Below are 913,042 nucleotides of genomic sequence, written 5' to 3' on the forward strand. Positions count from 1 at the left end.
CTTCGATGATGGCATCATCAAGATTTAAGTATTCGCGAACGTCTTGACCAACCGGCGCATCCGCTGCCAACTCCATCAAGCCATCAGACTGTTCTGACATACCCAGTTCGGCTTCAGCGCATAACATGCCGTGGCTTTCTACGCCGCGTAATTTGGCTTTCTTAATTTTGAAACCTTTACCATCTGGCGTTGGCAATACTGCACCAATTTTTGCCATTGGTACTTTTAAGCCTTCACGTACATTCGGTGCTCCGCACACTATTTGGAATGTATCCGCGCCATCGGTTACTTGGCATAATCTTAATTTGTCTGCATCAGGGTGTTGTTCACATTTCACCACTTGCGCAACTACAATACCACTGAACTCACCCGCCACTGGATCGACAGCATCTACTTCTAGACCCGCCATGGTCACTTGCTCAACAAGTTCGTCGGTGGTTAGGTTTGGACTAACCCATTCTCTTAACCAACTTTCACTGAATTTCATAATTATGTTTCCTGAATTCTTTAAAATTTGTCGCGCGCAAGTAGCATGCCCCATGAGAGAAGCGAATGCTTTGGGTGCGCCATCCCACAAGTACCACCTAAATCAAAACATGTGGGAGGTCGCTTGCGGGCGATAAAAACAAGTATTAATTAAACTGTTCTAAGAATTTCACATCGTTTTCAAAGAACAAACGCAAATCGTTCACGCCATAACGCAACATAGCTAGGCGCTCTACCCCTAGACCGAAGGCAAAGCCCATGTATTGCTCAGGATCCACACCACTGGCTTGCAACACATTTGGATGCACCATGCCGCAACCACCTACCTCTAACCAACCCGTTTTACTTGATGCCCATTGAATATCAAACTCAGCGGAAGGCTCAGTGAATGGGAAATAAGATGGACGAAAACGCACACTTAAGTTGTCATCTTCAAAGAAGGTACGCAAAAATTGTTCTACCGTGCCTTTTAGATCCGCAAAGCTTACTTTTTTATCAACCAATAAACCTTCTACCTGATGAAACATAGGCGTATGTGTTTGGTCTGAATCACAACGATAAACACGACCCGGACAGATAATACGAATAGGCGGCTCTTGTACTTCCATCGTACGAATTTGCACAGGCGAAGTATGGGTACGCAGTAATTGCTGCGCATCAAAATAAAAGGTGTCATGCATAGCGCGAGCAGGATGGTGCGCAGGAATATTCAGCGCATCGAAGTTATGGAAATTGTCTTCCACTTCTGGGCCCACCGCGACATTATAGCCCGCGTGTTTAAAGAAGTTTTCAATACGCTGCAAGGTACGTGTAACAGGATGCAGGCCACCAGCTTGCTGACCACGACCCGGTAGTGTGACATCAATGCTTTCAGACTTGAGCTTTTCAGCAAGTGCCGCACTTTCTAATTCCGCTTTTTTAGCCCGAATAGCGTCTTCTACTTGCTGCTTGGCTTCGTTAATCTTCGCGCCAGCTGCTGGGCGCTCTTCATTACTTAATTTACCAAGCGTTTTAAGCTGCGCCGTTAGCACACCCTTTTTGCCTAGGTAGTCGACACGCACTTGATCTAGCGCTTGCACGTCTTGCGCTTGCTCTACTTTTGCCAGTGCTTCGGTTACCAAATTCTGTAGGTTTTCCAATTTTCCTGCTCCAAAAAGCACCTTCACAGATGCTGTTCATTTAGGCCTAAGCCACTGCCACACAATGACAATATTGAGGGCGATACAGATAAAACATTTGAGACGGGTGACACATAAGCCAAAACACGGCTTAGCTCTCGCCCTGCATTGTCATTGTTTTATTTTTCAATTTTTTAAACAAAAATAGGGAAAGTGCCTATGGCGCTTCCCCTATTCGAGACAAGACAATTTAAACATTAAATTTCTTGTAACTGTCGATCTTTAAAAGGTCGAACTGTCAGCTGGTGCTTACAGAGAGGCTTTAGCTTTTTCAACTAATGCCGCAAAAGCGCCTTTTTCATTAACGGCTAAATCAGCTAACACCTTACGATCGATCTCGATAGAGGCATTTTTCAGACCGTTAATAAAGCGGCTGTAAGACAAACCGTTGATACGTGCACCAGCATTGATACGCGCAATCCATAGAGCACGGAATTGACGTTTACGCTGACGACGGTCACGGTAAGCATATTGACCAGCTTTGATAACCGCTTGCTTAGCTACGCGGAATACACGAGAACGTGCACCGTAATAACCTTTAGCTTGCTTTAAAACTTTTTTATGACGACGGCGTGCTACCACACCACGTTTTACACGAGCCATATTGAACTCCTCTTAACCAAATAAATTATTAAACGCCAGGTAGCATACGCTTGATTAGCGGTACATCAGATGCGTGTACTTGCAACTGAGAACGTAACTGACGCTTACGCTTGGTGCTTTTTTTGGTCAAGATGTGTGCACGGTGTGCTTGACGGTGTTTGAAGCCGTTACCAGTCTTTTTGAAGCGCTTTGCAGCACCACTATGACTTTTAATTTTGTTAGACATGCTAATAAAATCTCATCCGCATTGGTTAATAACAGCAGCAGGTGGTCGTTGACTTAGTTGCCTATGACAACGACGCTCGTTACAGACCTAACTACTTCTTTTTAATGGGTGCTAACACCATGGTTAGCTGACGACCTTCCATCTTAGGACGCAGTTCTACGTTAGCGATTTCGCTGAGATCTTCTTCAACGCGCTTAAGTAGTTGCATGCCCAATTCTTGGTGAGCCATCTCACGACCGCGAAAACGTAACGTAATCTTGGTCTTGTCCCCATGCTCAAGAAACTTAGTCAGGTTGCGAATTTTCACCTGATAGTCTCCATCTTCAGTACCAGGACGGAATTTAATTTCCTTAACCTGGGTTTGAACTTGCTTTTTCTTTGCAGCGGCTTTTTGCTTTTTCTCTTCGTAGAGTTTTTTGCCAAAATCCATGATCTTACATACGATCGGATCACCATCTGCAATTTGTACTAAATCGAGTACGGCTTCTTGAGCAAGCTTCAGGGCTTCATCCATAGGCACTACGCCCAGTTGTTCCCCGTCAGCACTAATTAGTCGGCATTCCCGAGCTTTAATGTTTTCGTTTATAGATGCCTTTTCAGGACGAGCTCGGCTATTTCTATTATCGCGTCTAATTGTTATTACTCCGTTTTATTAAAATCTACTGTCCGCGCTTGGCTACATCATCTTGTAGCAGCTTGGCAAAGTCTTCGATACTCATGGATCCAAGGTCTTCACCAGTACGTGTTCGTACGGCGACAGCGTTAGAAGCCACTTCTTTGTCCCCTGCTACCAATAGATAGGGAACCTTCTGTAAAGTGTGCTCACGGATTTTAAAGCCGATCTTCTCGTTTCTCAAGTCCGATTGCACTCTAATACCGTTTTGAGACAAAGTTTTTGCAACTTCTTTGATATATTCGGCCTGATTGTCCGTAATATTGAGCAAAACTGCCTGAACCGGTGATAACCAAGTTGGCATACTGCCCGCATATTGCTCAATCAAGATACCAATGAATCGCTCAAGTGAACCCAAAATCGCACGATGAATCATAACAGGTGTCTGACGATCACCGTTTTTATCCACATATTGAGCCCCCAAACGGCCCGGCATAGAGAAATCTAGCTGGATCGTACCGCACTGCCATTCACGACCTAAACAGTCCGTTAGAGCAAATTCGATCTTAGGGCCATAAAAAGCACCTTCGCCTGGCTGATAACCAAATTCAAGGCCGCTCGATTTAAGCGCATCCGCCAACGCTTGCTCGGCGTTATCCCAAACTTCATCACTGCCAATTCGCTGTTCTGGGCGTGTGGACAATTTAACCGCCACATCTTCAAAGCCAAATGTCTTATAAGTGTCTAAGATCATGGCAATACAACCATTCACTTCTTCTAAGATTTGCTCAGTCATACAGAAAATATGCGCATCATCTTGAGTAAATCCACGCACACGCATTAAACCATGCAAGGCGCCTGATGGCTCATTACGGTGACAACAGCCAAACTCAGCCAAGCGCAATGGCAAATCACGATAAGACTTCAAACCTTGATTAAAAATTTGAATATGGCCCGGACAGTTCATTGGCTTGATAGCGTATTCGCGTTTTTCAGATACCGTCGTAAACATGGCATCTGCGAATTTATCCCAGTGACCAGAGCGCTCCCATAATGTGCGGTCCATAATCATTGGCGCTTTTACTTCGTCATAGCCATATTCAGTAAGCTTTTGACGAACAAATTTTTCAAGCTCAGTGTAGATGGTCCAACCTTTACCGTGCCAGAACACCATACCAGGCGCTTCTTCTTGCCAATGAAACAAATCAAGCGTTTTACCTAATTTACGGTGGTCACGCTTTTCGGCCTCTTCTAGCAAGGTTAGGTATGCTTTAAGCGCTTTTTTGTCTGCCCAAGCCGTACCGTAAACACGCTGCAGCATTTTATTATCTGAATTACCACGCCAGTAGGCGCCTGCCACCTTCATTAGTTTGAAGTTTTGGCAAAATTTCATATTCGGTACGTGAGGGCCACGACACATATCGATGTATTCTTCGTGGTGATACAGCGCTGGCTGATCATCCTTAGCTATATTGTCATCCAAGATTTCAATTTTGTACGACTCGCCACGCTCTTCAAAGGTATCGCGAGCGGTTTGCCAAGAGCCTATTTTTTTTATGACTTGATAATTGGTTTTCGCCAATTGCATCATGCGCTTTTCAAGCTGCTTGAGCTCGTCTTCATTGATTGGAAAGTCGGCATCAATATCGTAATAGAATCCGTTATCAATGGTTGGGCCGATGGCCATTTTTACATTTGGCCATAACTGTTTAATGGCGTGACCCAGAAGGTGGGCGCAAGAGTGACGCAGAATCTCAAGGCCTTCGCTGTCTTTTGCGGTAATAATACGTAAATCCGCATCTTGCTCGATCATGTCGCAAGCATCGACCAGCTGGCCATTAACCGCACCGGCTATGGTAGCCTTTGCTAAACCAGAGCCAATATCGGCGGCTACATCCATGACAGATACAGCGGCATCGAATTCGCGCTTGGAGCCGTCAGGCAGAGTAATAACAGGCATAATGTTCCTATATTCAGTGGTGTGACCTACAAAGTCACACATGGTATTTAGCTCGACACATTATGTGCGAAATGCCGACTTCGCTTGCTTATGCAGCAGCTGTTGTACCTACCAAGTACCGCTAACTGCATCGCCCAGCGAAAACATCCGAGCATTGAAATAAATTTAAGCGCCGTATTAAAGCAGACTTCGGCTTTTAGGGGAATATTTGAGACCGCGAGCGACAGAAAAAAACCAATCTAAATAAACACTTAGCTTGCAAAGACACAAAAAATACGTAAAATTCAGCGCGCATCACGATTTAAGTTATAAGTGATCGTATTTTAGTCGCGTAGCTCAGTTGGTTAGAGCACCACCTTGACATGGTGGGGGTCGCTAGTTCGAATCTAGTCGCGACTACCATTAAACCCTTAATTCTAGAGGGTTGCAGACACTTCCTAGTTACACCTTTTATTTTTTCGGCATATTTTCGGCATATCAACGTTACCAAATAAGCAAAATACGCATCTCTGCTTACTTAGTTTGGCGCTAGTGCATCGTCATAATAATAAACACGCTCGTCATCATTTACGACTGTTAGATTCACACGGTCAGCCCCAATTGGTTTTATGCCTTTAATCAATACACGTTCACACCAACTATCAGCGGTGCCGAACATGTAGACCAGAAACTCTTGGCGACTATTGATCGCAGCCTTATCTAGATCGATGGCAATCGAAATCTCACCACCCATCTTATTACCGCGCTCTCAAAGCACTTCCCCCCTCGCTCGGCCCGCAACACAATGACTCGGCAGAAAAGCCCCACCTAGCACTGAAGCTCGCGCCCCGTACAACCTCAACTATTTTTAATTAACTGTAACTTCAGGCGCTCAAGCTCATCTCGATATCGCGCCGCCTCTTCGAATTTCAACTCACGAGCAGAGGCCAACATGGCATCTTCTACTTTTGTTATGCGCTTATCAATCTCTCCCACAGTCATAAATTCAATCGCATCATCCACTGATTCCATCGACGCCTTACTGCGTTTTTTACTGCCCACTTTTTTGCCAGGCGTAACCGCACCCTCAAGAATATCTTCCACACTCTTACGAACAGAGGTTGGCGTAATGCCATGCTTAAGATTAAACGCGACTTGTGTTTCACGACGCCGATCCGTCTCACCTATCGCACGCTTCATCGAATCCGTAACCTTCTCTGCATAAAGAATGGCCTTACCTTTCTCATTACGTGCAGCGCGACCAATGGTTTGAATCAATGACTTATCAGAGCGTAAAAAGCCTTCTTTATCTGCATCAAATATAGCAACCAAAGCCACCTCTGGAATATCTAACCCTTCCCTCAATAAGTTAATACCCACTAACACATCAAACTCACCAAGGCGTAAATCCCGAATAATTTCGATACGCTCAACCGTATCAATATCACTATGCAAATAACGAATACGTACCCCATGCTCAGCTAAAAAGTCGGTTAAGTCTTCAGCCATGCGTTTCGTGAGTACCGTAATTAAAATACGCTCTCCGAGTGCGGTGCGGGTTCGAATTTCACCTAGTACATCATCCACCTGAGTAGTAGCTGGACGAATTTCAATCACCGGATCAATTAACCCAGTTGGACGCACCAATTGCTCAACAACCGCATCCTGATGCGCCGCCTCATATTTACCTGGCGTAGCGGAAACAAAAATAGTTTGCGGTGAAATCGCCTCCCATTCTTCAAATTTCATCGGGCGGTTATCCAATGCAGATGGCAAGCGAAAACCAAACTCCACAAGGGTTTCTTTACGAGAACGATCGCCTTTGTACATTGCACCAAATTGCGGAATGGTCACATGGCTTTCATCGATAAACATCAGTGCATCATCGGGCAAATAATCAAATAATGTAGGCGGCGGCAAGCCCGACTCACGCCCTGACAAATAACGGGAGTAGTTTTCGATACCATTGCAATAACCCAGCTGCTGGATCATCTCTAGGTCGTAAACTGTACGCTGCTCAAGACGCTGCGCCTCTACTAACTTATTATTACTGCGCAACTGCTCTAAACGCGGCTTAAGCTCAGCTTTTACATGGTCAATCATATCCACCAAGGTCTCCCTTGGTGTAACGTAATGGCTTTTAGGGAAAATAGTAACACGCGGCAGTTTGCGCAATACCTCACCCGTCAGCGGGTCAAAGACACTCAGCTGTTCAATTTCATCATCAAACAATTCAACACGCACCGCTTCTTTTTCGGATTCGGCAGGAAATATATCAATCACATCACCACGCACACGGTAAGTAGCTCGATAGAAATCCACGTCGTTACGCTTATATTGCAACTCAGCCAAACGACGCAAGAGACCACGCTGATCAATTACATCGCCTTTATCAAGGTGCAGCACCATTTTCAGGTACGACTCAGGATCACCCAACCCATAAATAGCGGACACAGTTGCAACAATAATAGTATCGCGACGCTCCAATAAAGACTTGGTGGCCGACAGACGCATTTGCTCGATATGCTCGTTTACGGATGCGTCTTTCTCTATAAAAGTATCACTGGATGGCACGTACGCTTCTGGCTGGTAATAATCGTAATAAGATACAAAGTATTCAACCGAGTTATTAGGGAAAAACTCCTTAAACTCACCATAAAGTTGAGCGGCAAGTGTTTTATTATGAGCAAGCACAATGGCTGGACGCTGCGATTGGGCAATTATATTCGCCATGGTGAAGGTTTTACCGGAACCCGTCACCCCAAGAAGCGTTTGACGCGCTAAGCCTGAGTTCAAACCATCCATTAGTTGCTCAATGGCCTTTGGCTGGTCTCCCGCCGGTGCATATTTACTTTTTACTTCAAAGGTTTTTGACATAAACCAACTCGTACGAGAAATCTCGTCCCCATCACTGCTAGCCGATTAGTTTACGAGCGCAGAATCCTGAATACAATGAATTAGCAATATTCATATAGCTCAAAATCAAAACCCTAACGACGAATCAGTATCAAAACACACAGAAACACCTTAAGTCACACGCCCAAAAAACCAACAAAAGCAAGCAGTTAAGCCTAGCCACACACCTACACAGAACAACATATTCTCGCAATATAAAACAAGATCCGTTAGAATACGGCCGCTTAAACCCACGGGTAAGCACTACTTTAAACCCTATTTTGTTAAGGATGTGGCCTTGAACCTGCAACTATCTGATCGTGTTCAAAGCATTAAGCCCTCACCTACCCTAGCCGTAACCAATCGTGCTGCGGAATTGCGTGCTGCTGGCCAAGATATTATTGGCCTAGGCGCCGGCGAGCCAGATTTTGATACGCCAGAGCATATTAAAACAGCGGCAATTAATGCTATTAACTCAGGTTTTACCAAATATACCGCCGTTGACGGCACACCTGATCTTAAAAAAGCCATCATTAGCAAGTTCAAACGCGACAACGGCTTAAACTATGAAGCCAACCAAATTTTAGTATCGTGCGGCGGCAAGCAAAGCTTTTTCAATTTAAGCCTAGCCCTATTAAATGCTGGAGACGAAGTGGTCATCCCTGCACCTTACTGGGTAAGCTATCCAGATATGGTATTAATGGCTGAAGGCGTACCGATTGTCATTGAAACAAGCGCTGAAGCACGCTTCAAGATGACAGCAGAGCAATTAGATGCGGCCATCACCCCTAAAACAAAATTAGTGGTACTAAACAGCCCATCAAACCCTTCCGGCATGGCTTACAACAAAGCCGAATTGGAAGCCCTTGGTACTGTTTTACGCAAATACCCTGACGTACTCATCGCCACTGATGACATGTACGAGCCAATTTTATGGACCGACGAACCATTCAACAATATCGTCACAGCCAACCCAGACCTATATGAACGCACCATCGTATTAAATGGTGTATCAAAAGCATATAGCATGACAGGCTGGCGCATCGGTTATGCGGCAGGCCCTACTGCATTAATTGCATCCATGAAAAAGATTCAAAGCCAAAGCACCTCAAACCCAACCTCTATTTCGCAAGTAGCCGCACAAGCCGCGCTTGATGGCGACCAAGAATGCGTTAAAGAGATGGTTAAAGTATTTAAGCAACGCCATGACTACATGGTCGAAGCTTTAAACGCCATAGACGGCATTGAATGCTTAAAAGGTGACGGCACTTTCTATTTGTTCCCAGACTTCTCTGGCGCACAAAAGAAGCTAAACTGTGAAACAGACACAGACTTGGCCGAGAAACTTCTAGAAGCAGGCGTAGCACTTGTACCAGGTAGCGCATTCGGCACATCTGGGCACATGCGTATTAGCTTTGCTACTAGTGAAAGCAACCTTGAAAAAGCAATTGAGCGATTAACAAAAGCGCTTGGTTAATATTCAAACTCGCTCTTAGAAAAAAAAACCGCCTAGGCGGTTTTTTTTGTTTATAGGGCCAAAATAAACTATATGAGCGAGCTAGCACACCCCATAAACATAGTGAATGTTTTGATTACTGCTCGCGATAAATAGCCACCTAACAGTACGAACTCGCACCCGCGAGTGATAAAAAGCACGAACCCACACCCAGTATACCCCGCGAACGAAGTAAGTGTTTTGGGTATGCGAATGATAAAACGTACGAACCCGCACCCGCGGGTGAAAAAGCAGCTTAAGCCGCACCTGCAGATTAAAACCTAAAAAAACACCTACAAACTACTCGCCACACTTTCATCCATCGCAACATCCCTGTGCGCATAAACCTGCCCAGCAAATACAGAAATCACAATGGTAAAAAACTGATTAAACACATTATGCTCAAATAGCGCCACACTCAAACCCGCCATAAAATACACTACCAAAATAATCAAACCACCAAAGGCAAAATAAGCAACGGCATTATTGTCTTTATTATTTCGATAAGCTGAAATAAACAAATAGGCACAACTTGCAAAAATAGCGATCAATGTTGCTAGGCCAATAACTCCCTTTTCAACCATTACTTGAAGAACCTCATTATGCGGATTACTCCACATACCTACCTCACGATTCATACCTGGCGTGGCTAGGCGAATCTCAGTAGCCTTTTCACTATAGCTATTCAACCCATGGCCAAATATTGGGTGCTCTTTTATCAAAATCCACGCGGCCTTGAACATATCCAGTCGCGCACCCAAAGAAGTATGAGAGTTCCCGTCGAGATAGCGTTGTAGTGATTGCTCCGTACTGTCTAAACGTTGCTGCACCTGCGGCTGCTGAATTAATACCCCCAAGCCAAACACGCAAACCACAAGAAACCCAAGTAGTAACTTTTTATGACCCACATAAAAGAGCACCAAAATATAAACAGCCAGCATCGCAATTAACGCCAACCACGACCCTCTCACTTGAGCCAGCATACACGCAATAGCAGAACCCATAACAGCCAGAGCAAGCAATACCTTCAAGGCAACCGGCTTGTTACGCACAAACAAAGCAGCATTAATGGCAAACCCCATAAAAATCAAACAAATCGCGGCATAACGCATAGGGTTCACACCACCACTCGGGCGAAGCCAAAACTGCGCCATTGGGCTTCCAGAGGTAAGCACAAAACCACCTTGCGTCTTCATATGCCAGTACTGAAAAAGAGACAAACAACCTAAACAAACAGCAATCAAAGCAAGAACAACAATAAGATGAGACAAGCTAAACTTAACCTGACGCATCACTAAAAAAAGTGGTATCACTAATATAAAGACCAAGTAATCTTCAAAATGATAATGAGCTGCCTTCGTATAAGGCCAATAGATAAAGCTGACGACTGAAACCAGTGAAAAGCCAGCAAAAGCCCAAACTAGGTAACGCTCAGGTGCACAAAGCCCGTGTTTAAAGCCAGCTTTAATAAACCTAGTACCATCAACTACACCAAAGACCAACAAAAAAACAGCAAAGATCTTCGCAATATCCGGTACAACCAAAAGCGAGACTAAAAATAGTGAAAATAAAATAAATAGAACCCAAACCTTCACAGATTGGCTAGATTCAATTTTAGACCCAAACACTGAGTTCATTTCACACACCTAAAACAAAAAGCGGATACTAACAAATTTACAAACAAGAACCACAAACAAAACCCTCCATGCTAATTAGAATTCAGCATAATTTGAAATAAACCCATAAACCAACCATGCAGGGTTTAATTTTATAGTCTATTCTTGACAATAGTCGAAAAATCAATAACATACGCATCAGTTGTTCCACGATAGCTCAGTTGGTAGAGCAGTAGACTGTTAATCTATTGGTCACTGGTTCGAGTCCAGTTCGGGGAGCCACTTTTATACGCTATACTAAGTCTCAGGATCGAGATGAGGCTATTCAATGCTAGACTTCCTGCTTAACGCTCCCCGCTCAACTAAGCGCATCATAACTCTCAGTTTTGATTTATTTGCCATACCAATAGCAATATATGCTGCACTTGCTCTCAGGTATGGTGAATGGCTTATAAGCGTAAACCACGCATTACTCTTGGTAATGCTAAGCACCACATTAATAACGACTGCTATTTTTATAAAACTAGGGCTTTATCGTGCAGTTGTACGTTTCATGGCAGCCAAAGCATTTAGCAACTTGGCAATGGGAATCACCATTTCTGCCCTTGTACTAGCAAGCTCATCATTTATCAATCAAGCCAACTTACCAAGATCCAGCATCGTTATTTATTGGTTCACTGCGTTTGCATTATTGGGCATGCCGCGATTATTTATTCGCAACATTGTCAGCCAGCTAAACAATTCAAACCGTGAATCAGTATTAGTTTACGGTGCTGGCAGCCAAGGTATTGCACTTGTAAACGCACTCACCAACAGCGACCAATTTCGTCCAGTTGCATTAATAGATGACGACAAAAAGAAGCAAGGCACAGTTATAAATAGCTTGAAAGTTCACCCATCAAAAAACGTTCAACTATTAACAGAACAATTTTCAGTCAAAAAAATCCTACTGGCCCTAGGCAATACCACTACCTCTAAACGCAAACAACTTATAGAAAACCTCGCGTATAACCAGCTAGAAATCCTTACCACACCAGCTGTACAAGACATAATCAGCGGCAAGGCAAAAATAGAAGAAGTTAAAGATGTAGAAATTGAAGACCTACTTGGCCGTGATTGTGTTTCACCGAACGCTAATCTTCTTAGCCAAAACATCAAGGACAAGGTGGTTTTAGTCACAGGTGCTGGCGGCAGTATTGGCTCTGAATTATGCAGGCAGATTATCACTCAGAAGCCCAATAAGTTAATTTTATTAGAACTCAATGAATTCAGCCTTTACAGCATAGAACAAGAGCTGAATCACTACTGTCAAAACAATGAGCAATGCGAAACTCAAGTTATCTCTATTTTAGGCTCAGTACAAAAGCAAAACCGATTAGAAACCATATTCACTACCTTTGGTGTGCAAACTATTTATCACGCTGCCGCCTACAAACATGTACCCATGGTAGAGCACAATGTTGTCGAAGGTGTACGCAACAACGTATTCGGTACTTGGTATTGTGCAGAAGCGGCTATTAAAGCAGGTGTAGAGCGCTTTGTACTTATCAGTACAGATAAAGCTGTACGACCAACCAATGTAATGGGAGCAAGCAAGCGCCTTGCAGAATTGGTATTACAAGCCCTTTCAAAACGTCAAACCGAAACACTATTTTGCATGGTGCGCTTTGGCAATGTACTGGGTAGCTCAGGTTCAGTTGTACCACTATTTCGTAAACAAATAAAAGAGGGTGGCCCCATTACCGTTACCCACCCTGACATCATCCGCTATTTTATGACTATACCCGAGGCTAGCCAACTAGTTATACAGGCCGGTGCTATGGGTAAAGGCGGTGATGTTTTCGTACTAGATATGGGTGAGCCGGTTAAGATAACTAGCCTCGCACAAAAAATGATTCGATTATCAGGCCTAACCGAGAAAACTGAAAGTGAGATGAATGGCGACATTGAAATTCAATTTACAGGTCTACGCCCAGGTGAAAAGCTATACGAAGAGTTATTAATAGGCGATAACGTTGAAGGAAGTGCTCACCCAAGGATAATGACAGCTCAAGAAGTTCATCTATCTTGGCCTGAAACACACAACCTATTAAGTAGACTGGACCGTGCATGCCACGATTTCAAAGTTGAAGAAGTAATAACCCTACTTTTAGAAGCCCCCGCGTCCTTTAAGCGCGAAGGGGAAAGCCCAGACTGGGTTCAAAACCAAATTTTAAATCCCTAAATCTTTCCAAATTGCATCAGCTATTATTCTGTTGCCGTCCTTATTAAGATGGCAACATGAATCAGTATAATAATCAGATTCAAGCTTATCCGAGTAATCTACAAAACAGTCGAGTCCCTCCGACCTTTTCCTAATTAGTGGGTAAACGCTTTTAACTTGATCATCATAGTGAGTATAGCGAGCGAAAGGATCTGATTTTAGCGTATAAGGATTCGGCTGTAATATACATAGCGGAGTCGCACCTTTTTCTTTAACTATTGCCGACATGACCTTCCAGCTATTAACTGTAAAAGATGCAACTTCACTAGCAACTTCTGCATCAACGCACTCATTACTAGGAATAACAACAGGCCTATTAGAATTTTGAATCATCTCATGACCTAAGGCAGAGCCTACAAATCGGTATAAATTTGATCCGTAAATAGTTTTTTGTACTAAGCCACCATCTTCGAAATCAGTTTCAAATTTTGATTTAAAAGTATATTCTCTAGCATGTCCGTTTACTGAGTTGGTTGATTTACAGTTATGGTAAACATCGTTAACTCCATCGTAAAATACAACGATATCACTAGCTTTTATTGAGTCCATATTTTCAATCAACAGGTTCAATTCCTGTCGTGAATTGTAAGCCTGCTCTCCAAGATTAATCGTCGAAATATTGTGATTACGGCTCAAAAAACTTGGAATTGTGTGGGAATTACCTACCCCATAACCCCACATTGTTGACCCCCCATACAAATGAACTGTATGAGGACTATCGATAGCAACAGACTGTGGTGAATACCTGCGCCCCTGATTATCGGTTGCAATAAACTCCCCATTTAATAAAGGCCCCTTCCATCCAATAAAAGCCTTGTATTTATAATCCCTAAAATTTACAAGTTCCTTGGTGAATTCGATCGTTTCTGAATCTGCGTTTGGGTGAGTGATTGAAGCCTCAATATCTATCTCACGCTTCTGAGAGTCAATCGAATCATAGTGAATACTAAGTGCTAACTCTAAAAGTAGTAGGCACACAACTCCTACAATGAAACTGTATAGAGCATTACTAATCAAGCTCATATTTATCCTTGTAGCTTTTCACTAAACCCTGGGACTGGTCGGTCTTGGCTAGAACAAAATTATCTATTACCAGATAATCTAAATTAGTCCCCATAAAACAATTGAATGCATCTTCAGGGGTACAAACTATTGGCTCTCCTCGTACATTGAAAGACGTATTTATTAATATTGGGCAGCCAGTTAACTTATAAAATTCATTTATTAAGGAATGATACCGATTGTTGTGTACACCATCGACAGTCTGAATCCTAGCAGTATTATTCACATGAGTAACAGCTGGTATGGCTGATCTAACTTGATTTAACTTATCCAATCCGGTTAGATTCTCGCCAACATCAAGCAAACAATTCTCAGCAACTTTAGCAACCATCAACATGTATGGGCTTATGGTGTCAATATCAAACCAATTACTCACTTCGCCAGCTAATACACTAGGAGCAAATGGCCTAAAACTTTCCCTAAACTTAATTTTAAGGTTTAGGTTTTTTTGCATTAGCTCAGACCTTGGGTCGGCAATAATACTTCTCGCACCCAATGCCCTAGGGCCAAATTCCATTCTACCCTGCATCCAACCAACAGCTTTTCCAGCTGCTAACTGTTCTGCAATTAAAGAATCCAACTCGCTCTCATCATAGATGCTATATGATGCTCCTACTTCATCTAAGGCACTCTTTATTTGATCATCATTAAAACTAGGGCCCAATAAGGATCCTTTCATTGAGTCATCAGGACTTATTTCTCGAGGTGCTTTTTTCTCCAAATAGTAATATGCAAGAGCAGCCCCTAAAGAGCCTCCGGCATCCCCTGAAGCGGGCTGTATCCAAATATTCTTAAAAATACCAGCTTTTTCAAGTATTCCATTGGCAACACAATTTAACGCAACACCACCCGCTAAACATAAGTTCTCCATACCCGTTGTTTTATGGATGTCAGCGGCAAGCAATAAAACAACCTCCTCTGTAACCCTCTGAATTGAGGCTGCCATATTCATATGGTCTTGAGTAAGATCAGCTTCTGATTTACGAGTTTTAAGACCAAACAGCTTTTCAAACTTTTTATTTGTCATTTTGCTGCCGGTGCAAAAATCAAAATATTTCAAATTAAGCTGATATGAACCGTCTGACTTAATGCTGATAACTTCACTTTTGATTTTTTCAGCGTAAACTGGCTCCCCGTACGGTGCCAATCCCATCACCTTATATTCACCGGAATTAACCTTAAAACCAAGATAATAAGTGAAAGCAGAATAAAGTAGCCCAATCGAATGTGGAAAATGAATCTCCTTAACGATTTTAAGATCATTACCCGATCCAATTGCCAATGAGGTAGTCGTCCACTCCCCCACACCATCCATAGTCAATACAGCAGCCTTTTCGTAAGGGCTAGGATAAAATGCGCTCGCAGCGTGAGATAAATGGTGCTCTGAGAATTTAAGCTTTAAATTCCAATCAACGCCCTCATCCAGATACTCCTGAAGGTTTTTTACAATATTCACCTTCTGAAATAGCTTATCTTTAACCCATAAAGGCATGGATTTTGAGAAATTCCAAAACCCTTTTGGTGCAAATGCTAAATACGTTTCTAAAATACGCTCGAATTTTAAAAAAGGCTTTTCGTTAAATACTACTGCTTCGATTTGATTTGAATTAATTCCTTGAAAATCTAAACAATACTTAATTGCTTGAACTGGAAAAGCACTATCATGTTTAATCCTTGTAAATCGCTCTTCTTGTGCTGCAGCGACTATTTCTCCATTAACAATCAAGCAAGCAGCACTATCATGAAACCAAGCAGATATTCCCAAAATAAACATAAAAAACCTAGAATAATGTGTAAATAAACGGTGCCACTACTGATCCTTGAGCTAAGATAAACAAGCCTCCAATAGCGATCATAATAAAAATAATAGGTCCCAACCAAAGCTTCTTTCGAACCTTAAGAAAACCCCATAATTCAATAAGTATCTCTTTCATGTTAAAGCCTAATACTGTTTATCAAAATCAATAATAAATTCATCTCTAGCTTTCCAATCTGAGTCAGAACTTTTCAGTTTTAGTCTGAGTTCATCTCGTCCAGAAATCCTTAAAATTACCGCAACTGGAGTAATAATAAGAAAATAGATACTCCCCAATACAAGGGGAGAAATTACTGCCCCCAAAAACAAACCTAAATATAACCAACCAAAATTAAGAGGCCTTAAAACCGAAGGTTTAGTTAGCACGGTAAGAATCACTAGGACTGATACACCTACTGAGATACTAGAGGCGTACAAATTTCCTACATAGTAAAAGTATAAGCCAATGATTAAGGCAACTATCGAAGCAAAAACTCCGAAAGATTTATCACTAGGTAATAGGATTTCATGAGATTTCAATTCAATCATTTCTCAACACCTTTTACTGCATCACCGGCTCCCTTACCAAGAGAGGTTAAAAATATATATTTAAAATAAGTACTAACCGACAAGTCAGCAAGCATTTGCGCATCTATTTCAGAAAGTTTTTTTGGTGTTGACATATCAACACCACTTAATTGGGCTAACCCAGTCACCCCTGGCCTAACGGAATAGACACCAAGAGAATCTCTTTCCTGAATCAACACTGTTTGGGATGATAAATTCGGTCTTGGTCCGACCAAACTCATATGCCCGAATAACACATTTATCAATTGCGGAAGCTCATCTAACTTAGTTTTACGCAAAAACCGCCCTACTTTAGTTATTGCATTATGATCAACCAAGTGACTAGCTACAGAGTCTGTGGCGGCCTTCATAGTTCTAAACTTAATCAAAGTAAACGGCTTTTTATTCTTGCCCAACCTAGACTGCATAAAGACGGGTGAGCCGGTATCGAAAAGACCTACAACGTAAACAATTAAAAATAATGGGGCTCCTACTAATATTCCAGCCAGTGAAAAAATGATATCAAATAACCTTATTATAATACTATTTGCTCTATTTTCGTTCATGTTTTTTATCTCGAATTTCTACCAACCGTATTGGTAAAGAATTATAAGTAGCGTAATCCCTTTCAAATGGATTCTGCATCCTCTCTGAAATAAGAATAACCATTTAACTTTTTCACAAAATTGCCAAGAACAGACAACCTCGATGAGAAGGTCTAATATAAATTCCAGCATTGGAAATCTTCTGAATGTTTTATCATTCACCTTGGCCAAAATTTCAAGAAGCCTATTATTAGTAGCCAAAGACTCCTTATCTTGTAAATAAAGAAGTTTTTCAACGTTTGGTTCTGCAAATAAATAATCCAAATATCTGCCCAAATTACCCAGCCTCAAGTAATCTATTTTCTTAGGATACTTCGAAACAGGAAGAGGAGCTCCAACTAGCTTGCTGAGCTTTAGGATACTACTTCCAGTCCCTGCTACATAAGCCATTAAAATTTCGATAGCAGGCTCAACTGTAAAGCTAGCTGATCAATTTAGATTTGCTCTCGCATAAGCAGTATCAGGGGTGCCAACAACTCCAAACTAAATCTGTCAGAATGCTTTCCTCCCTCAATGCTTTACAGCTATTCATTTGATAAAACCTAGCCGCTCCAGCTTCGTTACATTAATGAATCAACTTCAGCGTGCCATCGACATTAATTTGATCAATAATCTTCTACCCCCTAATGTCCCATCTCCATTATAAGCAGCACAATTAACTAAACAGGCACCTTTTACTAACGAAACGTTTTTTCATTTGCACAAACATCTGACTGTGAACTATCAATTAAATCTAAACCATTTTCTCGGTTAATTCCTAAAACCTCAAACTCTGACTTAAATTAAAATAGGCCCTTCACATATGATCCGATAGCAGCATCGAAGTCGAAAACAATAACCTTAATCACGTTCAAAAAAGTCTTTAATTGACTCAACGATGTATTTCAGATCATCCTCGCTCAATGATTGATGTACGGGAATATTTAATGTGTTCTCTGCCGCCAAGTCAGCTTCTGAATAGTAGCCATCGACCAAATTGAAAAACAAAGAAACTTTATGCAATGGCCAATATCTAAAAGTTGTATAAATACCCTTATCAAGTAAATATTTAGCAAGTTCATTTCTTTTTTCCGTCTGAATCCAGAAGAAATAGTAAGAGTTTGTAAATTCAAAACCTGTATTCGGTGGTAATAATAGTCCTTCGATATTTTTTAGCTCATTCAAATAATAATCGAAATTTCGCTTTCTGATAGACTGAAAATCAGGTAAACGATCCAACTGAACAACCCCCATTGCTCCTTGAATATTATTCATAATTGCTCGCTTACCAGGAACTTCTAACTCAAACTCCCACCACCCTTTGTCACTCTGATCCGATTTATCCAAGCCACTTTTATCGCTAGCTGGTAATCCTAAATAAAGCCACTCTACTGCACGATCTCGCAATGCTTTATCCTTTAAATAAATCATGCCCCCATCACCAGTAGTAACTGCTTTCATTGCATCAAATGACCAAACTCCCATATCACCAAGACAACCTACAGGGCGCCCTTTATAGGTAGAATTTATGGCACATGCCGAGTCTTCAACAATGACCGCATCACTAGGCAACACAGCTCTAATGCCATCAAAATCAGCAGGTATACCGCCATAATGAGTAATCACAATACCCTTTGTTTTATTGGTGACATACTTTTCCACGATATCCGGTGTCACATTCAAGCTGCGGCTATCTACATCACAAAAAACAACCACCGCTCCACATTCTATAATTGCACTAGCAACTGCAGGAAAACTAATCACAGGGACAATAATTTCGTCTCCTTCCTGCCAATTAAATAGCTTTGGAGCCAAAAATAAACCCTCTGTACAGCAGGTAGTGGTTAAGAAATTTTCCGAACTCAAACCATGTAAGTCAGAAAATTTTCTTTCAAATTCTTTAACTGCCCCCCCCTTTCCGAGCCACTTACTTTGAAAGACTTCTGATATTTTCTGTAACTCTAATTCGCCCAAAGTTGGCTCAAACAAATTAATTCTCATGCATATTACTCTTGGTCAATTCATAAGCAAGCATATATCGCTTTCCAAAAAACATTCGATCAACAATATATCTAATAGCCCCTTTAATTTTATGACTAACATCCCCCATAAAATAAGGGCGAATAGAATGAGGCTTATTTACTATTTCAAATCCAGCATTTTTTATAAGCTTATCCCAGGCACTTTCATTCAAATCTGTAAAGGTATCATCCCCGTACTTTTCACTTACAGCTCTTGAATTTAATGATAGTATTTCAAAAATATATTTTGGTAAATAATCCTTATTTCGCACTTCTATATAGCATCTTCCGTCTGCCTCCATTGAACTATGAATGTTTTTCAAGGCACTTTCTTTATCAAAAATATGGTCCAAACAGGTGAGAGATACCACCAGATCAAAAAGCTCTCCCACTCTACCCTCAGTGATATCATAAACATCAAACTGAGAATGACCCGTCTTCACTCTTTCTTTTGCTATTGCAATTTTGTCTCCGGAAACGTCAATACCTAAATATTTATTACAAGCACCATCGACAGCGAGCATAAACTCTCCTGCTCCACAACCAACATCCAACAGCTTACTAGTTTCATTAACACCTAGTTTATCAGCAAGTATCTTACAACTATTCACATATTTATTTACACGAGACTGATCACTTTGTAAATACTCTCTTGAATCCTCACCTTCGCTAATAGCGTATTTGGCCCATCTATCCATATTCTCGCCTCAATTTTTATTTAGTATCGAATCCAACCACTTTTCTAATGAATACTCACTCATATCTATTGGATTTAGATTCGATTGTAAGAACGATTTATCGAGTACTACCTTATTTCTATTTATAACAGAAATCATAGTTTGATCATAGAAAGGGTATTTAGCTACAGCTGGGTTTGTTGTTATCAGTTTCGCCCCAGACCTGAGTGCTTCAAAGGTTCTTGATGTTAGGCCAATCTGTCCAGGGTGATTAATATCAATTACTACCTTCGACCTGCGAAACATTTGGGCAACTTCATCGGTACTTAGCTTACGCGTAGTAAACTCTTGAAAGCGGCTTTTCCACAAACTAATATTGAGCACCTTCCTCAGATAATAAAAAAATCTACTTTGAATATATATATGCTTGTGTACTTTTAAGCCTTGAACCTCTAACTGAGCTTCAATATTTCTTACAACCCTGGTAACGATCAGAATGTAGGGTACCTACAAAACTTACATCTATGTCCTTATTAGTAATATCTATATCCTTAGAGTATTGCTCCGCATAAAACAATGGTAAAAAGCTCAATTCCTTTCTATCTTTTGCATCTTCAGGGTCAAAGGTAAAAGCTTTATCACAAAGATCAACATACTCAAGAAAGCCCCCTTTGTTTTTAATTGAATCCCACATATAAAGAATAATTTCACAATTAACTCTACTTCTAATCTTTTGGACGATATCTCGATTTATTGCCTCAGTGTCAATCAACAAGATTATATCAATTGAATTAGACTCAATTTCTTTAACAATGCTATCGTAATGACGATGGATAGACTTCTTAAGGAAAATATTTCCAGTTAACCTTAAAAGTATTTTATCCAAAACTTTATTGGATGGCCTTTCATCATATAAGCTAACGTCATACTTTAACTTACTCAATGAAGTTTTAATTTGTTCCGGATACCCAAAGAAATCAGGACACACTACAGCAATTTTTGTACCTCTATTTTTCATTCTCAATAACCCTTATTAACTTCGACGGTACTCCAGCTACAATGGAATTTTTGGGATAATAACCTTTTACCACACTATTCGCTCCAATACTGCACCCGTCCTCTAAATGCGTCCCTGGTAAGATCACCGCTCCATACCCTATAAAACAGTTTTTACCAATATAGACTTCCTTTAGGATCTCTTCTCGATCTGAATACCTAAGATCCACCTGCTCAATTCGATTCTCCAAGTCCGTCACAAGAACATTTCCCGATATAATGGTTGAATCATTAATGGTTAAACTGCCTTTAACTACCACATGAAACCCTTGACCGATTGAAACATTACTCCCAATAGTTAATGATGCACCATCAAAAATTTCAAGCCTAAGACCAGGGAAAAATCCAACTTTATACCCAACGGATAATCTAGATAATCCATATACATAAATTGGCTTACCCAGATAAAAAACACCTGCTTTCTTAGTAAACACACCATAAATCAAACCTCTTAGTAACCAATATACTCGGCCATCTATTAAAAATTTTAATACTTTACTAATCATTAAATTTATCCGCTATTAATCTTACAAAATGAAGGTCTTTATCTCGAAAATGACCTAATATAAAACTACTAGAAACGAATGCTGAAATATTTCTTTTTATACTTTCAGGGTCAACTTCATCATTTATAATTTTACTAATCAATGATTTCATTTCTTTCTTATTATTTAACTTATAGACTGACTTAAGTTTGTCATAATATGCATCCCCCAACACTAAAACTTTTACGCCTAAAGCCAAAGCGTCCATTCCTGTCGTTGAATTATTCACAACTGTTAAGAGAGATTGTGAGATTTGCTCATTTAAATTTTTATCACTTTCTATTGAAACAGTAACGCAATTCAAAACATATTCGTACAATTCATTTTCATACAACCCTTTAAATAAAGGGTGCTCTCTAACGACAAGATGTACGTCTTCAGGTAGGCTATTCCTTACATCTTTCACCATATCAAAATAGCTATCGTATAAAGGGCTATGATGCGTAAAGTTCGCATCATTCGGAACCTGAAGGGCTAGCAACACATATTCCCCACCCCCTCTCTTGCCCTCATAAGCTTTACGAGACCTAAACCAAGATTTATTTTCATATAAATCGACAAAAAAACCATTTGAAGAAAATAAAATTGAAAGCAGTACGTCTAACCCCCTATAAAGTGGATTCCGTGAATAATGAGGTTTTCTTACTCTTGTTTGAAAAGTATCTAGTTGTTTTGTAATCTTTACTCGAATAGAAGCATTGGCATTAACACCCTTAGAGTCAATTAGAGTTGTTCCATACGGGCCCTGCTCAAAATATAAAACCCTAATCCCTAAAGTTTCACAAACAAGCTTAGAGATTGATTCAGACAAGCGATACTCACCCGGGAGTAACACTATATCTGGCGATAACTCAGATAAATACTTCATTAACCCACTATAATATCTATTTGCTTTAGCCTTGAATCGAAATTCGTGCTTTTCAAAGAAATCTGGATTAATATTATGGTGATATCGAAATAGACTATCATCTAAAACTACGTCAGTTTTTGGCCCTCTCTTTAAAAGAGGCAACCATTTGCCTCCCCCACCTCTAATCTTCGAATATAAGTATCCACTTAAATTAATATAGATATGATTTACTGTTATACCTTGAGCATCAAGTTCTTTCCCTAGTTCAAGATAAAACCTAGCATAATCATCATAAAACCCTATTAAAACTACTGACTTATCCATACCGAACCCTTCTTGACGTCAAAGCTCTAACCACTTCACACACAAATAATAAAACCAAAGCCCAAAAAATAAGCTTAATAACAGGGTAAAGGTTATATCCAAACCACCTAGGAAAAGTTGTCATTATTAATATCATAATTAAAGAGCTTACTGGTCCATATTGATTAGAAGATGCCAAACGCCTTAGAAGCAGCCCTCCTAGGATTACCCCGACCCACCCAAACAAGACGTATAGATAAACAGCTGTATATCCTCCATTACCTGGAATATGTGCAAATTTCATGGAATACGTATTGAAAAACGTTTCTTCAGGTAAGCGACTAGACGGTAATACAACCCCTATGATATGCCCATAAATTGATTTTAAGGCGAAATCTCCATCTAATACCCCCTCATCACTTAAACCAATATAAGTAGTACTAGCAACTGTTACCCCTCCCTGATTATTCTCCATAATTCCTTCTTCAGATACTCCAAGCAAAGCTTGCTGATAATTATCAATATTAAATTCATCCCTATATTCTCCGGCCAATTGAACTAACATGTATACTAAAAGTCCGCCAAAAAATAGAGTAATAGACTTAAATCTATTCTGGAAATAAATTCCGAACATAGCAAGAGCAAAGTATAAAAATGGAAGCCTCTTACCTACAAGCAGCGGCAGCAGCATAAAGGCAAATATAAAAGCTAGAACTATCAATGCTTGAGCCCTAGTTTTGCTATGAGCTGAAGCGATCAAAAGAGGTATTATAGCGTATTCAAAAAGTATCGATCCTTGATTTGAGGATCCAATGTATCCGACACCCAATATTGTTCCACCACTTTTAAAACTCAAAATTGCAAAACATGCTAAGATTAAACAACAAAGATAGAAAACTATCGAAGATCGCTGATCCATTTCAATCCATTTAAAAGAAATATAGTTAAGCCTTGTTGAATAAATCAGACGGATAAATATAGACTGTAAAATTACGACTTTTATTGTTAAGTCCGTATCTTGATACTCATCATATATATGATAAGAAACCCCATAAAAGAAATAAAAATATAGAACTATCCAATATGACATGGCAAAAAATTGAAATAGAAACTGGAGGTTTTTAGACCTAATCAGAAGCAATAACGATGAAAGAATTGAGAATACAATTGTAATACGACCGTAGCTTTCGCCAAACTCATTCAAAACCCAACAGCAAATAAAGACAATAAAGAAGAAGGAATTTTCAAGTTTCAGAGCTAGATCTGATTTAGTTAAATATATATTCATCGAAACATCAGCCTTAACCTATGATATTCAGGCAATATTATAGGCAGTGATACCATAAGAAAAACTAAAATAGATTCAAGTAGACTGAAATAATGGCCAAAATATACATTCACCATTAGAACAGTCAATCCCAAAAGAAATGGCTTCACTTTTGCGACGGAGATAATTTCATATCTATTCCAGACCAATCCCGCACTAATTAGTCTTAAAAGAACCATTGAAAACACAGATACACTTGCTGCACCAACTCCCTCATATAATGGAATAAAGTATGCATTTAAAGATATATTTATTGATAAACATACAACAATTAAAGCACTAACAGTCTTTCTATTGTTATTCCAGGCTAGAATCTCCACAGGAGTCCCAAAAAAACCATAAGTAAAAAAACCGAGCAATAAAATCGCTAACACATCGTAAGACTCCATATACCCTCCACCAAAGATTGGAAGAAAGTATCTACCGAACAATATGCCTCCTAGGGATATTAGAAATCCTAACTTCAAGGCTATATCTAAATTTCGATAATAATCCGTAGTGCTTTCGCTACCTTTAGAGAAATCATCTGATTTTAACTCCGACGTTTTAACCAAAGCTAAAAATGGGAAAAAAGCAAAGATCGCTAAGGAGAATCCAATATCATAAACTGCAACTCGATCCATGGCTGTGAGATAACCCAGCATGATCGAATCAACATGAATAAATAGAACAAATGAAAGTGATATTAAGGCATAAACCCCGCCCTCTTTGTAGCTTAAGTGGTATCGCTTAAAAGAGATACTACTTAGCGACAACTTGAATCCATGTGTATTCAAGCGGTAAAAAACCAAAGCCAATAGAAGCAGCTGCGATACCAAATAACCCAAAAATATGCCTTCAGGATTAGTAAAAAGAAAGACACTGCTTCCTACTATAACAAGCCGCACAATACGCTGAAACAACCCAACCATAAAAAACGACTCATTCACATAACCTATTGCTCGAATGCCTGTTGTTGCAAGATTATAAGAAATATATCCAACAACTATAAGAAGTGAGTATATTAGATAATTTACTTTAAAGTTTGGATCTAGATAAGTAATAATTGCATAAGCCAACAAACAAATTACTACCGACCAGCCCACGGTAAATACAAGCTCTTCGGTTAGTAGCCGATTTATAGACTCCCTTTGGCTTTTAATCGCAATTAGACTCTCTCTACCTAGAGTTAGAAGCGCCACCGCTATCGTTATCCAATTAAAAAAATATCGAAAGGTGCCGAATTCTTCGATTTGTACCATACGAGTCAAATAAATCGTAAGCAACAAAAGGAATACATTCCCCATTAACGAAGAAGAAACTGCCGCAACAATGCTATTCATTCAAAAATACTCAATATCTTTAAATGCTAATGCATCCATATCTTTTTCGGATAATAAAAAACCACCTTCAATTTCTGGCCATTCAATATTTAGTTCACTATCATTGTACGCGACAGAGACTTCACTCTTGGGGTCATAATGATTATCAACCTTATAAGAAAATATTGTATGATCTTCGAGTACGAGGAAGCCATGAGCAAACCCTCTTGGAACAAACAGCTGAAGCTTATTTTCTTCACTTAGCTCGACGGCATAATGCTGACCAAATGTTGGACTTTCCCTTCTAAGATCAACAATTACATCAAACACTCTCCCCTTGATGACCCTAACTAGCTTTGCTTGGGTCGCATCTCCTTTTTGAAAGTGCAACCCCCTGAGAACCCCCGTATTGGACTTGGACTCATTATCTTGTATAAAGGAAATATTTTTTCCCAAAGCTTCCTTAAAGCGCTCCAAATTAAAGGGCTCGAAAAAGTATCCCCTATCATCTTCAAATGCTTTTGGCTCAATTAAAAAGGCATCTTTAAGCGGTAATCGATTAAACATTATTTCTTACCGTCCAATATATCCAACAAATATTGCCCATATTGATTCTTACTTAATGGTGTAGCTAGATTTCTTAACTGTTCAGAATCAATAAACCCCATCTCGAAGGCAATTTCCTCTAAGCATGCTGCCTTAAGCCCCTGTCGTTTTTCCAATACCTCAATATACTGAGAGGCTTGCATTAGACTCTCGTGAGTTCCAGTATCCAACCAAGCAAAACCTCTTCCCAGTATTTCAACGTGCAAACTCTGCCGTTCTAAATAAATTTTATTTATGTCAGTAATTTCTAATTCACCACGCTTAGAAGGCTTTATCTTAGTGGCGCATTCCACAACACTATTATCATAAAAATACAAGCCTGTAACCGCATAATTAGACTTCGGTTTATTAGGTTTTTCCTCTAAAGATATCGCATTATTATTCTCATCGAATTCAACGACTCCAAACCGCTCTGGATCACTTACCTGATATCCAAAAATTGTCGCCTTACCATCCCTTGCCATATCAGCAGCAGCTTGCAACTTAGTAGTAAAGCCATGCCCATAAAATATATTATCGCCCAACACCAAACAAATCGAATCAGAGCCGATAAATTCTTTACCGATTATAAATGCTTGAGCTAATCCTTCTGGCTTCGGTTGAACTTCGTAGGAAAAGCGGACACCAAATTGAGAACCATCTTTAAGTAAACGTTTATACCCATCCATATCTTCCGGGGTTGAGATAATTAGAATTTCTTTAATTCCAGCTAGCATTAATACTGAAATCGGATAGTAAATCATTGGCTTATCGTATACTGGAAGTAACTGCTTCGATACTCCCATAGTAATTGGATAAAGCCGAGTACCAGAACCACCAGCTAATACTATTCCTTTCATTTTTTCACCCCCAATCGCTCTCGCATGTAACTTCCATCTTGAACATGCTCGCACCATTCAGTATTCGACAAATACCATTCTACCGTTTTACGAATCCCCGATTCAAAGGTTTCCTCAGGCATCCATCCCAATTTTTGTTTTATTTTTGTTGCATCAATTGCATAACGAATATCATGACCAGGACGATCTTCAACGTATGTAATGAGACCTTTAAATCCACTAAGATTTCCAGAAGAAATCGAGTTTTTATTATCTGAAACTAACTCTTCTAGTAATTCACAAATAGTATGTACAACTTCAATATTTTGTTTTTCATTATGTCCACCTATATTATAGGTTTCGCCGACCTCCCCCTCAGTTACAACTTTGTATAGAGCTCGAGCATGATCTTCGACATATAGCCAATCTCTAATTTGATTCCCCTTACCATATATCGGCAAGGGTTTACCTTCCAAAGCGTTTAGAATCACCAACGGAATCAATTTTTCAGGAAAATGGAAAGGTCCATAGTTATTAGAACAATTAGTTACAATTACTGGTAAACCAAACGTTCTAAACCATGCTCGAACTAAATGATCTGAACCAGCTTTCGTCGCAGAATAAGGAGAACTAGGAGCGTAAGATGTATCTTCGTAAAATAAATCTTCAGGCCCCTCAAGATCTCCATATACCTCATCCGTAGAAATATGATGAAAACGAAAGTTTGCCTTCTGTGATTCTGGTAGTTTACTCCAATAGGTTCGCGCTGCTTCTACTAAAGTATAAGTACCAACGATATTAGTTTCTATAAATGTAGCAGGCCCATCAATCGATCTATCCACATGACTTTCAGCAGCTAAATGCATAATTGCATCAGGTCTATGCACACTAAAAACGCGATCAAGCTCCTCACGATTACAAATATCTACACACTCAAAGCTATATCGCGAATCATTAGAGATACTATCAAGACTTTCTAAATTTCCCGCATAGGTTAACTTGTCTACATTGACCACAGCATCTTGAGTATTTTGAATTATATGTCGAATTACTGCAGACCCAATGAAGCCCGCACCACCTGTAACTAATATTTTTTTCATTTCGAATTATCGAGCTAATTTCAGCCCGCCTACAATTTTTTCATCCAAGAAGAAAAGCCTTCACCTACTGTATCATGACACATTCAGTATTCTACAAAGGCTTGCATATACCCAAGCTTACTTCCACAGTCATGACTTTTACCTGTCATATAAAATGCACCCACTTGCTCCCGCTCAATTAAACTAGCGATAGCATCTATCAGCTGGACCTCATCTCCTGCACAAGGAGGTGTAACTTTTAATAAATTCCAGGTTTTTTACTCAACACGTAACAACCTACTACCGCCAAGTATGAAAGAGCCTCTTCACGCTTTGGTGTTTCAACAACAGCTTCCATTGACTTATTCTCACCTAGAACAATTTCAGCACCTTGTAGATCAACTACTCCGTATTTATGGGCTTCTGCTTCAGGTACCGCTTCCATCATGACCTAGACCCTGGCGGACAAAAGTAAAACACCGTCTAGTGTGATAGCTCTTACCTCATCAAGCCGCTGACGCTTTACGCGAGTTGCTAACGTAGATCCAACTCAAAGGACCTATCAAGATGGTTTTCAATGGCATTTTTAGAGGAATGGGTTACTAATGCTATCTCGGCAATACACACTCTGTGCATTCATTCACCACATATTGAATAAATGGCTTGTCGACCAAAGACAACTTTTCTTTTGGTATAGCTTTAGTTGCTGCTAGCTTGCGTATGTCTAAACCAGCAACCAGAATAACGGCTTTGGTTACTTTTTCCATTCTTTCATTTCGCGATTAAGCTCGCGCCTACAATGTATTTTATTTCGCGAGCAGGCTTGCTCCTAACGTTTTGTCCATGTGCAAAGGGCTCGCACAAGCGCCCCCTTACTATATTTATTTAATGTCGCTTTGCATTTCTTCTATCTGCGATTTCATTTCTTTATACACTTTAAACTTTCGTTCAATAAATCGATTTGCAATTTTTACTTTTTCTTCTACGCCCTTATGTGTAGTAAATATAAATAAGCGTTTTTATAGTTACTGCTTTTGAAATTATTTGCTTTTACCCATGCTTTTTCAATAATGCCTTTGAGGCAGCAATTAATCTTGCCAAGGCTAGGCTGGTACCCATTTCTTCAGCCAATTGTCGTTGGCTTAGCAGGTTGCTTGGTTCAATTAACCGCATGAGCTTGAAATGTATTTCGTCTTGAGTACTCATACTACTTGGGGTTGCCCTGTGTTCAATGCTTTATTCATCTTGGCAAACATACATTGCACTTAATCAAACATTCCAAATATGTTCAACCGCTGAACAGTCTAGCCTCAGCATATTCATTTGCAATTATTTTCTGCTGCTCATGTGTTCTTTTTCACATAACTTATAAAAGTTGACATGTATGAGCGACGTCTTTTAATTTCAGGGGATCCAAACATTTACTTGGGGATATTTACACCGCAATTTAACCTGTAAATATTGCTTAGCTCGCTCACTACTATGGACCAATCGAATCTCGGAAGGTTTGCGCCACATCCGTTTAACGAAATTTAACAAATCCGTTTGCCCCGCATGGGCGCTATAACCACCCATTGTATAAATACCTGCTTCTATTGTTATTTTTTCGCCATCAATGGTCTCATATCCACCACTTGGCCATACTTTTGAATTAAGCGGCCCATTGTACCTGATGCTTGAAATCCTACAAACAAAACATCGTGACGTATACCACCCAACTCATGGCATGAGCTGGTTACGCCACTTACAGCACCATAATGGTTTATTTCTAACCACTAGGATGGCGGAGAAATACTGACCAAAGAGTAGCCACCAATGACTGTAACACTTGAAAGCATCCTTGCTTTGGTTTTTTTGTTAGGTAAGCACTTAACGCCGAATTCTTTATCTATTCAGACACAACCACCAACAGGTAGCTTCCTACTCTTTTGATTCAGCCGCGCACCCAAAACATTCACTATGTTCGAGAGGCACTCTGGGTGCAGACTCCTACAAATAAATAAAAGACTTACGAGTCAATACGCACTTTACGCTTCGGCCCTTTATTTTTAGGCCCTGCTTTCTGGCGCGTTTTCTGGCGATTCATTTCACGTTCGTATTTTTTCATTTCTTGCGGGTCAAGGGTCGCTACCGGCACGGATGGTAAATCAACCAGCTTTGCCAGCTCATCCGTATCGCGCTGATCAAGCTCTTTCCATTTACCCACTGAAATTTGTTTTGGCAAAAAGACACAGCCGTAACGTACGCGCTTCAGGCGTGATACTTTCATATCTTGGCTTTCCCATAAACGACGCACTTCACGATTACGGCCTTCCATAATGCATACGTGGTACCACTGGTTGAAACCTTCACCATCAAAGAACTGTACGTCTGTGAATTTGGCCATACCATCTTCAAGTACAACGCCCTTTTTTAGGTTAGCAATGACTTCAGGGGTCACTTCACCGGCTACTCGTACCGCATATTCACGATCGACACTTTGAGTACTTGGATGCATCAATTTATTAGCTAACTCACCATCAGTGGTGAACAACAACAAACCAGCTGTATTAATATCTAAACGGCCAACCGCTATCCAGCGCTCGCCTTTTAATTCTTGGCAGCTTATCAAATACGGTAGGGCGACCTTCCGGGTCGTTACGAGTACAGACTTCACCTTCTGGTTTATTATAAGCCAGCACACGGCGCGCTGTTTTGACAGCATGCTCAATGACTTTACCGTCTACCTTGATTTCATCCGCTGCAGTAGCGCGCTCACCGAGCTTAGCCACTTCACCATTAAGCTGAATGCGACCTTGTTCAATCCAACGCTCCATCTCACGACGGGAACCTAAACCTATTTGGGCTAGGATTTTTTGTAATTTATCACTCATCAACTGTCTCCGTTTCTGAGTTGTAACTGCTAAGCAGTTAATCTTGGATTTTAATTAAACTTATTAGCTAAGTCGGATAAGGTTTTATCACCCTCTTCTCGGCTATCTTCAATTTCGTCTTGTTCAGCTTCTAACTGAGCAATCATTTCGTCTTCCATGGCAGCCAATAACTCAGCATCGTCTTCTTCGAGAGTAGACGCCTCTTGGTTATTTGTCTGTTGATCGTGTGCCTTGGTTAAGTATGACGACATTTCGCCGCCATCTAACTCAACCGATTCTGAAGACTGTTCGTCATCAGAGTTTTGCAAATTCGTTTCTTCGGCTTTTTCTTCATTTATTGACTTGTATTCTACTGAGCTATTCACTGATGAGCTTTCAACAGTTGATGGCGTCTGAGACACCATCAACTGTTGCTTTTTAAGCAGCTGTTCTTGCTCTGCAATCATTCGAGCTATCGTCGCTTCAGCGATTTCTTCTTCAGTGGCATCTTCTGATAAGCCTTCAACCAAGATACTGTCTTCTACGTCTAATTGTGAGCTAGCTAAGCTGTCATCTAATTGCGCAATTTGCTGTTCAGCATCAAGCATCTCACCAGGATCACTCACTACTTGTTTCGCCTGGGTTTCAGCCTCTTCATCTTCTTGTGCCCGCTTAAACAGGTTATCTTCAACCTGCTGCACCAGCGCGTCGGCGGCTTCCATATCTTGGGCGGCACTGATTAGGTTTTCGCTATCACCTAGTTGCTCTTGATGATTTGAGAAGTCAAAATCACCCTCTTCCGTTTTATCTTCTAATTCTAGAGCATGATTGGCATCGGCAATTTCTTGAATTTGCTCAAGTGTCGGCAATTGATCCAAACTTTCTAAATTAAAGTAATCTAAAAACATTTTTGTGGTGGCGAACATGGCAGGACGACCCGGTACATCACGGTGACCCACCACTTGAATCCACTCACGCTCAACCAATGTTTTGGTAATATGAGAGCTGACGGCAACACCGCGAACATCTTCAATTTCGCCACGGGTCACAGGCTGCCGATAAGCAATAATAGAAAGTGTTTCTAACAATGCACGACTATAACGTTGAGGCTTTTCTTCCCAAAGTCGACTGACCCACTTACCCAGATCTTGCTTCACCTGAAAGCGATAGCCAGTGGCCACCTTTTTCAGTTCATAGCCCTTGTTTTCACATTTCTCGCCAATACGATCTAAAGTCGTTTGTATTCGCGCTTTTTCAGGTTCAAAGCCTTCATCAAATAAAGCTTGTATGCGATCAACACTTAACGTCTGACCTGAGGCCAACATAGCCCCTTCTATAATTTGTTCTAGCAATGCATCACTAATCATCATGAGGCTTTTACCTTCACATGAATCGGCCCAAACGTTTCGTTTTGCACGATCTCTATTAATTGTTCTTTTATGAGCTCTAACGTCGCAAGAAAAGTTGTCACTACGCCGGCACGCCCTTCTTCAACCGTAAATAAACGCGTAAACGGAATAAAATCACCCGTCTGCAAACGCGCCAAAATGTCACTCATGCGCTCACGGGTCGATAATTTCTCACGGTGTACTTCGTGTTCAGTAAACATGTTGGCGCGGTGCAATACATCACTAAACGCAAGCATTAACTCTTTAAATTCGACATCTGGGTGGTTTTTTTCAGCACTGTAGTCTGGTGGCTTAATTTCCACTTCAAATGTATCACGACCCGTGCGCGGTAATTCGTCAATTTCTTCGGCTGCTTTTTTGAATCGCTCGTAATCTTGCAAACGGCGAATCAATTCTGCACGAGGATCTTCTTCCTCTTCCGCTAATTCTGCTGGGCGCGGTAATAATATTCGGCTTTTAATTTCAGCTAGCATTGCCGCCATCACCAAGTACTCACCTGCTAGCTCAAGATGAACGGTTTGCATAAGATCAACGTAAAGCATGTATTGAGCTGTAATTTCTGCCACATTGATTTCAAGAATATCGAGATTTTGCTTACGAATTAAATACAGCAATAAATCCAACGGACCTTCAAACTGCTCTAATATCACCTCAAGTGCATCAGGCGGAATATATAAATCTAACGGTAACTGGGTAAACGCTTCACCATGTACCAATGCAAATGGCATTTCATGCTGCTGATTCTTTTTTTCAGATACAGCAATAGCCTCTGACTCAGCCTGTACGGGCTGATTTATTTCTTCGGTTTGAGGAACATCAGAGGCTTCTGTCATAGTCTTAACGGTACGCCAAGCCCATGGCATGACGAACGTCTTCCATGGTATCTCGAGCCGCTTCGCGGGCTTTTTCACTGCCATCATGAATGATGGATTTAACTAAATCAGGGTTTGCTTCGTATTGTTTTGCACGCTCCTGAATCGGCGCAAGCTCAGCTTGAATAGAATCAATAATCGGCCCTTTGCAATCTAAGCAACCAATGCCTGCACTGCGACAACCTTTTTGCACCCAGTCTTTTACTTCATCATCGCTATACACTTCATGAAGCTGCCATACCGGACAATTCTCAGGGTTACCCGGATCATCGCGACGCACACGGGCAGGGTCTGTACGCATGGTACGAATTTTACGCTCAACTTCGGCAGGTTCTTCACGGATACTAATGGTATTACCGTAAGACTTAGACATTTTGGCACCGTCTAAACCCGGCATTTTTGATTCTGGTGTTAACAGCGCTTGAGGCTCAGGCAAGATCACTTTACCACCGCCCTCTAAATAGCCCATTAGGCGCTCTTTATCGCCAAGGGTAATATTCTGCTGTTCTTTTAATAACGCTTGCGCCGTGGCCAACGCTTCGCCATCACCACCTTCGGTGTAACGCTTGCGCAGACTACTGTATAGCTTGGCGGCTTTTTTACCCATCTTTTTAACGGCGGCTTCGGCGTTTTCTTCAAACCCTGGCTCACGACCAAAAACATAATTAAATCGACGTGCTACTTCACGGGTAATCTCAACGTGAGCCACTTGGTCAGCACCTACAGGCACCATACCTGCGCGATAAAGCAAGATATCGGCACTTTGCAATAACGGATAACCCAAAAAGCCATACGTTGCTAAATCTTTTTCTTTTAGCTTTTCTTGCTGATCTTTGTAGGTAGGAACGCGCTCTAACCAACCCAAAGGGGTGATCATTGATAATAAAAGGTGAAGTTCCGCGTGTTCTGGCACCTTGCTTTGCAAGAACAAAGTGGCACTACCTGGGTTCACGCCTGCTGCTAGCCAGTCAACAACCATGTCCCACACACTGCGCTCCATAACGCTTGGATCGTCATAGTGTGTGGTTAATGCATGCCAATCGGCCACAAAAAAGAAGCACTCATATTCGTGCTGCAACTTGACCCAGTTTTTAAGCACACCATGGTAATGGCCTAAATGTAATTTTCCAGTCGGTCGCATGCCAGACAGCACACGTTGCTGAGAGTCAACAGAACTCAAAGCCTTCTCCTAATACAACAAAGTAAAGTTCCGAAGTTTACCGATGACGCAGGCTAAAAACTACTGATTAACAACAAAAAACGACACTTACCCGTTAAATAACGAATGATGAGAATGAGTGCTAAAAGCAGCAGTACAAGGATTAGTCTAATTCTTCCATTTGGCCCACGCCTTGGCGAATAATCTCATAGGCATCGCCCGTCATATCCACAACGGTGGTGGCTTCGATCCCGCAATATCCGCCATCAATAACCAAGTCAACCGCGTGCTCAAGCATTTGGCGAATCTCATAAGGGTCTGATAGCGGAGTATCGTCATTGGGCATAATCAAAGAGGTCGTCATAATGGGCTCGCCCAGCTCTTCTAAAAGTGCACTGACGATATTATTAGACGGCACGCGAATGCCAATGGTGCGTTTTTTGGGATTCATTAAGCGCCTAGGCACTTCCCGTGTACCGTCCAAAATAAAGGTAAATGCACCCGGAGTATGGGCTTTCAGTAAACGGTAAGCCGTGTTGTCTACCCTGCCATAGGTGCCGATCTCAGCCAAGTCACGACACATTAGTGTAAAGTTATGCTTATCGCTTAATTGCCGAATTTGCTTAACGCGCTCTAACGCCCGCTTATCTTCAAGCTGGCACGCCAATGCATAAGCGCAATCGGTTGGAATAATCGCCAAGCCGCCACCGCGTATGATTTCGGCCGCTTGCTTAATAAGGCGAGCCTGAGGGTTATCAGGGTGAATTTGGAAAAACTGACTCATGTATGGATCCTTAACTGCATTGTATGAGTTTAGCCGAACCGTCAGTAGGTGCTTGGCTTATTGCCAGTGCGTCCACACAGGTGTCACTGATTTTGCCATCGGTACAAATTTACCCAGCTCAGACCAAGGCCTTGGTCCATGAAAGTCACTGCCTTGGCTGCCTAAAAAATCAAATTCATCACATAGCTCAGCCATACGCTTACTAAAACTGGAATCCATCCCACCTGTGGTCACTTCTAAACCGTTACCGCCCGCCTCACTAAAGGCTTTTAGCAATAGCTTAAGCTTGGTGCCTGTTAATTTATATTTATCAGGGTGTGCCACCACAGCAACGCCACCACTTTCACGAATCCAGCTCACGACTTCGCTCATTTCTGGCCACAAGGTTTTCACATCGCCTGCCTTGCCCGCCCCTAAATAGCGTTTAAACGCTTGCGCCATATTATTTACTTTACCCAAATCGATCAGTGCCTGAGCAAAATGAGGGCGACCTATTTGCGCACCATTGGCAATTTCAACGGCTTTATCCCAAATACCTTCAACCCCTTGTTTTTCTAATTTCGCGGCAATGGTTTTAGCGCGCTCGTAGCGGCACTTTTCTTGGCGTTCAACCGAGGCTTGCATAACCGGATGCTGCTCATCAAACCCTAAGCCCACTATGTGGATACCAATGCCGTTCCACACACTGGAAAACTCAATACCACTGACAATTTCTATGTCGTGCTTTTTAGCTTGCTGGCGCGCTTCTTCTAGACCTGAAAGGGTGTCATGGTCAGTGAGCGCTAACATGGTCACGCCCTGCTCAGCAGCTCGATCCACTAAATCACTCGGACTTAACTGACCGTCACTCTTTAAACTATGGCAATGTAAATCCGCTAACATGCAGCACCCTCCATTGGGTGGTTTAAATAATTAGCTGGCATTTATTGCTCAACAATTACATCTTCAAGGCTCAAACCCGTCAGCTTTTTGATACTGCGGAACAGATAAAACAAGGCCGCCATCATGACTATCATGGCCGGGACCGAAATGACGGGAAAGCTCAGCGCCGTCATCTTGCCTAACTCTTCATTAAAGGCTGCGGTGCCCGCTGGACTTACGATAATCCACTTGGCGAGTACGTAATTCAAAAATGATGATAAAAAGAACGAACCTGCCACTAACCATGATGCCACTTTTAGGCTCTGCTCAAATTCGTTTTGAGTTTTATGCTCTTCAAGCGCACTGGCAATGCGATCAACTCGTAGAATTTTGTCATTATAAAGAAACGTCTTAACAAGCGGGAAGCGGGTTTTAAGGGACAAAACCGTCACTAACCCCAAAATACCCGGTATAGCAGCCTCTTTTATCGCAATGTACTGAGGGTCTAGCTGCAATAAGCTAATACCACCGGTTAATAAGATACTAAACACGCCAAGTGCAGAAAACACATTGACCTTTCCTGCACGTCTAAAGTCATATAACCCATACAAAATAGGAAATGCCAGCGCCACGATGATCGCGAGCTGTATGCCATGGTCTTGATAAAAGGCACCTAATGACCAGCCGGTTTGCCCATCTAGGCCTTGTAACTGGGACAATAACCAAGGGCTTTCACTGCCTTTCATTAAGATAAGGGTTGGAATAACAATGTTGAGCAATAAATTCGCTAACATGCTTTCTTTTTTAACTGGAGGTTGCTGACTCATACATGACTACTTTGTGAACGTTATAAGCGCTATTTTAAGCTTTCACGCCTTGATGTCGAGCCATGATTAAGCAGCAGTTGGTTATTCTTATTTTTCGCGGTACGATTGTGGGCAAATTTCATAGTGATAATAATAAATTCCATGTTATATGCCATTATTTCTCAAGATATTCCTAATAGCTTAGAAAAACGACTTGCCGCTCGCCCTGCACACCTTGAGCGCCTACAGTTATTACAACAACAAGGCCGTCTAATTTTGGCTGGCCCGCACCCTGCGATCGATAATGAAGACCCAGGCCAAGATGGATTCACGGGCAGCCTTGTTGTGGCCGAATTTGACAACCTTGAGCAAGCGCAAGCATGGGCAGATGTTGACCCTTATATTAAGGCTGGTGTTTACGAGCAAGTAACCGTGAAACCGTTCAAGAAAGTTTTACCATAAACCCGTAAACTTCATTGTTTACACTGATCGAATTAAAAACAGACAGGAAGCGCAAAGTGAAACGTATTACACTTTTTATACTGACATTATTAGTGCTATACCCAGCAGTGGCCGAAAAACGCTACATTAGTGATGAACTTTGGATCAATCTGCGTAGCGGTCCGGGTAATGAATATAAAATTCTTAAAATTTTAAAAAGCGGTACACACCTTCAGTTTATAGAAGAAGACGATGCAAACAAATTCTCTAAGGTCGTCACAGATAAAGGCCTAGAAGGTTGGGTGCCGACTCGCTTCATTCAAGATGAGCCAATTGCTTTTGAAAAGCTTATTTTAACTCAGCGTGAATTAGCAAAAACGAAAACAGACTTAACTGAGCTACAAGAAAAGTACAATGCCACGAAAAAAACACTGGTTGAAACCAAACGTACAGCTGGCGACTTAAGCGAAGACAAGTCAGAGCAAGAAAAAGAATTAGAGTACATCAAAAAAGTAAGCGCTAACGCCATTGGCCTTGATAAAAAGAATCAAGAACTCGTCGAGCAAGGTGAGCAATTAAAAATCACCGTTGATACACTTCGCGCTGAAAATGAACGCCTGCAAAACAGCAAGGACATGAATTACATTCTTGTTGGCGGCGGCTTAATTTTATTAGGTCTTTTCCTTGGCTGGTTATTCCCTAAACTTTCAGGTCGCGGCAGCGATACCTGGGCTTAACATCTAACAACATAAAAGTCAGTACTGCCTCAATTAGGGGTCTCGGTACTGGCTTTTCTTTTACCTATTTGGAATCGTTATGAATCGTTTATTAATAAGTGCAGCCCTGCTTTTTGTTAGCGCCTTTTCGTTTGCTCAAGATGCCATGCAAGCAGAACCTAAATCTTCAGTTACCGCTGACATAGCCACACCTTACGCGACACTGGTAACCAACAAAGGCAATATCACATTAGAATTACTACCTGAAAAAGCCCCCATCTCTGTTGCAAACTTTTTAAATTATGCCAATGAAGGCTTCTACAACGGTGTTATTTTTCATCGTGTGATTAAAGACTTCATGATTCAAACCGGTGGCTTTAACGAATCAATGACACGTAAAGCAGTGAAAGAACCCATTAAAAATGAAGCTGACAATGGTGTCTTTAACAACCGAGGTTCCCTTGCAATGGCCCGCACCGCACAAGTAAACAGTGCGACCAGCCAGTTTTTTGTTAACGTAAAAAACAACTATTTTTTGAATAATGGCCATCGTGATTTTGGTTACGCTGTATTTGCAAACGTCATCAGTGGTATGGAAGTCGTTGACGCTATCAGTCAAGTTGAAACCACACGCACCAAAGGCATGACCGATGTACCCGCAGAGCCAATCATCATCAAAGAAGTAAAAATCAGCTATACCAAACCATAAAGTTTAAGCGGATCGCTCGTAAGTAATACTCTTTACTAGAGAACACTTACGTGCGGTCAATTGATCACAACATTACACAGCATACTTTTCTCAACGTTCTCTGCTAAAATACCCTCACGCGCTATTTTGAAAGTCCCTTATGATTAAGCAAGCACATATTCAGTGGTCCGATGGCACACCGGTTTCTACCCAATTCGACGATGTCTATTTCTCAAGCATTAGCGGTATTGACGAAACCCGTTATGTATTTTTACAGCACAATCAACTCATTCAACGATGGATAGACGATCACCCTTCTGTTTTTACAATAGCTGAAACCGGTTTTGGCACGGGGTTAAATTTTTTATGTGCTTGCCAGCAATGGTTAGAACACAGCCAAGCCGATCAAACATTGCATTTTGTCAGTGTCGAAAAATTTCCACTTAGTCGTGAACATTTACGCCAAGCATTACAGCCATGGCTTGAACTTGAAACACTGAGCCAGGCCCTATTAAACGCTTACCCTGCCCTTGTGCCAGGCTGGCATACCATTGAACTACCATCATTAAAACAAGGTGCTGGCAACATCGTTTTGCATTTATTTTTAGGAGATATTAATGATTGGCTAGAACAAATCACCGCCAGTGTTGATGCCTGGTTTTTAGATGGCTTTACTCCATCAAGAAACCCAGAAATGTGGGGCGCACACTTATTTCATTCAATGGCACGCCTTAGCCATAGTAAAACCACCATGGCAACATTTACGGCTGCAGGTGACGTACGCCGCGGACTACAAGCGGCAGGATTTAAAACCCAAAAAGCAAAGGGCTTCGGCAAAAAACGTGAAATGCTTTATGGCTACTTCGACGCTAATCAAGGCCCCGTTGCACCCGTCTGGCTAACAGAAAAACCCTGGTTTGCTCATGAATACCACGTAACCTGTAAAAACAAACAGGCCATTGTAATTGGTGCTGGCATATCAGGCTGCGCCACTGCCTACTCTCTCGCTACAAGAGGCTGGCACGTTACATTGATTGATCAACACAAAACCGTTGCTGGTGGTGCTTCAGGTAATGCACAAGGTGTGCTGTACGCCAAGCTGTCTAGCGATATGAATATGCAAAGTGAGTTTTATTTAGCGGGCTACCTGCATAGCTTGCAGTTACTCAAGCGCGTCATGCCGGATAAAAAACAGTGGGATAACTGCGGCGTATTACAGCTGGCGTTCAGTGAAAAAGAATTTAAGCGTCAGCAGCAATTTTGTGAAAACTTTGATTTAAGCGATGTGCTTGTGCCTGTAAATCCTGATCAAGCTAGTGAACTTGCTGGCACAAACATAGAAAATAGTGGCCTGTATTTTAAAGATGGTGCATGGGTTTATCCCGCGGCTTGGTGTGACGCGCTGATTAACCATTCGAATATACAATTTTTATCCGAACAAACTGTGTGCAACATCACACAAAATACCGATCAACGCTGGCACGTCTCAATCGAATCTTCTGATATTAAATTACAGCAAAGAGATTCAAAATCGTTGACATCCGACAGCGTTATTATTTGCAATGCGCATGACGCTAAAAAATTAGCTCCCTTATCTTTTTTGCCAACTAAACCCATTGCAGGTCAAGTATCACAATTAAGCTGTAGTAACATGCAACTTAATACGGTTTTGTGCGGTGATAGCTATGTCACACCCACACACAACCAACAATTGAATTTTGGTGCAACGTATCGTTTAAAGTCTGAAGACTGCGTGATCACACAAGCGGATCACGATGACAATGTAGCAAAGCTTAATCAGAATTTCCCATCGGTTGCGCAACAAGTTGACGTAAAGAACGCACCAACTGGACGGGTATCCGTGCGCTGCACAACGCCTGATTATGTACCAATTGTGGGGGCCGTTTGCGATGAGAAAGCGTTTAAGCATCACTTTAAAGACTTGAATAAAAGTAAACACTGGCGATTTTATGAAGCGGCGCCTTTTTTAAAAGGCTTGTATTTAAATATTGGTCACGGCTCTCGTGGATTAAGCTCAGCTCCGTTGTGCGCAGAATTCATTGCAGCGCAAATGAATAACGAGCCATGGCCACTGACAAAGACACAAGCGAACATGCTAAGCCCAAACCGCTTTTTAGTTAGTCAGACGATTAAGGGCCAATAAGACATCATTGGTCGTTTGCCGCTTGATCTCTAGGTTGGCCAATAGGCAGGACATGATTTTTAGCTGTCATTCGATTTTGTCGAATCGCAATCATCACTTGTGATATTTGCTCGCATTGCTTGCGAGTGGCGGCTAATTGAAGCTGAAGATCGTCCGCACAGGTAAACAAATCCTTGATCACCTTGTGAAACTTATAGACATGTAAATGTGTCATGTTCGCCTCCTTTGTGGCCCTATTATCAGGGTAGTCCTGAATCACTAAGGCACGCCAGCAAACATAACTAAATAGGCTAACTAAGTTGGTCTTTATGCAGTATTGATACAGACTGACTGTCGTGATCAAACACAATCACCGCCCGCCCTGATTTAATTTGTGCCAACACTTGCTGGCTTTTTTGCTCAAAGGAATATTCTTGTTGACCGTAGTCAGTGCCTTCACGGTTAATGAAAGCCTCTATCACACCGTCTAACGCATCTTGGCTAAGCTGAGAATAATCAATTGAAGTGTACTGAAAACCATCACTCATAATTACACCTTGAAAAAATAAGTCACGTTATTTTAAGAACGCGGCTTCACGTTCCCACTCGCATTTCACACGCAAATCACCACTATTAGGCACATGGCAACCACGACTAATGGGCTCCCAATTAAACGTATGTTTACCGCTTAGTTCTGTTTCTAAATGAACGGTGGCACTTACCCAATACATTTGGCCAAGTAGCTCTTCAAATTTTTGCATCCAGCGCTCCCATTCGTACTCAACTGCACGATAAGACGCTCCAAAGTGAATCAGCTGAGTGTGGTATGAGCCACTAAAGACATCTAAGCCAGGTAAGGTGAACATATCACCACATAAAAATGGGGAGTTTACATCAAGGGTTTGAGGTAAATCGAGCAACGCGCCGCTGTTGACCATGCGTCGTTTTTCACCGTCAGACTCTGGAGCCGACGGTACATCCTTGATAATGCCATAAACGATAGACTCTTGATCCACTATCGATCCTTTTAGTTAGTGATCACTGCGCTGCTATTAAATACCAAAATTAATAGTAATGCGACCAATCTCTATTTAACCAAATACAGAGCGCCAAAAGCGTGAATCATCTAACTCTTTTTGACAATTTCGTAACTGAAGGCGATACATTTCACTGCGTTTTTTTACTTTTTTGGCAATTTTTAATAGCCAAGGTTTATTCTTATAAGTGCCGCGAGAAAATCCGCCTTGGCCTTCGTGATAAGCCAAGTACAAACTATAGGCATCATGGGGGCTCACTTTATTACGAATAAGAGTTTTATGGTTATACCAGCCAATAAAGTCCACCGCATCTTCAAAGTCGTCTCGATCCGCGCCCCAGTTTTCGGTTTTTTCTTGGTATTCATACCACGTACCGTCTAGCGCTTGCGCATAACCAAATGCACTTGACGCGCGACCCGTTGGAATAATCCACAACAGCCATTCCCAAGGCGGGCGCGCATCATCAACAAATTTTGATTCTTGATGAATAAACGCCATCGTCACATGATGAGGAACCCGCCAACGCTCATACACCGCATCCGCTGCAATATACCAATCGTAATATTCATCATAAATTTCACAAACATTGTTGATGTTTTTGGGTGGCGCAGTGGTACAAGCTGCGAGCAATAAAACAAAACTGATGAACACAGACCTAATTAGCATGATTAATACCGTGCTCAGTTAACAAAGCTAAAAATGCCACTTCGTCAAACACTGACACGTCTAAATCTTGTGCCTTGGTTAATTTAGATCCGGCTTTTTCACCAGCAACCAAACCGTGGGTTTTCGCACTCACGCTGCCTGCCACTTTTGCGCCTAAACGCTCGTAAGTAATCTTTTGCTTGATCACGCCCCATACTGGCAAGCGTACCAGTGACCACAAACGTTTGGCCAGACAATGGCAACTGGGAAATGTCTTTTTTCTCAATCACTGGCCAATTAATGCCGATGTTTAACAAACCATCAATAATTTTTTGATTATGCGGCTCGGCAAAAAAGCTTAAAACATGTTCTGCCACAATGGGGCCAACATCATCCACTTCAAGCAATGTTTCTAAATCGGCTTTTACCAGTATTTTTAAATCTAAAAAATGATTTACCAAGTTTTGCGCAGTGGTGACACCCACTTCACGAATACCCAAAGCGTATAGAAATTTAGGCAGTGTCGTTTGTTTACTCACCTCAATAGAAGCCAATAAATTGTGCGCTGACTTTTCACCCATGCGCTCTAACTTCATCAAGCTTTCTAACTTAAGAGAGTACAAATCTAAAAAGGATTCGATTAAACCTTCATCCACCAATTGCTCGACCAACTTATCGCCTAGACCATCAATATCCATGGCCTTGCGCGAAGCAAAATGCTTAATGGCTTCTTTGCGTTGGGCTGCGCATACCAAACCACCACTGCAACGCGATACGACTTCACCCTCGATGCGTTCAATATGTGAATCACATACTGGGCAAGATACCGGAAACACAATTTCTTTAGCATCCGCTGGGCGCTTACTTACGACCACATTTACTATTTGAGGGATTACATCGCCTGCACGACGAATCACAACTGTGTCGCCAACCATGACATCTAAGCGGGCGATTTCATCCATGTTATGCAATGTGGCATTCGATACCGTCACGCCACCAACAAATACGGGCTCTAATCGAGCAACTGGGGTAATCGCACCTGTGCGCCCTACTTGGAATTCAACATCTTTTAATAAGGTCATTTCTTCTTGTGCAGGGAATTTATGGGCAATTGCCCAACGCGGTGCTCGTGAAACAAACCCAAGCTGTTGCTGTAAATTAATATCATCCACTTTAAACACGATGCCATCGATTTCATACGCTAACGTATTTCGCTTTCCTGCAAGTTGCTCATAATATTCAAGGCAACCTTCTATTCCTTCTACCACACGCATTTCAGGGTTTATCTTAAAACCCCAAGCCGAAAACTGATTTAGTATGTCACTGTGCTTGGTTGGCATTTCGCCACCGTCTGCTCGGCCCAAACTATAACAACAAAACTCTAACGGGCGCGCCGCCGTAATTTTAGAATCTAACTGACGCAAACTGCCTGCTGCTGCATTACGCGGGTTAACAAATAACTTTTCATCACGAGAAAGGGCTTTTTCATTAAATGCATTAAAGCCTTTTTTCGGCATATACACTTCACCGCGTACTTCTAATACAGCCGGATAATTTGAGCCTAATAACTTTAAAGGGATACTTGGAATAGTACGAATATTTTGCGTAATATTTTCCCCAACGGAGCCATCACCGCGTGTTGCAGCGCGTATAAGCAAGCCGTCTTGATAAAGCAGACTAACCGCAATGCCATCAAGCTTAGGCTCACACGCATAAGAGACTGCATCACTTTGTTTTAAACGATCACTTATTCGTCGATTAAAATCTCGCATATCTTGTGCATCAAACGCATTATCCAAACTTAACATAGGCACTTCGTGAGTGACTTGCTCGAAATGTGGTAACGGTGACGCACCAACGCGCTGAGTTGGAGAGTCCGATGTTAAAAGCTGAGGGTGCTTTTCTTCAATGTCTTTCAAACGATGAAACAAGCGATCATATTCGGCGTCAGGAAGCTGAGGGTCATCTAATACATAATATTGATAATTCGCTTGGTTAAGCTGCTGATGCAGTTGCTCAACTTCAGTCGTTAATGCTGCATCATTAGAACGAGAAGACGATGACGAGCCATCTTGCGGCTCGTCAAATAAAGAAGGTTGATCAGACATAGTTGTATTCTCGCTAAACTACTTTTTATGCGATAAATGCTTGCGGGAAAACTCACGAACACGATTACGATAATGCTCTAGCGTTTGTGGCGTTAAACCACTATGGGTATCGTCATGTAAGGTGGCATCGAAATTTCGAGCAAACACTAACGCTACCTCAGCCATGGCATCAAATGCTTCCATTGGTTTATCAGGCCCCGGTAAGCTCATAAACAAACTAATACCAGGTGTCACCAATTCGCTCATGTTACGTGTATCAAACGTACCGGGCTCAATGGCATTTACCACACTAAATTGAATCTTGCCTTGGGCATTGGCTTTTTCAAAACGATGGTAAATCCCCATTTCACCATGGCGCATATCACATACTTTGAATACATGCTCAAGATCTTGGCCGTTCAAGCATTTACCGCCTTGTCTTAAAATATTGATAACAAAAATTTCTTCAGCCGCTTCACGCTCTGATAATTTTTCGCCGACGGGTAACGCCTGTACATCTTCGATGTACTCCATCAATAAATCGGGTTTGACTGGTGCGATTTCGATTTCTTCTTCGATCGCGTAAATAGGCTCGTCTTGTAATGTTTGCTGAATACGCTCAGGTAATACAAGCTCATGCTGCTTTGGAGGATTAGGGTCGACTTTTTGGCCAAGCTCAACAGGCTCCATCAATACCGGAACCGGCTCCTTGTCATCCAATGTAATCTCATCTTGCGCGTCGACTAGCGATTCACTTTCACTCACTTGAGGCTTTGCATCCTGTTTTGCTTTCGCTAGTTGCGCAGCCAAGGCATCTTTACTAATACGTTTTGATGAACGTGAATCCGCTTGGCTTAATTCAGAACTTTGTTTGGCTAAAACAGTTGATGCTCTTGCCACTTGGTCCGAATCGGATTGGTTAACCTTAGCGGTCACTTTTGCCTGATTGCGTTTAGCCACGATTTGATCACTATCTTGTGCCGCCAGTACATCATCACAAGCGGTGAAATGCTCAAACTCGTCTTCTGGTGCATGGACACTTGGTGTCTCTTTAGCACGACTAGCAACGGCACGATCAGCCGTGGAATTGTTAGCCTCATACTCAGCTGCTGTCACTTGATTTAGTTGCGGCTCTAAAACGTCAAACACAGGAGGCGCAGCACGGTTTACATCAACTGCGCTGTCTTGTTGTATTTCTTGCGACTGCTTTTCAACCTCTGGTTTAGCTTCGAATTTTACAGAGGCAAAAGATTCGCTAAATTCTTCACTAAGGCCGTGTTGCAACAGCTCATCTTTGATTTCTAAGTCATCAAAAACAGGCAGGTCTTCGTTCTCAGACATTACATCTAAGCTATCGTAACTATCTAGCGTTTGGTCTAGTTGATTAGCACGTGCTGCACGTACTTTTTTGACGCCATCCCAAACAATAAAGCCGATGACGATCACACCAACCACTAGGATAAAACTGTGTAAACTAATATCCATGAGTTATATTCTTTTTCATTTAAAAATTTAATGTTCGGTTAGTTCAACCGCTTCTTCCATGTTCACGGAAACAATTCGGGATACACCCGGTTCGTGCATGGTTACACCCATCAATTGTTTTGCCATTTCCATGGCAATCTTATTATGGGAAATATAAATAAACTGTACTTGTTCGCTCATGGCTTCTACTAAGCGAGCATAACGGCCCACGTTCGCATCATCCAATGGCGCATCCACTTCATCAAGCATACAAAACGGTGCAGGCTTCAAACGGAAAATAGAAAAAACCAATGCAATGGCGGTCAATGCTTTTTCGCCGCCCGATAACAAGTGGATAGTGCTGTTCTTTTTGCCCGGTGGACGCGCCATAATAGCCACGCCCGTATCCAATAAATCATCACCGGTTAATTCTAAATATGCATGTCCGCCGCCAAACACTTTAGGGAACAATTCTTTCAAGCCAGTATTTACTTTATCAAAAGTTTCTTTAAAGCGGGTACGGGTTTCTTTATCAATTTTGCGGATGGCATTCTCTAGTGTTTCTAATGCTTTTTCCAGATCAGCGTTTTGCTTATCAAGGTATTCTTTGCGTTCAGATTGCGTTTTATATTCATCAATCGCGGCAAGGTTAATGGCGCCTAGGCGCGTAATACGTTGCTGAATTTGTTCTAACTGTAATTGGCACGCCTCAACACTGGCATCATCTGTCAATTGTTCAAGTATTTCGTCTAATTCAACTTCGTATTCAGCCAATTGCTCTTCAATACCGCCGCGGCGCGTATGAATGGTTTGATACTGCATACGACTTTGTTCGAGCTGCGAACGCACACCTTGCGCTTTTTGCTCAAGCTGCTGACGATTTTGTTCAACGTCTCGAATTTCATTTTCGATCAATTCTTTTTTGCTGCGCGATGCCCTCATGAGTTCTTCAACGTCTAAACGTTGTTGCATCATCTCTTCATATTGCGCTTTTAATTCTTCTACTGGACTGTCGCCTTGATCTTGTTGCTCAAGTAACTGCTGCTCACGCTCTAACAGTTTTTGTTTATCTTGTTCGTGGCGACTAATGGCATCCATCAATGTTTGACGTTGATGCTGTAACGTTTGCACTTTTAATTGCTGTTGATGGGCTTGGTCTTTTTGATGGCGCGCTTGCTGGCGAATATGATCAAGTTGCTCACGACACGCATCTCGTTTTTCTAATAACTGTTCACGCTCTTGTGTGTAGTGCTCCATATCTTGCAACGCGTTTTGCCACTGCAAACGCGCTTCTTCTAGATATTCTTGTTCTAATTCTTTTGATTCTTTTTGCTCAGTTATTTCGCCTAACAACTGATTACGACGGCCGACCTGTTGCTCTAAGCGCACTTTTTCAGCATGAATAGTGGATTTATGATCACTCAATTGTTGCGCGGCAAGATTCACTTCACGCTGTGCATTATTACGCTGTTGTTCAAGTGTATTAATGCGCAAAGAGGTGGATTCTAGATCAGCATCTAACTCTTCAACTAAGGCATCTAAGTCATCTTCTTTCGCAATCAATTCTTCTAATTCTTGTTTGCGAGCCAGCACACCAGATTGATCATCGCCTGAGCGTTTAACTCGAATCCAATTTGGCCCTAACCAGATACCGTCTGGTGTAATCACACTTTGGTTGCCTTGCAAGCGTGCACGTAACGCTAATGCCGCGGCTAAGTCATCAGCGTATAAAACATCATTCAACCATGGCACATTGGCACCCGAAACTTTGCTGGCTAGGCTGCCAGCAATTGCCGCTTCAGACGTTTGGTTATCACTTTCAACTAAGGTCATTTGACCTTGGTTAAGTTGCAACAAACGTTCGGCGTATTGATCAATTGACGGCACCACAACGGCTTGTAACTGCTCGGCCAGCACCGTTTCAACCGCTTGCTCCCAACCGCTTTCAACTTGCAGATGATCAGCCAAGCGTTTGTTTTGATGTAACTGCTGACTTTGCAACCAGCGGCCAGATTCGCCGTCGGTGCCTAATGCGGCTTGCTGCAGCGCTTCAAGTGAGGCTTTGCGACCCATAACCGATTGTAACTGGCTACGGGATTCGTTTAATTTTTGCGACAACGTTTGTTGTTGCTCACGAGTATCTTCAACTTGCTGCTGATATTGTGCTGAGTCTTGTTGCTGCTGCTCAAATTGCAATTCTTTTTCAGAAAGCTGTTCATCGAGCATGGCAAGCTGCTCTTCTGCTTCATCACCAATTTGCAGTGATTCGAGCTCACGCTGCAATCGCTCAATACGCTGCTGAATTCGGGAAATATTTTGCTCAAAGTTTTGTATTTGAGTTTTGCTGACTTCAGCTATTCGTTGAGGCTCTGCACTTTTTTCGTTGAAGTTATCCCAAGACTGTTGCCAGTTTTGCATGGCCTCTTCGGCCTGCATCAAGGTTTCTTGGCTCGATTCTTCTTGCGCTAACATCAATTCGTTTTCTGGCTCAAGCTCCATAAGCTGTTCATCAAGCGCTTCTAGCGCTAATGCGTCGTCTTCTTCTTGTTGAGCAACCGATGTTTTTGAATCTGTTATTTCTTGCAAGTCACTATTAAGCTGCAATGAACGCTGACTTTGGAATTGAATGCTTTGCTCTAACCGACCTAAGTTACCGCCAAGCTCATAAAACTGCGCTTGGACTTTTTCAAAGTCGTCGGTTAAATCCACCAGCAAAATGCGCTTTTCTTCAACTTGGCTTTCGTCTTGAATTTGTACGGTGAGTACTTGTTCAAGTGCCAGCTCTTGCTCGGCAATCACTTGGTTTATTTGCGTCAGCTCGGCGTCCATGGTGCGCCAGCGCATGGCAAATAACTGAGCACGAGTTTGACGTTCATCTTCTTTGTAATTTTTGTATTTTTCAGCAGCCTCGGCTTGGCGCTGTAGTCGCCCGATTTGGCGTTCAAGCTCATCACGAATATCACTTAAACGCTCTAGGTTTTCAGCGGTACGACGAATGCGGTTTTCCGTTTCACGGCGGCGCTCTTTGTATTTTGAGATGCCCGCGGCTTCTTCGATATACACACGCAGTTCTTCTGGCTTTGACTCAATGAGTTTTGAGATCATGCCCTGCTCAATAATCGCGTAGCTGCGTGGACCAAGGCCGGTGCCTAAGAACAGGTCGGTCACATCACGACGGCGGCACTTAGTACCATTGAGATAATAAATAGACTGACCATCACGGGTCACTTTGCGCTTGAGGGAGATTTCGCTGTATTGGGCATATTCACCCTGTAGCTTGCCTTCACTGTTATCAAATACCAGTTCAATACTGGCTTGACCCACGGGTTTACGCCCGGTTGAGCCATTAAAGATAACGTCTGTCATGGCGTCGCCACGCAGGTTCTTGGCGCTGCTTTCACCCATAACCCAGCGTACGGCATCAATGGTATTCGATTTACCACAGCCATTCGGGCCGACGATACAGGTCAGATTAGTTGGAAATGGTATCTTGGTTGGGTCAACAAAAGATTTGAACCCAGCAAGCTTAATGGACTTAAGTCGCACACTGCGCCCCTTTTTATTATTAGTGCTCTAGGGCATCCATCATGATGCTTAGCAAATGATCGCCGTAATCTTTTAACGCTTGTTCTACTTTCGGCACATCACGTTTAACCACGCCTTCTAGCAATTGAGCAAAAAAGGTCATGCTGTAACTTAACGCATTATTATCAACGGTTAAAGCCATATGATAAGCACGGTGAATAGCGGGCTGTAAATCTTCTAAGATGCCTTCTAAGTATGGATTTTCAGCTAATGGGTAGGCCATGCGCATTAAGTCAAAACCCGCTTTAACCACACGTTCGGGTGCTTCTGGGTCGGTGCTATTGGCAATAGCACGCATCTTTTGTAATTGTTCGATCAGTGGATCTAATTGACCTGGCTTCCAAGTATTAGCCACTTTGGATGCAAGCACGATCAATAAAATAATATAAGTTTCGTATAACGCCGCAACGTTCGACTTATTCATCTCGGCCACCATGGCACCGCGACGAGGCATAATATCGATAAGGTGACGCCCTTCAAGAATCAACAGTGCTTCACGCACAGAGCCACGACTGACTTCTAAATCGTTGGCAACTTTGAGCTCTTGAATACGCTCTTTTGACTTTAATTTACCTGTGATGATTTGATCACCAATATGCTGGGCAATTTGCTCAGATAAACTTTCCGGTGCTTTAAAGCTCATGTGGCCCAAAATCCTGTATAAAATACAAACAGTGTTAACCTGATCCGCAGGATCAAAGGCCTTAGTGTACCACATAACATATAATTGACTACGGCCTAACCTCGCTGTTTGTGAGCCTGTTCCTGCCTGTGCTAGATCATAAAAAGGCCCTATATTTGTTTAAAAAACAAACACAGGGCCTAATCGTAAGTAGCTTAGAACAACTCTCTCATTCAACGTTAGTTGATGCTAATATCAATACGCTTTGGCTGCTCCTGCTCAACCTTTGGTATCTCAATTTCTAAGACACCATCTTGATAACGTGCTGCGATGTTTTCTGTATCGGCTTTATCTGGCAAAGTGAAATTGCGCACAAACGATCCATATGCTCGCTCGACTCTATGTACCTTACCTTTACTCTCTTCGTGCTGACTGTGGCGCTGCCCTGATAGCGTCAGGACATTTTCATGCACACTAATGCTAATTTGATCTTTGTCCACACCCGCAAGCTCTGCATGTAGGTGATAACTTTGTTCGCTTTCAGAGACATCCACCACCGGATGCCAATCAGCTTTTGTCATCGTCTGCGTACTGGCTTTTGTCTCTTGCGGGCGATAACGGTTTAACACAGCTTCCATTTCAGTGAATGGGTCCCAAGTTGATAATCTCATGTGAGCCTCCTATTCATTTGTATTACGCTCACAACCGATATAGGTTTTAAATAATCTTTTTCAAGTATCAATTTTCATATTTTTTGAAATAAATACTTAAATTATATTTTTTATTTGGCCAGCGAGGTCTCATTATTTATGGCATAACTTTTGTTATTAAGGGCGAACAATAAAACTTCAAGTCTAATTTTTTATACTTTGTTAGTGCCATAAAAAAACACGATATAACAATTCATATCGTGTTTCAGTTTGAAAATGCAGTCGCCGTTAAGCGTTAATTTGTATTGTGGCGCTCATTAATGAGTACTTGCACAACCGACGGCTCTGCCAGAGTTGATGTATCACCTAAACTGTCAATTTCATTAGCGGCAATTTTTCGTAAAATACGACGCATTATTTTACCACTACGGGTTTTTGGCAAGCCTGCCGAAAGTTGAATAATATCCGGGGCGGCAATTGCGCCAATCTCCCCTCTTACCCATGTTTTTAATTCCGCTTCTAACTCGGCACTGGGTGCAATACCGGATTTTAAAATCACGTATGCATAAATACCTTGGCCTTTAATGTCATGCGGGTAACCCACCACTGCCGCCTCAGCCGTGTCTTTGTGTGCTACTAGGGCGCTTTCAATTTCTGCCGTGCCCATGCGATGCCCAGAAACATTGAGTACGTCATCCACTCGGCCGGTTATCCAGTAATAGCCATCTTCATCACGGCGCACGCCGTCACCTGAAAAGTATTTACCCGGAAAGGTTTTAAAGTAAGTATCAACGAAGCGCTGATGATCACCATACACGCTGCGCATTTGCCCAGGCCAACTGTCTAGTATGACTAAGTTGCCTTCACATGGGCCCTCTTGCACCTTACCGTCGCCGTCAACAATGGCAACCGACACGCCAGGCAATGGCTTAGTCGCCGAGCCTGGTTTTAAATCCGTGGCTCCCGGTAGTGGGCTAATTAAAATGCCTCCAGTTTCTGTTTGCCACCACGTATCAACAACAGGACACTGACTATTACCAATGGTTTTATAATACCACTCCCATGCCTCAGGGTTGATCGGTTCACCCACACTGCCTAACAGTTTTAAACTGTCACGCTTGGTGCCTTCAATGGCTTTTTCACCATGGGCCATCAAGGCACGAATCGCCGTTGGGGCGGTATACAGAATATTTATTTGATGTTTATCAACCACTTGGGCCATACGATTAACGGCAGGGTAATTAGGCACACCTTCAAATAAAACCGTTGTGGCACCATTGGCCAATGGACCATAAATCATATAACTATGGCCGGTGATCCAACCCACATCAGCTGTGCACCAATAAACATCACCTGCATCGTAATTAAAAACATGCTCATGGGTATACGCGGCGTAAACAAGATAACCGCCCGTTGTGTGCAACACACCTTTAGGCTTGCCTGTACTGCCCGATGTATACAAGATGAACATCGGATCTTCTGCGCTCATGGGTTCACACGGGCAGTGATCATCAACTTGCTTAAGCATTTCGCCGTACTCAACATCACGACCTTCTTGCCAATTTACATTAATACCCGTGCGCTTAATCATTAACACTTTTTCAACGCATTCGGTGCCTGCTTTATTTAAGGCTTCATCAACGCTGGCTTTTAATGGGACGGTTTTACCGCCACGCACGCCTTCATCTGCTGTGATTACCCACTTGCTATGACAATCTTCAATGCGCCCCGCTAAGGCGTCCGCACTAAACCCACCAAACACCACAGAATGAATCGCACCGATACGGGTACACGCCAACATTGCTAAACTGGCCTCTACAATCATGGGCATATAAAGCGTCACAACATCGCCCTTTTGCACGCCCATTTCTTTTAAAATATTGGCAAAGCGTGAGACTTGTTGATGCAGTTGCGCATAGGTAAGTTTGGAATCATCTGTAGGCTCGTCACCTTCCCAAATAATGGCAACATCATTGGCTTTTGTTGGCAAGTGGCGGTCAACGCAGTTATGGCAAACATTTATCACACCATCATAGAACCACTTGATGTGTAGATCGTCGGCAGCAAAATTGACATCTTTTATTTTTGTGTAAGGTGTAAACCAATCTAAGCGCTTACCTTGCTCGCCCCAAAAGGCTTCGTTTTCTTGCATAGAGTGTGAATACGCTTGCTGATACTGCTGTGCATTCATATGCGCATTATCAGCCCATTTTTTGGGCACGCGATGGATCGGGTAATCGCTCATGAGGTATCCTGATATTGTTATTTTTGTTATCTATTGATCACCCCATTTAACCGATTCTATCTTGTACATTCAACCAATAACGCCAAAAGTTCGCATTAATACTGTCGCTATTTACTCCCTATGTTGACCTCTAACACCCTAGTACCAGTATTTGTAATTGCTACACTGCCAGCAGAAACTAAAAGGTACGTTTATGGACACGTTAATCAACAGCCAAGGGCAGGTACATTATGGTGTTTTACCCACCAGCCCGACACACATCAACCACTTAGATTTTGATTTACGCAATAATATGGATAACGCCATTAATGGCTTTCGTAAAAAAATGCGATTTAATCAATTTCAATTTGTTGGCCTAACCGGTGATGATCTTATTTTTGGTGTCGCCATCGTTAATCTAAAATGGGTCAGTAATTGTTTTTTGTACCTTTACCAACCCAGCACACAAACCTTTAAAGAATACTCATGGTTAAAACCGTTTGCGATGTACACTCAAACCGACACCCAACCCAACAACGGGCATTGGTCATTTAAAAGTGGCCACAACCACATTCAAATAACCAGCAACGCACACACGCGTCATTTAAAAGTAAGCTGCGGTAATGAATTGAATGTTGATGTCATGATTAATGAAACACAATCCCCACTCGATGTATGTTGCCGTGCGGGTTACAACGGATGGGTGTACACACAAAAAAATACCGCACTGCCGTTTACTGGCCAAATTCAATGGCAAGGGCAAGACATTCAAACGCAAGATTTACTCGCCAGTGTAGATTGGTCTTGTGGTTATATGCGTCGCGAAACGTTTTGGCACTGGGCAAGCTTAAGTCACAAAACTCAAAGCGGCGATGTCATTGGTTTTAATTTAGCCGCCGGTGTGAATGAAACCAGTTACACCGAAAATGCACTGTGGGTGAATGGTGAGATGATCAAACTCGACCGCGCCGAATTTATATTTGATCGTAAAAATCGCATGACGCCTTGGCAAATAGAAACCAGTGATGGACATATTTCACTCACCTTCACGCCCGCTGGTGAGCGTAAAGAAAAAATCAATGCCGGTTTTATGGCATCAAATTTCACGCAAGTATTTGGTCGATTTAATGGCACGATTAAAAATGCACAAGGTGATGTGATTTCCATTAAGCAAGCCACTGGTTTTTGTGAGGATCATTTTGCTAAGTGGTAATACACTTAATAAGCAGGTGGGAACTACTCCCCCTGCTAATCCTGCGGGAAAACAAATGTAATTCAAAGAGTCTGCCTAACATTTCTCTGTCTTATATCTAAAGATTTGACCAATTTCGTTAAGGAGACCATTTGTTAAGGTAGCCACTTACTGGATTACAAAAAACATCCGTATAAGCCTTAAATTTATCGCTATTGCGAGTCATAGTGTTACTAACGGAACAATTAAATATTCATAAAATAACTGTGTTAGAAAAATGATTAAAGCCAATTGTAGTGGTACGGTGAATTTGTCCACCGGACACATCAGCAGAATCATGAAAAACAAACCAGTCATCATCGCTTTGTGTCACTGGCGTTAGCGCCAAATATTCACACTCACACATCCCGCCATCAGTGTATTTACAATCCACACAAGATCAGGTGAAATATTGAAGAATTTGTTTGATACTTAATTCCATTTAGTTTATTTCCCTATTATAAATTAATACATATTCAGATTGTATGTATTATCAATTGAGATGACTATTTTCCGGTGCTTATCACAAAGCTCATCCCATTCATTTAAGCTTTTTAGGGTGACGAATTTCTTTTGCAGAAACGAGAATATTAATTTTTCCTGTCTAATATCTTTATTTTCAATCGCTATATCCGACATAGACTCTATCGTGGCACATATTCCTAGTACACTTGCTGACTCATGAAACCTCTTAACTATTTCCTTATCAATTAATACCTCTTCTGAAAAAGAAGGGGGAATAAAAATTAACAATGTTAATAATGGTAATAATTTCATCATCTGTTTATTCCCCTTCTTCTCAGTAATCGTTTGGGCTTAAGTAATATGCTCAATGTACTCATCTGTAAACATTACCCTCGTATTTGTATCTAATATCGAATAGACAGCTTCGGCCCGATTTTTCATTCCCTTGTCTCTTGTCTCTTGTCTCTTGTCACTAGAATATCACAATGAGAACCATTAAATACGTGCTCACTATCAGCGAATCTAGATCCTTTTTTGAACACTTTTTTAGAGTCTGGCCAATAACCAAAACCTTCTAATAGGGAGAATATAATATGTAAATCCTCACCAATAGTCATATGGCTACCTGAAGCCCCCATCTGCTTCCACTGCTCTGAGAAAATTTCTTTATTAATTTTTTTTAGGAGTAACAGCATGTCTTTCAATGATCTAGGACCCTCACTTCCCGCAGGGATTGCCCTAGAGATTGCTTCGTCTATAGTGGAAACTGCTTTCGTACCAGAAAGATTGTTCAATATGTCAGGATTCAGACCAAGTTGATCCCTCATGATTTTCATTTGCTCAAAGGGAATTAAATTATTAAGTAAATTTTTATCAATTAAATCTGGATTTGGGTTTGTTATGGTATCCCATACGCTTTCAGGTGATTCTTGTCGGTATTCATAATCATAAATACTATGAACAAAGTAAAGGTCGTTACTTATAGAGCTAATAAGTTTTAGCCTATCATGACACCTTTTGGTGAGAGAATTACGTGTTACTTCTGAAACTTGAGCTGCACTAAAAGGATATATATAAGTATTTAATTTTTTGGGGCTTATTAGGTGAGACATAAATTTATCTAGACGACCCTCACTTAATTCAATTATGACATTTGAGTCAAGATACACTCTTACAGGTTCACTCATACTTATTTTTCCCCTGCGTGTATTAGGAAGGGTGCTGCTTCTTTTGTATTAGCATAATTTGACACCACCTAACCTTTAGATAATAACTTAAGGTAATATTTCAGTATTTCAATTTCAGCTTCAGCCGTCATTTCAATAAATAAACTGTAATCATCGGTGGTATGAGCAGTGTCTAATGCCTCATAATAAGCGAGCCGATCTTTAGCCTTAATTACTACAGGCAAATATCCGCTACGCATTAGTTCAAAATTCATTAATAGTCGGGCAGTTCGGCCATTACCATCAATAAAAGGATGAATCTTTACAAAATCCGTATGAAGCCGAGCTGCCATTTCGATAGGGTGAAGATTATGTTTTTCATACTGCTTTACTAGAATTTGCATTTCGTCTCGAACTTTTATGTGGTCTGGTGGGGAGTGATCCGCTCCAGAAATGACCACATTCTGATTACGATAAACCCCAGCATTACCATCATCAATTTTTTTAAGTACTAAATTATGGATAGATTTAATTAGCCGTTCACTGAACTCCTCTTTCTTACTAACAATATCTTCAACATAGTCAATTGCTTCTTTATGATTGATTGCTTCGAAATGTTCAACCATGGACTTCCCACCAATTGTAATACCTTCAAGCACTACTTTGGTTTCTTTTAAAGTTAATGTATTACCTTCGATTGCATTTGAGTTATAAGTCCAATTTAGGACTAATTGCTCATGAAGACTTTTTACCGTATACACAGGCAAAGGACGTAAGGCATCCAATTCCGATTTTAATTTATCTAACTCGTTAAACATTATAATTATCATCCTGTATCTAACAGATTTTTCTATTCGAAACTGGCCACGGGGAAGAATTGCCCCTTCCGGAAGATATACCTGCCAATATCCAAAGGGACTCAATCCAAACATATATTTAACCTTGATAGTCATATACCGTTTATTTTGAAATCCGTAGTCATTATTTTTCCCTCAAAAATAGGTTCCACTCGTCAACTTGGTCAACCTTTTGGGGTCTTCACCGTGACCACCGCTGAATAATACCCCCGGTAAAGGAAAGTACCATCCCCCTGCTTTGTACCAACAATCACTAAACCAATCATATATGATTGAATTGATTATAGATTGAACGAAAATATCGTTATCCAAGTAATGGGAATTATCAATTTCAAGGAAAGTCGTCAATGAATCTCACAAAATCTTTGCATATAAGAGGGTCTTCACCAAATATGGAAACCAGTGGAAGTGGATTCTTGTCATCTAGGTCGTCAAGACATGCTGGATTCGCGTCTAATGGATCTTCATCGACCACAAACTCTATGTCGCTATCTAAGTCATTGTTCAAATCAATATCACTAGATTTAACTGCAATAATATAGTCGTGCAACTCATCAATTAACCGATCTGTATAACCGTCAACATGCTGTGTATATATATTTTCTATTGCACCACTTGATAGATTTTCGGGGAGTTTTCTTCTTTTTCTCATTAAATTCACCTATATTCTGCCACATCAGCTCGATTGATATATTCTTCGCAGAGCATATTTGTCGTGTTTGTTTTGATGGGTTCTTGCTTTGTTTTTGTCATACTACGTCTGCATCTAGTTCATCGTCGCTTATTGTGTAGAGCGCTTCAAGTGTTCGCCTTATACCAGATATATCTACATCAATTCCCTTAGCTCATGTTTATTATCATAGTTCCCATTGGGAGCTATTAAAGTCTTTTTCAATTGATTTTTTAGCTTTTGAATCAGCTAAATAATCAAACGTTTCAATGTGTGCAGCGATGTAAACTGGTACTTTTCGAGTACCAGATAAAAACTCGCTCATTTTTGATTTATTAACACGTAACACCTTGGCGGCATCCGTGGGCTGTAAGCTCCACTTGTCTAGCCAATTTTGTAATTCTTCTTTATTCATGCAGCCTCTCGTCATCAATTGCGTATAAGGTCTCTAAGGTTCGCTTAATGCCCATAATGTCAGCGTCTGTATATTCATACGGCATATCGTCTGTTTCGTGACGTAACAAGACGCACAATTCAACTTCGCTAGCACCAAGCCTTGCTGAACGTGTTGCTAGTGTCCTCCGCCCTGAGTGAGTACTAAAACCTTTGATTCCAGCTTCACGCCCCCATTTGGTTACCATGGTTTGCAATGTATCGCAGGCCCAATAGATTTTTTCTTCACCATTACTACTTACACGTTTTTTTTGTTTTAACGCGTAAGCGCGTTTGTTCTCTGAAAGTATTACTTTAGAATCTTTTTTAAGACCTCGATAATGAGGGTTATCATCCATAATTAGACGCCTTACAACACGATATTTAATATATTGTTCAAGTGCGTTAAGTAATTTCTTATGATAAAAAAACACATGACCCGCTTTATTGTTCTTACAATATTTTGCTGGAATTATCACATCATTCTTTAATTTTCCGCTTTTCCAAAGCACATCTTTAATTTCGATTCCAGCCACTTCTGATATACGAAAACCCGCCGCAAACAAAAGCCAAACGATCAATACATTACGTTCTGGATTTCGCGTCTGTGTAGCAACAAATAAAAGCCGTTTTAGCTCTCTTGGCGTAAGAACAGGTGCTTTTTTCTTTCGATTGTCGCTAAGTCTTCTTATTAATCTTGGCCTTGCCATAACTCATTACGCTGGACTCTTTCCCCTAAGTTAGACTATTCACGAATGAATCGCAACAAAGCCCATAAAATAAGGACTTAAGGGAATAGCATCATCCCGATAGCCATCATTAACACAGTTATAAACACCACTACTAACACCTACCTATTTGTTCTACCTTTTTTCTTTCCCCACAAACCAAATTACTATATATTAGGTAAATCTAATTTAGATGTATCTAAATTTAATGCAAGATGCCTCTAGGACAGCCTATCCTCTACACTTACCAGAGGCATTTCACAGGATAAATACATGAAGCGCTTTCGATTACTCACAATATTCATAGCTTTAGTGTCACTGTTTAGCTCCACCACATGGGCAAATGATGTTGATACCTATCGCGCTAGCCTAAAAAACTATCCTAGTTGGTTCATATTAGAGGCTGAAATTGAAGCCATTAATCAAGCCACCATCAGTGCACAAACCAGTGGCCGCGTGCAATCTATTGAGGTGGATGTTAACGACTATGTTCAAACAGGCGACCTCATCATTCAGCTGCGCAACAAACAACAAAAAGCCGCTGTTGCGCAAGCCACCGCTGGGTTAACCCAGGCAAAAGCGTTAAGCACAGATGCTCAATCTCAACTAAAACGTGCCACCCCTCTATTTGAACAAGGCTCTGTCTCTAAGGGGCAATATGATTCGATTAAAGCCAATGCCGCATCCGTCGCCGCGCAAGTAAAAGCATCACAAGCCTTGCTGGCGCAAGCTCAAGAGCAGTTATCGTATACCCAAATTCGCGCGCCCTACGCTGGTATCGTTAAAGCTCGACTCGTCGAAATAGGTGAAGCGGTTAATCCTGGTACGCCATTAATGACAGGGTTATCGCTTAATCAATTACGAGCCGTTGCGCATTTACCGCAGCGTTTTATTACGATGGTGACGCCTCAATCTCAATTATTCGTCACGCATAAAAATCAAACTTTGCCATCAACAAGCGTTACGATTTTTCCGTTTGCCGACTCTAACAGTCGCAGTTTTAAAATACGGGCGGATATTAAAGCCGATAACGTAGGTTTGTTCCCTGGTATGTGGGTAAAGCTTAATATCCCCATGGCAGAACAGCCTGCTATTCGCATTCCGGCCAATGCTGTGATACACAAAGGCGAAGCCCGTTATGTTTACATCAAACAGAACAATACTTTTTTGCTGAGACAAGTGCGTTTAGGTGAGCAACACCCATCAACGTCCAAACATAATACTCAAATGTTTGTTGAGGTACTGGCTGGCATTAAAGATGGCGATGTGATTGCAGCCAACCCTTCGTTGGTTATGGCTGCTCAGGAGATTTAGCATGACTGAGCATTCATCAATCAAATCAACCCCCTTGGGGATTAGTGGCCGTTTAGCCAAAACGTTTCAGAATAATGCCATTACACCGTTACTCGCGTTATTTGGATTATTACTGGGCTTTTTTGCCATTATGGTAACGCCCAAAGAAGAAGAGCCACAAATTGATGTAACGTTTGCCAATGTTTTTATTGCGTTCCCCGGTGCATCGGCAAAAGAAGTCGAGAGTCTTATTAGCACACCCGCTGAACAAGTCTTAAGCGAAATAAAAGGCGTGGATGATATTTACAGTGTCTCCCGCCCCGGTATGTCGGTATTAACGGTCGCGTTTGAAGTAGGTCTAAAACGCGAAACCGCTATTTTAAATTTATACAACCAAGTGTATAGCCATCAAGATTGGTTGCCCGCAAATCTTGGCGCATCACAACCCATCATCAAGCCTCAAGGCATCGATGATGTCCCCATTATGTCGCTCACATTATTTAGCGAAGATGCATCTGTTTCAACTCAACAACTCACCGAACTGGCCCATGTATTAGAAGTCGAATTAAAGCGCATTGATGGCACACGTGATATTTACACCATCGGCGCACAACAAGATGTGGTTAACGTGCGTCTTGATCCGGTTCGCTTAAGTGCTTACAACATCACCATTGAGAACGTTGCAAATACACTGTTAAACGCCAATGCCAGTGCACCGATTCATAATGTTTATCAGCCGCAAAAGTACATTCAAGTACAAGCCGGACATTTTTTAACCCGTGTTTCTGAGATTCAGCAACTGGTCATTGGTCTGGCAAAAAATGGCAGCCCTGTTTACTTATCCGATGTGGCCGACATTGTTCATGGTGCTGATATTCCTGAATCCCAAGTACTGCATTTTGAAAATAGCCTAAGCGCGAATCAAAGCGCGGTGACTATCGCCATTGCTAAGCAACAAGGGAAAAATGCCTTTGATATCACCAGCGATATTGAAAAACGCTTAGAGCAACTATCAAACATTGTCATACCCGATAACATTAAAATAAACGTCACACGCAATTATGGTGATACCGCAAAAGATAAAAGCGACAAGCTCATTGCAAAATTATTATTTGCCACCGTCGCCGTTGTGTTGTTGGTACTCGTGACGATGAGCTGGCGCGAAGCCATTATTGTGGGCGGCGCGATATTTATCACGCTCGCCATTACATTATTTGCCAGCTGGGCATGGGGGTTCACACTTAACCGCATTTCATTGTTTGCACTGATTTTTAGTATTGGCATTTTAGTGGATGACGCCATTGTCGTGGTTGAGAATATTCATCGGCATTTACACATGGGCGGCAAAAAACTGTTAGATATTATCCCAATCGCTGTAGATGAAGTGGGCGGCCCGACCATTCTTGCAACGTTTACTGTTATTGCAGCTTTGATGCCCATGGCCTTTGTGACAGGGTTAATGGGGCCGTATATGAGCCCTATTCCCATTAATGCTAGTACCGGCATGTTAATTTCATTGGCCATTGCATTTATTGTAACGCCTTGGCTATCGTATCAATTATTGAAAAAACAAGCATCAACCAACCATCATCACAGCGATGAAAACACCACCAAGGAAGCCAAAACATATAAGGTATTTAATCGAATTATGCGCCCGCTTATCCAAGGTCAAAACGCGGCCCGCAATCGTTTAAAGGTGTTAGCGCTAGTGATCGGATTGATTTTATTGTCTGTGTCATTGCCCGTAATGAAAATGGTCGTGCTTAAAATGCTGCCATTCGACAATAAGTCTGAATTCCAAGTCATTGTTGATATGCCTGAAGACACACCAATGGAAGAAACACTGATTGTATTAGAGGCCCTTGGTGAAGAATTAAAATTGAATGAATACGTAAAAGACTTTCAGCTATACGCTGGCATCAACGCTCCAATTAATTTTAACGGTTTGATTCGCCAATATTATTTACGTAACGAGCCTCACATGGGCGATATACAAGTAAACCTCGTATCAAAAGGTGAACGCGACAAGCAAAGCCATGATATTGCGCGCCAGTTACGGCCAGAATTACAGCGTATCGGCAAACAATTTAATGCCAACGTAAAATTAGCCGAAGTACCACCAGGGCCTCCGGTTATGGCACCCATTGTAGCTGAGGTATATGGTGCAAATTACAATGAGCAAATTGCCACGGCCAAAGCCCTTCGCGCCGTGTTTGAACGCACAACCGACATCATTGATGTAGACGACAGTATCGAAGCGTCTCAGCAAAAAACCACCATACACATTGACCGCCAAAAGGCCGCTCAATTTGCCGTCCCGTATGCAAGCATCGTTAATGCACTAGATATTGCGTTGGGAGGCAAAGATGTCAGTTACTTACATGCGCAACATAATAAGTACGCCACTCCGATTCGCTTAGAATATAACGACAGCGACAAGGGTAATTGGCAAACGTTACTTAATAGCAAAGTTAGCAGCTTAAATGGCCAGTTGATATCCATTGCGGATATGACAACGCTGACCCATGGCACCATCGATAACATCATTTATCATAAAAATTTATTGCCTGTAGTATTTGTAAACGCCGATATGGCCGGTGACTTAGACAGTCCACTATATGGTTTATTTGATATGTCACTTGCAATGGACGACGCCGCAACGCAACAAAATGGCTTTAGCCCCAAGCAATATTTTATTCATCAGCCACAGGTCACGCATAAACCATCTATTAAGTGGGATGGCGAATGGCAAATCACCTACGAGACGTTTCGTGATATGGGGATTGCTTATGCCATCGGCATGATCTTGATATATTTATTAGTGGTGGCTCAGTTTAAAAGCTATCTAGTGCCTTTAATCATCATGGCCCCTATTCCGTTAACCATTATTGGGGTCATGCCGGGCCATGCTTTATTAGGCGCACAATTTACCGCCACAAGCATGATTGGCATGATTGCCTTGGCCGGAATTATCGTACGTAACTCCATTTTATTGGTTGATTTTATTAATCAAGAATTAGACAAAGGCATCGATATTGTAGAAGCTGCCATTAACAGCGCCGCCGTGCGAACAAAACCCATTATGTTAACCGGCATTGCCGCCATGACGGGGGCCTTCTTTATATTGGACGACCCCATCTTTAATGGTTTAGCCATTAGCTTAATCTTTGGAATTTTAATCAGTACGCTCTTCACCCTAGTACTCATCCCAATGCTGTATTGCGTATACAAACGCAATTAATCTCAATAAAAAGGCTTTATAAGTATTCATAAAGCCTTTCATTCAGGTTCTATTCAGATAAGCTTGTTAATATTAAACATTTAATATTTGAAGCAGGCTTTGTGTTGCGAACATTATTATCTATAACCCTTTTACTGCTTAGTTGCGCCAGTCTTGGCGCGCAAGAGCAAGCGACTGAGGACGAAAGTGACCCTTACTGGTTTGATGAAACGTTAGAAGACATGGTCACGCCCCTTAAACAGTGGGTCGAGGACCAAGTACATTCATCTGACGCGCCCGCTGAAAATATCTTCCGTGACAGTGATTTACGCCAAGCCATAAAAAAAGCCCTCGCTATCTTTCCTGGTACGGTATTAAGCGCCCAATACCTCAACCAACAGTACGAAATCAAAATAATCTCTGAGCAAGGCGTGATTGATGTGGTGACGATCAATATGGAGGAAGCAAATGAAACTCCTGCTAATTGAAGATGACAATGTCTTACGCGAACAATTACGCCTCAGCTTAGAAAAAGCCAATTTTACGGTCACATGCAGTGCCGATGGTGAAGATGGCTGGTATCAAGCAAAAGAATTTGAATTTGACTTGGCTATTATTGATATTGGCCTGCCTAAGCTATCAGGGCTTGAGGTCATCACAAACATTCGCAACAAAGGCTTAGCACTGCCCATATTAATTTTAACCGCCCGCAGTAGCTGGCAAGACAAAGTAGAAGGCCTAAACGCTGGCGCGGATGACTACCTTGCTAAACCGTTTCAATTAGAAGAACTGATTGCACGTGTGCAGGCTATGATTCGCCGCTCGTCGGGGTTTCCTAATAATATCATCGAACACGGTGACATCATACTCGACAGCACCACTCAAAGTGTTCGCAGTCAAGACCGCGATGTTGTACTCACCGCATTTGAATATAAAGTCCTTGAATACTTTATGCGCCATCCTCAACAGGTCATCTCTAAAACACGTTTAATGGACTACCTATACAATAATGATCAAGACAGAGACAGTAATGTTATTGAAGTACTGGTTAGCCGCCTACGGCAAAAATTAGACCCTAACAATACCATCAAACCTCTAGAAACATTACGAGGCCGAGGTTATCAATTTACGCTTAAAGGCAAAACGTCATGACGTTTTCACTGCGTAAACGTTTTTTTATTTTCACCGCCATCGCCTCTATCATTGTGATGCTTGTCAGCTCACTTATATTAAACTATGTGTACACCTTAGAGCTAAAAACAGAAGCGCAAGATAAACTTCGCCTGCATATTTTTAATCTTTTGTCTGTTTCTAATTTTAAAAATAATGAAATAGCCCTGCCTGTTATTTTATCTAACCCTGATTTTAACCGTGAAAACAGCCCTTTATTCTCTTATGTTACGAATCAAGAGAATCAAAAAGTATGGCAATCGCTTTCACTCTCAAAAGAAATTCATATTGAAGACAAACAGTCAAAAACCGGCAAATGGTAAATTTTGGTGAAACACGTTTTGAACAAGATGAATACCTATGGGCAAGTTATGGCATCAGTTGGAACCAAAGCCCGAAAAGCTATCGATATATGGTGGCAGTTAATAGTCAGCTGCTAAATGATGTCATTATGCGTTTTCGTATTTGGTTGGTTGGCGGTTTTATTTTTGTGAGCCTGCTTTTTTTATTGATTCAGCACTGGGTACTTAAACTTGCGTTTAATCCGATTAAGTCACTTAAACAAGAAATCATTCAATTAGAAAACGGCAACCAAGATCATATAATGAAACAATACCCAAAAGAATTAGTGGGTGTTAGCCATAATATTAATGCGCTGATTAAAAAAGAGCGCAATCAAAGGGAGAAATACCGAACCAGCATGGCTGACTTAGCCCATAGCTTAAAAACGCCCGTGGCTATTATTAATAATGAGCTGGGTCACAGTAACGACAACTTAATCGTACATAATGCTCTGTCGCGTATAAACGAGACCATCGAGTAACCAATTAAGAAAAGCGGTTATCAGCGGGCCTCATGTTATTTCACAAGGCGTCAATATTGAAAAATCCGTTAATGATGTGGTGTCTGCATTACAGAAAATACACATTGACCGCCAGATTATCGTTAAGATAACGGTGCCCAGTGACGTCACATTCCCTGGAGACAGCAATGACCTGCTAGAAGTACTGGGTAATCTATTAGACAATGGTTTTAAATACGCAAAATCGACGATATCGGTTAATGTTAGTACACGCAATAACAAACTCATCATCACAATCGAAGACGATGGTAATGGGTTATTAAGCGAAGATTGCATGATTATTTTTAATCGCGGTTTGCGCATAGATGAAACGCCTAACGGACAAGGATTAGGGTTATCTATTGTGAAAAACGTTATTGAAAGCTATCACGGATCAATAGAAGCATCGACATCACCGCTAGGCGGTGCACGCTTCATGATTGAAATACCACTAAGGACGCACAATGAAAATAATTAGCATGCTGCTTGTCGTTATTTCTTTATCGGCTTGCTCGTCTGTCACTATGCGCACAGACGATAAACCTAAATCTCATGCTGCACCCACCTTTCAAAAAACCTACACATACTGGTGGTGGTATTCGGTGGGCGAACATGATGTCAACGTACGTGAGATATGCAAAGGCAAGCCTGTTGAGCAAATACAAACCATTACCACAGCCACTGACTTTCTTGCCCATATATTTACCCTAGGTATTTATGCACCAAGAACAGCAAGAGTATGGTGTAAGGAGGGGGATCTATGAGCTTTCAATATAGAAAAATTTTAGTCAGCATTGGCGTGCTCGCTTCACTTGGTGGCTGCGCTAAAATGAACTTTATAAACGGTGTTGAGGTGAACGAAACCGTTAAGCGTGATCAATGGCATCACTCAGGTTTATTAGACTTCATTGAATTCAGTGCCCCCGTTAAAATCAATTATCTGTGCGATGACAAACAATGGGATACCATTACGATTGAGAAAAACTTTGCAAATATAGTTGCTAGCACTCTTTATATTTACACACCTTGGATAGCGCATTATGAGTGTCGAGAAAATATTGATTACTGACTGCTAACAAATACAATGCTAGCACGTAACAAAAAAAGGCTTACACATAATGTGTAAGCCTTTTTTCATGAAGTTAGAATGTAAATTTAGCACCTAATGAAAACAAGCTAGGTAAATCTGATACTTTTTCGCGGGTTGAGTAATCGTCATTGTAATCATATCCCGTGATATTCTGACGACCATAAATATTCTTCACATCAAAATATATATTGGTCATCTCACTTTTTTGATAATCAATGCGCAAGTCCATGGAGTGCACCGCTGATAAGCGTTCACTATTGATCTTGCCTTCAATCGGGTCATATAGATACGGGGCACTGCCACAGCCTGCACCCGTGTTATCGGCCTCGTAACCGCTGTCACATTTGTATACGGCTTTACCGCCAGAAATAGGCGTCACTAGATTTCCGCTTTGGTAGCGCCATTTAGCACCCACCGTCATTTTTGGGGTCAGTTCATAGCTCGCCACTAGGTTAACGATCCAAGGGCGATCATAAGAATAATTAAAACTTTCATCCGTAATGGTGTTTTTACGCTTTGTTTTACTGTAGGTCACCGATGCCCAACCATACCATCTATCTGTCAAATTCTTATTCACTAGAAATTCAACCCCATAAGTATGACCTTCGGCGGCATTTAAAAATTTCTTTTCGTTAGGCGACGTTTTTTCATCATATGCAGGATTAGAAATTACTAAGTCATGTAAATCTTTGTAATACACTTCTAATTTAGCGCTAACACTGTCATCTAACTGGTACTCAAAACCTGTTACATAGTGTTCACTGTTGGGCATATCTAATTCAGGGTTACCCGTTTCTTTTAATACCGCAAAGAAATCACGAGGGGTTTGAGTGTGCCTGCCAACCGCCCCAGTTAAGGTCCAGTTGTCTGTTAACTCATAACGGGATTGAAACCTTGGCTCAATGGTGGTTTCTTTCATATAATCATCATAGACATTGTTCATACCAAATGTCAGCTGTAGATACGGCGTAGCCATCCAATCATAAGCGTTAAAAATACGGGTTGTATCAAGGGTTAATTTATCTTTTAATGTGATTTTAGTTCCGGTTGATGCAGGCCCACAAACTTCTAAGTCGTCATTACACGGGTCATATAAACCCGTCATATCATAACGTAAAATATTTTGCGAAAACTCTGCGCCATAACGGTAATTGTCACCATTATTTAGCGGGGTTTCAAACTGCATTTTCATACGATAATCATCACTGGTGGTAACAATATCGAATAAAGTACCGATTTTAAATTTGAAATCTTGCTCTTTGTGGCTAAACACAAACAAACCAGATGTGCCGCCAGAGTAAAGCGTGTCATACATGATGCCCTGGCTATTATAATAACCATCGGAGTTCAGTTTTCCGACAATAGCCGGTTCTTTATTGGCATCTTCATATTTATCACCAATCTCAATGGTCACATGGTCACGAGCACCTAACGCAAGAAACTTCAAGTTGCTGGTATCACTTAAACGATAATGATATTTAAACTGGTAATCGTTGTATTTAGGGACCTGAGTAATGGCAATATCATCATCTGTATCTTTGATGTTATCAAAGTACCAATCCAATAAACCTTCACGCCAAGAGGCATAAAATGAACTTTTTTCAGTAACCGCACCTTCAACTAAAATGCCCGCCTCTAAAAAGCTAATATCCACAACGGTGGTTAAGCCCTCTTGGTATGGATCACGTAATGTTGTATCCAACACCGCACCTAATGCATTTGAATACTGGCTATCCCACGCACCGGCTTTTAGGGAAAAGTCTTCAATAATATTAGGGTTATAAGTACTGTTGCCTAGGTTATGAAACAAATAACCCACCGGAATATGATCGGTTTGGTAATAATTATCTTCTGGACTTGAACCACGTACAGCAGGCTCGCCTTCGCCGTTATCACCTAACACCACACCAGGCATGGCTTCTATGGCTTTAAGCGGATCACCACCAGAGCCTGGTACTTTGAATAATTTATCTGTCGTGATTTTAGCGCCTTTATTTTGCGCGCCCTGTACGCTGATCGTTGATAACTCAGCCACATCGGCATCTGAGTTGTCCGCACGTACCTGCAACACAGTGGTTGCTAAAATTAGACTTAATGAAACCGTGGATGCTTTCACTTGCTACTACCCCATTTATAAGATTAGGTGAGCATAACAAGCCAATCTGAATGCTAGCTGAACAAGATATCTTCAATTTCAATAGTTTTGTCAAAGTATAATTAACTCAGTATGCTAGCCCCTCTCTTTACGCCCTATGGTTATATTTGTGATTTGTGACGCTTTAAAATCGCCTAAATTAACGTCATTAGTCACGTTTTTTATTCTACTTATCACTGTGTGCTTAAGCCCAGTGATTGCACAGCCGTTTACTCCAGCACAAGAACCGAGCACAAACGTTGACGCTCAGCCGGATTTAACGGGTCTGCCAGACTTGCCCCTTGCTGAACATAAAACGGTAACAAACAAGCAAGATCATTTTTTTTATTTTAATCAACGCTACGGTTCAGAGTCTCAGTTTGGGCCCATGAATGTTTGGCTCAATGTAGGATTAGTCGTGCCCGGGCGATTGAGCACACAACCTCAATTAGATAAAATAAATTATGCCCAAGGCTGGAAGCAACTAAAAAGCAGCTTAACTCATCAAGATGATGTGCTCGATGAATCTGGTGGTACCGATGCGTCGTTAAAAAAAGAATTCATTCCTTTTGCGCATCCATCCGGTGCATGGCTGCCAAATTATTTTTTGCACCTGCTAGGCGAAGGCATGCTCTCACGCAAACTGGAGGAGTATTATTTAAGTCAAGAAAACACCACGCCACTACAAGCTAAAGTAAAAGCGGTTGTTACACTGGTGGCGGCTCAAGCAACAAACGAAGTGGTTGAATACGAATTACCATGGGAGCAACGCTTAGATCCATTAGCCGATTTTTATTTTAATCTAGCCGGCATCATTGCTTTTTCATTTGATGAGGTGGCGCAGCTTCTAAGTAATGATTATCTTGATTACTATTATTGGCCAGGGCAACCCATTCTTGATGTACAAGATGGTGCCCTTTTTAACCAAGGGGAACAATATTACTTTCGAAGTAATTTAGGTTTTGATAGCCATATACGTCTAGCCATTATTAGTGGCATGCCCGCCACAGGGCTGGGCATAGCATACCCTATTAATGATGATGACCAGCTCAGTGTCTTATTCGCCACCGACGTATCCGTTAGTCACCCCCATGAACAAGTAGAGCAACTTGAACGAGGCACTGACTTTACCGCCAGTGAAATCGCAAAGCTTTATAACCGATCTGTAAACGCCTACTGGGACCGTAAAGGCTCGCTCATGGGCAGCCTAGCGCTCAGTTATGACCCCTTCTATCAAGTTAGCCTCAATCTGTACCCACAAACTTACCCAACATTAAAAATTGGCGGTTTATCACTAAGCGATGTTGGTATTGGTGGTTACTTAATCGCCTCTCAAGAAGGCGCGAACAGTATTGGCCTCACCTTTAGTTTCACCCCATTAATGCTAGGGCTACGCCGCTAAGCAAGCGGGTTAAGCTAGCTTAATGCCATAACCGAAATCAAAGCCCAATCATCATAACTGTAAAATATATAAGAAAACCGAAGATTCACCCTGCCTTATGCAAAGCCTTGTCTATACTAAAAAGGGAAAGAAAGGGGGAATTATGTGGTTATCAATAGAAAAATGGATCGCCCGTTACCACGCTTATCAGGCAAGATCACACTATAAACGCCAACGCTATGCTTTATGCTTGCATTATTTGCATGCACTGGCAAATTGGGATCGACAATTTTTAAACAACCCTATGTACGCAGGCTACATGGCAATTTGTCATTACCAGTTAAAGCATTGGGATAATATTACAGAAGAAGTAGAAACCGCTTTATTTTTATTGCGCCGATATGTTGATAATGATAAAGACGCTTTAATTTTGTGGCAGGATTTAAAAAGTCATCTTGCTGATCTGCGTTATGTCACACCAAATAATCTTGGGTTAAAAAAAGCAGGCGGCCTTTAATCAACACACAAAAATAAAACACGATATCGATCGTGTTTTATTTTTATCAGCCTTGTAAAATAGGCCAACGTTGATAAATACCTTGCTCATCATAAACTAAAATATCACCAAACTGCAGCAACACAGATTCAGACTGAGTGGGTCGTAGAAAAATATAATCATCTTGTTCTAGCTCAATACTCACTGAACCGTTATACATTTCTTGATTACTCGAACGGCCATAAACAGGGTTTAACGTTAAGCCTCTTGGTGAAATTGGGTGGGCTTTCCAATATCCACCATAAGCAAAAAATGTTTTATGCCAATTTTGATTCCACATAGCCATCACCCTACCCAAACCCGATACACCTGGAATCTGCGTTTGATCCAACACTTTTAAAACAGGGCTCGCAATAAACGCCGCGGCATCATGATCTTCCAGTGTGGGCAAATCAAAATCCGATGGTTTTACTAAGCACGAACCAGCGCTTAATTCATTCATCGGCCAACTTGATGTCGGGCCCTGATTATAAAGTTGATATGTTGGGCTCCCTGCTGCATTCAAGGTTAAATCTTGCACACTGTGTTTTAAATAACGCTCCGCGAGCTCAACATAATGCTGGTAATCCGCCATCGCATTATCACGATGATCAAGCGGATCCCCCGGGACTTTGCCGATGTGTGGCTCATACCCCATAAAACCAGATAAGGTTAAATATTCGCTTTGCTCAATTCGCGCGAGCATAGCGATTAATTCATTGTCGTTATTAACACCACCACGATGTAAGCCCACATCTAATTCGATGTTTATATTTAAATAAAGTGAGTGTGCTTGAGCAAAAGACTCATACTGCGCTAAACGCTTATTTGAATCCAACAGCCACTGTAATTGTAATCTAGGGTTAAATGTAGAATCTGTCTGGGCATGAGTTTGATAAAAGGTTTTCACCGCCGCGATCGGCATTGGCTTTCCCATTAATATATCGGAAGCAGGAATGTCATTCGCCACAGAATTTAAAAACGGTTGATGAAACACCATTAGTTTGTTTGTATTGGCTTGCGACATTGTCCACTTTAGCATATCAACAGACGGTAAAGACTTAGCAACAATACGATATTCAAATCGGTCTTTTAAATGTTTAGTCAGGGTTTCAATATTCTTTGCCATTATCCTCTTATCAATCACAAGTGCTGGTGTTGCTATACCTTGAGCACGCAAAAATTGACTCAATTCTTTAAAGTATTCATTATGATTTTTTTCACCCATATCACCCGGCTTAGCCCAAGCCAAGGTCCCTACTGCCGCCGCTGCAACCCCTGCTTTTATAACGGTGCGCCTTGATACACCTTTATTCGAATCGTCACTCATGTGTTACCTTTTTATTGTTCTTAATTAGCCTAAGTGTTAAATAGCGACGCCAAATACGGATTTAAGAACTGTCCTTTAGGATCAAGCTGCCGACGAATATCGTTGAAGTCTTGCCAGTGTGTGTAATGCTGCGAAAATTGATTGACCTTCATTGTATTCATTTTCCCCCAATGCGGCCGACCATTATATTTTTGCATGATAGGTTCAATCGCCGCAAACATGGCTTGGTAATTTTCTTTGTGGTAACGATGAACCGCAATTGAACAGGTTTCCCGACCGTTAAATGGGCTTAGCCAAATATCATCTTGTTTTATAAACCGCACTTCGAATGGAAAAAATACTTCGGGAAATTGTGTTTCAACGACTTTACGAATTTCATTAAACGCTTTGATCATGTTTTCACGTGGCAAATGGTATTCCATTTCATTAAAACGCACGTTACGCTCACTGGCATAGTTCTGCCAGCTATTAGCGACATTCACTTCGTTTGATAGGGTTTTTATATACGAGCCTAGTATAAGCTCACGTAGTTTAGGGCTCCAACTTAAAATATCACGAGCGGTTTTTAAATCTTCAGCACCGTCGTTTTGATCCAGTTTCTCGGACTTTGTTACAGGGTCATCGGTTGTGTTTTGCACATCAATGAATCCCATTCCTGTAAAGGGAATAAAATAGAATTCAAAGTTACGATTATTATCTGCCAAGCTATCTGCGTTTTCTAATATTTCTTCTATGGGCAGCCATGTGGTTTCACGCTTTAATTTGTAAGGTTCTTGATTTTGTAAAGTCACTTGCGAAACAATGCCTAGCGCGCCTAAGTTAACCCGTGCAGCATTAAAAATATCGCGGTTTTTATGTGTACTGCATTCTATGATGTCACCATTGGCAAGTACCATTTGTAACCCTGCAACGTCGTTCGACATGCAGGTTAGCTGTGCTCCCGTACCATGAGTTGCGGTGGCAATTGCGCCTGCCAGACTTTGTTCATCGATATCCGGCATATTCAATAGTGCTTGACCTTGCTTAGCTAGCGGCTCGCCCATATCCCCTAAACGAGTGCCCGCCCAGACCGTTGCCTGTTTCTTGGTATCGTCAACACTGATCACTCCCGATAACCGGCTAAGAGACACGATCGTATCATCGGTAGGCACCAGTGGTGAAAATGAATGGCCTGAGCCCACTGGCCGTATAATTCCTGTACTTTGCTGCAATAACTGTTGCAGTTGCGATACATCCGCCGGGGCGCTGCGCATAGCGGGATAGCACACTTGCGAGCCAGACCAATTTCGCCACGGTAACGTTTTTTGATTTGCCGCTAACAGATGAGAAGGCATTGCCATCACTGCTGCGGCGCCCATTAATTGTTGTAGAAACGTGCGACGTGATTGCATAATTATTATATTTTTTAATGATTGTTATTGATTTTTTGTGCCATGAAATCAATCAAAGCTGTAAATTGTTCCGCGTTACAGTCCATGCATAAGCCAAAGGGTGGCATACCACCAAAACCATTTACGACATTATTAAGCAGTGTTTCGTTGCCTTTTTCTAGGCGTTCATTCCATGCTTCTACATCGCCTGTCAAAGGGGCCTTGGTACCTTCTAATGTATGGCAGTTACGGCAGCTGCGCTGATAGATTTCATTGAGTTGTTGATCGTTTGGCTGTAAAGACTGAGCAGTGGCTAATATTTGTTCAGAGCTAGGCCCTTGTTCGCAGGCACTAAGAAAAACAGTCAATAATAGGAAAATATATGCTCTTACCACAGGGCACCTTTATTTTTATTTTAAATATTATATTTTGTAAGGGTGATGTTTTTTGCCAATCAGGTCAATTGTCAATCCGGCCAACGTAAGTGCTTATTCTAAGTTTTTGGGAATCACAATTTGTATACTAAACCCTTCTCCTTTTACTGGAAAAAACAAACGCCCCTTTAATGCTTGGCACACCAAGTTATAAACCATATATAGGCCTAAGCCAATGTGACCATCAGGACCTGTTTTACTGGTAAAAAAGGGTTTGCACAAGTTTTTAACCCACTCAGGCTTAATACCTTGGCCGTTATCATTAAAACTAATCTTCACTTGATCATTGCTATCTTCTGTTACAATAATATTCATAATGGGTGTTTCACCCGCATCAGCATGACTATGAAGTAACGCGTTATCAATCAATTGTACTAATATCGAGCTCAATGCGGTTTTATAGGTATACATTTTAAGCACATGATCACACTCAATATTGACGCGCCAACCCGCCATACGCCAGCGCTGACTGTTAATCACACTTTCAACTAAATCAAAAACCGTAATATGGCTTGCCTTTAAATCGACCTGCCAAGATGACACCTCTCTAAAACGTTTTACCACTTTGATCATACGTTTTTGATTATTACTGACCAACCCTAAAGATTGGTTAACAATCGAAATAAACCGCTCATAGTTAAAAGATTTATCATTTTCTTTTTCTCGCATCGCTAAAATATCCGTTAGGCTCTCGCTTAAAAATGTTGTTGTCACCACATTACTGCCAAGCGGTATACTAATTTCTTTTGCAATGCCTAATGAAAACTGCTCCATAATGGTTAAGCGCTCTTGGTCTAACTCTTCTCTTAATTTTTCTGACGATTTACGGGCGGTAATATCCTGCACTGTCCCTTCAAAGCCAGCTTCATTTGACGATTCAAAATAACGTAAATTAATGCTCACCCAGCGCTCTTCTCCGGGTTCTGTTTTAATCAATAATTCGTTATCTGTGCTACTACCATGTTTACGTGCTTGCTTTACCATGCGTTGAAAATCAGCATAATTAGAACGTAAATAACCTCTTATATCCGTTACGGTATCCAGCATATCTTGTCGTTCGTTAAACCCAAATATGTTGGCACATGCTCGATTAACGCTGGTTAGCTGATAAAGTCGATTGGACTGAAAATTCCCAATCGGAGAGTTCTCATACAGGCTTTGGTAACGTTTAAGCGCGTTAACATGTTCATCTTTACTTTTAATTAATGCCTGTTCCGTTTCAATACGTTTCTGTGTCGATGTGGTGATACGATCGGCTAATGAGAATGCTAAAAATAACACTTCAAGAATAGAACCAATAAGATAGCCATACGTGCTTAGCCACGTGGTTTCTCCTATCCCCAACCCCCTAAAATTAAGCAGTAGTATCCCAACTAAAAAGAGCGCCCAGGCACAGGTAAAATAACGAGCCGCGGTATACCCTTTAGACCAAAGATAAGCGCCCGAAAATAACCCTGAAAAAATAGACACTATGCCAGTGACAACAATGATTGGGGTCGCAGTACTGTAATCTAATACAAACAAACTGATTAAGTTAATGAAAACAATCACGCGTAATGCGACAAAGTATTTATGCAGCTTGGGGCTACTTTTGGACAGCCTTAAAAAAGTCGACATAAACGTTAAAACAGCCAACTGATACAAAGAATAGGCAACCGGGAAACTATAAACGTTTACCTCCGGTGTGTTTGGCCAGATCCAAGCAAAACCTCGCCCATCAAATGAAAGCTGTAATAATAAAAATGAAGAAACGGCTAATACATAAAATAAATATCCACGTTCTCTTATCACCAAAAATATAAATAAGTGATAAAGCGCCATGACCAATAACACACCATAATAGGCGCCATAAACCGCCTGTTCTATGGCAAGGTGCTCGGCATAGTCGAGTTCTGTCCACCATTTTATGGGGAACATCATGGTGCCTTTGGTTTCTATGCGTGCAATGAGGCGAAAGTACGTTGGGTCGTCATTGGACATGCCCAAAACAAAATCTGGGACTTTTACTAAACGCTCTGAAAATTGACGAGCATCACCACTGTGTATGCTTTGAATAAGCTGATCGCCGTCATATAAGTAGATATCAAGATAATCCAACAGCGGATAAGAGATTTGTGCCACCCACTCACCTTTTCGGTAAGCTTGGATATTTTGCATTACCCATAAAGTGGCATTGGAGTAGCCAAAGTTGAGCTCGCCATCGCTGGCTTGCCACTCAGACGCTTCCAGCACCTGCTCGACTGAATGAGGCTCGTTTTCAGGCTCGATCCAGTAATACAGCGGCGATGTGGTTAACCCTACGATACTTTGCTCTGAAGCCTGTACAGGTAACAGCCAAAACAAGGGTAAAAGAATAAAAAGATATTTCAAAAGGGACCATCCAACCTTACTCTTTTATAAGCTTAGCAGCATTGAAAAAGTCTTCACTGGCATATATCTTTAATAGGCAACAGCGGCCACATCTGACCCTCATCATAATGTGCCATATCGCAGTTTTTCACTGGCTGATGGGTATCACGGTGAGCAAGGGGAGCGAAACAGATTAAACGCCTCTGCTAACGTCCGTATCTTTATATGGTCACTGACTTGTTACCCCTTTGCCGACTGTTTATTTACATACGCTTAAGGCCCAAGCCAGCTAACATATTAGGTAAGTGCTTTCTCAGCGATTGTCTGAACCGACCTATTTGGTCATGCCAAGCCTAATCAATAACCCTCGCTCCCCTACCTTTCCGGCATTATGGTGGATATTTGCTAGGCTTTATGTATCTGCATTGCTAAGGAGTGGATATGGCAAAACGCTCACCCATTGCGCCTAGCCGATTTAAAGCAAAATACGACAAACTCAACAGCACTACCAAATCACTGCTTTTTTTTATTTTGATAGTAAGTGTTTTGATTGGCCTAGGTTTGGTTTACCATTTTAACTCGCCCCCTAGCCTGGAGAATGCTCAGCGCTTTTTTGAGCAACGAAAAAGTGTAGAAGAGTATCATGCGTATAAAGAAGAAGAGGAAAGCGCAAAAAAACGGGCTGAAAAAAATATTTTTTTACAAAATTAGTCTATTTTTTTATTAAATTTAAAGCATTCACTAAATGAACAATAGATAACACTATCTGCTAACCCTGCCTTAATAAGCCTCAAAACATAAAAAATGCCCAACTGGGCATTTTAATATTTTCACTTTAGCGTACAAACAAAGTGTATTTACGAGTTAGGCTTTTGTCGCATTAATCCTTCTTGCGCAACACTCATAATCAATTGGCCGTCTTCATGATACACATGGCCAATATTCAGCCCTCGCCCGCCGGATGCCGCTGGGCTTTGCATATTGTAAAGCATCCAGTCCCCTACTCGCGGAGGGTGATGAAACCAAATAGCATGATCCAAACTCGCCACTTGCATTCCTTTAGTGGCAAATGAAACACCGTGTGGTTGCAATGCCGTGCCCACTAAATGAAAGTCAGAACTGTAGGCCATTAATGAATAATGTAAGGCTAAGCTTTGTTTGCTCCAATCATTAATCGGTTTAAACCACACATCTTTTTGCGGGTCACGCTTATCAGGCATAAAAATATTAATTGGGTTAATCGGGCGACTTTCAACGGGCTTGTCAGAGGTATACTTGTCACGGACATTTTCTGGAATCATCTCGGCAAATTTACGCGTGATCTCCAATTGCGACATGATGCCGTCTGGGCCTTTCACATCAGGCATGGGCATTTGGTGCTCAAAACCTGTTTCAGGCAACTGAAAACTGGTGTTTTGAGTTAAGATAATCTTACCATCTTGAATGGCGTCAACCCGTAATGCCGCAAAGCTTCGACCTTTACGTAAAACCTCAACTTTGTAATCAACATGCCCGTTTACATGCCCTGGTAATAAAAAGTAGGCATGTAACGAATGAGGCAAAAAACCTTCTGGAGCCGCCTGCATAGCGGCATTCAGGGATTGTCCTAGAATTTGCCCCCCAAATAAGTTACGAAAACCCAAGTCTTCGCATTCGCCACGGTAAAGGTAGGTTTGTGGTCCTTCGTGTAGAAATTTGACACTCAATAAATCAATTAATTGCTGGGTGACAGCGTGCATGTGCTTGTCCTTTATCAATACAACTTAGACCAGTTTAGATTAAACACTCTAGAGAAGCATATTCAAACAGACGTTTGAACGCAAAATTATCGTTAAAACACACTGTCATATTAAACACGCCATTGGTGACACCACTGCTTTGCCCTATAATGCGCGCCTCAATTGATATCCAAGGTAGTGGTTGCATGCATCAAGTGGCACCAGAGCAGTATTTAAGCTTATTGGCAGACAAACAGCAGCTTATTGAAGACCAATTTGCGCAGTTTAATATTGGTGACATCGACGTTTACGACAGCGAGCCTGTGCATTTTCGTCAACGCGCCGAATTTCGCATCTGGCATGAAGGCGATGAGTGTTTTCACGCGATGTTTGAGCCCGGCACCAAAACCAACCCAATTAAGATTGATCACTTCCCGACTGCCAGCCTCGCCATTTGCGAATTAATGCCCAAGTTAATTGAAGCCATCAACAAGCAGCCCATTCTTAAACACAAGTTATTCCAGCTTGAGTATTTAAATACGCTGTCAGGCGAAATGCTGGTTACCCTGATTTACCACAAACAGCTTAACGATGAATGGATTGCCGCCGCCACTGCGGTAAAAGAAGCCTTAGGTGTGCATGTTATTGGCCGTGCTCGCAAAATGCGCTTACTGATGGATCAAGAGTACGTAATGGAGACGCTGAACGTCGATGGTAAAGCCATACAATATCAGCAGATTGAAGCCAGTTTTACCCAACCCAATGCCCGCGTAAATGAGAAAATGCTCAGTTGGGCACGCAGCTGTGCCACCGCTGGTGATGCCGATTTACTTGAATTGTATTGCGGTAACGGTAACTTCTCTTTAGCGCTTGCAGATCAATACCGCAGCGTATTCGCCACCGAGATCAGTAAAACGTCGGTTAACGCGGCTAATTTTGCCAAAGAAGCAAACGGCATCGAGAATGTGACTTTTGCCCGCGTGAGTGCAGAAGAGTTCACCGAACATATGAATGGCACTAAAATCCGTAGGCGCTTATCAGGCTTGGGCTTAGAAGACGCCGATTTTCAAACCGTTTTAGTGGACCCGCCAAGAGCCGGGCTAGATAAAGCCAGCTGCGATATGATCAGCCGCTACCCTAATATTATTTACATTAGCTGTAACCCTGACACCCTAGAAATGAATATCCAGCAGTTAAGCGCCACCCATGAGGTAAAGCGCTTTGCTATGTTTGACCAATTCCCCTATACACATCACATCGAATGCGGCGCCTATCTTCAGGCTAAGTAATCGTTATTGGCCCCTTGATGCTTAAGGGGCCTTTCAATTTAAGTTATAAAAAACGCTATACATAAGCCATATAACACGTCACTTACATGGCTTTACATAATCACCACTGAGTTAAAAACAGCAATCCGCCATAATGCGCTCAAGTTAGTACAGAAGTGCACATTATGTCATCACCTGAAAACTACCCTTTTTTCACACTAGTAAAAAATCAATGCCAAGCAGAAGCCGTGCTTGCGGCTATTGAATGCTTCGCTGAAAAAGCAGAAAGCTTTCACCTTAAACCGCGGGCAATTAAACTAAAACGTGATTACTTGTACGCAGATGGTGGCATATGTTTAGCAAACAAGGTCAATACTTTGCTTGCACACTACATCGAAAGCTTTGGCGAACTGAGCGACCAATTAGTTATTTTTATCAGTAAAGGTTTACAGCAAGACAGCAAATAAATGCTACCAAGCTGTAAACAACATTTGATAATATTTATCAATAAAACATTAAGCCACTTTACTGCTAGGCACATCTGGTTTTGCGTGACGTTCATGCAAAAAACGCAACACATCTGCACGATATTTATTGTACATCGGGTTATCCGCTAGCTCTAGACGATGACGGGGGCGTGGCAGATCAATATCCAATATTTCACCTACCGATGCCGCCGGGCCATTACTCATCATCACAATTCGATCACTCAGTAATACCGCTTCATCGACATCATGCGTAATCATCACCACTGTGTTTTTTAAATCCCGCTGAATCTCCATCAATGAGTCTTGTAAGTGCGAACGTGTTAACGCATCCAGTGCGCCAAAGGGTTCATCCATCAATAACACGGTGGGCTCCATTGCCAACGCGCGGGCAATACCCACTCGTTGCTTCATACCACCGGAAATTTCATCCGGTTTTTTATGTAATGCATGGCTCATGTGTACAAGCGCCAAGTTGTGCTCGATCCATTCTTTCATTTCGGCTTTGCTTTTTTTACCTTTGAATATTTGCTTAACCGCCAACTCAACATTCTCATACGCGGTTAACCAAGGAAATAACGAATGATTTTGAAACACCACCGCACGTTCGGGCCCCGGCTCACTCACTTCTTTACCATCTAATACAATGCCGCCTTGTGTGGCTTGATACAAACCAGCAATGATATTCAACACCGTTGACTTACCACAACCAGAATGGCCAATCAGTGAAACAAACTCACCTTTTTTAATTTTCAAATTAACATTCTCAAGCGCCTTAAATTTGCCGCTTGGTGTATCAAATTCCATCGACACATGATCAATATTTAAATGTGCACTCATAATAACCTCTCATTCTATTTGGATAGCTTATATATCAGTGATCGCTTAACGATTAACCGCTGACTTATCCCAACTAAAATATTTTTGTAATTGCAGCATCATCCAATCTAATAAAAAGCCAATAAAGCCAATGGTCAATACCGCCACCATAATACGGCCCAACGAATTAGAACTGCCGTTTTGAAACTCATCCCAAACAAATTTACCTAAACCTGGGTTTTGCGCTAACATTTCTGCGGCAATTAATACCATCCAACCCACACCCAGTGACATGCGCATGCCGGTAAAAATCATAGGAATAGCCGAAGGCAACACCACCTTAATGATTTTTGACCACCAGCTTAGACGCAATACTTTTGCCACATTTAATAAGTCAGAACTAATGGATGACACGCCCACGGCGGTATTAATCAAGGTTGGCCACATACAGCACAACATGACGGTAATGGCAGACGTGACAAAGGATTTTTCAAACATAGGGTCGTCGCTCACGTAAACAGCCGACACCACCATGGTGACAATAGGTAGCCATGCAAGAGGCGAAACCGGTTTGAAAATTTGAATAATCGGATTCATCGCATTATTTAATGTTTGGCTTAATCCAGTCAAGATACCCAATGGCACGGCAATGAGTGACGCTAAAATAAAGCCCGTAAACACGGTATATAAACTGGTTAAAATCTGTTGAGGGTATGTGGTGCGCCCCCGATAATCACGCCATTTAACGGTGGCATCTGGGTTTTCTGCTAATTTTTTCGCGTTACGTTTTTCTTGACGCTCATAAAACTTTTCTTCTTTTACGCTTTCAGCGCGATACTCTTGCCATAACCCTTTCGCTTGTTCAAACACTTGAGAAGGTCCTGGAACTTGGCCTAATGAGGTCACCACACTTTTTGCCGCGCTATCCCAAATACCCAAAAACAAAGCAAAGGCTAAAATCGGCACACCTAGTGAACGTAATAACACATTAACTTGTTCTCGACGATTTTCTCCTTTGATGATTCGAACCCAGGGCGCAAAGATCCTAAGGTCTTCCATTTTCGAAACTACATTCATCATATTCTCCCCTAACGAATAATCGGCTGCGCTTAGCGCAGCCGTTCAATACCTTAAACTTTGTCTTTACCTTTTAGGCCAATGTTGAATTTTTTAAGATATTCATTGGGTTTTTTACCGTCATAAGGTACTTGATCGATAAAGTCTTTTTGTACCGGTTTAAAACCATCTTCTTTATCAAAGTTAGGGAATTCAGATGCACTCATTTTACCTTCAGCAATTAATTCTTTTGCTGCCGTTGCATAGATATCAGGACGGTATACTTTTTTCGCAATATCCATGTACCAGCTGTCAGGCTTATATTCAGACACTTGGCCCCAACGACGCATTTGAGTTAAGTACCAAATGGCATCTGAATAGTATGGGTAAGTGGCGTTGTAACGAAAGAACACGTTAAAGTCTGGAATATTTCGTTTATCACCTTTTTCATATTCAAACGTGCCGGTCATTGAGTTAGCAATTACATCATAATCGGCTCCCACGTAATTAGACTGCGACAAAATCTTCACCGCTTCTGGACGGTTAGCATTGTCTTTATCATCCAACCATTTCGCCGCACGGATCATCGCCTTGACAACGGAGATATGCGTTTCTGGGTATTTATCTGCCCATGCTTTTGATACACCAAATACTTTTTCTGGATTGTTTTTCCAAATTTCATAATCGGTAATAACCGGAACACCAATACCTTTGAATACCGCTTGTTGATTCCAAGGTTCGCCCACGCAATAACCATCAATGGTGCCCGCTTCCATTGTCGATGGCATTTGTGGTGGTGGTGTCACTGACAACAACGCATCGGCTTTTAATGTGCCGCTTGTGTCGCCTTTTTCAGGCGCATAAAAACCTGGGCTAATACCACCAGCGGCTAGCCAATAACGTAATTCATAATTATGGGTGGAGACTGGAAACACCATGCCCATTTTGAACGGTTTACCATCATCTTTGTATTTTTCAATAACGGGCTTTAAGTAATCCGCTTTAATCGGATGCACAGGCTTACCATCTTTATGAGGAACATGTTTTTTCATTTCGCTCCACACATTATTCGATACCGTTATGGCGTTACCATTTAGATCCATCGAAAACGCAGTAATAATATGCGCCTGTGTGCCAAAGCCAATAGTCGCCCCCAACGGCTGGCCTGCAAGCATGTGCGCGCCATCAAGCTCACCTGTAATCACACGATCTAGTAACACCTTCCAGTTTGCTTGTGCTTCTAATTCGACAAACAAGCCTTCATCTTCAAAAAACCCTTTTTCAGCGGCAATAGCCAGCGGCGCCATATCGGTTAATTTAATGAAACCAAATTTCAACTCGTCTTTTTCTGGTTCGCCTGCAAAAGCAGATGCACTTAATACACTGGCGGCAAGTCCAGCCCCAAGGGTGACACTTTTCATAGTGCGCTTAATAGCGTGGGATAACGTCATTGTGTTTTCCTTTTAAGTTTGAGTCTTAAAGTTCTTTCGTTAAAAAGTGAAACATTTATTAATTTTCTAATTTGTTGTCTCAAACTCTGTGCCAACGTATTGAATTTTCTTTCAGCGTGTATGTTTTTTTCTCCCTTTCATTTTTTTTCATTATTTAGGTGCACAAAAATCAAATTTGGGCACCAATAAAAATCCAAACGATTCAATAGTGCTCACACAATGCACCAACTTGGGATTCAACCCCGTTAACCAAATGGCTATTTGTGCACCCAAGTAATGCAAAAAACATCATTATCGCCATTACAATTTACTGACCAAATAGTCATACTTTTGGGTGTGCAGTCACATAATGACCCAGTTAAGCGCACTGACTGGCTACGAACCTAGCCAAATAGGTGCATTTCAGTGCGTCAATCCAGCCAACACAATCCCACCTATCTAGCCTTTATCCTTTATTTAGCAGTACAAATTAGTAGGCCTGTCCTCTATAATTCGTCGCAAATTTACAGTGAGAGTCACACATGAACCCCAACCTTGCCCTGTTGCAGCCTTATCCCTTTGAGAAACTGAATAAGCTTAAAGCGGATGCTAAGGTAAGCTGTGACCTTCCCCATATTGCATTGTCTATCGGTGAGCCAAAGCATGAGAGCCCTGCATTTGTCTTACAAGCTATGGCAGACAGCCTAAATAAACTGGCCAATTACCCAAGTACAAAAGGCTTACCAGAGCTACGCCAAGCCATTAGCCAATGGGCAACCACACGTTTTTCATTAAACAGCCTTGATAGTGATACTCAAATTCTGCCAGTAAACGGCACGCGTGAAGCGATCTTTGCCTTCACCCAAGCCATGGTTGAAAATAAGCCCGGTGCGCTTATCGTAAGCCCTAATCCGTTTTACCAAATATACGAAGGTGCCGCTTATTTAGCCGGTGCTAAGCCTCATTACTTACCGTGTTTAGAAGAAAACGGCTTCAACCCTGATTTTGATGCAGTACCTGAAAGCATTTGGCAGAACACGCAAATTTTGTTTATTTGCAGCCCAGGCAACCCTACCGGTGCTGTGATTGATATGGATGAGCTCAAGAAATTGATTGCGCTTTCAGACAAATATGACTTCATTGTGGCCAGCGATGAATGCTACAGCGAAATTTATATTGATAGCGTTAAAAAGCCTGTTGGCCTATTACAAGCTTGTGCCGAACTTGGCCGCGATGATTACAAAAACTGTGTGGTGTTCCATAGCTTAAGCAAGCGCTCTAACTTACCCGGTTTGCGCAGTGGCTTTATTGCAGGAGATGCAAGTATCTTAGAGCCATTTTTCCAGTACCGGACTTATCACGGTTGCGCCATGAGCATCCCAAATCAGATCGCAAGCATTGCCGCTTGGGCTGACGAAGCACATGTAAAAGAAAACCGTCGTCTTTACACTCAAAAATTTATTGCGGTATTGGATATTTTATCACCCGTCATGGACGTAAAACAAAGTGATGCCAGCTTTTACCTTTGGGCAAAAACGTCTATTAACGAAGAAGTGTTTACTCAGCGTTTATTTGCCGAACAACAAGTAACTGTATTACCGGGTAGTTATCTGTCACGCACCATTGATGGCATTAATCCAGGCAGCAATCGTATTCGTATGGCGTTAGTCGCTGAAGTAGATGAGTGTATTGAAGCAGCCAAACGTATTCGTGCATTAATAGAAAGCCTATAGCCCATCTAATTTAAAACGCGCTAACGATAGATAGCTATCGCTAATCCTGTCGATATAATTTAAAAGGCCCAATGATTATCATTGGGCCTTTTTTATGTTCAAGCTTTACAACTTAATCACTTATTCCTAAAAACTCTTACTGCTTATGCGTTTAACATAGAGACTGAGGAATTATTAACGTATTAAAAATTAATTTCATGCCAATACCCACCTAAAAAACAAAAATCAATAAAATAAAAGCCATACCAAATAATTCACCCTTAACATTATTAAACATATTTTTTATAGTTATGGATTTTTTGCGCCAAAAAAATGCACAAAAATAATTTTAATTTAAAAAGTTAAATTAAAACGCCACATATAGGCGCACCACACAAAAAATAATGTTCAATTATCGCCACCAAACACCAAGCATTACATATGCCAACCTACAGCTACGAAAACTAAAAAATATCGTAATAAATTTATTTTTATGAAAACAAAAATCACATATGAAAATAGGAATATTTAAACCTACATCTCATTTCTATAATTTATTTTTTAAATTTCATTGCACTAAATATAAAACGTATTGAGTCTAATCTTTAATAACTAGTTCCTATTTATAATTAATACTATTACTCTAAAATTTAATCTTTATTTTTTGAAGAGTTTAATAAAGTGTTTCTTTTTTAAAGTTTTTTATTTTACTGTGGCTCTGTATTTATAACATTGAAAAATATAACGGCTTAAAATGTCTTCTTTATTTTTTAATGCTTATAAAAAACTCATTTAAGGAATAGATAATGAAAAGAACATCCGTTTTATCGGCGCTTATTTTCTGTGCAACAGCAGGGGGGATACCGACAGTTTATGCCAACCAAGATCATTTAGATCAAACTCTTGAAGGCATAACCCAAGAAATGTCGATCACCAACATTTATCGGGCTTACTTCCCAAATGAAGATATTGCGCGTAAAGCCGCTATTAGCTTTCACGCAAACTTACTAGAATCAAACATAAGCGGCGGTTACTTAATTTTAGAGCTAACCGATGAAGACAAGCTAAGACTCGAACCCTTTGGTTTTAAATTTGAACCCGCTACGGCCTTTATCAAGCAACGTGATCAACGGTTATTACGTATACAAAAAGACGTACTATCTAAAAAAAACGTCTCGACTCTGGCTCTCAGTAGTCAGGCGGCATCACAGTCGATTCCTGGTTATAGCTGCTATCAAACAGTCGAAGAAACGTTTTCCATTGCACAAGGAATGGTCAGTGCAAACCCTAGCCTAGCCCAATTCATTGATGTTGGTGATTCATGGCAAAAATCACAAGACCTCGGCGGTTATGATATTCGGGTTTTAAAACTGACCAATCAAAACACAACCGGTAATAAACCGATTTTATTTATAAACAGTGCCATTCATGCGCGCGAATACACAACTGCACCACTAACAGTTGAATTTGCTCGCTGGTTGCTTGATGGCTATGGCACAAATGCTGATGCAACGTGGTTACTTGATGCTCACGAAGTTCACCTAATGTTGCACACTAACCCTGATGGTCGTAAGCAAGCAGAGACTGGTCTGTCATGGCGTAAAAATGCAAACCAAGACTATTGTGGAACGACTTCCAACAGCCGAGGCGCTGACTTAAACCGTAACTTCACCTTTAGCTGGAATTCAACTAACGGCGGAGGCTCTAGCGGCAACCAGTGTAATGATACCTATCGTGGCCCTTCTGCTGGTTCCGAGCCTGAAATTCAAGCACTAGAAAGTTATGTCCGTTCAATCTTCCCAGATAAGCGTGGCCCGAATGTTAATGATGCTGCACCAACAGATACAACAGGCATACATTTAGATATTCATAGCTATAGCGAATTAATTTTATGGCCTTGGGGCGATTCACAAAATGTGGCACCTAACGGCACAGCCATGCAAACACTAGGACGGAAATTTGCTTACTTTAATGGCTATACGCCGCAACAATCAGTGGGTTTATACCCTACAGATGGTACTAGCGATAGTGTCAGCTATGGCGAGCTTGGTGTGCCCTCTTTTACGTTTGAACTAGGCACCAGCTTCTTTCAAAATTGCTCTACGTTTGAAAACACGATTGTGCCAGACAATTTACCAGCCTTGGTTTACGCGGCAAAAGTGGTACGTGCTCCTTACATCACCCCTGGTGGCCCAGACATTACTAACTTAACCATTAACGGTACAAGCGGCAGCGGAACAATTGCGCCTAACAGTACTGGCAGCCTAGCGGCAACCGCAACTGACAACCGTTTTAATTCAAGTAATGGCTCAGAAGCGACGCAAAATATTACCGCAATGGAATATTATATTGATACACCACCATGGACTACAGGCGCGGTAGCAAATGTTTTATCCGCAACTGATGGCTCATTTAACAGTAAAACCGAAGCGGGTAATGCCACAATCAACACAAGTGGGTTAAGCGACGGCAAGCATACTGTTTACCTTAGAGCAAAAGATGCCAGTGGCGTCTGGGGTGCTGTATCTGCCATATTTTTGCAAGTATCAGGTGATGTAGTCGTGCCTGGCGAAATGACAAATGGCGTAGCAAAAACTGGCCTATCGGGTGCGAAAAGCGCTGATAGCTTCTTTACTTTAACCGTACCAGCTAATGCAGACACCTTGAACTTCACAATGGCAGGTGGAACCGGCGATGCTGATATGTACGTACGCTTTAATGCCAAACCGACAACCAACAATTGGGAATGTCGCCCTTATAAAGGTGGTAATGAAGAAACGTGTAGCATAACCAACATTCAGGCCGGCACTTATCACGTGATGCTACGAGGCTTTAAGGCATTTAGTAACGTAAGTCTTACGGGCACTTATACAACGGGCACAGTTGATAATTTTGAAAATAACACCGATGTAGCCATTCCCGATAATAATGCCTCTGGTGCCACCAGCGATATTAACGTTACCCGCAGCGGTGCATCTGGCTCGGTGAGTGTTGAGGTCGATATCATTCATACCTATATTGGTGACTTAAAAGTAGATGTAATTGCGCCCGATGGCACAAGCTTTAATGTTCACAACAATACAGGTGGCAGCGCAAATAATATCAACAAAACCTACACGGTTAACGTTGGCAACATTGACTCAAGTGGAATTTGGAAACTAAAAGTAGTTGATAATGCCAATAACGATACGGGCAAAATTGACCGCTGGAAACTTACTTTTTAATTAGTGTACGTTAGTGAGTCGTTCTATTAACCCCTTGCGGGTTAATAGAGCATAAGAAGATCTTGCTGTGTGTAAAAGATAAAGTCAGACAGTAGTCACTACTAATTGATTAAAGATCTAAAAAACACTAACGCCCTTATTAAATTAAAGCAACAAGCTACAAACGAAGTAAAAAGCCCACTCACTTGTGGGCTTTTTTATAGGTTTAATCAGTATTGATAGTTATCGATCCATTCATATACCGACATTAACACCCTATCTAGACACGATACTAAACCATATAAACAAGCCTGACTGAAATATCAAACACCCTGAAATAGAGTCAAGATAGACCCTATACGCCAATATTAAAAGGTATGCTGCAAACAAACTCGGCACGTATATGTTATCGTATTACTATTTTATCTTTAACTGTGAACTTGGCGTTGTATTTATAGGCGCCTATTATTTACAATAAAAGTCTTAAAAATAGAGGTAAGCTAAAGTCTTACCATAACGGGGAAACCCGAGGTAGTTGCTTTCATGGTCACCCTGTCTTATCAATTTCTCTTATCTAGACTATCGATAGTCTTCTTCGCTATTAGCATATCGTTTTGCACACATGCTAAAACCTATACAGTTGGTGTAGAGGCCGTTAATCATTTCCCCCATTATGATTTCACAGGTGCTGAACCCAGAGGATATTTGGTTGAGGTAATCAACAAATTTGCTAAGCACCAAAATATCAAAATACGTTTTAAAATCATGTCTATTGACGACCTATGGCGTGCTTATCTGAATGACGAAGTTGATTTTCGTTTACCTGATAATCTCCTATGGCAACGGGACATGAAAAAAGACTTAAATATCACATATAGTGTGCCAATAGCTTATTTTACAGATGGCATAGTCAGCTTATCGCATAACGCCGATAAATCACTTACTAAGCTCGGAACGATTGAAGGCTTCACCCCATGGGGCTATCAAGGTCAAATAAATTCAGGACAAATTAGATTAATTAATGAACGCAACCTTAAAAATTTAATTAATAGCCTATATGCTGAACGATTTGACGGCGTTTATTATAATATTGAGGCTTTCATTAAGCTGGTACAAGAGGCTGGGCACCCTGCCGACAGTGTTGTGTTTCGCAAAGATCTAGTGAAAACCAGCTCAATTTATATGCTGTCATCGATTCATCATGGCAAACTTATAAAAGAATTAAATCAATTCTTACATACCAATAAAGCTTGGATCCGCGAGCGAAAAGCCTACTACAACTTAAAGTAAAATTATTAATCTATACAACAGTCAGGCTAATTGATTAACGTTGATTAAGCCTGTGCGTGTAGCTTACTTGGTAAACTAATATTAAATTCATTGCATCATCATTAACCTCATTCATATATAAAAAATAAATAAAACTATATAACCATCCTATTTAAGGTCATTAATCCCACAAAACTCCTTTCATATTTATAAAAATTTCCTTTCTAAATAATTTAGTGACAAACATACCAGAACAAACCCTCCACCCTTACAGCCCAATAAACATCATTCATTTCACTTTTTAGTACGCCATACCCTTGATGAATTTAATCAATATTTTTTTATTATGAAAATAAAAACACAACTTATTTAAATCAACAGATACAAACAATCTATCAGAAAAAAATTAACAATAAATATACATTTTCAATAAAAATTTCATCAAATAAAAATAAATAAGGAATAAAGATGATAACTGAATCCAGCCATGAAAGTGGTGCTTTTTCGAGCACTAAAATGAAAGCTATGGTCACTAACGATGAAACAGGGTTATCTATCTACCACCCTAAAAAATCTGACTTAGATAAAGCAAGACTAAAAAAATTAACATCCGATTATCTTGATGGTGGTTTCCATCATGACAAAGTATCAATTTCTGAAGCTCATTTTCATGAAGATGGTGGATCGCTTGTTTTTGAAGTAAATGATTTTTTTATGCCTTCAGATGCTCAATTCCACCTATCCTCGATTCTTGCCGAAGTCTGTGTGCTACATGCTGGTGTTATTTATGCTCATATAGAAACCGGCTCTTGTGTTAAAGACAGGGAAGTTTATTTGCGCTCAAGCACAATAAAATACAAAAGGCCCATAAGAGATCAACGTTTCACATTAGATTTTACCGTTACAAAAAAAGTAACAAAAGGCGCAATAAAGTCTTATGACGCAATTCTTGACTTTAATGATGGCTGTTTCACGGGTGAATACAGCTGGATTATTCCGTTAAATTCTGAGACAAAATAGGCACTAATATGAACATTGAACAAGCAAAAAAAGAATTAGAATATGGTAAGGGTTGGGTAGTACTTCAGGACATTGATCTCACTAACCCAGAAGCCTCATTTATTGAGTTAATGAATCAATTTGGCACGGTGCTCAATCAAAACAATAATGGTGATGCTATTTCCTATATTCAAGACAAAGGTGTTTCTACCGAAGATGTCTTAAATAAAGGCGTCGTATCAGGTGACAACAAGGGACAAACAAACAATCGCCCCTATCTCACTAATGCAGAATTGGAATTTCATACAGATTTATCCGATATCGCTTTTTTACTGAGCGTTCAACCGGCACAAAAAGGCGGTGAAAATCATGTTGTGAACTCGGAAGAGGTTTACAGCTATATAAAAGAACATCACCCAGAAGACTTAGTCGCATTATCTGACACATTCAAAATCATGCACCAAACACCATTAAAACCAGATGGTAAAAACCATTTAATTAGTATCCCTGTATTTACCAATAAAGAAGGTTTCTTCTCAAGCTTTTTACTGCGAGCATTCATCTTTATTACCTATGAAAAACTAGGCTTAGATCTAAGCCTAGAAAAACGAGATGCTTTAAACCGTATAAATGAGGTCGCCACAAAGCTGTGCACAACCTTAACACTAAGAAAAGGTGAGGTATTGATACTCAACAATCACACTGCATATCACGCCCGAAGCAGTTTCAATGATCGTGACCGCTTGCTTCTGCGTGGCTGGGTATGTGCTGATAACAATCGCCCACTGCATGATGATTTTAAAGAGCTCTACGGAAACTTAAGCGCAGGCTCATTACGTGGGGGCTTTGTACAACTATGAAAGTATGCGTGATAGGTGCGGGGATCTCAGGCCTGAGCTGTATTCATGAACTCATGTCTAAAGGCATTGAGTTTGATTGCTTTGAAAAACGCACCACACTAGGCGGATTATGGAACTACAATGATAACGATAATAGCGTGTATAAAAACTGCAAACAAAATCATCCTCGCCCTAGCATGCAAATAAACAATACTCCGATTGAAAACTCATTAGCGGATTATTTGTCTCATAGTGAATATTTATCGTATTTACAGCAATTTAACTCACCCAATATTCACTATGGTAAAGCAGTAGACAATGCGAAATACAATGACAACAAACAATGCTGGGAAGTCATCGTAGATGGCAATCGACATAATTACTCTCATTTAATTGTATGCAGCGGTCATTATTCAGTGCCAAAAACTCCCTCGTTATACAATGAATTCACCGGCTCAATCATTCATTCAAAAGATTATAAAACACCAGAAGTCTTTTCAGGTAAACGTGTACTGGTTGTGGGCGGTGGCAGCTCCGGAATACAAATCGCCTCTGATCTAGCGGGAATTGCCAGCGATGTAACGCTGTCTGTTAGGACAATGCCCTTTATATTGCCACGCTACATTGATAACCAAGTATTGCTTGAATTTTATAAGTCCGTTAGGCATTTACCAGAAGAGCGTATTATTGAAGTATTAAAAAAAAACGGCATTGATCAAACCTCATTCAATATCCCGAAGCCAGAGCAAGGCTTGTTAAGCGGGTCTACCATCCCGATTTGTGATGATATATTCACATACGCCAAATCAAACACAATACGCTTCGAAAAATCTGCAAATACCATTAATGGCAATAGCGTGTCATTTGGTAATAAAGACTTAAGCTTTGACAGCGTCATACTTGCCACAGGCTATGACTTGGCCTTTCCTTTTTTTGATTTCAACGTTGACTACAATGACAACAAAGACTTTTTAATCAATCAAAATCATCCGAATTTATTCTTTATCGGCATGCTTCAGCCTGTTGGCCCAGTTCCCCCTTTGTTGAATATCCAATCTAAATTAGTTGCAAAATTAATCGATGAAAGCATGAACATAGATACCACTTTTAACTACTGGCAGGGAAAAAGTCATCGGATATTACTGGCTGACTATATGGCCCATCTAGAAAAAGAATATGAGCTAGCCTAATTTTTAGTGTAAAACCACCACTGAGCAAAGACATGACCGTATTAATTGAACAATCAAAAACCCCAAAAGATATTAATGCAAATGTTAGAAACCGGGTATTTAACTTTGACAAAATAAATATGGCAACCGACTGGTTAGATAATGACCCTTTTAAAACGGCTTTTTTTAATAGTCTCAGTTTAGGTTTTCCTATTGGCGAAAAGTCATTTATTGACAGTGTAAGACCCTTTTTTGATGAGATCCCCGACCCTCAACTTAAAAAAGAAATGCGTATTTTTTTTGGCCAAGAAGGCATGCACAGACGTGAACATAATAAATACAACACATTGCTGTGTACTGCCAGAGGATACAACGCCGAAAGAATAGACGCCCAATGGCAAAGGCGTATCGAGCAAATCAATGCTTTTGATAATAAAGTAAAATCCCTAGCCGCAACAGTTGCAGCAGAGCATTTCACCGCCATATTCGCAGAAAATATTCTACGTGGTTGGCAAATGGAAAACGTACCTAATGATATGAAAGCTCTATGGCAATGGCACGCAAGTGAGGAGATCGAACACAAATCGGTGGCATTTGATGTCTTCACATACGCAGGTGGCAGCTTAGTCATGAGAAAAAAATTAATGATTCAATTCACATTACATTATGTTTATGACTTAACACGCGTAATTATCATGCTGCTGCACCATGATAAACAACTATGGAAATGGCGAACATTAAAAAGTGTGGCCAAATTCATATTTGGAAAAAATGGCTTTTTAAGGAAACACTGGATGCTATACGTTGATTTTTTCAGAAAAGATTTTCACCCATGGAATCAAAATAACAAGAATCTGTTAGATAGCTATAACTTCAATAATAATTAACGACTATAACATCGATTGTTACTTTGCCAGAACCTGTTAGAAATCGAGTTTGGCTTGCTTTAAGCATACTAGCGCATTACTAATGATTGATTACTTTTAATAACACTCGCTCAAGCTCGACCATGGTAACGGGCTTGACAATAAAATCATTCATTCCCGCTTCAATACAGGCTTGTCTATCTTGCTCCGATGCATTTGCAGTTACCGCAACAACCAAGCCTTGATAATTTAGCGCTCGAATCTTATTTGTCGTTTCAACACCACTCATACCTGGCATTCTCATATCCATTAGTATTAACCGTGTATCTATATGCTGAGTAATATAATCCACTGCTTGTTCGCCGCTATTAACTGATAAAAGACAATCGGCATCAAACTCGGCTAACATGGCCTCTAACATCATGCAGTTCATTGCAATATCATCTACTACTAATACCGAGTAGCCTCTTAATGACACTGTACTTTTAACTATAGCGCCTTCACGCGCTATAGTTAGATCCAAATCAGGAATGCGTTTTTGCGGCAATACAATAGAAAAGCAACTGCCTTTATTTATCTCACTGGTCACGTCAATATCGCCTCCCATATGTTTAACTAAGCCCATTGATATGGCCAATCCTAAACCAGTCCCCTCCATGTTTCTGATTGAGTCATTAGTAAATTGAGAAAACTTTGTAAATAATCGTTTACAGTCTTCTGCCTTAATACCAATCCCACTATCTTCAATGGATATTTTAATCCCACTATCACCATATTTCTCTAAAGAAACATTAATGACACCTGCATCAGTAAACTTCATAGCATTCGAAAGCAGATTCATTAAAACTTGTGACAATCGATTTTGGTCACCATTGATATAAATTCGATTTTCAGGCAGTGATAATTCCAACCTAACGTCTTGCTTTAACCTCGGCGTTATCATTCGACATAACTCATTAATTTGTTGCGTTACATCATAGGGTTCCTCTATTAAATTCAGCTCATTTACTTCTAACTTACTAAAATCCAAAATATTGTTTATCAAAATTAACAATAAATTACCGGCTAATGCAATATCATTCACTTTAGTCTGATGTTTGTCTGGTAAATCCGCACGGGCAAGTAACTGAGCATTCCCAATAACACTATTCAGTGGCGTGCGTAATTCATGACTCATTGTGGCGAGGAATATGGATTTACTGTAAGCTGAAGATTCTGCCTGAATTTTTAATTCGTTCATTTTTTTAATACGTTTTTTCTTATTCTTTACTTCTTTTTGTAATTCTTTTAAATGTGTTTTTGACAGGTTCGTCATCCCTCGGGTACATGTCACAATCATAATCGCAGCACAAAACATATAAAGAGCTTGCATGAAACTCCAACTTTCTTCTTTAATTATAGGTTCTGGCAGCCACCCCTGATACAACGCAAAAACGTTGAAAAGAAATAGAGACAAAGAGAAAATTAAAGATAAAAACAAAGACAAGCCTGAAAACAATAACGACATTAATATGAAAGGAATAACCCATAATACTGTCGTGGGCCCAGTGATTGATGAGTTATTAAAATCCACATAAAAAATCAGTGCCGTTGAAATCAAACAAACATACACCGAAATAGAGCTCAGGTGCTTGGCATAACGCATAAGAACCACCACCGCCATTAACATCGCGGCTAATATCACCGTAACAAGCCTACGAGCGGGCACGCCACCTTCTAATAATGATATTAAGATCAAGACTGTTAAACCCAAACTTCCCAGTACGGTTGAATACACCCACAAAACTTTGGCACGAAAAGCATCCTCGCTATTCATAAAGCGATTCGGTATTAACCTTCTTAAAACACGGTCCAAGCTAGACTGGGGCCCTTTTGTATTGTTTGAATTCAAAACATTTATTCACTATGTAAGCCTATCTATACAGTCTAGTTGATGATCATAGCCCTATGAGGCACACCCAATATCAGACCATTAACCCCTGCCTGCCCATGGGTTTGCGAAACATTTACTGCTCAGCTTCCATCATCTTGGGGCTGAACTTCAGCGCTGTTTATGCTTTAATGCGGCCTTTTATTTTTACGTGAAGACATCATGAAGATTTACGGCATTAAAAACTGTGACACCATGAAGAAAGCCCTTAAATGGCTTGACGCTCAAAAAACAGCCTACGAATTTCACGATTACAAAAAAGCAGGCTTAAGTCCTGGTTTAGCGGATACGTTCATCGCCAACGTGCCGTTAGATGCTCTCATTAATAGACGCGGCACTACTTTCCGCCAATTAGATGATGCGACCAAAGACAAAATCATAGCGCAAGATGCAGGCACCATTAAGCAGGTTATGCTAAATAACCCGTCCATTATTAAACGCCCTGTGCTTGAGAAGAATGGCCAGTATTTACTGGGCTTTAAAGAAGATGAATACCAAGAATTCGTATAACCCTTATTTATTAATAGTTAGCAACAGACCATAGGAATATTAAGATGGCATTAGCATTTGCACTGGGTGTAGGCACCCAAAACGCGGAAAAACGAGTGGCTAGAAGTATTTTATCAAAAGCCCGTTTATCAGCCAGACGCGCAATTAGTGGACGCAGCTAAAACAGCAGGTTACACCGCTGGCAACCAAGCCATCGAATTAGACAGCGCAAAACTGGCTGCATTGGCTGAAAGCCTACCAGCCGAGCAAGCCTCTTTAGCCAAAACCCTAAGCAGCAGCAAACGCCCTACTGTATTAGTTGTATTAGAATCAGACGAGCAAGCAAACAGCACGCCTGAGGTGTACTTGAAGCTACAATTGATTTCTCACCGCCTAGTTAAGCCTCACGGTATCAACCTAGCCGGCATTTTTGGTTTATTGCCAAACGTTGCTTGGACAAACAAAGGCGCTATTGACCTTGCTGAGCTAGCCGACGCACAACTTGAAGCTCGCTTAAACGGTGAACTACTTGAAGTGATCAGCGTTGATAAATTCCCTAAAATGACCGACTACGTCGTACCAAGTGGTGTGCGTATTGCTGATACCTCACGCGTGCGTTTAGGCGCATACGTAGGCGAAGGCACCACCATCATGCATGAAGGCTTCATCAACTTTAATGCAGGCACTGCTGGTACGTCTATGGTTGAAGGCCGCATCTCTGCTGGCGTATTCGTAGGCAAAGGCTCTGACCTTGGCGGCGGCTGCTCTACTATGGGTACGTTATCTGGTGGTGGTAACATCATTATTTCTGTGGGTGAAAACTCATTGATAGGCGCTAATGCTGGCATCGGTATTCCACTAGGTGATCGTTGTACCGTTGAGTCTGGCCTATACATTACTGCTGGTACCAAAGTACAAGTACTTGATGATCAAAAACAAGTGGTTGAAGTGGTTAAAGCACGTGATCTTGCTGGTAAACCTGACCTACTGTTCCGTCGTGATTCTATCAGCGGTGCCGTACAATGCGTCACCAACAAAACAGCGATCGAGCTAAACCACGAGCTGCACGCCAATAATTAATCCTATTAGCTAGACGTGTAACCCCAAAAAGGCCATGAATTATTTCATGGCCTTTTTTATTGGCAACACAAACACCACCCCCCTAATAAACCAACGTCAAACCAACCCTAATATTGACGTTAAAGATAATGACTTAAGTCATATCTTTAAATCCGGTTATACATCAGAATCGATGTTCGGTTTATATTTAACCAAACTATTCTGTGAGATAAATATGGCACATTTAAATTACGCGGCAGCACTAGCAGGCAAATTCTTTAACGTGTCGTTCTCCTATCAATCAACATTCGCTATGGGCATTTAACATGCGTAGCTTAATTACCCCATTTATCAGTGGTTACTGGTCAACCGACCGCTACCTTGCCAATAAAAACAAACAAGCCGAAGCCGTGTTAAAAGAACAACAACGACCTCGCTACTGCGAAGTGTTTGTTGCACTTGATGACCCGTATAGCTACATACTGCTGCAACTGTTAGCGCAATTTTGTGATGATTTTGCTTTAGAGTTAGACATCCACTTAGTGCATCATCGTCAAAACGACATGTTCCCAGAAGAAGCCATGTGGTCAACATGGGCAATAGATGACGCCGCACAACTAGCCCGCTTGTACCATTTGTATTTACCACCTTACTATCCAAAACAAGCCAGTATTCGCCAAGCGCAATCGTATTGGGCTCAACATCCACCACAAAACCCACGGGAAGCCATAGAACGTTTTGAGCAAGTTTGGCTAGACAAAGTTATTCCAGCATCCGACACAGATGCACAGCCCATGTTGCGTGAAAATGAGCAACACTTATCCGCCCAAGGCCATTACTTACCTGCCAGCCTATATTTTGCTGGCCAGTGGTATTGGGGCGTTGATCGTCTTGAGCATTTAGAACGCAGACTTTTAGAACTGGGCTTTAACCAAAATGAATACCCCGAATCAAAATACGCCCGCACTTGGCAAAACTTTTGTGCACAGCCAAGGAATGCAATCACCAATAAACAAGAACCGGTTGAGCTGTTTTTTTCAATGCGCAGTCCATACAGCCATCTAGCACTCAACCGCTGTCAAAAACTGGCCGAACATTATGGTGTGCCGCTGACCGTCAAGCCAGTTTTGCCTATGCTGATGCGTAATTTGAGCGTACCCAAAAATAAAACTCGCTACATCTTTTTTGATGCACTGCGTGAAGGCAAAAAACTGGATATTCCGTATGGCAAGGTAGCGGACCCATTAGGTAAAGGCGTTGAAAATACCTATGCCATTTGGCACTGGGCCAAACAAAAAAACAAAGGCAATGAGTTCTTATTGGCCATTTCGCACTTAGTGAATGCAAAGGGTGTCAGCGCAAATTTCACCCCAGGATTAAAGCAAGCATGTGAAAAAATAGGGCTCAATTGGGCGCAAGCTAAACAAGCATTAAACTGTGAAGACTGGCGTCATGAAGTGAGCGACAACATTAAAGAGCTCTATACTCTGGGCCTTTGGGGGGTTCCTAGCGTACGCTACAAACAGACTCATGTTTGGGGGCAAGATCGAATTTGGTGTATTGAAGCCGCTATGCTTGCCAGTCAATAGCCATAATACTCATACATTTAAAGGCTAAACCTGCTAACCTATATACTGTTTGGTTTTATCTAATTTTTGCGGCTTAAAAAATTGCCTTAAAATTCAAACAGTTAATTATAGACATTCGCAACTTTTCCCTTCGTTACACCACTGAATTAAAAACGAGCGCAACTGTTCACATTTTCCTCAACTAAAATAAGGCATAGTCACGCCTAGCACTGCCGTTGGCACTGAATTTAAAAGGATTTCTGCATGCTCATATCAAACCTCGTTCCTGGCGAGCCTGTCTTAAGCTGGCTACTTGTCATCGTTGCCGGCAATCTAATCTTATATTTCATTCGTCACAGCGCGCACCAATTATTCGACAGCCTAACGCTACTGGTTGTTCACAACCTTAAACTCTTCAGCCAAGCCCTAGTGACAACCGCCCGTCACATGAGCCGACGTAACCGCGAAGTTTTGCTAGAGCATGGCAAACAGCAAGCCGAACGAGAATTAGAGCGCCAGTTTATTCGCCTTGGTACATTAGTCGAAAAAGACTTGGGTCGTTACCCCACGATTCAGCGCAACATTGAGCAAAACATCTCCCACATGGAAGATAAATTATCGCAAACCTCAGAAGTGCCCGCCCCACTACCGGAATGGACAGAAGCCGTTGAGTCAATTGCTCGCCTAAAAGACGTCACCAAAAACGATGCTGTTGTGGGCAAATTACTACAAGCCATTTACGAGGCCTTCCATAAACAACAAGGCGAAGTACTCGGCACTTTTCGACAAGACACCGCCAAGCGCCACAACATATTAAAGTCCGCCATGGTTCACTGGCGTCACTTGCTACATAAAATCGAAAACCTCAACGAACAATGGCAAAACCTAAATGAGCAAAGTAAAAAAGTCGACTTACAAGTTGATCGCTTTGAAAGCATGGTAAAAGGCACAGACAAAGCCGAGCGTTTATTAAAAGCCAGCAACACCACTCAATTTGTTATCTCTGTCATCGTAATGGTCATTGCGGGCTTTGGCGCTTTTGTAAACTACAACCTAATCGCACTGCCAATGTCAGAACTGATGCCGGCCACTAGCCAAGTTGGCGGCTATGATGTGGCGGATATCGGCGCGGCAGTCATCATCATGTTAGAACTGACCGTAGGTTTGTTTTTTATGGAGGCCATCGGCATTACCCGGCTCTTCCCTGTTATTCATTTTATGGAAGATAAAAAACGCATTATTTGGGCATGGGTCTGCATTATATTTTTATTAGCGCTTTGCAGTGTTGAAGCGGGCCTAGCCTACATGCGTGAAACCATGGTGGCCGATAAAGCATTATTAACCAGCTTTTTAGTGGGCGGCGAAGAAGCCGTCACCGCATCCGCTAGCCAAGTGCATAGTAATATCCCCATGATCGGACAAATGACACTGGGTTTTGTATTGCCATTAATTTTAATGTTTGTAGCCATACCGTTTGAATCCTTTATTCACACCGGCCGACACGTACTGGGCAATATGGTGGTACACCTTTGTATTTTTGCCAGTACCATTGCTCGCAGCATATCTATTTTAATGAAACAACTAAACAACAGCCTAAAACATGTTTACGATATTTTATGCTTCGCACCGTTATGGTTTGAGCACATGATTGAAAGCAAACCTGCATCAACCAAAAAAGTAAAAGCGGCGAAAGAAAAACAAGCACTTGAACACGCACACGCATTACTTGAATCAGATGACACGGATAAAAGTAAAAAACCGAAAAAAGATACTCCTCCTAAGATTACAAAAGAAGCCTAACCATGATGAAATCAATCACAGTAATCGCACTATTCTTAGGCACCCTTTTTTTACTCAGTGCCTGTACTCAGCAAAAGCCTACCACGGGTTTATATTTATTGCTCGATACATCTGGTACTTACACAAAAGAGCTGAAAAAAGCCCAGCAAATTATTCACTACTATTTAGCACAACTAGAACCGGGGGACAGCTTTGCCGTGGCCCGCATTGATAGCGGCAGTTTTTCCGAAACCGATATTATTGCCAAAGTTACATTTGATCATCGCCCTAGCCGTGCCAATGAACAAAAACGTGTTTTTAGTGCCACTATTTCTAAGTTTATTGAAACCGTACAGAGCAGCGCTTACACCGACATCAGTGGCGGCTTGTTATTGGCGAAAGAATACCTAAATGAAATCGACAGTGATAAAAAATACATCATGGTATTTTCAGACATGCAAGAAGAGCTGCCAAAAGGTTACAAGCGGGACTTTGAATTAAATTTACCAGGCTACGAAGTCATCGCCCTTAACGTTACAAAATTGCGCAGCGATAACCAAGACCCAACAAAATACATGCAACGCCTAAAAGATTGGCAGCAACGCATAGAACAAAGCGGCGGTAAGTGGCGCATGATCAACGATTTAGAGCGCGAAGAATCACTGGCACTTTAAGCATTAATCTTCTCAAAAAAAAGGGTCGTCACTATAATGTGACGACCCTTTTTTGATCAATCTGCGTTTACTTTTTATTCTGTTGTTTCAAGTACATTGCATGGCTGCCCGCCAGCACCATACGTAATTCAATGTTTAATTTACGGACTAAATTTTTTCGCTCTTGCTCACTCATGTCCAGCGACATCACGCCTTGACTAAACACTAACATAACCATCATTTCGGCGACTTCTGTGATATTAGTCAGCGGTTGACGCTCCATTTGTTGCGGTGAGCTTAAATCATCAGTTAATTCTTCAGCAAAACGACGCGTTTCACGAGCAATGGATTCACGAAATTGCTTAGGGCCCGATACCATATCGGAATTCAACAGGCGAATTAAATTAGGGTAATTTTCAACAAACTCCATGAACGTCTCAACCGACGTGCTCACCACAGAGCCTTCAACTTTCACACGATGACGGGCTTGGCGCATGATTTGACGCAGAATTAAACTCACTTGGTCCACCAGCGCCAAACCAAGATCTTCCATGTCCACAAAATGTCGATAAAACGTCGCTGGCGCAATGCCTGCTCGACGCGTGACTTCGCGCAGACTCAATGCCGAAAACCCTTTGTCCTTGCTGAGCTCTAATGCCGCATCGATGATCGATTGACGAGTTCTTAATTTTTGTTCAGCACGCGTGCTCATGTGATTAGCCTTCTAGTAATGCCGCTATTGTAACCAGATCGCAATAAAGCGCAAAAAACTTGTTCGATATAGTCGCTTATGTACCTAATATATTCACTGCGCTCACGGTCGCCTGCAATCCAACACTGTACGAGGGTGTACCCAATGCACTCGCTACGCTCATGGGGCATGCAACCCCGCGCCCGACAACCATTCCAGTCGTGCACCCACAAACCCCAGTCTTTTATCTCTCACACAACAAGCCTCCAAAAAAAAGCATCTATAGAGCCCAAAACTTGCCTATGGTAAGATGCGGCCCTTTATTTAGCGGCTCTGATCCATGTCCAATCCCCTGTCTAATATTCGTATCGTTATGGTGAACACATTTCACCCAGGGAACATAGGTGCCGCCGCCCGTGCCATGAAAACCATGGGCCTAAGCGACTTAGTGCTGGTGTCCCCCCTTGACTACCCAAGCGACCAAGCTACATCCATGGCGGCAGGTGCCACAGACGTTCTAGACAGCGCCACCGTAGTCGAAACCCTTGATCAAGCCATAGACGATTGCCAACTGGTTATTGCTACCAGCGCTCGCTCACGCAGCCACCCTTGGCCGATCAAAGAAGCCCGCGAGATGGCACCACAAATTTTAGAAGAAGCCAGCAAAGGCAAAATCGCCATTATGTTTGGCCCAGAACGCATGGGGCTGCATAACGAGCACCTACGTAAAGCGCACTTTCATATGGATATTCCTGGCAACCCAGAATACCCCGTACTGAATGTGGCCTCTGCGGTACAGTTGGTGTGCTACGAATGTTTTATGGCCAACAGGCAAACCTTTGCCAAGCAAGATAAAGCCTATCCTTTAGTCAATGAACTAAACGGCTTTTACGAACACCTAGAAACCACATTAGATGATGCAGGCTTTTTAAACCAAGCCCATAAGGGCCAAGCCATGTTGCGCTTAAAGCGATTATTTAACCGCGCACGCCCTGAAAAAATTGAACTGAACATGTTACGCGGCATACTCGCAAGCGTAGACAAACTGATTAACAAATAAGAGACCAAGTATGAGCGATACTCGCACACTGGCCCTAAGCAAAGCCTTAATCGAACAGCCGTCTGTCACCCCAGAAGACGCCGAATGCCAACAAATGATGGAAGACATCTTGGCACCTTTGGGTTTCAAATGTGAAACCATGCAGTTTGCTGAAGTGAAAAACCTATGGGCACGCAAAGGCACTGAAAAACCCCTTGTGTGTTTTGCTGGTCACACAGATGTCGTACCGACGGGCCCACACGCTGGCTGGACTTACCCGCCATTTGAAGCCACCATCGTTGACGGCATGTTATACGGACGTGGCGCGGCCGACATGAAAGGCTCCATCGCCGCGTTTTTAGCTGCCACCGAAAGCTTTGTAAAAAAACACCCAGACCACAAAGGCTCTATTGCGTATTTAATCACCGCCGATGAAGAAGGCCCAGCCGACAACGGTACGGTTAAAGTGATCGAAGCCTTAGAAGCGCGCAACGAAAAAATCGACATGTGCATCGTGGGCGAACCATCTAGCACCACACACTGTGGCGATGTCATCAAAAATGGCCGCCGTGGCTCATTAGGCGCATGGATGACGGTTAAAGGGGTACAAGGTCACGTGGCTTACCCGCACTTGGCAAAAAACCCAATTCACTTAGTCACCCCTGCCCTTGCTGAAATGTCCGCTGAAAAATGGGATAACGGCAACGAATTTTTCCCAGCCACCACCTTTCAAATCAGCAATATGAACAGCGGCACCGGCGCCACTAACGTGATTCCGGGCACTGTAGAATTAATTTTCAACTTCCGTTTTTCAACTGAATTGACTCAAGAAGAATTAAAACGTCGTACCCATGCCATCATGGATAAATACGGTTTTGAATACGAGATCGAATGGAAACTCAGCGGCCACCCGTTCTTAACCGACCGCGGTTCATTAGTAGACGCCGCCGTTGACGCCATTAAAGAAGTGACCAACATCGATACCGAGCTTTCAACATCCGGTGGGACAAGTGACGGGCGCTTCATTGCACCAACAGGCGCACAAGTAGTTGAGCTTGGCCCAATCAACGCCACTATTCACCAAGTAAACGAACACATCAGTGTGGCCGACTTAGATACCTTAAGCGCCATCTATGAACGAACTCTTGAAAAATTGCTTTTGGATTAACAATTAAGCCTTATGTTAACGTGCCCAGTTTGCCAAAGTCTGCTTGAGCTTAATGAGCGTCAGTTATGCTGTGAAAACAATCACAGCTATGACCAAGCCAAGCAAGGCTATTTTAATTTATTACTCAATACCGCCAAAAGTTCGAAACAACCAGGTGACAACGCTGCCATGGTGCAAGCGCGCAGCGCATTTTTGAATGGCGGCCACTATCAGGTTATTTCTGACACCATTAATCAATTAGCCATTGACCACCTACTGCAAAACACAACTGAACAAAGCCAGATTTTAGATTTAGGTTGTGGCGAAGGTTACTACACTGAACGCCTACACACAGCGTTAAGTGACCACCAAATAAATCATGCTTTTTATGGCTTAGACATTTCAAAAGATGCCGTAAAAACAGCCTGTAAACGCAGCAAAGATATCAATTGGTTAGTGGCCAACGCCAACCATGCGCCCTTTGCTCAAGGCAGCATGCAATTAATCATGAACGTGTTTAACCGCATTATGCCGAAAGCCCTTGCTAATCTATGCCATGAAAATGGCCGCGTATTTATTGCAAGTGCCGGTGCTTACCATTTACAGCAATTAAAAGAAGCCATCTACACCACACCAAAGTTTGTGGAATTTGATGCCATTGCCGTCATGAACGACGACTTTAACCACGAACACCGCCAAACGTTAGATTTCACCATGAGCTTGCCGCCAGAAAGTACTCAACACCTTCTCGCCATGACGCCACACACATGGCGCTCAAGCCCAGAAATACAACAAAGCTTAATGGCGCAAGAACGTCTAGACTTACGTGTACAAATCAATTTAGATAGCTTTAGCTTAAAACCCATAAGTGAACGTATTTATCGCGAAAAACCAGTTGACGACATTCAAGCAGACGAACAAGAAGACAACCAGCAAAGCGACGTTTAACCTAACAAAAGAAACAAACACAAGGAGCGTGCATGTTTATCGTTAGATGGCTTGGTAACTTAGCTCAAAATTATCAACGCTGCTTTGCTATTTTTGGCGCGGGATTAGCCATATTCATGATTGGTATTGGGTTGTTTTATCTCAGTGCTAAACATTATGACGCGCAACCCCTGTTAGCCGAACTGCTAACATTACTGGCCATACTTTTATTTATTATCGGCATTATCACCGCGTTAATTGGTTATTTAAGTTTGACCTATTACCGCTGGTATATATTTTTTAAAAAACGTAAAACAAGCCAACGTGACCAAAATGACAATCACTAAAAAGATAATCATCACAATTAAACTTGTCTCGTAAAAGGTTTAACCATGCGCTACCCAGACATCGAAATTTACGTCAAAGACGTCACCTTCAAACAAATTGAAGACTGGCTTGCCCTGCACTTTAAAACGGTAGAACGTAAACACATCGAAACCAAAAAGAGCGAAGCCCGCAGCCACTGGTTAGTCGACGGCAGCGAAGTCATCGCCTTTGGTAATGCCATCGCTAAGTATTCCAGTATCTGGTTTAAACAAAACAACAGCCCGTGGGACACCGATTTAGATTGCGCCCATGCTGCTTGTAAAGAATTAGCCACTCAAATTCGCTGTTCCAACAGCAGTTGGGAAGACGGCCAAGGCCCTGAGAGTCAATGGTGGCGAATCGTTGATGGCGAAGAAGATATGTTGATTGAGTGGCCAGAGGGTTAAACCATACCACTCATTTTTTCGCTCGCAGGGGCAAGCTCCTACAATTGTACGAGGGTGCCCCGCGCCCGACCGACCTAAACCCAACACCTAAACCCTTTCCACAAACCTTAAAGATTCTCAATTCTAGTACTGGGCGCGCTCACATAAACCCTTTACAATCAAAGCACTATTCACATAAAGAAAAGGACATTTCATGCCCATCTCCATGAGTACTATCCTCGCTGGTATTGCGTTTTTATTCGTACTGGTTGTACTGAAAAAAAGCATTATCTTCGTGCCACAAAACCGCGCTTGGTTAATCGAGCGTTTCGGCAAATACCATAGCACCAAAGTAGCGGGTCTTAATTTTATGATGCCGTTTATTGATCGCATCGCCGCTGATCGTAGCTTAAAAGAACAAGCCCAAGATGTACCAAGCCAGGCCGTTATCACAAAAGACAACATCTCTCTTGTGGTTGATGGCGTACTGTATTTGCGTGTACTTAACCCATACGATGCGACTTATGGCGTAGATGACTACACCTATGCCGTCACACAGCTCGCGCAAACCACCATGCGTAGCGCCATTGGTAAACTTGAACTAGACCGTACATTCGAAGAACGTGAAGCTCTAAACGCTGACATCGTTTCATCTATCAACCAAGCCGCCGAGCCTTGGGGTATTCAGTTACTGCGTTACGAAATCAAAGACATCGTGCCACCTAAGTCAATTTTAGAATCCATGGAAGCACAGATGAAAGCCGAGCGTGTAAAACGTGCTCAGATTTTAGAATCTGAAGGTGATAAACAAGCCGCCATCAACGTGGCCGAAGGTCAAAAAGCCTCAATGGTACTGGCAGCAGAAGCCGATAAAGCCGAGCAAATTTTATTAGCAGAAGGTGAAGCACAAGCCATTATTGCAGTAGCAGATGCAAAAGCAAAAGCTCTTAAAACCATTGGTGATGCTGCTATGACTGAAGAAGGCCAAAAAGCGGTTCAACTTGACCTAGCAACCAAAGCGATTGAAGCACAAAAAGCCATTGCCAAAGAATCGTCTGTGATCTTACTACCCAGTGGCGATACAAGCGCAAGTTCGTTAGTGGCGTCATCTATGGCTATCATTAACAAGATTAACGAACAACAAAAAGGCTAACCATGGACTTCATTGCACAAAATCTGTCAGAGAGTTTGATCATTGCGGGTATTGCACTGTTGATCATAGAAGTGGCTATACTCGGCTTTGCCACCTTTGTGCTGTTCTTCATGGGGTGCTCAATGGTCATCACTGGGGGGCTGATGTTATTAGGCGTATTAGACGCCACTTACATCAGCGCTTTTTGGAGTAATGCTATTGTCACCGGTGTTTTAGCCGCCCTACTTTGGAAGCCGCTTAAAAAGAGCCAACAAAACAGTGGAAAAAACAAAGAAACCGCAACAACGATTGTTCATCAGTTTACGCTTGAAAATGATGTCGATAACCAAGGGCTAACGCATCATCAGTATTCAGGTATTCAATGGAAAGTTAAAAGCCAGCAGCCCTTAACAAAAGGCACACAGGTTAAAGTGGTAAAAGCCGATGTAGGTGCATTATGGGTTGAGCAAGTGTAATTGCTTTCTTAATTTCACATTTACCAAAATAAAAACGGCCTCTATTGAGGCCGTTTTTATTTCTTTTTTATCGAATTTAACTCTGATTATTCAAATCATAAAATTAATTTAAAATACAAAAACATCTAATCATCTGCCGTTATTATTAAATGACACTGCTGTATTGATAAATACTAGAAAGGTAAAAGCTGACCTTATCATTGGTATGACTATATTAAATAATTATTACATAACCATAAAACAGTAGCTCTCTATATGTATAACCAACTATATCGATATAGCAATCAATCACAACGTGAATTCAAAAATATAACGATAAAAAACCGAAATTCGTTACGAATGCGGTTTTTTAAAACGTTATGCCCTGTTTAATTAAGCATGAGGATGAGTAGAAGCAGTTTCACATTTCACGTTGTTGTCATAAAAATATAAATATGTATCGCCACCTAGTGCAGGGGCTTTATATTCATATATTAAATAACTGATTCCATTTTGCGCTGCATTGCCATAAGTAAAAACATTACCATATTTATCTATTGTAACCTCACCATTATCGCCATAAGTAACGCTTAAGTCAGTTTCTGAGTCGGCTGTACCGTCTGCGTTTGAATCATAAATATTTTTAATGTTACTCAAACCAGCAGCGGTATAAACAAGGTTTGAGGTTGCTGTAGAATTTGCAGTACCATCACCGTTTGAATCACTCTGTGAGCGACATTCACTAATTCGACCCTGATCATCATAAACATAAGTCATGCTCTCGATGAAGGTAACAAGACCACCGCCATCAATCGCTTTTGTCTCTTTAGCCGTCAACAAACCCTCTGAGCTAATGATTTCTTTAATCTCTTCTTTAGTGCCGTTTGATCGATTATATGTTCGCGTTGAAATCAAGCTGCCTGCATTTTCGCTATACGTATATTCAAAACTAGACTGTGTATTTGAATTTAAATTTTCATATTCTGTTTTAGTTAAGCGGCTTTCAGAATCATATAAATATGATTTAGTGCCGTATTCAAAAACCTCTTGATCCGTTGTATCCCCACTAAAATTGGCAGATGATGTTCGTTTTTTCACATCATTATATGTTTTACGAACAGAGTACGAATTATCAACGGTACCGGCTGCATCAGAGTACTCCACTGTGCGCTCTGTTGTTAAATACACCTTGTCATCCATATAGCTATTGGTTTGAATATCATATGTTGCAAGCTCGGTGGTATTACCACGAACAAAAATTTCTGCACGGTCAGAATTTAATAAACCAAAATTATTATAGGTTTTTGTATTTAATTGACGGGAAGATAGATGTTTAATTGCATTGCTTTTTTGTTCGGTTGCATATTGCTCGATTAACATTTCACCATTTTCGGCAGAATAAGTGTAGGTGTATTCTGTAATAGAACTTGATGAACGATCATCTGTTCGGGTAGCCACCTGACCAAAGGCAGTGTAGCTTAAGCTTCCGACGCCCTCTTGTGTTACACGCTCAGCTACAGTGATATCAATATCCGCCAAATCATAAGCATCACGTAATGGGCGTGCTGCATCCATCGCCAAAGAAATACCGCTGCTGTGCTGAAACGCCAACGCATCATCATTAGCAGAAAACTCATACAAGCTCACATCAAAGTTCAACTTTAAACCCACAACAGCTGCGCTATTCGCCGTAATATCAAAGCCGTTTGATGAATCATTGTCATTATCCAACGCAATCAATAAACGCATCACATTAGACGTATTATGAAGTTGGTTATATTGGCCCACTGTTTTTTCTATTAAATAACCGGTTTCAATCCGCTCACGGGTATATTCTGGCATACGTAAAGCACTGCGTACGGCTAAGGGGGTCGCTGGTAATTCATCCAAGGCAAGCAACTTTACAAGGCTTGTCTCGGCAGCCGTATTCGTTTCGGCAATAACCGTATCACCGATCAAAAGGGTAAGACTCTCACCCTCTTTATATTTGAATTCACCACTGCTACTGAGTGTGCCCGACTGAGTTTCAGTACGGTAATCCACACCCGCCAATGCATCAATTTTTCCTGCCTTAATATCACTGGATGAGCTACTGCCACCACCGCCGCCACATGCTGCCAATGCAGTAAGACTCGTAATTAGTATGGTTTTTTTAAACATGGCATCACCTTAGTTCTTCGGACTAAATATTGTTTATTAAGTAGTCAGCGAATGCTAAGAGAAGATGGGGCAAAGGGAAATAGTGCAATTTAGGGTTATATGCTTATAACTAGCCATCAAAACAGGCGTCACGTCTCAAAATCAAACAATACATAGCCATTTCGGCACATATTAAAGGTAATGCTTACTCACCGCATGTGAGCTAAAGTTGGGCGCTAGGTATGAGCGCGATTTCAGCCTTTATTTGATTGAATCATTTTTTCAACGCTAATATCCAGCCGTTTGGCCAGTCGGGTTAAATTAGCGCGGTCCATTTTTAACAATCGCCCTGCTGCCGCCCAATTACCATGGCTTGTTTCAAGCGCCTGAATAATATGTTGTCGCTGAAAATCATCGGTGGCTTGCTTTAAACTGCTCGGAGCATCCAATTGATGCATGCCACCTACCTGTGCGTTAGAGTCGTCACGCTCATTACTGGGAATCAACCCTGATGATGACACCATTAGCTCGCCAATATGTTCTGGGCGAATCGATACAATGTCTTTTTTACGCTGATCGTTTCTGGCTTTTAACGCCGCACGATTAATACAGTGCTCTAATTCTCTGACATTACCAGGCCAGTCATATTGCTTTAAATGATTTAATGCAGCAGTCGAAAATCGCATTTGAGGAATACCCAACTTGCGTTTTGTATGTTCAATAAAATAACCCGCTAACAAAACAATATCGTCTTTGCGTTCACGCAGCGCAGGTGCATTAATTGGGTAAACACTTAAACGATGATACAAATCCGATCGAAAATGGCCCCGCTCAACCTCTTCTAATAAATTACGATTGGTTGCCGCAATAATGCGTACGTCCACGTGATAGGTTTCATCTTGGCCAACCGGCTGAATCTCTTTGCTTTGTAAGGCTCGCAATAACTTACTTTGTACGGCCAATGGTATTTCACCAATTTCATCTAAAAATATCGTACCACCATCGGCAATCGAAAATTTACCCGCACGGTTTTGATTAGCGCCAGTAAACGCGCCTTTTACATGGCCAAACAACTCGCTCTCAATTAAGTTTTCAGGCAATGCCGCGCAATTGACATACACCAATGGGCCATTACTGCGCATTGATTGTTTATGAACCGTGCGGGCAACTAATTCTTTACCAACGCCCGTTTCGCCATTAATTAATACGGTGAAATCAGAGCCGGCCACCATTTGAATTTCATCTTTTAATTGCTGCATCACATGGCTCTCGCCAATTAATTCGCCACCATCTTTACTTAACGCTTGCTGCGTTAAATTTTCAACCACTGCCTGCGCATGGGATGCGTGTCGCTCAAGTAAATCGAGTGTGAGTGCCGTTTTTAAACTGGCCGCCGACATAGCCGCAATAATATCCAATGTTTTTTGCGGGATATCATCAAATTCATTGGGCGTTAAGCTATCGAGAGTCAGTACGCCAATCAAATTATGATCAAACATCAGTGGCAAGCCCATACACGAATGCACGGGTAAATCCCCCTCTGTGGCCAATAACAAACCATCATAAGGGTCAGGCAATGGCGTGTGGCTTTCAAAACGCACTGGCGAACTGGCATCACAAATTTGCTGAAAGCGTGGGTGTTCAGCAATGGCAAAGCGACGCCCTAAAGTGTCATGACTTAAACCTTGTAATGCTAACGGCTTTAAGTAATCACCCTGCTTAACCAACAACACCACGGCATCGCAGGTAATGGATTTTCTAACGGTGGTTAATAATCGCTCAAAGCGATCTTTTGCAATTAGGCTGCTACTGAGGTCAATGGCCAGCTCAATCAAGGCCGATAAAGTAATATTTGTCATGTGGCTAAACCTTTTCTCAATACATTTCAAAGCATAAATCAAAAAGAGTCTTAATGACACAGTCGTATTAAATATACATAAAAATAATAGAGTCAAATTGACTCGAAAATAACAAATATATTACTCAAGTCATTGTTTATAAAGGGTTTTATCATCTGGCACGGTATTCGCTATATAGGAGTCATTCTATACCGCATCAACCAGGAGACTGCCATGCATCCCGCGATTAGCTCAACTAACCCGCTAATGCAGCAACCCAACACACACCGCATGCAACGCTTATTACACACTGGTAATTTCAGCATGCTAGCGGGCTTGGTGCTCATCATTGTGTCTATTCTTGCTAGCTACCAATTTGCGCATCTTTTCTCTTTATCGGTACAGGTGAGTGCTCATATTGGCACTTTAATTTTCGCCACCGTTATTAAACTTGGATACATCACTCGCTGCGTCGCCTTGAATCAGTTACACAAGGAAAAATCTCGTGAATTTTAAATTATCACTGCTGCCATCTAAGCCAATACAAGCCGCCCTTTGGGACTTAGCGTTTCGCCCGTTTTTTATCATCGCCAGCGCGCTTTCGATTGTATCCCTGGGTGCTTGGTTATTAATACTTAACGGCCATTTAAACTGGCAAAGCGAAATGCCTGCAACGCTGTGGCACATTCATGAAATGTTATTTGGTTTTGCACTCACCATCGCCGCAGGCTTTTTAATGACGGCGGTGCAAACTTGGACAAACCTGCGCAGCTTACATGGCTATAGTTTAATGGCGCTTGTGATCATATGGCTGGTAATACGAGTACTATTGATACAAGACACCGTTAATTTATTTATGCTCATGCTGTTGCAAACCATTTGGTGGGGCATGGTGATCGTTAAGCTGGCCCAGCTTTTATTAAAAGCAAATAGTCAGCGTAACTATAAAATACTGCCGCTACTGTGTGTGATCGCCAGTTTGCATTTGTTCTTTTTGTACTGCGCCTTTACCCACAACACTGAGATGGCGTTGCATATTGCACGCAGCGTTATTTTATTTTTTAGTATTATCATCAGCCTGATTTCTGGCCGCGTTATTCCAATGTTTACCCGCAATGGTATCAACCGTGACGGCGATCCGCGCGCTAAAAAATGGGCCGCTAAAAGCATCATCGCCACGCCTAAGTTAGATAAAAACCTATTGCTAATTTCACTTTTTGGCGCAAGCGTCTTTTTCATTAATGGTTTATCGGCCAATACATCATGGTCGTTTGAGGCTTTGTTAAGCATAAACCCCGTCGGTATTTTAATGTTAATTGGCCTAATGCATTTATACAGATTAAGCCACTGGGCACCTCAAGCCACTCTTAAATTGCCTTTATTATGGTCACTGCATGCTGCCTATTTATTTTTAGGCCTAGGGCTAATTGCCATGGGGGCTAGCGCTTATACCGATGCCATTCGCTTCGCCGATGCCGTTCACTTAATTACGGTGGGCACATTAGGTGGGATGATTTTAGCCATGATCTGCCGTGTATCCCTCGGCCATACAGGCCGCGCATTAGTGATTAATCGGTTAATCGCCGCCGCTTTTTTTATGATTATAGTTGCGACTTTATTGCGTTTTTTATTACCGCTATTAAATCAACACTTAATGGGCTGGAACATCTCGGCTTTATTATGGGTAAGCGCCTTTAGTCTTTTTTTATATCGATACACGCCTATGTTAATGCAATCGAAAATTTAATTTCTGCATTACTAAACCCATAAAGAATTATTCATACATCCCTGCATGTTAAGGCTCCGAAGAGAGCCTGCAGGCTCACGCACGCTTAAACCATAAACCACTGGAGCAACCATGTTAAGCCAACAACAAATAGAGATCGTAAAAAGTACTATTCCGCTTTTAGAAAATGCGGGCACCGCCATTACTGAACATTTTTATAAGCGTATGTTTATACACAACCCAGAACTGCAAGATACCTTTAACATGAGCAATCAAGCCTCTGGTCGCCAACAGTTTGCGTTGTTTTCGGCCATTGCCGCGTACGCTAAACACCTCGAAAACCCATCGGTTTTAGCCAGCATGGTCGAGCGCATTGCCAACAAGCACACCAGTTTGCATATTCAACCTGCGCAATATGACATTGTGGGGCATCATCTTATTGAAACACTGCGTGAACTGGCCGCTGACGCATTCACACCAGACGTTGAAGCGGCTTGGGCTGCGGCTTACGGGCAACTGGCCGGTGTATTTATTAACCGTGAAGAAGCCATATATAACCAAAATGCACAGGTCAATGGCGGCTGGCGCGGCGGGCGACAATTTCGCTTAATTGAAAAAAGAATCGAATCTGAACTGGTCAAAAGTTTAGTGCTGGAACCCTGCGACGGTGGCGATGTAATGGGCTATCTGCCGGGCCAATACATTGGTATTGAAGTACAACCACCTGGTGGTGGCTACAAAGAAATTCGCCAGTATTCGCTTTCAGATAAAAGCAACCGTAACAGCTACCGCATTAGTGTTAAACGTGAAACACCACTGCAAACTGACCACAAAGCCGGCGTGGTTTCAAACTACTTGCACGATGACTTACGCTTAGCGGGCGAGGTAACATTATACCCACCATCGGGAGACTTCTATTTAAAAACCAACGACAAACCCGTGGTGCTTATTTCCGCTGGGGTTGGTTTAACCCCGATGCAATCAATGCTAGAAACACTGGTAGCTAAAGATTCTAAGCAACCTTTGTTTTACTTACATGCTTGTGAAGACAGCGCACAACATTCGTTTAAAAAACGTAACCAAAGCCTGAGCATTGCTAGCCGCGTCACAACTTTTACTTGGTACAACCAAGAGCAAAGCACTTTAGCCAATACGTTTAATGGGTATATGGACCTAGCAAAGATACAAAATCAGTTACCACTAAACACGGCCGATTTTTATATATGCGGCCCTGTTTCATTTATGCAGTTTGCCAAACAGCAACTCATTCAATTAGGCGTCAATAAAAACAACATTCATTACGAGGTATTTGGCCCACACGAAGACCTCTAACCGTAAACATACATATACACATAAAACTACTTAATAAATATTGAGCCATAAAAAAACACCCTAAACGCATAGCGCTTAGGGTGTTTAAATTAATTAATCGGTTTTTAATAAACAATAATTTTTAACAATAACCGATTAATCATTCGTATCAGTAACGTGGGTTACTCTACGATCAATGCATCCATTAATTTTTGACCAATGTTTGTATGATGCTGCATGGTCGAAAATTTATTGGCAATGGCTTCAGGGCCAAATGCATATACAGGTACAGGTGATGCAGTATGAGAACCGTTGCTCCAGGCAACACTTTGCTCTGCACCAATCGCACGGCTAATGAGAGGGCCATGATCTTCACCTGGGTAAACGTAAAAGTCACTGTAATCGTTAATTAACGGCAATCTTGCAACCGACAAGTACTTGTGACCGTCAATCACATTCTCGTTATCGGTACGTGCTGCAATGTGATCCGCTTCGTCGTCTGATACGTGGAAGTCAGCGTGTAGGCTAGCGTTTACTGCGGTTTTCCATTCTGCTGGGGTCGACGCTGTGAAGTCCCAATCGCCTTCAACATCACTAAAGATATCGTAGTATGATTTTTTCTGTGCGTAGATTTTATCTAACGTATTTAGTGAACCAAAGTTGAAGTTTGGTTTGTATTCTTTACCGTCCATGCCGTCGCCATCCAGTTGCTTACCTTCTGGGATTTCATGTTTGTGGTATGCAAAACCAAAACCACCGGTTTCGTGGTCAGCGGTGATCACCACCAAAGTGTCGTCACGCTCTTTTACCCATTGGTACACCGCTTCAACGGCTTCGTCGAATTTTAGCATTTCATGTAGCAACCAACCTGTGTCGTTTACGTGACCCGCCCAATCAATTTGACCGCCTTCGATCATTAAGAAGAAACCATCATCATCTTTAGACAAGATATCCAACGCTTTCATGGTCATGTCTTTTAACGATGGCTCGTCAGTACACTTAGCGCTTTGTGCACCGTTTTTACAATTGGTGTATTCGATGCCGTCATTCATGGCCGAATCATCAAACAAACCTAACAGCTTAGTGCCGTTGGCTGCCGCTAATTGCGCTTTAGTGAAAGCCAAACCGTAACCGGCCACTTGTGCTTCTTTAATAAGGTTACGATCATCTGAACGTTTTGATTTTTTAATAACATGAGTCGGTGCATTTAACTCAGCCGCCATGGCCGCAAAATCACCAGCCGGTACCCAATGACGTGAGCCACCGCCTAGCATCACATCAACACCAACATTTAATAAGTCTTGTGCGATTTCGTTTTCATACGAACGATGTGGCTGGTGCGCCGCAAAAGCCGCTGGTGTCGCGTGGGTTAAACGCGTATCAGAAATCAAACCCGTGGCTTTGCCCATGGCTTTGGCTTTTTCTAGAATGGTTTCGACTTTATTGCCGTTATCATCAAGGCCTACCGCTTCAGAGATTGAACCTTTACCCGTGGCTAGTTGAGTCGCTGAACACGCAGAGTCGACAACCAAGCTTGGATTCGCGCCCATAGGTGCGTTCATTGATAACCCTAAACGGCCGTTATCTGCAAATTTTTGCAAACCTGTCACTGTTGATGTTAATACAGAATTAGGGGCGCGACGGGCGTATTCTTCTAATAGGCCAACTTGCTGTGCGCCCATGCCATCACCGATCATTAAGATCACGTTTTTAACTTTGTTTTGTTCAACGACTTTAGGTTCTTCTATCTTTGGCTCTTCAATCTTTGGTTCATCAACTGCAGGCTCAGTATTTGGCTTACTATTACTGCTTGAACCGCATGCTGTTAAAAAAGAGCACGTCACCAGCACGGCTAGCACATTTTTGGTTGGCGTAAATTTCATTGCGCATTCCTTTTATTGTTTCAGATTCGTTACAGTTTGAATCACTGATGATGGGCAGTATGGGGGGGAAATATTACAGTTTTCTTAAAATTGCATGGCCGTTCAATATAAAATGAAAAAATATATGAAATCAGTGCCTTATGATCACTTATTCGGCCACATTAAGTGTCCTATTAAGCCTAATACTTTGACAATTAACCTAAATGCAATATCACTGTCATATGATAGTATCGTTATCTTTTGAATAAACGAGGACAATATGCCTAAAGTCGGCATGGAAAAAATTAGGCGTGAACAGTTAATCAACGCCACCCTTGCAGCGATTGAAGAACACGGTTTTCATGGCACAACGGTTTCTGTTATCAGTAAAAAAGCCAACCTAAGCACGGGTATTATCAGCCATTATTTTGGTGATAAAGCCGGACTAATGGATGCCACCATGCGCTATTTATTAGAGCAACTGAAACAAGACCTACTGCAACACTTGCCTAACAGTATTGATCATCATGTTCGTTTAAATGCCATCATCGATGCCAACTTCACAAGCTTGCAACGCTCAAAACAAGCCGCCGTCACTTGGTTAGCGTTTTGGACGCAATCTATGCATTCACCACAACTGGCGCGCCTGCAACAAGTCAATGCAAAGCGTTTAATTTCAAACCTTAAATATTCGCTAAGGCATTTGATTCAAGCCGACAAAGTTGAATGGAGCGCCCAACTGATTGCGGCACAAATAGATGGCTACTGGTTACGTTGCGCCCTAAGCCACGAAGGTGACAACGCATACGCGGCCGCGGTTGAAACCTGTAAAACCTCAATTGCCAATATTATTCGTGATCACGCTGTTCAAACCGCTTAATTTTGCACGCTGCCTGCCCACTTTATATTGGGTGTAATGTGCATACGCGAACAGCGTTACGACCCCGCATGACTTTAAATGGCTAATTTAACAATTGCATTTAGTCTGTTCTCGCCTAAATACGGCCATTACTTATATTTGATTAGCCATTCAATATAAATTAAGCAATTCGTCATATTTAATCTCTACTCTGCATTGGCAGTCTCACCAATAATAAAGAGAGAGCCCACAATGAAAACCCAGCGACCACATTCGTTTGCGCCTACGTTTACGAGAATAACCGTACTCAGCGGCTTGCTTGGCGCATTGAGCCAAACCACCTTCGCAGCACCCGAAGTTCACTTCGAGCAATGCCAACAACCTTTTACGTACAAAGATAACCAATACGTAGGAACCACCAACCGCGACCACATTGGCGGCCAGTGGTGTTATTTAAAAACGCCCATTAATGGCAGCAATTGGGGTAACGTACGTGAAGAAACCATTCCTCAACAAACCACGGTTTCAGGTAATAAATGTGCGACGTCTAGCTCTTATAAACTAGAAAAATTCAACGGTTGCAGCACCCGCGACAACGATGACTTTTGGTGTTACACCGAAGGCAATGGTAAAAACTGGGAAAACTGCAATGTAAATAGCCAACCCAACGAACTGCTTTCACACACGCAACCACAATCAAGCGACCTGATCGAAAAAATTGCCGTGGGTTCGTGCTTTAAAGTACAAGGCACCATGGGCCAAGCCATGAGTCGCATTATTGAAAGCAAACCGGATTTATTTATGTGGCTAGGTGACAACATATACGCCGACACCACTAACATGACCACCATGCAAAACAAGTACGACACTAAAAAACGCAACACCGATTACCAACGTTTTTTAGAGGCCCAAATTCCGGTACTGGCCACTTGGGATGACCACGACTTTGGTGCCAACAACGCAGGCAACAACTACAGCAAACGCGAAGAAAGCCAGCAGCAGTTTTTGCGTCACTTTGATATTCCAAACAATGACGTACGCTACAACCAACAAGACGGTATTTACAGCGCAACCATTCAGGGGCCAAGTGGCAAACAAGTGCACTCCATCATGTTAGATGCGCGTTACTTCCGCTCGCCTACGTTTAGCAGTTATGGCACGTGCCAAGGTGACAACTCCACCGTATTAGGTGATGCACAATGGGCATGGTTAGAACAAGAACTGGCAAAACCGTCTGAAATTAAAATTATTGCATCGGGCATTCAAGTATTGCCACCACTGCACCGCGCCCGTAATTTAAACCGTTATTGCGCATACGGTAACGGCCAACAATTTAATGCAGCGGTGAACAACCTAAACGAAAGTAATGATTCCGGCACCAGTTACGAATCATGGGCTGAAATGCCACAGCAACGAGAAAAACTATTACGCCTAGCGCAACAAGCCATTAACACAGGTAAAACCAAACAGATTATTTTTGTTAGTGGTGACCAACACTGGGGCGAGCTACTTGAAAAAACCATACCCGCCAGCAACCAACACGGCGCTCAAGCAACGGTTTACGAGATCACCGCATCCGGTTTTGGCCAAAACTGGCGCTACGATGTACCCAACCCAAACCGCCTAAACATCTATGCCGACAACCAAGGCAACGGCCAATACAACCAAGCGTGTCAATTGCCGTTTAAATACGCGGGCATTACTTACGACAGCTGCATCACTCGTGATAACAGCGCCCCATGGTGTTACACCCAACTAGACAGCAACGGCAAAGGCATTGAAGACGCATGGGGCAACTGCGCACCCGAAGGCGCAAGCATCCCAACAGGTAAAGTGGGTAAAGTGCCGAGCAACCTGGGCAGCGTATCCACCGCCGACCGTCACATCATAAATAAATCTGGCAGCAACTACGGGCAAATTGATATTGATTGGGCTAACAGCACGATTAAATTATCACTGCAAACAGAAAGCGAAGAGATTGTTTCGACGATCATTACGTTTTAAAAAGTAACAAAATTAAGATATGGGACTCCTACTCAAGGACTGCGTTCTATTAGCATGTCCTTTGGGTAGGCAGTGACGGTAGCGGCTTAATCACAATCACTTCTACTAGCCACACCGTCTTTCACGCGAAGGATCGTCATCCCCGAGTGTTGTTATCGGGGAAGACGGCCCAACCCTTACCGGCAATATTTCCAAGTATTCATGACCAACCACCTCTTTCGTTATGAAATAGCAGAAACTCGTGAAGGCGCTTACATATCAAACGCCCCGTAAGTACATCAGCGCTTTTAACACTCGATTGAATTGAATTGAATTGAATTGAATGCATTACGAGGTGATGGGTGGCAGCGCCTTAACTAAAAGTAAGACCTCATTTGTAATGCTTATTAGTTCTTTAAGCAGTTGAGGGTTGACCTCTAGATGCCCTTCATACTCGGCTAAATTTCGCGCTTTATGACAATTATCAAGTACACGCCACTTTGCACGATCAAGTCCTAATGTATGCTGCAAACATTGAAACACCAAATAGCGACTATCACTACGATAACCATGCCAACGCAATGCCGCTAACGATAAAGCATGGGCCGCACCATACGCCAAGGAAAACTGGCTGTCTTCACTTAAGCCCTGTATTCGAGCATCGCTTAATTTAATTTCAGCAGCGCGCAACATACCTGCAAACTCTTTTGCATCGGCCGCTTCATGTTTTAATTGCTGTATTTTGACTAGGTTATCCAGCTCTAGCATTGGGCTTCCTAGTGGTTAAGTTGTCGTTAATCACTTTTCTCTTCTAACAAATTAATTTTGGTTTGCGCCATCACCTTACTTAAAAAACCTTGGCCATCTGCTAAACGTTGTGACAATTCTTGTGGCGAATAAATGGTCGGATTCACGGGCCGCTGCAGCTGAGTTTCAGCAGGTTCTAACAGTGCCATAATTTCGCTATAACTTAAATCATCACCGACCAACATCACATCCACATCACTGCCGGCATGATCTTCACCTTTTGCCACCGAGCCATAAATAAACGCCTGCTCTAACTTTGGCATAATGCTTAACAAAGCCGATTGCAAAACCCCTCGCACTCCAAAGGTTTTTTTCACAATTGCGATTAATTCATTAAATACTGGCGCGGCTTTATTCGCTTGATAGTGATTTTGATTCCCCCTGTTTCGTTACCACAAGCAAACCCGCAGCCGCTAGATTACTCAGTTCACGGCTGATGGCACCTTTGCCCATATCAGCAATGCGCACCACTTCATTTAAATAAAAGCTTTTATCTGGCTGAGTAAACAGCAATGCCAACACCTTTTGCTGCGCCTTGGTGAACAAGGCATCCCCTATACTGGTATTCATATCATCCGACCAAAAGACCCAATTTGGGTACTATAGGTCCCAATTTGGGTCCTGTCTAGTTTTAAACCATAAACCAATAAACTACACCTCAAGAAAAAACGACGCCTGCGCCACAGGCTGCCCATTCATCAGCACCTCAAGTTTTTGTGTGCCCGTATAATAGCGTCGCGTGGTAATGGCTTTAATGGCGTGTGTTTTTTGCACACTCACCGATTGGCCAGACTCTAAACTAAGTGTTTTCAATTTAAATACTTTGGCTGAGGTTTTGCCGTTGGCCTTCATAAAATGCAGCGCAAAATCCACCACCAAGCAGACTGAGGCTCATTCGTCGCGGACTCAAACGACAAGTCAAACGTTAAGCTATCACCCAGTACAAGGTGATCAGCCGATAATGTTAAATTAAGGCCTTTAACCTTAACCGCTTTACTGTGCCCTAATAACTCAAACACATCAGGGTGCCCCGCTTTGACCAAGCTGCGGGTTGCGTGTTTAATGAGCCACTTTACATTATCATCACTGTTTGGGTACCACGCCTTGCATTGATCAATCACCACGTGCGGATGGTCTTTGCTGATGTCATTAAGGTGGTTCGCCACCGAACGCCTTACGTACAAACTCTCGTCATTTTTTAATACATCAAGCCAACGCAAATTATCGCTAGGGTCTTTAATATACGGTTTTAACTGCATCCCCCAAGGCAAGCGTGGGCGCGTGCCCTCAGAGACTAAACGCCGCACATGCTCACTCTCATCTTTGACCCAGGTTTTAAAATGCTGGTGGCAAAGCTTAGGGTGTTTAAGCAAAAACGGGCGAATCGCAAATTCTGCCGAAAATAAATGGGTTAATTCACGCAGTGCAGGCAACGCAACATCGGGGCTATCTACCCCATACTCCCCGATATAATCAATAATGGGCCATGCGGCAAAGCCCCGCAGTGGGTCATCAGGGTTACCAGCATCCCAAACGCTAGGCAGCTCAAGTAAACACTTAACGGCTTGATCAAACTCAACCGGCAAAAACTGATGCAGGGTTTCAATAACATGCTGAACACGCTCTTTTAATTCGAGTGATTCAAGTGGTTTTTTTGCCGCTTTAATAAACGCCTTACAATCAAATGTATTTTGCAGGGTACGTGTTTGAGCAAGTGCTTGGCTTATGCGCTTAATCGCGGGCAAGCCAAGGCCGTTCTTCATGAGTTCCATAATTGGGTTCTGTTTTTGTTAGATTCAAGAAATAATAACAAGTTCTAGTGACAGGGTGTGGCAGGAGTGATGCTGCTCATTAAAGACATTATTCGATTTATCAAATCTAACGTGGGACAAATAGATGTTGCAGGTATGGCTAACGTATCCGCTAAGTCCGTTGTTCACTTCAAACAATCAAAAACAAACATCAACTAACGATACTCATCCCAAAAACCCTCATCTTGAATATGCCCCACCCAACTACGAGGATAAACATGAGCCGCCATCCGCACAAACACAGGGGATAATACCGTTTGCCCTGCACCCACCACAATTTCAACCGCCGGTTTTAAACGCCTAGAAAGAAGACCACCCATGACCATTTCGTTGTATGAATCCATCACATACACACCCGGCGTCAGGTTATCCATAATTTCAACCCGTTTACCTACTTTAAAATCCATCAAAGACTTATGCACCTGACCTGTCTTTTGATTTTTAAGCAGCACCTCAATCCCAATTGAAGTGTTAGAGCGTTTACCCATGAACTGCTCAGCAAATACAGGAAAAGCGATTTGGCCAACGGCGTTAGATTCAGGCTGCGCTTGGTTCTCAAACTGGGAGCCAAACAGAACAACCCGCAATAAACACCAATATACATAAAGCGCTTAATAGTTTTGAAAGTTTCATTGATCAATCCATTTATATGAGTATTAAAAATAACGACTAAGTATACACAGCTGTACAAACTCGGCGTGCCGTTTGTAGGTATACTGCAAGCGATAAGCTCAACACGAAAACACAGAGTCCAATCTACACGAAAACTCACTCACAATATGGGTATCGACACACTATTTATTAAAAATAAAAGAAATAGTAATAGGTTTAGGGTTAGACACCTTTAATACATTGCGAAAAGCCTGTGGGCATAAAAAACTCGATAACCTAAACCAAGCCATTGAAAACAGTTTTTAACATGAAAAAAGCCGGATTGCCTGCCAAGCCCACACTGGGCAGCTTGGCGGGAGTAATCGGAACCTTGGTGGGGTTGATCGGGTGAATGGAGATTGGGCGGGGTTAAAGCAATATATTTAGTAGTGTTGCGTCAGGCCCTTAAATATTACAAGCCTAATGCCTAATTAATTAAATTATTAGAAAACCAATGTCTATTTGTCCCCAGATGTCCCCACACCCTCCCTTATTATGATTTTGCTTATCCCAAGAACCTAGCGAGGTTAATAGGAAAGCAAATCAATCACTAAAGGAGACATGAATGTCTAACTCAAAAACAACAGCCGCTGCTGCGAAACCTGTAAAAATACTAAAAAATACTAAAAAAGGGTTAAAAATAGATTCACAATTCCATGTTAATCTGGAGCATGTTTGCGCGTTTATATTTTATGAAAAAAGCATCCAGCTTCAACTTTCCGATCAGAACATAGTTGACATATACATTCAGAATCATGACCAATTATTAGTAGCGCCACACTCATCTGTATCTGTCAATGAATTCAAGCGTATTGAGCGTGAACTAAAGGAATATATGAATATTTAATTTGACTGGTTGCTCCCAAGTAACAAAAGCCATTATTTTTTATTCAACCTGTTCATTGATTATCTCTAGAATGATGAACAATGGAAACGCAAAAAAAAGGAAGTTAATATGTCTAAACAAAAAACACCAATGACACCAGCCGCTGCTGCACGAATTCAAGCAGCTAATGCCAAGAAAACTGGCGGCCAAAACCCAAAAGGGTCATTCCCGGCAAAAGCTCAAAAGGCGGCTGCTAAAAATTCTGGTAAGGAGCCACAAGATGCCTGATTCTTCGGATATGTCACAAGATGAATTAGACACATGGTCTGATATCAACAATCCAAACAATGAAGCCGATATGGATGATTGGTCAGACACACACAACCCAAACAACGATGATTATATAGGAGATAAATAATGGCTAAAGGATCAGCGCCTCGTCCACCTAACGGACCAAGTACTACGGGTAAACCATCAGGCGGTGGCCGTGGAAATAACCCTCCAAAATAACTAGTAAATAAAAGGGCTGTCAATTGACAGCCCTTTTCAATCTACATCAAATGCTGAAACTATTTTATGCCTGTAATTTGTACGTGCTAAATACTTTTTTGAACTTGCCAGAACGATACGATCAACATTATCAAATTCGGGTAGCTCTGCGATATAACCCCAATACTTATTCAAGGTTTCTTGCTTCATTTTCCGACTAAATGATTTTTTGACACTTTGAGTTTTCTTATCTTCTTGATCAGCATCTTCAGAGCCCTCATTTACTGCGACCAACTCGCAAAACTTAGCTAAACTATATCCAATCTCATCTAGTGTAGCCCTAAAATCAGCAATCTCATTCTCAGAAGCGACATCACTCACAGAAACCGACATCAACTACACTCTCGCATTGTGGAGTTTACTGAAGTGAAAAAAGCATCTACCACTTCATCTGTATCATTGCTTTTTGAATCAACCCCAAGGTTATTGACAACCTTTCTGACTGAACACGAACACTTATCAATACGAGATTCAAGAGCTTTAGTAGAATAAGAACCCCCATAACGATTGACACATGCCGTCATCAGAGTAAATTCACTTTCGTAAGAGAGCCGTTCATCTTCAATTTTTTCGTTAAGTGTAATACCCGTAACCGCACCGCTGACCACAAGAACGGCTGCAGCCCTTGTAAAATATTTCTTACGTTTAAATACCATACCACTAAAAGAGGTTTCGCATTCAGGTGATGAACACTCAACACCTGCTTCCGTTTTAACTTTTGTATTCTTATCACACTCAGGGCAAACCAGTTCCAAGTGATCTTTTTTATTTTTATTTTTATTAAACATATTAATTCTTAAATAATTTTTTATTAACTCTACTGTTGTAGATAGTGAAGGAAATACTATTAGTTAGATAGCCTTAGCTATCAAGTCTGCCTTTAACAATCCACCTTTAGTCAACAACTTGGCTGAGAACTTAGGTTTATTACGCGCTCGGAAAGCATCTAATATTTTCTTCAAACCTTCAGCTTCCAGTAACGAAATATTAATGTCAGTATCCAACTCTGCCGATTCAATAAAATCTGGCGAAAAAGAAGGAGCAATAATCAATGCTTGCGCAACACGCTTTCCATTTTCTTCAAAACGGTTCACATATGCTTTAACCTGACGTGACGTCGTTGAATACTTAGCATAATCACCATTTTTATGTGATTTAACTTCACCAACAATCACATCATCATTACCAATAGAAATAACTATATCGGCTTTATCTTTAGCGGTATTAACTTCCTTGCGTAATTCCTCATCTACATTAAGTTGGAGATGAGACAAAATAGAACGAGTTATTTCTTCGAATTTAGCTCCAATTTCAAACTCTTTAATATCAATACCGACTTCTTTCAAGCCTGCTAAATCACGCTTGGCTAGCTTCACATAGTGATCAACTAATTTATCGTTCGCGCTTGCGAAGTGCTCAATAATAGCGACCCTTGGGTTTATTCGCTTAGATAGTTTAAACCCATCTCGGATGACTTTGACTTCATCATTACTATAGAGATACAAAATATCTAATGGCGAAATAGTAAGTCCTCGTAATGTTTCTGTACTGAGCTCTTCTCTTTCTTCAATTTCAAATTCTCCTCTTAATCTATCAAGTACAGATAGCTCAGTTGCTTCTAAGCTTTTCAATAGCTCAGAGAAACCACTTATACTTAGCAGATCAAACTCTTTTTCGGCATTCGCTTTAATCGACTCAATCATCAGATCAATACGATCATCAACTGTCACACCTAATCTAGGCAGCGATAGTCCTAGGTCCTCAATCACACCTTTAATTCGATCTTTGCGATTATTTAAAGATTCATCTTTATCGTAGATTTCTTTACTTAATACATTACGTATCGAAATACCAGAACTGACAATAAAATGGATTTTATCCGATCGCGAGACGCCTCTCCATTTTTGGTCATGACACTTAACTGTATTCGATAACTCTGCATCACTCAGTGAACGAAGTATTCTAAGTACATACTTATCAGACAATTCTTTATTCTGAATTTCATGCAAAATCGCGATAACTTCATCAGCAACCAATACTTCTTGCTTTCTTCTTGCTAATGAATAATATCCCTGATTCTTTCAATAGCTCTAGAGTCGCTTCTACAGACCCCTTAGGTAGTGGCTCAATAAGATTCTCGATTGCATAGACTTCATCAGAAGACAAATTCAATCTAGCCGCCAAGGTATTTAGAATTGTTCGCTCATCGTCAGTTACCTTCGCTTCACGATTCAATCTCTCATCGTTTAGAAAAGCGGTTTTAAAGCAATCATGATATATAGCCAGCCGAGTAGCACGCTCATAGCCCGTAGCATCGACAGATTCTTTAATTTCGGCATCAATTTTTAAGCTCAATTCTGCTAGTCTAGAATTCTCTTTCTCATACAAGGTTTCAATCCATTGAATCCTAGCAACACAATTCCCATCTCTAGAAAGGATATTAAGTAATAGCTTGGCTTGGCTTCCTAAAAAATAAATACGCTCCCGAATCATTTCTTTGTAATAGGTAGAAACAGTCGTGAATAAATCGATAATTTGACTTTCAGATGCTTGTCTTAATTGGCCATCAATGTTCGAAAGATCCGTTATGGAATCTTTATTGTCTTTCAGAATTTGATCAAGGCAGTTAATGAACTTTGACCGTTCGATTAAGTTGATTTGTGTTAGTACTTGATTTAGCTTCATGACCACTCCTGTGGGAAATATATCCTTAGTTCATACACCGCCAAATCGATAGCTACTACTTGGTAAGAACAAAAGTGAAATTTTAGATGTTTTTAGTATACCCAGACTTCAATTAATAAAAAGTTTCATATCAATAAAAGCGTAAAAATTTTATGTAATCCCACAACATTTCCGCGAAAACGTTTTCTATACTATTGTGAGGCTCCCTACCCAACAAACTCTGACTTCAAATATTCCGACAGCTCACTATCAAGCCCCGCAATAACACTCATAGGCTTCTCACCCTCATGAGACTCATAATTCACAGTGCCGCAATAATAAAACGGCGCACCTTTCTTAGCTTCTAACTTATTCTTACGCACAAACAAATGCAGCTTGCTGCCATTAGCCTTATGATTAATTAAGCGCTGGCCTTTACCACTAGTCGAAGAGGTAGAGTTCTGGCTTTGCCAATGGAAGGTATTTCCATCTTTAAAATAGTCATGATACTGGTGGTCGGCATTTTTTCCCTGCTTATTCAGTGTTACCAACAAGAACTGATCATCTTGGCCCTTCGGGCAAACATGCCCTGCTTCCCAAGCACCAGTATTAAACTCAAGCCCAAACAACCCCGGTATATCCGCACGCATAAACGATTGATGCAGATATAAATCCAAAGGATCAATAACATCTTTCAATCGCGCAAACGTCGCCATATCTTCAGTAGCCATCATGGGTTCATAATCGCTGTTCTGCGCGACTAGCTCATACTGGCCTTGGCCAAGCTTATTAACCGAACGTAGAAGGTACTGGTCATCACCACTGGTATCTTGGCGTTCAATGGCAACAATCTGATTACTGATGCTTCCTGCGTTATTAGACGTAATATGTTCAAGCAATAAATAATCGCCATCATGTATGGGGTGTTTTCCCCCATTCATGGAGTTACCCATTGCGCGAGCAATGAAGTGCTTCGCAGGATCTAGCGTGCCGTATTTTTCTGGCAAGGCGATCTGTTCAATTTCTTCTGTTTCATGGCTACTGGTGCGGAAGTGGCCACAGGCGATTTTTAAGTCGCTGAAATAAGGAATTGAATTAGCGGCATCTGGTAATACATTTACAGTGCTTGATTCACCCTCTATCACCTTATTGGTTAAGCGTTGTTCATATTGCAAGAATCTATAATTCACTAGCTCTTGCACCATCACGTTGAACGCATCCAGTTCTTCAGGTGCAATGGCTGTTAAATAAGTAAGCTTCTCTTCTTCGATTTTAAAATACGCTTTATCGGCGGCCTTCTTTCCTCCTTGAGCCCTGCTGCCTCCCGTCCAAGCGTTAACGGGGTTATTCAACCAGTAGGTGTGCCATGTTTTCAATTGCTTAGTATCGAGTATTTCTAATGCTTGATACTTCTCTGGCAGATCAACCAACAAACGCTGGCGGCGCTTAAAGATTCCAAAGCTATTTTGGGCAATGGCCAACGTATTCGCAGGGGCTTTGAAACCATCATTTTCTAATAACGATTCCAACAGTATTAATTTAAAAGACTTATCCAACTTCGTCACTTCAACTTCACGTAAAAACGCTTTGTGCGAGGTTAAGCATGCTAACTCACTATCAGAAAGATCCCCCTGCTTAGCCACAAACTCCCACCACTGGCCATGTTCGCGGCGTATAGTATCAATGCTGCCACCCGCATGATAAAACGCGCCCATACTCGGTTTATAGCCAAACGATGCTTTTAACGATTCATACAGCTCTACTTGTGAATCAATGCGCATCGCGGTGAGCTGTTGCATAAAATCAATGGCAACAGGGTCGTAATTAATAAAGCAGCCTTCCGGCAGCTCTAATGATTGATCGTTCGCGCCTTTAATGAAGTCTTTTTTATTGGCATTCGTTGGGCCGATTTTAAACAGCGCTTCGGGCTTGTTAAAGAAGCTGTGGTGATTACCAATGAAGTCCACGATGATTAACTTATCTTTGCCCTCGCAACGTCTTAGGCCACGGCCCAGCTGCTGCATAAAGATAATTTTAGATTCCGTCGGCCTTAGCATTAACACCGTATCGATCGAAGGTAAATCTACCCCTTCGTTAAACAGGTCTACCGAGAACACAACATCAAGGGTGCCCGCCTCTAGCTGAGACAACGCATCATTACGGCGAATAGCCGATTCACTGTGTACCGATACCGCCTTAATACCGTGTTTAACAAAGTACTCAGCCATAAAGTCGGCGTGCTTCTTTGAAATACAAAACGCCAGCGTTCTGGTTTGCTTGTGTTCTTGCCAGTGCTTTAGCGCATGTTTCGCACGGGCCTGTGTGGCTAACTGATTAACCAATTCTTTTTCATCAAACTTATTATTACGCCAGCTAATCTCTTGGTAGTTAACCGTGGTATCGCCAATACCGTAATAATGAAACGGTGCCAAAATGCCCTGAGTAATACCTTCAAATAAATCACTGCGATACACTAAGTTATCATCACATAGCGAAAGAATATCCGACTGATCGGTGCGGTCTGGGGTAGCGGTTAACCCTAATAAATAGCGCGGGGTAAAATGCGATAGCAGCTGTTGATAAGTTCTGGCAGACGCATGGTGAAATTCATCCACCACAATGTAATCAAAGTGGTCGCTTCCAAAGCGATCCAAATGATGCTGCAAACCTAGGGTCTGGATAGAGGCAAACAACATATCCACATTAAGCTCTTTGTGCTTACCCGAATAACGGCCTACTTTGGCGGTAGGGTGAATACGCACAAAGGTTTCTTCTGCCTGATATAAAATCTCTTCGCGGTGGGCCACAAACAAAATACGCTTAGCATTCATCTGCTTACTGTCGAATGCCGATAACCATGTTTTACCCATACCCGTAGCCAATACCACTAAGCCACGGCGATTACCCGCTTCTCTCGATTCTTCTAACTTAGCCAAGGCTTCTATTTGAATATCATTGGGGGTTGCCGGTTTTTCCTGCTCATCGGCCCCAGGCACTACCGCAGCGGTACGCTGGCTGGGTTCTTTATAGTGGGTTTGATAATGCTCAACCCAAGCATGGGTTAGCTCGACACTTTGCTTATGCTGAAAGATGGTTCTAAACTGATCACATATTTCTTTAAAGCGATCAGGGTTCTCTGCCTGCTCAACCTGTAAATTCCACTCTAGCCCAGTGGTCAGTGCCGACTTGGTGATATTACTTGAACCAATAAAAGCACTGCTTTTATCTTGATCGTCTTGAGTAAAGATATAAGCCTTCATGTGAAAGCTCTTATGCTTGCTCTCAAATATTCTTACATCTGCCCCTTGCTGTTCATTGTTCGCTTCTTTTAGCAGCAATAAATAGCGTAACGCACCGGGGTCGGTAATTTGCATGTAATCGCAGGTTAAAATGCGTATTGTCGCACCGCGCTCTAACGCTTCCCTTAATGCAGGAATTAATAGCCGCATGCCCGTTTCACGGACAAAGGCTACCGTCATATCAATTTTCTTAGCGCTGTTAATGGCAGAGATTAACTTAGGTAAAAAATGATCTTCACCGCCAACAGATAAATATGAAACATCCTGATTCATTTACTGCTTATCCTTAACTGCTTTATTAGGCTTACTGACTTTACGAACAAGGCCATTCACCCATGTTTGATCTTTACCGCGTAATAATTCTGTTTCTTGCCACAGTTCGACAACTTCTAATTCGTCAAACTTAGCGATAAGGGTTTTTATACTCTCAAGGGTGTAATCATTAAAGAAACGACCCCAATCATCTAAGCGTTCGCCTTCACCGTGTTTGAAGGAAAAGTAAAATACGCCCCCTTCTTTCAAAGCATCAATGCAATTCTGCATCACATATTCAATCTGGCTTTTAGGGCAATGCAATAAACTGGCGCAGGCCCAAATACCATCGTAGGTATTTTTTACCTGAAGCTGCTGATAGCGCATATTCAAAACAGGTTGGCCAATATGATCTTCCGCTAACAAAGCGAGTTCTTTTGAAGCTTCTAATGCAGTAACAGTAAAGCCAGCATCGAGAAATACTTTACTATCGCGACCCGCACCACAGCCTAAATCTAAAATGTGTTGGTTATCTGAAGTAGTAGAAGACAAAGTCGATAAGAAGCGTTCACAAACATGGTTTACATCGTTCGCGAAAGTATCCTCATAATAGAATTTAGCATTATTAGAATAGAACTCAGCCGTAGGCTGAGCTTTGGCTTGCTGCTTTAACGCTTCAATAATAGGAAGGTCCGCAGGGGCCCACTTTAAGCTATCTAGCGCTTCAATAGGCAACCAACGAATTTCATCATGATCTATCAGCTGAAACTCACCCGATACGTGTTTTACCTTGTAGGCTAAAAGACGAATACGTTTTTCACCGTAATCAAAGATGCTTTCTGCCACAAATTCACCAACTTCAGATTCAATAGTGAATTCTTCTTTTAGCTCACGCTTTAGGCATTGCTCTGGGGTTTCACCGAGCTCTATCTTGCCACCGGGGAATTCCCAGTGGCCGGCTAGGTGCTTGCCGGGCGAGCGCTTAGCCGATAGATATTTGTTTTTATCTACAATGATTGCTGCGGTTACATCCAAGTACGACAAACTTACTCCAATAAACTTAATTTAGTAATTAAAAAACATATATTAATATTGAGAAAATATTCTTGAATTTTTTATTAATAAAAAGCAAAAATAGAGCCCTCACACCATTATTAGGGTTTTCATATATTCCTACTTAATCTCTAGAGATTTTTCTAGTAAGCTCAATTTTCAACCTTCCTTTTCCTTTTTCTAAGGATACTTTTTCAAATCTAGATATTGCGATCACACTTAATGTCCCTCCCATCAACAATAGCACCCCAAAGCTAAACAACAGCACATAAGGGTCAATTTTATCTAGTAGCTCCATTACAAGATATCCCCTTCTAATTCTTTAGTTAGCGCTATAATGTTGTAATTGCATTCTTCCAATTCGGCTTCTAATTTTAAAACCTCTTTTAATATGTCATTAGACTTTAAAGTGGTAGGATTTAATTTTTCAAGATACTTACTAGGGATTAGACTCCAATTATTTTCTTCTAAAGCCTTATACTGTTTATCGCATAGAAAACCCGAATTTTCACCAGTTTTGCTATCATCCAATATAACCTCGCATATATTAGACGGATCCTTACCATCAATTAGAGTACGCTTTAAATCAACTAACCTAACTTGGTCAGAATTAGTTCTATTATTAAAATACAATATGCACCCTGAAACTTTTTTAGCCGGTGATAAACTACCTTCGGGAAGTTGAATAACTGCACGTAAATTGTACTCCAGAACCAACCTCTTTCTCAAAGGAGAGTCAGCAACACTATCAAGAAAACCCTCTGGAACAACTACTAAAGCCCTGCCATTCTCACTTAAAGATACAACTATCATTTCAATAAATAAGGTAAGTAACTTGTAATGCTTGAAAGATGCCCCCCGCATTAACACCTCATAAGGTGTGCCTATAATCCCCCCCTCAAATACAGGATTAGCCAAAACGATATCAAACTTCTTACTTGGCCAGTCCGCAACCTCAATCTCTTCAACCTTTCCATCCAATGCATAATAATTAGCACTTAGGTAGTCTACCGTCCTCTCAAACCAATTAGTTGGCTTTATGTACTCTAAGTTTATTTCTTCTAGTTTAGGGTTCTTAAATAAATCAGTTAAGACCCCACCTAGATCGGTAACTGTATCACCTTCTCTAACTCCCAAAAGGGACCATGATAAATTGCGCACGAATGCAGACGTTGGTTGGCGTCGAATATAGATTTGATGGAAATTAATCACAGCATCCAATGCCTCCGCAAACAAATCATAAGCTCCATTATTTTTATGGTCAATAAAATCGAGTGCCTCGAATATATCTAAAGCGTTCTGATCTAGTTCTAAGTTCAAAACAGATTTAATCTTATCTACAGTCTCTTCTGGCAACGAGACGAATAATTCGGGTAATAAACTGTCGCCATAACTTTCAATTGGATTTGGTCTATTTAGGCAATCAAACAACTCTTTCGTAGTAGCGCCTTCATATTTATATTTACTCCAGATAAAAGCAAAGATCACCGTAACCAAAGCAACATCAGGTTCGCCCGCCTCGCTTCTACAAATACGCTTTACAGCATTTTGCATTTCCTGAGCAATATCTCTATTCACTATCGTTTCCCCAAATTTGTTCATTCATAAAGGCAGCCCGATATTTCTGCTTAGTAAAAATTAACTCTTGCATTAGCATTTTTTGACGATTGAAAGCATCACCTAACCGCACTAGCTTCATTTGTTTATCGATCGAAACCTCTGGGATTTCAATGTCTTTAGTTACCGCCAACGGAAAGTGGCTAACAGTAGAGCCTTTAGCCCTATCACTTAAAAAAGACTGAATTTGATTAGAGTTGATAACCCACCTGATAAAGTGAGGGTCAAACCTCCCCCTTTCATGAAGCCTAATCATATGAAATAAAGAACTAGGGAATGCGGGAAGGTCTTGCCGAGGGAAGTCAAAAACAACGGCTAACCTACTACCCCCCTTAGATTTAAGAAGGATGTCACCCGGTAACACCTCTTTTTGTGGCACTCTCAACCCTGGCTGACGAGTTGATGCTCTCACCATTCTTTCAGGTGCAACTCTACCTTCAGCAATAGCTGTACTATCCAATACGTAAAAATCGCCATTATTGTCTACTACTGGCTTTTTAGTAAACGCTGTACCCGATTGAATATGCGCTATATCCGCTAATTTCACTAACTTCCCCTAGGCCCTGAACTATTCGAGTACAATCTCGTACTCGAGATAACTTAGCAATAGCTTTACTTACTATTTTTTAATTAATTGTTAAGGTAGGTTGTTTTTTAAACAGAATAACAAAGAAAAAGAGGCCAAACGGAGGGGGATTGAAGGTTCTAACTAGCCCCGCGTGATAAACAGTGGGGCTAGCCTTTAAGAGGGTTAAGGGTTACAGGTACGGCAGGGTTTGTATCCGGCCTCTTCTGCTTCTTCCCGAGAGCTGAATTCAATGCGATTAGCTGAATCTTCTAGTGTTTCAGCATATTCACAATCCAATTTGTGAAACTTTGTCTTTTCACTACTTCCTACAAACTTCTCCGCAACTCCATAGCCTGGTAGTAGCGCAAGACCCAGCTCTTTCAAGAAAGTGTTGTGCTTTGCACCTGCTGCGTTAATTGAAGTCTCGATAGCTTGTAAATCTGAATTTACTTTAGCTAATTCAATTTTAGGCTCGGGTTTGGCAGTGCTTACATAACGAGAGATATTTAAGTTGAAATCATTTTTCTCGATTTCATCCATAGACACACGGCGCGCATAACGTAGTTTTTCACTTTCTTCGTCATCACCCATCACTTCACGGTTTTGGTAAGTGCTGATGATTTTCTCGATATCGTCCTCACGCAGCTTGTTTTGACGCTTACCTTTTTCAAAGTGTTCGCTGGCGTTTATAAATAAAACATCATCGTATTTTTTGCATTTTTTAAGTATCAGAATGCAAACAGGGATACCTGTAGAAAAGAACAAATTAGCAGGTAAGCCAATCACAGTATCGATATGGCCGTCTTGAAGCAGCTTGGTACGAATACGACTCTCTGCACCGCCACGGAATAACACACCGTGAGGCAGAATAATAGCCATGGTGCCTTCGTCACTTAAAAAGTGAAATCCATGCAATAGGAAGGCAAAATCAGCAGCAGACTTAGGAGCTAAACCGTGACTTTTAAAACGGAAGTCTTCACCCATAGCCTCTGTCGGCTCCCAGCGGTAGCTGAATGGCGGGTTGGCTACAATAGCGTCGCACTTTAGTTTTTTTGCTGGGTTCATTTCACTCAGCATATCCCAGTCATTTAGCAGGGTATCACCATGGTGAATCTCAAACTCGGTATCTTTAACCCCATGCAACAACATGTTCATACGTGCAAGGTTGTAGGTAGTGATGTTTTTCTCTTGGCCGTAGATTTTACCTACACCGTTCGGGCCGAGACGCTTACGTACGTTTAACAGAAGTGAGCCAGAACCGCAGGCGAAGTCCATAACATTATCGAGTTTCTTCTTTAAGCCCGTTTTGGGTTCTTGGCTATCTAACACTACAATGCGAGACAAAATATCCGAGATGGGCTGCGGTGTATAAAACTCGCCCGCTTTTTTACCTGACCCCGCTGCAAACTCACCAATCAAGTACTCATAGGCATCACCAAGAATATCGGTATCGGTTGAAAACTGCGCAATACCTTCTGACACTTTTTGAATAATGGTACAGAGCTTATCGTTACGGTCAGAAGGCTTTTTCCCGAGTTTTTCGGAATTAAGGTTAATCTCAGAAAATAAACCCTGAAAGCTACTATCAAAGCTGTGGTTTTCAATATACTTAAAGCCTGCCTCAAGCGTTTGCAATAACTCGCTATTTTGCGTGCGCGCCATTTCGGCAATACTGTCCCACAGATGTGTAGGCTCAATTACGTAATGTAATTTACGGCGCATTTGTTTTTCAAAGGCGGCGGTATCACTGGGGTTTTCTTCGTACCATACCTGTAATGGGGTCGCGACACCTGTTTTAGAAAGAACATCACTTGCTATATCAGGATAGTCTTTACCCAACTCTTTTTGTGCCGCTGTTTCGTAATTGTCCGATAGGTAGCGTAAAAACAAAAACGACAGCATATAATCACGAAAGTCATCGGCATTCATTGCACCACGTAAGCTATCGGCGATATTCCAAAGGGTTTTACCGAGTTGGTTTAATTGTTCTTGGGTCATATTAGTTTATCTCTACTTGCTGATCTTGTGGCTCGGCTGGCTCTACAAATAATTCTGGGTTAAATCGATAATTATTTCTGAAGTTTTCTAGGATACGACGAAAATGACCTTTATTTTCCTCGGTCATTTCCATCGGTTCAAAAAGTGAATAATTACCATGGCTTAGAATATTGATAATTCTTGCATGCAGAACACCATCGGGATCATCATCCTCCTGTTTTATACAAGCTGAAAAATTCTTAAAACCGTGAAAAGTGGCTGTTTTCTCAAGAACGCTACGCAAGATATTAAAGTGATATGTAAACAGCTTCCCAGACAAGACAGCTTGGTGCAGTTGCTCTAGTAACGCCACATGGTGGAAGAAAGGAGTGCTATTGGTGTATCGCAACTTATAAACTGAGGTGTCTTTGTCATAGCTTAAGAAATAAGGCTGTAGCTTTCTCTTTTCATTAAGTTCGTTCCACATTACATTGAAAAACAAGGTATGATGTGAAGATATAACCGTTTTAACCGCGCCATTTGACTTTTTTAACAATTGCGCTAAATGACTTGCGACCGCAATGGCATTATTGTCATCTAAGGATGATATAGGGTCATCGATATATAGGTATTTCACCCAGTCATACACATCTTGCTTATCCACTACTAATTGAGCTATCGCTAGAAAGAAGCACCAGATAAAAATATTTTCTTCACCTCTTGATACTTTTATATAATCAACATTTTCGGCTGTACCATCGACCAATAGCTCCCGAATAAAATTCACATGGCCAAGCTCATAATCAATAAGAAAATTAAAATCACTATAGCGTTGAAGCAGAGGTCTTATTTGGCTCTCCAGATCCAAATCCTCATTCTTCAAGACATCAAAAAAGCTAGAATCTTTATTTAATTTTAAGACACGAGTCTCGTCATTTTCTATATCATTATCCCAACGAAACAAATCTTCTGTAAACGCATTAAAATACAAGGTATCTCGATTTTCATCGTGCTTTCCTTGCTCATTAAACTCCATGGAAAGTCGGGTTTTACCGGTGCCATTGTATGCAAACAAAAGTACTTGATTGACGGTTTTCTGCCTATTCCCTTGAGGTATTCCGTTATCTAAAATATCACGTAACTCTTCAGCTATTTGGCCAAGAGTGTCAAAGCTTTTTTCACTCATACGCCCACCTCATCAATAGAAGGAAACAGCTGTTGCATTAAGCCTTTTTTATGGGATTTTAGTGATTCTATTTTTTGGATTTGGGCGGTAGTATGGTTATCGAAGAAAGATAAACAATCCGCGATTTTTTGTTGCTCCCTCTTATCTGTTGGCAAAAATATTGGGCAATCAAGAACATCATCTTTTTTAAGATTTGTTTGCTTTACGCCATCATCAAAGGCCAAGAAATAGGGGTTTTTATTAATCAAATAGAACATCAGTTTACTGACTGCGTCCTTTGCCGTCAGCTTACTTATCCGCTGATTTACAGTATGTCGTCTGTCTTCCTCAACATAAAAACATTTAGCAATTGCTCTACCATTAGGTATATCACTTAAGACCATCAAAATATCGTTTTTAGCTGCAAGTAGATTTGCAGAATTGGTGTACTTTACAACCCCACCTTCAGTAGATATAAACTTTGAATTTACAACAATAAATTCACCTTTCTCATCTATATCTTTTTCGTGTGCCTTGCCATTCTCATATTCAACTACTTCACCTAAGGTCGTCTCCCTCCATTCTCCCCGAAATCCAGGAAACCGTAATTTAGGTACCGTTTCACCCTCAGCAGGGAACAGCTGTTGCATTAAGCCTTTTTTATGGTCTTTAATGGCTTCGAGTTTTTGGTTATGTGCGGTGATTAAATTATCGATGGAGGATAGACAATCGGCGATTTTTTGTTGTTCTGCCTTAAACGGCAAAAACATAGGAAGTTTCTTTAGATCATCTAATCCAATGCGCTTTCTTGTTGATCCTGTAGCTGACTTCTCAATAGTTGACCGAAATTTATTATCGTTAATTACACAGTAAATAAAATATTTACTATGTAATTTCTCATCCACCACCAGTCTTATCCCATCCGAACACATTACATACCTGTCATGTGTATCAGGTATGATACAAGCTCTACCTACAGGGTCACCCATCTTAGAAATAATGATATTGCCTGGGTATATATTATTAGCGAGAAGTTCATCTGCTTTCTTTATAGTTGTAAATATTCTATATTCTTCTTTAAATTCCCCATCTCCAATATTTTGAAGCTGAATTATTCTAATACCTTTTTCAACATAATCAGAAGATTTCAAGTTAGACCCAAATGGCCCTCCAATAAAACTCCACTTAGTATTTTTATCTGCAACATCTATAAGCTTAAAACGGTCCCAACCCTCTAAACTTCTAAATTCAGGAAACCTTAAAGCCGGAAATAAGTCCTTCTTCTTTAGATTACTCATATGCCGCCAACCCCGAAATTTCTCGCCCTTGGGCTAGTTTATGTAAATGCGGCACAAGGTCCTCCATCAGTGCTAACTCTTTCTTAGTTCGATCTTTCCAGCCCAAATCTAGCGGTTCTAGTAAATCACTCAATTGCTCACCATCAAATATCATGCGGTTCATTATATTCTCTACAAACACTCGTAGCGCTTCTGGTGCTAGCTCGTGCTTAGTGGCCATATCACTTAATACACGAGAAGATTTATTGGCTTTAAACGCTTGGTATCCTTCGCGTATTTGTTTTTCATCTAGCGCTACATTTACGGCAAGGCTATTGATGTAATCAATAATATCATCCCGCTCATCCATTAAGTTTGAGTTTGAGCTGATCATATCGATGAGTTCTTTTTTGGTCATTTTTTGTTTTGTAGTGGACTGTGTAGAGCTTGCGATCATGCCCATGATGTAATCGTAATCAATCACGGCGGAGGCAAAGAGTACAAATTCAAAGTCTAATTGTTGCACTTCTTCTGTCTCGCCATTATTTTGATCTTGTTTTCGCTTAAGATCTTGGGCGGTTTCTAAGTACACGCCCTTAAAGCTGCGCAAACTATCGGTTGGCAAAATTTTCTCAACGGTTTGCACTTGCGCTTCGTCTAGCTCGGTGTATTGGTCTATTTGTGTTTTGAGTTTTTGTACTTCCTTGAAGTGATTAATGAACTCAGCCTTTGCACTATCACCTTTCAGGTTCACCACATCTGATGCGTTACAGTCTAACCCTTTACTTTTCATAAAGGTTTCGAGTTTCTCGACAGCATCTTGATATTTGCCGAGTACAACGGGTGCAGGCTCTACTAACCAAATTTCTTTGGCTTGATCTTTGGCAGCACCTGAGAATAATTTAATGGCGGTATTCACTTCATCTTCTTGCCCACGAAAATCCAGAATATTGCCCCATGGCTTACTGTCGTTAAGTACACGATTAGTACGCGAGAAAGCCTGAATCAAGCCGTGAAACTTTAAATTTTTATCGACATATAAAGTATTAAGATATTTAGAGTCAAAGCCTGTAAGTAACATGTCGACGACGATCACAATATCGATTTTGTTTTTAGGTGCGTAATCTTCATTGCTGTATTTATGGTCTTTTATACGCTGCTGTACATCTTGGTAGTAAAGGTCAAATTCGTTAATATTGTGGTTAGTATCGTACTGTTTATTATAATCCGCTAGTATCGCCATGAGCGCTGCTTTTTTCTGCTCAGGGTCTTTCTGATTGTCGGCTTTTTCAGTCGGCAAATCGTCTTGTAACTGTTTAATATCTTTTATATTTTTCTCAACAGCCTTTGCATCCTCACCATCTTTGTTTTTTGGTGGTATGGCAGGCGGCGAGAATACGCAAGCAATGTTTAACGGCCTGTAATCGACCACTACATCGTAATTCTCTGTTTGCATGCGCTTGAAGCATTCGTAATATTCGATTGCACTATTAATTGAGCTGGTTGCGAGCACGGCATTAAAACGACGGTGATTGGTTGCTGCATCGTGCTTTAAGAGTATTTCACTGACGACGGCTTCGACGGGCGGGGTTTCAGCTTTATTCTTTTTCTTTGGTTTATTCTCAGTACCACCTTGGATTTTATTACCTTTTGTAAAGTAATCGATATGAAAGCTCAGTACGTTTCTATCATCAATAGCGTTGGTGATGGTATAGGCATGGAGCTCTTTCTCAAAAATGTCTTTGGTGGTTTTGAATGAACCGACAGTACCATCTATTTGAGTGTAACTAGAGTTTTCGTCAAATATGGGTGTGCCGGTAAAGCCAAATAACTGTGATTTAGGAAAAAAGCTTTTAATGGCTTTGTGGTTTTCACCAAACTGTGAACGATGACACTCATCAAAGATAAACACCACGCGCTTATCACGCAGTGGCTCTAAGCGCTCTTTAAAGGTTAGCTTACCTTCTTTAATTTTACTTTGATTGCGCGTGCTGTTTTCGTCTAGCGCCAAACCTAGTTTTTGAATGGTGGTGACGATGACTTTGTCTTTATAGTCCTCAGATAGCATACGGCGTACGAGGGTTTCGGTATTGGTGTTTTCTTCTACACAGCCATCTTGGAATTTATTGAATTCTTCACGGGTTTGTCGATCAAGGTCTTTACGGTCAACCACGAATAAGCATTTTTCGACATCGGGGTTGTCTTTAAGCAACGTAGAGGCTTTGAATGACGTAAGGGTCTTACCTGAACCTGTAGTATGCCAGATATAACCATTACCACGATTTTGATGAATGCAATCCACAATAGCTTTAACTGCATAGATTTGATACGGGCGCATCATGAGGAGTTTTTGTTCAGACTGTACCAATACCATATAACGGCTGATCATTTGCCCTAAGGTACACTTCGCTAAAAAGCCTTCTGCAAACTCATGTAGGTGATCGATCTTATCGTTGTTTTCCTTTGCTAATTGGTAGATGGGCAAGAAGCGTTCATCGGCATTAAAACTGAAGTGCTCCTTTCGATTATTAGCAAAGTAGTAGGTACGGCTTTCGTTACTGACTATAAACAATTGCATAAAACACATAAGCGTATTGCCATAACCATTACCAAGGTCATTTTTATAATTAACGATCTGTTCCATGGCTCGGCGCGTGACAATGTGATGGCTTTTTAGCTCAATTTGCACAACCGGTACGCCATTAATTAGGAGTATTACATCGTAGCGGTGGTGACTATTATCGGTATTGATGCGTAGCTGGTTGATGACTTCAAATTCGTTTTTGCACCAGTCTTTAATGTTAACTAAGGTGTAGTGCAGTGGGGTGCCATCTTCACGCTGGAAGTAGCCTTGTTCGCGAAGAGTTTGAGCTGCGGTAAATACGTCAGCGGTAACGATTTCGTCACGCAGGCGGGCGAATTCAGCGTCTGTTAGCTTTACTCGGTTTAGGGATTGGAATTTTTCGCGGAAATTCTGCTCAAGCGCCTCTTTATCACGTATATCAGGGCGATATGCATATTTTAGGTCTTCCAGCTTTGCGATTAGCGCATTTTCTATATCTTGTTCTTTTTTCATTCAGTTAATCACTTTGCTTCGATGGGCAATAGGCAGTTGCCTATGATACCAGCTGATTCAGTTTAATCTTCAAAATTAAGCACTTACTTGGTAAATCATTCACGCCTTGTGGATTCAGCTAGTAAGTTTACCGCTACTACCGACTTACCTGTGCCTGGGCCGCCTTTTACGATGAGGGTTTGCTTGTGGCCTAGCTGGGCTTTGTGGGCAAGGTCTAGGGCGGTCTCGTAGACTAGCTTTTGCTCGTCTATCATTAGGAATTCTGGATTACCGTCGAGCATGGATGCTAGGGCATCGGCTAGGTTTTTACTGGGTTTGATTTTGCCGTGTTCAATGCGATACATGATGTTATCGCTGTCGCCGTATTTTACCGATTGCTTTAAAAACTCAGACAGTTTGAGTGCATCGGGGGATATAAACACGGGGGCTTTTTTTATGTGCTCGGCGTAGAAGTTATCGTTTATGGCATCGCGCGCTTTCATGTTGTGCAGGTAGGCACAGGGTAAGAGTGCTATGGACTCGTTACGCACGGTTTCGTTGTAGTCGTGTATCAGGGCGGCGTAAGACCATGCTTGATACGATGGGTGGTTGGTTTCTTTTTCGCCGTGCTGAAAGCGTGTTTTTACGATGGCGTCTTTGCGGGTGACTTCTACTTCTTGCCACTGCTTTAATTCTACGATTACGGCGGTATCACGTCGGTTGGCGTCTTTACCGGTAAGGATAAAGTCGACCCGTCGATTGGTGAGGGGAATATTGTATTCTATGGATACCCCAGCCGATGCGGGTATGTCGTCATCGTGTAATACATTAAACATGTATTGCAGGGAGTTTTTCCAAGAGATGAATTCGTTCTTTGGGGAGTTACGATTCAGCTTGCGCGATACTTCGTTTTCTATGATGTCGGCAATGGCATTTGAACGTACGTCGTCAACGAATTGCTGCTTGGTGGCTGAGTAGACGATCATGGCTTTATTGCATCATCGGAATTTTCTTGCGCAATATTCTGTTCGTATTCTGTATATTTTTTCGTACTGCCCCTGACTAAATCCGCCGGATACTTAGCCGCGTTTTTTACCATTTTTTGTTCGACGGCTTGCAAAATATTCACATCTAACTTGGTGGCAAGGCGAACTAAATACACTTGTATATCGGCCATTTCATCAATAACCGCTTGGCGTTGTGCTGGCGTTAAGTTTTTGGATTGCTCTTCGGTGAGCCATTGAAAGCACTCTACTAATTCAGAGGCTTCAACACTTAATGCCATTGAAAGGTTTTTAGGGGAGTGGAACTGGTCCCAATCGCGCTCGTCAGCGAAGGCTTGTAGGGGGCGTTTTAATTGCTCTAACGAGTCCATGTGTATTCCTTAAGGTAAGGAATTTAAAGCTATCGCTTTAGCTTTGTGGTCATTCCTTAACCATGTTTATATTTTGGTACTTTTATATGATTAGCTTTATACCTTCTTCGTAGTTTTAGAGCAATGCCATAACCTTACGACTTGAAGGGTATTTATTGCTAATTAAGCCTTTACGATTGTTTAACCGCATTCTACGTTGTGTATTCTAAACACTAGGCACAAAAAACCCGCCATTAAGGCGGGTCAATAATGTGTCATAAACACTTCAATATAGTTATTTTATTGTCAGTGTTTGGCTGGATTTTAGGTCATTTTTAATGGCTTCGTCAGTAAACAACACCGGGCGCCAAGTGCCTTCGCTGAACAGTTTGGTTTGGTCACTGTAGTGGTCTGACTCTGGGTCGTGGCTTTGGCTGTAGGTTAACCATGCATCGGCCACTGGGCCTGCATCGGTAAATTCAAGCGCCATGACCCAGCTTGCACCGTGAACAACTTGGTAGCCGTCATTGGGTATCGTTGCCGAGGCGTTGATGTTAAATACGCCATCGACTGATTTGCCCCCAGGAATCGAAATACGATCGTCATTTTTCATGTGGTACTGCAAGTCACCCAGCTTTGCGGTCAGTGGGAAGTTATAGCCTGCAAGTTTGGTGACCACATTGGCTAAAGCGATCAATACTGGGTCGGTGTTGTCGGTGGCGCCCGCATCTCGTGCTTTTAAGCCCGCTGGTGTGGTGACGGGGTTGGCCGCATTAAAACCGACTTCAAATAAATCCGCGTTTAATACGCGCTCGGTTTCCTGTTTATATTCGTTCATTAATTCACGGAACACATGTGCGCCAATGCTTTCGTTGGTGTATAGGCCATCCCAAGTGGTGATTACATTACACGCCGCTGAGATATCAACCACTGAGGCATCTTCTCGTGTGATGTTGGTTTTGCCTGCACAGCGTGCGGCGATTTCATCTTTTAGTAATTCTGACAGTAAACCGCGCTCGCCTGTGACCACGCTTTTCAGTTCGGCTAGTGTGAACTTGCCATTAACACCCGATACTCCGTTTGGTGATACTTCTTCTAGTAAGGTGGCGTTCATACGGGTACGTGGTGAGCGTATGGTTTGCTCTGGGCCATACAAGATGGAATAACCTTCAAGCGGCGCATTTACGTTGGTTAACCAATGGCTTGAGTTGGCGTTAAAGACGTAATCGCTACGGGTCATTTGTGGTGCGGCTGAGTAAGGTGCGGTGCCCGCTACGGGTGTGGTGTCGTCGGTTACCCAACTATAAAGTGGGCTTGAGCCATCTAGTACTAAACTGCCCGCGCCTTCTTCCCATACTGCTTGTAAGGTTGCACTGGCCACATCGGTCGGTGGGTTATTTAAAATGGCTTTTAATCCGTCATCCACTGGGCCGGCTAGGTTTGCAGTACGAGCGGCATCGATGTAGTACGCATTGCCCGCTGAATCGGCGGCCATGGTATTCACCCAAGGGATGCCTTGGTAATCAATAAATGCTTGCTTAAATTCGTCTAGGTTTTGTGCGCTGTTCATGGCTAACCACTGCGGCACGATATTAATATTGCCTGCGTTGGCGTCACGGTAGGTCATAACTTGGCCTGAGTAATTCCAGCTGATCATTGGGCCATAATGCGTTGAGTAAAGTGTACGGCTAACGTCACTTAGGCTGCCATCTTCGCCTTTTACTTTGATGGTGAAGTTTTGGCTGGTCATGTCGGTGTATTCACCATTAAAAAGGTAACGCAGTGGGTTTGCAGGGTCCAATGTAAGTGTGTACAGGGTCATTCGTTTTGATTGGCTTACGGTATGTGTCCAGCCGATGTTGTCATTAAACCCAATTAATATTCCGGGCACCCCCACAAAGCCGACACCGGTTACATTGAGCTTACCTGGGATGTGTAAATGGCTTTGAATAAAACGCAAATGCCCCGACCATGGAAAATGCGGGTTAGACAACAGCATGCCCTTGCCACCTTCGCTTCTATCTTTACCAATGGCCCAACCGTTGCTGCCTAGGTCTTTATTTTTAAGTGTGATTTTATTAAGGCTGCTGCCTAAAGGCGCTTGCGCTTGTTCTGGCGTGGCCGTGGCGATTTCATCGCTCACTGCGTCACCGCTTGAAAGCAACGCTAGGCGTAAATGGTATGCGTGTAAGTCAACATTGGTAAGCGTCGGCACCCAATCGGCATCACGACAAGGGCTTGGGTAATGACTGGGTGCGCCTTTTTCAGCCACGGCAGCGTTAAAGCCTTTTACATAACCTGTAAGCACAGAGGTGTGGTCTGGGGTTAGGGTATCAATCGTGTCTTGCGCTTGTTTGTACACCCCAAGTGCTAACACACCAAAGTCATCAATGACGTAGACATCGTCATCACCGGCCCCAAAGGTGGCGGCTTTTTCAGAACGCACTTCGACAATTTCTTCGGCGAGTGTGCACATGTTTTCTTGTGCGTGTGCGTACCCTTGCCCATAAGACAGTGACTCATAATCACTGGCCGTAATGTGTGGTACCCCATAAGAGGTATATTCGATTGTGACTTCTTTTTCTGTTGTTTTTGCATCGCGGCTACTGCTGCTGTCGTTGAAGCAACCTGTCAGGCCGATTGTTAAAGCGATGGGCAGTAACGTTATTTTAGTTGGGCGCATTTTTTTTATTTTTATCATTATTTTCTCCAAAACATGAAACAGATATGCTTATAGTGGCTTAGGTCACCTAATCATATTATTAAAGAATAACCATTTGCTTATTCTTAAGCGTCCTGCCAGATCGGTTTGGATGTTTAATTTTTCTTTATTTTTCAAACACTTATATTTAACCGTGATATTCAAACATAGTGCCGACTCATTCAGACACCTATATTGTAGGTTTAAGGTACAATCGTGATAGCAGTGAATATGTAAGAGAGCGTTATGGCAGTCATCTTAGTTTTAACCACCCTTTTTAGTCTTGTCATGGCGTTAATTGCCTTACTGAATAGACATGAGAACCCTAAAACACACTTAAGTTTTATGGCTTTGATGTTATGCTTTTTTTTCTTGTTGGCCGAGTTAACCCTCATTAAATTAAAGCTCACATCATTGGGCTTGTTATGGTTTCCTGTCAGTTCTGTGGCTACGGTGGCGATTCCTTCCTGCTTTTATTTGTACTTTAGTTCGAGTCTTCGACTTGAAAGTGAATTCAAATTAAAAGACGGTGTGCATTTTATTTTTCCGGCCATTTTTGCAATTTTACTCACGCCTTATAGCTTTGTTCCTTTAGCCGAAAAAGTGGCCGTGCTCACTGCCCTTAGCCATAAAGAGCCCTTACCTTGGTTTTTACAAATCACACCCACCCGCGAAATACGCATGGGCATGGTCGCAGTGCTTGGCGCATTTTATGTGCAGTTGTGCTGGCACGAATTGCATCACGAAAGTAACCACAAAAAAGCAGACGTGTTACGAGAAATAAGCCGTTTTCGTTGGATCATTTTAGTGATGGGTGCCGCGATTGGTTGTACGCTTATCTTCTTTATGGTGCGTCTGCCGTATAAACACAATTGGGCTATCTCAGCGTTGGTGATGCCACTGGTAATTTGCATGGGGCTGCTTTATTGGCGCTTACCGCAATGGGGACACAAGTGGTGGATTCCGGCTAAAGACACAGAGGCCGTGAATCATCAGGCGAGTTTAGTGTATGCCGCAGAGCTGACTTCAGACAAAGAAGAGGATAAAAAATATCGCTCTTCCGTCACCAATGAACTTGCCCATATCACCATGACAAATTTACAAACCATGATGCAAGCAGGGTTGTATAAAGATTCTACTTTGACCCTAAGAAAACTGGCCCACGAATTAAATTTAAGTCAGCATCATCTTTCACAAATTATTAACGAACAGACTCAAGGTAACTATTACGACTTACTCAATCAATATCGCATTAACGAAGCAAAAGACTTGCTACTGCACAGCGAAATGAACGTTATTAATATTGCGTATGAAGTTGGCTTTAATAGTAAATCATCTTTTTATACTGAGTTTAAACGACAAAATAATTGCACCCCAGGTCAATTTAAAAAAAGCAAAGGTGAGGTTATTTTAACGGAGCACTCTGGTTGAAGCGTTTTAGGTGTAAACAAAAGTACATCACGTACAAGCGCCCCCCCCCAAGTGCTAGCGGTGTTCAGCTCGATGAATATGTGGTTTGTTGGTTTAAAATAGGTTTAGGCTTTTATGGTCTGATTTAAATATCCTAGGCGGCAAATGAGCAGCTGAACTTAGTGGGTATTTGGTGATATTTTGATTTATCGATCACGGGGTTGCATGCCCCGTGAGCAACGCGAGTGCTTTGGGTGCACCCTCCTACAGGTTGGGTTCCAACCTTAGGGCACAAAAAAACCCGCACTCGGCGGGTTTCTTTTTCTGCTTTCGTTAAGCTTGTTAGGGCTTAGCGTACAACAGATACGTCTTCTGCTTGTAAGCCTTTTTGGCCGTCTACTACGCTAAACTTAACCGCTTGGCCTTCGCTTAGTGAACGGTGACCGCTGCCACGAATGCTGCGGAAATGTACGAATACATCGTCGCCGTTATCACGGGTTACAAAGCCGAAGCCTTTTTTAACGTTGAACCACTTAACCACGCCACGTTCGCGGCCGTCATCAACGTCTGACTCTACTAGAGTGCCAGTGCCGCGACGTTTGAACTGCGCTTGGTTAGATGAGCTTGCTGCAATGAACAGTACAACAAATGCTACGAATACAGCGGCTAAATAGGCTAGCACAGCTCCGTCTTGTTGTAGAAATAGTGAGATACCACCTTGATCGGCAATTGGTTGAGCAAATGTGAAAATGGCGCTACCGCCAGCCACAGTGAACAGTGCTGCCATCAAAGCAGGGGTTGGAAGTGCCAACAGCACACAGACTAATGCTTTCTTGAATAGTGAATTTTGCATCTTTAACCTTCTTTCTTACGTAATTTGTCAGTTGTTACACTTGCTTGGTGTACAATTCAGGCAAGCCTGTGTATCTAATATGAATTAGCGTTAAAAATCAACACGATAGAAATTATGACTCAATCCGACCAAGACCACATTGAAGACCTGCAAATCCGTATTGCTTTCCTTGAGCAAAGCGTTGATGAGATGAACGAGATCGTCACCAGCCAGCAAGCTCAAATGAGTATGCTTGAGCGTGCGGTTAAGCACCTCAGCAGCCGTTTAGAGCAAGTAGGCTCTAGTAGCATTCGCAGCTCTGAAGACGAGAGCCCACCGCCCCATTATTAATGGACTCATCCTCAGCTGTTTAAACTGAATTAGTGGCCGTTTTATAGGCTGTTTGAGTTATTGACTACGCCGTATGCATGACAATTAATTTAAGTCAGCGCTTACGGGCAAGACAATAAACGTTTAATTAGGCAAATCTCGACCAAAAAAAGAAAACAAAACAGAATAACCGCCACAAAAAAAGCCTGCATATGCTGGCTTTTTTTGTGCGTGGTTAATATTCAAAGGTTAGTTTTGGGTTTCAACGCTTGTTTGATCCAAGTAAACGCTTCTTCTTCGTTTTTAAACGTACGCATTTCTTTTATGGGTATATTGCTTGTGGTGTGTTTGGCCGCAAACTCATGCAAAGGGTTGTATGCCACAAAGCCAATGTAGTCACAGCCATTTAAAGCTGACCAATTAAACTGGGACCAAATGCGTTTTTGCACATCTGGCCCACCTGCTTCGTAGTCGTCATATACGTTGATAATGCCCCATGACTGCCCTTTTAACGTGGCGGCCATTTGGGCAAATTTGGTTTCGTACTCGGTAACCCCTTCTAAGTTGAACGCCCCTTTGGGGCGACAAATAAAGAGGTTATCTTGTAACTCCACATCATTTAAACCGTGTTGCATGGTGCTCCTTGCGCATGTGCGTTTTATAAACGACATCCTGTTATTTATGTACGGCTGCTTACCTGCTGTTATTAGCGTACTCTTAATTTACATACTGTTATTTGCGGGATTTACGCAATGTTAATCGGGCTAACAGCAGCAACAACAAAGTTAACAGCACTGGCATAATGGCGATGTTAAGTACCTTTAACCAACTGCCTAGGCTTTCGATGTCTTTATCTAGCTCGTGGCGTACGTCACGCAGTGCTTTACGAATACGCAGTTTTTCTTGCTGAAAGCCGTTTAGAGTGGCTTCTTGTTCTGGGCTTAACGTTAACGCATCTTTGTTGCGCTGGGTTTCAAGCTCGGCCATGCGTTGCTCGGTTTCTTCTAGCTGTTGCTGCAAGGCTTGTTCGTTTTCATAAAACTTACTTTGCGCTTGTTGCTGCAAATCTTGTACAACTTCAAATGGGCGAGCAAAGCGGCCACGGCTACGAATGGTGATTAAGTCGTTGCTGCCAAGGTATTGCTCAACCATGTTGCTCACCAATGCGCCGTTGTCGGCCCAAGGTTGCACAATGCGCTGACCAAAAAAGTTTTGGACTTGCACCCATAAACGATCGGTTAGTACGTCTGAGTCGGCGACGACCATCACATTAATGTTGTCGTTGCTGCCCACATGTTCATGCGGTGTTTCTAGTTTAATCGGCGCTTTTTCAAAAAAGCTTGTGGCTTCACCGCTGATGCGCGCGGCTAATACGTAGCTTTCACCTGTGGGTGCAAAGCCATCCATTAACTGTCTTGGGTCGCTCACAACGCTGTAGCGGTTGATATCAATGGGTTGTGCTGCGGTGCTTGACCACGCCAATGCGTCGAATGTTGTCGTGGCGGCTTCGCTCGGTTGTACAAAACCAGCACTGGCAAAATTGATGGATTCTAATTCGCCCGTCACCACTTCGTTAGGGTTTAGGCCGTCTGCTTGCAAACCTAATAAACCAAGGTGTCGCACAGGCGGCATGCCTTGACCCATTGAAACCGTTAACCCGTATTGCGCATCGATCACCACTTGGCTGTCGTCGTAATCAATCCCCCACTGGTTAAACAAAGGTTTAAGCGGATTAATGGCAATGTCTTCTTCACCCATTGGGCTGGCTTGTTTACTGTCGGCTTTTGGGTCAACAAAGGCGATCAGTTTACCGCCGCCCATAACAAACTGATCAATGGCGTACAAGCTGGCGTCATCTAGATTGGCAGGTTGCACCACGACTAAGAGCTCGATGTCTTGTTCGATTTCTTCAATTTCATCTTCAACCCAGCGTACATCGTATAGCTGGTCTAGCTGTTCAAACACGGCCCAAGGTGGTGTGGTGCCACCGCTTTGCATATCAAATCCGCCACGCATGTCTAGGCTGGTCATTAAGCCCACTACCGGTATACGGGTTTGGCTTAAGCGGTAAATCAGTTCGCTGATTTCATATTCTAAAAAGGGTTCTTTGTCCGGTTGGAAAAACCCAATAATCGACTCATCACCTTTGCTGTTTTTAGCTTGCAAACCAAAGTACACATCATCGCCTGTGGCAATGGGCACCGCTTGCAGACCAGCTTCGGCGGCGCTGTCTTCGGCTTCTGAGAATGGCTCTGGGTCAATTAGGTTTAAACTGAGTTTGCCATCCGATAACAACACATACTCTTGCAGTAATTCTTCTACACGCTTGGCGTAGCTGCGCAGTGCGGTTAAATCTTTGGTGGCCTTATCTGAAAAATATAAGTTTAAGGTGACCTCTTGTTCGAGGTTGCCCATGATATTTTTGCTGCCTTGCGACAAGCTATAAATATTTTGTTCGGTTAAATCGACGCGTGCGCTTTTTAATACCATTTGGCTAACAATCAGCACCAGCACAAAACACACGGGGGCCAATACAAACTTTAATACGGTCGGTTTCATATTATTCTCCTTGTGTTATTTGGCTTTGTTGCGTTGCAGCATCACTTGCGTGAGGTACAACCAAAGAGCCATCATGGCTAAAAAGTAAGTGATGTCACGCAGGTCTAACACGCCGCGAGCAATGGCATCAAAGCGGGTTAAAAAGCTCAAACCGGCAATGAAGTCGATCATGCTTTGTGGTGCCCAAGCAAAGCTGTCTAGCACCATTGGCACACCGCTCACCATAAAGATAAAGCACACCACAACGGTAAAAATAAACGCGACAATTTGGTTTTTACTGCACACCGACATACAACTGCCAATGGCTAAAAAGCTACCGGCCATTAACCACGAGCCAATGTAACCGGCCGCAATCACGCCGTTATCTGGCGCGCCTAAGTAAGACACGGTGATCCACATAGGAAAGGTTAATACCAATGCTAAACCGGCAAATAACCACGCGGCTAAAAATTTACCAATCACGGCATTGGCTTGGCCAATGGGCAGTGTCATGAGTAATTCAATGGTGCCCATTTGGCGCTCAGGTGCCCACAAGCCCATGGCAATAGCGGGCATAAAGAACAAATACAACCAAGGATGAAAGTTAAAAAAGGCGCTTAAATCCGCTTGGCCTTTTTCATAAAAGTGCCCAAGGTAAAAGCTGAACACACCCGATAACACCAAGAACATTAAAATGAACACATAGGCGATGGGAGTAGCAAAATAGCTGTGCAGTTGGCGCTGCATGACAATGGTTGTCATATTCATGTTAAACGTCATGGCATGCTCCTTATAAGCTGTGGGCGCGGGTCACTTGACGGAATACATCGTCAAGGCGGCCTTTTTCTAGGTGAATGTTTTCAACGGCCCATTGTTTGTCGTCTAACCAGCGAACAACCTCTGGCAGCAACATTTGGCCTTCTTTAGGAAACAGCATAAAGGTGCGGTCTTCTATTTTTGCGGCAAGCTCAACGCTTTCAATGTCAGTAATGCTGGCAAGTTGTTGCTGCATGTCGTCGTATTCATTGGCCAGTTGTAAACAAATGGCGTTGTGGTGACGGCTTTGACGTTCTAGCTCGTCTGGTTTGCCGTCGAGTAATAATTTGCCTTCGCTGATGATGAGCGCACGGGAGCACACCGCGCTGACTTCTTCTAAAATATGAGTCGAAATAATCACGATTTTATCTTTGGCTAAGCCTTTTATCAGCTCGCGCACTTGGTGTTTTTGGTTTGGGTCTAAGCCGTCAGTGGGTTCATCTAATACCAACACTTTTGGGTCATGCATAATGGCTTGGGCTAACCCAACACGACGCGCAAAGCCCTTTGATAAGGTCTCGATCGGTTTATTCAGTACCGATTCAAGTTCGACTTGTTTAATAACACTGGCCAAACGTTTTTCACGCTCTTGGCCATTCAAACCCCGTACTTTGGCAATAAAGTGTAAAAACGCCATAACGGTCATTTCGCCGTAGGCGGGTGCCCCTTCGGGTAGGTATCCCATAATTTCTTGGGCGGCTTGAGGATTTTGACTCACATTAATGTCGCACACGCTGACATGACCTTGGCTTGGTTCGATAAAGCCCGTGATCATTTTCATTGTGGTGGATTTGCCAGCACCATTGGGTCCTAAAAATCCCAACACTTCGCCAGGTGACACATCAAAACTTAGGTTGTTGACCGCCGTAAACAGGTCAAACCGCTTTGTGAGATTTTGCACACGAATCATGATTAAACTCTCTATTATTATTGAGCGCAGATTAGTCTTCTAAAGTTAGGGAAAGTTTCATTCCCAGTAATAATGAGCTGTCAATATAGCGTCACTTTTTCCGATTACAATACCTTGATTATGTGATTGCCTTAACGGGGCAAGATTTTACCGTTGGTTTGTAACCCAGACCTGCTACAATTCGCCATTGTTTTGCGTTCAGGCTATGGTTTATCAGTAGTCTGGTTTCACAACCTACAAGGCTATTTTAAGCTTTGGGTTTAATTTAAAAGGTGATGACTTTGCGCGCCCTATTTTCTATTGTTAATGCGTTATTCCGCGGAATTCTTAAAATTTGGGTTAGAACCAATGTCGTTGGGATTAAAGAGTCTCAAGACGTTCTAGCCAACGACCCCGACCAACCAATTTTTTATGCACTGCCCCATCGTTCCTATTCCACAAGCCTTGTGCTCGACAGCGAAACCCGTAAAAACGGTTTGCCCCACGCACTTGAACCCATTGAAATTGCAGGCACTAAATTCAGTAGCCGCATTATTTATTTATCACGTACCGAAGGCCGTTGGTTTCGCCGTCGTGCCATGCCGTACCTGCATCAATCTGTCCCTGACATGATTGATGTTTGCCAAAACAACCCAGAAATTAAAGTAAAAATCGTCCCTGTTAATGTGTTTTGGGGCCGCTCACCTGATAAAGAAAAAAGCTTTTTAAAAATATGGCTAGGCGACACGTGGTCTGTTGCCAGTAAATTACGCCGTATTGTTAGCATCATATTAAATGGTCGTAATACGTTTGTGCATGTTAGTGCGCCGCTTGATATTCAAGAGGTGATTAGCGAAAGCCCTAACATGGAAGCACCGCGTTTAATTCGTAAATTAGGCCGTGTTTTACGTGTGCATTTTCGCCATACCCGCAGCGCGGTAATCGGCCCTGATTTATCCCATCGCCGAACACTTGTTCACCGTTTAATTCGTAAACCCATGGTAAAAGCGGCCATCGAACAGGAGATGCAAGAAAAAGGCATCAGCTACGAAAAAGCCGCGGCTAAAGCCATTAAATACGGCGACGAAATCGCATCAAACCAAAGTCACAGTACCATTCGTTTTTTAGACATCGTACTCACTTGGGTTTGGAATAAATTGTACAACGGCGTACAAGTGCAAAACCTTGATCAGCTTAAAACCACCTACAAAGACAACGAAATTATTTATGTGCCGTGTCATCGCAGCCACATCGATTATTTATTGCTGTCTTACGTGTTATTTAAAAATGGTTTTGTGCCACCGCAAATTGCCGCGGGCATTAACTTAAACCTGCCTGTTGTTGGCCCTATTCTGCGTCGTGGTGGTGCCTTCTTTATGCGTCGCAGTTTTAAAGACAACCCACTTTACAGTGCGGTATTTGATGAATACCTACATGCTATTTTTACCTCCGGTTACTCGACTGAGTATTTTATCGAAGGTGGCCGCTCACGTACGGGGCGTACCTTAAAACCCCGTGCAGGTATGTTAGCCATGACCGTGCGCAGTTTCTTACGTGACAGCCATAAACCCATCGTATTTATGCCAGTGTACATTGGTTATGAAAAAGTATTTGAAGGCGGCACCTATCAAGGCGAGCTGCGCGGTAAGACCAAGAAAAAAGAATCGGTACTGGGCATTTTCAAAACGTTAAAAGATATGAAAAAGAACTTTGGCCGCGTATACCTGACCTTTGGTGATGCCATTGATTTAAACCATTACCTTGAAGACAAACGCCCTGGCTGGAAAACCGAAGACCACGGTGCTGACTTCCGCCCAGAGTGGACAAAAGATGTGGTCAACGAATTAGCCATTGATGTGGTCACTCAGATTAATAAAGCCGCGGCGTTGAACCCTATTAACATGCTGGCACTCGCTATTTTAGCCGCGCCAAAACAAGCTATGGATGAAGCCGTTTTAGCGCAAACCCTGAACCTATATCGTGATTTAGCCAAAGACATGCCGTACAGCCATTTAACCACCTTGCCAGAAGGTGATGGTAACGATTGGATTAAATACGCAGAAAACATGAATGTGATTGAGCGCTTAAGCCATCCGCTTGGGGACATTATCCGCATGGATGAAGCTCAAGCCGTCATGCTGACGTACTACCGCAATAACGTGATTCACTTATTCGCGATTCCGTCCATGCTGGCGTGTTTGTTTATTAATAACGTCAAAATGAAGCGTGATGATGTCGTGCGCTTTGCCAAAACCATTTACCCATACTTAAAAGCGGAGTTGTTTTTGCATTGGCAAGAAGATGAGATCAGCGGTGTCATCGACCAGTGGCTTGATTTGTGTGTCAGCAAAGGCTATTTATCACAAGAAGGCGACGAACTAATACGCCCATCGGTTAGCTCAAACAATTACATTATGTTGTCTGTGTTATCGCAGCAAGTGATTCAAATTCTTGAGCGTTACTATATTGCCATCGCACTATTACAACGTGCCGGCACGGGCAGTGTTAGTAAAGACAGCATGGTGCAAAACTGCTCGTTAATGGCACAGCGTATTTCGATTCTGCACGGTTTAAATGCACCAGAATTTTTCGATAAATCGCTCTTTAAAAACCTGATTGAAGAGTTACTCGAACGTAAAGTGCTTACCTTAAATGACGACGGCAACATCGAATTTGGCAAGCGCATTGAAAGCATTGCCAACGATGCCAAAATCCTGCTTAACGCCGATCTGCGTCGCAGTATTTTGCAAGTCACATTGAATTAACCTTCCGTTAATTCAACTAAAAGCACAAGCCAAAAAGGTGAGCCTGTTTAACAGCTCACCTTTTTTGTTGGATGTTCCCTACCCTTTAGCGCATCTTTGTGGCAATTTTCGGTCGCGGGGCAACCTCGTACTGGGTTTTGGGTTACGGTCCTGTAAGGTAAGAGTGTGTTATTTTAGGCTTAAAGATTAACTTGTTGTGGTCGGTCGCGGGGCAACCTCGTACGGATTGCGCATGTAAGGCATCGCAGTTAAGGGGCTAAATCATAAAGCTGAGCACAACCCGAACAGGCGTGCCCATTATATTATTGAAACACTAAGCGGATTTCTTTTTGCCGTTAAAGGTTTGTGCAAATTGATGCCGCAACTGTAAATACTTGGGGGTCAGCCCTACGTCTTCATACAAGGGGTCTCCTAATTCATCAAACGAAACCACCTTTTTACCTTGTTTATAGGGCATTTGTCGCTCGACCTCATCGAGTGCAACACCTATTAACTGAGCGATAATTTCATTGCGATTTAAGCCTGGGTATAACCCCGTGAGGGCTTCGATGCGGGCCGCATCTTTAAGCGGCAATTGGACTTGGTATTTTTCATCGCCATTATCAATATGGCTAGCAGATTCCCATGATGACATGAGCTCTCGGACATTCATGCAAACAAACCTCAACACTGAACAACTTACCTTAACCAGTTTAGCTCAGCTTTGGCCGAATGGTCTTTTTGGTTACTAATATTTACAAAAAAGTTTGGCGCTGTTTTTGCTTCCTTCTTCTTATGGCAATTATCTGTAAACTAGGGCCTAACCCCATGCAATAACAAACCGTCTACAATTAATCTAACGTTTATCTCTTGCCATTAGGAAGGTTTATGACCAACACATTGGACGCAGATCTAAAAGAAAATGTTCGCCTATTGGGCAATTTACTCAGTGATGTGATTGAGCAAGATTTAGGGGCGACTTTCATTGATAAAATCATTGCGATTCGGACTCTGGCCAAACAAGCCCGTGCGCAGAAAGAACGCCCAGCGGATTTAATTGATAATCTAAGACAATTAGCTGATGACGATATCACGCCGATTACCCGTGCTTTTAACCAATTTTTAAATTTGGCCAATATTGCAGAGCAATATCACGATGTTATTCGCGGTCGCCGCAATGATGGCGAAGCCTTCTTAGAGCAGCTCGATCATGTGATTCAAGATATGGGCAGTAAATTAAGCAACGAAGCCATTCAAAAAAAGCTTAACGAACTGGATATTCAACTGGTACTCACCGCGCATCCAACAGAAGTGACTCGTCGTACTTTAATCGGTAAATATGAGCAAATTCTTAATGCTCTTAATAGCTTAGATACGCAACCCTTTGAGTACGAGCGTAAACAAATTCTCGAAAACCTAAAACGCGTCATTGCCGAAATTTGGTATACCGATGAAATAAGACAACAACGCCCAACACCAGAAGACGAAGCAAAATGGGGCTTTGCCGTCATAGAAGGGGCACTGTGGCATGCGATACCACGCTTTTACCGAGAAATGAACGAACTCTTAGAAAAACGAGGTTTGTCACCACTGCCACTCAATGCGGTGCCCATTAAGTTTCATTCATGGATGGGCGGCGACCGCGACGGCAACCCCAATGTCACCGCCAAAGTCACCTCCAATGTGCTCATGCTTGGCCGCTGGATGGCCGCTGACTTGTACCTACGCGACTTAGGTGACTTAGTTAATGATTTATCAATGGAGCACTGTAACGACACTCTGCGAGCGGTGGCTGGCAATGTAAAAGAGCCATACCGTCATTTGTTGCATGATTTGCGTCAGCGCTTACGCGAAACCCAGCAATACACGCAAGACAAACTCAAAGGCAACAAAGATAACCGTAACAAAGGCATTTATAACCTCTCTTCATTAATTGAGCCGTTACAACTTTGTTATCAGTCTTTACTTGATTGCAATATGGCTGTCGTGGCCAACGGCAAGCTGCTGGATACCATTCGTCGTGCTCACTCATTTGGCCTAACGCTTTGCCCGCTGGATATTCGTCAAGAAAGCACCCGCCATGCAAATGTGTTTGCCGAATTATGCCAATATTTAGAACTCGGCAACTATCTAGAATGGGACGAAGAAAAGCGCGTCGCCTTTTTATTAAAAGAACTGCAAAGCAAACGTCCATTATTACCAAGCGAATGGGAGCCCAGTGAAGAGGTGCAAGAAGTCTTAGACACCTGCCAAGTCATTGCCCAAGAAGACCCAAATTGCTTTAGCGCTTATGTGATTTCAATGGCTGGCGCCGCCAGTGATGTATTGGCGGTGGCGCTGCTGATGAAAATGAGTGGCCGTACCCAACCCATGCCAGTGGCCCCATTATTTGAAACTCTTGATGACTTAACCCATGCCGCAGACAGCATTGAAACCCTGCTGAGTATCCCTTGGTATCGTGAATATTGCTCGCATAAACAGATGGTGATGGTGGGTTACAGCGACAGTGCAAAAGACGCCGGTCAACTTGCTGCCAGCTGGGCGCAATACAAAGCGCAAGAAGAATTAGTTAATATATGTGATTCGCACACAGTCGAGCTCATGTTATTTCATGGTCGTGGCGGCACCGTTGGCCGTGGTGGTGGCCCGGCTCACAGCGCTATTTTATCGCAACCACCCGGCTCTGTTCGTGGTCGCATAAGGGTAACCGAACAAGGCGAAATGATTCGTTTTAAATTTGGTAACCCAGAAGTCGCTCTGCGTTCACTGCAGGTTTATATGTCAGCGGTGTTGCAAGCCACTGAAATGCCACCACCAGAACCTGAACCACAGTGGCGCACGATTATGGATGAACTAAGCGCCATTGCCGTAGAAAGTTATCGCGGTGTGGTACGCGAACATCCGGATTTTGTTTCTTATTTTAGAAACGTCACTCCAGAACAAGAGTTAGGTAAATTAGCACTAGGCTCGCGCCCTGCTAAACGCAAAGCCACTGGCGGAGTCGAAAGTTTGCGTGCGATTCCTTGGATTTTTGCATGGATGCAAATTCGCTTAATGCTCCCTGCTTGGTTAGGCAGCGAAAAAGCACTGCAAGATTTCATCGACAAAGGTGAGCTGGCCACATTGCAAAATATGGCTGACAAATGGCCATTTTTTCAAACATTGGTTGATATGCTTGAAATGGTGCTGAGCAAAACCGACCAAGGCATTGCACAGTATTATGAAAACAGACTCATTAACCAAAATGGCAGCCTAGAAGCAAAACAGGCGCTAGGTCGTCAATTGCGTGAGCGCTTAGGCCAAGCGGTTGAGACCATCCAAAATATTAAGCAGCAAACCCAGCTACTTGAAAATAATCCCGCCTTCCGTCATTCAATGGCGGTCCGTAACCCCTACACCGATCCACTGCATTATTTGCAGGCGGAATTACTGTATCGAACACGGGCTCAAGGCGAACAGGTGAACCCCAACTTAGAACATGCGTTAAAAGTCACCATGGCCGGCATTGCCGCAGGTATGCGCAATACCGGTTAATCTTTGAACGAAAAGCTGACCTCATGACAAAATGAGGTCAGTGATCGCATACCCCCTACCTACTGATATTACTTATGCGCCCTCTTTCACCCTTCGTTTATTGCCATTATGCTACTTGCCCAAGCTGCATGGGTGCGGTATCGTTTGGCTCTTTTTTATTTGCTTGGTTATTAATTAAACAAGACGGTGCAATGTCCCAATGATGTAATTTTTGTCGCGTCATTGGGAGATTGAATCGATACAACTTAAGGAAACATGAATGCGTATTATTTTATTAGGTGCTCCCGGCGCCGGTAAGGGTACTCAAGCTAAGTTCATTTGTGAGAAGTTCAGCATCCCACAAATCTCTACAGGTGATATGTTGCGTGCGGCCGTTAAAGCCGGAACACCGCTTGGCAAACAAGTCGAAGAAATCATGCAAACAGGTGGGTTAGTGTCTGACGAGCTAATCATCTCTTTAGTAAAAGAGCGCATCTCTGAGCCTGATTGTGCAAACGGTTGTTTATTTGATGGTTTTCCTCGCACGATCCCACAAGCGCAAGCCATGATCGACGTCGGTGTTGATATCGACCACGTTGTTGAAATCGACGTAGACGATGAAGAAATCGTGAAACGCATGAGCGGTCGCCGTGTGCACCCAGGTTCTGGCCGTACTTATCATGTGATCTTTAATCCACCAAAAGTGGAAAGCAAAGATGACGAAACAGGTGAAGAGCTTATTCAACGTGAAGACGACGCAGAAGAAACCGTACGTCACCGTTTGGCTATTTACCATGAGCAAACTGAACCATTGGTTGGTTTTTATAAGTCATTGACTGACGCCAATGCACCTAAATATGCACACATTCCTGGTGTGGGCACATTAAATGACATTCGTGACGCCGTATTTGCCGCAATTGATTAATCAATTGCGCTTACGTTTAAAAAAGCCAGCTATGCTGGCTTTTTTTATGTCTGGGACCTTTTGTTTGATCCATATCAAAGAAAACCAGCCAAATGTAAACCAGTTTTTCTTTAAGTTCGTAAACCTCAGCAAATAATTTATCATATATCTATTCATTTCAGCATTTTATCGAGAGTCCACATGTCACAAAAAAGCGCCGTCATATTAGTAAACCTTGGAACGCCAGATGCGCCCACTGCAAAAGCAGTACGACGTTATTTGAAAGAATTTTTATGGGATGACCGTGTTATTAAACGCAATCCTATTTGGTGGCTCGTACTAAATGGCATTGTTTTGACTCTTCGCCCCAAACGCGTAGCCAAGTTATACGAAAGCATCTGGGAAGGTGATAGCCCAATTCGCACCATCGGTTTAAAACAACAAAAAAAGTTACAAAACCTGTTAGGTGATTCGGTTCACGTTGAACTTGCCATGACCTATGGCAATCCTTCATTTAAAACAAGCCTAGAAAAATTAAACGCGCAAGGTTTTGAAAACATTATAGTTTTACCGCTGTACCCACAATATAGCGCCACCACAACAGGTGCTATTTATGATCAAGTTGCAAACTTTGTTACAACTCAGCGTGATTTGCCTTCGATACATTTAATTAAGGATTATCACCAAAATCATTTTTATATTGATGCCCTTGCTAAAAAAATTGAAGATTTTTGGGATAAAAATGGCCGCAGTGAAAAACTATTATTCTCTTTTCATGGCATACCAAAAGCTTATGTAGAAAAAGGTGACCCCTACCGCGCGCAAGTAGAGCAAAGCGTCAAATTAATGGTGGATAAATTAAAGTTAAACGAAAACCAATATCAATTATGTTTTCAAAGCCGCTTTGGTCCCACTGAATGGTTACAGCCTTACACCGATAAAACACTCGAAGCATGGGGAAAAGATGGAATTCGCTCCGTTGACGTAGTTTGCCCAGCATTTAGCGCGGATTGTTTAGAAACACTCGAAGAAATTGCCGAAGAAAATAAAGAGATTTTTATAGAAAACGGTGGTGAGCAATACCGTTATATTTCTGCACTCAATGATGACGATGAACATATTCATATGATGTCAGAACTGGTTAAACCGTTTATATAAAAATAATCGCCTGCCAATTTTCCATATTTTTTTGCCTAACTCACATTTATCGGCCTGTTTTTGAATACTCATGATATTTCAAAAACGGGCATTTTTTTATTAAAAATCCAAAATATTAAAAAAAATCGCATTTTTTTGCGCCAATATTTCTAATTTGAGGGTAATAAAGTAGTTTTTTACAAAAAAATCATTTATTTTTCCTCATAAGACTATGCTCTTACATTTTTTATGCTATTTTTTTATTGAAACACCGTCCACAACAAGAAGGAAAATATTATGGCTCGAGGTCGTAAAAAAACTGCAGCAAAAAAACGTGTAGCTAAAAAAGCTACTGCCGTCGTTTCTCCAGCACTCACTAAAGCAACCAAAGCGGTTGAAAAAGCGAACGCTGGTATTAAAGCTGCAACCGTTAAAGTAGATGCTGCCAATAAAAAATTGGCTGCTGCTCGTAAAAAAGCAACATCTACTAAAACGGCCGCTGCTAAGAAAGCTGTTGTAACTGCACGTGCTGCTGCTGCGAAGCAAAAAGAAGCACTAACAGGTGCAAAAGGTAAAGCCCGCGAAGCTAAAACTCTGGTTCAAGCCGCTAACGTAGAAGCAAAAGCAGCAGCCGCTGCCGCATCTGCAAAAGCTGCTCTTGAAGCATATGAGCTTTCATTGGTTACTAAAGCCGAAGCTGATCTAGCAAAAGCGCTTGCTGCATATGAAGCTAAATGGACTAAATCTCGTGCGAAGAAAGATGCTGCTAAAGTCAGCGCTCGCACTAAGAAAGAAGCCGCTAAAAACAAAGCAGCCGCTAAAAAAGCAGCCGCTAAGCTTAAAAAGCTAGCTAAACCGGCTAAGAAAAAGCCTGCCAAGAAAAAAGCCGCTAAGAAAAAAGTAGCCGCAGTGCGTAAACCTGCCGCGAAAAAGGCTCCAGCGCGTCGTAAAACTGCCAAAAAAGCGAAGAAGTCGAAAAAATAAGCTTTAGCGGTGAGTAAAACTAAAAAACCAGTTCAGCTTCGGCTGTGCTGGTTTTTTATGGCTATTTGATTTGTATCCCCTTATTTTGCACGCCTTCGTTTTTTTCAAAGTTAGGTTTCTGCTAGAATACCCAGCTAATTAGTCTATTGAAGTATTCCTATGGCCAACTTTCTTGCCATTGAAGCTGCCAGCGATAGTTGCTCGGTAGCATTAAGTTGCAACGGCACACTTATTTCTCGGGTTGAAAATGCACCTCGTATGCACAGTCGCTTGCTTTACCCGATGCTCAACGATGTTATGAACGAAGCAGGTATTCGCCCAAATCAGCTTGATGCTGTGGTTTTTGGCAAAGGCCCAGGCTCATTTACTGGTTTACGTATCGCCGCGTCTACCGCACAAGGAATTGGCTTTGCTTGCGAAATTCCGTTAATTGGCGTCTCGACATTACAAGCGATGGCCCAACAGGCATTTATTGAGCACAAGCAAACCAATATATTAGCGCTAATGGACGCTCGCATGAATGAGCTCTATCTAGGGCAATACGCATTAAATGAAACAACTCAACTCATGAGCGCTCAAGTTAACGATCTTATTTGCCCAACCGATGCGCAAATTGACACGCTCAACCTGTCTGCGGGCCAACACTTTGCTTGTGGCCATGGTTTAAAACTATGGGATAAGTTTGATTCATCACTGCAATCTTTGATTACTCAGCAAGAGCCTGAACAAATATTAAAAGCAGATTCGCTTTTACCTGCTGCCCTTGCACTGTATGAACATAACCAAGTATTGGCACCTGAAAACATTGAATTAGTTTACTTACGTGAACAAAGTCACTGGAAAACCATCAAGCAGCAAAAACAACAAAGCTAAATCTAAGGATTCATATGGAATGGTGGCAGGCCGTTGTTTTGGCCATTTTGCAGGGACTGACTGAATTCTTACCGATTTCGAGTTCTGCACACTTAATTTTACCCTCACAACTTTTAGGCTGGCCCGATCAAGGTTTAGCATTTGATGTGGCGGTGCATGTTGGTACGTTAGTCGCTGTGATGGTGTACTTTCGTCATGATATTGTGAAGCTAATTAAAGGTTTTTGTGACACAACTTTTCTTGCTAAACCCAATATGGATGGCAAATTAGCGTGGTGCATTATTTTAGCCACCCTTCCTGCTGGTTTTTTTGGCTTATGTTTGAACGGCAGTGTTGAAACGTATTTACGTAATGCGCTGGTAATTGCCACCACCACGACAGTGTTCGGTTTGTTGCTCTGGTATGCTGATCGCAAACAAAACCTCACCAAATCGATTTCTCAAATTGGCTTTCGCGAAGCCTTTATTATTGGTTGCTCACAAGCGTTGGCGTTAATTCCAGGTACTAGCCGCTCAGGTATCACCATTACTACTGCCATGTTGCTCGGATTTGACCGACAAACAGCGGCACGTTTCAGTTTTTTATTGTCGATCACCGCTGATTTTATTAGCAGGCAGTTACAAAACCTATGAAATGCTCACCAGTACACACCCCATTCCGTGGAGCTTTATTTTTATGGGGGCGATTGTGTCGTGCGTCAGTGCGTACATTTGTATTTATTTCTTTTTGAAACTCATTGAACAGCTATCAATGACACCCTTTGTTATTTATCGCTTACTGCTTGGCGGCTTTTTATTCTTGGGCGTAGCACTAGGATGGATCATGTAATGACGCAAACACTCACACTGGTTTGTCAGTTACCTCAATTAGCCGAACATGCTCAACGTATCAGCGAGCTATTACATGTCCCCATGAGTAAGCGCATACCGGATCAAGCCGAGTTTATTTTAAACCTTGATATAAACGGTTTGAGCCTATGTAAGCCCTTTGATAAGTCCGTTGGGGATTTGTGCATTGATTTTACTGATGGCGCGCTGACATGGCGTCGCCAACATGGTGGTGGTACTGGCCAAGCCATTGCAAAGGCGGTGGGATTAAAACAAAAAAAGCATTTAAATATACTGGATGCCACAGCAGGCACCGCAACAGATGCGTTTGTGCTCGCTGCACTTGATTGTAAGGTGACTATGGTCGAACGCCACCCTGTAGTGGCGGCTTTGCTTGCAGACGCCTTAGAGCGCGCTGAGTTAAACCCTGAAGTGCATGACATTACGCAGCACATGTCTCTTCACACAGGCAGCAGTATCGAATTTTTAAAACAATGCGAAGCGGATTGCTTTGATGTGGTGTGTTTGGACCCAATGTTTCCTCACGCCGATAAGAAGCAAGCTCAGGTCAAAAAGTCGATGCAGTTTTTCCGCGACATGGTGGGTAAGGACGAAGACGCCGATGAACTATTGCTACCTGCGATCAACGCTGCAAAGTATCGTGTAGTTGTAAAGCGGCCGCGTAAAAGCCCATTTTTAAATAATCAAAAACCGACACTTAGCCAAGAAGGCAAAGCCAATCGGTTTGATATTTATGTAAAAAAAGGACATAAAGGACTGATTCGTTAGTTCCCTTTTTCGAGGGATTTAGCTTGCTGCCAAAGGCTTTCCATTTCTTCAAGACTCGCCGCCTCAATAGAGCGCCCTTGTAACTGTAAATGGCTCTCTATGTATTGAAAGCGACGCTCAAACTTTGCATTAGTGCTGCGCACTGCCAGTTCTGGCTTCACATTTACATGGCGCGCCAAGTTCACCATGGCAAACATAACATCACCTAGCTCATCTTCGATAAGGTGGTGTTTTCCTTCAGCCATGGCTTCTCTTAGCTCTGCAATTTCTTCTTCGATTTTATCCAGCACTTGCTCAGACTCGGGCCAGTCAAACCCAACGGTTGCGGCACGTTTTTGCAGTTTTTCAGCACGTTGAATAGCTGGTAACGCCAATGGTATATCCGCCAGCACGCTGGTATTTTCAATCCCGGTCGTACCTTGTGATTTGGCTTTTTCGTCACGCTCTTGCTGTTTAATCGCTTCCCAACGACCTTTAATTTGCTCGTCGTTCAATGGGGTATCATTATTTTCACTGTGTAGCTCACCGCTCGGAAAAACATGGGGATGGCGACGCACTAATTTACTGACTAAGGTATCGACGATTTGAGCGAAATCGAAGTGCTGCTCTTCTTTACCAAGCTGACTATAAAAAATCACTTGGAAGAGCAAATCGCCTAATTCTTCTTTTAAGTGCGTGTAGTCTTGTTTTTCAATGGCGTCAGCCACTTCATACACTTCTTCTAAGGTATGGGGCACGATGCTCGCAAAGGTTTGTTTTAAGTCCCACGGACAACCATGCTTAGGATCACGCAAACGGGACATCAGATACAATAAATCGTCAAGCTGGTACATCGTGCTGTGTTCCTTAAATTACTGATTGTGGCGACGCACATCCATAACATTGGGTAATTGCTGTAATTTATTTAATATTTTGCCCAAGTGATTCAAGCTATCGATTTCCACCGTAATTAATAAGTCGGCGGTGCCATCGTGTTGAGACAAGGTGTTCATAGACAAAATATTAATGTCATCTAGGGCCAAGGTCATGCTCACGTCTTTCAATAAGCCACGACGGTCATAGGCTTTAATCATTAAATCAACTGGGTACAGTTTCTCAGGCGCTTTGCCCCAATTGACTTCGGTAATGCGGTTTGACTGGCTTTGTTTTAAGTTAAGTAAATTATTACAGTCCGCTTTGTGGATACTGACACCACGACCCTGAGTAATAAAACCGGCAATAGAGTCACCCGGCACTGGGTGACAGCAAGTGGCTAACGTACTTAACAACTTGCCCACCCCATAAATATACACATCACTGCCATCAATGGGTTTCGCTGGCTGAGTAGGCAATAAACTTAATTGTTGCTCATCATCCACGTCTTTTTGCAGTTGTTTTTGCGCGTGATGAATGGCCTGAGAGATGCGTACTGTACCCGCACCCACTGCCGCATATAAATCATCAAGCTGTTTAAAGTTTAAATCTTGCGTCAGTTGATGTATGTCGATGTTATGGAAGCCAATTCGCTTTAACTCTGGCTCTAGGATTTCTTTGCCATCCAAAATATTTTGATCACGAGCTTGGTTTTTAAACCATGAGGCTACTTTTGCACGAGCACGCGTGGTGTTCACATAGCCGTTTTCTGTATTCATCCAATCGCGAGACGGTCGAGCATCACGGCTGGTTAAAATTTCAATTTGTTCGCCCGTTTTCACCTTATAAGTCAGCGGTACAATGCGTCCGTTCACTTTAGCACCGCGGCATCTGTGGCCGATTTCAGTGTGCACACGATAAGCAAAATCCACTGGGGTTGAGTCCGGTTGCAGGTCCACTACATGGCCGTCTGGCGTAAACACATAAATACGGTCTGGGGTAACATCTTGTCGTAGGCTGCCCATTAAATCGTTAATGTCACCTAGCTCGTCATGCCATTCTAAAACTTGGCGTAACCATGAAATTTTTTCTTCATAACCGTCATCCTTACCACTGACATCGGTGCCTTTGTAAAGCCAATGGGCACAAACACCTAATTCAGCATCATCGTGCATGTCGAAGGTACGAATTTGAACTTCGAGTACTTTACCTTCTGGGCCAATTACGGCGGTATGTAATGATCGATAACCGTTTTCTTTCGGATTGGCGATGTAATCGTCGAATTCATGGGCGATATGACGCCAAAAAGTATGCGTGATGCCTAATGCGGCGTAACAATCTTTTAATTCCGGCACTAAAATACGCACAGCTCGAATATCGTAAACTTCTGAGAAGTCGATATTTTTACGCTGCATTTTTCGCCAAATACTGTAGATATGCTTAGCACGCCCTTCAATATCACATTTGATACCGGCGCCTTCGATGGCATTTTTTAACGTCTCAACCACATTATCTATGTATTGCTGGCGACCTAAACGCTTTTCATCCAGTAAACTTGCGATTTTTTTATAAGCATCGGGTTCAATATAGCGAAAGCTTAAATCTTCTAGCTCCCACTTAATTTGGCCAATCCCTAATCGATGAGCGAGGGGTGCATAGATTTCAAATACTTCGCGCGCGACTTTTAAGCGACGCTCTTGCGGGGCATTTTTGACGGCACGAATCACACTGGTTCGTTCAGCCAATTTAATGAGCGGTACACGTACATCATCAATCATAGCCACAAGCATTTTACGCATGTGTTCCACTTGCGCTTCTGATTGGCCGAGTACTTTTAATTTTGATGCGGATTGCGCTTGTGTGATGGCAGCCATTTTTAAAACGCCGTCGATTAACTTGGCAATTTCTTCACCAAATTGACGCACCACATGATTCAGTGCCAAGCGCCCTTCTCGCACAGGTCGATATAAAATGGCGGCTACAATACTGGCTTGATCCATGTGTAACTCGGCCAAGACTTGTGTCATTTCGGTGGCAATTTGTAGGCTGGAAATATCAGCGTTCCACTGTTCGCGATTCGCGATGGCTTGTGATTCGAAGGTTTGTGCGATATCACACGCTTGACGTAATTGCTCAACGTCTTTTATTTCGACTTGCTCATTGAGGCTGTTAATCCATGCATCAACATTCACTTCACCGTCAGTGATTAAGTGGTCGTCCCGTACTTTAACCATATCTAATCCTTTACAAATAACGCCATAGATTCCACATGCTTGGTTTGTGGGAACATATCCATGACGGTTATTTTTTCAATTCTAAAGCCTGCGTCCAGCAAGGGCTGAGCATCACGTACTAACGAGCTAGGCTCACACGCAATGTATAAAATTCGACTTTTTTGTTTTGTTAACCATGGCATTAATGTAGCGGCACCGGTACGCGGTGGGTCTAACAAAATGGCATCGGCTTTGGGCAAACGGAATAATAATTCTTCATCATCAAGGTTTAAGGCCATCGCCGTGATGTTGCTGATGTGATGACGATTGGCATTGTGCTTAATGCGTTCAACCATCGGGCCAACCCCTTCTACGGCTAACAATGATTTCACTTTGGGGGCTAATGGAATACTGAAATTACCAATACCGGCAAATAAGTCCAACAGGGTTTCATCTGGCTTCAAGTCGAGCCATTGCGCGGCTAAATCCACCATTTTCTGGTTAACTTGAGCATTACCTTGGATAAAATCTTTCACTTGAAATTCAAGTTGAAAACCGGAAACGTTATAACTTAATGCCGGTTCGACTTCAGGGAAGACACACTCGAGTGTTTCGTCTCCTTGTAAGTACATAATGCATGCGTGCTTGAGAGAAAATGCCTTTAACAGCGCATGGTCTTCAACATTAAGCAGTTTTAAGTGTCGAAGCACCACAACTGGGCCTTGCTCACTGGCGATTAATTCCATTTGAGTAATAACCGCTTTGCCGCTTAATGCGCTAATACAGCCCTGCATTGGCGTAATTAACTCGCTTAGTACCGGTTCTAATACTGGACACGCATCAATAGAGGTTAAGTGTTTATTCGCCTCTTCACGAAAACCAATGATAATTTCGTCTAATTGCTTGCGATAACGCACACCTAAACGGGCACGACGGCGGTAACCAAAGCCATTGCTAGCAATGGGCGTTTGCCAAGGAATATCCGCTATTTTCAACTGTCGCGTTAACTGCTGGTGTAGGTTTTCTTGTTTGTGGGGCAATTGCTCTGCGGTTGTCAGGTGCTGCAACTGGCAAGCACCACAACGACTATAATGAGGGCAAGATGGTTCAACTCGGTGCTCGCTAGCCTCTGTAATTGATAACAGCTGAGCTTGGCTAAAGTGGCGTTGCTGTTTTTGTAAGCGCACATGCACGTTTTCGCCCGGTAGTGCACCGGGCACAAACACAACTTTGTTGTCATGACGACCAACGCCATGGGCTTCATGGCTTAAGCTTTGAATCGTAAAGTCCAGCTCTGGCGCTTTTTCTGTGCGTTTTGCTGTTTTTTTTCCGTTGCGCACAATTGCCACAATCACATTCCTAAAATAACTTGAGGCCATTAATGGCCCCAAAGATTCATTTTTCAAGGTTTTGGCCATTTTACGACACACGCCGTAAAAAAGGCAGGTTAGGTTTGTCCAAAGTGCCTATCTGTTCTCGCACAAGCTCATTCCTATTATTTATCTTGCGGGAGACTAAACACACCGGTTGATAAATAACGGTCACCACGATCACAGATGATCGCCACAATAACCGCATTTTCGAGCTGTTCACTTAAACGTAATGCCCCAGCAACCGAACCACCTGAACTGACACCGCAGAAAATACCTTCTTCACGGGCCAAGGCACGCATGGTGTCTTCTGCTTCTTGCTGGCCAATATCCATAACCGTATCGACTCGTGTTTTATCAAAAATTGACGGTAAATAAGCGGGTGACCAACGGCGGATACCCGCAATCGCGGCTCCTTCCTTGGGCTGTAGCCCCACTATTTGGACATCAGGGTTTTGTTCTTTTAGATAACGACTCGTGCCCATAATGGTGCCCGTTGTGCCCATCGAGCTCACAAAGTGCGTAATGGTGCCTTTGGTATCCTGCCAGATCTCAGGGCCCGTGCCTTCATAATGCGCCATTGGGTTATCTAGGTTTGCAAACTGATCCAACACCTTACCTTTGCCATCTTGTTGCATTTGTATGGCCAAATCACGCGCATACTCCATACCTTCAACCAGAATAAGCTCTGCGCCATAGGCTTCCATGGCCCAGCGACGTTCCATGCTGGAATTATCAGGCATGATCAATACCATTTTATAGCCCATGATCGCACTGGCCATGGCTAAAGCAATACCAGTATTACCACTGGTGGCTTCGATGAGTGTATCACCAGGCTGAATATCCCCGCGCTCTTGTGCCCGACGAATCATATTTAATGCAGGGCGATCTTTTACCGAGCCTGCAGGGTTATTGCCTTCAAGCTTTAATAAAATGGTGTTGCTTGTGTGGGTGCCTAGGCGTTGTAAACGCACTAATGGTGTATGGCCAACAAAGTCGGCAATGGTAGGAAAGTCCATGCTGTCATCACTTATATAACAATCTCTGCGCGCATAATACGCTTAATTATAACGCTTTAGTAATATCAAAAGGCAATTTGCTTATATCTTCAGAATCAAAAACTGAAGATTGAGCAATTCCTAATCAAATCCGTTAGAATAGCGCACCTCTAAAAACAAGTATTTTGCAGATGAATTATTGGGGCATCCAAAAACACATACTTTGGCTCACGTTATTGCCGTGCTTAATAACCGCCTTAGCACTGGGTGGCTATTTTACGCTGGATCAAAATTACCAGCTAAAACGTCAAGCCAATGAACAAGCAAAGCTGCTTAGCCAACAATTAGCCATTGAGGGCGCTGATCTATTCAACCAACCCAGCAATGAAAGCCAAGCCAAGCTTCAACAATACTTGGACCTGCCTCATATTCGCAGTATTTCGCTGTTAGACAGTGAACAAAAAACCTTACTGCATATTGGCCCGAGTATGTATGAGCCTTCTACTAAACGGATTATTGATAACGGCTCTCACCGCTTTGAAACAGAGCATAGTGTTCGGATTTTAACGCCGGTATTTGACCCAACATCACAAATGAACAGCCAGTTATTAGGCTGGATCGAACTTGAGCTCACCACAACACAAAGACAGCTCGTTTTATATAAGTCCTTATTCAGTAGTATTTTACTGATTCTTGCGTGTTGCTGTTTTGCCCTTTACCTTTCATACCGTTCAAGTTCACGCATCACGGTGCCATTACACCAAGTTAGCCATACGCTCAATGAATTAGAAGCCGGCAATTTAGAAGCACGCGTACAGCTAAGCAATTATCAAGAATTTAATGAGCTATCCGGTGGCATAAATGCCATGGCGGCAAGCTTGCAACAAGCACAACAAGAATTACAAGACAGCGTCGAACAAGCCACCGAAGATTTAAAAAGCACCGTTGAAGCCATGGAAGTGCAAAACATTGAACTGAACTTTGCACGACGCTCTGCACTTGAAGCCAGCAAAACAAAATCAGAATTCTTGGCAAACATGAGCCATGAAATTCGCACACCATTAAACGGTATTTTAGGGTTTAGCAAATTATTAGAAAAAACGCGCTTAAACAAACGCCAACAAGAATACCTTAGTACCATTGAATCATCGTCGTCTAGCTTGCTGTCTATTATCAATGACATTCTTGATTTCTCAAAAATTGAAGCAGGCAAATTAGTACTGGATAAAGTACCCGTTAATCTACGTGACATTTGTGATGATGTATTAACCATGCTTGCCCCTGAAGCACATAAAAAACAAATAGAACTTGCTGCCATGGTTTATCAAGATGTTCCCATGGACATCATGGCTGACCCAACCCGAATCAAACAAGTACTGACAAACTTGATCAATAATGCAGTGAAGTTTACGGAGTCAGGATCTGTCATTGTTCGTGTAATGCTAGAAGAACATATTAATCAAAAAGTCGCCCTTAAGTTTACCATCACCGATACCGGGATTGGGTTAAGCGAAGCGCAACAAGACAACCTATTCAAAGCCTTTAGCCAAGGCGACACTTCAACTACACGTCGCTTTGGTGGTACAGGCCTAGGCTTGGTGATTTCAAAACACATTATTAGTCACATGCAAGGTGAAATTGGTTTATCAAGTCAATCTGGGGCTGGTTCTCAATTTTGGTTTACCGGTCAATTCGAACCGTGCGATGTTGAGGCAGAAAGATGGGATGACGCGCCTTGGCATGGTAAAACGGCATATTTGTTAAGTGAGCTGGACACCACATCTCAAGTACTTCGTCATCAACTTAGTACCATCGGCTTTAACGTCACCAGCTTCCCGAATTTAAAAGCGTTACACGCCGAACAAATGAATAACCAAGCTGATATATGTTTGCTTGAAATAACACAGCGCACAGACTGTCATTTGACAGAGCAACTTCAAAGAAATTGTCATGTGATTGCATTGCTTAGAAATAATGACAGCCATAATTTATCTATTTTACAGCAGCTTAATATAGAACATCGTTTGGTTTGCCCTGTCTCTACTCGTAGAATTGTGCATGTCATGCACGATATTTTTACAGACCAACTGCAAAATAATTTAGATTTTCTTGGTAAGAGCCAAGCACCATTAAAGATTCTTGCCGTGGACGATAACCAGCCAAACCTAGAGCTACTAACCACCTGGCTGGGCGACCTAAATGTGGAAGTCATCAGTGCTACCGGTGGACTACAAGCCGTGGAATTTGCTCATCACGAGCGTTTTGATTTGGTCTTTATGGATATTCAAATGCCAGACTTAGATGGTTTGTCTGCAACGAAGAAAATTCGCAAACAACCCCATAATCTTCACATGCCAATTATCGCACTGACGGCCCATGCCCTACCGACAGAACGTAAACAACTTTTACAGAATGGGTTTGATGATTACCTCACAAAACCCATAAGTGAAGAGCAGTTAATACATTCGTTAATGAAGTGGACTCATTATCAAGGTTATGGCTACAACAAACCCAAAGTCATTCAGCAAGTAAGTGCAGCGACTGATGAAAACGAAAGCAGCGTCATCAATTGGCAACAAAGTTTAACATTAGTCGGGGGTAAAGAAGAGTTAGCCCATAAAATGTTAATTGGATTAATTAAAGAACTAACCGATATAACACCATTAGTGCTCAATGCAGAGAGAGACGCATTGATTGAGCCCATCCATAAATTACATGGTTTATGTAAATATGTGGGGGCTGAGCATTTACGCCATTGTGTTGAAGGTGCTGAATTATGTTTGAAAACAGATTGCGAGCAGTGGCCACAATACCAACAAGAACTATTGATCGCTATTGAAGAGATTAAGCAATGGCAAAAAGAAAATATGTCAGGCGTACTACTAGAACAATCATCAATAGAAAGTTAACGCTAATACATTAAATAATAGTACAAAATGCCACACAGTATAGGCGCTCATCACTTAATGTGATCAGCGCTTTTTTTCCACCTAATGCCTGTAGTTGATCTAACGCCGCACCCGATAAAACCACTTCAGGTGCGCCATTTGTTGCATTATTCACTTCAATATTTTGCCACCCCACGCCTTTGGCTATTCCCGTTCCTAATGCTTTGGCGATGGCTTCTTTTGCGCACCAACGTTTCGCTAGAAATGACACTCGAACATGTTCGTCCTGAATATCATAAAAGCGTTTTTGTTCAGCCTGCGTTAAAATACGGGTAACAATTTTATCCCCTTGTTTTTCATACACGCTTTTTAGCCGATCGATTTCTAAAATATCGGTGCCAATGGCAATGGTCATGTCAACTAACCTTGATTGAAAGCCGATGCTTGGTCTATCAGTTCACGCATTTCTTTCACGGATTGTTTTAAACCAACAAACATGGCGTGCGCCATCATGCTGTGTCCAATATTCAATTCATTAATACCCCTAATAGCGGCTATGGCCTGAGTGTTATGGTAGTGCAAACCATGGCCTGCATTAACAATCAAGCCTTTACGGTTACCGTACTCAACACCTTTTTTAATTTTCTCTAACTGCTTTAATTGGTCAACTTCATTTTCAGCATCGGCATAATGCCCGGTATGAATTTCAATAACAGGAGCACCACATCGTACTGCCGCATCAATTTGTTTTTCATCCGCATCAATGAACAACGATACTTCTGCATTAATTCTAGCCAGACGCTCACAGGCGTCTTTTATAACCGCTTCATTGGCGATCACGTTTAAGCCCCCTTCTGTGGTGAGCTCTTCACGCTTTTCAGGTACTAAACACACGGCATGGGGTTTAACTTGCTCGGCGATACCAATCATTTCATCGGTCACGGCCATCTCTAAGTTCATGCGTGTATTAAGCATGTCACGCAACATAAACACATCACGATCTTGAATATGACGGCGATCTTCACGCAGGTGTAATGTAATGCCGTCTGCGCCGGCTTCCTCTGCTGCCAATGCACCATAAACAGGGTCAGGGTAACGAGTACCACGGGCCTGACGCAGCGTTGCAATGTGGTCAATATTCACACCCAATAATACGCGCTGACTTTTCATAACTATTCCTATTTAAAGATGTTTATATTGCTTTAATAACTCACGGGCTTGTATCGGTTTATACCCAATTATAGGCCTTAAGGCCAACCGTAACAGCCGTTTACACATTTTTAACGTCGCGGCTCGAGAGATATCCCCTTGCGCAAGGTATGTTAAATCTTGCCCATAAAAACAATTATTAGGATTTTTTGACGCATAAATATGACTCACACGTGTCATACCCTGCTCAACGAAAAAACCATAATGGCTATCTTCCTCAACAAAATCAGCGGTTTTGAAATCCATATCCCACTCATAGCTTTGGCCCATGTGTTCAAGTAATGTTATCTCAAATGTTCTAAGGGCTAATTCTAATTGTTGATTTTGCAAGTTATGCAGTGCACCTTCATAGGCTTCATAAAGATATTCCGCTTCTACTTCTGCATCACTGCGTAAGGCACGTAAAATCATTTCATTCACATAAAAACCACTGAAAAGGGCATCCCCTTTCTAATGCTAAAGGCAGGCTTTGGCTTTCATACTTGTCTAGGTTTTTAAGTCCAGAATCACCATGGAAAAAGATATGATATTCAATAAATGGCTGTAAGGCCTGTCCCTGACTCATGGCTTTTTTGACACCACGAGCAATGCAGCGAACGAGTCCATAATCAGGTGTGAATAAATCCACCATGACACTGGATTCACGATAAGGTCGAGAGTGAAGGACATATGCGGATTGTTTGATCATAGATTATGTATTTACCGCATATCTATAACGAGGAAAATAGAAATAATAATTGTTTTTTATAATTAGTTGGCTCGCGATAATCCGCGAGCCGTAACACAAGATTAATCTAAATCATTATAGCCTAATGATTTTAATGCTCGCTCATCATCCGCCCAGCCACCTTTTACTTTTACCCAGGTGTTCAGCATCACTTTACTATCGAACATTTTTTCCATATCTAAACGGGCATCTGTGCCTATTTGTTTGATACGCTCGCCTTTGTCACCAATTAGAATTTTTTTCTGGCCTTCACGTTCAACCAAAATAAGCGCATGAATGGTAACTAAGGTGCCGTTATCTTCGAATTTTTCAATTTCGACCGTCATTGAATAAGGTAATTCATCACCTAGTTGACGCATGATTTTTTCACGTACAAGCTCTGCCGCCAAAAAGCGCACACTACGATCGGTAAATTGATCACGATCATAAAAGTGCATGCCTTCTGGTATATATTTCGCAATACTTCGCTCTAGGGCTTCTACGTTATTTCCAAGTTTCGCGCTAACGGGCACAACCTCTAAGAAGTCCATCCTCTCAGACACTTCTTGCAAATAAGGCAGCAAAGTTGATTTGTCCGCTAGATGATCGACTTTATTGATTACCAGAACACAGGGAACATTCGCACCCTTAATTTTTTGTAATACGACTTCATCTTCTGGTGTCCATTTAGTGCGATCCACTACAAACACAACAAGATCAACATCTTTAATCGCATTAGATGCTACTTTATTGATATAACGGTTTAAAGCTTTTTCTGTATAGCCTTCGTGTAACCCAGGTGTATCGACATAAATTGCTTGAACATCACCCGTGGTTTTCATACCTAGAATCTGGTGGCGAGTGGTTTGAGGCTTACGCGATGTAATGCTGAGCTTTTGCCCAAGAATACGGTTCAGTAACGTTGATTTACCAACATTAGGACGGCCAACAATGGCGATGTAGCCACACTTATCATTCATGACTCTACTCCTAATGCTTTAAGGGCTTTTTTGGCAGCATTTTGCTCTGCAATACGACGACTACTGCCAATTCCCAGAGTCACCTCTGGTAAGGCTTCGATACGACAACTCACTTTAAACTTTTGATCATGAGCTTGGCCAAATACTTCGGTCACTTCATAAATAGGCAGACGGTTTTGACTCTTTTGCAAATACTCTTGTAAGCGCGTTTTTGAGTCTTTTAAAACACCATCCATTTTCAAGTCAGTTAAACGCTCGCCATACCAATCGTGTATACGCTCGGTAACCACATCCATACCTGCATCTAAATAAATAGCACCGATAATAGCTTCAATAGCATCCGCTAGAATGGATTCTCGATTATAGCCACCGCTTTTTAATTCGCCTGAACCCAATACTAAGAATTCGCCTAAATCAAAATCACGTCCAAGCTCAGCGAGCGTTGTACCTCGAACTAAACCTGCCCGTAAACGGCTTAACTTACCTTCTTTTGCCTCTGGGAACTTATGAAATAACGCTTCGGCCACCACAAAATTCACAATGGAATCCCCTAAGAATTCCAAGCGTTCATTATTTTTACCGCCTTTACTGCGGTGAGTAAGCGCTAAATCTATTAGGCTTTGGTCTTTGAAATCATAGCCAATTCGCTGGCTGAGCTTTTTTAAAGGATTATTCACTGAAATCTATATAATGGTTAAATGTAGCAACAAGTTCGATATTTGATACCAGCGGGACTCGACGCTCATACTCCATATCAATGATAATATTAGAACCCTGACCAGTAACTTCAACAAGTTTTACTAATTCACTGATGCCGTTAATTTGGAAACGCTTTTGAATCATTTCTCGAACTTCACTGGCTCGGTATTCATTACTGGCAGATTCTTCTTTTAAATTATTGAAAACCGTTTCTACCGACCAATTATCGGAGTACAACGGAAAAACTTTTAGTAAGGTAAGAAAGCTAAAAAAACACAATACAATGACAATCAATATAAAAATGCCACTCGAACCTTGCTGTTTATTCATGTTCCCACCTTATTATTTTATTAATCTTTAACTGTACCAGTAGATAGCATTAGCTATCTACTGACAATACTGCATGGAAAGCAGACTGAGGAACTTCTACGTTACCCACTTGCTTCATGCGTTTTTTACCGTCTTTTTGTTTCTGTAGCAGTTTCTTCTTACGACTCACGTCACCGCCATAACATTTCGCAGTTACGTTTTTACGTAGTGCTTTAACGGTTGAACGAGATACAACTTGGTTACCAATAGCCGATTGAATGGCCACATCAAACATTTGACGAGGAATCAATTCTGCTAATTTTTCACAAAGAGAGCGTCCATAAGTACGTGTTTTATCACGGTGAATAATCACAGCAAGCGCATCAACACGCTCTCCGTTAATCAGTATGTCCATGCGTACTAAGGGTGCTGCCTCAAAATGCGTAAAGCCATAATCCAATGAAGCATAACCTTTACTAACCGATTTTAGTCGATCAAAAAAGTCACCAACCACCTCACTCATTGGCATATCATACTTCAATGCCACTTGCGTGCCTGTGAAGTTCATATCCTTTTGAACACCGCGTTTTTCAACACACAATGTAATGACATTACCCACCAATTCTTTGGGCACCAAGATATTGGCTTCACAGATTGGCTCACGCATTTCAGCAACACGACTTGGGTCCGGTAATCTTGATGGGTTTGCCACCTCTATCACGTCACCATTATTCATCGCTAGCTGGTACACAACGGTTGGTGCAGTGGTTATCAAATCAAGATCGTATTCACGTTCTAAGCGCTCTTGAATAATTTCCATGTGCAATAAACCAAGGAAACCACAACGGAAACCTAAACCAAGTGCATCCGATGATTCAGGTTCAAAAAACAACGAGGCATCATTAAGTGATAACTTATCAAGTGCATCACGGAAGTCTTCATACTGATCAGACGACATTGGGAATAAGCCAGCGTATACCTGTGGCTTCACTTTGGTAAAACCAGGCAAGGCAGCTACTTCATCGGCTTTTTTACTGTGAACCAAAGTGTCACCTACTGGCGCACCATGGATATCTTTAATACCTGCACAGATAAAGCCCACTTCACCGGCTTTTAATTCGTTGGTAATCAAACGTTTTGGAGTGAAAATACCAACCGAGTCAGCGTACCAATCACGCCCAGTTGTTTTAACACGAATTTTGTCGCCCTTTTTCAAGGTGCCGTTCATGACTCGAACCAATGACACAACGCCTAAGTAGCTATCAAACCATGAGTCAATGATTAGAGCTTGTAGCTCACCATCAAGCTCACCCTTAGGTGGCGGAATGCGTTTAATCATGTCTTCCAATACATCTTCGATGCCTAAACCGCTTTTTGCACTACAGCGCACGGCTTCTGTTGCATCAATGCCAATGATCTCTTCGATTTCTTGGCTAACCTTATCTGGGTCCGCCTGAGGCAAATCCATTTTATTAAGAACTGGAACAACCTCAAGGTCTTGTTCAATGGCGGTATAGCAGTTGGCTACCGATTGAGCCTCTACACCTTGTGCCGCGTCCACAACCAATAACGCACCTTCACAAGCGGCTAATGAGCGAGATACTTCATAGCTAAAGTCAACATGGCCTGGGGTGTCGATAAAATTGAGCTGATAAGTTTTTCCATCACGGGACAGATAGTTCAGCGTCACGCTTTGGGCTTTAATAGTAATGCCACGCTCACGTTCAATGTCCATACTATCAAGAACTTGCGCTTGCATTTCACGAGCGGTTAGACCTTCACAATGGGAAATAAAGCGGTCAGCCAAGGTAGATTTACCATGGTCGATGTGGGCAATGATTGAAAAGTTACGAATGTGATCCAGATTACTCACGTAGAGACAAACCTAATAGGTGAAAATTGCCGCAATTTTACACGAATTAAGCCTTATAGCATAGGCGCTTGAAGCGCTAGATGATTGAATAAACAAGGTTTTACAGTAGATTACACGCCTCAATCAGTATTCTAATTGAGGCGTAGAGAGTTAATCGTTCACACGCAATGAAATAAACATAGCAGAGCCACGACGAACAATGCGCATTGGCACAAGCCGCCCACTAGGCAATTGTTTCACAACACGCTCAAAATCAGCCATATCACGAATGATTTCACTGTAAATCATGGTAATCACATCACCATTAATTAAACCGGCATTGGCACCAGGGCCTTGATTAACCGATTGCACCATAACGCCTTCGGTATCCCACTGTTTTTGCTGTGAAGCTGTCAGACCAATAGCCTCGATACCCAAGCGATTAATCTGCTTACTTTGCTGCGGTGCTCGATTACTGGCCAAAACATTGCCCTCTTGTGGTAATACTCCGATCTCCACATTCAAGCGCTTAACTTTACCATTACGAATAACGTTCAATACGGCTTTAGCACCGGGTCGAACACGCCCAACTAAGTGTGGCAAGTCACTGCTAAGCAAGACTTCTTTACCATTAAATTCAGTAATAATGTCACCGTATTGCAACCCAGCGGCCGCTGCGGGACCATTATGCACCACCTGACTCACCAGTGCGCCTGCGGCTTTTTTCAGGCCAAAGGATTCGGCTAAGTTCTTATCGACCTCTTGAATAGCAACGCCTAACCAGCCACGAGAAACCACACCATTTTCTTTAAGCTGTGCGACGACTTCCATAGCGACATTCATTGGGATTGCAAAACTCAACCCCATAAAACCACCACTACGAGTATAAATTTGCGAATTAATACCAACCACTTCGCCTTCTAGATTAAACAGCGGACCACCTGAATTACCAGGGTTAATAGCAACATCTGTTTGAATAAACGGGACATAGTTTTCATTAGGCAGGCTACGACCTTTAGCACTCACAATCCCTGCGGTTACTGAATAATCAAAACCAAACGGACTGCCAATAGCCACTACCCACTCACCAACTTTTAATTTTTCACTATTACCAATCTCAACGGTTGGTAAATTTTTCGCATCGACTTTTAGCAATGCTAAATCTGAACTGGGATCATGGCCGACTAACTCAGCTTCCAACTCACGACGATCATTTAAGCGTACGAAAATTTGATCCGCGCCATCGATCACATGATTATTAGTTAAAACGTAACCATCTTTACTCACGATAAAACCAGAACCTAAAGAAGCTCGCTCTTGAGAGTGCCCCCTAGGATTACCGCGAGGTGTTTGCGGAACACCAAAAAAATGGCGAAAAACATCAGGTACACCTTGGGGTATTTCCATGTTTGCGCCAAATCGGCTTTGTGGTTTCTGCGTCGTACTAATATTGACAACAGCGGGACTAGACTGCTCCACCAGTTCAGTGAAATCGGGTAATTGCGAAAATGCCTGAGCAGAAATAAATAAGAGGCAAAAGCACAACAATTGTTTCATTTATAAACTCCATTACAGTTAAAACAGTTAAATTGACAATTACGTTTAAACTAAACCATTAAATATTATGCTCGCAATTTAATGGACTTCGCACATTGGGATATGTGATTCAACCGCTTGCGCCTTACGCATCAATCGAGGATGCCAGTGAGCATAGTTAGCGCTTTTTGCCCGACGACTCACCCACACAAAACCTGCAACCAAGGCAATGAATGCGAATAATACGCCTAGCTTTTCTTCTACCCCAAATAAACTGGCCGCCATAGCAACGGCCATCATGGTCATTAAAGGCACCCCATACATAAGCAATGATGAGCGTAAAATAGCTTGCTCAGGGACACCAATAATGACTTCATCGTTTTCATGAACATCAACGCCATTACGAGCAACTGGCAAGTCTATTTGTTTTTGGCCGGTTGTTGCTAGCAGGCTATGACCACAGCCTTTTTGCGCCTGGCAAGACCCACACGCACTTTTGGCTATGGCCTGCACCCAGACAACATCACCGTCTACTTTTAGCACTCGTGCCGATTCTTCAACCATTATCTGTTACCACATGCACACACAAAGCCGAGAGTTTTACAGTAGCTCAACGCTTTGTGCAATGCGCTGTGCCGTAGCCGCAGGTATTTCACCTACTACCGTAATTCGATGAGTCTGACCATGCCACTGCTTATGCTGAACAGCTAATACAGTTGGACCCGATTGAGCGGTTCCTTCATCTAGCGTTTTTTCAACTTGTTCAACATAAACAGAAAACATGACAATGCCATCACTGTAGATACGACGAGCCGACAACTTAGGTGCGTAACCTGTAGACGCTTCGTTTTCGAACCCAACCGGAATCCAATTTAAGCGCCACTCTAATACATCTTGCTGTGTGGTTTTGAGGACTTTTGCCATTTGCGCGTCAGTTAATATGGCCCCTTTTGTACGAGGCTCAAAACGTTCTTCTATGAATTCAGTTTTGGGTGCAAAGTAACTAAACTGATAACGTTCTAACACTTGCCCCTTGCGAGAAACCAACTCTGTTCGCAATGGCACCATGGTTTCTATATCTAGCCAAAGTTGATAAAAGTGTCTGCTGGCATCTTTTGGCGCAAGCTGTATACCTTCAACCATACGACCAGCGATTCTCTGTTTACCTAAATTACGAAACTCATAGGCTTTTGTAAGCTGACGAATACTGCCCAACTCAGTATTAGCAAACGGCGAACTGCCTTGTTGCTGCACCTGCTCTACGGATTGATCAGGATGAATACAATAAAGCGCCTCACCGCGACGAATGACCTCTCTGGTTAATCCATCAAGATGAAGCAAACGCTCCCAGATCACACCTTCGTTCGTGCCATGCACAATCTCAACACTTTGTGTTTGATTACCCGCTTGGTGGATAAAAATCCCTTCATACATGGCATTAGGCGCACGGTTCAGCATCTCTTCATAGAAAGATTGTGCAGTTGGAGAGACATTTTTTTTTGCCTCGGTGTCAGCTGATGCAAACCAAGATACGCTTACAATGCATAATGTAATGATACAACGCAGCATTATTTTTCCTTGCTTGTCTCAAAGTTAACCACACGCGCAAATGGCATAGCCGTTCTGCCTTGGCCTATTGCACTATCCTGAGCATGCTGTTTAAGGTAACTATTCAATCGTTCTTGAGCTTGTTGAAGCTCTTGCTCATCAACCCCTTCAATACCATTTTGACCCTGCGCAATCATACTCGGGCTACGGAATTTGCTCACATCTGGCGTCACCACTTCTACTTTCGATTTATTCACCAATTGGTCATCAAAGCTTTGCTGTGTAAGCGGATTAAATCGTGCCCCTATCACCACTGCAAACGCCACAGACGCTGCAACCGACAGCCCTGCAATTGCCTTAAACCAAGGCTTCTGGATCGTTTGTTGATGACCCATTGACTCTTGCGCTAATGCGTCACTTACCGCAGCACTGATGTCTAAATTCGCAAAAGGGGATGTATCCCCTTTTAACGCATCACGAGCAACATGAAAACGCGACCATTGTGCCTTCATAGCAGGGTCGTTATCGACCTCACCAAGCACACGACGCATGCTTAATTCATCCAGCTCACCATCCATCAGTGCGGATAAGGATTCGGTTTGTTTTTCGTTCATAGTCACCTCTCGCCTTAACAGGCTGTTAAAACTCATTTATGTCTCTTGCTCACGCAAGATATCGGTTATAAACGTTTTTCAACGCCTGTTATGCACTCTTGGTATTGTCCAGTAATGGTGCCATCGCTTTATCGATAGCCTCCCTTGCCCTGAATATTCGTGAACGCACCGTGCCAATTGGACACTGCATGACCTCACCAATATCTTCGTAACTCAAACCTTCTAACTCACGTAATCGAATCGCGGTCCGCAGCTCTTCTGGCAGTTTCTCCATAGCCGCAAATACAACGGTATTTAGCTCATCACGGGCCAAAATTTGATCTGGCGTTGCTATATCCTTTAGAGAGGCTGCATGGGCATAATGTTCCGCATCATCTACATCGACATCTTGAGCAGGTGGGCGACGGCCTTGACTCACTAAATAATTCTTTGCGGTATTCACCGCAATTCGGTACAACCAAGTGTAAAACTGGCTATCACCGCGAAAGTTTTTAAGGGCCCGATACGCTTTTATAAACGCTTCTTGAGCCACATCTTGAACTTCACTTGAATCGTTTATGTAACGTGAAATCAATGACATAATTTTATGCTGATACTTAAGTACAAGCAGATCAAAAGCACGCTTATCGCCCTTTTGTACTCTTTGCACCAGCTGTTGATCTGAATCCTGTTGCGACATTGCTCCCCCGCGTGCCGAACACGCTTTACTCATCACCTCTGTATTGTAATTATTGAGGCGGGTATCACTGGTTAATATAGTCAATGGAAGAATTAGAATGGGCTCGCCATTAAAAGTTCAACCATAGGTTAAAAATATTCCTATTTGACCACGCTCTAGGTGTAAAATCCGAGCTATTGTGCTCAGTATTCTTTTAATTACGCCACTTATCAGTATAGTGACGGCGTGAAATGTTACAGGATTAAGTTATGGATCAGCGACAGGTATTTGATGTTTTAGTCATTGGCAGCGGTGCCGCCGGCTTGACTGTGGCATTAAATGTGGCGGATAACGCCAAAGTAGCCGTCCTGAGTAAAGACAAACTTGATAGTGGCAGCACTCGCTGGGCTCAAGGTGGCATTGCTGCCGTACTCGATAGCGACGACAGTATTAAAGCGCACATAGCAGACACACTTGATGCTGGTGCAGGACTATGCAATTACAGTGCTGTTCGTCATACCGTTGAAAACAGCGCAAACGCCATTGAATGGTTAATTGAGCAACAAGTTCAATTCAGTAAAGACAGCAACAACGAATATCACCTAACCAAAGAAGGTGGTCACAGTCACCGCCGTATTATCCACGCAGCAGATGCGACAGGCGTGGCCGTTAGCCAAGCTTTAGTTGGCCAAGCAATGGCCCATAAAAACATCAGTTTATTTGAACATCGCGTCGCCATTGACGTCATCTCTTGTGAGAAATTTAAAATTCCAGGCAAAGGTGTGGCCGGTGCTTATGTACTTAACGAAGAAACTGGTCACGTAGAAACCTTTCGTGCTCGCACGGTTGTTATCGCATCTGGCGGCGCCAGTAAATCCTATTTATATACCAGCAATCCTGATGGCACCTCTGGTGATGGCATCGCCATGGCGTGGCGTGCTGGATGCCGTATAGCCAATATGGAATTTAATCAGTTTCACCCAACGTGTTTATACCACCCGCAAGCAAAGAACTTTTTAATCACTGAAGCGGTGCGCGGTGAAGGTGGTTTATTGAAGCTACCCAATGGTGAGCGCTTCATGCATCAGTTCGATAAGCGCGCTGAGTTAGCACCAAGAGATATTGTGGCTCGTGCCATTGACCACGAGATGAAACGTCTAGGTGCTGATTGCTTATATTTAGATATTTCACATAAGCCCAAAGAATTTATTCTTGAACACTTCCCTAATATATATGAACGCTGTTTAGAATATGGCATTGATATGAGCAAGCAACCAATCCCTGTCGTGCCAGCAGCTCATTACACATGCGGTGGCATTGTCACCGATCAAAGCGGCCGTACCGATGTACCCAATTTATACGCAGTCGGCGAAAGCGCTCATACAGGCTTGCATGGTGCAAATCGATTAGCCAGTAACTCATTACTTGAATGTATTGTGTATGGCCGCAGCGCCGCAAGCCATATTTTAAATATCATTAAAGAAAAAAATAATGTGGCATTTGCACCAGACTGGGATGAAAGTCAGGTCACTGACTCTGACGAGGATGTTGTTATCAGCCACAACTGGGATGAGCTTCGCCGCTTCATGTGGGATTATGTGGGCATTGTAAGAACCGATAAACGACTTGTGCGGGCACAGCACCGCGTTCAATTATTACGCCAAGAAATTTTAGATTTTTACGGCAACCATAAAGTCACCAGCGATTTACTTGAATTACGTAACTTAGTCGAAGTCTCTGAATTAATTATACGGTGTGCAATTTTACGCAAAGAAAGTCGCGGTTTACACTACTCCCTTAGCCACCCAGATTTATTGCCGGTGGCGTATGATACGGTTCTCACGCCATAAATTAATAAAACGCCAGTTACAAAAAAGCCCAGTTCAAACTGGGCTTTTTGACTATGAAAATTCATTATGTAACGATTAAAATTTCAACTGACCACTCATATAAAATAAATAGTCATCATCATAGTTATTTTTATCTCGGACCAATGGGTCATTATCTAAACGATACTGTAAGGCAGATTGCAGTGTCACTGTGTACCCTGATGACAATATAAAGTCTTTGCTCGCATTTAAATCCAATCGGGTGAATTCATAACCTTCATCGCTGGTATAAATATTCCAATTATTCACATGATAAATAGCACTTGAAAAACGAATTTGATTATCGAACCGCGTCATCCAAGCAATTGAGCCACTCGTGTCCGCAGACAAACTACTTTCCCTTTCAGCTGGTGAAGTTAGCTCTCCATTAGCATCTTTATTTAATGCAAAATCATCATCAACATCTAAATACGCAAAGCTCATCAATAAGTCGTTTTTAGCATTTACTTTCACTTTAAACTGCCCTTCTACACCAGACTGAATTAACTTTATCGTATTTGTCAAAGATGAAGGGTCATCTAACGTTTCAGATATTAATCCGGTTAAACGATCATAGAAAAACTTAATATCTAATTGGCCTGATATAGAGGGATACAATCCAAAATAACTAATTTCATGACTGTATATTTTTTCACTCTCAAGTAAGCCTGTTGCTTCACCTAAAGGGAAAACAAAATCATCAATTGGCACACCTGACGCTTTAAAATTCTTAAATGTATACGCTGTCTTGCCCTCTTTTTCGTATAAATCCGGTGAACGTATGGCTTCTGAATACACAAAGCGAATCGTATCCACATCAGACATTAGCCAATTGAGTGCAATTCTAGGTGAAAATTCATCGCCATTTAATTCATCTTCTTCATACATCCCACCTATATTAAATAACATGCTTGGCATGGCTCTATATTCAACATTGGTAAAGGCGCTGTTATTTTGGTTTTTTGAATACCCATCATTGTAGGTTACAGAATCAAATTCATCCAAGCGTACTCTGCCACCCATAACCGTTCTTAACGTATCGGTCCAAATAGATGTATGTTGATACTCAATTTCTGATTTTGTCTCTGTAATATTTTTATTTAAATCGCCACAGTTTTGTGTACCGGCAAGACAAGCTTGCCATTCTGTTTTTCGTATAAATTTTTCGCTGTACATTTGAATGTGTGCACTTTGGGTGGACGATATATCTTTAGTAAATTTCGACCATAAAAAGTAATCTTCAGCCTCAATATCTTCAGGGGATAAATAATCAAGAAGATCAATTTCATCTTTTTGTTGATTTGTTCCGGTTTTGTATCCGGCTTGCCACTGCATATTCAATGATGTTGTCAATTGTGTATACGTTCTCAAAGATGTGTAAGTGGCTTCTATACCATCACGATTATCTTCTCCATTATCTAAGGAATCAAAACCACTTTTTTTCTTACTGCCGAAGGTCCATCTATAATCAGTACCGCCTAACTCAGATGAAACATTAACGTAACTATTTTGTACATCTCGAGTACCACCAGTGACTTTTAATGTAATAGCTTTCTCGTCTTGGGGGTATTTAGTTAATATATTGATAATACCAAGGTAAGCGTTTGCACCATAAGCAGCTGAATTCGGCCCACGGATTACTTCTATGCGAGCAATATCTTCAACCGCCAGAGGTATATCAACCCAATCTACTCGGGCAAGACCAGGTTTAAATACGCTACGCCCATCTATTAGGACTTGTAAACGTCTATGCTCGGGAAGGTTTGTACCGTGATAAGAAACAGAAGGTGTTTTTTCACCATAATTACTGTGATAGCCCACCAACATGCCTGGAACCAGACGAAAGATTTCTTCGATGTCTTTAAAACCCAATGCAGCGATCGTATCGGCTTCTATAACCGTTACTGAGGCAGGAGTGTCTAATTGAGACTGCCGTAAACGTGCTGCGGTGAGCACTTCAGGCATTTCCATTACCTCTTCAAAAAACATACCATCCATGGCAGCAAAGGTCTCCCCATCTTGCATGTCATTTGCCCAACTTACAGGGGCAATACACATGGCAATCAATGAGGCTTTAACTGCGCGATAAGCCATTTATTTTGTCGTCCCGATGTATTTCATTCAAAAAACTCCTCGCCCCAAGTCAGTGCTTACTCTTAATGGTATGGGCGTGGTTGCAGACAGTATGCCAAAAAAAACCACGTTTGCCCGCCAAAAAACATAAAATTATGGCAATAAACAAATTTAAATAAACAAATTCATTATTTAGATTAGGTGGTTAACTATACTTATCAAATGCTACAACTTGCTAAAAGCAACGAGAACATGCAGGATAGACAATCATATTCTCGAATAATAACTCGGTTTATACTCTCTAAGTGTTTGATCTCTATCATGATTAGCATGATCAAACTTTAGCTGATAGCAACATAGAATCGGATTAAATAATAAACAAATTTAATCTATAAACTGGCAAACATAATAAATATTTCAAATAATCTTGGAGTTGGCTATGAGTCAGCAAGATCGATTTTCTTGGTTAAATGCATTACCTGAAGCCTTTCAAACCTATCGCAACAACCGTAAGGTCGATGAAGTAGAATGCATCATCCCTGATTTAGCGGGTATGTCTCGCGGTAAAGCGATGCCTTTAAGCAAATTCTCTCCTGACCATACTCTATTCCTTCCTATTTCTATTTTTTATCAAACGATTACCGGCGAAGATGTCGAAATGGATATTGAAAACCAATGGGCAGAAGGTGACATGGTATTAAAACCTGATATGTCGACGGCCATGGCGGTACCTTGGGCGAAAGAAGCGACATTACAGATTATCCATGATTTATTCGATCAAAAAGGCGAGCCTGTTCAGTATGCACCACGTAATGTACTTAAACGCGTGATAGAACTCTACAACGCTCAAGGTTGGCAACCCATTGTGGCACCCGAATTAGAATTCTATTTAATTAAACCCAATGTTGATCCAAATGAACCTATTCAGCCGCCGGTTGGACGTACAGGTCGCTCTGGCTCGGGTCGCCAATCTTATTCCATGTCTGCGGTTGATGAATACGGCCCAGTAATTGATACCATTTATGATTATGCAGAAGATGCCGGCCTTAGGATTGATACCGTCATACAAGAAGATGGGGCTGGCCAAGTTGAAATTAACCTATCCCACGCTGACCCATTATTGCTGGCTGACCAAGTGTTTTACTTCAAACGCATTATTCGAGAAGCGGCATTAAACAACGGCATGTTCGCGACATTTATGGCAAAACCCATGCGCGATGAGCCTGGTAGCGCCATGCACATACATCAAAGTGTGCTGGATATTAAAACGGGCAAAAATATTTTTTCTGATGAAAATGGTGAGGCCAGTCAGGCATTTTTCCATTTTATCGGCGGCTCACAAACATACTTAAAACAAGTCATGCCGCTTATGGCACCCAACGTGAATTCTTATAAACGTTTTGAATCGGATACCAACTCCAGTGCGCCGACCAATATGGCATGGGGCTATGATAATCGCGCAACCGGTTTGCGTGTGCCGAATTCTAAATCCCAAGACCGCCGTTTAGAAAATAGAATTGTAGGTGTCGACAGCAACCCTTACTTGTCTATTGCTGCGAGCTTAATTTGCGGGTATTTAGGATTAATGAATAAGATTGAACCCAATGAACCTGCGGCCGGTGAAATTGAAGATGATGTCGATACCCTACCTAAAACACTCGATGAAGCATTGGCTATTTTTACACAAGCCCATGACGTACATAAAGTATTAGGTGATGATTTTTGCAAGGTCTTTGCTGAAGTCAAGCTCGAAGAGCTACGCCAGTATCATCGTGAAATCAGCCCATGGGAGCGTGAGCACTTATTACTGAATGTATAAACGATTAAGTATCTGCAAAAAAACAAGAAAACCCGCAATTTTCATTGCGGGTTTTTTATTGTGCAGTTATTGGCTATTTTTTGTTAAACCTATAGAAATATAAGTCATAAACAATCGAAAAAATTCAAATAAATGTATTTTTAAAATAACGAAAATGGATAACGTATAAATTAATATTCTATCTATAAAAGAAAAACTTAAAAAAATGATTAATTGTGGCTATGACCATGCAACTTATTCATAATCTCTAAGGATGTTTTAGCCGAAAATGAAGATTGCACCGTGCCTTTATAGCAGTTCACCGCCCATGGGTAAGCATCCGTTATATAGTAACCGTATTGCCCGTTTACCGTCATACCATTGCAAGCATCTAAATCACCTAAGTTTGCGGAGTACATCCAGTCACCACGAAATTGCCCATCATAATTATTACTTTGCACAACACCTTGCCCTGCAACAGGTGTTGCATAAGGTGAAACCGATGTGCGCACACCCGCTTTTAGTGCATAACTTGAGGTTACTTTTCGAATGGAACCGCCATCGCTAATACACATACCAAAAACAGGAAAGCCATCCGCAGCAAAACCAATCACAGGTGATGAATCTGTTTGGGTACCGCAATTTTGTGTAAACATAGCAACAGGGTTACCGTGGTAATGATACGTACCATCCGGCTGTACATGAGCGTTATGCGAATCTGTGCCAAAATTATTTAAACTGGACATTGGATCATAACGCCATGGATTATCAATTTGGTTTTGCCCACAGCCAATTTTCTCTTCACCTAATGTCTCATTACCGACGCCATAACAAGCAGCCGGTAAAATATCGAGCACCACACCATTTAAGAAAATAGCGTTTGTTGTGCCTAACGATAATTCAGTTGCACTCGTGGCCATCGTCGCAGCAGAGGGAATCGAATAGCTTTTACTGACTTCAGCTGCATTAGTGGCAAAATTGGCACTTGCATCATTAAAGTCGTGATTTGGAATATCATTTGATGTGATCGTACATGTATCACCAGAAAGGCTAATTTTAAGATCTCCCATGAATCCAATGCCCCGCTTCACATCGGTAACATTCGATTCATATGTGCCGACATACTCACTGCAACTGCCTGCATTTTTAGTAAAGATAACATCGGTTATATCCTGTGCTGAAGAAGATCCCACGGCGCTATCTTTATCATCACTGCCGCAAGCAGCTAGACCTATTATCATAACAGCCAGTAATAAACATTGGTTCTGTCTTATCATGTTTTATACCCTCAAGTTTCATTTGAGGGTAGATAGCAAACACCAAACTTACAATGCGTAGGGCACTATGCAACTAAATGGACTATCTAACAGCATAGATACAACAAAGACCCATATACTTTGATTTTTATTAATGAATCGATAAAATTTCATCAATTGGTTTTCGGGCTTTTTGCGCCCAGTTTTGTTCAATACCACGGCCAACCGTAATCAGCATGACGGGGATATCATCGTCAGATAATGAAAAAATCTCACTGACTTTTTCGCTATCAAATCCCCCCATTGCACCACTATCGAAACCAAAACTTTTGGCCGCAAACATTAATGTCATTGCCGCTAACGAAGCAGACCGAATCGCTTCGTCACGCTGATGCATTGGGTTCTCGTCATGGCTTCCGGTAGCGGCCTTAACCCAAGAGTCTGCGATCGAAGATGGCATAATATTTTTATCAACCGATAACTGTAAAGTGGACGCCAATTTTTTATGCGCATTAAGCTGGCCACAAACAATAAACGTAACAGACGCTTGCGCCACTTGCGGCTGACCGTATGAGGCTTCTTGAAGGCTCAGCTTTGATTGTTTACTTTTAACTGCAACAAAACGCCAATTTTGTAAGTTATAAGCCGATGGCGATAAAGACGCTAAGCGCACAATTTCTGCTATCGTGCTGTCATCGATTTCAACACCTTCTTCATATTTACCAACAGACGTGCGTTGCTCTATTATTTCGCGAATTGTATTTTGCACTTTCTTTCTCCTAAATAGCGGCTTTAAGTTGTGTCAGTTCTTGACGTTGATGTGTATTCTGGCTCCACTGAACCATTAATATACTTACTATTACTACGACTAAACCCACCATGGCCCAGCCTTCAATTCGTTGATCCAAAAACACCCAACCTAAAACAATGGCGGATATAGGACTCAGTAACCCTAACGATGAAACCGCTGCGGGTGGCAATTGGCGTACGCCTTTAAACCACAAAAGATAGGTCAATAAAGTGCCAACAATGGCTAAATAAGCATAAGCAGATACTTGTAAACCCGTAAGAGGAGGCAATACAGGATCAACAAACCATGCCAACGGCACAAGCATCAACCCACCTAAGGCTAACTGCCAACCGGTAAAAGCGATCAAGGGTATCGACGGCGATTGGTCATGCCAGTGACGTGAAAAATACGTACCCAAGCCCATGCTAAATGCACCTAAAAATGCAGCCAATACACCTAACTCATCCCAGACTAAGCCGTGCTCTAACATTGAGGCAATCATCAACATCACCATGCCCATTACCGCACTGACACCGGCCAACAAACTCAGCTTAGGCGGTGATTTTTTCAACATTAGCCAACTAAGACCCAAAACAATAAGAGGCTGTATCGCACCGATAACCGCGGCTAGCCCGCCAGGTAATCGATAAGCGGCAATAAATAGCAGTGCCTGAAAACAACCAATATTAAGCGCTGAAAGCACAATCAATTTTAGCCATTGAGATTTTAAAGGTAGATAACGGCTAAGCAATATCAGCACAATACCGACGGGGAGACACCTGATCACCGCTGCGGTAAATGGCGCGCCGTCAGGTAACAATTCGCTGGTGATAATATAGGTTGAACCCCAAATAATGGGAGCCAACGCCGTTAAAGCAATCCAAGCTAAGGTTTTCATCGTTTTACCTCGACAAATAGCGTTAAAACATTTATCTTCAATTCAAGATATATTTATTCTGGCATGGAGTTATCTTGAATTCAAGATAAATTATTTATGAGTAAAAAAGAATTAGATGGGGTCGATGCCATATTGGCTCAATGGCGCGTTGAAAAACCTGAACTAGAACTTTCAGCCATGGGCATCATTGGCCGCTTAAAACGCTGTGAAGCATTAATGCAACCACAGTTAGGAAAGGTATTTACGCAGCACGATCTAAGCTTTTGGGAATTTGATGTACTTGCAACATTGTTACGTTCAGGCACGCCATATTGCCTAGCACCTACTGAGTTATTTGCCGCGCTGATGGTGACATCTGGCACCATGACACATCGCATGAATCAGCTTGAAAAAAAAGGACTTGTTGAACGGCTTGTAAATAAGAACGATGCGCGGGGCAAGCTTGTAAAACTATCTGCTAAAGGGTTTAAAATTATCAATAAAGCAGTAGATGAACATGTTGAAAACGAAACCAACATCTTATCTTCTTTAAATAATAAACAGCAAAAACAACTTGATGACAGCCTAAAAGAATTATTACTGTTACTTGAGGGGATGAGTTAATAATTTTTTGACGCGTTTATGACAAGTTGCGCCTGTCATAAACTCGTCTTTCTATTGCAATATAATCAAGGTTAACTTTCGTAGCACATTGCATTCTACACTGAAAAAGTGGACGTAGATTCACGCAACTCGAAAGGACCCCGATATGACGATTAAGCTAGATAGACGCAAGTTTCTTGGCATTACCGCTGCCAGTTTTGCAACGCCTTATATTCTGAGCGCAAAACCCGTGCAAGCCGGCACATTCAACTTTGACCCATCCAATACCGGTAATACACTGCCGGATAATAGCCGTATAAATAATGATGCCGCGCGCATGGTCTTTGATATGTCAGTATCATCAGGTGACCCTACGCCATCCGGTGTCATGCTTTGGACACGTATCAACCCTACCCATTATGACCCTACTGAAACGCTTACGTTTCAAGTAAGCAAAGACCCAAGCTGCAACCTCATCATGCTAGAAGGCGTTATTAATCCAAGCGATATATCCGCAGATAAAGATTACACGGTTAAAATTGATTTGGATGGCCAGCTCGATGCAAACCAAGTTTATTATTACCGTTTTTATTATAAAGGTATCAGCTCTCGTATTGGCCGCTGTAAAACCCTTGCACAAGAAAACGTTTCATTGGAGACATTAAAAATTGCCGTACTAACCTGCCAAGATTATACAAATGGCTACTATGGTGCACTGAACTATGTGGCCAATGACGCCAGTATCGATTTTGTTGTTCACCTTGGTGACTTTATTTACGAAACCGCCGCAGACCCTCGCTTTCAAAGCCTTCCTTTTAGTGATCGCACCATTATTTTACCCAGCAATGGTTCTGCGGCCCTCGACTTACAAGACTATCGTCATCTTTATAAAACGTATCGAAGTGATCTTAATTTACAACTGGCCATGGAAGTACATACATGGATCATCACCACAGACGATCACGAAACAGCAAACGATGCCTACTGGGATTATGAGCGCGATACACTCGGCGCACCGGATCATCCATTCACCACAGAAGAAGGCAGTGATGCACAAGCTCTCAAGCAATTGAAACTTGATAGCCAAAAAGCATGGGTTGAATACACTCCCACACGTGTCAGCATAAATGAAGATGCCACGCATCCTCATGACTACACTCGCATATATCGCAGCTTTAAGTTTGGTGATTTATTTGAATTATTCATGCTCGACACTCGTACATATCGATCTGCTCACCCATGTGGTGAAAATGATTTTTTCTCTCGCTATTTACCCATTGGTTGCAAAGGCATGTATGACAGCAGTCAAATCATGATGGGAGAAACACAATTTAATTGGCTTAAAAATGGTTTAAAACAAAGCCAAGCCAAGTGGACAGTACTCGGTAATCAGACCTATTTAGGTCGCATGACAGCATCCTTATTGGGCCATCCACTTGCGTATATCAATGTTGATGCGTGGGATGGCTACATAAAAGAAAGAGACCGCTTAATGGAAGCCGTCAAAGACGCCAACCTAGAAAACTTTGTAGTACTAACGGGAGACTTACATTCCTATATCAGTTCGTATGTGAAATACGACTATGGTCATTTAACGAATTTTTGGTGGCCCAATATTGCAGGCACAGAGTTCATGACCCCGTCTATTTCATCGGCAAACTTATTTGAGTTGATTTCCAAACAAATAAAAGGAAAAAATAATGCCAATGAAATCTTACAATCCATCAGTGAAGCTGCCATTCGACTAAACAACCCTCATGTTAAGTATTTCAATTCCACACAAAACGGATACAGCACCGTTGAGTTTAACCGTGAATATTGTGAATGGACGGCCTACAGTGTTGATAAAAACATCAACAATGAAACCGCTACTCGGTCTATCGTCAAACAACAACGAAAAGAAAGTGGCTGGGCATGGCTTGAAGACGTGAATTAAACGCTAAAAAAATGAGATGCAGTGTTCATAAGCTGCATCTCATTTAAAAAACAAAAAAATACAACATAAAAAATTTAAACCAATGGAATCAGTATTATAATGCCCAGCCCACCAAGAGATGCTTGATGGAATGAGAGTACGCCATGATGAAAGTCCACAATACTACGCACCAATGACAAACCTAAGCCAGCGCCTTTACCCACATTATGATGCTCTCTATAAAACCGATCTGTTAAGCGTTCAATATTATTATCAGCAACACCTATTCCACTATCCTCAACATACAGTTTTAAATAGGTCTCGTGCTGAGAAATATGGATCTTAATTCTCCCTTTTATAGGTGCATATTGTCTTGCGTTATCCAATAAGTTTCTAAGTAAAATTTCCAGTAAAAACTCACTACCATGAATCTTTATTGTTTGATCAATCGGCAAACAGGATAATTCTAGCTCTTGTTCTTTATCCATAATGGCAACTGCCATTTGGGCCATGATTTCTTGGCAAAAAGGATAAAAAGTAATTTTTTGTTTGGGAATAATTTCTGGCGATACTTTTGACAACGTGAGTAGCTGCTCAAGTAATCGCGACACTCTAGCGACACCCACTTCCAATTCTTTTAATGCCTGATCTCGATCGCTGTCATTAGTTGCGGCCATGGCATTCTGCGCATGCAGCATAACGACCGACAAAGGGGTCCGAAGCTCATGCGCGGCATCGGCCGTTAAACGTTGCTCACGACGAATAGCATCATCTAAACGAGAAAATAATCCATTAAGCGCAAGCATGACAGGTTTCATTTCTTTAGGGGTATGTTCTAATTGAATGGAGGTTAAATTTTTAGGCGCTCTTTTTTTTATATTAGCAGTCAGTTGTTTGAGCGGTTTAAGTGCTGAACGAATTACCAATGTGAGCAACAACAATGCAATAGGAAGCAACGCTAAACTGGGCCATAAGGTTTGCTTGGCTATGTCATGGGCGAGTTCATTACGAATGGATGCACTTTCTGCCACATACAGCCAGAAATCCCAATCTTCATCATACAAACTAAATACACGCCATGTTTCACCCTTGATTTCAATATTTGAATAGCCCAATTTTTTATCTGCAAATCTTAAATCGGGTGCACTACCAGAAATAACTAATAATTGTCCTTCTTGACTATAAATTTGGTAAGCGACTTTTTTTTGATAAAAAAGTGCATTTTTAGACGGTAACGAAAACTCATCAAAACCATGATATACAATGGGTAAAGATTCGCCAGACTGATCAATGGTAGAAATACTCTCCCCTAATAAGTTCATCAATATAAACGAGCTATGTGCAAGCTGAGCGTCGAATAACTCTTCTATTTCGTGTACGGATTGCTTTTGGCTTAATATGTATACAGCTGAAATATAAAGAATAGTGAACGATAATATTCCCACCATCAAAAAACGATTAATAGATGAGGTAATATGACGCTTCAAGAATGACATCATATTTTAGGCACCATGTAGCCAACACCCCGTACTGTCTTGATAAGTTCTTGGTACAGCTTTTTTCTTAAATTATGAATATGTACCTCAAGTGCATTGCTTTCAATATCATCATCCCAACTATAAAGCGATTGCTCCAGTGACACACGAGACATGACTTTGCCTTCGTTTTGCAATAACACTTCTAATAAATTGAATTCTCGGCGAGACAAGCTAACCGTACTATCACAATAATTCACACTGCGTGACGCTTGATCTAGAGTAATGGATTGGTAATTTATAATGTTACTGGCGCGCCCTGCACTGCGTCGTAATAATGCACGAATTCGCGCGTGCAGTTCATTTACATCAAACGGTTTGGTTAGGTAATCATCCGCACCTAAATCTAAACCTTTGATTTTATCGTCTATACCATCTCGCGCCGTTAAAATAAGAACAGGGCTTTTACTTTTTTTACGATAACGTTGCAAAAAGCCAAAACCGTCTATATCAGGCAATCCTAAATCAAGGATTACTAAATCATAATGCTCTTGTTCAACCGCATTTAATGCATATTTAACGTGATCAAAATGATCGAGGGTATATTTATCTGCTTGTAAGCTCTGCTTTAAACCTGACGCAAGCTGCACATCGTCTTCAACTAATAATATACGCATAGTGTACTTATCGTGTCCTGTGTGCAGTGATTTTCCTGTTGATTGGAATTTTTTAAGCTGTCTCATAAAAAAGCGGCACAGCCGCTTTGTTATGTATGATCAAAATCGAATATTGTATTGCAAAATAAGTGCATCAACATCAGACGGACTTTCATCACCCGATTGTTGATACATTTCCAACCTCACACTGTTCCCATAGCCACCCGCCATAAATCCCACCTTGGCACCTATTGTAGTTGCGGTCATATCACCTAACCGATAATCTGCGGTGATGTATTCAAGGTTAGACGCTTGCTCGGCAGTGCTTATGCTGTAGCGATAAAAATCCGCTTCGCTTTGTTGATAATAACGAACATGGGGCTCGATATACCAGCTGTCACTCATATTGAATCGGTAATGGGTATCAATGGTATGAGATACTACTTCCCAATCATCCCACATGTAGCGATAAGAAATATCAGCTACATCACCACCGATATACCGTTTCACTTTTGCAAATAAACTTTGTTTGCTGCGACTATCAGGGCGATTCTCATAAATATACGTACCATTAAGACCGTTCGCTGCATTTAAGCTGCCATCCGAATTTAGTACCGATACTATTTTATAAGGGTCTGTGTGATAACCACTGCTTTGCGAGTAGCCGTAATTCAATTGCACTAGGGTGTAACGATCGATCACTTGTGTCACGCCAAATAGTACTTCACTCATGGTACGGGTATCAGATTCTTCATCACGTACCTGTGCATTGGTATTCACTTGCATTTCACTTAACGCAACAGGAATACCGCCTTCTGGCGTAATATCGTCGTATTCAAAACTAACGCCAACACTCAAGGTTGTATTGCGCTGATTAATATCTTGAAGATACGTCGCACTCGCACTCATTGATGTGAAATCATGCTCAGCTGAAACGTTACCGCCATAAATCATTTTATTGAAACGAGCAATAGGCTGCTCATAATTAACACTTAAGCTGCCGCGCGAATCTCGAAAGGTATCATCTAACGGTACATCCCCTGCTGATGTTTCGTAACTGCCTTTACCACTGGGACGAGTAAAGGTCTGTACTTGGTCACTTTCAGCAGCGCCATTATGTGATGCGCCTGTTAACGCGTCATAAATGAATTTAAAACCTAAGACGCTATCGTCTTCAAAGGTTTTCTTTAATGAAATAGCTGGCTCAAACGCACTCACTCGATCCGTTTCGTTATAAATTAATACGGCAACATCTGTCTGCCAATCATCCACTGTTTGCGCTTGCGTGGTAGCACCTAACAAACAACCCGCAGCAGCTGTGAGTGAATGACGGATATTTTTATTTATAAATGATGGATTTGATTTCATATTTACCTCAAATAAAGTTGGAATGTGATAGGCCTGTATTAATTACAACCACAGCCACCACCACCAAAACTTTTACCGCCACTGCTGGCTTCTTTACTAAAGTAAATGTGATCATCGAATCCACTGTCCATGGGAGCATTATCTAACGCCATATCTTCACGCGCTAAAATATCTCGCTCCCAAGGCTTAACCCCCAGGGAACTGCACCCTGCCATGGTTAATGTACTTAATAGTAATAATGAGGTAATAACGTTCATAAACCCTCCAAATTCAGGTTTTTACTTCTTTAGCTCTTTTAAAAGCGATTCAATGCTTTTTTCATATGCATCGATATTGCTTTGTTTGAACCCAACATGACGATGGCGAACTTTACCTTTACCATCAATCACGAATGAGCTCGGCATACCGACTAATTTGTATTTTTCTGCTAGCTTGCCATCAGGATCAGAGAACACTCTGAAGTTTGCTGGCACATCTTTTAAAAACTGTTTTGCTTGATCAAGCTCGGTATCAAGGTTAACGCCAATGACAACCAAACCTTGTTTTTTATATTTTGTTTCTATCTCATTTAACCAAGGGAATGATTTACGACAAGGCCCGCACCAAGATGCCCAAAAATCTAAATACACAACCTTGTTTTTATATTGTGCTAGATCAAATTTGCTAATCCACTGCTCAGAGTGACTCGGCATGCTCGCAAATAACAGGGCAATCAGTAATAGCTTGTTAAGCGAAGTGATAATGGTTTTCATGTAATACACCGTATATTTATGGTTTAAGTATGGCTTTGGAATCTTAAGGATTCCTTAACAATTTAAGAATTATGATGCCTGTATTCGATAAAAAGGGCTTTTTATGAATCAGGCGTTAAAGGTAGTCAGTCTATGGCTTAGCTTAGTATTAATCAGTGCTCTAAGTCACGCAGAAGAAACAGAATTTTTACCTGTAGATCAAGCATTTAGCTATGAGCATGAATTTATCAATGGTCAGTTAACCATTAAGTTTGATATTGCGGATCATTACTATTTGTATCTCTCTAGAATCTCAATCAAACAAGAAGATAAATCCTTATCATTTACCACCAAGCAAACAGCGATTGAAAAGGAAGATGAATACTTTGGTCAAGTACACATATTCAAGCATGAGCTTGAACTTTATACCCAAACAACATCAATAAAGCCTATTAGCTTATCTTACCAAGGTTGTGCAGAGGCTGGATTATGCTACCCACCTCAAATCAAAAAAATTAGCTTAACGCCACCAGAGCAACCAAACAGCAATACTGCTGATATAAATAGCGCCGATGTGTCTTCAATTACAGCCTTACTGCAGTCTGGCAGTATTATTTGGCAGATGCTTATTTTCTTTGCACTAGGTGTCGGATTGGCCTTCACTCCGTGCGTGTTTCCAATGATACCGATTCTTTCTAGTATTATTGTCGGCCAAGGGGCCAGCTTAACAACCCGCAAAGCCTTCATTATGTCACTAACCTACGTTGTGGCTATGGCCGTCGCCTATGCCACAGCGGGTGTACTGGTTGGGTATTTTGGCGCGAAAGCCAATATTCAACTGTACCTGCAAAGCCCTTGGGTGCTCGGCAGTTTCGCTGCTGTATTCGTATTATTATCCCTGTCTATGTTTGGTTTTTACGAACTGCAACTGCCAAGAGCACTTCAAGACACGTTAAATAACTGGAACCAAAAACAGCAAGGTGGCCAACTCGTAAGCGTTGCCATAATGGGCGTCTTATCAGCACTGGTGGTTAGCCCTTGTGTCAGCGCGCCTTTAGCGGGGACATTGGTGTATATCTCTACCACTGGCGATGCATTATTAGGTGGCGCAGCCTTGCTAGCATTGGGTTTAGGTATGGGCCTACCGCTTTTATTAATTGGTACTGGTGGCAGTCGTTTTTTACCAAAAGCGGGTGTTTGGATGAACGCCGTGAAAAGTGTATTTGGGGTGGCGTTATTGGGCGTCGCTGTTTGGTTACTTGAACGTATTATTCCCGCCAATATCACAATGATGCTTTGGGCCAGCTTACTCATTGGCAGTGGTGTATTTTTAGGGGCTTTCGAGCAAGGCACACAAAACTGGGGGAGGCTATTTAAAGCGATGGGGTTGTTGCTTTCATTTTACGGTGCATTATTAATTGTTGGTGGGGCGTCGGGTAATCATAATCCATTGCAACCGTTAGCGGGTATTGGGCAAGCTTCATCAACGGCATCAGCCATAACACCCACGCAAACCGATCATACAACCGCTAAGCGAATCACAACCCGTGATGAATTTAAGCAATGGCTAGATCAAGCACAACACAATCAACAAATAGCCATATTAGATTTTTATGCTGACTGGTGCATTGCCTGCAAAATAATGGATGCTGAAATATTCAACCAACTTGATGTAAAACAAAAAATGGATAACGTGGTTTTTATTCAACTTGATATGACAGATAACACAGATGAGCAATTATCACTATTAAATGAATTTGGGTTATTTGGCCCACCTGCTGTGTTATTTTTTAGTGATAATTCAGAATTAAAAAATTTACGCATGGTAGGTGAAATCGATAAACAGACGTTTATGCAGCATTTGCAAAAAGCACATAATGAATAAACGTAAAATATCATATGAAGCGAGAGATTTTCATCTCGTTTTACCTGTTGTGTGAGAATGAGCTTCCCATTTTCAAAATCTAAAAAGTATTTGAGCAAATAAAAAACTAGACAGTTTAGGTCAAAATTATTTGAACCCGTTCAAACTTTAAACAAATCGTCGTTTTTTACCATACCAACTAATACTAAAGCAGTAAGCCTTTTCAGCCAGAATCCCTTATGTTGCCAAACATCACGCGTACATGACGTTAGGATGACTGAAATGGACCAAATAAAAGAAAAACAAATGCAGATCCAAGTTAACCAGACTCTTAAGAATATCACCTGGAGGGAATCTGGTATTCCAACTCTGACACAACAGGCCTCAACATCGAAACCTAAAAAAGTCATCGTAACTGAAGACTACCCTCAAGATTTTATTTTAGATTTTGATGATGTCGTAACGAAGGAAAATGGGCACAAGCTGAACTGTACATGCAAGAAGTGTCTTAAAATACCGAGATCAGATGAAGTCAAAGCCATTTCATCTATTGAGACTGAACCCTATATTCAGCCACTAAGTAAAAAGCGTTACTAAACAAACCCCAAAAACGGTAAGACGCTTAAGGCTAGGATTCCCACAACACCCAGTACATACAATACAAACGTAACGGGTTCCGCAGCGAACGTTGATATTAGAGTGCGCGATTCGCCCTGTTGTTGTGCTTTCTCATAATCGGCTTGCATTTTCATCTGCCGATTTTGCATATACTCATTCAGTAGTTCATGAGCTTTTGTTAGTTGCGACGCATCGTTCAACCAAATAGCCGCCATGCCAACCCCCCAAAAGCCTGACGTGGTTTCATAATAAACCAGATCATGAGCGTTCAGTAAATCGCATACCTCTTGATATTCGTCTTCAGGTACGTTTTTAAGCCGTAATAATAAAGCGCCCATAATTCTCTAATTTGTCTTATTAACTTTTTTTGTATTTTGCAATTAAGCTATTGATAAGCGCTTGAATAGCCAGTGCCACTGCGCCTAACAATAGTGCCAACAAAATGGGAATCACACCTTGCAACGCCGCCAACGTACCGTTGGTAAATAATTCACCAAACATGACGATATAAGCAGGGGCTAATGCATCAAGGCCATCTAAGGTATGATAGGCTGGCGTAAACAACACCACTGCACTGACCATACGCAAATAATTTTTTACATCTTGGTTGCGCCAGTACTTGGTAAACTTAACCACGACATAGTACATACCCACCGCAGCAAGCAAATACGTTACCCAAGCCCACAGATAAGTCTCAATATAGGCCATCGTTACTCCATCCATATTATATGATCTTCCCACTCTTCTTCCGGCACTTTATCATCCGGAATGCCTTTACGGCGCATAGACTGATTACGCTTATGAATTAATCCTTTATCACCGCTGCGCAAATGATGCCACTTTGGTAGCGGTTTGCCTTCACTGATTAATCGATACGAACAGCTTGATGGCAACCAATGAAATTCTTTAACGTCTTCTGGCTTTAACCAAACACAGTTGGGTACCAGTTCTTGGCGACGCTTATATTCTGTACAATTACAAGTTTCACGATCTAGATAACGGCATACAATTTCGGTGTAATGCACTTCGCCTGTGTCTTCATCTTCTAATTTATGCAAACAGCACTTTGCACAACCATCGCACAAGCTTTCCCACTCATCCTTACTCATATCTTGTAAGGTTTTTGTTTGCCAAAAGGGTAATTCTTTTTTGGCCATGGCGATGTACCTTTAGGTTTATATTTTAGCTGCAAGTGCAGACACTACGGCTAGGCATCGCTAACCAAAATAATGGTGGAGCATGCCCACCCTACTCATTGCGACACTAACTGGCTCTAGTATTAAAAAGTAGGCGCAATATACGATATCTCATTCGATAAAAAAGACCGAATGAGTCACACCCATTACGTCTAAATAATATCGGTATACTTTGCTGACGTATCTTTATGCAGGTCCAGCATATAGTCATCACGCACTGGCGGCATTTGTAAGTAAAAACCTTTGGTTAGGATTTCACTTAATACTTTTTTCGCGTCAGCACGACCTAACTTTTTGTCTTCATTTAATGGTAAACCCATTACTTCTTTTGGTGCGCCAAACATTTTCAATAACTCTTCTGGTACACGTTTTAGGCCTTCAAGACGATCCGTATATAAATACATCTCTTCTTTTTTAGGGCTAGACCAAACGGTTAATAATTTCTTTTTCATAGCAGTTACTCAATTAGGATTACTTCGACAATTGGTTTAAAACATCCAGTAGTGGTTCACCCACTACCCCTTCTCGCCATCCTTGAAGTGCTTGCGGAATATGGAACGGCCCTCTTGGATAGCCTTCGCGCAGCATGGCTTCCAAGTTTTTTTTGCGGGCTAATAATTCAGGTGGTACATCTAATTGCTCAGCAATTTTGTCCACTTGGCGACGCATTTTTTTAAACCATTCACCGGCATTTTGTGACAATGGTCGATCCATACGGGTTGGCCATTCGTCTTGCGGCGTCTCTTTGCAGCGCTGAATGAGATCAATAATTTGTTCGCCTTCTTTACGCACGGTTGCTTGGCGTATGCCTTTTATAGACGATAGTTGCTTTACTGCTTGTGGCAAGCGCATGGCTAGCTCCATCAGCAGTGCATCATTAATCAAATGGCCACGAGGAATATTCACTTCTTTGCAGCGGGCTTCACGCCACTCGACCAATTGGCTTAAAACATTGAGTTGATGGCCTTTCAGCATCCAAGCTTTTTTGACGCGTTCATACGAATAACCCGCTTGCTGAGTCTGTCGCCAGTCTTGTAACACTTGCTGGCAATCATCACGCAACCATTGCAGGCGGCCTTGCTCTTTTAAGCGGGCTTCTAGCATGTCGGTCATGGGTAACAAATATTCGACATCATCCGCAGCGTAGTGCAATTGGTTTTCACTTAATGGACGCTGTAGCCAATCACTGCGTGTTTCGCCTTTTTCTAACTCAACATCTAACAAGATTTTGACCAGCTTTTGATAACCCATGATGCCGCCTAAACTGGCCATAGAAGCCGCCAGCTGAGTGTCGAACATGGGCTCAGGTAACACTCCTAGATTATGAAAAAAAGCATCAAAATCTTCACTGGGGCTATGCAAAACTTTCACGACATTTTCGCACGTAAAAACATCGCACAACGGCTGCCATTCACTAATCGCCAGCGGGTCAATAAGGTATGTATCACGCCCGTCGTTAATCTGAATCAACGCAAGTTTGGGATAAAAAGTATCCACTCGCATGAATTCGCTATCAAGCGCAATACGCGTTGTGGTTAGCCAATACTGAGCTGCTTCCGCTAAGGCTTGGTTGTCTTGAATGTAAATCATAATGGCCTTAATGGTTGCAACGAATGCCGCAAAAAATGGAGTTAATAAACGCTTTTACGGCCAGCAAGCGCATGGGCTATTGTACCGCCATCCACGTACTCTAATTCGCCGCCTAATGGAACACCGTGAGCAATGCGGCTTACCTCAATATTTTTACCGGCAAACATTTGCTGGATATATTGAGCGGTGGCTTCGCCTTCAACGGTGGGATTGGTAGCTAAGATAATTTCTTGCACGCTTTTTTCGAACACCCAGCTTTTGAGTTTATCTAAACCCAACGCATCTGGGCCGATCCCTTCAATTGGGCTTAATCGACCAAACAGAACAAAATAGCGACCTTTAAAACCGGTTTGCTCAATGGCCAGCACTTCGGCTGGGGTTTCGACGACGCACAACTGATCATCGTTGCGCTTTACGTCATCACACACTGGGCAAAACTCAGTTTCGGTAAGGTTACGGCACTGCTGACAATGCCCCACTTTCTCGAGGGCTTCGCTAAGTGTTGCCACTAAGCTCGCCGCGCCGGCTTTGTCTTTCTCAAGTAAATACAATGCCAGACGTTGGGCCGATTTTGGCCCCACACCCGGTAAGATAGTGAGAGACTGTACCAATTCATTTATCAGTGGGCTAAGAGATGCCATAACCTGCTCTATTCCTTAAAAAGGAAGCTTCATACCCGGTGGCAAACCCATGCCATCGGTCATTGAACCCATTTTTTCTGAGCTCGCCGCTTCAATTTTACGTACTGCATCATTTACAGCAGCCGCTAATAGGTCTTCGATGATTTCTTTATCTTCTTCCATCAAGCTGTCATCTAAAGACACGCTTTTCACGTCATGACGACCCGTCATCACGATTTTCACAAGGCCAGCACCTGACTCACCTGTGGTTTCTGCATTAGCCAGCTCTTCTTGAACTTTCTGCATACGTTCTTGCATTTTTTGGGCTTGCTTCATCAAGTTGCCCATGCCGCCTTTCATCATGTGAATTCCTCAATGATTTATTGGTTGATAATTGCCCGCAGAGTTAGTCAACGGGTGTAATGGTGTCCATTATAACCTGCGCATTGAACGCTTGTCGCAGGGCTTGTACTTTCGGGTCTTGCTCTATACTGACAACGGCTTGCTCTAAACGCTCTTGTTGCAGGCGCTGCGCACGTTGAGCCGGTGTTTCAAACTGAACCGGGCCTTCAAAAACGTGTACTTGATACGCTTGATTTAAGGTCTCATTTAACACCTGCGCGAAGCGTTTTTGGTGAGCGTCACCAAACAACCGCATGTGCCCAGCATCACTATGGAAAACGAGCTGGCCGCCATCCGTCTGCATTAAGCAGGTATTCGCGACTAAGTTGCGCAGCATACCTTCTAGCGGCAATGCGTTAAAAATAAGTGGCCAGCTGCTGCTGTTAAGTGGCATGACCTTAAGGTCAGCCAATTCTTGCTCTGCCTGTGCCTGTTTGGCTGCGGCTTTAGCTTGCTGCGCTTGCACCTCGGCAGAATCAATTTCAATCGGGGCAACCGCTTCAACCACTTTATGCATCGGTTGGGATGGAGCTTGCGCCACTGGCATGGTTTGCACTGGTGGTTCAATCACATCATGCCGTGGTTGCTCAATCTGTGGCGTGCTTTGCGTTTGAATAGGCTCACTGATTTCAGACGGTGTCGTAACCGCTGGCATTTCTTGCGGTGCCCCAAAGGCAGGTTCAGTAAGAGGTTGCGTATTTGGCTCAATATGAGGTTCGTTCGTCGTATCCCAAGGCACATCGACTTCATCCGCAGCAGGAGCGCTAACGCTCGCGGGTACTGGTGTTTGGATGACGTCCGCTTTTGGTACAACCAACTCTTCATCAGGTTGAGCGATAAAATCGTTATTTGACGGTATATCGGCGGTATCACCTGATTGAGATGCTGTGCCTGCCATAGCCGAAGCGGGTACTGGGGCTGGTTCAGAAAAACTAGGCGTTTGAGAAACAGGCGCTTGCATCGCAGGCACACTGGTTTCGCTAGGTGAATCTTGCGCCGTGTTAATTATCTGGCGCTTGAGATGCGCCAGATCAGGCTTTTTTACCTGGGGCACTCCCGGAGGGCTTTGCGCTTCGGCTTGCTGACCGACTGGGGCAAAATTAATCATCCGCAGTAGGGTCATCTCCATGCCGGACCTTGGCTCAGGTGCCAACGGTAAATCGCGTTTGCCCGTTAATGCCACTTGGTACATAAGCTGTATCATGGCGGGGCTCATGGCCTGTGCCAACGCAAGTACTTGTTCTTTATCGCCTTGGCTATTATCAACCGCATCCGGCACCGCTTGCGCAATGGCAATACGGTGAATCAAGTGAATAAGGTCTGCCAGCAGATTATTAAAGTCCACCGCGTGCTCGGCCATCTGTGCAACTAATTGCAACGCTTGCGATGCATCGGCTTCGGCTAATGCAATAGCAAGCTGAAACACGCGGCCACGGTCCACTGTGCCCAGCATGCTGGCCACATCAAGTTCTTTAATATGGCCTTGGCCAAAGCTAATCGCTTGGTCAGTTAAGCTTAGTGCATCTCGCATACTGCCTTCGGCCGCTCGACCTAAAAGCCATAACCCGGGTTCTTCAGCCGGAATATTTTCTTGGCCAAGTATGTTCTTCAAATACCCTACGATGCGCTCTGGGGTCATATTCTTAAGGCTAAATTGCAAACAACGGCTCAAAATGGTGGCCGGCAATTTTTGCGGATCGGTGGTCGCTAACAAGAATTTTACGTGTTCTGGGGGTTCTTCCAGTGTTTTTAACAACGCGTTAAAACTGGAATTCGACAACATGTGCACCTCATCGATAAGGTACACTTTAAAACGCCCGCGAGTCGGTGCGTACTGGACGTTATCAAGAATTTCGCGAGTGTCTTCAACCTTGGTACGCGAGGCCGCATCCACTTCAATTAAGTCAACAAAGCGACCTTGGCTGATTTCTTGGCAGCTGTCGCATTCACCACATGGTTCAGACGTAATGCCTTGCTCACAGTTTAAGCACTTGGCCAAAATACGCGCGATAGTGGTTTTACCCACGCCACGAGTACCTGTAAACAAATACGCATGATGCAGGCGCTGATTATCAAGGGCGTTGATAAGGGCGCGCATGACATGCTCTTGCCCTACCATGTCCTTGAAAAATTGTGGACGCCATTTACGCGCCAGTACCTGATAACTCATGAAATATTTCTCAGCCTTGCTTGGCCTAACAGCCTGATTTACAGGGAAAATTATAGGCACAGATGATATCTGACCTAGCCTGACAATGCTAGGTGAGCACGCGCACGGTTAGCGCCATTTAAAGTGATTTATCTTAACGCTATTTCAGATAAGATAGGCCAAAACCACATTAACCGAACAAGGATACCCCATGGCTGGTGCCAGTTTACTTACGTTATTAGATGATATTGCCACCGTACTAGACGACGTCGCGGTCATGAGCAAAGTGGCGGCCAAGAAGACCGCCGGGGTATTAGGGGATGACCTTGCCTTGAACGCACAGCAAGTAAGTGGCATTCGTGCTGAGCGTGAATTACCTGTGGTGTGGGAAGTTGCTAAAGGCTCGTTCATAAATAAGCTTATTTTAGTGCCCATCGCCATTGCAATCAGTGCGATTTTGCCTTGGCTTATACAGCCATTGCTAATGATTGGCGGTGCCTATTTGTGTTTTGAAGGCGCAGAGAAAATCATTCACAGCCTACTTCATCGCCGCACTAAACAAGATGATCAAACCCATCAAGCTGAGCTAGCCGTCATTGCCGACCCTAAGCAAGATTTAGTGGCGTTTGAACAAGGCAAAATCAAAGGGGCCATCAGAACCGATTTCATATTATCCGCCGAGATCATTGTGATCGCATTGGGTACGGTGGCCGCCGCTACCCTGACCAATCAAATTTTGGTGGTCAGCACCATTGCCATCGCCATGACGGTAGGCGTGTATGGCTTGGTTGCCTTTATCGTTAAATTAGATGATATGGGTTTGTACTTAGCCGATAAACATGAAGAAAATTTATTGGGCAAGTTAGGCTCTGGGCTATTATGGTTTGCGCCACAGCTTATGAAAACATTATCGGTTGTGGGCACCGCCGCCATGTTTTTAGTGGGTGGCAGTATTTTGGTTCATGGCTTGCCATTTTTGCACCACATGACAGATAGCATTAGTGTTTGGGCACAAAGCTTAGGGGCTATGTCTGCATTGAGTATTACCCTATTGCCAATATTGTTTGATTTGGTGGTGGGCTTAGTGTTGGGTAGCTTAGTTGTATTGATGATGAATGTGTTTAGCAGCATTAAAGCAAAACTGTCTAGCAACTGATTTGCTATATTAAACATAAAAAATACAGGGTGACGTGTTAGCCGTCCTGTATTTTATTCAAACTTTATTTCAACCCTGTATACATCTGCACCAGTAACTCGCATGTTCCAACCAAGATATTTGACGCCCTGCTCGATAATAAACAAACCCATACCAACTGAATCGTTAGAGTCTGTGTTTTCATCTAATGCACCATTACTAATAACAAACTGACTGGCTGTCAGTTTTATTTCAATTGGGGCATCCCCATGAATCACCGCGTTTTTAATAAGATTTACAAATACCAGCTGAACGGCGAAGACTGATGACGCTTGTGTAACCGGGTGGGCAGGCAGTAATAAATTAAATCGATTAGTCACGTCATATTGCTGCCCCAGATCCTCAACACATTCTTCAATCACTGCATTTAAGTTCACATTGGTTTTATCTTGTTGCTCATGCTTACCCCAAAGGCTCAGTAAATTATTTGCTAATGATTGCATTTTTAAATTAGCATTAAAGATAGTGGTCAGTTTTTTATCTAGTTGAACATTTTTGTCGCGCTGCAACTGTTTTTTTAATACTTCAACCGCCGCCTGAATAATCGCCATCGGTGTTCTGAGTTCATGACTCAAGCTTTGAATGAAATATCGCTCATGGGTATTTCTTTCATTCAGTTTGTCCATTGAGGCTTTTAACGCATCTGCAACAGCGTTAACCTCTGAAAATTCTGAGGCGGCTTTAATCGGGTGTAATGCCTTTGAGTGATTTGAAACGTCACTTAAATACTGCATGGCACTGGCAATGCGTTGATAGATTAAAATGGCGCCTACCATCATTAGGAGTAAAACAAGACTAACCAGCATCAAAACCACTGTTTCTAGCTGTATGCCAGGGATATCTTCATCTGCGGTAAATGTATGAAATACATATAAACGCTTTCCTTGATAAGGTTCACTCAAACCATGGTAGACAACATTATTGGCTTGCCAAATATAATATGGGTAATAACGCGGGTTGTTAATCGACGTTTTAAATTCATTGGGCAAGGTTTCTTTACCCAAATAAAAATGCCGAAATTGATTGGACTCTGGTAATGGTTTTTTTTGAGTTAACCACTCTTTTGCATAAGCCACATCTGCTTTTAAGTAGGCGTCTGTTGCATCATCTAAGCCTAATTCGTACAAAGAAAATACCAAAAAAATAATCGGTATCGATACAGTCATACCCAGCAGTAACAAACGGGAGCGTAAATAATAGCGTAATGACATCATTGGCTAATCAACCTTAAGCCCACACCACGGATCGTTTCAATTTGTATTAAGTTGGAATCAAATTGATTGATATCCAATGTATTTCGTAGCACTTTTCGTAACCGAGATACCAGCATTTTAAGTGCATCTTCAGAACCTGAATCATCCGCCCATAAGTGATTCATTATTTTAGCTTTACTTAGCGTCGCATTATTCATTGCCAATAAACACAGTAACCGCCATTCATCGGGTGTTAATGATACACTTACATTGTGTATAGACGCTTGTTTATCCGCGACATTTAATTGCAACGCACCTTTGATGATAAGACTACTGCGCTTGCCTCGCTGGTTAAGCGCTTGCAATCGCATGACCAGCTCTTGCATTGCAAACGGCTTAACTAAATAATCATCAACTCCGACTGTAAACCCTGCAGATTTATCATCGATACTGGATCTTGCGGTGAGCATAATGGTGGGGGTGTTAATGCCCTGCTTTCTATATTGACGACAAACATCAAAACCATTCATGTCGGGCAGATTGACATCCAACAAAATGACGTCATATTCATTGTCTGTAATAAATGTCAGCGCGGCTGAACCTTTCACTGCGTGATCGCACACAATCCCCTCGCTTTCTAGGTATTCTATGGTCAGTGCCGCAAATTCAATTTCGTCTTCAACTAATAAAACAAACATGTCTTCCCAAAAAATAAGCTTAATTAGAACGCTCTAATCAAGCTTACTTGTGTTTAGTTATTTATTATTTTTGAAACACAACCTCACCTTCTAACACCGTTTTGAGCACTTGGGTTTCAGCTATTTCAAGCGTATTGATTTCAAAAATATTTTGGTCAAGCACTACAAAGTCTGCCGCTTTCCCCGCCTCTAATGACCCTGTAATGGCTTCTTGCCCCATAACGTAGGCACCATTGATTGTGTAGGCCTGAATAACCGATTTTAAGTTAGGTAAACTTTGTTCGCCACGGTTTAATGCGTTTTGCATACCCACAAACGGTGACAAACTGCTCACATCCCAGTCGCTGCTCAATGTCACATTGGCACCTGTGTTATAGATATCTCTTACTGGTAATTGCTTATAAGCCCGATGACCAATAATAGGCTCCATTTCATGAAAATTTTCTGGGTGGGTAAACTCGCCCGCTAATTGAAAGTCGGCCGTCACATTTAACTGTTTAAAACGCGGTTTATCTGCATTATTCACCATCTCTACATGGGTTAAACGATGTCGCCCTGTTTGACCGGTTGTTTTTTGCGCCGCCTCTACCGCATTTAAAGATTCACGCACACCACGATCACCAATAGCATGAATGTGGGCATCAAAACCGACTTTAGACAGCTCTGTCACATAATGTGTTAAACGTGCCTCATCAAAGTAATTTAAACCTAGCGGGCCCACTTCATCATAGTAATCCTTATATGGCTCAAGCAAGGCCGACGTCGCATTGTGCGTAATGCCATCAGAATAAAATTTAATTTGATTCACTTTTAACAATGAATCCTCATTATTTTGATACATGGATTTTAACGTGGCCAACTGCTGAGCATCATCTAAATTTGGATACGCCCACAAACTCAGCACACTGCGTGCCGTTAATGTGCTTTCTTTATCTGCCCGTTGCCATGCTTTTAAATAGCCACGCTGCCAGTAAATGCGTGCATCGACAATCGAGGTAATACCCTGTCGATTAACTTCTTCAAGCCCGGCCAACAACGCTTCATAATTACGTGTAAGACGTTGCGGCGTTTCTTTCATGGCCATATCAAATGCTAAGTCACCTGCGCCATCTAATAACACGCCATTTGAATACTGATTTTCATTTAATAAAACCGCACCGCCATTAATGGTTTGCTCTGTTATTTTGCCTTCTAGCTTTAGCTGCGTTAACGCCGCTGAGTTCACCCACATACTGTGACTGGTTTCTTCCATAATGGCGATGGGTCGATCAGAGGATATTGCATCTAACAGCTTACGAGGTTCTGTCGTGCTTTCTAACAAGGTTAAAATAGAATAACCCCAACCCAGTAACCATTCGTCCTTTGGGTTTTGCCTTTCACATTGTTTTATTTCAGCCACCCACTGCGCTACCGAGTCAGCACTATCAACAATGCATTTCACTTCTTCGCTAGACGCTTCCATTGGATGCAAATGAACATCGTGCAAGCCAGGTAGAACCAAATTACCTTGTAGGTTATGCACCTTAGTATTGGCATTTACCCATTTTTTGGCGTCTGCCTCAGTGCCCACATACACCAAGTAACCATCTTCAATGACCATGGCGTCAGCCCACGGTTGCTTATCATTAACCGTGTATATTTCACCGTTCATCCACAGTTGTCGGCTCGGGTCTTTCGATCCTGCTTCGGCATCCACACAGCCAGGCAACAAGCTGACCACTAAAGAGCACGCTAATAGTTGTTGTTTCATAATCACCTCCCATTCATTGAGTTAAGCAAACTTAGCAACAAGTGGGTAACGAAAAGGTAACAGGCCTAAAATAGCCATATTTTTCGGCGCTCTAGTCAGAAATAGACAAGGTTAGGGGCAATCCTTTATTATCGCCGCTCAGGAATAATGCAAAACCAGCAATAAGGTATATTACAGATGAACGGAACTCGTTTTAGCCCGCATTTTTATGCTTGGCTGTGCGTATTATTAGCGGCTATTTTTTACGGGAATTTCCGTAGTGACACCTTGCTTGCACAATATTTAAGCTTTTTTCACTTCAATGCACTCAGCACCGTACCGCTTCCGTCCTTCATCAGCCTGCATTTACCCAGCTTTTTACAAAACTGCATTTATCGGTTATTTGGCATTCTTCCTGATTAAACCGTCAACTCGTAAACCGCTTTATATCGGCATGACTGCCTTCATGACGGCAAGTTTACTGGAAGGCATGCAATCCGTAGCATTACTGCCAGGCACCTTCGACTACCTTGATTTACTGGCTATTATCATCGCAAGCGCCCTAACTGGTTATGTAGCCTATGGCAAAGTAGGCAACATTAACAATGCCGCCAAAAAGACCAAGGCATTCTTAATCGCACCTGCATTTTTAGGTGCTTGTTTCGTTTCAATGGGCTGTTATGAAGGTTGTGACGATGATGAATTCACTTGTGTGGAGCCGGTTACCTTAACCTGGGCAGACCTACGAGCCGATGTAATCCCTGTCTATAGCAACAGCACAACTCTTACCTCTGCTGGCAAGATTTATGTCAACGGTAACCATTTATTCATTATTGATAATTACCGTGGTGTGCATATTTTTGATCAAACAGATAACCAGAACCCTATTCGTGTTGCATTTGTGCCAATACCTGGGGCATTAAACTTGAGCCTTCAAGGCGATAGCATATACGTAAACAGCTTTACTGATTTTCTCGTCATCAATTATCAAAAAATATTAGAGGGTGCGTTCGACCAATCATATGTCTCGCGTCAACAAAATATGTTTAGAGCTCCCATATTTTCTAACTTTCTTCCTGATGAGTATGCACTAGACGGTGAACCGGACGATTATGAAGATTTCATCGTGCGTGAGTCCAGCAATACACAAAGCTTACCGGCCAAGGGATTTATCGTTGGTTATATCGACACAGATAAAAACGAAGTGCTATATGGCGAATATGACGACACTGACACCAGTGGAGATAAATAATGAAACAAGCTATTAAACTCACACTATGCATGATAGCGATTAGCTTGATCAGCGCGTGTAATTTAGAATATAAGCCAAGCGAAGACGCCGAAAGCAGTGACGGTACCATATCCCCTACTGCTGACTTTATTGTTCAAAACAACCATTTAATTACCATCGAATCAACGTTCATAAAAGTTTATTCATTAGCTGACCCAGCCAAACCATTATTAGAGCAAACTTATTCATCAACCGATGATTTAGAACTTGAAACGCTTTACGCATATAAAACAAATATGTTGATGATCGGCACCAAAACAGGGACTTATTTTAAAGACCACTCAACTGCCGGCAAACTGGATGACGTTTCATTTTCAAAATTATTTACCAGCTGCGACTCTTTCGTTACCCAAGGTAACTACATGTACATGACATTAAGAGGCGATCAAGATTGCAGTTCGACTAATAACTCACAAGATAAAAACCAACTACTGGTTTATAACATCATACAAGTTGACCAACCCAACTTAATAAAATCCATTGATATTGATAAACCCTACGGCTTAGGTACTAATGTTGGTGGCACAAAGTTATTTGTTTGCTATGAACAAGGAATTTTAGAGTTCGATTTGACGGTACCCACTGCACCTGTCCTGAAAGGTGATTATTCTCAGCAGTGTAATGACATCATCGCAACCGAAGATCCTATGGTATTAACCGATGAAGATGGTATTCGCTTGGTTGAATATGCAGGACCAGGGTTAACTGAGCTTTCTATTATTCGTAAAGGCGAATAAACCTGCTTAGCAAGCATAAACAAGTTAAAATGGGCAAGGTGACTCTACCGTCATCTCTTGCCCTGTCACTGGATGCTTAAACGACAAGCTACTTGCATGCAGCATCAGCCTATCAGACAACGCTTTCGATTCTTGCGTCGCGTACAAATCACAACCTAAAATTGGATGGCCATATTCAAGGCTATGAATACGCAGTTGATGGGTACGCCCTGTTAGCGGTTTAAACGTTACCTTAGTGCGATCGTTTAATCTCTCAATTACCTCAAATTCGCTTTGTGCAAGCTTACCGGTATCAAAGCATATTTTTTGCCTTGGAAATTCACCCTTCGCGATGGGTAAGTCAATGATGCCACTCTCATCTTTTAATTGCCCGTGCAGCATCGCTGTATAGGTTTTATGGACTTCGCGATTTGAAAACTGCTGATTTAAGCTCTTAACAATGACTTTAGATAACGCCACTAGCATAATACCTGACGTACCAAAATCTAAACGGTGCACAAGTAAGGCTGAAGGAAACAATTGCACTAAGCGAAAATGCACAGAATCTTTATTCAACGGATTTTTACCCGATAAACTTAATAATCCGCTCGGCTTATTAATCACCACAATGGCATCATCTTGATAAAGAATATCAATCTGGCCATCACAAGGTGGGGCGATAAAATCATCAGGCAATAGCTGAGGTATGTCAGGCATTATTTGCATCCTGACGCTTTAGCACATGACCTAGCGTATTAAAATATTGTTTAAACGCCGCATTAATACGTAATCGGTGCTCACCTTCTGGGTATAATCCAAGCTTGGCTTCTTCTGATTGCTTAGTGCCCTTTACTAAAAAATTATTTTTAATAGGGGCATCTTGTACAAAGGCCTCAAAGGCGCGGGCGCACATTTCTTCTGGCTTACTAAAATAATAACCTTTGGTTTTCTTGTCCATCAATGCGCTGTGTTTAAAATAGTCACTGGGTGCATCACCGGCTGCATTCAAAATAATGGTTTGAAAGCACTGAGAGAGTAAATCATTTAATGGGTGCTCTATTTGAGTGACATCATCCAACCATGCGTTACTGGCAAAGTCACCTTTAGCCGCACCATTGAACGATTTTTCAGTAATATAATGATCAAAGCCATGAAACCATTCATGGGCAATGCTACCTGGTCCTGCATTTTTGGCTAAAGAAAAGCTGCGAGTAGCAGGCTCATAATGAGCCATTACACCCGGTTGACCGCCACAACCGTATTGCAGAGCCAAGGTACCGCGTAAGGATATTAAGTTTTCAGTGCCCCCTAGGATGGTCATCAAGTCACACAGTGCATCATAGAATAACGGGGCAGCCTTTTGTTTTTCGGCTTCTTTGACCCACTTACCAATTTGTATGCTGCGAAAGTCAAAGCGCTGTCGAATCGACACAAAGGAAATATCGTCACCTTGCTGATGATTGGGTCCACGACGATAGAATTCTCGATTCAACATAATATTAAAGGGACATGTTATTTATCTGGCACTAGAATAACGGCTTGTGAGCGTAATGACACTATACCTGCTGCAAACAGCGCCCCTAAACTGGTCAAACATAATGCAATAACACCGTGAAAGGTTAGTTCCTCTGACAATAAAGCCACTGCTGCTAAGCCACTAATAACAGGGACAAACGCCATCATTGCGCCCATTTTTGATGGCCCTATTTTTTCAACCGCCACCATATATAAAACCATCGCCACAATCACCGCAATAAAGCCCTGATAAAAACCTTGAAGTAATAACTCACTCCAAGGCGCCATCGGTATTTTAGATTCAAAAAAGGCAATATAAATAGGTAAAAATAATACAAGTGAACCATAGGCAACGGTGGTGGTGGCTTGCCATGGTGAAATTTGCCAGCGCTTTGCAAGAACCGTGTATAACGCCCAGCACACGACAGACAGTACAATTAGCGCATCACCCAACATCGAAGCATTAGGCGATGTCTCCGTCAGCATTAGTGCGGCGCCTACGCCAATTAAGGCAAGGCCAATGGCTCGTAATGCACTCATTTTTTCAGCTAAAAACATAAACGCAAATAAAGCACTTAAAAACGGAATCAACCCAGGTAATAACACCGCGCCGTGTACAGCGGTTGTGTGCTGAAAACCCGCATACACAAAAAAGCAATAACCTAGGCCACCCGTTAACGCCAAGGTAAACCCTTTCACGTTAAACCAAGGGCGATGATAATAAGCAAGTGGCAATAATAACAAACAGCCAATCATAAAACGCAAGGCAACAGTGTCTACTGGCATTAATGTGCCCTGCCCGCCTACGCGTGATACCAAGACAAAGCCAGACCAACAACTGATGGCAAGTAAACCAGCCATATAGCCAATCATGTTATTTGTTGGTTGATGCATAAATACCTTAATACTGCGAAACGTAAGAATGGGTGGCTATAGTAACAAACTAGGAAATGAGCTGAGTAAAAATCGACTAATTTATAAGAGACAGAGTGTTTCTAAATTTAAGACAATCAAGGTGAGGCATTTAAATCGCAGTATTTTCTAAGCATCTAAGTTATGCATAAAGACGCACATGCGGGTTTTAAAAAATATAGTGTTTAATCAATAGTGAAGATAGTGACCTCATAACACTCCGAAAACTAGTATATAACATTTCTCTAAAAATGATCAGACTATCGAGGAGATATAATCGAAATGCCTTGTTCAAATAACGCATCTATCTTGCTATGCGATAACGGACGACTAAAGTAAAATCCCTGAATAAAATCACATTTGTGCTTATTTAATAACGCCAATTGTTGAGCATTTTCGACGCCCTCTGCAACCACTAATTTTTCTAATTCGTGAGACAACGAGATAATCGCCCGCACTAAAACATAATCACTTCGGTTGCTGCATATATTATCAATAAAGCTCTTATCTAATTTTAGTTTTACAACCTTAAGACGCTGTAAATATGATAGCGAGCTATATCCTGTACCAAAATCATCCAGTGAAAAAGTGACACCCATTGATGCAATCGCGCTTATGTTTTCAATCGCCCGCTCTATGTTCGCTAACAAACCACTTTCAGTAACCTCAAGCTGCAATAATTCAGGCGAAATACTATGGCGATTTAATTTTTCTTCTATATAAATAGGTAAATCTGTCAATACTAATTGTCGATGAGACAAGTTAACGGCAATTGGTTTAACCTGATTGGGGTATTTGTTTTGCCAATCAGGTAGTGTTCAAAATTCTGTGTCATTTCTTTAAAATCACTAAAAAAGAGATGACATATGACCAAACCAACATTCGATATGGAAGCCGCCCTTAAAGCCCTACGTGAAGGTCAAGACCTCACTGGAAAAGACGGTATTCTTACCCCTCTAATCAAGCAACTCACTGAAGCCGCCTTGCAAGCTGAGCTCGAAGATCACCTTGCTAATGATCCCAATCATAATCGTAAAAATGGCAAAACCCAAAAAACCATGAAATCTCCCGCAGGCAAATTCGAGCTAGAAACCCCTCGTGACCGCGCCGGAACCTTTGAGCCTCAAATCGTTAAGAAAAATCAGACACAGCTTACGGATGAGCTCGAGCGTAAAGTATTGGCTTTGTTTGCACTGGGCAATAGCTATCAAGATATCCGCTCACACATCGAAGATTTGTACGGTGTAAACCTCTCCAATGGCACTCTCAATGCCGTTACCGATAAACTCCTGCCAGAGCTTCAGGCATGGCGTACGCGTGAGTTAGATGCGGTGTACCCCATTGTTTGGCTTGACGCTATTCACTATAAAATAAAAGACAATGGCCGTTACGTGAGTAAAGCTATTTACACCATTTTGGCGGTGAATATTGAAGGCAAAAAAGAGCTGCTTGGCCTGTATTTATCGGACTCTGAAGGCGCTCATCACTGGCTAAGTGTGTTAACCGATTTAAACAATCGCGGTGTTAAAGATATTTTAATCTGCTGTATTGATGGCTTAAAAGGCTTCCCTGAAGCGATTACGACCATCTACCCCAACACTGAAATCCAGCACTGTATTATTCATCAAATCCGCAACTCAATTAAATACGTTGCCAGTAAAAATCAGAAAGCGTTCATGGCGGATTTAAAGTTCGTTTATAAGGCGACTAACCTGGATGCTGCAGAAAGCGCTCTCGACGAGCTAGAAGCTAAGTGGGGCGATCGATACCCTATGGTGATTAAGTCTTGGCGAACCAAGTGGGATACCCTTACAACGTATTTTAAATACCCTGATTACGTGCGCAAAGCCATCTATACCACCAATGCCGTTGAAGCGGTACATCGGCAATTTAGAAAACTGACAAAAACCAAAGGCGGTTTTGCCAACGAAAACAGCTTGCTGAAATTATTGTACGCGGGTATTTTAAAAGTCTCGGAGCGCTGGACGCATCCCGTGCAAAATTGGAATCTTACGCTGTCGCAGCTGGCGATTCATTTTGAAGGTCGACTGGATGAACACATCGACCTGTAGAAAATTTAACTGACACAGAATTTTGAACAGCCTCGCCAATCACGCAAAGTTTCACACACTTTTTCTAATACTATATCCCCAATGCGAATAATAGTTTCAGATTCCTCTGCCACTCCAATAAAATCAACCGGAGAGATAACATTGTCATGTTTATCTTTTAATCGAACCAGTGCTTCAAAACTTATAATTTCTCCTGTATTTGAATTTACAATAGGTTGATATTCAACATAAAAGCAATCATGATCTAAACCATGTTGAATCATTTGTTTAATGTCATGATGCCTAGACAAGTCGTCACTATTCGATTTTTCAAAATAATTAATAACACTCTCACCAAAGCTTGCACTTTTAGCATTATTGAGTAGCACTTCAGCCATCAATGAGTCATTAGGGAAACTTGATACCCCTATTTTAATATTCAAATAATACTGTTCATCATCCAGCGGAACGACCTCAGATAAACATTCTTCTATCAAAGACTCTAATAAGAGTTCAGTGCTTTTTCCCAATAATTGAACAGTTGATTTTTCATAATAAAATACAGCAAAAACACCTTCGTCTAAATAGGATATATTAATGGCCACATCTAAGTTGGCCCTTAAGCGTATTGCCATGTAGTAGGTCAACTGGTCTAACCATTCTTTGCCTTTCACTTCTCTTAATTCGATAAAATCAACCAGACGAATAACACATACTTTTATGCCTTTACTGTGCATGCCTGTAATGATCATTTGGTCTAGGCGATCTTGAAATAACTTTTGATTGGGAAGGCCTGTCAGCTCGTTATAATATGCGATAGCCGTCGCATGATTTTCTAGTTTCTTAACGTGCTGCTCATGTAGTAATTGATCTTGGACTAACTTAGTAAATAATTTAAGTTGTTCAGCATCCTCTACTGAGAACTGGCGAGCTTTCGTATCAATAATGCAGCATGTCCCTAAGGCCAATCCATTTGCAGAGCGCACAATGGCTCCCGCGTAAAAACGAATATTTGGCTCATCAAGTACTAATGGATTATATCTAAACCGATCATCTAGCAAAGTATCTTCCACCACTAATGTATCGTTTTGAGCGACAGCATGGCCACAGAATGATACATCCCTGGGGGTTTCTTTAACCGCTAGGCCATAGCTAGATTTAAACCACTGCCGATTTTCATCAACCAAACTGACAAGGGCCATAGGAACCGAAAAATGCCGGCTCATCAGTCGAGTCAGTTGATCCAAGATTTCATCGGTGGGAGTATCTAAAATAGCTAACTCATGCAGCTCCGCCAGCCTATCTTGTTCATTATCTGGCTCAACGGGTGGTGTGTAGTGCAACTGCTCATTAACGTGCTTTGAAAGTATTGCCGATACATTTGTTAATTTATTCAATTCTTAGAAACCCCTAGTGAATAGAGCATTACATGATAAGAATAGATTGAATTTTAAGCACAATAGGCTCGATAGTACCGATATAACACTTTAATCTAATCGATAATTTTCTAAAACTTAACGCTAAAGAAAGCTGTTAGGAGCAATTAAGAAAAACGTAGAGATAGGATGATATAACAAGGAGGTGGAGGGACCTCCAGCCACACCCCGGCACACAAGTCCATAACTACCGTTGCTCCCTTCCAGGCCTGGCGGAGTTCGTTATTTATTGTTGCGGGGGGACCGGAGGCCACCATAATGTGAAAGCTAAAATAACGCCTTCAAATGCTTCACTACAAATAAAGCACGCGCATTGTCTTAAAAAAACCAGTTAGTTTCAAGGACTTATTGCCTTTAGGTCACATTAAAGCAATACAGGCAGGCCTACGGATTCCTGATACACTCACAAAAAAGCATGAATCGGTAACCCTATGCTCAAAATGACACCCATTCCTATCTTACCAAGACAACTACGCTTGGCTTGTACAAAATGAAGGCCAGACCCTTGTCGTAGACCCAGGTGAAGCTGAGCCTGTTATAACTTACCTTAAGCACAATAATCTCACCCTAGATTACATGTTTATCACCCACAAACACTGGGATCATGTTACCGGCATCGCTGAAGTCAAAGCCGCATTTCCGGAATGCATCATCTATGGCACAGGCCATCATGAGATCCCTTGTCGTGACATAGCACTAATGGGAGGTGAAGTGTTCGAACTAATGGGCCTCAAATGGCGCGTCTGGCACACACCCGGGCACACCCTTGACCACATTGTGTTTCATACACAAACCAAAGAAGATAACGGTATAACTCAAGATCATATCCTAAGTGGTGATAATATCTTTGCCTGTGGTTGTGGCCGTATGTTTGAAGGCACGCCTGGACAATTCCATGCATCCCTACAAAGTATTGTTGCGTTGCCTCCGTCAACTAAAATATATTGCACTCACGAATACACTTTGACCAATATTGACTTTTCTTTGCATATTGAACCTAACAACACCTACACGCTTCACCGCCAAGATGTATGCAGTGCGCTGCGGCTAGAAGGCTTACCGACCCTGCCCACTACAGTGGCAGACGAACTTAAGAGCAACCCCTTTGTACGCTGCAACGCACCCGATGTTATTCGCGCAGCTGAGCATTTTAGTGGCAAGGTATTGGGGAAACCAGAAGAGGTGTTTGCGGTTATACGACAAATGAAAGATCAGTTTTAAATATCAGCCTGCATTTACACAATGACTAAGGCCATCTTATGATGGCAAACTGCATTCCACTTTCAAGATAAAATAATAATGAAAAAACATACTTGGCACCCCATCCCAAACCACCCAGAGTTATTATTTGGGCAGTATGTTGTGCCCAATTTTGCTTCGAACTCTGTTGCCGTTAAAATCTCGGATACTGAGTTTGTCGTCATCAGTCCTGGTGAATCGTTACTGGCACCTTGGATTGAACAATTCTCAAATAACATAAAATTACACATTATCCTTCCGAACGCCTATCACCACATTGGGGTTAAAGCGTGGTTGGCTGCATTTGATGATGTCACCCTTTATGCAAGTGAATTAGCCATTACACAGCTTAAAACTAAGGGTTTTTCACAAACGTCCATTCTAGCACTTGAACAAACCCAGCCCCCTTTGCCGTTGGGGTACGATGTATTGTTTCCACCTGGTCACCGTGCGGGTGATATTTGGGTTCGTAAGCAATATTCAGATTCAGGCGACGCAGTCAACCAAAGTACTTGGATTACCTGCGACAGCTTTTTAAATTATGAACGCCTATCTCATCAGCCAGTTGCGCGATTCATGCAAACAATATTAGGCGCTGCACCTAACCTAAAAATAAGCCAGATCGTGAAGTGGTTTATTTTAACGAATAGACAAACATTTAAAGCATGGGCTTTATATTTATTAAAAAGTGATAACCCCACAACCTTAATTCCAAGTCATGGTGAAGTTCGATCAAATTCGAAATTAGCCCAAGAAATACACCATCTCATACAGCAACGTTTATAGGTTTTAAGCCCACTATTTTATCGTCGTGCAAATATCCATTAAATTGCATGGATCCATCATAATGGATGAATTCATAATTACTCGCTATCGACAGCATGATTTTGACGCATGACATCCATGACACAGAGCGATAAATAAAGCATGCCGTCAGCAGCCTGCTCTTATTGACCTTCCCCATACCTTCGGCCATTGCACTTAACACGATACTAGGGTGTCTGATTTTGCCGTCTATTAATGGCCATAAATAGGCGTCTTGTGTACAATGCGGCAATTTTTAGATCCTTTTAAATCTTACTGGCAGGTACATACATGCAGACAGTTCAGCACATTCTTGAACAAAACCAAATTTCGGCCCCTTTGACCGAAACCATCAACACCGTGCTAACTGCCAGTAAAGACATTGCCTTACTTTTACAAAAAGGCGCTATGGGCGACATTTTAGGCTGTGCTGGTGTAGAAAATGTTCAAGGGGAAACGCAGAAAAAGCTAGATGTTATCTCTAACGATCTATTAAAAGATGCATTAAAGGCCTGTCCTCAAGTTGCGGGAATCGCCAGTGAAGAAGAAGACCTACCTGTAGCCGCAAACACCGATGGCCAATTTTTAGTCATTTATGACCCACTTGATGGCTCATCAAATATCGACATCAACGTTACCGTCGGTACGATTTTCTCTATTTTACCAAGCAATGGTGGCAACACAGCAGAAGAAGCCACTTACCTGCAAAAAGGCCGCAACCAATTAGCTGCTGGCTATGTGCTGTATGGCCCGTCAACTTTATTGGTTATGACAACAGGCCAAGGCGTGGATGTTTTCACACTTGATCCAGACACAAAAGAATTTGTTTTAACCGAAGCCCAATCACAAATTACGCCTACGACCAAAGAATTTGCCATTAACATGTCAAACCAGCGTTTCTGGGCAAAGCCAATTCAGAACTACGTAGCTGATCTACTTGAAGGTGAAGAAGGCCCGTTGGCTAAGCGCTATAATATGCGCTGGGTAGCCGCAATGGTGGCTGAGGTTCATCGTATTATTAATCGTGGCGGCATCTTTATGTACCCATGGGATAGCCGTGAGCCAGGTAAGCCCGGCAAACTGCGTTTAATGTATGAAGGTAACCCAATGGCAATGCTGGTTGAACAAGCCGGAGGCATAGCGAGCAATTCAGAAATCTCGATTTTAGATATTCAACCAGAATTGATTCACCAGCGTGTGCCTGTGATTTTAGGCAGTAAAGAAGAAGTCAATACTGCCCTGTCTTATTACAAGTAAGGCTGCGCATTTAAAAAGCCCTAGTGACTTATTTTAATAAGTCACTAGGGCTTTTTTATAGGGCTTATTTAACATACACAAATAAAAATAATTAATTAATTACCGCATTTTTACCCCATGCTTTTTGCAGCAATATAAATTCTTCAGGCAATACAGGTTTACTCACAAAATACCCTTGTACCATATCGCATTGCATTGACGCTAAACGCTCAACCGTTGCAAAGTCTTCAGCGCCTTCAGCCACAACGGTTAAAGAAAGGTTATGTGCAAGGTTAATAATTGAATTCACAATAATTTCATCTTGACTGCTTACGCACATATTACGTACAAACATAATATCGATTTTTAACGTATTAATTGGCAATTGACGTAAATAAATAAACGAAGAATAGCCCGTTCCAAAATCATCAACTGCAATACTAACGCCCATATCGCTTATTAGCCTTAATGTATTTAAAGCTCGCTCTGGATCCACCATTAATGCACTTTCTGTGATCTCAACTTCAAGCAAATGTGGCGGCACTTGATACTCATCCAATTTGGCTTGCATAAAGCCAGGCAAATCATCATTCAATAGGTTACGTGTCGAAACATTCACTGATGTTTTTATGTAAAGACCATCATTCATCCAATGTTTAATTTGACTTAAAGCCTGATCAACTACCCAGTGGGTCATGCCGATAATAACGTCACTCATTTCAGCCAGTGGAATAAATTCAGCTGGGCTAATTAACCCTAACTCTCGATGTTGCCAGCGCAGCAGTGCCTCTGACGCTTGTATTTCATTACTGTCTAAGTTTAGTTTTGGCTGAAACACTAAAAAGAATTCATTATTGCGTAAGCCTTTGCTCATATCGGCCATCAAAGCTAAGCGCCTAGGGCTGCTTTCATCCATTTCGCTGCGATAATGCAATACACGCGAGGTATCTTTTTTTGCTTTATACATGGCAACGTCTGCACAACGCATAATCGTGCTGGCTTCTTTTCCATTATCAGGGTAAAACGCAATGCCAATGCTGCAACCAATTTCGACATTTAACTGGCCAAGGTCAAACGGTTCTCGTAATTTTTTAACAATTTCAAATGCCATTTCATTCATTTCATTAGCGCCTTCTACAGAGGGCACAACAATAGCAAACTCATCTCCTCCTAAACGCGCAAAGAACGCCCGTTTACGGCTAATAACATCCCTTAATCTTGGTTCAATTTTTTTAAGTAGCACATCACCATAATGATGACCAAGCGCATCATTAACCTCTTTAAATCGATCTAAGTCGATTAACATCAATGCTGCTTTAAAACCAAATTGATTTGCTTGTTCGACTTTTTCATCAAGGTAGTCACGCAATGCGGCTCGATTCGCTAAACCGGTTAAATTATCATGACGATTTTGATGTTCTAAATGCTGAATATGATTTTTACTATCGGTAATGTCGCGTAAAATAATCCAAACTCTATGCAGTCTCTTTTCTTCAATGTCGGTCATCACCGTACAGCTTAACCACTGGATATCACCATTTGTATTTTCATGCGCCACCTCAATAACTTCACTACTATAGCCACTTTCTAATACATAATTCATTAAATGTTTTAGGCTTTTTATACTAAGAAATTCTGTTGTAGAAGGTTCTTTACTAAACCCAAACAACGTAATAAAGGCGGGGTTTACTTCTTTAAGTTTGGCATTTTTCTTAATACCTTCCCATTGTTCATTAACACTCTCATCGATGTAAATTGATGGCTGAATAATAAGATCGGCTATGGCTTCATGACTACTTTCGATAAACGCTCGGTAACGATTACTGCTTTGCTCAATTTGGCGTTTGTCTTGCCTATGGGCTAATTCAGAGAGAACCCGCATACTAAAAATTGATAAGCAGTCGAGTAACAAGTCACTCACCTCTTCTTCACTCATCCCCATTACCAAAATAACCCCCAGAGGCGCATTTAAATCATCTCTTAAAATAATGCCGCCATAAAAAGGTAACAAAGAATTAAGCACTAGATCTGGTGTATTTTCTTTCGGCTCCTTTTCTAAATCAAACCAGCTCCAATCATTCACCTTAAATTGGGCTTCATTTAATTTAAAATCTGAATAAATGTAATCCTTTTCTTCGCCTTGGTGGCTAACATAGCGATAGCCGTCTAAATCTGTATTGTATTCCCACCCACATATAATATAGAGCTAGGCACGAGTTCATGTATTAGCCCTAAAATATTCTTCATCGTCGCTTTATTTTGAGCGTTAAGATCTTTGGCTACTTTTTGAATAAAACTGCCTTGAAACTTAACTGACGTAATATCCGTCGCAATAAAAGCTTCTCCTTGGATATTATTGAGCGAGAATTGATTAATCAAAAATACAAAACGCTCACCATCTTTAGCCCTAAGAGGCATGTTTTTTTGATTTGATTCAATGTCAGAGAACGGATTTTCACTGTGGAATTTTTCTTGTAAGACTTTAAAAGCATGATTTTGATAAATCACTTGGCCATTCTTAATCACAAATATGGCCGCAGGCATATTATTATAAACCTGCATAAGCCACTGCTCTGTTTGCTTGTATTCTTGTTCTCGGGCACTCATGGCCCAAATACCCCAACCCACGCCACAAAGCATCGTAAGTAAAATAAGAGAGAAGGCATACTCCGCTATTTCTAGCAGCCGTGTTTGTCCGCCAACATGCCCAAATAACTGAACACCGTGAACAATAAACAGCATCACCACTGATGCAATCATTAGGTTCATCACTGGCTTGCCAAGCACCGTCACCGCTTTATGAAAACTTAAGCTGACACCAAGCGCTAATAGCACCACTAAAATAAGTCGAGAAATCGATAAATATTCAAACCAATACACAAAAACCACCTAACATTCTTATCTTTTAGGTATAGCTAATACTCTTCGTACTGGCCATCTTTGATGGCATTGACAGTATTAACGCTTAGTCATAATGTGTGGCCCTAATTAAATGCGAGACAATCATGCCATTACTTCCCATTACCGCCTTATATGGTTCATTACTTGGTTTTTTATTACTGCACTTAGCGTACACAGTCATAGTGTGTCGACAAGCACATAAATCAGGGTTAGGGCACACTAACAACGAGCTACTCATCGTTGGTCGCAACCACGCAAATGCGACTGAATACATCCCTATTACCTTGATATTATTTGCATTGGCAGAGTTGAATGGCGCTGCGAATAGCCTATTACATGTCATTGGCAGTGTGTTTATGGTTGCTCGACTCGTTCATGCTTGGGGATTCAAAATGAGTAAAGGCAAAGCCCATATAGGCCGATACTACGGCACGTTACTGAGCTTTTTATCTATTATATTACTGGCGTTCATTAACCTGTATTTAAGTTGGCCATACCTTTAATAAAGGCTGACTTTTTCGCCCTTTTTTATTCATGAGGGTTTGCTTTACAATATCCGCCTCACAATAAGTATAAGTAAGTACCCATGAGCAAGATTATTGAAAACCTGTTTTATTCGAAAGTTGGCCAAAGCTTACTCGGTGCTCTTGGTGTAAAACCCGCAATCGAGCTTCATCGTTACCAAGGCGAAACCCCCTGGGTTACAAGCTCAATACTGCTACCGCAGACCCCATCATCAAGCTTAGCCGAGGTTCTCACGCAAGCTGATATACAATTTGAAGTTTTACATGAAGGTCAAGATAACAGACACAGCGCGGCGTTATTCGATGCCACTGCATTCAAAACCAGCCATGATCTAACCGCCCTTAAAACTTTTTTTGCGCAATTAACTAAGCGACTGAACCCTTCATCGCACATAGTGATTCTTGGTTTAAACCCTGAGATATGCACTGACATCGAACAAGCCAGTGCTATGGAAGCATTAAATGGCTTTACTCGATCACTGGCGAAAGAATTTGGGCGCAAAGCGATCATGGCAAATGTGGTGTATTGCCACAATGTCAATGCGGCGATTACCACGCCACTGAACTTTTTATTGAGTCATCGCGGTGCTTATATCAGTGGACAACCTCTTTATGTCGATGATTCAACAAAACCGACTCAAGCTTGGCAAAAACCATTAAATGGTCAACTGGCCCTTGTAACGGGTGCCGCACAAGGTATTGGTGCGGCCATTGCCAAGGCATTAACACGAGAAGGGGCTACCGTTATCGGTTTGGATATCCCCCCTGCTAAGCAAGCACTGGAAGCCACACTGGCACCACTCAATGGCATTGCTGTCACTGCAGATATTACCGCCAGTGATGCGGTCGAGCATGTGATAAACGCGCTGGCGGGTAAAAAATTAGACATCGTCGTGCATAATGCAGGTGTCACGCGTGATAAGACCTTGGCTCGCATGCCTGAGCATTTTTGGGATATGACGATCAATATCAATTTAGCCGCACCAATGAACATAACAACGGCGCTAGAACAACAAAATCAACTCAATGATGACGCTCGCATCATCTGCATTAGCTCAATCAGTGGTATTGCAGGCAATGTCGGGCAAACCAATTACAGCGCGTCTAAATCTGGCGTTATTGGTTATGTACGCAAGCAAGCAAAACTATGGGCGAATACCAACAAAACCATCAACGCCATTGCACCTGGCTTTATCGAAACCCAAATGACGGATGAGATCCCATTTATGACTCGAGAATTGGGCCGCCGTATGAACTCTATGTCACAAGGTGGTCGGCCTGAAGATGTGGCCCAAGGTGTTGTGCTCTTTGCTCAACCAGGTAGTCATAGTTTAAATGGCCAAGTATTGCGTGTATGCGGCCAATCTTTAATCGGTGCTTAACGAAAACTTAGCTTGATCAAAACAAGGACTGTGGGGTTTTCTTATCCCCTTTTCCTTGCCATAAGCGCCACTCACCGCTCACCATGACGAGCTGTAAACGTTTCTCAAAAGGACGTTTATGGCTTTCTAATGCTCGCCTTAATAAACGATTCTCGCGTTGTTTTAAATCGATCTTTGCGACCCAGTCGGGTACATCGTTTACATGCCATGACAAATACACTTCGCAAAAGTATTCGCCCGAAATATCATTCACTTGGCTCACTGAAAAAATTTCTTGCACGCTTGGACGACCATAAAAAATACCTTTATCGCTCACCAAAGGGCTCTGTGCATTAAAGCTGTATTTGAAACCACCCACACTGACCTCTCTTGGCTCGCCATACATCATCTTTTCTGCAAGAAAGCGGGTTTTCTCTTTTGTCACTAAGCCTAGTGTTACCCAAGGGTCTATATTTTTAATCATGGCTTTATGAGTGCGTTCGACTTCAATTGGTAGTTCAAACGGTTTATGAAACAGCAGTTTTTGGCCAATTTCATGGTCAAATATGTTAACTATTTGCGTATTTGTGGGCTGAGTTGGTAATAAATAGATATCCGCGGCTCTGAGCATATTCGGCGAGAATACTGTCAGTATCAGCACATTCGCGAACACGTTTAAATATCGTGACCTCATTACACTTAGCCTCTCCTTGTAAGCCATTGTATAAGCCTAGCTCAAAACTCATTATTTGGTCGTCATCAAACCGTAAAGGCATTGTCACCTAATTGTCATTTGATCCCCTTAACGTGCATTAAACACGTAAGGAGAGCCCTATGAACCAAGCCGCTCAATTACAACTTCAACCACAAGCTGCCACCTTGATTGCTTACATCACTCAGGACCCAGCTGAAATTCATCAAGCATTTCAGTTACGCCACCAAGTGTTTTCAAAGGAATTTAGTGCGCAATTAAATTCACAGACTCACGGCATTGATCGCGATAAGTTTGATGATGTATGCCATCACTTAATTGTCAAAGAATCCCAGAGCCAACGCATTGTGGCCTATAGCCGTATTATCACCAGTGACATTGCTAAACAACATCACGGCTTTTATACCGCAGGGGAATTTGACCTATCTAACATTGTAGATAAAACAAAACGCTACATGGAAATCGGTCGCACCTGCGTCAGCGATGACCACAGAAGCGGCTCCGCCATCGCGTTATTATGGGGGCAAATTGGGCAGTTTATGATGGAGCACAACATTGATTGCTTAATTGGTTGCGCCAGCATTCCATTTGCTAATGGTAGTCGCCAAACATTAGCGGTTATTGATTATTTACGCAGCAAGCACTTCACCAATGAAGATTTACGTGTCACGCCGAAACACCCTTTGCCACCTCTGAGCAACAGCATTGATGGTAAATCTCTAGTCCCTCCCTTGTTAAAAGCCTATTTACGCATGGGTTGTAAGGTTTGTGGGGAAGCGCACTGGGATAAAGAGTTCAATGTAGCCGATGTCATGGTTTTATTGGAAAAAGAAAACATCAACATGCGCTATATGAAGCATTTTTTACGCGCGGCCTAAACAGCCATTTTTGAATTTAAGGAATCTTTATGTTGACCATTTTAACGGCGCCATTTAGAGCAGTTATTGGTTTTATCACCCTGGTATCCATGGTTATCAGCGCCGTATTGTTGTACCTATTTGTTAATGATGACGTTAAACGTAAAGCCCTCATTGAGATATGCCAACGCCGTTTATGTTCGGTGCTATTGCGCTGCTTTAACGTCGAAATTCATTACATAGGCGCCGCTAACCCTGACGCAAGAATGCTGATGGCAAATCATATTTCATGGCTTGATGCTCTGCTGTTTATGCCAGCCCCTAAACTAAGGTTTATCGCTAAATCAGAAGTTAAAGATTGGCCAATCATTGGCTTATTAGCTCAATTGCTGGGTACTGTTTTTATTCGTCGTGAGAATAAATTTCAAGTTTATCGTTCACTGCCTAATGCCCAGCGTCATATTCGTGAGGGTGATAACTTAATCATTTTCCCAGAAGGCACAACCACAACAGGCGAAGATGCCCTACCGTTTCGCCCAATGATGTTTGAGGTTGCTAAACGCGAAAACTGCTTGATACAGCCAGTGGCGATTCGTTATTGGGATCATAATAAAAATATCAGCAAAATCACGCCCTTCATTGGCGATGACGATATTTTAATCAGCATTCTCAAATTATTACTTGAGCGTAAAACATTAGCCTATGTACACTTTTTACCGGCATTGAACCCAGCCGAACTTGACCGTAAACAAATGGCAAGCGCAAGCCAACAGGCTATTTCTCAAACCTTACAACAGCCTTATGTCGCACCAACACCCGATCATAGAGATGCACCTGCCAGCCATCAACAGGTGCAGTCCTAGTAAGGTCAACATAAGATAGTTAGAATGCGTCATTTGTTTGTGTCTATAATAAGCCGATGACCATGAAAAACCGCTTAGCTCAGTTCTTTAGTCGCCCACCAATGCTGCGTCATTTGCTTAACTGGTATGGCCCCTATCGAGGAGCCGGTGTCAAAATCAAGCACCTGGCAAATGATTTCACCAGCGCAACCGTTGTGATGCCTTTACGCTGGTATAACCGCAATTATGTGGGAACCCATTTTGGGGGTAGTTTGTATTCGATGGTTGACCCTTTCCACATGCTTTTGATTATGAACCAATTGGGCAAAGACTATATTGTCTGGGACAAGTCGGCACACATTGAATTCATTAGCCCAGGCACTGGCACAGTCACCGCGCATTTTGATGTCACCCAAGCACAAATTGAAGACATCAAATTAAAAACCGCCAGCGGCGATAAGTACCTACCCAACTTTGAAGTACAGGTACTAGGTGAAGACGGTAAACTAGTGGCCAAGGCCATTAAGACTCTTTATATCCGTAAAAAATCACGCCCATAAAATACATTTTTGCGCTCAATCTATTTAGCATTGAGCGTGAATTCTTCCTACCAAGATAAATAAAGCCGACTAAACTTAAAGCCTATATGAACACAAACAAGAGTAGGCACTATGAGTATCAGCATCGCACAGGCAACGGGATTTATTGAGGAAATATTAGGCGTTATAGAAGACGTGTACTGGGAATGCACGGCGTTAGATACTAAAAACCAATGCTTCAATGCCGTTCGCTTATTACAAACCGAGCTAACAGAGCTCACAAAAGTGTCGGTTCAAGACCACCACTACGAATACGAGATCATTGCGTATCAAGACAATACGGTTATTGATACCCTAAGCCAGCTAGACCATATGTTAAAAGATGCGGTACTTCGCACTCGTACCCATAATCATCTCAAGCCATTATTACAGCAAGCAATGGAAATATTTGCTCATCCATAAACGCCAGACTTAATGCATTAGAATATTTCTGCTTCTCGGCTTAGCGGCTCGCTTGTATCTGTTTTTACTTGGTTTCGTCCGGCGGCTTTTGCACTATAAAGCGCATCATCTGCTTCTTGCTGCCACGCTTTGAGTCTTTGTTGTCCGGCAGGCTTGATACTAGCAACGCCTATGCTCACAGAGACGTAACCAAGCGGGGTGTCTTCATTCAAAATATCTCGGCGCGTAACCGCATGAATAATTTGATCGGCCACATATAACGCACCCGTTTCAGGTGTATCCGGCAAAATTATGGCAAATTCCTCACCACCAATTCTGGCAACTACATCATGAGGACGTACGGCCGTTTGCTTAAAAATAGAGGCCAGTTCTCGCAAGCACTGGTCCCCTGCTAGATGCCCATACCGATCATTGAAGCGTTTAAAGTAATCCACATCAATTAAAAGCAAGCTGCAATCCGAATGCTGACGGAAGCACTGACGCCAACTTTTATCGAGTTCTTGATCGAACTTACGTCGGTTAAACACACCCGTCAAAGGGTCAGACACCGTTAAACTCTCGAGTGTCTGCACATAGCGAATACGTTGAATAATAAGCGACAAGCGCAATAATAAAGTATCAATATCATCAGGGTATGCGACATATTCTGCCCCCTGCATAAGCACTTGCTGCTCGATATCGGCTTGATGCCCGCCACCCACTACAATAAGATCTCTTGGTAAAATATCGCCAAGTTGCTTGTGGTATTGAAAGGCAGGCCAGTCCCAAATGTGCAAGTTGGCAACATCAGCATCTTTGATTTGAGTAAGGTCGGCACAATCTAATAACCATTGCTCTATAGGCGCCGCCAAATAAGCGACCCCCATTTCAATGTACACACTAAACCCTGTGTCTATCTGGCTTCTTAGCGAATCCATGCACGACCCTATACGTCTCGGGTCAAAGTGACCCAATTAGATTAAACTTGCAAAAATACAGGGCGAACTCTACCCAAAAGTCAGGGCATTAGATATGACCCAATTGAGCTAATAATAAAAAAATCTAAGAAAATGAGAGACTTACCTGATTTATGTGAAGGCGTTACAATATACGTCAAACATTGAACACTATTTATTCAAGGAGCCAAGATGGCATTGGTATATTCCACTGAAACTGGCCGTTTATGCGAAGGCTGCGAGCAACCGGTTGACCAGTGTTGCTGTAAAGCCGCAATTGCACCCGAAAGTGACGGTGTGATTCGAGTACAAAGAGAGAAAAAAGGCCGAGGCGGTAAAACCGTCACCGTCATCTCTGGCTTAGAGGGCGACAAAAAAATATTAAGCGATTTATGCAAAAAACTTAAAAAACGGTTTGGCGCAGGTGGCGCGGTCAAAAATTGGACGATTGAATTACAAGGCGACCTCGCTGAACAAAGTGTGAAGTATTTACAGGAATTAGGCTTTCAAGCCAAACAAAGTGGTGGCTAAACAAGCGTTTACCCCGCAAACTAGGCTAAAATAAAGAATACTAACGGATGCAAATGAAAGGGGGCGACAACATGGAGCTCAGTGTCAATGTTCTTAGTTGGCTAGGTCGACCTAAAAAAGCAGTGAACGCGCAAACCATTAAGTTCAATCGCTTTAATCTGATTTTTAATAGCCGCTGCAAATTAAAACCAGGGCAATTAATTTTGTTAAATATTGCAATGGGCATTCACAGTCTGCGTGAAATCAGTGCTCGTGTTGAAAGCTGTGAACGCTCCGGCCCTCATTATCAAACGCAAGTGCGGTTTGTCTTAGAAAGACCAGACAAACAACCTTACCGCGAAGCCATTGCCATTCTTAAAGCCATTGAACAAAGTGTGCCTGCATCTTTACGTGCTCCTCTTCATATGCAAGCGTTGTAACTTATATAAAGGACTTAATCGTTTTCTATGTCTCATGAATACACTCTCGTTTTAAACTGCGGCAGCTCTTCTTTAAAGTTTGCTGTTCTACAACCTCAAACTGGCCAGTGTGCCATTCAAGGCTTAGCTGAACGCTTGGGCAGCGATCAAGCCAGTGTGAGTTACCAGCTCAATGACAGCAAAAGCCACATTACGCTTACCAATGGCGATCACCAAAGTGCCATTAGCGCCGTAATTGAGCTGCTCAAACAAAACGCCCTATTGGATTCAATTACCGGCGTTGGTCATCGTGTTGTTCACGGCGGCGAAGCGTTCAGTGAGTCGTTATTAATCACGGCTGACAACCTTAAACAACTTGAAACCCTAAGTCATTTAGCGCCACTGCATAACCCAGTGAATCTTTTAGGGATTAAAGCCATTAATGCATTACTGCCAGAGTTACCTCAAGTCGCAGTATTTGATACGGCCTTTCATCAAACACTACCTGAAGCCGCTTATTTATATGCGCTACCATATGAGTATTACCAAGAACACGACGTGCGCCGTTATGGTTTTCATGGCACAAGTTATCGTTATGTCAGTGAAAAAAGCGCCAGTATTTTAGGCAAGCCAATCAATGATAGCCATTTCTTAATTGCACATTTAGGTAATGGCTGTAGCGCCTGCGCGGTACGCAATGGTGAAAGTGTCGATACCTCTATGGGGTTAACCCCATTAGAAGGCTTAGCAATGGGCACACGCAGTGGCGATGTAGACCCAGGTTTAATGCCATTTTTGTGTGAGCGTTTAAATATTTCGACCAATGACGTGATGAACATACTGAATAAAAAAAGTGGCCTCCTAGGCCTATCAGGCACCAGCAATGATATGCGCGAGATTCAACAAGCTGCCGAGCAAGGCGATGTTCGTGCAAACTTAGCTATCGAAGTATTTGCATTTAAAATTGCACGTTATTTAGGCGCACTGGCTGTATCACTGCCGCGTATTGATGCTTTAGTTTTCACTGGCGGTATTGGTGAGAATGATCGATTCACGCGCGCATTAATATTAGAACACCTCTCAATTTTAGGCTTTGAAGTAGACGGTAAGCTGAATAAAACCAATGGTGATGAGCGTGGTCAAATCACCACTGAAAATAGCACGCTTGCTATGGTCGTCGCGACCAATGAAGAACTCATGATCGCAAAAGACACCTTCGCCCTTACACAAGCTTAATATCGGTATCAGGATTTAACATGCATCAACATACATTTTTTATCGCACCTACTGAAATGGACACTGGGCTAACATCCATTACGCTTGGGCTCATTCGTGCACTTGACCAACTTGGTTTAAAAGTCGGTATTTGCAAACCCATTGCCAGCGCCGAAGCTGACAAACAGCATCGCGCCATTGACTTAATTACGTTAGCAAGTGGCATCGCACCACCAAAAGCCATTAGCCTGCAACACGCACAAAGAATGCTCAGCTCGGGCAAACAAGACCGCCTAATGGAAGAAGTCATTGGCATGCACCGTAAAGTTCGTGAAGCCGTAGACGTGGTAATATTCGAAGGCCTAGAACCTGACAGGAGCGAACCCTTTACCGCCAAACTTAATGTTGAAATGGCAAAAACATTAGACGCCGAAATTATCTTAGTCACTGCGCCAAAAAATCGAGATATTAAAGCACTGGCTGACCACCTAAATATTGCCAAAGGGTTGTTTGGTGGCGATAAAAACCGAAACCTACTTGGTTGCATCATCAATAAAGTGAATGCGCCAAAAAAAGCCAGCAGCCCACTTAAAGCCAACATGCCCATTGCAAATGATGTGGTCAGTAGCATTTTAGAGGGCAGCCCTTATCAAACGTTAGAAAATGAGCATTTCAAAATTCTGGGATTAATTCCTTGGGACGCAAGCTTAATTGCACCGCGTACACAGGATATTGCTCAATACCTACAAGCTAAAATATTAAATGACCAAGGCCTAGAAAGCGCCCGTGTTAAACGTATTAGTTTATGTGCACGCACGGTGCAAAACATGGTGAATGATTTGCAACCTGGCACATTGGTTGTTACCCCAGGTGATCGCGACGATATTTTATTAGCCAGCGCAATGGCTGCCAACAATGGTGTGCCGCTGGCGGGTATCTTGCTCACCAGTGACATCACACCTGATGAACGCGTGATGTCGCTTATTAAACCTGCCCTTAGCCATTTGCCCATTATGTCTGTTGAAACCGATACCTTTCAAACGGCATCACAGTTATCGCATATGTCAGAAGGTGTAAAAGCAAACGACACTGAACGAGTGGAGTCCATCATGAATCACATGGCGGCCCATATTAATGGCAACTTTTTGAAGGATCGTTTACAAATTGATTTGCAAACACGTTTAAGCCCTGCCGCGTTCCGTTATCAATTAGTCCAATTGGCGCAAGCCGCTAAGAAACGTGTCGTACTACCTGAGGGTGAAGAGCCTAGAACCATACAAGCGGCTTCAATTTGCCAAGAGCGTGGTATTGCACAATGTATATTACTAGGACGCAAAGAGGTCATCGAACAGCAAGCCAGTAGCCTAGGCATTGAGCTGCCCGATGGTCTTATCATCATGAACCCAGATGATATTCGAAGTAATTACATTGACCCTATGGTTGAGCTAAGAAAACACAAGAATCTTTCCGCGCCAATGGCCGAAGCGCAATTAGAAGATACCGTGGTGCTTGGCACCATGATGTTGGCCCTAGATGAAGTCGATGGCTTAGTCAGTGGTGCTATTCATACCACGGCCAATACCATTCGCCCTGCTCTGCAATTAATTAAAACAGCCCCGGGCGCAAAACTGGTTTCGTCTATCTTCTTTATGTTGCTGCCTGAGCAAGTTATGGTTTACGGGGATTGCGCGGTTAACCCAGATCCTACTGCAGACGAATTAGCCGACATTGCATTACAAAGTGCACACAGCGCCAAAGCATTTGGTATTGAGCCAAAAGTCGCCATGATCAGTTATTCAACTGGCTCATCGGGCACAGGTAGCGACGTTGAAAAAGTACGCAGTGCCACGGCCATCGCACAAGAAAAACAACCTGAGTTAATTCTTGATGGGCCATTACAGTATGATGTGCTGCCACAACCGCTAATGTTGCCGCATCAAAGGCCCCTAACAGCAAAGTAGCAGGCCAAGCTAACGTATTAATATTCCCTGACTTAAATACGGGTAACACCACATATAAAGCCGTGCAGCGCAGTGCAAATGTGGTGAGTATTGGTCCAATGCTACAAGGCTTAGCGAAACCCGTTAATGACCTTTCAAGAGGGGCGTTAGTTGAAGACATTGTGTACACCATTGCCTTAACCGCAATTCAAGCCACACAGGTTTAAATCGACACGCCAAATTGGCCTAAATGGTCAGTTTGGCGGTAGCATTTAGTCATTTGTCTTACCTTCGATTGAAGTATGATATGTGAATAATAAAAAATAGAGTTCTATCATGTTAAATTTTTTACCTAGCCCTGTTGTGGGTGCTATTGCATCCTTTTTATTACTCATAAATGTGCTTTTCTGGTGTCCGCTACTTTTATTGGTCGCACTAATAAAAGTATTGATTCCTATCACGTTTATTCGCCAACTTATCGATCCTCTGCTGATTAAAATTGCAGAAGGCTGGGTACTATGTAATTCAGGTTGGATGAAGTTAACACAAAAAACCGAATGGGATGTGCAAGGTCTAGGTAAGTTAAAATACAAGGGCTGGTATTTAATCAATGCCAACCACCAATCTTGGGTCGATATTCTTGTTTTACAGCATGTGTTTAATGGCAAAATTCCATTGCTAAAATTCTTTTTAAAACAAGAGTTAATCAAAGTGCCCATTATGGGGTTATGCTGGTGGGCGCTTGATTTTCCTTTCATGAAACGCTTCAGCAAGGATTACCTTGAGAAGCACCCAGAGATGAAAGGCAAAGACCTTGAAACCACGCGCAAGGCATGTGAGAAATTTTCAGTTATGCCAACCAGTGTTATGAATTTTTTAGAAGGCACTCGCTTTACACAATATAAATACGATAAACAAAAACCACCTTATCGTTATTTATTAAAACCAAAAGCCGGTGGTATTGCATTTGCGATCAATGCAATGGGTGATAAATTTAATAGCTTATTAAATATCACCATTGTTTACCCAGATGGTATACCAAGCTTTAGTGACTTTTTATCTGGTAAAGTAAAAAGAGTGATTGTGCGAGTACAAGAAGAATCAATACCCGCCACCTTCTCTCAACAAGATTACAATAATGACCCTGAGTTTCGTCAAGAATTTCAACAATGGACACATCAATTGTGGCTAGAAAAAGACGAGCTTATCCATCAATTATTAGATGGGCAGTCACACCAACCACTTAACGAATAACAACACGTAATAAAGGAGTTCACATGAAAATTTATGACGACATTTCATTATCCATTGGCAATACACCTTTGGTGCGTTTAAAGAAATTAACCCGTGCAAATGTATTACTAAAAATTGAAAGCCGTAACCCTGCGCATTCAATAAAATGCCGCATTGGTGCCAACATGATTTGGCAAGCAGAAAAAGATGGTTTGTTAAAACCCGGCATGGAGATTGTTGAGCCAACCAGTGGTAACACAGGTATTGCTCTTGCATTTGTAGGCGCCGCTCGTGGTTATAACGTCACGTTAACCATGCCAGAAACCATGAGTATTGAACGCCGTAAAGTCATGAAGGCACTGGGCGCAAGCATCGTATTAACCGAAGGCCCTAAAGGCATGCGTGGCGCGGTAGAAAAAGCTCAAGAGTTGATTAATGAATCACCTGAAACCCGATTTATGCCACAGCAATTTAGCAACCCTGCTAACCCAGCGATTCATGAACAAACAACAGGCCCTGAAATTTGGGATGACACTGATGGCACAGTTGATGTTGTCGTGGCGGGTGTTGGCACTGGCGGTACGATTAGCGGCATCAGCCGTTATATTAAAAATACAAAAGGCAAAGCCATTACCTCGGTAGCTGTCGAGCCTGAAGCATCACAAATCATCGCTCAAGCAATCAAAGGCGAAGCCATTACACCTGCCCCGCATAAGATTCAGGGCATTGGTGCGAACTTTATTCCTGATAATTTAGATCTATCTGTTGTGGATCAGGTTGAGGCGGTTAGCAATGAATTAGCCATTGAAACGGCCCGATCACTCATGGCAGAAGAAGGTATTCTAGCGGGTATTTCTGGCGGCGCCGCTGTTGCAGCCGCGTTACGATTAGCTGAACAAGATGCGTTTAAAGATAAAACCATTGTGGTGATTTTACCCGATAGTGGCGAGCGTTACTTATCGACCATTTTATTTGACGGTATGTTCAGCGCAAACGAAGGGGGTTAATTAAAAGGCGCTTGATTAAAAAGCGTTTAATTAAAATGAGCCTTGCCAGACGTCATCTGCTGCAAGGCTTATTATCATACTGTTGATACTCAATCGTCGGTACCAAAAATCATTTCAAGTTGAAGCGTGATCGCTGGCGTGACTTTAAAATCATTTTCTCTGGGCCAAGCCAATTCTGGTACCAACTCAACAAACGTATAATTCTTATAAATCTTTCGACGATAACTGGCTGATAATACCGTATTGGTTAATTTTGTCGATTTTTCTGTATCACCAAAAACCCTTAACCGATATAACATAGCAGAGCGAGAACTTAATTCATCAAAGACTGAAACACTGCTGTCTAACTCCACAAAATCATCGTTCAATAGATAATCGGCATTAAACCCCGTTCGAAAATGACGACTAAACCCTAAAGGTCTAATCGCACTGGCACTAAAGCGTGTCCCCCACTTTTCATCTGTACGCCATGATAACGTTTGTAAAATTCGAGTCCGCCATGTTTGAAAATAATCAATTCGTCGTGCCCGTAATCGAGAGAAAAACACAGGTTCCCCTGCCCAACGCACACCGTTATCAAAACTGGTTTTCCAATGACGCCTTTCTTTAAAGTCAACTCGAATGGCGGTCGAGTATGTGATGTTATCTTTTGTGCCTAAAACATCGGTTTCATTGACGTCATCTTCTTCTTCATCGGTTTCAACCAATAATTTAAAACGATCTCGTGTTTTCGGCAAAATCAAACGTAAATTTAAACCTACTTGGTAATTAGGTTCGGCCTGATCTTCACGGCGACTGGTAAAATACACGCGGCCATTACTGCCAGATGTTTCATCCTCAAGTACTTCATCATCAAAGAAAGCCCCCATAAAAAACGAATCAACACCATCGTTTAAACTTTCGACATAACTGGATGCAACATTTTGAGTCCAGTCGAGAAACACCACGCTGGTGTAATCATCCACCTCATCATGTTTATCTGTCACTACATAATGATGATCTGGGGCCGGTGGCTCTACATCATAAATATGCGCTTCATCAGGCGCACTGACGGCCAGTGATGGGATCACGGCACAAAAGACGAATCTGAGCAGTCCTCTAAACAAACCTAACCCTCAACTTTGATCGGGTCATGGTGTACGAGGATGTCAGCATTTGGGTAGGCTTGTTTGATTTTTTTCTCAATGCGATCGCCAATTTCATGGGCAGACCAAAGCGTTAGGTTTTCATCCAACTCAAGATGGAATTGAATGAATAAATCTGGGCCAGACTGACGGCAACGTACATCATGGCAACCCTCAGGGCCGTGTTCTTTACGTACAAGATTCTCAACAATGGCCTCTACTTCAGGTAATTGTTCATCCATCAATTGTTTAAACGCTTTGATACCTACTTGCCATGCGCTTACACATAAAAATACACCAATGCCAATGGCCATAATCGAATCGATCCAGTACCAGCCAAAACCCACCAGCGCCATGGCAATCAATACCGCTCCATTCATTAATAAATCACCCTGATAATGCAGGGAGTCAGCTTCAACAATTAAAGATTTGGACTTGCGAATAACGTGCTTTTGAAAAATAACCAATGCCAAGGTGAGTACGATAGCCAACACACTCACACCAATACCTATGTGGCTATTTACCATCTGGCGTTTATCCAGCATGACATCAAAACTGCTGAGCACTAACACCACAGCCGAACCCACCATAAATGCTGATTGCGCAAGCGCAGCAATGGACTCTAATTTGCCATGACCAAATTTATGCTCATCGTCGGCAGGCACAAGCGCATAACGTAGGGCGATAAAGTTAATAATTGAGGTCACACCATCTAGCATAGAATCAAGCAGAGAGCCCAATAAGCTAACCGAGCCTGTAGACCAATAGGCCCATGTTTTGGCCACAATGAGGATTAATGCGACAACCACGCTCGCAATGGTCGCCTGCCGGCTCAGGTGTGCATGGTCTGACATGAATTATCCCTTATTATTGTTAATACCCTAGCACAGAATACATTCTGAAGCCTTAGACCCACCTATTCTCAACGCATTCTCAATAGGTTCATCTATACTCATAAGAGTCATTAAATTTGGGGGCATTATGACACTAGATGTCAAAGATCTCACGGTACTTTTAATTGAGCCTTCTATTACTCAAAGTAAATTTCTTAAGAATGCCATGAGCCATCATGCCATCAATAAAGTGGATGTTTGTACCACGGGTACTGAAGCACTAGAACATGCCGAAGTACACCAGCCTGACCTGATTATCAGTGCCATGTACTTTGATGATATGAACGCCATTGAATTGGTAACAAAACTGCGTGATAACCCAAACACACAGTATTTAAATTTCATGTTGGTTTCGAGCGAAACCGACAAACAAATGCTTGATGATATTAAGCAAGCTGGCGTATTGGCCGTGCTCCCTAAGCCTTTTGATCAAAGGGCTTTCCTGACGGCACTCAATGCGGCAAAAGACACCATCGAAGTAGACAGCATTGAGTTAAATGATATTGATGTTGAATCGCTCAGGGCATTAATCGTAGATGACTCATTAACGGCTAGAAAACACATCATTCGTCTATTAAACGCCTGTGGCGTTGAGCAAACCGTACAAGCAGAAAATGGCTTAGAAGCCATTGAGGTTTTAAAGACCGAGTCCGTTGATTTCATTATTAGTGACTACAACATGCCCCATATGAATGGCGAAGAGCTCGCCAACTATTTGCGCCAATCTGAATATTCTTACCTGCCCATATTAATGGTCACAAGCGAGCAAGACTCAAGCCGCTTAAGCGCGGTGAGACAAGCTGGTGTATGCGCCTTATTTGATAAAACCATTGTTCCAGCGTCATTAAAAGATGCTCTACGAGCAGCGCTGAATAGCTAAACTAGCTTGGTGGGTTCAAATTTTTCATCATCATTTGGCAGGCTGCATTCTTGCTATCAGCCTCAACCAAATGCGTTTCTTTTTTCGCAGTAATTAATAACAACTGCGGATCAGCCCAACGCAAAAAATAACCTTGATCAACCGAAGCCTGCAATGTTTCACAACTGTCGTCATACCACCAAGAGTAAAATGAAGTCATCAAAACCAAAGCAATGGTCACAAGGCCGAATGGTAAAATAGATTTTGTTTGCAGCATGTTACTTAGCCTTATTTTTAAGCCGTATGGGCTGGGCGTAATATTGTTTTACGTTAGCAAGGACATCTGCATCAATAGACTTAAATCGCTTATTCCAGAGCTGTAATGTTTTATTTTGCTTATTAAACCCATGATTTTTTTCTTGCAGCAACGACATGGCCAGTTGGTTATTGTCGAATAAGTGATAATTTTGATGAATGCGTTCATCAATCGCATCACTCCAATTCTCGGCTATATTGCTGTCTAATTTCAATGGCGGACTAAAATGCAATACAACATTGCCTTTTTGTCCCTGTAATCCCTTAACAATACTTTTAAAATCTTCATCATGGGATTTCTCGTAACGCCCAACTTGTGCAAAGGTTAAACGCTCTTTTGCTTTATCTAAGTCACAAGGGTCCCATTCGTAGCTGATTGTTACGGGGACGATATTCAAAAAGTCCATACTCTGACTAAATTCCCAGCCTAGCTTTCGCCCAGCCATATGCATCATTTTAAGCACGGCGGTATCAGTGAAGTCCATGCCGTCTTTAGCTCGACCTTCTTTTTGAGCAATCCACACATGTTGGCTAGAACGAACACACTGGTGAATATAATCGGATAAATTTTGTACGGCTTGTAGCTTTTCTCTTCGTCCTGACACCGAGCGCTTCACCACAAAGCTCTTATTAAGACGCATCAGTTTTGCCACAAACTGACGGTCTAATAAGTTATCACCGATAGCCACTTTGCTGGTGGTTAAGCCTGCTTTAAGCAATGCAAAGTTCACCAATAATGGGTCCATTGCAATATCTCTATGGTTACTAATAAAGACATATGTTTTATCTTTTTCTAAATTTTCAATACCCGTGACTTTAAAATCATCAATGGTGTTTCCAACAAGCTTTTCAACATGAGGCGCTAATTGGCTTTGCCATGTTTGAATGCTATCAATGTGTTTGAAGTGTTTATTTAAACCCGCCTGAATTTTTTGTTGAGTCCAACGGGGTAAGAACCGACTCAAATAAGGAAACTGGTGCTGTGCGACAAACTGTAAAAACTCACTGTCTTCAAGCAATGATGCTAGTACTGCGTTTACTTCATGATCGTGATAGGCACGAATATCATCAAACGGCTGTGAACTCATGATGGGGAACTCATATTCTGACTATGTTGCATAAATTTATTGGACCAATATTGAGCTTGCTGCTCATCTTTTACTAAACCTAAATGCCCAGCTTCATAGGCTTTGCTTAATCGTAATGCCGCCATCGCATGGTCTTGCTGTGCGGCTTTTAAATACCATTGAACAGCGGCTTGCTCAGGACTATCCGCAGTGATTACCTCTGATTTAAGTAAAGCCTCTGCCAATAAAAACTGAGACTGCGCATCACCTTGTATGGCACTGGCTTGTAGCAGTGCCATACCCGCTCGCTTATCAAGCACGGTTTCACCTCGAAAGGTCAGCAATTGTGCCATTAACGCTTGGGCTTTTAGATGCTGCTTATGACTGGCACGCTGTATTTGTTTCATGGCAAATGAATGAATCATTTTATGCCACCCTGCGATACCTGAAAAAAACAAACTGGACCCTATCGCATATTGAAATGCAGCAAGTATCTTTGATTTCATGGTGTACATAGAGGTCATTCAATTACCTTACAAAAGGACAGGTTTTTCTTCCGCTCAGCTTATGGGACAATAGCACTTTGCCTTTACTTGATTTCAGGAGAAGTCTGTGTCCGTAGATTCATGGCAACCCGTTTCCACCCCCAATCAAATCAGCGATGAGCAATTAGCTCGTTTGTTAAGCCTGAGCCTTGGTCAACCACAAGACCATGACCTTACCTCAGATTTAGATTGGATTCAGCCATTAGCGCAAGTTGACGCTAAAATTTGGCAACAAATCACGTCTAAACTAAGCCCAGAGCAAATCAAACAACTCATCGGTTTGTTTACATTGGCCGAACAACAAGGTGAGTGGAGCTTGGGCGAAAAGTCCTCGGTTATTCCTTTATTTAAAATACTACGAAAAGAGCAAGGCGTAGATCGAGAACTAGTAAAGTGGGTAAAGGCACACAGTGATAATAAATTCTTACCTTTTGGCCCGTTGCTATAAATAATAAATGACTAATTGACCCAGCGTGAATCTTGCGCGGGTACTTGTTTACCTAAAAACTCTTCTAACGTTGCCTGAATCACTTGCCGTGATATGGGCTTCGTTAAGAAGCTATCCATCCCGACGGCAAAGCACGCTTCTTCTATTTCTTTTTGGCTGTTCGCTGTTAAGGCGATCACTGGTACATAGGGTTTATCGAGTTGCCGAATTTGCCGAGTCGCTTCGATGCCATCCATAATCGGCATTTGAATATCCATGATCACACAGTCAACATCGGTTTCTTTAAACTGTGCAACGCCCTCTTCACCATTATTGGCAACCACCACCTCGTAACCCAGCTTTTCAAGTGTGCGTTTAATCACAAGTTGATTATTCAGGTTATCTTCTACCAACAAAATTCGACCAGGTTGATTTTCACTGACCGAATCTGATTGACTCGCTTGATAATCGGTTAAGCGGTAATACAATGTTTCTCGGCGAAATGGAAAATGCAACAACGTGCCATGTGCCGCAGTTAATTCATAATCGATCCCCAACCACCATAACCACTGACTGTCTTGAGACTGTGAATAATCACTGACTAATAAACTCATTTCATTGGGTATGTCACCTTCACTCACTTCGACAAATGGCAACTGCATAGATTGAAAAAACACACTAAACCAAGCCCTATATGCTTCATTATTGATGGCCAGTACAATAGGCTTTTGTTTAAAGGCTGAAAATAAATCGTTATGCTTAAGCCATTTCAATGGCAAAATAAACCACTGCTCAACCTTGCCATTCCCAAGTAACTTAGCACCAATAAAACCTTGTAAATGCATCACTAAATTTTTACAAATATTAAACGACGCCACACTTGAGCTTTCTAGGCATGCTATTTCTGCATCATCTAAACTGTCATTAAATAACGCTACCCAATTCTCTTGTGATTCAATATCTAAATCGTTAATAATCGTAAACTGAACAACTGGCTCATTAGCCAGTTCCGTTTGATGGATACTAAACTCTAAATGCCCATGCTCACAAATCGCTAAATGACAACTCATTAAGTTATAGAGCACCTGGCGTAAACGAAATGCATCGGTTTGAATATAATGCGGTAACAAATCATATTTGAACTGTAACTGAATTTCTAGCTGAGAGGCCTGGGGCAAATATAAGGCCTCAAGGTCATCCATAACATGCCACAAACTTGTACTCACCGATTCAGGTTGACTGACACCAACCGGTTTTTGTGAGAGCACGGACATATCCTCAATAATTTCGGATAGATGTTCGATACTTGCCTGCATGATATGCACTTGATTGATTTCGATATCGCTTTGTTGGCCTCTCATTTGAGTGAGTGTGTCTTTCAATACGCCCATTGGGGCCTGCATTTCTTGACTAATGTTCATTAAAAGCTGCGCTTTACTGTGCAGTTCACGCTCAGACTGTAACTTGTCTTGCTGCAATACTCGTTGTGCGTCTTTATAACGAGTAATATCTGTACTAATAACAAGCGCATTTTTCTGCGGACCGTCCACTAATGGCATAATTCGATTATGGATATATCGGGGCTGGCCATTAAGCTGCACTGCCAATTCATATTGGCTCATACGCCCACTTAATAACGCTTGATTCAAGTTCTCTCTAAAAAGGGCTTTTCCCTCTTCACTTAAGTAGGCATAACTGCTGGTGCCAACTAAAGCCTCTACTTGTACGTTTTGATCAATTGAATGGTTAACCGCCAAAATAACGCCAGCGCTATCAACCTCAGTGAGTACGTCCGGCAAATTCGACCAAATAGCCTGCATTTTGGCTTGATCATTCATTAATCGAAGATAAGTTCGACGACCATATACCCCCCCTAACATTCCAACTAAAGCCACAAGGCACAGGGCAGCCCATAGCCAAACGGACTGTGTCATTGAGGCGTCAATCGATTCAAGCTGAATACTTTGTACTTCTAATGCCAAAACCAAAGGGCTCCATAATATCCAGAGAAACCACATAAGCCGAACAGTCACAAAAAACCCCTATGTTTACTGCATTACCAAAGTATAGGGTACCTATATGAACCCGCATGATTTTCACAAAAAACTATCCTGCTAAGACGTTATATATGTGAAGGCATCTATGCTTATGAGCGCTTAAAAAGAAGACAATTAGCCCTAGAGTGCCACATTTAAGGTCTCACTAGGTAAATCGAGCTATGCGCTATATATTCACTGGCATGAGCTATAGTTTAAGTACACTACTTACTGTTAACTGTATGGCCAATATATTAATCGTCGATGATATCCCAGCTAACTTGCAGATTTTAAATGTGCATTTAAGCGACGAGGATTATCATGTAATCGAAAGTCAAAGCGGACGCCAAGCGCTTGAGGTGCTCAATCAAAATCCTGAGGGCGTGGACTTGATTCTGCTCGACGTCATGATGCCTGTCATGAGCGGGCTTGAAGTGTTGGCGGCCATCAAACAAAACCCCCTAACCGATAATATCCCTATTATTCTCATTACAGCCAATGCCGATGACGATAATGTGGCCGAAGGCTTAGACATGGGCGCTTTTGACTACATAATAAAACCTTACAGCTTGGTGGTGTTACTGGCCCGAGTGCGAACCGCACTCAGAGAAAAAGAACGCCAAGATTTATTAGAAAAATGGGCCACTACCGACCCATTGACTGGCTTAATGAATCGTCGTCACTTCTTTGAGCTTGCCGATCGAGAACTTGAACAAACGCGTCGCTCCAACCGGCCACTCTCATTTATCATGCTCGACATCGATCATTTCAAGCAGGTCAATGACAACTACGGTCACCTAGTCGGCGATGCCGCCATTATTCAACTGGCGGAGTTACTCAAATATCAATTGCGCAAAGTGGACTTTTGCGGGCGTTATGGCGGCGAAGAATTCGTCTTATGTTTACCCGACACGCCCATAGAAGGGGCCTTAGAAGTAGCTGAGCGTATTCGTAAAGACGTATTAACCCTACAAATAGACAGCCATAATGACAAAATGATCAGCATATCCATTAGCCTTGGTATTGCTGAAAACAATCAGGACGTTGATGTTGAAGAGATCCTCAAGCGTGCCGATAAAGCCCTCTACGCTGCCAAAGATGCCGGGCGAAACCAGTCTAAAACCGCTTAAATCATTGCCTGCAATCAGTCGTTACCTTGTCTAATTTCAGGTAGAATCCCCATCCTCTTTCCGTAAACACATATAAGCCAGAGTCCGCCGTGAAAAAAGAAAAAGCATTTAATCGTATCGCCAGCGCCACAATCAAAGCATTAAAGGAACAAGCGGAGATGGGCAAGGTCAATGCTATGACCACTGAAATGGTCTACCAAGCCATTGAAGCTGCGTTTAACAAAGAATACATGTCATTATTCGAAAAATTAGACGACAGTAAAACTGCCCTTGAGTTTATCGCCCAAGGCCAAGATTTAGATATAAAACAAGCCGTGGCACTCGCTCAACAAACCTTGAGCAAACTGGCTAAATAATAAGGAGTTTTCATGCCTACACGCAATCGCACGTTTTTCTTTGCCATCTTTTTGGCGATTGTATTCAGCTTTTTACGCGGCGCATTTGACGATCAACCTGTCACCAGCAGCCAAGACAATAAGCAATACCGCTACCTAGAACTCGATAACCAACTCAAAGTCCTCTTGATTAGCGACAAAAATGCAGACCACGGGGCAGCCAGCCTTGATGTGAATGTAGGCAGTTTACAAGACCCTAAAGCACGCCCAGGGCTTGCGCACTTTTTAGAGCATATGCTGTTCTTAGGCACTAAAACCTACCCAACGGCAGGCGAATACCAAAGTTTCATCAATCAACATGGTGGTATGCACAACGCCTTTACAGCGCCAGAACATACCAACTACTTTTTTCAAGTCGATGCCAAGCAACTCGAAGGCACACTGGATCGCTTCAGCCGCTTTTTTTATGAGCCATTATTCACCGAAGAATACGTTCAGCGTGAAAAAAATGCGGTACACAGCGAGTACCAATCAAAGTACAAAGACGACTATCGCCGCATGCAATACGTCAACAAAGTCCTTATCAACCCAGAGCACCCTGCGAGTCACTTTGCAACGGGTAGCCTTGATACATTAAGCGATAACGACTCCAGTAATGTACGTGACGACTTACTCGCATTTTATGAGCGTTATTACAGCGCAAATCTAATGACCCTTGTCATCTCCGGGCCACAAACATTAAGTGAACTTGAGTCTTGGTCAAAAGAGCTCTTCGACCCTATTCAAAATAAACAGGCCACCGTTGACACTTACCCGGCTGATCTTTATCTCGACTTACCAAAAGATGTGCGCATCGAGCCCGTTAAACAATTACTTAACTTAAGTTTTATTTTCCCACTTAACGATGCTGTTAAAGATTATAAGAAAAAACCCACTCAATACATTGGCCATCTACTGGGTCACGAAGGCGAAGGTAGCTTGCTGGCATGGTTAAAGCTACAAGGCTGGGCTGAAGGTTTAAGTGCCGGCCTTGGCAGTAACATGAGCAACAACAGCACACTGCAAATCAACATTAGCCTAACCCAAGAAGGGTTGAACCATATTGATACCATTAGCGCTCAGCTATTTGCTTATATTGACTTAATACAAAAGCAAGGCGTTAAAGAATGGGTCTTTGAAGAAGAAAAGCAACTCAGCCACCTTCAATTTACCTTTGCACCAGGACAACAGCCTGCCAATCTTGTGCAGGGATTGAGTATGAACATGCATGAATATGCTGCCAAAGATATTTTACAAGGCCCTTATGTGTGGGATGAATTTGACGCGCAGCGTATTCAAGATTTATTAGCTAAATTAACACCTGAAAACACCATACGTACATTGGTTGCCCCTAACGTAGAAACCAACCAAGTTGAAACATGGTTTGCCGCCCCTTACGCCATTGAAGCCCTTTCAAAAGAAAAACAGCAAACATGGAATCAAACCGAACTGGCCGACGGTTTACATTTACCAGCTGCTAATCCGTTTATTCCGCAAGACATCAGCATCTTACCTAACAGTAATCAAGCGCACCCTAAGCAAGTTAATCAAGAAAATACGCTGCAACTTTGGCACATGCAAGACACCCACTTTAATGGCCCGCAGAGCAGCATTTTGGTGAATCTAAGATCCCCCTTGATCCAACAAAGTGCCCATAACCAAGTCATGCTAGATGCTTGGGTTAAAATGCTAAACGACCACCTAAATAGCTTTAGTTACCCTGCGCTATTAGCTGGCCAAGAATACAGTTTGTATGGTCACATGCGTGGCTTAGGCATTCGTCTTTATGGCTATCGCGACAAACAAGATACCTTACTTGAAAAAATCGTAAGTGAGCTAAACCAATTTAAAGCCAATGATTCACAATGGTTGCAAGCACAACAAGAATTAATACGCGCTTATGAAAACTCACTGAAACAAAAACCATTTGAGCGCTCGATTGCGCAACTTAATCAACGTTTGATTCAACCAAACTTTGATGAGCAAGCACTGCTAAGTGCGGTAAAACAAGCAAGCTTAGAAGATGTCAGCGCATTCAGCGCCAAGTTCTTCGACAAGATGGAAGTCGTGATGCTAGGTCACGGCAACATTGATCAAGCTCAACTCATCAGCGCAGCAAAAACCATCAAACAAACACTAATGGTGAACACCCAAGCTGAACCTGTAGAGCGTAAGAATGTCATTCAGCTACCCTCTCGCTTAAGCAAAGAAGTGATTAATGTTGAGCATAACGACAACGCGATGACATGGTATGTGCAAGCCGAAACCGACACATTAGAAGAACGTGCCACCATGGGCTTACTTGGGCAAATTGTACGTGCACCTTATTACACCTACATGCGAACCGAGCGCAAGTATGGCTACATTGTATTTGCTACGCCTTACCCAATGATCGACCAAGGGGGCCTTGCCTTTATTGTGCAATCCCCTTCGGCCAACTCAACCACCCTATTTACCGAAAGCCAGCAGTTTTTACAGAACTACGTCGATGATATTCGTAACATGACTGATGAAGACTTTGCCGCCCATCAACAAGGTCTTATTACTAACCTCACGAAAAAGCCGCTGAACCTGCAAGAAAAAAGTAATAAATTCTGGGGGGAAATTGATCGTGATAATTACGAGTTCGATACGCAACAAACATTGGCAGACTATATCGCTAAACTCGATAAAGAAACCGTTGCCCGCTACCTTGAAGAACACGTATTAGCGGACACCAGCAAAGCATTATTTTTGCACTTTGACGGTAAAAAATAGGTTCATCAAAGCGCTGACACTCAGCGTTTGACACCTAAAAGCCAGTTGAGTGATCAACTGGCTTTTTTCATGCCTACGTTTAAGTCGCTTTTTCACCGACTCCGTTTTAATGAGTGAGCTCTACATAGAGCTTATCAGCACACATTCACATCGCATTAATAAAATAAAGCACTTGAATATCTCATGACACAAATGTACATTAGATAAATCTAATATAAAGATATTGAGGTAATTATGCGTACTATTCTCATGCTCGCCATCATTTTGCTCTCATCAACCGTGCTCGCAGATGACACGCAAGATGCTCGAAGCACGATTCAAGGGTTCGCCAAAGACTTAAAGCACACGCTCATAAGTACTATGAAAAGTAACGGCCCTGTTGCCGCTATTAATGTATGTAACCTAAGCGCACCAGCCATCGCTAAACAACATAGCCAGAGCCCTTGGCAAATAAGCCGCACGTCATTACAAGTACGCAACCCTAACAACCAACCAAGTGATTGGTTAAAACAAGTCTTATTAGAATTTGAGCAACGTAAACAAAAAGGTGAACCTGTAGCACAGATAGAGTTCAGCCAACAAAGAGAAGATGGTTGGTACTTTATAAAGGCCATTCCAACGGGTGAGCCCTGCCTTGCTTGTCACGGCCATAATATAAAACCAGCCGTACAAACAAAGTTAGCTGAGCTTTACCCAAATGATACTGCCACTGGATTTAACCTAGGGGATATTCGCGGGGCGTTTGTGGTGAAGAAAGAAACGTTTAAGCATTAGTTATTTAAACACTGCTCTTATCAAACTTGAGTAGGTTGGGCACTGCCCAACAGCATATTTTTTGCTGTCGGCAATGCCAGACCTACGAATTAAAATAATCCATTCACAAAGCCACTCGCTGTTCAGCAAGTGTCTATAGCATTACTTAAACAAAGCATTCATACAAAAATAATTAGCCAGCTTTCTGCCAACATACATTTATTCCAAGTGGCGGATTATGGTCAATCAATTCTAAATCTGCACAGAAATTCCCAATATTATAGGGCAGTTCCTTGAAATTTTTTAGCTGTAAATGGCTCGCTATAGCAGACATGAAAATGTCAGCTAAAGAGTGAGGGAACCAAAAATTCTCTTTACCATCATACTTTTTGTGAGAAAAGTAATCTAAACCTTCGGTACCAATAAATGGCTCATGATGAAAATATGAGCTGTCTATATATGATGGACTGCCTTCTTCATACATGCACAAAATAGGATGAATTTCCTCTAAAAGTAAATATCCATTAGGTACTAACAAAGAAGCACAAATCTCCATAAACCGAGGTATATCCGGCATCCAATTCAAAACACCGACGGTGATGATTAAAACATCGAATGACGCTTGATATTTTTCTGGTAATGTATAGATATCTGAACAGCAGAATTCAATATCTGAATACCCAGCCGCGTTACTCAACTCAATGGCTTGATCAACAAACACTTTAGATCCATCGATCCCCAAGCAACGACCAGCCCCTTTATTTTTAATCGAAAATAAATCTATTCCATTATTACAGCAAACCTGAACAATCGATTTATCTGACACGCCAATTTCATCAACAAGACGGTTAAAGTCTGTATTTAAATTATTAAACGTCTTATCGGTTACATCTAAACATAAAGACTGATTAATAGCAGCGTGAATAGGTGCCGCTTCATTCCAAGATTCAATTGTTTTTTGAGTATACTCACTGATATTTTTAGACGTTGTCATACAAAAAACGTTCCTTGTTAATTATACGTAAACCTATAATGACGAATCAAAAAATATTTAGCAATTACACAATTTTTAAAAATCGTATAAAAACGAAATAAATTTATATACTGCCACTACTGGCTGTCTATTTTCACATCCGCCTAAGTCATATTGAAATTAGTACAATAAAAGGTGACGTTAATTCGTTTAATCTAAAACAAAAAAAGCCTCGCTTTTTTCAAAGCGAGGCTTTCTTGGTGCGTGCTTACGTTAATGGATTAAAGTAAGTTACGACCTTTTTTAGCGGCGATGCGTAAACGCAATGCATTCAATTTAATGAAGCCTGCTGCATCTTTTTGATCATAAGCACCAGCATCGTCTTCAAACGTTGCTATGCTTTCATCAAATAATGAATCGTCTGACTTACGACCTACAACAATCACGTTACCTTTGTACAATTTAATACGTACGGTACCGTTTACGTGTGTTTGGGTCTCATCGATCGCCGCTTGTAGCATTTTACGCTCAGGGCTCCACCAATAACCGTTATACACTAACTCAGCATAACGAGGCATTAGCTCATCTTTTAAGTGCGCAGCATTACGGTCAAGCGTCAAAGACTCAATGGCACGGTGAGTTTTCATCATCACAAAGCCCGCTGGGGTTTCGTAACAGCCACGTGCCTTCATGCCTACGTAACGGTTTTCAACGATGTCGGTACGACCGACGCCGTTTTCGCCTGCTACTTTGTTTAGGTATTCCATAACGGTAGCTGGGCTCATGTCTTTACCGTCGATAGCAACAATATCGCCGCCTTGGTAAGTCACGTCTAAATAGGTCGGGGTATCAGGTGCCGCTTCTGGCGACTTGGTCCACAACCACATGTCTTCTTCTGGCTCATTCCAAGGGTTTTCAATTAAGTCACCTTCGTATGAGATGTGCAGTAAATTAGCATCCATTGAATATGGCGACTTCTTACCGGCTTTGTTTTCAACTTGAATACCGTGATCAGCACAGTAAGCCATTAGTTTTTCACGACTGTTCAAGTCCCACTCACGCCAAGGGGCAATCACTTGTACGCCAGGCTTAAGCGCATAAGCACCTAGCTCAAAACGCACTTGGTCGTTACCTTTACCGGTTGCACCATGGGAGATGGCATCAGCACCCGTCTCGTTAGCGATTTCAATCAAGCGCTTAGCGATTAATGGACGTGCAATAGAGGTACCTAAGTAGTACTCGCCTTCATAGATGGCGTTAGCACGAAACATAGGGAATACAAAGTCGCGAGCGAACTCTTCGCGCAAGTCTTCAATGTAGATTTCTTTGATACCCATGGCCTCGGCTTTTTTGCGCGCAGGCTCTAACTCTTCGCCCTGACCTAGGTCAGCGGTAAACGTTACGATTTCAGCTTGGTATTCTTCTTGTAACCACTTAGCGATTACAGAGGTATCCAAACCACCGGAGTAGGCCAAAACAATCTTATTGATCTTGGACATTAAGTGCTCCTAAAGGCATAGAACATTGACCACTTGATGGCCAATACGGATAAAATCAGGTGGCGTATTCTATCGGGAATACTGGCCATACGCCAGTATTGGTCTAATGTAGATAAAAAGCTTCGGCTTATTTTGTCTATTTTAACCTTGCCTTGAGGGCTCTCTATGAAATTAGCGCTCACCCTGATTTTCAGTCTTTTAATGACGAACCTCGCATACAGTGATGACTTAGAAAGCTCTAATATCAAAGGCTTTCAATTCAGTTACATGGATATCGAAAAAAACTGCACCGCCCAGCGGGAAGGCCAAGAGTCCCTTTCTATTGAATGCAAAGGCAGCGACCTAAAAAGTGTCTCCCGAAGCTGTGGCGGCTACATATCGAGAGGGCTAGAGAGCGCTAAGCTCAACTGTGGTGGGTCATTATGGGTATTGAATCAACGCTGTAAAATCGAGATGCGTGGGGCCGATTACGGCGAGATCAATTGCAAAATATAAATTTGGCTAACTAAATAACCAACAAAACCAAGCAAGCGATTGCTTGGTTTAAATCAATTACCTCTGCAGACCTAGAAATCCATCTGTGTATGCCCATGAATCGCAGCATTCAAAATGTCGTTATCAAAGAAGCAAGATTTGGTATTTAGCTCAATGTTAACCTCGATTACTCAATACAATATCGCATTGTACCAATCGGCACCAAGCGGTTTTCTGACTCAATAACGGCTGGCGAACATGTCATTTAACATAATATTCGAGACAGCAAAATATCGATGTATGACTTAGATGTGGCATTGTGTAAAAAGTAAAAGCCCTAAGTTTAATAAGTGACTTTCAAAATACTCATTTAAATGGCATGAGCTACAAATATTAATAAAACGTTTACAACACATTACGGCATTGCACATTGTAAGCTGCTTAAATGTATTAATAGGATTGATTAACTGACATTGGCAGACCATATGAACGCACGGACTCAAGCGAAACGCCCTCCCATTATCAGTAAAGCCATGGTGGTGGCAGCCTGTTTTATTCATGTGGCCCTTAGCATTATTAACTTCAACTTTACCGCTTTAGTAAACGGTATTGCACTGCATAACAGTCATGTAAATACGCTCATGTTAGCGATGATACAACCGGCAATCGTCGCCGCTATCCTCGCACCGATATTGTGTACACTTCGTCACACTGATTTTATCGACGAGTTTAGAAATATTTTATTTATCGCTGTGGGTTTATTTATGATTTACACCCTTGCGGATATGGCCGGCATACTTGGTTAAGCCAGCACTGTTTCAATAAATTTTTGTATATCTTTTACTTGTGACGGGCATACATTGTGCGCCATTTGGTAGTCATTCATTGTCGGTTCAAAACCCGCTTGCTTTAACTGATTCAATGCGCGCTCGCCTAAACTCATTGGCACCACATCGTCTAACGTACCATGACTTAACCAAATCGGGGTCTGTTTAAATTTCGCATTATTCATCACGTTGGCATCTGCAATATAGGTGCTCATAGGCATCACCCCTGCCAATGAATGTGCGCCATTAAATAAAACGTCATAGGCCACCGCACCACCTTGTGAAAAGCCAGCAATAATGATGCGTTCACTAGGGATGCCTGTTGCAATTAACTCATCAATTTTTGCCAAAACCTGTTCACGAGATTCAGCCAAATCATTTAAGTTAGCTTTGCGCTCAACCCCTTCTATTTGTAAATCATACCAAGCCGGCATGCTTGCCCCACCATTAATGGCAACACTGCGCTGTGGCGCATGAGGAAACACATAATGCATGGCAATACGCTTATCAAAATTAAGGTGCTTGGCCATCGGGGCAAAATCATCGCCAGTGGCACCTAAACCATGCAGCCAAATAATCGCAGCATTAGCAGGCCCGCTTTTAGGTTTTATTTCAATACAAGGCAAATATGTTTGAGTGTTCATCACTATTTCTTAAGTATAAGTTCACGTGCAGCTTAAAACACCTTGCCTGTTTTTAGCAATTGAAAGTTAACAGATTAAAATAAGCCTTTTTGACGTATTCGGCTGACATTTGCATTCATCAAATGCCGTATCACATAGCGAAATAGGTATTTTTTAATGCCTGTTAAATTGCTACCAACCGAAGCATAAAAATCATCCGGCTGATTAAACACGCCAAAGTCATCAGCAATGCCTTCTTTTTGTATATACGTATTTGAGCCTGTCCATTCGTTATCAGGTTTTTTCAAGCATTTAGTGGCAATACCATAACCACTAAAGTCATCACATTGATCAGCAAATCGCACTTGAACTTGTGATAAATACGCATGATCAATAATGTACCCTTCTAATTCTAACCATTTACCATCGAGATAAACCTCCACCCAACTATGAACAATACGCTCAGGCGCAAGAACAAATAAGTAATTAGGGATAGCGCCCCGCTGTAGCTCATTAAAAATGGTAAAACCATGTATCCGGTTTGGAATACCCACCGCTCGTAATAAAGCCATTAACAAGGTGCCCTTAGTGTTGCATTGACCATAACCATCTACGAGTACCTGGCTAGCGCTTAAGGTGTCATCAAAGTTATAGCCAAAATGTATTTCATCCCTTACATAGTTGTATATTTTAAGAATTGCATTGCTTGCTGATAATTGACTCCAATCTTTCTTAGCAAGTAAAGATTGGATGCTTGGATGGTTAAAATCCAACATTCGAGTGGCCATTAAATTATGTGAAAACTGACTTGATTCTAATGGATGATCTTTTTGAGGTGACATCTGCTCTCTCCTATATTGAGTAAGAAAGCATACCGCTAGGTGAAATTTAAGAATTGAATAAACTGGCTATTTTGTAATTAATCTTTAGCCTTTAAAACTTGGCTAGCCTGTCGAATACTGAGCCCGAACATAGCCCGAAAATTACGGCTTAAATGTGCACTATCGGAGAAACCAGCCACGTGGGCGGCTTGCGTTGCAGGTGAACCTGCAATCAGAAGATTAACAGCACAAAGCATACGCCGCCATAACAAAAAAGGACGCCAAGCAATGCCCATTTGTTCTTTAAATACATGCAAAAACCGACTTTCAGAGAGCCCTAAGCCAACGGCAACATCCTCAGCCTTCCATTTTTCCGGCTTTAAGCATGCCTGTTCAAAACAAGTATTCAAATTATTTAAAAGATGTTTAATGCGGCGATCTAAGTCATCACGAACAGTCAATTGTACATAACGGTTTAAATCATGAACATCATGGATGCTAGATAGAATACCTTGAAATAATGGCGCAAGCGCTGTTAAGGGCGAATCAAACAGCTGCTTGGTCCCGCCATCAAAAGGCCGGATTTCATTCCATGCTCTAACGGTTTGTCCGTTCAAGACGGCAATAAGATTTTCACCAAGCTCTGATTGTGGCTCAACCAGTACAACCCAACCATGCGCCATCTCGAGTTGATGTGGCACATTGGCACTTATGACCGCCGCACTTTTTATAACCTCACTGCCAACATGCAAACACGACACATCACTTGGCCAAACAATTTGTACGGCATTGTGTGAATGAGGCTTAGCATCTAAAGATGCGCCATAAACCATTAACACACCGGACATCGTCCAAATATTGTTCATCAACTGATGTCTTGTAATAGCTGTCGTGGCGATGCATTTAATACATCACGATTTGCCCAAAAACCACTAATTAAAATACTGGTTAATGCTAATACTGGGATCCCTACCCACAATGACCAATGAGGTAACCAGCTCACATCAAAAATAAACACATACAACGCAAAACTAATGGACTCAAACGAGGCAATGGCCAATACACTGGCCACGAATGCAAGTGTCACATACTCACTGCGAATGCGCGCTCGAATCATTTTTTTACTCGCGCCAAAAGTACGATACAACGCCGCCTCATGTTTGCGTAAACTTAAGGTGCTTAATAAAGTAGCAAACATAAGCACCATGGCACATATCAATACCAACGCTAAAATAGCCTCAACTGCCACACTGGTTTGCGTTAATATTTCACGTACTTGCTTGAGGATCTGATCAATTTCAATAATGGTCACCGCCTTAAATTGCTGATTCATGTCGATCAGCCAGCGGCTTTGTGTTGGTGGTAAATAAAAGCTGTTTATATAGGTATGATGAAAATCGTTAATGACACCATCGGCAAATACCACATAGAAGTTCGGGCGGAAATTCTCCCACTTCACATTACGCAAGTTTTTCACCTTGGTAACAATCTCGCTGCCCGCAATGTTAAAGGTAATCGCATCGCCTAATTTTAAATTTAAACGACGCGCTAATTCAGACTCCATGGATATAGCGTTCTCTGTAAGCGATGTATCATCAAACCACTCACCATCAGACAGGGATTCATCTTGGGTTAATTCTGCGCTCCACGTTAAATTTAACTCCCGCTTCAATGCATTAGGTGCGTCGTCTTCTGGGTATAGCTCGTCTACATTCACATTATTAATATGCGTTAAGCGACCACGCACCATTGGGTAAAAGTCACTGGCGGCCAAACCTTTAGCGTTTAGGGCATCTGCAAAGTCGGCTTTTTTATCAGGCAGAATATTAATAGCAAAATGATTCGGTGTATCTGCTGGCACTTGTTGTTGCCAATCTTCAAATAAATCACCGCGCACCAGCCAAATTAACGCCACCGAGGTAAAAATAAACGCAAACGCCGCAACTTGTGAGCGAGCATAGTATTGGTGACGGTTTAGTTGGGTTAAGCCCACTCGTAAAAACGGTGGTAAAAAGCCTTGTACTTTCATTAAGGCCTTTAACAATATGCTTGATAGCACGCCGTATACTAATAACAAAATAGCCAAACCAATGACAAACACCACAGACAATATAATGCTATTGGTTAACAAATATGCCAATGCCAACATAATCACCACAGCCAATACAAAAAACACATTGGCTTTCACCGACTGTGGGGCTAACTCACGCCGCAATACACGTACAGGGCTCACTTGATTCAAGTTTAAAATAGGTGCCATAGCCACCAACATTAAAACAAGCGCTGCGCACACCAAGCTGATCAATACGGGTAACACGCGTGCTGGCATTAAGTCTTTGGGTAAGATATCTGCCACGGTTTCAAGTAATGCAAAGTGTAATACAAAACCAAGTAACGCACCCATCACCGCACCTAAAATGGCGGTGAACAATAATTTATAAATAAAGATATTACGCACCTGTGCACTGGATGCGCCTAAGCAACGCAGCAAAGCTGCTGTATTATAGTGACGTTCACTATAACGCTTGGCGCACAACGCAATGGCCACGGCAGCAAGTAACACACTAATCAAACTAGCAAGCGATAAATACTGTTGTGCTTTTTGCAGTGCATTACCCACATTGTTTTGGCTGTCTTCGACGCCGGCTAATTTATCGGCTTTGCTTAATTGTGGTTTTAACCAGGCAACAAACTGCGAGAGCGCATCTTCACTGCCTGTGTAGTATTGCTTGTACCAAATACGACTGCCTTCGTTGACCACACCCGTTTTAGGCACGTCGGCGTAGTTCATTAACAAACGGCCAAATGGGCTAAATAAACTACCCGAGCGATCCGCGTCTTGCTGTAAAATTTTATCCACCACAAACTCTGCATTACCAATCTCTACGATGTCACCCAGTTTGGCATTTAGTTTTTGCAAGATACGCTCTTCTGCCCATACCTTACCTTGCGCAGGTGCTTGTTTAATTTTTTGCGATTGCGTAGCTTCATCAGCATAAAAACCATCCGCTATTTGGTTAAAGCCTTTTAGCGGGTAATTATCTTGAACGGATCGCACCCGTATAAGTTGTAATTGATCGTGAGCAAACGCCATGGTAGAAAACCCAAGCGCCGTAGATGAGCTCAAACCTAACGACAGAGCATGTTGAATATAATCACTGGATAGCTCACGGGTACTAAATACCGTTAAGTCACCGGCGATTAATTCACTGGCACGATATTCCATCGTGCGAGATAGACGATCACTAAAGCTTGAGATCATCGACATACTTAATGCTGCTAATAAGGTAGCGGCAATTAATAAACGTTTTTCACTGCTGCGTAAATCATTATACCAATGCTTACATGCCAGCAGAAAAACCTGATGGTGTTTCATATTCTCTCCTGCTGATAATTAAAGTGTTGGGGTTTCGCTGGTGACGGTTTCGATCAATTTTCCATCAATTAAATGCACTTGGCGCTGGCAACGTTTGGCGAGAGTCTCGTCATGAGTTACCAATACTAATGTGGTATTAAGCTGGGCATTCAAATCAAACAATAAGTCTTCTATTTTCTCGCCAGTATGCTCATCTAAATTACCTGTCGGCTCATCGGCAAATAACACATCCGGCTCACAAGCAAACGCACGGGCAATGGCCACTCGCTGTTGTTCGCCGCCACTTAATTGATTGGGCTGATGATCTAAGCGCTCTGACAGCCCGACTTTATCTAACCAGCTTTCGGCCTTGGCTTTAGCATTGGAGTCCCCGGTCAACTCAAGCGGCAGCATCACGTTATCTCGCGCACTTAAATGAGGGAGCAATTGAAAATTTTGAAATACGAAACCCACATGCTGTTTACGCACGGCCGCGCGGCCATCTTCACTCATTACCGATAAGTCTTGCCCTTGAATACATACTCGGCCACTTGTGGCTTGGTCTAGGCCGGCTAACAAGCTTAACAACGTGGATTTGCCAGAACCGCTTTTACCCACTATCGCAATGGTTTCACCCGCTGCCACAGATAAATTCACATTCGCTAAAATGTTTAAGGTCTGCTCACCCAATGTAAGCGACTTGCACAGGTCTTGAACTTCAATCATGGCGACATTAATCCGTAAATAATCTATATGTAATAGGGGCAATAAGGTTCATCAGATCACTTTTAACCATTAAAATTCAAGCAAGTTTGCATTTGTTTACGTAAACTGCCGATTTAATCCCTCAAGCCTCTTAATTACCTAAGAGTCAAAACAAGGCATTACCCATGAAAGACTGCAACTCCTGCGGTAAATGCTGCATAAAATACAGTAACGGCGGCTTATCCGCCTCAAAGGCTGAAATCAACACTTGGCAAGACGACGCCCCTGAAATAGCCGCCTATGTGCACAATGGTGAAATTTGGCACGACCCAAAAACGAAGCAACTTATTGAACTGTGCCCATTCTTAGAGAACGTACCCAACAGCAAGGTGTATACCTGCGCCATTTATTACAATCGTCCAGACGATTGTCGGTATTACCCCAGCACCTTCGAAGAGATGGTGGCCGACGGCTGTGAGATGGTCGAAACCAAGGATTTAAAAAATCCAAAAAAAGCACGTCAAACGTTGGACATAATAATGAGTGACAGCCGATATTAATATGAATCAGATAATAAATGTTATTACGTCTTGAGCATTCCCAAATACTGCTCTCGCTATTTTCACTCTCTTTTACATGCTTTTAAAAGTTACGCTCATTTTCAAACGCTTGCGATAAGTGCTGTATCACTAATTTAATCCTTTCAACATTGCGTAAATCTGGGTGCGTTAACAACCATAAATGACTGAGGTTACTTTCATTAATTTCAAATAACTTGATGAGTTCTGGTCTAGATTGGTCATCCGGCAAAAATGCCAACCCCAGACCAGATTCTACTAAATAAGACATGGCCGTTAAATCATCACTGCGTGTAATCACCTGGTCTGAAAAATGTTTATCTTGCCAAATAAAAGCCGATAAACGACTTATTGAGCCTGTCGCACCAATTAAAGAATGATTAATTAATTCACTTGCACTACCAGGCAAGCCAAAATTATTTTTATATTTTTCACTTCCAAACACACTCCAATTAAGCGCCCGCACCGGCTTACCAATCAAGTGCTCTGGTGGCGATAATGTCGCTCGCACAGCAATATCAGCTTGACGATTTGACATATTAAATTCTTGATTACTGACCAATAGCTCAATGCGTATATCAGGGTACACTTCATTAAAGTCAGAAATATAACTAGGTAAATAGCGGTAAGCGATATTATTAGGTGCCGTTATTTTAACGACGCCATTGGGCTTAAAATCTTTACCCACTATGTGGCGACTTATACCATCAAAAGAATTTTCAATATTTTGCGCAAGCTTTAGCAACTCATGCCCTAAGGCTGTTAATTCGTAGCGGCTATTTATGCGTTCAAATAACCGACCACCTATTTGATCCTCGAAAGCATTCAAGCGCCTAAAGATCGTGGAATGGTTCACCACAAGCTCATCCGCCGCCGCGGATAATGAACCTCGACGAGCAATCGCAAGAAATACCTTTAATGAATTCCAATCCATATTCAACCCCACCCATTGCAAAACTGCAAACCATTATTGCATAGACTGCCAATTTACCTGCAACTTCGCAAGATCAATAATATATGTACACCTTTAAACGCGGATGCAAACAATGAATAACTTACTAAATATCAACACCAGCCAATTAATCTTGCGAGTCTCACTCGCTACTGTACTTTTGGCCCACAGCCTCTATTTAAAGCTGGTAGTGTTTACCTTAGCTGGCACGGCACAGTTTTTTAGCTCTATTGGCTTGCCGGAAGTACTCGCATATATCGTCTTTTTAATAGAGGTTATTTCAGGTATTGCGCTGTTATTAGGATTAAAGACACGCTTTTTTTCGCTATTAGTATTTCCTATTTTACTGGGCGCTACGTGGGCACACGTTAACAACGGCTGGTTATTCAGCAATATTGGTGGTGGTTGGGAATATCCACTACTGCTCTCTTTCATGGCACTTGCACAGGCTGGCTTAGGAGATGGTAAATACTCGCTAAGCACTTACCTTTCATCAACACATCAACACATCAACACATCAACACATCAACACATCAACACATCAACACATCAACACATCAACACATCAACACAAGAATCATAGGAGAATAATTGTATGAATCAGCAAAGCTTTCACCTTATTGCTCATGTGTTATGCCCCTATGTGCAGCGGTCAATTATCACATTAGAAGAAAAAGGCATTCCTTACACCCGAACAGATATAGACCTTGCGGAAAAACCAGAATGGTTTAAACAAAAATCCCCCATGGGAAAGGTGCCCATATTATTAGTAGATGATAAACACACTCTGTTTGAATCATCTGTTATTTGTGAGTACCTAGATGAAATCACGCCTGGCTCCTTACATCCGGTTGATAGCTTTGAAAAAGCATATCATCGTTCATGGATTGAATTTGGCACCAGCATACTGAACAACATTGCCAGTTTATACAATGCAAAAGACAGCCCATCTTTTGAAGTCACTCACACTGAAATACAACGCAAGTTCGCCCATATTGAAAAAGAACTAACAGATAGTCCTTTTTTTACTGGCGAGACGTTTCATTTAATAGACGCGGTATACGGAACGATTTTTCGATACTTTGAAGCATTCGACACGTTTATTAACTTAAGAACGTTTGATAATTTACCAAAGTGTCAGGCATGGCTTAATGCATTAAAGCAACGCCCTTCAATTCAGAACGCCGTTTCTAAAGATTACCCAAGCCACCTGATAGATTTCTTAAAAAACCGGGAGAGCCACATTTCAAAACTTGTGTTATTGAACAACAAGAAACACTAAGCAAGCTTTCTTATTACCGGCCCTTGAGCAATTCAAATTTGGCACCCTGAAAAACCTTTACAGGGTTGCCTCTTTCAAGCTCTAAATGGTTTAACCAAGCTTGTTTTGACGCTTGCAGCATAGATTCTTGTTTTTTATCTGCCAGCTTCTGCAATAACAATGCCTTTGCAATCCTTTTATTCGCATGCTGGCTGCGCTCTGACTCACTTCGAACCGAAATGCCCGTTTCTACATGAGTCGCTTTAACCGCAGAGTCTGTTGTATTAACATGCTGACCACCCGCACCTGATGCACGACACGTTTCATATTTAATGAGCACATCAAAACATGAATCATCTCGTTCAATTGTTTTGCACTGAGAAAAAAACCAGTTTTTCTTTTTATGCATTAATCGAAAAGGGCTTTGCGTTTTCCACAACATGACCCCACTCCAGCTGTTTATAATGTGTTGGCTGCGCTCGCCGCTTAATTCAATTAAAACAGAGTGAAAGCCATATTTAGATTTACGACTATCAACAATAGATAGCGTGACCCGTTTATTTTTACACTCCTGCTTAATCGCGTTTAAAGCATGATCAACTGCCTTACAGCACTCTTCAGGCCCTTGGCCTGCTGTTAACTGCAATAAATTCATGAGCACGGCCCTTCCGTCTTGAAGGTGATCACGGGCTTTAATTTTGCAATAACGTCGATAAGCCCAGCATCAAGCATTGACTCAATAACAGAAGAGCAGTTTTTATACGCTTGCGGCGCCTCGTCATAAAGCAGTTCTTTATTACCGCATATAACTCGACTGCCAAATTTTGTTCTGTTTAAATCTTCCTTAGAGTATTTAGAGCTCAACCTTGCTTGGCAATCGCCCCGCTTCCACTTTCGACCAGCGCCATGGGCCAAAGAGTTCAATGCAATATCGTCATCTAACGGTTTCACAAGATACGTGTAATCCCCTCTTGAACCAGGAATAACAACCACGCCTTTATCAGAAGGCGTCGCGCCTTTGCGGTGCAAGTATCCAGTTTGATGGCCTATAACAGCCTCTGTAACCAAATTATGATTAACATCTAAAACCATATTAGCGTTGATATTAACCGACTTACAAAATCGCTTTGCTATTAAATATCGATTTAACTCAGCCCATCTTAATGCCATGTTGTGTTCATGCATGTATTCAAAAAACGGCTGCGTATTTAAAAATACTGCATCATGATTATGAGCAGAAAGATAAGCATCTAATATGCTGTGACCAAACCCTCGCGAGCCGGAATGAACCAATAATATCGCTTTGTTTTTATCAAGGTTTAGATTGCTAAAAACATCATCGTTGAATATTTCATCCACTTCTTGAAATTCAGCAAAATGATTACCACCACCTATTGTTCCCAAACTGGCATCAAAGTCAGTAGAATCAATATTACGGTGTATTCTTTCTTCTGATATTAGCGACTGCCACTCACTTGATAGCGGTGATTCTAAATCTTTCAGTTTTTTAACCCACTTGTCTTTATTGAGCTTTGAAATCAATTGATCAGTCTGCCAAAGCGACATACCACAACCAATATCGTTGCCCACTAACGCTGGGTAAATGCGATCTAAACTAAAAAATGCAGCACCGATCGGATAACTTTTCCCCGGGTGTAAATCTGGCATACCAACGACAGACGTCATGCTCTCTAGTTCAGATGTTTTGACAAGTTGCTGTACCGCTAAGTCTTCTATCCATGTTTTTTTGGACGCAACAAGACTCACGGATTTTGAGATTTTTTGAACGTAATTGTCCATAAACCAATCCTTTAATTAGTAATAAAATAGATTGGCAGGCCTACTGGCCCATAGAACAACGTCTTAGACTAAGCGTAGAGACCTGCGAAAAAGGTTTATTAAATTTGACATATTGAACCTCCTTGCAGTATTGAAGTGAATTAAGGCGTGCATAATATCTCGATAAATATAAAAATCAACTTTTATTATGTAACCTAATGCCTTAAAAAATAATAGGTGTGATTATGCTACCATTTTATCCATTTAAAATAATGGCCTGTGATGCACCCGGCCAAGATTAAAATAGTAATGATTTTGGCCTTGCTACTGCTTAATTAAGCCAACATAGGTATTGATTTTTATATCGACAAAAACCGGTCCTACAATCATCAAACCGGTACTCGAACACTTATAACTTTCTGGTATAGTTATTCATTATTGAATATTGATCCTCAACCATAATGATAATAAAGGGCACTCTATGAAATTTGGCGGCGTAATATTTGGCAGCGTGTTTTTTTTTGCAGGCTTAACGGCCTTTTATTTTTCAGTAATAAGCACCTTGTTTGATGCCGTACAAATGCAGTCTTGGCAATCAACCCTCAGCTGAATTAAACAGCGCAGAGGTTAACAGTTACCAAAGTCGTAATGATGATGGCTCGTACACAACTATGTATTCTGTCGATATGGAATATGAATACTGGAGTGATGGCAGATCCTACACAGGTAATCGCGTAGATATTAGTGAAAACAACAGCAGTGATAGCGATAAGCATTACCAGCGTTTACATCAATTAAAACAAGAGGCCAAACGAGACCAATTCAAGGTTTGGGTTAACCCTAATGATCTAAGTGAATCCGTTTATGATCGTGCGGTAGACATTAAACTGACCTTAATCATGGCACTCTTTTCTTCGACATTTATGTTAGTCGGTGGCGGTATTATTCAAGTGAGTCGTAAAAAAGAAACGCCACTTCCATCCGGTATCAAATCTGATCCAAGTAAACCTTGGACAACACGAGCTGAATGGGCATCAAAAACGCTTTACTCCAATGCTGAAAGCAAGCTGGGGCTCATTAAATTCTTCACTATTTTAGCAACACTCTTTCTGGGTGTATTTGCATTGGCATTATTTGGTCAGCACCCTGTTGCCACTGCATTTTCGTTTATATTTTGCATCCCTCCTGTGCTTATGTTTCGCTGGTATAGGAAGACCAAACGCGAATGGGATCATTTCGACAAGGTCCCCCTACACCTTAAACCTTACCCTGGCGTGATTGGTGGCACTGTCGGTGGTGATATTTCTGTACCCTGCGCTTACACGCCTAATGATCAATACACATTTGAACTCAAGTGCACACACCACTGGACAACACGAAGCGGCAAAGAGACCCGAAGTCATAGCAGCACTATTTGGTCAAAAGTCATCAAACCAACGCCTAGGGCTAGCAGCAACGCCACTCGCCTTACCTTTGAGTTTGATGTTCCTTCTGACAAACCTTCATCTAGCGCACCGGATAATGATTACCATAGCTGGACGTTGGACATCAGTAGTCAATTAAAAGGCATTAACTTTAACCGTGAATACGAAATACCGGTATTCGTCACACGAGATAGCAAAACCATAGAAGATGAGCTAACACAGCAACCACTCACAACACAGCAAAAAGCCGATATTCATTCACGGCTATCGGTCAACCAAAACAAAAATCCGCTTGATCATTCTTCTATGACTGCAAGTACAAAGCCGACTGAAAACTCATCACTCAGCTTTCATACACCCGGCTCTAAAGCCGGTTGGTTCATTGGCGGCATAGGGCTGTTATTTTTTATTATCGGTGTGGTGATTGCCAATACAGCTGAATCTTTTTTTGGTTTTGTATTTGCGGCAATGGCGACTGTTTTCATCGCCCTTGGGATATTAGCGCTAGGGCGAAATTGTCATGTTCGTGTACAACCTAATCAATTAGAAGTGGATGTTTTTATTTTTTCTAAAATGATTAATCAACATCGCTTTACATCTCAAGAAGTTGAAGACATTAAACCGCGTAAATCATCTAGTACATCTCAAAATGGTAAAACAGTTAACGAGAAATACAGCCTTATGTTGACCACTAAAAAAGGGAAATCCATTGATTTAGGTGGTGAGTTTGCATCCATGAAAAATGCCACTCATATGAAATTAGAAATAGAGTCGATATTAAATGCTATTAAATAATACCGCCAATAAAATGGACAACTGAAACTTAAAAAATACTGATTATTATCGGCATAGGTCAGGCACTGACTGAGCTATTTTTTTATAAAACGATAATACGAACTCACATCGCTGAAGCCCAATTTATTTTAACGGGCTTCACTGCTTAATATAGCAACTTTCAAGAACATTAATACTTTCAAATACTTCTTTCTTTAGTAACTTTAAAAACGTCGATCCTTCGTCTTTTAATTTACGATAAAATGTGGTGAGCCTCATGTGTCATGCAATAATTTGTTTTTCAATATTACTGTATTTTTAAAGGATTGAGAAAACAAACCATTCACTTTAGTGATGATTAAAGCCAATGCCTTTATTGATAACAATACAACTTGTGCGTACTACTTTAGTACATTGCGTAAATAAGAGTTTGATAAAAATCAGATTTTCCTAACACAATACAATTCATTTTGCCGTTAAATTCAAGGTTACTGCCAAACAAACTTACGTAGTCACAGTTATAATTAGGTTTTATCTAGGTAAAACTTACAGACTTAATTTGCAAAGGTATTTTACACAGTAATTAGCCCACACAATCAAAGTTATGAAATAGAGAAAATTTGTTGCTAAAAAAATGTTAATACCTTTTCCCAAAAGCGCTGCCCTCATATATGGATGAAACAGGGTTAATGGGTAAAGCAACTACTTTAGTGATGTATGCGATTGTTAAGCATGGCTTGAAGAATTTGTATTAAACATAGTATAGGAGGGTGCCACGCGCCCGATTTCTATTCCTCATTGATAAGTAGGCCGCCATAATATTTAAAGCCAATCAGGCATCTATATTCATCTTTCAATGATCATAAATCAGTCAATAGACACAAACCTGCAACCTGAAGCCATATATTATACAATGCGGCTTCGATTTAACTTATTTAAAGTCGTTCAGGCTCATCAGGCTGTGGTTTTACGCTTAAAACTTGCAGCCGTCTGCATAACTCCCTATGTTAAATGTGTCTATCACCTAATAGAGGACAGCATGCCAAATCAAAACGATAAATACAGTATTCACAGTACTGACTATACCGTGGGTCAAAATAACGTCCAGCGCTGGGGATTTGATGTTCATAACCCCGTGTTCGGAACAAGCGCCGGGTTAATTCTCGCGTTTTTAATCACTATATTGGTTATGGATCCCTCCACCGCCAAAGCCGCACTAGACGGCCTTAAATGGGACATTATTGGTGCCTTTGACGGCTTCTTTATGTGGTCCGCTAATTTCTTTGTAGTCTTTTGCTTGTGCCTTGTGGTCTCGCCATTCGGTAAGATTCGCCTTGGGGGCGAAAACGCTAAACCAGAACACTCTACCCTTTCATGGCTTGCCATGCTGTTTGCAGCAGGTATGGGCATTGGCTTGATGTTCTGGGGCGTTGCTGAACCCGTTGCGTATTTTACTGGCTGGTATGAAACCCCTCTGGGCGTTGAAGCCAACACACCAGAAGCGGCTCGCCTTGCACTTGGCGCTACTATGTACCACTGGGGATTACACCCTTGGGCTATTTATGCGGTTGTTGCCTTGTCTCTTGCCTTTTTTACCTATAACAAAGGTCTACCCTTATCGATACGCTCTGTTTTCTACCCTATTTTAGGGGATCGCGCATGGGGCTGGCCTGGTCACATCATTGATATTTTAGCGGTATTAGCCACGCTTTTCGGTTTGGCCACGTCACTTGGCTTAGGTGCGCAACAAGCCGCCGCAGGCATCAACCATGTATTTGGTATTGAAGGCGATGTGGGCTTACAAATTGCTGTCATTGTTGGCGTGACATTACTGGCTGTGATTTCTGTTATTCGTGGCTTAGAGGGCGGCGTAAAACTGCTTAGTAATATCAACATGCTGATCGCATTAGTATTAATTACATTTGTTGCCTTAGTCAGTTTTGCCGTGGCAATGGGCACGATTCCTACCACCCTGATGGCTTACATCGAAAACATTATTCCGTTAAGTAACCCTCATGGCCGTAACGATGAAGCATGGTTCCAAGGTTGGACCGTATTCTACTGGGCATGGTGGATTTCTTGGTCTCCATTTGTGGGCATGTTTATCGCCAGAGTATCGAAGGGCCGCACCATCCGTGAGTTTATCACCGCGGTATTATTGATCCCAACCAGTGTCACCATTATTTGGATGTCGGTTTATGGTGGCATCGCCATTGATCAAGTGATTCAAGGGGTAGGCGAACTTGGCACTGAAGGTTTAACCGAAGTACCGCTGGCCATGTTCCAAATGTTTGATGCACTGCCTTTTGGCTCCATTCTTTCGATGATTGCGATTGTTCTGGTACTGGTGTTTTTCATCACCTCATCAGATTCTGGCTCTCTGGTCATCGACAGTATTACCGCAGGCGGAAAAATTGACGCACCGATACCACAACGTATTTTTTGGGCGACAACAGAAGGTGCCATTGCTGCGGCGTTATTGTGGATTGGCGGTACAGAAGCCATTCAAGCGCTACAAGCAGGTGCTATTTCAACCGGACTGCCCTTCACGTTTGTGTTACTGGCGATGTGTGTCAGTTTAGTGATGGGGTTAAGAACAGAACCAAGACCTAACTAAGCTTTTGTGATTTAAGCGCTTATTATCTAAGCGCTGACCGTTAGTGATGATAAACCAACAGCCCATATGTTTGCGCATATGGGCTTTTTGTTGGCAAACCCTAACACCAAAGTTCTGAAATTGGCGTATTCTCATCAAAATGATACGCCACTTGCGCCTGTAATAGCTCAGACGTTGCCAGTGCATCTGTCATGGCATGATGCAGATTATAACGCGGCAAACCATAGCGTTCGCGTATATCAGGTAAGCGCAATGACGCATTCGAATGACTCCCCAATATGCGAGCAAGTACACTGCGCTGCTTTTGTAATATCTGAGCTTCTAAGCTCATGGTATCAATCACCGGAAAAAACAACTGCTCTTGAATACGCGTTAACAACGCCAGATTTAAAAAATCGCGTTCTATTTGTCGGTAATGCACCACAACAATTTGATTGGCTATCTTAGGTAAAAACTGATGCAGTACATCATCTAAATCAGGGGCTGACTGTATATCGGAATGCGTAATGCCGTGAATAGTAATGGACTTAGACAACAAGGTTTGACGCGGCTTAACAATAAAGTGGCTGGCTTGCTGACAACGAATACGACTCAATGTAAACGGCACCATTCCCACACTCACAATGCCATGTTCTTGCGGGTTCAACCCCGTGGTTTCAAAATCCAACGCCACAAAAGGCACCTCATTTAAAGGCGTATTGGGCGCCACCAGGCCCGATTCAAAAAACGCTTTTAAACGTGCATCTTTGCAACGGCTCGCTTGCTCAGCATAATACGTTGGCCATGCTAATGGCGAAGGAACTGGAGATAAATGCTTGCTCACACAGGCCGCCTTATTTTAAAGAATTATGAGGATGATAACGATATTTTAAAAACTGCTGCGCTTTATCTAAAATTTGAAAGGCCTCTCTAAGGTTTCGTTTTTCAAATGTAGACAGATGCATTGGGTTAATCGCGTTATCGGGCGTTTGCTCATGCTCAACATCATTAGCCTGATGACGAATGCGCACCATCGAAATATATTCTAAAGCATCACTTAATTCACGGCCTTTACCCTCAGGTAAAATACCCGCTTCAATAATATCGTCCAATCTTTCGAAAGAGTTTTGCGCATCAGAACCCACTGCCAGCGCATGCACCCTAATCACATCACTTAACGGCGCCGTGCCTCGGCGCTTAAGATTAATGGATTTGCCGTGTCGGCCATCGGGCTCCATTACAAAGTTTTTGAAAAAACCAAGAGGCGGTGTTCGACCCAGCGCATTACGCGCCAAACTGGCTAAAAATCGAGGATTATTTTTTGCACGCTGTGCGATAAAAATCTTTAAAATATCCGCCAACTTTGTTTCGCCCCATACGCCATCTAAATCAAAAAAGATACTACTGTTTAGCAGCGCTTGAGGTTCAGGGTTATCAATCCAATCTGCAAAACATTCTTGCCACTGGGTAAAGGTTTTACGCCACTGCACATTAGTGGCCATAATGTCACCTGAGCAATAGGTGTATCCACACAAGGCCAAGCCATCACACACGTATTTCGCAAGCTTTTCAAAATACTCAGCGTGCTCTCTTGGGTCGTAAGCATCATCAAGCAATAAAGCATTGTCTTGGTCCGTCACCAATAACTGTTCATCTCTCGCCATTGAACCTAATGCCAAAAAGCAATACGGCACAGGGGGCTTGCCGAACTTCTCTTCTGCAAGACTTAATAAGTGCTGCTTAAACGAGCGCCCAATCACCGCCATCGCACTGCCCACCATGTGGGAGTTGGCATCTTCATTCACCATGCGCACATAAACCGCAGGTAATTGTTTTGCGTAACGTACTAAGTCTTTTTTCGATTGCTGCGCAAAAATACCTTTTACAAATAACAAGCTGCTTTGTGACTCATGGCGAAGAATATCAAGCAACGTCAACACACCAATGGGTTCATCGCGGTGCATTAAAGGCAGCTGCGGTTGATTAAAACGTAACATCGTCAGCATGGCTTCAAACATATAGGCTTTTGAATCCAGCACTTCAAATTCAGATGTCATCACTTCACTAATGGGGGTCGTCAGTGGTAAGCCGTCTGCCACGATGGATTGGCGTAAATGCTGGTCGGTTAAAATACCTTTTACTCTCGAACCTCGTTCACCCTCTTCTAAGCTTGGCGTGCAAACCAGTATAAAAGAAACATCTTCGTCGCCCATGAATTTAGCGGCCTGCTGCGCGGTCATATCGGGCGATGCGATCACTGGTGGCCTTGATAAAATAGACTTGGCTTGCACTGTCGAAAGGTCACTTAATTCGTCCGAGCGAGACACGGTTTCTCTTAACACCTCAGCTTCGTCTGCCTCAAAATAATCGCCAAAATCATCATATTCAGCAAAGTACTGCTTAAAAAACGCATCGGGAATACAATACACCAAGGTGTCATCCAGCGCCTTTACGGGAAACCGCACAGAGCCATTCATCAACAACCCCATTTGGCCAAAAATACCGCCTTCGGCCAAACGATTATGCAACTCTCCATCTCGACGAAACACTTCAACCGAGCCACTGCGAACCACATATAAGTCTTTGATCGGATCACGAAAATTAAGAATCTGTGTGCCGGCCCGAAAGTAAGCAATTTCGATTGATTGCGCCAATTCATCACGGGCCTTATCCGGCAGTTCATCAAATGGCGGGTACTGGGAAAGAAAATTTGAAACCTCAACCTGCTCGGCTTGCACAGACGTATTCCTATTGAATTAGCGATACTAGGGAGTATGCACCGAACAGTGCACAAAACAAGTTTGAAGAGCATTAAGGGCCGCTTACTGAATAATTTGGCCATTATTGGATTATTATGGTCGTTCGTTAGATTTAAACTTTGTATAGTTGGTAGTCATGTATGGGGTTACATAATGACGTCACTTAAAAAACCAATATCGACTGTTAATACTAAAAATATATTTTTCAATGATATTCTTCATACGATCAACCACCTTAGGCAATGTCGATATTAATAGGGTTGCTAGGTGCATTTTTTTTCATAAACAAAAAAAACAATGCCATTTCTTGTCATCTCACCTATTCGAATAAACCCAGATGACTCATACATATTTTGCGCTTCTTTCATGGGCTTTTGAGTCCATAAAATCATCTTTTACCATTTATTTTCTTTTGCAAAATCAATCGCACTTCTCACCAGATTTCGACCAAGGCTATGACCCCTATACTTGGGGCTAACACCCAATAAGTGCATTTCACATTCATTTCCTTTAGCTCTGACAATGGCGCTTGAGCTAGGAGGAACAACGACTACCATCCCAGAAAATATATTCTCTGATACCTCCTTTGATACAAACATTACACCTCTATCTCTAACTTTAATCGGATCAAATACTGTTTTTGCCATCTCAACAGTTGCAAAACCTGATTGCACATAAACGTGGGACAAAAGTATAAATATTTCATCATCTGACACGTGCAAGTTATCAATACTATCAACTCTAAATTCCATCTATAATTACTCCATAGGTAACGTCGCATTAATTAACCGTTGTCGATTCATTGCGGAAATATAGTAAGCATACGCTTGCTAGCATTACGAACTCAATTTATATAATAAATTTTGTTTCACTCCGGCCAATTCATTATTTGTAATACTGAACAAAACAGAGTCTCTGATTCGACCATCAGGCATAACCATATGATGACGAAGGATACCGTCTTTTTTCGCTCCAAGCCTTGCAATGGCATTACGCGAAGTGTTATTAAGATAATCGGTGAGAAATTCAACTCTGTTTAAATGCATTATTTCAAAAGCATGGGTAAGCATCAGTCGTTTCGCTTCTGTGGTGACCATGGTTTTCTGATACGACTTAGCAATAAAGGTAAAACCAACCTCAACACGCTTGTTTAGTAGATTGGCTTTCATAAATCTAGTCGAACCAACCACATTTCCAGAAACTTTCTCAATTATCGCAAAGACTAAGCCGTCTTCATTCATGTGTGCAGAAATAGCATTTTTAATGAACTCGTCAATGTGTTCAATTCTTGGAACTAATGTGACAAATAAATTTCATAACTCGCCGTCAGAGATTGCTTCAATTAGCCCGTCACGATAATCTTTAGATAGAGGTTCTAGTCTGACATGCTTACCTTCAAGCGTTATTTTATTAAACTTCATACACATCCTTAAGTATAAATTTATCAATATGAGTTTATCACCTACAAACAGATTTTTTGTATTTTTGTATTTTTGTATTTTTGTATTTTTGTATTTTTGTATTTTTGTATTTTTGTATTAAGCCAATGTCATTGCTTACAAAAGTCAATATTACTGTTTATAAATCGTAGGGCGGGCATTGCCCGCCGACAACTGGCTGCTGTCAGGCAGTGCCTGACCTACATGGCTAAAGTGCTATAGACGTTTCTATTTAGCCACTCTTCAGCTTCCATTTAAGCCACTCAGATTAATTCGAAGCGTGTTTATAAGTAAAATTTATCGGCCGCGGGGCAGCCTCGTACCGTTTCGAATATATTAAGCATTCCAACGTACAATAAAATCTGAGCAGACTTTTTCTGGATTTTCCGCTTGGGTAATGGCGCTAATCATCGCGATAGAATCAACCCCTTGGGCTTTTACTTTTTCGAAGCGTTCGTTGTGAATACCGCCGATAGCTACTAGCGGGAAACCCGCTAATTGGGCTCTCCAGTACGCCAGACCCGTTTCACCTTGCGGTACCCAAGGCATGTCTTTGGTTTGTGTCGCATACACTGGGCCAAACGCGATATACGAGGGTTTAATGGTTTTAGCACGGGCTACTTCATAAAAGCAATGGCTGCTTAAACCTAAACGTAAGCCTGCTTTGGCAATGGCCGATAAATCGGCATCGTCTATGTCTTCTTGGCCAAGGTGCACACCGTAAGCGTCGCATTCAATCGCCAATTGCCAATAGTCGTTTATGTATAACTGGCAATCGTATTGATTGGCCAATTTTACACATTGTAGAATTTCGGCTTTTAACTCGTCACCGCATAAATCTTTGACACGTAATTGAATCACTTTGACACCTAACGGCAGCAAGCGCTCTAACCATTGAGCGCCATCAACAATGGGGTATAAACCCAGTTCACTACTGCATGGTAAAAAGTTAAGTCCTTTTTGTTTATCGTTTGCATACACACTGGAAAGTTGTGAGTTGTTAAATTGTGATGCATCTGATTGGTTGAATGTTGCAAAACCTAAACTGCCTGTGTGTTCGTCAATGCTAAACGGGGTTTGCCAACCGGCATCCATTTGCATTTTTGCGATGACCACCGCATCCGCCATTGAATGCCCTAGTGCTATTGCACCTGCAATTAACGATGCCATGGCGCAACCTGTGCCGCGGTTAAAACCGTGCGAGTATTGGGCGTGTTCTAAATAAAAGTAACGTTCGTTATCACAATATACGTCTTGTGCTTTGTGCGCGCCATGGCCGCCTTTTAATAGTACTGCACAGTTTGTGTGTGTGTTTAACGCCTTCGCCAATGTTAATGCGTTATTGGTTTGAGTGAATGTTTTATCAAATATGGGCATTAAAACCTGTGCTTCATCCGTATTAGGGGTTAGGACGTGCACATGGGGGATTAAAAATCTTAACGCCGCTAAACGAGTGTCACTGTATCGATTCTTATCACTGCTGGCACCCAGAACGGGGTCTAGCACAATTATTTTATTGGCAAATATCGGGTGCTCAACCAATGCTTTGGCTTGTTCAGTATCACTGATTAAACCGATTTTAATCACGCTAAATATATCTTGTTGGTAAAGCGCATCTAGCTGGTTAACAAATACGGTTAAATCAACTGGGTTTAAACTCAAAAATTGAGTTTGATTTTGCGCCGTATTCGCGGTGATACAGCTAGCACAATGCACACCTAATGACGCCAGAGCACGCTGATCCATTGCGATACCTGCCATGCCGAGAGGATCATGGGCCGATACCGATAATACCGCTGATTTTTTTTCGACTTCAGGCATGTTAATTTTCTTAATTTTTTAATTTTCATTATGCCAAAATGGCATGCCCACTACGGGTGTGCTGGCAACCGCTTTTTGTTGTTCTTGCATACAGCCTGCCTTGTAAGCTAAGCGCCCAGACTCGACTGCTAGCTTAAAGGCTTTAGCCATGTGCACACTGTCTTGTGCTTTTGCGATAGCACTATTTAATAGCACGCCATCAAATCCCATTTCCATGGCTTGTGCCGCATGACTGGGCTTACCCAAACCTGCATCGATGATCATAGGCACATGTGGAAAACGATTACGCAGCAAGGTTAACGCATAAGGATTCATTAACCCTTTGCCTGTACCAATGGGCGCCCCCCATGGCATTAAAATATTACAGCCAACTTCTAAGAGTTTTTCACATAGAATCAAATCATCAGTACAATATGGGAAGACTTCAAAGCCTTGATTTATTAATTCTTGTGCGGCTTCGACTAATTGAAATGGGTCTGGTTGTAACGTGTAGTCATCACCAATAACTTCTAGTTTTACCCAGTTTGTTTTGAATAATTCGCGGGCCATTTGTGCCGTGACAATGGCCTCTTTAGCACTAAAACAGCCTGCGGTATTGGGTAATAAAAACCGATTATCTTGTGTGAAGTCTTGCAAGAATTGCCAAAATACAGGGTTATCTTGCGCTTCGTTTGTGGCCAGTTGTCTGCGCAATGATACTGTCATGATTTGCGAGGCCGACTCAATAATACTGGCCTGCATAATACTAGGAGAGTCATACATAGCTGTGCCGATTAATAACCGACTATCAAGAGTTTTACCCCCAATATTAAATGCGTCAGTTTGTGCCGAAACATCATCGAGTGTGTTCATTTAACCACCTACCACTGCGGTTAATAATTCAATGTCATCGCTGTCTTGTAAGCAATATGAATCATATTCTTGTCTTGGCACAAGTTGCTGGTTCACCGCCACCACACTACGAGCGATCGTAACTTCCCAATCATCAAATTGATTTTGTAAGAACGTCAGCAAGCTCATGGATTCATTCAATTCAATCAGCTCACCGTTGTAACGAATGCTCATAACGAAATCCTCACTTAGCCATTGACCATTGTTGTAATTTTTTCTTAAATAAATCAGCTGAAAATGCTTGCTCAATTATCGCAGGGGTTAATAAATATCCGTGGCGATATAAGCCATTAATACGGGTTAAACCAACTTGCACATCGACAATGGGCTGGTGATCCAAACTGGTTGGGCGAACACCCGTGCTCATGCTAATAATACGCGCTTCAGCAAACCCTTTATGCACACTGTACGCCGCTGACAATAACTCCAATGCCGAACGCACGCTGATTGGGCCGTCATCAGCGCTTTCTATTTCGGTGGCACCGATTATAAAGTGATGGTTTTCACGGGGCACGATATACAGTTTGTATTTTGGGTGCATCAAGCGAATCATGTGCTGCAAGTTCACTTCAGGCGCATGCAATAAAATACGCTCACCACGCACCCCATACAAATTGACTTGGTCTTTTGCGGCTAAGCCTCTGCAATCAAACACCCAATCAAAATATTCACCGTTCACTTCATTGCATGCAATTGTGTGTACATGGGAATGATTAAATTCGCCTTGTGCACGAATCACCGAATGCAGTGCCGTTAATGCTTGATGACTATCAACTTGCGCTTCTTGTTTTAAATGCAAGGCATTATGAAAGTGCTTTAGCTCTGGTTCAATGGAGCTTGGTATCACCGATGAAACGCATGCATCAAAGTCATCTAACTTACGCTTTAGCGTGCTATGAAATTGCGTAAAACTGCCCGCATCTTGAGTATGGGCTAATACCAGCGTGCCACTATCACGGTAAAAAACCGAATGATTTAATTGTGCAAGTTCCTCTATGATACTTGGCCACAAGGTTAAACTGCGCAAACCCAATTTATATACATTGGTGTTCGCGCTTTCTAACTCGGCCATGGGTGCCAGCATACCCGCTGCGGTATATGAGCAAGATTCCTTTTGAGTGTCTTGCTCATATACCGTTACGTTTAAATTGCGTTTAATGCATTCATACGCAAGCATACTGCCGCAAATACCTGCACCCACTATCGCGATATTCATGCAGGCGTTTCACTGAGTTTTTCAGCTGTGGCTGGTACGTACACTTCACTGCCTAACGCTTTGAACTCTGCGCTTTTATCTTGCATGGCTTTGACGATTTCATCTTTTGAATAATCACGCACTTCTTGGGAGATTTTCATCGAACAGAATTTCGGGCCACACATAGAACAAAAGTGCGCCACTTTTGCGCTGTCTTTTGGCAGGGTTTCATCGTGATAAGCACGAGCCGTGTCTGGGTCTAGGCCAAGATTAAATTGATCTTCCCAACGGAATTCAAAACGCGCTTTTGACATCATGTCATCGCGATAACGAGCACCGGGATGCCCTTTAGCAATGTCGGCTGCGTGGGCTGCAAGCTTGTAAGTGATGATGCCTACTTTTACATCGTCACGATTGGGTAAACCCAAATGCTCTTTTGGTGTCACATAGCACAACATGGCACAACCAAACCAACCGATCATGGCGGCACCAATGCCTGACGTAATGTGATCATAACCTGGTGCAATATCGGTGGTTAACGGCCCTAATGTATAAAACGGGGCTTCGTCACAGCATGCTAACTGTTTATCCATATTGGCTTGAACCATATGCATCGGTACATGGCCTGGGCCTTCGATCATGACTTGCACATCATGTTTCCAGGCGACTTGTGTTAACTCACCTAACGTTTCTAGCTCTGCAAATTGTGCCGCATCGTTGGCGTCGGCTTGTGAACCTGGGCGTAAGCCATCCCCTAACGAGAAGCTAACGTCATAGGTTTTCATGATTTCGCAAATGTCTTCAAAGTGCGTGTATAAAAAACTTTCTTCATGATGTGCAATACACCACTTGGCCATGATAGAGCCACCGCGACTTACAATACCCGTTACGCGGTCTACGGTTAACGGTACGTGTGCTAAACGAATACCTGCGTGAATGGTAAAATAATCCACTCCTTGCTCCGCTTGTTCGATTAACGTGTCGCGGAAAACTTCCCATGTTAAATCTTCAGCTACGCCATTTACTTTTTCTAACGCTTGATACAAGGGCACTGTGCCAATGGGCACAGGTGAGTTACGAATAATATAATCACGGGTACTGTGAATATGCTTACCCGTTGATAAATCCATAACCGTATCGCCACCCCAACGGGTTGACCAAACCAGCTTTTCAACTTCTTCTTCGATGGAACTGGTTAACGCGCTGTTACCAATATTGGCGTTCACTTTTACTAAAAAGTTACGGCCAATAATCATGGGCTCTAATTCTGGGTGATTGATGTTGGCCGGAATAATCGCGCGGCCACGGGCGATTTCGTCACGCACAAATTCGCCGGTAATGGTTTGCGGAATACTCGCCCCCATGTGATTGCCTTTTAGACGGGCTTCACGTTCGGGGGTGGTGAATTCGTTTTCTAGCGCCTCACGCAGTTGGTTTTCACGCATGGCCACGTATTCCATTTCTGGGGTAACAATGCCTTTGCGGGCGTAATGCAATTGGCTAACATTTTTGCCTGCTTTTGCACGACGTGGTTGACGTTGCAGGTGCGGATTATAAAATTGAAACGCCTTGGTTTCGTCATCAATACCGTTGTCTTCTGGTTGGGTGTCGCGGCCGTCGTACACGTCGGTATCGTCACGATTTAAAATCCACTTTGCTCGTACTTCTGAGGTAATGCCTTTGTGCACATCTACTTCTGCGTTGACATCAGTATAAGGGCCAGAGGTGTCGTACACATTAATGTGTGTGCCATCGGTTAGGTTAATCTTGCGCATCGGCACGCGCACATCAGGATGATTAGGGCTTTGAATGTATATCTTTTCGCTACCGGGTAACGGTTCACGGGTAATAAGATGAGGGTTAACGTCAGCAAGTTGCGCTGTTTGAATTGTATTTTTATTTTCTGAATTTTGCATAGTGGGTCCTTATTATGAATAAAGTCACCACTAACAAAGACGTGCGGGAAATCGACTCACCCTACTATTAGGTATATACGCCGATAGATGCAAAACATCACTCATAACCCAATGACAGATGGTTATAAATACAATACGGATGCTTCGCGCTCATTCCTACGCCGATGCTAGTCGGATCAGGTTCAACGGGTAAAGTCTCAGCCACTTTTAACAAGCAGCACCCCGTGAGCAGACTGCCATTCTAAGGCAAGTCATTACGAGTTCCAACCACAGATGACCAAATATATCCCTTATGTGTCCGTAAATGCCCTTTTAAAGCCATGCCTCAAAGGTATATTGGTTAAAAAATAATAAGAGCGTGTCATGCCCAATTTCATTGATGTCATCATTCAAGATTACTCAGGCGTCTTTTATGACCCTTGGTTTTGGCTGTTTCCTGCCGCCACGCTCGCCATTAGTTTTATTGCGTTTATGACCTTTGCTCTGCCTTGGACTTGGCTTGCCTACATAGAGCCTAACTGGCTAAAGCCTTATCGTATTCAAGCCAATGCCATTGATGTAAAAGGCACATTTTGGCCATCGATTTATCACAGCGTTAAAAATACAGCGGTCGTTTTTGTGATGCTGGTTGTGCTGTGGCCTTTAATAAAACGCACAGGCATTCATGTGGGTGACATGCCAAGCGTGTACATCATTGTTATTCAGGTATTATTTTTTATCTTGTTAGATGACTTCTTATATTACTGGATGCATCGCTTTTTTCATGAAAATAAATTTTTTATGCGTCATGTTCATAGCGTGCATCATAAGATAAAAAATACCTGCGCCATTAATGGCAATTACATGCACTGGTTTGAGTTCGCCTGTACATCGGGTTTGATACTCATTGGCCCCATACTGTTAAGCAGCCATTTATATGTCATTTGGATTTGGGTCATCATCCGCCAATTTGAAGCGGCCGATGGCCACATTGGCTATGATATCCCTTGGAACCCTGCTCGGTTATTTTTGATTTACCACGGGCCTGTCTACCATGATTTTCATCATGCTAAATTTAAAGGTAATTATGCGGGATTTTTAAATTATTTAGATGGTTACTTGGGTAATACTTACGTTAAAGCGTATTTAGAATATAAGGCAAAACGTAAGGCCGGACTAACCCCACAAGAAATTAGAACCCCATCAAAATAGATAGGAACCAAGTGCATTTAAATTGCTCTAATGGGCTATACACTGTGTAGAGTGAGGCCCATTATGCGTAATATTTTCATCCTAACCTGCGTAGCGGCCATAAGCTTTTTTTCGTTTAAAGCAATACTCGGCAACGCCGTATACGCCATAGAGCCGACGCCACTACCTGAGTTCACGCAAACACAGCCTCAAAATTGGTTAAAATCAAAGCCATTAAAAAAATCTGACCTAAAAGGCAAAGTGGTGCTAATGGATATTTGGACCTTTTCCTGCTGGAACTGCTATCGTAGTTTTCCTTGGCTAAACAGCCTAGCGACATCATTCAAGCAGGACGATTTTCAAGTGATTGGTATTCATAGCCCTGAATTTGATCATGAGAAAAAACCACAAGCTGTGCTAAAAAAGATGGACGAGTTTAAGCTCGAACACCCAGTCATGATTGACAATGATTTTACCTACTGGCGAGCATTGAATAACCAATATTGGCCAACATTTTATTTAATTGATAAAACAGGCTCGATTCGTTATCGCTTTATTGGTGAAACCCATGCCGATACCGCAAAAGCGAAAAAAATAGAACAAGCTATTGCGCTTTTGTTAGCCGAATAAATAACATTCATTTTATTAACGCTGTCAGAAAGTGCCATAGACATGGCCTTTCGCTTGTTTTATGGTCAATGCAATACTAATAACAATAAAGAGCAAATATGGCCTCTCATCATTTTGATATTCTCATTATTGGCGCTGGCTTATCTGGCATTGGCATGGCGTGCCACCTTAAAAAACTGTGCCCGAATAAATCGTTTGCTATTTTAGAGCGCCGCCAAGCAATTGGAGGCACATGGGATTTATTCCGTTACCCTGGTATCCGCTCAGACAGTGACATGGCCAGCTTTGGTTATGACTTTCGCCCTTGGGATGGTTTAAGTGTATTGGCTGATGGTACATCAATTCGTAAATACATTAATCAAACCGCACAAGCATTTGAAGTGGAAGGCAAGGTACATTTTTCATTAAAAATTGTTCACGCCAACTGGGACAGCCATCAACAACACTGGCGCGTTGAGGCGCTAAACGAACGTACACAAGAGCGTACACATTACACCTGCAATTTTTTAATCCCCTGTACTGGCTATTACAATTATGACCAAGGCTACCAACCAGTATTTAAAAACCAAGACGCTTTTAAGGGCGTATTTGTTCATCCGCAAAAATGGCCTGACAACTTAGACTATACGGATAAAAAAGTGGTGGTCATTGGCAGTGGTGCCACTGCCGTAACCATTGTGCCCGCCATGAGTGACCAAGCAGAACATGTCACCATGTTACAGCGTTCCCCTTCATATATTTTTTCTGTACCGTCTATTGATTCAGTATCAAATATCTTAAATAAGATATTACCTAAACGCTGGGTCTTTTCGATGGCCCGTACTCGTAATATTTTGTTACAACGCACGCTATATAAACTCGCTAAACGCTGGCCTAATGTTGTAAAAAAAATATTATTACGATCGGTAAAAGGGAACCTAACAACGGGTTTTGATATGAGTCACTTTACACCTCATTATCAACCATGGGACCAACGCCTTTGCGCAATACCTGATGGGGATTTATTTACCGCTATTAATTCAGGTAAAGCCAGCATAACAACCGATACCATCGAAGAATTTACAGCAACAGGTATTCAGCTTGCGTCAGGTAAACACATTGATGCCGATATTATCATCAGTGCAACGGGCTTAAACTTGCAGGTATTAGGTGGTATGTCGTTAAGTCTTGATAATAAGCCGTTAGATTTAAGTCACCATATGACTTATAAAGGCGTGTTGGCCGAAAATATACCCAACATCGCTTGGATCTTTGGTTACATCAATGCGCCATGGACCTTAAAAGCGGATTTGTCTGCTCGTTATTTATGTCGTTTATTTAATTATATGGATAAACATCATCATCATGTTGCCAAACCTTTTAACCAAACAGAAAAACCATTAGATGAAACCGTGATGGATGAAATGGCATCGGGTTATGTTGTCCGATCAAAAGACGTATTACCTCGCCAAGGTCAGTCACACCCTTGGCGCATATTACACAAATACGAAATAGATAAAAAAACATTGTTAAAAGAAACCATCAACGATGGTATTTTACAATTTGAAAGCAAACACAAAACAGAAAAAGAGAACACAGAAAGTGAAGCCTGTTAGTCAACACTTTTGCGCTTAAGGTCATCCATGAGTGCTTTAAGAAATCGTGCGGCTTCTCCCCCTGTTACCGCACGGTGATCAAAGGTGATCGATAACGGCAATATGGGGTGCAATAGAGCCTGCCCTTCGTATGCGACAACTTCGTAGCGTATGCCACCCGCCCCAATGATGGTGACCTGTGGTGGCACCACAACTGGATTCGCATATTTACCAGCCAGTGTGCCAAAATTGCTTAATGTAATTGTCGCCCCCTGCATTTCTTGCGGGGGGATTTTTCGACTTTTAACCGCATTTCTTAACGCGTTTAATCCGCTGCGTAAATCGGTTAAATCTCGTTTACCAATATTGCGTAACACAGGTACAAACAAACCTTGCTCGGTATCTACCGCAATACCTAAATCAATGTGTTCTAATATTCTGCGTGATAGTTGTTCGCCATCAAACCAAATATTCAAATTAGGCTCTGCCACGCAGGCATGCGCAATTGCATGTACCAGACGCATGGTAATATCTTGCGGAGGTTCTGTTTTAACGTCATACCATTGATGTACATCGACATCGTCATGCAATGTAACCGGCACCACTTGTGCGTGACTCATAGCCATATTTTTAGCCATGGCTTTACGCACGCCTTTTAAGGATTCACTTTGTCCGATATCAGAGTTAAGTTTTGCTGCTTTTTCTACATCTAAACTGGTTATGCGACCGTCTTCTCCCGTGGCACCAATATGAGATAAATCCACATTTAGGCGTTTGGCTAATGCACGTACACTGGGTGTCGCTTTGATCGATTGCTGTGTATGAGTATGATGAGCGCTGCCCACAATGAAATCATCTTTGCTTTCATGCTTTGCACTTAATGATAAATCACCCACAACCGTGCCTGAATCGTCTTGCTCGCCTTGATATTCAACCAATGGCTCACCAATGTGCACCACATCACCAGGCTCAGCAAATAAGGCACTGATTACACCCGCTTGTGGCGACGGTACTTCAACAATGGCTTTAGCCGTTTCAACCGATACCATCAGCTGATCAACCGTAACCGTGTCCCCTGCTTTAACATGCCATTCAACTATTTCCGCTTCGCTTAGGCCTTCCCCTAGATCCGGCAATTTGAAATATTTCATGAGCGATTCCCTTTGAATTTCAGCCAATTATGCTTTGTAATTAGAATGTAAAACTAAGTTTTATTAAGATGGTTTCCACTATTAATTCTTACCGACAACAATACCCTGCACTCTCATGTCACTAATAGAACACACTAGCCCCCTACATTGATAATCAATAAATTGTAGGAGGGTGCCCCGCGCCCGACAATTTTCACCCATTAAACATCTAATGCATTCGTTCATATAAAAGAGAACACTAGCAACTTCTTACATTGCTAATCGATAAATTGTACGAGGGTGCCCCGTGCCCGAAATTTTCATCAATTACACATCTAATGCATTCGTTCATATCAAGGAAAACACTAGCAACTTCCTAAATTTCTAATCGATAAATTGTAGGAGGGTGCCCGCGCCCGACAATTTTCACCCATTACATATCTAATACATTCGTTCATATCAAGGAAAACACTAGCAACTTCCTATATTGCTAATCGATAAATTGTACGAAGGTGCCCCCGCGCCCGATAAATTGCAATTATTTTTCAGCCAAACATTTATCCACCGCTGCCACTATGTCGTGACTATTCGGCAAATAATAATGTTCATTTTTAAAGTACGGCATGTGGGTATCAAAACCGGTAACTCGTTGCACAGGTGCCAATAAATTTAAAAAACATTTTTCGCTCACTTGCGCCGCAATTTCAGCGCCCACTGCAAATGAGCGAGCGGCTTCATGTACAATAACGCAGCGTCCAGTATTGACCACCGACATAATAATCGTGCGCATGTCTAACGGTTTAATGGTTGCCACATCAATCACTTCGGCCGATATTCCTTTTTCAGCTAATGCATCTGCCGCCTCTAAGGTGTCGGCGATGCACGCTCCCCAGCTAATTAATGTGACATCGGTACCTGTGCGTAATGTAAAACAGGTATCTAACGGTAAAGCCTCACCATTATTAATAATGCTTTGCTTACTGCCGCGGTAAATTCGTTTGGGTTCAAGAAATACCACCGGATCAGGGTTGCGGATTGCGGCTAACAACAAACCATAAGCACGAGCTGGCGATGAAGGAATCACAACACGAATGCCTGGCGTATGAGCAATTAATGCTTCAGTACTTTCACTGTGATGCTCTGGTGCATGAATCCCCCCGCCAAACGGGGCTCGCAATACCATTGGGCAACTCATGCGACCACGCGTGCGATTACGCATGCGCGCGGCGTGACAAAATAAATGTTCAAACGCAGGAAAAATAAACCCCATAAATTGAATTTCAGCCACTGGTTTTAAACCTTGTGAGGCCATGCCGATAGACATCCCCGCGATTAAGGCTTCAGCCAATGGCGTGTCCATTACACGCTTAAAACCAAACTGTTCTTTTAAACCCGATGTAGCCCGAAATACGCCGCCATTAGTGCCCACGTCTTCGCCCAGCACCACAACCGATTCGTCATGTTGCATTTCATAATGCAATGCAAGATTGACCGCCTCAAGTAATACGCAATCCACTTTGTCAGCTTGGATTGATGCATGATTTGCTTGTTCGTTAGTATGTGACATAAACACCTCCACCTATATCCAATCCGTTAATGCTGATTACGTGCAAGTTTATCGGCTAATAAATCCAATTGTTCGTTCATCACTTCTGGCCAATCTTGGTATAAGTGATCAAACATGCTTTCTGCTGGTTCTTTTTCTGTTTTTAAATATTCTTGTACGGCCTCATCTACTTTATGACTGCACTCGCTTTGCCATGCTTTTTCTTGTTCGCCATCCCAAAGATTTAATGCCACTAACGCATTTTGTAAACGCTTAATAGGTTCATTTAGCCACGCTTCTTTGACTTCTTCGTTTGAGCGATAGCGACTCGCGTCATCGGCGGTGGTGTGATCGCCCAAGCGATATGTCATAGCTTCAATCAATGTGGCCCCTTTATGTTCTTTCGCCCGTTCACGAGCCTCTAGCATGGCTTGATAAACAGCAAGTACATCATTGCCGTCTACTTGTACGCCATGAATGCCCGCGCCAATGGCTTTTTGTGCAAGTGTTGGCGCACCACATTGCATATCGCGAGGTACCGATATGGCATATTGATTATTGTTAACCAGAACCACCATGGGTAGCTGCCATGCACCCGCCACATTTAAACTTTCAAAAAAATCTCCTTTTGATGTACCACCATCACCAATGGTCACAACCGCAAGCTGTTCTTGGCCTTTAATTTTAAGTGCCGCGGCAGCCCCTGCTGCGTGTGTAATTTGTGTGGCAATCGGCACACAAATAGGAAAGTCTTGTTTAGGCCCATGAGCCGAGCCGCGTTCATCCCCGCCCCAGTATAAAAGTAAATCACTCATTTTATGGCCACGTAATAAATGCGCGCCGTGATCACGATAATATGGCACAAATACATCGTCTTTTTGCAGCGCCATGCCAATGGCAACACCAAATGCTTCTTGCCCTAAACTTGAAGGGAACGTTCCCATTTGACCCGTGCGCTGTAGCGCAATCGCTTTGCTATCAAATACACGATTGAGCACCATGTGTTTATACGATTGCACCAACCATTCATCACTGGCAAATTCTGGCCGTGTACTCAGCCAAGTACCGTCCTTGTCTAAAAACTGGATGCGCTGCAATGAAAATTGGATTAATGGGCTATGACCCTGAACACTGACCGGTGTCGGTTTCATCATTTTCATACCGCCTCCAAAACCCAATCAGGCTCAATTGTTTCGCTGTATAAAATTTTCTCAGCCATTTCATTGGCAATAAAATTACAGGGCATATTTTTTTGTTTTGATAACACAAATATTTTATCAAGCGTATCTTTTAGTTTATTCACCTCATGAGTTATTTGATCATGATTCATTCCTCGATAACTAGACGAGGCAAACACGAGCCCACCGCTATTAATTACATAATCCGGGGCGTATAAGATATTCCTGTCATGTATTAATTGAGCCACGTCATCGTGGGCTAATTGATTATTGGCACAACCTGCAATAATTTTGCATTTTAGTAATGAGAGTGTTGTTTCATTCAGTACGCCACCTAACCCGCATGGACTAAAGACATCACAAGGCTGTTGATAAATTTCATTGGCGCGCACCACTTTTGCAGAAAATTGCTTCTGCGCCAGTTTGGTTCTTCTTTCATCAACATCACACACAATTAATTGACAACCGGCATCGTGCAAGTGACCTGCAAGTGCAAAACCCACATGCCCTAAGCCTTGAATCGCAACAGTTATCCCACTTAGTGATTGCTTCATTAAAAAACGCACGGCTGTTTCAACTGCCAATCAACATACCATGGGCGGTAGAAGGAGACGGATCACCTATATTGCTTGAGCTGCTCACAAAGGGGGTCTGGCTTCTTATGGTGTCCATATCAGACACCTGAGTGCCGCTATCCATGGCCGAGATATAACGACCACCTAAACTATGAACAAATTGCCCAAACTGTTTGAACAATGCCTCGCGGTCAAAGTCCCCTTTTGGCTTCATGATAACCGCTTTACCGCCACCTTGGGGCACACGCGCTAAAGCAGCCTTATAGCTCATACCTCGGGCTAAGCGCATAGCATCTTCTATGGCATCTATTTCACTGCTGTATTCGATAAATCGGCATCCGCCTAGAGCTGGCCCTAAACGTAAATTATGAAGTGCAACAACGGCATTGAGCGGGCCTTGCTGACAAAAGTGTAACTCTTGCACTGCTTGCGTGTGCATATTCGAGAACATACGCCGGACTCCCTTGTGAGGTTTACGACACAATGTATATGTGATGCAGCATTAACTGCGAATCCCTTTTGGGGATATATTTCAGTTTAGACACAAGCCTGTCAGAAAGTCTTATAAAAATTAGGATCGAGATTGAATGTATCTAAAGAAGATTTTTTAAGATGAAAAATGAATATCAAAGTGTCATTTATGCTTTAAAATCACGACGATTTACGCCACCTAAAAACGCGTCACACAACAAGGTGTAAATTAAAACATTATGTTCACGCGATAAAACATCTCAATTGAATGATTCTACTGTTATCTCAACAATTTAATTTTTCACTAATGGGCTTACCTACGTTTCATTCTACAGAAATGGCCCATTTTGTCTGCTCGATGGCAACCGTTACGAACGCAAAAATTAAAACGCTCTGCTCACGTACCCAATACCAACATAAAAACGTGTGTTAATTAAAGATATTATTTTTCGATGTCTTCAGCCTGCTCTAGTAGCACAGACGTAATCCTTTATTTTTTTATATAATATCACTAACAAACCCGAGTGTAATTGTGCTCTGGCTGTTTGAATTTCAATGCCCTTTCTATTTTATCATTTTTTCCGCGCTATAAAACATGCTGCTTCCTTTTTTCATTGACACAATATAATTGGCTTCAACTAAGCGATCATCCTACTACTAAGCGACGATCTATGGTCCAACCGCTCTCTGCATGAGCGGTAAGGTTCACAAAATTTAAAACCGCACTATTTAAAACAGACTTGAATCAAAGACATTTACATTCGAAATAACAAAATAGACATAAGTGCATAATTTAAAAAATCCAACATTATTAGGCATTTCATATACATAAAGTAATATTTGTTTTGATGGGGCACAGATATTGCTCTGAATAAATAAGCCAGTAAAAACTCAATAAATACAGGCAGTTAATTAAGTATGAGCCAATTAGAATTATCAAGATTTGTGCAAAAGCATCAGCTAGGGCGTGAGTATATCCGCCAAGTAGCGGATTATTTTGCACCACTGGCCAGAGAAATAGTTAACCTGCACCAAAATAAAAAAAAACCAATCATAGTGACCATTAATGGTGCGCAGGGTTCGGGTAAAAGCACATTATCTGAACTTCTTGTGGAAATTTTCCAACAAAAATATGCACTGCATGGGGTTGCTCTGTCATTAGATGATTTTTATTACACACATACTGAGCGTCAGCACTTAGCTCATACCATTCACCCGCTATTCGCCACCAGAGGCGTACCGGGCACCCATGATATTTTGCTCGCCAATGAAACATTAGATCACTTAATGTCACACAACGGTGCGCAAACCATTTATGTCCCGCGCTTTAATAAAGCTATAGATGATCGCTTTGACGAAAAAGACTGGAGCCCGATTACCAAAAAACCAAATATTATTATTTTAGAAGGCTGGTGTGTAGGTGCATCTGCTCAAGCCCCTCAACAACTCATACAACCCATCAACGATTTAGAAGCGCAAGAAGATCAACAAACGTTATGGCGCAGCCATGTCAATGAACAACTTAAAATGCAATACGAGCCGCTATTTTCTCGGTCTGACTGTACTATTATGCTTAAAGCGCCCAGTTTTGAATGTGTCTTTAATTGGCGCTTAGAACAAGAAGATAAATTAGTACGCAATTTAAAAAAAACGAATACTCAAACTATTCGTACGATGAATGAAAATGATATTAAGCGTTTCATACAGCACTACCAAAGGCTCACTGAGCATTTACTCGCCACGCTCCCAAATACAGCTCAGTATGTTTTTACATTAAACACAAAAAGAAAAATCATAAAACGCGACAAACAATCACAATTCAATGACCTAATAATTAAGCCCCTTATTTTCACCGATCTTGATGGTACACTCTTAGATCACCACAGCTATTCCCATCAAGCAGCTGATATAGCCTTGGCTTATTTAGAACAAAACAACATCCCCGTGATTCCTTGCAGCAGTAAGACCCAATTAGAAATCGAAAAACTACGTCATGATTTAAACAACAAACACCCTTTTATTATTGAAAATGGCGCGGCTGTTTTTATACCAAAAGACTATTTTACGTCTCAACCAGAAGACACTATTGAAGATGAAAATTACTGGATAAAATCATTTGTGCAACCACATGATCACTGGGTTCGTCAACTCAATACCATGCGCGATGAATTTAACGGTTTATACAAACCCTTTAGTGAAATGACCATAGAAGAAATAGCACAAGCAACCGACTTATCATTAGAGCAAGCAAGCTTAGCCGCCAAGCGTCAATACGGTGAGCCTGTTTTATGGCTAGGCAGTCACGAACAAAAAAACAACTTTATTCGCACATTAAAAAATAAGGGTGTAACGGTTTTACAAGGTGGGCGGTTTTTACATATCTGTGGAAATGCCAACAAAGGTAACGCACTTTTATGGTTAGCAAATACCTATCAAACACGGCTGAATCAGGACTACATCACCATTAGTATTGGTGATAGCCATAACGATCGCGAAATGCTCGACATGGCCGACAACGCCCTCATTATTCGCTCACCCGTTCACGATCTACCGCCATTATCTCGTATTGATCGCGTCACCATATCCGATGCGCTTGGACCTCAAGGCTGGGCACAAGGCGTTAATCGTATTTTAGATTCAATTTTTCTCGTGCAATTAATTAAAATAGGGGAACACCATGGCTGATTTTTATCAGAATGGCATCATCACCACGCTGCATAATTTAACTGATCGACACCTTGCCGATTTAGAAAACGATCTTGTGAGCTTTAACAAGCAAAGACCTATAGGCTTATTACTCCCCTCTTTATTTTCTGAACTTGAAGGTGAAGCGCTACCTAATATCGTCGAGCATATAAAACATGTGCCCTACTTAAGCGAAATTGTGATTGGTTTAGACCGTGCAGATGAAGATCAATACATGCATGCGCTAAAATTCTTTTCAACCTTACCTCAACATCACCGTGTACTGTGGAATGACGGTCCACGTTTAAAAGCCCTAGATTCACAACTGCAAGAAATGGGTTTAGCTCCAAAAGAAATGGGCAAAGGCCGTAATGTTTGGTACTGCATGGGTTACATGCTTTCATCTGGTAAAGCCGAATCCATTGCATTGCATGATTGCGACATTGTCACCTACACAAGCGAATTGCTTGCTCGCTTAGTATACCCAGTTGCAAACCCCTCTTTTAATTATGAATTCTGTAAAGGCTATTACGCTCGTATTGCAAGTGGCAAACTCAATGGCCGCGTTAGCCGATTACTCGTGACCCCCTTATTAAGAGCACTTAAATCCGTGGTTAAAGACAATGAAGAATATCTTAACTACATGGATAGCTTCCGCTATCCATTGGCAGGGGAATTTTCATTTAGACGAGACGTATTAAACGATATACGGATTCCGAGTGACTGGGGGTTAGAAATTGGCGTGCTATCGGAGATGCACCGCAACTATGCAAACAATCGTCTTTGCCAAGTGGATATCGCAAAAATATATGACCATAAACATCAGGACCTTATCATTGAGTGACCAGCAAGCGGGTTTATCAAAAATGTCCATTGATATAGCCAAAGCTCTGTTTCGAAAACTGGCAACAAAAGGCACCGTTTTTAACGAAGAAACTTTCCGCACTATTAAGGCCAGTTATTTTCGTATTGCATTAGATTTTGTCGAAACATATCGCAATGACGCAATCATGAATGGACTTAATTTTGATATTCACCAAGAAGAAGAAGCGGTTGAAATGTTCGCGAGAAATATCATGGATGCAGGCAAACGCTTTTTAGATAACCCCATGGAAACCCCTTTTATACCAAGTTGGAGCCGAGTGCAAAGTGCTATACCCGATATTTTCGAGCGACTGTATCAAGCGGTTGAAGAAGATCACGCTGAGTTCACGTCTAAGCTATAGGGTAAAGATTATGATGGATGCACACACCAAAGCACTACTCGAATCTAAAATACATCATCACTTGCAAGCCATTTATGGTGATGCTCAAACACCATCGGCTTTAGGGGAGTTAACTCAAGAACTCATCGATATCATGCGCTTCAAACAACATTATGAAGCGGTTTCGCCCCATCAAAATTACTGGACCGAAGAGGATGTGGCCGTGATTACCTATGGCCACAGTATTCAAAAAGAAAATGAGGCACCTCTTGCAACCCTGCATCACTTTTTAAACGACTACCTAAAAGACAGTTTTAATAGTGTTCATATATTACCATTTTTTCCTTACAGCGCAGATGATGGGTTTGCGGTTTGCGATTATTATGCAGTGAATCCTGAATTAGGACACTGGCAACACATAGAAAAAATTGCCGATGAATATCGATTAATGGCAGACCTTGTAATTAACCATTGTTCAGATCAAAGCCAATGGTTTAAGAATTTTATTAAAGGTGATGGTATTGGTCATGATTATTTTTATACCACAACAAAAGATGCGCCTGTATCACAAGTCGTTAGACCACGCACATCATCACTGTTACGTGAAACACAAACAGATAAAGGGTTAGAGCATGTCTGGTGTACTTTTAGTCATGAGCAAGTGGACTTAGATTTTTCAAATCCACAAGTATTAAAAGAGTTTATTAATATTATTCGTGATTACCTAGATAAAGGTATTCGAATTTTTCGCTTAGACGCCATTGCTTTTTTGTGGAAAAAACCAGGGACTAATTGCTTAAACTTAGATGAAACCCATGAGGTGGTGCGTTTAATTAGAACACTCATTGAACACACGCAACCCGATAGCATTATCATCACTGAAACCAATATTCCAAATATTGAAAACTTAAGCTATTTTGGTAATGCCAATGAAGCACATTGTGTATATAACTTCTCATTGCCCCCTCTTTTGGTTTACACCTTAGTCAGCGGAAACTGCCGTTACTTAAAACGTTGGTTGATGAGCATGCCACCTGCGCAACATGGCACGACTTATTTTAATTTCATTGCCTCCCATGATGGCATTGGCTTAAGACCCGCCGAAGGCTTATTAAGTGATACTGAACTGGCCACCTTGGTCAGCACAATGCAAAATTTTGGTGGCAAGATTTCATGGCGTGCAGGTGAAAACGGCGTTAAAAAACCCTATGAAGTCAACATTACATTATTTGATGCACTACAAGGCACAGAAAACGGTAAAGACGATTATGCATTAGCGCGTTTTTTATGTGCCCATGGCGTGATGCTCGCTTTAGAGGGCATTCCCGCACTGTATATTCACAGTGTATTAGGTACACATAACGACTATGAAAAACTAGAACGCACGCAGCAAAACCGATCAATAAATCGTCGTGAATGGCAATATGATGAATTGGTTACATTATTAAACGATGATACCAGTCATCACAAACAGGTTTATGAACAGATCACCCAATTAGTTCAACTTCGTCGAAAACAAAAAGCGTTTCACCCTAACGCAACCCAATTTACCTTACATATCGGTGATCATCTTTTTGGTTTTTGGCGACAAAGTATGGACCGCCGTCAAAGTATTTTCTGTATTTATAATATTACCGACCAAGAGCAACCGCTTCTATTATCAGATTTAAATTTGGTGGTCACCCACCACTGGCAAGACCTTATTGGTGGCGTCACGTTTGATAATACCCACGACGCCATCACACTAGAACCTTATCAAATGATGTGGATCGCCAACGTATAAACTAGGAGTGTAAAATGTCTCAAACACAAACCGTCAAAAAATGTTTATTTCCTGTGGCAGGTTATGGTACTCGATTTTTACCCGCCACCAAATCCATGCCGAAAGAAATGCTACCTGTAGTCAATAAACCACTCATCCAATACGCAGTTGAAGAAGCCATGGAAGCGGGCATCAATAAAATGGGGTTCATCACGGGTCGAGGTAAGCGTGCTATCGCCGATTATTTTGATAATAATTATGAACTTGAACACGAGATTGCAGGCAGCAAAAAGGCAGATAATTTAAACGACATTAATAAAGTTATGGACGAGGGGCAGTTTATTTTCATGCGCCAACGTGAAATGTTAGGCCTAGGCCATGCCATTTTAACCGGCGAACCCATTATTGGTAATGAGCCATTCGCAGTTATTTTGGCCGATGATTTATGCGTAGCGCCATTAAAGCAAGATTCAAGTAAATCAACATTAAGAGCCATGGCGCAATTGATTGAGCTATACAACCAATATCAATGTTGCATTGTGGCCATTGAAGAAGTACCAAAATCAGATACCGCAAGCTACGGTATTATTAGCGGTGAAGAAATAGCACCCGGTATTTATGACGTAACCGATATGGTTGAAAAACCCAATCCAGAAAACGCACCTACCAATATGGCCATTATCGGGCGTTACGTATTAACGCCACAGATTTTTGACTATTTACGCGAAACCAAGCCTGGTACGAACGGTGAAGTTCAAATTACGGATGCACTCAAACAAGTCGCAAAAGAAGAACGTGTTATTGCTGTGAAATTTGCAGGTGAGCGTTTTGACTGTGGCAGTGTTGAAGGATTTGTGCAAGCTACAAATTACTTTTTCGAGCACGAATTTAAAAGTGGCTAAACAATAAATATCATAAAATACGCTATAAATAAAAAGGCCTATTTAACGAATGTTAAATAGGCCTTTTATTAATGTATATCAATTGGAATTTCCATTACAGGGCTCATTTCACCTTCTACTGACACACAGGCTTCATCGTAAGGTAACTGCTGATACAATACCGCTGACTTACACTTTAATTTTCGTACAAGTATTTTACCTGCTTCTAAGCTATTACTTACAACTCGTTTACCCTTATTGTCATACACAGCAAAGCGCTCGCCCTTGTCATGTGCATATAATTGATAAGACATGCCACATATACTCACCAGCATAAGTTTATCAACAGGATGATCAAGTTGCTGTATCTCATTCATTGTCATTTTCATACTGACTCACTTAACAGTGTTGATTTAAGCTGTTTACGTGAAATAGATCATTACGGTTTATGACAAAAGTGAAAAAACGATGTTTGTTTGTATCAATACCTTATAAAAATACAAAGCTTTACAACCGGCATTGATAATGCGATGTATCATACCGGTTGTTAAGTCATCTCTTTATATTTATTCTTGGCACTCAAGTGGCAAATATTTTACTTTTATTTTATCACCAAAGCATGCCCATTCTATATCGCCTTCAATGACTTGTGGGCTTAATACAATGTACTGTTTTTCATCGGCTTTATCATTGCCTACATGGGCAGCAATCACACCATTATCATAAACATCTATGCTGTATTTATGCTCTGGATATTCAAGTTCAGCGGCTGTAAATCCTAATTCTTCTACTTTTGTCGGCCAAGCTTGATTAGACATCGCATATTCAACTGCAGGCGCTTGCAGCTCTAGCAAGCGAGTGTAAGCCGCATTAATACGCGCTGTTTCAATATGGTCTTGATATTTATGCATCGTCAACGCAATTAAAATACCAATCACTGTAATCAAAGCGACGATAAAGAAACGCTTCTTTTCATTTATATAAAGCAATTCTATTAAAACCTCATAGGGACTATATGCCAGAATAGTTCAACTAATTAAAACGCGCAAAGAAAGAGGTTATGCCACAAACCTAGCTTGCTGGTAAATCAAAAATGCAATGCAAGTTGTTATGTTGGGGGTATAAGTGTCATACAAGATAGGAAAAATCGATTAATAATATGAGAGAACTCATTATTTTCAAAATAATGAGTTCTCAATCAGCCTATTATAAAAAAAGCTGACGAGCTTCCTCTGGTGTAGCCACTTCACGGCCTGCATCGCGTGCAACTTTTGCCATAGCCTCGATTAACTGGCCGTTACTGGTGGCCTTTTCACCACCAGGTAAATAAAACGTATCTTCTAGACCCGTACGTAAATTACCACCCAGTTCAGCGACTTTTTTGTGTACGCTCCAAACTTCTTCACGGCCAATCACGGTCGCTTGCCAATGACTGCCCGGTTTTAAATATTTCAAAATAATGGGTAATAGGTCTGGGTCTGCTGGCATGCCAGAATTCACACCCATAACTAAGTTGTAATCTAAGCGGTCCCACATACCCACTTCTTGAAACATGCCGACGCTGCGTACAATACCTAAATCAAAACATTCAAATTCAGGGCGACAGCCTTCTTCTTTACATACTTCTAGCAATTCTTGGATTTTATCCACCGTGTTTTGAAATAACATCGGTGGCCAAGCCCAAGTGCCGTTTGAACGGGTTTTTAAATAGTTAAGTGAGCCAGCATTACACGCTGCAATTTCCGGCTTACCCATTTTAATACAATCAATCGGGCCTTGTTGGTCACGCCCAATGGTGCCGGTTGTGTAGTTAATAATCACGCCTGGGCAGGCTTCACGAATGGCATTACTGATCTCTAATGCCACTTCAGGCTCCCAACAAGGTAAATGGCCTTTACCTTGTGTCTGCTGACGGAAATGAATGTGCATGCAGCTAGCACCTGCGTCATAGGCTTCTTTTGCGGATGCCGCCATTTGTTTTGCCGTCACCGGCACAGGGTGTTGCTCTGGATTCGTTAATACCCCAGTAAGGGCACAAGTAATAACCACTTTTTCGCTCATGTAGCATTCCTCTAAATTATAAATACACATTAAAACTGTCAGCGTCGAGATACCTTATCGCAATCATTCAAACCAAGCAAGCGCTTGGTTTGAATTATTTAATAACTTATACTTATTAATCTCTTAATAGAATAAATTTCACAAATAGACTATTTTGCCCCAAGCTGGCGGCATTACCTTAGAATTATTGGAGTACGCTATGACCAATCCTTTGTGGTCCCCGTCTGACTCTCGCATTGAACACAGTAATATGAAGGCGCTGATGAACTTCATCGCCCAAGACGGCCATGCTGTGCAGCAATATCAGCAACTGCATGATTTTTCGGTGCGTCTACCACAGTTATTCTGGAAATACGTTTGGGATTTTGCCTCTTTTACTCAGCACACGCCCTATCAAAATGTATTGAAAGATGGTGATAAGATGCCAGGCGCCACGTGGTTTGAAGGCGCTACATTTAACTTTGCTGAAAACTTATTAAAATTTCGCCACGACAGCACTGCTATCATCGCCTATGACGAACGAGGCAAGCAGCAACAGCTTAGTTACGCCCAGCTATACACTAAGGTGGCTAAACTCAGCGCGCATTTTAAAGCGCTAGGCATACAACCTGGCGATCGTATAGCGGCCTTCATGCCAAACGTACCCGAGGCCATAATTGCTATGCTAGCGGCCACCAGTTTAGGCGCCGTTTGGTCAAGCTGCTCACCGGATTTTGGCTTACAAGGGGTACTTGATCGCTTTGGGCAAATTGAACCAAAAATATTAATTACCACAGATGGTTATTTCTACGGTGGTAAAACGCTAAACAGTTTAGAAAAACTGCAACCGATTCTTAAGCAACTCAATAGTATTGAGCATGTGGTTGTGGTGCCCTATGCTGATTTTTCTATTTCTCAAGAGCAAGCTCAAACTAAACTTGGTGATACGCTCAACATTCATCTATGGCAACAATGTTTAGATAATGATGCTGAAAAAATAGAGTTCAGTGCACAAACGTTTGATCACCCGCTTTATATTTTGTACAGCTCAGGTACAACCGGTGCTCCAAAGTGCATTGTGCACAGCGCAGGTGGAACATTATTACAGCACTACAAAGAATTAGTGTTTCATACCGATGTGAAACAAGAAGACACACTTTTTTACTACACTACCTGCGGTTGGATGATGTGGAACTGGATGGTCAGTACTCTTATGACCGGCGCCACTCTGGTGATTTATGATGGTTCACCATTTTACCCTGGCCCAAATGTTTTATGGGATATGGCCGAGACAGAAAACATCAGCATCTTTGGCACCAGTGCCAAATACATCAGTGCACTAGAAAAAGCCCCTTACTTACCAAACCAAGCACATGCATTGCCTAAACTAAAAAGCCTGCTTTCAACAGGTTCACCACTGAGCAATGAAAGTTTTGATTTTGTGTATAAACATATTAAACAAGATTTATGTTTAAGCAGCATCGCTGGCGGCACCGACATTGTTTCATGTTTCACGCTGGGTAATCCTGTGTTACCAGTATACAAAGGCGAAATTCAGTGCCTAGGCTTAGGCATGGCGGTAAATGTATTTAATGATGAAGGTGAGCCCGTTACGGCAAACACAGGAGAACGCGGTGAATTAGTCTGTGAAACATCATTTCCCTGTATGCCAATTGGGTTTTATAACGATAGCCATAATGAAAAATACTTAAGCAGTTATTTTAAACGCTTTGACAACATATGGGCGCACGGAGATTTTGCTGAAAAGATTGAGCGAGAATTTAATGGCCACTCTTATACAAGCTTAGTGATTCATGGTCGCAGTGATGCCATTTTAAATCCTGGTGGTGTGCGCATTGGTACTGCTGAAATTTATCGCCAAGTTGAAAAAATAGATGCCGTAATAGAAAGCATTGCGGTTGGCCAAACCTTACTGCATGACAGTACAGACATTCGGGTGGTTTTGTTTGTAATTTTACGCGATGGCCAAACCTTAACCGATGAGTTAACACACACCATCAAAACAACCATCCGACAAAATACAACACCCAGACACGTGCCTGCCATCATCATACAAGTAGCCGATATCCCTCGTACTTTGAGTGGAAAAATCGTTGAAGTCGCCGTACGTGAAACCATACATGGGCGAGCGGTTAAAAATACGGACGCCTTAAAAAACCCAGAGGCATTAGATTTATTTAAAAATTTAGCGCAGTTACAACAAACATAATCCATTATTATTGATAACGCTGCGGGTTTGGGTCATTAGTGATTTGAACCGCGGCGGTGATACCGTCATTAATAAATTCTAATATTTGTTTACTCTCATCATCTTCTTTTTTTTCATAGCGCTTATATGCTTGATTATATAAGGCGAGTGCTTGCTTTGCCGCCGACTTGTCGTTTTTTTTAAGCAATGAAAAAGCTTGTTGAAAAATTGGTTCACGATTGTGCTCGCTCACTAGGGTAAATGTCGTTTCACCCAAACTGACTTGAATGTCTTTTAAGTAAGGACCTTTTAATTTTTGCCATATATCCTCTAACAGCGTTTGCCTTGCTAGCTTAGTATTTTGTCGAAAAGCTTGTAATAGTTGATGCGTAGTTTGCGTGTAATCCGGTCTAGGTACGGCATCGATTGGATAATTATCAGCACCTTGAGTATGAAAGATTAATGTTTCATTCAATGTATCTACTAACTCAATGCTGTAAGGGGTACGGATGTAACCTCGGTTTGTCATCACATACTTAATAGTGCCTTTATTATTGTCATCAAACTCAACTATTTGGCGCGAAATAGGTTCACGTTGTACTAAGAAGGAAGGTTGAATATGAATATACACAATCAGCTGTGCACTTAATGCAATACGACTGTAGTGTAACTTTAGGGTTTCAACTTTTAAGGTGGGCTCAGGGCGTGCTAATGTTTGGTCATCGATGCTGACATGAATCGCCTTATGCTTACTGGTTAAAGGATAAGCCGCGGGCGAAATATAATCATATTTCAACTCGCTTTTGACAAAGCTATGACTCGCGCACCCTGTCAATACAAGCAAAAGTAATATGCATGTTATTTTAACCATTTTTTTATTTTTTTCTTTATTACATTTAAATCAATTGGTTTAGCCATATAATCATTCATGCCGCAATCAATGCATTTTTCTTTATCGCCAGTCATAGCGTTGGCAGTCATTGCGACAATTGGAATATATTTATAATATGCCATTTTTCTTATCGCAATGGTCGCCTCATAGCCATCCATAACTGGCATTTGGCAATCCATTAAAATAATATCAAATGCATTCATATTGGCTTCTAACAAATCGATTGCTTCTTTACCATTAGAGGCTACTGTCACACTCAAACCCAGTTCATCTAATAATGTAATGGCCACCTCTTGATTAATTTCGTTATCTTCAACCAATAAAATATTACCTTTTGACTGGCCAACAGAGATGGTTTCATTTTCATCATCTGATCTTAGTGACTGTATATGTTGCTGCGTTAATAACGGCTTAGCTTGTGCTAGACACAACCCATTATCGATACAAATAGCTAATGCATCATGTATATCTTCTGGCATCACGGGTTTAATAAGATAAGACGTAAAGCCCATGGCAGCAAATTCTTCAGCATCTTCTACTTCACCTGAAGAACTCATCATAATCAAAGGCATATTGTCATATTTACGTTGTGAACGAATTTTTCTGCCCAACTCTGCCCCATCCATTTTAGGCATTTGCATATCTAAAATAGCGGCATCAAAATATTCACGATGAGATGATAATGCGTTTAATGCTTCTTGTGCACTGGAGCATTGGATCACATTCACGCCCCATATTTTCAATAGCTCACTTAAAACTAATAAATTACTTTCATTATCATCTGTAATTAAAACGTTGTAGTCCGCTAAATCTAATTTAACTTGTGTTTTATGATCAAACTCGCTGTTTTCTAGTATTACTGAAAATTCAAAGCAACTGCCTTTTCCTACTTCGCTGCTTACGCTAATCGACCCCCCCATTAACTCACATAATTGCTTACAAATGGCTAAACCTAAACCAGTACCACCGTATTGACGTGTATTTGAACCATCGGCTTGAGAAAAAGATTCAAATAATGTTTCTATTTGCGAATCTTCAATCCCGATACCGGTATCACTAATCGAGCTGTATAAAATCAATCCTGTTTCCGGTACTTCTTTTAACCCTACTTTAATAAAAACTTCACCTTCGTCTGTGAATTTCAAACTATTGGCGATTAAATTAGTGAATATTTGACGTATACGCGTAGGGTCACCTTTTACCCAATTAATTTCTAAATTGTTAATATCTAAAATAACTTCAACATTGTTGAAATTATCAATATTACCGTGTTGCAGTGTTGATACTATCTCTGATAAAAGCGCACGAATATTAAAGTCGATATACTGAATATCCAGCTTACCTGCTTCAATTTTAGAGAAGTCTAAAATATCATTAATCAGTACTAATAAGTTTTCAGCACTGGTTTTTGCTATCTGAATAAAATGGCGCTGCTTATTCGCTAACTCTGTGCGCAATACAATATCCAACATCCCCAATACACCATTCATTGGTGTTCTAATTTCATGACTCATGTTCGCCAAAAATTGGCTTTTTGCTTGTGTCGCTTGTTGTGCTTCTTTAACCGATTCTGACAGCGTTGCGTTTAAATCTAATAGCTGCTGATTGCGTTTATTAAATTGGTCGGCTAAGTCCGCAAGTTCACCATCTTTAATACCTGTGATTTTTTTTGTGTGATCAAACAGCATAACTTGTTCACGCATTTTACGTAGCGGCGAAATAAGTACCCATTCTAGATACACAAGCCCCAATACTAAGCCCGCTAATATTGCCCATGTAAATCCCCACAATACACTTTGGATAATACGTGCACTTTTTTCATTCAGTATTCGATTAGGTACCACTAATATTAATTTGCCGTAACTATTCGGTATGTGAAAAACCTGAATCGCAACAGGCTCGTTAACAATGGGGTCATTAGGCATATCAATTTGCTTAATAAAACTATTGCCGATGGTTTTTTTAGCCAGTGGGTCCGCCATAATACTCGCAATGCGAAAGCCTTCATCGAGCGTAATTTGATAACTGCTTTTTGCGAGTAGCTGCGCGCGCATTGAAAGCTCTCGATTGGAGCGTGCGATGCTTTCCATCGCTTCCAGTACATCATTAATGTTTGGTAAGAATGATGTGGTTTCAGCGGCCTTTTGTATTGAAATATATTGCAGTTTTTGCTCTTGATCATCGGTGGTCACATAACGCTTACTGATTTTATCATCCGGGAATGATAAAAATGTACCGCTGCGATCCAGCACATAACCATAACCATTGAATCGTTTTGACTGCTGAGCCAGAAGAGCCTTAAACGCTGAGAGTTTGATATCAACAGTGGATACCCCGAAGTACTTACCATTGCGATAAATAGGGGCTCCTGCGGTCATCATAGGTTCTAGCGTATAAGGGTCCACATATGAGCGCGACCAATAGACCTTGCCTTCAACCGCATAGCGAGCAGGGACATACCACTCTTCATTATGGTAACCCATGCCTTTTGGGTCATTGTAGTCTTGAAATTGCTCAAGATTGCCCTCTGAATTGCGCCCCCAAAAAAAGCTATTACGCTGTTTACGCTTATTAAACGCAAATGGCTCCGGCCAAATACCGCCACCGGCAACAAACCCTTTGATGCTGTTTTCGTTTAAGGCGTGTTTAAACACGTCTTCAAATACATCTTTATTCAGCGGTAAGCTTTCAGCTGCATTAGCCATTGCTAATGCAAGTGATGCAGACTTATCCATGTATTTAACAACCAGTGCAACCGTGGCCTCGCCAATTTGACGGATATGCTGACGCTCTGTCTTTTCGATAGCAGGACGCCCTTCACTTTCCATTACCCATAAGAACGCACCTATCATTAGCAAAAGCATAATGACAAACAAAAAGGGCACCCTAAATGCTAGCGACCCAAGGAAAGGCTTAATTTTTGTTCGAAGAATCAATGTGAGTCCATCTTTCTGTCGCAGTCCTAGATTAACTGTAGCCTAGTTCTCACATAGATCAGCCTTGTAAGACATTTTTTAACACGCTTTGGCAACTCTATTTTTTATCATTTGATTACACTCTCGCACTTGACAAAGCCAGATAAGCCTCTGAAAAAACAGGTATTTTTAACAATTGCGCCAATGCAGAAAAAAACTAAAAATCAAGCCTACACATTTATATATTCATCATTACAATGCGCGACCTTTGGTAATTTCTCCTTATTCATCTTTTGCCAAATTGTTGTACAGAGGTAAGCATGCTTGTATACACCCTAACCAATAACATCACCGGCGACGTCTGGGTTGGCACCTGCAAAGACAGTAGCGATGAGCGCTTCATGCAGTTTCAAGAAGCCATGGCACTTGGGGTAAAAGAAAAGATCTATAAAGACCTTCGAGATTTTGGTGTACAAAATTTCACCGTTGAAGACTTCGCTCTTGCCTATGATCGTGAAGAGTTAAAAGATATCTTTGATGAGGCCATGGAAACCTATAACGGTAAAAGCCTAATTGGCGTTAAAACCAGCCTAGGTAAAACCAGTATTGCTAAGGTTGCGCCGCTGAAGTCCAGTGTGGGCACCGTTAAACGCAAGACCTTAGGCACCGCCAGCGCCCCCACAAAAGCAGCCAAACCCGCTGCCCCTGCAAAACTGGCCACAGGTCGTACTGGCAATGCCAAAAAAGAAAAACTGATCAAAGAGAAATTGGCTGAAGAAAAAGCCATGCGAGAGTCCAGCAAAAGTAAGCAGATTATGGAACAAGCGGATGAAATGGCGGCTATTATGGCGCGCTTAGATTCTCGTGGCTCAACGGTAAATAAACGATAGCCGATACAGCTTGGTCTATACCTAGCCTGTTAATAAGCAATCATGTTGAATAATTGAATTTTAAAGGTGGTCATAAACACCTTTATGATTCAATTATTGAAAATTATGATGAAACTGCTATGTTTGAGCGCTTAATTTTCTGCAGTGATCATCAGAGTGTCGAGTCGTAATTACCACCACGGGGATTTAAAAGTCGCACTCATTAACGCGGCCAATGCCCTATTAAAAGAAAAAGGCATAGAAGCGCTATCACTTCGCACACTCGCAAGTGAAGTCGGTGTCAGCCACATGGCCCCTTATGCACACTTCAAAAATAAATCTGAGCTTTTTCAAGCCATTGCTGCAGCGGGATTTAATGCCCTAGCACAACGCCAAGAAGCTGTTAGTACCGACCAAAGCGCAGCACGACTTATCCTAGATTATGGTACCCAATACATTGAGTTTGCTATCGCAAACGCTCCACTGTATCGCTTGATGCTCAGCCAAACACAAGTCCCAGGCCCACAGCAAAACGAACAAAGCGCAAACCATATGTCGGATGAATTAAAAACCGCCAGCAAGCGTCCATATATGTTGCTGGTCAATGCCTTTGGGCTAGTTAGCAAAGACAAAGAAACTCAAAATGTACGCGCCCAAGGTGCATGGGCTATGGTGCATGGCATTGCATCCTTACTAATTGATGGGCATTTAAGCATTCCTAAGGGCATGAGCTTAAAATCATTTTTAGCCATGGCGTCCATGCAAGTACCCACCTAAATTAAAACAAAAAATCCTCGATACCTAAGGTACCAAGGATAAAGACAAGCACTGATCTGTACCTGTGGTTAATACAGGATTTTAATATCTGTAGTAGGGAACGCCACACAGGAGTGCACCCAACCAAAGTCTTTATCAGACTTGCGCAAATGGGCTTCTGGCGGATTAAATACCTCACCTTCAATAACCTTCACACGGCACAAACTGCATTCACCTGAACGGCACGCATTTTCAACACGATAACCGTTTCTCTCTAAGCTATTTAATAACGGCTCCCCTACTTTGGCTTTAAACTCACCTCGGCCCTGAACCGTTACCATGACTTCATCCTGTTCACTCACCACCTGTGGCCAATTCTCAAGACAACTGGGTTGTTTAGGTGGGCCGTTACATTCAATGCGGATGCGTTTATTTTCAACGCCTAACGATTTTAATTGCGACTCACAGAATTCATTAAACGGTGTTGGGCCGCACACATAAAATGTTTTGTCGCTTACGCCACCCACAGCATCGGCTATTAATTTTGCATTCAAGTGTCCGGTTAATCCGCTATAACCTTCCGTTGGCCGAGAGATCACTTCGGTTAAATGAACGTTTTTATGTTGAGCGGCCAACTCACGAAATGTATCTGCAAAAATAACATCGCTTTCGTAACTGTTGCCATAGATTAAATGAAATTCCATATTTAGGCCGCGATTCAATACGCTTTCAATCATAGACCGTGCAGGCGCACCACCAGAGCCACCCGCTAAAAACACCAACTTATCACCATGGAATAATGGATTATGATAAAACGTACCCATTGGGCTTGTGGCAGAAAAAAACTGACCTTGATCAACATGATTTAATAAATAGTTTGTGACAAACCCGCCATCCACTAACTTTACGGTTAAATCATAATAATCACGTTTGGTCGGGCAAGATGAAATAGCATAAGGGCGCGCTGTTTCAACACCATCAATATTCACGTATAAATTAATATATTGCCCCGCTTGAAATGGTGGTAATACACCGTTCATGCTTTTAAAACGAAATGTTTTAGTTGATGCGGTATCGTCGAATATATCACTCACTTTAAGCTGTAAGCGTTTAGGGTGCAATTTAGCAATCTCATGGGCGGTCTTACCTTTTTGTTCGGTAAAATCTGAGCCTGTTTTTTCACGCTCTGATTTACGCGCGACCCCTTCTTGATAACCTTTGATATTCTCTAAAATATTGGTTGAGTTAGACATTGGCCACCTCTGCTTGATCTTGCTGCGCTGCTTTTTTTGCGTTTACTTTTTTAACAATGGCCTTGGCCGTAGCCGCACCCACCATATACGTAGGCTGAAAGCCGCCCATTCCCTGCCAAGAACCAGCAATATGTAAACCGTTCACTTGATCATAACGCTCACGGAATAATAAATTATCTTCTGGATTTTGCTTAAACCCATAAATCGCGCCGCCGGGGGTATTCAAATAACGCATCATAGTCAATGGCGTGGCTACTTCTACCTCTTCAATGTGCGCTTGAATACCAGGGAAAATTTGCTCCGCTTGGTTTATCAAATGCTGTGCAAATTCGTATTTGGTTTCGGCGTACTTTTCAACCGGTATATCTTCCCACACACTGCCATATTGCAAACACAATAATGATATTTGAGTTTTACCGGGTGGTGCAAAACTAGGATCATCGACGTTATAACACGTCAGCATGGTTGCTACAGGCGGGTTCATAGTGCTCATGGTTTCATGCATGAGGTTTTCGTCTGTTGTGTTTGAGATAAACGTCGATGCGTTTTTTAATGCCTAATTCAGCAGGCGTGCAGTCCAAACCTAAATAGATGCAAAACGCAGAGGTCCCTAAATCTCGTGATTTAAAATCTTGTGAAATGCCAGCAGGTAAAATTGGTGTATCTAATAATTCGGTAAACGTCACCACTGTACTGGCGTTTGAAATAATATGATCACAGGCAATCGTTTCACCAAACTCAGTGCGCACACCTTTTACTGCCGGTTTATCACTGCTTTTCTCGGTTAAAATTTTATCGACTGAACAATTGAAACGCACCTCACCGCCCGCGTCTAAAAAACTTTCAAGTAATGCACTGGATAACGCTTGGGAACCGCCTTTAACATGCCAAGGCTTGAACACACCATAGGCATACAGCATAACGGCTAAATCACTAAAGTTAATGTCTTTTGGTGGCATGCCCAAATAACACCAGTATGCCGCCAATAATGTTTTTAAGTGTTCGTTTTCAAAAAACTCGTCCAATACGCTTTTTGCATCACGCAGGCCATATTCAACAAAATTTTTGCAATTCTTGTTAAGCATCTCTGCTGAATTCATTTTACGGGCTTGTGGCACACCCATAAAACTCTCTAGCGTCACTTGTTCACACAGTGTCATGAACGCCAAAATATTTTTCTCTTCAGCAGGGAAATTTTCAATCAAGGTTGTGCGAATGCCTACCCAGCTAGCGGGTAGCGTGATGTCAAACTCATTAAGTACCACCATCCGGTACAGCTCGCCTTCTTGCACAAACTCAACTTTATCTAATACGCCCAATTCACCGAATAATTTACGCATAATGAATGGCTTATCTTCGGTACCAAGGCCACTTAGCTGATGCAGGGCCACTTCGAATTCAAACTCACCACGTACAAATGAGGTGGCGCAGCCCCCAGGTATATTATGGCGCTCTAGCAATAAGGTTTTGGCCCCACCACGCTGCAATGCTACAGCTGCGGTTAAGCCTCCATTACCTGCACCAATGACGATGGCATCAAAATCGTTCATCTGTCTCTCCTATCTTGTCGCTCTATATTTGGATAAATTACGTCTCAAAACGAACTTTACACCGTAAAGATATATTATATATACACTGTAAGGATTGAAATGGCAAACAATCCCCTGAAAAGACCCCTTTGAAAAACAAAATCCACTGCTCGAATCACTCTATAATCAGCCGCTATTACAATTGTCATTCACATCAAGGAAACACCATGAGTATTGAGCGTCTAGAAACAGGCCAGCGTATGAGCCGTATCGTCAAACATAACGGCACAGTCTACCTGTGTGGCCAAGTGGCGGCCGATGCCAGCAAAGACATCAGCGAACAAACACAAACCATGCTGGATAAAGTAGACGCTCTGCTTGAACAAGCAGGTTCAGATAAAGAACACATGCTAAGCGCGACGCTTTATATTCGTGATATGAAAGATTTTGCTGCTATGAATATTGTGTGGGATGCTTGGGTCCCACAAGGTCACGCACCTGCCCGCGCCTGCGTTGAAAGCACGTATGGCACGCCCTGAATTGTTAGTTGAAATTTCGGTAATTGCTGCAGAAAAATAAACATAAAAAAGGCGTTCATACCGAGCGCCTTTTTTATCATATAATTTTCATACTCAACTTACTTCATGTTTAAGCAAGCTGAGAGAATGGTGGTTCTGTACAAATTGTTGAACCCGTGTTGCGATATCAGCATCACGAATAATGTTACGGTGCCCTAAGTTTTCTGCTATGTAGGTTTCAGATTGTGGCCATGCTAAATGGATTTTATTAAGCGCTTGTACTGAAATTTCTAAGTCATCTTGTGAATGCACTAATAAGGTTTTAATTTTTTTCTCCGATAATATTCGCCCCATATCTAACTCATGGGCGGGCACCCCTGTTTCACGCTCTATGTATTCAATGAACCGTTTTTCAGTCTTAATTGGCAACCCCACAAAACGAGAAAAACCTTGCAGTACATCTAAGATACACGCTGGCGATGAAATCAAAACACAGCAGTTTACTTGCGCCCCCAGTTCAATCGCATACGTTAATGCTGCTCCACCTAATGAATGCCCTACCGCCGCCACAAACGGCCCAAGCGCCACATCCGCTGCGACAATAGCCTCAGAAAACGCCACTAGATTGGCCTTATCCCCACCGGATTGCCCGTGCTTTGGCGCATCAATGGCCACCACTTGAAAACCATTTTTAACTAATGGTTCAACCAACGCATACATATGAGTGGCTCGTGACTCCCAGCCATGCATGAGCAGTACTTTTTTATCTCCAGCCCCCCAAATAGCCGCTTTTAATGTGCCTGAGAATGTCACTCTCTGGCAACTTGCTTCTAATTCATCTTCCCAGTTTTTTAACGGCAGGTTACGAGGTGTTAAAAAAAGTTTCGCCATTTTACTTGCGGTGGCCTTGGGTCGTACTCGACCTAATATTTGGTTATGAATACGTAACACAGTGATGGCATTCATGATGTTCTCCGGTTATTTCGATATAACATGTATATACATGTTTTTACTTATTAAAAAACAGTCAAATGACTGTCTTTATTTATGCACGGTTAATCGCGCATTTTTACGATTTGTTCTGAGGCGTCCATTAATTGCGCTAATGTATCTTGCCCTAATATGCCTTCAATTTTTTTTTGTGCAGCTTGCCAGCGTTTCTCCCCTTGCTTAAATAAAGCAAAACCTTCTGTCGTTAATGAGATTAACCAAACACGCCCATCTTCCGTACTCGGTTCACGTTTTACCCAACCGTCGCGCAGCAAGGGTTGCAGGTTACGGGTGAGTGTTGCTTGCTCTAATAACAAGACTTTCTCTAGTTCTTTTTGTGAACATGCCTTTAAATAACGCAATGCGCGTAAGACGCTAAATTGAGTGATTTTTAAGCCTGTTTCACTCAAGTACGCATTGTATAAACCGGTTAAGACACGATCAGCTTGACGCATGGCTAAGTTGTAACAGGGCTGGACCGACATAAACCACCTTTTGAATATGATGGCCATTAATATAGTTGTATATACATGTAATATCAATCAGTAAAATAAGATTATCTATTTCAAAAAGGCATATTAAGCATTAACCTGCATTCTGTATTGTGGTTGCCCATACATAACGCTGTTAATTTGATTCAGCGGCGTTAATGGCCGTTTGCAAAGAGTCGCCAATCACTGCTACATTCAATACTATTAGCACGTAAATGCATGACCAGATAATCAGTTACAAAAGTTAACAATATTCATGCTTATGCTATTGAGTTATGTCATCGTCAACTGACTCGCGCAATAGAGCACTATGTGGGTATTCGATTAAACTTCATAGAAGCTGACAGGGTAAATGCTTGCTGAATAAAACATGATTCAGCGATTGGTTAATTAAAAATAATTTTAAACTTCACAACACATTCTTAGCGTTAGTAATAATAGCTAGACGAGGACACTGCATGCTCAACCATACTCAACTCTCAGCCCAAGAGCTTGCACAACCCAATTGTATTGACCAACCCTTAGAACAACTGTGGCAACACATCTCCCCTCTTTACTGTATTGATGAATCCACTTGGTTAAAACAACTGTTACCATTGGCACAGCCCAATGATGAAGAGTTAGATAAGACCACTCAACTCACAACCCAGCTCATTAAAAAAGTCAGAGCAGACAAAAAAGCCGTGCATATGATCGATGCACTGCTCTTAGAGTACAGTTTAGATACCCGTGAAGGCGTGTTGCTTATGTGTCTAGCTGAAGCACTTATGCGAGTACCGGATTCAAGCACCGCCGATGCGCTTATTCGTGACAAGCTCAGCGTGGCAGACTGGCAGTCTCATCTTAAAAAGTCAGACTCATTATTTGTGAATGCATCCACTTGGGGACTAATGCTCACCGGTAAGGTGATTAATTTTGATCAACGTGAAAACGCTCAGGCAAATAAAGCACTTAATCGCTTAGTGAATAAGTTTTCTGAGCCCGTGATCCGTCAAGCCATGAATCAGGCGATGAAAATAATGGGGCATCAATTTGTACTTGGGCAAGACATTCTTGAAGCATTAAAAAATGCAGAGGCACCGCGCAGTAAAGGTTTTAGTTATTCATTTGATATGCTCGGTGAAGCCGCCCTCACCATGACCGATGCACAAAAATATTATGATGATTACCATCAGGCCATCAGTAAAGTCGGTAACAATAAAAGCAAAAGCGCCACTGGCCCCGCACCATCGATCTCAATCAAGCTTTCCGCATTACACCCTCGCTATGAAGCCGCCAACGAAACCCGAGTATTAAACGAATTATTTACAACCGTATTGGCACTGTTACAGCATGCTCGCCAACATAACGTTGCTATTACGGTTGATGCTGAAGAAGCGGATCGTCTCGAGATTTCATTAAAGCTTTTTGCCAAACTTTATCAGCACGACACCATAAAAGGTTGGGGTAAGTTTGGGCTAGTCGTGCAAGCGTACTCTAAACGCGCACTGCCCGTTATTACATGGCTAGCTGCATTAGCGAAACAACAAGGGGACTGCATCCCCATGCGTTTAGTAAAAGGCGCGTATTGGGATACCGAGTTAAAACTGGCGCAACAGCACGGGCATGTTGGTTACCCAGTGTACACGCGTAAAGAAGCCACCGATGTGAGTTATCTAGCCTGTGCCCGCTTATTATTAAGTGAGCATATTCGTGGCTGTATTTACCCTCAATTTGCCAGTCATAACGCTCAAACAATTGCCGCAATTGCCACTATGGCCACTCACCAAGATTTTGAATTCCAACGCTTACACGGCATGGGCGATACCCTTTATCAGCACGCGAAAGCCTTACTCAATACCGACGTACGCATATACGCACCAGTGGGCAGTCACAAAGATTTACTCCCTTATTTGGTTCGACGACTGTTAGAAAACGGCGCCAATAGCTCGTTTGTGCATCGATTAGTCGATGCGCGCTGCCCTGTAAAAGACTTAACAGAACACCCCGTTAACGTATTACTCTCACGCTCGTCTTTGCATAATCCACACATCATGAATCCGCCAGATATCTTTGGCCAAACTCGTAAAAACTCGAAAGGCATCGCCTGCGATATTGAAAGTGAGTGGCAACCGTTTAAGCAGCAAGTGGATGCGTTTTTAGGCAACTATCAATGGCATGCTCGCCCGATTATCGGCGGCAAAGGCCAACCGGGTGAATTACACGATGTGACTGCGCCTTACGATAAAAACCTTAAGGTTGCGCAACAAGAGTGGGCTAACGCCGAACAAGCTGAGCACGCCATAGAGCTAGCCGCAAAGGCGTTCCCAAGCTGGCGTGACACACTTGTTAGTCAACGTGGCCAATACTTGCTGAAGCTGGCTGACAAACTTGAACAGCATTTGCCAGAACTTGTCGCATTATGTCACCGTGAGGCCGGTAAAACGGTGCATGACAGCATTGATGAAGTCCGTGAGGCGGTGGATTTTTTACGCTACTACCCAACGCAAGCCGAACACAGCTTTGCACAGCCTAGTGTACAACCTCACTTTAGCGGCGGCTCTCAGCAAACTCATTATCATGGGCGCGGCGTGTTTGTATGCATCAGCCCTTGGAACTTTCCGTTGGCCATTTTTATCGGTCAAGTATCCGCCGCGTTAATGGCTGGTAATACTGTCGTTGCGAAACCCGCAGAACAAACCTCGGTCATTGCATTTCGCTGCATTGAACTGCTGCTCGAAACGGGTTTACCCAGCAATGCTATCCAGCTATTAATTGGTAGTGGCGCGCAGCTTGGTACCACATTAAGTACAGACTCCCGCGTAGCAGGCGTTGCTTTTACTGGCTCGACCCCCACCGCACAAACCATTAACCGCCAGCTGGCAAAACGCCATACATTGCCTGTACCGTTTATTGCCGAAACCGGTGGCCAAAATGCCATGATCGTCGACAGCACGGCCTTACCTGAACAAGTTGTAAGAGATGTTATGCGCTCTGCGTTTGCATCCGCTGGCCAACGTTGCTCGGCACTGCGAGTACTTTATGTACAGCAAGATATTGCCGAGCGCATACTGCAATTAATACAGGGCGCTATGGCACAAATGCATGTAGGCAACCCTGAATATTTAAGCACAGATGTCGGCCCAGTGATTGATCAAACTGCGCACTCACGTCTGCTTGAACATGTGCAGTGGCTAGATAAAAATGCCCAATTAATAGCACAAGCAGAGTTGCCAAATGCGTGCAGTAAAGGAACATTCATCGCACCTTGCGCTTACCAAATACAAAGTATGGAGCAACTTAAACAAGAGCATTTCGGCCCGATACTTCATGTAATTCAATACAAAGCCAGTGAACTTGACGTGGTGATTGATCAAATTAATGACAGTGGTTTTGGTCTAACGCTTGGGGTGCATAGTCGCAACGAGCGAACCTATAAACATATCGAAGCCCGTGCACGCGTGGGCAATTGCTATATAAACCGCGATCAAGTGGGCGCCGTTGTGGGTGTTCAGCCATTCGGCGGTCAAGGGCTTTCTGGCACAGGACCTAAAGCAGGTGGGCCCCATTACCTATACCGCTTTGCCACACCCACCGTGTCGATTAAGAATGATCAGGAGGCTAAATAATGAACGTTGACGTTGAAATTGAAGAGTTAAAACACAGCCTTGCTATTCAAGAGTCATGGCAACAGCACTCTATTGAAGAACGTGCGCACATACTTAAACTTTGGGGTGAGCGTTTGGTTCAGCGGGATCTTGATTACACACAAGCCGCACAAATGATTGAGTTCCAATGCCAGCAAGCTTTACACTTTCTTGCTCACGCACATGAATTACCAGGCCCCACTGGCGAATCAAATGAATTGTATTGCGTTAGTCGCGGCAGCTTTTTAGTTTTCGGTGATGACAGCGCAAATACGCTCGCAATGGTAGGATTAATAAGCGCCGCATTAGTGGCAGGCAACCCTATCATTTGCTCTGTTGATGCTGGTGCGGATTGCAAACTCACAGAACTACTGAGCGAATTATTAAAAGCCCGGTTGCCCTGATCGAGTCGCCATGCAACTGCCACCCGATTCAAGCGAAGCATTAGCCATACAGCCTTTGTTAGCCGGTGTTGCCCTTGCTGGAAGTGAGACAACCTGTATTCATTACAATCAACTACTGGCGGCAAGAGAAGGCCGTTTAGCTCAATTGATTTATGAAACCGATTTACTCAACTTAAGTCATTTGAGCAACCCAAGCCTATGCTTGCGTTTTATGACAGAGCGCACACGAACCATTAACGTAACCGCCATTGGCGGCAATGCAACACTGCTCGAATTGGGCAGTGCTGAATAAAACCAAACAACAACAAAAACCCGTAAAATAAAATATTTTAAAAACAATAAAAGGAACAAGGAATGATTGAAAATAGCTTTGCTATCAGCTTCACATTTATAGCCTACCTTGTGGTTATGCTTTCTGTGGGTTTGTGGGCCTATAAACGCACCACCAGCTCTGAAGATTACTTTTTAGGTGGACGCTCCTTGGGTCCTTTGGCCTGCTGCATTATCAGCAGGCGCTTCAGATATGAGTGGTTGGCTACTGCTGGGTCTACCCGGCTATGCATACGCATCCGGTATGGAATCTATCTGGCTCGCTGGCGGCTTATTAGTGGGCACGTGGCTCAATTGGTTGATTTGTGCAAAACGTCTGCGCACCTATTCGATTGTGGCCAATAATTCACTGACAATACCCGCTTACTTGGCGCAGCGCTTTGAAGACAAATCCAAGTTATTACAATCCATATCGGCCGTGTTTATTTTATTATTCTTCTTGTTCTATACCAGTTCTGGTTTAGTGGCGGGTGGTAAACTATTCGAAACCGTATTTGGTTTAGATTACACAACAGCGGTTATTATCGGCACGGTTTGTGTGGTGTCTTATACACTATTTGGTGGTTTTTTAGCGGTGTCTTGGACCGATTTAATTCAAGGTTTGTTAATGGTGGCCGCGCTCATGATCGTACCGATCGTAGCAATGGAAGGCTCTTTTAGCGAGCTAGGACAAACGCTAAGTGCAAAAAACCCTGAACTTCTGAATATTTGGAGCGACGTAAAAGGTGAACCGCTTTCAGCCATTGCAATTATTTCATTGGTTGCATGGGGGCTCGGTTATTTTGGTCAGCCACATATTTTAGCGCGTTTTAAAGCCACCCGTAGTAATCGTGATATCACGACTGCACGTCGTATTGCCGTCAGCTGGACAGCCCTTTCAATGGCCGGTGCATTATTGATTGGTTTCGTGGGGATTGCTTATGTAGACGCTCACTTAGGTGGCGACATAAAAGATGGCGAAACCATTTTTATGCTTTTGGTTAATGCGGTGTTCCACCCTGTTATTGCGGGTATTTTATTAGCGGCTATTTTGGCTGCTATTATGAGTACCGCAGATTCACAACTGCTGGTATCGTCTTCTGCTTTAGCCGAAGATTTTTATAAGCAGGTTTTCCGCCCACAAGCCAGCCAAGAAGAAATTGTCAAAGTAGGCCGTTTTGCCGTTGTCATACTGTCTATCGTCGCATTGGCGTTGGCCATGAATCCTGATAGCACGGTGCTTGGTTTGGTTTCTTATGCTTGGGCAGGGTTTGGTGCTGCATTTGGTCCAGCCATTTTGTTGAGCTTATTCTGGAAAGACATGAACCGAAACGGCGCGTTAGCGGGTGTGGTGATTGGTGGTGTAACAGTTGTGATCTGGAAGCAATTAACCGGCGGCATCTTTGACTTATATGAGATTGTGCCCGGCTTTGTTTTTGCTACTATCGCCATTATAGCGGTGAGTAAATTCACCGGCGGCGCGGCGGCATCCGTGTTAAAAACACACGAAGAATATAAAAGTAAACTGGTCAGCTTAGATTAACATAACGCTTACCAATACAGCTGACGACTATCGTCAGCTGTGTTTTCCCTCCTTAAAGCGCTTACTTTCCATAACTCAATAATTACTTACCTTGCAAAGAATAATATTTATATTCTGCACATACCTATGCGTAAAAAATCACAGTGCTAAATATTTAATCATGGCAAACTTTCCTGTAACGTAAACACCATTGTCCTTAATTTAACTTAATTCAATACAATTAAATTCAAATAACTGACGACTCGGCGGTGTACATAAAAAAACCCAGCACCTCCAAAGGGACTGGGTTAAAAGACAAGTACGAATTGGGTTCGCACTTGTTGGGACGCTTTACATACTTATGCGACTTCTGCCGCTTTCGCTTGTGGTGCTGGTGTACGAATCAAGTGATCAAAGGCACCTAAACTCGCTTTCGAACCCTCACCCATCGCAATGATAATCTGCTTATAAGGGACAGTGGTTACATCACCTGCCGCAAAAATACCGGCTACTGATGTCTCACCTCTTGCACTTACTTCAATTTCACCACGAGCCGATAACGCCACACCGCTGTCTTTAAGGAATTCGCTATTGGGAACTAAACCAATTTGAACAAATATACCCGCAAGCTCTATTTGCTTCTCGTCGCCTGTTGCGCGGTCAGTATAATTAAGAGCAGTAACACGTGTACCATCGCCTATTACCTCTGTGCTTTGTGCTTGTTTAATAATCGTAACGTTGCTCATTGAGTTAGCTTTGTCTACTAAGACCCTATCAGCGCGAAGCGTATCGGCAAACTCGAGTACCGTTACATGTTCAACCAGACCCGCTAAATCAATCGCCGCTTCGATACCGGAATTACCGCCACCAATAACCGCCACTTTTTTACCTTTGAATAATGGACCGTCACAGTGTGGGCAGTAGGCCACGCCTTTGTTGCGGTATTCTTGTTCACCCGGCACGTTCATCTCTCTCCAGCGTGCACCTGTTGAAAGAATCACACTACGGCTTTTCAACGTGGCACCACTGTCTAGTTCAACATGAATGTAGCCATCCTCTGTTTTTTCAGCGCGCACAACATTGGCCGCTTTTTGTTCACTCATGATGTCAACGTTATATTGCTTAACGTGTTCTTCTAGCGCCATAGCAAGTTTAGGGCCCTGAGTTTCTTTCACTGAAATAAAGTTCTCAATGCCCATGGTGTCCATCACTTGGCCACCAAAACGATCGGCCACCACACCGGTACGAATACCTTTACGCGCTGCGTAAATCGCTGCCGATGCACCCGCTGGGCCGCCACCTACAACTAATACTTCGTAAGGTTCTTTTTCATTCAGTGCTGCTGCTTGTTTAGCCTCGGCACCACTGTCTACTTTTTTCAGAATTTCACTCAAACTAATACGGCCTGATGCAAAGTGCTCGCCATTCAAGTACACACTTGGCACCGCCATAATATTGCGCTCAGTGACCTCGTCTTGAAAAGCCGCACCGTCAATCATGGTAGTTTTAATCTTGGGATTAATGGCTGCCATCATATTTAAGGCTTGCACCACATCCGGACAATTTTGACAGCTTAAAGAAATAAACACTTCAAAATTCAACGCTTGATCAAGATTTGCGATCTGATCAATGACTTCTTTTTCAAGCTTCATTGGGTGGCCACCGCTGTGTAACAGTGCTAGCACCAATGAAGTGAATTCATGACCCATTGGCAAACCAGCAAAACCTAACGCCGTTTGTTTTTCAGGGTTGACCACCTGCATAATCGGTTTACGCGTCGAAGCAGTTTGATCTTCAAACACTTTTACTTTGTCATTTAGCGCAGCAATATCCGTCGCTAAACCGTGTAATTTTTGGGCGGTATCACTGTCATCTAGGCTAAGTACTAAATGCACATCACTTTTTAAATTGTCTAAGTACGCTTTTAACTGGGTTTTCATATTTTGATCTAACATAGTGATACCTTCTATCTATTATCTAATGGTCATTTGGGAGGCGAGACACCTGCTCCCAGTAAAATTTCTCTCCTAAATTGGAGGTCAAATTTTTTTGCTAATTTTAACGCTAATCGTCATTAGCAAATGTGTTAACTGTGTATCAAGCTTTCTTAAAACGCCCCCAACCCAATTGGTTATTACGTTGGGGGGTTATGTAGGAGAATGAGTATTCTCCTAAGCGCTGACCAAGCCGATCAGGCTTGGCCATGAGCCTCTAAGCACTCGGTATAGGGTATACACCGGCCCTTAACAGGCTTTCACTGTTTTCGTAAATCAGATTATTACGAATTTAGATTTTACCAACTAGGTCAAGAGATGGTGCTAGAGTTGCTTCACCTTCTTTCCATTTAGCAGGGCATACTTCACCTGGGTGGTTACGTACGTATTGTGCTGCTTTCACTTTACGCATTAGGTCTTCTGCATCACGACCAATACCTTCAGCAGTGATTTCCATCGCTTGAATCACGCCATCAGGATCAACCAAGAATGTTGCACGATCAGCAAGGCCTTGGCCTTCACGCATCACACCGAAATTGTTCGTGATGTTGCCGGTTTGGTCGCCTACCATGAAGTAGTTAATTTTACCGATGGTTTCAGAGCTGTCGTGCCATGCTTTGTGCGTAAAGTGTGTATCCGTTGATACAGAGAATACTTCAACACCTAGCTTTTGTAGTTCTTCGTACTTATCTGCCACATCACCTAGCTCAGTAGGACATACGAAGGTAAAGTCAGCTGGGTAGAAGAAGAATACAGACCACTTACCTAATGCATCTTTTTCAGAAACGTCTACAAATTCGCCTTGTTTAAAAGCAGTTGCATTAAATGGCTTAATTTCAGTGTTAATCATGTTGTCATCCTATTGATGGTTGGTTACTCAATTAGATTCTTGCTGCGAATCCATGAGATGTATTCTGGGGGATGATGGTAGATAGTAGAAATTGATAATTTAAATAAACCTGATAGCTAAATACTATCGACAGACATATATAAATAGTCGTATGACTAAATAACGAGAACGTAACCAGAGGGGCGTACTAAAGGCCTCTAATAATAAACATGAATTCCTGCCTAAATTTTGTACTCCCATATAATCTAAAAGGGATTATGTTAATAATATCGGATAAAACTACTAACAAAAAAAGGGCTGTCCTATTTAAAGAGCAGCCCTTGATTAAAAATCAATAATTAGCTTAAAGTGCTTGTTTATCCAACAAGCATCATTTCCGATAGTTCATTCGCTCGACTACCCACCTGCTTCGACCACCTTGAGTTTAACATTTCTGCTGATGCTGTCTTATAGTCATGCTGAGCAAGTGCTGCTAACATATTTTTAAATTGCAACAATCTGCTGATGCCTAAGTTAAAAGCCATGTTCATTAACACGATTTTTCTATTATCTGATAGTCCGCTTAAAACTGGGATGTTTTTTTCAAGCTCAACTTCGATTCTGGCTAGATCGTTATCTAACATATACATCGCCTCATCTTCACTGATGCCTAAGTCATCTAAATTTCGGCCGATTCCAATAGTTTGTTTACCTTCGGTACACTTATATAAACGAAGCTCTAAACCTTCATGTCTTGTAAGTTGTTTTTTTAACTTTTCTTGCGATTCTACATCTAAAATTGGCATATCATTTTCCTTTATAATTTCAAAATATTATTAATAGGCACATTTACTTGCAGTGTTCGCTCCAAGTAATTAATTTCTATGGCTACCTTTAAGTTAAGCTGATCTTTGACCAGCTCACCTTCTAGGCCTTCCATAGGGCCTCCAATAATCCTTACTTTCTCACCCTTCACTAAAGATTTAGCCTTACTTGTGGCAAAGCTATCCCCTTCCAAAATTGCCTTAACCATATAAATTTGTTCCTCTGGCACGATATTTGGGTATTTACCAAATCGAACATATTCTACAAAACCGGGCATTTTCTTAATGTTGTCGAACCCGGACTCATCGTGTTTAACAAAAAGATAGTTATTAAATAATGGGACTTTTTTTATTTTTTTACGATCGCTCCACGTTTTCACTTCATTTGTCATTGGCAAATAACTCTGATAGCCAAGTGATTGTTGAGAGCTAAAGCCCATAAAGTGCTGTTCAAGCTTCAACTCATAAAACCTTTTGGTGTAGACAACATACCAATTTTCACTCATGTATTTCTCCAATACGTAATAACTAAATCAATATATAATCAAAATAAAGTATTTATTTTTCTTTGTTGCCTTGGTGAAATATCATAGTGCTTTTTATAAGCCGTTGAGAAATTAGCACAATTATCAAAACCAACCTCGAAAGAAACTTGTTGAATAGACAAATCTGTGGCCAATAACAGTGCCTTTGCTTTAATCATTCTACGCTCACGCAGCCATTCAAAAACACCTTTACCTTTTATGCTTTTGAAAGAATAGGCTAACTTGCTTCTATTCGTTCCCATTGCATATGCAACGTCATCTAGCATATGTTTTTTGTTAAGTCTCTTTTTAAGATATTTACAGGTTTCATCTACAATTTTTTTCTCTTTATTTCTAATTTGACGATTTTTATGAGACTCAATACAATGATATTTTGTTTTTTTTATAGGTACATTATCAATATCATTTATCAATGAACCTTCTCTATTAAATCTTTCAAAAAATGAATTTGAAGGCGATGAGAAACAAATATCGATAAAATCACCGACCATATGAGAATCATCTACATTATTAACATGATGTTTATTTTCTTGATTTTCTTTAATTTGAAATCGTCTCATTTCTCATTCCCTTGCAAAGACATCAATATCAATATTTTTATTAATCGAATAAAAACTAAGAAAAATGCCATACAGTATTGTATTTTTTGTGCCACGAATCACATTACCAAATGAATAACGACGTATAATTCATTCAATAGATTTCATTAATCTAGATTAATTAATTTATTTTTATATTTCTTTTACAAGCGTAATATTTATTTTTATTTACGTAACTTGTGAAAAAATATTTATAGATTCAACCTAAAAAATCAAATCTCCTCATAGAGTAATGAGTCTAGATTCATAGATATATTACAATCTATTACACATCCACCAAGCTCTATGATTAAAGAAAGCAACAAAAAATAGGCATAAAATAGAGGGTTTAGAAAAACATCAAAACAATCACCAAAATTTAATCGGGTATATCACCACCATTAGGCTTATGAGCCCATTTCTCTAGCTTTAAAATTCGCTTTTCGTATTTATCCAAAAGTTTTTCTAGACCTTCATATTTCATTATTTTATCTCGACCAAAGTTAGGATTGCTTGCTGCTTTTTCAATACTGACGGCATGCGCCGTCATAACTCGATTAAGAGGAGATGATATATCCAACCCCATTTGGCGCACGGATAAACTTAATGCCATCAATATAGCGCAAAATGCTAATGCCCACCTTGGCATTGCAGACATTGCTTTGCCTTCAAATTCAGCTTGTGTTTGCTTTCTATAACCACTTTTTTTAGCTGGAGATCTACTTGTTGTTGCCATAATTAATACGTCCTTTTAAGGGGTTTTGTCTGTGTATTCTTTCTCTTGGTAAGAAATATATTTATTTGATAAATTATAATAAATAATTTTTGCCACACTAAATCTTAGTAATAAGTCATCCGTATTGACTTTATTAGTTTCATCAATTGTCAGTTCTAATAAGCATTGATCATCATCAAGATTTAAGGTTGAATTCAAAAGATAAAGACAGTGATCACTTCCATTATGCAAAGCAAATGTAAACATAGCCTCGGCCAACTCTTGGTCATTGACACCATCACCGTCAATTTCATCCCATACTTCTCTGCACAGAACACACTTGATATATTTTAAAATTTCATCATAACTAAAACCCAGTTTTCGCATATTTTTCCAACATAACTGGGTGTGATGAAAATAATCATTTTTAATAGAGTAAATATTAGAAATACCACTATATCTTTTAAAATTATCATTTTTGAATATTTGATTAAACGCTTTATTAAAATCTGCCATAGAGCCAGCCCTCATTATTATTAAATTTGACTGACTTAAACTAACGATAAATATATTTAAACAAGATTAAGCCATGATAAATAATATAGATGAGAGGTTAAGTAGATTGTTTTTTATGCGTAAGATATTACTTTGAATACGTATGTGTTTTCTAAAAAAGAAGACTAAAATATTATGGCAGGTAATGATTTGGCTTGCTCTATCCAACTTATTACCTTTAATAAACCAGGTAATTTTCCTCCGCCGCCCCCATCAGAATTAATTAAAATTAATGTATTATTGAGTTCATCAGCATTACATGTTGCTAGCTTTGAGGTGCTAAAAATATCGGCTTTTTCTAGTAGTAATAAATAATCACGATTTATACCTTTTACTCGATACATATCTTTATGGTTTAGCCATCTCAATAATTTATTAGAATCGACCCCTGTTTTACTTGCTATTAACCTACTGGATCTTGGGTCTAATACCAATATTCTAAATCGATTGAGTGAGTCAATACCCAGCTCTCGCAGCAGCTTAAATTGAGCACTATAAACACGGCTATTATTTGAAATTTCTTTCATAATAATCCTTGTGATTTTAATATTTACAAGATGAGAAAAGAGAGATTAAACTTGCATAAAAAGACGTTAAACTGCTGATATTTTTTCTTGGTCCTGTACTTGTAAACTTAACCTGCAGTGTCACTTTAGCCTGCGAAGCCGAATCAGATAGGTTTTGTGAATCGACACCAGGCACATTTGCTTTTGCTAGAATTTCAATTTCTGTATTGGCTAATACCACAGCACCCGCTGGAGGTAACAATTTCTCACTTAAAGGCTCAATTTTTGTTAATTGATCACACTGAATCATACCTCCTTTAAAAGATGAAAATTCATAATTGGTTACAAATGTTGCCATCCAGTTTTCAATATCTTTTTTAACCAATACCGGCTTACCTGCCACCATCAATTTTTGCTCTGTGCCACCAGGGATATTTGCAACTGTGGTCACTAATATTTGACCGTCTGGCGCTGTAATTTCAACCATGGCACCATCCACACATACTTGTTCCATATACACCCGCCATTAAGGTTTTTACTTAAGCAATCAAAATTAGATTATTAATTTATTACTCACACTGTACTTTCTTGTTGGTTAGATGAAGGTTGTTGCTTTACTGGGGTTTCTTTCGGGGGCGATTCAATAGATTGACGAACTTTATCGATTACTCGATCCATAATTGAAAATAGAAGCTCAATGTTATATCCCATCAAAAAGGCCAAGGCCATGGGCGATAAACTGGCTAAATTAGACGCATCATCTGGCTGAAAAAACCACCCTATAATCATGCCGCCTAGCGCACCTAACGTTAATCTAAGTCTAAATTTAACTTCACTATCATGACTGTAAGTACGCGATTTAATTTCATGCATCAAATTACGTAAAACGTAAATAAAAGCACCAAAAAGGCCATACAATAAGGGTAGGAAATAATTTTGAAAAGCTTCTAAAATGAAGTCTGCCGCCAAAATATAGCCAAATAAAACCATGCGAACCTGATGCAGGTCTCGATCTAAGGCCAATTTATTTAATTCTTTTATATTATTTATTTCATCTTCTTCAAGTAACTTTTTTCTTTGTTCATATTTTGCCTGAAAGTATTTTGGCATCTCGTCGTTAAACGTTGCCCCTAGCAACCAAACATGATTCCAAATCATCAAAAGCTTATAATTTGCATCTAACTTTTGATTCTGAACTTGTAATTGGATAGGTAATTGAGGCTCACCTGGTTCTGGTAATTTTCCCTGATCGATTAAGCTTTGCGTATATTCACGCTGCTCAAATAAATCTTGAAGATTTGTGCGTAAATCATGTCCTACCAACCAATAAACTTGGCAAATGAGCAATACAATAAGGGTTATCATGGTATAGCGTCTGTACCAGCTAACTGCTTTATCTGCATCACTTCTTACTGTTTTTTTACCACCGGTATCTAATGGAAATATGGCATTTAAACTATCAATATTAACAGGGTGTGCCTGAGTGGCTAGTTTGTCATACGTCAATAAAAATTCATTTTCTTCTTGAACTGTCCATTCCTTTTTAAGCAGGTTTTGCTTTGCCGACACCAATACCCCTGTCAATTCTGGGTCTAGTTCGACACTGCCACTTTTTGCTAAGTGAACAATTAACTTTTGGCTATCATTAATTGCCTGCATCATATCGGCTGAAATAGGTAACTTGGTTGTACTTTCTATGTTCATAGTGAATAAACTCAATTATATGGGACTAAATTCCTGCGCCTAAGGTAAGGCCTAAAAAGGCAGCCCCTAATATTGGCCATAAAGAAGGCGCCTTAATTTCGACGACTGGGGGCTTTTTCAATAAAGCAATATACTCTTGATTCAACGCTTGATATTTTAAAAAGGCTTCATCGTAACCCTTTTCATAAGCTTGACTCTTTTCACTTTCTAGCTTTAAAACACTGTCTTTAAGCTCAATTACATTGCCATATAATGCTTCATTCTTTTTGTACTCTTCGATCTCTTCTTTAAACTTGATCATATTGTTATGTTCTATAATGAATGTTTCTGTAAACCAAGCGGGGATCACGTAATAGGGTAAGGTGAGTGTCTTATCTTCGTTAATCGCAATATTTGTAATACCAAAGTTTTTTGCTTTAATAACTTGTGGAAAAGCCTTAGAGAAACTATTTTCTAGTGCTACTTCTGTATTTAAGTGGCGTACTTCTACTTGTTGGTTTTTACGCTCATCTTCAAGATTATTAATCGTTAATTGATGCTGTATTATTTCTTGATTTTTTTTATTAATTGTTTGATATAGTTTGTCCTTCAAGTTATCAAGTTCAGACACTTTATTTTCTAGTTGGGCTTTATCACTAGAAAGGCTTTCCATCTCTGATTGGACTCTTGCTAATTCTTCTTTATCTAAACTACGGGCAGTAATAAAAACCAAGGCCATAATAGTCATTACCACTAAAGCCCCACCAAATAACAGGGCCTTTTTAATCATAATGGGCCTCCAATGTTGTATCCGTAATTTTCAAGCCAAGAGCAGATGCAATTTGAACCAACTGGGTTTTATCCCCTTCTTTGTGTTGATAATGCACTTTGTGGCCATCTGGTACGGCATCACTAAGTTCAATGTATACGAGTCCATTTGATTCTAATGCCTGCACAAGTGCCTTGATCATAGAGCCAGATGCAATGTTCATTTTATTAATTTCCATCATGTTCTGGCTAAATAGTGTCTCAACTTCTTGGGTATTCATCATCGTCTTTTCCTTTGATAAAGTACTTATGATTATTTTGGAGTCTATGAAGATTACATAGGACGGTATCGTTTATTTAATATCAAAAACAGAGAATCGGGCATCACCAGCACCACTGGCAACGTAAATTCGTTTTAAATCTGATGACACGGTTACTTCATTAATAAGCGCAATATTTGTAGAGGACCACCACTGTGTGCCGTCTTTAATATTTATAATTTTAAGCACGCCGTTGTATCCACCTGCCACGACATAATTAGGATCAGCAGTTGGTTTTACCTGATAGACATAAGCAGAAAATGGTTTGAATTTACGATTTAAACGACCACTAGCAACATTGTACACATAGAGGTGGCCATCACTAAAACCACCACCAACGTATACTTCACTGCCATCCTCTGATGGGGTTGGACTGTATGTTGCGCTGGCACCGTCTATTTTTATGGTTTTAGACGTGCCTTTTTTCACATCAAATACTTGCACATCTTGTTTTTTGTAACCGGTAGCAACCGCTAGGTATTCGCCATTGTATGAGCTGCCGAGCGTCCTATTACCTATTCGGCCTGATACTGTAATTTCAAAACTTTGAATAATTTTTTTACTTATCATATCAAATATATTTAGCTTATTACTGTATCGAGTAACACAACGGTTACCTGCAGCAGTAAAGAAAAAGTCATTGACGTTTTCAAGGAAGATTGATGATTCGTTCGTATCAGAAAGCTTATATAGACTGCCATTCATACTGTAAAAAAGCGCATCATAGACAGTTGAATATTCGACATGCCCAGGGCGTGCACTTAAATTTATTTCACCCACTTTCGATTTTGATGACAAATTAAATAATTTAATATTGTTAGAGCCATTTTCAAAGTAGGCAAGCGCGCTCATGTCAGCCGCTTTTAAGTGATCAATACTGTATACACCATGACCCGCAAAATTTTCCATGTGTATTAAAGTCGGTTTAGTGGATAATGTTTGATACTTTATGGGAGCGGCTACTGGGGTAAAGGCAACAGGAGCAATAGCAATTGGGGGAACATCAAGCGGCGCCATTTGCATCGCAACTGGCTCCATCATTAATGGGATTGCTTCTGGGATAGATTCTGGGATTACATTATTATTTAACGAAATCTGTTGGTTAATTTTGTTATTTAACCAGCTTTCGTCTAGACGAATCTTATTGTCCGTCATAACTAAGCCCTCACCCAGATGAGACTCCAATAGGTTAACTACCCACTCTTGATTTGATGAAATAATGTTATCTTCGATGGTAATGCCATCACCAGCACTAATCTGAGTAACTTGCTTAATCCAGCCTTCATCTGCTGAGATGATGTCATTATTTATGGTAATACCGTTGCCGGTGCTCAGTTCAGTCCGCTCTTTTATCCACGCTTCATCGGCTGAGACAATATTGTTATCAACGGTTATACCAGCACCGGCATTAACTGGGTTTAATTGTTTAATCCAATCTTCGTCGGCTGAAACAACACCTTCATCAAGCCTAATACCATTGCCTGCGGTGAGTTCGTTTAAACTACGGATCCAATTTTCATCTGCCGAAATATTTAATCCATTGATAATAATGCCGTTACCTGCATCAAAATCATTTAGGTCATTTCGTTTTTTCCAGATAATTCCATCATTTATCGCACTAACACTCCAATAAGTATTGGCGTATTCATCGCCACTAATAACCTCAACAGAAATACCAATGGCCATTTCTCCGTCAATGTCGTTATCTAAGTCTTCTGCTATTTCCCAAGGTAGAGTTGCATTTGCGATCCATACTGTATTTTCGTTCGCGTTTTCTTGATTGGTCAGTAAAACGCGATCACCATCTTGTATTTGATAACCATCTATCTCTTGCACATTACCACGATCAACCGGCTCAATTGCGACAACACAAACATTATCACGAAATTTTAAACCTGCTTTTATCAAGGCTAACTTGTCATTGATTTCCTGCTCTTTTTGACTCATTACATGAGCCAATTGCTTGGGTGATATGGCTTTATCACCTATCTCTGACTGAATAGCCTCGTTAATATTGGCAAAGCGGGTAATGCCAGCCTGGGTCTCTGACGCATGTGATAAGTAATCATTGGATAGCGTGCCACTGCTAATATTGTCGGCGATAATACCTGTTAAACCCGAGCCATTACCAAAAAAGCTATTAGCGGTAATATCTAACGGCAAGTGATCATTATTTAACTTTCCGCTGTTTATTTTTTCAGCACTAAGACTAGGAACAAGGTGATCTGGTAACACACCTGAAATATTATCTGGATTCAAATCCGTTATATCAGCACCATTCGCGCTAACACTATTGACGATGATATTTGAAGGCAAACGGCTATTGCTAATTTCACCTTCAATGTGGCACTTGCCATTAAATGGGTTAAACCTGAACCATCGCCGCTTACTGCCACCACAGATATTTCGTCCGGTAGCCGTTCATTAGAAAGCTTGCCTAAATTTATTTTACTGGCATCAATATTTGATATAACAGAATCAGGTAAATTACCGAGTAAATTAGATGCCGTTAAATTGATTAAACCAGAACCATCTGCAATTATGCTGTTGATATTCATATTTTGAGGGAGTCGTTCACTGCTTAACTCACCTGAATCTAAATAGGCGGCATTTGCACTAAAATCAATTAACCCTTCAAAATCAACTTGTGACGGAGTACTGCCACTTTCAAATTTTTTCTTTATTTCATCTTTTTTTGACACGATGGCATCCTATTTAAATATAAACTAAAAATATAAAGTTAAAATCATATAAATCATTTGGATTTCGTTCGTACTGCATCGGTAAAACACAGCTCCGCCCTGTAATCACAATGGATACTTCGATTGTGGCATTAACGATTTTTCAATAACTGCATTACATTTACTTTATTGATACTTCACAGCCATACCGTAAGTGTACCCATGATGAAGAATCTGGCTTCTATTTGCGTAATGAATAGTTTTGATTGCGGAATTTCTAATAGTAGAAAATAATGAACACTTATAATTGCGTAATAATCGATTTATATATTCATATTTTTAAGACTTTCTTAATAGTGACTTAATTTGCAATCCTTGGTCTTCAACTTTTGCATTAAGATGCTTCACGGCCTCGATAAGCGGGGCCACTAGCTTGCTGTAATCAACGGATTTATATCCATTGGTATCTTCACTCACAAGCTGTGGTAATACGGCTTCGATCTCTTGGGCAATCACACCGATTTGTGACCCTTCTTCACGATTACGTTTATTGTTTTGCCAATCAAAACTCACACCATGAATAGCATTAATAATCGAAATAGGATCTTGTAACGTTTGAATGTTTTCTTTTAATCGTACATCTGAAGATATATTCCAAGCATTGGCTAAGGCATCACCATTCACATGAAATTTTGCTGCTGGACTATGAGTATTAATACCCACGTTACCTGATGCATTAAAAATAATATGGTCATCCGCATCATTACTAATGCCAAATTCTAGTAATGTATTTTCACCTTCGCTTGCATAATGCCGAATCCAAGCTGCATCGTGCGTACCACCGCCAATATCATTGTGAAAATTGATCCCATTAGCGGGGGTATTACCAGGTGACGGAACAATTGATTGATTCACCCACAGGTTGTTTTGTGCCGTGCAGTCACCTTTAATAATGATTGGCCCCGATGCATCTGCTTTGCCAAGCTCAACATTATTATTATTGGCTCTAATCAGGTTATTTATTGTATTAAGACTCCCTTGTTGTCCATTGATGCTTTCTGACTGGGTGATAATTAAATTATTTAAATTACTCTCTTCTGTTTGTGCTCGAATCGCCTCAGCATTAATGCTATTTTGAAGATCATGCTCTATTGCTGCTAAATTTTGATTTTGGATATTAATGCTAGTTAGTAGGCTCGCTTCCGCTGTTTCTGCGCGTTGAACTTCTGTGGTTAAATTTAAGTCCACCTGATTGATTGCATGACTCAAATTTTCGGCATTGTTTTCAACGTTAATAATGGATTGTTGATTCACATTCACGCGTGTACTCAAAGCAGACAATGAGTCGTCTGATGATGTATCTATGGAGTTAATTAACGTCACAATTTCTGAAAACGAATCCGCATCGGCGCCAGCACTGCCTAATATATCGTCGATGCGTTGCGTTTGAATATTAAGTTTGCCTTCAATTTGAGTGTCGGCTGTTTCTCTGGCCGTTAATTCATCAAGTAAGGCTCGTGAAAGATCTTCTTCTGCGTTAATCGCGCGGGTTTGCTCAACTATTAACTGATTAGATAGTGCATCAACCGTATTAGACACACCGGCTATATTGTCATTAACTTGGTTATTGTGATCCGCAACTTGACTCGATATTTTAGTATTGACCCACCGTTTATTAGCAATTTCGTCTTGGATGAATTCACCATCTTGTTTAACCGCAACGGATATCTGGCCGGATTCGGGATTAAATGCCAGCATCTCTACGGATTCCCCCGTATTTAATTCGGTATGAATCACCTCTGTGGTAATAGTTTGTGCATTGGCACTGCCCGTTTGTATGGCATCACAGTGTAAAACATCTGCACTGATACTCGTCGGCTCATTGGCTAAGGTAAGGTCAATATCATTCGGTAGCCTCTGTGTATTTATGGTACCGCTGGTAATATGACTAGCGTTTAGATTGTTTAGTTGCCCACCATCCCCCATAAAAATATGGGCCGATACACTGGATGATTCAGCTTGTTGGGTTAAATCGATATTAGAGGGTAAATGTGCCACGTCTACCACGCCGCTATTGATAATGGTTGCGTTAGCAGTGGCATCAATCAATTTCTCAAAATCAGTTTGGCTTGGCGTCGCCCCCGAGGTAAATAAACCTTTAATGGTATTTAATAATTCTAGATTGGCCATGGTATTTTCCTTAATTTTAAAAATTTCAGCATGCATCACACTGCACAAAGAACCATTAGCCCAAGGCAAATTTTTAATGCGCTAAGTTAAATTGGCGAAGTGACATGATCAGGTAAGATAGGTAAAGAGTAACAGGTGGTTTTTAAAAATCTTTTGATGGCGTAATTATGTTAGGTACAATTATGCGACCTTTAAGCGAGTTTGAATTACAGGGCTTTACATTAAATAACTTGCTTGTGCGACACCTGCATAAATAATCAACGGATAGCCAAAAATAATCCCTACATTCATAACAGAGTCGATGCGATAGGCCAGCTCTTGTTTACCGCTTTTACTCAGCAATATAATCATGACGCTACTGAGCAACCCTACGCCCACAATAATGAATGTCGCCACTTGAATACGATCGGATAGTGTAAAGACAGCGTTAGATGGCAATAACAAATCGATGGTGTATTTATTACCCACACAGGCAAATAAAGCCGACATAATTAACCCCACTCGGCTATCAATCATGGTGCGATTAAAAAACGGTAATATTGAAATAATCACATAGGCCACAAAAAAACCTAAGAAGTACGTCCAAAAAATTCGAGTACCATCGCGGGTAATGGGAATAGTGACCGTCATTCTTGGGTATATACCACGCGTACCGCTTTGTAACCCAAATGTGGTTGGGTACTTATAATCAAAACTGCGAATCTGTATGGGTGCAATATGCCAGCCGGATAACACAAGGTCATCACTGATTAAGCTGTTTTTCATGTCGGGTACATACTGTATTGCATAGGAGTCGAGTTCGATACTTTCGATCTTAAGCATCATGGTTTGTTGATCAAACGGAAAGTGCTGGATATCCCAATCTTGATTAATATTGGCCGTGAATTTGGTCATGGTATGGCGGGTACCGTCGACGTTATCGATGGCAAAATTTTCACTTTCAATAATGTGCCAATCCCGTGCATTGGTGAATTCAATTTTATTATGAAATTGAAAATTATTTGGCATTTTTTTAGGATCATAAGTGGACCATATCCACGCTTTGATCGTGAACGACTTATTAGGTATATCGATATTATATAGGGATGTGACATAAACGCCGATGGGGATTTTAATACGCCCTTCACTGGCTATATGGGTTTCTTCTGCCATTGCTATTGGCAATAGTAGGCGTATTAGCAAACATACACATATAGCAACGCGAAAAAAACAATATATAAGACTCAGCATAGGCTACACCAAGATCATTTTTTTGTTAATCTCAAGGGCCATGGCATCTTGTTTAAGCTCTTGTTTTAAGTCTTTTATAAAATCAATAACGTCGTTTGCCCATTGGTTTAGGCCATCTTCTGTGGTGTATGAAACAACCAAGTAAACCTGTTCGCTGACCATTCCTGCGTGGTCACTATTCCAAACACCCTGGGCATTAGAAGACGTGGCCCCACCAAATTTTTCACCCAAAAATGCCATGGTTTTTTCGACATAAGCGGTAGAGTCGATGGCTTGATCTGTATTGATAGTGGTAGGAATATAAATAGACACTTGATGCACGCGCTCTATGCGATCAACAATATCCTGTATCATTTTTTCAGCTTCTTTATGCACTAAAAATGGCTGCTTCGTAAATTGTGTTTTTAGTGGCTGGTACGGAATTTCAAAATCGGATTTTACATCACACAACATATTATTTTTTCGGCTATTTAGTAAGGTGTATACAGTAGCTTGATCTTGACGTACGTATTGCTGTATTTTTTTCACTGCAGCAGCCGTTATATCACCGGACACATCGTCTGCTGGCACAATAACCACAATGGCTTTAATGTAACGAAACAACGGCTCAAGGTAGATGCGAATACAGTGATCAATATCCCCATTTACATCTGCGTGCATCACAATATTGCCGTATTGATTCAGTATTTTGGTCATTAACACAGAAGATTCAGCGCCATTAGGTACGTGACCAAAGTCAAAGTCGTTCCATATTTCAAATCCGTTGTGATGCTGATATTTAGGTTGATCATCTTCATACCCAAGTTGTGTCTGTATATTATTGTGAGCTGGGTATTCCATATAAACCGTTTTTTTGTCGTCCCTCTTTTTGGCAAACGCATCCGCAAAATAGCTGGCTATCTCTGATCCACTTTTGCTGTTTTTTAAACTAATGACTAACACAAATTTTGGCATGTAACGCTCAAGTGACAGGTTAAGATCGGTTAATTCGATGTTCTTTTGTTTGATTTCGTTGATCAGGGTTCTGTTTTGATCAAAGGTCTCGGTGATTTTAGTAAACCAAGGCTGCCATGCTTGAGGCAATGCATTGGTTGCATGGTGCTCATTCGCGCCTTGATTGGATATATGCTCAACCAATTGTTCCGCTGGGTAAATAAATTCACGGAACGTGGTTTTTTTCATGAATATAAGCATCACCCCTAATGCCGACAGCAAGATAATAAATACCGTACCAATAGAGGAAAATACCTGGCTAAAAAGACTGGGGGTTTTCTCAAGATATAGCGCACGCCAAGGGGCATTTTGCATACTGTAACAAATGTATTGATGCTCAGCCCCTAGTGGTCGAAGTTCTAAATCCGCGCAAGGCAATTGACCCGCTGACAGGGCCACTTTACTGGGCAATACCGTTTGTAAGTTAGTTATATGCGTCGGCTCGATACTCGGGTGTGCAAGTAACTGGCCACTGGCATTGATAATAAATAATTCGCCTTTATCTTGGCGAAAGGTTTTCACATAATCAGCCAGTTCACCTAAAGTGAAATCAATCGCAACCGTGCCTAAAAACTCGGTTTGGCGATAAACCGGTTTGGCTGCTGTGACCATCATGCCTTTACCGGCCTCATCACTGTAAATAGGCGTCCAGAATATGGTTTTAGTTGGGTTAACCTCTGGCACACCTAGTGTGTAAAAATCCTTTTGATATAAGGCAGTAGTAAATTGAAAATCATTAGAATGCACCCAAGGGTAGATATTAATAAAATGATGTTTAGAGGTGTAATACACCCAAGCCGCATTAGGGATGCTTTGTAGTGTTGATTTAAAAGCACTGTTTAAACTAAACGCCATTTCAATTTCATCTAATATCGTTTTAGGTAATTGGTTAAGATTCCCTGCCCCGGTTAAATTACCTGCATCGACTTTTGCATAAGGTTTAGGGATAGCATCAAGCGTGTATTGATCACTCTTTATATTTGATAGACCCTTTAAATATATACTGGAATGTAAGCGTGGATTTAAAAAAAAGGCTTCGGCGTCTGTTTGTAATACATTTAATAATACGGTTACGCGCACAATTAAATTATCAATGGCGACCGATTCAGTTTTAAACTGCTCAATTAATTGTTCGTTGTCATACTGCTGTTTTATCTTGGTTTGAATCACGATTAAAATAGCGGATACAAGCAGAACAGTTGCAAGTGTGTACAACATGATTTTGTTATAGCGAGCGGTAAATTTTCGCGCATGGTCTGCTTTCATGGGTAATACCTTGAAAATATTCGATGTTCATGTGATCAATGAGGGATGGGATTTAGTACACGATTAAAATCAATCTAAAAACACATGATGTATTATGATTAAATAGAATTTTTTTAGAATTAAAGATAATATTGTTTTGAAGTACGTTGCTAGAATAACGCTAATTACATTGCGTCTAATACATTTATATAAATCATATCAAGCCATCGTTTTGCATATTATTCCTAGCATTTGCTAATCGTAATCGACCACTCGCGGCATCTTTGCCCCCGACCTGCATGCCAGCCCAAGGCCCACCAGCAGGAAGGTTTGCACTATCATGTTCATTATCGGTTACTTGGCCAGCTACGCCACCACCCACTTTTCGTTGGTCGGGCCAATAAAAAAGATTATGAGGTGAATTACATATTTGTGTTAAACCCGTATGAAATACAGTATCAACATCATCTCGTGTCTGCTGTGCACCGTTCCATTTTTGTAGCTCTTGAACTACATTCCATTGCCAGCCCGGCCAACCTCCATTTATCGTGTGATTACCCACCCAATGACCAAGTTGATGAAAAACATGGAATAATCTAGGGCTCCCTCCATTTAAACCTTCAAGCGTCGTTATCGCTTGATTCCGTATCTTTGAATAAGCACGACTATGATTTAGAGTTGCTCCTCCTGGTGCTGCGTTCGTTTCACCAATGCCACCGATTAAATCATTTTGCTCGTTATTGCTCCACCCTCCACGATTATGGACGGCGGTTCTAAATTTCTTTTGTGGGCCGACATCTGCGTCGGCCTCGTATTTAATAGCGGAACCCATGATTATTTTCCTTTTTTATCTAATGAAAAGTATTCAATAAATTTTGAAATAAATTACTTTCTGAATATTAATAATTAATAGAGTCCATTAATGTTAAGTGTTGCACGTGCCGCTGCCACACGCTGCTGGTTACGTAGTAAATCATTTTGCCAACCTCCTTTGACTGTATAACCCGCTTTAACACAGGTATCTCTATCATCTGGCCCTGGCTCATTAGTATTCCCTCCCACGGCTTGTTCTGATGACCAATAAAAAAGGTTGGGAATATAATCACCCGAAATATTGATTGCGGCATCTACGGCTTCCAATACTTGCGTTCTCGTGACGGCAGGAAGTTTTGCGGTATCTTGCATATCTGCAATTACATTTGTATATGCGCCACCAATCACATACCCACCAGGTGCATTGCTAACCATGGTTAACCACGTATCCAGTTTTGCACCAATATGATGTAAAGCTGGTGCACCGCCATTAAGGCCATCCAGAACATTTGTCGCATTCGTCGTAATATCAGAATAGGACGCACTATGATGTAAATGCGCACCTGCCGGCTTCGCTGTGACCGAATAATTATTCAGCACGGTAGCAGAAGCCCAGCCAGCTGTTCGACCTGCTCTATTATGTTGAATACCGGTAACAACATTATTTGCATTCACATTTTCATTAACTGCATATTGCATGGTTGTGGCCATAAGACCTCCTTTAATAGAATGTCCGTATAGATTTAAATAATGTGGTGTATATTAAGAAGAGGACAAACGAAGATTTAAACGGTGTTTATTTCTACTGATTTCGCATTGAAGCCAGTATCTTACTCAGCCGTGAATAATGCAGACCATAAAAATCAGCGATGACCTTTTGGGTATAAGCCCCCGAATTAAAAGCCGCCAGCATGGCTGTGTTTACATCGCCTGCTTGCGCATTATATTTTCTAAGGATTTTTCCATGGGCGTTCGTTGTGCCACGGGAATCTCGCTTAGATCATATGGATTAATTGGGAATAAATTTGAATTAAGGATTTCTATCAACAAGCGATAATACGTCAAGAACCCATGCTTTACGTCTTTCGAATCGTTCCCTGCTTGAGGACGTGGATTATTTCCCGGTAACTACACTCAAATAAAAGATGGCTTATTACATAACGTACTTATAAGGTAAGATGTTTATAGGACACAGTGATTGCATATGCCCCTGTTTAGTCTGCAAACCAAACATAACAAAGTGGCGAGCTTTGTCCGTACCATCAGTGGTGCACTTGGAAGTTAAACTCGGACAGTTCACCCCAGTGGCGTGATTCATTTCACTGAATAAGGCATCCTGCGGCGTTCTGCCCTTCCTCTATTTGTTCATGTTTTAATTACCTAACTAGTGGGCTTCAGTCCTTGAATGAAATCCTCATAGCAACGTAGTCATCCTGGTTCCCGTTTTGTATGTCATCATACATTCCACCTTCGAAGTCCGTTCGCCATTGGACTGAGTTATTTTGGCCCGCCTCTTGCGCAAAATAGTTCTCATCAACAGGCCGCCCACCATTTTTAGCCGCCAGGCCGTGACCCAGTATTGGCATCCACTTAGCGTTATCCATCCAACCCGCGTCACCACCACCCGTGTTCCATTCACCGCTCTGGCTTGTTACGGCATTTGGTGCGTTCTTTTTGTGCCCACCGGCTGGACCGTATTCACCTTTGTAGTATCGTTTGGTCCAGGTGTTGTTTCCTCCCCCATGGCCACCGTCGAGGTCTTTAAACGCACTACGTTTCCCAGAGTAACTTAAATAGTTACCTGCACTATTCCGCCACACTTTTTCCTTAGCATCTCCGAATCCAGGGTCTTGTTCCACTTGGTATGCCATATTATCTCCTTAGGTATAATTTTCTCATTTCTTAGTGTGCGGCAGTGTCACCCCCCCCCCTTTTTTTTACCGCAGGCTGCCGCAGATAGTTCTAACCAGTCACAAAATTGTCTGGAACAATTTTGAACGGTGTTAGCCGACTCGAAGGGGCAAGCAGGATGCCTGCAATCAATCCTTTCACTATTAGATCAATAAAGATTATTTTTTATAAAAAATGGTGCTTTATCCATTTTCAAAGCAGAAGAACCTGATTCATAATTTGTACGCCGGAAAGTAATTTTCGCTTGATGTGAGTCAATAAAATATGGCTCTAAAGTAGCCACTGTTAAGTTAATTGGCCTTTATATAATGAGTGCTTTAAACAAGAAAAAGTAAATGTGACCTCATATAAAAATATCATCAGATTAATAAGCGTCATCTAGATGGGTAACTAATGACCCAGCAACTAACGCTTTTGTAGCTGCTCGGTTATATCCAGCAACCTCAATAGTTCCAACCCCTTCCTCATCATAATAAGTCCATGGAGCATTTTGGTACTGTTGACGCGCACCACAAGTTCTCCCATTTGTTGTTACTTTATGAGCCCAATCATAAGCTCCGTATACTGCCATATCTTGCCCAACTCCACCTTCCAAACCTGCTGCAGTCACAACTGTAGTACGACCATACTTAGGCCAATTAGCATGTTCATCTTTAGCTCTCCGCTTGGCTTTATCTTTAGCATTTTGTGCATTGACATTGGCAGTTAAATGATAGTCTTTAAAGTCATTACCATAAGTAACCGGTCCATATGTATTAATCGCAGGCATGAATATCTCTCTCTAAATTTAAATTATAAAAAAATAATTAGTATCATTAAAATACTAACTTCCGACACCAACCCAACACCTCAATATCCTCAGAATCTTTTTCTCTTAACGCCTTAAACCCATCCAATGCCTTATCACCCTGCCCAGACTTCGCCAAACATACCGCTCGTAAAAACAGACTTGGCACGCAATCCAAATTCAGCGAGAGATTAAACACCAGCACCTCCAACGCTTGTGACCAATCTTCAGCGGCCATATAACACTCCACCACCGCCAGCAAAGCGCTACTGTCACCCGGATGGGCAAAATAGCCAGCGACAAGTTCAGGCAACGCCGCCCACAGCTCAGGATAAACGTGCTGATTATCTTTATTAATATACGGTTTAAGCACAGGCCAATAATCGCAAAACAATGCTAGGTCATATTGGGATTGCTGCCAGTGGGCAATGAACTCGTGATAAGGCGGCGGGCTGTTACGTCTTATGGCATTCACCGCTTGATTGCCGTGCCCCAAACTTTGATTGTTAAACGTATTTTCAATTTTCTCTGAAAATCGAGGTAATCCAGCTTGCTCAACCCCCAAAAAAAACGCCGCCTGGGTAATGGCGGTGGTATTCATGTTTTGTACCCTAGCACTGCCGCCCAACTGGGCCGATGCCTGTGCCAGCGCATGCAAATTAACATCTAACGACCAGGTAGTATCGTGTCGCACTAGCGCAGGCCGATAACCATTTTGATTAAACAATTGGCTTTCACTTGTTCCTTTGTCGGCCACCAGCCAAACCAAAGGTGCATCGATGCGCTTATTAAGCTTGGTTAAAGCCTCAAGCCCCCCTGTAGGAAAGGTAAAACCCATCTGCGTATATTGCCGCTGATAATCTTGTAATATTTGTTGTTTTATTGCTTGATGCTTATGGTTTTCATTTTTACTTTCTAGTCCCTGCGTGTCCGTTACACAATCTTTAAAATAAAAATCCTTAAAATAAAATTGCTCCCCCAGTTCATCTAAAAACAGTGGCACATTATCACCCGGTGGCAACACTGTCCCTGTTGCCAGCATCCCTATTTGTAACTGTTGTTTTTCAATGCGGTAAACATCTTGCGGCAAGGTATCAAACAGATAATTACTGATGACCAACAGCGGATTTTTTAAGGTGTCGCGGCTAAGTATTTTACCAGACTGATGCAACTGTATAGGCGTTGACGCTAATACATTCACATGGGCCGACTCTAAGAACCCTTGCTCAAATAAAGGGGTTAGCTGAGGGTGGGCGTGCCAAAACTCAATATTTTTTTCGGCCACATCACTTAATACATACACCAGCTTTACGTTTGTAAGCGCTGCGTCGTTGCTCTTGGCTCGCTCAAATTGCTTATGTATACGGTAAGCTAGAGCACCTGTGCCCGCCCCTATTTCCAATACATAAAAAGGTGCGCCAGCCACATAGTCTGATTGCGCGACTCTGTCTTTAATTAAGGCAATTAACAGCTGAAGGTAGTTGTGGGCGGCAAAGTTATTGTTAGTAGCGTGATATGGCAGTTTGTTGTTCCAAGCCTCAACGCCCACCTCTTTGTAATATTGAGTTTGATCCATTAACAGTTCACTTTTTGCTAACGGTAAATAAGTTTGAGCCTTTTCACTTTCATGATGGCATTCCATGTTTGCATTCCTTTTGACAAGCAAAATTTAAAGGTAATAATTGGCGATACTGGTTATGCTTTATCTTGTGATTCGAAGGGATTTAGTGAACCAAATTTTGTAAAACCAGGCATACCCTTATGTTGTGGTTCGGGCAACTTACCCGGTTCAATTGAAAAATATTTTAAGTTAAAGGGCATTTTTTCACGGTTTCTTTTATCACAAGACAGTAAAATATTGGCAGGATTCTCTAACAAGCAAGGGGCAAGCCTTAATAATAGTTTCTCAAGTATCTGCGGAGTTTTAATAGATGAAATATCTACCCAACAAACACTTTGAAATACCCGTAATTCTCGTGACAACAGGTGATAAAAATCGATCAGCTCGGTGGCACTGGCTGCCATTAACATCGCGGTATTCAGCTTTAGTGCAGGTACTTTATAAGCACTTGCCGCCATGGAGATTAATGCCTGCATATTATGAGACTCGGTGCTGGTTAGCTCGAAACACGCCACTTTATTGGATGCTTTTGGTTGCGCCATTAGCTCTTGCCAGTATTTCAGTAAGGGCTCAAGGCAGGGTGATAAATGGGATTTATCTTGATAGGGCAAGGGAGTTGCCCAATAGCCTAGAGCCTGGGTGGGTTGACTGCAAAGTCCCAACCAGTCTCTAGACCAAGCACTTATTCTTATGGCAATTTTTCCTTGATTTAACTCTTTAGTTTCTAATAATTTAAATTTAAAGCTGGGCCAGTGACGGTGGTGTGACCCTAGGGGTAAATACAAGGGTGCAATACTCGTATTTATTGGTTGCGCTTTATTTATTTGTGAAGAAAGATGCTGAATAAAATCAACTGACAGAGTGTGTTCACCGGTAAGTTGATGCCACCAGTCTTTTGCTTGCTGGCATGTCTCTAACTTAAATGCCAAAAGCAACATGCACGATTCTATTTTACTGAGCGCAAAACTTTGCACTAAGCGGCTTAGCGGAGGATAACGATTTATCAGGGCTGCTTGCTCTAACTCCTGATTATTTAGTCGTTCCTCACCTATAAGTTCCTCATTTATAAGCTCTTCATTTAGAGAGTCAGCCTTGAGTAATTTTTCTATTAATTGCTTCACACCTTGCCACTGTTCATTTAAGGCATCTTGTAAGGCCACTATTTGCGCCCGATATTGTTCAGGGTTCAATGCTGCCTGTGCATTGTGGGGTGCACCTGTTGACTGTGAATTCATATTTACCCCCCCACCACACGAAGTTCTTTGGCCTCTGTTGTATTAGATTTCTCAGCATGTTCAGGCAGTTTAATGATTTCGGGGGCAACAACTGCACCCTCGACGACTTTGGAAAGCGCTAGCGGTTCTATTTTTTCAAGGTAGCCCCAACTTGGAATATGTTCAGGGTTGTTATTTACGCTTATTTCAAAATACTGCTGGGCCTGTTGTTGATCACCCTGCTGATAACAGGCACAGCCCAGTAAATACCAATAGTAGTAATCATTGGGTTTTTTAATGGCTAATGGCTCAGCCAGTTGCTTAACTCCCTGCCAATAACCTAATTGGAAATACAGTTTTAGTAACCAATCGTAAAGGGCATCGTGAGCTGGCATAGGGTAAATATTGGCTGCCAGTTGCTCTAGATGAACGATCAATTCGCGCTTGTCTGGTTCAGCCAGTGTCATATTCCAAGACAGTAATGCTGGGGCGACACTGTGCAAAATATACGGATCGTAATAACTGAGTTTACACCAGGATATTAAACTGGAGAGATCCAATGTGTTTGTCTGGGACATGGCAATTTGGCAAGCGGTATACACATCACTGGGGCTTTGCTCTTGAATAAAATAATTCAGCGCGGCATGGGTTTCGGTAAATATTTCTGACTGTTGTGATATTAAAAATGCACCACTCACCAAGCTTTGTTGGTTTTGTTGTAAAAAACTCACGCCTTGTTTAAAACCAATGTATTTAGCGATGGCATCGTAATTAACCATTAAGGAAAAGCTGCCATGAAAAGCAATGTCAGGGTCGTGTTGTCCATAAACATCTAACCGATTACAAAAACCTTTATCACTGCTTAGCAACAAGAGTTCCCCACCGGCTATCTGGGTTAAGGTATCAATTGCTTGTAAGCTGCCAAGGGGGATCAATACTTTTTGGCCATTGGCTTGTTGTTTGTATGCTTTAAGCAATTGCGTTAAAGCGGGCTGCTGGTAATGATTATCCTCAATAGGTTTGTAAGCAAAGTCAGTGCGTAGGGCTGCTAAGGTATTGGGTTTATCGCCAACTAGATTATCTTGATCAATGCTTATGCGGGTAAGGCCTAGGCTAAGCTGCTGATCTTCTACTTGAATCACATCATGACTGACGGTATCAAATATATAATTCGCTAATACCACCATGGGTCTTGGCTGTTCACAGGCTTGTAAGATTGTGTTGCTATTTACTAGGTGAAGCTGAGTATCAGATTCCAGATTAAAAATAGAAAAATCTAATTGCCCACGATCAATAAAGGGTTTAAACGCAGGGTTTTTCTGCCAGTGCTTAAGATTTGATTCGGTAAAGTCTGTAATGACATATTGCCAATGACACCCTTGCATGTCTAACCGGTCAAGCCAAATATTAATTTGTTTGAGTATGTGAAAGCTAAAGGCACCCGAGCCCGATCCTAGCTCCACAACATAAAAAGGCTCTAAAGCACTCTGACGATTATTTTTAATAAGGTCTTGCCAATAGCGCACGATCGATGCGGCATATTGATGGGCGATCATGGGATTACAAGTGATATAAAATGGCACTTGCTGGTCCCAGGCTTTTGGGCCTTGCTCGGCAAAATAATTTCGTTGGTATTGCCATAGGGCACATTTAGATAGGGGAATTATCCTGCTCTAGTATTATTTTTTCAAATTTCATAGTATTCCCTTTAATATTATAATTTTTATATTTCAATATTAACTATTACGTAAAGCCGCGCGCTTGCTTAATAAAATAAAGCTTATGAAGTCTTGTACAACATCTTCAACTAGCGCTTGGGCACCGCCGTTTTGATTGCAGTGCTCGTTATGGTTATCATTCTGGTTAGTATGTCGGTCAGTGCCCATGCCATGATGGAACGACAAATCAAATATCTTGCTTTGCATTTTTGTATTCGAAAATTGGCATTGAATATCTAGGCTGTCGGTTACACGATAAAAGCGTATTTGGTTGTTGCTGGTAATATTTTTTGATGGGTCGTTACTGGGCGTATCATTAAAATTAAGTGTGATGGCGGTTAGGTAGTCATGGTTTTCACTGTGTATATGAGCATGTGAATGCTCATGATTATCTGGCGCGGCAATCGATTCTATTTGGCTGTGAATGCCACTGCTAAAGCCACGCTCATGCAGCTCATGCTGGCTACGTTCTAATACACTGCGTACCAGCCCATTTAATACGTGATCAACCCATTGCAACTGCTGTGTTTGCAATGTTTGTTGATGCAGAATAACGTCGCTTTGCGCATCGCTGAAGTTATCTTGATGGTTATAGTGACGCTGCAGAATATTCTGTAATACATCATGATAATGATTAGGGTAGTGGTGATTGCGCCTTTCGTTATTATGGCGGTTATCGTTTTCTCTTTCATATTGCTGCCGTCTATTTGTGCCTGAATAGTTATAGCAATTTGGGTTTTCACATTGCGGGTCTTCGCAACGTGCATTGTGACAATGGCCATGGCCGCCTAAAGAAGGGCTTTCCATAGACGGTGGGTCTAGGTGGTGCATGGGTTGGGAATATTTTTCGTGCATTGTATGCTCCTTGCTTGTGAGGGTTTATGCTCACCTACCTATTTATGCTGTATTTAGGTTTCGTTAATCATTTGAGTATGGTTCGAAGAAGGGGATTTTTTAGTCAATTATGTGTGTATCTAAAAACCGTATTGCCATTTTACCTGTATGAGTGCTTTGCCTAACCAAGGTAATGATAAATAGCCAAGCCCCCATGGCAATTTAATTAGTAGTACATCCATTGTTTTTGGCTCGACTTCAATGCACCCACCATCTTGGTTTTCATAAACGTGTGCACTTCGTTGTAAAAATAATTGCCTAAAGTTTTCTACTGGCATGCTTTTAAGTGCAGGCCAATTATGTATCACCGCTTGTAATAACTTTTCACAACTATTTATCTGTTCTGCTGATAGTTCGATCGGTTCATCAAACCAGGTATCCGCATCGTAACCGCACAATAAGTTAGCGACGCCCCAAGTATTATCGTCTTGTTTGAATCCCAATAGGGCCACCAGTAAGGCGTGGGCCGTAGCCCGTGTGGATTCATTAATGAATATCCACTCGCGATCATTGCTGCTATTACTAGCGCTGCTTTCATCATCAGTGGGATTGTATAAGCTGATTGTTTTTAAAGAAGTCTTTTAAATAGGGCCAAATTAAGACTAAGCCGCCATCTAGGCTAATTTGATTCGCACCTTGCTGCTCTTGTGTTTGCTTTAATTGCGTTAAACTTTCTTTTAAGTCAGCGCAGATGTCGTTGATTTCTGCTTTAGGTATGAGGGCTTGTATTTTTTGTCTATGATCACTTAATAAACGTTCGCATTTTTTAGCCGCTAAAAAGGATTGAGGTTGTGCTTTTAGCCGCGCAAGCGTATTTGATAAATCTTGGCTCCAGATTAAGTCATGCAGTTCATGGGGTGCAAGACTACTGGCCGTTTTATCCGTTAATGGCTTAACTAATAAGTCTAACGCGGTTTGGCATGTTTTAAGCTGGTTAGCAGACCATTTTGATGATTTACCCAATTGCATACATTGATTCATAAAAACAATGAGGGATTCTAGTTTTTTCTTATTTTCCCATGGGAGTATTGCCTTTTTTTCTTTGGGTATTTTTTTCAAAAACTTCAAGCAACATTCCGCCCATTTTATGACATCGTATTTCAATTCGGCCTGCGCACTATTCGCACTAATATGTTTATGCTCTGGTTCGATTTTATCTGGGGTCTCATAGAAAATTTGTGTCAAGGTGACATCAGCTAGGTGCTCACACGCTTGCAATACGGTAGTGAACATGGATTCGAACCCATTGTTCATATTGTGACTACGAGATAAGCCCAATACACTGTCGAATGACTGAAGTGAAAACATGCATAATTGCAAACGCGAACGCAATGTCTTAACGGTTTTAATATCAATCGGTTGGTTATGCGTATTTTTGTCTGTAACTGCTCGGTTATCTGGTTGATCAATTGTTTCTGCTAGGGGCTGCCACCAAGTTTCTGTTGTTTGAGTAAGGCCGCTATCTAATTCTTTCAACTGGTTTTTAATCACCATTAATGCGTCTAGGCATTTTTTTATTTTTTTAGATATTGATGCCGCCTGAGCACTTTTTAAACATGCTATAAGCTGGCTTAGTAATTGGTAAAGCTGTTGTTTATTTAAAAACCGATTTATTAGGCCGCTCTTAATATGGTTTGCACTTACGCTATGAATGTCAGAAACGTACTCTGGCGATATTAATTGGCCAAGCAATGTAATGAGTATGTCTTGTGTTTTATTTTGCAGGTCTTGTTCTTGTTTGAATATTTTATTTGACTCAATCACGTTGTAATTTTGTTTAATAAGTAATGGGGCTGAATGCTCTAAAGTATACAGTAAAGCTTTCGCATTATGCTCGGTTGGGTTGGCCAAATAATCAGCCGTATCTTGCTGTAAAATAGGCGAGCCGTCACGAAACCCCACTATGGCGAATATCTTTAGAGCAAGGGTTTGCTCTGCCATATGCCCGATTGTATTTACTTTAGTGTCTTTTAATGTTTGTGTTTTTTGTGTATCAAAAGCTTTTGCTAAATGATTAAGTAAGTTTTGCTTGCCTTGCCATAAATGGCCTGGCGATGCTGTTAAGGCTTCTTGTGTTGGGGGATCTTGTGTTTTACTGGCTTTATATGATGGTATTAGCGCGTCAGTTACGTATGCGTTAAATGTTATAGGCAAACAAGCCAACCACTTTTGCAATAAAGGGGATATTTTTTCTTGTAGTGTTTTGAGTACATTGATTTTGGCCGATGACAATAAGATGCCGTCAACGGTTTTCGCTTCTGAGCCAGTTAATTCAGCCACTAACTCATCTAGTGGCTGCTTTAATGCAAGCGCAAGCCAAGGGGACTGCATCAGTTCATTTAAAGTGTTTAATAGAAAATCAATTCTTTGATTGGGGCGTAACAATAATCTGTCTTGATCTGTTTGCAGTAATATTGCTAATTCCGTTAATAACTGATCTACCCGTGTTTTTAAATATTCAGTGATATGGGCTAATTCGTTTTCTTGAGTCTGTTGAGATTCATACAAAATGTGCAATGACGTTTGTAACTTCATAATCAACGTTTTATTTAGCGCTTTGCCTGGCCCTAATAGAAATACTTTAATACGGGCAAGGTGCCAACCTAGTGCATTAAGGTCACCATTAAATTGATTAAAGGCTGATAACAAAGCTAACGCTTTTTGATAAAGCTGACGCATGATATTTGGGCTATAAGGCAATGATGCATTTAGGCTCGCTTGTTTTATTAGGGTATGACTAGATGCATCTTTCGATATATCACTCAATTCTAACCAACTGCTGCCTTTGGCTCGTTTTAACACATTTTTTAATGCTGTAATATCACGTGTTTTCACGCCCTGGTGCATAACGACGCCCATCCAGTTATTGCAATGTTTTAACCAGATATCACTTTGTGCCATTAGTAAAGATTGGTGTACGTTGTTTAAAAGTAATGCTTTATTAATATTTTGATCACTTATTGTGTCTAATAATTGGTGCATTTTTATATACAGGTTTAATATTTTTTGACCACGCTCTTGGCTCTGAAACTGAGTGACAATGTTTAACTCAAGATAGTGTTTTAATAGGTGCTTTTTTTGTGTATCAGTCAGGCTTGTTTGCTTTAAATACGAAAGAGCCGCGCTGTGATCATAGTCACTGGATGCGTCTTTAGTAAACACACCTTGTATGAGTTGCTGCCATTCGCTCTCTTGACGGAACCACTTATAAAATCGATTATAAATATGAGGCTGGCACAATTGTATTTTAAGAAAATCACGTATTTTTTTAGAGTCTTTTAGGCTATTAAGTAGCCTGGGCAATACTGCCCGGCCTTGTAAATATAAAGCATTAAAGCTATGTGAGTATGTTAATGGCCCTGTATTACATTGCAGTAGCTGTTGTAAGCCTTGCCACCAATTACCACCAACTTCAATGGTTTCTAAGGCTGTATTGGGTGTGCCGGTATTAATATCAAACCCTTTATTTGCAGAGAGTTTGATTGCGTCATAAAGAATTTCATCAAGGTTAGGTTCTATATTTTGCTTGAAATAGTGGGTTCTATTTTCAAGAAATTTATTAGCATCGATTAATGGCAGGATTATTTCCATGTTTTGCAACGTAATATTACTTGTACCATCTCGTTCTGCATCATGAATGGCCTGGGGGAGTTTTATTAAATTTAAACGCGTTAATGATTCTTTTATAAATAGAGCTAACTGCGTTTCTACTTGCTCTCGCTCATCATCCGATAATCCTGCTCCATCTTGCAGGTATTGAATGTCCAGTTTTAGGGTATTTATATTAAGGGTCATAAACGGCTCGTGTAAAAGCCAGCGGTTAATATGCTGAAGGGTGAAAATAATAAACGTCAATTAACATTGCATAAAATAGCAGAGTGCTCTTAATGAATACGCTGCCCTAACGAGAACACGTCACTACAATGAAATTGCATAAAATATATTGAGACAGTAACAATAACCTGGCCACCGCTAAAACGGTGGCCAGAGCGATTATTCGTTATGTGTACGCCATACACTTACGTCGTCATCAATACGGCGACCCACGTAATCACCTTTCCAGTAATGACGTTCTTCTGCTTCACCTGTTTGATGATTTGATGCATAAATATGCGGCGCTTCACCTGCGTTGTTCCCAATCCACATGCCCTCACAAATTAGGTCACTGCAATAGTATGCTGCACCACCCTTGCCAGTTTGCATATCCGCTAGGCAATCGGTCGCGGTGAGTCGTAACTGCTCACAACGATATGCCGCACCACCACTGCGCGTTGCACGACAGCCATCAGCTACTACTTGGCTTTCTTTGCATTTAGCAACGGCGCCTCCTCGTTCGGCTTGGCAATTAAATGCATGCACCACCGAGCGATATAAACCATAAGCCGCGCCACCTTCGTTTAACTGGGTGTCTGAGCCAGAACCTTGATCCATTGCGCGACAGTTATAAACGTGTAGGGCTTCAACATAACTTACCGTGTGTTGACCCGCTTGCGACACGGGCGCAAATATCGCGCCGCCATCGCCCCAGCTAACGTGATTTTCAATGCGGCAATTCAGTTTTATATGACTGGCATGCTCTAGATAAAAAGCACTGCCATCACGAGAACTTTCAAGGTTATGGCCGTCGAATGCAAAACCCGATAGTTCAATATGTTTGATAGGCTCATGAGCACGACCAATTATTTCAAAGCGCGCATTTGCATTTTGCTTTGTAATGCGAGTCGTTTTTTCATTAAAACCAAAGATGGATACACCTGAGCGTAAGCTCACGCTATTTTTTAATTGATAGTCGCTGACACCTTGGCTGCTAAAGGGCAATAGGATAACCGTGGTGTTTTCGCTAATGCTGGTAATGTTAGATGTATTGAATAACGCATCGAAATCTCTTTGGCTGCTCACCGTAAAGGTTTTACCACCGCGACCAAATGGCACGGCCACATTGTCAATGTAAGATTTGATTGCAGCCTGAGTTGCCAAAATGCTGTTTAGGCTACCGTCACCACCCAGTAGTGGGTCATCAGATATACCTAGTATATTTGGGCCTGTGGCCATTTGTAAACCTGCCGACATACTTAGGCTGCCTGTGTGCACAATATTCGCGCTTACCGATTCATTCACAGCGATCGATTGTGCTTGTAGCTGTTCACTGATGCGTGCGCCACCGATAACATCCAATGTTTTGGTCGGTGCGTCGGTGCCAAGTCCTAGGTGGCCGTCTTTATCAAGGGTTAATAAACGCAGGCTAGTTTCATCATTACGCTTTTGATCTAATACAAATGCCGATTGTTGCGCAGGGCTTTGCATATGAAAGTGCGCTTGTGGGTTGGTAACACCCGTATGAATGGCTCCATTTATATGAAGATTTTTTTCAACATTTAGGTTTTCATTGACGTCTAGGTTACCTGCAACAGCCGCATTTTTCATGAATAAGGCATCGCCTGATACATCTAATGTGCCATCCAGTGTGGTGTTAAGTTGTACTTCTAAATCTGATTGAAGCTGGGTGCGACCTGTAACAAATAATTCTTCTTCGATGGTGGTTTTATCTTCTACTAATAAGTCACCGCGTATGCGTACGTCACTGCCAAAATTGGCTCTTTGATATACGTCCATAGAGCCTGCTACATCTAAATTATCACGCGCTTTCATTTCGCCTTGTACTTCTAACTCACCTTTGACTTCAAGGTTTTGCGATATGCTCGCCTCACCAACCACATCCAATGCGACCCGTGGATCGTTTTTACCAATGGCCAGTTTGCCTTGGCGAAATACAAGATTGGCATAATCACGTGAATCTATTCGCAGGGCTTCTTTGTAACGGGTATCGGCAATGTAAAGCTGAGCATTGGGTGTTAGCGCAGGGTCAATTTCACTCACTTGACCTAATACTGTTTGCCCCACTAATTCTGTGTCTTTATTAACGGTAAAATCAGATTTAAACAGAGCGTCTTTATCAACATATAAAGTATGCTCTAACTTGGTTTGCCCCATGACGGTGAGTTCATCTGAAATATTCGCATCGCCTTTCACATCAAGCTGTACACGAGGATTATGATAGCCCAACCCCAACATGCCATTTTTATAAACCAGTGGCGTTTGTTCGCCGTTAAACTGACTGTCAATTCGCAACGCGTCTTGTTGGCCATCGTCTAAAATGTGCAGTCGTGCTTGCGGCTCGGCAACGGTGAAGCCCATGTTGGCGTGTACATTAACAGTGTTTTGTAAGTCACTGGTGCCATGCACTGTGACGTTACCCTGGGCCACTAGCGCATCGGAAATACGTGCACTGCCTGTTACGTCTAATTCATGTTGAGGAGACGCCGTATTCACGCCTAATTTACCCGACACCGCATCGCTTTTTACAATTAAGGCCGGTTCAGCTGCGTCTTTAATGTCAACTTTAAGCGCGGTTTGATTCAACTGAGACTGACGCAGGTGTAAATCGACGTTCGTATCGAGTTCTAAATTATTTAAACTAAGGGGGCCGTTAATACTGACCTGTTGATTAAAGTCACTGATGCCATTCACTGTCAACGTATCACTGACGGTAAGTTGTGATATTTTTGTATCACCCGTTAATTGACTCGCACCGTTTACATGAAAGTTTTCTGCGCTGCTAGGGGTGTTAATCGTCAACTGGTGGGCGCTAAGCTTGACACCTGCAGGTAGTGTTTCACCCTCTTCGCCTTCAGCACGTTGATGGGCCAACAAAATGGATTGTTGATCAACCGTCATAAACGTATTAAATGTACTTGTGCCGTTGAATTTAGAGTCCCCTAAAACATCCAGTTCGCAACTAGGATGATTGTTGTGAATGCCAACAAAATCTTGCGTAATAGTTAGGGTATCGCTATTGGCATCGGTCCCCTCTATTTGCAAAGAGTTACCTTCTTCTGGTTTTTTAATATGTACTTTTGCTTGTGAACTTTCGCCACTCTCACTGTCTTTCATGCCAATGTATAGAGAATCTTCAATCGTTACTTCACCATGGGCTAGAGTTTTGCCGGTAACCTCTAAATTTTGTTTTAAATACGTATGGCTTTCAATTTGTGCTTCACCTTGCACATGAAAATCTTTTTGTGGGTCATCGGTTAATACACCGACTTTTTCACCCTGTACACTGAGTACCGTCTTTTGTACATCATCGTGGTAATGGCGCACTTTTAAAGCACTTTGGCTGGTATTATGCGTATCAATGTTAAGCGCAGGCACTACGTCACCGTCTTCTGTTAGGTGCTCTAACATTTGTTTAACGCTGAATTTTTGCTCGACTTCGGCACCTGCCATTAGTGAACCTTTACCATTTAATGTAAGGCCGTCTCGAATGGTTGCATGCCCTTTAAGCACTAACGACGCCGCGACTTGGTCGGTGCCTAACTGCATTTCATTGTCTTTAATGTGTAGCGTTTTTTCACCATCTGTATTGGCAATGATCACTGCGGGTTCTGTGCCTTGCTTAATATGCAAAGACGCATCGGCATTATGGTTATCATCTGTACCTAACCCGATGGATACAGACTGAGCATACTTAGCGTCCCCTTTTACAATCACTTGTTTTTCAAAGTTGGCTTTTTCTTTGGTATTTAAATCATTAATGTCAGTAGTGCCTTCTACATTAAGTGTCGATTCACATTTCGTGTGCTGTTTAAATGTCGCCAATTCGTGTGCGATTAAAGGGCCGTTTGCATTTAAGATTTTATGAAAATGGCCATCGCCATACACATTCAAATTTTGCTTTAAATGAGTCGTACCACCCACTGTTAAATCGGTGGTGTGATCTGTTACCACATTGCCTTTTGTCAGCGTTAAAGTGGCTTCTGCGCCATGGTGTACCTCTAGACCCGTTTCGTCGCTGCTGGCACGTACATCTAATTTACCTTCTGGACTTTCAGTACCCACACCCACTTTATTCTCAACTGATAGGCTATTATCTTCGTGCACACTCACACTGGTGCGCCCAATACGAACAGAACCGGCAACATCTAATTCATTTTCAGGTGTGGCTGTCGCAATACCGACACGACCATCCCCTTTTATAATAAATGGGCGCGCATCTTCAGCGGTGTCGTCTACTTTAAAAATGGCTTCACTGTTGCTGGCACCGTGATAGATATGCAATTGCGCTTGCGCTTGTCCTTCGTCTAGACCAAGGGATAAACGCCCTTTATCATCAAGACACAACTGTGTACTGGTTTGATCTTGTTCATTAGTGTGCTTAATTTTCACACTGCTATTATCACCTTTGTGAAGGACGGTTAGTTGGCCACTGTGCTCGTCACTTCCTACTGTGATTTCATTGTTTACCTCTAAATCGCCTCGTACATTTGCATTACCTTCAACGTCTATATTGCCATGTAACAACGCATTTGATTCAACTTCTAATTCGCCTTGAATAGTGCTTTTACCATTAACCAGTAACGCCGCCTGCGGATCAAGCGCAGTGGCGTTAATGGCGACAGATCCTTTTAGCAAGGTATCTTGCTCTACATTCATGTGAGCGTTCACACTTAAACCTGTGGTTTCAGAAAGATTAAGTGCATCACCTACTTTTAATGAGTCCGCTGATAATGTTGCCTGGCCATCATCTAATGTTAATTTTTCATTATTTAACAACGTGGTGGTACCAACGGTTATTTCACCTGCAACACTTAGGTCATTGTCTAATTCAAGATCACCTGTATTGATATTTAAGCCGTCATCACCTTGAACCACAACCGACTCAATGAGTTCTCTAAAGTTATCCCCTGTCGGAGTTTCATTGTCAGAGAAGTATTCAATTAATGTGGTGCGCTTATCCATTGCTGGGTTTTCCTGTTGAGTCGTTGGGTTTGAAGGCTGAGTTTCAGCGTTAGAATCAGTCATTATTATTTCCTTAAATACGATGAGGTTGTTTAATACCAAGAGTGAATACAGGTTGTTCTAATAAAATTTGGTTAATACTAAGGCCGCTACTTTCATTAAGCAGGGCATCAGGATTAATCACGCCATTAGGTACCGGATAGGCTGGCTTCAAAAATTTAAGTGCCTTGTAACCCACTCTGAAGTTTTGCCCAATTGTGGCTTTTTTGATTGGATTTGGTTTTATTAATGTATCCAGCTGTGCTTGGCATAGGGTAAACATAATTTGCTGGAATAATTCATCGGCCTGTTGCTTACTGTCGGCTTCGTTATCAAAACGCATTAGTAATATGTCGTAAAAACTGTCTTGTAATGCCGAAACCGTTTCACCTATTAAAAACGGTTCTTCATCAGGGTCTATTAACCACAGCATTAATACCGACTTTAATTGTGTGATGCTTAAACTATTTAAAATAAGCAGCGTAATATTTTCTGGGGTTGCAACAAATTGACGAAGCAACCCACATAAAGATTCAATAAGCGCTAAATTTTCTTGATCTTTTTGAGCCAATGCGTCAGGGATTTCGCCTAGCTCACCAACTTCTAAGGGCAATTGCGTCATGGCGTTAAGCCAAGAAAAATAGAGTCGTTCAAACAAACTCATATCTTCTCGATTAAGGTAAACAATATGAGGTTGCTGATGAACCGGACTTTCTTTGACTATTTGGCGCTCTAATAGCGAAACAAATTCTGAATTATCAAACCGTGTTGGCCACTGCGGTGCAATAAAATATAACTGTGACGTTTTGTGTATATAGCTATTAGTTGCATCGGTTTCTAAACCAAAACGCAATAATTCACTTTCTAGTAAATAGATACCTTCTTGATTTTTGGTTGCTAAAGGTAGCTGAGCCGGTTGTTCAATGCCCAAAAAAGCCGTAATGCGCTTTACCAGCCCACTATTGGGTTTATGCTTTGGCTTATCTTTAAGATAGTTAAACCCTCCTGTTCTTAATCGGCTTAATTTTGGGTAATCATTAAGTAACAGTACAAGGTCGACCACTTGTTTGAGAGTAACCAACTTATTGATTAAAGGTTGTTCCGATGAAAGCTGTGTCGTCATCCCTGCTTGTTCGAAGCTCGGTAAATAATGACTAAACACTTCTTTATATTTTAATAAGCTAGCATCAAGCGTGGTTTCAGAAAAACGAGAGAATAAGTGTTCACAACTGCGTTTAAGGCGATCAATTTGTCCTGCACTGAATACCGGCTCAGTAATGGTTTGAAACCCTTGCTCTGCATATTCATTAAAAAAATCACCCAGTAAACGCCCTACACCGCTTATTTTCTGCAATGGTTGACTGTTACGCGTAATAGGCAGCTGTTTAATGTCTGCACAAAATTTTTCGATGTCATTACTGGTTAACGCTTCACTCGACAGCATTTTTCTGAAGATATTTCCCAAACGAAGAAATAAATCTTTATTAGGAATGGCCAACAATTCTTTAAGTAAATCAAGCTGAGCAAATTCATCGGCTAACACTTGATCAAATAATGCCAAATAAGCTTTTAACTGAAGTATTTTTGCTGTCTCTTGAGTAATTGGGCCATCATCTAAACGCTGCTCTGCTAAGGCATACATTTTAGGAATTTGATGTTGCAAAGAAGCATACGCACTAAGCTCATGATATTGGCCGCTAACATAATCACTTAATTCTTCTGGCATGCCATTGCCGATGGTCTTAACTGGAATATCTAATAGTTGTATGAGTTCTTGTAATGTTTTATCGGGCAATTTGTAGTATTGCCCATCAATTTCAATTTCGAATTGTTGATACGTTTTTAACAAATCTAAATTGACTAAATGGTGATCAGGAATAGCCAAACGCCATAATAGATCTTGATTATCGTCGTCATCATCACTGATAAATTTAAAGGCTTTGAGTGCCTTTAACCCCGACACATCTTCTAGTGCGCTTGATATATCTGAGCTATAAAGACTTTCAGGCATGCTGCTAAGGTTTAAATCTTCATCTAAAATAAAGCCTTGAGATAGAAGTGGCCCTTGGAATATTTCATCACCCGATAAACCTTGGTCTAAGAGCTGTGAATATTGATAACGTGTAATTTCAGGCGATATGGTTTCTTTTATTCGATTCAGTATTTTCGCCACCACATCTAATGGCTCTACAGATGCATCTAACGTCATAGAAAGCGCCAGAGTAACCGGAAACTTTTTAACTGTTTTTATACTGCCAATATCTTCATTAATATTACGTTGATTCAAATATCGTTGGCGTACCTCTGATAATATATTTGCTTTTTTACGGGCAACCTCTTCTGCATCACCTTGTTCAAGGTTGTCGTTAAAATCAATGACAATATCATATAGACCGGTTTTTATAGTTTGATCATCTTGTATGAGTGTACGCCTGCGAATATCAGCCCCTTTTACGCCATTCACATCAATTATGAGTCTGCGGTAATCTTTAAGCGTAACGGCATTTGATGGCAATAATTGCTGAGGCAACTGGTAAGACTGAGATGAAGAAGGTCTAAGTGGGTGATGGCTGAGCAAGTCTTCAATCGGTAGCGCCAATCGATTGCTTAAGTCTTGTATGGCGACCGCCAGTACTTCAAGAATGGTTATACCTGGATCACTGTTGTTATGATCACTCCAACTATCACCAGCCAAAGATTGAATAACACCCAATGCTTGCTGTTTTAATAATTTAATATTCTGCTCATCATTTTTTGTTAGTTGTGTCATGTGTTATCCGTGCATAGCAAAATAGGCCCGCATTCAAACAAGAAGAATGGGCACATAAATAAATTGAAATGGGTAATACTAGGGGGCGTTAAATAAAGACTAGCTATTGGCCGCTACAGAATGTGGTATAAGATCTGTCTTAGGTGACAATGAAATCATCTTCGATTTTCCATTTACCAATGCCTTCAAATACTTCTGTTATTTGATTAAGTAAAGTAATTTCATGATCCGCAACTGATACTAAAATAACCGCATTGGACGATGGTTCAATTGACTGTGTATAAGTATTGCCATTTACCCTACCTTGTAAGGTATAAATAATATCAACAGCGGGATGACGTTCTAGCGCCATACCCACTTGAGTTAAATAAACGGCTTTCGATTGTTCACCTTTGTTTTGCGTGGCAAGTTTATTCCATGGAGTCATATAATCGATTAGTATTTGATTCAAATGCGCCACAGCACTGTCCATATCGTAGTCAGCCATTATATTAAGCGTCACTTTGAAAGTGACCTCTTCATATATAGGATCAACGACTCTTACCTCTAAATCATTAGTTGATATTTCACTCAAAAATCGTTGAATTTTACGTTTTAAAAATAAAGGGACTTTAGGTTGTAATACTTTAGGGTCGTAGTTAACCGGCACCACAACCACTTCAACCCCTTGAGTGCTTTCATTACGATAACATCGAGCCATATACAGCTCTGGAAACTGAGCCAGCACTAGGTGTTCATAATCCCAACTGGTTAACGCACGATTTTTATGGCGAATTCGTTCCGCCGCACGCACTTCTAATGCCTGTGGTGTTTCTAGCTCTTTTGCTGAAAACGAGGGATATGGCTGTAAGACTTCACTAACTTTAGGATCAGGAATAACTTGTGAATCAATCGTCTGCGCCGCTAATGGTTGTGAATAATGGCTCGCATGATGAGGGCCTGATGACAGCACCACTTCAAACCCTTGAGCCATAATGGTTTTAATTCTAGAGTATTTGGCGATCTCTGCATTTTGAGGCAATTGATCATCAAGAGAAATACGCAGCCAAAATAATTCATTACCTAGAAAATTTTCTGCCAATACCATGTCCGGAATTTCAAAGGTCACAACACCCGAGTCTAATAAATTAAACGTTGAGTCTTCAATAATGCGACCCCGGCTTTGTAAGCGGCCACCTTGGCTACGAGAGAATGTTGTCCATTGTCCTGCGTCTAAGTAGCTCCAATCAAGTATCGCCGCATCTGTTGTGTTACCACCGTCTACTGGTTCTAATTGAAAATACAACCGAAACTGGCCCGGTGCAGTAACATTCGCAACGCCAATGTATAAGTAACCTACGTCATCAATTTTAGGCAAAAGTGCAATATTTTGCTTGTGTGTGGCCTCTACACCTGGACGCCCAAGTGGGTGTATGTGTTTTACCTCATGATGAGGTTGCTGCTGCAATGTATCTAAGTTCAATTCGACCTCACTGTTGTAGTCGATTGATACTTTTTCAAGTAAGGGCGTATAAGGTTGATTGACGATAACCATATCGCTCGGGTTTTTACCCTGATTATTAATACCATGATACTGAGACACACGGGCGTAATCATTATGGCCAAAATCATTGTCACTTAACGTTAAAGTAAACCATTTTGGCCATTGATTCGCCGTGGTACTGGTTACGGGTAACGCAGATAAATCATATACATGATTGGATGCCGTATTATCTGCTGTATGATCAATACTAAGAAATTCAAACAGATGATGATCAATATTTTCTATTGGTTCACTATTGCTAAAAATATTGTCTAATTTATTTACATATAATGAATCAGAATACGATATTTTTGCGCTGTTCTTAAGCCATTCATATGTACCTTCATCAAGAGAATCTCGATAAGACTCATAAGGCGAATAATAGTCTGAAATAGAATTCGGCCGATCTACCCAGAAAAAATTCAGATTTGCATTGCATATGTTTTTAATCAACAACTCTGGGTGAGTGAACTGAAACTTAGAACCCATTTTTGGTGAAAACGTAAATGGCTCAAATGGTTTACTCGTATCTAATGCGCCTTTATCATGGTTTGCGACAACACCACCTAAACCTGTGACACTTACTTTTAACCCTAAACTAGAGAAACTGGCACTAGAAAGAGCTGGCTTAATCTCTAAGCAATCTGATTTTAATACAAACTCTATGTTCGCTAATTTAGGCCTAAGTGGTTGTGCATCATCAATGAAGTGGCTAACTACTGGGAAAAATTCATCTAAAACAATAACAAGATCGATCCCTTCTGCGGTTACATGTTCTTCAATGTTGTCATTGCTCAGCATCAACATACCATCAGAAGTGGATATAGAGATATTAAAGCACGATAAAATACTAGCAATTTGAAGGCTGGAATTTGCTTTTAATTTAAACTGTAACTGTATTGTACGAACACCACCACTTAAATACAGTTCCTGAGAGGCAACTGTAAAACCTAATTCTGGGAACGATTGACGCTCATCGTCTTTTTTTTCTGCTTCGCCGAATGTCAGTACGCCTGCTTCAGGATAATCTAAGCGAAGTGAATCATTAAAAGCATCTGTTAATAGCAATTGTTTTGTACTGGATAACTGGGATAAGGAATAAACTTGACTCACTTGGCTATGATTAATAACCGCATTTGATGCGCTTTGATACACTCTATTTTGTCCGTCAGCGTCTTGCCCTGCTTTAAATAATGTGCCTTTTTCTATGGTTTTTGATGCAACATCATCAATTAGACTTATTACAATATGTGCTTTGTCTGCTACTTCAGGTCTCTGCCTAAACTGTAATACGTCTTTATAAAAATGCTGTTTATGGGATTGAGTAAAATGATCAAAACTCGCTTTAGGCACCGATAACATGGTAAAAAATGCCATTAACAATGCAATGTCTGCTCTTTTTGCTAACGCCATGATGTCGCTATCGACTTCTTGACCATTAAGCAGTTTTTCTAATTCGCCAATTTGAGCGTCATTAGGCATAGCGCTTTGCCAATGATCATTCATTATTAGTGCTTCTGAATCTATAAAACCGATGTGCTTAGAAAAATCATATACATATTGAAACCAATTCTTAAGTGACCGCTCTTCAACCGAGAAATATTCATTCGCTAATGCAACTAGGCTTCTTGATTTCTGTGTGTGCCCAGAAGCCTGAAAGGACAATGCTTTCATTTGTGGGACAGATTCAGGCAATGCAGGCTCAATGGGCTTCATAATGTTATCCAAATATCAAATAATAGTTGCCCGCTGAAAAAATCAGGAGCCGATATACATGCAGTAAAAAATATAAAGTAGAAAACTAGATTGAGGTGCCGTTAAGGTAGTAAGGGAAAACCATATTCCAGCGGCTATTGGTTTGTTTAACCTTGTACTCAAGCTCTATCTTTAAAAATCCATCATAAATATAACTATTGTCCCAAAGTTGATTTCTTTTAAAATGACTCGAGGTTCATTCAGCAGTACAGCGTTTGCGATTTCTTCTTTTAAATCAGCCAATACCGATACATCTACTGTATCAAAGTTAAATTTACTTAAGCGACTGCCAAACTTAGAGTGAAGTGCTCGCTCCCCCAACAAAGTATTAAGGAGTATTGAGATTGACTGCTCTATCAGTTCCTCGCCGGAGGTCATTCCAGGGCCTGCCGCCAATGACTTAAAACTGACAGGAAAAGACCAACCTGTTCCTATTGTATCTTTATCACTCATTAGCTTATCTCCACTGCTTGTGATTTAATTTCAGCTTTTTCATCGGTTGAAATCGATATTTTTCCCTTACTAACGATACTAATGGTTTCATCGGTTTTGATAGAAGTGGCTCCCTTACTACTTATATCAATAGTTTTTTCACAAACTATTTTACTGCCTTCAGCATCACTTAATTGGACATTACTTTTTCCTGAAGAAAGCGCCAATACATCACTGGACTTATCAAATTTTACCGAAACAGGAACTTCTTCATCTTTTTGTTTTACATAAATACCCCGTATTGGTTTTTCTTCTTGTAACGCCTGCGGGGGTTTTAATTTTGGATTATGGCAAGACCCAACAATCACGGGGTATCGACAATCGCCATCGATAAAACTAACAATGACTTCATCACCAATATTAGGAGGAAAAAAAAGACCTTCACCATTGCTCGCAAAAGGTGATAACGGTCGTGCCCAAACCAAATCATTGCCTGCAAGCGCTGGCAACTGAATCGGCAATCGCTCTATCTCTTCTGCGTCAGCTTTATACTTAACAACCTTGCCATTCATGAGTGGGATAAGAGGCAAGGTCATGTAATCGGATTGTAATGTCTGAGTAATCGGTATACCCAAATCAATGTCCATCTGCCATTGACCTGCCATTAAATAATGACGAATGCCTGATACAAGGTAATCACCTGAAAACGTTGCCCCCACCTTTTCAACCGTGAGCGTGTCCATAAGCTTGATATCTAACAGCTCGCTATCGACATTCGCTTCTAAGGTAATAATCCCTTGATTTGCATCAAGTAGCCGATAGTTATTTTGCGCAGTAGCCTGTGCTTCTAATTCTTTCGGTGACTTAGTAAAATTACTAAATAAAACCATATCGCTAATGGCTAACGCCTCAACTGCCTTATCGGGCGTTTTATACTGCCCTACCTTTCCCTTAACACCTTTATCACTGTGTAATTTTTGTTGTGTAATATCCCAGGCATTCACGGATATATTTTTAATTTGAGAGCGAATATCTTGATTAAACTCGAAATGTATTATGTTATTTTCAAGTATATTTAATGTCTTTTTTTCACCTGCATAATCTTGAATATTGATAACCGAATTTGACTCGGTACTTGCTGAAAAAACAAAACCATTTGCTAATATCCGTGACATCATTAATCGCCATGGTGTCACCTGATATGAAAAATATTGATAATGGCTAATTTCACTTACGGCGATGTCTCCTACTGTGACACCTGAACTAGTCATTAACTCATTTATTAATTTATCGTCTGTAATTTTTGATTTAAATAACTGAGTACTTAATCCTTCACTCATTTTAATCACGTCACTATGAGCTTTAACCTCTAAATATGTATCAATATTCTTGCCAAGTGAAATAGCGGTAATAATACCTTTGAACAATACTTTTTTAGTTTCAATGGATAAAACTGTAATTTCTTTACCTATTGAAAATTCTTTACCGCTTATAATTTCGAAATCTTTATTTTTAATATTATCTTCAAGAATAGATAATTTCAAAAATGGAATATCATTTACTCTGTATTGAATTTCAAGATCAATGATATCAATAGACGAGCCAACGTCAGTACCCGCTAATGTGATAGAAAATTTATTCATATTTAACCCATTGAATTATCACCCAGCATTGAGTGTTATTAAGACGTGGCTGCCTGTGCTTTCTCTTTAAATACGCATTCGACTCGAGCTTTTACTCGATCACCTGTTAAATTAACCAGGTCATTCTTTATATTCATACTTAATAAACGACCATTAAATCCTCCCCCAGGTGAATCTAACAAAGCCATACCGAATGGCTTTAAACGAACATAATTAGGCTGTTCTGTTGCTTCATTTTTTGTATGGCATAACTCTATTAATTTTTTTATTAACATATCGACCCGATCAGGGATAAGCATACTGGGTAGTGCAAACGCAATTAAATTTGAATAGGTAGTATCGTCTAATAAAAAGTTAATTTTCAAATCAGATGGGTTAGAGCCTTTAAAATCACCACCACCGTTAGTTGCATCGATCGTTTTTGGTTGACAAATGACATTTGAAAAACTCGATTCCATCGTCGATGCATCATAAGGAAGAAGTAAACTGCCTTGCTCACTGGTCATTTCAATATCACTAAAAGCGGTCACTTTTAATATCGGCGAAAAAGCACGAGTAGGATCGTTAATAAATGACATATGTTATAACCTTTTAGCTTTGCGCTGTTTTTTAATAGTAATGTCTAAAGTGCGCTTAAAATCAGCCGATAACCGATTAGAAACATCCGTTAAATTACGAGTTAATTCATTTATCTGACGCTGAAGAATCTCTATATTTTCTGTTAAATGATGAATATCACCTGCAGACGTCGCATTTTTACTTTCTTGATTATGACTTGTACCTTCGGCACTTTTACTTGTAGATTGAGTTTTAATTTGGGACTTAACAACCACTTCGCCGCAACATATATCCATACTATTCTCCCGTACATTGACGCATTAACTTCCCATTTTTATTTGGCGAATAGGAATGTATTTAATACCCGAATACTTAAAATTCATTGTCTCTACTAATAACTCATTACTATTGGCATTTAGGCCATCCCATTCCCATGATTCTAGGTAGGCATTTGTCACCATCCAAGCATTCACGGGAACATCATTTTCATCTAATACATTCACCATGATATCTTTACGCAATAAACGTGTGCTCCAAAATAACGATTCAGCAACATTTGCGATCATTAACGGGCTTGCTGACGTAAACAACCCTCTTTTTAGCGTCAGTGTTTGCGTGGGTATTTGACCGTCGATGCTGGTCATTGAACCGTTTATATTGACATTTCGGCTCATTTTCAAACCACTGACTTCTTTGAATTGCATGTCTATGGGGTTAGGAATGCCCGCTGTGGAAATCACCACAACAAAACGATAGCCAACTAACGGCAAGCCACTGTCTATAAACATATTTAATCTCAACTTGAAATATGAAAAATATTGCTGCGCAGATTGCGCAGCAACACGCTAATAAATTAGCATTTAGTGACTTAACGAGTGATCAATGAAATTCCATTTTTACATCATCAGCCATCAACTCTAACGATTCGATGCTGGCTTCGTTTGAGCCACCATTGACACTTGGCGCAGTCAATTTTTTAGGAAAGGCATTTAATACCTTCCAAGTAACTAATGGCTCTGTGCCTGTTTCATTTGTTAAAGAAACCGTGATGTCTTTTTTATCCACTAGGTTAAGACTAATGGATGAAATCCAGTCATAAAACTGGCTCTTACTGCGTACTAAGCCACGCTTTAGAGTGATGTTCACATCTGTTTTTTGTCCTGGCATGTGCTTTTTACTCAGGCCATCTTTATAGGTAATGGTTTCTACGCCGATATCTAAACCTGATACTTCAGAAAAAGGAATGCTCTCTTCTCCAAAGCTCACAACAAAGCGATAAACGGGAATAGGATATTCGTTAGCGATATCTTGTGCGGTTGTAGCCATAATTATTTTCTCCAAAAACTCAGTTTAATAAAATTTAGAATTAACTTTCGAGGGATTTATGTGAAAAGGTTAATACAATGAATTCAGCAGGACGAACGGCTGCCAATCCAATTTCAATGTGCATAATGCCGTTATTGATATCGTCTTCTGTCATGGTTTGCCCTAAACCAACATTGACGAAATACGCTTGACCCGCTGACTCACCCATAAAAGCACCTTGCTTCCATAAATTTTCAAGGTAGCTTTCAATCATGGTTTTAAGCTTTAACCAGGTAAAAGGTGTATTAGGTTCAAACACCGCAAACGCTGATGCTTTTTGAATAGACTCTTCAACCATATTGAATAAACGACGAACAGAAATATAACGCCATTCATTATCATTGCCGGCTAATGTACGCGCTCCCCACACCAAGTTACCTTTACCGGTAAACTGACGAATGGCGTTAATTGATTTACCACCAATAGAGTCCACATTTAGGTTATCTTGGTCATCGTTTTTAATGACTTTAGTAGGACGTTGTACCATGGTTAACGCCACATTCGCTGGCGCTTTCCATACGCCACGTGAGGCATCTGTTTTAGCAATGACACCCGCAATGGCGGGCGTAGGCGGTAGAACTAAATAGTTTTTAGCGAGGATTTGCTTAACGGAGTTGAATAGCGCAGTGTTACTGGTTTCTAGCGCGCTAAGTGTTGCAATAACTTCATTCTGGCCACCTGCATTGTCCGGTGTATAATACTTAACCGTCACGCTGCTTTTATCATAATGGCGAGCATAAGAAGTCAGCACATTAGGGTAATAAGCTGCACCATATTTTAAATCACCTGTTACATTGTTACGCATTAAATCAGCGTCAGCCGTAATTTGCGCCGATAGCAGTGCGCTCGTATCTTTTTCTAGCACGTCTATTAATGCAAAGCGATCTTGCAGATCTTCACATTGCTGGATTACTGATGTTTGCAGACTGTAATAAGCGGTGCTATTTAGTCCATGAGCATCGATCAAGCTGATCAGCGTAATTTCATCTACTTTTGATATGGCTGATAATGCCGAATTAAAATCAGATTCAACAGGAGTAGTATCCGTTAATAGACCTGTGGCATCAGCCGTTTTATGGTTGCCAATACTTACTACATAACAAGCACCACCACCATTAGCAAAGAAGTGTTCCACTGATTGTGCCAGCATGAATTTAGGCAAAATATTTTGGCCATCTTCAGAAGGTAAATTATTAATATCAGCCTTGATCACAAAGCCATTTTCTTCGTAAGGGATATGTACGCCAAATTTTTCAACAGCTTTGCCACCAAAAACAGACCGGTATTCCGCCATATTTTTAATTTTAATAGGCTGCATCGTCACTGATTCATTTTTGCTATTGACGGTAATTGCGGTATAGCCCACAAATACTGGAATAGCCGTAGGAACTTCTGCTACCGAGGGCGGTAAAGTTGATTTTTCCTGAACATAAACATCAGGCGTTTTATATTGTGCCATTAGATTTCCTTGATTGAGTTTAAAATTAGCCTTCTAGGCTTTTGTGAGAGAAGGTCAAAATGATGAATTCAGCTGGGCGTACTGCGGCCAAACCAATTTCAATATTCATTAAACCGTTATTGATATCATCTTCGGTCATGGTTTGACCTAAACCTACATTGACAAAAAACGCAGCCGCAGGGGTTTCACCAAACAAGGCCCCTTGTCGCCATAGATTTTCTAGATAGTTTTCAATCATGGTTTTAAGCTTCAACCATGTGAAAGGTGTATTCGGTTCAAACACCGCAAAATGACTGGCTTTTTGTACCGACTCTTCAACCATGTTGAATAAACGACGCACCGAAATATAACGCCACTCGTTGTCGTTACCTTGTAAAGTACGTGCACCCCATACCAGAGAGCCTTTACCAACAAAACTGCGAATAGCATTAATGGATTTGCCTGCAGTGACATCAACATTCATATCGGCTTGCTCGCCATTATCAATCGCAACACAAGGTTCTAATACTTTAGCAAGTGCTACATTGGCAGGTGCTTTCCATACCCCACGGCTGCCATCTACTTTAGCAATAACACCCGCTACCGCTGCACTGGGGGGTAAAACTAAATAGTTTTTACTCAGCATGGATTTTACTTTTGAGTGAATGCTAGTAGAAGCCAGTCGCCATTTAGGGTCGGAGAGGTATTCTAGGGAAGCGATATAAGCATTCGTTGTTGTGGCAATTTTTTTCTTAGTATTAGTAGGGTCAAGAATATTAGAATCGGCAGAATCTATTACAAAACCTTGGTAATTAAGATAGTCACCATCTTCATTCGTAAAAATACCATAAGGATTGGTAGCCGCTTTACGCTGAAAATTTCCATCAACATATTCCATTAGATAGCCCATTTTATCGACTACCCCAAGGTCTCCTACTTGAATATACGTTTGCTTATAGATACCGCCAGTAGACAGTCCATATTCATTTAACGTTTCTCCGTCTTTATCAACAAATGCACCTTTGTAATTGTCATGCAACTTTTGTAACGTTAATGAATACGATACGTTTACAGTAGCTTCATCATAACTACGTGCCATTGTAGTACGCACATAAGGGTAATAAGCGCCTCCATATTTTAAGCCATTGGTTACTTGATCGCGTACCATAGGAACATCAGCGGATAAATCACCACGATTAAAACCATCGGCTTGTTGGACATCAACTAATGCAAATCGATCTTTCATTTTTTCGCAATGCTGAAGAGCATGATTTTGCACTGAATAATGGGCAACTGTATCCATTAAAACGGATTCTGGCGCACTGATTAAAGTAACTTCATCAACTTCTTCAAGTAAGTTAATTGCATCAATAAACTCACTGGCATTTATATTTGCTTTAACAGTATTATGATCACCAATGCTTACCACATAACATGTACCACCACCGTTCGCATAGAAATGTTGAATGGCTTGATGAAGAAAAAAAGTTACATCTGTGGCCGACGGCAGCCCTTGCTCTCCATTTGTTATATAGCATTCATCCGTACTATTATTATATGACACCTCAAAATTTTCCATTTGAGACGTACCAAATAGTGCATCATATTCTGACAAGCTAGAAAATCGGAACGGTATATTAGTAGTAGTTTGACCCGTGTTATCCACTATATTTTGAGTAAAGCCGATAAATGCAGGGACGGCTGTGGCGACTTCTGCCACCGAAGGTGGTAGCAGAGATTTTTCTCTGATATAAACGTCAGGCGTTTTTAATTGAGCCATATAAGATCCTTGATATGGTTATGTAAGTACAGAAATACTTTGATTTAGAAAACCAAATCAAAGAAAGAAAAAGTAATTGTTTTAAACAACTACTCGAACTTTATGTAAATATAGGGGATTTAATAGAACAACTTTAATGAGGGTAATAACTAAACTTTGATACCAAATTATTTTTTATCTAATACGCGTTTAATTTCTTGCACCAAAGGAACTTGGAGCGGCTCATGAACACCAACAGGCACAGACAATGACATCATCAAACAAGGCTTTGGAGTCGAACCTAGTGCTTGCCATATTTGCCCGCTAATTTTTTCACTGTGCTCATTACCAAACAACTTAAAACCAATACCATATGGGCGTGTATCGATATCAAATTTATTAAGAATATTTTCCGGAAAAAAATCATACATACCTAAACCACACAATAGATAACCAAGGACTAGATGTTCAATTTCTGCACTGCCTTTTTTATCCTTACACCACAATGTAAGCATGTAGTTTAAATCGACATATCTTGGCTCTCGATAAACGGTCTTAATCGTTTTTTGTACATTAACCCTACTGCGATGAGATTCACTACGACGACGATTAATATCCTCACTTACCCCAATCAAATAACAATTTAAAGTAGGAGCACTGCCAAGTTCGGTCACAAAGTCGCTATTAGGTGCAAGAAAACTTAACTCCATAGTGTTGTCATCTGCATCAAGATTTAATACTTTCTCGGTAATTAGGTTATTCAAAGCTTGTTGTAATTTTTGAAGAATTAACGGATCCATAATATTCCTATGATATTTATTGGCTATTGGACTAACCAAGCGTTTAATTTTTTACTCGCTAAATAATTTTCATCCTGTTTTTCTAATTCACTGGCAATCGCCGCAGAAAGGCTCAACTTATCAACAATAAATGCCTGTTTCATAAGGGCTGATAACACTGAGCGTTCTGCGATATTGGTTATTTGAGACGGACTAAAATCATGCAGCTGTGCTAGAACACTCACATCTAATTGCGCATCGAGCTTGATATCCCCTGCCCAGGCATTACGCCATAGCTGCTCACGCGTATTGACATCAGGCATTGGGAATTCAACCAAGCTATGAAATCGCCTTAAAAATGCACTATCTAAGTTACCCTTAAAGTTTGTACTAAGAAGCAGTAAACCGGTGTAGATTTCCATTCTCTGTAAAAGGTAGCTAACACCCATATTCGCATTTTTATCATGGCTAGATTCAATCTCACTGCGTTTTGAAAAAACGGCGTCAGCTTCATCAAATAATAAAACAGCGTTCTGCTTTTGTGCTTTATCAAATACATCGGCCAAGTGTTTTTCTGTTTCACCTATCCATTTACTGGCTATATTCGCAAGATTTATTTTATAAAGTGGCAATTTTAGCTCGCCGGCAATAGCTTCAGCCGCCATTGATTTACCCGTCCCTGGTTTCCCCCAAAAAAGTGCTTTCAATCCGGGCATAAAATCGGGTAATGATTTTTTCAACTGATCAGAATAATGTATTCGATTGATGAGTTCTGACAACTTTTGTATGGTTTTTTCTGTTAACACCATACTACTGAGTGTATAACGAGGCTCAAAAAGTTCGGCTAGAGCCCCTAATGATTGACTATTTATTTTTAAACATTGATTTTGGCAATATTGATATAAAGGAACATTTGTTTCGTCTAAATTTAATCGGTCAAATTTTTCATATATAGTCTGTATTTGTCCAGGTAAAATTGGGTATAAGTTTGCTAATTTATTGGCTTCTTTTATTGTTAGTGGCAGTATTTTATCTCTATTATGATTCGAAATAGCCAGTGACAATTCTCGCCAAGATAATGATAATTTTGAATTCTCTATATTATTCAAGGCATATTCTTTATAACTAAAATTGGCAGGTAATAAAGAATTTCTAAGCGCTACCAAATTAACTTGTTGCTCAACATTATCTTCATTTTCATCACAAAACAGCATGACATTTTCATAATGAGATAATATTTTTAATATAAATAGATAATCGGTGTACTTAATACAGCACGCTAATAAATCGGGCCAATATATATAAAGTCTGTTTCGACCATGATTAACAATCAAATCACGAAGTTCGTCTAATAATACGTCTGGTGCTGGCTCAGATTGAATATTTATTGAACACTCATAAATTTTCGATTCATTTAGATAAGCTAATTTTGATACAAATAGGGTGCGCTCATTTTTAGTTAATCCTTTTATTATATTTAACTGATCTACAGGCCCATGCATCAAATCGCCATAGGCTTTACTTATTATCTCATCTTGTATTGGCAATAAACTATGAATATGTCTTGTATAGTTAATAACAGATAAACCTTCACCTAATAAATAATTAAATATATTATCTGCTAATGTAACGGGTTGAATCAGTGCTAACTGACTTTTTTCTATTCTAATTAACCCCCAAGCCAGTGCGTTAGAATTTTTTATAATATTATTAATTTGGTCTATTTTATTTTCTGGCTCTCTTTGACATAGAATAAATATTCTCTCAAGTGACAATGTTGGTCCATTTTCGTACCAGCTAGCTCGTAAAAAAACGGATACTGTTTCAGGTTCAATTGAATTTATAAAGGTTATTGCTATTATTTTTAGTTCTATATCTGTTAAATCAAACCATGATTTTAAATTCTTAAAACGAAATGTTAAAATGTAATTATTTAATTCAAAATCAAGCCGATTAAATTTCTCAATAATAATGTCTTTTTCTTCATTATTTTGTAATGCGTATCCAAAGTTAAATAAAGACTGTGTTAATCCAGTTCGATATTGTTGTTCATTATCGATATCTTGCATGTCAATCATCTCTAACCAGTATAAGCAGTGTAATAAAACAACAGGTAAGCTCCGCCACATCAGTCCCATGCGGCTCTGAAGTATTCAACTTGTGATGAAATACACTCAAAAGTTGATATAACTGAATATAGGCGATTATTTTTAGAAGTACTTTTGAATGAGTAACGTAAGAATTTGAAAGGGTAATAAAGTGAATATGATCAAATATTATTGAGGCTAGAGAGCGTAAGTTAAAAAGGATAAGTGATATAAGAGGCAGGGCTGCCTCTTATATTTTCTATTAATTCAAGGTTGTGAGATTATCATATGAAACATGGCTCGATAGCTTAAAGCCACCTTGTATTTTCACATCGGCAATACAAAATCGAATTTCACCGGTTCTTCGTTCAACTACTTGAGGAATTTTCATTGGGGCTATATAAGCCTTAAGAAACTGCCTTCTAAAGCGATATATTTGAATATTAATATGATTTTCATTTTGGCCAATCATTTTACAAAGGTTATCTTTGTCTAACCAACCACACTCACGCTTTTCAACGCCGGCTTCTTTGTCTGACAGGTATTTTCTGGCCAGTAAGAGTAATAAGTAGTGATGACTTCTAACGCCTAAATCAATTACGCTCTCACCTTGGGTAAAAGATAACGATACATGCTCTTCGTTTTGGCTAACATTAAAAAAGAAAGACACATTTGTGGGCCGATAAGTGTCACTGGGTGAAATAATGTCCGTCTTCATGCACGCTTTTGCGTCTATGAACTTCCACTGACTATCTTCACTCCCTACTCTATCTCCCATTTTGAGTTCATATTCACCCGCGCTGCTTTCGCATACCCAAGAACCATCGGCTGATTGAAATATAGATACCTCAGGATTATCTTCTGAAGGTAATACGGTTATATTTTTTAGGTGAATAGTGGGTAAACCAGGTGTAATTGGTAATAACAAGCTTTGTGGCGGTAATACTTCTTTCACATACCATTCGTCACTGTGCTTGGAACCAAATTGTACTCGATCACCTTTTTCTAGGTGTGTTTTACTGCCTTTATATTGATATTGCCCATTAATATAGGAACCATTAGAACTTGTGTCTTGAAACACCCAGCACTCACCATCCCAGATTACCACGGCATGAGTACGAGATGCTTCTGGATTGCTAAGTTTAGTAGAAGCCGTTGGGTGCCGACCAAATATATGCTGTGGTTGAAGTATTGCATGAACACCTGTGCGCTCATTGATGAGAATTGCCATATAAATTTATCCCTAGTTAATCTCAGTTCTTGAGATTATCAATGCTTAAAAAACTAGGCTATTACACCTTATTACAGCCTGTTGCCTATAAGGGGTTGCTAAGCCTTAAGCGAATAATTATGTTTATTGATGCTCTGTATGTACATACTCAGAAAGCATCAAGTCATATAATAACGAGGAATCCCGTTATTATATAAAATCACTAAACAAATAAACCCTGTTGATTAATGGTCGCTTCATTATTAGCTGTATTTAACCATGAAAGGGTGACGGGTAAGGTATACAGTCGGCTATTACCTAGTTGAGGCCATATATGACATAAACCAGGAACAAAAACCTTGGCTGTACTAACTGGAATATTAGAGCGGCTGTAGTTTAACACCAGTGTTTCGAATCCAAGCTGATCTAAACGCCCGACAATCTCTAATATATTTTGGTGAATATCACTATTACAAGGTAATACGTTATCGTTTATTTTTTCGCTTGTGTGACCATAAAGAAAAATATGGTCTTCAATTGCATCAAAATTAAATGGTGCAGAATTTTGTTCTCTAATTGGAATCAACTGACACAGTTCTGTCAACGCTCTTTGAGCCGCCAGTTCTGCAATTAGGTGACAACCAAAGCCCATAATCCAGCCATCTGTCTTCTTATCTTTACCGATAGCAGCCATAACAGGAACACCGACATCATGTGTTAAGTCGATAATCCAATAATCATGTCCTTCATTGTCTGCTGGACTCAAAGTAGCGTGCAGTTTTTCTAAATTGTTTTGGTCAAGACGAGACAGGTCAAACTTTGGCCTATCAACTCGGTTGTACCACCATATTGCCACTGCATCCCTTTCTATTAATTCTAATAGGGCTTGAAATACGGCCTCTTCTAAGTTATTACCCGCAGCACAGCCGTTTGAATGCCACCGACCAAATTCATTATCACTAAAGGGGACTTGGCTAAAACATAGGCTTAGAGGTGCTAATACTCTTTCCTTTTGAGTCAGTGACCAAAGAGGTTGCCAATGAATATCACTATCATCGTATGGCTTAACTGATTGTTTAGATTTTAAGCCTGATTGAAAATTTTCGCTAAATTGTTGGTACTGTTTTTCACTAAAGCGCTGCAAGTCTTGATAGCTTAAACTGCGCTTACCTTCACTATTAAGCTGGGATTGTGAGCATTTATATAACGATGTATCGCTCTGATAGAGGGCTGAATAGCGCTCTATCGCCTCACATAAAGCACTGGCTTGCGATTGATCATCACCAACGCCTTTACCCATACAAAGTTGTACAAAGCTTTCTTCATTTAACGGTATATTATCGGTATCTGCTGGTGTTTTAAAAAAACCACTTCTGTATATTTTAACTGCATTGTTTTTTAGGCTGATTAACAACCTCAAGATGATTAATAATACCAGTAACAGGACTAATTAATTCACGAAGTTTATTAACCGTAGTACCAGCTTCTAAACTTCTCGAACCGCCATCCTGATTGAAATGACTCACGCAGCGAGTTAACACCACGGGGGATTGTAATTGCTGAATAAATTCGCTTGAATCAAGAGGATCAAGACTAGCAGGATGATAATCAATCACGTGACTTGATTTATTATAAATAATGAGTACTTTTTTGTTTTCATTAGATAGCTGAGAAAGCAACAAATCTTGAATATGACGATAGCTTTCAGTATTTAACGGCGTATTATTCTCAAATGGTAAACCATGATTATGACTTGGAAATTGTTTTACTAGATACTTTCTTACTGGCTGATTATCAATCACACATTGTAATAAAGTATACGCTTTGGCAACCTCATCAGGTGAATATAGCGGGCTGATCCAAACGCTATCGCCATTTATTTTAATGAATATGAATTTATTATTGAATTTTATATTGTTTATTCTAGGATCAAAAAAATCATCCACCAATACAATTTCATAATAATGATAAAAAAGGTTAGTGCTTAAATTTACATTTAAAATCTGGCGTAAAAATGATACCACTTCAATCATTTTTGACTCAGGTAATATCGACATATTTATAATATGACAAAGTGATGATACAAAAATCGAACGCTCAGGCTCTATATTTTCAGCATACAATTCAGGTATCAAATATGAAGGCGTAAGATCTATTTCAACAAGATAATTTGATACTATAAAGTCTTCATATTGCTGAAATAAAAAAGGCCCTTTATTAAAGTGGCATTTTTCAGGGTCGATCATCGATTGCAAACTATGCTTACCATCAATAAACGCAGCCCATTGATATTTATTACTAGGAAGCAACAGCTGTTGTGATTCTGAAACTAATAGAACATCCGAATCATTTAAAACATATACATTGAACTTAGGGTGCCAACAGTAAATTTTATTTAAAACAGAATTAGACCAGGCCACTGCACTTTCATTCATGCTCGATACTCATGGACTGATTAACCTTTCTTACATCGACCGAAATATCATCCGTAAGGCCAAAGAAGTCATTTGCATTACTCTTTAACAAGCACTTTATCTCATATTCGCTTAACTCTGGTAACTGGCTTGCAATACTGTCTGTCGTAAATTGTAGATGGTCTGGATGAGGAAAATCACTGCCGTATAATAGTTTTTCATAACCAATAATATTGATAACATCCCTCAAGCAAGGCTCCCCTAATTCTATTGTTACCCAGCATTGTCTTTTAAAATATTCAGAAGGCAACATAGTAATATTTTTCTTAACCAATGATGGAAATTCGGGATAACATATATTATCCAAACGCCACAACCAATGAGGCACCCAAGACGCACCTGCTTCAAGAAAAGCAAATTTAAGTCTCGGATAGCGCTCTAAAACGCCAAACTCTAACAAAGACAAAAAGGCCATCTGTGCTTCCATTGGGTGGGAGCAAGCATGAAGAGAGAATCGAGTGGTAAATCTGTCAGCCCCTGCGGTGAGTGCTTGTAAGTTTGTCCCGCCATGAAATGCAACAGCAATGTTGTTTGCTTCACACGCCTGCCAAAATGCTTCATTATCTTGATGACCAAGGCATCTACCAGCGATGACTTCTGGGCGTATGGTTATGGTTGTCCAACCATTATCGATAACCTGCTGTAGCTGGTCACACATATTTTCAGGAGCATGACGACTAATAATCCCCACTGGCTTTAAACGCCTAGGTTCAGCAGAACAGTAATCTTTCAACCAACGGTTATATGCATAAGCATATTCTAAGGACACATCAGCATCGATGTCTTTATGATTAACAATGTACATTCCAAAACTTGGAAACAGACATGCCTTTTCAGTACCACTGGCATCCATTGCCCGAATTTGTCCTGCTGGGCTCATGCCTGCTTCAAGTTTTCTCTGTATATCCTGACCTTTATAAGGCTGAAGCAATAATCTCATCCCTATTCCAATTTTTAAATATGGATATATTACCGATAGTAATTAATGGTGGCAGCGCTAATTGTTCGTGCTCCGACCCATTATCAAGTGACTGAAACTGCAATAACACAGGTGCTTTTTTAAAAATAGTATCGTCAGCATATTCCTGCCATATTTCCACAGGCTCCATAACATGACGATCACTGTCGATTATTTTAAATTTCATAATAAATACTTTAAAAAATAAGATAAGGGATAAATAGAGTTAACCACATGGCTAACCCTATTTTTAAATGGATAACGATCAACTAGTAGAAAATGGGCATACTTTACCGGCAGAAGTATAATCGGCTAAAGCGATTCCTTGATCAGCTTCTGTTGGTGCTGGTGGAATTTGAATGACAAGTGTCATTTTTAACGCACCGGCTTGTAGAGACTTATCCCAGCCGTTCACTTTATAAGATGTTAAGGTTTCCGTTTCAATTGAATCTCTATCGCGCCCTACTTCGACATCAATCAATCCAGTTTCTGGACTATAACTCGTACTCGGTGTCGATATATCAACCGTAACGTGGCTTTGATCTGTATCCACTATTTTTATATCAAGTAAATCCCACAGACTATAGAGTACCTTATTGTCTTCTTGAACAATTCCACTAAAACCCAAGCGCTTAAACGCTAATCTAGTGTCATTAATCAATGCAGATTTAAATTCGGTATCTTTCCATGCTAGTGCCACAGCTCTACTCCAGGTAGCCTGCCAATTTGTCAAAATCAATGCAGCAGCCAAGGAAGGCTCATCACCCACTGGCATTTTAATTTTTGTGTTTACGTCATTTTTATCATTAGTCATCTTATATTCCTTATTGATACAACTATTCATCATCCTATTAATTACATAAAAATAGGATTATTTTTCTACTATGATTTATCAGATAGCCTTTGATTTTTCACATATGGTTATTAAAATAATCATATGTATTGAATTTAAAAAGCAAAATCAAATCATTGTAAAAACTTCTTCAAGACGGAGAGCCCTTAGCAAAGCCAATCTTTTATCCATCGTTTTTATTTCAAATAGTACTTTATTTTTATTATTATCTTCATTAATACATTTAATATATTCAATTATTGCATTACTCTCAAGACCATATGTTCCACTTGATCTAGCTAACAAAATGGCCTTTTCAAAATTTTCAGTACTGGTCTCACACAAAAAACCTGATTTAAGGTATTGAGCTTTTGCTAGGTAACGATAAGATAATGGTAAAATACAATCTTCACCAGAATCCTCAGCCCTTTTTATAGAGGACAACATGAGTGTAATAGCCTCATCAAACATCTCATTCAATATATATGTATCCGCCAAAGAAGGCTCATACCATGATAGAATGCCACTCTGCCCTTTATCAATTTGTTCTTTTACTATTTTTTGTGATCGAAAAAAATCATTTTTTGACCATTCATAAAGCATATAAAAGAAATCATAAATCCAACTGCTTTTTAATTTATCTCCGTATTTTTCGATCGCAGATTCAGCCCATTCACGTAATCCGTTTTTATCTGAAAACATAAAGTATTTTAAGCAGCCAAATGTATAGGCTGTTGCAATATTGGCAATATTTTCGGTTTGCCTTGCATAGTTCATACATAATTCGCTGTAATGATTGGCTAGCGCTGCATTTCCCATCAGTGATTCTATAAGTAGAAGATTTCCGCTTGAAAATAAATATGGGTCTATAACATATTCAATATAAAGAAATTGATCTAACTTATTATCATAAATATCAATAGAGCGTTTAAAATTACTTTTAGCTTTATTAAATTGAGCATTAAAATAATATATCTGACCAAGTATTGATCTCACAACTAACTCATTTTGACGATTATGTTCATTCAATGCTTCTTTTAATAAAGCCTCACCCTGCTCTGTTGCTTCCACCCTGTTACTTTGCAAGTGGTTACTAATAAAAATAATCCACTTAGACTTATGTTGATAAGCCCTTAACTCATCTTCTTTAAAGCTCCCATTATGACTATTTTCAATTTCATATAAATTCTGTAAATTATCTTCAGCAAGTAATTTCACCTCTGGGTCACCCCAACCTTGATACATAGCTTTAATAGGTAAAATTATATTATTAAGTTGAATCTTTAATTCAATTTTTAATTGTTTATTTTCTAATTTTGACAGCCAGACATTTACAATTTTTGCATATTCTAACGCTTGTTTATTCGAAGATATTTTACCTAATTCATAAATTGCTTGCTTCCCAAACTTTACAGCCTCTATATAATCGTTACCTTTTGAGTAATGATCTGCAATCATCGTAGGTGTATGATTGGATTTTTTTGTAACATCACTATTCATGCACTGAGCAATATTCAAATGCGCTTTAACCAAATCTGCTTTACTCATACCTTTATAGGCTGCATCTCTAACAAGAGCATGCTTGAAGAAATAACTATCACCAGAAACATGGCGCTGCTGATAAATAATTTCTTGAGTCAAAAGTTCATCTAAGTCGCTCTGAACTTGATCTTCTGACTTAGCTGACGCCATAATGAGTAATTTATAATCAAATTTTCGCCCTATTGCAGAAGCTAATTGAGCCGATTCTTTTGCATTAATAAGACCGTCTAATTTTTGTTGCAATGATTCAAGCAGTGTTTCAGGTATATCTGTTATGGACTCTTGATCTATAAAGTCTATCGTTCCGTTAAGATACCGTGTTAAATTTTGATCCTTAAACATATTAACAAGCTCTTCAATATAAAGCGGAATACCGTCGGCTCGTGAGTTAACCGCCTGCATAACATTAAAAGAAATTGATTTTCGATCAAAAATATTGGCTATTAATCTATTTGATTCATCATTGTCTAATCTTAGTAATTTTATAGACACACAATCGTGCTGAGATAAATAGCTAGGAAAAGCCTGGCGTGACGTTGATAAAAACACGGATTTATTACCAATAAAGCACTTTTGGTTCATTAAATATAAAGATAAATTCGAGTGTTGTAGGGTCAATCCAATGCATATCCTCAAGTACAAAAATGATCCGTTTATTTTCTGATCTATGAGAGAATAATAAAATATGGATTGATTCAAAAAGAATATCTTTATTTTTTTCCGCGGGTGTTATAACTAATGGAATATCGTTTGGTACACTGATATTCAACCATGAGCACAACAAAGGTATCGCAATACTTTCATTCATACCGCCTGCTAATTTATATAATTTCATGATCTTCTTAGCCGCTTGATCCATTGGTAACGAGCCAAGTGAAAATCGAATCTTCATTAAATTAATTATGGGGAACAAACCACTGAATTTTTGTTCTGGAAGGCATTGACAAAAAAGGAATTCCTCTGTTGTTATATTTTCTTTCAATTCAAATAATAGTCGCGATTTTCCTATACCTGGCTCTCCGAATAAGTGAATGATCGAATGACCATCACTGCACGCCAATATAGTTTTTATTTTTTTTATTTCTTTTTTTCGTCCAACAATATTAGCATTGCTTCTACCGCTCTTTAATAAACCAATCGATTCATAAACCCTTTCACCCAATACTTGATAAATAGAGGTTGATTGGCGATTGACTCCCATAATACGCTCTTCATTAAAAATAAAATCAATATAGGAATCCAGTAACCTCTTACTCGATTCCGTGCAGTAAACCTGCCCGACACACGCTGTACACGTGAGCTCCATTGCAATACTAATTACCTCTCCTTCTGGAGGGAGCCCAGAATAATGGGTTGCCAATCCAGAATGAAGTCCCATTTTCGCGTTTATTTCAATATTCTGAGAGTCTCTTAATAAGGCATTCCTCTTTGTTAAACTACTACTAATCTCAAGCGCAGTACGAACACACAGACGGCAATCGTTATCGGATACTTGTGGATACCCAAAATAAAATAAAAGAGTATCTCCTAATGTGCCCGTATGAAACGCGCCATAACGTGTCGCCAAATCAACACACATAATCTTTTGATCACGATGAAGCGTTTCAATTACTTCAAGATCGACCACACTGTCACTAACGGCCTGAATAGATAAAGAAACGCATAAAACCGATATAGGCTTTCTTTCAGAAACAACCGTGAAATAATGAGAGCCAGTATTAAGTAATGTTTGATCTAATGCTGGAATCGGCGCAATTAAAGTATGAAAATCGCTCGATGATTTAGGTACGACCATAGTAGAGAAATTTATCTTACCTAATTCACTGTGTATATCTAAAACTTTACTGATGCGGTCTTGGCTTTTTTTATGTAAAACTCGTCGCAATAATGCTGCAACAGGATGAGAAGCAATCCATAGGGGTAAGTTAATACTGCTTTGACTAAGCTGCTGATGAAACACTGAAGCCAAGCTTGAACCACTAATCGCGGGCTTACCGGTTAAGCATTCAATAAAAACAAGTCCCCATACATATAAGTCACTTTTTATGGTGGGCGGCTCTCCCCTTAACTGCTCTGGCGCGCAATAACTAGGTGTTCCCAACGTTTCATGCGTAAGAGTTATGGTTTGATAATCTTGATAGCGCGCTTCATGAGTAAGAGTAGCAATACCAAAATCAAGAACTTTAATGTGAAACCCTGTACCCGTTTTAACCAGCATGATATTGGCTGGCTTTAAATCTCGGTGAATCACTCCCTTTTCGTGTGCATGACTCAATGCATCAAGTACCTGACCCATTAAGTCCGCAACCAGTTGAGGGGGGAGGCTCTCTTTTTGTAATACCTCCTTTAATGACTCACCTTCTACATATTCGAATATTGCGTAAATTAATCCTTGATCACATACACCTTTGTCTAATAAACGAACAATATTCTGATGTTGAAGTAAGCTGCTTAACTCTGCTTCTCGATGGAAGCGATTAATGTACCTATTTCGCTTTAATTCATCTAAATCAGCATTAAGATTAAGAAATTTTATAGCTACATACTGTCCTGTACTTAACTTTTTAGCTCGATAGACACTGCCAAACCCTCCTTGCCCAATTTTATTAAGTAAACAATATTCGAGTGATTGAAACCGTTCTTTAATATCGCATTGAGTTTGTTGAGTTGTTGTCATATTTCGATAAAACCTCAGAAGACTAATAAGACCTTCACCTAAAACAATCGCGCACAAAATACTCCAATCTAATGCCTTTTCATTAGAAAAATCACTTAAAGTAAAGAACGCTTATTTTTCTAGATACCTTGTTATTTCATAACATAATTCTTTTAAGAAGGTATTGATTAATATGGCCAACTCTAAAAATATTTACGTGTATATGTGTATTAAAAATTACAATCTAAATAATATGTGAATAATTCGAGTCTAATAGATTGTTGAACATATAAGCAGAAAGTAACTTCCACAGCTTGATTTTTATCGCTCTTTATCGATTAAAAACAAAAACACTAGTAAATGGAAATCATTACGATTTTAATAAAATAATTTTACCCATTATTTTTAGGGGAATTTAATATTTTTTTATTAAAAAATAGAAGGTTTGATGATGATAAAGCCTCGTGCTACTTGTAGTAATCTTGATGCAATCCACCTGATGGTTTTGCCTGTATATTGCGGCGTTCATTATGTCGAATTTAGTGAAAAGAATATGTCATACTATATGTAGTTTCATTCGATAGCGTCCCTAAAGATTCAAAATAGCTATTTTTTAATCATCATCAAAGACATGTAATGACAAATTATTACATTTCTAGTGTCTTTTTATTTAAATAATATAAAGGAAAGTAATGTCACTATTTTTAACAATGTTTTCATTCTCTCTGGCTATGTCTATTTCGCCAGGACCTGTGAATATGATAATTTTGTCTTCAGGTGCCAACTATGGCATACGTAAAACGTTTTCTTTCGTTTCCGGTGCTACTATTGGCTTTACACTATTGCTATTATTCATTGGGTTAGGCTTTTATAAAATAATTGACTTATACCCATCATTTCTTAAATATTTAGCCATTGCTGGTTCACTATTTATTGTATATATGGGGTATTTGGTTGCCACATCAAAATCAGAATTAACCATTACAAATCACAATAAGCCAACTTTTATGCAAGGTTTTCTTTTACAGTGGTTAAATCCTAAAGCATGGATAGCGTGCGTAGCAGGCGTATCATTATTTTCAAATTCTAATAATCACTACGTTTTTTTAACTTTTTCACTTATCTATTTTTTAGTATGTTATGCCTCACTTTTTTCTTGGTCACTATTAGGGAGCAAAGCCACGATACTTTTAAACAATAACGTTAAGCTAAATACCTTTAATCAATTAATGGGTGGATTATTAATTGTAACGGCTTGCTTGTTAATTTACTCACAGTTCAATTAATCCCTTATCAATATGTTATAAATAGAGATCTGAATAAATATAATACGCTTAATTACGATTAAATCATCACGCATAAAAAAACCAGTTAATTGCTTAACTGGTTTTTTTATGATTATCAACATATTCAATACATTCTAATATTGTTTAGTTACCTAACACATTAGTAACCGTTTTTTTGGATGCTTTTTCAGCTTTCTTTTCTTTTGCTGTTAACAACGGTTTCTTTTTTGTGTCTTTCTTGCTGTCTTTGCCTTTGCTCATGATACGCTCCACTTTTTAATAGAATAAACCTTAAACCGCTTAAAATACGCTAAGGATTGTGGTTATCAGTGACCTTCATTCAAACAACACAGTCAGAGCTAACAATACCAGTATGGCCGTATAATCTAACAATAGATAGCAATGGTTAAAATTAGCGATTTGTGTCTACATTTATGATTTTCACCCTATAACAAGGCTTATAAGAGGCACTTACAATACCAAGCGTAGCCCTCTGTCTATTCACTTTTCTATGCATATTAGCAGTAATAAGCATCATAAAAAGCTACACTGTCTTAACTATATTTTAGGTATTGTTCTATGTTTTTTGGTAGCGATAATCAGTCCTGCGCGTCACAACCTATTCTTGATGCCATCATAGCGGCCAACCAAGGGTTTACCCATGGCTATGGTGATGATCACTACACTCAGCAAGCCATTGATCAATTAAGTGCCGTATTTGAATGTGAACTTGACGTGTTTTTTGTACCAACAGGCACGGCGGCAAATTGCTTGGCGCTAGCCAGTTTAGTAAAGCCTTGGCAAACGGTGCTATGCCATAGCAGCTCCCACATTATTATGGATGAATCTACGGCCCCTGAATTCTTTACTGGCGGTGCCCGTATAATGGGGATCGCACAGCACTCGAATAAACTTACTGCAGAGCATATTCGCCATTATATGTCCCTAGGTGGTGATGATATCCCCCATAACTCACAGGTGGGTGCGGTTAGCATTACCCAAGCCAATGAGCTAGGACAAGTTTATTCAGCTACTGACATTCAAGCTATTAGTCATGAGTGCAAGCAGCATGGTTTAAAATTGCATATGGACGGCGCGCGCTTTTCTAATGCTGTCTCCCATTTAAAATGTCGCCCTGCTGAACTAACATGGCAGGTAGGTGTGGATGTTTTAAGTTTAGGCGCCACCAAATGTGGCGCATTATGCGCAGAAGCGGTTATCTTTTTTAACAAAGATGATGCCCGGTCAATGCCACATTTACGTAAACGAGCCGGCCATTTGATTTCAAAGGGACGCTTATTTGGGTCGCAGTTTAGTGCGTGGTTACAAAATAATCACTGGCTTGAGTTAGCGGATCATGCAAACCAACACGCACAAAAATTGGCCGAGCAACTTAAAGCGTTTACTGATATTGATATAATATGGCCAGTACAAGCGAACGAGTTATTTATTACACTTCCCAAACCGTTAGCCGATTACCTGAACACGCAAGGGGCTGAGTTTTACGATTGGTATCCCGCTACTCTACCTGATCATATGACACTTAATGATAATAATCGTTATATACGCTTAGTAACATCCTTTTTAACCAGTGATGCACACTGCGATAAGTTCATAAAGGAAATTGAAAATTACCTTAGTAACCCATAACTCTTTATGCATTTATAGGCAAAATTAATTTTTTAATTTCTGACCATATTCCATATAAAACCGAAATAGTTGAAAAATATTATTGTTTTTCGATTAACTCAATTGAGTAACCATCGGGGTCTACTATAAATGCAATCATTTCACTTGTATCAAACCGCATTGGGCCTGGATTTTTTGTAAAAACAATATTATTTTTTATTAAATGATCACATAAAGTGTGAAGGTCATTCACTGCGAATGCGATATGACCAAACCCTTTGCCTAATTCATATTCATATTCCCCCCAGTTGTAGGTCAACTCAATTGCTGTAGCGGTGCGCTCATCTTCATATCCTAAAAAGGCCAGTGTAAAACGTCCTTCTATATAATCATGTTTCCTTAAGACTTCCATACCTAATATGCTCGTATAGAACTCTATTGATTTATCTAAGTTTTTTACACGTAACATAGTATGTAGCAATCGTGTTGGGGCGAAATTGACCATAATCTAGCCTCTATTTTGATGCGCTCTGCGCTTTCATTAAACACAGAGCGCTAATCCATTATTGTGCAGCTTGTTGGATGCCCTGCCTCAGCTCATCATTTGTATACGCTTTACCAGCTATGCCCCATAACCCATCAACGGCATAGACAGCATTGACCCAAATGGATGTCTTCGCTAGCTTCCCAGCAGTTGCATCAAGCACAATGTCTGTTACAACCTCAACAAAACCATCCTTCTGCCGCTGAGTGCCAAAAGTAAACGAGGGCACCCTGAGCTCTACAATTGCAATCGGATTAATTCTTTTACCTGAGAACGTTAATCCCTCTTCAACAAATACCACCTCACCAATCACATTCGGTAACATAAAGGCGTTATCGCTGATCTCGTGAGCATCAAGAAATGCTTGAGAAACATCACTGTGCAGCTTATGAGCCTCTGTTTTTTCTATTAACCCTTCCGTCATAATAATTTGTATTGGCATGTCATATCCCTCAATAGGTTTAATATATAGCGATCACGATATATTAAACCTATAATAGATAGTGATCGCTATATATGTCAAGGATAAATATAATGATCAGTATCTATTAGTTTTGGAGGTTGATATGCGTGCATCAAAAGAGCATATGGAAAAAATACGCGCAAACATATTAGATGCGGCGAGCGAAGGGTTCCGTGAAGAAGGTTACGGTGGCTTGGGCATCAATGGTTTGGTTAAAAGGGCTGGCATGACGTCAGGTGCCTTTTACGGTCATTTTTCATCTAAAAATGAAGCCTTCTCTGAAGTAGTCAAAAATGGACTAGAAGATTATTCGAATACAATTGAACAACTTAAGAAGACTCATGGTGAGGAATGGCCTCAGCACTTTTTGCACTATTACCTAGGAAAAGAACACGTTGATAATCTTGCAGGCAGTTGTGTTGTACCAAGTTTGTCCGCCGATGTAATGAGAGCAGACAATGATACCAAAGATACTTATTCGAATTATTCAAAACAGATTGCGAATAATATAACCAAAGGCCTGCATAAAAATAATTCGAATGATACTTGGGCTTTAATGGCCTTATTAGCAGGCAGTGTCATGATGGCAAGATGTGTATCCGACCCAAATCAGGAAAAAGAAATTTTAGATTCAGCCCTAGGCTGGGCAAAAAAAATGATCAACGATGAGTAATACTATATTTGCGCTAATGAGTCGCTCATTTAGCGCAAATATTTTTTAATACATGGATGAAAATGCACTAAACGTTACGATATATTACTCATTTCATTTAGTGTGAAGCTAGTAACGGCTCCCTCTGTTTCTTCCATGTATTGCTTTAAATGCACATTGTTCATGTGTGCCTGCCATAATTCACGAGACGCCCAGCTTTCAAAAAACAAAAATACTTCTGGGTTTTCGTTATCTTGATGAAGCGCGTAGTGCAAGCAGCCGTCCTCTTTACGAGTTGGCTCAATTAGCTTTAATAGTGCTGATTTTACCAAGCCAATTTGATCTTTTTTTGCTTCTATACGCGCGACGATCGTTAAATCTTTCATATCTATTACACCCTAATTCAATTCTACTGTTAATTAAAAGCCTTCTAGTACGACCTTACCCACAGCTTGGTTTGTTTCTATGTGCCTATGAGCTCGCTTTAAATTATCGGCGTTGATCGTGCCGTAATGTTCGCCCAGTGTGGTTTTGATAACGCCCTCATCAATGAGTTTTGCTACCTGAGTTAATAAATCATGTTGTTTTTGCATGTCCGATGTATTGAACATTGAACGTGTGTACATGAATTCCCAATGCAGTGATAAAGACTTCATTTTTAATTGTTTAATATCAATAACACCTTCTGGGTCATCGATAAGCGCTAACTTACCTTGCGGTACAAGTACGTCTACAAGTTGACTATAGTGCTTGTCTGTTTGATTTAAACTAATCGCATGGGTCACACTGTCTATACCTAAATCACTGAGCTGTTGTTGTAGTGGCTCATAATGATTAATCACATGATCGGCACCTAATTCTTTTACCCACGCTTGGCTTTCTGGGCGTGATGCCGTACCAATTACAGTGGCATTTGTAAGCTTAGCAGCCAGCTGAGTTAGAATGGATCCCACGCCCCCTGCTGCACCCATAATGAGTATACGTGGCTGGTTATCAGCGCTGTGCTGTGAACCCGTAATGGCAGCTGGCGTAAAACCTAAACGATCAAATAATAACTCCCAAGCGGTAATGGCCGTTAATGGCATGGCCGCCGCTTCAGCATTTGATAACAAGGCGGGTTTAGTACCCACAATACGTTCATCGACTAATTGAAACTGTGCGTTTGAACCTGGGCGAGTAATGTCGCCGGCATACCAGACTTGATCACCTACGTTAAACAACGATACCTCGTCGCCAACAGCAACCACCTCACCCGCGGCATCCCAACCTAATACTTTATACTCACCCGCTTCTGGTGAGGCATTAGCACGCACTTTGGTATCCACTGGATTCACGGATACCGCGTTGACTTTTATTAACAAGTCACGGCCTAGGGCAACGGGCGTTGGTAGTTCGATATCCATTAAAGAGTCATCGTTCTCAATGGCTTGTGCTTGTAAGTATCCAATCGCTTTCATATATCACCTGATGTGTTATCAATTTTGAATAGTGTGTATGTCGCTCATGCTGAGCGGATTAAGGCTATTATTCATTGTTAATATCGTGATATAAACAGGGTAATACTCGAAACATAATCAAAATATTTTTGACAATGAACACAAACGACTTAATCTTATTTGTACGCACCGCTGACAGCGGCAGCATTACACGAGCCGCGCAACAACTTGATACAACCACAGCTGCGGCCAGTGCTGCACTTAAGCGCTTGGAAAAGTCCCTTGGTGTGCCGCTCTTTATTCGCTCAACTCGGCAACTTCGCATCACGGGTGAAGGTGAGCGCTTTTTAGTGTATTGCCGTAAAGCCCTCAATAATCTTGATGTCGGTAAAGCGGCAATTCATGCACTAGAAGGTAAGGTGGCTGGTGAGTTAAGGGTTTCTATTTCATCTGACCTAGGGCGCAACCTTGTGCTGGGATGGATTGATGAAATTATGGATGAACACCCTGATCTTTCTATTAATTTAATTTTAGGGGACTCCCTATCCGACTTTTACATGGACCGAGTCGACCTAGCCATTCGCTATGGCAATCAAGATGATTCATCCATGGTGGCGTTTAAGCTAGCCACCATTGATCGCGTGTTGTGTGCCGCACCCAGCTATTTAGCAAAATTTGGTATGCCAAGCACGCCTAGTGACTTAAACCAACATAATTGTTTGTTGCTGCAACGCAATAGCCGCATTGATAACGTTTGGGATTTCATCGCTAAGCAAGGTAGGGATACGCTTAAAATAAAAGTGAACAGTAATCGCGCCAGCAATGACGGTGATGTGGTTCGCCGTTGGGCTGTGGCCGGTAAAGGCATCGCCTATAAGTCACGGCTAGATGTCAGCGAAGATCTAAGGGCCGGTCGGTTAATCCGAGTATTACCCGAATACCAATCTAATAATATTGACTTGAGTTTACTGTGCCCAACACGCAAACAAATCACCCCAGCGGTTTTATTATTGCGTGATATATTGCGCGATAAGTTCTCAGCTCTACTTAATGTATAACAATAAAAAAGGCATCTATACCCATGAAAAATCCAACTGGTTTTATCACTGAATTATTCAAGCAACCTTTTTGGGTCATGGTGTGGGTAACAGGGCTAATGACGGTAAACTTATTAAGTTTAGCGTATTGGGAGCATTCTTTATCCCAAGTAATTATGGCTATTTTTGCTTTGCAAACAGTATTAATGATTACCCTGTATATGTTTTACGGCTTTGAAAAAATATTAGGAGTCGCACACTTTTTATGGTTACCTTTATTAGCTTATATTCTCTACACCATTAATATTTATGAAAATGATTACTTTTATTACTTAATTGTTCTTTCATTTTTTATAGGCATTTCATTAGTATTCGATGTCTACGATGTTATGACATATTTCAAAAAAAATAATAACATCAAGTCTTAACTCAATAAGCATTCGTGTTATCTAAGGTGGCAGCTATATAATCTGCATATAACAACTTATTGGTGTGGTTATAAAAATGGTGATATGAATGGTCATATGGTTAGGTTATTAGCAATCAAGCTATTTTATAGCGTGTCGTTTTTTTTCAATACAAACAACCCATCACGTCATATTCTAAGTACTCACCAAGGAGCTTACTATATGACGAATCGAATAGACTATTTTTCCACATCCCCCGATGCCATGAAGATTTTATTAGAGCAAGAGAGCTACTTTAGTCAACAGTTTAGTTCATCTGAAACAGTCAGTATCATCACCTGGGAGCTCGTAAAACTTAGAATTTCTCAAATCAACCAATGTGCTTTTTGTATTGACATGCACAGCAAAGATGCTTTAAAACTAGGAGAGCAACCGGAACGTATATTTGGGTTAAACGCTTGGCAAGACATGCCTTTTTATTCGGACTTAGAACGCTGTGCACTTACATGGGCTGAAGTAGTAACGGCCGGTAATGCTATTTCGGACCAACAATACCAACAAACATTAACACAGCTTGGCAATCAATCTTTAGTGGATTTAACCATTGCAGTTAATGCCATAAACAGTTGGAATCGAATTGCAAAAGTATTTAAACCAGAGGTTGGTAGCTATAAAGCAAGTTAACAAACATACCTTAGTTGATGACGCGCCCTTACACCTTGAACTTGTTCAACCCAAGGGGGCGCTATCTCACTATGTACAAGGACTTTGGTCTGCATATACCTTGCCTGAGTCAACTGGAGATGTAACACGATGGCTACAGGCTGACGCCTGCAGTGGTGTTATTTTTATATTAAAGGGATGTGTTTTGTTTAATGAACAAGCATATTCTGATGCAACCCTCTTTGCCCCCATGAGCCAAGAAGCTCAATCGATTACCCTACTCCCCAATACACAACTGGCTGGCATTCGCTTTCAACCCGGAATTGGTAATGGTGTACTTGCCGATTTAAACATATTTGAAAAAAAAGAGATGCATGACTTAAAGAATACAAAATTTATCACTCTTGCTGATTCACTTAGCAATATTGAAGATATATCTCATCAAATAATAGCGTTAGAAACATGGCTTAACCATGAATTTGAATTTGATAAGCTCATTCCCCCGTCATTTATGTCATCCTTAAATGTGTTAAAAAATAGTAAACCCTTTAATGACGCGCAGATTAGTCAAAGGCAAGTTGAAAGGCTTTTCAAAAAATGGGTTGGTATGCCACCTAAGATGTTTCAACGTATTTCAAGAGTAAAGCACACACTCAATGCACTAAAAAATACGCCCCATGTCAATTTAGTACAACTCGCGCTTGATTATGGCTACTCTGATCAATCACACATGACGCGTGAAATAAAAAATATTGCTAAAATCACACCCAAGCAATATAGCAAACTAGTTTGCTACCGTAAGAACAATGCCTCTGCTTCTTGTAAGCAAAGTGAGTAAGGTGTTTCACCTTGCTGTGCTAATTTTTCAGGTAAATACTCTCTACTTGCATAAACTTACCAAACACTATTATCAATGGTGTATATAGCCCACATTACGTTTTTAGTGGTGCCTTTTTATGTAACGCTCTTGCTGGCCGATTTAGACCTCGTCTAAAATCAACGGGCCTTTCACCTACTTCACGACAAAACACCTTCCTAAAAGCATTGGTATCTTGATAACCAACGGATTCAGCAATAGCGTCGATGTTCATATCCGTTGTCAGTAAAAGCGCCTTTGCACGAACCACGCGTTGCTGTTGTAAGTACAGTAAAGGCGTTGAATTTGTCTTATGTTTATAGCGACGCATCAGTGTTCGTGGTGTCACACACATATAAAGTGCTAATGCATTAAGAGAGTAACGTTGGTCTAAATACTGAACTAACCAAGCATGAATCGTTTCAATAAAAGGTGAACTAGGCGAAGTAAAAAACGACGTATCAACAAATTTTGTTTGATTGTCACCCACACCAGGAGTCAGCGTAAGATTCTGAGTTTTTCGAGCAACACTCTCGCCTAAATGTTCGGTTATAAAACAAAATGCTAAATCATGGATCGATGAGAACGCACCGGTTGTTAGGATATTTTTATCTTTCAATAATATATGACGAGCATCAACGCTTATCTTTGGGTAATACTTTTGTAAGCGTGATTCAAACAACCAGGATGTCGTCGCTTTTCTGTTATCCAATAAGCCCGCCTCCGCTAATAAAAATGCACCGACGCAACTGCCTGCTATTTTCACTTCATTTTTATGTAACCGTTTTAGCAGTTCAATTTCTTTTACAAAAGATTGAACATACTCAAGCAGCCCATCTTTTTGCGTAAACATAAAACCAGGCACAACCAGCGCATCGTATTGGCAACGATTAGCCGATTTTGTCTGTATAGATAAGCCTCCTGCCAATGTAACCGTGCCACCGCATGCGCTGACTATCTCAACTTTTATGCCTATTTTTTTATCATATTTAGCGATCTCGTTGGCAAACGCCATTAGATCCTTAAATGCAAACAAAGTAGACGGTAAACCGTCTTGAATCGCTAACAAAGCAATGCTGTATATAGATTTAATCATGTAATCGATTGTCTATATTTGCATATTATATGTCAATATAGACAATCATAATTGTCTTCATCTTGGCCTATTATTAAACCTTCAAAATAAAAAATAGGCATCAAACATGCTCCCCACACAACACTTAGCACTCATATGCGCTGTACAGGTACTACTAACTCTCACCATATGCGTTTTGATGCTTTTTAAACGGGTGAAATTAATGAAAGAAAAGCGCATACACCCTCAATCAGTTGCACTATCAGCACAACATCTAGACCACTACAAGGACACTCGTCTGTCTGATAATTACAATCACTTATTTGAACTACCCATTTTATTTTACGTGTTGTGCGCAGTGGCCATTGCTTGTCAACATATCCCTAATTGGCTAATCATTCTGGCTTGGGGGTTCGTGGTCTCTAGAGTCATTCATAGCTATATTCAATGCACATACAACAAGGTCACACATCGTTTTAGCGTATTTGTTATCGGTATTATACTCATGGCGATCATGTGGATAAGCTATACACTTTCTTATATTCAGTTGTAGATGTAATAAAACAACCATCACACATTAAGAAAATTTAAAGCTAATTTTTCGGCCGTAATACATAAACCTTAGTTGAGCAAAATGACAGGAAACATGAGGGCGTTTAGCTAAGTCTAATTTATAGACCTCTTTCAAGAGAATAACACCCTAATACCAAACTGTAGTTTGACCAACTTAATCAAACAAAGCGTTCTCAATTCTATACTAATCATTATCATTTAATCTGATAGGATTAAGGTATTTTCAGCTCGTTTGTAAAGGATGACTATGTTTTTAAAGGGTCTCACCACACTGTCCTGTATAACCCTCGGTTTATCGATTACGTATACGGCTTTCAGTGAAAGTCGAATTGATTTTGATATAGATAATGATGGTTTAATTGAGATTAATAATCTCAATGACTTAAACCAAATTCGTTATGAAGTAACCACTGAAAATGGTTTCAATCTCATTAAGGGTAACTCACTTTATGGCGATGACTCTGGCTGCCCTGTAGCCGGTTGTACAGGCTATGAACTCACCACAGATCTAAATTTTGATAGTAATCAAGATAATGTCATTAATTCGCAAGACTCTTTTTGGAATGACGGATTAGGCTTTGAGCCCATAGGCAATTTTCATCTAAAATTTACTGCAGAATTTCATGGTAATGGCCACAAAATTGACCACCTAACCATTAATCGTCCTGATATCAGCTATGTGGGCTTATTCTCGTACGCGGAGAATTCAAACTTTCATGACCTCACTATTATGGCCAATATAAAATCGAAACATACATCAGGTGGTTTACTTGGTTATGGCTGGAACACAAATATACACAATATAAAAGCCGATGTGACAATTGATGGATCTAACAGTAATGACATTGGTGGCTTAGTCGGTGTTTTAGACGGCGACACATCCGTTCAATATATACAAATTAAAGCAACTGTCACTGGTGCCAATAGATTAGGTGGTGTATTTGGCTCCTTAGGTAATGGCTATGATGCAGCCAATGTATCTCATGTAGCATCTAGTTTGACCGCGCAAGGGGGTTCATCTATTGGTGGCATTGCAGGAAGCAGTAGTAAAGTAACTTACGAAAAAATTTATTCTCAAGCCTATATCACGGGCACCAGTAGTGCTGGTGGAATCATTGGGAATGTAAGCAGGTCAAACATAAACGATGCTCTAATAACAGGTTCAATCGTCGTCAGTAACAGTAAGTACGCAAGAGCCGGCGGTGTAATAGGCAGTGACGATGAACAAAGCCGAAGCAGCGAGTTAACTCGAGTTATTAGCCTTGTGCACTTACAGGATGACCCTGATAATAAGCACTTTATTGGTGGCTTTATAGGTGAAGGCTACTCAACAACGATCAATAGTATTTGGGCTAATGACTTAGCAAAACGCAACAATGGTATTGGTCGTGGCCGAGATATTAGCGGTGTATATGACCTTAACGATATTCAATGTGCGAATGAAGATGTAAACAGTTGTAACGGTCTTAATTTCAAAAGCTATTCCACCATTAAAAACGGTGATCACTATCTTTGGGATTTAGGCGATACAACACAAGCACCTGGTATGAACTTAATGAGTACGCTGTTTATTGACGCTGATGGCAATGGCGAAACTGACAACTGGCCATCACTCATAAAAGAAACACCTCCTGTTGATGACAATAAACCTGACCCTATTGATGATATTACACCTACTACCCCAGCCAAAAAATCATCAGGTGGTGGTAGTTTACAATGGTTTGGATTATTTATTTTACTGATAGGCACCTTTAGAAAAAATCGTAACTGCGTCTAATCAATATAAGACCTAACATGACAAAAGAAACCGAAATCAAAGCCATCGAGAAGCAAATTTTGATGGTCAGTATTATGGATATTCCTGGAGTTATTTTGCTTGGGCTAGGTTTATACGCAAAACTTGGTACTCAAGATGATGCTTTTCACCCGTTACTGAATGACCCTAACATTGTCACGAGTATGCTTGTGCTAGGGAGCGCTATTATGGCATGGGGTGGCTATAAAATTTTTACTCTCAGTCGTGAGAAGGATAAGCTTACCAACATGTCTTAAACGCTTCAAAAGAGATAATAGCGTTTAATTTCACCCTTGATAATGGACGTCACAATAATACAAATAATGATTCAATTTATAATCGGTCAATGTCCGCCATATTGCTAAAAACGCTCTTTATTTCTTAAAATTGGCGTGTAAAACCTTAGTCATTTTCTTGTAATCCTTATACTGCATCTTGGGTCTGCCTACATTAGGCAAACTCATTTCTGATTTAAGGATAATAATAAAATGAAGTTAAACGCCCTACTGCCCATCACATTAACTTGCTTTGTCAGCATTCTCGCGAATGCATCTGATTTTGCAAAATTAGATGAAGCACTGCCCCCTAGCGGTATCATAAATAATTTAGAACCCGTATTTGACTTCGATGGTGACGGATGCCTACCCAGTGCTGGAATTTCAAGAACAGGCCAACAAAATGCGGGCTTAAAAACATCAGGTAAAATCACTGGTGATTGTCGCTCTGGCAATTTTTTACTTACGTCCAATACATTACACCGTTATGTCTGTAAGAGTTCTGGCGGCAATCAATATTGTGCACATTTTTACGCACTGTATTTTGAAAAGGATCAATTATTTAATTATTTTGGTGGCGGTCACCGCCATGACTGGGAGCATGCCGCAGTATGGACAAAAAATGGCGTCGTGACACATGGCAGCTACAGCGCTCACGGTAACTTATATACAAAATCAGCATCACAATTGCCATTTGAAAACGGGCACTTAAAAATTGTTTACCACAAAGACGGCATTACGACCCATGCATTGCGCTTTGCAAAAACCAATGAATACGCAGAAAACCCGTACGGATCATTTTTAACCCCGACCATTACGAGCTGGTATCAATTAACTGGCGATGGTTTAACCAACCAACAAATGCGCAATAAGCTCAATAGCTATAATTATGGCTCGGCCACTATCCCAATGAAAGACAGTAACTTTTTAAGCAATGTAAATAACAACCTGCCTTCTGGTTACCCTGCGTTTAGCCGTTCTGACGTTACAAATTCACAGTAAATACAGACCATCACACTGTTCATTGGAACAGTGTGATTCACTTCTAACATGAACTCCCTAAAGTTTTAGCAGTCTTCTACACTCTATGCATTCAAAACCAATAAGGCGTCCACATGAGTAATGATGGTTATAGTTATACCCCACCTAAAGTTTGGAAATGGGAAACAGAAAGCGGTGGTCAATTTGCGAGTATTAACCGCCCAATTGCCGGCGCCACACACGAAAAACCACTACCAAAAGGCAAACATGATTTACAGCTTTTCTCCCTTGCGACCCCTAACGGTGTAAAAGTCACCATCATGCTAGAAGAGCTGCTTGAAAACGGTATAAAGAAAGCCGACTACGATGCCTACTTAATTAACATTATGGAAGGCGATCAATTTAGCAGTGGCTTTGTTGGCGTGAATCCTAATTCAAAAATTCCCGCTTTATTAGACTACAGCACCCAACCTGCGACTCGCATATTTGAATCGGGCTCTATTCTTTTGTATTTAGCTGAAAAATTTAATGCGTTTATTCCAACTGAACCCGCTAAACGCACGGAATGCTTGTCATGGCTGTTCTGGCAAATGGGCAGTGCGCCGATGTTAGGCGGCGGTTTTGGGCATTTTTATGCGTACGCACCAGAAAAATATCAGTACCCAATTGATCGCTATACAATGGAAATTAAACGACAGCTCGATGTACTTGATCGCCAGCTAGAACATAACCAATTTATTGCTGGTGACGAATACACCATTGCAGACATGGCTATCTGGCCTTGGTATGGCGCGCTTGTTACCAATAAAGTATATGACGCTGCTGAATTTATTGAGGCCCACCAATACAAAAACGTATTACGATGGACGAAAGAACTAGACCAACGTCCTGCCGTTCAGCGGGGTCGCATGGTCAATCGCAGCTGGGGAGAATTACACGAGCAATTACATGAGCGCCATGACGCCAGTGACTTTGAGTTAAAAACCCAAGATAAACTATCTAAATAAAATGAACAGCCAAAAAGACCAGTTTGAAAGATTCAAGCTGGTCTTTTTGTAGAAATTTCCCTCAAGTCAGTATTTTCACTTAGTGCGATAATAAAGAATCATCTTGACTCTCTAATGCATTTTTTTGAGCTAATCGCTGCTTTTTGGCTAATCGCTGCTTACGACGTTTAAACCACATATATAAACCAGTAACCGTTAAAATGAGTGGTGTAATCCCTGCAACGCACCATAAAATCTTACTGATCACACCAGCAAAATTACCAAAATGCAATCGACGGAATGTATCTAAAACAACGGTTAATGCACTAGCCTCTCTAATATCAAGATGAGAGATATAATCACCATTATCGCGATCAAAAGAAATAGAACTGGCATACTCACTGATCAACGGATTATTCGTATGAACATCACCAAAGAAAGCAAAATGATCTTTGTTATCATTTGGAAAGCGGATATACGTTGCCTCGAATTCGTTTATACGCGCTTGGGCTTTTTCCTGTAAGCCATCGACGGATAAATCATCATTATATAAACGCTCTTGCATAATAAATTCAGGCTCATTTGCGTGCTCTTCATATTCATGAACAATATGGGCTATATTCCAATAACCACCTGTGATCCCCAAGATTAAAAATATTGGTGTACTATATACACCCACTAGTTTATGTAAGTCGCTAAAAAATAAAATTCGCCTAACATTAGTACGTAATTTAAATAGGTTTAACCAAAATTTACGATATATAATCAAACCCGAAACACCTAAAAATAGAAGAAAAAGTGCATAAATAGTCGTGATAATTAAGCCTGTATGATCCAACAAAAATGAAGCATGAAACTCAACTAGCCAGTCTGTAAAGTAAGTTGTCGCAATAGAAGGTGGGGATAAAATATCGCCTGTGTAAGCATCAATATAAATGTGATACCAATCTGATGACCCCTTTTTAATTAAATAAACAACATCACTGCGTTGTGCATCTTGAAATAAAACCCACCCTGAAATTTCGTATTCAGGGTGTGATGTATTTATCGTATTTTTTAACTCATCCGTTGATAATCGCTCGGTAACGTTAGCCACATTAACCATGTCACCTCTGATTAAACTATCCAGTTCATATTTAAAAACCAGAATACTGCCGCTTAAACAGATTAATAAAATCGGAATAAAGGCAAACAACCCAACATAGCCATGCCATTTAAATAAAGCCTTATTCATGTCTCTCACCACATACTTATATTCTGAAAGCAAAAAAACCATGAACAGTTACCTGATCATGGTTTTATATATTGAACGATTAAAACGAAAAGTTAACCGATGCGGTTACGTTACGCGGTGCACCATAGTAACCCTGAGCCCATTTTAAGCTATTGATATACTTCTCATCACCTAAGTTATTTACAACAAGATTCGCATTCAAACTTGGAGTAAAGGCATACCCTGCCATGATAGAACTGAGCAAGTAAGCATCCTGCTTAACAGTTCCTTCAATTTTGCTCTGCCAATCTAAGGCTGAACCCAGTGTTAGCTGACCAAGGTTATAGCTAACGGCTAGGTTGAAGGTTTGTTCTGGCGTATATAAATTGGTTTGATCACCATCTGCATCTTCAATTTTAACTTGGGTAAAGCCCGTTGCTAGATTTACGTTATCCGATACTTTACCGGCCAGTTCAATTTCAAAACCTTCACTTTTAATACCGTCTTCCCCCGTATAGGTATCAACACCGTTTACCTTTACACCTGTTGGTGTCGCGACGTCATCTTGCTTGGTTTGAAATAGAGCAAAGCTCGCATTAAGCGCATTCAATTCTGCTTTTAAACCTAACTCATAATTGATACCCGTTTTAGGATCAAGACGCTTAAGGTCTGCATTTAACTCAGTTTGGTTCAAAAATGTTTCGGTATAACTTGCATAAGCAGATAGTTCAGATGAAAGATCATGCACAAAACCGACATAAGGAACAAATACCGTTTCACTTGTAACTTTATTGGCTCCGTATGCATCACCACTACTCTCCCATTCACTTAAGCGACCTCCTAATACAACCAGATTTCGATCAGTTAACTGTAGTTTTGATGTGGCAAATACACTGCTTTGTTTGTCTTCAAAAACACCACCACCACCTGGGATTGTAAAATCAGGTTGAGGATAATGACCATCAAACTCTGCTACATTGATTTGTGTTAATGCCGTTGCATCACCAAAACCCGCTACTGTCGTAGTATCATAAAGAGACAACTGGGTTACACGGGATTCCGCATAGTTTGCGCCCACGACTAATTCGTGGGAGCGCCCAAACGCACTGAACGGACCAGAAGCATAAACCTCTAATAATTGTTGGCGCTCATCTAAATCGTATTCACTCGCATAAGCGGCGGCAACACCCGACTCATCAGTAATATCAGGTGTACCAAAGAGATAAAACAACTCTGAGTCAGTTTCTAATTCAACATAGTTTGCTGTCGCTACCGCCTTCCAACCGTTACTAAACGATTTGGCCAACTCAGCAAAGCTGCGCTGTTCGGTAGTATTCATATAGCTCCAATCAGCAGATGTACTGGTTGAGCGATCATAGTTTGTAGGCGTGCCATTGCTGTAAGCTAGAGGTAAGGCACCCCATAACGGGCTATCTGCATCATTTACTTGCGTGCTATGGCCAAGGGTTAATACCAAGCCTTGCGCTAAATCGGCTTCAACTACGCCGTAGCCCAAGGTTTTATCTTGCTCGTAACGATCAAGGTAAGACTCTTTATTTTCTTTTGCGACAACCACGCGCCCACGTACTTTCTCTGTTAGTGCCCCTGATACATCGGCATCTAAGCGGGTTTTATTCCAAGAACCAACAGTTAAACCAACATTGCCTTGAGCTTCGTTAGTTGGGCGCTTACGAATCATATTGATCGTCGCAGATGGATTACCCGCGCCTGCTGTTAAACCATTAGCGCCTCGAATCACTTCGACACGCTCAAACATAGCGGTGTCTATGTCACCCACAACATTATTGTTAGATAGCGGCATGCCCACGCCATCCATTTGAAAGTTCGTAATCTCAAAACCACGAGCGGAATAATAAATGCGATCAGTTTCAGGTCGTTCTACCTGAATACCTGGCGTTAACGCCAATGCATCATTTAAGCTGGTTAGTTGGAAATTTTTAAGCAATTCACTGCTGATAACCGATACTGACTGCGGCGTCTGACGCAACGACAAGTCTAACTTGGTCGCCGTGTTCATTTGCTCAATGCCAAAGCCTGCATCTTGCTGGCCTTTTACAATCACTTTATCTAAGTCTTGCACTTGATCATTATTTTGCGGGTCATTCACATCCTGTGTTTGCGCCATGCTGGTTTGCACCATCAATAAACTACCTAATGCAACCGCGCTTGGTAGTAACACTTTACTCAACAACATACATACCCCAATTAATTTGACATCTCAAAAGACGCCAATCTTAATGATAATACATATCATTTGCAATATAATTAATAATTTATCATTAGAAATACTCTTGATTGGGCAAGTTTGTTAGTATTAGCTCCGCTCGCTGTAGCACTAAAATAACCAGAAGAACCCAAACAAAAGGTCCCTCCGTGTCATTACAACCCTTAGATATTTTGGCCCTCGTGGGCTATTTGCTGATCATTACTGGCATCGGCTTTTACTTTTCACGCAAAAACACGAATACAGAAGAGTATTTTGTAGGTGGTCGCAGTTTTAGTGGTTGGGTAATCGGCTTATCGCTAGTGGGCACCTCCATCAGTTCTATTACATTTTTGGCCTACCCAGGAGATGCATTTAAGACAAGTTGGTTACGTTTTGTACCAAACCTGATGCTGCCTTTAGGTATATTGATTGCGGCCTATTTGTTCTTGCCCTTTTTTCGTCGTGGTAAAGTCACATCCGCTTATGAATATTTAGAAGATCGCTTTGGCCCAAGCATTCGAGTCTATGGCGCCATCGCATTCATCATTGCGCAGATTGTTCGTGTGAGTATGATTTTGTTTTTACTGTCGCTCGTCATTCAAGAGCTAACCGGACTAAGCGCCACAAGTTGTATTTTAATCGGTGGGATCATCGTTGCTATTTATACCATTGTAGGCGGTATTGATGCGGTCATCTGGACAGATGTTTTACAAACAATTGTTTTATTAGTGGGCGGCCTTTTGTGTTTATGGGTCATCATTGATGCCTTGCCTGGCGGCCTTGGACAAATTTTTGAAGTGGCCGATCAATTCAATAAATTAAGCTTCAGTGTATTAGAAAACGGCAACTTACAAGCGGTAGGCTGGGAAATTCGTTTTGATGAAAAAACCATCACCATGATGTTATTCATTGGTTTAATTGCGTGGCTCACAGAATACTCATCCAATCAAAACACGGTTCAACGTTACTGTGCCGCTAAATCAACACATGAAGCCCGTAAAGCCATGTTTGTGGCCGTGTGCAGCTCATTACCGATCTGGGCATTTTATATGTTTTTAGGAACGGCTCTATTTGTATTTTTTCAAGAGTTTCCTGCCGTTGCAGCAAGCGAAATGTTAAATGGAGAGCGAGCACCCGAACAAATTTTGCCTTACTTCATTAATAATCACCTGCCTGCTGGCGTGGCGGGGATTGTGATTGCGTCTGCACTTGCTGCTGCCATGTCATCCCTTGATAGCTCGATCAATGCTATCTCTACAGTTTCCGTTGTGGACATTTATCGTCGTCATATCAAACCAAATAAAAATGACAAACATTACTTGAAAGCCGCTTGGGTAATTGCATCAATCAGTGCCGCATTTATGATGGGGGGCGCTATTTATTTAGCCACGGCAGAAACCAAAACGTTACAAGACACCGCCACCATTTTGACCAGTATTTTAGGCGGCGGATTGTTAGGCTTGTACTTAATTGGCTTCTTTACGAAAAAAGGGGATGCTCGCGCCGCATGGGCTGGCTTAATCAGCACAATGGTATTTACCGTCTGGACTATTTTAAGTAAAAATCAATTACTGCCTGACGCCATCAGTGTGCCGTTTGATCTGTACTACACAGGTTTTGTCGGCAACGTCATTATGTTTATTGTCACTTATGCATTGGCAAGCAAACTGCTTAAAACCAATAAAGATTTATCCGGTCTAACTGTTTGGGATATGCCAAAAACAAAATAATTAAAGACAATATATAACAGCCATAAAAAAACGGAGCTAATGCTCCGTTTTTTTATGGATTTTTTAATTATATTAAAATTGAAAACTCATCGTAATTTACGCACCTGCGATGTAAATTAAAACCCATTTTAGTCTAGGCTTAACGCGTTGCTATATCCTAATCACAGTACTAGCAACATCATTCATCACAGGCTCAAATTAACCCAAGATGCATCATTACAATATTTTAACTTAACTAAAAAAATACCAATATTTTCTACTATGCTAAAAGCATCATACAAAAATAATGTATTCAGCTTCGTCGTCAAACGCTTGCTCTGGCATAATATCTTCTAACGGATACTTACCAGTATCATCACACCAATTAAAATAAGCGTCTTGGTCTAATACTAGATCACCGTTGTCTTCTTCGATTAATGCTTTCGATTTTTTTAATGCTTTTTGTATGGTTTTCTTTTGGTTATTACTAACACTGATTTCTTGAATGCTCATAGATTCTCTTTGTATTATTAATTCAAACTTACTTATCTTCAGCTTTTTTAACACGAATCGCATTACCCGCGATTTCCATGCCGTTCAAATTCTTGGCCGCAGCTTTGGCTTCACCTGGGCTGGGCATTTCAATAAAGCCGAAGCCCTTTGATTCGCCAGTTTGTGCGTCCATCACGAGCGTACAAGACTGCACTGCACCAAACGGTTCAAACAACGACTTAACTTCTTCTTCGGTGGTAGTACGAGCAAGGTTACGGATCAGTAATTTCATAAATAGGCCTAGAATATAAATGCCTGAAAAAGGCTATAAGAGTGCAATAATAGCAGAAATTTACTCTAAGCCCTAGGCCACTGTTACGCTCTAGGTTGAGATAAAGCGGTTAAAATAGAGGTGACCATATAGCCTTCATCAATTGGCTTAGGGATGTGGCCATCCATACCCGCTGCTTCACAGCGCTGAATGTCTTCGTTCATGGCATTGGCTGTCATGGCCAAAACCGGTAAATCATCAAATTGAGGGAGCATCCTTAAGGCTTTGGTGGCTTCAAATCCATCCATAACCGGCATCTGAATATCCATCAGCACCACATCAAATTTCTCAGTGGAAGCGAGTACTTCAAGCGCTTGCTGACCATCAAAGGCCAGCGTCACATTTGCACCATGATTCTCAAGCAGCTCCATGGCAATCATTCGATTAATTTCAATGTCCTCAACCAATAAAATATTCACGCCCTCTAAACTTGAGTTTTGTTCCAGCTCAGCTAATGAATCGACATCGTCATGCACATTAATAATGCTTTCGCTATTAAACGTCACCGTCTGAGGGCTATTTATAAGTGGTATGGTGATGACAAATTCACAGCCCTCCCCTATTTCACTGTTAATGTTTATGCCACCACTCATCAGCTCTATTAATTGTTTACTTATGGCTAAACCTAAGCCTGTTCCGCCATATTTACGGGTGGTCGTATTATCTGCCTGATGAAATGATTGAAAAAGTGTCGCTTGCTGCTCTTTTGAAATACCAATACCTGAATCTTTTATCTTTATGGTGATATCGTGCATCGTTTCGCTTTTAAATTTTGCAGTTACATCTAAAGATACAGAGCCCGTTTCAGTAAATTTTAAAGCATTGCTGCACATATTCAATAATACTTGTTCAAGCCTTAACGCATCGCCCATAAAATAACGTGGAACATCATCATTAATTGAAAGTATAAATTTAATGCCTTTTTGCTGTGCTTGAGTATTAAATACGGCATACATTTTTTGTATGACTTTTGCCAAGTCAAACTCTAAACACTCAAGCTCTAGCTTACCTGATTCTATTTTCGCATAATCTAATGACTGATTAATAAGAGACATCAATGTGTGTGTTGCCAGTTTAGATTGGCTAAGATATTCAGATTGCTTATCCGTTAGTGGCGTTTTCATACACAAGTTCACTAACCCGATAATCGCGTTTAATGGCGTCCTTAGTTCATGATTCATATTGGCTAAAAACATTGATTTGGCTTTATTAGCCGATTCTGCTTTTTCGATCGCTTCGGTTAATTGACGTGTCTTGAGTTTAACCATTTTATTAGTATGCTCTATGGCTCCTGACATCATTAAAATAAAAGCTTGGAGAAGAGCTGAAATTAAAAACCCACAAATTAGGATAACCCAACTTATCCAGTCCTTTTCATTGGCTTTGTACTGTGCACTTGGTGAAAAACCGATTTGGTAGGTTCTACTTAGAAATTTAATAAACTTAGTCTTATCCGAAAGATAAGCATATGGTGTTAATGTATTTTTTATTAGTATTTCAGGATTATTCTTTTGGGTTACATCTTTAATTGAAAGGGCAATATTATTGTTTTCTGCATCATCTATTATTTCATCAAAAACACTGCCCGCTCGAAACACACCACTCACATACCCTCTTAACACCTCATCATTTGGGTATTTTCGCCACACTGGCATATACATGATGAATGATTTTTCATCTTCTCTTGCTTGTACTAGCGTAATCGGTTTTGTGACTCGCCCTTTGCCTGTCACCTCTATTTTTTTCAACAGATCTAATCGCCCAGGTAATACAGATAAATCCAAGCCTAGTGCCTGTTTATTTCTTGCATAAGGGTAAATATATAACACAGGGTAATATTTATTTTTATCAGGAACACGAACCATTTCTTTATTAACAGGCTGTTTGAAACTAAAATTTTTATAACCTTGCGCTCTCATTTCCATTTCTTTTTTTGTTCTATCAATATGGTCTGTTACCTCAGTCCAACCAACACCGTACAGCGTATTATCGTCTTCAAGTAACTTCGTCGAATAAGCCTCAAATTCTTTAAACGATATGTAATCACTTCCCTGAAACAACGCTTGGTAAGATTGGACTGTCTTAATTGCTATCTTTAAATCTTCTTCAATTCGTTGGGTGTAGTGATCAGCTTTATCATCAAGTTCACGATCCATGTTATGACGGCTATTTTCAACAGACCAAAAGAATAACAAACAAGCAAATGTGAAAATCAATATAGACGGGACAACCACTTCTAATTTTCTAGAGAACTGAAATTGGCTTTTTGTTGCAAAAATAATCAGTAACATAGGGGTAAATAATAAAACACCGATTGAGTCGCCTAACCACCAAGTGAACCATGAAAATGCAAAAAAATCACTTGGTATAACCTCATTAAGAATAAGCGCCGATGTGCCAACACTTGCTGAAATCAAACAACTTAACGGTGCGACAATTAAAGAAAACCGAACAATAGTATCAGCCACACCTAGAGTATTTTTTTTAGCTAAGAGGTATTTAAATAGAAAATAGCCCACTGATAATTGCAACGCAGCACCAATACCAATAAAAAAAGGTATGATCGTCAACGGCCAATCAAGCACACTAACGTTAGCGGATATATGTTGTAAATTGAGTAAAAATGACGCTGTAAAAGCGCCAAAAACAACCCATTTACTGGGGTGCATAATCATCAAGGCTAAGGCCGCACCCGATGCAGGCCAAACCGCAGAAGCAAAGCCTGGCGGAATCGCTAATTCCAAGCCAATCAAGCCTGCAACATAATACGCAACGACTGAGATTACAAAGGCACTTAAGCCATTAAATTGGATAGTTTTGCGACTCATAACAGTGAGTGTAGACGGTTTTAAGTAACCTACTCACTTGGCTTAAATCTCTTAATAAAAAGTAGTGAATGCCTCCACATCCTCTCGCACTAAGGCATTGGCACTAATAATAGCGCCTTCACCAATAGTGACACCCGGTAATATTTTTGCGCCTGCGCCAATCCACACATCATGACCAATCATAACAGGCTGGGCCTTGCATAAGCCTTGGCGGCGCTCACGGGCATCACGAGGGTGATCAACCGTATAAATATGCACACCAGGGCCCAGTAAAACGTTATCACCTATAAGGATCGGAGCACTGTCTAAAAACACACATTGGAAATTCGCGAAGACGTTTTCACCTAAGCTAATTTGCGAGCCGTAATCACATTGAAAACCCGGCTCTATGACTAGCTGTTGCGGCTTATGCTTTAACAGTCGAGTCACGTGTCTCAGATTCCCCTTACTAGGGTGAGCGTTGTACTTAGCACAGGCTAATCGAGCCTGCTCACGTTGATTTCTTAGTTCAAGGTCCAGTGGATTAAACCACTGGCCTTGCAACATCTTTTCATACTCAGATTGCATTATGCTGACTTTAAATCCATAGCGATTTGTGATGGCTTAGAAGTAAACAACACATACAGCACAGGCACCACAAATAAACTTAATAATGTCGAAACAAGCAGGCCACCGATAATCGCCCAGCCCATGGGTGACCACATACTGGAACCACTTAAGGTTAAAGGCAACAAGCCTGCAATGGTGGTCACTGTGGTTAATAAAATTGGCGTCATACGAACTTTGGCACTTTGCGCAATGGCCTCTAAAATCGTCTCACCATCGCTGAGTTTTTGGTTAGCGTAATCCACTATGATAATTGCGTTGTTCACAACAATGCCCACTAATGAAGTAAGCCCCACAAATGCCGTAAACGAAAATGTGTACCCACTAATAAATAAAGCAAAAAAAGCACCGGTTGCCGCAAACGGAATCGCACTAAAAATAATCAATGGCTGCTTAAACGATTTAAATTGCATCACCAGCACGGCAAAGATACCCAGCATGGCAATAATCAATGCTTTCGCCATACCGCCAAACGATTCTTGACGGTTCTCTTGCTCACCACCAATCGACAATGCAATACCTTTGGGTAGCGCTAATTCATTTAGTTGCTCAGTAATGGCTTGCGTCACCTGTGCAACGTTATAGCCGCCACGAACATCCGACGTCACCCGCGCCATACGCTGAATATTATGATGCTGGAATCGAGGAATGCTACTGGCTAATTGCACACTGGCCACCTGCTTTAATGGCACCATGTGCCCGCTGGGTGTTTGCAGTTGAAGCGTATCGAAGGCGGTAAGCTCTGGTTCAATTGAATCAGATGATTTTAGCGTTATGGTAAATTCATCGCCTAAATCATCTTTATAAATTCCCATCGGTAAACCTACCAGAGCCGCACGAATGGTTTGGTCAATGGTATTAACAGATAAAACCTAACATGGCTGCTTTATCGCGATTGATGTCTAGTTTTACATCAATTTTGTGCTTACCAATGGGGTTCTCTACATTAACCGTGCCTTCGTGCTGATTAAATATAGACTCAACTAAGTTGGCCCCTTCTTTAATCGACGGCCAGTCATCACCAATCACGCGAATCGAGATCGGTGCTTCCGCTGGCGGCCCTTGATTAAATTCTTTAATCAATACGCGCACACCAGACAGTCCCGCTAACTCGGTACGTAATGATTCGACAAAGGGTTCAACTACTGGTAATTCGCTGGCATTTAATTTTACAAATAATTGTGCAAAGTTTGGGGTTTGTCGATTTGGGCTAACATTATAATAAATACGAGGATTGCCTCGTCCAATATTGACCACAACATCATCCACTAATTCTTTTTTTAACAAAATAGATTCAATTATATTGGCGTGTGCTTGCGTTTGAATAAAACTCGCACCTTCTGGCAATTCGAGATTCACTAGAATCATTTGGTTTTTCTGCCTTGGGAAACAAACTCACACCAATAAACGGAAACAGCGCGGTAGCGAATATAAATACCGCCATGGCAATCGCGATAATTTTTTTAGGATGGCTTAACGCCCACTCCAATGCATCACCATAAGTGCCTGCGCTAAATTGATCCAAGCGCACCTGCATTTTTGTTGGACCGGTTTCTTGACAGCGTAAACGTGTGCTAAGTAAAGGGGTGAGCACTAATGCAACTAATAACGATGCTAGCAATGTTAATACGACGGTTACCGGCATAGAGCGAATAAACATCCCTGAGCCATTCTGCATTAATAACATGGGTACAAACGATAAAACCGTCGTCAATGTGCCACTAACAATGGCTAACGCAACTTGTGAACTGCCTCGTTTGGCGGCTTGTGCAGGTGATAACCCTTCACGCTGAAGTCGCATCACATTTTCAACCACAACGATGGCATTATCCACCAGCAGTCCAAGTGCAATCACTAAGCCCACAATAGACATTTGCTGTAATGCAAAGCCCGTTAAATCTAACCAACCAATCGCAATAAAAATGGAAACGGGTATCGCCATCACCACAACAAAACTAGGACCACGCCCTAATACCAATACACACGCAACAGCAACAAGTAACAAACCTTGCAACAGGTTAACAAAAAAACCATTTACGCGACTTTCAACACTGATACTTTGGTCATTAATAATGTGCAGCTGTGTATCATCCGCCAGCTCTTGTTTAAATGTTTCTAACGTTTCTTTGACTTGATCGCTCACATTAAAGATATTGCTACCGCCACGTTGAATCACACTTAAGAAAACACTGGCTTGCCCTTGATAAAAGCCACGATAACTGGGTAAGCCTTCTCTTAACACCACAGAGGCAATGTTGCGTAAATAAATGGGCTGATCATCAATAGCCGTGATCACGGTATTTTCGATTTCAGTTAAACTTTTAAAATCACCACTGGTCAGCACACTGAATCGGCGACCTCCTGCATGCACATGGCCGCCAGGTATGTTTAAGGATGCGCTATTCACGGCTTGGTAAACGGTTTGTAAACTAATACCTAAAGCATGCAATTTGGCGGGTTTTAATAATATTTGCACTTCCATGTCTGGCAGTGCTTCTACGTCAATACGTTTAACCCCACCGATACGCTCTAATTTATTTTCAAGCACATCACTTATGCGTCGTAAGCTGACAAAGTCATGGGTTTGTGATGTTAAAGCGATTTGTAAAATACCCACTTCGCTGGGTGATATTTTTTTAATATCTAATTTAACGATGCCACTTGGTAAGTTAGTTCGGATGTTATTCACCGCGGTTAACACGTCGTCGTATTTTTCATCGGGGTCTGAGCCGTATAAAAACTCCACTTCAAAACGGGCTAAGCCATCTTCGATATTGGTTTTAATCACCTTGATATCTTCTAGCTCATTGACCGCTGACTCAATGGGGTCAACGACAAGGGATTCCATATCGGCTGGATTGGTCCCTGGGTTCACCACAATAATCGAAACCGATGGAAAATCTAATTGAGGGTCTTCTGCCCGTGGCATCGTGAGATAAGAGACAATGCCCAGCAATACTAGAATACTGACGAGCAAGTAACTCATTTGATGATTGTCGATGGCTAATATAGGAAGTTTCATATCTCACCTATATTTTAACAATGGCAATGTCTTTGCCATTGTTAATAAAAGGACCACCTTCGATGACGACTTGGTCGCCATCACTCACACCACTTTCTATGTAGGCAAAGTGAGTATCGATGTAAGCCAACTTAATTGTTTTCAACTGAGCGTGGCCTTGTTCATCAATAACATACAAGGTGGCATCCTGACCGTGGGCCTGAATAAGCGCACTCATGGGTATTTTTGCTACTAACGTTTGGATACTTGGCGTGATTTGCGTGTGCGCGATCAAGCCGGAATACAAGCGGCGCTGCGTTTGCAGTATTAAATCCACTTCAAAAGTTTGTGTACGACTATGGGCTCTCCCTGCTATTTCACGAATGGTGGCGCGAAATTTCTCCCCAGGATAAGCATCAAGTTTGATATCTGCCACATCGCCAATATTAAGTTTCACGACATCCACATCGGCCACTGCCATGTGGACGCTCCAGCCTTGATCATCATCTGCAAACACATAAACCGGTTGGCCGCTGCTCACTAACTCGTTACTTTCTGTATGGCGGCTTAAGATCCGGCCATCTGCTGGGGCATGAATTTGAGCATACTTGCGATTAAAACGAGCAATGCGTAAATCTGACTGAGCAATTTCAACTGAGGTTCTAATTTGACGAATGCGCTCATCTGAGGTGAGTTGGCTGCCTTCAAGTGCGGTTAGACGTTCAAGTTGGCGCTTTGAATCCGTTAAAACCGCTTGTGCCTTTGCCACTTGGGCGTTCATTTCTTCTAGCTCTAATACCGCTAATAACTGGCCTTTTTTTACCAACTGGCCTTGTTTCACCGCCACAGTTTTCACAATACCAGAGACTTTAAAGCTAAGGGTTTGCTCTGATACCGGTCGAACCACACCACTGGCCACCACTACTTTTGCATGGTTAGCAAATTCGATTGGTGCAACTTTAATGGCAACAGGCTCTGCAAATGCAGTATGACCAAGCCAAATTATGATCATGCCTAGCACAGCGCGTAGATATTTCATGACACCACCTCTGAAAAGATATTTGGCAGGATGTCCCACCATGACTAATGTTTACAGTGAACACATACTAGATCTAGATGTTTACACTGTCAACAATAAGGTGAATAATGCCCCCATGACGACAAACAAAACACAATATCATCACGGTGATTTAGCCAGCGCTTTTATGGATGCCGCCATTAAACGTATCGGGCAAGAAGGGGTCGATAAGCTGAGTTTACGTGCAGTCGCACGGGATTTAGGGGTTAGCCAAACCGCACCATATCGACATTTTAATGATAAAAACCACCTACTCAGTTTATTGGCCAAACAAGGGTTTGAACGCTTAGCACACAACACCTCTGAGGCTGCAAGCCAGCATGGCCAGAATACGTTTGATGCCATTATGGCGTTAGGTATGGCTTATATCGATTTTGGACGACAACACCCTGAACATTATAGACTGATGTTTGGCGGGATGGTTGACCATCATTGTGATGAAGAGCATGAGCTTAAGTCGAAAATGCCTGCATTTAATGTGATATTAGAACAAGCAGAATCAGGGGTTGAGCGAGGTGACTTAATCAACCAAGAGCCAATCATATTAGCAAGAAGTTGTTGGGCAACGGTGCACGGTATTACTATGCTATTAATTGATGGTTTTTACTCCGACCATACCCCAGAAGCTTTGCATGAATTTCTGCTTAACCTACTGTGGTTTAATCTGCGAGGCATCAGTACTGAGCTATTGTCCGTTACACCGCCTGTATGACCGTATTATTTCTTGAGACATAAGGTTAAGCCATCTGCGATAGGCAAGTGACTTAATTCAATGCGTCGATCGCTTTGCAACTTAGTATTTAATTTTCGTATGGCTTGAGTATCAACGTCTTGCTTATTGTGATTGGCTACGCTGCCACCCCATAACGTGTTATCAATTAAAATTAAACCACCGGGGCGGATCAGTTTTAAACACGCTTCATAGTAATGATCATAATTTTCTTTATCGGCATCAATAAATGCCAAATCAAATGAGCGCTGTTTTCCCGCTTTTATGAGTTGAGTCAATGTGTCCATTGCTGGCGCTAGGTGCAGCTCGCAAATATCATTAACGCCTGCTTTCTTCCAATATTGTTGTGCAATTTTGGTCCAGTTAACATCCATATCGCAGCACACCATTCGAGCGGGTCGCACCATATTTTGCGCCATGCAAATGGAGCTATAGCCGGTAAATGTACCGACTTCTATAATATTTCGCGCGCCTATGAGTTTTACTAACAACCCCATAAACTGACCCTGCTCTGATGCAATTTGCATTCTTGCCATTGGGTCTTGTGCGGTAACATCCGCCAGCTCTTTTAATAACGCGGACTCTCGGCCTGAGGTATTAAGCAGATATTCATACAAGCCGTCGTTCATTTCTAATGTGCGCTTAGTCATTGTGCATCCTTGTATTTTTTAAAGAGAAAATAATGAAACTTTACACCAACTTAACACTTCTTATTAATCAGCTGAGTTAACCTAACTGGGTTGTTTAAACATTACATTAAGTCATCCCTTGATTAATGCATAAGCACCATAGTCCCTTCGCCCCTCAGGTTTATACCTGTTGGGGCTTTTTTATACGCAATACATCACCCATACATATTCACAAACGGATTGGTTTTCTTTTCATGGCCAATGGTACTCATCGGGCCATGGCCCGGAATAAAGCGTGTGGCATCCGGTAACGTGAACAATTGATTTTTAATGGCATCGAGCAGTGTCTGGTGATCCCCCTTTGGAAAGTCTGTGCGACCAATACCACCATTAAATAACACATCACCCACCACAACTAATTGAGCAGTTTCGCTATAAAACACCACATGCCCAGGTGTATGCCCCGGGCAATGTTTAACGCTAAGAATTTGATTACCTACTTGCACCGTATCGTCTTGAACGAGCCAAGTATCTGGGCTAAATGTTTTAACCGCAGGAAAACCAAACATAGCGCTTTGCTGAGGTAACATATCAATCCAAAATTGTTCTTCTTTTTGTGGGCCAATAATCGGAATGGAAAACGTTTGCGCCACATCGGCAGTGGCACCCGCATGGTCAATATGGCAGTGGGTTAACCAAATGGCGGTTAACTTAACACCTAGGGATGTAATAGCGGCTTCGATTTTGTGTTGGTCGCCACCTGGGTCAACCACCACCGCATTCATGGTTTCATCACACCATAAAATTGAGCAATTTTGCTCGAAGGGAGTAACCGGAACGATTTGAAATTGTAGGGCCATCAGTGCTATCCAATACGCAATTAATGGCCCTAGTTTATCAGCTCAAACCTAGGCTTCACAGTCACTAATGAAGTTCAGGCTCTGTATGGTGTTTATGGTATTGCTCAATTTGCAGCAATCCTTTTTTCACCAAGACATCAAGCTGTGGATGTTTAAGGTGTTGGTTTTTCCAAAGTAAAAACAAGAGTTTTTTCAATTGCTTCATTTGCCATTTTATTTCACCGTACATGACCTCTAAACGCTCAATGGCAATGTAGTCTTCTTGGTTGTTTGACACGAAGCTTTTGAGCATCCAATCGTTATGTTCTTTTTGTAAGATACCCGAACCCACTAAACAGCGATGAATCCGTTGCGCCATATTGGTTAACATGGCACTGCGTTTAGACTCTTCTAGATGTGGGCTAACACTCGTCACCAAACCATACAGTACGCTATAGTCATGATGGATCCACTCGTTTTCTAACTTCAAGCGACTCATTAACGCCGGCATTTTATCATCGCTGTACACTCGATGACTCGGCCATTGGATTTCGCTGATCAATGTTACCGTTGCATGAAATACTTTGCGGCAGTACATGTCGGGATTTAATTGCAAAATAGGTAATAAAGAATCGATGCCTAAGTTTTTGCTCGAAAGCTCACGTCGATACAAGGCGATACACGTATCAGCCATGCCAATGATTTGCCCCATAACCGATAGCTCTAGCCCTTTTTTAGAAAACGGATAACCAGAACCATCAACACGCTCATGATGTTCAAGTACAGCTTTTGCAATAACATTAGGCATATGCTCAATGGTCTTTAAAATATCATGGCCAATTAATGTATGACGCTGCATGGCATGCCATTGCTCTGGTGTATAATCACCTGTGGTTGTCACTAAATCCGATTCTAAATGCAAAATGCCAATATCGTGCACAAGACCCGCTAAAAAAGCCGCACTGCACTCTTCTTCTGGTGCCCCTAGTTGCTTCGCTATTGCCAAACTAATATAAGCACTATAAATAGCCTGCTTAAACAGACGTGGCATGACAGTTTTAAGGATGGTGACTTTCTGCACCATCAGTGGGAACTCATGATAAAAGCGGCAGGCTTTTTTAAGTAGCTTTTGCAGCTCCCAACGCTGGTGAAACAAACCAATATCAGGATGGCTTTTAAATGCATGCTGATAGACATTGAGTAACGCTGCACCATCAAAGCGGCGATTAAGTTTAATACACTGCTCAAGTGGCACTTTTAAATTATGGTTAGAAATCCGTTCCGTCAGTTCAGCATTAAGCTGGTGGCCTTTAGGAATAATGACCGCACCATGTTCATTGCAAATGTCTTCGCTAATCGTGACACCGTGCTCTTTGGCAAAGTCGGTCAAATGCTTAAGATAACTTTTATGAATATCTACAGGACGTAACATAATTAAGCCCCTCCTTGTGAACCTGTTATCAGATTAGCTGTGATAGAGGACAATATATAGCGATATTTGTAGAGGTTAGGTGTAAGAAGCGTTACAGGCTGTAAAGTAAGTGCATTGATATGCATAAAGATAGAACAGCGTTATTCCTGTTCTATCTTATGGTGGTATTAATCAGGCAAATCGATAATAAGTACCACTAAGCCGTAAGAGTATTAATAGCCTGTTTAGCATCAATCAACGCTTTTTGTTGCACCTCATCCCCCATATTTAAGCCTTCTGCGAATATAAACTGCACGTTCTTAAAACCAATAAAGTCAAAAAACGTTTTAATTAAAGCTGTTTGGCTATCACTTGCTTGACCTGCGTGAATGCCGCCACGAGCAGCCACCACATAAACGGGCTTATCTTTTAATAAACCTTCAGGCCCAGTTGCCGTGTATTTAAACGTAATACCTGCTCGCGCTATTTGGTCCATATACGCTTTAAACTGACTGGGCACGCTGAAGTTATACATTGGTAAACCCACAACCACTGCGTCTGCGTTTGCTAGCTCATCAATCAAAGCTTGGCTTCGGTCTAAAATATCGTGCTGTTGAGGTGTGCGCGTGGATTCTTCACTAGAAAACGCGCCAATAATAGTGGCGTCTAAATGGGGAATAGGATCAGCAATGAGGTCTCGAATTACCACCTCTGTTCCCTCATGGCTTGCAATGTATTGGGCAGTAAATTCATTGGCTAATACGGTTGAGTGGGATTGATCTGCAAATATACCCGTATTGATTTGTAGTAATGTACTCATGTCTGGCTCCAAACTTAAAAGTATTCTTGAAAGGTTGAAACCAGTTTAAAACAAATAAATCGATTTAATAGTGCAATAATTAACGCACTTCAATCGACTTATTAGATAGGTTAGAGTTTTTCAGGCTTTACACGGTAATCACCCAGCATAAAGTGCGCTAACACTTGGCAGGTGAAATACACAATGAACCCTGCGGTTACTATGTCACTTAAAAAATGCCCACCTTGAACAATGCGCCCAAGACTGACGATGGCACCGATAATAAGACCGCCCAATAAATAACGACGCTGGCGAAAAAGCCAGGCAAACGCCATAAAGAAAAAGCCCATAGCCGCGTGACCACTGGCAAAGCTTTGGTTGTTGCCTGGCTGATCCGCCATCACAAATGCAGGACTAAACTTTAATTGACCACCAAATTGCTGCACATCCCTTGGACGCGGGCGATCCCAGTTATCTTTTAATATAGGGTGAACAATAATGCCGGGGCCAACCAATAAAACAACTAATAAAAAACCGGAGTATTTACGAGAAGGCTTTAGGGATTTTTTCAACCAAGGCAACATCAGTAATAGCAGTAACAATGGCACTAAAAAATGAGGCATGTAACGAAACACAACATAAACAAACTGCACAAACGCATTTTCATTGAGTGCAAAACCCACATCCGGCTGCCAAAAAATATTCGCCACCCACAAATCAACCTGCGGCACAGCAAAAAAGAAAATTGAAATCAAAATAAAAACAGGGACTTCCCAGTGATTTTTTAAGAATGACATATATACGTTCGCAGCCGATAAAAAACGGATTGTGTCATACAATTAAAGCGCCATAAAGTCGCAAGATTAACGGTCTATTGCGGAAACTGGCTTTGTAGCGACACTAAAAAGAAATAGCCATTGGCTAAGCTGCCATCTGCCCCTGCAATACTGCCTTCACCTTCTATATTAAAACCTGCCTCTAATTTCAGCTGCAGCGGGAATCTTAACGGTTTAAACCAAGCGGCACCTACATTCCAGTCAGTCATACCGAATGAAGCTTTTGTGCCATCCGCTTGCCGATAGCGCCAGTTACCGCCATTGGGCTCAATAAACACACGCAGAATATTGCCACGAGACATTGCCATTTGTGAGTATAAGTCAGGGAAAACCCAATGATGAAACACCCTACTATTTGGCTGTGATTCGAGCCCAAACACTGGATACATAGTGGTTACACCAAACCGGGAGTCCTTGCGTAAGCCTGCCACCCATTTCACTTTTCTATTGGCTTCGTACTTCAGCTTCCAACCGAGCTCATTCACATAACGATTTTGATCAATTAAAGACTCATCAGAATAATACGACGGGGCAAATCGCCAAAAATGCTGTAAACGTCCTGAAGGTTGAGTTTCATATTCGATGGGCATTGAAAACCGATAAAGACGACGGGTATCGTTATCTGAACCCGATAAGACAAATCTATTTTCAGAAAATTGTGCGGCACAAAACCAGTCACCAGTGTGGGTTTCTCGAGCTAATAAAGGCATGTTAAATTTTGTTTCTAAGCGCTGCACGTCTAGACCATCAACGCCGCTAAATGCTCGTGAAGTGTCCTGCTGATGACTAGCCGTCACTTGCAACAGTGAGTTTTGCCCAAAACTATAAGGCGACAGGCCTAGGCATAATAATACCAGCCAACAGACAATCCATTTCATGACTTTAGTGTAGTCAAAACCCTGAGAATGGCAGGGTTTAGACTTAACTCAGCACTGCCTAGCTAAGGTTTCAATCGCTGACCAATCTTTCTGTTTAAGTAACGCTTTAGGGCATAACCAAGAACCGCCCACTGCCATCACATTTTTAAGCGCTAAGTACGCTTTAAAGTTATGCTCGGATATACCGCCTGTTGGGCAAAATTGTACTTGATCAAACGGCCCAGCAAAGGCTTTTAGCATCGCCGCACCGCCTGCTTGTTCGGCAGGATAAAACTTAAAATTTTGCAGACCAAACTCAATACCCTTGATGATATCAGTTGGTGTCATCACACCGGGCATAAAAGGTAATTTGAGCTCTTGGGACTTAACCACCAGTTTTTCACTGATGCCAGGGCTTAATGCAAATTGGGCACCGGCATCATAAGCTTGTTGCACATGGGCAGCGGTGGTGACGGTTCCGACACCTACAATGGCGTCTGGCACTTCTTTAGCAATTTTCTCGATGGCGGCTAATGCAACGGGTGTGCGCATGGTCACTTCTAATAATCGCACGCCTCCCGCCACTAATGCTTTTGCCAGTGGTACCGCTTGTTCTAATTCATCAACCACAATCACTGGAATAACCGCTTTGCTTTGAGTTAACCACGTTTGAAATGACATTTTATTCTTTCCCAATCAATACTAATGGCACCCACATCGGCAGCGGTAACATGTTTACGAAACACCGAGAATAACTCTCTGCCAATCCCTTTTTGTATTGGGTGCTTGAACTCAGAGTCACGTGTGTCTAAATTGACGTTACGCAGATTGAATTCCCCACTTTGTGCATCAATATGAATCTCGTCACCATCCTGTATTCGATTAATCATGCCACCAGCTGCGGCTTCTGGTACACAATGAATCGCACTGAGTACTTTACCAGACGCACCTGATAATCGGCCGTCTGTCAGCAAAGCCACTTTAAAACCATGATCCTGTAAGCTCCCTAACACTGGCATTAATTTGTGTAGCTCTGGCATCCCATTGGCTTTTGGACCTTGGCCTTTTAATACCACTACGACATCATGATTCAACTCACCATTTTTAAAAGCAGCAATGACATCAAGCTGATCATGAAATACTTTTGCTTGTGCTTGTATAACGCGATGCTCTATATCCACGGCCGATACTTTCACAATAGCCTGACCTAAATTACCTTTTAATAGCGTCAACCCCCCTTTTTCATCAAAGGGTTTACGGCATGTGGATAATATTTCGCTGCGCATGGTTTCATTAAGGCGTTTTGAGTAATGATTTTGCCAATGGCGCATACTATGCAAAACATCTTGTGCTAATGTTTTCTGGGTAATCGTTAGCACATCACCGTGCATCAAACCTGCGTTTAACAATTCGTTAAACACATACGCGGTGCCACCCACATGATGGAACGCATTAATATCCGCTTTACCATTTGGGTACACTTTACAAATCATAGGTACCACTTGCGACAAATCATGCATGTCTTGCCAAGTTAAAATATAGCCCGCTGCTTTTGCTATGGCGATCCAGTGGATGGTTAAATTACTTGAGCCGCCCGTTGCGAGTAATGCAACAATGGCATTCACTAGAGTCTTCGCATTCACCATATGCCCCAGTTGAATTGACTTATTTTGTTTCAACATACTCAACTGGAGTATTACTGGCTACTTGCTCACATGCCTGTTGGTTAAATTCGTCACGGGCATTCGATGTAGGTTGTTCGAACGCGCTACCAGGTAACATTAACCCCATGGCCTCTAGTAACATTTGATTCGAATTAGCCGTACCATAAAATGTACACGTACCTGGGCTATGATAGGCCGCTACTTCACTTTCAAGTAATTCTTTATCACCAATTTTTCCTTCTACATATTCTTGGCGTACTTGTGCTTTTTCTGAATTACTAATACCCGTCGCCATTGGGCCTGCAGGAATAAACAAAGCCGGTAGATGACCAAACCGTAATGCACCCATTAATAATCCGGGCACAATTTTGTCGCAAATACCCAACAAAATCATGCTATCAAAACTTTGATGAGACAAACTGACAGCAGTAGATAAAGCAATGGTGTCACGACTAAATAATGACAACTCCATACCGGCATAACCCTGAGTTACACCATCACACATCGCTGGTACACCCCCTGCCACTTGTGCAGACAAACCATAATTATAAAGGTGTTTTTTGATCATTTCTGGGTAACGATAATAAGGTTGATGAGCACTTAACATATCATTATAGGCCGTCACTATGCCGACATTTAAACCCGACATCGTATCTTTTAAAATCAGTTTGCCATCATCGTTTTGTGATGCCATAACATGAGCAAGATTAGTGCACCCTAGCTGGCCACGTGTGGGTTTTTCTTGTGCCATACTGGCCATTAAATCAAGGTATGCTTGACGTGTTTTTTGGCTACGACTTTCAATATTATTTGTCACTTGCTCGACAATTTTATGGATCATGCTTCACTCCAATAGATTGTTACAGGACAGTGTGTTTGGTGCAGTAATCGATATATTGGTAAAATAGGCGACGCATTTTCATTAGATTGCTGCTGAATGATTTCTTTTTTATCTTGGCCAGTTACCAATAAAAAAATATGTTTCGCCGTTAATAAATAACGTAACGTTAAACTCATTCTGGCAGGCTGCCCTTTAGGCAAAGCAGGCAAACACTCTTCAGTTTGCTCTAAATCTAATAAAGCATCTGTATTATCCATATAGGGGAAAATAGATGCAAAGTGACCGTCATCACCCATACCTAATACAACATAATCTAACCGAGAGAAATGCTCCCTTAATAAAGAAGCCGTATGGCTTTGACCAAGTTCAGGTGAATCTTTTGAATTTTTCAATCCTAAAAACTGCCCTATTTTTGCTTTATTTTGAAACAAGGTTTGTTTTAACATGCGTTCGTTGCTCGCCTCATCCATAGAATCAACCCAACGTTCGTCCGTTAATGTAACCGCAATTTCTTCCCAATCCAAAGTGGTATTACTTAATTTAGTGTACAGTCCCTTTGGCGTATTACCGCCTGCCAAAGCAAGCTTGACCTTTTCACCTTTGCTTAACGTAGAATTCATTGAACCACTAATATGACTCAGCAGCGCATCTTCACATAGCTCTAAAGAAGCAAATTCATGAATATCCATGTTTAATTATTCTCCTGCCATAAACGCCCATCTTTTGCTAATAACAACGTAGAAGCCGCAGGGCCCCAACTGCCTGAACTATAAGGTTCGGGGCGTTGATCTGCTTGCTGCCAAAACTGTAAAATTGGATCAGCCCACTGCCAAGCCGTCATCAATTCATCTTCGCGTAAGAACAACGTTGCATTTGCGTTGATAGCATCTGCTAATAAACGCTCATATGCATCCGGCACTCGCTTTTTTTGCCCTGTATTGTTTAGGCTTAACGTCATCGGGCGCACTTGCATGTGGTTGCCGATGCGCTTTTCACACATTTGTAAGCGCACACCTTCATCTGGCTGTAAGCGGAACACTAACTTATTGGCCATGGTTTTTTTGTTTTGCATTTCAAATAAACTATGTGGCACTTCTTTAAACTGTACGACTATTTCACAGGAGCGCTCAGCTAAACGCTTGCCTGTGCGTAAGTAAAAGGGCACACCTGCCCAACGCCAATTATCAATTTCTGCTTTTACCGCCACAAACGTATCCGTGTAAGAATCTTGACTAACACCGGGTTCATCACGGTACCTTGGCACCATTTCGTTACCACTTTCCGTTTGAATTAAACCGGCTTCATACTGACCACGCACCACTTTATCAAGCAGGTCATCTCCTACAATGGGCTTCAATGCTTTTATTACTTTTACTTTCTCATCTCGAACCGCTTCAGGGTCCATACTGGCAGGCGGTTCCATCGCCGTCATACAGAGCAACTGTAATAAATGATTTTGTAGCATGTCACGCAGTGCGCCTGTGCCTTCATAAAAACCAGCTCGTTGCTCAACACCGACTGTTTCTGAAATGGTAATTTGAACATGGTCAATGTAACGCTGGTTCCATTGATGCTCAAAGATAGAATTCGCAAAACGCAGGGCAAGTAAGTTTTGTACGGTTTCCTTGCCTAGGTAGTGATCAATCCGATAAATTTGTGACTCAGGGAAAAACTCAGCCACTCGACGGTTGATAGCCTGCCCACTTTTATAGTCACTCCCGATCGGTTTTTCTAGAACAATAATACTGTTTTCATTGATGATATTTTGAGCAAATAGCTGTTCAGAAATTTCTGGGTATAAACGAGAATGAACGGCACAATAAAAAATGCATCGTTGAGTAGACCCTTGTAACTTTTTAGCAAGCTTGGCGTAACCGGATGCTTTGTCCAAATCCATACCCACATGTCGAATTCGACGACTAAAGCTTTGCCAGACCTTTTGGTCGATATCTGTACCGTACTGGTGCGCAGCCTGCTTTATATGCTCTAAATAGGACTCAAGATTGGTATTACTGCGGGTAACAGCCCAAATACGTCCCTCTTCATGCAAGCGGCCATCTAGGTGAAGGTTATACAGAGCAGGGATCAGTTTTCGTAGGGCTAAATCCCCTGACGCCCCAAACAAAACCAAATCAAATGGTTCTGTTATATCTGGCATTCGCATGGGTTCTCTCCTTTTACTGACAATAATGAACGCACATAAATCTTATACGTATAATATATTTCACTATAGAGTATTTAACGGTATCAGCATGACACACTTGCACTATCTATGCCCAGTACTAGGCAACTTGCACCTTTAGCATCGGTATGCTGCTTGTTTTAACATCGATCATGTCCGTCGTCGCACTCATATTAGCCGCTTTGGTTTAAGTAGCGGTGTTATTCAACAGATAACCAATGACGACCTAAATAGACTAATATCACCCAATACATTATCAAAGAAATGTAGATATTGGATATTTAATCCATAACGAAACAGACATAAAAAAAGCCGCAATAGCGGCTTTTTTTATGTCTAATCTAAACTTACTCAAATCGTTTCTTTATCAAATAATGCCTTATTGAAAGGTAGCGATATATTCAATAAAAAAACAAATACTGCGGCACTCTCAAATAGCTCACTTGAGCGTGACACATCTTTTATTAAGACCTCAGCCACAATAGCCACTGTAAACCACGCAATCACTTGATGGTAATGCGCAATGGGAACCCCCATGTAATCACAAAAACGTTTAAACCCAGCAGAACGGCGATAGGCAAACGTGAAAACCAGTAAATAAGTAAGCAGCGACAAGCCCAAAACAGCGCTAAAAATAATCTTATTAACCTTTTTACCTTCGACCACTAAGTTATGAAGATTCGTTTCCTGTTGAGCATTATTTTGTTTAAACCATTCGGAGCTTTCTACATTAAAAATTCTTTGCCCCCAAGAAATTTCTTCGCCAGCACCAAAAAAACAGACCAAAGCCAAAAAAGCCCACACAGCAATAAAACTCGCATTTTTTTGTTTACGTAACGTCGCAACACGGTACAAACAAACACAGCAAGACAATAACAACCCAACAACTGTTAGCCATTCAATTGGCCCATCTTCCTTAGCTAACACACGGGTAAAGTATTCAGGCGCTGTGATTGCATAGTAACTACCGATAGCCAACATCAATAAAATTAATGGATAAACGACTTTCTCGATTTTATGCAATTGACTAAACATGTTTGACACCTGTTGTTTTAACTCGATTAACGAAATGAGTGCAACCTTGAATACATAGACTCGCACTGCAGATTATCACCGCGATTGGATCCACTAAATAGACCCAAAGGTTCTGACTTTCATATACTTGAAATCCATTTGCTAATACAGCCAATGTAATCACAACCGCTATATGCTGAAACCCGAAAGACCAAGCAAGTAAGCCCGTCACGCTTATTCCGATTAGAAGATAAGTATATAAATAATTGCTCGGGTAACCCATAGTAAACGGATCAAACTGTGTCATACCCATACTCATTGGATACAACAGTATTGCAATCATTAACACAAACCAATTGAGTGATACTTGAACTTTTTTTGATTCAGGCCGTACCACATTCCATAAATACAAAACGCAAATGGTAATAGTGGCCATACTTAAATCAGACACATAACCACGCACAAATTCAATTAACAACCAATACCCAAATGGGAAGTACCAGGAGCACTGCGGCTAATACATAAGCAATTGGCCAAAAACGCCCCCAACGCTTAACTTGAAATACAGAAAACAAAAGCGCCATAAAAAAAATCGCACAAGCAAAAAATGAGAATAAACCTGTCATAGTAAAGACTCCAACCAAGTTTGGTTCACATGAATATGCTTAAACATTTCTCTATTCCATGTATAAAAAATATGGAAGTCACTTCCTGATTGAGTAACCCAAGGGTAGGCATAGCGGCCTTCATCTGCTTTTAGTTTTTCAGGGTTTTCAAAATAAAACGTTGTTTCCCAGGTTTGGCCTTTATCAAAGGAAACCGCTAACGCTAAATTATTTCGCGTTAGCTCTGTTTCGCGTGTTTTATCATTAAAAATCATCCAACTGCGTTTTTTTGTATCGATGAAAGCAAAAACTGCAGAGTTGGGGTTATCGACTTGCGTGGCTTGATATTCACTCCAGCTCACACCGGCATCTAATGAAACAGCGCGCTGTACTTTCTCAATATCATGACTCATATCGCGCATCATACTAACAGCGGTTTTATCATCGTAAATCATTAAGCTTGGTTGGATCGTATGATCACCACTTGTCATACGGTAGCTGTCGATGACATTTGCGTTTAAGTCTACTCGCACAAGATGTGAGAAAGCACCTAACAACTCATGATAAGCCGTGATGCCGATCGAGCCATCCGCATAAGTGATCACATCATTTTTTATCAGCGTACTAATATTTAAAAAAGGTGTTAATACTAATCGTTTAGACGGATGCCAGGTTTGGCCATCATCATGAGACAGGCTCATATTAATTTGGCTTGTTGCCCAACCCGCCATAGAAACGGAAACATAAAACAGCACCGTTACCCCACTTGGATGGCGATATAAAACAGGGTTACCCACTTTTTTGATATAGCGATTTAAATCGTCAGATGACTGGTAGCGAGTAAGAATACTGCGGGGTTCTGACCATGCTTGGTCATGAGCATTAAATACAGAGCTGTAAATCTCAACATCCGTATGGCCTTCTCTTGTGCCACCATACCAAGCGGCTAACAAGTTACCGTTATTTAAGGCAACGGTTGTCATACTGTGCATACTCTGTGCAGATTGAGCACCTACATCAAAGCGCTGAAACATTGGCGTTTGATTAACGGGTGTTACAACGGCTTTTTGCACAAAGAAATCGCTTTCTTTAAAGCTAGGCAAGCTATAAGAAAGAACAACACCGATTATCAGTAAAATCGGCACAGAAAATTTAATTAGATATTTTGTCACAGACACCTCTTCAACAAGCGGGTCATTATCTAAGGGTTAGCTATAAGCTGCAAGAACATAGTCTTAAAAAAAGCGAACGTTAGACCTATATTCACTACAAGTTCACTAAGGTGAGTTTAAGCATTGAAACGATGCTCATATAGAGTAAATAAGTGACATAAGCGATGCATAATTAAAAGTGCTAGTATCCCAACAACTAAATAATCATAAATAAGGCACACCACGACAGACATCCAACTAAGCTATGATGAAAAACCCGGCTTAGCCCTAGCCATGGTAAAAGCCCTGCTATTGCCCCGTAAAGGTTTTAACCCAGAAACGGGGTTGCCTGACATTCGTGGCAGCTGGCTTGCCGCTAAAGCAGACTCTACAGCCTTAAGAAACTACCATGAAGTCCTAAGCCTCACTCAAGGTGAGTACTTACCTATTCTATATCCCCATGTTTTGGCCGGCGGCCTGCACATGAATATGCTTACTCACAAACTATTTCCTTTTGGTTTATTAGGCGCTGTGCACTTAAAAAATCGCATCACCCAACATAGCCCAATTAAGAATACTCAGGTCTTAGATATTCACAGCGCAATGGGCGAATTTCGCTTACTGCCAAAAGGCCTAGAGTTTGATTTCAGTACCCATGTAATAGTGGAAGGTGAAACCTTATGGGAAGAAGTCAGTACGTATTTTATGGCCGGTAAATTTGGCGGTAAAGAAAACCCAAGCGAACAGAGTAGCTTTGAACTTTCGACGCTAGAAGACACGAACGAAGAGGCAAACTGGTTAGTACCTAAAAACAGGGGGAAAAAATACGCTCAGATTTCCGGTGACTACAACCCCATTCATATGTCCGCTACGCTAGCCAAACTATTTGGCCTAAAACGTGACATTGCTCATGGCTTTGGCATTGTCGCAGAAGCTATTGAAGCGTCAGGCACCCTAGCTAGCATTAAAAGTCGACAATCAAACCATGAAAAAATTCAAATTGATGTCGTATTTAAGGGCCCTGTCTTTTTAGAAAGCCAAGCCATCCTCAGACAAAATAAACATCAAGATGAAAACCGCTTTGACATCTATTGCTCTGACAATCCAAAACCTAGTATTTGCTGTGCCGTAACCGCGCTTTAATTTTAGGATTATTCAACAACATGAAGAGATGTGTCACGGACGATGCATTTCTAACCACAGGTAAGACGGGGTCGATTGAATAGAGAATAAGGCAAGGACGCAGTGAGTATAACGATAATAATGAATCTAATAATTCAGTAACGTCAGTGTGAAGGACTTTCAGACAGGCAAAAAAAATCCCCGATGCGCAAGCATCAGGGATTTTAGTGTTTAAAGCTTGACGATGACCTACTCTCACATGGGGAGACCCCACACTACCATCGGCGATGCATCGTTTCACTACTGAGTTCGGGAAGGGATCAGGTGGTTCCAACGCTCTATTGTCGTCAAGCAAACTGGTTCGGATAGACGTTTGTTCAAACGGCTTTCCAAATGCTTTGGATAAATTTTCTTCGTTCTTTGTTTTAAACACGTTGTAGCAATCAAGTTGTGCGATCTTAATATCGTACTGAAGTTTTTAGATCAGTTTTGGCGTTATATAGTCAAGCCTCACGGGCAATTAGTACTGGTTAGCTCAACGCCTCACAACGCTTCCACACCCAGCCTATCAACGTTGTAGTCTTCAACGGCCCTACAGAACACTCGAAGTGTTAGTGAGATCTCATCTTGAAAGGGGCTTCCCGCTTAGATGCTTTCAGCGGTTATCCTGTCCGAACATAGCTACCCGGCAATGCCATTGGCATGACAACCGGAACACCAGAGGTTCGTTCACTCCGGTCCTCTCGTACTAGGAGCAACTTTTCTCAAATCTCAAACGCCCACGGCAGATAGGGACCGAACTGTCTCACGACGTTCTAAACCCAGCTCGCGTACCACTTTAAATGGCGAACAGCCATACCCTTGGGACCGGCTTCAGCCCCAGGATGTGATGAGCCGACATCGAGGTGCCAAACACCGCCGTCGATGTGAACTCTTGGGCGGTATCAGCCTGTTATCCCCGGAGTACCTTTTATCCGTTGAGCGATGGCCCTTCCATACAGAACCACCGGATCACTATGACCTACTTTCGTACCTGCTCGACGTGTCTGTCTCGCAGTTAAGCTGGCTTGTGCCATTACACTAACCGCATGATTTCCGACCATGCTTAGCCAACCTTCGTGCTCCTCCGTTACTCTTTGGGAGGAGACCGCCCCAGTCAAACTACCCACCACACAGTGTCCTCGATCCAGATAATGGACCTGAGTTAGAACCTCAATATTACCAGGCTGGTATTTCAAGATTGGCTCCACGCAATCTAGCGATCACGCTTCAAAGCCTCCCAGCTATCCTACACAAGTAATATCAAAGTCCACTGTGAAGCTATAGTAAAGGTTCACGGGGTCTTTCCGTCTAGCCGCGGGTACGCAGCATCTTCACTGCGATTTCAATTTCACTGAGTCTCGGGTGGAGACAGTGTGGCCGTCGTTACGCCATTCGTGCAGGTCGGAACTTACCCGACAAGGAATTTCGCTACCTTAGGACCGTTATAGTTACGGCCGCCGTTTACCGGGGCTTCGATCAAGAGCTTCGCCGAAGCTAACCCCATCAATTAACCTTCCGGCACCGGGCAGGCGTCACACCCTATACGTCCACTTTCGTGTTTGCAGAGTGCTGTGTTTTTAATAAACAGTCGCAGCCACCTAGTATCTTCGACCCCGAACCGCTCACAGAGCAAGTCTGATCACAGTCCAGGGCGTACCTTCTCCCGAAGTTACGGTACCATTTTGCCTAGTTCCTTCACCCGAGTTCTCTCAAGCGCCTTGGTATTCTCTACCTGACCACCTGTGTCGGTTTAGAGTACGGTTCGTAATTACCTGAAGCTTAGAGGCTTTTCTTGGAAGCATGGCATCATCGACTTCGGAATCCGTGGATTCACCGTCATCAGTTCTCAGCCTTAAGAATGTCCGGATTTGCCTAAACATTCAGCCTACAACCTTAAACCAGGACAACCAACGCCTGGCTCGATTAGCCTTCTCCGTCCCCCCATCGCAGTAATTACAAGTACGGGAATATTAACCCGTTTCCCATCGACTACGCTTCTCAGCCTCGCCTTAGGGGCCGACTAACCCTGCCCTGATTAGCATTGGACAGGAACCCTTAGTCTTCCGGCGGGGGAGGTTTTTCACCCCCCTTATCGTTACTCATGTCAGCATTCGCACTTGTGATACCTCCAGCAAACTTCTCAGTTCACCTTCGACGGCTTACACAACGCTCCTCTACCGCTCATCATTCGATGAACCCGTAGCTTCGGTGTATGGTTTGAGCCCCGTTAAATCTTCCGCGCAGGCCGACTCGACTAGTGAGCTATTACGCTTTCTTTAAAGGATGGCTGCTTCTAAGCCAACCTCCTAGCTGTCTGGGCCTTCCCACATCGTTTCCCACTTAACCATAACTTTGGGACCTTAGCTGACGGTCTGGGTTGTTTCCCTTTTCACTACGGACGTTAGCACCCGCAGTGTGTCTGCCACGCTGTACTCCACGGTATTCGGAGTTTGCAAAGGGTTGGTAAGTCGGGATGACCCCCTAGCCTTAACAGTGCTCTACCCCCGTGGGTAATACGTGACGCTCTACCTAAATAGATTTCGAGGAGAACCAGCTATCTCCCGGCTTGATTAGCCTTTCACTCCGATCCACAAGTCATCCCCTGGCTTTTCAACGACAGTGGGTTCGGTCCTCCAGTTGATGTTACTCAACCTTCAACCTGCTCATGGATAGATCGCCGGGTTTCGGGTCTATTGCCAGCAACTAAACGCCCTATTAAGACTCGGTTTCCCTACGGCTCCCCTAAACGGTTAACCTTGCTACTGACAATAAGTCGCTGACCCATTATACAAAAGGTACGCAGTCACAGAACAAGTCTGCTCCCACTGCTTGTACGTACACGGTTTCAGGTTCTATTTCACTCCCCTCACCGGGGTTCTTTTCGCCTTTCCCTCACGGTACTGGTTCACTATCGGTCAACTAGGAGTATTTAGCCTTGGAGGATGGTCCCCCCATATTCAGTCAGGATATCACGTGTCCCGACCTACTCGATTTCACTACATATAAGATTTCAGATACGGGGCTATCACCCACTATGGCGGCACTTTCCAGGGCCTTCTCTTATCTACAATGCAGCTTAAGGGCTACTCCCCGTTCGCTCGCCGCTACTAAGGGAATCTCATTTGATTTCTTTTCCTATAGGTACTTAGATGTTTCAGTTCCCTACGTTTGCCTCTTTAACCTATGTATTCAGTTAAAGATACTGCCGGAGCAGTGGGTTTCCCCATTCAGAGATCTACGGGTCAAAGGTTGTTTGCCACCTCACCGTAGCTTATCGCAGGCTACAACGTCTTTCATCGCCTCTAGTTGCCAAGGCATCCACCGTGTACGCTTAGTCGCTTGACTATATAACCCAAAACTTTCTCAATCCCCTTTTGATAAAGAAATCGAAAATTTAAGATCATCAAACAACATTACGATATATTTTTAAGTGTTTTCGCACTTGATAAGAACTTTCGTTCTCCGGATCGCGCTTGATTGTTACTTTGGTGTTTTCATCATTCATTCGGCTAGGAAGAACAATGAGAACGTTTCAATCATTAATCCTAAATCAGCAAGCTGACTCAGTTTTAATTCTTGAGAGAAAATTTATCCGTATTTTTAAAGAGAGCAAAACAAAACCTCAAATACCAATTAAGGCATTCAAGATTTCATTCAAACAATTCGTGTGAGCACTTAACCGAGAGCGGATGTTATCGTTTAAGGAGGTGATCCAGCCCCAGGTTCCCCTAGGGCTACCTTGTTACGACTTCACCCCAGTCATGAATCACTCCGTGGTAAACGCCCTCCCCGAAGGGTTAAGCTATCTACTTCTGGAGCAACCCACTCCCATGGTGTGACGGGCGGTGTGTACAAGGCCCGGGAACGTATTCACCGTGACATTCTGATTCACGATTACTAGCGATTCCGACTTCACGGAGTCGAGTTGCAGACTCCGATCCGGACTACGACCAGCTTTCTGGGATTAGCTCCACCTCGCGGCTTGGCAACCCTTTGTACTGGCCATTGTAGCACGTGTGTAGCCCTACTCGTAAGGGCCATGATGACTTGACGTCGTCCCCGCCTTCCTCCGGTTTGTCACCGGCAGTCTCCTTAGAGTTCTCAACTTAATGTTAGTAACTAAGGACAAGGGTTGCGCTCGTTACGGGACTTAACCCAACATTTCACAACACGAGCTGACGACAGCCATGCAGCACCTGTCTCACAGTTCCCGAAGGCACCAATTGATCTCTCAAAAGTTCTGTGGATGTCAAGAGTAGGTAAGGTTCTTCGCGTTGCTTCGAATTAAACCACATGCTCCACCGCTTGTGCGGGCCCCCGTCAATTCATTTGAGTTTTAATCTTGCGACCGTACTCCCCAGGCGGTCTACTTAGTGCGTTAGCTGCGCCACTAAAGTCTCAAGGACCCCAACGGCTAGTAGACATCGTTTACGGCGTGGACTACCAGGGTATCTAATCCTGTTTGCTACCCACGCTTTCGTACCTCAGTGTCAGTATTGGTCCAGTGAGTCGCCTTCGCCACTGATGTTCCTTCCCATCTCTACGCATTTCACCGCTACACAGGAAATTCCACTCACCTCTACCATACTCTAGTTCGCCAGTTTTGAATGCAGTTCCAAGGTTGAGCCCTGGGCTTTCACATCCAACTTAACAAACCACCTACGTACGCTTTACGCCCAGTAATTCCGATTAACGCTTGCACCCTCCGTATTACCGCGGCTGCTGGCACGGAGTTAGCCGGTGCTTCTTCTGTCGGTAACGTCACACTTGTAGCGTATTAAGCTACAAGCTTTCCTCCCGACTGAAAGTGCTTTACAACCCTAGAGCCTTCTTCACACACGCGGCATGGCTGCATCAGGCTTGCGCCCATTGTGCAATATTCCCCACTGCTGCCTCCCGTAGGAGTCTGGACCGTGTCTCAGTTCCAGTGTGGCTGATCATCCTCTCAGACCAGCTAGAGATCGTCGCCTTGGTGAGCCATTACCTCACCAACTAGCTAATCTCACGCAGGCCCATCTAATAGCGCAAGGTCCGAAGATCCCCTGCTTTCCCCCGTAGGGCGTATCCGGTATTAATCCAAATTTCTCTGGGCTATCCCAAACTATTAGGTAGGTTCCTACGCGTTACTCACCCGTCCGCCGCTCGACGCCTGATAGCAAGCTATCTTCGTTTCCGCTCGACTTGCATGTGTTAAGCCTGCCGCCAGCGTTCAATCTGAGCCATGATCAAACTCTTCAGTTTAAAAATTTTACATCCTAAGATGTGCTCAAGTATTAAATACTACTGTTAAATAAATTTGACAGTGTAAATACTTACTTGAAAAGTCTTTTGCTTCCTAAGAAGCTGTACATCTCGACTCTCGGTAAGTACCCACACGAATTGTCTGAATTCGTTTTTAAAGATCGTGACCGTCGCTCGGACTGGCCATTTCTTATCTGCTTTTCTAGCTGGGCTAGTGCAGTGCTTCTCTCGAAGCGAGGCGCGTATTCTACAGAACCGCATCTCTATGTCAACCTTAATTTGTAATTTTGTTTTTAAAAACAAGACCTTAAATCAAGGCGCTTAACTTAATTCCCGAAGGACTTAACTCAAGCGAGGCGCGCATTCTACAGTGATAATCACTTGCGTCAACCTCTTTTTGAAAGTTTGTTTCAAGTTGTTTTAAAAACCCTTTGAAACTGTTTTTCTCTTTCAAAATCAACAATTTAGTTTCGATTAAGTAATCGGCTTGCCTTGTCGAGGTGGCGCATTCTACGCATGTGAGCTTTTCTGTCAACGCTATTTTGTAATTAAACTGAAATGAGCTGAATGAACGCTAATAAGGATGGAATCACAGGGAATAAGCTCCCTGTGGCTTAAGGACTACTTCTGTTTAGTTACTTCATACGCCTTAACGAAGCTGCCGCCATCATCAACTGTCCAGGACTGCACGATCATTTGCCCTTCTTTTAACTCTATCCAAAAGAAGCCTTTCGTATCATCTTGCTGCCAATAGGTGTCATTGCGATCAGGGTTAGTAAAAGAACGGCTCTTCGCACCGCCACCTGAAACAATAAACTCTGTCTTGCCGCAACGATTAATGGGCTTCAAGTACTGTAAGTCATGATCATGACCTGTAATGAGTAAATCAACCTTGCCACAGACGTTCTTTTCTAAGAAGTCTTTCCACACGATTCCTAATAAAGGCACACCATCTGAGATACCGGCATTACTGTGTCGACCATTTGAGATAAGCGGGTGATGAGCAAATGCAATTTTCCATTGGCCAAACGAGTTGGCTAATGCTTCATTCATCCACTTAGCTTGCTTCTTTTTATAAGGCTCTTGCCAGTATTCAATATTGATATCGGATAAAGCGGCTAGAGGGTTTGAGTCTAGTGAATAAAAGTCCACCAGCGGTGTAGAGGCATTTAATGGCGCGGTAAATTGATAGTAACGTGCAGGCATGGTCCATTTGTCACTGAAGCGATCGTCTTTATAGGTATAGTCAACCTGATGCTCCCCTTTAAAGTTATCTAACCCTTCGCCATCGAAGTGAGAGTTGTCGTGATTACCTAATGTCATAAAAACAGGGGAAGTCTAGATTCTCATATGGCTTTTCAAACTTGCTCATCCACTGTTCGTCTTCCGTGCTATCGACGCCCGAGTCATAAATGTTATCTCCCAGACCTAGTGCAAAGTCACATCCTTGCTGCGCGCAAACACTTTCTACTGCCGCGGATACCTGATACTGGCCCTGTTTACCCGTCCCCATATCGCCAATCGCTATAAATTGAACACGACTATTGGGTGCAGGGACTGGGTCTGGGATTTCAACCGGTGGTTTAGACATGGCGGTGGCTTGGGTTGCCATTACAGTAGTTAGGCCAATTGTTGTTATTATTTTTTTCATTGTTACTCTTCTGGTAAATACACGTGGTGGGACAGTACAATATTAATGTATGACAATTCCATGAACTTTATATGCCCCTGAGATGATATTCCTAGGTTAATCCAGCCATGTTTTCCTCTAAGCTGTTTTGCTATACTCGCAACAAAATTTAAGGGCTTTATTATGAGCAAACCAAAGGCAGTTGTGATTTACAGTGGCGGGATGGACTCGTTCACGTTATTAAACCGTGTGATTAAGGATGGGTATGATGTTTATGCATTAACCTTTAACTACGGACAAAAGCATGTAAAAGAAGTAGAAGTCGCTAGTACTGTTTGTACGTTACTAAATGTACCTCATAAGATTTTAGACATATCCCCTATTAACCAGCTGATGCAAAGCTCTTCATTGGTTGGCAGTATTGAAGTGCCTGAGGGGCATTACGAAGCTGACAATATGAAAAGCACCATGGTGCCTAATCGCAATATGATTTTGCTATCACTGGCGATTGGTTATGCGGTGGATATCGAAGCGAGCAAAGTCTATTACGGCGCCCACGCAGGCGACCATGCTATTTATCCTGACTGTCGCCCTCAATTTGTTCATGCAATGAATGATGTTGCTAAAATTGCCAACTATGAGCCTATCTCAATTGAAACGCCTTACTTGAACTCATCTAAAGGTGAGATTTTAAAAGATGGCTTAAGTATGAACCTTACCTATGAAAACACTTGGACCTGCTACAACGGTCGCGAAAAGGCGTGTGGCAAATGTGGCGCATGCGTGGAGCGCTTAGAAGCATTTGCTGACAATGACGCCACCGACCCTGTTGAATACGAATAAATGAAAGCGGCATCATTCAGAATTAAAGAAGCGTTTTACACATTGCAAGGCGAGGGCGCGCGGGCCGGGCGCGCATCTGTCTTTATTCGTTTTAGTAAATGTAATTTGTGGAACGGTAAAGAAAGCGGCCGAGCCTCAGCTGTTTGCCAATTCTGCGATACCGATATTACCGGTATCGATGGTGAGAATGGCGGCGTTTACACTCAAGCACAGTTAATGCAATTGGCGCTCGATTTATGGCCCAACGATAAGCTTGGTAAACCCTACGTTGTGTTCACGGGCGGTGAGCCCGCGCTACAGCTGACAGAAAACCTTATTAGCGAATTCCAACGCAATGACTTTGAGTGTGCAGTGGAGAGCAACGGCACCCTTGCCCTCCCTTCAAATCTAGATTGGGTATGCATCAGCCCAAAAGGTAAAAGTAAGGTTATCATTGACCGTTGTGACGAATTAAAACTGGTGTTTCCACAAGAGGATTTAAAACCAGAAGAGGTTAGCAATATTCAAGCTGATTATTACTACTTATCACCTATGGCAGATTATGGCATTGAAAACAGCGGTATGATCGTTCGTGAGAACATGCTATCCGCTACACAATACTGCCTAGATAACCCAATTTGGCGCATGTCTCTACAAACCCACAAATTGCTTGGAATTGCCTAAGCAGCACCGCAATTAATGTCTATGCTTTAACTAGGTCACTGATGAAACCTAGTTATGGTTCCTATCCCATTTATAAAATACGCCATTGTATTTATGAACCGCTTGAGCTTTGTCAAAAAGTTCATAGTGGTCAGTATTCTATTTAGCATCCCTCTGCTTATTCTTGGCCAAGCGTTATTCAACGAGATCAGCGAGAACATCAATACAACCAAGGCAGAGCGAGAAGGTATAGTGCTGCTACAAAAAAGCTATGAGCTTTTATTTGCAGCCACCGCTTATCGTGATGTCCAATTAGTTGCCCGAGCTAACAGCAGTGAAGACCTTAAACAGCGCATTGTTAATCGAGCCTTAATGGTTGAACAAACACTTGTCGAATTTGAAAATGCGATAAAGGGTTTATCTAATAGCGGCCTACCAGAACAGCTCAATATATTACACTCCACTTGGGAGCGTTTTAAAGTGGGCTCAGCCGGTGCGGCCGGTGGCCCTAATATACAGTTCCAATACTATGATTCACTTGTTAACAATGTTGAGCTCATGGTAAATGTGGTCACTTATGACCGAAAACTTATTCATGACCCTTCGCTCAAAACCTTCCTATTAATTAATATCATGATAAAAGACATACCGTCTGTGATCAGAAGCCTTGGGAAAGCACGGGCTTACGGTGCCTACTCTTTAAGCTTAGCGGCATTAGACTATGAAACCTTTAAGACGCTGGATAAAATTTATGACGAGCTTATTGCTAACCAAACATTAATTGAACAAAGCTTAAAATATGCATTGGACTTAAATAATCAACAACAAGACTTAAAGAGAGTGGCAAAAGACTTATTTAATGGCATAAGCATTGGCTCTAATTTCTTTTACCTCAATTTAATCGAAAAAGATTTTATTGATTTACAGTGGGATGAATATTTTGATTCTATGTCTGAATCATTCGCTAGTATTCACGACGTCATTAACATCATTTTGCCTGCAATTGACCAGCAACTTAAACAAAGAATCGAAAAACAATATCACAAGCTCTATGTTTTTCTTTTCAGCACTATTTTGCTATCGGTTATTATTTTTTATTTATACAGTGCGGTATATTTTTCTATACGCAGTCACCTTTCAAAATTTGCGAAAAAAGCAAGCCAAGTGGCCGCTGGTGATTTAACGGTCAAAATGGACATTGAATCGAAAGATGAGCTGTCAGAGCTGTACGCCGCATTTAATAATATGCTGACCCAACTAAGAGAACACCAAGATAAACTCATGCAAGCGGAAAAAATGGCATCACTGGGCAGTATGATTGCAGGGGTTGCCCATGAGATGAACACGCCGATGGGCATTATTAAAACCGCTTCTAGTCAAGTTCAAGAAGGCATGCTGAGCATTGGCGAAAAATTTAATCGTAATTCGATTACCAAAAACGATTTTGAATATTACTTACATGATTCACAAGAGTTTATGCAATTAATTGAGCTCAATACCGAGCGCTGTATCTCGCTTATCTCTACCTTTAAGCAGCTTAATATTTATCAAAAAAATGATATTAGGGAAAAAGTCGAGCTATCCAATTTGTTGTATGCGGTTCCTACTATTTTCAAGCAGGACAGCTCTCACATTAAAATCAAGGTAAGCAACCCTCCTTCCATTAGAGCATCCGTAGATCCAGAGCTATTAACCCTTGTCATTGGGAATTTAATTAATAATGCCTACACTCATGGTTTTACAGGCCGGTCTTGCGGTGTCATTAATGTTATCGCAACGGAATCAGAATCGGGGGTTTGCATTGAAGTCAATGATGATGGCGAAGGCATTGATCAAGAGACACTTGGAAAAGTATTCGAACCTTTTTTCACCACAAAAAGAAGCAAGGGTAATATAGGGCTTGGTTTACACATTGTGTATGTCGTCGTCACGCAAGCATTAAAAGGTGAGGTTAAAATAAGTAATCAAGAAAAAGGCGGTACAAAAGTAGAGATGTGTTTCAAACATGCTAAATAATCACAAGCCTGTTGATAAATTCTAGCACTCGGGTCACTATAAAATAAAAGTAGGTAGCCCATGTCTCAGCCCATTTTACTCGATATACAAGAACACATTGCCATTCTCACGCTAAACCAGCCTGAATTACGTAATTCTATTTCTGAAATTGAAGTCGTCGATGCTTTCATCGAACAACTGGATATTGTGAGCAATAACGACCAGTTACGCTGTTTAATTATTACGGGGGCTGGATCGGCATTTTCAAGTGGCGGCAATATTAAACATATGCAGAACAAAGAAGGCATGTTTGCTGGCGAGGCCAATGATGTGCGCGAAAACTATGGCAAAGTGATTCAGCGAATCCCCCTTGCTCTGCATAATATCAATATTCCAACGATTGCCGCTGTTAACGGCCCTGCGGTTGGCGCGGGCTGTGATTTGGCCATGTATTGCGATATGCGCATTGCCAGCACCAATGCTCGCTTTGCCGAAAGCTTTATAAAAGTAGGCATTATTCCTGGGGATGGCGGCGCTTGGATATTACCCCGCATTGCCGGTTATGGCCGTGCCGCAGAAATGGCCTTCACTGGCGAGGCCATCAGTGCAGAACAAGCTTATGAATGGGGCATGCTAAATAAGCTGGTTGAACCAGACGATTTAATGACCCAAGCAATGGCACTTGCACACCGCATTGCGGTTAACCCGCCACAAGCATTAAGAGCGACAAAACAACTCATGCGCGCAGGCACAACAATGCCATTGGACACATTGTTACAAATGAGCGCGGCCATTCAAGCCAACTTGCATCAAACACAGGATCATATTGAAGCGGTATCTGCTTTAATAGAAAGAAGACCTGCTAATTTTAAAGGGAAGTAATGAACATTCGACTGGCTGCACTCATCATCCCTTTTTGTCTTATGTTACTAAGTTGCGACAGTGGCTTAGGGCAAAGCGACATGAAAGGTGTTTTCTCAACGGAACACGGCGAGTGCGTAAAAGAAGGTGATGTGGGGTTAACCATCTACAAAGACGATGTGCATATCGACTTTTACTGTTTTTTAGATAAGTGTAATGACATGGAAGGCCCTATTGAAAAAGGAGGTCACTTCTATATCAGCGATAGCAAGGGCCACTATATCCAAGGCCAGCTTATGAGCGAAAAAGCAAAAGGGTCTTGGTATGCCACCATTAATCAAAATAAGTGCTCTGGCACTTGGTTTGCGGTTCGAAAAACAGTGGAATAAAGTCCAATAAAATGGGTGGAAAAACACCCATTTATCAACGTTTTAACCTTTATTCGCTTACCTTCACCCTGACCGATCTAATATCAATAAAGGCATCTTCTGTGCTTTCTTCACCTATTTCATCCTGCAACCCTGTAGAAGCATCTAACCCTTGTGTGTAATCACATTCGTTAGGATAACAGTCATAGCGTGTGCCTTTATCGTTAGACCAATGATACGCCTTCACAAAAAACGGCGTACCTGCTGAAATAGTCGAAAGCAGTGGATGTTTGTATCGAGCCCCCGTAAAGGTTAGAACATCTTCTTGCTGGCTTACTGATACCGTATTAACTACAACTGAAGCATTATCCTTATGTCTTAAAAATAAGACCGATGGTAAATCCACAACATTAATGAGCGACTCCTGACTATCGGCTTTCTTAAAGTGATGTAGGGTAAACGCTATATCCCCTTTATCTTGTTTGCCTGAAGCATTTACATCAAACCATGCACTAATTTCAAATTCACCGCGGTTATCTTCTGTGCTTGCCTTATTGATTGTTATTGCAGTAGTTAGATTCACAAATTCAATTTCGACACTGATGGTGCCTATTTGATTGTCTGACCCACAAAGATTATTAAAAGTACTGGCTAATACATCGGTTTTTTTCAAAACGGCACGCGTTTGCTGGCTTGTTAACTCAATACGATCACTTTGAGGCTGCGAATAATTAAATACGCCTTTGTAACCCACTAGGTTTAACTCGAGTGTTTTATTAGCCGTAGAAAAAGGTTGCTTGACCACGTTGTAGCAATCCTCGGTGGCGCTGTGAACATATTGCTGCATTTGATCAGTTTGAAACAACACATAACTCTTTAAATCGTCTTGGATCTGCCAAACGCCATCAAGTTTAGGCACTTCTCGGCTGTCCTTGGAGTCACTGCTACTATTATCAATACACCCTGCTAATGAACAAACAAGAGCTAATAATCCGATACTTTTTTGCATATACGTCTCTCACGGCTGAATGAAGCAATCTGCCTGACAAAGCAAAGCTGTTCATTTAACGAGCAATTCTAATAAAATAGCTGTGGATTCTAATCTATATGAATGATTTAAACTACGAAATAAAATGGAGGATATTGGCTTGTCGTTTTGTGTCCAGCTGCGCCTTTATGAGCTAATCGTCCATAGTGAGGGCCAAACATCAAAAGCGTCAGATAAAAGGCCGATACGCTCGGCCTTTTTAGTCACTTAACTCATTGAATAATGCACATTAAGTATTAAGGCTGAACTCGCTCGATCACCCACTGCCCTTCGGCGTTTTGTTTATACACAAACCGATCATGTAATCGGTTTACACGACCCTGCCAAAACTCAATTGAAACAGGCTTCACTTTATAACCGCCCCAAAAATCAGGTAACGGAATATCACCGCTTGAGAATTTATTTTTCATTTGCACAAACGCTTGCTCAAGTAACTTACGGGTCGCAACCGTTTTACTTTGGTGGCTGGCCCAAGCGGCTAATTGACTATCACGAGGCCGGGACAAAAAGTATTGTGCGTTTTCAGCAACCGATAGTTTATGTGCTTCACCACGAATGATCACCTGACGCTCTAACGATAACCAGCCAAAATGTAAGCTGATCTTATTGTTATCTGCAATGTGCAGCGCTTTGTTACTTTTTAAGTTCGTGAAAAACGTAAAGCCCGTATCGTCATATTTTTTCAATAACACAATACGTTGGCTTGGCATGCCATCACTATCAACCGTGGCAACATTCATTGCGGTGGGGTCGGTGAATAAATCAGACTCTATTGCTTGTCCTAACCAATGCTTAAACTGCTCCACCGGGTTTTCATGCAAGTCTTTTAGGTGCAACTGCTCTGTGCCGTATTGGCGACGAATATCTGCAATGTCTTTCATACTCAGTGCTCAGCTTGTAACGTAGCAACAGTATAACGATAAACGGGTTTAGACTTTAAACTTTTTTCACTGTGTCATCGAGTTCTAAACTGCCTGAGCCCACTTGCCCTGCAACAGATGCCACATAATTCGCCTTTTCAACCAAGTCAGAAGACGCATTATCAACATCTTGAATATTCTGCGCAATTTCCTCAGCGGCACTCGCTTGTTGGTCCCCTGCTGAAGCCACTTGTAAAATCAAATCACTCACTAGGTTTACTGAACTTTCTATCTCGGCTAATGCTTCACCAGTTTGAATCGCTTCTGATTCACCTGAGTCTGCTTGCCCGCAGGCACTCTCCATGGCGGCTACCGCTTGTTCAGCAACCGATTGCAGGTTTGAGATCGTGGTTTCAATTTCATTGGTGGATTCTTGGGTTCGGTTTGCGAGTGTTCTTACTTCATCGGCCACCACCGCAAAACCTCGACCTTGCTCCCCTGCTCGCGCGGCTTCAATGGCTGCATTTAATGCCAGTAAATTAGTTTGTTCTGCGATGGCTTTAATCACATCAATAACGGTGCTAATTGACGCGGCTTGTTGAGCTAAATGACTGATTTCTTCGCCTGCCTTACGAATGCTCTCTGCAAGTTCACGAATAATATTCGCTGACGCTTTAGAACGAGCAGCGCCTCCGCTGGATTTCTCTTTAGCTGCCGTGGTTTCTTTCGATGCATTTTCACAGTGTGACGCCACTTCTTTTGCGGTTGCGGCTAATTGCGTTGCCGCTGTCACAATAACGGCCACTTTATGCTTTTGGCTTTGCCCTAACGAATTAACATCGTTTGATACCGCTTGTAATTCTGTTGAGGAGTTTGTCAATCCTTGCGAGTTGTCCCTCACTTGGCTGACTACTTTGCGAATCTGCTGAAATGCATTATTCAAAGAATGCACCGTCAAACCGAGTTCGTCTTTGCTTAGACTCTTAAATTCACAACTTAAATTCCCTTCTTCTAAGCATTTGGCCATATCTTGTGTAATGTGAATATTACTGTCTAACGATTGTTTTAAAGCAATAAACAAATAAACCGCCTAACAACACCAAAACAGCAAAAACACCTAAAGCCAAGGCAAGGTCGAGGTTAATTTCGTCATGATATTCGCCAATACGTACTGAATAAGCGCTTAATGAAGCATCATAAAGCACCGCCATTTTTGTAATGGCATCAGTGCCGGCTTTAAAATATTCATCACCTGAAATTTGAGGCTGGTCAGGATCAATTAATTTTTCTTTACTCAAGCGCTTAAATGCCTCAACAGCACTTTTGGCTTGATTGAATGGCGTTTGCAATAATTGTGCGACGTGATCATTATCATTTTTGATATAACGATAATCATCTTCGACTTTCTTCCATATCTGCGAGATGGAATCGTACAACGTACTCACGGCAATAAACGACTGCGGTGAAAAGCTGCCACTGGTTGCCACCGCTGCCCCACGCCCTCTTAAACGCCCCAAGTATTCCTGAACTGCGGGCACATCAAACGCAACTATTTGCATCAGCATGTAAGTATCGATGTGGGTATCCAATAACAATTGGCTTTCACCTGTAACCAAATCAATCAAATGGCCCACATCCGCAACCCACTGATTATGGGCGACAAAACTGGCTTCTATACCCAGTACCTTTAATTTAGGCGACAATATATCTGGCCAGGATGATTGTATTTTCTTAAATGCACGTGAAACATCATCAGAAAACGCCATGGATGCTAAACCGACTTCTACCACCGTCATAGCTTGGGTCATATCTGATTCTAACGACTGCACGCCCGAACGTGCGGCTTCGTTACCTGCAAGCCACTGTGCCGACGTCCCTCGGTGCTTGGCGGCAATAATCCTCAAAGGGTGAATAGCCGACACGATATTCATACCTTGAAGCTGGTTTTCATTCGCCATCATCATTTGAGACTTATCGCTATAGATCACTAATGCGCTATATATAAGTGGCAACGTTAAGACGACCAGAATAAGCTGGAATTTTCTAGCAAAAGGTAGGGAGTTTAATAACCTGATCCCTGGCTCAAATAGATTCATATTTACCTCACAATTAGCGCATATTGAGAGTATAGACGGCATTTCTTACTTGGCAGCTCTATTGATAACCGTACAATAGCGTCACACCCACTTTTGATTGTTAAATATGAGTAAGCGCAATAAACGTGACATTCCCGTTTTTGAACACCCAATTATCGAAACCCACTGTCATCTTGATTACTTGAAAGAAAATCCGCTGAATATCACCCTTGCCAATGCCAAATCAGCGGGTATTGAGAAAATCATCACGATAGCGGTATCACCGGACAACCTAGATACTGTCATGGCGCTCACACAAGAAAGCGACATGTTATGGGGCACTCAGGGGGTTCACCCCCATGATGCGGAGAAATATACACAAGCCACAGGCGACAAAATCCGCAAACAAGCACTCAATGAGCGGATAGTGGCCATTGGTGAAATTGGCCTCGATTACTTTTATGACAACGCCGACCGTGATATTCAACGCCAAGTGTTTCATGATCAGTTACAGATTGCGGCCGATTTAGACTTACCCGTTGTGATTCATAGCCGAGAAGCCGACGATGACACCATTGAGATATTGCAACGCTTTGAAAGTAGCTTAAAGCGTAAAGGCGTTATACACAGCTTTACCTCTGGACCAGAGCTTGCTCAATACGCGATCGATCAAGGTTTTTGCCTGGGCTTTAATGGCATTTGTACCTTTAATACCGCCGAAAATGTGCGTGATATCATTCGCATGACCCCACTTGAGAACATTATCCTTGAGACAGACGCGCCTTATTTAACCCCTGTACCTTATCGTGGCAAAGAAAACGCGTCTTGCTACCTACCCTTTGTAGCTGAAAAAGTCGCTGACGTAAAAAATGTCGATATCAATCTATTTTTACCGATTGTCCACGCTAACAGCCAAGCTTTATTTTTCCCTGAGTAATGTTTATGACACCGCTAACCCACAGTGCTTTTTGCAAACGTGTCACCATTGATGAATTAGAATGCCTGCATATTGAGCATCCGCATTTTTTTGCAGAAATTTGCTTGCAAGGCGCGCAGCTAACCCAGTTCAATCACACCTCATTAGGTGAGTTTGTTTGGTTAAGCCCAACTGCACAATACAAAAAAGGGCAAAGTTTACGTGGCGGTGTGCCTATTTGCTGGCCCTGGTTTGGGGTGTTGAACAAAAACCCTGACAGCATTGCACAAGCGGTGATTAGTGAAAAAAATGCACATGGTTTTGCTCGCACACAAACATGGGCACTGCATGATATTAAAGAAAGCGCACACGGGGTTCGCATTGAGCTGATTCTAAAAGCCAGTCTAAATACACTTGCTATTTGGCCGTTCCCATTTGAATTACGTTGTGTCTTTCATTTTGGTGATGAACTTAATATTGAACTAACCACCTATAATACAGGCGAACGCACCTTTACCTTTAGCCAAGCGCTGCATACGTATTTAGGTATTAATAATCACATTGAGGATGTTCGTATTGCCGGCGCGCATAAACACAATTATGTGGATGCTTTAGGTCATTGGCAAACCAAACAACAAGAAAACCATATTCAAATCAAACAAGAAGTAGACCGTATTTATTTAGGATCGATTGAATATCAATTATTTGATGGCAAACACACGTTAAACCTCAAGAGCAATAGCGCTTCAAGTGTGGTGTGGAACCCTTGGATAAAAAAGAGTCAAACGTTGAGCCAGTTTCCACATAATGCATATAAAGAAATGTTATGCATTGAAAATGGCAATATCTTAGATGACGTAGTGACCCTGAGACAAAATGAGCATCATAAGCTCACTATGACACTCACAAAAAACTGATGCGTTAGCAAAGCGTTTAAATTATTCATAATTTAAACGCTTTGCTAACCACTGAGTTAACCGTATGTAATGGATCCCCAGTAATCGATATAACACATGAATGGCATGGGCATCCCAACCCACCATGATGCGTGATTTATTTTTCTTCATTCCGGCCACAATAATATTGGCGGCTTTTCTTGGCGTGGTTTGAGCCAGCTTATCGAAGCTAGCGGCGAGCTCGATGACATTTTCATCGTCACTCACCCGTGCATTACGTACAATGTCTGTCGAAATCCCACCAGGGTGTACGCAACTGACCGCAATATGTTTATGGTTCATACCCATTTCTTGTTTTAGTGCTTCGGTATATCCGCGTACGGCAAACTTAGCTGCGTTATAACTGCTCTGCCTTGGTATCGCAATCATGCCAAACACACTACTAATATTCACAATGTGGGCGTCACTGGCTTGCTTTAAATAAGGTAAGAATGCTTCACAACCATTTATGACACCCCAAAAGTTAATATTCATGAGCCACTCAAAGTCCTCTCGCTTTGTTTCACCCACTGCACTTGATAACGCAACACCTGCGTTATTAATGGCGATATTAATTTCACCAAATTCTGAATAAATATTTGCCGCATAATCAACCATGGCTTGTCGATTAGAGACATCCAGTATTTGAATATGCACAAGTGCATTTGGTTTTTGTGCAAGTATCTGTTGCTTGGTTTCTTTTAAACCCGCTAAATTAATATCGGATAACGCCAATAAACAATCGTGATCTGCAAGCTCGATAGCCAAAGCACGGCCAATCCCAGAACCAGAGCCAGTCACAACCGCAACTTTTTTAAACAAGGACTTCATTTAACTACCTTTTAACGATTTTTAGCGAACTTCATTACTCAATTAAATCACTTGCCAACTGAGACAAACCTGCTTTTAACTTGAATAGCCGTTTTTCAACATTATGACCATCAAGATCAAGCCAAACACTGGCTGCATCTAAACTGTGAAATGCCATAACGGTATTATCACTTCCCCAAAATTGTTCACTGTAGTCACTGGCAATATCCCATGTATTTGGATTAATCAACAACGCTACTTTTTTAAACGTGTATTTTTGGCGAGCTAAGATATGTTGACTGAAAATTTTAACCCCAGTTTGATCCACCTTAAATAAAGCGTCTCGGCAATCAACTAAAACCATAGAACATTTCTGAATTAAACTATCTTCGCTTTGCTGCAATTCGTGCTTTAGTAATTCGTCAAGCGTAATCACACCGCTCCAATACTCAAGCACGACGGCACCTTGATTAAATACGCCGTAATCATTTGCCATAATCGACTCCCGTAAAGTATTCAAAATATACTAAGCCGATTAACAGAAACATCGGGGAAATAAGCCAACTTTACCAAATTATCAGTTACAATGGTGCTATCTTCTGATTAAGCGAACACAACATGAGTAAAGGTGCTGATAAACATCAAGGGCGATTAAACGAGCTAAATTATTTTGGCAAAGATCTCGCTCGTCGTTGTAAAAGTCATTGTGAACTGTGCGACAACCATGGTGTAAAACTGTTTATACATGAAGTTCCGCCTGTGCATAAGCAACCAGAACTGGAGCATTGCATTTTTATTTGTGAAGCCTGCCAATCACAAATCAGCAAACCCAAAACACTGGATGCAAACAATTGGCATTGCCTGCATACAAGCATTTGGAGTGAAGTACCTGCGGTACAAATCATGGCCGTTTTAGTTGCTAAGACATTAGCGCCTAAGACAGACTACGCAGCAGAATTATTGGATCAAATCTATTTAGACGAAAGCCAGCAAGAGTGGCTGGCCGATGCAGAAGCCGATCTGCTCAAGAAAAAGTAAAGCCTGCTAAGCCCTATCCTATAACCATTGCAGCATAGGGGCTGCAATGTGTTTATCTAATGTGCGTGTTTGCCCATCTTGAAACTGAATACGCCAATGATTTTGCGTTTCACTTTTAATCACCCCTTGCCCAAACGTTTTATGCGCCACCCATACTTCTATTTCCGCTTGAGGTTTAAGCGATACTTTGGGTTTACTCATTAACGGTTTTTCAGAGGCGCTAGCTTTCAATGTTATCTGCCACCCTAACGCATCGCTGTATTGTTGCGCATGGGCCATAACGCCTTTGGGCATGGTTAATTCTTGGGCTGATTGCGTAATGGCAGGCTGTAATTTTAATAAAGCCGGCACGTGCATGGCCTCTATAAATGGGCTAATGGTTTTTTGATCCACGGCGGTGTTGGCATCCGTGGGGCAAATTAAATGCAATTGATTCATCGCGCGTGTCATGGCCACATAAAATAAACGACGCTCGCTCTCAACTGACGTCGCTTGTTGCATTTCGCCATCGCTTTGATATGGATAATAATGATTATTTAATGCCGGTAAAATAACCACAGGCCACTGTAACCCTTTTGCTCTATGAATAGAGCTAATCACAACGCCAGTGTTTTGCTCTTGCTGTTGCTTAACCTGCGTCAGGTCTTGCAAGTATTCATGGGTATTGGCGGCGCTAATATTCAGTTTAGCCATGAATCGAGAAAAACCTTGCACCGTGGCAATACGATCATCAACCTGCTGACCACTAAACGCACTGTCACTTAACCCTTTATAAAAATCCGTTTCCCGCAAGTAGCGGTTAATCAACTGATGAGCCGTAATACGTGGATGCTGGGCCAATTCAATTAATTGTAAGCGATTTTCAACTTGTTGCTTTTGCCATGTAGATAGTGATGCGAGATCTAATTCTTTAAACGCTCGCAAAACTTTTTCGTCGCCAAGCGATAAACCATTAGCAATATTTTCAAGTTCACCGCGTTTAATTTTTAATGCCGGAAACGTTAAAAACATCAACCAACTATTAAAGCGCTTACGTTGATTGTGCTGAAAAAACACGCCATTGGCCACTTCAAATAACGTCATAAAGGGCTGTAGTTCGTAACGTTCTAACACCCAGCTGTGATGAGCCATTTGGTACGGAATATTCTCTTGCAGTAATGCTAATTCCAGTGGCGCACTAATGCCCCATAGCCGCAACAATACAGCAACATTATCAGCTGGTGTATCTTGTAGCGCTTGTTTAATTAGTATCAATGTACGCTGTGCGTAATCATCGTCTTTATGCAATTGCACCTGAGTATTGGGATTTGATTCATGGGCAATCGCCATCACTGGCTGGCGCTGCTTATTAAATTGGATCAGTTGATTACTTAATAACGCGACATCATGACCATAGCGAAAACTGCGGCTCAATGTGTAATGTATAGCGTCTTTAAAGTGATCATCAAAATAGTGCAGCATAAAGTGGCTACTAGAGCCACGAAATTCATAAATGGTTTGGTCAGGGTCGCCAATCACCATGACACTGGCACGATGCCCAGCTAAGGTTTCTAATAAAAACTGCTGGATAGGATTAATGTCTTGGTATTCGTCAACCAAAATCCAATCCATGTGATTAGCATAATGGGCCGCTAGATCAGGACGCTGACTAAATAATAAACACGGATCATATAACATATCGGAAAAACTAATGCGCCCATGCTGTTTACGCCAATCTTCAAACGTATCAAAGACTTTAACAAAAAAACTGCATTGCTTGGGTAAGTCTGAGGCGTTAAATACCGCCGGTGCAGGATCTAAACACGACTTCACTTGCTCCATGAATGACATCATGGGATCGAGCCATTTTTTTTTGTCGTTCAAAATTTCTTGTGCAAGGGTCTTACTGGCGTGCTGCTGCATCATGCGCCATAACATAAGCTCTTGTTCGCTTTGGGATATTAGCTTTTCATGAAAGCCGCTTAAAAAACCTTGCTGAATTAGGCCTTGGTATATTTTTAGCCCTAAAGAATGGAACGTACGCACCTGTGGTAAAGGGCCCGTCATCACATTACGTAATTTTTGCGAGAAATCTAACTGAGCAGACTTATTGTACATAATGACCAACAAGCGTTTTGGGTTTTGTCCCTGCTGCAAGCGATTACGAATAAACAAGGCTAAGGTGCTGGTTTTACCGGCACCCGCCACCGCAATCACTTTCGCATGACCTTGATCGTGGGCAATAATGTCTAATTGTTGATCAGTTAACTGCAAGGAACTTACAACCCATAAGCGAGTGAATTAAAGAGTCACTATTTTAAAGCAATTCGGGCGCTCCTTGGGGCTTTATTCGTATTTTATTCTTCGATACAAATTGATTGATATTTGATCATTAATTAATCACATAGAAACATGAATAAATCCCACTATGCCCACTCCTTAGCGAATGCTAGAATCGCCACCCAATTTTTAATCATCTTAAAGGAATCGCTATGTTTGATGTAAATGAGTATTTTGACGGTAAAGTAAAATCAATCGCGTATAAAACGCAAACGCTTCCTGCTACCGTTGGTGTAATGGCGGCTGGCGAATATGAGTTTGGGACAAGCCAAAAAGAAACTATGACCGTAGTAACCGGCGCTCTAACTATTCAATTCCCTGGTACACAAGAATGGAAAACCTTTAACCAAGGTGAATCATTCATCGTTGAAGCTAATGTAAAGTTTGGCGTTAAGGTTGCTGCTGATAGCGCCTATCTTTGCACATACGAATAACATTCAACCATCGACTACCAACTCGGCCCATTTGGCCTTGTGAGTAAAGTATCCTGCACTATGATTAATAGTGTATGGATACTGAACTTCTATTAGATATAACCCCTTTCGATTGGCCTTCAATTTTAACGGCCTTATTATGTGGCGCGACCATTGGTCTTGAGCGACAAGTTCGAGGCAAACCCGCCGGTATTCGCACATCTGCATTAATTATAATGGGCACTTATGTGTTTATTGCCTGCTCAACGTATGTATCAAAAAACGCAAGCATGACAGACCCTTCTCGAATCATTGGTCAAGTGATCACAGGAATTGGGTTTTTAGGTGCAGGGGTTATGCTGAGTAAAGGCCGTAGCGTGTATGGTGTAACAAGTGCTGCAACCATTTGGGCACTGGCAGCTGTTGGGGTGTGTATTGGTATTGGCCAGTTAGCCAGCGCGTTCAAGCTTTCGGTTGTGGTGGTAATGATTCTGTTTGGGGTCGATTACTTTGAAGAGTACAGCCAGAACTTAGGTAAAAATATGCATTCTCGATTTCACCGCTGGCGAAACCGGGATGATGAATAAAGCTAAATATTAACGCGCCGCCATCACGGCATTATAGTCACTGCCATTGACTCTACGATAGCCAATATAAACAGTGGGATAACCTTGAATTCTCAATGCCTCTAACAGCCACACTTTCTTTGCTGGCTTTTCAACATCATAATCCACAAATTCTACGTTATTTTTATTAAACGCTTCTCGCAGTCTTGTACAATAACCGCACCAAGTAGTGCCATACAGTACAATTTTGGGATTGCCATTTTCATCAAAATGTTCACTAAAAATTCGCTGCTCAGTGGACGTTAAAACATGCTCGCCAAAGTTTGCGGCTAACGTCGCACCATACAAACCAGGGTTGTATTCATAGACTTTATCGTAGCCGACAACCAAAAACGGAATCGTTCTTGGTAGGCCAATGTCTTTTAATAATGAACGATCTTGATCAAGGTCCACTTCTTCATACACAATATCACGTTGGTTTAAATTACGACGAGCCTCTTCGCATGGTTTATTACAACCCTCTTGAGTAAACAACACCGCTCGAGGATTACCGGCATAATCAAATAAGCCATCATCGAAAAAACGCTTAATATCATTCTGAAAGTGATGAGCTAAACCCACCAGTAACACAATAAACAAAATCTTCTTCATATTACGATTCACTATACTCAACGCTGAAGCCAGCGTTTTCAGTCACACCCATTTTTTCAACTAAATAAGGCAAGCCTTCATTAAGCTGCTGCTCTAGATTCCACGGCGGGTTCATGATCACCATGCCACTGCCATACATACCTTGCTCTTCGTTTTCACCCGATACCCAGAAACGCACATCGAGAAAGCTTTTTGGCTTTAAATTTTTCAATTTACGCGCCATGGTTTCACTCATTTTTTGCTTATCGTTGCGGTTAATAAGCGGATACCAAATGGCATACACTCCAATAGGGAAACGTTTAAGAGCTTGCTCAATAGATGCGACCACTTGCTGATATTCTTTTGCTTGCTCGTAAGGCGGGTCAATCACCACCATGGCGCGCTTAGTTGGTGGCGGCAATAGTGCTTTTAACCCAGCAAAACCATCTTGCTTTTCAATGGCAACGATTTTGTCATTGGTGAAGTTTTTACGTAACAGCTGAAAATCTTGAGGGTGCAATTCAAACAGACGCATTTTATCTGTGGGACGTAAAAACTGTCGAACAAACCACGGGCTACCTGGGTACAGCTTAAGTCGCTCACCAGGGTTAAGCTGGTTAATCACATCCATATAGTCTTTAAAGACCGGCGGCACCTTATCATCCCACAGGGTTTGAATACCGCCCTGAGACTCATTTGTCTTTTTGGCAAGGTGGTCCGTTAAGCTATACACGCCCGCCGCACTGTGCGTATCAATATAGAAATAAGGCTTATCTTTTTTTGCCATGTACTGCGCCATTAGCACACACACCCAATGCTTCATTACATCAGCATGATTACCTGCGTGAAAACCGTGACGATAACTTAACATTGTTGATACCCCTTTAAACTGCAAATGATAGTACGAAGCCTGCGCATTATAGCGGTTTAGTGCCTATAAGGCATGACAAATCCTAACCATGAACAAAGGGGCTAAAAAGCCCCTTTGTTCATGGTTGTAACCTGTTATAAATTTGCCACAAAGTGGCCACTACAGTGGTGAATCCCAAGGTGTAGGGAAAGGCTATTATTGCCTTTTGTCATAAGATAAGCGGATTAACGGGCCGTCAATAAAAGCGAGCTGACGTTCTTTAGTGCCCAATTGGGCTGTTAGCCAAAAAATGGAGAGGTAAGCCGCTCATGGGCTCTACTCTGTTGGTGACGCCACTCAATCTTAAACTCAAGCGTAGATCACCCTCCTGTACTGTTCATGAAGCGTAGAATTTGTACCTCTTCACCCAAATCAAAATGATGACGTTCAGGTTTAAGGTCCATGGCGTCACGAATAGCCTGCTTGATTGGTTCTAACTCTCCTGGGTAAAGCCTTACAATGGCTTTCAAATCAACACTATGTTCATTGCCTAAACATAGTAGCAATCTGCCTTGAGCGGTAATTCTTACCCGATTACAGCTTTCACAAAAATTATGGCTATGAGGTGAGATAAAACCGATGCGACTAGAATGACCATCAGCAAACTGCCAATAGCGGCTAGGGCCACCGGTCTGTTGATCACACGAAATTAAGTCATATTGCTGTGTAATAATGTCTCTTATCTGCGCGCTACTCATAAAGGTTAGCGCGCGGTCGTGCTCTTGAATATTGCCAAGCGGCATTTCTTCAATGAAGCTAATGCCTAAATCGTGTTGGCGGATAAATTCGATCAAATCCAGAATTTCGTCATCATTGCGGCCTTTGAGCACGACACAGTTAATTTTGATGTCGCTAAAGCCTTCAGATTTCGCCTGCATGATACCGTCAAGCACCGTTTGCAAGTCACCTGTTCGCGTTAATTGCTTAAATCGCTCAGGTTTTAAACTATCAAGACTGATGTTTAAACGATTTAAACCCGCTTGTTTTAATGGCCCGGCCAAATGAGGCAGCTGGCTACCGTTACTGGTCATATTCAATTGCTTTACACCAGGTATGCGAGCAATACCTTCAACAAGATGGGTAATGCCCTTTCGAACCAAAGGCTCACCGCCGGTTAAGCGGATGTTGGATACACCGAGTTCAACAAATGCTTTTGCGATTAATTCTATTTCTTCAAGGGATAAGATTTCTGAGCGTGGTGCAAACACCATATCTTCAGCCATGCAGTACACACAACGAAAGTCACAACGATCCGTTACCGAAATGCGAACATAGTCCACAACCCGATTAAACTTATCTACTAACTGTTCAGCCATGACATTACCCTAACGAAAAAGCACCTGCATAGTACCAATAATGAAACGCTCTCGCCTAGTTGCGACCTTAAAAAAGCATTTATATTTTTAAGCATGCATTTATGGCACAAAAACAAAGCAATAAAATTTTGTAACGCACATTCATCATGCATTTTAAGTGGTGTTTTTCCACCCAAGTAGCGCATTCCGTAAATCGGCCATACGCACTGGCTTCGCAATAAAGTCATTCATTCCGACAGATAGACAGTGTGTTTTATCTAATTCCATGCTATTTGCTGATACGGCAATAATGACAGGGTTTTGATAACGCTGAGCATTCGCGCGAATGGCTATTGTGGTATCAAAGCCATCCATGATGGGCATTTGGCAATCCATTAAAATGATATCAAACGGATTTTTTGCTTGCTGATGCAAAGCATCTTCACCATTAATAGCGATGTCACATTTAATCCCCATCCTAGTTAACATACTTCTCATGACTTTTTGATTGATTTCATTGTCCTCAACCACTAATACGCGTTCGGGTAATACGTCATTGCGTTTCTTTTTGCTAACGGCAAAAAAAGGTAAGTATACATCGGAAAAAATAGCGGGGTGTTCAAATTGTACATGCCAATGCCCCCCTAAAAGTAAAATAACCTCATTAACAAATACACCGTCTTGTTCTATCTCGAACAATTCATATGCCGCAACCAACGGGGTGTTTGATGTGTCATTCATTTCTAAGTGAAGATGGAGTTGCCCTTTATCTTGCTCGATATCTAAATTTAAAATAATACTGTTAATATCTAAATTAGAGGCATTAAATATAATTTCAGTTAATAACAAATACACGGGCCTTACCGGCCCAGCCAATACATCCCAGTCAGCTAGATTACTATTAATTGAAAACTCAGTACCTCGCGCTTTGCACTCACTCACTAAATCTTGATGCCATAATTTAAGTGTCGGTTTAATGTTCACTTGCTCTATTTTAAAATCCGGATCACTGGCGCCCATTTCAGTATTTAATAATAGTTTATCTATGTGGCGAGAAATCAATCGCGTGCTGTGATTGGCATCGTGCATCAATTCACTATCAACTTGATAACCTTGTAAGGATAAATCTAAAACATGTTGTATCGAATGCAATGGGGTTTTAAGGTCATGTGAAATGTTTTTTAAAAATACATCTCGTACTTTTTTATGTTTATCTGCGATTTTTAGTGCGTTAGACAAGCGTTTACCGGTTTTATTTAATATATTTTGATAGTGACGCTCGCTCGCAATTTGGTCATCTTGTAACTTATTAATTAGTTCTGCCAATGCCCAAGACAACAATATCGATTCGATAACCGTACCAATCAAAAAGGCATGTTCAGTCAGTAAATTAACCGGCACCTGCCCCATGATAGTCAGCTGATAAATGAATCCACCCACCGCTAAAAAGATCCAAGCAAGCAAGAAAAAACGTGCAGGCTTATAACCCTGTATTAAAACTTGCGTGGCAATCACAATCACACTGACTTGATATAACGTACTCATCAACAAGTAAAAAATAGTCGCAACTGCATTGAGGCCGATTAGCACTAACATGATATCAATGATGACGCCGGCAATAAGCACCCAAAACCAACGATTCCATTTAGGGTGTTTTACATCGAGTTTTAAAAAAGATTTTGCGAATAAAATGGCAAATATAAACGCTAAACAAACTGATACCGCCCACGATTGCGTCGTATTAAGCCAATGAGGTTGATCAAAGAAATACCTTGTAAACCCTAAGTCAATGAGAAAAAAAGCTTGTAAAAAAAATAAATTCAAACAATAAAATAGATAATAAGGACGTGATGTTGAAACAAACAAAATAAAATTATAAATGCACAGGGCGAGCAACATGCCAATTGAAAGAAAAATTAATCCTAGCTGCGCTATCTTCTGCTGACTGAATGCTTGCAAAGGCCCAATATCAATCGGTAACCGTAAAGCATGATCACTACGAATCTCTAGTACAACCGTTACTTCTTCACGTAATACAGGCAATGCAACATCCACAAAATGATTGGGGATGGCCCGAGTCATAAACGCGGAGGCACTGAGGTTAAGCATGGACTGTAAATGCTCACCTGTTTGCGAAAAAAAATGGATACTAAATTCCGTCAAATGCGGAAAACCCACTTGTAATTGCAGTGGCTGATGCTCAGTTGAAGGCAACGTAAACCAGACCCAAACGTTACCCTGAACAAATCCTAAATTCGGCGGACTTAAAGGGGAGCTTGGGCTAAAAGGTGGGTGGTTAATAATGTCTTGTGCTTGATAGCGTTGCTGTTCATCGACTAAAAGGTGCGCACTGGGCCAAATGCTTTGAATTTGTTGAGTATGATCGTATGTACTTAGCATATTTGCTTTGGCACTTAAGGCCAAAAATAACAAACATGCCAACACAATAGGTTTCATGTATTACGCCGTTATATTATCGGAAACATCCAAAGCACGTTCTAACGCGGCCATACCAGAAGGTAAGTCAATGTGAGCGCCAGCGTGTTTCATGCTCATACCCAAGGCATGCAATGTACGGAACAAATTATGGGCACGACTTTGCTCGCCCATTTGCCCAATGCGCACAATGGGTAAACCAAACGAGCCTGATATTTCCACCTTGTATAAAGCAGACATGGTATTGAGCACCTGCTTACCGTCAATGCCGTTTGGTAGGTTAATGCCCACAACACTATTAAGACGACTTGCGTTATTTACAAACAATGTTAGTCCCATCGCTTCGACAGATGACTGTAAGGCTAGACTGCAAACCTTATGTCGGCCAAAACGTTTTTCAAGTGTTTCAAGGCAGACTTGTCGCAATGCCTCATGCAAGGCCAAAATACCGCTCACTGGCGCGGTATAATGATAGCCTTTTTCTTCCCAGAATTGACGCGCCAAGCGCACATCTAAGCACCAATGCGGCATGGGTGCGGTACGTTCAATTATAGTCGGCCAAACGTGATCACTAAAGGCCACCAACGAAACACCCGGAATCGACGCTAAACCCTTTTGGCCACCTGTTATCACCACATCAACCTGCCAATTATCCATTTCTAGTGGCATCGTGCTTAACGTACAAACTGCGTCTACCACAGACAGCACGCCATGTTGGCGCGACATACGTGTAATAGCTTCTAATTCTTGATTCCAAACCGTACAAGAGGTTTCCCCTTGTACAATCGTGAGCACATCAAATTCACCACTGCTAAGCAAAGCGTCTACTTTGGCAGGGTCAGCCCCTTCACCAAGGGGGACATCATATACCGTAACATCACCGCCATTACGCTCCGCCATCTCAGCTAAACGCGCGCTAAAGAAACCATTTTGGATGCACAAAACCTTGCGTCCCGGCCAAACAAGGTTGGTAATCGCCATTTCCATGGCTGCACTGCCCGGCCCTGCAACCCCGATAATATGCTTAGAATTGGTTTGAAATACGTATTGTGACATCAAGCGCACACGCTCGATCACTTGGCTCATGGTATCGCCTAAATGATTAATAACCACAGAATTGGCCATGGCCACTTTTTGTGAAACCGGCACAGGGCCTGCTCCCATCAATAGCAATGGCTCATTCGGCAAAATACTATCAAGAGGTAAATCGGTAGGGGGGAGAATGGTGGTGGTCAAAATGTGATTCCGTATTCATCAATATAAATTACTGACGTCAACCTAGAGTCAACGCCAGCAAATACAACTAAATTCATTCATTAAAAACGAGCGCGCAAGCCAAACAGTACATCTTCTGCCATGGTAAGTTTATCGTCGTTTTCAAGGTAAGCACCTAGAAAGCGATAATGTGCATAAACCGCAATATCCCAATTAAACGCAATTTCTAATCCAGCTTGATATTCATATTCAAGTTTAGCCGTGTCATCCCAATCGCCACTTAAAAAGAAAGGTCGAAGGTTCACGCCAATATTCGCCTGTAAACCCGAAACAACAGGTAAAAAGACTTGTGCACGCATACCCGCAGCGGTGCGGTCATAATCTAGTGCATTGCTTGTGGTTTGGCTGATTTCAAAATCAAATTCAGCACCACCATGCTCAGTTGGGTTTGCTAAATAACCAAAGCCACCCGCGCCGAGTGTGATAATTTCAAATTCTTGTTTTCCTAGGCTTTGTTTTTCACGCTTGGCCCTATCGTCACTTTGAAAGTATCCCAAGTACAACATACTGGTGACTCTGTCACCTTCTACGCCTTTTTGCGTGTCGCCAATACCTAAGCGGTAATGACTCATATCTTTGCCTGCGGCTAGGTCCATAAATAATGTGTTGTATTGCGCGTGAGCAGCAAAACTAAATGTCATCGCAGATGACAGAAGAAAGGGTGTGGCTAAACGTGTAAAAAACGATTTCATTTCAATACCTCATAACAATGGCCTGAGCATACCAAACTTAGGCGTGTAAGCAACCGCAAACCCTATAAACTCTAGCCTTCATCACACTTCCCCATTGCTGAATAAAGCATTTTTTCGTTACAATCGCGCCTCATTATCATCATTATTCGTTAAACATACTGGGTTACAATGGATCGAAATTTCGACGGCTTATCTGAGCGCTTTAACAGCCAAATCTATGGCACGCTCAAAGGACAATTACGCTTAAAAATGCTCGATCTCGATTTAGCCTCGATAGTGCAAACCCAAACTAAACATTCTGTATTGGATGTCGGTGGCGGGATGGGGCAATTCTCTTCGGCGCTATTGGCTCAGGGGCACGATGTAACGATCACTGACTTAAGCCAAGAAATGCTTGATGAAGCAAAATTAATTTATCAAGAAGTGGCGCCGCAAAAACACGCACAGTTTTTATGCACGCCTTTACAGTCACTGCCTAACACTCTCAAGCAATCCTATGATCTGGTGTTAAATCATGCCGTTTTAGAATGGTTAAAAGCACCATTAGACGCCATTGTCACATTAGAGCAACTGGTTAAACCGGGCGGTCATTTAAGCTTGATGTTTTACAATCGTCACGCAATCGTTTGGCGTAACCTAATGAACGGTTCATGGCAACGTGCTCATAATGATTTTTTTCACCACGATAAAAATAACTTAATGCCGCAAAATCCTTTAGACCCAAACGACGTATTAAATAAAGCACAATCATTGGGTTTAGAATTAAAATCTTGGCGCGGAATTCGTTGTGTGTACGACCATATGCACAAACACTTTCGTGATAAAAAAAACCTTGATGAATTTGTAGCATTAGAAAAAACCATAGGTTTAAAATCACCCTATCGCGATTTAGGGCGCTATGTGCATATGGTATTTACCAAGCCAAAATAAAAATATATTAAACGCTGAAAAGTAATATAAATAGTGCTGACAGCTACTTTTACAAGCAACCTATCATCGCTTCAACTTCAATATTGATTTGGTCTGAAAATAGCGCGTTCACGTTTATTAATGCACTGGCAGGCAAATGTTTGCCGTATATTTCAAACAGTGTATCCCTTAATAACGATATATCGGTCATGTCACTCACAAACAATGTCACCTTTATTAAGTGTGCCAGTGATGTTTGGTTTGCCTCACATATTATGTTTAATTGAGAAAAAATTTCTCGAGCTTGTACATCGATACTTTTACCCTGTGCCTGACTACCAAACGCGGTGAGGCCAGAAGTATACAAAACATTATTGTGCGTCACGCTATGAGAATAAGGGCCCACAACAGGGCCTAACTCAGAATAATTATGCCTATTAATCATGACGAGGGTCTCGTTTGGTTTTCTGAGTAATAAATGTGGCCAACTTATGTATTTCTGGTGCACTAAACAGCGATATGGTCGCAGCAGCAGGCCAGCCCAGCATAAACGCATGGCACCATTGTTGGTAAAAGTCATCCGTCCACCCAAGATTGATCCACGTCACCCAAGCCGTCATCAGTGATGACAATAAAAACGACATGAGTAAAGCAAATAAAATGCGGTGCTTCATGTGCGTTTCTCCAGTTTTTCGATATATATCACTTCGGTAAATGATTGTGCTAAATAAGCCTTAGTGTGCGCCATTTCGAAATGGTTTTTCAACGCATCTTCGTTAATCCATTCTTCCCATAAGGTAAATAACTGGGGGTGATCTCGATGTTGTAAAACATCAAAAAAGAGACAGCCAGGCTCTTGAACGGTTTGCGCTTGCAACTCGATCAACGCCTGCTTGATCTCTTCTACTGGCTTAGCTGATGTGACCTTAAGGCCCGCGCTTATCCAAAGTTTGCTCATGGTTTATCTCCGTGAATGAAACAGACAGTCATAATGTGAGATAAATATAGTTACTTTCAAATTTGAAATATATACTTCAAAATGAACTCATTAATTCCAAATATGAAATCATGTATGACGACATCGTTTTATTCATTCATATCGTGCAACAACAAGGCCTAGCGGCAGCCGCGCAGAAGTTAGGTTTACCTGCGGCAACCGTTACGCGGCGTTTAAAGCGATTAGAAGAATCGGTTGCTAGTCAGCTAATTCATCGCTCGGCACGGCAATTTGTGCTCACAGGCGAAGGGGAGATATTTTATCAAGCCTATGCAGGGCTGGTTGAACAGCTAGAGCATACTCAGCAGCAACTCAGTAACGACTTGCACACTTTAAATGGCCCATTAAAAGTACTGGCACCCACAAACATCTCAACTGGGTTGTTGCAGCCCATGTGGTCTAATTTCATAAAGACATACCCGGATATAAAACTGGAATTAACATTAAGCAACCGCATTGAAGATATGCTGACATCAGGCGCTGATATTGCTTTGCGCATAGGGCCACAGGAATCGTCTTCACTTTATCAAAAACGCGTCGGCTCACTGCATACATTGATTGTGGCCAGCCCAGATTATCTAAAGAAAAATGGCGCACCAGACACCTTCGAGCAATTAGCTCAGCATGACTTAATTGGGGTAAGCACCCTATCAACCTGGAAAATGAGCCATCTGTTATCGGGTAAAACACAAGAAATTCGCCCTCGTTTTTCAACCTTTGTAAATGACGTTAAATTTGCATCGCAACTCGTATGTGATGGCATCGGCATATCATTACTGCCCAACAGTGAAGTTAATCATCATTTAAAAGCAGGTGAGCTTGTGCGTGTATTAGACCCTTGGGAAGGGCCTGAAAGAGAGCTATATACCATTTGGCCATCCGGTAAATTGCTAAACGCTAAAGCCAAGTGCTTACGAGATTATATTGAGGTTTACATGGCAAAGACCATGGCCAATAATAAAATATAAACTCATTAATACGATTTACGGCGCGTTAAAAACGAAAGCTTATGACCCCTGCTATTAAACTTGCACAAAAAAACAAAATTAATCACACCATTCATGAATACCAACATGATGCGAATCACCCATCGTTTGGTGAAGAAGCATCTGAAAAACTCGGCGTCTCGCAAGCACAAGTATTTAAAACACTCGTAATCGAATTAGACACAAAAGCATTAGCCGTATGCATTATTCCCGTAAGCCATACTCTTAATTTAAAAGCCGCGGCCAAACGCGCAAACGCAAAAAAAGCAACCATGGCCGATAAACACGACGTACAGCGCAGTACTGGCTATGTGTTAGGAGGCGTAAGTCCACTTGGGCAAAAGAAACGATTATTAACCCTGATTGATGATTCAGCAAATGCGTTTGAAACGATTTATGTCAGTGCGGGTAAACGCGGGTTAGAAATTGAATTGGCGCCACAAGATTTGCAATCTCTTTGCAGCGCACAATTTGCTAACATTAAAAATGAAGGTTAAGACTAAACGTTCGCAATAATCGTAGCACGTAAAGGTGCAGGATGCCCTTCAACGGTTTTGCTTGGATCATTTGGGTCTAGAAAATCCGTTAACGAATTATACTGCATCCAACCTGTGGTGTGCTGCTCGTCTAGACTTGTGTAGTTTTGCTCAACAATGCGTACGTTTTTAAACCCTAAACGGCGCATCCATTGGCATAGGGTTTTTGCACTGGGTAAAAACCATACGTTACGCATCATGGCGTAGCGATCGTCGGGTACTAATACTTCGCCCTCTTCACCTTCTACTACCAAAGTTTCAAGTACCACTTCCCCACCGGGGCGCAATGCTTGTTGCAGCTCAGTTAAATGATCAAGGGGCGATTTACGATGATACAGCACACCCATACTAAACACGGTGTCAAAGGCACGTAAATTGGCTGGCACATCTTCCATTTTAAACGGCAATAAATGCACGGGGATATTGTCTTTTTTAGCCGCCGCCACGTATTTTTTCGCTGCTTCAAATTGCCAAAAAAATAATTTACTTGGGTCAATACCCACCACGCGTTGCGCACCGGCACCTAACATGCGCCACATGTGATAACCACTACCACAACCTACGTCTAAAATAGTCCGCCCTTTTAAGGGTGCTAAGTGGGGTTCAATGCGGTCCCATTTCCAATCACTGCGCCATTCGGTTTCAACAAACGTATCAAAAAATTGAAATGGGCCTTTGCGCCATGGCATTAACCCTTGCAAAGCCGCCAGCGCTTGCTGGTTCTGTTCTGGATTAATATCATCACTTTGAAATTCAACCGCGCTTTTATTCAGCTCACATGTCACATTGTTGAGTTCTGGCAATTGTAAAAAAGCATCTAACCAACGCTGCATATCACCATGAGGCGTCGCCACGTAAAAATCATGCAGTTGTTGTTCAATCACGCTGCCCCATTTATTAAACGGTTGTTTTTCCGTTTGCATAAATTCAACAAGGTCTTGGTAATAATGAGTGAACCAGTTTTCAGTTAATTCCATGGGTATTATTTAACCGCAATAAACGAAGTAAAGTTAAAGCACTGATACCAAGTATAGGCTTTTGAAAAACCGGCCTGCTTTAAACGTTGAATATGATCGTGTGAGGTTTCGGGCACCAACACGTTTTCAAGTGCGCTGCGCTTTTGGCTCACTTCTAAATCGCTGTAGCCATTGGCTCGTTTAAAATCCCAGTGCAATTCTTGCTGAAGCGTTTGCTCTGGCTCATCAAAACTGATTTTTTCTGAGAGTATTAACGCACCGCCTGGCAACATGGCATCGTATAAGCGTTGAATCAGTGCTTGGCGTTTTTCAAGCGGTATAAACTGCAATGTGAAATTGAGGGTCACAACCGATGCACGGCTGTAATCAAATGCAGTGGCGTCCCCCTCAACTAATTCAACTGGCACCGTGGCATCATCGATATCCACATAACTCTGGCAGCGTTTAAGCATGGCCGCCGCGTTATCAATGCCAATCACCTTACAGCCTTCGAGTTTCACACCGTGACGCATGGCCAGTAACGATGAGCCCAGCGAACAGCCTAAATCATACAAATGGCTATCAGCCTGAGCGTATTGCTCAGTGATAATGCCGATCATCGGGATGATCATGTTATAGCCAGGCACCGAACGCTTAATCATGTCGGGAAAGACACGAGCGACAGCCTCGTCAAAAGCAAAAGCATCTAATGCTTCACGGTCATTTGCGTAAATACGGTCGCGGGACATAACGCACCCAAGGCTCACTTAAAAAGGTGCTGCATTCTACTCAATATGAGCGGTGGTTTCACCTTAAGTGACCGGCTTTTAAGCAGAATCTGACGGAAAACGCCCTAGTGAGCCCCATCAAAGGGGAGTAGGCTAAAACTCTAGTTCACCACGCCGGAATTAATATGCATGCATTTGTCACTGGCGCCACAGGCTTTATCGGCCAACACCTCGTTGAGCAACTGCTAAAGCAGGGCTGGCAAGTTACTGCCTTGTATCGCAACAAAGACAAACGCTATGCAAGTGAACATGGGGCCATTCACTGGCAATACGGTCAACTGCAACACATACAAAGCCTACGCGATGCCATGCCCGAATCAGTGGATGCCGTCTTTCATCTGGCCTGTGATACCAGTAACTGGAGCCTTAACCACAGTCGTCAATATCAAACCAATGTGCTGGGCACTCATAACCTTGCCAAAGTGGCTCTCGAAAAAAATGCCATTCGTTTTATTCACACCAGTTCCCTTGCCGTTTATGGTTTTCATGATGACGTGGTTGATGAATACAGCGAGATGCGAGGGATTAATAGCCCAATCCCTTACTATCGCAGCAAGTTCTTGGCAGAAGAGGTGATGCGCGAATACCTCAAAAAAGGCTTTAGATATTGTCATCCTTAACCCCAGTGCCGTTATCGGTCCTAAAGATCAACAAAATTGGGTGCGCATGTTTGATTTAATTAACGGTGGAGGCCTAAAAGGTTTACCACCTGGCAGGAAATCATTCTGCCATGTTGACGATATTGCAAAGGCCCATATTCAAGCGTTTATTCATGGCCGCTGTGGCGAAAATTATATATTGTCAGGCCCCAACGCTGACATTGCACAGGTTTACCGCTGGATTGCGAATAAACTCAATAAACCCGCCCCTTCTCGTGTTTTACCCTGCTGGCTATTGAAATGCACTGGCTTTAGCCAATCATTGTTGAGTCACATTACACGCAAAAAGCCGAAGCTCAGTCTTGAAACAGCCTATATTCTATCCGCCAATGTCACCGCCCAATGCAACAAAGCCCAACGAGAACTGCAATACAAAAACACCGCTACGCTCGAACAAATGCTACAAGAGACGTTTGAATGGTGGCAATCTCAAGCCGAGCCTAACTCTAAGCGCAACATTAAAAGCGCGGCTTAAAAAGTTTATACGCTTAAATGATCGGTTATTGTTACAATGGCGGTTTTGCTATTTATGACAACAACAGCTCTGACGATTCCTATCCTCTACCAAGACGAACACCTCATTGCGGTCAACAAACCCAGTGGCCTGCTTGTGCATAAAAGTTGGGTGGCAAAAGACGCAAAAGAATTCGCCCTGCAAACCGTACGCGACATGGTGGGCAAACATGTTTTTCCCGTGCACCGCTTAGACCGCCCCACGTCTGGTGTCTTATTATTTGCTTTTAGTGGTGAGATGGCCCAGCAGGTTCAAAGCCAATGGCATGAGGCCGAAAAAATCTATTTAGCCGTCGTACGGGGCTGGCTAAAAGAATCGATAAAAGTCGATCACCCATTAAAAGGCATGGCCGATTACGGGCAAGACAGCGAAACCGAACAAGACGCCCAAACTATTTTCACCCCACTGGCCCAAATTGAAATTGATGCCACCATCGACAAATACCCGCAGAGTCGTTTTGGGCTAGTCAAAGCACAACCATTGCAAGGGCGCACTCATCAAATTCGCCGCCACCTAAAACATTTAAGCCACCCCATCATTGGTGATGCCCGCTATGGTAAAGGCAAATACAATCGCTACGTAGGCGAGCATTTATCTTGCCCTCGTTTATTGCTGCACGCCGCACAGCTCATCATCACTCACCCTGTGACCCAGCAACGTCTTTCGATTAACGCCCCTATTGAAGGTGACATGGCCAACTTATTTGAGGGCTTCGATTGGCCTTTAAGCTGGTAAAAACAGACCAATTAATTGACCTTGTGTACCAATGTTAGCGTTGGCGCATTTGGTACCTTGTATTGCCTTTTTGCTTGCTTCACATTGAGCGCATCCCATAATTATAAAAAGGATGCCTCATGTTTGGACAGATGCAAGATTCCCCTTTATTAGTCAGCCAGCTCATTGATCACGCCGCTCAGTTTCATCCCAATCAACGTATCATCACCAAAACCGTTGAAGGCCCGTGGCACGAGTATACTTACAAAGAGGCCGCTAAACGCAGCAAGCAATTAGCCCAAGCACTCGTTTCTTTGGGGGTTCAAGATGGCGATGTCATCGGCACCTTAGCTTGGAATACATACCGCCACTTTGAATGTTGGTATGGAATCTCAGGCATGGGCGGCGTTTTGCATACCGTGAATCCACGACTTTTCCCTGAGCAGCTGGATTACATCATCAACCATGCAGAAGATAAGTTTCTGTTTATCGACACCACCTTTGTGCCATTACTCGAAGCCCTACAAAGCAAACTGCCTAACGTAAAAGGCTATGTGATCATGACGGATGAAGCGCATATGCCCACGACCACGCTACCAAATACCCTATGTTATGAAACCTTATTAGCACAACAAAAAGGTGACTATGAGTGGCCACAACTAGATGAACGCCAAGCCACCTCTATTTGCTATACATCGGGCACCACTGGCAACCCAAAAGGCGTGGTATACAGCCACCGCTCAAGCCTATTGCACAGTTGGGGCATCACCAGTTTAAACGTGGGTGAAATTTGCAGCGAAACACGCGTGCTGCCCATCGTGCCCATGTTTCATGCCAATGCTTGGGGTTTAGTCTATGCCGTGGCGATGATGGGAGCCGAAGTTGTCTTCCCTGGGCCTCATTTAGACGGCGCCAGCGTGTGCGACATGATCAACCGTTATCAAGTGGATTTATCCGCTGCCGTACCAACGGTATGGACCATGCTCATGCAACATCTAACGCAATCAGGGGACACACTTGAAAGCCTAAACAGTGTATTAATCGGTGGTTCCGCCGTGCCGAAAGCCATGATTCGCGCATTCGAGCAAGATTACGGTGTAGAAGTTTGGCAAGCGTGGGGCATGACAGAAATGAGCCCACTTGGCAGCCTAAACAAACCGCGTCCAGAAGATGCCCTTCTTAGTTATGAAGAGCAGCTCAATATAAAAGCCAAACAAGGTCGTCCGTGTTTTGGCGTACAAATGAAAATCGTCAACGATGACAACCAACCATTCCCCCATGACGGCAAAGCCTTTGGTCGCTTAATGGTGAAAGGCCCTTGGGTTGTTAGCCAATACTTTAAAGCCGACACCAGCGCCCTTGAAGAAGACGGTTGGTTTGATACTGGCGATGTTGCCACCATCGACCCGACCGGCAATATGCAAATCACCGACCGCTCAAAAGATGTGATTAAATCAGGCGGCGAATGGATCAGCTCCATTGATTTAGAAAACGCCGCCATGGGTCATGCTGATGTCCTAGAGGCTGCGGTGATCGGCGTTGCACACCCTAAGTGGGAAGAACGCCCGCTATTGATTGTGGTGCCAAAAAATCCAGAGCAGCCGCCATCGGCTGAATCAATATTGGCGTTCTTAGAAGATAAGGTCGCCAAGTGGTGGCTACCTAATAGTGTTGAGTTTATTGAAGCCATCCCCCATACCGCTACCGGTAAGATCAATAAGGTTGGCTTAAGAGTGCACTTTAAAGATTATCAATTTGATGAGGCAACGGCTTAAGTCATATTAAAAGAGTTCAGCAGAAATATTCAACAAAAGCTCAACGCTAAAAACAAAAATGCCAGAGACATACTCTGGCATTTTTGCATCTGATTAAGCGATCGTCCCTTGTTGCTTACTCATCTATTAACTGCCGCTTTGGGTTAGGTGTGTGCTCATCAATTAAATGGGGATAGGCACTCGCCACACCCTCAACAATAAATTCAAACGGCACCTCATCAAAGTGCCCATGCTCTTGCACGTATTCCATATGACGATGCCCTTCGCCATTAAACTCATGAAAAATAGAATCGTCTTGGCCATTAAACTCAAGCGGCTCCACTCCCATGCGCTCACAAAGCACTTTATCAAACGCAGGCGTTGCCTTTACCCAGCGTCCGTCTAATTTAATTTCGGTATAACCGTGCATCACGAACACATCACTGCGTAACCATTCAATTAACGCGGGGCTCGATAAGTGATTGCGAACATCCGCTAAACCGATTCTGGCTTCTATTCCATTTAAACGACACAAAGCCCCCAGTAACACCGCTTTAGGAATGCAATAAGATTGGCCAGCCTCTAAACAATGGCTGGCACTTAAGCTTTCAGGGTTAGATTCGAATACGTATGGGTTGTATTTAATGCCATCACGTACGGCGTAATACAGCGCCACTGCCTTTTGTGTATCGCTCATCCCCTCTTTTACCGTGTTGGTATTCAGGGCTTGTACTTGTGGATGCGTATAGTCAAAAAACGAAGTAGAAGATAACGTAGCAAGCATGAGACATCCTTTAGCAATATAAGTACAGATTAGAACCTTTTAACCGATTTTGGCCAATAACCACATATTCCAATATTAATGACAACAGCCGTAATCGTGCATTTTTCAAACGTTTGTATAGAAAATATCAGAGTTTATCTGAGTTGCTTCATGTTACCCACAAAATCTGTGGATAACTTGGTGAGTAAGTATTTAAAAAGCCCCGCAAACCCTTATGAATTCTGGCGATAGCTCAAATTGCTTTTTTTTCAATCAATTAACTTTTCCTTTATTTTTCAATCACTTATTTAAGTCAATAGATCTACTCAGCCAAAATAGTCGTAGTCTGTATAAAAATTATCCATTGTTTTAATAATGTGCATAACAAATCAAGCAAGCGCTCTAATTTGGCGCAAATAACATGTGTTAAGTGGCCATACGGTATTGGATATGGTTGCACTCTTTGCTTATTACGTTGACGTAAACGTCAACCTAGTTTTTAATCAACAGTATGAAGAAAGATAAAACCACCATTTACAGCATAAGTGATCTCGCGCAGCGTTTTGATATCACCACACGCACCATACGCTTTTACGAAAGTGAGGGCCTACTATCGCCCAAGCGTGAAGGACAAAAACGCCTGTATAGCCAAAAAGATTACACCACCTTAAAGCTCATCTTACGAGGTAAGCGGTTAGGTTGGTCACTGGCAGAGAGCCGTGACCTAATACAAATGTATAAGCCAGAACAAAATAACCAAGCTCAATATCAAAAAGTATTAGAAAAAGTCATCGAAAGCCGTGAGCGACTGCAACAGCAAATGAATGACATACAAGTTATGTTACTAGAATTAGATGAACACGAGACGCGGATTAAAGAAGTACTAGACACAAAGCGACAATAATCACCAAACAAAAATGCACAAAGATTACTTTTGTCTAATGCTTAAAAAATTTTATATTCAAAATTAAAATAACACACTGAAAATCATTCTGTATTTCGGTTAACAATAAAAATAAAACAACCTACAACAGAGATGAACGCGCTCTCGAAAAGCCAGCATAAGGCAAAGCAGAGCTCTTTTGATCTCGATTAAAGGAATATACTAATGAAATCTATTTACAGTGAACTTAACTTCGGCCTTGGTGAAACCATCGATATGATGCGCACCCAAGTCAACGAATTCGCCAGCCGTGAAATCGCCCCACTGGCAGACGCCACCGATAAAGAAAATGCCTTCCCTAATCAGCTATGGAAAAAATTTGGCGACATGGGTTTATTAGGCGTGACCGCAGAAGAAGAATACGGCGGCACGAACATGGGATACCTTGCACATGCGGTAGCCATGGAAGAGATCAGCCGTGCATCTGCATCTATCGGTTTAAGTTACGGCGCGTTTTCTAATCTTTGCGTCAACCAATTAACCAAAAACGGTTCAGCCGAGCAAAAAGCAAAATACCTACCTAAATTAATTTCTGGTGAGCATATTGGTGCCCTTGCTATGAGCGAACCCAATGCGGGCTCAGACGTAGTAAGCATGAAATTACGTGCCGATAAAAAAGACGACAAGTACATTTTAAATGGCGGAAAAATGTGGATCACCAATGGCCCCGATGCCGATGTGTATGTGATCTACGCCAAAACCGATTTTGAAAAAGGCGCCCACGGCATGACCGCGTTCATCGTTGAGCGTGACGCACCTGGTTTTAGCCGAGGACAAAAACTCGATAAACTGGGCATGCGCGGCTCAAATACGTGCGAACTTATTTTTCAAGATTGCGAAGTCCCTGAAGAAAATATTCTAGGCGGTTTAAATCAAGGTGTGCGCGTATTAATGAGCGGCCTAGATTACGAGCGTGTTGTGTTATCGGGCGGCCCCACCGGCATTATGCAAGCGTGCATGGATATTGTGATTCCCTACATTCACGACCGCGAACAATTTGGTAAAAGCATTGGCGAGTTTCAATTAGTACAAGGCAAAATTGCCGACATGTATTCCAGCATGAACGCCTGTAAATCGTATTTATACACAGTAGCCGCAGCCTGTGACCGCGGAGAAACCACGCGCAAAGATGCCGCAGGTGTCATTCTTTACACCGCCGAAAAAGCCACACAAATGGCATTAGATGCTATTCAATTATTAGGCGGCAACGGTTACATCAATGATTTTGCCACGGGCCGTTTATTACGCGATGCCAAGCTTTATGAAATTGGCGCAGGTACATCAGAAGTAAGACGCATGCTGATTGGTCGTGAAATTTTTAATGAATCAAAATAATTTTTAACATACCTCTGTGGGAGGACGCTCAGTGTGCCCCGCGAGTGAAACGAGTGCATCGGGTATGCGCGCGATAGTCGCAAGCGCTTCTCTAGCATAATCAATCGCGCGCAAGCGCCCTCCCACAACGGAGATGCATATGCCAAGCATACATTCAAAAATAAATTCAAACTCCGCAGAGTTTAAAGACAACCTCGCGTTTAATTTAGACATAGTGGCGGACCTAAAAAACCTAGTGGCAAACATTACGCTAGGTGGCGGTGACGCCTCGCAAGCACGTCACAAAAGCCGCGGTAAATTATTGCCCCGCGAGCGCATCGAAAAATTACTCGATGAAGGCTCCCCTTTTTTAGAAGTGGGCCAACTGGCCGCCTATGAAGTCTATGATGAAGCCGTCCCGTGTGCCGGTGTGGTCGCCGGCATCGGTAAAGTCAGCGGTGTGGAATGCATGATCGTCGCCAACGATGCTACCGTAAAAGGCGGCTCTTACTATCCGCTTACGGTTAAAAAACATTTACGCGCACAAGAGATTGCTCAAAAAAATTATTTGCCTTGTATTTATTTGGTCGATAGCGGCGGCGCTAACCTGCCCCGTCAAGATGAAGTCTTCCCTGATAAAGAGCACTTTGGCCGCATCTTTTTTAATCAAGCCAATATGTCGGCCATGGGCATTCCACAAATCGCGGTGGTCATGGGCAGCTGTACCGCAGGCGGCGCGTATGTGCCAGCCATGGCCGATGAATCCATTATCGTAAAAGAACAAGGCACCATTTTTTTAGCCGGCCCGCCTCTTGTGCAAATGGCCACTGGTGAAGTGGTTGACGCTGAAACATTAGGTGGCGGCGACATGCACACGTCAACAAGTGGTGTAGTGGATCACCTTGCTGAAAACGATGAGCACGCTTTACAGTTAGCACGTCAATCCATTGATCGTTTAAATTGGAAAAAACAAACTCAACTTGATGTGCGCGAAGTTGTCGCTCCCCTTTATGATTCACAAGAATTGTACGGCATCATTACACAGGACTTAAAAAAACCCATGGATGCCCGTGAAATTATTGCGCGCATTGTAGATGGCAGTGACTTTGATGAATATAAATCCCGCTTTGGCACCACGTTGGTTTGTGGCTTTGCCCGTATATTTGGCTACCCCGTAGGCATTGTTGCAAACAACGGCATCTTGTTTTCAGAAAGCGCGCAAAAAGGCGCAAACTTTGTCGAGCTCTGCTGCCAGCGAAACATACCTCTTATATTTTTACAAAATATCACCGGCTTCATGGTGGGTTCAAAACACGAACAAGGCGGCATCGCCAAGCACGGCGCTAAAATGGTAAACGCAGTGGCCTGTGCCAAGGTGCCAAAATTTACCATGGTCATCGGCGGCAGTTTTGGTGCGGGGAATTATGGCATGTGTGGTCGCGCTTATGATCCAAACTTTATGTGGATGTGGCCAAACGCACGTATTAGTGTCATGGGGGGCGAACAAGCTGCCGGGGTGATGTCACTCATCACCAAAGGCGCAAAAGAAAAACGTGGTGAAACGTTTAGTGATGAAGAACAAGCGGCGTTTAAAAAACCATTATTAGAAAAATACGAAAAAGAAGGCCACCCCTATTACGCTTCCGCCCGTTTATGGGATGACGGCGTCATTGACCCTGCACAAACCCGTGAAGTGTTAGGTCTTGCCATCAGTGCATCGCTTAATGCACCTCAGCAAGAAACTAAGTTTGGTATATTTAGGATGTAATGGTGATGTCAAAAACCCATACAATAAATGCTCCCTATCCACGCCAGAAACCAAGTTCGGAATATTTAGGATGTAACCATGACAGATTCTAGTTTATTGATCGAAATTGAAAGCGGCATAGCCACACTCATTTTAAACCGCCCTGATGTGCATAACGCATTTGATGATGTGTTAATTACAAAAATCATCAAAACTTTAAATGAAGTCGAAAAAAATGATGATGTCCGTGTCGTTGTGCTCACCAGTTACGGCAAACACTTTAGTGCCGGAGCCGATTTAAATTGGATGAAACGCATGGCGGTGTTAACAGAACAAGAAAACCGTGATGACGCCCAACAACTTGCCGAACTGATGCACACGCTCAATAACCTGAATAAACCGACAGTGGCACTCGTCAATGGTGCGGCTTATGGAGGCGCAGTGGGCTTGATCGCCTGCTGTGATATGGCCATCGCCACACAACGCAGTCATTTTTGTTTAAGCGAAGTAAAAATTGGTTTAAGCCCAGCTGTGATTAGCCCGTTTGTCGTTTCTGCCATAGGTGAGCGTGCAGCTCGTCGTTATTTTTTAAGTGCTGAAGTGTTCGATGCGCATAGTGCTGAAAAATTAGGTTTACTGCATGAAGTCGTAGCTGGCGAAGCTGAGTTAACAGAACAAGGAACGCAATTAGTAAGCACTCTACTGCTTAACAGCCCACACGCCATGGCGAAAACCAAACAACTTATTAAACAAGTAAGCCGTGGCGATATCGATAAACCTATGCGCGACTACACAGTGAATTTAATTGCATCAATACGTGTCAGTAACGAAGGCCAAGAAGGCCTGTCTTCGTTTTTAGAGAAACGTGAACCATCTTGGGTAGTAACAAAATGAATACATCAAACAATAAAAAGATTACCCGTTTATTAATTGCCAATCGCGGTGAGATTGCCGTGCGCATCATGCAAAGCGCGCAAAAAATTGGCATACACTGCATTGCCCTTTACAGCGACGCTGACCAAAATGCCATGCACGTAAAGCAAGCGGATGAAGCTTGGTACATAGGCGCAAGCCCTGCAAAAGACAGCTACCTTGTTGTGGATAAAGTATTACAAGTGGCTAAAGATGCTCGCGCAGATGCCATTCACCCGGGTTACGGTTTCTTATCTGAAAACGCAGGCTTTGCTCAGGCCTATTCAAGATGCAGGCATTATTTGGGTGGGCCCACCTGTGGGTGCCATCAAAGCTATGGGATCCAAAAGTGAGTCCAAGTCGTTAATGGAAAAAGCCAAGGTGCCATTGGTGCCGGGTTATCACGGTGATAACCAAGATGAAGCGTTTCTTGCCGAACAAGTTAAAAAAATTGGCTTTCCGGTATTAATAAAAGCCAGTGCTGGTGGTGGCGGTAAAGGCATGCGCGTGGTAGAAAACGAAGATGAAATCGTTGCCGCCATTGCCGCATCAAAACGCGAAGGTTTAAATAGTTTTGGCGATGATAAGTTACTTGCTGAAAAGTACATTACTCGCCCACGCCATGTTGAGATTCAAGTCTTTATGGACCAGCAAGGCAACGGTGTGTATTTGTTTGAACGTGATTGCTCAATTCAGCGTCGCCATCAAAAAGTCGTCGAAGAAGCCCCAGCACCACAGTTTAGTGAACAAGAGCGTCAAGCCATGGGTGAGGCTGCGCTGCAAGCAGCCAAAGCCATTCACTATGAAGGCGCTGGCACCGTTGAGTTTTTATATGACAACGGTACATTTTATTTCATGGAAATGAACACCCGCTTGCAAGTAGAACATCCCGTTACCGAAATGATTACCGGGCAAGATTTAGTCGTGTGGCAATTAAAAGTGGCGCAAGGCGAAACTTTACCATTGTCGCAAGAACAACTGCGTATTCACGGCCATGCAATGGAAGTGCGTATTTATGCAGAAGATCCAGACAACGACTTTTTACCCACTACCGGCACACTTGAACATGTGCAATTGCCTGAGCTTATTACGGGTAAAGTACGTTTAGACACAGGCGTTCAACAAGGTGATGAGGTGAGCCCTTATTACGATCCAATGATTAGCAAGCTCATTGTATGGGGCGAAGATCGCGACCAATGTTTAAGCACATTGAAGCAAGCACTGCAGCAATATCAAATTGCAGGTGTCACCACTAATTTGTCGTTTTTACGTCGGGTAGTGAATGTCGAAGCGTTTCGCTTAGGACACATAAGCACCCAGTTTATTGAAGAGTTCAATGATCAGCTTATCAGCCATAATGACATCAAACCTCACCACCTTGTGGCAGCGGTTTGTCAGCACATGCTTACACGCATAAGTACAGGTAATGACCGCGCCGCGAGTAACGATAACGCCAACCCTTGGCATGCGTTAAGTGCGATGCGTTTAAACCAAGCAGCGAAAGAAACGCTCAACTTTAAAACCCATGATGATGAAATCTTTCAAGTTGATATCACCACCCTAAGTAACCAAGCCAATCGCGCACAATGGCAAATACATTTTGATGATCAAACCCATAATGTCGTGGCACGTTTGCAAGATGACAGCGTGCAATATGAACTCGATGGAAAATGGCGCAGCGCCCGTATTATTCGTCATAACGAAAAAATCTGGGTGTATGATCACCAAGGAGAGAGCCAGCTATCTTATGCAAAAATCGATTTTAATCAGCAAACAGAACAAGCCGGTAGTCTAAACGCTCCCATGAATGGCACCATTATTCAAATTGATGCCAGCACAGGGCAAGCGGTTAAGGCTGGCGATGTTTTAATGATTATGGAAGCCATGAAAATGGAGCACGCGATTAAAGCGCCCCTTAATGGCATCATTAAAGAAATTTGTTTTAACGTAGGTGATCTTGTGAGTGAAAGCGCCATGTTAATTGAAATGGAAGAAGCCGATGTTTAAGTCGGTAATTTGAAAAAATCACACAGTGACTTTGGCTACACGCCACATATTAAAATGAATAATAAATCGCGCGCAAGCGCCCTCCCACAGGGTGAATGATATGACTCTTCCTAAATACGTAAAAATCATTGAAGTCGGCCCACGTGATGGTTTGCAAAATGAAAAACAAATACTCAGTGTTGCCTTACGGGTTGAGCTCATTGAGCGTTTGGCTAAAGCAGGCTTAAATAAAATTGAAGCAGGCAGCTTTGTATCACCTAAATGGGTGCCACAAATGTCCGGTACCGACGACGTATTAGATGCACTCAATACAAGTGAGGTGAAAGCACAAACCGGTGCCCAATACGCCGTTCTCACCCCCAACTTAAAAGGCCTTGAAGGTGCCATACAGCATCGCGCCGATGAAATTGCTATTTTTGGGGCCGCCAGTGAAAGCTTCACGCAAAAAAATATAAATTGCTCTATTAAACAAAGCTTACAACGCTTTGAAGATATCGCAGCATCGGCACAGCAATTAAACCTGCCTATGCGTGGCTATGTTTCAACCATTATTGGCTGCCCTTACGAAGGTGATATCAACCCACAAGCCGTAGCCGATGTGGCCAAAACACTTTATCAAATGGGTTGTTTTGAAATTTCATTAGGCGACACCATAGGTGTGGGTACACCGATTAAATTTAAACGTATGTTAGATGCCGTGTTAAAAGAAGTCCCGGCGAATAAAATAGCGGTACATTGTCACAACACCTATGGCCAAGCGTTAGTGAATATTTATGCAAGCCTTGAGTACGGCATCAATAAAATAGACAGCGCCGTTGCAGGCTTAGGCGGTTGCCCTTATGCAAAAGGTGCCAGCGGTAATATTGCAACTGAAGATGTCCTGTATATGCTGCATGGCATGAACATCGACACGGGTGTCGATCTTAATCAGGTGATTGACATTGGTAATTGGATTTGTAGTGCATTACAGCGTGATAATCAAAGCAAGGTGGGCTTAGCGCTTAAGGCATGACGATCGTATTATGAAATATTATGTCAAAGCCTGTATTATGGCGCTTTATAACGCTCCTGCATAATAGTTACTAAAAAATCGCCATGAAAATAAAAGACGCAAAAATTTACGGTTTAAGTGAAATTGCAAAACTTGCACAGGCTGATATACAAGATGCCTATCCGGATGTAGACCCTATCATTGGTATCAGCCATAACTTACGCAATGCAGGCTTTGCCGCGGATACATTAACCATTGATAATCGCGCCAATGACACCCGCATTATTATGATTTTGCATGATAATAAACCAGATGTGGTCGATTATGAGTTTGCACAGATATCTAAAGATCCTTCTTTTGAATTTACTGAAATTGCCTTAGCCGATTTAACTGAGTCTAAGCTACTTCAAATGATGACAGCGGCATTGATCAAATAATCATCGACTGATTTTTCAAATTCATGAATGATTGCATTTGATTTATTCACATTTAAAAATCTATAGACATAAAAAAACGGGAGTCTAAGCTCCCGTTTTTTATGTCTGGCCTTAATCAATCAAGCCATTTTTGTACTGTACTGGCGTAAGCTGTGTGCAAATTCTTCTAGTGCTCGAATGCCACTTTCTTCCGCTTCTTTACACCATGCTTGCATGGCTTTTAGTAGCTCATCTCTACTGGCCGTGCGTTTTTTCCAAACCAGTTGCAGGTCTTGTTTCATTTTATAAACTTTATCAACCATCTCGTTATGAGCCAATAAATCCGCCAACTGCTGACGATATTTATCACTCAACAATGCTTCTTCTTTACGCAATAAACGCTTAGCACGAGTAAAGGGTAAGTTAAGCTGAGATTGTTTCTTCTCAAACTTAGTAACGGGCTTAATTACGTTTTTATAAAAACGCGCCATAATTTGAAAACGGTTATTCGCTGCTGCAAGCGCCGCATCAAAATCCAATTCTAATTTGTTTTTATCAATGGCCATTACCGGGCCAGTACGTACATTTTTAATTAAACCTAACGCTTTTAAAATCGTGATGTACATCCAGCCAATATCAAATTCCCACTTTTTCACTGATAATTTAGCAGAATTAGGGTAAGTATGATGATTGTTATGCAACTCTTCACCGCCAATCCAAATAGCGATAGGCGTAATGTTTGTCGCCGCATCTGCACATTCGAAGTTACGATAACCCATAGCATGACCAAGACCGTTAATAATGCCCGCAGCGTGCACTGGCATCCACATCATTTGGACCGCCCACACGGTAATACCAATTGGGCCTAACATTAAGATGTTAAAACCTAGCATCACAAAAATACCTAAAAGCTTATATTTTTGATAAACGTTGTTCTCAACCCAATCATCAGGGCAACCCTTGCTATAGCGAGTGATGGTTTCTTCATTCTCAGCTTCACTTTGATAAAGTTCAGCACCTCTTAGCAATACTGTTTTTAAACCTTTGATAACAGGTGAGTGAGGGTCTTCTTCGGTTTCACATTTTGCATGGTGTTTACGGTGAATCGATACCCACTCTTTGGTGACGGTTGCTGTGGTTAACCACAACCAGAAACGGAAAAAGTGTGCTAGCGCTGGGTGCATATCAAGCGCGCGATGTGCCATAGCACGGTGTAAATAGATCGTCACACTGACGATCGATATATGTGTCATTACTAAGGTAAATAGTAATACTTGCCAGCCATTTAGGCCCCATAATCCTTGTTCGAACATAATTAATACCTCTGAATATTCTTGTTATTTATTCGGCTTCAATGCCCACAATTCAACCAAGCATCGGACGCGTGTTTTTCTAAATGCCACACATCAAATACGCCGTGCTCTTCATTGCTTTGCATGTCTTTCATTAAGCCGCGAAATAAGATACTGATGCGGTGGCCTTGTGGTAAAGGCTCGGCTCGTACTATCTCGGCGCTTAAGTCGATAATTTGGTTGTCTAATTGCCCAGTATACTGCACACGCTGCTGTTTTAATTGCTCTAATAAATCTGGATGTACATATTCTGCAATCGTGCCAAATTCACCGTCATCCCAAGCTTTATGTACTAATGCAAAATGCTCAAGGGCACCCTGCTCGAATCCTTTGGCGTCAAACCCGATAGGAAATGATAACGGTATAGTGTCTGCGCTTGTGTCACTCGCTTGTGAGCCAGGAACTGGGGAGGGAGTGTTCATTTGCTCAAACCCACTGCGCTGCATGCCCGCCATTTGCGGCGTTTGCTTTGATCGAGTAAACAACTTAAATAAAACAAAGCCAATCAGTGCAAACCAGCAGCATATCCATCATTTGTAGGCCTTCGAACGCACCACTGCCTAATAAATACGCAAAAATACCACCCGCTAATAATCCGCCCATAAGGCCACCCATGCCTGGTCGCATTGACTTACTTTTTTCTGCATTGGGCGCTGCTTTATTAGGGCTAGCTGGGGTTTGCTTTTTAAATGGGCTGGTTTTAAATGACTTACCAAAGCCACCACTGCCGAATTTCTTAGCTTCGACCGTTTCAACCATGGATACAGCCAATACACCCGCTAAAAACAAACTAAATAAATACTTCATAAAACTGCTCTTTATATAACAAAATCAGATGAGTAAGACATGCTACCTAAGCTAAAAGACAAGTCAATGTTCGCCATCAATAAAGGCGAACAAGTGTACACTGAATTGACTTGAATTACTCTAAAACAAGTAAGCTAGCGCCATTCCCGCGATAAAGCTAGAACGGGTTTTCACCAATGGGCTGTCCTCAAAAGCAGCACCTGAAAGGCCCACATACCGCATAAAACCTGCCGCCATCCAGTCTGACCACAGCACAGCAGTACTGTAACCCGCTTGCCAGCCACCGTAACCCATCTTGCCTTTATAAGCATTGCGATCACGGGTGACAAATTGACGATCGACCCCATAAATATAGTCATGATAATGACTGCTTGCAGAACGTAGCCCTAAGGATATTTGTGGGCGTATTTCATAACCGTTTAGAAAGTACTCACGACGCCATACGACCCTAGGGTTAAAAGTCATGCCGCGGTAGCTGATTTGGGTAAAATCAGTGCTGTTGGCAAAACGAATCGGTAACTCTAAGAACATGGCGTTCCCTTTACTGCGATCGCCTAAGAAGTAGTAATGCAAGGCTGGGCCAGCCTCAATGATAAAATCTAAATCATCCATGTCTTTTCGGGCTTGGCTTTTATCGCTATCAACCCTTACGGCCCCGCCTAGGCTTATTTCTAAGCTCCAATTACCTGACTGCCATAAATTCCCTTGAATCAGGTTGCGATCAATGGTGATTTTTTCGCTGCGATAGCGTAAATACGGGAACGGTAATACAAATTGCTCCGCCTCATCACTGCCCACATAATGGGGGACATTAATAACCGATAAACCAAAACCAGCTTCAAGCTCTGCATGCGCAACCGCGCTCTGCACTAACACCACATACAACACAAAAAGATAACGGTATAACATAAAGACATCCGAGTTATTTTTATTTCATCATGGTTTTCATTTAGATGAGGCACCCATTATAACCGTGCCGCTATTAATGAAGAGTAAAAGTACACCACCCATAAAAAAAGCCCTAATGGGCTCAGACTGCTGATAAACCCCAGTGTTTTCACTGGGGTTTATTCATTTCAGGGCAATTTAAGCGCCTCCTTGCTCAATTTATTCTCACCTCATATATCTCAATTTAATATTCCACCCACACTTATCGAGCTTTAGTTTGGCCTGATAAGGCTTTTCTGACAGGCATTTTTAATGCAAAGCGCTTTACGCTGCCATTAATGCGATCTTTTTCATATTTTGCGCAGCGGCCGTCATTAAGCACTGCATTTGCACTTTGTGTTTGCCTCGAAATTGCGCGTAGCGATAGCCGTGTAATTGTTTGGCATCTGCAAAACTTCTTTCCACCGTTTCCTTTCGCCTTGCGTAAAGTAGTTTGCCTTTGTCTGTTAAGCGGTGTTCGTTGATTCTATCCTTGCTGCCTTCCCAAACATGCCGCGTGATCACTTTTGTGTGATTTTGACTTTTGGTACAGCGCGTTAAGTCTGGGCAGTGTTGGCATGCGTTTGCGTCGCTATGATATTGGCGATAGCCTTCTCGAGTGGTGGTGCGATAAAAAACATTCTGTCCTTGTGGGCAGGTGTAGAGATCTTGTGTTTCATCGTAAACGTATTGGTTTTTGTAGAAATACCCTTTTTTATGCGTGGGTCGTCTGTAGCCCATGACACCATAAAGGTTTCTATCTTCGATGCCTTTGCATAACGCTGCGGTAAAATACCCAGCATCCAAACCCACATGCTGAAGATTAAATCCAAAACGTTGCACCTGTCTGTCGAGTCTTGCTAGATACGGGACACTGTCGTGAACATTACCCGCTGTGACGTGTACGTCGGTAATGATGTTGCAGCGTGCATCAACTGTGCGATGGTCTAAATAGAAAAACCCCTTTGGCTTGTTATCACGCACCATGTAGCCACTGTCTTTGTCTGTGGTGCTTTGTTTGATGTCTCTCGATTTATTGGGCGTCTCTGACCGCGACGCCAAGGGCTTTTTTCCGTGATCTAGCCTGTCTTGCTCAACCGCTTTATCCAGCTCATCCATATACGCTTGGCGTTCAGCTTGTGCTTGCACTTTAATGTGCTTGTTTTTATTGGCGTTGGCTTTCAAATGAGTAGAGTCGGTATAAAGGGTGGTTCCGCCCACCAGCTTCTTCTTCATGGCTTGCAGCACGATTTCATCAAAAATCTGCTGATAGACATCGGATTCTTTAAACCGTCGAATACGGTTTTGGCTTAAGGTGGAGGCATCGGGAATCTTGTCGGTTAACCCAAGACCTAAAAACCACCGATAGGCCACGTTAACCTGAACCTCGCGGATTAATTGGCGCTCGCTGCGCACGCCAAATAAATAGCCGATGAATAATAATTTGAACATCAAAGTGGGATCTAACGCCGGTCGGCCGTTATTGGGGCTATAAAAGTCTTTGACTAAATCGTGAATAAAACTGAAATCCACTTTCTGCTCAATCTTGCGCAGAAGATGGTCATTAGGCACAAGCTCGTCAATGGAAACGAACTCAAGTTGCGACTGTGTTTGGGGGCGGTCATTTAGCATGGCCCTATTATAAAAAATCCTCACCTAAAAAGGCGAGGACTTTGTCAGCAGTCTGAGCCCTAATAGGCTTTTTTTATGGGATAACAATAACCTATTTTTTACCTTTATTCGGTTTTACGCCACCCGCTTTTTTAGCATTAGGCATATGTGGCAAACCATTGTGTTGAGTTTTTGCTGCAAACGATTTTTTAGCCCCAGTGTTTTTAAGCACAAACTTTTTGCCTTCGCGACGTGCATCTTTTTCTCGGCCCGATTCTGGCGGCACTAAGTGTTTTGATCCACGGCCAATCAAGTGTGCTTTGCCCATCTTCTTTAAAGCCTTGCGCAATAAAGGCCAACTTTCTGCATCATGGTAGCGTAAAAAAGCCTTGTGCAATGAGCGCTGTTCTTTGGTTTTTGCCGCAAATACAGGTTCATGATTTTTTGCTTTAATAGGCTTAAGCGGATTACGCTCAGTCGCAAACATAGTGCTTGCCGTCGCCATTGGCGATGGGTAAAAATTCTGTACTTGGTCAACTTTAAAGTTATTCTCTTTTAACCAAAGGGCTAAATTAAGCATGTCTTTGTCGGTACTACCTGGGTGCGCGCTGATAAAATATGGAATCAAATACTGTTTTTTATCGGCTTCTTTCGAATACTTTTCAAACATTTCTTTAAATTTATAGTACGTGCCCATGCCCGGCTTCATCATTTTAGTTAGCGGGCCGTCTTCACTGTGCTCAGGTGCGATTTTTAAATAACCGCCAACATGATGCGTCACCAGTTCTTTTACATACTCAGGGTCTTCAACTGCTAAGTCATAACGTAAACCAGATGCAATCGCCACGCGCTTAACACCATCAATTTTACGTGCTTTACGGTACAACTGTGTGGTGTGGCTGTGGTCGGTTTCTAAGTTGCTACAGATAGTTGGATATACACAACTTGGACGACGGCAGTTTTCTTCAATGACTTTATCTTTGCAATTTAGGCGATACATATTAGCCGTTGGGCCGCCTAAATCTGAAATCGTACCGGTAAAACCTGGCGTTAAGTCACGGATGTTTTCGATTTCAGTTAAAATTGATTTTTCTGAACGACTTTGAATAATGCGCCCTTCATGCTCGGTAATACTGCAAAATGTACAGCCGCCAAAACAACCACGCATGATGTTGACACTAAAACGAATCATGTCATAAGCCGGAATTTTGGCCTTACCATAAACCGGGTGCGGGTTACGTTTATAAGGGCGCTCGAATACCCAATCAAGTTCTTGTGTGGTCAGCGGAATTGGCGGTGGATTCATCCACACATCATTACGACCATGGGCTTGCACTAATGCCCGTGCATTACCTGGATTGGTCTCCTTATGAAATACGCGATCAAGATGCGCATACAAGGCGTTGTCTTTTTTAACCTGATCAAGCGAAGGCAACCGAATATAACTGGTGCTTGGGTCGGTTTTACGCATTTGCATATGAGGCACAATTTGTATCACTTGTGCGCCCGCTTTTTTCAACGCCTCTTCTTCCGCTTTTGCCTCAAGGTCAATCATTTCATAAGGACTTTTGTGGGCTTTCATTTTGCCCGGCTGATCTAGTTCGGTACTGTCGATTTGAACCCAATCAGAGGGTAATTGTTTACATAAAAAGCCCGTACCACGAACATCCGTTATCTCGTTAATGGCTTCGCCACTAGCCAATCGATGAGTCACTTCAATTAAGGCACGTTCGGCATTGCCGTAAAACAGCATGTCGGCAGTACTGTCGAGCAACACGCTGCCACGGATACGGTCTTGCCAGTAATCGTAATGGCTTAAACGTCGTAAGCTGGCTTCAATACCACCCGCAATAATCGGCACATCTTTTTTGTAAGCTTCACGCAATTTTTGCGTGTATACCGTCACGGCACGATCAGGACGCTTGCCGCCAATATTGCCTGGCGTGTATGCATCATCATGGCGTACGCGACGGTCTGCGGTGTAACGATTAATCATGCTGTCCATATTGCCAGCCGACACACCAAAATACAGATTAGGCTTGCCTAGTATCTTAAAGCTTTCGATGTCGGTCCAATCGGGTTGGCAGATTAACCCTACGCGAAAACCTTGCGCTTCTAGCGTGCGGCCAATCACCGCCATGCCAAAGCTTGGGTGATCCACATAGGCATCCCCCGCAGACAATGATCACATCACAGCTATCCCAACCTAATTGATCCATTTCTTTGCGCGACATAGGCAAAAACGGCGCAGGCTTTAAATCGCTACGATAGGGCGTGTAAGTGCTGATATCTGCTGGCTGTAAGGCCGGTTGAGGTATCTTTACGGGTTTAGCTGGCATATAGGTGTGATCGGTACGACAAAATTTGCGCAATTGTACGCTGACAGCGTGAATTTAAAAACCTTGTTAAGAATGAGGGCTTTCATATTTCACCCTAAATACCAATAAACAAAGATTTGGTTAATGACCATAAATCCAGACAGACGTGCCTGCTGTATCTAACCCTTGAATATGCAATGCACCCAAGCTACCCGTTTGCGGGTTACCCACATAAATACTTTGCATGGCAATGTCAGCTTTAAAATCAAAATTGGCTATATATAAGGCTTTTACTTGCTCACCATCGAATGCAGTGTGATCAATGGTCTCTATTTTCATCTGAGTAAGCCTAGCTGGGCCAACTGTGTCATCTATCCCATCGTTATTGGTATCTAGGCCATCATAAATCATCAACCCAGCAATGCCGAACTCACCACCATCATCTACCCAAGCTACTTTATCTAAATGCACGGCAAAGCTTGCATCGATAGTGGTATTAGATGTCAAATTTGCAATACCTAGATCACTAGAAGGTAAATCAGAGGTGGTGTCTTGTGTAAGCACGATGGCATTAATTGGAAACCAATTACCGTTGGCGGTATTTTTGCCATCATCCAAGGTCGACAGATTTAGATTGAACGTTTGGTTCAGCTCGCTGAGGTCTTGATCTTGAATAAAGTTAGACAGATTTTCAATTAACAAACCTCCGGCACTGGCCTGCTCATTGCCTAAGTAAACATCGTTCACAATGATATCGAGCCCGTTACCCAAACGATCACCGATCTCTTCAATGGTGATAAACATACCCTGCTTTGAGTCAAAATCGATCAGTATGTTATTAATCGTGGCCAGCTCCAGACTCTAAAAACGGCTGATCACTGTTAACCATACTCGGTGTAATTGGACTCTTATGGTTACCTAAATGAATACCCGAAAGCGTCAACGAGCCAGCTTGCCCTTCTCCATCTGCACCGTCACTAAAACCGTCTGGATCTAACCACTGCATATCAAGACTCGCCTGAATATCCAAATCAATTTCAATGCCCTGTGTAAGCGATAAATCATCTTTGCTTAGACCCGTTAATACATCAAATAATGGGCTTTTAGCTTGATACCTAGGCACAAGCTCGCGCGCAACAACATCGGAACGTTTAATACTTTGCGTTGAATCAAACGAAATGTGATCACCCATAAAGCCATGACTTTGCTGCAAGTCATCATCATCAAGTGGCTTCATTTGACTATAGGACATAAAAGAGTGCGTCATAACACACACGAAAGTGATGAACATCCATTTCATACAACCACCTACTGCTCGTGAGCTTAAGAAATTTTAAGCACATGCAATAAGCCTAGTTGTAAAAATCAATTGGTCTGGGGATTTACACTAGAGAAGGGGTTTACATGACAATTAAATATAAGGCAGCTGAGTATTCTACTAAGTGGTTTTAACAACCTCAGTAATCATAGTCGCTTGAATGAAGACGGTTACGCAACGACCAAGGGGGTAGAGCAAGATAATCTATGACTACTTAATTTGCACGCTATCAATATTGATATCAATACCATTACCAAAACGATCACCAATTTGGCCAATACCAATGGTTAAACCATCACGACCATCTACATCAATAGTCACGCCTCGGATTTGCGCTGGCTGTGGCACTGGCCCATCAAAGTGCCCTACTGACAACCCCTTTAACACGACAGCCCCCTGGGAACCATGTATACCTGCACCATCAACATCCACCCAACGAATTTCATCAATGCGTAACTGTAGATCAATGTCTAAGGTAATGCCCGTACTCGGAGTATTTTGTAATGTTTGAGTGTTTAAACGAGGAGTGGAAGAACCTGCTTGATTGGTCTCACTCAATAATAAGGGTGCTTGAAATGACTTACCACTATTAACAGCACTCTGACTAATTTGCCCCACATGGGTAGATAAGCTTACATCGCTTAAAAGTTTTAATTCAGCCAAAGATCCAATAGAAAATAAAGTGGAAACAAATACTACCAGCAACTTAATGACATTCTTCATAGTATCTCTCCTCTAGTCCTTCTTTTGAAAATCTATTCACCAAATTGAGTATAACCTCATAAAAAACCCCGGCAAGCCGGGGTTTTTTATTCATACTAGGTATAGATAAAGCAGCCGATTAGTGACCGTAAACCCATACAGAAGTACCTGTCATATCTATATCTTTGATAAGCACAGAACCAAGTGAAGTCGCTTGGGTTCCTGCTTCGTTACCAACATAGATTTGGCCCATCATAATAGTACCAGTAAGTTTCATATCACTGATTTTAAGTGCCGCTACAGTATCACCTTTAGCAAATCCACTGCCATCAAGATCGCTACCAGCAATTGAAGATTGAACATTTTCAACATCGATATTCACAGAGAAGTGAATACCTTCAATCACATCAGCAATACCGTCAGGAGTGTCATTAGTATCAACACCATGGAAGAAACCTAGGTCAGCAACACCAAATTCACCACCACCAGTATCAACCCAAGCAGCTTTATCAATGGCTCCACCAAATTCACCAGAGATTTTTAAACCACCTGTTGAACCAGCATGACCAGCTGAAGGGTCATAAGTGCCTGTACCGTTAACAACAATTTCACCACGAACAAAACGACCAGCAGATCCAGGAGCACCCGTCACACCACCAACAGCACCGGTAGAGTCTTGAAGTGCCATATCAAATACGCCATTGTATTTGTTTACCAAATCATCTTGAATATAGTTACGGAAGTTTTCAACTTTGATTCCACCAATATTACCGGCAGCACCAGATTGAGCAACAGCTGCAGCTTGAGCTACAGCTGCATCCAAGGCCGCTAAGTACCCAAGTGCTGTTGGATCACCTGCAGCAAGTGCAGCAGAATAAGCAGCTGGATCAGCAAAATCACCAGCAGTAATAGCGGCTGTTGCGGCAGCTGTAGTTTGTGCGCTACCTTGAATAGATGCACCCAACTTAGTTTTAGCCAAGTTAGCCGCGCCAGTACCAATAATTACAGCACCAACATTAATATCAATACCGTTACCTAAGGTGTCACCAATTTCGTTTAGACCGATTACTAAACCATCAGTACCATCTGCATCAATGGTTACACCACGAATACGTGCAGCACTTAAAACGCCAGCATTCATGCTACCAATTGATAGGTCTTTAATGGTAACAGCACCTTGAGTACCAGTGTAGTCATAGTCACCCGTTGCATTTGGAGTACCATCTGAATTAAAACCACCAGTACCAGTTGCAACAGCTTCTAACTGACGGTTACCGTCAGTATCAACATATTTGATAGCATCGATAGTCATTTGTAGATCTACATCAATAGTGATACCGGCTTGACCCGTCATTTCACCTAGTAGAGCATCGTCCATAGCAGTCATTTCTGCATGAGCGAAAGGAGCGGCGGCTACTGCAGTAACCAAAGCAAGTTTTTTAAGGCCTTTCATGTGTTGTCTCCTGATTTTTATTATTGTGAGAACGTCACTCAAGAAGAGTTAAGATCTCTATTGAGAGGCTACTTCTTTAGTAACCCACATCAATTCGTTTTATTATTATTATTATTATTTTTACGGTTAAGACTTAGCGTCTTGTTTTACTGCTTCTTTAAAAAAGACCACTGGTTTAATTTTATCCACTGGTCTTTTGAAACTGATTTTTTTCTCTTCACGATTAATCTCATAAGGCGAAAATCGTAATACTGACAAACCGTTTTTGTGCTCCATCTCTATGGCTACACCATCAACCTCTTTGCCCATAAATGGCACTTGAGCTTGAACAAATAATGCACCAGCTACAAATTTTGCGTTTTTGCCACCTAAGTAAATTATTTCTCTTAACTTTAATATTTTGTCGCTTAAGGTGGCTTTATCTTCGGATTTTGGCACTTCTAACATAATGGTAGTGCCAGCTTCATCTATAGCCACTGCAAAAGGTGACAAACCATCTTTTTGTGCCAACTGTAAGTATGCATACTTACCACCCTGATCTACTAATTGATCTAATTCTTGTTGCACTTTTAATACTTGCTGCTTCATGTCTTCATTTATTTCTTCTGATGCTTGCAAAGAAAAAACGAAAAAGGTGCTTAGCAATAGTACGCTGATAAATTTCATAAAAAGGACAACTCGTTTCTTTTTGTTATTATTTGTAAGTGGCAAGCATCCTAACCCGCACAGATTATTCTGCACACTGCAAAGTTCACCTGAATTTACAAAGGATTACAAATTCACCCCTAGGGATGACAAACAAGGGTGCTTTACTGACCAATTGATGGACAGTTAAACCAATAAAGGAACACTTGTACCCATTGTCCAATTGTTTTGGGTATTAAAAAATATTTTTTAATACCTAAAATGAATTTAAATGTGAAGTGTGATTCATTTTTAAGTGGAACAAATGAACCGATATAACCAATAAACAGTAAGCTGAGTAATAACGAAACAAGCGTGTTACCCACAAACACAAATGCGACTTAAGGTGGGTATATTCACCGTTTTAACCATTCCAATTAATCAGACAAAAAAAGCCAAAGCTCTCTTACAAAGCCAACACTAAGCAGGATTGAATAAAACCAAATTAAATAATTAAGCTTAATTACTGACTATGATAATAGGCGAGCTTTAAGCTGCTTTTTAAAACAGATACAAAGATAGTAAAAGCAATTTCTAGTATGGAGTTCAAATAAAGTTCAAATTTGGGAGGGTATTAGAAGCGTAACCATAATAAACGGTTAAAGTTACGACTGTAACAAACAGACTCTGTTAACAATGTGCAAATAACCGCTATGAAGAACAGCGGACTTTAAGTCATACGACAATTGATTGTGTTGACTATTTATCATGCAACTAACTATTACGATAAAACTAAAGAAGGAAAAATAAAGAAAATGGTATCCCGTAGGGGAGTCGAACCCCTGTTACCGCCGTGAAAGGGCGGTGTCCTAGGCCTCTAGACGAACGGGACACTTAAGATTTACAAGCTATTAGGCCGAACTTGTAAAAATTGGTGGAGCCTAGCGGGATCGAACCGCTGACCTCAACACTGCCAGTGTTGCGCTCTCCCAGCTGAGCTAAGGCCCCACACACATCTAAATTGAAGGTCGTTGGGATTGACCAGCGCAGCAAGCTGCTTAGATGTGGCGTGCATTATACGGATAGATTTCCCTTTGTCACCCCTATTCCTAGATTTTTTACGAATTAAAACAATCTGTTAGCTATTTTAGGGTGGGCTGTTGGTAGGCTACAAATAAAGGCTGGTTTCGTTTATTGAGCTAATGATCTCACAGTGGGTACAGACGCCTGCTTGAAGCTTTGTGCTTTTGCTAGCTGCACCTCCGCCAGAGCATCTTGCATTTGTACTCGCCACTGGCTGTCAGGCGTGTCTTTTTGGGCAATGTGATCTTGGCTTTGATCCATAACCACGGGCAAATCCAATGCTAACCAAGTGAAATAACCATCTTTGAAGTAATGAACATTTTCATAACCCCATGCCACTGCCAAAAACGTCGCCACGGCACTGCGATAGCAATGAGCACTGTTGCAATAAATGACAATGGGGATATCACGATCAAGTGTCTCTATTAAATATAGGTCATTAAAGTCACGCTTTAAATCAAGGTGTACCGCGCTGCGAATATGCCCTAGCTGATATTCAAACTGGTCACGTACATCAATGAACGTGGCCCCTTTTTCAAATAAATTAAGTGCCTCGAAGGCATCAATGGTATTAGCGCCTTTAATCGATTGAATTTCTTCAGCCTGAACAAAACAGACAAAAAACGATAAAATAAGACTCAGTAAGGCGGTTTTAATACTCACGGCCACTCTCCCTTTAACGGTATTAACTAGAGTATAGGTCGTGTAAATCAACTAGCTTGTAACTTATAGCTGTAAGGTTCTGGAAGAGTTATAGCTAAATAACCCAAGCAAATATTTGACTAATTGCGTTTATTTGAATGAGTACAGCTCACCTGCACTGGTGTATCCATTTCCTGAAAATCGGATAAACATAGCCAAGCCGCAAACTGAATCGCCCCGACTTTTCTAGACACCCAATTGCTTCACAAAATAGTTCCTTTCAAACTCCATCGGTGACACATCATTATTATTATTACCATGACGTCGAGTTGAATTATAGAACAACTCAATATAATTAAATATATCAGCTTTACCTTCTTCTCGAGTGAGATAAATTTTACGACGAATACGTTCACGCTTTAACAACGCAAAAAAGCTTTCAGCGCAGGCATTGTCGTGACAATTCCCTCGTCGACTCATGCTTACTGTTAAGTTATTGCTTTCCAACATACTTTTCCAATCGTAACTGGTGTAACTGGCAGCCTTGGTCAGAATGCACGATTACATTGCCTCTTGGCTTTCGTCGCCAGATGGCCATCGTAATGGCATTGAGTACTAAATCGGTATTAATGCGATCACTCATCGACCAGCCAACTACCTGCCTTGAGAATAAATCAATGACAACACCAAGATACAGCCAGCCTTTATAAGTACGAATATAAGTTATATCGGTTACCCAAGCAGTATTTGGTTCGACTACATCAAATTCACGATTTAAAAGATTTGGAGCAACTGTCGATAGTTCGCCTCCACTGTAATTAGCTTTACGCTTATAGCCTCGTTGAGACTGTATGCCTGCGGATTTCATCAGTCGATATGCGCGATTTTTACCGCACGCTTCGCCAAATGAAAGCATGTCTTTATAGATCTTTCGATAACCATAAACACAGCCGCTTTCTAACCAAAATTGCTTAATAAACCCTAATAAATATTCATCGTCTTTTTCACGCTGACTTTTAGAGTTTTCATGCCAGGCGTAAAATCCACTTGGGTGAACACTTAGTACACGGCACATGGATCGCACTGAGAAACGGTGGGTTCGAGAGCTTATGAACGTGTATTTTTCTTTGACTCCCCGGCAAAGAACACGGCGGCCTCCTTTAAGATGTCTCGCTCTTCGGTCACACGCTTTAGTTCGGCTTTAAGCTTGCGAAGCTCTTCGTTTATGAATTGTTTTTCTTGGTAGCCTTGGGCGTTCTCACCGTATTTATCTCGCCAGTGATAGAGGCTTTTAGTTGTAATGCCTAATCGATTGGCCACATCGGCAATGGAATGACCATTTTCAGTCACTTGCTTGACCGCTGCTATCTTGAATTCTTCGTTGTATCGTTCACCAGCCATAATGGCCTCCTCTTTAAGTACATTATATAGTTAAAGAGTGTCTAGTGAACTAGGGGCGATTCAAACAATAAAAAACCGAGAAAATTGCTCGATTTTTTATTTGAATATTCATTAAATATAATTAATGCACCGCACTTTCAAAATTGACTTGTCGCTTACGATTGAGTGACAGCAATAACTCGGCTTCTGAATGACTAAACCCACAACTGCTCACTAGATCATTCTCGGTGGCGCCCATTGCAATCAAACGAGATGCTTGATCATAGGAGGGGTGTTCCGGTTGAGAGTTCAAGATAGCAAATTGCTTTTTAAGTACTTCAGCGAGTCGGCGCTCGGTTTCTAATACTTTTTGCCCCATACCAATGGCACTTTTAGAAAGCGAGGCCATGTCTTCATTCAACCGACGATTCAATAGCACTTGCTGTCGTTTTTGCACCAACAGAACTCGCGCATTATAGAATGCCATCGAACACGCTAGTATTGATGTACTGGCAGCAATAATAAGTAATAGAGGATGTACTGACGCGCTTAGCGCCCAAGACGATACAAGTTCCAACATGATTCACTCGCAGTTGCCTATTAGGCAAGTTTTAATTTTATTATGAATACCAAGCATTTTTTACAGTAAATGCTTGGTATCAACTGCTTGATGCTGCTTTTTTTTGAGAGGCCTTATTTAACGTTAAAAGTCGTTAAGCTCTGCCCATTCTTCATCGGACATCATTTTTTCAAGGTCAACCAAAATAAGCAGTTCATCGTTTTTATGACAAACCCCTTGAATAAATTTAGCGGTTTCTTCATTGCCAACATTTGGTGTGGTTTCGATTTCAGACTGACGCAGGTAAACCACTTCGGCGACTGCATCCACTAAAATACCCACTACTTGGTTTTCGGTTTCAATAATCACAATACGGGTTTGATCATTGGTTTCTGTTTCGATTAAACCAAAACGCAAACGGGTATCAATTACCGTCACCACATTACCGCGAAGATTGATAATACCCAGTACATACGGAGGTGCACCCGGTACTGGAGCGATCTCGGTGTGACGCAGTACTTCTTGCACCTGCATCACATTGATGCCGTAGGTCTCGTTATCTAAACGAAAGGTGACCCACTGCAACACGGGATCTTCAGCAACCCCTTTTGCTTCATAGGTACTCATCAACTCACTCCTATATATGGCGTAGCCAACATAATGTTTGCCTCTATACGCCAGCGGCCAAGTAAAATCCGACTACTTGTCAAATTCATAACATTCCTTGTTATTAGTTTAGACTAGAGCAGGTTGTGTGCCAGTCGAGTTCGAATTTAAGCGTCATCGTTATTTTGCTTCAGCTTCTAACAAGTCAATCAGGCTATCAACATGAATCAAGGCACACATATGATCCACCACTGTGCCAGATAACCATTGGCGCTTGCCTTGCTGAGAGCGCCATTTCACCTGGTCTGGCTCAAGACGCACGGTGCTGTACACCTTTTTACACGCTAATGACCACTTGCTGCGCTGTAACTGAATAACATAGTCAAAGCCATCGTCAGCTAAATTGAAGCCTTTTTCTGGCATGATGTATTTGGCCGTATCGACTACATATAGATGTTGTTCATTCTCAATATAAGCGCCTATAAACCAATCAGGGCGCCCAATCAGTTGATTGGTTTCATGCTCTACTTTAATAATTTTACCTAATGCTTCCATAGATACCGCTAACTTCAGGCCGCATACATCAAATAGTAGGACTTCAAACGCTTCTTGTGCCCAAATAGGGGCTTTAGGGTAACGCAGCGCTTTAGATGCGACCTTTGGTTCGTCAATGATTTGGCTATCAGTCTCAACCTGAACTTCTGGCACAACATCAATATTTTCACTTGGCTGAGCATCAATCTCGATAGGCTCAATATTTACATTTATCTGAGGCTGCGGTTGGTCAAGTATCACCACAGGTTCGACATCATCTTGTTTACTCGCAACGGGCGCTTCGCTGATAACGGGCTCATCTGGAACCGTTAGCTCGTTCATCACGGCTTGCTGCGGCTCGAATGTACTGGGCTCTTCAATGGCCCGTTCAACAACCTCCTCTATATCACTTGCCATATCAGGGAATAAATCCACCAGCAGGTTGTCCATATATTCCTGAACAACCGTGGCAACATGGGCTGATTGAGTAACCGTTGGTTTTGGTGAGGAGGGATTATTCATGCATCATCTATCCCTGAGGTTTAATCCGAGTTCTATACAGCAGTATTTCACTTTGCTTAAATACATAGCGCTTTAACTGCCCATGGGGTAACGCATTGCCTAATAGTAAAAATTGTAAAAACGCTTCCCATATTATGTGCTCCGATACTTGGCTCATTGTCATTAATGCAAACGGATCGGTACACGGCTGTAAGCGATAACCAAAATCAACACTGTCTAGTGGTGTGTATGGTAACGACGCAATGATCGATGGTAACGACTCATCAAAAAAGAGGTTATCAAGATAATCGCTAACGACTTTATCTGATGCACTTAACATAGGTTATGCCGCACTGGCTGTGCTTAGTAAATTACTAAGCAGGTGTCGATATACCCTAATACCTCGCCCGTCTGGGTCTAGGTCTGAGGGGACTTTTGCAATAGCGCTGGCGTCACGGAATTTAGTATCAACAGGAATGGACTCAGCAAAAACTTGATCACCGTACAGCTCTCGAATTTTTTTCAGCGCATTAATAGACGCATGGGTTCGACGATCATAAAGCGTGGGGATAATGGTAAATGGCAATTGTTTTTTTGTACTTTGCATCACCATACCCAATGTATGCGTCATGCGTTCTAATCCTTTGACCGCTAAGAATTCGGTTTGCACCGGAATAAGCAACCGTTGCGCAGCGGCTAATGCATTGATCATTAACACCCCAAGAATAGGGGGTGTATCAATGAGAACAAATTCGTATTCATCCCACAAACTCGCCAAAGCTTTTGAGATAACTAAGCCCATACCACCCTGCCCTGCCACTTTGCGCTCAAGTGTGGCAAGCGCAGTACTGGCAGGGAATAAATCAATCCCTTCTTTTGTGGTGTTGCGGATGATTTTTTTAGGCAGGTCGTCCGGCACTTTGCCTTCGTGCATAAACAGGTCAAAAGTACTGAACTCAATTTCATCTGGGTCATACTGAAAATAACTGGTTAATGAACCATGGGGATCTAAGTCCACCATCAGCACACGATGGCCCTGCTCGCGCAGTAACCCCGCAAGACTGACAGTCGTGGTGGTTTTACCAACACCACCCTTTTGATTTGCTACGGCCCATACGTGCACAACTCACTCCTTGGCCCAAACACAAATTACCGCAAAAGCAGTAACTTTATTGACCTGTCCAATACTATGCAGGTTTTATTCCTATCATTACTATTAAGGATTAGCAGATAAGTGCGCATCCGTCACAGTTTTAATGCGATTAACATTTTCATTGTTACTATGAATTAAGAATAGCACTCGTCGGTTAATTGATTGGCCGTCCTCATCATCATTTGTCGCAATTGGCTGAAACGGCCCATAATTAACCGCAGCTAAACGCAAAGGTGATACATCATCTAACGTCAATAGCTGCATAATCGCGATTCCCTGATTAGCCGCTAATCGCCAAGGATTCACCTGAGACACTTGATCATCGGTAAACACTTCGATATTGACAAAGTTAGGAATTTTTTCGAGCTCATCGGCTAATCTGGATAGGATGTATTCGCCTTCAACGCTCACCACATCGGTATTATTTTTAAAAATATAATCAGATGGAATCTCTAGCTGTAAAAACTGGTTAACTTTTTGCAAAGTCACCCTTGGCATATTTATCGACGTATCAATTAAGCCTTGCAATGCGTTTTGAATTTTTGTGTTGCTCTCATCAAAACTTTCGCTTTCTTTTTCACCCTCTTCTGGCTTTCTTAACGTTTCAGACAGTTGTGATATTAACGTTTGAAAATCTTGCGATAGTGTTAAGGCTGCTGGCTGATCAAAGACGCCCACAAATACCGCACTCATTTGTTTAAACTTTTCATCATTAAGTGAAGACGATGCGTAAAGCACCACAAAAAATGCAAACATGAGAGTCATGAAATCGGCATAAGACACCATCCAGCGCTGGGCATGTACCGATTCTGGTGGAACATGTCGCCTAGCCATCGGTTATTCCTTCCATTACGTCGTGCCTTTTTTTAAATTCTCATAACGATAGCGAATAGAATTAGGATGCTCGCCTTCGGCAATGGCAACAAGCCCCTCAATAATCAGCTCGTTGTATAAATATTCTTTTCTGACTAAAAATTTAAGCCGCTGAGCAATGGGTAACAAAATTAAGTTTGCAATGCCGACACCATAAATAGTCGCGATAAAAGCCGTGGCAATACCGGGCCCAATTTGCTCTGGGTCTGTCAAATTACCCAGCACCTGCATTAGCCCTAATACCGCACCTAGAATTCCAATTGTGGGGGCATAACCACCTAAACTTTCGTATACATGTGCGGCTTGTAGGCCTGCATCTTCTTGCCGATATAAATCCAATTCTAAACTTGAGCGAATCGCTGCTGGGGTTTGCCCATCGGCCAATAAATTTAACCCTTTCTTAGCGAGGGGCATCGCTGACTTTGCACTTTTTTCTAAACCAATTAGCCCTTCTTTACGCGCCGTTTGTGACCATTTACATAACGTATTCAATAATTCATCGAGACTATTGATGGGAGGGTAAACCAACCAAAGAGAGCGTGTAAGCGCACCTTTCATGACCGCAAGAGGGGTTTGTACGAGCACAGCCGAAAGCGTGCCACCAAATACAATAATCGCAGCCGGACCATTGAGTAATGCTGAATTTAAACCGCCTTCTAGCATGTTCCCAAGCAATATAGCGGCTATGCCCAGCACAATCCCGACTAGGCCAAGAATATCCATTAGCGGACCTCTTTAATCAACTTTGCCGCTATGTCGTGTAACGGTAAAACGGCGTCGGCTAAGTTCGCTTTTGCAATGGCCATAGGCATGCCATAAATCACACAGGTTTCTTGATCTTGTGACCATATAAATGAGCCACCTTCCTTCATTAAGGCCGCACCTTCTTTACCGTCACTGCCCATGCCTGTTAATACGATGCCTAATGCTTTTCCAGGATAATGTTTTGCCGCGCTGGCAAACGTAATATCAACACAAGGGCGGTAATTAACACGATCATCGCCCTCTATGACTTTCACTCGACCACGGTCTAACATTAACTGCTGCCCACCTGGGGCCAACAATGCCAGCCCCGGCTTTAGTTGATCACCATCTTCTGCCAGCTTTACACTAATACTGCATAACTTATCTAATCGTTCTGCAAACGCACCCGTAAATGATGCTGGCATATGCTGAATTAAGATAATCGGTTTTGGAAAGTTTTGGGGCAATTTCGTTAACACTTTTTGTAGTGCAACCGGGCCACCAGTACTGGTGCCAATTAACACAACATCAATCGCCCCGAGCCGGGTATTGTTTTCAGTTCTTTTTTCTTTTGTATCTGAATATACATTTATCGGTATTGGATCCGAGACAACTTTGGTTTGAGAACGAACATCCCTTACAACGGGTGCAACGACGGGTTCAACTTTATTGCCCGTAATTGGAGAAGGAGCCGCTGGAGGTGACGTATAAGACTGGCTAGGCGCGGAGCGATTATAGTATTTAGCAACGTTTTTTATTTTATCACTCAGTGTGCTGCGTATCTTGTCGCCACCACGTTGTAAATCTTCGAAATTTTTCGGTAGGAAATCAACCGCGCCTGCATCTAATGCATCGAGCGTTACACGAGCGCCGTCGTATGTTAAAGATGAGAACATTAAAACCGGAGTGGGTTTTAACTTCATAATATTACGTAATGCCGTTAAGCCATCCATCACTGGCATTTCGTAATCCATGGTGACGACATCAGGATTTAAACTCTCGACTTTTTCAATTGCCTCACGGCCATTATTGGCAAAACCAACAATTTGGATGTCTGTAACAGGTTTGAGAATTTCCGATATGCGTTTTTGGAAAAAACTGGAATCATCCACCACTAATAATCGAATTGCCATTGCGACTCCATAAACTCACTGTATTCATATGCATGCAACAGACAAAGTGATCCCGAATTTCGGCTAGCTTACGCCGCGATTAAACTGTTCTTTTTAGCATAATGATGAAGCATGCTTGGCACATCTAGAATCAATGCAATTCGACCATCACCCGTAATAGTCGCCCCTGCCATACCCGGCGTACCTTGTAGCATTTTACCGAGTGGTTTAATGACCACTTCTTCTTGGCCAATCAATTGATCAACCACAAACCCTACTCGTTGTGTTCCCACGGATACCACCACCACATGACCTTCTTTTCCTGCGTTTTCATCCGTTTTAATATCGTGTACTAACCAATTTTTCAGATGAAATAGCGGCACGGCTTTATCACGAACCACAACCACTTCTTGACCATCAATCACATTAGTACGAGAGAGGTCTAGGTGAAATATTTCGTTAACACTCACAAGTGGGAACGCAAACGCTTGATCTTGTAGCATCACCATTAGCGTCGGCATGATGGCTAACGTCAGTGGGACTTTAATCATGATTTTCGAACCACGACCTAGTACCGAATCAATATTTAAGGTGCCGTTGAGTTGGGTGATTTTTGTTTTCACCACGTCCATACCCACACCGCGGCCTGAAATATCACTGATTTCAGTTTTGGTTGAAAAGCCAGGTGCAAAAATCAAATTAAACGATTCCGAATCACTTAAACGATCGGCTGCGTCTTGATCCATAACGCCTTTATCAACCGCAATTTGCTGTAATTTTTTAGGATCCATACCTTTGCCATCATCTTGAATCGATAACAATATGTGATCACCTTCTTGCTCAGCGGATAACACAACGGTGCCATTTCTTGATTTACCAGACGCCTCACGCTCCTCTGGTTGCTCAATACCATGATCCACTGCGTTTCTCACTAAGTGGACGAGTGGATCGGCAAGTGCTTCGACCAAGTTTTTATCTAAATCCGTTTCTTCACCTTTTAGCTCTAGCGTTACTTCTTTTTTCAAGTTACGCGCTAAGTCACGTACGACTCGAGGGAATCGACCAAAGACTTTCTTGATGGGCTGCATCCGAGTTTTCATAACGGAGGTTTGCAAGTCACCCGTCACCACGTCTAAATTCGCAACAGCCTTCGCCATGGCTTCGTCTGTGCTTTTTAAACCCAAGCGCACTAATCGATTACGCACTAATACTAATTCACCAACCATATTCATGATGTCATCGAGGCGTTTCGTATCGACACGTACCGTGGTTTCAGCGGCGGCAGGTGGCTCTGCTTTTTTCGCAGGTGCGGCAGGTGCTGCTGCCGTAGGAGCGGCTGATGCAGTTGGTGTTGGTGTCGCTGCCGGTTTTTCAGGCGGCGCAGCTGGTTTTGGTGTTTGCGCCGCAGCGGCGGGAGCCGCAGACTCGCCATCCGTTATGGTTGGGCCTTTGCCTTTGCCATGTAATTTGTCCAGCAAGTCTTCGAATTCAGATTCTGAGATAGAGGCGTCACTGTCACCGCTTTCAGCAACGGGCTCAGGTGCGGCAGGTTTAGCTGGCTCAGCGCCTGCGTCTATTGTCGGCCCTTTACCTGGCCCATGTAATTTATCAAGTAAGGCATCAAATTCATCAGACGTAATTTCATCGCCAGAATCATCAGTGACTGGATCAGGAACCGTCGCTTTAGGCGCTGCGTCTTTTGCCGCTCCGTCTTTTGGCGCCTCGAGAGAATCTAATAAATTTTCAAATTCTTCATCGGTTATATCACCGTCATCTGCCGTTTCACCTGATGCAGCTGGCTCTGCTGGTTTAGGCGCTTCAGGCGCAGACTCTTCTACCACTGGCGCGGCAGGTGCTTCTGCCGATTCCGGTTTAGAATATCGTGATAAATCAGCAATAAGCGCAGGGTCAGCGGGTTGCGGCATTTCACCGGCACGCACTGAGTCAAACATTTCATTAACGGTATCAAGCGCTTTTAATACAACATCCATCAAGTCTGACGTGACAGTACGTTGTCCATTTCGCAATATATCGAATACATTTTCGGCCACATGACAACATGCAACTAAAGCATCAAGTTGTAAAAAACCCGCGCCCCCTTTAACCGTATGAAAGCCACGGAAAATAGAATTAAGTAAATCGTGATCATCTGGACGATTTTCTAAGTCGACTAGTTGCTCAGATAACAACTCTAGAATCTCACCTGCTTCAACAAGGAAGTCCTGGAGGATTTCTTCATCAGCGTCCAAACTCATCCGTTTACTCCTTTAAAAACCAAGACTGGATAATAAGTCATCTACGTCATCCTGATCTGATGCCACGTCTTCGTTATCTTCAGCATTTAACTGAGGTCCGACCCCTTTATTTGGATCATCTATTTCATCAGGGGTATCAACAACACTGTGTTTAATTCCCGTCATTTGATCCACATGACCTGCCATGGCCACCAAATTCACTAAACGTGCTTCAACGTCTGTCACCATAGTCGTAATGCGTTGAATCACTTGACCGGTTAAATCTTGAAAATCTTGGGCAAGTAGAATGTCACTTAAATTGCCGTTTAATTTCCGAGTATTTTTGTCGGTATTTTCTAAAAAGGTGTTAATGCGTTTTGTTAGTTCACGAAACTCATCAGCACTTAAATCTTTATTCAAGAAGCGGTTCCATTCTTGGTGTATCTCGGAAGCTTCACTGGCTATAGCTTCAGAAAGCGGCATGCTTTCATCAACTTTATCCATAGTTTTGTTCGCAGCTTTTGCCGTCATTTCGACGACATACTGCAGACCTTCATGCGCACCATCTATTTCAGATCCTGCGCCTTTTGAATCACCATCAAGTTTAAAGTTTTTGATCGATTCATGTAGCGCCCGAGTAAGTTGGCCAATCTCTTGATAGAGATTTTCGTCCCTTACTTGTTGCAAATCCTGAATTAAACCAACTGCACCTGCCAGATCATTATTCTCTAGCCGACCCATTAACTCATTGGCTTTTTCAGAAAACAGCTTTGCAAACTCATTATTTGAGTTTTTAATATCTGCATCTGCCATGACAATTCCCTAGTCAGCCATCAACGCGCTCAAAGATTTTTTCAATCTTTTCCTTAAGCACGGCTGCAGTGAATGGTTTAATAACATAGCCATTTACCCCAGCTTGAGCCGCCGCCACAATTTGGTCACGTTTAGCTTCTGCGGTTACCATTAATACGGGTAACTTTTTCAAGCGCTCGTCTTCACGCACATGCTTTAACAGTTCAATACCCGTCATGCCGGGCATGTTCCAATCGGTGACTAAGAAATCAAAGTCGCCACTTTGTAACATGGGCAAGGCCGTATTACCGTCGTCTGCTTCTTGAGTGTTGGTAAAGCCCAAATCTCTCAACAGATTTTTGATGATGCGTCTCATGGTGGAGAAATCGTCCACAACGAGTATTTTCATATTTTTATCCAAAGCTACCTCCCAGCGCCCTGGCCAAAGACTCTATTACCTATTTTTAGTCTAGCCAGTGTTATCAAGTTATCCAGCAGGTTGATGTTAAATATAAGACTAGGCGAATATGACCCACTCTCAATATCCCGTATTTATTTTGCTTGCTGCTCTGCCCATTCTGATAAACGGGCTCTTAAACGCAACGCTGCTTGGCTGTGAATCTGACTGACGCGTGATTCACTCACGTCCAGCACAGCACCAATCTCTTTTAGGTTTAGCTCTTCATCATAATAAAGGGCAAGTACCAATTGCTCTCGTTCGGGTAATTTTTCGATCGCACGAGCAAGGTGCTGTTGAAAATGCTGTGACTGGAGCCCCTCAAGGGGCCCTGATTCATCATGACTGATGAGATCACCTTCACGTTCACCCGGTTGGCTCAGTAACTCCTCAAAGCTAAATAAGCGCGAGCCCATACCATCCTGTAAATGTTGATGGTATTCATCTAAGGTCATCTCGAGTGCTTCAGCCACTTCGTGATCTTGTGCGTCACGACCCGTCTGGGATTCGACAAATCGAATGGCTTCCGCAATTTTGCGGCTATTACGATGGACTGAGCGTGGTGCCCAATCCCCTTTGCGAATTTCATCCAGCATGGCACCACGAATACGAATACCCGCATAGGTTTCAAAGCTCGCACCTTTGCTGGGTTCATATTTACGAGCAGCTTCGATCAAGCCAATCATGCCTGACTGTATTAAGTCATCCAGTTGCACTGACGGGGGCAAACGCCCTTTTAAATGATGGCCAATGCGTTTCACTAAAGAGGCGTACTCTTCAATAAGCTGGTTATAGTTAGGATTTTGCTCACCTGTGTACATGGCGAAACCACTTGCTACGGCCATAAATCATCCACGAGCTGTTGATACTAAATTCTCCACAAAAAATTCTAAATTACCCCGCGCACTGGTGGGCAATGGCCAAGAGTCGACCTTTTTCGCTAAAGATTTATACGCCAATGAGGCTTTCGCTCTAGGATACGCTTCTACAACGGCGCGCTGCCTTTGCACCGAGCGCTTCACGCTATCGTCAAATGGAATGCAGCCAACATACTGTAAAGCCACATCTAAAAAACGATCGGTTACTTTGGTTAACTTAGCAAACAGGTTATGACCGTCTTGTGAGGTTTTGACCATGTTAGCCAACACGCGAAAACGGAATAAGCCGTGATCGCGATTCAGTAATTTAATTAACGCATAGGCATCCGTAATACTGGTGGGCTCGTCTGTAACCACAATCATGGCTTCTTGCGCAGCTTTAACAAAACTCACCACGCCATCACCAATGCCTGCCGCGGTATCAATGATTAATACGTCTAATTGATCAGCTATCGAGCTAAATGCACGAATTAACCCAGCATGCTCTCTTGGGTCAAGTTGAGCCATTTCTTGCGTGCCTGACGCAGAGGGAATAATGCGAATACCGGCGGGGCCAGTCACTAATACATCTCGTAAACTGATTTCACCGCTTAAAACATTGCTGATATTATTTTTCGCCGTCAAACCCAGTAGCACGTCAATATTGGCAAGACCCAAGTCCGCATCTAATAAAACAACACGACGGCCCATTTCAGCCAATGCAATGCTGAGGTTAACTGACACGTTACTTTTGCCGACGCCACCTTTACCACCCGTGACCGCTATTACTTGAACTGGATGCATTAAACACTCCCCTTATATAAGAGCTTAGTGCAATTAGAGCAAATCGCCGTAGTTCCCATCATCATAAATACATAATCCCCCATAAATCACGCCTCCTGTTCTAGCCATAGCTGGCTGATAACCGCTACCAAGCACCTGCGGCTATGTTTTGCTGTACCGCTACTTGTTGCTCCTGCTGGGCCCTTCTTACCACTTCTTTGACAAGGGCTTTAGCATTAGCAGGGTCAAAATCATCCGGAATCCGCTGCCCGTTCGTGCTATAGGCTAAATTCAATTTACACTCAAGTAGCACGGTGATGACGTCCCCTAAGCTGCTGGCTTCATCTACTTTTGTTAATACACACCCACTTAATTTTGCGGCTTTATAGCTATGATAAACCTTACGCAGCACGCGACAGTTACTGGTGGCCGGCATGGCTAATAAGGTATGCACGGGTGTTTTCAATTGGGCGAGTTGATCTAGTTGATACTTCAACATTGGGTGTTCCGGCGTAAGGCCCGCTGTATCAATGAGCACTAAATCACATTGTTCTAACTCTTTAATACAGCCGCTCAGTGGATGGTCTTGATCGGCCACTTGTACAGGAACACCTAAAATTTGGCCTAACGTGCGCAGTTGATCGTGAGCCGCCAAGCGATAGTTATCCATGGTGATTAATCCCACTTTTGCGCCTTCATGCTCTAAGGTATAACGCACCGCCATTTTGGCAATGGTGGTCGTTTTGCCCGCACCCGTTGGGCCAACTAACGCAAATACGCCACCGCGTTTTAAACGATCACTCGGGCTGATATTAAGGTGTTGCGCCAAGTCATGTAGGCTGGCTTGCCATGCTAGTTTTTCATCATCATGACTTTGTACTTTGCGCAGCAGTTGATAAATAATCCAATCATCAAAACCCATTTGTTCAAGGCGTTGCCAAAGTTTGGCTTGCAATGCATTGGCTGGGCTAAATTTTTTCCATACAAAATTATTGTTTTGCTGAGTCGCAGTTGAACTTGAGCTATTAACTAATAAATCTTTAAGATCATTTAATTCATTGCGGACATCATTCAAAATTTGTTGATTGTGTTGTGACTTAGTTGACCTAATTTGTTCAACCGGTTGATGGTGATTAATCTCAGGCTCTGGTGGTTGGTATGCATAATTAGGATCTTGGCGCTGCTGTTTAATTTGTTGCAATGAATGCTGTAAATCCGCTTTACTATTGACCTTGACTGACGCGGGCTTACTTCTAGGTTTAACTTCTGGATTTTGTTCTTTTTCGCGCTGACGTTTGAGAGATTCTAACTGGTCTTGTAACTTTAATTGCTCTTCTACATCGTGACGTTCGTTGTCATTAAGAAACGGCCATGGGTTACTTTCTTTTGATTTTGCAGGCGCCTTACTTGTTTGCTTTTCATCCTGGTCATCGAATTCATCCGATTGATAAATGGGTGTCGTTTTCTTTGCACTGACAGGTTCGTAATTTTGAGCCACGATAATTTCAACACCGCCTTTTACGCGGTGATTCGATAAAATGACGGCATCCGGCCCCATTTCATCGCGAACGGTTTTTAACGCTTTTTGCATACTGCTGGCAGTAAAACGACGTACCTTCATAATAGTATTCTCAATTAACGTAAGCTGTGCTTAGGTTTAATCCTTTAAAGTGACTAAGTTCAAACGGGTTATATTTTTGCATCGTGTCATGGCTATGCCCCTATGGTGGCAGCAATGGTAATTTGTTTGTTATCCGGCACTTCTTGATAAGACACCACATGCAACGTATCCGTCGTATTTCTTACAAAGTTAGCCAACACCGGACGCAAAAAGCCACTGACTAATAGCACGGCTGGGTTGCCTGCCATCTCTTGATTTCTGGCTGCCTCTATTAAAGAGTTTTGTAATTTTTCGGCCATACTTGGCTCTAAAATCATATTGTCCGCGCCACCATTTTGCTGTTTACTTTGCTGTACTGTTTTGAGCAATAACTGTTCCAATGATGGCTCCAGCGTAATAACTGATAAATCATCTGCATTACCGTAAATACTCTGCACAATTAAACGCTTAAGTGACTTACGTACTTGCACCGTTAGAGCGGCGGTATCTTGACTATCGATGGTGGTGTTCGCCAACGCTTCTGCTATTGAGCGCATATCGCGCACTGGCACACCTTCGGTTAATAAATTTTGTAATATTGATAATAATTGACTGAGGTTTAACGTATTTGGAACGAGTTCTTCGGCGAGCTTAGGGGATATTTTGGCTAGTCGATCCAGCATTTGTTGCACTTCTTCATGACCAATTAATTCATGAGCATGTTTTTGCAATAATTGATTAAGGTGTGTAGCAACGACCGTACTTGAGTCCACGACGGTATAACCTAATGTTTGCGCTTGATCTTTTTTATATTCATCAATCCATACTGCATCCAAACCAAACGCCGGGGTCTTTTGTGGCGGTGCCATCTAATGAACCAAACACTTGCCCTGGATTAATGGCCATTTCTTTGTCGGGCTCAATTAACGCCTCAGCGACACTCACGCCCATTAATAAGATGCGATAAGCGTTGGGCATTAAGTCTAAATTATCGCGAATGTGTACACTGGGAACCAAAAAGCCCAAGTCTTGTGACAACTTACGGCGAATGCCTTTTATGCGACTGAGTAATTGACCCCCCTGATTTTTATCCACTAGGGGAATCAAGCGATAACCCACTTCTAAACCAATAATATCGACGGCTTCTACATCATCCCAATCCACCTCTTTACCGTCATTGCCTGGCAAGGCTTTTAACGGTTGAGAACCAGAGCCTGACGCTTGTCCTTGTGAGGCTGGCGAGCCAGCCGCTGTTTTTTGTGCCGCTTGGCGGGCACTGCCACCAATCCCCTCATCAATGACATCGACTCTTTGATCTCGCTTATAAATTAAATAAGCAATAGTGGCAGCCACCAGGCCCAAGCCTAAAAAAGCCAAATGCGGCATACCTGGAATCAGGCCCATTAAAATCAAAATACCGGCGGCAACCGCTAAAGCACGAGATGAGCCAAACATTTGGTCAAAGACTTGACCGCCCATATCGCGTTCATCATTGTTACGGGTAACGATAATGGCCGTGGCCGTCGACAATAGCAGTGAAGGGATTTGCGCAACGAGGCCATCACCAATCGTTAATAAGGCATACACTTCTGTGGCCCGAGAAAAATCTAAATCGTGTTGCGCCATACCAATGGCTAAGCCACCAATAATATTAATCAGTAAAATCAGCATACCGGCAATGGCATCCCCTTTTACAAATTTACTGGCACCATCCATTGAACCATAAAATTCAGCTTCATTTGCAACATCTTTACGACGGGTTTTGGCTTCATCGGCATCGATTAAACCTGCGTTTAAATCCGCATCAATCGCCATTTGCTTGCCCGGCATAGCGTCTAATGTAAACCAGTGCACTTACTTCTGAAACCCTACCAGCACCTTTTGTGACCACCACAAAGTTGATGATCATGAGGATTAGAAAAACCACCAAACCCACGGCGTAATTACCACCCACTAACACTTCACCAAATGACTCAATCACTTTACCAGCCGCCGCACCACCTTCATGGCCTTCGAGTAGTACAACCCTTGTCGAGGCGACGTTAAGCGCTAAACGCAGTAATGTTGCAATCAATAATATACTCGGGAAAATGGCAAAATCTAACGGACGCGCCGCATAGATACTAACCATCAATACAACAATGGAAAGTGCAATATTAAAGGTGAAAAACACATCAAGTAAGAAGGTCGGCACTGGCAGCGTCATCATGCCTAACAGCACCATGAGCATAAAAGGCACACCTAAATTACCAGCGAGCAAAGACCGAGTTTGTTGTAAGAGCTGCGGAAAATTGATTTGTGGTAAGCTTGCCCGATTAACTGCCATTTACATCCCAACTACGTTTGAAAATTTTGACGCTCGATGGGTTAGTGCAAGAATATGGCCAGAAAAATCATCCGCTTATGACCCTTTAGCTTACTTACACAAAGCGAAGGGCTTCGCCATAACCAAAGAGCATAAGTCACCATGAATGACGCTATTCAATATACATCCATTGAATATTTGAGTGGGGGGTATCAAGACACTCTCGTATTAAGAAACGCCATTTTACGTGTGCCCTTAGGGCTAACACTCAGTGACACGGATACTGCCAACGAGGATCAACAGCTTCACATCGGCGCATTTAGCCAAAATCAACTCATTGGCTGTGTTGTTATTGCGCCCGTTAAAAATGAAGTGGCAACATTTCGCATTAGGCAAATGGCCATCAGCGAAACATGCCAAGGAAAAGGCATTGGTAAATCACTGCTTATGCACGCTGAAGAGGTCATAAAAAATAATGGTGGTAAACGTATAATTTTAGATGCGCGCGTCATCGCACAAGGCTTTTACGAATCTCTTAAATATACAATAACGTCTGATGAATTTATTCATAATACGATTCCACACATCATGATGGAAAAACGGTTTACTTAACCCCATTTTATGCGCGCAAATCAGGCGGCACCGGGAAAATAGGTTGTTTCGGTTTAGGCCCTAAGCCTTTCAAGTGTTGGTTTAATTGATACACATATGCCAGCACTTGCGCGATGGCGACATATAAGCCTTCAGGAATTTCTTTACCGATGCGAGTATAAGCGTAAACAGAACGTGCCAAAGTCGGTGATTCCACAATAGGGACGTTATGCGCTTTTGCTATTTCTCGTATTTTTAACGCCACTTCATCCGTGCCTTTTGCCACGAGTATCGGGGCTTCCATTCCTTCGCTGTGATATTTCAAAGCCACCGCATAATGGGTTGGGTTAGTGATCACCACATCGGCTTCAGGCACATCCGCCATCATGCGGCGTTGGCTCATTTCATATTGTAAGCGGCGAATGCGCTGTTTAACCTCAGGCTTACCTTCTGTATCTTTATGCTCGTCTTTTATCTCTTGCAAACTCATTTTCATTTTTTTAGTAAAATCATAAATTTGAAATGGGACATCGATCACACTGATCAACAGTGTACTGATGGCCAAAACCAATGCCGCTAACATAACTAGATCCACAGCATGAACAATTGCTTGTCGATCCGGTTCTTGGTTTAAATACAAAATAGAATTCTCTAATGAAAAGAAGAGCAGAATACTGCACACGCAAATTACAATCACTTTTGCCCAGCTTTTCAACAACTCAACTAAGCTTTTTAGACCAAACATGCGCTTTAACCCGGACAAAGGACTAATACGATTTAACTTAGGCAATAACGACTTGCCACTGAACATCCATCCACCTAATGCAAGTGGGCCTAAAATAGCGACGATTAATAAAGCGATCATAACAGGTGAAATAATCAACATGGCTTCACGTGCCGATGCCGCCAAATGAATAATCATTTCTTTTTCATCAAAGATATGACTTCTTTCGAGTGTGTAATTAAAAACAAAAATGCTTTGAGCACCTTCATAAATAAGGCCACCTGACAGCCATAATGACAGTGCGCCAATAATGAGAACCAAACTCGTGCTTAACTCTTTTGATCGGGGAATTTGGCCGTCGTCTCGCGCTTTTTGTAAGCGCTTGGCCGTGGGTTCTTCCGTTTTTTCTTGACTGCTGTCGCCTTCAGCCATATTAAAGCCTCATTAAATAAATTATGGCTTGTAGCCGCGCATAAAATGAAAGGCCTCAGACAATAATCCAGAAAACTTATCGCCATAACCTGAAAACGTGATCCACAAAATAATTAAGCCGAGCATCATCGTCACCGGAAAACCGACTGCAAAAATATTTAGCTGAGGCGCCAATCGAGCCATGACACCAAACGCAATATTGACGACCAACATGGCTGCAATTGCAGGCAATGCTAATACAATGGCCGCACTGAACATCCATTGGGCAAGTGTCGCTATTTCCATTAATGTATTGCTCGATAACATACCTTCACCAACAGGGATGGTATAAAAACTGTCCGTCATCACTTCAATAGCCACTAAATGACCATTTAATGTCACAAACAATAAATTCACAAAAATTAAAAACCATTGCGCAACAACCGCCACGTTAACGCCATTAGAGGGGTCAACCATCATTGCCATACCCAAACCTGTTTGCATTGCCACTAATTGGCCCGACATAACAAAAATATTCATTAATATTTCGAGCGCAAACGCCAATGCAACACCGATAAATATTTGCTGAGCAATAATAATCATGGTTTGTACGTTTAGAGATTCGATCACTGGCATCGCCGGTAGTAACGGTGTCACAACAACGGTGGTTGCAAGCGCTAAATATAAACGAACTCGTTGGTTCACTAACCTCGTACCGAATAATGGCATAACCATAAAGAAACCAGCTATACGTGCAAAAGGCCACATATAGCGACTAACCCAGCTAGAGATTTCAGCGTTATCAATATTTAATATAAAGCCAAGAGCGGGTTCCATAACGTCAACTAATTAAATATGGGATGTTCATGTATAACGTCTTTGCATAAGTCACCAATTTGTTGATGATCCATGGGCCAAAAAACAAAATGCACAGTAGTGTAATCACAAGACGAGGCAAAAAACTAAGCGTCTGTTCATTGATTTGGGTAGCCGCTTGGAATGTGGCCACAATTAAACCCACAATAAGGCCTGGCACTAAAACAACCGCTACAATAATAATCACGACAAATAAACTTTCGCGTAAAAAGTCACCTAAATGTTCAGGCCCCATCATTTACTCCTTATTGTCAAAACCCATAACTAGCGGCCAATGTGCCAATCACCATCGCCCAGCCGTCGACTAATACAAACAACATGATTTTAAATGGCAACGAAATAATAATGGGCGACAGCATCATCATACCCATGGCCATTAAGATACTGGCCACCACTAAATCAATGATCAAAAACGGAATAAACAACATAAACCCAATTTGAAATGCTGTTTTTAGTTCACTTGTCACAAAGGCTGGAATTAAAATATGAAGAGGGGTCTCACTGGCACTGGCAATATTTTTTTCACCCGACAAACGCACAAAAAGCGTTAAATCATCCTCGCGAATTTGGGCTAACATAAATTCTCGAAGTGGAATACTGGCTTTTTCTAATGCCTCTAATGGCATGATCTGTTCATTAATATAAGGTTGGATAGCGGTTTCGTTCATTACTTTAAGGACCGGCATCATAATGAACATTGACAAAAACATGGCAAGACCAAGCAATATTTGATTCGATGGTGTTTGTTGTAACCCAAGCGCCTGTCTTAATATGGCAAACACAACAATAATACGGGTGAACGATGTCATCATAATAATGAGCGTCGGCAAAACCGTCAGCAACGACATAATGGCCAGTATTTGAATCGTTACACTGTAACGACCACTGCCATCAGGCTGGGTCACCATGGTGACGGCCGGAATACTGAATTTATCCTCAGCCCAAACAGCCGAACTTACCAATAGCAATGAGAAGACGATGGCCCCATATTTAAGTATTATCTTCATGGCTAGCCTTTACTTCATGGGACTTAGAGTCAGGTGATGATGTTTGCTGGGAAATAATATCTTTTAATTTTTGAGAAAAAGACGTTTGCGGTTTTGTCTCATCTACAATGGGTTCATCAAAGGTTGCTAAGGTATTGATATTAGAGGGTGTCATGCCTAATAAAATTTGCTTTCCGCCCACCTCAACTAAGATGATCTTTTCTTTCATTCCCATGGGCAAAACCCCGATGGTTTTCATTGGAATATTAGAAATACCTTGCACGCCTTGCTTGCGTTTTATCACCCAAGCAATGGCATAAATAAGCGCAACCACAACGACAAGTGCAAGTGTGACTTGAATCAGTTGATCTTGAGAACTAGGAACAATAGGACTGGCTAATGCAGGCGCGGTTTGAGCCGTCGCCAACGCTTGCGCGGAGACAAAAATCATAGCGCTACTCTTTTATTATTTTTTTGATTAATATTCAACGCTTAACGTAAACGCTGGATACGCTCACTTTGACTGATGACATCTGTTAAACGAATACCAAATTTATCGTTCACCATAACCACTTCACCATGGGCAATTAACGTTCCGTTAACCAAAACATCTAACGGTTCACCTGCCAATCTGTCTAATTCAATCACGGAGCCTTGATTAAGTTGTAACAAATTACGAATGGGTATTTGGGTATTACCCACTTCCATTGATATCACAACCGAAATATCAAGTATGACGTCAAGTTCTGGCGTGGTTGTATCGAGGTTTTCAGGCTCGTCATCACCATCAAATTCTTCCATGGGCGCCGGTTTAACACCGTCATCCTCATCGTCGTCATCTGTTTCACCGGCTTCTTCCATCGCGGCAGCCCACTCATCCGCTAAGCCTTCATCTTCACCGCTGGCTTCTTCTACGCCACCCGCCACTTCACTTGCTAATGATTCAGCATCGACACCTGACTCTTCCGAACCTTCGCCAGCACCCTCTGTTGGTTCTTCTGTGGTGTTTTCGTCATCACTCATACTGATAATCCATCTTTGTGACTATTATTTATTTTTCGTTTTATTGATTCTTTAATTTTTACTGCCAACACTTCGTTTGATACACCTAATTGTCCGCGGAAAATAGGCGTACCATTTGCCTGTAAAATAAAATCTTCTGGCATATCAATCGGGATCACATCTCCGGTTTTAAATGCCGCCACTTCACGTAATGAAATTTCCTGCTGAACAATGGTGCCATGTATCGGAACTTTGGCGTTCTGGATATCTTCTTGCAAAGATTGCACCCATCTTTCATCAACTTCATCGACGTCGGATTGCACACCGGCATCAAGCACTTCTCGAATGGGTTCAATCATTGAATAAGGTAATGCCACGTGTAAATCACCTCCGCCGCCATCCAATTCAATATGGAATGAACTGACCACCACCACTTCACTTGGGCTAACAATATTGGCCATAGCTGGGTTTACTTCACTGCCGTAGTATTCAAACTCCAAAGGCAAGACGGCATGCCATGCTTCTTTCATGTCTTTAAAAACTTGGCTTAAAATTAACTGCACCACTCGTAATTCAGTGGGTGTAAATTCACGGCCTTCTATTTTTGCATGGCGACCATCACCACCAAAAAAATTATCCACCAATTTAAATACTAATTTAGCGTCAAGAATAAATAAGGCAGTGCCTCTAAGAGGGCGAGCCTTGACCATGTTTAACGAGGTGGGGACATAAAGTGTGTGAATGTACTCACCAAACTTCATGATTTGAATGCCGCCACTGGCTACATCAGCACTGCGGCGTAAGAAATTAAACATACTAATACGCGTATAACGCGCAAATCGCTCGTTAATCATCTCCAAAGTGGGCATGCGCCCACGTACAATTCGATCCTGGCTTGAAAGGTCATAGGACTTAACACCTTCGCCACCACTAGGGTCTTCCGGCTCTATATCACCATCGTCTACCCCGTGTAACAGGGCATCAATTTCGTCTTGACTTAACAGATCTTGCACGAGTCAACGACCCTCTATAAACGGCTAATAGAAAACATGGCAAACATCACTGCATGACATAATTGGTAAATAATATTTGTTCTAAACCACCCTCAATACCGGTTTCTTGTGTTATTAAGCGTTGAATTTCTTCTTGCAGTTTAATACGAACATCCGCTCGACCTTCTGCTGTGCGTAAATGCTCATAACTTTGCTGCCCTAGTAACGAAATGATCGAGCTTCGAATCATAGGGCTGTGCATTTCTAACGCTTCAGCAATGCCAGGGTCACGTGTCATGGCTTCCATGTATATTTGTAAATACCGTTGGCGAGGACCCACTTGATAATTCACAATAAATTCGGGTTTCAATTTGATATAAATAGCAGGCCCCGCAGACGGTGCAGTTTCGACTTCTTCGGCAACGGTATCCTCAGATGTTTCTTCTGCTGGTTCATCATCACCACCCATTAACAACAAAGCGGCTGCGACACCAATGCCTATAACCAATACCGCGATTATGATAATGATGATCAATTTTTTATTGCTTTTGGGTGCTTCTACCGTATCCAATTGCAGTTCTTTTTCGTTCGCCATACGTCACCTTTTTGATGCTTAGTTAAAATCTGCAAGCCTTATGCCACGAACACAAAGAAACCTTTGGGTCTGTAGCGCCAATTTGAATAAGCTATTTATAATGTAAGTGTAGACAAGAACAACAGAAGAGCCTTGCCATCGAGTTATGACGGCAAGGCGAAATACGAAGCGATAAAAATTTAAGCGAAATAGTCCACCAGTGAATCACTTTCCATTGATTGAACCGCTTGTTCATCCGTCAAGTCAGAGTCGGAAAGGTCGCCCGCTATTTCGCCATCACCTGCCAGCCCATCATCAGTGTTTTGACCTTGTTGCTCACGACCTTGTTCAGAGACATTCACATCGGCTAAATTAATACCTTGTTGCTCTAATAGTTCACGCAGCCTAGGAGACTGTGCTTCTAATGCATCACGAACGGTTTGATTATTACTGCCAAACGCGACACTGACTTGATCGTTTTGAACTTTTATTTTCACTTCAAGTGAGCCTAACTCTGGTGGATCCAATTGAATACGAGCAGTTTGTACACTTTCACTGGCCATGATACTGATGCGCTTCGCCACTTGATCATTCCACTGAGGGTGCTGAGGCGGCACATCTAATTTATTAAACGTGGTTGAAAGTTTTTCTGACATCTGGGTTTTAGCGGTATCTGTTTGATCCAGCGCCATGGATTTTGCAGGGTTAGCGTCTTTTAACCCATTTAAGACTGCATCCGCTGTACCGGCTTTAACATCTTGCATCAGGCTAGGTTCTTGCGTTTGTGTAACGGGCGCGGCTGAATTTTCTTTTAAAACACTTAATGTTTTAGGCTGTTCATGGATCGACGTGTCTTCGAGTTCTAGTCCATCTAAGCTCACGTCATCCAACACGCTTTCCATACCAAGTTCATCAAGGTTAATCATTTTACTATTTTGAGCGGCCATACCTGCCAGAGGGTTCACTGCTTGCTGGATAGGCTCGAGTAATTTTTCAGGCTCACCTTGACTGCCTTGCCTCATGGCTAAATCCGATGGCGCTATTTTTACCTGACCATTGGCATCGGTTAACACGCCTTTCATGTCAAGAGCGTCGGTTTCTTCACTATCTAATGGTGCGCTACTTTGTGTTTGAACTTGAAAATGTGGTTGCGCTCGACGCAAACTTTCAAGGTACTGTAACCCTTGCGGAGCATCTCCTTCGCTAGACTGTAAAGTGTCTGGTTGAATATTTTGAGCGTACAGCACACTACTTTCATCGCTGTGTATGTACACCTGAGGTTGCAGCGCAGGGGGACCCATAAAATCAGGATTTAGATCTTCAAGATGGTTATCGTCAAGGGTGTAAGTGTGCGGTAAATAAGCGGCAAATTCTTGCCCTATTGGCATGCTGGCGAGCTCACTCGCCACTTGAAGTTGATCAAAGAAATTTAATCCATTTGCACCATTACTAGTCGTATCGGCAGAAAGACTACTGCTCTGAACTGGGCCTAAAACCCCTGCTTTACCCGTAATAGGCTGAGATAACGGGTTGCTATTAGTAGTTGGTGAAACGAGAGCAAATAAAGGCGATACCGGCATGACTTAACCCAATTAATTCTTTGATACAAAGAATTTGCAATGCTTAGGCCAAGTTTTAAAAAGTTACTGTAATTCTTGAAGTTGGGCTTTAACCAATAAAAATTCTTGTTCTATCTTTTCAAATACTTGTGATACATCATCTAACTTTTGAGCTCGACCTGAGTCTTCAACTGTTTTAAATAATGCAGATAATGACTCTGCGCATACATTGGCACTCGAACCTTTTAAACTATGTGCTAACTCAGCTACTTGGAGGCTATCGGTTGAACTAATAGCCTCTTTTAAAGCGATCATTTTTGTATCACTATCATTAAGATAGGTCATGACAAGATCACCAAAGCTATCTTCCATGATGTCTTTTAATTCTTCTATTTGCGAAATATTCAAGTGGGACATAGCACTTACTCCTCAAGCTGAGTTTTCCATGACAAGCAAACCTGTACTTTGTTGCCTTTACCAAAATAAATAAGACTATCACATAAACTATAAATCAGTGGAATGCCTCGACCACAATAGGCTGAATTATCTTCAGATTTAAGGTTGAAATTGTTGTTATCATATTTAAATCCCTCGCCACTGTCTTCAACCACAATGGTGAGCTTACCACCCTTATCGAGTGGTTCAAGATCAAAGTCAAACTTAACAAATGTATCCTTTAAAGATTCCATAGCGATATTACGTAAACGATAATATTCCGCAAAGCCATCAGCTGTTTTTTTAAGATCCGAACTTAAACCTAATACACCGTGTTCAAATGCATTAGAGAATAGTTCCGCCATTAACGTATAAAGTTGACCACTTAAGTTACGCAGTGCAGGTACATCATTAAGTATATTCAACATGACGGGAAGAGGATTAAATGTTTTTAGGGTCTCGTCTCTTAGGGTGTAGACCATATTCCAATCGGTCGGGCCCGTCACTGCACCACTGGATAAATCAATATCAACTTTGGCAATCTCTGACTCATCCACCATTGATAACTCTAATAAAGTGGTATCATCATCACGACCATTCTCGCCTGCGAATTGATTCACATTTTTCAAAATATTATCGAAAAATAATTCACTATCAGGTTCATCAAAAATAGCAAATAAGCGCTCATCACCAAATAGTTCGCCCTCCGTATTACGGGCTTCTATGATGCCATCAGACCACATATAAAGTTTATCACCCGGAATAAATCTAAACGTGGCAGTATCGGCATCAAATGCTTGTGATGACAACACACCCAGCGGCAAATGGTTTGATTTAATGCGTTCAATTTCTCCGGTTTCTTTACGATATAACCCAAAGTCCGGTAACCCACCCATCCAAACTTCTATTTCTTGGCGTCTGAAACTTAAATTCACCATACAGGTACAGCAAAAGTAACCTACTGGCAGTATTTTTTTTAGTTTGATATTTATTTCGCGTAAAATATCAACCATGAAGAAGCCTTTGGCTGTCATACCATAAAATATTTCAGCAAGGGGCATCGCACCAATCGCAGCGGGCAAGCCGTGTCCGGTAAAGTCACCTAATAGAATATGAATACTGCCAGAAGGTTTGCGTGCTGCGAGCAAGACGTCACCATTAAAAATAGAGAATGGTGACAACATGTGTTTAATATTGGGTAGATCTAAACAACCACTGTGGGCCACATTATCATAAACGGCTCGAGCCACCTGTTGCTCATGGCGCATATGTTCATTATTTTCTCTAATGACATCTCGCTGATCTTGTAGAGTATTATGCATTTTGAGCATACGACTAAATGCATTAATTTTAGCCTGCAAGATAATTTTGTTGTACGGTTTTGAAATGAAATCATCGCCACCGCTTTCAAGGCACGTAGCAAGATCAGACGCTTCTTGTAGGGAGGTTAAGAAGATAATGGGGACCATATCTTCACCTGCTAATGCCTTAATAGACTTAGCAGCTTGCTGCCCATTTAAGTTGGGCATAATGACATCAAGTAAAATGATATCGGGTTTGTGTTCTAAAAATTGATTAATGGCTTCGTTGCCATCAGCCGCTTCACACACGCTGTGCCCCATTTTCTTAACAATGGCACACAGTATCATTCGGTCAGATTGATTATCATCCGCCACCAATATATGCAGTGGTGTTTCATCCATAGCGGACCTCAGCTATACCGTTTATTCGATCGTAAACAGTTGCTCAAAGTTAGAAATCGTTAAAATCTTTTTAACATCCGCATTACAGCGGCTAATACGAACATTGGCACTTTCTCCGCCAGCATGGTCACGTAGTAGTAGTAACATGCCTAAAGCAGAACTATCTAAATAAGACGCTTTAGCCATATCAATGACGTATTTATTGACACCACTATCAGCATCCTCATACGCATCTCGAAACTCTTGATGAGCACTAAAGTCGAATCGTCCTTCAACAACGACCGTAAGTTCATCACCTTTAATAGAAGTATTTATCGGCATGTCAAACCTCTTATATCCTTTGCGTAGTTTTACTGCTTTCTTTGAGCATAGTTCAAAAAAAATAGTTTAGTAAAATTTAGTGTTTAATTGCGTTTTTTAATTTTTTTACCGTATGGGCTGCAATTTGATTCAAGGGTAGAATGATGTTTTCAGCGCCTAATTCGACTGCCGCACCCGGCATCCCCCAGACCACTGAGCTTTCTTTGTCTTGTACAATATTATAACTGCCAGCTTGTTTCATGCGTAACATTGCAGCCGCACCGTCGGCCCCCATCCCCGTTAACATAATACCAATCGTACGTTTAACTAACTGCGGGTGGCGTGTAATAGAATCAAATAACACTTCAACAGAGGGTTTATGTAAATTGACTCGCTCACCGTCATATACTTTGCAATAGAAGTGCCCGCCTTTTTGTAGCACCTCAAACTGCCGGTCACCAGGGGCTATGTAAATGTGACCTGGCATGATTTTATCGCCATCTTGTGCTTCGCTCACGTCTTGAGGGATAAGATTATTAATACGATTGGCAAATGAGCTGCTAAATACGGGCGGGATATGCTGAGTGATAACAATGGGCGGCGTATCAGCAGGCAGCATACACAGTAACTCACGAATGGCTTCTGTTCCTCCTGTTGACGCACCAATCACAATTATGGCGTCACGATTCAATCCTTGTTTCGTAATGGGCTTAACAGTTTTGCTAGCTGATCGATTAGCCTGAATTTCTAAGCGACTCACATTAGCGACTGAGGCCGTTCTTACTTTATTAACAATCTCATCAGCGTATTCGGCTAATAACTCAGGTTTATCGGCGCTAGGCTTACCGATATAATCCACCGCACCAATTTCTAATGCTTCAAGTGTTGAAGGGGCGCCTTTTTGCGTTAATGTTGAGATCATCACCACTGGCAATGGGCGTAAACGCATAAGATTACGTAAGAAGGTAATGCCGTCCATTTTCGGCATTTCAATATCAAGTGTGATAACGTCAGGATTAAGTGTCTTGATTTTTTCCCTAGCAATATAAGGGTCGGCAGCCGTGCCAACCACTTCTATATTCGCTTGATTCGATAATATCTCAGTGAGTACTTTTCGTATTAAGATAGAATCATCTACGATCAAAACTTTAATCATGACCCACCTAACTTAATCAAATAATTCAATATTAGAGTCATCTTTATGCTCCCTAATTGAATCGAGGTAACCTTTTTCACGCTCAATGATCGTTTCATTGCGCGTCGTTGTAATTCGCCTAACTTTGACACTACCAGTATCAGGAAAATATAATATTTTTCGAGAAAAAACATCCCCTACATCAGCGGCTTTTACTTTAATGCCTTCTTTACGCAAAAAATCATAAGCAAATAAAATATTTCGCTGACCCACATCAGTCATACTCGCCAGTACTTGACCACCACCAAATAGCTTCACCTCAAGGTTGCGCTTTGAACACCCTAATTTATAAAGCGTATTTAATAGGTATTCCATTGCCCAGTTACCATAACGAGTTTCTGATGTATTAGCATCACTCCCCCATTGTGGCGTACTGTGCTCATTTTGTATCGGCAACATAAAATGATTCATGCCACCAATTCCTAACGTCACATCTCGCACGCAAGCACTGATACAAGAGCCTAAAACGGTACTGATCATTTCACCGTGAGTCGTGATATAAAATTCACCCGGTAAAATCTTTGCTGACCACACATTGAGCTTGGGATCAAAGTATCGATTAACATGTTCAAAACCCTTTTCAGCCACTGGCTGACTTAACGGATGATGATCCATTACCTTACCTTTTGATAAATAGTGCGACCTTTAGGCTCAAACCGTGACGTCATACCGTGTAAGGTTTCACTGTGGCCAATAAACAAATACCCACCATCATTGAGCTGATCTGCTAACCGTTCAAATAATTCTTTTTGTGTTTCTTTGTTAAAATAAATCACTACATTACGACAAAAAATAACATCAAATTTTGCCGTCATAGGCCATGGCCCTAAAAGATTAAGGCGGTTAAACTGAATCAGCGCTTTAATATCTGACTTAACCATTCCCATGGCAGTTCCCGAGTTTTGTTGAAAACAAGACAAGTAATCACGCGGCAATTGTTCGATTTCAGTTAGGGGGTACACCCCTTCTCGACCTTTTTTTAATACATCACTATCAAGATCAGTGGCTAAAATTTTAATATCATGCTGCTTGACCATCATATTTTTATATAATGTGATGGCAATGCTGTAAGGCTCGGGCCCAGTAGAACAAGCCGAAGACCAAATTCGAATAGGCTTAGACTTATCTTGTTTTTTCCACTGAGGAATAAGTTCTTTTGCTAAGTATTCGAAATGATGTGATTCACGAAAAAATGAGGTGAGATTAGTCGTAATTGAATTTACAAATTCATTTACTTCAGACGTTTGGTTAGCATCTAAATATTTGCAGTACTGTGCAAAGTTTTTTAGACCCAGTTTTCTGATACGTCGAGATACACGACTGTAGACCAGTTCTTTTTTTTGATCACCCAGTACGATACCGCTAATATCATACGCCATGGCTGTGAGGCGTTTAAAGTCCTCATCAGCCATTGGGAATTCCTTTCCAGTGAAATCCATATTAATTTACGTCACTAAAATTCTTGCCAGTCATCATCATCATCCTTGACCACTGGGCGACTTGCCGTTGACGGTTTATGCGTCTGTGCCGTTGAGGCTCTTGGTTTATTGATTGAGGATTGACCTCCCCCATGATGACCGGATGATTGATGCATCGCCATTGGGCTTTGTACATCCGACCCGGATGCCACTTTAAAGAAGCCAACTAAATCAAGCATATTTTTCGCTTGTTCGGTCATGGTTTCACTGGCGGCAGATGCTTCTTCAACTAAAGCCGCATTTTGTTGCGTCATTTCATCCATCTGACTAATGGCTTTATTAACCTGTTCGATACCACTGGCTTGCTCTTCTGAAGCTGAACTGATTTCTTTAATCATTGTGTTCACTTTTTCAACAGCTTCGACGATTTCTGCCAATGTTTGTCCTGACTTGTTAACAAGGTCGGTACCGTTATCCACTTTTTCGACACTATCGCGAATAAGGTCTTTAATTTCTTTTGCTGCACCTGCGCTGCGCTGCGCTAAGTTACGCACTTCACCGGCGACCACTGCAAAGCCTTTACCTTGCTCACCTGCTCGAGCCGCTTCAACAGCAGCATTTAGCGCTAATAAATTGGTTTGGAATGCAATCTCATCAATCACGCCAATAATATCTGCAATTTTTTTACTGGACGTATTAATTTCTTCCATCGCTCCCACTGCCTTGCTAACGACTTGACCGCCCTTCTGGGCTTTGTCTTGCGCATTGGCCGCTAAGTTATTAGCGTGAGAGGCGTTCTCGCTGGTTTGACGCACCGAGCTTGTCATTTCTTCCATGCTAGATGCTGTCTCTTCTAAACTGGAAGCTTGCTCTTCTGTGCGTTGGCTTAAATCTGTATTGCCCTGTGCAATTTCAGTTGAGCCAGTACTTACGGTATTAGCTGATTCACGAATACGTCCAATGACATCGGTTAATCGTTCGCCTGTGGCGTTGGCATCTTGTTTTAGTTTTCCGAAAATACCTTGGTAATCAGCCTCTATACGCTCATCTAACTTACCATGAGCCATAGCGTCTAATACGCGCGCGGTGTCGTTAATGACGTTTTCAGAGATTGTCATTAAACTATTAAGGCCCATGCATAAGTTTTTAAAGAACCCACTCTTATCATCCACGGTGGCGCGCAGACTTAACTCACCTTTACTTGCAGATTCAATAATATTATCAACTTCACGTTCAACCGATACTTCTTCTGTACGATCACTCCATTCAACCACTTTGTACCTAATCGCTCCCCTTCTGGGTTAACAATTGGGCTCGCTATTAATGAGAACGTACGTCCACCTACAACAATTTGCGTTTTATAAGTATCTTTTAATGCCGCTAGCATTTGTCGTTGATGGGCAGGGTTTTTATGGAAAATATCAATATTACTGCCCAATACCTGACTGGCTGAAAATTGAGGTAAATCTTTACGCACATCAGATTCTGCTATACGTAGCATGCCAGCTACGGCTTCATTGGTATAAATAACATTTTGATCATTATCAGCAATCATTGTATTCGCTGAACAAGCATCAAGTGCTAAACGAACGCGAGTATTTTCATCCGCTGTGCGTTTCTGCTCAGCCTCAAAAGTTAACTGTTCTGTTAAATCAAGCCACTCAACAACTGTACCAAGGCGTTTTTCATCTTGCCAAACAGGCGTCGCAACAAGGTTAAATGTTCTTCCACCTACTACAATATTGGTTTTATAAACATCCCGAAGGTCACGGAGCATTCCTCTTTGGTGAGAAGGATTTTTATGGAAACCATCGACATTAAAACCCATTAGATTTTTAACATCAAAGTTCGGTAAATCTTTCTTAATATCCGATTGTGCCTCATTCAGCATTTCGCGAACAGAATCATTTAAATATACAATATTTAATTCTTCATCTGCCATCATTACATTTGCTTGACATACATCAAGCGCACTTCGTGTACGAGAATTTTCAGCCGAAATTTTTTCTTCTCGCTCAGTTCGTGCTATTTCTTCTGTTTTATCTGTCCACTCAACAACTGTACCTATGCGCTTACCCTCTGCGCTCAATACTGGATTAACGATCAAAGAGAATGTCCGACCACCAAGATTTAATTGGGTTTCATGTGTGCCTGATAACTTATCTAACATAGAGCGCTGATAGCTTGGGTCTTTATGGAAGATATCAATATTTTGCCCTAAAACTTTATCAACTGAGAAGCTAGGGATGCTTTTTTTGATATCGTTTTCTGCGGTTACAAACATGTCTTTTACACCTTTATTGGTATAAACAAGATTGTATTCTTCGTCCGCTACCATCAAGCAAGACTCTGCACATGAATCTAATGCACGCTTAATTCGAGTATTGGAGATGCTTTCATTTTTCTGGCTTGTAATGTTGGTTGCAAATTTAACAACCTTATAAGGCTTACCATCTTCACCTAAAACAGGATTATAAGATGCTTGAATCCAAACTTCTTTACCACCTTTACCAATGCGTTTATATTCTTCACTTTCAAATTCACCACTGTTTAATTTCTCCCAAAACATACGGTACTCATTACTTTCTTTAAAGCTAGGCTCTACAAATATACTATGATGCTTTCCTTTAACTTCATCGAGTGTATACCCCATAACACTTAAGAAATTATGATTAGCCGTAATAATTGTACCGTCCATGTTAAATTCGATAATCGCTTGTACTTTATCAATTGCAAACACTTTGGCTTCATTTTCTTTTTGATTACTGGTATCTGTGCTCGACACAATGCCTTTTATGCTATTGCGTAGGTTGACCAGGGTGTATATTAATTTAGCTAATTCGTCTTTCCCTTTTGTACTTGGGTCGTAGCTATAATCACCATTAGCGGTGGCGTTTGCACTTCGAGTAGCCAAGACTAACACCGTCAACAACTTATGCGCTTGCATCCAATGAGCAATAAGCCCCGCTAAACACAACAAACTAAGTACAATTAAAGCATTGCCCGCTTGTTCTTGGGGGATTGTAATAAAGGCATATACCAAACCAACAAGAGGTAATATCCAAGGCATTATAAATTTATACTGTATGCTCATCCGGCTTAAACTATCCATTTTTGTTACCACCTAATCATCAATCGTTAAAAGATTTTCAAGTTCTAATAGAATCACCATGTTTTTTTTCACAGTAACCAACCCTTTTATAAAGTTTGAATTCTTATTGTCACCTAGCCCTTTATTTTTTGCATCGCCAATGGGTACGTCATACACATCACTGATAGCATCAACAATAATCCCCATTGTTCTCGTCCCATTCGCTGTGAATATCTTAAGTACAATCACAACGGTTTCGTCTCCGTATTCCACTTTTGATAAATCAAAACGCAAACGTAAATCCATAATAGGGACAATGGTGCCACGCAAATTAATTACGCCTTTCAAATACTTGGGGCTATTAGGTATTGGGGTCGCTGACTCCCAACCTCTAATCTCTTGTACCGCTAAAATATCAACCCCATATTCTTCATCTGCCATAATGAACGTTAAATATTGCTCGGTCAGAACCCCATCTTCGAATCCAGCACGCTGATCTTTTTGTTCCACTTCACTCGTTGCAGTCATATGATCGGCTTTCCACTATGCGGCTTTATGGCTACCATCAATAATTTTTGATGATGCCCCACTCATTTTTGACAAGCTGCTAATATCCACGATCAGTGCAACGGTACCATCGCCTAATATAGTTGCACCTGAAATACCATCTACTCGTTTGTAGTTCTCTTCTAAACTCTTGATAACCACTTGCTGCTGACCTAATAGTTCATCAACAACTACGCCCATTTTTTCACCATCGGTTTCAACCACAACAATGATACTTTCTTCAATGGGTTTCTTTTCTTTATCAATATTAAATACGTCATCTAGTTCAATAATGGGGACATATTCATCACGCAACTGAAGTACATCACTGTGGCCACCAACATGGTTAATGGCACGATCATCTAGCTGAATGGACTCCACAATACTGACCAAAGGAAATATGTATATTTCATCTCCGACTTTAACAAGCTGACCGTCTAAAATGGCAAGGGTTAGAGGTAATCGAATCACAAAGCGAGAACCGCGACCTCTTTCTGAGCTTACTTCGATCGAACCGTTTAATGCTGAGATATTACGACGTACGACATCCATACCCACACCACGACCTGATAAATCACTGACGATGTCCGCGGTAGAGAAACCAGGTTGAAAAATAAGGTCAAAAATTTGTTCTTGGCTTAGGTTTGCACCTTCTGCCACTAAACCTTTTTCAATCGCCTTTGATAATATACGGTCTGAATTTATACCCGCGCCATCATCTTTTATTTCAATGACGATATTACCGCTTTGATGATAAGCATCTAATTTAACCGTACCTGTTTCTGGCTTGCCTGCTGCAAGACGATCGGCTGGCACTTCAATGCCGTGGTCAATCGAATTGCGAATAAGGTGAACCATTGGGTCGCCTATTTTTTCCATTACCGTTTTATCAAGTTCGGTATTTTCACCTGACATTAACAGCTCAATTTTTTTATTAAGAGAAATACTCACATCCCGTACTAAGCGAGGGAATCGACTGAATACAAAGCTAATAGGCATCATGCGAATTTTCATCACACTCTCTTGTAGCTCACGAGTGTTGTGCTCTAATTGCGCTAGCCCTTCTTGTAAACGCTGTACTCTTGATATATCAAAATTTTGCCCAAGTTGCCCAAGCATTGATTGAGTAATCACCAGCTCACCAACCATATTAATTAAGCTATCAACTTTGTCGATGCTCACTCTAATAGATGAACTTTCTTGCGCCTTTTGTGGTGATTTAGCTTGGGGCTGAGCCGCTACGGCTTCCGCTTTGACGACGGTTTTTTCAGCAGGGGGCGTGGCTGGCGCAACAACACTCTCTGTTGGTTTTTCTTCACCTGCATTTGATGCATGTTCACCCGATGCTGAACCTGTCGAATCCACACCCATTGACAACGGTGTAATGATAATTTCAGCATCATCAATGACCCATTCAAATACTTCATCTATTTCAGATTTTTCAATGGGTTTTTCTATACGAATATCCCAAGCCAAATAACATTTCTCAGGATCAAGCCCAGTTAACTCAGGTAGACGTTGCGTATCGGCAATGACTTGCATTTGATAATCACACAGTTCGGCTAATTGGCGAAACATGCGCGCAGGTTCATTACCTGTTTGTAAAATAGTTAATTCCGGAATAAACCGAATATGCCAGCCACCGGCTTTATCATCATCTTGTTTGTCTACAGCAGGTGGTGACGGAGGCTCATCTGGTATGTTTGCACCTGTAGAAGCTGACCCGACATTTAAGATACTTTCAAATTGTGCTTTTAAACTATTGGTTTCAGTTAAGTTTGGATCATTACCCGCCTGCAAGTCTTGTAATAACCCTTTGATGCAATCAACACTTTTCAATAGTAAATTTTGAATATCTTGACTCATGGCACGCTTGCCACTGCGTATTTGATCTAACAATGTTTCTAGCACATGGGTAAACCCAGCCACTTGGTTAAAACCAAATGTCCCCGCTCCCCCTTTCATTGAATGTGCGGCACGAAATATTGTGTTTATTATCTCAGCATCAGGTTCCACCAAGTCTAGCTCGAGCAGGCCTTGCTCCATAGCATCTAGACCTTCGTAACTTTCTTCGTAGAATACTTGGTGAAATTGGCTAAGATCAATACTCATGAATTTACCCTAAAACTTTCTTAATGGTGGTAAGAAGTTGATCAGGGTTGAATGGTTTTACGATCCAACCAGTTGCCCCTGCGCTTTTACCTTCCATTTTTTTATCACCGGCAGATTCGGTGGTGAGCATTAAGATCGGTGTGAATTTATAGCTCGGTAGCTCCCGTAATTTACGGCACAATTCAATGCCATTCATATTCGGCATATTCACGTCACTCAGTACAAGGTCAACTCCTTGTCCCTGTGCAAACTTTAATGCTTCGGCACCATCACTGGCTTCTACTACGTCGTGACCCGCCCCTTTTAATGTAAAGCTAACCATTTGGCGCATGGAGGCTGAATCATCTACTGCTAATATTTTTGCCATAAATTAGTCTCCCGATTTAATGTCCATTCAATCCAATGTGTTCGTCAATGCCCAGCAACTTGGCTGTCGCGACTGTTTGCTCAGAGGGATTTGGCCAAGTGAGCTTACGATCATATTTGGCTAATGCCTGATGAAAACTAAGGATAAGTTGTAATGCAGATGTGTCTATTTGCTCGACGCTTGCGGATTGAATTTCGATATCGTTACCGGATTGAATCAAGCTTTCCATTTGCCCATGCAGCTCCTCTGCCTTAACTATGGTACAGCGAGTACCTAAGTCGATTTTATCCATATCCATTTCTTGTACTGCCTTTAGCTCATTTATTGATAATGTTAGACGCTAATACAGAGAATGTTTGGGGCGGCAGAAAAATTATTTTATTAATAATTATGAGCTATGAAGGCGATGTAGTTGTGCGCCTATTTCATCTAAAAATTTTTGCATCTGTTGGTTTTCTGACGCAATTGCTTGATCATTAAGTCGGGATTCTAACTTTTCGTAGCTCTTCAACTTTTGATTAAGTGTTTGATAAATAGCTTGAGCTTTTTTAAGTTGCTCTTTAACTTGAAAAATATGGTTATTTTGTTGAGTGATGGCATCGTCTATTTGACGCATAAATGATTCAAACTGTTGTATCTGTAAACCAGAAACCTTTACGCTGGCTTGGGATTGAAAGTTCTCACGGTAATCTTGTTGGTAACCAAGTAATGTATTACTTTTTTCTTGTTCACTATTCAGTTTTTGCTGAAGCGCACCTATATAAGAAAGTGCTTCATTAACCGCATTTTGGGCAATCTGTACTAATGGTTTGAGTCGTTTTGCGCGTTCGCGGCTCATGATACGTCAGTTGTATCTTGTGGCTGCGCATTTCGACCAATGGCTTCATTTAATATCATGGTTAACCCTTCCATACTTTCTTTTAACGTGATGGCTTGGTTTAAGTCTTGTGCTAAATACGCTTTCATTACTGGGTTCAAACGCACAGCAAGATCTAACTCAGGACTGCTGCCAGGGTTGTATGCTCCAACACTGATCAAGTCTTTATTTTGTTGATACAAGCTATACAAGTATTTAAATCGTTGTGCTGACTTTAAGGTTACAGAATCGACAATTTGCGGCATTGCTCGACTGATGGAAGCTTCAACATCGATCGCAGGGTCAATTGGCCTTCTTCTGCCAAGCGTCGACTTAATACGACATGGCCATCGAGTATGGCTCGGGCAGAATCAGCAATGGGATCTTGCAGATCATCACCTTCTGTTAATACTGTATAAAATGCAGTGATGGAACCACCTCCCGGTGGACCATTGCCAGTACGTTCAACCAACTTAGGGATTTTAGCAAACACAGATGGCGGGTAACCTTTTGTGGCCGGCGGCTCGCCAACCGCTAATGCAATTTCACGCTGAGCTTGGCCATAACGGGTAAGACTATCCATCAATAACAGCACGTCTTTACCTTCATCTCGAAAGTATTCTGAAATAGCGGTGCTCAACGACGCCGCTCGCATACGCATAATTGGGCTGTCATCTGCGGGGCTGGCGACTACAACGGCACGCTTTAATCCTTCTTCACCTAATATGTCTTGAATAAATTCTTGTACTTCTCGACCACGCTCTCCTACCAAGCCAACCACGACAATGTCGGCGGAAGTAAACCGCGTCATCATACCTAACAGCATACTTTTACCGACACCCGAACCCGCAAATAGCCCCATACGCTGGCCTCGACCCACCGTCAGTAAAGCGTTAATTGCTCGAATGCCCACATCCATTGTGTCGCGAATAGGCGCGCGCTTCATTGGATTGATGATCTTGCCTTCAAGGCTGATGTATTCGCTGCTAACAATGTCACCAAGGCCATCTAAGGGCTGCCCTGCGCCATTGAGTACACGGCCTAATAAACCAAAGCCTGCTGGAATTTGGTCACCATCTAAAATTGGTGTGACCTTGGCACCCAGTGATAAACCTTGCACTGGCTCAATGGGCATTAAAAAGAATTTATCACGATCAAACCCCACCACTTCAGCTTCTATCTGGCCATTGCCTTGCTCTACCCAGCAGCGATCCCCCACTTTTACTTTGCAACCTACCGCTTCCATAGTGAGGCCAACCATACGCGTCAACTGACCCGACACTGTGGGTTGGCAATAGTATTCACCATGTTCTTTTAACCAGCGTATGGATTTAAGACTCATGATCACCCTCTTGCTCAACTGACTCGTCTGGTTTTTTTATCGAATTGCTGTTTTTAGCTAGTGGATCTGAAGTGTGTTCGTCGCTCATTGGTGAGGAGACTTCTGCTTCTGCAGAAGCGCTATCTGTTAAGCTGCTTTGCTGTTCTTGGTTTTGTTGTTCGTTTTCGTTTTCGTTTTCGTTTTCGTTTTCGTTTTCGTTTTCGTTTTCGTTTTCGTTTTCTAGAGTATGTTTTTCACTTACCTGATGACGCTCATTTTTTTCATTATCTGCCTGATCCGATTCGTCATCAGCATCTATATCTGTCTCAATTTTGTTTCCTGTATCTTGATCTTCTCGTTTATCTGCTTCTAAATTTTGTTCGGCCTTATTGCCTTGATCTTCATGTTCTTGCTCAAGTTCAGTATGCATCGCGATTAAATCGAGATCATCTGCTCCCTCATCATCACTATCTTCCCCCTCATTAAGAGCAAGTTGTAGTTGACGATAGTATTGCTTTTCAATGGTTGCCCAACGTTCACTTAAGGTAAAGTTTACGGCGCTGTAACGAGTATGAATTCGACAACCACCCGCTTCTATTTTTTCTGATGCGTGGGCTTCGCCTTCAAACTCACCTTGCTCTATGGCGGCCTCAATAAAAGGCAAGTCCGATGGGTTTACATCTATTTTTAAGTGACCACTATCTAATGGTAGTGAATCTAACGCTTGCTGCACTAAGGTAACAATGTGCTCACTGCCTTGGCTTAATTCTTGGGTGATCACCGCTTTTGCCATGGCCAAGATGATATCAGGCAAATTTTCTGACATCTCTTTTTTTTGGTTGATTAAATCTTGATTGATTGATGTCAGAATGGATTTAAAAATGTTAATATTTTTTTCGTTTTCTTGCGTGCCTGTTGTTAAGGCTTGAGCTTCACCTTTTTCAAAACCGCTGTCAAAACCTAACTTTCGACCTTCAATTTGACCTTTTTTTCTAAGCCTTCTTGATGGCCTTCCTCATAACCTAGTTTTTCACCTTTTTGCCTGCCTTCTATTAGACCTTGCTCTAGGCCCTCATTGAATGCTTCTTGGCGAATGAGTTCTAACTGCTCTGCGGTTAACGGTTCAACTTCAATTTCTTCGTCTTCAACCAGAACATCTTCTTCATCAACTTTTTCATCGCTATTTACAAGGTGACTAGGCTCCGTCCAATAAGGCAAATTCCAGCGCTTAGACTCTTTTACTTCATCTGCAGGTATACGCTCTCGGCGTTCAGTCATGGTTACTGCACTCTAAAATCGGTTGCGAATGAAGATATTATCAATCGTGTGTAACGGCTAAACCATTTGTTCTCCACCGGCACCACCTAATACAATTTCGCCTGCATCCGCCATACGACGAGCAATCGAAAGAATTTCTTTTTGTGCGGTCTCCACTTCACTGACTTTAACTGGGCCTTTGGCCTCAAGATCATCTCGTAATAGCTCGGCTGCACGTTTTGACATATTGCGGAATATTTTCTCTTTAAGATCTTCATCCGCACCTTTTAATGCAATCGTCAGTAGGTCGCCCGATATTTCACGCAACAATACTTGAATACCCCGGTCATCCACTTCGTTAAGGTTTTCAAACACAAACATAAGATCTTGAATTTGCACACCTAGCTCTTCATCCACTTCTTTAATTTGATCAAGCAATTCACCACTCAAGGTACTATCAAGATTATTAATAATGCCAGCCGAAACTTTCACACCGCCCATTGCCGTGGTTTGTTGCCCTTGACTACCCGAGAATTGTTTTTCAAGAATATCGTTAAGTTCTTGTAACGCGGATGGTTGCACCGCTTGTAATGATGCAACACGCATCATGATGTCGAGTCGTACTTTTTCATCGAAGTTATATAAAATTTCGGCGGCTTGATCACTTTCGAGATACGCGATAACGATGGCTTGAATCTGAGGGTGCTCATGTCGAATAATATCTGCCACAGCTCGGCTTTCCATCCACTTTAGGGTATCTAAACCTGTGGTATTGCCCCCTAATAAAATACGATCAATCAAGCCACCTGCTTTATCCGAACCCAATGCTTGGGTCAGCATGTTACGAATATAATCATCAGCCCCTAAACCTAAACCAGTTTGCCCTGATAAGCTGTCTAAAAACTCAGCAACAACCCCTTCAACCTGTGTTTGTGAAATATCTTTTAATTGGGCCATGGTTGCACCCACCGACTGCACTTCTTTTGGGCCTAGGTGCTTAAGCAGTTCAGCTGCGTCTTTTTCACCTAAGCTCATCAACAAAATAGCGGCGCGTTGTTTGTGATCTAAACTGGCAAGCTCACCTTTTGGTGCTGCAGGTGGCTTGGCTGGTTCAGTCGCTGGTTTTTGCTCATCCTTCGGCATTGTTCACCCATTTCTTAAATGCTTGCGCCACTCTGGCAGGATCTTCAGCAATGAGTCCTTTCAGCGCATCTAGCTGACGTTCAAACCCTTCACTGGCACCAGGTAGTAAAAATTCATCCGCTCCTGCCAAGGTAACTTTATCGTCACCAAAGAGATCATCGCCGCTACCAAGGTCGTCCAGTTCTCCTTCGATTTCAGCGTTCTCATCCATTTTGCCCCTGTCGATAAGGTTGCGCACAATGGGACGAATCACACCAAAAATAACAATTAATAAGAATAAACCAGCCAGTGCTTGTTTGACGATTTCCCAGAACCAAGGTTGACGCCAGAAGTCAGGTTCACCCAATTCTTGCGGACCACCCAAGAATGCGCTGTTTATCACACTGACGCTGTCACCGCGTGCCGCATTAAAACCAACAGCATCTTTCACTAACATTTCTAAACGCGATAATTCTTCGGCAGTCCAAGTCACCGCTTCTGTTGCACCCGTTTCCGGGTTCATACGCGCACGATCATTAACCGCGACGGAGACGGTAACACGGCGGATTTTGCCTACCTGATGTTGAGTATGACTCAAAGTACGATCAACTTCATAGTTCCGTGTGGCTTCGCTGCGACGCTGGGTCGGCTGAGGTTTTTCACCATCTGCCCCTTCAGCCACCTCTGGCGCCTCTGCTACGCCTGGAGGTTGATTTGTTAATGCTCCAGGGATGCCGCCCTCAACTTTATTTAGACTTTCTTCGTCTAAGGTTTGCTCGCTACGAAGGGCTATTAAGTCTGGATTGTAGAGTTCTTGTGTTTGTTCGACCGCGGTAAAGTCTAAATCGGCACTGACTTCGGCTTGAAAATTTTGCGACCCTAAAACCGGTTCTAAAATACGCTGTACGCGTTGATTTAAATTTTCTTCAAGTTTGCGTGTAAATTCGTATTGCTTAGCCGCTAATAAATCTTCAGTATTTTTATCGTCTTTACTCAGCAAGTTGCCTTTTTGATCCACTAGGGTGACGTTTTCCACTGGCAATTCAGGAATACTGCTGGCCACTAAATTTATAATGGCTTCTGCTTGTGCTTGCTTGAGACCCTTGCCGCCATATATCTCTAAAAAAACGGATGCTCTTGGTTCTCGATCATCTCGTACAAACACGGATTGCTTAGGTAATGCTAAGTGTACACGTGCATTTCGCACACTCTGTAAGCTCGAAATTGTCCGCGCTAATTCCCCTTCAAGACCACGGCGATAACGAGCGCTTTCGATAAACTGACTGGTACCTAAACCCTGCTCTTTATCTAATAATTCTAAACCTGTGGAATCGTCGATATCTGCTAACACGGGCGCAAGGGCCAAGCGAGCTTCGTGAATATCAGATTCAGGAACCGTAACAATGCCTGACGTTGGGTTAATGCGATAATCAATGCCGGTTTGATCAAGTATGCTTAAAATTTCTCTAGCATTAAAATCTTCAAGGTTGCTAATTAACGGCCTATATTGTGTTTCTTGAGACCAAACAACAACACCAATCCCCAATGCGAGTAAACCTGCAAACCCAACAAGTAAAGCCACTTGCCTTACAATCGTAAGCTTGTTAAAGCCCATCATAACTGGGTTTATTTCACTGGCATCCATGGCATCCGGCAGTGAGTCATTTAAACTCTCTGCTGGGTCAGTCATATTGGGATCTGACTGAGCTGGGAAGTTTTCCCCTGTTTCTGCCGGAACGTTGTCTGTTGCCATGATAATGTAACCTTAACTACGGTTGTCTATAAAATAAAAACCTGGCTTAAATAAAAATGACACACCTAAACGGGCATATTCATAATGTCTTTGTAAGCATCTACAAGCTTATTGCGGACTTCTTTCATGGCATCAAATGATACGCTGGCTTTTTGCGCGGCAATCATGACTTCGGGTAAATCCACCATTGGATCACCTTTCTCAAAACGAGTACGCAGTTCTGAACTTTGTTTTTGTTGCTCATTAACACTATTAATGGCATTACCAAACATGGTTTGAAAGTCCGGAACATTCGGATCTGCTTTGATATTGGGATAATTTTGACTTTGGTTTTGTAACTTATCGACTTCTTGTGTCAATCGATCCGCTGCGGATAAGTCCGTTTGGTTAGGCTCTTGTATTTGAGAGCGTACTTGGCGCAATTGTGATAGGACACTGTTTATGTCTGCTCTATCAACCATGTTTCACCTCATTCATTAGTTTGCCAAAAAAATGCCATCCGTTGGCAGCTTCCCTGCCTTAACGTCCCTGTTAGACGTCTTCCTGACATTTTTTCCATTCGTATGTGTTAATTGCATAACACAGGCCAAGTTAAAGTTTGTTTTGTTACTGACTAAAACATTAAATTGGCTTGAATATCGATGCCTTGCTCACGCATTTGAGCCATTTTATATCGTAATGTACGTGGGCTAATGCCCAGTTTTTCAGCGGCTCTTTTTTTATTTTTTTCATGCTTTAGAGCATCTAAAATTAAGGTATATTCGCGTTGTTTTAAATTATCACCTAACCCATCAGCCGGTACATTAGTAGCCATTACAGGCTCTGAGGGAATGGCCATATCTAGGCCTTGAAACGGACTCGCTTGAAGCGGTTGCATGTGTGTTTCTGATTCGACATTCAATACAATATCACTGGCTGTAATACTGTGGCCGGTTTGAATGATAAGCGCTCGCTGAATAACGTTATCTAATTCTCGAACGTTCCCTGGCCAACTATGTTGCTGTAATTTTTGCTGTGCACTTTCATCAAAAATAAGTGTCGATTTATTTTGTTTTTTACAATGTTTGTGCAGTAAACGCTCAGCAATAGGCAATAAGTCCTGCTGGCGCTGACGTAATGATTTCCATTGCAATGGAAATACGCTCAAACGATAATATAAATCCTCACGGAATTTTTTTTCGTTCACGTATTCGATTAAATTACGATTGGTGGTTGCTAAAATGCGAACATCTAATGAAATCACCTTACGCCCACCTAAGCGCTCCACTTCTCGTTCTTGTAGCACACGTAATAATTTTGCTTGTAGGCCAATTTCCATTTCACTGATTTCATCTAACAGTAATGTACCGCCTTGAGCCTGCTCAAATTTTCCTGGCATACTATTATAAGCACCGGTGAATGCACCTTTTTCGTAACCAAATAACGTGGATTCCAACATATTTTCAGGAATAGCAGCACAATTAATTGCAATAAATGGCCCGCTCTTTCGTGGACTATTTTGATGAATATAACGTGCTAATACTTCTTTACCTGTACCGCTTTCACCGCTAATTAAAACGGTTGCTTCACTGCCGGCAACTTGTTTCGCGAGTTTTAATAACGCTCGACTAGAAGGGTCTTGTGCAACCGGTTCATTGCTTTTAGTTTGATCACTGGATTGATGACGAAATTGATTCACGGTTTCAACTAATACACTGACTTCAAATGGCTTAACCAGATAATCCATCGCACCCTGCTGAATAGCCTGTACCGCTTTTTCAACTTCACCAAACGCCGTCATTAAAACCATAGGAATAGATGGGTACTGACTCTTCACATGATTGAGTAAATCAAAGCCAGATAATGCCCCCATACTGATATCCGATAAAATCATATCGACTGACTGCTTTTGCAAAAATACCATAGCGTCTTCAGCACTACTGGCTTCGAACGTTTGTATTTTTTGTAATTGCAGAGTATCAACAATCGCATCACGCAATTGGCTATCATCCTCAACTATCAGCATTTTAAATTGATTCACGGCCCATCTCCTTTTTAACTGCTTGATGGCTAATAGGCAGCGACATAACAAAACATGCACCACCTTGTTCATGATTAAAGAAATTCAATTTCCCATAATGGGCACGCACAACCGCATTGACCACTGGCAAACCTAAGCCTGTTCCATTACTTTTGGTTGTATAAAACGGTTCAGTCATTTTTTCTGATTCATCGGCATTTAGACCTGGACCATTATCACAAACAGATATGGTTAAATAATTATTTTTTTGAATAATGTGGACACGTATTCTGGCTTGCACTGTGTGCTCTTCAGCGGCTTCAATTCCGTTTGATATAAGGTTTTGAATCGCGCCAATCAAACTTTCTTGATGACATTGAATCTGGCATTCTGAATATTCACTACTGATTTCAATTTCAGCTTGAAACTGTTTATGCAGGATATTTTTTGCCTCACAAATTAATTTTATTAAATCATTTTGCTTGAGCAACTTATTCAATGGCGCGCTACCACGAGCAAAAATCAACATATCACGCACCTGAGCTTCAATATTTTTTAATTGACGCCCTAACTTCTTAGAAAATTTAATACGAGTCTGCGGATCCAAGTCATTACTAGCTAAGTGCTGACTGTACAACATGGCGCCAGATAGTGGCGTACGTACTTGATGAGCGAGACTGGCTACCATTTTCCCCATAGCCATTAAACGCTGGTGTCGTGCCAGTTTTGCTTGTAAGTCACGGGTTTCTGTTTGGTCTGTCATTAATACAATTTGGCCCGGTTCATTTTCTAAACCAGAAGTCTGGATGCTTAGACGTCTGCCATTAATTAATGATACTTCGTGGCCATCATCTTCGCGGGGGCGAAAATATTGATTAATCACATTTCGCCAAAGCTGTCCTTGCAACCCTTCATGATGCAACATGGCATGGGCAGCACGATTACTTTCTTGAACTCGACCATTGCCGTCAAGCACCACGACACCACCCGGTAATAATTGCAATAGGCTGTGCAGTCTATCCGCTAGGCGTTCTTTTTCTTTTAACTCTTTCATGCGTGCTGCACTGACTTCTGCAAGCTCACCCGATAAAAGATGAACCTGACTTTCTAACTTGCTATAACTGTCAGTGAGTTGTTCCGACATTTGATTAAAGAGTTCAAATGCTTGACGTAACCCTTCTTTGGGTTGTATTTCGTGAGGACTCTCAATGTAAGACGTCATATACTCCACACCTAAACGTGTTAATGAAGCCAAATAAATGGCTAAATAAGCTTTCTATAGTGGTAATGGCAATTTGCGTGCCGCATCACATTTTTATAATGACGCAGTATATAAAGAGAATGGTTAAGCTAAGGTGGGTATTAAAAATAGAATATTGGTCAATTTAATAAGAGAAACGTCGTTTATTAGATATAAAAAAAGCCCTTTCGGGCTTTTTTTATTCTCGCTCGTTAGCGAAATTAATCGTCAAATTCTTCTGCGTGTTCTTTTTCTTTTCGCTGTAAGCCATATTTACGCATCTTCTCAACTAACGTTGTACGGCGTATTTTTAATTTTTCAGCGGCTCTGGCGACAACACCGCAAGCATCATCAAGTGCTTGTTGAATTAATGAGCGTTCTAAGTTAGTCAGATAATCTTTTAAATCAATACCGTTTACCGGTAACAATGCAGGAGTATCTAACCCAACAAGACCTGGTTCGCTAGGAAGCATAACCGGTTCTTGCATGCGACTTTCATCTTCGTCACCTTCATCAACATGGCGGAATTTTTTCGGCAGTTCTGGTACACCAATCACACCATAAGGATGTAAGATCGCTAAGCGTTCAACTAAGTTGGCCAGTTCGCGTACGTTTCCATGCCAATCATGCCGACACAGGGACATGATCGCAGCACTATTAAAACGAATAGAACCGCGTTTTTCATTTTCCATACGAGAGATTAATTCGTTTAACAAAAGCGGGATATCTTCACGACGATCACGTAACGCGGGTACTTCGACCGGAAAAACGTTTAGTCGATAATATAAATCTTCACGGAAGGTTTCATCTGCGACCATGGCTTCAAGATTTTTATGCGTTGCTGCGATAATACGTACATCTGTTTGTAATGTTTTAGTACCGCCAACACGCTCATAGGTACGCTCTTGTAAAACTCGTAATAACTTTACTTGCATATTGAGCGGTAAATCACCTATTTCATCTAAGAAAAGCGTACCGCCTTCAGCCATTTCAAAACGACCACTGCGAGATGTAATGGCCCCTGTGAATGCGCCTTTCTCATGACCAAACAATTCGCTTTCTATTAATTCATTTGGGATAGCGCCACAGTTAACTGGAACAAAGGGGCCATCACGACGACCACTGTGATAATGTAAATTGCGCGCAACCACTTCCTTACCTGTACCGCTTTCACCTGTAATTAAAACCGTTACACTCTTATCAGCCACTTGATGCATTAATTCTCGCACATATTGAATTTGGCGACTGGTTCCTACCAATGAGCGAAATAATTGAACAGGGCGGCGTTCACCACGAACGCGATTATGAGCAAAATGTTCACGGTAAATTTGTGCTCGGTGCAAACTATCTAAAAGTTTATTGTAACTGGGGGGCATGCTCACATGAGCAATAATAGAACGGCGTACATCATCGGGTAAATCGGAAGGAAGCTCCTCATCACCCACATAAATCATGGGCATGCCTTTGTCCCATTCATTTATTTCTTTGAGTAACGTATCTAATGATGTCTTTTCAGAGCTGCCAATTATGAAGGCAACAATATTAGAGACATCGCCATTACTAATTGCAACATCGCGCCAATTCGATGTTTTGCTGCTAAATGACTCTTCACCTAAAAAATCAAGCAATACTTGCATGTCATGTTGACGTTGCTCGTTATCATCCACCAACAGGACTTTAATTTCTCGCCACATGGTGCACCTTTACCCCAGTTTTTATTGACTTCATTTGGTCACAAACTCGTCGTTAATTTGACTAGTTTCTTCTAGTTAAGTTGATGAGGACGTTGCGGTCAAATAAATGACGATAAAATTTTATTGTTATTATTTATAAGCAAAGTAAATGATATTTTGTCATTTACCTTGCATTAGCTTATTAGTGTCAAAAAAAATGAGATCTGTAAACCATTTTCTTCAATAGGTTCAAAATATTTTTCTAGCTAGTTAGTTGTTTTTTAACTGTTTAATTCCTATAGCCCATATAATACGGGGGCTATAATAAAAAAGGCCTTGACGGCCCTTCTTAAAATATTGGCGAGTACTAACTAGACTGACAAGTGATTTTGCTCAGGTGCTGGCTGCAATTTGCCTTGACCTTTAATCTCTTCATAGCTTGCACGAATGCCCTCCCAGCCGGTTTTCACCTCGGACAACAGTTCCATAACCTCATTTATGATCACGGCGTCGTTTTTAGTATTCGCTTCAAATAAGCGACGTGCCATATAATCATACAGGCGTTCCAGGTTAGCACTGATTTCACCACCCCTTTCATGATCCAGTGACTCTTGAAGCGCACAAATAATATCGATTGCACGTCCAATTTTTTCATTTTTTGCCGCATAATCTTTCTTTTCTATGTAGGTTTTTGCCATAGAAAGCCGAGTAAGTGCCCCTTCAAGTAATAGTTGAATTAGCTTGTGTGGATCAGCTTCCATCACTTCTGTTTGCAAGCTAACTTGACTGTATTCCTTTGCGCCTTTTGTATACATACTCATACCCCTCAATTACTACATAAAGGTAAACGGCCTTTGTCTGAATATCTTTAATAATTATTTAAAATAGATTGATTTGGCATAGTAACACTACGCCACAGCGGTACGATTTCCCACTAAAAGCGGCAAGCCTCTGCCCCTTTAAAACGGATCGAGTCCACACATAAAACACCTAACCAATTGAAATATAAGCAATATTTTTCATGGCACAGGGTGTGCTTATAAGGAAATATCATAGCAATCGCTGTTATCGTAGCGAAAGGATTTACCCATGGCTCTTAGCAACAGTGCAAATCCAAAACAGGACAAGCTCAGTCGCAAAAAATTAAGCTTAATTAATGAGCTTAAAAAGCAGACGTTTTTGTTATTTGATGAAACCCAAAACCATCATGATCACAAGGTGCGTCAACAAGCATTAAAAGGTGCCAAATCTTTTATCATGCAAGCACTGGATATCGCACCGCTGGATGGTGATAGTCTTAATCTTTTAACAAGGATTGAGCTGGAATCCGGTCAATTCGAAAAAGCGCATCACGCTATCGAACAAGCCTTAACCGAACACCCTCAAAATGCGGGCTACTGGTACAGTGCCGGTCACGTTGCACTCGCTTTACATGATTTTAATGAAGCCGAACAAGCATTTAAGCAAGCCATTGCACTGGCGCCGAATCAAACGCGCGCAGAAGTAAGCTTGGCTTACACCTTGGTTGAGCAGGGACGAAAAGTTGAGGCTTTTCAGTTATACAGGCAACTGGTCAAAACAAACGCCCAAGATGTACAAATTCGTAGCCGCCTACTACACAGTGCACAGGGATTAGTAGCCGATTATTATGATCCAGAACTTGAACAAGATTTAATTAGTTATTTAAATTGGGACGATCTCAATTTGAATCAGCTCTCTCATTTATGCTGCAGCGTTTTAATTTACAAGTTCAAATTGAACAATCAAGGCAGCGCCTCTTCATTTAATGATATGGCTAACTCTATTTTATTATTGAAAACGTTACAAAATACTATTATTAAAAATGAGTTACTTGAGAAGCTAATTATTGCGCTGCGCCAAGAATTATTGGCCCATGCCAGTAAAAAAGGCCGCTTAATTAATCAGTATGTGCCGTTATGTGAAGCCTTATGCCAATATGCATTGAACAATGAATTCTTAATGCCTTACACAGAAGCTGAGCGTTCAATGGTGTTAACGCTTAAAACCATGATTGAACAATCATTAACACAATCGGGCTGCACACCCACTGATATATCTGGTGCACTCATGCTGTTTGCCATGTATGAATCTTGGTACACCATAGACAACCATAAAATTTTATTCGATTTTGATAATAGTAGCTGGCCTGCTATTAGTTTTGATATAAAAGTGGCGCATGATCGCTTACTGCATGAACAACATTTCGAATTTAATGCAATGACTTCGATATCAGAAGGCAATCCCCACGAAGTTAAAACACAATATGAACGCTTCCCTTATCCAAGATGGCAGTTTTTAGACAATAAAAATGTCACGAATTATGGTCGGGCACTTCAGCATGAGTTTCCATGGATTAACGTGCCGACGTCTATTTTATCGCAACCATTAAATATTTTAGTGGCAGGCTGTGGTACAGGTCGTCATGCACTGAATGTTGCAAAATACTTTTACAACACCCATGTAACAGCCTTAGATATTAGCGAAACCAGTTTAAGCTATGCGTATAAAAAATCCGCTGAATTAGACATTGAAAATATTGAATTTCATTTAGCCGATTTAACCAAGCTTTCAAAACTAGACAAACCATTTGATATTGTAGAGTGCTCAGGTGTTTTGCATCACATTCAAGATTATAAGACGGCATTAAATGGTTTACTGTGCAGCCTAAAGCCAAATGGCTTTTTAAAATTATCGCTATACAGCAAACGGGCTCGTAAACCGGTTTATCAAATTCGTAAAGCCTATAAACACGGCGGCATCGAAAAAAATGAGCAAGACATTCGAATATTACGCCATGCTATCTTTGCTGATGACAAAATCGAAGATAAACATCTAATTACCGAATCTGATGATTTTTACAGCATGAGCGGCGTGGTGGATTTATTACTGCATGAATATGAAGTAGGCTTTACACCAAAATCGATTAAAGCATTATGCGACACACATCAGTTGATGTTTTTGGGGTTCTCTAACCTGGATACGCAACTAAAAGAGTCATTTAAACAATTTATTGGCTCTGATTGTGCGCTAGACAATCTAGACCAATGGGAATTATTTGAGAAAAAACACCCAAACACATTCAGCGCTATGTTCCAATTTTACTGCCAGTACAAGCCACAATTAAAATCGATGAACTAGCCGCCTAAAACAATCACCATAAAAAAAGCCCCGTTAATCAAAGATTAACGGGGCTAAAGTTAGACCGCTATTATTTTAATTTTTTACTTGGGTGACCCCATATCTAACCATTCAGCAATTAACTTACGCTCTTGTGGCGTTAGCATATTTTTATGTTGTTCCCATACATTTTGTTTAGCCACTTCTACTTCAACTGGACGGAAAACCCAGTGCTTGTGATCGCTATCTTGTGCAAACACATCAAAGAAGTTTGCACTGCTAATGGCACCTAAAGGATTCATCAATGACTGACCGTAACAGCTAAAGCAATCGTTTTCTGGCTGCATAACAAACGGCGCTTCAACATAACGACGGCAGTGACTGTCGCTTACTTCGCTAAAGGTAGACGCTAAGTACATGTAAGTACGATTATTATCAAACAGCGCATTATAAGACGCTAAGCCTTCCGGCTGTGAACTAAAGTCACTTAAATCTAAACTCGTAAAACCACGATTATCATGACAGTCAACACAACTGTTACCGGCTTCATTGCGTGTCACGTTATTCCACAATGGTTTGATGTGCTGCTCGTAAGAAATACTGGCGACACAATCTGTTGCAGGATTCTGCTCACATGCTGCATTAGTCGGTGTTTGTGTGGTAAGTGCATCATAGCCAAGAGAAATTGACTCGTTTGCAGTTGCACTGTCTGGTGTCCAGTAATCATTGTAAGTCATGGTCGGCATTAGCTCACCGACGTAACCCGCATCAGCAAATAATGCTTGAGCCATAGTTTGACCCAACGCCTGCGCTTCAATTTCACCTGACGTATTAGCGAACGTACCTAACTGGGTTGCGCCAGCATTAACCGATGATTTGGTGCTATTAACGTTAAAGCCATTAAATTCCTGTTGCTCTTCTTCTGCCGCTTGCAACCAACCAGCGTAGCGTTGCATATAAGTGTAAGGAAATTCGCTTGCTGCCATTTGACCAGATTCGTTATTCAACGCTTTACCTTGCTTATTTACCACTTCAAAGGTGTAACGCGTATTAGCCGGGATCTGAAACATAACAGAGCCATCAGGTTGAATCGGCGCGTATCCATTAAGAACCAATTGCTCGTCAACGTTTTGAGTGTAAACACGAACAAAGCGTTCACTGCGTTGATCCATTGGCAATGCCATTGGGTTCGCGGCTAAACCTTGTGCACTCATGTCAACACCGTTTAGATCATAAACAGAACGAATATGAACAGTGGCTACCACGGCATCTGGCTCAGCCGGTAATGGCTCTTCAATTAACGTCACATCTACGTTTACTTTTTTCGTGGCAGTAGTAATGGCGTTATTGTCGGTATCGGTATCTTGCACTTTAGCAATTACGTTTAAGGTAAAGTCTGCAGCCAGCGCTTTATCAAGTGTAATAATCGCTTGTGATGCACTGGTATCTGATAGTGTCCATGACAAGTCTGAATTCATTACGGCATTATTAACAATGGCACCTAAAGGTAGATTGTTTAACGTGATACTTTCAATTTTCTCTGAGCCATCTGTATCCACCAAACCAGCCGTCAAATTAATAATAACTTGAGAGCCAGAAATAACGTCGCCATCAGTATGTGCAACCGATTGGAAATTGTTATACACCAATGAACCGCCTGACTTAAATTTAACAGTACCAGAACCGGTGCCTTGAGCGATGTGTTGATCAATAATCTGCGATGCAATGATCAATGTGTTGTTGCCTGCGTCACCGGTAATCGAGGTGTTTTTTGCATTACCCCAACCTAAAACACTGACACTATCATTGCCCTCACCCATCGACACACTGCCAGCATTGACTTGCGCGCCAGTGATAATGAAATAATCATTACCTTTAGTGCCATTTGATACTTTATTGGCCTTAAGCTCACCCAATGTTTTGTTTTCACCTTTCTGAGCTTGGTTAATCAGTGCATGGGCATCTTCAAGTGACGCGTTGAGCGTTGGCTTATCGGCAGCTGCATTCACTGTGATGCTTAAAGCACCCGCGCGAGTTTTCGTTACATCACCTTTGGTAAAGGTCACCGATGTTGTCATCGCAACATCATTACCGCTGTGCAATACAGGTGTAAATGTTAAACCGGTTAATTGGGCTGGCGTCATGACCCAAGTGCCATCACCTTGATTCTCGCCGGCACTAAACTGAGCACCGATAGGCGCATTGCTAATTTTAACGGCACCCATGATTCCAGCATCAATCCACTCTTGGAATGGCGCAAGGTCAATATTAAGTGCAGCAATAACATCTTCATTAGTTGAAGCAAGTTGCATTCACTGACGCACCTAATGTTTCAGGGTCAACTGGATCAGTCGGATCAGTCGGATCAGTCGGATCAGTCGGATCAGTTGGATCAGTTGGATCAGTCGGATCAGTCGGATCTGTTGGATCTGTTGGATCTGTTGGATCTGTTGGATCTGTTGGATCTACTGGATCAGTCGGATCTGTTGGATCTACTGGATCTACTGGATCAGTCGGATCTGTTGGATCTACTGGATCTACTGGATCTACTGGATCTACTGGATCAGTCGGATCGGTTGGATCAGTTGGATCTGTTGGATCTGTTGGATCTGCTGGATCAGTTGGATCTGTTGGATCTGTTGGATCTGTTGGATCTGTTGGATCTGTTGGATCTGTTGGATCTGTTGGATCTGTTGGATCAGTTGGATCTGTTGGATCGGTTGGATCTGGATCAACTGGCTTAGGCTTCTCAACCGTCTCATCAAATTCTAAGTTATCACCAAGATTTGGATAGGCTAATGCAATGTCGGTATACACACGATTTTCACGTGCTTGTAGAACGGGCATACGGGTATTGTTTTTAGGATCGTATACCCAAATACCATAACGTGAATTCACACCGCTCAAATCATCGGTTTCTTTACATAAACGGTATACGCCATTGTCTGACTTCATGCACTGCGACCAGCTCACCAACAAGCGATCCGTACCGTCACGGTATGGCCAAAACGCACTGCTCCAACCGTTTGTTTCAACCGCATCAGCGCTTAATTTAATGTCGCCGCCGTTAAGTGGCTGCGTTTTTAAGAACTCATAGACCGGGCCGTTTTCAGTGGTTGATTTGGGTCCGACTAATTTAACAATTTGACCGCCCAGCATTGGGTTGGCTTTGTTTTTAACAATGCTGAATAAATGGCCATCACCACCTTGAATCACATCACTGAAAACCAAATCCGTTAAGTTACTTTCTTTGTCATTTACAAATAATGTATCAAATAGAGGGGTACTATTTTCACCATTAGGCGCACTGCGAAACATCTGAGCAGCCGGTTGTACACTGGCACCGGCTGTTAGGTTACTAGTGCCGGTTTCCACTCGCATGAACACCATGTGACCATCTTTTAATGTCGTCGCCCTGAAATCACTGGTTTGGTTTTCGGTCGGTACACGCTCAAGGGATTCGCCATCGCGGTCCATACTGAACAGCGCGCGGGTTTGTAAACCATTACGATCAGAGGTAAAAACGATCTGACCATCGTTGGTATACGTTGGGTCACTGTCGTTACCGGCATTGGCTTGATCAAGTGATTCGATAATGCGATGGACTGTGCCGGCTTTGAATTCGTATTCGTATAGGTTCCAAGTGTCTTCAATGTTGTTCGTGCGCGCACTGAACACCAGGTAAAGACCATCACTGGATACGTTTAAATCTTTAACATCGTATTCCACACCTAAGAACAATTGAGCAAGAATGTCTTTTTCAACTGCGTTACTGCTGATGCTGTCGCGCACATACAGTTGAGCACCTGGCTGAAATGCATCGCTTTCATTCAGTGCTAACGCTTGCTGTTGTGATGCGATATCTCGAGACACATACGCAAAAGGCGTCGACGAAGCAATGGCCGCTTCTTGACCACTTTCATCCCCCGTTTGCAGCTCTTCACCACAGGCTGTCACAAGACTTGCGATCGCCAGCGGCATAAATATTTTTTTCTGTACAAAACTCAAGCAAGACATGAGTTCAACTCCCCTTTTATCATGTGCTTATTTTGGCACTAGTTGAGTTACAGAAACGGTATACGGTCACAATAATGTTTCTAAGTATTTAGAATTAGATAAAAAATGTTACAGAACGTGACTGAGTTCAAATCTAGATACGGAACATACACAAATGTAAACAATCACTAACACCCGTAATACTGGGCACAACGGCATCAAAACTAAGCCAATAGAAAGACAAAAACCCGCAATAACGTAACAAAAAAATGTCACTTTATTGCGGGTTTCATGTATCTAAAAAGCTAAATTAAGGTGCTACAAAATAAAATTATCAACACCTAAAAAGCCCGTTATAAGTTTTTATCAATCGCGTTTTGAATGGCAATTTGTACTTTTTCCCACCAGTCGTGATCGCCGTAACATGTTGCGCCCGCCTGATCAAAGTGCCAGAAAAGTGCAGACTCGTATAAGAACTCGCTGTTGTTTTTAACCAACAAACCAGAGTACTTAACACCACGATCAATCAACTGCACAAGTGAACCATCGGCCAAGATAATAAAACTCTTAAAGTCGTCTGGCTGTTGCAGCGTTAATTGAGTCACTGGGTTACGTGAGCCATCAAACAATTCACGTTTCACAAGTTGCATGGTTAATGCACCGTTTCTCCAGCGACCGTTATTATTGATATAACGACCATTACTGCGTCTTGTACCACGAATACAATCGGTTTCGGTTGGGTGCAATCCACCCTCAACAATGGCCAAATCATTAAAGCTCTGACGCAATGTACCGGTTGCCTTTATTTTGTTTGTGGTGAACACAAGTGAATCACCATCATCATCTAACAACTCAGACACACCATCCCAAGCGGCCAGTTTTTGATGAATCATTTTTTGGTACTTCACCATATTCCAATGCTTATCACCAATCGTAATCGTCGCACCCGGTGATAAATCAGCATTGGCCACCAACACGATAAACTCTTGTGATGGGTGCGTGTAATACACGTCATCAACATTATTTAGACGGGTTCTTGAGCCACCTGCAATATCAAAAAAGTCTACATAGTTACGATCAACATCGTCATCATACTTATGCTCGTGCACATCCGTATCACCGCCTAGACCGTCGGCTCTATGACCATAGTTCGGACCATATGGGCTATCAGTATCCACATCAATATGACCTCCTTTTACGCTATCATCACAATTCACGGTACACGGCTCAACGTATTGACAGTCAGGTGTATTGTTAAAGCTTTCCAGCACACCTTTAAGCGTTTCAACATCACCGTTGTCTTGACTCGTAATGACACACTGGTTCATGTAAACATCACCCTGAAACACTTTCTGCTGAAGCGCTTGCTGCTGCGAACGCGTTAAGTTCTGCATCGCGCCATTTGCCATATTTAATCGAGCAGCCATCCACTGAAAGCCTAACTGCGTCCAGCTATCAGCCGAAGATTCACTTTGGTTAATCAAATCAACCCAACGAACATCACAAATTAAATTATCTTCGTCTTCAAGATTTAAACCTTCTGGCCAATCTGTTCTTTGGTATTCATTCAGCGCATAACGGCTGTGTGTTTTCCAATAACCTTGACCATAGCATTGGCCTGCTACTGGAACTTCAGTCGCTGGGCGGCAATCTTTTAATGCAGTAGCAGGATCATTATCACAAACCGGTGGCTCACAGTTTGGATACGTATCGTCATCTACATTGTAATCACAGCTAGGTAAATCAGGCACTTTCATTACTTCAACACTTAAAGAGGTACGAGCACTGGCGCGTGTCTGCTTCTTAGTATTAGGGTCGGTATCAAGCGTATTGGCTTCGATAGCTAAGGTGAAACTCGCAATCGTATGCTCACTCAACGTAATCGTTAGTGCTCTGTCATTTGTATTAATCAATGACCAGCTACCGTCCATATTGAGTACAGCGTTACTTACAATAGAACCTAAAGGCACATCGCTAATTTTAAGACTGCTCAGTACTTCAGAGTCATCAAGGTCAACCAAATCAGCATCAATGAAGATATCTAAAGCTTGCTCTGCAACCGCTGGTATTTGAGTTCCTTCTTTTAGAGCAGCTTTTAATAGTGGTGCGTCCGCAACTGCATTAACAACCACATCAACCTGCCCAGTAAATACTTGCTTTACGCCATTTAACTCAACACTGAGTGATGTCAACATAGAGAAGTCTTCACCACTATTTACAGTCGGTGTAACCTTTAAGCTTGCAACATCAGCCAGCGGGACCGCCCAACTGCCGTCTACGTTTTTAGTACCAGCACTCAGTACGGCACCAGCAGGCACTTTCGTAAAGATCATATCGCTCATTACCGCAGCGCTGTCCGATGCCTTAATTTGAGTCAGCGCCAAGCCAATTTGAGCATCTTCATCGGTGCGCACAGCAGATGATAATAACGCAGGGTTAATTTGATCTACCGGGTCAACTGGATCTACTGGGTCTGTAGGGTCTACTGGGTCTGTCGGATCGACCGGGCCACAGATAACCTCTTCTTTATAGGTAATGATAAATGACGTAATTTTAGGATCTTTGAAGAAGTTATACTCAGTTCCTTCTCGAGAGAAGAAGCTAGCTCCCGTTAAGTCTTCACCTACAGGGCTTTGCGATGTAGCACGCACAGCGATCGTGAATTCTTCGCCACGGAACGGACCAATCACACCACCATCTGTGTTATACCAATACTGGTAATCACCAATATAATGTTGACGCGATGCATCAGCATCAACTGTATTCAACTCATGACCGTCATCAGATAGAATCACTTGGTCAACTGAAACACCGGCTTCATTAAGGTTATTATCAGTGAACACCTCAAAATACACCTTATTATCACTTTGCCCGGCTGCGTCTTTGTTAAAGAAGAAGTATAGGAAAAGGTCACCGCTATCAATCTGCCCACGGGTTTTAATCGCATCGTTACCGCTATATCCAAGCGCTGCATGATCGGCTTTTGACTCATAAAAGAAGATATGAGCTGAGCTATCCTTCGGCTGTGGAAGCGCATCATTAAACTCATCGCCTAAGAACGTTGGGTGCGCTGAAGCACTATAGTAGTCATAACTCGCATCTGGCGTATTCGCGCCTTGGAATGAAGTAATATTACCTAAAAACGCATCTTTGATTAGTTTATTTGGGTTGTTTACACTTTCAATCGCCGACCAAACAGATAGCTTTTTGCCTGACTCACAAACCTGTCCATCAACAACAGCTTCAATCATTACAGTGTCAGATTCACTAACACTCTTACCGTCATTCACCGTTAACTCAATGACATAAAAGCCTTTCTCTAACAATGTCAAACTAGGCTGCTCAGCCGTGGCATCCGTTATGATATTAACGTTACCTTCTACTGGTGAGCTGATCACTCTCCAGCTATAGGTCAAAGCATCACCATCAGCATCTGAACTGGCACTACCGTCAAGCATAACACTCACACCAACCTGCTGACCTAGCACATCCAAACCCGCATTGGCGATAGGCGCACTATTCACAGGATCAGTCGGATCGGTAGGATCGGTTGGATCGGTTGGATCGGTTGGATCGGTTGGATCGGTTGGATCGGTTGGATCGGTTGGATCGGTTGGATCGGTTGGATCGGTTGGATCAGTCGGATCAGTTGGATCAGTTGGATCAGTCGGATCAGTCGGATCAGTTGGATCAGTTGGATCAGTCGGATCTACTGGATCTACTGGATCTACTGGATCTACTGGATCTACTGGATCAGTCGGATCTGTTGGATCTACTGGATCTACTGGATCTACTGGATCAGTCGGATCGGTTGGATCAGTTGGATCTGTTGGATCTGTTGGATCTGCTGGATCAGTTGGATCTGTTGGATCTGTTGGATCTGTTGGATCTGTTGGATCTGTTGGATCTGTTGGATCTGTTGGATCTGTTGGATCAGTTGGATCTGTTGGATCGGTTGGATCTGGATCAACTGGCTTAGGCTTCTCAACCGTCTCATCAAATTCTAAGTTATCACCAAGATTTGGATAGGCTAATGCAATGTCGGTATACACACGATTTTCACGTGCTTGTAGAACGGGCATACGGGTATTGTTTTTAGGATCGTATACCCAAATACCATAACGTGAATTCACACCGCTCAAATCATCGGTTTCTTTACATAAACGGTATACGCCATTGTCTGACTTCATGCACTGCGACCAGCTCACCAACAAGCGATCCGTACCGTCACGGTATGGCCAAAACGCACTGCTCCAACCGTTTGTTTCAACCGCATCAGCGCTTAATTTAATGTCGCCGCCGTTAAGTGGCTGCGTTTTTAAGAACTCATAGACCGGGCCGTTTTCAGTGGTTGATTTGGGTCCGACTAATTTAACAATTTGACCGCCCAGCATTGGGTTGGCTTTGTTTTTAACAATGCTGAATAAATGGCCATCACCACCTTGAATCACATCACTGAAAACCAAATCCGTTAAGTTACTTTCTTTGTCATTTACAAATAATGTATCAAATAGAGGGGTACTATTTTCACCATTAGGCGCACTGCGAAACATCTGAGCAGCCGGTTGTACACTGGCACCGGCTGTTAGGTTACTAGTGCCGGTTTCCACTCGCATGAACACCATGTGACCATCTTTTAATGTCGTCGCCCTGAAATCACTGGTTTGGTTTTCGGTCGGTACACGCTCAAGGGATTCGCCATCGCGGTCCATACTGAACAGCGCGCGGGTTTGTAAACCATTACGATCAGAGGTAAAAACAATCTGACCATCGTTGGTATACGTTGGGTCACTGTCGTTACCGGCATTGGCTTGATCAAGTGATTCGATAATGCGATGGACTGTGCCGGCTTTGAATTCGTATTCGTATAGGTTCCAAGTGTCTTCAATGTTGTTCGTGCGCGCACTGAACACCAGGTAAAGACCATCACTGGATACGTTTAAATCTTTAACATCGTATTCCACACCTAAGAACAATTGAGCAAGAATGTCTTTTTCAACTGCGTTACTGCTGATGCTGTCGCGCACATACAGTTGAGCACCTGGCTGAAATGCATCGCTTTCATTCAGTGCTAACGCTTGCTGTTGTGATGCGATATCTCGAGACACATACGCAAAAGGCGTCGACGAAGCAATGGCCGCTTCTTGACCACTTTCATCCCCCGTTTGCAGCTCTTCACCACAGGCTGTCACAAGACTTGCGATCGCCAGCGGCATAAATATTTTTTTCTGTACAAAACTCAAGTACGACATGAGTTTAACTCCCCTTTTAACATGTCCCTATTTTCGCATCAGTTCGGCTATAGAAACGGCATACGGTCACAATAATTCATATAAACATTTACAATTAGATACGCAACATTACAAAACGTGACCGAGTTCAAATCTACGATGTGAATATAAGTGAGGGTGAGTGTTTACTAATCTTTTACTATCAAAATTGATTGTTTAACAATCAGCGCAGAAAAGGATCAAACAGACAATAAATAGGAGCTATTTAGCCTGAAAAACAGTACGTTTTTCAGGCTAAATAAGGCAATAAAAACACCTAGGAAGGCAAGAAACTGAAGGTATATTGAACCGCTGTTGGGCTCACATCTTCTTGGCCAAAGTTAATACCACTAATTTTTTGCAACATCTGTTGCTCTAATTTTGAATGGTTTAACTCACTGCTTTTAAGCTTCAATTTTTCAATATTACCATTAGGTAAAATCACAAATTCAAAGATAAAGCGGCCACCCAAATCTGGGTTATGACGCAACGCTTTAGTGTACAAAGAATAAACAGCACCTTTATAACGCTCTAACGTTCGACGGATACTTTGCATATCACGCTTACTGTCTTTTTTCGGGTCATAATGATATTCAGCCGCATCTGGTAATGGAATATCCATTAACGGGCTTTCTATATCACCAGAGACGTGACCGACCATTGCAGCACCTTTTGCATTCACGGTAATGTCACTGGCCTTTAGGCCACCACTAGAGCTGTTCATGTTGCTCTGGCCCAAGCGAGAGCGACTGCTTTGTTGCACTTTACCGCTATTAGACACCGTCACGTTCTTTTTCTGCATCGTGGACTTAGAAACCGAGTTGCGCAATGAACTAAGCTGCTTAGAAAGCGCTTCCATATTTTGCAAGCTGGTGTTCGCGCCCTCTTTTGGTTTTGCGTCCTTTTTAACGTTCTGTGTCTTTTGCTCTTTCACTTCTGTTGGAGGTGATGGCGGTGGTGGCGTATCTATGATTTTAGGTGCTTCTAAAATCACCTTCGTCACAATTTTTTCTTCGACTTCTTCTTCCGAAAAAAAGTGCGGCATGATTGACATGATAAACATAAACGCAAAGATAGGGATCATTATCCGCTTCACTAAGCGCTTAAATCTTTCCTGCTGCTCAGCTTGTTCATGCCAAGGCAACACCATATCCAGGGCTAAATGATCTAGGCCAACGCCGTTCATCTCATTATTCAGTGTGGCAACACTCATGGCGGACCTCCACTTGTTAATGCACTACCAACCACCTGATTAACCGCTAGGGCGATATCACGGAAGTTTTCTTGACTGCACGTGGCCATCACACCTTTCAAAATTAAATACGACACATCCTGATCACCCATAATGGTGACAGAGCGGCCATTTTTCTTTTCAAAGTCGGTCAATTCGCCTTTATCCGTTGCAAGCTGCTTCAACACTTCGGCCAACGCCTCAATGGCTTTACCATTTGCCTGCTCAACCGCTTTAACATCGACTACATCCTCATCACCTACGCTGATGTAATTATCACCAATGGTAATCAATAAATCATTCTGAAATGAACCCGTCGCTTGCGAATCTGGCAGCGTGATAAAAGTCGCCTTTTCAATCTCTTGACTGTCGCCACTGTTCATTAATAGAAAGAATACCAAAATGGTAAAAATATCCATCAACGACACTAGGTTTAAGCCCGCTACTTTCTTTTGGGTATCTCGGCGGTCTAATACGGTACCTTGAAATGCCATATCGCCTCCTATTTCTTACTGGCGTCGCCAAGGGAGATTTGCGGAAACAATTCAACCTCAGCTAAGCTAGCAGCCACAACCGTTTGATACGACTTCACCGTATCCATTGTGGTAATCAATGTTTGGTATTCCAAATCACTGGATGACAAAATTAACGCATCTTTTTTGTCACTTACTCTATTTTTGATCTCTTTTAAAACCAAAGCCAATGTTTGAAAATCTTGCTGCTTGTTTTCAAGCAGTGGAATATTTTTCACTAAAGAACCCGTTGGAAAAAATACATCTATGCCACTCTTGCGCACAACAACTTCTAGTTGCGACTGTTCAAGAGACGTGGCACTCGAACCACCAGACAATTCCGGCAGGTTAATTTCCATCACTGTAATCTTTGTAAATGTCATGCTCATCAAAAGCACAGGTACCAATACAATCATTAAATTCATGAAGCTGGTAACGTCGATATCGGCGTCGTCTGTACTTTGACGTTTAATTTTAAAACTCATGATTCAACCCCAGTCAACGTGGATGATTAATCCTTAGACAAACCGGCTTGAATCGCACGATTAAGCGTCATCACATTTAAAAACTTCACACCCGCCATTTCAATACTGCCGATAATCGCGTTGGTTTTATTCGTTAAAATGGCATGACTAATCAATAATGGAATGGCCGCAATCAGACCAAAAGCGGTTGTGTTCATCGCAACCGAAATAGACAGTGACAGTAGCTTTGATTTCTCAGCAGGGTCAGCATTCGCCACCGCGGTAAACGCAGCAATCAGACCAATAATCGTACCTAATAGACCCAACAGAGTTGCAACGTTGGCTAGTACGGCTAAATAACCGGTGCGCTGCTCTAAACGCGGCACAGCTTCCATCATGCCTTCACTCATGGCTTGTTCAACATCAGCGCGTTGCTTAGTGACTTTCATCATATCTAAACCACAACCAATCATGCGAGAAACCGGCGCATTGTTATCACGAGTGAATAACGTCATTTTTTCGTGATCATCGGTGCGCAGTAACGGTAAAAAGTCATCAAATGCTTTTAGGTTACGGCTCTTCTCGCCATTAAGAAAACGCCAGCGTTCAACCGTGATAGCCACGCCAATGGCCAATACCAAGGCGATAGGATAAATAAATAAACCACCGTCTTGAAAGAATTTTGCTATTGATGAAAAAAAGTCCATAACCTTTTACCTGTAAGTATAACTGTCTGTTTTTAATTATTAAGCAGAGTGTCTGCTATATAAAATTTTTGTGAGCACTAAATTGTTTAGCGCTAGTTGCCTTCTAAATTCATTTCGTCATAGATCCGCATAGAACGCAGCATTACGTCACGGTCCACCGTATCTATGTTTTTTTCGTATTTATCTTCTTCTTTACGATATAAATTTTCGTTGCCACCTGGGCCTTGCCATGACATAAAATAACTCACGGCAGGCTGTTCTTTATCCCCTACAAACTGGCTCTCAAGTTTAATGGGCTCATCTGCTTGTGCGCTCAAAACCATCAACACGCTAAACAAAAAAAGTAATTGCTTCATATGTTAACCCTCTGAGCGGCTCATTAATGTTGCTGGATTTGCCTTTTGCTTAGGATCAATGAAACTTTTCTCAATCCCAGTACGACTTTGAATTTCGTTATACCAGGCAATGGCTTTTTGATCTTTATAGTCATTCAAAAACAAATACGTTTCTATGTGCTGCTGTGCTTTTTTCGGCTGATTTAAATATAGGTCATACAAGATGCCTAAATTCAAATGAGCCTCTGGGCAATCTTTCCAAATGCCAAGCACTTGCGCCAATGTATTTTGCGCAACACCAAACTCCCCCATCAAACGCTGCAATCGAGCTAATGCGATATAGGCATTAATGTTATCCGGTGTAATTTTAAGCGCTTGTTTATAGTGATCTTGCGCAAGCGTATATTCTTTCTTCTCAACGGCAATATTACCCAGAAGCACCCAAGGACCAGACAATGACGTGTCTTTTTTAGTGATCACGCCTAACTTTTGTTTGGCCGTCTTATAGTCTTTACTGCGAATGGCTTTTTTAGCTTCGATGAATAACAACACCGAACCTTTATCAATTTTACCCTTAAGCTCTAAATAAGGATTTTCCATTGCTTCATATACAATGGCTTTACCTTGCTCGTCATAAGCTTGCTGAGGAATAAAGCTTTGCGTTTCTTTTAATTCCACTTTTTGTCCCGCAAGCGGAATCTGCACTTTACTGGCACACGCTGACAGCACCAACACACTGGCTATAACAGCCATTTGTTTAACGAATTTCATCACCGTACCTCGCTAATTCTTCTTCTTTACCAAAACGCACTGGCGACAAACGCTTCATAGCCTCATAACTTTTAGAAATCCAATCGTTATAATGACCATCCCAGCCAAGCTCAATATTATTTTGATGTATGGTGGCAGCTAAATCCGCAAAAGGTTGTGCTTGCTGCGCGATAATATTTTGATACATGGCAGTATCTTGTTTCGATAAGCCTTTAGGTACTGGCGCTTTATTCAGTTCAGTACTGAATGTTTCGTATAACTCAGCCATTTTGAAATTAGACAAGCTGACGAACTCTAAAATGCCGTATGCCGCCGCTTGCTCATAGCGAAGCGTTGCATCTTGTAAGTAGCCATTTTTCTTCGCCATGCTTTTATCGATTGGCAGACGTAGCGAGCGACGCTTGAACTCCCAAGCAAAATAATCACCGTACTTAGCACTTGCCCATGCACCTAACCACTGACTACGGTCAGTTCGATCGGCGCCTGCTTCAGCATCGCCTGCTATCACACGACGCAACCAATATAAATTGCGACTCTTATCCTTGGTCTTTTCATAAAGGTCTGCCAAGTGATAACGGGCTTCCATACGATTAGAGAATGGTTTTTCATACTTGTGCGCATAGTCTTTGTAGAAAACAATCGCTTTCTCTAGCTGACCAATCTTTTCGTAAAGGCCTGCCGCGATGAATAAAGCGTCTTGACGCACAACCGGATCTTTATCCGTGTTAAATAACTGTGTGTACGCCAGTGCGGCTTTTTTCCATTGTTCGCTTTTTTCATAGGCAAACGCTAGCTTACGAGGAAACTCTGGGGCTAACTCATGAGATGCAAATTGCGTCTGTAATTGCTTCAATTCTTTGATTGCATTTTTCCACTGTTTCTCTTCTAGCATGAGTGAAACAGCATCATATTGCGCAATCACACGAATCTTAGATTGAGGAGCAAGTTTTTTAACACTCAACAATTCATTAATAGCTAACTGATTATTGTTAGCCAACTTATGTGCTTCTGATTTTTTCATAAATAGAAGCAGCAATTTGATTACTGATATCTTTATATTCATCGCTTTGCTTAGACACTTTCATTTGTTTCAGCAGAATACGACGCTGTGTCGTGTAATGATTTTGCGCGATTTGATACTCCCCCTTCTGGAAGTAAGAGTGCGCTAAAATACCGTAAGCCGTTTGCTTTAAGCTTGGGTTAAGTTGCTTATTATTTTTAATCAGACCATTGGCCACATCAATAGCTCGATCAAACTGGCTCAATGCAAACAAAGCCTGCGCCGCATTGGTCAACACAGCAATGGCTCGTTTATCTTTATGAAACACATTGGCAAATTTCAACATACTATCAACCGACTGTTGACGCCATGCTTCTTGCTTTTCAGCGGATGCTCTTTCTTTCTCTAATACTTCTGAATGCTTACGGTAAGCAATCAAGCTTGCATACGCTGATTTATTCGCCAGCTTTTTATCTTTATCAACATAAGCAACGGTGGCGTATTCTTTTGCCGCTAGGTCATATTGTTTGTTTTCAAAGTGAGCATCTGCTTTTTTATAGCGAAGCTCTGCCACTTTTTTATCATCAGGAAACGCTTCAAGGTAACGACCATAATAGTCGGCCGCTTGTAGGAGTGACGTTGATGCCAGCTCGCTCAGGTGCTCTTCTTTGCTAGTCTTAGCTTTTTTAAGGGCTTGCTGACCTTGACTATGGAAGTGAGCAGCTAGCTCAACATAATATTCTTTAAGTTGTGAAAACACTTGAGCCTTCTGCGCTTCATGCTTAGCAATGTATTGCGATTTTGGCCCATAAAGGTTTACAAAATCTTGTTTCTCTTTAAGCACTAACTTAGGAAAACCACCTTTCACATAAGCCGCAATGAGCTTGCTATGAAAATCACTGGTGCGTGCATTCGTTGGATTCAGCTTAATAAATTCACGATACGTGGCAGCACTATCATCGTAACGCGATTTTTCTAAATAAAATTCGGCCAACTCATTATATAAGCGCCATTGGTAAGCTTTACCTTCGATCAATTTAATATCGCCAATGGCTTGTGCACCACCTAAATTCACCAAGGCCAAACTCATACTGTGCAATGCATCTTGCACCAATGGTTTTTCAGTCACGGTTAATGCACGACCATTTAATTCGGCAATTAACAGGCTATCCAACACAAACGCAAAATGGTCGAGTGCTTTGTTATAGTTGCCTAACTTATATAACGACCAACCCAACATATAATGTGCATTAAGTGTTAGCTTACCTGAGTCTTGTATGGTGGTTTGGCGATAAGCTTTTTCTGCTTTGACATACAGGTCACGACTAAAGTAAATATCCCCTAAACGGAAGTACGCTTCAGAAATAGCTGTGAAATACGGGTGACGATCCACTAAGCGTTCAAGCATCTGACGCGCATTATTGGTCTGCCCTTCCATGTCGTACGCTTTTGCTAATTGATATAACACTTCAGCGTTATCTGGGCTATTTGGGTATTTTTCTAAAATATCAACATAGCTAGCAATGGCATTACGGTAATAACCCTGCTTGGGTGCTGTTGCCATATCGGCTTGATTAGCATCGCCTTCGAGCATATGCACGCCCGCAATTCGGCGTTGGATTTGTTGCTTTAAATATTCATCATCCACAAGGTCAATAAGCTGCTGATATTCATTGCGAACTTGCTCGTGATCAAGATTATTAAAATTCAACCCCGCTTCTGTTTCGATCTCATCACCTTCTAAATCAGCAATGGTGCCTTGAGAGCTGCAGGCAGACAAACTAATGGCCACTGAAAGTGCAACGAGTTTTAACCCCGTTTTCACCGGATTCGGTCTCCTCATGGTTGCTCTCCTGTATTATTCATTTTGTCATCTTCAATATTATTTAATGTTTGATCGTATAAACGTGCTTTACCTAAACGAGCCTGAGCCCAGTAGTAACGCATACGTTCTTCATGGTTATCGAGTTCTGCGTTCACTACGATACGCATGACTCTTTCTAATTTTCTAATAAGACCATCAGTCTCTTGCAGCTTTTTCTGAATGCGGTTGTGCAGCTTTTTAGCCAAAAGCACATTGGCTTCTGATTGACGGTAAGGCTCTTTAATCGATTTTATTTTTGACAACTTATCTTCTAAGAAGGCAAAGCTTTGATCAGTTGATTCAATCAATGCGGTAAAACGCTCTTGCTCTTCAACATCAAGGGTCATAGTATGCAAACGTAAATCACTGATTGTATTTTCAAGTCGCTCTTGCTTCTCTTGTGCTTTGAACACAAAGCTGCCAATGCTTTTACTGGTTAAGCCTTGCTGGCGATATTGAATGATCAACTGGTGCTCTAATGCTTGACGCCCCCAGTAATTAAGATTGTTACGTAGCGCATATAAATCTCGCAGTTCTTTGATCACACTGTGGAATGGGTTACTGGACATAAGCTCAATCAAAAATGGAGTAAGCTTGTTGTAATCTAAACTTGGCTCACTGCCGTACCAATCGGTTTCGTCCATCATGGCTTCAAGGTTAACCACAAACTCTTCAGGTATACGCTGACCTGCAATCACTGCACGCGCTTTTGCAATAGAGTCAACACCTCCGGCAAATGCTTTTTCTGCTAATAGATATTGTTTTAATGCACTGCGACTTGCACCTTGCTGCTCATACAAGTGGGCCAGTAATACTTTGGCTTCTTGTACTTCGGCAATACTGATAGAACGACGATCCAATGCTTTTAAGGCAGGAACCGCTTGAGAGAAACGCTGTAACTTAATGGCTGTCCAACCGTAACTCAATAAAGCACGGTTACTATACAATCCTGTTGTACGCACATTTTGTAAATACTGCCAAGCGCCTAATAGGTTTTCGTTTTCAATTTCCATGTGAGCAAGAGCTTGCTTTGCACGATCGGCCAACACTGAAAATTCTTCTTCTGGGTGTACCAGCGCGTAATCCACAACCTTTTTCAGGTTGCGTTTACTGTCATCTAATTTGTCATGTCGTAACTGAGTAATCGCCAAATTAAAAATAAGGTAAGGCTCATATGCACTGTTTTTTGCGACCTTTGATAGGCTTTGCTCAACGGTATCTAAGTGCATGTTACGAATATTAATCAGGGTAGCTAAGTAATTAAATTCTTCAGCAATATCACCCGGCACCTGCCCTTGAATACGACCTAAATTGCGTGCCGCTGCGTCTATCTCACCTTTTTGGTAATACAGTTTTGCAAGGTAGTACCACGCCTTGTTCGCTGTGGCCTCGTCTACATTTGTATTTAATAAGTCATTGAAGATGATTTGCGCATGATCGGGCAAACCATAGGACAGGGTCATACCACCTTGAAGTAAACGCGCGTCATCCGCATTTTTTTCAAGCTCATTGGTCGCCTTGGCATATTCATAACCTATAAGAGCTGCAAAATAATTTTGCTGATAATAATCAAACAAAATCGTGCCGTATTTTAAGTCTTTAACCGTGTTCGCCGCAGCCATTAAAGGCAACAGTAAACAACTCAGCAAAAGCAAGCGCATCATATTCATTCTCCTGCTTACCATTGCTTAATGGTAAACACTGGCTCTTGCTTGGCGTAATCATCCATAACCGCGAGCTCTATATACTGACTGCCTTTGCCCTTAGTGAACTCCAGCTCCGTTGCACGCTTGTATGGTCGGCCATTTGGCCCAAGACCGGTAAAGAACACTGACAACGTATGCAGCCCGTTATTCAGGTTGGTCATGTGTAAACGCTGAATACCACCACGAGCAAGCGCTTGCCGCTGCTTATCACTATATAAGTGAGTGGCGATGATTTTGCCGTCTAATTTAAGTTTCACGCTCTCTAGTGTGAAAAACTCACCACTATCTAACGAAACAAATACACTGGCCTGAGTACTTGATGGGAACAATAGCTCTTCTTCCATCAATCGCAGGTCCTTATTTAAGTCCACCACGCTGGCTTTAAGCTGTTGAATCTCTTTTGAAAGCTTACTAACGGTCGCCAAGGCCTGCTGGGCGCTCTCTTGCTTCGCTTTCGCAGCAAAACCAATGGACTGATCTGACGCCAGCACATTAACTGACACGCATGCCAATACGACTAAGGTCCACTGCTTGATTTTTGACCGACACATAAAACGTCCTACACCCGAGGTGTGATTAATAACTTTCGCGCTAATTCCACTAAATAGCCATTCTGATGGTTTTTTAACCAGCTTGAGCGGAATCGAAATAAGGGCGGCATTATCCGGTTTTTAGGGATTTAATTATCGCTACGGGTTCAAATTCTGAGAGGCTGTTACAAATATTTTTGTAAGAAATTCGTTATTTTTAATGTAAGCGTGATTGTATTTTCTTAAAAGTGATGAACGTCACACTCGGTAAGTGATCACTATGCACGATGTTCCCATGAATATGCGTACAATGATCGCCATTCTTTGACGCTGTAAGAAGCATTAACCAGACGAGTGCCTATGTTTCGCTGTTGGATTCCCCTAATTTGCTTTGTTATTAGCCATGCTTCGCATGCTGATGACCCCACACCATCTCGTACGATTACGGGTGATATGTTGAACAATGAAGAAGCGGTACAGCTATCGGTTATCGATACCTACCTCGAACTTCATACAGGCCCTGGCCGTGGTTATCCTATTTTCCATGTTATGGAAAAAGGCGAGACTGTTTATGTGCACAGTCGTCGAACTAATTGGTTTTATGTCAGTGACCGTCGCAATCGCCAAGGCTGGGTCAAACAAGAAGGTCTAGCCCGCACATTGGCCCCAACAGGCTTGCCTGCTGCACTGCCTAATACCAAACACGGTGACTTTTTAGCCCAGCAAGGTCGTGTGGGCTTTAGCCTTGGCCAGCAAGGCAACGCAGATACAGCAACGGTTATGGCCGGTTATCGACTATTAAGCTTTGCCGGTATAGAAGCCGAATACGGACAGATATTTGGTAGCCAAATTGATGGCATCACCTATGGCGCTAGCCTATTAATTGAACCCATTAAAAGCTGGTCGTTTACCCCTTTTATATCTAAAGGTTATGGCTGGCAAGAATGGAAAGAAAAAACAAAGCAACAAGTGGGCGCTAACAATAGCTTCAACAGTCGTTACGAGTACACCGGCGTGGGCATTAACTATTACATTGGCTACAACTTCGTGGTACGCGGCGAGTATCGCAAAGTTTACCTCACTGGCGATAACGACTCTCTGTCCAATAGCGCATGGCGCTTAGGCTTTAGCAGCTTCTTTTAAATAGAATTTAGGCAAAATATTATGACAATGCTACGACTGATCACACTACTATCACTTGCAATAAGCCCACTGGCTTTTGCCAATGATGCCCCAGATACAGAAGATTCAGGGGATGTGCAAATCAACCCTATTTTAGTGGTAGAGCCAGATAAACAAGTACGCGAGCAATACGAAGCGAAGATTGATACCGAGTTTTTTGAATTAGGTGCCTATATGGGCATTATCGGCATTGAAGACTTCGATACGCCCTCTGTTTTAGGTGTTAAAGCCTCGTTCCACGCCACTGAAGACTTCTTCTTACAAGCCAACTACGGCCAAGCTGAAGCCGGCACCTCAGCAGCTGAAATTACCAGCTCTGCTAACTTGATTGCGGATCGTGATTACGAGTACTACAACCTATTAGTGGGTTATAACTTGTTTCCTGGTGAAGCCTTTATCACCCAAAACCTAACGCTTAACAGTTCATTTTATGTGGTCGCGGGTATCGGTAATACTGACTTTGCTGGTGACAACCATTTCACAATTACATACGGTTCAGGTTATCGCATTATTTTAAGCGATTGGCTTACTTGGAATATGGATTTCCGCAACCATACATATGAGTCAAATGTGCTGCCTATTAGTAAACGTGTGAACAACTTAGAGTTCACTCTTGGCCTGACAGCTTTTTTCTAAAGCCCTGACCGCTTACAAACCATGAGCGGTGTCACAATTTCTTACAAAACTCACACAAAAGTATAAGAAAGCCTGAGAAACTGGACGTACATCCCAGTTTTTCAGGACGGCTATGTCTAGACTCCCTAAATCGTTTACTACGTCATACTCATTATTGGGGTCAGCATGAATAAGTTATGTTTTTCAGCACTTGCATCTGGCTTGCTCATTATGACTCAGCTTGTAAACGCCAGCGCACCCTCGGATTACGACAAAATTTGTCAATGTGTCGACCCTTTCAATGGCGTACGTCAAATTCCAGTTACTATCCGCGATTTCACAGCAGACCACCCAGACTTTGAAAGTACCACAGGCTACGAAAGAGGCATTGTAGAAAAAAACCTAGGCTCTGACGGCCGCCCTATTTACGCAAAAGAGGGCCAGTACAGCTTAACGACAAATGGCAGTGAAGCATTTAACAAGTGGTATCGTAACGTACCAGGTGAAAATACAGCCATTAACAAGCAGCTAGAAATGCGCGAAGTACGCACTGGTTTTTGGGAGTACAGCGACTCATCTTTTTTCCCCATTGATCACGAAGGATTCGGCAACCAAGGTAATAGCCATAATTATCACTTCACGTTAGAAACACACCTTAAGTTTTTCTATGTAGCAGGCGGCACGTTTAGTTTTAAAGGAGACGACGATCTTTGGATTTTCATCAATGGTAAACTCGCCATCGACCTAGGCGGCGTACACGGTGTTGAAGAAAAAACGGTATACCTTGACGATATGGCAGCCGAACTAGGCATTGAACCAGGTAATTCATATTCATTTGATTTATTTTTTGCAGAACGCCACTTAACCGAGTCAAACTTTAAATTCCAAACAACGTTCGAGTTACAGTGCTTATAGTTAAGCTATGTTGTTAAGTTAACGCATTCAAACAGGGGCTTCGGCTCCTTATTTATGCGTATAGTAAACGCTTTAAGCAAGCGATCCATATGGTTAATTTTATTAAATAAACCAAATACCCTTTTAAACTGCCTCAAATTATCTAGCCGCATCACAACTCCTTACAAAACACACGTACAAGCATAACAAAGCCCGAAAAACTCGACGTAGATCCCAGTTTTTTTCAAGCGTAATGACTACACTACCGCCACTATTTTAATATGCTAACACCCAATTTTAGAGGCAAACATGAACAAGTTATGTTTTTCAGCATTCGCATCTGGCTTGTTGCTTGTCACACAGTTGGTACACGCAAGCTCACCAACTGATTACGATACTATTTGTCAGTGTGTTGACCCTTACAATGGTGTTCGTCAAATTCCTGTAACCATTCGTGACTTTAAAGATTCGCACCCTGATTTTGAAAGTTATGATGGCATTGAAACAGGCATTGTAAAAACCAACTTAGGCGAGGATGGCCGCCCAGTTTATGCAAAAGAAGGCCAGCACAGTCAAACAACCACAGATGCCGCCAGTTTTGATCAGTGGTACCGAAATGTGCCCGGCGTTAATATGACGCTTAACAAAACACTCAAAATGACCCAGCTTAGATCAGAGCTTTGGGAGTATTCGAGCTCTACATTTTTTCCAATCAACAATGAAGGTTTTGGTAATCAAGGCAATACCTATAACTATCACTTCACGTTAGAAACCCATTTGAAATTCTTTTATGTACCAGGCGGAACCTTTAGCTTTGAAGGCGACGATGACTTATGGATATTCATCAACGGCAAGCTTGCCATTGATTTAGGCGGTGTTCACGGCGCACTTAAGAAAGTGATTAAACTGGATGACTATGCCGAAGCATTAGGCATCGAGCCCTATAATACTTACAGTTTCGACTTGTTCTTTGCTGAACGTCATTTGTACGCGTCTAACTTCAAATTTCAAACTACCTTTGAGTTGCAGTGTTTATAGCTTAAATGGCTTGAGAATTGGTTACATAAAAAACGGGCGCTAATAAGCGCCCGTTTTTTATGGGTCAGACATTCGGTTTGGCATCTATTTCGCTTCTAGATAAATACCATCTTTTTCAATGCGAATTAAACGCTGTTTATAAAGCGTACCAATAGCCTGTTTATAGCTGCTTTTGCTGCAATGAAATTTTTTCTTGATGTCATCCGGCGAACTTTTATCACTTAATGGGATAAAGCCGCCTTCTTGTGTCAACAATTCCAATACATCACCCGCCAGCCCTTCTACACGAGCAAAGCCTGGTTTTTGCATAATGATTTCAATTTTTTGATCTTCACGTACACGTTTAATAAACGCCTTGAGTTTATCACCACGATTTAACGCCTGAAAAACATCGGAATGATAAATTAATCCCCAATACGTGCCATCAACAACAACCTTAATTCCAAGATCCGTTTTTGGGCCAACAACGATATCAACTTCTTCGCCTGTTTTATACGCATTGGTTTCATCAATATCATAAAGAAACGTATCCAACTTCGTTGACGCCGTTAAACGATCAGAGTCATCCAAATAAATACGTACTAATACTTTACGACCTTTTTCTAAGCGATTGTTTTGCTCAGAAAACGGAACTAAGATATCGCGCTGCAACCCCATGTCTAAAAAGGCGCCCACAGGGCTTTCATCGACTACATTTAAGTAAGCGAAATCGCCAACCATGGCCAATGGGGTTTGTGTCGTAGCAATTAAGCGATCTTCACTATCACGATAAATAAATACGGTTACTGTATCATCCACCTTCATGTCTTCGGTGGTGTATTGCTTTGGTAATAAAATTTCGCCGTGTTCGCCGCCATCTAATTGCAAACCTCGAGGAAGTTGACGCAATACGGTTAACTCATTAAAACGGCCAATCTCTAGCATAAAGCGCTCTCTGTTTTTAAGCATTTGGCTTTGGCGTTAACTGATATACCCGTTGAAATAATTCAGGTAATCCGTTTTGGGCAAAGCGTGGTTCATGTTCAATAATATTAGCGCTCTTTAGCTCATTTATTGAGTGAGTCGCTGCATAGTGCTGTTTGACTTCTTCATAACTCAAAGCAAACGGCGGGCCAGACATTAAGTCTTGCTGGTAATCAAGGGTGATCAAACACTGCTGCGCCTTTGGACACAGTTGCATTAAGTGCCGCGTGTATTGACTGCGCATAGTCGCTGGTAATGCGATTAACGCAGCACGATCATAAACCCAATCAACATTGATTAATTCACTGGGGGTCAGCTGAAAAAAGTCACCGGCATAAATAGTTAAGTTTTTAGCATGGTAACGTTTACCGCCAGCCCAGTTGCTCACTTGAGGCTTTATAGCTAAGCGCTCATATATGGCTTTTACTGCATCTTCACTCAGTTCATTGGCTGTAACGGCGCGGCCTTGTGCTAAAAAAAAGTCAACATCGCATGTCTTGCCACACAGGGGCAAGAATACATGTAACACGCTTGTTTGCGCGTTAATTTCTGGCCATAAAGCCACCAGCCAAGGGTGAGGTTTTGGTAAATGAAATCCAATTTCGTTTTTTTGCCACTTATTAAGCCAAAACTGTGCGTTCACGTTAACCTTCTTAATTTTTGCCTTGATATTGCTGACGCATGAGCGCCACTAATTGGCGATGACATTCTGCGTCACAAGCATCGGCTATGATAATCTCCCACTGCCAAGGTTCCGCTTTTTGCATTGGGTTAGTCGCGCATTGGCGGTATTGCATGATCACACACGAGGGCCAAACTTGATGTGCCCGCACATCAACCGATACCCAATTATCATATCGCTTTAAACGGGCTTGGCCATTATAAAACTGCCATTGGCGCGGCTGACAAAATGGTAACTGGCCATGCCTGAGCCGTTTAAAGTAAACACCTTGAATGAGCAATAACGGTAATAAGCATAAAACAACCGAATAATGAAAATACGCACTAATGGCCGAAAGGTAAGCCAGTATTAACCCGACATGCAGCACATATTGGCTACGCTCCAATAAAGTCGATGAAGCGACCGACAGATTAACCGGGTTGTACACGTTTAAGAATTATCGCTACGATATCAGCAAGGTCCTGATCATCAGGGGTGCCTGTTTGCATAAACCATTTAAATAAGTCTGGGTCTTCACTGTCTAGTAGCTTGCGGTACTTGGCTTTATTCTCTTCGTTTAGATCACTGTACGCTTCTTCAACAAACGGCAGTAATAAAAGGTCCAATTCCAACATGCCACGACGACTATGCCACCATAGGCGTTTTTTTTCTGTGGCCAATTGCTCGGCTGTCATTTGTGAGCGATCTTCTGACACAGGCACCTCTTACATACAAACTGAGTAGGATAATTTGGGCCGCAGTATACCACTCGCACCTTCTAATTGGGAAAGCCAATGGGGTAAATGGGTCTGTTTTATGGAATTAAGGGTTTCAGCACGAAAGGATTTACCCTGAGCGCTAATCCTGAGTAAAATAGTCGGGTTATTAATTAGGAGTTCTCCATGGCTACCATTTGGTCTGAATTAGCACCGCTTACAGCACAAAGCCCCTCATTTGATTGTGCTGTTTATCCCATTGAAGATCAGCAGGTGTTGTCGATTGTGGGCCCTGATAGCAAGAAGTTCATGCAAGGCCAATTCACCTGTAACCTTAATGACATTTCAACCACGCAATTTCGTTTAGGTGCTTGCTGTAACGCTAAGGGGCGTATGGTTTCGAGCTTTAACTTATTACAACAGGCTGATGGCCAATATTTGCTTGGATTAGATGCTTCTCTCTCAGCTACCACTCTTAACCACCTAAAGAAATACATGGTCTTTTTTAAAGCCCAAATGCAGGTAGCCGATTACGTGATGGCAGGTATTCAAGGTGCGGACGCTTCAAGCATGCTGGTCAGTCTTTTTACACAAATCCCAATTAACGATTTTGATCAAACCAATGAAAATGGCCATGTGTTGGTGAAACTGCCTCACGGTGCAGGGTATCAATTATGGCTAGACCCAAGCCAAGCAAAAGACACTCTAGCGCAGATTATTAGTAAGTGCACACTATCAACAAATAACCTTTGGAATGAGAACCTTATTCGTCATGGTATTGGCCATGTCAGTGCTAGCACCAGTGAAGCGTTTATTCCGCAAATGATTAACTTTAGCCAAAATGGCGGTGTGAGCTTTAGTAAGGGCTGCTACACCGGACAAGAAATTGTGGCTCGCATGCAGTACCTGGGCAAATTAAAACGCCACATGTATCGCTTAGGGTTTGATAGCACGTCTACGATTAACGCGGGTGATGATGTCTTTGTAACGGGGCAAAATAATCCAGTAGGCGTTGTAGTCAATAGTGTAAACACGAGCGGCCAGCAGCAAGCGCTGGTTGTACTGGAAGACAAGGCCCTGCCTAAACTCGCTGACGGGGCAATTATTGTGGGCACAAATCAGGCAATTGCCAAAGAGCTGCTATCCTTACCGTATGATGTAGTGAATGAGCAGCCAGAATAAAGGACGCGTCTAATTAGCTGGCCAGCCATCCCCAAATAAGGACAGCCCATGGCCAGCATGTTAGAAACCGTTGCTAATGAACTCATTGATCAAATTAAACAAGACACCCTCGTTTTACCGAGCCTGCCCGAGGTGTGTTTAAGAGTCCGCGATGTTGCTGAAGACATCAAGTCCAGCATTCCCCAGCTAGCCAATATTATTATCCAAGATGCCGCACTTTCTGCACGAGTCATTAAAGTAGCGAACAGCCCTCTTATGCGCACACCGTCAGAAGTCACTGACCTTGTCACGGCCGTCAACCGATTAGGAATTAACTTCACATCGAATCTGGCCATGGGATTGGCTATGGAGCAGTTATTTCAAGCCACCAGTGATGTGGTTGATCGCCGCATGCGCAGTATTTGGCAACAAAGCTCAGAAGTGGCGTCTATCTGCCATGTGCTTTCAAGCCATTACACCAAACTTCTCCCTGACCAAGCCATGCTAGCAGGCTTAGTTCATAAAATTGGCGCACTGCCTGTACTCACCTATGCCGAAGACAACAAAGCACTTTTAAACGACGGCTTTGCCTTAGATAAATTGATAGAAAAGCTCCACCCTGTCATTGGCAGTCACATCTTAAAAGCATGGCGATTTCCCAAAGACATTTTGAATGTGCCAGGGCAATACTTAAAATTTGATCGTGAAATAGAAAAAGCCGATTACGCTGATTTGGTCACAGTCGCCGTGCTGCAAATCCATGCCAACACTGAACACCCCTACGCTAAACTGGATTGGAGTACGATTCACGCATTTGAGCGCATCGGCTTATCCCCCAGTATGGATATTGCAGAAGCCATTGAACTCGATGACGACATCTCAGGGTTACTGCAATAACGCCCCATACACAAGTCAGTTATATCTTATGACACACGGACTATTAAACACCCATCACCATGATTGATGCCTAAACTACCCTGCCCGAAATTTAGACTATACTCAGGTATGTGACCATGACAGGGATAGCTCCATGGCAAGTGAAAAAGAACGACTAATCGATAAAGATCCAGACTCCGGTGACGAGTCCGAAGTACCTGCGGGTGTGCCGTTTTATAAGAGCCCTACATTTGCCTTAGTCATTAAAGTGAGCCTTGCCTTGGGCATTGTCAGCACTCTAATTACCGGCCTACTGATTACAAATTCACGCCTAAGTGGTGTCGAAGAGCTATTTAAAAGTACCCTTACCCAAGTCACTCAAATATCAGACCAACAGAAAGTCATTGTCGAAAACATCAAAACCCTGACTACCGAGCATAAAAGCTTAGTGCAAAATGTTGAAACCCTTGATCTTGATAGCGCCCAAGGTGAGTTAAGCCAAGCACTTAAAATTCTGGATACCCAAAGTAAAGCTATTGATAAGCAACTCGCTGTCACTCGAAATGGTTTGGTTAGCTTATCAAGAATGATAAAAGGCAGTCGAGTATGGCAAGAAGACTACAGCGGGCAATATAAATTACTGTTTGATCAAAACAAAGAAATCAAAAAAATGATTAACGACTTACGTGGCATTCAAGAGGTTAAACGGGAAGAACCTCAATATATAGAGATGGATTTCTAATACACTCCTGCCCTGTTTTTCCTTACAATGACCAACTTATTTAACTAGGAATACGTTGGTCATGACTTCTGACCTAGCCGCTCAGGCCCCAAACCACTTAATATTCAAAGAGTGGCAAGGTGAAAATTTTCGTACTGTGAACCAATTTTATCGCCGCCAAAAACACAAAGGCAGTGCCAGCCGTGATGAGCGCGTGTTTATGATCGAAGATGATGAACAGATTATTGCTGCCGTAAGGCTGGTGCCTTATGACGGCTTTTACTGGCTACGCAGCCTATATGTAGAACAATCACGGCAAGGGCATAGACTCGGCTCGCAACTATTGGCCTTTGTACATAGTAATACTCAATTACCTATCTACTGCTTTCCATACCTGCATCTTGATCACTTTTATCAACAAGCAGGCTATGACTTTATATACGAAGACGAAATGCCTCAAAGCATTCATCAACTGTATACCCGCTACAACCGTAAAGGCCCAGGTATTTTAGCCATGGCAAAATTCTCCGATAAATAACCCACCTCCTAGGCTAACAATTATGCGCTCAAAACGGTGCTATTCCTGACTTTATCGGCATTTTGTGATTGCTCCAACTGAGAGTAGAATAGCCCTTCGCTATATTTCAACGTTAGAATAATTAATAGAGATACACCTTATGAGCCAAGCAAACCAATTAAGCAAGATCGCAGCCACACTACAAAACCTGCCAGAATTCATGCGCAGCTTTGCTATGAGCAAGGCATTTGGCAGTAAAATAAAATACGCCGGCCACTCAGGTATACGCTTTGAAAAACTCAGTAATAATGAGTGTGTGGTGAGCATTAAAAACAAAAAGAAAGTACAGAACCATATCGGTGGCGTCCATGCAGCGGCAATGGCATTACTCGCTGAAACCGCCACGGGGTTTGTATTCGGTATGAATGTACCTGATAGTAAGTTACCACTGATTAAAAAAATGAACATCGATTACGTTAAACGCTCCAGCGGTGACATGCGTGCCGTTGCAACATTAACTGACGAACAAATACAAAAAATTAAAACAGAAGAAAAAGGGGACGTCGTGGTCTCAGTTATCATCACAGACGAAGCCAATGTAGAGCCCATTAACGCCGAAATGACATGGGCTTGGGTTGCCAAAAAACGGTAATCGAATTTAGTTAAACCAAAACCATGATTTTGACTAAATTGCGCCACTGTAAAGTACATTGGCGCAGTTATTCTTTTTCTCTTCTCATTGCACGCCACTTATTATTTTCTTGTCTTAATTTAACACTCAACTGGCCAAATTTCACATGGGTGAAAGTCCATTCATTCTCTTTACTCAATGAAGTGCGAAAAAGGTTGGTGCCTTCCGCGAAACTCTCTATCTGAGCCATGGATTTTTAATTTATCCCATTAGACGTTCAAATCAACAACATGATCTTGAATTTCGCCAAAGGCCAGAGCATCAGAGTTATGCCACAACACCCTAACCTTCTCGCTCATTTCAACCATAAAAAGAGAACGCCATGAATAAAGTTACGATCAGTGCATTTGGGCTCTGTGCAAGCCTTGTATGTAGCACGACGCTAGCCATGTCAAAGTCCCCAGCCGCCCCAGCACCTCAGCCTCAAGCCCAAGGTTACAATGGTGATGTCAACGCAATGGCTCAGCAATGTTTTTCGGTCCAGTCACCCAGTACCGGCAATTACTTAACCAAATACACAAAAGGTGGTTTAGTTGATAATGGCTTGGGCTATCACTTTATTAACACCGCAAAAGACAACGCAAGTCGTTTCTTCATGAAACCGACTTCGTTTGGCAAGTATTTATTAACCGACCAAGATGGCCGCTACTTTGCTAGCCATTTGCCTGCTGAAATCAGTGCGGGTCGCTATGCTGGTAAATTCGCCGAGTGGACACTTAACAAAGAAGGCAATGATCGTTACAGTTTGCATGGTACCGCTTTAAATATGAAAGTACGCGCACGCACCGATAAAGGCACCATGTACTTTTTTGATTTATTTAATCCATTTAATTTCAATAGTGAAAACACCTTTAAGTTAGTGGCGCAAAATAATTGTACCGACTTCCCTGAAGTAACCACAAATGTGCAAGGTGATATTAACGCGCTTAAAGGCGATGTAAACGAACCTGTACGTGGCTTTGTTGATCCACATACACACATTACCTCTTATGAATTTATGGGTGGTAAAATGATGGCCGGTAAGCCATTCCATCGCTGGGGTGTTGAAGAAGCACTTAAAGACAGCAAAGACATTCACGGCCCGAATGGTTCTCTTGATTTAATTGGTAACATTTATACCTTTAACGATCCAAACATGCGTTACGATACTCGTGGCTGGCCTGATTTCCCATGGTGGCCTAACCATAAACAAATGAGCCATTCTGGTTATTACTACAAATGGATTGAACGTGCTTACCTATCTGGCATGCGTCTAATGGTTACCGACCTAGTTGAAAACGAAGTATTGTGTAATGTGCAAAAAACGATTAATCCTGCAAGCTGGATTAATCCTAATAGCTGTAACACCATGCAAAGTATCCGCTTACAAATTCAACGCTTACATGAAATGCAAGATTACGTAGATGCGCAAAATGGTGGCCCAGGTAAAGGCTTTTTCCAACTGGTTTCATCGCCAGAGCAAGCCCGCCAGGTTATTGCTGACGGTAAATTAGCAGTACTAATGGGTGTTGAAGCCAGCGAAACATTTAACTGTGGTTTAAAAGATACATGTACTGTCCACACAATTGAAACTCAGTTGAACGAGCTTTATGACTTAGGTGTACGGACTATCTTCCCAACCCATAAATTTGACAACAAGCTAGGTGGTTCTGCCGTTGAAGATGGCATCATGAATCTTGGCCAATTCTTAGCCGGTGGCCGTTTCTTTGAAACAAAAGAATGTGATGATCATACTCACGGACAAAACTTCACGTCTGGTTTTCCTCTCATTGGTCAAGTACCTGTCCTTAAAGACATCCTTAATGGTATTGGTTTAAACCCAGTTTATGATGAGAGCATTGAGCATTGTAACCAAAATGGTATTTCTGATTTAGGTGTGTACTTAGTCAACCGTATGATCGACAAAAACATGTTAATCGAACTTGATCACATGAGTAACGATACTGCGACCGCGGTTATGGACATCGTAGAAGCTCGTAACTACTCAGGTGTTATTACGTCACACAGCTGGATGCGTGATGGTAAAAATGGTGAAGTACATGACAATACTCGTCGTCTGATTGAAGCCGGTGGCTTTAGCACACCTTATAACTCAGATGCCAATTCGGTTAGCGGTAGCATCAGTCGTTATCTAGATATTGTTGAGCAAACGCCTTATCTAAATGGGGTTGGTTTTGCGACTGATATGAGCGGCTTAGGCGGTCAAGCTGGCCCACGTTATGATACCGATACCGACCCACTTAATTATCCATACACCTCTGAATTTGGATTTGTGTTCGATAAACAAGTATCAGGCAATCGTGTATTCGACTTAAACACAGATGGTATCGCTCACTTCGGCTTAGTCGCGGATCACTTACAAGATATTCGTGAGCAAGCACCGCAGCGTATTTATGAGTCGGTGATGAACTCTGCCGAAGCTTACCTGCAAATGTGGGAACGCGCTGAAAGCAGCACAAGCAGTGCTCACTATGATCCACTAAACTAAAATAACGACCTGCAATCAAAAAGGCGCTCATTGAGCGCCTCAGACTGCTGACAAAGTCCTCGCCTTTTTAGGTGAGGATTTTTTATAATAGGGCCATGCTAAATGACCGCCCCCAAACACAGTCGCAACTTGAGTTCGTTTCCATTGACGAGCTTGTGCCTAATGACCATCTTCTGCGCAAGATTGAGCAGAAAGTGGATTTCAGTTTTATTCACGATTTAGTCAAAGACTTTTATAGCCCCAATAACGGCCGACCGGCGTTAGATCCCACTTTGATGTTCAAATTATTATTCATCGGCTATTTATTTGGCGTGCGCAGCGAGCGCCAATTAATCCGCGAGGTTCAGGTTAACGTGGCCTATCGGTGGTTTTTAGGTCTTGGGTTAACCGACAAGATTCCCGATGCCTCCACCTTAAGCCAAAACCGTATTCGACGGTTTAAAGAATCCGATGTCTATCAGCAGATTTTTGATGAAATCGTGCTGCAAGCCATGAAGAAGAAGCTGGTGGGCGGAACCACCCTTTATACCGACTCTACTCATTTGAAAGCCAATGCCAATAAAAACAAGCACATTAAAGTGCAAGCACAAGCTGAACGCCAAGCGTATATGGATGAGCTGGATAAAGCGGTTGAGCAAGACAGGCTAGATCACGGAAAAAAGCCCTTGGCGTCGCGGTCAGAGACGCCCAATAAATCGAGAGACATCAAACAAAGCACCACAGACAAAGACAGTGGCTACATGGTGCGTGATAACAAGCCAAAGGGGTTTTTCTATTTAGACCATCGCACAGTTGATGCACGCTGCAACATCATTACCGACGTACACGTCACAGCGGGTAATGTTCACGACAGTGTCCCGTATCTAGCAAGACTCGACAGACAGGTGCAACGTTTTTGGATTTAATCTTCAGCATGTGGGTTTGGATGCTGGGTATTTTACCGCAGCGTTATGCAAAGGCATCGAAGATAGAAACCTTTATGGTGTCATGGGCTACAGACGACCCACGCATAAAAAAGGGTATTTCTACAAAAACCAATACGTTTACGATGAAACACAAGATCTCTACACCTGCCCACAAGGACAGAATGTTTTTTATCGCACCACCACTCGAGAAGGCTATCGCCAATATCATAGCGACGCAAACGCATGCCAACACTGCCCAGACTTAACGCGCTGTACCAAAAGTCAAAATCACACAAAAGTGATCACGCGGCATGTTTGGGAAGGCAGCAAGGATAGAATCAACGAACACCGCTTAACAGACAAAGGCAAACTACTTTACGCAAGGCGAAAGGAAACGGTGGAAAGAAGTTTTGCAGATGCCAAACAATTACACGGCTATCGCTACGCGCAATTTCGAGGCAAACACAAAGTGCAAATGCAGTGCTTAATGACGGCCGCTGCGCAAAATATGAAAAAGATCGCATTAATGGCAGCGTAAAGCGCTTTGCATTAAAAATGCCTGTCAGAAAAGCCTTATCAGGCCAAACTAAAGCTCGATAAGTGTGGGTGGAATATTAAATTGAGATATATGAGGTGAGAATAAATTGAGCAAGGAGGCGCTTAAATTGCCCTGAAATGAATAAACCCCAGTGAAAACACTGGGGTTTATCAGCAGTCTGAGGCGCTCATTGAGCGCCTTTTTTTTGTTTTACTAACCACAAGAACTTTTTATTCTATTTGCATCTAATTCCCTCTTAATACAACAAGGAATCACTCATACAACGGATAGCCGTTATTATTTCTCTTTTATTTCTAAGGGCCTGTGCAACCGCAACCGGCTATCATCCAGAAACAAATTATAGTGGGATTAAATACCACGAATCCCGCGTGAAAGATGTGTATTTATTTTACCCCGGCACCCGTATTCCCGGAGAATTCGAACAGTTAGGTATTGTGACGGCAACGGGTGATAAAGGCGCAAGCGATAATGATGTAATTGCACATTTAAAAATGAAAGCACTAAACTCATGTACTGACGCCATCATCGAAATAAACCGTCGTATTGCCCCACGAGATTCGGGTTTCATATTTGAGGATAAACAAGACAGCTATCATGCTATTTCATATCAAGGAACCGCCATCCGCTTTACTGATTTAGAGGCGCTGCCGGATCATGTTAAGGGCCATATGAGCGTACCAGATTATGATTCTCAGCAACTGGTACGCAGAGACAAACATAATCAATCAAATAGCATTATCTTTGAGTTATTGCTGTCTCTTACTATTGGTATCGCTTATTTAATTTCACTCTAATAACCGGCATTAAATATCATTCATTAAGGGCAATAATATTGGCCTTTTTAAAGAAGTTAAAGTCCGTCGCTGTGGCGCTGGTATAAGCGCCCATCATACGGGTAATAATTAAATCCCCATCATTTAATTTTGGCAGCAATATGTTTTCATCGATGACATCAATACTGTCACACGTCGGCCCAGCTAACACAGAAGCAATTTTTGGCCCTTGATTATTCAATACATCAATGGGGTAATGACCATGATCAAATAAAATACCACTAAACGAGCCATATACGCCATCATCTAAATAATACCAAGGCTTTTCACTGCGAATCGCTTGCCCCATAACAGACGCAATACTCATGACAGCAGGCCCAACAATAAATCGCCCTGGCTCAGCTAATAATTTGATCTGTTTATCCACCTTTGATAATGCTTCACGAATGGGCACGCAAAAGTCATCAATATTCAGTTCATCGTTATCATAAGCAACGGGGAAGCCCCCACCAATATCTAAAGTATTGATGGCAGGTAAGTTCTGAGCCTTTACGTCTTCGATTAAATCAATACAACGTTCAATCGCAAACACATAACGCTGTGCATCTTGCGTTTGAGAACCCACATGAAATGATAAGCCGTTAATTCGAATACCCAATTCATGAGCTTTGCGTAAAATACCAATAGCGGCATCAATGTTGCAGCCAAATTTTTTCGATAAATCAGAAAATACATCCGCGTTGGGAAAGCTTAAACGTAAAAAAAGCTCAACGTCATTTTTATATGGAACAAATTTTTCTAACTCATTCACGCCATCTATCACAAACCGCTTACAACCATAGTCCATGGCATACACAATATCTGAATGACGCTTGATCGGATGTGTGTGTATTGTCATCTCGGGGTTGACCCCTTGGCGCTTCACCATGTCCACCTCACCATTACTGGCAAGGTCAAAACATGCGCCTTCATTTAATAAGGTTTTTACGACGGTATCATGGGGCAGTGGCTTTAAAGCAAAGTGTAATGTCACATTAGGCAACGCTCGCTTGAGTAATTGATATTGTTCTCGCACGACTTGGCAATCAAGCAACAAAAGAGGTGAGCCGTGCTGCGCAACTAATTCTTCGATGATTGATTTTTGTGTCAATGAAAGCGGTAAATGACGCGCACCTATATTGGCTAATAAGTCGATATGTTCATATTTCATAGACGTATCCTTGGCTATTTTAGGCACTGAATCATGAATATTAATACTTAGCAATAAAGCATATAACGCTAAAGTTACAAGGGCGAAATAAGAAGTTTTTCAGAAGATAAGCCCTAATGCTGAGATAAATCAGAGCTTTTAGAGTATTGATTCAATTAAAATAAAAACGTACCTAAACAACTTCGTTTAGTGAGCGTTTACTTTTAGACCAATCAATACAATATGATCTCCTTCCATGCGTCGAACGGTTAACCTTAAAGACCCTACTTTGATACGGTCGCCAACCACTGGATGTTTGCCTAAGCGTGCCTTAAGTAATTCTTCAACCGTACCGGTTTCATTTACACTCACACCATAAACAAAGGCTAAATCGGCTAATGATGCATCAGGATTAATCACAAATTCACCAAAGAAATTACTCATCGCTAGCGTGCTTTGCTGGTCTTGTCGTGTAAATGATAATGCAGCGTCATCAATATCGTCGCTGCGCATCAACAACCAAATATGATCACCGGTTTGTATGGCTATATTATTTTCAATAGGCAGGGAATTTTCATCTCTTATTTGCGCAATCCATTTAGGATAATGATGCCAGCTTTGCGCAGGGTTAAAATTCGCCGCTTGGACTGGTGAGCCTTCTTCCACCACAAATTCAGCCACCTCTAAAGAATGCTCTAAACGATTAATCAATGAGTAACTGTGTCTGGGCGCGGGTACATGAGGAATAATCACTTTTAACCAGCGTGCCATAGGTGCAACCGTCGCCCCTTGCACAAGCAGTGATATAAGCACAATGACAAAGGTCATATCAAATAGCTCACGGGCGCCTTCAATACCGGCCATCACCGGATACAAAGCCAATACAATCGGCACCGCACCACGTAAGCCAACCCAGCTAATAAAAAAGCGTTCTTTCCAACGAAATCGAAAAGGCAGCAAACAAATCAATACCGCCAACGGCCTTGCCAAGAAAATTAAGAAAAACGCGATCGCAATAGAGGCCACGACATTATCAAGCACATGAGAAGGTGTAATCAGCAGTCCTAAAATTAAAAACATGCCCGCCTGTGCTAACCACGCTAATCCGTCCATCACTTGTAAAACCGATTCGGATGGTTTGCTGTTTGCATTACCGACTTTTAAACCTAATAAGTAAATGGCTAAAAACCCGCTGCCACCTAACAAATTAGTCCCTGAAAATACCACCATACCAAACGCAAGAATCAGCAACGCAAATAAACCATCACTTAAATTCATACGGGTTAATAAACTCGAAAGTAAAAAACCACCCGCTAAACCACAAGCCGCACCAAAACCAAACTGTTGTAAAAATAATGAAGCAAACGTATAAAAAGACGTAACCTGTGTGGTATCAACACTCAGTTGAACCAAAATAATGACCAATAGAATCGCCATAGGGTCATTCGCCCCAGATTCTATTTCTAGTGTACCGCCAACCCGTTCATTGAGTTTAATCCCGCTATTGCGTAATACGTTGAACACAGCAGCCGCATCGGTGGAACCGACAATCGCGCCTAGTAATAATCCAAATTGCCAAGGGATATCAAGTAGCCAAACTGCAAATGCACCGACACTGCCTGCCGTTAACATAACCCCCAATGTGGCCAACATGGTCGATGGCCAAAGCGCCGAGCGAAACGTGCTGACTTTTGTGCGCATACCACCATCTAATAAGATGACAGCAAGTGAAGCATTACCCACTAAAAAGGCTAATTCAAAATCATCAAATAAAATACCGCCAATGCCATCTTCACCCGCGAGCATGCCTACAGCCAGAAACAGCAATAAAAAAGGAAATCCAATACGAGCCGTTAATGAACCAGCAATAATACCGGTGAGCAGTAAAACGCCAGCAACAATCAGAAAGGTGTTGGTATCAGTCATATGACAATAAACTATCCATGTGGATTAAAACGCAGAGACACAGTTAGCGATCGAAAAACATACGAGACAGATGCAAGTATTAAACCGCTTACTTGTTTTATCACGAGCACGATACAACTGCAATTTGAATACATTCAAAAAGAAGATTAAGGACAAACATAGGAAGGGTTACCGCAAATGATACGTATAAAAAGCAGTCAAACATTCGTCTAACTGCTTATTATATTGCTTAGATTACTTAAACTTCACAACCGCACGATAACGCGCCTTGCCTTCTCGTACATGGTCGATGGCATCGTTGATTTTATCTTTATCAAATAATTCAATTTGCGGTTTAATGCCATGACGCACTGCAAACTCTAACATTTGTGCAATCACAGCAGGACTACCAACAGGGCTAGCCGAGACACTACGCTGCGCTAACATCATAGGAAACACACTGATACTTAGTGGCTCTAATACCGCACCGACAAAATGCAAACGCCCCTTTGCACGTAATGTCCCCATATATGCATCCCAATTAAGCGACACATTTACGGTAGAGATGATCATATCAAAACTACCAGCAGCCGCTTCTAGTTGCGTCGCATCTTTTGAATTTAGGGTTTTATGCGCACCAAGAGCAATCGCTTCTTTTTCTTTGTCTGGGTTAGAGGTAAATGCTGTGACCTCACACCCCCAAGCATTTAAAAACTGTAACGCCATATGGCCTAAACCCCCAATACCAATAACGGCAACACGGGCAGAAGGTTTTAAATCAAACTGCACCATTGGGTTATACACAGTGACACCGCCACAAAATAATGGCCCGGCATAACTCATATCCAATTCATCAGGCAATTTCACCACAGCCGCACTTTGCGCACGGACCTTGTCGGCAAAGCCACCATGACGACCAATAATCGTAGGGCTCGATGTACCACATAGGTTGTGATCACCCGTCATACAGCTTTCACAATGATTGCAGTATGCACTGTGCCAGCCCAAACCCACACGATCACCGGCTTTTAGATGGGTTACATTACTGCCCACCGCGCTCACGATACCCGCCACTTCATGGCCAGCCACTAAAGGGTATTGGCTGAAGCCCCACTCGTTATCGAGCATGCTCACATCACTGTGGCAAACACCACAATAATGCACCTCAATTTCGACCTCTTGGCCCCCGATATCACCTGGCTCATATTGAAACGGCTCCAATGGGCCTTTGGCTTGCTTAGCTGCAAATGCATTAATCATGAGAATTCCTTGTTCGTCGTGGCAATCAAATTGGGGGCTATTAAAGCCTGAGTCATAAACACTGGCTATACCCTGATATCGAACGGGCTGTTGCATAAGAAATAGTGGCTAATCTTACAATACGCAACATATTTCCTTTTAGATTGAACAAACCTTGTTGGACAATCCGGAAAGTCTGAACAAATTCCCTCTTAAAAAGGAGATATACTCACCATTTTTACAAATTTCTGGTAGAATTCGCGCAAAATTTATACTGGTATTTGCCCTTGTTTACATCGTTTGATTTGCAACCACCGCTGTTAAAAGCTATTGAAGCCTTAAGCTTTAAAACCCCAACACCTGTGCAAGTACAGGCCATTCCTGAAGCGTTGAAACACAGGGACTTAATGGTATGTGCACAAACAGGTAGTGGTAAAAGCGCGGCCTTTTTACTGCCAATACTCAATCAGCTAATAACCAAAGCCGCCCCTGATTCAAAAACCCGTGCATTAGTTTTAGTGCCAACCCGTGAATTAGCGCGTCAGCTATTAAAGCAAACCGAAGCGTTGGCTAAATTCAGCAAGATTCAAGTGGCCTCAATTACAGGCGGGCAAGAATTTAAATTCCAAGCGGCGCTGTTTCGTAAAAACCCCGAAGTCATCATTGCCACACCTGGTCGCTTATTAGAACACATGGGGAAAAGTGAACACTTATTAGAAGATGTCGAAGTCTTAGTGCTTGATGAAGCCGATCGCATGCTTGACATGGGTTTCTCTGAAGACGTGCTCAACATTGCCAGTCAATGCTCGAAGCCTCAGCGTCAGACCATGCTATTTTCGGCAACGTTAAAACAAAAAGGCATGTACGAAGTCATTAAAACCGTATTAAACGATCCGCTTAATATTATGGTCGACAACTTTAAAGGCGAACACGAAAGCATCGCTCAAGAAGTTATGCTCGCCGATGACGACAAACACAAACAGCGCTTACTAACGTGGTTGCTATCAAACAAAACATTTCGCCAAGCCATTGTTTTTGTAAATACCAAAGTGAAGGCAGAAAGCCTTTACCACTTCTTGGACTACCACAATGTTAACGCTGGTGTTCTACAGGGTGATATGACGCAAGACGAGCGTAACCATGTGATGGTGCGAATGCAGCAAGGTAGCTTTGATGTATTAGTCGCCACCGATGTTGCAGCACGTGGACTCGATGTTAAAAAAATCGACCTAGTTATAAACGTTGATATGCCACGTAGTGGTGATGACTATGTACACCGTATTGGTCGTACTGGTCGCGCGGGCGAACTAGGTCTTGCAGTATCACTTGTCGATCACACAGAATGGAATCTAAAGTGCGCTATTGAGCGTTACTTACGTATTGAAATGGCACCCAAAAAAGCCAAAGGATTAGAGGGTAAATATAAAGGCCCTAAAAACATGAAATCCAACGGTAAACCGGTTGGCAAGAAATCGCCCAAGAAAAAAGATGGCAAAAAGACAACCGCTAAAAAATCAACAAACAAAGTCGCTAATGGTAAAAAGCCTGCGTCTAAAAAACCAGCTACACCTCGCTTTGGTGATGGCAGTGCCCCGTTTAAACCTAAGCGCAGTTCATAAGAACGGCGTTTAGCAATTAAATTACTCAATATATAAAAGGTTTGATATGAAATACTTCTGGATGACAGTGCGTTTTGTTTTAGCCAAAATAATTTTACTGGCTGATTTTTGTTACCGCCCTAAAGGCAAAAAACGCAGCGCCGAAAAACAAGCAGACTTAGATGAGCAATGCCAACAGCTCTCTTTGTACCAATTTGCAGCCTGCCCATTTTGCGTAAAAGTACGCTGGTCAATGAAGCGCAATAACATGAAAATTAAATTACGTGACGCAAAGCGCAATGAAGAATACGCTTACGAATTAGAAAACCAGGGTGGCAAACTAAAGGTTCCGTGTTTAAAGATCACACATCTAGACGGCACAAGTCAGTGGATGTACGAATCTAAAGAGATCATTGCCTATTTGCAAAATATCGCTGATGGCGGCACCCGTATTGAACTTGAACCAAGCCTAGCAAAAGCCAGCTAATGATTACTCGCGCAGACACGCATTCGCGAGTGTTTCATTTATGTTTAATGAAGCCTGCTAGACGTTAAAACAATAAAAAACGCGGAAGTAAAACAACCGCGTTTTTTGTATTTGAATGTCATATAAATGACCCTTCAATGATTTTTTGGCCCACTAACGATCTTGTCATCTTGATTACTCGATAAGCACTCTCCTATTTTTAAAATATTATTATGCCGCTTGTAATACAGCGTGATCCGCTTGCTGTCGTAATTCAAATGCCAGTTCACTCGGCAAACCTAACGCCGATGCCAGTTGACTCAAATATTGGCTTTCCGCTTCATGGTCAACATCAATTGCAAAACAAGAAATCAGATACAGTTCTGATTTTTGTTCAACCGTTTTAACCTCACACACTAATTCTTTAATAGAAGATGGATAACGTAATAGATCCATCATCATGTATTTAAAGTCACTTGATGAAGGCATCTCTTCAACTGCATCAAAAATTCGTGACTGCTCAACATCATCGATATGACCATCGGCTTTAGCCGCTGCAATCATGGCTTTAACTAACGTCAATTGAAACTCGGCATTAGCACTGACCTCATTCTCAAATGTATCAACCGACTGCGTTAATCTAGCCTGACTAAACTCAGGTGACTGTTGAAGCGTTGACTGCGCACTCAATTTAGAACGCTGCCAGTTTTTAAACGCTTTAAATGCAAGTCCACCTAGCAGGGCAGCGCCGCCAACCATGGCCGCAGAACCTGCAAAACTTCTCGCTTTTTTACTGCTAACTAATAAAGCCGCAATGCCGCCAACAGCGGCGCCCGTACCAAGATCACCCATTTTATTTGATAGATTAGTCGCCATCTCTTTAAACCCTGAAGCCGTAGGTACACGACTATCTTGAGCTACATTGTGCCCACCTAAAAATTGATTTAATAAATTTTGTAGATTCATATTCAATCCTATTTATGCCTATGTGAATTGGGTGTCCTATGGGTACTCAATTCATTCTTGGTTCATAAACCCTAAAAGGTGAAGCAAGCTTGTAAATAAATTAAAGATCGAAACAAACAGCGTCGTTGTTGCCATCACATAATTTGTTTCGCCTGAATTTATAATGTCACTTGTCTGGTATAAAATAAGGCCTGACATCAACAATACAAACATTGCCGATACCACAAGAGACAGCGCAGGCATTTCAAAAAAGAATGCGCCCAATCCTGCTAAAAAGCCAACCAAGATGCCAACCGCTAGAAAACCGCCCATAAAACTAAAGTCTTTTTTGGTGGTAATCACATAAGCGGATAAACCTAAAAATATCGCGCCCGTTGCTCCCATTGCATTCATAATAATTGAACTGCCACCGGGTAAGCTTAAATAAGCGTTCAATATAGGGCCCAATGTGACACCCATAAATCCCGTAAGCGCAAATACACACACAATGCCTAAACGGCTGTTTTGAAACTTAGACACCGCAAATAGCAATCCAAAGAAACCCACCAGCGTCAAAATCAGACCTGGATGTGGTAAATTGAATGCCATCGACATAGCCGCCATCGCACCACTAAACAGTAACGTCATCGACAATAATAAATACGTATTTTTTAATACTTTATTCTTTGCCGCCTGATAGTGAGTGCCATTGGCTTGCTCATTTAATATTTCGGTACTCATGCATACCCTCCTAGAGCAAAGCTGTTTCGCTCAAAATCTTCCTCTAAATAACGATCACGTTTATCTTGTTTAAAATCTTTGATCGCTGCTTTAATTCGCTTGGCTTTATGACGCAAACGAGATACTCGCTTTGTAACCGCTTGGCTTGCTCGATTTGCAGCCCGATCAATGGCTGGGTACATGTGCGACTGAACATCATCAATCACCACATCACTCTGCCCTTTAATTTTTAATAAAACTTGGCAGCGCTTATCTTCGCCCCCTTTAGGGCCGTTTATGTCGGATAACGTTACCTCGACTCGTCTTACTTGTTCAAATCGTGAACCCAGTGCAAATTTAAGACGACGTTTAACGTACTTCTTCAGCTCTTTAGTCAAAGCGAAATGTCGTGTATTTACTTGAATCTTCATCTTGCTCTCCTATGCCCCAAGGGAATAATTTGAGTGGGGAGCTTTATCCTATGCCGCAAAAAATATAAGATATATTCGAATTAATAAGCAAAACACTCAGTTTTTTACGAAGTATTATAAATATGATTAATTTCAAACATTTACACTATTTTTGGGTCGTCGCAAAAGCAAGGCGGTATCATGCGTGCGAGCGAAAACCTGCACATCACCCCTCAAACCATCAGTGGCCAAATTCGGCTATTAGAGGAGCAGCTGGGTAAACCGCTGTTTGAGAAGGTCGGGCGCAATCTAGAGATAACGGATACTGGCCGTATGGTATTAAGCTATGCCGACGATATATTCTCCCTTGGCTATGAACTTGAGGAGACGATTAAAAACACCACCAAAGACCGTGCGCAAATTTTAAGAGTGGGGGTTGCCGATGTTATCCCTAAATCCATCGCCTACCGCTTGCTTGAGCCCGCTTTAAACCTAAGCGAGCCTATTCGCTTTGTTTGTAAAGAAAACAGCCTAGAGGCCCTATTGGGTGAGCTCGCACTGCATAAACTTGATATTGTCATCGCCGATGGTCCAATCCCTCAGCGCTTAGGTGTAAAAGGTTATAACCATGCTCTAGGAGAGTGCGGTATTTCTTTTCTAGCCGCACCTAAACTAGCAGACACATTAGCGCAAGATTTCCCTGCCAACCTCACTGGTGCGCCTTTTTTAATGCCCAGTGAACTGTCACTTGTGCAACCTCAGCTTTTACAGTGGCTTGATCGACGACACATTCTGCCAAGAATCGTGGGTGAATTTGACGACAGCGCACTGATGAAAGCCTTTGGACAAGCAGGAGTGGGCGTTTTTGTGGTGCCTACGGCCATAGCAGATGAAGTTGCCGCGCAATATAAAGTGAATATTCTAGGGAAAACAGATGACATTCGTGAACAATTCTTTGCGATTACCGCTGAGCGGCGCCTATCAAACCCAGCACTGATCGCCATTAATGAAACCGCAAGAGATTGGCTCGACTAAAAAACGACACTTTCAATAAAAACCATCAACCCCGCAGCCTGAATTTGAGACTATAGGGTTAAACATCTAGGAATATAGCCGCTGCATTTATTCATAATTTATGGGGCATATTTTAGGGTCGAATAGATACGTTCTGGCGGAGTATTGGCGATTTTCCATAGCTATATTCACATGGAATATCAGCAATGAATGCGCCCATATAAATGAGTAACATGAGTAATCTATTTCACTGGCTGGAGCTTGGTAAGTTTAACCATACCATCACTTTATCCAAATTCATTGGCTTGGCAATATAAAAACCCTGACCAAAATCACATCCTAAATATTTAAGTGCATCAAGATGGGCTTTCGACTCAATCCCCTCCGCCACCATTTTGTAGCCAAACGCACGACTTAATGCAACTGCACTTTTAACGATGGCTTCATCCTTTTCATCTTCTAAAAAGTTTTGTACAAAACTTCGATCCAATTTTAGAATATCAAGGGGTAATGTTTTTAAGTAGCTCAATGATGCATAGCCAGTACCAAAATCATCAAGTGCAACCCCCACACCTAGTTCTCGACATTGCTTTAAAATATCAATCGCAGATTTCATATCGTTAATCGATACCGTCTCGAGTACTTCTAACATTATTAATTTAGGCGGTATATTTGGGTATTCAATCAATAACCCTTTTAAAAAATCAATAAACCCAAAGCTTTGTAAATGATAGCCCGATATATTAATGCTAATTTTACAATCATCAACGAGCCCTGCAGCCTGTAACGTTAATCGACTTTTTATTGATTCATTTAACACCCATTCACCAATAATCACACCTAGTGTAGGGTGATCAAGGGCATCACTAAAATGACCAGGGTATAAAATACCTTTTTCAGGGTGTTTCCATCGGATCAAAGCTTCTAAGCCTATCACCTTGCCAGAACTCACATTAATTTGCGGCTGAAACTGTAAAAAAAACTCATCATTGTTTAAGCCTTTTTCAGCTTCTTGCAATAATTTACGGCGTTCTTTTAAATAATGCTCTTCTGCTGGATCAAAAAAAAGTATTTTGTTTCGCCCTGTATTTTTTGCTTTATACATGGCTTGATCTGCTCGACGCAAATACACTTCTGCATCCAATGATGGATCTGTGATCATCGACACGCCGATACTGGCGGATACTCTTACACTGTACCCATTTGATAATGTAACCGGAACATTCAGTATCAACAAAATTCGCTTAAGAAGATCTTCACACCAAGATACTGATCTTACATTATTCAAAAGCAATACAAATTCATCACCACCAATACGTGAAGTTGTATCTGTTTCGCGTAATGTTCCTTTTAAACGTTTAGCAGTATTGACAAGAACAAGATCTCCTGCTTCATGTCCATAGTGATCATTAATGGGCTTAAAGTTATCTAAATCGATAAACGCAATTGCAGCTAATTGAGGTGCGCGAGAAATGGTATTGATTACCTGTTGAAGTCGATCAAGTAATAAATGTCGGCTCACCAAACCGGTCAACATATCGTAATGTGCAAGATCGTGAATATTTTGCTCTAGTGTTGCCCTTTGAATAGCACTTAAAATTGCCCTAAAAAGTTGAGCAGACTCTAGCTGGCCTTTTATTAAATAATCACTAGCGCCTAAGCGCATGGCTTCGGCTGCAACCTTCTCATCACCAAGCCCAGTGACCATGATGACAGCACAACGCTTACCAAAACTAGTGCGAATATTATTAAGTAACGTTAAACCGTCTTCGCTACCTAGTCGGTAGTCAACAATGACACAATCACATTCATGGTCACCGAGGATGACCATTGAATCAGCGACAGAAGCCGCTTCTTCTACCGTAGCATGGCATGCAGATGCTCCGAGCATTCTTCGTATTTTTTCTCGGTCTACATCATCATCATCTACAATCAGTAGCTTTAAAGCGCCTTCACTCATCGTTGTCACCTCGGGCTAAGCTCAATTGCTTTTCTATACGCATCCAATAAAGCCGATAACTTAGAAAATTGAGGGCCTACTGCAGATTTCACCATGTAACCGGCAATATTATGGTGATAGGCTTGACTGCGATCACGATCATCGTCTGAGGTGGTTAATACAAACACCACAATGTCACGGTATTCGTCAGAACGTCTAATTTCCTCTAAAAACTCATGTCCACTCATAACCGGCATATTAAGATCAAGCAAAACGATATACGGTGTTGCTATAAGTCGATCAGGAATTTTATTTTTAATCACATCAAGTGCAACCCTGCCGTTTTCTGCAGTAATAATGTGTATTTCTGGTGATACTTTTTTTAGACTGCGCATAACCGATTCAGCGGCCACGTCATCGTCTTCTACTAACAGTACACTCAATTCTTTAATCATGATTATCCATCCTTATAAATCGAGGCCACCAAACATTAAATGTAGCCCCCGGCTTATTCTTATTATTCTCAACATTGATTCGTCCACCATGAGTTTCTGCTAACCTTCGACTAACAGATAATCCTATACCTGAACTGTCTTTTGCAGATGATGTTACCGTTTGAAATAATCTAAAAATGCGATCATGGGAGGCTTCAGGAATACCAGGGCCGTCATCGCAAATAGAAAAATGGCACATATTTTTTTCTGAATGACAGGAAATTTTTATCACGCCGGAGTCAGCGTTATGATGCTTTATTGCATTACTGATTAAATTTCTTAAAATAGTTTCTAACGGTGTTTTTGTTGTCTCTAACGTATTGATTGTAATATCTTTTTCTAACTTGAAATTTTCTGGAAGTTGCGTTAATTCAAAAATTCCATTTATTAAATCATCAACGTTCACTTGTTCAATTTCTGTTGTTTCTTTACCTGCTCGAGCATATGCTAATAAATTTTCAATTAATGTTTCCATTTTATGAATACGCACAGATATTCTATCGACATTATTCAAAATAGCAGGGGCAATATTTTCACCTAAGTCTTCTTTAATCCACTCTAATAAATCAGAAATTCCTCTTAATGGTGAACGCAAATCATGGGATGCAACATATGTGAATTCTTCTAAGTTTTTGTTTATTTCTTTGAGGCTCATCTCCATGCGCTTTCTTTCTGTTATGTCCATAAGTGTTACCAACACCATTCTTTCATTACTGCCATCTTCAAAGGGGCTTAGCCCAATTTCAACTGGGAATTCTCGACCGTCCTTGTGCAATGCTGTTAGATCACGACCAACCCCCATCATTCTTACATCTGGATCTGAACAATAGGATGCCCTTAGTTTATGATGATCACCTCTGTGGCGGTTAGGCAGTAGCATCTCCATGGTTTGATTAATTAACTCACGTTCTGCATAACCAAAGTAACAACACAGCGTTGGATTAACGAATTTTATCTTTCCTGATTCATCAACAACTAAAATGCCATGAGGCGCTGCGTTAATAGAACGTTTAAACATACTAGCGGCTTGTAACCTTGAGGTAATGTCAACCAAGGTCATAAGCACGCGCAGCTCGCCATTAACATTAATCGGGTTTAAGCCAATTTCAATCGGGATTTCAGTTCCGTCGAGGCGTAAGGCATAAAGCTCTCTGCCCACGCCCATTTGTCTTTTTTGGGGTGATTTTAAATATTGACTCATCAATACATGATGATTTGATCGAAACTGTTCTGGTAGTAAATTCTTAATATCACTACCTAGCAATTCTCCTTGTTTATAGCCTAATACATGCTCTAACTCGGTATTTGCTTGTATTATTTTTCCTGCTTCGTCCGCAACCATGGCACCTACCGGCATTGCATCAACAAGCTGCTGAATATTACTAGCATTAATTTCTGTGACATTTATCAAATCAGCGCTTTTTTGGTTCATATTTTATATATTCATATCAAAGAAAAAAGGTCCTTAATTTTGACGGCATAACACCCGATTCCATCAAATAAATAATAGTCGTTATAAAGCAATTTGCGTCAATTCATTCAATTACCTGCTTTCATTTAGACAAGGCAACCAGCCTTTATGGACGATTGGACATTTTTCATGGGCATACTCACATGGCGAGATCCCTATTAAGCGTCCATTATTTAATCCATATCGAATAATATTGATGGAAGCCTAAATGCCAAAACTTTATCAACTCTACCAAGATGTTATACAACGACTAAGATTAGGCTCTGGTATTGGCCCGTTATTGTTACGCCTATATTTGGCCCCTATTTTTATGCAGGCCGGTTACAACAAACTGGCTCATTTTGACTCTACCGTCGCTTGGCTGGGCAACCCTGACTGGGGCCTCGGTTTGCCATTTCCTGAGTTAATGGCGGCTTTAGCCGGTGGTACAGAACTGATAGGCGGCGCATTGCTGATTCCAGGGATTGCCGTTCGTCTTCTGTCTATTCCTTTAGCCGCCACTATGTTTGTGGCGATATTTAGTGTGCATTGGGATAACGGCTGGTTAGCCATTGCTGATTCGAGTAGTTGGTTAGCTAATGAACGTGTCATGGATGCCGCAGAACAGAAGACACAGGTTATCTCGCTATTAAAAGAGCATGGTAACTACAGTTGGCTCACGCAAAACGGCTCTATTACCATTTTAAATAATGGCATTGAATTCGCCGCCACCTATTTAATCATGCTTTTGAGTTTGTTATTTACAGGTGCTGGCCGCTGCACCTCCATTGATCACTTCATCAAATGCATGGCTGATAAACGTTTCAATATTAGATAAGACCCTTTACCCACAACCCAAAGAGAGTCAACAATGAAACCACAACTAAAACACACCGGCATGTCCATGGCGGTTGCCGCCGCGGCGCTGTTATCCGGTTGCGCACTCAATTCAGGGCAACCCGCGCAAACAGCCGGAGCAACCACTGACCTAGTACATTGCTACGATGTGAATGTTTGTAAGGGGCACAACGATTGTAAAACCGCTGATAATGCGTGCGCAGGCCTTGCTAAATGCAAAGGCACCGGCTTTGTCGCCATGCCATCAAAATCATGTGACGATGTGGGCGGTTCGGTTAAAGATAAGTGGGTCGGCCAAGCCAATGTCGCTGATCTTGTGCATTGCTCTGGTGTGAACATTTGCAAAGGCCATAACGATTGTAAAACCGCAGAGAATGCATGTGCTGGCCAAGCAAGCTGTAAAGGCACAGGCTTTGTAATGTCGCCTGCTAAATCATGTGCGGATATCGGTGGTCAAGAGAGCTGATTTTTTGCCATAAGAAGACGTTTCAATTGAAGCGTCTTTCATTCATTTTAGATAAAAATAATATGACAAAACGACCATTTTTGGGGTTTGGCTTAGGCCTACGAACGCAACACTTTGAAGACGTCTTAACCACACAACCTAGTGTGGATTGGTTTGAAATTTTGTCTGAAAATTTTATGGTAGCCGGTGGTAAACCTCGTTACTACCTTGATGCAATTAAAGAGCAATACCCTTTAGTGATGCATGGCGTTTCATTATCCATTGGCAGTAGCGATCCACTGGACTGGGATTACTTAAAACAACTTAAAGCCCTTGTGAATCATGTTAATCCGCCATGGTTTTCAGATCATATTTGTTGGACCAGCCATAAGCACGTTAATAGCCACGACCTTCTTCCATTGCCTTATACAGAAGAAGCCATTAAGCATATTATTGAACGTGTGAACATCGTGCAAGACTACATTGGCAAACCTATGTTGCTTGAAAATGTTTCAAGCTATTTGAATTTCAAACATTCTGAAATGAGCGAGTGGGAATTCTTAAACACCATCGCAAAAGAATCTAATAGCCACATTTTATTCGACGTAAATAATGTTTATGTCAGTGCCCGCAATCATGGTTTTGACCCATTAGAATACATCAAGGGCATTGACCGTGAGCGTGTCTGGCAAATGCACTTAGCAGGGCACAGTGATTTTGGCACCCATGTCATCGATACCCATGATCACGATGTATGTGAATCAGTTTGGCAATTATACGCAGAGTCTTTACGCCACTTTGGTTTAACCAGCAGCATGATTGAACGAGACGATAATATTCCTAAATTAAACGAACTTATTCTTGAACTTGACCAAGCAAGATCAATCGCTGAGCAAACACTACCAAATCAAGAAAACACGCTTGGTTGCGTTAATAAATTAGAAATGGGCGTGGGCCTGTGAACTTATCTGAATTACAGCAGCAGTTTTTTGATGCCATCATTGAGCACGATGAGCATTTTGAGAGCAACATTATTGCGCAAGGCGAATTAAACAATCAGCAGCGAATCAGTATTTATCAAAATGCGTATTTTGCACGTTTAAAAGAAACAATAGAAACTGATCATGAAATTTTAGGGCGCTACCTAGGCGATGATCTATTTGACGAAATGGCCGCAGGGTATATTAAGCGCTTCCCATCCAAGTATTCCTCGTTAAGAGCATACGCAGAACATTTACCTAAGTTTTTATCTGACACGGCGCCCTTTAAACAATACCCTGTTATTTCAGAACTCGCCCTGTTCGAACGATTTTTACTGTACGCCTTTGATGCCGCACAAGCACCAAGAGCCACCATTGCACAACTGCAAGCCATTAAACCTGATAACTGGCCTTGCATGACATTTCGGCTGCACCCAAGCACGCAACTCTTTAGTACTCAAACCAATTGTGTTGAATGCTGGCAAGCACTAAAAATAAAGCAAGCACCACCGTCGCCACTGCAACAATCCTGTTATTGGGTGATATGGCGAAATCAAGACCGATTAACTGAATTTGTTTCATTAGAATTTATTGAATACCAATTTTTACAGTTAATTATACAGGGCTGTGATTTTTCTATGATATGCGATGAAATTTCAAACCACATGAATGAACAAGACGTGAGTCAGTTTGCTGTAAACACCTTAGTTGCTTGGCTCAATAACGGTATTATCAGTGCACTACATGTTTAGGCTAGGGGGATTTTTTATCATTTTACGCATGGCACCTGGGCTGATACCGGTTACTTTTTTAAACGCTTTACTAAACGACGCGTCTGTATCGTAACCACATTTTTCCGCAATTTGAGCTAATGCTAAATCTGTTTTTTGCAATAACTGAGTCGCCTCTTGCATACGTAAGTGGGTTAAATACTGCATAGCCGAAATACCAACTAACTCATTAAAATGCTGAGAAAACGATGAACGACCCATCGCACATTTTTCGGCTAAACCTTCTAAGGTCCACTTAGCTGCTGGGTTTAAATGAATACAGTTTATTGCCTTACCGATTTTACGATCAAACAGCGCTGCTAATAAACCTGTGTTCAGAGCATTACTATTAATTTGTTGGCGTAATATTTGCACAAAAAGCAAATACGCCAGTTGATCTACCACGGCATAATAACCAGGCTGTGTTTGGCGTAGCTCATTAAGAATTAACTCAATTAAACGTCGGATAATCGGTTGTGAATCTAATTCATTTTTCTGCAAGACAATCGCAGCCGGCAGTGCATTAAGTAAGGGGATAGTGGCTTTATGTTTGAATTCAAAAAAGCCACAAACCATATTTGTAACAGGGTCGCCGTTATCAATCATCTCTGCATTAATAGATTCGTCAACCGGTGCCTCAGCTGAGCTTGAAATGGCATGGGAATGGTCATGAGGGAATAAAACAAGGTCACCAGAAGATAACGCTTTAACCGGTTGACCTTGAAAATGCAGCCACGCTTTGCCTTGGCCAACCAAGTGGAACGGTAAACGCTGGCTACCCGATGTATCCACCGCCCATGCACCGCAAAAATCCCCATTAACGTACACCTCTGCATGCAGCTCTAATTTTTGCAGTAACAGACTCAATGCATCAGGAGAATCAAGGTACATAGACATTTCCATCTTGGACGATAGGACAACTAATACGGCATTATAGCCATTAATTTACCAACTTAAAGGGGGTATATTAGCGCTAAGTAAACATAAAGGCGGTTTATCATGGAAAACATCGTAATCTACTCAAAGGGCTACTGCCCCTACTGTAAAGCAGCAAAGGCCATTCTAACCAGTAAGGGGTTACACTACACTGAGATTGATGTGACAAACGACTCTAAAGCGTTAGCCGAAATGCTGAAGCGCAGTCACAATCAAAGGACCGTACCGCAAATCTTTTTTGGGGGGCAACATATCGGTGGCCATAGTGATTTAGTTGCTTTTTACAAAGCCAAAAAATCAAGCTTAATATTTTAATTAAATATGTGTGCATAAAAAAGCCATAATCATTCATATGATTATGGCTTTTTTGATTGCTAGTGGTGCACTTACTCTATTGTAGAGCAATCAATTCAACGTCAAAAATAAGCGTTGAACCGGGTTTAATTAAACCCGCATTACGATTGCCGTAGGCTAAATAACTAGGAATAAATAAGCGCGCTTTTTCACCGACAACCATCAACTGTAAACCTTCTGTCCAACCGGGGATCACTTGATTAAGCGGAAAACTAATGGTTTGGCCACGATTAACAGAGCTATCAAACACCGTACCGTCCAATAATTTACCGTGATAATGCACTGTAACCGTACTATTGGCTTGAGGGTGCTCGTCACCCGTACCAGCTTCAATTACTTGGTATTGCAAGCCTGACGCCGTGGTATGAACACCGTCAACACTGGCATTGGATTTTAAAAACGCATCACCTTCGGCAATACTGCCAGCCGCTGCGCGTTTATTTTTAAAATGACGCCAAGTAAAAAAGAAAACAACAAGGGCTACGGCAATAAAAAATAATGGAGGCATACGTCACCTAGGTTTAATAGAAAAAACGCAGTGTACCTTATGCCTTGTAACAGCCAAAGCCTTGGGGTGGTTTATTCTTCAAACAATACACCGACTTTTAATTTTTCTGCACGGTATATTTCTTCGCCGTCTACTTCAACACTGCCAGACGCCACGGCGATGATCATTTTTTTGTTTTTTAAGCTGCGATCAATACTTATTTTAAACGTGACTATTTTTGCGGTTGGGCGCACTTCACCAAAGAACTTCACACCACCAATACCCAGCGCACGTAATTTACCGTGGTGCCCTTTTGCCGCCAATATGGCACCAATGCTCTGCCACATGCCTTCGATGCCCAAACAGCCCGGCATAATGGGGTCGCCAGGGAAATGACAACGAAAAAACCACGCGTTTTCGTCTATGGCCATTTCAGTAATCACTTCACCTTTCCCATGAGCGCCGCCGTTCACATCTAAATGGCGTATGTGCTGAATAATCCCCAGTTCATCAATCGGTAATTTAATTTCAATACCTTGTGCTGCAAAGTGATCAAGCAACGCTTGCACAGGCATATTTTCAATAACATCAAGAGTGTTTTCTGCAGGATTGGGCAGTGAGGGTGACTGACTCATATACCACGCCTTTTTATAATTAAAGTGCGCGGCACTGTACGGGCTTTTTGCGCCTCAAGCTTAACTTGGGGCACCACGAATTTGACTTTGTGTAACATCGACTGATTCATAGACTCACATCATTTACGGCTCAGCCATACTTCTAAGCCTTGCGCATTAAGCAATACATCACTGGCAATCACTTGTGCATATTCATGAGCTTGTAAGCTTGTTTTATGCTCCGATAAGTCCGCCAATAGTAATGATAATAATTCTTTATTTAAGCCCTGTAGCCATGCTTCTTTTGGCAAATTTTGCTTAATATGTAACGCAATCTCAACAAATTTATCCACCAGTTTGATTAAGCGTTCGCCTAGTTTTTGCGGGTTTTCTACCATGGCGTAATGGGTTAAAAACATGCGTTTAGGCTCATAACTCAGTAAACGTTTTATCGAGGCTTTTAGGGCCTCTGGGTCAAATTGGACCGGCGTTGTCGTGGGAAAAATAAACGGCCCCTTTTCACTGCTTAACTCTTGATAAGCAAGACCAAACGTATCACCCGTAAAGAAGCCAGCACTTAGAGCATCATGAATACAATAATGGTGTCGAGCATGCCCAGGTGTGTCTAAAAATATCAGCGTACTATTGCCTAGCTTTAACGTTTGTCCATCTTCAACCATCAAAATTTGCGAGGGATCAATAGGTAATAAATCCCCATAGGTTTGCGCAAACATGGCCTCGCCATATACCGCTGTGGCACCGGCTTGTAACTTACTTGGGTCAATCATATGCCTAGCCCCTTGCGGGTGTATAACTAACTGGGCATGAGGCAAGGCTTGCATTAATAAGCCCGCACCGCCGGCATGATCTAGATGCACATGGGTGGGCATGACATATTTAATGGCATGGGTATCGAAACCTTGCTCGCTTAAGAATTCAAAAATCAGCGGCACAGTGTCTTTTGTACCTGTTTCAATAATGGCAAGCTCACCGTCGCGCACCATCACATAACATGCCGCCATTTGTGGGCGTTGATAAGCGGTATCCAGCAAATAAATACCCCAACCCAAGTGCTTTGCTTTCAACATAATATACCCAATATTTTTTATATTTCACTACAACTAAGCGCATCACTATGCACAACCAGCACATTAAATACCATGGTGATAACCATCAATCCATTAGCCTAATACTGCCAGTACGAATCCCATTCGGTTAACTATCCCACATTATTTCACATTTACCCTGTGATTTTGGCGTACTCCAACCAATGCGGCCTTCAGGAATAATGGAATTGGCCTATAACTTAATATAGACAGGGATACTTTAATGAATGCATTGATGTCATTAAGCAAACAACAAGTTCGCCATGTGTTATTTTGGCCGATAGCATTGCTGTGTCTGCTGATTATGCTCATCTTAGGTTATGGCTTAAGCATTTTAAATAAACAGCAAAGCCATCAACAAATTGCCGCAATAGAAAACAACCAACAGCACGTAACTAAAGAGTATTCAAAGCAATTTGATGATCTGATTGTGGCGCGCCTTGAACAGCTCATGGCACAAAAGCAACAATACATTCAAAACTATTTAAAGCAGATAAATAAACAGCTTATTACTCTTGCTAACTCAACCATGAGCCAAGTAGCATCTCAGGCGTTTCGTATCACCTATCGCAGCTACCTAACCGAACGTGAACCGTTTATAGATGACCCAAACGAAGCCATCACGCAATACTATCAACAGCAAGCTCCCAGTCGAGCACATCTAAATGAGATTGGCCAAGCGTTGCAATATGATTTTGTCGTTAATAACACCAATATACGTAAGCAAGATTTCAACGAGACACAAGTTGATACAAGCTATAGCCGAGTACACGGTTTGTACCACCCCATTTATCGTCATTACATCGAGCAGTTTGCATTTGAAGATTTATACATAGTAGATGCCGCCAGTGGTGATGTAATATACAGCGTGGCAAAAAAAAATGACTTCGCGAACAACTTATGGCAAGAAAAAGCGGCGTCATCACCATTAGCTATTAGTTATAAACACGCATTAAAATTACAACCTGGGCAAAGTTTGTTTAGTGAGTTTAGTGAATATGGGCCCGCTAATAATGCACTCAGCGCCTTTATAAGTACGCCGATTATTAGTCAAGATTCCGAACGCAGCGTAATAGAAGCCATTCTTGTATTCCGCCTACCTGCAAATGCTTTTGCCCCATTACTGCAAGTACAAGGGTTTGAGCGAGCACACATTTATATGACGAACGCGAATCAAACCTATTGGGTTAGCAACCAACCGTTGCAATCTGAACAGCAGTTATTATTTAAACAATGGCTCGACACTCGTCCTACTGAAAAATTTAATATCACAACAAATAAAAATAATGAAAATCATTATATGGCCTATCAACCTATTAAACTATTTGGCCTAGATTGGTTATTATTTAGCGAGCTATTAATAGATCAAAGCCAGATTATTAAACAAACTTCATCGTTACCCTTTAATAACAATAATGGTCTTTTAAAAAAAGAGACTCGCACGCTCTATCTTTTATTAGGTTCCGTAATATTAGCCGCGCTTATCAGTTTAGGGGTTGGTTTTGTTCTGGCTCGATTCTTCAATGGGCGTCACAGCCCAACACTTAATCAGCAAGACCAATTGGTTAATAATTATCAACAGTTGCTAAATCAATTAAATTTCCATGATTTTCAACAACACATAAAATCACAGGCATCAAGTTCATCAAATAATCAGCATTATACGAATAAAAACTCTGAGCATAAAAATAATGATAAGCCATTATTTAACACCACCCACATAAAAAATATGATTGATTCTATTCAAACGCCCATCATTTCGGTACAAAAACATAACACCGAACTTAAACAATACAGTGAAGGTGTCGCACAGCATATTAATCAAAGTCAGCTACTCCAACAGCGTATTGAAGTTCAGCATACTGAACTTCAACAAGCGTTTAAAACAAGCCTTAATAAGACAAGCACACCAATCAACAACGACAATCCAGAAACCATTTATCAAGAAGAAAAAAACAAAGAAAAAGTCTTTGAAACACTCAGCCAAAAAAGTCAAAAAATGCTCAGTGACAACCAAACACAAGTGCACCAATTAAGTGACGTATTAGGTAACGCAAGTAAGCAAGTTAACACCTTAGCCAGCAGCAGTAAAAATATTGTCACTGCCCTTGATACCATCGAGAGTATTGCGGACCAAACAAATTTATTAGCGCTCAACGCCGCAATTGAGGCTGCCAGAGCAGGCGATCAAGGTAGAGGGTTTGCTGTGGTAGCCGATGAGGTCCGCACACTTGCTAATCGTACGCACAACAGCACCACGGAAATAAAAGCCGTTATTGATCAATTACATAAAGATTCGCAAAGCTCGGTCAAAGCCATGGATGAAGCAAACCAACTTATCCACAGCAATGAAGACTTGGCAAATAATGTCAGTGAGATTTTTAATCAACTAGAAGCCATTATAAAAGAAGGACAATTTAATGATCACGCAAGTCAGCACCAACTTACTGACCTAAGTGAGAAATTTGAACAATTAGTGATACATACACAAAAACAAAAGCAGATATTAGAACAGTTACATAATTTAGATGATAAGATTGGGCATGCAACCAAAACTATAGAGGCAAACCTCAATCAATTTAAATGGTAAACATCATTTAGTTACTTAGCCATCGTGGTTAAAATATTATGGGTACTAATTACACCTTTAATGATCCCATGCTCACTAATAAAGATACGGCGAATACCGTGTTGCAACATAATGTAGGCCACTTCTTGTAAATTAGCATTGCAATCAACCTGAATGACCGAACGACTCATAATTTGATTCACGGTGCAATTTTCTTCTGCCTTGCCCATCATACTTTTCAAAGCTTCAGGGTCATACTGATGGCCTACAAACTCAGAATAAACCTCAAGCAATAACGCCCCTTTCTCTTCTGTGCTTTTATTACCAAACGCTAAAATATCACTAATGGTTACGACACCCACTAAACTGTGGTCACTGGCAATAACGGGGGCACCGCTAATCGAATTATTCATGAAAAATTCAGTTAAGCGCTTTATCGACCAGCCCTCATAAGCCATCAACACTTCTTTGGTCATGATGTCTTTGGCTGTTAATTCTGTTTTCATGAACTCTGTCCCTAATTAGGCTATTGAGCTGAAAAATAAATATTACCGTAATACGCACTGGCTTTGGCTTTGCTATCGTCTGTATCGCTCATAATAGCAACAGCATCAATATAACGGTACGCGTCTTCATTTTTTTTGTCTGAACCTTTATCACCGTATAAGGCAATCATATCTTCATATACATTACGCTTTTCATTTACCCACTTGCCAAGTGCATCTTGTGGCGAACGCAACGCTAGCATACGGGCATTACTGCCTGCGTAGGCATTATCCCAAATACTGCCTTGAGGTTGATTACTGGACCAAACATAGTTAAGCGCCTTTGTATTCCAGACGAAAAAACCACCGCTTTTTACAATGTATAAACGAGCGGCATAATCATCGCCTGGCTTACTGGTCTCATCCATTTTTGGTAAAAAATTCTCTATTCGCCATGACCAATTGAGAAACGGTGTTTTCTTTAAATCCACTTTTATTTCTTTCGCTAAACCGGATGCAGATTGATCGCTCACTGCATGTAATACGGTTTTTTCATCGAGTTTTTCAATAGTGTATTGAGTATGACCAACAAAGGATTTCTTTTCCCATTTATCAAGTGCCTCTTTTTCAAACTGAGCAATGTTCAGCGTTTGCGCCATGCTAAGAGAGGTCATTGCTAATAATGCGATAAAAATAAAAGGCTTCATGTTGTATCCGATAATGTCAGGGTCAGCGTTAGATAGCCCAATGATAAAATAGTTCAGGTTGGCTTAGCACGCCTGACAACTTTAACCAATCAACACCTGTTTGACCTGCTTTAATGTGTTCAATATATTTAGATTATGATGCTCTAAATCGTGTTGTAGCGTACGAATCACCCACAACACCTCGGCATGGTTTGAAAAGGTTTCTTCTAATTTAGGCAGCAAGTCTAATGCTTGCTCGAATTGTCCATGTTTAATATGTTGCTCTATTTGCAAAATCATATTGTCACCTATCTATCCTTAGATTCACTATTAAATGTACAAGTAAATTCGGACTTAGGCAAAGTTTGGGCTCGATTACCGCCTGCGCAACATCGTATTAATCGTCACGTTAACGCCATTATAGTTCGCTTCACTCTCTTCTATATCTGAAAAGCCATAAGCGCGATACAGTGTTTTGGAAGGGATATTCGACTTAACAACTTGTAGAGTGGCATTGCCATCAATGCCTTGTAAAGCAAACGCCAGTAAAGCACGGCCAATGCCTAACCCTCTAAAATCAGGATGCACAAACAATGACTGTATAGTATTGCCATTGACTGCACTGTACCCCTTAATTAGTGCATCGTCGTATACAAAAATAGTCGAGTTTAGTAAATTAAATTGTCGTTTAGCATCTAAATCTAAAGGCAATAACTGATAATGGTTATCTTCAAATTTTAATTCATCAAGTTTTGATGCATTATATATGTCGGCTATGGCTGGGTAATCATTTGGATGGTAATTACGAATTGTCATGTTAAACAGTATCGTTCAATAATATGGATTTCAGTGATGGATCTGAGCTTTTCCAGCGATATTAAAAGACAATTCGTTAACAACTTCAACCGATAAAACTTCATTCAGTTTTGGATAACTTTGTTTTAAAAAAGTATGAAATCGAATAAACACCTCTGGCTCAACTAAGGACTCATCCATATAACGAATGGCGGCAAATTGAATCCCTTTTGATAGACGCTCGGACACCGCCTTTACGTCTATACTGGTATTATCAAAAGGCGATTGTAATACGACGTCTGGCTTAGTAAACATCAGTGTATTCATTCCCAGCGCAAGCGCTGATAACAATAGCGCCAGGTATTTTAGAATCGCCATAGATTAATCCATGGTTATTATTTTCGAGATAATGTGCACTATTTCTACATGGGATAATAGTGCCAAATAGGCCCAAATACCGCCTATAAACACAAGCACAGGCCTGTTGAGTAACCATTGCATAAGGTATGATGAAACTTAATCAAACATAAGCAATATTGATCATGGCAAAAACCTTTAGCTCCGAATTTATACCCTTGCAACTCGCGGTATTGACAGTCTCTGACAGCCGCACGGAAGCCACCGACTCCAGTGGGCAGTTATTAGTCGAACGCTTACAACAAGCTGGCCACCTGCTTGCTGATAAAGCCATTGTGATAGACGATATATACAAAATTCGCGCAACGCTTTCTCAGTGGATCGCCAGTGACAACATTCAAGGCGTGCTGATCACAGGTGGCACCGGATTTACTGGCCGCGACAGCACACCTGAAGCCGTCACCCCATTATTTGATAAAACCGTTGATGGCTTTGGTGAGTTATTTCGCCATTTAAGCCATAGTCAAATTGGCACCAGCACCATTCAAAGTCGTGCCATTGCCGGACTTGCTAACGCCACCATTATTTTTTGCATGCCCGGCTCTGGTAATGCTTGCGTCACCGCATGGGACAACATTATCGAAACCCAATTAAACAGTACGCACAAGCCTTGCAATTTTGTTTTACAACTTAAAAACACCCATGAAACCCACTGCGACAGTCGAGGCTAATATGACCTTCACCCATATCAATCAAAATGGCGAAGCGAACATGGTGGATGTGAGCGAAAAAACGGTCACTGCCCGTATTGCCCGCGCTGAAGCCTTTATCGAAATGATGCCAAGCACACTTGATATGATCGTAAAAGGCGAGCACCACAAGGGTGACGTATTTGCAGTCGCTCGCATTGCCGGTATTCAAGCCGCTAAGCAAACTAGTCAGCTTATTCCACTTTGTCATCCGCTCATGTTAAGCAAGGTTGAAGTCAGTTTTGAAGTACAAACAGAAAAAAACCGAGTACGCATTGAAACTCTTTGCAAACTCGCCGGACAAACTGGTGTCGAAATGGAAGCCCTCACTGGTGCATCGGTTGCTGCGCTGACATTATTTGATATGTGCAAGGCCGTTGATAAAGCAATGACCATAACCGGCGTGCGCGTTTTAGAAAAGCAAGGTGGTAAATCTGGACATTTTATTGCCACACCTCAAGGTAGCGATGCATGATTAACGTATTATTCTTTGCTCAACTGCGTGAGACACTTAACAGCCAAGGTGTCGAATTAAACATCGACACGCCTTGCACTGTGAGCGCCATAAAAAACGCGTTAGTGCAACACAACCCAAATTGGCAAACACATTTAAACCTTGCCACTGTTTTATGCGCGGTTAATCAAACCATGGTGGATAATCAGTCCATGATACAAGACGGCGATGAAGTGGCTTTTTTTCCACCGGTCACAGGCGGTTAAGCATGACTGCACTCATTAACATTAATGTGCAAACTCAAGATTTTGACGTCGCAAAAGAATATGCGGCCCTGCGCCAAAACAACACTCAAGACGGTGCAATTGTGTTTTTTAGCGGCCTAGTACGAGACATGAACCAAGGTCAGGATGTGAAAGGATTGTTTTTAGAACACTACCCTGCCATGACTGAAAAATCCCTTGCTGAAATTGTCGACCAAGCCTGCACTCGCTGGCCTTTATCACGTGTGCGATTAATACACAGGGTTGGCCAATTGCATATTAGCGATCAAATTGTATTCGTCGCGGTGAGCAGTCATCACCGTGAAGCTGCATTTGAAGCTTGCCACTTTATAATGGATTATCTTAAAAACCGCGCACCATTTTGGAAAAAAGAAACAACGCCACAAGGCGACACATGGGTGGCGGCACTGGATAAAGACACTTATGCATTACAAAAATGGGATGAACATGACCAGTAAGCGCCCAACACGTTTTTCAATTGCACTTGCTTTACTGCTGCTCTCTCCTTTTAGCAACAGTGATAACATCAATGTCGCCGTCGCCGCCAATTTCAAACAAACACTAGAAAAACTTAAACGTAGTTTTGAGAAAAATACGCAACATAAGATTAATATTATCAGCGCCAGCACCGGTCAGCTTGTTCAACAAATCTCACAGCACGCACCATTTGATATGTTATTAGCCGCCAATACCGCGCACCCACAGCGACTGTGGCAACAGATATACGAACAACGTAAATTGACGTTAGATGCTTTGGCTGTTTATGCGAAAGGTCGTCTTGTGTTTTATAGCAACTTAACATTGCCACCTTCACAAACATTAGATGATATCCTCAACGACAACCGTTACGCTCGTTTAAGCATTGCTAACCCAAAACTGGCCCCCTATGGTTTAGCTGCAAAACAAACCCTTATTTGTTTAAAACAGAAAACATGGCTAGACAAAATAATCATTGGCCAAAATGTCGCGCAAGCATTTCAATTCATTGATAGCCAAAGCGTCGATGGCGGTTTTGTTGCCCTTTCACAAGTGTTAAATAAAGATCAAACTCGCATTCGCTATATTGATACACAATGCCATGACGACATCAATCAAACAGCCTTGCGCTTAAACAATAAACCAGCAACCTTGGCTTTTATGACGTTTTTACAAAGTGATGCCGCGCGAATAATTATTAAAAAAAACGGCTATCACTTACCTAATAAATAGGAAGCCCCATGGAAGCGTTACTGCTCACCTTAAAACTGGCTTTTTTTAGCACAGCCATTTTAATCATTATTGCTACGCCCCTTGCTTGGTTTTTGGCTCACAGCCAATTTAAAGGCAAGTTTTTAATAGAAGCCCTTATTGCCCTACCATTAGTATTACCACCCACTGTATTAGGCTTTTATTTATTAATTGTGTTAGGCCCACAAGGCCCAGGCGGGCTCATTGCCCAATTATTTGGGGACCGTACCTTAGCGTTTAGTTTTACCGGTTTATTGATTGGCTCGGTTATTTATAGTTTACCGTTTGTGGTACAACCCTTACAAAATGGATTTAGTTTAGTTGGCAAAAAACCATTAGAAGTGGCCTACACATTGAATGCATCGTTTAAAGATGCATGGCGCACCATTATTTTTCCGCTAGCAAAACCCGCTTACATCAGCGCTGCAACTCTAGGCTTTGCCCACACATTAGGTGAGTTTGGGGTAGTCCTTATGATTGGTGGCAATATTCCAGGCGAAACGCAGGTTATTTCTATTAAGATTTTTGAACAAGTCGAAGCCCTGCAATACAACGATGCACATATTATGTCGGCTATTTTATTAGGTATTTCGTTTATCATGCTCACTGCAATTTATGCTACGCGTAAAAATGCAAATAAGGTCGGCATGTTATGAATCTAGATTTAGATATACATTTATGTAAAGGTGACTTTGCCTTAAAAGCAAACATCAGTATTGATTGGCAACAACCCAGTACTCATGTGATTTTTGGCAAAAGCGGCATAGGTAAAACTCATTTATTGCGCAGCATTTGCGGGTTAGAAAACCCTCAAGGCGTTATATCATGGCATAACGCACACCAAAATGAACTCTGGCTTGATAGTTACCAACAAAAGTCGATTCCTTGTCATAAGCGACATATTGCCATGGTGTTTCAAGATAACCAATTATTTATGCATTTGAATGTAGAACAAAACTTATGCTTTGCATTTGAACGTTCACACGCGAACGAACAAGATTGGCAACATTGTATTGATGCGCTAAAACTCAATGATTTACTCAGCCACACAGTACAGCAACTAAGTGGTGGCCAAGCACAACGTGTGGCCCTTGCCCGAGCCATATTAAGTAAACCTAAGTTACTAATTTTAGACGAACCCTTAGCCTCACTCGATTGGCAGAGTAAACAAGACGTCATGAGCTATATAAAGCGCTTAAATCATGAATGGCAGTTACCGGTTTTGTATGTCACCCATGATGTGAACGAAGTACTCACATTAGCTAATCACATCATCATGCTCGAAAAAGAAAACGGAAAAACCATTGTTAACCGCCCTCGATCATTGATTGATGTACTTCAAGATGAACAGCATCCTTTTTATGGTTTAGGTAAAAGCAGCATTTTAGTCACTGACTCTCAACACATTCATAGCGACGGCCTAATGCATTGCAAAATCGGCGAGCAAGTTATGCGTTTGCCCATAAATGCCATGAATAATACTGTCAATCACATTAAAGGCCACACCAAAACAGAAAATCCATTGCGCCTATGCATTGCCGCCAGCGATATCAGCCTGACGTTAAGCGCGGCACAAGACAGCAGCATTGTGAATATTCTACACGGTAAAGTGTCACGTATTGAGCAAACACAAAACGGGCAGTACCTTATTCAATTAAAAATGGATGAACAATATCTACTAAGTGAAATATCAGCGTATTCATTTGAACGCTTAAACATAACAATGTGGCAAACGCTTTATGCGCAAATAAAAGGCGTTGCCTTACAGCAAAGTGAATAATACAGTGCCTTAATAACTGGGAAGATCACATGAAAAACATCATCTCTTGTGCTCAATATGATTATTTTGAAATCGCTTGTATGCATCATTATGAAATACTGCTGACCTTAAAAAACGGTCGCAAGCTTCAAGGCATAGCCCATAATGTAAAGGTCATCAAAAAGGGGGGAACAAGAAAAGAGATTTTAGAATTAATCTTGGCGAATAAAGAGATTATTGCGGTTGAGCTGGTAACCATTCATAAAATTCGGGCTATAAAAGAGAACTCCCATTTTGGAGTAATCATTCTAAAAATTGATTGAACATATTTACCATATATCTCATCAGGTTACTCCGATATAATTCACGCCAAAATATTTAAAACCATTAAATTCGATTAAAAAACGAATTTTCTCTTTGGACAATAAATTGAATTAATTATTACTACCAACCATTTCGTTGGCGCTATCATTTCCTTCCCTAGCAGAGGAATCACCATTATCTATATCCGTTGGTATGAAAAACCTTCAAATAGATATGCATGGTTATGAGGCTAATAATCGAGAGTTAATAGTAGTCGAAACAGCACTAGATGCCATTTATGTAAATGCCTCATATTACCAAACATCATCCATTTCTTACTCTATTGAATATGCGTCATTTAGTAGCAGCGAGACGGTAATAAACAATTCAGGAAGCATAATTTTTGACGTCACTGCTGAAGGTGATTTCATATCAGAAGAGAGCAGCTCTGAATTTGAAGTACAAGTAAATCCCACCAATTATTTAAGCATATACTCACAGTATACATTCAGAATTAAAGATACCGTTCGGCCATACTTATTAGCGGGGCTTTCTCATATATCTGCTGACATCAAACATAGTTATGTCGAAACAAAAAATGATATAACAGTAGCAAATGAGAAGTTTTCAATATCAGAATCATCAAAAGGATTAATGTATGGAGCTGGCTTAGATATTAAAGTTTACAATAAAATTTCTTTTATATTTGATTATCGAGTACATCAAGATATCGCTGACCAAGCAACAAATGAAATAAATGCAGCGTTTAAATATAGATTCTAAAATCATTTAATTTGGCAAATACCCTTTCAACGCCTGATCACATTCAGGCGTTAAAATAATCTGCTGTGCTTGTGGGTTATTATGATACTGGCTCAAGCCCATGCGCTGCACCCAATACATCAGTAATGCTTGACGCACCGGTTGAGTTTTACGATAACCATTACTGGTAAGCTGCATGTCATAATCTAATGCAATAATACGGCCGCGGTTTTCATCAAGTCTTGGGTCCGGCATAAACGCCACATTTAATACGTTATTCCATACTTCATCTTGAATATCAAAATGATCTGCGCCATCTAATAATTCAGCGGGCGTATCCGGTTGAAAGCGACTCAATACAAAGTCGCGATAATCTTGATTTTTCTCACAGAAGCCGCGCACGTGCCAGCGCATGCCATCAAATACAAGATGGTGCGGTTGAATGGTTCGTACCGTAAAGTCTGGGTTGGAAACAGACGCGTAAGCTATTTCTAACCTCAACTGCTCACGTATGGCTTGTAAAACAGGGCGCACCAATGCGGGCTGTAAATTACGATTAGGTAATTCTAAATTAGATACGGTTTCGGTGCTGGCCATAAACTGCATGTAATCTTGCAGTGTGCCATTGGTAAATTGCGCTAGCATGTTAGGCGTTGGCTGATAGCTTTCGCTGGCACCGTGATATTGAATATTATCTGGGTAGAGGTTTTTGTACTTTTGAATGACATGCTTGGCCAGCTTTTCACCTAGCTCAAATTGCTGCGCTAGGTGCTTAGGCTGTATGCGCCCCTCCCAAATTAACAGTAACTCTAAAAACGCAAATCGTTTTTGATCAATAACAGAATTACTTTCTTTTTCGGTTAGGTGGCTGACCATAGAATATCCCTTTATTGTTTTTGGTAGTCTAAACTAAATACTGCTTACCGATTATTCATCATGCAATTCAAATTCGGCTTGCGGTATATCAGCATCGCTTAGTTTAGGCTTTGTTTCTTTAGCGTTTACTTTGAGTACGTTGGCATTTTTCGATTCGTCATATTCAGGCGCTTGTTCTTCAAATTCCAATTCGGCAGTATCGACTATACTTTTGGGTAGCTCTTTTTTAGTACGTACCCCTAAGTCTTTAAACTTTTGTGCTTGTAAAATAAGGTTGCCACGGCCTTCTTTTAATTGGCCCCAAGCTTTATCATAAGTGCCTTGCACCGTATGCAATTGTGCGCCTACTTTTTCCATACTTTCGACAAACACCACTAACTTGTCATGCACTTTTGAGGCTACATCGGCTAAGTCTTTAGCGCTTTTGTTTTGGCGCTCAATGCTCCACAAACTTGATACTGTGCGTAAACTGGCTAACAGGGTCGTGGGCGTCACAACGACAATGCGCTGTTCAAATGCATCATTAAAGAGTTTGTCATCATGCTCAAACGCCACCATGAACGCAGGCTCAATTGGCATAAACATAAATACAAAATCTGGGCTGTTGATACCAGGCAGCTTGGCATAGGATTTATCTGCCAAGGTTTTAATGTGTATACGAACAGCGTCTACATGTTGTTTTAAAAAACGAATACGGTCTGCATCATTTTCGGCGTTGATGTAATCTGTATAAGCATTTAGCGATACTTTAGCGTCCACCACGATATGTTTGTTTTCTGGCAGATTGATGATCACATCTGGGCGGTAGCGTGTGCCCTCATCATTGTTAATGCTTTTTTCACGGGTAAACTCTTCCCCTTGGCGCAACCCCGATTTTTCTAATACGGTTTCAAGCACCAGCTCGCCCCAATTACCTTGGGTTTTCTTTTCACCACGTAAAGCACGGGCTAACGAGGCGGCTTCTTCTGTAATTTGTTTATTTAGATTATGCAATTCGCCAATCTGAGCTTTGAGCGCGGCACGATCTTTACTTTCTTCGACATAGACATCATCGACTTTTTTACGTAAGCCTTCTAATTGATCTTTAAATGGGCTTAATAGGCTGCTTAAACCTTCTTGTGACGTTTGTTTAAATTGTTTGTTTTTTTCTTCGAATATTTTATTGGATAAATTTTCAAACTCTTGGCTTAACTGGGCTTTATTGGTTTGTAGTAGTTCTAATTTTTCTTCAAGGTTTTGTTGATCTTTTTGTCGTTCAACTTGCTCTTGATTAAGCTGGGTTTTCAAGTCGCTAATTTGATTGTGCAGTTGTTCGATTAACGCTTCTTTTTGTGAAAGCTTTTGCACATCAAGTTCGCGCTGTTCTAGCGTCGCTTGTTGATGCTTTAGTTGGCCTTGGGCTTGGCTGATTTGAGTACGATACTGTTCAAGTTGTGCTTGCAACTGTTGGGCGTTTTGCAGGCTCTGTTGTAACTGCTGCTTGCTATAGTCAGACTGATTTTCGCTAAGGGCCTGTTGAGTTTGGGCTTGTTGTAACTCGCTACGATACTGCTCTTGGCTTTGAGTAAGCACATGGTTGGATGCCTCTAATGCCTGCTGTTGCACTATAAAAGCTTGGCGCTGCTGACTAAACTGGCGATGCATGATGAACACACCACCTGAAAAGGTGGCAATGATGGCGGCGATCCCGACATAAATGGCAATATCTAACGGCATGACGATGGCTCTAAAGGTGCAAATGAATAGCGTAAGCTTAACAAATGCGACCACGGGACACTACTTAAGACATAAGCAACTGATGCGTCACTAACATCACATAAAGCACTAACGCGCCCTGAGCTGCCAGATTAGGTCTTTAGAGTCATCACTGATCAGCAAGCTGCCATCATTGGCAAGGGCAATATCCACCGGCCGCCCCAGTTTTTTACCCTCTACCAGCCAGTTCACCAGTACTTCATGCTTACTCACCTTATCCTCATCAAACCAATAGGCACTTAGGCGATAGCCACTGGCGTGGTGCGATTCCAGCTACCGTGCTCTGCGACAAGCAACGCTCCCTTTAAGGCCGTTACATTGCCTGTGTAAAACATCATGCCCAGTGGCGCACTATGAGCTTGAATCTCAACCATGGGCGGCTGATCAGTAAAATCATGGGGTTGGGCCTTTATTATGTCGGCATCGGTTTCGCTGATATGTGCGTGTTTAAACGGAAAGCCAAAATGCTGTCCTGCTTGGCTAATGCGGTTAATCTCACATGCAGGCATGTCGTCGCCCATCCAATCACGTCCATTATCAGTAAACCAAAGTGGCCCAACCTTGCTTCCTTGCGTACGTTTTTCTGCAGGTTGCCAGTCAAATCCGACGCTATTGCGCACGCCTTGGGCCAAAATGTCGTATTTAAGCTCGCCACTGTTTAAAGCATTAATATCGAGCGAGAGTATCGTACCGAACGGCGCATCACCTGATTGCGGGTACACCAAACACACATTACATGGCGCGCCCACGGGCACCACAAGATTGCCTGAATTTGGATCAAAGGCAATGAACTTCCAGCCATGATGACTCGCACTTGGCAGTTCATCATTTAATAATTGTAATGTAATCAGCCCTTTTGCAATAGCAGACTGCGCCTGCTGTAAACGATAAATGCGATTGACCGCGGCCACGTATAAATCACCTTTTTTATTCAACGCCAAACCCGATGGCATATTCAAGCCGCTGGCGATTTGCTGCACCTTGCCGCTTGGCAAGACAGCGTGTACCTTGCCTTCTGTCCTAGAACCCACAAATACGGTACCGTTTTCACTTAATGCCATTTGCCGCGCGTTGGGCACTTTAGCAAAGACAGACAGGGTAAACCCTTCTGCCACCTCAGGTACGGCCAATATATAATGTGATAAAAAAAGCCCAACCAAAAAACAGCCTATTTTAAAACATGGTGCACCGCGCATCTAATTACTGAGTTTAAACGTACAAGTGAGGACGGCTAAACTCAAGTCTTTCGCACTTATGCATTACCATTTTTAAAAATATCCATTATTCAGAAGTAAATAACATGAATAGCCAAAACGCCTTATTTTCACGCTACATTAAAAGCCTACCACCCGGCGAACTAACATGGATAGGCGTACGCCCAGCGCGACGTGAACCCATGCAAAGCCTAATGCATACCACTGCGGTTGAAGAATTAGGATTACAAGGTGACCACCGCATGGGCAAAACCCCAGGCTCCGGCCGCCAAGTGACGTTGATCAGTGAAGAATTCATCGGTCAAATCAGTCATTTTTTAGGTGGTAAAACCGTACAACCTGAGCAACTACGGCGTAACCTTGTCATCAAAAATATTAACCTGAATGCCCTGCGCTACCAAAACTTTCAAATTGGTGACGCGATATTTCAAGCCGGAGCACTGTGCCACCCGTGTACTCGTATGGAGCAAAATTTAGGCAAAGGCGCCATTGCAGCCATGATGGGTTATGGTGGCCTATGCTGTAAAGTCATTCGTGGTGGCGAAATTAGAGTCGGCGACAGTATTGAGTTAATCACACCGCAGCAAGCATTATTTTAATGTTTGCTGATGAATATTTAGCTCTACTTATATAAACACGTCAAAGGTTAATACAAAACATGAGCGCACTGCCTGAGTACATTATTTATTGCCCCTATTGCAATGAAACAAACGAGATTTTAATTGAATTCATCGAAGACGGTGAGACACAAGATTATATTGAAGACTGCCAAGTGTGCTGCAAGCCCATTCGCTTAATAGTTGAAACGGATGGACGTGGTGAGACAGTGGTGTTGGCTAAGAGTGAAGATGAGGTTTAAAGAAAACATTTCACTCTCAAGACACATTTAATTTTCACTTATGTTTTATATACTGCAATGCACAGCTTTAGCTTAAACGAATGTCAATAATATCATTTTGACTCTTTGCTATTAATTTTTCTATTAAAAACTCTATTTTTTAATATAGGTATCATCAAAAAAATATTGCCGCCAATATCGGAATCTTACGCAATATCAGCCGGTGCTAATTGATAGAATGAATCCGGAAGTGTGCGGCACCCTGGAATATATTCATCCGCCCATCGAGACATGCTCTGTATTACAGGTAGCAGATCTTTGCCAGATTGTTTTAAACGGTACTCATAGCGTACCGGTTTTTCTTGATAAGCTGTTTTTTCGATTAAGCCATTCGTCATCATATCTTTTAAACGGCTGGACAAAATATTGGTGGTAATGCCTTCATCTGACGTTAAAAAATCACCATAACGTACTTTCCCAAGATACATATCTCTAAGCAATATCAATGTCCATTTATCGCCTATTAGGTCCAGACAGTTCGTCAGTGGGCAAATTGATCGATTGTGCATTATTATTCCTTCACTTAGTCACTTGCATTTTGCAAGTATGAGCTATAAGGTAGTAACTTGCAAAATGCAAGTTACTACCTTATAAGGAACAAACATGATTAGCGATTACCACTGGAGTGAAGCGACGAATGGCATTCTGCTAGGTAAAGATAAGTGGCATTTTTACAGTTTATTAATTAAAGGACAGTGCCATGAGTCAATGCAGCGTCTGCTCAAAGCTTGTGGTGGTTACCGTAAGGCGATTTCAAGAATTAACCTTTCGGATATCCCTGAGCCCGATAGTAAAATAGCGCAAGAGGCGAAGCTACTCTCCACCCAAAGCTGTGCGCCAGAACTGTATCAACACTGTCTGCGGACTTATTATTTTGGCGCAATGTTCGCCCAGTTTGAAAATAAAAAACCCGATTTAGAAATGTTGTATGTGGCCTCGTTAATGCACGATATGGGATTAACCTCTCACTATCAGCAACAGATTAAACAGCATAGTTTTGCCGTATTAGGTGCTCGGGCAGCGTATCGATTAGCAGAACAACATCAATATCAGGCGTCGTGGCGTATTGCGCTTTATGAGGCTATCTCAAAACACCTTAACCCGTATTTATCGTCGCAAAAAAACAGTATTGAATCTCTATGTCTGCAAAAAGGCGCAAAATTGGATGTGATTGGTGCTTATCATTTTTTACTGCCTAAAGAGCAAGTAAGGCAACTTCATAACCACCTGCCCCGTGACGGGTTCCAATCTCATATTTTAGAGACTATCACAGATATTCCTCACCACCCGTGCTCTCACGCTGGCGTACTATCTGCTTGTGGATTTGCCGGATTAGCGCAAAAAAACCCATTAGATAAAGCGCCATAACGGCGCTGAACGAGTCAGTTTTATTTAGGTGCCGTCGCGTTTTATACCATATTAATCTTGTTGTTTTTAAAGCAATAAACGCTATGCAGTGCTCAACTAATCAAGCCCGCCTGCCCTTTAAGATTATATAATAGTTTCTGCAGTATCTTTGTCATCATCATGCAGCTTAGAAAATAGTTCACCTAAACCACAGCCGAAAAATAATCATGGTTAGCCCGTTCTGCGTCTGTATTCACCAGCTCTAATTTAGCGGCTTCAACATGCTTATCGATCACAGATTCTACTTCTTTCAGCATCTCCCCCTGAGATCGCTCCAAGGTTTCAGTCATGCTGGTGAGCTGTGCCTCTGTAAATTTTTGCTCTTGGTTCATATCCTAATTGCCCTCATGACCCATTTCATTTACCAGAGTTGACTCAATCTATAAGTTTTAAATACCGTGATAGTCAGACACTTGTATAGCAACTAAATGCCGGCTTATTTATGTTTATATTGCGTTGCACAATAGCCACGACTCACGGCAGGATCTCGTAGTTTTAAATGCTTGGTAGATCGGCCGCTTACTCGTCTGCGCCATAGCCTAAAGCTGTTAGGCTTTATATTTTCACGCATTAAGGTAATGACATTAGGCTCGGACAAACCAAACTGTAATTCGATGGCTTCAAAAGGGGTTCTGTCTTCCCATGCCATTTCGATTACACGAGATACTTCGTCTTCGTTAAGGGTTTGGGTCATCACTCAGGCCTGCTTCTATTTTCATCCCCCTATTACGAATCAATAGATAAATTGGATTGCCGCTATATAACGGAATCTGAACATACATCAGTTATTAACAGGCTCAACAATTAAGACAATATTCATAGACACTTTTGAACCAGCTGTATTGCTATAACCAAACTCCATCTCTTTTAATAAGCGCTCTAGTTGGCTTTTACTGGCGGGATCACTAATACCTTTAATTTTAATATTGGATATTGATCCATTTTTGTTCAGATCAAATATAAACTGCGTCTTCAATTTATGATTATTTATTGATTCTTTTTTTATTGAGTAATTTAACTTTGAATAGAACGCATGTGACTGATGATTCCAGCAAGGATAAAAACTAGATGCCTTTCTTGGCTTTTTATTTGTGCAAGTACTTAAACGACCATTACTTGAACCCACATCAAAATTAGCTGATATCGTTGTATGCTGTTTAACCGCTATTTTTGTAAACTCACCTGTGTTTGAAAGAATGCTATCCATATCGTCTATCGCCATGGACTTTAGTTCACCAAAACAGAGCATTGGGTTTAATATCAATAAAAAAAATACGTGACGGGGCTTCATTTTACGTTCCATATAAAATTGAGCCGACATATTACCAGTTTAAATTTTTACTACCAAATAACCTAAGTTCTTGACTCATACTTTTTTAAACAACTCAGAAAATAGACTGATTAAACTTAAAAATATTGATGATATAAATGCGCAGCGACTTCAATCACCACGCCATGACGCTGGGCCAACCGTGCATGGTCTTTATCATAGCCGCCACCAATGACGGTAGTAACAGGTATGTGCCTAGACAAACAAGTTCGCAATACCAGTTCGTCCCGTGCGGCGACGCCATCCCATGTAATATCTAAGTGGCCTAACTCATCATGCTCCCAGATATCGACCCCAGCATCATAAATGACTAAGTCCGGCTGTTGTTCATCAAGTAAACGGTTAAGTGTGCGCTGCACTACATCTAAGTACTCTTCATCTTGTAGATGTTTATTTAACCCGACATCAAGATCACTTGCGTGCTTGCGAAACGGGAAGTTTTTTTCACAATGAATTGAGCATGTAAACACATTTTTTTGACTCGCCAATATAGCCGCGGTGCCATCTCCTTGGTGCACATCACAATCGAATATTAAGATGCGTTTTGCTTCACCTGTTTTAATGAGTCTATTAGCGGTATAGGCTAGATCATTGACCATACAAAAACCAGAACCAAAATCATAATGCGCATGATGGGTACCGCCCGCTAAGTGACATGACATACCATGTTCAATTGCAAGCTGTGCGGCTAACAATGTGCCATTAGGCGCAGTAAAGGTACGTTCTATTAGCCCTTCACTCCAAGGTAAGCCGATGCGTCGCCACTCTCTTGCATCCATTGTATTTGTACTCAGTTGCGTTAAATACTCCCCGCAATGGGCAATGGATAGGTCCTCAATAGTGGCTTTTTCGGGTTGGTATAAATTCCCTGAGGTTATTAACCCTTTCGCTTGAATATATTCATATAAACCCACAAATTTACGCATCACAAAGCGATGATCATGAGGAAAATGACAGGAATAATTAGGGTGGTAAACCAGTGGTAGCATAATAATTATTTTAAAGATTCACGCATAAACGACTTCATTTTCAGCCGATTCAAACCGTCATTAAATATTTTTAAAAATTGACGGCCTTGATCATTTTTCTTGAAACATAAATAAAGATTCTTTTTATCTAGTAACTTTGGATTAAACTCTATTTTATCTTTAAATTGCTTTAACTCTGCATCATGCGTTAACCAATAATTTAATACGCGTTCATCAATAACAATAAGAGGGATTCGTTTGCCGCCTAATTTTTTTATGTTGGCAACATCACTGATCGATACATCACCATTAATATTGCCACTGGCGATACGGGCATCCAGTTCGGCTGTGTTAATGTAGTCACGCACAACACCCACTTTTGCAAGCGTTGCAATATCATCGAGGTTTTTCCATTTAACTGGGGCCGTTTTTAATTGGGCAAAGCCCAACGGGCTAAAACCAATGGGTTCTGAAAAAAAACATTTTTGCGTTAATGAATCGTCAAAATATTCAGGTAAGTAGCCCATATATTTACTGGTTTCATTTAGGCCTAACTTAACCGCACGCGCCCAAGGAAAAAAATCCACTTTTAGGGTGTACCCCATTGTGGCAAATATTTCAGTGGCTCGCTTAATCGTTTGCCCTTGATGCGCAAGATCAGCACCACTGTAAGGTGGCCATTCTAAACTGGTGAGGTGGATGGTTTTATCTTGTGCATAACTAAAAATAGGCGCTAGTAAACTCATCGCGAATAAGATGCGCAAATAGATGGGCATAACATCTCCATGTCTCAATGGGTTTAAATCAACAGTATAGACTCATTAAAAAAGGCCATCATCCATGGCCTTTTAGTGCGTTCAAGTATTAGAACAGGCTTTTTAATTTCTCTTTTGCTTTTCTTTCAAGTTCTTTCTTTTTACGGTCTGCATCAGCTTTTGCTCTGGCTTTTTCGGCATCCGCTTTAGCTTTTGCTCTGGCTTTCTCTGCATCGACCTTTGCCTTTTGTTCTGCTTTTAGCTGATCTTGATAACTAGACAATTCTTGTTTACCTAGTTTTTCAATCGCTTTGCCTTTGCTAGATAAGCTGCCTTCGGTCAAATTTAGCTGCTTAAGCTGGTCTTGATAGTCACCGGCGTAACTCATAAGCTTATCATTCAACTTGGCTTTTAACTTCGCTTCTAGCTCTTTTTGTTTTTGCGCAATACGTTGATCAAATGCCGCACTTAACTGTTTATCAAGGTCACTATTAATACTCATCTTAGGATCCGTTAAATCCCCTTTTGCCTTACCGTTTACGGTAAAAGTATTAATCGTTTTAAGCGCTAACACCATTTCTTTGGCAAGCACTGTGCGGTCTTTACTGCTGAATTTTGCTTGATTAAAACGCGCTTGACCATTCACATCCATTTGGCCATTACTTACATAACCTTTTGCACTAATGTCGGTTAGGCTAGAGTCCATTTTTAAGCCGGCTAAGCCCAGTTTCACTTTACTGAGCTGCCAATCATTCACCTCTAAGGTAAAGCTGTCTTTACCAGGGGAGGCTCTATGATCCAATACTCCATTAATAGTCAGTGATTGAATTTTGTTTAAGTTAACACCTTGGCCTTTCACGAGTGTTGGGCGATTAATGACATCTTGTTGATGGGTGATATCCAATACGTTAACCGCAACTTGGCCTAACGATTCAGCTTGATCACCCATTTTTGGCAGGCTCATGGTAAAACTCATGCTCTTCACCCAGAAGTCTGGTTGTGGACGATCCGTTTTAAACGGCACAAATCGCCCTTCTAAACGTTTGGCTTTTAATTCTTCTTTTGCGGCGTTGGTTTCGTCATCTACCAATAATGGGCGAACTTTCTCGTAATACTCCAGTGTGGTTTGTGCATAACCGCCAGCATCCTCACCAAATAAAAGCGCGGTTAAATTACTGGCACCGGCACCATCTAATGTGTATTTGCTTTTAATATTATTTAAGTCTTGTTTAGGTGCTGACTTTAACGCATCAAATTTTTGTTTTAAGTCAGACTTGCCTTCTTTAACCGCACTTTTTGCGTCAGCAATGGCTTGTTTATCTTTTTTGAATTGTGCTTTTAATGCGTCTAATTCTTTTTTGCGCTGCTTAAAGTCATCAATATTTTTAAACTTACCTTTTAATATTGCATTAAGTCGAGTTTCGTATTGCTTAATGGAGTTATCGGTTGGTAAATTTGCAAGTGCCTGCTCTATGGCTTTTTTATGGTCTTCATAGGCGGTTTCAAATGCGTCTCCAGTTTGCTCTGTTAATAATGATTCACGCTCTAGTATCTCATCGGCACTTGGTAACGTTTTACTTTCAGGCTCTGACTTTGCTTTCGTTGATGTTTCTGACTGATTATCGGCGTCTTCTTTAGCTGATGTTTCAACAGCGGCTTGTTTAATAGCCCCAGAAACACGACGCGGTGTGCCTGTAGCAACGCCTTCTAAGCTTAATTCAGGGATAATGGCTTGGCCCAGTAATAATGGGAACGGCTCAATATTGGCAACCGCTCGCTCAAAACTAAAGATGTTTTCCATAGGTTTGTCTTTATCGGTTAACTGCACACCTGTCACGGTGATGGTCATAGGGTTAAAACCAAACGAGACATTCGCCACATCCACTTTTGCACCAAGTGCATCACTGCCAAAACTTTCTATGGCTAATTTTGTTAACGGTCCTGCTGCAAATAACCAAAAGCACGCAATTAAGGCGGTAACGACAACAAACCCAATGAGGCCTGACCAACGAATCCATTTTGTCATGTTAGGCTCCTAATCTTTCATATGCTTGGTAGAACTTACTGGCTTTCAAAAATTTAACTATTTTCAACTTTTCAAACCAAGCCATTAATTTGGTGCGATACAATTTTATAAGGACGGTAAAGGCGACCCAAACAGGAATAAACAGTAAACACGATAACGCCACACTGCCAATCAATAAGGTGTGGTTAAATTTAAAGGCACGCCATACATCGCTTTGATATAAGTCTGTCCATAACGCTTGCAATGATGGGTGAGCTAATAAATATTCCCCAAGTGAAATCGAAACCGGATCAAGCAAAAAGGCTAACAGTGCAAATACCGCAGATGCTAAAAAGAAGCCGCCCAAGTTCACGCGAATCACACACACCAATAGAAAGATAAATAAGTTGTGCAAACTAAAAAACGGGGTTAACCCCACAAATAGTGCAAATGCAAACCCTAGCGCTATTTGCCCGGGTGAGGCATCGCTATTTAGGATTTTTAATAGTTTGGCAAGCATGGCGAGCATGAATGAGTCCTTTTGTATGCTGTTGAGCTTAGCGGTAAGTTTAACGGGTATTAGTGCAGGAATAAACGTTACAACGGCCACTTAGTTCTATTCACTGCTGTTAACGCTAGCTTAAATGGCGAATATATTCCTGAATATCTTTAAATACAGGGTTCAGTTTACGCCCAAAGATAGACAGTCCGCCGACTAACTTGCGATGGTCAACGCCAGAGTAGGTAGTGTGCTTGTGGGGCACTTGTAAGTGGGTGAGCATTTTCGCGAATCGCTCAGAATGATAAGGCCCGACTGTTTCATCGGCTTGACCATGGATTAAGTACATGGGCGGCATATCTTTAGTGGCCAAATTAATGGGGTTAGCTTCATGGGCATTGTGCTCATGACCTAAGTCGACTCGCTGTTCCGACACATCATGTAACTCTACCCCGTCGAATTTGCCTACCACTAACGGGTCATCTAAGGGTAAGTCATAAGGGCCCGCTAAGCCGATACACGCTTTAATATTTACCTGAGCATTGGCTCTGGCAAGGTAACATGGGTCAGCCGTTAGCATAGCGGCGGTATGGGCACCGGCACTGTGACCAATTAAAATAATATTGAGCGTTTTATGCTCCGATACACCTTGCAATGTTAAATGCTTGGGTAAGCTGGCAATGGCTTTAGCGATATCATCAATAAATTGCGGAAACTGCACCTGTGGATATAACCGATAATTAGGTACCGCCGTTACATAACCGAGCTGACTAAACGCAAGACCAGCAAACTGATATTCGTTTTTATTGCCGGTATCCCACGAGCCTCCATGAACAAATACAATGATATCGTCACTTTTTTTATGTTTAGGCACATACATATCAAGGATATGACGTGTATCAGTATCATAGGGTAAGTCTTTGATCCGCTTGCAGTGAAAGCGAGACGCTAAATAATTCATGATCCAAAGGGGCTTAAAGATCGCGATGACAACCAATAAAAAGATACAAATCGTAACGGTACTTAAAATAATCAACATTAAGTCTCTTTTTTCTTAGATGAATAATCACACATGATAAATATGGCAATCACATTGATAAATTTATGTAATCTCAAGTAGCGATAACATAATACCAACTAGGGTCGTAATCTTTTGATTACTTAATTGTCGATAATCAAAATATGGGCACAAGATCACTTTTTGATCTCGATAACAGGCAAAATCTTCGTGCTCATGCTCGATTAAAAAAGGCGCTTGATATTCATACCCCAATTGTAGGGCATACCCTTTGCCCATAATGATGTGCAAACTGTGATCTTCTGTTGCTAAAGGCGGGCTAAACAATAATGTGGTGCCACTGTCAGCTTGCAGCAATTGATCATCACGATACTGCTGCCATGTTGCATGGTTTTTTAATGCATGCGTGAAATGTTGGGTCTCGCTTAGTTTGGTTGTACGTGCATCAAGCGTTTGCATAAACTCATACATTAACTTGGCATACACGTTAAACACTTTACGCCAATGATTACCTGTATGCTGGGCAATGGCGCCAATATCGCCAGTTTGCATAGGCATGCAGTCATCTAATTCATCATATGGTGGCATGGGTGGTCGATTCGCAATGTACACATTAATGCTGACCTGTTGCGGCGCATGGTGCGCATCTCCTAACCCAACTGACATAAATCACCTATTTCACACAAATCATAGTGATATATTTTTATCGTTAAGATTAAAATATATCACCATACTATAAACACTCTTGCCCCTAGAATACGCGGCTTTGTTATCAATGAGCAACGCCGTCATGTACGCCAAAGGTTTTAATTACAGTAGCCTTAGCGTCTACGAGAAAATCGAGAACGACATCGCCGCGCATGGCATTAGCGTGATTGAAGATGCGCTCCCTATGGCAACTATTGCTCCCTTGTTAACGCGCGTCGCCTCACTGCCAGAATATGAATTTAACGACGCTGGTACTGGCCGTAAGCAAGACCACCAAATAAACCCGTTTGTACGTCGCGACCAGATTCATTGGCTGGACTCTCAACACCCAAGCGAACGCCTTTGGTTTGACTGGATGAACGACCTTAAAACCCATTTAAACCGTTCATTAATGCTGGGGTTATTCAGTTATGAAAGTCATTTTGCGCAGTACCAGCCCGGTGCGTTTTACAAAAAACATATGGACGCTTTTAAAGGTCAAGCTAACCGTCGCTTAAGCACTGTGTTGTATCTGAACCCTAATTGGCAAGCACACTATGGTGGCGAACTAGTCGTGTACGACCCAAACAAAGGTGATCAAGAATACCTGAAAGTAAACCCCAATTTTGGCACGTTAGTGGTCTTTTTAAGTGAAGACTTCCCCCACGAAGTGCTGCCCGCAAGCCATTTACGCTATAGCATTGCAGGCTGGTATCGCATTAATAACAGCATTCTAAATCAAATCGACCCACCGCAATAAACGCCGTTTTATCAATGCTTGAGTTGCGCTACCATAGCGCCTCACACACGGTGATGGATATTCATGGACAAGTCGGCACTGGTTACACAAATCATCATTGAACTCACCCAAGCGCTTGAGCATGCGTTAGCCGCAGCCGATGAAGCCCACAAAGGGGCCACACACGAACAAAGCAAAGCCGAGACCCAATACGATACATTAGGTCTAGAACACGCGTATTTGGCTGAAGGCCAAGCGCGCCGTATTCAAGAACTCAAAGACGCCATCACTAAGCTGCACCATTTCAAACCCAAAGTATTCGATCAGGATGATGCCATTTATTTAGGCGCACTGGTTAAACTGGATGTTATCAACAACGATACGGACAAGCCTCAATTATGGGTGCTACTGGCACCCACGGCCGGTGGCATGAACATTCAATGGGAACAACGAAACGTACAAATTATCTCCCCTAACAGCCCCATGACCCAAGCCATCTTAAGTCGCTATCTTGACGATGAATTTCAACTCGCAAACGGCTTACGTTATCTAATTAGTGAATTGCATTAACCGCTATTTTATTAGCCCTGTTAATAGTTCCACTAACATCTTATTTATACGTTGAACAATGACGGTTTTTTGTTGCAGGGCGTGCTCTTTTGTTTAAAGCATGGTCTTGCTACAGTGAGGTAAAGATTTACCACTATTAACAATAAAAAGAATGAGGCAATCATGGCCATCCCCCAGTACGACATTATTTTATTTGGTGCCACCAGTTTTGTAGGTGACATTTTAACCGGCTATATGATGAGCCAATACGGCAACGACAGCGAACTCAAATGGGCGATAGCTGGACGCAGTGAAAAAAAATTAATAGAAACCAAACAAAAGCACGGCGCACAGGCTATTCCACATATCATCGCTGATGCAGCTGACGAACAACAACTGCTCGCCATGGTCAAGCAAACCCGTGTGGTTGTTTCAACCGTGGGCCCGTACGCTCTATTTGGCGAGCCTTTGGTCAAAGCCTGTGTTGAAAACGGTATTGACTACTGTGACTTAACCGGCGAAGTGCAATGGTATAAACGCATGGTCGATCAATACGAAACCACCGCAAAACAAACAGGTGCTCGCATCGTGCATTGCAGTGGTTTTGATTCGATCCCATCGGATTTAGGCGTGTATTTTCTACAACAACAGGCGCAAGCTAAATTTGGAAAAATGTGCCATGAGGTTAAGCAACGCGTTGCCCGCTTAAAAGGCGGTGCCAGTGGCGGTACGGTTGCCAGTATGGTCAACATTGCAAAAGAAGCCGCGAAAGATTCAGCGCTGCGCAAAGAATTACAAAACCCATACAGCATTTGCCCTAGTGGCCATGGTTTTAAGCGTCGCCAAGAAAACATCAGCGGCTCAAAGTTTGATGAAGACTTCGACCAATGGGTCGGCCCATTTGTAATGGCCGCAGTCAATACTCGTGTTGTGCATCGCAGTAATGCGTTATCAAACAACGCTTATGGTGATGACTTTACTTACAGCGAGGCAATGCTAATGGGTAAAGGCCGCAAAGGCAAAACAGGCTCACGCAATATGGGGTGGGGGTTAACTGTCTTTATGATTCTAGCGGCTATTAAGCCAACACGTTGGATTTTAGAACGCTTTGTATTGCCCAAGCCCGGTGAAGGCCCTACGCCAGAAGAACAATTAAAAGGCTGCTTTGATTATCGCTTTGTGGGTAAAACCGATGATGGCCAAATGATAAAAGTAAAAGTCACCGGTGACCGTGACCCAGGCTATGGCAGTACCGCAAAAATGTTAGGCCAAGCTGCAGTGTGTTTAGCAAGTATTAAAAAAGAAGAAAAAGCCGGAGGCTTTTGGACGCCAGCCACTATTTATAAAGACGATTTGATTACTCGCCTAATCGATAAAAGTGGATTAACGTTTGAGGTATTAGAAAACTAAGTACAAAAACTGAATTGACGCTTGTGTTTGTATTAACAAGAGTCAATTCAGCTTTCTGTTCGTTAAGCCATTACCCTTTACACGATGGGCCGGTTACCGCCGCATTTTTTGAATCAAGCAAACGTTTAATCATGACGTTTCGTGCTTGTGTTGTATTAATCTCTATTACCACATTCATTTTTTCGCCAACACCTGCTGCCGTTAGTGTGGTTTTACCCACGGTAGGATCAAAACTAATCGGGTCATATGGGTATTCACTTTGCTCTAACCCTGCATCAAGTTGGTCAACATCAACGTAAGATTGTTTGATACTCATCTCCAATGCATCGGGCTCTAATAAAACAAGTGCGGCCACAATATCCCATAAACGAATCACAGCATCTAATGCAAAATCGCCACTTGGACTGCCATCAAAACCAGGGAAGTCACCCCCTTCAAATTCACGAATAGAGGTAAACAATTTAGAGGTGTAACACGCTTCTGGTGTGCTGCCCTGTACGCCTAACTCAGCAATACTGGCTGACTCCACCTTAGCCAAATCAGTTGAGTTTGTCGGTACTAAATAGCTTTCGATATTTTTTTCAGCCAATAAATCAAATGAGATTTTTGCGCTCAAAGGGTCTAACAAAATATTGAATTCTTGATCGGTACTAAAGTCACTCGCAAACCCAAATGTTGGGTGAGAAAATATATTACCGCCTTTATTATGGCCGCGTTCATTCTCGACAGTGAATGGCTGCTCTCCTTCAAACCCGCCACCCATCATGATGACCTTATCAATATTGGCTAATTGTGCATCGCTGGCTTTTGCTAATACGCGAGCAAATGTGGTGAGTTTACCTGTGTTTAAAATGACCGCATTTTCTAGTGTGCTTAATTTTTCTAGAATAATGTCTTCTGCCTGTTCAAATTTAAATGACATCCCTTTATTACCCATAAAGTGATAATCACTTTGAGTCGCTCGTGGGATTAAGTGATCAGTACCATAAAGGGTCGAGCCATTATCACGCCAAGGTCCCGGAACGTATTGACCATAAAGGTTGATACCCATGACATTACGACGCTCTAAGTTCCAAGTATCACCGCTTTTAGAATTGGGTAATTGATAATCGATGACGCCATCCACAATCGGTGTTTCATCGGTGACAGCTGTGTTATTTGCTTTTATACCATTGGCACCATAGTGGATTTCTTCTGGTGAAAAATACGCCCCGCGAATCACTTGTGTGTCTCGATTACCTAACCATTCGAGAATGTTGTAAACCGTATTGGCACCATGTGCCACGGTATTAAATGAATCTTCAACCACAGCAAGCTCAACGGTGTAACGGGGGTCTTTTGCAACTAGCATTAAAGCGACAGCGTCATCAAAGTTGTTGAAGTCACCAATCCAAATAATGGGTTGTGCCGTGTTCGCTTTGTTTGCCATAAAGACGGTTTTGCCGTCAATATCGTTGTCGTCGCTATCACTCCCACAACCTGATAGCAATGCCACAGATACGGCGCTCATCAGAGCGAGTTTTACAAATTTTGAGTTAAACACAGATAGAAATCCTCTTATGGTTTTGCAAAGTTTAAGAGGGTTAGCAAGCACCGTGCCCAACTTTGACCAATTGGACAACTTTTATTTTAGGTATGAATAATCGTGTATCAGACTTAAAAACTCATACCCAATATGACGGGCTATAGCCATAATGTGATGCAATATGGGGCACTTTAAAGTTAACTGCACCGCATTAGCCATTCAGTCAGAAAATAACTGTTACAATGCGCAAAAATCACGTCCCATCAAATCGTGCGGTTGAACAAGTATGCAAAACAGGCCAAGAAACAAGGTGAATCATTTATAATGTCGACGTCCACCGAAATAAAATATTTCAGTAAATCCCCATTAAATAAAGCTGTACTCACACCCAGTTCAACTTTTTTGGTTTGTCTTGCTGTGGCTATTTTAATGCTCACTAGCATGACCACTTTTGCTGAAGACATCACATTGGTAACGCCCTCGCCTATTGCTATGGGTATGAAGCACTATGACATTGGCAAAGCGGGTATCTCTGGTAGTGAATATGAGTTGTCGATGCAACGCAGTAGCCTTCATTTGCCTATTGGCAAATATGACGTCCTTGGGCAGATATTTGTCCCACAGATGGCCATTGAACAAACAACATTTAAATTACCTAGCCCAAATTTCGATCAAAAAACCATGTACAGCATTAAGCTGCCGATGCTGTTTATCGAAAAGTATAACGATAACTGGACTCGAATTTTAAACATCACCCCCAGCTGGCACACCGACCTGAAGGCCAAAGATGAAGAGTCGTATTCATTAATGGGGCTAATCTTATGGCGCTATAAAGATGAGTCGCCCCATAGTTATACGGTAGGGGCCGGTATTAACCGCCTATTTGGCGAATATAAACCGGTGCCAATGGCCGCTTATAGCTATCAACCAAACCCACAAACACGCTACGACTTAGGCTTTCCGGTAACTAAGATTGAACATCGGGCGAATCAAAACTGGAGCGTATTTTCAGCCCTAGCCCCTTTGGGTGGTAACTGGCGATATGAGTCACAGGACAATCAAAGAGTTAACTTATCGTACACCAGCTGGATTGCGACGCTGGGCGTTCGCCGAAATCTAATTGATAAGTTTTGGCTCACCCTTGAAGCAGGCCGAACGTTTGAGCGTGAAATCGATTTAAATGACGACACATCAACAAGCCAAAAAAACGATATAGCGGATGCCAGCATCATTATGCTAAGCATCGGGCTACACCCTTAAACTGATGACGCCTTGTAAACAAACATGTAGCGCAGTATGTTAAACCCATTATTAAAGTTAAGAAGATGACCATGAGTGAAAATGTTATTAACCAGCGCATTGAAGACGCGCTAAAGGCCATTGTGCCGTTTGCTTTACAAGCCGATGAAATTTTAGACAGCCTATCGCAAGAAAACAAAGCAAAATTTAAGGCCATATTTCCTGAAGACAGTTTATTTACTGCAACAGGCAATCGTTTTTTACCTTACATGGAAGAAATCGATCTAGACTTTAAAGCATTGCCAGAACCGCAAGATGTGGCGTATGAAACATTACTGACGAGCCTTGTGAAAAAAATGGAAGCCATACAGCTGATTCTACAATCCTTTCATCAATTACGTGACTATGAAGATGATGAACAAAACCCGAACCGCCCGCTAAACAGTTGACGTCAATATGGGGTAATAAATATTACCCCAATCTTCACTTTCTGCATGCAGCATTATTTCAATCATGATCGGCACAAGGCTCGATAACAATTGTGCACCATCTTCGACTTGTTCGCGATTCACTTGGCTCGCATAGGTGGCACCACCATGAATCAATTGATTGCGTAAAACAAACAAGCGGTCCAACACAATACTCAACAGTTGCGGAACATTTTGTCGACTTAGGTGATTTAATGCCGACACACTGAGTTGATCAAACGGTTCTCGCCAACCGTCACTGTTTACATCATCACGTTTAGCCTGCCAAAAACCACTATATACATAGGGGTTTTTAATTAACGCCTTAACTGGCCCCGAATAAGTCTGCCAAAGACAGGCATAGATTTTTTTGTCGTGATCATGACTGACTAACTTTTCAACAAAACCTTGAAACGCAAAGCGTTCGGCCAGAGATTCACTCCCCCCTTGATCCACCGCATAACACGCATTAAAAGCAATCCATAAACTAATGAGTTGTAAATCCACATCGTCTTGTTGATGCGCTGCACAATTAAGCCAACTTAAGGCACGATGTAAGCGTGTGCTATGTGTGTCAGAGAACACATCACGTTTGGATTTAAGCTGTTGTTTGAGTTCGTTGTATTGCTGCTGCAGTGCCATGGTTATTATTCTTTGGCAGTTTAAATAGTACAAACAGTAAATCAGATTGCAAAGAGAAATGAAACCTATGGAGGATACTCAACTTGCGTTTAAATATATGCAGCCCGATCACCGGCATGCAAGCAACCTTCGGCTACTTTAGAGGATAATTTGGCATTATTTAAAGTTGGATGTAGAGAGAGAATACATGTGTAAATAGAGAAACAAAAAATGACTTGAGCATCGTTGATGTTTGACACATAACGCTTCCCAAGTCATTTTTCAACACAGCGATATAAACACGTTCGCTTTAGTGGTGATGCCCACCTTCACCGTGCACATGGCCATGCGCTAACTCTTCCGCTTCGGCTGGGCGCACTTTTTCAATGCTGATATCAAACGTAATGGTTAATCCCGCTAATGGGTGATTCGTATCCACGTCTACATTGAATTTACCTACTTTAACAATGGTCACATCACGCATGCCGTTATCAGTATTTACTTTTACCGCTTGGCCTTTTTGTAATTTACCTTTAGTTGATAAGTGCTTAATAGGAATACGCTGCACACCCGCTTCGTTGCGCTCACCGTAAGCTTGCTCTGGGGTGAGCGTCACTTGAAATTGATCACCTTCATTTTTATCTGCAAACTCAGCTTCTAGTGCCGGTAAAATATTACCGTGGCCAAATAAAAACGTCATTGGGTGACTATTGGTGCTGGTTTCAAACGCTTTGCCATCTTCACCTGCAAGTGTGTAATGAAAGTACACTACGTTGTCTTTTTCGATACTCATTGTTTTTCCTACTGAGTTAATTTCACAATTAACGATTTCTAAAATATGTCTGCGAATCTTACTTTTTTATCAGGATAAACATACCCAATCACTGAAGCGCTACCAAGGTAAGGATTGACCATTGGAATGCCAAAAACCACCCGTATTGTCTAAGTTCAAATCACTTACTCGATCCAAAATGCCTTTAGCGGCTTGGTCAGGTGTAATGTCACCGTTAAAACCCACCATACGAGTTTGTACAAACCCAGGATGCACAACGGCAACGGCAACGCCTTTTGGTTTTAAATCCATGGCAAGGGACTTTGTAAACGCATTCAGTGCCGCTTTACTCGCACGGTAACCATAGTAGGCACCACTGGTATTGTCTTCGATACTGCCCATACGGCTGGTGATGTTAACCACCTTTGAACCATCTTTTAAGAAAGGCAATAATGCATGGGTGATTTTAAGCGGAGCCAACGAGTTGATCTCAAATTGTTCACGAATCTGATCCACTTCCATTTGCTCTAGTGTTTCATTCTTAAATAGACCCGCATTATTGATCAGTACATCAAGTTTGAAGTCATCGCCTTGGGCAAGCTCTAGCACTTGTATGACGCTGTCCATGGCATCGTCTTGGCTTAAATCGATGCCACTTATCACAAGGTCCGCAAGCTCTTCGATTTCATCTGAGCTTTCACGGCACACCGCAATTACTTCACTGCCTTGAGCCACATATTGTTGTGCCATAGAAAGGCCAATGCCGCGATTGGCGCCTGTTATTAATACCACTTGTGACATACTGACCTCTATCTTGAATTTTGCTGGTTATTTTACATAGACTGACACATTTTACTGCCTTTACTCACTAGAGGCACCCATGGTTTAGGGTATCTGTGTAAAAAGCCTGTTTTAAGGAGTGTTATGTCTGAGAAAATCACCAATCCGTCCTGTATACGAAACCAACAACCTATATTAGATGCATTATCCCCTTGGCTAACAGGTAATGGGCCACTATTAGAATTGGCCAGTGGTACTGGCCAACATGGCGTGCATATTTGTACTCAACTGCCCAGTCTACAGTGGCAACTCAGTGAGCACCCTTCTCAAGTTGCGCTATCACAACCTTGGCAGCAAGAAGCACAACTGGGCAATTTATTGCCTTGTATGCCATTGGATATCACGCAAATAACATGGCCTGTGCCCTCAAATACGTATCAATATGCTTATTGCGCAAATTTACTGCACTTTGTCAGTGCCGATGAGGTCAATACTGTTTTTAAAGGAATCAGCCTTACTCTCAAAAAAACAGGTCTATTTTTTTGCTACGGCCCCATCAATGAAAATGGGTTTACCAGTGAAGGCAATGTAAATTTGGATGAATGGCTAAAACACGATGTGAACCCACAGGCGGGTATTAAAGAATTAACATTTTTACAAGAATGTGCAGGCGATCATGGCCTACGCTTTAAAGAAAGGCTTAATTTACCGGCAAATAATGTGATTTTAGTTTTTGAAAAATAACAAAAACAGTCACAAACTTTGTAGTAAAAACGTAGAACAGGTCGAAATTTTCGATCTAGAAGATTTGAATTAAAAACGTGACGGCTAAACAATAAACATAATATTTTAGCCGCCACGGCAACACAATACGGTTGCCGCTTATCGTAAAATGAACGTTATACGCGAGTCCCGTATAATTCATTCATATCATTAACACTCATGTTAAAGATTACAAATACCTTGGTTATAATCCACAACCGCAGCCGATTGAGAGTTAGACCACAACGGTGTTTGATATTCTTCGTAGAATGTTTTGGCTGCCTCTGTTTCTTCAACTATGTAGCCGAAGTCTTGCAACGTTGCAGGGTATAAGTTTTTAGAACCCACATAAAATGCTGCTTGGTCAACTGCTATCACTTTAGCGTGATTACCAATACTGTTGCCGTTGCTCCACTTGCCAACACCACTGGCAATGCGCAAAGGCGCTAACTGCAAATTTTGACAGATTTTTGCTTTTGCATTACTGCTTGATAAATTGCCACGTGATTTCACTTTACGCACAAGAATATCGGTAATGTCAGACATTTTTTTCATGTTTGAATAAGGCGCCACAACAGACTGCTTTGCACCAGGCGTACTGGTAACAATTTGTACTTTCACATCTTGTAAAAGTTTATCGGCTAACACATCAAACAAACGCGCATCGTAATAAGCGTTTGCAACTGGGGCCACACACGGAGCGATAAGATCTTGTTGAGAAATAAAGACGGATTCTTGTGCACTACGAATCAATGTACGTAAACCTTCTTCTTCTGGGTTAGCAACCGTATAACGTTTATCATTGTTGTAATAATCTTTGAAAAGCCATGAGCAATCCGCGGAGCTATCATTTGCTTTCTCTAGTCCGCCACTATCACCACCGGGAACATCCATACCAAACCCTAAACCACCCAATGCCATCACGGTGGCGTTGCCTTGGCTTGCAGTACTAACAGTAGTGTGTGTTTTTGGACACGCATTGCCCATCGCAGGTGTGCGCTCGATATCAACATAAAACGTATCATTCACAACACCAGTACTCCAAGTACACGCAAAGTCCCATAAAAGATCCGCAAACACATGCGCGGATTCAGATGCAGGACCAATCAAACGCATAGAAACGTCACTAATCGGGTTTGCCACATCACCGTAAGCGCCTTCCCAAAGATTGTGTCCGCCGACGATGGCCGTTTTACTATCAACCGCAATAATTTTTGAGTGATTCCAAGAATATAACCAACTGGTTTCAACGCCCGCCACAATAATATTGGCATCATTGTATTGCACGCCTAAGTCGCTCTTTAAACGAGATACATAAGCCGCCGCGCTTTCAGTCACTGGCGAACTAAAGTTACCCATGCCTGGAGGCGTACCACCTAAGATACGAATGGTTAGGTTTGGGTTACTGATTAATGCGTCCGAAATACCATCAACAATGGCTTTTTGAAAAATACCATCAGGGTACGTCACTAATGTCGTGATATCGACCCAATGTTGTGCAGCCGAAATATCTCGATAAATCGTATCCGCTAACGTTTGTGCGCCTGGTGCTTGCTGACATTGTGCATCGCCCCAGCAATTTGGGGTTTGTAATAACCAATCACTTTTATAAGGGCCGTAACCCGCAATGTCATTGCCCGTAGTACGTTGCCAAACCGTGCCTTCTGAACCCGGCGCTAAATCACGCAATGCTGTTTCAACAGCATCAATGTGTGGTGTAGCGGCCAAACTTTGTGTTGATAGCAATGCACTGGCAAGCAGCGTTGCGGTGGTAAGCGCTTTTGAAAGCGGCTTATTAATAAATAATGTCATAGAGAGTATGTAGCCTCATTATTGTTTTTATTAAATTGAACGTTCAATCAATTTAAAATTTGGCGCAGAAGTATAAGGTTGAATGCTCAGCGGTTGCAATGTTTTGAACAAAGGAAGTGCAGAAAAACTAATATGAAGTGTTGGCTGCGCTTGATTCATTATTCCGTGGATTAAAATAATGCGTCACAACATCCGTTTAAGCGCAGCCAGCTCCTTAGCGACGTGATAAATAAAGATTCGTTTGTGCGGTCTTTATAGGGTTCCCCCGAGTCTAGGCTTAATCCGTTAAGCTTATTCATGTTAACGGCTTATATGTTGTGAGCTTTAATTTAAATTTAGTAAGGGGATAGTTTCGTTTCATGAGGATGGTTAAGCCATTCTAAATCGAATTGCTCCATCCAACCTAAGCTTGCTTGAGTATCGCCATTACTTGGCCGGTATTCCGCGCTCACATAACCGTGATAGTGACTGTTTTTTATATCATCAAAAATACTTTTAAAGTTCAAATTTCCACTTAAAGGCTCGCCTCGTCCGGGGACATCCGCGAACTGTATGTGGCCGATCATATTCGAATGATGACGCAAGGTTTCATCAACATTACCATCCATAATTTGCATGTGATAAATGTCATACTGCATTTTTAAATTAGGGTGATTTAACTCCGCTAAAATATCCAACATTTGTTCTGTATGGTGAATAATAAAACCCGGCATATCTTTGGTGTTAACCGCTTCAAATGTCACCAAAATCTCATGCTTTTGCATGAGTGTTGCGACTTTTAACAAATTCTTTTTAAGCGTAGCCATATAGTGCACATGTTGACTTTCATCCAAGCAACGCCCTGGTAGCACATTCACCATCTTCACACCCAGTGCTTTGGCATAAATATAAGCTTGCTTGATTGCGTCTTCGAATTGCGCTTCTTTACTTGGCACACAAGCAAGGCCTTCGCCCCCTAACATTAAGTCATCAGCAGGCAAATTAATTAAACAGATATCCACACCCGCTTGTGTTTTAGCGGCCGCTAAATCATCGGCACTTTCTTCATAAGGAAACTGAATTTCAACGGTTTTAAAACCCGCATCCGCAGCGGCTTGAAAACGCTCTAGTAAAGGGACTTCAGTAAACAACAGGGATAAGTTTGCAACTAATCTCATGTGACACTCCTTAAATTCGTTTTACACTTTACGTTTAACCACGTTTTCATACAGCGCGACCAAGGTTGCGGGGTCTTGCTCGGCAAAGCCTTTGCTCGCATGCTGACGCATCAGTTGCGCACCAAGTCCGGCCATCGGTGTGGCACTGCCTAACGCTTTACTTAAATCTCCTGCCATATCTAAGTCTTTAAGTAAGGTTTTGACATGCCATTTAATGTCATCAAAATCGTGCACAGCCATACGTGATCCGGTTAACTGAAGAGGCGTACTATCCGCAAAACCGCCTGTTAATGCCGTCGGAATGTTAGCCGCATCAACCCCGGCTCGCTTTGCCATGGCCATGACTTCTGCAATCACTAAAACATTACAACTGACAATCATTTGATTACAAATTTTAGTGGTTTGCCCTGCACCACTTTCGCCCATATACGTTAGACGTTGCCCTAGGTTTAACAATAGCGGCTCTAAGGATTTCAGCGTACTTTCTTCACCCCCCGCCATCATTGCCAAGGTACCCGCTTGCGCACCAGCCACACCACCAGAAACAGGGCAATCAATCCAACTGGCGCCTTGTTTAGATACGCTATGGGCCAAGGCTTGGGTCGCATCTGGGCTGATTGAGCTGAAGTCCACTATCACATGACCGTTACGTAAATAAGGTAACAAGCACGCAATGACCTCCTGCACCGCCTGTGTATTCGATACACACAGCATAATAACGTCACTATTTTGTGCTAAATGTTCTATTGAAGCGGCTTGATTTGCCCCAAGCTCAGCCAATGGTAAACATTTATCGCTATTGCGATTCCACACGGTTAATGGCACATTTGCGCTAAGTAATCGCTTACACATGGGCAAGCCCATTAAACCAATGCCAATAAAACCAACGCTAACCATGAGGACCCCTTATACTTTTTCATCTTGATTGATCTATTCTAACAAAGAGCACACAAGATTGAGCCAAATATCCATATCCTATTCGCCAAGTTGAACAGGGTGTTCTAATCTTAGAAACAGCATAACAGTGGACGTCAGCATGAATTTATCCGACTTATTTGATCACAATCAAAATTTACCCAATATCCCAAAGGTAGTTCAAGAACTTATCCAAACCTTTAACCAATCCGATTTCAATATGGACGAAATCGCAAAGAAAATTAGCCTTGATCCAGTACTCACCGCCAAAGTGTTACGTTTAGCAAATTGCGCCCATTACGGCGTCAGTCGAACCATATCAAGTACAGCAGATGCCTCTGTATTACTGGGCTTTTCAACCCTTAGAACATTAGTACTTGCCTCCGGTATTACCGGTGCAATGCAAAGCCCTGTAGGGTTTAATCGTAAGGAATTTTGGCGCGATAATTTTGCTGTCGCGGCTATCGCTAAATGGATGGCACCATATTGTAAAATTAATCCAGAGACGGCGTTTACCTGTGGCATGCTTCACAGCATTGGTGAGTTACTCATTCAACTCTTAATGCCTCATGAAGCAAAAAGAATTCACGCAGCGGTTGAGGCGGGAGATCAATTGGAAAGTGTCGAGCAATCAATGCTCGGTTATACCTATGCAGATGTGGGCGCAGAATTAGCCAAACGCTGGAAATTCCCAGATGCAATTGCAGATGGTATTCGCTATCAATGTCATGATGAGTTAGTAAATTTAGAGCAACCGCTTGCAGGTCTGATGTATATTGCAGTTTATATTCATAATTCTCACAAAAAAGGATTATCTGATCCCGAGATTCTCAAAGGGTTTCCCTTAGATATCGCCAAAAACATTAATATGGATACTGAAAAAGCCCTTGCGGATTTAGAAAGCGTTGATGGCATTGAATCCGGCATGGACACTTTGCTCGAAGATATTGCTTAATCATTCTTTAATGCGCAACAAAAAACACTCACAAGCCACTGACTAAGTGGCTTGTTCGGTTTTTACATTAAAAAAATACCAGCGCGCAATTAATACCAAGGCAAACATCAATAGTGGCACTGCAATTAAATTAAGAGCTAACCAACCGAAATTAAATACCATCCAACCCGCACACAACGACATAATAGCTTGAGTACTGAATACACAAACATCATTCATCGCTTGTACCGTAAAGCTTTCTTGCTTGTCGTATTGTTGCGCTAATAAGGCCGTACCACCAACAAATAGAAAATTCCAACCAGTACCTAAACAAACTAATGCACCCCAATATCCCCAATAACTTTGGTCAAGTATGGCAATCGTGATTGCAACACTCATAACAATTAACCCTAGTAACAACATCGTAAACAAACTAAATAGTCTGAATAAAATGGGGGCAAATAACGAAGGAAGAAACATCGCCATAATATGGCTTTGTATCACTGTTTTAGTGTCGTTTAACGGGTAATTTTTAATTTCGCTCATGCTGACCGGTGTTGCCGTCATAATCAAACTCATAACACCAAACGCCACCGCTGCGCTGGCAATCGCAGCCCCAATACCGGGATGAGTCAGCAATGCTAACCATGAACGTTTTACAAATGTAAGGTCATTTGTAGGCTCGATCTCAGCAAAAGGAATCACACTTAACAAAATCAGTAATACCACATGACTAAGTGCCAGCAAAATAAAACTGCCACTAAAGGTGTGCGCGTATAAATCCTTCCCCTGCATTGCAATCTCAGGACCCAACCATGCCGCTAATAAGCCACCCAACATAACCACACTGGCGGTTATGGCCACTTTATCGGCTGACACCCACTCTATGGCGGCAAACCGAAATTGTTGCACAAATGCCATGTGACCTCCGAGTAAAAATATACTAAAACATAAACCTAAAAAGTTTTCGTTGCGCACACTATAAAACGCCAATATAGAACCTAAAATAGCCACTAGCGTGGCGTAGATAAATCCACTGCGCCGACCAATGCGTTTCATAATAAACGCAGCCGGCATGCTGGTCACGGCACTTCCCACAACCAGTGCGGCAACTGGTAACGTCGCTAACGCCGCTGATGGCGCAAACAAAACACCCAAAAAACCGCCTACAAAAATAACCATAGGTGCGGTGAGCATACCAAGCGCTTGAGCTAAGGTGATCAGCCAAACAGGGTAAGGGATTGAAAACACGACCGTTGCCTTTTAAAAAGATACAAAAAATACTGACGAACAAACAGTATGCCTGTTTTTAGTGACGCTTTCTCGTATGGATTTTCATGCGCCTATAGAATATTTGTCATCAATACATTTTATATTATGATAAAGCTTGAAGCGCTTAAGAAAACTGGCTTTAATGGGTTTGTTATTTACAGGCATACACAATGTACGTACTCAAAAGTATTCATCAATACGCTTCATCTTCACTCATGTGGTGGCAACACGCTTTTACTAGCTAGGTTCCATCATGCCTGGCTGTTTAATGCCAGGTCATACCTCCTCGTTATACAGCCTCATATATTGCAGCACATTCAAGGAGCAGGCTGTGACATCACACTTTAAGTTTGGATTAGGCTTGGCGCTACTAGCCAGCTTTCTATTTTCATTAAAACCTATTCTTATTAAAGAAGCTTATGCACTGGGCGCAAACAGCGAAGGCTTAATGGTTTTAAGAATGTGGTTTGCCTTCCCTTTTTACTTAGCCTTACTTATATGGCAACTCCCAGAGCTAGTGGGAAAGAAAAAATATGTGGTAGGTGCGGTTACTACTGGATTTTTAGGCTATTTTTTATCGAGCTACCTCGATCTACTGGCCCTTGAAACCATCAGTGCCCATGCAGAGCGGATTATTTTATATGCATACCCAAGTTTGGTCGTGCTAATAAAAGCCGCATGGGATAAAAAAATGCCCTCTAAACACGTAATGCTTGCAGTTGTGATTGTATATGCCGGTTTAATCGTATTATTACCCGGTGAATTTACGTTACACGGCTCATGGTTCGGCTTAACCTTAATGCTATGTTGTGCCATCACGTTTGCGGTTTATGTATTACTGAGCAAACCTCTAATCGAAAAATTAGGCGCCAGTTTATTTACATCCGTCGCTATGGTTAGCTCATGTTTATTTACTCAAGTGAATTTACTGCACACACCAATACACACTGTCTTAGAATACCCTACGGGCGTATATGGTTATGGTTTTGCTTTAGCATTCTTTAGCACAGTGATTCCCAGCTACGCTATGAGCGGAGCCATCGCGCGTATTGGGTCAGAACGCACCGCCATTACCGGAACAACGGGCCCACTGTTTACAACATTATTAGCGGTTTGGATTCTAGGCGAGACCCTTACGCCCTTTCATTTAACAGGGCTAGGGCTTGTCATTATAGGAGTGTACTTAATTAGTCAAAAAACTAGCTAATCAATAACAATCAGATGGCGGTGACGTTATTACTTAACTCGACTAACATCTGATATGTGCTTTCACCGTTCATAGTGAATGGGTCAAAATCTCGATTATTTGAGTACTTCAGATTAATTTCGTCCGTGATTTTTTTCTCAGGAATAAACGCCATCTGCCAAGTGGTAAATTCTCGATGGGGAATTTGTGTATAACCCAGCAAAATGATGTGATCATGACGAGGGTCTTGCAGGATTCGATGATAGGCGTTATTGATTGCTTCACGGCTACCCTCAATGCACTGCAAAAAATGCTTTCGGTTAAAGCACAAAACACCGGTTATATTTTCATCTTTATTTCGTTTTCTGGATTTTTCCAGTATTTGGTCTATGTCATCCGTTTTAAAACGACTCGTAACCTTACTGCAATAAATCAAGCGCATTAAATACATGACCCACCCATTTTTTACCACTGTTCATTTCCAGATTAGACTAAGATAATCAATAGGGACTGGGTATTTCAAAAAGGGTTATAAGCTTTTCTCATATAAGCAATGAAAGAAACACTCTAATGATCTAATAGAATATATAAAAGCTTGAGATAAGTTTACGCATTCGATTAATTTTGGCTTTTTCTGATTAAATTAGCCGCAGACATAGCACTATTTAGAATACTCAATCGCGTGGTAAAAACAACAAAACTAAATCATTAAAACTTTCTAAAAAAAGAACGGTTCAAAGAAAAAATAAGAACGCCAAAAATACTGCAACTAATTAGCCTGTAGTCCGGACACAAAAAACGCGTTACTTTTTAAAAGTAACGCGTTTTTTATTTAAGCCTAATATCAATTACAGACTTAAGGTCTTCTCGCCACGAGCAATACCAGAAACACCAGTACGCACTGTTTCTAAAATACAATTTGTACCAATGGCTTCGATAAACGCTTCTAACTTGTCAGTGGCACCTGTTAACTGAATGGTATAAACATTTGCGGTTACATCCACAATTTGACCACGGAAAATGTCCGCTGTACGTTTAATTTCAGCACGCTGTGAACCTGACGCTTTGACTTTAATTAGCATCAATTCACGCTCAAGGTGAGCACCTTCGGTTAAATCAACCAATTTCACAACCTCAATTAATTTATTTAATTGTTTCGTGATTTGTTCGATTACACGGTCAGGGCCTGACGTGGTAATAGTCATTCGTGACAGAGTCGGATCTTCTGTTGGCGCAACGGTTAACGTTTCAATGTTATAAGAGCGCTGTGCAAACAAACCAACAACACGTGCTAGAGCACCTGGTTCGTTTTCTAATAAAATCGAAATAATGTGTCTCATTAGGTGCGCTCCGTTTTACTTAACCACATATCACGCATGGTTCCTAATGGCACCTGCATCGGATAAACATGCTCTTCAGGGTCAACCACCACATTTACAAACACTAAGCGGTCTTTGTATTTACCGAAGCAGTCTTCCATTGCACCTTGTAACTGGTCTTTTGTTTCCACGTTTAAGCCAATGTGGCCATAGCTTTCGGCTAACATTGTCCAGTCTGGTAATGAATCCATGTAAGAGCTTGAATGGCGACCTTCGTAGTTCATGTCTTGCCATTGGCGAACCATGCCAAGAGAGCCATTATTCAAACAGAAAATTTTCACGGCTATGCCGTACTGTAAGCACGTGGACAATTCTTGAATGTTCATTTGAATTGAACCTTCACCCGTCACACACACAACCATTTCATCAGGAAAGTTTAATTTAATACCCATGGCAGCAGGAAAACCAAAACCCATGGTGCCAAGACCACCTGAGTTGATCCAACGATTTGGTTTATCAAACTTATAGTATTGCGCGGCAAACATTTGATGCTGACCTACGTCAGAACAAATATAAGCATCACCTTTAGTGGCCTTCCATAAACCTTCAATGGCCTCTTGTGGTTTTAACAAGCCATTGTCGTTCTTTTCGTATTCGCCACCGTGACGCTTGCGCCACTCTTCAATTTGTTTCCACCATGAATCAATGGCTTTCGAATCTGGCTTTTGATTAATTTCTGCGATGGTCTCTAAGAAATCATCTAATACACTATCAACCGGACCAACAATTGGAATATCTACGGTCACGGTTTTAGAAATCGAAGATGGATCAATGTCGATGTGAACAATTTTAGCATCTGGGCAAAATTTACTGACAGCATTGGTTACACGATCGTCAAAACGTGCACCGATTGCTAAAATCACATCAGAGTGATGCATGGCCATGTTGGCTTCATAAGAACCGTGCATACCCAGCATACCCAAAGACTGGCGATCAGTCGCAGGGTAAGCACCTAAACCCATTAAGGTTTGTGTGATTGGGTAGTTAAGTTCACGTACCAATTTACGCAGTTGCTCAGAAGCTTTGCCTAAAATGACACCGCCGCCAGAATAAATCATTGGGCGCTTAGCCGCCAATAACAACTCAACCGCCTTACGAATTTGACCGCTATGACCTTTAACAGGTGGCGCGTAAGAACGAATTTTTACTTTTTTAGGGTATGAAAATTCATGGCGATCATTTGGTACCGTCATGTCTTTAGGAATATCAATCACAACAGGACCAGGGCGACCCGTTGTCGCAATGTGAAACGCTTTCTTAACCGTCTCACCAATTTCGCTTGGGTGCTTGATGCTAAAACTGTGCTTAACGATAGGACGTGAAATACCCATCATATCGGTTTCTTGGAAAGCATCATCACCAATCAAATGGCTCATTACCTGACCGGTAATAACAACCATAGGAATAGAGTCAGTAAACGCCGTGGCAATACCTGTAATGGTATTGGTGGCGCCAGGGCCAGACGTTACCATGACCACACCAGGCTTACCTGTTGCGCGAGCATAACCATCAGCCATGTGTGTCGCCGCTTGTTCGTGACGCACTAGGACGTGTTTGACCGCTTCTTGTTGATAAAACGCATCATACACATGTAACAAGCTACCACCTGGGTAACCATAAACATATTCAACACCCTCTTCGTGAAGGGAGCGAACTAACATTTCTCCGCCGGAAAGCATTTCCACCGTTTTTTCCTCTCATCCGCAAGCTCGCCGTGTGCGAGCTGGAAATTCATTGCAATAGGATTGTTTGACGCTAAACCATCGTCAAAACTACCGCACCGTACTGGCCTTACGCCAGGGTGTAACGGGTGATGAAAAACTTGTAGTTATTCACCAAGATCAACTGCATCTTAGGCAACTGATTCGAATTCGGCTGGGACGAGGTCATCATCCCAGAAAGACCACCAAAAACCCTAACGGGGGTGACCGTCGTGGGCGAAAAATTGGGCTGCTAATTTTGACAGCACAGCACGTTAAGTCAAGCCAATTCAGGCGATATAGCCTTGATTTTGCTTGACATTTAATGCTTTGAGCACTGCGTGCTTTGCTTTTGTGCAAAAACCGTTAAAGTTGACCCCTAACGACCTTATGAATACAAAAAGAATTCTAACTATGCGCACAATAACCTTACTTTTTACCCTGTTTTTATTGGCCTCTGCTCACGCGGGCCAAGTTTACAAATGGACTGACGAAAGCGGCCAAACCCATTTCTCTCAGTTTCCGCCAGAAAAAGCCCAATCTGAAAACATTATGGTTAATACACCTAAAGCGGCTAATTCTAAGCAGGCAACGGAGCAATTACAAAAAATGCGTCAGCAATTACAAGAACAAGGCGTAGACCGCACCACAGAATCAGAAGAAGAAAAACAAGAAGCCAAAGATGCTGAACGCATGGCTGAAAACTGCAAGAAAGCAAAACAGCGCTTAATCGACCTAAAGAACAATGGCCGGATTTATAAAACCCTAGAAAATGGTGATCGCGAATGGTACGACGAGAAAGGCCGTGAAAACTTAATTAAAGACGCACAAAAAGATGTAACAAAATACTGCGCCAAATAACCACACAAAGCGTAACAACCTAAGCTGACAGAGCTATTCTGTCAGCCAAATACAACTGGCCATGCGCCCTGTTACACCGTCACGGCGATAACTAAAAAAGCGTGTTTGATCGCTATAAGTGCAATCATCCCCACCGTAAACCCAATTTACACCTACACCCGCTAAACGTAATCGCGCTAGTGAGTATAGATCCGCCAGCCACTTACCTGCATTTGGTGATGGCTTAAAACATCCTTCGCTGGCAGCATCTTTAGTGCAAAAACAATCTTTCACATCTTGACCAACTTCAAATGCATCAGAACCAATCGCAGGGCCTAGCCAAGCCATTACTTCGCTGGTATCACTAAATGAAGAGGCGGTATTCTCCAATACGCCATCCAATAGGCCACGCCAGCCTGCATGAGCGGCCGCGACTTGAGTTCCTTGTTTATTACAAAACAGCACGGGCAAACAGTCAGCCGTCATCACCGCACACACTTGTTTTGTATCACGGGAGAAACTGGCGTCTGCATCGCAGACACCTTGATATCCTGAGCCATTAACAACCGCAATGCCGTGAACTTGATTCAACCACATTGGCTGGCCAGGCAAAACATCATTAAGTATCTGGCGATTTTGCTTTACGTGGTCAAGGTCATCACCCACATGCACACCCAAATTAAATGCATCATATGGCGCCATACTGACGCCACCAGTACGTGTCGTACTTAAACACTTCACATTTACTGGTGCAGGCCAATTGGGGTAAATACAATCAAGCGGCGTTGTCATCAAAATAGCCTTGTCATTAATAGTCCGCAGTACCGTGATGCTCTGCGTCATATCTTAGCTCGTCTAACAGCTCTTCAAAGTCTTCAGGTAAATCCACTTCCCAACTGATTAGCTCATTAGTTGCAGGATGATGAAGCTCTAGCTTTTTAGCATGCAGCGCTTGGCGCGGAAAATCACGCAACACTTCACGCAGCTCATGGCTTACCCCTTTAGGTAATCGCACACGGCCACCATATGTAGCATCACCAACAAGCGGGTGTTGAATATGGGACATGTGCACACGAATCTGGTGAGTACGGCCTGTTTCTAATTTAACACGCACATGGGTATGTGTAGGAAATTGCGATAACACTCGGTAATGAGTAATGGCTTCTTTGCCCGTTGGGTGCACTGCCATTTTTGTGCGGTCTTTCATATGGCGCGCAATCGGCTCTTTTATAGTAGCACCACCCGTCACAGTGCCTTGTAAAATGGCTTCATATTCACGCCCCATTTCACGGCTTTGCAGCTGCTCAACTAAGTGATTCTGCGCTTGTAGGGTTTTCGGCCACAACCATTAAGCCGGTTGTGTCTTTGTCCAAGCGATGAACAATCCCTGCTCGCGGAATATTGCGCAGCTCTGGGCAATGATGCAATAACCCATTTAACAACGTACCAGAGTGATTACCCGCCGCAGGATGCACGACTAGATTCATGGGTTTATTGATAACTAGGATATGTTCGTCTTCAAATACGATAGGAAAGTCGATTTCTTCAGGTAACCACTCACCCTCAGATTGCATCACGACATCTATCACCAGCTGCTCCCCACCCACCAGCTTTTCTTTGGGCTTGCGCGTTTCACCATCAACGGTGAGGTCGCCATCGAGTATCCACATTTTTAAGCGAGCCCGACTATAATCAGGAAATAATTGAGCCGCTATTTGATCAAAGCGTTTATTGCCCAGCTCATCTGGAACCTTAATGCTGTGTTGTATCTTTTCTGACATAGTTAAACCTTTGAACTAAAGCACCTATTGCGAATCACACCTAGTTAAGTACGCGTCTTGCCCTTGATGAGCAAAAGACACATAAGTAACCTTGGTGATTAGCGCGCCTGTATGGTTAAATTGCGCGCTGACACAACAATAACAGTAAATATTTTGAAGATTATATCAGATAGACCTATGCGAATTCTCTTGATCCTTGCTACCAGTTTGATTTTAGTGGCTTGCTCCAGCGATGGTAAGCGCCCTGGCGACGAAATGACCGAGCGTGAAATCTATGAAAAAGCCATTGAGGCCATAGATAACGAAAACTACTTCTTAGCGGTTGAGACGCTTCAGCAGCTCGAAAACAAATACCCTTTTGGTAATTTCAGCGAACAAGCCCAGCTAGAAATGATCTTTGCTCAGTTTAGTGCACAAGAACTTGAAGGTGCTCGCGCCAGTGCGGAACGCTTCATTCGTTTACACCCGGAGCATGAAAACGTTGATTACGCTTATTACTTAAAAGCACTAAGCAGCTACGAATTGGGCTTAAGCCTAGTAGAGCGCTACTTTGCCGATGATGAGGCAAAACGTGACCCACAACCGGCACGTGACTCATTTCAAGAGCTCAATGAACTCATTCGTAAATTCCCTGATAGTCAATACGCCCCCGACGCACGCCAACGTATGATTTACCTGCGCGATCGCTTAGCATTACATGAAATCCATATTGCTCAATACTATTTGAAGCGTCATGCATATTTAGCCGCTGCAAACCGTGGTCGTAACATTGTTGAAAACTACCAAGGTACGAAGCACGTAGCCACTGGCTTAGCCCTCATGGTTGAAGGCTATGAATTACTAGGACAACAAGATTTGGCCAATAAAAGCCTTGCTGTGCTTAAAGCCAATTTCCCTAAGCATGCGCAACTAAAGAACGGTAAGTTTGTCCATAGCGGTTGGGCGCAAAAAGACCGCAAGAGTATCTGGAATGTCATCACACTTGGCCTAATTGATTAATACTCCTATCAATTACTCATAATAAGTTTTTCATAAAAAAACCGGCTGCTGCCGGTTCTTTTTATGAACAATAAACACTAAGCCATGCTTATTTTAGTGGCCTATTTTCCAGCCATTGGTGATTGGGTAACGACGATCTCGACCAAAGCCACGTTGGGTTAAACGCACACCAACCGGCGCTTGACGACGCTTATACTCATTCACATCCACTAAACGTAATACTCGGCGCACATACTCATCACTGAAGCCTTTGGCCACAATGCTGACGGCGCTTTGATCTTCTTCGATGTATAAACGCAAAATTTCATCTAATACAGGATACGGCGGCAAAGAGTCTTCATCCACTTGACCTGGGGCAAGCTCGGCTGATGGCGGACGGGAGATAACCCTTGGAGGAATCACCTCTTCTATGGTGTTGCGATATTTAGACAGTTCAAACACTAAGGTTTTATAAACATCTTTCAGTACGCCAAAACCACCGGCCATGTCGCCGTATAAAGTGGCATAACCGACCGCCATTTCACTCTTATTACCCGTGGTTAGTACCATGAAGCCTTTATTTATTGCTCATGGCCATCAGCATTACTCCACGGCAACGGCTTTGTAAATTCTCCTCTGTGGTGTCGACTTTGGTACCGGCAAATTCGTCCTCAAGCATGCTCATAAAGCTGTTGTACATGGGCTCAATTGGCAACACTTTATACTGTACACCTAAACGATTAGCTTGATCTTCTGCATCGTGCAAGCTCATTTGCGAGGTGTATTTAAACGGCATCATAACCGCCTCCACTCGCTCTTTCCCTAATGCATCTACCGCAACGGCTAAGGTCAAACCAGAATCAATGCCCCCTGATAACCCAAGTAGCACACCTTTAAATCCGTTTTTATTAACATAATCTCGCACCCCTAAAACAAGGGCATCATAAATATTTGCGAGTTTTTCTTGCGGCTGCACTAAGCTACCCTCAATGCTCTGGCATGTGCCATGATCAAAATTAAACGTAACCATATCTAACGCCTCTTGATAATGAACACTACTGGCACGTAAATCACCTTTAGCATCTACAACCAATGAGCCACCATCAAATACCAGCTCGTCTTGGCCACCCACAAGATTGACATACACAACGGGCATGTCACCTTGCTGGGCGCGCTGTTTTAACAAGTCTCTACGATGTTGGGATTTATCAATGTGAAATGGCGATGCATTTAAGTTCAACATGCACTTAGCACCATTGGCTTTCGCACTTGTCATCACTTGAGGCTGCCAAATATCTTCACAGATACTAATGGCACAAGGGATACCTTTAATTTCGACAACCGAGCTACTCTGGCCTTCTGTAAAATAACGCTTCTCATCAAATACTTGGTAGTTAGGTAAGTGTTGTTTAGCGTATTCGTATTGGCACGTCCCATCAAAAAACACGCCCGCCATATTATACAATTGGCCATCAATACGCTTGGGATACCCCATCACAATGCTAATTGGTAGGCGTGCCTGCTGGATAAGAGTAATAGCTTCATTAATTCGCGTATCTAAGCTTGTGCGAAACAATAAGTCCTCTGGCGGGTAACCTGTGAGCGTCAATTCTGGGAATACAATGGCATCCGCCCCTCCATTCACAGCCTTTTCAGAGCACTCTAATACACGCTGAGCATTGCCTGCGATATCGCCTACTAACAGGTTTATCTGTGCTAAACAGATCTTTAAAGCTTGTTCGGACACCATTACTACCTTGATTCCAACCACGAAAGCCCCGTATTCTGCGAGAATTGTAAACTTTGGGCAATCAAAACCATGCACTCAATGCGCCGCTACCCACCTATTTATTTGATTTATGGGTATTTTACTCTCGGAGTTGCCTCATTATTCATTGGTTTCTATTTATTTGAAGAAAAACTGCATTGGTGGCAAGTAGGCGATCAAAAAGTACTGCCGATCATTCTGGGCGCCTACCTAGCGCTTGCCGTCACTAATATTACGCAATCAAAGCACCAGCAGGTATTTCGCTTAGATCGATTTCTGGTCAACCAGATGCTTGAGATTTTAATCATGGGGGTACTCATGATTTACATTACCCCCAACCAACAAGATTTAGCCGTGATACTTCTATTTCATGTGGGTATTGGTAACTTGATCGTCAGTAAGCGCTATGGTTACTTCTTAGCCGCTATGGCGACAATCATGGTCTTAGCCCAAGGGTTTCTACACCCACTGAGCATTGCAGCAGACCGTGTTCTTTCAGGCAGCTTAATAGGTGTCTTATTTTTCATCGAAGCCTTTATCACCCAAGTGATGCGCTCAAATTTTAACGAGGTTAAATTTGAAGCGAAACAAACTCGAGATAGACTCAATAGCTCCGCCAAATTAAACGATTTAATTATTGAGCGTATGCATACTGGTGTATGCCTCATTAATAATATGGGCCAAGTCATTAGAGTGAATCGTGCGGCCCAAGAACGCATGCCGAACCTTACACTTAATCAATTTATCCCCAACCCATTATTTGAACGCTTTAAATATTGGCAAGAATACAATTTACAAAATGAAAATGAAGTCAGTGTTACACTCAATAAAAATATCAACCCTGTTTTTGTTTATTTTGCCAGTATCGATAACAACAGCACACTTATCTTTATGGAAAACAAAGAAACGGTTATGCGTAAAGCCCATCAATTTAAGTTAAATTCCTTGGCGAGAATGGCCGCTAGTATCGCCCACGAAATACGCAACCCCTTAAATGCCATCAGCCACGCATCACAGCTATTAGCCGAAAATCATACATTGCCCGCTCAAGATAAACGTCTGTGCGATATTATTTTTAATCACTGTCAAAGAATGGATACGATTATCAACAACGTTATGCAAATCAGTAAACGTAAACCTTCTGAATTAAAGTGGATTCAATTAAATCATTGGTTAATCGATGTAACACACGAACTAAGCGAGCAGTTAAACTGTGCAATTGATGTTCAAGGTGACGCCCTCGATATTCGCTTTGACCCATCCCAGTTACACCAAATTTTGTTAAACTTAATTCAAAATTCAGTTCGCTACGCTGGTGCTAATCATGCGCAAGGCGTCAGTATCACGTTACTGCGTGTCGCGAATCGTCCTTGTTTGCGTTTTAAAGACTCAGGCCCTGGACTCAGCAGCTCTGTCTTAGAGTATTTGTATGAGCCTTTTCACACCACATCCGCAGATGGAACAGGGCTAGGCTTATATCTCATAAAAGAACTGTGTGAAGCGAATCATGCTGAAATACGATATGATTCAGATTATAAAAAAGGGGCATCATTTGATATTTTATTTGCCCATGATTTTGAAGAACAAAAGGACGCACCATGAGTCATATTCTCATCGTGGATGACGAACCCGATATTTTAGAACTGATATCCATGACGATTGATCGTCTAGGGTTTCACTGCGTAACCGCATGCTCCATAGCCGATGCTGAGTATCAGCTCGGCTTACAAGCCTTTGATTTATGCTTAACAGACATGCGCCTTCCTGATGGCTCTGGCCTCGATTTGGTAAGCCATATTCAGTCTCAGTACGAAAATATGCCAGTGATCGTTTTAACCGCTTATGGCAGTGTTGATATTGCGATTGAAGCTATGAAGCAAGGTGCGTTTGATTTTTTATCAAAACCCGTCGAACTCGAAAAATTAAAAGCAACAATACAATCCGCACTCTCGTTATCAACCAACACTAAAACTCCCACTGAAAACACAGCCGACATTCCTAATATGATTGGCGCCTCACAAGCTATGTTGCAGCTTAAAAACCAAATTATAAAAGTTGCTCGCAGCCAAGCGCCTGTTTTCATACATGGTGAATCCGGCTCAGGTAAAGAATTGGTTGCACGCGCTATACACCAGCTTAGCTCAAAACAAAATCAGGCCTTTATCCCTGTGAACTGTGGCGCGATTCCGTCCGAATTAATGGAAAGTGAATTTTTTGGCCATAGGAAAGGCGCGTTCACGGGTGCGACACAAAATAAGGAAGGCTTTTTTCAAGCAGCCAATGGCGGCACATTGTTTTTAGATGAAGTAGCGGACCTTCCGCTATCTATGCAAGTCAAGTTATTACGAGCCATACAGGAAAACGTCATTCGTCCAGTTGGCAGTGAAGTTGAGGAAGAAGTAAATGTTCGTATTCTTTCTGCTAGTCATAAAAACTTACAAAACGAAGTTGCCAACCAGTCATTTAGGGAGGACTTATTTTATCGATTAGATGTCATTAATTTACAAGTCCCACCACTTAGAAACAGAAAAGAAGATATTTCAACACTCAGTTTACACATCATTCATCGCTTAACGACATCTTTAGATATCCCCGCTATATCTTTAGATAAAAGTGCCCTTGATGCATTAAATCACTATGACTTTCCCGGAAACATCCGTGAGCTTGAGAATATATTACAACGAGCCATGACACTTATTGATGGGCGAGTGATTAATTCGAACGACCTTGCTTTAAAGCCTGCTCAAACAAAAAGCAACACTCAGGTATCAAGCTTGCAGTCAGGCCAGTCACTAGAAGAATACCTTGAAGACATTGAAAGGCGCATATTAAAAGAAACACTAGAGCAGTGCCGTTGGAATAAAACAGCGGCAGCTGAGCAGCTAGGTATGAGCTTCAGGTCCATGCGATATCGATTGAAAAAGTTACACATTGAGTGATTTTTATACTTTCTTCTAAGTGTAATTATTGAAAGCCCCTTTAAACTAGGCAAGCATTCTCAATCAAACTGGCATACACGGAGGTATTTCAGTGCGAGGATTTACCCTAATAGAACTCATGGTCTCAACCGCTATTCTGGCGTCATTCCTTGCCCTTGGAGTCCCCGCCATGCAAGGCATGATAGAACGCCATGAAAGTAACACCGCTTTTTATAACTTGAGACGCACATTTGCCAATGCAAGAGGCTTAGCTCAAGATAAATCAATCAATGTTTCCGTGTGCCCTATTCAAGGGGCTGATTGTACGTCTAGTTGGGATGATACCGTGACGGTGTTCAATGATCGAAACTTTAACAACACGGTTGATGAGGACGAAGTGGTCTTTTTCAGTACATCCATAAGTAATCGTCATGGTTACTGGCTAAAAACCAAGTCAAATCAATCCTATGTCCGCTTTAATCCCTTAGGGCATGCTTTTTCGTCAGCCAGTACCTTTCTATATTGCCCATATTCAGATCATGACAAAATTGCAAAAAGCATCGTGATAAGCTTCCAAGGGCGCATTAGAACGGCACCTTACCTTAACAAACAAGGTATTCCATATGCCAAATACTCCACTATCGACTGTAACTAGCTTATTTCATATCAAGTGTTTTGTGAGCGAGTCGTCACAACAACCTTATCTCATAGCCATTAAACCTTGAAAAACCACCGCTAGTCCGTTTTCATTAGGGCACTCTCAATAATCACGCTTTAATACATGCTATGAAAAAACAAAACGGCCTGACCCTAATTGAACTAATGATAACAACCATAATCTTGGTGATTCTGGCGAGTGCTGCCGTTCCATCAATGAAAGGTTTATTTGATCGTAGTAATCGAGATATTGCAGGCCCAGCATTTGAGAAAACCGTAAAGCTAGCACGTAGTGAAGCGATCCAACGTAGCCAGACAGTTAGAATATCACCCACTAGTGGTTCAAATGATTGGTCTCAAGGCTGGCGCATTGATTTAATTGTTAGCTCCGACCCAATAGTCCTGCAATTAATTCGCTCATTTGACCCTCTACCAGGAACAACTGTTTTCACAAGTGACACATTCGATGGCAATACCCCACTAGATGTACTCCCGAATGGACAAGCCTCATTAGTTGGAAATTTTACACTGTCTCAAGCTGGCTGCAGTGCCGGTGATATTAACACCTATAGTGTATTACTTTCAGGCACCTTAAACAGGAGAGTAACCCCATGTCCATAATGCAAAGACAGAGTGGTTTTGCCATGGTTGAAGTCATGGTAACCGTCGCCATAATCACGATAGGTATCTCGGGTATGGGGATGCTATTAATTCGTGCTATTCAAGGCACACAAGATAGTGCACAACTCTCTCAAGCTATGTGGATTGTTCAGGATTATGTTGGAAGAATGCGCTCAAACCCAGAAGGCTCAAGGTCGGGCTTTTATGCACTTGATCCGGCAACAATAGACTGTACTGTATTACCCGTCACAATGTGCGCTGAAACATTTCGTGATGGCGCAGAGGTAGGTACAGGGGACTGTAGTACCGACACAAATGTAATGGCAACATTTGATAAATGGATTAGTACCTGCGGCCTTACACAAGACATTTATGACAGCCCTTCTGACTTTATAATAAACCCTGAACTGACTTCAGCTTGCACAAATACAAGTAACAGAGTCAGTACAAGTACATATCAACCTGATTGCATACAATACGAAGTAACACTTTCATGGGATACAAGAATCACTAAAGTTAGTGCGACTGAAGATGAGCGCATTAATAAAAATGACTACAGCATGATTGTGGAGTTTAACTAATGAACAAACAATCTGGTTTTACTCTTATTGAAATCATGATCGCGGGCTTCATCGGTATATTCATTTTAACCGGTCTCATGAATTTGTTTATCACCACAAATAAGAGCGTTTCCCTATCCGACTCACTCTCACAAAATCAAGAAGCAGGCCGCTTCGCAATGGATTACTTAACAAAATTCATACGCCGTGCTGGCTACACTGAAGACCTAACTAGGTTTACCCCAGCTTTATTTATCGCATCAGGTTCGCCTGCAGACGCTATTGATTGTATAGGCACACAAGCAGATGCATGCGCACTCAATAATCCCGTTACGATCCCCGTAACAATTTCGGGTGATAGGTTATCTATCCCTATGGATATTAGCGATAACCCTGGGGATGAGACTCGATCATGCACTGGGACTATTGTAGGAGGACCTGCAAACGGCGTGCAGAGGATCGTCAATGTATTTTGGGTTAGTGCAGAAGCGGATTCAATTAGAGAACTTCGCTGTCGTACTTTTAGTCGAGATACAAATAACTGGCTCGATAACCCAGTATCCATTATTAATAATATCGAACGACTTGAATTCCAAGTCGGAATAGCAGCAACTACAGAAAGTAAACATGTCGCTCGCTATGTTAGCCTAGATACAATCGAAAACAATGTCGATATAGATTTAACTCATGTCCGTAGCTTTCGTGTCTCTATACTCACAACCAGCCAAGACGATATAGACACCAGAAAACAAAGCACATTGCGTAAACGTGTTTACGGTTTACTTGACGCACCTACATTCGAAATTGAAGACACTAACATACGCAACATTTTCACCAACACTATTGAGTTACCAAGTGAAATTGCCAGAGCAGGCCAATAGGAAATGTCAATGAAACAACAAAATGGTTCATCACTTGTAGTTGCATTAGTACTGTTAACCATAATTACAGTTGTCGCTATTTATGCCTTAGAAGGCAGTAATATACAAAGTAAAATGGTGGCTAATAGCTTATTCAGTACACTAACGTATCAGGAATGTAGAAACGAGCAAGAGGCACAAATTCGCTTTTATAATATTAATGGCGGTACAAATAGAAATACTCTACTCGCGATAGCAGGTAAACCTCCAATTGATGATGGCAATGGCAACTTGGTCCCTCTAAATATCACCCAATCAGACACACTTACTGAAGCTAATGCGATGCACCCACCTAAATCTGCAGTCAGCATTGCTTGGAGCTACATCACTCTCGCTCCTGCTTCTCGAACTGGTTATGAAATTGACACTGAAAGCCCATCCAAAGCCTATTTATATGAAAACGATTGCTTATCAAGCTTTCGTTTTTCTCAAAACAGTCAAACTCAAGGCGCCATTGTTGAAGGCTTAAGGCCACCTGGTAATCTTAATTAAGGATTTTTATGAAACAAATTATCTTGATCTTATCCTGTATCTTTTGCGCCTCAAGTTATGCTGTAACCGATCTTGAGGTACCACTAGAAATGAACTCATTTCAGATTGAATACAGCGAAGCGAGTAAAACAGGCATAATTCGTGTTGAAGGGTGCTCTCGCTGCACCAAAGAAATATATGAGTTTAGCGAAAGCATTGTTGTAAAACGTAGTGGTAAAAAAACCACTATCAACGAATTATTAAAAGAATATTGGAAAGTAAAATATCCAACAGTTTTTTTAAAAATTAACGAAAATCAAGTCATTAGAATTAGCTACTAAAGGTGAGAAAAATGAAGCTATTACCCTTTCTGCTCGCTTGCGGCTTTTCTGCAGCGATACTCGCTGATGACACTGAAATTTACGGAGCATCAGAAATTGATGCCGAGAATCGAGTCAATTCCAACGTAATGTTTGTTATGGATACGTCAGGCTCAATGGGCACAAAAGTTGAAGTCACTAAAGTCCCTTACGTGAATAGTACTAATTACCCTGGGAACTACCGCGACAGTGAATTTTATATTGATTTAAATCAGCAATACAATAGAGGTTCAAGAATCACCTCCGCTCTACAATCGCAGTATTCATCTGAATGCGCCGATGTGGTGACGAAATTAAATGCCGAGGGCCGCGTACTGGTTAATATGTCACAGTGGCGTAGTGGCAATTGGCGTAACCTACAACAAGATAACCACAGCTATGTGCGTTGTGACTATGGCACTGCATATTGGGCTTACAGTGGTAATTACATGAATTGGCGCAGTGACTCCACCAATGTAGCAGAAAGCACACGCCTTAAGGTTGTTGTAGATGTAGTGCAGCAACTTACAGAATCACTGACCAATATCAATCTAGGCCTCATGCGTTTTGACAGTAATTCAGATGGCGGTATGGTTGATGTACCTATTTCAAACATCACGACCTCAGGCCCACTAATTAGAACTATCGTTGGTAACTATAATGACGGCGGTGGTACACCATTAGAAGAAACCTTTTATGAAGCTGTTCGCTATTATCAAGGAAAGGACTGGGTATACGGTAATAACTCGTCACCAAACAAAAGTATCAGCACTTCCCGCAACGGTAATACATATACGAGCCCTATCACGGCAACGTGTCAAAAAAACCACATCATACTTTTAACTGATGGTGACCCTAGTAATGATACGGATGCTAACTCTCGTATTAAAACACTCGTAAACAATATGATACTACCGGATGGCTTAAGTGATGAATGCTCAGGTAGTGGCCAGTGCATGGATGAACTTGCCTACTATATTCAAAATACAGACCAAGCACCCGACACCCTCATTGGCGAACAGCCCATTACTACTTATACCATTGGCGGCTTTGGTGATATTAGTGGCGTAGACCTGCTAAAACGTACCGCAAAATGGGGGGGTGGCAAATACTTTGAAGCGAATGATACTCAAGGCTTAACCGTTGCATTAGAGTCAATTTTTCTTGATATCTTATCTACCGACTCCACATTTACTGCGCCAGCGGTATCGGTAAACGCATTTAATGCATCTGAACACAGAGATGAGTTGTTTTATGCATTATTTCGCCCTGACGACAATGCAAAATGGGGCGGCAACCTTAAAAAATATCGCCTAACCGATGAAGGCTTTGTTTATGATGCAAACAACACCCCAGCCGTAAGTGACGCAACAGGTTTTTTCAATGATTCATCAAAAGATTTTTGGAACAATACACCTGATAGCGATGGTAACAACGTAATGCTGGGTGGTATCGCCAACCTATTAATACCTGCCAACCGGAAACTTTATTCAGACAGCAATAATAGTCTCCAGTTATTTTCAACTGTTGCATCACCAACCACACTCGATATGGAGTCGGAAAGCACAGAGAATGTAACAAAACTCAAGAGCTGGGTACAAGGTATAGATGTTAACGATGAAAACGGTGACAACAGCTCTACTGATAGCCGTAATTCAATTGGTGATCCACTGCATACTGAGCCACTCGTAATTACTTATGGCGGTACTGATGACAACCCTGATAGTACAATTTACTTCGCAACCAATGAGGGTTTTATTCACGCTATTAGTACTAAAACAGGCGCGGAGCAATTTGCTTTTTTACCAACTGAGCTGCATAGAACACAAAAAATATTTTATGAAAACACAACCGCTGCTGGTGATCGTCCGTACGGTGTTGACGGCCCAATTAGCAATTGGTTTTATGATAAAAACCAAAACAACGTTTTACATAAAAGTGGAACAACTACAGTAGAAGATAATGAACATGTTTACATTTATGCCGGTATGCGTCGCGGTGGGAATAGCTATTATGGACTTAATGTAACGGACCGAAACAATCCGGAATTACTTTTCAAAATAGAAGGTGGTGTTACATCTGGTTTTGAAAAGCTAGGCCAAACATGGTCACGAATGACTATCGCAAAAGTTATGTTTAATGGTGCACAACGCTTCGTTTTATTTTTTGCAGGTGGTTATGACACCAATCAAGATGGTAATGACCTGCCAGAAGCAGATAGCGTAGGTAATGCAGTTTATATGGTAGACGCAAAAACAGGTGAATTACTTTGGACTGCAAGTAACGAAAATGCTGACTTAAATATCCCTAACATGATCAACAGCATACCTGCTAGCTTATCCGCCGTAGACATAACAGGTGAAGGCAATATAGATTACCTATTCGCAGCTGATACAGGCGGTCGGGTATTTAGATTTGATATCAAACAGGGTAACGCTGGTAAAACGGACTTTGCGCAAGGCGGAGTCATTGCCTCTCTAGCAGGGACTGATGCAGAAAATAATCGACGCTTCTATAACAAACCCAACGTTTCACTTGTTAAAAACAGTCAATATGGCGATCACTTGACAATAGCAATTGGTAGCGGCCATCGCGCGCACCCAATTTATAATAAAACAGTCAAAGACCGCTTTTATATGATAAAAGATTTTAACCCCTATAGAGCGCCATCTACCTATACCATTACAACAGCGGCTCCAGTCGATGAAACTACGCTTAGCACTGGAGATGATGCAGATAAAACAAAACTTTATAATGCAACATCATTAATGACTCAGGGTAAAACGGCTTTAACGTCAAGTATGCAGAGATTAATGAACAATGGCGGTGGCTGGTATGTGACTTTTTCGAACACAGGGGAAAAGGTGCTATCTGAATCAACGACATTCGCAGGGGCTGTTATATTTACAACCTTCTCTCCATCAAGTGACACTGCTACAGGTTGTGGCCCGGATACTGGGCAATCACGAGCTTACGCCCTTGGTCAAACAAGTGCTATGTCAGTAATTGATTTAGATGGTGATGGTGATGTAGATGCCAATGACTCAAGCGTCACACTGTCTCAATCAGGTATAGCGCCAAGACCGGTTGTCATTTATCGTCCAGGCGGCGGTAAAACCATTGCTATTGGTACTGAGACTCTTGAAGATGACCGTTTTAATGAGACGCCTCCTGACCCGGATTGTGCGGCGCTAGGAACGTGCCCGCTTAAAGATCAAAAATGTACCGTTGGCAACTGCTATGTTGTACCCCAATACTGGCGCCAGAATGATATTACACAATAGGCAGGTGATTATGAAACAACAAGGTTTTAACTTAATTGAGTTAATGGTTACGCTTGTGATTATAGGGATACTGGCTTCTGTTGCTGTACCTGCTTATAGAGATAATGTCATCCGAGCTTCTCGTGGAGACGGCATGACAGCACTACAAAGCATAATGAATGCACAAGAAAACTTTTTTATTAATGAACTGACATACACAACTGACTTAACTCAACTTAATTTAACAGCTGCTCAAGTCAGTCCATCAGGAAAATATATAATAACGGCAAGTGCGTGCGGAGCGAGACCTCTTACCGAGTGTGTAAGATTAACTGCAACTGGACAAAATGCTCAAGCTGCTGATGGTATTCTAACGCACGATAGTCAAGGCGTTAATACGCATAATGGCAACGCTGGCTGGCCAAAGTAATCTTACATTTTTATAACCTTACAAGGCCAACGATAAAAAGTTGGCCTTTTTTATTTCTAACAGCACAAAAGCTCTTTAAGCACATTTCATCTATAATCAAACTTATCTTCCTTCAAAATACTAAACTACATATGACTATATTAGACACTGTCCAGCAACATTGGGGCTGGGTTGGCATTGAACCTGTTAAGCTCATTGCTGAAAATGAATTCGCAAATTTAATCATTCAAGATATCGATGACCGTTTTTGGCGTTTGTGTCCTGAGGATTTGTACTGCGAAGTCATCGCAGATGATAAAGAGGAATACAATGCACTGGTCAAAGAAGAAGAATTCAACCAAGACTGGTTTATGGAGGTTATGGTTCATAAAGCCATAGAGAAATATGGCAACTTAAAAGACGGTGAAAAATTCCATATGCTTGAACCAGGCGCATTAGGGGGCAAATATGCGGTATTCAATGTCAAACCTATTTCATTTGAAAAGGTCATTAAATTCTCTGGTGATCTTGCGCAGAAAATAGATCGAGCTGGTGGCAAAAAAGTCAATTACACGCCTTTGGGCTAAACTAGCTTAATGACAACAAATATATCAGGGAGTTAAAATTGCCTTTTGATTTACTGTTTTTTGCCGGACTCATGGGAATCGCCGTATTTGCAATTTCTGGGGCATTGGCCGCAGCCGAAAAAGAATTGGATATCTTAGGGTTCATTCTATTTGCAACGGTCACTGGCATTGGCGGCGGCACTGTTCGAGATTTAATTTTAGGCGTAGAAGTGGCTTGGGTTGCTAACCCTATTGATCTAAAAACCTGCATCGCGGCAGCTGTTATCACTTACTTCACCGCCCGACAAATTGTTCGCATTCAGCCGCTATTGATTTGGATGGATGCGATGGGGCTAGCCCTTTTTAGCGTATTAGGCACAGCAAAAGCTTATCATTTAGGCGCCGACCCATTGGTTGCCATCGCAATGGGGATGATCACACCAACTTTTGGTTCAGTCATACGCGACATATTACTGGATCGATCACCAGTACTACTACAACCGGAGATATATGTATCCGCCGCCATTACAGGAGGCGTCAGCTATTTAATATTTATCAATCTCTGGGGGAACCCAAATTTAAGCACTCTTTTAGCCATCACGTGCGCTTTTTTAGTTCGAGGCGCTGCCATTTTGTTTGATTTACGACTGCCTAAATTTAAACAAGATTAATACCAGCCATAGAAAAGACTTAACCCTTTTTATTAATGGCAAAATTTTGACAATCTAATACACTTAGATGAACGAGTTTTATTTGCATTAGGTAATGATCAAACGTACATTACCTGCCCTTAATTCAAGGGTTGCCCTTTTCGTTCAGTTGTTAATTTGAGAATTCTATGTCTAAGCATCGTTCAAAATTAGAAATTACAGGTACCCAGGGTACACTTGCTGCGATCTTAGAAAAACCCGGCCCACACCCTAAAGCGTTTATTATTTATGCCCATTGCTTTACTTGCGGCAAAGACAGCTTAGCCGCATCACGTATTAGCCGTGGTTTAGTCGCACAAGGGTACGCTGTCTTACGCTATGATTTTGCGGGTATCGGTAACAGCGAAGGGGCGTTTGAAAATACCAACTTTTCAACCAGCGTTGACGATCTAGTCTTAGTTGCCCAACATTTAAAAGATAATTATCAGGCACCTTCTATTTTAATCGGCCACAGTTTCGGTGGTGCGGTTGTGTTGGGGGGCGCTGCGAAAATAAAGAATATCAAAGGTGTTGTAACCGTTGCAGCCCCTTCGAAGCCCTGCCATGTCATTAAGCAATTTGCTGAGTATGAAGAGGAAATTGAAACAAAAGGCCAAGCAGATGTACTGTTATCTGGCCGACCTTTTGTCATCAAAAAGCAGTTCTTAGATGATGTGTACAGCCAAAACCAAGATGAAACAATTAGAAAAATTAAAACACCGCTGTTAGTATTTCATTCACCAAGAGATACAACGGTATTGATAAAAGAAGCTGAACATATATATGGCTATGCTATGCACCCAAAAAGCTTCATTAGCCTTGACCCTGCTGATCACCTTCTAACCAGCAGTAAGGATGCGGCCTATGTTGCCTCCAGTGTTGCGGTTTGGGCTGAACATTATGTTGATGAAGTGTCAGTAAATAATTAAACTGCCTTCATTAAGGTAAATTGAGTCGCTATGAGTTCACTCAAACGGCTTTCTTTACCTCTTGTTATAACACTTCTACAATTTACCTGCTGTTACCGCTAAAAAGAGTTAACTATGTTAGAAACCTATATCGTGGCATTTACCACATTTTTCGCAACTGTCGGCCCGTTAGATGTGGCAGCTGTATTTGCGGCGTTAACCGCCGGCACCTCAAAAGCCAAAGCTAAATCAATGGCTTATCGAGGTACATTGATTGCAACCATTATATTATTAGGCTTTGCTCTAGGTGGCGAATTAGTTTTGCAAACATTAGGAATATCGCTAGCTGCATTGAAAGTAGCCGGTGGTATTCTATTATTGCTCATCGCAATCGATATGGTATTTGCTCGATCAAATGGTGGTTTAACCACCACAGAAGAAGAAACCGACGAAGCCTCTACGAAAAAAGATATTGCAGTATTTCCATTAGCAACGCCTTTGATTGCAGGTCCAGGTGCAATGGGAGCCGCAATATTATTAATGGCTGAAAGTGCAGGCACACCCGCTCATCAAGGTATGGTCATCGCTGCCATTCTTTCCATTACGGGTCTAACACTATGCTTATTACTATTAGCGACTCGAGTGCAAAAGCTATTAGGGATAACAGGTATGCATGTAATCACACGTGTATTTGGTGTATTACTCGCCGCTCTTGCCGTACAGTTTATGCTTGATGGTATTGCAGACAGTAGCTTATTTAATCATTAGCAACGATATATAAAAGCATAGAAAATAGTCATGAATACTTCTATGCTTTTTCGCTTTTATCACCACCTGTAATTCGCTCATCACTATGAGCATCAAGCGCTTTTTTATCTAGCTTCTTTTTTGTTTCTTGAGATAAAACAACCTCAAGCTCTTTAAAAGAGCTTATTTCTTCAGGACTCAGTTTTTTAAATGCACTGGGTAATACCTCTATGCCAAAACGCTTACCTAATGCACATAATGCTGGCAAGGTAACTACGCTTCCAGGGGTAATGGCTAAAACAAATAAACCAGCCATTTTATGTACGTCTTTTAATTGCTCGAGTGCCGCCTCAATTTCTTCTGTCTCTGGTTTACGGCCTTGAGGTAGTTTTTGAGTTAGTACGCTAAAAAACGTTTTCATCATGACGCGGGTTTCTTCTTTCTCTTGCTTCAACCCCTGAATTGTTTTTGAAACCGTTTCTAGATACCGCTTCTGTGCTTCTAAATAGCGTTTCATATTCTCCTTTCCTTAACATTAACGACGACGCTTATTACCCGTTGATTTGCCCATAGCGCGTTGTTTTGATCGACGCTTTTGGGCAGATTTACTGTTCTTTTTATCTGCCGCTGGCGTTTTTGTTAAATCTGGTTCAAACCCTGGAAACCATTGCTGATTTAATCGAGTATCTAATATGACCTCAATTTCCTCTAAAAGATACTCTTCTTCTGGTGCTAATAACGAAATAGCAAGTCCACTTTCACCTGCTCGACCTGTACGCCCAATACGATGAATGTAATCTTCTGCTATATAGGGTAATTCATAATTTACGACATATTTTAGTTGCCGAATATCAAGCCCTCTAGCAGCAACATCCGTTGCCACCAATACACGCGCCTTACCTTGCTTAAAGTCTTCTAATGCTCGCTCGCGTGCACCTTGGCTTTTATCTCCGTGAATACTTTCAGTAACAAGCCCGTCTTTTTTCATTTCTTTTGCTAATGCATCTGCACCTTGTTTCGTGCGGGTAAACACTAAAACTTGTTGCCAGTTTTTACTGCCAATAAGGTACGAGATAAACTCTCTTTTTCGGTCACTGTCCATGTTATATACAATCTGCTCAACCGGTGTAGCAACACTATTACGATCGTGGACTTCAATTATTTTAGGGGTATTTAATAAATTTTTACTCAGTTTAAATATCTCATCACTTAATGTTGCACTAAACAGAAGTGTCTGGCGAGCCTTGGGTAAACGCTTTAAAATTATTTTGATTTCGTCCATAAACCCCATATCTAACATACGGTCGGCTTCATCAAACACCAATGTATTAAGTTGGTTAACGTCTATAGTGCCTTTAAACAGATGGTCAATTAAACGCCCTGGCGTCGCTACTACGATATCAACACTCTTTTTCAACTCATCTACTTGAGCACCAATACTCACACCACCATATACAATAGCGGATTTAATATTCGTACTCTGACTATATGCTTGAACATTTTTAAACACCTGCAATGCAAGCTCACGAGTTGGGACTAAAATTAACGCTGAAAGTTTAACCTGCGCACGATTATCTTTTGCTTGGTTAAGTAATTTATTAATAATTGGTAAAACAAATGCCGCTGTTTTACCTGTACCAGTTTGTGCGCCAGCAAGCACGTCATCACCCGCTTGTACATACGGAATGACCTGTTGCTGTACTTCTGTTGCTTCGAGATAGTTAAGCGCTTGGAGTGTCCCAAGTATACTTTCGTGCAAGCCTAATTCGTTAAAACTCATACCACATTCTTCCATTGCTTACGCGTAATCGACGTATTATACCAGAGGCTAGAGGGTTCATAAGCAGCGTTTTACAACTGCTCTTTTTGACGTTCATCTAAGGTCAAACTTTTTAAGTTGACCTATAAATTGTCTATAGAAGCTAGCAACACGACTCTATTATTGACCTCATTATAGGAATATTAACCCTTTTCCTCTTTATTTGGATAAACAAAGCCATAATAGCCAAAAATAATGCTAAATAGGCCAAAATCATCTATCTTGAATTTAAGGCTAAAAATGCCATTGTTAAAGGTCATAAACACGATACATTAGGCATTCAGGACAAAAAACTAGCTAATTTAGCCAAGAAATTATGACTCATATTACTTTCTTCTGTTGCGAGCAAATGCTGGCAACCAGTATGACATTACCCATTGAAATGCTACGTGCCGCAGAAAACGCTGCGCGAGTCCAAACGCGTGAACAATCATCGCTGGAGATTATCACCGCCGGTTTAACTCATAATAGTGTGCAAACCGCTGCTGGGTTTAGCCTAGCACCAGACCACTCTCTAAAAGAAATCAGTCATACCGATATTTTATTCCTGCCTGCCTTGTGGCGTCACCCTAAGCCTCCTTTGCGGCAAAACCCTGATTTGTTGTCTTGGGTACGTCAGTTACATGCTCAGGGAACATTGATATGCAGTGTTGGTATTGGTGTGAGCTTTTTAGCCGAAACAGGGTTGCTCGATCATAAACCGGCTACCACGCACTGGTATTATTTTGATCGTTTTCAAAAAGACTACCCAAAGGTACAACTCAAAAGACAGCACTTTATCGTGCAAACTGGTAACTTATTTACCGCTGGCAGTATGAATGCGCTCGCTGATTTGACTGTTTTTCTCATTCAGAAAATTTACAACAAGATTATAGGTATACATGTTGAGCGCCATTTTTCTCATGAAGTCCGCAAAGCATATAACAATACCAGCTTTGTTAATGAAAATAGCCAACACCCAGCGAAGACATCGTTCAGATACAAGTGTGGCTACGGGATAACTTTCATAAAGAAGTACTTATAAAGGCATTAGCGAAACAGTTTGATCTAAGTGTTAGAACATTAAATAGGCGCTTTAAAGACGCCACAGGAGTAACGCCGCTTACTTATTTGCAACAATTACGAATTGATGAAGCTAAGGACTTACTTAAAAGTAGTAACTTATCGATACATGAAGTGGCTTGTCAGGTTGGGTATAAAGATGTGTCTCACTTTAACCGCCTATTTAAACGCCTACTCACAATAAACCCAAAAAAATACAGAAACATGGTGAGGGCAAAGTTATTCAGTCCCCAGTAGTTTAGACAACACGTCCGCGAAGTGCTTTTGTTTGCCCATGTTTTGTTTTTTTATCCATACGTTTCATCTTGGATGAACGCGAAGGTTTTGTTGGTCTACGAGTCTTTTGGATGACGTTCACTTGCCGAATTAAGGCCGCTAAACGCTCCAATGCAGCTTGTCGATTAAGCTCCTGGCTTCTATGCTCCTGACTTTTAATCACAATGCAGCCATCTTTCGTTAATCGATAATCACTTAAAGCAAGTAAACGTTCTTTATAGAATTCAGGTAGGCTAGAGGCTCTTATATCAAAGCGTAGGTGTATCGCACTAGAGACTTTATTAACATTCTGGCCACCCGCACCTTGCGCTCTAATGGCTTGCATCTCAATTTCACTAGAGGGAATAGAGACATGGTTGGAAATAATCAGCATAATTGGTTAATCGAAACATAAAAAAAGGAAGGTTATCACAATCAACCTCCCTTGTATTATGCAGACCCAAAACCGTTCTAATTAGAAAGAGTACTTTAAATTCATATAAATTCGATCTTGGTCATCATACATGCCGTGAAGTGTGCTCTTTTTACCATCAAACCCAATTACGCCGAGTTCAAGTAATGTGGCATTGAACCACTCATAGCTCACTAAGTATTTAAGCATGCTACTTGCGTCGTCTTGATAATTATAAAGCCACAAAATAGAGGATGTTAAGCGTAACTGGCTCCATTGCTTTTCAATAAAGGCAGATGCACTTAAGATTTGATCATCTCGGGTATATTCATCGCTAACCGACAAGTATTGGCTTACAGCACCTTGAAAATTGAATGACCATTCATTCTCTTGGGCATCAAAACCTAATAAAATATCAAATTTACTGACCTCATCTGCACCACTACCGAGTTGTAATGATTCTTTTGGGTAGTAAGCAATATCTGATCGAATCACCCCATAATCATTTGGCCTAGCAAATGACAGCGCCAAGAGCTGTCTTTTAGCAAACGTGCCTTCAAATTGATTTTCCGTATTTTGTTTCAAAATAGGATCAGGGTTATACCCATCAAAAAGATAGATGTCTAAATCAGTACCATCTAAAAAAAATCGAGCTCTAAAACCGTAGTCAATATTGCTATTTTCTTCTAATGATATGTCTTGCGGGTAACCCGTAACGGCAAAATCAGCACCTGCTGGTGCCGCTAATGTCTCTTGGGTTTCATAAGCCGCAATAAACTGAAACTCAACATCATTTAAAAAGTGTTCAACAACGGCCATGTTTCTAGGTTGGCGACCAAGCGCGTAATCGTCTATATAGGTTAATAACCCCTCTCGTAAATCTAAAGGATTAATAACATCGACAATACGAAAGTAATCGCCTTTACCCCAGGCCACTTGTTGTTTACCAACGCGATAAAGCCATTGAGAAGACTCGTATGCAAGAATCCACTCGCGTAAATCTGCATTCCATTCAAGTTCGTCTCTTGTCTCTTTATCTTCATCAGAGTATTGAGGGCGATACTTAAAATATGACAAAGTATCCACAGAGAAATCCGATGATGACCAGTCGAGTTCAAACTGGGCATCTATGTTTTCTCTGAGGTCTGTACTTTGATCATCTACAAAAGGGGATCGTCCTTGATATTCAAAACGAGCAAATCCTTTACTCGCAAAATCTCCGAATGATGAATCCAGCATACTCATTGCAAAACTATCATTCGATAAAAAAGGTAGGCCAAGCGCCACACATAATAAAGCAGGTTTCATAGGCCTAATCAACATCAATCAAGTCCTTTTCTTAATGTACGTTGATTAAATAAGCCATCTTTAAGCTTTTGATTATATTGTGTGTTTTTACGAATAAGACGAGTATTACCGCCTTCCACTAAATTATCCATTTTTGCTTCAACGACAGTCCAGAAGCCATCAACTTTTTCAAGTTTAACCACTTCAAATACTTTGATAAGTCTGCCTTGTCGAAAAATCTCATCTTTCAAAATAATATTTTTTTCTGTATCAACGTGTACTATTCGTTTGCTATAACCTGTTCTAGGATTTTCAAGTCCGCTTTCGGTCGTTGCTTCTATAATACTTACATTCTCTTTAGAATTTTTTATCGTATAAAGGTAATCTGAAAGACGCATACGTTCAATATCAGCAAATGAAAAATCAGTACCTAGAAACGGGCCTTCTTTCGAGTTTGTTGCAATACGCTTTACTTTTCGAAGAGCAGGAAGGTACAACCATTGGTCATCGTCTTTCTTTTCTACTTCAGCATAGCTATACATTAATAATCCAGTACCGGCAGTATTGCTCGGCGCTGTAAAATAAAGCAACCCTTTTCTTTCTTCACCGAACTCTTTTTCATACATTTTTAAAGAGCGGCTTCTTACAAACCCATCTGACATCGTTTGTATTAAATCGACATCCGAATAACGGTCCAAACCTTGATCTCTATGCTTAACAGATGACATTATTTGCGTTGCATCTTGTATTGCATGGGTAAATACAGAGGCGCACAAAAATGTTGTTAAAAATAATGTGAAAATTAACTTTTTCATACTTCTATCCTTAAGTTGATTGTCTACAGTCGAGCGACACATAATTAGAGTCATTAGCTTGCCACTGGCGAATTAAGTCCGAAGAAAAATCCTGTATCTTAGTTTTTTCAGAACCAGTCTCACTCATCCTCACTAATTTAAGTCGACTAAAATCAGGGTTTGCTAAATCATGTAAATGACGACTTCTTACACTTTCCGCAATCATATATAACTGCTCTATTTCTGCGGAACTATTATCATTTACGGCTTCGCCATCACTCATTGAATGTTTTAAATAGCTAATTAAATCCGATGCACTATAAGCTAAAATAGAGTGCTCTTTCATCATATTGGTCGATGCTTTCAAACTTTTATAACGTTCATTCATCGGTTTAGGTTTTGAACTGGTCAGCTTCCATTCTTCATAGCTAACATTTAAAAGCATGCCATCAGAATTAGTTTTACATTCTTCACTTTGACCAAAAATCGCTAGCGCTGATAAAAGCAGCTCTTTTTTACTTTCATTTGTTAGTGGGTCTTTAGCTCGCATCCATATATGCAACTGCTCTCCATTTTTATCCGCTAGGCGGTCATGAAGTAAAGGATGCGTGTTAACTAAATTTTTTAACGTTTTTAAACCCGAGTCAGTTAATTCTCGATTTTCAATTAAACGCCTAAAACGTACAGAATCCTGTTGAGCCACTATAATATTTTCAGTCGCTAAGCTATCTATGGTTTTGAAAGCAGAAGAGCCTGATTTGTTTTTAATCGTCCATAATTTTTCTGTTTTACCCACCAAATCAATTAACGTATTTTTATCATACACACCATTTTTGGGGTAAATAGAGATCACTAAAAGATCATCTTCACTTGCCATGCTCATGACTGGTGTAACCAGCCATGAAATCAATAAGGCAATAAACACTTTATTGATATTAAGCATTTGCCTCACTTCCTACATGCTCAAGCGCTTCTTCGTCTTTATGTATAACCGATACAACCACTGACGGTAATACTAATAAAGAGAATATAGCACTAAGGAACATAGTGATTGAAATAAAGTACCCAAGATTAACAAGTGCTTGATAGCCAGACATTGTTAACACTAAGAAGCCTAAGCCAAGGGCTAAAGTATTAATTAAAATAGGTTTAGCGCATTTAGCTAATGCTTCCTCTATACGGGCTAGGCGTGTTTGTGCCTGACTCGATTTTAAGGCAGAGATAATATGTATTGAATAATCGATACCTATACCAAACGAAATAGCAGCAATGATCGATGTACCGATATCTAAGTTTGTGCCTGTCAATGCCATAATGACGAACACACCAAGCAGCGTTAGAATTAACGGCAAAGGTACAACCATGCCAATACTTGCCGAACGGAAAATAAGCATAACCAGTATCGTAATTAATATGCTGGCCAAAATCAGGCTAGCGACTTGTCCCCATACAACAGCATCTGTTGTGGCAACGAGTATCTCACCGTAACCAGAAATACTGATTTTGCTTCCAGCAGGCAGTACACTTGCTGAATACGTCATAATGTCATTAATAATGGTGCTTACTTCAGATGATTTATCCGAATGCAAAATCGCTAGAACACGAGAGTTCTGGTAGCGACGATCCACTACATCAAACAAATCACGACCGTTACCATTTTCATATAGTAAATAGTATTGAGACAGTAATTCTGTCGACAATGAATTAGGCAAAGAGTAAGCCTGGGCCGTCATATCATTATTTAATGCTTGGTTTAAACGTTTAACAAAATCAGGCAAACCGTAGGTGTAACCGACTAAGTCATGGGACTTAAGACGATTTTCAATTTTCTCAAGCGCTAATACATAGTCAGCTTGTTTAAATGCATCAACTTGATCGCTCTGCACCATAACGCTAATCGGGGTTGTACCACCAAAGTGTTCATTTAAGACTTTATCATCTATACGAATTTGACTGGTTTCTTCAAAATACCCAATAACCTGATTATCTACTTTTAGCTGCTGAGAGATGATCAATCCACAGACACCAATAAGAATAACCGTTGTTGCGATAGCCGGTTTTGCGTACTTTGAGATAGCTGCAAATGCAGAGAAACCACCATCAATATTGGTACTTGCAAGTAAACCCCATTTTGGCGGTTGCGCTTTCCACAGCACCAACATGGTTGGTAAAAAGAAAATGGTAATAATCCAGGCTAAAATCACACCGATACCAACAAACACACCAAATTCTTGAATGAATGTTACTTCTGTCCAAGCTAAAGAAACAAAGCCCAGTGCCGTGGTAATCGTCGTAATTAACATTGGAAAGAATAATTGCTTAACTGCAGCCGATGCTGCGATTGAACGCTGCGCTCTATCCGCGTTTTCAGGTAAGTGACGATAATAGTCCGATAAAAAGTGAATCGCATCGCAAACCGCAATTGCAATTATAAACACAGGCAGCATAGAGGTAATAATATTTTGCTTAACCCCAAGGGCACTCATGACAGCTAATGTCCAAATTAAACTAATAATGGCAATTAACATCGGGATAACCATACCCTGAATGCGACCAAAACTAATCAAAAGCACAAATAAAATCACTAGTAAGACACCAGGTAATAACGTCTGATTATCTTTTTCCATGTTAGAGGCCGTTTCTGATGCAATCATCGGAGGGCCACTTAAATGAACAGAATTAGCGCCTAAATCCGTTTGCGATACAATGTTATTGATTGCTTGAAAAGCCAGTAACATCGAAGGAGAGTCATCTTCTGCAATATAGAATTCAACTTGAATACTCGTCGCTTTTGAGTCTTGAGCGATTAAACCGTCAATATACAGTGGGTTTTCAAATACTTCCTTTTTAAGCTCCGCAGCCGTCGGATCTTTTGATTTACGCCCCATAAGAGGATGGATATCAATACCATCGACTGTAGGTGTAATATTTTCCATTGTTGTAAGTGAGCGAACTTTTTTTACAGGATTTAAACGTACCAATAAGGTTTCGAATGTAATAATCTCACTCTGAGTTAATACATTCGAATTAACTAATTCATTCTTTAAACCTTCTAATACATAAACATCTTGCTTTAAGACACCTTTATCAAGGATTGCTTCGATCTTCTTAGATTGATCGTTTGTTAATCCTGAAAGTGATGCTAGAAACTGTTTATCAATGTCTGAAACTAATGACATTTTCTCAAACTTATCACTCAGTATTTTAACAAGATTCAATGTCTCATTATTAAAGACATCACCTTGTTGATTCACGACGGCAATAAATGCTTGCTCGCCTGTTCCAGTGAATGTTTTCTTACTTTTGTGATCCGCCATACGACTTGGGTGATCATGGCCGATCATATAGGGCGTTGCATTAATCTGCAGTTTACCTGCACTGGTTAATGCTAGAAAAGTGACCACAATAAAAGCAAGCAATACTTTCCAAGGGGAAGTATGGAGCCTATTCGTTTTTTCAATCAGTGAGTCCATCAATGATGATGACATTTATACAGCCTCCGCAGCAGTTTGCAGGTGCTCTGCATCTTGCCATGATAATTTTAGATTTTTATGAACTTTAGGACTATTTTTATAATCACTTAATAATGAATCCCAAATCACTCGTTTATGAATCTCAGTGGTACCGCCGGCAAATAATAATCCAATCGCATCTCTTAACAAACGCTCATAGTAATTCTCTCGACGATAACCATAATTACCCAACACTCTCATTGCACTTAATGAAGACTCATGGAAAATTTCAGAGGAATACATCTTAATAATAGAAGCCAGTTTTGAACAATCTCGACCTTGCTCAATAAAGTTCAAGGCTTTAAATATAACGCCGCCTAATAATTCAAGTTTGCTTTCAATTTCAACAATATATTGTTGTACGTATTGATTATCACCAATCGCTTTACCAAAAGCATGTCTCTCTTGACTGTATTGAGTGCATTCTTTTACAAGTGGGCGAATACAACCTGAAACTAGTACACCTGTTAAAATACGTTCGATCAAGAATGAGAAATACAATACTGCTAGACCGTTTTCTTCAGTACTCACTAAATTTTTTGAACTTAACGCTACATTTTCAAAGTCAATACCTCCAATCGGCGTTCCGCGATTGCCCATCAAACTAAATGGCTCAGATTGCTCAACCCCTTTCTGATCAGTCTCTAAGATAAAGCAGGAAATTGCTTTTTCTTTTTTACCTTTAACTTTAGCAAATGTCATACAAATATCAGCTATTGGCGCATTCGTAATATTCCATTTTTTACCGTTAAGTAAATAGCCAGCGTCCGTTTCTTCGACTTCTGTTTTGATCGAACGCACATCTGAACCACAGCCTCGCTCAGTAATAGCAAAACATGCTAATTTTTCACCTGAGATCAAACTTGGTAACCACGTTTCGCATTGCTCTTTAGTGCCATAGTTAACAAGTGAGGACTGCACCAAAGCAACCTGAGCAACAAATGTCACCAGAACGCCCATGTCTTGACAGCCTTCTGCAAAACCTTCTAATGCAGCAGAAAAATCAGTAATACTTAAACCCGAGCCACCATATTGTTCAGGCATACTCAAACCTAATAGGCCGGTCTCACCTACTTTCTTCCATAAGTTTTTATCAAATGAGACGCTTTCATCACGATACGCGGCAGACGGTCTAACTAGATCTCGCCCAACTAAAAAATAACGTTGCTTTAATGCTAACTGTTCTTTATTCCATTCCATGATCATCTCCATTAGACAAGCTCAGCTTGAGTAGGTGTTAGCTCACTGAATTTGAAATCTTTATATGCATTATAAAATTCACTATCCGAAAGTTGTAATATCATCTTCGCACGGTTCACTTTATCTAAATTAATATTGGCGTTTTCAAACCAGAATGGAGAAACATCTCGCCCTTCATACCGACTTGAAAATAAGTGTGATTTTTCAATTTCTACAGAAGCTGACGGCAACAAAATAGGATTAAAGCCAAACATATTAAGGTTCGCCAACGTTACATTTTTTTCACCGTCACCGATCATTGCCTTTATGCCACTATCAGGATGATTAATCAGTTCAAAATAAGATTGGACTAGTAATAAACCCACACGTGATGACATAACTTTATCTTCTAGTTGAGACTTAACAACACGGCCAATCTCTCTTACTTCAGAAACTTTATATTCTTTTAATGCTTCAATTTTGTTAAAGGTTTCTCGCCCAAACGCATTTTCAGCTGAATATAATTTTCTATCCGTACCGGAGAATGGAAGATCAGAATTAGGCATTGCTTTTAATGTTGAGTAAGCCATTAACTTACCTAGGGTTTTATCTAAAATAACAATATGAATATCATCTTTGTGAAGAGTCGAAATAGGCTCATGATGCAATAATGATTTCGCTGCTACCTTCTCATTAATAAAACCAACTTTTGCATAGTGAACAAATGAATAGCGCAATAACTGTTTAGCATGATGATCGTCTAAGTCTGATTGACGAATAGCAAGGCTGACTAGATTCGCGCTGGTATTAATGACATGATGCGCAATAGACGTATTTTCAGGCAGTAGGTCAGGAATAAGGGGCGTGGTATAGTGCTTCATAGATCGTTTTAAGTATTCAGTATCGTCAATATTGCATGGCTCTTTTTGCCATTGCTCGATACCTTTTCTGTATTGCTCTAGCTTGGTGAGGTTTTCATACTCTCCTCTGATCACTTTCCATACATCAATCGTATATTCATTCTTGACTGTTCGACCTGCGAGCATATCAATTACCAATGCTGCTGTGATCGTGCCAAACAGGTTAGCTGCAATGCCTAACTGTGAGGTGTAATCTTTTCCTTTGGTATGTCGCTCTAATTCTTCAAACATGGCTTCTGGAATTTCGCTAATCGGAACCAGAAAGGTACACACTTTTAGCGGGTCCATGGTTGCAACCATTTCAGTGGTAATTTGATTGTCGAAAAGCGCTAAGTTTGGATCTCGATAATCGAAGATTGGGATGTACTGAGTTGCAGCCATGTCATAACCACAAATAACGGCCTTACGCTTTTCATGACAGATTTCATGTAGTAGAAATTTCATTTCTAAGCCAGAACGACCTGTGACATCAACTGCGTCGATGACAATATCAGCTCGATCTACATAGTAATTAACATTGTCAGGTGTGATACCAATATTGCAAATTTCTAAACGAGCAAAAGGATTAATTGCATGACAACGCTCTTGAAAGACGATGGGCTTGAAGCGGTCAACATCGTTAAGAACCATATTTTGTCTATTAGAATTGTTTAAATCATAACGACCGTTATCTATTAGTATTAGATTTTCTGCGCCACTGCGAATTAACAATTCAATGACACTACCACCTGTAGAGCCACATCCTGCGATTAATATCACTGAATCCCGCAGTAGTTGCTGGTCTTCCTCACTGATAAATCCTGCATTCCTGAGAGTAAACTCTTTGTAGAATGCTTCTTTATTGAGTTGTGTTGCTGAATTTTCCATAACGCACGCCAGTTAAACAATGAAGTGGCGTGACTTTACGTAAATTTTTAATGACACAACAACTACTTCATTTTTATTGGCGTCATGTGTTTCTAAAAAAAATGTGATTTTCGGCCTATTAATTAGCAAATGATGGCGCTATGCTAAGGCAATCATCTGAGTCTAGTAATGCTTTACTACTAGGCTAATTGTTTTGAGTGCTTTGATTTTTATAGGCAAATGGTCTATTGAGGAAAGGACACATGAAGGCTCGTGAACTGATTTCAATTTTAGAACAGTACGATGACGACATGGATGTATCTGTTTCATTTTCTGATAAAAAAGATACACCGATTCACATCACTAGTTGTGACTCCTTACAAACCCGTTGTTATCAAAACTTGGTCGAACTATCGCCAGAAGGTCTATTGGTTTTAAATAATCAAAATCAAATTAGCTATATGAACCCATTTCTCGTTAAGAAATTAGGCACTGAGGACGATGCTCTATTTTTCAAACCCATTCATGATTTAATTTCGATAGAAGATCATTGCTTACTAAATAAAGCATTGAATAATTTGAAGGTTCAGCAAGCCGATTTTGTGTCTATTCCCATTATAAAAGAAAACAGTGAAAGTTTTTGGGCACGTATATCAATGACTAAAATCCCAAGCTCCGACAATAGTTATCGTGGTGCTATTTTAACCATTACCGACACCAGTGAGCGCCAAAAACTGCTTGAAAAGAATACCTCTGATACGCTTGATCACAAAGTTGGGCGTATTCCCGACCATATCAACCAGTTAAAGCAAACAAAGTCATTGTTACTAGAAGAGCGGGCAAGCTTAGAGTCAACTAACTTAATACAAGCAACCCCTTACTGGCATCAAGAAAAATATTTATACCTTATATTTCCTAAAAAAGACGGTAAACGAGTAAGAGAATATATAGGGACAAAAAAACAAAAAGTAGATGAAGCATTAAATGCCATTAAACGGGGTAAGCGTTATCGTAAAATTTGCGATGAGCTAGCCGATATTGATCAGCAATTGCGCACAGCCACCTTCAAGCTCGATAGCTTTTTATGGGAACTAGCAAAATTACCGCCTAATTTACACAAAACATTAAATTAACAAAAAAGCCTACATAAGTAGGCTTTTTTGTTTCAGATAACGGTAACGTCTTACGCTTTTTTACAATATTCCGCGATAATCACAATGTGCGAACCATTAACTTTACCCTCGATGTGCTTAGGGTTGCTGGTTAGCGAGATATTTTTGACTAACGTCCCCTGCTTAGCCGTAAAATTTGCGCCTTTTACCACTAAATCTTTAACCAACGTAACACTGTCGCCCGCTTGTAATAAGGCTTTGTTAAAGTCATACGTGGCTTCTGCATCTTCATCTGGCAGACCCATTTTTGCCCACTTTTCGACATCAGGCTCTAGGTACAACATATCTAAGCTGTCTTGTGCCCATGTTTCACCTTTTGCTATGAGAGCAAATAATTGGCGATAAGCCATGACCTGTACCGGCGCTTCTTGGCTCCACATACTGTCATTAAGACAACGCCAATGGTTAACATTCATGCTGCTTTGATCTTCAATTTGACTGCGACAGGTTTCACAAATCACAACGCTCTGATCCAAGCTACCGTCAGAAGGCTCAACCGCAAAAGCGGCTAACTGCTCAGTAGCGGTACATAACTCACATTTATTATCGCTGCGCTGTAATAAAGCTTGTTCAACACTCATGGTATCCACACTTAATTGACTTACATTTTGGCTGGGTATTATGCCTAATTTAAGTGAGAAAATCTTGATGCAGGCCACTGAGCTAGGCAAGATGATGCAAGCAATCTAAATCATTATCTAATACGTAAAGTTAAAACAACTATAAAGAGACTTTCATGATCACACTACACCACCTCAATAACTCCCGCTCTCAGCGTATTATCTGGTTATTAGAAGAACTAGGCGTTGACTATGACATCAAATTTTACCAGCGTGATCCAATTACCATATTGGCCCCTCAAAGCCTAAAAGATGTTCACCCTCTGGGTAAAAGCCCTGTTATTACTGACGATGCAACCGGTATCATGCTGGCAGAAAGCGGTGCCATTATTGAATATCTAATTTCAAAATATGGCTCTCAATTTAAGCCTTCTGAAAATAGTGACCAATATTGGCAATATCTATACTGGCTGCACTTCAGTGAGGGCTCTCTTATGCCGCCGATGGTCATGCGTTTAGTGTTCATGAAAATGCAAACTGCCCCTATGCCATTCTTTATAAAGCCCATTGCTAAGATGCTCGCTAATAAAGTGTTGAAGAGTTTTGTGTCACCTAACATCGTTAATCAATTAGCCTATATTGAGGCACATTTGGCTAATAACCCTTGGTTTTGTGGCGAACAACTAACCGGTGCGGACTTCCAAATGAGCTTTCCACTGGAAGCGTCTGTCGCTCGTGGGTTAATTGGTGATGATTACCCTAGTATCCAAAAATACGTCAAAACCTTTCAAGCACGCTCAGCTTATAAAACAGGCTTGGCCAAGGGTGGTGAGTACGATTACGCATAACCGTCGCGCTTAACACTCAAAAACGCCCTGAATATGAAGCAATATCATGGGGCGTTTAGTTTTTATCATTACCCAACCTCAGCCCCCTTTGCTAAAATCCGCCCATATTTTATATGAGTGGATACCATGTCACAGGCTCAAAACGTATTAGCGGTGAACAACGACCTACCCATTCGTACTGACAAGCCGGTGCATAGCGGTAAAGTACGCAGCGTTTATTGGTTAACCGAGGCCGACAGCCAACGTCTCATTGCCGAAAAAGGTTATAACGTCGCGTCAGATGCGCCACTTGCCATAATGGTAATCAGCGATCGTATTAGTGCATTCGACTGTATTTGGCATGGCGAAGGTGGCTTACAAGGTATTCCTGGGAAAGGGGCGGCGTTAAACGCAATTTCTAACCATTGGTTCCAATTATTCAAAGATAATGGCCTAGCCGATAGCCATATTTTAGATATTCCTCACCCATTTGTTTGGATTGTACAAAAAGCGCGCCCTGTGATGATCGAAGCTATCTGTCGTTCGTACATTACCGGATCAATGTGGCGCTCATACAGCAAAGGCGAGCGAGAATTCTGCGGCATCCAACTACCAGACAACTTAGGTAAAGACCAAAAATTACCTGAATTACTGATGACACCCAGTACGAAGGGCATCTTAAAAGGCATTCCGAATGTACCAGAACAAGACGATGTGAATGTCAGCCGTCAAGATATCCGTGACAACTTCGCTGCGTTTAACTTAAAAAGCGAACAAGACATCGATCTGTATGAAAAATTACTATCTGAAGGTTTTAACGTCATCAGCAATGCTCTATCTGACATTGACCAGATTTTTGTGGATACCAAGTTTGAGTTTGGTTATGTCACCGATGCCAGCGGCACAGAAAAATTAATATACATGGACGAAGTGGGCACACCCGATAGCTCACGCATTTGGGATGGTGCACAGTATCGTGATGGTAAGGTGGTAGAAAACAGTAAAGAAGGTTTCCGCCAGCTGTTACTTAATCATTTCCCTGATCCTGATATTTTATTAAACAAAGATCGCATGCATGAGCGTGAAGCGTTAGCGCGTGATAATGCGCTTCCTGCAGACGTATTTGCACATGTGAGTCAAACGTATATTGGTATTGCTGAAAAAATCATTGGCCAGCCTTTGCATTTATCTCACAACCCAAAACAAGAAATTATTGATGTACTGCGTGATAACTATGATTTGATTGATTAATCATCAACGGTATAGTCATAAAAAAGCCGGAGCCTATCATAGGCTCCGGCTTTTTTATGACTGTGCATTGCAGGATTTCAAGCAACGGAAGAACACATGAATAAGGTCTTATGCTTTAAATACGGCGGATTTTGACACTAAAAATTGATTAAGATTAAAACTCTTAAGGATTTTTTCATTGTATTGTTGATGCCGATGCCGGTATGCATCGAACCCTTCGTAGCTCACGGCATGTAAACAATAAGAGCAGTTGGTGGCGTTGGCCATTAAATCATTACATGTTGTGGCGTTAATATTGGGTAATTGCCCTTGGCCAATGCGTTTTTTAATATCGTCACATAATGCAAAGTGAAATACATCATCCACTTTGACAACAACGGGGCTGTTTTTAAAATACAAAATATTATCATCGCCTGAACGAAGGATATTTCCCTCTACATCAACCCATTGCTTTGCTAATAGCTGTCGATCCTGCCAACTTAAATGGCGTTTAGGGTCAAATAATTCAAACGTGCCAAGCTGTTCTGTCCCGATTAATTCACGCAATTTATTCAATGATTCATCATTCTTAAAATCGAATAAATTCATGGTAAAACATCTTCTAAAATCGTAGCAATTTTCCCTTCTGCATCTGTACGTACTTTAAACTCTACTCGACGAGAACGCTCGCCATCTTCAATACCGGCTTCATCCGTAACTACTTTAGCTGATGACAGTCCATTGGCCGTTAGATATGTTTTAAGCCAACTTTTTTTGTTCGTCACTGCTGGTAAATTCAATAGGTAAGCTAATGTGCTGCGAGTACGCGCTTGTGACAATGCCATGTTATTAATATAAGCATCGTCATCGTCGACGGCACCATACCAACCACTTGATGTATGGCCTTCAATTCGAACTTCAAGAATATCATCACGGTATTTGTCAGCTGTAATAATACTTAAATAGCGAGGAAAGAAGTCCGCAAGTATCAACTGAAATTCAGGGTTTAAGCCTGACTCACCATTTGCAAAAAGTAATTCTGTTTTGTTAAAACGAAAGGTTAAATCTTCCTGTAATTCAGCCCCCCAGCTGTTCAAGTCCGGTTCAAATTCGGCTAATAAATCTTGGTAAAGCTGAGTTCTCAGGTGATCATATAGTATTGCAACATCGGTTATTTTTTTCCGCTGTAATTCAACATTGATCATAAATACGATAGAGATTAATAAAAATACCATCATTAAGCCTGCCATTAAGTCGCTTACAGCAACCCAATGGCCTTCTTGTTCTCTGATACCGCCTAGTCGCTCTTCATCGGTTAGCATGACCTACCCTTTATTTTCAGCTAACGTAACCAGTTCATGCAGACGATCTGTCAATGGGCCATAATCTTGTACAAATTTTTCACTCAGCGCGCCTAACTGCTGACCTAATGTTTTAAGCGATTTATTTAGTTCATTTTCAAGGGCCGCATCCAGTTTCGCAATTTTTTTGTCACTTTGAATTAGACTTTGCATAATTTGATGGTCTAACTTCTCAAATGCCTGTGAGTAAGAGACCTGTAGCTGCTCACCTAGTTTACCCGTCGTGGCCGTCATGCTTTGAGTTGTATTGCTGAGCATTTTTTCCATACGTGAATTATATTGCTCTAATGTGGTTGCCAAACCCGATGTTAAAAATGTAATGCGCTCTTCTAATTGAGGCAACCCTTGGCCCGCTTCACTCACTAACGTGGCAAGCCCAGTAAGGTGTTTATCAAGCACATCGCGCTGGGTATTTAAACCTTGCAGCATGTTGCCTAAACTTTCACTGATGCCATTAAATGACTCGGCGTGATGCACCATATTTTCAAATGCATCGGTAGCTTGAATCATTGAATGACCGATGCGCTGCTGATTATCGGCTAGCTCAACTAGCTGTTGTTTATATTCTTTTTGCCACTGCAACATGCTGCCAACGCTTTCATTTAGGCGTTTAAAGTTTTCACCATATTGCTCATCAATCTTGGTATTAAAGTCTCGCATCACCACGGCCAACGCTTTGATTAAGGCTTGAGTGTTCGCTTCAACCATTTTTTCTTGGTAATGCTGCATGGCAATAATTAAATCATCACTTTGCCTTTGCTGTTCAACCCGCATCAAAGCAATTTGCTGAAATGCAGTTTCGTTACCACCTTGACTCAATGCTTGAAGAATAGCCTGCATGGAGTCATTCAAGTCATCAATACTCGTGGTTCGCTGATGGTGCTCTTCACCATGAGTGGCATCCATCACCGCTCTAAATTTTATGGTAAGCGCCCCCAATAGACCTGCAATGGAAGACCAGAATGCCGTTTTTAATCCGCTTAGTAATTGTGGGACACTTTCTTGTAATTGTGTTGTGTCGAAGCTATTCAAGCCCAATGCCACACCTAAAAAAGTCCCAAAAATACCGATACTGGTCAGAATAGTTGGAGCCGACTCAGCGGTGCGGGAACTGTAACGAAAGAATTGAAAATACACGGTTAAGACCGCAATGATACCAATCAGTATCAGCGTCCAAGGGGAGAAATCTACGTTCAATAAGGACATATCCATGCATCCACCAAGGTAAGCAGGTCACATCTCAAGGCCCATTTACGGTCATTCTTGTATTTATCTGTTGATCTAGGTAAAGATTAGTCGAGAGTCTGACATTGCGCTGCTAACTTATTAAAAGGGGCGTAACGTGACTATCCTTTTAATAAGCCCTTAAGCTACGACGCTCACTGAACTGAGCGCCAATGCCCGGTAAAATCAACCATTGTATGGCAGAGGCAAAATGATCAAATGAACGAACATCAACTTTAACTTGCCTAAATGCATGAAGCACTGCGGAGCGCACAGGGTTAGCCGCTAATTGACTGACCAATGCAAAATATTGCAGTGGCGTAGATGAAACGTCCTCAAGCACACTTCTCTGAGCTTGCGCGGACAGTAACGTAAACTCGCCATTTAGGGCGGTTAAATCAGCAAGCCAACTATTTAAGTTATTACTGATCATTTGCTGGCAACAATATTCCATCACCGTCGATAATTGATAAGTTTCTGTCACCTCTCCTCGCCACATGCTCATCAACAACCGAGTATCCGTGTTAATGCTCACGCTGGCATAAATAGAGTTTTGAGTATCCGTAAAATGCTTAATGTGCTGCATGGGTCTATCTCAAGGTGGCTTGGCTCTCATTCTGACAGATTAATCAGGCTACACCGTTGCTCTTGTGTCTTCCTTGGTTACAAAAGGTTCATCTATGTAACCATTAAGTTATATTCATCCAGGCATAAAAAAAGCGCCCTGAGGCGCTTTTTTTATTGCAAAACTAGAACGTATTATCAACCTAAGTAAGACAACATCACACCAGCTGCAACAGCGGAGCCAATTACACCGGCTACGTTTGGACCCATGGCATGCATCAACAAGAAGTTATGCGGGTTTGCTTCCAAACCTACTTTGTTCGATACACGAGCCGCCATTGGTACAGCAGAAACACCTGCTGAACCAATCAAAGGGTTAATCGGTGTTTTAGAGAATAAGTTCATGAACTTAGCCATCAACACACCAGCCGCGGTACCGACACAGAACGCCGCTAGGCCCAGTGCAATGATCGCAATCGTGTCCCAGTTTAAGAAGGCATCTGAACTCATTTTGTAACCAACAGATAAGCCTAAGAAAATGGTCACAACGTTGATTAACGCATTTTGCGCCGTATCGCTTAAACGCTCAACCACACCAGACTCTTTCATTAGGTTACCAAAGCAGAACATGCCCAGCAGTGGCGCAGCTGAAGGTAGAATTAACGCAACCAGTACCAATACCGCTAGTGGGAACATGATTTTCTCAAGCTTAGAGACAGTACGTAACTGCTCCATCTTGATAGAACGTTCTGCTTCTGTGGTCAGTGCTTTCATAATCGGCGGCTGGATCATAGGAACCAAAGCCATGTATGAGTATGCGGCTACCGCAATGGCACCTAATAATTCAGGCGCTAGCTTAGATGCAATGAAGATCGACGTTGGGCCATCAGCACCACCGATGATACCAATCGCGGCCGCTTGCTGAATGGTGAAATCCATCAAACCGAAGTGAGTTAGCAATACCGCACCAATAACAGTACCAAAAATACCAAACTGAGCAGCCGCACCTAATAACAATGTTTTAGGGTTAGCTAATAGCGGACCAAAATCCGTCATGGCACCTACACCCATGAAGATTAAAAGTGGCGCAACACCACTGGCAATCGTCATTGAGTAAAAGGTATAAAGCATGCCATTGTCAAAACCTAAGCTACCGCCAAGTGATACAGCTTGCTTATAAATTAAGGTTTCTGCGTGATGATAAGCATCTAACAATGCCGTTAGATCCGCATTGGCAGCCAAGCCAAATAGTGCGCGAAATTGATCCACAACCTCAGGGCTACCTGTACGAATAGCTTGTTCAGCGGCAGACCAACCCAGGCCTGCGCCTGGAATGTTTACCAACAAAGTACCCACTGCAATAGGCAGAAGCAGTAATGGCTCAAAGCCCTTTTTAATCGCGAGGTACAACATACCAAACGCAACCACCATCATGGCAAACTGGCCAGGTTCGATTGCGTAAATACCGGTGTCGTGCCAAAATTTTAATAACGTTTCCATCAACAATCCCCTTACGCGATCGTTAGCAGTGTATCGCCAACAGAAACAGAATCGCCTTCTTTCACGTTAACGGTACCGACAGTGCCTGACTTGCTTGCACGTACTTCGGTTTCCATTTTCATGGCTTCAAGAATAACAATCACATCGCCTTCTTCAACGTAATCACCTGGTGCAAATTCTACTTTCCAGATGTTACCTGCAAGTGGCGCAAGCATTGCCTCACCACCTGCGGCAGGAGCAGCACCACCTGTAGCAGGCGCCGCCGCAGCACCACCCATGCTGGTTGGTGCGCCGTTTAGGGCACCCAGTTGAGTTACGTCGCCACCATCATCTACTTTCACTACATACTCATTACCATCAACGGTAATAGTGAATGTATCTTCAGCATCGCCTTTAGGCGCAGGTTCAAACGCATCAGGATTACCACGGTTCTCTAGGAACTTAGGTGCAACCTGTGGGAACAAGGCGTATGTCAGTGCGTCATCGATTTTGTCTGTTGCGAGCTTAATGCCTTTTTCAGCGGCTAAAGCGTCAACGTCTGCAATGATTTTATCCAGTTCGTTTTCTAAAAGATCCGCTGGGCGACAAGTAATCACTTGCGCACCGTCTAGTACGCGAGCTTGCAGCTCAGCATTCATAGGGGCAGGTGCCGCGCCGTATTCACCTTTAAGAATACCTTGAGTTTCTTTAGAAATAGATTTGTAACGCTCGCCCGTTAATACGTTAAGTACCGCTTGAGTACCCACGATTTGAGAGGTTGGTGTGACTAATGGAATGTGGCCAAGATCTTCACGCACGCGTGGAATCTCACGCAGTACTTCATCAAACTTGTCTGAAGCGCCTTGCTCACGTAATTGGTTTTCCATGTTGGTCAACATGCCACCAGGCACTTGAGCCACGAGAATACGAGAGTCTGTACCACGAAGCGCACCTTCGAATTTGGCGTATTTTTTACGAACATCACGGAAGTAAGCCGCAATTTCTTCAAGTAGAAGTAAATCAATGCCGGTATCACGATCAGTGCCTTTCATTGCAGCCACTACGGTTTCAGTGGCTGAGTGGCCGTATGTACCCGACATAGAAGAAATAGCGGTATCAACACGGTCAACACCCGCTTCGATGGCTTTAAGAATCGCCATGTCAGACATACCTGCCGTTGCATGGCAATGAAGCTGAACTTCAAGGTTGGTTTCTTTCTTAAGACGAGAAACTAATTCAAATGCCTCATACGGTTTAATGATACCGGCCATGTCTTTAATGGCGATAGAGTCCGCACCAAGGTCTTCAATTTGCTTAGCAAGAGACAACCAAGCTTCTAAATTGTGAACAGGTGACGTTGTGTAAGACAAGGTACCTTGTGCATGTTTGCCGTTAGCCTTAACCGCTTTAATAGCTGTCTCAAGGTTACGAGGATCATTCATTGCGTCGAACACACGGAAAACATCAACACCGTTAGTGGCAGCACGTTCTACAAATTTGTTAACCACATCGTCAGCATAATGACGATAACCTAATAGGTTTTGGCCACGTAACAGCATTTGTTGTTTTGTGTTTGGCATTGCTTTTTTGAATGCACGAATGCGATCCCAGGGATCTTCACCTAAAAAACGGATACAAGAATCAAAAGTAGCACCGCCCCAAGACTCTAAAGACCAGTAACCTACTTGGTCTAATTTTTCTGCGATTGGCAGCATGTCATCAATGCGCATGCGCGTGGCAAATAAAGATTGGTGAGCATCGCGTAGAACGACGTCAGTTATGCCTAATGGTTTTTTAATATCGGTCATTTGTAATGGCCTTCGTTAATTATCGTTATTCGTTTTTGAAGCGTGATGTTCTTACTTTTGGCGAGAACGGTGCTCTTTTACGGCTGCAGCTAAAACTTTTAATAACTGTGGGTCGACGCCTTGTGCTGGAGCTTTTTTCACTCTCGCAGGAGCCGGAGCGGCTTCTGGGAAGTATTTAACGACCAACTTGGACATAATGGTTGTAGCAAAAATAAGTACGACTAAAAAAATAAACACCGTACCCATGCCAAATCCCATTAGGCCTAGGCCGTCAGCTACGATCGGGGACATATAATCCACTCCTCATTAGTACTGATCGGGTCTGCTTATGCAGATCTTTTAATAATGGATTATGAAAAGCTACTCACTTTCTCATAATTCTCCACTAAAACTGTTCATATTGCCCAACTACTCGATAACATAGGCAAAATATCGCGGTAATGTACTGTATATGCCTCTTTTAGGCAAATATTGCAGGTCATATAAGCAATTGATTTTTAGCATTAATTCAGACATTTTCTTGCTAAAATGTGGCACAAATTTTCTAGATATCTCTTTATGAAACTGGCGCTTGCCCCAATGGAAGGCTTAGTTGACGTACATATGCGCACTTTGCTTACTCGCAACAACGCATTTGACTACTGTGTGACTGAGTTTTTACGCATTACCAATCAATTACTGCCTGAGCGTGTTTTCACTCGATTATGCCCTGAAGCACTCAATAATTGGCAAACGCCGTCTGGTACTCCTGTTCACTTGCAACTTTTGGGAGGCGAGCCACAACCCATGGCTGAAAATGCTTGTCGGGGGGTCGAGCTTGGTGCGCCCGTGGTCGACGTGAACTTTGGCTGTCCGTCTAAATTCGTTTGCAATAGCGTTGGTGGCTCTATTTTATTAAAAGACCCAGACAATCTTTACCGCGTGCTGCACGCCATGCGCCAAGCCATGCCCGATCATATTCCGTTAACCGCTAAAATGCGCCTTGGGTTTGAAGATAAATCATTAGCCATAGAAAATGCACAAGCCGTCGAATCCGCAGGTGCAAGCATGCTCTGTATTCATGCAAGAACAAAAATAGAAGGCTACAAACCTCCGGCTCACTGGGAATGGGTTGCGAAAGTAAAAGAAAACGTAAACATCCCCATTATGGCGAACGGTGAAATTTGGACTGTGGCGGATTTATTAACCTGTCAAAAAGTCAGCCAATGTGACGATATTATGCTTGGCCGCGGCGCGGTTGCCACACCCGATCTGGCCTTACAAATTCGTCAACATCATTTAGGGCAAGAATACAAAGCTGACAGCTGGCTTGAACAGTTAGACGATTTATTATGGATGCTCGATACCACGGTTAAAGCCGGCAACGCCAAGTTCTCTGCTGATCGTATAAAACAATGGCTCGCATTTTTTAAAATGCAGCACACTGCAGCAGGTATATTTTTTGAAAAGGCAAAACGGCTCAAGCACCACGAAGATTTAAGTAAATTAATTAATGCAGAGATTGCTCATGTAAAGGAATCATTCAATCACTCACAAGAGGAATATCAATCATAAAAGATGTGCCGACACCTTCTTCTGATTCAACACTGATTTTCCCGCCATGCTTCTCAACAATGCCATGAGAAATAGATAACCCAAGCCCCGTGCCTTCGTTAACACCTTTTGTGGTATAAAAAGGGTCAAATATTTTATCCACCACAGATTGAGGCATGCCTTTCGCGGTATCACGAATGATTAAGCGAGCAAAACCATCCTGCTTAATAGTGGATATATAAATATGACCTTCTACCTCCATGGCTTGTGCTGCATTCACAAGCATATTCATAATTACCTGACCAATTTGTCCTTCATGACCATTAACAATAGGATTGGCCTCATCGAATTCTTTATGTAATGTAACCTTATACTTTAATTCATTCCAAACAACTTTTATCGTATTTTCGATACAATTATTAAGGCTAAATGCTTCGGTCGTTTCTTCATCCCCTCTGGCAAATGATTTTAAATTTAGAACAATCTCTTTGACACGTTTTAAGCCATCATCACAATCATTCATAATATTTTTAATGTCCGAAAACAAAAATGTGAAATCTTCACTCTCATCCATTTCGACCATTTTTTTCGATACATCACTATCAGAATCAGCCGCTAATGTTTCAGCCAATTTAAAGTATTCAGCAATAATATCTGTGTATTCCCTTAATGTGCCAAAATTGCTACTCACAAAACCAATCGGGTTATTAATTTCGTGCGCAACGCCGGCGGCTAATTGACCAAGTGACGCCATTTTTTCTGACTGAACTAATTGAGCTTGCGCCTGCTTGATTTTATCGTGACTGGATTTTATTTCTAAATAACTATCTTCAATTTTTTTATTATTCGCATTGCGCTCTAACATCCCCCCAACTTGATAGCCCGCCACCTGACATTGATCCAAAGTTTCAGGTTTAAAATCAATTTCCTCAGGCAAGTATAATTCGCATACCGTACTCACTTTACCAAAACATTTTATGGGTAACAAAATCACTCGATTAACATCATAGATTTCGCATATCTTGGTCATATCTTGATAATCAATATCATCTAACATCACCGTTGATCGATCATGTTTACGATAAATTTCCTGATACATATTAATGGGCAATGCAGGTAACGCTTCATCGATTCCAATAACATTTGAAACACTTATTTTACCGTTTTTAATAAAGCTATAGCGACTAAATTTTGCGTTTAAAAATTTCATGCTTTTAGTTGTGTAATCACTAACACTTTCTGACAAACCTTGGTCCACCTGTGTTAGGCGCGCAATCTCTAAAAGATAATCAGCTTCTTTTTTTTGAGCCATTAAGTCATTAAACTGATGTTGAATCATGTCAATACTAGACTGTACTTCACGAGTTTTTTCATCTAATAATTTCTCAGCCGCAAGCCGAGCTAATTTTTCTCGATCGTAAGCAACCTTGTAGGCATCTGACATAAAATCACCTATCCATTGATCATGTAAATGTTACATTCCATCTACAATTTTCAGCACCATCATGCATACACTGTGAATGGTGCATTTCAACACTCTGACCATAATGTTTTGCTGCTCCCTGCAATAGTCCTTCTGCAATAAAACATAACTTACGTTTGCTTAAGTAGGTCAACTCACCCTCATGTTCAGTGGTAGGGAAATATTCGAAAAGTGGTGTGTAAGCATCAGGATGTATACGCTTCACATCTCGATGAACAACACTTTCTAAATTTTGTAATAATGTTTGAGTATTAGGATACATTGCCAACTCAATTGGACCTCTACTAATTAGAAATCCAAATAAAAATTCACCAAATAAACGTAAACCACCCGTTAATGGCACCCCTAATTTTTCACACAGATTAGTCGCTAAACTAACGATCTCTGCATCGTCATAGCTCACACCTGACGTATAAACACCACCACTTTCTAAGTTGCTTGATTCCAATAGCGCATTCCAAACTTCCATATCGGCTGTCTCAAGAACAAACTCTTCAAGTGCATTAAATATAATTCCTTGCATCGATATTTCCTCTTAGTTTATTAAAACTCATATTCAACAATCATTTTTTTGAGGTCGTCATTCTCAAAAGGTTTTTCTAAAATATTGTTTGCTCCGAGTGACAGTGTTTTTTCTAGTTCAGTAATTCCCTGCGCGCTAATAACTATGATATGAAGGCTTTCCATATTAAATTTCTCGCGAGTAAGGGTTAACACCTTGAAGCCATCCATGTAAGGCATTTTCAAATCCAGTGTCATTATCCTTGGTTTAAATTCCATCAAACTCATTCCGGCTTCAAACCCATCGTGAGCCTCTTTCACCTCCCAGCCTAAACGCTTGAAGACACGCCCTATGGCACTCGCCATAGCTGGGTCGTCATCTACCACTAACGCTTTATACGGCTCTTCAAGCCACTCCTGTGGCAGTGGAATCTGGTTTTTATGCATAAAAGCCAACAAAGCACTGTGTCTTACTCTGTGATCGCCACGTCCTGGTAGCTTGTATCCTTCTAAATCGCCTCTATCAATCCATCTAATCACCGTCCGAAAATTCACCCCTGCAAACTTAGCTACCTCACCAGATGTATAAGTCGGCTCCACAACACATCTCCAATAGCTTGTTTTATGATTAATTTAGGCTATTTTCTGTACAAATAACAGTCAAGTATTATACTTTTTTAATCTTAGACAGCTTAGACAGGTTGAAATATAGTCAACATTCAACCCTGGAGGTGCATATGGATACAGCTAGAAAAATACTATTTGTGGATGATGAGCCACAAATGCTTACCGCACTTCAGCGTGTATTTAGAGGTAAGCAGTTTGATGTGAAAATTGCCAATTCTGGTGCAGAAGCATTAGAGATACTTAAAGAACATCCGTTTGATGTCATCATTTCAGACATGCGCATGCCCGAAATGGATGGCGCAACCTTTCTCGCCAGCTCGATCGATTTATCACCTATGAGCCGTCGTATTTTACTTACCGGCTACAGTGATCAAGAAAGTACTATTCGCGCAATCAATGATGGCCAAGTTCATCAGTATATGAGCAAACCATGGGACAATGCAGAGCTAAAGAAAACGGTAGAAGCCGAAATAACAGAAAAAGATCGCATAGAAGCTGAGACACCTAATCAAGAAGAACACTTAGCTTTGCAAGAGCAAGTTTCCAGTGTGAGTGAAGAACTCGCTAGCGCAACCCTCTTTGCAGATATGGCAAAAGAAGAACTTCTGAGCCAATATAATACAACGATAAAGGTCATCAGTAACCTTATCCACATGCGAGTGCCAACACCGAGAGACATGAATAAAAATGTCGTCACTCACAGTGTCGCTTTGGCCAAATTAATAAAACTCGATCGAAAAATCATTACAGAAATTCGTAATGCGGCTCGTCTTTACCAGCTAGGTAAGCTGAATTTCTCCGGCGCATTATTATCTAAGCCGGTACAAGATATGTCAGAAGGCGAATTAGAGGTCTATCATGCACACCCTATGCAAGGGGCCGATCTATTAACACCGTTAAATAGTTTGGATTTTGCGGCGAAACTCATTCGTCATCAAAATGAAAACTACAATGGATCAGGGATTCCAGATAAATTGGTTGGAAATAAAATTCCATTAGGGTCTCGTATATTGCGCATTGTCATTGATTACCATCAGATCATTAACGGCTTTTACATTAAGGACAAACTAGGCTCAACAGATGCGCTAGACCTGATTGATAAATTTAGCAGCGGAAAATATGACCCAGAGCTACTCAAACTCTATCGTAAATTGATTGTTGAACTAGATAAGAATGTTACGATACCTAAAGATAAATTAACCCATATCGATGAAATTAAAGAAGGTGATATCGTTAATCGTGATCTATTTAGCCATGACGGCATTCTTCTTATAGCCAAAGGTATGCCATTGAATGCTTCATTAATCTCCAAACTCACGATGATTGAAAGCAGAACACACAAAGTGCTTAATATTTTTATTAAAGAGGTAGAACCTCAAGAGTAAGTCCGTATCATACCTGTTTTAATAAATAGTATTGCTAACTGTGAAACATTCGACTCTTATGGTGCAAGGCACCACCAGCGATGCTGGTAAAAGTATTCTTGTAGCGGCAATATGCCGTATTTTAGTCCGACACGGTTATCGTGTCGCACCGTTCAAACCGCAAAATATGGCACTTAACAGTGCAGTCACCGCTGATGGCGGCGAAATAGGCCGAGCACAAGCAGTGCAAGCCATGGCCTGTGGTATTGCACCAACCACAGATATGAACCCTGTATTACTAAAACCCAACAGTGATACCGGCGCGCAAGTCATTGTACACGGCAAAGCCGTCGCCAATATGGACGCAATGTATTACCACAATCACAAGCCTAAATTGTTAACCGCCGTCCTTGAGTCACACCAACGCCTTGCAAACGAATATGAATTTGTCATTGTCGAAGGCGCTGGCAGCCCAGCTGAAATTAATTTGCGTGATAGGGATATTGCCAATATGGGGTTTGCTGAAGCCGCCGATTGCCCTGTCATCATTGTGGCAGATATTGATCGCGGAGGCGTATTCGCACATTTAACGGGGACACTCGATTGTTTAAGCGAATCGGAAAAAAATAGAGTAAAAGGATTTGTCATCAATCGCTTCCGCGGTGATATTTCATTACTAGAACCGGGCCTGACTTGGTTAGAAGAAAAAACAGGAAAGCCTGTTTTAGGTGTTATCCCTTATATTGAAAATTTACACATTGAAGCAGAAGACGCGATTCATATAAAAGAGAAAAGCGTGCATGAGAATGTCATTAATATTGTCGTTCCTGTTTTTCCTCGCATCAGTAATCACACAGACTTTGATGCTCTCGCCCTACACCCCAATGTTAATCTTGAATTCATTAAAGACCCAACACGCTTTAACGGTTGCGATTTAATCATTTTGCCTGGCACCAAAAGTGTTCGTCAAGATTACAACTGGCTAGAACAAAGTGGTTGGCTTAAACATATTAATAAACATCTTAGATATGGCGGTAAAATAATCGGTATTTGTGGCGGTTTTCAAATGCTCGGTAATGCAATACATGATCCAAATGGCATTGAAGGCGAAGCTGGCAGTTCAGCCACACTCGGACTTCTTCAGTTTGAAACAACACTTATGCCACAAAAAGCATTGAAGAATGTCTCGGGTCATTTAAAAAGTAATCATGCGAAAGTTCGTGGCTATGAAATTCATGCCGGTGTAAGTAGCGGCAAAGCATTTGAAAACACCTTAATTCAATTAGAAAATCATGAAGATGGTGTAATCAATGATGACAGTAATATCTTTGGCTCTTACATTCATGGCCTTTTTGATGAAAACGATATGCTTGAGTATTTATTAAATTGGGCAGGCCTTAATACCATTGAACACTTCAATTACCAACAACATCAGGCCAATGAATTAGAAAGACTGGCCAATGTCGTTGAAGCAGCAATCCCCCTAAATAAAATAATTACCATTTTAAAGGGCAGTGAATAAGGCTATTTATGGATACTTTATACACATCCGTTTTATTTTGGATATTAGCCATATTGGGTGTTTTACTCACTGGTATTTCTAAGTCAGGCTTTGCAGGTGGTGCCGGAGTGGTTGCCGTTCCTATACTTGCGCTAGTTATGCCCGTGCCACAAGCTGCTGCACTCATGTTACCGCTTCTTATTGTGATGGATATTAAAGCGATACAACTTTATAGGCAGCACATAAACGTAAGCGTATTAATGTCGATCGTACCAGCAGCACTGCTGGGGATATTCATAGGCTCATTATTATTGGCCTATACCAGCGGCACATTTTTACAAATAACACTCGGTGTGATTTCTATTTTATTTGCCAGCTGGCAATCACTCACGCCTTTTTTTGGACGCATGCGCGGAGCCGGTGTTTTGTGGGGCACTATTTCAGGAATAACCAGTACACTCATTCATGCTGGCGGTCCGCCCATTAACATTTATTTAATTGCAAAGGCCTTACCAAAACTAACATGGTTGGCCACCTCTGCGATTTTTTTTGGTACTATGAATGCAGTAAAAGTTATTCCCTATTCATTAACAGGGCAATGGAGTCTAGAGATATTATGGCTATCGCTCATACTCATACCTGCCGCCTACCTAGGAATCTGGTTGGGACATAAAATACAACACCGTTTCAATGAACAACATTTTATGAATATATGCAGAGCATTATTATTTATTTCTGGGGTTTTACTGCTGGCTAAATCTGCACTGCAATAGGTGAGGCATGACTCGCTAAATCACTAATTAGCGAGTAAATATGAATTATTGAGCTTGTTTCAACGCACGAATAATCGGTATGTTCGCCTCAGGGAAGTCATAGCCATCAATTGCTGATAAATCAATCCATTTAGTTTCTTGTCCTTCGGCCCCATGAGCTTCACCGCTAAACTCAGTCACCCTGTAAACGTCCAGTTCAATTAGCTTGTCGCCATAATCATGCTCTAGTTTAATCAAAGGTGTTGTGGTTTTTATTTTAATACCGATTTCTTCTTCTAATTCTCGCGAAAGCGCTTGCTCAGCTGTTTCATCGTGCTCTTTTTTACCACCAGGAAACTCCCACAAACCACCTTGGTGAGCCTGACTAGCACGCTTGGCAATAAATAACCGCTGCCCACACTGAGAAATAATCGCAGCGGCCACTACTTCGATTTTTTTAATCATTTTTTATGTTTCTCATATTTAATAGACAAAAAAAAGCAAGCTTGATGATTTTCACCAAACTTGCTTTATCGTTTCGCTCTTAACTGCGGTAGTCAGCGTTAATCGTTACATAATCGTGAGATAAATCTGTGGTCCAAACCGTTTCACTGGCTTCGCCACGCCCCATATCAACACGAATCGTCAACTCTGCTTGTGCCATAACGTTAGAGCCTGCCGCTTCTGTATAATTGGTCGCGCACGCACCGTTTTCAACAATACAAACATCGTCTAAAAATATATCAATATTTTCAACATTCATGTCACGCACACCACTACGACCCACGGCGGCAAGAATACGCCCCCAGTTCGCATCGGATGCAAACAACGCAGTTTTAACCAAAGGGCTATGCGCTATAGTGTATGCAATACGCAGAGCTTCTTTTGAGTTCTCGCAGTCACGTACATTAATGGCAACAAACTTGGTTGCACCTTCACCATCACGCACGATGGCGTGAGCAAGATATAAAAAAACTTTTTCAAGCTCTGCTTTTAATACCGCATAAAGTGGTTGCTGTGTACTCGTGAGTCTTTCCACATCAACCGTACCACTTGCCATTAGCATGCACGAGTCATTGGTAGATGTATCACCATCAATTGAAATTCGGTTAAACGATTTATTACCTAATTCACTACAAAGAGCTTGAAGTAAGTCTTTATCAACAGGTGCATCGGTTGCAATGAATCCTAGCATGGTGGCCATATTCGGCTTTATCATGCCAGCACCCTTTGAGATGCCCGAAATGCTGATGGTTTTACCTTCAAAATCAAACTGAGTAGAAATACCTTTAGGCTGCGTATCCGTGGTCATAATACCCCGGCTGGCATCAAACCATTTATCCTCTTGTGTATTTTCAAGCGCTTTAGAGATAGCAGGTAAAATCTTGGCCATCGGCAAGCGTTCACCAATTACACCTGTGGAGAAAGGTAGGACCTGCTCAACAGCAACCCCTTTTTCCTTTGCCACCACATGGCAAATCTCAAGCGCATCATCATAACCACCTTTACCCGTACCGGCATTTGCATTGCCAGTATTGATAATAAGATAGCGTGTATGAGCGTCTTGAAGATGCTTTTTGCTAATTTGAACAGGCGCGGCACAAAATGCATTTTCAGTGAAAATACCCGCTGTCGTCGCAGCTTCATCTAATTCAAAAATAACAATATCAGGGCGCGTGGTTTGCTTTACACCTGCATTAGTAAAACCAATTTTAATGCCATCGATTGTATTGAAATTGTCAAATACAGATAAATTAACCGGCATATTTCTACATCCCTTTAAAAATTAGGCAAGCTTGCCGTGACATTGCTTGAACTTCTTACCAGAACCACACGGGCACTGATCATTGCGACCCACTTTTTGGCCATCACGTACAAACGGTTTAACTGAATCGGCATCACTTGCTGGTGCTTCATTTTCTGCCAGCGCTGATGCTGATTCGTGTTCAAACTGCAACGACTGGGCTTCCGCCAAGGCACGGGCTTTATCTTCCATACGTTTTACTTCATCTTCATTTACAAACTGAGTATGAGATAAGAAACGAATCGTTTCGTGCTTAATGTCATTCAATAACTCTTTGAATAAATCAAATGACTCACGCTTATATTCTTGCTTTGGATTCTTCTGAGCATAACCACGTAAGTGAATACCTTGACGTAAGTGATCCATTGTCGCGAGGTGCTCTTTCCATTGATGATCGAGAATTTGCAACATGATATGCTTTTCGATCTGACGCATTCTATCCGCGCCCACCTCGTTTGATTTCTCTTCATAAGCATCAATAATGACTTGCTTGATACGCTGGCGAAGTGTCTCTTCAAACAACGACTTATCTTCCTCTAACCATTGCGATAAAGGCACAGGCAATGCAAATTCAGTCGATAATGCTTTTTCTAAACCCGGAACATCCCACTGCTCAACCATGCTTTGTGGTGGAATATATTGGCTGATGCTCTCATCAATCACATCTTCACGAATCGACTCAATGGTTTCGGCAATTGTATCGGCTTCTAGTAACTCATTACGTTGCTGATAAATGACGCGACGTTGGTCATTGGCCACATTATCGTATTCAAGCAATTGTTTACGCATATCAAAGTTACGACCTTCAACTTTACGCTGCGCTTTTTCAATCGCATTGGATACCATTTTATGTTCGATGGCTTCTCCATCTTTCATGCCCAGTGCTTGCATCAAACGACGTGTACGGTCGCTTGCAAAAATACGCATCAAATTATCTTCTAATGACAAGAAGAAACGCGAAGAACCTGGATCACCTTGACGGCCTGCACGACCACGTAGTTGGTTATCAATACGACGGCTCTCGTGGCGCTCTGTACCTAAAATATGTAAACCACCTGCAGAAATAACGGTGTCATGACGCTCTTGCCAATCCGCTTTTACTTTCACTATTTTGTCGTCATTTGGGTTATTAATCTGCTCGATTTCAAGCTCTAAGTTACCGCCTAATTTAATATCAGTACCACGGCCTGCCATGTTCGTTGCAATCGTCACGACACCAGGACGACCTGCATCGGCAATAATTTGCGCTTCATTAGCATGGTTTTTGGCGTTTAATACGCTGTGTTTTATTTTGGCGGTTTTAAGCGCTTCAGAAATTAATTCGCTGCTTTCAATACTTGCAGTACCCACAAGTACCGGACGATTTATCGCCGTCGCTTCTTCAATCTCTTCAATAACAGCCTGATATTTTTCTTCTTCAGTTAAAAATACAAGGTCATTTAAGTCGATACGAGCAACTGGCTTGTTAGTCGGTATTACCACAACATCTAGGCCATAAATTTCACGAAATTCAAATGCTTCGGTATCAGCTGTACCTGTCATGCCCGAAAGTTTAGTGTACAGGCGGAAGTAATTTTGAAAGGTAGTCGATGCTAATGTCTGGCTCTCAGCCTGAATGCGTACACCTTCTTTTGCTTCAACGGCTTGGTGTAAACCTTCACCCCAACGACGACCAGGCATGGTACGGCCAGTATGCTCATCAACAATAATTACCTGAGAATTTTGCACAATATAATCAATGTTACGTTGATATAAAGTGTGAGCGCGCAAAGCCGAATGTACGTGATGCAACATTAATAAATTACTAGGGGCATACAAACTATCGCCCTCTTGCAACAAGCCAGCTTCTACTAGCATGTCCTCGACCAGTTCGTGGCCAATTTCATTTAGTTCTACACTGCGGCTCTTAAGATCAATAACAAAATGACCTTCTTGCTCAACCACTTCTTCTTCGGTTTCTTTATGCTCAATCAATTTTGGTACAAGTAAATTAATACGCTTATACATTTCAGAGCTATCTTGTGCTGCACCAGAAATAATAAGGGGTGTACGCGCTTCATCGATTAAAATGGAATCCACTTCATCAATTACGGCAAAGGCTAAGCCACGCTGAGCACGCTCATCTTTAGAGTGAGCCATATTGTCGCGTAAATAATCAAAACCAAATTCATTGTTGGTACCGTAGGTGATATCCGCTTGATAGGCTGCTTGCTTTTCTTGTTGGTCTTGTCCAGACAACACGATGCCCACGGTTAAGCCCATAAATTCATAAAGCGGCTTCATCCAGTTTGCATCTCGTGACGCAAGATAATCATTCACCGTAATAACATGAACACCTAAATCTGTTAGCGCGTTCAAGTACACAGCTAAGGTCGCCACTAAGGTCTTACCTTCACCTGTTTTCATTTCTGCAATTTTGCCGTTATGCAGAGTCATACCACCTATTAACTGCACATCAAAATGACGCATACCCATTACGCGCTTACTGCCTTCACGCAAAGCTGCAAATGCCTCGGGTAAAATATCCTCGAGCGTCTCACCTTTCTTAAGACGCTGCTTGAACTCGTCTGTTTTACTTTTTAATTGCGCGTCATCAAGGCTTTCAAAATCAGCCTCAAGTGCATTAATTTTTTCGACAGTTTTACGTAAACGTTTTAACTCTCGTTCGTTTTTACTGCCAAGAACCTTGGCTAAGACTTGAATGAACATGAAAAGATTTCTTATTAACAGTTGTTATTGTGAGAATATTGGATAACGCAATCTATTGATTGCGTTATACCTAAATTAGATAGAGAGGGGAATATATATTATCGGCGAGTGCGATGAATATAGGCAGCTGGGTCAACCGTGCGGCCATTTTTATAAACTTCAAAGTGAACATGCGGCCCAGTTGAACGGCCAGTACTGCCCATTAAAGCGACAACCTGCTCTTTACGAACAACATCGCCTACTTTTACAACTAATTCATTACAGTGCGCATAACGGGTTTTATACCCATTCCCATGGTTCACTTCAACAAGTAACCCATATCCATAACGCTTAGACGCCCAAGTGACGACACCCGAGGCTACCGCAACAATGTCTGATCCAGTTTTACCAGCAAAATCAACTCCGCCATGCCATGCAAGGCGCCCTGTAAAGGGGTCGGTACGCATACCATAACGTGAGGACATCCAACCTTTTTTGATAGGCAAGCCTGCAACAAAGGTATCATTAGTAATTTTTTTCTGGCCAAGAATGCTATCAAGTACTTCTAATTGCTGCTCTCGGTTGTCAATTTGCTCGCTGAGTTCGTCTAGGACGGTAACAATACCAGGTGCTCTATAAACAGAACCAACATCCTGACGAGACGGGCCACCAATCGCAGGAAGCTCACTAAAGTTAAATTCACCTTTATCAAGCTTAGAACGATCAATTAAACGCTCACCAAGTGCATCCAGACGAGTCAAACGTGTTTGTAATTCAGCCATACGCAAAGTTAGACCCACAAGCTGTTCATCAGTCTGCTCGCGAATTTTATTGAGCTCTTTACGTTGTTGAGTAAGGTCTTGTTCCCATGCTTTTGCCGTTTCAGGGCCAAATAAGCCCTCATCTACCAGCATCATGGTGAGGTAATAGCCTGCAGCACCCATTGAGAAAGGTAATACAGCTAAAAGTAGAGTTAAGATCCATCGAGCCACAGGCCCCAAAGATATTGTCTTAGAGCGTCCGTGGCGCTGGCCTACGATAATAATATTCACTCAGCGCGTCCTAAATTTGTTAACTAATGGTCAGCTTAGACTGTACCTAGCTCACAGTATGAGACAAAAATCACACATATACCTAACTTTACGCCACTTTAAAACATAAATAACGGCACCTTACGTGCCGTTACAAATACAGATTAAACCGCTGAAACCGGCTTAGCGTAAGAAATTGGGGCTGCGTCTTCATCATCAAATGACACAAACTCCCAGCATTCAGGCTGTTCTAGTAATGCACGCAGCAGTTGATTGTTCAAGCCATGGCCTGACTTAACACCAACATATTCACCAATTAGACTATGGCCCAATAGATAAAGGTCACCGACTGCATCTAGTATCTTGTGTTTAACGAATTCATCCTCATAGCGAAGACCATCTTCATTAAGCACACGAAAATCATCCACTACGATGGCATTGCTTACACTGCCGCCTAACGCAAGGTTTTGAGAACGTAAATACTCGATATCACGCATAAAACCGAATGTACGGGCTCGACTCACTTCTTTTACAAAAGAGGTGGTTGAGAAGTCTAAACTGGCTACTTGATTCTCAGCATCAAATAACGGGTGATCAAAATCAATAGTAAAGCTGACTTTAAAGCCATTATAAGGCTGGAAGCTAGCTGATTTATCACCATCAGTTACAGTTAAAGGGCTTTTAATGCGAATGAACTGCTTAGCCTTGTTTTGCTCTTCAATACCAGCTGATTGCAATAAAAATACAAATGGGCCAGCACTGCCGTCCATAATCGGCACTTCAGCAGCACTTAACTCGACATAAACATTATCAATGCCAAGGCCTGCCATGGCAGACAGTAAATGCTCGACAGTGGACACTTTGGCAGCGCCATTGCTTAAAGAGGTCGATAATGTGGTATCGCCTACATTCATAGCCTTAGCCTTGATTTCAACGGCTGGCTCTAAATCAGTACGAATAAAGACAATACCCGTATCAACAGGGGCTGGGCGTAAAGTCAAATAGACCTTTTCGCCTGAATGCAAACCAATCCCTGTGGCTCTTATGGTGTTCTTAAGGGTACGTTGTTTAATCATTTATTCTGTCGCTTACTCTTTCACGCCAATCAACTATTATAGTCTGAATAACAGCCATTGGCCAACCGCCAGCAATTAGTCTGCTTGGCGGCGTAAAAATGCAGGGATATCGAGATAATCCATATCCTTGCTGCTATTTGTATCAGGGTTATTCTGATGAGCAGGCTGGGCATTTGAACCACGCATAACAGTAGGACGGTCTAACTTTTTATAGTCGACTGAGCCATCTGGTTTGCTAATAGTGTTATCCACAACCTTTTTTGGTGCAGCCTCTATATTACCAAGGCCCGTCGCAACTACCGTGACTCGTAGCTCATCTGTCATGTTTTCATCGATAACCGTACCCACAACAATGGTCGCGTTATCAGAAGAAAACTCTTCAATCGTATCACCTACTTCAGTGAATTCACCCAAAGATAAGTTCATACCTGCCGTAATATTTACCAATATGCCGCGAGCACCTTGAAGGTTCACATCTTCTAATAATGGGCTGCGAATAGCGGCTTCTGCTGCTTCACGAGCACGGTTTTCACCAGATGATGAACCCGTACCCATCATTGCTTGACCCATTTCAGACATAACGGTTCTCACGTCTGCAAAATCGACGTTAATCATGCCCGGGCGAATAATCAGATCCGCGATGCCTTGTACTGCGCCTAAAAGCACATCATTGGCCGCAGAAAACGCGTCTAATAACGATGTATTTTTGCCCAATACCGATAATAATTTTTCATTTGGAATCGTGATCAAAGAATCCACATGTTTAGCAAGCTCTGCTAAACCACTCTCAGCTGCCGAAATACGCTTGCGGCCTTCAAATGGAAACGGCTTAGTAACGACCGCAACCGTTAAAATACCTAATTCTTTTGCTACTTCAGCAACCACAGGTGCGGCGCCAGTACCTGTACCGCCACCCATACCCGCTGTGATGAATACCATGTCTGCACCATTAAGTGCTTCTGCGATACGCTCACGATCCTCCATAGCGGCCTGACGGCCAACTTCTGGATTAGCTCCGGCACCTAAACCTTTGGTTACCGTTGAGCCTAATTGCAACACTGACCGAGCAGACATATTTTTAAGTGCCTGTGAATCAGTGTTCGCACAAATAAAGTCTACACCTTCAACTTGGCTAGACACCATGTGCTCAACAGCGTTACCGCCACCACCACCTATGCCAACAACCTTAATTACAGCGTTGTGTTGAGGTTCATCTACTAATTCAAACATATCCCCATCTCTTTGCGACATCGCCCTTCTCCTTATAACTTATTATTCTTCAGGCGCTTTACTGCTAATTTAGCACCCATTAAATATTAAAAATTCCCTTTAATCCAATTTTTTACGCGTGCTAGGAAACCAATTGGATCATCTTCCTTTTTTGCGAAGACTAATTCGCCTAACTGATGCTTCGCACCGTAAATCAATAAACCCACAGACGTAGCATAAATAGGATTTGCCACCACGTCTGTTAAGCCTTCCACGCCATGAGGTTTTGCTAACCTCACAGGTACATGAAAAATCTCTTCTGCCAGTTCAACCACGCCCTCCATCATTGATGTTCCTCCGGTTAAAACAATGCCCGCAGCAATCATGTCTTCAAAACCACTGCGTCTTAATTCAGCCTGAATCAGGGTAAATAATTCTTCATACCTAGGTTCAACCACTTCTGCCAATGCTTGACGAGAAAGGTTTCGCGGCGCACGTTCACCCACACTTGGTACTTTTATAAGTTCATCTGCGCCCGCTAATTGAGTTAACGCGCAGGCATACTTAATTTTAATTTCTTCTGCGTGCTGCGTCGGTGTGCGCAACGCCATCGCAATATCATTTGTCACTTGATCACCCGCAATTGGGATGACTGCGGTATGACGAATGGCACCTTCTGTAAATATGGCAATATCAGTAGTACCACCGCCAATATCGACCATGCACACACCCAGCTCTTTTTCATCATCCGTTAACACGGCATAACTTGATGCTAGCTGCTCTAAAATAATGTCATCAATCTCTAAGCCGCAGCGCTGTACACATTTTTCAATATTTTGCGCCGCATTTAGCGCGCCACTAACCATGTGCACTTTGGCTTCTAATCGTACGCCAGCCATGCCTATTGGCTCTTTTATGCCTTCTTGCAGGTCGATCACATATTCTTGCGGCAATACATGCAAAATCCGCTGATCGGCTGGTATTGCGACGGCTTTGGCTGCATCTAATACGCGCTCGATATCTGACTGCTCTACTTCACGATCTTTAATGGCAACAATACCGTGGCTGTTCATTGAACGAATGTGACTGCCTGCAATACCCGCATACACGGAATGTATTTGGCATCCCGCCATTAACTCCGCTTCTTCGATAGCACGTTGAATAGACTGCACAGTGGACTCAATGTTCACCACAACACCCTTTTTAATGCCTCTTGATGGGTGACTACCTACACCCACTACCTTGATCGTTCCATTAGGCGATACTTCACCCACTATGGTGACAATTTTAGATGTTCCAATATCAAGGCCAACTATCAATTTACTTTCTGCAGTTGTATTCATTACTCTTCTCTTTTTATCCTGCATCTATCCTTGTGCCTGACCAATGGAATCTTTCCAAGCCACTGCAAACCCCTGTTCATAGCGCATATCAATACGATTAATTCGCGCTAAATCAAACTGTTCTATTACTCTGTCTAGCTGTTGCAAGCCATTCATGGCGGTCGTGCTGCCCAACCATATGGTTAATCCTGTTTTATAATGCAGTAACCAGCCTGCCGATGAATGCTTGATTCCTACCAATTCAATTTGATGACGCTTTCCCCAACGGTTAAAAAGTAAAAAATGCTGCATCACCATTTTACTTTCTTGGCTGCCTCCGTTGAGCTTTGGCAACTGCAACTGCTTTAAAGCAACCGGCAGAATATCGCCATTTTCGCTCAACATGCTTCTGTCATTCCAAATAGCAACTGGGCGCTCTTCTTCAATATCTACCTTCAACGTATCAGGCCATACTTTTTCAACACTCACCTGCGACACCATGACCATACTATGCAGTTGATTTTTTATGGCGTTTACGTCGAGTGTCACATAACCATCAGGAAACCATTGTCCAATTTGCTCACTAATCATTTGCTTGGTTACGTGTTCTAAATTTTCGTTAACCTGCAATTGAATAACGTGTTTGTTTACCGTTTGCAAAAGAAGCAACACCACCGCCACTAAAATAGACATGACCGTCACCCCGATCGAAATCGGTTTTAGTAAACCCGTCATATCAGGGGTTACAAAAAACGTTTTTTTAGGGGCTTGCCGCGTTGCGCCTTTTCCTTTCATCGCTCGACTGCTGCCAATATTTCGATAACTAATTGTTTAAATTCAATACCAGCTGCTTTTGCTGCCATGGGCACAAGGGAGTGACCTGTCATCCCTGGCACGGTGTTAACTTCAATTAACCAAAACACTTCATTTTCATCTTGCATGACATCCACACGACCCCAACCTTTACAATCTAGCGATTCATAAGCTTTTAACGCCAGCATTTGTAACTCTAATTCTTTTTCTGCACTTAATCCGCAGGGCAGTAAATACTCAGTGTCGTCTTGAATGTATTTTGCATCGTAGTCATAAAATTCATTTGCAGGTTTTAATTGAATAGCCGGCAATGGCTTACCATTTAAAATACCAACTGTGAATTCTTTACCTGTGATGAATTGCTCCGCCAAAACAGGTGAGCCTGTATTAAACGCTGCATCAAATGCGCCAGATAACTCAACATCTGCTTTTACTTTAGAAATACCAATACTTGACCCTTCTAAAGCAGGCTTAACCATTAATGGAAAACCGGTCTCGTTAGAAAACACAGTTAACTCATCAACCGTGTTTGCTAAAACAAATCGAGGGGTTGGCAAATTCAAACCTTGCCAGATAAGTTTTGTACGCCACTTATCCATACAAATGGCACTGGCTTTTACACCACTGCCGGTATAAGGAAGCCCATAGAATTCTAATAACCCTTGCACTGTGCCGTCTTCACCGCCCACTCCGTGCAATGCAATGAAAGCCACATCGACATTATGCTCATTCAATTGCCCAATTAAATTATCTTTTGAGTCAATTTTAACTACGTCTATGTTTTGTGCTTTGAGCGCTTCATAAATAGCACTTCCGCTATTAAGTGATACTTCGCGCTCAGCGCTATTACCACCTAACAACACCGCGACTTTACCAAATTGATGAGGATGATTATTAGCCATCAATGCTCTCCAATAAATCGGGTAATTCTTGCGTCAACTGAAGCGCTAAAGCGCCAACATTACCCGCGCCTTGCGTCATTAAAATATCACCAGGCTTTAAAATATCTTTTAGTATTGGCTTAACATCCGCACCACGCTCTATAAAAATTGGGTCTATGCGTCCTCGCTGACGAATACTGCGGCAAAGAGAACGACCATCCGCACCCGGAATTTCATCTTCACCAGCAGGGTAAACATCTAATAAAAGTAATACATCGACATCACTTAGCACACGAACAAAGTCTTCATATAAATCACGTGTGCGCGTATAACGATGAGGCTGAAACATCATGACTAAACGATTATTAGGCCAACCCTTACGGATCGCTTGAATGGTGACATCCACTTCTGTTGGGTGATGACCATAATCATCGACCAACATAACTTCACCGTCACCCAATTTAAATTCACCACATACTTGAAAGCGTCGACCCACACCTTGGAATTTTTCCAACGCGCGAATAATAGCCTCATCAGCAATGCCTTCATCTGTCGCGACAGCAATCGCAGATAACGCATTTAAAACGTTATGTCGCCCAGGCATACGTAACTTAATAGTTAAGTCTTTATGGCTCGCAGGACGCTTGGCTGTAAATGTTGTAAATATACCTTCTTGAGTAATGTCTTGCGCATAAAAATCGGCACTTTCATCAATGCCATAGGTCAATACTGGACGATTCACTTCAGGTAAAATACTTCTGACGGTTTCATCGTCGACACATAAAACAGCCAAACCATAAAAGGGTAGATTATGAAGAAAATCCACAAAGGTTTTTTTCAACTGATTAAAGTCACCACCATAAGTATCCATATGGTCAGCTTCGATATTGGTAACAATTGAAACCATTGGCTGTAAATGTAAAAACGACGCGTCTGACTCATCTGCTTCAGCCACTAAATAACGACTCGCGCCTAATTGTGCATTTGTTCCTGCACTGGTTAAGCGCCCACCGATCACAAATGTAGGGTCTTTATCACCTTCTGCCAATATCGATGCGACCAAGCTAGTGGTCGTGGTTTTACCGTGTGTACCCGCAATCGCAATACCATGGCGGTAACGCATAAGCTCAGCCAGCATTTCAGCACGGCGTACAATGGGAATACGATGCTCTGTTGCATATTGGATTTCAGGGTTTGCATGATTAATGGCCGTTGATACAACCACAACATCCGCATCGATAACATTTTGCTTTTGGTGGCCTAAATAAATAATCGCACCTAATGATTGTAAGCGATCAGTTACCGGTGATTGACGTAAATCAGAACCGCTTATTTCATAACCTTGGTTTAACAATACCTCTGCAATGCCGCACATACCAACGCCACCAATACCGATGAAATGGATACGACGAATACGACGCATCTCTGGTATTTCCCAACGCTGTACAACTTTATTTTTATCAGACATTGACGGCCTCAATACAATACTTTGCAACCACTTTAGCCGAATCTGGTTTGGCTAATGATCTTGCTGCTTTTGACATTTCTAATAACAACTCGCGATTACTCTGCAAGTGATTTAATTCTTCTAATAAATTCTGTGCGCTCAATTCAGCTTGGGGCTTTAATTTAGCCGCACCAGCATCCACTAAGAACTGGCCATTTGCCGTTTGATGATCATCCACCGCAAACGGATAAGGTACTAAAATAGAAGCAACACCAGCAGCCATCATTTCACTAACAGTTAGTGCACCGGAGCGACATACAACCACATCGGCCCACTCATAGGCCTTGGCCATATCCGCAATAAAGTCACTCACTTTAACATCTATAATGCCAGCAGACTGATAACCAGACTTAACAGCCTCATAATTACGTTTACCTGCCTGATGCCAAACATTAATATGTTTTGCATCCATCGCCATAACGTCAATCATCACATTATTAATACCAACTGCACCTAAGCTGCCACCGACCACTAAAACATTTAATTTTTCACTGTGCTCGGCTAATCGTTTTTCGGGCGCTGCAATCGCCACAATCGACTGACGCACAGGATTACCGACGCTCTTAGCATTTTTCTTCTGTGGAAATGTCCCTTCAAATGCCTGCAACAAATATTTCGCCAAACCACTTAAAATAGAATTGGTCATTCCTGGAATCGCGTTTTGCTCATGAATAACCAATGGCACACGTAAAATATACGCCATTAAACCACCAGGACCAGATGCAAAACCGCCCATACCCAATGCCATAACCGGCTTTACTTGACGGTAAACTTTTAATGTTTGCCATAAAGCACGCAAAATTTGTAAAGGTGCCAACATGGCTTTTAATATGCCACTGCCACGCAATCCAGTAACCGAAATACGATGCAAGGTATAACCCGCATCTGGCACAAGGTCATTTTCAATACCTTTAACACTGCCTAACCAATGTACAGTATAACCTTTTATTTTTAATTCTTTTGCAACACTCATCGCAGGAATTACATGTCCGCCGGTGCCACCTGCCATAATCATCACGTTACCTTTTGACATTTGCACTCTCCATTTCGTGATGAACTCGCAACAACAAACCAAGAGCAATACAGCATGCAATTAAACTTGATCCACCATAACTGACAAACGGCAACGTTAAGCCTTTTGTTGGTAACAATCCCATATTAACACCTAGGTTAATAAACCCCTGAAAGCCAATCAGTAAACCCATGCCATAAGCAACAAAGGCGGCGAAATATTGCTGGCTTTCATATGCTCTGCGACCCAGTTTCATCGCTTTAGTAAAAATAAAAATAAACAAACCAATAATAAGTCCTGCACCCTAACAAACCGGTTTCTTCTGACCATATTGCAAATACAAAGTCAGTATGCGCTTCGGGTAAGTAAAATAACTTTTGGATACTATTACCAAGGCCGACACCCGAAAACTCACCTCGACCAAAAGCAATTAAGCTTTGCGTGAGCTGATAACCACTCCCGTAGACGTTTTCTTGCGTCCAAGGCTCCCAATAACCCGTAAGACGTTTTAACCGATACGGCTGAGATAACAAAATTAAAATTGAGGCCCCGACTACTACAATGGCCGTTAATATAAATTGACTGGCTTTTACACCACCTAAAAACAGCAATGCTAAACTCGCCAGCATTAACACCACGACTGCACCAAAATCAGGTTCAAGTAATAACAGTACCGCTAGCAATGCCAAAACAAACAGCGGTTTAATAAAACCAGACCACTTTGACTGCACTTCGTCTCTACGACGATCTAAATAACTGGCCATATATAAAACGGTTGCAAGTTTGGCGAACTCACTAGGCTGAACATTCATAAACCCCAATGAAACCCAACGCATACTGCCATTCACTTCACGACCAATACCCGGAATGACAACCATCACTAAACTAATTAACGCCAATAGTATGAGAACACCACTCATTTTACGTACCCATTCTAACGGGACATGGGCAACTAAAAACGCAGTGATCGCACCCAGTATTAAATAAATACCATGACGAAAACTGATATATAAGTTGTTATCAAACTGACGCTGCGCCCAATCCATACTGGCGGATGTCACCATTAACCAACCTATAGATGCTAAAATCACAACCGCCCACAATAAGCTACGATCCACAATGATGGATTGCTTAAAATCAAACTGCTGCCAAACCGGCACGGTTTGCGTGGTGCGAGTAGCCGAACTCATAGGCCCTCCACCAGTTTCACAAAGGTCTCACCTCTGTGCTCAAAACTTTTAAACATGTCAAAACTGGCACACGCGGGTGATAATAAAATTGCATCACCTTTTGTTGCACTTGAGTGTGCTTTTTCAAATGCATCTGCAAAACCAGACGCCATAACAATATCAGCAGAACCCGCTAAAGCACGCTCAATATTGTGACGGTCTTGCCCATACAACACTAAGGTATCAACAAATTCACTAACCGCTGATTGTAGAAAATTAAAATCGGCATCTTTACCCACGCCACCAGCCATAAGTATCAACTTACCACTAATATCTGGCCCTAAACCGTCTAATGCAGCGAGCGTGGCGCCCACATTTGTGCCTTTCGAATCATTATAAAAATCAACACCTGCTTTCTGCCCAACCCACTGACAACGATGCTCAAGCCCCGGGAACTGCTGCAAGGTGCTCAACATGCTCTCCATGCTAATACCTGCAGCCTCACCCAATGCCAATGCCGCTAATGCATTACTACGGTTATGACTGCCTTTTATTTTTAGCTGCTCACAATTTAATAAAGCAAAATCGCCTTTTGCTAAAAAGAGCACTCCATTTTGATTAATAACACCAAACTCTTCAGCCTTGGGCGAATTTAAAGTAAACCCTATTTTTTTCTCTGGCTGCTTTAACTGCGGCAAAGAGAGCGCATCATCTAAATTAATAACGCCGTACTTACAGCCATTAAATATAAGATGCTTTGATAAATAATATTCGTTATAGCTCTCATAGCGATCTAGATGATCTGGGCTTATGTTTAACACCGTTGCAGCCAGCGCATTCAAATTAGATGTTGCTTCAAGCTGAAAGCTGCTTAATTCCATGACATACAAATCAACATCATCGGCAATAAGGTCTAACGCTGGCGTGCCTAAGTTACCGCCTATCGCCGTATTCAACCCAGCGTTTTGCCCCATAAGGCCCACTAAACTGGTGACGGTACTTTTTGCATTCGACCCTGTAATGGCTAAAACAGGTGCCTTGGCATAATCAGCAAATACTTGAATATCGCTGACTACCTCAACACCATGATCAATCGCAGCTTTAATTTCGGGTGTCGCTAAAGGTAATCCTGGGCTGACAACAATTTTCTGTGCGCCAAACAAAACATCATTATTTAACGCGCCCAAGTACAATGTAACGCTTGGAAAGTTTTGCTGTATTTGCTTTGCATATGGAGGCTGTTCACGAGTGTCCATGGCCACCACAGCGATATTACGTGCAGCAAAAAAAGCAACAACCGAGTAACCGGTTTTGCCTAAACCTACAACGACAACAGGTTTTGCTTTCACATTCATGTATTCAACTTCCCAATGGATACTATCGAATCTTCAGTGTGGCCATACCAATCAATACTAAGAACAAAGTAATGATCCAGAAACGCACAATGACTCGAGGTTCAGGCCAACCCTTTAATTCAAAATGATGATGCAGCGGTGCCATTCTAAAGATTCGTTTACCTGTCATTTTAAACGAAGCAACTTGCAAAATAACGCTAACGGTTTCAGCAACAAAAATACCGCCCATGATAAATAACAATATTTCTTGGCGAACAATCACGGCTAAAACGCCCAGCGCTGCGCCCAAAGCTAGTGAACCTACATCACCCATAAATACTTGAGCTGGGTAAGTGTTAAACCACAAAAAGCCAATGCCGGCTCCCACTAACGCACCACAAAAAATGGTTACCTCACCAGTCCCTTCTAAGTAAGGCAAAAACAAATACTCAGCAAAATTAACATTACCCACTAAATACGCACACGCACCAAGTGCACCGCCTACCATTACCGTTGGTAAAATAGCCAAACCATCTAAACCATCGGTTAAGTTAACCGCATTAGAGCTACCCACAATCACTAGATAAGTCAGTACGATATAAAACAAGCCAAGCTCAATCGCCACATCTTTAAAGAAAGGCACTATTAAAATGGTTTCGGCTGGTGATGTTGCGGTCATATACAAGAAAATACCTGCGGCTAATGCAATAATACTTTGCCAAAACATTTTCCAACGGGCAGGTAATCCTCGCGAATTTTTTTGCACGACTTTTCGATAATCATCTATAAAACCAACAAGACCTGTGGCGAGTGTTACCAATAAAACAACCCAAACATAACGATTCTCTAAGTCGCCCCATAGTAAAGTACTCACAGATATCGCTAATAAAATAAGCGTGCCACCCATAGTCGGTGTACCCGCTTTACTCAAATGAGACTTCGGACCATCATCACGCACAGATTGACCGATCTGATTCTCCTGTAGCTTGCGAATCAAGTACGGGCCAAAACATAATGCGATCATAAGCGCCGTTAACGTGGCAAATATTGCACGGAACGTTAAGTAATTCACGACGGCAAAGCCCGTGTGATACTGCTGTAAAAATTCCCCTAGCCAAAGCAACATATGGGTGTCCTCTAATTATTCTTAGTATCTTGTATAATTTCATTTACAACGCGGTCCATGTGAGCACTGCGCGAACCTTTTACTAAAACGGTCACGTTTTCTTTTAGCTTCTGCTTTAAGAATCGAACTAAATTATCGTGACTGGCAAACCAATGGGCATTATCACCAAACGCATCCGCCGCTTTACGACTAAACTCACCTAATGCAAAAAACTCATCAATATTCGCTTCACGGGCATAAGCCCCCATTTCTGCATGAGCAAGTTGGGTTTCCACACCAAGCTCAGCCATATCTCCCAATACAAAAATGCTATGGCCTTTGCGGCTACTTAATACATCCATCGCTGCACGTACCGATGCAGGGTTTGCATTATAACTATCATCAATTACAACACTGCCATTAACACCAGGCTTTTCAATTAAACGCCCTTCAACACCTTCGAATGCCTGCAAACCTGTTACGATATTTGCCAAGCTCATTTGTAAGCCATGACATGCGGCAGCCGAGGCTAAAGCATTAAATACGTTATGTTGTCCCATCACTTTTAAATGCACTTGCGCTGTTTTGCCTTCGATATTTAAATCAAAATCACAGCAACCGGTTTCGTTAACACTAATATTGCTAGCTTGAACATCCGCATGCTCGCTTTCACCAAAGCTAATAACGCGGCGCTGACCGGCTCGCGCTTTCCATGTATCAAAGTGAGGGCTATCGGCATTTAATACTGCAATGCCGTCATCACTTAATGCATCAATAATTTCACCTTTTGTACGCACAATGGTTTCCAGACTGCCAAAACCTTCTAAATGCGCGCTTCCGGCGTTAGTTAAAATCGACACCGTTGGTTTCGCTAGCTGTGATGTGTACGCAATTTCGCCTTCGCCACTGGCCCCTAATTCGATAACCGCGTAATCATAAGTATGATTCAAACGCAGTAATGTCAGTGGGCCGCCAATATGATTATTTAAATTACCACGAGTCACTAAAACTTCATTTTGCTGACGCAACAACGTTGCCATCATGCCTTTTACTGTGGTTTTACCGCTGCTACCTGTAATCGCAATCACATCACGATTAAATTTTTGTCGATTATAAAGCGCTAAGCGCCCGAGTGCTTCTGTGGTATCGGCCACTTGCAAGAAAGGCGTTGAAATATCCATTTGCTTGCTTATTAAAACCGCACACGCGCCTTTATCAATCGCTTGCTTAACATAATCGTGACCATCAAGACGGTTGCCAACAAGCGCGACGTATAGGTCACCCGGTTGCAGAGTTCGCGTATCAATACTCACAAATTGAAACGGCACATTCGCACCGCGATGCTTGGCCTGAAGAAACTCGGCCACTTCAGCTAATCGTACCGACCCAATCATGCTTGACTCCCCAACTGCAATACACTTTTAGCTTCTTCCGCGTCACTAAAGTAACGACGCTGCCCATTTATTTCTTGATAATCTTCATGGCCTTTGCCTGCAATAATCACAATGTCATCATTACTGGCTTGAGTAATTGCACGTTTAATTGCTTGTGCGCGATCCACTTCAATTACATAATTACCTGAAAGCCCATCAACCATCTGTTCACAAATCGTCAAAGGATCTTCACTGCGAGGGTTATCACTGGTGATAATTGTTTTATCCGCATTTTGCAGCGCAATATTACCCATTAGGCTTCGCTTACCCGCATCGCGATCACCACCACAACCGACAATCAAGGTTATTTGACCCGTGGTATGTTGTTTAATAGCCATCAGTATTTGTTCTAATGCATCGGGTGTATGAGCGTAATCCACCAATACAATAGGCTGCTGCGCGTTAACACTAATATGTTGCATGCGCCCGGGCACAGCTTGTAATGCACCGCTTGCCTGAATAATGTCACTAAAGTTAAAGCCCATTTTTAAACAACATAAAATGGCGGCGGCTACATTTTCTGCATTAAATTTTCCAAATAATGGCAAGCTCACGACTACGGATTCAGTTTGCCAAGTGAACTGTACGTCCATACCCTGTTCGTGCATTTTAATTAATTCGAAACGTAAATCCGCATTATCAAGTTGCCCGTAAAAAACAGGCTTCACATAACTTTTTTGTGCTAATGATTGCGCAAAATCATCATCGGCATTAATAACGACAAACTTAAGCTCAGGGCGTGTAAATAAAAGCGCTTTCGCTTCGCCATACGCGTCCATTGTGCCGTGGTAATCTAAATGGTCTCGGCTTAGGTTTGAGAAAACGGCACCAGAAAATGCAACGCCAGCCAAACGATTTTGCTCTAAACCGTGACTGGATACTTCCATCGCAACCGATTTATAATCTTCTGATAACTCGCTTAATACATGATGCAATTTCTCTAACGGCAACGTTGTCATTCCAGAGGGTATAAGATTATCCCACTGACCATACCCAACCGTTCCCATCACTGCACACTGGCCATTTAACTCATTAAGCAACTGAGCTAAATAAAAACTAATAGATGACTTACCGTTGGTGCCCGTTATACCAACAACCTGCATATCAAGCTGCGACTGATACAAACACTGCGCCAGCACATTACCAGCAGTCGCCATAATATCGCTCACAAAAACGTAAGGCACTGCCTCAACTGAAGCATCAGGGATGAATTGCTGGCTCAGTTTTTCATCAACAACAATAACTGACGCACCATTATTTATTGCTTGGGTAATATATACAGACTCATTGCCTGCCACTGAAGGCAGAACAAAAAAAGCATCCCCTTGCGAAACCTCACGACTATCGAAACAAATGTTCTGTATTTCAAGATCGAACAAACCCTGAGGAAGTGATTCAACCCAGGGTTTCAATACAGCAAGCGGCTGATTAAATACAATCACTGAAGCCTCCCCGCGATAAACTTATCTTCAAAGATAGTGGGCGTAACATTCAATAAACGTAAGCTAGATTGTGTTACTCGCGAAAAAATAGGCGCTGCTACTTCACCACCATAATACTCTCGGCCATTAGGTTCATCTATCACTACAATCGTAACAATTCTTGGGTTATCGGCAGGAGCGATACCAGCAAATAAAGATAAGTAACGCTCGTCTTCATAACCATTGACGCCCACTTTGTGTACCGTTCCTGTTTTACCCGCGACAGGATAACCTTCTACATGGGCACGACGGGCAGTGCCTTTTGGACCCACAACACTTTCCAACATACCAACAACATCATTAGCTACTTTTTCTGACATAACACGCGTCCCTTTTTCTGGGTTTCTGCGCACTAATGTAAGAGGTTGCTTCACGCCACCATTCGCTAATACTTGATAAGCTTGCGCTAGCTGCAAAGGCGTTACCGCCAAGCCATAACCATAAGAAAGCGTGGCGCTTTGCAGGCGATTCCAATTATTATTTTCTACTGCCACTTTACCACTGTGCTCGCCGGGCAAACCTAAACCAACAGGCTTACCAAGGCCCACTTTCTGATAAAAACCCCACAGATTTTCACCGCCTAATTTAATCGCTAACTTACTTACTGCCACGTTACTTGATTTGGTTAGCACACCCGTAATATCCAACTCACCATAATCACGATGATCACGAATTGTTTTGCGTCCTACGCGTAAATACCCTGGATGAGTATTAATGATACTGTCTTTTTTAATCTCGCCAGCCATAAGCGCTGCCGCTATAGTGAAAGGCTTCACAGTTGAACCGGGCTCAAAAATATCGGTAACACTGCGATTACGCACACTGGCCGCTTTTAATTCAGCGCGATTATTTGGGTTAAACGCAGGTTGATTAACAAGGGCTAAAATTTCACCGCTTTTAACATCAACCATTAGTAACGAACCCGCTTTTGCACCATGCTGCTGTACAGAGGCCTTTAACTCACGATAGGCTTGGTACTGCAAACGTAAGTCGATGCTCAACATTAGTTCGCTGCCAGGCTCAGCGGCTTTCATGACACCCAAGTCTTTTACTAGACGACCTAGGCGATCCTTAATAACACGTCCCTTGCCTGGTGTGCCTTGCAACCAAGCATCGTAAGCTAACTCAACACCTTCAATTCCGTGCTCATCAATATTGGTAAAGCCAACCACGTGACTTGCCACTTCAGCCGCAGGATAATAGCGTTTAAATTCTTGCTGAATACCAATACCCGCCAAGCTTAAATCAGCAATGTCTTTTGCCATTGCTGGGTTCATGTGTCGCTCTAAATAAATAAATTCTTTCGATTTGTTTTTTTGAATACGTGAATTTAATTGTGAAGCCGTCATATTCAACAATGGCGCTAACGCTGAAATATTAACCTGATCTTTAATAATCTGTTTTGGGTTCGCCCAAATGCTTTTAACTGGCGTACTCACCGCGAGTGGTTCGTTATTACGATCCACAACCATGCCACGATAAGCATCAATATTGTGCTCACGCACTGTTCGCTTAGCACCTTCCACCTGTAAAAAATCAGTTTCAAATACCTGTAGCTGGGCAAGGCGAACAAACAACGCAGCAAACAACAGTAAGCCAGCACCAAGCACCGTATAATGGCGCCAGCGATTGCTGGTTTGTTCATATTTGTTTTTGCTAGCCATTAAATTACTGCTCGCCTTTATTTTTCAAAAAAATCATGGACTTCTATTACCCGAGTATTTAACTTATCGGGAAACTGCATGTTTAATTTTTGCCGTGCAATCACTTCAACTCGACTCGGTGCAGCCAACGTGCTGTACTCAAGCATTAAACGCCCATACTCTTCTTGTAGTTGCGCATACTGCATTCCGAATTTTTGCCATTGATGGGCAAGTTGCCTATTTGCATAGCTGGTGTACACCACTGCAAGCGCGCACACCATCAAAACAACAAACACCCATTTTGCACTTATACTTTTCACTATCCGCTCTTACAGTTGTTTTTCTGCAACACGCATAATCGCGCTGCGCGAACGAATATTAGCGTTCACTTCTTCTTTGCTTGGCTTAATCGCCTTTCCAATATGCTTAAGAATAATTGGGTAATCACTTTCCATGATTGGAATATCTGGCGGCAACTGCGGGCCTTTCTCTTTCGCACGAATGAAACGTTTTACCATGCGATCTTCTAACGAATGAAAACTGATCACAACTAAGCGTCCGCTTTTAGCCAGTAAATCGGTTGCAATATCAAGACCCGTCGTTAGATCACCCAACTCGTCATTTAAGAAGATACGAATTGCCTGAAAACTTTTAGTCGCAGGGTGCCTGCCCTTTTCCCATTTCGGGTGCGCATCTTTAATAACTTGCGCTAGATCCAAGGTACGCTCAAACGGCTCTTCACTGCGACGCATTACAATCGCTTTTGCAAGGCGACGGCTATGGCGCTCTTCACCAAATTGATACAGCACATTCGCGATGTCTTCTTCTTTTGCGCTTGCAACCCACTGAGCAGCGGTTAAACCAGACTCAGTATTCATACGCATATCAAGCGGTCCGTCATTCATAAAACTAAAGCCGCGCTCCGCTTCATCTAACTGTGGGCTGCTGACCCCAAGATCCATTAATATTCCGGCAACAGGGCGACCATCACCATTTTGCTCAAGCCATGTGGTCATATCCGCGAACGAGCCATGGCAAATAGAAAAACGGCTGTCTTCATTGGCCAGTTCATTTGCGGTTGCAATGGCACGCGGGTCTTTATCAATACCAATTAAGCGACCCTGCGCAGACAATTTTTCTAAAATCAGGCGGCTGTGGCCACCACGACCAAAGGTACAGTCTATGTATAAACCATCAACATCTTGAACTAAGGCATCCACAGCTTCGTGCAGTAGCACCGTTATATGTTCACTCATAGGGATAAATTCATTAGCTCTTCTGGCAATTGGGTGTCACCTTTCATTTCTTCAAGGTAACGTTCACGGCGCTCGGCCCAGTGGGCTTCGTCCCACAATTCAAATTTTTTGCCTTGCCCCATCATGACCATCTTTTTTTCAAGGCCTGCGTATTCGCGCAACGGCCCCGGTAGCAGTAGACGGCCATTGGCATCCATATCAATATCGGTGGCATGACCGATAATCAATCGCTGAATACGACGGGCGGCGGGGTTAAAGCTTGGCAGTGCTTCGATTTTAGCTTGGATAGGCTCCCACTCTTTAAGTGGGTAGACGAGTAAACACTTTTCCTCTGTATCAATCGTCACAACTAAGGCGCCATCGTTGCTCTCATGCAACAATTGACGGTAGCGGGCGGGCACGGCCATTCGGCCTTTTGTATCGAGATTGATATTGTGCACGCCACGAAACATAATTTATTTCACCTATTTCCCAGAAAACTCCACATTTACCCACAAAACAACACTTTTGCACACTATAGGAACAGAAGTGGGTTATTGCAAGGTACGATGTCTTGTTTTGAGCATTTAGGCCCATTCAGACCGCCTATTTACAGGGCTTAGAGGAAAGTTGTCTAAAGAATGGTATTGGTAATAACCGGACACATAATTCAGTAGGAAGCTGTTTTTATCATATGAAAATGCAAGTGGTCACAAACACTACTCCGCAGACATAAAAAAACCCGCTGCCAATTTGGCAGCGGGTTTCAATAAAGAGAGATTTGTCTGTAAGCCGGGTTCTGTTACTTGCGAACAAGCTGCAACCATTCATCTAGGCCTTGAATCGCTCCAAGGCTCAAGCGACCTACCCGTTCCCAACGTGGGCCACGTCATAAAGGGAACCTATTTGGTCTTGCTCCGAGTGGGGTTTACCGTGCCACGAACTGTTACCAGTCGCGCGGTGCGCTCTTACCGCACCCTTTCACCCTTACCTGTGAACTCCGAAAAGAACCATCGGCGGTATACTCTCTGCTGCACTGGCCGTAGGCTCGCGCCCCCCAGGCGTTACCTGGCACCCTGCCCTGTGGAGCCCGGACTTTCCTCCCCTGACCAACAAGTGACCAGCGGCGATTGCTCGACTATCTCCGCGGGCAAGGATACGCGTATCTGAATTTTGTTCAAGATTAAAATATGAGACGACTCCTGCCAGAAGGTGTGAGAGTCACCGCCATTACCTAAACACTTGAACAAAGTAATGCATAGATTGTACTAACCTGCACCGCCAACTGCCTTAAAACACCGTACACTTTAACTTTTGCTCGGCTTTTTGACGTTTAACTTTTCTTATTGCTTCAAGCAAAGCTGGCTCATAGTTGTTAGAGTCTTCTCGTACAATTCGACCCATTGTTTGCTGCCCGTAGTACTCTGCCAATGCTTTAGAGGCGACTTCAATCGATAACTCATATGGGGGAGGTTCACGCAGATCACTATCAATTAATAAGTAGGTGATTTTACCAAGCTGAGCTGCGACATTAGTCGAAACTGGTTGCTGATCACGAATGTTTGCCATAATACCGTATTGACCAGCGGGCACACGCCAGCAAATAAAATCATCCAAAGGCAATAGACCACCTATGTACACGACCCTTTCACCAACAAGACCCTTTACCCCAACGCCAGGGGATGCACCACAACAGCGTTTAAAATAGCGATGCACCAACACAATCATCGATTCATTCGGCGCAACGGAAAACAAATCCGTGTTTTTGGCTTGCGCTCTTGCCTCTGCCTCACTAACCTCATTGCCATAACCAATCCACATTGCGCAGCCTGACATGACAAACACGCACAATAACATCATCAGCTTAAAGATCAGTTGGCTTATACAGCTAAGTGGTCTAATTGGGTTATTTATGTGGAGCTTTGCCGCACTATTTTCACCAATGCTTTTCAGCGGTGAGCCTAACTGGCGAACATGGTTTTTATTCATTACATTTATATCAATGCCGATTACCATCATTGCCGCATCCGCCATGTTATGGGTTAGCTATAAGCGCAACGCAAAAAAATGGTGGCAAGTAGCTGCATTTTGGTTGCTCGCAGCGCCCTGGCCATTAATTCTTTTCCAGTAAACTTAGTCGTCTTTACGCTCCAACGCCAACTGATACAATTGATTCTTTTTAAAGCCTGTATGAGTAGAGACAATGGCAGCGGCCTTTTTCAAAGGCAACTCCTGCGCAATCAATAACGTTAAATCTAATGCTTCTTGTGAGACCTCAAGCCTTTTATTGGCAAGCACACCTCGAACCATCATTACGAATTCACCACGCTGCTGATTGGAGTCCGCCTCCATAATCGCTTTCACTTCTTGTGCCGTGCCACGTAAAAATGTCTCAAACGTTTTGGTTAACTCACGCGCCAATACGATTTCTTTTTCTGGCCCTAATTCAGCGATCAGGTCATCCACTGCATGCATAATTCGATGCGGCGATTCATACACCACCACCGTGCGCTCTTCATGTTTGATACCAGAAAAATACGCTTTACGCCCCGTGGTTTTAGCGGGCAAAAACCCATCAAAGATAAATCGATCTGTCGGCAATGCCGCTGCACACAATGCCGTAATCACAGCACACGGGCCGGGTATTGGCACAACCTTAAAGCCAGCCTTGGCTACTTGCTCAGCCACATGATATCCGGGGTCTGCAATTAAGGGCGTACCTGCGTCACTCACAATGGCTACATTTTGACCAGCTTGGAGTTTTTCTATGATTTGCAAAGCGGCTTGTGCCTCATTGTGATCATGAGTGGCCATTAATGGCTTTTGAATACCAAGGTGATTTAACAGCTTTTTTGTGTGACGCGTGTCTTCAGCAGCAATAATATCGACTGCTTCAAGCACTTGTTGTGCTCGAAGTGTGATATCAGCCAAATTTCCTATGGGAGTTGCCACCACATAGAGCTGATTTTCTGCCATAATGCCCGCCTTCATCTTATGTTTGAAACTATGTAATTATGTTGAATATTCGCTACGCTTTTCTCATCATGCTGATTGCTCTTTTGGCGGCTTGCTCTTCAACCCCAAAACAATCACCAAACACCACGTTAAACTTATCTAGCGACAGCGCATTATCATCTATCGAGCAGCTAATCGCTAACCATAGATACATTGATGCTGAAGATGCGCTCAAAAAAATAGATATTTATAGCCTAGGTGAACTGGAACAAATTCAATTTTACTGGCTTAGCGCAAATCTAGCCGTACAACTTGGCCGAGGGGATGCCGCCATCTCTGCACTTAATGCGGTCGCACCTGGCTCTTTTACAAAATTAACTGGCATTGACCCTCACAGCCCTAGTTTTTTACGCGCAGCAGCACTGCACTTAAAAGGCGAGTTCATTGCGAGCGCACGCGAGCGCATGTTTTTAGCCGGTGTGTTATCAGGAGATCAATACGATCTGAACCACCAAGCCATTTGGCATAGCTTACTGCAAGCGCAAGAATTTGACCTCGAAGCGTTTAGCCGCAAAACAAGCACTCGTATTTTTAAAGGTTGGTTAGAATTAGCTTTAATCATCAAGCGCAATGAAGTGGATCTTGATCGCCAACTCAGCACACTGCGTCTATGGCAGGCAAAATACGACGGACACCCAGCTGCAAAAGCACTGCCTGGCGGCTTAGATCAATTAGAAGAATATATTGAAAACAAAGCCAACTACATCGCACTCATGGTGCCATTGTCCGGCAAGCTTGCTGTCACAGGCAAAGCGGTACGCGATGGATTATTTGCCGCTTACTACCAAGCAAAGGCATTAGGCGCTCAAGTTCCTGAAATTCGGGTTTACGATACCGCCAGCACACCGGACTTCTGGAGCCTATACAAACAAGCAATACTTGATGGCAATGAATTGGTAATTGGCCCACTAGAAAAACACGCTGTAGAGCGCCTACAACAAGAAAGCCGCCTTCCTGTCCCTACGCTTGCGCTTAACTATGGCAATCGTGATGCCGCTGAAAACCCAAGTTCGCTGTATCAATACGGCTTAGCCGTTGAAGATGAAGCCCAACTGGCGGCTTATTATGCTCGCCAACAGGGCTATAAAAGTGCAGTGGCACTTATGCCAAAAGGCCCTTGGGGCGAGCGTGTATTTAAACGCTTTAGCGATACTTGGCAAGCACAAGGCGGCAAGCTAATTGAAGCTCAATTTTTTACGGGTAATCGTGACTACAACAAAGTTATCAGCCGCTTATTTGCCGTGGATGACAGCGAAAGCCGAGCCAGTAGCATTCGTAAACAGCTGGGCACTCGAATGGAGTTTCAAGCTCGTCGTCGCCAAGATGTCGACTTTATTTTTGTCGCAGCCCTGCCCCATCAAGCTCGTCAAATTAAACCAACACTCGCATTTAACTTTGCACGTAATATTCCGATGGTTGCCACGTCTCAAATTTATTCAGGCATCCCTTCACGCTCAAAAGATCGCGACCTAAATAATGTGGTATTTTGTGATATACCTTGGATACTAGAACAAGGCCCGCTGCGCAAAGAAGTGCAAACACTTTGGCCGCAAGCAAAAGGCAGTCTTGACCGTCTCTATGCATTGGGCGTTGACGCCTTTAGACTCTACCCAAGACTTGGCCAAATTAAAGTACTCAAACACAGTCGCGTGCAAGGTGAAACGGGCAACCTAGCAATGGATGAATATGGACAAATCATCCGTACCCTGCCTTTTGCAAAATTTGAAAAAGGCCTCGCGAAAAAAACACAGGGATACGTGGAAAATGTGGAGACCCAGTCAGGTATTTAGTAAACGAGAAACAGGAGATGCCTATGAAAAAATGGCAAAGCATCACCTGCAAAAACAAGGATTGAAATTTATCGCTCAAAATGTGAACTTTAAAGGCGGTGAAATAGACTTAATTATGGAAGATGGCGCGCAACTGGTTTTCATTGAAGTGCGCTTTAGACAAAACAAACAATTTGGCGGTGCCGCCGCCAGCGTTGCGTACAAAAAACAGCAACGCATTATTTTAGCGGCACAACTGTATTTACAAAAACATTTTGGCAATCGTCCACCAAGCTGTCGCTTTGATGTGGTTGCCTTTGATGGCAAAAAAGGCGACAGTCAACTTACTTGGCTAAAGAACGCCTTTGCCTAAACCCACACAGGCCAGCCTAAATTATTAGAACTTAGACTGGGTATGCTTGCAAAAAAATAAGAGACGTTTTTATGCATTTTCAAGAACGGATAAACCAACACTTCCAAGCCAGCATTGAAACCAAGCAGCAGGCAGCAGAGGTACTTGCCCCATCTATTGAATTGGCCAGCGACAGCATGGTTGGTGCACTGCTGAGCGGTGGCAAAATATTAACGTGTGGCAATGGCGGCAGTGCCGGTGATGCTCAGCATTTTTCATCTGAGTTGCTTAACCGCTTCGAACGCGAGCGCCCAAGCTTACCGGCCATCGCACTGACCACTGACAGCTCAACCATCACATCTATTGCGAACGACTATAGCTACAACGAAATTTTTTCAAAACAAATTAGAGCACTGGGTAATGCCGGAGATGTATTGCTGGCTATTTCAACCAGCGGTAACAGCGCAAACGTGGTTCAAGCAATACAAGCGGCTCATGATAGAGAAATGCGCGTAGTTGCTCTTACAGGTCGCGACGGTGGTGATATGACATCTCTGCTTTTGCCTGATGATGTTGAGATTCGCGTGCCATCTATGGTCACCGCGCGTATTCAGGAAGTACATTTGCTCGCTATACACTGCTTATGCGATTTAATTGATTGGCAATTATTTGGCCCAATGGAAGAACATTAAGCACAAGTTACAGGTACAAAAAAAGCAGCCTAGGCTGCTTTTTTTGTACTTGGTACTACCCGAAATAAATTACTTTACGACGGTTAACGAAGGGCGACCGCTAGGTTTAGCTTGCGGCTTTGCTTCTTCTTTCTTTTTAACGGGTTGCGGATCATTAGGATCCGGTGCTCCCGCTTCATTACCAAATACCATCCCCTCGCCTGTCTCTTTCGCATAAATAGCCAAAACAGCGACAATAGGCACATAAACGTTTTGCGACACACCAGCAAAGCGAGCATTAAAGCTCACCGCTTCATTGTTAATCATCAAATCCTGAACGGCGCCAGGGCTGATGTTCAACACGATCTGCCCATCATTGACGTACTCCTGAGGAACTTGCACTCCTAGAATATTGGCATCAACCAAAACATAAGGAGTAGATTCGTTATCTAAAACCCACTCGAATAATGCTCGCATCAAATAAGGACGGCTCGGTGTCATTCACGCATTTCCTGTTCAGCTTCAGATAAACTTGCCTGGAAGGATTCACGCTCAAATAAGCGCTCCATATAAACATGAATATCTTTTGTTTGTTTCTCAGGTAAATCAATACCCAAAACCGGCAAACGCCAAAGTAACGGAGCCGTACAGCAATCAACAATGCTGTACTCATCACTCATGAAAAATGGCTTCTCAGCAAACAATGGCGACGTGCTTATTAAGCTTTCGCGCAATTCTTTACGTGCCTTGGTTACTGCTGCATCATCTTTATTCGCAAGAATAATATCAGCCAAGGTGCACCAGTCACGCTGAATGCGGTACAACCACAAACGGCTTTCGGCACGAGCTACTGGATAAACAGGCAACAATGGTGGATGCGGGAAACGCTCATCCAAATATTCCATCATGATGCTTGGTTCGTATAACACCAAATCACGGTCTACCAAGGTTGGTACACTGTTGTACGGATTCAAAGACGCTAGATCTTCAGGTGGATTCATTGGATCCACGTCGTGAATTTCTACCGCCACACCTTTTTCCGCCAATACAATACGGACACGGTGGCAATAGTGGTCATTACCATCAGAAAAGAAGGTCATGGAAGAGCGCTTAGCGACTACACCCATATAGGTTTTCCTCACCTTAAAAACAAAAAAATCGGCGTCTGATTATATACCAGACGCCGAGTTTTAGGGGATTTATATTCAATGTTTGTATATGAATCCCAATATTCACCCTAAAAGCAGTTTTTAAGGCCCCTTAATAAAATTAAGAAGCCTCAACTTGCTATATTAGTGAATGCCTCGCCAGAATTCACGATTCAGGTAATACACTGGCACAAACAAAATAGCCAAGAATAATAGAACCCAAAAACCGATACGCTTACGATCTAATGCCATTGGCTCAGCCATGTACACAAGGAAGTTAGTAATGTCAGCAACTACCTTATCGTATTCAGCTGCATCCAACTGACCCTTATCTTCCAAGTACAGAACTTCGATAGGGTGACCATCATGATCTTCACGAGCACAAGAATCTTCTTTTAGCTCACGACCCGTCAATGGATCAAAACCAATCACAACTGGCGCACAACACCTTTTACCTGCTTACCTTGAAGGTCAGCAAGTACATGAGGCATACCAACGTCTTTAAATACGGTGTTATTTACGCCATAAGGACGAGACTCATCTGAGTAGAAGCTACGCAGATAGGTGTACAACCAATCTGCACCACGTACACGAGCAACCAAGGTCAAATCAGGAGGCGTCGCACCGAACCATTTTTTGGAATCTTCAGGACGCATAGCGATTTCCATTAGATTACCAATTTTAGCCTCAGCGAATACTAAGTTATCCATCATCACATCATCAGGAATACCTAGGTCACGCGCGACACGATTGTAGCGAGCAAACTTAGTACTGTGACAACCCATGCAATAGTTAGCGAAATATTTCGCACCACGTTGCAAAGACGCGTTGTCTTCTAAATCAACCTTCATGTCATCTAGGTGAACATTGCCACCAGCAGCCAGCACAAAACTTGGCAAAAGGGCAAAAATAACTGCAATTAACGATTTCATTAGCCTGTCACCCTCTCTGGTACTGGTTTGGTTTTTTCCTTAGCTGAGATAAACGGCAAAGTAATGAACCATGCAAAATAGATGATTGTTGAAATCAGACCCAGTGTTGCATAAATACCCGTCGCAGGCTGTGTACCTAACCATGTCAACAAGATGAAGAACAAACCAAATAGAACTAAATTAATACGGCTAATCCAGCCCTTATAGCGCCATGATTTAACAGGGCTTCGATCCAACCAAGGCAATACAAACAATACAGCAATCGCAGCGCCCATTAAGATGACACCACCTAGCTTATCGGGCACGACACGTAGAATTGTGTAGAAGGCACCGAAATACCATACAGGTGCAATGTGCTCTGGGGTTTTAAGTCCGTTTGCTTGCTCAAAGTTAGCATGCTCAAGGAAGTAACCATTACCTTCTGGCCAGAAGAAAATCACAAAACAGAATACAAATAGGAACACCACAATACCTACAAGGTCATGCACTGTGTAATAAGGGTGAAAAGGAATACCGTCTAATGGACGACCTTCTTCATCTTTGTATTTTTTAATATCAACGCCATCAGGGTTGTTAGAGCCTACTTCATGTAGCGCAAGGATGTGCATGAATACCAATGCAACAATCACAAGCGGCAACGCAATAACGTGTAATGCAAAGAAGCGGTTAAGTGTTATACCGGAGATTAAGAAATCACCTTTAATCCACGTTACCAAGTCATCGCCGACAACAGGGATTGCACTGAATAAAGAAATGATTACCTGGGCACCCCAATAAGACATTTGGCCCCAAGGTAGTACATAACCCATAAAGGCTTCAGCCATTAGCATCAAATAAATCGCCATACCAAACACCCAGATCAATTCACGAGGCTTCTGATAAGAGCCGTAAATTAAACCGCGGAACATATGCATGTATATCGCAATAAAAAAGAAAGACGCGCCGGTAGAATGCATATAGCGAATCAACCAACCGAACTCTACATCACGCATGATGTACTCAACCGAAGCAAACGCTTGCTCAGCCGATGGCGTAAAAGACATGGTCAACCAAACACCTGTTAGGATCTGGTTTGCCAGCATCAAGAAAGAAAATACACCAAAGAAATACCAAAAATTCAGGTTCTTAGGTGCATAGTACTTTGACATATGCTTTTCAAAGGTGGCCGTCACCGGTAAACGGTGATCAATCCAACCCATAAATGCGGATAGCTTACTCATTATGAATTCCCCTCATCCACACCAATGACAATCGTATTCTCATCCAAATAAGAATAAGGTGGCACTTTTAAGTTTTTACCTGCTGGAGAGCCTTTAAACACACGACCAGCCAAGTCAAAGCGCGAACCATGACAAGGACAGAAGAAACCGCCAACCCAATTCTCTTGGAATGGCTGAGGCACAACTTCAGGAATATACTTAGGCGCACAACCAAGGTGTGTACACACACCTTCAATTACGGCAATCTCTGGCTTACGAGAACGCTGAGTGTTCTTCGCATAAGCAGGCTGCTGGCCTTCATCGGTGTTTTCTGGATCTTTTAGTTCTTCACTAATAGTATCCAACAAACCAACGGATTCGTCAGTACGACGGTATAAGTAAACTGGCTTACCGCGCCACTCCACAACCACCATGGCACCAGGTTCAATTTTACCTACATCTGCTTTAGCAGGTGCACCGGCAGCTTTCGCCTTTTCACTTGGATTCCAAGATTTAACAAAAGGCACAGCTACGCCAACAGCACCAATACCACCACCCACCGCGGTTGTTGCGATGAGGAAGCGGCGTCGGCCTGTATTTACGCCATCATTACTCATTCTGGCATTCTCCCATCAACTTTTTTTAAAATTCTGTGCAGCCCAAACTCTTTGAATAACATACTCTGCTGAAACAACCAGCATATAATTCAGAGAGTCTCTGCATTTTACCCAACAATCCTTAACTAAAGCACAAACACAAGGACTGGGGGAAAAAACGGCACAAATAGTAATGAAATGTCCCGCCCCTTACAAGGAGCCAAATCAATTTCATGCGGGTTTTATTAACATAACCCTTTGTTTTAGATAAAAAAAAACGCCCAGACAAAAATCTGAGCGTTTTTCGACAATCCTTGCCAAACGCGATTAACGTTTAGAGAATTGAGGTTTCTTACGAGCTTTGCGAAGACCAACTTTCTTACGCTCAACTTCACGGCTATCACGAGTTACATAACCCGCTGCACGTAGAGAAGGACGTAACGTCTCATCAAATTCCATAAGAGCACGTGTAATACCGTGACGAATCGCACCGGCTTGGCCAGATGCACCACCACCTTTAACAGTGATGTATAAGTCAAACTTCTCAGTATTTTCCGTTAACACTAGCGGCTGACGTACGACCATGCGTGAAGTTTCACGACCGAAGTATTCGTCAACAGGACGCTTGTTGATAACGATTTGGCCAGTACCAGGACGCAAGAAAACGCGTGCGCTGGAAGATTTACGACGGCCAGTGCCATAATATTGTGTTGCAGCCATGATAATCCCCTTAAACCTTCAATTCTTTTGGTTGTTGTGCAGCATGCGGATGCTCAGCACCTGCATACACTTTCAGTTTTGTGAACATTGCACGACCAAGAGGGTTCTTAGGAAGCATGCCTTTAACGGCTAGCTCAACAACACGACCAGGCTTACGCGCTTGTAGGTCAGTGAAGTTAATTTCACGCAAACCACCAGGATAACCAGTATGACGGTAATACATCTTGTCCTGAGCTTTCGCACCAGTTACCGCTACTTTGTCCGCGTTAATCACAACGATATAATCGCCAGTATCAACGTGAGGAGTATATTCAGGCTTATGCTTGCCACGTAAACGAGCAGCGATTTCAGTCGCCAAACGGCCTAGAGTTGCGCCTTCAGCGTCAACAATTAACCACTCGCGTTTTACAGTTTCAGGTTTTGCAGTATATGTTTTCATAATCTTTTCTATTTCGCCTAATCAGTATGTTACCTACTCGGACCGAACTAAATCGGCTGGTAACACCGTTTTAGGGCTTCGTCTTGGGGAAACGATGGCGGCGGATTATACGAGATAGCGAAAGGGATTACACCTTTTTTTTGATCTTTATAACAATAAGCGTTAAATACTCTGTAAAAGCCTAATAACGCTCGCCTTCACGAAAGTGCACAAGACCATAAATTAAAGCTAACAAAGCAACCACAGCATTAAGCAACACAATCAAAACCATGCTGTTTTGCTGTTCTGGGTTCGCTTGAAATCCCAACATACTGCCTGCGAAAAAAGCCAACGCCGATGATACAAACGCCACAAGCAACATGGATATTAGGTAATAGCCGCGACCATCATCTAATTTTAATTGAAATTGTTCTATTTTTTGAGCAAAAAAACGATACGCAATGACACACAATACCGCAGTAAACACCATTGAACCAAAGAAGAAGAAAACCATGACATGCCCTCCTGTATTTTCCTTCATAAGCGTAATACAGAAATGACAGTGCTCAAGGCCGATAGAGCCCATCTTTCAACTATTTATCTGCCGTGCCGTAAAATGGGAAGGACGAGGCAGCACGCAAGACTACTAACCTCCCGATTACACACACGCTCTTGGACTATATGCATGACGAGATCAATTAACTCTCCTTCTCTGGCCTGACGTTTCAACTCTGCTTTGCTCAATCAAGTCAATCTGTCACCTTATTATGATCGAAATGATAGTAGTGGAGGCCAGTTTAGTGACAACCCACCCTTACACTGAAGCAAAAATAGGCGATATTACTACTGCGTTTCAACCATCGAGCTCTATGAGCTCAGTGGTCACATCAAAAACAATCAGATTAAGCGTATAACACTCTGCTGGCAGGGCTGCCTTTGTCTGCGCTTAGGTTGCAAACCTCGGTGGAAATTCCCATTTCGGCCAAGCGCTCAAAGAACGGAATCGGATCCAACTCTTCTACATTGGCCATGGCTTTAACATCCCATTCACCACTTGCAATCAACTTGGCAGCGGCAACCGGAGGCACACCTGCCGTGAAAGCGATGGCTTGGGAATCAATATCGGCATAAGTCACTTCATGATCACAGATATTATAGACAAGCAGTTCTTTGTCTTGGCCATCACGCTTACCTTTAATCAATGTACCAATACAGGTTTTCCCCTTGTATCTGGAAGCCAGACTAGCAGGATCAGGCAGACAGGCTTTCAACGTATGCAGAGGTACGACTTCCTGGCCATTATTGGTTGTCACCGTTTCGTGATTCAATAAACCCACTTTTTCGAAGACTTCTAAGCACTTCAGGTAGTGATCACCGAATCCCATCCAGAAGCGCACGGATTTTACCCCAGGAATGTTCTTGGATAACGAATGCACTTCGTCGTGCCCCATCAAGTACAGCTTGTGCTCACCGACTTCTGGGAAATTGTATTTCATCGAACGGCTATGGTGTGGATAGGTACGCCATTGGCCATCTTCTAAGCAACCTGCATCTTCAATGATTTCACGCAGATTAATTTCAGGGTCAAAATTGGTTGAGAAGTAGTGACCATGATCACCATCGTTCACATCCATAATATCGATGCTCTCGATGGAATCAAATTCGTGCCTTTGTGCATACGCGCAATAAGCATTCACGACACCAGGATCAAAACCGCTGCCTAAAATAGCCGTCACACCTTTCTCTTTGCAAAGCTCACGCTTTTTCCATTCGTAATTGGCATACCATGGGTAAGGTGCATTCATCACACTGTAATCTTCATGAACCGCCGTATCGATATAAGCGGCACCGGTTTCTAAACAAGCATCCAGAATATTCATGTTTACAAATACGGTACAGACATTAATAACGATGTGGGTATCAGTTGATCGAATCAAAGTAACCAAGTCATCGGTATCGCAGGCATTCACTTCACGACTATAGAACTGAAAGCCTTCTACCGTTTGATAATTTTTTTTATTGACGGAATCGACAATGGCATCACATTTAGCAACATTCTTAGAAGCCAAACAAACCGATGCAAATACATCACTACTTTGTGCACATTTGTGAGCAACCACTGCGCCTACTGCGCCTGCACCGATAATGAGTACGTTCTTTTTCATAACTTATTCCCCAAAAGTTAAGACAAAAAGTCTCGGAAATCTTCGTATTCAAACTCGCGAATGACGCGGGTTTCGCCATGAATATTTTTATGACAAATGGCGGGCATTTTGATGCCGTTAAAGAAGTTTTTCTTCACCATCGAATAACTAGCCACATCCATGAATCTCAACTCATCCCCTATTTCAACTTCGCGGTTGAAAACATAGGTTCCGAATACGTCACCCGCCAAACAGGTACGACCACAGACACGGTAAACGGGCTTACCCTGTTGTAATGCTTCTTCTATATTTTCTTCAGCGATTTCTTCAGCGCCTTCTAATGCAGGCGCAAACTGGTAAACCAATACATCCAGCAAATGAGTTTCAACACCGGCATCGACGATCAGCGTCGGCAATTGGTTTTCTACTTTATCCAAGACTTTGACTACCAGAGAAGTCGATTGAGTGACCGATGCTTCACCTGGCTCCAGATAGACTTGTAGGTCATAGGTTTTCGCTAATAACTTCAGACGCTCACATAATGCATCCAGCGCATAACCATCACTGGTAAACGCAACGCCACCCCCTAAGCTCAGCCAGCTAAGATTTGGCAAAATCGTAGCGAAGCGACGTTCGATATCATCTAGTTGTTGACTGAGACTTATGAAATCATCGTTTTCACAATTCATGTGAAACATAGCGCCATCGATTACATCGGTGATATTGTCCGGTAATAAATCGTGACGTACGCCCAAGCGGGAATATTTTGCAACCGTATCGCTTAAACCGTATTCGGAATGGCCGACCTCTGGGTTCATACGCAGCCCAATCGAGCGGCCTTTTTCTTTTACCTGCGCGTTGTATTGCTCTAATTGATTCAACGAATTAAAAATAACTTTGTCGCAATACTCGACAAGTTCTGGGATTTCATCTTCGCTATAAGCCACACTGTAACCGTGGGTTTCGCCACCAAACTTCTCATACCCCAAACGTGCTTCATATAAACTACTGCTGGTCGTGCCAACCATATACTGCTTCATAAAATCAAACGCGCACCAGCTGGAAAAACATTTCAATGCGAGGACACTTTTAGCACCGCTAAACTCACGTACATAAGCGATACGTTCCATCGCCTTTAACATACGTGTTTCATCGATTAAATAATAAGGTGTGCTAACTTTCATATTGGTCACTTAAACTCTCTTATTATTAAACTAAATCAACCGATGCTGGCTTTAACTGTTTAAGAAATTGAGCTTCCAGATTGGCAAGCTCTTGACGATCGTTATCTAGGGTTGTGAATACATCTGGGCCAAACCACTCCAACGAGGTATCCATGCTTTGCCATGGCACACTGGATTCTTTCATCAAATAACCTAAGAACTGTTTGAAATCGTATTCACCGTTGAATATTGACGTCATACCCTCACGGCTGCCCGCTGGCGCATAAACATTACCTGGATTGAAAACATCAAGAAGATTACGCTGAGTGATGTTTTTAAAATGCATATGCTCGATTAAAGGCGCGAGCTGATCCAGTGCAAATATCGGATCACTGCCCATCTCCCAAACATGAATCACATCAAAATTAATACGCAATGCCGGATGATTCACTTCTTCAATTAACTGAAGAGTCGATGCCAATGTATCCGCTAACGTATTGGGATGTGTTTCAACAATAAGATAAACCCCATAGTCCGCTGCTATTTTGCAATATTCACGTAAGCGCTTAGTGCAGGCCGCGCGTTCTGCCACATCCATTCCTGCACTGGGTTTGTTGCCAGAAAACGTACGCAGTTTTTTAGCCCCCCAAGAACGCGTAATAGTACACAGCGATTTAGCGCTTTCTAACGCAACATCTAAATCACCATCCAATGGTAAGTAATCACTGACCATGGATACTGACAAACCTTTCTCGACCAAGCACTCCGGTGTAAAATCTGAAGACTGGCGAAGGTTTTTCGCATGCACGCCCCACAGTTCAATCGCGTCAAACTGATGCGCTTTAGCCCAATTAGCAATGCGCTCCAGTGATATCAATTGATGACGGAAAGAAATGGTACAAACGGAATATTTCACGGGTGAGCCCCTTCTAATTGTTGAGTATCAGTCGGATTGAGCATGGCCACTGCCCAACTATTTTTCACTTCAATTAAACGTTGTTTAAGTTTGAATTCTCTTTCGTCTTGCTGATCCAATAATTGGAATAATTTTTCAGCAAAGGCTTCGTTCTTTGTCACTGATAATTTCATGGCATTAAATTGAATCAGTTTGTAAGTTTTTGCTAAGTCATCAATCACATCACACCAATCGTCAAACTCTGCTTCTGGAAGCCCAAGCTCACGCCAGAAAAACGCAAAGCCGTGCTCATAGGCGTATTTACGTGGTGACATAACGGGTATTTCTTCGACCGCTTTAATTAAATTTTCCAGAGGTAACGGCTCTCCGTTTTTATCTTTACCTTTAACATGAGCGCTGATAATTGAACGGATCATATCCGTGACGGGATTCGCATCTCGCACGACAGAGGCTTCAAAAAATGCGTTCACTTCTTCAGCGGGCGTTGGGCGAGCACCCTGCTCAGAAAACACATAACCACCCGATACCGTTGGCTGAGATACTGCATTTAAAATACGATCTTTTTTAAACACGCCTTCCCAGCGATAATCTGGGTCATACATAAACCACAGATCAGGATGTTTGGTTGGTCCTAACATAACGTAGTGCGGGAAAGGGTCTTTGCTGAATTCATTTTCACGTTCAGGTAAATGGAACATGTCCAGCATCACCAAAATATGCTGGCCAGACTCACGATTTTGAACCAGAGATTCTAGCGTCTCAAAATTCTTTTCTTTACTGGCTTGTTTGTCATACCAAGACCGAATCGGCATGCCATACAAGCGCTCGTACCAGTTAAAGAAAATGTCGTGATTGATATTTTCGTCGTGATATGTCAATACAAAGCGATCATCAATACAGGCGTTAGCATCGGAAACTGCAAAATACAAAATACGATGATCCAATTGTGGAAAACGCTTTACGACTTCGGCCAAATTACTGGCGACACAGTGGATCTTAACGTCTTCATAAACTTCAAGACCCTTTTCATACGCTGGCAGGTTTTGGCCCTTATACAAAATATTGGCAACCGCACGTACGGTTTCAAAATCCTCGTTCATTAGGGCGCTTTCATCCATCTCCATATCATGTTCCACTTCGAGCAACATCAACATGTGCAGCACCATGGATGAATCTAATGCGAGGTCTTCTAATAAACGGGCGTCACTATGAAACTTATCCATATTTGGCTGAGACATGCTCTCGCTCAATACTTTAAATATGGCTTCAACAATCAGTTCTTTTGTCATCATAATTTTATCAATTTAGTTATTCGTTCTTCTTTCAAAAGACACCAACTATTTTTGTCAGTGCCTATCTATGCCAGCGCCTTTTTATGCAAGCGCCAATGCTTTACGGCTAATCTTTCCGTTAGGTAAGCGATCAATTTTTTCAACTTGAACAATTTGAAGAGGCACTTGATACTTATTCAAATATTGACTGCACCAGCTGCGGATATCTTCGCTAGCGATACCCTGCCCAGCGACAAACTGCAAACACACTTGGTCATTACCAAACGCGTGGCTCTTTTTAAACACCACCGCATCGGTAATATTTGGCATATCCATAACCACTTCTTCTACTTCTGCGGGATAGACATTGAGCCCTGATACATTGATCATTTCATCGATGCGAGAAATAAAATGCAGACGATTATTAGCATCCAGATAGCCTAAATCACGGGTTGATACAGTCGTATTATTTTCTGTAGTCACCACGATTTCTTGTGGCTCGTCTGCCGTCAATCCAGATTTAACCGTCAGGTGCGGTAACGGCACCCCTTGATCATGAATAGACTTAATATCACCACCAAGGGCGATACAACCCACTTCCGAACAGCCATACTGCTGATATAGTTTTTTACATTTATTTGCAGCCTGCTCTAACCAAGTGGCCTGCATCAAAGTGCCCGACGTCATAATTGCGTGAATAGGCTGATCAGTTTTCACCATCATAGTGATCGTGGTAATCAATGCGGGAGATGAATATAGAATGGGGGAAGCAGTTTCCCGCACCTTATTGATTATGTATTTCGGATTAAAGTTAGTAATAATTACGGGTTCAGAACCTCGTTTAATGCTGGCTAGAATTCCGCAGATCAAACCATAAGAATGATTAACCGGACACGCGACAACCGCTGTCATTTCCGCCAAATCGGTGAAATGCTCAATGTAGTTTTGCAATTCGATATCAATGCTCGCCCAGGTGCGATCGATGCATTTTGGCTCACCTGTTGTGCCTGAGCTCATTTGCACCAATACAGGCTCGACATCATTTTCGTGGTCACTTATTTTTTCGATTTTTGATAACAGCTCTTCCATCGAATCGGCCATCACTTGGTAATGACTACCGCTAAGCTTTGCTCGTTTTCGCATGGCTTCTTCTGGGGTACCAGCCGGTAAAGGAAATACAGATATTCCGTGATCACGGGCATAAAGGCATAATGCAATCCACAAAGCAGCATCGCTGATACAAACGGTTATGCGCTTACCATGACAGTTCACTAAAACGTCATGTCGATTGAACTTCTGGTAACACTGCTCAAAATAATTTTTATCAAAGTGTTCATCATTAAGGTAAATCATATTTAGCCTTTCATTAATTCGCTTTTAATTAACTGCTTGGGATTCAATTTGACGCAGCTCTCGTTCTTGAGAGCTCTCTTCAGCGGTCGCTGCTAACGGGTTACTTACGGTGTGCTCGAAATAATCTAAGGTGCCGCCATTTAATATTTTTTTCTTTAGCAACGACTCAACAATAATGTTGGGGTTCCCTGCTCCGACACGATCAATACGCGCAGGATCTGTAATACCTGATTGACGATAGTCATTAAGATGATTGCGTACATGGTTCCAGAATCGTGTTTCTGGATAATCGTGATAACGTTCTAGTAAGAAAGACAAATCGGTCAAATTGAGCACATAAACGGTATCCATAAATAGCTCACGCAACTCATCAATATCCGACATACTGAAACCTTCATCTAATGAAATGGTTTCAAAATATGAATCTGTTTCTGTTAGTTTTGGAAGATGCTCAGGAAATTTTAAATAGTCTTCTACGTATTCCATATCCTCATGAAAATCGCGTAGCACGATGCGATGAGGCCAGCCGTCTTTGTGCGTTAATATCAAATTTTGACAATGGGCTTCAAAGGCGATGCCGTTATGAACCAGCATGTGCCAAATAGGAATTAGCATGACTTCTAATAAACGATTAACCCAAGCATCAATGCCATAACGATCTAACCAATCAGCGATAAAAGGACGATTATCCGATTCAACTACCATGAGTGCGGTAAAGGGAATGGCCTCTTCACCCGGCTGCAATTTATCGACAACACTTTCGCGGAAAATAGCACCAATCAAGCCATCCATTTCTTTGGCTTTTACTTCATCTGCCGGCTTATAAAGCAAACCTGCATATTCACTTAATAGCAGTAGCTTGCCTTCCCGTTGCAAGTATTCATCCTTAGCCACCACTTCTTGTAACCACGTTGAAATAGTCGGAGCCGTACAGACGAAATGATCTTGTAAATTACGATGCGAAGAGGTACTCACCAAATTCAAAGGTATTTTGACGTTCGCTTTTTCAGGGTGACTGATATTCACTAAGGTGCGCAACGATTGGGTTGCCTGATAAAAGTCCCCCGCCTCACCCAAGACAATAATGTCACCACAAGCAATTGCATCGGCTAGCCCAAGATCCTGAATGGCATCTACCTGCCACGGGTGAATGGGGACCAGCGAATAGGCCAACCAATTCTTACCTAACGATTCAAGACGTTTAGTCAGAATATGAAATTGCTCCTCCCCTAATTCCTCATTCCAAAAATCAATGGTCGCACTTGGATAGGCATGATCGACATGTTGCGATTGAATGGCCAACCATTGAAGCTGGAATGTTTTTGCTGCCTCTGGCCCATATTGAATATGGTCCTGCAGTGTGAATCCTGTTCTGGCTTTAAAGCTGGGATGATACAGATGGCCTTCTGTAATAGCCGATTCCAGCTGAGCAAAGTTTAGCTGGCGTCTTGGTTTTTTATGATGCGCTAAATAACGAGTATTCCATCGACATAACGCGATGGTTTGCATCAGTTCGCCCAGCACTCTTATTTTGGTTTCTGAGTCGGTATCTAGGTGACAAATGAGTTCTTCGATACGACATTCATGATACTGACCTTTCTCAAACATCTGGACGGAACCATCCGCTATTCGAATACGCTCAAAAATACGGCGCGCGCCTAAACATCTGAATTCTTTACCTCCCATACTGAAGTAATAAATACTATCGAATACGGCATCAAAGTGATTAAGCTCAGCTAACCATTTAACGGGCGATTCAAATCGGTTTTCAGATTTAAACGCAACAATTTCTTCGTATAGCAGTGCATCTACAAACTGGCGCACGACTCGCTGCTCTTCTTTATCAGCCAGCTCAGGGCTTTCTATATATTGGGCATGTTCAGGACAAAATTGCTCAGCAATCTGCCCTAATATTGTATCCTTATCCAGATTAGCCATAGACTGTACCACGCTCACTTTCGTCATTTTTAATAAGATTTTTCTGCAATTCAGATTTAAATTTAGACTTTGATTTAGAGAACAGGGGATTCACGATTGTCGAATAGACCGTGTGCTCCATGCCTTCCTGTAATTCATCAATGTTATTTACGCGAGCCAAAAGATTGGTTTTGTAATCCAATCGCTCACTGTTCAAGATGTAGCTAATAAAATTCTTACCGACACCCTGCATATTTTTTTGCATTACCAATAAATGCTGGCGACAACGCTCTACCAAAATTTCTTCGTCTACTAAACCATCTGCCCCTAAACGGTAAATCACCGCAAATAATTGATTGACAAATACGTAGTAGGATATGGCTGTAAAAATTTTTTCATCGTCATAAAAAATATTAGTGAGATTTAACTTCCCTCCAACTTCGGCTAGTTCCGATTCGAAGTGTTCTGACAAATAAAAGCCCTGATTATCTCGGTAGTAATAGCAGCTTGGATAACCTGCTGAGACATCCAATAAACTGTTCTGCTGATGAGCCTCTAATGCAATACCGTAGCCATCATAAAGTGACAATATCGACTCAATGGCACAGTGCCAATAACGATCAAACCAATCGAGTGCAACCTGATCAAACGCACGATTTTCTTTAGCGGCTAGATCTAAAATAATAGTATTCAGTAGACTAGACCCGTTTGTACCATCAGCCTTCGGAATTGGGTCTTGTACAAGAGTAAGAATTGAACATATGCCCTGGCCTTTTTCTTGCGCAAATACATTACGACGCAAAACGACTTCAAAGCCGGAATCTAATTGATGATCTTCGGGGTGATTGATGGTGATATACGCAGGGTCATCAACCACTTTAAACTGAGGCTGACTCTCCAGAAAACCGATGTGCTTCAGGTAACTCTCGATTACCATGCCATCTTCCAGCTCACGTCGTTTATTAGTACGTAATGAATTGGTTATTTTCACGGGGATAGAAAGTTTCACCATCCATTCAGAGGTTTCGTTAACGACCGTGCGAACAGAAGAAGTGGCTGTGTATTCAGCCCCTTTCTCTCCTAGATAGCTCAAGCGACCCTCTGCAACCAAATCCTTCACCCATTCTTCCAATAACAAGTTAGGAGCCTGTAATGGGTGAACCGGAACGAGAACATGATCATTAGCCAGTGCTAACGAATTGTAGCGACTGACTTCAGAATATAAAATTTCACTGGTGCTTTGGGCTAATGAAGAGCCTTGTTTAACCAGAGATTTATCAGCAGAAAAATAATGTAACTTAAAGCGACCGCATAATTCAGGGGAATAAACCGCTTGCTGCCAAGGTGTAATACCCTGCTGACTCTTTGGTGTTGGATGCAACCAATGCCCGTACAGAATAGATTGTTCGGAATTAATGAAATCAAGGCTGTTTAATGTTGCATCACCCGCTCGCTGGCTAAGAAAATACGCCATGGTCTGATAGCTGCCCAACAGACGACCTAACAATTCGACTTCATTGATTCTTATTGATTCTGCCAATTCAGTACCAACAGAAAGCGTATTTTGTCGTTGGTAAATCTGCCGAACCAAAGCAATCAACAAGTACATAATATCGGCTGACTGCCAAGGGCTACTATGTTCTTCTGCGTATTTGGTGCACACATACAGCCCATGAAAATGATGACGACCCACTTTCGATTTATAGGCTACATCCATCACAATCCACTGCTGGCTTTCAGGTAAGCGCAGTTCTAAAACCTCACTTCCTTTTAACTCATAAGGAAAATCTGACAACGTTAGAAACTGGCCTTTACCGCTCCAAATTCCGGCGTCAATTTCGCGCAAATAAGCATTAATAAAAGCGTGAAAAGATGCGTACTCAGCAATATCGTTTGCTGCAAATTTCATATGAACCCTAGCTCACCAATTCCATTTGAATCGCAGTATACACACTAAATACGATTGATTCTCATTTTATTTATCATTTAGTTTAAGATTTTTAATTAGGTTTAAAAAGGGGAGGCAATTTATTTAAATACAAACAATCAAGTCTAATATTAAAGACTTAGTACTAGAGAGGTGACGCTACCGGTAAGTAAGCCGGCAGCGCAGATTAAACATTATCCAACTGATTTTTTAATCAATAATGTCGGTCGGTAATTAATGAAAAAGATTAACGCAAATATAAATGCTAAGGCTTCTGCTACAGGCACTGCGTACAAGAAACCAATACCTGGAAGCATAAAGTTGAGTAACAATGCAAAACTGATGGGTAAAATTAATGAGCGTAACATAGCAATAATACTGGAATGCATCGCCTGCTCTGCCGATGTGAGATACGCACAAATAAGCACATTAAAACCGTTAAACAAAAAGATAGGCCAGATGACATGCAAAAAATTCTGTGCTAATTGTCGAGCCTGATCTGCATCATCTTCAAGGAAAAATCCAACAATTGGACCTTCAAAAACGTGGAGTATAATCACTAACATAATGCTCAAAGTCGCAATCGATATGGCAGCGATCCGCATAAATGCTTTAACCCGATCAATTCGTTGCGCCCCGAAATTATGTCCCAGCAATACATGCATAGCGTCAATGATGCCGTAATACACCATCAAGCTGATATAAATCAGATAATTCACCACGCTGAATGCCGCAATCCCCTCAACGCCACTTTGCCTACTGATAACCCAATGAAAAACCAGAATAACTAAGCCAATTGAAAATTCGTTAATAAACTCAGAAAAGCCGTTAAATGCACTAAAGCCCAATTCTTTAACGTTAAAAATCGGCCAAGATAATTTCAGGTTGTTGCAACCTGAAAAAAAGTAACTTGAGATGTAAACCAACTGAATAATCTGAGCAATTAACGTCGCCCAGGCCGCCCCTTCAATCCCCCAACCCAGCTTACCTATAAAGAGCGCATCAAGCGCAATATTAATAAATGCGCCCAACATCAATGCACGCATACCCAACTCAGGCCTGTTGTCTGCGCGGATAAAGTAGTACATCACCAGACAGGTCAATTGCACGATGGTTACAAAACAAAAAACTTCAAAATAACTTTGCATCAGAGGGTATAGCGAGGGGCTTGCTCCCAATGCGGCAAACAGATACTCACTGAAGATAAGAGACAAAGGTACGGCTAGCACAGCTATCGCCAACACCACAAAGAAAATTTGGCTAAACAGAGAGGAAGCTAAAGCGTATTTTTTTTTGCCGATAGAAATACTCGCCTTAACTGAACCGCCGACAGCAAACATCAGAGCGATGCCAAATAACAATGCAAAGTATGGCATCAACAGATTGACCGCGGCTAATGCATCTGCCCCTATATAATTACCAACAAAAAAGCCATCCACGACACTGGCAGTCGAAATAGCCAGTAAGCTCAATGTAGAAGGAATAACAAAACGAAAAAAAGTGGCCACTACAGGTCCACTATCAGGGGAAGTATCGATTAAATTTTTACTCATAATATCTCAAAAAGAATTTCATAAAGAGTCTCGACTGACGTTTTGACCCGCAGTCTGTCTTAACAGTTCGCACGGTAAGCCCGAAAGCTGGCTGTTCAAACCAGCCCACTCATTAATTGTCACAACAGAGGCGTCAACTGTTTGATCGGTATCTATGGTTAATGCCAAACTGTATTGCGACCCTAAAAAAAATAAGTCAAATAAACCAATAAAACTACTTTTTTCTGCAGGTAAAGATTGAACACAGGAAGGCGATACACTGACGCCCAGTCCACACTCGCCCTCAAAACAAAATTCCAATTTAGAGAGAGGTACTCTTACACCTAAACCATTGGTTTTCAGATAAGACTCTTTTAGGGTCCACAACTGAGCAATGCGCTTAATTCGCTGCTGCTCAGTCAGCGTCATCAGATCAGCCAATTCGGTTTTAGCAAAATAGCGCTTAGCTAGAGCCATGCTAAATACAGGGCGATGAATGCATTCAACATCAACCCCCAGATCCAATCCCTCACTCAACACCACGACAACCAACTCTTCACTGTGCGATAGATTGAAGTGAAGATTTAAATGTGAAAACCCATCAGCCAATCTCGGTTTGCCATAATCATCAACGACAAATACCCACTCATAAGGCAACACACTCGGCACTCGCTTTGACAACTGACTGCGTAACAAAGTCCTAGCTAACAGAAACTGATTAGCCTGTTGTTTGCTCACAAAACGCTTATAGCGCTTTCGTTCTTCTGAACTCAGCCAGCCCAAAACCTGCATCGAAAAACACTTATCATTCAAAAGATCAAGGGACGCATAGTTCAGCTGAACAAAGGGGTTAGGTAATGTCGTCATGCGCATTGCACTTTTGATGATCAAATCAAATCGAAGCCTGGCTCTTCAATCACCTTGAACGGCAAGCCGTGTTTGTTCATATCATCCATGAATGGATCTGGGTCCAGCTGTTCCATATTCCAAACGCCATCCTTTAACCACTTACCTTCTATCATCATCTTCGCACCGATCATAGCTGGCACACCTGTGGTATAAGAAATAGCCTGTGATTGCACTTCGCCGTAACAATCTTGGTGATCCTTGACGTTGTAAACATACACTGTGCGCGCTTTACCATTTTTAATACCGGTAACAACACAGCCGATACAGGTTTTACCTATTGTACGAGGGCCTAATGTGGAGGGTTCAGGCAGCAGTTCTTTTAAAAACTGAAGTGGAACAATTTTATGACCATTGAAATTAACGGGCTCAATACCTGTCATACCCACATTGCCTAGCACCTCTAAGTGTTTAAGGTAACTATCACCAAAGCTCATCCAGAATTGTGCACGCTTAAGCGTAGGATAATGCTTAGTTAACGATTCCAACTCTTCGTGGTACATGCGGTAAATATTGTAAGTACCTACACCATCAGGGCAGGTAAATGCTTGGTTAGTGGACATAGCAGGCGTTGTAATAAACCCACCGTTTTCCCAATGACGACATTCGGCGGTCACTTCACGAATATTAATTTCCGGATTGAAATTAGTCGCAAATGGGTAACCATGATCACCACCGTTAACATCAATGATATCTAAGGTATGTATTTCATCGAAATAATGTTTTGCTGCGTAAGCCGTAAACATATTGGTCGCACCGGGATCAAAACCTGAACCTAACAGCGCCATCAAACCCGCTTGTTTGAATTTATCCTGATATTCCCATTGCCACTTGTACTCAAATTTTGCCGTATCCAGTGGCTCATAATTAGCCGTATCAAGATAGTGTACTTTCATTTCTAAGCAGGCATCCATGATGGTCAGATCCTGATAGGGCAGCGCCACATTGATCACCATAAACGGGTCGTGTTTTTCAAATAGGCGCACAAGTTCAGGGACACTATCAGCATCAACTTGATCCGTTTCAATATCGCGATCGTAGCTGGCCTTAATTTGCTTGGCGATATCATCGCACTTACTTTTAGTACGACTGGCCAATACAATGTTACCAAACACTTCTGGTAACTGAGCACATTTATGGGCAACAACCTGACCAACCCCACCTGCACCAATAATCATTACTTTTTTCATAACAAATCCCTCTAAATTTTTAAAGCAAATGGTCTTTTTCGTAATAGGTGTAGCCTTGCATACTGGCATTGAAAGTATTCATCATCTGCTGGCGTTCGCGAGCACTGATGCGACCCTCATTCACTGCGGCTTCTAATTTATTACGGTAGCGTAATTTCATTTCCCAAGGCTGGTACTCCACATAACCCAAGACGTCTTCAATGGTGTCGCCATGGATTTCTTTCACAAATTCGTACCCTCCTCCATCGTGTAAACGAATACTGGCCACATTGGTATCACCAAACAAATTGTGTAGATCCCCAAGGGTTTCCTGATAAGCACCGACCAGAAATACACCCATATAGTACTCTTCAGATTCTTTTAATGAATGCACGGGTAAGGTGGGGGCATATTCACGTTCAGTGGAAATAAAGCGGTCGATTTTTCCGTCGCAATCACAGGTAATGTCCGCCAATACCGCACGACGATCAGGCGCTTCGTTTAAGCGATGAACCGGCATTACAGGGAACATCTGATCAATGGCCCAGCTATCCGGCAAAGATTGAAACAAACTGAAATTGCCATAATAAATGTCAGCTAGGGATTCATCGAAGCCTTCTAGCTCTTTAGGAATTTGATCCAACTCAGGCAATAAAGATTTAATATCTCGCAGCACTTTTAGAAACAGGTTTTCTGCTTCTGCACGGGTACGTAAGCCTATCTGACCACGCTTAAATAACTCACGCACTTCATCCCGGTAATAGTGGGCATCATTAAAACATTCCTGTATCCGGGCGGGTTTTAAGTATTCAAAGATACCGCGCATATTATCGAGCAACACATGCCCTTCATCACGGGACGTCTTTATCTCGACAGGCTCAAAACGCGCGACATCCAAAATGTTAAACAACAATATGGATGAATACGCGACGGTGGCACGACCCGACTCAGTAACAATAGTAGGATGACTAATACCATAACCGTCGAGCGTCGACATAATGGTTTCGACCAAATCCTCACAGTATTCATCCAAAGAATAATTTCGACTTTGGCTTTCTTGTGAATGCGCCCCGGTATAATCAACGGCCAGCCCACCCCCTAAATCGATAAAATTCATCGCCGCGCCTTCGTGACACAAGTCTGCGTAATAACGACAAGCTTCGTTCACGCCACCACGAATGTCGCGAATATTAGGAATTTGAGAACCCAAGTGACAATGCAACAATTGCAAACAATGCAACATATCACTGTCTCTTAGTACATCGACAACCTGAATAATTTGACTGGCTGATAATCCAAAGACACTACGATCACCGCTGGTTGAATTCCAATGACCGCTAACCTTCGTCGTCATTTTTGCCCGTACACCAATCAAAGGTTCAATGCCTAAAGCTTTGCTGCGCTCAATAATAATCGGCAACTCTGACAGTGCCTCAATCACCACAAAACAACGAGTACCCAACTTTACCGCTTGCAAGGCCAGATCAATAAACTCTTGATCTTTGTAGCCATTGCAAATCAACATCTGATCGCTGCCATTACCTAGCGTTGATAATGCAGCGATCATTTCAGGCTTACTGCCCACCTCAAAACCATAACCATAGCGCTCACCAAACCGAGCGATCTCCTCAACAATTTGCGCTTGCTGATTAACTTTAATAGGAAATACACCACGATACGATCCCTGATAACCGAGTCGCTCTATGACTTTCCCGAACGTATCATTCAAATTACTGATGCTATGATCGATTATATTTTCAATACGCAATAGCGCGGGCATATGCAGGTCGCGATCTCGCAAACCTTCAATAATTTCCATCAAAGACAGCCCCGAAGACGACTCCGAGAGAGAGACTCCCTTCGGGTTTTTGATGACAACTTCACCGCCAGGGTTGATATCAAAATACCCATTCCCCCAGTTTTTTATGCCATAGGTATCTTTAGCACGTTCGATATTCCATTCAGCCTGCTGTTCTATTTTAAAATCTCGCACGACTTAATCCTTACAAACCAGAACCGATAATGATAATGGTTTGTATTTAGATTATCTAGTAATTGAATCGAATTTATTAAACTCTATTTTTTTGGCTCTCTTAATCTGCAAAACAATACTGGTTATAAAACAGACACTTGGTAACAACCCATACACCTTAGATATAAACCAAATGCAATTGATAAGCATTATTATCTATGGAATAATACGCCGCCTTTACTGAGGCACCAGCATGCAACTTTTGATTCGCACACAAACTGACTTAATACATTTTTTTATGGGACGGATGACATCATGAAGGCCTCCTCGACAATAGACAGCCAAGCACTATCTGCTAGTACTTACACTGATGTTGGTACTAGCAGCCCAAGAATCAAAGTACTCGATTTCTACCGCGGGATTTGCGTTACGTTCATGCTAGTGGTGCACTTTTTTTATTTTTACGGTGCTCCAGAATTCACCAAAAGTGTAATCGGCTCATCGTTTGAGCTGCTGACAATCTGGACGGTTGCGACTATCTATTTATCATCGTTGCTTATCCTACTGACGCCAAACGCAACGGGCACCCAACATATAAAGCGCATAGCATTTCTTTTTGTCGCAGGCTATGCATTGATACTAGGCTGCGTACATGGGCTCGAAATCCAGTTCGGAATGACTCATGAAGTGTTGCTCGGCAGTGTCTGCTGCTTCGTATTTCTGATGGGAATTTTTATTACCCTGACAGGAAATAAGAATTTATCACTGCCGATTAAACGTGGCGTGATATTGTTTTTAGCAGGTTATGCACTGAATTTTTTTCGCAGCTCACTACCCATGTGGCTTTCATTGGAATTCGGCATAATCAACCAAGAAGATTTAGGTAACGACAGTCCGATCAGGGAACTATTAGTAGTTGATATTTTACAATTTGCTGGCATCGCTTTTATTATCTGCAGCCTGCTGAGCCATTACCTTCCCAACCCAAAATATTGGCTGCTCATCGCACTCGGAATTGCTTTCGCTTCGCCCTACACCTGGGACATTTATACGGGTAATGTTTTCGCCGATGAAATATTAAAACTGCTCGCAGGTAATATTGCTGAAGGCGCGTTTTTCCCGCAGTTCCCATGGTTAGCCTATGCTATTTCGGGTATGGCATTTGGTCACTGGCTAAAACAAGCCGATGATTTAAATGATTTTTTGAAGAAGTCTGCTTGGTTTAGTCTCGCTGCCACATTAATTGGTGTTGGCATCATTTTTACAAATATCGACTACCACAGCGGAGGTTCAATGCGCGCAGGCCCTGGTGGCGTTATTGCTATCAGTGGTTTCACGGCGCTGACTATTTTCTTATTTAATATCATTGTCGAGAAGGTGCCCCACAATCCGATATTCGGCTTCTGGTACACATGGAGCAAACACATCACCATCATATACGTTGTTCATTGGTTATTGATTGGTTGGGGACTCATGTACTTTGGCTTCCGATCCCTAAGCGGGATAGAGTTTCTAGTGACGTTATTAGTTCTTTATGTACTGACGCATTTTCTATCAATAGGCTGGGTTAAATTTAAAACGAATCAAAAAATACAATAGCGCGACATCATCAGGGGGGGTTGTTATGACTTTTCGTTTACCGCCAGAATGGCACCCTCAAGATGCAATTATGCTCACTTGGCCTAATGCTGATACCGATTGGGCGCCCTATTTAAGTGAAGTAGAACCGGTATATATTGAAATTGCCCACCAAGTATTAAAGCGCCAGTCTTTAGTGGTGATCTGCCATGACGAGCCTTTGCAAAAGCATGTACAGGCGCTGTTAAATACTAGCGACATCAATGCTGGTGATATCGATACACGCCAGCTCTACACCTTTGTCATTTCTTGCAATGATACTTGGGCAAGAGATCATGGCCCCATCACCTTAGTGAATGAACAAAAACAAACTCGGTCATTGGATTTTGTTTTTAATGGTTGGGGCAATAAATACGAATCATCGTTAGATAATGCCATTAATAAACGATTATTGGAGCAGCCTGCAATACACGCTGCATATAAAGCCGTCGATCTAGTACTGGAAGGTGGTGGTATTGAAGTGGATGGCAAAGGCCATTTATTAACGACAGAACAATGTTTATTAAATCAAAACCGCAATTCTGAACTGCTTCGTGAAAAAATTGAGCTTGAACTAAATAAGCGCTTAGGAACCCAAAAAGTGCTGTGGTTAAAGCATGGTTATTTAGCAGGTGATGATACCGATTCCCATATTGATACCTTGGCTCGGTTTGCCCCCAATAACACAATCACCTATGTACAATGTTCAGATGAACGTGACGAACACTTTGATGAATTAAATAAAATGGAGCAAGAGCTTCAAGCGCTGCGCAACCGTGATGGGCTAAGATTTAATTTGATCCCTCTACCAATGCCAATTGCTTGCTTTAATGAGGAAGGCGAGCGCTTGCCGGCCACTTATGCTAATTTTTTAATTATTAATGGCGCGGTACTCTTTCCGACATACCGTCAGAAAGAAACAGATGCATTTGCTTTAGCGCAAATTCATAAAGCATTTCCACAGCACGACATCATTACCGTAGATTGTTTGCCACTCATCCAGCAATTTGGCAGCTTACATTGCATTAGCATGCAATTACCTCAAGGCTTTCTTGCCTAGTTTTTTGCTTAGGTTTTTACAATATGACAAAGACACTTAAAACCGCATTAATTCAACAAAATAAATCGATTGATTTAGACCAAAACTTTTCCGACAGTCTGAATGCTATTCGACAGGCAGCCGAAGCAGGCGCAAAGTTGATTGTTTTACAAGAGCTGCACCGCTCACTGTATTTTTGTCAGCAAGAAGATGTTGATGCTTTCGACTTAGCAGAAACCATTCCGGGCCCTTCTACCGCTACGTTGGGTGAATTAGCAAAATCACTCAATGTTGTGATTGTTGCTTCGCTTTTCGAAAAACGCGCAGCCGGTTTATATCACAATACAGCCGTGGTGCTGGATAGTGATGGCAGTATTGCCGGTAAGTATCGCAAGATGCACATTCCCGATGACCCAGGCTTTTACGAAAAATTTTATTTCACACCGGGAGACATAGGCTTCGAGCCGATTCAAACCAGCGTTGGTAAATTAGGTCTGCTTGTCTGCTGGGATCAATGGTTTCCGGAAGCCGCTCGCTTAATGGCGTTAGCTGGCGCAGAGATATTAATTTATCCAACCGCCATTGGCTGGGATCCCCGCGATGATGAAGCTGAACAACGGCGCCAACTCGATGCTTGGGTAATAAGTCAACGCGCCCACGCTGTGGCTAACGGCTTACCTGTATTAAGTTGCAACCGGGTAGGTCATGAATCTGACCTAGGGCCCAGTGGCGAAATACACAAGGCGGGTCCTGGTATCGATTTTTGGGGACACAGTTTTATTGCAGGGCCACAAGGCGAGTTTTTAGCCGTAGCCAGTAAAGACAAAGAAGAAATTCTTTATGCCGATGTGGATTTAAATCACGGCGAAAATGTGCGCCGTATCTGGCCATTTATGCGTGATCGTCGCATTGATCATTATCAGGACCTTATGAAAATTTATCGTGATGACTGATCACCTTTTATAAATAATATTCAAATCACGTTATATAAATAGTATCCAAAACGAATTAAAGGTTATTAATCATGTCCAGAGATCTGCCTTACCAATTAACTGTCAAGCAAAGCCAACGCATTAGCCCAAACATGCAGCGCATCACCTTACAAGGACAAGATTTAGCAGAATTTAAAACGGACGATGAAGGCAGCTATGTAAAACTTTTGTTTCCGATTAAAAGCAAATGCACTCTGCCTGACTCTGAAGCAGTTAATGCCGATGCTAACGTCATTATGCGAACTTACACCATACGCAAATTCAATCCATACGATTTAACACTTGATATCGATTTTGTATTGCACGGTGAGTTGGGCAAACATTCTGGGCCAGCATCGACTTGGGCTGAACAAACAAAACCCGGTGATAGCATGCAGATGTTTGGGCCTGGCAAAGTCAAAGCCGCGTATCTAGAAGCCGATTGGTTTTTATTCGCTGGTGACATGACAGCGTTACCAGCAATCAGTTGTCAGCTTGAAAATTTGCCTGCAAATGCAACAGGCTATACGGTCATTGAAATCCATTCTGAACAAGATAAACAATCACTGCAAAAACCGGATGGTATCGATATTCTATGGGTGATTAATCCACATCCGGATACAGAAAATACAGTACTGAGCGATGCAGTAAAAGCGTTGCCTTGGTTGTCTGGCACCCCTTCCATCTGGGCTGCCTGTGAATTCAGTAATATGCGTTTATTACGCGCTTACTTTAAAAAAGACAAACAGGTTACCCGTGATCAGCTCTATATCAGCAGTTACTGGAAAATGGGGCAAACAGAAGATAAACACAAAATCATAAAAAAGCAGGATGCCATCACAGAAGGCTCTGTTTAAACTGACAGACGACCACCCTCTTTGGAAAGCCCGCTTTCAAACACTGAAAGCGGTTTTTTTACTTAGCTATATATTACTATCGGCTAGCGACGAAACGGCTGGCGCTGCCAATAATATAAGCTTCTCCATAGCCATTCCACAGGGCCAAACTTAAATTTATCCATCAATATATTACCGATAAATAATTGCAATACCCACACGCTAAGCACCACCAAAACCTGCTGTAAAAAATCCAACTCGAATGCTCTGAAATTTAAAAACAATGGATAAAATAACAACACCGATATCAGTGTTTGCAGTAGGTAATGTGTCAACGCTGCACGACCAATGGCTTGCAGCCTGACTTGTAACCACAAAAGTTTATTCGATTGACTCCATAGAACAATAATCGCAATGTAAGAAAGAGCCTGAAGTATTGAGGCCAGATTATTCAGATCAACGACAACGCCATAAACCTCACTAAGGAATAACGCCAACCCCTGCAAAGCAAGCCCAGATATCAATCCCCAAATTGCCCATTTACGGTAAACCTTGGTAGACGATTTCCCCAAAATATAACCGAGCTTATACAACGCCATGCCGATTAACATATTGGCCAAAGAAAGCGTGAAGTATTTAATGAGCTTTAAATTATCAAAACTTAAATTATCAAAGCTTAAATCCGAATGAGCATCGGCGGTACTGCTGTCATAATAATGTGCGCTTAGTGCAGGCCCTATGTATAAAATGCAAACAATGTATAAAGGAATACTCAAGCTGATAAGCGTCTTAGCGTTAAGCCTTCTTAGTGGATACAACAGAAAGCCAGATAGCGCATACACAAGTAATATATCGCCATACCAGACGAAAAGATGCAGAGCGCCAATGATCATTAACCAGAAGTTGCGGCGGTAAAATACACTGAGAGAGTTTGCACCTTTCTGATCCAATTTTTCTGTCATTAAAATAATACTGGCACCAAACAGGAACGAAAATAGTGTCATCATTTTCTGTGAAAACAGTGCTTGAATCAGCGAATAGGCAGTAAGCATCAGATGACCATATAAAAATGACCCAAGACCATTTTCCATAGAAGGAAAATACTCTCCTAACTGACTGTAAAATTCTATCTGCCCAGTTTCAGAATAAGCAAACAATGTAATATTAATTGCAAAAATACCGAGCAGAGCCACACCACGAATTAAATCTAACTGTACGATCCTCATACGTTTTTTTCATCCTTGTTATTCATCTGAAATTTGTCCTGTTAATTTCACTAACGGGTTTTGATGGCAATTGACAGCCGTGCGATATAAATCCCCGATTACACAGTTGATGCAGCCCTGTTTAAGTCACAAATGAGATTGATAACTATTATTATTTGGTATAGGTGCAATATTGTCAATATGAACCCAACAAATGAGATTGCCGCAGGCAGGCAAGGTAAAGCCTAGCGCTCACTTACAAAGAGTTTATTCCCTTAGAAAATGATTACCTTTTAACTGAAAACAAACAGCCTTTAGGTTTTCGAGCATCACACTGTTTTCGATAGAAATATCTGAATTAGCCCTTGATCATGCGAAATTAAACTTTATGATACGCATTCTCATTATTACCAGTATCTACACTCTTAAGTCAGGATGTTTCTTATGCCAATCAGTGTATTTTTAATCTGGCCTGCATTACATGCAATGTATGGCCTAAAAGAACACAGAAGCAATAAGATTCCGTACAACAGAAGAATTGCAGGTAGGGTTTTATTATTGATATCCGCTTGCTTGATGGGGGTTCCATTGGGCTTTGAACACGGTTTCTTCATTTGGTTATTTGCATTAATGGCGGCCGCCATGACCTTCGTTCAACTCAGAGTATGGCAATCTGGGGCTGTATACCTTGTTACGGCGCTAAGCCTAGCAGGGGTTATCTATCAGGGAATCGACTATGTTCGCTAACATTATTCGCAGTACGGGCAGCCGCAACATTGCCGCGATAGCCGGTAGCTTTTTAGCGACGGTGGCGCTGACCATCTCCATTACCCTGCTTTGGCCATTTGGTAGCCTTGTGGAACAGGTGCTTGCGGGTGGAGTTTTTTTCTTTATTTTTTGGGCCTCAATATTTTATTGGGCCATCCTGGCACAAGATGGCCTAAAGGCATGGACTAGAATCTTTATTTTGTTAGTCCCCGCCCTTGCAATAGATATGATCAGTTTAGCCAGTTGAGAAACACCATGAAACAACACACTCATAAACGCCTCTACGATACACATTCTTGGGTTGGCATCATCTCAGGCATATTGCTTTTTATTGTTACCTTTTCTGGCATACCCGCCCTGTTTGAACACGAACTAGGATACTGGCAATACCCAGCTTTCGGAGAGATTGCTGAAGATAAATCCTTCGACCTTGAGCGCACCATCGCAGAGGCGAATAACATCGGCTTTCAATACGATAAATTAACCATACAACTGCCAGATGAAATTAATAACCACATCATGCTGAGCCATTTTTCTGATGAAAGTGAATTTTATACTCTCTATTTAAAAACAGGTAGCTATGAAGAGGTAGAAACGTCCCCTTCAGCATTAGGTCAAATTCTTACCCATCTGCATACAGACCTTTATTTGCCTCGCCCTTACGGCCGCTATCTTGTTGGTCTTGCAGGCATGGCCATGTTATTAGCGATTATTGCGGGCATTTTAATACATGTTAAATGGCGCAAAGAATTTGTCATGCTGCGCCCTAAACGCAGTTGGCGATTATTATTAACCGACCAACATAAATTACTCGGGCTTTGGTCATTACCATTTACCTTTATTTTGGCGTTTACCGGCACCATTTTAGGTTTGCTCGGTATTATCACCCCTATTCTAGCGCTGGCCGCTTTTGATGGTGACGTGCAAAAAGCAACGGACACCGTGCTAGGGCCAAGGGCTGAAATCATTGGTGAACCGGCACCTGTTTATCCATTAAATGAACTCTTGAGCAAAGCTCAACTTGATCTCACTGACAAAGAAATAAAATCCATTGAGATTGAAGGCGCTGGTGACATAGGCGGCATTATAAAATTTTCAGCCCACCATAAAGTCCATTTAAGTAACATAGAAACTGTCACCTATTCTATCGCCACAGGCGAAACCATTCATGAAGGTACATTTATTGGTAAAGGGCCTTTCCACCGAGTATTCGCCGCTGTCACACCCTTGCATTACGTTTTGTTTGGCAGCATTTGGTTAAAAATTTGTTATGCGTTGGCCGCACTGGGTGCTTGTGGGCTGATAATAACGGGGAACATGTTGTGGTTAGAACGGCGAGGCCATGGCATGGAGCACCCGCTGAGCAAACTCACATTAGGTGCCTGTGGCGGTCTGGTTGTTGCCACATGTGCGGCCTTCCCCGCAAGCCAATTACTGTATGTATTTAACCTTGGTGAAGAACACCATCATTGGGAAGAATGGGTGATTTGGATCACATGGGGCTTAACCCTATTTACTCCATTACTTTGGAATAACGGGTTTCAATTAAGCCACTGGATGCTACGCATCAGTGCCGCATTGCTATTATCAACCTTGGTAGTAGATGGCTTGGTACATGGGCGCTGGTTATGGCTCACCTCCGGTTGGAATTTTTATATCCAAGCTGGGATTATTTTCTTCGCACTACTGTTTATATATTTGGATATAAAAATGCCAAATGAAAAGAAAGAAAAATTAAAAACTAAAGACGTTACAACACAGGTTAAAAAGGCCGCTTAATACACTGCTGCCCCACAAATAAATTTGATCAACTCTCAACCCAACAAACGTCATCCCCGACGCGCGAAGCGCTTTGATCGGGGGTCCACTGCTGCTTTTGTGAAGGGTTTGAGGTTTCATCAGGCATTTTAGGAATTACCATCTGCGCTGGTTACGCTGTTATTCGTAACAAGTAAAGCTTACGGAGGCCCTGCTGACCAAGGGGTTTTGGCTGGGCTTGCTATGTCTTTAATAAAACTCTTCAATAGCCACTTCTATTGCGATTGGTTTGTAAACAGGTGAATTTACGCCTTTAATTTTTCCATTAGAAAATGATGATAATTCAAGTACGGTATACGGTTTATTATATGGGAATAATCCAAAGAGTCTGCCTTTGGCCTTAGATTTTAAGCACCGTAATATTCCCGTTGTCACATCGTATAGTCCAAGCAATTGGTTCCGTTTTTTATCCCAAATTGGTACGGCGATAAATTGAGAGTCATCCGACCAGACAAAAGATGAATTACAATTACTAATTATTGCGCCATCATTTATTTTCAGATAACCAAAAATAGGGCCGCCCTGACATACTTCGTGCTCACATATAAACTCTGCATATAACTCTTTATTGGGCGAGAACACTTTTCCCGAATCCATCCATGGGCTTATACTCAAGCTCTACACCCCCTTAAAACATAACACCCAACTAAGCCGTCAGAACGAAGTTGATTGTTTTGTGCTAGCGTAGCGCTCAAGCACAAACCGAGCAACGCAGTGTAGGCCGGATTGAGTCGTTTGTTAGGAGCTTTACAGGGCATCATTTTTACTCATTAATCGACAAGCTAACTCGCGATCTCCCCACCTAGTTGCAAATGAATCTGATACTACAAACCAGTCATTAGTAGAACTATGAGAACCATGGTTAACACCCATGCAAGAGCATTGGCATTCATGCCCAACTGCGTTCCAGCAGGCTGGCGCACATTTTTCTTGTTCTCGATATGGCTGGATAATGTACAGATTTTCATAACGGACTAAAGTACGCTTAACCAAATCATTAAACCAAGCCTTTGGCGTTTCCCAACATTTATGTTGTGAGTCCCATGAGGGCTTATTCCTATTGGCTCCTTTCAGCCATTGCCGATTATCTTCAGAATAAGGTAAGCGTACAAGCAAAGGCAGCCCTTTTCCTTGGCGATAAATTACAGGAATAGAATTCTGTCTCCATACCTGCTTAAGATTTTGTTCTGTACCTGAATCCATGCAAGCTCTACCTATTACTCATAACACTGCAATTTGCGGCGAGTAAAGCGAGTCCGAGAACATTGCCATGTTAAAGCTTTGCTCGCCCACATTACTAGATCACTCCTCCGCAGCTCCACACCATCGATTTACAATTTCCATTAAGTCAGCTTCCTGGATCGCGTCATTCGACCATCCACTTGCAAATTTAATATCGTTAGAATTGGGTAATTTTTCAGGTGATAGTTCTTGAATTCGAATTCTACTTGGAAGTGCTGCGGCCTCACCAACAAATATAGCTTCTCGTCTTGTAAGAGCTGATAACATTTTGGTTAAACCATTTAAACTATCAGGCAAAAATTTTGATACATGTTCTTGATCACTGGAATTCGACAACCGAAGAACAATCCAAGAGTTACACTGAGAAAGAACTGTACTTTCAACATCCGAAGGCCTTTGAGAAATAAGGCCTAGTCCTAACCCATATTTCCGCCCTTCTTTTGCAATACGCCGAATAGCATCTTGAGCTTCTTTATATTGTGCTTCGCCATGATTAGGAACATAACGATGCGCTTCTTCACAGACAAATAGTATTGGATCTTTCTCTCGCTCATCCCTTGTTTGCCAGAGTTTATATTGAAACAGAAGGCGAGATATTAATGCTGTCAACGGTCCAGCTACTTCGTTTGGGAGACCTGATATATCGATAATACGAATATCTTTCCCATCCGCTTCACCTACAAATTGTGACAATATTTCCTGTAGCTTAGGCGAAGCCTCCTCTGTATATTCTTTCAATAAAAAACTAAGCTGAGGGTTAGAACGAAGGACTTTGAGTTTTTTAAGTATATTATCAACTTTATCTCGGCCTGAAGATGCAGCTAAATTATCCTGTTTCCCCGCCTTACGGCCTTGAACCTTATCTATATGCTTTACAAACTGTGTCAACTTAAACGGAACTGGCTTGTCTCTATCAAAATTCAAAACCTGCTCTTCAGTTTTATCGGCGTTGAGTACTGCTTCATCACCTCCATTTGGGTCTGCTCCGACATCCTGAATATATCCGGCTTCAAGCAATCTAGCGTACGTGATTGCCTCGTAAACAATATTGTTTTGAGATGTAGCTTCGTGTTCAGTCTTACCAATAATCAATGATCTCAACTCATCACTAGACATCAGCCAATAAGGCAATTTTAAAAGCTCTACTTCATCATCGGCTACAGAGGCATCATTGTATGCTCGGTATACTTTTGCCCTATCACCAAAAGCACTAGCATATTCGCCATGCGGGTCAATCATGACAATTCTTGGCTTTAACATTGTCTCTTCAGGACTATGATCTAAAACAGAATGCAAAATTGAAGCTACTGTTCCCGACTTCCCTGAACCAGTAGATCCTAATATTGCAAAATGATGGCCGAAAAGTTTATCAATATTTGCCCTACATACTGCATTGTTACCGCCTATGTAATTACCAATAGGAACCATAGGGCTAACAGCTTCATCCTGAGCATTCGATTCTGCCGCTTTATAAACAGCTTCTAATTCATCATTCAGACAGATATAAGCGCCCTGCAGTGGCAAAGGATACGTTTCAACACCGCGAGAAAATTCAAGGCGAGAATTTTTATTAGACCATACTCCTTGACCAAACAAGTCTGCTTCTAAAATACGGGCATCATCCGCGGCATTGATTGGCCGACTACTATCATCAGCTATCAATTCAGATCTCATCTTAAGCGACCGTACAAAAGCAAATAGTAGCCTTCTACCAAAATGTACTTTAATAATGCTGCCCATTTGTCCCACCGGGTAAACCTGCCCATCAACGGCACGAATTAGCTCATTAACATTATCGTCTATTTCTATACGTAAATTATTGCCAGACACCTCAATAATTTTACCTATTTTTAACTCTTTCCTTGCTTGAAATATATTACTCATGCTACATCCCCTGTTTTGATGAACTGAGTTAGCCCATCAAAACGCCACCATGTATACGTACTAGCATCAGATTCAGCTAAAGGTGTTATTGAATTATGGTAAATTCCCGATTCACCAGCTACATACACTCTAGAACCAATTTTAGGACAAGAAAGCCACGCATCTAATGTTTTGTTAATAACAACCCCCTCTTTCGGGGCTTCTTGAATGAAAGCAATAACTGTCGTTTGGTTAGACTCACTTCTTAACGCGCATTCTATTTCGGAATTAATATGATCATCCCCAAAACTGTAACCACAAGTGATTAATGTATTTTGCTGACCATTCATTAGGGTTTTTCTTAATCCCAAAAATAAGCTGGCAAATGGGTCTTTCTGCGTTTCTACGTATTTTGTTGCCTGAGGGTAAATCATGATATTCGCAGGGTTTGACAGATATTTAGTTCCATACCGCGCACGTACAAGCCCTAAATCATCATCTCTGTGCCAATCTATCGAACCATGTAATTTATATAGATGATAGGTGTTTGAATCTATAGCGGTATTTGAAAATTCTTTCTCAGCATTCCAAAAACCAACCGCGCCTCCTGAGAAGCCATCGCATACAACTTTTTTGTGTAGAGCCAAAGCATCTTCGAGTAGAGTGTCATAATTAGTAGTAAAAAATGTTGTTTTTGAGCGTCGTTCTAGATTTGACTGGTTAATCAATAATGCCTCTATAAATTCAAGATGAGGTTCTATTTCAACAATAGGGTTTGCAGAAGTGCCAATATCTTCTTCTATTCCGCGCTCAGCATTAGCACCAACATATCCATACCTGACAATACCCCCAATGGCCTTAATGATCTCTAGATATAGCTGTTTTAACTCATCAGATGTATAACTACTAGCACCAAGATATGCGGTTTTTTCTTTTGATCGTTCCGCAATGGCGAGAAGATCACCTAAATGGCTCAAGTAATGTTCAACGTGGCAGTCGTCGGTTAAGTCCTCTTTTAAAGAAGCCAAAATATCATTTTCTTTAGCACCGGAATCTTCTTGGATGATTTCCTCAACGCGATTGGTTAATGGATACATCAAAGGTATTTTTGAACCGTAGCTTATTCCAGCCCCAAAAAGCCAATTCTGTCTGCTTTGCGAGCTTAAAAGCTGCTTTAAGTTTTCCAATCTATTGTCAAATTCTTCCATAAGTTTCTCTTTATTATTTTCGCTATCGAATACTCGTTTTTACATACCTTAAACAGCACTAAAAACCCAAAATAACGTTTATTAAACAATGCTCTATAAGTTTTTAGCTGATGATCCTGCCTATAAAAACGCGCGTGCAGCTTCAAATCAAAATAACGGGATGTCGTTATTTTCGTTGTTGTTTTTATAAACAGTTGATTCTGCATGATTATGTTTTTCAGAGCCAGCAATAACGAGCCAAATTCTTGTACAAAAATAAGCCAGACAGCTAAAAGGAAGCTCACCCCATTGAATCAACTGAAATTCAACGCTTCTCATGGGGTTTTAAGAGGTGTCGCCAACGCGGGGGGGAATCCTTAAGTTTGATGTCAAAACCCTCAGACCCTTCAAAAAGAGAAGTGGATCCCCGATCTAAGCGCTTCGCGCGTCGGGATGACGGTTTCGCTTAAAAATCAATCGGGTTTTATTTATGGAGCAGCAATGTGCAACCCCTAATGTATTGGGATTAAGAGCACACTGGTTAGCGCGACCAAAACCAAAATGATTTTATTGATTCTATTCGTTAAGTAACTCAATAACAGAGTTTGTATCAATGATGCTACGGTAAATAGTGCCGCTAAATACACAAGGCCTAGGTCTGCACCGTAATGGTTGAATAACAATATAAAACTCAATATAAGGCATACAAATCCGCCTACACGAGATAGTTTTGTGCCAATGCGGTGAGGCATGCTTGTTTCATCGACAATACAAACATAATGCCTTTTTATTGAAAGGCTGAATAGAATACAGCTCATCAATACCCAAAGCGACGCTATATACAGACTCATGCCGTTGCCCTTGTGTTTGACTGAGTTTCTATCTGTGTCTGTGTCTGTGTCTGTGTCTGTGTTTTTTTGATTAAATATCGGGCGGCATAAGCAAACATCAAACCAAATAGTATCATCGTCAAATCAAACCCAACCATCACCCAGTCACCTTGCAATGCAGCTATGACTAAATTTTTATCAGATGTAACGGCATTTAAAATGGGCAGTGATAAATAAAGAGCAGACCCCAATAAAAGCTGTTTGATCCAAAGCGACTGAATAGTCATTTTTTTTGCCAAAAAAAATGGGCTGATCAGCATTATGAGCCAAGCAATAAATAAACTATTTATTTCCCAGCTTGCACGGTTTGCCATATCAAACGGTATTATTCGATTAGCCCAAAAATACACGGCAATCGCAATGGGTAAACCAACAATAATGCCAATATTGGAATATTCAACTAACGCCAAACCGGAGTCTTGTGTGCCTATTCGCTGGGCTTTCTCTCTTCGTTTGACTGCCCATAACATCATGCCTGTGGCAATCATCCCTACACCCATTAAGCCTGATATGAAATATAGCCATCGTAATAGGACGCCAGCAAAATTACCTTCGTGTAGCGCCGTTAATACATCGTATAGATTTTTACTGGCTGATTGTGAGTGAGGTGTTGTCGTCGAGTCGAACAATAGCTCACCTGTGCTGCCGTGATAAATGAGTTCTTTTCCTTCGCTAATACCAGAGTATTCATGGTGTTTCACTTGTACATGCGCGCCAGCTGTTCCTCTGCCCTCTAGCCCAATTTCATATAGTGTATTTGTCCCCCAGCGAGATTCAATATCAGGCATAAGGCTTAGCATTGATAGGGTATTGGCAGGTTCATGATTGTGTTCAGGGTGACCCGGCTTTTCGAATACAGATTCAACAAAACTGTTCGTATTTTTCTTTATCGGTACCGTAAGAACCAGCAATCACGCCAGGCATGGATGAGAACATTAAAAAAACTAAGCCACTGTAGGTAATCATCAAATGAAACGGTATGGGTAAGACACTGAAGACATTGTGCATATCTAACCAAGAGCGCTGCTTTTTATTAGGGCGAAAGGTAAAAAATTCTTTAAATATTTTTTTATGCACAATAACCCCTGTGATAAGGGCAATGAACATAAACATTGCGCACAAACTGATGATCCAATATGCAAGGTTTTTGGGGAGATAATGCAACTCATAATGCATGGCATACAGGGCTTTACCACCGCCAGTTTCACGGGTCGTGACTGGTTGCCCTGTTTGCAAATCAAGTATATTACTTTTCCATTTCCCACCTTGCTCATCAGACTCTTGCCACCAAGTAACGGTGGAATACGAACGTGCAGTAGGAAACACTACCCACCAAGACTGTGCATCCGGGGCGACCGTATTTAAATGTTGCTCCGCCATTTTCACTATGCTGCGTTGATCGATTTTCTCGTTAACAACGGGCCTTTCTGGCTGCATCCAGTGAGTAATTTCATTTTCGAAATACCCCGCTGTGCCTGTGATGAAGATAAAATAAAGAAGTGAACTTAATAGCAAGCCTGACCATGTATGCAGCCAGTTCATGGATTGACGAAATGTTCCGTTCACAGAAGACGCTCCGGCATGGCTAAATACAAACCGACAGCACTAATAGCACAAGCAAATAAAAGCCCCAGCCATGCTTTGCTTGCTGTTTTTGTACTGAAAACCCAGATAATGACAATGCTATAAAACAAAAAACTTAACTGCAGCGACAATAAAACACTGTCTACAGTTGCCATTGGCAGCAAATATGAAATGAAAATAGCAAGTATATTACTTAGAGCATAACCACCAATAATGGCGGCCATAGAACGGGAAAGTACATCTAAACTCGTTTGTGATTTTACATTACGCATTTTTTAACAATCTTCTAATGAATGTCATCGTAAAGCTCCGCACTCATAATTAAGTAGAGATACATTGAGGGATAAGCGAATAATATCAGCGTAATACAGTTTTTTGTTAAGCATAATCATAAAAATAAAATTGTCCAATCCGAATAAATTTAGAATCTATTTTTTAAATTTAATTAACTTAAAGCAGCGTGCTATTTATGAATCACACCTAGTTTTCTAAACATCCTGCATCTTCACAAAATAGTTCTTTTTATATTCCATTGGCGATACGTCATGATTACTACCGTGACGACGAGCTGTTTACCTTATGAATTTAGGTAGCCGCTCAATTTTAACCTGACAGACACCCTTGAAAAATAGGTAACTGTCTGGTCAAGCCTAACGACTACACTCTAGCATTGAAGTTTTCGCTACACTTAGAGCGCTCATTTTTCCTTTTGGTATAAACTGATATTTGGCCATATCCTTTTATTTATATGCGAAATGATTGGCCTCAATTGCTCAATCAGTGGCTTGCAAATCTTTGGATAGTCAAACCAAATAAACTCACCCAATGAGCAGCACAACCACTCTTCAAGAGTCATATCATTGGAATTCAAAGGACTCGGTATCAAAGCTTCCTGGCATTGTTGAATTATATCACTATAGGATTCGGGTATAGCACCTGGGTAGATGAACAGCGGTTCACCTACATTGATATAAGTGTTAAGCACGGGGAGCAACTCCTTATCAAAGTACCTTGTATACCAAGCAGTTTCATCAGGATCATTTTCTCTCATTTCTAACCCATACGAAATAATATACTCACATACAATCCTATTGGGGTTAACAGCTATAATGACTGGCTGTTCAAAGTAGCCGCCACCATTAATAATGAGCTGACTCTCGTCACAATTAAAATTATCCCCCCATGAATTACCGTCTTCGATTCTTTCAAGTGGCCGATAGATCGGCCACTCTCCTAGGTTTGCGACTTGATCGTAATTAATTCGATCTAAATATTTTTCATGATTCATAGTCTATTTACAGTGCTTTTTATCTTTGTATAATTTTTTTGCGGCATTGGGTATCTTATCATTTGTGCCTCTGGGGTGGCCATGAATAGTACCACCTGCACCATTATCTCCGCTTGTATACTCAGCTCGCATCCAATATGTGGGTTTTCCAGCAGCATAGCCCACTATTTGATCTGAACAATGGTAGGCATGAATTGTTGAATTACTTTTTTTAACTTTATAGCCATTATCTAGCGCCTCTCTTTCTAATTTAAATGTAGTAAGGGAATCTTTAGGCCAGTACTGCCCCACTTTATCACCTGTAGAGCTTTTACGGATGGCATCGCTGTTGCTTATTGCTTTGTAGTGCTTGTTATCATACGTGGTATGCGGTGCCTTTTGTGACCAGACAAATTGCTTCCCCCAAGGTTGGTCTAGAATTTCAGCAGTAATTTCACCTAGTGCACAGGGTTCGTCAGCATAGGCCATGGGGACTAAAGACGTTGCGAACGTCATCGCAAGAGCTTGGACCCAATTGCCACTAGACGGTACTGCGACTGTTGCACGACAAGGATTGGTTACGAATTTGCTCATATCCTCATCAGATCGACGCAAAGAATCCACTAAGTTATCAGCCTGCTCACCTGCTCTACCACCACGCTGTGATAATACCTGTAAGGCTTTGCCGACCTTGACCGTTACTTTCGCTGTTCCAGACACAATTGCAGGGGCAAATATAGCTCCTAACATAATGGCTCGCTCGGTATCTGAAACCTCTTCACCCGTAATTGGATTAATGCCCGTAGCAATAGATGTAACATCCTTAATAAAAGAAATGCCGGGTACAAAGTCCAAGACGCTGTCTAACACCGTAAGTGAATTTTCAAGAAACTCATCCCCTGATTGATCATCTCCTTGGGCATATGCTTCGTCTGCCATCAGGATACCAATTTCACTAAGATCATGCGCATGCTTAACCTGCTCAGAAGTGGAGCTTTCAACATGCTCACGTATTGACTCGTGATAATTGATAGCATCAACTAAATCATCGTACTTGGGGTGAGATTTAGACATTTGAATTTCAGCGCCATTAGGCAAAACCGGTGCTTCTAAATCATTCGGGGTTTGAACTAATTCCGAATAATCGATATCAAGATCTTCTACCGCTTGTGAAATACCCAAGTCATTAATAACCGAATCAACTATTTGATTGTGTCGGTCTAGTGTCTGACTTATTTCACTTTTTGCTGCCACTATATTTTGATCGATAGTTGATCGGTTTGATTGCAGTTGACCTGTGTAGTTGTCGATTTGAGAAACTAAATTCGCAGTATCATTTTCTAATTGTGCTAATTCATCTTCCAGTTGATCTTGAGTATTCTCCTGGACGTTAACGGCAGTTGCTTGGCGATCGGCCTCGGCTTTAGCATTACTGGCTTCTTGCTTAGCTTGCTGTCGTTCGTTTACGGCGTTATTTCGATTTGTAATTGCAGTATTTAAACTGGAAAGCGCACGATCCCGCTTCAACTCAACAGAAGCTAACGAAGATTTAGCGGTTGAATGATTCGAATTCTGTCTTGATAGTTCACTATTAGCTCTTTCGATGTCAGACGATACTCCAGAATTAATTGTGTTTTGTTTACTGATATCAGTATTGATTCTCGCTAATGTTTTCTTTTGATTGCTAGTGGCTTCTTTGTCGCCTGTAGATGTACCGCTATACGAAATGTAGGACGTAGACCCTTGTGAACCAGATGACATCGTTAAATGGTAGTTTGTTCTATATTCAAAAGAATATGAGCCATAGTCAACCGTTACAACAGCACAGGCAGTGGCAGCACAATTATCACCGCTATATATGTCTATAGATGTTGCTCTTTCTGCCCCGACTAGCTGGGCACTGTAGTAAGTATTTAGCTCTGATAAAAGGTCGCTCTCTGAATATTTAGAGCCATCCAGATAAATATTATCAGTGCCTTGGTCAATGGTCGTGTCGAAAACAAGATCATTATTGATAAAGCGCATCTCACTCAGTCCATCATAGGAGTCAGACATCGTGTTGGCAGGTATAGCAATAAAGCCAATTAAATAGGCAAAAATTGTAAATACAGAGATGGCTTTTTTAAATTTATTAAATATCATTTTAAGCAACTCCCTTTGAATGCAATAAATGCATTCTCGTGGGAAGTATTCGCTTCAATGCTATCAATAATTGTATTTGCAGTTTCAATACAGGTATTAGTCATCCTATCCTGATATCGATATAAATAGGCTTCGGTATAGGCAATCCTTCTTTGATGGTGGTAGTCTCGATTCAATAAGTCTTCGTTGATATTAACCAAATCACTTTCAACACTTGAAGTGTGGTCGGTAATAAATGCCTGTATTTCTGATTTGGTTGCCTCGCTTATCTTCATGGATGCAAGATTATTGGATATATTCTTGGATGTTTGTAAGGTGCTAGTAGCGCCTCTTCGCGCATGCATTGGCGCATAGAATGTACGATAATCAGTATTGTATGCGTTTTTTTTGATTGGTTAATAACGAGCGAATTTTACTATATGCAACCTCATCATTTAGAGAGTAGGCTACTGAATTGATAATGTTACTGGCATCCTGAATATTGGCGGCAAGCAGACTTTCTTCAATAAGACGGGACCATGCAAGAATGGTAAAATCAATCATGTATAAACGCTTATACTCTCGTTTATAAATACTAGACTGAATCCCACTTGCTTCAATATACAAGCCAGTTAAGCTTTTATCTACTTCAATTAATTCATCCCGAATCGAGTCTTGATCATTTAAACTGAGGTAGCCCATACCCTTTTTATATGGTAATTCGCGGGTAAATTCATATGTGGCTTTAACTTTGTTAAGTAAATCACTAACCAATATCTGAACAACATCTTCTTCTGATTTGACAGATGCTTGCGTAGGTACTGAATCAGTGAATATGACTACCTTGTTATGCTCTACCTTGTAGGTTTCCGACGAGGTAATATTGCTAAAACTGGGTTTATAAGTCAGCGCTGTAGCATGAAATGTGTTTAGCCAACTTTCATGTTTCGATAGCGCTTGTTGATTTCGGTCAATGGTGTCGTTAAATGCATTTGAGGCAATAGCCACCTTTGACTGAATAATGTTTAGGTCAGCGTAAAGCTCAGTAAGCGCATTAATTTTAATATTTTCAGCATCAATATCCTTTCGAAGTTCATAGTTTTGTTCCAAAAGTATTTCTAATTGAGCTGTTAATTGGGCCTTTCTTGCAATTTGAGCATCGCGTTCCGATCTAAAAGCGCTAGCTTGCTTTAGATACTGAGCGGCCTGCTTATCATAGGACGATGTTTTGATATTTATGGATGAGATATCAGACCGAACCGATGAGATATTTTTGTTAGCTTTTGAAATTTCGCTTCGTACACGTCTAATTTCGCTATTAACATCGCGGAGTGTTGATTTCAGGCTAGATGTAGCGCTCTTCGCACTGCGAAGAGTAGTTTTTGCACTTGTAATGTCACTAGAAATACCAGCGAAAACACTAAAAGAAAGCATTAACGTTATGGGAATAAATAATTTATACCAGTTCATGATTTGCCTATAATATGAAATAAATGATATAAGGGAGGAGCCTCCCTTCAGGTTTCTATTTATTAAAACTCATTGATAACGATTGGACTGGTTAGCCATTCACGTTGTGTGTAATCTTCTATCTCAGCCGTAGCGACGTTATTAATTGCCCATGCTGCTTTCATAATTTCAATTAGATTTGTTTTGGCCTTAAGGTAGCGTACTGCATTGCTATGACCTTGTTGGTGAACAATGGTATCGCCGTTCATGAATGCATCAGTATTCACAACATAGTTACTTTCTGGGATAGAAGAGCATTGTGCAATTGCATCTTCTTGGAAGGTGTCTGACTTGAAATAATCGAAATAATCATTTCCATTAGGAATTGAACTGCTGGAAATCGCACCAAGATTGACGGCCTCTTGAATACCATCCGATATCAAATCTTGAGAATCATATGAAAGGTCATCCCATTCCCAAGCGAATTCAATACCTTTAAGGCTGTTACCTATATTATAAACTGAGCAAATAGCACCGCGCTGACCATCAACATAGTTTGCATGTAAAACCGCACCATTTGTTTTTAAAGCAATGCTGGTATCTGCTTGGATTTCAAGGTAATCAAGTTCATAGCTCATCTGCAGCGGGTCAAATCCAAGACGAAGCGACTCTACATCCATTTTACAGTAGTTAGGAATGCGCTGAGCTGCTAATGGTCTATCATCACTATGGTCTGCATTGTGAATAAAGGCATTCGAGGAAATTTCAACATTGGAGTTATCTAGGCTAGTAACAGCCCAAGGGGAAAATCCGTTAATATTGAACACATCAAGACTTTCATCGTATTTATTTAAACCAATGTTAATACTTTTAATGTGCTTATACTCATTGCTTGAAATATCTTCAATTGCTAGGTATACCCGATCAAACCATAAATCTGACTTTAAACATTCTTTGGATTGAACCCAGTTAATATCTGCTTTTATATGTGGAGCAAGACTGGTAAAAGTTAATGTTCGATTATTTTCTCCATTTAGATCTAAAATTTCTATTTGTGCTGAGCTATAAACAGGCAGTATATCAAGATATTCATTGTTTACATTTGCATACCTTGGAACAGTCACCTTATTTTCATTTTTGGTTTCATCAATATAGCAAAACTGACGGAAATCCGTTTTATTACGCATACACTTGATGTAATCCGTTGTCTCTGCGATTGATTCAATCGATATTAAAGCAGTAATGGCCGTTAAAAATAATTTCTTATGCATTTTAATTTCTATTTGTTAATTTATTAAAAAATTACTAAAGTAATTTATGTTTTATATTTTTTCAATATCAAAATAAAGTCAATTTTTATTCCTATTTAGGGTATTGCCTGCTCTGCTTACTCGTCAATATTTATTTTAATTGAATGAGATAATAATTTATTTAATAAACATTGAAATGTAGATAGTAAATAATCAGCTAGGACTATCCTAGTACATTAGTAGTAATTAAATGGACTGAATAATTATTTGATTGACAAAATTTTTAAATATAAACCAACTTCGCCGCTACTCTAACTCAAGTATTACGTAAGTCGTTCGATAATTTATTACAAGTGTAAAGAATGTAAAACCATTACTATAATTACTTAAATCATCATTATAATTATTAAAATCATTGCGTTGCATAATGCAGCCAGCCTACATATTACTAATACAAAGGAAGTGAGAATGAATCTAGTTACAAAGTTCACATTGTTAGCGATCTTGCTAACAACATCATTATTTTCAAATGCAGATTTAAAACAAGATTATGAAAATGCTGTTTGTGCAAAATTTAGGGATGTGCTTCAAACCACGCCGTTACATACTTTGGAGAAAATGACTTGGGATAAAGGATGGTTTCCTAAAGAATACCTTTATTATGCAAGTACGTGGGATAACGACGACTGCCAAGTAACATTTTCTTGATGACAATTCTATCTTTACAAGTGTTAACCTTCGAGCATCGCGTAGCAGAACTAACGACGATTTTAACGACGATTTTTTTGCTGGAAGCACTGGATATTTTTCAATTCAAGCGATGGTAGAGTGCCATATTACTTCAGACTACGTTTGGGAATGTGGCTACTCCTCTGTAACCACCGACGGCAATATGTGTTATAGATATTATGACCCTCGTTTTGATGATGATGCACCACCTAGAAGTGCTCTTTGTTTTGATAAGTCAAGTCAAGCACCGTTTTTACCTCTTGCAAAACAAACTGCGGAGGAATTACTCTAAATTATTCAACTTTACTATCTATATCAAACCTTATCACGAAACGATTAACATATAGATAGTAAACCTTTATAAGGCTTAATAATATAAAATGGAAAGTGTAGGATTTATTTATGAAGAAATTTATTAGTACTTTTTTTGTTTTCTTTATGCTTTTCATGTCGCATAATTCAAAAGCACAGGAATTAAGAGAGGTTGATCCAAACTCCGATTTTCTTTGTGATTCTATAAATAATATCGTATCGGCAATAGTCGATACATATTGTTCCGTTCCAAACTTGGCGTCCCTTGAAAATAAATGTAATGCCTATTCAAGTCATGGTGCCATGTGTGAGCTCTATAAAGAACGTGAAGCCAAGTACGTCATAAATCTTAGCTATGCCCCATTTATTAACCACCTAGAAAACGATCAGAATAAGCCTGCTTATCAGAATAATGGCCTTAACTCCATATCCGCTTTAATGGCAGAGCCAAAAGAACGAAGCGACGATGATAATGAATTTAACAGCCTATTTTTAATTTCATGCATCAATAGCCTTTCAAATAATTGGCACTGTACCTATCTCAACTATGGCATGAGTAACAGTAAATTATCACCTGACAGTGAATTTAGGTTATCTAAACTAAGGGCTGAGTTGCTTGAACGATCAGAAAATTTAGTTTCATCATTTTAGAGTACTTAATTATCTCTAAAAAATAACAGTTGTATTGGTACGACATATCATCTTAAAAAAGAAGAGAGTTACCCGTTTTGATATTGATGCCGAATCAACAACCAAAACAAAGGTAACTCTCATGCTTCATACTAACAACCCTATCATTAAACTGTAGAGATCGACTAAATCTAGCCACGAGTTAAGAGGCAAGTCTGCATCTTGCCACTGCTATTTCAACATAATAAAGTAATTGTAAACTTCATACATATAGAAGGTTTTAAAGTATTTTTTATCGGCTGTAATATACGAAAATATATTAATCAAGGGAGTTACCCTCCCATAACATGTAGTAGCTCAGCCTTGATCTGAACGTTACCCGTTTTTCAACGGTGTCTGTCAGGTTAAATTTGAGCTAAATTCTTTTCAGCCAAAACGGATTTACCATTAATTAATGTCTCTAGCGGTGTCCTGCCGCAGCATATTTTACCTTGATGAGTTCGTTCATTATTGTAGTAATTCATCCTGCCATCCAGATATTTTTGTAAATCCTCCATATTTGTGTACAACTTTTTACGAAACGTAATCTGATAAAACGCATTCAAAATAGTTATATGAAAACGCTCTCAGATGCCGTTGGTTTACTGTAACATTGCTTTGGTTTTTGTATGGTCAATATCATTGATCGCTAGATATAACTGATAACCATGCTGATCCACACGGCCACAATATTCAGTGCCTCTGTCGGTTAAAATGCGCAACATTGGCAGATCATGCTGCTCAAAATAAGGAGCACTTTGTCGTTTTACATCCGGGACTGTGATGGGGATTTTGGTTATGTAGTGTTTCTATCTCACCATATGCTTCGTCAACATGTTTCTTTTTCTCAAGTGCAACCACCTGCGCATCACTGAGAATAATGCCTTCATTAACGACTTTATCTTCAAGCACTTTGAGGCGTTTTTTGAATTTTTCGAGATTATGACTTAGCCAGATTGAACGTCGCCACTACTTGAAACAAAGATGCCTTTCTACGCAGCTTATTACTCGTATGATGCTGACCATGAGCAGATTACTCAATGATATACTCAATAACAGCTTGTTCGGTTTGATCGTCGACACGATTTTTGACATTGGACACTTTACGTATTTTCGATATAAGCGCATCAATGCCACCGCCTTCAACAAGCTCATGATAACAATAAAATGTATCTCTTGATGCACCCATAACCTTACAAGCCCTGAATACATTACCCAGTTCTTCGGCTAAATTCAGCAAGCCTGCTTTGTGTTTTATGATGGGGTTGTTAGTATGAAGCATGAGAGTTACCTTTTTTTAGATAATGATTCGACACCAATATCAAAACAGGTAACTCTCTTTCAAGAGATATGTCAGCAGTACACCTAAGCTACTATATCTAAATCACGTCTGATAGTCATATCCACAACACTATAGAGCATTTTCTTTTCTTCTTTAGCCCTCAACCAGTCAGGCGTCGTTTTAACGTAACGGCCATGGTGTTCTCTGTGCTTTTAATTTCAGTAACTCCCCCCTTAAGTTTGATTATTTTTTTTAAAATAGCTTTTCTTTACATTAATTTTTAACGCACTTTACACTCCCCTACAATAAGGCTGTAACGACTATTAAAAATATAAAATAACCATCCAAATCATTAAGGTAGTTTCTATAGCAAGCATTAATTAAAGCTTAGTAAATGTATCTAGTCTCACAAATGGATTATTCGTCGAAACAGTAACCCTGACCACGAACTGTTTTAATGCTATTCACCTCAATACCTGCCGCCGTAATTTTTTTACGAATCTTACTAATATGCATATCTAAGGTACGATCATAGCGGCTAAATTCACGTAACAATACGCTTTGATAAAGTCGGGCCTTACTTAACACTTCCCCCTGTTCTTTTATTAATGCGTATAAAAGGTCAAATTCTATCGGTGTGAGTTTTACGTTTTGGTTACGGACTAAAACTTCCCCATTTTTCTTATTCATGCTAATGTTTAAATTAGCACTATTAATAACTCTTGAAATATGATTAATATTGACTTTATCATGATGCATATCCGTTTTTGCACATCTCAAAGTGGATGCAATTCTTAATTTTAGATCCTCCATACTAAATGGTTTACCTAAATAATCATCTGTTCCAGTTTTAAAGTCTTTTATGCAATCTTTCTCACCGTCTTTAGCAGTTAATATCAGCACTGGAATTAGTTTTTTTGAGCGTAAAGAGCTCAAGACTTGAAACCCGTTTAGCTTGGAGCTCATTACATTCAATAATACAATCTGATAACCGCTATCTAATGCCAATCGCAATCCTTCGTCACCATCAAGTTCCGAATCAACCTCATACCCAAGTGAATATAAAAGTGTATTAACGGACAATTCATCTTCAATGATCAGTGTGCTTCCATTCTGATCCATAACTAATTCCTTTATAAGAATCTAAAATTCAATCATTGTTTTAAGATTAAACGCTCGCCCTGGTCGCTGGACGCCATAGTGATCGTAGAGTTTTTCATCGGTTATATTCTGAATTTCAGCGGACAACGAAACAGTATATGAATAAATATCTTTCGTGTAGATTGTGGCTAAACTATGACTTTCTTGAGACGGAACAAAAGGCTTTAACTTCGATGAGCCGTAGTCTTCCCATATAATTTCAAACCTATCTACAAATCGATAATTCCAATTAAGTCTAAATTCATCATACCCTGCAAACACATCCATCCACTTAAGGCCAACTTTTGTATTGAAAAAAGTATGTGGGCGATTGGGTACTCGTTCATCTTTAAATTGTGCAAATAGGCCCTCATCTGCGGTATTTATCAGATCGAGACTCGTATAATTAGCTTTTATACTTAAGAAATCTTCAGGAGATGCCCAAGACCCTGAGACCTGAAAGCCTTTCGAATCGACAGATGAAATATTTTGATATTGTGATACGTTATTGACGGTCATTAAAGTAATGGCATCTTCAACATCACGCATGAAAAAATTGGTACTGGCTGTCCAAGAGCCGTAATCATTGTTTAACCCATCAATTTCTAACGATAAATTATAGTTGTTACTGTACTCTTCGTTCAGCTCCACATTTGCAATAACATTCTCTGCATTACCAAACACTTCATCGAAACCAGGAAGACGAGTCGCCTGTTCATAGGAAACTTTCCCGATTAGCCACTCGTAAAATTTGTACCGAACGACATTCCCCCACCCCATTCGGTCAATACTTGAATCAAGGTTTTCTTGTAACTCTGTTGTGCCATTAAGTTGCCTGCTCTCCCGCTCCTGACTGTAATGTTTAACAAATAATTTATTTTGCAGCTTATCATCAAAGAAATCGAGCGTGTAATTGACACCCGTAACCAAGCTAAACATATCTCGGTCCGCATCAGTTGAGTCAATTTGATCGTCTGTTAGATAATCATTTTTTGATGACTGTCGGTGCCATGTAGGTGAAGCGGAAAAATCTAAAGAGTGGTCTTCGGCTAACTCCCAACCTAAATGAACAATGGCATATTCGTTATTGCGCCAGTAAGTACAATCGCAAGCAACATCTATCTCACCAGGGTGTGCTACTGGCGTAATGACCTCATCACCATTCCATAAATAGGAGTAGTCGCCAATATCAAAGAAGTCTGTTTTCATTTCTGATGCGCCAGCCGTAACAGAAAGAGATAATTCGTCCCTAAGTTGCTTTTTATACCTTAGGTTTAAGCCATACGCTTTACGTTCAACGGTTGCCTCGCCATAAACTTGACTCATGGTTACATTATGTTGTATTTCTTTATTATATTCGCTTGTATATAAACCCACCTGAAACAAATCGGCCCAAGTTTGATTGGTATAACCAAAGTCCACATTGGCGCCTTGCCCTTCGTAAACATCATGAAAACGCTTCGCTTTATAAGGCTCTGCCTTTCCCAAGTTAGTTGGAAGCGTTACATCTACCTCATAATTGTTATCACTGTAATCATAAAACCCGCTAAAGCGGCTAAAAAAACCACTGTTATTAGCGTAATTAAGGTTCAGAGTTGACCTGCTCGTATTAAAATCTCCCATCATATGAGAAATCGACCCTCCCGTGCCTTCTTGCCCTTTTTCAGTAATGAAGTTTACGGCGCCACCCAGCGCATCCGCACCCAATTCAATAGGGACAACGCCATGATAAACGTCAGCCCGTTGAATTAAGTTAAGCGGAATAGAGCTGATACCAAATGTATAAGCTGACATTTCAAGTGGGATGCCGTCTATAAAAAAACGAATTTGCTCATCTTCGAGCCCGTTAAGGGAGAATCGCTCTCGTGACCCTAGTCCACCCATTCTCCTGATACTGATGCCGGGCTCTCGAGATAAGACCTCACTTAAATCTGCTGTTAACTTTTGATCCGCCTTTAAATCAATAACATCTACCGCTGCCGCGGATTGCTCTAGCACACTTGCCTCGTCTGTCGCTCCGACAATAACAAGCGTTTCAAGCTCCTTGGTTTCATCATTTGTTTCAGATTTTACTGTCTCTGCCCAAGCAAAGGATTGAGCCAATACAAAAAAACCAATGCACGCTAGCCAGCTTGGAAACTGAAAAAACTGAATGAAATTATGTATTTTTAAGAATGCAGATCGGCGGAGCATTTCATACTACCTAGAGCCCTAAAGCCCAAAAATATTTAAACAGGAAAATGAATCAACAACTTAAACGAAGGGTTTCAGTGTTCTTATCAAAGCCCTAGTAAAAGATGAGAATAATAATAAGAATTAGTAATGTTAATCGTTATAAGTATCGAACTGCAAGAAGAAACGTGCCAAATACATAACTAAATAAGATTAATTCAAATAACGTAAATATAATTATCATCATTTGATAATGCAATTGAAAATAGTTATCATTATCGTGCTTTTGGGGTTAAAGCCGTGGCTTCAAGTTATACTATTTAGCGGGACATTAATAAATTGATGTCTTCTCCTAAATGTTCATTGAACAACCACACATAACCAAGGCTTTTCCATGGAATTCATATAGTTAGGAAACACAATGAAATTACGAAATTTACTACCCTGCCTAGTCGCTAGCGCTCTACTAACAGCTTGTGGCTCAGATAGCGATAGCAGCACACAAGATGAACTGAGACATCTTGACCCAAACAACCCAATGTATTTGGTTAAGAGTACTACTTGGGTAGGAGATGCAGGGACTTCTCTTCACTTTTTAACCAATACTCTTGATGGAGAAACTGCATTTGACCCTAAAACAGCCCTTGCTATCGAAGAATATACCGGCATCGCCATACCAGAAGGCTACAACCCTGACAATGCATTCTATGTTGGCATGTACAATTCTAACGTTCTTCGTCGCTACGTTGTAAGCGATACTGGCGAGGTAAGCCTTGATGATGAAATGGATTTTGCAGGCATTGCTGGCACAAAAAACGCCCGTAACTTACTGCGTGCCACTCAATTCATGTCACCGACTAAAGCTTACGCTCTAGACTTTACCGGCCTTCAGGTTATTGCATTTAACCCTACTGACATGACCCTCATCGATACCGACAAGTCCACAGAAAAAGTTGATACCATCTCCCTAAAAAGTCTTAAAGAAAATGCTTTACCAAGCACTTGGTCTGTTTTCCCTACAACAGATGGCGACCGCTTTGTTGCAACGATCGGTTTCTATGGTAAAGGTAAAGATGGAGCTGACCCTGGTCTTACCAAGCTAGTTATTGTCGACTCAAATAATGACAGCCTAGCCACGGACTCAGTCAATAACTGTAGCGCTGTAACAGGTGCGGCAAAAGATGCTACTGGCAATATGTACTTCGCATCCTATGATGTATCTGCAATAAAGCACCACCTGGGAATTGGAGCTTATGCGCCTTGTGTGATCCGCGTACTTGCTGGTACCAATGAGTTTGACGATTCATACCTGATGCACATGCAAAACTTAACTAACAATGGCCGCATGGCTATGGGGGCCGTAACAGGCAATGGAGACATTGGTTATAACCTAATCATGAGTGATGCAGGTCAAGCGATGATGGCAATTCCAGAACTTGCAGACAAAGCACGCAGTCTTCCAGTTTGGGAGTTCAATAGCTTCGACTTAACAGACAGCAATGCAATTGCAACTAAGGTCGATGGCGTAACAAGCACACCAAACAATAAACTCTTTCCGGGTGTTCCTGCTGTTGAAGGTGGTACAATTGGTCGAATTTTAAATGGTTCTTTCAAACATCATGAGTTAGGTAACATCACTTGGATGGCCCAAATTGATAATGCGGATACTAGCTCAATTTACAATGCTGCCAACCCAGAAACCTGGTCATTGATCACCAACAAGGTTCCGGGTCAAATTGAATTTGTAGGTCGCTTAAAATAAGACCTCAATTCAAAAAAGTGCGGCACTAGCCGCACTTTTCCATTCCCTTCTAGTATAAATTCATCATCTACGTCTTAACTACGTTCAAGTCTGATAGTCTCACAACACCTCATTGCGTTAACTCGACGTCGGGCTTTCTTGCTAATCTAAATTTTGTTCTCCTTTAAGCACCCGGTTTAATTTCGATTACAAAGTACATTCAATTGTGAATTAAACTCTACAGTCAATGCATAACCTACTGACATAATCGGATACATCTATAAATTTCACAGTGAATATTATAAAGCCTACTTACAATAAAAGATGGGCAACTCATAACAGCAACTCAGCGGTTATTAGGCAGTAAAAGCACAACCCTAAGAGATAACGCTAGAAGAGATCATCGAGATTAAAATCAGCAACATAGTAAGCGTGAATAGTTTAATTTAGCATCGGCTTAATCAAGCCTTAGACCTTAAAGCCACTCACTAGCTTGTGCAGTTCTTGGCAGAGCTGCATCATTTCTTGGCTTGCTTCGGTATTTTGCTGAGAGCCTACTTCTGTTTGCTCAGCCGCACTATTAATCGCAGATATATTGCTATTAATATCCTCAACCACATTGGATTGCTCTTCAACTGATGACGTCACTTGTTTATTGGTGTCGTTAATGTGAGTGATGATCTCCAATACACCGTCTAAGGCTTGGCCGGTTAATATTGATTTTTCAACTGTATCATGGGCTTCATCTTTCGATGTATCCATGACCTTCACTGCCGATGATGTGCTCTCTTGCAGGTTGTGAATCATTTCTTGAATTTCACTGGTGGACTCTCTGGTTCTTTGCGCCAAATTTCTTACTTCGTCGGCTACCACTGCAAAACCGCGACCTTGTTCTCCTGCTCGGGCCGCCTCAATTGCAGCATTAAGTGCAAGTAAATTCGTCTGCTCAGAAATAGCGGTGATGACTTCAACCACTGATCCAATTTCTAAAGAGCTTTGCTCCAACGTTTTAATAACCTCAACAGACTCCTCTACTTTATTGGAAAGACTGCGAATCGATGAAATGGTTTGATCAACCGATATTTTACCAGCCTCGGCTTGCTCTTTTGCTTTTTGTGCCGCACCAGCAGAGTCAGAAGCATGTTTAACCACACCTTGAATACTGTATGACATTTGATTAATGGCCGCGGCCACCTGAGTCGTCAATTCTTTTTGTGAGGCTATCGCTACATTCGCTTGCTTGGAGAGGCTTGAAACCTTTTGGGAGCCTTTCATGATATGGTTACCGGAAGCCACAATACCCTCAATGACACTTTTTAAATTATGCGTCATCTCGGCAACAGAGCGAAAAATGCCCGTCGCCAAATTCACATCACCAAAACTATGAGTTAAATCGCCTTTTGCTACCATTCGAGTCACTCTCGCAATGTCTTGAGGCTCGCCACCAATTGGCTTTCTGATCACTTTTGCCACATACCTAGATAAAACCACACCCATTAAAATACTCAGTACCGACACGGCCAATATCATGTTCATTGCATTTTCGGCATCGGATTGTGCCACTGGCCCTAATGCTTCCTGCTCCGTTTTTACTGAAAGTTTTACGTCCTCAATCAAAGAGGCAATAACAGGCCCTGTTCGATTTAAGGTATTATCAATCAACTGATTGCGTTTAACGATGGTTAAATGAACATCATCAAGCGCATTCATGTACCGCCCCAAAGATGTATTTATTTCACTGAGATTTTGAATTTCGCTTGGGAGGAGTTCACCAATAACTGTGAGCTCTTTTTTATAATCAAGCGTTAACTCTTTAACAGCTTTATCGTAATCCGCTTCATTATTACTCACTAAAAACTTCACCACATATAAACGCCCCAGTAACAAGGCCTCTTCTGTTTTTGCAATATGGTAAACATTGTTTGGATCATCTTGACGGTGACGGTCAAGTATTTGAGTTAGAATCTCATTCATTCTCAGACCAGATGGGTCTAAATCGTTTTTAACAATTTCATACCGGTGAGCAATCAACTCTACTATTTGCTTAAACGCTTGTTTATATTCCCCTACAAGTAGTATGGACTCTTCTATATGTTTCGTCCGAGTTGGATTTTCAATTTCTTCTTTTGCTCGGGATAAAAATATTTCTAATTGAGATAAACGCTCTTCGTATTCGTTCAGAATCTCAGGGTCGTGAAAATCAAGGTACTTGAGCGCGTTTAGGCGAACCAACAACATGTTTGCCTGCACTCGACCTGACAAATTGGTATCTCGGGCTAGCCCTCGATAATCCACAAAATTGTCATAACCGTTTTTTAAACCCATGTAAGAGAATACAGATAAACAGATAAGCAACGATATCGTTGCGCCAAACGCCACATTTAATTGCGTTGACAATTTTAGCTTTTGGTACATGAAGGCCACTATTACTTAATAAGCACACGCTTATTTTGAGTATTGTTTATTTTGCTATTAATGCAAATGAGCCGTCTAGGGGGAGAGCCGAACATGGCAAGGAATGCTAAGGCCATTTATGATGACTTACCTGAAACCAGGTACTAGGGTCCATTCCATAGGAAGTGCTAAAGTAGAAACTAAAAAGCCCAATTCAGAAAGAACTGGGCTTTTTAAAAGGAGCGCTAAAGGCTAGTGCTCGCGAGTTGCAAAGAACTCAACATCAGGATGTCGGTCTTGCGCTAACGACAAGTTCACCATAGTAGGCGCGATATACGTTAGGTTATTGCCGCCATCTAGGGCGAGGTTTTCATAGGCTTTTTTCTCAAACTCAGCAAACTTGAGTTTATTTGTCGAGCCTACCCAGCGTGCCGTTGCCACACTGATCGGTTCATAAATGGCCTCAACTTTGTATTCATCTTTTAAGCGCTGTGCAACCACATCAAACTGTAGAATACCCACAGCGCCCACAATGAGGTCATTGTTTTTGAGTGGACGGAACACCTGAACGGCACCTTCTTCTGAAAGCTGAATAATGCCTTTAAGCAGCTGCTTCTGCTTCAGCGGATCTTTTAGACGAATACGCTTGAACAGCTCAGGGGCGAAGTGAGGTATACCTGTAAACTTGATGTCTTCGCCTTGCGTAAACGTATCACCAATTTGAATCGAGCCATGGTTATGCAGACCAATGATATCACCTGCATAGGCTTCTTCGGCCGCTTCACGGTCGCCTGCCATAAAGGTTAAGGCGTCACCTATGCGAACATCTTTACCGATGCGCACGTGCTTGGCTTTCATGCCCTTTTCATACTTACCCGACACAATACGCATAAACGCCACGCGGTCACGGTGTTGCGGGTCCATGTTGGCTTGAATTTTAAAAACAAAGCCGGTGAATTTTTCTTCTGTTGGGGCTACATCGCGGTCTTCTGTTTTACGCACTTTTGGTGTTGGCGCCCACTTAATTAAACCATCTAACATGTGGTCCACACCAAAGTTACCCAATGCCGTACCAAAATAAACCGGTGTCAGCTCGCCTGCTAAAAACATTTCAAGATCAAATGGGTTTGATGCACCACGAACCAACTCCACTTCTTCACGGAAGTCATCGGCATAGGCACCTAAGGCGGTATCAAATTCAGGGTTATCTAAACCTTTGATCACACGACGCTCTTGAATGGTGTGGCCCTGACCCGTTGAGTACAAAATGACCTCGTCATCATATAAGTTGTACACACCTTTGAATTCTTTACCCATGCCAATAGGCCAAGTAATCGGCGCACACATGATATCGAGTACATCTTCAACTTCATCCATAACATCAATCGGATCGCGGGTATCACGGTCTAATTTGTTCATAAAGGTGATGATTGGGGTATCACGTAGACGGGTAACTTCCATCAATTTAACGGTACGTTCTTCTACACCTTTGGCGGCATCAATAACCATTAAGCAAGAATCAACCGCCGTTAGGGTGCGGTAGGTATCTTCCGAGAAGTCTTCGTGCCCTGGGGTGTCTAATAGATTAACCAAGCAATCGTGATATGGGAACTGCATAACCGAGGTAGTAATAGAGATACCGCGGTCTTTCTCCATTTGCATCCAATCGGATTTAGCGTGCTGATTCGAACCACGACCCTTTACCGTACCGGCTTTTTGAATGGCGTTGCCGAACAACAATACTTTTTCAGTAATGGTGGTCTTACCCGCATCGGGGTGAGAAATAATAGCGAATGTGCGGCGCTTGCCCACTTGTGTAACTTGGTTGCTCATATTCGGCTTTTTAGATGATCAGAAATTGCCGAGCATTATATCTGCCAACGGCCTAAGTTACGAGCATGTCAGATTGCCATGCTCGCGAAGGAAAACGTGAACGCCAGTGAATCATCACTGGCCTAGCACTTAAGCGACTTTTTGATTCGCCGCTTTGTTTGCCAGCATTTCATCGTATGTGCCTTTGAAATCAATCAATTGATTGTCTTTGATTTCAATCACACGCGTGGCCAATGATGATACAAACTCGCGGTCATGGCTGACAAAAATTAGTGTGCCATCAAACTCTTTAAGGGCGTCGTTTAACGCTTGAATGGATTCCATATCCAAGTGGTTAGTAGGCTCATCCATGATAAGAACGTTTAAGTCCATCATCATCAACTTGCCGAACAATAAGCGGTTCTTCTCACCACCTGAGCACACCCGAGCTTTCTTGTTGAAGTCGTCGGCGGTGAATAATAAACGGCCCAACATAGCGCGTACTTTTAAATCATCATGTTTTGGTGTGCGCCACTGGCTCATCCATTCGAACAAGGTGAGGTCGCAATCAAAATCTGTGGTGCTGTCCTGCGGGCAGTAACCCAGCGTCGCGTTTTCAGACCATTTCACCACACCGTGATTAGGTGAGATTTGATCCATCAAGCAGCGTAAGAACGTGGTTTTACCCGCGCCGTTTTCACCAATGACGGCAAGCTTAGCGCCTGCTTCAAGGATAATATCGCCGCCTTTAAATAAGGTTTCGCCGTCAAAGCCATGAGACAACTGCTCTAGCTCAAGTACTTGACGGTGTAGTTTTTTGTCTTGGCGCAAGCTGATAGACGGGGTTTGACGAGAGCTTTGCTTCACTTCATCTAACGTGATCTTATCCATTTTCTTCGCACGAGACTGAGCTTGCTTTGACTTTGAAGCATTAGCCGAGAAGCGATTTACAAACGCTTGCAGCTCGTCAATTTCGGCGCTTTTCTTCGCGTTTTCGCCCAACAACTGATCACGGATCAAAGTAGACGCTTCTACAAAGTACTCATAGTTACCTGGGTAAATACGCAGCTCGCCATAATCGATATCGGCCATGTGCGTGCACACTGAGTTTAAGAAGTGACGATCGTGGGAAATTATAATCATGGTGCTTTTGCGTTTGTTCAACACATCAGCCAGCCAGTTAATGGTATCGATGTCCAAGTTGTTGGTTGGCTCATCGAGCAACAGGATTTCTGGGTTGGCAAATAATGCCTGCGCCAATAGCACACGTAGCTTCCAGCCTGGGGCCAGTTGCTTCATTAGGCCATAATGAAATTCTTCTTCGATGCCTGCTTCTAGCAAGATTTCACCGGCACGGCTTTCGGCGCTGTAACCATCCATTTCGGCGTATTCAGCTTCAAGATCGCCCACACGCATGCCGTCTTCTTCGGTCATGTCTGGCTTAGCATAAATCGCATCACGGGCTTGTTTGATTTTCCACAGGGCCACATCCCCCATGATAACCGCATCCACCACTGAGAACTCTTCAAAGGCGTATTGATCCTGACTCAGCGTACCCACCTTGTTCCCAGGGGTAATCGACAGATTACCCGAGGTTGGCGTCAACTCACCACTTAGGATCTTCATGAAGGTGGATTTACCACAACCATTCGCCCCAATTAAGCCATAACGATTGCCGTGACCAAACTGTGCAGAGATGTTTTCAAACAAAGGCTCGGCGCCAAATTGCATGGTGATGTTTGCGGTTGTAATCAAAAAGGTATCCTGGGGCGGGCGCTCAAAAAGCAGCAATGCCAAATAAGGTAATAATTGGGCGCACTATATAGATCAAGGCGGGTTTTGTCGAGGCAGCTGTATGGATTTTAATCAACTCAAGTCTATTTCGGTTAGTCATAGGCTTATTGGCGTTGTTTTAGGGTGTGAAATCAGGCATTCCATGGGAGCCTAGAAAATGTCCTTTTTGGCTTCAGGCCTGGCGATATGGGCATCACCTGCTTGCATGAGCTCATCCTAAGTATTTATTGCTATTTATAAAGGCGTTACTGTGCTCAACAGCACCATAATACATAAGCTAATACCCTCATCAAAACGATTGTAATCCTTCAGGTGCCAATGAAAAATTTACTGCCGTTAATTTAGCTGGAACCAAAGTTCAATTAGCACTAACCTCAAAAGATAAAAATTCACGGTGAGCACTATGTTTATAAGCACGCTTGATTTGTTTAAAGTGGGGATTGGCCCTTCGAGTTCTCACACTATGGGGCCAATGGAAGCCGCGGTCGATTTTCGTTTTAAAATATCGGCTTTATTAACAAAACAGCATGCACATCAGCACACTGTTAAAGAGGCCAATTTTGTTCGGTGCACTCTTAAAGGTAGCCTAGCCTTTACCGGTAAAGGCCACGCAACCGATAAAGCTATCATATTGGGCCTGCACGGCTTTCGCCCTAAAGCGTTGGCAAACATCAATGTCACAGCCAAACTTCAAGCACTTGAAACACAAACCCATATTGATCTGGATGAAGGTGAAATTAATTTTGATCCGCAGAACAATATAGAATTCGATTTTGGCCCACCATTACCTGAACACACCAACGGTTTAATTTTTGATTTTGTTAGGGACGGCCAAACCGTTTTAAGTGAAACCTACTTTTCGATTGGCGGCGGATTTATAACCACGCTTTCAGATATTCAAGCAATTGAAGCCCCCATCAAAATTCATAATGAACACACTTGCCCATTTGCCTTTGACAGTGCCAAAAGTATGCTGCAAATGAGCCACGAACATAAACGATCGATTGCGCAAATGAAGTATGCAAATGAGCTATGCTTTAACTCCAAAAAAGCAGTAGATGAACAACTGGCTACTTTATGGTCCGCCATGCAAAACTGCATTAAATTAGGTTTGAATGCTGACGAGATACTGCCCGGTGAATTACACATTCAGCGCCGCGCAAAGCAACTGTATCAACAATTAGATAATGCCGATCCTACTTGCACGGTTAATGATTGGCTGTGCGCCTACGCTATGGCCGTTAATGAAGAAAATGCCGCCGGGCACATGGTGGTCACCGCACCAACTAATGGTGCAGCAGGCGTTGTGCCTGCTGTGCTGTATTATTTTATGAAACATGAAAATGGCCACGAAGAACAAGCCCAAGAATTCCTGTTAACGGCAGGCGCTATCGGAGGATTAATCAAACACAAAAGTTCTATATCCGGTGCTGAGGTTGGCTGCCAAGGTGAAGTGGGCAGCGCATCGGCCATGGCGGCAGCCGGTTTATGTGCGGTTCGTGGCGGCACCACAGAACAAATTGAAAATGCCGCAGAAATTGCACTTGAACATCACTTAGGTATGACCTGCGACCCCGTTGCAGGCTTAGTACAAGTTCCTTGCATTGAGCGCAACGGTTTTGGTGCGATTAAAGCCTATACCGCCGCTAGCTTAGCCCTTCGCGGTAACGGCAAGCATTTTATGCCGCTCGATAGTTGCATACAGGCCATGAAGCAGACCGGCTTGGAAATGTCTCATAAATACAAAGAGACATCATTGGGTGGCCTTGCTGTGAGCATTACTGAGTGTTAAATCTTTCTGAGCAGTACGCGTTAATAAACACGCTGAACAGCATGCCGTTTTTATCAAAAGAAACTAGGCAGTAAATGCAGTCGAGTAATTGAGCTGTGATAAATGATACGGTTATTTCTCGCCACTAAGCATGTGTAGAAGACAATAACTTGATTTACGGCGCCCCTATAAAAACATCAATAAGTATCAAAATAACTCAATAAATGTAAATATTGATCCTTTGTGTAAATTCCAGTCCATCAAACCGCCTTATAGTTGAATCCTCATTTAAAAGGAGATCTCAATGAAAACCACACTTTTATTAGCACTATTGGCTATGACGCCCCTAACAAGCCTCGCCTTCAGCCTAACAAGCACAGACATCCAAGAGGGCTCACGCATGAAACACGCACTGAGCTTCAATGGTTTTGGCTGTAGCGGCAACAATGAATCGCCCCAATTAAACTGGAGCGATGCGCCGAAAGGTACGAAGAGTTTTGCCATAACCGCTTATGACCCTGACGCCCCTACAGAGAGTGGTTTTTGGCACTGGGTGGTTTTAGATATCCCCGCGTCGCTCACCACAATGGCTCACGGTGCTTCGAGTAAACTGAAGCAGGCCAAAGAAAAAAGGAATGATTACGGCATCAAAGGCTATGGCGGCCCCTGCCCACCAAAAGGCCATGGCATGCACCGCTACCAGTTCACGGTGTGGGCCTTACCAACAGAAAAGCTCGACATACCCGATAATGCATCCAACGCCGTTGTTGGCTTCATGCTCAACGCAACATCACTGGGTAACGCGCGCTTAACCAGTACATTTGTTAACGAATAAACCAATCCACGAGGCGCTATGCAACAAGCTATTGTACAAACCGGTCAGTTTCACAGTGTACTGAAGCAACCTCTGCACAATGTGCTTGTGTATGCGCCGACTATTATCTGGGTTAAAAAAGGCTATAAGCAACTTTTATGGCGAGACAACGCATTAGAGTTTGACCAAAAAGACTGGTTAGTTGTGCCTGCTAACCAGTATTTGACGTTCACCAATATGACACGCCATGATATTTTTTATTCTCAAGTACTCACGTTACTTGAGCCACCGCCAGAGCAATGGCTGCAAGATGAAACACCGTTACCGCGATCGGCTGAGCCGAGAATAAAAACAACTGAAGCACTGATTTATTGCTTTAATATGTTAACTGAAATGGCCGACAAAAATTTATCTATCGAGACCCAAAAACAATTGTTACTTGGGTTTTACCAAGCACTGCGAGAAACGAATCAGCTCACATTATTATTTCCAAACGCGGTGTCTCATTTAAGTGAAAAAATAGCGCGCTACCTAAGCAATAGCCCAGGCGAGGATCATAAATTAGATATTGTGGCTGCGCACTTTTCCATGAGTCGTGCGACTCTTATTCGCAAGCTGGCCAGTGAAGGCTCAAGCTTTCGACAAATATTAACCGAGATTCGTATGGGTTATGCGCTGAGCCTGTTACAAGAATCTAAAAGCCAGCTAGATGTTTCACTGGCTTGTGGCTATCAATCGCAAAGCCGTTTCTCTAGCCGCTTTACTCAACAGTTTGGTTTAACGCCACGCCAATATGCAAACACATTAAGTAAGCGCCAAGCTTGATGCATTGCATCAGTGTACGCTTAATTAAAACAAACTATAAAAACAAAAAAGCCAATTTAGTACTCTCTAAACTGGCTTTTATGATTTATTTTTAATGTTGTGATGTTTTATTTTTCGGCAATCACATACTTTAGAATTTCAACAATTTGCTCGGGGGTTTGTGCCCACGCCATGGCTGCACCATCCACTTCTTTTAACGGGTGAATTATGCTTTCATCATGCAATGTAACATAAGGTTTGCCTAACGCAGCGCACATACCCGCATCAAATGCGGCATTCCATTGTTTGTATTTATCACCAAAGCGTACCACGGCCATGTCGCAATGCTCGATCATGTTTTTAGTACGAATTGAATTCACTTTTGATGATTTATGATCGCGCCAAAAGCTGTTCTCTTCTGCGCCTAATACATCGCCTGCTGCGTCACTGGCTTCGTGATTGGTCACAGCAGAGGTAAATACAACAGGTAGATTGAATGCTTGCGCACCCTGTTCGATTTGCTGGCGCCAATCAGTATGAATTTCACCGGATAAATAAACGGTCCACGTTTTCATAAATACTTCTCCTAATGATTACTGCACTGAACCTGATAGTGCGATCTCATTCAATGCGTTCACTAAACGTTGATTTTGATCTGTGGTGCCCACCGTAATACGCAAGCAGTTTTTCAGTAGTGGGTGGCCGCCATCTAAACACTTAATTAAAATGCCTTTTTCTTTTAAATCTTCAAACCAATTGCGCGCCATGCCATCTGGTGTACGCACTAATACAAAATTCGCCTCACTTGGAAAAATCTCCAGACCACTAATAGCCGCCAGATCGTTCATAAGTACCACTCGGTCTACGCGTAATTGTTCGGTTTGCATCACCAGCATATCAAAATGCTCTAACGCAAATAAAGCACTGGCTTGAGTTAACGAGTTAATATTATAAGGCATGCGAATTTTTTCTAACTCACCTAACCATTCTTTAGAGCCAATCAACAAACCTAAACGCAAACCCGCTAAGCCTACTTTTGATAGGGTACGCATCACTAATACATGATCGTATTTTTCTAATAGATTTAAGTGATCCGCATCGGTAAAGGCGGTATAGGCTTCATCTAACACAACCAAACCTTGAGACGCCTCTATAATATGTTTAATAGCGCCTTGATCCCAAAGGTTACCGGTTGGGTTATTGGGCTGAGCAAGAAAAATCAGTTCAGGGTCATGTTCAGCTATGGCCGCTAACATGGCGGGCTCGTCCAGTTCAAAGTCAGCGGTTAAAGGCACACCTACATAATTAAGGCCGCAAAAAATAGCGATCATTTTGTACATCACAAAACCCGGCTCTGGCGCTAAAATAGTCGCACCCGGTTTTGCCACCGCCATGGCCAGCATTTGAATAATCTCATCACTGCCATTGCCCAATAAAATATCGTACTGCTCATTCACACCCATTTCTTCACGCAGGGCGTCTTTCACCATTTGCCCACTCGCATCTGGGTAGCGATTAATCGGCACGTCTTTTAATAAATCAGCCCACGCTTCACGGGCAACCGCTGGCCAAATGTACGGGTTCTCCATGGCATCAAGCTTAAGCATGCCCGCAGCACTTGGTACGGGATAAGCACTTAAATCTAAAATTTCTTGGCGTATGAGTTTTTTAACACGAGACATGTGAGTTTCTCTTAAACAAAAACCCTAAGGTTAGAAACGTTAGGGTTTACTGGTAAAACAACTTTTTAATGCTATCGAAAAAGCATTTGTACTTTTTAGTCTTTAATATACATTGACGTTATTTCCGGCATAGATCGCTCAGACCAGCATTTGCTAGACTGTAATATGATTTTTTTCCCTGATGCTTTCGCCATTAACAAAGCCGAGTATATTTCTTTTCCTAAGGGATTTTCATCTACTCCGCCTAAAATGAGTACTGGCGTTGTGCTATCTGTACAACCTTGAATAAGAGCATTGTATATGTATACACGCGGGGTACCGGTTGAAATAATTTGTAAGTCCTTTCCAGTTAAATCTGTGGGCGCAGAGTCTGCCGCATTGGCCAAGTTTGAAAATAACACTATTAAAAGCGGCACTAAAAACTTATTCATTATTAATCCTATCTACATAAAAATTGAATGTTAAAAATACTTTGTCTCACCAAATTAAAGCGAGTGCTTAAATATATCCTTGCAAAATCAGATAAATACCAAACTCACTTTAATCCTTGATGCGGTATTCGGCCGAACGGGCGTGTGCGGTTAACGAACTCACCTCTCGCCAAGACTGAAGCCACTTTACCCATTTCACTGGCGCCATCGGCACTGCACATAATTAATGAGCTGCGTTTCTGGAAATCGTACACGCCAAGCGGGCTAGAAAAACGCGCCGTGCCTGAAGTAGGCAGTACGTGATTTGGTCCGGCACAGTAATCGCCCAATGCTTCCGCGGTGTAGCGACCCATAAAAATCGCACCTGCGTGGCGAATCTGTTTCGCCATCGCTTCAGGTTCTTCAACCGATAATTCCAAGTGCTCAGGCGCAATACGATTAGCAAGATCAATGGCTTCTTGTTCGTTTTGTACTTTGACTAACGCACCGCGACCGCTCAACGATGCGCGAATAATGGCTTCACGCTCCATGGTCGGTAGTAATTTTTGAATACTGGCTTCAACTTGTTTTAAGTAGTCGCCATCCCAAGAAATTAAAATGGATTGTGCGTCTTCGTCGTGTTCGGCTTGGCTAAACAAATCCATGGCGATCCAATCTGGGTCGGTTTTGCCGTCACACACCACTAAAATTTCGGATGGGCCAGCAATCATATCAATGCCCACTTCGCCAAACACAAAGCGTTTTGCAGTGGCCACATAAATATTACCAGGGCCTACAATTTTATCGACTTTAGGGATGGTTTCGGTGCCGTATGCTAATGCGGCAATCGCTTGCGCGCCACCAACGGTAAAGCAACGGGTCACGCCCGCGGCCGCGGCCGCGGCTAAAACAAGCTGGTTAACTTCACCACCGGGTGTTGGTACAACCATGATTATTTCTTTCACGCCCGCTACATGTGCAGGAATCGCATTCATCAACACACTTGATGGGTACGCCGCTTTTCCGCCAGGCACATAAATGCCGACACGATCCATGGCTGTGACTTGCTGACCTAACACGGTGCCATCGGCTTCTTGATACTGCCAAGATTCGCTGCGCTGTTTGTCGTGGTAACGACGCACGCGCTTGGCAGCTTCTAATAATGCGGTACGTTGTTCCGCGGGTAAATTTTCAAGGGCAGCTTGTAGCTCAGCTTGGCCAATTTCAAGTTGCGCCATGCTATTAACCTGTAGATGGTCAAAGCGATTGCTGAATTCAATAACCGCTTCATCACCACGGTTTTTAATTTGATGCAGAATATCTAAAACCGTTTGCTGCACTTGTTGATCGGATACCGATTCCCACGATAACAAATCATCCATGGCTTGGGTGAAGTCTGCTTGCTGGCTATCTAACGTTCGCATTTGAAACGACATACTTGCCTCTTACACTTTTGGCTTACTGCACTTTAACTATCTACAACTTAGAGCTGATGACTTAACGTCATTTGTTTAACGTCTACGCTCTACCGCTTGAGCTAATTTATCAATAATCGGTTGGATCTGACGATGCTTCATTTTCATGGCCGCTTTGCCCACAACCAAACGAGAGCTAATCGGCGCAATTAAATCACGCTCTTCAAGACCATTGGCTTTTAAGGTATTACCGGTATCGACGATATCGACAATTAAATCCGCCAGCCCCATGATCGGCGCTAATTCCATACCGCCATATAATTTGATGATGTCCGCTTGTTTACCTTGCTCAGCAAAATAACGCTTCGTCACACCCACAAATTTTGAGGCCACTTTAATGCGCCCCTCTGGAATAACGGCATCTTTAAGTGCTGCTGTCATTAAACGGCATGTAGCGATATTTAAGTCGAGTGGTTCATACAAACCGGTACTGTCGGCTTCCATTAATACGTCTTTACCGGCAACGCCGATATCCGCGGCACCGTATTGAACATACGTCGGCACGTCAGTGGCTCGAATGACCACAAGTTTAATGTGCTCATGATTGGTATCAAAAATCAGTTTACGACTTTTTTTAATGTCTTCTGCTGGCACAATGCCCGCTTCAGCAAAAAGCGGCAGTGTGTCATCTAAAATTCGACCCTTGGATAACGCAATGGTCAATGGCTGCTGGCTCATGTTAAATCCTTGATGCTTCGGCCTAGTTTGGCACGCGGCGAATGTTAGCGCCCAATAATTGCAATTTCTCTTCGATGCACTCGTAACCACGGTCAATGTGATAAATACGATCAACCACAGTTTCACCTTCGGCCATTAACGCAGCAATCACCAAACTGGCGGATGCGCGTAGGTCGGTGGCCATAACCGGAGCACCTTTTAATTTATCGCCGCCTTTGGTGATACACGTATTACCTTCTAAAGCGACTTGAGCACCCATGCGGGCAAGTTCTTGCACGTGCATAAAGCGATTTTCAAAAATGGTTTCGGTGACGGTTGCACTGCCATTCGCAACGATGTTCATCACTAAAAATTGCGCTTGCATATCCGTTGGGAACGCAGGGTACGGTGCCGTTTTAACACTCACCGCTTTTAATTCGCGACCAACCATATCGAGGCTGATCCAGTCTTCGCCCACTTCGATTTTTGCACCGGCTTCTTCAAGCTTATGTAAAACTGCTTCAAGAATATCAGCACGGGTATCTTTTAATTTAATTCGACCGCCTGTCGCCGCAGCCGCCACTAAGTACGTGCCCGTTTCGATACGGTCAGGCATCACGTTGTAGTGACCACCATGCAGACTTTCAACCCCTTCAACACGAATCACATCGGTGCCGTGACCGGTGATTTTTGCGCCCATGGTAATTAGGCATTCGGCTAAGTCGACCACTTCTGGCTCACGAGCCGCGTTTTCAAGCAAGGTCACGCCGTCGGCTAATACAGCAGCCATTAACAAGTTCTCTGTACCGGTTACGGTGACAGTGTCCATGAAGATGTTGGCGCCTTTTAAGCGGCCATCGGTTGTGGCTTTCACATACCCTTCTTCTACCACAATGGTAGCGCCCATGGCTTCAAGACCCGATAAGTGAATATCAACAGGGCGTGAACCAATGGCACAACCGCCTGGCAAGGATACTTGTGCCTCACCAAAACGGGCCACTAACGGGCCGAGTACCAGAATAGAGGCACGCATGGTTTTGACCAATTCGTACGGTGCCACTAAGGTTTTGATGTTATTAGCGTTCACTTCGATGGCGTAATCTTCACCCATGATCACATCAACACCCATAGTGCCAAGTAAGTTGATCATGGTGGTCACGTCATGCAAATGCGGCAAGTTGCCAATGGTAATCGGGGTATCTGCAAGTAACGTGGCGGCAATAATTGGTAGCGCTGAATTTTTAGCGCCCGAAATGCGGATCTCACCCGAAACGGGTGGCCCACCTTGAATAATCAGTTTGTCCAATGCTGGCATAATACGGCTACTTTATTAAGATTGTTGTTGAGCCCATTGGGCTTGCGTATAAGTTTTAATGGTTACTGCGTGTACGCTGCCGTCCGTGATTTTTTCGTTTAGGGCCGCATAAACATATTGCTGGCGCTTAACAGGATTCAAGCCTTCGAATTCATCTGTTACTACGGTGATTTCATATTTGTAACCATCACCATCCACCGATACCTGGCAATGCGGAAGCTTTTCTTCTAGCAATGTTTGTAGGTCTTCTGGGCTCATAGGTCTCTCCGATGGGACTTGGAATTGACGACATAAAAAATAAAGGCGGGAATTATAGCGGAAAGGCGTACTAATAGCGAAGTGTAAAATACCCGCCAGCTCACATTCTATCTATGCCGTAAGCGGGATTATGGCTTGTAAATGGGCACTTTCAATCATCAGCCGCAACTGTGCCGGTGGGGCTTTAAATGACACTTTCACACCACTTTCTTGGCATGCACGCACCCAACTTAACAACAATGCCAGTGCGGCACTGCTGCATTTTTGCACGCCGCTTAAATCGAATACCAAATCAGATGCACTATCGTTTATGGCACTGAACCCTTCTTGCTCCACATGAATCACGCTTTCAAAGGTTAAATCACCAATCACACCGTAAGCGCCTGCTTTGTGTTTTTCGATTTGCTGAACCGGCATTATTCGTCCTCCTGCTCATCATCGGTGGTGTCTTGATTTGCTTTGTCGTTCGACACTTCTGATGTCCACCCGCTAATGGCTAAATCAATATTACCATTACTTTGCGCCACTAAACGGGAGAACTGATCCCGAAACAACAAGCCCATGTTAATGCCATTAATAATGACATTTTGCACCATCCATTTATTCTCTTTGTGATCATAAAACAAACTTTGTGTCACTGGGAAAACCTGCCCACCTGATGTAATCACTTCGATACCCACTTGAGTATTACGCTGAGTTTGCTTGCCTTCTTTAAGCGGTAAGACGTTCACTTTATAGTTGTTAAACTCCCACAGTCCCTTAGCGTAAGTATTGAGTAAGCTGGATTTAAATACGATTAAGAACCGCTGCCTTTGCTCTTTTGTCGCTCTTTTAAAATGCTTTGCCATCACCCGACGGGCTATGCGCTTAAAATCGACGATTTCACCTAATTTGTGGTCAACCAAGGCTATTTTTTGTTCATCTGATAATGTTTTTGTCTGCTTACTTGATTGAATTTCCGCCAGTAATTTATCAATTCGCTCAGCTATCAAACGATGCGCTTGTTGAGGGTTTGAATCAGCAAAGCTAATGGATGAGCACAGTAAACTTATGACCATTACAAACAGCGATACACTGTGGCGAAGCAATAATGATGAGGGAGGATAATTAACGTTCATCATTAATCACTGCTTCGACTAAACAAGAATTGACCAATTAATTCTTCAAGAACAATTGCCGATTGCGTGTCTTCTATGACATCACCACTCAATAGCGTTTCTTCATCTGCGCCCACACTTAAACCAATGTATTTTTCCCCCAGCAAACCCGATGTTAAAACAGACGCCGACGTATCTAGGGATAACGGAATCCCTTTTTTTATGGCCATTTTTACAACCGCTACATAATCCTGTGTATCTAATTTAATCTCAACTACGCGACCAATGGTCACGCCCGATAACGACACTTTTGCGCGCTCACTTAAACCAGATAAATTTTCGAAGCGCGCATAAAGATGATAAATATCGGCATCACTTTGGTAACGCAATCCGCTGACGTTTAATGCCAATAACAATAAAGCAATTATCGACATGATCACAAACGCGCCCACACCTAACTCTAAGGATCTCTTGTGCATAATATGCTCCTAAAATCCGCCTAACATGACGGCCGTTAATATAAAGTCCAAACCTAAAACCGCTAACGCCCCTTGCACCACAGTCGCCGTTGTTGCTCGACTAATCCCGTCCGATGTTGGTTTCGCATTCCAACCATGAAACAGGGCAATCCAAGTGGTCACAAATGCAAATACGAGGGCCTTAATGAGCCCTTTGATCACATCGTCATAAAACAGTACCGAGCCTTGCATGTTGGCCCAATAAGAGCCTTCATAAACCCCCAGTATGTTCACCGCCACAAATGCGCCGCCATAAATTCCCAACAAGCTAAACAACGCCGCCAATAACGGAAGGCTTATAACCCCCGCCCATAATCGTGGTGAAAAAACCCTTTTTAAGGGGTCAACCCCCATGATTTCCATGGCCGATAACTGCTCAGTGGTTTTCATCAAACCAATTTCAGCGGTCAACGCCGACCCAGCTCGGCCAACAAATAGCAACGCACTGACCACTGGGCCAAATTCACGTAACAGAGATAGCGCGACCATTTGGCCAACCGCTTCTTGCGAGCCATAACTGCTTAAAATTGAATAACCTTGCAGCGCGAGCACCATACCCACGAACACGCCTGACACCAGAATAATCGGCAAAGACAGCACGCCTATTTGATAAACCTGCTTAATCACTCTGCTCACAGGCGCTTTAAATCCGCTGCCCCAGCCCAAAATTTGAGATAAGAACACACCACTGCGCCCAATCATCTGGCACACGAACATGCAGCGCTGCCCTGTGGTCACTACCAAATTAATCATGGCTTAACACCTGCTCAGTCAATTCGGGGGCCGGATAATGAAACGGTACAGGGCCATGAACCTCGCCATATAAAAATTGCTTAACTAGGGGGTTATCGCTTTGACGAATTTGTTCTGGCGTGCCCGCGCCTATGATTTTACCTTGCGCTAAAACAAACACTTGATCAGCAATACTCAGAGCCTCTTTCACATCATGACTAACTAATACAGAGGTAAGGTTGAGGTCAGAATGCACTTGGCGAATCAAGTTAATGAGCACGCCCATAGAGATAGGGTCTTGGCCAGTAAATGGCTCGTCATACATGATGAATTCAGGGTCAAGTGCAAGACTGCGGGCCAATGCCACGCGCCTAGCCATGCCACCGGATAACTGTGAAGGCATCAATTGCGCCGTCCCGCGTAAGCCCACGGAATCCAAGCGCAATAACACCAAGTCTCGAATCATATGTTCAGGGAGCTGGGTATGTTCTCGTAGAGCAAACGCGACATTCTCAAATACAGTGAGATCTGTAAACAGTGCGCCACTTTGAAACAACAAACTCATGCGCTTACGCAAATGCAGTAAGTCCGCTCGGCTTAATTCACTTAAGTCTTGGCCATCGACTAGCACCTCACCCGTATCAGACAGGAGTTGACCACAAAATAACTTAAGGAGTGTGGTCTTACCCGTCCCACTCGGACCTAAAATAACGGTTATTTGTCCACGCTTAATAGACAAATTGATACCCTTGAAGATCGCGTTATCTTCATGCCTAAAACTCATATGTCGGCATTCTACAAAGGTTTGCGCTTTTAACGACATGCAGCCAACCATCCTTTGTCTATTGTTAAATCGTTAATCCTCATTTTAGAGCATAGCTGCAACTGCTTAAGCCACAACTTATGGCGTGCTTGTTAGGCCTGCAAAAGCCTGTAAAATGCGCCAACTATTGAATTTTAAGAGTGGAAAAGATGTTAACAGCTAGCTTAGCAATCATTGTTGGATTGGTGGTTTTAGTATGGAGTGCCGACCGCTTTGTGCTGGGGGCCGCCGCCACCGCTCGTAATTTTGGCATGTCGCCTTTATTAATCGGTATGACCATCGTCTCTCTTGGTACCAGCGCACCGGAGATTTTTGTCAGCGCCACGGCCTCGCTAGAAGGCTCAGGTATTCTTGCCATTGGTAATGCACTGGGTTCTAACATTACCAATATTGGTTTGGTTCTCGGTATAACAGCACTCATCGCACCGCTGCCTATTCAAGGCAGAATGCTAAAAAAAGAAATTCCTATTTTATTACTTGTTACCGTTATTGCTGGCCTAGTGTTACAAGACCTTGAATTAAGCTTTTGGGATGGCGTCATCATGCTCATATGCTTGGTCATCACTTTGTTTTGGCTATTTCATGAAAGCAGCGAACAAGAAATCGGCGGTTTAGGCGAAGATGAAGTCGAAGCTATCGAGGGAACATCCACCGCCAAAAGTATTATGTGGTTAGTCATCGGTTTAGTGGCCCTAATGATCAGTGCCAAACTATTGGTTTGGGGTGCCGTAGATGTTGCACGTTATTTTGGTATCAGTGAACTGATTATTGGCTTAACCATCGTCGCCATTGGTACCAGCCTGCCAGAACTTGCGGCAAGCGTAACCAGTGCCTTAAAAGGTCACCATGATATTGCGATTGGTAATGTTATCGGCTCAAATATCTTTAATTTACTCGCGGTTATGCCGATTCCTGGTTTAGTGGCCAATACCGTTATTGGAGACGAAGTTTTATACCGTGATTACGGCACGATGCTGATTCTAACAACGCTGCTGATTGCCTTTATTTATGGCTTTCGCCGTAAAGGGCGAGTTGGTCGCAGTGCCGGTACCCTGTTGTTATTAGCCTATGTTAGTTATTTAGGTTTACTATTCACTCAAGCCTGATCCTAAGACAGTTGTAAGGTAAAGAATAAAGATGCGATCTATCAGTTACATTGAATCCGCTCAGCGTACCATCAAGGCTGAGCGAAATGCCGTAAACGGCATGCTGAACAAACTCGATAACACCGCTTTTAACAAAGCCTGTGAATTAATGATTCATTGCAAGGGCCGTGTTGTGGTCTCAGGCATGGGTAAATCAGGGCATATCGGCAATAAAATCGCCGCTACATTAGCCAGCACCGGCACACCCAGCTTTTTTGTGCACCCAGGTGAAGCCGCCCATGGTGACATGGGCATGATCACCGCAGACGATGTGGTGATTGCTTTATCTAATTCTGGCGAATCATCTGAAGTTACTACCCTTATTCCGCTGATTAAACGCTTACATGTGCCATTAATCGCCATGACAGGCAATGACAACTCAACGCTTGCCAAAGCCGCCGACAGCCACCTTAACGTAGGTGTCGATAAAGAAGCTTGCCCCCTAGACCTAGCACCAACCTCCAGCACCACTGTTGCCCTAGTCATGGGAGATGCACTGGCCATATCATTACTTGAAGCTCGCGGCTTCACCGCAGAAGAGTTTGCGTTTAGCCACCCTGGTGGCAGCCTAGGACGTCGCCTACTGCTTAAAGTAAAAACCATTATGCATTGCGGCAGCCAGATCCCAAAAGTGGCGCTAGGGACTCCCATTAAAGACGCACTAATGGAAATGACACAGAAAGGCCTTGGCATGACCACCGTGCTCACCCCTGAAGGCACACTGGCTGGTATCTTTACCGATGGTGATTTACGTCGAGCGTTAGATAAAGATGTGGACTTTCATACCACACCCGTAGAGCTTGCTATGACTAAAGATTGCGCCACGATTAACCCCGAAAAATTAGCGGCTGAGGCGCTTGCGGTCATGGAAGAAAAGAAAATCAATGCACTCGTGTCCCTAGATAACGGCCAAGTAGTGGGGGTTATCAATATGCATGACTTGCTACGAGCTGGAGTGATTTAATGCGCAAGCGTTATATCCTCACGATTCTCACCGCTTTGGCCGTGGTGGCCTACCTTGCACTGGACGACCACCAAGCCACCGTCGAGATTGTTGCCCAAGACCTCATCGATCAAGAGCCTGATTACATCGTCGAAAACTTAGCGGCGCACAGTTTCGAAAATAACGGTGAACTTTCACGCAAAATCAATGCGCTTAAAGCAACCCATTTCCCTAAAAACGACATCACCGAACTAAAGGAGCCTTCTATTATTCTTTATGAAGCAGGCGAGCCTAGATGGGGTGTGCGCAGTGACACCGGCCACCTACAGCAGCAAAAAAATATATTGCTAAAAGGCAATGTGACAATTGTGCCACTAAGCCCGAAAGGGGGTGATTTCACCCTATCAACAAACAGCCTAAATATAGACTTAATCAGTCAAATAGCCGACACTGATGATCCAGTTGCCATTGAAAGTCAATACAGTGAACTACTCGCTACTGGTATGACTATTTTATTAGATACGCAATTTGTAAAGTTTAAATCACAAGTGAGAGGACGCCATGATCCAAAGGCACAGTAACATTCTCATCACCCTCGCCCTTTTGCTCAGCAGCCTTAACTGCTTCGCATTACCAGGGGATAGCGAACAAGAAATTCACATTGCCAGTGACTCCGCCTCTTTAGATAAAATAAAAGGTGAAATTATTTACGTCGGCAATGTAAAAATGCAACAAGGTTCACTGAACATTGAAGCTGAAAAAATCGTTTTATTTCGCACGACGGAAGGCTTACAAAAAATCGTTGCCAAAGGAACACCCGCACGCTATGAGCAAACGTTAAACGCCAATGAAGGTAAAACCCTTGCCTATGGTGAAACCATTATTTACAACACAAAAATTGATCAATTAACATTATTGAATAATGCGGGCCTTGAAAAACAGGGTAATATTTTTTCTGGTGAAAAAATTGTATACCTAATAAAAGAACAAAGAGTAAAAGCTGAAAGCCAAGAACAAGAAAATCGTATCCACATGGTAATTCAGCCTAAAAAGGATAAGGAACCTTAACGCAATGGCAATATTGCAAGCGCAAAATTTAGCGAAAAGCTACGGCCCACGCCAAGTAGTTAAAGATGTTTCCATATCCATTGAAAGCGGTCAAATTGTAGGCTTACTTGGACCCAACGGTGCAGGTAAAACAACCTGTTTTTACATGATTGTAAACTTGGTTGCGTCAGACAAGGGCCGTGTATTAATTGATGACACTGATATTACCGATTTACCCATGCATGGCCGCGCGCAAAAAGGAATTGGCTACTTGCCACAAGAAGCCTCCATTTTTCGTAAGCTCACCGTCGCCAATAACATCATGGCCATCTTAGAAACCCGCAAAGAATTAAGCCATACTGAACGCAAAGAAAAACTTGAAAGTTTATTAGATGAATTTCATATTCAACATATTCGTGACAGCTTGGGCATGGCGTTATCCGGTGGTGAACGACGTCGAGTAGAAATTGCCAGAGCCCTTGCGGCTGAACCGTCATTTATTTTATTAGACGAACCATTTGCGGGCGTTGATCCCATATCGGTCGGCGATATAAAAAGTATTGTAAAACAATTAAAAAAACGCGGTCTAGGTGTACTGATTACCGACCATAACGTACGTGAAACACTTGATATCTGCGAGAAAGCTTATATCGTAGGTAATGGTCATATCATCGCTGAAGGCTCCGCTGACGATGTGTTATCGAACCAACAAGTGAAAGATATTTATTTAGGTGATGACTTTAAGTTGTAATCTTGTATATTCATTACAATGGGTCAAACGCGCTATGGGATTAAGCAGTAATATATGAAAGCCTCGCTCCAATTAAAAATGGGTCAACAGCTGACCATGACTCCTCAGCTGCAACAGGCCATTCGTTTATTACAGCTTTCAACACTGGACCTGCAACTAGAAATTCAAAATGCATTGGATTCAAACCCATTGCTGGATGTTGACGAAGAGTTTGAAGGCGATAACAATCAAGACATCAATTCACAAAGTGAAGAGAAAGTCGAAGTAGTCACCCCAAGCGACGAACACACATCAGATGAACCAACCGCTGCCGATGATTGGAGCGAAAATATTCCTGATGAGCTTTCAACAGATAGCGATTGGGACGATACTTGGCAAGCCTCTGCTGCCCCTACTTCCATGACTGAGAATCATTCATCAGGTTCGTCCGGTGAAGATTACGATATGGACAGCCGTAACGGCAGCACTGACGACCTGCAAGACCATTTGTTATGGCAACTTAACCTAACTCCAATGTCAGATAACGATCATCTCATTGCGATCAATATCATTGAGGGCGTAGATGATGACGGCTATCTAAAAGTACAGCTGGATGAAATTGTCGAATCACTTGACCCTGAATTAGACATCGAATTAGACGAAGTAGAAGCGGTGCTCAACCTACTTCAACAGTTCGAGCCAAGCGGTGTTTGCGCGCGAAATCTACAAGAATGCTTATCGTTACAATTGCGCCAATTACCACAAGAAACACCATGGTTACCGTTAGCTCAAACATTGATTGACCAATACATTGATTTACTCGGTGCAAAAGATTACGCAGCACTGATGCGTAAACTAAAAGTCAAAGAAGAAGAGCTGAAAACAGTCATTCGCGGCATTCAAGAATTAAACCCGCGTCCGGGCTCCCAAATTGACCCACAAACCAGTGAATATGTTATTCCTGATGTTATGGTGCGTAAAATCAAAGGGGAGTGGCGTGTTGAGCTAAACCCTGAGATTGCGCCAAAACTGCGCATCAATGACCACTATGCGTCTATGGTGAAGCGCGCAGATAGCAGTGCTGACAACAACTTCATAAAAGACCATTTACAAGAAGCACGCTGGTTCTTGAAAAGCTTACAAAGTCGTAACGATACGTTGTTAAAAGTCGCCATGAAAATTGTGGAATACCAACAAGACTTTTTAGAACAAGGGGATGAAGCAATGAAGCCCCTTGTGTTACATGATATTGCTGAAGCCGTCGGTATGCACGAGTCCACAATTTCACGTGTGACCACACAAAAATACATGCACACACCAGCGGGTATTTTTGAGTTAAAATATTTCTTCTCAAGCCATGTTAGTACCACCAGTGGTGGTGAGTGCTCTTCCACGGCTATACGAGCTATGATTAAAAAACTCATCGCCGTAGAAAGTGCGAAGAAGCCGTTAAGTGACAGTAAAATTGCGAATATCTTAGAAGAAGAAGGCATTAAGGTTGCACGTAGAACCGTAGCCAAGTACCGTGAGGCGATGCACATTCCACCGTCAAACGAGCGTAAACGCTTGGTTTAATTGTTTGCCTACCTGTTTTGGTAAACAGCTACACTGGTTTTTCGCCGGTAGCCTATACTAAAGGTTATCAGCACATTCACGTACTCCATTTCGGAGTGCAGACAGTAGGAGCCATCTATGCAAATTAATATCAGCGGCCACCATGTTGAAGTGACTCAAGCCCTTAAGGACTATGTCCACTCCAAGATAGAAAAACTGGAACGACACTTTGATAATATTACCAATGTACAAGTGACGCTCACTGTGGAAAAAGTAACCCAAAAAGCAGAAGCCACCATGCATGTATCTGGCGCTGAACTACATGCCAATGCTGACAATGATGATATGTATGCAGCAATTGACGGCATGACCGACAAGCTAGACAGACAACTAATTAAACACAAAGAAAAAATGGTTAATCACCGTCACGGAAGTAATCACTAACGTCATATGACCTCTCGTATCTCAAATATCTTAACCCCTGAGCGCACCCAAATGGGTGCGCAATGCAGTAGCAAAAAGAAGCTAATACAACATGTTAGTCAATTCCTTGCTTCCAATATCAAAGATGCTCAAGCTGATGACATCTATGAACGCCTCATTGCAAGAGAAAAACTCGGCAGTACCGGTATTGGCGAAGGCATAGCGATCCCTCATTCTCGCTTAGAGGAATGTGAAGACACCATTGGTGCTCTCTTCATTCTTGATGAACCCATTGATTACGACTCAATTGACCGTAAACCTGTCGATATCGTATTTGTGTTATTAGTGCCAGCTGAAGCCACTGAGCAACATTTACAAACCCTTAGTATGTTGGCGGAAAGATTCAGCCAAGAAGAATATCGTAATAAATTACGCTCCGCTAAGGGCCATGACGAGCTGTATCAACTGGCAACGGCTTAATAAACAAAACGAAAGGTTATGACATGAAACTTGTGGTTATCAGTGGACGCAGCGGTTCGGGTAAAAGTACCGCCTTAGACCTACTTGAAGACCTGGGTTTCTATTGCATTGATAACCTGCCTGTTGGCTTATTACAAAACCTGCTTGACCAAATTCAATCCGGCCAAGGGCAAATGAGCTCTGTTGCCGTGAGTATTGATGCGCGTAATATTCAAGCGGATTTAGCTAACTTCTCTGAAATCATTCATCAACTTGACCGCAAACAATGTCAACTTGAGATTATTTACCTCGACGCCCACAGCGACACATTGCTGACCCGCTTTAGCGCCACACGACGTAAGCACCCACTTACCGGGCCAGATGTACCGCTTCTTGAAGCCATCGACAGAGAAAAAGCCGTACTGCAACACATTGCAGATATGGCAGATTTAACCGTGGATACCACTCACTTATCGATGCACCAATTACGTAGCATGATCAAAAGAACGCGTGGTGCAAAAACAAGGTGCAGACATGTCACTGCTGTTTGAATCCTTCGGTTTCAAGCACGGTATCCCTAAGGACAGCGATCTTGTGTTTGATGTGCGCTGCTTACCTAACCCTTATTGGGACCCAGCTTTGCGCCAATTCACGGGCCAAGATCCTTCGATTCAGGCGTTTTTACAAGATGATGAGCATGTGATCGAAATGTTTAACGACATTCAAGGCTTCCTGAAAAAATGGCTACCTCAGTTTGAAGCAAACAACCGTACATACATGACCGTCAGCATTGGTTGCACAGGTGGTCAACACCGCAGTGTCTACATGGCAGAACGATTGTTTGCCGCGTATCAAAACGAGTTTTCTAACGTGCAAGTGCGTCATCGTGAACTTAATGTTTAAGATTCTCAATATAAACACCTAAACCCTTGTCGAACCAGCGCCTATATTACCTAGACACAGAACGGTTTGGCCGATATGGTATCCACTCTATCCCTATTCGCTTGTATTGATATGCTTGAAAACTCCATCACAATAATAAATAAATTGGGTTTACACGCACGGGCTGCTGCCAAGCTGGTATCCACCGCTTCGGCATTCGCCAGCAAAGTAAAAATCAGCTTTAACGGCAAAGAAGTCGACGGTAAAAGCATCATGTCCGTGATGATGCTCGCTGCAAGTCAAGGCTCTGAAGTCCATTTGAAAATCAATGGCGATGATGAAGAAGCCGCTATGAATGCCATTGTCGAACTCATCAACGACTACTTTGGTGAGGGTGAATAACCTTTCTTGCAAAACTCCTAATTAAATCAATCTTCTAGGCTACACTTTTAACTAAGGGTCGTAGCCTGTTACAGCCTTTATCGGTACAATCCGAGCCTGAATTCAAGGGATCGCATTATGTCCAGGGGCGAACATAAACACAGCAAACTCGTACATCTGGGAGTCGCACTTGAAAGTGGGGCTTTGGCACAGGTGCGCCGAATTCTTAATAGCGATTTACAAGCTGCTGATGTTGCCCACTTATTAGAATCAACCCCACCTAAAGAACGTAATTTACTTTGGGACCTCATCGACGAAGAAAACGAAGGTGAGGTACTGCAACACTTAAACGACGAGTTGCAAAGCTGGCTGTTGAATCGAATGAGTGTGCAAGAAGTCGCAAACGTCATGTCGGACCTTGATACCGATGACGTCGCTGACTTACTTCAAATTCTACCCGATACCGTCACACAAGAAGTCCTAACGACAATGGACTCTCAAGACCGTGCACGGATCGAAGCCATACTGTCTTACCCTGAAGACAGCGCCGGTGGCTTAATGAACACCGATACGGTTACCGTTCGACCTGACATCACCCTTGAAGTGGTCTTGCGTTATTTACGTCGGCACCGTGCCTTACCGGACATGACCGATAACTTGTTAGTGGTTAACCGCCGTGATGAGTTTATTGGTGTATTGCCAATAAATAAAATTCTCGTAAGTGATGGCGACACCACCGTGCGTGAAATCATGAACACAGACGTGATCACCATTCGTGCTGATATGCCGGACACAAAAGTGGCGCAGCTATTCGAACGTCACGATTTAATTTCAGCACCCGTGGTCGATGAACACACCTTTAAACTGCTTGGCCGTATCACCATCGATGACGTGGTTGACGTTATTCGTGACGAAGCCGATCACTCATTAATGAGCATGGCTGGTCTTGATGAAGACGAAGACACATTCGCACCCGCTTTTAAAACCAGCCGACGTCGTGCCGTTTGGTTAGGCATCAACCTATTAACCGCATTTTTGGCCAGCGCTGTCATTGGGTTATTCCAAGAGACCATTAATACGGTGGTGGCTCTTGCCGTTTTAATGCCGATTGTCGCCAGCATGGGCGGCATAGCGGGCAGCCAAACACTGACTCTGGTCATTCGAGGGCAAGCCGTTGGCCATATCGATTCCAACAATATTGGCTGGTTACTGAATCGTGAATTTTTAGTTGGCTTAAGTAATGGTATTCTGTGGGCCATTGTAATTGCACTGGCCACATACGTTTGGTTTCAAGATATACAGATCTCGGTCATTATCGCCATCGCCATCGTCATTAACTTAGTGGTAGCGGCCTTAGCCGGTGCCTTTTTACCTATTGTGCTAAAACGACTAAACATAGACCCAGCCCTCGCCGGTGGTGTCGTGCTGACCACCATTACCGATGTAGTAGGCTTCTTTGCATTTTTAGGTTTAGCCGCTAGCTTTTATTTATAAACATATCTGGTTTCCCCATGAGCGAATACGAAGACGATCAATTTGAAGAATACTCAGGCCCCAGCAAATCCCAAATCAAACGGGAAATGCATGCTCTGCAAGAACTTGGCAAACGCATTTGTGAACTGCCTAAAAAACAGTTAAAAACACTGCCTCTTACTGCGACGATGATTGAAGCCGTAGCCGAGTGGGATCGCATTAAAAAGAATGAAGCCAAACGCAGACACCTACAATACATAGGCAGAGTGATGCGCTCTGAAGATGTTGAAAGCGTCCAACTGGCTTTAGATAAACAAGATCCAAGCAGTGAAGAATACAACCGTGTATTACACCAGCAAGAAAAGTGGCGTGATCGTTTAATCACGGGTGGCAAAGATGCGTTAAGTGAGTTTTGTGATCAATTCGATGTGACTGACATTCAGCACCTGCGTCAGCTCATTCGCAACGCAGCAAAAGAACACGAAGACAAAGAGGCAAACCCAGATACACACCAAGCAAAAATGGGTAAAAGCGCCGCTCGTAAATTATTTTTATTTATTAAAACCTTTTATCCAACCGCATAACAGCCACTAAATACAAACAAAAAGCTAACCAGTGTTAACGGGTTAGCTTTTTATGTTTGATGATCGGCATTGCTAAACGGCATTGCTCAAGAGCATCGAAATCTAACTGAGCAAACACAAGGCTAGGGCTTTCGTTATCGCCCTCAGCTAGCACATCACCGTTTGGCGCAATGATCATACTTTGTCCCCATGTTCGACGACCATCTTCATGTACCCCCACCTGGTTAGCCGCAAGTACGAAACTTTGTGTCTCAATAGCACGGGCTCGTAATAGTACTTCCCAATTTTTTCGACCGGTTTCATAGGTAAATGCCGATGGTACGGTCAGTATTTGGCAGCCAAGTGACTGATATTTCTGATACAACTCAGGGAAACGTAAATCATAGCAAACACTTAAACCCAACAAGTGACCATCGACATCTACGGTTTGAATATTGTCACCAGCAACAAATGTGTCGGACTCACGATAACGACCTTTTTCATCCGCCACATCAACATCAAATAAATGAATTTTATTGTATTGAGCAATTAACTTGCCTTCAGGCGAACACACTAAGCACGCAGCCAATACTTTATCTAACGTATCATGAGTTCCACTTAACAAGGGAACAGAGCCTGCCACTAAATAAATTTGGAACTGCTTTGCCCAACTTAATATTGTGCTAATCACATCCTGTTGAGTAAAGCGTGTATTGGCCAATTCAAATTGATTAGTGACGCCCAAACAAGCAAACATCTCGGGCAAGACCACTAGCTGTGCGTTTTCTGTTGCCGCTTGCTCCAGCAAGTCAAAAGCCTGTTTTAAGTTGGCATCAACCTCTTTGCCACTGGTCATTTGAATAACAGCGCAACGCATTAGTCGTCTCCTAAGCCGAAGAAACTTTTCATTCGATACCAAAACCCTTCATCTTGCTTACCTTCAATTTTGTTATCAAAACGTTTCATTATTTTTAAGTTTGGTTTGTCCCATGTGCCATCTAATTTATAAGTTGCACTGGTGTATTTTTCAATTTGGTCGCCTACAAGTTGCTCACCCACAAAAATAGAAGCGGCCACTGGCGGCGCGAAACCCGCTAAAATGGCGACAAAAGGTAACGTACTTGTTAAAGGGAACGTAACCGACAGCTCTTGATTAAGCTCTTTAGTATTTAAGTTTACTGTGCCACTGACAGCAAATTTCGCTGACGGCCCCTTGATTTCTAACGTATCCTCTATGGTCATCAGGCCATTTTTCACTTTTGCCTTACCAGATACAGAATCAAAATGAAGACCGCTTTGATAAACATCTGAAAAGTCTAATCGTAAGCGACGCCCTATGGCCGAAAAATTTAAAATACCAAACGCACTTAATGCACCGGTATCACCAGCATCTAAGAATCGGCCTTTTTTTAATGATACATTGGCTTGACCATTTAACAGTTCCGATTCAAACATCGCGGGACTGGCCTGCCATTGAAAGTTGAAATTGACTTTTGTGCTATCAGCTTCTATGACAGGTTTTGCTAACCATGCTTTTTGAACACCACCAATATCATCACTAGATAACTTTAAATCCAACTTAGTGGTTTGTACGGGCATGGGAACGCTATCTGATTTCTCCCAGTGCGCTGCCCCTTTCACATTGAGCTTTTTAATTTGGCCATCGATATCCAAAAGCGACAAGGTATCATCTTGTACCCGTAACTTAGCTTGCCACTGACCATAGTTTCTGGGGCCAAGGAAAATCTCATCTACTTTAAAATTCATATCCGGAAACATACTTGGAAAAATATTAGCAAACATATCTGTCTTTTCTTTTTTACCTTCTTCCTCTGTATCTTTTGATAAGGCCGGCCAATGAATATAATCCAAATTCAATACAATTGGATGTTGCGCTTGCCAGGTTATTAATCCTTTCACTATCGGCGCCTCAACGTATATATCCCAAGCATTGAGTTTTGCATTAACATTTGCCGATACTTGCTCAAACTGATAGCCATCGTAAAGCAGTTTGTCTGTACTAATATCCACTTTTCTAATCAAACTATTTTTTGGACTGCTCGCCGAGCGATTAGCGGTGTTTGAGCTTTTAGGCTGTATTTCGCCCCAAACTTTCAACCATTTGTCTGCGTCGATTCTTGATACATGCCCTTGTATTTCTAAGCCAGGCGTACTGGGAATATAAGCCTCAGTGGCCCCTAAATATACTTGACCTGTTTCAATCTCACCCTCTTTCAAGTGCAAGGCTACATTCACTAATTCGCTATAAGATAGTGTGATTTTTTGACCATCATCTAATGCCATTTTAAAATTAAACGGCTGACTGGTTTCTTTACGTTTAAGGTAAGGCAGAGGGAGGTCAATATTCACTCCAACTAAGTCAGAGTTAACCTCTAGCCCAGTAAATCCATTTTCTTGGCCACTGATTTTAAAATGCCCTGCTACTTTCGTATTACCTGTTAGTGGTTTTAACAGTGATAAGTCTAACCACTGCTTTAAGCTTTTAACCTCAAGGTCGCCATCAAATGCGATGTCTGTCGAAAACCCTTTAGTGTGCACATCAGATGATATATTCAATGATAACGGCTTTTGCCATAGTGATGATTGTATTGCAGATGACGTTAAGCCTTCGCTTGAACGATATGTAATTGCTCCTTGTGTATGGCTGAACGCAAGCCCAATGTCCGCTAAATTTAAACTCGCATTCTGTAAGCGCGCTGTAACATCCACACCGATATCGTCACTGACATCATCAAGTGAAATACTTAGCCCTAACTCAGTAGCGTGCTCACCGGTCATGCTCCAGGAGTCCATTATATTATCAACAAGCTTTTTTAATGGTGTATATTGAAAGTACGCAAAACCATCATTTGCTAACCCCTTCACACTTGCTTGCACCCACAACTTATTATTTTTTACGCCATCAAATACAACTTGGGTTTGCTTAACATTACCACCCAGAGTATTCGCATTATCGATTCGGGCATAGACTTCATCATTTTTTACAAATAGGTCACCGTTTATATCGGAAACCACAGGCCATTCGGGTAAATACTGCAAGGCCGCTTGAGATACGCTTAGGTGTAACTCAGACTGACTGACGCTACCGGCATTCAAACCCGTATATAAATAGTATTGCCCTGTCTTCGCGGTACCTGTGAGTAATGATCGCTCTAACCAGCCTCTAAGGTCTTGGGAAATATTACTCGGCACTAATGTTTCATGAATTGAAACGTCCGCATTTTTTAACGACAAGTTAAGTTCTAATTTATCTTCATATTGCTTATCGTTATACAGCCAGAGCTTAAACCCACCTTTTACTTTTTCGGCTTGTTCCATAGTAAGCGCTAAGCCATCACCAATAAGCCGAACACCTTGATCGTTAATATGCCAATCCACCTGCCCTTCACCATAAGGAAAGAAAAACGGTGATGGATATAGATCAGGAAACGCTAAAGAAATTTGAGGGCCATCGAATTGCACTCGACCATTTTTCTCACTCGCCGCAATCACACCATTAAGGTTAGTTACACCTGGAATTCCACCACTTGGCTGTGTAGAGATATTTTTTAACTCACCAGCCACTGAATAGTCTAATTCCCCTGCTTCATTATTATGCAAAATCACATTCATATTATGCAAATAACCAGATGGCTTTAGCTCATTAAGTCGAGACTTTAATTCCTCTGGTATCAGTTTTACACTGCTAAGAAATTGATTCAAATAAGCAATATCCATTGACTTAAGATACGCTTGCCAACGATTACCTTGCTTAGTTTTTGCAATACCTAATGCGATCTCGTTAAACTGCCAAGGCTTATTCTTTAATGTAAACTGACTGTCTTCGACCCAGAAACTCCAATTATCAGCATCATTTTGCTTGCTCCATAATTGCGCGCTTACGCTATCAATTTTACGCCCATCGTTAATATAAACAGTGGGACTGGCTACTGATAATTTGCCGTAATTTAAGAGGCCATCTTTAAATTCGAATCGTAATTGTGCCGATGCTGTAAACTCTTTAAACACCGACATATCAAAAATCTCATTAAGCCAATAGTCAACATCCACATCCGGTAAGTCCAGTGCGCCTCTGGCATAAAATGAATCTAACTTAAACGGGCTACCTTGGCTGTACAGCCTCAATCCTGCGTTAACTTTATTTTCATTCCCGTAAGACACACTGCCTGTAATTAAACGATGAAAGCCATCGCCCGTCATGACTAAGTGATCAAGGTGTAATATTTTAGTTTCATCACCCCGAGTGTTTTCTATGGTGACGTTATTTAATTCAACATGCTGCTGTAGAAGTAACCCATCAATTAGACGTTTAATTAATAACGCATCATCTTCGTCAATTGGCGCTTGTGGTTTTTTCGCATCGCCATCAATACGAACGTATAAGCCAGATAAGCGCACACTTTTAAATACAGGGGTAAAATTAGCTAAGGAAGAACGCGGGTCTAAAACCGCATCAATTGCGGCGATTGAAATTTTAGGTTGCTTAGGATCATCACCAGTATGAAGTGTAACGCCTTCGATATGCACAGAAGGCGTTAATATCTCCATGCCACCACTGAGCTGACGAATGCTTACATCACCACTAAGCTGTTCACCTAGATACTGCTCTAAGTTAACGCGGTATTGACCCACATAAGGGAAGATCTGCTGACCTATGGCACTATAAAGTGCCAGGACTATAAAAGTCGCCACAACTAATAAATTAAATGCGGTCAGCCACTGCTTTATTGCTTTCGTTTTCATAGCCGATTATTGCAAGATCAAATCGTACTGCTCTTGGCTGTACATGGGGTCTACTTGCAATTTGATGGTTTTATTAATGAAATTTTCTAAGTCAGCCACACTTTGACTTTCTTCATCAAGTAACAAATCAATCACATGCTGCGATGCCAATACTAGATAAGAAGATGCATCGTATGCTCGTACTTCTCTTAATAGTTCACGGAAAATTTCATAACAAACCGTTTCAGCCGTTTTAATTTCACCACGTCCTTCGCAATGAGGGCATGGCTCACATAACATTTGCCCTAAGCTTTCGCGGGTGCGTTTACGCGTCATCTCGACTAAGCCAAGTTCAGATACTTGAGATATTTTCGTTTTTGCATGATCCTTCTCTAGCACTTTTTCAAGCATGCGTAATACTTGGCGCTGATGCTCTGGATCTTCCATGTCGATAAAATCAAGAATAATAATACCGCCAAGGTTACGCAAGCGAAGTTGACGGCCAATCACGGTTGCCGCTTCAAGATTGGTTTTAAATATGGTTTCTTCTAAATTGCGGTGACCTACAAAGCCGCCGGTATTTACATCCACCGTCGTCATGGCTTCGGTTTGGTCGATAATTAAATAGCCACCGGATTTAAGCTGAACTTTGCGCTCAAGGGCTTTTTGAATTTCATCTTCTACGCCGTATAAATCAAATATTGGGCGCTCACCTGGGTAGTACTCAAGTTTATCTGTCACCTCAGGTACAAATGATTCAGAGAACACCTGCGCTTTTTGAAAGTTTTCACGGGAATCAATTAAGACTTTATCAATCTCTGGACGAATGAAGTCCCTAAATGTGCGTAAATGCAACGGTAATTCTTCATAAATAATACCCGGTGCTACCACGGTTTTAATGCGTTCTTGTACTTTATTCCAAACACGCTGCAAATAACGTGTATCTAATAAGATTTCACACTTCGCCCGCACCGTCTGCGGCGGTGCGTAAAATAAAACCACATTCATCGTTTAAGCCTTCGGCTTCCATACAGCTTTGCACTAAGTCGCGTAAACGTTCACGTTCACTTTCGTCCTCTATACGCTGGCTAATGCCCACGTGATGGGTGTGAGGCATAAACACAAGGTAGCGCGATGGAATCGATAAGTGAGTAGTTAAACGAGCACCCTTAGTCCCGATTGGATCTTTGGTGACTTGCACTACAAGGTCTTGCCCTTCGTGCAGTAAGCTGGTGATCGCATCAGGCTGACGACGAGCTGACTCGCTGTCTTTAACCGGGCCTTGTACATCCGCGGCATGAATAAACGCCGCTCGTTCTAGCCCCACTTCAACAAATGCCGCCTGCATACCCGGCAACACACGAACCACCTTGCCAATATAAATATTGCCAACAATGCCACGGCGATTACTGCGTTCAATATTAACTTCTTGCAGCACGCCATTTTCCACAACCCCCATACGGGTTTCTGTGGGAGTCACATTTAATAATATTTCCGTATTCATGATTAGACTGCTGTTAAGGGTCGATTGCTCGACACGTTAAATTAAATTCTGGTTAAAAAGCCGTTACGCGCACCAAACCGGTACGTTGTATTGCTTTAATAGTTCAGCGGTTTCCATTAGGGGCAGCCCGACTACATTGCTATAACTGCCCACGATACCCGATACAAATACCGCCGCTTTACCTTGAATACCGTAAGAGCCGGCTTTATCCATCGGCTCACCTGTGGCTACATAGTGTGAAATTTGCTCAGGTGTTAATTCTGCAAAGCTCACATCGGTACTCACTACCTGACTTGTGAGCGTTAGTTTTTCAGATACTTTTTTAGCCATTGCGATGGCAGTTAATACTTGATGATTACGCCCCGATAAACGAGCCAACATGGCTTTTGCTTCAGCGGTTGATAATGGTTTGCTTAAAATTTCACCATCTAACACGACGCACGTATCTGAACCCAGTACCGCAAGGTCCGTCGTTTTAGTGCCTTGCGCCGCCTTTTCTCGCGCTAAGCGCTCTACATATTCGCTGGGTTTTTCACCCGCTAAAACTGATTCATCAATATCTTGAGCCGCACATATAAAATTGACACCAATCTGCTCTAGCAGTTCACGTCGGCGTGGTGACGCAGATGCTAGTAATAAGTCAGCCATTCTAATGCCTAAAGTACTGGCGAACAGCCAACAAGAGGTTATACCAAAGTGGCCAAATCAACGCGCTGCCAACAGATGGCCATAATAAAGCCGTTTTACCTTGGCCAATGACCACGGATTCTGTCCAAAAACGCACTAACAAAAACAACCCTATAAGAATAAACACCAAAAAGCTTTGCTGTATCGGGTTATACAGGCGCATACGAGAATGCAGTAATAACACAAGATACGCCATAATACTCAAGGCCATTGCATTCTGGCCAAGCAAGCTGCCATGTAATACATCTAACAAAATACCCATGCTAAAAGCTAAAAAAATACCCGCTTTCGATGGGCTTACCAATACCCAAAAAATAACCGTCATGGCCACCCATTCAGGGCGGATATAGTCAATTAACCGTGGCATCGGGAAAACAGCCAGTGCTAGAGCAAAGAAAAATGTGGGAAGAATCACCCCGTAAGCGCGCATCATGGTTGCACCTCCAGCTCAGGCTCTAATTGCATTTGCGGCTCAGGCTCAGGCAATTCACTGTCTTTTGAGAAAACAAGCAACACATAACGGGATCGGTCTAACTGAGCAGAAGGTCGTGCTGACACAATGGCAAAGGGCTCTCCAGGATCGTGAGCGACTTTTGTGATGGTCGCAACCGGATAACCACGTGGATAGCGAGAACCTAAGCCAGAGCTTACTAATAAGTCCCCTTCTTTGATGTCGGCGGTGTCCGGTACATAAATCAACGCTAGCTCATCTAATTGACCAGAACCCACTGCAATCGCGCGTATACCATTGCGATTAACTAATACCGGAATTGCATGGTTACTGTCTGCCAGCAATAAAACACGACTGGTAAAGGGCAGCACTTCGATCACTTGCCCCATTAATCCTTGCCCATCTAGAATAGGTTGGCCAACAAACACACCGTGTTTTTCACCTTTGTTAATAATGATGTGATGCGTATAAGGGTCAGGATCAACGCCGATCAGCTCAGCCACTTGAACTTTATCGTCGAGTAACTCGGAGGCATTTAATAAATCACGTAGGCGGTTATTTTCTGAGCGCAATGACACCATCTGCTGTACTTTTTGTTTAAGCACTAAGGATTCATTACGTAAGCGATCATTTTCTTCTTGTAAGCTTGCACGGCTCACAGCGGATTTTTCAGCCCATACTCCAAGCTGGCCGGGGATACCTGACACCCATTGCACGGGGGTAACAAAATACCCTAATAAACTGCGTACATGCTGCATGGGTTCTAAATATTTATCAGCAGACATCAACGCGGCAGAGATTAATAACGCCATGACAAAACGAGAGTTAACGGCTTGTCCTGAACTGAAAATACCCTTAATGGTGTGCTCCTTAAGACTTCATTAGTTATTAGAAATCGTCTCATCGAGCTGTACGTACAAAATGCGTAACCCTTGCGGATCACGCATTTTCGACAGGATTTGACCGACAACTAAAGCCTAGAACGAATTAGTATTCGCTAGACAATAAATCAAGTTGTTGATCTGTCATGGTTTCAAGTGCACGACCGCCACCACGCGCAACACATGTTAACGGATCATCGGCCACGATAACCGGCAGACCTGTTTCTTCACTTAGTAATTTATCAAGGTCACGCAACATTGCGCCACCACCTGTTAGCACTAAACCGCGTTCAGCGATATCAGATGCTAATTCTGGTGGGCATTGCTCAAGCGCGCTTTTCACTGCTTGTACGATAGCCGCTAGAGATTCTTGTAGTGCTTCTAGTATTTCATTGCTGTTTAGTGTGAACGAACGTGGAATACCTTCAGCAAGGTTACGACCGCGAACATCAATCTCACGCACTTCACCACCAGGGTAAGCCGTACCGATTTCTTGTTTAATGCGCTCAGCGGTGGCTTCACCAATTAATGAACCATAATTACGACGCACGTACGTCACAATCGATTCATCAAACTTATCACCGCCCACTTTTACAGATTCACTGTAAACCACGCCGTTTAAGGAAATAATCGCGATTTCAGTCGTACCACCACCGATATCCACAACCATAGAGCCGCTTGCTTCTTCAACCGGCAAGCCAGCACCAATCGCCGCAGCCATTGGTTCTTCAATTAAATAAACTTTACGTGCGCCAGCACCAATACAGGATTCACGAATCGCTTTACGCTCTACTTGCGTCGATTTACACGGCACACACACCAATACGCGAGGGCTTGGTGTAAAAAAGCTGTCTTCGTGGACTCTTTTGATAAAATGTTGCAACATTTTTTCAGTCACTTGAAAGTCAGCGATAACACCGTCTTTTAATGGACGGATAGCTTGAATATTACCCGGTGTACGACCCAGCATACGCTTTGCGTCATGGCCAACGGCTGCTACTGTTTTTTGATTGCCCTGACTACGTACGGCTACAACTGAAGGCTCGTTTAACGTGATACCTTTCTCGCGTTCGTAGATAAGAGTGTTTGCTGTTCCAAGGTCGATTGCAAGGTCGCTTGAGAACATACCTCTGAGTTTTTTAAACATCCAGTATTTCCAATGTAACGTAGAGACTATTATTTTGCTGCTTAGACTATCAACGGCGGGCTTTTTGGGCAAGGCACAAATGTGTTAAGTTACGCCCCTTTCACATACTTTATATTCACAGCCCAAAAAGGCAGAGAAAATACTATGGCGCTTGAACGTTCAGATGTCACCAATATTGCGGATTTAGCCCGCTTAGCCATCGCCGAAGACAATATCGGCCAATATCAAGAAGAACTAAGCAGCATATTAGCTTTAGTTGAACAAATGAATGCCGTCAATACTGACGGTGTCCAACCTTTGGCGCACCCGACGGACGCTGTGCAGCGTTTACGTGCAGATGTCGTGACCGAAGAGAACCACAGAGAAAAATACATGGCCAATGCTCCCGCGCAAGAAAACGGCCTATTTTTAGTACCTAAAGTTGTAGAGTAATTGATCATGGCCTTGCATAACTTAACCCTTACCCAGATCTCTAAAGGTCTTGAAGCCGGTGATTTCACCAGTGTCGAAATTACTCAACACTTTTTAAATCGCATAAAACAATTCGACCAAGGTGAAAACGGCATCAATAGTTTTATCACCGTCATGGAAGAAAGCGCCCTTGCCGATGCCAAAGTCGCTGACGAACGTCGTGCGGCAGGTAACGCCACCGCGTGGACCGGTGTCCCTTTTGCACACAAAGATATTTTTTGCACCGACGGCACATTAACCACATGTGGCTCAAAAATGCTTAGCAACTTTGTGCCACCTTATGATGCAACCGTGGTTGAAAACATGAAGCGCGAAGGTGCAGTGTGTTTAGGTAAAACCAACATGGACGAATTCGCCATGGGCTCATCAAACGAATCATCTTACTTTGGTGCCGTTAAAAACCCTTGGAACTTTGACACCATCCCTGGTGGTTCATCTGGTGGCTCAGCTGCGGCCGTTGCGGCACGCTTAGTACCTGCCGCAACAGGTACCGATACAGGCGGCTCGATTCGCCAACCATCTGCACTTTGTGGACTAACCGGTTTAAAACCAACCTACGGGCGCTGCTCGCGCTGGGGCATGATTGCTTATGCATCATCACTAGACCAAGCAGGCCCAATGGCACGCACCGCAGAAGACGCCGCCATGATGCTAAACGTGATGGCCAGCTTTGATACCAAAGACAGTACAAGTATTGAGCAAGACGTACCCGATTACACCGCTACGCTAAACGATGACATTGCGGGCAAAGTAATTGGTTTACCAAAAGAGTTTTTCCCTGAAAGCTTAAATGGCGACATGAAGCAAGCCATGATGAACGCCATTGCTGAGTTCGAAAAACTCGGCTGTACAGTGAAAGAAATCTCTCTGCCAAGTACTGACCTTGCGATTCCGGCTTACTACGTTGTCGCCCCTGCTGAATGCTCCGCTAACTTATCCCGTATGGATGGCGTACGTTTCGGTTACCGCTGTGAAGACGCAAAAGACGTTGAAGACTTATACAAACGCTCACGTGGTGAAGGCTTTGGTGACGAAGTGAAGCGTCGTATTATGATCGGCACCTATGCATTATCAACGGGATTTTATGATGCCTACTATGTAAAGGCTCAACAAATTCGTCGCTTAATTAAAAACGATTTTGTAAAAGCATTTAACGAAGTGGATTTCATTATGGGGCCAGTAACACCGTCGCCAGCATTTAAAGCGGGCGAAAAGTCCGGTGACCCAGTTGAAATGTACATGGAAGATAAATTTACACTTTCGTGTAACTTGGCAGGTTTGCCTGGCATGTCGATTCCAGCGGGTTTAGTTAACGGTTTACCCGTTGGTTTACAAATCATGGGGGACTACTGGAGTGAAGCAGCCATGTTAAACGCCGCACACAAATTCCAGCAAGCCACCGATTTTCATCACGCAGCACCTCAAGGTATCGAATAAGGAATTCTATTATGGAATGGGAAGTAGTTATCGGCCTTGAGATTCACGCTCAGTTGGCCACAAAATCAAAAATCTTTTCCGGTTCAAGTACTGCGTTCGGTGCTGAGCCAAATACACAAGCGTCATTGCTTGATTTAGGATTACCGGGTGTATTACCGGTATTTAACGCAGAAGCCTTAGCCATGGCCGTTAAGCTAGGCTGCGCGATCGATGCCGAAATTGGCAAAGTCTCGGTATTCGATCGTAAAAATTATTTTTATCCCGATTCACCAAAAGGCTACCAAACCACGCAATTGCATCACCCGATTGTTGGTATGGGCCACATTGAAATCGACATGGAAGATGGCACCAGCCGTCGCATTAATGTGACACGTGCGCACCTTGAAGAAGATGCGGGTAAATCGCTGCATGAAGATTTTAGTGGCCAATCCGGCATTGACTTAAATCGTGCAGGCACACCTTTGGTCGAGATCGTATCAGAACCTGAAATGCGCAGCGCCAAAGAAGCCGTTGCTTACTTCAAAAAAATGCACAGCATCGTGACCTATTTAGGTATTTGTGATGGCGACCTTTCTCAAGGTTCTATGCGCTGTGACTGTAACGTATCACTTCGCCCTAAAGGCCAAGAAGAATTCGGCACACGTACTGAAATTAAAAACGTGAATAGTTTCCGTTTTGTTGAGCAAGCCATTAACGTCGAGATCGAACGTCAACGGGACATTCTTGAAGATGGCGGCACCATCACACAAGAAACGCGTTTGTTTGATGCAAACAAAATGGAAACCCGTTCTATGCGTTCAAAGGAAGTGGCTAATGATTACCGCTACTTCCCGTGCCCAGACTTGCTGCCGATTGTCATTGATGATGACTACATTGAAGCCATTCGTAAAACGCTACCAGAACTGCCAGACCAGAAAAAACAGCGTTTAATGTCAGAGCAAGGTTTGAGTGAATACGATGCAGGTGTGCTAACCGCATCACGTGAACTCGCTGACTACTTCGAGCAAGTGGCTGAAAAATGTAGCGACTACAAATTAGCCGCAAACTGGGTTATGGGTGAGTTATCCGCCGCGTTAAACAAAAACGAAGTGGATATCAAAGACAGTCCAGTCACGGCTGATCAACTGGGCGCCATGATTGCGCGCATCAAAGATGACACCATTTCAGGTAAAGGCGCAAAAGATGTATTTGCCGCACTGTGGGATAAAAAAGGTGACAATGTTGATGCACTAATCGATTCACTGGGCTTAAAACAAGTCAGTGATACTGGTGCAATTGAAGCCATTGTTGATGACGTGATTGCCAATAGCCCGAAACAGGTTGAGCAATATGTCAATGCTGAGCCAGACAAGCGCGGTAAAATGGTTGGCTTCTTTGTGGGCCAAGTCATGAAAGCATCTAAAGGTTCTGCAAACCCTGGTATGGTAAATAAAGTACTTAAAGAGAAACTTGACGCTAAATGTTAATTTGACTCCTTCATTTTAACACCCTGCACGTCGTAAAAAAGCCGTTTACTTCCATGAAGTAAACGGCTTTTTTATAACAGTATAAACCTTGATAAGTTTACATAGCACTTGGCATCATCATGTACACGACAAGCATATTTTGCTCATCCAATTTATCATTACATTGCAAATTCAAACCACCTCATGATCACGACGCTAATAGTTTATTAAACAACGATAACTGCTTATTAAGCATCTGTTTGTCTTCGTTATCTAATGAGCAATTTTCTAATACATAGTTAGCGGTACGATTTACGGTCTCCCACCTTGGATTTTTAGGTAAGGTTTGTAGCGATAAGTATTTATCTAGAGTCCGGGTTTTGGCTGTGCTCCCATCCATGTACACGCGCCACAGGCGACTGTTTTCTGCTAAATCGGTTTTGCTTTTACCACTGTATTTCTGCCATATGGCTATGCAATCCCTTATTAATTGTACCGTCACATCGCGTACATTTTGATTAGCATGTATCACAACTGAATTGGAATTATGAGCACGCTGAACTTTTAGCAGTAACTCTTCAGGTAATATTGGCGATACCACATAATCGATAATGCCCATTCGAATGCATTCTGCTAGCTGTGCTTTGTGATAACGATCAACCACTAATATAATCGGCGTCGCGCCATGTTCGTTGCGAATACGTTTTATATCTTCAAAAATATACGCGTCCCAATTTAAAATCTGCCATATAATTAATTTAGGCCGGTACTTAACAACATTTGCTTTTACAACCTTAGCTTTAACCAAGTAAAAATAGTCTTGTAAGGCGCTAGTGATCATACCGGACACATCATCATTAAATAAAATCGGTTCAGCTAGATCATTGCCATAACACTCAACTTTAGTTTGATCACTATTCGTATTAATCGGTTCATCTTGAGTATAAGAGCACAAAGCAAAACTCATACTCGTGGTATTTGATAATCGCTTGATATTTAACTTGGCACCCATTTCGTTAAGCGCATAATAAACAGCGTTCATTTCATCATTAATCATCTCTTGATTATGAATCACTTTATTTAAAATGAATTCAAATTTAACGCTCTGCTTATCACAGCGAATACACAAGCTAATATCAATACCATCACGATCAGCCATACGTGCTAATATCAAAACAATGTCTTGTAGTTGATCTTGGTTATACGATAAGGCAACCGTGTCATCATCGACATATATTGATAGCCCAAGTGCCTCAAAATGAAGCTGCATAGACGCGGCCCAGTCGCTTAATATAAAGACCTTACTGTCTTCAGGCTGTGAATATTTATGTTTTAAATAATCAGCACTGCGATCAATGCTTGCCTTCACATATGTCAGCAATCTCGATTCACGTTTGCGATGTAGCCATAACATATACAACTGAAACGCCACAAAAAAGACCAATCCAAATTGCGCCAACGGCCGAGACTGAATATAAAGCTGGGTATATAAATAATCATGCAATACTAAAAACGTCCACCCGATAAAACTAATCACAAACAGCAAGACAAACGGTGCTTTTTGTTTCATTAGCAACCCCAGCATAATCAGTATATATACAACCGTGATGATTCCCATCAGCTGATTGACAAGCCCAAAATGGGTAAACACAAGAGCAGGTGTTACAAGTATTGCCGTGATCAAACCAAGTGATAATAGCGATATAAAATGAGGATAAATTTGATTTTTGATATCAAAGAAACGGTGAAAAAAATAGATGAACATGGGCAGAGCAATAAATAACAATATGTGTTCGAGTCTTTGCCAGTTTTCCCAACTGATAAACGAGATGAAGTCGTAGGCAATGCGTTCTCCCACCATGATACTGCGTAGCGCAATGGCCCAAACAAATAATGCGAAGAAAATATGGCTAACATGACCATGACGAGACATATTCCTGACCAATAAATATATCGATACCAGCATTAAAAAACTAAAGATCATGGCATCCAATAATTTACTTTGATCACGTAATGCATGTCGGTGCCTCTCATCTGCAATCAACAGGTTATGCCACACCCCGCCTTCTTTATGATGAAAATTACTCACATGCAAAATTAAGTCATATTGTTCAGCTGGCGCCAGCGCCAATACATCAGGGCCAAACTTGGGCTCCTCGGTTTGCGCATCGTTTGATACGACACCACGCTGAAAACGCACCTCACCATTTATCCATAAACTCATGGCGCTTGGCGCATCAGGAACACGTAAATAATAAGATTGTTTTGTTGGCATATTTAAACGCAACCGCAATGTGGCAAAACCTTGTGGCGCGTATGTACCTTGTTTGTGCCACAACCCTGGTAGTAATAAACCATCACGCATGGGGGCATTGATGTCGATATGCAACGATTGCCAGTCAAACGCCCACAAACCATCGAGGGCCACAGGCCCCTTGTCGTAAATCGTCCGTTGATATATATTTTTCAGGTAAAGAAAAACAGATAATTGGGATCATCCACCCCAACACAAAAATCACTAACTTCATGGCATTTATCATTATTTTTTTATTCATACTACGCATTCTGCAGGCTTGTCTATACGCCCAAATACGCCTTCATTTTAAAAAAACAGGTCAATTTATTTTAACCTTTTTCGCCCTCTTTTTTCATGGATCAATAGCCAGCCCCCCCTTTATTAGTCCGATGGAAAAATGCTATTTGGTAATCTAAATCAAACGCATCATTGTATTGGGTTTCGGTCTCTTTAAACATATTTTGTAATGCTTTATTGCACGCTCTGAAAACAAACAAAAACACCAATGTGAATGGTGCTGCATAAAATACCCATGGGGGCGGCGAGATATTCAGAGCCAAGAAGGCGATGTATTATTTAATATGAAGGTATTCAAACGCTTCCTGGTAAAGCACAAAATTTAATTAACGACTTACCCTGCATGCAAGGGCTTGTCGATATTGTGCGCATCAACCCAAGCAGTATTAAAAGCCTCGCTTGGCTCACACTATCCAACTATAACATCAAAAGCAAAGCCCCCATTTTTATTGACGGTTGCTGCAATGGTTATTGGCATAAAATTGAGGGCATGGCATGTATTAAGTCATCAAGCCCAAGCCAATCAAAATTTAACGTGAAAACATAATCACCATTAAAAACAACATAACCACCCAAAATACCGACATCATTTGCCAAAACAATAAAGGGCTTTTGGTGTATTCCACTTTTGGGTCGTCACGAAGAAATTCAGGGTTCGGCTGTTTTAAATCCTTAATAAAGTCACGAATAGTACGATAGCGCTCTTGCAGCTCAAACTTCACACTTTTTTCTAACGCACGATCAAACCAAATGGGGATAATTGAATTATATTTATTGGCCGGTTTATAGCGTAAGCGGTCATAATAAAGCGGATTTGAACACTCTTCTATCGAGTCACCGTAAGGCAAGCGATGTGTAAATAATTCATAAGCAATCGTACCCAATGAATACAAATCACCTTGCACACCTGGGTTTCGTCCTTGTAAATAAATGGGGTCTGCGTAGCTTGCCGTACCCAGCGCGCCATCATGCTGAATCGGACTAAACATTTCTGCAATACCTGCTACATAGACCGAACCATAATCAACAATTTTAATTTTATTATCTTTATTAATCATAATATTCGATGGACGTAAATCTTGATGCACGCTGTCGTTTTGATGAAACGCACGCAAACCCTGCGCTATTTGCTCAATGATATTCATTGACGTCGTTGGGCCTGCCGTTGGATTCTCTTTCATCCACTGGCTTAGGGTTGTGCCGTCGACTAACTCTAACAAATAATATAAGAAGTGCTTTTCACGATTAATGGCGACAACATCCACCACATAAGGACTGCGAATACGCTTACCTACCCATTCTTCTTGAATAAAACGATCAATATAATGGTTGTCTTCTTCAAAATTAATAGACGGCGTTTTCATAACCATGGCTTTGCCCGATGCCATATCGTTTACTTCATATAATTGGCTACGACTGCTGGCATATATCTCTCTAATCACTTGAAAACCATCAATCTTCATACCGGGCTCAAGCTGTGGCGGAAACGGTAAGCGGGTTAAGCGGGCATTAAAGTCGTCAATATTCTCTTGCTGAAGTGTTTCAATGTCGACCACAACCGCGCTGATATTGTCATCGCTTTTTTTGTTGAGTGCTAAGTCACACAGTGTTTGTGATTTATTATCAGCGGTATCATCACTGGCCAATATATTCTTAATTTCGTCATGCACTAAAAAATCATGAATACCATCACTGGTGCATAAAAAAATATCGGACGGTTCAATGGACAGTGAAAAGTAATCAATATGGATTTGAGTATCCATACCCACTGCACGTGACAGCACTGCCTGAGACTTGCTAATAAAGACACTATGATCTTGGGTGAGTTGTTTAAGCTCGCCTTTACGGTAAAGATACACGCGGCTATCACCCACATGAAAAACATGGGCGGTACGCGATTTAATAACCACACCACTAAAAGTACATAGGTAGCCCTTACCTTCAACGCGATAAGCATCACTTAAACGGTACAGCTTTAAGTTAATTGCCGATAAAATTTGCTTACCTGCGTGTTCGACGGTCCAAGTATCCGGTGTTTTATAATAATCCTCTACGAATTGTTTAACGCTTAATTCACTGGCTTGCTTGCCCGCCTCTGCCGTACTCACACCATCAGCAACCAGTGCACAAATGCCTTTATGAATCAGCTGATGTGCATCACTTGGAAAACAATAATTAACGGAATCCTCATTGATCGACTTAACACCTTGCGATGTGCGCTGTGCGATATGAATATTTGTTTCTGTCATCATAGCTCCAAACAAGAAAGGCCCAATGAATACCATTGAGCCTTTCTTTTCACGTTATTGGCGATTAACCCACATCAATCAATTGTACATTACCATCTTCGTCAACTTCGGCAATGTGGCCTTTAGGCTCATCTAAAAACATCGCGGCAAAAAAGATCACCGCGGCCGAACCCGCAATAATTAAAAAAAAGGTACTGTAATCCACAAAACTTAAAGCCGTTAAATAAATCACCGCGCCCACATTGCCATACGCACCTGCCATACCGGCAATTTGCCCGGTTAAACGACGCTTAACCAGCGGTACAATCGCGAACACGGCGCCTTCACCGGCTTGCACAAAGAAGCTACAGCACATGGTGGCAATCACGGCTAGCGGAATCCACCATTCACCGTCTATTTGGCTCAACACTAAATAGCCCACGGTTAAACCACCAATCAAAATCATTAAACTACTACGACGGCCAACGTTATCCGATAACCAACCGCCTGTTGGACGTGCAACCAAGTTCATAAAAGCAAAACCCGATGCAAGCAAACCCGCTTTAACAGGGTCTAACCCTTCGAACGTATCCAAGAAGAATAATGGCAACATAGACACCACGGCCAACTCAGAGCCAAACGTTACAAAGTAAGATAAGTCGAGTATTGCTACCTGTTTGAAATTATATTTTTCAATCTCAGGCACACCTTGCTTTAAGTGTTCATGGTTAACGTGCCAAATAGAACGCGTTTGAATCACAAACAATAACGCAAGTACCGCCCATAAAACATACATGGTGGTTTCGCCAAACAAGTTCACGCCAGACGGTGATAACTTCCAAGACAATAACGCCAGCGCCAAGTACATAGGCACATTCATGAACAAGTAAAAATACAAGTCACGCATACTGGTGACTTCTAAGCCACCTGATTTTTTAGGTTTAAAGTAAGTAGAACCCTTTGGGGTATTGCGTGCTTTTGCGTAGTAAAACAATCCATAGAAAAAAGTTAAGCAACCTGTCAGCCCTAACGCATAGCGCCAGCCATCTTCACCGCCAAACATCAACGCAATAGTCGGCAGTGTCATGGCACCCGCGGCAGAACCAAAGTTACCCCAACCACCGTATATGCCTTCGGCCACACCCACTTGTTTTGCAGGGAACCATTCACCCACCATGCGAATACCAATCACAAAGCCCGCACCAACAAAACCCAGTAAAAAGCGGAATAACGCCAACTGCTCATAAGTTTGTGCCATCGCAAAGGCAAAACACAAAAAGGACGACGATACCAATAAGCTACTGTAAACAATGCGAGGGCCATATTTATCAACCAGTATGCCCACAATGATACGAGCCGGAATCGTCAGTGCAACGTTAAGAATAAGCAGCGCTTTAATCTGTTGTGTCGATAGATCAAAGGCTTCTTTGATAAATGCCAACATGGGTGCGTGACTAAACCACACAACAAATGACAAAAAGAAGGCGAACCAAGTGAGATGCAAGGTCCTTATTTTAGGGTCGCTAAACTTCAATAAATTTAGCTTTGAACTTTGATTCATAGAGACTCCTTAGCTCGTAGACGTACTTTAATTTAGCCTAGTCTCAAACTTTCCAGTAAAGAATACTTGATTCAAATCAATACATAGCAAGGCAGTACTCGCCCGTCAAAACTCATAATTTTGGAGATCATCATAAATAGGTAGAGCATAAAAGTAGCGGTAAGTGGGCGAAACCTAGCTTAAAAAGTAACATCTACTCACTAAGGGTTAGATCAACTAGCCAAACCCTATACCAAAAAATCTTTAGGGATATTGCTTTCATCTCACCAATATGAGAATAAAATAACTATTACGCATTAGATAAGATTGCATCATGATGAAGAATGAAAATAAGCTCGCCCTGGCGGTTGCCACCATTGTATTTGCGGCTAACTTTTCGGTATGGACCCTTTACATCGTATTGGGCATTCACTTAGAACCGCTATTAGACTTGTCTGCAACACAATACGCTATTTTGGTTTCAAGCCCCATTATGACTGGTGCGCTATTACGCTGGCCTGCTGGTTTTTTATGTGAATATTTTTCAAGCCGAAATCTTTTTATTATTCAAATGATGCTCACCATCCCGCCACTTTTACTGCTTAATTATGCACAAAGCTTTAACGAATTTTTAATGGTCGGATTTCTTATTGGTATATCCGGTGTGTCATTTACCCTAGGCATCGAATACGTCAGCCAATGGTTTAATCGCAACCAACAAGGCATAGCCATGGGCATTTTTGGCGCCGGCAATGCAGGGGCGGCCATCACCTTGTTAATCGCGCCAATGTTAATTGATTATTTTGGTTTCAAATACATCGGCCCTATTTTTGCCCTTGGAATGATGTTCATCTTATTATTTTTTATTTTTCTTGCCCCCAGAAAACCCATGCAGCGCAAGGCCATCAAACAACCACTGACATTTTATTTATCACCCCTTAAAAAAATGACCGTGTGGCGATTCTCTCTGTATTATTATTTTGTCTTTGGTTCTTTTTTAGCACTGCTGCTGTGGCTGCCGTTGTATTATGTCAATGCGTATGGTCTTACCCCAAAAGAAGCCATGTCATGGACGTTAGTCTTTGCATTAAGCTCCAGTTTGGTGAGAGCACTTGGCGGCTGGTATGCCGATCAATATGGTGGTCGTACTGTTAATTGGTGGGTGTTTTGGATCTGTATTATTTGCTTGTTTTTTTTAAGCTACCCACCCACTACCATGGTGATTCATGGTGTTGAACGCGATGTACATTTAAACCTGAGCGTTAGCTTAAGTGTTTTTAATGTATTGATTGTTATCATTGGTTTAGCCCAAGGCTTTGGCCGAGCCTCTGTTTATAAAATGATTCACGACTACTACCCAGAACAAATGGGCAGCGTTGGAGGCACCGTTGCCATGTTGGGTGGCATTGGTGGTTTCACCCTTCCTGTAATATTTGGTGTGGGTGTGGACTTGTTGGGTGTATACAGTGCGAGTTTTATGTTGTTGTATGGCGTCGTCGCCGCCTGCATGATCACGATGTATTTTGCGTTTAAAGCCGATAAATACGAACGCAGAATGCAGTCGGCCTTAAAAAATGAATTTCTTAAAAAAATTCAAGACTCAACCTTAGATTAATAATAATTCTACGCCCTACCTATTTTGACCATGACATATTCAAAATAGGTAGGCATATAAAATATTGATTCGCATCAATTTATAATCGTTAAACCTACCTTAGTCTAGTTGTTAATAAACCTCACATGACATAGGAAGGCCCCATGAAAAAAACCTTATTATCCACTGCGATCTCCCTCATTGCGTTGAGCACGTCTTTTTCAGCAACCGCAAACGAAACCGAACAATTTTTATCGGATACTAAAGTAAATGTTGATTTTCGCTATCGCGTAGAGTCCGTTGACCAAGATGATGCCGCTAACAATGACAACGCCCTTGCCAATACACTGCGTTCTCGTGCAACCCTTGAGACAGGCTCACTATATGGTTTTTCTGCATTAATTGAAGGCGATAATGTATTGCACATTACCGACGATTTTAACGATGGAGAAAATGGCCACACTGAATACGATAAAGTCATTGATCAAGAAACCACGCAACTAAACCAAGTGTATTTACAATACACAGGTTTCAATAGCACAGTAAAACTAGGTAATCAACGCATTAATTTAGATAACCAACGTCATGTCGGCGGCGTTGCCTTTCGTCAAGACGAAGCCACATTTGATGCGATCTCCATCACCAACAACACGATTGATAACACCACCGTTTTTCTGGCTGTCGCCAACAACCTAAACAATATTAAAAATGAGAACATAGAAGAAGACATCACATTATTAAACGTAAAATACGCGGTTAACCCAGATGTGAGTGCCACCGGTTTTTATTATGATATTCAAGACCTAGGCGGCGTTGATGGCAATGACGCCACCACCATTGGTGTGCGCACACAAGCCAAGGTGTCCAGTATTAACCTAGAAGCCGAACTGGCACAGCAGGATCAATCCGCCGCAGATGCTAAGCCGTTTTATTACCACTTGTCTGCCGCCACTAAAGTGAGTGATATCACAGCAAAAGTGGGTTTTGAAGTATTAGCCAGTGATGATGGTAAAAGCGCATTTGCAACACCACTGGGCACCAATCATAAATTTTTAGGTTGGTCAGACACCTACCTTGCAGGCAACGGCGCCAATGGTATTCAAGACTTATATGCCGATGTAAGCACGACGGTGGCCGGTGTGAAATTATTAGGACAACTACACAGCTTTAGTTCAGATGAAGGCAGTGATGATTACGGCACCGAGTTTGGTTTCTTAGCCGCAAAAAGCATTAACAACTACGGCGTCAGCTTTAAGATCAGCCAGTTCAATGCCACTGATGAATCAGGACAAGTCGATGTCACAAAGATTTGGTTAACGGGTACGGCTAAGTTTTAACCCCTCAACAACAGCCTGCAGTTAAATAAAGTGAGCTTGCTTAAGGTATTTTACCCCAACCCTCGCCCAACCCTCGCCCAGCACTTTGCTGGGCATTTTTATATCTATCTTGTTAACGCAAAGCCGTCGCGCTATATCAAACTACCCACAAATAAGTATCACTTCTACCCCATGACTTGTATTCATTTCAGTTAGGTCATGCCATACACTGGCTGTAAGAATTATGCACCGAGCTTTTATCTCTAAGTAGCCTATAACGGTTATACGACATACAAGCCGATGGGTAGAAAGGGAAACCACTCTGCCTCCCGAATTGGAAAGGTGTCAGCAACATGACCGCTCAAGTACCCGTTAATACTATCTTTGCACGCCTGTCAGAACCGTCTGAACGGCCAGCAATGACACCACTCATTGATCAACACCAACGATCATTCACTTATTTACGTTTGTCTGTTACAGACGTGTGTAATTTCAGCTGCAATTATTGTTTACCCGATGGTTACCAATGTGACAATAAAGAAACGCCGTTAACCCTTGCAGAAATTCATACGTTGGTCAGCTTAATGGCGAAAAAAGGCATTAAAAAAGTCCGTATCACAGGAGGTGAGCCCAGTGTGCGTAAAGATATTGCCGCCATTATCAAAACCATTAAAGCCATTGACGGCATCGAAAAAGTCGCCATCACAACCAATGGCTATAAGCTTCCTCAGCACATTAAACAATGGGTCGATGCTGGTCTTGATGCCATTAACATCAGCATCGATAGCTTAGACCCAGCGCAATTTCAGCGCATCACTGGCCATGATCGTTTACACGAGGTCATGACCGGTTTAAACATGGCTTTGGCATTGGGAATAACACACGTAAAGGTTAATGCCGTTTTACTTAAAGACTATAATTTTGAAGAGTTTGATAACTTTTTAAACTGGATTAAAACCACGCCCATTTCATTACGCTTTATTGAACTCATGGAAACCGGCGACAACGCCGCGTATTTTGCACGCAACCATATATCAGGTAGCACCATTGAAAACCGCTTACGCGATAGCGGTTGGGTATTAAAAGAAAAACCATTATACGCAGGCCCAGCAAAAGAATTTTCGCACCCCAATTACCACGGCTCTATCGGTTTGATCATGCCTTACAGCACCGATTTTTGTGCAAGCTGTAATCGCTTACGCATTAGCTCACTGGGTAAATTGCATTTATGTTTATTTGGCGAACAAGGCCATGACGTGCGTCCATTATTAAAAACAGATTGTGAAAATCAACTCAGTGATCAACTGGATACATTAATGGGCACAAAAGAGAGCAGTCATTTTTTGAGCGAACATAAAACCGGTTCAACTCGTCACCTTGCAATGTTGGGAGGCTAATATGCAAATCATTGATGGCATATTGCTCGCAGGTGGACGCTCAAGTCGAATGGGACAAGATAAAGCCCTGCTGCGTCGTGATCATCGCGATATGTTTTTTTATATGATCGACACATTAGAGCCCCTACCGCTCAATACGATTTATATTAGTCGTAATCGCGATCAAATACGTTACCTGACGCGCTATCCCATGATTTGTGATTTACATGAAAAGCTTGGGCCATTAGGCGGTATTTATTCGGTGATGAAAAAAAGTAACAGCGATGGGTTTTTAATTGTGCCCGTCGACCTACCGCTAATTGAAACGCCCGATCTTAATCGCCTATTTAAAGTTGGGTGCGAGCAAAACAAACCTGTTTATTTTGAGCATCATTATTTACCTCTGTTTTTACCCAACACAGCCGATATTGAGCAATACCTGAAAAAAGTCATCAACGGCGATATTCAAACCCGCTCAATTAAAAATCTATGCCGCCGATTTGATGCCATTGCATTAACACCCAATGATGAAACACGGTTAAGCAATACCAATACGCCCGATCAATGGCGTGAAGCCGAATACGCAATTTCAATTATTTAAACGTTATATAGGACGTCACCATGGGTCACAATAAAACCGATATTTTCGTGCCTCTAAACTTAGCGGTACTCACTGTTTCTGATACTCGCAATGAAGCAACCGATACCAGTGGACAACTACTGGTCGAAAGCCTTGTTAACCAAGGCCACAACCTGAGTGACAAGCGCATTGTCATTGACGACATTTATAAAATTCGCGCTGCGGTGAGCCAATGGATTGCTGATGAATCTATTCAAGGCGTGCTTATTACTGGCGGCACCGGCTTTACCTCACGCGACAGTACACCAGAAGCGGTTACACCCTTATTTGATAAACACGTTGAAGGCTTTGGTGAACTATTCAGACAAATTAGTTTTCAACAAATTGGCACCAGTACCATACAAAGCCGCGCGATTGCAGGCTTAGCAAACGGCGTTATTATTTTTTGCATGCCAGGTTCAACCAATGCCTGTCGCACCGCTTGGAACGACATTATCCAATCACAACTTGATAGCCGCCAAGGGCCTTGTAATTTTGTCGCGCAATTGAAAAAAACAGAAATCGAAAACTGTAAGTCGAGACACTAGACATGGCTTTTACCCATATCAATGCAAATGGCGAAGCCAACATGGTGGATGTCAGTGAAAAACCCATGAGCACACGTGAGGCTCGCGCTGAGGCATATGTTCATATGCAACCACAGACCCTTGATAAAATTATGAAAGGCAACCATCACAAAGGGGATGTATTTTCTGTGGCGCGCATTGCAGGTATTCAAGCGGCAAAACAAACTAGCCAATTGATTCCACTTTGCCACCCATTAATGTTAAGTAAAGTCGCCGTTGTGTTTGAACCCATGCCGGACAATAGCACCGTTCGCATTGAAACGCTTTGTCGACTAACAGGCCAAACCGGTGTCGAAATGGAAGCCCTCACCGCAGCCAGTGTCACGGCACTTACATTATTTGATATGTGTAAAGCCGTTGATAAAACCATGTCGATTAAAGGCCTGCGTGTACTTGAAAAAGTGGGCGGGAAATCCGGTCATTATCAATATACTGCCTCAAAGGGGTTACAGTCATGATTAAAGTTTTGTTTTTTGGACAATTGCGCGAGCAATTAAAAACCAATGAATTAATACTGAGTAACGCACAGTCTTGCAGTGTCGATACGATCAAAAAAACGATTATTGCTTCTCATCCACACTGGGAAGAATATTTGTCTATTAACTCGCTACTGTCGAGCGTGAACCAAGAGCTAGTGCAAGACAATCATATTGTTGAACCACACAGTGAAGTGGCATTTTTCCCACCCGTAACGGGTGGTTAATGTGCTCAATTCTGATTTTATTAATGTGCAAGAAGCGGATTTTAATATTCAACATGAATATAAAATGATGCGTAATAACAATTCAAAAGACGGTGCCATTGTTTTTTTCACCGGGTTAGTGCGTGACTATAATCAAGGTAATCATGTAACAGGGTTATACCTAGATCATTACCCTAGCATGACGCAAACCGCATTGACGGGCATTGTAAGCCAAGCCAAAGCACGCTGGCCAGTTTCACAGGTTCGCTTGATACATCGAGTAGGACAACTCAACTTGGCGGATCAAATTGTATTTGTCGCTGTTAGTAGCCAGCATCGCGAAAGCGCTTTCGAAGCCTGCGCCTTTATTATGGATTATCTAAAAATTCAAGCGCCGTTCTGGAAAAAAGAAACCACACACCAAGGTGATACATGGGTAAGCGCAGTAGAAAAAGATACCCAAGCATTACAAAAATGGCAGTGATATTTTTAGGCATAAAAAAACCTTGGTAATACCTAAGTTACGTTTTAATTAACCGGTATTCACCAAGGTTTTTGTCTTTATTAATACTAGCTCAATAAACCATCAAACGGTTCAATCATAACCGTGTCACCTGCGTCTACATTGCCACTATCTTGTGGTAAAACAATGTAACAGTTAGCGTTGCTCATGGAGGTTAAAATTCCTGAACCTTGCGCACCCGTTGCTTGCACTTCAAGCTGCCCTGTCGCCGACACACTAAAATACCCACGCTGAAAATCCATACGTCCTGGGCGCTTACGCAATGTTTTTTGAGTAATGGCACTTAAGCGTAATGCTGGCTGGGCAACCTGCCCCGATATTTTACGCAGCATAGGCACCGCTAATTGATGCAACGTAACCAGCGCGCTCACAGGGTTACCGGGTAAGCCAATTACATAACTATTCGGCAAATGGCCAAATGCAAATGGCTTACCGGGTTTGATCGCCAGCTTCCAAAAATCAATGCGGCCTAATTCTTCAATAACGGTTTTGGTGTAGTCGGCCTCACCGACCGAAACACCGCCCGACGTGACCACCACATCGGCTTGTGCATCCGCTTGTAAAAAGGTATCACGTAAAACACTCATATCATCTGGCACAATGCCAAAATTAATCACCTTTGCACCAAAACGTTCAAGCAATGCCGTTACGGTGTAACCATTACTTTCATAAAACTGGCCGGGGTTCAATGTGCTGCCGGGTGTTTGTAGTTCATCCCCTGTGCTTATCACAGCCACCGTCACCACTTTAAAAACCGATACATTCGCCACGCCTAAACTGGCAAGTAACCCCACGTCAGAGGGCGTTAAACGTCGGCCTGTGGTTAACAGGGTTTGGCCTATGCGAATATCTTCACCTGCTCGTCGGATATTCTCGCCCGCTTTTGCTGCTTGCAAAATGGTAATGTTATCCCCTTCGCTTTGGGTGTTTTCTTGCATCACAACCGCATCACAGCCGTTTGGTATTTGCCCACCTGTCATGATACGCGCACACTGACCCGCTTGAATAAGCTGATCAATTGGGTGCCCCGCGAAAACTTTACCAACTTGTAATAACGTTTTGTGCGTCGCTAAATCATCACTGTGAATGGCATAGCCGTCCATTGCGCTGTTATCGGCCGAAGGGATACTCATATGGCTAATAATATCTTGAGCTAAGATGCGCCCACAGACGTTTTCTAATGACACCTGCTCAATTTTTTGCGTGACACTCACCTGTGATAGCAATTGGTCAAGCGCAACGTTAAACGGCGTTAAGCCAGGAGCACTGCAACAATCTGTCATAACTTACTTCTTTATTTTAAGAGTTGTGCGGTAATTCGCTAACAGCCCAAACGGCGGCTTCAACACGGCTACGAAGATTCATTTTTTTCAACACATGTTTAACATGTACTTTAACCGTGCTGTCACTGATTTCTAACTCGCGCGCAATTAACTTATTGCTCAAGCCCTTGGTGATCAGCTTTAAAATTTCTAACTCGCGAGCGGTTAAACTTTCGATCACATTGTTAGCGGGTTTTTCTGGTCGGCGCAAAGCACTGGCTAACACTTCAGCTAAACGATCGCTGATCACCATTTGCCCTAGAGCAGCTTGTCGAATTTTACGGATAATTTCTTCTGGGTCCATGTCTTTTAATAAAAAGCCATCTGCCCCATTGGTTATCGCCGCAACCACGTCTTCGTCGTGATCACTTACGGTTAACATGACAATACGTGCGGCAATGCCTTTTTCGCGCATGGCTTTTAATGTTTCAATGCCATCGAGACCCTGCATATTAAGATCTAAAATAATTAAATCAGGGTCGGCTTCATCGACCATGGCTAATGCCTCGGTCCCGCTACTGGCTTCAGCGATTAACTCAAGATCATCTTCAAGCTCAATAAGTTGACGCAGCCCTTTTCGTAATAAAGGATGGTCATCTACAATCATGATGGTGGCAATGTCGGTCATAAACGTTCTCTTTAATCTCTTTAGCCATACTGTTTCATAGCCATGAAACAATAAGATTGATGCACATCAAATAAGGGCTTTAAAAGTATTATCCTTTAATCCCTTCGCTTAGCAAGGGGAGTACTCACTAAGGGTTATCCTTCGGCTTATACCCCTACCTATAATAGATACAAACTCGCCTTTTTATAACTTAAATAGAAAATTTACTGGGTTTTATTAACGTCACCTTGATAAATAAATTTTAAATGTAGAATTCTTCTACCCACTCATAATTATTGCTGCTAATACAGCTAGGCATCATAGTGAAAGTGAAACATATTTCTTTTATTTCACTCAGGAGGTGACTATGTCAAACGCCTATCAAGATTCGCGGCCTAACCCAAAGGGGCAGCACTCAGGAGGGGGGGACATTCAAGACTGGAACCCAGAAGACAGTCAATTCTGGGACAGCACAGGCAAAAAAGTGGCTAACCGTAACCTGTGGATTTCGATCCCAAGTTTACTGTGTGGCTTTGCGGTCTGGTTGTACTGGGGCATCATCACAGTACAAATGCTTAACCTTGGTTTTCCCTTTGCTAAATCAGAACTTTTTACGTTAATGGCCATTGCCGGTTTAACTGGCGCAACATTACGTATACCGAGTAGTTTTTTTATTCGCCCATTTGGCGGGCGTAACGTTATTTTCTTCACCACCGCATTACTGATGATTCCCGCTGTTGGAACCGGTTTTGCGTTACAAGACATGAACACACCGCTATGGGTATTTCAACTATTGGCTCTGCTCTCTGGTTTAGGCGGCGGTAACTTTGCATCGTCTATGTCGAACATCAATTTTTTCTTTCCTAAAAACCAACAAGGTTTAGCGCTTGGGCTCAATGCAGGCTTAGGTAACTTTGGTGTGACCAGCATGCAAATTATTGTACCGTTATTTATGACGTTTGCTATTTTTGGTGGCGACCCGATGGTGTTAGAAAACACATCCGGCACTTTGATTGGTAAAATTCCTGCGGGCACAGATTCGTATATCCACAATGCTGGTTTTGTATGGTTACTGTTGTTAATCCCATTGGCGTTTGTCGGTTGGTTTGGCATGAACAACTTGCGCACACAAGATGTGAGCCCAAATATTCCAGGGCCTTTGACTGCCTTTGCGGGTATGACAGGCATGCTCACCATTGGTTTTGTCACCGCTATTTTGGGTTTGTGGTTATTACTGCCCGAAAGTGTTAATGGCTCAGGTTTTGGCGTACCAAAAGAAATTGTCTTATTAATTGTAATTGCTTCGACGGTTTTATTGCTTAAACAAATCCCTGGTCAAATTGGCCAATCACTTGACCGCCAATATAAAATATTTGGCAATAAACACACGTGGGTCATGAGCATTATTTACACCATGACCTTTGGCTCGTTTATTGGTTTTGCGGCGTCATTCCCGCTTTCAATAAAAGTGATCTTTGGTTACCAACACCTTATGGTAGATGGTGTTATGACACACAACACCATTAACGCGAACGGCCCTAGCGCACTAATGTACGCATGGATGGGCCCGTTCATTGGCGCATTGATTCGCCCTGTGGGTGGTTGGATTGCAGACAAAGTTGGCGGTGCATTAGTCACACAAATATGTGCGGCGGTTATGGTGGCAGCGGCACTGGGTGTTGCTTACTACATGCAAGCGGCTTATCAATCTGCCACACCTGAAGAATACTTCGTTGAGTTCTTCTTATTGTTCTTAGCCTTGTTTGCTGCCACCGGTATTGGTAACGGTTCTACTTTCCGCACCATCGCCATGGTATTCAACAAAGAACAAGCAGGCCCAGTATTGGGTTGGACCTCAGCCGTCGCCGCCTACGGTGCGTTCTACATTCCTAAAGTGTTAGGTGAGCAAATAAAAATGACAACGCCTGAGTACGCACTGGTTGGCTTTGCCGTGTTCTATGGCGTGTGTTTAGTGGTTAACTGGTTCTTCTACTTGCGTAAAAATGGTGAGTTCTACAATCCATAGTATGTGGGCTAGATAATGCATTATTTAACGTAAACAAAAAAACCGATTCATCGCTGAATCGGTTTTTTATACTTAGAAAAAACATCATTTGTTTATTAATAAGTGGTTACTCAACACCCTTATACTCCGGCTTCATTAAACCAAAGCATTTAAGATCATGAAATTGATCTTTCCAATAACCACTTTGACGCCGTATACCTTCTTCTTTAAAGCCTACGTTTGTTAATACTGCTTGCGATGCATGATTATCAGGCACGGTATCACCCTGTATACGATGAAGCGCACCACATGGTAGTGTGCCTCTTATAATGCAATGTACTGCTTCTGTGGCGTAGCCTTGCCCCCAGTATTTCGGCAGTAGATCATAACCCAGTACCGCGTTTTTCATTTTTGGGTTCCACGAATTAAATCCGCACGTGCCTATTAGCTGATTACTTTCTTTCAAGCGAATCGCCCAGCGAATGCCACTTTTTTCATCATATCGAAGATTAAATAAATCAATAATATCTGAAGCTTGATTACGTTCTTTAAACGCAACTAAATCATAATATTTAATCACCGCGTCATCACTAAACAAGTTAAAGATTGCGTCGGTATCATGATTCGTTAATTGTGTTAACTGTAACCGCGGTGTTTGTAGTTGGGGAAATGACATTCATATCATCCTTGATATAAAAATTGTTGGCACTGAGAATTAAATAACGTCTTTCATCCCAGTGCGCTGACCCGTTATTAACTTCAAATAATACCTAATTTTTTTTTACACGAGCACTATATTTAGTGTTTTTTAAACACTAACGATTCAAAAGCTCAGCATTGGTTGGGTAGGTTTCAAATAACTTAACCAATTGATTTACCCCCTCTGCTGGCTCAAGACTGGTAAGCTCTCGGCGTAACGTATTTATATTTTTGATATCTTTCGCATCTAAAAGACGTTCTTCACGGCGTGTGCTGCTTTTAGCAATATCCAGTGCAGGAAAAATACGTTGATTGGCAATGTCACGTGACAAAACAATTTCCATATTGCCAGTGCCCTTAAACTCTTCAAATATCACTTGATCCATACGACTACCCGTATCAACCAGTATTGTCGCAAGAATAGTAAGCGAGCCGCCATTCTCAATTTTTCTCGCGGCGCCAAATAACTTTCGTGGTATTTCCATGGCTCTGGCGTCAACGCCACCGGACATGGTGCGACCACTGCTGCGGCCCCCTGCATTATGTACCCGTGCAAGTCTTGTAAGCGAATCAATCACAATCATGACATCATGACCTTCACCCGCTTCTTTACGGGCGATATCGAGAAGGTTATCTGCTACACGTATGTGATGCGCATAGCTTTCATCTGAAGAAGACGCATGCACATCGGCTGGCACGCTGCGTTTAAAATCAGTGACTTCTTCAGGTCGCTCATCAATCAATAACGCATAAAGTTTTATGTCGGGGTAAGCTTTTCCCACCGCCTGACAGATATGTTTTAGGATTGTGCTTTTGCCAGAACCGGGTGGCGCAACAATCAAACCACGCTGGCCCATACCAATAGGGGTCAGTAGGTCAATGGCCCGTGCGCTGAACTGTTCAGAACCTGACTCTAAGCGAATGCACTCAAAAGGATTAATAGCCACGCCATTTGCAAAGCTTTTTAGTGGATCGTCCTGCGTGACGTCTTTCACTATTTTTTTGACAGGCTTGATGACGTTGGTTCTTTTTACCTTAAGAGTTAATGTTTTTCTTGTCATGGTATTTTTTAGCTCTAGGTGATTACATATTTTACGTGCTTACATTAACTAACCAAGTAAGACTCACGTCTGAAACAGTCATACTTAATCGATGCTTATTTTATTACAATGCTTACTATTAAACCTTACCTGCATGAATAATCGATAAAAAAATGCAGGCAGGTTAGTTTTAGTTTTAGTTCTTAGTTTTAGTTTTAGTTTTAGTTTTAGTTTTAGTTTACGTAAAAGCAGAATGTGATTTTATTTAAATCTACTTTTCATGACTAAGGGTTAATATTTTATCACTACCCCACACCATATCCACACCCTGCCACGAATAATGCATTGACGACTAAGGGGGATTACCACGAACTGACTATATCGTTCCTAGAGAGGGTATCAAGGGTACATACCAACCCTTGATACCTCATAAACACTTAAAGCAGTTTGATACCGGCTTTTGTCGCACGGGCTTGATGCAGTTTTTTATAGCTTTCAATCAATCTTAAATGCTTATCTAGCCCTTCAAGTTTCATGCTGGTTTGGGTTAAACCGAAGAACCTAACATCACCGGTTACCGAACCCACTACGTTATCCATAACGTCTTGACCAAACATACGGGTGAAATTACCGATGTAGTCATCAAGTTCTAGCTCTTCATCAACGGCCACTTCCAATACGGCGTTCATGGCTTGGTAAAACAATCCACGTTCGACTGTGTTGTCGTTAAACTGCAAGAAGGTTTCGACTAATTCGATGGCTTCTTCTAACGCACCGAGTGCAAGGTAAATCAAGATTTTTAGTTCAAGAATCGTCAACTGACCCCAAACCGTATTTTCGTCAAACTCGACACCAATCAGTGTGATGATATCGGTGTAGTTATCAAGCTGACTTTCTTCTAAGCGTTCAACTAAACTGGCTAGGGCGTCATCATTCAATATATGAAGATTTAAAATGTCTTCACGGTAATCCAATGCTTTGTTGGTATTGTCCCAAATAAGATCATCAACCGGATACACCTCTGAATAATCGGGCACCAAAATACGACAGGCCGAACCGATATCCGAAAATTCTGCGATATACGCTTCTTTACCAATGGACTCTAACATACCAAATAAGCAATCGGATTCTTCTTCATTGGTGCCTGAGAAATCCCATTCACAAAATTCATAATCTTGCTTAGCACTAAAAAAGTGCCAAGAAATAACACCGGTTGAATCGATAAAATGTTCAACGAAGTTTTCTGGTTCCGACACCGCCATGCTGTTAAACGTAGGCTTAGGCACATCGTTTAACCCTTCAAAACTGCGACCTTGTAACAGCTCGGTTAAGCTGCGCTCTAACGCGGCTTCGAAACTTGGGTGCGCACCGAATGAGGCAAACACACCACCCGTTTTAGGGTTCATGAGCGTGACACACATCACCGGAAACTGGCCGCCTAACGAGGCGTCTTTCACCACAATCGGAAACCCCTGTGCTTCAAGTGCTTTAATGCCCTCAACAATACTTGGGTATTTGTTTATGATGGCTTGTGGCACATCTGGCAATACAATTTCTTGTTCGATGATTTGTCGTTTAACGGCACGCTCAAATATCTCTGATAAGCATTGCACTTTGGCTTCATTAACATTATTGCCCGCGCTCATGCCGTTGCTTAAAAATAAGTTTTCAATCAAGTTTGATGGAAAGTAAACCGTCTCGCCATCAGACTGGCGCATATACGGAATCGAACAAATACCGCGTTCACGGTTCCCCGAATTCGTATCAATTAAGTGTGAGCCGCGTAACTCACCTTCTGGGTCGTAAATGTCACGGGTGTAGTCATCTAAAATACCCGCTGGTAAGGCGTCATCGGTTTCTAGTTGAAACCACTTTTCATTGGGGTAATGCACAAACTCACTGTTGGCAATGTCTTGCCCAAGAAACTGGTCGTTATAAAAGAAATTGCAGTTTAAGCGTTCAATGAATTCACCCAACGCCGAACACAATGCGCTTTCTTTGCTGGCGCCTTTACCATTGGTAAAGCACATAGGCGTGGCCGCATCACGAATATGCAATGACCACACATTGGGCACAATATTCCGCCAAGACGAGATCTCAATTTTCATCCCCAAGTCAGCCAAAATATTGGTCATGTTGGCGATGGTTTTTTCAAGCGGTAAGTCTTTGCCTAAAATAAACGTCTCGGCACTGTCATCAGCCTGCCCCATCAACATGGCCTGTGCGTCGGCGTCTAAACTCTTCACGGCGTCGATCTTAAATTCAGGGCCTGCTTGCACCACTTTTTTCACGGTGCAGCGTTCGATAGACCGCAGAATACCGGTGCGGTCTTTATCTGAAATAGTATCTGGCAGCTCTACTTGAATTTGAAAGATCTGGTTGTAGCGGTCTTCAGGGTCAACAATGTTGTTTTGCGACAGTCTAATGTCATCGGTTGGGATATCACGGGCGGCGCAATACACCTTCACAAAATAAGCCGCACACAATGCCGATGACGCTAAAAAGTAATCAAATGGCCCAGGGGCTGACGCATCGCCTTTGTACCGAATAGGCTGATCTGCGATCACCGTATAGTCATCAAACTTGGCTTCGAGTCTGAGGTTGTCGAGAAAATTGACTTTAATTTCCATGAAGCGTATCCACCGTAAAGCTGTGCTGGGGCAGCCTTAACCCTAGTATTAACAGGGTTTAGCTACTGGCTGTCAGCGTATTGATCTTAATTTGGGGGGATTATCGGGGTTTTCGCGGCAATAGTCTTGGTTAGTTATGTAAATACGTGTTTAAGACGGGTACGCTGTCAGCGGATTAACGAACAACGAAGCTGCAGCATGGCTTACCACGAGGCAACATGCCTAAATAAAGTGGCGCGGTTAATACCGACAATCATCACTCAATAACGCTTTAGACAAATTTTCAGGACCAAACATTAGCCACATGCCTGACGGGTTAATCGGCGATGCTTCCATCTTCACCACAATTTCGTGGGATTTAAGTGCAGGAACATCAACTTCATTTAAACTGACTTTTAGTTCACCGTAGGATGAGATCTGGGTGAATAGCTGCTTTGATTTGTTCATATTTAGGAGTCTGTCAGGTTACGCTTCAAGTACTAGAGTATCGTATCGTTGGGCGATAATTGTTTATGTTAATAGGCTAAGAAAGGGTTGCAGATTAATAAGAAGGAATGGGATTAGTCTTGCGGTTTTATTTTAAATAATATTCATTTTTAAAATACTAGATCCGCAGTGTATATGCACATTTAAGGGCAGCTTTAAAATTAGAAGTATTTTGAGCTGTTGTAGCATGAAATTGGGCTCCTCATCTTTAGTTAGATTCTGGTACCTATTTTATAGGGGAAAGTTCAGATCCCTGTTATTTCATAATATTTACTATAATGGCGAAACTTTACATTCACCAAATTGAACACTACCTTTTCCGTCATTTTCAATCGAACTAAAATCTGAAAATATTTGAAAATCAATTTTTTCTTTAAATATATAGTATTTTTTGTTTCTAATATTTTTATCATATTCAATTTTATCAACTAAGTAACGAACACATCTAATCTCTGGGGGCCGGAATTTAAAAGACATCGAACAACGAGATAAATATGTATTTTTCTTGATTTCTTCTATTCTTGTCGAGAACTGGCCTAAACTCATAATATCTTTAGTGTATTTTATACTAAAACTATACTTTTCAACTGCCTTACAATGATATTCATTGGCTAAAGAATTATGTGACACTAGAATAAATATGAATGTGATATATTTACAAAATTTCATTTTTCATATACCTGTAAAATTTTTTTAATTGCTCTGCTGCCACTCCTTAACAACCTTATCCCAATCAGCATTTCGCTCGACTACATTCCCATTTTCATCTTTTCTTGTCCAAACATCCCAGAAGTCAGGATCGTCTGAATTTGGTTGCTGCTCTTTTGTTAAACTCTTCATTTTAACCAAAACAGGAAGCTCGGATGCCCAGCCCATTAGTATTGCATGTTGGGATGGTAGAGAAGGTAACTCGCGAAGTAACCCTCGTAAATTATCAGGTACCATTTTATGTACTTGTTCTTGATCTCTGTCATTACTGATCCGGTGCAGCAGGAATGTATTACATTGAGATAAAACTGTTGGTGATAGCTCCGATGGTCGTTGTGAAGAAATCACCATACCAAGGCCGAATTTTCTTCCTTCGCGTGCTATTTTTTCAAATACTTGGCAACAAACAGCTGCTACATCCTGATTTTCTGAATCATCACGATAACGTTTAATAAATGTATGCGCTTCCTCAGCTACAAGTACAGTTGGTAGGGTTTTATTATTTAGCCGTCTATAACGTTGCAATGATTCAAAGATGATTCTTGAAATAACAGCAGTTACAAGGTGAGTGATTTCATTTGGTACTAGAGAAAGATCTATAATTGAAACACAACTATCATCTTCACCTGCTCCATCCTTACCTATATAATTTTCTAACCACTCAGCTAAATCGACTCTATGCTCTGCATCATTGGTGATAGGCTTCATTCTTGTATCAAAGAGCATGGTGCGTATTCGAGCAACTAAATACTCTACATACTGCTCACTACCATTTTCTTGCGCTAATGCCTCTAAATAGGCTACTAGGTTATTTCCTTCAAATGGTAATGGAATATCTTCACTCTTCGGCAATAGATCTTGTTCATTCCCACCGAAGCTAGAAAAGGGTGTTTTAACTGACTCAATTAGCTCATCAATTTCATTGACACTAGCTATCATATTTACAAATTTTTCACTTGTTCTGTCATCAATATATTTACCCATTTTAGAAATGGGTAAATTCAACTCTGTTTTTATTCCTTTCTCACGGTACTGTTCTAAGCTTTCCTTCCATTTTTTTAAAGTTTCCCAAAAACCAAAAGCTGGCCCATTTTTATATGGTCTACCAGAACTTTTATCGTGTTTCAACGTTATGAGAATATTTCCTAAAAACCTCTTTATTTCAATATCTAGATCAGTCTCAAGCTCAAACTCTTCATTTCTCATTGCTCTCAAAGAGCGTTTTAGTAATGGTAGTTGTGCTTTCGGGCTCGCTTGCGTGAAAGATGCCCATTCAGCGCTATTCCAAAACCACGAAGGAACTTGTAATTGGTTTTCGTCTTTCCCCGCTTCAACTTTAAATACTCGGCCTTTAAATTTTGTAGCTGGGCCTAAAGCTCGGGTGTATTCACCATTTGGATCAAGCACAATAAACCGAGCATTTGGTCTGGCTTCTGATTCCATAGCGGCTTCTAACGACCATTGAATGAGACCTGCCACTGAACAAGATTTACCACTACCTGTATTACCAAGTACAGCAATATGTCGCCCAAATAATCGATCAGGATCTACAGCAACATTAGCGTTATTTGCAAGCGGACTTTGCCCTATGATAACTCTACGATTATTACCAGATTCAACAATAGATCTAAGCTGTAAATCTGTTGGTAGCAAAATAGCAGAACCAATCGAAGGAAATGATTCCGAGCCGCGTTGAAACTTGAAAGAATCAACACCTTTTTTTGAAACTCGTTTGAGCGTCCCGACCGGATTTAAACTGATTTTTTTTTGTGGGAAAGGTAAATTAACTAAACCAAAATCTTGAATATCCCTTTGTTTGGGGTAAGGTGAACGCTCAACGGCAAGCCACTCAATTTGTCCAACTAAATAACCATTATCACAAGAGACTAAAACATAACTGTTTACTCTAGGGAAGTTTCTTGGCGTTCCTGCATTTAGGGCTACAGAATCAGGCGAATCGATATCGAGGACGGCTCTAATTTCATTAGGTGAAACAAAGTCTACAGTTCCTACTCTTAATTGTTCACCTTGTTCTATGGGCAGTAAACTCATTCTTCACCCCCTGTTTTACTTTGGATCGCTGCTGGATATAAACCTCTAGATTTTAATAGCTCTGCCATACGAATTGAGGATCGATCTATAGCTGCTTTAGGCAGGTAGTAATCGACTAATGTTTTTAGATCTCCAAAATGATCACCAAGTAATAAAGATATTTGAGCCTGACGCCCGCTATCTTCTATGAAACTCATGATTCTTCCAAGTGGATCGCCATAGGCAATAATTACGATATGCGTTGAAGGTATAGTTAGCATATCCGTAAGAACTCGATTTATATGTTCATCACCAAAACTGTAGCCATAGGTTACAAGAGTGCTATTTGGGCGGCATGTTGCTGATGCTAAATCTCTGAACAACTCTACATAGGGGTATTCTGATGTTTCACGATCTTTGACTGAATTTGGATAAATCATCAACTGTTGGTAGTTAGCTGTACCAGCACCTTCGACTTGTAAAAATGGCTCGACAGAATCCGCTCCAAAAGGTAACCCAAAACGCCTTATAGCTCCCTCGTTTGCATACCAGTCTAATGAACCGTGCAGTTTAGTAAAACGAGCTACTCCTTCTAAATATCTAGGTTCACCACGTATACCCGGTGGGTTGTAATGATAATCAACCTCTAGTCGTGATGATCTAAAGATTGGCGCAATACTTCCGACAAACCGATCAACTAATCTAAGGCCTGCTAATTCAGCACCCGTTTCAATTATCCGATCATAATTAGTTGTGAATATATGTAACCTATCTCGTGTCGCTATTCGGCTTGAAAAGCTCATCAAAAAATTAACTAAATAATTAAATGTTTCAGTTTTTTGTTCAGACGTTGCATCGCGGATTGATTTTTCGCCACTACTTACTGAATCTGAGAATGATTTTAAACACCGTGACAATTCACTATTTAGTTCAATCAATTCATTTTTAAAATTTCGATATGGAAGGGCGCCTGGAGGCGCAGGTGGCACAGGTATATTCTGAGCCGTTAAAATCTCTAACCCTTTAATCAACTCATTGATTGAGCGTATTTGATCTTCAATATTTCCATATTGTCTTCCTGAAGCCTTCGCAGTCGTAGTAACATAGCTATCAATCTCTGCTTTACATACTTTTAAATCGGTAATCCATCCCATACCTTGCGGTGGTTTCCCAGTTGCAGACTGTTGAACAGCAGTACTAAGGCCTGCACCGACAAGTAAATTTAAGTGCTCTGATTGGAATAGTGCAGTTAACCAAGGCTCTATTCTTAAGCGTAAAAAATCTGTGGTAATTTCATCTCCAGATTTTGCCCAAACACAGTCGCCGACAACTTTAAAATCACCATTATTCACCATGCGTTTCCAATTGTACTGGAGATTGGTCATCGCCTAATTTCAAGTATTGAGTCAAGTTATATACATCCTTATTTATAAGCTATTAAGTAATGATAATTTCTTTCTTAGTATTTTTTAATAGAAGAAATTATTTTAAATTCACTTAAAATTTAGCCAAAATACCATACAGTCTATTATATTTAGTGTGATTAATAATGTATTATTATTTTTAAATCATCCAGAAAAAATATGCATTGATTTAGGACAACTAAACTGATCAATAAAACCACCCTGTCCTAAACGACACACCCACCACCACAAACAAAATAGAAATAATCGTCACAGGGATAATATGGCAAGCCATGTCTACTAGATTGTGTTGCGATAACGCAGGGATCACTCTAAAGCGCGCATCAAGGGCAAACATGAGTGTTAGGGCCAGTAATGATAGTTTTAATAAAATTACATGGGCAATTGGGTTGCTCATGTCAAACCATGCCGCTACATCTGGCAGTATCGTGTGCGCCATCCACAAGCCTGTCACTACTTGTATGATTAACGCGGGCATGCCGATTTTTTCATAAACGGACTCAAACTGTAAAAGTTGTTCCGGTGATCGTTCGCGTAATACTTTGGGTAATATCACCACAGACAACACGATGTGTCCGCCTGTCCAAATGGTGGCTGCAAGAACATGCAACAATAAGATGAGTCCGTACATACTTGCCTCAATTGCGTTGTATAAAAAGCACGATACCCAGTCTGGGCTGGGTATCTACGATATTAAAACTATTTTACCTTTAGCCTAATTGGCTAACGACTTTAAGCATATTGTTGGTTGATATCACACCGGACATAATGCCGTTTTTGGTGACAAATATTCTGCGAATGCCCGATTCAAGCATGGTGTTTGCCACATCAACAATGGGCGAGTCTTCATCAATTTGAATCACTTTGGGTGTCATGACTTTATTAACGGTGCAGTTTTCATCGGCTTTGGCCGATAAACCGATCATGGTTTTTTCATCGTAATTCATGCCCACAAATTCGGCATAAATATCTTTTACCAAGGCCGATTTTTCTACATCGCTTTTGCCTTCAAAGTTAACGAGGTCGGTGGCGGTGACCACGCCCACTAAACTGTGGTCACTGGCGATAACCGGCGCACCGGATATTCGGTTTTTAATAAAAAAAGACGACAAACGTTTAATAGACCAGCCTTCGTAGGCCATTAATACGTCTTTGGTCATGATGTCTTTTGCTGTTAGTAATGCAATTTTGCTCACGATACTACTCCCCTTTCATGGTAGTGATGGCTTACACAGTAACCAACTTAAAATAAAACCACATACATCATCATTTATAATTATCGAGCGTTACGGGGCCAGCTCGTTGGGGGTAAACTGCATTTCAACGCAGGTTCCGCCTTTTTCTTGACGATAAAGTTTTAGTGCACCATTAAGGTGTTTACTGCGTTCTTTCATAATGGCTAAGCCATAGTGATTCATTTTTTCTGGGTCGTCTGGAATACCAATCCCATCATCACACACCTTTAACGTAATGTGATTATTCTGGCAAAACAAGTTTAAGGTTACCGACTTGCCTTTTGAATGATGTACGGCATTTTGTAGCGATTCTTTTGCCACTTGCAAAAGGTGTATCTCTTCATTTGGTAATAATGGTATGGCATCAATATCAAAGTTAAGCTGTATGTTCATGTCGCTTCTTGATTGCATTCGCTCAACAGTATCTAGCAATGCGCCTTTTAAACCTGAACCGTCAATTTGTAATCGAAACGTCGATAGTAACTCGCGTAGCTGGCGATAGGCAGATGATAGGCCTTCTCTTATTTCGTCCATTAATTCTTGAAACATTTCAGCCTGTGCGCCTTTGTCATAGGCTTTTTGCAAGCGTGTTACTTGTATTTTTAAATACGATAACGACTGCGCTAACGAGTCGTGCAGTTCGCGGGCAATTATGGTTCGTTCATTTAACAGTGATACGCGTCTTTCTTGGTTTTCTTGATTACGTAAACTTAATGCTACCGATATTTGATCCGCTACGGATTGCAACAACTGGTGCTGCCATGCATCGAGCGCTTGGTTAAACGGTACACGCACCACCATGACGCCAAAATTTTGATCATCCTGCACCAGCGGGAATTTCATTTCATAACCCGCATTGTCGGTGGTGACAAAGCAACTGTCCCCTTTGCAGCTCTCGCAATGGGCGCCATCGCAGTTTTCGCGATTTGGCGCATCATCCAGCGACAACATGTGTATATAGGGTACGCTCGATTCTGGTGTGCTCAAGCATAGGTCCATGTCTTTTAGGCCGGTTAAAAAGGCTACTTCGTCTAATATGGGTTGAAAGTCATAATCAAAGTTGGATTCGTTAATATTGCGTGCAGTTTTAAATAAAAATATAAGCGAGTCGTTACTGCGTTTTAGCTCTTTTGTTTTGTCTTCTACGGTGAGTTCTAAATCGTCGTACATTTTACTGAGCGTTTCACTCATGGCATTAAAGGCACTGGCCAATACGCCCAGCTCGTCTTTGGTGTTTAGCTCAATTTTTTCACCTAGGTTGCCGTTTTTAATTTTAATGGCTAATTCAGTTAGTAACGCTAAGGGTTGCTCAATATGAACATATACGTTTGTCATGGCCACATACACTAATATTAGGGTCATAAATAAGGCGAGCACTTGAATGATCCTAAGCCATTCAATTTTTGATTCGGCCTCTTGTTGATACTCAAAAACCAATGCATCGATTTTGGTAACAAAGGCTTCTACTTTTTCAACCAAAATAGCTTTGGCTTGTGCATTAATTAAAAATGATTCAAACATAGGGCGGACATGTAAAAACCAATCGTCTTCAACTTGTCTGTATAAGTCGGTTAAGTGGTTATCGGCGTTATTGCCCACTTGGTTGGTTAATACGGGGTTTTTGAGTATTTCCTCAAACGCTTTGAACCGTTCTTCTTCAATACGGTGAATTTGATTGTCGTCATCTTTTACCAGTGCACTGCTAAGCATCATAAAACTGTGCTGGCGCATTGAACCTGACAAGTTAATGGCGGCGGCATCATTGTCTGCCATTTCTGAAATAATAAACGAAGAGAACATCGTTAAAATAGCTAACGCCGTCATGGCCGTTAACATGGCCCCGATGCGAAATACGATGGAGTTTTTTATTTTTACAAACATGTCTAAATACATTTCATTCTCGAATAATTCATTCTACCTGCTTATTTGTCGCTGTAGGCACCAAATACAAAACCTTAGGAGTTAATACCCCTACTCACTTGTGGGTAGAGGGCATCCTCCTAACGCAGTGCTCAGACCTCGACCTTGACCTATATCAAGTATAGATAGCATTTAAAGCCTCTATAGTCATACCGGAACATAAATTAATTGTCATTTTGCCTACTGATAAGAGCAAAAGATTAAGGAGAGAGTATGAGTCAATTTCTCGATCGGCTTCAGTTTTTTAAACGTAAGCAGGGTGAGTTTGCCGACGGCCATGGCACCACGACCAATGAGGATCGCCAGTGGGAAGATGGCTACCGTAAGCGTTGGCAGCATGACAAAGTTGTGCGTTCAACTCACGGTGTTAACTGTACAGGGTCGTGTAGCTGGAAGGTGTATGTCAAAGACGGCTTGATCACTTGGGAAACACAACAAACCGATTACCCACGTACTCGCCCAGACTTACCTAACCACGAACCACGCGGCTGCCCTCGTGGTGCCAGCTATTCTTGGTATGTGTACAGCGCCAACCGCTTAAAATATCCTAAGGTGCGTAAATCGTTAATTAAACTTTACCGCGCTGCCAAACTAAAACACAAAGACCCAGTGGATGCTTGGGCGTCTATTGTGACGGACCCATCGCAAACCAAACAATACAAAGAAAGCCGTGGTATGGGTGGTTTTGTGCGTGCCGACTGGGACGAAGTAAACGAGATCATTGCAGCGGCAAACGTTTATACCGCAAAAGAATATGGGCCAGACCGTATTACCGGTTTCTCGCCTATCCCGGCTATGTCGATGGTGTCTTACGCCGCCGGCGCACGTTACTTATCATTGATTGGTGGTAACTGCTTGAGCTTCTACGATTGGTACTGTGATTTACCACCGGCCTCGCCGCAAGTTTGGGGGGAGCAAACCGACGTGCCAGAATCCGCCGATTGGTATAACTCTAATTACATTATTGTTTGGGGTTCTAACGTACCGCAAACCCGTACACCGGATGCCCACTTTTTAACAGAAGCGCGTTACAAAGGGACTAAAACCTGTGTCATCACATCCGATTATTCAGAAGCCTCTAAATTTGGTGATAACTGGCTAGCGCCTAAACAAGGTACAGACGCCGCATTGGCCATGGCATTTGGTCATGTGATTATTAAAGAGTTCCACGTTGACAGCCAACCTGACTATTTCGCTGAATATTTACGTGAAAAATCCGATATGCCAAATTTAGTGTTGCTGGATGAAAGCACTGATGCAAAAGGCAATTATGTTCAAGGCCGTTTTTTACGCGCCGCCGACTTAGCCGACAACCTTGGCGAAGAAAATAACCCTGAGTGGAAAACCATTGGTATTAATGATGCCAACCAAGAATTGGTTTCGCCTAACGGCTCGATTGGTTATCGCTGGGGCGAAAAAGGAAAATGGAATACGTTGCAACTAGACGGTAAAACCGGCAAAGACATTAAACTTAAATTAAGTTTAAAAGACGGCCACGACGATATTGTATCGGTTGGTTTCCCATATTTTGCCACCGCACAAAACGAGCACGAACATAAATACTATGACCACACCGAACACGACGAAGTGTTGCAACGCAACATTCCGGTAAAACGTATTACATTAGCCAACGGTGACAGCGCGCTGGTGACAACCGTGTTCGATTTAACCATTGCTAACTACGGTGTTGATAACGGTTACGGCGGTGAGAACGTTGCTAAGTCTTATGACGACGACGTGCCTTATACTCCCGCATGGCAACAACGTGTTACTGGTGTTGACCCTAAATTAGTGATTCAAGTCGCCCGTGAATTTGCTAGCACCGCAGCAAAAACCCGTGGTCGCTCAATGGTGATTGTGGGTGCGGCACTTAACCATTGGTATCACATGGACATGAACTATCGCGGCTTAATCAACATGCTAATGTTGTGCGGTTGTGTGGGTCAGTCTGGTGGTGGTTGGGCGCACTATGTGGGCCAAGAAAAACTGCGTCCACAAACGGGCTGGCAGCCACTTGCATTTGGTTTGGATTGGCAAAAGCCACCTCGCCACATGAACGGCACATCATTCTTTTATAACCATGCAAACCAATGGCGTTACGAAAAACTGTCGATGCAAGAAGTGATTTCGCCAATGGCCAACAAAGAAAAATGGACCGGCTCAATCATTGATTACAATACCCGTGCCGAACGCATGGGTTGGTTACCGTCTGCGCCGCAGTTGGGCATGAACCCATTGAACCTTTGCAAAGATGCTGAAAAAGCAGGCATGTCACCACAAGACTATACCGTGCAGCAGTTAAAATCTGGCGAGTTAAAATTTGCGTGCGAAGACCCAGACAACCCGCAAAACTTTCCGCGTAACATGTTCATCTGGCGCTCTAACTTATTGGGATCATCCGGTAAGGGGCACGAATACATGCTGCGTCATTTGTTAGGCACTAAACATGGCCTAATGGGTAAAGATTTAGGTGAGTCTAACGAAGCCAAACCAGAAGACGTTGTCTGGAACGACACACCGGCTGAAGGCAAGTTGGACTTATTAGTCACACTTGATTTCCGTATGTCGACTACGTGTTTGTATTCAGACATTGTTTTACCAACCGCTACTTGGTATGAAAAAGACGACATGAATACGTCTGACATGCACCCGTTTATTCACCCTCTTTCTAAAGCGGCAGACCCAGCTTGGGAAGCACGCTCAGACTGGGATATTTTTAAAGGCATTGCGAAAAAATTCTCGTCAACCTGTGAAGGCCACTTAGGTGTCGAAAAAGATTTGGTGACCTTACCAACCTTGCACGACACACCCGCTGAACTTTCTATGCCTTACGGCGAAGTAAAAGCATGGTGGAAAGGTGAGTGTGAATTAATACCTGGTCGTACTGCTCCGCATATGATCGTGGTTGAGCGTCACTACCCAGATACTTACGAGCGTTTCACCTCTATTGGCCCGTTGTTGGATTCACAAGGCAATGGCGGTAAAGGTATTTCTTGGAATACCGATGCCGAGATCGCGTTATTAGGCGAGTTAAATTACAAAAAACTCGACGGCCCAGCAAAAGGTCGCCCTAACATTGATAGCGCCATTGATGCCGCCGAAATGATTTTAGCCCTCGCCCCAGAAACAAATGGCGCGGTCGCGGTTAAGGCATGGGAAGCATTAGGTGAGTTCACGGGGATTGATCACACGCACTTAGCCAAACCGAAACAAGATGAAAAAATTCGTTTCCGCGATATTCAAGCGCAGCCGCGCAAGATTATTTCGTCTCCGACTTGGTCAGGCCTCGAAGACGAACACGTGTCTTACAACGCGGGTTACACCAATGTGCATGAAAATATTCCTTGGAGAACCCTAACCGGACGCCAACAGTTTTATATGGACCATGAATGGATGCGCGACTTTGGTGAAAACCATGTGTCATACAAGCCACCCATTAATTTAAAAACGGTTCAGCCCATCATGAACAAAAAGTCGAACGGTAATAAAGAGATCGTACTGAACTGGATTACGCCACACCAAAAATGGGGCATTCACTCAACGTACTCTGACAACCTATTGATGCTCACCCTTTCACGTGGTGGCCCAATCATTTGGATCAGTGAAACCGATGCCGAAAAAGCCGGTATTGAAGACAACGATTGGATCGAAGCGTTTAACGTCAATGGTGCAGTCGCTGCCCGTGCGGTGGTATCGCAACGCGTACCAGAAGGCATGAGCATGATGTACCACGCACAAGAACGCATTGTGAATGTGCCCGGCGCCGAAACCACACAAACCCGTGGCGGTATTCATAACTCGGTAACCCGTGCCGTCATGAAACCCACCCATATGATTGGTGGTTATGCACAGCAATCTTACGGCTTTAACTACTACGGTACGGTAGGTTGTAACCGCGACGAATTTGTTGTGGTACGTAAGATGAGCAAAGTCGATTGGTTAGATGGCGAAGAACACAAGGCTGAGGAGAAGTAATATGAAATTACGTGCACAAATTGGCATGGTCCTCAACCTTGATAAATGTATCGGTTGTCACACATGCTCTATCACTTGTAAAAATGTATGGACCTCACGTGAAGGCGTTGAGTACGCATGGTTCAATAACGTTGAAACCAAACCCGGTATTGGTTTTCCAAAAGAGTGGGAAAACCAAGACAAATGGAAAGGCGGCTGGGAAGTTAAAAACGGAAAACTACAACCAAAAATTGGTGGTAAGCACCGCATTTTGGCCAACATTTTTGCCAACCCAGATTTACCTGAAATTGATGACTACTACGAGCCATTCGATTTTGATTACCAACACCTACACACCGCTGGTGAAAGTAAACACCAACCAGTTGCGCGCCCACGTTCATTAATCACGGGCAAGCGCATGGAGAAAATTGAATGGGGCCCTAACTGGGAAGAAATTTTAGGCACCGAATTCAAAAAACGTAAAATCGATAAAAACTTCGACAACATGCAAACAGACATGCTTGGCCAGTTTGAAAATACGTTCATGATGTACTTGCCACGTTTATGTGAGCACTGTCTTAACCCTACGTGTGCAGCATCTTGCCCAAGCGGCGCGATCTACAAACGTGAAGAAGACGGCATTGTACTGATTGACCAAGACAAATGCCGTGGCTGGAGAATGTGTGTATCGGCGTGCCCATACAAAAAAATCTACTACAACTGGAAAACCGGTAAGTCAGAAAAATGTTTGTTCTGCTACCCGCGCATTGAAGCTGGGCAGCCAACAATTTGTTCAGAAACTTGTGTAGGTCGTATCCGTTATCTAGGTGTACTGCTTTACGATGCCGATAAAATTCAAGAAGTGGCTAAAACACCTAACGAACAAGACTTGTACCAAGCGCAGTGCGACATGTTTTTAGACCCGAACGACCCTGCTGTTATTGCACAGGCCCATAAAGAAGGGATTCCACAAAGTTGGATTGATGCCGCGCAACGTTCGCCCGTTTATAAAATGGCAATGGAATGGAAAGTGGCGCTGCCGCTTCACCCAGAATACCGCACACTGCCAATGGTTTGGTACGTGCCACCATTAAGCCCGATTCAAAATGCAGTTGAAGCAGGCGGCGTGGGTATGAACGGTGAAATCCCAGACCTTAAGTCTTTGCGTATTCCGCTTAAGTACTTAGCCAACTTATTAACAGCGGGTGATGAAGCGCCTGTAATTCGTGCACTTGAACGCATGATCGCGATGCGTGCTTACAAGCGCGCTGAAAATGTCGATAAAGTTGAAGACCTACAAGTACTAAAAGACGCGGGTATTACGCAAAAACAAGTTGAAGAAATGTATCGCTACATGGCACTGGCTAACTACGAAGATCGTTTTGTTATCCCAACAAGCCATAAAGCGTATGCCGAAGAAACCTTTGGCGAAGCCCATGACGCAAAAAGCGGTTGTGGTTTCAGTTTTGGTAATGGTTGTTCAACTGGCAATGACGACTTGAACTTATTTGGTGCTAAGAAGCAAACCGTTAAAGTGGTTAAGCCTGCTACGTTTAGCTCTGACATCAACAACAAAGTTTAGGAGAACATAATGCAAATATTTAAAGTGATCTCCGCACTCATGGACTACCCCCAGGAGGGGGTGGCTCAGCACAAAGATGAACTTAAACACATCATTAGCGCTGATATTTCATTAAGTGATGAATGCAAAACCGCCATGAGCGAATTTATCGAAGCGCAATGCGCATTGGATATCTTAGATTGGCAAAGTGATTACGACGCACTGTTTGAGCGTGGCCGTAACCTATCGCTTTTCATTGTTTGAACACGTGCATGGCGAAAGCCGTGACCGTGGCCAAGCGATGGTCGATTTAATCGAACAATATAAGTTAGCGGGCTTAGCGTTGGATCAAAAAGAATTACCGGATTACATTCCGTTGTTTCTAGAATTTTTATCAACGCAAGACCGTGCCGATGCAAAAGCATGGTTAATGGATGTCAGTCACATTTTGGCCGTATTAGCCACGCGTCTTGAAGAGCGCGACAGTGGTTATGCCAGTTTGTTTAACGCGTTATTAGAGATCAGCCAAGCCTCTGTCGATATGACAGAGATTCGCGAAGCGGTTGCTAAAGAAGAGCGTGACGATACAAACGAAGCCATAGATAAAGTGTGGGAAGACGAAGCCGTCACCTTTGGTGGCAACGCAACAGAAGGTGGCGCTTGCCCAAGCAGCTCAACCAACGGAAAACCAACAGCTAAACAATCACGTGTGGATGAAATGCCGGTTAACATTATGATGCCGACACCTGCCAACCATACACAAACTGAAGTTAAAGGGTAGGAGCCAATCATGGAATTCATCAATAATTTATTGTTCGGAATTTATCCTTACATCGCACTGACTGTTTTTATTGTGGGTAGCTTAATTCGCTATGACCGTGATCAATACAGCTGGAAGACCGGTTCAAGCCAAATGTTAGAAAGCAAAATGCTACGCAAAGGCAGCATGCCGTTTCACGTGGGTATTATTGCGGTATTAGCAGGCCACTTTGTGGGCCTGCTAACGCCTCACCAAGTGTGGGACTTCTTACACATCACAGCGCCAATGAAGCAAGTATTTGCAATGGCAATGGGTGGCTTTTTTGGCTTAATTTGTTTTTACGGTTTAACCATTTTAATCATTCGTCGTTTCACTAACGAACGTGTTAAAGCGTCTAGCTCTACTATGGACAACCTGATTCTTGTTTTAATTTACATTCAATTAATCATGGGTCTATTCAGTATTTTCATCTCAACCGGCCACATGGACGGCGCTGGAAATGTTAAAACTGATGAGCTGGGCACAAAACTTAGTTACATTCCAAGGGGCTGATGCAGCCGCTGCCATTGCTGATGTGCATATTATTTTCAAAATGCATGTATTGCTGGGGATGTCTTTGTTTTTGATTTTTCCGTTCAGTCGTTTGGTTCACGTATGGAGTGTTCCGGTGAAATATTTCCGTCGTAACTATCAAATCGTGCGCATCAAAAACGACCAAAATGTAAAAAAAGGTTAACCCCAAACAAGCTTGCATGTTTTAGACGCAAGCTACTTACCTACACTCATGTAGGCAACCTAATTGCTCTTCGGAGCAATTCATTAAGTGCCGGCTTTATTATGGCGCTTAATGGTTCGCAGAGGGTGGTGGTCTTGAGGCCTCTTGTGCCATCACCCGCTTTTAACGTTATCTGCGAACACACCATAACTGCGAATTTTTATACAGGATACCATCATGACAGCAACCGAGTTTAACCCAGCGGATCACAAAACAGATCAGAACCAATACCAGCCGTGATAATGCCATTGAAATAGCCAGCATTAATACAGATCAAAACCCTGATATTTATATTAACGGGGTAAACATTACCGAAGCTGATATCTTACAAGAAATGCAGTACCACCCAGCTACCGATCAACGCAATGCCATGATCGTTGCCGCTGAGTCATTAATCATTACTGAACTATTTAAACAACGCTGCCTTGCATTAGGTTTAATTAATGCAGATGACAAAAAAACCGAAGACGAATTATGCGAACTATTAGTCGCCAAAGAAGTGGACTTACCACGCACCACTGATGACGAATGCGAACGTTACTACGAAGCCAACAAAGACCGTTTCTGCAGCTCGCCATTATTAGAAGTTGACCACATTTTAATTGCCGCAGATAAAGAAGACTTAGATCAGCGCGCTGAAGCCAAAGAATTAGCTGAGGGCATACTGGCGCAAATTAAGCACAAACCCCATACTTTTGCAGAGATGGCCATGCGACATTCTATGTGCCCATCAAAAGAACATGGTGGCTCGTTAGGCCAAATATCAAAAGGCCAAACCGTGCGTGAATTTGAAAAAGTTCTGTTCTTATCAGAAGAAGGTTTATTACCCAGTATAATTGAAACTCGCTACGGCTATCACATTGCCAATATACACCGCAAAATAGAAGGCCAACAAATGCCACTTGAGCAGGTAGAGGCGAAAATTAAAGTATACCTTGATGAAAAAGTGCGTCGTAAGGCGATTGCGCAATACATTGAGTTATTAATTGCTGATGCTGATATTCGTGGCTTTGAGTTTGATGTAACAAATTCGCCACTGGTTCAGTAAACTTTTTATGAGCATGCAAGAATTAATGGCCCAAAATAAAGCGTGGGCCAATGAACAAAAGAAAACGGACCCTGAGTTCTTTCATCGCTTAAGCGAACAACAAAGCCCAGAGTACTTATGGATTGGTTGCAGTGACTCGCGCGTGCCCGCTAATCAAGTGGTGGGATTAGACCCTGGTGAATTATTTGTACACCGCAATATTGCTAATATTGTGCTACACACCGACTTCAACTGTTTATCGGTACTGCAATTTGCGGTTGAAGTCTTAAAGGTTCGCCATGTGATTGTCTGCGGCCATTATGGTTGCGGCGGTGTAAAAGCGGCTTTGGGTAATCAAGAATTTGGCTTAGTTGATAATTGGCTACGTCACATAAAAGATATTTATATTAAGTACAAATCTGAAATTGACGGTTTACGCTTTGAACAACAAAGAGTAAACCGCTTGTGTGAACTGAATGTTATCGAACAAGTGAACAACTTATCCAAAACTAAAATTGTGCAACATGCTTGGCAAAACGGGCAAGATCTTTCCATTCACGGAGTGATTTACTCCATTGCTGATGGTTTACTAAAAGAGCTTAACATCAATGCTATCAACACCGATCACATCGACCCTATTTTTAAAATGAAAACGGATGCTGGCCGCCTTTAATGCAGCACTCGGCTTTCAATATGATCCAGTGAAAGCAATGAAACCATCCAAAAGTCCGCTACATTAATGGGCATACTAATTACGTCTTCAAGCGGCTGTAATAACAACGACACCGACAACCGATGCTTGATCCCTTGAATGTTGTTTTCAACATATTGAACAAGCGAGTACAAGTTCACGTTGGCCTCTTCCTTTCGCAATGCATACGCATATTCAAGGGCGCTGCGCAGGTAACGGTCCACTGAAAACGAGGAGCTGTGGCAACTCAGAAGCAGTTCTGATATTTCAAACGCATTGCCATACGCAACCGACGCTTTTTGCCAATCTTGTGAATGAAATAACGCCCTTGCCTGCTCAATGATCACTTGCCAAGCTTGAATCGCTTGCTGGGGGTTATTAACAAATTCACCTCGATGGTTATCGCATAGGTATTTCATTTGGGGTTCCTGACCTGTCTCTTTATCGATTGACTGGCAATTACATTATTGCAATTGATTCTCATTTGCAATAAATATATTATGTGCTCAATCATCTAATCAATAGAATGGCCTATCGGTACTCCCTGTGTATGCCTTATTATGCTTTATGGGTAGTTAATGGGATTTATATACCCACTTTGAATCAGCCAAACCCTGATCATACTCAAGCCTTCTATTCTTCACTTTGTTACTATTCGCGTACATTGCTCTAGGAGTTTACCGTGATTCGATCCGCGTTCTTTTCGGTTGGATTCCGCCCATTTTTTGCCAGTGGCATTTTGTTTGGTGCCCTTGCGCTTATTATTTGGGCCGGTATATGGCTGCCAGAGATTCAAGTCAGCATTGATCGTGTTATGTCTCCAGTGGGCGGATTTTATTTTTGGCACCCTCATGAACTGATTATGGGGTTTGCGTTGGCAATTATTATCGGTTTTTTATTAACCGCTGTTCGCAACTGGACAGGCTTAGAAACCGCGTCACCTCTTAGTTTATTTATCATCTGGTTAGCCTGGTTATGGGCACGCGTTGTCATGGCGTTTGGCGCGGATTACACATTCAACTTAATTGTCATTTCACAAATATTGCCCGCGCTATTAGCCGCAGCCTACATCACCCGGCCAATCTTACAAAAAAAGATGTGGCGAAATTTATTTGCCCCAGTCACGCTGCTGATGTTCGCATTATTAGATGTGGCCATGCTTCATAAGCAACATGAGCTGAGCCTTCAACCCAGCCAATTGTTTGCCGCCGCTATTTTCATGATTTTATTTTTAATCACTATGATAGGCGGTCGAGTCATTCCATTTTTTACTGCCAACAAATTAGGCACCCAAAAATGGGACGAGCCAAAACCCTTATTATTAGCATGCGCGCTACCCATTATTATACTAATGTGCGTGCAAGGTTTAGCGGATCATAGCCTGCGAATAAACGTGACCAGTGCATTAGCCGCAATGTTGTTTATTAGCCACGGTCTACGGCTTTTTTATTGGCACCAAAAAGCAATGTGGCGCCACCCTATGCTGTGGTCACTATGGTTATCTTACGCATCTATGCCTCTAGGGTTTTTAGCCCTCGCACTGGAACCGTTTTTACAACTGGGCAATATAGCCATACACATATTTGCCCTTGGAACACTCAGCGGATTAATTGTCAGTATGGTGTCACGCGTTAGCCTTGGTCATACTGGCCGTACGATCATTCATGACCCCGTTATTATGAGCGTAATCGTGTGTATGATTACCGCTATGCTCATTCGAACATTAGCCATAGCACTGGTTGGTTTTCACATTGGATTGATCATTGCTAGCGCGATATTTGCCTCATTAAGTTTGGCGTTATTATTCACGCGGTTCGTCATGATTTGGATTACGCCACGCGCTAAAAAATAACAGAACTACCCATAATTGAGTAGTTGCTTTAGCGCAAGATAACCCTACAGAGGAATATCAAGCTACGCCAAGAAAGCTAAAATAAAGCACACTGTTTATTTTAGGAGACAGGCATGAGCCAATTATTTTCTGAACTGCTGACCATGACGGCTCAACAACCAGAGCCACAGCGCTTGTTATTTTTATTTGCGCAAACTGACGAAAAAAATCCAAAGAAAAGTAAAAAACACAAAAAAGGCACCATCACACCCACCATGTGTGTTGACAAGTTACCAGGAGATTTAACAACGTTTGAAAGCCTGATATCTGAAGCCGACAACATCAGTAAAGATTGGGAGTTTGTTTTTATTGCAGGATTAAGCGGACAAAACGGTCAGGCGCCGACTGAAGATGATGCCGAACCTTACTTAAACAAAATGACCAACGACATCGCCAGTGGTGCCGACCTTTCGCGTTACGTAGTACTTGATCGCCAAGAACAAGCCATGGATATCCAAGGGCACTAACCCTTTAACATTCCCTTTTGTATGATCAAGCCCTTACGTTAAACGTGTGGGCTTTTTTTGTCTTTTTATTCTACATATTTACATTATTTAATATAACGCCCTTGCAGGTTTCACGCCTAAGCGCGTATCGAACTATTGATCTGAGTCATTAAGCTCGCGTGGAGCAAAAAACAAAAACACTATATATTGTGAAAAATAAAATACAAAACACAACATATGGTATAAAAGATGTCTTTACTGCGCTCGGACCCTCCCCATGTGGTCTTTCAAGAATGTCCAAATGAGATCGCGTTGTGCTTTAGCTTTTATGGTTGCCCTTTAAGGTGCAATGGCTGCCACAGTGAAGAGCTGTGGAATGCATCTGGCGGCTCACCTTTAAGCGTTGAGCGTTTTGAGCAATACCTAAACCAATACGCAGGGCTCATGAGTGCCGTGGTTTTTTTCGGCGGAGAATGGCAACCACTTGAATTACAAGCCTTACTGCGCGCAGCGCAAGCTAAGCATTTAAAAACCTGTTTATACACAGGGCTTAATCATATTTCGCGTCACCTTAAACCTCATTTAAATTTTGCAAAAGTTGGCCCGTGGGAATCACAGCTCGGCGGTGTTAATAATCTAAATAGTAATCAACGCTTTTATCAGCTTGAAAATAACGAACTGAAACACGACTTAACCCATTTATTTTTAGACCAATCAGCACATATTAAACACGCCAACCACAAGGATTCTTATCATGCTGCAGCTTAGCCCAGACCAAATTCACACAAAACTTGATTTCATGGCGGGCTATGTCAACGCCAATAACGCTGCTGAAGCTTCAAAATTTGATGCTAATGCGAATGTCACTCACAAAAATATCGCGACCTTAGAAGCCGAACTCATGAAAGATGCGGTGATTCAAATTAATCGCGCAAAGATTACAGAGAAAATTCGAGAATTATTTGGTGATGAACAAGCAAAAGAATATCTGCGTCAAATTGAACACCATGAAATATACGTACATGATGAAACCAGCCTAAAGCCCTACTGTGCATCTATCACCATGTATCCGTTTTTATTAGACGGCTTAACAAAACTGGGAGGCGAATCAAAAGCGCCTAAGCACTTGGAGTCGTTTTGTGGCTCATTTGTGAACCTTGTATTTGCCATTAGCGCACAATTCGCAGGGGCGATTGCGACCGTCGAATTCTTAACCTACTTTGATCACTTTGCCCGTATCGATTACGGTGATGATTACTTAAAAAACCACCCAGAAAAAATCGCAAATCATTTACAGCATGTGGTCTATGCATTAAACCAACCGGCAGCGGCCCGAGGTTATCAAAGTGTTTTTTGGAATATTTCACTTTATGATCAATTTTACTTTGAATCTATGTTTGGGGATTTTGTATTTCCCGCTAACCATGTCAACCAAAACGTGTTAGTCAAACCACTTTGGGATAACATTAATTCGTTGCAACATTTTTTTATGAACTGGTTTAATCAAGAGCGTAAAAACGCCATTTTAACCTTCCCTGTTATCACCGCTGCCATGCTCACTGAAAATGGCCAATGTAAAGATCAAACATTCATGGCATTTTGTGCACAACAATTAGCCGAAGGTAATAGCTTTTTTACGTATCTTTCTGATAATGCAGACTCACTTGCGTCGTGCTGCCGATTACGTAACGAAATGACCGACAATACGTTTTCATACACACTGGGGGCGGGCGGCATTGCTACGGGCTCGGTGAACGTGATTACAATCAATATGAACCGAGTGATACAAAAGAAAATCGATCTCAAGGAATTGGTTCAAAGTGTACATAAATATCAAATTGCATATCGTCACGTCATGCAAGAATACCAAGAACAAGGCATGCTGCCCGTTTACGATGCGGGATTTATCAATTTTAATAAGCAATTTTTAACCATTGGTGTAAACGGTATGGTCGAAGCCGCAGAAAGCTTGGGCATTACCCCTGGTAACAATCAAGCATACAAAGAATTTGTTCGCAATCACTTAAAAATAATCTACGACGAAAACAAAGCGGCTAAGACAGAAACCGGATATTTATTTAACACAGAATTCGTACCCGCTGAAAACCTGGGGGTTAAAAATTCAAAATGGGATAAAGCAGATGGCTTACGTGTCAACCGCGAGTGCTACAACAGTTATTTTTATATCGTTGAAGATGAAACCTGCCATGCACTGGATAAATTTGTTTTGCATGGTAAAGACATGACCGAGTATTTAGATGGCGGCTCTGCATTACACCTCAATCTAGACGAAACCTTAAGCCAAGCGCAATACGCTAAGCTATATAACGTGGCCGCAAAAACAGGCTGCAATTATTTTTGTATAAATGTGAAAATCACCATATGCAATGACTGTGACACAATTGATAAGCGAACATTATATCAATGCCCAAGCTGTCATAGTCATAACGTTGATCATGGCACCCGTGTGATTGGGTATTTAAAGCGAGTAAGTGCCTTTAGCCGTGCTCGCCAACATGAGCATGACCGTCGTTATTATCAAAAGCAGGCTTAACGTATTTTGCATCATACAACCAATACGAAAAGCCAGTCTCCGTGATTACAACATGAATGGTTCAAAACCATCATACAGTTGCTAATAGTTGGTCTATTATGAGCCTATTAACGGCTTAAACCGCTATTTATGCAGGCTCGTTGTATCTCAATATCAGGTTTATTAGAACCGTATCTTTAGGTTCGCTATGAATCGTAGCCATGACATAACGAGCCCTGTATTATGCCCCCGATAATTTTAAGGGTGCTAGCCAGCACCGAGCATGACATTGTTAGATTCTGAGCCTGCACTCAGACTTATTTAGTACGGTAGACCGACATGACAAAACCCCAAACAGCCGCCCTTTTGGCCACTGCAAAAACCCACATGCCTTTGGGCGTAGCCGACAGCTACCGCTACTGGGGCGAAGACAACACTGTTTTTGTCAAAAGCATGAAAGGCGGCACCATCACAGATGAAGATGGCCAAGTTTATGTGGATTTTCGTCTTGCCTACGGCCCGATCATTCTGGGTTACCGTGATGCTAGGGTCGACCAAGCCGTCATTAACGCAATCACTGAGATTGGTACGCTTTCGGGCTTTTCAACTGGCTTAGACTCAGAAGTCGTCAGCTTGGTTAAAAAGATGTGCCCTAACATCGAAAAAATGCGGTTTGCTAACTCCGGCACAGAAGCCGTCATTGGTGCTGTTCGTACGGCACGAGGGTTTACTGGCCGTAATAAGATTGTGGTTGTTGAAGGCGGTTTTCACGGCCTGTATGACGAGATGATGTGGAAATCCGATGTGGATAACTGGGACAACAAAACCGAAGCAGCACCTGAGATAAAACCCTTTGGTGGGGGTATCCCAGAAAGCTCACGCGAACATCTAGAAACCGTACCACTCAATGACTTTGATGCCATTAAAGACGTGTTTGCCCGTGTAGGTGATGATATTGCCGCTATCGTAATTGAACCCATCTTAGGCAACTGTGGCAGCATCGCGTCGAGCCAAGAATACATGCAAATGCTGCGTGACGTGTGTAATGCAAACGGTGCATTGCTGATTATGGATGAAGTAAAAACCGGTTTTCGCGTAGCAAAAGGCGGCGCACAAGAGCTGTATGGTATTAAAGCCGACCTAACCACCTACGCAAAAGCCATTGGTAATGGCTACCCTGTTGCCGCCTTTGGTGGCCGTGCAGATGTAATGGACATGATCAGCTTTAATAAAAATGGCGTGACACATGGTGGTACATACACAGCCAACATGATTGCATTAAGCGCAGCAAAAGCCACCTTAACGATTTTGAACGAAACCAATGCCTACGACACCATCAATAAAGTCGGCGCACAGATTCAACAAGCACTGTCTCGAGTCTTTACCAAGCACGGCATCGAGCATAAATTTGCAGGCCCAGACGCCATGTTTGGTGTGCACTTTGGTAAAGAAGTCCCACAAAATTATCGTGACTGGAAAAAAACCAACAGCGATCTTTACACCGCATTCGCCCACAACCTCATTGCCAACGGCATCATGCTAGAGCCTGATTCTCGCGAACCCTGGTTTATTTGTGAAGCGCACCAAAGCGTGGATATGAAGTGGCTAGAAACAGTAGCAGATCAAGCTATGGCAAAAGCCTTGAGTGATTCGAAATAAGATAACGACTGAATAGTTGAAATTAAAAACGCATTCATTTTGAATGCGCTTAGAAACACTTAAATCCCAGGTATTTAGTGAACCCGCAGGATGGGCACTACCCACCACTCGCTTATGATTGTCGGGCAATGCCCGACCTACAAAGCTTACTCTCGGCATAAAAACGCATTCATTTTGAATGCGTTTTTAAATACGTTAATCCTATAATTTAACAAACCCGTAGGGTGGGCACTGTCCACCATTCGCTTATGATTGTCGGGCAATGCCCGACCTACAAAGTTTACTCTCGACATAAAAACGCATTCATTCTGGATGCGCTTATAAACACTTAAATCCTATAATTTAACAAACCCGTAGGGTGGGCACTGCCCACCATTCGCTTATGATTGTCGGGCAATGCCCGACCTACAAAGTTTACTCTCGACATAAAAACGCATTCATTCTGGATGCGCTTGCTTATAAACACTTAAATCCTTATAATTTAACAAACCCGTAGGGTGGGCACTGCCCACCATTCGCTTATGATTGTCGGGCAATGCCCGACCTACAAAGCTGTATTCCTCTTATAAACATCCATTCGTTGTAAACAACTGTAAATCAAAGAATTATAGCCGCCCTTTAAAAACATCAAACATTAAGATTTTAATGGTGAATATATGAACCTTTTAAGTCGAGACATAAAATCTTTTATGGTACCCATAACGCCGTACTTTAAAATAATATACAACGCCATTTTAGGTAATGACTTTATTGATCCGTACATAATGCACACATACTTATATTCACCGATTGGCCCTTCATAAATAATATTAGGCAATGAACTAAGCTGTACTTTTGCAACTTTTGGATGTCTAGCTCCACCAATGATATAAGGCTTCTTTAATTTATATATCTCAATGAATGATGTTAAAAATATTCTACATCTGTGTATGGGATGCAAGTTATCATCCATCCAAAGCCCACCACCTTCGACCACTTCAGACTCTAACGGATGCTCATCTGTCAAAGCGCCTGCAGGAATATCCGCATAATACCTAATGGGCAAATTTGAATTTAAACTATAACCACCTACTATCTCTTTTTTTTCATTATAAAACGCACGGACAGTCGATATCCGCATAAAGTGCTCGACACTTGTTTTATTACCAGACATATTTTCGTATATTCTGGCATATTCTTTAAAGTCATCGATCTCTTTTAGTATACGGCTGGTTAATTTCATCTTACTTCGAGCTCCCTGCTCAAGTTAAATTGAGAAATATCATGATTCGTAATATCAAATAAAATCAGGCAAGAGTGCAGGCACGTAATTATTCATATCTGCCCGGTGAAATAATATTATCAGGGTCAAGCGCTGACTTTATTTTCTGTCGTATAGTGATAGCATCACGCTCTATTTCGGATTGACCAAACGGCATTTCATCAATAGACCGTCGATAGCATATCCAACCTTCTTTACGATATTTTTCACGTAAAAGATCAATTAATACCTTTGCTCTTAAGGTCTCGTCTTCATCTTCTTTATTAAAGTACAAACTTACAATGGCTTGACACATATGTGACGTAACAGACGTTAGTGTTACCGCAAATTCAAACCCGTATTGTTCGTATAATGACTTGGTTAATTCAATACAATTATTGACAACCTCACCCTTCATTGGCAATGCGGGGGCGATCCAATAAAATCCACAACCCGCCATTACTGGGTCTTGATCAGCCGATGGTTGCTTTGAAGCATGTCGCCAATAACATCCTTTAAGCGCTAAGCCATCAGGGTTCCCTTCGAACATAATCATTGCTTGGGTTAATTGGCGAATTGTTTTTTGAAAACGATGATAGGAGTCACTTCTTTTAAATAGCGGGTATATTCGTCCCATAAAATGATCCACTTTAATAAGCGATTTTAGTGAGATCGAATTAACGATTGCGACGCCTTTTAGTTTCTCTTTAATGCGTTTTATTTTTGCTTTCGTCACTAACTTAGCGCCTGAAACAATAAACGCACTGGACCATGGTGCAATATTATTGCGTGATAGCATATTGCGTATCTGGCCTTCAGTTATACCTTTTTTACTATCCCATTTAGAAAAATCAAACTGCTGACTCACACCAAACATACGAAAGCTATTACCAAGATGAGGCAGAGTATCGATTGTGCCCTCAGCCTTAAGCTCAGCCATTTTATCAATGTACAAAGGTAATTTTTCTGCACTTGCTAACCGAATTAAACAGCGAGCACTTTCTTCTTGTACCTTACTTAATTCAAATCGAATACACGTTACAACAGCCAAGTTATTCTGTGTGAATATTTCCTGTAAGCCGGCTGATAAACCCGCTCGCCCGACATAATCCTTGTGATCATCAAGGGATATAATCTGACCATCCGCCAATACTGCTTCTTTGATCGTAAAGTGCTGGCTTCTGTTGCCATTGCTGCCGTGCCCGAAACCTCTTTCTAGTACATTACCAACAATACTGGTATCAGGGCCGGCGCCTGTGCAATCAATCATCCATGAGGAGCCTTTCAGGTAGTTAGCCAACTGCCCCTGTGTTACGCCAGGCTCAATATCAACAACGCCGTTAACGTCATCAAAATGACGAATATTATTCATTCTTTTAAAGTCAACGATAAGCGCGTCATTTAGCACGGCCGACGCCCCACCATAACCCCAATTACGGCCACTGCTAATCGGGTAGCAATGCAGATTATTTTTGATGCAATAATGCATTGTGCTCACGACATCATCACAGCTTTCTGGAAAGGTAACACCAGAGACCGACCGTAAATGATTGATCAGCCCGCTATTTTTGTATCTTTGAGTAATTGAGTCGTCATTTAACAGGGATATATTATGTTTAAATTCAGGCATTTTGCCTCTAATTTATATTTGGTAGAGTATATGAAGGGTATTTAGACTAATAATTAAACGTGACAGTTTGATTTAATTATTAAAAATAAATAATTTTAATTTTAGTAGGTCAATAGTATGACTGAAGCTGAAATTATTGGCTGAGTCTAAGTAAATATAATGAATTACTGAATACTACTTATTGCGTATATTTTCATATTTTGAGGCTGTTCAAAATTCTGTGTCAGTTAAATTTTCTACAGGTCGATGTGTTCATCCAGTCGACCTTCAAAATGAATCGCCAGCTGCGACAGCGTAAGATTCCAATTTTGCACGGGATACGTCCAACGCTCCGAGACTTTCAAAATACCCGCGTACAATAATTTCAGCAAGCCGTTTTCGTTGGCAAAACCGCCTTTGGTTTTTGTCAGTTTTCTAAATTGCCGATGTACCGCTTCAACGGCATTGGTGGTATAGATGGCTTTGCGCACGTAATCAGGGTATTTAAAATACGTTGTAAGGGTATCCCACTTGGTTCGCCAAGACTTAATCACCATAGGGTATCGATCGCCCCACTTAGCTTCTAGCTCGTCGAGAGCGCTTTCTGCAGCATCCAGGTTAGTCGCCTTATAAACGAACTTTAAATCCGCCATGAACGCTTTCTGATTTTTACTGGCAACGTATTTAATTGAGTTGCGGATTTGATGAATAATACAGTGCTGGATTTCAGTGTTGGGGTAGATGGTCGTAATCGCTTCAGGGAAGCCTTTTAAGCCATCAATACAGCAGATTAAAATATCTTTAACACCGCGATTGTTTAAATCGGTTAACACACTTAGCCAGTGATGAGCGCCTTCAGAGTCCGATAAATACAGGCCAAGCAGCTCTTTTTGCCTTCAATATTCACCGCCAAAATGGTGTAAATAGCTTTACTCACGTAACGGCCATTGTCTTTTATTTTATAGTGAATAGCGTCAAGCCAAACAATGGGGTACACCGCATCTAACTCACGCGTACGCCATGCCTGAAGCTCTGGCAGGAGTTTATCGGTAACGGCATTGAGAGTGCCATTGGAGAGGTTTACACCGTACAAATCTTCGATGTGTGAGCGGATATCTTGATAGCTATTGCCCAGTGCAAACAAAGCCAATACTTTACGCTCGAGCTCATCCGTAAGCTGTGTCTGATTTTTCTTAACGATTTGAGGCTCAAAGGTTCCGGCGCGGTCACGAGGGGTTTCTAGCTCGAATTTGCCTGCGGGAGATTTCATGGTTTTTTGGGTTTTGCCATTTTTACGATTATGATTGGGATCATTAGCAAGGTGATCTTCGAGCTCAGCTTGCAAGGCGGCTTCAGTGAGTTGCTTGATTAGAGGGGTAAGAATACCGTCTTTTCCAGTGAGGTCTTGACCTTCACGTAGGGCTTTAAGGGCGGCTTCCATATCGAATGTTGGTTTGGTCATATGTCATCTCTTTTTTAGTGATTTTAAAGAAATGACACAGAATTTTGAACACTACCCATATTTTATGAGCACAATCCGCTTTTAAGTTCTGAATTAAAAATATTTTTTTGTTTTTATTTTAACCACATTATTTTAATACTGATTTCATTGATTAATACGATATTTAAAATAACTGAATAGAAATACATCTTATTTGCAGTCTTAGTTAGAATTCATAAACAGACAGGTAATCGTCTCATCCCCCTATTACTTTTTTATGTCTTTATTATCGTTAAAATCACTATTTTTGCTAGATGTCAGGTCTGATATTGATGCACAAGATAAGTCGGTATTTTTATCAACAAGGTCAGCACCATCTACGGTTAAAACATGTAATGTATAGTTATTTCGTCCAGATCTTTTGGATTCGTATAAGGCCTTATCTGCAATTTCAACGGCGGTCTTATATGAATAGTCTTTCATCCAATCACCTGGTTTAGCAATTAAACACGCCCCCATACTCACCGTAATAAACGGTGTAATAGGCGATGATGGATGCGGGTACTGCAATGAGGCAACCATATGCTGAAATGACGTCATAACTACATCAACATCCTCTGCTTTTTCTAATGCAATGGTAATAGCAAATTCTTCTCCTCCATAGCGATACAGTTGATCACTGGGCCGACGGCAACCAGCTTTTAATGCTAAGGCTACAGCCTTAAGCGCATCATCGCCTTTTTGATGGCCCAAGCTATCATTAAAGTTTTTGAAATAATCGATATCTGCAATAATCAGCACAATAGGTTTTGATTGTCTTGGCGCCGTACGCCATAAATCAGACACCCCCTCATCAAATGCTCGCCTGTTTTTAACACCTGTCAGCGCATCCGTCATTGATTTTTGCTCTAACATCAATCGTTCGCTTTCTACATGTACCATTAATTCTTTTAATGCTCGGCTGAACACCTTCACCTCAACAATAAATCCAGAATGAGGTAATACAACTGACTCATCACCCTGTCTTAGTGACAATATAAAAAGTGACATGTCGGCAAGAGGATTAAGAATAAATTTAGAGATAATGAAAATCATAACCATAGGTATCAACAATAGAATTAAAACCATTATTGACGTTTGATAATCAATTAAAGTGGGTAAACTACTTTTTTCATATTTAACTTCAAATAGAAAAGTCCATCGTACCTTGGCTTTCATTAGCAACACCCATAACATAACGGCTAGAAAGCTTATTTAAGTTAAGCATTTTTCTAATAGATATTAAGTTCGTCATATTTTCAGGAATCGTACTCACTTTAAAATTGGCGCCGGTAACCGCTTTAATTTCTTCTATGTCGATAGTGCGAGAAAATGCAAGATAGCCATTCTTGGGCTTTTCTTCATTTGAGTCTTGTATAGTTGATACACATAACAAAGCAAGTTGATCTACTTTATCGGCATATTGGAACTTGCAATTAACATCTATATTACTTGGCCAGCGAAACTCCGCAAAAACATCTTGAAGTCCAAATTCTAAAGAAGAAAAATCATAAGTTCGCATGCCATTTTTTTCTTCTTCGATGCCAGTATTCAACTGGTTTTTATCATTAAAAAAGAATATTCCATTCAAATTCATATCGCTTAGAATAGAATCCACAAGATTACTTTTTACGAAATCTTCATTAGAATTCTCCATATATTCTAGAGGTCATCCCACTTTGACCAATCGTAAAGTAGTAACATCAAATTATTTTCTTCAACTGAAAAAGATTTTTGAATTGCGCGTAAATCAAGCTGATGATGTAAAAGGATTTGAGTAACAATCTGAGGATAAACAATATTAATGCGATAAAGTAAGAAGCCACCGCATACAACAAAAACATATATCAATAAAATGGTAATAACAAAATGTTTTAACCGCATAGCACCTCCTCAATCTTTTTAAGTGTAGCTGGGTTGGGCATACGCAACAGATTTTTATCAAGCTCCCCCCTTTTAACCTATTAAATGGGCATAAACATTGGTGGGACTTAGAAAATATTTTTACAGAAAATATGAATAATTTTTGTTATTAGAAATAATGATGATATTCAACTTGATAAGCATGCGACGTGATTGTAATACATAGTTAAGAAAGTGTTATTGCTATTAAGCACAAAAAAGCACGCGTTCCACATAAGAAAGCGTACTTTTATATTTGTGTAACGTGCGGTATTAAATCACTGAGAGCGTCACATCAATATTGCCACGAGTCGCATTTGAATACGGACATACCTTGTGAGCGGCTTCGACCATTGTCTGCGCTTCAGCTTTATCCATGTCACCTAGTGACACCGCTAGCTTAACCGCAATACCGAAACCACCTTCAATGGCACCAATTGATACCTCTGAATCAATATAAACATCTTTTGGTAAGCTGCGCTTTTGTGCTCCAGCAACCACTTTAAGTGCACCAATGAAACAAGCTGCATAACCCGCTGCAAACAACTGTTCAGGATTAGTACCTTGGCCATCGTCGCCGCCTAAACTTTTAGGGGTGGATAACGCAATGTTTAAACGACCATCATCTGATTTTGCTACGCCTTCGCGGCCGCCAGTGGCTGTTGCTTTGGCTGTGTATAATGCATTCATGTTAATCTCCAAAATGTCTATGATTTAGTTTGCATGCAAACTAATATACAGTATCGAATACCAATTGCAAATACTTTGCATGCAAATTAAAATGGACGTTAATGGAGTCTCTTATGTCATTTGATCAGTTAAAACTCAAAAAACAGCTATGTCACCGCCTGTATATGGCCTCGAACAGCATTGCGCGTGCTTATCGTGAACCATTGGGTGCACTCAATATAACGTATCCTCAATATGTCGTGATGATGGCCTTGTGGGAGCAAAACGAAATTACCATTGCAGAACTTGTGGCAAAAACCAGCATTGATGGTGGGGCGATGACACAAATTTTAAAAAAAATGGCCGATAAAGCGCTACTCGAAATAATTAAAGACGAGCACGATAAGCGCAAACGCCTAGTGCAGCTAACCCAGCAGGGACAGGCTTTAAAGCAAGAAGCCGTTAATATTCCGAATCAAATAACGTGCAAATTTACCAGTATAGACAGCGAGCAGATAGAACAACTGATGCAGCTGCTTTATCTAGTTGTACATGACTTAGGCGACTAAACTTAGGGTATCTAAATGGTACTTTGTGCCGTTACTTCGTATTACCTTGGGAAAACTGCTCCTAAAATAGACATGTTTTACATTATTATGAATCTTATTCAGCCAGCTACCTCTTAGATATCAGGACGCCATTACTGCGCATTCATTTCTGTCTCCGTCATTAAAGGCTGCCATCCATGATTCAGGCATTAGGCGGCTGCTCAAACTTAGTAAATAAAGAACTTAACCCCTTAATCCTGCACACGCTTCGCTTGGTATATCCACTGCGCCCTTGATTCTATTTAAGTGTGGCTACGAGCTATTTCATTACATGTTTGAGGCAAAAGTGTTACTGGGTCCCGTTAAATCAAGAACGGGTTCACAGCCTCTCAACTTACCGCTCATTTCGCTTTATTTGCTCAGTATTCATCAATACTATGCTCAAAAATTAGACAAAAAAGAATCTTGAAGGACAAAATATGCTTAGTAGAACGATAATGACACTGGGGCTGTTAACACTATTGTTAGCCTGTAGTGATAACAACGAGAAGGAGCCTACCCCCAATGAAACTAAGCAACCGTCACAAGTTGAGTTGGATGAACTCACCTCTGCACTAAACAGTATTAATCCAGCTAATCTCAAGGCCACGGCAGACATTGCTTTTCAATCTCCTATTTTTACCACATTAAATTCAGGCATTGAATTTAGTGCCGAGTCATTGCCTGATTGGGCCACCATTGACAGCATTACGGGCAGTATTAAAGGAACCGCAACGGCTGCTGATGTTCACGCAGGGCACGCATTTACTCTTAAAGCCGCACGAGGCTTAGCGCAAGTAAGTTTAAAAAGTTCGTTAACTGTTGAGCATACAGCCAGCTTGCTGACTCCTGATTCTTTGGATTTTTATGCGACGGATTTTGCAGGCAATATACGGCCTGTCGTAAATCACCTTAATGGTGATTTAACAGGCCAAGTTAAGTTTGTGCAGTCACACTCTGTTGATCCAAATAGTAATTTTGAGCAACATGCTGGGGATGAAACTCAAAGTCGCTATATGCCGAGAATTGTTGCCTTACGCGAAGCATTACTGCTATTTACACCAACGACAACATCGGCTCCCATTACGATGGATGTGGAAGTTTCTGTAAATGGCGAGGTATTGGGGGTTTATCCTATGGCTCACCCCAATGATTTGTATCAATCGGATTATGAAGGTCCAGTCAAGATAGAATACTCACACGCCGCTTGGAGCACTGAACTGCCTTGGAATCTCATGCGTAATGGTATTTCACTAAAGTTCATCCGTAATAAAGGCGCTCAAACACAAGCCAATGGTGAGCTTAGCGCGACTAATATTGACATAGGTGATGCGAGCCAAATTATTTTACAAACTATTCGCTTAGGCATGCTAACAAATGTTGATCAAACTTCTGGGCATTTAACGTTAAATAACCCATGGTCAGCGGCAGCTGATTATTTTCAAACATTACCGGTGTCTAAATTGATCGTCGCCAGTTATGCGGATGTAGAGTTAGCAAAAACCATCACTGCTGATGGCACAATATACGATACAGCTAGTGCAACTGACGGCGGTATTTATAGTGGTGACATGCGTGGAGATGTGGCTAAAGCGCAAGTGAGTACCGGCATCAATTTGGCCAATTATGGTATTAGTAGTAATAATAACTGGCAGTCTTACCCGCTTTTATTCAAGCAAGTCACTAATCACCATGCTTGGGGTAATTATAAAAATGGTCGTCAAGCCCATGGTTTAAGTGGTGGCAATGGCATTGGTACATTGACGAGCAGCTCAGGTAATGAAGCCAGTCACGAGTGGGGCCATGGTTATGGTTTAGGGCATTACCCAGGCAGCACATTAACCGAAGACAAGCGTTGGCAGCGCCATCATGCCGACAGTGGCTGGGGATTCATCGCTCATCGTAATCGACTGCGTAGCAGTATTCAGGGTGGCGTGGTTGAATCCAGCCCAGAGCATTATAAAGGCATCTATCGTTATCATGTTGATGCAATGTCTGGCGGCTCTAATAGCTCACGTTTTTCAGAATATACCTACCATACTGGCTATTCTGCACGGATTATTCAAAATCATTTAGAACAGTTCCCAATACCCGATACCCGTTTTGCCAGCGGTTATAAAAAGTGGGATGAAAACACCGGCCGTTATGAGCAATATGATTTTCCAACAACTGATCAACGCTTAGCGCCTCAGCAAGTCGGCGTACCTGTCGCGACCATTTTAGGAGGCTATGACCCTACTGGCGATAACGCATTAATTTATCCAGTGTTCCATGGTAACTACGGCAATGTATTTGATTTACCTGCACCAGACTTTACACAAACGGATGGCATCTGCTGGCTAACACTTAATAACGCGGCTAATCAGCCACGCAATATAGCCCTAGCCGCGGCCCGTCACAATGCAGGCAGTATTAACCAACTCCATATCAATGTGGCTGCGGACTATTTACCGACCCTAGCCACCGTAACCTGCCGTCGAATGGGAACAGATGTAGAATTAGCCCGAACAGTATTTGATGGGGTTATCCCTGCTCTACCAGAGCTTGCTGTTGTTGGCCAAGAAGCGGAGTACATCGGCTTACAAAAACATGAAATGAGACAGTTAAGCGAGTCTCTTAGTGCCTTATCAGCGGATACTATTCCAGTATTAAATTTGGCGACAACTGATTTACTTGCCAGCTACAGCACAGAAGAATTAACAAACGGCTTAAGTGCTGAGGCAAAATTAGTTTGGCAGCGTTATACCCGTCAGCAAAAAAATACTCAGAAATTAAAATTTGTTTTACACACACTCATGCAAGAACCCATAACCCTAGCGGAAAAAGCAGAGAAGATGAGAACCGCATTAATCGCTCACGCTGTCCTTAGTAAAGGCCAAAGTATGCCTGTCACAGGTTATGTCATTCAAGGTCCAAAATACTTCAGCGCCAAGCTTGATGCTGATGGCTACATGAATGCGTCGGCAGAATCGACAGGTGCGGCTAAGTGGATAATGGATGCACAAGGCAAAATACATTTAGCGGCTCAACCCTCTCAATGCATAATCGCCACAGAAAGCCGTTTAGGTTTAGTTGATTGTGAGCTGGATAACGGTGCTCAGTTATGGCGTTTTAAAGACGATGATACCGTCAAAAACATGGGCAACCAGAAGTGCGTTGACTTTGATTACAACAATAGCCGCTTGATTACATATGGTTGCCATGGTGGTGTTAATCAACAATGGCAAATAGAGGCCGACGCTCAATCCGACAACCTGTTATTAGCATTATGGGCAGGTAATGATTTAGAGGCTCTGTATCAGTTATTAGAGAATTAATGCTGAGTTAAGTTTGCCTACGATATTACATCGACTATTACGGCAACACTACGCGTTCATATGAAAACGAGAAAAGTCGAATCCTGAAGGGTTCGACTTTTCTCTTACATTTAAAACTGACCATTAACGCGACGACCTAATATTGATTATTTATGGCAATAATCAATATTCATTTTTATAATCATGACAAAATCACTAACAATAAAAACCAAACACCATTATTAAAAAGCAAAAAAATAGATTAAAACGCTATATTGCTCACAATAAAATGTTAAAACATGTCAAAAACGGCTTATACAACAAAAAGTCGTGACGCTACCGCCTATTAAAACCAGCCCAACCTAATGCTCACCAAAAATATTTATTCCATTAAAATCATAATGAAAACCATCATAGTAAATATAACGGATGATTAGGATTAGAAAGAATAGAGAGAATTAAGGGAAGTTTGGTCATGTCAATAAATGTCAAAACCGGTTTAATCACTGCCATTTCAAGGTTTAGCCTATATTTATAGGCCTGCCTCGCGTCTTACAAGACGCAACATTTTCATCAACCATAATGATTAGCATTCTTATTTACTTGTTTTTATATCTTACTCCACAATAAATTTTTTTATTATGTATAAATTTAAAAGCAAAATAAAAATATGCATTAATATTTTAACGATCTAAATTATTTATTTTTATACGTATAAACAATAATAAAAATATTAAACTAATTTTAAAAAATAGATTTATCTTGCCAATTTTTAACCTTTATATATTCAACCTTTACTAAACAAAAAACTGTGCCTATGATTTCAAAGTTCAAAAAATATACTTTTTGAATATTTCAATAAACGAAATAATTTAATAAAAAATAAATATCAAAGGCCTAATTCAATGAAAAAAAACATATTGAAAAAAGCGTACTTAAGCGCTTTTGTAATAGCATTCTCATTATCTGCACACAGTGGAGGCGGTAATGGCGGCGGTAACAACGATGAATTACCGCTACCGGATACTTGTACATCAAACTGCGGATATGAAGTTGGGCCAAACCCAACACTCAGTGCACTTCAAGCAAGCCAAGGTCCGTTATCAGTAAGCTCAACGATTGTATCGAGTAGTGTTGATGGTTTTGGTGGTGGGACTATTTATTATCCGAGCAATGCCTCTCAAGAATTGGCCGCTATTGCAGTAGCACCCGGCTTCACTAACTACCAGTCAGCGATACAATGGTGGGGGCCGCTTTTAGCCTCACATGGCTATGTGGTCATTACCATTGATACTAATGGGCGCTTTGATAACCCAAACAGTCGAAGCCTGCAATTAGATGCGGCACTTAGCCATTTAATTTCTGAAAGTGAAAGTTCAAGCAGCTCGATATCAGGATTAATTGATAAAAATCGTTTGGCTACCATGGGATTTTCAATGGGCGGTGGCGGCTCGCTAATCAGTGCATCTAGAAACCGCTTAAGCGCAGCCGTTCCTTTAGCACCTTGGAATAGCGGCGGCAATGACTTTGATCAGATAGGGGTACCTACATTGATTATGGCTTGTGAAAATGATTCAACGGCAAATGTAAATTCACATGCTAGCCCGTTCTACAATACGATTCCAAATAGCACTGACAAAGCCTATATGGAAATCGCCAACGGCCCGCATAACTGTGCAAATGGCAGCAATGGTAATGGCAATGATGCATTGCTATCAACCTATGGTGTATCTTGGATGAAACGCTTCCTTGATAAAGATAACAGATATGCACAATTTTTATGTGGCCCAAATCATGAAAGTAATAGTTCGATTAATGAATACAGAGACAATTGTAATTACTAATTGATATTTTTAGCATAAATATAAGTTACGGTTGCATCTCGCCTATACGGTAATTTATAGGGCATAGATCTGCCCGTATCACATTGTAAATAAAAGCAATGAAGTTGCTCTTATTTACAATGTTAAGTAAATTGCTAACCATGGTATTTCAAGACACAACCCAAAATACAATAAAAGTTGATATTCAATATGCTTAAAAGAAATTTAGTTATATTAACGATCATTAGCGCTTGTATTATTACTACCATTTTTATTGTGAGCAACAACGATACACAATCCGTCAAAGTACTATCTAATAATATGTCGCAATCTGACGGCTCGCACCCGAATAATTTCGAAAAGCATGCTGCTACCATTGCAACAAAATGGCAGTGGTCAAAAATAAATACCAAACAAACTATAGCGACTGAAGAGAATAAAAAATCGCTGCCTTTTACGGCTAAATTTGTCTATGAAGCACTAAAAGCAGTAAAACTTGATGACCATGGAAACGTCATTCACGATCACAATGCCCTACTCTCTCTAGATGAAGCACTACTAAGAATACAAAGTAAGTTGGATGCAGAATCGCTGAGTACATTACAAGCAATCATCAAAGACGGTTTGCCCGGTAAGGCAGGCGAGCAAACGGCAAAAATCGTTGGCGATTACTATTACTACTTAGAAGCTAAAGATGAATTTAGCCAGACCAGCGAAGCGCTTGCGAATACAGAAGTACATCAAAGCGTCGGTGCAGTTGAAAATGATGAGCTACTTTATGCTGAGCTACAAGCATTGAGAGATGTACACCTTGGTAGTGAAGTCAGTAGCGGGCTATTTCGAGTTTCGGATGCCGATGCACAATATATGTTTAATAGCATGAAACTTGATCTCGACCAAAATCTATCGGAGGAAGAAAAGGAAAAAATACGACTTGAAATTCAAGAGCAGCATATTCAACGTTCGGTTAATATTTCTGACTGGCCTGATCGATACAGCGCGTTTCAAGACGCTAAACACAAAATACTAGCCACGTCGCTAGATGAAGAAGAAAAGCAAAATCAAGTGACCCAGTTATTGCGCAGTTATTTTAGCTCTGATGAACTAAAACGCATAACACACCTTAGTCTTGATCAATTATAAAAACATACGGAGGCTAAATGTCATGTTATATCCATTTAGCCTAAAAGCAGTACACATTAAATATTTCAATATAACGTTATTATCTGTAATTTTGTTCTTTGTCGCATCAGAACATATAAGATTACGTGACAAACCGTCACCTAATAACCAAGTATCCTCCGACCACTGGCTTCAACCAGCCGAGTTAGATGTACTATATCCACAGTTAATTAGTGACGACAACTGGGAATTGGATTTCATTAAAATCGAAGAGGTTATTAGAAACTTAAAAATTGATTTCAATCAAGAACTACTCATAAATTCTGATACCGCTGATAAACTACAACTTGTTATTGCACAGCTAGACATGAATCTACCTAATAAAGAATGGGCACGACTTGAATTCCTAATAAAACAAAGCCTAGGTGAAAACATTGGCAAGTCATTTTATACATTAGTGAACAGCTACTATCATTACCAGCAAGATCAAACATCATATTTAGACAAAATTAAACATGCAAACCCGAACGAGAAATTGGCCTTACTAAAAGACAGTGAAATAAAATACCTCAAGATGCAATCCCATCACTTTGGGTCAAGCATCGCTAAACAACTATTTAAAAGAAAAAATAAAACCACTAACTACCTAAATTCAAGGCGTATCGTTAGTATGACAAAAGAATTAAGCAGCGCACAAAAGAAAGAGCAGTTATCCCTACTATCAAAAAACTATAAACAATCACTTATACTGCAGTAAGTTAATATTATGAATACAAATTCTAAGTTACTGCATGCCATCACTCCAAAGATAACCTCGTATAAATGTCTGCTTATACTGCAAAAACTGCTATTAGCTTTATTATCGGGCTCAGTGCTTTCTTTGGCGTTGTTAAATCATGATTATTTTTACTGCACTTGGTTTGGGTTTATCCCACTGTTATTCGCCATTGAAAAATCAACACTGCTGCAGAGCTACCTAATAGGTTTAGTCGCCGGACTCACTCTGTTCATCACGGGCGCCTACTGGATTATTGATTTCATTGCATTGTCTAAAGATTACGGTGTTAATTCAGGCTTTTTGTTAACTGGGCTATTTTGGCTTTACAGTGCACACTCAATCGCATTAGCCACCGTATCATTTAAGTGGCTAACACAGAATTCAAAGGTGCATGAATTTGTTTTATTTCCACTGACTTTTGTCTTATTTTTTTCTACTTTTCCTATGTTATTTCCCATGCGTTTAGGCGATAGCCAAGTTAATTTTCATAGCGCACTGCAAGCCATTGAGTTCGTTGGGGTACATGGCTTAGATGCTATTATTATCTTATTTAATATCGTTTTTTATCGTGCATTAGTTTATATATTTTCTTTTAAATCTAAACCCGTTAATCAATCAAAGCTACCGTTTATCCTATCGTTTTCGCTTATTGGGGGATGGTTTTTATATGGCCTAATCTCTTATTCATTTTGGCAATCAAAGATCGCCACATGGGAGACGTTAAAGGTAGGTTTAGTTCAAGTAAATGAAGTGCCAAGCCTTGGTAATAGCATTCAATACCCGGGCTATAGTCAAGCTTACCCACCTGAAATGGACATGACAGAGCGCCTTAACAGCGCAGGTGCTGACGTTATTATTTGGCCAGAAGCGCAAAAGAAACAATACCTAGATGACTCCAGCGTAAAACAAGCTTACCAACAGCGTATGAAAACATTAAATAACCATTTAATATTTCAAGATATGCAACATATTCATGACCCCATCAATGGCACACTAATAGAGAAATACAACAGCGCTATCATGATTAACAATCATGGTCAGCAAGTTGATAGCTACCAAAAAATGAAACGCATTCCCTTTGGGGAATACACGCCCATGCTAGAAAAAGATTCCATGATGTCAGTTTGGGCCAGTAGCATTTTGGGTGACTTTAATGGAGAGCTATCACAAGGCGACAAACACAAAGCGTTTAGCCATCCGCATGTAAATATTATTCCGCTTATCTGCTATGAAACCACGTTTCCTATTTTTGTTGCACAAGCCGTACAACAAACGTTAACACAAAGAAATTTATCCAAGGGGACATTACTAGTTGGACTGTCCAACGATGGCTGGTTCGGCTCAACACACTTACCTTACCAACACATTATGCCTTCCGTACTGCGCGCCGTTGAAAACCGATTACCGCTCGCACATGTCGCCAATAACGGACCATCAATCGTGGCAACACCCGATGGCAATGTGATTTTTACATCTGACTTTCAACAAGCCGCTGGGTATATTGTCGATGTGCCTCACTCGAATACGGCGCAAGGGAGTTTTTATAGCCAAAATCCGTCTTTGTTTAGTAATGCGGTGAAATGTTTGTTCTTATTAATTGTTATTTATTCATTGGTGAATTTAACTTGCAAGTTTAATAAAAAAGCCTGAATAAAAAATATGTTGAAATTTGGCGTGAACGCTTGATGGATATCAGCTGATTCATGCGCAAACTCAATGAATTGATTGCACGTAAAGCCAACGAAGAGAATAGCTGCACAGGTCGATTCATCTTCGCCATCCATGGCTTCGCCCCTTCGGGGCAACCTAACGGCTGTGTAAATATATCCATTATATTTATGGGAAGGTCGATTTAAATCTTAGGTATTGCTAGATGAGAAAGTATTAGCAGCCTGTTTAGCTTATGTCGATTTAAATCCTAGTCGAGCAAAAATGTCTAAAAACCTGAAACATCACACTATACTTCCGCTAAAAAACGCATAGTGAAAGCCAAAGCTGTTCATACTGCCAACCATCCAAACCAAGAATCTAAATCGCTACTGCCATTTATTGACAAAGCAAAACATGCCATTAGGCTTGCCCTTTAAGCTTACTGACTATTTAGAATTACTTGATTGGACAGGAAGGATTATTCGAGCAGATAAACGTGGCGCTATATTAACGAAGCTCGCTCCTATTTTGCAGCGTTTAAATATCAACACGGAGAACTAGATTTAATTATCACAAACATTTGAAGCCAGCTTTAAACATTTAGTTGGCGAGCCCAATTAATTAAGCCATTCACTACCTCACTTTAATCGACAGCGACGACCAAGCATTCAATCAAGTAACGCCTTATTTACTTAAATAGCACCTTTAAATAATTACACGACTGAATCATTCAGAAATTACCTGTGGCTGCCTTACTCAAAATCAAGTTTAAAAGCCATTCACTTAACTTTTCACCTAATAAATTTTAGAAAAAATAAAGCTTATCTAGGCCGTTTTCAAACCTCTCTCAGATAAACTATTATATTTTTTTTGTTTTTTTAACATGACTGTCTTATTAGTTGAGGTTTATATAGGCCGCTTTCAAACCTCTCCTAGATAAACCATTTTATTTTTTTGCTTTCTTAACATGACTGTCTTATTAGTTGTTAAAGGAAGTTAACTTAAAAACAAAAAAGCCCAGTCAATTGACTGGACTTGAGTGCGTGTCCTACATATTTCATTGTTTACTCAAGACCAAAATTTAAGCTGTTTAAATAATATGACAGTAAAAAACGAGCTTATTAAAAAAACCAAAAATGAAGGTGTTGTCTTTCCATACGAACCAAAACCAAATAATTGCTCCAAAGAAACTAGCTCCCCCCTTAAAAATGAGTAATAAGAGAAAAACACTGCAATCATCACAACAAACAACACATATATATTTTTAGTAAAGTAAAAACATACGGCAACGACAACAAACTCAACTAATACCTGAAGGTATATCACTCGAATGAATGTAGAGACCGAAGCAGATTTCGCCCCAATAAGAAATTCTTTATTTAAGTAAAGGCACTCGATAACTAAAAAAACAAAGAAGAAAAGCAACACATCTATTAGACAAAGAAATAGCGAGCCTTTCATTCTAGATAAAATTGTATTCATTATACTAATTCACCCCATGCCTACGCTGAGACATCATTGCTTGTCCTAAGTCAATTCGATGCATCGTATCAAAGAAATTAAATGAGCCATACTTGTTGCTCACATATCCAACCCCGCGGGAAATTATCGGAGGCTGTATCGCACCATCCCCGATGAATGAAGCATTTATATAGCCTCTCATTAACCCTCCAGGTTGATTGTTCACATAAAAGTCTTGAACATATCATTAACAAGACACTCACTGTAATTAAACATCCAAAACTACCGGCCTTGCTCTATCGCGCGCAAGCGCCCTCCCACAAAAAAATTGAAGAACTGCTGCCACTGTTGTTCACCGCCAACTAGGAATATCACTTAAATGACTTCACTAACAAGACACTCACGTAATTTAACAGCCAAAACTATAGTCCTGCTCTATCGCGCGCAAGCGCCCTTCCACAAAAAATTAGAAGAGCTGCTTGCATTGCCCACTAAAAATAGCGATTAAATAACCGAGCGGTTATCTCTATATGCTCCACATCTTCAACCATCTCTTCATCTAAAATGGTCACGGCCAACGCAAGCATGTCTTCTTCGGCATAAAAAAACGCATCCAATGCACTACCGTCTTTTCGGGTTAATTTTTCATTTATTAGATTAACACCAATCCAAAAAAAGAACTGTTCGCCATCTTCATTAGCAATTTCATAATGAATTTCGGTTTCACCATTTTCATACCAAGCGCTTACACAAAACCAATCACTCATTGATACAACCTAATTCAATCAAAATATTTACATTCTCTAGAAATATGCATCCATGCATTCCTAAGATATCGCCCATCCATTTGCATAAAAAAAGCCGAATCATTTCTGATTCGGCTTTTTGCTTTATCAAATTTTAATAATTAAATTAAAATTGATCCGCTGTCATTTCATACAAGCAATCAGCGCCACCTTTAACGGCTTCGCTTAGAGAGATGTATCTTGGTAACAAGCGCTTAGTGAAGAAGCGAGCCGTGGCTAGCTTGTTCGCGTAGTAAGGCTCTGTGCCTTCTTTTTCTAATGCTTTTTCAGCCATCATTGCATACATGTATGCGAACGAGGTGTAACCAAATACTTGTAAGTATTCAACAGAAGACGCGCCAATCTCATTTGCATTTGATTGTGCTTTTTCCATTACCCAATCAGTTAGGTCAGAAAGGTTCGCTAACGCGGCTTTCAATGGGTTAATAAATTCAGCCATTTTTGCATTGCCTTCTTGTGTCGCAATGAAATCATTGATTTCTTGTGCGTACACTTTGAACGATGCACCGCCGTTTGCTGCGATCTTACGACCGATCAAATCAAGCGATTGAATGCCGTTAGTGCCTTCATAAATTTGGGTAATACGGATATCACGTACGTGTTGCTCTTGGCCCCACTCACGAATGAAACCGTGACCACCAAATACTTGTTGGCCTGCCGTGGCGGATTCAAGTGCAAGGTCAGTTAAGAACGACTTAACAACTGGCGTTAGTAATGAAACCATTACTTCTGCGTCTTTCTTAACGTTTTCGTCGTCAGAGAACTTAGCAAGGTCTAACCATCTTGATGCGTAAGTTGAGAACGCACGAGAACCCTCTGTGTTAGCACGCATGGTTAACAACATACGACGAACATCTGGGTGAACAATAATTGGATCAGCGGCTTTGTCTGGGAATTGCTTACCCGTCGGAGCACGCGACTGAATACGATCATTGGCGTACGTCACTGCGTTTTGGTAAGAGTTTTCAGCTACGCCTAAACCTTGAATACCTACAGCAACACGCTCGTAGTTCATCATTGTGAACATGGCGGCTAAGCCTTTGTTCTCTTCACCTACTAACCAACCTTTTGCGCCATCGTAATTCATAACGCAAGTAGCCGAAGCCTTGATACCCATTTTGTGTTCAATAGAACCACAGCTTAATGGGTTACGCTCACCTAGAGAGCCGTCTTCGTTTACTAGGAATTTAGGCACTAAGAATAAAGAGATGCCTTTAGGTCCCGCTGGCGCACCGGGTAGTTTTGCTAGCACAAGGTGGATGATGTTTTCCGCCATGTCGTGCTCGCCCCAAGTGATGAAAATCTTGGTGCCAGAGATCGCGAAAGAACCATCTGCTTGAGGCTCTGCTTTGGTACGAATAATACCTAAGTCAGTACCACAATGAGGCTCGGTTAAATCCATCGCGCCTGCCCAAACACCTGAGTACATGTTTGGAAGGTATTTTTCTTTTAGTTCTTGGCTACCGTGTGCATTGATTGATAAGCACGCGCCCGCTGTTAGCATCGGGGCTAAACCAAACGAGATGTTAGAACCTTGAATCATTTCTTCAACTTGACCCACAAGCATCTTAGGCATGCCCATGCCGTCAAATTCTGGGTTACCACCCAGACCACCCCAACCGCCTTCGCAGTATGTGGCGTAAGCTTCTTTAAAACCAGGAGGTGCAGTGACTTCGCCGTCGTTCCATTTAGAGCCGTGTTCGTCGCCTTCACGGTTTAATGGTGCAATGACTTGTGCAGAAATTTTGCCCGCTTCTTCTAAGATGGCGTCCGCTGTATCTGGATCAACTACTTCGGCTAAACGTGGGTTTTCAGACCACATTTTAGGAGCATCGAATACTTCGTTAAGCAAGAAGCGCATGTCGCGCAATGGAGCGTTATATTCAGGCATTTTAATTCCTCATTACTATCGGCAGCTCATTAAATCGCCGCCTGACCTTATTTTCGCGGGGCGTATACTAATACAATCAGCGAACGTTTACCCGTTTTTGATGGCTGTTTTGGTGTTTTCGTCGGTTTTCGTCGTTAAATCAGCCTAATTTTTTGTACGCGGTCAAAGCCAAAAAACAAAAAGCCGTAACCAATTCAGGTTACGGCTTTTTGTTTGATCTTTACGCCCTAAGTTGAGGCATAGTGCGCCAATTTAGGGAGCAGATTAGAACGCGAAGTGTTCAACATCTAGATCCATCAACGTCTCTGCACCAGCAACCATTGTCGCAGCGTGGCCTTTAGTACGAGGCAAGATGCGAGCAAAGTAGAAACGTGCAGTCGTTAGCTTAGCTTTATAGAAGTCTTCTTCTGTGGTGCCAGCTGCCAAAGAAACTTGCGCCGCTTTCGCCATTTTAGCCCATAAGTAAGCAAGCGTTACGTAACCTGAGTACATTAGGTAATCAACCGATGCAGAACCAACTTCGTCACGGTTCTTCATAGCAGACATACCAATCTTCATGGTTAGGTCGCCCCATTCTTTGTTTAGCTCGGTTAGTTGAGCTACAAATGGTGCTAGTTCTTCGTTATCCGCTTCTTCTTTACAGAAAGTGTGGATCATTTTAGTGAAGTTCTTCAAAGATTGACCTTGAGTCATCAGAACTTTACGACCTAGAAGATCAAGCGCTTGGATACCCGTTGTGCCTTCGTAGATCGTAGCGATCTTCGCGTCACGTACTAGTTGCTCCATGCCCCACTCTGCGATGAAACCGTGGCCACCGAATACCTGAACACCAAGGTTCGCAGACTCACAACCCGCTTCCGTTAGGAATGCTTTTGCGATTGGAGTCAATAGACCTAGAAGCTCATCAGCCGCTTTACGATCTTCTTCAGTTTCGCCTTTATGTACGATGTCGTTTTGTAGTGCCGTCATGTAAACAAGTGCACGACCCGCTTCTGCGAATGCTTTTTGAGTTAGAAGCATTTTACGAACGTCTGGGTGAACAATGATTGGGTCAGCAGGACCTTCAGGGTTCTTAGTACCCGTAAGTGAACGCATGGCTAGACGGTCTTTCGCGTAAGCAAGCGCGCCTTGGAAAGAACCTTCACAAGAAGTCACACCTTGAAGTGCAGTACCGATACGTGCCGTGTTCATGAACGTGAACATGCAGTTTAGGCCTTTGTTTTCAGGTCCGATTAGGAAACCTTTAGCGCTGTCGAAGTTCATTACACAAGTAGAGTTACCATGGATACCCATTTTGTGTTCGATAGAACCACAGATCACGCCGTTACGGTCAGCAACAGAGCCATCTTCAGCCACGTTGAACTTAGGCACGATGAACAAAGAGATACCTTTAGTACCTTCAGGTGCACCTGGTAGACGAGCTAGAACGATGTGAACAATGTTGTCCGCCATGTCGTGCTCACCCGCAGAGATGAAGATTTTAGTACCAGAAATAGAGTAAGAACCGTCTGCATTTGGCTCAGCTTTAGACTTAAGAATACCTAGGTCAGAACCACAATGAGGTTCCGTTAGACACATGGTACCGGTCCATTCGCCGCTTACTAGTTTAGTAAGGTAGGTTTCTTTTTGCTCAGCAGTACCCCAAGTAGAAAGGGTGTTCATTGCACCGTGAGAAAGACCTGGGTACATGCCCCAAGACCAGTTAGCCGTACCAACCATCTCAGACATTACAGTGCCTAGAGACTCAGGAAGACCTTGGCCGCCGACTTCTTCGTCGTGCGCCATTGAAGGCCAACCGCCTTCAACAAACTGCTTGTAAGCTTCTTTAAAGCCAGTTGGTGTTGTAACAGAACCGTCGTCATGACGAGTACAACCTTCAGTGTCGCCAACACGGTTAAGAGGAGCGATCACGTTTTCACAAAATTTAGAACCTTCAGCTAGGATCGCATCGACCATATCTGGAGTAGCAACGTCGGCGAAAGCAGACAAGCTGGCGTAATGGCCTGGCATATCTAACACTTCGTCCATTACGAATTTGATGTCACGTAGGGGAGCTTTATATTCTGGCATGGTAACCTCTTGGCCTACTTTGGCTCTTCAAGAGCCATTAGTTGTTCATTAAAAGCCCAAAAACTGGGCCTATCTCTCATTTGTCGACCAGCGCCTAGGTAAGTGAAAATGGCCTGATGCGACATAAACTTCAAACAAGTGTTTGAAACATACGTTTGCAAGTGAAACTTGTCAAGACTTTGCCTGCGCCTTATCGCTCAAATATTGGTCAAGTATAGTCTGATTTCCAAGGCGTCAAGGGCGCAAAGGGTCCATCAAACAAGCGTTTGAATGTTTTTACGCATAGAGAAGCAAAATAGATCCATTTACCTCGAAAAATATGTGATCGTCTAACTGGCGCAGCGCCAAGAGCTTATAAAGGGGGGTTCTCATCCCCCTTCTCACTTCGCATCTGTTCATTACTTGAAAATATTTATCAATTAACAACCGCTTCTTAATTGATTATTTAAATGACGTACGGTCGTTGAAGGGTTTTGGGGCTGTCTCTTTCGCTAAGCCATTGGCCATGGCGATGCGCTGATTCTTACGTCCTAGTAAGCGTAACTGGGTAATTCGCTCCCACAACAGCGCGCCACGGGTGTCTTTTTTCCATGTTTTTTTGAACAAGTACTTGGTCGCGGCGATGGCGTCTGGGCTTTTTTTACAAATCACCTCAGCCAGCGCTTGGGCTTGCGCCAATGGGTCTGAGCTGACTTTACTAATCAAGCCGTATTCGGCGCCTTCTAGACCGCTGAAAAAACGACCTGTCATGGTGAGTTCTTGTGCAATGTCGACTCGAGTTAAACGAGATAACGTCACCATGGCGCTCATGTCCGGAATCAACCCCCATTTCATTTCTAAAATCGACAGGTTGGCATCAGGCGTAGCGATGCGGTAATCACAACACAAAATAATCTGCATACCGCCCCCAAAGCAATTTCCATGAACCGCAGCAATCACAGGCACCGGCAAGTCACGCCAAACATGGGCCACACGCTGAAACATGTTGTCTTTACCCCAAGGTAACTTAGCAAAGAACGTTGGAATCATAGTGGGGGTTTTCGACACGGCTGCGAAGTCTAAACCAGAGCAAAAGCTTGGCCCTTCGCCTTTTAAAATCACACAGCGAATGGTGCGATCCTTACGAATGGTTTTAGCGGTTTGCACCAACTCAAGGAACATTTGTTTATCTAAACCGTTGTGTTTTTCAGGACGGTTAAGGCTCACATAAGCAATTTGGTTGCTAACTTCTAATAAAACGCGGCGCGTATCGGTCATGTTGTTATCTTTCTATGAATAAATCGTAAACAAAAATCGGGGCGTAAATCGACCCCGCATTTAGAACCCATTACACGGGATTGTCGATATCAATAAATTCCACATTCAATGAGAACTCTTGTGCTAGGTGCTCGCCCAGCGCTTTTGCACCATAACGTTCGGTTGCATGATGGCCTGCGGCGTAGAAATGCGTACCGGATTCACGGGCATTGTGCACACTGGGTTCGTTTATTTCGCCCGTTAAATACGCATCAATGCCTTGATTAATGGCATATTGCATATAGCTTTGTGCGCCGCCTGTGCACCATGCAATGGTTTCAATAATATCGTCTTCTTCGCCGATATGCTGTGGCATGCGGTTTAATCGCAGCGCGATGTGTTCGCTTAATTCACCTGCTCGCATGGGACGCAACAACCGCCCTACATTACCGGGCACGCGCTTATCGTTAGGGTCTATTGGGCCCGTTATTTCAAAATCGAGCATCTGTGCAAGCTGCACATTGTTTCCTAAAACAGGGTGGCCATCTAAGGGCAAGTGATAAGCAAGTAAGCTAATATCGTGCTGTAAAAGCGTTTGAATACGCTGTTTTTTAATGCCGACTATGGCTTCTGGCTCACCTTTCCAAAAGTAACCATGATGAACCAAAATCGCATCGGCGTTATAAGCCACAGCCGCATCGATGAGATCTTGGCAGGCGGTGACGCCGGTTACGATGCGTTTAACCTCGCTATTGCCTTCCACCTGCAAGCCATTTGGACAGTAATCACGATACTGATCTATTTGCAGTTCACGATTTAAATAACTCACCAACGTGTTTAGCTTCATATCCCACACTCATTTGCGTAAACTTGCCCCATTCTCGAAGATTTGGTGCTCAGATGCAAAAGCCTGGTTTTTTATCTTGGTCAATTTTAATGGGGCTTGTTATTGCCAGCCTTGCGCTGCACTTTATTCCAAAACCAAATCAGACCGCCGACCCGGTTAAATCGTACGCACCTGCGGTTAATTTAGCGGCACCTGCCGTTGTGAATATTTACACCAGTAAAACCGTGCGCCAGCAAGTGCACCCTTTATTAAATGACCCGTTCTTTCGCCGTTTTTTTGATCGTGCGCCAGTGCCTAAAAGCCGGATTCAAAACAGTCTGGGTTCCGGTGTTGTAATCGCAAATCAAGGTTTAATCATTACCAATTATCACGTCATTGAAGGCGCCGATGAAATTCTCATTGCCTTACAAGACGGCCGCACAGCAAACGCGGCGGTTATTGGCCGTGACAACGAAACCGACATCGCCTTACTTAAAATTGATTTAGAAAATGTACCCGTTATCGATTTTGCATCTGATAACACCTTACAAGTAGGTGACATCAGCTTGGCCATTGGCAATCCGTTTGGTGTGGGCCAAACCGTTACCATGGGCATTGTCAGTGCTACGGGGCGCAACCAATTGGGCATCAGTACTTACGAAGATTTTATTCAAACCGACGCAGCGGTGAACCCTGGTAATTCAGGTGGTGCTTTAGTGAACGCCGATGGCAAACTGGTGGGTATCAATACCGCTATTTATAGCAAGTCCGGCGGCAACCAAGGTATTGGTTTTGCCATTCCACTAAATCACGCACTGCGTGTTGTGGAAGATTTACTAAAATATGGTTATGTTGTGCGCGGCTGGTTAGGCCTTGAAACACAGGAATTAACGCCTGCGTTAAAAACCGCATTTGGCTTACCAGAACAACTACAAGGGCAAGTCGTCGTGGGCGTTGTGGATAATGGCCCAGCCTATGACGCAGGCTTATTAAAAGGCGATATTGTCACCCACTTTAACGGCCAAGAAGCCAACAAAGGGACGGCAACTATGCGCCAAATTGCGAACCTTATGCCTGGGGATAAAATTCAATTAGGGGCGATTCGTGCTGGTGAATTTTTAACGTTTGAAGCCACGCTTGGTCAACGCTTGCCGCAATAATTATTTGAGAGTCTGAGTATAAGCATCTAAAAGAGCGTCTATGATTTTAAGTGCGCTCTGATCTTTTCAATATGCTCATCCACAACACCCAGCTCGGCTAACGCGTCGTGCAATAAGATAAGATACTCACTGTTTTCACCGCTTGGCCCACTGCAACTCGCAATGTGTTCTGCAATCGTTTGTTCGCTTTCTGCACCTAAATACGCACTATTATTTTCATCGGCAATATAAATTAAACCTTTTTTTTGCGTGGTTTCACCTTGTTCATTCACAAGCATCAACGGTACTTCATAACGTAAATAACCATTTTTTTCACGATGATCTAAGTGAACAAATTCATTGGCCGTTACTCGGTAGGCAATGCCATCGCATCGGGCATGTTTTGCAGGAATTAACGTCACGACCCGACCCGGGTTTTCAGGTGTACCACGGTGATCATGGCTACCTTGCCAAAAACGACGTTGCCAGTCCAAGATATACGCCACTGATTTTTCTAAGTACGGAAAATCAACTTTATAGATAAGTGAGCCATAACCAAACAACCAGATTTCATCATATTGATCCAGCGCTTGGCGAGATTGATTTTGCTCAATGGTGTTTGTCGACATATAAAACGATACCTTAAGAAATTACCATCAACTTAACCACCTGTTAGCATGTGCCCCAGTAACCCAAGCACAAAACCCAACACCGCCCCCATTGGCGGAAATCGATGCCCTTTTAGTTTTACGTTCGGTGCCATATCTTGAAAAATTGAATACATGATGCCACCTGCTGCAAATAGCATGATGCCTGCTAATATTTCAGGACGCTTATCTAAAAATTCGTAACCAATAAAGCCGGCTAGTGGACCAAGCATGGCCAACCCAACAAATGCTAACAGTAATTTTTTCGCCGTAAATTTACCACTAACCATTAGCTCACGGTAAGCATTAAAACCTTCAGGGAAGTTTTGTAAACCAATTAAAATAGCCAACAAAATAGCGTGACTGCCCCCCAAACTAAACAGTGCACCAAGCGCCAATGATTCAGGAATAAAATCCGCCAGCATAGCCGCTAACTGGCTCCCAGGTGTATCACTCTTATCAAGTATTAAATCCACCAACATAAAACCAAAGCCACCTAGAATAAACATAGTAGTGGCCCAAGTTGGTGATAGATGCTCAATACCTTCTGGCACTAAAACCAGCGCAATAGCAGACAATAGTGCCCCGGCTGCAAATGCAATAATGCTATGGCGAAATTCGCTTTCTAACCAATCTGACTGAATATTCTCAACTCTGGCTAAAACGGCGCCCAAAGGCATTGCTAAACCGGCTAATGCCGTAACAATGAGCATTATTTGTAAATCAAGCATGAATCATTTCCTTAAACTCGAATAAGATCTGATACTTCTGCTTCTGTTAATGCGCGGTATTCTCCCGGAGCAAGGTTGGAATCTAATTTCAGCGTACCTATAGATTCACGATGCAACCTCACGACTCGATTACCAAGCGCCGCAAACATACGCTTCACTTGGTGGTAGCGCCCTTCACTAATTGTTAGCAGCACTTCGTTATCGTTGATTCGTTGTAGCGTGGCAGGCAAGGTCGGTTTCACTTCATCTTTTAGTAAAATACCGTCTTTGACTTGTTGCTCGGCATTATCAACTAAAGGCGCGATTAACCATGTTCGGTAGGTTTTCGGTTTATGGTGCTTAGGCGAGGTGATTTGATGGGACCATTGCCCATCATCAGTAACCAGCAATAAACCGGTTGTGTCCTTATCTAAACGACCAACTGTGTGCAGTTTATTCACATTAATTTCAGAGGACATAAGATCAAACACTAGCCCATGGTCGCCGTCGCTATTGGCACAGACAACGCCTTCGGGTTTGTTCATCATAAAGTAACGGGTTAACGGCTGAGGTTTAACCTCTTGTCGATCAAATAGGACATGATCAACCCCTAATTGAATTTTCTGCGAACCACTTTTAGGCTTCGTGCCGTTCACCTTTATACGCCCAGACTTAATCGCCTTGGTCGCCAGTGAACGTGTCAACGTGGTGTTATCACAAATATATTTATCAAGCCGCATTAGATTACCTTCTTTAATGCGGCGATTTTAACGTAATAAAGTGAAAGCCACTAACCTTGTTTGCGCTGTGTAAACATACCTGGGCCTGCGAGCATGGTTTCCACATCTTGACGTAGCTGCAAAATATGGTCATCTGCGATTTTCCACTGAGGGCCTTTGACAATCACCTGATAACGATCTTGCGCAAAGGGCAATAAATCACTTTTCACTAACATGGTAAGCGCCAAAAGCGGACCGACTAACTGAGCGTTTTTATTCTGGTCCGCTATGTATTCATTTTGTAATGCTTGCAGTTGTTGCTCTAGTTTCGCGACAAATGTTTGGTATTCCGCTATGTCCATATTGCTCTTCATCCATATATGTATTTTCATGCTACTTAGAGTGTAGATGAGAAAATTCCCATATGTGGAATACGCGCAAACGATAGAAGAAAAAAAGAGAGTACTACGATAAAAATCTGAGGCCAAAGTGACCTCAGAATATAAAGAAGAGGGCTAACCTTGTGACAAGAGCGTCCTTAAATCAATAATGCCAGCATTGGCTCGAGATAAATAAGAGGCCATGACCAAAGAGTGGTTAGCGGTCATGCCAAAGCCACTTCCGTTAAGCACCATTGGCGCCCATACGGTTTCTTGGGTGGCTTCTAATTCCCGTACAATTTGCTTAACACTCACCAATGCATTCTTTTTATGCAATACGTCAGCAAAATCCACTTCAATGGCTTTAAGAATATGAATCAACGCCCAAGCACTGCCGCGAGCTTCATAAAAAACATCATCAATTTCTGTCCATGGGGTTTTCACTTCAAACTCATCGTCACTTTCAGTGCTTTGACTTGACGCGTTGCTACCGGCTAAATCCACATTGATGCGTTTTTGTCCCACACTGGCGCTTAAGCGCTGGCTTAATGAGCCTAAGCGGGTTTCCACATCTTTAAGCCATTGGCGCAGGTTATCGGCACGGGCAAAAAATTGCGCTTGCGCCTGTTGTTTGTCTGCTAAACGCAGTGCAAAGCTATTGAGTTTATCAATACCACGGCGGTATTCACCTTCGGTATCGGGCAATGCCCACGATAAATTATCAAAATGAAATTGAGGTTCAGCAATAACAAGGTCAACATCTTCCGTAGATTGGCTTTGGCTGCGGCTAAAATCTTTGCGCAATGCACGGCTTAAGTCTCTCACCTGAACCAGTACGCCAAACTCCCAATTAGGAATGTTATCCAGCCACAAGCCAGGCGGCATAACGTCATTGCTTAAATAACCACCGGACTTATCAAGCAAGGTGCTCGCCACGTGCATTAGCGTCACGGTGGTGGTGTAACCTGTTGCTAGATGACGGTCATGCTCCATTGCATGTTTCGACGCGACTTCTGTCACCACAAAGCGTTCTGGTTCAGTGCTAAAAATAATCCCCGCAACAATCGCGGCCACAAAACACACCGACAGGCCAATCACTAATGCACGCATCATCCAACCTGCCTCCAAAAATCGATCAAGCCGCTCACTGTTATTAGGCATAATTTACTCCTGACCATGATGATGGTGATCATGTTTCATGGGGGCTTTATCTAGAACAGACACCACGGGTACATCAAACGTGTAATGGGTTCCCGTCGAATCTTGTAATAACAATTCAATACTTGCACCAGGCTTTAGCGGTTGAATAAGGCCCATTAACATAACGTGATGTGCGCCGCTTTTAAATACAAATGTTTGATCCGGCTCGATCGTAATGCTGGTGACTTGAGTCATAGACATCACGCCTTTTTCGTTCATGGTATGCGTATGAAATTCACTCTTTTTAGCCGCAGTGGTTTGCGCACTCACCAATGTGATGCTGTCTTTACCTGTGTTCTTCACTTGCATAAATGCGGCTGTGTTCGGTTGACCTGGCGGCATGGCACGAACATGTCCTTGTAGCATGGTAAGGTCAGCTTGTGCACTTAACGATGTGAACAGTAACGCGATTGCAATGAAACGCCCCATGAGTTTCTCCCTAATTAATATGTTGCAAGCGAGGCTACTATAGCAAACATTTTCTGTAGAGTGTGCTAGTCATGTCACGCTAAATGGCACAAATATTAACTATACAGAATCATCCGGTGCCACAGGGGACTGTTGCTTGACGGGCGGTATCTCTAATAACTTTGGTCGTCCAACGGCATAGCCCATTACGCCATCAACACCTAACTTCATTAAGGCATCTATTTCTTCTTGTTTCTCAACCCCTTCTGCAAAGCATAAAGCACTTTGTGCCTGAAACACTTGAATCATGCCACTCACAAAACAAGGCATTGTCTTTATGTTCATGAATGTCTCGAATATAACGTCGTTCAATTTTGCCCTGATAAACCGGAAAGCGCGCCAAAAAACCAAAACTTTTTCCGGATGTACCAACGTGATCAACACTTAAACGTAAACCTTTTTCTGTCATCTCATGTAGCCACACTTGTGTTTTCACGGTGACATGGGCCAACGTGTATTCACTGCACTCGATAATTAGGTTGTTCAATTGCTCCGTGCTCACATGAGCTGTAAACCATTGACGAAAGCTCGGTTCGTTTAAGCTTTTACCTGCAATATTTAAGACCCATTTACCATTAAACTTGTGGCTGTCTTTTTGCTCTTCAAATAATCGCTGCCATAAACGAATGATTAAACGGTCAAATTCTTGCGACAGATTAAGCTTATCGACCATGGGCCAAAAATAACCCGCCATAAGAGGCTCTTCGCCATCTTCTTCCAGTAAGCGACAGTGAATCTCTTGCTGAATAACATTATGAGTTTCATCAAATAGAGGCTGACTATAAAGCTGAATACTTTCATCTGCTAAAGCGCTTTTAAGCCTCTGCTGCCATTCAACCCAATTGGTGAGCGGGTGATGCTCCGTTGCACCCACCAGCAAACTTTGTTGCTGACTTTTACTGCGCTGCAATAGTAAATCCAATTGATGTTTAAGGCTGGCCGGTGATTGCGGCTCATGCACCGGCATCGCGACCAAAAATAACTGGGCGTTATACTGCTGCACTAATGATAAACGCATTAAGCTGTCGTGGATCGCCTCGATACGGGTCACATATTGTTTATCAAGCGGGTCTGGGCTGAACAACCAGAAGTCACCACCGCCTGTACGCGCAATGCCCACATGCTCATGATTAAGCGACGATTCGGTTTTTAACTGCATAGAGACTTGCACTAATAGCTCATCAACAATGGCCTTCCCCTTGTTCGCATTTAATGCCATCAAGTTATCCACATGCAGTAACGCTATCCAACCGGGTGCAAACTGTTCATGTTTCATCCAGTCATATAAGTACTGATCCCAGCCTTTGTTATTCAGCACTTGGGTTAAACCATCATTAAAGGTTTCGTGCTGTAATTTGCGCACCGTCTGCCCATGGGCTAAGAAACTGGCGTGTAAACGATCACTTAAATGATTCATGGCCTGCACTAGACTGTGTACCTCTCGAGAGGTGGGTTTTTCATGAATATGTACAAACTGATTATGAGAGAGCTTTTGCGCAAGCTCTTCGATCTGCTTGAGGGGCTTCAACAGCCAAATAAGCAAAATGCGCATGCAATAAACAACGATGAATGTCATCAATAAGAACCACGCACACTCTGCTTTAACTAATCGCCATAACTGTTCATAACTTGGGCCTTGATGCATGGCCACACTTAACTGCCCCAATTGTGTCCAACCATTGATCACTTCGGCATGAGCAAAGCTTGGGTTTAAGCGCATAACCGACTTGAACCACTTTGGCACCGCGATACGCTCTGTGCCCCCTCGTTCAATCAAATTTTGGGAGCCTGTATAAGAAAACTGAATAAGAGAAAAATGGCCTCGATCAAACATGACATCAATCATAGAGCGCAACGCGGCATCATCTTTTGCCTGTGCACTTTGGGATAAAGTTAACGCTAATGTGGTGGCCGTTTCATCGGCTCGGGCTTGTAACTGTTGCTCAAAGTGGCTTTTTAAATGAATGATATTGAGCAATAAATTGCCTGATAAAATCACCACCATCAGCAATCCAATGTACAGGGCAAGTTGTCGACGAATACTCATAATGACTGGCCTTATTGTTATTATCTTGGTTGCGGTTCGGGCAAATCGAGCCAAGGTTGCAAGCCTTGTTCTTGCATGCGTAACAGTACATCCATCCACATACTTAAGCGACTGGCGCTACCGACTTTAATACTGCCCCCTGCTTGGCGCTCAATCCACATTCCCATGCCGTTAAAGCTGTACACTGGCGCTAAATCTCGGCGTTTAGACGCGGGTAATATTTTAGGGTTTATATTATCCAGTATTAAAGGGTCGCTTCTGGGCGTGGCATAATAGGACAGCACCATATGAGCCTGATTTAACTTTAATGCTTTAACATAGGTGATGCGTAATTTCTCTTGCTGGACCCCAGCTTGAATAAGCGAAAAATACTTAGCGATAACATAATCTTCGCAATCACCAGCTTGGGTGGTCAATGACTCTAGCGGTGTGGCCCAATAATCTTGCTGCTGCCAATGCTGCTCATCACTCACAAAGGCCATGCGGGTATTAAAAAACTGATTAACCTTATTTAGGGTTTGCTGCTCTTTATCAGCCTGATACTCATCCCCTTGGTTAACCACAAATTGGGCCCATTGCATAAACGCTTGTTTGCCCTTATCGCCAAACAACGTTTCAACCTGCTGAATCATGGCGGCCCCTAACAGTCTTTGGTTACCTTGTGCGACGACTAAACAACCCATTGCCAAAGCAAACGCCATCGCTAATACGCGTTGCCTGTATATTCCCTGTGACGCCATAACAAAGTACATCTCAAAACAATGTTAATAATCTATAACTATAGGTGAGGGCTGGCTATTTGTGGGACTAATTGAACGACAGTTCTCAATATAAACAACAGACCCTTCATATATGAAAATACTTGCTAGAGTTATAGAGTAAAGTTTGATTCAGGTCAGCTATGAGCCACATTGAGAAAGAGTCCGCCTCAAACGCCTTAAAAAGGCATTTTGCCAGTCGAGTCAGCAATCAAATTCGAGTGCTGCTTAACCTATGGCGCGTCAGCTGTGATCACGGCTTAACAGCCGAACACCTGCCAAAATTAATTGATGAATGTGAAAAACTCATGCGTCACAGTCTGCGTTTTAATATTCACCATCAGCATGACAAAGCATTACAGATTTTAGATTTATTAAACGAAGCCCATAAAGCGGGAAAAATAGACCCGTCAGAACAGGAAACATTACAAGCTGAAATAGACCAATTAAGCCAAAGTACAATGCGTCATAGCGACATCAAAAGCAGTAAAAACATCAAAAATATCCCAGAAGCTAGACCCATATTATTGGCTGTATCACCTGAATATGCTGAAAAGCTCACTCAACAGTTCAATCATTTTGGCATGGTAAATATCGCAGCCAATGACAATGAACACTTTTATCGCCTGCAAGAGCAGTACAACCCAAGCGCATTCATCATTGATATTCACTTTGTACGAAACCACAACGGCTTAGAGCTTATGAGCCACTTTGCAAAATTAAAGCAGTCCAATATCCCGATGATATTCATCACTCAAGAAGAAACCGCCAGTATTGAGCAGCGACTCGAAGCCCATCGAGCAGGCGGTCTGCGCTTCTTTGTTCGCCCGCCCGTTAGCCAACTAATTAGGGCTGTGGAAAAACACTACTCATCCAAACCAGAAGAACCTCATAAAGTTTTGATTGTGGATGACTCTAAAAGCCAAGCCTTTTTCTGTGAAAAAGCCTTGTCCAAGGCCGGCATGGAAACCCATGTTATTACTGACCCGTTATTAATTTTAAAGGCCCTTGAGGACTTCCGGCCTGAAATCATTGTTATGGACATGTACATGCCAGGTTGCAGCGGCACCGAAGTGGCAGGCGTGATTCGGCAACAAGCACAGTATATCGGCGTGCCCATCTTATTTTTGTCTGGTGAAGATAATATCGACGTTCAGCTCAATGCCATGAGCCGTGGCGGAGATGACTTTTTAACAAAGCCCATTAACCCCAATCATTTGGCAATCTCAGTTGAAAATCGGGCTCGTCGGGCAAGAGTGCTCAATAACCTCATCGCAAAAGACAGCCTAACCGGCCTTTTAAATCACACCTTTATCCTAGATAAGCTCAAGCAATCGTGTCGGCAAGCTAAAGAGAAAAAACAACAGCTGAGCTTTGCGATGGTGGATATCGATTTCTTCAAAAAGATTAACGACAATTATGGCCACCCTGTTGGCGATAAAGTGATTCTTGCGCTGTCACTTTTTTTAAAGCAACGCCTACGTAGCTCTGACAGCATTGGCCGTTACGGCGGTGAAGAATTTGCTGTTATTCTGCCAGACACAAATGAAGAGCAAGCCATGGCCGTCATGAATGATATTCGCCAAGTCTTCAGTCAATTGGACCACAATGCCGACGATCAAGAGTTCCAAGTGAGTTTTTCATGCGGCATTTGCAGCTTTAACGGACATAACGCCGATGCCATTATTGAACACGCTGACCAAGCACTTTATGAAGCAAAAAAACAAGGCCGCAACAACGTACAGATTTACCTTGAGTAAATCACACCGCACTTTTCTTTCAAAAGCTGTGAACCCTTTACGGCTTTTGCCCATAGGCGCTAGACAGCACCCACACCATTAGGCAAACTAAAGTGAATTTCTTTCTACTTCTTTATGAGTTCACATTATGGCGTCGATTCTGGTTCTGCATGGCCCTAACTTAAATTTACTTGGCACACGCGAGCCAGAAATTTATGGCTCAGATACATTAGACGACGTAAACGAAAGCCTAGTTCAACTAGCAAAAGAAAACGGTCATCACCTTTTAAGCTTACAAAGTAATGCTGAATACGAGCTTATTGAACGCATTCACGAAGCACGCACCGAAGGCATTGATTTTATCATTATCAATCCAGCCGCCTTCACCCATACCAGTGTGGCCATTCGTGATGCCATCATGGGCGTGAATATTCCCTTCATCGAAGTGCATATTTCAAACGTGCATGCCCGTGAAGCGTTTCGCCATCACAGTTTTTTTAGTGATGTCGCCGTTGGGGTGATTTGCGGCTTAGGCATTCAGGGTTATCAATTGGCGCTACAAAGCGCCATGAACTTACTCAACAACAAAAAGAAATAGGCTGACCATGGATATCAAAGAACTCGAGCAAATCATTGCACTCATGGAAGCCTCCTCTTTGTCTGAGCTAGATATCACAGAGAAAGACAGCCGCATTGTGCTAAAGCGTGAGCTTACCCAAGCCGTAGCTGCACCGCTTCAAGTGGCCCAGCATTTGGTCAACCCTGAACCCGCGACTAAAGCTGAAAGCAAACCCAAGCATTCTGGGCATATTGTAAAATCACCCATGGTAGGCACGCTTTATCGCAGCCCAAGCCCAAGCTCTCCTGCGTTTGTTGACGTGGGCCAAGCCGTGAAAAAAGGCGATGTCATTTGCATCATTGAAGCCATGAAAATGATGAATCAAATTGAAGCCGATAAAACAGGTGTAATTGAGGCCATTTTAAGTGAAGACGGCCAACCCGTTGAATTCGATCAAGCCTTGTTCACCATCGTTTAACTTCGGGCTTGCGCAAGGACTATCATGGCCAGCTTATTGAAAAAAATTGTTATCGCAAACCGAGGTGAAATTGCCCTTCGTATTTTGCGAGCCTGTAAAGAAATGGGTATTAAAACCGTGGCGGTGCATTCCAGCGTTGACCGCGATCTCATGCATGTTCGCTTAGCCGATGAAAGCGTCTGCATTGGCCCAAATAATTCAAAAGACAGCTACCTAAACGCCGCAGCGATTATTAGCGCCGCTGAAGTCACTGACGCCACCGCCATTCATCCCGGTTATGGGTTTTTAGCCGAAAGCGCAGACTTTGCCGAACAAGTAGAAAATTCAGGGTTTAAGTTTATCGGCCCCAGCGCAGCCGTTATACGCATTATGGGCGACAAAGTCGCCGCCCGTGACGCCATGAAAAAAGCGGGCATTCCCACTGTCCCGGGCACGGGTGCCATTAACGCTAAAACCGATATTAAAAAACTCGCCGATGATATTGGTTACCCTGTCATTATTAAAGCCGCCGCAGGTGGTGGTGGTCGCGGTATGAAAGTGGTTCACAGTGAAGCGGCCCTTTCGAACGGTATTTACCTAACACAAAGCGAAGCCAAGGCGGCGTTTGGCAGCGACAAAGTTTACTTAGAAAAATTTCTAGAAACACCTCGTCACATTGAAGTTCAGGTGTTGGCCGATGGTAACGGTCACGCCATTCATTTGGGCGATCGTGATTGTTCGATTCAGCGTCGTAATCAAAAGATCATAGAAGAAGCCCCAGCACCTGATATTCCTGAAAAAATTCGCAACAAAGTGGCTAAACGTTGCGTACAGGCGTGTATTGATATCGGCTATGAAGGCGCGGGCACATTTGAATTTTTATATCAGGACGGTGAATTCTTCTTCATTGAAATGAATACCCGTGTGCAAGTGGAGCACCCTGTGAGTGAAATGGTCACAGGCGTCGATATCATAAAAGAACAGCTATTAATTGCCTCGGGCATGGGTTTGTCGTTCAAACAAAGCGACATTGAAATAAAAGGCCACGCCATCGAATGTCGCATCAACGCTGAAGACCCAAAAACATTTACGCCAAGCCCAGGTAAAGTCAACTTGTTCCATGCCCCTGGTGGCCTTGGGATTAGAGTAGATTCTCACCTTTATAATGGCTATAGTGTGCCGCCCTATTACGACTCACTGGTGGCGAAAGTCATTAGTTACGGGCCCGATAGAGAAAGTGCGCGCTTACGCATGCGCAATGCACTGGATGAAATCGTCATCAATGGAATCAGAAGCAACATTCCATTACAGCAAGAACTCATCCGCAGCTCCCAGTTTCAGCAAGGCAGTGTCGACATTCACTTCTTGACCAATAAACTGGCCAACACAACGAAATAAAAGATAGAACCCATGCCCTGGATACAAGCCATCGTAGACATTACTGCCGACCAAAGTGCAGAGATCGAAGACCTGTTAATGGCCATCGGCGCACAAGCCGTGACCATGCGCGATGGCGCTAATCAGCCCATTTACGAGCCACCACTCGGTACCACACCGCTGTGGGATAACGTCAATTTATGGGCTTTATTTGAGGCTGAACAACCTGTCGATGCGCAAATGCTGCAACTGGCTGACATCTATCAAACCGAATACAACAAGCCATTTCCTAACTACAAACTGGAACTGGTAGAAGACAAAGACTGGATTCGCGAATGGATGGATACCTTCAAACCCATGCCGTTTGGTAAGCGTTTGTGGATCTGCCCGAGCTGGCTAAAGCCTACTGACCCAGACGCGGTCAATTTAAAACTGGATCCGGGCTTGGCGTTTGGCACGGGGACGCACCCAACCACTTCTTTATGCCTTAAATGGTTAGATGGCCAAGATGTGAGCGGTAAAACCGTAGTGGACTTTGGCTGTGGCTCTGGCATCTTGGGTGTTGCAGCGATGATATTAGGCGCCAAACATTTAGTGGGCATCGACATCGACCCACAGGCTATCTTAGCCAGTAATGAAAACACCGAGCGCAATAACGTCAGCATGGACACGGTTGAATTTTATCTGCCTGAAGACGCGCCAAGTTATCAAGCCGACATGGTACTGGCCAATATTTTAGCCGGACCCTTGGTGGAACTTAAAAACGCCATTTTGTCTTACTTATTACCCGGCGGGCTATTGGTGCTTTCTGGTATTTTAGCAAGCCAAGCTCAAGAAGTAGCTGATGCCTATGCAGAGAATTGCACCATTAACTTAATAAAAGAAGACGATGGCTGGGTACGTATTGATGCCACTAAGTTTGCATAATGCAATGTACTTAAGCCGCAACGAATAGATTGGAAATTTAGCTTACGACCATGAACCAAACACAAATCACAAAGTGCCCTAAGTGCGACACGACATTTCGTGTTAGCCCTACCCAGCTGAAAGTTGCTAAAGGCGCTGTACGCTGTGGTGCGTGTTTGCATGTGTTTCGTGCAACCGATCATTTTCAAATCAGCAAAACCCCCGAGCCAACTATTCAAGATGATCGCACTAAAGACATGTTTGGTAGCGACGCGAAACCATTGCAGTCTGCCACCAACGTCAAAAAAGCACCGCCTGCAAAACCGTCACTGGATGAGCGATTTGATACCCTCAAACCCATTCAAAATAATGATGACGACGACAGTGATGACTTTTTAATTGATGACGACAACGGCTTAATCGATGATGACAACGGCATTGATGATGACGCATTAATTGACGACGATTACGGCCGTAAAACACCGATCATTAATGACCTGAACGAAGATTTTTTATCGTTAAACACCCAAGACCACGCAGACCCGTTTTTTACCGAAAGCGATAAACTGGAAGAGAAAGTTGAATCCACAAATACCAGCAGTGACGAATCATGGGCTGAATCACTGCTCAATGATTCAGACGATGCCGATGTGAAAGAAGCGCAGAAAAAAGTCATCAAGCCCAAACCGATGCCTTCGGCGCCGACGTTCTCTTATATCGAATCTGACCCACTGGACTTAAGCTTGCCAAACAAAGCCAGCCGCCGACAGTTTTGGTTATTGGCCACCGCCAGCATCCTTTTAGTCGCGGGTTTATCTGCGCAAATGGCTTACTTCAATTTTGATCAGTGGGCGCGCATGAATCAATACCGCCCTTATTATGCAATGGTCTGTGAGCATCTTAGCTGTCGCTTACCATCGAGTTATGATGTAACTAAGATTCGCACAACGGCCAGCCCGCAAGTGAGTTCACACCCGAAATTTAAAGACGCGCTGTCTGTCGATGTCCTGTTCATGAATCACGCTTCTTACGAGCAAGCATTCCCCAAATTAGAACTGACATTTACAGACAAAAACGAAAAAGTTATGGCCCACCGTTTATTCTTGCCTCGTGAATACTTGGCAGGTGAAGCATCCGGCTTGTCCATGATGCCCATTGATACACCAGTCCACATTGCGCTTGAGATCAAAGACCCCGGTCCTAAAGCAAATAGCTACCAAGTACGCTTCATTGCGCCTTAAAGCCTAAACCTTAAAACAATCATCAAATATACGCATATAAAAAATGGCCCTAAAAAGGGCCATTTTTATTGAGTGTCATACGCACTGCATTCTACGCAGCTTGTTTCTGGCCACTTGGGCGACCCAAAATAATCGACCCAATCATCACCAAGCCTAAGCACCAGCAATACACCACTGCACTTACCAATGCTAAAGGCGATAACCCAGACAAACTGGCCGCTAATAACATTTGCGCACCGTAGGGTAAAATACCCTGAATCACACACGAGCTAATATCCATAATACTGGCGCTGCGCTTTGGGTCCACGCCATAACGGCCGGAAATATCTTTTGCTAAACTGCCTGCAATTAAAATCGCCACCGTATTATTAGCCGTACAGGTATTCACAAGCGCCACACCCGTCGCAATGCTCAACTCCCCCATACGGCGATGCGCTTTAGGGTCAGCTTGTTCACGGGTTAAGCGGTCTAATTGCGCAGCCAACCAATCAAGGCCACCGCCCACTTTCATCATGGCACCCAACCCGCCAATAAATAACGAAAGAATAAGGATTTCCTGCATATTGCTGTAACCCTTATAAATGTCGCTAGACCATACCGCTAACGTGTAATCAGGTACTTGCCATAAGCCAATCAAACCGGCCACAACGATGCCGGTTAATAACACCACCAATACATTCATACCCGATACCGCTAACACCAATACCAATAAATACGGCAACATCTTAATAGCCGAGGTACTTGGGTCTACGTTCACTTGCGCCGCGTCGCCCTGAATGTACAACCAAATGATGGTCAGCAACGCCGCTGGAATCGCGATCTTAAAGTTCAAACGAAACTTATCGCGCATGTTACAACCCTGAGTACGGGTTGCTGCAATCGTGGTGTCTGAAATAATCGACAAGTTATCGCCAAACATAGCGCCGCCGATTACCGTGCCAACGGTTAACACCATGGATAAATCAGAGGCTTCTGCGATGCCCACTGCTATTGGTGCCACCGCAGCAATCGAGCCCATCGACGTGCCCATAGCCGTTGCCATAAACGCTGTCATGATGAACAAGCCAGGCAATACAAATGATGATGGGATGATATCCAAACTCAAATTCACCACCGCATCCACACCACCAATGGCCTTTGCCACACTGGCAAAACCACCCGCTAATAGGAAAATCAACAACATGGTAACGATGGTCGGATTAGCGCAACCTTGAATAAAGCTTTCAACACGCTGGTTAACACTGCCTTTTGCTAATAACAGCGCAAGAATAATGGCGGGCAATATGGCAACAGGCGCGGATATTTTATAAAACGCAAATTCAACACCAGCCGCTTGATAATACAAACCACTGCCGATAAACAGCGCCATAAACAGAAACATGGGCAACAGTGCCCAAGGGGATTTAATCGTCATGCTAATTACTCGTGATAATAGACGTAAGACAAACCATTAGTGTGATTTTGTCATTGGCCAGACTTAGTGCCCCCTTAATAACGCTTAGCTTGCCCTTTTGAGGCACTAAACTTGAGACACTCATCGCTTCATCTGCAAACTGCAGAAAAATAAAGGCGCGAATTGTACCCCTTGCATACACTGGATGCGAGGCCGAAGCCAGCGAAAGATTGCCACTAAGCTGGTAAAATATCCTCAAAAAACGTTGCTTTCCCCTTGACAATTTTGTCTCAATTTCTGTGGAAAATTTAATCAACAATTTGCTTAAAACATGCCCTGTCAAGCCTTTAACCCCTGTGAGTTTACGAGTATGATAGCCGCCCTTAAACGAGCAAAAAACAACCAACTATCACACATGTTTCAAATTGGCCCTTACCAAATTGAGTCGCCCGTGGTTCTTGCCCCTATGGCAGGCGTCACAGATCGACCCTTTCGACAGCTCTGTCGTGAACTGGGTGCAGGCTTGGTTGTGAGTGAAATGATCACAAGTGACGTGAATTTATGGAACAGCCGTAAATCCAAAACTCGCTTAGATCACACGGGAGAAATTGAGCCCATATCGGTACAAATTGCCGGTGGTGATCCTGACATGATGGCCAATGCGGCCAAAATGGCTGTATTACATGGTGCTCAAATCGTTGACATCAATATGGGATGCCCTGCTAAAAAAGTGTGCAACAAAGCCGCTGGCAGTGCATTGATGAAAGACGAGCCTCTCGTGAAGGACATACTACAAGCCGTAGTTGAGGCCGTAGATGTCCCAGTAACATTGAAAATGCGAACCGGTTGGGCACCAGAACATAAAAATGCTCCCGATCTTGCATTGTTAGCCGAGCAAACAGGTATTCGTGCACTGGCCATTCATGGTCGAACACGCAGCTGCGGCTATAAAGGACAAGTGGAATACGACACCATCAAGCGCATTAAGCAAATGGTATCGATTCCCGTTTTAGCCAATGGAGACATTACGACTCCTGAACAAGCTAAAGCCGTGCTCGATTTTACTGGAGCCGATGGCGTTATGTTGGGCCGCGCGGCTCAAGGGCGTCCTTGGATATTCAGAGAAATTGATCACTTTTTAAAAACTGGCCAGCATTTAGCGGCACCGAAGATACTAGAAGTCAAAACCATCCTGCTGAACCATATGCAGGGGTTATATGAATTTTACGGCACATACCTCGGTGTGCGAATCGCACGTAAGCACGTGGGTTGGTACCTCCAGGCACAAGATGATAATCGCGATGTTCGTCGTCGCTTTAATCAACTCGAAAGCCAGGAAGAACAAATAGAATTAATAAACATATTTTTCGATCAACTTTTGGGGAAGGAAATAGCGGCATGAGTACCCATGAAGCACCTGTGGTAAATAACCCTATGGAAACCAGCAACAACACTCAACTACCAGCTGAAAACACGCAAACCTTGCGTGACAGTGTTGAAAAAGCCTTAGAAAGCTACTTCGCACAATTAGATGGTCAGCCAGTGAGCGATGTTTACGAAATGGTATTGTCAGAAGTAGAAGCACCATTACTAGAAGTCGTGATGCGCTATACCAAAGACAATCAGACCAAGGCAGCGGTTTTGCTTGGTTTGAATCGCGGAACACTGCGTAAAAAATTAAAACAGTTCGGTATGCTATAACCGACATTGTTTAAAAACTGACGCTGCCTTGTGCAGCGTTTATTTTTTGTGAATCTTAAAAACTGACCAACTGATCAATTATGACCATTACTCCTGTTCGTCGCGCCCTTATTAGTGTTTCTGATAAAACGGGCATCGTAGAGTTCGCTCAAGCACTGGCTGATAAAAATGTTGAAATTTTATCAACCGGCGGCACGTATAAATTACTTTGTGAAAAAGGCATTAACGCGGTAGAAGTCTCTGACTACACCGGTTTTGCTGAAATGATGGACGGGCGTGTAAAAACATTGCACCCGAAAATTCACGGCGGTGTATTAGGTCGTCGCGGTCAAGACGATGCTATTATGGCTGAACATGACATTAAACCAATTGATCTAGTGGTTGTTAACTTATACCCGTTCGAAGCCACCACAGCTAACCCAGATTGCACACTGGAAGACGCCATCGAAAATATCGATATTGGCGGCCCGACGATGGTTCGCTCTGCGGCCAAAAATAACGCTTACGTGGGTATTGTTGTCAATACATCCGATTACCAAGCGGTATTAAACGAATTAAACAGTCAAAACGGTTTAAGCCCTAAACTGCGTTTTGATCTTGCTTTAAAAGCATTTGAACACACTGCCGCTTATGACGGCATGATTGCTAACTACCTTGGTCGTATTGATCAAAGCGCTGAGGTATTAAGCACACAAGATAAAGGCCTGTTCCCTCGCACCTTTAACTCTCAGTTTATTAAAGCGCAAGACATGCGCTACGGTGAGAACCCGCATCAAAATGCCGCGTTCTACACTGAAGCCAACCCACAAGAAGCCTCTATTGCCACGGCTACTCAAGTACAAGGTAAAGAACTTTCTTTCAACAACGTAGCTGACACAGACGCTGCGCTTGAATGTGTGAAGTCTTTTGTTAAACCGGCTTGTGTCATCGTTAAACACGCCAATCCATGTGGTGTCGCGGTGAGCGAAAACGGCATTCAAGAAGCCTACGACCTTGCGTTTGCAACCGATACAGAATCCGCTTTCGGCGGCATCATCGCATTCAACCGCGAGCTAGATGGCGACACGGCCGCGTCTATAGCTGAACGTCAATTTGTTGAAGTAATCATTGCTCCATCTGTTAGCGCCGATGCGAAATTGGTACTTGCGGCCAAGAAAAACGTTCGCGTTCTCGAAACGGGCGAATGGCCTGCAGAACGTACTAACGCATTTGACTACAAGCGCGTTAACGGCGGCTTGTTAGTACAAGAACGTGACAACGGCATGATCAAAGCGGAAGACCTAACCGTTGTAACCAAGCGTCAGCCGACTGAAAAAGAAATGCACGATTTAATCTTCGCATGGAAAGTGGCTAAATTTGTTAAATCAAACGCCATTGTTTACGCCAACAATCGCCAAACCATCGGTGTGGGCGCAGGCCAAATGAGCCGCGTCAATTCAGCCCGTATTGCAGCGATTAAAGCAGAGCATGCTGGCCTTGAAGTAAAAGGCTCGGTTATGGCAAGTGATGCATTCTTCCCTTTCCGTGACGGTATTGATAACGCAGCTAAAGTAGGCATTGCGGCTGTGATTCAACCAGGTGGCTCGATCCGTGATGAAGAAGTCATTGCCGCCGCTGATGAAGCGGGCATGGCAATGGTGTTTACCGGTATGCGTCACTTCCGTCATTAATCGAAAGATGTGAGATGAGAAACGTAAGATGTGTTTGCGTTTCTCACTTCATTTTCAATTTCATTAAACCATTTAATTTAAGAGGAAAAGCGTGAAGCAATTGAAGTAAGCTCGCCTTACATTTCACGTTTCACGTCTCACATATTTATGAATGTATTAGTAATCGGCTCAGGCGGTCGTGAACACGCGTTAGCTTGGAAAGCCGCACAAAACCCAAATGTTGAAACCGTTTTTGTGGCCCCTGGCAATGCGGGTAGCGCCATTGAAAACAAAGTCAAAAATGTCGACATCGACGTATTAGATTTTGAAAAACTAGCTGCGTTTGCACAAGACAATAATTGTGAACTCACCATCGTTGGCCCAGAAGCCCCACTGGTTGAAGGTGTTGTTAACTTCTTTGCAGAAAAGGGCCTTAAAGCCTTTGGCCCATCAAAAGGTGCTGCGCAACTTGAAGGCTCTAAAGCGTTCACTAAAGATTTCTTAGCCCGTCACGATATTCCAACCGCGTTTTACCAGAACTTTACCGAAGTAGAGCCTGCACTGGCTTACATCGATAAAATTGGTGCACCGATTGTGGTTAAAGCAGACGGCCTTGCGGCAGGTAAAGGCGTGATCGTTGCTGAAACGGTTGAGCAAGCAAAAGACGCAGTTAAGGACATGCTTTCTGGCAACGCGTTTGGTGAAGCTGGTTGTCGTGTGGTGATTGAAGAGTTTTTAGCCGGCGAAGAAGCCAGCTTTATTGTGATGGTAGACGGTAAAAACATTTTACCAATGGCCACTAGCCAAGATCACAAACGTGTTGGCGATGGTGATACCGGCCCGAACACTGGCGGCATGGGTGCATACTCACCGGCTCCTGTTGTGACACAAGCCATTCACGATCGCATCATGAAAGAAGTGATTGTACCGACCGTTGAAGGCATGGCCAAAGAAGGCAATGACTACACGGGTTTCTTGTATGCAGGCCTTATGATCGACGAAGCGGGTACGCCAAAAGTCATCGAATATAACTGCCGCTTTGGTGACCCTGAAACACAACCTATCATGTTACGCATGCAGTCTGATTTAGTTGAGCTTTGCTTAGCCGCACTAGAAGACAACGGTCTGGCGGGTAAAACCGCACAATGGGATCCACGTGCTGCCATTGGTGTTGTATTAGCCGCAGGTGGTTACCCTGAAGCATACAACAAAGGGGATGTGATCTCCGGTTTGCCACAACGCGAAACCGCTGGTGAAAAAGTGTTCCATGCCGGTACTAAGCTGAATGATAAAGGCAAAGTGGCTACTAATGGGGGTCGCGTATTATGCGCGACTGCATTAGGAAACACGGTAACCCAAGCGCAGCAACGCGCTTATGCGCTAACAAAAACCATTAGCTGGAACGGTAGCTTCTACCGTAACGACATTGCATACCGCGCCATCGAACGCGAACAAGCAAAGTAATGCAAATAAACCTCAGGCCTGCCTGAGGTTTTCTTCCCCTTTTTAATTTCTGTGGCCTTTAGCTTTTCTAGCGCTTTTCCTTATAATGGGCGTTCATATCTCAATTGTTTGTAGCCATGACATTATTCATTGCACGTACGCTTCTTATTACACTGAGCTTATTAAGCCTGTTCAGTCATGGGCGCGAAAACAGTATTATCTTATCCGATGGCCCTATTGAGGTTGAGTTAAGTGATAATATGCAGTGGCTAAAAGCAGACTACGACACCCTTAGTTTGGCCCAATTGTTAATCAAGCAAGATTCCCGCTTTAATCCATTAACCGATAAAAGCGTCATCGAAGCCCAACAAACCTATTGGTTGCGCTTTCATTTAATTAACCCATTAAACGAAACCATTCCTCTTGCGTTAAGCTTAAGCAGTAGCAGCATAAACATTAATGGGGCTTACGAACAAAAAAATGATCAGTGGCACCGTATTAGCAGCGTGAAAAGCGAACAACAACTCAGTAGCAACACGGCTATTATTTTAAACATCGCTGAAAATTCAGATCAATGGCTGTATTTTAGAATCAAACCCAATCAAACCAGTCGACTCGAACCACGGCTACAAGACCTAAGTGAATACGCCACAGGCTTTACCGTGTTACAACAAATTTTGGGCGCCATTGCAACGTTAATGGTATTCATTAGTTTTTTACACATCATCGCTATTCGCTTCCACAATCACATTCGACACTACTTCTCGATTTACGTGGCGTTCATTGGTTTTTGCTACGCGTTATCTCACACACAATTGTATGAGTGGTCTCAGTGGTTTTTTGATTTCGCACGATTAAGTCCTTGGTTAATGGCATGCGGTGTTTTTGTCTCTGGGTTTACAACCGAGCAATATCGCAAATTATTAAAAAGTAATAGCAGCGCCGTCATACTCTTAACATTATTATTAACAACGTTAATTATTACTAACCTGCCCTATTTAGTTATTTTAATTTGTGCGCTTATGCCTTCGCTAATTGTATTAAGTAAAATGAAACAGATCAGCATGACGCTTTCTGCTGCTAATGGTGTTTTATTAGCCTCTACACTTTGGCAATGTATCTATATTTTAAACCCAGAAATGGTCTTTGCACCTGAAGCCATTTGGCATGTATATGCGCTCTCTTTGTGTGCATTATTTGTGAGCCTTAGTATGATCACACCATATTTTCAGCGCCAAATTAAACGCAAACAATCAAGGCAAGTGGGCATACAAAGTCAATTTTTAGACCATCTTAGTCATGAATTACGCACCCCTATGAACGGGGTCTTGGGCATGTCTGAATTATTAAATGAAACCCCACTCAGTGCTAATCAACGCGATTATGTCGATACCATTATTTTTTCCGGACAAGACATGTTACGAATGGTGAACCGCATCAGTGATTTCTCTAAAATTCAATCGGGGCGTATTCAGTTTGAAAAAAACACGATTCAACTTAGCGAGTTAATGCGAAATTGTTTGAGTAAATTCCAACACAATGCAAATCAAAAAGGATTAGAACTCGTTTTAAACATGGATGAAGATTTACCCATCAATATCGCATCCGATGAACGACGCCTAGAAAGCTTACTTGATAACTTATTAGAAAATGCCATGCGTCATACGGAACATGGCGAAATAGAATTACGCATTAGCTTACAAAATGATGCTTCAATGATGTGTTTTGCTGTGCGCGATACCGGCACCGGCGCGGACAAATCATTCATCAAACAACTATTAAATGCCCAGCCAGATATCACTAATAACATCGATTCAAATAAATATGGGCTAGGCCTTAGTCTTTGTAAAACGCTGGTTGAGCTTATGGGCGGCAATTTGTTTATTGAAACCCGTGCAGACAAAGGCAGTACGTTTAGCTTTACACTGCCAAATATTCCTATGCCAGAGCAACAAGCCGAAATGAAAGACTCTAGCCATATTCTGCAAGGCCTTTCTATTTTAATTGTTGATGACAACAGCACATTACGCAAAGTGATTCAGCGCTATGCCAACAGCTGGGGAATGCAATCAGACCAAACATATAACGGCAAAGAAGCACTCGCGTTATTACGCAGTCAAAGTAATTTGGGCACGCCTTATGATACCATACTCATTGATCAAGACATGCCAATTATGGATGGTTTTCAACTGGCGAAACGAATCCAAGAAGATACCGATATTGACCAAGATATTATTAAAATTATGCTCACAGGCATGTCGATTAGTAATACCCAAAAAGAGGTCATTCAATATGGCATTGACCAAGTCATTACCAAGCCTGTTTCGGCGCAAAGCTTAAAACAAGCACTAACCAAACACATACTTAAACAGTTCAGCTTAAACAAACACAGTCAATCCTGACTTGGCGCATGCATCGCCGCTCAGTTTTGCGTAAAATGGCGTTACTTACATATTGCGAGGCTGGTTATGCGATCTCTTTCTGCTTTGGATGTCTTTATCTCTCATGTGGACAATGCCTTAAAAACACTGATTCCCTCTGCCGCGACGAGCCATCGCCCCAATCCGGCAAACCATGCTTCACATGCCGAATTTGAAGAACAAGAACAAAAGCATGCCGCGGGCCTTATGCGCATCAACCACACTGGCGAAGTATGCGCTCAGGCGTTGTACCAAGGCCAAAGCTTAACCGCGCGCTTACCAGAAGTCCGCGAAGCCATGAAAGAAGCAGCCGAAGAAGAGATTGACCATCTTGTATGGTGTGAAGAACGCTTACATGAGCTCAATAGCCGCACCAGCATCTTAAACCCTATTTTTTATGGATTATCGTATTCCATTGGCGCATTTGCCGGGGCCGTTGGTGACAAGTGGAGCTTGGGCTTTGTGGCGGCAACCGAAAACCAAGTATGCAAACACTTAGAAGAGCACCTTCAAACTCTACCCGAGCAAGACGAACGTAGCCGAGCAATACTCAAACTTATGCTTGAGGACGAACAAAAACACGCCACAGTGGCGTTAGAGGCTGGCGGGGCTGTATTCCCCTCTTGGTTCCAAGCAGGCATGACCCAAATGTCTAAGGTCATGACAAAAACCACTTATCGGCTGTAAGATAAAACAACATTCTTGCACTATAATTGATCATAATTAACGCTAGTGTGAAGCTCTGGATGCCAAGACTCAGTTTTGCTGAATATCAGATAATTGATGAAAACATTGTATTATTTAGTGCAGACAAGGGCGTGGCATTGGATATTCCACAGGCTAAGGAATGTTTAGCGCTCTATCAGGAGCTCAACCGGCCACTGGGTATTTTGGTGGATCGATCCACCCCTTATACCAGCTCATTAGAATTCATCATGACGATCGCCGAGTTTAGCCTAGTCAAAGCGCTGGCGGTGTGGGTCCCTAATGAGCGCTCCGCTGTCGTGGCGGACTCCCAGAAAATGTTCTTCCCAGTCCCTTTTCAGCGCTTTTATCGCAAGGATGAGGCGCTGGACTTGGATCAAGCAGCACTTGAGCTAAACCACTCAAAAAAGTGCCGCCCAAAGCCAACAACTTATTCGCTTAGCTCAACAATTTCATAATCATGCGTGATCTCAACGCCACCTTGCTCAAGCATAATGCTGGCAGAACAGTACTTTTCAGCGGATAACGCCACGGCACGCTTTACTTGCGCCTCTTTTAAGCCGCGACCTGTTACTGTGAAATGCACATGAATCTTGGTAAACACGCTTGGTACTGCATCAGCACGCTCAGCATCGAGTTCTGCCACACAGTCCACCACATCTTGGCGAGACTTCTTCAAAATACTCATAACATCAAAACTGGTGCAACCACCCAGCCCCATTAGCAGCATCTCCATCGGGCGAACCCCCATGTTGCGACCGCCTAAATCTTCAGGTCCATCCATGACAACACTGTGGCCACTTCCCGACTCCCCAAGGAACATAACATCTTGTACCCACTTGATACGTGCTTTCATTAAATTGCTACTCTATAAAAAAAAGCAAGATTACCATAAGCACCGCCATTGGCAGAAGCCCAACTGCGTTTAGGGTTCATGGCTACTTATTGCTCAGACCAAGTAGGACACAGTTCCCAAAAATGCAGATTGCTTCGGGTTATTATCATTTTCTGGTACGTAAGTATTCACCTATTTGGTGTATTAAGTGCATAATTGTTCAGCTTTACTGCTATAAATAATAATGCAATCAAGGTTTGATGGTTTGGGTCTCATTATGAATAAAGGATTAAGAGCTGATAGACATAAGCATTTGGATTACTTTTTGTCCCAGTGCCACCGTCGTCGCTATCCTGCTCGCAGCACCATTATCTATGCTGGGGATAAAAGCGACTCCTTGTTTTACATTATGAAGGGGTCGGTAACCGTGATCATAGAAGATGATGACGGGCGTGAAATGATTATGGCTTACCTAAATGAAGGTGACTTCTTTGGTGAGATGGGCATATTTGATGAAATAAGCCCTCGCTCTGCTTGGATTAAAGCCAAGGTAGAATGTGAAGTTGCGGAAATCAGTTACAGCAAGTTCCGTGAAATCAGTAATCAAGATCCTCGTATTTTGTACTTTATTGGTGAGCAGATGGCGACTCGTCTGCGTAAAACTACACGTAAGGTAGGTGACTTGGCGTTCTTAGATGTAACTGGCCGCGTAGCTCGTACACTACTGGACTTAAGCCAAGAGCCAGATGCAATGACGCATCCAGATGGCATGCAAATCAAAATTACGCGTCAAGAAATCGGCCGTATTGTTGGCTGCTCACGCGAGATGGTGGGTCGTGTTCTCAAAGCCTTAGAAGATCAGGGTCTTGTGGGCGTAAAAGGCAAAACAATGGTGGTTTTTGGGGCGCGCAAAGCAGCCACACTGCCAATAAGAAAAGGTTTAGAATAAACCATCACCGATGGCTGCTTAGGCAGCCTTGGTTTCCTCTTGTTATATCTTCCATATCTTTAATTTTCTGTACCTCGGCTTTGCCCAAGATGCATGTGTTGTCACGGTCGTGGGCTCACTTTCAGCAATTGAACAATACAAAATAAGCTGAGTAAAATGCATATCACGCTCTAATTTAATATCAGGGTAATTCTGCCTCGCTGTATCCATATACGCCAAAGTCACATGCGGCACAAAGCTCGCTAAACACAATTGTGCTTGCAGCATGGGCAGCTCACATAATTGCACCATGAAACATTCAAGGCTTGAGGTTAACGCCCCCTGCCAAGCCCAAGCTGTGGGTGCATCACGAGGAAAAGAACGGATATTATCGCCGCGCCAATGAATTGAGCAAAATGACTCCTTCTCTATTTTATTATCAAGCGCCAAAATCAGTTGCTGCTGTTGCTCATATGAGTATTCCCCTAGAAAACAAAGCGTCATGTGGCGATCTTGTGCTAAATGAGGGCGAGTAACCGTGTATTTATCACACATATCATCCAGTACTTGATCCCCTAAATCTGCGCTACTGACCCCCAGAAACAATCTCATAAAACCCACTCCTGTTATGAATACAGAATATAACGATACAACGTAAAAAATACCGGTTTATAGCCTTACAAACATACAGCAAGCCCCTGTTTAGTATCTATACTGAATTAAGAAGATGACAGCCTAGGCATACTATGGACAATTTTATTTTTGCTGATGAAAAACATGACGAAATAAAAATAAACCAGCAAGCACCTTGGAATATATTGCTCGTCGATGACGAACCCGGTGTCCATCAAGTCACATTGATGGTGCTTAGGGGCTTCGAATTCGATAACCGTCCGCTTAATTTAATCAGTGCTTATAGCGGCGAGCAAGGCCGAGAAATCATGGCAAGCCGCGATGACATTGCTTTGGCCATTGTCGATGTGGTCATGGAAAGCGACCATGCTGGCTTAGAACTTGTACGCTGTATTCGTGAAGATTTACAAAACAACTACACTCGCCTTGTTCTGCGCACAGGTCAGCCCGGTCAAGCGCCTGAAGAAGACGTCATTAGCAATTATGATATTGATGACTATAAAGACAAAACCGAACTCACCAGTAACAAATTACTCACCTTAATGTATGCCTCTTTGCGCTCATATCGTGATATCTGTGTGATTGATTCCCATCGACGCTCACTTGAGCAAGTGATTCTCGCCTCAACTGAAATTTTTGAAGCCAGTTCACTGAAAACCTTTGCATCAGCGGTGCTAAAACAAATTTGTAATTTATTAAATTTAGATGGCGCTATTTTTTATTGCACCAGCTTAAATGAAGACATAGATGAATCTGGCGATTACCGTGTATTAGCCGTTAGTGGCAAAATGGCAGAATACGAAACACACAGTAAGTCCGAGCTACCTGATGAAGTGCGTAAGGCATTTGCATATGCACTCAAGCAAAAACAATCTCATATTAATGGTGATATCTATACCGGTTATTTCTCCACTAGTTTGGGCAGCGAGAACTTACTGTATGTTTCAATGGAGCGTGAACTTGACGACATGGATAAGCAATTACTGGATATTTATGCCAGCAACGTGGCTGTTACATACGAAAACTTATTACTGCGCGATGAAATTTTAGAGACGCAAAGAGAACTTGCTTACATATTAGGTGAGGCGGTTGAGCAGCGTTCAAAAGAAACAGGCTCCCATGTCCGACGTGTCGCTCTTTATTCCCATTTCTTCGCCATCAAATATGGCCTTGATACCAAAGAGGCCGAGCTTATCAAATTGGCTAGTCCGCTGCATGATGTTGGCAAAATCGCCATTCCAGACAGCATATTGAAAAAGCCTGGTAAGTTAGATAAACAAGAATGGATCATTATGCAAACCCATGCACAAATGGGTGCCGATTTACTAAAGAGCAGCGATAACGCTGTGATTAAAATGGGCAGCATCATAGCCGGCCAACACCATGAACGTTGGGACGGCTCTGGCTACCCGAATAAATTAAAAGCTGAGGACATCCACATAGCAGGCCGAATCACAGCCTTGGCCGATGTCATTTGACGCTCTAGGCAGTAAACGATATTACAAAGAAGCATGGCCATTAGAAGAAATTTTAACCGAAATCAACAGTCAAAAAAGCAAACAATTCGACCCTAAATTAGTGGATATTCTGCATGAGAACATCGATGAAATCCTCAAAATTCGCAATTTATACCCAGATTAGCGCGAAATAAGCCCCATGACATTTGTAGCACACAGTGCAAGTCGTTAAACTTAAACGCTCTCAATTAGAAGCCCAATTATGTTTAAGTTCTTTTGGTTACCTTTTTTGCTTGTCGGTTGCGCCAGTGTCGGTATTTATCAATCTAAATTGCTGACAGAGTACGGTCAGCCCACCATGACAGAAAGACGCGTTAATGCCAGTTTGGATCAAGCGCAGCACTTCACCAATACCATTCAACCTATTATCGAAAACCGCTGCGTGGTATGTCATGGCTGTTATGATGCACCCTGCCAATTAAAAATGTCATCACCACAAGGGTTGATGCGCGGCGCAAGCAAGGAGCCTGTGTATAACGGCACTCGAATATTAGCCAGTGAACCAAGTCGCTTAGGCATTGATGCGACCAACTCAGACCAGTGGCGCGAGAAAGGCTTTTTTCCTGTCTTAAACGAACAAAATCAGTCTAACCATGTAAACCTTAAAAACAGTTTATTGTTTCAAGTCATTCAACAAAAGCAAAACCATCCGCTACCAAAAGATAAAATATTAGATGAGCAATTCACATTTGGGCTAGCTCGACCACAAGCTTGTCCAACCCCTAAAGAATACCAAACTTATTCCGAAAACAATCCACTTTGGGGCATGCCGTACGCACTGCCGGGTTTAAATCAAACAGAATTTGATGCCATTGAAAAATGGGTTGCCAAAGGGGCCATCATGAATCACCCTGCTCCTCTGCCAAAAGCCATTCAACAACAAGTTGAAGCATGGGAAGCATTTTTAAATACCTCCGATAACAAACAACAATTGGCGAGTCGCTATATTTATGAACATACATATCTAGCGAATTTATATTTTGACGATACCCCTTTATTCCAAGGCAAAAAACCAAAGAAATCGCCTAGCATTTATTTTAAATTCCATTCGTTCATCAACCCCTCCTGGGCTGCCGATTATTCCACTGAAAACTCGACGCCCTTATGACAAGCCTGAAACCGATAACTTTTACTATCGACTCATGCGCAACGACGCAAGCGTTGTTGCAAAAGTACATATGCCTTATCGTTTAAACGAGCAGCGTATGCAATGGATGAAAGATTTATTCATCACACCCGAATACACTGTTAATACATTACCGACATACGATCCTGAAGTTGCATCAAACCCATTTATTGCGTTCAAAGATCTACCTGTTGGTAGCCGCTATCGCTTTATGTTGGAAGAAGCGCAATTTATTATTCAAGGGTTCATTAAAGGACCTGTTTGCCGCGGCCAAGTAGCACTTAATGTAATTGATGATCACTTTTGGGTCGCATTTGTTGACCCAGAATTACAGCAAAGCGATGCGCTCTCTGACTTTTTATATGAGCAAAGCAATAACTTAAGACTACCAGGTGAAGACGAAAGTAACTCGGGGATTGCCACAAACTGGCTTAAGTACTCGTCACTTCACACCGATTTTTTAAAGGCAAAAAATAAAGCCATTAAAGAAAAATTATTAACAAAAGCAAAACTGGACACCAACTTGGTTTGGCAAGGTAACGGTGAAAACCCTAACGCTGCCCTTACCATCTTTAGACACTTTGATTCATCCACGGTTGTCAAAGGTTGGGCTGGTCAGGCGCCTAAAACATCGTGGCTAATTAGTTATCCTCTGCTTGAACGCATTCATTATCTACTGGTGGCTGAATTTGATGTTTACGGCAACATAGGTCATCAGTTAATGACGCGCTTATATATGGACTTTTTACGCATGGAAGGGGAAGCAAATTTCTTAGCATTGTTGCCTGAAAAAGAGCGTCAACGTTTAACTGATTACTGGTATCGCGACACCAGCAAAGATGTCAAACAACACTTATACCAAGCGAATCAAGCCACATTATCTGAACCTGATATTTCATACAAAACGCAACAACCTAAAATCGAGCTGTATTCCATGCTCAAACAACATTTAGGTGACGCGATGCAAACTAAATATTTATTTAATAAACAAACGTATTCTGACTTAAATAAGATCAACAGTATTATGGGGAAACCGGCTCATTTAATGCCAGAAGTCAGCTTACTATATGATGAAAATCACGATCAGGTGTTTACGTTAATTCGAAATAGTGGCCACAGCAATTTAACCGGGTTGTTATATGAGGAAGAAAACCGAATTCCCGCTGAAGATTATCTGACACTCGTACCGGGCATTATTACTGCTTACCCTTCAGCGTATTATCAAATTCGCACAGGGCAAAGTGCAAAAGCGTTTGCCCAAGCCATCAATAATCTCACATCAGAAAAAGACTATGCCCGCTTGTTGGATGATTATGGTGTGCGCAGAACAGCCCCCGACTTTTGGGCTTTCAGCGATAAGATACATCAGTGGTATAAACAAGATGACCCTCTCAATGCCGGCCTACTGGATTACAACCGCTTAGAAAACCGCTAACGGTATTTACATAACCAACAGGCAAAATAAAAGCCATGACGTTGCAGTCATGGCTTTTTTCAATCAGCTTAATTTAAATACACTTCAATTTAAATGCGCATAAATTTAGGTAGTGACGTCCAATAGATTTACTTTGGAATTAATCCTATCGTCTATTTGACTCGCTTCTACCAACTGAGTTTGAATACGAGCCATACGCTCGTTTAAGTCTTGTAAATCAGCAATCACTGTATCCGATGCTTCTTGTGCTTGCTCTTCTTGCTGCGCCTTTTGTTCGGCCTCGAGGCGCTCTTCTTCTCTTAATGTATCTGTCTCAGTCTGCTCTTCATTTACATCATCACTGGTTAGTGCCTCTTGCTGCTGTTGCTGTATATCAGCCCTTGCTTCCAATCCAATTTGAATTGCCTGTGCTGCCACTCGACGATCTTGGCTAGATGGCTCAGCAGGAGCCAATGCCGCTCTGCGGATCGTTTCTGCCTTATCGAGTGTGGCCTGAGGATCGTTGGCAATCTTGCCAGTATCGATGGGGACTTCTCCTCCAATCGCATAATTTTTTCCATCAGGTCCACGTTCATAGGTCAAACTCATTGAACCGGCGTACTGGCCCCCCACTGCTTGGTGAGCCTGTTCGTGGGCTTTCACTTCTCGATCACGGTCCGCAAGTTGTTGGACTTGTCGTTGCTCGACTTCTAGCTGGCGTTGCTCTTGTGCGTCTTGTTGACGACGAGACTCCGCCTTTTCTTCCTCTTGGGTGCGATCGTTTGCGTCACTGCCTCTTTGGCTTTGTTGCTGTTCATCGGCGCGCTGCTGCGCGTCCTCTATGCGAGCTTGTTGACGTTCGTCATCGGCACGACGTTCAAGCTGCCTTTGATCTTGTTGATTTTCTTGCTGTTGACGAGATCGAGCTTGGCGTTCTTGAATGCCTTGATCTGCTCCTTCTTGACGAGACTTAGGGGATTCGTTCGCTTCTGTTACGGGCGTGAAACTGGTGGTACTTTGGTTATCCGATTCAACAGGCACCGCCACTCCAACACGGGCATCACTGCCTTGTGCGCCAGAGTTACTGGGTGTGACTGTAAAACCTGTCCCAAATTGCACGTTCACGATCATTCCTCATATGTTTTGCATCAGACCTTTATGTCGACCAAACTCCCTAGAGTTTGGTCAGCCGCTTGAACTACTTTGGCTGATGCTTCTACCTGGCGCTGACTTTCTTTCTCTTCAATCAATGCCTTTGCTACATCTTGATTCGGTGACACTGGGCGAGTCGTGCTAGCAGAAGCCACTTGCTGCGCCGCTTGCGTTAATTGCTGCTCACCTTTCTGAATACCTGCAAGGCCAGCACTTAATGCGTTGCCTGATCCACCCACTTGCATATGACTCTCCTAAAAACACTTCTGTCTGATCATAATTTAAACAGAGGAAGTGCTGAGCCACAATACAATGAGGTATTACTTTAATATGGATTTTGACTATTAATTATACCAATTAATAACCAAACGTACGAAACCCCGTAGGAAGCAGAAAAGCACCCTGCTGTTAGAAGGATTGGTTCTAAGAAGGCACACAAAACAAAAATGACAACACCCCCTAATATTGAAAGTTCCCATGTCATCACGAGGTGCGACAATATGTCGCATCGGATTTTAGTGAACGAAACGCTAGAATTGCAGCTATTCAAAATAGCTCGAATTAAGGAAAGCCATGAAACGTCTACTCGCCTGTCTATTATTGCCATTATTCATCACCGCCTGTGGCTCAGACAGCAGCTCCACACCCGATCCTGAATTTCCAAAAACACTTAATTTAGGTGATGACTATATTGCGACATTGAGCATGAGCGATGTGAAAAATGGTATTGCAGATTTAACCGTCAACATTAAATCAACCGACGGCCGTTCATTAAAAGGTAAAGATATTAGCCTTAGCCCATTAATGGTAATGAATAGTGGCATGAAACACGGCACGCCCTTCGAGAATGGCACAGGTTTACTGGATGCAAACGGCTCATTCACCAGCACCGCCTATTTTTTAATGCCCTCCAATATGGCAAATGGCGACCCAATGGGTAATTGGTCAATTAATGTTTCATTTAACGAAAAAACTGAAAGCATTCCTATCACAGTTGAAATGATGGCTTCAGATGTTAAGACGCTTAAAGGTGGTGACAATGACCAAATCATGAATATGGACGATGCTAGTGGCACCTTAGATCGCACTTATTACTTCTATAACCGTGGTCGTCATGTAAATGCGGGAATGAATATGTTTGAAGTCTACATCAGCGCACGTGAAACCATGATGGATTACCAAGCCGTTGCCGAAGACAATGTCCTAAATGCCGATTCAATGATGCACAAACTCATTATTAATAGTGTTGTCGCTGAAATGTGCATTCAAAGATTGTGATAACGACACCAACTGGATAACTGCAATGCCTAAACCTAATTATCCGGGTATTTATCAAGGAATGGACTTAGGGCTCACTGACGATGAAAAAGATGTTGTTATGGTTCGATTAACGGTAAACGATGAAATAAAAGACAACGGCGCAGCGCAAGATGCAAAAACAAGCGTTATGTTCTCATTTAATGACTCTGCATCAAGTACCACTGCACACGATCATATGTAATTAAGTATTAAACAAATTTTATGAATCCTACTCAGCAAGTGGATATGCCAACCCCTGAAGTATCAGCTAATCACTGGTATGGGGTTGGACTTTTTTTCGCACTCTTCATATTTTTAACCAGCTCATCATCAATCACCTACGCCGCCTCTTGTTGTGGTGGTGGCGCGAGCTCTGGGATTATTTTACCTAAGTTTAACAATCAAATGTGGGACGTCAGTGTTTCTCACGAACGTTATGATGGCGCTTGGACGAAAGAAGGCGTTTACCAAGACGACCCTGCCGATAGTGACTTATTACAACGCCGCTTAGATTTTTCTTACGCTTATCGGTTAGCCGATCAATGGCAAATCAATGTTGGGTTACCGCTAGTGGATAATCAAAACAAATACAGCGGTGACAATAGCTCAGTGCAAGGCCTTGGGGATATGCAACTGAGTATCTGGTATGAAGCATTTAATAAAGTAACGTGTGTGTATAAAATTAACGGTTGGGAAAGTTTAAAACCCAGCATTTATTTTGGCACAAGTTTAACCATTCCCACAGGTATTAGCCCATACAGTGACCGAGTTGATAGCAGCTCAGATAGTACAGGACTCGGTTTTTACAGGCTTGATGCAAACATGATTATCGAAAAAACCGTCTACCCCTATAGCATAAGCTGGCAAGGTAAATACGGTTATACTTTCGAGCGCCCTGTAAACCAAGAATATGAGAAACCTGTTAAGCCCTACAATAAAAAATTAGGTGATCGCACCGCCAGTATTTTTAGTGCGGCTTATACCTGGTTTTTACCAAACTTATCAATGCTCAGTTTAACGGCAAGCCATAGCACACTAAAAGAACAGTCCGCACAATATGATGGCATCACCGACACCAGCAGTGGTTTAGAAAAGACAACGCTGGGATTATCGTTAGCGTATTCGAGTGCGGTGCGTGATTGGATTTTTAAACTGGGTGTGAACCAAGCACAAGACGGTGAAAATATTCCAAAAACCCAAATCATCAATATGGGTATCAGCCATGTTTACTAATTTGCAACGACTCCTTTTTATTTTTTGTTTTTTCATTGTTGTAGGCTGCCAAGAAGACTTAATGCCCAGTAACGACCCCATTGAATCAACACAAGCAACGCGGGTAGGTGAAGTGGTTAATGATATAAACTTTACTCTAAGCGATGGCACAAGCAGCATGTTAAGCGAGCAACTAACCACACATGACGCCGTTGTACTGTACTTTACAATGTGGTGCCCAGTTTGCGATGGCCACATGAGCCATATTCGCACGCAAATAAAACCGCGGTATAACAATGTACAATTTATTTTTGTTGATTATATTTCTGGGCAGGTATCCAACACCTTAGGGTCACAAGAGTCGTTTGGCTATACAGACTTCTCTGTAATTGCAGACACAGACGATGCACTTGAACATTATTTTAATGGTACGATGGCCACTACTATCATTATCGACAAGAATTTCATTGTGAAACTTAACGGGCTTTTTAAAACAGGCAATGAAGTTTCAGAAGTATTAAATCAATTATAAAACAACCAGTAACTTAAGTATTTAATGGTTAATAATGTTAACTTTTATTAAGGTGCGACAATATGTCGCATCGGCTTTAACCTAAAATCTACTTAAAATATGGGCATCACTAAAAGGAACGCCCATGAAACCCGCCCTGCTGTTAACCGTCTTATCGTCACTCAGTACATTGAGTATTGCGAATACGCAACTTGAAAAAGTGGTTGTCACGTCCACTCAAGAAGCAACCAGTATTCATAATTTGGCAGAATCAGTTGGCGTGTTATCAAAAGAAGACATCCTTAATATCAGCCCGTCCCACCCAAGTGAGGTGCTTAACCGTACCCCTGGTGTCTACATTAATAATCTAGGCGGCGAAGGTCATATGACTGCGATTCGCCAACCCATTACCACCAGTGCTGTTTATTTATTTTTAGAAGATGGCATTCCCACTCGCCCCACTGGTTTCTTTAATCACAACGGTTTGTATGAAGTAAATATTCCACAAAGTGAACGCTTAGAAGTCACCAAAGGACCCGGTTCTGCACTATATGGCAGTGATGCCATTGGTGGGGTCATCAATAGCATCAGTGCAAAAGTACCTGATCAAAAACAAAGTAAATTAGATACAGAGTTTGGTGAAAACGGCTGGCAGCGATTATTATTCAGCGCGGGCTCTCCCATTAATGCATATAGCGGCGCGGCGATCAGTGCCAATGTGACAGAGAACGAGGGCTTTCGTGACAACGGCGATTATTCACGAGGCAGTTTAAACGGCCGGTTTAATTACACGCTATCATCAAATATTAATGTCAGTAATAGCCTATCTTTTTCTCAAGTCGACCAAAGCGGCGTGTCCAGCCTTGAAAGAAATGACTATAAAAATAATGTGAAAAAGAATTTTTTTAGAGGCGATGTAGGCGCAAGGGACGTACAAGCGTTACGCTTTTCAAGTGTTGTTAATTACATACCCTCTCAAGAATCACTGTTAACAGTGACGCCATTCTATCGAAATAATGACTCAAGCATGATGCCAAGTTGGATGGTGAGCTATGACCCTAACTTTCGTGAAACCCAGTTTGAATCTTTCGGATTATTAACAAAATGGCGTCAACGCTTAGGAGACAATAGTTTAATTATCACAGGCATTGATATTGACCACACACCCTCAAGCTATAAAGAATACGACATTAGCGTCGAAAAAATAGAAATAAATGGTCAGGATTATTACACTGGATTTGAAAAAAATGGAGTGATTCACTACGACTATGATGCAAATCAAACCAGTATTAGCCCGTATATTCACATCGAACATAAACCGATAAGCAATATAATATTAAGCGCAGGTTTACGTTATGACATGTTTAATGTTGATTATGATAATAATTTAGCCGAACAAGCAATAGACTCACATAATCGCCCAGAATCACAAAAAATTGACTACTCCCATTTAAGCCCTAAAGCGGGTATTGTTTATCACATCAATAACCTTCATCAAGTTTATGTAAATTATCGACATGCTTTCCGTGCGCCATCTGTTGGTACTTTATTTCGTTCTGGTTCCAGTACCAATACCACCGATTTAGAACCTGTTAAAACAGACAGTATCGAAGTCGGCTATCGTGGTTATGCCCTCGACAATATCAGCTATGAACTGGCTGTATATTATATGAAAAAGACGGATGATATCGTCGGTGTCATCAACAGCGAAAATGATCGTATTTCACTCAACGCAGGCGAAAGCACTCACAAAGGTATTGAATTAGGATTACAGGCTGGCATATATCAAGACATTCTATTATCAACATCGTTTAGTTATTCCGAACAAACCTATGGCCAGTTCGAATATCTTTATAACTGCTTTAAATGTTCACCACCTGTGTTTAATCAAGTCCTTAACTTTAATGGTAACGAGGTTGGCAAAGCCCCTAAAACATTAGGTAATATCGCGGTTCGGTACGAACCAATGCGCATAAATGGTTTTATGGTTGAATTAGAGTTAGAGCATGTGGGTAAATATTATACCGATGAAACCAATACCAATGAATACAATGGTCATGACCTTTTAAACTTACGCAGCCGCTATCAAATAAATTCTCAGTTTGAAATATACGGTCGTTTACAAAATTTAACAGATAAACGTTATAGTACCTATACATCGAATCAAGTGGGTTCAACCGATATTGATTATCGCCCTGGTTTACCGTTAACTCTTTATGCGGGTCTTAGGCTTAATTTCTAATAAACCATTTCGCACTGATGTTTCAGTGTGAAATATTAATGATATGACTTGGTGCAAATACATTTAAAATGAATATTAAATCAATTAAAAAGTGGCACTTACTGATACTCTGGCCTGCACTCATTGCCTGTATTATCTATGTCGTTTCGGCTTTCACACACCCGTTAATGGCATGGACGGGGCCTCAGGCTAAAGTCATGTTCCCACCATCGTTAACATTAGAGGGAGCACAGTTTAAAAATATTTCAAAAACCTTAGCCACAAATAATTTACAAAAAGCAAAAATAGCCAAACTAGTGCCGTATAAAAACGAGGTTTTACTGCAAGTTACCGAAACCGAAACTTCACCGCGCCGTTATTTTTCACTGATCTCAAATAAAGAACGACTGCAACATGATGAAAAACAAGCCATTTGGCTGGCTTCTCACTATTTAAAACAAACTCATTCAATTAAAAATATCGAATTGAAAACGCAATTCGACCACAGCTACCCTTCTGTTAATCGACTTTTACCCGTTTATAAAATCAATTTTAATACTCAAGATAATTTAAGCGTTTACATCCATACCGATACTCAAGCATTGGCAGGTATAGAAAATGACTGGAAACGAAATTTACGTTTTGTATTTCAAACGTTTCACACGTTTAATTGGTTAGATGATTACGAACCGCTGCGCCTTCTAGTGATCAGCGTATTGTTAAGTGCATTATTGATAATGGGAATCTCTGGCTTATTATTTTTAATAAAACTTAAACGTAAAAATACAATCATTAATACACAACGTCGCTGGCATCGTCGTTTAAGCTGGTTAGTGGTTTTACCCTTGATATTATTTAGCGTGAGTGGCTTCTACCACTTATGGCAATCAAGCTTAGTAACACCACCAAGCGGCCTTCAGCTCACACAATCATTAGACTTAACCCAATGGCCCAGTGCCGACAAGATAAGCGCGCCTAAAAATGTAAAGATCAACCAAGTGAGTTTGATTCAAAGCACAATAGATAACAGTCATACCATTAAGAATCTATATCGTTTAAGTGTATCGCCGATACAATCTAATCAAGCTGATAATATCAATACTCGTGAGAAGCGCTTTAGCGGGAAAAGTAAAGAAAAGTTTGCACAGTATATCGATGCCAATAGCGGCGAGATAATAGGCGACATAGATAAAGCTCTCATAACTGAGCAAGCAAAAGACTTATTAAGTGAAGCCGATTCTGCCATATTACCAATGACGTTAATCACCCACTTTGGTTTTGGTTATGATTTTAGAAATAAACGTTTACCGGTTTGGCGTGTAGAGGGCTCAAACGGAGATCATCTATTCATTGATCCCATTACTCATATCTTAGTCGATAGAAATAATTCTATAAGCCGTATTGAAGGTTATAGTTTTTCGTTTTTACATAAATGGAGTATGCTCACACCGATTACAGGCCGATTTAACCGTGATATGTTAATACTATTAACACTTGGATTTATTTTTATATTAGCGGGATTGGGTTTAGTTATGCGCTTATCTAACGCAAAGGCTTCAAAAAATAAGTCTCGCCAGAAACATGCCTCTCAGCATAATAACGATCAAAACAAAGCAGCTTAATACAATAACAATCACTAGATATACCTAGTGATTTTTATTTTAAATCGTTCTATCTAAAGGTTAAAAATACAGCGTTGTAAGGGTATTTTAAACTTAATATAAAATTAAGCCGCTAATAATATAATGCCTTGCCGTTTCAAGTTATATCCCATAGATAGCTTTATTCATGAGCGATACAAAGAATAGTATCGCTTTTATCAAGCACACTAGTTACTCAGGTAACGTTAAGTAGTCCGCTACTTTACTCACCTCTACGTTGTCCATAAATGGGACTTCGCCTAAGCACGGTACTTTTAGCATGGCCTTTAACGTTTCGATATTTTCATCATAGGCCGTCATATTGGCATCAACCCGATTGGCAATCCAACCAGCCACTTCTAGCCCATCACGCCTAATAGCTTCGTATGTTAACAGCGCATGATTAATGCAACCTAACTTCATGCCGACGACTAAAATAACAGGCGTTTGTAATTCTTTCGCCACATCAGAGAAGGTTTCATTTAGGTTCAACGGCACACGCCAACCACCTGCTCCTTCAATGCAAATAAAGTCGGCTTTATTAATCATTAAAACGCCGCGTAATAATCCGACAATACGCTGAGTACTCAATGGCTTTTGAATACGCTGTGCCGCAATATGAGGCGCAATAGGCTCTAGTAATGCAATAGGATTAATCTGCATATACGGCAGTTTTTCTGTGCTGTATTCAATGTGCGTTAAGGCATCATTATTTTGTAAGCCTTCGCCATGGTCTTCACAGCCGGCGGCCACCGGTTTTAAACCCAATGTTTTTAAACCTTGTTCACGGGCTTTATAAAGTAACGCTGCGGTGCAAATGGTTTTACCGGCGTCGGTATCGGTTCCGGTAATAAAGTAACGCTGTTTACTCATGAATAATTCGACTCATTAAAAAGGTTTGGTCAGGCAGCCGCTCAGTACACGATAACTGGCAGGCAACCCTGCATCTTGTCTATGGGTTTCCATAGCCTGCATAAATTGCTTAACCGCTCGCGGTGACGTTAAGCCTTTGGCGCGACCATCTGTAATATTGTGTGCACCAATGCGCTTAAGGGAATCCGTTAAGCCGCGAATATCACTATGAAAATCATATAACGTGGCGATATTTAATTGTTCAATCTCAAATGCACTTGTTTCAATCATGCGTTGTAAATCGGATTCATGATCAAACTGATTTACATGTTGGTGTGCATCTACTTGTGACCAAGCCTGCTTTAGTTCACTTAATGTGCCTTCGGCCAACGTACTCAACACAAGATGCCCACCTGGCATTAAACAGTCATACGCCTGCGTGAGCACTTGTGAAAAATCGTCACACCATTGCACTGCAAGGTTAGAAAAAATTAAATCAAATTGATGTTTTTCAAATGGTAAGTTTTCAGCATCGGCTACGGTATAGTCAAATTGAGGATGATTTTTTTTTGCCCAAGCCAACATCCCCGGTGCAATGTCAGCACCCATAACATGGGCACTTTGATAATGCTGTTTTAACATTGGCAAACAATAACCGGTGCCACAGCCTAAATCCAAAATGGCATGTTTTTTTTGTTGTGGGCAAAGTTCAATTAAGGTGTTGGCTAAATTATGTTGAAAGTGCGCAAATGCATCGTAATCATGTGCGGCATCGCTAAAACTTTTTGCCACCGCTTGCTTGGCAATGACATCATGCATTCGGTAAACCCTGCATAAACGTCAAAATACCATTGGCCACTAACTGTGGCTGCGTCACTAAACAAGCATGACTTGCATTGGGCACAAAGCTAGTCAAATGCTTGTCGTTTAATTTATTAAGCGTCTGGCTGGCTTTATGTGGCACGATGGCATCATCGGTTGCCAGCATATGCAAACATGGCTGTACAATATTGGCCAGCGCTACCTGGTTATCAATTAATGATAGTAACTCCAATGACGCTTTTAATACGCCCGCTTGCGGCGCGGGTACTTGCGTATTTTGTTGTAACCATTTTAGAGATTGCAACATATCGTGTTTTTCACCCACGACGGTTAATGCAGCAAACCGTCTTAAGGTCACACGTACATCGTCAATGCTTTCCATAAAGCCATTAAATAACGGCGACGGCACACCTTGCTTGAATTTTTTATCGGCTAAGAATTTTGCATTGCTGCAAATGGTCATCACTTTTTCAATTCTGTTTGGTGAATCCAAAGCCGCTTGTACCGTTAACATGCCACCTAATGACCAACCTAGCCAACTGCTGTGCTCTGGTGCTACGGCTAACAACTCGGCGATTAGCTTATCAAGTACGTAATCCCCTGCTTGGTAGTCGCTATCACCAAAACCAGGAAGGTCCACTGCAACAAACTGAAAGTGATCACTGAATAAATCCGCCAGCGGCTTAAATACTTGCGCGTTACTGGCCCAACCATGAATACAAAAAATAACGGGTAACGTTTTATCACCCCATTGGTGTACTACTAATGCCATGTTAATTGGCCTCCATGGTGGATGATAGCGCAGACAGCGCGTCTAATAATGTTTCAACGTGTTCAATACTGTGTGACGCCGACAATGTAATACGCAATCGTGCTGTGCCGGGCGGTACGGTTGGTGGGCGAATGGCCGTGACCATAATGCCTTGCTGTCGTAACTGCTCACTAAGATATAACGCCCGTTGTGCATCGCCGATCAATATTGGTTGAATGGCGGTATCCGATGGCATGACGTTCAAGCCTAATTGTTGCGCACCTAATTTAAATTGTTGAATTAAATTATGTAAATGCTCACGTCGCTGCGGTTCATTTTTTACGATGTTTATACTGGCTAAGGTTGCAGCGGCAATGGCCGCTGGCATGGCGGTGGTATAAATATAAGGGCGCGAAAAGTTGGTCAAATATTCCGTTAGCTCTTTGCTACCCGCTACAAACGCACCGGCTGTGCCCATGCCTTTGCCCAGCGTGCCCATGAGTATTTGCACATTGTTTTGATCTTGTTGTTGCGCCTCACAAATACCGGCTCCGGTTTTACCTAACACTCCTAAACCGTGAGCATCGTCAACCATGATCCAAGCATCATGCTGTTTTGCGGTGGTTGATAACGCCTGTAAATTCGCGTCGTCACCGTCCATTGAAAATACACCATCGGTCACGATGAGTTTGCGTCGAGCCTCGCTGCGCGCTAGGCGAGCGGTTAAATTTGCAACATCATTATGCAAATAACGCTGAAAACGCGCACCACTTAATAAACCGGCATCTAATAACGAGGCATGATTCCACTTGTCTTCGAACACGCCATCTTGTTTATCAAGTAACGCCGTTATGACGCCAAGGTTCGCCATGTAACCCGTGCTAAATAACAAGGCTGACTCACGGCCAGTAAATTCGGCTAAGGCTTCTTCTAATTGTTGATGATAATAACTGTGGCCATTCACTAAATGGGCGGCACCACTGCCTACACCAAATTCATTCGCCGCCTGTTTAAACGCAGCAACTAATGCAGGATGATTGGCTAAGCCAAGGTAATCGTTTGAACAAAACGTTAAATATTCGGCACCGTCTATTTGCATCAGCGGCCCTTGTGGGCTTTGTGCTAAACGGGTGGCGCGATACAAGTTTTGTTCGCGACGCAGGTTTAAATCTTGGGATAAATCAAAAGGCATAATGCAGATTGAATGAACATAGCATAAACGTCAGATCAGACTAACGTTTATGTGAGTGTTCATACACCTTATACAGTGGCGTCGTAAAAAGGTTTGGCCGTATCGTTTTTCTCAATCTGTTTGCTCAGCACATCCGCTTGAGCAGAATCGTCATGATCAACAATGGCTTGCTCGGGACGTAAGCCTAAACGTTTAAATAATTGCATATCTTCATGGGCTTCAGGATTGGGTGTTGTTAATAGACACTCGCCATAAAAGATAGAGTTAGCACCCGCCATAAAACACATGGCCTGCATTTCATCACTCATGTCTTCACGCCCGGCGCTTAAGCGCACATGGGATTTTGGCATCAAGATACGCGCAATGGCGATGCAGCGTACAAATTCAAATGGATCAAGGTTATCCACATCTTCAAGTGGTGTGCCTTTGACTTTAACCAACATATTGATCGGCACACTTTCTGGTTGAACGGGTAGGTTCGCTAGTTGTGTTAACAAACCAATGCGGTCATTTTGATTTTCGCCCATACCAATGATACCGCCTGAGCAAATTTTCATGCCGCTGTCACGTACATGTTGCAAGGTATCTAAACGGTCGCCGTAGGTGCGAGTAGTGATAATTTTATCGTAGAATTCTGGGCTGGTATCAAGATTATGGTTGTAATAATCCAAACCTGCGCCTGCCAGCTCATCCGCTTGATCTTCATCTAACATGCCCAGTGTCATGCAGGTTTCTAGTCCCATGGCTTTTACGCCTTTGACCATTTCAAGCACATACGGCATGTCGCGCTTGTTTGGGTTTTTCCACGCGGCGCCCATACAAAAACGGCTAGAGCCTTTTGCTTTGGCTTCGGCGGCTTTATTCAGTACGGCTTCGACTTCCATTAGGCGCTGCTTTTCTAGGCCGGTGTTGTAATGGGCTGACTGCGGGCAATACTTGCAATCTTCTGGGCAAGAGCCCGTTTTAATCGAAAGCAAGGTGCTCACTTGTACTTCATTTGGGTTGAAGTGCTGGCGATGAACCACTTGAGCTTGGAACAACAAATCGTTAAACGGCAGATCAAACAGGGCCTGTACTTCTGCGCGGCTCCAGTCGTGACGAATGTCTTGTGTTTGTGTTGCGCTCATAATGCTTCCTTACCAGATCTTATAGGTGGTGCTGGTTTTATATATCCTCAAATGGCAGGCTAATGGCTAACCAAGTGGGATGAAATCGTGACACGTATATTAGCCGCTTATTTTGAGCAGTCAACCTCCGCAATCAAGGCGGTTTACAATAGTATATTTATTAAGCAGTGCATATTCTGCCTGACACCCAGCCCCTGTAACCTGTGCCCGCAGTGCCAAATGACACTTCCCCGCCTTGGCCAACACTGCCCGCAATGTGCGGAACCCAACCATCACGGCCACATCTGCGGCGAGTGCTTAAAGCAGCCTCCCGCCTTTGACAGAGTTATTTGCCCTTTTATGTTTCAAGGGGCAGTGGCGGGTTTGATTCAAGCATTCAAACACCGCAGTAAAGTATTAGGCCTTGAATGCTTAGAATACGAACTAAGTGAGCACTTACAACACCATGAGTTCGATGTCATTTTGGCCGTGCCTTATCACTGGCGAAAGCTATTATGGCGCGGTCATCACCCCACAGAGCACCTGGGCAGAACATTAAGTCACGCACTCAATACACCCCTATGGCGAGGTCTGTTGCGAACCAAAGCGACACACAGCCAACAAGGGCTAGATAAAAGCGCACGGCAATACAATATGCGCAAAGCATTTATGTGCAGCCCATGGCTGATTAAGCAGATAAAAGGTAAAAACCTATTACTGGTAGATGACGTGCTCACCACTGGGGCTACCTGCCATAGCACCGCATTAGCACTCAAAAAGCACGGCGCAAAGAGTGTCACGATTGCCTGTTTAGCGCGCACACCGCTGGCGCGTTAATAACTTTTCTCGCCAGTCTTTGCATAAGCCAGTAAACTGCCGCTCTTACTTTGATGGCCATTGAGTTTTTATGTCACAGCTTTTGCCCCACCCCTACGAAAAGCTCACTCCCGATACCGTGCTGAATGCCATCGATGCCATTGTGGCACCATTAGGTTGGCTCACCAGTGGCCATCAATTAGCCCTTAACAGCTATGAAAACCGTGTTTATCAAATTGGCATAGAGGAACAAAAAGACATCGTCGCTAAGTTTTATCGCCCTGAGCGCTGGAGTCGAGCCACCATTTTGCAAGAGCACGAGTTCAGTTTGTTTGCACAAGAACGATGAGCTGCCTGTTATTGCGCCGATGGTCATTGAAGGCGAAAGCCTGTTTGAATACCAAGGTTTCTTCATTGCGCTGTTTCCTAAGCAAGGGGGCCACAGCGGCCACATTGAAAACTTAGACGATTTCGAACAAATGGGCCGTCTAGTAGCCCGCTTACATCAAACAGCCAATGCCGTTGAATGTGATCAACGTGGTGACATGACCCCACAAAAATTTGCCCGCAATAGCCGCCAATTTATTCTCGACAATCAGTTTATTGATGAAAGCTTACTGCCCGCTTATGAAAGCTTAAGCTTAGATATTTGCAATCTATTAGATGAGCTCTGGCATTCACCCAAGATGCAATTGGTGCACGGAGACTTACACGCCAGTAATTTAATTTGGCAACATGAACAACCTTATATGCTTGATTTGGATGATTGTATTCGTGCACCGCGAATCCAAGACATTTGGATGCTTTTGAATGGTGATCGCGACCAAATGCAAGCACAACTTGCCGCCATGGCACGCGGCTATGAAATGTTTTTACCATTCCCCGCGGATCAAATTCCGTTAATCGAAGTGTTGCGCACCATGCGTTTAATGCATTACAGCGCTTGGCTTGCCAAACGCTGGGATGACCCAGCGTTTAAAATGGCGTTCCCTTGGTTTAATACTCCACGGTACTGGTCAGATGAAATTCTCACTCTGCGCGAGCAGTTTGCAGCCTTGCAAGAGCCTGCATTACAACTTTTTCCTTAAATAACAAACACGATATTTTAAAACACACTTGATGACTTTATTCCAAATGAATTTTTTAAAACTTAGCTTAGTACTATCAGCCTTACTTTTTACACATAACACCTATTCACTCTGTACGTCTGATAACGAAAAAGCGCCAGAATTCAATACATTTTATATCGGCTTAGGTTTTGGAGAGCATCATGCTTACTCTGAAGATTCATATTATCTTGATGATGAAGAACTAAAATCAGACGGAATGCACTTAACTTTAGGTTGCTTAGAACATCTAAAAGATAATGTTAATCTATTTTTAGAGGCTAGTATAATTGATGTCGATAGGAGGTATATTGGTTACAACAAAGAATCTAGAAGCTTATGGGTCACAAGTGGATTAAAAGTAGACTTAAAAAATAAGATTATAAATTTTTCATTTATACCACAAGCAGGTCTTACAAGTAGCTCTCAACTAATATTGGGCGGTGGTTTACTGTTTCCTATTACCAAAGAGTTATCCCTAAGAGCTGACGTTAAACTTGTGGGCGTTTTAAATACTGCGTCTCAATTTACTTTAATCTATAGCCTTTAAGTACATTAGAACTTTTAATTTAACTCGTTAAATTTTAAAAATCGCGCCTTGGTCTTCAATTTTCTTAGGGGCTGGGCAAAACCAACCTAACTGCCTCTTTGCAGCGTACCCTAGAGCAGGTAAACTACCGCTCTTGTTTAGGTATCAAATACAATAAGGATGTACATGAAATTATTTTTATCAGTATTAACCATCATCAGCCTATGCTTAGGCCAATGCGCACTCGCGCAAGAAGCATCAGAGCAAACCAATATCGACATGAAAAAAATATATTTGGGTGCAGGTATTAGTCATAACCGCATTGACACTTCCTCAATGGGCGGAACAGATGGCAAAGCCAGTGGCTTCCAAGTTTTTGCAGGTTACGATTACGGCCAACGCAGTGGCATTGATATCGCAGCCGAAGCGGGTTTCATTCAAAGCGGTGAGTTCTACGATAACTCTGATGAAGACGCCGATGGTGTATGGGCCGCTGCCGTTGTCTCTAAAGACCTGCCTGAAATTAATGAGAAGCTCGCCGCTATTGTACGCTTAGGTTATGGCCTAGGTGGCGACGATGGTATTTTAATGGGCTTTGGCGCCCAATACCGTGTCAATAGGCAGGCTCTGCTTCGTCTTGAGTATGTAAACAAAGACTTGTCTCAGTCTTATCAGCTAAACGCAGTCTTTAAGTTTTAATCTTTATTGACCGACTACTAACCAGCTACTATAAAAAGGGCTTCTAGTTGAAGCCCTTGCTTTACTTCTTCTAGCTCGCTTTTTCTTGCTTCAAGCCCATAACATGGCCCTTGCCTGACTTAATGACACCTTTACTGGCTGAAACAAGCCATTTTCACTACAATAGCCTAATCAAATTTAAAGTGACGCCCAATGAGCCTAACCCTGCCAAGTCAGCTACTGCTGCAACAAGATTTACCAAAAAACGCACTGCTGATTAATCCACCTCGTGATGATTTAGCCCAAGAGCTAGATGAATCAACTTGGCATGTGGCCAGCTTCAGTTACGCCGTACAGCAGCAATATCAAAGCGCTGGCTATACCAGTACCGATGTTTGTGCACCTCTCACTCAAGAATATTCAAACGTTGTCATTTACTACCCGCCAAAGAACGCCAGCGTGTACTGGGCGACGTGGGAAGGGGCTCTAATTAAAATGAATATGCACAACCGCGTACAGCCTGCCAAGGACAGCATGAACTTAATGCTCAATATGCTCATGGCCCCAGTCGCATAAATCGAAAGCAAAAATATATAGATGCAGCGTGCCTGCATTTTTTAATATCTCATTAAAAGACGATCGGTCTAATTGGTGGGAAATGAATAACGTGGAGAACTATATGACGCACCAAGACGCTCAACTCGTACCGCAAGTAAGTAATGCAGAATCTTTAAAATTAGCCGACAGCTTTACTTTGAAAAATGGCCAAGTCATTAAAAATCGATTATTTAAATCGGCCATGAGCGAGCAGTTAGGTGATAAGCAGTGCAATCCACAACCGGGGCTGGCTAAGCTATATGGGCGCTGGGCAGAAGGTGGCATTGGTATCGCCATGACGGGCAATGTCATGGTGGATCGTGGCGCATTGGGGGAACCTAAGAATGTGGTGTTGGATGAGCACTCTAATCTTGAGCTTTTCAAAGCATGGGCACAAGCAGGTAAAAAAAATGGCGCACATATTTGGCCACAGCTTAATCACCCGGGTAAGCAAATACCAAGTTTTATTGTGAGTGAACCCGTTGCACCGTCGGCTATCTCATTAGGTCGCGGTTTAGAAAAAGGCTTTAATAAGCCACGTGCGTTAACTGAGCCTGAAATCGAAGTGATTATTCAAAAATTTGCCACCGCCGCAAAACTGTCTAAGCAAGCTGGCTTTACTGGTGTGCAAATTCATGGTGCGCATGGTTATTTAGTCAGCCAGTTTTTATCGCCGCGCCACAATCAGCGTGATGACCAATGGGGTGGCCGTTTAGAAAACCGCATGCGTTTTGTGGTGTCGGTTTACCGTGCTATTCGTAAGCAAGTCGGCACAGGTTTTCCGATTGGTATTAAGTTAAATAGCGCAGATTTTATGAAAGGCGGTTTTAGCGAAGAAGACTCCATGCAAGTGGTACAGACGCTTGCTAGTGAAGGCATGGACTTAATTGAAATTTCTGGGGGCACTTATGAAAGCCCATCCATGATGGGAGCAGCCTCTAAAAAACACGTAAAAGAAAGCACGGTCAAACGTGAAGCTTACTTTTTAGATTACATGGACAAAGTACGCAAGCTGGTGGATACACCATTAGTTGTGACTGGTGGCTTTCGTAGTGCGCAAGCCATGACCGAGGCATTACAAAGTGGTGCCACTGATTTTATTGGTATTGCTCGCACAACCGCGGTGGATGCAGGCTTCCCTAATAAGCTAATGGCGGATGACCAATACAGTATGCCACTTGAAAATCTAACCACAGGTAATAAAGGGCTGGATACCATGGGTATGCTAAGTATTACTTGGTATGAGCACCAAATGTGGCGCATGGCAAAAGGCAAAGACCCCAACCCCAGTTTGAGTGCCAAAGGCGTTGTATTTAAAACGGTATTAAGCGCTGGTATTTATGCGTTTAGAAAGCGTCGCGCTTAACCGCTACTGGATTGTTAACGTGTGAGAAACCGTTTGTTCTTTAATTAGAGCAAGCGGTTTTTTTATTGTACTGTTATTGTTAGGTCTAATATCGACGATAAAAAGGCATTTTAAATGAAAAATGAATTAACGGGTGGGTGTTTATGTGGAGAAGTTACCTTTACTTTGGTTAATCACGTTAAAGTGTTTTATCAGTGTCATTGTAAACAGTGTAAGCAACTCACGGGATCTGCGTTTTCATCCAATATATTTACGAATGTTGATAATATTGAATGGTTAACAGGTGAAAACAATATTATTAATTATGAACATCCTTCTAGGGCGTTCTCGAAAGCATTTTGTCAGGCGTGTGGGTCCGCTTTACCTTGTGTTAATAAGACGAAAACGTCATTAATTATACCAGCAGGCTCACTTAATGATGCGTTCGATCTCGTACCACAAGCGAATATCTTTTCAGTTGAAGAAGCATCTTGGCTTAAGTCAGGTTTATGCGCAACAAAATTTGATGGGTTTCCCGAGTAAATATACCCTCGCTTTTAGATTCGAAAATGTGAACTCACAATATTATATGTAATCTATTTAGAGGGAGCCTTCGTACTTAATGTGTATTCTTACACATGCTCAAGGGTTGGATATGAATAAAGTCAGCAGTAAAAAATTATTGCATAGTAAGTGGACAGCGTTAAACCCTAGCAATAAAGAAAAGCACTTTATGGTCACAGATGTTGAATATGACGAAGAGGGTAATGTTACCTTGTGTACAATAGAAGCGGTCATGACAAAACGAGAACAGGCGATCAATTGGCATGACTTAAGCGACCAAAATTTGTGGGCGCAAGGTTGGAAGTATTGATCTTGGCTATATTGTTTATAAATAGCCAATCCCAGAATATATATAAATGATCTAGCTACTATGGCGTTGGTAATGTTATTGCCGACGCTATTGTTCACATTGATAAACAGAGCAATATTATTTTTCCCTCGAATTATTTACGCTCAAAAAGTTAAAATTTACAATGCTGCTAAAAAGGAGTGATGTATGGCGTTTCAAATTGTAATGGGCATGAATGTGAATGATGATGCAGTGTATCAGCGTTACCGTGAGGTTATGACGCCTATTTTACATTCCTATGGTGGCGCGTTCGGTTTTGATTTTAAAGTATCTGAAGTGCTGATCTCAAAAACAACAGATTCTATAAACCGTGTTTTTACTATTGAGTTTCCAAGCAAAAAAATAATGGACGAATTTTTCTCGTGCACTGAATATTTGGCGGCTAAGGCAAGCTATTTTGATCAGGCCGTGTCGAGTAAGACCGTTATTGCAATGCATGAGATGGCATGCTAAATATTCCGCCATTAGTCAAGCTATTGGTCGTTGAGAGCGTTCCTTAATTAAAATTGTTGCTATCTCTAAGGTACTCCATTGTAGAAAATTACCAATGTAGTGACGAACTGATCCTTATAAGTCATTGATAAATAATGCTTTATCCCCGTATGTTAACAACCTAGCCAGTATCTTTACAAAATATATATTGTGGGAGGTTATGAAACATGCATAATGCTGACCATTTAGTCAGCTTATTGTGTGGGTGTAAAAATGAAACCTCTGATTTATATGTCTTTAATGTTTGTAGTCACCGCTTGTGGCGGTGGCGGCTCTAATTCTGTGCCACCTGTACAATTGGAAAAACAAATTCCTAATATCTCATTTTTAATTATTGAAAATTTGCAAGGAGATGACAGTTCACGTTATGCCTTTGAGGGGACCACCCTTATAGTTCGTCATTCATTTGTCGATAATGATATGCATATGATAGATGCCTCGCGTAGCTATTGGTTGAGCCAAGACGATCAAGAGATTCAAGAAGGCGCCAATATTGATTTGTTGAATACACATATTGGTTTTATTAAAGCTTGTGTCGCTCCTGCACTAACTGATGGTCGTAAAGGCTCAGCATTTTGCTCTGAACCAATTGTTATAAAAGCGATTCCAACACTCGCCAGTAAAATCATTAGCCTAGATGCGTTTGATAAAGGAGATTACTTTGAGTCAGCTATTCAGTGGAGCTCAATGCCCGATATCAATACTTGGGAGGTGCGCTGGTTTGATGACAATGATATTTATCACTCAACAGCTGATCAGTTTCAATTTCAAAATTCAAACTTGGACAAAGTTAAGTTTTGTGTTTATGAATTAGTGACGAAGCAATGTGTGAAATATTCCTCTACGGTAGTTGTGCCAAATGCCAAAGTGCCTGATGTCAGTATTTTAGGTTTAACAGGTATATTTTCCCTTGACGGAGAAATTAGACCCAATGTGAGAAGTTCTTACAATTACACTCGACATGTTTCGAGTGAATATAAATGGTTTTTAAATAATGTTGAAATATCAACCAATGAAAAATTAATATTATTAAAGGATTATTTTTCAGAAAATATAAAAATATGTGTTACTCAGAATTATGCAAATTTTAAAGACAGTAATTCGACGCCCTCTGAAGAGGTATGCTTCGAAACGGTAATCAATGAACAAGCTAATCCTGTCACTACTATTTTTGACATTATTGATAATTTATATGCAGAAGGGGCTCCTTGGGTTTTTTCCGGAAAGTTTCGTAGTGCAGAAAAAGTCGATTTTTCAACCATGAGAATAATCTATCAAGATATGCTGCTGACAGAAGACGTTGATTTTGATCTCGTAACGCAGAATGATGCAGATAATAATTTTTCCATACGCATCCCCCAGCAAACGGGCGGTATCGTTAAAATTGGTTGTACATTTTCTTATCTTGGCAAGTTAGTTGATTGCTTTGGTGCTGAAAATACGAACGGGACGGAAATATCGATTCATCATAATAGTAAATTGAGAGATAGTGTTTCTGGTAAAGTAGAGCAAAATAACAGATTAATATTCGAAACGTGCAAAATAGGCGATGAAATTACTTGGAGCCTTGATGGTGTATCTCAACCAATAATTTTTATTACTGATCGAATTTGTTATGGCCCAACGGGTGATGCAGATATTTATTTGACTAGTGATATGGTTGGAAAAGATATAAGTATTGAAGTCAAGCGACGTCCAGATCCGAGTATGACAGATGATCAAATTCAAATTATTGAATTAGATTTGGGTGTGATCAATTAACATTTTCTTATCATGGGTGTCTGGATTAATTCTTTTTATGGAATAATTATTTTTTCAAAAAAACCTGATTCCGGCACCACAAAATATATCTGGCTCGAAAAAAGTGAGCTTACGGTTATTCTTGCGTCTAAAAAAAATTGAAATGAAATAAGGGCAAGGAATAAAGTTCGAAGCATCAATGCCTCATGGATTTGAAAATAGAAAGGCCCGTTGGCTAAAGGCACATTTTTGTGGCTTACAATTGATTAGGTGAAAGAATACTTTATTTAGAGATTAAAAAAACCGTTTGTGTTTCCACAAGCGGTTTATATTTTTAGCGTCTAGTTCGGAAGTGAAATTGATCTTCTAATTAATACCATTCAAATACTATTGAGGTATATCAAAGTTACCGAGGTGTTGTGATAAAACTATGAAACTTGAGACACACAGGCTTATGTGGTTTCTACAAACAAGCTATTCAACTAATTGAAGTAATTTTTGTTTATATTCTTTTTCAGTCAGTATATTTTGATCCCTAAGTATTTTTAATGAGCGTATGGATTCAGTTAAATTATCTTTACTAGTGATAATGCTAAATTCATAATTTAATGTTGGTTGGTATTTGCCAGACCATTTACAGGGATCAATGAACTGAGATTGAGATTGCCCATGATGCCCTAATGGTGGGTGCACTTTTATCTCATAAAGATCAGAGGTTCGAAGCCACCCTGTAGGTGTTACCATTATACCAACCCACTCCTTTGAACATTCTAATGATATTTTTGTGGGAGTTACGCCCTTTTCTTTTCCATTTACATCAATCTGGGCGTTTGACGGTGAGCTTTGAACGGAAAAGACAACTTTATTCGTTGAGCAGCCTGACAAAAATAATAATGTTGTAATTATTATAGGTTTTAATATGAACAAGTATTTGTCCTTTTAATAAATTAATATGTTTGATTTATGATTAAAAAATAAGATATTTCAATTAATGGTGTGCGTTAATTAGACGCATGTATAGTTAAATATCTAACAATTAAATGCTATGGTGGCGTTGTTATTATGTTTTTTAATATGGATTATTAAGTCTATACAATATACGTTGATAGAGCTTGAGGTCTATTTTTTGCAGTGGCTAGAATTTATTTTTCGCTGCGAGCTACATTAACAAATTCATAAGCGGTTATTGCTTGATTACTTATAGCCCGTTCATCCTGAGTAGCGAGGAACGAGCGTGTCGAAATGGCAACTTCCTAAACCTTAGTTAACCAACCAAACTTATCTTCTGCTTTACCCCATTGAATATCGTTCAATGCTTGACGCAGCTTTAATGTGGTTGCGCCTGGTTCGCCAGAACCCACGGTAATCTCTTCGCCGTTGTGAATGAACGTCCCCACTGGTGTTAATACAGCTGCCGTGCCAGAAAGGGCGGCTTCTGTGCCTGGCTTTTGTGCGCGTTCAATTAATTCGCTGACGGTGAAGTCGCGTTCGGTTACGGTCATGCCTAAGTCACGGGCGATGGTCAAAATCGAATCACGGGTAATGCCGTGTAAAAACGAGGTGTCTAATGCTTTGGTGATGATTTCATTACCATCAATCAAAATGAAGTTAGCAGCACCCGTTTCTTGTACGTCGCCATTAGGGCAAAACAAAACTTGGTCTGCGTTGTTTTGCTTACGTGCGCGTGCAATTGGGCCCAGTGCGCTGGCGTAGTTGCCGCCGCTTTTAATCATTCCCATATGCGGCGCGCAGCGCATACCGTCTTCTTCAAGTAATAAACGTAACGGTTTTGCACCACCTGCAAAATAATCTCCTACTGGTGATAGCAGTACGTACAGCAATGAAGTTTCAGAAGAAACGGCGGCTTTACCAATACTCGGCTCAGTACCGATGTGCGTTGGGCGAATGTACATGGAACCCGGTGCCGCAGGCACGTCGTCAACATACATAGCTACGGTTTCTTGGATCATTTGCGCAAGTTGTTCTTTATTGATTTCAGGTAAAAACAATAAGTCAGTGCTTTGTGCCATGCGTTGGATGTTGGCATCCATGCGGAAAATATTCACGCTGCCATCGTCGTGCTTAAACGCTTTTAAGCCTTCAAAGCAGGTGCTTGAATAATGCAAGACATGCGCGCCAGGGTGCAGCTCTAGTTTGTTGGATGCAACAATGCTTGAAGCAGTCCAAGCATTGTTTTCGTATGTTGCTAATGCCATTTTCGGCATGAAAACGGTTCCAAATGCGGCCATTACCTATTCCTAAGTGTGTGCGCGCAAGCCCTAATAGTGGCTTGCCGACTCAATCATTGTGATGCAGTTGAATGCGCTGTCGCAGCAAGGCCAATTAGCCGTTTACTGGGCAGAATTCATAATCTGTTGCCAAAGTGCTTTAACCGTGTCGATGTGGGGTGTTAACCCAGCTTGGTCGAGCTCATTGGGGTCTGACAGTAACTTTTGGTTCTGTAA

At 41.9% G+C, this 913,042-nt stretch carries 841 protein-coding genes, 4 tRNA genes, 3 rRNA genes, 2 other RNA genes, 28 pseudogenes and 2 riboswitches; of the genes and pseudogenes, 320 read left to right on the plus strand and 558 right to left on the minus strand.

Features of this window, described 5'->3' with window-relative positions:
* The 6 genes from ytpR to thrS form a co-directional block, all read right to left on the minus strand.
* The coding region (gene ytpR / locus ACU6U9_RS10885; protein WP_446735086.1) for a YtpR family tRNA-binding protein at positions 1–487 on the minus strand (487 nt) is incomplete at its 3' end.
* Between the two features lie 145 nt (positions 488–632).
* Positions 633–1,625 (minus strand): phenylalanine--tRNA ligase subunit alpha, encoded by a 993-nt coding sequence (pheS, locus tag ACU6U9_RS10890; RefSeq protein ID WP_446733805.1) that lies wholly within the window; start codon positions 1,623–1,625, stop codon positions 633–635.
* 288 nt (positions 1,626–1,913) lie between these two features.
* On the minus strand, positions 1,914–2,267 hold the full coding sequence (gene rplT, locus ACU6U9_RS10895; protein ID WP_283786860.1) for a 50S ribosomal protein L20: 354 nt from the start codon (positions 2,265–2,267) through the stop codon (positions 1,914–1,916).
* Positions 2,268–2,295: 28 nt separating this feature from the next.
* Positions 2,296–2,493: a 50S ribosomal protein L35 gene (gene rpmI, locus ACU6U9_RS10900; RefSeq protein ID WP_283786862.1), complete on the minus strand. Its 198-nt coding sequence runs from the start codon at positions 2,491–2,493 to the stop codon at positions 2,296–2,298.
* 91 nt (positions 2,494–2,584) lie between these two features.
* The gene (gene infC, locus ACU6U9_RS10905; protein ID WP_446735053.1) at positions 2,585–3,133 is read right to left on the minus strand and encodes a translation initiation factor IF-3; all 549 of its coding nucleotides are present in this window, start codon (positions 3,131–3,133) and stop codon (positions 2,585–2,587) included.
* Positions 3,134–3,152: 19 nt separating this feature from the next.
* Positions 3,153–5,066 (minus strand): threonine--tRNA ligase, encoded by a 1,914-nt coding sequence (gene thrS, locus ACU6U9_RS10910; RefSeq protein ID WP_446733804.1) that lies wholly within the window; start codon positions 5,064–5,066, stop codon positions 3,153–3,155.
* A gap of 325 nt (positions 5,067–5,391) precedes the next feature.
* Here thrS and ACU6U9_RS10915 point away from each other — a divergent pair.
* Positions 5,392–5,468, plus strand: a tRNA-Val gene (locus ACU6U9_RS10915).
* A 115-nt stretch (positions 5,469–5,583) separates the two neighbouring features.
* On the opposite strand, the gene ACU6U9_RS10920 is transcribed toward ACU6U9_RS10915, so the two are convergent.
* On the minus strand, positions 5,584–5,799 hold the full coding sequence (locus ACU6U9_RS10920; RefSeq protein WP_446733803.1) for a hypothetical protein: 216 nt from the start codon (positions 5,797–5,799) through the stop codon (positions 5,584–5,586).
* Positions 5,800–5,903: 104 nt separating this feature from the next.
* Entirely contained in the window at positions 5,904–7,922 is a 2,019-nt protein-coding gene (gene uvrB, locus ACU6U9_RS10925; protein WP_446733802.1) for an excinuclease ABC subunit UvrB, read from the minus strand.
* Positions 7,923–8,238: 316 nt separating this feature from the next.
* Between uvrB and ACU6U9_RS10930 the strand changes: the two genes are divergently transcribed.
* Positions 8,239–9,417, plus strand: coding sequence for a pyridoxal phosphate-dependent aminotransferase (locus ACU6U9_RS10930; protein ID WP_446733801.1), 1,179 nt, complete (start codon positions 8,239–8,241; stop codon positions 9,415–9,417).
* A 311-nt stretch (positions 9,418–9,728) separates the two neighbouring features.
* On the opposite strand, the gene ACU6U9_RS10935 is transcribed toward ACU6U9_RS10930, so the two are convergent.
* Complete coding sequence (locus tag ACU6U9_RS10935; protein ID WP_446733800.1) at positions 9,729–11,072, minus strand: O-antigen ligase family protein; 1,344 nt, start codon at positions 11,070–11,072, stop codon at positions 9,729–9,731.
* A 185-nt stretch (positions 11,073–11,257) separates the two neighbouring features.
* Here ACU6U9_RS10935 and ACU6U9_RS10940 point away from each other — a divergent pair.
* Together ACU6U9_RS10940 and ACU6U9_RS10945 are read left to right on the plus strand one after the other, a co-directional pair.
* Positions 11,258–11,333: transfer RNA gene (locus tag ACU6U9_RS10940), tRNA-Asn, on the plus strand.
* 199 nt (positions 11,334–11,532) lie between these two features.
* Complete coding sequence (locus ACU6U9_RS10945; RefSeq protein WP_446735858.1) at positions 11,533–13,275, plus strand: polysaccharide biosynthesis protein; 1,743 nt, start codon at positions 11,533–11,535, stop codon at positions 13,273–13,275.
* Here ACU6U9_RS10945 and ACU6U9_RS10950 read toward each other — a convergent pair.
* From ACU6U9_RS10950 to ACU6U9_RS11080, 27 genes and pseudogenes are all read right to left on the minus strand, one after another.
* Entirely contained in the window at positions 13,264–14,337 is a 1,074-nt protein-coding gene (locus ACU6U9_RS10950; protein WP_446735087.1) for a hypothetical protein, read from the minus strand. The genes ACU6U9_RS10945 and ACU6U9_RS10950 overlap by 12 nt on opposite strands.
* Positions 14,324–16,150 (minus strand): carbamoyltransferase family protein, encoded by a 1,827-nt coding sequence (locus ACU6U9_RS10955; RefSeq protein ID WP_446735088.1) that lies wholly within the window; start codon positions 16,148–16,150, stop codon positions 14,324–14,326. Before ACU6U9_RS10955 ends, ACU6U9_RS10950 begins: the two co-directional genes overlap by 14 nt.
* A gap of 7 nt (positions 16,151–16,157) precedes the next feature.
* Positions 16,158–16,310 (minus strand): DUF5989 family protein, encoded by a 153-nt coding sequence (locus tag ACU6U9_RS10960; RefSeq protein ID WP_446735089.1) that lies wholly within the window; start codon positions 16,308–16,310, stop codon positions 16,158–16,160.
* Positions 16,311–16,318: 8 nt separating this feature from the next.
* The gene (locus tag ACU6U9_RS10965; protein WP_446735090.1) at positions 16,319–16,720 is read right to left on the minus strand and encodes an SxtJ family membrane protein; all 402 of its coding nucleotides are present in this window, start codon (positions 16,718–16,720) and stop codon (positions 16,319–16,321) included.
* On the minus strand, positions 16,717–17,277 hold the full coding sequence (locus ACU6U9_RS10970) for a sugar transferase (RefSeq protein WP_446735859.1): 561 nt from the start codon (positions 17,275–17,277) through the stop codon (positions 16,717–16,719). Before ACU6U9_RS10970 ends, ACU6U9_RS10965 begins: the two co-directional genes overlap by 4 nt.
* Before the next feature lie 45 nt (positions 17,278–17,322).
* Positions 17,323–17,733: a hypothetical protein gene (locus ACU6U9_RS10975; protein ID WP_446735091.1), complete on the minus strand. Its 411-nt coding sequence runs from the start codon at positions 17,731–17,733 to the stop codon at positions 17,323–17,325.
* Between the two features lie 450 nt (positions 17,734–18,183).
* Positions 18,184–19,323 (minus strand): DegT/DnrJ/EryC1/StrS family aminotransferase, encoded by a 1,140-nt coding sequence (locus ACU6U9_RS10980; RefSeq protein WP_446735092.1) that lies wholly within the window; start codon positions 19,321–19,323, stop codon positions 18,184–18,186.
* Positions 19,313–20,041: a class I SAM-dependent methyltransferase gene (locus ACU6U9_RS10985; RefSeq protein ID WP_446735093.1), complete on the minus strand. Its 729-nt coding sequence runs from the start codon at positions 20,039–20,041 to the stop codon at positions 19,313–19,315. Before ACU6U9_RS10985 ends, ACU6U9_RS10980 begins: the two co-directional genes overlap by 11 nt.
* Before the next feature lie 442 nt (positions 20,042–20,483).
* A complete protein-coding gene (locus ACU6U9_RS10990; RefSeq protein ID WP_446735094.1) occupies positions 20,484–21,038 on the minus strand; it encodes a hypothetical protein in 555 nt (184 codons plus the stop codon).
* The gene (locus ACU6U9_RS10995; protein WP_446735095.1) at positions 21,028–21,582 is read right to left on the minus strand and encodes an acyltransferase; all 555 of its coding nucleotides are present in this window, start codon (positions 21,580–21,582) and stop codon (positions 21,028–21,030) included. Before ACU6U9_RS10995 ends, ACU6U9_RS10990 begins: the two co-directional genes overlap by 11 nt.
* On the minus strand, positions 21,575–22,795 hold the full coding sequence (locus ACU6U9_RS11000; RefSeq protein ID WP_446735096.1) for a capsular polysaccharide export protein, LipB/KpsS family: 1,221 nt from the start codon (positions 22,793–22,795) through the stop codon (positions 21,575–21,577). The genes ACU6U9_RS10995 and ACU6U9_RS11000 overlap by 8 nt, the downstream gene beginning before the upstream one ends.
* Positions 22,788–24,062, minus strand: a complete 1,275-nt coding sequence (locus ACU6U9_RS11005) for a hypothetical protein (protein ID WP_446735097.1) — start codon at positions 24,060–24,062, stop codon at positions 22,788–22,790. Before ACU6U9_RS11005 ends, ACU6U9_RS11000 begins: the two co-directional genes overlap by 8 nt.
* Entirely contained in the window at positions 24,059–25,423 is a 1,365-nt protein-coding gene (locus tag ACU6U9_RS11010; RefSeq protein ID WP_446735098.1) for an oligosaccharide flippase family protein, read from the minus strand. Before ACU6U9_RS11010 ends, ACU6U9_RS11005 begins: the two co-directional genes overlap by 4 nt.
* Positions 25,424–25,972, minus strand: coding sequence for a dTDP-4-dehydrorhamnose 3,5-epimerase (rfbC, locus tag ACU6U9_RS11015; RefSeq protein ID WP_446735860.1), 549 nt, complete (start codon positions 25,970–25,972; stop codon positions 25,424–25,426).
* Complete coding sequence (rfbA, locus tag ACU6U9_RS11020) at positions 25,969–26,847, minus strand: glucose-1-phosphate thymidylyltransferase RfbA (protein ID WP_446735099.1); 879 nt, start codon at positions 26,845–26,847, stop codon at positions 25,969–25,971. The genes rfbC and rfbA overlap by 4 nt, the downstream gene beginning before the upstream one ends.
* Positions 26,844–27,926, minus strand: a complete 1,083-nt coding sequence (gene rfbB, locus ACU6U9_RS11025; protein WP_446735100.1) for a dTDP-glucose 4,6-dehydratase — start codon at positions 27,924–27,926, stop codon at positions 26,844–26,846. Before rfbB ends, rfbA begins: the two co-directional genes overlap by 4 nt.
* 238 nt (positions 27,927–28,164) lie before the next feature.
* Positions 28,165–28,353 (minus strand): hypothetical protein, encoded by a 189-nt coding sequence (locus ACU6U9_RS11030; protein WP_446735101.1) that lies wholly within the window; start codon positions 28,351–28,353, stop codon positions 28,165–28,167.
* Positions 28,354–28,513: 160 nt separating this feature from the next.
* Positions 28,514–28,672: a hypothetical protein gene (locus tag ACU6U9_RS11035; RefSeq protein ID WP_446735102.1), complete on the minus strand. Its 159-nt coding sequence runs from the start codon at positions 28,670–28,672 to the stop codon at positions 28,514–28,516.
* Between the two features lie 283 nt (positions 28,673–28,955).
* Positions 28,956–29,111 (minus strand): hypothetical protein, encoded by a 156-nt coding sequence (locus tag ACU6U9_RS11040; protein WP_446735103.1) that lies wholly within the window; start codon positions 29,109–29,111, stop codon positions 28,956–28,958.
* Positions 29,112–29,309: 198 nt separating this feature from the next.
* On the minus strand, positions 29,310–29,588 hold the full coding sequence (locus ACU6U9_RS11045; protein WP_446735861.1) for an MBL fold metallo-hydrolase RNA specificity domain-containing protein: 279 nt from the start codon (positions 29,586–29,588) through the stop codon (positions 29,310–29,312).
* 373 nt (positions 29,589–29,961) lie between these two features.
* Positions 29,962–30,778, minus strand: a pseudogene (gene rluB, locus ACU6U9_RS11050) (23S rRNA pseudouridine(2605) synthase RluB); the annotation flags it as partial.
* A gap of 50 nt (positions 30,779–30,828) precedes the next feature.
* A complete protein-coding gene (gene scpB, locus ACU6U9_RS11055; RefSeq protein ID WP_446735104.1) occupies positions 30,829–32,127 on the minus strand; it encodes an SMC-Scp complex subunit ScpB in 1,299 nt (432 codons plus the stop codon).
* On the minus strand, positions 32,124–32,894 hold the full coding sequence (locus tag ACU6U9_RS11060) for a segregation and condensation protein A (RefSeq protein WP_446735862.1): 771 nt from the start codon (positions 32,892–32,894) through the stop codon (positions 32,124–32,126). Before ACU6U9_RS11060 ends, scpB begins: the two co-directional genes overlap by 4 nt.
* 109 nt (positions 32,895–33,003) lie before the next feature.
* Positions 33,004–34,218, minus strand: coding sequence for a tryptophan--tRNA ligase (locus ACU6U9_RS11065; protein ID WP_446735105.1), 1,215 nt, complete (start codon positions 34,216–34,218; stop codon positions 33,004–33,006).
* 142 nt (positions 34,219–34,360) lie between these two features.
* The gene (locus ACU6U9_RS11070) at positions 34,361–34,981 is read right to left on the minus strand and encodes an L-threonylcarbamoyladenylate synthase (RefSeq protein ID WP_446735106.1); all 621 of its coding nucleotides are present in this window, start codon (positions 34,979–34,981) and stop codon (positions 34,361–34,363) included.
* A gap of 57 nt (positions 34,982–35,038) precedes the next feature.
* A complete protein-coding gene (locus ACU6U9_RS11075; RefSeq protein WP_446735107.1) occupies positions 35,039–35,863 on the minus strand; it encodes a PHP domain-containing protein in 825 nt (274 codons plus the stop codon).
* A gap of 41 nt (positions 35,864–35,904) precedes the next feature.
* Positions 35,905–36,669: a VC0807 family protein gene (locus ACU6U9_RS11080; protein ID WP_446735108.1), complete on the minus strand. Its 765-nt coding sequence runs from the start codon at positions 36,667–36,669 to the stop codon at positions 35,905–35,907.
* A gap of 141 nt (positions 36,670–36,810) precedes the next feature.
* On the opposite strand from ACU6U9_RS11080, the gene ACU6U9_RS11085 reads away from it, so the two are divergent.
* From ACU6U9_RS11085 to mnmC, 4 genes are all read left to right on the plus strand, one after another.
* Positions 36,811–37,110 (plus strand): YciI family protein, encoded by a 300-nt coding sequence (locus ACU6U9_RS11085; RefSeq protein ID WP_446735109.1) that lies wholly within the window; start codon positions 36,811–36,813, stop codon positions 37,108–37,110.
* Positions 37,111–37,166: 56 nt separating this feature from the next.
* Positions 37,167–37,826 (plus strand): TIGR04211 family SH3 domain-containing protein, encoded by a 660-nt coding sequence (locus ACU6U9_RS11090; RefSeq protein WP_446735110.1) that lies wholly within the window; start codon positions 37,167–37,169, stop codon positions 37,824–37,826.
* A gap of 79 nt (positions 37,827–37,905) precedes the next feature.
* A complete protein-coding gene (locus tag ACU6U9_RS11095; RefSeq protein WP_446735111.1) occupies positions 37,906–38,514 on the plus strand; it encodes a peptidylprolyl isomerase in 609 nt (202 codons plus the stop codon).
* 139 nt (positions 38,515–38,653) lie between these two features.
* Entirely contained in the window at positions 38,654–40,657 is a 2,004-nt protein-coding gene (gene mnmC, locus ACU6U9_RS11100) for a bifunctional tRNA (5-methylaminomethyl-2-thiouridine)(34)-methyltransferase MnmD/FAD-dependent 5-carboxymethylaminomethyl-2-thiouridine(34) oxidoreductase MnmC (protein ID WP_446735112.1), read from the plus strand.
* Between the two features lie 4 nt (positions 40,658–40,661).
* Here the strand turns inward: mnmC and ACU6U9_RS11105 are convergent, their stop codons facing one another.
* The 10 genes and pseudogenes from ACU6U9_RS11105 to acs all read right to left on the minus strand — a co-directional run bounded on the left by ACU6U9_RS11105 (position 40,662) and on the right by acs (position 52,971).
* Positions 40,662–40,871, minus strand: coding sequence for a hypothetical protein (locus tag ACU6U9_RS11105; protein ID WP_446735113.1), 210 nt, complete (start codon positions 40,869–40,871; stop codon positions 40,662–40,664).
* 76 nt (positions 40,872–40,947) lie between these two features.
* Positions 40,948–41,184 (minus strand): YheU family protein, encoded by a 237-nt coding sequence (locus tag ACU6U9_RS11110; protein WP_446735114.1) that lies wholly within the window; start codon positions 41,182–41,184, stop codon positions 40,948–40,950.
* Between the two features lie 27 nt (positions 41,185–41,211).
* Complete coding sequence (locus tag ACU6U9_RS11115) at positions 41,212–41,652, minus strand: hypothetical protein (RefSeq protein ID WP_446735115.1); 441 nt, start codon at positions 41,650–41,652, stop codon at positions 41,212–41,214.
* Positions 41,653–41,727: 75 nt separating this feature from the next.
* Positions 41,728–42,339 (minus strand): transglycosylase SLT domain-containing protein, encoded by a 612-nt coding sequence (locus ACU6U9_RS11120; protein ID WP_446735116.1) that lies wholly within the window; start codon positions 42,337–42,339, stop codon positions 41,728–41,730.
* A pseudogene (gene ligA, locus ACU6U9_RS11125) lies at positions 42,329–44,426 on the minus strand (NAD-dependent DNA ligase LigA). Before ligA ends, ACU6U9_RS11120 begins: the two are co-directional and overlap by 11 nt.
* 18 nt (positions 44,427–44,444) lie before the next feature.
* On the minus strand, positions 44,445–45,890 hold the full coding sequence (locus tag ACU6U9_RS11130; RefSeq protein ID WP_446735117.1) for a cell division protein ZipA C-terminal FtsZ-binding domain-containing protein: 1,446 nt from the start codon (positions 45,888–45,890) through the stop codon (positions 44,445–44,447).
* 27 nt (positions 45,891–45,917) lie between these two features.
* A complete protein-coding gene (smc, locus tag ACU6U9_RS11135) occupies positions 45,918–49,415 on the minus strand; it encodes a chromosome segregation protein SMC (RefSeq protein WP_446735118.1) in 3,498 nt (1,165 codons plus the stop codon).
* A gap of 19 nt (positions 49,416–49,434) precedes the next feature.
* Positions 49,435–50,097 (minus strand): GntR family transcriptional regulator, encoded by a 663-nt coding sequence (locus ACU6U9_RS11140; protein WP_446735119.1) that lies wholly within the window; start codon positions 50,095–50,097, stop codon positions 49,435–49,437.
* 218 nt (positions 50,098–50,315) lie between these two features.
* Complete coding sequence (locus ACU6U9_RS11145) at positions 50,316–50,747, minus strand: Hsp20/alpha crystallin family protein (protein ID WP_446735120.1); 432 nt, start codon at positions 50,745–50,747, stop codon at positions 50,316–50,318.
* Positions 50,748–51,021: 274 nt separating this feature from the next.
* Positions 51,022–52,971 carry an acetate--CoA ligase gene (gene acs, locus ACU6U9_RS11150; protein WP_446735121.1) on the minus strand — a complete coding sequence of 650 codons (1,950 nt, stop codon included), beginning with the start codon at positions 52,969–52,971 and terminating at the stop codon, positions 51,022–51,024.
* A 193-nt stretch (positions 52,972–53,164) separates the two neighbouring features.
* Between acs and ACU6U9_RS11155 the strand changes: the two genes are divergently transcribed.
* Positions 53,165–54,163 (plus strand): DUF2804 domain-containing protein, encoded by a 999-nt coding sequence (locus ACU6U9_RS11155; RefSeq protein ID WP_446735122.1) that lies wholly within the window; start codon positions 53,165–53,167, stop codon positions 54,161–54,163.
* 483 nt (positions 54,164–54,646) lie between these two features.
* Here ACU6U9_RS11155 and ACU6U9_RS11160 read toward each other — a convergent pair whose 3' ends face one another.
* The 6 genes from ACU6U9_RS11160 to ACU6U9_RS11185 form a co-directional block, all read right to left on the minus strand.
* Positions 54,647–54,961 (minus strand): hypothetical protein, encoded by a 315-nt coding sequence (locus tag ACU6U9_RS11160; RefSeq protein ID WP_446735123.1) that lies wholly within the window; start codon positions 54,959–54,961, stop codon positions 54,647–54,649.
* A 122-nt stretch (positions 54,962–55,083) separates the two neighbouring features.
* Entirely contained in the window at positions 55,084–55,833 is a 750-nt protein-coding gene (locus tag ACU6U9_RS11165) for a hypothetical protein (protein WP_446735124.1), read from the minus strand.
* 68 nt (positions 55,834–55,901) lie between these two features.
* Complete coding sequence (locus ACU6U9_RS11170; protein ID WP_446735125.1) at positions 55,902–56,744, minus strand: Fic family protein; 843 nt, start codon at positions 56,742–56,744, stop codon at positions 55,902–55,904.
* 256 nt (positions 56,745–57,000) lie between these two features.
* Positions 57,001–57,321, minus strand: coding sequence for a hypothetical protein (locus tag ACU6U9_RS11175; RefSeq protein ID WP_446735126.1), 321 nt, complete (start codon positions 57,319–57,321; stop codon positions 57,001–57,003).
* A gap of 205 nt (positions 57,322–57,526) precedes the next feature.
* On the minus strand, positions 57,527–57,754 hold the full coding sequence (locus ACU6U9_RS11180; RefSeq protein ID WP_446735127.1) for a hypothetical protein: 228 nt from the start codon (positions 57,752–57,754) through the stop codon (positions 57,527–57,529).
* Entirely contained in the window at positions 57,747–58,481 is a 735-nt protein-coding gene (locus ACU6U9_RS11185; RefSeq protein ID WP_446735128.1) for a tyrosine-type recombinase/integrase, read from the minus strand. Before ACU6U9_RS11185 ends, ACU6U9_RS11180 begins: the two co-directional genes overlap by 8 nt.
* 291 nt (positions 58,482–58,772) lie before the next feature.
* Here ACU6U9_RS11185 and ACU6U9_RS11190 point away from each other — a divergent pair, with 291 nt between their 5' ends.
* From ACU6U9_RS11190 to ACU6U9_RS11230, 9 genes are all read left to right on the plus strand, one after another.
* Positions 58,773–59,813, plus strand: a complete 1,041-nt coding sequence (locus tag ACU6U9_RS11190; protein WP_446735129.1) for an efflux RND transporter periplasmic adaptor subunit — start codon at positions 58,773–58,775, stop codon at positions 59,811–59,813.
* Position 59,814: 1 nt separating this feature from the next.
* Complete coding sequence (locus ACU6U9_RS11195; protein WP_446735130.1) at positions 59,815–63,033, plus strand: efflux RND transporter permease subunit; 3,219 nt, start codon at positions 59,815–59,817, stop codon at positions 63,031–63,033.
* A 101-nt stretch (positions 63,034–63,134) separates the two neighbouring features.
* On the plus strand, positions 63,135–63,500 hold the full coding sequence (locus ACU6U9_RS11200) for a hypothetical protein (protein WP_446735131.1): 366 nt from the start codon (positions 63,135–63,137) through the stop codon (positions 63,498–63,500).
* Complete coding sequence (locus ACU6U9_RS11205; protein ID WP_446735132.1) at positions 63,481–64,164, plus strand: response regulator transcription factor; 684 nt, start codon at positions 63,481–63,483, stop codon at positions 64,162–64,164. Before ACU6U9_RS11200 ends, ACU6U9_RS11205 begins: the two co-directional genes overlap by 20 nt.
* A complete protein-coding gene (locus tag ACU6U9_RS11210) occupies positions 64,161–64,505 on the plus strand; it encodes a hypothetical protein (protein WP_446735133.1) in 345 nt (114 codons plus the stop codon). The genes ACU6U9_RS11205 and ACU6U9_RS11210 overlap by 4 nt, the downstream gene beginning before the upstream one ends.
* On the plus strand, positions 64,499–65,005 hold the full coding sequence (locus ACU6U9_RS11215) for a hypothetical protein (RefSeq protein WP_446735134.1): 507 nt from the start codon (positions 64,499–64,501) through the stop codon (positions 65,003–65,005). Before ACU6U9_RS11210 ends, ACU6U9_RS11215 begins: the two co-directional genes overlap by 7 nt.
* A 79-nt stretch (positions 65,006–65,084) precedes the next feature.
* Positions 65,085–65,501, plus strand: a complete 417-nt coding sequence (locus tag ACU6U9_RS11220) for an ATP-binding protein (protein ID WP_446735135.1) — start codon at positions 65,085–65,087, stop codon at positions 65,499–65,501.
* Positions 65,488–65,787, plus strand: coding sequence for a Bor family protein (locus ACU6U9_RS11225; RefSeq protein WP_446735136.1), 300 nt, complete (start codon positions 65,488–65,490; stop codon positions 65,785–65,787). The genes ACU6U9_RS11220 and ACU6U9_RS11225 overlap by 14 nt, the downstream gene beginning before the upstream one ends.
* Positions 65,784–66,092, plus strand: a complete 309-nt coding sequence (locus ACU6U9_RS11230) for a hypothetical protein (protein WP_446735137.1) — start codon at positions 65,784–65,786, stop codon at positions 66,090–66,092. Before ACU6U9_RS11225 ends, ACU6U9_RS11230 begins: the two co-directional genes overlap by 4 nt.
* A gap of 73 nt (positions 66,093–66,165) precedes the next feature.
* Here the strand turns inward: ACU6U9_RS11230 and ACU6U9_RS11235 are convergent, their stop codons facing one another.
* Positions 66,166–68,229 carry a TonB-dependent receptor plug domain-containing protein gene (locus ACU6U9_RS11235; protein ID WP_446735138.1) on the minus strand — a complete coding sequence of 688 codons (2,064 nt, stop codon included), beginning with the start codon at positions 68,227–68,229 and terminating at the stop codon, positions 66,166–66,168.
* 148 nt (positions 68,230–68,377) lie between these two features.
* On the opposite strand from ACU6U9_RS11235, the gene ACU6U9_RS11240 reads away from it, so the two are divergent.
* Positions 68,378–69,649: a hypothetical protein gene (locus ACU6U9_RS11240; protein WP_446735139.1), complete on the plus strand. Its 1,272-nt coding sequence runs from the start codon at positions 68,378–68,380 to the stop codon at positions 69,647–69,649.
* Between the two features lie 142 nt (positions 69,650–69,791).
* Entirely contained in the window at positions 69,792–70,145 is a 354-nt protein-coding gene (locus tag ACU6U9_RS11245) for a hypothetical protein (RefSeq protein ID WP_446735140.1), read from the plus strand.
* A 46-nt stretch (positions 70,146–70,191) separates the two neighbouring features.
* Here ACU6U9_RS11245 and ACU6U9_RS11250 read toward each other — a convergent pair whose 3' ends face one another.
* The 4 genes from ACU6U9_RS11250 to ACU6U9_RS11265 form a co-directional block, all read right to left on the minus strand.
* Entirely contained in the window at positions 70,192–71,493 is a 1,302-nt protein-coding gene (locus ACU6U9_RS11250) for a DSD1 family PLP-dependent enzyme (protein WP_446735141.1), read from the minus strand.
* 29 nt (positions 71,494–71,522) lie between these two features.
* On the minus strand, positions 71,523–72,884 hold the full coding sequence (locus tag ACU6U9_RS11255; RefSeq protein ID WP_446735142.1) for a D-arabinono-1,4-lactone oxidase: 1,362 nt from the start codon (positions 72,882–72,884) through the stop codon (positions 71,523–71,525).
* A gap of 14 nt (positions 72,885–72,898) precedes the next feature.
* Positions 72,899–73,258 carry a c-type cytochrome gene (locus ACU6U9_RS11260; RefSeq protein ID WP_446735143.1) on the minus strand — a complete coding sequence of 120 codons (360 nt, stop codon included), beginning with the start codon at positions 73,256–73,258 and terminating at the stop codon, positions 72,899–72,901.
* A 93-nt stretch (positions 73,259–73,351) separates the two neighbouring features.
* Positions 73,352–75,667, minus strand: coding sequence for a 7TM diverse intracellular signaling domain-containing protein (locus tag ACU6U9_RS11265; RefSeq protein ID WP_446735144.1), 2,316 nt, complete (start codon positions 75,665–75,667; stop codon positions 73,352–73,354).
* 420 nt (positions 75,668–76,087) lie between these two features.
* On the opposite strand from ACU6U9_RS11265, the gene ACU6U9_RS11270 reads away from it, so the two are divergent.
* Complete coding sequence (locus tag ACU6U9_RS11270) at positions 76,088–76,357, plus strand: hypothetical protein (RefSeq protein ID WP_446735145.1); 270 nt, start codon at positions 76,088–76,090, stop codon at positions 76,355–76,357.
* A gap of 146 nt (positions 76,358–76,503) precedes the next feature.
* On the opposite strand, the gene ACU6U9_RS11275 is transcribed toward ACU6U9_RS11270, so the two are convergent.
* Complete coding sequence (locus ACU6U9_RS11275) at positions 76,504–77,385, minus strand: acyl-CoA thioesterase domain-containing protein (protein WP_446735146.1); 882 nt, start codon at positions 77,383–77,385, stop codon at positions 76,504–76,506.
* 185 nt (positions 77,386–77,570) lie between these two features.
* Between ACU6U9_RS11275 and trmA the strand changes: the two genes are divergently transcribed.
* Together trmA and ACU6U9_RS11285 are read left to right on the plus strand one after the other, a co-directional pair.
* Positions 77,571–78,653, plus strand: coding sequence for a tRNA (uridine(54)-C5)-methyltransferase TrmA (trmA, locus tag ACU6U9_RS11280; protein ID WP_446735147.1), 1,083 nt, complete (start codon positions 77,571–77,573; stop codon positions 78,651–78,653).
* Positions 78,654–78,817: 164 nt separating this feature from the next.
* Positions 78,818–79,099 (plus strand): hypothetical protein, encoded by a 282-nt coding sequence (locus ACU6U9_RS11285; protein ID WP_446735148.1) that lies wholly within the window; start codon positions 78,818–78,820, stop codon positions 79,097–79,099.
* Between the two features lie 48 nt (positions 79,100–79,147).
* Here the strand turns inward: ACU6U9_RS11285 and ACU6U9_RS11290 are convergent, their stop codons facing one another.
* The 3 genes from ACU6U9_RS11290 to ACU6U9_RS11300 are packed head-to-tail and all read right to left on the minus strand — an operon-like array spanning position 79,148 to position 82,443.
* Entirely contained in the window at positions 79,148–79,957 is an 810-nt protein-coding gene (locus tag ACU6U9_RS11290; protein WP_446735149.1) for an ABC transporter ATP-binding protein, read from the minus strand.
* Between the two features lie 45 nt (positions 79,958–80,002).
* A complete protein-coding gene (locus ACU6U9_RS11295; protein ID WP_446735150.1) occupies positions 80,003–81,016 on the minus strand; it encodes an ABC transporter permease in 1,014 nt (337 codons plus the stop codon).
* Between the two features lie 50 nt (positions 81,017–81,066).
* On the minus strand, positions 81,067–82,443 hold the full coding sequence (locus tag ACU6U9_RS11300; RefSeq protein WP_446735151.1) for a CmpA/NrtA family ABC transporter substrate-binding protein: 1,377 nt from the start codon (positions 82,441–82,443) through the stop codon (positions 81,067–81,069).
* A 521-nt stretch (positions 82,444–82,964) separates the two neighbouring features.
* Between ACU6U9_RS11300 and dapC the strand changes: the two genes are divergently transcribed.
* The 7 genes from dapC to ACU6U9_RS11335 all read left to right on the plus strand — a co-directional run bounded on the left by dapC (position 82,965) and on the right by ACU6U9_RS11335 (position 92,500).
* Positions 82,965–84,155, plus strand: a complete 1,191-nt coding sequence (gene dapC, locus ACU6U9_RS11305) for a succinyldiaminopimelate transaminase (RefSeq protein ID WP_446735152.1) — start codon at positions 82,965–82,967, stop codon at positions 84,153–84,155.
* Positions 84,156–84,940: 785 nt separating this feature from the next.
* On the plus strand, positions 84,941–87,358 hold the full coding sequence (locus ACU6U9_RS11310) for a M14 family zinc carboxypeptidase (RefSeq protein WP_446735153.1): 2,418 nt from the start codon (positions 84,941–84,943) through the stop codon (positions 87,356–87,358).
* 744 nt (positions 87,359–88,102) lie between these two features.
* On the plus strand, positions 88,103–88,627 hold the full coding sequence (locus tag ACU6U9_RS11315) for a hypothetical protein (protein ID WP_446735154.1): 525 nt from the start codon (positions 88,103–88,105) through the stop codon (positions 88,625–88,627).
* A 447-nt stretch (positions 88,628–89,074) separates the two neighbouring features.
* On the plus strand, positions 89,075–89,626 hold the full coding sequence (locus tag ACU6U9_RS11320) for a hypothetical protein (RefSeq protein ID WP_446735155.1): 552 nt from the start codon (positions 89,075–89,077) through the stop codon (positions 89,624–89,626).
* Between the two features lie 8 nt (positions 89,627–89,634).
* Positions 89,635–90,465 (plus strand): TauD/TfdA family dioxygenase, encoded by an 831-nt coding sequence (locus tag ACU6U9_RS11325; protein WP_446735156.1) that lies wholly within the window; start codon positions 89,635–89,637, stop codon positions 90,463–90,465.
* On the plus strand, positions 90,462–91,634 hold the full coding sequence (locus tag ACU6U9_RS11330; protein ID WP_446735157.1) for a flavin-containing monooxygenase: 1,173 nt from the start codon (positions 90,462–90,464) through the stop codon (positions 91,632–91,634). The genes ACU6U9_RS11325 and ACU6U9_RS11330 overlap by 4 nt, the downstream gene beginning before the upstream one ends.
* A gap of 32 nt (positions 91,635–91,666) precedes the next feature.
* Positions 91,667–92,500, plus strand: a complete 834-nt coding sequence (locus tag ACU6U9_RS11335) for a metal-dependent hydrolase (protein ID WP_446735158.1) — start codon at positions 91,667–91,669, stop codon at positions 92,498–92,500.
* Between the two features lie 79 nt (positions 92,501–92,579).
* On the opposite strand, the gene ACU6U9_RS11340 is transcribed toward ACU6U9_RS11335, so the two are convergent.
* The gene (locus tag ACU6U9_RS11340; RefSeq protein WP_446735159.1) at positions 92,580–94,334 is read right to left on the minus strand and encodes an ATP-binding protein; all 1,755 of its coding nucleotides are present in this window, start codon (positions 94,332–94,334) and stop codon (positions 92,580–92,582) included.
* 237 nt (positions 94,335–94,571) lie between these two features.
* Between ACU6U9_RS11340 and ACU6U9_RS11345 the strand changes: the two genes are divergently transcribed.
* The 6 genes and pseudogenes from ACU6U9_RS11345 to ACU6U9_RS11370 all read left to right on the plus strand — a co-directional run bounded on the left by ACU6U9_RS11345 (position 94,572) and on the right by ACU6U9_RS11370 (position 99,978).
* Positions 94,572–94,919, plus strand: a complete 348-nt coding sequence (locus tag ACU6U9_RS11345; protein ID WP_446735160.1) for an ArsC family reductase — start codon at positions 94,572–94,574, stop codon at positions 94,917–94,919.
* A 44-nt stretch (positions 94,920–94,963) separates the two neighbouring features.
* Positions 94,964–95,978, plus strand: a pseudogene (dapD, locus tag ACU6U9_RS11350) (2,3,4,5-tetrahydropyridine-2,6-dicarboxylate N-succinyltransferase).
* Between the two features lie 46 nt (positions 95,979–96,024).
* Positions 96,025–96,282 carry a hypothetical protein gene (locus ACU6U9_RS11355; RefSeq protein ID WP_446735161.1) on the plus strand — a complete coding sequence of 86 codons (258 nt, stop codon included), beginning with the start codon at positions 96,025–96,027 and terminating at the stop codon, positions 96,280–96,282.
* A gap of 1 nt (position 96,283) precedes the next feature.
* Positions 96,284–97,546 carry a DsbA family protein gene (locus tag ACU6U9_RS11360; protein WP_446735162.1) on the plus strand — a complete coding sequence of 421 codons (1,263 nt, stop codon included), beginning with the start codon at positions 96,284–96,286 and terminating at the stop codon, positions 97,544–97,546.
* A 243-nt stretch (positions 97,547–97,789) separates the two neighbouring features.
* Positions 97,790–99,325, plus strand: a complete 1,536-nt coding sequence (locus tag ACU6U9_RS11365; RefSeq protein WP_446735163.1) for a hypothetical protein — start codon at positions 97,790–97,792, stop codon at positions 99,323–99,325.
* 2 nt (positions 99,326–99,327) lie between these two features.
* Complete coding sequence (locus tag ACU6U9_RS11370; protein ID WP_446735164.1) at positions 99,328–99,978, plus strand: VWA domain-containing protein; 651 nt, start codon at positions 99,328–99,330, stop codon at positions 99,976–99,978.
* A gap of 67 nt (positions 99,979–100,045) precedes the next feature.
* Here the strand turns inward: ACU6U9_RS11370 and fabR are convergent, their stop codons facing one another.
* Positions 100,046–100,669 (minus strand): HTH-type transcriptional repressor FabR, encoded by a 624-nt coding sequence (gene fabR / locus ACU6U9_RS11375; protein ID WP_446735165.1) that lies wholly within the window; start codon positions 100,667–100,669, stop codon positions 100,046–100,048.
* Between the two features lie 319 nt (positions 100,670–100,988).
* Between fabR and trmJ the strand changes: the two genes are divergently transcribed.
* From trmJ to ACU6U9_RS11410, 7 genes are all read left to right on the plus strand, one after another.
* Positions 100,989–101,708 (plus strand): tRNA (cytosine(32)/uridine(32)-2'-O)-methyltransferase TrmJ, encoded by a 720-nt coding sequence (gene trmJ / locus ACU6U9_RS11380; protein ID WP_446735166.1) that lies wholly within the window; start codon positions 100,989–100,991, stop codon positions 101,706–101,708.
* Between the two features lie 10 nt (positions 101,709–101,718).
* Positions 101,719–102,855 (plus strand): succinyl-diaminopimelate desuccinylase, encoded by a 1,137-nt coding sequence (gene dapE, locus ACU6U9_RS11385; RefSeq protein ID WP_446735167.1) that lies wholly within the window; start codon positions 101,719–101,721, stop codon positions 102,853–102,855.
* 12 nt (positions 102,856–102,867) lie between these two features.
* Positions 102,868–103,782, plus strand: a complete 915-nt coding sequence (locus ACU6U9_RS11390; protein WP_446735168.1) for a putative RNA methyltransferase — start codon at positions 102,868–102,870, stop codon at positions 103,780–103,782.
* 32 nt (positions 103,783–103,814) lie between these two features.
* Positions 103,815–104,108, plus strand: coding sequence for a hypothetical protein (locus ACU6U9_RS11395; protein ID WP_446735169.1), 294 nt, complete (start codon positions 103,815–103,817; stop codon positions 104,106–104,108).
* A 45-nt stretch (positions 104,109–104,153) separates the two neighbouring features.
* Entirely contained in the window at positions 104,154–104,534 is a 381-nt protein-coding gene (locus ACU6U9_RS11400) for a hypothetical protein (protein WP_446735170.1), read from the plus strand.
* A 193-nt stretch (positions 104,535–104,727) separates the two neighbouring features.
* Positions 104,728–105,666 (plus strand): SPFH domain-containing protein, encoded by a 939-nt coding sequence (locus tag ACU6U9_RS11405; RefSeq protein ID WP_446735171.1) that lies wholly within the window; start codon positions 104,728–104,730, stop codon positions 105,664–105,666.
* A 2-nt stretch (positions 105,667–105,668) separates the two neighbouring features.
* Complete coding sequence (locus tag ACU6U9_RS11410; RefSeq protein WP_446735172.1) at positions 105,669–106,121, plus strand: NfeD family protein; 453 nt, start codon at positions 105,669–105,671, stop codon at positions 106,119–106,121.
* Positions 106,122–106,493: 372 nt separating this feature from the next.
* Here the strand turns inward: ACU6U9_RS11410 and ACU6U9_RS11415 are convergent, their stop codons facing one another.
* Positions 106,494–108,260: a hypothetical protein gene (locus tag ACU6U9_RS11415; protein ID WP_446735173.1), complete on the minus strand. Its 1,767-nt coding sequence runs from the start codon at positions 108,258–108,260 to the stop codon at positions 106,494–106,496.
* A 233-nt stretch (positions 108,261–108,493) separates the two neighbouring features.
* The gene (norR, locus tag ACU6U9_RS11420; protein WP_446735174.1) at positions 108,494–110,098 is read right to left on the minus strand and encodes a nitric oxide reductase transcriptional regulator NorR; all 1,605 of its coding nucleotides are present in this window, start codon (positions 110,096–110,098) and stop codon (positions 108,494–108,496) included.
* A gap of 213 nt (positions 110,099–110,311) precedes the next feature.
* Here norR and ACU6U9_RS11425 point away from each other — a divergent pair, with 213 nt between their 5' ends.
* From ACU6U9_RS11425 to hmpA, 3 genes are all read left to right on the plus strand, one after another.
* On the plus strand, positions 110,312–110,593 hold the full coding sequence (locus ACU6U9_RS11425) for a hypothetical protein (protein ID WP_446735175.1): 282 nt from the start codon (positions 110,312–110,314) through the stop codon (positions 110,591–110,593).
* Positions 110,583–111,824, plus strand: coding sequence for an NnrS family protein (locus ACU6U9_RS11430; RefSeq protein WP_446735176.1), 1,242 nt, complete (start codon positions 110,583–110,585; stop codon positions 111,822–111,824). Before ACU6U9_RS11425 ends, ACU6U9_RS11430 begins: the two co-directional genes overlap by 11 nt.
* A 111-nt stretch (positions 111,825–111,935) precedes the next feature.
* A complete protein-coding gene (gene hmpA, locus ACU6U9_RS11435; protein WP_446735177.1) occupies positions 111,936–113,135 on the plus strand; it encodes an NO-inducible flavohemoprotein in 1,200 nt (399 codons plus the stop codon).
* 161 nt (positions 113,136–113,296) lie between these two features.
* On the opposite strand, the gene ACU6U9_RS11440 is transcribed toward hmpA, so the two are convergent.
* Complete coding sequence (locus ACU6U9_RS11440) at positions 113,297–114,997, minus strand: alkaline phosphatase (RefSeq protein ID WP_446735178.1); 1,701 nt, start codon at positions 114,995–114,997, stop codon at positions 113,297–113,299.
* Between the two features lie 259 nt (positions 114,998–115,256).
* Here ACU6U9_RS11440 and betI point away from each other — a divergent pair, with 259 nt between their 5' ends.
* Both betI and ACU6U9_RS11450 read left to right on the plus strand, forming a co-directional pair.
* Entirely contained in the window at positions 115,257–115,856 is a 600-nt protein-coding gene (gene betI / locus ACU6U9_RS11445) for a transcriptional regulator BetI (protein WP_446735179.1), read from the plus strand.
* Positions 115,857–116,087: 231 nt separating this feature from the next.
* Positions 116,088–117,839 (plus strand): alkaline phosphatase D family protein, encoded by a 1,752-nt coding sequence (locus tag ACU6U9_RS11450; RefSeq protein WP_446735180.1) that lies wholly within the window; start codon positions 116,088–116,090, stop codon positions 117,837–117,839.
* 327 nt (positions 117,840–118,166) lie between these two features.
* On the opposite strand, the gene ACU6U9_RS11455 is transcribed toward ACU6U9_RS11450, so the two are convergent.
* From ACU6U9_RS11455 to ACU6U9_RS11475, 5 genes are all read right to left on the minus strand, one after another.
* The gene (locus tag ACU6U9_RS11455) at positions 118,167–118,586 is read right to left on the minus strand and encodes a hypothetical protein (RefSeq protein WP_446735181.1); all 420 of its coding nucleotides are present in this window, start codon (positions 118,584–118,586) and stop codon (positions 118,167–118,169) included.
* A gap of 26 nt (positions 118,587–118,612) precedes the next feature.
* Positions 118,613–118,942 (minus strand): nucleotidyltransferase domain-containing protein, encoded by a 330-nt coding sequence (locus ACU6U9_RS11460; protein WP_446735182.1) that lies wholly within the window; start codon positions 118,940–118,942, stop codon positions 118,613–118,615.
* Between the two features lie 34 nt (positions 118,943–118,976).
* The gene (locus ACU6U9_RS11465; protein WP_446735183.1) at positions 118,977–119,195 is read right to left on the minus strand and encodes a hypothetical protein; all 219 of its coding nucleotides are present in this window, start codon (positions 119,193–119,195) and stop codon (positions 118,977–118,979) included.
* Positions 119,196–119,276: 81 nt separating this feature from the next.
* Positions 119,277–119,438: a hypothetical protein gene (locus ACU6U9_RS11470; RefSeq protein ID WP_446735184.1), complete on the minus strand. Its 162-nt coding sequence runs from the start codon at positions 119,436–119,438 to the stop codon at positions 119,277–119,279.
* Positions 119,439–119,473: 35 nt separating this feature from the next.
* The gene (locus tag ACU6U9_RS11475) at positions 119,474–120,397 is read right to left on the minus strand and encodes a hypothetical protein (RefSeq protein WP_446735185.1); all 924 of its coding nucleotides are present in this window, start codon (positions 120,395–120,397) and stop codon (positions 119,474–119,476) included.
* A 66-nt stretch (positions 120,398–120,463) separates the two neighbouring features.
* Between ACU6U9_RS11475 and ACU6U9_RS11480 the strand changes: the two genes are divergently transcribed.
* Positions 120,464–120,595 carry a hypothetical protein gene (locus tag ACU6U9_RS11480; protein ID WP_446735186.1) on the plus strand — a complete coding sequence of 44 codons (132 nt, stop codon included), beginning with the start codon at positions 120,464–120,466 and terminating at the stop codon, positions 120,593–120,595.
* Here the strand turns inward: ACU6U9_RS11480 and ACU6U9_RS11485 are convergent.
* Positions 120,592–121,023 (minus strand): hypothetical protein, encoded by a 432-nt coding sequence (locus ACU6U9_RS11485; protein WP_446735187.1) that lies wholly within the window; start codon positions 121,021–121,023, stop codon positions 120,592–120,594. The genes ACU6U9_RS11480 and ACU6U9_RS11485 overlap by 4 nt on opposite strands.
* A 629-nt stretch (positions 121,024–121,652) precedes the next feature.
* Here ACU6U9_RS11485 and ACU6U9_RS11490 point away from each other — a divergent pair.
* The 3 genes from ACU6U9_RS11490 to ACU6U9_RS11500 all read left to right on the plus strand — a co-directional run bounded on the left by ACU6U9_RS11490 (position 121,653) and on the right by ACU6U9_RS11500 (position 122,331).
* Positions 121,653–121,934: a hypothetical protein gene (locus ACU6U9_RS11490; RefSeq protein ID WP_446735188.1), complete on the plus strand. Its 282-nt coding sequence runs from the start codon at positions 121,653–121,655 to the stop codon at positions 121,932–121,934.
* 108 nt (positions 121,935–122,042) lie between these two features.
* Positions 122,043–122,201 carry a hypothetical protein gene (locus tag ACU6U9_RS11495; RefSeq protein ID WP_446735189.1) on the plus strand — a complete coding sequence of 53 codons (159 nt, stop codon included), beginning with the start codon at positions 122,043–122,045 and terminating at the stop codon, positions 122,199–122,201.
* The gene (locus tag ACU6U9_RS11500) at positions 122,194–122,331 is read left to right on the plus strand and encodes a hypothetical protein (RefSeq protein ID WP_446735190.1); all 138 of its coding nucleotides are present in this window, start codon (positions 122,194–122,196) and stop codon (positions 122,329–122,331) included. Before ACU6U9_RS11495 ends, ACU6U9_RS11500 begins: the two co-directional genes overlap by 8 nt.
* A gap of 128 nt (positions 122,332–122,459) precedes the next feature.
* Here the strand turns inward: ACU6U9_RS11500 and ACU6U9_RS11505 are convergent, their stop codons facing one another.
* The 16 genes and pseudogenes from ACU6U9_RS11505 to ACU6U9_RS11580 form a co-directional block, all read right to left on the minus strand.
* A complete protein-coding gene (locus tag ACU6U9_RS11505) occupies positions 122,460–122,795 on the minus strand; it encodes a hypothetical protein (RefSeq protein WP_446735191.1) in 336 nt (111 codons plus the stop codon).
* Positions 122,795–123,250, minus strand: a complete 456-nt coding sequence (locus tag ACU6U9_RS11510; RefSeq protein WP_446735192.1) for a hypothetical protein — start codon at positions 123,248–123,250, stop codon at positions 122,795–122,797. Before ACU6U9_RS11510 ends, ACU6U9_RS11505 begins: the two co-directional genes overlap by 1 nt.
* A gap of 63 nt (positions 123,251–123,313) precedes the next feature.
* Positions 123,314–124,498 carry a hypothetical protein gene (locus ACU6U9_RS11515; RefSeq protein WP_446735193.1) on the minus strand — a complete coding sequence of 395 codons (1,185 nt, stop codon included), beginning with the start codon at positions 124,496–124,498 and terminating at the stop codon, positions 123,314–123,316.
* A complete protein-coding gene (locus ACU6U9_RS11520) occupies positions 124,488–125,147 on the minus strand; it encodes a hypothetical protein (protein WP_446735194.1) in 660 nt (219 codons plus the stop codon). The genes ACU6U9_RS11515 and ACU6U9_RS11520 overlap by 11 nt, the downstream gene beginning before the upstream one ends.
* Positions 125,148–125,353: 206 nt before the next feature.
* On the minus strand, positions 125,354–128,698 hold the full coding sequence (locus ACU6U9_RS11525; protein WP_446735195.1) for a DUF3427 domain-containing protein: 3,345 nt from the start codon (positions 128,696–128,698) through the stop codon (positions 125,354–125,356).
* Positions 128,699–129,721, minus strand: a complete 1,023-nt coding sequence (gene mutT, locus ACU6U9_RS11530) for an 8-oxo-dGTP diphosphatase MutT (protein ID WP_446735196.1) — start codon at positions 129,719–129,721, stop codon at positions 128,699–128,701.
* A gap of 133 nt (positions 129,722–129,854) precedes the next feature.
* On the minus strand, positions 129,855–130,028 hold the full coding sequence (locus tag ACU6U9_RS11535) for a hypothetical protein (RefSeq protein ID WP_446735197.1): 174 nt from the start codon (positions 130,026–130,028) through the stop codon (positions 129,855–129,857).
* A complete protein-coding gene (locus tag ACU6U9_RS11540) occupies positions 130,028–131,308 on the minus strand; it encodes an N-6 DNA methylase (RefSeq protein WP_446735198.1) in 1,281 nt (426 codons plus the stop codon). Before ACU6U9_RS11540 ends, ACU6U9_RS11535 begins: the two co-directional genes overlap by 1 nt.
* Entirely contained in the window at positions 131,301–131,894 is a 594-nt protein-coding gene (locus ACU6U9_RS11545) for a hypothetical protein (RefSeq protein WP_446735199.1), read from the minus strand. Before ACU6U9_RS11545 ends, ACU6U9_RS11540 begins: the two co-directional genes overlap by 8 nt.
* A 375-nt stretch (positions 131,895–132,269) precedes the next feature.
* Positions 132,270–133,913 (minus strand): annotated as a pseudogene (locus ACU6U9_RS11550) (type I restriction-modification system subunit M); the annotation flags it as partial.
* Between the two features lies 1 nt (position 133,914).
* Positions 133,915–135,078 (minus strand): AAA family ATPase, encoded by a 1,164-nt coding sequence (locus ACU6U9_RS11555; RefSeq protein ID WP_446735200.1) that lies wholly within the window; start codon positions 135,076–135,078, stop codon positions 133,915–133,917.
* Positions 135,075–136,355: a restriction endonuclease subunit S gene (locus ACU6U9_RS11560; protein WP_446735201.1), complete on the minus strand. Its 1,281-nt coding sequence runs from the start codon at positions 136,353–136,355 to the stop codon at positions 135,075–135,077. The genes ACU6U9_RS11555 and ACU6U9_RS11560 overlap by 4 nt, the downstream gene beginning before the upstream one ends.
* Positions 136,348–139,410 carry a type I restriction endonuclease subunit R gene (locus ACU6U9_RS11565; RefSeq protein ID WP_446735202.1) on the minus strand — a complete coding sequence of 1,021 codons (3,063 nt, stop codon included), beginning with the start codon at positions 139,408–139,410 and terminating at the stop codon, positions 136,348–136,350. The genes ACU6U9_RS11560 and ACU6U9_RS11565 overlap by 8 nt, the downstream gene beginning before the upstream one ends.
* A 95-nt stretch (positions 139,411–139,505) precedes the next feature.
* Positions 139,506–140,375: a hypothetical protein gene (locus tag ACU6U9_RS11570; protein ID WP_446735203.1), complete on the minus strand. Its 870-nt coding sequence runs from the start codon at positions 140,373–140,375 to the stop codon at positions 139,506–139,508.
* Positions 140,372–140,764 carry a nucleotide pyrophosphohydrolase gene (locus ACU6U9_RS11575; protein WP_446735204.1) on the minus strand — a complete coding sequence of 131 codons (393 nt, stop codon included), beginning with the start codon at positions 140,762–140,764 and terminating at the stop codon, positions 140,372–140,374. The genes ACU6U9_RS11570 and ACU6U9_RS11575 overlap by 4 nt, the downstream gene beginning before the upstream one ends.
* Positions 140,765–141,038: 274 nt before the next feature.
* Positions 141,039–143,444: a penicillin acylase family protein gene (locus tag ACU6U9_RS11580; RefSeq protein ID WP_446735205.1), complete on the minus strand. Its 2,406-nt coding sequence runs from the start codon at positions 143,442–143,444 to the stop codon at positions 141,039–141,041.
* Positions 143,445–143,690: 246 nt separating this feature from the next.
* Here ACU6U9_RS11580 and ACU6U9_RS11585 point away from each other — a divergent pair, with 246 nt between their 5' ends.
* Entirely contained in the window at positions 143,691–144,875 is a 1,185-nt protein-coding gene (locus ACU6U9_RS11585; RefSeq protein WP_446735206.1) for a helix-turn-helix domain-containing protein, read from the plus strand.
* A gap of 328 nt (positions 144,876–145,203) precedes the next feature.
* Here the strand turns inward: ACU6U9_RS11585 and ACU6U9_RS11590 are convergent, their stop codons facing one another.
* The gene (locus ACU6U9_RS11590) at positions 145,204–145,707 is read right to left on the minus strand and encodes a cold-shock protein (protein ID WP_446735207.1); all 504 of its coding nucleotides are present in this window, start codon (positions 145,705–145,707) and stop codon (positions 145,204–145,206) included.
* Positions 145,708–145,821: 114 nt separating this feature from the next.
* Here ACU6U9_RS11590 and ACU6U9_RS11595 point away from each other — a divergent pair, with 114 nt between their 5' ends.
* Positions 145,822–146,037: a SlyX family protein gene (locus tag ACU6U9_RS11595; RefSeq protein WP_446735208.1), complete on the plus strand. Its 216-nt coding sequence runs from the start codon at positions 145,822–145,824 to the stop codon at positions 146,035–146,037.
* A 221-nt stretch (positions 146,038–146,258) separates the two neighbouring features.
* On the opposite strand, the gene ACU6U9_RS11600 is transcribed toward ACU6U9_RS11595, so the two are convergent.
* From ACU6U9_RS11600 to ACU6U9_RS11615, 4 genes are all read right to left on the minus strand, one after another.
* Entirely contained in the window at positions 146,259–146,651 is a 393-nt protein-coding gene (locus ACU6U9_RS11600; protein WP_446735209.1) for a hypothetical protein, read from the minus strand.
* A 97-nt stretch (positions 146,652–146,748) separates the two neighbouring features.
* Positions 146,749–148,575 (minus strand): Gldg family protein, encoded by a 1,827-nt coding sequence (locus ACU6U9_RS11605; protein ID WP_446735210.1) that lies wholly within the window; start codon positions 148,573–148,575, stop codon positions 146,749–146,751.
* A gap of 15 nt (positions 148,576–148,590) precedes the next feature.
* Positions 148,591–149,322 carry an ABC transporter permease gene (locus tag ACU6U9_RS11610; RefSeq protein WP_446735863.1) on the minus strand — a complete coding sequence of 244 codons (732 nt, stop codon included), beginning with the start codon at positions 149,320–149,322 and terminating at the stop codon, positions 148,591–148,593.
* A gap of 22 nt (positions 149,323–149,344) precedes the next feature.
* Positions 149,345–150,280 carry an ABC transporter ATP-binding protein gene (locus ACU6U9_RS11615; RefSeq protein WP_446735211.1) on the minus strand — a complete coding sequence of 312 codons (936 nt, stop codon included), beginning with the start codon at positions 150,278–150,280 and terminating at the stop codon, positions 149,345–149,347.
* Between the two features lie 275 nt (positions 150,281–150,555).
* On the opposite strand from ACU6U9_RS11615, the gene plsB reads away from it, so the two are divergent.
* On the plus strand, positions 150,556–153,024 hold the full coding sequence (plsB, locus tag ACU6U9_RS11620) for a glycerol-3-phosphate 1-O-acyltransferase PlsB (RefSeq protein ID WP_446735212.1): 2,469 nt from the start codon (positions 150,556–150,558) through the stop codon (positions 153,022–153,024).
* A 313-nt stretch (positions 153,025–153,337) separates the two neighbouring features.
* Here the strand turns inward: plsB and ACU6U9_RS11625 are convergent, their stop codons facing one another.
* Entirely contained in the window at positions 153,338–153,658 is a 321-nt protein-coding gene (locus ACU6U9_RS11625; protein WP_446735213.1) for a pilin assembly protein, read from the minus strand.
* Positions 153,659–153,891: 233 nt separating this feature from the next.
* Between ACU6U9_RS11625 and ppc the strand changes: the two genes are divergently transcribed.
* The 7 genes and pseudogenes from ppc to ACU6U9_RS11660 all read left to right on the plus strand — a co-directional run bounded on the left by ppc (position 153,892) and on the right by ACU6U9_RS11660 (position 162,030).
* A complete protein-coding gene (ppc, locus tag ACU6U9_RS11630; RefSeq protein WP_446735214.1) occupies positions 153,892–156,537 on the plus strand; it encodes a phosphoenolpyruvate carboxylase in 2,646 nt (881 codons plus the stop codon).
* Between the two features lie 259 nt (positions 156,538–156,796).
* Positions 156,797–157,441, plus strand: a complete 645-nt coding sequence (gene adk, locus ACU6U9_RS11635; RefSeq protein ID WP_446735215.1) for an adenylate kinase — start codon at positions 156,797–156,799, stop codon at positions 157,439–157,441.
* A 180-nt stretch (positions 157,442–157,621) separates the two neighbouring features.
* Positions 157,622–158,578 carry a ferrochelatase gene (gene hemH, locus ACU6U9_RS11640; RefSeq protein ID WP_446735216.1) on the plus strand — a complete coding sequence of 319 codons (957 nt, stop codon included), beginning with the start codon at positions 157,622–157,624 and terminating at the stop codon, positions 158,576–158,578.
* A 276-nt stretch (positions 158,579–158,854) separates the two neighbouring features.
* Positions 158,855–159,541, plus strand: a complete 687-nt coding sequence (locus tag ACU6U9_RS11645; protein WP_446735217.1) for a hypothetical protein — start codon at positions 158,855–158,857, stop codon at positions 159,539–159,541.
* Positions 159,542–159,700: 159 nt separating this feature from the next.
* Positions 159,701–160,414 carry a tRNA (adenosine(37)-N6)-threonylcarbamoyltransferase complex dimerization subunit type 1 TsaB gene (tsaB, locus tag ACU6U9_RS11650; RefSeq protein ID WP_446735218.1) on the plus strand — a complete coding sequence of 238 codons (714 nt, stop codon included), beginning with the start codon at positions 159,701–159,703 and terminating at the stop codon, positions 160,412–160,414.
* Positions 160,415–160,428: 14 nt separating this feature from the next.
* Positions 160,429–161,242: pseudogene (locus ACU6U9_RS11655) on the plus strand (undecaprenyl-diphosphate phosphatase).
* Positions 161,242–162,030 carry a class I SAM-dependent methyltransferase gene (locus ACU6U9_RS11660; RefSeq protein WP_446735219.1) on the plus strand — a complete coding sequence of 263 codons (789 nt, stop codon included), beginning with the start codon at positions 161,242–161,244 and terminating at the stop codon, positions 162,028–162,030. Before ACU6U9_RS11655 ends, ACU6U9_RS11660 begins: the two are co-directional and overlap by 1 nt.
* Here the strand turns inward: ACU6U9_RS11660 and mazG are convergent.
* From mazG to cysM, 4 genes are all read right to left on the minus strand, one after another.
* Positions 162,027–162,863: a nucleoside triphosphate pyrophosphohydrolase gene (mazG, locus tag ACU6U9_RS11665; RefSeq protein ID WP_446735220.1), complete on the minus strand. Its 837-nt coding sequence runs from the start codon at positions 162,861–162,863 to the stop codon at positions 162,027–162,029. The genes ACU6U9_RS11660 and mazG overlap by 4 nt on opposite strands.
* Positions 162,864–162,881: 18 nt before the next feature.
* The gene (gene relA / locus ACU6U9_RS11670; RefSeq protein ID WP_446735221.1) at positions 162,882–165,116 is read right to left on the minus strand and encodes a GTP diphosphokinase; all 2,235 of its coding nucleotides are present in this window, start codon (positions 165,114–165,116) and stop codon (positions 162,882–162,884) included.
* 2 nt (positions 165,117–165,118) lie between these two features.
* Positions 165,119–166,474, minus strand: a complete 1,356-nt coding sequence (gene rlmD, locus ACU6U9_RS11675; RefSeq protein ID WP_446735222.1) for a 23S rRNA (uracil(1939)-C(5))-methyltransferase RlmD — start codon at positions 166,472–166,474, stop codon at positions 165,119–165,121.
* Between the two features lie 116 nt (positions 166,475–166,590).
* Positions 166,591–167,484, minus strand: a complete 894-nt coding sequence (cysM, locus tag ACU6U9_RS11680; RefSeq protein ID WP_446735223.1) for a cysteine synthase CysM — start codon at positions 167,482–167,484, stop codon at positions 166,591–166,593.
* A gap of 170 nt (positions 167,485–167,654) precedes the next feature.
* Here cysM and ACU6U9_RS11685 point away from each other — a divergent pair, with 170 nt between their 5' ends.
* A complete protein-coding gene (locus ACU6U9_RS11685) occupies positions 167,655–170,372 on the plus strand; it encodes a response regulator (protein WP_446735224.1) in 2,718 nt (905 codons plus the stop codon).
* Positions 170,373–170,382: 10 nt separating this feature from the next.
* Here the strand turns inward: ACU6U9_RS11685 and acpS are convergent, their stop codons facing one another.
* From acpS to rpoE, 13 genes are all read right to left on the minus strand, one after another.
* Positions 170,383–170,766: a holo-ACP synthase gene (gene acpS / locus ACU6U9_RS11690; protein WP_446735225.1), complete on the minus strand. Its 384-nt coding sequence runs from the start codon at positions 170,764–170,766 to the stop codon at positions 170,383–170,385.
* A 5-nt stretch (positions 170,767–170,771) separates the two neighbouring features.
* Positions 170,772–171,521, minus strand: coding sequence for a pyridoxine 5'-phosphate synthase (gene pdxJ, locus ACU6U9_RS11695; protein WP_446735226.1), 750 nt, complete (start codon positions 171,519–171,521; stop codon positions 170,772–170,774).
* A gap of 12 nt (positions 171,522–171,533) precedes the next feature.
* Positions 171,534–171,971, minus strand: coding sequence for a DNA repair protein RecO (gene recO / locus ACU6U9_RS11700; protein WP_446735227.1), 438 nt, complete (start codon positions 171,969–171,971; stop codon positions 171,534–171,536).
* Position 171,972: 1 nt separating this feature from the next.
* Entirely contained in the window at positions 171,973–172,248 is a 276-nt protein-coding gene (gene recO / locus ACU6U9_RS11705) for a DNA repair protein RecO (protein WP_446735228.1), read from the minus strand.
* Positions 172,249–172,349: 101 nt separating this feature from the next.
* A complete protein-coding gene (era, locus tag ACU6U9_RS11710; RefSeq protein WP_446735229.1) occupies positions 172,350–173,246 on the minus strand; it encodes a GTPase Era in 897 nt (298 codons plus the stop codon).
* Entirely contained in the window at positions 173,243–173,923 is a 681-nt protein-coding gene (gene rnc / locus ACU6U9_RS11715) for a ribonuclease III (protein ID WP_446735230.1), read from the minus strand. Before rnc ends, era begins: the two co-directional genes overlap by 4 nt.
* Positions 173,916–174,275 (minus strand): DUF4845 domain-containing protein, encoded by a 360-nt coding sequence (locus tag ACU6U9_RS11720; protein ID WP_446735231.1) that lies wholly within the window; start codon positions 174,273–174,275, stop codon positions 173,916–173,918. Before ACU6U9_RS11720 ends, rnc begins: the two co-directional genes overlap by 8 nt.
* 49 nt (positions 174,276–174,324) lie before the next feature.
* Complete coding sequence (gene lepA / locus ACU6U9_RS11725) at positions 174,325–176,127, minus strand: translation elongation factor 4 (protein WP_446735232.1); 1,803 nt, start codon at positions 176,125–176,127, stop codon at positions 174,325–174,327.
* Positions 176,128–176,277: 150 nt separating this feature from the next.
* A complete protein-coding gene (locus ACU6U9_RS11730; RefSeq protein WP_446735233.1) occupies positions 176,278–177,663 on the minus strand; it encodes a DegQ family serine endoprotease in 1,386 nt (461 codons plus the stop codon).
* Between the two features lie 78 nt (positions 177,664–177,741).
* On the minus strand, positions 177,742–178,206 hold the full coding sequence (locus ACU6U9_RS11735; RefSeq protein ID WP_446735234.1) for a SoxR reducing system RseC family protein: 465 nt from the start codon (positions 178,204–178,206) through the stop codon (positions 177,742–177,744).
* Positions 178,207–178,242: 36 nt separating this feature from the next.
* Positions 178,243–179,211: a MucB/RseB C-terminal domain-containing protein gene (locus tag ACU6U9_RS11740; protein WP_446735235.1), complete on the minus strand. Its 969-nt coding sequence runs from the start codon at positions 179,209–179,211 to the stop codon at positions 178,243–178,245.
* Positions 179,211–179,804 carry a sigma-E factor negative regulatory protein gene (locus ACU6U9_RS11745; protein ID WP_446735236.1) on the minus strand — a complete coding sequence of 198 codons (594 nt, stop codon included), beginning with the start codon at positions 179,802–179,804 and terminating at the stop codon, positions 179,211–179,213. Before ACU6U9_RS11745 ends, ACU6U9_RS11740 begins: the two co-directional genes overlap by 1 nt.
* An 88-nt stretch (positions 179,805–179,892) precedes the next feature.
* Positions 179,893–180,483 (minus strand): RNA polymerase sigma factor RpoE, encoded by a 591-nt coding sequence (gene rpoE, locus ACU6U9_RS11750; protein ID WP_446735237.1) that lies wholly within the window; start codon positions 180,481–180,483, stop codon positions 179,893–179,895.
* A gap of 248 nt (positions 180,484–180,731) precedes the next feature.
* Between rpoE and nadB the strand changes: the two genes are divergently transcribed.
* Positions 180,732–182,312, plus strand: a complete 1,581-nt coding sequence (gene nadB, locus ACU6U9_RS11755; RefSeq protein ID WP_446735238.1) for an L-aspartate oxidase — start codon at positions 180,732–180,734, stop codon at positions 182,310–182,312.
* Positions 182,313–182,387: 75 nt separating this feature from the next.
* Here the strand turns inward: nadB and ACU6U9_RS11760 are convergent, their stop codons facing one another.
* On the minus strand, positions 182,388–184,424 hold the full coding sequence (locus ACU6U9_RS11760) for a TonB-dependent receptor plug domain-containing protein (protein ID WP_446735239.1): 2,037 nt from the start codon (positions 184,422–184,424) through the stop codon (positions 182,388–182,390).
* A gap of 418 nt (positions 184,425–184,842) precedes the next feature.
* Here ACU6U9_RS11760 and ACU6U9_RS11765 point away from each other — a divergent pair, with 418 nt between their 5' ends.
* A complete protein-coding gene (locus ACU6U9_RS11765; RefSeq protein ID WP_446735240.1) occupies positions 184,843–186,222 on the plus strand; it encodes a glutamine synthetase family protein in 1,380 nt (459 codons plus the stop codon).
* 209 nt (positions 186,223–186,431) lie between these two features.
* Here ACU6U9_RS11765 and ACU6U9_RS11770 read toward each other — a convergent pair whose 3' ends face one another.
* The 3 genes from ACU6U9_RS11770 to ACU6U9_RS11780 all read right to left on the minus strand — a co-directional run bounded on the left by ACU6U9_RS11770 (position 186,432) and on the right by ACU6U9_RS11780 (position 189,145).
* Complete coding sequence (locus ACU6U9_RS11770; protein ID WP_446735241.1) at positions 186,432–187,478, minus strand: YHYH protein; 1,047 nt, start codon at positions 187,476–187,478, stop codon at positions 186,432–186,434.
* A gap of 130 nt (positions 187,479–187,608) precedes the next feature.
* Positions 187,609–188,226: a nitroreductase family protein gene (locus tag ACU6U9_RS11775; RefSeq protein WP_446735242.1), complete on the minus strand. Its 618-nt coding sequence runs from the start codon at positions 188,224–188,226 to the stop codon at positions 187,609–187,611.
* 10 nt (positions 188,227–188,236) lie between these two features.
* A complete protein-coding gene (locus ACU6U9_RS11780) occupies positions 188,237–189,145 on the minus strand; it encodes an EamA family transporter (protein ID WP_446735243.1) in 909 nt (302 codons plus the stop codon).
* Between the two features lie 96 nt (positions 189,146–189,241).
* Here ACU6U9_RS11780 and ACU6U9_RS11785 point away from each other — a divergent pair, with 96 nt between their 5' ends.
* Positions 189,242–189,748 (plus strand): MarR family winged helix-turn-helix transcriptional regulator, encoded by a 507-nt coding sequence (locus tag ACU6U9_RS11785; RefSeq protein ID WP_446735244.1) that lies wholly within the window; start codon positions 189,242–189,244, stop codon positions 189,746–189,748.
* 145 nt (positions 189,749–189,893) lie between these two features.
* Positions 189,894–191,663: an alkaline phosphatase D family protein gene (locus tag ACU6U9_RS11790; RefSeq protein WP_446735245.1), complete on the plus strand. Its 1,770-nt coding sequence runs from the start codon at positions 189,894–189,896 to the stop codon at positions 191,661–191,663.
* A 74-nt stretch (positions 191,664–191,737) separates the two neighbouring features.
* Here ACU6U9_RS11790 and ACU6U9_RS11795 read toward each other — a convergent pair whose 3' ends face one another.
* The 5 genes from ACU6U9_RS11795 to ACU6U9_RS11815 form a co-directional block, all read right to left on the minus strand.
* Positions 191,738–193,141, minus strand: a complete 1,404-nt coding sequence (locus ACU6U9_RS11795; protein WP_446735246.1) for an ATP-binding protein — start codon at positions 193,139–193,141, stop codon at positions 191,738–191,740.
* Positions 193,138–193,794 (minus strand): response regulator, encoded by a 657-nt coding sequence (locus ACU6U9_RS11800; RefSeq protein ID WP_446735247.1) that lies wholly within the window; start codon positions 193,792–193,794, stop codon positions 193,138–193,140. Before ACU6U9_RS11800 ends, ACU6U9_RS11795 begins: the two co-directional genes overlap by 4 nt.
* 99 nt (positions 193,795–193,893) lie before the next feature.
* Complete coding sequence (locus tag ACU6U9_RS11805) at positions 193,894–195,141, minus strand: DUF3570 domain-containing protein (protein ID WP_446735248.1); 1,248 nt, start codon at positions 195,139–195,141, stop codon at positions 193,894–193,896.
* 38 nt (positions 195,142–195,179) lie between these two features.
* Positions 195,180–195,398, minus strand: a complete 219-nt coding sequence (locus tag ACU6U9_RS11810) for a DUF4266 domain-containing protein (RefSeq protein ID WP_446735249.1) — start codon at positions 195,396–195,398, stop codon at positions 195,180–195,182.
* A 21-nt stretch (positions 195,399–195,419) separates the two neighbouring features.
* Positions 195,420–195,893: a TlpA disulfide reductase family protein gene (locus ACU6U9_RS11815; protein ID WP_446735250.1), complete on the minus strand. Its 474-nt coding sequence runs from the start codon at positions 195,891–195,893 to the stop codon at positions 195,420–195,422.
* A 103-nt stretch (positions 195,894–195,996) separates the two neighbouring features.
* On the opposite strand from ACU6U9_RS11815, the gene dsbD reads away from it, so the two are divergent.
* Positions 195,997–197,757 carry a protein-disulfide reductase DsbD gene (dsbD, locus tag ACU6U9_RS11820; protein WP_446735251.1) on the plus strand — a complete coding sequence of 587 codons (1,761 nt, stop codon included), beginning with the start codon at positions 195,997–195,999 and terminating at the stop codon, positions 197,755–197,757.
* A 261-nt stretch (positions 197,758–198,018) separates the two neighbouring features.
* Positions 198,019–198,333, plus strand: a complete 315-nt coding sequence (locus tag ACU6U9_RS11825) for a hypothetical protein (RefSeq protein WP_446735252.1) — start codon at positions 198,019–198,021, stop codon at positions 198,331–198,333.
* Here the strand turns inward: ACU6U9_RS11825 and ACU6U9_RS11830 are convergent.
* The 8 genes from ACU6U9_RS11830 to dnaX all read right to left on the minus strand — a co-directional run bounded on the left by ACU6U9_RS11830 (position 198,330) and on the right by dnaX (position 204,332).
* A complete protein-coding gene (locus ACU6U9_RS11830) occupies positions 198,330–198,692 on the minus strand; it encodes a DUF6164 family protein (RefSeq protein WP_446735253.1) in 363 nt (120 codons plus the stop codon). The two genes, ACU6U9_RS11825 and ACU6U9_RS11830, sit on opposite strands and share 4 nt — an antisense overlap.
* 19 nt (positions 198,693–198,711) lie before the next feature.
* Positions 198,712–199,062, minus strand: a complete 351-nt coding sequence (locus ACU6U9_RS11835) for a hypothetical protein (RefSeq protein ID WP_446735254.1) — start codon at positions 199,060–199,062, stop codon at positions 198,712–198,714.
* A gap of 2 nt (positions 199,063–199,064) precedes the next feature.
* Complete coding sequence (locus ACU6U9_RS11840) at positions 199,065–199,511, minus strand: YcgN family cysteine cluster protein (protein WP_446735255.1); 447 nt, start codon at positions 199,509–199,511, stop codon at positions 199,065–199,067.
* A 191-nt stretch (positions 199,512–199,702) separates the two neighbouring features.
* Entirely contained in the window at positions 199,703–200,002 is a 300-nt protein-coding gene (locus tag ACU6U9_RS11845; protein WP_446735256.1) for a YcgL domain-containing protein, read from the minus strand.
* A gap of 19 nt (positions 200,003–200,021) precedes the next feature.
* Positions 200,022–201,140 carry a ribonuclease D gene (gene rnd / locus ACU6U9_RS11850; protein WP_446735257.1) on the minus strand — a complete coding sequence of 373 codons (1,119 nt, stop codon included), beginning with the start codon at positions 201,138–201,140 and terminating at the stop codon, positions 200,022–200,024.
* A 41-nt stretch (positions 201,141–201,181) separates the two neighbouring features.
* The gene (recR, locus tag ACU6U9_RS11855; RefSeq protein WP_446735258.1) at positions 201,182–201,781 is read right to left on the minus strand and encodes a recombination mediator RecR; all 600 of its coding nucleotides are present in this window, start codon (positions 201,779–201,781) and stop codon (positions 201,182–201,184) included.
* A 15-nt stretch (positions 201,782–201,796) separates the two neighbouring features.
* Positions 201,797–202,123, minus strand: coding sequence for a YbaB/EbfC family nucleoid-associated protein (locus ACU6U9_RS11860; RefSeq protein WP_446735259.1), 327 nt, complete (start codon positions 202,121–202,123; stop codon positions 201,797–201,799).
* A gap of 43 nt (positions 202,124–202,166) precedes the next feature.
* Complete coding sequence (gene dnaX / locus ACU6U9_RS11865; RefSeq protein ID WP_446735260.1) at positions 202,167–204,332, minus strand: DNA polymerase III subunit gamma/tau; 2,166 nt, start codon at positions 204,330–204,332, stop codon at positions 202,167–202,169.
* Between the two features lie 190 nt (positions 204,333–204,522).
* On the opposite strand from dnaX, the gene ACU6U9_RS11870 reads away from it, so the two are divergent.
* The gene (locus ACU6U9_RS11870) at positions 204,523–205,467 is read left to right on the plus strand and encodes a DUF808 domain-containing protein (RefSeq protein ID WP_446735261.1); all 945 of its coding nucleotides are present in this window, start codon (positions 204,523–204,525) and stop codon (positions 205,465–205,467) included.
* A gap of 53 nt (positions 205,468–205,520) precedes the next feature.
* Here ACU6U9_RS11870 and ACU6U9_RS11875 read toward each other — a convergent pair whose 3' ends face one another.
* The 3 genes from ACU6U9_RS11875 to ACU6U9_RS11885 all read right to left on the minus strand — a co-directional run bounded on the left by ACU6U9_RS11875 (position 205,521) and on the right by ACU6U9_RS11885 (position 209,147).
* Positions 205,521–206,720 (minus strand): sensor histidine kinase, encoded by a 1,200-nt coding sequence (locus tag ACU6U9_RS11875; protein ID WP_446735262.1) that lies wholly within the window; start codon positions 206,718–206,720, stop codon positions 205,521–205,523.
* Positions 206,717–207,397, minus strand: coding sequence for a response regulator transcription factor (locus tag ACU6U9_RS11880; RefSeq protein ID WP_446735263.1), 681 nt, complete (start codon positions 207,395–207,397; stop codon positions 206,717–206,719). Before ACU6U9_RS11880 ends, ACU6U9_RS11875 begins: the two co-directional genes overlap by 4 nt.
* Before the next feature lie 64 nt (positions 207,398–207,461).
* A complete protein-coding gene (locus ACU6U9_RS11885; protein ID WP_446735264.1) occupies positions 207,462–209,147 on the minus strand; it encodes an amidohydrolase in 1,686 nt (561 codons plus the stop codon).
* Between the two features lie 177 nt (positions 209,148–209,324).
* Here ACU6U9_RS11885 and ACU6U9_RS11890 point away from each other — a divergent pair, with 177 nt between their 5' ends.
* The 3 genes from ACU6U9_RS11890 to ACU6U9_RS11900 are packed head-to-tail and all read left to right on the plus strand — an operon-like array spanning position 209,325 to position 211,154.
* Positions 209,325–209,549, plus strand: coding sequence for a hypothetical protein (locus tag ACU6U9_RS11890; protein ID WP_446735265.1), 225 nt, complete (start codon positions 209,325–209,327; stop codon positions 209,547–209,549).
* 43 nt (positions 209,550–209,592) lie between these two features.
* The gene (locus tag ACU6U9_RS11895; protein ID WP_446735266.1) at positions 209,593–210,378 is read left to right on the plus strand and encodes a hypothetical protein; all 786 of its coding nucleotides are present in this window, start codon (positions 209,593–209,595) and stop codon (positions 210,376–210,378) included.
* The gene (locus tag ACU6U9_RS11900; RefSeq protein ID WP_446735267.1) at positions 210,378–211,154 is read left to right on the plus strand and encodes a hypothetical protein; all 777 of its coding nucleotides are present in this window, start codon (positions 210,378–210,380) and stop codon (positions 211,152–211,154) included. The genes ACU6U9_RS11895 and ACU6U9_RS11900 overlap by 1 nt, the downstream gene beginning before the upstream one ends.
* Before the next feature lie 24 nt (positions 211,155–211,178).
* On the opposite strand, the gene ACU6U9_RS11905 is transcribed toward ACU6U9_RS11900, so the two are convergent.
* The 4 genes and pseudogenes from ACU6U9_RS11905 to ACU6U9_RS11920 all read right to left on the minus strand — a co-directional run.
* The gene (locus ACU6U9_RS11905; protein WP_446735268.1) at positions 211,179–211,850 is read right to left on the minus strand and encodes a pseudouridine synthase; all 672 of its coding nucleotides are present in this window, start codon (positions 211,848–211,850) and stop codon (positions 211,179–211,181) included.
* On the minus strand, positions 211,843–212,625 hold the full coding sequence (locus ACU6U9_RS11910; protein ID WP_446735864.1) for a CLCA_X family protein: 783 nt from the start codon (positions 212,623–212,625) through the stop codon (positions 211,843–211,845). Before ACU6U9_RS11910 ends, ACU6U9_RS11905 begins: the two co-directional genes overlap by 8 nt.
* A gap of 20 nt (positions 212,626–212,645) precedes the next feature.
* Positions 212,646–213,542: a DMT family transporter gene (locus ACU6U9_RS11915; RefSeq protein WP_446735269.1), complete on the minus strand. Its 897-nt coding sequence runs from the start codon at positions 213,540–213,542 to the stop codon at positions 212,646–212,648.
* Positions 213,543–213,820: 278 nt separating this feature from the next.
* Positions 213,821–214,357: pseudogene (locus ACU6U9_RS11920) on the minus strand (EAL domain-containing protein); the annotation flags it as partial.
* A gap of 69 nt (positions 214,358–214,426) precedes the next feature.
* On the opposite strand from ACU6U9_RS11920, the gene ACU6U9_RS11925 reads away from it, so the two are divergent.
* Positions 214,427–215,632 (plus strand): IS256 family transposase, encoded by a 1,206-nt coding sequence (locus tag ACU6U9_RS11925; RefSeq protein WP_446735270.1) that lies wholly within the window; start codon positions 214,427–214,429, stop codon positions 215,630–215,632.
* A 5-nt stretch (positions 215,633–215,637) separates the two neighbouring features.
* Here the strand turns inward: ACU6U9_RS11925 and ACU6U9_RS11930 are convergent, their stop codons facing one another.
* Both ACU6U9_RS11930 and ffs read right to left on the minus strand, forming a co-directional pair.
* A complete protein-coding gene (locus tag ACU6U9_RS11930; protein WP_446735271.1) occupies positions 215,638–217,008 on the minus strand; it encodes an EAL domain-containing protein in 1,371 nt (456 codons plus the stop codon).
* Positions 217,009–217,199: 191 nt separating this feature from the next.
* An RNA gene (gene ffs / locus ACU6U9_RS11935) (signal recognition particle sRNA small type) lies at positions 217,200–217,296 on the minus strand.
* A gap of 213 nt (positions 217,297–217,509) precedes the next feature.
* Between ffs and gloB the strand changes: the two are divergent.
* The 3 genes and pseudogenes from gloB to ACU6U9_RS11950 all read left to right on the plus strand — a co-directional run.
* Positions 217,510–218,268 (plus strand): annotated as a pseudogene (gene gloB, locus ACU6U9_RS11940) (hydroxyacylglutathione hydrolase); the annotation flags it as partial.
* A 78-nt stretch (positions 218,269–218,346) separates the two neighbouring features.
* Positions 218,347–219,072: a hypothetical protein gene (locus tag ACU6U9_RS11945; RefSeq protein WP_446735272.1), complete on the plus strand. Its 726-nt coding sequence runs from the start codon at positions 218,347–218,349 to the stop codon at positions 219,070–219,072.
* 309 nt (positions 219,073–219,381) lie between these two features.
* Positions 219,382–220,347 carry a class 1 fructose-bisphosphatase gene (locus ACU6U9_RS11950; RefSeq protein ID WP_446735273.1) on the plus strand — a complete coding sequence of 322 codons (966 nt, stop codon included), beginning with the start codon at positions 219,382–219,384 and terminating at the stop codon, positions 220,345–220,347.
* A gap of 91 nt (positions 220,348–220,438) precedes the next feature.
* Here ACU6U9_RS11950 and ACU6U9_RS11955 read toward each other — a convergent pair whose 3' ends face one another.
* Positions 220,439–222,409, minus strand: coding sequence for an EAL domain-containing protein (locus tag ACU6U9_RS11955; protein WP_446735274.1), 1,971 nt, complete (start codon positions 222,407–222,409; stop codon positions 220,439–220,441).
* Positions 222,410–222,492: 83 nt separating this feature from the next.
* Positions 222,493–223,206, minus strand: coding sequence for a hypothetical protein (locus ACU6U9_RS11960; protein WP_446735275.1), 714 nt, complete (start codon positions 223,204–223,206; stop codon positions 222,493–222,495).
* 125 nt (positions 223,207–223,331) lie between these two features.
* On the opposite strand from ACU6U9_RS11960, the gene ACU6U9_RS11965 reads away from it, so the two are divergent.
* Both ACU6U9_RS11965 and ACU6U9_RS11970 read left to right on the plus strand, forming a co-directional pair.
* Complete coding sequence (locus ACU6U9_RS11965) at positions 223,332–223,730, plus strand: MAPEG family protein (RefSeq protein WP_446735276.1); 399 nt, start codon at positions 223,332–223,334, stop codon at positions 223,728–223,730.
* A gap of 83 nt (positions 223,731–223,813) precedes the next feature.
* On the plus strand, positions 223,814–225,133 hold the full coding sequence (locus tag ACU6U9_RS11970; RefSeq protein ID WP_446735277.1) for a 3-oxoacyl-ACP reductase: 1,320 nt from the start codon (positions 223,814–223,816) through the stop codon (positions 225,131–225,133).
* Positions 225,134–225,149: 16 nt separating this feature from the next.
* On the opposite strand, the gene ACU6U9_RS11975 is transcribed toward ACU6U9_RS11970, so the two are convergent.
* Positions 225,150–225,806, minus strand: coding sequence for a hypothetical protein (locus ACU6U9_RS11975; RefSeq protein WP_446735278.1), 657 nt, complete (start codon positions 225,804–225,806; stop codon positions 225,150–225,152).
* Positions 225,807–225,946: 140 nt separating this feature from the next.
* On the opposite strand from ACU6U9_RS11975, the gene ACU6U9_RS11980 reads away from it, so the two are divergent.
* The 4 genes from ACU6U9_RS11980 to ACU6U9_RS11995 all read left to right on the plus strand — a co-directional run bounded on the left by ACU6U9_RS11980 (position 225,947) and on the right by ACU6U9_RS11995 (position 228,524).
* Positions 225,947–226,702: a GNAT family N-acetyltransferase gene (locus ACU6U9_RS11980; protein WP_446735279.1), complete on the plus strand. Its 756-nt coding sequence runs from the start codon at positions 225,947–225,949 to the stop codon at positions 226,700–226,702.
* Between the two features lie 29 nt (positions 226,703–226,731).
* Positions 226,732–227,544, plus strand: a complete 813-nt coding sequence (locus ACU6U9_RS11985) for a lysophospholipid acyltransferase family protein (protein ID WP_446735280.1) — start codon at positions 226,732–226,734, stop codon at positions 227,542–227,544.
* Between the two features lie 62 nt (positions 227,545–227,606).
* A complete protein-coding gene (locus ACU6U9_RS11990; RefSeq protein ID WP_446735281.1) occupies positions 227,607–228,083 on the plus strand; it encodes a DUF4442 domain-containing protein in 477 nt (158 codons plus the stop codon).
* A gap of 111 nt (positions 228,084–228,194) precedes the next feature.
* A complete protein-coding gene (locus tag ACU6U9_RS11995; RefSeq protein ID WP_446735282.1) occupies positions 228,195–228,524 on the plus strand; it encodes a hypothetical protein in 330 nt (109 codons plus the stop codon).
* 17 nt (positions 228,525–228,541) lie between these two features.
* On the opposite strand, the gene ACU6U9_RS12000 is transcribed toward ACU6U9_RS11995, so the two are convergent.
* The gene (locus tag ACU6U9_RS12000; protein WP_446735283.1) at positions 228,542–229,441 is read right to left on the minus strand and encodes a GGDEF domain-containing protein; all 900 of its coding nucleotides are present in this window, start codon (positions 229,439–229,441) and stop codon (positions 228,542–228,544) included.
* Positions 229,442–229,651: 210 nt separating this feature from the next.
* Here ACU6U9_RS12000 and ACU6U9_RS12005 point away from each other — a divergent pair, with 210 nt between their 5' ends.
* The 6 genes and pseudogenes from ACU6U9_RS12005 (at position 229,652) to cysK (ending at position 235,783) form a co-directional block, all read left to right on the plus strand.
* Positions 229,652–229,990 carry a translation initiation factor Sui1 gene (locus ACU6U9_RS12005; protein WP_446735284.1) on the plus strand — a complete coding sequence of 113 codons (339 nt, stop codon included), beginning with the start codon at positions 229,652–229,654 and terminating at the stop codon, positions 229,988–229,990.
* A 71-nt stretch (positions 229,991–230,061) separates the two neighbouring features.
* Positions 230,062–230,409 (plus strand): hypothetical protein, encoded by a 348-nt coding sequence (locus tag ACU6U9_RS12010; RefSeq protein ID WP_446735285.1) that lies wholly within the window; start codon positions 230,062–230,064, stop codon positions 230,407–230,409.
* Positions 230,410–230,436: 27 nt separating this feature from the next.
* Positions 230,437–231,624: an acetate/propionate family kinase gene (locus ACU6U9_RS12015; RefSeq protein ID WP_446735286.1), complete on the plus strand. Its 1,188-nt coding sequence runs from the start codon at positions 230,437–230,439 to the stop codon at positions 231,622–231,624.
* A 20-nt stretch (positions 231,625–231,644) separates the two neighbouring features.
* Positions 231,645–233,770, plus strand: a pseudogene (pta, locus tag ACU6U9_RS12020) (phosphate acetyltransferase).
* Positions 233,771–233,879: 109 nt separating this feature from the next.
* Complete coding sequence (locus ACU6U9_RS12025; protein ID WP_446735287.1) at positions 233,880–234,797, plus strand: acyltransferase; 918 nt, start codon at positions 233,880–233,882, stop codon at positions 234,795–234,797.
* Positions 234,798–234,820: 23 nt separating this feature from the next.
* A complete protein-coding gene (gene cysK / locus ACU6U9_RS12030) occupies positions 234,821–235,783 on the plus strand; it encodes a cysteine synthase A (RefSeq protein ID WP_446735288.1) in 963 nt (320 codons plus the stop codon).
* Positions 235,784–235,872: 89 nt separating this feature from the next.
* Here cysK and ACU6U9_RS12035 read toward each other — a convergent pair whose 3' ends face one another.
* Positions 235,873–236,853 carry a hypothetical protein gene (locus ACU6U9_RS12035; protein WP_446735289.1) on the minus strand — a complete coding sequence of 327 codons (981 nt, stop codon included), beginning with the start codon at positions 236,851–236,853 and terminating at the stop codon, positions 235,873–235,875.
* A gap of 38 nt (positions 236,854–236,891) precedes the next feature.
* On the minus strand, positions 236,892–237,761 hold the full coding sequence (locus ACU6U9_RS12040; protein ID WP_446735290.1) for a cation diffusion facilitator family transporter: 870 nt from the start codon (positions 237,759–237,761) through the stop codon (positions 236,892–236,894).
* Positions 237,762–237,888: 127 nt separating this feature from the next.
* Here ACU6U9_RS12040 and ACU6U9_RS12045 point away from each other — a divergent pair, with 127 nt between their 5' ends.
* Complete coding sequence (locus tag ACU6U9_RS12045) at positions 237,889–238,680, plus strand: response regulator (protein ID WP_446735291.1); 792 nt, start codon at positions 237,889–237,891, stop codon at positions 238,678–238,680.
* 1 nt (position 238,681) lies between these two features.
* Here ACU6U9_RS12045 and ACU6U9_RS12050 read toward each other — a convergent pair whose 3' ends face one another.
* From ACU6U9_RS12050 to ACU6U9_RS12060, 3 genes are read right to left on the minus strand one after another with little or no spacing between them, the layout of a single operon-like run.
* Positions 238,682–238,936, minus strand: a complete 255-nt coding sequence (locus ACU6U9_RS12050; RefSeq protein WP_446735292.1) for a hypothetical protein — start codon at positions 238,934–238,936, stop codon at positions 238,682–238,684.
* Position 238,937: 1 nt separating this feature from the next.
* Positions 238,938–240,062 carry a 1-acyl-sn-glycerol-3-phosphate acyltransferase gene (locus ACU6U9_RS12055; protein ID WP_446735293.1) on the minus strand — a complete coding sequence of 375 codons (1,125 nt, stop codon included), beginning with the start codon at positions 240,060–240,062 and terminating at the stop codon, positions 238,938–238,940.
* Entirely contained in the window at positions 240,059–240,565 is a 507-nt protein-coding gene (locus tag ACU6U9_RS12060; RefSeq protein WP_446735294.1) for a tetratricopeptide repeat protein, read from the minus strand. Before ACU6U9_RS12060 ends, ACU6U9_RS12055 begins: the two co-directional genes overlap by 4 nt.
* A gap of 88 nt (positions 240,566–240,653) precedes the next feature.
* Here ACU6U9_RS12060 and ACU6U9_RS12065 point away from each other — a divergent pair, with 88 nt between their 5' ends.
* Positions 240,654–241,034, plus strand: coding sequence for a hypothetical protein (locus tag ACU6U9_RS12065; RefSeq protein WP_446735295.1), 381 nt, complete (start codon positions 240,654–240,656; stop codon positions 241,032–241,034).
* Between the two features lie 11 nt (positions 241,035–241,045).
* On the opposite strand, the gene ACU6U9_RS12070 is transcribed toward ACU6U9_RS12065, so the two are convergent.
* Positions 241,046–242,995, minus strand: a complete 1,950-nt coding sequence (locus tag ACU6U9_RS12070; RefSeq protein WP_446735296.1) for a response regulator — start codon at positions 242,993–242,995, stop codon at positions 241,046–241,048.
* 296 nt (positions 242,996–243,291) lie between these two features.
* Here ACU6U9_RS12070 and ACU6U9_RS12075 point away from each other — a divergent pair, with 296 nt between their 5' ends.
* From ACU6U9_RS12075 to ACU6U9_RS12090, 4 genes are all read left to right on the plus strand, one after another.
* Complete coding sequence (locus tag ACU6U9_RS12075) at positions 243,292–244,179, plus strand: diguanylate cyclase (RefSeq protein WP_446735297.1); 888 nt, start codon at positions 243,292–243,294, stop codon at positions 244,177–244,179.
* An 89-nt stretch (positions 244,180–244,268) separates the two neighbouring features.
* On the plus strand, positions 244,269–244,535 hold the full coding sequence (locus ACU6U9_RS12080; RefSeq protein ID WP_446735298.1) for a hypothetical protein: 267 nt from the start codon (positions 244,269–244,271) through the stop codon (positions 244,533–244,535).
* Positions 244,536–244,547: 12 nt separating this feature from the next.
* Complete coding sequence (locus ACU6U9_RS12085) at positions 244,548–247,310, plus strand: insulinase family protein (protein WP_446735299.1); 2,763 nt, start codon at positions 244,548–244,550, stop codon at positions 247,308–247,310.
* Between the two features lie 234 nt (positions 247,311–247,544).
* Positions 247,545–248,084 (plus strand): Tll0287-like domain-containing protein, encoded by a 540-nt coding sequence (locus tag ACU6U9_RS12090; RefSeq protein ID WP_446735300.1) that lies wholly within the window; start codon positions 247,545–247,547, stop codon positions 248,082–248,084.
* Between the two features lie 172 nt (positions 248,085–248,256).
* On the opposite strand, the gene ACU6U9_RS12095 is transcribed toward ACU6U9_RS12090, so the two are convergent.
* Positions 248,257–249,057: a class I SAM-dependent methyltransferase gene (locus ACU6U9_RS12095; RefSeq protein WP_446735301.1), complete on the minus strand. Its 801-nt coding sequence runs from the start codon at positions 249,055–249,057 to the stop codon at positions 248,257–248,259.
* Positions 249,058–249,317: 260 nt separating this feature from the next.
* Complete coding sequence (locus ACU6U9_RS12100) at positions 249,318–250,535, minus strand: argininosuccinate synthase (RefSeq protein ID WP_446735302.1); 1,218 nt, start codon at positions 250,533–250,535, stop codon at positions 249,318–249,320.
* 201 nt (positions 250,536–250,736) lie between these two features.
* On the opposite strand from ACU6U9_RS12100, the gene ACU6U9_RS12105 reads away from it, so the two are divergent.
* Together ACU6U9_RS12105 and ACU6U9_RS12110 are read left to right on the plus strand one after the other, a co-directional pair.
* Positions 250,737–251,030 carry a hypothetical protein gene (locus ACU6U9_RS12105; protein ID WP_446735303.1) on the plus strand — a complete coding sequence of 98 codons (294 nt, stop codon included), beginning with the start codon at positions 250,737–250,739 and terminating at the stop codon, positions 251,028–251,030.
* 464 nt (positions 251,031–251,494) lie between these two features.
* Positions 251,495–251,815 (plus strand): hypothetical protein, encoded by a 321-nt coding sequence (locus ACU6U9_RS12110; RefSeq protein ID WP_446735304.1) that lies wholly within the window; start codon positions 251,495–251,497, stop codon positions 251,813–251,815.
* On the opposite strand, the gene ACU6U9_RS12115 is transcribed toward ACU6U9_RS12110, so the two are convergent.
* From ACU6U9_RS12115 to ACU6U9_RS12135, 5 genes are all read right to left on the minus strand, one after another.
* Positions 251,812–252,480, minus strand: a complete 669-nt coding sequence (locus ACU6U9_RS12115; protein WP_446735305.1) for an alpha/beta hydrolase — start codon at positions 252,478–252,480, stop codon at positions 251,812–251,814. The genes ACU6U9_RS12110 and ACU6U9_RS12115 overlap by 4 nt on opposite strands.
* Positions 252,481–252,554: 74 nt before the next feature.
* On the minus strand, positions 252,555–253,301 hold the full coding sequence (locus tag ACU6U9_RS12120; protein ID WP_446735306.1) for a transglutaminase-like domain-containing protein: 747 nt from the start codon (positions 253,299–253,301) through the stop codon (positions 252,555–252,557).
* Between the two features lie 77 nt (positions 253,302–253,378).
* Positions 253,379–254,146 carry a helix-turn-helix domain-containing protein gene (locus tag ACU6U9_RS12125; protein ID WP_446735307.1) on the minus strand — a complete coding sequence of 256 codons (768 nt, stop codon included), beginning with the start codon at positions 254,144–254,146 and terminating at the stop codon, positions 253,379–253,381.
* The gene (locus tag ACU6U9_RS12130) at positions 254,146–256,656 is read right to left on the minus strand and encodes an ABC transporter permease (protein ID WP_446735308.1); all 2,511 of its coding nucleotides are present in this window, start codon (positions 256,654–256,656) and stop codon (positions 254,146–254,148) included. The genes ACU6U9_RS12125 and ACU6U9_RS12130 overlap by 1 nt, the downstream gene beginning before the upstream one ends.
* An 18-nt stretch (positions 256,657–256,674) precedes the next feature.
* On the minus strand, positions 256,675–257,373 hold the full coding sequence (locus tag ACU6U9_RS12135; RefSeq protein ID WP_446735865.1) for an ABC transporter ATP-binding protein: 699 nt from the start codon (positions 257,371–257,373) through the stop codon (positions 256,675–256,677).
* A 152-nt stretch (positions 257,374–257,525) separates the two neighbouring features.
* Here ACU6U9_RS12135 and ACU6U9_RS12140 point away from each other — a divergent pair, with 152 nt between their 5' ends.
* Positions 257,526–257,900 carry a YkgJ family cysteine cluster protein gene (locus ACU6U9_RS12140; protein WP_446735309.1) on the plus strand — a complete coding sequence of 125 codons (375 nt, stop codon included), beginning with the start codon at positions 257,526–257,528 and terminating at the stop codon, positions 257,898–257,900.
* Positions 257,901–257,982: 82 nt separating this feature from the next.
* Here ACU6U9_RS12140 and ACU6U9_RS12145 read toward each other — a convergent pair whose 3' ends face one another.
* Entirely contained in the window at positions 257,983–258,852 is an 870-nt protein-coding gene (locus ACU6U9_RS12145; protein ID WP_446735310.1) for a LysR family transcriptional regulator, read from the minus strand.
* A 112-nt stretch (positions 258,853–258,964) separates the two neighbouring features.
* On the opposite strand from ACU6U9_RS12145, the gene ACU6U9_RS12150 reads away from it, so the two are divergent.
* The gene (locus ACU6U9_RS12150) at positions 258,965–259,453 is read left to right on the plus strand and encodes a DoxX family protein (protein WP_446735311.1); all 489 of its coding nucleotides are present in this window, start codon (positions 258,965–258,967) and stop codon (positions 259,451–259,453) included.
* A gap of 12 nt (positions 259,454–259,465) precedes the next feature.
* Positions 259,466–260,152: a glutathione S-transferase family protein gene (locus ACU6U9_RS12155; RefSeq protein WP_446735312.1), complete on the plus strand. Its 687-nt coding sequence runs from the start codon at positions 259,466–259,468 to the stop codon at positions 260,150–260,152.
* A 13-nt stretch (positions 260,153–260,165) separates the two neighbouring features.
* On the opposite strand, the gene prfH is transcribed toward ACU6U9_RS12155, so the two are convergent.
* Both prfH and ACU6U9_RS12165 read right to left on the minus strand, forming a co-directional pair.
* On the minus strand, positions 260,166–260,786 hold the full coding sequence (prfH, locus tag ACU6U9_RS12160) for a peptide chain release factor H (protein WP_446735313.1): 621 nt from the start codon (positions 260,784–260,786) through the stop codon (positions 260,166–260,168).
* A complete protein-coding gene (locus tag ACU6U9_RS12165; protein ID WP_446735314.1) occupies positions 260,783–261,931 on the minus strand; it encodes an RNA ligase RtcB family protein in 1,149 nt (382 codons plus the stop codon). Before ACU6U9_RS12165 ends, prfH begins: the two co-directional genes overlap by 4 nt.
* A gap of 548 nt (positions 261,932–262,479) precedes the next feature.
* On the opposite strand from ACU6U9_RS12165, the gene ACU6U9_RS12170 reads away from it, so the two are divergent.
* Both ACU6U9_RS12170 and ACU6U9_RS12175 read left to right on the plus strand, forming a co-directional pair.
* On the plus strand, positions 262,480–264,129 hold the full coding sequence (locus ACU6U9_RS12170) for a DUF3592 domain-containing protein (RefSeq protein ID WP_446735315.1): 1,650 nt from the start codon (positions 262,480–262,482) through the stop codon (positions 264,127–264,129).
* 1,018 nt (positions 264,130–265,147) lie between these two features.
* Positions 265,148–266,725, plus strand: coding sequence for a BCCT family transporter (locus ACU6U9_RS12175; RefSeq protein ID WP_446735316.1), 1,578 nt, complete (start codon positions 265,148–265,150; stop codon positions 266,723–266,725).
* Between the two features lie 100 nt (positions 266,726–266,825).
* Here ACU6U9_RS12175 and ACU6U9_RS12180 read toward each other — a convergent pair whose 3' ends face one another.
* The 9 genes from ACU6U9_RS12180 to thiC all read right to left on the minus strand — a co-directional run bounded on the left by ACU6U9_RS12180 (position 266,826) and on the right by thiC (position 276,725).
* Positions 266,826–267,548 (minus strand): 3'-5' exonuclease, encoded by a 723-nt coding sequence (locus tag ACU6U9_RS12180; RefSeq protein ID WP_446735317.1) that lies wholly within the window; start codon positions 267,546–267,548, stop codon positions 266,826–266,828.
* Positions 267,549–267,558: 10 nt separating this feature from the next.
* Entirely contained in the window at positions 267,559–269,442 is a 1,884-nt protein-coding gene (locus tag ACU6U9_RS12185) for a DUF294 nucleotidyltransferase-like domain-containing protein (RefSeq protein ID WP_446735318.1), read from the minus strand.
* A 416-nt stretch (positions 269,443–269,858) separates the two neighbouring features.
* Positions 269,859–270,215, minus strand: a complete 357-nt coding sequence (locus ACU6U9_RS12190; RefSeq protein ID WP_446735319.1) for a GNAT family N-acetyltransferase — start codon at positions 270,213–270,215, stop codon at positions 269,859–269,861.
* Positions 270,216–270,299: 84 nt separating this feature from the next.
* Positions 270,300–270,749, minus strand: coding sequence for a GNAT family N-acetyltransferase (locus tag ACU6U9_RS12195; protein WP_446735866.1), 450 nt, complete (start codon positions 270,747–270,749; stop codon positions 270,300–270,302).
* 489 nt (positions 270,750–271,238) lie between these two features.
* On the minus strand, positions 271,239–272,723 hold the full coding sequence (gene thiE / locus ACU6U9_RS12200; RefSeq protein ID WP_446735320.1) for a thiamine phosphate synthase: 1,485 nt from the start codon (positions 272,721–272,723) through the stop codon (positions 271,239–271,241).
* An 18-nt stretch (positions 272,724–272,741) separates the two neighbouring features.
* A complete protein-coding gene (locus ACU6U9_RS12205) occupies positions 272,742–273,575 on the minus strand; it encodes a thiazole synthase (protein ID WP_446735321.1) in 834 nt (277 codons plus the stop codon).
* Positions 273,576–273,788 carry a sulfur carrier protein ThiS gene (gene thiS / locus ACU6U9_RS12210; RefSeq protein ID WP_446735322.1) on the minus strand — a complete coding sequence of 71 codons (213 nt, stop codon included), beginning with the start codon at positions 273,786–273,788 and terminating at the stop codon, positions 273,576–273,578.
* Between the two features lie 10 nt (positions 273,789–273,798).
* Positions 273,799–274,830, minus strand: a complete 1,032-nt coding sequence (locus ACU6U9_RS12215; protein ID WP_446735323.1) for an FAD-dependent oxidoreductase — start codon at positions 274,828–274,830, stop codon at positions 273,799–273,801.
* Positions 274,827–276,725, minus strand: coding sequence for a phosphomethylpyrimidine synthase ThiC (thiC, locus tag ACU6U9_RS12220; RefSeq protein WP_446735324.1), 1,899 nt, complete (start codon positions 276,723–276,725; stop codon positions 274,827–274,829). Before thiC ends, ACU6U9_RS12215 begins: the two co-directional genes overlap by 4 nt.
* A 136-nt stretch (positions 276,726–276,861) precedes the next feature.
* Positions 276,862–276,960, minus strand: a riboswitch (TPP riboswitch).
* A gap of 128 nt (positions 276,961–277,088) precedes the next feature.
* On the opposite strand from thiC, the gene ACU6U9_RS12225 reads away from it, so the two are divergent.
* The 3 genes from ACU6U9_RS12225 to ACU6U9_RS12235 all read left to right on the plus strand — a co-directional run bounded on the left by ACU6U9_RS12225 (position 277,089) and on the right by ACU6U9_RS12235 (position 280,120).
* Positions 277,089–277,916 (plus strand): sterol desaturase family protein, encoded by an 828-nt coding sequence (locus ACU6U9_RS12225; protein WP_446735325.1) that lies wholly within the window; start codon positions 277,089–277,091, stop codon positions 277,914–277,916.
* A 63-nt stretch (positions 277,917–277,979) separates the two neighbouring features.
* Positions 277,980–278,525 (plus strand): redoxin family protein, encoded by a 546-nt coding sequence (locus ACU6U9_RS12230; protein ID WP_446735326.1) that lies wholly within the window; start codon positions 277,980–277,982, stop codon positions 278,523–278,525.
* A 98-nt stretch (positions 278,526–278,623) separates the two neighbouring features.
* Positions 278,624–280,120, plus strand: coding sequence for a flavin-containing monooxygenase (locus ACU6U9_RS12235; protein ID WP_446735327.1), 1,497 nt, complete (start codon positions 278,624–278,626; stop codon positions 280,118–280,120).
* Here the strand turns inward: ACU6U9_RS12235 and ACU6U9_RS12240 are convergent.
* The 5 genes from ACU6U9_RS12240 to ACU6U9_RS12260 form a co-directional block, all read right to left on the minus strand.
* On the minus strand, positions 280,117–281,250 hold the full coding sequence (locus ACU6U9_RS12240; protein ID WP_446735021.1) for a dihydrolipoamide acetyltransferase family protein: 1,134 nt from the start codon (positions 281,248–281,250) through the stop codon (positions 280,117–280,119). The genes ACU6U9_RS12235 and ACU6U9_RS12240 overlap by 4 nt on opposite strands.
* 517 nt (positions 281,251–281,767) lie before the next feature.
* The gene (locus tag ACU6U9_RS12245) at positions 281,768–282,796 is read right to left on the minus strand and encodes an alpha-ketoacid dehydrogenase subunit beta (RefSeq protein ID WP_446735022.1); all 1,029 of its coding nucleotides are present in this window, start codon (positions 282,794–282,796) and stop codon (positions 281,768–281,770) included.
* Between the two features lie 26 nt (positions 282,797–282,822).
* Complete coding sequence (gene pdhA / locus ACU6U9_RS12250) at positions 282,823–283,935, minus strand: pyruvate dehydrogenase (acetyl-transferring) E1 component subunit alpha (RefSeq protein WP_446735023.1); 1,113 nt, start codon at positions 283,933–283,935, stop codon at positions 282,823–282,825.
* Positions 283,932–284,537, minus strand: a complete 606-nt coding sequence (locus tag ACU6U9_RS12255) for a Glu/Leu/Phe/Val dehydrogenase family protein (protein ID WP_446735328.1) — start codon at positions 284,535–284,537, stop codon at positions 283,932–283,934. Before ACU6U9_RS12255 ends, pdhA begins: the two co-directional genes overlap by 4 nt.
* The gene (locus tag ACU6U9_RS12260) at positions 284,527–284,979 is read right to left on the minus strand and encodes a Glu/Leu/Phe/Val dehydrogenase dimerization domain-containing protein (RefSeq protein WP_446735329.1); all 453 of its coding nucleotides are present in this window, start codon (positions 284,977–284,979) and stop codon (positions 284,527–284,529) included. Before ACU6U9_RS12260 ends, ACU6U9_RS12255 begins: the two co-directional genes overlap by 11 nt.
* Positions 284,980–285,917: 938 nt before the next feature.
* Between ACU6U9_RS12260 and ACU6U9_RS12265 the strand changes: the two genes are divergently transcribed.
* The 4 genes and pseudogenes from ACU6U9_RS12265 to galU all read left to right on the plus strand — a co-directional run bounded on the left by ACU6U9_RS12265 (position 285,918) and on the right by galU (position 291,553).
* Positions 285,918–287,684, plus strand: a complete 1,767-nt coding sequence (locus tag ACU6U9_RS12265; RefSeq protein WP_446735025.1) for an HAD-IIB family hydrolase — start codon at positions 285,918–285,920, stop codon at positions 287,682–287,684.
* Positions 287,677–288,910 (plus strand): annotated as a pseudogene (locus ACU6U9_RS12270) (glycosyl transferase). The gene ACU6U9_RS12265 and the pseudogene ACU6U9_RS12270 overlap by 8 nt, the downstream one beginning before the upstream one ends.
* A gap of 10 nt (positions 288,911–288,920) precedes the next feature.
* Entirely contained in the window at positions 288,921–290,672 is a 1,752-nt protein-coding gene (locus ACU6U9_RS12275; protein WP_446735330.1) for a sugar phosphorylase, read from the plus strand.
* Between the two features lie 14 nt (positions 290,673–290,686).
* Positions 290,687–291,553 carry a UTP--glucose-1-phosphate uridylyltransferase GalU gene (galU, locus tag ACU6U9_RS12280; protein ID WP_446735029.1) on the plus strand — a complete coding sequence of 289 codons (867 nt, stop codon included), beginning with the start codon at positions 290,687–290,689 and terminating at the stop codon, positions 291,551–291,553.
* A 68-nt stretch (positions 291,554–291,621) separates the two neighbouring features.
* Here the strand turns inward: galU and ACU6U9_RS12285 are convergent, their stop codons facing one another.
* The 3 genes from ACU6U9_RS12285 to ACU6U9_RS12295 form a co-directional block, all read right to left on the minus strand.
* The gene (locus ACU6U9_RS12285) at positions 291,622–291,921 is read right to left on the minus strand and encodes a DUF6482 family protein (protein ID WP_446735030.1); all 300 of its coding nucleotides are present in this window, start codon (positions 291,919–291,921) and stop codon (positions 291,622–291,624) included.
* A gap of 177 nt (positions 291,922–292,098) precedes the next feature.
* Positions 292,099–292,521, minus strand: a complete 423-nt coding sequence (locus tag ACU6U9_RS12290) for a pilin (protein ID WP_446735031.1) — start codon at positions 292,519–292,521, stop codon at positions 292,099–292,101.
* Between the two features lie 217 nt (positions 292,522–292,738).
* A complete protein-coding gene (locus ACU6U9_RS12295; protein WP_446735331.1) occupies positions 292,739–293,593 on the minus strand; it encodes a 3-keto-5-aminohexanoate cleavage protein in 855 nt (284 codons plus the stop codon).
* Between the two features lie 199 nt (positions 293,594–293,792).
* Between ACU6U9_RS12295 and ACU6U9_RS12300 the strand changes: the two genes are divergently transcribed.
* Positions 293,793–295,802, plus strand: coding sequence for an acetoacetate--CoA ligase (locus ACU6U9_RS12300; protein ID WP_446735332.1), 2,010 nt, complete (start codon positions 293,793–293,795; stop codon positions 295,800–295,802).
* A gap of 7 nt (positions 295,803–295,809) precedes the next feature.
* On the opposite strand, the gene ACU6U9_RS12305 is transcribed toward ACU6U9_RS12300, so the two are convergent.
* Both ACU6U9_RS12305 and ACU6U9_RS12310 read right to left on the minus strand, forming a co-directional pair.
* Positions 295,810–296,577 (minus strand): hypothetical protein, encoded by a 768-nt coding sequence (locus ACU6U9_RS12305; protein ID WP_446735333.1) that lies wholly within the window; start codon positions 296,575–296,577, stop codon positions 295,810–295,812.
* 62 nt (positions 296,578–296,639) lie between these two features.
* Positions 296,640–299,549 (minus strand): response regulator, encoded by a 2,910-nt coding sequence (locus ACU6U9_RS12310; protein ID WP_446735334.1) that lies wholly within the window; start codon positions 299,547–299,549, stop codon positions 296,640–296,642.
* A gap of 359 nt (positions 299,550–299,908) precedes the next feature.
* Here ACU6U9_RS12310 and ACU6U9_RS12315 point away from each other — a divergent pair, with 359 nt between their 5' ends.
* Together ACU6U9_RS12315 and ACU6U9_RS12320 are read left to right on the plus strand one after the other, a co-directional pair.
* Positions 299,909–300,478: a GIY-YIG nuclease family protein gene (locus tag ACU6U9_RS12315; protein ID WP_446735335.1), complete on the plus strand. Its 570-nt coding sequence runs from the start codon at positions 299,909–299,911 to the stop codon at positions 300,476–300,478.
* Between the two features lie 156 nt (positions 300,479–300,634).
* On the plus strand, positions 300,635–301,234 hold the full coding sequence (locus tag ACU6U9_RS12320) for a TetR/AcrR family transcriptional regulator (RefSeq protein WP_446735336.1): 600 nt from the start codon (positions 300,635–300,637) through the stop codon (positions 301,232–301,234).
* A 68-nt stretch (positions 301,235–301,302) separates the two neighbouring features.
* Here ACU6U9_RS12320 and ACU6U9_RS12325 read toward each other — a convergent pair whose 3' ends face one another.
* The 3 genes from ACU6U9_RS12325 to ACU6U9_RS12335 are packed head-to-tail and all read right to left on the minus strand — an operon-like array spanning position 301,303 to position 304,016.
* Positions 301,303–302,466, minus strand: a complete 1,164-nt coding sequence (locus ACU6U9_RS12325) for a 2Fe-2S iron-sulfur cluster-binding protein (RefSeq protein ID WP_446735337.1) — start codon at positions 302,464–302,466, stop codon at positions 301,303–301,305.
* Positions 302,459–302,971 (minus strand): phytoene desaturase family protein, encoded by a 513-nt coding sequence (locus ACU6U9_RS12330; protein ID WP_446735338.1) that lies wholly within the window; start codon positions 302,969–302,971, stop codon positions 302,459–302,461. The genes ACU6U9_RS12325 and ACU6U9_RS12330 overlap by 8 nt, the downstream gene beginning before the upstream one ends.
* Positions 302,964–304,016 carry a phytoene desaturase family protein gene (locus ACU6U9_RS12335; protein WP_446735339.1) on the minus strand — a complete coding sequence of 351 codons (1,053 nt, stop codon included), beginning with the start codon at positions 304,014–304,016 and terminating at the stop codon, positions 302,964–302,966. The genes ACU6U9_RS12330 and ACU6U9_RS12335 overlap by 8 nt, the downstream gene beginning before the upstream one ends.
* A gap of 206 nt (positions 304,017–304,222) precedes the next feature.
* Between ACU6U9_RS12335 and ACU6U9_RS12340 the strand changes: the two are divergent.
* Positions 304,223–304,574, plus strand: a pseudogene (locus ACU6U9_RS12340) (RidA family protein).
* A gap of 53 nt (positions 304,575–304,627) precedes the next feature.
* Here the strand turns inward: ACU6U9_RS12340 and ACU6U9_RS12345 are convergent.
* Positions 304,628–305,479 (minus strand): alpha/beta hydrolase, encoded by an 852-nt coding sequence (locus ACU6U9_RS12345; RefSeq protein WP_446735340.1) that lies wholly within the window; start codon positions 305,477–305,479, stop codon positions 304,628–304,630.
* 89 nt (positions 305,480–305,568) lie between these two features.
* Complete coding sequence (locus ACU6U9_RS12350; protein ID WP_446735341.1) at positions 305,569–305,988, minus strand: MarR family winged helix-turn-helix transcriptional regulator; 420 nt, start codon at positions 305,986–305,988, stop codon at positions 305,569–305,571.
* Between the two features lie 464 nt (positions 305,989–306,452).
* Between ACU6U9_RS12350 and putA the strand changes: the two genes are divergently transcribed.
* The 4 genes and pseudogenes from putA (at position 306,453) to putP (ending at position 311,876) form a co-directional block, all read left to right on the plus strand.
* Positions 306,453–309,602 carry a bifunctional proline dehydrogenase/L-glutamate gamma-semialdehyde dehydrogenase PutA gene (gene putA, locus ACU6U9_RS12355; RefSeq protein WP_446735342.1) on the plus strand — a complete coding sequence of 1,050 codons (3,150 nt, stop codon included), beginning with the start codon at positions 306,453–306,455 and terminating at the stop codon, positions 309,600–309,602.
* Positions 309,602–310,024 (plus strand): hypothetical protein, encoded by a 423-nt coding sequence (locus ACU6U9_RS12360; RefSeq protein ID WP_446735343.1) that lies wholly within the window; start codon positions 309,602–309,604, stop codon positions 310,022–310,024. Before putA ends, ACU6U9_RS12360 begins: the two co-directional genes overlap by 1 nt.
* Before the next feature lie 10 nt (positions 310,025–310,034).
* Positions 310,035–310,316 carry a hypothetical protein gene (locus ACU6U9_RS12365; RefSeq protein ID WP_446735344.1) on the plus strand — a complete coding sequence of 94 codons (282 nt, stop codon included), beginning with the start codon at positions 310,035–310,037 and terminating at the stop codon, positions 310,314–310,316.
* Between the two features lie 62 nt (positions 310,317–310,378).
* Positions 310,379–311,876: pseudogene (gene putP, locus ACU6U9_RS12370) on the plus strand (sodium/proline symporter PutP).
* A 338-nt stretch (positions 311,877–312,214) separates the two neighbouring features.
* On the opposite strand, the gene ahpF reads toward putP, so the two are convergent.
* The 48 genes from ahpF to ACU6U9_RS12610 form a co-directional block, all read right to left on the minus strand.
* A complete protein-coding gene (ahpF, locus tag ACU6U9_RS12375; RefSeq protein ID WP_446735345.1) occupies positions 312,215–313,810 on the minus strand; it encodes an alkyl hydroperoxide reductase subunit F in 1,596 nt (531 codons plus the stop codon).
* A 331-nt stretch (positions 313,811–314,141) separates the two neighbouring features.
* Positions 314,142–314,699, minus strand: coding sequence for an alkyl hydroperoxide reductase subunit C (gene ahpC, locus ACU6U9_RS12380; RefSeq protein WP_446735346.1), 558 nt, complete (start codon positions 314,697–314,699; stop codon positions 314,142–314,144).
* A 356-nt stretch (positions 314,700–315,055) separates the two neighbouring features.
* Complete coding sequence (locus ACU6U9_RS12385; protein WP_446735347.1) at positions 315,056–315,484, minus strand: glycoside hydrolase family protein; 429 nt, start codon at positions 315,482–315,484, stop codon at positions 315,056–315,058.
* A gap of 11 nt (positions 315,485–315,495) precedes the next feature.
* Positions 315,496–316,008: a UpxY family transcription antiterminator gene (locus ACU6U9_RS12390; protein WP_446735348.1), complete on the minus strand. Its 513-nt coding sequence runs from the start codon at positions 316,006–316,008 to the stop codon at positions 315,496–315,498.
* A 38-nt stretch (positions 316,009–316,046) separates the two neighbouring features.
* Positions 316,047–316,607, minus strand: a complete 561-nt coding sequence (locus ACU6U9_RS12395) for a helix-turn-helix domain-containing protein (RefSeq protein ID WP_446735349.1) — start codon at positions 316,605–316,607, stop codon at positions 316,047–316,049.
* A gap of 397 nt (positions 316,608–317,004) precedes the next feature.
* Positions 317,005–317,361, minus strand: a complete 357-nt coding sequence (locus tag ACU6U9_RS12400) for a hypothetical protein (protein ID WP_446735350.1) — start codon at positions 317,359–317,361, stop codon at positions 317,005–317,007.
* A 15-nt stretch (positions 317,362–317,376) separates the two neighbouring features.
* Entirely contained in the window at positions 317,377–317,856 is a 480-nt protein-coding gene (locus ACU6U9_RS12405) for a hypothetical protein (RefSeq protein ID WP_446735351.1), read from the minus strand.
* A 164-nt stretch (positions 317,857–318,020) separates the two neighbouring features.
* Positions 318,021–318,422: a DUF4332 domain-containing protein gene (locus tag ACU6U9_RS12410; RefSeq protein WP_446735352.1), complete on the minus strand. Its 402-nt coding sequence runs from the start codon at positions 318,420–318,422 to the stop codon at positions 318,021–318,023.
* 16 nt (positions 318,423–318,438) lie between these two features.
* Positions 318,439–318,915, minus strand: coding sequence for a hypothetical protein (locus tag ACU6U9_RS12415; RefSeq protein WP_446735353.1), 477 nt, complete (start codon positions 318,913–318,915; stop codon positions 318,439–318,441).
* Positions 318,916–318,974: 59 nt separating this feature from the next.
* On the minus strand, positions 318,975–320,105 hold the full coding sequence (locus ACU6U9_RS12420; protein ID WP_446735354.1) for a hypothetical protein: 1,131 nt from the start codon (positions 320,103–320,105) through the stop codon (positions 318,975–318,977).
* 25 nt (positions 320,106–320,130) lie between these two features.
* Positions 320,131–320,874 carry a hypothetical protein gene (locus ACU6U9_RS12425; RefSeq protein ID WP_446735355.1) on the minus strand — a complete coding sequence of 248 codons (744 nt, stop codon included), beginning with the start codon at positions 320,872–320,874 and terminating at the stop codon, positions 320,131–320,133.
* Positions 320,867–321,136, minus strand: coding sequence for a hypothetical protein (locus tag ACU6U9_RS12430; RefSeq protein ID WP_446735356.1), 270 nt, complete (start codon positions 321,134–321,136; stop codon positions 320,867–320,869). The genes ACU6U9_RS12425 and ACU6U9_RS12430 overlap by 8 nt, the downstream gene beginning before the upstream one ends.
* Positions 321,137–321,205: 69 nt before the next feature.
* Positions 321,206–323,488, minus strand: coding sequence for a WD40 repeat domain-containing protein (locus ACU6U9_RS12435; RefSeq protein ID WP_446735357.1), 2,283 nt, complete (start codon positions 323,486–323,488; stop codon positions 321,206–321,208).
* Positions 323,437–323,874 carry a hypothetical protein gene (locus ACU6U9_RS12440; RefSeq protein WP_446735358.1) on the minus strand — a complete coding sequence of 146 codons (438 nt, stop codon included), beginning with the start codon at positions 323,872–323,874 and terminating at the stop codon, positions 323,437–323,439. The genes ACU6U9_RS12435 and ACU6U9_RS12440 overlap by 52 nt, the downstream gene beginning before the upstream one ends.
* Positions 323,875–324,192: 318 nt before the next feature.
* A complete protein-coding gene (locus ACU6U9_RS12445) occupies positions 324,193–326,043 on the minus strand; it encodes a tail fiber domain-containing protein (protein ID WP_446735359.1) in 1,851 nt (616 codons plus the stop codon).
* A 216-nt stretch (positions 326,044–326,259) separates the two neighbouring features.
* Positions 326,260–327,225 carry a hypothetical protein gene (locus tag ACU6U9_RS12450; protein WP_446735360.1) on the minus strand — a complete coding sequence of 322 codons (966 nt, stop codon included), beginning with the start codon at positions 327,223–327,225 and terminating at the stop codon, positions 326,260–326,262.
* Positions 327,226–327,276: 51 nt separating this feature from the next.
* Positions 327,277–329,532: a PDC sensor domain-containing protein gene (locus ACU6U9_RS12455; RefSeq protein WP_446735361.1), complete on the minus strand. Its 2,256-nt coding sequence runs from the start codon at positions 329,530–329,532 to the stop codon at positions 327,277–327,279.
* Positions 329,533–329,725: 193 nt separating this feature from the next.
* Positions 329,726–330,343, minus strand: a complete 618-nt coding sequence (locus tag ACU6U9_RS12460; RefSeq protein ID WP_446735362.1) for a hypothetical protein — start codon at positions 330,341–330,343, stop codon at positions 329,726–329,728.
* Positions 330,344–330,417: 74 nt separating this feature from the next.
* Entirely contained in the window at positions 330,418–331,035 is a 618-nt protein-coding gene (locus ACU6U9_RS12465; protein WP_446735363.1) for a hypothetical protein, read from the minus strand.
* 683 nt (positions 331,036–331,718) lie between these two features.
* Entirely contained in the window at positions 331,719–332,195 is a 477-nt protein-coding gene (locus ACU6U9_RS12470) for a hypothetical protein (RefSeq protein ID WP_446735364.1), read from the minus strand.
* Positions 332,196–332,599: 404 nt separating this feature from the next.
* Positions 332,600–333,004 (minus strand): hypothetical protein, encoded by a 405-nt coding sequence (locus ACU6U9_RS12475; RefSeq protein ID WP_446735365.1) that lies wholly within the window; start codon positions 333,002–333,004, stop codon positions 332,600–332,602.
* 46 nt (positions 333,005–333,050) lie between these two features.
* The gene (locus ACU6U9_RS12480; RefSeq protein WP_446735366.1) at positions 333,051–334,664 is read right to left on the minus strand and encodes a tetratricopeptide repeat protein; all 1,614 of its coding nucleotides are present in this window, start codon (positions 334,662–334,664) and stop codon (positions 333,051–333,053) included.
* Positions 334,665–334,717: 53 nt separating this feature from the next.
* Positions 334,718–335,878 carry a hypothetical protein gene (locus tag ACU6U9_RS12485; RefSeq protein WP_446735367.1) on the minus strand — a complete coding sequence of 387 codons (1,161 nt, stop codon included), beginning with the start codon at positions 335,876–335,878 and terminating at the stop codon, positions 334,718–334,720.
* Positions 335,879–335,880: 2 nt separating this feature from the next.
* Positions 335,881–337,440, minus strand: a complete 1,560-nt coding sequence (locus tag ACU6U9_RS12490; RefSeq protein ID WP_446735368.1) for an SAM-dependent methyltransferase — start codon at positions 337,438–337,440, stop codon at positions 335,881–335,883.
* A gap of 153 nt (positions 337,441–337,593) precedes the next feature.
* Positions 337,594–338,430 carry a hypothetical protein gene (locus tag ACU6U9_RS12495; RefSeq protein WP_446735369.1) on the minus strand — a complete coding sequence of 279 codons (837 nt, stop codon included), beginning with the start codon at positions 338,428–338,430 and terminating at the stop codon, positions 337,594–337,596.
* Between the two features lie 119 nt (positions 338,431–338,549).
* Positions 338,550–339,032, minus strand: coding sequence for a contractile injection system tape measure protein (locus ACU6U9_RS12500; RefSeq protein WP_446735867.1), 483 nt, complete (start codon positions 339,030–339,032; stop codon positions 338,550–338,552).
* Entirely contained in the window at positions 339,010–342,264 is a 3,255-nt protein-coding gene (locus ACU6U9_RS12505; protein ID WP_446735370.1) for a hypothetical protein, read from the minus strand. The genes ACU6U9_RS12500 and ACU6U9_RS12505 overlap by 23 nt, the downstream gene beginning before the upstream one ends.
* 198 nt (positions 342,265–342,462) lie before the next feature.
* Positions 342,463–347,331 carry a hypothetical protein gene (locus ACU6U9_RS12510; protein WP_446735371.1) on the minus strand — a complete coding sequence of 1,623 codons (4,869 nt, stop codon included), beginning with the start codon at positions 347,329–347,331 and terminating at the stop codon, positions 342,463–342,465.
* A 10-nt stretch (positions 347,332–347,341) separates the two neighbouring features.
* On the minus strand, positions 347,342–350,077 hold the full coding sequence (locus ACU6U9_RS12515; RefSeq protein ID WP_446735372.1) for a hypothetical protein: 2,736 nt from the start codon (positions 350,075–350,077) through the stop codon (positions 347,342–347,344).
* A 139-nt stretch (positions 350,078–350,216) separates the two neighbouring features.
* Positions 350,217–353,315, minus strand: coding sequence for a hypothetical protein (locus ACU6U9_RS12520; RefSeq protein ID WP_446735373.1), 3,099 nt, complete (start codon positions 353,313–353,315; stop codon positions 350,217–350,219).
* Positions 353,316–353,486: 171 nt separating this feature from the next.
* Positions 353,487–353,807 (minus strand): GPW/gp25 family protein, encoded by a 321-nt coding sequence (locus ACU6U9_RS12525; RefSeq protein ID WP_446735374.1) that lies wholly within the window; start codon positions 353,805–353,807, stop codon positions 353,487–353,489.
* Entirely contained in the window at positions 353,807–355,429 is a 1,623-nt protein-coding gene (locus ACU6U9_RS12530) for a phage baseplate assembly protein V (RefSeq protein WP_446735375.1), read from the minus strand. The genes ACU6U9_RS12525 and ACU6U9_RS12530 overlap by 1 nt, the downstream gene beginning before the upstream one ends.
* A gap of 38 nt (positions 355,430–355,467) precedes the next feature.
* The gene (locus tag ACU6U9_RS12535; protein ID WP_446735376.1) at positions 355,468–356,007 is read right to left on the minus strand and encodes a CIS tube protein; all 540 of its coding nucleotides are present in this window, start codon (positions 356,005–356,007) and stop codon (positions 355,468–355,470) included.
* Between the two features lie 3 nt (positions 356,008–356,010).
* Positions 356,011–356,283 carry a hypothetical protein gene (locus ACU6U9_RS12540; protein WP_446735377.1) on the minus strand — a complete coding sequence of 91 codons (273 nt, stop codon included), beginning with the start codon at positions 356,281–356,283 and terminating at the stop codon, positions 356,011–356,013.
* A 24-nt stretch (positions 356,284–356,307) separates the two neighbouring features.
* Complete coding sequence (locus ACU6U9_RS12545) at positions 356,308–356,775, minus strand: phage tail protein (protein WP_446735378.1); 468 nt, start codon at positions 356,773–356,775, stop codon at positions 356,308–356,310.
* Between the two features lie 91 nt (positions 356,776–356,866).
* Positions 356,867–357,313 (minus strand): phage tail protein, encoded by a 447-nt coding sequence (locus ACU6U9_RS12550; protein WP_446735379.1) that lies wholly within the window; start codon positions 357,311–357,313, stop codon positions 356,867–356,869.
* A gap of 40 nt (positions 357,314–357,353) precedes the next feature.
* Positions 357,354–358,811 carry a phage tail sheath family protein gene (locus ACU6U9_RS12555; protein WP_446735380.1) on the minus strand — a complete coding sequence of 486 codons (1,458 nt, stop codon included), beginning with the start codon at positions 358,809–358,811 and terminating at the stop codon, positions 357,354–357,356.
* Between the two features lie 25 nt (positions 358,812–358,836).
* Positions 358,837–360,570, minus strand: a complete 1,734-nt coding sequence (locus ACU6U9_RS12560) for a phage tail sheath family protein (RefSeq protein ID WP_446735381.1) — start codon at positions 360,568–360,570, stop codon at positions 358,837–358,839.
* A 167-nt stretch (positions 360,571–360,737) separates the two neighbouring features.
* Positions 360,738–361,349, minus strand: a complete 612-nt coding sequence (locus tag ACU6U9_RS12565) for a Pvc16 family protein (protein WP_446735382.1) — start codon at positions 361,347–361,349, stop codon at positions 360,738–360,740.
* Between the two features lie 23 nt (positions 361,350–361,372).
* Complete coding sequence (locus tag ACU6U9_RS12570; protein WP_446735383.1) at positions 361,373–363,397, minus strand: ATP-binding protein; 2,025 nt, start codon at positions 363,395–363,397, stop codon at positions 361,373–361,375.
* A gap of 280 nt (positions 363,398–363,677) precedes the next feature.
* Positions 363,678–364,646: an FHA domain-containing protein gene (locus ACU6U9_RS12575; protein WP_446735384.1), complete on the minus strand. Its 969-nt coding sequence runs from the start codon at positions 364,644–364,646 to the stop codon at positions 363,678–363,680.
* A gap of 202 nt (positions 364,647–364,848) precedes the next feature.
* Positions 364,849–366,045 (minus strand): YcaO-like family protein, encoded by a 1,197-nt coding sequence (locus tag ACU6U9_RS12580; RefSeq protein WP_446735385.1) that lies wholly within the window; start codon positions 366,043–366,045, stop codon positions 364,849–364,851.
* Positions 366,008–367,060, minus strand: a complete 1,053-nt coding sequence (locus tag ACU6U9_RS12585) for a hypothetical protein (RefSeq protein ID WP_446735386.1) — start codon at positions 367,058–367,060, stop codon at positions 366,008–366,010. Before ACU6U9_RS12585 ends, ACU6U9_RS12580 begins: the two co-directional genes overlap by 38 nt.
* Positions 367,053–368,039, minus strand: coding sequence for an amidohydrolase family protein (locus ACU6U9_RS12590; protein WP_446735387.1), 987 nt, complete (start codon positions 368,037–368,039; stop codon positions 367,053–367,055). Before ACU6U9_RS12590 ends, ACU6U9_RS12585 begins: the two co-directional genes overlap by 8 nt.
* The gene (locus ACU6U9_RS12595) at positions 368,014–368,244 is read right to left on the minus strand and encodes a hypothetical protein (protein WP_446735388.1); all 231 of its coding nucleotides are present in this window, start codon (positions 368,242–368,244) and stop codon (positions 368,014–368,016) included. The genes ACU6U9_RS12590 and ACU6U9_RS12595 overlap by 26 nt, the downstream gene beginning before the upstream one ends.
* A 78-nt stretch (positions 368,245–368,322) precedes the next feature.
* Positions 368,323–368,871: a hypothetical protein gene (locus tag ACU6U9_RS12600; RefSeq protein ID WP_446735389.1), complete on the minus strand. Its 549-nt coding sequence runs from the start codon at positions 368,869–368,871 to the stop codon at positions 368,323–368,325.
* Between the two features lie 147 nt (positions 368,872–369,018).
* Complete coding sequence (locus tag ACU6U9_RS12605) at positions 369,019–370,980, minus strand: ATP-binding protein (RefSeq protein ID WP_446735390.1); 1,962 nt, start codon at positions 370,978–370,980, stop codon at positions 369,019–369,021.
* A gap of 7 nt (positions 370,981–370,987) precedes the next feature.
* Positions 370,988–373,108, minus strand: a complete 2,121-nt coding sequence (locus ACU6U9_RS12610) for a protein kinase domain-containing protein (protein ID WP_446735391.1) — start codon at positions 373,106–373,108, stop codon at positions 370,988–370,990.
* 671 nt (positions 373,109–373,779) lie between these two features.
* Between ACU6U9_RS12610 and ACU6U9_RS12615 the strand changes: the two genes are divergently transcribed.
* A complete protein-coding gene (locus ACU6U9_RS12615) occupies positions 373,780–374,373 on the plus strand; it encodes a LysE family translocator (RefSeq protein WP_446735392.1) in 594 nt (197 codons plus the stop codon).
* Between the two features lie 579 nt (positions 374,374–374,952).
* Entirely contained in the window at positions 374,953–376,023 is a 1,071-nt protein-coding gene (locus ACU6U9_RS12620; protein ID WP_446735393.1) for a threonine aldolase family protein, read from the plus strand.
* A gap of 79 nt (positions 376,024–376,102) precedes the next feature.
* On the opposite strand, the gene gloA is transcribed toward ACU6U9_RS12620, so the two are convergent.
* Positions 376,103–376,507: a lactoylglutathione lyase gene (gene gloA, locus ACU6U9_RS12625; protein WP_446735394.1), complete on the minus strand. Its 405-nt coding sequence runs from the start codon at positions 376,505–376,507 to the stop codon at positions 376,103–376,105.
* A 58-nt stretch (positions 376,508–376,565) separates the two neighbouring features.
* Positions 376,566–376,988, minus strand: coding sequence for a 4-oxalocrotonate tautomerase (locus tag ACU6U9_RS12630; RefSeq protein ID WP_446735395.1), 423 nt, complete (start codon positions 376,986–376,988; stop codon positions 376,566–376,568).
* Positions 376,989–377,112: 124 nt separating this feature from the next.
* Here ACU6U9_RS12630 and ACU6U9_RS12635 point away from each other — a divergent pair, with 124 nt between their 5' ends.
* The gene (locus ACU6U9_RS12635) at positions 377,113–377,682 is read left to right on the plus strand and encodes a TetR/AcrR family transcriptional regulator (RefSeq protein ID WP_446735396.1); all 570 of its coding nucleotides are present in this window, start codon (positions 377,113–377,115) and stop codon (positions 377,680–377,682) included.
* Positions 377,683–377,756: 74 nt separating this feature from the next.
* Here ACU6U9_RS12635 and ACU6U9_RS12640 read toward each other — a convergent pair whose 3' ends face one another.
* Positions 377,757–378,047, minus strand: coding sequence for a putative quinol monooxygenase (locus tag ACU6U9_RS12640; protein WP_446735397.1), 291 nt, complete (start codon positions 378,045–378,047; stop codon positions 377,757–377,759).
* 33 nt (positions 378,048–378,080) lie between these two features.
* A complete protein-coding gene (locus ACU6U9_RS12645; RefSeq protein ID WP_446735398.1) occupies positions 378,081–379,118 on the minus strand; it encodes a zinc-binding alcohol dehydrogenase family protein in 1,038 nt (345 codons plus the stop codon).
* Positions 379,119–379,252: 134 nt separating this feature from the next.
* Between ACU6U9_RS12645 and ACU6U9_RS12650 the strand changes: the two genes are divergently transcribed.
* The 4 genes from ACU6U9_RS12650 to ACU6U9_RS12665 all read left to right on the plus strand — a co-directional run bounded on the left by ACU6U9_RS12650 (position 379,253) and on the right by ACU6U9_RS12665 (position 382,042).
* The gene (locus ACU6U9_RS12650; protein ID WP_446735399.1) at positions 379,253–380,155 is read left to right on the plus strand and encodes a LysR substrate-binding domain-containing protein; all 903 of its coding nucleotides are present in this window, start codon (positions 379,253–379,255) and stop codon (positions 380,153–380,155) included.
* Positions 380,156–380,178: 23 nt separating this feature from the next.
* Positions 380,179–380,562 carry a hypothetical protein gene (locus ACU6U9_RS12655; protein WP_446735400.1) on the plus strand — a complete coding sequence of 128 codons (384 nt, stop codon included), beginning with the start codon at positions 380,179–380,181 and terminating at the stop codon, positions 380,560–380,562.
* Between the two features lie 201 nt (positions 380,563–380,763).
* Entirely contained in the window at positions 380,764–381,225 is a 462-nt protein-coding gene (locus ACU6U9_RS12660) for a carboxymuconolactone decarboxylase family protein (protein WP_446735401.1), read from the plus strand.
* A complete protein-coding gene (locus ACU6U9_RS12665) occupies positions 381,179–382,042 on the plus strand; it encodes a helix-turn-helix domain-containing protein (RefSeq protein ID WP_446735402.1) in 864 nt (287 codons plus the stop codon). Before ACU6U9_RS12660 ends, ACU6U9_RS12665 begins: the two co-directional genes overlap by 47 nt.
* A gap of 94 nt (positions 382,043–382,136) precedes the next feature.
* Here the strand turns inward: ACU6U9_RS12665 and ACU6U9_RS12670 are convergent, their stop codons facing one another.
* Positions 382,137–383,156, minus strand: a complete 1,020-nt coding sequence (locus ACU6U9_RS12670) for a GlxA family transcriptional regulator (protein WP_446735403.1) — start codon at positions 383,154–383,156, stop codon at positions 382,137–382,139.
* A gap of 106 nt (positions 383,157–383,262) precedes the next feature.
* On the opposite strand from ACU6U9_RS12670, the gene ACU6U9_RS12675 reads away from it, so the two are divergent.
* From ACU6U9_RS12675 to yghU, 5 genes are all read left to right on the plus strand, one after another.
* Entirely contained in the window at positions 383,263–383,688 is a 426-nt protein-coding gene (locus ACU6U9_RS12675) for an MAPEG family protein (protein ID WP_446735404.1), read from the plus strand.
* Between the two features lie 267 nt (positions 383,689–383,955).
* Positions 383,956–385,485, plus strand: a complete 1,530-nt coding sequence (locus tag ACU6U9_RS12680; protein ID WP_446735405.1) for a hypothetical protein — start codon at positions 383,956–383,958, stop codon at positions 385,483–385,485.
* A gap of 17 nt (positions 385,486–385,502) precedes the next feature.
* Positions 385,503–385,760, plus strand: a complete 258-nt coding sequence (locus tag ACU6U9_RS12685; protein ID WP_446735406.1) for a hypothetical protein — start codon at positions 385,503–385,505, stop codon at positions 385,758–385,760.
* A 231-nt stretch (positions 385,761–385,991) separates the two neighbouring features.
* On the plus strand, positions 385,992–386,780 hold the full coding sequence (locus ACU6U9_RS12690) for an NPP1 family protein (protein WP_446735407.1): 789 nt from the start codon (positions 385,992–385,994) through the stop codon (positions 386,778–386,780).
* 113 nt (positions 386,781–386,893) lie between these two features.
* Positions 386,894–387,766 carry a glutathione-dependent disulfide-bond oxidoreductase gene (gene yghU, locus ACU6U9_RS12695; RefSeq protein ID WP_446735408.1) on the plus strand — a complete coding sequence of 291 codons (873 nt, stop codon included), beginning with the start codon at positions 386,894–386,896 and terminating at the stop codon, positions 387,764–387,766.
* Positions 387,767–387,845: 79 nt separating this feature from the next.
* Here yghU and ACU6U9_RS12700 read toward each other — a convergent pair whose 3' ends face one another.
* Positions 387,846–388,979, minus strand: coding sequence for a PepSY-associated TM helix domain-containing protein (locus tag ACU6U9_RS12700; protein WP_446735409.1), 1,134 nt, complete (start codon positions 388,977–388,979; stop codon positions 387,846–387,848).
* Positions 388,980–389,058: 79 nt separating this feature from the next.
* A complete protein-coding gene (locus ACU6U9_RS12705) occupies positions 389,059–391,173 on the minus strand; it encodes a TonB-dependent siderophore receptor (protein ID WP_446735410.1) in 2,115 nt (704 codons plus the stop codon).
* Between the two features lie 179 nt (positions 391,174–391,352).
* On the opposite strand from ACU6U9_RS12705, the gene ACU6U9_RS12710 reads away from it, so the two are divergent.
* The gene (locus tag ACU6U9_RS12710) at positions 391,353–392,915 is read left to right on the plus strand and encodes a sodium:solute symporter (protein ID WP_446735411.1); all 1,563 of its coding nucleotides are present in this window, start codon (positions 391,353–391,355) and stop codon (positions 392,913–392,915) included.
* 273 nt (positions 392,916–393,188) lie between these two features.
* On the opposite strand, the gene ACU6U9_RS12715 is transcribed toward ACU6U9_RS12710, so the two are convergent.
* The 8 genes from ACU6U9_RS12715 to ACU6U9_RS12750 form a co-directional block, all read right to left on the minus strand.
* Entirely contained in the window at positions 393,189–393,407 is a 219-nt protein-coding gene (locus ACU6U9_RS12715; protein WP_446735412.1) for a hypothetical protein, read from the minus strand.
* 28 nt (positions 393,408–393,435) lie between these two features.
* On the minus strand, positions 393,436–393,678 hold the full coding sequence (locus ACU6U9_RS12720; RefSeq protein WP_446735413.1) for an RNA recognition motif domain-containing protein: 243 nt from the start codon (positions 393,676–393,678) through the stop codon (positions 393,436–393,438).
* Positions 393,679–393,761: 83 nt separating this feature from the next.
* The gene (locus ACU6U9_RS12725) at positions 393,762–396,545 is read right to left on the minus strand and encodes a CHASE domain-containing protein (protein ID WP_446735414.1); all 2,784 of its coding nucleotides are present in this window, start codon (positions 396,543–396,545) and stop codon (positions 393,762–393,764) included.
* 51 nt (positions 396,546–396,596) lie between these two features.
* On the minus strand, positions 396,597–397,112 hold the full coding sequence (locus tag ACU6U9_RS12730; RefSeq protein ID WP_446735415.1) for a sugar O-acetyltransferase: 516 nt from the start codon (positions 397,110–397,112) through the stop codon (positions 396,597–396,599).
* On the minus strand, positions 397,112–397,966 hold the full coding sequence (locus tag ACU6U9_RS12735) for an efflux RND transporter permease subunit (protein WP_446735416.1): 855 nt from the start codon (positions 397,964–397,966) through the stop codon (positions 397,112–397,114). The genes ACU6U9_RS12730 and ACU6U9_RS12735 overlap by 1 nt, the downstream gene beginning before the upstream one ends.
* A 43-nt stretch (positions 397,967–398,009) precedes the next feature.
* Positions 398,010–398,510 carry a hypothetical protein gene (locus ACU6U9_RS12740; RefSeq protein WP_446735417.1) on the minus strand — a complete coding sequence of 167 codons (501 nt, stop codon included), beginning with the start codon at positions 398,508–398,510 and terminating at the stop codon, positions 398,010–398,012.
* Entirely contained in the window at positions 398,446–400,173 is a 1,728-nt protein-coding gene (locus ACU6U9_RS12745) for an efflux RND transporter permease subunit (RefSeq protein ID WP_446735418.1), read from the minus strand. Before ACU6U9_RS12745 ends, ACU6U9_RS12740 begins: the two co-directional genes overlap by 65 nt.
* A gap of 7 nt (positions 400,174–400,180) precedes the next feature.
* Positions 400,181–401,191 (minus strand): efflux RND transporter periplasmic adaptor subunit, encoded by a 1,011-nt coding sequence (locus ACU6U9_RS12750; RefSeq protein ID WP_446735419.1) that lies wholly within the window; start codon positions 401,189–401,191, stop codon positions 400,181–400,183.
* A gap of 40 nt (positions 401,192–401,231) precedes the next feature.
* Between ACU6U9_RS12750 and ACU6U9_RS12755 the strand changes: the two genes are divergently transcribed.
* Positions 401,232–401,942, plus strand: a complete 711-nt coding sequence (locus tag ACU6U9_RS12755; RefSeq protein WP_446735420.1) for a TetR/AcrR family transcriptional regulator — start codon at positions 401,232–401,234, stop codon at positions 401,940–401,942.
* 5 nt (positions 401,943–401,947) lie between these two features.
* Here ACU6U9_RS12755 and ACU6U9_RS12760 read toward each other — a convergent pair whose 3' ends face one another.
* The 13 genes and pseudogenes from ACU6U9_RS12760 to ACU6U9_RS12820 all read right to left on the minus strand — a co-directional run bounded on the left by ACU6U9_RS12760 (position 401,948) and on the right by ACU6U9_RS12820 (position 414,809).
* Positions 401,948–402,610: a class I SAM-dependent methyltransferase gene (locus ACU6U9_RS12760; RefSeq protein WP_446735421.1), complete on the minus strand. Its 663-nt coding sequence runs from the start codon at positions 402,608–402,610 to the stop codon at positions 401,948–401,950.
* 194 nt (positions 402,611–402,804) lie between these two features.
* Positions 402,805–403,449 carry an MBL fold metallo-hydrolase gene (locus ACU6U9_RS12765; RefSeq protein WP_446735422.1) on the minus strand — a complete coding sequence of 215 codons (645 nt, stop codon included), beginning with the start codon at positions 403,447–403,449 and terminating at the stop codon, positions 402,805–402,807.
* Positions 403,450–403,513: 64 nt separating this feature from the next.
* Complete coding sequence (locus tag ACU6U9_RS12770; protein WP_446735423.1) at positions 403,514–404,860, minus strand: HD-GYP domain-containing protein; 1,347 nt, start codon at positions 404,858–404,860, stop codon at positions 403,514–403,516.
* 196 nt (positions 404,861–405,056) lie between these two features.
* Positions 405,057–405,659: an FMN-dependent NADH-azoreductase gene (locus ACU6U9_RS12775; protein WP_446735424.1), complete on the minus strand. Its 603-nt coding sequence runs from the start codon at positions 405,657–405,659 to the stop codon at positions 405,057–405,059.
* Between the two features lie 110 nt (positions 405,660–405,769).
* On the minus strand, positions 405,770–406,435 hold the full coding sequence (locus tag ACU6U9_RS12780) for a phosphatase PAP2 family protein (RefSeq protein WP_446735425.1): 666 nt from the start codon (positions 406,433–406,435) through the stop codon (positions 405,770–405,772).
* 74 nt (positions 406,436–406,509) lie between these two features.
* Positions 406,510–407,352, minus strand: coding sequence for a hypothetical protein (locus tag ACU6U9_RS12785; RefSeq protein ID WP_446735426.1), 843 nt, complete (start codon positions 407,350–407,352; stop codon positions 406,510–406,512).
* Between the two features lie 48 nt (positions 407,353–407,400).
* Positions 407,401–408,012: a bifunctional 4-hydroxy-2-oxoglutarate aldolase/2-dehydro-3-deoxy-phosphogluconate aldolase gene (locus ACU6U9_RS12790; protein ID WP_446735427.1), complete on the minus strand. Its 612-nt coding sequence runs from the start codon at positions 408,010–408,012 to the stop codon at positions 407,401–407,403.
* Positions 407,991–409,833: pseudogene (gene edd, locus ACU6U9_RS12795) on the minus strand (phosphogluconate dehydratase). Before edd ends, ACU6U9_RS12790 begins: the two are co-directional and overlap by 22 nt.
* Positions 409,833–410,525, minus strand: coding sequence for a 6-phosphogluconolactonase (gene pgl / locus ACU6U9_RS12800; RefSeq protein ID WP_446735428.1), 693 nt, complete (start codon positions 410,523–410,525; stop codon positions 409,833–409,835). The pseudogene edd and the gene pgl overlap by 1 nt, the downstream one beginning before the upstream one ends.
* Positions 410,526–410,527: 2 nt before the next feature.
* Entirely contained in the window at positions 410,528–411,994 is a 1,467-nt protein-coding gene (zwf, locus tag ACU6U9_RS12805) for a glucose-6-phosphate dehydrogenase (protein ID WP_446735868.1), read from the minus strand.
* 375 nt (positions 411,995–412,369) lie between these two features.
* Positions 412,370–413,053 carry a hypothetical protein gene (locus tag ACU6U9_RS12810; protein WP_446735429.1) on the minus strand — a complete coding sequence of 228 codons (684 nt, stop codon included), beginning with the start codon at positions 413,051–413,053 and terminating at the stop codon, positions 412,370–412,372.
* Positions 413,046–413,510, minus strand: coding sequence for a hypothetical protein (locus tag ACU6U9_RS12815; protein WP_446735430.1), 465 nt, complete (start codon positions 413,508–413,510; stop codon positions 413,046–413,048). Before ACU6U9_RS12815 ends, ACU6U9_RS12810 begins: the two co-directional genes overlap by 8 nt.
* 144 nt (positions 413,511–413,654) lie before the next feature.
* Positions 413,655–414,809: a sialidase family protein gene (locus tag ACU6U9_RS12820; protein WP_446735431.1), complete on the minus strand. Its 1,155-nt coding sequence runs from the start codon at positions 414,807–414,809 to the stop codon at positions 413,655–413,657.
* Between the two features lie 273 nt (positions 414,810–415,082).
* Here ACU6U9_RS12820 and ACU6U9_RS12825 point away from each other — a divergent pair, with 273 nt between their 5' ends.
* Positions 415,083–415,931 (plus strand): MaoC/PaaZ C-terminal domain-containing protein, encoded by an 849-nt coding sequence (locus ACU6U9_RS12825; RefSeq protein ID WP_446735432.1) that lies wholly within the window; start codon positions 415,083–415,085, stop codon positions 415,929–415,931.
* Between the two features lie 215 nt (positions 415,932–416,146).
* Here the strand turns inward: ACU6U9_RS12825 and rrf are convergent.
* The 5 genes from rrf to ACU6U9_RS12850 all read right to left on the minus strand — a co-directional run bounded on the left by rrf (position 416,147) and on the right by ACU6U9_RS12850 (position 422,844).
* Positions 416,147–416,262 (minus strand): 5S ribosomal RNA (gene rrf / locus ACU6U9_RS12830).
* Positions 416,263–416,409: 147 nt separating this feature from the next.
* A 23S ribosomal RNA gene (locus tag ACU6U9_RS12835) occupies positions 416,410–419,297 on the minus strand.
* A 355-nt stretch (positions 419,298–419,652) separates the two neighbouring features.
* Positions 419,653–421,193: ribosomal RNA gene (locus tag ACU6U9_RS12840) — 16S ribosomal RNA — on the minus strand.
* The 16S, 23S and 5S rRNA genes sit together here, the layout of an rRNA operon.
* Before the next feature lie 621 nt (positions 421,194–421,814).
* Complete coding sequence (locus tag ACU6U9_RS12845; protein ID WP_446735433.1) at positions 421,815–422,516, minus strand: metallophosphoesterase; 702 nt, start codon at positions 422,514–422,516, stop codon at positions 421,815–421,817.
* Complete coding sequence (locus ACU6U9_RS12850; RefSeq protein ID WP_446735434.1) at positions 422,503–422,844, minus strand: hypothetical protein; 342 nt, start codon at positions 422,842–422,844, stop codon at positions 422,503–422,505. The genes ACU6U9_RS12845 and ACU6U9_RS12850 overlap by 14 nt, the downstream gene beginning before the upstream one ends.
* Positions 422,845–423,006: 162 nt before the next feature.
* On the opposite strand from ACU6U9_RS12850, the gene queC reads away from it, so the two are divergent.
* Genes queC through ACU6U9_RS12875 form a run of 5 tightly spaced genes read left to right on the plus strand, consistent with a single transcriptional unit; the run spans position 423,007 to position 427,553 of the window.
* Complete coding sequence (gene queC, locus ACU6U9_RS12855; protein ID WP_446735435.1) at positions 423,007–423,666, plus strand: 7-cyano-7-deazaguanine synthase QueC; 660 nt, start codon at positions 423,007–423,009, stop codon at positions 423,664–423,666.
* Positions 423,667–424,329, plus strand: coding sequence for a 7-carboxy-7-deazaguanine synthase (gene queE / locus ACU6U9_RS12860; protein WP_446735436.1), 663 nt, complete (start codon positions 423,667–423,669; stop codon positions 424,327–424,329).
* A gap of 54 nt (positions 424,330–424,383) precedes the next feature.
* Positions 424,384–426,324 (plus strand): ATP-binding protein, encoded by a 1,941-nt coding sequence (locus tag ACU6U9_RS12865; protein ID WP_446735437.1) that lies wholly within the window; start codon positions 424,384–424,386, stop codon positions 426,322–426,324.
* Between the two features lie 60 nt (positions 426,325–426,384).
* Entirely contained in the window at positions 426,385–427,185 is an 801-nt protein-coding gene (locus tag ACU6U9_RS12870) for a crotonase/enoyl-CoA hydratase family protein (RefSeq protein WP_446735438.1), read from the plus strand.
* Entirely contained in the window at positions 427,185–427,553 is a 369-nt protein-coding gene (locus ACU6U9_RS12875) for a hypothetical protein (protein WP_446735439.1), read from the plus strand. Before ACU6U9_RS12870 ends, ACU6U9_RS12875 begins: the two co-directional genes overlap by 1 nt.
* Positions 427,554–427,602: 49 nt before the next feature.
* Here the strand turns inward: ACU6U9_RS12875 and ACU6U9_RS12880 are convergent, their stop codons facing one another.
* The 4 genes from ACU6U9_RS12880 to ACU6U9_RS12895 form a co-directional block, all read right to left on the minus strand.
* Positions 427,603–428,541, minus strand: coding sequence for a hypothetical protein (locus tag ACU6U9_RS12880; protein WP_446735440.1), 939 nt, complete (start codon positions 428,539–428,541; stop codon positions 427,603–427,605).
* Between the two features lie 275 nt (positions 428,542–428,816).
* Positions 428,817–429,461 (minus strand): pyridoxamine 5'-phosphate oxidase, encoded by a 645-nt coding sequence (gene pdxH, locus ACU6U9_RS12885; RefSeq protein WP_446735441.1) that lies wholly within the window; start codon positions 429,459–429,461, stop codon positions 428,817–428,819.
* 55 nt (positions 429,462–429,516) lie between these two features.
* Entirely contained in the window at positions 429,517–430,467 is a 951-nt protein-coding gene (locus tag ACU6U9_RS12890) for a methyl-accepting chemotaxis protein (RefSeq protein ID WP_446735869.1), read from the minus strand.
* Between the two features lie 19 nt (positions 430,468–430,486).
* Positions 430,487–431,536 (minus strand): hypothetical protein, encoded by a 1,050-nt coding sequence (locus tag ACU6U9_RS12895; protein WP_446735442.1) that lies wholly within the window; start codon positions 431,534–431,536, stop codon positions 430,487–430,489.
* A 106-nt stretch (positions 431,537–431,642) separates the two neighbouring features.
* Between ACU6U9_RS12895 and ACU6U9_RS12900 the strand changes: the two genes are divergently transcribed.
* Both ACU6U9_RS12900 and ACU6U9_RS12905 read left to right on the plus strand, forming a co-directional pair.
* Complete coding sequence (locus ACU6U9_RS12900) at positions 431,643–432,452, plus strand: TatD family hydrolase (protein WP_446735443.1); 810 nt, start codon at positions 431,643–431,645, stop codon at positions 432,450–432,452.
* A 5-nt stretch (positions 432,453–432,457) separates the two neighbouring features.
* The gene (locus ACU6U9_RS12905; protein WP_446735444.1) at positions 432,458–433,348 is read left to right on the plus strand and encodes a D-hexose-6-phosphate mutarotase; all 891 of its coding nucleotides are present in this window, start codon (positions 432,458–432,460) and stop codon (positions 433,346–433,348) included.
* Positions 433,349–433,369: 21 nt separating this feature from the next.
* On the opposite strand, the gene ACU6U9_RS12910 is transcribed toward ACU6U9_RS12905, so the two are convergent.
* Complete coding sequence (locus ACU6U9_RS12910) at positions 433,370–434,197, minus strand: SDR family NAD(P)-dependent oxidoreductase (protein WP_446735445.1); 828 nt, start codon at positions 434,195–434,197, stop codon at positions 433,370–433,372.
* 34 nt (positions 434,198–434,231) lie between these two features.
* Positions 434,232–434,672 carry a hypothetical protein gene (locus tag ACU6U9_RS12915; RefSeq protein WP_446735446.1) on the minus strand — a complete coding sequence of 147 codons (441 nt, stop codon included), beginning with the start codon at positions 434,670–434,672 and terminating at the stop codon, positions 434,232–434,234.
* A 122-nt stretch (positions 434,673–434,794) separates the two neighbouring features.
* Between ACU6U9_RS12915 and ACU6U9_RS12920 the strand changes: the two genes are divergently transcribed.
* Entirely contained in the window at positions 434,795–435,214 is a 420-nt protein-coding gene (locus ACU6U9_RS12920; protein ID WP_446735447.1) for a hypothetical protein, read from the plus strand.
* 18 nt (positions 435,215–435,232) lie between these two features.
* On the opposite strand, the gene ACU6U9_RS12925 is transcribed toward ACU6U9_RS12920, so the two are convergent.
* Positions 435,233–437,467 (minus strand): ATP-dependent helicase, encoded by a 2,235-nt coding sequence (locus ACU6U9_RS12925; RefSeq protein WP_446735448.1) that lies wholly within the window; start codon positions 437,465–437,467, stop codon positions 435,233–435,235.
* A 218-nt stretch (positions 437,468–437,685) separates the two neighbouring features.
* Between ACU6U9_RS12925 and ppnP the strand changes: the two genes are divergently transcribed.
* On the plus strand, positions 437,686–437,967 hold the full coding sequence (ppnP, locus tag ACU6U9_RS12930) for a pyrimidine/purine nucleoside phosphorylase (RefSeq protein ID WP_446735449.1): 282 nt from the start codon (positions 437,686–437,688) through the stop codon (positions 437,965–437,967).
* 74 nt (positions 437,968–438,041) lie between these two features.
* Positions 438,042–438,533, plus strand: coding sequence for an MgtC/SapB family protein (locus ACU6U9_RS12935; protein WP_446735450.1), 492 nt, complete (start codon positions 438,042–438,044; stop codon positions 438,531–438,533).
* Between the two features lie 9 nt (positions 438,534–438,542).
* Here ACU6U9_RS12935 and ACU6U9_RS12940 read toward each other — a convergent pair whose 3' ends face one another.
* The 6 genes from ACU6U9_RS12940 to ACU6U9_RS12965 all read right to left on the minus strand — a co-directional run bounded on the left by ACU6U9_RS12940 (position 438,543) and on the right by ACU6U9_RS12965 (position 445,750).
* Positions 438,543–439,163 (minus strand): glutaredoxin family protein, encoded by a 621-nt coding sequence (locus ACU6U9_RS12940; RefSeq protein WP_446735451.1) that lies wholly within the window; start codon positions 439,161–439,163, stop codon positions 438,543–438,545.
* Between the two features lies 1 nt (position 439,164).
* Positions 439,165–440,013, minus strand: a complete 849-nt coding sequence (locus ACU6U9_RS12945) for a 23S rRNA (adenine(2030)-N(6))-methyltransferase RlmJ (protein WP_446735452.1) — start codon at positions 440,011–440,013, stop codon at positions 439,165–439,167.
* Between the two features lie 359 nt (positions 440,014–440,372).
* Positions 440,373–441,368 (minus strand): GTP 3',8-cyclase MoaA, encoded by a 996-nt coding sequence (moaA, locus tag ACU6U9_RS12950; RefSeq protein ID WP_446735453.1) that lies wholly within the window; start codon positions 441,366–441,368, stop codon positions 440,373–440,375.
* 153 nt (positions 441,369–441,521) lie between these two features.
* Positions 441,522–443,804 (minus strand): 7TM diverse intracellular signaling domain-containing protein, encoded by a 2,283-nt coding sequence (locus ACU6U9_RS12955; RefSeq protein ID WP_446735454.1) that lies wholly within the window; start codon positions 443,802–443,804, stop codon positions 441,522–441,524.
* A gap of 3 nt (positions 443,805–443,807) precedes the next feature.
* Complete coding sequence (locus tag ACU6U9_RS12960) at positions 443,808–445,019, minus strand: pyridoxal-phosphate-dependent aminotransferase family protein (RefSeq protein ID WP_446735455.1); 1,212 nt, start codon at positions 445,017–445,019, stop codon at positions 443,808–443,810.
* A gap of 80 nt (positions 445,020–445,099) precedes the next feature.
* The gene (locus ACU6U9_RS12965) at positions 445,100–445,750 is read right to left on the minus strand and encodes a hypothetical protein (RefSeq protein ID WP_446735456.1); all 651 of its coding nucleotides are present in this window, start codon (positions 445,748–445,750) and stop codon (positions 445,100–445,102) included.
* Between the two features lie 168 nt (positions 445,751–445,918).
* On the opposite strand from ACU6U9_RS12965, the gene ACU6U9_RS12970 reads away from it, so the two are divergent.
* Positions 445,919–446,680, plus strand: a complete 762-nt coding sequence (locus tag ACU6U9_RS12970) for a methyltransferase domain-containing protein (RefSeq protein WP_446735457.1) — start codon at positions 445,919–445,921, stop codon at positions 446,678–446,680.
* Between the two features lie 49 nt (positions 446,681–446,729).
* Here ACU6U9_RS12970 and ACU6U9_RS12975 read toward each other — a convergent pair whose 3' ends face one another.
* The 3 genes from ACU6U9_RS12975 to ACU6U9_RS12985 are packed head-to-tail and all read right to left on the minus strand — an operon-like array spanning position 446,730 to position 447,617.
* The gene (locus ACU6U9_RS12975) at positions 446,730–447,104 is read right to left on the minus strand and encodes a RidA family protein (protein WP_446735458.1); all 375 of its coding nucleotides are present in this window, start codon (positions 447,102–447,104) and stop codon (positions 446,730–446,732) included.
* Positions 447,097–447,333: a DUF2798 domain-containing protein gene (locus ACU6U9_RS12980; protein ID WP_446735459.1), complete on the minus strand. Its 237-nt coding sequence runs from the start codon at positions 447,331–447,333 to the stop codon at positions 447,097–447,099. Before ACU6U9_RS12980 ends, ACU6U9_RS12975 begins: the two co-directional genes overlap by 8 nt.
* Positions 447,330–447,617: a putative quinol monooxygenase gene (locus ACU6U9_RS12985; protein ID WP_446735460.1), complete on the minus strand. Its 288-nt coding sequence runs from the start codon at positions 447,615–447,617 to the stop codon at positions 447,330–447,332. The genes ACU6U9_RS12980 and ACU6U9_RS12985 overlap by 4 nt, the downstream gene beginning before the upstream one ends.
* 110 nt (positions 447,618–447,727) lie before the next feature.
* On the opposite strand from ACU6U9_RS12985, the gene ACU6U9_RS12990 reads away from it, so the two are divergent.
* Together ACU6U9_RS12990 and ybaK are read left to right on the plus strand one after the other, a co-directional pair.
* Entirely contained in the window at positions 447,728–448,624 is an 897-nt protein-coding gene (locus ACU6U9_RS12990) for a LysR family transcriptional regulator (RefSeq protein ID WP_446735461.1), read from the plus strand.
* Positions 448,625–448,665: 41 nt separating this feature from the next.
* Complete coding sequence (gene ybaK, locus ACU6U9_RS12995; protein WP_446735462.1) at positions 448,666–449,139, plus strand: Cys-tRNA(Pro) deacylase; 474 nt, start codon at positions 448,666–448,668, stop codon at positions 449,137–449,139.
* A 2-nt stretch (positions 449,140–449,141) separates the two neighbouring features.
* On the opposite strand, the gene cmoB is transcribed toward ybaK, so the two are convergent.
* Both cmoB and cmoA read right to left on the minus strand, forming a co-directional pair.
* The gene (cmoB, locus tag ACU6U9_RS13000; RefSeq protein WP_446735870.1) at positions 449,142–450,101 is read right to left on the minus strand and encodes a tRNA 5-methoxyuridine(34)/uridine 5-oxyacetic acid(34) synthase CmoB; all 960 of its coding nucleotides are present in this window, start codon (positions 450,099–450,101) and stop codon (positions 449,142–449,144) included.
* Between the two features lie 59 nt (positions 450,102–450,160).
* Positions 450,161–450,883: a carboxy-S-adenosyl-L-methionine synthase CmoA gene (cmoA, locus tag ACU6U9_RS13005; RefSeq protein ID WP_446735463.1), complete on the minus strand. Its 723-nt coding sequence runs from the start codon at positions 450,881–450,883 to the stop codon at positions 450,161–450,163.
* Positions 450,884–451,047: 164 nt separating this feature from the next.
* On the opposite strand from cmoA, the gene ACU6U9_RS13010 reads away from it, so the two are divergent.
* The 4 genes from ACU6U9_RS13010 to ACU6U9_RS13025 all read left to right on the plus strand — a co-directional run bounded on the left by ACU6U9_RS13010 (position 451,048) and on the right by ACU6U9_RS13025 (position 454,584).
* On the plus strand, positions 451,048–451,542 hold the full coding sequence (locus tag ACU6U9_RS13010; protein WP_446735464.1) for an NAD-dependent epimerase/dehydratase family protein: 495 nt from the start codon (positions 451,048–451,050) through the stop codon (positions 451,540–451,542).
* A gap of 46 nt (positions 451,543–451,588) precedes the next feature.
* A complete protein-coding gene (locus tag ACU6U9_RS13015; RefSeq protein WP_446735465.1) occupies positions 451,589–452,056 on the plus strand; it encodes a hypothetical protein in 468 nt (155 codons plus the stop codon).
* Positions 452,057–452,110: 54 nt separating this feature from the next.
* Positions 452,111–452,830: a pseudouridine synthase gene (locus ACU6U9_RS13020; protein WP_446735466.1), complete on the plus strand. Its 720-nt coding sequence runs from the start codon at positions 452,111–452,113 to the stop codon at positions 452,828–452,830.
* A gap of 119 nt (positions 452,831–452,949) precedes the next feature.
* Positions 452,950–454,584, plus strand: a complete 1,635-nt coding sequence (locus tag ACU6U9_RS13025; protein WP_446735467.1) for a long-chain-fatty-acid--CoA ligase — start codon at positions 452,950–452,952, stop codon at positions 454,582–454,584.
* Between the two features lie 115 nt (positions 454,585–454,699).
* Here ACU6U9_RS13025 and ACU6U9_RS13030 read toward each other — a convergent pair whose 3' ends face one another.
* A complete protein-coding gene (locus ACU6U9_RS13030; RefSeq protein ID WP_446735468.1) occupies positions 454,700–455,347 on the minus strand; it encodes a transglutaminase-like domain-containing protein in 648 nt (215 codons plus the stop codon).
* 490 nt (positions 455,348–455,837) lie between these two features.
* Between ACU6U9_RS13030 and ACU6U9_RS13035 the strand changes: the two genes are divergently transcribed.
* The 8 genes from ACU6U9_RS13035 to ACU6U9_RS13070 all read left to right on the plus strand — a co-directional run bounded on the left by ACU6U9_RS13035 (position 455,838) and on the right by ACU6U9_RS13070 (position 463,677).
* The gene (locus ACU6U9_RS13035) at positions 455,838–456,230 is read left to right on the plus strand and encodes a MerR family transcriptional regulator (protein ID WP_446735469.1); all 393 of its coding nucleotides are present in this window, start codon (positions 455,838–455,840) and stop codon (positions 456,228–456,230) included.
* Between the two features lie 204 nt (positions 456,231–456,434).
* Entirely contained in the window at positions 456,435–457,604 is a 1,170-nt protein-coding gene (locus ACU6U9_RS13040) for an isovaleryl-CoA dehydrogenase (RefSeq protein ID WP_446735470.1), read from the plus strand.
* 139 nt (positions 457,605–457,743) lie between these two features.
* Entirely contained in the window at positions 457,744–459,351 is a 1,608-nt protein-coding gene (locus tag ACU6U9_RS13045) for a carboxyl transferase domain-containing protein (RefSeq protein ID WP_446735471.1), read from the plus strand.
* A 78-nt stretch (positions 459,352–459,429) separates the two neighbouring features.
* Positions 459,430–460,224 carry an enoyl-CoA hydratase/isomerase family protein gene (locus ACU6U9_RS13050; RefSeq protein WP_446735472.1) on the plus strand — a complete coding sequence of 265 codons (795 nt, stop codon included), beginning with the start codon at positions 459,430–459,432 and terminating at the stop codon, positions 460,222–460,224.
* On the plus strand, positions 460,221–460,595 hold the full coding sequence (locus ACU6U9_RS13055) for a biotin carboxylase N-terminal domain-containing protein (RefSeq protein WP_446735473.1): 375 nt from the start codon (positions 460,221–460,223) through the stop codon (positions 460,593–460,595). The genes ACU6U9_RS13050 and ACU6U9_RS13055 overlap by 4 nt, the downstream gene beginning before the upstream one ends.
* A complete protein-coding gene (locus tag ACU6U9_RS13060; RefSeq protein ID WP_446735474.1) occupies positions 460,579–462,249 on the plus strand; it encodes an acetyl/propionyl/methylcrotonyl-CoA carboxylase subunit alpha in 1,671 nt (556 codons plus the stop codon). Before ACU6U9_RS13055 ends, ACU6U9_RS13060 begins: the two co-directional genes overlap by 17 nt.
* 100 nt (positions 462,250–462,349) lie before the next feature.
* The gene (locus tag ACU6U9_RS13065; RefSeq protein WP_446735475.1) at positions 462,350–463,261 is read left to right on the plus strand and encodes a hydroxymethylglutaryl-CoA lyase; all 912 of its coding nucleotides are present in this window, start codon (positions 462,350–462,352) and stop codon (positions 463,259–463,261) included.
* 83 nt (positions 463,262–463,344) lie between these two features.
* A complete protein-coding gene (locus ACU6U9_RS13070; protein ID WP_446735476.1) occupies positions 463,345–463,677 on the plus strand; it encodes a hypothetical protein in 333 nt (110 codons plus the stop codon).
* A 119-nt stretch (positions 463,678–463,796) separates the two neighbouring features.
* On the opposite strand, the gene ACU6U9_RS13075 is transcribed toward ACU6U9_RS13070, so the two are convergent.
* The 30 genes and pseudogenes from ACU6U9_RS13075 to flhA all read right to left on the minus strand — a co-directional run bounded on the left by ACU6U9_RS13075 (position 463,797) and on the right by flhA (position 493,004).
* Entirely contained in the window at positions 463,797–464,969 is a 1,173-nt protein-coding gene (locus ACU6U9_RS13075; protein WP_446735477.1) for a DesA family fatty acid desaturase, read from the minus strand.
* A 38-nt stretch (positions 464,970–465,007) separates the two neighbouring features.
* Positions 465,008–465,430, minus strand: coding sequence for a TIM44-like domain-containing protein (locus ACU6U9_RS13080; protein ID WP_446735478.1), 423 nt, complete (start codon positions 465,428–465,430; stop codon positions 465,008–465,010).
* Positions 465,431–465,494: 64 nt separating this feature from the next.
* Positions 465,495–465,815, minus strand: a complete 321-nt coding sequence (locus ACU6U9_RS13085) for a hypothetical protein (protein ID WP_446735479.1) — start codon at positions 465,813–465,815, stop codon at positions 465,495–465,497.
* 120 nt (positions 465,816–465,935) lie between these two features.
* The gene (locus ACU6U9_RS13090; RefSeq protein ID WP_446735480.1) at positions 465,936–466,724 is read right to left on the minus strand and encodes a MipA/OmpV family protein; all 789 of its coding nucleotides are present in this window, start codon (positions 466,722–466,724) and stop codon (positions 465,936–465,938) included.
* Between the two features lie 303 nt (positions 466,725–467,027).
* Positions 467,028–468,374 carry an IS1182 family transposase gene (locus ACU6U9_RS13095; RefSeq protein ID WP_446734186.1) on the minus strand — a complete coding sequence of 449 codons (1,347 nt, stop codon included), beginning with the start codon at positions 468,372–468,374 and terminating at the stop codon, positions 467,028–467,030.
* A 91-nt stretch (positions 468,375–468,465) separates the two neighbouring features.
* A pseudogene (locus tag ACU6U9_RS13100) lies at positions 468,466–470,587 on the minus strand (YgiQ family radical SAM protein).
* A gap of 225 nt (positions 470,588–470,812) precedes the next feature.
* A complete protein-coding gene (locus ACU6U9_RS13105; RefSeq protein WP_446735481.1) occupies positions 470,813–471,475 on the minus strand; it encodes a hypothetical protein in 663 nt (220 codons plus the stop codon).
* Between the two features lie 34 nt (positions 471,476–471,509).
* Positions 471,510–471,971: a hypothetical protein gene (locus ACU6U9_RS13110; protein ID WP_446735482.1), complete on the minus strand. Its 462-nt coding sequence runs from the start codon at positions 471,969–471,971 to the stop codon at positions 471,510–471,512.
* 228 nt (positions 471,972–472,199) lie between these two features.
* Positions 472,200–472,712 (minus strand): hypothetical protein, encoded by a 513-nt coding sequence (locus ACU6U9_RS13115; RefSeq protein WP_446735483.1) that lies wholly within the window; start codon positions 472,710–472,712, stop codon positions 472,200–472,202.
* Between the two features lie 118 nt (positions 472,713–472,830).
* On the minus strand, positions 472,831–474,144 hold the full coding sequence (locus ACU6U9_RS13120; RefSeq protein ID WP_446735484.1) for a DUF6160 family protein: 1,314 nt from the start codon (positions 474,142–474,144) through the stop codon (positions 472,831–472,833).
* A gap of 126 nt (positions 474,145–474,270) precedes the next feature.
* Positions 474,271–474,810, minus strand: a complete 540-nt coding sequence (locus ACU6U9_RS13125; protein ID WP_446735485.1) for a hypothetical protein — start codon at positions 474,808–474,810, stop codon at positions 474,271–474,273.
* Between the two features lie 774 nt (positions 474,811–475,584).
* Positions 475,585–475,660 (minus strand) — tRNA-Glu (locus ACU6U9_RS13130).
* A gap of 40 nt (positions 475,661–475,700) precedes the next feature.
* Positions 475,701–475,776: transfer RNA gene (locus tag ACU6U9_RS13135), tRNA-Ala, on the minus strand.
* A 183-nt stretch (positions 475,777–475,959) separates the two neighbouring features.
* Positions 475,960–476,514 (minus strand): rhodanese-like domain-containing protein, encoded by a 555-nt coding sequence (locus tag ACU6U9_RS13140; protein WP_446735486.1) that lies wholly within the window; start codon positions 476,512–476,514, stop codon positions 475,960–475,962.
* Between the two features lie 225 nt (positions 476,515–476,739).
* Positions 476,740–477,894 (minus strand): annotated as a pseudogene (locus tag ACU6U9_RS13145) (IS3 family transposase).
* 121 nt (positions 477,895–478,015) lie between these two features.
* Complete coding sequence (locus ACU6U9_RS13150; RefSeq protein ID WP_446735487.1) at positions 478,016–478,453, minus strand: DUF2802 domain-containing protein; 438 nt, start codon at positions 478,451–478,453, stop codon at positions 478,016–478,018.
* A 123-nt stretch (positions 478,454–478,576) separates the two neighbouring features.
* Complete coding sequence (locus ACU6U9_RS13155) at positions 478,577–479,059, minus strand: chemotaxis protein CheW (protein ID WP_446735488.1); 483 nt, start codon at positions 479,057–479,059, stop codon at positions 478,577–478,579.
* 159 nt (positions 479,060–479,218) lie between these two features.
* On the minus strand, positions 479,219–480,094 hold the full coding sequence (locus tag ACU6U9_RS13160) for a chemotaxis protein CheW (RefSeq protein WP_446735489.1): 876 nt from the start codon (positions 480,092–480,094) through the stop codon (positions 479,219–479,221).
* 7 nt (positions 480,095–480,101) lie between these two features.
* Positions 480,102–480,413 (minus strand): hypothetical protein, encoded by a 312-nt coding sequence (locus ACU6U9_RS13165; protein WP_446735490.1) that lies wholly within the window; start codon positions 480,411–480,413, stop codon positions 480,102–480,104.
* 3 nt (positions 480,414–480,416) lie between these two features.
* Positions 480,417–481,196 (minus strand): ParA family protein, encoded by a 780-nt coding sequence (locus ACU6U9_RS13170; protein WP_446735491.1) that lies wholly within the window; start codon positions 481,194–481,196, stop codon positions 480,417–480,419.
* A 93-nt stretch (positions 481,197–481,289) separates the two neighbouring features.
* Positions 481,290–482,060 carry a flagellar motor protein MotB gene (locus ACU6U9_RS13175; RefSeq protein ID WP_446735492.1) on the minus strand — a complete coding sequence of 257 codons (771 nt, stop codon included), beginning with the start codon at positions 482,058–482,060 and terminating at the stop codon, positions 481,290–481,292.
* 15 nt (positions 482,061–482,075) lie between these two features.
* Positions 482,076–482,822, minus strand: a complete 747-nt coding sequence (locus tag ACU6U9_RS13180; protein ID WP_446735493.1) for a flagellar motor protein — start codon at positions 482,820–482,822, stop codon at positions 482,076–482,078.
* On the minus strand, positions 482,822–483,976 hold the full coding sequence (locus ACU6U9_RS13185) for a protein-glutamate methylesterase/protein-glutamine glutaminase (protein ID WP_446735494.1): 1,155 nt from the start codon (positions 483,974–483,976) through the stop codon (positions 482,822–482,824). The genes ACU6U9_RS13180 and ACU6U9_RS13185 overlap by 1 nt, the downstream gene beginning before the upstream one ends.
* A gap of 68 nt (positions 483,977–484,044) precedes the next feature.
* A complete protein-coding gene (locus ACU6U9_RS13190; protein ID WP_446735495.1) occupies positions 484,045–486,210 on the minus strand; it encodes a chemotaxis protein CheW in 2,166 nt (721 codons plus the stop codon).
* A 12-nt stretch (positions 486,211–486,222) separates the two neighbouring features.
* Positions 486,223–487,002, minus strand: a complete 780-nt coding sequence (locus ACU6U9_RS13195) for a protein phosphatase CheZ (RefSeq protein WP_446735496.1) — start codon at positions 487,000–487,002, stop codon at positions 486,223–486,225.
* 13 nt (positions 487,003–487,015) lie between these two features.
* Positions 487,016–487,390 carry a chemotaxis response regulator CheY gene (gene cheY, locus ACU6U9_RS13200; protein WP_446735497.1) on the minus strand — a complete coding sequence of 125 codons (375 nt, stop codon included), beginning with the start codon at positions 487,388–487,390 and terminating at the stop codon, positions 487,016–487,018.
* 143 nt (positions 487,391–487,533) lie between these two features.
* On the minus strand, positions 487,534–488,283 hold the full coding sequence (locus tag ACU6U9_RS13205; RefSeq protein WP_446735498.1) for an RNA polymerase sigma factor FliA: 750 nt from the start codon (positions 488,281–488,283) through the stop codon (positions 487,534–487,536).
* A gap of 3 nt (positions 488,284–488,286) precedes the next feature.
* Positions 488,287–489,099, minus strand: a complete 813-nt coding sequence (locus tag ACU6U9_RS13210) for a MinD/ParA family protein (RefSeq protein WP_446735499.1) — start codon at positions 489,097–489,099, stop codon at positions 488,287–488,289.
* A 124-nt stretch (positions 489,100–489,223) separates the two neighbouring features.
* Positions 489,224–490,699, minus strand: coding sequence for a flagellar biosynthesis protein FlhF (gene flhF, locus ACU6U9_RS13215; RefSeq protein ID WP_446735500.1), 1,476 nt, complete (start codon positions 490,697–490,699; stop codon positions 489,224–489,226).
* A 92-nt stretch (positions 490,700–490,791) separates the two neighbouring features.
* Positions 490,792–493,004 (minus strand): annotated as a pseudogene (flhA, locus tag ACU6U9_RS13220) (flagellar biosynthesis protein FlhA).
* A gap of 141 nt (positions 493,005–493,145) precedes the next feature.
* On the opposite strand from flhA, the gene ACU6U9_RS13225 reads away from it, so the two are divergent.
* Positions 493,146–493,595 (plus strand): GNAT family N-acetyltransferase, encoded by a 450-nt coding sequence (locus ACU6U9_RS13225; protein WP_446735501.1) that lies wholly within the window; start codon positions 493,146–493,148, stop codon positions 493,593–493,595.
* A gap of 7 nt (positions 493,596–493,602) precedes the next feature.
* On the opposite strand, the gene flhB is transcribed toward ACU6U9_RS13225, so the two are convergent.
* The 33 genes and pseudogenes from flhB to fliS form a co-directional block, all read right to left on the minus strand.
* Complete coding sequence (gene flhB / locus ACU6U9_RS13230; protein WP_446735502.1) at positions 493,603–494,730, minus strand: flagellar biosynthesis protein FlhB; 1,128 nt, start codon at positions 494,728–494,730, stop codon at positions 493,603–493,605.
* A 21-nt stretch (positions 494,731–494,751) separates the two neighbouring features.
* Positions 494,752–495,546, minus strand: coding sequence for a flagellar biosynthetic protein FliR (gene fliR, locus ACU6U9_RS13235; RefSeq protein ID WP_446735503.1), 795 nt, complete (start codon positions 495,544–495,546; stop codon positions 494,752–494,754).
* A gap of 4 nt (positions 495,547–495,550) precedes the next feature.
* Positions 495,551–495,820: a flagellar biosynthesis protein FliQ gene (fliQ, locus tag ACU6U9_RS13240; protein WP_446735871.1), complete on the minus strand. Its 270-nt coding sequence runs from the start codon at positions 495,818–495,820 to the stop codon at positions 495,551–495,553.
* Between the two features lie 16 nt (positions 495,821–495,836).
* Positions 495,837–496,592 carry a flagellar type III secretion system pore protein FliP gene (gene fliP, locus ACU6U9_RS13245; protein ID WP_446735504.1) on the minus strand — a complete coding sequence of 252 codons (756 nt, stop codon included), beginning with the start codon at positions 496,590–496,592 and terminating at the stop codon, positions 495,837–495,839.
* Positions 496,576–497,022 (minus strand): flagellar biosynthetic protein FliO, encoded by a 447-nt coding sequence (fliO, locus tag ACU6U9_RS13250; protein WP_446735505.1) that lies wholly within the window; start codon positions 497,020–497,022, stop codon positions 496,576–496,578. Before fliO ends, fliP begins: the two co-directional genes overlap by 17 nt.
* 41 nt (positions 497,023–497,063) lie before the next feature.
* Positions 497,064–497,498, minus strand: a complete 435-nt coding sequence (gene fliN, locus ACU6U9_RS13255) for a flagellar motor switch protein FliN (protein WP_446735872.1) — start codon at positions 497,496–497,498, stop codon at positions 497,064–497,066.
* Positions 497,499–497,590: 92 nt separating this feature from the next.
* Positions 497,591–498,586: a flagellar motor switch protein FliM gene (fliM, locus tag ACU6U9_RS13260; RefSeq protein ID WP_446735506.1), complete on the minus strand. Its 996-nt coding sequence runs from the start codon at positions 498,584–498,586 to the stop codon at positions 497,591–497,593.
* A 46-nt stretch (positions 498,587–498,632) separates the two neighbouring features.
* Positions 498,633–499,160: a flagellar basal body-associated FliL family protein gene (locus tag ACU6U9_RS13265; RefSeq protein ID WP_446735507.1), complete on the minus strand. Its 528-nt coding sequence runs from the start codon at positions 499,158–499,160 to the stop codon at positions 498,633–498,635.
* A gap of 179 nt (positions 499,161–499,339) precedes the next feature.
* On the minus strand, positions 499,340–500,719 hold the full coding sequence (locus ACU6U9_RS13270; RefSeq protein ID WP_446735508.1) for a flagellar hook-length control protein FliK: 1,380 nt from the start codon (positions 500,717–500,719) through the stop codon (positions 499,340–499,342).
* A 63-nt stretch (positions 500,720–500,782) separates the two neighbouring features.
* Positions 500,783–501,115, minus strand: coding sequence for an Hpt domain-containing protein (locus tag ACU6U9_RS13275; protein ID WP_446735509.1), 333 nt, complete (start codon positions 501,113–501,115; stop codon positions 500,783–500,785).
* Between the two features lie 5 nt (positions 501,116–501,120).
* Positions 501,121–502,836, minus strand: a complete 1,716-nt coding sequence (locus ACU6U9_RS13280; protein WP_446735510.1) for a SpoIIE family protein phosphatase — start codon at positions 502,834–502,836, stop codon at positions 501,121–501,123.
* A gap of 21 nt (positions 502,837–502,857) precedes the next feature.
* A complete protein-coding gene (locus tag ACU6U9_RS13285; protein WP_446735511.1) occupies positions 502,858–503,157 on the minus strand; it encodes an STAS domain-containing protein in 300 nt (99 codons plus the stop codon).
* Positions 503,158–503,233: 76 nt separating this feature from the next.
* The gene (locus ACU6U9_RS13290) at positions 503,234–504,292 is read right to left on the minus strand and encodes a protein-glutamate methylesterase/protein-glutamine glutaminase (protein ID WP_446735512.1); all 1,059 of its coding nucleotides are present in this window, start codon (positions 504,290–504,292) and stop codon (positions 503,234–503,236) included.
* A gap of 12 nt (positions 504,293–504,304) precedes the next feature.
* Entirely contained in the window at positions 504,305–504,946 is a 642-nt protein-coding gene (cheD, locus tag ACU6U9_RS13295) for a chemoreceptor glutamine deamidase CheD (RefSeq protein WP_446735513.1), read from the minus strand.
* Entirely contained in the window at positions 504,946–505,743 is a 798-nt protein-coding gene (locus tag ACU6U9_RS13300; RefSeq protein WP_446735514.1) for a CheR family methyltransferase, read from the minus strand. The genes cheD and ACU6U9_RS13300 overlap by 1 nt, the downstream gene beginning before the upstream one ends.
* Positions 505,744–505,784: 41 nt before the next feature.
* Positions 505,785–506,585 (minus strand): methyl-accepting chemotaxis protein, encoded by an 801-nt coding sequence (locus tag ACU6U9_RS13305; RefSeq protein ID WP_446735873.1) that lies wholly within the window; start codon positions 506,583–506,585, stop codon positions 505,785–505,787.
* A gap of 159 nt (positions 506,586–506,744) precedes the next feature.
* Positions 506,745–507,023, minus strand: a pseudogene (locus tag ACU6U9_RS13310) (methyl-accepting chemotaxis protein); the annotation flags it as partial.
* A complete protein-coding gene (locus ACU6U9_RS13315) occupies positions 506,936–508,861 on the minus strand; it encodes a PAS domain-containing protein (protein ID WP_446735515.1) in 1,926 nt (641 codons plus the stop codon). The pseudogene ACU6U9_RS13310 and the gene ACU6U9_RS13315, both read right to left, overlap by 88 nt.
* Before the next feature lie 12 nt (positions 508,862–508,873).
* A complete protein-coding gene (locus ACU6U9_RS13320; protein WP_446735516.1) occupies positions 508,874–509,368 on the minus strand; it encodes a chemotaxis protein CheW in 495 nt (164 codons plus the stop codon).
* Positions 509,369–509,383: 15 nt separating this feature from the next.
* Positions 509,384–511,498 carry a chemotaxis protein CheA gene (locus ACU6U9_RS13325; protein ID WP_446735517.1) on the minus strand — a complete coding sequence of 705 codons (2,115 nt, stop codon included), beginning with the start codon at positions 511,496–511,498 and terminating at the stop codon, positions 509,384–509,386.
* A 4-nt stretch (positions 511,499–511,502) separates the two neighbouring features.
* On the minus strand, positions 511,503–511,865 hold the full coding sequence (locus ACU6U9_RS13330; RefSeq protein ID WP_446735518.1) for a response regulator: 363 nt from the start codon (positions 511,863–511,865) through the stop codon (positions 511,503–511,505).
* Positions 511,866–511,881: 16 nt separating this feature from the next.
* Positions 511,882–512,157 carry an STAS domain-containing protein gene (locus ACU6U9_RS13335; RefSeq protein ID WP_446735519.1) on the minus strand — a complete coding sequence of 92 codons (276 nt, stop codon included), beginning with the start codon at positions 512,155–512,157 and terminating at the stop codon, positions 511,882–511,884.
* Positions 512,158–512,253: 96 nt separating this feature from the next.
* Positions 512,254–512,703 (minus strand): flagellar export protein FliJ, encoded by a 450-nt coding sequence (gene fliJ / locus ACU6U9_RS13340; RefSeq protein ID WP_446735520.1) that lies wholly within the window; start codon positions 512,701–512,703, stop codon positions 512,254–512,256.
* Positions 512,700–514,063, minus strand: a pseudogene (gene fliI / locus ACU6U9_RS13345) (flagellar protein export ATPase FliI). Before fliI ends, fliJ begins: the two are co-directional and overlap by 4 nt.
* The gene (locus ACU6U9_RS13350; protein ID WP_446735874.1) at positions 514,053–515,021 is read right to left on the minus strand and encodes a FliH/SctL family protein; all 969 of its coding nucleotides are present in this window, start codon (positions 515,019–515,021) and stop codon (positions 514,053–514,055) included. Before ACU6U9_RS13350 ends, fliI begins: the two are co-directional and overlap by 11 nt.
* The gene (locus tag ACU6U9_RS13355; RefSeq protein WP_446735521.1) at positions 515,003–515,320 is read right to left on the minus strand and encodes a hypothetical protein; all 318 of its coding nucleotides are present in this window, start codon (positions 515,318–515,320) and stop codon (positions 515,003–515,005) included. The genes ACU6U9_RS13350 and ACU6U9_RS13355 overlap by 19 nt, the downstream gene beginning before the upstream one ends.
* 57 nt (positions 515,321–515,377) lie before the next feature.
* On the minus strand, positions 515,378–516,442 hold the full coding sequence (gene fliG / locus ACU6U9_RS13360; protein WP_446735522.1) for a flagellar motor switch protein FliG: 1,065 nt from the start codon (positions 516,440–516,442) through the stop codon (positions 515,378–515,380).
* Positions 516,429–518,111 (minus strand): flagellar basal-body MS-ring/collar protein FliF, encoded by a 1,683-nt coding sequence (fliF, locus tag ACU6U9_RS13365; protein ID WP_446735875.1) that lies wholly within the window; start codon positions 518,109–518,111, stop codon positions 516,429–516,431. Before fliF ends, fliG begins: the two co-directional genes overlap by 14 nt.
* A gap of 128 nt (positions 518,112–518,239) precedes the next feature.
* Positions 518,240–518,635 carry a flagellar hook-basal body complex protein FliE gene (gene fliE, locus ACU6U9_RS13370; protein ID WP_446735523.1) on the minus strand — a complete coding sequence of 132 codons (396 nt, stop codon included), beginning with the start codon at positions 518,633–518,635 and terminating at the stop codon, positions 518,240–518,242.
* Between the two features lie 152 nt (positions 518,636–518,787).
* Positions 518,788–520,194 (minus strand): sigma-54-dependent transcriptional regulator, encoded by a 1,407-nt coding sequence (locus ACU6U9_RS13375; protein WP_446735524.1) that lies wholly within the window; start codon positions 520,192–520,194, stop codon positions 518,788–518,790.
* Positions 520,181–521,395: a sensor histidine kinase gene (locus ACU6U9_RS13380; protein WP_446735525.1), complete on the minus strand. Its 1,215-nt coding sequence runs from the start codon at positions 521,393–521,395 to the stop codon at positions 520,181–520,183. Before ACU6U9_RS13380 ends, ACU6U9_RS13375 begins: the two co-directional genes overlap by 14 nt.
* A gap of 239 nt (positions 521,396–521,634) precedes the next feature.
* Positions 521,635–523,107: a sigma-54 dependent transcriptional regulator gene (locus ACU6U9_RS13385; RefSeq protein ID WP_446735526.1), complete on the minus strand. Its 1,473-nt coding sequence runs from the start codon at positions 523,105–523,107 to the stop codon at positions 521,635–521,637.
* Between the two features lie 350 nt (positions 523,108–523,457).
* Complete coding sequence (gene fliS / locus ACU6U9_RS13390; RefSeq protein ID WP_446735527.1) at positions 523,458–523,901, minus strand: flagellar export chaperone FliS; 444 nt, start codon at positions 523,899–523,901, stop codon at positions 523,458–523,460.
* A gap of 274 nt (positions 523,902–524,175) precedes the next feature.
* On the opposite strand from fliS, the gene ACU6U9_RS13395 reads away from it, so the two are divergent.
* Complete coding sequence (locus ACU6U9_RS13395; RefSeq protein ID WP_446735528.1) at positions 524,176–526,245, plus strand: methyltransferase domain-containing protein; 2,070 nt, start codon at positions 524,176–524,178, stop codon at positions 526,243–526,245.
* An 83-nt stretch (positions 526,246–526,328) separates the two neighbouring features.
* Here the strand turns inward: ACU6U9_RS13395 and ACU6U9_RS13400 are convergent, their stop codons facing one another.
* From ACU6U9_RS13400 to ACU6U9_RS13460, 13 genes are all read right to left on the minus strand, one after another.
* Positions 526,329–528,536: an HzsA-related protein gene (locus ACU6U9_RS13400; protein ID WP_446735529.1), complete on the minus strand. Its 2,208-nt coding sequence runs from the start codon at positions 528,534–528,536 to the stop codon at positions 526,329–526,331.
* Entirely contained in the window at positions 528,517–530,241 is a 1,725-nt protein-coding gene (locus ACU6U9_RS13405) for a TolB family protein (protein WP_446735530.1), read from the minus strand. The genes ACU6U9_RS13400 and ACU6U9_RS13405 overlap by 20 nt, the downstream gene beginning before the upstream one ends.
* A 332-nt stretch (positions 530,242–530,573) precedes the next feature.
* Complete coding sequence (locus ACU6U9_RS13410) at positions 530,574–535,472, minus strand: PKD domain-containing protein (protein WP_446735531.1); 4,899 nt, start codon at positions 535,470–535,472, stop codon at positions 530,574–530,576.
* A gap of 295 nt (positions 535,473–535,767) precedes the next feature.
* Entirely contained in the window at positions 535,768–536,703 is a 936-nt protein-coding gene (locus ACU6U9_RS13415; protein WP_446735532.1) for an AgmX/PglI C-terminal domain-containing protein, read from the minus strand.
* Positions 536,700–537,215 carry an ExbD/TolR family protein gene (locus ACU6U9_RS13420; protein WP_446735533.1) on the minus strand — a complete coding sequence of 172 codons (516 nt, stop codon included), beginning with the start codon at positions 537,213–537,215 and terminating at the stop codon, positions 536,700–536,702. The genes ACU6U9_RS13415 and ACU6U9_RS13420 overlap by 4 nt, the downstream gene beginning before the upstream one ends.
* Positions 537,216–537,223: 8 nt before the next feature.
* Positions 537,224–537,718: an ExbD/TolR family protein gene (locus ACU6U9_RS13425; RefSeq protein WP_446735534.1), complete on the minus strand. Its 495-nt coding sequence runs from the start codon at positions 537,716–537,718 to the stop codon at positions 537,224–537,226.
* Between the two features lie 26 nt (positions 537,719–537,744).
* Entirely contained in the window at positions 537,745–538,404 is a 660-nt protein-coding gene (locus ACU6U9_RS13430; RefSeq protein WP_446735535.1) for a MotA/TolQ/ExbB proton channel family protein, read from the minus strand.
* 92 nt (positions 538,405–538,496) lie between these two features.
* Positions 538,497–538,760, minus strand: a complete 264-nt coding sequence (locus ACU6U9_RS13435) for a hypothetical protein (RefSeq protein WP_446735536.1) — start codon at positions 538,758–538,760, stop codon at positions 538,497–538,499.
* Positions 538,761–538,763: 3 nt separating this feature from the next.
* Complete coding sequence (locus tag ACU6U9_RS13440) at positions 538,764–539,510, minus strand: tetratricopeptide repeat protein (RefSeq protein ID WP_446735537.1); 747 nt, start codon at positions 539,508–539,510, stop codon at positions 538,764–538,766.
* Positions 539,497–540,531, minus strand: a complete 1,035-nt coding sequence (locus ACU6U9_RS13445; protein ID WP_446735538.1) for a tetratricopeptide repeat protein — start codon at positions 540,529–540,531, stop codon at positions 539,497–539,499. The genes ACU6U9_RS13440 and ACU6U9_RS13445 overlap by 14 nt, the downstream gene beginning before the upstream one ends.
* Positions 540,509–542,353, minus strand: a complete 1,845-nt coding sequence (locus tag ACU6U9_RS13450) for a tetratricopeptide repeat protein (RefSeq protein WP_446735539.1) — start codon at positions 542,351–542,353, stop codon at positions 540,509–540,511. The genes ACU6U9_RS13445 and ACU6U9_RS13450 overlap by 23 nt, the downstream gene beginning before the upstream one ends.
* The gene (locus tag ACU6U9_RS13455; protein WP_446735540.1) at positions 542,350–544,038 is read right to left on the minus strand and encodes a tetratricopeptide repeat protein; all 1,689 of its coding nucleotides are present in this window, start codon (positions 544,036–544,038) and stop codon (positions 542,350–542,352) included. The genes ACU6U9_RS13450 and ACU6U9_RS13455 overlap by 4 nt, the downstream gene beginning before the upstream one ends.
* Before the next feature lie 14 nt (positions 544,039–544,052).
* Entirely contained in the window at positions 544,053–544,631 is a 579-nt protein-coding gene (locus ACU6U9_RS13460) for an AraC family transcriptional regulator (RefSeq protein ID WP_446735541.1), read from the minus strand.
* Between the two features lie 339 nt (positions 544,632–544,970).
* Between ACU6U9_RS13460 and ACU6U9_RS13465 the strand changes: the two genes are divergently transcribed.
* The 4 genes from ACU6U9_RS13465 to ACU6U9_RS13480 all read left to right on the plus strand — a co-directional run bounded on the left by ACU6U9_RS13465 (position 544,971) and on the right by ACU6U9_RS13480 (position 548,339).
* Positions 544,971–545,753: an SH3 domain-containing protein gene (locus ACU6U9_RS13465; RefSeq protein WP_446735542.1), complete on the plus strand. Its 783-nt coding sequence runs from the start codon at positions 544,971–544,973 to the stop codon at positions 545,751–545,753.
* Between the two features lie 21 nt (positions 545,754–545,774).
* Positions 545,775–546,428 carry an outer membrane beta-barrel domain-containing protein gene (locus ACU6U9_RS13470; protein WP_446735543.1) on the plus strand — a complete coding sequence of 218 codons (654 nt, stop codon included), beginning with the start codon at positions 545,775–545,777 and terminating at the stop codon, positions 546,426–546,428.
* Between the two features lie 165 nt (positions 546,429–546,593).
* Complete coding sequence (locus tag ACU6U9_RS13475) at positions 546,594–547,322, plus strand: fibro-slime domain-containing protein (RefSeq protein ID WP_446735544.1); 729 nt, start codon at positions 546,594–546,596, stop codon at positions 547,320–547,322.
* A gap of 288 nt (positions 547,323–547,610) precedes the next feature.
* On the plus strand, positions 547,611–548,339 hold the full coding sequence (locus tag ACU6U9_RS13480; protein WP_446735545.1) for a fibro-slime domain-containing protein: 729 nt from the start codon (positions 547,611–547,613) through the stop codon (positions 548,337–548,339).
* A gap of 84 nt (positions 548,340–548,423) precedes the next feature.
* Here the strand turns inward: ACU6U9_RS13480 and ACU6U9_RS13485 are convergent, their stop codons facing one another.
* The 4 genes from ACU6U9_RS13485 to ACU6U9_RS13500 are packed head-to-tail and all read right to left on the minus strand — an operon-like array spanning position 548,424 to position 550,658.
* Entirely contained in the window at positions 548,424–549,263 is an 840-nt protein-coding gene (locus ACU6U9_RS13485; protein WP_446735546.1) for a CvfB family protein, read from the minus strand.
* 16 nt (positions 549,264–549,279) lie between these two features.
* A complete protein-coding gene (tmpT, locus tag ACU6U9_RS13490) occupies positions 549,280–549,945 on the minus strand; it encodes a thiopurine S-methyltransferase (RefSeq protein ID WP_446735547.1) in 666 nt (221 codons plus the stop codon).
* A 10-nt stretch (positions 549,946–549,955) separates the two neighbouring features.
* On the minus strand, positions 549,956–550,351 hold the full coding sequence (locus ACU6U9_RS13495) for a hypothetical protein (RefSeq protein ID WP_446735548.1): 396 nt from the start codon (positions 550,349–550,351) through the stop codon (positions 549,956–549,958).
* A gap of 43 nt (positions 550,352–550,394) precedes the next feature.
* A complete protein-coding gene (locus ACU6U9_RS13500) occupies positions 550,395–550,658 on the minus strand; it encodes an FAD assembly factor SdhE (protein ID WP_446735876.1) in 264 nt (87 codons plus the stop codon).
* Between the two features lie 207 nt (positions 550,659–550,865).
* Between ACU6U9_RS13500 and ygfZ the strand changes: the two genes are divergently transcribed.
* The 8 genes from ygfZ (at position 550,866) to ACU6U9_RS13540 (ending at position 559,391) form a co-directional block, all read left to right on the plus strand.
* Positions 550,866–551,861 carry a CAF17-like 4Fe-4S cluster assembly/insertion protein YgfZ gene (gene ygfZ, locus ACU6U9_RS13505; RefSeq protein ID WP_446735549.1) on the plus strand — a complete coding sequence of 332 codons (996 nt, stop codon included), beginning with the start codon at positions 550,866–550,868 and terminating at the stop codon, positions 551,859–551,861.
* Between the two features lie 48 nt (positions 551,862–551,909).
* Positions 551,910–552,737, plus strand: a complete 828-nt coding sequence (locus ACU6U9_RS13510) for an HDOD domain-containing protein (protein ID WP_446735550.1) — start codon at positions 551,910–551,912, stop codon at positions 552,735–552,737.
* Positions 552,738–552,870: 133 nt separating this feature from the next.
* Positions 552,871–553,458 carry a hypothetical protein gene (locus ACU6U9_RS13515; protein WP_446735551.1) on the plus strand — a complete coding sequence of 196 codons (588 nt, stop codon included), beginning with the start codon at positions 552,871–552,873 and terminating at the stop codon, positions 553,456–553,458.
* Positions 553,459–553,519: 61 nt separating this feature from the next.
* Complete coding sequence (locus ACU6U9_RS13520; protein ID WP_446735552.1) at positions 553,520–553,975, plus strand: GNAT family N-acetyltransferase; 456 nt, start codon at positions 553,520–553,522, stop codon at positions 553,973–553,975.
* Positions 553,976–554,114: 139 nt separating this feature from the next.
* Entirely contained in the window at positions 554,115–554,606 is a 492-nt protein-coding gene (locus ACU6U9_RS13525) for a DUF4442 domain-containing protein (RefSeq protein ID WP_446735553.1), read from the plus strand.
* 361 nt (positions 554,607–554,967) lie between these two features.
* Positions 554,968–557,133, plus strand: a complete 2,166-nt coding sequence (locus ACU6U9_RS13530; RefSeq protein ID WP_446735554.1) for a membrane dipeptidase — start codon at positions 554,968–554,970, stop codon at positions 557,131–557,133.
* A gap of 95 nt (positions 557,134–557,228) precedes the next feature.
* Positions 557,229–558,576, plus strand: a protein-coding gene (locus ACU6U9_RS13535; RefSeq protein ID WP_446734186.1) for an IS1182 family transposase whose coding sequence is annotated in 2 segments (ribosomal slippage) — positions 557,229–558,026 and positions 558,028–558,576 — 1,347 coding nt in all. Because the reading frame shifts where the segments join, the coding sequence is not laid out codon by codon here.
* Positions 558,577–558,965: 389 nt separating this feature from the next.
* A complete protein-coding gene (locus ACU6U9_RS13540) occupies positions 558,966–559,391 on the plus strand; it encodes a hypothetical protein (RefSeq protein WP_446735555.1) in 426 nt (141 codons plus the stop codon).
* Between the two features lie 16 nt (positions 559,392–559,407).
* Here the strand turns inward: ACU6U9_RS13540 and ACU6U9_RS13545 are convergent, their stop codons facing one another.
* The 3 genes from ACU6U9_RS13545 to ahr all read right to left on the minus strand — a co-directional run bounded on the left by ACU6U9_RS13545 (position 559,408) and on the right by ahr (position 563,724).
* Complete coding sequence (locus ACU6U9_RS13545) at positions 559,408–560,580, minus strand: type III PLP-dependent enzyme (RefSeq protein ID WP_446735556.1); 1,173 nt, start codon at positions 560,578–560,580, stop codon at positions 559,408–559,410.
* A gap of 186 nt (positions 560,581–560,766) precedes the next feature.
* Entirely contained in the window at positions 560,767–562,485 is a 1,719-nt protein-coding gene (locus tag ACU6U9_RS13550; protein ID WP_446735557.1) for a potassium/proton antiporter, read from the minus strand.
* 234 nt (positions 562,486–562,719) lie between these two features.
* A complete protein-coding gene (ahr, locus tag ACU6U9_RS13555; RefSeq protein ID WP_446735558.1) occupies positions 562,720–563,724 on the minus strand; it encodes an NADPH-dependent aldehyde reductase Ahr in 1,005 nt (334 codons plus the stop codon).
* 266 nt (positions 563,725–563,990) lie between these two features.
* Between ahr and ACU6U9_RS13560 the strand changes: the two genes are divergently transcribed.
* A complete protein-coding gene (locus ACU6U9_RS13560; protein ID WP_446735559.1) occupies positions 563,991–565,322 on the plus strand; it encodes a DEAD/DEAH box helicase in 1,332 nt (443 codons plus the stop codon).
* Between the two features lie 46 nt (positions 565,323–565,368).
* The gene (locus ACU6U9_RS13565; protein WP_446735560.1) at positions 565,369–565,788 is read left to right on the plus strand and encodes a glutaredoxin family protein; all 420 of its coding nucleotides are present in this window, start codon (positions 565,369–565,371) and stop codon (positions 565,786–565,788) included.
* Positions 565,789–565,998: 210 nt separating this feature from the next.
* Here ACU6U9_RS13565 and ACU6U9_RS13570 read toward each other — a convergent pair whose 3' ends face one another.
* Genes ACU6U9_RS13570 through ACU6U9_RS13580 form a run of 3 tightly spaced genes read right to left on the minus strand, consistent with a single transcriptional unit; the run spans position 565,999 to position 567,863 of the window.
* Positions 565,999–566,733: a tellurite resistance TerB family protein gene (locus tag ACU6U9_RS13570; RefSeq protein ID WP_446735561.1), complete on the minus strand. Its 735-nt coding sequence runs from the start codon at positions 566,731–566,733 to the stop codon at positions 565,999–566,001.
* Between the two features lie 51 nt (positions 566,734–566,784).
* A complete protein-coding gene (locus ACU6U9_RS13575) occupies positions 566,785–567,453 on the minus strand; it encodes a Bax inhibitor-1/YccA family protein (RefSeq protein WP_446735562.1) in 669 nt (222 codons plus the stop codon).
* A complete protein-coding gene (locus ACU6U9_RS13580; protein WP_446735563.1) occupies positions 567,450–567,863 on the minus strand; it encodes an HPF/RaiA family ribosome-associated protein in 414 nt (137 codons plus the stop codon). Before ACU6U9_RS13580 ends, ACU6U9_RS13575 begins: the two co-directional genes overlap by 4 nt.
* 180 nt (positions 567,864–568,043) lie before the next feature.
* On the opposite strand from ACU6U9_RS13580, the gene nhaR reads away from it, so the two are divergent.
* Positions 568,044–568,877 (plus strand): transcriptional activator NhaR, encoded by an 834-nt coding sequence (gene nhaR, locus ACU6U9_RS13585; protein ID WP_446735564.1) that lies wholly within the window; start codon positions 568,044–568,046, stop codon positions 568,875–568,877.
* A gap of 226 nt (positions 568,878–569,103) precedes the next feature.
* Here the strand turns inward: nhaR and ACU6U9_RS13590 are convergent, their stop codons facing one another.
* Genes ACU6U9_RS13590 through ACU6U9_RS13600 form a run of 3 tightly spaced genes read right to left on the minus strand, consistent with a single transcriptional unit; the run spans position 569,104 to position 572,721 of the window.
* A complete protein-coding gene (locus ACU6U9_RS13590; protein WP_446735565.1) occupies positions 569,104–570,816 on the minus strand; it encodes a two-component system response regulator in 1,713 nt (570 codons plus the stop codon).
* A 5-nt stretch (positions 570,817–570,821) separates the two neighbouring features.
* Entirely contained in the window at positions 570,822–571,250 is a 429-nt protein-coding gene (locus ACU6U9_RS13595; RefSeq protein WP_446735566.1) for a response regulator, read from the minus strand.
* On the minus strand, positions 571,243–572,721 hold the full coding sequence (locus tag ACU6U9_RS13600) for a sensor histidine kinase (protein ID WP_446735567.1): 1,479 nt from the start codon (positions 572,719–572,721) through the stop codon (positions 571,243–571,245). Before ACU6U9_RS13600 ends, ACU6U9_RS13595 begins: the two co-directional genes overlap by 8 nt.
* 247 nt (positions 572,722–572,968) lie before the next feature.
* Between ACU6U9_RS13600 and ACU6U9_RS13605 the strand changes: the two genes are divergently transcribed.
* The 4 genes from ACU6U9_RS13605 to ACU6U9_RS13620 all read left to right on the plus strand — a co-directional run bounded on the left by ACU6U9_RS13605 (position 572,969) and on the right by ACU6U9_RS13620 (position 575,774).
* Positions 572,969–573,577, plus strand: coding sequence for an HvfX family Cu-binding RiPP maturation protein (locus tag ACU6U9_RS13605; RefSeq protein ID WP_446735568.1), 609 nt, complete (start codon positions 572,969–572,971; stop codon positions 573,575–573,577).
* 33 nt (positions 573,578–573,610) lie between these two features.
* Entirely contained in the window at positions 573,611–574,063 is a 453-nt protein-coding gene (gene bufA2 / locus ACU6U9_RS13610; protein WP_446735569.1) for a BufA2 family periplasmic bufferin-type metallophore, read from the plus strand.
* Between the two features lie 62 nt (positions 574,064–574,125).
* Complete coding sequence (gene bufB, locus ACU6U9_RS13615) at positions 574,126–575,004, plus strand: MNIO family bufferin maturase (protein WP_446735570.1); 879 nt, start codon at positions 574,126–574,128, stop codon at positions 575,002–575,004.
* On the plus strand, positions 575,001–575,774 hold the full coding sequence (locus ACU6U9_RS13620; RefSeq protein WP_446735571.1) for an HvfC/BufC family peptide modification chaperone: 774 nt from the start codon (positions 575,001–575,003) through the stop codon (positions 575,772–575,774). The genes bufB and ACU6U9_RS13620 overlap by 4 nt, the downstream gene beginning before the upstream one ends.
* Here the strand turns inward: ACU6U9_RS13620 and ACU6U9_RS13625 are convergent.
* Positions 575,763–576,683, minus strand: coding sequence for an AraC family transcriptional regulator (locus tag ACU6U9_RS13625; RefSeq protein WP_446735572.1), 921 nt, complete (start codon positions 576,681–576,683; stop codon positions 575,763–575,765). The genes ACU6U9_RS13620 and ACU6U9_RS13625 overlap by 12 nt on opposite strands.
* Before the next feature lie 108 nt (positions 576,684–576,791).
* Here ACU6U9_RS13625 and grxC point away from each other — a divergent pair, with 108 nt between their 5' ends.
* Positions 576,792–577,043 (plus strand): glutaredoxin 3, encoded by a 252-nt coding sequence (gene grxC, locus ACU6U9_RS13630; protein WP_446735573.1) that lies wholly within the window; start codon positions 576,792–576,794, stop codon positions 577,041–577,043.
* Between the two features lie 76 nt (positions 577,044–577,119).
* On the opposite strand, the gene ACU6U9_RS13635 is transcribed toward grxC, so the two are convergent.
* The 3 genes from ACU6U9_RS13635 to ACU6U9_RS13645 all read right to left on the minus strand — a co-directional run bounded on the left by ACU6U9_RS13635 (position 577,120) and on the right by ACU6U9_RS13645 (position 579,271).
* Positions 577,120–577,590: an FKBP-type peptidyl-prolyl cis-trans isomerase gene (locus ACU6U9_RS13635; protein ID WP_446735574.1), complete on the minus strand. Its 471-nt coding sequence runs from the start codon at positions 577,588–577,590 to the stop codon at positions 577,120–577,122.
* 71 nt (positions 577,591–577,661) lie between these two features.
* A complete protein-coding gene (fabA, locus tag ACU6U9_RS13640; protein ID WP_446735575.1) occupies positions 577,662–578,204 on the minus strand; it encodes a bifunctional 3-hydroxydecanoyl-ACP dehydratase/trans-2-decenoyl-ACP isomerase in 543 nt (180 codons plus the stop codon).
* Positions 578,205–578,323: 119 nt separating this feature from the next.
* The gene (locus tag ACU6U9_RS13645; RefSeq protein ID WP_446735576.1) at positions 578,324–579,271 is read right to left on the minus strand and encodes an MBL fold metallo-hydrolase; all 948 of its coding nucleotides are present in this window, start codon (positions 579,269–579,271) and stop codon (positions 578,324–578,326) included.
* Positions 579,272–581,327: 2,056 nt separating this feature from the next.
* On the opposite strand from ACU6U9_RS13645, the pseudogene ACU6U9_RS13650 reads away from it, so the two are divergent.
* Positions 581,328–581,879, plus strand: a pseudogene (locus ACU6U9_RS13650) (methyl-accepting chemotaxis protein); the annotation flags it as partial.
* Positions 581,880–581,890: 11 nt separating this feature from the next.
* Here the strand turns inward: ACU6U9_RS13650 and ACU6U9_RS13655 are convergent.
* From ACU6U9_RS13655 to ACU6U9_RS13675, 5 genes are all read right to left on the minus strand, one after another.
* Positions 581,891–582,364: a CBS domain-containing protein gene (locus ACU6U9_RS13655; protein WP_446735577.1), complete on the minus strand. Its 474-nt coding sequence runs from the start codon at positions 582,362–582,364 to the stop codon at positions 581,891–581,893.
* Between the two features lie 20 nt (positions 582,365–582,384).
* Entirely contained in the window at positions 582,385–583,050 is a 666-nt protein-coding gene (locus ACU6U9_RS13660) for a DUF3047 domain-containing protein (protein WP_446735578.1), read from the minus strand.
* Between the two features lie 81 nt (positions 583,051–583,131).
* Positions 583,132–583,329 carry a hypothetical protein gene (locus tag ACU6U9_RS13665; protein WP_446735579.1) on the minus strand — a complete coding sequence of 66 codons (198 nt, stop codon included), beginning with the start codon at positions 583,327–583,329 and terminating at the stop codon, positions 583,132–583,134.
* A 75-nt stretch (positions 583,330–583,404) separates the two neighbouring features.
* Positions 583,405–583,845, minus strand: a complete 441-nt coding sequence (locus ACU6U9_RS13670; protein ID WP_446735580.1) for an N-acetyltransferase family protein — start codon at positions 583,843–583,845, stop codon at positions 583,405–583,407.
* Between the two features lie 30 nt (positions 583,846–583,875).
* Positions 583,876–584,202 carry a hypothetical protein gene (locus ACU6U9_RS13675; protein WP_446735581.1) on the minus strand — a complete coding sequence of 109 codons (327 nt, stop codon included), beginning with the start codon at positions 584,200–584,202 and terminating at the stop codon, positions 583,876–583,878.
* Between the two features lie 164 nt (positions 584,203–584,366).
* Here ACU6U9_RS13675 and moaB (ACU6U9_RS13680) point away from each other — a divergent pair, with 164 nt between their 5' ends.
* The 9 genes from moaB (ACU6U9_RS13680) to ACU6U9_RS13720 all read left to right on the plus strand — a co-directional run bounded on the left by moaB (ACU6U9_RS13680) (position 584,367) and on the right by ACU6U9_RS13720 (position 589,740).
* On the plus strand, positions 584,367–584,912 hold the full coding sequence (gene moaB / locus ACU6U9_RS13680) for a molybdenum cofactor biosynthesis protein B (protein ID WP_446735582.1): 546 nt from the start codon (positions 584,367–584,369) through the stop codon (positions 584,910–584,912).
* A gap of 1 nt (position 584,913) precedes the next feature.
* Complete coding sequence (moaC, locus tag ACU6U9_RS13685; protein ID WP_446735583.1) at positions 584,914–585,405, plus strand: cyclic pyranopterin monophosphate synthase MoaC; 492 nt, start codon at positions 584,914–584,916, stop codon at positions 585,403–585,405.
* Complete coding sequence (gene moaD, locus ACU6U9_RS13690; RefSeq protein ID WP_446735584.1) at positions 585,402–585,650, plus strand: molybdopterin converting factor subunit 1; 249 nt, start codon at positions 585,402–585,404, stop codon at positions 585,648–585,650. Before moaC (ACU6U9_RS13685) ends, moaD begins: the two co-directional genes overlap by 4 nt.
* Positions 585,651–585,664: 14 nt before the next feature.
* Positions 585,665–586,126: a molybdopterin synthase catalytic subunit MoaE gene (moaE, locus tag ACU6U9_RS13695; protein WP_446735877.1), complete on the plus strand. Its 462-nt coding sequence runs from the start codon at positions 585,665–585,667 to the stop codon at positions 586,124–586,126.
* Positions 586,116–586,877: a molybdate ABC transporter substrate-binding protein gene (gene modA / locus ACU6U9_RS13700; protein WP_446735585.1), complete on the plus strand. Its 762-nt coding sequence runs from the start codon at positions 586,116–586,118 to the stop codon at positions 586,875–586,877. Before moaE (ACU6U9_RS13695) ends, modA begins: the two co-directional genes overlap by 11 nt.
* 8 nt (positions 586,878–586,885) lie before the next feature.
* The gene (gene modB / locus ACU6U9_RS13705) at positions 586,886–587,551 is read left to right on the plus strand and encodes a molybdate ABC transporter permease subunit (protein WP_446735586.1); all 666 of its coding nucleotides are present in this window, start codon (positions 586,886–586,888) and stop codon (positions 587,549–587,551) included.
* Positions 587,548–588,675, plus strand: a complete 1,128-nt coding sequence (locus ACU6U9_RS13710) for a molybdenum ABC transporter ATP-binding protein (RefSeq protein WP_446735587.1) — start codon at positions 587,548–587,550, stop codon at positions 588,673–588,675. Before modB ends, ACU6U9_RS13710 begins: the two co-directional genes overlap by 4 nt.
* Positions 588,676–588,704: 29 nt before the next feature.
* Positions 588,705–588,977: a Rho-binding antiterminator gene (locus ACU6U9_RS13715; RefSeq protein WP_446735588.1), complete on the plus strand. Its 273-nt coding sequence runs from the start codon at positions 588,705–588,707 to the stop codon at positions 588,975–588,977.
* Positions 588,978–589,113: 136 nt separating this feature from the next.
* Positions 589,114–589,740: an outer membrane beta-barrel protein gene (locus tag ACU6U9_RS13720; RefSeq protein WP_446735589.1), complete on the plus strand. Its 627-nt coding sequence runs from the start codon at positions 589,114–589,116 to the stop codon at positions 589,738–589,740.
* 6 nt (positions 589,741–589,746) lie between these two features.
* Here ACU6U9_RS13720 and ACU6U9_RS13725 read toward each other — a convergent pair whose 3' ends face one another.
* The 4 genes from ACU6U9_RS13725 to ACU6U9_RS13740 are packed head-to-tail and all read right to left on the minus strand — an operon-like array spanning position 589,747 to position 593,510.
* On the minus strand, positions 589,747–590,595 hold the full coding sequence (locus ACU6U9_RS13725) for a helix-turn-helix transcriptional regulator (RefSeq protein WP_446735590.1): 849 nt from the start codon (positions 590,593–590,595) through the stop codon (positions 589,747–589,749).
* Positions 590,596–590,646: 51 nt separating this feature from the next.
* On the minus strand, positions 590,647–592,365 hold the full coding sequence (gene rmuC / locus ACU6U9_RS13730; RefSeq protein ID WP_446735591.1) for a DNA recombination protein RmuC: 1,719 nt from the start codon (positions 592,363–592,365) through the stop codon (positions 590,647–590,649).
* 54 nt (positions 592,366–592,419) lie between these two features.
* Complete coding sequence (locus tag ACU6U9_RS13735) at positions 592,420–592,563, minus strand: hypothetical protein (protein WP_446735592.1); 144 nt, start codon at positions 592,561–592,563, stop codon at positions 592,420–592,422.
* Between the two features lie 26 nt (positions 592,564–592,589).
* The gene (locus ACU6U9_RS13740) at positions 592,590–593,510 is read right to left on the minus strand and encodes a PQQ-dependent sugar dehydrogenase (RefSeq protein WP_446735593.1); all 921 of its coding nucleotides are present in this window, start codon (positions 593,508–593,510) and stop codon (positions 592,590–592,592) included.
* A 140-nt stretch (positions 593,511–593,650) separates the two neighbouring features.
* Between ACU6U9_RS13740 and ACU6U9_RS13745 the strand changes: the two genes are divergently transcribed.
* Together ACU6U9_RS13745 and ACU6U9_RS13750 are read left to right on the plus strand one after the other, a co-directional pair.
* Positions 593,651–594,163 carry an MOSC domain-containing protein gene (locus ACU6U9_RS13745; RefSeq protein WP_446735594.1) on the plus strand — a complete coding sequence of 171 codons (513 nt, stop codon included), beginning with the start codon at positions 593,651–593,653 and terminating at the stop codon, positions 594,161–594,163.
* A gap of 59 nt (positions 594,164–594,222) precedes the next feature.
* A complete protein-coding gene (locus ACU6U9_RS13750; protein WP_446735595.1) occupies positions 594,223–594,423 on the plus strand; it encodes a CPXCG motif-containing cysteine-rich protein in 201 nt (66 codons plus the stop codon).
* 185 nt (positions 594,424–594,608) lie between these two features.
* Here ACU6U9_RS13750 and ACU6U9_RS13755 read toward each other — a convergent pair whose 3' ends face one another.
* Positions 594,609–594,971, minus strand: a complete 363-nt coding sequence (locus ACU6U9_RS13755) for a winged helix-turn-helix transcriptional regulator (RefSeq protein ID WP_446735596.1) — start codon at positions 594,969–594,971, stop codon at positions 594,609–594,611.
* A gap of 94 nt (positions 594,972–595,065) precedes the next feature.
* On the opposite strand from ACU6U9_RS13755, the gene ACU6U9_RS13760 reads away from it, so the two are divergent.
* Positions 595,066–595,830, plus strand: coding sequence for an HD domain-containing protein (locus ACU6U9_RS13760; protein ID WP_446735597.1), 765 nt, complete (start codon positions 595,066–595,068; stop codon positions 595,828–595,830).
* 182 nt (positions 595,831–596,012) lie between these two features.
* Here ACU6U9_RS13760 and ACU6U9_RS13765 read toward each other — a convergent pair whose 3' ends face one another.
* The 9 genes from ACU6U9_RS13765 to ACU6U9_RS13805 form a co-directional block, all read right to left on the minus strand.
* A complete protein-coding gene (locus ACU6U9_RS13765; protein WP_446735598.1) occupies positions 596,013–596,201 on the minus strand; it encodes a hypothetical protein in 189 nt (62 codons plus the stop codon).
* Positions 596,202–596,305: 104 nt separating this feature from the next.
* Positions 596,306–596,563: a TIGR03643 family protein gene (locus tag ACU6U9_RS13770; protein ID WP_446735878.1), complete on the minus strand. Its 258-nt coding sequence runs from the start codon at positions 596,561–596,563 to the stop codon at positions 596,306–596,308.
* Positions 596,564–596,650: 87 nt separating this feature from the next.
* The gene (locus ACU6U9_RS13775; RefSeq protein ID WP_446735599.1) at positions 596,651–597,160 is read right to left on the minus strand and encodes a hypothetical protein; all 510 of its coding nucleotides are present in this window, start codon (positions 597,158–597,160) and stop codon (positions 596,651–596,653) included.
* 116 nt (positions 597,161–597,276) lie between these two features.
* Positions 597,277–598,188 (minus strand): histone deacetylase family protein, encoded by a 912-nt coding sequence (locus ACU6U9_RS13780; RefSeq protein WP_446735600.1) that lies wholly within the window; start codon positions 598,186–598,188, stop codon positions 597,277–597,279.
* A gap of 5 nt (positions 598,189–598,193) precedes the next feature.
* Positions 598,194–598,943: a substrate-binding periplasmic protein gene (locus tag ACU6U9_RS13785; protein WP_446735601.1), complete on the minus strand. Its 750-nt coding sequence runs from the start codon at positions 598,941–598,943 to the stop codon at positions 598,194–598,196.
* 88 nt (positions 598,944–599,031) lie between these two features.
* Positions 599,032–600,948, minus strand: a complete 1,917-nt coding sequence (locus ACU6U9_RS13790; RefSeq protein ID WP_446735602.1) for a TIGR03545 family protein — start codon at positions 600,946–600,948, stop codon at positions 599,032–599,034.
* A gap of 1 nt (position 600,949) precedes the next feature.
* The gene (locus ACU6U9_RS13795) at positions 600,950–601,537 is read right to left on the minus strand and encodes a TIGR03546 family protein (RefSeq protein WP_446735603.1); all 588 of its coding nucleotides are present in this window, start codon (positions 601,535–601,537) and stop codon (positions 600,950–600,952) included.
* Positions 601,538–601,562: 25 nt separating this feature from the next.
* A complete protein-coding gene (locus tag ACU6U9_RS13800; RefSeq protein WP_446735604.1) occupies positions 601,563–602,465 on the minus strand; it encodes an alpha/beta hydrolase in 903 nt (300 codons plus the stop codon).
* A gap of 63 nt (positions 602,466–602,528) precedes the next feature.
* A complete protein-coding gene (locus ACU6U9_RS13805) occupies positions 602,529–603,110 on the minus strand; it encodes a DUF6942 family protein (protein WP_446735605.1) in 582 nt (193 codons plus the stop codon).
* A 124-nt stretch (positions 603,111–603,234) separates the two neighbouring features.
* Between ACU6U9_RS13805 and ACU6U9_RS13810 the strand changes: the two genes are divergently transcribed.
* The 3 genes from ACU6U9_RS13810 (at position 603,235) to ACU6U9_RS13820 (ending at position 605,829) form a co-directional block, all read left to right on the plus strand.
* On the plus strand, positions 603,235–603,891 hold the full coding sequence (locus tag ACU6U9_RS13810; RefSeq protein WP_446735606.1) for a 2OG-Fe(II) oxygenase: 657 nt from the start codon (positions 603,235–603,237) through the stop codon (positions 603,889–603,891).
* A gap of 63 nt (positions 603,892–603,954) precedes the next feature.
* Positions 603,955–604,440, plus strand: coding sequence for a transcription elongation factor GreAB (locus ACU6U9_RS13815; protein ID WP_446735607.1), 486 nt, complete (start codon positions 603,955–603,957; stop codon positions 604,438–604,440).
* A gap of 162 nt (positions 604,441–604,602) precedes the next feature.
* Positions 604,603–605,829, plus strand: a complete 1,227-nt coding sequence (locus tag ACU6U9_RS13820) for a saccharopine dehydrogenase family protein (RefSeq protein ID WP_446735608.1) — start codon at positions 604,603–604,605, stop codon at positions 605,827–605,829.
* A 70-nt stretch (positions 605,830–605,899) separates the two neighbouring features.
* Here ACU6U9_RS13820 and ACU6U9_RS13825 read toward each other — a convergent pair whose 3' ends face one another.
* Positions 605,900–607,372: a nucleoside hydrolase gene (locus ACU6U9_RS13825; protein WP_446735609.1), complete on the minus strand. Its 1,473-nt coding sequence runs from the start codon at positions 607,370–607,372 to the stop codon at positions 605,900–605,902.
* Positions 607,373–607,678: 306 nt separating this feature from the next.
* On the opposite strand from ACU6U9_RS13825, the gene ACU6U9_RS13830 reads away from it, so the two are divergent.
* Positions 607,679–608,614, plus strand: a complete 936-nt coding sequence (locus ACU6U9_RS13830) for a DUF6268 family outer membrane beta-barrel protein (RefSeq protein ID WP_446735610.1) — start codon at positions 607,679–607,681, stop codon at positions 608,612–608,614.
* A 71-nt stretch (positions 608,615–608,685) separates the two neighbouring features.
* Positions 608,686–609,042 (plus strand): hypothetical protein, encoded by a 357-nt coding sequence (locus tag ACU6U9_RS13835; protein ID WP_446735611.1) that lies wholly within the window; start codon positions 608,686–608,688, stop codon positions 609,040–609,042.
* Here ACU6U9_RS13835 and ACU6U9_RS13840 read toward each other — a convergent pair.
* The 3 genes from ACU6U9_RS13840 to ACU6U9_RS13850 all read right to left on the minus strand — a co-directional run bounded on the left by ACU6U9_RS13840 (position 609,031) and on the right by ACU6U9_RS13850 (position 611,254).
* The gene (locus tag ACU6U9_RS13840; protein ID WP_446735612.1) at positions 609,031–609,702 is read right to left on the minus strand and encodes a hypothetical protein; all 672 of its coding nucleotides are present in this window, start codon (positions 609,700–609,702) and stop codon (positions 609,031–609,033) included. The two genes, ACU6U9_RS13835 and ACU6U9_RS13840, sit on opposite strands and share 12 nt — an antisense overlap.
* 289 nt (positions 609,703–609,991) lie before the next feature.
* Entirely contained in the window at positions 609,992–610,474 is a 483-nt protein-coding gene (locus tag ACU6U9_RS13845; RefSeq protein ID WP_446735613.1) for an FKBP-type peptidyl-prolyl cis-trans isomerase, read from the minus strand.
* 99 nt (positions 610,475–610,573) lie between these two features.
* Positions 610,574–611,254, minus strand: a complete 681-nt coding sequence (locus tag ACU6U9_RS13850; RefSeq protein ID WP_446735614.1) for an SDR family oxidoreductase — start codon at positions 611,252–611,254, stop codon at positions 610,574–610,576.
* A gap of 123 nt (positions 611,255–611,377) precedes the next feature.
* Between ACU6U9_RS13850 and ACU6U9_RS13855 the strand changes: the two genes are divergently transcribed.
* Entirely contained in the window at positions 611,378–611,977 is a 600-nt protein-coding gene (locus ACU6U9_RS13855) for a DUF938 domain-containing protein (RefSeq protein ID WP_446735615.1), read from the plus strand.
* Positions 611,978–612,178: 201 nt separating this feature from the next.
* On the opposite strand, the gene ACU6U9_RS13860 is transcribed toward ACU6U9_RS13855, so the two are convergent.
* The 3 genes from ACU6U9_RS13860 to ACU6U9_RS13870 all read right to left on the minus strand — a co-directional run bounded on the left by ACU6U9_RS13860 (position 612,179) and on the right by ACU6U9_RS13870 (position 615,861).
* Positions 612,179–613,807, minus strand: coding sequence for a hypothetical protein (locus ACU6U9_RS13860; RefSeq protein WP_446735616.1), 1,629 nt, complete (start codon positions 613,805–613,807; stop codon positions 612,179–612,181).
* Between the two features lie 335 nt (positions 613,808–614,142).
* Positions 614,143–614,964 carry a hydroxypyruvate isomerase family protein gene (locus tag ACU6U9_RS13865; RefSeq protein ID WP_446735617.1) on the minus strand — a complete coding sequence of 274 codons (822 nt, stop codon included), beginning with the start codon at positions 614,962–614,964 and terminating at the stop codon, positions 614,143–614,145.
* 21 nt (positions 614,965–614,985) lie between these two features.
* Entirely contained in the window at positions 614,986–615,861 is an 876-nt protein-coding gene (locus tag ACU6U9_RS13870) for an NAD(P)-dependent oxidoreductase (protein ID WP_446735618.1), read from the minus strand.
* A gap of 139 nt (positions 615,862–616,000) precedes the next feature.
* On the opposite strand from ACU6U9_RS13870, the gene ACU6U9_RS13875 reads away from it, so the two are divergent.
* Positions 616,001–616,834 carry an HDOD domain-containing protein gene (locus ACU6U9_RS13875; protein ID WP_446735619.1) on the plus strand — a complete coding sequence of 278 codons (834 nt, stop codon included), beginning with the start codon at positions 616,001–616,003 and terminating at the stop codon, positions 616,832–616,834.
* Between the two features lie 42 nt (positions 616,835–616,876).
* On the opposite strand, the gene ACU6U9_RS13880 is transcribed toward ACU6U9_RS13875, so the two are convergent.
* Positions 616,877–618,064 (minus strand): MFS transporter, encoded by a 1,188-nt coding sequence (locus ACU6U9_RS13880; RefSeq protein WP_446735620.1) that lies wholly within the window; start codon positions 618,062–618,064, stop codon positions 616,877–616,879.
* 352 nt (positions 618,065–618,416) lie between these two features.
* Here ACU6U9_RS13880 and ACU6U9_RS13885 point away from each other — a divergent pair, with 352 nt between their 5' ends.
* The gene (locus ACU6U9_RS13885; protein ID WP_446735621.1) at positions 618,417–619,292 is read left to right on the plus strand and encodes a DMT family transporter; all 876 of its coding nucleotides are present in this window, start codon (positions 618,417–618,419) and stop codon (positions 619,290–619,292) included.
* Positions 619,293–619,302: 10 nt separating this feature from the next.
* Here ACU6U9_RS13885 and ACU6U9_RS13890 read toward each other — a convergent pair whose 3' ends face one another.
* The 3 genes from ACU6U9_RS13890 to ACU6U9_RS13900 form a co-directional block, all read right to left on the minus strand.
* Positions 619,303–619,722 carry a BLUF domain-containing protein gene (locus tag ACU6U9_RS13890; RefSeq protein ID WP_446735622.1) on the minus strand — a complete coding sequence of 140 codons (420 nt, stop codon included), beginning with the start codon at positions 619,720–619,722 and terminating at the stop codon, positions 619,303–619,305.
* 397 nt (positions 619,723–620,119) lie between these two features.
* Entirely contained in the window at positions 620,120–620,611 is a 492-nt protein-coding gene (gene ilvN / locus ACU6U9_RS13895) for an acetolactate synthase small subunit (protein WP_283787542.1), read from the minus strand.
* A complete protein-coding gene (locus tag ACU6U9_RS13900) occupies positions 620,611–622,335 on the minus strand; it encodes an acetolactate synthase 3 large subunit (protein ID WP_446735623.1) in 1,725 nt (574 codons plus the stop codon). Before ACU6U9_RS13900 ends, ilvN begins: the two co-directional genes overlap by 1 nt.
* A 429-nt stretch (positions 622,336–622,764) precedes the next feature.
* On the opposite strand from ACU6U9_RS13900, the gene ACU6U9_RS13905 reads away from it, so the two are divergent.
* Positions 622,765–623,211 (plus strand): DUF4124 domain-containing protein, encoded by a 447-nt coding sequence (locus ACU6U9_RS13905; RefSeq protein ID WP_446735624.1) that lies wholly within the window; start codon positions 622,765–622,767, stop codon positions 623,209–623,211.
* Positions 623,212–623,244: 33 nt separating this feature from the next.
* Here the strand turns inward: ACU6U9_RS13905 and pgeF are convergent, their stop codons facing one another.
* A complete protein-coding gene (pgeF, locus tag ACU6U9_RS13910) occupies positions 623,245–623,982 on the minus strand; it encodes a peptidoglycan editing factor PgeF (protein WP_446735879.1) in 738 nt (245 codons plus the stop codon).
* A gap of 16 nt (positions 623,983–623,998) precedes the next feature.
* A pseudogene (gene rluD / locus ACU6U9_RS13915) lies at positions 623,999–624,971 on the minus strand (23S rRNA pseudouridine(1911/1915/1917) synthase RluD).
* 177 nt (positions 624,972–625,148) lie between these two features.
* On the opposite strand from rluD, the gene ACU6U9_RS13920 reads away from it, so the two are divergent.
* Entirely contained in the window at positions 625,149–625,970 is an 822-nt protein-coding gene (locus ACU6U9_RS13920; RefSeq protein WP_446735625.1) for an outer membrane protein assembly factor BamD, read from the plus strand.
* Between the two features lie 93 nt (positions 625,971–626,063).
* Here ACU6U9_RS13920 and ACU6U9_RS13925 read toward each other — a convergent pair.
* Positions 626,064–627,699 (minus strand): annotated as a pseudogene (locus ACU6U9_RS13925) (NAD+ synthase).
* A gap of 69 nt (positions 627,700–627,768) precedes the next feature.
* On the opposite strand from ACU6U9_RS13925, the gene ACU6U9_RS13930 reads away from it, so the two are divergent.
* The 15 genes and pseudogenes from ACU6U9_RS13930 to ACU6U9_RS14000 all read left to right on the plus strand — a co-directional run bounded on the left by ACU6U9_RS13930 (position 627,769) and on the right by ACU6U9_RS14000 (position 640,826).
* Positions 627,769–629,319: an ATP-binding protein gene (locus ACU6U9_RS13930; RefSeq protein ID WP_446735626.1), complete on the plus strand. Its 1,551-nt coding sequence runs from the start codon at positions 627,769–627,771 to the stop codon at positions 629,317–629,319.
* Positions 629,316–630,656 carry a sigma-54-dependent transcriptional regulator gene (locus ACU6U9_RS13935; protein WP_446735627.1) on the plus strand — a complete coding sequence of 447 codons (1,341 nt, stop codon included), beginning with the start codon at positions 629,316–629,318 and terminating at the stop codon, positions 630,654–630,656. Before ACU6U9_RS13930 ends, ACU6U9_RS13935 begins: the two co-directional genes overlap by 4 nt.
* A gap of 91 nt (positions 630,657–630,747) precedes the next feature.
* Complete coding sequence (locus ACU6U9_RS13940) at positions 630,748–631,290, plus strand: GspH/FimT family pseudopilin (RefSeq protein WP_446735628.1); 543 nt, start codon at positions 630,748–630,750, stop codon at positions 631,288–631,290.
* Between the two features lie 131 nt (positions 631,291–631,421).
* A complete protein-coding gene (locus ACU6U9_RS13945) occupies positions 631,422–631,913 on the plus strand; it encodes a GspH/FimT family pseudopilin (protein ID WP_446735629.1) in 492 nt (163 codons plus the stop codon).
* Entirely contained in the window at positions 631,904–632,494 is a 591-nt protein-coding gene (locus ACU6U9_RS13950; RefSeq protein ID WP_446735630.1) for a type IV pilus modification PilV family protein, read from the plus strand. The genes ACU6U9_RS13945 and ACU6U9_RS13950 overlap by 10 nt, the downstream gene beginning before the upstream one ends.
* A pseudogene (locus tag ACU6U9_RS13955) lies at positions 632,494–632,559 on the plus strand (prepilin-type N-terminal cleavage/methylation domain-containing protein); the annotation flags it as partial. The gene ACU6U9_RS13950 and the pseudogene ACU6U9_RS13955, both read left to right, overlap by 1 nt.
* A gap of 12 nt (positions 632,560–632,571) precedes the next feature.
* Entirely contained in the window at positions 632,572–633,354 is a 783-nt protein-coding gene (locus ACU6U9_RS13960) for a PilW family protein (protein ID WP_446735880.1), read from the plus strand.
* Between the two features lie 9 nt (positions 633,355–633,363).
* Positions 633,364–633,885 (plus strand): pilus assembly PilX family protein, encoded by a 522-nt coding sequence (locus ACU6U9_RS13965; RefSeq protein ID WP_446735631.1) that lies wholly within the window; start codon positions 633,364–633,366, stop codon positions 633,883–633,885.
* Positions 633,886–633,893: 8 nt separating this feature from the next.
* Positions 633,894–634,205, plus strand: a complete 312-nt coding sequence (locus tag ACU6U9_RS13970; RefSeq protein ID WP_446735632.1) for a hypothetical protein — start codon at positions 633,894–633,896, stop codon at positions 634,203–634,205.
* A gap of 11 nt (positions 634,206–634,216) precedes the next feature.
* Entirely contained in the window at positions 634,217–637,507 is a 3,291-nt protein-coding gene (locus tag ACU6U9_RS13975; protein WP_446735633.1) for a pilus assembly protein, read from the plus strand.
* Positions 637,508–637,517: 10 nt separating this feature from the next.
* On the plus strand, positions 637,518–637,916 hold the full coding sequence (locus ACU6U9_RS13980; RefSeq protein WP_446735634.1) for a type IV pilin protein: 399 nt from the start codon (positions 637,518–637,520) through the stop codon (positions 637,914–637,916).
* A 131-nt stretch (positions 637,917–638,047) separates the two neighbouring features.
* Positions 638,048–638,482: a T6SS immunity protein Tdi1 domain-containing protein gene (locus ACU6U9_RS13985; protein WP_446735635.1), complete on the plus strand. Its 435-nt coding sequence runs from the start codon at positions 638,048–638,050 to the stop codon at positions 638,480–638,482.
* Between the two features lie 38 nt (positions 638,483–638,520).
* Positions 638,521–639,132: a trimeric intracellular cation channel family protein gene (locus tag ACU6U9_RS13990; RefSeq protein ID WP_446735636.1), complete on the plus strand. Its 612-nt coding sequence runs from the start codon at positions 638,521–638,523 to the stop codon at positions 639,130–639,132.
* 167 nt (positions 639,133–639,299) lie between these two features.
* Entirely contained in the window at positions 639,300–640,079 is a 780-nt protein-coding gene (locus ACU6U9_RS13995; protein WP_446735637.1) for an alpha/beta hydrolase family protein, read from the plus strand.
* Between the two features lie 114 nt (positions 640,080–640,193).
* The gene (locus ACU6U9_RS14000; RefSeq protein WP_446735638.1) at positions 640,194–640,826 is read left to right on the plus strand and encodes a MarC family protein; all 633 of its coding nucleotides are present in this window, start codon (positions 640,194–640,196) and stop codon (positions 640,824–640,826) included.
* 40 nt (positions 640,827–640,866) lie between these two features.
* Here the strand turns inward: ACU6U9_RS14000 and ACU6U9_RS14005 are convergent, their stop codons facing one another.
* Positions 640,867–641,322 carry a hypothetical protein gene (locus tag ACU6U9_RS14005; protein ID WP_446735639.1) on the minus strand — a complete coding sequence of 152 codons (456 nt, stop codon included), beginning with the start codon at positions 641,320–641,322 and terminating at the stop codon, positions 640,867–640,869.
* Positions 641,323–641,340: 18 nt separating this feature from the next.
* Positions 641,341–642,585, minus strand: a complete 1,245-nt coding sequence (locus tag ACU6U9_RS14010) for a DEAD/DEAH box helicase (RefSeq protein ID WP_446735640.1) — start codon at positions 642,583–642,585, stop codon at positions 641,341–641,343.
* 355 nt (positions 642,586–642,940) lie between these two features.
* On the opposite strand from ACU6U9_RS14010, the gene ACU6U9_RS14015 reads away from it, so the two are divergent.
* Both ACU6U9_RS14015 and ACU6U9_RS14020 read left to right on the plus strand, forming a co-directional pair.
* Entirely contained in the window at positions 642,941–643,648 is a 708-nt protein-coding gene (locus ACU6U9_RS14015; RefSeq protein ID WP_446735641.1) for a DJ-1/PfpI family protein, read from the plus strand.
* Positions 643,609–643,923: a helix-turn-helix domain-containing protein gene (locus ACU6U9_RS14020; RefSeq protein WP_446735642.1), complete on the plus strand. Its 315-nt coding sequence runs from the start codon at positions 643,609–643,611 to the stop codon at positions 643,921–643,923. The genes ACU6U9_RS14015 and ACU6U9_RS14020 overlap by 40 nt, the downstream gene beginning before the upstream one ends.
* A 1-nt stretch (position 643,924) precedes the next feature.
* Here the strand turns inward: ACU6U9_RS14020 and arfB are convergent, their stop codons facing one another.
* The 7 genes from arfB to ACU6U9_RS14055 all read right to left on the minus strand — a co-directional run bounded on the left by arfB (position 643,925) and on the right by ACU6U9_RS14055 (position 652,912).
* A complete protein-coding gene (arfB, locus tag ACU6U9_RS14025; RefSeq protein ID WP_446735643.1) occupies positions 643,925–644,335 on the minus strand; it encodes an alternative ribosome rescue aminoacyl-tRNA hydrolase ArfB in 411 nt (136 codons plus the stop codon).
* Positions 644,336–644,416: 81 nt separating this feature from the next.
* Positions 644,417–645,676, minus strand: a complete 1,260-nt coding sequence (locus tag ACU6U9_RS14030) for a DUF1302 family protein (protein WP_446735644.1) — start codon at positions 645,674–645,676, stop codon at positions 644,417–644,419.
* Positions 645,676–646,455 carry an outer membrane lipoprotein-sorting protein gene (locus tag ACU6U9_RS14035; RefSeq protein WP_446735645.1) on the minus strand — a complete coding sequence of 260 codons (780 nt, stop codon included), beginning with the start codon at positions 646,453–646,455 and terminating at the stop codon, positions 645,676–645,678. The genes ACU6U9_RS14030 and ACU6U9_RS14035 overlap by 1 nt, the downstream gene beginning before the upstream one ends.
* A 10-nt stretch (positions 646,456–646,465) precedes the next feature.
* Positions 646,466–647,377 (minus strand): hypothetical protein, encoded by a 912-nt coding sequence (locus ACU6U9_RS14040; RefSeq protein ID WP_446735646.1) that lies wholly within the window; start codon positions 647,375–647,377, stop codon positions 646,466–646,468.
* A complete protein-coding gene (locus ACU6U9_RS14045; protein ID WP_446735647.1) occupies positions 647,370–649,922 on the minus strand; it encodes an efflux RND transporter permease subunit in 2,553 nt (850 codons plus the stop codon). The genes ACU6U9_RS14040 and ACU6U9_RS14045 overlap by 8 nt, the downstream gene beginning before the upstream one ends.
* Entirely contained in the window at positions 649,923–651,146 is a 1,224-nt protein-coding gene (locus tag ACU6U9_RS14050; protein ID WP_446735648.1) for an acyl-CoA dehydrogenase family protein, read from the minus strand.
* Between the two features lie 11 nt (positions 651,147–651,157).
* The gene (locus ACU6U9_RS14055; protein ID WP_446735649.1) at positions 651,158–652,912 is read right to left on the minus strand and encodes a HesA/MoeB/ThiF family protein; all 1,755 of its coding nucleotides are present in this window, start codon (positions 652,910–652,912) and stop codon (positions 651,158–651,160) included.
* Between the two features lie 242 nt (positions 652,913–653,154).
* Between ACU6U9_RS14055 and ACU6U9_RS14060 the strand changes: the two genes are divergently transcribed.
* Complete coding sequence (locus ACU6U9_RS14060; protein WP_446735650.1) at positions 653,155–654,024, plus strand: PAS domain-containing protein; 870 nt, start codon at positions 653,155–653,157, stop codon at positions 654,022–654,024.
* A gap of 50 nt (positions 654,025–654,074) precedes the next feature.
* On the opposite strand, the gene ACU6U9_RS14065 is transcribed toward ACU6U9_RS14060, so the two are convergent.
* Positions 654,075–654,644 carry a PhnA domain-containing protein gene (locus tag ACU6U9_RS14065; protein WP_446735651.1) on the minus strand — a complete coding sequence of 190 codons (570 nt, stop codon included), beginning with the start codon at positions 654,642–654,644 and terminating at the stop codon, positions 654,075–654,077.
* A 155-nt stretch (positions 654,645–654,799) separates the two neighbouring features.
* On the opposite strand from ACU6U9_RS14065, the gene ACU6U9_RS14070 reads away from it, so the two are divergent.
* Entirely contained in the window at positions 654,800–655,471 is a 672-nt protein-coding gene (locus ACU6U9_RS14070; protein WP_446735652.1) for a glutathione S-transferase, read from the plus strand.
* Between the two features lie 126 nt (positions 655,472–655,597).
* Positions 655,598–656,701 carry a phosphoribosylaminoimidazolesuccinocarboxamide synthase gene (locus ACU6U9_RS14075; RefSeq protein WP_446735653.1) on the plus strand — a complete coding sequence of 368 codons (1,104 nt, stop codon included), beginning with the start codon at positions 655,598–655,600 and terminating at the stop codon, positions 656,699–656,701.
* Positions 656,702–656,809: 108 nt separating this feature from the next.
* On the opposite strand, the gene ACU6U9_RS14080 is transcribed toward ACU6U9_RS14075, so the two are convergent.
* The 7 genes from ACU6U9_RS14080 to ACU6U9_RS14110 all read right to left on the minus strand — a co-directional run bounded on the left by ACU6U9_RS14080 (position 656,810) and on the right by ACU6U9_RS14110 (position 663,407).
* Positions 656,810–657,289: a hypothetical protein gene (locus ACU6U9_RS14080; RefSeq protein WP_446735654.1), complete on the minus strand. Its 480-nt coding sequence runs from the start codon at positions 657,287–657,289 to the stop codon at positions 656,810–656,812.
* Complete coding sequence (locus ACU6U9_RS14085; RefSeq protein WP_446735655.1) at positions 657,286–658,002, minus strand: OmpA family protein; 717 nt, start codon at positions 658,000–658,002, stop codon at positions 657,286–657,288. The genes ACU6U9_RS14080 and ACU6U9_RS14085 overlap by 4 nt, the downstream gene beginning before the upstream one ends.
* A 3-nt stretch (positions 658,003–658,005) precedes the next feature.
* A complete protein-coding gene (locus tag ACU6U9_RS14090) occupies positions 658,006–659,253 on the minus strand; it encodes a hypothetical protein (RefSeq protein WP_446735656.1) in 1,248 nt (415 codons plus the stop codon).
* Positions 659,254–659,395: 142 nt separating this feature from the next.
* Positions 659,396–659,851, minus strand: coding sequence for a hypothetical protein (locus tag ACU6U9_RS14095; RefSeq protein WP_446735657.1), 456 nt, complete (start codon positions 659,849–659,851; stop codon positions 659,396–659,398).
* A 176-nt stretch (positions 659,852–660,027) separates the two neighbouring features.
* Entirely contained in the window at positions 660,028–661,329 is a 1,302-nt protein-coding gene (locus ACU6U9_RS14100) for a sodium ion-translocating decarboxylase subunit beta (RefSeq protein ID WP_446735658.1), read from the minus strand.
* Between the two features lie 11 nt (positions 661,330–661,340).
* The gene (gene oadA, locus ACU6U9_RS14105; RefSeq protein WP_446735659.1) at positions 661,341–663,116 is read right to left on the minus strand and encodes a sodium-extruding oxaloacetate decarboxylase subunit alpha; all 1,776 of its coding nucleotides are present in this window, start codon (positions 663,114–663,116) and stop codon (positions 661,341–661,343) included.
* Positions 663,117–663,167: 51 nt separating this feature from the next.
* Positions 663,168–663,407 (minus strand): OadG family protein, encoded by a 240-nt coding sequence (locus ACU6U9_RS14110; RefSeq protein WP_446735660.1) that lies wholly within the window; start codon positions 663,405–663,407, stop codon positions 663,168–663,170.
* Between the two features lie 267 nt (positions 663,408–663,674).
* Here ACU6U9_RS14110 and ACU6U9_RS14115 point away from each other — a divergent pair, with 267 nt between their 5' ends.
* Positions 663,675–664,670 carry a tRNA dihydrouridine synthase gene (locus tag ACU6U9_RS14115; RefSeq protein WP_446735661.1) on the plus strand — a complete coding sequence of 332 codons (996 nt, stop codon included), beginning with the start codon at positions 663,675–663,677 and terminating at the stop codon, positions 664,668–664,670.
* Here ACU6U9_RS14115 and ACU6U9_RS14120 read toward each other — a convergent pair.
* The 3 genes from ACU6U9_RS14120 to ACU6U9_RS14130 are packed head-to-tail and all read right to left on the minus strand — an operon-like array spanning position 664,639 to position 667,233.
* Positions 664,639–666,093, minus strand: coding sequence for a sensor histidine kinase (locus ACU6U9_RS14120; protein ID WP_446735662.1), 1,455 nt, complete (start codon positions 666,091–666,093; stop codon positions 664,639–664,641). The genes ACU6U9_RS14115 and ACU6U9_RS14120 overlap by 32 nt on opposite strands.
* A 19-nt stretch (positions 666,094–666,112) precedes the next feature.
* Positions 666,113–666,655, minus strand: coding sequence for a heme NO-binding domain-containing protein (locus ACU6U9_RS14125; RefSeq protein ID WP_446735663.1), 543 nt, complete (start codon positions 666,653–666,655; stop codon positions 666,113–666,115).
* A gap of 20 nt (positions 666,656–666,675) precedes the next feature.
* A complete protein-coding gene (locus ACU6U9_RS14130; RefSeq protein ID WP_446735664.1) occupies positions 666,676–667,233 on the minus strand; it encodes a response regulator in 558 nt (185 codons plus the stop codon).
* 137 nt (positions 667,234–667,370) lie between these two features.
* On the opposite strand from ACU6U9_RS14130, the gene ACU6U9_RS14135 reads away from it, so the two are divergent.
* From ACU6U9_RS14135 to ACU6U9_RS14145, 3 genes are read left to right on the plus strand one after another with little or no spacing between them, the layout of a single operon-like run.
* Positions 667,371–668,645, plus strand: coding sequence for an HD domain-containing phosphohydrolase (locus ACU6U9_RS14135; protein WP_446735665.1), 1,275 nt, complete (start codon positions 667,371–667,373; stop codon positions 668,643–668,645).
* A gap of 58 nt (positions 668,646–668,703) precedes the next feature.
* Positions 668,704–670,146: a cobyric acid synthase gene (locus ACU6U9_RS14140; protein WP_446735881.1), complete on the plus strand. Its 1,443-nt coding sequence runs from the start codon at positions 668,704–668,706 to the stop codon at positions 670,144–670,146.
* A gap of 8 nt (positions 670,147–670,154) precedes the next feature.
* Positions 670,155–670,898, plus strand: a complete 744-nt coding sequence (locus tag ACU6U9_RS14145) for a sulfite exporter TauE/SafE family protein (RefSeq protein ID WP_446735666.1) — start codon at positions 670,155–670,157, stop codon at positions 670,896–670,898.
* Between the two features lie 45 nt (positions 670,899–670,943).
* On the opposite strand, the gene mutT (ACU6U9_RS14150) is transcribed toward ACU6U9_RS14145, so the two are convergent.
* The 24 genes from mutT (ACU6U9_RS14150) to rsmI form a co-directional block, all read right to left on the minus strand.
* Positions 670,944–671,342: an 8-oxo-dGTP diphosphatase MutT gene (gene mutT / locus ACU6U9_RS14150; protein ID WP_446735667.1), complete on the minus strand. Its 399-nt coding sequence runs from the start codon at positions 671,340–671,342 to the stop codon at positions 670,944–670,946.
* Between the two features lie 79 nt (positions 671,343–671,421).
* Positions 671,422–672,642, minus strand: a complete 1,221-nt coding sequence (gene argJ / locus ACU6U9_RS14155; protein WP_446735668.1) for a bifunctional glutamate N-acetyltransferase/amino-acid acetyltransferase ArgJ — start codon at positions 672,640–672,642, stop codon at positions 671,422–671,424.
* 21 nt (positions 672,643–672,663) lie between these two features.
* Positions 672,664–675,390, minus strand: coding sequence for a preprotein translocase subunit SecA (secA, locus tag ACU6U9_RS14160; RefSeq protein ID WP_446735669.1), 2,727 nt, complete (start codon positions 675,388–675,390; stop codon positions 672,664–672,666).
* 98 nt (positions 675,391–675,488) lie between these two features.
* Positions 675,489–676,421: a peptidoglycan DD-metalloendopeptidase family protein gene (locus ACU6U9_RS14165; protein ID WP_446735670.1), complete on the minus strand. Its 933-nt coding sequence runs from the start codon at positions 676,419–676,421 to the stop codon at positions 675,489–675,491.
* A 143-nt stretch (positions 676,422–676,564) separates the two neighbouring features.
* Positions 676,565–677,476: a UDP-3-O-acyl-N-acetylglucosamine deacetylase gene (lpxC, locus tag ACU6U9_RS14170; RefSeq protein WP_446735671.1), complete on the minus strand. Its 912-nt coding sequence runs from the start codon at positions 677,474–677,476 to the stop codon at positions 676,565–676,567.
* Positions 677,477–677,551: 75 nt separating this feature from the next.
* Positions 677,552–678,706 (minus strand): cell division protein FtsZ, encoded by a 1,155-nt coding sequence (gene ftsZ / locus ACU6U9_RS14175; RefSeq protein WP_446735882.1) that lies wholly within the window; start codon positions 678,704–678,706, stop codon positions 677,552–677,554.
* An 86-nt stretch (positions 678,707–678,792) separates the two neighbouring features.
* Positions 678,793–680,028, minus strand: coding sequence for a cell division protein FtsA (gene ftsA / locus ACU6U9_RS14180; RefSeq protein ID WP_446735672.1), 1,236 nt, complete (start codon positions 680,026–680,028; stop codon positions 678,793–678,795).
* Positions 680,029–680,052: 24 nt separating this feature from the next.
* Entirely contained in the window at positions 680,053–680,802 is a 750-nt protein-coding gene (locus ACU6U9_RS14185) for a cell division protein FtsQ/DivIB (protein ID WP_446735673.1), read from the minus strand.
* Positions 680,799–681,722 carry a D-alanine--D-alanine ligase gene (locus ACU6U9_RS14190; protein ID WP_446735674.1) on the minus strand — a complete coding sequence of 308 codons (924 nt, stop codon included), beginning with the start codon at positions 681,720–681,722 and terminating at the stop codon, positions 680,799–680,801. Before ACU6U9_RS14190 ends, ACU6U9_RS14185 begins: the two co-directional genes overlap by 4 nt.
* Entirely contained in the window at positions 681,715–683,169 is a 1,455-nt protein-coding gene (gene murC, locus ACU6U9_RS14195; protein WP_446735675.1) for a UDP-N-acetylmuramate--L-alanine ligase, read from the minus strand. The genes ACU6U9_RS14190 and murC overlap by 8 nt, the downstream gene beginning before the upstream one ends.
* Positions 683,162–684,241: an undecaprenyldiphospho-muramoylpentapeptide beta-N-acetylglucosaminyltransferase gene (gene murG / locus ACU6U9_RS14200; protein WP_446735676.1), complete on the minus strand. Its 1,080-nt coding sequence runs from the start codon at positions 684,239–684,241 to the stop codon at positions 683,162–683,164. The genes murC and murG overlap by 8 nt, the downstream gene beginning before the upstream one ends.
* A complete protein-coding gene (locus ACU6U9_RS14205) occupies positions 684,228–684,503 on the minus strand; it encodes an FtsW/RodA/SpoVE family cell cycle protein (protein WP_446735677.1) in 276 nt (91 codons plus the stop codon). The genes murG and ACU6U9_RS14205 overlap by 14 nt, the downstream gene beginning before the upstream one ends.
* A complete protein-coding gene (locus ACU6U9_RS14210; protein ID WP_446735678.1) occupies positions 684,481–685,410 on the minus strand; it encodes a peptidoglycan glycosyltransferase FtsW in 930 nt (309 codons plus the stop codon). Before ACU6U9_RS14210 ends, ACU6U9_RS14205 begins: the two co-directional genes overlap by 23 nt.
* Entirely contained in the window at positions 685,407–686,744 is a 1,338-nt protein-coding gene (murD, locus tag ACU6U9_RS14215; RefSeq protein ID WP_446735679.1) for a UDP-N-acetylmuramoyl-L-alanine--D-glutamate ligase, read from the minus strand. The genes ACU6U9_RS14210 and murD overlap by 4 nt, the downstream gene beginning before the upstream one ends.
* Before the next feature lie 22 nt (positions 686,745–686,766).
* Complete coding sequence (mraY, locus tag ACU6U9_RS14220; protein WP_446735680.1) at positions 686,767–687,849, minus strand: phospho-N-acetylmuramoyl-pentapeptide-transferase; 1,083 nt, start codon at positions 687,847–687,849, stop codon at positions 686,767–686,769.
* 11 nt (positions 687,850–687,860) lie between these two features.
* Positions 687,861–689,222 (minus strand): UDP-N-acetylmuramoyl-tripeptide--D-alanyl-D-alanine ligase, encoded by a 1,362-nt coding sequence (locus ACU6U9_RS14225; RefSeq protein WP_446735681.1) that lies wholly within the window; start codon positions 689,220–689,222, stop codon positions 687,861–687,863.
* Complete coding sequence (locus tag ACU6U9_RS14230) at positions 689,219–690,703, minus strand: UDP-N-acetylmuramoyl-L-alanyl-D-glutamate--2,6-diaminopimelate ligase (protein ID WP_446735682.1); 1,485 nt, start codon at positions 690,701–690,703, stop codon at positions 689,219–689,221. The genes ACU6U9_RS14225 and ACU6U9_RS14230 overlap by 4 nt, the downstream gene beginning before the upstream one ends.
* Entirely contained in the window at positions 690,700–692,406 is a 1,707-nt protein-coding gene (locus tag ACU6U9_RS14235) for a peptidoglycan D,D-transpeptidase FtsI family protein (protein WP_446735683.1), read from the minus strand. Before ACU6U9_RS14235 ends, ACU6U9_RS14230 begins: the two co-directional genes overlap by 4 nt.
* Positions 692,407–692,423: 17 nt before the next feature.
* The gene (gene ftsL / locus ACU6U9_RS14240) at positions 692,424–692,705 is read right to left on the minus strand and encodes a cell division protein FtsL (protein ID WP_446735684.1); all 282 of its coding nucleotides are present in this window, start codon (positions 692,703–692,705) and stop codon (positions 692,424–692,426) included.
* A 9-nt stretch (positions 692,706–692,714) separates the two neighbouring features.
* Positions 692,715–693,641 carry a 16S rRNA (cytosine(1402)-N(4))-methyltransferase RsmH gene (gene rsmH / locus ACU6U9_RS14245; protein ID WP_446735685.1) on the minus strand — a complete coding sequence of 309 codons (927 nt, stop codon included), beginning with the start codon at positions 693,639–693,641 and terminating at the stop codon, positions 692,715–692,717.
* Entirely contained in the window at positions 693,638–694,093 is a 456-nt protein-coding gene (mraZ, locus tag ACU6U9_RS14250) for a division/cell wall cluster transcriptional repressor MraZ (protein WP_446735686.1), read from the minus strand. The genes rsmH and mraZ overlap by 4 nt, the downstream gene beginning before the upstream one ends.
* A gap of 298 nt (positions 694,094–694,391) precedes the next feature.
* An RNA gene (rnpB, locus tag ACU6U9_RS14255) (RNase P RNA component class A) lies at positions 694,392–694,766 on the minus strand.
* A 144-nt stretch (positions 694,767–694,910) separates the two neighbouring features.
* Positions 694,911–695,654: a hypothetical protein gene (locus ACU6U9_RS14260; protein ID WP_446735687.1), complete on the minus strand. Its 744-nt coding sequence runs from the start codon at positions 695,652–695,654 to the stop codon at positions 694,911–694,913.
* A gap of 99 nt (positions 695,655–695,753) precedes the next feature.
* Entirely contained in the window at positions 695,754–696,596 is an 843-nt protein-coding gene (gene rsmI / locus ACU6U9_RS14265) for a 16S rRNA (cytidine(1402)-2'-O)-methyltransferase (RefSeq protein ID WP_446735688.1), read from the minus strand.
* Between the two features lie 38 nt (positions 696,597–696,634).
* Here rsmI and ACU6U9_RS14270 point away from each other — a divergent pair, with 38 nt between their 5' ends.
* The 3 genes from ACU6U9_RS14270 (at position 696,635) to ACU6U9_RS14280 (ending at position 699,448) form a co-directional block, all read left to right on the plus strand.
* Positions 696,635–698,425 (plus strand): penicillin-binding protein activator, encoded by a 1,791-nt coding sequence (locus tag ACU6U9_RS14270; protein ID WP_446735689.1) that lies wholly within the window; start codon positions 696,635–696,637, stop codon positions 698,423–698,425.
* A complete protein-coding gene (locus ACU6U9_RS14275) occupies positions 698,400–698,777 on the plus strand; it encodes a YraN family protein (RefSeq protein ID WP_446735690.1) in 378 nt (125 codons plus the stop codon). Before ACU6U9_RS14270 ends, ACU6U9_RS14275 begins: the two co-directional genes overlap by 26 nt.
* 71 nt (positions 698,778–698,848) lie before the next feature.
* Entirely contained in the window at positions 698,849–699,448 is a 600-nt protein-coding gene (locus ACU6U9_RS14280) for a phosphoheptose isomerase (protein ID WP_446735691.1), read from the plus strand.
* 69 nt (positions 699,449–699,517) lie between these two features.
* On the opposite strand, the gene ACU6U9_RS14285 is transcribed toward ACU6U9_RS14280, so the two are convergent.
* From ACU6U9_RS14285 to speA, 19 genes and pseudogenes are all read right to left on the minus strand, one after another.
* Positions 699,518–699,928, minus strand: a complete 411-nt coding sequence (locus ACU6U9_RS14285) for a ClpXP protease specificity-enhancing factor (protein ID WP_446735692.1) — start codon at positions 699,926–699,928, stop codon at positions 699,518–699,520.
* Positions 699,925–700,554: a stringent starvation protein SspA gene (sspA, locus tag ACU6U9_RS14290; RefSeq protein WP_446735693.1), complete on the minus strand. Its 630-nt coding sequence runs from the start codon at positions 700,552–700,554 to the stop codon at positions 699,925–699,927. The genes ACU6U9_RS14285 and sspA overlap by 4 nt, the downstream gene beginning before the upstream one ends.
* A gap of 165 nt (positions 700,555–700,719) precedes the next feature.
* Positions 700,720–701,507 (minus strand): annotated as a pseudogene (locus tag ACU6U9_RS14295) (cytochrome c1).
* Positions 701,507–702,727: a cytochrome b gene (locus ACU6U9_RS14300; RefSeq protein ID WP_446735694.1), complete on the minus strand. Its 1,221-nt coding sequence runs from the start codon at positions 702,725–702,727 to the stop codon at positions 701,507–701,509. Before ACU6U9_RS14300 ends, ACU6U9_RS14295 begins: the two are co-directional and overlap by 1 nt.
* Positions 702,727–703,323, minus strand: coding sequence for a ubiquinol-cytochrome c reductase iron-sulfur subunit (gene petA, locus ACU6U9_RS14305; protein ID WP_446735695.1), 597 nt, complete (start codon positions 703,321–703,323; stop codon positions 702,727–702,729). The genes ACU6U9_RS14300 and petA overlap by 1 nt, the downstream gene beginning before the upstream one ends.
* A 306-nt stretch (positions 703,324–703,629) precedes the next feature.
* A complete protein-coding gene (gene rpsI, locus ACU6U9_RS14310; protein WP_446735696.1) occupies positions 703,630–704,022 on the minus strand; it encodes a 30S ribosomal protein S9 in 393 nt (130 codons plus the stop codon).
* 10 nt (positions 704,023–704,032) lie between these two features.
* The gene (gene rplM / locus ACU6U9_RS14315; RefSeq protein WP_446735697.1) at positions 704,033–704,461 is read right to left on the minus strand and encodes a 50S ribosomal protein L13; all 429 of its coding nucleotides are present in this window, start codon (positions 704,459–704,461) and stop codon (positions 704,033–704,035) included.
* Positions 704,462–704,642: 181 nt separating this feature from the next.
* Positions 704,643–704,954: a hypothetical protein gene (locus tag ACU6U9_RS14320; protein WP_446735698.1), complete on the minus strand. Its 312-nt coding sequence runs from the start codon at positions 704,952–704,954 to the stop codon at positions 704,643–704,645.
* A 388-nt stretch (positions 704,955–705,342) separates the two neighbouring features.
* Positions 705,343–706,605 carry a saccharopine dehydrogenase family protein gene (locus ACU6U9_RS14325; protein WP_446735699.1) on the minus strand — a complete coding sequence of 421 codons (1,263 nt, stop codon included), beginning with the start codon at positions 706,603–706,605 and terminating at the stop codon, positions 705,343–705,345.
* 17 nt (positions 706,606–706,622) lie between these two features.
* On the minus strand, positions 706,623–707,768 hold the full coding sequence (locus tag ACU6U9_RS14330; RefSeq protein WP_446735700.1) for a carboxynorspermidine decarboxylase: 1,146 nt from the start codon (positions 707,766–707,768) through the stop codon (positions 706,623–706,625).
* A 25-nt stretch (positions 707,769–707,793) separates the two neighbouring features.
* A complete protein-coding gene (locus tag ACU6U9_RS14335; protein ID WP_446735701.1) occupies positions 707,794–708,663 on the minus strand; it encodes a sugar phosphate isomerase/epimerase family protein in 870 nt (289 codons plus the stop codon).
* Positions 708,660–709,955, minus strand: a complete 1,296-nt coding sequence (locus ACU6U9_RS14340; RefSeq protein WP_446735702.1) for a DUF6005 family protein — start codon at positions 709,953–709,955, stop codon at positions 708,660–708,662. Before ACU6U9_RS14340 ends, ACU6U9_RS14335 begins: the two co-directional genes overlap by 4 nt.
* A gap of 81 nt (positions 709,956–710,036) precedes the next feature.
* Entirely contained in the window at positions 710,037–711,287 is a 1,251-nt protein-coding gene (locus tag ACU6U9_RS14345) for an AMP-binding protein (protein WP_446735703.1), read from the minus strand.
* A gap of 24 nt (positions 711,288–711,311) precedes the next feature.
* On the minus strand, positions 711,312–713,225 hold the full coding sequence (locus tag ACU6U9_RS14350) for an IucA/IucC family protein (protein ID WP_446735704.1): 1,914 nt from the start codon (positions 713,223–713,225) through the stop codon (positions 711,312–711,314).
* Positions 713,218–715,113 carry an IucA/IucC family protein gene (locus ACU6U9_RS14355; protein WP_446735705.1) on the minus strand — a complete coding sequence of 632 codons (1,896 nt, stop codon included), beginning with the start codon at positions 715,111–715,113 and terminating at the stop codon, positions 713,218–713,220. Before ACU6U9_RS14355 ends, ACU6U9_RS14350 begins: the two co-directional genes overlap by 8 nt.
* 212 nt (positions 715,114–715,325) lie before the next feature.
* Positions 715,326–716,684 (minus strand): MATE family efflux transporter, encoded by a 1,359-nt coding sequence (locus ACU6U9_RS14360; protein WP_446735706.1) that lies wholly within the window; start codon positions 716,682–716,684, stop codon positions 715,326–715,328.
* 18 nt (positions 716,685–716,702) lie between these two features.
* Entirely contained in the window at positions 716,703–717,530 is an 828-nt protein-coding gene (locus ACU6U9_RS14365) for a 4'-phosphopantetheinyl transferase family protein (RefSeq protein ID WP_446735707.1), read from the minus strand.
* A 20-nt stretch (positions 717,531–717,550) separates the two neighbouring features.
* Positions 717,551–718,759 carry a saccharopine dehydrogenase C-terminal domain-containing protein gene (locus ACU6U9_RS14370; protein WP_446735708.1) on the minus strand — a complete coding sequence of 403 codons (1,209 nt, stop codon included), beginning with the start codon at positions 718,757–718,759 and terminating at the stop codon, positions 717,551–717,553.
* 19 nt (positions 718,760–718,778) lie between these two features.
* Positions 718,779–720,731, minus strand: a complete 1,953-nt coding sequence (speA, locus tag ACU6U9_RS14375) for a biosynthetic arginine decarboxylase (protein ID WP_446735709.1) — start codon at positions 720,729–720,731, stop codon at positions 718,779–718,781.
* Positions 720,732–721,025: 294 nt separating this feature from the next.
* On the opposite strand from speA, the gene ACU6U9_RS14380 reads away from it, so the two are divergent.
* The 4 genes from ACU6U9_RS14380 (at position 721,026) to ACU6U9_RS14395 (ending at position 725,194) form a co-directional block, all read left to right on the plus strand.
* Positions 721,026–722,309, plus strand: a complete 1,284-nt coding sequence (locus tag ACU6U9_RS14380) for a heparan-alpha-glucosaminide N-acetyltransferase domain-containing protein (protein WP_446735710.1) — start codon at positions 721,026–721,028, stop codon at positions 722,307–722,309.
* A gap of 25 nt (positions 722,310–722,334) precedes the next feature.
* Positions 722,335–723,387, plus strand: a complete 1,053-nt coding sequence (locus tag ACU6U9_RS14385; protein ID WP_446735711.1) for an agmatine deiminase family protein — start codon at positions 722,335–722,337, stop codon at positions 723,385–723,387.
* A 23-nt stretch (positions 723,388–723,410) separates the two neighbouring features.
* Positions 723,411–724,319 carry a carbon-nitrogen hydrolase gene (locus tag ACU6U9_RS14390; protein ID WP_446735712.1) on the plus strand — a complete coding sequence of 303 codons (909 nt, stop codon included), beginning with the start codon at positions 723,411–723,413 and terminating at the stop codon, positions 724,317–724,319.
* Between the two features lie 71 nt (positions 724,320–724,390).
* Positions 724,391–725,194: a siderophore-interacting protein gene (locus ACU6U9_RS14395; protein WP_446735713.1), complete on the plus strand. Its 804-nt coding sequence runs from the start codon at positions 724,391–724,393 to the stop codon at positions 725,192–725,194.
* A gap of 83 nt (positions 725,195–725,277) precedes the next feature.
* On the opposite strand, the gene ACU6U9_RS14400 is transcribed toward ACU6U9_RS14395, so the two are convergent.
* Positions 725,278–726,399 carry a DUF418 domain-containing protein gene (locus ACU6U9_RS14400; RefSeq protein ID WP_446735714.1) on the minus strand — a complete coding sequence of 374 codons (1,122 nt, stop codon included), beginning with the start codon at positions 726,397–726,399 and terminating at the stop codon, positions 725,278–725,280.
* Positions 726,400–726,822: 423 nt separating this feature from the next.
* Between ACU6U9_RS14400 and ACU6U9_RS14405 the strand changes: the two genes are divergently transcribed.
* From ACU6U9_RS14405 to ACU6U9_RS14415, 3 genes are read left to right on the plus strand one after another with little or no spacing between them, the layout of a single operon-like run.
* Positions 726,823–727,125 (plus strand): hypothetical protein, encoded by a 303-nt coding sequence (locus tag ACU6U9_RS14405; RefSeq protein WP_446735715.1) that lies wholly within the window; start codon positions 726,823–726,825, stop codon positions 727,123–727,125.
* Positions 727,115–727,393 (plus strand): hypothetical protein, encoded by a 279-nt coding sequence (locus ACU6U9_RS14410; protein ID WP_446735716.1) that lies wholly within the window; start codon positions 727,115–727,117, stop codon positions 727,391–727,393. Before ACU6U9_RS14405 ends, ACU6U9_RS14410 begins: the two co-directional genes overlap by 11 nt.
* A gap of 8 nt (positions 727,394–727,401) precedes the next feature.
* Positions 727,402–728,925 (plus strand): PepSY-associated TM helix domain-containing protein, encoded by a 1,524-nt coding sequence (locus ACU6U9_RS14415; protein ID WP_446735717.1) that lies wholly within the window; start codon positions 727,402–727,404, stop codon positions 728,923–728,925.
* A gap of 228 nt (positions 728,926–729,153) precedes the next feature.
* Here ACU6U9_RS14415 and ACU6U9_RS14420 read toward each other — a convergent pair whose 3' ends face one another.
* The 13 genes from ACU6U9_RS14420 to ACU6U9_RS14480 all read right to left on the minus strand — a co-directional run bounded on the left by ACU6U9_RS14420 (position 729,154) and on the right by ACU6U9_RS14480 (position 741,838).
* On the minus strand, positions 729,154–729,561 hold the full coding sequence (locus ACU6U9_RS14420; RefSeq protein ID WP_446735718.1) for a hypothetical protein: 408 nt from the start codon (positions 729,559–729,561) through the stop codon (positions 729,154–729,156).
* Between the two features lie 150 nt (positions 729,562–729,711).
* Positions 729,712–730,167, minus strand: coding sequence for a hypothetical protein (locus tag ACU6U9_RS14425; RefSeq protein ID WP_446735719.1), 456 nt, complete (start codon positions 730,165–730,167; stop codon positions 729,712–729,714).
* 99 nt (positions 730,168–730,266) lie between these two features.
* Entirely contained in the window at positions 730,267–732,090 is a 1,824-nt protein-coding gene (locus ACU6U9_RS14430) for an ATP-binding protein (RefSeq protein ID WP_446735720.1), read from the minus strand.
* Complete coding sequence (locus tag ACU6U9_RS14435; protein ID WP_446735721.1) at positions 732,087–733,277, minus strand: SIR2 family NAD-dependent protein deacylase; 1,191 nt, start codon at positions 733,275–733,277, stop codon at positions 732,087–732,089. The genes ACU6U9_RS14430 and ACU6U9_RS14435 overlap by 4 nt, the downstream gene beginning before the upstream one ends.
* 491 nt (positions 733,278–733,768) lie before the next feature.
* Complete coding sequence (locus tag ACU6U9_RS14440) at positions 733,769–734,107, minus strand: DUF3325 family protein (RefSeq protein WP_446735722.1); 339 nt, start codon at positions 734,105–734,107, stop codon at positions 733,769–733,771.
* The gene (locus tag ACU6U9_RS14445) at positions 734,104–735,057 is read right to left on the minus strand and encodes a PepSY domain-containing protein (protein WP_446735723.1); all 954 of its coding nucleotides are present in this window, start codon (positions 735,055–735,057) and stop codon (positions 734,104–734,106) included. Before ACU6U9_RS14445 ends, ACU6U9_RS14440 begins: the two co-directional genes overlap by 4 nt.
* Positions 735,008–735,712, minus strand: a complete 705-nt coding sequence (locus ACU6U9_RS14450) for a PepSY-associated TM helix domain-containing protein (RefSeq protein ID WP_446735724.1) — start codon at positions 735,710–735,712, stop codon at positions 735,008–735,010. The genes ACU6U9_RS14445 and ACU6U9_RS14450 overlap by 50 nt, the downstream gene beginning before the upstream one ends.
* Positions 735,709–736,002 carry a DUF3649 domain-containing protein gene (locus ACU6U9_RS14455; RefSeq protein ID WP_446735725.1) on the minus strand — a complete coding sequence of 98 codons (294 nt, stop codon included), beginning with the start codon at positions 736,000–736,002 and terminating at the stop codon, positions 735,709–735,711. The genes ACU6U9_RS14450 and ACU6U9_RS14455 overlap by 4 nt, the downstream gene beginning before the upstream one ends.
* 425 nt (positions 736,003–736,427) lie before the next feature.
* Positions 736,428–737,018, minus strand: coding sequence for a hypothetical protein (locus tag ACU6U9_RS14460; protein ID WP_446735726.1), 591 nt, complete (start codon positions 737,016–737,018; stop codon positions 736,428–736,430).
* A gap of 3 nt (positions 737,019–737,021) precedes the next feature.
* Positions 737,022–739,139, minus strand: coding sequence for a pre-toxin TG domain-containing protein (locus ACU6U9_RS14465; RefSeq protein WP_446735727.1), 2,118 nt, complete (start codon positions 739,137–739,139; stop codon positions 737,022–737,024).
* Entirely contained in the window at positions 739,136–739,414 is a 279-nt protein-coding gene (locus ACU6U9_RS14470) for a hypothetical protein (RefSeq protein WP_446735728.1), read from the minus strand. The genes ACU6U9_RS14465 and ACU6U9_RS14470 overlap by 4 nt, the downstream gene beginning before the upstream one ends.
* A 91-nt stretch (positions 739,415–739,505) precedes the next feature.
* Positions 739,506–740,588: a hypothetical protein gene (locus ACU6U9_RS14475; RefSeq protein ID WP_446735729.1), complete on the minus strand. Its 1,083-nt coding sequence runs from the start codon at positions 740,586–740,588 to the stop codon at positions 739,506–739,508.
* Between the two features lie 62 nt (positions 740,589–740,650).
* Positions 740,651–741,838: a hypothetical protein gene (locus ACU6U9_RS14480; protein WP_446735730.1), complete on the minus strand. Its 1,188-nt coding sequence runs from the start codon at positions 741,836–741,838 to the stop codon at positions 740,651–740,653.
* A gap of 447 nt (positions 741,839–742,285) precedes the next feature.
* On the opposite strand from ACU6U9_RS14480, the gene ACU6U9_RS14485 reads away from it, so the two are divergent.
* Positions 742,286–742,525, plus strand: a complete 240-nt coding sequence (locus ACU6U9_RS14485; RefSeq protein ID WP_446735731.1) for a hypothetical protein — start codon at positions 742,286–742,288, stop codon at positions 742,523–742,525.
* A gap of 423 nt (positions 742,526–742,948) precedes the next feature.
* Positions 742,949–743,509 (plus strand): hypothetical protein, encoded by a 561-nt coding sequence (locus ACU6U9_RS14490; RefSeq protein ID WP_446735732.1) that lies wholly within the window; start codon positions 742,949–742,951, stop codon positions 743,507–743,509.
* A 383-nt stretch (positions 743,510–743,892) separates the two neighbouring features.
* Here ACU6U9_RS14490 and ACU6U9_RS14495 read toward each other — a convergent pair.
* The 3 genes and pseudogenes from ACU6U9_RS14495 to ACU6U9_RS14505 all read right to left on the minus strand — a co-directional run bounded on the left by ACU6U9_RS14495 (position 743,893) and on the right by ACU6U9_RS14505 (position 748,142).
* Positions 743,893–744,809 (minus strand): annotated as a pseudogene (locus ACU6U9_RS14495) (helix-turn-helix domain-containing protein).
* A gap of 417 nt (positions 744,810–745,226) precedes the next feature.
* Entirely contained in the window at positions 745,227–745,931 is a 705-nt protein-coding gene (locus tag ACU6U9_RS14500; protein ID WP_446735733.1) for a response regulator transcription factor, read from the minus strand.
* Positions 745,932–745,952: 21 nt separating this feature from the next.
* Positions 745,953–748,142 carry a TonB-dependent receptor plug domain-containing protein gene (locus ACU6U9_RS14505; protein ID WP_446735734.1) on the minus strand — a complete coding sequence of 730 codons (2,190 nt, stop codon included), beginning with the start codon at positions 748,140–748,142 and terminating at the stop codon, positions 745,953–745,955.
* 400 nt (positions 748,143–748,542) lie between these two features.
* Between ACU6U9_RS14505 and ACU6U9_RS14510 the strand changes: the two genes are divergently transcribed.
* Positions 748,543–749,883: a hypothetical protein gene (locus ACU6U9_RS14510; protein ID WP_446735735.1), complete on the plus strand. Its 1,341-nt coding sequence runs from the start codon at positions 748,543–748,545 to the stop codon at positions 749,881–749,883.
* A gap of 447 nt (positions 749,884–750,330) precedes the next feature.
* Here the strand turns inward: ACU6U9_RS14510 and ACU6U9_RS14515 are convergent, their stop codons facing one another.
* From ACU6U9_RS14515 to ACU6U9_RS14525, 3 genes are all read right to left on the minus strand, one after another.
* The gene (locus tag ACU6U9_RS14515) at positions 750,331–752,277 is read right to left on the minus strand and encodes a methyl-accepting chemotaxis protein (RefSeq protein WP_446735736.1); all 1,947 of its coding nucleotides are present in this window, start codon (positions 752,275–752,277) and stop codon (positions 750,331–750,333) included.
* Between the two features lie 231 nt (positions 752,278–752,508).
* Positions 752,509–754,089: a peptide chain release factor 3 gene (gene prfC / locus ACU6U9_RS14520; protein WP_446735737.1), complete on the minus strand. Its 1,581-nt coding sequence runs from the start codon at positions 754,087–754,089 to the stop codon at positions 752,509–752,511.
* A 129-nt stretch (positions 754,090–754,218) separates the two neighbouring features.
* Positions 754,219–755,823, minus strand: a complete 1,605-nt coding sequence (locus tag ACU6U9_RS14525) for an ABC-F family ATPase (protein WP_446735738.1) — start codon at positions 755,821–755,823, stop codon at positions 754,219–754,221.
* 442 nt (positions 755,824–756,265) lie between these two features.
* Here ACU6U9_RS14525 and ACU6U9_RS14530 point away from each other — a divergent pair, with 442 nt between their 5' ends.
* The 3 genes from ACU6U9_RS14530 (at position 756,266) to ACU6U9_RS14540 (ending at position 759,272) form a co-directional block, all read left to right on the plus strand.
* Positions 756,266–757,654, plus strand: coding sequence for an L-serine ammonia-lyase (locus tag ACU6U9_RS14530; RefSeq protein ID WP_446735739.1), 1,389 nt, complete (start codon positions 756,266–756,268; stop codon positions 757,652–757,654).
* 283 nt (positions 757,655–757,937) lie between these two features.
* Complete coding sequence (locus tag ACU6U9_RS14535; RefSeq protein ID WP_446735740.1) at positions 757,938–758,468, plus strand: YbhB/YbcL family Raf kinase inhibitor-like protein; 531 nt, start codon at positions 757,938–757,940, stop codon at positions 758,466–758,468.
* A gap of 18 nt (positions 758,469–758,486) precedes the next feature.
* On the plus strand, positions 758,487–759,272 hold the full coding sequence (locus tag ACU6U9_RS14540) for a helix-turn-helix transcriptional regulator (RefSeq protein WP_446735741.1): 786 nt from the start codon (positions 758,487–758,489) through the stop codon (positions 759,270–759,272).
* 107 nt (positions 759,273–759,379) lie between these two features.
* On the opposite strand, the gene ACU6U9_RS14545 is transcribed toward ACU6U9_RS14540, so the two are convergent.
* From ACU6U9_RS14545 to ACU6U9_RS14600, 12 genes and pseudogenes are all read right to left on the minus strand, one after another.
* Positions 759,380–759,826 (minus strand): YtoQ family protein, encoded by a 447-nt coding sequence (locus tag ACU6U9_RS14545; protein ID WP_446735742.1) that lies wholly within the window; start codon positions 759,824–759,826, stop codon positions 759,380–759,382.
* Positions 759,827–759,844: 18 nt separating this feature from the next.
* A complete protein-coding gene (gene hisC / locus ACU6U9_RS14550) occupies positions 759,845–760,933 on the minus strand; it encodes a histidinol-phosphate transaminase (protein ID WP_446735743.1) in 1,089 nt (362 codons plus the stop codon).
* 95 nt (positions 760,934–761,028) lie between these two features.
* Positions 761,029–761,364: a hypothetical protein gene (locus ACU6U9_RS14555; RefSeq protein ID WP_446735744.1), complete on the minus strand. Its 336-nt coding sequence runs from the start codon at positions 761,362–761,364 to the stop codon at positions 761,029–761,031.
* Positions 761,365–761,473: 109 nt separating this feature from the next.
* Positions 761,474–762,779 (minus strand): annotated as a pseudogene (hisD, locus tag ACU6U9_RS14560) (histidinol dehydrogenase).
* Between the two features lie 75 nt (positions 762,780–762,854).
* Positions 762,855–763,496, minus strand: a complete 642-nt coding sequence (hisG, locus tag ACU6U9_RS14565; protein WP_446735745.1) for an ATP phosphoribosyltransferase — start codon at positions 763,494–763,496, stop codon at positions 762,855–762,857.
* 22 nt (positions 763,497–763,518) lie between these two features.
* Complete coding sequence (gene murA, locus ACU6U9_RS14570; protein ID WP_446735883.1) at positions 763,519–764,781, minus strand: UDP-N-acetylglucosamine 1-carboxyvinyltransferase; 1,263 nt, start codon at positions 764,779–764,781, stop codon at positions 763,519–763,521.
* 24 nt (positions 764,782–764,805) lie between these two features.
* Positions 764,806–765,048, minus strand: a complete 243-nt coding sequence (locus tag ACU6U9_RS14575) for a BolA family protein (protein WP_283787668.1) — start codon at positions 765,046–765,048, stop codon at positions 764,806–764,808.
* Between the two features lie 111 nt (positions 765,049–765,159).
* Positions 765,160–765,465: an STAS domain-containing protein gene (locus ACU6U9_RS14580; RefSeq protein WP_446735746.1), complete on the minus strand. Its 306-nt coding sequence runs from the start codon at positions 765,463–765,465 to the stop codon at positions 765,160–765,162.
* Positions 765,465–766,169: an MlaC/ttg2D family ABC transporter substrate-binding protein gene (locus ACU6U9_RS14585; RefSeq protein ID WP_446735747.1), complete on the minus strand. Its 705-nt coding sequence runs from the start codon at positions 766,167–766,169 to the stop codon at positions 765,465–765,467. Before ACU6U9_RS14585 ends, ACU6U9_RS14580 begins: the two co-directional genes overlap by 1 nt.
* Positions 766,169–766,624 (minus strand): outer membrane lipid asymmetry maintenance protein MlaD, encoded by a 456-nt coding sequence (gene mlaD, locus ACU6U9_RS14590; protein ID WP_446735748.1) that lies wholly within the window; start codon positions 766,622–766,624, stop codon positions 766,169–766,171. The genes ACU6U9_RS14585 and mlaD overlap by 1 nt, the downstream gene beginning before the upstream one ends.
* 9 nt (positions 766,625–766,633) lie before the next feature.
* Positions 766,634–767,416: a lipid asymmetry maintenance ABC transporter permease subunit MlaE gene (mlaE, locus tag ACU6U9_RS14595; protein ID WP_446735749.1), complete on the minus strand. Its 783-nt coding sequence runs from the start codon at positions 767,414–767,416 to the stop codon at positions 766,634–766,636.
* Positions 767,409–768,218: an ABC transporter ATP-binding protein gene (locus tag ACU6U9_RS14600; RefSeq protein ID WP_446735750.1), complete on the minus strand. Its 810-nt coding sequence runs from the start codon at positions 768,216–768,218 to the stop codon at positions 767,409–767,411. The genes mlaE and ACU6U9_RS14600 overlap by 8 nt, the downstream gene beginning before the upstream one ends.
* Positions 768,219–768,367: 149 nt before the next feature.
* On the opposite strand from ACU6U9_RS14600, the gene ACU6U9_RS14605 reads away from it, so the two are divergent.
* The 12 genes and pseudogenes from ACU6U9_RS14605 to yjgA all read left to right on the plus strand — a co-directional run bounded on the left by ACU6U9_RS14605 (position 768,368) and on the right by yjgA (position 777,839).
* Positions 768,368–769,324 (plus strand): calcium/sodium antiporter, encoded by a 957-nt coding sequence (locus tag ACU6U9_RS14605; protein WP_446735751.1) that lies wholly within the window; start codon positions 768,368–768,370, stop codon positions 769,322–769,324.
* A gap of 31 nt (positions 769,325–769,355) precedes the next feature.
* Positions 769,356–770,327, plus strand: a complete 972-nt coding sequence (locus ACU6U9_RS14610) for a KpsF/GutQ family sugar-phosphate isomerase (RefSeq protein WP_446735752.1) — start codon at positions 769,356–769,358, stop codon at positions 770,325–770,327.
* Positions 770,327–770,887, plus strand: coding sequence for an LPS export ABC transporter periplasmic protein LptC (gene lptC, locus ACU6U9_RS14615; protein ID WP_446735753.1), 561 nt, complete (start codon positions 770,327–770,329; stop codon positions 770,885–770,887). The genes ACU6U9_RS14610 and lptC overlap by 1 nt, the downstream gene beginning before the upstream one ends.
* On the plus strand, positions 770,868–771,374 hold the full coding sequence (lptA, locus tag ACU6U9_RS14620; RefSeq protein ID WP_446735754.1) for a lipopolysaccharide transport periplasmic protein LptA: 507 nt from the start codon (positions 770,868–770,870) through the stop codon (positions 771,372–771,374). Before lptC ends, lptA begins: the two co-directional genes overlap by 20 nt.
* Positions 771,375–771,378: 4 nt before the next feature.
* Entirely contained in the window at positions 771,379–772,104 is a 726-nt protein-coding gene (lptB, locus tag ACU6U9_RS14625; RefSeq protein WP_446735755.1) for an LPS export ABC transporter ATP-binding protein, read from the plus strand.
* A gap of 54 nt (positions 772,105–772,158) precedes the next feature.
* On the plus strand, positions 772,159–773,658 hold the full coding sequence (locus ACU6U9_RS14630; protein ID WP_446735756.1) for an RNA polymerase factor sigma-54: 1,500 nt from the start codon (positions 772,159–772,161) through the stop codon (positions 773,656–773,658).
* 117 nt (positions 773,659–773,775) lie between these two features.
* Positions 773,776–774,081 carry a ribosome hibernation promoting factor gene (gene hpf, locus ACU6U9_RS14635; RefSeq protein WP_446735757.1) on the plus strand — a complete coding sequence of 102 codons (306 nt, stop codon included), beginning with the start codon at positions 773,776–773,778 and terminating at the stop codon, positions 774,079–774,081.
* Between the two features lie 6 nt (positions 774,082–774,087).
* On the plus strand, positions 774,088–774,540 hold the full coding sequence (gene ptsN, locus ACU6U9_RS14640) for a PTS IIA-like nitrogen regulatory protein PtsN (RefSeq protein WP_446735758.1): 453 nt from the start codon (positions 774,088–774,090) through the stop codon (positions 774,538–774,540).
* A gap of 23 nt (positions 774,541–774,563) precedes the next feature.
* Positions 774,564–775,422 (plus strand): annotated as a pseudogene (gene rapZ, locus ACU6U9_RS14645) (RNase adapter RapZ).
* 111 nt (positions 775,423–775,533) lie between these two features.
* Positions 775,534–775,803, plus strand: a complete 270-nt coding sequence (locus ACU6U9_RS14650) for an HPr family phosphocarrier protein (protein ID WP_446735884.1) — start codon at positions 775,534–775,536, stop codon at positions 775,801–775,803.
* Between the two features lie 117 nt (positions 775,804–775,920).
* Positions 775,921–777,276: a magnesium transporter gene (mgtE, locus tag ACU6U9_RS14655; RefSeq protein WP_446735759.1), complete on the plus strand. Its 1,356-nt coding sequence runs from the start codon at positions 775,921–775,923 to the stop codon at positions 777,274–777,276.
* Positions 777,277–777,293: 17 nt separating this feature from the next.
* Positions 777,294–777,839, plus strand: a complete 546-nt coding sequence (gene yjgA, locus ACU6U9_RS14660; protein WP_446735760.1) for a ribosome biogenesis factor YjgA — start codon at positions 777,294–777,296, stop codon at positions 777,837–777,839.
* 34 nt (positions 777,840–777,873) lie between these two features.
* Here yjgA and ACU6U9_RS14665 read toward each other — a convergent pair whose 3' ends face one another.
* The 7 genes and pseudogenes from ACU6U9_RS14665 to ACU6U9_RS14695 form a co-directional block, all read right to left on the minus strand.
* Positions 777,874–778,695, minus strand: a complete 822-nt coding sequence (locus tag ACU6U9_RS14665; protein ID WP_446735761.1) for a carbon-nitrogen hydrolase family protein — start codon at positions 778,693–778,695, stop codon at positions 777,874–777,876.
* Positions 778,695–782,582: a YhdP family protein gene (locus ACU6U9_RS14670; RefSeq protein ID WP_446735762.1), complete on the minus strand. Its 3,888-nt coding sequence runs from the start codon at positions 782,580–782,582 to the stop codon at positions 778,695–778,697. The genes ACU6U9_RS14665 and ACU6U9_RS14670 overlap by 1 nt, the downstream gene beginning before the upstream one ends.
* A 6-nt stretch (positions 782,583–782,588) precedes the next feature.
* Positions 782,589–784,065 (minus strand): annotated as a pseudogene (gene rng, locus ACU6U9_RS14675) (ribonuclease G).
* Positions 784,066–784,128: 63 nt separating this feature from the next.
* On the minus strand, positions 784,129–784,713 hold the full coding sequence (locus ACU6U9_RS14680) for a Maf family protein (RefSeq protein ID WP_446735763.1): 585 nt from the start codon (positions 784,711–784,713) through the stop codon (positions 784,129–784,131).
* Position 784,714: 1 nt separating this feature from the next.
* Positions 784,715–785,185 (minus strand): rod shape-determining protein MreD, encoded by a 471-nt coding sequence (gene mreD / locus ACU6U9_RS14685; protein ID WP_446735764.1) that lies wholly within the window; start codon positions 785,183–785,185, stop codon positions 784,715–784,717.
* Positions 785,182–786,063 (minus strand): rod shape-determining protein MreC, encoded by an 882-nt coding sequence (mreC, locus tag ACU6U9_RS14690; protein WP_446735885.1) that lies wholly within the window; start codon positions 786,061–786,063, stop codon positions 785,182–785,184. Before mreC ends, mreD begins: the two co-directional genes overlap by 4 nt.
* 127 nt (positions 786,064–786,190) lie before the next feature.
* Positions 786,191–787,231 carry a rod shape-determining protein gene (locus ACU6U9_RS14695; RefSeq protein WP_446735765.1) on the minus strand — a complete coding sequence of 347 codons (1,041 nt, stop codon included), beginning with the start codon at positions 787,229–787,231 and terminating at the stop codon, positions 786,191–786,193.
* Positions 787,232–787,375: 144 nt separating this feature from the next.
* Here ACU6U9_RS14695 and gatC point away from each other — a divergent pair, with 144 nt between their 5' ends.
* From gatC to gatB, 3 genes are read left to right on the plus strand one after another with little or no spacing between them, the layout of a single operon-like run.
* On the plus strand, positions 787,376–787,663 hold the full coding sequence (gatC, locus tag ACU6U9_RS14700) for an Asp-tRNA(Asn)/Glu-tRNA(Gln) amidotransferase subunit GatC (protein ID WP_446735766.1): 288 nt from the start codon (positions 787,376–787,378) through the stop codon (positions 787,661–787,663).
* A 12-nt stretch (positions 787,664–787,675) separates the two neighbouring features.
* On the plus strand, positions 787,676–789,139 hold the full coding sequence (gene gatA / locus ACU6U9_RS14705; protein WP_446735886.1) for an Asp-tRNA(Asn)/Glu-tRNA(Gln) amidotransferase subunit GatA: 1,464 nt from the start codon (positions 787,676–787,678) through the stop codon (positions 789,137–789,139).
* Between the two features lie 11 nt (positions 789,140–789,150).
* Positions 789,151–790,605: an Asp-tRNA(Asn)/Glu-tRNA(Gln) amidotransferase subunit GatB gene (gene gatB / locus ACU6U9_RS14710; RefSeq protein WP_446735767.1), complete on the plus strand. Its 1,455-nt coding sequence runs from the start codon at positions 789,151–789,153 to the stop codon at positions 790,603–790,605.
* 187 nt (positions 790,606–790,792) lie between these two features.
* On the opposite strand, the gene ACU6U9_RS14715 is transcribed toward gatB, so the two are convergent.
* From ACU6U9_RS14715 to ACU6U9_RS14725, 3 genes are all read right to left on the minus strand, one after another.
* Positions 790,793–793,012 (minus strand): 7TM diverse intracellular signaling domain-containing protein, encoded by a 2,220-nt coding sequence (locus ACU6U9_RS14715; protein ID WP_446735768.1) that lies wholly within the window; start codon positions 793,010–793,012, stop codon positions 790,793–790,795.
* A gap of 695 nt (positions 793,013–793,707) precedes the next feature.
* Complete coding sequence (locus ACU6U9_RS14720; RefSeq protein WP_446735769.1) at positions 793,708–795,429, minus strand: protein kinase domain-containing protein; 1,722 nt, start codon at positions 795,427–795,429, stop codon at positions 793,708–793,710.
* Positions 795,430–795,490: 61 nt separating this feature from the next.
* Complete coding sequence (locus ACU6U9_RS14725; RefSeq protein WP_446735770.1) at positions 795,491–796,966, minus strand: NarK family nitrate/nitrite MFS transporter; 1,476 nt, start codon at positions 796,964–796,966, stop codon at positions 795,491–795,493.
* A 313-nt stretch (positions 796,967–797,279) separates the two neighbouring features.
* On the opposite strand from ACU6U9_RS14725, the gene ACU6U9_RS14730 reads away from it, so the two are divergent.
* The 8 genes from ACU6U9_RS14730 (at position 797,280) to moaE (ACU6U9_RS14765) (ending at position 803,603) form a co-directional block, all read left to right on the plus strand.
* Positions 797,280–798,560, plus strand: coding sequence for an MFS transporter (locus ACU6U9_RS14730; RefSeq protein ID WP_446735771.1), 1,281 nt, complete (start codon positions 797,280–797,282; stop codon positions 798,558–798,560).
* Between the two features lie 143 nt (positions 798,561–798,703).
* The gene (locus ACU6U9_RS14735; protein WP_446735772.1) at positions 798,704–799,876 is read left to right on the plus strand and encodes a hypothetical protein; all 1,173 of its coding nucleotides are present in this window, start codon (positions 798,704–798,706) and stop codon (positions 799,874–799,876) included.
* 214 nt (positions 799,877–800,090) lie between these two features.
* A riboswitch (molybdenum cofactor riboswitch) is annotated at positions 800,091–800,216 on the plus strand.
* Positions 800,209–801,252 (plus strand): GTP 3',8-cyclase MoaA, encoded by a 1,044-nt coding sequence (gene moaA, locus ACU6U9_RS14740; protein ID WP_446735773.1) that lies wholly within the window; start codon positions 800,209–800,211, stop codon positions 801,250–801,252. (Overlaps the previous riboswitch by 8 nt.)
* A 1-nt stretch (position 801,253) precedes the next feature.
* Positions 801,254–801,832 (plus strand): molybdenum cofactor guanylyltransferase, encoded by a 579-nt coding sequence (mobA, locus tag ACU6U9_RS14745; protein WP_446735774.1) that lies wholly within the window; start codon positions 801,254–801,256, stop codon positions 801,830–801,832.
* A 20-nt stretch (positions 801,833–801,852) separates the two neighbouring features.
* Positions 801,853–802,398: a molybdenum cofactor biosynthesis protein B gene (gene moaB, locus ACU6U9_RS14750; RefSeq protein ID WP_446735775.1), complete on the plus strand. Its 546-nt coding sequence runs from the start codon at positions 801,853–801,855 to the stop codon at positions 802,396–802,398.
* Positions 802,399–802,400: 2 nt separating this feature from the next.
* Positions 802,401–802,895 (plus strand): cyclic pyranopterin monophosphate synthase MoaC, encoded by a 495-nt coding sequence (moaC, locus tag ACU6U9_RS14755; RefSeq protein WP_446735776.1) that lies wholly within the window; start codon positions 802,401–802,403, stop codon positions 802,893–802,895.
* Positions 802,892–803,140, plus strand: a complete 249-nt coding sequence (locus ACU6U9_RS14760) for a MoaD/ThiS family protein (RefSeq protein WP_446735777.1) — start codon at positions 802,892–802,894, stop codon at positions 803,138–803,140. Before moaC (ACU6U9_RS14755) ends, ACU6U9_RS14760 begins: the two co-directional genes overlap by 4 nt.
* A gap of 1 nt (position 803,141) precedes the next feature.
* Positions 803,142–803,603 (plus strand): molybdopterin synthase catalytic subunit MoaE, encoded by a 462-nt coding sequence (gene moaE / locus ACU6U9_RS14765; RefSeq protein WP_446735778.1) that lies wholly within the window; start codon positions 803,142–803,144, stop codon positions 803,601–803,603.
* A gap of 86 nt (positions 803,604–803,689) precedes the next feature.
* On the opposite strand, the gene moeA is transcribed toward moaE (ACU6U9_RS14765), so the two are convergent.
* Together moeA and narL are read right to left on the minus strand one after the other, a co-directional pair.
* Complete coding sequence (moeA, locus tag ACU6U9_RS14770; RefSeq protein ID WP_446735779.1) at positions 803,690–804,925, minus strand: molybdopterin molybdotransferase MoeA; 1,236 nt, start codon at positions 804,923–804,925, stop codon at positions 803,690–803,692.
* A gap of 16 nt (positions 804,926–804,941) precedes the next feature.
* The gene (gene narL, locus ACU6U9_RS14775) at positions 804,942–805,592 is read right to left on the minus strand and encodes a two-component system response regulator NarL (RefSeq protein ID WP_446735780.1); all 651 of its coding nucleotides are present in this window, start codon (positions 805,590–805,592) and stop codon (positions 804,942–804,944) included.
* A 346-nt stretch (positions 805,593–805,938) separates the two neighbouring features.
* Between narL and ACU6U9_RS14780 the strand changes: the two genes are divergently transcribed.
* Complete coding sequence (locus tag ACU6U9_RS14780; RefSeq protein ID WP_446735781.1) at positions 805,939–807,597, plus strand: MFS transporter; 1,659 nt, start codon at positions 805,939–805,941, stop codon at positions 807,595–807,597.
* 106 nt (positions 807,598–807,703) lie between these two features.
* Here the strand turns inward: ACU6U9_RS14780 and ACU6U9_RS14785 are convergent, their stop codons facing one another.
* The 10 genes from ACU6U9_RS14785 to ACU6U9_RS14830 form a co-directional block, all read right to left on the minus strand.
* Entirely contained in the window at positions 807,704–808,252 is a 549-nt protein-coding gene (locus ACU6U9_RS14785; RefSeq protein WP_446735782.1) for a GNAT family N-acetyltransferase, read from the minus strand.
* Positions 808,253–808,391: 139 nt separating this feature from the next.
* Positions 808,392–809,336: a transcription termination factor Rho gene (rho, locus tag ACU6U9_RS14790; protein WP_446735783.1), complete on the minus strand. Its 945-nt coding sequence runs from the start codon at positions 809,334–809,336 to the stop codon at positions 808,392–808,394.
* A 416-nt stretch (positions 809,337–809,752) separates the two neighbouring features.
* Positions 809,753–811,945 carry an OsmC domain/YcaO domain-containing protein gene (locus ACU6U9_RS14795; RefSeq protein ID WP_446735784.1) on the minus strand — a complete coding sequence of 731 codons (2,193 nt, stop codon included), beginning with the start codon at positions 811,943–811,945 and terminating at the stop codon, positions 809,753–809,755.
* A 240-nt stretch (positions 811,946–812,185) separates the two neighbouring features.
* Positions 812,186–812,392 (minus strand): hypothetical protein, encoded by a 207-nt coding sequence (locus ACU6U9_RS14800; RefSeq protein ID WP_446735785.1) that lies wholly within the window; start codon positions 812,390–812,392, stop codon positions 812,186–812,188.
* 312 nt (positions 812,393–812,704) lie between these two features.
* Positions 812,705–813,100, minus strand: a complete 396-nt coding sequence (locus tag ACU6U9_RS14805; protein WP_446735786.1) for a hypothetical protein — start codon at positions 813,098–813,100, stop codon at positions 812,705–812,707.
* Between the two features lie 24 nt (positions 813,101–813,124).
* On the minus strand, positions 813,125–815,191 hold the full coding sequence (locus ACU6U9_RS14810; RefSeq protein ID WP_446735787.1) for an ATP-binding protein: 2,067 nt from the start codon (positions 815,189–815,191) through the stop codon (positions 813,125–813,127).
* The gene (locus ACU6U9_RS14815) at positions 815,188–816,525 is read right to left on the minus strand and encodes an SIR2 family protein (protein WP_446735788.1); all 1,338 of its coding nucleotides are present in this window, start codon (positions 816,523–816,525) and stop codon (positions 815,188–815,190) included. The genes ACU6U9_RS14810 and ACU6U9_RS14815 overlap by 4 nt, the downstream gene beginning before the upstream one ends.
* 256 nt (positions 816,526–816,781) lie before the next feature.
* Positions 816,782–817,225, minus strand: coding sequence for a CopD family protein (locus ACU6U9_RS14820; protein ID WP_446735789.1), 444 nt, complete (start codon positions 817,223–817,225; stop codon positions 816,782–816,784).
* Between the two features lie 79 nt (positions 817,226–817,304).
* Positions 817,305–817,790 (minus strand): CBS domain-containing protein, encoded by a 486-nt coding sequence (locus ACU6U9_RS14825; RefSeq protein ID WP_446735790.1) that lies wholly within the window; start codon positions 817,788–817,790, stop codon positions 817,305–817,307.
* 90 nt (positions 817,791–817,880) lie between these two features.
* Positions 817,881–819,722: a histidine kinase gene (locus tag ACU6U9_RS14830; RefSeq protein ID WP_446735791.1), complete on the minus strand. Its 1,842-nt coding sequence runs from the start codon at positions 819,720–819,722 to the stop codon at positions 817,881–817,883.
* A gap of 240 nt (positions 819,723–819,962) precedes the next feature.
* On the opposite strand from ACU6U9_RS14830, the gene ACU6U9_RS14835 reads away from it, so the two are divergent.
* From ACU6U9_RS14835 to can, 7 genes and pseudogenes are all read left to right on the plus strand, one after another.
* Positions 819,963–823,724 (plus strand): nitrate reductase subunit alpha, encoded by a 3,762-nt coding sequence (locus ACU6U9_RS14835; RefSeq protein ID WP_446735792.1) that lies wholly within the window; start codon positions 819,963–819,965, stop codon positions 823,722–823,724.
* Between the two features lies 1 nt (position 823,725).
* A complete protein-coding gene (narH, locus tag ACU6U9_RS14840) occupies positions 823,726–825,285 on the plus strand; it encodes a nitrate reductase subunit beta (protein ID WP_446735793.1) in 1,560 nt (519 codons plus the stop codon).
* A 9-nt stretch (positions 825,286–825,294) separates the two neighbouring features.
* Positions 825,295–825,528, plus strand: coding sequence for a hypothetical protein (locus ACU6U9_RS14845; protein ID WP_446735794.1), 234 nt, complete (start codon positions 825,295–825,297; stop codon positions 825,526–825,528).
* Positions 825,497–826,045: a nitrate reductase molybdenum cofactor assembly chaperone gene (narJ, locus tag ACU6U9_RS14850; RefSeq protein WP_446735887.1), complete on the plus strand. Its 549-nt coding sequence runs from the start codon at positions 825,497–825,499 to the stop codon at positions 826,043–826,045. Before ACU6U9_RS14845 ends, narJ begins: the two co-directional genes overlap by 32 nt.
* 9 nt (positions 826,046–826,054) lie before the next feature.
* Positions 826,055–826,760: pseudogene (gene narI, locus ACU6U9_RS14855) on the plus strand (respiratory nitrate reductase subunit gamma).
* A 373-nt stretch (positions 826,761–827,133) separates the two neighbouring features.
* A complete protein-coding gene (locus ACU6U9_RS14860; RefSeq protein ID WP_446735795.1) occupies positions 827,134–827,847 on the plus strand; it encodes a peptidylprolyl isomerase in 714 nt (237 codons plus the stop codon).
* A 7-nt stretch (positions 827,848–827,854) separates the two neighbouring features.
* Positions 827,855–828,499, plus strand: coding sequence for a carbonate dehydratase (can, locus tag ACU6U9_RS14865; protein ID WP_446735796.1), 645 nt, complete (start codon positions 827,855–827,857; stop codon positions 828,497–828,499).
* Here the strand turns inward: can and ACU6U9_RS14870 are convergent.
* Complete coding sequence (locus ACU6U9_RS14870) at positions 828,496–828,936, minus strand: hypothetical protein (protein WP_446735797.1); 441 nt, start codon at positions 828,934–828,936, stop codon at positions 828,496–828,498. The two genes, can and ACU6U9_RS14870, sit on opposite strands and share 4 nt — an antisense overlap.
* Positions 828,937–829,199: 263 nt before the next feature.
* Between ACU6U9_RS14870 and ACU6U9_RS14875 the strand changes: the two genes are divergently transcribed.
* The 5 genes from ACU6U9_RS14875 to ACU6U9_RS14895 all read left to right on the plus strand — a co-directional run bounded on the left by ACU6U9_RS14875 (position 829,200) and on the right by ACU6U9_RS14895 (position 835,046).
* The gene (locus ACU6U9_RS14875) at positions 829,200–830,369 is read left to right on the plus strand and encodes an NnrS family protein (protein WP_446735798.1); all 1,170 of its coding nucleotides are present in this window, start codon (positions 829,200–829,202) and stop codon (positions 830,367–830,369) included.
* Between the two features lie 113 nt (positions 830,370–830,482).
* Positions 830,483–830,875, plus strand: a complete 393-nt coding sequence (locus tag ACU6U9_RS14880) for a hypothetical protein (protein WP_446735799.1) — start codon at positions 830,483–830,485, stop codon at positions 830,873–830,875.
* Positions 830,876–831,103: 228 nt separating this feature from the next.
* A complete protein-coding gene (locus ACU6U9_RS14885) occupies positions 831,104–831,622 on the plus strand; it encodes a 4Fe-4S cluster-binding domain-containing protein (protein WP_446735800.1) in 519 nt (172 codons plus the stop codon).
* The gene (gene nrdD, locus ACU6U9_RS14890; protein ID WP_446735801.1) at positions 831,609–833,408 is read left to right on the plus strand and encodes an anaerobic ribonucleoside-triphosphate reductase; all 1,800 of its coding nucleotides are present in this window, start codon (positions 831,609–831,611) and stop codon (positions 833,406–833,408) included. Before ACU6U9_RS14885 ends, nrdD begins: the two co-directional genes overlap by 14 nt.
* 318 nt (positions 833,409–833,726) lie before the next feature.
* Positions 833,727–835,046 (plus strand): aspartate aminotransferase family protein, encoded by a 1,320-nt coding sequence (locus ACU6U9_RS14895; protein ID WP_446735802.1) that lies wholly within the window; start codon positions 833,727–833,729, stop codon positions 835,044–835,046.
* A gap of 634 nt (positions 835,047–835,680) precedes the next feature.
* Here ACU6U9_RS14895 and ACU6U9_RS14900 read toward each other — a convergent pair.
* The 7 genes and pseudogenes from ACU6U9_RS14900 to ACU6U9_RS14930 form a co-directional block, all read right to left on the minus strand.
* On the minus strand, positions 835,681–836,268 hold the full coding sequence (locus ACU6U9_RS14900; RefSeq protein WP_446735803.1) for a hypothetical protein: 588 nt from the start codon (positions 836,266–836,268) through the stop codon (positions 835,681–835,683).
* Positions 836,269–836,356: 88 nt separating this feature from the next.
* Positions 836,357–837,916 carry an FAD-binding oxidoreductase gene (locus tag ACU6U9_RS14905; RefSeq protein ID WP_446735804.1) on the minus strand — a complete coding sequence of 520 codons (1,560 nt, stop codon included), beginning with the start codon at positions 837,914–837,916 and terminating at the stop codon, positions 836,357–836,359.
* Between the two features lie 236 nt (positions 837,917–838,152).
* Positions 838,153–839,357: pseudogene (locus ACU6U9_RS14910) on the minus strand (IS256 family transposase).
* 246 nt (positions 839,358–839,603) lie between these two features.
* Positions 839,604–840,554 carry a GGDEF domain-containing protein gene (locus tag ACU6U9_RS14915; RefSeq protein ID WP_446735805.1) on the minus strand — a complete coding sequence of 317 codons (951 nt, stop codon included), beginning with the start codon at positions 840,552–840,554 and terminating at the stop codon, positions 839,604–839,606.
* Complete coding sequence (locus tag ACU6U9_RS14920) at positions 840,520–841,032, minus strand: CHASE4 domain-containing protein (RefSeq protein ID WP_446735806.1); 513 nt, start codon at positions 841,030–841,032, stop codon at positions 840,520–840,522. The genes ACU6U9_RS14915 and ACU6U9_RS14920 overlap by 35 nt, the downstream gene beginning before the upstream one ends.
* Before the next feature lie 5 nt (positions 841,033–841,037).
* On the minus strand, positions 841,038–841,259 hold the full coding sequence (locus ACU6U9_RS14925) for a hypothetical protein (RefSeq protein ID WP_446735807.1): 222 nt from the start codon (positions 841,257–841,259) through the stop codon (positions 841,038–841,040).
* A 291-nt stretch (positions 841,260–841,550) separates the two neighbouring features.
* Positions 841,551–841,967 carry an organic hydroperoxide resistance protein gene (locus ACU6U9_RS14930; protein WP_446735808.1) on the minus strand — a complete coding sequence of 139 codons (417 nt, stop codon included), beginning with the start codon at positions 841,965–841,967 and terminating at the stop codon, positions 841,551–841,553.
* Positions 841,968–842,080: 113 nt separating this feature from the next.
* Here ACU6U9_RS14930 and ACU6U9_RS14935 point away from each other — a divergent pair, with 113 nt between their 5' ends.
* The 6 genes from ACU6U9_RS14935 (at position 842,081) to lnt (ending at position 851,202) form a co-directional block, all read left to right on the plus strand.
* Positions 842,081–842,515, plus strand: coding sequence for a MarR family winged helix-turn-helix transcriptional regulator (locus ACU6U9_RS14935; RefSeq protein WP_446735809.1), 435 nt, complete (start codon positions 842,081–842,083; stop codon positions 842,513–842,515).
* A 458-nt stretch (positions 842,516–842,973) separates the two neighbouring features.
* Positions 842,974–845,850 carry a M66 family metalloprotease gene (locus ACU6U9_RS14940; protein ID WP_446735810.1) on the plus strand — a complete coding sequence of 959 codons (2,877 nt, stop codon included), beginning with the start codon at positions 842,974–842,976 and terminating at the stop codon, positions 845,848–845,850.
* A gap of 884 nt (positions 845,851–846,734) precedes the next feature.
* The gene (locus ACU6U9_RS14945; RefSeq protein ID WP_446735811.1) at positions 846,735–847,673 is read left to right on the plus strand and encodes a poly(ethylene terephthalate) hydrolase family protein; all 939 of its coding nucleotides are present in this window, start codon (positions 846,735–846,737) and stop codon (positions 847,671–847,673) included.
* Between the two features lie 189 nt (positions 847,674–847,862).
* Positions 847,863–848,795 carry a hypothetical protein gene (locus ACU6U9_RS14950; protein WP_446735812.1) on the plus strand — a complete coding sequence of 311 codons (933 nt, stop codon included), beginning with the start codon at positions 847,863–847,865 and terminating at the stop codon, positions 848,793–848,795.
* Between the two features lie 22 nt (positions 848,796–848,817).
* Entirely contained in the window at positions 848,818–849,531 is a 714-nt protein-coding gene (locus ACU6U9_RS14955) for a hypothetical protein (RefSeq protein ID WP_446735813.1), read from the plus strand.
* A 9-nt stretch (positions 849,532–849,540) separates the two neighbouring features.
* Positions 849,541–851,202 (plus strand): apolipoprotein N-acyltransferase, encoded by a 1,662-nt coding sequence (lnt, locus tag ACU6U9_RS14960; RefSeq protein ID WP_446735814.1) that lies wholly within the window; start codon positions 849,541–849,543, stop codon positions 851,200–851,202.
* A 1,952-nt stretch (positions 851,203–853,154) separates the two neighbouring features.
* On the opposite strand, the gene ACU6U9_RS14965 is transcribed toward lnt, so the two are convergent.
* The 5 genes from ACU6U9_RS14965 to ACU6U9_RS14985 form a co-directional block, all read right to left on the minus strand.
* Positions 853,155–853,430, minus strand: coding sequence for a hypothetical protein (locus tag ACU6U9_RS14965; RefSeq protein ID WP_446735815.1), 276 nt, complete (start codon positions 853,428–853,430; stop codon positions 853,155–853,157).
* Positions 853,431–853,575: 145 nt separating this feature from the next.
* A complete protein-coding gene (locus tag ACU6U9_RS14970; protein WP_446735816.1) occupies positions 853,576–855,360 on the minus strand; it encodes an acyl-CoA dehydrogenase C-terminal domain-containing protein in 1,785 nt (594 codons plus the stop codon).
* 264 nt (positions 855,361–855,624) lie between these two features.
* Positions 855,625–857,430, minus strand: a complete 1,806-nt coding sequence (locus ACU6U9_RS14975; protein ID WP_446735817.1) for an acyl-CoA dehydrogenase C-terminal domain-containing protein — start codon at positions 857,428–857,430, stop codon at positions 855,625–855,627.
* Between the two features lie 441 nt (positions 857,431–857,871).
* Positions 857,872–858,687, minus strand: a complete 816-nt coding sequence (locus ACU6U9_RS14980; protein WP_446735818.1) for a crotonase/enoyl-CoA hydratase family protein — start codon at positions 858,685–858,687, stop codon at positions 857,872–857,874.
* A gap of 70 nt (positions 858,688–858,757) precedes the next feature.
* Positions 858,758–859,513, minus strand: coding sequence for a Nif3-like dinuclear metal center hexameric protein (locus ACU6U9_RS14985; protein WP_446735819.1), 756 nt, complete (start codon positions 859,511–859,513; stop codon positions 858,758–858,760).
* Positions 859,514–859,566: 53 nt separating this feature from the next.
* On the opposite strand from ACU6U9_RS14985, the gene ACU6U9_RS14990 reads away from it, so the two are divergent.
* The gene (locus ACU6U9_RS14990; RefSeq protein ID WP_446735820.1) at positions 859,567–860,652 is read left to right on the plus strand and encodes a trypsin-like peptidase domain-containing protein; all 1,086 of its coding nucleotides are present in this window, start codon (positions 859,567–859,569) and stop codon (positions 860,650–860,652) included.
* Between the two features lie 38 nt (positions 860,653–860,690).
* On the opposite strand, the gene ACU6U9_RS14995 is transcribed toward ACU6U9_RS14990, so the two are convergent.
* The 9 genes from ACU6U9_RS14995 to ACU6U9_RS15035 form a co-directional block, all read right to left on the minus strand.
* Entirely contained in the window at positions 860,691–861,260 is a 570-nt protein-coding gene (locus ACU6U9_RS14995; protein ID WP_446735821.1) for a gamma-glutamylcyclotransferase, read from the minus strand.
* Positions 861,261–861,292: 32 nt separating this feature from the next.
* Complete coding sequence (locus ACU6U9_RS15000) at positions 861,293–862,009, minus strand: ZIP family metal transporter (RefSeq protein ID WP_446735822.1); 717 nt, start codon at positions 862,007–862,009, stop codon at positions 861,293–861,295.
* 11 nt (positions 862,010–862,020) lie between these two features.
* The gene (locus ACU6U9_RS15005; RefSeq protein ID WP_446735823.1) at positions 862,021–862,728 is read right to left on the minus strand and encodes a pseudouridine synthase; all 708 of its coding nucleotides are present in this window, start codon (positions 862,726–862,728) and stop codon (positions 862,021–862,023) included.
* Between the two features lie 50 nt (positions 862,729–862,778).
* On the minus strand, positions 862,779–863,069 hold the full coding sequence (locus ACU6U9_RS15010) for a hypothetical protein (RefSeq protein ID WP_446735824.1): 291 nt from the start codon (positions 863,067–863,069) through the stop codon (positions 862,779–862,781).
* Positions 863,070–863,222: 153 nt separating this feature from the next.
* The gene (locus ACU6U9_RS15015) at positions 863,223–864,248 is read right to left on the minus strand and encodes a DUF2333 family protein (RefSeq protein WP_446735825.1); all 1,026 of its coding nucleotides are present in this window, start codon (positions 864,246–864,248) and stop codon (positions 863,223–863,225) included.
* Positions 864,249–864,251: 3 nt separating this feature from the next.
* A complete protein-coding gene (locus ACU6U9_RS15020; RefSeq protein ID WP_446735826.1) occupies positions 864,252–864,716 on the minus strand; it encodes a copper chaperone PCu(A)C in 465 nt (154 codons plus the stop codon).
* Between the two features lie 99 nt (positions 864,717–864,815).
* Entirely contained in the window at positions 864,816–865,004 is a 189-nt protein-coding gene (locus ACU6U9_RS15025; protein ID WP_446735827.1) for an EAL domain-containing protein, read from the minus strand.
* Positions 864,952–866,802, minus strand: coding sequence for a LapD/MoxY N-terminal periplasmic domain-containing protein (locus tag ACU6U9_RS15030; RefSeq protein ID WP_446735828.1), 1,851 nt, complete (start codon positions 866,800–866,802; stop codon positions 864,952–864,954). Before ACU6U9_RS15030 ends, ACU6U9_RS15025 begins: the two co-directional genes overlap by 53 nt.
* Positions 866,803–866,822: 20 nt before the next feature.
* Positions 866,823–867,542: a transglutaminase-like cysteine peptidase gene (locus tag ACU6U9_RS15035; RefSeq protein ID WP_446735829.1), complete on the minus strand. Its 720-nt coding sequence runs from the start codon at positions 867,540–867,542 to the stop codon at positions 866,823–866,825.
* 161 nt (positions 867,543–867,703) lie between these two features.
* Between ACU6U9_RS15035 and ACU6U9_RS15040 the strand changes: the two genes are divergently transcribed.
* The 6 genes from ACU6U9_RS15040 to ACU6U9_RS15065 all read left to right on the plus strand — a co-directional run bounded on the left by ACU6U9_RS15040 (position 867,704) and on the right by ACU6U9_RS15065 (position 873,839).
* Positions 867,704–869,320 carry a GGDEF domain-containing response regulator gene (locus tag ACU6U9_RS15040; protein WP_446735830.1) on the plus strand — a complete coding sequence of 539 codons (1,617 nt, stop codon included), beginning with the start codon at positions 867,704–867,706 and terminating at the stop codon, positions 869,318–869,320.
* A 127-nt stretch (positions 869,321–869,447) separates the two neighbouring features.
* Positions 869,448–869,897: a type II 3-dehydroquinate dehydratase gene (gene aroQ / locus ACU6U9_RS15045; protein WP_446735831.1), complete on the plus strand. Its 450-nt coding sequence runs from the start codon at positions 869,448–869,450 to the stop codon at positions 869,895–869,897.
* Between the two features lie 7 nt (positions 869,898–869,904).
* Positions 869,905–870,336, plus strand: a complete 432-nt coding sequence (gene accB, locus ACU6U9_RS15050; RefSeq protein ID WP_446735832.1) for an acetyl-CoA carboxylase biotin carboxyl carrier protein — start codon at positions 869,905–869,907, stop codon at positions 870,334–870,336.
* A 24-nt stretch (positions 870,337–870,360) separates the two neighbouring features.
* Positions 870,361–871,713 carry an acetyl-CoA carboxylase biotin carboxylase subunit gene (gene accC / locus ACU6U9_RS15055; RefSeq protein WP_446735833.1) on the plus strand — a complete coding sequence of 451 codons (1,353 nt, stop codon included), beginning with the start codon at positions 870,361–870,363 and terminating at the stop codon, positions 871,711–871,713.
* Between the two features lie 12 nt (positions 871,714–871,725).
* Complete coding sequence (gene prmA / locus ACU6U9_RS15060; protein ID WP_446735834.1) at positions 871,726–872,619, plus strand: 50S ribosomal protein L11 methyltransferase; 894 nt, start codon at positions 871,726–871,728, stop codon at positions 872,617–872,619.
* 50 nt (positions 872,620–872,669) lie between these two features.
* Positions 872,670–873,839 carry a zinc-ribbon and DUF3426 domain-containing protein gene (locus tag ACU6U9_RS15065; protein ID WP_446735835.1) on the plus strand — a complete coding sequence of 390 codons (1,170 nt, stop codon included), beginning with the start codon at positions 872,670–872,672 and terminating at the stop codon, positions 873,837–873,839.
* A 91-nt stretch (positions 873,840–873,930) separates the two neighbouring features.
* Here the strand turns inward: ACU6U9_RS15065 and ACU6U9_RS15070 are convergent, their stop codons facing one another.
* Positions 873,931–875,253 carry a Na+/H+ antiporter NhaC family protein gene (locus ACU6U9_RS15070; RefSeq protein ID WP_446735836.1) on the minus strand — a complete coding sequence of 441 codons (1,323 nt, stop codon included), beginning with the start codon at positions 875,251–875,253 and terminating at the stop codon, positions 873,931–873,933.
* Positions 875,254–875,647: 394 nt separating this feature from the next.
* Between ACU6U9_RS15070 and dusB the strand changes: the two genes are divergently transcribed.
* The 7 genes from dusB (at position 875,648) to ACU6U9_RS15105 (ending at position 883,608) form a co-directional block, all read left to right on the plus strand.
* On the plus strand, positions 875,648–876,634 hold the full coding sequence (gene dusB / locus ACU6U9_RS15075) for a tRNA dihydrouridine synthase DusB (protein WP_446735085.1): 987 nt from the start codon (positions 875,648–875,650) through the stop codon (positions 876,632–876,634).
* Between the two features lie 32 nt (positions 876,635–876,666).
* Complete coding sequence (gene fis, locus ACU6U9_RS15080) at positions 876,667–876,933, plus strand: DNA-binding transcriptional regulator Fis (protein ID WP_283788025.1); 267 nt, start codon at positions 876,667–876,669, stop codon at positions 876,931–876,933.
* An 80-nt stretch (positions 876,934–877,013) separates the two neighbouring features.
* Positions 877,014–878,603 (plus strand): bifunctional phosphoribosylaminoimidazolecarboxamide formyltransferase/IMP cyclohydrolase, encoded by a 1,590-nt coding sequence (purH, locus tag ACU6U9_RS15085; RefSeq protein ID WP_446735837.1) that lies wholly within the window; start codon positions 877,014–877,016, stop codon positions 878,601–878,603.
* A gap of 147 nt (positions 878,604–878,750) precedes the next feature.
* On the plus strand, positions 878,751–880,046 hold the full coding sequence (gene purD / locus ACU6U9_RS15090) for a phosphoribosylamine--glycine ligase (protein WP_446735838.1): 1,296 nt from the start codon (positions 878,751–878,753) through the stop codon (positions 880,044–880,046).
* A 116-nt stretch (positions 880,047–880,162) separates the two neighbouring features.
* Positions 880,163–882,427, plus strand: coding sequence for a response regulator (locus ACU6U9_RS15095; protein ID WP_446735839.1), 2,265 nt, complete (start codon positions 880,163–880,165; stop codon positions 882,425–882,427).
* Positions 882,428–882,493: 66 nt separating this feature from the next.
* Positions 882,494–883,132 (plus strand): 2-polyprenyl-3-methyl-6-methoxy-1,4-benzoquinone monooxygenase, encoded by a 639-nt coding sequence (gene coq7 / locus ACU6U9_RS15100; protein WP_446735016.1) that lies wholly within the window; start codon positions 882,494–882,496, stop codon positions 883,130–883,132.
* A 59-nt stretch (positions 883,133–883,191) separates the two neighbouring features.
* Positions 883,192–883,608 (plus strand): hypothetical protein, encoded by a 417-nt coding sequence (locus tag ACU6U9_RS15105; RefSeq protein WP_446735840.1) that lies wholly within the window; start codon positions 883,192–883,194, stop codon positions 883,606–883,608.
* On the opposite strand, the gene ACU6U9_RS15110 is transcribed toward ACU6U9_RS15105, so the two are convergent.
* Complete coding sequence (locus ACU6U9_RS15110; protein ID WP_446735014.1) at positions 883,581–884,006, minus strand: OsmC family protein; 426 nt, start codon at positions 884,004–884,006, stop codon at positions 883,581–883,583. The genes ACU6U9_RS15105 and ACU6U9_RS15110 overlap by 28 nt on opposite strands.
* A 256-nt stretch (positions 884,007–884,262) precedes the next feature.
* On the opposite strand from ACU6U9_RS15110, the gene crp reads away from it, so the two are divergent.
* Complete coding sequence (gene crp, locus ACU6U9_RS15115) at positions 884,263–884,934, plus strand: cAMP-activated global transcriptional regulator CRP (RefSeq protein WP_446735013.1); 672 nt, start codon at positions 884,263–884,265, stop codon at positions 884,932–884,934.
* Between the two features lie 42 nt (positions 884,935–884,976).
* On the opposite strand, the gene ACU6U9_RS15120 is transcribed toward crp, so the two are convergent.
* A complete protein-coding gene (locus tag ACU6U9_RS15120; RefSeq protein WP_446735012.1) occupies positions 884,977–885,525 on the minus strand; it encodes a 2'-5' RNA ligase family protein in 549 nt (182 codons plus the stop codon).
* Between the two features lie 134 nt (positions 885,526–885,659).
* Between ACU6U9_RS15120 and ACU6U9_RS15125 the strand changes: the two genes are divergently transcribed.
* The 4 genes from ACU6U9_RS15125 (at position 885,660) to ACU6U9_RS15140 (ending at position 889,624) form a co-directional block, all read left to right on the plus strand.
* Positions 885,660–887,024, plus strand: coding sequence for a DUF3369 domain-containing protein (locus tag ACU6U9_RS15125; protein WP_446735841.1), 1,365 nt, complete (start codon positions 885,660–885,662; stop codon positions 887,022–887,024).
* Positions 887,014–887,187: a hypothetical protein gene (locus ACU6U9_RS15130; protein WP_446735842.1), complete on the plus strand. Its 174-nt coding sequence runs from the start codon at positions 887,014–887,016 to the stop codon at positions 887,185–887,187. Before ACU6U9_RS15125 ends, ACU6U9_RS15130 begins: the two co-directional genes overlap by 11 nt.
* A 78-nt stretch (positions 887,188–887,265) precedes the next feature.
* On the plus strand, positions 887,266–888,171 hold the full coding sequence (locus tag ACU6U9_RS15135; RefSeq protein WP_446735843.1) for a fatty acid cis/trans isomerase: 906 nt from the start codon (positions 887,266–887,268) through the stop codon (positions 888,169–888,171).
* Entirely contained in the window at positions 888,149–889,624 is a 1,476-nt protein-coding gene (locus ACU6U9_RS15140) for a fatty acid cis/trans isomerase (RefSeq protein WP_446735888.1), read from the plus strand. Before ACU6U9_RS15135 ends, ACU6U9_RS15140 begins: the two co-directional genes overlap by 23 nt.
* A gap of 105 nt (positions 889,625–889,729) precedes the next feature.
* Here the strand turns inward: ACU6U9_RS15140 and ACU6U9_RS15145 are convergent, their stop codons facing one another.
* Positions 889,730–890,728 (minus strand): putative metalloprotease CJM1_0395 family protein, encoded by a 999-nt coding sequence (locus ACU6U9_RS15145; protein WP_446735009.1) that lies wholly within the window; start codon positions 890,726–890,728, stop codon positions 889,730–889,732.
* A 23-nt stretch (positions 890,729–890,751) separates the two neighbouring features.
* Positions 890,752–891,000, minus strand: coding sequence for a hypothetical protein (locus tag ACU6U9_RS15150; protein ID WP_446735008.1), 249 nt, complete (start codon positions 890,998–891,000; stop codon positions 890,752–890,754).
* A 328-nt stretch (positions 891,001–891,328) separates the two neighbouring features.
* Between ACU6U9_RS15150 and ACU6U9_RS15155 the strand changes: the two genes are divergently transcribed.
* The 6 genes from ACU6U9_RS15155 (at position 891,329) to ACU6U9_RS15180 (ending at position 897,620) form a co-directional block, all read left to right on the plus strand.
* A complete protein-coding gene (locus ACU6U9_RS15155; protein ID WP_446735844.1) occupies positions 891,329–892,033 on the plus strand; it encodes a hypothetical protein in 705 nt (234 codons plus the stop codon).
* Positions 892,034–892,058: 25 nt separating this feature from the next.
* Complete coding sequence (locus ACU6U9_RS15160) at positions 892,059–892,256, plus strand: hypothetical protein (RefSeq protein ID WP_446735006.1); 198 nt, start codon at positions 892,059–892,061, stop codon at positions 892,254–892,256.
* 20 nt (positions 892,257–892,276) lie between these two features.
* Positions 892,277–893,287: a hypothetical protein gene (locus tag ACU6U9_RS15165; RefSeq protein ID WP_446735845.1), complete on the plus strand. Its 1,011-nt coding sequence runs from the start codon at positions 892,277–892,279 to the stop codon at positions 893,285–893,287.
* On the plus strand, positions 893,277–893,798 hold the full coding sequence (locus tag ACU6U9_RS15170) for a peroxiredoxin family protein (RefSeq protein WP_446735846.1): 522 nt from the start codon (positions 893,277–893,279) through the stop codon (positions 893,796–893,798). Before ACU6U9_RS15165 ends, ACU6U9_RS15170 begins: the two co-directional genes overlap by 11 nt.
* A 124-nt stretch (positions 893,799–893,922) precedes the next feature.
* Complete coding sequence (locus ACU6U9_RS15175; protein WP_446735003.1) at positions 893,923–896,019, plus strand: TonB-dependent receptor; 2,097 nt, start codon at positions 893,923–893,925, stop codon at positions 896,017–896,019.
* 68 nt (positions 896,020–896,087) lie between these two features.
* On the plus strand, positions 896,088–897,620 hold the full coding sequence (locus tag ACU6U9_RS15180; protein WP_446735002.1) for a PepSY-associated TM helix domain-containing protein: 1,533 nt from the start codon (positions 896,088–896,090) through the stop codon (positions 897,618–897,620).
* A 210-nt stretch (positions 897,621–897,830) separates the two neighbouring features.
* On the opposite strand, the gene bioD is transcribed toward ACU6U9_RS15180, so the two are convergent.
* The 5 genes from bioD to bioB form a co-directional block, all read right to left on the minus strand.
* Positions 897,831–898,511, minus strand: coding sequence for a dethiobiotin synthase (bioD, locus tag ACU6U9_RS15185; RefSeq protein WP_446735001.1), 681 nt, complete (start codon positions 898,509–898,511; stop codon positions 897,831–897,833).
* 15 nt (positions 898,512–898,526) lie between these two features.
* Positions 898,527–899,309, minus strand: a complete 783-nt coding sequence (gene bioC, locus ACU6U9_RS15190) for a malonyl-ACP O-methyltransferase BioC (RefSeq protein WP_446735000.1) — start codon at positions 899,307–899,309, stop codon at positions 898,527–898,529.
* Entirely contained in the window at positions 899,302–900,084 is a 783-nt protein-coding gene (locus ACU6U9_RS15195) for an alpha/beta fold hydrolase (RefSeq protein ID WP_446734999.1), read from the minus strand. The genes bioC and ACU6U9_RS15195 overlap by 8 nt, the downstream gene beginning before the upstream one ends.
* A gap of 1 nt (position 900,085) precedes the next feature.
* Positions 900,086–901,255 carry an 8-amino-7-oxononanoate synthase gene (gene bioF / locus ACU6U9_RS15200; RefSeq protein ID WP_446734998.1) on the minus strand — a complete coding sequence of 390 codons (1,170 nt, stop codon included), beginning with the start codon at positions 901,253–901,255 and terminating at the stop codon, positions 900,086–900,088.
* Between the two features lie 68 nt (positions 901,256–901,323).
* Positions 901,324–902,382, minus strand: coding sequence for a biotin synthase BioB (bioB, locus tag ACU6U9_RS15205; RefSeq protein WP_446735847.1), 1,059 nt, complete (start codon positions 902,380–902,382; stop codon positions 901,324–901,326).
* A gap of 219 nt (positions 902,383–902,601) precedes the next feature.
* Here bioB and ACU6U9_RS15210 point away from each other — a divergent pair, with 219 nt between their 5' ends.
* The 11 genes from ACU6U9_RS15210 (at position 902,602) to ACU6U9_RS15260 (ending at position 910,598) form a co-directional block, all read left to right on the plus strand.
* Positions 902,602–903,198: a ComF family protein gene (locus ACU6U9_RS15210; RefSeq protein WP_446734997.1), complete on the plus strand. Its 597-nt coding sequence runs from the start codon at positions 902,602–902,604 to the stop codon at positions 903,196–903,198.
* A gap of 70 nt (positions 903,199–903,268) precedes the next feature.
* Positions 903,269–903,526, plus strand: a complete 258-nt coding sequence (locus ACU6U9_RS15215; RefSeq protein ID WP_446735848.1) for a hypothetical protein — start codon at positions 903,269–903,271, stop codon at positions 903,524–903,526.
* Positions 903,510–904,265, plus strand: a complete 756-nt coding sequence (locus ACU6U9_RS15220) for a serine/threonine protein kinase (protein WP_446735849.1) — start codon at positions 903,510–903,512, stop codon at positions 904,263–904,265. The genes ACU6U9_RS15215 and ACU6U9_RS15220 overlap by 17 nt, the downstream gene beginning before the upstream one ends.
* Before the next feature lie 46 nt (positions 904,266–904,311).
* Positions 904,312–904,833, plus strand: coding sequence for a hypothetical protein (locus ACU6U9_RS15225; protein ID WP_446734995.1), 522 nt, complete (start codon positions 904,312–904,314; stop codon positions 904,831–904,833).
* Positions 904,834–904,998: 165 nt separating this feature from the next.
* Positions 904,999–905,511, plus strand: coding sequence for an outer membrane beta-barrel protein (locus ACU6U9_RS15230; RefSeq protein WP_446734994.1), 513 nt, complete (start codon positions 904,999–905,001; stop codon positions 905,509–905,511).
* 192 nt (positions 905,512–905,703) lie between these two features.
* Entirely contained in the window at positions 905,704–906,066 is a 363-nt protein-coding gene (locus ACU6U9_RS15235; RefSeq protein WP_446735850.1) for a hypothetical protein, read from the plus strand.
* Between the two features lie 103 nt (positions 906,067–906,169).
* Positions 906,170–907,453, plus strand: a complete 1,284-nt coding sequence (locus ACU6U9_RS15240) for an NADH:flavin oxidoreductase/NADH oxidase family protein (protein ID WP_446735851.1) — start codon at positions 906,170–906,172, stop codon at positions 907,451–907,453.
* A 114-nt stretch (positions 907,454–907,567) separates the two neighbouring features.
* On the plus strand, positions 907,568–907,975 hold the full coding sequence (locus ACU6U9_RS15245; RefSeq protein ID WP_446735852.1) for a GFA family protein: 408 nt from the start codon (positions 907,568–907,570) through the stop codon (positions 907,973–907,975).
* Between the two features lie 112 nt (positions 907,976–908,087).
* Positions 908,088–908,306 (plus strand): TIGR02450 family Trp-rich protein, encoded by a 219-nt coding sequence (locus ACU6U9_RS15250; protein ID WP_446735853.1) that lies wholly within the window; start codon positions 908,088–908,090, stop codon positions 908,304–908,306.
* A 186-nt stretch (positions 908,307–908,492) separates the two neighbouring features.
* Positions 908,493–908,798, plus strand: a complete 306-nt coding sequence (locus ACU6U9_RS15255; protein ID WP_446735854.1) for a DUF1330 domain-containing protein — start codon at positions 908,493–908,495, stop codon at positions 908,796–908,798.
* A 252-nt stretch (positions 908,799–909,050) separates the two neighbouring features.
* Positions 909,051–910,598 carry a hypothetical protein gene (locus tag ACU6U9_RS15260; RefSeq protein WP_446735855.1) on the plus strand — a complete coding sequence of 516 codons (1,548 nt, stop codon included), beginning with the start codon at positions 909,051–909,053 and terminating at the stop codon, positions 910,596–910,598.
* A gap of 453 nt (positions 910,599–911,051) precedes the next feature.
* On the opposite strand, the gene ACU6U9_RS15265 is transcribed toward ACU6U9_RS15260, so the two are convergent.
* The gene (locus tag ACU6U9_RS15265) at positions 911,052–911,504 is read right to left on the minus strand and encodes a PEGA domain-containing protein (protein ID WP_446735856.1); all 453 of its coding nucleotides are present in this window, start codon (positions 911,502–911,504) and stop codon (positions 911,052–911,054) included.
* A 326-nt stretch (positions 911,505–911,830) separates the two neighbouring features.
* Positions 911,831–912,826 carry a branched-chain amino acid aminotransferase gene (locus ACU6U9_RS15270; protein ID WP_446735857.1) on the minus strand — a complete coding sequence of 332 codons (996 nt, stop codon included), beginning with the start codon at positions 912,824–912,826 and terminating at the stop codon, positions 911,831–911,833.
* Positions 912,827–913,042 lie beyond the last annotated feature (216 nt).

The organism is Pseudomonas sp. HK3, assembly GCF_052920985.1.

What these genes read in the sequence shown, in the direction of transcription:
- rplT (WP_283786860.1), bottom strand. Translation starts at nt 2,267, where the DNA reads ATGGCTCGTGTAAAACGTGGTGTGGTAGCACGCCGTCGTCATAAAAAA.
- rpmI (WP_283786862.1), bottom strand. Translation starts at nt 2,493, where the DNA reads ATGTCTAACAAAATTAAAAGTCATAGTGGTGCTGCAAAGCGCTTCAAA.
- thrS (WP_446733804.1), bottom strand. Translation starts at nt 5,066, where the DNA reads ATGCCTGTTATTACTCTGCCTGACGGCTCCAAGCGCGAATTCGATGCC.
- ACU6U9_RS10920 (WP_446733803.1), bottom strand. Translation starts at nt 5,799, where the DNA reads ATGGGTGGTGAGATTTCGATTGCCATCGATCTAGATAAGGCTGCGATC.
- uvrB (WP_446733802.1), bottom strand. Translation starts at nt 7,922, where the DNA reads ATGTCAAAAACCTTTGAAGTAAAAAGTAAATATGCACCGGCGGGAGAC.
- ACU6U9_RS10935 (WP_446733800.1), bottom strand. Translation starts at nt 11,072, where the DNA reads ATGAACTCAGTGTTTGGGTCTAAAATTGAATCTAGCCAATCTGTGAAG.
- ACU6U9_RS10945 (WP_446735858.1), top strand. Translation starts at nt 11,533, where the DNA reads ATGCTAAGCACCACATTAATAACGACTGCTATTTTTATAAAACTAGGG.
- ACU6U9_RS10950 (WP_446735087.1), bottom strand. Translation starts at nt 14,337, where the DNA reads ATGAGCTTGATTAGTAATGCTCTATACAGTTTCATTGTAGGAGTTGTG.
- ACU6U9_RS10955 (WP_446735088.1), bottom strand. Translation starts at nt 16,150, where the DNA reads ATGTTTATTTTGGGAATATCTGCTTGGTTTCATGATAGTGCTGCTTGC.
- ACU6U9_RS10960 (WP_446735089.1), bottom strand. Translation starts at nt 16,310, where the DNA reads ATGAAAGAGATACTTATTGAATTATGGGGTTTTCTTAAGGTTCGAAAG.
- ACU6U9_RS10965 (WP_446735090.1), bottom strand. Translation starts at nt 16,720, where the DNA reads ATGATTGAATTGAAATCTCATGAAATCCTATTACCTAGTGATAAATCT.
- ACU6U9_RS10975 (WP_446735091.1), bottom strand. Translation starts at nt 17,733, where the DNA reads ATGGCTTATGTAGCAGGGACTGGAAGTAGTATCCTAAAGCTCAGCAAG.
- ACU6U9_RS10980 (WP_446735092.1), bottom strand. Translation starts at nt 19,323, where the DNA reads ATGAGAATTAATTTGTTTGAGCCAACTTTGGGCGAATTAGAGTTACAG.
- ACU6U9_RS10985 (WP_446735093.1), bottom strand. Translation starts at nt 20,041, where the DNA reads ATGGATAGATGGGCCAAATACGCTATTAGCGAAGGTGAGGATTCAAGA.
- ACU6U9_RS10990 (WP_446735094.1), bottom strand. Translation starts at nt 21,038, where the DNA reads ATGAAAAATAGAGGTACAAAAATTGCTGTAGTGTGTCCTGATTTCTTT.
- ACU6U9_RS10995 (WP_446735095.1), bottom strand. Translation starts at nt 21,582, where the DNA reads ATGATTAGTAAAGTATTAAAATTTTTAATAGATGGCCGAGTATATTGG.
- ACU6U9_RS11000 (WP_446735096.1), bottom strand. Translation starts at nt 22,795, where the DNA reads ATGGATAAGTCAGTAGTTTTAATAGGGTTTTATGATGATTATGCTAGG.
- ACU6U9_RS11005 (WP_446735097.1), bottom strand. Translation starts at nt 24,062, where the DNA reads ATGAATATATATTTAACTAAATCAGATCTAGCTCTGAAACTTGAAAAT.
- ACU6U9_RS11010 (WP_446735098.1), bottom strand. Translation starts at nt 25,423, where the DNA reads ATGAATAGCATTGTTGCGGCAGTTTCTTCTTCGTTAATGGGGAATGTA.
- rfbA (WP_446735099.1), bottom strand. Translation starts at nt 26,847, where the DNA reads ATGAAAGGAATAGTATTAGCTGGTGGTTCTGGTACTCGGCTTTATCCA.
- rfbB (WP_446735100.1), bottom strand. Translation starts at nt 27,926, where the DNA reads ATGAAAAAAATATTAGTTACAGGTGGTGCGGGCTTCATTGGGTCTGCA.
- ACU6U9_RS11030 (WP_446735101.1), bottom strand. Translation starts at nt 28,353, where the DNA reads ATGATGGAAGCGGTACCTGAAGCAGAAGCCCATAAATACGGAGTAGTT.
- ACU6U9_RS11035 (WP_446735102.1), bottom strand. Translation starts at nt 28,672, where the DNA reads ATGGAAAAAGTAACCAAAGCCGTTATTCTGGTTGCTGGTTTAGACATA.
- ACU6U9_RS11040 (WP_446735103.1), bottom strand. Translation starts at nt 29,111, where the DNA reads ATGAGTACTCAAGACGAAATACATTTCAAGCTCATGCGGTTAATTGAA.
- scpB (WP_446735104.1), bottom strand. Translation starts at nt 32,127, where the DNA reads ATGATGATTAGTGATGCATTGCTAGAACAAATTATAGAAGGGGCTATG.
- ACU6U9_RS11060 (WP_446735862.1), bottom strand. Translation starts at nt 32,894, where the DNA reads ATGCCATTTGCATTGGTACATGGTGAAGCGTTTACCCAGTTACCGTTA.
- ACU6U9_RS11070 (WP_446735106.1), bottom strand. Translation starts at nt 34,981, where the DNA reads ATGAGTCAGTTTTTCCAAATTCACCCTGATAACCCTCAGGCTCGCCTT.
- ACU6U9_RS11075 (WP_446735107.1), bottom strand. Translation starts at nt 35,863, where the DNA reads ATGTTAGCGGATTTACATTGCCATAGTTTAAAGAGTGACGGTCAGTTA.
- ACU6U9_RS11080 (WP_446735108.1), bottom strand. Translation starts at nt 36,669, where the DNA reads ATGAGTCAGCAACCTCCAGTTAAAAAAGAAAGCATGTTAGCGAATTTA.
- ACU6U9_RS11085 (WP_446735109.1), top strand. Translation starts at nt 36,811, where the DNA reads ATGTTATATGCCATTATTTCTCAAGATATTCCTAATAGCTTAGAAAAA.
- ACU6U9_RS11095 (WP_446735111.1), top strand. Translation starts at nt 37,906, where the DNA reads ATGAATCGTTTATTAATAAGTGCAGCCCTGCTTTTTGTTAGCGCCTTT.
- mnmC (WP_446735112.1), top strand. Translation starts at nt 38,654, where the DNA reads ATGATTAAGCAAGCACATATTCAGTGGTCCGATGGCACACCGGTTTCT.
- ACU6U9_RS11105 (WP_446735113.1), bottom strand. Translation starts at nt 40,871, where the DNA reads ATGACACATTTACATGTCTATAAGTTTCACAAGGTGATCAAGGATTTG.
- ACU6U9_RS11110 (WP_446735114.1), bottom strand. Translation starts at nt 41,184, where the DNA reads ATGAGTGATGGTTTTCAGTACACTTCAATTGATTATTCTCAGCTTAGC.
- ACU6U9_RS11120 (WP_446735116.1), bottom strand. Translation starts at nt 42,339, where the DNA reads ATGCTAATTAGGTCTGTGTTCATCAGTTTTGTTTTATTGCTCGCAGCT.
- ACU6U9_RS11130 (WP_446735117.1), bottom strand. Translation starts at nt 45,890, where the DNA reads ATGGATATTAGTTTACACAGTTTTATCCTAGTGGTTGGTGTGATCGTC.
- ACU6U9_RS11140 (WP_446735119.1), bottom strand. Translation starts at nt 50,097, where the DNA reads ATGAGCTTTAAAGCACCGGAAAGTTTATCTGAGCAAATTGCCCAGCAT.
- ACU6U9_RS11145 (WP_446735120.1), bottom strand. Translation starts at nt 50,747, where the DNA reads ATGAGATTATCAACTTGGGACCCATTCACTGAAATGGAAGCTGTGTTA.
- acs (WP_446735121.1), bottom strand. Translation starts at nt 52,971, where the DNA reads ATGAGCGATTACCCGATCCATCGCGTGCCCAAAAAATGGGCTGATAAT.
- ACU6U9_RS11155 (WP_446735122.1), top strand. Translation starts at nt 53,165, where the DNA reads ATGGACACGTTAATCAACAGCCAAGGGCAGGTACATTATGGTGTTTTA.
- ACU6U9_RS11160 (WP_446735123.1), bottom strand. Translation starts at nt 54,961, where the DNA reads ATGATGAAATTATTACCATTATTAACATTGTTAATTTTTATTCCCCCT.
- ACU6U9_RS11165 (WP_446735124.1), bottom strand. Translation starts at nt 55,833, where the DNA reads ATGAGTGAACCTGTAAGAGTGTATCTTGACTCAAATGTCATAATTGAA.
- ACU6U9_RS11170 (WP_446735125.1), bottom strand. Translation starts at nt 56,744, where the DNA reads ATGTTTGGATTGAGTCCCTTTGGATATTGGCAGGTATATCTTCCGGAA.
- ACU6U9_RS11175 (WP_446735126.1), bottom strand. Translation starts at nt 57,321, where the DNA reads ATGAGAAAAAGAAGAAAACTCCCCGAAAATCTATCAAGTGGTGCAATA.
- ACU6U9_RS11180 (WP_446735127.1), bottom strand. Translation starts at nt 57,754, where the DNA reads ATGAATAAAGAAGAATTACAAAATTGGCTAGACAAGTGGAGCTTACAG.
- ACU6U9_RS11185 (WP_446735128.1), bottom strand. Translation starts at nt 58,481, where the DNA reads ATGGCAAGGCCAAGATTAATAAGAAGACTTAGCGACAATCGAAAGAAA.
- ACU6U9_RS11190 (WP_446735129.1), top strand. Translation starts at nt 58,773, where the DNA reads ATGAAGCGCTTTCGATTACTCACAATATTCATAGCTTTAGTGTCACTG.
- ACU6U9_RS11195 (WP_446735130.1), top strand. Translation starts at nt 59,815, where the DNA reads ATGACTGAGCATTCATCAATCAAATCAACCCCCTTGGGGATTAGTGGC.
- ACU6U9_RS11205 (WP_446735132.1), top strand. Translation starts at nt 63,481, where the DNA reads ATGAAACTCCTGCTAATTGAAGATGACAATGTCTTACGCGAACAATTA.
- ACU6U9_RS11210 (WP_446735133.1), top strand. Translation starts at nt 64,161, where the DNA reads ATGACGTTTTCACTGCGTAAACGTTTTTTTATTTTCACCGCCATCGCC.
- ACU6U9_RS11215 (WP_446735134.1), top strand. Translation starts at nt 64,499, where the DNA reads ATGGTAAATTTTGGTGAAACACGTTTTGAACAAGATGAATACCTATGG.
- ACU6U9_RS11225 (WP_446735136.1), top strand. Translation starts at nt 65,488, where the DNA reads ATGAAAATAATTAGCATGCTGCTTGTCGTTATTTCTTTATCGGCTTGC.
- ACU6U9_RS11230 (WP_446735137.1), top strand. Translation starts at nt 65,784, where the DNA reads ATGAGCTTTCAATATAGAAAAATTTTAGTCAGCATTGGCGTGCTCGCT.
- ACU6U9_RS11245 (WP_446735140.1), top strand. Translation starts at nt 69,792, where the DNA reads ATGTGGTTATCAATAGAAAAATGGATCGCCCGTTACCACGCTTATCAG.
- ACU6U9_RS11250 (WP_446735141.1), bottom strand. Translation starts at nt 71,493, where the DNA reads ATGAGTGACGATTCGAATAAAGGTGTATCAAGGCGCACCGTTATAAAA.
- ACU6U9_RS11255 (WP_446735142.1), bottom strand. Translation starts at nt 72,884, where the DNA reads ATGCAATCACGTCGCACGTTTCTACAACAATTAATGGGCGCCGCAGCA.
- ACU6U9_RS11270 (WP_446735145.1), top strand. Translation starts at nt 76,088, where the DNA reads ATGGCAAAACGCTCACCCATTGCGCCTAGCCGATTTAAAGCAAAATAC.
- ACU6U9_RS11275 (WP_446735146.1), bottom strand. Translation starts at nt 77,385, where the DNA reads ATGCACGCTGTCACCCAGCAATTAATTGATTTATTGAGTGTCAAATTT.
- trmA (WP_446735147.1), top strand. Translation starts at nt 77,571, where the DNA reads ATGCATCAAGTGGCACCAGAGCAGTATTTAAGCTTATTGGCAGACAAA.
- ACU6U9_RS11285 (WP_446735148.1), top strand. Translation starts at nt 78,818, where the DNA reads ATGTCATCACCTGAAAACTACCCTTTTTTCACACTAGTAAAAAATCAA.
- ACU6U9_RS11290 (WP_446735149.1), bottom strand. Translation starts at nt 79,957, where the DNA reads ATGAGTGCACATTTAAATATTGATCATGTGTCGATGGAATTTGATACA.
- ACU6U9_RS11295 (WP_446735150.1), bottom strand. Translation starts at nt 81,016, where the DNA reads ATGATGAATGTAGTTTCGAAAATGGAAGACCTTAGGATCTTTGCGCCC.
- ACU6U9_RS11300 (WP_446735151.1), bottom strand. Translation starts at nt 82,443, where the DNA reads ATGACGTTATCCCACGCTATTAAGCGCACTATGAAAAGTGTCACCCTT.
- dapC (WP_446735152.1), top strand. Translation starts at nt 82,965, where the DNA reads ATGAACCCCAACCTTGCCCTGTTGCAGCCTTATCCCTTTGAGAAACTG.
- ACU6U9_RS11310 (WP_446735153.1), top strand. Translation starts at nt 84,941, where the DNA reads ATGAAAAGAACATCCGTTTTATCGGCGCTTATTTTCTGTGCAACAGCA.
- ACU6U9_RS11315 (WP_446735154.1), top strand. Translation starts at nt 88,103, where the DNA reads ATGTCTATTGACGACCTATGGCGTGCTTATCTGAATGACGAAGTTGAT.
- ACU6U9_RS11320 (WP_446735155.1), top strand. Translation starts at nt 89,075, where the DNA reads ATGATAACTGAATCCAGCCATGAAAGTGGTGCTTTTTCGAGCACTAAA.
- ACU6U9_RS11325 (WP_446735156.1), top strand. Translation starts at nt 89,635, where the DNA reads ATGAACATTGAACAAGCAAAAAAAGAATTAGAATATGGTAAGGGTTGG.
- ACU6U9_RS11330 (WP_446735157.1), top strand. Translation starts at nt 90,462, where the DNA reads ATGAAAGTATGCGTGATAGGTGCGGGGATCTCAGGCCTGAGCTGTATT.
- ACU6U9_RS11335 (WP_446735158.1), top strand. Translation starts at nt 91,667, where the DNA reads ATGACCGTATTAATTGAACAATCAAAAACCCCAAAAGATATTAATGCA.
- ACU6U9_RS11345 (WP_446735160.1), top strand. Translation starts at nt 94,572, where the DNA reads ATGAAGATTTACGGCATTAAAAACTGTGACACCATGAAGAAAGCCCTT.
- ACU6U9_RS11355 (WP_446735161.1), top strand. Translation starts at nt 96,025, where the DNA reads ATGGCCTTTTTTATTGGCAACACAAACACCACCCCCCTAATAAACCAA.
- ACU6U9_RS11360 (WP_446735162.1), top strand. Translation starts at nt 96,284, where the DNA reads ATGCGTAGCTTAATTACCCCATTTATCAGTGGTTACTGGTCAACCGAC.
- ACU6U9_RS11365 (WP_446735163.1), top strand. Translation starts at nt 97,790, where the DNA reads ATGCTCATATCAAACCTCGTTCCTGGCGAGCCTGTCTTAAGCTGGCTA.
- ACU6U9_RS11370 (WP_446735164.1), top strand. Translation starts at nt 99,328, where the DNA reads ATGATGAAATCAATCACAGTAATCGCACTATTCTTAGGCACCCTTTTT.
- fabR (WP_446735165.1), bottom strand. Translation starts at nt 100,669, where the DNA reads ATGAGCACGCGTGCTGAACAAAAATTAAGAACTCGTCAATCGATCATC.
- trmJ (WP_446735166.1), top strand. Translation starts at nt 100,989, where the DNA reads ATGTCCAATCCCCTGTCTAATATTCGTATCGTTATGGTGAACACATTT.
- dapE (WP_446735167.1), top strand. Translation starts at nt 101,719, where the DNA reads ATGAGCGATACTCGCACACTGGCCCTAAGCAAAGCCTTAATCGAACAG.
- ACU6U9_RS11390 (WP_446735168.1), top strand. Translation starts at nt 102,868, where the DNA reads ATGTTAACGTGCCCAGTTTGCCAAAGTCTGCTTGAGCTTAATGAGCGT.
- ACU6U9_RS11395 (WP_446735169.1), top strand. Translation starts at nt 103,815, where the DNA reads ATGTTTATCGTTAGATGGCTTGGTAACTTAGCTCAAAATTATCAACGC.
- ACU6U9_RS11400 (WP_446735170.1), top strand. Translation starts at nt 104,154, where the DNA reads ATGCGCTACCCAGACATCGAAATTTACGTCAAAGACGTCACCTTCAAA.
- ACU6U9_RS11405 (WP_446735171.1), top strand. Translation starts at nt 104,728, where the DNA reads ATGCCCATCTCCATGAGTACTATCCTCGCTGGTATTGCGTTTTTATTC.
- ACU6U9_RS11410 (WP_446735172.1), top strand. Translation starts at nt 105,669, where the DNA reads ATGGACTTCATTGCACAAAATCTGTCAGAGAGTTTGATCATTGCGGGT.
- ACU6U9_RS11415 (WP_446735173.1), bottom strand. Translation starts at nt 108,260, where the DNA reads ATGTTTAAAAAAACCATACTAATTACGAGTCTTACTGCATTGGCAGCA.
- norR (WP_446735174.1), bottom strand. Translation starts at nt 110,098, where the DNA reads ATGACAAATATTACTTTATCGGCCTTGATTGAGCTGGCCATTGACCTC.
- ACU6U9_RS11425 (WP_446735175.1), top strand. Translation starts at nt 110,312, where the DNA reads ATGCATCCCGCGATTAGCTCAACTAACCCGCTAATGCAGCAACCCAAC.
- hmpA (WP_446735177.1), top strand. Translation starts at nt 111,936, where the DNA reads ATGTTAAGCCAACAACAAATAGAGATCGTAAAAAGTACTATTCCGCTT.
- ACU6U9_RS11440 (WP_446735178.1), bottom strand. Translation starts at nt 114,997, where the DNA reads ATGAAATTTACGCCAACCAAAAATGTGCTAGCCGTGCTGGTGACGTGC.
- betI (WP_446735179.1), top strand. Translation starts at nt 115,257, where the DNA reads ATGCCTAAAGTCGGCATGGAAAAAATTAGGCGTGAACAGTTAATCAAC.
- ACU6U9_RS11450 (WP_446735180.1), top strand. Translation starts at nt 116,088, where the DNA reads ATGAAAACCCAGCGACCACATTCGTTTGCGCCTACGTTTACGAGAATA.
- ACU6U9_RS11455 (WP_446735181.1), bottom strand. Translation starts at nt 118,586, where the DNA reads ATGCTAGAGCTGGATAACCTAGTCAAAATACAGCAATTAAAACATGAA.
- ACU6U9_RS11465 (WP_446735183.1), bottom strand. Translation starts at nt 119,195, where the DNA reads ATGAATACCAGTATAGGGGATGCCTTGTTCACCAAGGCGCAGCAAAAG.
- ACU6U9_RS11475 (WP_446735185.1), bottom strand. Translation starts at nt 120,397, where the DNA reads ATGGAACTCATGAAGAACGGCCTTGGCTTGCCCGCGATTAAGCGCATA.
- ACU6U9_RS11490 (WP_446735188.1), top strand. Translation starts at nt 121,653, where the DNA reads ATGTCTAACTCAAAAACAACAGCCGCTGCTGCGAAACCTGTAAAAATA.
- ACU6U9_RS11495 (WP_446735189.1), top strand. Translation starts at nt 122,043, where the DNA reads ATGTCTAAACAAAAAACACCAATGACACCAGCCGCTGCTGCACGAATT.
- ACU6U9_RS11500 (WP_446735190.1), top strand. Translation starts at nt 122,194, where the DNA reads ATGCCTGATTCTTCGGATATGTCACAAGATGAATTAGACACATGGTCT.
- ACU6U9_RS11505 (WP_446735191.1), bottom strand. Translation starts at nt 122,795, where the DNA reads ATGTCGGTTTCTGTGAGTGATGTCGCTTCTGAGAATGAGATTGCTGAT.
- ACU6U9_RS11510 (WP_446735192.1), bottom strand. Translation starts at nt 123,250, where the DNA reads ATGTTTAATAAAAATAAAAATAAAAAAGATCACTTGGAACTGGTTTGC.
- ACU6U9_RS11520 (WP_446735194.1), bottom strand. Translation starts at nt 125,147, where the DNA reads ATGAAGCTAAATCAAGTACTAACACAAATCAACTTAATCGAACGGTCA.
- ACU6U9_RS11525 (WP_446735195.1), bottom strand. Translation starts at nt 128,698, where the DNA reads ATGAATCAGGATGTTTCATATTTATCTGTTGGCGGTGAAGATCATTTT.
- ACU6U9_RS11535 (WP_446735197.1), bottom strand. Translation starts at nt 130,028, where the DNA reads ATGGAGCTACTAGATAAAATTGACCCTTATGTGCTGTTGTTTAGCTTT.
- ACU6U9_RS11555 (WP_446735200.1), bottom strand. Translation starts at nt 135,078, where the DNA reads ATGAGTGAAAAAAGCTTTGACACTCTTGGCCAAATAGCTGAAGAGTTA.
- ACU6U9_RS11560 (WP_446735201.1), bottom strand. Translation starts at nt 136,355, where the DNA reads ATGAGTAATCTAAAGAAGAAGGACTTATTTCCGGCTTTAAGGTTTCCT.
- ACU6U9_RS11565 (WP_446735202.1), bottom strand. Translation starts at nt 139,410, where the DNA reads ATGAAAAAAGAACAAGATATAGAAAATGCGCTAATCGCAAAGCTGGAA.
- ACU6U9_RS11570 (WP_446735203.1), bottom strand. Translation starts at nt 140,375, where the DNA reads ATGATCGTCTACTCAGCCACCAAGCAGCAATTCGTTGACGACGTACGT.
- ACU6U9_RS11575 (WP_446735204.1), bottom strand. Translation starts at nt 140,764, where the DNA reads ATGGACTCGTTAGAGCAATTAAAACGCCCCCTACAAGCCTTCGCTGAC.
- ACU6U9_RS11580 (WP_446735205.1), bottom strand. Translation starts at nt 143,444, where the DNA reads ATGATAAAAATAAAAAAAATGCGCCCAACTAAAATAACGTTACTGCCC.
- ACU6U9_RS11585 (WP_446735206.1), top strand. Translation starts at nt 143,691, where the DNA reads ATGGCAGTCATCTTAGTTTTAACCACCCTTTTTAGTCTTGTCATGGCG.
- ACU6U9_RS11590 (WP_446735207.1), bottom strand. Translation starts at nt 145,707, where the DNA reads ATGCAAAATTCACTATTCAAGAAAGCATTAGTCTGTGTGCTGTTGGCA.
- ACU6U9_RS11595 (WP_446735208.1), top strand. Translation starts at nt 145,822, where the DNA reads ATGACTCAATCCGACCAAGACCACATTGAAGACCTGCAAATCCGTATT.
- ACU6U9_RS11600 (WP_446735209.1), bottom strand. Translation starts at nt 146,651, where the DNA reads ATGCAACACGGTTTAAATGATGTGGAGTTACAAGATAACCTCTTTATT.
- ACU6U9_RS11605 (WP_446735210.1), bottom strand. Translation starts at nt 148,575, where the DNA reads ATGAAACCGACCGTATTAAAGTTTGTATTGGCCCCCGTGTGTTTTGTG.
- ACU6U9_RS11610 (WP_446735863.1), bottom strand. Translation starts at nt 149,322, where the DNA reads ATGAATATGACAACCATTGTCATGCAGCGCCAACTGCACAGCTATTTT.
- ACU6U9_RS11615 (WP_446735211.1), bottom strand. Translation starts at nt 150,280, where the DNA reads ATGATTCGTGTGCAAAATCTCACAAAGCGGTTTGACCTGTTTACGGCG.
- plsB (WP_446735212.1), top strand. Translation starts at nt 150,556, where the DNA reads ATGACTTTGCGCGCCCTATTTTCTATTGTTAATGCGTTATTCCGCGGA.
- ACU6U9_RS11625 (WP_446735213.1), bottom strand. Translation starts at nt 153,658, where the DNA reads ATGTCATCATGGGAATCTGCTAGCCATATTGATAATGGCGATGAAAAA.
- ppc (WP_446735214.1), top strand. Translation starts at nt 153,892, where the DNA reads ATGACCAACACATTGGACGCAGATCTAAAAGAAAATGTTCGCCTATTG.
- adk (WP_446735215.1), top strand. Translation starts at nt 156,797, where the DNA reads ATGCGTATTATTTTATTAGGTGCTCCCGGCGCCGGTAAGGGTACTCAA.
- hemH (WP_446735216.1), top strand. Translation starts at nt 157,622, where the DNA reads ATGTCACAAAAAAGCGCCGTCATATTAGTAAACCTTGGAACGCCAGAT.
- ACU6U9_RS11645 (WP_446735217.1), top strand. Translation starts at nt 158,855, where the DNA reads ATGGCTCGAGGTCGTAAAAAAACTGCAGCAAAAAAACGTGTAGCTAAA.
- tsaB (WP_446735218.1), top strand. Translation starts at nt 159,701, where the DNA reads ATGGCCAACTTTCTTGCCATTGAAGCTGCCAGCGATAGTTGCTCGGTA.
- ACU6U9_RS11660 (WP_446735219.1), top strand. Translation starts at nt 161,242, where the DNA reads ATGACGCAAACACTCACACTGGTTTGTCAGTTACCTCAATTAGCCGAA.
- mazG (WP_446735220.1), bottom strand. Translation starts at nt 162,863, where the DNA reads ATGTACCAGCTTGACGATTTATTGTATCTGATGTCCCGTTTGCGTGAT.
- relA (WP_446735221.1), bottom strand. Translation starts at nt 165,116, where the DNA reads ATGGTTAAAGTACGGGACGACCACTTAATCACTGACGGTGAAGTGAAT.
- rlmD (WP_446735222.1), bottom strand. Translation starts at nt 166,474, where the DNA reads ATGGCCTCAAGTTATTTTAGGAATGTGATTGTGGCAATTGTGCGCAAC.
- cysM (WP_446735223.1), bottom strand. Translation starts at nt 167,484, where the DNA reads ATGGACTTTCCTACCATTGCCGACTTTGTTGGCCATACACCATTAGTG.
- ACU6U9_RS11685 (WP_446735224.1), top strand. Translation starts at nt 167,655, where the DNA reads ATGAATTATTGGGGCATCCAAAAACACATACTTTGGCTCACGTTATTG.
- acpS (WP_446735225.1), bottom strand. Translation starts at nt 170,766, where the DNA reads ATGACCATTGCCATTGGCACCGATATTTTAGAAATCGATCGGCTAAAA.
- pdxJ (WP_446735226.1), bottom strand. Translation starts at nt 171,521, where the DNA reads ATGAAAAGTCAGCGCGTATTATTGGGTGTGAATATTGACCACATTGCA.
- recO (WP_446735227.1), bottom strand. Translation starts at nt 171,971, where the DNA reads ATGATTTTACGTGCCTTACGCAGTGATGCAGAAGTAGAAGCGGAATAT.
- recO (WP_446735228.1), bottom strand. Translation starts at nt 172,248, where the DNA reads ATGATCAAACAATCCGCATATGTCCTTCACTCTCGACCTTATCGTGAA.
- era (WP_446735229.1), bottom strand. Translation starts at nt 173,246, where the DNA reads ATGAATGATAAGTGTGGCTACATCGCCATTGTTGGCCGTCCTAATGTT.
- ACU6U9_RS11720 (WP_446735231.1), bottom strand. Translation starts at nt 174,275, where the DNA reads ATGAATAAACAGCAAGGTTCGAGTGGCATTTTTATATTGATTGTCATT.
- ACU6U9_RS11730 (WP_446735233.1), bottom strand. Translation starts at nt 177,663, where the DNA reads ATGAAACAATTGTTGTGCTTTTGCCTCTTATTTATTTCTGCTCAGGCA.
- ACU6U9_RS11735 (WP_446735234.1), bottom strand. Translation starts at nt 178,206, where the DNA reads ATGGTTGAAGAATCGGCACGAGTGCTAAAAGTAGACGGTGATGTTGTC.
- ACU6U9_RS11740 (WP_446735235.1), bottom strand. Translation starts at nt 179,211, where the DNA reads ATGCTGCGTTGTATCATTACATTATGCATTGTAAGCGTATCTTGGTTT.
- ACU6U9_RS11745 (WP_446735236.1), bottom strand. Translation starts at nt 179,804, where the DNA reads ATGAACGAAAAACAAACCGAATCCTTATCCGCACTGATGGATGGTGAG.
- rpoE (WP_446735237.1), bottom strand. Translation starts at nt 180,483, where the DNA reads ATGTCGCAACAGGATTCAGATCAACAGCTGGTGCAAAGAGTACAAAAG.
- nadB (WP_446735238.1), top strand. Translation starts at nt 180,732, where the DNA reads ATGGATCAGCGACAGGTATTTGATGTTTTAGTCATTGGCAGCGGTGCC.
- ACU6U9_RS11760 (WP_446735239.1), bottom strand. Translation starts at nt 184,424, where the DNA reads ATGGCTTATCGCGCAGTTAAAGCCTCATTGATTGCCATGTGTATTGCC.
- ACU6U9_RS11765 (WP_446735240.1), top strand. Translation starts at nt 184,843, where the DNA reads ATGAGTCAGCAAGATCGATTTTCTTGGTTAAATGCATTACCTGAAGCC.
- ACU6U9_RS11770 (WP_446735241.1), bottom strand. Translation starts at nt 187,478, where the DNA reads ATGATAAGACAGAACCAATGTTTATTACTGGCTGTTATGATAATAGGT.
- ACU6U9_RS11780 (WP_446735243.1), bottom strand. Translation starts at nt 189,145, where the DNA reads ATGAAAACCTTAGCTTGGATTGCTTTAACGGCGTTGGCTCCCATTATT.
- ACU6U9_RS11785 (WP_446735244.1), top strand. Translation starts at nt 189,242, where the DNA reads ATGAGTAAAAAAGAATTAGATGGGGTCGATGCCATATTGGCTCAATGG.
- ACU6U9_RS11790 (WP_446735245.1), top strand. Translation starts at nt 189,894, where the DNA reads ATGACGATTAAGCTAGATAGACGCAAGTTTCTTGGCATTACCGCTGCC.
- ACU6U9_RS11795 (WP_446735246.1), bottom strand. Translation starts at nt 193,141, where the DNA reads ATGATGTCATTCTTGAAGCGTCATATTACCTCATCTATTAATCGTTTT.
- ACU6U9_RS11800 (WP_446735247.1), bottom strand. Translation starts at nt 193,794, where the DNA reads ATGCGTATATTATTAGTTGAAGACGATGTGCAGCTTGCGTCAGGTTTA.
- ACU6U9_RS11805 (WP_446735248.1), bottom strand. Translation starts at nt 195,141, where the DNA reads ATGAAATCAAATCCATCATTTATAAATAAAAATATCCGTCATTCACTC.
- ACU6U9_RS11810 (WP_446735249.1), bottom strand. Translation starts at nt 195,398, where the DNA reads ATGAACGTTATTACCTCATTATTACTATTAAGTACATTAACCATGGCA.
- ACU6U9_RS11815 (WP_446735250.1), bottom strand. Translation starts at nt 195,893, where the DNA reads ATGAAAACCATTATCACTTCGCTTAACAAGCTATTACTGATTGCCCTG.
- dsbD (WP_446735251.1), top strand. Translation starts at nt 195,997, where the DNA reads ATGAATCAGGCGTTAAAGGTAGTCAGTCTATGGCTTAGCTTAGTATTA.
- ACU6U9_RS11825 (WP_446735252.1), top strand. Translation starts at nt 198,019, where the DNA reads ATGGACCAAATAAAAGAAAAACAAATGCAGATCCAAGTTAACCAGACT.
- ACU6U9_RS11830 (WP_446735253.1), bottom strand. Translation starts at nt 198,692, where the DNA reads ATGGGCGCTTTATTATTACGGCTTAAAAACGTACCTGAAGACGAATAT.
- ACU6U9_RS11835 (WP_446735254.1), bottom strand. Translation starts at nt 199,062, where the DNA reads ATGGCCTATATTGAGACTTATCTGTGGGCTTGGGTAACGTATTTGCTT.
- ACU6U9_RS11840 (WP_446735255.1), bottom strand. Translation starts at nt 199,511, where the DNA reads ATGGCCAAAAAAGAATTACCCTTTTGGCAAACAAAAACCTTACAAGAT.
- ACU6U9_RS11845 (WP_446735256.1), bottom strand. Translation starts at nt 200,002, where the DNA reads ATGAAAAAGAAATTATTAACCGTTTGGTCTAGCCCTAAAAAAGAAGAG.
- rnd (WP_446735257.1), bottom strand. Translation starts at nt 201,140, where the DNA reads ATGATTTACATTCAAGACAACCAAGCCTTAGCGGAAGCAGCTCAGTAT.
- recR (WP_446735258.1), bottom strand. Translation starts at nt 201,781, where the DNA reads ATGGCATCTCTTAGCCCACTGATAAATGAATTGGTACAGTCTCTCACT.
- ACU6U9_RS11860 (WP_446735259.1), bottom strand. Translation starts at nt 202,123, where the DNA reads ATGATGAAAGGCGGCATGGGCAACTTGATGAAGCAAGCCCAAAAAATG.
- dnaX (WP_446735260.1), bottom strand. Translation starts at nt 204,332, where the DNA reads ATGAGTTATCAGGTACTGGCGCGTAAATGGCGTCCACAATTTTTCAAG.
- ACU6U9_RS11870 (WP_446735261.1), top strand. Translation starts at nt 204,523, where the DNA reads ATGGCTGGTGCCAGTTTACTTACGTTATTAGATGATATTGCCACCGTA.
- ACU6U9_RS11875 (WP_446735262.1), bottom strand. Translation starts at nt 206,720, where the DNA reads ATGATGTCATTACGCTATTATTTACGCTCCCGTTTGTTACTGCTGGGT.
- ACU6U9_RS11880 (WP_446735263.1), bottom strand. Translation starts at nt 207,397, where the DNA reads ATGTTTGTTTTATTAGTTGAAGACGAAATTGAATTTGCGGCACTGACC.
- ACU6U9_RS11885 (WP_446735264.1), bottom strand. Translation starts at nt 209,147, where the DNA reads ATGAAACAACAACTATTAGCGTGCTCTTTAGTGGTCAGCTTGTTGCCT.
- ACU6U9_RS11890 (WP_446735265.1), top strand. Translation starts at nt 209,325, where the DNA reads ATGAACGGAACTCGTTTTAGCCCGCATTTTTATGCTTGGCTGTGCGTA.
- ACU6U9_RS11895 (WP_446735266.1), top strand. Translation starts at nt 209,593, where the DNA reads ATGACGGCAAGTTTACTGGAAGGCATGCAATCCGTAGCATTACTGCCA.
- ACU6U9_RS11900 (WP_446735267.1), top strand. Translation starts at nt 210,378, where the DNA reads ATGAAACAAGCTATTAAACTCACACTATGCATGATAGCGATTAGCTTG.
- ACU6U9_RS11905 (WP_446735268.1), bottom strand. Translation starts at nt 211,850, where the DNA reads ATGCCTGACATACCTCAGCTATTGCCTGATGATTTTATCGCCCCACCT.
- ACU6U9_RS11915 (WP_446735269.1), bottom strand. Translation starts at nt 213,542, where the DNA reads ATGCATCAACCAACAAATAACATGATTGGCTATATGGCTGGTTTACTT.
- ACU6U9_RS11925 (WP_446735270.1), top strand. Translation starts at nt 214,427, where the DNA reads ATGACCAAACCAACATTCGATATGGAAGCCGCCCTTAAAGCCCTACGT.
- ACU6U9_RS11945 (WP_446735272.1), top strand. Translation starts at nt 218,347, where the DNA reads ATGAAAAAACATACTTGGCACCCCATCCCAAACCACCCAGAGTTATTA.
- ACU6U9_RS11950 (WP_446735273.1), top strand. Translation starts at nt 219,382, where the DNA reads ATGCAGACAGTTCAGCACATTCTTGAACAAAACCAAATTTCGGCCCCT.
- ACU6U9_RS11965 (WP_446735276.1), top strand. Translation starts at nt 223,332, where the DNA reads ATGCCATTACTTCCCATTACCGCCTTATATGGTTCATTACTTGGTTTT.
- ACU6U9_RS11970 (WP_446735277.1), top strand. Translation starts at nt 223,814, where the DNA reads ATGAGCAAGATTATTGAAAACCTGTTTTATTCGAAAGTTGGCCAAAGC.
- ACU6U9_RS11975 (WP_446735278.1), bottom strand. Translation starts at nt 225,806, where the DNA reads ATGAGGTCACGATATTTAAACGTGTTCGCGAATGTGCTGATACTGACA.
- ACU6U9_RS11980 (WP_446735279.1), top strand. Translation starts at nt 225,947, where the DNA reads ATGAACCAAGCCGCTCAATTACAACTTCAACCACAAGCTGCCACCTTG.
- ACU6U9_RS11985 (WP_446735280.1), top strand. Translation starts at nt 226,732, where the DNA reads ATGTTGACCATTTTAACGGCGCCATTTAGAGCAGTTATTGGTTTTATC.
- ACU6U9_RS11990 (WP_446735281.1), top strand. Translation starts at nt 227,607, where the DNA reads ATGAAAAACCGCTTAGCTCAGTTCTTTAGTCGCCCACCAATGCTGCGT.
- ACU6U9_RS11995 (WP_446735282.1), top strand. Translation starts at nt 228,195, where the DNA reads ATGAGTATCAGCATCGCACAGGCAACGGGATTTATTGAGGAAATATTA.
- ACU6U9_RS12000 (WP_446735283.1), bottom strand. Translation starts at nt 229,441, where the DNA reads ATGGATTCGCTAAGAAGCCAGATAGACACAGGGTTTAGTGTGTACATT.
- ACU6U9_RS12005 (WP_446735284.1), top strand. Translation starts at nt 229,652, where the DNA reads ATGGCATTGGTATATTCCACTGAAACTGGCCGTTTATGCGAAGGCTGC.
- ACU6U9_RS12010 (WP_446735285.1), top strand. Translation starts at nt 230,062, where the DNA reads ATGGAGCTCAGTGTCAATGTTCTTAGTTGGCTAGGTCGACCTAAAAAA.
- ACU6U9_RS12015 (WP_446735286.1), top strand. Translation starts at nt 230,437, where the DNA reads ATGTCTCATGAATACACTCTCGTTTTAAACTGCGGCAGCTCTTCTTTA.
- ACU6U9_RS12025 (WP_446735287.1), top strand. Translation starts at nt 233,880, where the DNA reads ATGTTAAATTTTTTACCTAGCCCTGTTGTGGGTGCTATTGCATCCTTT.
- cysK (WP_446735288.1), top strand. Translation starts at nt 234,821, where the DNA reads ATGAAAATTTATGACGACATTTCATTATCCATTGGCAATACACCTTTG.
- ACU6U9_RS12040 (WP_446735290.1), bottom strand. Translation starts at nt 237,761, where the DNA reads ATGTCAGACCATGCACACCTGAGCCGGCAGGCGACCATTGCGAGCGTG.
- ACU6U9_RS12045 (WP_446735291.1), top strand. Translation starts at nt 237,889, where the DNA reads ATGACACTAGATGTCAAAGATCTCACGGTACTTTTAATTGAGCCTTCT.
- ACU6U9_RS12050 (WP_446735292.1), bottom strand. Translation starts at nt 238,936, where the DNA reads ATGCTGCAAACAAAATCTATTTTACCATTCGGCCTTGTGACCATTGCT.
- ACU6U9_RS12055 (WP_446735293.1), bottom strand. Translation starts at nt 240,062, where the DNA reads ATGAGTTCACAGCCGTTTGATGATATTCGTGCCTATCACGATCATGAA.
- ACU6U9_RS12060 (WP_446735294.1), bottom strand. Translation starts at nt 240,565, where the DNA reads ATGACCTCTATGTACACCATGAAATCAAAGATACTTGCTGCATTTCAA.
- ACU6U9_RS12075 (WP_446735297.1), top strand. Translation starts at nt 243,292, where the DNA reads ATGGCCAATATATTAATCGTCGATGATATCCCAGCTAACTTGCAGATT.
- ACU6U9_RS12085 (WP_446735299.1), top strand. Translation starts at nt 244,548, where the DNA reads ATGCCTACACGCAATCGCACGTTTTTCTTTGCCATCTTTTTGGCGATT.
- ACU6U9_RS12090 (WP_446735300.1), top strand. Translation starts at nt 247,545, where the DNA reads ATGCGTACTATTCTCATGCTCGCCATCATTTTGCTCTCATCAACCGTG.
- ACU6U9_RS12095 (WP_446735301.1), bottom strand. Translation starts at nt 249,057, where the DNA reads ATGACAACGTCTAAAAATATCAGTGAGTATACTCAAAAAACAATTGAA.
- ACU6U9_RS12100 (WP_446735302.1), bottom strand. Translation starts at nt 250,535, where the DNA reads ATGTCCAAGATCAATAAGATTGTTTTGGCCTACTCCGGTGGTTTGGAT.
- ACU6U9_RS12105 (WP_446735303.1), top strand. Translation starts at nt 250,737, where the DNA reads ATGACGAACCTCGCATACAGTGATGACTTAGAAAGCTCTAATATCAAA.
- ACU6U9_RS12110 (WP_446735304.1), top strand. Translation starts at nt 251,495, where the DNA reads ATGAACGCACGGACTCAAGCGAAACGCCCTCCCATTATCAGTAAAGCC.
- ACU6U9_RS12115 (WP_446735305.1), bottom strand. Translation starts at nt 252,480, where the DNA reads ATGAACACTCAAACATATTTGCCTTGTATTGAAATAAAACCTAAAAGC.
- ACU6U9_RS12120 (WP_446735306.1), bottom strand. Translation starts at nt 253,301, where the DNA reads ATGTCACCTCAAAAAGATCATCCATTAGAATCAAGTCAGTTTTCACAT.
- ACU6U9_RS12125 (WP_446735307.1), bottom strand. Translation starts at nt 254,146, where the DNA reads ATGAACAATATTTGGACGATGTCCGGTGTGTTAATGGTTTATGGCGCA.
- ACU6U9_RS12130 (WP_446735308.1), bottom strand. Translation starts at nt 256,656, where the DNA reads ATGAAACACCATCAGGTTTTTCTGCTGGCATGTAAGCATTGGTATAAT.
- ACU6U9_RS12140 (WP_446735309.1), top strand. Translation starts at nt 257,526, where the DNA reads ATGAAAGACTGCAACTCCTGCGGTAAATGCTGCATAAAATACAGTAAC.
- ACU6U9_RS12145 (WP_446735310.1), bottom strand. Translation starts at nt 258,852, where the DNA reads ATGGATTGGAATTCATTAAAGGTATTTCTTGCGATTGCTCGTCGAGGT.
- ACU6U9_RS12150 (WP_446735311.1), top strand. Translation starts at nt 258,965, where the DNA reads ATGAATAACTTACTAAATATCAACACCAGCCAATTAATCTTGCGAGTC.
- ACU6U9_RS12155 (WP_446735312.1), top strand. Translation starts at nt 259,466, where the DNA reads ATGAATCAGCAAAGCTTTCACCTTATTGCTCATGTGTTATGCCCCTAT.
- prfH (WP_446735313.1), bottom strand. Translation starts at nt 260,786, where the DNA reads ATGAATTTATTGCAGTTAACAGCAGGCCAAGGGCCTGAAGAGTGCTGT.
- ACU6U9_RS12165 (WP_446735314.1), bottom strand. Translation starts at nt 261,931, where the DNA reads ATGGACAATTACGTTCAAAAAATCTCAAAATCCGTGAGTCTTGTTGCG.
- ACU6U9_RS12170 (WP_446735315.1), top strand. Translation starts at nt 262,480, where the DNA reads ATGCCGTACAAATGCAGTCTTGGCAATCAACCCTCAGCTGAATTAAAC.
- ACU6U9_RS12175 (WP_446735316.1), top strand. Translation starts at nt 265,148, where the DNA reads ATGCCAAATCAAAACGATAAATACAGTATTCACAGTACTGACTATACC.
- ACU6U9_RS12190 (WP_446735319.1), bottom strand. Translation starts at nt 270,215, where the DNA reads ATGGAATTTAGAGTTGATAGTATTGATAACTTGCACGTGTCAGATGAT.
- thiE (WP_446735320.1), bottom strand. Translation starts at nt 272,723, where the DNA reads ATGCCTGAAGTCGAAAAAAAATCAGCGGTATTATCGGTATCGGCCCAT.
- ACU6U9_RS12205 (WP_446735321.1), bottom strand. Translation starts at nt 273,575, where the DNA reads ATGAACACACTCGATGATGTTTCGGCACAAACTGACGCATTTAATATT.
- thiS (WP_446735322.1), bottom strand. Translation starts at nt 273,788, where the DNA reads ATGAGCATTCGTTACAACGGTGAGCTGATTGAATTGAATGAATCCATG.
- ACU6U9_RS12215 (WP_446735323.1), bottom strand. Translation starts at nt 274,830, where the DNA reads ATGAATATCGCGATAGTGGGTGCAGGTATTTGCGGCAGTATGCTTGCG.
- thiC (WP_446735324.1), bottom strand. Translation starts at nt 276,725, where the DNA reads ATGCAAAATTCAGAAAATAAAAATACAATTCAAACAGCGCAACTTGCT.
- ACU6U9_RS12225 (WP_446735325.1), top strand. Translation starts at nt 277,089, where the DNA reads ATGCCCAATTTCATTGATGTCATCATTCAAGATTACTCAGGCGTCTTT.
- ACU6U9_RS12230 (WP_446735326.1), top strand. Translation starts at nt 277,980, where the DNA reads ATGCGTAATATTTTCATCCTAACCTGCGTAGCGGCCATAAGCTTTTTT.
- ACU6U9_RS12235 (WP_446735327.1), top strand. Translation starts at nt 278,624, where the DNA reads ATGGCCTCTCATCATTTTGATATTCTCATTATTGGCGCTGGCTTATCT.
- ACU6U9_RS12240 (WP_446735021.1), bottom strand. Translation starts at nt 281,250, where the DNA reads ATGAAATATTTCAAATTGCCGGATCTAGGGGAAGGCCTAAGCGAAGCG.
- ACU6U9_RS12245 (WP_446735022.1), bottom strand. Translation starts at nt 282,796, where the DNA reads ATGTCACATACTAACGAACAAGCAAATCATGCATCAATCCAAGCTGAC.
- pdhA (WP_446735023.1), bottom strand. Translation starts at nt 283,935, where the DNA reads ATGAAAATGATGAAACCGACACCGGTCAGTGTTCAGGGTCATAGCCCA.
- ACU6U9_RS12260 (WP_446735329.1), bottom strand. Translation starts at nt 284,979, where the DNA reads ATGTTCTCGAATATGCACACGCAAGCAGTGCAAGAGTTACACTTTTGT.
- ACU6U9_RS12265 (WP_446735025.1), top strand. Translation starts at nt 285,918, where the DNA reads ATGAGCCAATTAGAATTATCAAGATTTGTGCAAAAGCATCAGCTAGGG.
- ACU6U9_RS12275 (WP_446735330.1), top strand. Translation starts at nt 288,921, where the DNA reads ATGATGGATGCACACACCAAAGCACTACTCGAATCTAAAATACATCAT.
- galU (WP_446735029.1), top strand. Translation starts at nt 290,687, where the DNA reads ATGTCTCAAACACAAACCGTCAAAAAATGTTTATTTCCTGTGGCAGGT.
- ACU6U9_RS12285 (WP_446735030.1), bottom strand. Translation starts at nt 291,921, where the DNA reads ATGAAAATGACAATGAATGAGATACAGCAACTTGATCATCCTGTTGAT.
- ACU6U9_RS12295 (WP_446735331.1), bottom strand. Translation starts at nt 293,593, where the DNA reads ATGAGCGAAAAAGTGGTTATTACTTGTGCCCTTACTGGGGTATTAACG.
- ACU6U9_RS12300 (WP_446735332.1), top strand. Translation starts at nt 293,793, where the DNA reads ATGACCAATCCTTTGTGGTCCCCGTCTGACTCTCGCATTGAACACAGT.
- ACU6U9_RS12315 (WP_446735335.1), top strand. Translation starts at nt 299,909, where the DNA reads ATGCTTGTATACACCCTAACCAATAACATCACCGGCGACGTCTGGGTT.
- ACU6U9_RS12325 (WP_446735337.1), bottom strand. Translation starts at nt 302,466, where the DNA reads ATGTCTAACTCAACCAATATTTTAGAGAATATCAAAGGTTATCAAGAA.
- ACU6U9_RS12330 (WP_446735338.1), bottom strand. Translation starts at nt 302,971, where the DNA reads ATGCATGAAACCATGAGCACTATGAACCCGCCTGTAGCAACCATGCTG.
- ACU6U9_RS12335 (WP_446735339.1), bottom strand. Translation starts at nt 304,016, where the DNA reads ATGAACGATTTTGATGCCATCGTCATTGGTGCAGGTAATGGAGGCTTA.
- ACU6U9_RS12345 (WP_446735340.1), bottom strand. Translation starts at nt 305,479, where the DNA reads ATGAATGCCATCACTGTGTTACGTATTCATAACCAAATATTAGGTCGA.
- ACU6U9_RS12350 (WP_446735341.1), bottom strand. Translation starts at nt 305,988, where the DNA reads ATGTCGGTCCAGCCCTGTTACAACTTAGCCATGCGTCAAGCTGATCGT.
- putA (WP_446735342.1), top strand. Translation starts at nt 306,453, where the DNA reads ATGCTCAACCATACTCAACTCTCAGCCCAAGAGCTTGCACAACCCAAT.
- ACU6U9_RS12360 (WP_446735343.1), top strand. Translation starts at nt 309,602, where the DNA reads ATGAACGTTGACGTTGAAATTGAAGAGTTAAAACACAGCCTTGCTATT.
- ACU6U9_RS12365 (WP_446735344.1), top strand. Translation starts at nt 310,035, where the DNA reads ATGCAACTGCCACCCGATTCAAGCGAAGCATTAGCCATACAGCCTTTG.
- ahpF (WP_446735345.1), bottom strand. Translation starts at nt 313,810, where the DNA reads ATGTTAGATCAAAATATGAAAACCCAGTTAAAAGCGTACTTAGACAAT.
- ahpC (WP_446735346.1), bottom strand. Translation starts at nt 314,699, where the DNA reads ATGATTAACACTGAAATTAAGCCATTTAATGCAACTGCTTTTAAACAA.
- ACU6U9_RS12385 (WP_446735347.1), bottom strand. Translation starts at nt 315,484, where the DNA reads ATGCCAATTTTAGATGTAGAATCGCAAGAAAAGTTAAAAAAACAACTT.
- ACU6U9_RS12390 (WP_446735348.1), bottom strand. Translation starts at nt 316,008, where the DNA reads ATGAGTGAAAATTGGTATGTTGTCTACACCAAAAGGTTTTATGAGTTG.
- ACU6U9_RS12395 (WP_446735349.1), bottom strand. Translation starts at nt 316,607, where the DNA reads ATGAGACGATTTCAAATTAAAGAAAATCAAGAAAATAAACATCATGTT.
- ACU6U9_RS12400 (WP_446735350.1), bottom strand. Translation starts at nt 317,361, where the DNA reads ATGGCAACAACAAGTAGATCTCCAGCTAAAAAAAGTGGTTATAGAAAG.
- ACU6U9_RS12405 (WP_446735351.1), bottom strand. Translation starts at nt 317,856, where the DNA reads ATGGCAGATTTTAATAAAGCGTTTAATCAAATATTCAAAAATGATAAT.
- ACU6U9_RS12410 (WP_446735352.1), bottom strand. Translation starts at nt 318,422, where the DNA reads ATGAAAGAAATTTCAAATAATAGCCGTGTTTATAGTGCTCAATTTAAG.
- ACU6U9_RS12415 (WP_446735353.1), bottom strand. Translation starts at nt 318,915, where the DNA reads ATGGAACAAGTATGTGTGGATGGTGCCATGGTTGAAATTACAGCGCCA.
- ACU6U9_RS12420 (WP_446735354.1), bottom strand. Translation starts at nt 320,105, where the DNA reads ATGAACATAGAAAGTACAACCAAGTTACCTATTTCAGCCGATATGATG.
- ACU6U9_RS12425 (WP_446735355.1), bottom strand. Translation starts at nt 320,874, where the DNA reads ATGATTAAAAAGGCCCTGTTATTTGGTGGGGCTTTAGTGGTAATGACT.
- ACU6U9_RS12430 (WP_446735356.1), bottom strand. Translation starts at nt 321,136, where the DNA reads ATGATGAATACCCAAGAAGTTGAGACACTATTTAGCCAGAACATGATG.
- ACU6U9_RS12445 (WP_446735359.1), bottom strand. Translation starts at nt 326,043, where the DNA reads ATGGCCAATCTAGAATTATTAAATACCATTAAAGGTTTATTTACCTCG.
- ACU6U9_RS12455 (WP_446735361.1), bottom strand. Translation starts at nt 329,532, where the DNA reads ATGAAAGCAGACCATGCGCGAAAATTTACCGCTCGCTATAACAAAATC.
- ACU6U9_RS12460 (WP_446735362.1), bottom strand. Translation starts at nt 330,343, where the DNA reads ATGGGTTCCGCTATTAAATACGAGGCCGACGCAGATGTCGGCCCACAA.
- ACU6U9_RS12465 (WP_446735363.1), bottom strand. Translation starts at nt 331,035, where the DNA reads ATGGCCACAACCATGCAATATGCAGTTAATGAAAATGTGAATGCAAAT.
- ACU6U9_RS12470 (WP_446735364.1), bottom strand. Translation starts at nt 332,195, where the DNA reads ATGGCATACCAAGTGGAACAAGACCCTGGATTCGGAGATGCTAAGGAA.
- ACU6U9_RS12475 (WP_446735365.1), bottom strand. Translation starts at nt 333,004, where the DNA reads ATGCCTGCGATTAATACATATGGACCGGTTACTTATGGTAATGACTTT.
- ACU6U9_RS12480 (WP_446735366.1), bottom strand. Translation starts at nt 334,664, where the DNA reads ATGGAATGCCATCATGAAAGTGAAAAGGCTCAAACTTATTTACCGTTA.
- ACU6U9_RS12485 (WP_446735367.1), bottom strand. Translation starts at nt 335,878, where the DNA reads ATGAATTCACAGTCAACAGGTGCACCCCACAATGCACAGGCAGCATTG.
- ACU6U9_RS12495 (WP_446735369.1), bottom strand. Translation starts at nt 338,430, where the DNA reads ATGCACGAAAAATATTCCCAACCCATGCACCACCTAGACCCACCGTCT.
- ACU6U9_RS12505 (WP_446735370.1), bottom strand. Translation starts at nt 342,264, where the DNA reads ATGACCCTTAATATAAATACCCTAAAACTGGACATTCAATACCTGCAA.
- ACU6U9_RS12510 (WP_446735371.1), bottom strand. Translation starts at nt 347,331, where the DNA reads ATGACTGATTCTAACGCTGAAACTCAGCCTTCAAACCCAACGACTCAA.
- ACU6U9_RS12515 (WP_446735372.1), bottom strand. Translation starts at nt 350,077, where the DNA reads ATGACACAACTAACAAAAAATGATGAGCAGAATATTAAATTATTAAAA.
- ACU6U9_RS12520 (WP_446735373.1), bottom strand. Translation starts at nt 353,315, where the DNA reads ATGAAGCCCATTGAGCCTGCATTGCCTGAATCTGTCCCACAAATGAAA.
- ACU6U9_RS12525 (WP_446735374.1), bottom strand. Translation starts at nt 353,807, where the DNA reads ATGAGTGATAAAGATACAATAGGAACAGGTTGGTCTTTTCCTGTCAGT.
- ACU6U9_RS12530 (WP_446735375.1), bottom strand. Translation starts at nt 355,429, where the DNA reads ATGAATAAATTTTCTATCACATTAGCGGGTACTGACGTTGGCTCGTCT.
- ACU6U9_RS12535 (WP_446735376.1), bottom strand. Translation starts at nt 356,007, where the DNA reads ATGTCATTTATTAACGATCCTACTCGTGCTTTTTCGCCGATATTAAAA.
- ACU6U9_RS12540 (WP_446735377.1), bottom strand. Translation starts at nt 356,283, where the DNA reads ATGGATATATGTTGCGGCGAAGTGGTTGTTAAGTCCCAAATTAAAACT.
- ACU6U9_RS12545 (WP_446735378.1), bottom strand. Translation starts at nt 356,775, where the DNA reads ATGTTTATAGACAGTGGCTTGCCGTTAGTTGGCTATCGTTTTGTTGTG.
- ACU6U9_RS12550 (WP_446735379.1), bottom strand. Translation starts at nt 357,313, where the DNA reads ATGGCTACAACCGCACAAGATATCGCTAACGAATATCCTATTCCCGTT.
- ACU6U9_RS12555 (WP_446735380.1), bottom strand. Translation starts at nt 358,811, where the DNA reads ATGGCACAATATAAAACGCCTGATGTTTATGTTCAGGAAAAATCAACT.
- ACU6U9_RS12560 (WP_446735381.1), bottom strand. Translation starts at nt 360,570, where the DNA reads ATGGCTCAATTAAAAACGCCTGACGTTTATATCAGAGAAAAATCTCTG.
- ACU6U9_RS12565 (WP_446735382.1), bottom strand. Translation starts at nt 361,349, where the DNA reads ATGGATCCGTTAATTCTTCAAAAATTACAACAAGCTTTGAATAACCTA.
- ACU6U9_RS12570 (WP_446735383.1), bottom strand. Translation starts at nt 363,397, where the DNA reads ATGCAAGATATCGATAATGAACAACAATATCGAACTGGATTAACACAG.
- ACU6U9_RS12575 (WP_446735384.1), bottom strand. Translation starts at nt 364,646, where the DNA reads ATGGCAATTCTCATCAATGAGCGCACAGGTGTTCATGCAATACTTCAA.
- ACU6U9_RS12585 (WP_446735386.1), bottom strand. Translation starts at nt 367,060, where the DNA reads ATGAATGAAAGTGCAGTGGCCTGGTCTAATTCTGTTTTAAATAAAATT.
- ACU6U9_RS12590 (WP_446735387.1), bottom strand. Translation starts at nt 368,039, where the DNA reads ATGAGATTATTGCTTCAGCCTTATAAAGGTCAGGATATACAGAGAAAA.
- ACU6U9_RS12595 (WP_446735388.1), bottom strand. Translation starts at nt 368,244, where the DNA reads ATGAAATTTAAAATAATCGACAGTGATCGTCATGTTATGGAGCCTGTG.
- ACU6U9_RS12600 (WP_446735389.1), bottom strand. Translation starts at nt 368,871, where the DNA reads ATGACTAATGATAAAAATGACGTAAACACAAAAATTAAAATGCCAGTG.
- ACU6U9_RS12610 (WP_446735391.1), bottom strand. Translation starts at nt 373,108, where the DNA reads ATGACAACAACTCAACAAACTCAATGCGATATTAAAGAACGGTTTCAA.
- ACU6U9_RS12615 (WP_446735392.1), top strand. Translation starts at nt 373,780, where the DNA reads ATGTCACTATTTTTAACAATGTTTTCATTCTCTCTGGCTATGTCTATT.
- ACU6U9_RS12620 (WP_446735393.1), top strand. Translation starts at nt 374,953, where the DNA reads ATGTTTTTTGGTAGCGATAATCAGTCCTGCGCGTCACAACCTATTCTT.
- gloA (WP_446735394.1), bottom strand. Translation starts at nt 376,507, where the DNA reads ATGGTCAATTTCGCCCCAACACGATTGCTACATACTATGTTACGTGTA.
- ACU6U9_RS12630 (WP_446735395.1), bottom strand. Translation starts at nt 376,988, where the DNA reads ATGCCAATACAAATTATTATGACGGAAGGGTTAATAGAAAAAACAGAG.
- ACU6U9_RS12635 (WP_446735396.1), top strand. Translation starts at nt 377,113, where the DNA reads ATGCGTGCATCAAAAGAGCATATGGAAAAAATACGCGCAAACATATTA.
- ACU6U9_RS12640 (WP_446735397.1), bottom strand. Translation starts at nt 378,047, where the DNA reads ATGAAAGATTTAACGATCGTCGCGCGTATAGAAGCAAAAAAAGATCAA.
- ACU6U9_RS12645 (WP_446735398.1), bottom strand. Translation starts at nt 379,118, where the DNA reads ATGAAAGCGATTGGATACTTACAAGCACAAGCCATTGAGAACGATGAC.
- ACU6U9_RS12650 (WP_446735399.1), top strand. Translation starts at nt 379,253, where the DNA reads ATGAACACAAACGACTTAATCTTATTTGTACGCACCGCTGACAGCGGC.
- ACU6U9_RS12655 (WP_446735400.1), top strand. Translation starts at nt 380,179, where the DNA reads ATGAAAAATCCAACTGGTTTTATCACTGAATTATTCAAGCAACCTTTT.
- ACU6U9_RS12660 (WP_446735401.1), top strand. Translation starts at nt 380,764, where the DNA reads ATGACGAATCGAATAGACTATTTTTCCACATCCCCCGATGCCATGAAG.
- ACU6U9_RS12670 (WP_446735403.1), bottom strand. Translation starts at nt 383,156, where the DNA reads ATGATTAAATCTATATACAGCATTGCTTTGTTAGCGATTCAAGACGGT.
- ACU6U9_RS12675 (WP_446735404.1), top strand. Translation starts at nt 383,263, where the DNA reads ATGCTCCCCACACAACACTTAGCACTCATATGCGCTGTACAGGTACTA.
- ACU6U9_RS12680 (WP_446735405.1), top strand. Translation starts at nt 383,956, where the DNA reads ATGTTTTTAAAGGGTCTCACCACACTGTCCTGTATAACCCTCGGTTTA.
- ACU6U9_RS12685 (WP_446735406.1), top strand. Translation starts at nt 385,503, where the DNA reads ATGACAAAAGAAACCGAAATCAAAGCCATCGAGAAGCAAATTTTGATG.
- ACU6U9_RS12690 (WP_446735407.1), top strand. Translation starts at nt 385,992, where the DNA reads ATGAAGTTAAACGCCCTACTGCCCATCACATTAACTTGCTTTGTCAGC.
- yghU (WP_446735408.1), top strand. Translation starts at nt 386,894, where the DNA reads ATGAGTAATGATGGTTATAGTTATACCCCACCTAAAGTTTGGAAATGG.
- ACU6U9_RS12700 (WP_446735409.1), bottom strand. Translation starts at nt 388,979, where the DNA reads ATGAATAAGGCTTTATTTAAATGGCATGGCTATGTTGGGTTGTTTGCC.
- ACU6U9_RS12705 (WP_446735410.1), bottom strand. Translation starts at nt 391,173, where the DNA reads ATGTTGTTGAGTAAAGTGTTACTACCAAGCGCGGTTGCATTAGGTAGT.
- ACU6U9_RS12715 (WP_446735412.1), bottom strand. Translation starts at nt 393,407, where the DNA reads ATGAGCATTCAAGAAATCAGTGTTAGTAATAACCAAAAGAAAACCATA.
- ACU6U9_RS12720 (WP_446735413.1), bottom strand. Translation starts at nt 393,678, where the DNA reads ATGAAATTACTGATCCGTAACCTTGCTCGTACTACCACCGAAGAAGAA.
- ACU6U9_RS12725 (WP_446735414.1), bottom strand. Translation starts at nt 396,545, where the DNA reads ATGAGTCGCAAAACTATCCAATTTAATGGCTTAAGTGCCTTTGTAATC.
- ACU6U9_RS12730 (WP_446735415.1), bottom strand. Translation starts at nt 397,112, where the DNA reads ATGCAATCTGAGTATGAAAAGATGTTGCAAGGCCAGTGGTTTAATCCA.
- ACU6U9_RS12735 (WP_446735416.1), bottom strand. Translation starts at nt 397,966, where the DNA reads ATGGGAATTTATAAAGATGATTTAGGCGATGAATTTACCATAACGCTA.
- ACU6U9_RS12745 (WP_446735418.1), bottom strand. Translation starts at nt 400,173, where the DNA reads ATGAAACTTCCTATATTAGCCATCGACAATCATCAAATGAGTTACTTG.
- ACU6U9_RS12750 (WP_446735419.1), bottom strand. Translation starts at nt 401,191, where the DNA reads ATGAAATATCTACGCGCTGTGCTAGGCATGATCATAATTTGGCTTGGT.
- ACU6U9_RS12755 (WP_446735420.1), top strand. Translation starts at nt 401,232, where the DNA reads ATGACTAATGTTTACAGTGAACACATACTAGATCTAGATGTTTACACT.
- ACU6U9_RS12760 (WP_446735421.1), bottom strand. Translation starts at nt 402,610, where the DNA reads ATGACTAAGCGCACATTAGAAATGAACGACGGCTTGTATGAATATCTG.
- ACU6U9_RS12765 (WP_446735422.1), bottom strand. Translation starts at nt 403,449, where the DNA reads ATGGCCCTACAATTTCAAATCGTTCCGGTTACTCCCTTCGAGCAAAAT.
- ACU6U9_RS12770 (WP_446735423.1), bottom strand. Translation starts at nt 404,860, where the DNA reads ATGTTACGTCCTGTAGATATTCATAAAAGTTATCTTAAGCATTTGACC.
- ACU6U9_RS12775 (WP_446735424.1), bottom strand. Translation starts at nt 405,659, where the DNA reads ATGAGTACATTACTACAAATCAATACGGGTATATTTGCAGATCAATCC.
- ACU6U9_RS12780 (WP_446735425.1), bottom strand. Translation starts at nt 406,435, where the DNA reads ATGTCATTCTTAAAAAATCACTGGGAAGTCCCTGTTTTTATTTTGATT.
- ACU6U9_RS12785 (WP_446735426.1), bottom strand. Translation starts at nt 407,352, where the DNA reads ATGAAATGGATTGTCTGTTGGCTGGTATTATTATGCCTAGGCCTGTCG.
- ACU6U9_RS12790 (WP_446735427.1), bottom strand. Translation starts at nt 408,012, where the DNA reads ATGTCATTTCAAACGTGGTTAACTCAAAGCAAAGCGGTTATTCCAGTG.
- pgl (WP_446735428.1), bottom strand. Translation starts at nt 410,525, where the DNA reads ATGGATATTCATGAATTTGCTTCTTTAGAGCTATGTGAAGATGCGCTG.
- zwf (WP_446735868.1), bottom strand. Translation starts at nt 411,994, where the DNA reads ATGCCAGATATAACAGAACCATTTGATTTGGTTTTGTTTGGGGCGTCA.
- ACU6U9_RS12810 (WP_446735429.1), bottom strand. Translation starts at nt 413,053, where the DNA reads ATGTTTAGTCAATTGCATAAAATCGAGAAAGTCGTTTATCCATTAATT.
- ACU6U9_RS12825 (WP_446735432.1), top strand. Translation starts at nt 415,083, where the DNA reads ATGGTAAAAGCCCTGCTATTGCCCCGTAAAGGTTTTAACCCAGAAACG.
- ACU6U9_RS12845 (WP_446735433.1), bottom strand. Translation starts at nt 422,516, where the DNA reads ATGACATTAGGTAATCACGACAACTCTCACTTCGATGGCGAAGGGTTA.
- ACU6U9_RS12850 (WP_446735434.1), bottom strand. Translation starts at nt 422,844, where the DNA reads ATGAAAAAAATAATAACAACAATTGGCCTAACTACTGTAATGGCAACC.
- queC (WP_446735435.1), top strand. Translation starts at nt 423,007, where the DNA reads ATGAGCAAACCAAAGGCAGTTGTGATTTACAGTGGCGGGATGGACTCG.
- queE (WP_446735436.1), top strand. Translation starts at nt 423,667, where the DNA reads ATGAAAGCGGCATCATTCAGAATTAAAGAAGCGTTTTACACATTGCAA.
- ACU6U9_RS12865 (WP_446735437.1), top strand. Translation starts at nt 424,384, where the DNA reads ATGGTTCCTATCCCATTTATAAAATACGCCATTGTATTTATGAACCGC.
- ACU6U9_RS12870 (WP_446735438.1), top strand. Translation starts at nt 426,385, where the DNA reads ATGTCTCAGCCCATTTTACTCGATATACAAGAACACATTGCCATTCTC.
- ACU6U9_RS12875 (WP_446735439.1), top strand. Translation starts at nt 427,185, where the DNA reads ATGAACATTCGACTGGCTGCACTCATCATCCCTTTTTGTCTTATGTTA.
- ACU6U9_RS12880 (WP_446735440.1), bottom strand. Translation starts at nt 428,541, where the DNA reads ATGCAAAAAAGTATCGGATTATTAGCTCTTGTTTGTTCATTAGCAGGG.
- pdxH (WP_446735441.1), bottom strand. Translation starts at nt 429,461, where the DNA reads ATGAAAGACATTGCAGATATTCGTCGCCAATACGGCACAGAGCAGTTG.
- ACU6U9_RS12890 (WP_446735869.1), bottom strand. Translation starts at nt 430,467, where the DNA reads ATGGCCAAATGCTTAGAAGAAGGGAATTTAAGTTGTGAATTTAAGAGT.
- ACU6U9_RS12895 (WP_446735442.1), bottom strand. Translation starts at nt 431,536, where the DNA reads ATGAATCTATTTGAGCCAGGGATCAGGTTATTAAACTCCCTACCTTTT.
- ACU6U9_RS12900 (WP_446735443.1), top strand. Translation starts at nt 431,643, where the DNA reads ATGAGTAAGCGCAATAAACGTGACATTCCCGTTTTTGAACACCCAATT.
- ACU6U9_RS12905 (WP_446735444.1), top strand. Translation starts at nt 432,458, where the DNA reads ATGACACCGCTAACCCACAGTGCTTTTTGCAAACGTGTCACCATTGAT.
- ACU6U9_RS12910 (WP_446735445.1), bottom strand. Translation starts at nt 434,197, where the DNA reads ATGAAGTCCTTGTTTAAAAAAGTTGCGGTTGTGACTGGCTCTGGTTCT.
- ACU6U9_RS12915 (WP_446735446.1), bottom strand. Translation starts at nt 434,672, where the DNA reads ATGGCAAATGATTACGGCGTATTTAATCAAGGTGCCGTCGTGCTTGAG.
- ACU6U9_RS12920 (WP_446735447.1), top strand. Translation starts at nt 434,795, where the DNA reads ATGAGTAAAGGTGCTGATAAACATCAAGGGCGATTAAACGAGCTAAAT.
- ppnP (WP_446735449.1), top strand. Translation starts at nt 437,686, where the DNA reads ATGTTTGATGTAAATGAGTATTTTGACGGTAAAGTAAAATCAATCGCG.
- ACU6U9_RS12935 (WP_446735450.1), top strand. Translation starts at nt 438,042, where the DNA reads ATGGATACTGAACTTCTATTAGATATAACCCCTTTCGATTGGCCTTCA.
- ACU6U9_RS12940 (WP_446735451.1), bottom strand. Translation starts at nt 439,163, where the DNA reads ATGAAGAAGATTTTGTTTATTGTGTTACTGGTGGGTTTAGCTCATCAC.
- ACU6U9_RS12945 (WP_446735452.1), bottom strand. Translation starts at nt 440,013, where the DNA reads ATGTTAAGTTATCGTCACGGTTTTCACGCAGGTAATCATGCTGATGTA.
- moaA (WP_446735453.1), bottom strand. Translation starts at nt 441,368, where the DNA reads ATGGCTGAACAGTTAGTAGATAAGTTTAATCGGGTTGTGGACTATGTT.
- ACU6U9_RS12955 (WP_446735454.1), bottom strand. Translation starts at nt 443,804, where the DNA reads ATGAAACCTATTGTGTTGGCATGTTTGTTATTTTTGGCCTTAAGTGCC.
- ACU6U9_RS12965 (WP_446735456.1), bottom strand. Translation starts at nt 445,750, where the DNA reads ATGAAATCGTTTTTTACACGTTTAGCCACACCCTTTCTTCTGTCATCT.
- ACU6U9_RS12970 (WP_446735457.1), top strand. Translation starts at nt 445,919, where the DNA reads ATGGATCGAAATTTCGACGGCTTATCTGAGCGCTTTAACAGCCAAATC.
- ACU6U9_RS12975 (WP_446735458.1), bottom strand. Translation starts at nt 447,104, where the DNA reads ATGATTAATAGGCATAATTATTCTGAGTTAGGCCCTGTTGTGGGCCCT.
- ACU6U9_RS12980 (WP_446735459.1), bottom strand. Translation starts at nt 447,333, where the DNA reads ATGAAGCACCGCATTTTATTTGCTTTACTCATGTCGTTTTTATTGTCA.
- ACU6U9_RS12985 (WP_446735460.1), bottom strand. Translation starts at nt 447,617, where the DNA reads ATGAGCAAACTTTGGATAAGCGCGGGCCTTAAGGTCACATCAGCTAAG.
- ACU6U9_RS12990 (WP_446735461.1), top strand. Translation starts at nt 447,728, where the DNA reads ATGTATGACGACATCGTTTTATTCATTCATATCGTGCAACAACAAGGC.
- ybaK (WP_446735462.1), top strand. Translation starts at nt 448,666, where the DNA reads ATGACCCCTGCTATTAAACTTGCACAAAAAAACAAAATTAATCACACC.
- cmoB (WP_446735870.1), bottom strand. Translation starts at nt 450,101, where the DNA reads ATGCAAACGGAAAAACAACCGTTTAATAAATGGGGCAGCGTGATTGAA.
- cmoA (WP_446735463.1), bottom strand. Translation starts at nt 450,883, where the DNA reads ATGTCCCGCGACCGTATTTACGCAAATGACCGTGAAGCATTAGATGCT.
- ACU6U9_RS13010 (WP_446735464.1), top strand. Translation starts at nt 451,048, where the DNA reads ATGCATGCATTTGTCACTGGCGCCACAGGCTTTATCGGCCAACACCTC.
- ACU6U9_RS13015 (WP_446735465.1), top strand. Translation starts at nt 451,589, where the DNA reads ATGTTTGATTTAATTAACGGTGGAGGCCTAAAAGGTTTACCACCTGGC.
- ACU6U9_RS13020 (WP_446735466.1), top strand. Translation starts at nt 452,111, where the DNA reads ATGACAACAACAGCTCTGACGATTCCTATCCTCTACCAAGACGAACAC.
- ACU6U9_RS13025 (WP_446735467.1), top strand. Translation starts at nt 452,950, where the DNA reads ATGTTTGGACAGATGCAAGATTCCCCTTTATTAGTCAGCCAGCTCATT.
- ACU6U9_RS13030 (WP_446735468.1), bottom strand. Translation starts at nt 455,347, where the DNA reads ATGCTTGCTACGTTATCTTCTACTTCGTTTTTTGACTATACGCATCCA.
- ACU6U9_RS13035 (WP_446735469.1), top strand. Translation starts at nt 455,838, where the DNA reads ATGAAGAAAGATAAAACCACCATTTACAGCATAAGTGATCTCGCGCAG.
- ACU6U9_RS13040 (WP_446735470.1), top strand. Translation starts at nt 456,435, where the DNA reads ATGAAATCTATTTACAGTGAACTTAACTTCGGCCTTGGTGAAACCATC.
- ACU6U9_RS13045 (WP_446735471.1), top strand. Translation starts at nt 457,744, where the DNA reads ATGCCAAGCATACATTCAAAAATAAATTCAAACTCCGCAGAGTTTAAA.
- ACU6U9_RS13050 (WP_446735472.1), top strand. Translation starts at nt 459,430, where the DNA reads ATGACAGATTCTAGTTTATTGATCGAAATTGAAAGCGGCATAGCCACA.
- ACU6U9_RS13055 (WP_446735473.1), top strand. Translation starts at nt 460,221, where the DNA reads ATGAATACATCAAACAATAAAAAGATTACCCGTTTATTAATTGCCAAT.
- ACU6U9_RS13060 (WP_446735474.1), top strand. Translation starts at nt 460,579, where the DNA reads ATGGGATCCAAAAGTGAGTCCAAGTCGTTAATGGAAAAAGCCAAGGTG.
- ACU6U9_RS13065 (WP_446735475.1), top strand. Translation starts at nt 462,350, where the DNA reads ATGACTCTTCCTAAATACGTAAAAATCATTGAAGTCGGCCCACGTGAT.
- ACU6U9_RS13070 (WP_446735476.1), top strand. Translation starts at nt 463,345, where the DNA reads ATGAAAATAAAAGACGCAAAAATTTACGGTTTAAGTGAAATTGCAAAA.
- ACU6U9_RS13075 (WP_446735477.1), bottom strand. Translation starts at nt 464,969, where the DNA reads ATGTTCGAACAAGGATTATGGGGCCTAAATGGCTGGCAAGTATTACTA.
- ACU6U9_RS13080 (WP_446735478.1), bottom strand. Translation starts at nt 465,430, where the DNA reads ATGAACACTCCCTCCCCAGTTCCTGGCTCACAAGCGAGTGACACAAGC.
- ACU6U9_RS13085 (WP_446735479.1), bottom strand. Translation starts at nt 465,815, where the DNA reads ATGAAGTATTTATTTAGTTTGTTTTTAGCGGGTGTATTGGCTGTATCC.
- ACU6U9_RS13090 (WP_446735480.1), bottom strand. Translation starts at nt 466,724, where the DNA reads ATGTTATACCGTTATCTTTTTGTGTTGTATGTGGTGTTAGTGCAGAGC.
- ACU6U9_RS13095 (WP_446734186.1), bottom strand. Translation starts at nt 468,374, where the DNA reads ATGCTAAATGACCGCCCCCAAACACAGTCGCAACTTGAGTTCGTTTCC.
- ACU6U9_RS13105 (WP_446735481.1), bottom strand. Translation starts at nt 471,475, where the DNA reads ATGTTTATCACCATTGAAGAGATCGGTGATCGTTTGGGTAACGGGCTC.
- ACU6U9_RS13110 (WP_446735482.1), bottom strand. Translation starts at nt 471,971, where the DNA reads ATGAAATGGATGTTCATCACTTTCGTGTGTGTTATGACGCACTCTTTT.
- ACU6U9_RS13115 (WP_446735483.1), bottom strand. Translation starts at nt 472,712, where the DNA reads ATGAAGAATGTCATTAAGTTGCTGGTAGTATTTGTTTCCACTTTATTT.
- ACU6U9_RS13120 (WP_446735484.1), bottom strand. Translation starts at nt 474,144, where the DNA reads ATGAAAGGCCTTAAAAAACTTGCTTTGGTTACTGCAGTAGCCGCCGCT.
- ACU6U9_RS13125 (WP_446735485.1), bottom strand. Translation starts at nt 474,810, where the DNA reads ATGAAATTTATCAGCGTACTATTGCTAAGCACCTTTTTCGTTTTTTCT.
- ACU6U9_RS13150 (WP_446735487.1), bottom strand. Translation starts at nt 478,453, where the DNA reads ATGTTGGAACTTGTATCGTCTTGGGCGCTAAGCGCGTCAGTACATCCT.
- ACU6U9_RS13155 (WP_446735488.1), bottom strand. Translation starts at nt 479,059, where the DNA reads ATGAGTACCTATGAAGCAAAAGGGGTTGCTGAAGATCCCGTGTTGCAG.
- ACU6U9_RS13160 (WP_446735489.1), bottom strand. Translation starts at nt 480,094, where the DNA reads ATGAATAATCCCTCCTCACCAAAACCAACGGTTACTCAATCAGCCCAT.
- ACU6U9_RS13165 (WP_446735490.1), bottom strand. Translation starts at nt 480,413, where the DNA reads ATGTTAAGTGCATCAGATAAAGTCGTTAGCGATTATCTTGATAACCTC.
- ACU6U9_RS13175 (WP_446735492.1), bottom strand. Translation starts at nt 482,060, where the DNA reads ATGGCTAGGCGACATGTTCCACCAGAATCGGTACATGCCCAGCGCTGG.
- ACU6U9_RS13180 (WP_446735493.1), bottom strand. Translation starts at nt 482,822, where the DNA reads ATGGATATTCTTGGCCTAGTCGGGATTGTGCTGGGCATAGCCGCTATA.
- ACU6U9_RS13185 (WP_446735494.1), bottom strand. Translation starts at nt 483,976, where the DNA reads ATGGCAATTCGATTATTAGTGGTGGATGATTCCAGTTTTTTCCAAAAA.
- ACU6U9_RS13190 (WP_446735495.1), bottom strand. Translation starts at nt 486,210, where the DNA reads ATGAGTTTGGACGCTGATGAAGAAATCCTCCAGGACTTCCTTGTTGAA.
- ACU6U9_RS13195 (WP_446735496.1), bottom strand. Translation starts at nt 487,002, where the DNA reads ATGGCAGATGCAGATATTAAAAACTCAAATAATGAGTTTGCAAAGCTG.
- cheY (WP_446735497.1), bottom strand. Translation starts at nt 487,390, where the DNA reads ATGAAAATACTCGTTGTGGACGATTTCTCCACCATGAGACGCATCATC.
- ACU6U9_RS13205 (WP_446735498.1), bottom strand. Translation starts at nt 488,283, where the DNA reads ATGGCCGTAGCAAGTGGTTTCGCCATGTACACAGGTGAGCAAAATCCT.
- ACU6U9_RS13210 (WP_446735499.1), bottom strand. Translation starts at nt 489,099, where the DNA reads ATGCATCCAGTTCAAGTAATAGCGGTCACGGGTGGTAAAGGTGGCGTC.
- flhF (WP_446735500.1), bottom strand. Translation starts at nt 490,699, where the DNA reads ATGAAGGTACGTCGTTTTACTGCCAGCAGTATGCAAAAAGCGTTAAAA.
- ACU6U9_RS13225 (WP_446735501.1), top strand. Translation starts at nt 493,146, where the DNA reads ATGAATGACGCTATTCAATATACATCCATTGAATATTTGAGTGGGGGG.
- flhB (WP_446735502.1), bottom strand. Translation starts at nt 494,730, where the DNA reads ATGGCTGAAGGCGACAGCAGTCAAGAAAAAACGGAAGAACCCACGGCC.
- fliR (WP_446735503.1), bottom strand. Translation starts at nt 495,546, where the DNA reads ATGGAACCCGCTCTTGGCTTTATATTAAATATTGATAACGCTGAAATC.
- fliQ (WP_446735871.1), bottom strand. Translation starts at nt 495,820, where the DNA reads ATGGGGCCTGAACATTTAGGTGACTTTTTACGCGAAAGTTTATTTGTC.
- fliP (WP_446735504.1), bottom strand. Translation starts at nt 496,592, where the DNA reads ATGAAGATAATACTTAAATATGGGGCCATCGTCTTCTCATTGCTATTG.
- fliO (WP_446735505.1), bottom strand. Translation starts at nt 497,022, where the DNA reads ATGATTTTTGTCTCCGCGCAAGCGTTGGCGACGGCTCAAACCGCGCCT.
- ACU6U9_RS13265 (WP_446735507.1), bottom strand. Translation starts at nt 499,160, where the DNA reads ATGGCGAACGAAAAAGAACTGCAATTGGATACGGTAGAAGCACCCAAA.
- ACU6U9_RS13270 (WP_446735508.1), bottom strand. Translation starts at nt 500,719, where the DNA reads ATGCCGGTATCGCCTTTATTTGCTCTCGTTTCACCAACTACTAATAGC.
- ACU6U9_RS13275 (WP_446735509.1), bottom strand. Translation starts at nt 501,115, where the DNA reads ATGTCCCACTTGAATATTTCGCAAATAGAAGAATTAAAAGACATCATG.
- ACU6U9_RS13280 (WP_446735510.1), bottom strand. Translation starts at nt 502,836, where the DNA reads ATGGATGAAACACCACTGCATATATTGGTGGCGGATGATAATCAATCT.
- ACU6U9_RS13285 (WP_446735511.1), bottom strand. Translation starts at nt 503,157, where the DNA reads ATGCCGATAAATACTTCTATTAAAGGTGATGAACTTACGGTCGTTGTT.
- ACU6U9_RS13290 (WP_446735512.1), bottom strand. Translation starts at nt 504,292, where the DNA reads ATGATTAAAGTTTTGATCGTAGATGATTCTATCTTAATACGAAAAGTA.
- cheD (WP_446735513.1), bottom strand. Translation starts at nt 504,946, where the DNA reads ATGGATCATCATCCGTTAAGTCAGCCAGTGGCTGAAAAGGGTTTTGAA.
- ACU6U9_RS13300 (WP_446735514.1), bottom strand. Translation starts at nt 505,743, where the DNA reads ATGGCTGATGAGGACTTTAAACGCCTCACAGCCATGGCGTATGATATT.
- ACU6U9_RS13305 (WP_446735873.1), bottom strand. Translation starts at nt 506,585, where the DNA reads ATGGAAGAAATGACAAGCTCGGTGCGTCAAACCAGCGAGAACGCCTCT.
- ACU6U9_RS13315 (WP_446735515.1), bottom strand. Translation starts at nt 508,861, where the DNA reads ATGGATAGTTTAAGCCGGATGAGCATACAGTATAAATTTATAATGCCT.
- ACU6U9_RS13320 (WP_446735516.1), bottom strand. Translation starts at nt 509,368, where the DNA reads ATGACTGCAACGAGTGAAGTGGAACAAAAAGATCAGCGTGCTGGATTC.
- ACU6U9_RS13325 (WP_446735517.1), bottom strand. Translation starts at nt 511,498, where the DNA reads ATGAGTATTGATCTTAGCCAATTTCACCAAGTATTCTACGAAGAAAGT.
- ACU6U9_RS13330 (WP_446735518.1), bottom strand. Translation starts at nt 511,865, where the DNA reads ATGGCAAAAATATTAGCAGTAGATGATTCAGCCTCCATGCGCCAAATG.
- ACU6U9_RS13335 (WP_446735519.1), bottom strand. Translation starts at nt 512,157, where the DNA reads ATGGATAAAATCGACTTAGGTACTCGCTGTACCATAGTTAAGGCAGAG.
- fliJ (WP_446735520.1), bottom strand. Translation starts at nt 512,703, where the DNA reads ATGAGCCGCGAACGCGCAAAACGACTCAAACCATTAGTACAGATTGCC.
- ACU6U9_RS13355 (WP_446735521.1), bottom strand. Translation starts at nt 515,320, where the DNA reads ATGACTGAACGCCGAGAGCGTATACCTGCAGATGAAGTAAAAGAGTCT.
- fliG (WP_446735522.1), bottom strand. Translation starts at nt 516,442, where the DNA reads ATGCCGAAGGATGAGCAAAAACCAGCGACTGAACCAGCCAAGCCACCT.
- fliF (WP_446735875.1), bottom strand. Translation starts at nt 518,111, where the DNA reads ATGACTGACCCAGCAGAGAGTTTAAATGACTCACTGCCGGATGCCATG.
- fliE (WP_446735523.1), bottom strand. Translation starts at nt 518,635, where the DNA reads ATGGTTGATAGAGCAGACATAAACAGTGTCCTATCACAATTGCGCCAA.
- ACU6U9_RS13380 (WP_446735525.1), bottom strand. Translation starts at nt 521,395, where the DNA reads ATGACGTCTTACATTGAGAGTCCTCACGAAATACAACCCAAAGAAGGG.
- ACU6U9_RS13385 (WP_446735526.1), bottom strand. Translation starts at nt 523,107, where the DNA reads ATGTGGCGAGAAATTAAAGTCCTGTTGGTGGATGATAACGAGCAACGT.
- fliS (WP_446735527.1), bottom strand. Translation starts at nt 523,901, where the DNA reads ATGTATACAAAAGGCGCAAAGGAATACAGTCAAGTTAGCTTGCAAACA.
- ACU6U9_RS13395 (WP_446735528.1), top strand. Translation starts at nt 524,176, where the DNA reads ATGGCTCTTAGCAACAGTGCAAATCCAAAACAGGACAAGCTCAGTCGC.
- ACU6U9_RS13400 (WP_446735529.1), bottom strand. Translation starts at nt 528,536, where the DNA reads ATGCAACTTGCTTCAACTAATGAAGATGTTATTGCTGCACTTAATATT.
- ACU6U9_RS13405 (WP_446735530.1), bottom strand. Translation starts at nt 530,241, where the DNA reads ATGTCTTGCTTGAGTTTTGTACAGAAAAAAATATTTATGCCGCTGGCG.
- ACU6U9_RS13410 (WP_446735531.1), bottom strand. Translation starts at nt 535,472, where the DNA reads ATGTCGTACTTGAGTTTTGTACAGAAAAAAATATTTATGCCGCTGGCG.
- ACU6U9_RS13415 (WP_446735532.1), bottom strand. Translation starts at nt 536,703, where the DNA reads ATGAGTGTTGCCACACTGAATAATGAGATGAACGGCGTTGGCCTAGAT.
- ACU6U9_RS13420 (WP_446735533.1), bottom strand. Translation starts at nt 537,215, where the DNA reads ATGGCATTTCAAGGTACCGTATTAGACCGCCGAGATACCCAAAAGAAA.
- ACU6U9_RS13425 (WP_446735534.1), bottom strand. Translation starts at nt 537,718, where the DNA reads ATGAGTTTTAAAATTAAACGTCAAAGTACAGACGACGCCGATATCGAC.
- ACU6U9_RS13430 (WP_446735535.1), bottom strand. Translation starts at nt 538,404, where the DNA reads ATGGACTTTTTTTCATCAATAGCAAAATTCTTTCAAGACGGTGGTTTA.
- ACU6U9_RS13435 (WP_446735536.1), bottom strand. Translation starts at nt 538,760, where the DNA reads ATGAAGCAATTACTTTTTTTGTTTAGCGTGTTGATGGTTTTGAGCGCA.
- ACU6U9_RS13440 (WP_446735537.1), bottom strand. Translation starts at nt 539,510, where the DNA reads ATGAAATTCGTTAAACAAATGGCTGTTATAGCCAGTGTGTTGGTGCTG.
- ACU6U9_RS13445 (WP_446735538.1), bottom strand. Translation starts at nt 540,531, where the DNA reads ATGAAAAAATCAGAAGCACATAAGTTGGCTAACAATAATCAGTTAGCT.
- ACU6U9_RS13450 (WP_446735539.1), bottom strand. Translation starts at nt 542,353, where the DNA reads ATGAGGAGACCGAATCCGGTGAAAACGGGGTTAAAACTCGTTGCACTT.
- ACU6U9_RS13455 (WP_446735540.1), bottom strand. Translation starts at nt 544,038, where the DNA reads ATGATGCGCTTGCTTTTGCTGAGTTGTTTACTGTTGCCTTTAATGGCT.
- ACU6U9_RS13460 (WP_446735541.1), bottom strand. Translation starts at nt 544,631, where the DNA reads ATGTGTCGGTCAAAAATCAAGCAGTGGACCTTAGTCGTATTGGCATGC.
- ACU6U9_RS13465 (WP_446735542.1), top strand. Translation starts at nt 544,971, where the DNA reads ATGTTTCGCTGTTGGATTCCCCTAATTTGCTTTGTTATTAGCCATGCT.
- ACU6U9_RS13470 (WP_446735543.1), top strand. Translation starts at nt 545,775, where the DNA reads ATGACAATGCTACGACTGATCACACTACTATCACTTGCAATAAGCCCA.
- ACU6U9_RS13475 (WP_446735544.1), top strand. Translation starts at nt 546,594, where the DNA reads ATGAATAAGTTATGTTTTTCAGCACTTGCATCTGGCTTGCTCATTATG.
- ACU6U9_RS13480 (WP_446735545.1), top strand. Translation starts at nt 547,611, where the DNA reads ATGAACAAGTTATGTTTTTCAGCATTCGCATCTGGCTTGTTGCTTGTC.
- ACU6U9_RS13485 (WP_446735546.1), bottom strand. Translation starts at nt 549,263, where the DNA reads ATGCTAGAGATTGGCCGTTTTAATGAGTTAACCGTATTGCGTCAACTT.
- ACU6U9_RS13500 (WP_446735876.1), bottom strand. Translation starts at nt 550,658, where the DNA reads ATGACAGCCGAGCAATTGGCCACAGAAAAAAAACGCCTATGGTGGCAT.
- ygfZ (WP_446735549.1), top strand. Translation starts at nt 550,866, where the DNA reads ATGGCTACCATTTGGTCTGAATTAGCACCGCTTACAGCACAAAGCCCC.
- ACU6U9_RS13510 (WP_446735550.1), top strand. Translation starts at nt 551,910, where the DNA reads ATGGCCAGCATGTTAGAAACCGTTGCTAATGAACTCATTGATCAAATT.
- ACU6U9_RS13515 (WP_446735551.1), top strand. Translation starts at nt 552,871, where the DNA reads ATGGCAAGTGAAAAAGAACGACTAATCGATAAAGATCCAGACTCCGGT.
- ACU6U9_RS13520 (WP_446735552.1), top strand. Translation starts at nt 553,520, where the DNA reads ATGACTTCTGACCTAGCCGCTCAGGCCCCAAACCACTTAATATTCAAA.
- ACU6U9_RS13525 (WP_446735553.1), top strand. Translation starts at nt 554,115, where the DNA reads ATGAGCCAAGCAAACCAATTAAGCAAGATCGCAGCCACACTACAAAAC.
- ACU6U9_RS13530 (WP_446735554.1), top strand. Translation starts at nt 554,968, where the DNA reads ATGAATAAAGTTACGATCAGTGCATTTGGGCTCTGTGCAAGCCTTGTA.
- ACU6U9_RS13545 (WP_446735556.1), bottom strand. Translation starts at nt 560,580, where the DNA reads ATGAAATATGAACATATCGACTTATTAGCCAATATAGGTGCGCGTCAT.
- ACU6U9_RS13550 (WP_446735557.1), bottom strand. Translation starts at nt 562,485, where the DNA reads ATGACTGATACCAACACCTTTCTGATTGTTGCTGGCGTTTTACTGCTC.
- ahr (WP_446735558.1), bottom strand. Translation starts at nt 563,724, where the DNA reads ATGATTAATGCATTTGCAGCTAAGCAAGCCAAAGGCCCATTGGAGCCG.
- ACU6U9_RS13565 (WP_446735560.1), top strand. Translation starts at nt 565,369, where the DNA reads ATGAAATACTTCTGGATGACAGTGCGTTTTGTTTTAGCCAAAATAATT.
- ACU6U9_RS13570 (WP_446735561.1), bottom strand. Translation starts at nt 566,733, where the DNA reads ATGAATCTACAAAATTTATTAAATCAATTTTTAGGTGGGCACAATGTA.
- ACU6U9_RS13575 (WP_446735562.1), bottom strand. Translation starts at nt 567,453, where the DNA reads ATGAGTACCGAAATATTAAATGAGCAAGCCAATGGCACTCACTATCAG.
- ACU6U9_RS13580 (WP_446735563.1), bottom strand. Translation starts at nt 567,863, where the DNA reads ATGAAGATTCAAGTAAATACACGACATTTCGCTTTGACTAAAGAGCTG.
- nhaR (WP_446735564.1), top strand. Translation starts at nt 568,044, where the DNA reads ATGCGTGCGAGCGAAAACCTGCACATCACCCCTCAAACCATCAGTGGC.
- ACU6U9_RS13590 (WP_446735565.1), bottom strand. Translation starts at nt 570,816, where the DNA reads ATGAGTGAAGGCGCTTTAAAGCTACTGATTGTAGATGATGATGATGTA.
- ACU6U9_RS13595 (WP_446735566.1), bottom strand. Translation starts at nt 571,250, where the DNA reads ATGATTAAAGAATTGAGTGTACTGTTAGTAGAAGACGATGACGTGGCC.
- ACU6U9_RS13600 (WP_446735567.1), bottom strand. Translation starts at nt 572,721, where the DNA reads ATGAACCAAAAAAGCGCTGATTTGATAAATGTCACAGAAATTAATGCT.
- ACU6U9_RS13605 (WP_446735568.1), top strand. Translation starts at nt 572,969, where the DNA reads ATGCCAAAACTTTATCAACTCTACCAAGATGTTATACAACGACTAAGA.
- bufA2 (WP_446735569.1), top strand. Translation starts at nt 573,611, where the DNA reads ATGAAACCACAACTAAAACACACCGGCATGTCCATGGCGGTTGCCGCC.
- bufB (WP_446735570.1), top strand. Translation starts at nt 574,126, where the DNA reads ATGACAAAACGACCATTTTTGGGGTTTGGCTTAGGCCTACGAACGCAA.
- ACU6U9_RS13625 (WP_446735572.1), bottom strand. Translation starts at nt 576,683, where the DNA reads ATGTACCTTGATTCTCCTGATGCATTGAGTCTGTTACTGCAAAAATTA.
- grxC (WP_446735573.1), top strand. Translation starts at nt 576,792, where the DNA reads ATGGAAAACATCGTAATCTACTCAAAGGGCTACTGCCCCTACTGTAAA.
- ACU6U9_RS13635 (WP_446735574.1), bottom strand. Translation starts at nt 577,590, where the DNA reads ATGCCTCCATTATTTTTTATTGCCGTAGCCCTTGTTGTTTTCTTTTTT.
- fabA (WP_446735575.1), bottom strand. Translation starts at nt 578,204, where the DNA reads ATGAGTCAGTCACCCTCACTGCCCAATCCTGCAGAAAACACTCTTGAT.
- ACU6U9_RS13645 (WP_446735576.1), bottom strand. Translation starts at nt 579,271, where the DNA reads ATGTTGAAAGCAAAGCACTTGGGTTGGGGTATTTATTTGCTGGATACC.
- ACU6U9_RS13655 (WP_446735577.1), bottom strand. Translation starts at nt 582,364, where the DNA reads ATGAAAACAGAATTAACAGCCAAAGACATCATGACCAAAGAAGTGTTG.
- ACU6U9_RS13660 (WP_446735578.1), bottom strand. Translation starts at nt 583,050, where the DNA reads ATGAAGCCTTTTATTTTTATCGCATTATTAGCAATGACCTCTCTTAGC.
- ACU6U9_RS13665 (WP_446735579.1), bottom strand. Translation starts at nt 583,329, where the DNA reads ATGATTTTGCAAATAGAGCAACATATTAAACATGGACAATTCGAGCAA.
- ACU6U9_RS13670 (WP_446735580.1), bottom strand. Translation starts at nt 583,845, where the DNA reads ATGACAATTCGTAATTACCATCCAAATGATTACCCAGCCATAGCCGAC.
- ACU6U9_RS13675 (WP_446735581.1), bottom strand. Translation starts at nt 584,202, where the DNA reads ATGGCGATTCTAAAATACCTGGCGCTATTGTTATCAGCGCTTGCGCTG.
- moaB (WP_446735582.1), top strand. Translation starts at nt 584,367, where the DNA reads ATGGCAAAAACCTTTAGCTCCGAATTTATACCCTTGCAACTCGCGGTA.
- moaC (WP_446735583.1), top strand. Translation starts at nt 584,914, where the DNA reads ATGACCTTCACCCATATCAATCAAAATGGCGAAGCGAACATGGTGGAT.
- moaD (WP_446735584.1), top strand. Translation starts at nt 585,402, where the DNA reads ATGATTAACGTATTATTCTTTGCTCAACTGCGTGAGACACTTAACAGC.
- modA (WP_446735585.1), top strand. Translation starts at nt 586,116, where the DNA reads ATGACCAGTAAGCGCCCAACACGTTTTTCAATTGCACTTGCTTTACTG.
- modB (WP_446735586.1), top strand. Translation starts at nt 586,886, where the DNA reads ATGGAAGCGTTACTGCTCACCTTAAAACTGGCTTTTTTTAGCACAGCC.
- ACU6U9_RS13710 (WP_446735587.1), top strand. Translation starts at nt 587,548, where the DNA reads ATGAATCTAGATTTAGATATACATTTATGTAAAGGTGACTTTGCCTTA.
- ACU6U9_RS13715 (WP_446735588.1), top strand. Translation starts at nt 588,705, where the DNA reads ATGAAAAACATCATCTCTTGTGCTCAATATGATTATTTTGAAATCGCT.
- ACU6U9_RS13725 (WP_446735590.1), bottom strand. Translation starts at nt 590,595, where the DNA reads ATGGTCAGCCACCTAACCGAAAAAGAAAGTAATTCTGTTATTGATCAA.
- ACU6U9_RS13745 (WP_446735594.1), top strand. Translation starts at nt 593,651, where the DNA reads ATGAATAGCCAAAACGCCTTATTTTCACGCTACATTAAAAGCCTACCA.
- ACU6U9_RS13750 (WP_446735595.1), top strand. Translation starts at nt 594,223, where the DNA reads ATGAGCGCACTGCCTGAGTACATTATTTATTGCCCCTATTGCAATGAA.
- ACU6U9_RS13755 (WP_446735596.1), bottom strand. Translation starts at nt 594,971, where the DNA reads ATGCACAATCGATCAATTTGCCCACTGACGAACTGTCTGGACCTAATA.
- ACU6U9_RS13760 (WP_446735597.1), top strand. Translation starts at nt 595,066, where the DNA reads ATGATTAGCGATTACCACTGGAGTGAAGCGACGAATGGCATTCTGCTA.
- ACU6U9_RS13765 (WP_446735598.1), bottom strand. Translation starts at nt 596,201, where the DNA reads ATGAACCAAGAGCAAAAATTTACAGAGGCACAGCTCACCAGCATGACT.
- ACU6U9_RS13770 (WP_446735878.1), bottom strand. Translation starts at nt 596,563, where the DNA reads ATGACCCAAACCCTTAACGAAGACGAAGTATCTCGTGTAATCGAAATG.
- ACU6U9_RS13775 (WP_446735599.1), bottom strand. Translation starts at nt 597,160, where the DNA reads ATGAAGCCCCGTCACGTATTTTTTTTATTGATATTAAACCCAATGCTC.
- ACU6U9_RS13780 (WP_446735600.1), bottom strand. Translation starts at nt 598,188, where the DNA reads ATGCTACCACTGGTTTACCACCCTAATTATTCCTGTCATTTTCCTCAT.
- ACU6U9_RS13785 (WP_446735601.1), bottom strand. Translation starts at nt 598,943, where the DNA reads ATGCCCATCTATTTGCGCATCTTATTCGCGATGAGTTTACTAGCGCCT.
- ACU6U9_RS13790 (WP_446735602.1), bottom strand. Translation starts at nt 600,948, where the DNA reads ATGACAAAATGGATTCGTTGGTCAGGCCTCATTGGGTTTGTTGTCGTT.
- ACU6U9_RS13800 (WP_446735604.1), bottom strand. Translation starts at nt 602,465, where the DNA reads ATGTTGATTATTTTAAGTACCGTTACGATTTGTATCTTTTTATTGGTT.
- ACU6U9_RS13805 (WP_446735605.1), bottom strand. Translation starts at nt 603,110, where the DNA reads ATGTCAGTTGGGTTAGGAGATGCGCACCATGCGCCGCAACAGGTCAGC.
- ACU6U9_RS13810 (WP_446735606.1), top strand. Translation starts at nt 603,235, where the DNA reads ATGTACGCCAAAGGTTTTAATTACAGTAGCCTTAGCGTCTACGAGAAA.
- ACU6U9_RS13815 (WP_446735607.1), top strand. Translation starts at nt 603,955, where the DNA reads ATGGACAAGTCGGCACTGGTTACACAAATCATCATTGAACTCACCCAA.
- ACU6U9_RS13820 (WP_446735608.1), top strand. Translation starts at nt 604,603, where the DNA reads ATGGCCATCCCCCAGTACGACATTATTTTATTTGGTGCCACCAGTTTT.
- ACU6U9_RS13830 (WP_446735610.1), top strand. Translation starts at nt 607,679, where the DNA reads ATGTCGACGTCCACCGAAATAAAATATTTCAGTAAATCCCCATTAAAT.
- ACU6U9_RS13835 (WP_446735611.1), top strand. Translation starts at nt 608,686, where the DNA reads ATGAGTGAAAATGTTATTAACCAGCGCATTGAAGACGCGCTAAAGGCC.
- ACU6U9_RS13840 (WP_446735612.1), bottom strand. Translation starts at nt 609,702, where the DNA reads ATGGCACTGCAGCAGCAATACAACGAACTCAAACAACAGCTTAAATCC.
- ACU6U9_RS13845 (WP_446735613.1), bottom strand. Translation starts at nt 610,474, where the DNA reads ATGAGTATCGAAAAAGACAACGTAGTGTACTTTCATTACACACTTGCA.
- ACU6U9_RS13850 (WP_446735614.1), bottom strand. Translation starts at nt 611,254, where the DNA reads ATGTCACAAGTGGTATTAATAACAGGCGCCAATCGCGGCATTGGCCTT.
- ACU6U9_RS13855 (WP_446735615.1), top strand. Translation starts at nt 611,378, where the DNA reads ATGTCTGAGAAAATCACCAATCCGTCCTGTATACGAAACCAACAACCT.
- ACU6U9_RS13860 (WP_446735616.1), bottom strand. Translation starts at nt 613,807, where the DNA reads ATGACATTATTTATTAATAAGCCGCTTTCAAAAGCGCTTACCACCGCA.
- ACU6U9_RS13865 (WP_446735617.1), bottom strand. Translation starts at nt 614,964, where the DNA reads ATGAGATTAGTTGCAAACTTATCCCTGTTGTTTACTGAAGTCCCTTTA.
- ACU6U9_RS13870 (WP_446735618.1), bottom strand. Translation starts at nt 615,861, where the DNA reads ATGGTTAGCGTTGGTTTTATTGGCATTGGTTTAATGGGCTTGCCCATG.
- ACU6U9_RS13875 (WP_446735619.1), top strand. Translation starts at nt 616,001, where the DNA reads ATGAATTTATCCGACTTATTTGATCACAATCAAAATTTACCCAATATC.
- ACU6U9_RS13890 (WP_446735622.1), bottom strand. Translation starts at nt 619,722, where the DNA reads ATGTATTTAATGCGCTTGATTTATTGCAGTAAGGTTACGAGTCGTTTT.
- ilvN (WP_283787542.1), bottom strand. Translation starts at nt 620,611, where the DNA reads ATGAGACACATTATTTCGATTTTATTAGAAAACGAACCAGGTGCTCTA.
- ACU6U9_RS13905 (WP_446735624.1), top strand. Translation starts at nt 622,765, where the DNA reads ATGCGCACAATAACCTTACTTTTTACCCTGTTTTTATTGGCCTCTGCT.
- pgeF (WP_446735879.1), bottom strand. Translation starts at nt 623,982, where the DNA reads ATGACAACGCCGCTTGATTGTATTTACCCCAATTGGCCTGCACCAGTA.
- ACU6U9_RS13920 (WP_446735625.1), top strand. Translation starts at nt 625,149, where the DNA reads ATGCGAATTCTCTTGATCCTTGCTACCAGTTTGATTTTAGTGGCTTGC.
- ACU6U9_RS13930 (WP_446735626.1), top strand. Translation starts at nt 627,769, where the DNA reads ATGCACTCAATGCGCCGCTACCCACCTATTTATTTGATTTATGGGTAT.
- ACU6U9_RS13935 (WP_446735627.1), top strand. Translation starts at nt 629,316, where the DNA reads ATGAGTCATATTCTCATCGTGGATGACGAACCCGATATTTTAGAACTG.
- ACU6U9_RS13945 (WP_446735629.1), top strand. Translation starts at nt 631,422, where the DNA reads ATGAAAAAACAAAACGGCCTGACCCTAATTGAACTAATGATAACAACC.
- ACU6U9_RS13950 (WP_446735630.1), top strand. Translation starts at nt 631,904, where the DNA reads ATGTCCATAATGCAAAGACAGAGTGGTTTTGCCATGGTTGAAGTCATG.
- ACU6U9_RS13960 (WP_446735880.1), top strand. Translation starts at nt 632,572, where the DNA reads ATGAATTTGTTTATCACCACAAATAAGAGCGTTTCCCTATCCGACTCA.
- ACU6U9_RS13965 (WP_446735631.1), top strand. Translation starts at nt 633,364, where the DNA reads ATGAAACAACAAAATGGTTCATCACTTGTAGTTGCATTAGTACTGTTA.
- ACU6U9_RS13970 (WP_446735632.1), top strand. Translation starts at nt 633,894, where the DNA reads ATGAAACAAATTATCTTGATCTTATCCTGTATCTTTTGCGCCTCAAGT.
- ACU6U9_RS13975 (WP_446735633.1), top strand. Translation starts at nt 634,217, where the DNA reads ATGAAGCTATTACCCTTTCTGCTCGCTTGCGGCTTTTCTGCAGCGATA.
- ACU6U9_RS13980 (WP_446735634.1), top strand. Translation starts at nt 637,518, where the DNA reads ATGAAACAACAAGGTTTTAACTTAATTGAGTTAATGGTTACGCTTGTG.
- ACU6U9_RS13985 (WP_446735635.1), top strand. Translation starts at nt 638,048, where the DNA reads ATGACTATATTAGACACTGTCCAGCAACATTGGGGCTGGGTTGGCATT.
- ACU6U9_RS13995 (WP_446735637.1), top strand. Translation starts at nt 639,300, where the DNA reads ATGTCTAAGCATCGTTCAAAATTAGAAATTACAGGTACCCAGGGTACA.
- ACU6U9_RS14000 (WP_446735638.1), top strand. Translation starts at nt 640,194, where the DNA reads ATGTTAGAAACCTATATCGTGGCATTTACCACATTTTTCGCAACTGTC.
- ACU6U9_RS14005 (WP_446735639.1), bottom strand. Translation starts at nt 641,322, where the DNA reads ATGAAACGCTATTTAGAAGCACAGAAGCGGTATCTAGAAACGGTTTCA.
- ACU6U9_RS14010 (WP_446735640.1), bottom strand. Translation starts at nt 642,585, where the DNA reads ATGAGTTTTAACGAATTAGGCTTGCACGAAAGTATACTTGGGACACTC.
- ACU6U9_RS14015 (WP_446735641.1), top strand. Translation starts at nt 642,941, where the DNA reads ATGACTCATATTACTTTCTTCTGTTGCGAGCAAATGCTGGCAACCAGT.
- arfB (WP_446735643.1), bottom strand. Translation starts at nt 644,335, where the DNA reads ATGCTGATTATTTCCAACCATGTCTCTATTCCCTCTAGTGAAATTGAG.
- ACU6U9_RS14030 (WP_446735644.1), bottom strand. Translation starts at nt 645,676, where the DNA reads ATGTTGATTAGGCCTATGAAACCTGCTTTATTATGTGTGGCGCTTGGC.
- ACU6U9_RS14035 (WP_446735645.1), bottom strand. Translation starts at nt 646,455, where the DNA reads ATGAAAAAGTTAATTTTCACATTATTTTTAACAACATTTTTGTGCGCC.
- ACU6U9_RS14040 (WP_446735646.1), bottom strand. Translation starts at nt 647,377, where the DNA reads ATGCTTAATATCAATAAAGTGTTTATTGCCTTATTGATTTCATGGCTG.
- ACU6U9_RS14045 (WP_446735647.1), bottom strand. Translation starts at nt 649,922, where the DNA reads ATGTCATCATCATTGATGGACTCACTGATTGAAAAAACGAATAGGCTC.
- ACU6U9_RS14050 (WP_446735648.1), bottom strand. Translation starts at nt 651,146, where the DNA reads ATGGAATGGAATAAAGAACAGTTAGCATTAAAGCAACGTTATTTTTTA.
- ACU6U9_RS14055 (WP_446735649.1), bottom strand. Translation starts at nt 652,912, where the DNA reads ATGGAAAATTCAGCAACACAACTCAATAAAGAAGCATTCTACAAAGAG.
- ACU6U9_RS14060 (WP_446735650.1), top strand. Translation starts at nt 653,155, where the DNA reads ATGAAGGCTCGTGAACTGATTTCAATTTTAGAACAGTACGATGACGAC.
- ACU6U9_RS14065 (WP_446735651.1), bottom strand. Translation starts at nt 654,644, where the DNA reads ATGAGTGTTGAACAAGCTTTATTACAGCGCAGCGATAATAAATGTGAG.
- ACU6U9_RS14070 (WP_446735652.1), top strand. Translation starts at nt 654,800, where the DNA reads ATGATCACACTACACCACCTCAATAACTCCCGCTCTCAGCGTATTATC.
- ACU6U9_RS14075 (WP_446735653.1), top strand. Translation starts at nt 655,598, where the DNA reads ATGTCACAGGCTCAAAACGTATTAGCGGTGAACAACGACCTACCCATT.
- ACU6U9_RS14080 (WP_446735654.1), bottom strand. Translation starts at nt 657,289, where the DNA reads ATGAATTTATTCGATTTTAAGAATGATGAATCATTGAATAAATTGCGT.
- ACU6U9_RS14085 (WP_446735655.1), bottom strand. Translation starts at nt 658,002, where the DNA reads ATGCTAACCGATGAAGAGCGACTAGGCGGTATCAGAGAACAAGAAGGC.
- ACU6U9_RS14090 (WP_446735656.1), bottom strand. Translation starts at nt 659,253, where the DNA reads ATGGATATGTCCTTATTGAACGTAGATTTCTCCCCTTGGACGCTGATA.
- ACU6U9_RS14095 (WP_446735657.1), bottom strand. Translation starts at nt 659,851, where the DNA reads ATGCAGCACATTAAGCATTTTACGGATACTCAAAACTCTATTTATGCC.
- ACU6U9_RS14100 (WP_446735658.1), bottom strand. Translation starts at nt 661,329, where the DNA reads ATGGAAACGTTATTAAAATTTTGGCACGACACCGGTATTTACGCAATC.
- oadA (WP_446735659.1), bottom strand. Translation starts at nt 663,116, where the DNA reads ATGACCGATATTAAAAAACCATTAGGCATAACTGACGTCGTTCTACGC.
- ACU6U9_RS14110 (WP_446735660.1), bottom strand. Translation starts at nt 663,407, where the DNA reads ATGTCCCCGATCGTAGCTGACGGCCTAGGCCTAATGGGATTTGGCATG.
- ACU6U9_RS14115 (WP_446735661.1), top strand. Translation starts at nt 663,675, where the DNA reads ATGAAACTGGCGCTTGCCCCAATGGAAGGCTTAGTTGACGTACATATG.
- ACU6U9_RS14120 (WP_446735662.1), bottom strand. Translation starts at nt 666,093, where the DNA reads ATGTCAGATGCCTACAAGGTTGCTTACGATCGAGAAAAATTAGCTCGG.
- ACU6U9_RS14125 (WP_446735663.1), bottom strand. Translation starts at nt 666,655, where the DNA reads ATGCAAGGAATTATATTTAATGCACTTGAAGAGTTTGTTCTTGAGACA.
- ACU6U9_RS14135 (WP_446735665.1), top strand. Translation starts at nt 667,371, where the DNA reads ATGGATACAGCTAGAAAAATACTATTTGTGGATGATGAGCCACAAATG.
- ACU6U9_RS14140 (WP_446735881.1), top strand. Translation starts at nt 668,704, where the DNA reads ATGGTGCAAGGCACCACCAGCGATGCTGGTAAAAGTATTCTTGTAGCG.
- ACU6U9_RS14145 (WP_446735666.1), top strand. Translation starts at nt 670,155, where the DNA reads ATGGATACTTTATACACATCCGTTTTATTTTGGATATTAGCCATATTG.
- mutT (WP_446735667.1), bottom strand. Translation starts at nt 671,342, where the DNA reads ATGATTAAAAAAATCGAAGTAGTGGCCGCTGCGATTATTTCTCAGTGT.
- argJ (WP_446735668.1), bottom strand. Translation starts at nt 672,642, where the DNA reads ATGCCGGTTAATTTATCTGTATTTGACAATTTCAATACAATCGATGGC.
- secA (WP_446735669.1), bottom strand. Translation starts at nt 675,390, where the DNA reads ATGTTCATTCAAGTCTTAGCCAAGGTTCTTGGCAGTAAAAACGAACGA.
- lpxC (WP_446735671.1), bottom strand. Translation starts at nt 677,476, where the DNA reads ATGATTAAACAACGTACCCTTAAGAACACCATAAGAGCCACAGGGATT.
- ftsZ (WP_446735882.1), bottom strand. Translation starts at nt 678,706, where the DNA reads ATGTTTGAATTAGTAGATGAACCTCAACACAACGCTGTAATTAAGGTT.
- ftsA (WP_446735672.1), bottom strand. Translation starts at nt 680,028, where the DNA reads ATGAATACAACTGCAGAAAGTAAATTGATAGTTGGCCTTGATATTGGA.
- ACU6U9_RS14185 (WP_446735673.1), bottom strand. Translation starts at nt 680,802, where the DNA reads ATGAAAGGAAAAGGCGCAACGCGGCAAGCCCCTAAAAAAACGTTTTTT.
- ACU6U9_RS14190 (WP_446735674.1), bottom strand. Translation starts at nt 681,722, where the DNA reads ATGGCTAATAATCATCCTCATCAATTTGGTAAAGTCGCGGTGTTGTTA.
- murC (WP_446735675.1), bottom strand. Translation starts at nt 683,169, where the DNA reads ATGTCTGATAAAAATAAAGTTGTACAGCGTTGGGAAATACCAGAGATG.
- murG (WP_446735676.1), bottom strand. Translation starts at nt 684,241, where the DNA reads ATGTCAAAAGGTAACGTGATGATTATGGCAGGTGGCACCGGCGGACAT.
- ACU6U9_RS14210 (WP_446735678.1), bottom strand. Translation starts at nt 685,410, where the DNA reads ATGAGTTCGGCTACTCGCACCACGCAAACCGTGCCGGTTTGGCAGCAG.
- murD (WP_446735679.1), bottom strand. Translation starts at nt 686,744, where the DNA reads ATGAATGTGAAAGCAAAACCTGTTGTCGTTGTAGGTTTAGGCAAAACC.
- mraY (WP_446735680.1), bottom strand. Translation starts at nt 687,849, where the DNA reads ATGTTGCTTTGGCTAGGGGAATTTTTACAGCAGTATCACACGGGCTTT.
- ACU6U9_RS14225 (WP_446735681.1), bottom strand. Translation starts at nt 689,222, where the DNA reads ATGATTGGGTCGGTACGATTAGCTGAAGTGGCCGAGTTTCTTCAGGCC.
- ACU6U9_RS14235 (WP_446735683.1), bottom strand. Translation starts at nt 692,406, where the DNA reads ATGGCTAGCAAAAACAAATATGAACAAACCAGCAATCGCTGGCGCCAT.
- rsmH (WP_446735685.1), bottom strand. Translation starts at nt 693,641, where the DNA reads ATGAGTGAACATATAACGGTGCTACTGCACGAAGCTGTGGATGCCTTA.
- mraZ (WP_446735686.1), bottom strand. Translation starts at nt 694,093, where the DNA reads ATGTTTCGTGGCGTGCACAATATCAATCTCGATACAAAAGGCCGAATG.
- ACU6U9_RS14260 (WP_446735687.1), bottom strand. Translation starts at nt 695,654, where the DNA reads ATGGCGGATGCGGCAATGATGGTAATCGGCATTGATATAAATGTAATG.
- rsmI (WP_446735688.1), bottom strand. Translation starts at nt 696,596, where the DNA reads ATGGCAGAAAATCAGCTCTATGTGGTGGCAACTCCCATAGGAAATTTG.
- ACU6U9_RS14270 (WP_446735689.1), top strand. Translation starts at nt 696,635, where the DNA reads ATGTTGAATATTCGCTACGCTTTTCTCATCATGCTGATTGCTCTTTTG.
- ACU6U9_RS14275 (WP_446735690.1), top strand. Translation starts at nt 698,400, where the DNA reads ATGTGGAGACCCAGTCAGGTATTTAGTAAACGAGAAACAGGAGATGCC.
- ACU6U9_RS14280 (WP_446735691.1), top strand. Translation starts at nt 698,849, where the DNA reads ATGCATTTTCAAGAACGGATAAACCAACACTTCCAAGCCAGCATTGAA.
- ACU6U9_RS14285 (WP_446735692.1), bottom strand. Translation starts at nt 699,928, where the DNA reads ATGACACCGAGCCGTCCTTATTTGATGCGAGCATTATTCGAGTGGGTT.
- sspA (WP_446735693.1), bottom strand. Translation starts at nt 700,554, where the DNA reads ATGGGTGTAGTCGCTAAGCGCTCTTCCATGACCTTCTTTTCTGATGGT.
- ACU6U9_RS14300 (WP_446735694.1), bottom strand. Translation starts at nt 702,727, where the DNA reads ATGAGTAAGCTATCCGCATTTATGGGTTGGATTGATCACCGTTTACCG.
- petA (WP_446735695.1), bottom strand. Translation starts at nt 703,323, where the DNA reads ATGAGTAATGATGGCGTAAATACAGGCCGACGCCGCTTCCTCATCGCA.
- rpsI (WP_446735696.1), bottom strand. Translation starts at nt 704,022, where the DNA reads ATGGCTGCAACACAATATTATGGCACTGGCCGTCGTAAATCTTCCAGC.
- rplM (WP_446735697.1), bottom strand. Translation starts at nt 704,461, where the DNA reads ATGAAAACATATACTGCAAAACCTGAAACTGTAAAACGCGAGTGGTTA.
- ACU6U9_RS14320 (WP_446735698.1), bottom strand. Translation starts at nt 704,954, where the DNA reads ATGGTTTTCTTCTTCTTTGGTTCAATGGTGTTTACTGCGGTATTGTGT.
- ACU6U9_RS14325 (WP_446735699.1), bottom strand. Translation starts at nt 706,605, where the DNA reads ATGAAAAAGAACGTACTCATTATCGGTGCAGGCGCAGTAGGCGCAGTG.
- ACU6U9_RS14330 (WP_446735700.1), bottom strand. Translation starts at nt 707,768, where the DNA reads ATGAAAGTTAGCACACCTTATTATTTAATCGATGAAACACGTATGTTA.
- ACU6U9_RS14340 (WP_446735702.1), bottom strand. Translation starts at nt 709,955, where the DNA reads ATGATGACAAAAGAACTGATTGTTGAAGCCATATTTAAAGTATTGAGC.
- ACU6U9_RS14345 (WP_446735703.1), bottom strand. Translation starts at nt 711,287, where the DNA reads ATGATTTACCTTAATGATGAACACTTTGATAAAAATTATTTTGAGCAG.
- ACU6U9_RS14350 (WP_446735704.1), bottom strand. Translation starts at nt 713,225, where the DNA reads ATGGCTAATCTGGATAAGGATACAATATTAGGGCAGATTGCTGAGCAA.
- ACU6U9_RS14355 (WP_446735705.1), bottom strand. Translation starts at nt 715,113, where the DNA reads ATGAAATTTGCAGCAAACGATATTGCTGAGTACGCATCTTTTCACGCT.
- ACU6U9_RS14360 (WP_446735706.1), bottom strand. Translation starts at nt 716,684, where the DNA reads ATGAGTAAAAATTTAATCGATACTTCCCCTGATAGTGGACCTGTAGTG.
- ACU6U9_RS14365 (WP_446735707.1), bottom strand. Translation starts at nt 717,530, where the DNA reads ATGACGACATTACCTAACCCCTTTGTTCAGCTGAACTATGCGTCCCTT.
- ACU6U9_RS14370 (WP_446735708.1), bottom strand. Translation starts at nt 718,759, where the DNA reads ATGAAAAAAGTAATGATTATTGGTGCAGGTGGGGTTGGTCAGGTTGTT.
- ACU6U9_RS14380 (WP_446735710.1), top strand. Translation starts at nt 721,026, where the DNA reads ATGAAGGCCTCCTCGACAATAGACAGCCAAGCACTATCTGCTAGTACT.
- ACU6U9_RS14385 (WP_446735711.1), top strand. Translation starts at nt 722,335, where the DNA reads ATGACTTTTCGTTTACCGCCAGAATGGCACCCTCAAGATGCAATTATG.
- ACU6U9_RS14390 (WP_446735712.1), top strand. Translation starts at nt 723,411, where the DNA reads ATGACAAAGACACTTAAAACCGCATTAATTCAACAAAATAAATCGATT.
- ACU6U9_RS14395 (WP_446735713.1), top strand. Translation starts at nt 724,391, where the DNA reads ATGTCCAGAGATCTGCCTTACCAATTAACTGTCAAGCAAAGCCAACGC.
- ACU6U9_RS14400 (WP_446735714.1), bottom strand. Translation starts at nt 726,399, where the DNA reads ATGAGGATCGTACAGTTAGATTTAATTCGTGGTGTGGCTCTGCTCGGT.
- ACU6U9_RS14405 (WP_446735715.1), top strand. Translation starts at nt 726,823, where the DNA reads ATGCCAATCAGTGTATTTTTAATCTGGCCTGCATTACATGCAATGTAT.
- ACU6U9_RS14410 (WP_446735716.1), top strand. Translation starts at nt 727,115, where the DNA reads ATGTTCGCTAACATTATTCGCAGTACGGGCAGCCGCAACATTGCCGCG.
- ACU6U9_RS14415 (WP_446735717.1), top strand. Translation starts at nt 727,402, where the DNA reads ATGAAACAACACACTCATAAACGCCTCTACGATACACATTCTTGGGTT.
- ACU6U9_RS14420 (WP_446735718.1), bottom strand. Translation starts at nt 729,561, where the DNA reads ATGGATTCGGGAAAAGTGTTCTCGCCCAATAAAGAGTTATATGCAGAG.
- ACU6U9_RS14425 (WP_446735719.1), bottom strand. Translation starts at nt 730,167, where the DNA reads ATGGATTCAGGTACAGAACAAAATCTTAAGCAGGTATGGAGACAGAAT.
- ACU6U9_RS14430 (WP_446735720.1), bottom strand. Translation starts at nt 732,090, where the DNA reads ATGAGTAATATATTTCAAGCAAGGAAAGAGTTAAAAATAGGTAAAATT.
- ACU6U9_RS14435 (WP_446735721.1), bottom strand. Translation starts at nt 733,277, where the DNA reads ATGGAAGAATTTGACAATAGATTGGAAAACTTAAAGCAGCTTTTAAGC.
- ACU6U9_RS14440 (WP_446735722.1), bottom strand. Translation starts at nt 734,107, where the DNA reads ATGAGTCTGTATATAGCGTCGCTTTGGGTATTGATGAGCTGTATTCTA.
- ACU6U9_RS14455 (WP_446735725.1), bottom strand. Translation starts at nt 736,002, where the DNA reads ATGCGTAATGTAAAATCACAAACGAGTTTAGATGTACTTTCCCGTTCT.
- ACU6U9_RS14460 (WP_446735726.1), bottom strand. Translation starts at nt 737,018, where the DNA reads ATGAATCATGAAAAATATTTAGATCGAATTAATTACGATCAAGTCGCA.
- ACU6U9_RS14465 (WP_446735727.1), bottom strand. Translation starts at nt 739,139, where the DNA reads ATGATATTTAATAAATTTAAAAAAGCCATCTCTGTATTTACAATTTTT.
- ACU6U9_RS14470 (WP_446735728.1), bottom strand. Translation starts at nt 739,414, where the DNA reads ATGAAGATAAGCGAGGCAACCAAATCAGAAATACAGGCATTTATTACC.
- ACU6U9_RS14475 (WP_446735729.1), bottom strand. Translation starts at nt 740,588, where the DNA reads ATGAACTGGTATAAATTATTTATTCCCATAACGTTAATGCTTTCTTTT.
- ACU6U9_RS14480 (WP_446735730.1), bottom strand. Translation starts at nt 741,838, where the DNA reads ATGCATAAGAAATTATTTTTAACGGCCATTACTGCTTTAATATCGATT.
- ACU6U9_RS14485 (WP_446735731.1), top strand. Translation starts at nt 742,286, where the DNA reads ATGAATCTAGTTACAAAGTTCACATTGTTAGCGATCTTGCTAACAACA.
- ACU6U9_RS14490 (WP_446735732.1), top strand. Translation starts at nt 742,949, where the DNA reads ATGAAGAAATTTATTAGTACTTTTTTTGTTTTCTTTATGCTTTTCATG.
- ACU6U9_RS14500 (WP_446735733.1), bottom strand. Translation starts at nt 745,931, where the DNA reads ATGGATCAGAATGGAAGCACACTGATCATTGAAGATGAATTGTCCGTT.
- ACU6U9_RS14505 (WP_446735734.1), bottom strand. Translation starts at nt 748,142, where the DNA reads ATGCTCCGCCGATCTGCATTCTTAAAAATACATAATTTCATTCAGTTT.
- ACU6U9_RS14510 (WP_446735735.1), top strand. Translation starts at nt 748,543, where the DNA reads ATGAAATTACGAAATTTACTACCCTGCCTAGTCGCTAGCGCTCTACTA.
- ACU6U9_RS14515 (WP_446735736.1), bottom strand. Translation starts at nt 752,277, where the DNA reads ATGTACCAAAAGCTAAAATTGTCAACGCAATTAAATGTGGCGTTTGGC.
- prfC (WP_446735737.1), bottom strand. Translation starts at nt 754,089, where the DNA reads ATGAGCAACCAAGTTACACAAGTGGGCAAGCGCCGCACATTCGCTATT.
- ACU6U9_RS14530 (WP_446735739.1), top strand. Translation starts at nt 756,266, where the DNA reads ATGTTTATAAGCACGCTTGATTTGTTTAAAGTGGGGATTGGCCCTTCG.
- ACU6U9_RS14535 (WP_446735740.1), top strand. Translation starts at nt 757,938, where the DNA reads ATGAAAACCACACTTTTATTAGCACTATTGGCTATGACGCCCCTAACA.
- ACU6U9_RS14540 (WP_446735741.1), top strand. Translation starts at nt 758,487, where the DNA reads ATGCAACAAGCTATTGTACAAACCGGTCAGTTTCACAGTGTACTGAAG.
- ACU6U9_RS14545 (WP_446735742.1), bottom strand. Translation starts at nt 759,826, where the DNA reads ATGAAAACGTGGACCGTTTATTTATCCGGTGAAATTCATACTGATTGG.
- hisC (WP_446735743.1), bottom strand. Translation starts at nt 760,933, where the DNA reads ATGTCTCGTGTTAAAAAACTCATACGCCAAGAAATTTTAGATTTAAGT.
- ACU6U9_RS14555 (WP_446735744.1), bottom strand. Translation starts at nt 761,364, where the DNA reads ATGAATAAGTTTTTAGTGCCGCTTTTAATAGTGTTATTTTCAAACTTG.
- hisG (WP_446735745.1), bottom strand. Translation starts at nt 763,496, where the DNA reads ATGAGCCAGCAGCCATTGACCATTGCGTTATCCAAGGGTCGAATTTTA.
- ACU6U9_RS14575 (WP_283787668.1), bottom strand. Translation starts at nt 765,048, where the DNA reads ATGAGCCCAGAAGACCTACAAACATTGCTAGAAGAAAAGCTTCCGCAT.
- ACU6U9_RS14580 (WP_446735746.1), bottom strand. Translation starts at nt 765,465, where the DNA reads ATGCCGGTTCAGCAAATCGAAAAACACAAAGCAGGCGCTTACGGTGTG.
- ACU6U9_RS14585 (WP_446735747.1), bottom strand. Translation starts at nt 766,169, where the DNA reads ATGATGAACGTTAATTATCCTCCCTCATCATTATTGCTTCGCCACAGT.
- mlaD (WP_446735748.1), bottom strand. Translation starts at nt 766,624, where the DNA reads ATGCACAAGAGATCCTTAGAGTTAGGTGTGGGCGCGTTTGTGATCATG.
- mlaE (WP_446735749.1), bottom strand. Translation starts at nt 767,416, where the DNA reads ATGATTAATTTGGTAGTGACCACAGGGCAGCGCTGCATGTTCGTGTGC.
- ACU6U9_RS14600 (WP_446735750.1), bottom strand. Translation starts at nt 768,218, where the DNA reads ATGTCGTTAAAAGCGCAAACCTTTGTAGAATGCCGACATATGAGTTTT.
- ACU6U9_RS14605 (WP_446735751.1), top strand. Translation starts at nt 768,368, where the DNA reads ATGTTAACAGCTAGCTTAGCAATCATTGTTGGATTGGTGGTTTTAGTA.
- ACU6U9_RS14610 (WP_446735752.1), top strand. Translation starts at nt 769,356, where the DNA reads ATGCGATCTATCAGTTACATTGAATCCGCTCAGCGTACCATCAAGGCT.
- lptC (WP_446735753.1), top strand. Translation starts at nt 770,327, where the DNA reads ATGCGCAAGCGTTATATCCTCACGATTCTCACCGCTTTGGCCGTGGTG.
- lptA (WP_446735754.1), top strand. Translation starts at nt 770,868, where the DNA reads ATGATCCAAAGGCACAGTAACATTCTCATCACCCTCGCCCTTTTGCTC.
- lptB (WP_446735755.1), top strand. Translation starts at nt 771,379, where the DNA reads ATGGCAATATTGCAAGCGCAAAATTTAGCGAAAAGCTACGGCCCACGC.
- ACU6U9_RS14630 (WP_446735756.1), top strand. Translation starts at nt 772,159, where the DNA reads ATGAAAGCCTCGCTCCAATTAAAAATGGGTCAACAGCTGACCATGACT.
- hpf (WP_446735757.1), top strand. Translation starts at nt 773,776, where the DNA reads ATGCAAATTAATATCAGCGGCCACCATGTTGAAGTGACTCAAGCCCTT.
- ptsN (WP_446735758.1), top strand. Translation starts at nt 774,088, where the DNA reads ATGACCTCTCGTATCTCAAATATCTTAACCCCTGAGCGCACCCAAATG.
- ACU6U9_RS14650 (WP_446735884.1), top strand. Translation starts at nt 775,534, where the DNA reads ATGCTTGAAAACTCCATCACAATAATAAATAAATTGGGTTTACACGCA.
- mgtE (WP_446735759.1), top strand. Translation starts at nt 775,921, where the DNA reads ATGTCCAGGGGCGAACATAAACACAGCAAACTCGTACATCTGGGAGTC.
- yjgA (WP_446735760.1), top strand. Translation starts at nt 777,294, where the DNA reads ATGAGCGAATACGAAGACGATCAATTTGAAGAATACTCAGGCCCCAGC.
- ACU6U9_RS14665 (WP_446735761.1), bottom strand. Translation starts at nt 778,695, where the DNA reads ATGCGTTGCGCTGTTATTCAAATGACCAGTGGCAAAGAGGTTGATGCC.
- ACU6U9_RS14670 (WP_446735762.1), bottom strand. Translation starts at nt 782,582, where the DNA reads ATGAAAACGAAAGCAATAAAGCAGTGGCTGACCGCATTTAATTTATTA.
- ACU6U9_RS14680 (WP_446735763.1), bottom strand. Translation starts at nt 784,713, where the DNA reads ATGGCTGACTTATTACTAGCATCTGCGTCACCACGCCGACGTGAACTG.
- mreD (WP_446735764.1), bottom strand. Translation starts at nt 785,185, where the DNA reads ATGATGCGCGCTTACGGGGTGATTCTTCCCACATTTTTCTTTGCTCTA.
- ACU6U9_RS14695 (WP_446735765.1), bottom strand. Translation starts at nt 787,231, where the DNA reads ATGTTTAAAAAACTCAGAGGTATGTTCTCAAGCGACCTTGCAATCGAC.
- gatC (WP_446735766.1), top strand. Translation starts at nt 787,376, where the DNA reads ATGGCGCTTGAACGTTCAGATGTCACCAATATTGCGGATTTAGCCCGC.
- gatB (WP_446735767.1), top strand. Translation starts at nt 789,151, where the DNA reads ATGGAATGGGAAGTAGTTATCGGCCTTGAGATTCACGCTCAGTTGGCC.
- ACU6U9_RS14720 (WP_446735769.1), bottom strand. Translation starts at nt 795,429, where the DNA reads ATGATGACAGAAACAAATATTCATATCGCACAGCGCACATCGCAAGGT.
- ACU6U9_RS14725 (WP_446735770.1), bottom strand. Translation starts at nt 796,966, where the DNA reads ATGAATCAAAGTTCAAAGCTAAATTTATTGAAGTTTAGCGACCCTAAA.
- ACU6U9_RS14730 (WP_446735771.1), top strand. Translation starts at nt 797,280, where the DNA reads ATGATGAAGAATGAAAATAAGCTCGCCCTGGCGGTTGCCACCATTGTA.
- ACU6U9_RS14735 (WP_446735772.1), top strand. Translation starts at nt 798,704, where the DNA reads ATGAAAAAAACCTTATTATCCACTGCGATCTCCCTCATTGCGTTGAGC.
- moaA (WP_446735773.1), top strand. Translation starts at nt 800,209, where the DNA reads ATGACCGCTCAAGTACCCGTTAATACTATCTTTGCACGCCTGTCAGAA.
- mobA (WP_446735774.1), top strand. Translation starts at nt 801,254, where the DNA reads ATGCAAATCATTGATGGCATATTGCTCGCAGGTGGACGCTCAAGTCGA.
- moaB (WP_446735775.1), top strand. Translation starts at nt 801,853, where the DNA reads ATGGGTCACAATAAAACCGATATTTTCGTGCCTCTAAACTTAGCGGTA.
- moaC (WP_446735776.1), top strand. Translation starts at nt 802,401, where the DNA reads ATGGCTTTTACCCATATCAATGCAAATGGCGAAGCCAACATGGTGGAT.
- ACU6U9_RS14760 (WP_446735777.1), top strand. Translation starts at nt 802,892, where the DNA reads ATGATTAAAGTTTTGTTTTTTGGACAATTGCGCGAGCAATTAAAAACC.
- moeA (WP_446735779.1), bottom strand. Translation starts at nt 804,925, where the DNA reads ATGACAGATTGTTGCAGTGCTCCTGGCTTAACGCCGTTTAACGTTGCG.
- narL (WP_446735780.1), bottom strand. Translation starts at nt 805,592, where the DNA reads ATGACCGACATTGCCACCATCATGATTGTAGATGACCATCCTTTATTA.
- ACU6U9_RS14780 (WP_446735781.1), top strand. Translation starts at nt 805,939, where the DNA reads ATGTCAAACGCCTATCAAGATTCGCGGCCTAACCCAAAGGGGCAGCAC.
- ACU6U9_RS14785 (WP_446735782.1), bottom strand. Translation starts at nt 808,252, where the DNA reads ATGTCATTTCCCCAACTACAAACACCGCGGTTACAGTTAACACAATTA.
- rho (WP_446735783.1), bottom strand. Translation starts at nt 809,336, where the DNA reads ATGACAAGAAAAACATTAACTCTTAAGGTAAAAAGAACCAACGTCATC.
- ACU6U9_RS14795 (WP_446735784.1), bottom strand. Translation starts at nt 811,945, where the DNA reads ATGGAAATTAAAGTCAATTTTCTCGACAACCTCAGACTCGAAGCCAAG.
- ACU6U9_RS14800 (WP_446735785.1), bottom strand. Translation starts at nt 812,392, where the DNA reads ATGAACAAATCAAAGCAGCTATTCACCCAGATCTCATCCTACGGTGAA.
- ACU6U9_RS14805 (WP_446735786.1), bottom strand. Translation starts at nt 813,100, where the DNA reads ATGAAATTTTGTAAATATATCACATTCATATTTATTCTAGTGTCACAT.
- ACU6U9_RS14810 (WP_446735787.1), bottom strand. Translation starts at nt 815,191, where the DNA reads ATGAGTTTACTGCCCATAGAACAAGGTGAACAATTAAGAGTAGGAACT.
- ACU6U9_RS14815 (WP_446735788.1), bottom strand. Translation starts at nt 816,525, where the DNA reads ATGGTGAATAATGGTGATTTTAAAGTTGTCGGCGACTGTGTTTGGGCA.
- ACU6U9_RS14820 (WP_446735789.1), bottom strand. Translation starts at nt 817,225, where the DNA reads ATGTACGGACTCATCTTATTGTTGCATGTTCTTGCAGCCACCATTTGG.
- ACU6U9_RS14830 (WP_446735791.1), bottom strand. Translation starts at nt 819,722, where the DNA reads ATGTATTTAGACATGTTTGTAAAAATAAAAAACTCCATCGTATTTCGC.
- ACU6U9_RS14835 (WP_446735792.1), top strand. Translation starts at nt 819,963, where the DNA reads ATGAGTCAATTTCTCGATCGGCTTCAGTTTTTTAAACGTAAGCAGGGT.
- narH (WP_446735793.1), top strand. Translation starts at nt 823,726, where the DNA reads ATGAAATTACGTGCACAAATTGGCATGGTCCTCAACCTTGATAAATGT.
- ACU6U9_RS14845 (WP_446735794.1), top strand. Translation starts at nt 825,295, where the DNA reads ATGCAAATATTTAAAGTGATCTCCGCACTCATGGACTACCCCCAGGAG.
- ACU6U9_RS14860 (WP_446735795.1), top strand. Translation starts at nt 827,134, where the DNA reads ATGCAGTACCACCCAGCTACCGATCAACGCAATGCCATGATCGTTGCC.
- can (WP_446735796.1), top strand. Translation starts at nt 827,855, where the DNA reads ATGAGCATGCAAGAATTAATGGCCCAAAATAAAGCGTGGGCCAATGAA.
- ACU6U9_RS14870 (WP_446735797.1), bottom strand. Translation starts at nt 828,936, where the DNA reads ATGAAATACCTATGCGATAACCATCGAGGTGAATTTGTTAATAACCCC.
- ACU6U9_RS14880 (WP_446735799.1), top strand. Translation starts at nt 830,483, where the DNA reads ATGAGCCAATTATTTTCTGAACTGCTGACCATGACGGCTCAACAACCA.
- ACU6U9_RS14885 (WP_446735800.1), top strand. Translation starts at nt 831,104, where the DNA reads ATGTCTTTACTGCGCTCGGACCCTCCCCATGTGGTCTTTCAAGAATGT.
- nrdD (WP_446735801.1), top strand. Translation starts at nt 831,609, where the DNA reads ATGCTGCAGCTTAGCCCAGACCAAATTCACACAAAACTTGATTTCATG.
- ACU6U9_RS14895 (WP_446735802.1), top strand. Translation starts at nt 833,727, where the DNA reads ATGACAAAACCCCAAACAGCCGCCCTTTTGGCCACTGCAAAAACCCAC.
- ACU6U9_RS14900 (WP_446735803.1), bottom strand. Translation starts at nt 836,268, where the DNA reads ATGAAATTAACCAGCCGTATACTAAAAGAGATCGATGACTTTAAAGAA.
- ACU6U9_RS14905 (WP_446735804.1), bottom strand. Translation starts at nt 837,916, where the DNA reads ATGCCTGAATTTAAACATAATATATCCCTGTTAAATGACGACTCAATT.
- ACU6U9_RS14915 (WP_446735805.1), bottom strand. Translation starts at nt 840,554, where the DNA reads ATGAAAGCCAAGGTACGATGGACTTTTCTATTTGAAGTTAAATATGAA.
- ACU6U9_RS14920 (WP_446735806.1), bottom strand. Translation starts at nt 841,032, where the DNA reads ATGGAGAATTCTAATGAAGATTTCGTAAAAAGTAATCTTGTGGATTCT.
- ACU6U9_RS14925 (WP_446735807.1), bottom strand. Translation starts at nt 841,259, where the DNA reads ATGCGGTTAAAACATTTTGTTATTACCATTTTATTGATATATGTTTTT.
- ACU6U9_RS14930 (WP_446735808.1), bottom strand. Translation starts at nt 841,967, where the DNA reads ATGAATGCATTATACACAGCCAAAGCAACAGCCACTGGCGGCCGCGAA.
- ACU6U9_RS14935 (WP_446735809.1), top strand. Translation starts at nt 842,081, where the DNA reads ATGTCATTTGATCAGTTAAAACTCAAAAAACAGCTATGTCACCGCCTG.
- ACU6U9_RS14940 (WP_446735810.1), top strand. Translation starts at nt 842,974, where the DNA reads ATGCTTAGTAGAACGATAATGACACTGGGGCTGTTAACACTATTGTTA.
- ACU6U9_RS14945 (WP_446735811.1), top strand. Translation starts at nt 846,735, where the DNA reads ATGAAAAAAAACATATTGAAAAAAGCGTACTTAAGCGCTTTTGTAATA.
- ACU6U9_RS14950 (WP_446735812.1), top strand. Translation starts at nt 847,863, where the DNA reads ATGCTTAAAAGAAATTTAGTTATATTAACGATCATTAGCGCTTGTATT.
- ACU6U9_RS14955 (WP_446735813.1), top strand. Translation starts at nt 848,818, where the DNA reads ATGTTATATCCATTTAGCCTAAAAGCAGTACACATTAAATATTTCAAT.
- lnt (WP_446735814.1), top strand. Translation starts at nt 849,541, where the DNA reads ATGAATACAAATTCTAAGTTACTGCATGCCATCACTCCAAAGATAACC.
- ACU6U9_RS14965 (WP_446735815.1), bottom strand. Translation starts at nt 853,430, where the DNA reads ATGAGTGATTGGTTTTGTGTAAGCGCTTGGTATGAAAATGGTGAAACC.
- ACU6U9_RS14970 (WP_446735816.1), bottom strand. Translation starts at nt 855,360, where the DNA reads ATGCCTGAATATAACGCTCCATTGCGCGACATGCGCTTCTTGCTTAAC.
- ACU6U9_RS14975 (WP_446735817.1), bottom strand. Translation starts at nt 857,430, where the DNA reads ATGCCAGAATATAAAGCTCCCCTACGTGACATCAAATTCGTAATGGAC.
- ACU6U9_RS14980 (WP_446735818.1), bottom strand. Translation starts at nt 858,687, where the DNA reads ATGACCGATACGCGCCGCGTTTTATTAGAAGTTAGCAACCAAATTGCT.
- ACU6U9_RS14985 (WP_446735819.1), bottom strand. Translation starts at nt 859,513, where the DNA reads ATGAAGCTAAACACGTTGGTGAGTTATTTAAATCGTGAACTGCAAATA.
- ACU6U9_RS14990 (WP_446735820.1), top strand. Translation starts at nt 859,567, where the DNA reads ATGCAAAAGCCTGGTTTTTTATCTTGGTCAATTTTAATGGGGCTTGTT.
- ACU6U9_RS14995 (WP_446735821.1), bottom strand. Translation starts at nt 861,260, where the DNA reads ATGTCGACAAACACCATTGAGCAAAATCAATCTCGCCAAGCGCTGGAT.
- ACU6U9_RS15000 (WP_446735822.1), bottom strand. Translation starts at nt 862,009, where the DNA reads ATGCTTGATTTACAAATAATGCTCATTGTTACGGCATTAGCCGGTTTA.
- ACU6U9_RS15005 (WP_446735823.1), bottom strand. Translation starts at nt 862,728, where the DNA reads ATGCGGCTTGATAAATATATTTGTGATAACACCACGTTGACACGTTCA.
- ACU6U9_RS15010 (WP_446735824.1), bottom strand. Translation starts at nt 863,069, where the DNA reads ATGGACATAGCGGAATACCAAACATTTGTCGCGAAACTAGAGCAACAA.
- ACU6U9_RS15015 (WP_446735825.1), bottom strand. Translation starts at nt 864,248, where the DNA reads ATGCCTAATAACAGTGAGCGGCTTGATCGATTTTTGGAGGCAGGTTGG.
- ACU6U9_RS15020 (WP_446735826.1), bottom strand. Translation starts at nt 864,716, where the DNA reads ATGGGGCGTTTCATTGCAATCGCGTTACTGTTCACATCGTTAAGTGCA.
- ACU6U9_RS15025 (WP_446735827.1), bottom strand. Translation starts at nt 865,004, where the DNA reads ATGATTCAAGTGTTTCAGGCACAAAGTGCTTTATGCTTTGCAGAAGGG.
- ACU6U9_RS15030 (WP_446735828.1), bottom strand. Translation starts at nt 866,802, where the DNA reads ATGAGTATTCGTCGACAACTTGCCCTGTACATTGGATTGCTGATGGTG.
- ACU6U9_RS15035 (WP_446735829.1), bottom strand. Translation starts at nt 867,542, where the DNA reads ATGGCGTCACAGGGAATATACAGGCAACGCGTATTAGCGATGGCGTTT.
- ACU6U9_RS15040 (WP_446735830.1), top strand. Translation starts at nt 867,704, where the DNA reads ATGAGCCACATTGAGAAAGAGTCCGCCTCAAACGCCTTAAAAAGGCAT.
- aroQ (WP_446735831.1), top strand. Translation starts at nt 869,448, where the DNA reads ATGGCGTCGATTCTGGTTCTGCATGGCCCTAACTTAAATTTACTTGGC.
- accB (WP_446735832.1), top strand. Translation starts at nt 869,905, where the DNA reads ATGGATATCAAAGAACTCGAGCAAATCATTGCACTCATGGAAGCCTCC.
- accC (WP_446735833.1), top strand. Translation starts at nt 870,361, where the DNA reads ATGGCCAGCTTATTGAAAAAAATTGTTATCGCAAACCGAGGTGAAATT.
- prmA (WP_446735834.1), top strand. Translation starts at nt 871,726, where the DNA reads ATGCCCTGGATACAAGCCATCGTAGACATTACTGCCGACCAAAGTGCA.
- ACU6U9_RS15065 (WP_446735835.1), top strand. Translation starts at nt 872,670, where the DNA reads ATGAACCAAACACAAATCACAAAGTGCCCTAAGTGCGACACGACATTT.
- ACU6U9_RS15070 (WP_446735836.1), bottom strand. Translation starts at nt 875,253, where the DNA reads ATGACGATTAAATCCCCTTGGGCACTGTTGCCCATGTTTCTGTTTATG.
- dusB (WP_446735085.1), top strand. Translation starts at nt 875,648, where the DNA reads ATGTTTCAAATTGGCCCTTACCAAATTGAGTCGCCCGTGGTTCTTGCC.
- fis (WP_283788025.1), top strand. Translation starts at nt 876,667, where the DNA reads ATGGAAACCAGCAACAACACTCAACTACCAGCTGAAAACACGCAAACC.
- purH (WP_446735837.1), top strand. Translation starts at nt 877,014, where the DNA reads ATGACCATTACTCCTGTTCGTCGCGCCCTTATTAGTGTTTCTGATAAA.
- purD (WP_446735838.1), top strand. Translation starts at nt 878,751, where the DNA reads ATGAATGTATTAGTAATCGGCTCAGGCGGTCGTGAACACGCGTTAGCT.
- ACU6U9_RS15095 (WP_446735839.1), top strand. Translation starts at nt 880,163, where the DNA reads ATGACATTATTCATTGCACGTACGCTTCTTATTACACTGAGCTTATTA.
- coq7 (WP_446735016.1), top strand. Translation starts at nt 882,494, where the DNA reads ATGCGATCTCTTTCTGCTTTGGATGTCTTTATCTCTCATGTGGACAAT.
- ACU6U9_RS15105 (WP_446735840.1), top strand. Translation starts at nt 883,192, where the DNA reads ATGCCAAGACTCAGTTTTGCTGAATATCAGATAATTGATGAAAACATT.
- ACU6U9_RS15110 (WP_446735014.1), bottom strand. Translation starts at nt 884,006, where the DNA reads ATGAAAGCACGTATCAAGTGGGTACAAGATGTTATGTTCCTTGGGGAG.
- crp (WP_446735013.1), top strand. Translation starts at nt 884,263, where the DNA reads ATGAATAAAGGATTAAGAGCTGATAGACATAAGCATTTGGATTACTTT.
- ACU6U9_RS15120 (WP_446735012.1), bottom strand. Translation starts at nt 885,525, where the DNA reads ATGAGATTGTTTCTGGGGGTCAGTAGCGCAGATTTAGGGGATCAAGTA.
- ACU6U9_RS15125 (WP_446735841.1), top strand. Translation starts at nt 885,660, where the DNA reads ATGGACAATTTTATTTTTGCTGATGAAAAACATGACGAAATAAAAATA.
- ACU6U9_RS15130 (WP_446735842.1), top strand. Translation starts at nt 887,014, where the DNA reads ATGTCATTTGACGCTCTAGGCAGTAAACGATATTACAAAGAAGCATGG.
- ACU6U9_RS15135 (WP_446735843.1), top strand. Translation starts at nt 887,266, where the DNA reads ATGTTTAAGTTCTTTTGGTTACCTTTTTTGCTTGTCGGTTGCGCCAGT.
- ACU6U9_RS15150 (WP_446735008.1), bottom strand. Translation starts at nt 891,000, where the DNA reads ATGCAAGTGGGTGGATCAGGCAACGCATTAAGTGCTGGCCTTGCAGGT.
- ACU6U9_RS15155 (WP_446735844.1), top strand. Translation starts at nt 891,329, where the DNA reads ATGAAACGTCTACTCGCCTGTCTATTATTGCCATTATTCATCACCGCC.
- ACU6U9_RS15160 (WP_446735006.1), top strand. Translation starts at nt 892,059, where the DNA reads ATGCCTAAACCTAATTATCCGGGTATTTATCAAGGAATGGACTTAGGG.
- ACU6U9_RS15165 (WP_446735845.1), top strand. Translation starts at nt 892,277, where the DNA reads ATGAATCCTACTCAGCAAGTGGATATGCCAACCCCTGAAGTATCAGCT.
- ACU6U9_RS15170 (WP_446735846.1), top strand. Translation starts at nt 893,277, where the DNA reads ATGTTTACTAATTTGCAACGACTCCTTTTTATTTTTTGTTTTTTCATT.
- ACU6U9_RS15175 (WP_446735003.1), top strand. Translation starts at nt 893,923, where the DNA reads ATGAAACCCGCCCTGCTGTTAACCGTCTTATCGTCACTCAGTACATTG.
- ACU6U9_RS15180 (WP_446735002.1), top strand. Translation starts at nt 896,088, where the DNA reads ATGAATATTAAATCAATTAAAAAGTGGCACTTACTGATACTCTGGCCT.
- bioD (WP_446735001.1), bottom strand. Translation starts at nt 898,511, where the DNA reads ATGAGTAAACAGCGTTACTTTATTACCGGAACCGATACCGACGCCGGT.
- bioC (WP_446735000.1), bottom strand. Translation starts at nt 899,309, where the DNA reads ATGCATGATGTCATTGCCAAGCAAGCGGTGGCAAAAAGTTTTAGCGAT.
- ACU6U9_RS15195 (WP_446734999.1), bottom strand. Translation starts at nt 900,084, where the DNA reads ATGGCATTAGTAGTACACCAATGGGGTGATAAAACGTTACCCGTTATT.
- bioF (WP_446734998.1), bottom strand. Translation starts at nt 901,255, where the DNA reads ATGCCTTTTGATTTATCCCAAGATTTAAACCTGCGTCGCGAACAAAAC.
- bioB (WP_446735847.1), bottom strand. Translation starts at nt 902,382, where the DNA reads ATGAGCGCAACACAAACACAAGACATTCGTCACGACTGGAGCCGCGCA.
- ACU6U9_RS15210 (WP_446734997.1), top strand. Translation starts at nt 902,602, where the DNA reads ATGACACTTCCCCGCCTTGGCCAACACTGCCCGCAATGTGCGGAACCC.
- ACU6U9_RS15215 (WP_446735848.1), top strand. Translation starts at nt 903,269, where the DNA reads ATGTCACAGCTTTTGCCCCACCCCTACGAAAAGCTCACTCCCGATACC.
- ACU6U9_RS15225 (WP_446734995.1), top strand. Translation starts at nt 904,312, where the DNA reads ATGAATTTTTTAAAACTTAGCTTAGTACTATCAGCCTTACTTTTTACA.
- ACU6U9_RS15230 (WP_446734994.1), top strand. Translation starts at nt 904,999, where the DNA reads ATGAAATTATTTTTATCAGTATTAACCATCATCAGCCTATGCTTAGGC.
- ACU6U9_RS15235 (WP_446735850.1), top strand. Translation starts at nt 905,704, where the DNA reads ATGAGCCTAACCCTGCCAAGTCAGCTACTGCTGCAACAAGATTTACCA.
- ACU6U9_RS15240 (WP_446735851.1), top strand. Translation starts at nt 906,170, where the DNA reads ATGACGCACCAAGACGCTCAACTCGTACCGCAAGTAAGTAATGCAGAA.
- ACU6U9_RS15245 (WP_446735852.1), top strand. Translation starts at nt 907,568, where the DNA reads ATGAAAAATGAATTAACGGGTGGGTGTTTATGTGGAGAAGTTACCTTT.
- ACU6U9_RS15250 (WP_446735853.1), top strand. Translation starts at nt 908,088, where the DNA reads ATGAATAAAGTCAGCAGTAAAAAATTATTGCATAGTAAGTGGACAGCG.
- ACU6U9_RS15255 (WP_446735854.1), top strand. Translation starts at nt 908,493, where the DNA reads ATGGCGTTTCAAATTGTAATGGGCATGAATGTGAATGATGATGCAGTG.
- ACU6U9_RS15260 (WP_446735855.1), top strand. Translation starts at nt 909,051, where the DNA reads ATGAAACCTCTGATTTATATGTCTTTAATGTTTGTAGTCACCGCTTGT.
- ACU6U9_RS15270 (WP_446735857.1), bottom strand. Translation starts at nt 912,826, where the DNA reads ATGGCCGCATTTGGAACCGTTTTCATGCCGAAAATGGCATTAGCAACA.